The 922,746-nt window shown below is 47.9% G+C and carries 813 protein-coding genes, 19 tRNA genes, 1 other RNA gene, 2 pseudogenes and 1 riboswitch (2 of these 836 cut by a window edge); of the genes and pseudogenes, 490 read left to right on the forward strand and 345 right to left on the reverse strand.

The window, feature by feature from the left end; genetic code table 11:
• Positions 1 to 577, forward strand: partial view of a PP2C family protein-serine/threonine phosphatase gene (locus tag ACJJI1_RS11835; RefSeq protein WP_444956748.1) — the 3' portion only. It extends 602 nt beyond the left edge of the window; the window shows 577 of its 1,179 coding nt (coding positions 603-1,179); its start codon lies beyond the left edge, outside the window; it ends in the stop codon at positions 575 to 577.
• A gap of 220 nt (positions 578 to 797) precedes the next feature.
• A complete protein-coding gene (locus ACJJI1_RS11840) occupies positions 798 to 1,316 on the forward strand; it encodes an STAS domain-containing protein (protein ID WP_444926747.1) in 519 nt (172 codons plus the stop codon).
• Between the two features lie 43 nt (positions 1,317 to 1,359).
• On the opposite strand, the gene ACJJI1_RS11845 is transcribed toward ACJJI1_RS11840, so the two are convergent.
• The 3 genes from ACJJI1_RS11845 to dusA are packed head-to-tail and all read right to left on the reverse strand — an operon-like array spanning position 1,360 to position 3,816.
• On the reverse strand, positions 1,360 to 1,818 hold the full coding sequence (locus ACJJI1_RS11845; protein WP_444956749.1) for a tellurite resistance TerB family protein: 459 nt from the start codon (positions 1,816 to 1,818) through the stop codon (positions 1,360 to 1,362).
• A complete protein-coding gene (gene tal, locus ACJJI1_RS11850; protein ID WP_444956750.1) occupies positions 1,799 to 2,794 on the reverse strand; it encodes a transaldolase in 996 nt (331 codons plus the stop codon). The genes ACJJI1_RS11845 and tal overlap by 20 nt, the downstream gene beginning before the upstream one ends.
• A gap of 44 nt (positions 2,795 to 2,838) precedes the next feature.
• Positions 2,839 to 3,816: a tRNA dihydrouridine(20/20a) synthase DusA gene (gene dusA / locus ACJJI1_RS11855; protein ID WP_444956751.1), complete on the reverse strand. Its 978-nt coding sequence runs from the start codon at positions 3,814 to 3,816 to the stop codon at positions 2,839 to 2,841.
• A gap of 528 nt (positions 3,817 to 4,344) precedes the next feature.
• On the opposite strand from dusA, the gene ACJJI1_RS11860 reads away from it, so the two are divergent.
• The gene (locus ACJJI1_RS11860; RefSeq protein WP_282934157.1) at positions 4,345 to 4,605 is read left to right on the forward strand and encodes a hypothetical protein; all 261 of its coding nucleotides are present in this window, start codon (positions 4,345 to 4,347) and stop codon (positions 4,603 to 4,605) included.
• Positions 4,606 to 4,690: 85 nt separating this feature from the next.
• Here the strand turns inward: ACJJI1_RS11860 and ACJJI1_RS11865 are convergent, their stop codons facing one another.
• On the reverse strand, positions 4,691 to 5,899 hold the full coding sequence (locus ACJJI1_RS11865) for a glycerol-3-phosphate dehydrogenase/oxidase (protein WP_444956752.1): 1,209 nt from the start codon (positions 5,897 to 5,899) through the stop codon (positions 4,691 to 4,693).
• Positions 5,883 to 6,575, reverse strand: coding sequence for a glycerophosphodiester phosphodiesterase family protein (locus ACJJI1_RS11870; RefSeq protein ID WP_282934155.1), 693 nt, complete (start codon positions 6,573 to 6,575; stop codon positions 5,883 to 5,885). Before ACJJI1_RS11870 ends, ACJJI1_RS11865 begins: the two co-directional genes overlap by 17 nt.
• Positions 6,576 to 7,035: 460 nt before the next feature.
• On the opposite strand from ACJJI1_RS11870, the gene ACJJI1_RS11875 reads away from it, so the two are divergent.
• On the forward strand, positions 7,036 to 7,719 hold the full coding sequence (locus ACJJI1_RS11875) for a fimbrial biogenesis chaperone (RefSeq protein ID WP_444956753.1): 684 nt from the start codon (positions 7,036 to 7,038) through the stop codon (positions 7,717 to 7,719).
• A gap of 61 nt (positions 7,720 to 7,780) precedes the next feature.
• Here ACJJI1_RS11875 and ACJJI1_RS11880 read toward each other — a convergent pair whose 3' ends face one another.
• The 3 genes from ACJJI1_RS11880 to ACJJI1_RS11890 are packed head-to-tail and all read right to left on the reverse strand — an operon-like array spanning position 7,781 to position 11,794.
• On the reverse strand, positions 7,781 to 8,728 hold the full coding sequence (locus ACJJI1_RS11880) for a hypothetical protein (protein ID WP_444956754.1): 948 nt from the start codon (positions 8,726 to 8,728) through the stop codon (positions 7,781 to 7,783).
• A complete protein-coding gene (locus ACJJI1_RS11885; protein WP_444956755.1) occupies positions 8,715 to 11,228 on the reverse strand; it encodes a TcfC E-set like domain-containing protein in 2,514 nt (837 codons plus the stop codon). The genes ACJJI1_RS11880 and ACJJI1_RS11885 overlap by 14 nt, the downstream gene beginning before the upstream one ends.
• Before the next feature lie 38 nt (positions 11,229 to 11,266).
• On the reverse strand, positions 11,267 to 11,794 hold the full coding sequence (locus ACJJI1_RS11890) for a hypothetical protein (RefSeq protein ID WP_413664496.1): 528 nt from the start codon (positions 11,792 to 11,794) through the stop codon (positions 11,267 to 11,269).
• Positions 11,795 to 12,070: 276 nt separating this feature from the next.
• Between ACJJI1_RS11890 and gltX the strand changes: the two genes are divergently transcribed.
• From gltX to ACJJI1_RS11910, 4 genes are all read left to right on the forward strand, one after another.
• Complete coding sequence (gltX, locus tag ACJJI1_RS11895) at positions 12,071 to 13,546, forward strand: glutamate--tRNA ligase (protein ID WP_444956756.1); 1,476 nt, start codon at positions 12,071 to 12,073, stop codon at positions 13,544 to 13,546.
• Between the two features lie 161 nt (positions 13,547 to 13,707).
• A tRNA-Ala gene (locus tag ACJJI1_RS11900) sits at positions 13,708 to 13,783 on the forward strand.
• 375 nt (positions 13,784 to 14,158) lie between these two features.
• Positions 14,159 to 14,602: a hypothetical protein gene (locus tag ACJJI1_RS11905; protein ID WP_444956757.1), complete on the forward strand. Its 444-nt coding sequence runs from the start codon at positions 14,159 to 14,161 to the stop codon at positions 14,600 to 14,602.
• A 63-nt stretch (positions 14,603 to 14,665) separates the two neighbouring features.
• Positions 14,666 to 15,244 carry a hypothetical protein gene (locus tag ACJJI1_RS11910; RefSeq protein WP_444956758.1) on the forward strand — a complete coding sequence of 193 codons (579 nt, stop codon included), beginning with the start codon at positions 14,666 to 14,668 and terminating at the stop codon, positions 15,242 to 15,244.
• 136 nt (positions 15,245 to 15,380) lie between these two features.
• Here ACJJI1_RS11910 and ACJJI1_RS11915 read toward each other — a convergent pair whose 3' ends face one another.
• From ACJJI1_RS11915 to ACJJI1_RS11975, 13 genes are all read right to left on the reverse strand, one after another.
• Positions 15,381 to 16,583 carry a tyrosine-type recombinase/integrase gene (locus ACJJI1_RS11915; protein WP_444956759.1) on the reverse strand — a complete coding sequence of 401 codons (1,203 nt, stop codon included), beginning with the start codon at positions 16,581 to 16,583 and terminating at the stop codon, positions 15,381 to 15,383.
• A 30-nt stretch (positions 16,584 to 16,613) separates the two neighbouring features.
• On the reverse strand, positions 16,614 to 16,859 hold the full coding sequence (locus ACJJI1_RS11920) for a hypothetical protein (RefSeq protein WP_413664500.1): 246 nt from the start codon (positions 16,857 to 16,859) through the stop codon (positions 16,614 to 16,616).
• Positions 16,852 to 17,784, reverse strand: a complete 933-nt coding sequence (locus ACJJI1_RS11925) for a hypothetical protein (protein WP_444956760.1) — start codon at positions 17,782 to 17,784, stop codon at positions 16,852 to 16,854. The genes ACJJI1_RS11920 and ACJJI1_RS11925 overlap by 8 nt, the downstream gene beginning before the upstream one ends.
• Positions 17,785 to 17,892: 108 nt before the next feature.
• Positions 17,893 to 18,165: a hypothetical protein gene (locus ACJJI1_RS11930; RefSeq protein ID WP_444956761.1), complete on the reverse strand. Its 273-nt coding sequence runs from the start codon at positions 18,163 to 18,165 to the stop codon at positions 17,893 to 17,895.
• A 67-nt stretch (positions 18,166 to 18,232) separates the two neighbouring features.
• Positions 18,233 to 19,060 (reverse strand): DUF2303 family protein, encoded by an 828-nt coding sequence (locus tag ACJJI1_RS11935; RefSeq protein ID WP_444956762.1) that lies wholly within the window; start codon positions 19,058 to 19,060, stop codon positions 18,233 to 18,235.
• A 54-nt stretch (positions 19,061 to 19,114) separates the two neighbouring features.
• The gene (locus ACJJI1_RS11940) at positions 19,115 to 19,468 is read right to left on the reverse strand and encodes a YfdP family phage-associated protein (protein ID WP_444956763.1); all 354 of its coding nucleotides are present in this window, start codon (positions 19,466 to 19,468) and stop codon (positions 19,115 to 19,117) included.
• 90 nt (positions 19,469 to 19,558) lie between these two features.
• Positions 19,559 to 19,846, reverse strand: coding sequence for a phage antirepressor KilAC domain-containing protein (locus ACJJI1_RS11945; RefSeq protein ID WP_444956764.1), 288 nt, complete (start codon positions 19,844 to 19,846; stop codon positions 19,559 to 19,561).
• The gene (locus ACJJI1_RS11950) at positions 19,843 to 20,082 is read right to left on the reverse strand and encodes a hypothetical protein (protein ID WP_444956765.1); all 240 of its coding nucleotides are present in this window, start codon (positions 20,080 to 20,082) and stop codon (positions 19,843 to 19,845) included. The genes ACJJI1_RS11945 and ACJJI1_RS11950 overlap by 4 nt, the downstream gene beginning before the upstream one ends.
• Positions 20,082 to 20,240 (reverse strand): hypothetical protein, encoded by a 159-nt coding sequence (locus ACJJI1_RS11955; RefSeq protein WP_444956766.1) that lies wholly within the window; start codon positions 20,238 to 20,240, stop codon positions 20,082 to 20,084. Before ACJJI1_RS11955 ends, ACJJI1_RS11950 begins: the two co-directional genes overlap by 1 nt.
• The gene (locus tag ACJJI1_RS11960) at positions 20,240 to 20,548 is read right to left on the reverse strand and encodes a DUF6378 domain-containing protein (protein ID WP_444956767.1); all 309 of its coding nucleotides are present in this window, start codon (positions 20,546 to 20,548) and stop codon (positions 20,240 to 20,242) included. Before ACJJI1_RS11960 ends, ACJJI1_RS11955 begins: the two co-directional genes overlap by 1 nt.
• A complete protein-coding gene (locus tag ACJJI1_RS11965; RefSeq protein WP_444956768.1) occupies positions 20,545 to 20,847 on the reverse strand; it encodes a DUF7673 family protein in 303 nt (100 codons plus the stop codon). The genes ACJJI1_RS11960 and ACJJI1_RS11965 overlap by 4 nt, the downstream gene beginning before the upstream one ends.
• Positions 20,844 to 21,026, reverse strand: a complete 183-nt coding sequence (locus ACJJI1_RS11970; RefSeq protein ID WP_444914662.1) for a hypothetical protein — start codon at positions 21,024 to 21,026, stop codon at positions 20,844 to 20,846. Before ACJJI1_RS11970 ends, ACJJI1_RS11965 begins: the two co-directional genes overlap by 4 nt.
• Positions 21,023 to 21,358, reverse strand: coding sequence for a response regulator transcription factor (locus tag ACJJI1_RS11975; protein ID WP_444956769.1), 336 nt, complete (start codon positions 21,356 to 21,358; stop codon positions 21,023 to 21,025). The genes ACJJI1_RS11970 and ACJJI1_RS11975 overlap by 4 nt, the downstream gene beginning before the upstream one ends.
• Positions 21,359 to 21,505: 147 nt before the next feature.
• Here ACJJI1_RS11975 and ACJJI1_RS11980 point away from each other — a divergent pair, with 147 nt between their 5' ends.
• A complete protein-coding gene (locus tag ACJJI1_RS11980; RefSeq protein WP_444914660.1) occupies positions 21,506 to 21,967 on the forward strand; it encodes a hypothetical protein in 462 nt (153 codons plus the stop codon).
• 123 nt (positions 21,968 to 22,090) lie between these two features.
• Here ACJJI1_RS11980 and ACJJI1_RS11985 read toward each other — a convergent pair whose 3' ends face one another.
• Positions 22,091 to 23,092: a hypothetical protein gene (locus ACJJI1_RS11985; RefSeq protein ID WP_444914659.1), complete on the reverse strand. Its 1,002-nt coding sequence runs from the start codon at positions 23,090 to 23,092 to the stop codon at positions 22,091 to 22,093.
• Positions 23,093 to 23,192: 100 nt separating this feature from the next.
• Positions 23,193 to 24,050, reverse strand: a complete 858-nt coding sequence (locus tag ACJJI1_RS11990; RefSeq protein WP_444956770.1) for a type II toxin-antitoxin system RelB family anti-toxin — start codon at positions 24,048 to 24,050, stop codon at positions 23,193 to 23,195.
• A gap of 112 nt (positions 24,051 to 24,162) precedes the next feature.
• Here ACJJI1_RS11990 and ACJJI1_RS11995 point away from each other — a divergent pair, with 112 nt between their 5' ends.
• The 44 genes from ACJJI1_RS11995 to ACJJI1_RS12210 all read left to right on the forward strand — a co-directional run bounded on the left by ACJJI1_RS11995 (position 24,163) and on the right by ACJJI1_RS12210 (position 54,447).
• The gene (locus ACJJI1_RS11995) at positions 24,163 to 24,432 is read left to right on the forward strand and encodes a helix-turn-helix transcriptional regulator (protein WP_444914657.1); all 270 of its coding nucleotides are present in this window, start codon (positions 24,163 to 24,165) and stop codon (positions 24,430 to 24,432) included.
• A 138-nt stretch (positions 24,433 to 24,570) separates the two neighbouring features.
• The gene (locus tag ACJJI1_RS12000; RefSeq protein WP_444914656.1) at positions 24,571 to 24,861 is read left to right on the forward strand and encodes a hypothetical protein; all 291 of its coding nucleotides are present in this window, start codon (positions 24,571 to 24,573) and stop codon (positions 24,859 to 24,861) included.
• 164 nt (positions 24,862 to 25,025) lie between these two features.
• Positions 25,026 to 25,874: a hypothetical protein gene (locus ACJJI1_RS12005; protein WP_444956771.1), complete on the forward strand. Its 849-nt coding sequence runs from the start codon at positions 25,026 to 25,028 to the stop codon at positions 25,872 to 25,874.
• 25 nt (positions 25,875 to 25,899) lie between these two features.
• Positions 25,900 to 26,145 carry a hypothetical protein gene (locus ACJJI1_RS12010; RefSeq protein WP_444956772.1) on the forward strand — a complete coding sequence of 82 codons (246 nt, stop codon included), beginning with the start codon at positions 25,900 to 25,902 and terminating at the stop codon, positions 26,143 to 26,145.
• A 46-nt stretch (positions 26,146 to 26,191) separates the two neighbouring features.
• On the forward strand, positions 26,192 to 26,578 hold the full coding sequence (locus ACJJI1_RS12015; RefSeq protein WP_444956773.1) for a hypothetical protein: 387 nt from the start codon (positions 26,192 to 26,194) through the stop codon (positions 26,576 to 26,578).
• A gap of 158 nt (positions 26,579 to 26,736) precedes the next feature.
• The gene (locus ACJJI1_RS12020; protein WP_444956774.1) at positions 26,737 to 27,129 is read left to right on the forward strand and encodes a DUF5675 family protein; all 393 of its coding nucleotides are present in this window, start codon (positions 26,737 to 26,739) and stop codon (positions 27,127 to 27,129) included.
• Positions 27,129 to 27,485, forward strand: coding sequence for a hypothetical protein (locus tag ACJJI1_RS12025; RefSeq protein ID WP_444956775.1), 357 nt, complete (start codon positions 27,129 to 27,131; stop codon positions 27,483 to 27,485). The genes ACJJI1_RS12020 and ACJJI1_RS12025 overlap by 1 nt, the downstream gene beginning before the upstream one ends.
• The gene (locus ACJJI1_RS12030) at positions 27,482 to 27,709 is read left to right on the forward strand and encodes a holin (protein ID WP_444956776.1); all 228 of its coding nucleotides are present in this window, start codon (positions 27,482 to 27,484) and stop codon (positions 27,707 to 27,709) included. The genes ACJJI1_RS12025 and ACJJI1_RS12030 overlap by 4 nt, the downstream gene beginning before the upstream one ends.
• Positions 27,699 to 28,457: a hypothetical protein gene (locus ACJJI1_RS12035; protein ID WP_444956777.1), complete on the forward strand. Its 759-nt coding sequence runs from the start codon at positions 27,699 to 27,701 to the stop codon at positions 28,455 to 28,457. The genes ACJJI1_RS12030 and ACJJI1_RS12035 overlap by 11 nt, the downstream gene beginning before the upstream one ends.
• Before the next feature lie 71 nt (positions 28,458 to 28,528).
• Positions 28,529 to 29,050: a hypothetical protein gene (locus tag ACJJI1_RS12040; RefSeq protein WP_444927169.1), complete on the forward strand. Its 522-nt coding sequence runs from the start codon at positions 28,529 to 28,531 to the stop codon at positions 29,048 to 29,050.
• Positions 29,013 to 31,013 carry a terminase gpA endonuclease subunit gene (locus ACJJI1_RS12045; protein WP_444956778.1) on the forward strand — a complete coding sequence of 667 codons (2,001 nt, stop codon included), beginning with the start codon at positions 29,013 to 29,015 and terminating at the stop codon, positions 31,011 to 31,013. Before ACJJI1_RS12040 ends, ACJJI1_RS12045 begins: the two co-directional genes overlap by 38 nt.
• Positions 31,014 to 31,229, forward strand: a complete 216-nt coding sequence (locus ACJJI1_RS12050; protein ID WP_444900499.1) for a DUF6148 family protein — start codon at positions 31,014 to 31,016, stop codon at positions 31,227 to 31,229.
• Positions 31,229 to 32,713, forward strand: a complete 1,485-nt coding sequence (locus tag ACJJI1_RS12055; protein WP_444956779.1) for a phage portal protein — start codon at positions 31,229 to 31,231, stop codon at positions 32,711 to 32,713. Before ACJJI1_RS12050 ends, ACJJI1_RS12055 begins: the two co-directional genes overlap by 1 nt.
• Before the next feature lie 9 nt (positions 32,714 to 32,722).
• Positions 32,723 to 34,771, forward strand: coding sequence for a ClpP-like prohead protease/major capsid protein fusion protein (locus ACJJI1_RS12060; RefSeq protein WP_444956780.1), 2,049 nt, complete (start codon positions 32,723 to 32,725; stop codon positions 34,769 to 34,771).
• Between the two features lie 53 nt (positions 34,772 to 34,824).
• Positions 34,825 to 35,157, forward strand: a complete 333-nt coding sequence (locus tag ACJJI1_RS12065; RefSeq protein ID WP_444956781.1) for a hypothetical protein — start codon at positions 34,825 to 34,827, stop codon at positions 35,155 to 35,157.
• A gap of 81 nt (positions 35,158 to 35,238) precedes the next feature.
• The gene (locus ACJJI1_RS12070) at positions 35,239 to 35,610 is read left to right on the forward strand and encodes a capsid cement protein (protein ID WP_444956782.1); all 372 of its coding nucleotides are present in this window, start codon (positions 35,239 to 35,241) and stop codon (positions 35,608 to 35,610) included.
• 7 nt (positions 35,611 to 35,617) lie between these two features.
• Positions 35,618 to 35,914: a head-tail joining protein gene (locus ACJJI1_RS12075; protein ID WP_444956783.1), complete on the forward strand. Its 297-nt coding sequence runs from the start codon at positions 35,618 to 35,620 to the stop codon at positions 35,912 to 35,914.
• Positions 35,915 to 36,216: 302 nt separating this feature from the next.
• Positions 36,217 to 36,588: a hypothetical protein gene (locus ACJJI1_RS12080; RefSeq protein WP_444956784.1), complete on the forward strand. Its 372-nt coding sequence runs from the start codon at positions 36,217 to 36,219 to the stop codon at positions 36,586 to 36,588.
• Positions 36,589 to 36,688: 100 nt separating this feature from the next.
• Entirely contained in the window at positions 36,689 to 36,991 is a 303-nt protein-coding gene (locus tag ACJJI1_RS12085; RefSeq protein WP_444917902.1) for a hypothetical protein, read from the forward strand.
• A 109-nt stretch (positions 36,992 to 37,100) separates the two neighbouring features.
• A complete protein-coding gene (locus ACJJI1_RS12090; protein ID WP_444956785.1) occupies positions 37,101 to 37,484 on the forward strand; it encodes a hypothetical protein in 384 nt (127 codons plus the stop codon).
• A gap of 151 nt (positions 37,485 to 37,635) precedes the next feature.
• On the forward strand, positions 37,636 to 38,214 hold the full coding sequence (locus tag ACJJI1_RS12095; protein ID WP_444956786.1) for a hypothetical protein: 579 nt from the start codon (positions 37,636 to 37,638) through the stop codon (positions 38,212 to 38,214).
• Between the two features lie 203 nt (positions 38,215 to 38,417).
• Positions 38,418 to 38,810 (forward strand): phage tail terminator protein, encoded by a 393-nt coding sequence (gene gpU, locus ACJJI1_RS12100; RefSeq protein WP_444956787.1) that lies wholly within the window; start codon positions 38,418 to 38,420, stop codon positions 38,808 to 38,810.
• A gap of 51 nt (positions 38,811 to 38,861) precedes the next feature.
• Entirely contained in the window at positions 38,862 to 39,341 is a 480-nt protein-coding gene (locus ACJJI1_RS12105; protein WP_444956788.1) for a phage tail tube protein, read from the forward strand.
• Positions 39,342 to 39,351: 10 nt separating this feature from the next.
• Positions 39,352 to 39,711, forward strand: coding sequence for a phage tail assembly chaperone family protein, TAC (locus tag ACJJI1_RS12110; protein WP_444956789.1), 360 nt, complete (start codon positions 39,352 to 39,354; stop codon positions 39,709 to 39,711).
• Positions 39,712 to 39,731: 20 nt separating this feature from the next.
• A complete protein-coding gene (locus tag ACJJI1_RS12115; protein WP_444956790.1) occupies positions 39,732 to 39,995 on the forward strand; it encodes a phage tail assembly protein T in 264 nt (87 codons plus the stop codon).
• Between the two features lie 16 nt (positions 39,996 to 40,011).
• The gene (locus ACJJI1_RS12120) at positions 40,012 to 42,255 is read left to right on the forward strand and encodes a hypothetical protein (protein ID WP_444956791.1); all 2,244 of its coding nucleotides are present in this window, start codon (positions 40,012 to 40,014) and stop codon (positions 42,253 to 42,255) included.
• On the forward strand, positions 42,255 to 42,845 hold the full coding sequence (locus ACJJI1_RS12125; RefSeq protein WP_444893448.1) for a DUF2460 domain-containing protein: 591 nt from the start codon (positions 42,255 to 42,257) through the stop codon (positions 42,843 to 42,845). Before ACJJI1_RS12120 ends, ACJJI1_RS12125 begins: the two co-directional genes overlap by 1 nt.
• On the forward strand, positions 42,842 to 43,777 hold the full coding sequence (locus ACJJI1_RS12130) for a phage/gene transfer agent baseplate hub protein (protein WP_444956792.1): 936 nt from the start codon (positions 42,842 to 42,844) through the stop codon (positions 43,775 to 43,777). The genes ACJJI1_RS12125 and ACJJI1_RS12130 overlap by 4 nt, the downstream gene beginning before the upstream one ends.
• A gap of 1 nt (position 43,778) precedes the next feature.
• Positions 43,779 to 44,213, forward strand: coding sequence for an NlpC/P60 family protein (locus tag ACJJI1_RS12135; RefSeq protein WP_444956793.1), 435 nt, complete (start codon positions 43,779 to 43,781; stop codon positions 44,211 to 44,213).
• The gene (locus ACJJI1_RS12140) at positions 44,201 to 45,127 is read left to right on the forward strand and encodes a hypothetical protein (protein ID WP_444956794.1); all 927 of its coding nucleotides are present in this window, start codon (positions 44,201 to 44,203) and stop codon (positions 45,125 to 45,127) included. The genes ACJJI1_RS12135 and ACJJI1_RS12140 overlap by 13 nt, the downstream gene beginning before the upstream one ends.
• Positions 45,124 to 46,083, forward strand: coding sequence for a hypothetical protein (locus ACJJI1_RS12145; RefSeq protein ID WP_444956795.1), 960 nt, complete (start codon positions 45,124 to 45,126; stop codon positions 46,081 to 46,083). The genes ACJJI1_RS12140 and ACJJI1_RS12145 overlap by 4 nt, the downstream gene beginning before the upstream one ends.
• Entirely contained in the window at positions 46,080 to 46,658 is a 579-nt protein-coding gene (locus ACJJI1_RS12150) for a hypothetical protein (RefSeq protein WP_444956796.1), read from the forward strand. The genes ACJJI1_RS12145 and ACJJI1_RS12150 overlap by 4 nt, the downstream gene beginning before the upstream one ends.
• A gap of 7 nt (positions 46,659 to 46,665) precedes the next feature.
• A complete protein-coding gene (locus tag ACJJI1_RS12155) occupies positions 46,666 to 48,225 on the forward strand; it encodes a phage tail protein (RefSeq protein WP_444956797.1) in 1,560 nt (519 codons plus the stop codon).
• Between the two features lie 16 nt (positions 48,226 to 48,241).
• Entirely contained in the window at positions 48,242 to 48,682 is a 441-nt protein-coding gene (locus ACJJI1_RS12160) for a DUF2793 domain-containing protein (protein WP_444956798.1), read from the forward strand.
• A 336-nt stretch (positions 48,683 to 49,018) separates the two neighbouring features.
• Positions 49,019 to 49,378, forward strand: coding sequence for a hypothetical protein (locus tag ACJJI1_RS12165; protein WP_444956799.1), 360 nt, complete (start codon positions 49,019 to 49,021; stop codon positions 49,376 to 49,378).
• Between the two features lie 170 nt (positions 49,379 to 49,548).
• On the forward strand, positions 49,549 to 49,827 hold the full coding sequence (locus tag ACJJI1_RS12170; protein ID WP_444956800.1) for a hypothetical protein: 279 nt from the start codon (positions 49,549 to 49,551) through the stop codon (positions 49,825 to 49,827).
• Between the two features lie 133 nt (positions 49,828 to 49,960).
• Positions 49,961 to 50,470, forward strand: a complete 510-nt coding sequence (locus ACJJI1_RS12175; protein ID WP_444956801.1) for a YcxB family protein — start codon at positions 49,961 to 49,963, stop codon at positions 50,468 to 50,470.
• Positions 50,471 to 50,540: 70 nt separating this feature from the next.
• On the forward strand, positions 50,541 to 50,909 hold the full coding sequence (locus ACJJI1_RS12180) for a hypothetical protein (protein WP_444956802.1): 369 nt from the start codon (positions 50,541 to 50,543) through the stop codon (positions 50,907 to 50,909).
• A 122-nt stretch (positions 50,910 to 51,031) separates the two neighbouring features.
• Positions 51,032 to 51,361, forward strand: coding sequence for a hypothetical protein (locus tag ACJJI1_RS12185; protein ID WP_444956803.1), 330 nt, complete (start codon positions 51,032 to 51,034; stop codon positions 51,359 to 51,361).
• A gap of 71 nt (positions 51,362 to 51,432) precedes the next feature.
• Positions 51,433 to 51,714: a hypothetical protein gene (locus ACJJI1_RS12190; RefSeq protein WP_444956804.1), complete on the forward strand. Its 282-nt coding sequence runs from the start codon at positions 51,433 to 51,435 to the stop codon at positions 51,712 to 51,714.
• A 148-nt stretch (positions 51,715 to 51,862) separates the two neighbouring features.
• The gene (locus ACJJI1_RS12195; protein ID WP_444956805.1) at positions 51,863 to 52,186 is read left to right on the forward strand and encodes a hypothetical protein; all 324 of its coding nucleotides are present in this window, start codon (positions 51,863 to 51,865) and stop codon (positions 52,184 to 52,186) included.
• A 265-nt stretch (positions 52,187 to 52,451) separates the two neighbouring features.
• Positions 52,452 to 52,604, forward strand: coding sequence for a DUF4113 domain-containing protein (locus ACJJI1_RS12200; protein ID WP_444956806.1), 153 nt, complete (start codon positions 52,452 to 52,454; stop codon positions 52,602 to 52,604).
• A gap of 456 nt (positions 52,605 to 53,060) precedes the next feature.
• Positions 53,061 to 53,294 (forward strand): hypothetical protein, encoded by a 234-nt coding sequence (locus tag ACJJI1_RS12205; RefSeq protein WP_444906333.1) that lies wholly within the window; start codon positions 53,061 to 53,063, stop codon positions 53,292 to 53,294.
• Between the two features lie 532 nt (positions 53,295 to 53,826).
• Positions 53,827 to 54,447: a Type 1 glutamine amidotransferase-like domain-containing protein gene (locus ACJJI1_RS12210; RefSeq protein ID WP_444956807.1), complete on the forward strand. Its 621-nt coding sequence runs from the start codon at positions 53,827 to 53,829 to the stop codon at positions 54,445 to 54,447.
• A 239-nt stretch (positions 54,448 to 54,686) separates the two neighbouring features.
• Here the strand turns inward: ACJJI1_RS12210 and ACJJI1_RS12215 are convergent, their stop codons facing one another.
• Positions 54,687 to 55,055 carry a hypothetical protein gene (locus ACJJI1_RS12215; RefSeq protein WP_444956808.1) on the reverse strand — a complete coding sequence of 123 codons (369 nt, stop codon included), beginning with the start codon at positions 55,053 to 55,055 and terminating at the stop codon, positions 54,687 to 54,689.
• A gap of 660 nt (positions 55,056 to 55,715) precedes the next feature.
• On the opposite strand from ACJJI1_RS12215, the gene ACJJI1_RS12220 reads away from it, so the two are divergent.
• The 23 genes from ACJJI1_RS12220 to ACJJI1_RS12335 all read left to right on the forward strand — a co-directional run bounded on the left by ACJJI1_RS12220 (position 55,716) and on the right by ACJJI1_RS12335 (position 87,252).
• A complete protein-coding gene (locus ACJJI1_RS12220) occupies positions 55,716 to 55,994 on the forward strand; it encodes a hypothetical protein (protein ID WP_444956809.1) in 279 nt (92 codons plus the stop codon).
• 183 nt (positions 55,995 to 56,177) lie between these two features.
• Positions 56,178 to 56,555, forward strand: coding sequence for a hypothetical protein (locus tag ACJJI1_RS12225; protein WP_444956810.1), 378 nt, complete (start codon positions 56,178 to 56,180; stop codon positions 56,553 to 56,555).
• A 262-nt stretch (positions 56,556 to 56,817) separates the two neighbouring features.
• A complete protein-coding gene (locus tag ACJJI1_RS12230; protein WP_444956811.1) occupies positions 56,818 to 57,108 on the forward strand; it encodes a YciI family protein in 291 nt (96 codons plus the stop codon).
• A gap of 314 nt (positions 57,109 to 57,422) precedes the next feature.
• Positions 57,423 to 58,561 (forward strand): IS3 family transposase gene (locus ACJJI1_RS12235; RefSeq protein WP_444956812.1). Its coding sequence is split into 2 segments (ribosomal slippage): positions 57,423 to 57,672 and positions 57,672 to 58,561, totalling 1,140 coding nucleotides; the frame shifts between segments, so codons are not numbered across the junction.
• An 826-nt stretch (positions 58,562 to 59,387) separates the two neighbouring features.
• A complete protein-coding gene (locus ACJJI1_RS12240; RefSeq protein WP_444956813.1) occupies positions 59,388 to 60,179 on the forward strand; it encodes an ABC transporter permease in 792 nt (263 codons plus the stop codon).
• Complete coding sequence (locus tag ACJJI1_RS12245; protein WP_444956814.1) at positions 60,176 to 60,889, forward strand: ABC transporter ATP-binding protein; 714 nt, start codon at positions 60,176 to 60,178, stop codon at positions 60,887 to 60,889. Before ACJJI1_RS12240 ends, ACJJI1_RS12245 begins: the two co-directional genes overlap by 4 nt.
• A gap of 9 nt (positions 60,890 to 60,898) precedes the next feature.
• On the forward strand, positions 60,899 to 62,143 hold the full coding sequence (locus tag ACJJI1_RS12250; protein ID WP_444956815.1) for a KpsE/RkpR family capsule polysaccharide export protein: 1,245 nt from the start codon (positions 60,899 to 60,901) through the stop codon (positions 62,141 to 62,143).
• A gap of 89 nt (positions 62,144 to 62,232) precedes the next feature.
• Entirely contained in the window at positions 62,233 to 63,867 is a 1,635-nt protein-coding gene (locus ACJJI1_RS12255) for a polysaccharide biosynthesis/export family protein (protein WP_444914614.1), read from the forward strand.
• A gap of 276 nt (positions 63,868 to 64,143) precedes the next feature.
• Positions 64,144 to 65,076 (forward strand): glucose-1-phosphate thymidylyltransferase RfbA, encoded by a 933-nt coding sequence (rfbA, locus tag ACJJI1_RS12265; protein WP_444956816.1) that lies wholly within the window; start codon positions 64,144 to 64,146, stop codon positions 65,074 to 65,076.
• A gap of 142 nt (positions 65,077 to 65,218) precedes the next feature.
• Complete coding sequence (rfbC, locus tag ACJJI1_RS12270) at positions 65,219 to 65,767, forward strand: dTDP-4-dehydrorhamnose 3,5-epimerase (protein ID WP_444959384.1); 549 nt, start codon at positions 65,219 to 65,221, stop codon at positions 65,765 to 65,767.
• A gap of 89 nt (positions 65,768 to 65,856) precedes the next feature.
• On the forward strand, positions 65,857 to 66,774 hold the full coding sequence (rfbD, locus tag ACJJI1_RS12275; protein WP_444956817.1) for a dTDP-4-dehydrorhamnose reductase: 918 nt from the start codon (positions 65,857 to 65,859) through the stop codon (positions 66,772 to 66,774).
• A gap of 65 nt (positions 66,775 to 66,839) precedes the next feature.
• Positions 66,840 to 67,910, forward strand: coding sequence for a dTDP-glucose 4,6-dehydratase (rfbB, locus tag ACJJI1_RS12280; protein ID WP_444956818.1), 1,071 nt, complete (start codon positions 66,840 to 66,842; stop codon positions 67,908 to 67,910).
• Positions 67,911 to 67,915: 5 nt separating this feature from the next.
• Complete coding sequence (locus ACJJI1_RS12285; RefSeq protein ID WP_444956819.1) at positions 67,916 to 71,674, forward strand: glycoside hydrolase family 99-like domain-containing protein; 3,759 nt, start codon at positions 67,916 to 67,918, stop codon at positions 71,672 to 71,674.
• A gap of 222 nt (positions 71,675 to 71,896) precedes the next feature.
• A complete protein-coding gene (locus tag ACJJI1_RS12290) occupies positions 71,897 to 72,754 on the forward strand; it encodes a sulfotransferase (protein WP_444956820.1) in 858 nt (285 codons plus the stop codon).
• 150 nt (positions 72,755 to 72,904) lie between these two features.
• On the forward strand, positions 72,905 to 73,741 hold the full coding sequence (locus ACJJI1_RS12295) for a glycosyltransferase family 92 protein (protein ID WP_444956821.1): 837 nt from the start codon (positions 72,905 to 72,907) through the stop codon (positions 73,739 to 73,741).
• Positions 73,742 to 73,803: 62 nt separating this feature from the next.
• A complete protein-coding gene (locus tag ACJJI1_RS12300) occupies positions 73,804 to 75,003 on the forward strand; it encodes a nucleotide sugar dehydrogenase (protein ID WP_444956822.1) in 1,200 nt (399 codons plus the stop codon).
• A 76-nt stretch (positions 75,004 to 75,079) separates the two neighbouring features.
• A complete protein-coding gene (locus ACJJI1_RS12305) occupies positions 75,080 to 76,039 on the forward strand; it encodes a sulfotransferase family 2 domain-containing protein (RefSeq protein ID WP_444956823.1) in 960 nt (319 codons plus the stop codon).
• A gap of 35 nt (positions 76,040 to 76,074) precedes the next feature.
• The gene (locus ACJJI1_RS12310) at positions 76,075 to 78,345 is read left to right on the forward strand and encodes a glycosyltransferase family 2 protein (protein WP_444956824.1); all 2,271 of its coding nucleotides are present in this window, start codon (positions 76,075 to 76,077) and stop codon (positions 78,343 to 78,345) included.
• A gap of 307 nt (positions 78,346 to 78,652) precedes the next feature.
• Positions 78,653 to 80,386, forward strand: a complete 1,734-nt coding sequence (locus ACJJI1_RS12315; RefSeq protein WP_444956825.1) for an SLC13 family permease — start codon at positions 78,653 to 78,655, stop codon at positions 80,384 to 80,386.
• A gap of 4 nt (positions 80,387 to 80,390) precedes the next feature.
• Positions 80,391 to 81,323 (forward strand): glycosyltransferase family protein, encoded by a 933-nt coding sequence (locus ACJJI1_RS12320; protein ID WP_444956826.1) that lies wholly within the window; start codon positions 80,391 to 80,393, stop codon positions 81,321 to 81,323.
• A complete protein-coding gene (locus ACJJI1_RS12325; RefSeq protein ID WP_444956827.1) occupies positions 81,314 to 83,359 on the forward strand; it encodes a capsule polysaccharide biogenesis protein in 2,046 nt (681 codons plus the stop codon). The genes ACJJI1_RS12320 and ACJJI1_RS12325 overlap by 10 nt, the downstream gene beginning before the upstream one ends.
• A 681-nt stretch (positions 83,360 to 84,040) precedes the next feature.
• Positions 84,041 to 85,276, forward strand: a complete 1,236-nt coding sequence (locus ACJJI1_RS12330; RefSeq protein WP_444956828.1) for a capsule polysaccharide biogenesis protein — start codon at positions 84,041 to 84,043, stop codon at positions 85,274 to 85,276.
• Between the two features lie 209 nt (positions 85,277 to 85,485).
• The gene (locus ACJJI1_RS12335) at positions 85,486 to 87,252 is read left to right on the forward strand and encodes a DEAD/DEAH box helicase (protein ID WP_444956829.1); all 1,767 of its coding nucleotides are present in this window, start codon (positions 85,486 to 85,488) and stop codon (positions 87,250 to 87,252) included.
• 92 nt (positions 87,253 to 87,344) lie between these two features.
• Here ACJJI1_RS12335 and ACJJI1_RS12340 read toward each other — a convergent pair whose 3' ends face one another.
• A complete protein-coding gene (locus ACJJI1_RS12340) occupies positions 87,345 to 87,884 on the reverse strand; it encodes a cytochrome b (protein ID WP_444956830.1) in 540 nt (179 codons plus the stop codon).
• 477 nt (positions 87,885 to 88,361) lie between these two features.
• Positions 88,362 to 89,321 (reverse strand): LysR family transcriptional regulator, encoded by a 960-nt coding sequence (locus tag ACJJI1_RS12345; protein ID WP_444956831.1) that lies wholly within the window; start codon positions 89,319 to 89,321, stop codon positions 88,362 to 88,364.
• A 172-nt stretch (positions 89,322 to 89,493) separates the two neighbouring features.
• Between ACJJI1_RS12345 and metE the strand changes: the two genes are divergently transcribed.
• On the forward strand, positions 89,494 to 91,728 hold the full coding sequence (gene metE, locus ACJJI1_RS12350; RefSeq protein WP_444959385.1) for a 5-methyltetrahydropteroyltriglutamate--homocysteine S-methyltransferase: 2,235 nt from the start codon (positions 89,494 to 89,496) through the stop codon (positions 91,726 to 91,728).
• 82 nt (positions 91,729 to 91,810) lie between these two features.
• Here metE and ACJJI1_RS12355 read toward each other — a convergent pair whose 3' ends face one another.
• Together ACJJI1_RS12355 and pepQ are read right to left on the reverse strand one after the other, a co-directional pair.
• A complete protein-coding gene (locus tag ACJJI1_RS12355; protein ID WP_444956832.1) occupies positions 91,811 to 93,862 on the reverse strand; it encodes an amidohydrolase family protein in 2,052 nt (683 codons plus the stop codon).
• Positions 93,863 to 94,067: 205 nt separating this feature from the next.
• A complete protein-coding gene (gene pepQ, locus ACJJI1_RS12360) occupies positions 94,068 to 95,369 on the reverse strand; it encodes a Xaa-Pro dipeptidase (RefSeq protein ID WP_444956833.1) in 1,302 nt (433 codons plus the stop codon).
• 83 nt (positions 95,370 to 95,452) lie between these two features.
• Between pepQ and purU the strand changes: the two genes are divergently transcribed.
• From purU to ACJJI1_RS12385, 5 genes are all read left to right on the forward strand, one after another.
• Complete coding sequence (gene purU, locus ACJJI1_RS12365; protein ID WP_282934112.1) at positions 95,453 to 96,292, forward strand: formyltetrahydrofolate deformylase; 840 nt, start codon at positions 95,453 to 95,455, stop codon at positions 96,290 to 96,292.
• 70 nt (positions 96,293 to 96,362) lie between these two features.
• Positions 96,363 to 96,779, forward strand: a complete 417-nt coding sequence (locus tag ACJJI1_RS12370; RefSeq protein WP_444956834.1) for a hypothetical protein — start codon at positions 96,363 to 96,365, stop codon at positions 96,777 to 96,779.
• Between the two features lie 87 nt (positions 96,780 to 96,866).
• Positions 96,867 to 97,598, forward strand: a complete 732-nt coding sequence (locus tag ACJJI1_RS12375) for an AraC family transcriptional regulator (RefSeq protein ID WP_413664535.1) — start codon at positions 96,867 to 96,869, stop codon at positions 97,596 to 97,598.
• Between the two features lie 380 nt (positions 97,599 to 97,978).
• Positions 97,979 to 100,786 carry a TonB-dependent receptor gene (locus ACJJI1_RS12380; RefSeq protein WP_444956835.1) on the forward strand — a complete coding sequence of 936 codons (2,808 nt, stop codon included), beginning with the start codon at positions 97,979 to 97,981 and terminating at the stop codon, positions 100,784 to 100,786.
• 114 nt (positions 100,787 to 100,900) lie between these two features.
• The gene (locus tag ACJJI1_RS12385) at positions 100,901 to 102,220 is read left to right on the forward strand and encodes a glycosyl hydrolase family 18 protein (protein ID WP_444956836.1); all 1,320 of its coding nucleotides are present in this window, start codon (positions 100,901 to 100,903) and stop codon (positions 102,218 to 102,220) included.
• 145 nt (positions 102,221 to 102,365) lie between these two features.
• On the opposite strand, the gene ACJJI1_RS12390 is transcribed toward ACJJI1_RS12385, so the two are convergent.
• From ACJJI1_RS12390 to argS, 5 genes are all read right to left on the reverse strand, one after another.
• Positions 102,366 to 102,779, reverse strand: coding sequence for a zinc-ribbon domain-containing protein (locus ACJJI1_RS12390; protein WP_444956837.1), 414 nt, complete (start codon positions 102,777 to 102,779; stop codon positions 102,366 to 102,368).
• A 132-nt stretch (positions 102,780 to 102,911) separates the two neighbouring features.
• Complete coding sequence (gcvP, locus tag ACJJI1_RS12395; protein ID WP_444956838.1) at positions 102,912 to 105,803, reverse strand: aminomethyl-transferring glycine dehydrogenase; 2,892 nt, start codon at positions 105,801 to 105,803, stop codon at positions 102,912 to 102,914.
• A 495-nt stretch (positions 105,804 to 106,298) separates the two neighbouring features.
• A complete protein-coding gene (locus ACJJI1_RS12400) occupies positions 106,299 to 107,777 on the reverse strand; it encodes a nucleoside hydrolase (RefSeq protein ID WP_444956839.1) in 1,479 nt (492 codons plus the stop codon).
• Between the two features lie 181 nt (positions 107,778 to 107,958).
• Positions 107,959 to 108,846, reverse strand: a complete 888-nt coding sequence (locus ACJJI1_RS12405; protein ID WP_444956840.1) for a dTDP-4-dehydrorhamnose reductase family protein — start codon at positions 108,844 to 108,846, stop codon at positions 107,959 to 107,961.
• Positions 108,847 to 109,008: 162 nt separating this feature from the next.
• Positions 109,009 to 110,745, reverse strand: a complete 1,737-nt coding sequence (gene argS / locus ACJJI1_RS12410) for an arginine--tRNA ligase (protein WP_444914585.1) — start codon at positions 110,743 to 110,745, stop codon at positions 109,009 to 109,011.
• Between the two features lie 142 nt (positions 110,746 to 110,887).
• On the opposite strand from argS, the gene sbcB reads away from it, so the two are divergent.
• The 4 genes from sbcB to ACJJI1_RS12430 all read left to right on the forward strand — a co-directional run bounded on the left by sbcB (position 110,888) and on the right by ACJJI1_RS12430 (position 115,900).
• Positions 110,888 to 112,342 carry an exodeoxyribonuclease I gene (sbcB, locus tag ACJJI1_RS12415; protein WP_444956841.1) on the forward strand — a complete coding sequence of 485 codons (1,455 nt, stop codon included), beginning with the start codon at positions 110,888 to 110,890 and terminating at the stop codon, positions 112,340 to 112,342.
• Between the two features lie 111 nt (positions 112,343 to 112,453).
• Positions 112,454 to 113,470 (forward strand): aspartate carbamoyltransferase, encoded by a 1,017-nt coding sequence (locus tag ACJJI1_RS12420; protein ID WP_413664546.1) that lies wholly within the window; start codon positions 112,454 to 112,456, stop codon positions 113,468 to 113,470.
• A gap of 195 nt (positions 113,471 to 113,665) precedes the next feature.
• Positions 113,666 to 115,072 (forward strand): NfeD family protein, encoded by a 1,407-nt coding sequence (locus ACJJI1_RS12425; RefSeq protein WP_444906262.1) that lies wholly within the window; start codon positions 113,666 to 113,668, stop codon positions 115,070 to 115,072.
• A gap of 63 nt (positions 115,073 to 115,135) precedes the next feature.
• Positions 115,136 to 115,900: a slipin family protein gene (locus tag ACJJI1_RS12430; RefSeq protein ID WP_413664548.1), complete on the forward strand. Its 765-nt coding sequence runs from the start codon at positions 115,136 to 115,138 to the stop codon at positions 115,898 to 115,900.
• Positions 115,901 to 115,961: 61 nt separating this feature from the next.
• On the opposite strand, the gene pgi is transcribed toward ACJJI1_RS12430, so the two are convergent.
• The 4 genes from pgi to nhaC all read right to left on the reverse strand — a co-directional run bounded on the left by pgi (position 115,962) and on the right by nhaC (position 121,099).
• Complete coding sequence (pgi, locus tag ACJJI1_RS12435) at positions 115,962 to 117,587, reverse strand: glucose-6-phosphate isomerase (protein ID WP_444956842.1); 1,626 nt, start codon at positions 117,585 to 117,587, stop codon at positions 115,962 to 115,964.
• 320 nt (positions 117,588 to 117,907) lie between these two features.
• Positions 117,908 to 118,102 carry a hypothetical protein gene (locus tag ACJJI1_RS12440; RefSeq protein WP_157533369.1) on the reverse strand — a complete coding sequence of 65 codons (195 nt, stop codon included), beginning with the start codon at positions 118,100 to 118,102 and terminating at the stop codon, positions 117,908 to 117,910.
• Positions 118,103 to 118,566: 464 nt separating this feature from the next.
• Entirely contained in the window at positions 118,567 to 119,613 is a 1,047-nt protein-coding gene (locus ACJJI1_RS12445) for a DUF3549 family protein (protein ID WP_444956843.1), read from the reverse strand.
• A gap of 19 nt (positions 119,614 to 119,632) precedes the next feature.
• Positions 119,633 to 121,099, reverse strand: a complete 1,467-nt coding sequence (gene nhaC, locus ACJJI1_RS12450) for a Na+/H+ antiporter NhaC (RefSeq protein ID WP_413665846.1) — start codon at positions 121,097 to 121,099, stop codon at positions 119,633 to 119,635.
• A gap of 313 nt (positions 121,100 to 121,412) precedes the next feature.
• Here nhaC and ACJJI1_RS12455 point away from each other — a divergent pair, with 313 nt between their 5' ends.
• The 6 genes and pseudogenes from ACJJI1_RS12455 (at position 121,413) to ACJJI1_RS12480 (ending at position 128,734) form a co-directional block, all read left to right on the forward strand.
• Positions 121,413 to 122,582, forward strand: coding sequence for a 1-acyl-sn-glycerol-3-phosphate acyltransferase (locus ACJJI1_RS12455; protein WP_444956844.1), 1,170 nt, complete (start codon positions 121,413 to 121,415; stop codon positions 122,580 to 122,582).
• A 92-nt stretch (positions 122,583 to 122,674) separates the two neighbouring features.
• A pseudogene (gene dinG / locus ACJJI1_RS12460) lies at positions 122,675 to 124,811 on the forward strand (ATP-dependent DNA helicase DinG).
• A gap of 91 nt (positions 124,812 to 124,902) precedes the next feature.
• Complete coding sequence (locus tag ACJJI1_RS12465) at positions 124,903 to 125,226, forward strand: YqcC family protein (protein WP_282934088.1); 324 nt, start codon at positions 124,903 to 124,905, stop codon at positions 125,224 to 125,226.
• 232 nt (positions 125,227 to 125,458) lie between these two features.
• The gene (locus ACJJI1_RS12470) at positions 125,459 to 126,142 is read left to right on the forward strand and encodes an ATP-dependent zinc protease family protein (RefSeq protein WP_413664553.1); all 684 of its coding nucleotides are present in this window, start codon (positions 125,459 to 125,461) and stop codon (positions 126,140 to 126,142) included.
• Between the two features lie 55 nt (positions 126,143 to 126,197).
• Positions 126,198 to 127,730, forward strand: a complete 1,533-nt coding sequence (locus ACJJI1_RS12475; protein ID WP_444956845.1) for an inactive transglutaminase family protein — start codon at positions 126,198 to 126,200, stop codon at positions 127,728 to 127,730.
• Between the two features lie 8 nt (positions 127,731 to 127,738).
• The gene (locus ACJJI1_RS12480; protein WP_444956846.1) at positions 127,739 to 128,734 is read left to right on the forward strand and encodes an alpha-L-glutamate ligase-like protein; all 996 of its coding nucleotides are present in this window, start codon (positions 127,739 to 127,741) and stop codon (positions 128,732 to 128,734) included.
• A gap of 59 nt (positions 128,735 to 128,793) precedes the next feature.
• Here the strand turns inward: ACJJI1_RS12480 and ACJJI1_RS12485 are convergent, their stop codons facing one another.
• Positions 128,794 to 129,957: an acyl-CoA desaturase gene (locus ACJJI1_RS12485; protein WP_444956847.1), complete on the reverse strand. Its 1,164-nt coding sequence runs from the start codon at positions 129,955 to 129,957 to the stop codon at positions 128,794 to 128,796.
• A gap of 470 nt (positions 129,958 to 130,427) precedes the next feature.
• Between ACJJI1_RS12485 and ACJJI1_RS12490 the strand changes: the two genes are divergently transcribed.
• On the forward strand, positions 130,428 to 132,467 hold the full coding sequence (locus tag ACJJI1_RS12490; protein ID WP_444956848.1) for an ATP-binding protein: 2,040 nt from the start codon (positions 130,428 to 130,430) through the stop codon (positions 132,465 to 132,467).
• 58 nt (positions 132,468 to 132,525) lie between these two features.
• Here ACJJI1_RS12490 and ACJJI1_RS12495 read toward each other — a convergent pair whose 3' ends face one another.
• Complete coding sequence (locus ACJJI1_RS12495; RefSeq protein ID WP_282934081.1) at positions 132,526 to 133,329, reverse strand: inositol monophosphatase family protein; 804 nt, start codon at positions 133,327 to 133,329, stop codon at positions 132,526 to 132,528.
• Between the two features lie 135 nt (positions 133,330 to 133,464).
• Here ACJJI1_RS12495 and trmJ point away from each other — a divergent pair, with 135 nt between their 5' ends.
• From trmJ to ACJJI1_RS12660, 33 genes are all read left to right on the forward strand, one after another.
• Positions 133,465 to 134,256 (forward strand): tRNA (cytosine(32)/uridine(32)-2'-O)-methyltransferase TrmJ, encoded by a 792-nt coding sequence (gene trmJ, locus ACJJI1_RS12500; protein WP_444956849.1) that lies wholly within the window; start codon positions 133,465 to 133,467, stop codon positions 134,254 to 134,256.
• Positions 134,257 to 134,362: 106 nt separating this feature from the next.
• Positions 134,363 to 134,839 (forward strand): Fe-S cluster assembly transcriptional regulator IscR, encoded by a 477-nt coding sequence (gene iscR / locus ACJJI1_RS12505; protein ID WP_282934079.1) that lies wholly within the window; start codon positions 134,363 to 134,365, stop codon positions 134,837 to 134,839.
• Between the two features lie 62 nt (positions 134,840 to 134,901).
• Positions 134,902 to 136,116, forward strand: coding sequence for an IscS subfamily cysteine desulfurase (locus tag ACJJI1_RS12510; RefSeq protein ID WP_444908430.1), 1,215 nt, complete (start codon positions 134,902 to 134,904; stop codon positions 136,114 to 136,116).
• Positions 136,117 to 136,143: 27 nt separating this feature from the next.
• Complete coding sequence (iscU, locus tag ACJJI1_RS12515) at positions 136,144 to 136,566, forward strand: Fe-S cluster assembly scaffold IscU (RefSeq protein WP_444956850.1); 423 nt, start codon at positions 136,144 to 136,146, stop codon at positions 136,564 to 136,566.
• Positions 136,567 to 136,622: 56 nt separating this feature from the next.
• Positions 136,623 to 136,934, forward strand: a complete 312-nt coding sequence (gene iscA, locus ACJJI1_RS12520; RefSeq protein ID WP_444895049.1) for an iron-sulfur cluster assembly protein IscA — start codon at positions 136,623 to 136,625, stop codon at positions 136,932 to 136,934.
• Between the two features lie 136 nt (positions 136,935 to 137,070).
• Positions 137,071 to 137,598, forward strand: a complete 528-nt coding sequence (hscB, locus tag ACJJI1_RS12525; RefSeq protein ID WP_444956851.1) for a co-chaperone HscB — start codon at positions 137,071 to 137,073, stop codon at positions 137,596 to 137,598.
• Between the two features lie 63 nt (positions 137,599 to 137,661).
• The gene (hscA, locus tag ACJJI1_RS12530; protein ID WP_444956852.1) at positions 137,662 to 139,533 is read left to right on the forward strand and encodes a Fe-S protein assembly chaperone HscA; all 1,872 of its coding nucleotides are present in this window, start codon (positions 137,662 to 137,664) and stop codon (positions 139,531 to 139,533) included.
• Between the two features lie 90 nt (positions 139,534 to 139,623).
• Positions 139,624 to 139,962 carry an ISC system 2Fe-2S type ferredoxin gene (gene fdx / locus ACJJI1_RS12535; protein WP_108731989.1) on the forward strand — a complete coding sequence of 113 codons (339 nt, stop codon included), beginning with the start codon at positions 139,624 to 139,626 and terminating at the stop codon, positions 139,960 to 139,962.
• A 24-nt stretch (positions 139,963 to 139,986) separates the two neighbouring features.
• Positions 139,987 to 140,181, forward strand: coding sequence for a Fe-S cluster assembly protein IscX (iscX, locus tag ACJJI1_RS12540; RefSeq protein ID WP_282934076.1), 195 nt, complete (start codon positions 139,987 to 139,989; stop codon positions 140,179 to 140,181).
• Positions 140,182 to 140,473: 292 nt separating this feature from the next.
• Positions 140,474 to 140,902: a nucleoside-diphosphate kinase gene (gene ndk, locus ACJJI1_RS12545; RefSeq protein WP_108731991.1), complete on the forward strand. Its 429-nt coding sequence runs from the start codon at positions 140,474 to 140,476 to the stop codon at positions 140,900 to 140,902.
• Positions 140,903 to 140,965: 63 nt separating this feature from the next.
• A complete protein-coding gene (gene rlmN, locus ACJJI1_RS12550) occupies positions 140,966 to 142,084 on the forward strand; it encodes a dual-specificity RNA methyltransferase RlmN (protein ID WP_444956853.1) in 1,119 nt (372 codons plus the stop codon).
• A gap of 540 nt (positions 142,085 to 142,624) precedes the next feature.
• On the forward strand, positions 142,625 to 144,562 hold the full coding sequence (locus ACJJI1_RS12555) for a cytochrome-c peroxidase (RefSeq protein WP_444956854.1): 1,938 nt from the start codon (positions 142,625 to 142,627) through the stop codon (positions 144,560 to 144,562).
• A gap of 413 nt (positions 144,563 to 144,975) precedes the next feature.
• Positions 144,976 to 146,940, forward strand: coding sequence for a cytochrome-c peroxidase (locus ACJJI1_RS12560; RefSeq protein ID WP_444956855.1), 1,965 nt, complete (start codon positions 144,976 to 144,978; stop codon positions 146,938 to 146,940).
• Between the two features lie 482 nt (positions 146,941 to 147,422).
• Positions 147,423 to 149,393 (forward strand): cytochrome-c peroxidase, encoded by a 1,971-nt coding sequence (locus ACJJI1_RS12565; protein ID WP_444956856.1) that lies wholly within the window; start codon positions 147,423 to 147,425, stop codon positions 149,391 to 149,393.
• A gap of 355 nt (positions 149,394 to 149,748) precedes the next feature.
• A complete protein-coding gene (gene pilW, locus ACJJI1_RS12570) occupies positions 149,749 to 150,525 on the forward strand; it encodes a type IV pilus biogenesis/stability protein PilW (RefSeq protein WP_444956857.1) in 777 nt (258 codons plus the stop codon).
• Entirely contained in the window at positions 150,515 to 151,471 is a 957-nt protein-coding gene (locus ACJJI1_RS12575) for a RodZ domain-containing protein (protein ID WP_444956858.1), read from the forward strand. Before pilW ends, ACJJI1_RS12575 begins: the two co-directional genes overlap by 11 nt.
• 98 nt (positions 151,472 to 151,569) lie before the next feature.
• Positions 151,570 to 152,682 carry a flavodoxin-dependent (E)-4-hydroxy-3-methylbut-2-enyl-diphosphate synthase gene (gene ispG / locus ACJJI1_RS12580; RefSeq protein ID WP_444956859.1) on the forward strand — a complete coding sequence of 371 codons (1,113 nt, stop codon included), beginning with the start codon at positions 151,570 to 151,572 and terminating at the stop codon, positions 152,680 to 152,682.
• 58 nt (positions 152,683 to 152,740) lie between these two features.
• On the forward strand, positions 152,741 to 154,003 hold the full coding sequence (gene hisS / locus ACJJI1_RS12585; RefSeq protein WP_444956860.1) for a histidine--tRNA ligase: 1,263 nt from the start codon (positions 152,741 to 152,743) through the stop codon (positions 154,001 to 154,003).
• Positions 154,004 to 154,073: 70 nt separating this feature from the next.
• Positions 154,074 to 154,781, forward strand: coding sequence for a YfgM family protein (locus tag ACJJI1_RS12590; protein ID WP_444956861.1), 708 nt, complete (start codon positions 154,074 to 154,076; stop codon positions 154,779 to 154,781).
• A complete protein-coding gene (bamB, locus tag ACJJI1_RS12595) occupies positions 154,781 to 155,944 on the forward strand; it encodes an outer membrane protein assembly factor BamB (RefSeq protein WP_282934067.1) in 1,164 nt (387 codons plus the stop codon). Before ACJJI1_RS12590 ends, bamB begins: the two co-directional genes overlap by 1 nt.
• A 146-nt stretch (positions 155,945 to 156,090) precedes the next feature.
• The gene (gene der / locus ACJJI1_RS12600) at positions 156,091 to 157,488 is read left to right on the forward strand and encodes a ribosome biogenesis GTPase Der (protein ID WP_413664566.1); all 1,398 of its coding nucleotides are present in this window, start codon (positions 156,091 to 156,093) and stop codon (positions 157,486 to 157,488) included.
• 167 nt (positions 157,489 to 157,655) lie between these two features.
• Positions 157,656 to 159,119 carry an NAD-dependent succinate-semialdehyde dehydrogenase gene (locus ACJJI1_RS12605; RefSeq protein ID WP_413664567.1) on the forward strand — a complete coding sequence of 488 codons (1,464 nt, stop codon included), beginning with the start codon at positions 157,656 to 157,658 and terminating at the stop codon, positions 159,117 to 159,119.
• A gap of 24 nt (positions 159,120 to 159,143) precedes the next feature.
• Positions 159,144 to 159,827, forward strand: a complete 684-nt coding sequence (gene tsaA, locus ACJJI1_RS12610) for a tRNA (N6-threonylcarbamoyladenosine(37)-N6)-methyltransferase TrmO (protein ID WP_444936577.1) — start codon at positions 159,144 to 159,146, stop codon at positions 159,825 to 159,827.
• Positions 159,828 to 159,991: 164 nt separating this feature from the next.
• Positions 159,992 to 160,813 (forward strand): MBL fold metallo-hydrolase, encoded by an 822-nt coding sequence (locus ACJJI1_RS12615; RefSeq protein WP_444956862.1) that lies wholly within the window; start codon positions 159,992 to 159,994, stop codon positions 160,811 to 160,813.
• 314 nt (positions 160,814 to 161,127) lie between these two features.
• Entirely contained in the window at positions 161,128 to 161,880 is a 753-nt protein-coding gene (locus tag ACJJI1_RS12620) for a hypothetical protein (protein WP_444956863.1), read from the forward strand.
• Positions 161,870 to 162,742 (forward strand): transglutaminase-like domain-containing protein, encoded by an 873-nt coding sequence (locus ACJJI1_RS12625; RefSeq protein WP_444956864.1) that lies wholly within the window; start codon positions 161,870 to 161,872, stop codon positions 162,740 to 162,742. The genes ACJJI1_RS12620 and ACJJI1_RS12625 overlap by 11 nt, the downstream gene beginning before the upstream one ends.
• A 101-nt stretch (positions 162,743 to 162,843) precedes the next feature.
• On the forward strand, positions 162,844 to 177,786 hold the full coding sequence (locus ACJJI1_RS12630) for a fibronectin type III domain-containing protein (protein ID WP_444956865.1): 14,943 nt from the start codon (positions 162,844 to 162,846) through the stop codon (positions 177,784 to 177,786).
• 111 nt (positions 177,787 to 177,897) lie between these two features.
• Positions 177,898 to 182,502, forward strand: coding sequence for an RHS repeat-associated core domain-containing protein (locus ACJJI1_RS12635; RefSeq protein WP_444956866.1), 4,605 nt, complete (start codon positions 177,898 to 177,900; stop codon positions 182,500 to 182,502).
• Between the two features lie 72 nt (positions 182,503 to 182,574).
• On the forward strand, positions 182,575 to 183,093 hold the full coding sequence (locus ACJJI1_RS12640) for a hypothetical protein (protein WP_444956867.1): 519 nt from the start codon (positions 182,575 to 182,577) through the stop codon (positions 183,091 to 183,093).
• 315 nt (positions 183,094 to 183,408) lie between these two features.
• On the forward strand, positions 183,409 to 183,969 hold the full coding sequence (locus ACJJI1_RS12645) for a hypothetical protein (protein ID WP_444956868.1): 561 nt from the start codon (positions 183,409 to 183,411) through the stop codon (positions 183,967 to 183,969).
• A gap of 397 nt (positions 183,970 to 184,366) precedes the next feature.
• Complete coding sequence (locus tag ACJJI1_RS12650) at positions 184,367 to 184,822, forward strand: DUF3592 domain-containing protein (protein WP_444956869.1); 456 nt, start codon at positions 184,367 to 184,369, stop codon at positions 184,820 to 184,822.
• 182 nt (positions 184,823 to 185,004) lie between these two features.
• Positions 185,005 to 185,607 carry a hypothetical protein gene (locus tag ACJJI1_RS12655; protein WP_444956870.1) on the forward strand — a complete coding sequence of 201 codons (603 nt, stop codon included), beginning with the start codon at positions 185,005 to 185,007 and terminating at the stop codon, positions 185,605 to 185,607.
• Positions 185,608 to 185,655: 48 nt separating this feature from the next.
• On the forward strand, positions 185,656 to 193,293 hold the full coding sequence (locus tag ACJJI1_RS12660) for a hypothetical protein (protein ID WP_444956871.1): 7,638 nt from the start codon (positions 185,656 to 185,658) through the stop codon (positions 193,291 to 193,293).
• 242 nt (positions 193,294 to 193,535) lie between these two features.
• Here ACJJI1_RS12660 and ACJJI1_RS12665 read toward each other — a convergent pair whose 3' ends face one another.
• The gene (locus tag ACJJI1_RS12665) at positions 193,536 to 194,324 is read right to left on the reverse strand and encodes a class I SAM-dependent methyltransferase (RefSeq protein ID WP_444956872.1); all 789 of its coding nucleotides are present in this window, start codon (positions 194,322 to 194,324) and stop codon (positions 193,536 to 193,538) included.
• Between the two features lie 173 nt (positions 194,325 to 194,497).
• Between ACJJI1_RS12665 and ACJJI1_RS12670 the strand changes: the two genes are divergently transcribed.
• Positions 194,498 to 194,983 carry a GFA family protein gene (locus tag ACJJI1_RS12670; RefSeq protein WP_444956873.1) on the forward strand — a complete coding sequence of 162 codons (486 nt, stop codon included), beginning with the start codon at positions 194,498 to 194,500 and terminating at the stop codon, positions 194,981 to 194,983.
• Positions 194,984 to 195,053: 70 nt separating this feature from the next.
• On the opposite strand, the gene ACJJI1_RS12675 is transcribed toward ACJJI1_RS12670, so the two are convergent.
• Positions 195,054 to 196,682, reverse strand: a complete 1,629-nt coding sequence (locus tag ACJJI1_RS12675) for a di-heme oxidoredictase family protein (protein ID WP_444956874.1) — start codon at positions 196,680 to 196,682, stop codon at positions 195,054 to 195,056.
• A gap of 1,373 nt (positions 196,683 to 198,055) precedes the next feature.
• On the opposite strand from ACJJI1_RS12675, the gene ACJJI1_RS12680 reads away from it, so the two are divergent.
• On the forward strand, positions 198,056 to 199,213 hold the full coding sequence (locus ACJJI1_RS12680) for an NAD-dependent epimerase/dehydratase family protein (RefSeq protein WP_444956875.1): 1,158 nt from the start codon (positions 198,056 to 198,058) through the stop codon (positions 199,211 to 199,213).
• Between the two features lie 92 nt (positions 199,214 to 199,305).
• The gene (locus ACJJI1_RS12685) at positions 199,306 to 200,334 is read left to right on the forward strand and encodes a glycosyltransferase family 4 protein (RefSeq protein WP_444956876.1); all 1,029 of its coding nucleotides are present in this window, start codon (positions 199,306 to 199,308) and stop codon (positions 200,332 to 200,334) included.
• Between the two features lie 31 nt (positions 200,335 to 200,365).
• Here the strand turns inward: ACJJI1_RS12685 and ACJJI1_RS12690 are convergent, their stop codons facing one another.
• Positions 200,366 to 201,223 carry an alpha/beta hydrolase gene (locus tag ACJJI1_RS12690; RefSeq protein ID WP_444956877.1) on the reverse strand — a complete coding sequence of 286 codons (858 nt, stop codon included), beginning with the start codon at positions 201,221 to 201,223 and terminating at the stop codon, positions 200,366 to 200,368.
• A gap of 134 nt (positions 201,224 to 201,357) precedes the next feature.
• On the opposite strand from ACJJI1_RS12690, the gene ACJJI1_RS12695 reads away from it, so the two are divergent.
• The 6 genes from ACJJI1_RS12695 (at position 201,358) to ACJJI1_RS12720 (ending at position 209,708) form a co-directional block, all read left to right on the forward strand.
• Entirely contained in the window at positions 201,358 to 203,388 is a 2,031-nt protein-coding gene (locus ACJJI1_RS12695; protein WP_444956878.1) for a protein-disulfide reductase DsbD family protein, read from the forward strand.
• Positions 203,389 to 203,390: 2 nt separating this feature from the next.
• The gene (locus ACJJI1_RS12700) at positions 203,391 to 204,017 is read left to right on the forward strand and encodes a thioredoxin family protein (RefSeq protein WP_444956879.1); all 627 of its coding nucleotides are present in this window, start codon (positions 203,391 to 203,393) and stop codon (positions 204,015 to 204,017) included.
• 15 nt (positions 204,018 to 204,032) lie between these two features.
• Positions 204,033 to 204,536 (forward strand): protein disulfide oxidoreductase, encoded by a 504-nt coding sequence (locus ACJJI1_RS12705; protein WP_444892922.1) that lies wholly within the window; start codon positions 204,033 to 204,035, stop codon positions 204,534 to 204,536.
• 166 nt (positions 204,537 to 204,702) lie between these two features.
• The gene (locus ACJJI1_RS12710) at positions 204,703 to 205,524 is read left to right on the forward strand and encodes an MBL fold metallo-hydrolase (protein ID WP_282934039.1); all 822 of its coding nucleotides are present in this window, start codon (positions 204,703 to 204,705) and stop codon (positions 205,522 to 205,524) included.
• 181 nt (positions 205,525 to 205,705) lie between these two features.
• Positions 205,706 to 206,413, forward strand: coding sequence for an aspartate/glutamate racemase family protein (locus ACJJI1_RS12715; protein ID WP_444939852.1), 708 nt, complete (start codon positions 205,706 to 205,708; stop codon positions 206,411 to 206,413).
• A gap of 766 nt (positions 206,414 to 207,179) precedes the next feature.
• A complete protein-coding gene (locus ACJJI1_RS12720) occupies positions 207,180 to 209,708 on the forward strand; it encodes a TonB-dependent receptor plug domain-containing protein (protein ID WP_444956880.1) in 2,529 nt (842 codons plus the stop codon).
• Between the two features lie 115 nt (positions 209,709 to 209,823).
• On the opposite strand, the gene ACJJI1_RS12725 is transcribed toward ACJJI1_RS12720, so the two are convergent.
• From ACJJI1_RS12725 to ACJJI1_RS12810, 18 genes are all read right to left on the reverse strand, one after another.
• Positions 209,824 to 210,282: a hypothetical protein gene (locus ACJJI1_RS12725; RefSeq protein ID WP_444956881.1), complete on the reverse strand. Its 459-nt coding sequence runs from the start codon at positions 210,280 to 210,282 to the stop codon at positions 209,824 to 209,826.
• Between the two features lie 73 nt (positions 210,283 to 210,355).
• Entirely contained in the window at positions 210,356 to 211,900 is a 1,545-nt protein-coding gene (locus ACJJI1_RS12730; RefSeq protein WP_444956882.1) for an NADH-quinone oxidoreductase subunit N, read from the reverse strand.
• Positions 211,897 to 213,495, reverse strand: a complete 1,599-nt coding sequence (gene nuoM, locus ACJJI1_RS12735; protein WP_444956883.1) for an NADH-quinone oxidoreductase subunit M — start codon at positions 213,493 to 213,495, stop codon at positions 211,897 to 211,899. Before nuoM ends, ACJJI1_RS12730 begins: the two co-directional genes overlap by 4 nt.
• Entirely contained in the window at positions 213,492 to 215,330 is a 1,839-nt protein-coding gene (gene nuoL, locus ACJJI1_RS12740) for an NADH-quinone oxidoreductase subunit L (protein ID WP_444956884.1), read from the reverse strand. The genes nuoM and nuoL overlap by 4 nt, the downstream gene beginning before the upstream one ends.
• A gap of 1 nt (position 215,331) precedes the next feature.
• A complete protein-coding gene (gene nuoK, locus ACJJI1_RS12745; protein ID WP_444892930.1) occupies positions 215,332 to 215,649 on the reverse strand; it encodes an NADH-quinone oxidoreductase subunit NuoK in 318 nt (105 codons plus the stop codon).
• A gap of 4 nt (positions 215,650 to 215,653) precedes the next feature.
• Complete coding sequence (gene nuoJ / locus ACJJI1_RS12750) at positions 215,654 to 216,163, reverse strand: NADH-quinone oxidoreductase subunit J (RefSeq protein WP_413664586.1); 510 nt, start codon at positions 216,161 to 216,163, stop codon at positions 215,654 to 215,656.
• Between the two features lie 37 nt (positions 216,164 to 216,200).
• A complete protein-coding gene (gene nuoI, locus ACJJI1_RS12755; RefSeq protein ID WP_444956885.1) occupies positions 216,201 to 216,719 on the reverse strand; it encodes an NADH-quinone oxidoreductase subunit NuoI in 519 nt (172 codons plus the stop codon).
• Between the two features lie 31 nt (positions 216,720 to 216,750).
• Entirely contained in the window at positions 216,751 to 217,707 is a 957-nt protein-coding gene (gene nuoH, locus ACJJI1_RS12760; protein WP_282934030.1) for an NADH-quinone oxidoreductase subunit NuoH, read from the reverse strand.
• Positions 217,708 to 217,709: 2 nt separating this feature from the next.
• Positions 217,710 to 220,553: an NADH-quinone oxidoreductase subunit NuoG gene (gene nuoG / locus ACJJI1_RS12765; protein ID WP_444956886.1), complete on the reverse strand. Its 2,844-nt coding sequence runs from the start codon at positions 220,551 to 220,553 to the stop codon at positions 217,710 to 217,712.
• A gap of 69 nt (positions 220,554 to 220,622) precedes the next feature.
• Entirely contained in the window at positions 220,623 to 221,897 is a 1,275-nt protein-coding gene (gene nuoF / locus ACJJI1_RS12770; RefSeq protein ID WP_444956887.1) for an NADH-quinone oxidoreductase subunit NuoF, read from the reverse strand.
• Positions 221,875 to 222,441, reverse strand: a complete 567-nt coding sequence (gene nuoE, locus ACJJI1_RS12775; protein WP_444956888.1) for an NADH-quinone oxidoreductase subunit NuoE — start codon at positions 222,439 to 222,441, stop codon at positions 221,875 to 221,877. Before nuoE ends, nuoF begins: the two co-directional genes overlap by 23 nt.
• 145 nt (positions 222,442 to 222,586) lie before the next feature.
• Positions 222,587 to 224,392 (reverse strand): NADH-quinone oxidoreductase subunit C/D, encoded by a 1,806-nt coding sequence (gene nuoC, locus ACJJI1_RS12780; RefSeq protein ID WP_444956889.1) that lies wholly within the window; start codon positions 224,390 to 224,392, stop codon positions 222,587 to 222,589.
• Between the two features lie 36 nt (positions 224,393 to 224,428).
• Positions 224,429 to 225,076 carry an NADH-quinone oxidoreductase subunit B gene (locus ACJJI1_RS12785; protein WP_444956890.1) on the reverse strand — a complete coding sequence of 216 codons (648 nt, stop codon included), beginning with the start codon at positions 225,074 to 225,076 and terminating at the stop codon, positions 224,429 to 224,431.
• Positions 225,077 to 225,094: 18 nt separating this feature from the next.
• Positions 225,095 to 225,508 carry an NADH-quinone oxidoreductase subunit A gene (ndhC, locus tag ACJJI1_RS12790; RefSeq protein ID WP_444956891.1) on the reverse strand — a complete coding sequence of 138 codons (414 nt, stop codon included), beginning with the start codon at positions 225,506 to 225,508 and terminating at the stop codon, positions 225,095 to 225,097.
• A gap of 901 nt (positions 225,509 to 226,409) precedes the next feature.
• Complete coding sequence (locus ACJJI1_RS12795; protein WP_444956892.1) at positions 226,410 to 226,730, reverse strand: hypothetical protein; 321 nt, start codon at positions 226,728 to 226,730, stop codon at positions 226,410 to 226,412.
• Positions 226,731 to 226,827: 97 nt separating this feature from the next.
• Positions 226,828 to 227,301 carry a CYTH domain-containing protein gene (locus tag ACJJI1_RS12800; protein WP_444956893.1) on the reverse strand — a complete coding sequence of 158 codons (474 nt, stop codon included), beginning with the start codon at positions 227,299 to 227,301 and terminating at the stop codon, positions 226,828 to 226,830.
• Positions 227,302 to 227,408: 107 nt separating this feature from the next.
• Positions 227,409 to 227,813, reverse strand: coding sequence for an ACT domain-containing protein (locus ACJJI1_RS12805; RefSeq protein WP_444956894.1), 405 nt, complete (start codon positions 227,811 to 227,813; stop codon positions 227,409 to 227,411).
• A gap of 426 nt (positions 227,814 to 228,239) precedes the next feature.
• Positions 228,240 to 229,109 carry a LysR family transcriptional regulator gene (locus ACJJI1_RS12810; RefSeq protein ID WP_444956895.1) on the reverse strand — a complete coding sequence of 290 codons (870 nt, stop codon included), beginning with the start codon at positions 229,107 to 229,109 and terminating at the stop codon, positions 228,240 to 228,242.
• Positions 229,110 to 229,222: 113 nt separating this feature from the next.
• On the opposite strand from ACJJI1_RS12810, the gene ACJJI1_RS12815 reads away from it, so the two are divergent.
• On the forward strand, positions 229,223 to 229,660 hold the full coding sequence (locus ACJJI1_RS12815; protein ID WP_444956896.1) for a DoxX family protein: 438 nt from the start codon (positions 229,223 to 229,225) through the stop codon (positions 229,658 to 229,660).
• A 300-nt stretch (positions 229,661 to 229,960) separates the two neighbouring features.
• Here ACJJI1_RS12815 and ACJJI1_RS12820 read toward each other — a convergent pair whose 3' ends face one another.
• The 3 genes from ACJJI1_RS12820 to ACJJI1_RS12830 form a co-directional block, all read right to left on the reverse strand.
• On the reverse strand, positions 229,961 to 230,332 hold the full coding sequence (locus ACJJI1_RS12820) for a hypothetical protein (protein WP_444956897.1): 372 nt from the start codon (positions 230,330 to 230,332) through the stop codon (positions 229,961 to 229,963).
• A gap of 151 nt (positions 230,333 to 230,483) precedes the next feature.
• Positions 230,484 to 230,834 carry a hypothetical protein gene (locus ACJJI1_RS12825; protein WP_444956898.1) on the reverse strand — a complete coding sequence of 117 codons (351 nt, stop codon included), beginning with the start codon at positions 230,832 to 230,834 and terminating at the stop codon, positions 230,484 to 230,486.
• A 59-nt stretch (positions 230,835 to 230,893) separates the two neighbouring features.
• Entirely contained in the window at positions 230,894 to 231,370 is a 477-nt protein-coding gene (locus ACJJI1_RS12830) for a hypothetical protein (RefSeq protein WP_444914544.1), read from the reverse strand.
• 1,163 nt (positions 231,371 to 232,533) lie between these two features.
• Between ACJJI1_RS12830 and ACJJI1_RS12835 the strand changes: the two genes are divergently transcribed.
• Positions 232,534 to 233,943 carry a YdgA family protein gene (locus tag ACJJI1_RS12835; protein ID WP_444956899.1) on the forward strand — a complete coding sequence of 470 codons (1,410 nt, stop codon included), beginning with the start codon at positions 232,534 to 232,536 and terminating at the stop codon, positions 233,941 to 233,943.
• A gap of 785 nt (positions 233,944 to 234,728) precedes the next feature.
• On the opposite strand, the gene ACJJI1_RS12840 is transcribed toward ACJJI1_RS12835, so the two are convergent.
• Positions 234,729 to 235,580 carry a LysR substrate-binding domain-containing protein gene (locus ACJJI1_RS12840; protein WP_444956900.1) on the reverse strand — a complete coding sequence of 284 codons (852 nt, stop codon included), beginning with the start codon at positions 235,578 to 235,580 and terminating at the stop codon, positions 234,729 to 234,731.
• Positions 235,581 to 235,748: 168 nt separating this feature from the next.
• On the opposite strand from ACJJI1_RS12840, the gene ACJJI1_RS12845 reads away from it, so the two are divergent.
• A complete protein-coding gene (locus ACJJI1_RS12845; protein WP_444956901.1) occupies positions 235,749 to 236,498 on the forward strand; it encodes an SDR family oxidoreductase in 750 nt (249 codons plus the stop codon).
• 44 nt (positions 236,499 to 236,542) lie between these two features.
• Here the strand turns inward: ACJJI1_RS12845 and ACJJI1_RS12850 are convergent, their stop codons facing one another.
• The 16 genes from ACJJI1_RS12850 to ACJJI1_RS12930 form a co-directional block, all read right to left on the reverse strand.
• A complete protein-coding gene (locus ACJJI1_RS12850; protein ID WP_444939834.1) occupies positions 236,543 to 236,776 on the reverse strand; it encodes a DUF5062 family protein in 234 nt (77 codons plus the stop codon).
• Between the two features lie 1,002 nt (positions 236,777 to 237,778).
• Positions 237,779 to 238,399, reverse strand: coding sequence for a class I SAM-dependent methyltransferase (locus ACJJI1_RS12860; RefSeq protein ID WP_444956902.1), 621 nt, complete (start codon positions 238,397 to 238,399; stop codon positions 237,779 to 237,781).
• A 465-nt stretch (positions 238,400 to 238,864) separates the two neighbouring features.
• Positions 238,865 to 240,130 carry an amidohydrolase family protein gene (locus tag ACJJI1_RS12865; RefSeq protein WP_444914540.1) on the reverse strand — a complete coding sequence of 422 codons (1,266 nt, stop codon included), beginning with the start codon at positions 240,128 to 240,130 and terminating at the stop codon, positions 238,865 to 238,867.
• Positions 240,131 to 240,919: 789 nt separating this feature from the next.
• On the reverse strand, positions 240,920 to 241,270 hold the full coding sequence (locus tag ACJJI1_RS12870) for a hypothetical protein (RefSeq protein WP_444914539.1): 351 nt from the start codon (positions 241,268 to 241,270) through the stop codon (positions 240,920 to 240,922).
• A gap of 60 nt (positions 241,271 to 241,330) precedes the next feature.
• Positions 241,331 to 241,741: a hypothetical protein gene (locus ACJJI1_RS12875; RefSeq protein ID WP_444914538.1), complete on the reverse strand. Its 411-nt coding sequence runs from the start codon at positions 241,739 to 241,741 to the stop codon at positions 241,331 to 241,333.
• A gap of 810 nt (positions 241,742 to 242,551) precedes the next feature.
• Positions 242,552 to 242,947, reverse strand: a complete 396-nt coding sequence (locus tag ACJJI1_RS12880; protein WP_444914537.1) for a hypothetical protein — start codon at positions 242,945 to 242,947, stop codon at positions 242,552 to 242,554.
• 108 nt (positions 242,948 to 243,055) lie between these two features.
• Positions 243,056 to 243,391, reverse strand: a complete 336-nt coding sequence (locus ACJJI1_RS12885) for an Imm8 family immunity protein (RefSeq protein WP_444914536.1) — start codon at positions 243,389 to 243,391, stop codon at positions 243,056 to 243,058.
• 629 nt (positions 243,392 to 244,020) lie between these two features.
• On the reverse strand, positions 244,021 to 244,617 hold the full coding sequence (locus ACJJI1_RS12890) for a hypothetical protein (protein ID WP_444914535.1): 597 nt from the start codon (positions 244,615 to 244,617) through the stop codon (positions 244,021 to 244,023).
• A gap of 789 nt (positions 244,618 to 245,406) precedes the next feature.
• A complete protein-coding gene (locus ACJJI1_RS12895) occupies positions 245,407 to 245,649 on the reverse strand; it encodes a DUF6559 family protein (protein ID WP_444959386.1) in 243 nt (80 codons plus the stop codon).
• Between the two features lie 249 nt (positions 245,650 to 245,898).
• Positions 245,899 to 246,381: a YcxB family protein gene (locus tag ACJJI1_RS12900; RefSeq protein ID WP_444956903.1), complete on the reverse strand. Its 483-nt coding sequence runs from the start codon at positions 246,379 to 246,381 to the stop codon at positions 245,899 to 245,901.
• Positions 246,382 to 247,273: 892 nt separating this feature from the next.
• Entirely contained in the window at positions 247,274 to 247,792 is a 519-nt protein-coding gene (locus ACJJI1_RS12905) for a hypothetical protein (RefSeq protein WP_444914533.1), read from the reverse strand.
• A 24-nt stretch (positions 247,793 to 247,816) separates the two neighbouring features.
• A complete protein-coding gene (locus ACJJI1_RS12910) occupies positions 247,817 to 248,293 on the reverse strand; it encodes a hypothetical protein (protein WP_444914532.1) in 477 nt (158 codons plus the stop codon).
• Positions 248,294 to 249,096: 803 nt separating this feature from the next.
• Positions 249,097 to 249,543, reverse strand: coding sequence for a GIY-YIG nuclease family protein (locus ACJJI1_RS12915; protein WP_444914531.1), 447 nt, complete (start codon positions 249,541 to 249,543; stop codon positions 249,097 to 249,099).
• Between the two features lie 564 nt (positions 249,544 to 250,107).
• The gene (locus tag ACJJI1_RS12920) at positions 250,108 to 250,530 is read right to left on the reverse strand and encodes a GNAT family N-acetyltransferase (protein ID WP_444914530.1); all 423 of its coding nucleotides are present in this window, start codon (positions 250,528 to 250,530) and stop codon (positions 250,108 to 250,110) included.
• 18 nt (positions 250,531 to 250,548) lie between these two features.
• Positions 250,549 to 251,037, reverse strand: a complete 489-nt coding sequence (locus ACJJI1_RS12925; RefSeq protein ID WP_444956904.1) for a hypothetical protein — start codon at positions 251,035 to 251,037, stop codon at positions 250,549 to 250,551.
• 737 nt (positions 251,038 to 251,774) lie between these two features.
• Positions 251,775 to 252,557, reverse strand: coding sequence for a YwqG family protein (locus ACJJI1_RS12930; RefSeq protein ID WP_444894994.1), 783 nt, complete (start codon positions 252,555 to 252,557; stop codon positions 251,775 to 251,777).
• Positions 252,558 to 253,070: 513 nt separating this feature from the next.
• On the opposite strand from ACJJI1_RS12930, the gene ACJJI1_RS12935 reads away from it, so the two are divergent.
• A complete protein-coding gene (locus ACJJI1_RS12935; RefSeq protein WP_444956905.1) occupies positions 253,071 to 254,057 on the forward strand; it encodes a transposase in 987 nt (328 codons plus the stop codon).
• Positions 254,058 to 254,668: 611 nt separating this feature from the next.
• Here the strand turns inward: ACJJI1_RS12935 and ACJJI1_RS12940 are convergent.
• Together ACJJI1_RS12940 and ACJJI1_RS12945 are read right to left on the reverse strand one after the other, a co-directional pair.
• A complete protein-coding gene (locus ACJJI1_RS12940) occupies positions 254,669 to 255,397 on the reverse strand; it encodes an SMI1/KNR4 family protein (RefSeq protein ID WP_444926894.1) in 729 nt (242 codons plus the stop codon).
• A gap of 795 nt (positions 255,398 to 256,192) precedes the next feature.
• Entirely contained in the window at positions 256,193 to 257,548 is a 1,356-nt protein-coding gene (locus ACJJI1_RS12945; RefSeq protein WP_444926895.1) for an ankyrin repeat domain-containing protein, read from the reverse strand.
• A 1,291-nt stretch (positions 257,549 to 258,839) separates the two neighbouring features.
• Here ACJJI1_RS12945 and csrA (ACJJI1_RS12950) point away from each other — a divergent pair.
• Positions 258,840 to 259,028 (forward strand): carbon storage regulator CsrA, encoded by a 189-nt coding sequence (gene csrA, locus ACJJI1_RS12950; protein ID WP_444956906.1) that lies wholly within the window; start codon positions 258,840 to 258,842, stop codon positions 259,026 to 259,028.
• A gap of 70 nt (positions 259,029 to 259,098) precedes the next feature.
• Here csrA (ACJJI1_RS12950) and ACJJI1_RS12955 read toward each other — a convergent pair whose 3' ends face one another.
• From ACJJI1_RS12955 to ACJJI1_RS12980, 6 genes are all read right to left on the reverse strand, one after another.
• Positions 259,099 to 259,530 (reverse strand): hypothetical protein, encoded by a 432-nt coding sequence (locus ACJJI1_RS12955; protein ID WP_444956907.1) that lies wholly within the window; start codon positions 259,528 to 259,530, stop codon positions 259,099 to 259,101.
• 95 nt (positions 259,531 to 259,625) lie between these two features.
• Positions 259,626 to 259,952, reverse strand: coding sequence for a hypothetical protein (locus ACJJI1_RS12960; protein ID WP_444894987.1), 327 nt, complete (start codon positions 259,950 to 259,952; stop codon positions 259,626 to 259,628).
• Between the two features lie 515 nt (positions 259,953 to 260,467).
• Entirely contained in the window at positions 260,468 to 263,242 is a 2,775-nt protein-coding gene (locus tag ACJJI1_RS12965; protein WP_444956908.1) for a valine--tRNA ligase, read from the reverse strand.
• Between the two features lie 173 nt (positions 263,243 to 263,415).
• Complete coding sequence (locus tag ACJJI1_RS12970; protein WP_444956909.1) at positions 263,416 to 264,306, reverse strand: hypothetical protein; 891 nt, start codon at positions 264,304 to 264,306, stop codon at positions 263,416 to 263,418.
• A gap of 24 nt (positions 264,307 to 264,330) precedes the next feature.
• Positions 264,331 to 264,753, reverse strand: coding sequence for a DNA polymerase III subunit chi (locus ACJJI1_RS12975; RefSeq protein ID WP_108732077.1), 423 nt, complete (start codon positions 264,751 to 264,753; stop codon positions 264,331 to 264,333).
• 129 nt (positions 264,754 to 264,882) lie between these two features.
• Entirely contained in the window at positions 264,883 to 266,349 is a 1,467-nt protein-coding gene (locus ACJJI1_RS12980; RefSeq protein ID WP_444894984.1) for a leucyl aminopeptidase, read from the reverse strand.
• Positions 266,350 to 266,538: 189 nt separating this feature from the next.
• Here ACJJI1_RS12980 and lptF point away from each other — a divergent pair, with 189 nt between their 5' ends.
• Positions 266,539 to 267,672 carry an LPS export ABC transporter permease LptF gene (gene lptF, locus ACJJI1_RS12985; RefSeq protein ID WP_444956910.1) on the forward strand — a complete coding sequence of 378 codons (1,134 nt, stop codon included), beginning with the start codon at positions 266,539 to 266,541 and terminating at the stop codon, positions 267,670 to 267,672.
• Positions 267,665 to 268,726, forward strand: coding sequence for an LPS export ABC transporter permease LptG (gene lptG / locus ACJJI1_RS12990; protein WP_444939819.1), 1,062 nt, complete (start codon positions 267,665 to 267,667; stop codon positions 268,724 to 268,726). The genes lptF and lptG overlap by 8 nt, the downstream gene beginning before the upstream one ends.
• Before the next feature lie 13 nt (positions 268,727 to 268,739).
• Here lptG and ACJJI1_RS12995 read toward each other — a convergent pair whose 3' ends face one another.
• Both ACJJI1_RS12995 and ACJJI1_RS13000 read right to left on the reverse strand, forming a co-directional pair.
• A complete protein-coding gene (locus ACJJI1_RS12995; RefSeq protein ID WP_444906181.1) occupies positions 268,740 to 269,234 on the reverse strand; it encodes an RDD family protein in 495 nt (164 codons plus the stop codon).
• Positions 269,235 to 269,322: 88 nt separating this feature from the next.
• A complete protein-coding gene (locus ACJJI1_RS13000) occupies positions 269,323 to 269,811 on the reverse strand; it encodes a hypothetical protein (RefSeq protein WP_413664649.1) in 489 nt (162 codons plus the stop codon).
• Between the two features lie 165 nt (positions 269,812 to 269,976).
• Here ACJJI1_RS13000 and ACJJI1_RS13005 point away from each other — a divergent pair, with 165 nt between their 5' ends.
• On the forward strand, positions 269,977 to 270,129 hold the full coding sequence (locus ACJJI1_RS13005; protein WP_413664650.1) for a hypothetical protein: 153 nt from the start codon (positions 269,977 to 269,979) through the stop codon (positions 270,127 to 270,129).
• A 26-nt stretch (positions 270,130 to 270,155) separates the two neighbouring features.
• On the opposite strand, the gene ACJJI1_RS13010 is transcribed toward ACJJI1_RS13005, so the two are convergent.
• Positions 270,156 to 270,845 (reverse strand): class I SAM-dependent methyltransferase, encoded by a 690-nt coding sequence (locus ACJJI1_RS13010; RefSeq protein ID WP_444906180.1) that lies wholly within the window; start codon positions 270,843 to 270,845, stop codon positions 270,156 to 270,158.
• A gap of 84 nt (positions 270,846 to 270,929) precedes the next feature.
• On the opposite strand from ACJJI1_RS13010, the gene ACJJI1_RS13015 reads away from it, so the two are divergent.
• Genes ACJJI1_RS13015 through ACJJI1_RS13030 form a run of 4 tightly spaced genes read left to right on the forward strand, consistent with a single transcriptional unit; the run spans position 270,930 to position 274,286 of the window.
• A complete protein-coding gene (locus tag ACJJI1_RS13015; protein ID WP_282933980.1) occupies positions 270,930 to 272,567 on the forward strand; it encodes a GMC family oxidoreductase in 1,638 nt (545 codons plus the stop codon).
• Positions 272,564 to 273,367, forward strand: a complete 804-nt coding sequence (locus tag ACJJI1_RS13020) for a putative RNA methyltransferase (protein ID WP_444906179.1) — start codon at positions 272,564 to 272,566, stop codon at positions 273,365 to 273,367. The genes ACJJI1_RS13015 and ACJJI1_RS13020 overlap by 4 nt, the downstream gene beginning before the upstream one ends.
• A gap of 39 nt (positions 273,368 to 273,406) precedes the next feature.
• Entirely contained in the window at positions 273,407 to 273,862 is a 456-nt protein-coding gene (gene tadA / locus ACJJI1_RS13025) for a tRNA adenosine(34) deaminase TadA (RefSeq protein ID WP_413664653.1), read from the forward strand.
• Positions 273,849 to 274,286, forward strand: a complete 438-nt coding sequence (locus ACJJI1_RS13030) for an ion channel (protein WP_192879377.1) — start codon at positions 273,849 to 273,851, stop codon at positions 274,284 to 274,286. Before tadA ends, ACJJI1_RS13030 begins: the two co-directional genes overlap by 14 nt.
• A gap of 11 nt (positions 274,287 to 274,297) precedes the next feature.
• On the opposite strand, the gene ACJJI1_RS13035 is transcribed toward ACJJI1_RS13030, so the two are convergent.
• Complete coding sequence (locus ACJJI1_RS13035) at positions 274,298 to 275,401, reverse strand: glycosyltransferase family 25 protein (protein ID WP_444956911.1); 1,104 nt, start codon at positions 275,399 to 275,401, stop codon at positions 274,298 to 274,300.
• Between the two features lie 280 nt (positions 275,402 to 275,681).
• On the opposite strand from ACJJI1_RS13035, the gene ACJJI1_RS13040 reads away from it, so the two are divergent.
• Positions 275,682 to 276,887 (forward strand): multidrug effflux MFS transporter, encoded by a 1,206-nt coding sequence (locus ACJJI1_RS13040; RefSeq protein WP_444956912.1) that lies wholly within the window; start codon positions 275,682 to 275,684, stop codon positions 276,885 to 276,887.
• Between the two features lie 100 nt (positions 276,888 to 276,987).
• Here the strand turns inward: ACJJI1_RS13040 and ACJJI1_RS13045 are convergent, their stop codons facing one another.
• On the reverse strand, positions 276,988 to 277,488 hold the full coding sequence (locus ACJJI1_RS13045) for a lactoylglutathione lyase family protein (RefSeq protein WP_282933974.1): 501 nt from the start codon (positions 277,486 to 277,488) through the stop codon (positions 276,988 to 276,990).
• A gap of 90 nt (positions 277,489 to 277,578) precedes the next feature.
• On the opposite strand from ACJJI1_RS13045, the gene ACJJI1_RS13050 reads away from it, so the two are divergent.
• Together ACJJI1_RS13050 and ACJJI1_RS13055 are read left to right on the forward strand one after the other, a co-directional pair.
• The gene (locus ACJJI1_RS13050; RefSeq protein ID WP_444926907.1) at positions 277,579 to 278,448 is read left to right on the forward strand and encodes a LysR family transcriptional regulator; all 870 of its coding nucleotides are present in this window, start codon (positions 277,579 to 277,581) and stop codon (positions 278,446 to 278,448) included.
• Positions 278,439 to 279,314: a deaminase gene (locus ACJJI1_RS13055; protein ID WP_444956913.1), complete on the forward strand. Its 876-nt coding sequence runs from the start codon at positions 278,439 to 278,441 to the stop codon at positions 279,312 to 279,314. The genes ACJJI1_RS13050 and ACJJI1_RS13055 overlap by 10 nt, the downstream gene beginning before the upstream one ends.
• Positions 279,315 to 279,325: 11 nt before the next feature.
• Here the strand turns inward: ACJJI1_RS13055 and ACJJI1_RS13060 are convergent, their stop codons facing one another.
• A complete protein-coding gene (locus ACJJI1_RS13060; protein WP_444956914.1) occupies positions 279,326 to 280,228 on the reverse strand; it encodes a LysR family transcriptional regulator ArgP in 903 nt (300 codons plus the stop codon).
• Between the two features lie 130 nt (positions 280,229 to 280,358).
• Here ACJJI1_RS13060 and ACJJI1_RS13065 point away from each other — a divergent pair, with 130 nt between their 5' ends.
• Positions 280,359 to 280,979: a LysE/ArgO family amino acid transporter gene (locus ACJJI1_RS13065; RefSeq protein ID WP_444894975.1), complete on the forward strand. Its 621-nt coding sequence runs from the start codon at positions 280,359 to 280,361 to the stop codon at positions 280,977 to 280,979.
• A 97-nt stretch (positions 280,980 to 281,076) separates the two neighbouring features.
• Here the strand turns inward: ACJJI1_RS13065 and ACJJI1_RS13070 are convergent, their stop codons facing one another.
• From ACJJI1_RS13070 to ACJJI1_RS13095, 6 genes are all read right to left on the reverse strand, one after another.
• Positions 281,077 to 282,183 carry an acyltransferase family protein gene (locus tag ACJJI1_RS13070; RefSeq protein ID WP_444956915.1) on the reverse strand — a complete coding sequence of 369 codons (1,107 nt, stop codon included), beginning with the start codon at positions 282,181 to 282,183 and terminating at the stop codon, positions 281,077 to 281,079.
• A gap of 205 nt (positions 282,184 to 282,388) precedes the next feature.
• Positions 282,389 to 283,555 carry a patatin-like phospholipase family protein gene (locus ACJJI1_RS13075; protein ID WP_444956916.1) on the reverse strand — a complete coding sequence of 389 codons (1,167 nt, stop codon included), beginning with the start codon at positions 283,553 to 283,555 and terminating at the stop codon, positions 282,389 to 282,391.
• 548 nt (positions 283,556 to 284,103) lie between these two features.
• Positions 284,104 to 285,123 (reverse strand): cytochrome-c peroxidase, encoded by a 1,020-nt coding sequence (locus ACJJI1_RS13080; RefSeq protein WP_413664662.1) that lies wholly within the window; start codon positions 285,121 to 285,123, stop codon positions 284,104 to 284,106.
• Between the two features lie 464 nt (positions 285,124 to 285,587).
• Positions 285,588 to 285,965, reverse strand: coding sequence for a hypothetical protein (locus ACJJI1_RS13085; protein ID WP_444956917.1), 378 nt, complete (start codon positions 285,963 to 285,965; stop codon positions 285,588 to 285,590).
• Between the two features lie 238 nt (positions 285,966 to 286,203).
• On the reverse strand, positions 286,204 to 286,515 hold the full coding sequence (locus ACJJI1_RS13090; RefSeq protein ID WP_444956918.1) for a cupin domain-containing protein: 312 nt from the start codon (positions 286,513 to 286,515) through the stop codon (positions 286,204 to 286,206).
• 1,225 nt (positions 286,516 to 287,740) lie between these two features.
• Positions 287,741 to 288,508, reverse strand: coding sequence for a helix-turn-helix transcriptional regulator (locus ACJJI1_RS13095; protein WP_444956919.1), 768 nt, complete (start codon positions 288,506 to 288,508; stop codon positions 287,741 to 287,743).
• Positions 288,509 to 288,567: 59 nt separating this feature from the next.
• Here ACJJI1_RS13095 and ACJJI1_RS13100 point away from each other — a divergent pair, with 59 nt between their 5' ends.
• The 3 genes from ACJJI1_RS13100 to ACJJI1_RS13110 all read left to right on the forward strand — a co-directional run bounded on the left by ACJJI1_RS13100 (position 288,568) and on the right by ACJJI1_RS13110 (position 292,262).
• Complete coding sequence (locus ACJJI1_RS13100) at positions 288,568 to 288,963, forward strand: DUF4345 family protein (RefSeq protein ID WP_444956920.1); 396 nt, start codon at positions 288,568 to 288,570, stop codon at positions 288,961 to 288,963.
• Between the two features lie 341 nt (positions 288,964 to 289,304).
• On the forward strand, positions 289,305 to 289,961 hold the full coding sequence (locus tag ACJJI1_RS13105) for a class I SAM-dependent methyltransferase (protein WP_444956921.1): 657 nt from the start codon (positions 289,305 to 289,307) through the stop codon (positions 289,959 to 289,961).
• 354 nt (positions 289,962 to 290,315) lie between these two features.
• Positions 290,316 to 292,262, forward strand: coding sequence for an aconitate hydratase (locus ACJJI1_RS13110; RefSeq protein WP_413664673.1), 1,947 nt, complete (start codon positions 290,316 to 290,318; stop codon positions 292,260 to 292,262).
• A 56-nt stretch (positions 292,263 to 292,318) separates the two neighbouring features.
• Here the strand turns inward: ACJJI1_RS13110 and ACJJI1_RS13115 are convergent, their stop codons facing one another.
• The 6 genes from ACJJI1_RS13115 to ACJJI1_RS13140 all read right to left on the reverse strand — a co-directional run bounded on the left by ACJJI1_RS13115 (position 292,319) and on the right by ACJJI1_RS13140 (position 296,939).
• Positions 292,319 to 293,269 carry a patatin-like phospholipase family protein gene (locus tag ACJJI1_RS13115; RefSeq protein WP_444956922.1) on the reverse strand — a complete coding sequence of 317 codons (951 nt, stop codon included), beginning with the start codon at positions 293,267 to 293,269 and terminating at the stop codon, positions 292,319 to 292,321.
• Positions 293,270 to 293,625: 356 nt separating this feature from the next.
• Entirely contained in the window at positions 293,626 to 293,985 is a 360-nt protein-coding gene (locus tag ACJJI1_RS13120; protein ID WP_444956923.1) for a hypothetical protein, read from the reverse strand.
• A gap of 20 nt (positions 293,986 to 294,005) precedes the next feature.
• A complete protein-coding gene (locus tag ACJJI1_RS13125) occupies positions 294,006 to 294,578 on the reverse strand; it encodes a hypothetical protein (protein ID WP_444894961.1) in 573 nt (190 codons plus the stop codon).
• Between the two features lie 41 nt (positions 294,579 to 294,619).
• The gene (locus tag ACJJI1_RS13130; RefSeq protein WP_444894960.1) at positions 294,620 to 295,000 is read right to left on the reverse strand and encodes a hypothetical protein; all 381 of its coding nucleotides are present in this window, start codon (positions 294,998 to 295,000) and stop codon (positions 294,620 to 294,622) included.
• A gap of 177 nt (positions 295,001 to 295,177) precedes the next feature.
• The gene (locus ACJJI1_RS13135) at positions 295,178 to 295,651 is read right to left on the reverse strand and encodes a LabA-like NYN domain-containing protein (protein WP_444894959.1); all 474 of its coding nucleotides are present in this window, start codon (positions 295,649 to 295,651) and stop codon (positions 295,178 to 295,180) included.
• Positions 295,652 to 295,994: 343 nt separating this feature from the next.
• Positions 295,995 to 296,939 carry an alpha/beta fold hydrolase gene (locus ACJJI1_RS13140; protein WP_444956924.1) on the reverse strand — a complete coding sequence of 315 codons (945 nt, stop codon included), beginning with the start codon at positions 296,937 to 296,939 and terminating at the stop codon, positions 295,995 to 295,997.
• A gap of 200 nt (positions 296,940 to 297,139) precedes the next feature.
• Between ACJJI1_RS13140 and ACJJI1_RS13145 the strand changes: the two genes are divergently transcribed.
• Positions 297,140 to 297,838, forward strand: coding sequence for a helix-turn-helix transcriptional regulator (locus tag ACJJI1_RS13145; RefSeq protein WP_444956925.1), 699 nt, complete (start codon positions 297,140 to 297,142; stop codon positions 297,836 to 297,838).
• A 121-nt stretch (positions 297,839 to 297,959) separates the two neighbouring features.
• On the opposite strand, the gene csrA (ACJJI1_RS13150) is transcribed toward ACJJI1_RS13145, so the two are convergent.
• Complete coding sequence (csrA, locus tag ACJJI1_RS13150) at positions 297,960 to 298,139, reverse strand: carbon storage regulator CsrA (RefSeq protein ID WP_299588813.1); 180 nt, start codon at positions 298,137 to 298,139, stop codon at positions 297,960 to 297,962.
• 874 nt (positions 298,140 to 299,013) lie between these two features.
• Between csrA (ACJJI1_RS13150) and ACJJI1_RS13155 the strand changes: the two genes are divergently transcribed.
• The 4 genes from ACJJI1_RS13155 to ACJJI1_RS13170 all read left to right on the forward strand — a co-directional run bounded on the left by ACJJI1_RS13155 (position 299,014) and on the right by ACJJI1_RS13170 (position 301,655).
• Positions 299,014 to 299,511 (forward strand): SMI1/KNR4 family protein, encoded by a 498-nt coding sequence (locus tag ACJJI1_RS13155; RefSeq protein ID WP_444956926.1) that lies wholly within the window; start codon positions 299,014 to 299,016, stop codon positions 299,509 to 299,511.
• Between the two features lie 432 nt (positions 299,512 to 299,943).
• Positions 299,944 to 300,171, forward strand: a complete 228-nt coding sequence (locus ACJJI1_RS13160) for a hypothetical protein (protein WP_413664682.1) — start codon at positions 299,944 to 299,946, stop codon at positions 300,169 to 300,171.
• A gap of 25 nt (positions 300,172 to 300,196) precedes the next feature.
• Positions 300,197 to 300,463 carry a hypothetical protein gene (locus ACJJI1_RS13165; protein ID WP_444956927.1) on the forward strand — a complete coding sequence of 89 codons (267 nt, stop codon included), beginning with the start codon at positions 300,197 to 300,199 and terminating at the stop codon, positions 300,461 to 300,463.
• A gap of 514 nt (positions 300,464 to 300,977) precedes the next feature.
• A complete protein-coding gene (locus ACJJI1_RS13170; RefSeq protein WP_444956928.1) occupies positions 300,978 to 301,655 on the forward strand; it encodes a DUF7822 domain-containing protein in 678 nt (225 codons plus the stop codon).
• Positions 301,656 to 302,112: 457 nt separating this feature from the next.
• On the opposite strand, the gene ACJJI1_RS13175 is transcribed toward ACJJI1_RS13170, so the two are convergent.
• Together ACJJI1_RS13175 and ACJJI1_RS13180 are read right to left on the reverse strand one after the other, a co-directional pair.
• The gene (locus tag ACJJI1_RS13175; protein ID WP_444956929.1) at positions 302,113 to 303,141 is read right to left on the reverse strand and encodes a hypothetical protein; all 1,029 of its coding nucleotides are present in this window, start codon (positions 303,139 to 303,141) and stop codon (positions 302,113 to 302,115) included.
• Positions 303,142 to 303,156: 15 nt separating this feature from the next.
• Positions 303,157 to 304,425, reverse strand: a complete 1,269-nt coding sequence (locus ACJJI1_RS13180; RefSeq protein WP_444956930.1) for a hypothetical protein — start codon at positions 304,423 to 304,425, stop codon at positions 303,157 to 303,159.
• A gap of 1,464 nt (positions 304,426 to 305,889) precedes the next feature.
• Here ACJJI1_RS13180 and ACJJI1_RS13185 point away from each other — a divergent pair.
• Positions 305,890 to 306,819, forward strand: a complete 930-nt coding sequence (locus tag ACJJI1_RS13185; protein ID WP_444956931.1) for a hypothetical protein — start codon at positions 305,890 to 305,892, stop codon at positions 306,817 to 306,819.
• Between the two features lie 109 nt (positions 306,820 to 306,928).
• On the opposite strand, the gene ACJJI1_RS13190 is transcribed toward ACJJI1_RS13185, so the two are convergent.
• Positions 306,929 to 307,360 (reverse strand): GFA family protein, encoded by a 432-nt coding sequence (locus ACJJI1_RS13190; RefSeq protein ID WP_444956932.1) that lies wholly within the window; start codon positions 307,358 to 307,360, stop codon positions 306,929 to 306,931.
• Between the two features lie 485 nt (positions 307,361 to 307,845).
• On the opposite strand from ACJJI1_RS13190, the gene ACJJI1_RS13195 reads away from it, so the two are divergent.
• Positions 307,846 to 308,280 (forward strand): hypothetical protein, encoded by a 435-nt coding sequence (locus tag ACJJI1_RS13195; RefSeq protein ID WP_444956933.1) that lies wholly within the window; start codon positions 307,846 to 307,848, stop codon positions 308,278 to 308,280.
• On the opposite strand, the gene ACJJI1_RS13200 is transcribed toward ACJJI1_RS13195, so the two are convergent.
• From ACJJI1_RS13200 to ACJJI1_RS13220, 5 genes are all read right to left on the reverse strand, one after another.
• A complete protein-coding gene (locus ACJJI1_RS13200; RefSeq protein WP_444956934.1) occupies positions 308,270 to 308,944 on the reverse strand; it encodes a hypothetical protein in 675 nt (224 codons plus the stop codon). The two genes, ACJJI1_RS13195 and ACJJI1_RS13200, sit on opposite strands and share 11 nt — an antisense overlap.
• A gap of 80 nt (positions 308,945 to 309,024) precedes the next feature.
• Entirely contained in the window at positions 309,025 to 309,465 is a 441-nt protein-coding gene (locus tag ACJJI1_RS13205) for a hypothetical protein (protein ID WP_444956935.1), read from the reverse strand.
• Positions 309,466 to 309,526: 61 nt separating this feature from the next.
• Positions 309,527 to 310,054 carry a hypothetical protein gene (locus ACJJI1_RS13210; protein WP_444956936.1) on the reverse strand — a complete coding sequence of 176 codons (528 nt, stop codon included), beginning with the start codon at positions 310,052 to 310,054 and terminating at the stop codon, positions 309,527 to 309,529.
• A gap of 190 nt (positions 310,055 to 310,244) precedes the next feature.
• Positions 310,245 to 310,577: a hypothetical protein gene (locus tag ACJJI1_RS13215; RefSeq protein ID WP_444956937.1), complete on the reverse strand. Its 333-nt coding sequence runs from the start codon at positions 310,575 to 310,577 to the stop codon at positions 310,245 to 310,247.
• 608 nt (positions 310,578 to 311,185) lie between these two features.
• Positions 311,186 to 311,272 (reverse strand) — tRNA-Leu (locus ACJJI1_RS13220).
• Positions 311,273 to 311,716: 444 nt separating this feature from the next.
• Here ACJJI1_RS13220 and queA point away from each other — a divergent pair.
• From queA to secF, 4 genes are all read left to right on the forward strand, one after another.
• Complete coding sequence (gene queA / locus ACJJI1_RS13225; RefSeq protein WP_444956938.1) at positions 311,717 to 312,790, forward strand: tRNA preQ1(34) S-adenosylmethionine ribosyltransferase-isomerase QueA; 1,074 nt, start codon at positions 311,717 to 311,719, stop codon at positions 312,788 to 312,790.
• Positions 312,791 to 312,804: 14 nt separating this feature from the next.
• Entirely contained in the window at positions 312,805 to 313,923 is a 1,119-nt protein-coding gene (gene tgt / locus ACJJI1_RS13230; RefSeq protein WP_444894765.1) for a tRNA guanosine(34) transglycosylase Tgt, read from the forward strand.
• 219 nt (positions 313,924 to 314,142) lie between these two features.
• The gene (gene secD / locus ACJJI1_RS13235) at positions 314,143 to 316,011 is read left to right on the forward strand and encodes a protein translocase subunit SecD (protein ID WP_444956939.1); all 1,869 of its coding nucleotides are present in this window, start codon (positions 314,143 to 314,145) and stop codon (positions 316,009 to 316,011) included.
• Between the two features lie 11 nt (positions 316,012 to 316,022).
• The gene (gene secF / locus ACJJI1_RS13240; protein ID WP_444956940.1) at positions 316,023 to 317,024 is read left to right on the forward strand and encodes a protein translocase subunit SecF; all 1,002 of its coding nucleotides are present in this window, start codon (positions 316,023 to 316,025) and stop codon (positions 317,022 to 317,024) included.
• Between the two features lie 105 nt (positions 317,025 to 317,129).
• Here secF and ACJJI1_RS13245 read toward each other — a convergent pair whose 3' ends face one another.
• From ACJJI1_RS13245 to pyrC, 3 genes are all read right to left on the reverse strand, one after another.
• Positions 317,130 to 317,324 carry a PFL_1563 family small protein gene (locus ACJJI1_RS13245; RefSeq protein ID WP_413664697.1) on the reverse strand — a complete coding sequence of 65 codons (195 nt, stop codon included), beginning with the start codon at positions 317,322 to 317,324 and terminating at the stop codon, positions 317,130 to 317,132.
• A gap of 170 nt (positions 317,325 to 317,494) precedes the next feature.
• Positions 317,495 to 318,166, reverse strand: coding sequence for a ribonuclease T (rnt, locus tag ACJJI1_RS13250; protein ID WP_282931564.1), 672 nt, complete (start codon positions 318,164 to 318,166; stop codon positions 317,495 to 317,497).
• Between the two features lie 130 nt (positions 318,167 to 318,296).
• Positions 318,297 to 319,328: a dihydroorotase gene (gene pyrC, locus ACJJI1_RS13255; protein ID WP_413664698.1), complete on the reverse strand. Its 1,032-nt coding sequence runs from the start codon at positions 319,326 to 319,328 to the stop codon at positions 318,297 to 318,299.
• 319 nt (positions 319,329 to 319,647) lie between these two features.
• Here pyrC and ACJJI1_RS13260 point away from each other — a divergent pair, with 319 nt between their 5' ends.
• The 10 genes from ACJJI1_RS13260 to ACJJI1_RS13305 all read left to right on the forward strand — a co-directional run bounded on the left by ACJJI1_RS13260 (position 319,648) and on the right by ACJJI1_RS13305 (position 329,834).
• A complete protein-coding gene (locus ACJJI1_RS13260) occupies positions 319,648 to 320,868 on the forward strand; it encodes an argininosuccinate synthase (RefSeq protein ID WP_413664699.1) in 1,221 nt (406 codons plus the stop codon).
• A gap of 155 nt (positions 320,869 to 321,023) precedes the next feature.
• Positions 321,024 to 322,478: a cytochrome-c oxidase, cbb3-type subunit I gene (ccoN, locus tag ACJJI1_RS13265; protein WP_413664700.1), complete on the forward strand. Its 1,455-nt coding sequence runs from the start codon at positions 321,024 to 321,026 to the stop codon at positions 322,476 to 322,478.
• A gap of 11 nt (positions 322,479 to 322,489) precedes the next feature.
• Positions 322,490 to 323,107 (forward strand): cytochrome-c oxidase, cbb3-type subunit II, encoded by a 618-nt coding sequence (gene ccoO, locus ACJJI1_RS13270; RefSeq protein ID WP_413664701.1) that lies wholly within the window; start codon positions 322,490 to 322,492, stop codon positions 323,105 to 323,107.
• Positions 323,108 to 323,125: 18 nt separating this feature from the next.
• The gene (locus tag ACJJI1_RS13275) at positions 323,126 to 323,359 is read left to right on the forward strand and encodes a cbb3-type cytochrome oxidase subunit 3 (RefSeq protein ID WP_413664702.1); all 234 of its coding nucleotides are present in this window, start codon (positions 323,126 to 323,128) and stop codon (positions 323,357 to 323,359) included.
• Positions 323,359 to 324,267: a cytochrome-c oxidase, cbb3-type subunit III gene (gene ccoP / locus ACJJI1_RS13280; protein ID WP_444912289.1), complete on the forward strand. Its 909-nt coding sequence runs from the start codon at positions 323,359 to 323,361 to the stop codon at positions 324,265 to 324,267. Before ACJJI1_RS13275 ends, ccoP begins: the two co-directional genes overlap by 1 nt.
• A gap of 139 nt (positions 324,268 to 324,406) precedes the next feature.
• Positions 324,407 to 325,825, forward strand: a complete 1,419-nt coding sequence (gene ccoG / locus ACJJI1_RS13285; protein ID WP_444956941.1) for a cytochrome c oxidase accessory protein CcoG — start codon at positions 324,407 to 324,409, stop codon at positions 325,823 to 325,825.
• A gap of 85 nt (positions 325,826 to 325,910) precedes the next feature.
• Positions 325,911 to 326,435 (forward strand): FixH family protein, encoded by a 525-nt coding sequence (locus ACJJI1_RS13290; protein WP_444956942.1) that lies wholly within the window; start codon positions 325,911 to 325,913, stop codon positions 326,433 to 326,435.
• Entirely contained in the window at positions 326,432 to 328,864 is a 2,433-nt protein-coding gene (locus ACJJI1_RS13295; RefSeq protein WP_444956943.1) for a heavy metal translocating P-type ATPase, read from the forward strand. The genes ACJJI1_RS13290 and ACJJI1_RS13295 overlap by 4 nt, the downstream gene beginning before the upstream one ends.
• A gap of 34 nt (positions 328,865 to 328,898) precedes the next feature.
• Positions 328,899 to 329,084 (forward strand): cbb3-type cytochrome oxidase assembly protein CcoS, encoded by a 186-nt coding sequence (ccoS, locus tag ACJJI1_RS13300; RefSeq protein ID WP_108732140.1) that lies wholly within the window; start codon positions 328,899 to 328,901, stop codon positions 329,082 to 329,084.
• Positions 329,085 to 329,834: a sulfite exporter TauE/SafE family protein gene (locus ACJJI1_RS13305; protein WP_444956944.1), complete on the forward strand. Its 750-nt coding sequence runs from the start codon at positions 329,085 to 329,087 to the stop codon at positions 329,832 to 329,834. It abuts the gene before it with no gap.
• A 27-nt stretch (positions 329,835 to 329,861) separates the two neighbouring features.
• Here the strand turns inward: ACJJI1_RS13305 and nadC are convergent, their stop codons facing one another.
• Positions 329,862 to 330,716, reverse strand: a complete 855-nt coding sequence (gene nadC, locus ACJJI1_RS13310; protein ID WP_282931576.1) for a carboxylating nicotinate-nucleotide diphosphorylase — start codon at positions 330,714 to 330,716, stop codon at positions 329,862 to 329,864.
• 433 nt (positions 330,717 to 331,149) lie between these two features.
• Here nadC and ACJJI1_RS13315 point away from each other — a divergent pair, with 433 nt between their 5' ends.
• From ACJJI1_RS13315 to ACJJI1_RS13350, 8 genes are all read left to right on the forward strand, one after another.
• On the forward strand, positions 331,150 to 333,597 hold the full coding sequence (locus ACJJI1_RS13315; RefSeq protein ID WP_444956945.1) for a DUF1631 domain-containing protein: 2,448 nt from the start codon (positions 331,150 to 331,152) through the stop codon (positions 333,595 to 333,597).
• Between the two features lie 190 nt (positions 333,598 to 333,787).
• Positions 333,788 to 334,345 (forward strand): 1,6-anhydro-N-acetylmuramyl-L-alanine amidase AmpD, encoded by a 558-nt coding sequence (gene ampD / locus ACJJI1_RS13320; RefSeq protein WP_413664710.1) that lies wholly within the window; start codon positions 333,788 to 333,790, stop codon positions 334,343 to 334,345.
• Positions 334,346 to 334,434: 89 nt separating this feature from the next.
• Complete coding sequence (gene ampE / locus ACJJI1_RS13325; RefSeq protein ID WP_444956946.1) at positions 334,435 to 335,310, forward strand: regulatory signaling modulator protein AmpE; 876 nt, start codon at positions 334,435 to 334,437, stop codon at positions 335,308 to 335,310.
• A 238-nt stretch (positions 335,311 to 335,548) separates the two neighbouring features.
• Positions 335,549 to 336,976, forward strand: a complete 1,428-nt coding sequence (locus ACJJI1_RS13330; RefSeq protein WP_444956947.1) for an aldehyde dehydrogenase family protein — start codon at positions 335,549 to 335,551, stop codon at positions 336,974 to 336,976.
• 113 nt (positions 336,977 to 337,089) lie between these two features.
• On the forward strand, positions 337,090 to 338,076 hold the full coding sequence (locus ACJJI1_RS13335; protein ID WP_444956948.1) for a threonine ammonia-lyase: 987 nt from the start codon (positions 337,090 to 337,092) through the stop codon (positions 338,074 to 338,076).
• A 15-nt stretch (positions 338,077 to 338,091) separates the two neighbouring features.
• Positions 338,092 to 338,664 carry a YbhB/YbcL family Raf kinase inhibitor-like protein gene (locus ACJJI1_RS13340; RefSeq protein WP_444956949.1) on the forward strand — a complete coding sequence of 191 codons (573 nt, stop codon included), beginning with the start codon at positions 338,092 to 338,094 and terminating at the stop codon, positions 338,662 to 338,664.
• Positions 338,665 to 338,735: 71 nt separating this feature from the next.
• Complete coding sequence (locus ACJJI1_RS13345; protein ID WP_444956950.1) at positions 338,736 to 340,109, forward strand: AmpG family muropeptide MFS transporter; 1,374 nt, start codon at positions 338,736 to 338,738, stop codon at positions 340,107 to 340,109.
• Between the two features lie 236 nt (positions 340,110 to 340,345).
• Positions 340,346 to 341,617 (forward strand): AmpG family muropeptide MFS transporter, encoded by a 1,272-nt coding sequence (locus tag ACJJI1_RS13350; RefSeq protein ID WP_444956951.1) that lies wholly within the window; start codon positions 340,346 to 340,348, stop codon positions 341,615 to 341,617.
• 20 nt (positions 341,618 to 341,637) lie between these two features.
• Here the strand turns inward: ACJJI1_RS13350 and ACJJI1_RS13355 are convergent, their stop codons facing one another.
• Entirely contained in the window at positions 341,638 to 341,943 is a 306-nt protein-coding gene (locus ACJJI1_RS13355; RefSeq protein ID WP_413664717.1) for an MGMT family protein, read from the reverse strand.
• Positions 341,944 to 342,184: 241 nt separating this feature from the next.
• Here ACJJI1_RS13355 and ACJJI1_RS13360 point away from each other — a divergent pair, with 241 nt between their 5' ends.
• Together ACJJI1_RS13360 and ACJJI1_RS13365 are read left to right on the forward strand one after the other, a co-directional pair.
• A complete protein-coding gene (locus ACJJI1_RS13360) occupies positions 342,185 to 343,216 on the forward strand; it encodes a DUF481 domain-containing protein (protein ID WP_444906128.1) in 1,032 nt (343 codons plus the stop codon).
• 84 nt (positions 343,217 to 343,300) lie between these two features.
• Complete coding sequence (locus ACJJI1_RS13365) at positions 343,301 to 344,062, forward strand: SDR family oxidoreductase (protein ID WP_413664719.1); 762 nt, start codon at positions 343,301 to 343,303, stop codon at positions 344,060 to 344,062.
• 90 nt (positions 344,063 to 344,152) lie between these two features.
• On the opposite strand, the gene cfa is transcribed toward ACJJI1_RS13365, so the two are convergent.
• Entirely contained in the window at positions 344,153 to 345,301 is a 1,149-nt protein-coding gene (gene cfa, locus ACJJI1_RS13370; RefSeq protein WP_444916332.1) for a cyclopropane fatty acyl phospholipid synthase, read from the reverse strand.
• Between the two features lie 144 nt (positions 345,302 to 345,445).
• On the opposite strand from cfa, the gene ACJJI1_RS13375 reads away from it, so the two are divergent.
• The 7 genes from ACJJI1_RS13375 to ACJJI1_RS13405 all read left to right on the forward strand — a co-directional run bounded on the left by ACJJI1_RS13375 (position 345,446) and on the right by ACJJI1_RS13405 (position 350,464).
• Positions 345,446 to 345,931, forward strand: coding sequence for an FxsA family protein (locus tag ACJJI1_RS13375; RefSeq protein WP_444894877.1), 486 nt, complete (start codon positions 345,446 to 345,448; stop codon positions 345,929 to 345,931).
• Positions 345,932 to 346,146: 215 nt separating this feature from the next.
• Positions 346,147 to 346,440 carry a co-chaperone GroES gene (locus ACJJI1_RS13380; protein ID WP_020412315.1) on the forward strand — a complete coding sequence of 98 codons (294 nt, stop codon included), beginning with the start codon at positions 346,147 to 346,149 and terminating at the stop codon, positions 346,438 to 346,440.
• 48 nt (positions 346,441 to 346,488) lie between these two features.
• Entirely contained in the window at positions 346,489 to 348,129 is a 1,641-nt protein-coding gene (gene groL / locus ACJJI1_RS13385; RefSeq protein ID WP_108732154.1) for a chaperonin GroEL, read from the forward strand.
• A 129-nt stretch (positions 348,130 to 348,258) separates the two neighbouring features.
• Positions 348,259 to 348,714 carry a hypothetical protein gene (locus ACJJI1_RS13390; RefSeq protein WP_444956952.1) on the forward strand — a complete coding sequence of 152 codons (456 nt, stop codon included), beginning with the start codon at positions 348,259 to 348,261 and terminating at the stop codon, positions 348,712 to 348,714.
• 63 nt (positions 348,715 to 348,777) lie between these two features.
• Positions 348,778 to 349,269 (forward strand): riboflavin biosynthesis intermediates N-glycosidase, encoded by a 492-nt coding sequence (ybiA, locus tag ACJJI1_RS13395; protein ID WP_444912305.1) that lies wholly within the window; start codon positions 348,778 to 348,780, stop codon positions 349,267 to 349,269.
• 121 nt (positions 349,270 to 349,390) lie between these two features.
• Positions 349,391 to 350,014, forward strand: coding sequence for a hypothetical protein (locus tag ACJJI1_RS13400; protein ID WP_444956953.1), 624 nt, complete (start codon positions 349,391 to 349,393; stop codon positions 350,012 to 350,014).
• 33 nt (positions 350,015 to 350,047) lie between these two features.
• Positions 350,048 to 350,464: a PaaI family thioesterase gene (locus tag ACJJI1_RS13405; protein ID WP_444956954.1), complete on the forward strand. Its 417-nt coding sequence runs from the start codon at positions 350,048 to 350,050 to the stop codon at positions 350,462 to 350,464.
• A 264-nt stretch (positions 350,465 to 350,728) separates the two neighbouring features.
• Here ACJJI1_RS13405 and ACJJI1_RS13410 read toward each other — a convergent pair whose 3' ends face one another.
• From ACJJI1_RS13410 to ACJJI1_RS13420, 3 genes are all read right to left on the reverse strand, one after another.
• Positions 350,729 to 350,980 (reverse strand): replication initiator protein A, encoded by a 252-nt coding sequence (locus ACJJI1_RS13410; protein WP_444956955.1) that lies wholly within the window; start codon positions 350,978 to 350,980, stop codon positions 350,729 to 350,731.
• A 276-nt stretch (positions 350,981 to 351,256) separates the two neighbouring features.
• Positions 351,257 to 351,598 carry a type II toxin-antitoxin system RelB family anti-toxin transcriptional regulator gene (locus ACJJI1_RS13415; RefSeq protein WP_444956956.1) on the reverse strand — a complete coding sequence of 114 codons (342 nt, stop codon included), beginning with the start codon at positions 351,596 to 351,598 and terminating at the stop codon, positions 351,257 to 351,259.
• Between the two features lie 120 nt (positions 351,599 to 351,718).
• The gene (locus ACJJI1_RS13420; protein WP_444956957.1) at positions 351,719 to 352,120 is read right to left on the reverse strand and encodes a type II toxin-antitoxin system RelE/ParE family toxin; all 402 of its coding nucleotides are present in this window, start codon (positions 352,118 to 352,120) and stop codon (positions 351,719 to 351,721) included.
• Positions 352,121 to 352,137: 17 nt separating this feature from the next.
• Between ACJJI1_RS13420 and ACJJI1_RS13425 the strand changes: the two genes are divergently transcribed.
• From ACJJI1_RS13425 to ACJJI1_RS13435, 3 genes are all read left to right on the forward strand, one after another.
• Entirely contained in the window at positions 352,138 to 352,503 is a 366-nt protein-coding gene (locus ACJJI1_RS13425) for a recombinase family protein (protein WP_444956958.1), read from the forward strand.
• A 69-nt stretch (positions 352,504 to 352,572) separates the two neighbouring features.
• Positions 352,573 to 352,767 carry a recombinase family protein gene (locus ACJJI1_RS13430; protein ID WP_444956959.1) on the forward strand — a complete coding sequence of 65 codons (195 nt, stop codon included), beginning with the start codon at positions 352,573 to 352,575 and terminating at the stop codon, positions 352,765 to 352,767.
• A 49-nt stretch (positions 352,768 to 352,816) separates the two neighbouring features.
• Complete coding sequence (locus ACJJI1_RS13435; RefSeq protein ID WP_444956960.1) at positions 352,817 to 352,942, forward strand: hypothetical protein; 126 nt, start codon at positions 352,817 to 352,819, stop codon at positions 352,940 to 352,942.
• 22 nt (positions 352,943 to 352,964) lie between these two features.
• Here ACJJI1_RS13435 and ACJJI1_RS13440 read toward each other — a convergent pair whose 3' ends face one another.
• Positions 352,965 to 353,987 (reverse strand): DUF2806 domain-containing protein, encoded by a 1,023-nt coding sequence (locus ACJJI1_RS13440; protein ID WP_444956961.1) that lies wholly within the window; start codon positions 353,985 to 353,987, stop codon positions 352,965 to 352,967.
• A 177-nt stretch (positions 353,988 to 354,164) separates the two neighbouring features.
• Entirely contained in the window at positions 354,165 to 354,305 is a 141-nt protein-coding gene (locus tag ACJJI1_RS13445) for a hypothetical protein (RefSeq protein ID WP_444956962.1), read from the reverse strand.
• Positions 354,306 to 354,408: 103 nt separating this feature from the next.
• Between ACJJI1_RS13445 and ACJJI1_RS13450 the strand changes: the two genes are divergently transcribed.
• From ACJJI1_RS13450 to ACJJI1_RS13475, 6 genes are all read left to right on the forward strand, one after another.
• Complete coding sequence (locus ACJJI1_RS13450; RefSeq protein WP_444956963.1) at positions 354,409 to 354,870, forward strand: hypothetical protein; 462 nt, start codon at positions 354,409 to 354,411, stop codon at positions 354,868 to 354,870.
• Positions 354,864 to 355,226, forward strand: coding sequence for a hypothetical protein (locus ACJJI1_RS13455; protein ID WP_444956964.1), 363 nt, complete (start codon positions 354,864 to 354,866; stop codon positions 355,224 to 355,226). Before ACJJI1_RS13450 ends, ACJJI1_RS13455 begins: the two co-directional genes overlap by 7 nt.
• Positions 355,227 to 355,246: 20 nt before the next feature.
• On the forward strand, positions 355,247 to 355,525 hold the full coding sequence (locus ACJJI1_RS13460) for a hypothetical protein (RefSeq protein ID WP_444956965.1): 279 nt from the start codon (positions 355,247 to 355,249) through the stop codon (positions 355,523 to 355,525).
• A gap of 162 nt (positions 355,526 to 355,687) precedes the next feature.
• Positions 355,688 to 356,299: a hypothetical protein gene (locus ACJJI1_RS13465; RefSeq protein ID WP_444956966.1), complete on the forward strand. Its 612-nt coding sequence runs from the start codon at positions 355,688 to 355,690 to the stop codon at positions 356,297 to 356,299.
• Positions 356,300 to 356,456: 157 nt separating this feature from the next.
• Positions 356,457 to 357,230, forward strand: coding sequence for an SDR family NAD(P)-dependent oxidoreductase (locus tag ACJJI1_RS13470; protein WP_444956967.1), 774 nt, complete (start codon positions 356,457 to 356,459; stop codon positions 357,228 to 357,230).
• Between the two features lie 18 nt (positions 357,231 to 357,248).
• A complete protein-coding gene (locus ACJJI1_RS13475; protein ID WP_444956968.1) occupies positions 357,249 to 358,247 on the forward strand; it encodes an AraC family transcriptional regulator in 999 nt (332 codons plus the stop codon).
• A 96-nt stretch (positions 358,248 to 358,343) separates the two neighbouring features.
• Here ACJJI1_RS13475 and ACJJI1_RS13480 read toward each other — a convergent pair whose 3' ends face one another.
• From ACJJI1_RS13480 to ACJJI1_RS13495, 4 genes are all read right to left on the reverse strand, one after another.
• The gene (locus ACJJI1_RS13480; protein WP_444956969.1) at positions 358,344 to 358,649 is read right to left on the reverse strand and encodes a hypothetical protein; all 306 of its coding nucleotides are present in this window, start codon (positions 358,647 to 358,649) and stop codon (positions 358,344 to 358,346) included.
• 149 nt (positions 358,650 to 358,798) lie between these two features.
• Positions 358,799 to 360,244 carry a coniferyl aldehyde dehydrogenase gene (locus ACJJI1_RS13485; RefSeq protein WP_444956970.1) on the reverse strand — a complete coding sequence of 482 codons (1,446 nt, stop codon included), beginning with the start codon at positions 360,242 to 360,244 and terminating at the stop codon, positions 358,799 to 358,801.
• 237 nt (positions 360,245 to 360,481) lie between these two features.
• Complete coding sequence (locus tag ACJJI1_RS13490) at positions 360,482 to 360,748, reverse strand: PepSY domain-containing protein (RefSeq protein WP_282931601.1); 267 nt, start codon at positions 360,746 to 360,748, stop codon at positions 360,482 to 360,484.
• Positions 360,749 to 360,878: 130 nt separating this feature from the next.
• A complete protein-coding gene (locus ACJJI1_RS13495) occupies positions 360,879 to 361,286 on the reverse strand; it encodes a hypothetical protein (RefSeq protein ID WP_444926965.1) in 408 nt (135 codons plus the stop codon).
• A 149-nt stretch (positions 361,287 to 361,435) separates the two neighbouring features.
• Between ACJJI1_RS13495 and ACJJI1_RS13500 the strand changes: the two genes are divergently transcribed.
• Together ACJJI1_RS13500 and ACJJI1_RS13505 are read left to right on the forward strand one after the other, a co-directional pair.
• A complete protein-coding gene (locus tag ACJJI1_RS13500; RefSeq protein ID WP_282931603.1) occupies positions 361,436 to 362,467 on the forward strand; it encodes a Fe(3+) ABC transporter substrate-binding protein in 1,032 nt (343 codons plus the stop codon).
• A gap of 122 nt (positions 362,468 to 362,589) precedes the next feature.
• Complete coding sequence (locus ACJJI1_RS13505; protein WP_444956971.1) at positions 362,590 to 364,275, forward strand: ABC transporter permease; 1,686 nt, start codon at positions 362,590 to 362,592, stop codon at positions 364,273 to 364,275.
• Between the two features lie 6 nt (positions 364,276 to 364,281).
• Here the strand turns inward: ACJJI1_RS13505 and ACJJI1_RS13510 are convergent, their stop codons facing one another.
• The 12 genes from ACJJI1_RS13510 to ACJJI1_RS13565 form a co-directional block, all read right to left on the reverse strand.
• Positions 364,282 to 365,346, reverse strand: a complete 1,065-nt coding sequence (locus ACJJI1_RS13510) for an ABC transporter ATP-binding protein (RefSeq protein ID WP_444956972.1) — start codon at positions 365,344 to 365,346, stop codon at positions 364,282 to 364,284.
• Between the two features lie 493 nt (positions 365,347 to 365,839).
• Positions 365,840 to 366,547, reverse strand: coding sequence for a hypothetical protein (locus tag ACJJI1_RS13515; RefSeq protein ID WP_444956973.1), 708 nt, complete (start codon positions 366,545 to 366,547; stop codon positions 365,840 to 365,842).
• A gap of 1,820 nt (positions 366,548 to 368,367) precedes the next feature.
• A complete protein-coding gene (locus tag ACJJI1_RS13520) occupies positions 368,368 to 368,697 on the reverse strand; it encodes a hypothetical protein (RefSeq protein ID WP_444956974.1) in 330 nt (109 codons plus the stop codon).
• A gap of 835 nt (positions 368,698 to 369,532) precedes the next feature.
• Positions 369,533 to 370,213 (reverse strand): DUF6629 family protein, encoded by a 681-nt coding sequence (locus tag ACJJI1_RS13525; RefSeq protein WP_444956975.1) that lies wholly within the window; start codon positions 370,211 to 370,213, stop codon positions 369,533 to 369,535.
• Positions 370,214 to 370,864: 651 nt separating this feature from the next.
• Positions 370,865 to 371,545: a DUF6629 family protein gene (locus ACJJI1_RS13530; protein WP_444956976.1), complete on the reverse strand. Its 681-nt coding sequence runs from the start codon at positions 371,543 to 371,545 to the stop codon at positions 370,865 to 370,867.
• 886 nt (positions 371,546 to 372,431) lie between these two features.
• The gene (locus tag ACJJI1_RS13535; RefSeq protein ID WP_444956977.1) at positions 372,432 to 372,845 is read right to left on the reverse strand and encodes a putative signal transducing protein; all 414 of its coding nucleotides are present in this window, start codon (positions 372,843 to 372,845) and stop codon (positions 372,432 to 372,434) included.
• Between the two features lie 1,399 nt (positions 372,846 to 374,244).
• Complete coding sequence (locus ACJJI1_RS13540; protein ID WP_444956978.1) at positions 374,245 to 375,129, reverse strand: TolB-like translocation protein; 885 nt, start codon at positions 375,127 to 375,129, stop codon at positions 374,245 to 374,247.
• A gap of 635 nt (positions 375,130 to 375,764) precedes the next feature.
• On the reverse strand, positions 375,765 to 376,181 hold the full coding sequence (locus ACJJI1_RS13545) for a DUF2314 domain-containing protein (protein WP_444956979.1): 417 nt from the start codon (positions 376,179 to 376,181) through the stop codon (positions 375,765 to 375,767).
• A 577-nt stretch (positions 376,182 to 376,758) separates the two neighbouring features.
• Positions 376,759 to 377,283: a hypothetical protein gene (locus ACJJI1_RS13550; RefSeq protein WP_444956980.1), complete on the reverse strand. Its 525-nt coding sequence runs from the start codon at positions 377,281 to 377,283 to the stop codon at positions 376,759 to 376,761.
• Positions 377,284 to 378,125: 842 nt separating this feature from the next.
• Entirely contained in the window at positions 378,126 to 378,509 is a 384-nt protein-coding gene (locus ACJJI1_RS13555) for a hypothetical protein (RefSeq protein WP_444956981.1), read from the reverse strand.
• 655 nt (positions 378,510 to 379,164) lie between these two features.
• Positions 379,165 to 379,620: a GNAT family N-acetyltransferase gene (locus tag ACJJI1_RS13560; protein ID WP_444956982.1), complete on the reverse strand. Its 456-nt coding sequence runs from the start codon at positions 379,618 to 379,620 to the stop codon at positions 379,165 to 379,167.
• 555 nt (positions 379,621 to 380,175) lie between these two features.
• Positions 380,176 to 381,069 carry a hypothetical protein gene (locus ACJJI1_RS13565; RefSeq protein WP_444956983.1) on the reverse strand — a complete coding sequence of 298 codons (894 nt, stop codon included), beginning with the start codon at positions 381,067 to 381,069 and terminating at the stop codon, positions 380,176 to 380,178.
• A 171-nt stretch (positions 381,070 to 381,240) separates the two neighbouring features.
• Between ACJJI1_RS13565 and ACJJI1_RS13570 the strand changes: the two genes are divergently transcribed.
• Positions 381,241 to 381,417: a hypothetical protein gene (locus ACJJI1_RS13570; protein WP_444956984.1), complete on the forward strand. Its 177-nt coding sequence runs from the start codon at positions 381,241 to 381,243 to the stop codon at positions 381,415 to 381,417.
• 491 nt (positions 381,418 to 381,908) lie between these two features.
• On the opposite strand, the gene ACJJI1_RS13575 is transcribed toward ACJJI1_RS13570, so the two are convergent.
• From ACJJI1_RS13575 to ACJJI1_RS13585, 3 genes are all read right to left on the reverse strand, one after another.
• A complete protein-coding gene (locus ACJJI1_RS13575; protein ID WP_444956985.1) occupies positions 381,909 to 382,220 on the reverse strand; it encodes a hypothetical protein in 312 nt (103 codons plus the stop codon).
• 1,600 nt (positions 382,221 to 383,820) lie between these two features.
• Positions 383,821 to 384,873 carry a hypothetical protein gene (locus ACJJI1_RS13580; protein WP_444956986.1) on the reverse strand — a complete coding sequence of 351 codons (1,053 nt, stop codon included), beginning with the start codon at positions 384,871 to 384,873 and terminating at the stop codon, positions 383,821 to 383,823.
• A gap of 667 nt (positions 384,874 to 385,540) precedes the next feature.
• Complete coding sequence (locus tag ACJJI1_RS13585) at positions 385,541 to 386,431, reverse strand: LysR family transcriptional regulator (RefSeq protein ID WP_413664753.1); 891 nt, start codon at positions 386,429 to 386,431, stop codon at positions 385,541 to 385,543.
• A gap of 102 nt (positions 386,432 to 386,533) precedes the next feature.
• Between ACJJI1_RS13585 and ACJJI1_RS13590 the strand changes: the two genes are divergently transcribed.
• The 3 genes from ACJJI1_RS13590 to ACJJI1_RS13600 all read left to right on the forward strand — a co-directional run bounded on the left by ACJJI1_RS13590 (position 386,534) and on the right by ACJJI1_RS13600 (position 389,584).
• Entirely contained in the window at positions 386,534 to 386,977 is a 444-nt protein-coding gene (locus ACJJI1_RS13590) for an SRPBCC family protein (RefSeq protein ID WP_444956987.1), read from the forward strand.
• A gap of 1,103 nt (positions 386,978 to 388,080) precedes the next feature.
• Entirely contained in the window at positions 388,081 to 389,019 is a 939-nt protein-coding gene (rho, locus tag ACJJI1_RS13595; protein WP_444956988.1) for a transcription termination factor Rho, read from the forward strand.
• Between the two features lie 178 nt (positions 389,020 to 389,197).
• Positions 389,198 to 389,584, forward strand: a complete 387-nt coding sequence (locus tag ACJJI1_RS13600) for a hypothetical protein (protein ID WP_444956989.1) — start codon at positions 389,198 to 389,200, stop codon at positions 389,582 to 389,584.
• Positions 389,585 to 389,762: 178 nt separating this feature from the next.
• Here ACJJI1_RS13600 and ACJJI1_RS13605 read toward each other — a convergent pair whose 3' ends face one another.
• The 9 genes from ACJJI1_RS13605 to ACJJI1_RS13645 all read right to left on the reverse strand — a co-directional run bounded on the left by ACJJI1_RS13605 (position 389,763) and on the right by ACJJI1_RS13645 (position 397,459).
• Positions 389,763 to 390,620 (reverse strand): PA4780 family RIO1-like protein kinase, encoded by an 858-nt coding sequence (locus ACJJI1_RS13605; RefSeq protein WP_444956990.1) that lies wholly within the window; start codon positions 390,618 to 390,620, stop codon positions 389,763 to 389,765.
• 973 nt (positions 390,621 to 391,593) lie between these two features.
• Positions 391,594 to 391,929, reverse strand: a complete 336-nt coding sequence (locus ACJJI1_RS13610) for a hypothetical protein (protein ID WP_444956991.1) — start codon at positions 391,927 to 391,929, stop codon at positions 391,594 to 391,596.
• A 55-nt stretch (positions 391,930 to 391,984) separates the two neighbouring features.
• Entirely contained in the window at positions 391,985 to 392,500 is a 516-nt protein-coding gene (locus ACJJI1_RS13615; RefSeq protein ID WP_444956992.1) for a hypothetical protein, read from the reverse strand.
• 126 nt (positions 392,501 to 392,626) lie between these two features.
• Complete coding sequence (locus ACJJI1_RS13620) at positions 392,627 to 393,154, reverse strand: hypothetical protein (protein WP_444956993.1); 528 nt, start codon at positions 393,152 to 393,154, stop codon at positions 392,627 to 392,629.
• A gap of 246 nt (positions 393,155 to 393,400) precedes the next feature.
• Positions 393,401 to 393,868, reverse strand: coding sequence for a hypothetical protein (locus tag ACJJI1_RS13625; RefSeq protein ID WP_444956994.1), 468 nt, complete (start codon positions 393,866 to 393,868; stop codon positions 393,401 to 393,403).
• A 93-nt stretch (positions 393,869 to 393,961) separates the two neighbouring features.
• A complete protein-coding gene (locus ACJJI1_RS13630) occupies positions 393,962 to 394,294 on the reverse strand; it encodes a hypothetical protein (RefSeq protein WP_444956995.1) in 333 nt (110 codons plus the stop codon).
• 64 nt (positions 394,295 to 394,358) lie between these two features.
• Entirely contained in the window at positions 394,359 to 394,763 is a 405-nt protein-coding gene (locus ACJJI1_RS13635) for an ester cyclase (protein WP_444956996.1), read from the reverse strand.
• A gap of 1,071 nt (positions 394,764 to 395,834) precedes the next feature.
• On the reverse strand, positions 395,835 to 396,947 hold the full coding sequence (locus ACJJI1_RS13640) for a hypothetical protein (protein WP_444956997.1): 1,113 nt from the start codon (positions 396,945 to 396,947) through the stop codon (positions 395,835 to 395,837).
• The gene (locus ACJJI1_RS13645; protein WP_444956998.1) at positions 396,947 to 397,459 is read right to left on the reverse strand and encodes a DUF4365 domain-containing protein; all 513 of its coding nucleotides are present in this window, start codon (positions 397,457 to 397,459) and stop codon (positions 396,947 to 396,949) included. Before ACJJI1_RS13645 ends, ACJJI1_RS13640 begins: the two co-directional genes overlap by 1 nt.
• 767 nt (positions 397,460 to 398,226) lie before the next feature.
• On the opposite strand from ACJJI1_RS13645, the gene ACJJI1_RS13650 reads away from it, so the two are divergent.
• From ACJJI1_RS13650 to ACJJI1_RS13660, 3 genes are all read left to right on the forward strand, one after another.
• Complete coding sequence (locus tag ACJJI1_RS13650; RefSeq protein WP_444956999.1) at positions 398,227 to 399,108, forward strand: transposase; 882 nt, start codon at positions 398,227 to 398,229, stop codon at positions 399,106 to 399,108.
• 694 nt (positions 399,109 to 399,802) lie between these two features.
• Positions 399,803 to 400,306, forward strand: coding sequence for a hypothetical protein (locus ACJJI1_RS13655; RefSeq protein WP_444957000.1), 504 nt, complete (start codon positions 399,803 to 399,805; stop codon positions 400,304 to 400,306).
• An 807-nt stretch (positions 400,307 to 401,113) separates the two neighbouring features.
• A complete protein-coding gene (locus tag ACJJI1_RS13660) occupies positions 401,114 to 401,995 on the forward strand; it encodes a transposase (protein ID WP_444956999.1) in 882 nt (293 codons plus the stop codon).
• A 212-nt stretch (positions 401,996 to 402,207) separates the two neighbouring features.
• On the opposite strand, the gene ACJJI1_RS13665 is transcribed toward ACJJI1_RS13660, so the two are convergent.
• A complete protein-coding gene (locus ACJJI1_RS13665) occupies positions 402,208 to 403,506 on the reverse strand; it encodes a hypothetical protein (protein WP_444957001.1) in 1,299 nt (432 codons plus the stop codon).
• A gap of 88 nt (positions 403,507 to 403,594) precedes the next feature.
• Entirely contained in the window at positions 403,595 to 404,509 is a 915-nt protein-coding gene (locus tag ACJJI1_RS13670; RefSeq protein ID WP_444957002.1) for an RES family NAD+ phosphorylase, read from the reverse strand.
• Positions 404,510 to 405,751: 1,242 nt separating this feature from the next.
• Between ACJJI1_RS13670 and csrA (ACJJI1_RS13675) the strand changes: the two genes are divergently transcribed.
• The gene (gene csrA / locus ACJJI1_RS13675; RefSeq protein WP_444894824.1) at positions 405,752 to 405,940 is read left to right on the forward strand and encodes a carbon storage regulator CsrA; all 189 of its coding nucleotides are present in this window, start codon (positions 405,752 to 405,754) and stop codon (positions 405,938 to 405,940) included.
• 124 nt (positions 405,941 to 406,064) lie between these two features.
• On the opposite strand, the gene ACJJI1_RS13680 is transcribed toward csrA (ACJJI1_RS13675), so the two are convergent.
• The 4 genes from ACJJI1_RS13680 to ACJJI1_RS13695 form a co-directional block, all read right to left on the reverse strand.
• On the reverse strand, positions 406,065 to 406,481 hold the full coding sequence (locus ACJJI1_RS13680) for a DUF6746 family protein (protein WP_444894823.1): 417 nt from the start codon (positions 406,479 to 406,481) through the stop codon (positions 406,065 to 406,067).
• A 404-nt stretch (positions 406,482 to 406,885) separates the two neighbouring features.
• Entirely contained in the window at positions 406,886 to 408,157 is a 1,272-nt protein-coding gene (gene bioA, locus ACJJI1_RS13685; protein ID WP_444942457.1) for an adenosylmethionine--8-amino-7-oxononanoate transaminase, read from the reverse strand.
• A 40-nt stretch (positions 408,158 to 408,197) separates the two neighbouring features.
• The gene (locus ACJJI1_RS13690; RefSeq protein WP_444957003.1) at positions 408,198 to 410,648 is read right to left on the reverse strand and encodes an ABC transporter permease; all 2,451 of its coding nucleotides are present in this window, start codon (positions 410,646 to 410,648) and stop codon (positions 408,198 to 408,200) included.
• The gene (locus ACJJI1_RS13695; RefSeq protein ID WP_413664779.1) at positions 410,648 to 411,370 is read right to left on the reverse strand and encodes an ABC transporter ATP-binding protein; all 723 of its coding nucleotides are present in this window, start codon (positions 411,368 to 411,370) and stop codon (positions 410,648 to 410,650) included. The genes ACJJI1_RS13690 and ACJJI1_RS13695 overlap by 1 nt, the downstream gene beginning before the upstream one ends.
• A 45-nt stretch (positions 411,371 to 411,415) precedes the next feature.
• Here ACJJI1_RS13695 and ACJJI1_RS13700 point away from each other — a divergent pair, with 45 nt between their 5' ends.
• Together ACJJI1_RS13700 and ttcA are read left to right on the forward strand one after the other, a co-directional pair.
• Positions 411,416 to 412,084, forward strand: a complete 669-nt coding sequence (locus tag ACJJI1_RS13700; RefSeq protein ID WP_282931664.1) for an arylesterase — start codon at positions 411,416 to 411,418, stop codon at positions 412,082 to 412,084.
• A 120-nt stretch (positions 412,085 to 412,204) separates the two neighbouring features.
• Positions 412,205 to 413,122 (forward strand): tRNA 2-thiocytidine(32) synthetase TtcA, encoded by a 918-nt coding sequence (ttcA, locus tag ACJJI1_RS13705; RefSeq protein ID WP_444912358.1) that lies wholly within the window; start codon positions 412,205 to 412,207, stop codon positions 413,120 to 413,122.
• On the opposite strand, the gene ACJJI1_RS13710 is transcribed toward ttcA, so the two are convergent.
• On the reverse strand, positions 413,007 to 413,708 hold the full coding sequence (locus tag ACJJI1_RS13710; protein ID WP_444935259.1) for a hypothetical protein: 702 nt from the start codon (positions 413,706 to 413,708) through the stop codon (positions 413,007 to 413,009). The two genes, ttcA and ACJJI1_RS13710, sit on opposite strands and share 116 nt — an antisense overlap.
• A gap of 114 nt (positions 413,709 to 413,822) precedes the next feature.
• On the opposite strand from ACJJI1_RS13710, the gene putP reads away from it, so the two are divergent.
• The 3 genes from putP (at position 413,823) to ACJJI1_RS13725 (ending at position 416,526) form a co-directional block, all read left to right on the forward strand.
• On the forward strand, positions 413,823 to 415,289 hold the full coding sequence (gene putP / locus ACJJI1_RS13715) for a sodium/proline symporter PutP (protein ID WP_444957004.1): 1,467 nt from the start codon (positions 413,823 to 413,825) through the stop codon (positions 415,287 to 415,289).
• 152 nt (positions 415,290 to 415,441) lie between these two features.
• A complete protein-coding gene (locus ACJJI1_RS13720; RefSeq protein ID WP_413664781.1) occupies positions 415,442 to 415,954 on the forward strand; it encodes an O-acetyl-ADP-ribose deacetylase in 513 nt (170 codons plus the stop codon).
• Positions 415,955 to 416,061: 107 nt separating this feature from the next.
• Positions 416,062 to 416,526, forward strand: coding sequence for an Mpo1 family 2-hydroxy fatty acid dioxygenase (locus ACJJI1_RS13725; RefSeq protein ID WP_108732210.1), 465 nt, complete (start codon positions 416,062 to 416,064; stop codon positions 416,524 to 416,526).
• Between the two features lie 50 nt (positions 416,527 to 416,576).
• Here the strand turns inward: ACJJI1_RS13725 and ACJJI1_RS13730 are convergent, their stop codons facing one another.
• Positions 416,577 to 417,062 (reverse strand): Lrp/AsnC ligand binding domain-containing protein, encoded by a 486-nt coding sequence (locus ACJJI1_RS13730; RefSeq protein WP_108732211.1) that lies wholly within the window; start codon positions 417,060 to 417,062, stop codon positions 416,577 to 416,579.
• Positions 417,063 to 417,257: 195 nt separating this feature from the next.
• Here ACJJI1_RS13730 and ald point away from each other — a divergent pair, with 195 nt between their 5' ends.
• Positions 417,258 to 418,403, forward strand: coding sequence for an alanine dehydrogenase (ald, locus tag ACJJI1_RS13735; protein WP_413664782.1), 1,146 nt, complete (start codon positions 417,258 to 417,260; stop codon positions 418,401 to 418,403).
• Between the two features lie 292 nt (positions 418,404 to 418,695).
• On the opposite strand, the gene ACJJI1_RS13740 is transcribed toward ald, so the two are convergent.
• The 3 genes from ACJJI1_RS13740 to ACJJI1_RS13750 all read right to left on the reverse strand — a co-directional run bounded on the left by ACJJI1_RS13740 (position 418,696) and on the right by ACJJI1_RS13750 (position 421,940).
• Positions 418,696 to 420,051, reverse strand: coding sequence for a substrate-binding domain-containing protein (locus tag ACJJI1_RS13740; protein ID WP_444957005.1), 1,356 nt, complete (start codon positions 420,049 to 420,051; stop codon positions 418,696 to 418,698).
• A 258-nt stretch (positions 420,052 to 420,309) separates the two neighbouring features.
• Complete coding sequence (locus tag ACJJI1_RS13745) at positions 420,310 to 421,026, reverse strand: 16S rRNA (uracil(1498)-N(3))-methyltransferase (protein WP_413664784.1); 717 nt, start codon at positions 421,024 to 421,026, stop codon at positions 420,310 to 420,312.
• Between the two features lie 53 nt (positions 421,027 to 421,079).
• Positions 421,080 to 421,940 (reverse strand): 6-carboxytetrahydropterin synthase, encoded by an 861-nt coding sequence (locus tag ACJJI1_RS13750; RefSeq protein WP_444957006.1) that lies wholly within the window; start codon positions 421,938 to 421,940, stop codon positions 421,080 to 421,082.
• A 134-nt stretch (positions 421,941 to 422,074) separates the two neighbouring features.
• On the opposite strand from ACJJI1_RS13750, the gene ffs reads away from it, so the two are divergent.
• Together ffs and ACJJI1_RS13760 are read left to right on the forward strand one after the other, a co-directional pair.
• Positions 422,075 to 422,172: signal recognition particle sRNA small type (ffs, locus tag ACJJI1_RS13755), an RNA gene on the forward strand.
• A gap of 251 nt (positions 422,173 to 422,423) precedes the next feature.
• Positions 422,424 to 424,283 carry a M2 family metallopeptidase gene (locus tag ACJJI1_RS13760; protein ID WP_444894814.1) on the forward strand — a complete coding sequence of 620 codons (1,860 nt, stop codon included), beginning with the start codon at positions 422,424 to 422,426 and terminating at the stop codon, positions 424,281 to 424,283.
• A 107-nt stretch (positions 424,284 to 424,390) separates the two neighbouring features.
• On the opposite strand, the gene ACJJI1_RS13765 is transcribed toward ACJJI1_RS13760, so the two are convergent.
• The 6 genes from ACJJI1_RS13765 to purM form a co-directional block, all read right to left on the reverse strand.
• The gene (locus ACJJI1_RS13765; protein WP_444894813.1) at positions 424,391 to 425,707 is read right to left on the reverse strand and encodes a YlbE family protein; all 1,317 of its coding nucleotides are present in this window, start codon (positions 425,705 to 425,707) and stop codon (positions 424,391 to 424,393) included.
• Between the two features lie 2 nt (positions 425,708 to 425,709).
• Positions 425,710 to 426,483, reverse strand: a complete 774-nt coding sequence (locus tag ACJJI1_RS13770) for a type IV pili methyl-accepting chemotaxis transducer N-terminal domain-containing protein (protein WP_444942451.1) — start codon at positions 426,481 to 426,483, stop codon at positions 425,710 to 425,712.
• 506 nt (positions 426,484 to 426,989) lie between these two features.
• Entirely contained in the window at positions 426,990 to 428,393 is a 1,404-nt protein-coding gene (locus tag ACJJI1_RS13775) for an OmpP1/FadL family transporter (protein ID WP_444942450.1), read from the reverse strand.
• Positions 428,394 to 428,637: 244 nt separating this feature from the next.
• Complete coding sequence (locus ACJJI1_RS13780; RefSeq protein WP_282931679.1) at positions 428,638 to 429,342, reverse strand: DUF3108 domain-containing protein; 705 nt, start codon at positions 429,340 to 429,342, stop codon at positions 428,638 to 428,640.
• 101 nt (positions 429,343 to 429,443) lie between these two features.
• The gene (purN, locus tag ACJJI1_RS13785) at positions 429,444 to 430,088 is read right to left on the reverse strand and encodes a phosphoribosylglycinamide formyltransferase (protein WP_444927017.1); all 645 of its coding nucleotides are present in this window, start codon (positions 430,086 to 430,088) and stop codon (positions 429,444 to 429,446) included.
• Positions 430,088 to 431,149, reverse strand: coding sequence for a phosphoribosylformylglycinamidine cyclo-ligase (gene purM, locus ACJJI1_RS13790; RefSeq protein ID WP_444957007.1), 1,062 nt, complete (start codon positions 431,147 to 431,149; stop codon positions 430,088 to 430,090). Before purM ends, purN begins: the two co-directional genes overlap by 1 nt.
• Positions 431,150 to 431,426: 277 nt before the next feature.
• Between purM and ACJJI1_RS13795 the strand changes: the two genes are divergently transcribed.
• The 5 genes from ACJJI1_RS13795 (at position 431,427) to ACJJI1_RS13815 (ending at position 437,060) form a co-directional block, all read left to right on the forward strand.
• On the forward strand, positions 431,427 to 432,524 hold the full coding sequence (locus ACJJI1_RS13795; RefSeq protein ID WP_282931682.1) for a DUF2066 domain-containing protein: 1,098 nt from the start codon (positions 431,427 to 431,429) through the stop codon (positions 432,522 to 432,524).
• Between the two features lies 1 nt (position 432,525).
• Positions 432,526 to 433,239 (forward strand): DnaA regulatory inactivator Hda, encoded by a 714-nt coding sequence (hda, locus tag ACJJI1_RS13800; RefSeq protein ID WP_282931683.1) that lies wholly within the window; start codon positions 432,526 to 432,528, stop codon positions 433,237 to 433,239.
• Between the two features lie 275 nt (positions 433,240 to 433,514).
• Positions 433,515 to 434,447 carry a universal stress protein gene (locus ACJJI1_RS13805; RefSeq protein WP_413664792.1) on the forward strand — a complete coding sequence of 311 codons (933 nt, stop codon included), beginning with the start codon at positions 433,515 to 433,517 and terminating at the stop codon, positions 434,445 to 434,447.
• Positions 434,448 to 434,574: 127 nt separating this feature from the next.
• Positions 434,575 to 436,392: a DUF885 domain-containing protein gene (locus ACJJI1_RS13810; RefSeq protein WP_444957008.1), complete on the forward strand. Its 1,818-nt coding sequence runs from the start codon at positions 434,575 to 434,577 to the stop codon at positions 436,390 to 436,392.
• A gap of 272 nt (positions 436,393 to 436,664) precedes the next feature.
• Positions 436,665 to 437,060 (forward strand): cupin domain-containing protein, encoded by a 396-nt coding sequence (locus ACJJI1_RS13815; RefSeq protein ID WP_444957009.1) that lies wholly within the window; start codon positions 436,665 to 436,667, stop codon positions 437,058 to 437,060.
• Between the two features lie 105 nt (positions 437,061 to 437,165).
• Here the strand turns inward: ACJJI1_RS13815 and ACJJI1_RS13820 are convergent, their stop codons facing one another.
• From ACJJI1_RS13820 to sodB, 3 genes are all read right to left on the reverse strand, one after another.
• Positions 437,166 to 439,064: a DUF885 domain-containing protein gene (locus tag ACJJI1_RS13820; protein ID WP_444957010.1), complete on the reverse strand. Its 1,899-nt coding sequence runs from the start codon at positions 439,062 to 439,064 to the stop codon at positions 437,166 to 437,168.
• Positions 439,065 to 439,493: 429 nt separating this feature from the next.
• On the reverse strand, positions 439,494 to 441,368 hold the full coding sequence (locus ACJJI1_RS13825; RefSeq protein WP_444957011.1) for a DUF885 domain-containing protein: 1,875 nt from the start codon (positions 441,366 to 441,368) through the stop codon (positions 439,494 to 439,496).
• A 234-nt stretch (positions 441,369 to 441,602) separates the two neighbouring features.
• On the reverse strand, positions 441,603 to 442,184 hold the full coding sequence (gene sodB, locus ACJJI1_RS13830) for a superoxide dismutase [Fe] (RefSeq protein WP_108732228.1): 582 nt from the start codon (positions 442,182 to 442,184) through the stop codon (positions 441,603 to 441,605).
• Between the two features lie 332 nt (positions 442,185 to 442,516).
• Here sodB and ACJJI1_RS13835 point away from each other — a divergent pair, with 332 nt between their 5' ends.
• Positions 442,517 to 443,275 (forward strand): hypothetical protein, encoded by a 759-nt coding sequence (locus tag ACJJI1_RS13835; protein WP_444912368.1) that lies wholly within the window; start codon positions 442,517 to 442,519, stop codon positions 443,273 to 443,275.
• Positions 443,276 to 443,427: 152 nt separating this feature from the next.
• The gene (locus tag ACJJI1_RS13840) at positions 443,428 to 444,936 is read left to right on the forward strand and encodes a fumarate hydratase (RefSeq protein WP_413664798.1); all 1,509 of its coding nucleotides are present in this window, start codon (positions 443,428 to 443,430) and stop codon (positions 444,934 to 444,936) included.
• Between the two features lie 41 nt (positions 444,937 to 444,977).
• Here the strand turns inward: ACJJI1_RS13840 and ACJJI1_RS13845 are convergent, their stop codons facing one another.
• A complete protein-coding gene (locus ACJJI1_RS13845; protein ID WP_444957012.1) occupies positions 444,978 to 446,801 on the reverse strand; it encodes a DUF885 domain-containing protein in 1,824 nt (607 codons plus the stop codon).
• A 208-nt stretch (positions 446,802 to 447,009) separates the two neighbouring features.
• On the opposite strand from ACJJI1_RS13845, the gene ACJJI1_RS13850 reads away from it, so the two are divergent.
• The 6 genes from ACJJI1_RS13850 to ACJJI1_RS13875 all read left to right on the forward strand — a co-directional run bounded on the left by ACJJI1_RS13850 (position 447,010) and on the right by ACJJI1_RS13875 (position 452,172).
• Positions 447,010 to 447,354, forward strand: a complete 345-nt coding sequence (locus ACJJI1_RS13850; RefSeq protein WP_108732232.1) for a 4a-hydroxytetrahydrobiopterin dehydratase — start codon at positions 447,010 to 447,012, stop codon at positions 447,352 to 447,354.
• A 155-nt stretch (positions 447,355 to 447,509) separates the two neighbouring features.
• Positions 447,510 to 447,983 carry an OsmC family protein gene (locus ACJJI1_RS13855; RefSeq protein ID WP_413664800.1) on the forward strand — a complete coding sequence of 158 codons (474 nt, stop codon included), beginning with the start codon at positions 447,510 to 447,512 and terminating at the stop codon, positions 447,981 to 447,983.
• 238 nt (positions 447,984 to 448,221) lie between these two features.
• Positions 448,222 to 448,461, forward strand: coding sequence for a GNAT family N-acetyltransferase (locus ACJJI1_RS13860; RefSeq protein ID WP_444957013.1), 240 nt, complete (start codon positions 448,222 to 448,224; stop codon positions 448,459 to 448,461).
• A gap of 120 nt (positions 448,462 to 448,581) precedes the next feature.
• The gene (locus ACJJI1_RS13865; RefSeq protein WP_444957014.1) at positions 448,582 to 449,322 is read left to right on the forward strand and encodes an NUDIX domain-containing protein; all 741 of its coding nucleotides are present in this window, start codon (positions 448,582 to 448,584) and stop codon (positions 449,320 to 449,322) included.
• A gap of 203 nt (positions 449,323 to 449,525) precedes the next feature.
• A complete protein-coding gene (locus ACJJI1_RS13870) occupies positions 449,526 to 450,713 on the forward strand; it encodes an alpha/beta hydrolase-fold protein (RefSeq protein ID WP_444957015.1) in 1,188 nt (395 codons plus the stop codon).
• Positions 450,714 to 451,134: 421 nt separating this feature from the next.
• Positions 451,135 to 452,172 (forward strand): energy transducer TonB, encoded by a 1,038-nt coding sequence (locus tag ACJJI1_RS13875; RefSeq protein ID WP_444957016.1) that lies wholly within the window; start codon positions 451,135 to 451,137, stop codon positions 452,170 to 452,172.
• A 375-nt stretch (positions 452,173 to 452,547) separates the two neighbouring features.
• Here the strand turns inward: ACJJI1_RS13875 and ACJJI1_RS13880 are convergent, their stop codons facing one another.
• On the reverse strand, positions 452,548 to 453,051 hold the full coding sequence (locus ACJJI1_RS13880; protein WP_444912374.1) for a thermonuclease family protein: 504 nt from the start codon (positions 453,049 to 453,051) through the stop codon (positions 452,548 to 452,550).
• Positions 453,052 to 453,349: 298 nt separating this feature from the next.
• A complete protein-coding gene (locus tag ACJJI1_RS13885) occupies positions 453,350 to 454,111 on the reverse strand; it encodes a TlyA family RNA methyltransferase (protein WP_444957017.1) in 762 nt (253 codons plus the stop codon).
• A gap of 126 nt (positions 454,112 to 454,237) precedes the next feature.
• On the opposite strand from ACJJI1_RS13885, the gene nhaA reads away from it, so the two are divergent.
• The 5 genes from nhaA to ACJJI1_RS13910 all read left to right on the forward strand — a co-directional run bounded on the left by nhaA (position 454,238) and on the right by ACJJI1_RS13910 (position 458,896).
• Positions 454,238 to 455,713, forward strand: coding sequence for a Na+/H+ antiporter NhaA (nhaA, locus tag ACJJI1_RS13890; RefSeq protein WP_282931697.1), 1,476 nt, complete (start codon positions 454,238 to 454,240; stop codon positions 455,711 to 455,713).
• A gap of 103 nt (positions 455,714 to 455,816) precedes the next feature.
• Positions 455,817 to 457,193 (forward strand): hypothetical protein, encoded by a 1,377-nt coding sequence (locus ACJJI1_RS13895; RefSeq protein WP_444957018.1) that lies wholly within the window; start codon positions 455,817 to 455,819, stop codon positions 457,191 to 457,193.
• Positions 457,194 to 457,195: 2 nt separating this feature from the next.
• Positions 457,196 to 457,576 carry an MmcQ/YjbR family DNA-binding protein gene (locus ACJJI1_RS13900; RefSeq protein WP_413664809.1) on the forward strand — a complete coding sequence of 127 codons (381 nt, stop codon included), beginning with the start codon at positions 457,196 to 457,198 and terminating at the stop codon, positions 457,574 to 457,576.
• Between the two features lie 45 nt (positions 457,577 to 457,621).
• Positions 457,622 to 458,476: a thioredoxin gene (gene trxA / locus ACJJI1_RS13905; RefSeq protein ID WP_444957019.1), complete on the forward strand. Its 855-nt coding sequence runs from the start codon at positions 457,622 to 457,624 to the stop codon at positions 458,474 to 458,476.
• A gap of 72 nt (positions 458,477 to 458,548) precedes the next feature.
• A complete protein-coding gene (locus tag ACJJI1_RS13910) occupies positions 458,549 to 458,896 on the forward strand; it encodes a YqfO family protein (protein WP_444957020.1) in 348 nt (115 codons plus the stop codon).
• Here ACJJI1_RS13910 and ACJJI1_RS13915 read toward each other — a convergent pair.
• Together ACJJI1_RS13915 and ACJJI1_RS13920 are read right to left on the reverse strand one after the other, a co-directional pair.
• Positions 458,893 to 459,432: a DUF4124 domain-containing protein gene (locus tag ACJJI1_RS13915; protein WP_444957021.1), complete on the reverse strand. Its 540-nt coding sequence runs from the start codon at positions 459,430 to 459,432 to the stop codon at positions 458,893 to 458,895. The genes ACJJI1_RS13910 and ACJJI1_RS13915 overlap by 4 nt on opposite strands.
• 48 nt (positions 459,433 to 459,480) lie before the next feature.
• Positions 459,481 to 460,020, reverse strand: a complete 540-nt coding sequence (locus ACJJI1_RS13920; protein ID WP_413664813.1) for an NUDIX hydrolase — start codon at positions 460,018 to 460,020, stop codon at positions 459,481 to 459,483.
• 69 nt (positions 460,021 to 460,089) lie between these two features.
• Between ACJJI1_RS13920 and ACJJI1_RS13925 the strand changes: the two genes are divergently transcribed.
• The 3 genes from ACJJI1_RS13925 (at position 460,090) to ACJJI1_RS13935 (ending at position 465,344) form a co-directional block, all read left to right on the forward strand.
• Complete coding sequence (locus tag ACJJI1_RS13925; RefSeq protein WP_444957022.1) at positions 460,090 to 461,412, forward strand: efflux RND transporter periplasmic adaptor subunit; 1,323 nt, start codon at positions 460,090 to 460,092, stop codon at positions 461,410 to 461,412.
• Positions 461,413 to 461,424: 12 nt separating this feature from the next.
• Complete coding sequence (locus ACJJI1_RS13930) at positions 461,425 to 464,598, forward strand: efflux RND transporter permease subunit (RefSeq protein ID WP_444957023.1); 3,174 nt, start codon at positions 461,425 to 461,427, stop codon at positions 464,596 to 464,598.
• Between the two features lie 134 nt (positions 464,599 to 464,732).
• Entirely contained in the window at positions 464,733 to 465,344 is a 612-nt protein-coding gene (locus ACJJI1_RS13935; RefSeq protein WP_444915835.1) for an NUDIX hydrolase, read from the forward strand.
• 26 nt (positions 465,345 to 465,370) lie between these two features.
• On the opposite strand, the gene ACJJI1_RS13940 is transcribed toward ACJJI1_RS13935, so the two are convergent.
• Positions 465,371 to 465,886 carry a nuclear transport factor 2 family protein gene (locus tag ACJJI1_RS13940; RefSeq protein ID WP_444957024.1) on the reverse strand — a complete coding sequence of 172 codons (516 nt, stop codon included), beginning with the start codon at positions 465,884 to 465,886 and terminating at the stop codon, positions 465,371 to 465,373.
• A gap of 396 nt (positions 465,887 to 466,282) precedes the next feature.
• Between ACJJI1_RS13940 and ACJJI1_RS13945 the strand changes: the two genes are divergently transcribed.
• A complete protein-coding gene (locus ACJJI1_RS13945; RefSeq protein ID WP_413664818.1) occupies positions 466,283 to 466,576 on the forward strand; it encodes a hypothetical protein in 294 nt (97 codons plus the stop codon).
• Between the two features lie 402 nt (positions 466,577 to 466,978).
• On the opposite strand, the gene ACJJI1_RS13950 is transcribed toward ACJJI1_RS13945, so the two are convergent.
• Positions 466,979 to 467,863 (reverse strand): LysR family transcriptional regulator, encoded by an 885-nt coding sequence (locus tag ACJJI1_RS13950; RefSeq protein WP_444912386.1) that lies wholly within the window; start codon positions 467,861 to 467,863, stop codon positions 466,979 to 466,981.
• Between the two features lie 111 nt (positions 467,864 to 467,974).
• Between ACJJI1_RS13950 and ACJJI1_RS13955 the strand changes: the two genes are divergently transcribed.
• Positions 467,975 to 468,352 (forward strand): Cif family virulence factor, encoded by a 378-nt coding sequence (locus ACJJI1_RS13955; protein ID WP_444927046.1) that lies wholly within the window; start codon positions 467,975 to 467,977, stop codon positions 468,350 to 468,352.
• Between the two features lie 11 nt (positions 468,353 to 468,363).
• A complete protein-coding gene (locus tag ACJJI1_RS13960) occupies positions 468,364 to 469,275 on the forward strand; it encodes an alpha/beta hydrolase (protein WP_444957025.1) in 912 nt (303 codons plus the stop codon).
• Positions 469,276 to 469,669: 394 nt separating this feature from the next.
• On the opposite strand, the gene ACJJI1_RS13965 is transcribed toward ACJJI1_RS13960, so the two are convergent.
• Complete coding sequence (locus ACJJI1_RS13965) at positions 469,670 to 470,275, reverse strand: response regulator (protein ID WP_444957026.1); 606 nt, start codon at positions 470,273 to 470,275, stop codon at positions 469,670 to 469,672.
• A gap of 1,070 nt (positions 470,276 to 471,345) precedes the next feature.
• Between ACJJI1_RS13965 and ACJJI1_RS13970 the strand changes: the two genes are divergently transcribed.
• Positions 471,346 to 473,667 (forward strand): sensor histidine kinase, encoded by a 2,322-nt coding sequence (locus ACJJI1_RS13970; RefSeq protein ID WP_444957027.1) that lies wholly within the window; start codon positions 471,346 to 471,348, stop codon positions 473,665 to 473,667.
• A 163-nt stretch (positions 473,668 to 473,830) separates the two neighbouring features.
• Here the strand turns inward: ACJJI1_RS13970 and ACJJI1_RS13975 are convergent, their stop codons facing one another.
• Positions 473,831 to 475,477 carry a bifunctional AfsR/SARP family transcriptional regulator/alpha/beta hydrolase gene (locus ACJJI1_RS13975; RefSeq protein WP_444957028.1) on the reverse strand — a complete coding sequence of 549 codons (1,647 nt, stop codon included), beginning with the start codon at positions 475,475 to 475,477 and terminating at the stop codon, positions 473,831 to 473,833.
• Between the two features lie 1,484 nt (positions 475,478 to 476,961).
• On the opposite strand from ACJJI1_RS13975, the gene ACJJI1_RS13980 reads away from it, so the two are divergent.
• Positions 476,962 to 481,998, forward strand: a complete 5,037-nt coding sequence (locus ACJJI1_RS13980; protein ID WP_444957029.1) for a DUF6923 family protein — start codon at positions 476,962 to 476,964, stop codon at positions 481,996 to 481,998.
• A gap of 10 nt (positions 481,999 to 482,008) precedes the next feature.
• Entirely contained in the window at positions 482,009 to 486,214 is a 4,206-nt protein-coding gene (locus ACJJI1_RS13985; protein ID WP_444957030.1) for a LysM peptidoglycan-binding domain-containing protein, read from the forward strand.
• Positions 486,215 to 486,577: 363 nt separating this feature from the next.
• On the opposite strand, the gene ACJJI1_RS13990 is transcribed toward ACJJI1_RS13985, so the two are convergent.
• Positions 486,578 to 487,141: a hypothetical protein gene (locus tag ACJJI1_RS13990; RefSeq protein WP_444957031.1), complete on the reverse strand. Its 564-nt coding sequence runs from the start codon at positions 487,139 to 487,141 to the stop codon at positions 486,578 to 486,580.
• 598 nt (positions 487,142 to 487,739) lie between these two features.
• Here ACJJI1_RS13990 and ACJJI1_RS13995 point away from each other — a divergent pair.
• The 10 genes from ACJJI1_RS13995 (at position 487,740) to ACJJI1_RS14040 (ending at position 500,163) form a co-directional block, all read left to right on the forward strand.
• A complete protein-coding gene (locus ACJJI1_RS13995; protein ID WP_444942427.1) occupies positions 487,740 to 488,060 on the forward strand; it encodes a hypothetical protein in 321 nt (106 codons plus the stop codon).
• Between the two features lie 591 nt (positions 488,061 to 488,651).
• Positions 488,652 to 489,722: an FG-GAP repeat protein gene (locus ACJJI1_RS14000; RefSeq protein ID WP_444942426.1), complete on the forward strand. Its 1,071-nt coding sequence runs from the start codon at positions 488,652 to 488,654 to the stop codon at positions 489,720 to 489,722.
• 1,171 nt (positions 489,723 to 490,893) lie between these two features.
• A complete protein-coding gene (locus tag ACJJI1_RS14005) occupies positions 490,894 to 491,925 on the forward strand; it encodes a glutamine synthetase (RefSeq protein WP_444957032.1) in 1,032 nt (343 codons plus the stop codon).
• Positions 491,926 to 492,148: 223 nt separating this feature from the next.
• A complete protein-coding gene (locus ACJJI1_RS14010) occupies positions 492,149 to 493,060 on the forward strand; it encodes an alpha/beta hydrolase (protein ID WP_444957033.1) in 912 nt (303 codons plus the stop codon).
• A 211-nt stretch (positions 493,061 to 493,271) separates the two neighbouring features.
• Positions 493,272 to 495,089 (forward strand): ABCB family ABC transporter ATP-binding protein/permease, encoded by a 1,818-nt coding sequence (locus ACJJI1_RS14015; protein ID WP_444957034.1) that lies wholly within the window; start codon positions 493,272 to 493,274, stop codon positions 495,087 to 495,089.
• Between the two features lie 66 nt (positions 495,090 to 495,155).
• Positions 495,156 to 496,877 (forward strand): DUF8614 domain-containing protein, encoded by a 1,722-nt coding sequence (locus ACJJI1_RS14020; protein ID WP_444942422.1) that lies wholly within the window; start codon positions 495,156 to 495,158, stop codon positions 496,875 to 496,877.
• A gap of 219 nt (positions 496,878 to 497,096) precedes the next feature.
• Positions 497,097 to 497,921, forward strand: coding sequence for a right-handed parallel beta-helix repeat-containing protein (locus ACJJI1_RS14025; protein WP_444912391.1), 825 nt, complete (start codon positions 497,097 to 497,099; stop codon positions 497,919 to 497,921).
• Between the two features lie 406 nt (positions 497,922 to 498,327).
• Positions 498,328 to 498,984: a glutathione S-transferase family protein gene (locus ACJJI1_RS14030; protein WP_444957035.1), complete on the forward strand. Its 657-nt coding sequence runs from the start codon at positions 498,328 to 498,330 to the stop codon at positions 498,982 to 498,984.
• A gap of 265 nt (positions 498,985 to 499,249) precedes the next feature.
• Positions 499,250 to 499,804: a hypothetical protein gene (locus ACJJI1_RS14035; RefSeq protein WP_444916413.1), complete on the forward strand. Its 555-nt coding sequence runs from the start codon at positions 499,250 to 499,252 to the stop codon at positions 499,802 to 499,804.
• A 14-nt stretch (positions 499,805 to 499,818) separates the two neighbouring features.
• Positions 499,819 to 500,163 (forward strand): YnfA family protein, encoded by a 345-nt coding sequence (locus ACJJI1_RS14040; protein ID WP_444957036.1) that lies wholly within the window; start codon positions 499,819 to 499,821, stop codon positions 500,161 to 500,163.
• A 104-nt stretch (positions 500,164 to 500,267) separates the two neighbouring features.
• Here ACJJI1_RS14040 and ACJJI1_RS14045 read toward each other — a convergent pair whose 3' ends face one another.
• Entirely contained in the window at positions 500,268 to 501,284 is a 1,017-nt protein-coding gene (locus ACJJI1_RS14045) for an alpha/beta hydrolase (protein ID WP_444957037.1), read from the reverse strand.
• 440 nt (positions 501,285 to 501,724) lie between these two features.
• On the opposite strand from ACJJI1_RS14045, the gene ACJJI1_RS14050 reads away from it, so the two are divergent.
• The 8 genes from ACJJI1_RS14050 (at position 501,725) to ACJJI1_RS14085 (ending at position 512,559) form a co-directional block, all read left to right on the forward strand.
• Positions 501,725 to 503,113, forward strand: a complete 1,389-nt coding sequence (locus ACJJI1_RS14050) for an SWIM zinc finger family protein (RefSeq protein ID WP_444957038.1) — start codon at positions 501,725 to 501,727, stop codon at positions 503,111 to 503,113.
• Positions 503,107 to 504,606, forward strand: a complete 1,500-nt coding sequence (locus tag ACJJI1_RS14055) for a DUF5691 domain-containing protein (protein ID WP_444942415.1) — start codon at positions 503,107 to 503,109, stop codon at positions 504,604 to 504,606. The genes ACJJI1_RS14050 and ACJJI1_RS14055 overlap by 7 nt, the downstream gene beginning before the upstream one ends.
• 105 nt (positions 504,607 to 504,711) lie before the next feature.
• Positions 504,712 to 505,791 carry an ATP-binding protein gene (locus ACJJI1_RS14060; protein WP_444957039.1) on the forward strand — a complete coding sequence of 360 codons (1,080 nt, stop codon included), beginning with the start codon at positions 504,712 to 504,714 and terminating at the stop codon, positions 505,789 to 505,791.
• Between the two features lie 10 nt (positions 505,792 to 505,801).
• Positions 505,802 to 508,105, forward strand: coding sequence for a DUF5682 family protein (locus ACJJI1_RS14065; RefSeq protein ID WP_444957040.1), 2,304 nt, complete (start codon positions 505,802 to 505,804; stop codon positions 508,103 to 508,105).
• The gene (locus tag ACJJI1_RS14070; RefSeq protein ID WP_444912397.1) at positions 508,093 to 509,316 is read left to right on the forward strand and encodes a VWA domain-containing protein; all 1,224 of its coding nucleotides are present in this window, start codon (positions 508,093 to 508,095) and stop codon (positions 509,314 to 509,316) included. Before ACJJI1_RS14065 ends, ACJJI1_RS14070 begins: the two co-directional genes overlap by 13 nt.
• Before the next feature lie 249 nt (positions 509,317 to 509,565).
• Complete coding sequence (locus ACJJI1_RS14075; protein ID WP_444957041.1) at positions 509,566 to 510,387, forward strand: right-handed parallel beta-helix repeat-containing protein; 822 nt, start codon at positions 509,566 to 509,568, stop codon at positions 510,385 to 510,387.
• Between the two features lie 223 nt (positions 510,388 to 510,610).
• Positions 510,611 to 511,453: a right-handed parallel beta-helix repeat-containing protein gene (locus ACJJI1_RS14080; RefSeq protein ID WP_444957042.1), complete on the forward strand. Its 843-nt coding sequence runs from the start codon at positions 510,611 to 510,613 to the stop codon at positions 511,451 to 511,453.
• 482 nt (positions 511,454 to 511,935) lie between these two features.
• Positions 511,936 to 512,559, forward strand: coding sequence for a NosD domain-containing protein (locus ACJJI1_RS14085; RefSeq protein WP_444957043.1), 624 nt, complete (start codon positions 511,936 to 511,938; stop codon positions 512,557 to 512,559).
• A 309-nt stretch (positions 512,560 to 512,868) separates the two neighbouring features.
• Here the strand turns inward: ACJJI1_RS14085 and ACJJI1_RS14090 are convergent, their stop codons facing one another.
• On the reverse strand, positions 512,869 to 513,681 hold the full coding sequence (locus tag ACJJI1_RS14090) for a NosD domain-containing protein (RefSeq protein WP_444912401.1): 813 nt from the start codon (positions 513,679 to 513,681) through the stop codon (positions 512,869 to 512,871).
• A 732-nt stretch (positions 513,682 to 514,413) separates the two neighbouring features.
• Here ACJJI1_RS14090 and ACJJI1_RS14095 point away from each other — a divergent pair.
• A complete protein-coding gene (locus tag ACJJI1_RS14095) occupies positions 514,414 to 515,280 on the forward strand; it encodes a hypothetical protein (RefSeq protein WP_444912402.1) in 867 nt (288 codons plus the stop codon).
• A 90-nt stretch (positions 515,281 to 515,370) separates the two neighbouring features.
• Here the strand turns inward: ACJJI1_RS14095 and ACJJI1_RS14100 are convergent, their stop codons facing one another.
• The gene (locus tag ACJJI1_RS14100) at positions 515,371 to 517,431 is read right to left on the reverse strand and encodes a TonB-dependent receptor (RefSeq protein ID WP_444957044.1); all 2,061 of its coding nucleotides are present in this window, start codon (positions 517,429 to 517,431) and stop codon (positions 515,371 to 515,373) included.
• 437 nt (positions 517,432 to 517,868) lie between these two features.
• Here ACJJI1_RS14100 and ACJJI1_RS14105 point away from each other — a divergent pair, with 437 nt between their 5' ends.
• The 10 genes from ACJJI1_RS14105 to ACJJI1_RS14150 all read left to right on the forward strand — a co-directional run bounded on the left by ACJJI1_RS14105 (position 517,869) and on the right by ACJJI1_RS14150 (position 530,526).
• Positions 517,869 to 518,240, forward strand: a complete 372-nt coding sequence (locus ACJJI1_RS14105; protein ID WP_444957045.1) for a hypothetical protein — start codon at positions 517,869 to 517,871, stop codon at positions 518,238 to 518,240.
• Positions 518,241 to 518,244: 4 nt separating this feature from the next.
• Positions 518,245 to 519,879: a PepSY-associated TM helix domain-containing protein gene (locus tag ACJJI1_RS14110; RefSeq protein ID WP_444957046.1), complete on the forward strand. Its 1,635-nt coding sequence runs from the start codon at positions 518,245 to 518,247 to the stop codon at positions 519,877 to 519,879.
• Between the two features lie 489 nt (positions 519,880 to 520,368).
• Positions 520,369 to 521,166 carry a right-handed parallel beta-helix repeat-containing protein gene (locus ACJJI1_RS14115; RefSeq protein WP_444957047.1) on the forward strand — a complete coding sequence of 266 codons (798 nt, stop codon included), beginning with the start codon at positions 520,369 to 520,371 and terminating at the stop codon, positions 521,164 to 521,166.
• Positions 521,167 to 521,554: 388 nt separating this feature from the next.
• Positions 521,555 to 522,643 (forward strand): hypothetical protein, encoded by a 1,089-nt coding sequence (locus ACJJI1_RS14120; protein ID WP_444957048.1) that lies wholly within the window; start codon positions 521,555 to 521,557, stop codon positions 522,641 to 522,643.
• A gap of 110 nt (positions 522,644 to 522,753) precedes the next feature.
• Positions 522,754 to 523,779 carry a hypothetical protein gene (locus ACJJI1_RS14125; RefSeq protein WP_444957049.1) on the forward strand — a complete coding sequence of 342 codons (1,026 nt, stop codon included), beginning with the start codon at positions 522,754 to 522,756 and terminating at the stop codon, positions 523,777 to 523,779.
• A 105-nt stretch (positions 523,780 to 523,884) separates the two neighbouring features.
• Complete coding sequence (locus tag ACJJI1_RS14130; RefSeq protein WP_444957050.1) at positions 523,885 to 524,976, forward strand: hypothetical protein; 1,092 nt, start codon at positions 523,885 to 523,887, stop codon at positions 524,974 to 524,976.
• A 106-nt stretch (positions 524,977 to 525,082) separates the two neighbouring features.
• The gene (locus tag ACJJI1_RS14135) at positions 525,083 to 526,177 is read left to right on the forward strand and encodes a hypothetical protein (RefSeq protein WP_444957051.1); all 1,095 of its coding nucleotides are present in this window, start codon (positions 525,083 to 525,085) and stop codon (positions 526,175 to 526,177) included.
• A 23-nt stretch (positions 526,178 to 526,200) separates the two neighbouring features.
• The gene (locus ACJJI1_RS14140) at positions 526,201 to 527,232 is read left to right on the forward strand and encodes a hypothetical protein (RefSeq protein ID WP_444957052.1); all 1,032 of its coding nucleotides are present in this window, start codon (positions 526,201 to 526,203) and stop codon (positions 527,230 to 527,232) included.
• Positions 527,233 to 527,573: 341 nt separating this feature from the next.
• The gene (locus ACJJI1_RS14145) at positions 527,574 to 528,386 is read left to right on the forward strand and encodes a right-handed parallel beta-helix repeat-containing protein (protein WP_444957053.1); all 813 of its coding nucleotides are present in this window, start codon (positions 527,574 to 527,576) and stop codon (positions 528,384 to 528,386) included.
• Positions 528,387 to 529,008: 622 nt separating this feature from the next.
• A complete protein-coding gene (locus ACJJI1_RS14150) occupies positions 529,009 to 530,526 on the forward strand; it encodes an MFS transporter (protein ID WP_444957054.1) in 1,518 nt (505 codons plus the stop codon).
• A gap of 463 nt (positions 530,527 to 530,989) precedes the next feature.
• Here ACJJI1_RS14150 and ACJJI1_RS14155 read toward each other — a convergent pair whose 3' ends face one another.
• The 5 genes from ACJJI1_RS14155 to ACJJI1_RS14175 form a co-directional block, all read right to left on the reverse strand.
• Positions 530,990 to 534,034 carry a thrombospondin type 3 repeat-containing protein gene (locus tag ACJJI1_RS14155; protein ID WP_444957055.1) on the reverse strand — a complete coding sequence of 1,015 codons (3,045 nt, stop codon included), beginning with the start codon at positions 534,032 to 534,034 and terminating at the stop codon, positions 530,990 to 530,992.
• A gap of 536 nt (positions 534,035 to 534,570) precedes the next feature.
• Positions 534,571 to 535,074: a GNAT family N-acetyltransferase gene (locus ACJJI1_RS14160; protein ID WP_444957056.1), complete on the reverse strand. Its 504-nt coding sequence runs from the start codon at positions 535,072 to 535,074 to the stop codon at positions 534,571 to 534,573.
• A 179-nt stretch (positions 535,075 to 535,253) separates the two neighbouring features.
• Complete coding sequence (locus tag ACJJI1_RS14165) at positions 535,254 to 536,315, reverse strand: HupE/UreJ family protein (RefSeq protein WP_444957057.1); 1,062 nt, start codon at positions 536,313 to 536,315, stop codon at positions 535,254 to 535,256.
• Positions 536,305 to 537,219 carry a peptidylprolyl isomerase gene (locus ACJJI1_RS14170; protein ID WP_444957058.1) on the reverse strand — a complete coding sequence of 305 codons (915 nt, stop codon included), beginning with the start codon at positions 537,217 to 537,219 and terminating at the stop codon, positions 536,305 to 536,307. Before ACJJI1_RS14170 ends, ACJJI1_RS14165 begins: the two co-directional genes overlap by 11 nt.
• A gap of 105 nt (positions 537,220 to 537,324) precedes the next feature.
• The gene (locus tag ACJJI1_RS14175; RefSeq protein WP_444957059.1) at positions 537,325 to 539,241 is read right to left on the reverse strand and encodes a DUF3604 domain-containing protein; all 1,917 of its coding nucleotides are present in this window, start codon (positions 539,239 to 539,241) and stop codon (positions 537,325 to 537,327) included.
• A 178-nt stretch (positions 539,242 to 539,419) separates the two neighbouring features.
• On the opposite strand from ACJJI1_RS14175, the gene ACJJI1_RS14180 reads away from it, so the two are divergent.
• A complete protein-coding gene (locus tag ACJJI1_RS14180) occupies positions 539,420 to 540,463 on the forward strand; it encodes an AraC family transcriptional regulator (protein WP_444957060.1) in 1,044 nt (347 codons plus the stop codon).
• 169 nt (positions 540,464 to 540,632) lie between these two features.
• Here the strand turns inward: ACJJI1_RS14180 and ACJJI1_RS14185 are convergent, their stop codons facing one another.
• From ACJJI1_RS14185 to ltrA (ACJJI1_RS14205), 5 genes are all read right to left on the reverse strand, one after another.
• Positions 540,633 to 541,043: a DUF4288 domain-containing protein gene (locus ACJJI1_RS14185; protein ID WP_444957061.1), complete on the reverse strand. Its 411-nt coding sequence runs from the start codon at positions 541,041 to 541,043 to the stop codon at positions 540,633 to 540,635.
• Positions 541,044 to 541,525: 482 nt separating this feature from the next.
• Positions 541,526 to 542,134, reverse strand: a complete 609-nt coding sequence (locus ACJJI1_RS14190) for a hypothetical protein (RefSeq protein WP_444957062.1) — start codon at positions 542,132 to 542,134, stop codon at positions 541,526 to 541,528.
• A 1,014-nt stretch (positions 542,135 to 543,148) separates the two neighbouring features.
• Positions 543,149 to 543,532, reverse strand: coding sequence for a hypothetical protein (locus ACJJI1_RS14195; RefSeq protein ID WP_444957063.1), 384 nt, complete (start codon positions 543,530 to 543,532; stop codon positions 543,149 to 543,151).
• Between the two features lie 140 nt (positions 543,533 to 543,672).
• Positions 543,673 to 544,092 carry a GNAT family N-acetyltransferase gene (locus ACJJI1_RS14200; RefSeq protein ID WP_444957064.1) on the reverse strand — a complete coding sequence of 140 codons (420 nt, stop codon included), beginning with the start codon at positions 544,090 to 544,092 and terminating at the stop codon, positions 543,673 to 543,675.
• Positions 544,093 to 545,297: 1,205 nt separating this feature from the next.
• Positions 545,298 to 546,596 carry a group II intron reverse transcriptase/maturase gene (gene ltrA, locus ACJJI1_RS14205; protein ID WP_282931929.1) on the reverse strand — a complete coding sequence of 433 codons (1,299 nt, stop codon included), beginning with the start codon at positions 546,594 to 546,596 and terminating at the stop codon, positions 545,298 to 545,300.
• A gap of 727 nt (positions 546,597 to 547,323) precedes the next feature.
• On the opposite strand from ltrA (ACJJI1_RS14205), the gene csrA (ACJJI1_RS14210) reads away from it, so the two are divergent.
• Positions 547,324 to 547,512: a carbon storage regulator CsrA gene (gene csrA, locus ACJJI1_RS14210; RefSeq protein WP_444894599.1), complete on the forward strand. Its 189-nt coding sequence runs from the start codon at positions 547,324 to 547,326 to the stop codon at positions 547,510 to 547,512.
• Between the two features lie 665 nt (positions 547,513 to 548,177).
• Here the strand turns inward: csrA (ACJJI1_RS14210) and ACJJI1_RS14215 are convergent.
• From ACJJI1_RS14215 to ACJJI1_RS14320, 22 genes are all read right to left on the reverse strand, one after another.
• A complete protein-coding gene (locus tag ACJJI1_RS14215) occupies positions 548,178 to 548,651 on the reverse strand; it encodes a hypothetical protein (RefSeq protein ID WP_444957065.1) in 474 nt (157 codons plus the stop codon).
• 77 nt (positions 548,652 to 548,728) lie between these two features.
• Complete coding sequence (locus tag ACJJI1_RS14220; RefSeq protein ID WP_444957066.1) at positions 548,729 to 549,079, reverse strand: hypothetical protein; 351 nt, start codon at positions 549,077 to 549,079, stop codon at positions 548,729 to 548,731.
• A gap of 28 nt (positions 549,080 to 549,107) precedes the next feature.
• Positions 549,108 to 549,866, reverse strand: coding sequence for a hypothetical protein (locus ACJJI1_RS14225; RefSeq protein ID WP_444942389.1), 759 nt, complete (start codon positions 549,864 to 549,866; stop codon positions 549,108 to 549,110).
• Positions 549,867 to 549,956: 90 nt separating this feature from the next.
• Positions 549,957 to 550,427: a hypothetical protein gene (locus tag ACJJI1_RS14230; RefSeq protein ID WP_444957067.1), complete on the reverse strand. Its 471-nt coding sequence runs from the start codon at positions 550,425 to 550,427 to the stop codon at positions 549,957 to 549,959.
• A gap of 230 nt (positions 550,428 to 550,657) precedes the next feature.
• Positions 550,658 to 551,017, reverse strand: coding sequence for a nuclear transport factor 2 family protein (locus tag ACJJI1_RS14235; RefSeq protein WP_444916449.1), 360 nt, complete (start codon positions 551,015 to 551,017; stop codon positions 550,658 to 550,660).
• A gap of 1,166 nt (positions 551,018 to 552,183) precedes the next feature.
• Entirely contained in the window at positions 552,184 to 552,954 is a 771-nt protein-coding gene (locus ACJJI1_RS14240; RefSeq protein ID WP_444957068.1) for an alpha/beta hydrolase, read from the reverse strand.
• Between the two features lie 795 nt (positions 552,955 to 553,749).
• Positions 553,750 to 554,268 carry a hypothetical protein gene (locus ACJJI1_RS14245; RefSeq protein WP_444957069.1) on the reverse strand — a complete coding sequence of 173 codons (519 nt, stop codon included), beginning with the start codon at positions 554,266 to 554,268 and terminating at the stop codon, positions 553,750 to 553,752.
• 108 nt (positions 554,269 to 554,376) lie between these two features.
• On the reverse strand, positions 554,377 to 554,844 hold the full coding sequence (locus tag ACJJI1_RS14250; protein ID WP_444957070.1) for a hypothetical protein: 468 nt from the start codon (positions 554,842 to 554,844) through the stop codon (positions 554,377 to 554,379).
• 62 nt (positions 554,845 to 554,906) lie between these two features.
• Positions 554,907 to 555,260, reverse strand: coding sequence for a hypothetical protein (locus tag ACJJI1_RS14255; RefSeq protein WP_444957071.1), 354 nt, complete (start codon positions 555,258 to 555,260; stop codon positions 554,907 to 554,909).
• Positions 555,261 to 556,059: 799 nt separating this feature from the next.
• On the reverse strand, positions 556,060 to 556,305 hold the full coding sequence (locus tag ACJJI1_RS14260) for a VF530 family protein (protein WP_444957072.1): 246 nt from the start codon (positions 556,303 to 556,305) through the stop codon (positions 556,060 to 556,062).
• A gap of 127 nt (positions 556,306 to 556,432) precedes the next feature.
• Entirely contained in the window at positions 556,433 to 556,759 is a 327-nt protein-coding gene (locus ACJJI1_RS14265; protein WP_444957073.1) for a hypothetical protein, read from the reverse strand.
• Between the two features lie 553 nt (positions 556,760 to 557,312).
• Positions 557,313 to 557,693: a hypothetical protein gene (locus tag ACJJI1_RS14270; RefSeq protein ID WP_444957074.1), complete on the reverse strand. Its 381-nt coding sequence runs from the start codon at positions 557,691 to 557,693 to the stop codon at positions 557,313 to 557,315.
• 75 nt (positions 557,694 to 557,768) lie between these two features.
• Positions 557,769 to 558,656 (reverse strand): IS3 family transposase, encoded by an 888-nt coding sequence (locus tag ACJJI1_RS14275; RefSeq protein ID WP_444957075.1) that lies wholly within the window; start codon positions 558,654 to 558,656, stop codon positions 557,769 to 557,771.
• Entirely contained in the window at positions 558,608 to 558,961 is a 354-nt protein-coding gene (locus ACJJI1_RS14280) for a transposase (RefSeq protein WP_444957076.1), read from the reverse strand. The genes ACJJI1_RS14275 and ACJJI1_RS14280 overlap by 49 nt, the downstream gene beginning before the upstream one ends.
• Positions 558,962 to 559,070: 109 nt before the next feature.
• On the reverse strand, positions 559,071 to 559,502 hold the full coding sequence (locus tag ACJJI1_RS14285) for an MAPEG family protein (protein WP_444935316.1): 432 nt from the start codon (positions 559,500 to 559,502) through the stop codon (positions 559,071 to 559,073).
• Between the two features lie 117 nt (positions 559,503 to 559,619).
• Entirely contained in the window at positions 559,620 to 560,033 is a 414-nt protein-coding gene (locus ACJJI1_RS14290) for a hypothetical protein (protein WP_444957077.1), read from the reverse strand.
• A 99-nt stretch (positions 560,034 to 560,132) separates the two neighbouring features.
• On the reverse strand, positions 560,133 to 560,504 hold the full coding sequence (locus ACJJI1_RS14295) for a VOC family protein (protein ID WP_444957078.1): 372 nt from the start codon (positions 560,502 to 560,504) through the stop codon (positions 560,133 to 560,135).
• 64 nt (positions 560,505 to 560,568) lie between these two features.
• Positions 560,569 to 560,868 (reverse strand): hypothetical protein, encoded by a 300-nt coding sequence (locus tag ACJJI1_RS14300; protein ID WP_444957079.1) that lies wholly within the window; start codon positions 560,866 to 560,868, stop codon positions 560,569 to 560,571.
• 103 nt (positions 560,869 to 560,971) lie between these two features.
• Positions 560,972 to 561,250: a hypothetical protein gene (locus ACJJI1_RS14305; protein WP_444957080.1), complete on the reverse strand. Its 279-nt coding sequence runs from the start codon at positions 561,248 to 561,250 to the stop codon at positions 560,972 to 560,974.
• 209 nt (positions 561,251 to 561,459) lie between these two features.
• Positions 561,460 to 561,825, reverse strand: a complete 366-nt coding sequence (locus ACJJI1_RS14310) for a hypothetical protein (protein WP_444957081.1) — start codon at positions 561,823 to 561,825, stop codon at positions 561,460 to 561,462.
• Between the two features lie 66 nt (positions 561,826 to 561,891).
• Positions 561,892 to 562,401 (reverse strand): hypothetical protein, encoded by a 510-nt coding sequence (locus tag ACJJI1_RS14315; protein WP_444957082.1) that lies wholly within the window; start codon positions 562,399 to 562,401, stop codon positions 561,892 to 561,894.
• 828 nt (positions 562,402 to 563,229) lie between these two features.
• Complete coding sequence (locus tag ACJJI1_RS14320; RefSeq protein ID WP_444957083.1) at positions 563,230 to 563,862, reverse strand: hypothetical protein; 633 nt, start codon at positions 563,860 to 563,862, stop codon at positions 563,230 to 563,232.
• A gap of 762 nt (positions 563,863 to 564,624) precedes the next feature.
• Here ACJJI1_RS14320 and ACJJI1_RS14325 point away from each other — a divergent pair.
• Entirely contained in the window at positions 564,625 to 565,620 is a 996-nt protein-coding gene (locus tag ACJJI1_RS14325) for a transposase (RefSeq protein WP_444957084.1), read from the forward strand.
• Positions 565,621 to 565,798: 178 nt separating this feature from the next.
• Here the strand turns inward: ACJJI1_RS14325 and ACJJI1_RS14330 are convergent, their stop codons facing one another.
• From ACJJI1_RS14330 to ACJJI1_RS14350, 5 genes are all read right to left on the reverse strand, one after another.
• The gene (locus ACJJI1_RS14330) at positions 565,799 to 566,263 is read right to left on the reverse strand and encodes an ion channel (RefSeq protein ID WP_444957085.1); all 465 of its coding nucleotides are present in this window, start codon (positions 566,261 to 566,263) and stop codon (positions 565,799 to 565,801) included.
• 422 nt (positions 566,264 to 566,685) lie between these two features.
• Positions 566,686 to 567,303 carry a DUF6037 family protein gene (locus tag ACJJI1_RS14335; RefSeq protein WP_444957086.1) on the reverse strand — a complete coding sequence of 206 codons (618 nt, stop codon included), beginning with the start codon at positions 567,301 to 567,303 and terminating at the stop codon, positions 566,686 to 566,688.
• Between the two features lie 467 nt (positions 567,304 to 567,770).
• Positions 567,771 to 569,015 carry an SIR2 family protein gene (locus ACJJI1_RS14340; RefSeq protein WP_444957087.1) on the reverse strand — a complete coding sequence of 415 codons (1,245 nt, stop codon included), beginning with the start codon at positions 569,013 to 569,015 and terminating at the stop codon, positions 567,771 to 567,773.
• Positions 569,016 to 569,151: 136 nt separating this feature from the next.
• The gene (locus ACJJI1_RS14345; RefSeq protein ID WP_444957088.1) at positions 569,152 to 570,078 is read right to left on the reverse strand and encodes a hypothetical protein; all 927 of its coding nucleotides are present in this window, start codon (positions 570,076 to 570,078) and stop codon (positions 569,152 to 569,154) included.
• 80 nt (positions 570,079 to 570,158) lie between these two features.
• The gene (locus ACJJI1_RS14350) at positions 570,159 to 570,944 is read right to left on the reverse strand and encodes a hypothetical protein (RefSeq protein WP_444957089.1); all 786 of its coding nucleotides are present in this window, start codon (positions 570,942 to 570,944) and stop codon (positions 570,159 to 570,161) included.
• A 739-nt stretch (positions 570,945 to 571,683) separates the two neighbouring features.
• Between ACJJI1_RS14350 and ACJJI1_RS14355 the strand changes: the two genes are divergently transcribed.
• The 7 genes from ACJJI1_RS14355 (at position 571,684) to ACJJI1_RS14385 (ending at position 580,919) form a co-directional block, all read left to right on the forward strand.
• The gene (locus ACJJI1_RS14355) at positions 571,684 to 573,150 is read left to right on the forward strand and encodes an AlkA N-terminal domain-containing protein (RefSeq protein WP_444957090.1); all 1,467 of its coding nucleotides are present in this window, start codon (positions 571,684 to 571,686) and stop codon (positions 573,148 to 573,150) included.
• Positions 573,147 to 573,668, forward strand: a complete 522-nt coding sequence (locus ACJJI1_RS14360) for a methylated-DNA--[protein]-cysteine S-methyltransferase (protein WP_282931789.1) — start codon at positions 573,147 to 573,149, stop codon at positions 573,666 to 573,668. The genes ACJJI1_RS14355 and ACJJI1_RS14360 overlap by 4 nt, the downstream gene beginning before the upstream one ends.
• A 98-nt stretch (positions 573,669 to 573,766) precedes the next feature.
• Positions 573,767 to 574,303 carry a gamma carbonic anhydrase family protein gene (locus tag ACJJI1_RS14365; RefSeq protein ID WP_252085074.1) on the forward strand — a complete coding sequence of 179 codons (537 nt, stop codon included), beginning with the start codon at positions 573,767 to 573,769 and terminating at the stop codon, positions 574,301 to 574,303.
• Positions 574,296 to 574,511 carry a DUF1289 domain-containing protein gene (locus ACJJI1_RS14370; RefSeq protein WP_282931790.1) on the forward strand — a complete coding sequence of 72 codons (216 nt, stop codon included), beginning with the start codon at positions 574,296 to 574,298 and terminating at the stop codon, positions 574,509 to 574,511. The genes ACJJI1_RS14365 and ACJJI1_RS14370 overlap by 8 nt, the downstream gene beginning before the upstream one ends.
• A 58-nt stretch (positions 574,512 to 574,569) precedes the next feature.
• Positions 574,570 to 578,088: a DNA polymerase III subunit alpha gene (gene dnaE / locus ACJJI1_RS14375; protein ID WP_444927113.1), complete on the forward strand. Its 3,519-nt coding sequence runs from the start codon at positions 574,570 to 574,572 to the stop codon at positions 578,086 to 578,088.
• A gap of 93 nt (positions 578,089 to 578,181) precedes the next feature.
• A complete protein-coding gene (locus ACJJI1_RS14380; RefSeq protein WP_282931792.1) occupies positions 578,182 to 579,138 on the forward strand; it encodes an acetyl-CoA carboxylase carboxyltransferase subunit alpha in 957 nt (318 codons plus the stop codon).
• Positions 579,139 to 579,656: 518 nt separating this feature from the next.
• Positions 579,657 to 580,919, forward strand: coding sequence for a sugar MFS transporter (locus ACJJI1_RS14385; RefSeq protein ID WP_413664876.1), 1,263 nt, complete (start codon positions 579,657 to 579,659; stop codon positions 580,917 to 580,919).
• Between the two features lie 146 nt (positions 580,920 to 581,065).
• Here the strand turns inward: ACJJI1_RS14385 and ACJJI1_RS14390 are convergent, their stop codons facing one another.
• On the reverse strand, positions 581,066 to 581,905 hold the full coding sequence (locus ACJJI1_RS14390) for a LytR/AlgR family response regulator transcription factor (protein WP_413664877.1): 840 nt from the start codon (positions 581,903 to 581,905) through the stop codon (positions 581,066 to 581,068).
• Positions 581,902 to 583,074: a sensor histidine kinase gene (locus ACJJI1_RS14395; RefSeq protein ID WP_444957091.1), complete on the reverse strand. Its 1,173-nt coding sequence runs from the start codon at positions 583,072 to 583,074 to the stop codon at positions 581,902 to 581,904. Before ACJJI1_RS14395 ends, ACJJI1_RS14390 begins: the two co-directional genes overlap by 4 nt.
• 524 nt (positions 583,075 to 583,598) lie before the next feature.
• Between ACJJI1_RS14395 and ACJJI1_RS14400 the strand changes: the two genes are divergently transcribed.
• From ACJJI1_RS14400 to rpoS, 15 genes are all read left to right on the forward strand, one after another.
• Positions 583,599 to 584,930, forward strand: coding sequence for a sugar MFS transporter (locus ACJJI1_RS14400; RefSeq protein WP_413664879.1), 1,332 nt, complete (start codon positions 583,599 to 583,601; stop codon positions 584,928 to 584,930).
• Positions 584,931 to 585,315: 385 nt separating this feature from the next.
• On the forward strand, positions 585,316 to 587,907 hold the full coding sequence (locus ACJJI1_RS14405; protein WP_444957092.1) for a glycoside hydrolase family 3 protein: 2,592 nt from the start codon (positions 585,316 to 585,318) through the stop codon (positions 587,905 to 587,907).
• A 662-nt stretch (positions 587,908 to 588,569) separates the two neighbouring features.
• Positions 588,570 to 589,337, forward strand: a complete 768-nt coding sequence (locus ACJJI1_RS14410) for an alpha/beta fold hydrolase (RefSeq protein WP_444957093.1) — start codon at positions 588,570 to 588,572, stop codon at positions 589,335 to 589,337.
• Between the two features lie 679 nt (positions 589,338 to 590,016).
• Positions 590,017 to 591,327, forward strand: a complete 1,311-nt coding sequence (gene tilS, locus ACJJI1_RS14415) for a tRNA lysidine(34) synthetase TilS (protein ID WP_444957094.1) — start codon at positions 590,017 to 590,019, stop codon at positions 591,325 to 591,327.
• Positions 591,328 to 591,452: 125 nt separating this feature from the next.
• Complete coding sequence (gene pyrG / locus ACJJI1_RS14420; protein WP_252085084.1) at positions 591,453 to 593,087, forward strand: CTP synthase; 1,635 nt, start codon at positions 591,453 to 591,455, stop codon at positions 593,085 to 593,087.
• Positions 593,088 to 593,142: 55 nt separating this feature from the next.
• Positions 593,143 to 593,988 carry a 3-deoxy-8-phosphooctulonate synthase gene (gene kdsA / locus ACJJI1_RS14425; RefSeq protein ID WP_413664888.1) on the forward strand — a complete coding sequence of 282 codons (846 nt, stop codon included), beginning with the start codon at positions 593,143 to 593,145 and terminating at the stop codon, positions 593,986 to 593,988.
• Positions 593,989 to 594,131: 143 nt separating this feature from the next.
• On the forward strand, positions 594,132 to 595,418 hold the full coding sequence (gene eno / locus ACJJI1_RS14430) for a phosphopyruvate hydratase (protein WP_444898143.1): 1,287 nt from the start codon (positions 594,132 to 594,134) through the stop codon (positions 595,416 to 595,418).
• A gap of 95 nt (positions 595,419 to 595,513) precedes the next feature.
• Positions 595,514 to 595,801: a septum formation initiator family protein gene (locus tag ACJJI1_RS14435; RefSeq protein ID WP_282931806.1), complete on the forward strand. Its 288-nt coding sequence runs from the start codon at positions 595,514 to 595,516 to the stop codon at positions 595,799 to 595,801.
• Positions 595,798 to 596,517, forward strand: coding sequence for a 2-C-methyl-D-erythritol 4-phosphate cytidylyltransferase (gene ispD, locus ACJJI1_RS14440; protein WP_444957095.1), 720 nt, complete (start codon positions 595,798 to 595,800; stop codon positions 596,515 to 596,517). Before ACJJI1_RS14435 ends, ispD begins: the two co-directional genes overlap by 4 nt.
• The gene (gene ispF, locus ACJJI1_RS14445) at positions 596,517 to 597,002 is read left to right on the forward strand and encodes a 2-C-methyl-D-erythritol 2,4-cyclodiphosphate synthase (RefSeq protein ID WP_444957096.1); all 486 of its coding nucleotides are present in this window, start codon (positions 596,517 to 596,519) and stop codon (positions 597,000 to 597,002) included. The genes ispD and ispF overlap by 1 nt, the downstream gene beginning before the upstream one ends.
• Positions 596,995 to 597,957 (forward strand): tRNA pseudouridine(13) synthase TruD, encoded by a 963-nt coding sequence (gene truD / locus ACJJI1_RS14450; protein WP_444957097.1) that lies wholly within the window; start codon positions 596,995 to 596,997, stop codon positions 597,955 to 597,957. The genes ispF and truD overlap by 8 nt, the downstream gene beginning before the upstream one ends.
• Before the next feature lie 54 nt (positions 597,958 to 598,011).
• Positions 598,012 to 598,683 carry a protein-L-isoaspartate(D-aspartate) O-methyltransferase gene (locus ACJJI1_RS14455; RefSeq protein ID WP_192879383.1) on the forward strand — a complete coding sequence of 224 codons (672 nt, stop codon included), beginning with the start codon at positions 598,012 to 598,014 and terminating at the stop codon, positions 598,681 to 598,683.
• Positions 598,680 to 599,642, forward strand: a complete 963-nt coding sequence (locus ACJJI1_RS14460) for a DUF368 domain-containing protein (protein WP_444957098.1) — start codon at positions 598,680 to 598,682, stop codon at positions 599,640 to 599,642. The genes ACJJI1_RS14455 and ACJJI1_RS14460 overlap by 4 nt, the downstream gene beginning before the upstream one ends.
• Before the next feature lie 194 nt (positions 599,643 to 599,836).
• Positions 599,837 to 600,598, forward strand: coding sequence for a peptidoglycan DD-metalloendopeptidase family protein (locus ACJJI1_RS14465; protein WP_444957099.1), 762 nt, complete (start codon positions 599,837 to 599,839; stop codon positions 600,596 to 600,598).
• 199 nt (positions 600,599 to 600,797) lie between these two features.
• Positions 600,798 to 601,844, forward strand: a complete 1,047-nt coding sequence (gene rpoS / locus ACJJI1_RS14470) for an RNA polymerase sigma factor RpoS (RefSeq protein WP_413664895.1) — start codon at positions 600,798 to 600,800, stop codon at positions 601,842 to 601,844.
• 93 nt (positions 601,845 to 601,937) lie between these two features.
• Here the strand turns inward: rpoS and ACJJI1_RS14475 are convergent, their stop codons facing one another.
• The 3 genes from ACJJI1_RS14475 to ACJJI1_RS14485 form a co-directional block, all read right to left on the reverse strand.
• Entirely contained in the window at positions 601,938 to 602,264 is a 327-nt protein-coding gene (locus tag ACJJI1_RS14475) for a YdbL family probable chaperone protein (protein WP_282931814.1), read from the reverse strand.
• A 10-nt stretch (positions 602,265 to 602,274) separates the two neighbouring features.
• Positions 602,275 to 602,469: a YnbE family lipoprotein gene (locus ACJJI1_RS14480; RefSeq protein WP_282931815.1), complete on the reverse strand. Its 195-nt coding sequence runs from the start codon at positions 602,467 to 602,469 to the stop codon at positions 602,275 to 602,277.
• 181 nt (positions 602,470 to 602,650) lie between these two features.
• Positions 602,651 to 605,641, reverse strand: a complete 2,991-nt coding sequence (locus tag ACJJI1_RS14485) for an intermembrane phospholipid transport protein YdbH family protein (RefSeq protein ID WP_444957100.1) — start codon at positions 605,639 to 605,641, stop codon at positions 602,651 to 602,653.
• A gap of 517 nt (positions 605,642 to 606,158) precedes the next feature.
• Between ACJJI1_RS14485 and pepN the strand changes: the two genes are divergently transcribed.
• Positions 606,159 to 608,789, forward strand: coding sequence for an aminopeptidase N (gene pepN, locus ACJJI1_RS14490; protein WP_444959387.1), 2,631 nt, complete (start codon positions 606,159 to 606,161; stop codon positions 608,787 to 608,789).
• Between the two features lie 42 nt (positions 608,790 to 608,831).
• On the opposite strand, the gene ACJJI1_RS14495 is transcribed toward pepN, so the two are convergent.
• Together ACJJI1_RS14495 and ACJJI1_RS14500 are read right to left on the reverse strand one after the other, a co-directional pair.
• Entirely contained in the window at positions 608,832 to 609,380 is a 549-nt protein-coding gene (locus tag ACJJI1_RS14495) for a histidine phosphatase family protein (RefSeq protein ID WP_444912451.1), read from the reverse strand.
• A 10-nt stretch (positions 609,381 to 609,390) separates the two neighbouring features.
• Entirely contained in the window at positions 609,391 to 611,049 is a 1,659-nt protein-coding gene (locus ACJJI1_RS14500; RefSeq protein ID WP_444957101.1) for a carboxylesterase/lipase family protein, read from the reverse strand.
• 176 nt (positions 611,050 to 611,225) lie between these two features.
• Between ACJJI1_RS14500 and ACJJI1_RS14505 the strand changes: the two genes are divergently transcribed.
• From ACJJI1_RS14505 to ACJJI1_RS14525, 5 genes are all read left to right on the forward strand, one after another.
• Positions 611,226 to 614,765, forward strand: a complete 3,540-nt coding sequence (locus ACJJI1_RS14505; protein WP_444957102.1) for a BapA/Bap/LapF family prefix-like domain-containing protein — start codon at positions 611,226 to 611,228, stop codon at positions 614,763 to 614,765.
• 146 nt (positions 614,766 to 614,911) lie between these two features.
• Positions 614,912 to 616,342, forward strand: coding sequence for a TolC family outer membrane protein (locus tag ACJJI1_RS14510; RefSeq protein WP_444915912.1), 1,431 nt, complete (start codon positions 614,912 to 614,914; stop codon positions 616,340 to 616,342).
• Positions 616,339 to 618,543 carry a type I secretion system permease/ATPase gene (locus tag ACJJI1_RS14515; RefSeq protein ID WP_444912454.1) on the forward strand — a complete coding sequence of 735 codons (2,205 nt, stop codon included), beginning with the start codon at positions 616,339 to 616,341 and terminating at the stop codon, positions 618,541 to 618,543. The genes ACJJI1_RS14510 and ACJJI1_RS14515 overlap by 4 nt, the downstream gene beginning before the upstream one ends.
• Before the next feature lie 21 nt (positions 618,544 to 618,564).
• On the forward strand, positions 618,565 to 619,821 hold the full coding sequence (locus ACJJI1_RS14520) for an HlyD family type I secretion periplasmic adaptor subunit (RefSeq protein ID WP_444957103.1): 1,257 nt from the start codon (positions 618,565 to 618,567) through the stop codon (positions 619,819 to 619,821).
• Between the two features lie 12 nt (positions 619,822 to 619,833).
• On the forward strand, positions 619,834 to 620,745 hold the full coding sequence (locus ACJJI1_RS14525; protein WP_444957104.1) for a transglutaminase-like domain-containing protein: 912 nt from the start codon (positions 619,834 to 619,836) through the stop codon (positions 620,743 to 620,745).
• 36 nt (positions 620,746 to 620,781) lie between these two features.
• On the opposite strand, the gene ACJJI1_RS14530 is transcribed toward ACJJI1_RS14525, so the two are convergent.
• Entirely contained in the window at positions 620,782 to 625,551 is a 4,770-nt protein-coding gene (locus ACJJI1_RS14530) for a CapA family protein (protein ID WP_444957105.1), read from the reverse strand.
• 732 nt (positions 625,552 to 626,283) lie between these two features.
• Between ACJJI1_RS14530 and ACJJI1_RS14535 the strand changes: the two genes are divergently transcribed.
• Positions 626,284 to 627,456, forward strand: a complete 1,173-nt coding sequence (locus ACJJI1_RS14535; RefSeq protein WP_444957106.1) for an MFS transporter — start codon at positions 626,284 to 626,286, stop codon at positions 627,454 to 627,456.
• An 84-nt stretch (positions 627,457 to 627,540) separates the two neighbouring features.
• Here ACJJI1_RS14535 and ACJJI1_RS14540 read toward each other — a convergent pair whose 3' ends face one another.
• Positions 627,541 to 629,577 (reverse strand): oxidoreductase, encoded by a 2,037-nt coding sequence (locus tag ACJJI1_RS14540; protein WP_413664906.1) that lies wholly within the window; start codon positions 629,575 to 629,577, stop codon positions 627,541 to 627,543.
• A gap of 225 nt (positions 629,578 to 629,802) precedes the next feature.
• Positions 629,803 to 630,696, reverse strand: a complete 894-nt coding sequence (locus ACJJI1_RS14545; protein WP_444915918.1) for a LysR family transcriptional regulator — start codon at positions 630,694 to 630,696, stop codon at positions 629,803 to 629,805.
• A 108-nt stretch (positions 630,697 to 630,804) separates the two neighbouring features.
• On the opposite strand from ACJJI1_RS14545, the gene ACJJI1_RS14550 reads away from it, so the two are divergent.
• The 6 genes from ACJJI1_RS14550 to ACJJI1_RS14575 are packed head-to-tail and all read left to right on the forward strand — an operon-like array spanning position 630,805 to position 635,859.
• Positions 630,805 to 631,479 (forward strand): histidine phosphatase family protein, encoded by a 675-nt coding sequence (locus ACJJI1_RS14550; RefSeq protein WP_444957107.1) that lies wholly within the window; start codon positions 630,805 to 630,807, stop codon positions 631,477 to 631,479.
• A gap of 14 nt (positions 631,480 to 631,493) precedes the next feature.
• Positions 631,494 to 632,726, forward strand: a complete 1,233-nt coding sequence (locus tag ACJJI1_RS14555; RefSeq protein ID WP_444957108.1) for an acyl-CoA dehydrogenase family protein — start codon at positions 631,494 to 631,496, stop codon at positions 632,724 to 632,726.
• Positions 632,719 to 633,771 (forward strand): phosphotransferase, encoded by a 1,053-nt coding sequence (locus tag ACJJI1_RS14560; protein WP_444957109.1) that lies wholly within the window; start codon positions 632,719 to 632,721, stop codon positions 633,769 to 633,771. The genes ACJJI1_RS14555 and ACJJI1_RS14560 overlap by 8 nt, the downstream gene beginning before the upstream one ends.
• Before the next feature lie 24 nt (positions 633,772 to 633,795).
• Positions 633,796 to 634,572, forward strand: coding sequence for an SDR family oxidoreductase (locus ACJJI1_RS14565; protein WP_282931833.1), 777 nt, complete (start codon positions 633,796 to 633,798; stop codon positions 634,570 to 634,572).
• Positions 634,573 to 634,574: 2 nt separating this feature from the next.
• Positions 634,575 to 635,351: an SDR family NAD(P)-dependent oxidoreductase gene (locus tag ACJJI1_RS14570; RefSeq protein WP_413664910.1), complete on the forward strand. Its 777-nt coding sequence runs from the start codon at positions 634,575 to 634,577 to the stop codon at positions 635,349 to 635,351.
• 49 nt (positions 635,352 to 635,400) lie between these two features.
• Positions 635,401 to 635,859: a MaoC family dehydratase gene (locus ACJJI1_RS14575; RefSeq protein WP_444905971.1), complete on the forward strand. Its 459-nt coding sequence runs from the start codon at positions 635,401 to 635,403 to the stop codon at positions 635,857 to 635,859.
• Between the two features lie 89 nt (positions 635,860 to 635,948).
• Here the strand turns inward: ACJJI1_RS14575 and ACJJI1_RS14580 are convergent, their stop codons facing one another.
• The 4 genes from ACJJI1_RS14580 to dinB form a co-directional block, all read right to left on the reverse strand.
• Positions 635,949 to 636,476 carry a hypothetical protein gene (locus ACJJI1_RS14580; protein ID WP_444905970.1) on the reverse strand — a complete coding sequence of 176 codons (528 nt, stop codon included), beginning with the start codon at positions 636,474 to 636,476 and terminating at the stop codon, positions 635,949 to 635,951.
• A gap of 75 nt (positions 636,477 to 636,551) precedes the next feature.
• Entirely contained in the window at positions 636,552 to 637,016 is a 465-nt protein-coding gene (locus ACJJI1_RS14585) for a hypothetical protein (protein ID WP_444905969.1), read from the reverse strand.
• A gap of 13 nt (positions 637,017 to 637,029) precedes the next feature.
• A complete protein-coding gene (locus ACJJI1_RS14590; RefSeq protein ID WP_282931838.1) occupies positions 637,030 to 637,557 on the reverse strand; it encodes an RNA polymerase sigma factor in 528 nt (175 codons plus the stop codon).
• 273 nt (positions 637,558 to 637,830) lie between these two features.
• Positions 637,831 to 638,907: a DNA polymerase IV gene (dinB, locus tag ACJJI1_RS14595; protein WP_444905968.1), complete on the reverse strand. Its 1,077-nt coding sequence runs from the start codon at positions 638,905 to 638,907 to the stop codon at positions 637,831 to 637,833.
• A gap of 82 nt (positions 638,908 to 638,989) precedes the next feature.
• Here dinB and ACJJI1_RS14600 point away from each other — a divergent pair, with 82 nt between their 5' ends.
• A complete protein-coding gene (locus tag ACJJI1_RS14600) occupies positions 638,990 to 639,532 on the forward strand; it encodes a carboxymuconolactone decarboxylase family protein (protein WP_413664916.1) in 543 nt (180 codons plus the stop codon).
• A 25-nt stretch (positions 639,533 to 639,557) separates the two neighbouring features.
• Here ACJJI1_RS14600 and ACJJI1_RS14605 read toward each other — a convergent pair whose 3' ends face one another.
• The 4 genes from ACJJI1_RS14605 to mutS all read right to left on the reverse strand — a co-directional run bounded on the left by ACJJI1_RS14605 (position 639,558) and on the right by mutS (position 643,635).
• A complete protein-coding gene (locus ACJJI1_RS14605) occupies positions 639,558 to 639,716 on the reverse strand; it encodes a DUF1328 domain-containing protein (protein ID WP_282931841.1) in 159 nt (52 codons plus the stop codon).
• Between the two features lie 45 nt (positions 639,717 to 639,761).
• Entirely contained in the window at positions 639,762 to 640,457 is a 696-nt protein-coding gene (locus tag ACJJI1_RS14610; RefSeq protein ID WP_444905967.1) for a polysaccharide deacetylase family protein, read from the reverse strand.
• 63 nt (positions 640,458 to 640,520) lie between these two features.
• Complete coding sequence (fdxA, locus tag ACJJI1_RS14615) at positions 640,521 to 640,844, reverse strand: ferredoxin FdxA (protein WP_108732342.1); 324 nt, start codon at positions 640,842 to 640,844, stop codon at positions 640,521 to 640,523.
• A 139-nt stretch (positions 640,845 to 640,983) separates the two neighbouring features.
• Positions 640,984 to 643,635, reverse strand: a complete 2,652-nt coding sequence (gene mutS, locus ACJJI1_RS14620) for a DNA mismatch repair protein MutS (RefSeq protein ID WP_444957110.1) — start codon at positions 643,633 to 643,635, stop codon at positions 640,984 to 640,986.
• An 841-nt stretch (positions 643,636 to 644,476) separates the two neighbouring features.
• On the opposite strand from mutS, the gene ACJJI1_RS14625 reads away from it, so the two are divergent.
• The 20 genes from ACJJI1_RS14625 to ACJJI1_RS14720 all read left to right on the forward strand — a co-directional run bounded on the left by ACJJI1_RS14625 (position 644,477) and on the right by ACJJI1_RS14720 (position 656,085).
• Positions 644,477 to 645,526: an ankyrin repeat domain-containing protein gene (locus ACJJI1_RS14625; RefSeq protein WP_444957111.1), complete on the forward strand. Its 1,050-nt coding sequence runs from the start codon at positions 644,477 to 644,479 to the stop codon at positions 645,524 to 645,526.
• Between the two features lie 472 nt (positions 645,527 to 645,998).
• Positions 645,999 to 646,424, forward strand: a complete 426-nt coding sequence (locus tag ACJJI1_RS14630) for a hypothetical protein (protein WP_444957112.1) — start codon at positions 645,999 to 646,001, stop codon at positions 646,422 to 646,424.
• 541 nt (positions 646,425 to 646,965) lie between these two features.
• A complete protein-coding gene (locus ACJJI1_RS14635) occupies positions 646,966 to 647,400 on the forward strand; it encodes a hypothetical protein (protein WP_444905962.1) in 435 nt (144 codons plus the stop codon).
• Between the two features lie 92 nt (positions 647,401 to 647,492).
• Positions 647,493 to 647,897, forward strand: coding sequence for a hypothetical protein (locus ACJJI1_RS14640; RefSeq protein ID WP_444957113.1), 405 nt, complete (start codon positions 647,493 to 647,495; stop codon positions 647,895 to 647,897).
• 16 nt (positions 647,898 to 647,913) lie between these two features.
• On the forward strand, positions 647,914 to 648,204 hold the full coding sequence (locus ACJJI1_RS14645) for a hypothetical protein (protein ID WP_444957114.1): 291 nt from the start codon (positions 647,914 to 647,916) through the stop codon (positions 648,202 to 648,204).
• An 83-nt stretch (positions 648,205 to 648,287) separates the two neighbouring features.
• Positions 648,288 to 648,662: a hypothetical protein gene (locus tag ACJJI1_RS14650; RefSeq protein ID WP_444957115.1), complete on the forward strand. Its 375-nt coding sequence runs from the start codon at positions 648,288 to 648,290 to the stop codon at positions 648,660 to 648,662.
• 81 nt (positions 648,663 to 648,743) lie between these two features.
• Positions 648,744 to 649,052, forward strand: coding sequence for a hypothetical protein (locus ACJJI1_RS14655; RefSeq protein WP_444957116.1), 309 nt, complete (start codon positions 648,744 to 648,746; stop codon positions 649,050 to 649,052).
• 94 nt (positions 649,053 to 649,146) lie between these two features.
• Positions 649,147 to 649,359, forward strand: a complete 213-nt coding sequence (locus ACJJI1_RS14660) for a hypothetical protein (protein ID WP_444957117.1) — start codon at positions 649,147 to 649,149, stop codon at positions 649,357 to 649,359.
• Positions 649,360 to 649,637: 278 nt separating this feature from the next.
• Positions 649,638 to 649,946 (forward strand): transposase, encoded by a 309-nt coding sequence (locus ACJJI1_RS14665; protein ID WP_444957118.1) that lies wholly within the window; start codon positions 649,638 to 649,640, stop codon positions 649,944 to 649,946.
• A 47-nt stretch (positions 649,947 to 649,993) separates the two neighbouring features.
• Complete coding sequence (locus ACJJI1_RS14670) at positions 649,994 to 650,371, forward strand: IS3 family transposase (protein WP_444957119.1); 378 nt, start codon at positions 649,994 to 649,996, stop codon at positions 650,369 to 650,371.
• A gap of 18 nt (positions 650,372 to 650,389) precedes the next feature.
• Entirely contained in the window at positions 650,390 to 650,800 is a 411-nt protein-coding gene (locus ACJJI1_RS14675; RefSeq protein ID WP_444957120.1) for an IS3 family transposase, read from the forward strand.
• 48 nt (positions 650,801 to 650,848) lie between these two features.
• Positions 650,849 to 651,331, forward strand: coding sequence for a lysozyme inhibitor LprI family protein (locus ACJJI1_RS14680; protein ID WP_444957121.1), 483 nt, complete (start codon positions 650,849 to 650,851; stop codon positions 651,329 to 651,331).
• Between the two features lie 131 nt (positions 651,332 to 651,462).
• Entirely contained in the window at positions 651,463 to 651,801 is a 339-nt protein-coding gene (locus tag ACJJI1_RS14685; protein ID WP_444957122.1) for a TonB family protein, read from the forward strand.
• 252 nt (positions 651,802 to 652,053) lie between these two features.
• Positions 652,054 to 652,218 (forward strand): hypothetical protein, encoded by a 165-nt coding sequence (locus ACJJI1_RS14690; RefSeq protein ID WP_444957123.1) that lies wholly within the window; start codon positions 652,054 to 652,056, stop codon positions 652,216 to 652,218.
• A 20-nt stretch (positions 652,219 to 652,238) separates the two neighbouring features.
• A complete protein-coding gene (locus ACJJI1_RS14695; RefSeq protein ID WP_444959388.1) occupies positions 652,239 to 652,754 on the forward strand; it encodes a ClbS/DfsB family four-helix bundle protein in 516 nt (171 codons plus the stop codon).
• Positions 652,755 to 653,306: 552 nt separating this feature from the next.
• Positions 653,307 to 653,672 (forward strand): hypothetical protein, encoded by a 366-nt coding sequence (locus ACJJI1_RS14700; protein WP_444957124.1) that lies wholly within the window; start codon positions 653,307 to 653,309, stop codon positions 653,670 to 653,672.
• A gap of 596 nt (positions 653,673 to 654,268) precedes the next feature.
• Entirely contained in the window at positions 654,269 to 654,763 is a 495-nt protein-coding gene (locus ACJJI1_RS14705; RefSeq protein WP_444957125.1) for a DoxX family protein, read from the forward strand.
• 231 nt (positions 654,764 to 654,994) lie between these two features.
• Positions 654,995 to 655,201 carry a hypothetical protein gene (locus ACJJI1_RS14710; RefSeq protein WP_444957126.1) on the forward strand — a complete coding sequence of 69 codons (207 nt, stop codon included), beginning with the start codon at positions 654,995 to 654,997 and terminating at the stop codon, positions 655,199 to 655,201.
• A gap of 80 nt (positions 655,202 to 655,281) precedes the next feature.
• Positions 655,282 to 655,596 (forward strand): hypothetical protein, encoded by a 315-nt coding sequence (locus tag ACJJI1_RS14715; RefSeq protein ID WP_444957127.1) that lies wholly within the window; start codon positions 655,282 to 655,284, stop codon positions 655,594 to 655,596.
• A gap of 141 nt (positions 655,597 to 655,737) precedes the next feature.
• Positions 655,738 to 656,085 carry a hypothetical protein gene (locus ACJJI1_RS14720; protein WP_444957128.1) on the forward strand — a complete coding sequence of 116 codons (348 nt, stop codon included), beginning with the start codon at positions 655,738 to 655,740 and terminating at the stop codon, positions 656,083 to 656,085.
• 388 nt (positions 656,086 to 656,473) lie between these two features.
• Here ACJJI1_RS14720 and ACJJI1_RS14725 read toward each other — a convergent pair whose 3' ends face one another.
• Together ACJJI1_RS14725 and ACJJI1_RS14730 are read right to left on the reverse strand one after the other, a co-directional pair.
• Positions 656,474 to 657,409, reverse strand: coding sequence for a TauD/TfdA family dioxygenase (locus tag ACJJI1_RS14725; protein ID WP_444898082.1), 936 nt, complete (start codon positions 657,407 to 657,409; stop codon positions 656,474 to 656,476).
• Entirely contained in the window at positions 657,402 to 658,172 is a 771-nt protein-coding gene (locus ACJJI1_RS14730) for a class I SAM-dependent methyltransferase (RefSeq protein ID WP_444957129.1), read from the reverse strand. The genes ACJJI1_RS14725 and ACJJI1_RS14730 overlap by 8 nt, the downstream gene beginning before the upstream one ends.
• 713 nt (positions 658,173 to 658,885) lie before the next feature.
• Between ACJJI1_RS14730 and ACJJI1_RS14735 the strand changes: the two genes are divergently transcribed.
• On the forward strand, positions 658,886 to 660,178 hold the full coding sequence (locus ACJJI1_RS14735; protein ID WP_444957130.1) for a class-II fumarase/aspartase family protein: 1,293 nt from the start codon (positions 658,886 to 658,888) through the stop codon (positions 660,176 to 660,178).
• A gap of 319 nt (positions 660,179 to 660,497) precedes the next feature.
• Positions 660,498 to 661,238 (forward strand): carbon-nitrogen hydrolase family protein, encoded by a 741-nt coding sequence (locus ACJJI1_RS14740; RefSeq protein WP_444957131.1) that lies wholly within the window; start codon positions 660,498 to 660,500, stop codon positions 661,236 to 661,238.
• Positions 661,239 to 661,277: 39 nt separating this feature from the next.
• Here ACJJI1_RS14740 and ACJJI1_RS14745 read toward each other — a convergent pair whose 3' ends face one another.
• From ACJJI1_RS14745 to ACJJI1_RS14755, 3 genes are all read right to left on the reverse strand, one after another.
• Positions 661,278 to 662,330 (reverse strand): NAD(P)H-dependent flavin oxidoreductase, encoded by a 1,053-nt coding sequence (locus tag ACJJI1_RS14745; RefSeq protein ID WP_444957132.1) that lies wholly within the window; start codon positions 662,328 to 662,330, stop codon positions 661,278 to 661,280.
• A 130-nt stretch (positions 662,331 to 662,460) separates the two neighbouring features.
• Positions 662,461 to 663,198 (reverse strand): TIGR04219 family outer membrane beta-barrel protein, encoded by a 738-nt coding sequence (locus ACJJI1_RS14750; protein ID WP_282931864.1) that lies wholly within the window; start codon positions 663,196 to 663,198, stop codon positions 662,461 to 662,463.
• Positions 663,199 to 663,361: 163 nt separating this feature from the next.
• The gene (locus ACJJI1_RS14755; protein WP_444957133.1) at positions 663,362 to 664,234 is read right to left on the reverse strand and encodes a LysR family transcriptional regulator; all 873 of its coding nucleotides are present in this window, start codon (positions 664,232 to 664,234) and stop codon (positions 663,362 to 663,364) included.
• Positions 664,235 to 664,431: 197 nt separating this feature from the next.
• On the opposite strand from ACJJI1_RS14755, the gene leuC reads away from it, so the two are divergent.
• From leuC to ACJJI1_RS14870, 23 genes are all read left to right on the forward strand, one after another.
• Complete coding sequence (gene leuC / locus ACJJI1_RS14760; protein WP_444916529.1) at positions 664,432 to 665,880, forward strand: 3-isopropylmalate dehydratase large subunit; 1,449 nt, start codon at positions 664,432 to 664,434, stop codon at positions 665,878 to 665,880.
• Positions 665,880 to 666,527: a 3-isopropylmalate dehydratase small subunit gene (gene leuD, locus ACJJI1_RS14765; protein WP_444957134.1), complete on the forward strand. Its 648-nt coding sequence runs from the start codon at positions 665,880 to 665,882 to the stop codon at positions 666,525 to 666,527. The genes leuC and leuD overlap by 1 nt, the downstream gene beginning before the upstream one ends.
• A gap of 30 nt (positions 666,528 to 666,557) precedes the next feature.
• Entirely contained in the window at positions 666,558 to 667,616 is a 1,059-nt protein-coding gene (gene leuB, locus ACJJI1_RS14770) for a 3-isopropylmalate dehydrogenase (RefSeq protein WP_444959389.1), read from the forward strand.
• A gap of 99 nt (positions 667,617 to 667,715) precedes the next feature.
• Positions 667,716 to 668,831, forward strand: a complete 1,116-nt coding sequence (gene asd, locus ACJJI1_RS14775; protein ID WP_444957135.1) for an aspartate-semialdehyde dehydrogenase — start codon at positions 667,716 to 667,718, stop codon at positions 668,829 to 668,831.
• A gap of 190 nt (positions 668,832 to 669,021) precedes the next feature.
• Positions 669,022 to 670,017, forward strand: a complete 996-nt coding sequence (locus ACJJI1_RS14780; protein ID WP_444927231.1) for an Asd/ArgC dimerization domain-containing protein — start codon at positions 669,022 to 669,024, stop codon at positions 670,015 to 670,017.
• 197 nt (positions 670,018 to 670,214) lie between these two features.
• A complete protein-coding gene (locus ACJJI1_RS14785; protein ID WP_444957136.1) occupies positions 670,215 to 673,598 on the forward strand; it encodes a motility hub landmark protein FimV in 3,384 nt (1,127 codons plus the stop codon).
• Between the two features lie 132 nt (positions 673,599 to 673,730).
• Positions 673,731 to 674,624 (forward strand): tRNA pseudouridine(38-40) synthase TruA, encoded by an 894-nt coding sequence (truA, locus tag ACJJI1_RS14790; RefSeq protein ID WP_444957137.1) that lies wholly within the window; start codon positions 673,731 to 673,733, stop codon positions 674,622 to 674,624.
• 125 nt (positions 674,625 to 674,749) lie between these two features.
• Positions 674,750 to 675,358, forward strand: a complete 609-nt coding sequence (locus ACJJI1_RS14795; protein WP_444957138.1) for a phosphoribosylanthranilate isomerase — start codon at positions 674,750 to 674,752, stop codon at positions 675,356 to 675,358.
• Between the two features lie 177 nt (positions 675,359 to 675,535).
• On the forward strand, positions 675,536 to 676,759 hold the full coding sequence (trpB, locus tag ACJJI1_RS14800) for a tryptophan synthase subunit beta (RefSeq protein WP_108732438.1): 1,224 nt from the start codon (positions 675,536 to 675,538) through the stop codon (positions 676,757 to 676,759).
• A 92-nt stretch (positions 676,760 to 676,851) separates the two neighbouring features.
• Positions 676,852 to 677,661, forward strand: a complete 810-nt coding sequence (trpA, locus tag ACJJI1_RS14805) for a tryptophan synthase subunit alpha (RefSeq protein WP_413664953.1) — start codon at positions 676,852 to 676,854, stop codon at positions 677,659 to 677,661.
• Between the two features lie 160 nt (positions 677,662 to 677,821).
• Complete coding sequence (gene accD, locus ACJJI1_RS14810; RefSeq protein ID WP_282931874.1) at positions 677,822 to 678,676, forward strand: acetyl-CoA carboxylase, carboxyltransferase subunit beta; 855 nt, start codon at positions 677,822 to 677,824, stop codon at positions 678,674 to 678,676.
• Between the two features lie 77 nt (positions 678,677 to 678,753).
• Positions 678,754 to 680,028, forward strand: coding sequence for a bifunctional tetrahydrofolate synthase/dihydrofolate synthase (folC, locus tag ACJJI1_RS14815; protein WP_444957139.1), 1,275 nt, complete (start codon positions 678,754 to 678,756; stop codon positions 680,026 to 680,028).
• The gene (locus ACJJI1_RS14820; RefSeq protein ID WP_444957140.1) at positions 680,009 to 680,653 is read left to right on the forward strand and encodes an SPOR domain-containing protein; all 645 of its coding nucleotides are present in this window, start codon (positions 680,009 to 680,011) and stop codon (positions 680,651 to 680,653) included. The genes folC and ACJJI1_RS14820 overlap by 20 nt, the downstream gene beginning before the upstream one ends.
• A 241-nt stretch (positions 680,654 to 680,894) precedes the next feature.
• Positions 680,895 to 681,389 carry a CvpA family protein gene (locus ACJJI1_RS14825; protein WP_444957141.1) on the forward strand — a complete coding sequence of 165 codons (495 nt, stop codon included), beginning with the start codon at positions 680,895 to 680,897 and terminating at the stop codon, positions 681,387 to 681,389.
• A 45-nt stretch (positions 681,390 to 681,434) separates the two neighbouring features.
• A complete protein-coding gene (gene purF / locus ACJJI1_RS14830) occupies positions 681,435 to 682,922 on the forward strand; it encodes an amidophosphoribosyltransferase (protein ID WP_282931878.1) in 1,488 nt (495 codons plus the stop codon).
• A 184-nt stretch (positions 682,923 to 683,106) separates the two neighbouring features.
• Complete coding sequence (locus ACJJI1_RS14835) at positions 683,107 to 684,288, forward strand: O-succinylhomoserine sulfhydrylase (RefSeq protein WP_444957142.1); 1,182 nt, start codon at positions 683,107 to 683,109, stop codon at positions 684,286 to 684,288.
• Positions 684,289 to 684,703: 415 nt separating this feature from the next.
• Complete coding sequence (locus ACJJI1_RS14840) at positions 684,704 to 685,615, forward strand: AAA family ATPase (RefSeq protein ID WP_444898069.1); 912 nt, start codon at positions 684,704 to 684,706, stop codon at positions 685,613 to 685,615.
• A gap of 4 nt (positions 685,616 to 685,619) precedes the next feature.
• Complete coding sequence (locus ACJJI1_RS14845; RefSeq protein WP_444957143.1) at positions 685,620 to 686,630, forward strand: DUF58 domain-containing protein; 1,011 nt, start codon at positions 685,620 to 685,622, stop codon at positions 686,628 to 686,630.
• Positions 686,630 to 688,660, forward strand: coding sequence for a transglutaminase TgpA family protein (locus ACJJI1_RS14850; protein WP_444959390.1), 2,031 nt, complete (start codon positions 686,630 to 686,632; stop codon positions 688,658 to 688,660). The genes ACJJI1_RS14845 and ACJJI1_RS14850 overlap by 1 nt, the downstream gene beginning before the upstream one ends.
• Before the next feature lie 24 nt (positions 688,661 to 688,684).
• On the forward strand, positions 688,685 to 689,905 hold the full coding sequence (locus ACJJI1_RS14855; protein ID WP_444912512.1) for an MFS transporter: 1,221 nt from the start codon (positions 688,685 to 688,687) through the stop codon (positions 689,903 to 689,905).
• Between the two features lie 674 nt (positions 689,906 to 690,579).
• Entirely contained in the window at positions 690,580 to 696,915 is a 6,336-nt protein-coding gene (locus ACJJI1_RS14860; protein ID WP_444957144.1) for an RHS repeat-associated core domain-containing protein, read from the forward strand.
• Positions 696,916 to 696,917: 2 nt separating this feature from the next.
• Positions 696,918 to 697,265, forward strand: a complete 348-nt coding sequence (locus ACJJI1_RS14865; RefSeq protein ID WP_444957145.1) for a DUF6984 family protein — start codon at positions 696,918 to 696,920, stop codon at positions 697,263 to 697,265.
• Positions 697,266 to 698,372: 1,107 nt separating this feature from the next.
• Positions 698,373 to 698,666: a DUF3175 domain-containing protein gene (locus ACJJI1_RS14870; RefSeq protein ID WP_413664960.1), complete on the forward strand. Its 294-nt coding sequence runs from the start codon at positions 698,373 to 698,375 to the stop codon at positions 698,664 to 698,666.
• A 30-nt stretch (positions 698,667 to 698,696) separates the two neighbouring features.
• On the opposite strand, the gene sppA is transcribed toward ACJJI1_RS14870, so the two are convergent.
• The 4 genes from sppA to arsC all read right to left on the reverse strand — a co-directional run bounded on the left by sppA (position 698,697) and on the right by arsC (position 701,971).
• A complete protein-coding gene (gene sppA / locus ACJJI1_RS14875; protein WP_413664961.1) occupies positions 698,697 to 700,562 on the reverse strand; it encodes a signal peptide peptidase SppA in 1,866 nt (621 codons plus the stop codon).
• Positions 700,563 to 700,648: 86 nt separating this feature from the next.
• Complete coding sequence (locus tag ACJJI1_RS14880) at positions 700,649 to 700,996, reverse strand: DUF2069 domain-containing protein (RefSeq protein ID WP_413664962.1); 348 nt, start codon at positions 700,994 to 700,996, stop codon at positions 700,649 to 700,651.
• Between the two features lie 10 nt (positions 700,997 to 701,006).
• Complete coding sequence (gene wrbA / locus ACJJI1_RS14885; protein ID WP_413664963.1) at positions 701,007 to 701,627, reverse strand: NAD(P)H:quinone oxidoreductase; 621 nt, start codon at positions 701,625 to 701,627, stop codon at positions 701,007 to 701,009.
• Positions 701,627 to 701,971, reverse strand: coding sequence for an arsenate reductase (glutaredoxin) (gene arsC / locus ACJJI1_RS14890; protein ID WP_282931887.1), 345 nt, complete (start codon positions 701,969 to 701,971; stop codon positions 701,627 to 701,629). Before arsC ends, wrbA begins: the two co-directional genes overlap by 1 nt.
• Positions 701,972 to 702,143: 172 nt before the next feature.
• On the opposite strand from arsC, the gene ACJJI1_RS14895 reads away from it, so the two are divergent.
• The 12 genes from ACJJI1_RS14895 (at position 702,144) to ACJJI1_RS14950 (ending at position 711,364) form a co-directional block, all read left to right on the forward strand.
• Positions 702,144 to 703,547 (forward strand): YihY family inner membrane protein, encoded by a 1,404-nt coding sequence (locus ACJJI1_RS14895; RefSeq protein ID WP_444957146.1) that lies wholly within the window; start codon positions 702,144 to 702,146, stop codon positions 703,545 to 703,547.
• Positions 703,486 to 703,926 carry a TlpA family protein disulfide reductase gene (locus tag ACJJI1_RS14900; protein ID WP_444957147.1) on the forward strand — a complete coding sequence of 147 codons (441 nt, stop codon included), beginning with the start codon at positions 703,486 to 703,488 and terminating at the stop codon, positions 703,924 to 703,926. Before ACJJI1_RS14895 ends, ACJJI1_RS14900 begins: the two co-directional genes overlap by 62 nt.
• Positions 703,927 to 704,088: 162 nt before the next feature.
• Entirely contained in the window at positions 704,089 to 705,453 is a 1,365-nt protein-coding gene (locus tag ACJJI1_RS14905) for an L-cystine transporter (RefSeq protein ID WP_444957148.1), read from the forward strand.
• A 149-nt stretch (positions 705,454 to 705,602) separates the two neighbouring features.
• A complete protein-coding gene (locus tag ACJJI1_RS14910) occupies positions 705,603 to 706,016 on the forward strand; it encodes a hypothetical protein (RefSeq protein ID WP_444957149.1) in 414 nt (137 codons plus the stop codon).
• 361 nt (positions 706,017 to 706,377) lie between these two features.
• Positions 706,378 to 706,902, forward strand: coding sequence for an RNA polymerase sigma factor (locus ACJJI1_RS14915; RefSeq protein WP_444898061.1), 525 nt, complete (start codon positions 706,378 to 706,380; stop codon positions 706,900 to 706,902).
• The gene (locus tag ACJJI1_RS14920) at positions 706,899 to 707,285 is read left to right on the forward strand and encodes a hypothetical protein (RefSeq protein ID WP_444957150.1); all 387 of its coding nucleotides are present in this window, start codon (positions 706,899 to 706,901) and stop codon (positions 707,283 to 707,285) included. Before ACJJI1_RS14915 ends, ACJJI1_RS14920 begins: the two co-directional genes overlap by 4 nt.
• A complete protein-coding gene (locus ACJJI1_RS14925) occupies positions 707,269 to 707,508 on the forward strand; it encodes a hypothetical protein (RefSeq protein ID WP_444957151.1) in 240 nt (79 codons plus the stop codon). Before ACJJI1_RS14920 ends, ACJJI1_RS14925 begins: the two co-directional genes overlap by 17 nt.
• Positions 707,501 to 708,202: a DUF3106 domain-containing protein gene (locus ACJJI1_RS14930; RefSeq protein WP_444957152.1), complete on the forward strand. Its 702-nt coding sequence runs from the start codon at positions 707,501 to 707,503 to the stop codon at positions 708,200 to 708,202. The genes ACJJI1_RS14925 and ACJJI1_RS14930 overlap by 8 nt, the downstream gene beginning before the upstream one ends.
• A gap of 142 nt (positions 708,203 to 708,344) precedes the next feature.
• Positions 708,345 to 708,908 carry a glycine zipper 2TM domain-containing protein gene (locus tag ACJJI1_RS14935; protein ID WP_444894508.1) on the forward strand — a complete coding sequence of 188 codons (564 nt, stop codon included), beginning with the start codon at positions 708,345 to 708,347 and terminating at the stop codon, positions 708,906 to 708,908.
• A gap of 65 nt (positions 708,909 to 708,973) precedes the next feature.
• The gene (locus ACJJI1_RS14940) at positions 708,974 to 709,291 is read left to right on the forward strand and encodes a PepSY domain-containing protein (protein WP_282931896.1); all 318 of its coding nucleotides are present in this window, start codon (positions 708,974 to 708,976) and stop codon (positions 709,289 to 709,291) included.
• A 34-nt stretch (positions 709,292 to 709,325) separates the two neighbouring features.
• Positions 709,326 to 710,000, forward strand: coding sequence for a response regulator transcription factor (locus ACJJI1_RS14945; protein WP_282931897.1), 675 nt, complete (start codon positions 709,326 to 709,328; stop codon positions 709,998 to 710,000).
• Complete coding sequence (locus ACJJI1_RS14950) at positions 709,997 to 711,364, forward strand: ATP-binding protein (protein WP_444915974.1); 1,368 nt, start codon at positions 709,997 to 709,999, stop codon at positions 711,362 to 711,364. The genes ACJJI1_RS14945 and ACJJI1_RS14950 overlap by 4 nt, the downstream gene beginning before the upstream one ends.
• Before the next feature lie 28 nt (positions 711,365 to 711,392).
• On the opposite strand, the gene ACJJI1_RS14955 is transcribed toward ACJJI1_RS14950, so the two are convergent.
• The 5 genes from ACJJI1_RS14955 to ACJJI1_RS14975 all read right to left on the reverse strand — a co-directional run bounded on the left by ACJJI1_RS14955 (position 711,393) and on the right by ACJJI1_RS14975 (position 715,920).
• Positions 711,393 to 713,195 carry an acyl-CoA dehydrogenase gene (locus ACJJI1_RS14955; protein WP_444957153.1) on the reverse strand — a complete coding sequence of 601 codons (1,803 nt, stop codon included), beginning with the start codon at positions 713,193 to 713,195 and terminating at the stop codon, positions 711,393 to 711,395.
• A gap of 170 nt (positions 713,196 to 713,365) precedes the next feature.
• The gene (locus tag ACJJI1_RS14960) at positions 713,366 to 714,439 is read right to left on the reverse strand and encodes an MJ1255/VC2487 family glycosyltransferase (protein ID WP_413664976.1); all 1,074 of its coding nucleotides are present in this window, start codon (positions 714,437 to 714,439) and stop codon (positions 713,366 to 713,368) included.
• The gene (locus tag ACJJI1_RS14965) at positions 714,436 to 714,942 is read right to left on the reverse strand and encodes a phosphatase PAP2 family protein (RefSeq protein ID WP_413664977.1); all 507 of its coding nucleotides are present in this window, start codon (positions 714,940 to 714,942) and stop codon (positions 714,436 to 714,438) included. Before ACJJI1_RS14965 ends, ACJJI1_RS14960 begins: the two co-directional genes overlap by 4 nt.
• Before the next feature lie 385 nt (positions 714,943 to 715,327).
• The gene (locus tag ACJJI1_RS14970) at positions 715,328 to 715,549 is read right to left on the reverse strand and encodes a DUF1653 domain-containing protein (RefSeq protein ID WP_413664978.1); all 222 of its coding nucleotides are present in this window, start codon (positions 715,547 to 715,549) and stop codon (positions 715,328 to 715,330) included.
• 8 nt (positions 715,550 to 715,557) lie between these two features.
• A complete protein-coding gene (locus ACJJI1_RS14975; protein ID WP_413664979.1) occupies positions 715,558 to 715,920 on the reverse strand; it encodes a DUF3301 domain-containing protein in 363 nt (120 codons plus the stop codon).
• 13 nt (positions 715,921 to 715,933) lie between these two features.
• Between ACJJI1_RS14975 and ACJJI1_RS14980 the strand changes: the two genes are divergently transcribed.
• The 3 genes from ACJJI1_RS14980 (at position 715,934) to tmpT (ending at position 718,377) form a co-directional block, all read left to right on the forward strand.
• Positions 715,934 to 716,629 carry an SDR family oxidoreductase gene (locus ACJJI1_RS14980; protein WP_444912524.1) on the forward strand — a complete coding sequence of 232 codons (696 nt, stop codon included), beginning with the start codon at positions 715,934 to 715,936 and terminating at the stop codon, positions 716,627 to 716,629.
• Positions 716,630 to 716,989: 360 nt separating this feature from the next.
• Positions 716,990 to 717,499, forward strand: a complete 510-nt coding sequence (locus ACJJI1_RS14985; protein ID WP_444957154.1) for a DUF1097 family protein — start codon at positions 716,990 to 716,992, stop codon at positions 717,497 to 717,499.
• A gap of 239 nt (positions 717,500 to 717,738) precedes the next feature.
• On the forward strand, positions 717,739 to 718,377 hold the full coding sequence (gene tmpT, locus ACJJI1_RS14990; protein WP_444957155.1) for a thiopurine S-methyltransferase: 639 nt from the start codon (positions 717,739 to 717,741) through the stop codon (positions 718,375 to 718,377).
• A 19-nt stretch (positions 718,378 to 718,396) separates the two neighbouring features.
• Here tmpT and ACJJI1_RS14995 read toward each other — a convergent pair whose 3' ends face one another.
• From ACJJI1_RS14995 to ACJJI1_RS15005, 3 genes are all read right to left on the reverse strand, one after another.
• On the reverse strand, positions 718,397 to 718,729 hold the full coding sequence (locus ACJJI1_RS14995) for a GIY-YIG nuclease family protein (RefSeq protein ID WP_444957156.1): 333 nt from the start codon (positions 718,727 to 718,729) through the stop codon (positions 718,397 to 718,399).
• Positions 718,704 to 719,795 (reverse strand): PA0069 family radical SAM protein, encoded by a 1,092-nt coding sequence (locus ACJJI1_RS15000; protein ID WP_444957157.1) that lies wholly within the window; start codon positions 719,793 to 719,795, stop codon positions 718,704 to 718,706. Before ACJJI1_RS15000 ends, ACJJI1_RS14995 begins: the two co-directional genes overlap by 26 nt.
• A 154-nt stretch (positions 719,796 to 719,949) precedes the next feature.
• Complete coding sequence (locus ACJJI1_RS15005) at positions 719,950 to 720,405, reverse strand: Cif family virulence factor (protein ID WP_444957158.1); 456 nt, start codon at positions 720,403 to 720,405, stop codon at positions 719,950 to 719,952.
• A gap of 318 nt (positions 720,406 to 720,723) precedes the next feature.
• Here ACJJI1_RS15005 and ACJJI1_RS15010 point away from each other — a divergent pair, with 318 nt between their 5' ends.
• The 3 genes from ACJJI1_RS15010 to ACJJI1_RS15020 all read left to right on the forward strand — a co-directional run bounded on the left by ACJJI1_RS15010 (position 720,724) and on the right by ACJJI1_RS15020 (position 724,752).
• Positions 720,724 to 722,007 carry a condensation domain-containing protein gene (locus ACJJI1_RS15010; RefSeq protein WP_444957159.1) on the forward strand — a complete coding sequence of 428 codons (1,284 nt, stop codon included), beginning with the start codon at positions 720,724 to 720,726 and terminating at the stop codon, positions 722,005 to 722,007.
• Between the two features lie 475 nt (positions 722,008 to 722,482).
• Entirely contained in the window at positions 722,483 to 723,457 is a 975-nt protein-coding gene (locus tag ACJJI1_RS15015) for a hypothetical protein (protein ID WP_444957160.1), read from the forward strand.
• Between the two features lie 50 nt (positions 723,458 to 723,507).
• The gene (locus ACJJI1_RS15020) at positions 723,508 to 724,752 is read left to right on the forward strand and encodes a cation:proton antiporter (RefSeq protein WP_444957161.1); all 1,245 of its coding nucleotides are present in this window, start codon (positions 723,508 to 723,510) and stop codon (positions 724,750 to 724,752) included.
• Positions 724,753 to 724,766: 14 nt separating this feature from the next.
• Here the strand turns inward: ACJJI1_RS15020 and ACJJI1_RS15025 are convergent, their stop codons facing one another.
• From ACJJI1_RS15025 to ACJJI1_RS15075, 11 genes and pseudogenes are all read right to left on the reverse strand, one after another.
• Positions 724,767 to 725,396, reverse strand: a complete 630-nt coding sequence (locus ACJJI1_RS15025; protein WP_444957162.1) for a LysE family translocator — start codon at positions 725,394 to 725,396, stop codon at positions 724,767 to 724,769.
• Between the two features lie 91 nt (positions 725,397 to 725,487).
• Positions 725,488 to 726,345 (reverse strand): AraC family ligand binding domain-containing protein, encoded by an 858-nt coding sequence (locus ACJJI1_RS15030; protein ID WP_444957163.1) that lies wholly within the window; start codon positions 726,343 to 726,345, stop codon positions 725,488 to 725,490.
• Positions 726,346 to 726,735: 390 nt separating this feature from the next.
• A protein-coding gene (locus ACJJI1_RS15035; protein ID WP_444957164.1) for an IS3 family transposase occupies positions 726,736 to 727,874 on the reverse strand; the annotation gives its coding sequence in 2 pieces (ribosomal slippage) (positions 726,736 to 727,622 and positions 727,622 to 727,874; 1,140 coding nt in all).
• Positions 727,875 to 728,521: 647 nt separating this feature from the next.
• Positions 728,522 to 728,833 (reverse strand): hypothetical protein, encoded by a 312-nt coding sequence (locus ACJJI1_RS15040; protein WP_444957165.1) that lies wholly within the window; start codon positions 728,831 to 728,833, stop codon positions 728,522 to 728,524.
• Between the two features lie 94 nt (positions 728,834 to 728,927).
• Positions 728,928 to 729,527, reverse strand: a complete 600-nt coding sequence (locus ACJJI1_RS15045) for a thiamine biosynthesis protein ThiC (protein WP_444957166.1) — start codon at positions 729,525 to 729,527, stop codon at positions 728,928 to 728,930.
• A 528-nt stretch (positions 729,528 to 730,055) separates the two neighbouring features.
• On the reverse strand, positions 730,056 to 730,367 hold the full coding sequence (locus ACJJI1_RS15050; protein WP_444957167.1) for a hypothetical protein: 312 nt from the start codon (positions 730,365 to 730,367) through the stop codon (positions 730,056 to 730,058).
• A gap of 106 nt (positions 730,368 to 730,473) precedes the next feature.
• Positions 730,474 to 732,010, reverse strand: a pseudogene (locus tag ACJJI1_RS15055) (transposase).
• A 691-nt stretch (positions 732,011 to 732,701) separates the two neighbouring features.
• Entirely contained in the window at positions 732,702 to 732,986 is a 285-nt protein-coding gene (locus ACJJI1_RS15060; RefSeq protein WP_444957168.1) for a hypothetical protein, read from the reverse strand.
• Positions 732,987 to 733,190: 204 nt separating this feature from the next.
• Complete coding sequence (locus tag ACJJI1_RS15065; RefSeq protein ID WP_444957169.1) at positions 733,191 to 734,021, reverse strand: hypothetical protein; 831 nt, start codon at positions 734,019 to 734,021, stop codon at positions 733,191 to 733,193.
• Between the two features lie 686 nt (positions 734,022 to 734,707).
• Complete coding sequence (locus tag ACJJI1_RS15070; RefSeq protein ID WP_444957170.1) at positions 734,708 to 735,367, reverse strand: LytR/AlgR family response regulator transcription factor; 660 nt, start codon at positions 735,365 to 735,367, stop codon at positions 734,708 to 734,710.
• A 17-nt stretch (positions 735,368 to 735,384) separates the two neighbouring features.
• Positions 735,385 to 736,908, reverse strand: a complete 1,524-nt coding sequence (locus ACJJI1_RS15075) for a sensor histidine kinase (protein WP_444957171.1) — start codon at positions 736,906 to 736,908, stop codon at positions 735,385 to 735,387.
• A gap of 217 nt (positions 736,909 to 737,125) precedes the next feature.
• On the opposite strand from ACJJI1_RS15075, the gene ACJJI1_RS15080 reads away from it, so the two are divergent.
• Together ACJJI1_RS15080 and ACJJI1_RS15085 are read left to right on the forward strand one after the other, a co-directional pair.
• The gene (locus ACJJI1_RS15080; protein ID WP_444957172.1) at positions 737,126 to 737,995 is read left to right on the forward strand and encodes an ATP-binding cassette domain-containing protein; all 870 of its coding nucleotides are present in this window, start codon (positions 737,126 to 737,128) and stop codon (positions 737,993 to 737,995) included.
• Positions 737,996 to 738,066: 71 nt separating this feature from the next.
• Positions 738,067 to 741,207, forward strand: coding sequence for a gluzincin family metallopeptidase (locus ACJJI1_RS15085; RefSeq protein WP_444957173.1), 3,141 nt, complete (start codon positions 738,067 to 738,069; stop codon positions 741,205 to 741,207).
• Positions 741,208 to 741,648: 441 nt separating this feature from the next.
• Here ACJJI1_RS15085 and ACJJI1_RS15090 read toward each other — a convergent pair whose 3' ends face one another.
• The 8 genes from ACJJI1_RS15090 to ACJJI1_RS15125 all read right to left on the reverse strand — a co-directional run bounded on the left by ACJJI1_RS15090 (position 741,649) and on the right by ACJJI1_RS15125 (position 751,462).
• Complete coding sequence (locus ACJJI1_RS15090; protein ID WP_444957174.1) at positions 741,649 to 743,298, reverse strand: S8 family peptidase; 1,650 nt, start codon at positions 743,296 to 743,298, stop codon at positions 741,649 to 741,651.
• An 836-nt stretch (positions 743,299 to 744,134) separates the two neighbouring features.
• Positions 744,135 to 744,473: a hypothetical protein gene (locus ACJJI1_RS15095; protein WP_282933635.1), complete on the reverse strand. Its 339-nt coding sequence runs from the start codon at positions 744,471 to 744,473 to the stop codon at positions 744,135 to 744,137.
• 92 nt (positions 744,474 to 744,565) lie between these two features.
• Entirely contained in the window at positions 744,566 to 744,922 is a 357-nt protein-coding gene (locus tag ACJJI1_RS15100; protein WP_444957175.1) for a hypothetical protein, read from the reverse strand.
• Between the two features lie 618 nt (positions 744,923 to 745,540).
• Positions 745,541 to 746,566: an L-threonine 3-dehydrogenase, zinc-binding type gene (tdh, locus tag ACJJI1_RS15105; protein WP_282933633.1), complete on the reverse strand. Its 1,026-nt coding sequence runs from the start codon at positions 746,564 to 746,566 to the stop codon at positions 745,541 to 745,543.
• 85 nt (positions 746,567 to 746,651) lie between these two features.
• Positions 746,652 to 747,851, reverse strand: a complete 1,200-nt coding sequence (locus ACJJI1_RS15110; RefSeq protein ID WP_108732492.1) for a glycine C-acetyltransferase — start codon at positions 747,849 to 747,851, stop codon at positions 746,652 to 746,654.
• Between the two features lie 78 nt (positions 747,852 to 747,929).
• The gene (locus ACJJI1_RS15115; RefSeq protein WP_108732493.1) at positions 747,930 to 748,145 is read right to left on the reverse strand and encodes a hypothetical protein; all 216 of its coding nucleotides are present in this window, start codon (positions 748,143 to 748,145) and stop codon (positions 747,930 to 747,932) included.
• Between the two features lie 58 nt (positions 748,146 to 748,203).
• Positions 748,204 to 748,330: riboswitch (SAM-I-IV-variant riboswitch) on the reverse strand.
• Positions 748,331 to 748,395: 65 nt separating this feature from the next.
• The gene (locus tag ACJJI1_RS15120; RefSeq protein ID WP_444957176.1) at positions 748,396 to 749,829 is read right to left on the reverse strand and encodes an aldehyde dehydrogenase family protein; all 1,434 of its coding nucleotides are present in this window, start codon (positions 749,827 to 749,829) and stop codon (positions 748,396 to 748,398) included.
• 28 nt (positions 749,830 to 749,857) lie between these two features.
• Entirely contained in the window at positions 749,858 to 751,462 is a 1,605-nt protein-coding gene (locus ACJJI1_RS15125) for a 5-guanidino-2-oxopentanoate decarboxylase (protein WP_444957177.1), read from the reverse strand.
• A 267-nt stretch (positions 751,463 to 751,729) separates the two neighbouring features.
• On the opposite strand from ACJJI1_RS15125, the gene pdxH reads away from it, so the two are divergent.
• The 3 genes from pdxH (at position 751,730) to ACJJI1_RS15140 (ending at position 755,627) form a co-directional block, all read left to right on the forward strand.
• Complete coding sequence (gene pdxH, locus ACJJI1_RS15130; protein ID WP_444916579.1) at positions 751,730 to 752,368, forward strand: pyridoxamine 5'-phosphate oxidase; 639 nt, start codon at positions 751,730 to 751,732, stop codon at positions 752,366 to 752,368.
• 236 nt (positions 752,369 to 752,604) lie between these two features.
• Positions 752,605 to 754,296 carry an Hsp70 family protein gene (locus ACJJI1_RS15135; RefSeq protein ID WP_444957178.1) on the forward strand — a complete coding sequence of 564 codons (1,692 nt, stop codon included), beginning with the start codon at positions 752,605 to 752,607 and terminating at the stop codon, positions 754,294 to 754,296.
• The gene (locus ACJJI1_RS15140) at positions 754,296 to 755,627 is read left to right on the forward strand and encodes an RDD family protein (protein ID WP_444957179.1); all 1,332 of its coding nucleotides are present in this window, start codon (positions 754,296 to 754,298) and stop codon (positions 755,625 to 755,627) included. The genes ACJJI1_RS15135 and ACJJI1_RS15140 overlap by 1 nt, the downstream gene beginning before the upstream one ends.
• A 687-nt stretch (positions 755,628 to 756,314) precedes the next feature.
• Here ACJJI1_RS15140 and ACJJI1_RS15145 read toward each other — a convergent pair.
• The gene (locus ACJJI1_RS15145) at positions 756,315 to 756,647 is read right to left on the reverse strand and encodes a hypothetical protein (protein ID WP_444957180.1); all 333 of its coding nucleotides are present in this window, start codon (positions 756,645 to 756,647) and stop codon (positions 756,315 to 756,317) included.
• A 698-nt stretch (positions 756,648 to 757,345) separates the two neighbouring features.
• On the opposite strand from ACJJI1_RS15145, the gene ACJJI1_RS15150 reads away from it, so the two are divergent.
• Positions 757,346 to 758,401, forward strand: coding sequence for a hypothetical protein (locus tag ACJJI1_RS15150; protein ID WP_444957181.1), 1,056 nt, complete (start codon positions 757,346 to 757,348; stop codon positions 758,399 to 758,401).
• A gap of 199 nt (positions 758,402 to 758,600) precedes the next feature.
• Here the strand turns inward: ACJJI1_RS15150 and ACJJI1_RS15155 are convergent, their stop codons facing one another.
• The 7 genes from ACJJI1_RS15155 to ACJJI1_RS15185 form a co-directional block, all read right to left on the reverse strand.
• On the reverse strand, positions 758,601 to 758,948 hold the full coding sequence (locus ACJJI1_RS15155) for a hypothetical protein (RefSeq protein WP_444957182.1): 348 nt from the start codon (positions 758,946 to 758,948) through the stop codon (positions 758,601 to 758,603).
• Positions 758,949 to 759,028: 80 nt separating this feature from the next.
• Positions 759,029 to 759,379, reverse strand: coding sequence for a hypothetical protein (locus ACJJI1_RS15160; RefSeq protein WP_444957183.1), 351 nt, complete (start codon positions 759,377 to 759,379; stop codon positions 759,029 to 759,031).
• Positions 759,380 to 759,479: 100 nt separating this feature from the next.
• Positions 759,480 to 760,379 carry an alpha/beta hydrolase gene (locus ACJJI1_RS15165; RefSeq protein ID WP_444957184.1) on the reverse strand — a complete coding sequence of 300 codons (900 nt, stop codon included), beginning with the start codon at positions 760,377 to 760,379 and terminating at the stop codon, positions 759,480 to 759,482.
• A gap of 245 nt (positions 760,380 to 760,624) precedes the next feature.
• A complete protein-coding gene (locus tag ACJJI1_RS15170) occupies positions 760,625 to 761,557 on the reverse strand; it encodes an ROK family protein (RefSeq protein ID WP_444957185.1) in 933 nt (310 codons plus the stop codon).
• Between the two features lie 198 nt (positions 761,558 to 761,755).
• Positions 761,756 to 764,260, reverse strand: coding sequence for a TonB-dependent receptor (locus tag ACJJI1_RS15175; protein ID WP_444957186.1), 2,505 nt, complete (start codon positions 764,258 to 764,260; stop codon positions 761,756 to 761,758).
• Positions 764,261 to 764,613: 353 nt separating this feature from the next.
• A complete protein-coding gene (locus tag ACJJI1_RS15180) occupies positions 764,614 to 765,600 on the reverse strand; it encodes a glycoside hydrolase family protein (RefSeq protein WP_444957187.1) in 987 nt (328 codons plus the stop codon).
• Between the two features lie 114 nt (positions 765,601 to 765,714).
• Positions 765,715 to 766,935: an ROK family transcriptional regulator gene (locus ACJJI1_RS15185; protein WP_444912554.1), complete on the reverse strand. Its 1,221-nt coding sequence runs from the start codon at positions 766,933 to 766,935 to the stop codon at positions 765,715 to 765,717.
• A gap of 246 nt (positions 766,936 to 767,181) precedes the next feature.
• Here ACJJI1_RS15185 and ACJJI1_RS15190 point away from each other — a divergent pair, with 246 nt between their 5' ends.
• Together ACJJI1_RS15190 and ACJJI1_RS15195 are read left to right on the forward strand one after the other, a co-directional pair.
• Positions 767,182 to 768,783 carry a sodium:solute symporter gene (locus tag ACJJI1_RS15190; RefSeq protein ID WP_444957188.1) on the forward strand — a complete coding sequence of 534 codons (1,602 nt, stop codon included), beginning with the start codon at positions 767,182 to 767,184 and terminating at the stop codon, positions 768,781 to 768,783.
• Between the two features lie 158 nt (positions 768,784 to 768,941).
• Positions 768,942 to 770,156 (forward strand): hypothetical protein, encoded by a 1,215-nt coding sequence (locus ACJJI1_RS15195; RefSeq protein WP_444957189.1) that lies wholly within the window; start codon positions 768,942 to 768,944, stop codon positions 770,154 to 770,156.
• A 64-nt stretch (positions 770,157 to 770,220) separates the two neighbouring features.
• Here ACJJI1_RS15195 and ACJJI1_RS15200 read toward each other — a convergent pair whose 3' ends face one another.
• From ACJJI1_RS15200 to ACJJI1_RS15220, 5 genes are all read right to left on the reverse strand, one after another.
• Positions 770,221 to 770,553: a hypothetical protein gene (locus tag ACJJI1_RS15200; RefSeq protein WP_444905878.1), complete on the reverse strand. Its 333-nt coding sequence runs from the start codon at positions 770,551 to 770,553 to the stop codon at positions 770,221 to 770,223.
• A 212-nt stretch (positions 770,554 to 770,765) separates the two neighbouring features.
• Positions 770,766 to 773,867 (reverse strand): efflux RND transporter permease subunit, encoded by a 3,102-nt coding sequence (locus ACJJI1_RS15205; RefSeq protein WP_444957190.1) that lies wholly within the window; start codon positions 773,865 to 773,867, stop codon positions 770,766 to 770,768.
• A 336-nt stretch (positions 773,868 to 774,203) separates the two neighbouring features.
• The gene (locus tag ACJJI1_RS15210; protein WP_444957191.1) at positions 774,204 to 774,962 is read right to left on the reverse strand and encodes an efflux RND transporter periplasmic adaptor subunit; all 759 of its coding nucleotides are present in this window, start codon (positions 774,960 to 774,962) and stop codon (positions 774,204 to 774,206) included.
• A 576-nt stretch (positions 774,963 to 775,538) separates the two neighbouring features.
• Entirely contained in the window at positions 775,539 to 775,835 is a 297-nt protein-coding gene (locus ACJJI1_RS15215) for a hypothetical protein (RefSeq protein WP_444957192.1), read from the reverse strand.
• Positions 775,836 to 775,857: 22 nt separating this feature from the next.
• Complete coding sequence (locus ACJJI1_RS15220) at positions 775,858 to 777,447, reverse strand: VCBS domain-containing protein (protein ID WP_444957193.1); 1,590 nt, start codon at positions 777,445 to 777,447, stop codon at positions 775,858 to 775,860.
• Positions 777,448 to 777,827: 380 nt separating this feature from the next.
• Between ACJJI1_RS15220 and ACJJI1_RS15225 the strand changes: the two genes are divergently transcribed.
• The 9 genes from ACJJI1_RS15225 (at position 777,828) to ACJJI1_RS15265 (ending at position 786,859) form a co-directional block, all read left to right on the forward strand.
• The gene (locus tag ACJJI1_RS15225; protein WP_444957194.1) at positions 777,828 to 778,463 is read left to right on the forward strand and encodes a CHAP domain-containing protein; all 636 of its coding nucleotides are present in this window, start codon (positions 777,828 to 777,830) and stop codon (positions 778,461 to 778,463) included.
• A gap of 145 nt (positions 778,464 to 778,608) precedes the next feature.
• A complete protein-coding gene (locus ACJJI1_RS15230) occupies positions 778,609 to 779,778 on the forward strand; it encodes a hypothetical protein (RefSeq protein ID WP_444957195.1) in 1,170 nt (389 codons plus the stop codon).
• 207 nt (positions 779,779 to 779,985) lie between these two features.
• The gene (locus ACJJI1_RS15235; protein ID WP_444912563.1) at positions 779,986 to 780,798 is read left to right on the forward strand and encodes a sensor histidine kinase; all 813 of its coding nucleotides are present in this window, start codon (positions 779,986 to 779,988) and stop codon (positions 780,796 to 780,798) included.
• Positions 780,786 to 781,547 carry a LytR/AlgR family response regulator transcription factor gene (locus ACJJI1_RS15240; protein WP_444896587.1) on the forward strand — a complete coding sequence of 254 codons (762 nt, stop codon included), beginning with the start codon at positions 780,786 to 780,788 and terminating at the stop codon, positions 781,545 to 781,547. The genes ACJJI1_RS15235 and ACJJI1_RS15240 overlap by 13 nt, the downstream gene beginning before the upstream one ends.
• Positions 781,548 to 782,323: 776 nt before the next feature.
• Complete coding sequence (locus tag ACJJI1_RS15245) at positions 782,324 to 783,211, forward strand: hypothetical protein (protein WP_444957196.1); 888 nt, start codon at positions 782,324 to 782,326, stop codon at positions 783,209 to 783,211.
• A 346-nt stretch (positions 783,212 to 783,557) separates the two neighbouring features.
• Entirely contained in the window at positions 783,558 to 784,172 is a 615-nt protein-coding gene (locus ACJJI1_RS15250) for a hypothetical protein (RefSeq protein ID WP_444957197.1), read from the forward strand.
• A 23-nt stretch (positions 784,173 to 784,195) separates the two neighbouring features.
• Complete coding sequence (locus ACJJI1_RS15255) at positions 784,196 to 784,879, forward strand: ABC transporter ATP-binding protein (protein ID WP_444896590.1); 684 nt, start codon at positions 784,196 to 784,198, stop codon at positions 784,877 to 784,879.
• Positions 784,867 to 786,081, forward strand: a complete 1,215-nt coding sequence (locus ACJJI1_RS15260; RefSeq protein WP_444957198.1) for an ABC transporter permease — start codon at positions 784,867 to 784,869, stop codon at positions 786,079 to 786,081. Before ACJJI1_RS15255 ends, ACJJI1_RS15260 begins: the two co-directional genes overlap by 13 nt.
• Positions 786,074 to 786,859: an outer membrane lipoprotein-sorting protein gene (locus ACJJI1_RS15265; protein WP_444957199.1), complete on the forward strand. Its 786-nt coding sequence runs from the start codon at positions 786,074 to 786,076 to the stop codon at positions 786,857 to 786,859. Before ACJJI1_RS15260 ends, ACJJI1_RS15265 begins: the two co-directional genes overlap by 8 nt.
• A gap of 66 nt (positions 786,860 to 786,925) precedes the next feature.
• Here the strand turns inward: ACJJI1_RS15265 and ACJJI1_RS15270 are convergent, their stop codons facing one another.
• On the reverse strand, positions 786,926 to 787,930 hold the full coding sequence (locus tag ACJJI1_RS15270) for a tRNA dihydrouridine synthase (protein ID WP_444957200.1): 1,005 nt from the start codon (positions 787,928 to 787,930) through the stop codon (positions 786,926 to 786,928).
• 565 nt (positions 787,931 to 788,495) lie between these two features.
• On the opposite strand from ACJJI1_RS15270, the gene ACJJI1_RS15275 reads away from it, so the two are divergent.
• The 4 genes from ACJJI1_RS15275 to ACJJI1_RS15290 all read left to right on the forward strand — a co-directional run bounded on the left by ACJJI1_RS15275 (position 788,496) and on the right by ACJJI1_RS15290 (position 792,628).
• Positions 788,496 to 788,732: an OadG family protein gene (locus ACJJI1_RS15275; RefSeq protein WP_444935452.1), complete on the forward strand. Its 237-nt coding sequence runs from the start codon at positions 788,496 to 788,498 to the stop codon at positions 788,730 to 788,732.
• Positions 788,733 to 788,785: 53 nt separating this feature from the next.
• Complete coding sequence (gene oadA, locus ACJJI1_RS15280) at positions 788,786 to 790,576, forward strand: sodium-extruding oxaloacetate decarboxylase subunit alpha (RefSeq protein ID WP_444957201.1); 1,791 nt, start codon at positions 788,786 to 788,788, stop codon at positions 790,574 to 790,576.
• Positions 790,577 to 790,595: 19 nt separating this feature from the next.
• Positions 790,596 to 791,912, forward strand: a complete 1,317-nt coding sequence (locus ACJJI1_RS15285) for a sodium ion-translocating decarboxylase subunit beta (protein WP_282933579.1) — start codon at positions 790,596 to 790,598, stop codon at positions 791,910 to 791,912.
• A 266-nt stretch (positions 791,913 to 792,178) separates the two neighbouring features.
• Positions 792,179 to 792,628 carry a hypothetical protein gene (locus ACJJI1_RS15290; protein ID WP_444912572.1) on the forward strand — a complete coding sequence of 150 codons (450 nt, stop codon included), beginning with the start codon at positions 792,179 to 792,181 and terminating at the stop codon, positions 792,626 to 792,628.
• A 133-nt stretch (positions 792,629 to 792,761) separates the two neighbouring features.
• On the opposite strand, the gene ACJJI1_RS15295 is transcribed toward ACJJI1_RS15290, so the two are convergent.
• Together ACJJI1_RS15295 and ACJJI1_RS15300 are read right to left on the reverse strand one after the other, a co-directional pair.
• On the reverse strand, positions 792,762 to 793,409 hold the full coding sequence (locus ACJJI1_RS15295) for a type 1 glutamine amidotransferase (protein WP_444957202.1): 648 nt from the start codon (positions 793,407 to 793,409) through the stop codon (positions 792,762 to 792,764).
• A complete protein-coding gene (locus ACJJI1_RS15300; RefSeq protein WP_444957203.1) occupies positions 793,410 to 794,060 on the reverse strand; it encodes a hypothetical protein in 651 nt (216 codons plus the stop codon).
• A 91-nt stretch (positions 794,061 to 794,151) separates the two neighbouring features.
• Here ACJJI1_RS15300 and ACJJI1_RS15305 point away from each other — a divergent pair, with 91 nt between their 5' ends.
• A complete protein-coding gene (locus ACJJI1_RS15305; protein WP_444957204.1) occupies positions 794,152 to 795,033 on the forward strand; it encodes a LysR family transcriptional regulator in 882 nt (293 codons plus the stop codon).
• Here ACJJI1_RS15305 and ACJJI1_RS15310 read toward each other — a convergent pair.
• The 3 genes from ACJJI1_RS15310 to ACJJI1_RS15320 form a co-directional block, all read right to left on the reverse strand.
• A complete protein-coding gene (locus ACJJI1_RS15310; RefSeq protein ID WP_444959391.1) occupies positions 794,960 to 795,313 on the reverse strand; it encodes an allophanate hydrolase-related protein in 354 nt (117 codons plus the stop codon). The two genes, ACJJI1_RS15305 and ACJJI1_RS15310, sit on opposite strands and share 74 nt — an antisense overlap.
• Positions 795,314 to 795,327: 14 nt before the next feature.
• Positions 795,328 to 796,746: an allophanate hydrolase gene (gene atzF / locus ACJJI1_RS15315; protein ID WP_444957205.1), complete on the reverse strand. Its 1,419-nt coding sequence runs from the start codon at positions 796,744 to 796,746 to the stop codon at positions 795,328 to 795,330.
• 135 nt (positions 796,747 to 796,881) lie between these two features.
• On the reverse strand, positions 796,882 to 797,487 hold the full coding sequence (locus ACJJI1_RS15320) for a hypothetical protein (protein WP_444957206.1): 606 nt from the start codon (positions 797,485 to 797,487) through the stop codon (positions 796,882 to 796,884).
• Between the two features lie 236 nt (positions 797,488 to 797,723).
• Here ACJJI1_RS15320 and djlA point away from each other — a divergent pair, with 236 nt between their 5' ends.
• From djlA to ACJJI1_RS15335, 3 genes are all read left to right on the forward strand, one after another.
• Positions 797,724 to 798,521 carry a co-chaperone DjlA gene (gene djlA, locus ACJJI1_RS15325; protein ID WP_444957207.1) on the forward strand — a complete coding sequence of 266 codons (798 nt, stop codon included), beginning with the start codon at positions 797,724 to 797,726 and terminating at the stop codon, positions 798,519 to 798,521.
• 46 nt (positions 798,522 to 798,567) lie between these two features.
• Positions 798,568 to 798,876 (forward strand): BolA family protein, encoded by a 309-nt coding sequence (locus ACJJI1_RS15330; protein WP_282933570.1) that lies wholly within the window; start codon positions 798,568 to 798,570, stop codon positions 798,874 to 798,876.
• Positions 798,877 to 799,305: 429 nt separating this feature from the next.
• Positions 799,306 to 800,151 (forward strand): OmpW/AlkL family protein, encoded by an 846-nt coding sequence (locus ACJJI1_RS15335; protein ID WP_413665047.1) that lies wholly within the window; start codon positions 799,306 to 799,308, stop codon positions 800,149 to 800,151.
• Between the two features lie 113 nt (positions 800,152 to 800,264).
• Here the strand turns inward: ACJJI1_RS15335 and ACJJI1_RS15340 are convergent, their stop codons facing one another.
• Positions 800,265 to 800,507, reverse strand: coding sequence for a hypothetical protein (locus tag ACJJI1_RS15340; RefSeq protein WP_444957208.1), 243 nt, complete (start codon positions 800,505 to 800,507; stop codon positions 800,265 to 800,267).
• 285 nt (positions 800,508 to 800,792) lie between these two features.
• Between ACJJI1_RS15340 and ACJJI1_RS15345 the strand changes: the two genes are divergently transcribed.
• Positions 800,793 to 802,718, forward strand: coding sequence for a cytochrome-c peroxidase (locus ACJJI1_RS15345; protein WP_444957209.1), 1,926 nt, complete (start codon positions 800,793 to 800,795; stop codon positions 802,716 to 802,718).
• A gap of 72 nt (positions 802,719 to 802,790) precedes the next feature.
• Here ACJJI1_RS15345 and ACJJI1_RS15350 read toward each other — a convergent pair whose 3' ends face one another.
• Positions 802,791 to 804,302: a CoA-acylating methylmalonate-semialdehyde dehydrogenase gene (locus ACJJI1_RS15350; protein ID WP_444957210.1), complete on the reverse strand. Its 1,512-nt coding sequence runs from the start codon at positions 804,300 to 804,302 to the stop codon at positions 802,791 to 802,793.
• A 98-nt stretch (positions 804,303 to 804,400) separates the two neighbouring features.
• The gene (gene recQ, locus ACJJI1_RS15355; RefSeq protein WP_444957211.1) at positions 804,401 to 806,206 is read right to left on the reverse strand and encodes a DNA helicase RecQ; all 1,806 of its coding nucleotides are present in this window, start codon (positions 806,204 to 806,206) and stop codon (positions 804,401 to 804,403) included.
• 153 nt (positions 806,207 to 806,359) lie between these two features.
• Here recQ and ACJJI1_RS15360 point away from each other — a divergent pair, with 153 nt between their 5' ends.
• Positions 806,360 to 806,788, forward strand: coding sequence for a hypothetical protein (locus ACJJI1_RS15360; RefSeq protein ID WP_444957212.1), 429 nt, complete (start codon positions 806,360 to 806,362; stop codon positions 806,786 to 806,788).
• Here ACJJI1_RS15360 and ACJJI1_RS15365 read toward each other — a convergent pair.
• Positions 806,772 to 807,584, reverse strand: coding sequence for a glutaminyl-peptide cyclotransferase (locus tag ACJJI1_RS15365; protein WP_444957213.1), 813 nt, complete (start codon positions 807,582 to 807,584; stop codon positions 806,772 to 806,774). The genes ACJJI1_RS15360 and ACJJI1_RS15365 overlap by 17 nt on opposite strands.
• 9 nt (positions 807,585 to 807,593) lie before the next feature.
• Between ACJJI1_RS15365 and ACJJI1_RS15370 the strand changes: the two genes are divergently transcribed.
• Positions 807,594 to 808,229: a DUF502 domain-containing protein gene (locus ACJJI1_RS15370; RefSeq protein ID WP_108732551.1), complete on the forward strand. Its 636-nt coding sequence runs from the start codon at positions 807,594 to 807,596 to the stop codon at positions 808,227 to 808,229.
• Here the strand turns inward: ACJJI1_RS15370 and mnmC are convergent.
• The 4 genes from mnmC to ACJJI1_RS15390 form a co-directional block, all read right to left on the reverse strand.
• Complete coding sequence (gene mnmC / locus ACJJI1_RS15375) at positions 808,222 to 810,210, reverse strand: bifunctional tRNA (5-methylaminomethyl-2-thiouridine)(34)-methyltransferase MnmC2/FAD-dependent 5-carboxymethylaminomethyl-2-thiouridine(34) oxidoreductase MnmC1 (RefSeq protein WP_444957214.1); 1,989 nt, start codon at positions 810,208 to 810,210, stop codon at positions 808,222 to 808,224. The two genes, ACJJI1_RS15370 and mnmC, sit on opposite strands and share 8 nt — an antisense overlap.
• Before the next feature lie 13 nt (positions 810,211 to 810,223).
• Entirely contained in the window at positions 810,224 to 810,763 is a 540-nt protein-coding gene (gene fldB, locus ACJJI1_RS15380) for a flavodoxin FldB (RefSeq protein ID WP_444916615.1), read from the reverse strand.
• 14 nt (positions 810,764 to 810,777) lie between these two features.
• Positions 810,778 to 811,251, reverse strand: coding sequence for a tRNA (uridine(34)/cytosine(34)/5-carboxymethylaminomethyluridine(34)-2'-O)-methyltransferase TrmL (gene trmL / locus ACJJI1_RS15385; RefSeq protein ID WP_108732553.1), 474 nt, complete (start codon positions 811,249 to 811,251; stop codon positions 810,778 to 810,780).
• 82 nt (positions 811,252 to 811,333) lie between these two features.
• Complete coding sequence (locus tag ACJJI1_RS15390) at positions 811,334 to 811,864, reverse strand: glycine cleavage system transcriptional repressor (protein WP_282933559.1); 531 nt, start codon at positions 811,862 to 811,864, stop codon at positions 811,334 to 811,336.
• A 92-nt stretch (positions 811,865 to 811,956) separates the two neighbouring features.
• Here ACJJI1_RS15390 and ACJJI1_RS15395 point away from each other — a divergent pair, with 92 nt between their 5' ends.
• The 4 genes from ACJJI1_RS15395 to ACJJI1_RS15410 all read left to right on the forward strand — a co-directional run bounded on the left by ACJJI1_RS15395 (position 811,957) and on the right by ACJJI1_RS15410 (position 814,048).
• Entirely contained in the window at positions 811,957 to 812,301 is a 345-nt protein-coding gene (locus ACJJI1_RS15395; RefSeq protein ID WP_444942219.1) for an MTH1187 family thiamine-binding protein, read from the forward strand.
• A 16-nt stretch (positions 812,302 to 812,317) separates the two neighbouring features.
• Complete coding sequence (locus ACJJI1_RS15400) at positions 812,318 to 813,130, forward strand: class I SAM-dependent methyltransferase (RefSeq protein WP_444935462.1); 813 nt, start codon at positions 812,318 to 812,320, stop codon at positions 813,128 to 813,130.
• Between the two features lie 62 nt (positions 813,131 to 813,192).
• A complete protein-coding gene (locus ACJJI1_RS15405) occupies positions 813,193 to 813,417 on the forward strand; it encodes a YheU family protein (RefSeq protein ID WP_444916617.1) in 225 nt (74 codons plus the stop codon).
• Positions 813,410 to 814,048 (forward strand): alpha/beta family hydrolase, encoded by a 639-nt coding sequence (locus ACJJI1_RS15410; protein ID WP_444942217.1) that lies wholly within the window; start codon positions 813,410 to 813,412, stop codon positions 814,046 to 814,048. The genes ACJJI1_RS15405 and ACJJI1_RS15410 overlap by 8 nt, the downstream gene beginning before the upstream one ends.
• Here ACJJI1_RS15410 and ACJJI1_RS15415 read toward each other — a convergent pair.
• Positions 814,023 to 814,310 carry an antibiotic biosynthesis monooxygenase family protein gene (locus tag ACJJI1_RS15415; protein ID WP_413665059.1) on the reverse strand — a complete coding sequence of 96 codons (288 nt, stop codon included), beginning with the start codon at positions 814,308 to 814,310 and terminating at the stop codon, positions 814,023 to 814,025. The two genes, ACJJI1_RS15410 and ACJJI1_RS15415, sit on opposite strands and share 26 nt — an antisense overlap.
• 70 nt (positions 814,311 to 814,380) lie before the next feature.
• Here ACJJI1_RS15415 and tusA point away from each other — a divergent pair, with 70 nt between their 5' ends.
• The gene (tusA, locus tag ACJJI1_RS15420) at positions 814,381 to 814,659 is read left to right on the forward strand and encodes a sulfurtransferase TusA (protein ID WP_444942551.1); all 279 of its coding nucleotides are present in this window, start codon (positions 814,381 to 814,383) and stop codon (positions 814,657 to 814,659) included.
• A gap of 75 nt (positions 814,660 to 814,734) precedes the next feature.
• Here tusA and ACJJI1_RS15425 read toward each other — a convergent pair whose 3' ends face one another.
• Positions 814,735 to 815,421: a hypothetical protein gene (locus ACJJI1_RS15425; protein WP_108732560.1), complete on the reverse strand. Its 687-nt coding sequence runs from the start codon at positions 815,419 to 815,421 to the stop codon at positions 814,735 to 814,737.
• 293 nt (positions 815,422 to 815,714) lie between these two features.
• Here ACJJI1_RS15425 and ACJJI1_RS15430 point away from each other — a divergent pair, with 293 nt between their 5' ends.
• The 5 genes from ACJJI1_RS15430 to ACJJI1_RS15450 are packed head-to-tail and all read left to right on the forward strand — an operon-like array spanning position 815,715 to position 820,394.
• Positions 815,715 to 816,299: an elongation factor P hydroxylase gene (locus ACJJI1_RS15430; protein ID WP_413665060.1), complete on the forward strand. Its 585-nt coding sequence runs from the start codon at positions 815,715 to 815,717 to the stop codon at positions 816,297 to 816,299.
• Positions 816,296 to 817,189 (forward strand): 5'-3' exonuclease, encoded by an 894-nt coding sequence (locus tag ACJJI1_RS15435; protein ID WP_444957215.1) that lies wholly within the window; start codon positions 816,296 to 816,298, stop codon positions 817,187 to 817,189. The genes ACJJI1_RS15430 and ACJJI1_RS15435 overlap by 4 nt, the downstream gene beginning before the upstream one ends.
• On the forward strand, positions 817,186 to 818,307 hold the full coding sequence (locus ACJJI1_RS15440) for a 4-phosphoerythronate dehydrogenase (RefSeq protein ID WP_413665062.1): 1,122 nt from the start codon (positions 817,186 to 817,188) through the stop codon (positions 818,305 to 818,307). The genes ACJJI1_RS15435 and ACJJI1_RS15440 overlap by 4 nt, the downstream gene beginning before the upstream one ends.
• Positions 818,298 to 819,449, forward strand: a complete 1,152-nt coding sequence (locus tag ACJJI1_RS15445) for an ATP-NAD kinase family protein (RefSeq protein ID WP_444894415.1) — start codon at positions 818,298 to 818,300, stop codon at positions 819,447 to 819,449. Before ACJJI1_RS15440 ends, ACJJI1_RS15445 begins: the two co-directional genes overlap by 10 nt.
• Before the next feature lie 3 nt (positions 819,450 to 819,452).
• The gene (locus ACJJI1_RS15450) at positions 819,453 to 820,394 is read left to right on the forward strand and encodes a class I SAM-dependent methyltransferase (RefSeq protein WP_444957216.1); all 942 of its coding nucleotides are present in this window, start codon (positions 819,453 to 819,455) and stop codon (positions 820,392 to 820,394) included.
• Between the two features lie 34 nt (positions 820,395 to 820,428).
• Here the strand turns inward: ACJJI1_RS15450 and ACJJI1_RS15455 are convergent, their stop codons facing one another.
• Both ACJJI1_RS15455 and ACJJI1_RS15460 read right to left on the reverse strand, forming a co-directional pair.
• On the reverse strand, positions 820,429 to 820,830 hold the full coding sequence (locus ACJJI1_RS15455) for a hypothetical protein (RefSeq protein WP_444957217.1): 402 nt from the start codon (positions 820,828 to 820,830) through the stop codon (positions 820,429 to 820,431).
• Positions 820,830 to 822,044, reverse strand: a complete 1,215-nt coding sequence (locus tag ACJJI1_RS15460; protein ID WP_108732567.1) for a pyridoxal phosphate-dependent aminotransferase — start codon at positions 822,042 to 822,044, stop codon at positions 820,830 to 820,832. The genes ACJJI1_RS15455 and ACJJI1_RS15460 overlap by 1 nt, the downstream gene beginning before the upstream one ends.
• Positions 822,045 to 822,230: 186 nt before the next feature.
• Between ACJJI1_RS15460 and msrB the strand changes: the two genes are divergently transcribed.
• The 19 genes from msrB (at position 822,231) to cyoD (ending at position 833,949) form a co-directional block, all read left to right on the forward strand.
• Positions 822,231 to 822,647: a peptide-methionine (R)-S-oxide reductase MsrB gene (msrB, locus tag ACJJI1_RS15465; RefSeq protein ID WP_413665066.1), complete on the forward strand. Its 417-nt coding sequence runs from the start codon at positions 822,231 to 822,233 to the stop codon at positions 822,645 to 822,647.
• Positions 822,644 to 823,420, forward strand: a complete 777-nt coding sequence (locus ACJJI1_RS15470; protein ID WP_282933544.1) for a DUF1499 domain-containing protein — start codon at positions 822,644 to 822,646, stop codon at positions 823,418 to 823,420. The genes msrB and ACJJI1_RS15470 overlap by 4 nt, the downstream gene beginning before the upstream one ends.
• Before the next feature lie 159 nt (positions 823,421 to 823,579).
• Positions 823,580 to 823,655: transfer RNA gene (locus ACJJI1_RS15475), tRNA-Glu, on the forward strand.
• Between the two features lies 1 nt (position 823,656).
• Positions 823,657 to 823,732 (forward strand) — tRNA-Gly (locus tag ACJJI1_RS15480).
• 118 nt (positions 823,733 to 823,850) lie between these two features.
• Positions 823,851 to 823,926 (forward strand) — tRNA-Glu (locus ACJJI1_RS15485).
• Positions 823,927 to 823,959: 33 nt separating this feature from the next.
• A tRNA-Gly gene (locus ACJJI1_RS15490) sits at positions 823,960 to 824,035 on the forward strand.
• A gap of 118 nt (positions 824,036 to 824,153) precedes the next feature.
• Positions 824,154 to 824,229: transfer RNA gene (locus ACJJI1_RS15495), tRNA-Glu, on the forward strand.
• Positions 824,230 to 824,262: 33 nt separating this feature from the next.
• A tRNA-Gly gene (locus ACJJI1_RS15500) sits at positions 824,263 to 824,338 on the forward strand.
• 118 nt (positions 824,339 to 824,456) lie between these two features.
• Positions 824,457 to 824,532 (forward strand) — tRNA-Glu (locus tag ACJJI1_RS15505).
• A 33-nt stretch (positions 824,533 to 824,565) separates the two neighbouring features.
• A tRNA-Gly gene (locus ACJJI1_RS15510) sits at positions 824,566 to 824,641 on the forward strand.
• A gap of 203 nt (positions 824,642 to 824,844) precedes the next feature.
• The gene (locus ACJJI1_RS15515; protein ID WP_444932706.1) at positions 824,845 to 825,780 is read left to right on the forward strand and encodes an ABC transporter ATP-binding protein; all 936 of its coding nucleotides are present in this window, start codon (positions 824,845 to 824,847) and stop codon (positions 825,778 to 825,780) included.
• Positions 825,777 to 826,550, forward strand: a complete 774-nt coding sequence (locus ACJJI1_RS15520) for an ABC transporter permease (RefSeq protein WP_413665084.1) — start codon at positions 825,777 to 825,779, stop codon at positions 826,548 to 826,550. Before ACJJI1_RS15515 ends, ACJJI1_RS15520 begins: the two co-directional genes overlap by 4 nt.
• Before the next feature lie 7 nt (positions 826,551 to 826,557).
• Positions 826,558 to 827,388, forward strand: coding sequence for an NADPH-dependent 7-cyano-7-deazaguanine reductase QueF (gene queF, locus ACJJI1_RS15525; protein WP_282933541.1), 831 nt, complete (start codon positions 826,558 to 826,560; stop codon positions 827,386 to 827,388).
• Positions 827,389 to 827,567: 179 nt separating this feature from the next.
• The gene (locus tag ACJJI1_RS15530) at positions 827,568 to 829,100 is read left to right on the forward strand and encodes a DcaP family trimeric outer membrane transporter (protein WP_444957218.1); all 1,533 of its coding nucleotides are present in this window, start codon (positions 827,568 to 827,570) and stop codon (positions 829,098 to 829,100) included.
• Positions 829,101 to 829,134: 34 nt separating this feature from the next.
• Entirely contained in the window at positions 829,135 to 829,716 is a 582-nt protein-coding gene (locus ACJJI1_RS15535; RefSeq protein ID WP_282933540.1) for a hypothetical protein, read from the forward strand.
• Positions 829,717 to 829,971: 255 nt separating this feature from the next.
• Positions 829,972 to 830,937 carry a cytochrome c oxidase subunit II gene (locus ACJJI1_RS15540; protein WP_444957219.1) on the forward strand — a complete coding sequence of 322 codons (966 nt, stop codon included), beginning with the start codon at positions 829,972 to 829,974 and terminating at the stop codon, positions 830,935 to 830,937.
• On the forward strand, positions 830,934 to 833,009 hold the full coding sequence (locus tag ACJJI1_RS15545) for a cbb3-type cytochrome c oxidase subunit I (RefSeq protein WP_444957220.1): 2,076 nt from the start codon (positions 830,934 to 830,936) through the stop codon (positions 833,007 to 833,009). The genes ACJJI1_RS15540 and ACJJI1_RS15545 overlap by 4 nt, the downstream gene beginning before the upstream one ends.
• A complete protein-coding gene (locus tag ACJJI1_RS15550; protein ID WP_444957221.1) occupies positions 833,010 to 833,636 on the forward strand; it encodes a cytochrome c oxidase subunit 3 in 627 nt (208 codons plus the stop codon).
• Positions 833,629 to 833,949 carry a cytochrome o ubiquinol oxidase subunit IV gene (cyoD, locus tag ACJJI1_RS15555; protein ID WP_444912603.1) on the forward strand — a complete coding sequence of 107 codons (321 nt, stop codon included), beginning with the start codon at positions 833,629 to 833,631 and terminating at the stop codon, positions 833,947 to 833,949. Before ACJJI1_RS15550 ends, cyoD begins: the two co-directional genes overlap by 8 nt.
• A gap of 29 nt (positions 833,950 to 833,978) precedes the next feature.
• Here the strand turns inward: cyoD and ACJJI1_RS15560 are convergent, their stop codons facing one another.
• Positions 833,979 to 835,376, reverse strand: coding sequence for an adenylate/guanylate cyclase domain-containing protein (locus ACJJI1_RS15560; protein WP_444957222.1), 1,398 nt, complete (start codon positions 835,374 to 835,376; stop codon positions 833,979 to 833,981).
• A 907-nt stretch (positions 835,377 to 836,283) separates the two neighbouring features.
• On the opposite strand from ACJJI1_RS15560, the gene ACJJI1_RS15565 reads away from it, so the two are divergent.
• Positions 836,284 to 836,371 (forward strand) — tRNA-Ser (locus ACJJI1_RS15565).
• Between the two features lie 946 nt (positions 836,372 to 837,317).
• A tRNA-Ser gene (locus ACJJI1_RS15570) sits at positions 837,318 to 837,405 on the forward strand.
• 128 nt (positions 837,406 to 837,533) lie between these two features.
• Here the strand turns inward: ACJJI1_RS15570 and ACJJI1_RS15575 are convergent.
• From ACJJI1_RS15575 to ACJJI1_RS15610, 8 genes are all read right to left on the reverse strand, one after another.
• On the reverse strand, positions 837,534 to 837,785 hold the full coding sequence (locus ACJJI1_RS15575; protein ID WP_444896630.1) for a hypothetical protein: 252 nt from the start codon (positions 837,783 to 837,785) through the stop codon (positions 837,534 to 837,536).
• A gap of 312 nt (positions 837,786 to 838,097) precedes the next feature.
• Positions 838,098 to 838,613 (reverse strand): hypothetical protein, encoded by a 516-nt coding sequence (locus tag ACJJI1_RS15580; RefSeq protein WP_444916046.1) that lies wholly within the window; start codon positions 838,611 to 838,613, stop codon positions 838,098 to 838,100.
• 277 nt (positions 838,614 to 838,890) lie between these two features.
• The gene (locus ACJJI1_RS15585; protein WP_444957223.1) at positions 838,891 to 839,520 is read right to left on the reverse strand and encodes an HAD-IA family hydrolase; all 630 of its coding nucleotides are present in this window, start codon (positions 839,518 to 839,520) and stop codon (positions 838,891 to 838,893) included.
• 23 nt (positions 839,521 to 839,543) lie between these two features.
• Complete coding sequence (locus ACJJI1_RS15590) at positions 839,544 to 839,852, reverse strand: hypothetical protein (RefSeq protein ID WP_444957224.1); 309 nt, start codon at positions 839,850 to 839,852, stop codon at positions 839,544 to 839,546.
• Position 839,853: 1 nt separating this feature from the next.
• The gene (locus tag ACJJI1_RS15595) at positions 839,854 to 840,471 is read right to left on the reverse strand and encodes a LysE family translocator (RefSeq protein WP_444957225.1); all 618 of its coding nucleotides are present in this window, start codon (positions 840,469 to 840,471) and stop codon (positions 839,854 to 839,856) included.
• Between the two features lie 140 nt (positions 840,472 to 840,611).
• Positions 840,612 to 840,848: a hypothetical protein gene (locus tag ACJJI1_RS23025; protein ID WP_507019906.1), complete on the reverse strand. Its 237-nt coding sequence runs from the start codon at positions 840,846 to 840,848 to the stop codon at positions 840,612 to 840,614.
• A 283-nt stretch (positions 840,849 to 841,131) separates the two neighbouring features.
• A complete protein-coding gene (locus ACJJI1_RS15605) occupies positions 841,132 to 842,010 on the reverse strand; it encodes a CPBP family intramembrane glutamic endopeptidase (RefSeq protein WP_444957227.1) in 879 nt (292 codons plus the stop codon).
• A gap of 580 nt (positions 842,011 to 842,590) precedes the next feature.
• Positions 842,591 to 843,163 carry an HD domain-containing protein gene (locus ACJJI1_RS15610; RefSeq protein ID WP_444959392.1) on the reverse strand — a complete coding sequence of 191 codons (573 nt, stop codon included), beginning with the start codon at positions 843,161 to 843,163 and terminating at the stop codon, positions 842,591 to 842,593.
• Positions 843,164 to 843,875: 712 nt separating this feature from the next.
• Here ACJJI1_RS15610 and ACJJI1_RS15615 point away from each other — a divergent pair.
• From ACJJI1_RS15615 to hdeA, 4 genes are all read left to right on the forward strand, one after another.
• Positions 843,876 to 844,376 (forward strand): HNH endonuclease family protein, encoded by a 501-nt coding sequence (locus ACJJI1_RS15615; RefSeq protein WP_444957228.1) that lies wholly within the window; start codon positions 843,876 to 843,878, stop codon positions 844,374 to 844,376.
• Between the two features lie 379 nt (positions 844,377 to 844,755).
• Positions 844,756 to 845,436: a hypothetical protein gene (locus tag ACJJI1_RS15620; RefSeq protein ID WP_413665101.1), complete on the forward strand. Its 681-nt coding sequence runs from the start codon at positions 844,756 to 844,758 to the stop codon at positions 845,434 to 845,436.
• Positions 845,437 to 845,544: 108 nt separating this feature from the next.
• The gene (locus ACJJI1_RS15625) at positions 845,545 to 845,772 is read left to right on the forward strand and encodes a hypothetical protein (RefSeq protein WP_413665102.1); all 228 of its coding nucleotides are present in this window, start codon (positions 845,545 to 845,547) and stop codon (positions 845,770 to 845,772) included.
• 2 nt (positions 845,773 to 845,774) lie between these two features.
• Entirely contained in the window at positions 845,775 to 846,203 is a 429-nt protein-coding gene (gene hdeA / locus ACJJI1_RS15630) for an acid-activated periplasmic chaperone HdeA (protein ID WP_282933522.1), read from the forward strand.
• Between the two features lie 301 nt (positions 846,204 to 846,504).
• Here hdeA and ACJJI1_RS15635 read toward each other — a convergent pair.
• A tRNA-Arg gene (locus tag ACJJI1_RS15635) sits at positions 846,505 to 846,580 on the reverse strand.
• A 410-nt stretch (positions 846,581 to 846,990) separates the two neighbouring features.
• On the opposite strand from ACJJI1_RS15635, the gene ACJJI1_RS15640 reads away from it, so the two are divergent.
• Entirely contained in the window at positions 846,991 to 847,170 is a 180-nt protein-coding gene (locus ACJJI1_RS15640; protein WP_108735213.1) for a PA3496 family putative envelope integrity protein, read from the forward strand.
• A gap of 338 nt (positions 847,171 to 847,508) precedes the next feature.
• Here the strand turns inward: ACJJI1_RS15640 and ACJJI1_RS15645 are convergent, their stop codons facing one another.
• Positions 847,509 to 848,201 (reverse strand): 2OG-Fe(II) oxygenase, encoded by a 693-nt coding sequence (locus ACJJI1_RS15645; RefSeq protein WP_413665103.1) that lies wholly within the window; start codon positions 848,199 to 848,201, stop codon positions 847,509 to 847,511.
• Positions 848,202 to 848,499: 298 nt separating this feature from the next.
• Between ACJJI1_RS15645 and ccmA the strand changes: the two genes are divergently transcribed.
• From ccmA to ACJJI1_RS15685, 8 genes are all read left to right on the forward strand, one after another.
• The gene (gene ccmA, locus ACJJI1_RS15650) at positions 848,500 to 849,174 is read left to right on the forward strand and encodes a cytochrome c biogenesis heme-transporting ATPase CcmA (protein ID WP_413665104.1); all 675 of its coding nucleotides are present in this window, start codon (positions 848,500 to 848,502) and stop codon (positions 849,172 to 849,174) included.
• Complete coding sequence (gene ccmB / locus ACJJI1_RS15655; RefSeq protein WP_282933519.1) at positions 849,161 to 849,874, forward strand: heme exporter protein CcmB; 714 nt, start codon at positions 849,161 to 849,163, stop codon at positions 849,872 to 849,874. The genes ccmA and ccmB overlap by 14 nt, the downstream gene beginning before the upstream one ends.
• A gap of 14 nt (positions 849,875 to 849,888) precedes the next feature.
• Positions 849,889 to 850,632 carry a heme ABC transporter permease gene (locus ACJJI1_RS15660; RefSeq protein WP_282933518.1) on the forward strand — a complete coding sequence of 248 codons (744 nt, stop codon included), beginning with the start codon at positions 849,889 to 849,891 and terminating at the stop codon, positions 850,630 to 850,632.
• A gap of 1 nt (position 850,633) precedes the next feature.
• On the forward strand, positions 850,634 to 850,876 hold the full coding sequence (ccmD, locus tag ACJJI1_RS15665) for a heme exporter protein CcmD (RefSeq protein WP_444912610.1): 243 nt from the start codon (positions 850,634 to 850,636) through the stop codon (positions 850,874 to 850,876).
• An 87-nt stretch (positions 850,877 to 850,963) separates the two neighbouring features.
• Entirely contained in the window at positions 850,964 to 851,413 is a 450-nt protein-coding gene (locus tag ACJJI1_RS15670; RefSeq protein ID WP_413665106.1) for a cytochrome c maturation protein CcmE, read from the forward strand.
• Positions 851,410 to 853,401, forward strand: a complete 1,992-nt coding sequence (locus tag ACJJI1_RS15675; RefSeq protein ID WP_444957229.1) for a heme lyase CcmF/NrfE family subunit — start codon at positions 851,410 to 851,412, stop codon at positions 853,399 to 853,401. Before ACJJI1_RS15670 ends, ACJJI1_RS15675 begins: the two co-directional genes overlap by 4 nt.
• Before the next feature lie 15 nt (positions 853,402 to 853,416).
• Positions 853,417 to 854,001: a DsbE family thiol:disulfide interchange protein gene (locus ACJJI1_RS15680; protein ID WP_444896644.1), complete on the forward strand. Its 585-nt coding sequence runs from the start codon at positions 853,417 to 853,419 to the stop codon at positions 853,999 to 854,001.
• Positions 853,964 to 854,563, forward strand: a complete 600-nt coding sequence (locus tag ACJJI1_RS15685) for an IMPACT family protein (RefSeq protein WP_444957230.1) — start codon at positions 853,964 to 853,966, stop codon at positions 854,561 to 854,563. The genes ACJJI1_RS15680 and ACJJI1_RS15685 overlap by 38 nt, the downstream gene beginning before the upstream one ends.
• Before the next feature lie 5 nt (positions 854,564 to 854,568).
• Here the strand turns inward: ACJJI1_RS15685 and ACJJI1_RS15690 are convergent, their stop codons facing one another.
• Positions 854,569 to 855,768 carry a CaiB/BaiF CoA transferase family protein gene (locus ACJJI1_RS15690; RefSeq protein ID WP_444957231.1) on the reverse strand — a complete coding sequence of 400 codons (1,200 nt, stop codon included), beginning with the start codon at positions 855,766 to 855,768 and terminating at the stop codon, positions 854,569 to 854,571.
• A gap of 280 nt (positions 855,769 to 856,048) precedes the next feature.
• Here ACJJI1_RS15690 and ACJJI1_RS15695 point away from each other — a divergent pair, with 280 nt between their 5' ends.
• From ACJJI1_RS15695 to ACJJI1_RS15730, 8 genes are all read left to right on the forward strand, one after another.
• Positions 856,049 to 856,900, forward strand: a complete 852-nt coding sequence (locus ACJJI1_RS15695; protein ID WP_444927336.1) for an HpcH/HpaI aldolase/citrate lyase family protein — start codon at positions 856,049 to 856,051, stop codon at positions 856,898 to 856,900.
• Positions 856,901 to 856,956: 56 nt separating this feature from the next.
• Positions 856,957 to 857,484, forward strand: a complete 528-nt coding sequence (locus ACJJI1_RS15700; protein ID WP_444957232.1) for a MaoC family dehydratase — start codon at positions 856,957 to 856,959, stop codon at positions 857,482 to 857,484.
• A gap of 30 nt (positions 857,485 to 857,514) precedes the next feature.
• Positions 857,515 to 858,033: a MaoC family dehydratase gene (locus tag ACJJI1_RS15705; RefSeq protein ID WP_413665113.1), complete on the forward strand. Its 519-nt coding sequence runs from the start codon at positions 857,515 to 857,517 to the stop codon at positions 858,031 to 858,033.
• Positions 858,034 to 859,147: 1,114 nt separating this feature from the next.
• Positions 859,148 to 859,759 (forward strand): DUF998 domain-containing protein, encoded by a 612-nt coding sequence (locus ACJJI1_RS15710; RefSeq protein WP_444957233.1) that lies wholly within the window; start codon positions 859,148 to 859,150, stop codon positions 859,757 to 859,759.
• Positions 859,760 to 859,914: 155 nt separating this feature from the next.
• Positions 859,915 to 860,421, forward strand: coding sequence for a GNAT family N-acetyltransferase (locus ACJJI1_RS15715; RefSeq protein ID WP_444957234.1), 507 nt, complete (start codon positions 859,915 to 859,917; stop codon positions 860,419 to 860,421).
• A gap of 262 nt (positions 860,422 to 860,683) precedes the next feature.
• A complete protein-coding gene (locus tag ACJJI1_RS15720) occupies positions 860,684 to 861,682 on the forward strand; it encodes a hypothetical protein (protein ID WP_444957235.1) in 999 nt (332 codons plus the stop codon).
• 55 nt (positions 861,683 to 861,737) lie between these two features.
• Positions 861,738 to 862,226, forward strand: a complete 489-nt coding sequence (locus ACJJI1_RS15725) for a GNAT family N-acetyltransferase (RefSeq protein ID WP_413665117.1) — start codon at positions 861,738 to 861,740, stop codon at positions 862,224 to 862,226.
• A 139-nt stretch (positions 862,227 to 862,365) separates the two neighbouring features.
• The gene (locus tag ACJJI1_RS15730) at positions 862,366 to 862,857 is read left to right on the forward strand and encodes a GNAT family N-acetyltransferase (RefSeq protein ID WP_444957236.1); all 492 of its coding nucleotides are present in this window, start codon (positions 862,366 to 862,368) and stop codon (positions 862,855 to 862,857) included.
• Between the two features lie 188 nt (positions 862,858 to 863,045).
• Here ACJJI1_RS15730 and ACJJI1_RS15735 read toward each other — a convergent pair whose 3' ends face one another.
• Genes ACJJI1_RS15735 through ACJJI1_RS15745 form a run of 3 tightly spaced genes read right to left on the reverse strand, consistent with a single transcriptional unit; the run spans position 863,046 to position 865,291 of the window.
• Positions 863,046 to 864,149, reverse strand: coding sequence for a 3-deoxy-7-phosphoheptulonate synthase (locus tag ACJJI1_RS15735; RefSeq protein WP_444957237.1), 1,104 nt, complete (start codon positions 864,147 to 864,149; stop codon positions 863,046 to 863,048).
• A gap of 52 nt (positions 864,150 to 864,201) precedes the next feature.
• Positions 864,202 to 864,924, reverse strand: a complete 723-nt coding sequence (locus tag ACJJI1_RS15740) for a 4'-phosphopantetheinyl transferase family protein (RefSeq protein WP_444957238.1) — start codon at positions 864,922 to 864,924, stop codon at positions 864,202 to 864,204.
• Between the two features lie 22 nt (positions 864,925 to 864,946).
• Positions 864,947 to 865,291 carry a hypothetical protein gene (locus ACJJI1_RS15745; RefSeq protein WP_444957239.1) on the reverse strand — a complete coding sequence of 115 codons (345 nt, stop codon included), beginning with the start codon at positions 865,289 to 865,291 and terminating at the stop codon, positions 864,947 to 864,949.
• A gap of 666 nt (positions 865,292 to 865,957) precedes the next feature.
• Between ACJJI1_RS15745 and ACJJI1_RS15750 the strand changes: the two genes are divergently transcribed.
• Both ACJJI1_RS15750 and ACJJI1_RS15755 read left to right on the forward strand, forming a co-directional pair.
• A complete protein-coding gene (locus ACJJI1_RS15750; protein ID WP_444957240.1) occupies positions 865,958 to 866,158 on the forward strand; it encodes a hypothetical protein in 201 nt (66 codons plus the stop codon).
• 289 nt (positions 866,159 to 866,447) lie between these two features.
• The gene (locus ACJJI1_RS15755) at positions 866,448 to 868,157 is read left to right on the forward strand and encodes a histidine kinase (protein WP_444957241.1); all 1,710 of its coding nucleotides are present in this window, start codon (positions 866,448 to 866,450) and stop codon (positions 868,155 to 868,157) included.
• Positions 868,158 to 869,429: 1,272 nt separating this feature from the next.
• Here ACJJI1_RS15755 and ltrA (ACJJI1_RS15760) read toward each other — a convergent pair.
• The gene (gene ltrA / locus ACJJI1_RS15760) at positions 869,430 to 870,728 is read right to left on the reverse strand and encodes a group II intron reverse transcriptase/maturase (RefSeq protein WP_282931929.1); all 1,299 of its coding nucleotides are present in this window, start codon (positions 870,726 to 870,728) and stop codon (positions 869,430 to 869,432) included.
• A gap of 726 nt (positions 870,729 to 871,454) precedes the next feature.
• Here ltrA (ACJJI1_RS15760) and csrA (ACJJI1_RS15765) point away from each other — a divergent pair.
• On the forward strand, positions 871,455 to 871,634 hold the full coding sequence (gene csrA / locus ACJJI1_RS15765; RefSeq protein WP_413665123.1) for a carbon storage regulator CsrA: 180 nt from the start codon (positions 871,455 to 871,457) through the stop codon (positions 871,632 to 871,634).
• Positions 871,635 to 871,888: 254 nt separating this feature from the next.
• Here the strand turns inward: csrA (ACJJI1_RS15765) and ACJJI1_RS15770 are convergent, their stop codons facing one another.
• Together ACJJI1_RS15770 and ACJJI1_RS15775 are read right to left on the reverse strand one after the other, a co-directional pair.
• Positions 871,889 to 872,269, reverse strand: coding sequence for a hypothetical protein (locus ACJJI1_RS15770; protein WP_444957242.1), 381 nt, complete (start codon positions 872,267 to 872,269; stop codon positions 871,889 to 871,891).
• 100 nt (positions 872,270 to 872,369) lie between these two features.
• On the reverse strand, positions 872,370 to 872,780 hold the full coding sequence (locus ACJJI1_RS15775; protein ID WP_444957243.1) for a rhodanese-like domain-containing protein: 411 nt from the start codon (positions 872,778 to 872,780) through the stop codon (positions 872,370 to 872,372).
• 324 nt (positions 872,781 to 873,104) lie between these two features.
• Between ACJJI1_RS15775 and ACJJI1_RS15780 the strand changes: the two genes are divergently transcribed.
• The 6 genes from ACJJI1_RS15780 to ACJJI1_RS15805 all read left to right on the forward strand — a co-directional run bounded on the left by ACJJI1_RS15780 (position 873,105) and on the right by ACJJI1_RS15805 (position 881,589).
• Complete coding sequence (locus ACJJI1_RS15780) at positions 873,105 to 874,103, forward strand: helix-turn-helix domain-containing protein (RefSeq protein ID WP_444957244.1); 999 nt, start codon at positions 873,105 to 873,107, stop codon at positions 874,101 to 874,103.
• Positions 874,104 to 874,224: 121 nt separating this feature from the next.
• Positions 874,225 to 875,232 (forward strand): tryptophan--tRNA ligase, encoded by a 1,008-nt coding sequence (locus tag ACJJI1_RS15785; protein ID WP_444957245.1) that lies wholly within the window; start codon positions 874,225 to 874,227, stop codon positions 875,230 to 875,232.
• A gap of 80 nt (positions 875,233 to 875,312) precedes the next feature.
• Entirely contained in the window at positions 875,313 to 876,881 is a 1,569-nt protein-coding gene (locus ACJJI1_RS15790) for an AbgT family transporter (protein ID WP_444896666.1), read from the forward strand.
• Positions 876,882 to 877,228: 347 nt separating this feature from the next.
• Positions 877,229 to 879,364, forward strand: coding sequence for a TonB-dependent siderophore receptor (locus ACJJI1_RS15795; RefSeq protein ID WP_444957246.1), 2,136 nt, complete (start codon positions 877,229 to 877,231; stop codon positions 879,362 to 879,364).
• A gap of 110 nt (positions 879,365 to 879,474) precedes the next feature.
• Positions 879,475 to 880,053 carry a hypothetical protein gene (locus ACJJI1_RS15800; RefSeq protein ID WP_444957247.1) on the forward strand — a complete coding sequence of 193 codons (579 nt, stop codon included), beginning with the start codon at positions 879,475 to 879,477 and terminating at the stop codon, positions 880,051 to 880,053.
• Positions 880,054 to 880,080: 27 nt separating this feature from the next.
• Positions 880,081 to 881,589: a PepSY-associated TM helix domain-containing protein gene (locus ACJJI1_RS15805; RefSeq protein ID WP_444957248.1), complete on the forward strand. Its 1,509-nt coding sequence runs from the start codon at positions 880,081 to 880,083 to the stop codon at positions 881,587 to 881,589.
• Positions 881,590 to 881,659: 70 nt separating this feature from the next.
• Here the strand turns inward: ACJJI1_RS15805 and ACJJI1_RS15810 are convergent, their stop codons facing one another.
• The 3 genes from ACJJI1_RS15810 to ACJJI1_RS15820 all read right to left on the reverse strand — a co-directional run bounded on the left by ACJJI1_RS15810 (position 881,660) and on the right by ACJJI1_RS15820 (position 883,494).
• Positions 881,660 to 882,118, reverse strand: a complete 459-nt coding sequence (locus ACJJI1_RS15810; RefSeq protein ID WP_413665131.1) for a GNAT family N-acetyltransferase — start codon at positions 882,116 to 882,118, stop codon at positions 881,660 to 881,662.
• 84 nt (positions 882,119 to 882,202) lie between these two features.
• Positions 882,203 to 882,919, reverse strand: a complete 717-nt coding sequence (locus tag ACJJI1_RS15815) for an esterase/lipase family protein (protein WP_444896671.1) — start codon at positions 882,917 to 882,919, stop codon at positions 882,203 to 882,205.
• 59 nt (positions 882,920 to 882,978) lie between these two features.
• Entirely contained in the window at positions 882,979 to 883,494 is a 516-nt protein-coding gene (locus tag ACJJI1_RS15820) for a PH domain-containing protein (RefSeq protein ID WP_282933480.1), read from the reverse strand.
• 101 nt (positions 883,495 to 883,595) lie between these two features.
• Here ACJJI1_RS15820 and ACJJI1_RS15825 point away from each other — a divergent pair, with 101 nt between their 5' ends.
• From ACJJI1_RS15825 to ACJJI1_RS15835, 3 genes are all read left to right on the forward strand, one after another.
• Positions 883,596 to 884,486, forward strand: a complete 891-nt coding sequence (locus tag ACJJI1_RS15825) for a patatin-like phospholipase family protein (protein ID WP_413665134.1) — start codon at positions 883,596 to 883,598, stop codon at positions 884,484 to 884,486.
• 63 nt (positions 884,487 to 884,549) lie between these two features.
• Positions 884,550 to 885,059, forward strand: a complete 510-nt coding sequence (locus ACJJI1_RS15830) for a GNAT family N-acetyltransferase (protein ID WP_444894356.1) — start codon at positions 884,550 to 884,552, stop codon at positions 885,057 to 885,059.
• A gap of 142 nt (positions 885,060 to 885,201) precedes the next feature.
• Positions 885,202 to 885,681 (forward strand): GFA family protein, encoded by a 480-nt coding sequence (locus ACJJI1_RS15835; protein ID WP_444896673.1) that lies wholly within the window; start codon positions 885,202 to 885,204, stop codon positions 885,679 to 885,681.
• A gap of 70 nt (positions 885,682 to 885,751) precedes the next feature.
• On the opposite strand, the gene ACJJI1_RS15840 is transcribed toward ACJJI1_RS15835, so the two are convergent.
• From ACJJI1_RS15840 to ACJJI1_RS15865, 6 genes are all read right to left on the reverse strand, one after another.
• A tRNA-Asp gene (locus ACJJI1_RS15840) sits at positions 885,752 to 885,828 on the reverse strand.
• Positions 885,829 to 885,877: 49 nt separating this feature from the next.
• A tRNA-Val gene (locus ACJJI1_RS15845) sits at positions 885,878 to 885,953 on the reverse strand.
• A gap of 321 nt (positions 885,954 to 886,274) precedes the next feature.
• A tRNA-Asp gene (locus ACJJI1_RS15850) sits at positions 886,275 to 886,351 on the reverse strand.
• 48 nt (positions 886,352 to 886,399) lie between these two features.
• Positions 886,400 to 886,475 (reverse strand) — tRNA-Val (locus ACJJI1_RS15855).
• Between the two features lie 396 nt (positions 886,476 to 886,871).
• A tRNA-Asp gene (locus ACJJI1_RS15860) sits at positions 886,872 to 886,948 on the reverse strand.
• 48 nt (positions 886,949 to 886,996) lie between these two features.
• Positions 886,997 to 887,072: transfer RNA gene (locus tag ACJJI1_RS15865), tRNA-Val, on the reverse strand.
• A 176-nt stretch (positions 887,073 to 887,248) separates the two neighbouring features.
• Here ACJJI1_RS15865 and ACJJI1_RS15870 point away from each other — a divergent pair.
• From ACJJI1_RS15870 to ACJJI1_RS15930, 13 genes are all read left to right on the forward strand, one after another.
• The gene (locus ACJJI1_RS15870; protein ID WP_413665137.1) at positions 887,249 to 887,776 is read left to right on the forward strand and encodes a cytochrome c-type biogenesis protein; all 528 of its coding nucleotides are present in this window, start codon (positions 887,249 to 887,251) and stop codon (positions 887,774 to 887,776) included.
• On the forward strand, positions 887,773 to 889,002 hold the full coding sequence (gene ccmI, locus ACJJI1_RS15875; RefSeq protein WP_444957249.1) for a c-type cytochrome biogenesis protein CcmI: 1,230 nt from the start codon (positions 887,773 to 887,775) through the stop codon (positions 889,000 to 889,002). The genes ACJJI1_RS15870 and ccmI overlap by 4 nt, the downstream gene beginning before the upstream one ends.
• A gap of 304 nt (positions 889,003 to 889,306) precedes the next feature.
• Positions 889,307 to 892,810, forward strand: coding sequence for a chromosome segregation protein SMC (gene smc, locus ACJJI1_RS15880; protein ID WP_444957250.1), 3,504 nt, complete (start codon positions 889,307 to 889,309; stop codon positions 892,808 to 892,810).
• Positions 892,811 to 892,836: 26 nt separating this feature from the next.
• The gene (gene zipA, locus ACJJI1_RS15885) at positions 892,837 to 893,853 is read left to right on the forward strand and encodes a cell division protein ZipA (protein WP_444957251.1); all 1,017 of its coding nucleotides are present in this window, start codon (positions 892,837 to 892,839) and stop codon (positions 893,851 to 893,853) included.
• A 151-nt stretch (positions 893,854 to 894,004) separates the two neighbouring features.
• Positions 894,005 to 896,056, forward strand: a complete 2,052-nt coding sequence (gene ligA / locus ACJJI1_RS15890) for an NAD-dependent DNA ligase LigA (protein ID WP_444957252.1) — start codon at positions 894,005 to 894,007, stop codon at positions 896,054 to 896,056.
• A 177-nt stretch (positions 896,057 to 896,233) separates the two neighbouring features.
• The gene (locus ACJJI1_RS15895; protein ID WP_282933471.1) at positions 896,234 to 896,668 is read left to right on the forward strand and encodes a hypothetical protein; all 435 of its coding nucleotides are present in this window, start codon (positions 896,234 to 896,236) and stop codon (positions 896,666 to 896,668) included.
• Between the two features lie 252 nt (positions 896,669 to 896,920).
• Positions 896,921 to 897,367: a DUF4399 domain-containing protein gene (locus ACJJI1_RS15900; RefSeq protein ID WP_282933470.1), complete on the forward strand. Its 447-nt coding sequence runs from the start codon at positions 896,921 to 896,923 to the stop codon at positions 897,365 to 897,367.
• A 58-nt stretch (positions 897,368 to 897,425) separates the two neighbouring features.
• A complete protein-coding gene (locus tag ACJJI1_RS15905) occupies positions 897,426 to 898,811 on the forward strand; it encodes a class II fumarate hydratase (protein WP_444957253.1) in 1,386 nt (461 codons plus the stop codon).
• Positions 898,812 to 899,072: 261 nt separating this feature from the next.
• A complete protein-coding gene (locus tag ACJJI1_RS15910; protein WP_282933468.1) occupies positions 899,073 to 899,273 on the forward strand; it encodes a hypothetical protein in 201 nt (66 codons plus the stop codon).
• Positions 899,274 to 899,276: 3 nt separating this feature from the next.
• Positions 899,277 to 900,347, forward strand: coding sequence for an AraC family transcriptional regulator (locus ACJJI1_RS15915; RefSeq protein ID WP_444896680.1), 1,071 nt, complete (start codon positions 899,277 to 899,279; stop codon positions 900,345 to 900,347).
• 178 nt (positions 900,348 to 900,525) lie between these two features.
• Positions 900,526 to 902,319, forward strand: coding sequence for an acyl-CoA dehydrogenase C-terminal domain-containing protein (locus ACJJI1_RS15920; protein ID WP_282933466.1), 1,794 nt, complete (start codon positions 900,526 to 900,528; stop codon positions 902,317 to 902,319).
• An 81-nt stretch (positions 902,320 to 902,400) separates the two neighbouring features.
• Complete coding sequence (locus ACJJI1_RS15925) at positions 902,401 to 902,736, forward strand: SCP2 sterol-binding domain-containing protein (protein WP_444932742.1); 336 nt, start codon at positions 902,401 to 902,403, stop codon at positions 902,734 to 902,736.
• A gap of 150 nt (positions 902,737 to 902,886) precedes the next feature.
• On the forward strand, positions 902,887 to 904,524 hold the full coding sequence (locus ACJJI1_RS15930; protein WP_444957254.1) for an AMP-binding protein: 1,638 nt from the start codon (positions 902,887 to 902,889) through the stop codon (positions 904,522 to 904,524).
• A 175-nt stretch (positions 904,525 to 904,699) separates the two neighbouring features.
• Here ACJJI1_RS15930 and ACJJI1_RS15935 read toward each other — a convergent pair whose 3' ends face one another.
• Both ACJJI1_RS15935 and ACJJI1_RS15940 read right to left on the reverse strand, forming a co-directional pair.
• Positions 904,700 to 906,451, reverse strand: a complete 1,752-nt coding sequence (locus tag ACJJI1_RS15935; RefSeq protein ID WP_444957255.1) for a M28 family metallopeptidase — start codon at positions 906,449 to 906,451, stop codon at positions 904,700 to 904,702.
• Between the two features lie 244 nt (positions 906,452 to 906,695).
• Positions 906,696 to 907,895 carry a phosphatidylinositol-specific phospholipase C domain-containing protein gene (locus tag ACJJI1_RS15940; protein WP_444957256.1) on the reverse strand — a complete coding sequence of 400 codons (1,200 nt, stop codon included), beginning with the start codon at positions 907,893 to 907,895 and terminating at the stop codon, positions 906,696 to 906,698.
• 352 nt (positions 907,896 to 908,247) lie between these two features.
• Between ACJJI1_RS15940 and ACJJI1_RS15945 the strand changes: the two genes are divergently transcribed.
• Positions 908,248 to 909,714 carry an MFS transporter gene (locus tag ACJJI1_RS15945; protein WP_444957257.1) on the forward strand — a complete coding sequence of 489 codons (1,467 nt, stop codon included), beginning with the start codon at positions 908,248 to 908,250 and terminating at the stop codon, positions 909,712 to 909,714.
• Positions 909,715 to 909,919: 205 nt separating this feature from the next.
• Here the strand turns inward: ACJJI1_RS15945 and ACJJI1_RS15950 are convergent, their stop codons facing one another.
• On the reverse strand, positions 909,920 to 911,044 hold the full coding sequence (locus ACJJI1_RS15950) for a M14 family metallopeptidase (RefSeq protein ID WP_444957258.1): 1,125 nt from the start codon (positions 911,042 to 911,044) through the stop codon (positions 909,920 to 909,922).
• A 507-nt stretch (positions 911,045 to 911,551) separates the two neighbouring features.
• On the opposite strand from ACJJI1_RS15950, the gene ACJJI1_RS15955 reads away from it, so the two are divergent.
• On the forward strand, positions 911,552 to 912,031 hold the full coding sequence (locus ACJJI1_RS15955; RefSeq protein WP_444957259.1) for a hypothetical protein: 480 nt from the start codon (positions 911,552 to 911,554) through the stop codon (positions 912,029 to 912,031).
• Between the two features lie 65 nt (positions 912,032 to 912,096).
• Here ACJJI1_RS15955 and ACJJI1_RS15960 read toward each other — a convergent pair whose 3' ends face one another.
• Entirely contained in the window at positions 912,097 to 912,717 is a 621-nt protein-coding gene (locus ACJJI1_RS15960) for a LysE family translocator (protein ID WP_444957260.1), read from the reverse strand.
• Between the two features lie 61 nt (positions 912,718 to 912,778).
• On the opposite strand from ACJJI1_RS15960, the gene ACJJI1_RS15965 reads away from it, so the two are divergent.
• Together ACJJI1_RS15965 and ACJJI1_RS15970 are read left to right on the forward strand one after the other, a co-directional pair.
• Positions 912,779 to 913,567: a TatD family hydrolase gene (locus tag ACJJI1_RS15965; protein ID WP_444916085.1), complete on the forward strand. Its 789-nt coding sequence runs from the start codon at positions 912,779 to 912,781 to the stop codon at positions 913,565 to 913,567.
• Positions 913,564 to 915,222, forward strand: a complete 1,659-nt coding sequence (locus ACJJI1_RS15970; RefSeq protein WP_444916086.1) for an aminotransferase class V-fold PLP-dependent enzyme — start codon at positions 913,564 to 913,566, stop codon at positions 915,220 to 915,222. The genes ACJJI1_RS15965 and ACJJI1_RS15970 overlap by 4 nt, the downstream gene beginning before the upstream one ends.
• A 1-nt stretch (position 915,223) precedes the next feature.
• Here the strand turns inward: ACJJI1_RS15970 and ACJJI1_RS15975 are convergent, their stop codons facing one another.
• Complete coding sequence (locus tag ACJJI1_RS15975) at positions 915,224 to 916,420, reverse strand: acyltransferase family protein (protein WP_444905782.1); 1,197 nt, start codon at positions 916,418 to 916,420, stop codon at positions 915,224 to 915,226.
• Positions 916,421 to 916,558: 138 nt separating this feature from the next.
• Between ACJJI1_RS15975 and ACJJI1_RS15980 the strand changes: the two genes are divergently transcribed.
• Entirely contained in the window at positions 916,559 to 917,443 is an 885-nt protein-coding gene (locus ACJJI1_RS15980) for a LytR/AlgR family response regulator transcription factor (protein ID WP_444957261.1), read from the forward strand.
• On the opposite strand, the gene tcdA is transcribed toward ACJJI1_RS15980, so the two are convergent.
• The 4 genes from tcdA to ACJJI1_RS16000 all read right to left on the reverse strand — a co-directional run bounded on the left by tcdA (position 917,440) and on the right by ACJJI1_RS16000 (position 919,688).
• On the reverse strand, positions 917,440 to 918,240 hold the full coding sequence (tcdA, locus tag ACJJI1_RS15985; protein ID WP_282933452.1) for a tRNA cyclic N6-threonylcarbamoyladenosine(37) synthase TcdA: 801 nt from the start codon (positions 918,238 to 918,240) through the stop codon (positions 917,440 to 917,442). The two genes, ACJJI1_RS15980 and tcdA, sit on opposite strands and share 4 nt — an antisense overlap.
• Positions 918,227 to 918,676 carry a thiol-disulfide oxidoreductase DCC family protein gene (locus ACJJI1_RS15990; RefSeq protein ID WP_444894339.1) on the reverse strand — a complete coding sequence of 150 codons (450 nt, stop codon included), beginning with the start codon at positions 918,674 to 918,676 and terminating at the stop codon, positions 918,227 to 918,229. Before ACJJI1_RS15990 ends, tcdA begins: the two co-directional genes overlap by 14 nt.
• 49 nt (positions 918,677 to 918,725) lie before the next feature.
• The gene (locus tag ACJJI1_RS15995; protein WP_444957262.1) at positions 918,726 to 919,190 is read right to left on the reverse strand and encodes an FKBP-type peptidyl-prolyl cis-trans isomerase; all 465 of its coding nucleotides are present in this window, start codon (positions 919,188 to 919,190) and stop codon (positions 918,726 to 918,728) included.
• 138 nt (positions 919,191 to 919,328) lie between these two features.
• Positions 919,329 to 919,688 carry a hypothetical protein gene (locus tag ACJJI1_RS16000; RefSeq protein WP_444957263.1) on the reverse strand — a complete coding sequence of 120 codons (360 nt, stop codon included), beginning with the start codon at positions 919,686 to 919,688 and terminating at the stop codon, positions 919,329 to 919,331.
• A 336-nt stretch (positions 919,689 to 920,024) separates the two neighbouring features.
• Between ACJJI1_RS16000 and ACJJI1_RS16005 the strand changes: the two genes are divergently transcribed.
• The 3 genes from ACJJI1_RS16005 to ACJJI1_RS16015 all read left to right on the forward strand — a co-directional run.
• Positions 920,025 to 920,447 carry an HIT family protein gene (locus ACJJI1_RS16005; RefSeq protein ID WP_444957264.1) on the forward strand — a complete coding sequence of 141 codons (423 nt, stop codon included), beginning with the start codon at positions 920,025 to 920,027 and terminating at the stop codon, positions 920,445 to 920,447.
• A 131-nt stretch (positions 920,448 to 920,578) separates the two neighbouring features.
• Entirely contained in the window at positions 920,579 to 921,388 is an 810-nt protein-coding gene (locus ACJJI1_RS16010) for a GIN domain-containing protein (RefSeq protein WP_444957265.1), read from the forward strand.
• A gap of 140 nt (positions 921,389 to 921,528) precedes the next feature.
• Positions 921,529 to 922,746: the 5' portion of a YcjX family protein gene (locus ACJJI1_RS16015; RefSeq protein WP_444957266.1), read on the forward strand. The gene runs 240 nt beyond the window's last position; only the first 1,218 of its 1,458 coding nucleotides appear in the window; its start codon is at positions 921,529 to 921,531; the stop codon falls past the right edge of the window.

Consider the following 922,746-nt stretch of genomic DNA (forward strand, 5'->3'; position numbering starts at 1 on the left):
CTTTGTAGCCTTTTACCTGGTCGATGTGTCAGGCCATGGTGTCTCTTCTGCGCTGGTTACTGCCCTGATTAAGCACAGCATTATGCATCGCTTGCGGGAGCGCCCCTTATTTGCCCAGCTGGACTCCCTCAGTGATGACTTGTTGGATGTCCTTAATTTGGTCAATGGCGAGTTGTTATCCACAAAATTGGGCAAGCACGCCAGTATGTTTGTCGGGGTTGTGGATAGTAGTGCTCAGCAATTGCACTATGCCGTCGCCGGGCAAATACCTATGCCGGCTCTGGTTAGTGAGGCGGGTGCAGACTGGTTGCCGGGAAAAGGGCGTCCCCTGGGTATTTTTGAACGGGGTGATTGGCAAGTGATGCGTGCTGAGCTGCCGCCCGCTTGGCGCCTGGTCGCTTGTTCAGACGGTGTACTTGAATTATTACAGGGTGATCTGCTCGATAAAGAGGCCCAGCTTTTGCAGGCTATTTCAGAGAGTGGGGGAGAACTCGACAGACTCTGTCAGTCTCTAAAAATGGATACTTTTGGTGCCCTTCCGGACGATATTACGATTCTTACTTTAGGCCGCCAGTAATGCCTAAAACTTCTATCGATAGTCTTCGACTATGAAGTCGAATTTTGTGCTTTATCGCACTTGTCAGTCTGCATAGTCAGGAGTAAGCTCCGCCCACTTTATGCACAAAATTGCACTAGGCGCCAAAAACGTCAAATGCTATTGTGTTCTCTACCAGTGAACTTTTGCCATCCGCCTGCACTTCTATCAAAAGGTGTATTCGGGTGAGCCAGGGGTTGTTATGCAGTCCGGGCAAATTATGGTTGGGGCCCACCAGGGCATCTACGTCATCAAGTTAGTAGGTGATGTTCGTCTCAACCTTTGTACCTCATTTGATAGCTTTATCGACAACATGTTTGCACGGGGTGACTTTGCCGGAGTGGCATTTGATCTCGGTGGTGCAGAAGGTGTCGATAGTACGACTCTCGGCCTGATGGCGAAGATTGCTATTCGCGCTCTGGAGCGGGGCTGTGAAAAGCCGCTGGTATTCTCTGCGGGTAAAGGTATCCGCCATCTATTGGACGCTATGGGCTTTGATTCGTTGGTTGAAATCAGCGACACGGTCCACGATATGAGCGTACCCACCACGCCGTTGGTATGTAATAGCCCCGACGAATGTGCTGCGCGGGAAAAGGTGCTGGAAGCTCACCGGGTATTGATGAGCATGAACGAGCAAAACGCCGAGACTTTTCGCGACTTGGTACATACCCTCGAGCGAGAATGCTCCCCGGTTGCCAAATCTTCGGCGCATTATCACTAGCGCTTATTCTCTCCTAATCCCCAGTTCTGGAAATCTCCCTTTCTTAGCAACGCTTCATATCCCTCGCTTCGGCGCGAGCCTTGGTGAAGAGTCCGTGTGGCAGATAAATTAGCTCTGCCACCCTGCGAATCAGGTGCTCCTCGAAAGCCTCGATAACATCATCTGAAAAAGCTACCTGCCACATCTGCAAAATCAGCAGGTATTTATCTCTCTCGCTGAACTGTTCATTCACCGCCTGGGTAAACTCGAACAGGGATGTAGCTCTGTCCCGTTGGGCAATAGCTTCACTGACTATTTCTGTGGCACTAGTCTGATCGAGAGAGTAGTGCTGGCATAAGAGCTGTGTGAGCGTTTCACGCTCACACTCATCGAGCTTTTGATCGACAGTGGCGACCTCGACTAACAGCGCAGCGCTGATCATCCGCACGTCTTTTTCATCACGTGCTTCAACATCAACGCTATTTCCTATCTGCTCAAACAGTTTACGGATTTGTTGCAGCATGAATTTCCTGCTGTCCCTTTACTCGGTTCTGTAACAATAGCTCTAAACGTTCCTGATCCTTCACAAAGTTCCGGATGCCATCGGCAAGCTTTTCAGTGGCCATGGCATCGCTATTCAATTGAAAGCGGAATTCGGCTTCAGCCAGATCCTGTGTCGGCCGGGACTTGGTTGCGGATACCGGTGGCAGGCCAGCAGCGAGAGGTGCCTCACTGTCCTCCAGGGCCTGTAACAGCTGAGGGCTGATTGTCAGTCGATCGCATCCAGCCAGAGCCTCAATCTCCCCGGTATTGCGGAAGCTGGCGCCCATCACAATGGTTTTGTAGTCTCGGGACTTGTAGTACTCATAGATATTGCGCACCGAGATTACGCCCGGGTCCTCTTCCGCAGGGAATGACTCGCGGCCGCTGTTGGCGATATGCCAATCGAGGATTCGACCGACGAAGGGGGAGATCAGGGTCACCCCGGCTTCGGCACAGGCAATCGCCTGGGATTGACTGAACAACAAGGTCAGGTTGCAGTGGATTCCCTCGCGCTCCAGTACTGATGCGGCAGCAATGCCTTCCCAGGTCGACGCTATCTTGATCAATACCCGATCTTTGGCAATACCTGCGCGTTCGTAGAGGGCGATCAGGTGGCGTGCGTAATCAATAGTAGCGCGGGTATCAAAGGAGAGGCGAGCATCGACCTCGGTGGACACCACTCCGGGCACCAACTGCAAGATTTCCGTGCCGATGCTGACAGCCAGTTTGATGGCGGCCAGGCGCGCAATATTTTCCGCGTTCGAGCCACCCTGGTGGCTTTCGGCCCACTGAAGTGCCTCGGCGATATGGTTGTCGTACTGAGGGAGCTGGGCGGCCTTAAACAGTAGGGAGGGGTTGGTTGTGGCATCTTGAGGACAATATCGGCGAATTGCTTCAATATCTCCTGTATCTGCTACAACCTGGCTGCGCTGTTTGAGTTGCTCCAACTTGTTCATGGTTCCTCCCTTAATTATTCACTGGTCTACATATTGAAAGCGGTCTAAGCGGCTTGGGTGACCTGGGCCAATGCCTGTTCAAGCACCTCGGGACCCGCCCCCGGCTTGTGGGCATTTTCGCTCAAATGGCGGCGGAAGCGTCGAGCACCAGGAAGCCCCTGGAATAACCCGAGCATATGCCGGGTGATATGATTCAAGCGCTGTCCGCGCTGCATTTCCTGCTCGATATAGGGCAGCATCTGCTCTACCACCTGGATGGCATCCGGGCCGGTCTCACCGCCAAATAATTGGCTGTCCACCTGGGCCAGGATTGTCGGGGTTTGGTAAGCCGCGCGCCCCAGCATAACACCATCCACGTGGCTTAAATGTTGCTGGCATTCCTCAATTGAATTGATCCCCCCATTAATAACAATTTGCAGCTGGGGGTAATCCTTCTTCAACTGGTAAACCATGTCGTAATTGAGCGGAGGAATTTCACGGTTTTCCTTGGGGCTTAGCCCCTTTAGCCACGCTTTGCGCGCATGGACGATAAAGGTATCCACACCGGCATTGGCCTGGGCCTCCACGAAGCGGGTCAGGCCTGGGTAGTCTTCCATATCGTCGATGCCGATACGGTGCTTGACGGTAACCGGAATAGATACCGCTTCCCGCATGGCAGTGAGTCCTGCGGCTACCACATCCGGTTCCGCCATAAGGCAGGCGCCAAAACGCCCGGACTGAACTCGGTCACTGGGGCAACCACAGTTAAGGTTGATTTCGCTATAGCCCCATTCCTCGGCGATACGGGCGCATTCAGCCAGTTCTTGAGGGTCACTGCCCCCCAACTGCAGGGCGACAGGTTGTTCAGCTGCATCAAATTGCAAATGTCGCTGTTGGTCACCATGTAGTATTGCCCCGGTGGTCACCATTTCCGAATACAGGCGTGCATGCTTGCTCAATAGGCGCCACATATAGCGGCAATGGCGGTCGCTCCAATCGAGAAGTGGTGCAGTGCAGAAACGGTGGGTATTAAATTCGGACATAAACTGCGGAGTAAAACACTAATAAAAACAGAGTAGCCGCCATTATATGGGATGCCTATGGTGATGTGCGGCTTTATTGTGAAACTTCGGGCACCTTTCCTGGAGTGAGTGCTTGCGGAACAGCAAGGTGGAACTCGAATAATGGTTGGCGGGCTTTATAAGGGGTGCTCTTATCCTATCGGTTGCTTGTGTAACTAATAGTGTGAGAGATCTGCGGTGGATGTCAAAGCTGGAACGGGTTCATATACCAGGAGCTTCTTACTCGATCCTTGATGGCTGATATATGCAAGGTAAAGAGAGATCAGGTTTTATTCAGTTTGTACTTGCTGGTAATTTGAATTATCTACATCAGCAAAATAAATAGTGAGTGAACACAATGTTCTTCTGCTGACAGATTTCTGTGATGAAAGATAGAATTGCTCCGTCCTTAATACTGAGCCGATTATTTTGAGTGCAGTCTTTTCTTTGATGGCAGTGCACTTCTGACTTTTTGGCCAAGCTCAACAAAATTTATAAAAGGAGTTTAGTATGAAGTTTAAATTAATCAGTGTGGGAGCTGTGGTACTGGTTTTGGGTGGATGCGCTTCATTAATGAAAGAAACTGTATCTAAAAGGGCGCCTTTTGATCTGAACTGTGATGCGGGCTCAATAACGATCCAGCAACTGGGATACAGAACTTATGGGGTTTCAGGATGTGATAAGCGTGCCACTTATGTATTGCAGGGACCTTGTTCAGGTCCGGGAAGTCAGTGTTTAGCAGTAATGAATTCCAATGTGGATGAAGGTTAATAGCAAAATTCGGGGGTAGGAGGTTTTTCTTTCTCCCCATTTTCTGGCTCCCAAAGTAAATGGGGGCTATTGCGAGGAAGAAATTTTAGATATTTCTCTCGCGTTCAGAAGAGTTTTTTGCGGTTTCGGAATGTTGGGTATTGGGTGGGGTGGGTGGTTCCACACATAAAGTGGGTTCAAGTTTATTTAGTAATTTACGTGCAGTGGCACGATAGCTGGTTAGCTTACCGCCTGCCACCGCTAGAATTCTAGGCTTCTTGTTATCATCACAGCAAATAATGGTTTCCCGGGAGCGCGCAAAAGGACTCTTTTCCATTTCCGGAAGTACCCGTAGTCCGGAATAACTCTCGCAAATATCTTCTCCATTGAGCTCCCGGGCTTGAGAGAAATATTTCTGTACGGTCTGCAGAAGGTAACTCTCTTCTCCTAGTGTGGGGGTGACATCCCGAGGATCGCCAAAATAGGGGCGTTCTGTAGTTCCAACCAGTGTTTTATCCTGCCAGGGCATCACGAAAATCGCACGGCCATCATCGGCCTCCACATAGTAGATTTTATCGCCAAGAGAGAGGGGCAATAAAATATGGGTACCTGCGACCAGGTCGATAGGGGGCAGGTCCACTGGCGGTGAACAGCGCGCATTCGTGTTGGCTACCCAGGGGCCACTGCAATTTATGAGCGCCCGGGTGCGCAACGTGCTGAGCTTGCCATTAGCAACATAGTCAACGCGGACCCCATCCCCAGTGACTTCTGCACCTACTAGGCTACCGGGACAGATAATCTGCGCCCCATGGGCAACCGCTGAGGCAACTACGTCCCGGGTAAGGGCTGCGTCATCGGTCTGCGCATCGTTATAGCGGAAGACCTCTTTTAGGCCCTCCCTATTCAGGCCTGGAAGGCTGTCCCACTGGGATTTGGGTATTCTGCGAAAGTATGAATCGGTGTTACTCAGTCCAGACAGAAGGCTATATAGGCTCAACCCCAAGCGTACCAGCCAGGCCGGTCTCCTGCTGTGCTGGTAGATAGGGATATAAAAAGGGACCATTCTCACGAGTTCGGGCTTGTTGTCCAGTAGCCACTTTCTCTCCCGCAGGCACTCGTAGACCAAACGGAACTGGCCGCTCTCCAGATAACGCAAGCCGCCGTGAATAAGCTTGGAAGAACGAGAGGAGGTGGCGGCGGCGATTCCCAGCTGTTCGAGTATCACCACGGAATAGTGATTGGTGGCCAGGGCCTCGGCGGCTCCCGCCCCCTGTATACCTGCACCGACTACCAGGACATCAAAATCCGTAGACATCACTCGCTTCCCGGGAGCGCATCAGCAGCGGCAAGTTGCCGGTGAGAATATGGTGAGCACCGCGCTTGCGCCAGAGTACTGCCTCTTCTGTCGAATTGATTTCATAGACAACCCATTGCCAGGGGCCTGGGGGCAACTCGTCACATTCAACCTGGCTGTCGCGAATTAGTAGATATTCTGGCGCCAAAGTAACAATGTCGGCAGATAGGCACCGGGAGACACTATTGATCTCAAGGGCAACCCGATGCCAGCCCATATTGCGGGCGGCTCTGAGGCTGCGGCAGTCTGCGGTGAGTAGAGCGAATGACTCATTCTCGGTGCGCATCAGCTCCATTAACTTTTTAACGGCGGTGACAAATCCAGTGGCGGCGATATTGGCAGGTGAGATACCGATAAACCAATCCAGGTGGCGATGGCAGCTGGCCCAGTCCACCAGCTCGATAAAGCGATTGATCGACTGGTGGTGTAACTGTGAGTCCCTAAGGGAGTGGAAGACCTGGGACTGGTCATTGCCGGGGATGTGCAGGCTATCCTCGTGGAAGCACCAGGGGGTGCCGTCGGCGCTGAAGCGGATATCGCACTGAATAGCGCAGGCCCCCAGATTATGGGCCGCCTCGAAAGCGGCAATCGTATTCTCTGGTTGGCGGGTCTTGTCGCCGCGATGAGCAATTAACATGTGAATCTGGTCCGAAAAGCGGGTGTTATTGTCGTCTGGAATTGGGCGTAATTTGGCCTTTGCCCAGAGATGAACCGGACCCTGGCTGGAGCCGGGTCATACAGGAAAAATAGACGGTGCCACCGCTGTTGCAAGGTTCACGGGGAGGAAATATGGGACCAGAGGGCTATCAATGGAGGGCTGGGGTTTTTACATAGTGATGATGCTGAATCGATTGCACACTGCCCATATGGATAGCGCGCCACTGAGTTAGCTAGCGGTATGTCCCGTCAGGATGATCTATTACGTTGGCAGTGTTTTACTTTTCAGGCGGTGTAGGGCAAATCAGTATTGCCTCTTATTTACTAGCGGGGCTGGTGATGTTGATTTAAGGGAGGCTCATTAGGTTCCGATTTGACTTGTGGATAAAACAGCCCGATATTGCGCTTACTATAAGAAGTTCTAAAACTACCCGCTCTTTATGAAAAAAGTACTGCTTTCACTGCTACTCTTTGTCGTCCAGCCAGTAATGGCAGCTATGTCTGTGGATAAAATTGTCCTTTACCTGGAAGATACTCCCAGCGCCCGGGATGATGTTCTCGTCAGCAACCCAGATAATGAGACGCTATATATCCAAACTGAAATATTCCGTGTGGATAACCCCGGCCATGATAATGAGAGTCGAGTCAGGGTGATAAATCCCGATGAATTTAAACTCCTTATCAGCCCCGCAAGAGCTGTCCTGGCCCCCGGAGAGAGAAAGCGCTTTCGCTTAATGGCCTTAGATAGAGATCTTGAAGAGGAAAAAGTCTACCGGGTGACTTTTAAACCCGTTGTAGGTGATATCAAGAGTGACAGAACGGCACTAAAAATCCTTGTGGCTTATCAAGCGTTGGTATTTGTGCAGCCAAAAGGTGGAGCTTATAAAATTGATCTAGTGGCTGAAGGGGATAATTACCGACTCACGAATAGTGGCAATATTAATGTAGAAGTCGTGGAAGTACGTCATTGTGTGACTGAAGAGGAGTGTGAAAAACTTGAGGCCACCGGTCGGTTATACGCTGGCACCAGTATCGAAGTAACGGGTAAACCCGTTGGCGGCGAGCTGGAAGTTTTACTGCGAGGGCAGCAGAGTGAGCGGGTTCGTTTTCCTCTTAGTGGCTAATTAGAATTGGTTGCTTGTCTATAGCAAGCAGGGCGGATTAAAGGATTATTTTGTATTTAGCTCACTGGCTGCTCACCGTTACTGTGAGTACATCGGTGTAGAGAGGTTCGCCCGCGTTTTCCCAGTCTGAGGGCGCAATAGAAATATAAATTCGCGCATTATCAGAAAGGCAGTTTTCATCCGAAGTTCGGCTAAAGCTGCCGGAGATATCGCCCAGGCTATCCGGGGAAATGCCTGAAGTTGCAGCCAGATTGTCTGAGAAGGCTACGCTGTAGGGGATTTGTTCACTGTTTCCCCCCAATTCATAGGCACTGCTGCCTGATCCCCCGGTGCTGCCATTGGCGCTGGACAGGTTTACTGTGTAACCGCTAAATCCTATACCGCCAACACAAAAGTCCTCACTGCCCTCAATGGCCTGTCCAAACAGGGTACCACTGTTGCTGAGGTCAATATCACCCAGATTGCGAATGGCGATGTTTGGCTCTACGTCCAGCACAATGTCAAACTGAACTGTTTCGGTGCCGGCAGTCCAAATAATAAAATAATTATTCAGTGTCATTTCAAAGCTGGCGGAGTAGCGGCTGGAAGAGGGTATTTGGCTGCTGTCCAGCTCGATCACTAAATAAGTATCTGCATCGTCGCTGGTGCCGGCAAAAGTAGCGGACTGAGTTCCTGGACTGAGTGTTTCCGTGGTGCCGTTATTGGCTCGAAATGAAATATCAATATCCAGCTGTTCACCACTGTCCGCAAATAGTGCGAAAGTAGATCCACTGAGCGGACTCACTTCTACATCGTAGCGCAGGGTCCAGCTTCCCAGCAGGCTTCGGGTAGTAAACTGAATTTCTTTAGGTTCTGATTCGTAATCAATAGTGTGTGAATCTTCCAAGCCACAAACTCGCAAATCGTTATTGCTGGAGCAATTTACCTGGGCTTGTACTGGTATATTAAATAGCGGAATCAACAGCGCAGAGGCCAGGCCAAGTTTGTGTAGCTTCTTAGTTATGGACACGGCTTACCTCTGCTATTTGCCCAGTCTGGCAGTTGGCCTCTGACTCTTCTATGGTTCCCAGGTTGAGCCAGCTATCACCTGATGAAGTGGCCTCGATTGAGGCTTTACAATTTCCCCAGCGAACTTCTGTATTTAGGATGGTGTTATGTTCACCGTGGAATTCCATTTGGAAAACGCCGTATTGGTCAGTTTGCGCTGAGTGTTCGCCAATGATTATTTCTGTATTTGCCAGCCCCTGGCCAAGGCTGGTTAATCGGCCCAGTATCAGGATTTGTGGCAGTATCTGGTAACTGCTGGCGCCTACATTGCCCGGATACAGGGTAATGGTTTCGGAGGTTTCCCGGTAATCGAAAAAGCCCTCTTCCAGGGGCCGGAGGGAAAGGTCGTAACTGCGATAAGCCGGTAAATTAATCACTGACGTTGTGCCGCCTTTGGCGTATCCACGGCGGCTGCCATTAACCAAAACTTCAAAATCTTTATCTTCACTGCCTTCGATATTTACGATAACCGCGCTCTGGAGATTTTGCTCACCGCCCCAATTGAGGGAATTTTTTGTGGCAATCAGGTTGGTGCTGAATCCTCCGAGGTAGTTGATCGCACGGCCTTTATCATCATCGTAAAGCCCAACTGCAGTATTCAAATATCCGTGATGTCCCGCTAAATGCGTACGGGCCTCCAGGTAATTGGCTTCAGGGGATGCTTCCACAGAAAGCTGCTGTTCAAATTCAGCTGCCCATAAATCCCGGTCATACCAGCGGCTTTGTAGTGCAAATCGCTCGCTGCTAGTGCTTTGTTCGCTGTTGTCGCTATAGAGATTAGCGGTGTGTTGCCAGTGTTTGGAGCGCATTCGGAACTGGAATTCCAGACTGGTGTATTGATCGCCGTCTGCATCACTGTGGGACAGAGTGGCGTTGCCGAGCCAGCGGGTGCTCTTAAAAATGGGGTGGCGGAACTCCAGGGTTTTTAACTTCTGGGCACTGCTCAGTGAATCGCCGTTGTCGATACTGCCGGGGAGTTGGTTTTGGTCCCGCTCGCTGAATCTTAGGGATAGCTGTCCGCCCAATATTGCTGTGCGCAAACTCAGACTTGTTTGGGAATAGCTGCCCGGCAGCAATGTATATTTATCGTTATTGAACGGCGTTTTATTGGCATCCAGCTCGGTTTTTACTGCACTAAAAGTCCCGTAGGGCATTTTAAGTAATGCCTGCAATCGGTATCCACTGCGTCCATCACCGGATGTCACCAAGCTTGGGGAGACTTCAACGCCTTCGCCAATCCAGCGACCGCCGACTTCCAACAATTGCTGCTCCTCGGTTGCGGCACCAGAAACAAAAAGACCCAATCCGGTCGTTAAACGGCGTGCGATAGAGGCCGTAATAATTCCATCGTCGTAGTGGTCCGGCAGAGTGTCGCCCCAAAAACTGCGGGTGGGCAAGCCTGCCTGCAAGCTCCAAAACCACTCACCGGGGGCCGGCAGTAGCGAATCCTTGGCAAAGAATTCGAGATGCCGGCTCAATACCCGCCCCGCTTCATCGTAGGTGCGCACCTCAATATCGTAGGCGCCGTGGGGTAGGGTAGAGGTGTTTAACAGGCGGTTGCCGGCCTCCAGTAGTTCGGTGTGGATAAGTCGTTCATCCCGATATACCTCGACTCTACCGCGCACCGGCATATTAATTTCAACCGGCGCTCCCTGTTGATAACTGATATCGGTTCGGGTGCGCTGGGAAGTGCGTAGCTCTACGCCATAGATCGCTTCCTGGGGCCGGAAATAGCCAAAGCCCCCTTGGGGTTGTAAAAGGCCGGCCGAATAGGCTTGCCCCCGAAAATCCCGACTCCAATACAGGCTATGGATCCGGCTGTCCTGCTCTGAGGCCGCAGACCATTGTGAATGCAGAGCGCTCTCACCAAAGCTCACTATGGTGTTGCCATTTAATGCAGCGCTATAGCTGTCCGGGCCCCAATCACTTTCAACCCCACTCCAGGAACCGCTCAGGTTTTGTACGATAGAGAAGTCAGAACTCGCTTCCGGCAAATAAGGATCATTGATTGCCGCTTGTTGCGGCAACAGCTCTTGTGAGAAAAAAAGATCCAGCCGGTAGAGCTGCTCATCGTAAATAACGGCAAACTCCGATGGCATTAAGTAGCCACAGCCAATCTGCCGGTTTGAGCGGCATACATGGTGACTGTTTCTTATTTGCGGTCGTTCGAGGATGGAGAGAATCCGCTCGGTATCGCGAACCTCGGGCAACAGTTCGAGTACCTCAGACGGGGAGTCAAATCGAACAAAGCGCGGATCTATTGTGACTTGCGCAGCACCAATTTCCCGGCCGCCGTAGTAGAGATCCACCACGAGTTGCTGGGGTTCGGTGAGATCATCAAACCCTTCAGGAGCAGAGGTTTCCAGAAGGAAAGTCGCTGCGGTCGCTGCAAGGATATCGGGGCAGGAGGCTTGCACCAGACACAAAGCCAGTGTAAGGCGCCCCAGATGACGTCCTGCCATATTGAGCTATGGCTGGCAGGGCCAGCCACTCTTTACTGTTACTCGGAGGCGACAGTGATCAGCAGGGTATCGGTATAGGTGGTGCCATTTAGCACAGTTGCAGTTTCCCAAGCGCTGTTGGCCACAGTGATTTGGAAGCGCGCGTTATCGCTGGAGCCGCAGGAAGCGATATTCCGGGTTTGGCCTGTCAGCGCATCGCCCTCGATAACAGTAGTAAAAGTACCGGAGGTGCTGTTATCAAAACCAACACTGTAGGGCACGTTGTTGGTGCCGTCGGTCAGGGTAAATTCCGTGTCATTCTCACCGTCATTACTGTCGAAAGTAATGCTGTAGGTGGAGAACCCGAGGCCGCCCACACAGAAATCTTCGGTGCCTACGGCATCGGTACCCAAAGTGGGATCGGTAATCGTGAGGTTGTCTACACGAGTGATCTCAATGGTGGGTGTGAAAGAGAGGGTGATATCACTGCTTGCACTATCAGTAGCGGCCATTGAAGCGGCAGAAATGCTGAAAAGAGTACCTGCTGCAATAGCAGAAAACAGTGTGCGAACTACATTTTTTTGCATGGTATGCCATCCTGAGCGATTAATTTATCGTTCTTAGGGAGAAGCTGCTCGCGGAAACCCCTGCAAAATTTGGGGTAATACGTTAGTCAAGCCATTCCTTCTTTATGGCGGCAATAATACTTTTTTCGTGATGTATGTCACGTCATTAGCTCACAATAATGAAGTTATGGCGCGTAAATATTCTTATTGAGGAGAAAACCCCGCCTGTGCCAAGAGGCTGGCCAGCGCTATAATCCTGCGGTTTAACGAGTCCTCCATTTATCAATCAGGTTTATCATGACCGTAAGAACCCGAATCGCACCGTCTCCAACCGGTGATCCCCACGTTGGTACAGCCTATATTGCCCTCTTCAACCAGTGTTTTGCCCGCGCTCAAGGCGGCCAGTTTGTATTGCGCATTGAAGACACCGACCAGCAGCGCAGTACCCCGGAATCGGAGAAAGCCATTCTCGACAGCCTGCGCTGGCTCGGGCTGGATTGGCAGGAAGGACCGGATGTCGGCGGCCCTCACGGCCCCTATCGCCAGAGTGAGCGCGGTGATATCTACAAAACTTACTGCGATGAGCTGGTACAAAAAGGGCACGCCTTCCACTGCTACCGTACGGCGGAAGAACTGGAGCAACTCCGTGAAGGATTGCGCGAAGCGGGGCGTACTTCACTGAAGCCCAGTGACCTGGCTCTGCCGGAAGAGGAAGTTGAAAGGCGTCGCGCTGCCGGAGCACCTTATGTAGTGCGTATGAATGTGCCTGAGAGCGGTACTTGTGTGGTGGAAGATCTGCTGCGCGGTACTATTGAAATTGATTGGGCCCAGGTAGACGCACAAATTCTGCTCAAGTCCGATGGTATGCCCACTTACCACTTGGCGAACGTGGTGGATGATCACCTGATGGAGATCACCCATGTTCTTCGCGGTGAGGAGTGGATCAACTCCGCACCTAAGCACAAACTGTTGTACGAATACTTCGGTTGGGAAATGCCGGTGCTCTGCCACCTGCCGCTGTTGCGCAACCCGGACAAGACCAAGTTGTCCAAGCGCAAGAACCCCACCTCTATCCTGTATTACCAGCGCGCCGGCTTTATGCCCGAAGCACTGCTTAACTACCTCGGCCGTATGGGTTGGTCCATGCCGGATGAGCGCGAGAAGTTCTCCCTTGAAGAGATGCTGGAGCACTTCGATATTAAGCGTGTTTCCCTGGGTGGCCCGGTATTTGATGTAGAGAAACTGTCCTGGTTGAACGGCCTGTGGATTCGTGAACTGGAAAACGAGCAACTCGCCGATCGCCTCACCGAGTGGATGTTTAACCGCGACAACCTGCTCAAGGTTCTGCCCCAGGCGAAAGAGCGCATGGAAACCTTCGGTGACTTTGCCCCGCTAGTTAGCTTCCTCGCCTCTGGCAAATTGCCCCTGACCGAAGACAGCTTCAGCGGTAACAAGCTGCCTCTGGATGACCAGAAGAAGCTGCTTCAATTTGCCCTGTGGCGCTTGGAAGCCCTGCGCGCTTGGGACAAGGACAGTATCTTCCAGGCAGTGAAAGCCCTGTCCACGGCCATGGAAATCAAGCTGAAAGACTTTAACGCCCCACTGTTTGTCGCCATCAGCGGCACCACTGCGTCCTTCTCCGTGATGGAAGCCATGGTGCTCCTGGGCCCCGACCTCAGCCGCGCCCGCCTGCGCCAGGCGATCGACGTATTGGGCGGTGCCGGGAAGAAGGTGCTGAAGCGCTGGGAAAAAGAGTACGCTGGACTCAAGTAAGGCTGATTCGCGTTGGTGAGCCCCTGGAAGCGGCAGCCTCCGGGGGCCTATGGTGTCAGCAGCTAACTAATTGATTAAAAAGTTATTTTTTCTGTTGACAGGCGCCTAAACCTTGCTAAAATGCGCCCCGCTTTCGACGGAAACGTCAAGCAACAAAATTTGGGGCTATAGCTCAGCTGGGAGAGCGCAACACTGGCAGTGTTGAGGTCAGCGGTTCGATCCCGCTTAGCTCCACCAAATTTCCCTTGTCTTTCAAGGGGTTGCGAGAAGAGGTTCACGGCCTCTTATCCAGTGAACAAAAACTGGACAAAAACGTGAACAAAAACTCGCAATAAAGAAAAAAGGGCCTTCAGGCCCTTTTTTTTGTCTCAGTTTTCTCGATTCAATTGTCCCCTTTCAATAGTTTGTTTTCCTGCATGAGTTAAGTTCTCTATATGTATGGAATTGAAGCTGTGTCACTACTAAGGAGCAAGGTGATTCCTTCTGTCTTGCATTTTAGGGTTATCTCTTTGACTTGTAGGGGATTCTTAAGGTTATATAAAAGCCAGAATAGTTCTCGTAGCTGAGTTGCTCGTGAATTGATTGTTTGATTGATTATTCAAGGATGATTAGGTGGGCAGTAAAAAATCCGATTATTTGAAGGATGCTCGACTGGGTGAGGTTTTATCTTTAATACAAGTCCTTGCATATCATAAATATACGAGTAGAAGCGAGGAAGGTTTGGGAGAGGACCTTCAAAGAAAGCCTGAGTCAGCGAAATCGTGGGTGGTCTTGGCAACCTCTCATCCCGAGCTATTTCGTGTTCGCCAAAAGGTCGATAAAAAAATGCTTGTGGCTCTCGTTTCAAGATATGCTCTTCCGCCTAAAACGTTAGCTAGTGGGGAAGAAAGTCGCCCCGTACTTGAGCCTGGAATTGTTAATAAGCTTATGGATATGGCAATCGAATTGCACGACAGGCAAGTCAATCAAAAGTATCGATGGCAAGTGGTCGGACCTGCAATAATTACAGCGAGTGCAGCGATTACGGCAGCCGTAATTAGATGGATTTTAGCATGACTAGTGGTATAGCTAACTATAAAGATAATAGCATTAAGATGTTTATGGTGTAGGAGCTTAGAAGTGGAAATGGAAGAATTACTTGGTTCAAGGCTGTTGCCCGCTATTATAGCTGCACTTGTAGCTATACTTGTTTTTTTCTTATCACAGTATTTTCTAGCTAGAAGAAATTCTGTTGAGTTAAAAACTACGAAATTGGAAGAGCTTTATCTCGTTTTGAATGAGCTTGCTAATGAGCATACGACTAGAATAGGGAGAATTACAACTATTGTGAATGGAGATCGTACGTATTTAGATGATCCTGAGCATGTAGTTAAATTGTATCTTCACGATCATAATAAAAAAATCTTGATGTATGTAAGGCTTTTCTTTCCTGCTCTAATTAGTGCGTACAGAGAAATGTATCAAGTTAATAAGGAGGTAACTAAAAATATCAAGGAGTTGATTTATGAAGGAAAGGGTGATCAACAAAAAACTCTTGATATTTTTAAGAGGTTCAGCGCTACAATAAAGCGGCTTGAAGCTGAGATTGTATATAATAAAAAGACGTTAGTCGGTGAAAATATTCGGCCGGTGAGACATTTTAAAATGAGTGGTTTTGAATTGCCCGAGCAAGAGCAGAAATATTTCAATCTTTTTTGAGTTGGTGTAGGTTAATTTGTGGAGTCAAAATTAACGCTTTCTTATTGGGCTTTTCATTATTCTTCGTTTTGAGGGGGGCGCTATTTAAATTGTTGAGGGCTTGTTGGTTCTTTTTTATTTGAAAGTTATCATTTTTCTAAAATTCTCGACCTATAGCCTGCTCATCCAAATAGATACTAATCTCCTCATAATCAATACCATGCCCAGCTTGATAAGACTGAGTAACCCGCTCATCAGTATGAGCCATTAGTAGCTGCACTGACTTCACGTCATATCCCATACGCTTAAACCGATCTGAGGCCAGACTGCGTACTTCGTGGAAGCTGGGTGGGGTTTGATCTTTTGGTAATCCGATATAGAGCCCGGTAGCGTTGCGAACCTCTGTAAACATATCACTCAATCGGTCTGGTATTACCTGGCAAACATGCTCTTTAATTTTTCCCGTTCGCCGTTGCTTAGGTGTGTGGCTCAGTATATTCGGGCAGCGGTAATTTCTTAGGCTGATTTCTCTTGCGCGGTTTAAAAGTTTGCCAAGTTGTTGGTGGGTTTTTAAATTAAAACTTAAGTGGCTGGCGGCGAGGCTATCTCGTTGCGCTTCAGATTTATTAATCGTTTTTCGTAGGTGGTCGCCTTGCAGGTGTTTATCAAAGTTCAGCTCACAGATATCGGCGCGACGCATGGTAGTTAGCATACTGATACCCATAGCGATCTGAAGAGCTTCATAGCCTAATTCCCCGGCCTTTTCATAGATGGTCCAGTAAGCTTCCAGGGTTAAGCGTTGGCGCTTTTTAATGGGCTTTCCCTTTTCCAGCAGGCGCGGGCGATCGTCGGCTGTGGTGAAGGGGTTGCTTTCCAATTTGCACAAGCCTTCAGCCATCAGGTAATTAAAGAATTTATTAAACTCCGCGCGGCGTGCGTGCTGCTGATGATAGGTGAGGGATTCCCACCATTTGCGCAGGTCAGCCAATTTGGCTTTATGTATGGAGATTGCTTCGAAGTCTTCGCCAAAGCGTTTCAGAGCGTTACACCGATTTCGCCAGCTGGCCTTGCTGGGTAATTGTGAGTCATTCTCAACCCGCCATTCGATATAGCGTATAGCATGGAAAGCGAAGCTTGCTCTATCAGGAGCTTTTGTCGGTTTGCGCTGGACCTTCTCACCGCGCATGGCATTGGCTTCTTCTGCCATCCGTAGCGCATCATCTAATGATGCAGAGAAAACCCGATAGCGCCCGTCAGGTAAGCAATATCGCCAGTAGTTTTCACGTTTGCGCGCGTCTGGATAAAGGTTGTCCGGTAGCGGTGTATCACCCCACATACGGATCTTCTTAGGTCTGGCCATTTCCTTGCTCGCCTACTGCTTAATCTGTTCTCAGCCTGCTAACAGGTCCATCCCGCTTCTGGGCTGGCCATCGTTGGCGGAGGTGTTTTGTGCTGGGGTTTTGCCGGTGTGGTCGCGTATGGCGAACCTGTCGGCATCCACATAAGGCTCCCCGGCGATGATCTGGCCGGGGATATGCTCGGCCTCTATCCACTCCAAGATTTTCTCTTTTCCAGGGCGGGAGCCTTTTTCGAATTGCTCTTTGGCCCATGTGACCCCTTTAACCAGCTTACCCATTGGGCAGCCCTCCCTGACTCGCGAGGAAGTATCCCCGGCCATTTTTATTCAGTGCGCCCGCCTGTTGCAGGGCGTCGAAAACGGGTTTAACGGTTCCGTGTCGAAGGCGCATATCGTTGATGATGTTGCGCATGACGGGCTTGTGGCCGAACTCTCCGGCGCGGATTCGCTGGGCGAGTTGCAGTTGTTCTTCATTCAAGTGGGCGGTGTGTAACGGTTGTGTTTCCACCGTTTCAGGCTGTTGCAACGGTGCAGTGGCGCGTTTCGCAACTGTTACGGCGGCGTTAAACGCTAGCAACGCAACCAATCCCACTATGTCTGTGATGATCGCTAGGGCGAGGAAGCCGATATGCTGAACCTTTGCCGGGTCTGTGTTCAGAGTGCCCGCCAAGCTATTGAAAGCGCTATGCGTGCTGGGTGTTTGTTCGATTGTGGATAGCTTTTCTATGAGCTGCGTGCGCTCAGCCTCCATTGTGGATAACTGTGCGGCGGTATTAATGGCGCGTTGGCGGTAGCCGTTGTTGGCATCGGTGTTGATCAGGCCGTTTAGGGTGTTGATCTGCTGTTGCAAACTGTTTAGCTGCTGTTGCAACGCTTGGTATTCCTGGCTGTTACGGGTGCTGCGCTGTTGCTGTTCGTCGCTGTGGGTGGCGAGAAATCCGACCGTTGCAACAATGCTGATTACTACCAGCAGGGGCCAGAGGCAGAGTAGGGCATAGCCACTGGCCTGGCCCTGGCTGCGCAACCAAAGGCCGAGAGGGGCGAAGCTGAACTTGCACAGCTCCAGCGCCACCGCAGTAGCACCGGCCACCACCTGCCCACCGAGACCTGCGGGCATGGATATCCACAGCTGCACAGTAAACGCTAGGCTGGTGCCGCAGAAGATTAGGGCGGCGATACCGGTGAGGGGTTGCCAGAGCTTCACGCGGCTCTCCCTTTTTTCTGTTTACGATTAGCCATTGGGTTTTATTCGTTGCTATTTTCTACCCACTTAGCCCGCACTGGGCGGGCTTAGAAAGTTATTGGCTGTGGGTCAGGCGGCGTTCGGTTCTGGGTGAGGGCAATCTGAGGATTTGTCCTCGGTGATTTTTTTAGCGTCGATACGATAAATTTTTGCGGTGTCGGTTTTCTTGTCGAAGATCTGAGCCCAGTGTGTGAATGGGTCGGTTTGGGCAATGCGCTCTACCTCTTGGTAGGCTTCTTCTTCGGTAGCATAAGAGCGCTTAAAATCTTTGATGCCACCCATCATTAAGTCGTAGGTGCCGGTAAATAGTGCGAATCTTTTTATGGGGATATATTTTTTCACGGGAATGTTGGTCCTGTATTTGGGCCCAGTACCTGCGGCCCGGTTATGGCTGTGTGTCAGCTCGTAATTACGCGGCGAATCCGCCTATGTAAGTTTCCATTTGGGACTGAACTAGCACTGAGCTGAGGTGCATCTGTAGTTCTCGTCCCATGGCTTCCTGTATTGCTTCTAGGCGCTTAATACGGGCGGTAAGGCATGGGGCCTCTCCGCCAGTAAGGATGGATAAGCGCAGGTCAAAGCTGCGGGATTCCAGGCCGTTGTAGGGGGTACATTCAAATTTAAAGCCTGCCGGTAGAACCTCTTCGCTACGGGCTTCGATATTTTCCAAGGCGCTGCGGCTAGATTTAAAGTCATCAACGGCGTGGTCCTCTTTGCGGGAGGATTCGATAGTGAGTCGGCGTACGGCGGCAATGGCTTTGCTGGTTGGGATCGCTTCACCATCGGCGGAATAGCAGATTATATTTTCTGCGTAATCCTCCATGAATTCCGCCATGCTTTTTTGCGTACACCGATCACCATTAAGCTGTAGTAGGGCTTTAAATTCAGCGGTTTTAATTAAGCGCAATTTTGCTGTGAAGTCGGCGTGGCCGGGTTCTTGGGTGGTTCCCAAGTTGAAAATGGTTTTTGCGGTCATGCTCTCCGGGTCGACAAAGCACTTGGCACTCTTATTGCCGAAATCCATACAGTATTTTTCAAAGTCTTCGAGGGAGGCAGTTTCCATCTCTCCGCGATAGCGCGTGCGGCCCTGCAGATATTTTTCCAGGTTGATCATCTGGAAATCCACCGGAGCGGCTATTGCTGGAGTGGAAAGCTCGGCCCGGTCAATCACTGCAGCCAGTTCGGCAGTGGTTTGTGACTCCTTGATTTCCTTTACTGCACTTTGGTCCATGGTCATAGATAAATCCTTATTTTCTTTTTGGGTTGCTGGGTTAGGTTGTTATGGCTTTTGTTAGCCGTTGGTTTGAAGCTTGGCCACGTTGCCGTTGCTGTCTTTATCGAACAGCGGTGGCTGTTTTTCGGGGTAGAAGCTGAGGGCGCCTTTGGTGCCGACGTACATCGGAGTGGATGTGGCGTCGTCTTGGATAATGGAGCCGCGCATGGTCGGCTTTTTGAATTTCAAGGTGTGCTCGATCTGAACCTGATCACTGTTTTGGATTTTGGATAATTTCAGATTGATACTGACCTCACCCTTTTTCTCGTGATCGGTAACTGCGCCGGCAACATCGCTGAGGATGTGGGCTAGTTTTTCTATAAATACTCCGCCGTCCAAATCGGCAAATACCTGGGTTACGTTTGTGCTCATGGGATGCTCCAAGTTTTTTAAAATTGGGCTCCGTACCGGCAGCCCTAACGGTTACAGCTGACTGATGCGCCTGAGGCGCGGGTAAATTTTTTAACTGGCTTTAGGTGTAGTCTGTGTTTCGACGATATCGCGAATCCAGGCCATACCTTTCGGTGTAACTAGTGCGGTGATGTGTTGGACTTTTACCGGCCCTTTGAAAAACTCACCTGTTTTTTGATGAAGCAATTTCTGCTCTAGGGCCCACTTTGTGGGGGAGTTGCGCATAGGTTCGTGGCTGTATAAAAAGCCGTTTTTACGCAGCAGCTTTAGTAGGTTGTTTCTACCCATTCCCAGCATTCGGGCGGCCTGGGTGATGGTGTACAGTTTTTCTTTGTTCACGCTGCCTCCTGATTAATTACATCTCTGTATTTATCGATATGGCCACAAGGGTTGTCCCACTTGCTTACTGAGTAAGTTTCACCATCTTCATAAAAGTTATGTCTATACGGGATTCCTCGCGGGCCACCACACTTCGGGCAGTTGTCACTTATCTCCATAGTTTTCAATGGAATTTGGCTTGCTGTAGTTCCCCAATTTTTTTCTTGTGCTTTTCTATCTGGGATCGTGACTTGCATTACGCTGCCTCCTGATCTTCTTGTTGTGGGGCTTGGCCTTGGATGGCTTCGGAAAGTGTGGCGACTTGTTCGCGCATGCTTTTTATTTCAAATTCTTGCAGCTTCACCTTGGCCGCCAGCTCTTCGTACAGCTCTAAGATTCGGCCGAACTCGTTCATCAGGCTGCTCTGACCTTTGCGGCGGCTTCGCCGGCTAGGCCGAAATAGGCGGCGCCGTCTTCGTAATCGTCCGCTACAAATACACCACTGCTTGCGCGGGACTGTTTGAGCAGGACCATAAACATCCAGCCTTGCTCTTCGGTGAGGGCGGTTCCGTATAGGGCATTAAATGCTGATACGGTTTTGGTCATTGAGCGCTCGCCGCCTTCGCTATCGCGCTGCTCTGCACGGTCGCGCATATGCTGGGCGCCTTTTTCAAGAAAGGCGGGGGCGCTGTAGTCCGGTGGGGAAAATTCTTTGGTGTTCACGCGGCTTCCTTCCTCTGGGTTTCCAGGTGGTTCCAGTCGCGGTAGAGGGTGTGGAATTTTTTCTCACCATCCGCAATGACGTTTTCAGGTGATCTGCCGTGGTAGCGCAGATTCATCACGTTGATTGCGTGTTGGAAGTTGTCGCCATCCAGTAACGCAAGGTCTGCTACGGGGACTGAAAAGTCGTAGCTATTCCAGGCGGAAAGCAAAACCAGTGCGGCAACTTTGCTGGCTCCAGAATTTCCATTGGCGACGGTGAGCAGGGTTTCCACGCTGTGGGCTGGGTTGTTCTGGTTCATGCGGCATCACCTCCAAACGGTGGCCAGTTGTTATTTACTGGCTTTGCGGTGGTGGGTTTTGGCTGCACTAGGCGGGTGCCAATTTTGTGGACGGCGTTGGCAATATCGATGCGGCGTTTGAGGCGGTCGATATTGTTTTTACTCATCGCCGTGGGGTGTACAAACACGGTGGCGGTCATGCGATTCCCTCCCGGTTGTTTCGGATGGTTTGTGAGGTGAGGCGGCGTTGGAATCGGGTGCGTAGCTGTTCTTGCTCTGCGCCAATTCCGCTGACAATCGTGGCGATCAGGACGAACTGGATTAATCCGTGTTTTATCGCCTTGGCCACGGCGTCGGTGCTGTTGCGGGCGTGCAGTTTGTAGAAGCACTCCGCGAGCAGGTTGCTGACGTTGGTGACGGAGCACTGCATAGCTTGGGCGGTTTCCCGGTTTGAGAGCCCTCGGGCGCGATGTGCTAGCGCTTCCGCTTGGCGTGGTGCCAGGGGTATTAGGTGGCTTGTGGCGGTGTCCATGTTGGGTGCCCTATCCGTGGTGTTGATGATAAATATAGATAAACCGGTTCTCTAAAACAATAGGTATTCCTATATTTTTGTATGAGGTTGAATTCAGGTTGGCGGTTGATATGCTCGGAGTGCGTTTATCCATGGAGGAAAACAACAATGAAAACGCTAGGTTATGGAGTGGCAGCGGCTTTGGTGGTGGGTCTCGGGGGATGTGCGATGACCTATGAGGCGCCAGAGGTTAAGAATGAGCCGTTCGCTACGGAACACTTATCGAGCAAATCTGAGATTCTGAAGCAGGCTGAGCGGGCTTTGCTTTTGGAAGGGTTTCAGATCCAGTCCTCTGACCCAGAGTCTGGTTATATCTCTACTTCACTGAAGAACTGGAAGCTCACACCGGAACAGGCCAGCTGTGGTACTACTATGGGCATCGATTATCTGAAAGATAATCGGACCAAAACAGAAGTGGCCTTTAATGTTGTTGTAAATGATCGGGAAGTGATTATTCGCTCAAATATCCAGGGTGAGTACAAGCCAGGAGCGGCTACGCAGGATATTACGTTGACTTGTGTGTCCCTTGGTGTGATTGAGGCTGATATGGCGGAGAAGATACTTTTCTAGATGCTGTATCGGATAAGAAGAAGCCCGCTTTTGCGGGCTTTTTTGTGTGGCTACTCTGCGCGTGTTGGCTTACGTGGGGTGTTGAGCGCTTTTATTTGCTCTTCGAATATTTTTGATTGATCCTTACGTATCTGCTCCCTCAGTAAGTTTACTGGCTTCATTTGATTCAGGATCTCCTGAAGCTGGTTTTGCAGCGGATTCATCATTTGGTCCCTCATTTTCATCCTCATAGCCCTCGTCTTTAACCTCTTGGGCGTTCATATGTCTTAATATTTCTTCAAGCTTAAAGACCCTAACCTTTGGGTCGTAACTTTCAGGGGAGGTGCCGCTTGAAAGCATTGCTCTTCTGGCTACTTCGCCTATGAGAGCTTCTTCTTTTGATGGCTCTCTTACCCTTGAAAATAGCTCAGCGGCCTCTTTCCTGTCAATTACAAAGCCGTGCGTTGGGTAGGCGCTCAAAAGTTGGCGTATTTGTTCGTCGGTAGTATTGGAAAATTTTCTATTTAGGCGTTGCCCATATGCGTCTGCAATATTCATTGCGCGCTGATGTTCGCCTAGTCTAATGGGGTCTATTTGTGCTGCGATTGGTGCAAATAATCCAGATGTTAAGTTAGATGCCAGTTCAGCTGCTAATTTTGTACCAAGTCCTCCTTCAAGTTTTAGCTCGAAAAGAAGGTGTCTGAATGTCACCATGGAGGCGCTTTGGATGGCCGCGATAGCTTGGCTGATGTCTAATCCTGAGGCAAGCTCAAAAATCTCATCTTTCTTTGATAGTTGAATATCAAGCGGGCCAAGTTCTCCCTTATCGCAGATGACTAGCTCGTTGGCGCCAATACACATTAATGTGCCGGCGCTTTTGCATACGTCGGGTATCAGGGCTCTAACGTCATCTGGGTAGAGGTGGCCAATTGCTCTTGCTATTCGATAGCCTGCGTCAGGGTCTCCACCTACAGTGAGAGGGATAAGATAAGCTTTAGTTGCCGTTGAAGATTTATAATCTCTAAGATGGTCGCACAGCTGATCGTAGCCGCTTCGGCTTACCATCCCTGAGTAAGCAATTACATCGAACTCCTTATCTTCATGCTTGCTCGTATCTACCGTATTTGCTTCCGGCGATTCACTCATAAAGTCTTCCTTTTCTTAAATGTGCAGTTGTGTGTTTAGGTTTTTTGTTTTGACGAATGTGCTTGTTTAACCCTCCGAAAATCCTGCTCTTAGATCAGAGCTATTCGGGGCTGTAAGAGCCAATGATTACACCGCAAAAGGATACGTTCTTGCCGGTGATATCCATCGGTGCGTAGGTTGGGTTGATTGGGCGTAAATAGATATGCCCCATATCTTCGGCGTAGGTTTTAAAAGTGGCTTCACCGTTTAATTTTGCAATGACCCTGCAACCATTGATCAACGGTTTATCGGGGTCCACAAAAACAATAGTTCCCTCTGGGTAGCTCTTTTGACCTGGGTAGGGGCTGGTCATACTGTCGCCTTGAACACGTAAAGCGAAAGTGCGATCAGAGTGGTTAGAGGGACACGGTATCCAGTCTTCAGCATCGCCCGGTTCAAACAGGTCAATCGACTCGCAAAAAGCCCCGGCTTGAACCCAGCTGATCAAGGGTACGCGCCCTTGTATACGTGGGCCTGGTATTACATTGCTGCCCGTTTCTTCTGTTGTCTTGTCGTAATCCAGGACCCCAATAGGCAGCCCTAAGCCGCTCTCTATCGCTCTGGCCACCCTGCTATTGATGGCTCGGTTTTCAGTAATGGCGAAGTGAATGTGGCTCTCAACGTCAGGAAGCTTTTGCTTTAGTTCTTCCAGCCCGTGCTCTCCTACAAGTGATTCCAGATTTTTGTGCCGAACCTCATTGATGAGAGGTTTTCGCATGGGGCCTTTACCCGTAGCGAGCCACAAAGCGTTAACGCCAAGGTATTCGGCTATTTGGGTGGTATAGCGCGTACCGTAGGACTTTCCGCGCTCAAGATCGGAGTACGAAGGTTGAGAGATGCCTACGGCTTCAACAACTTGCTTTTGTGTCTTACCTGCGTGTTTGCGGGCCTCTTTGAGCCTGTCCTTTAGGTCGGTCACTGATGAGTTCCGTAAGGTTTTTTAGTTGATTTGTATGTTATAGGGCGGCCTATATCACTCAAAATCGGATTACCGGTTGACGCCAGTATAGGCAGACCGATATTCTGCGGGCATGAATAGAAAAGATCCGGTTGAAGAAGCTGTCAGAAAACTGATTAAGCACTTTGGAAGCCAGAAAGCGGCAGCCAAGGCCCTGCGTATCAGTCAGCCCACCATAAGTAACCTACTAAATGGAAATCATGGTGCGTCGGCAGAATTGGCTCTGCGCGCGGAGCTGGTGGCAGGAGGGGTGGTTCGGGCTGTGGATCTTTGCCCGAAACTGGCTCGGTTGTTTGAAGCTGCTGATCAGCAAGCCATGCCAGAAGTTCGGCAGGCAAGTTGAGGCCTTGCGAATTAGTTTCTGAAACCAGAATAACAATCATTTTTCGATTCCCCATTTTATTGTCCTGCCATTTTGCGATGAATAATGGGCGGGATTAATTCACTGCGGTATATGGGAATTTGTACAGGAGAGGGAAGGATGGTGAGGAGCCAAGTTATAACCTTGCAGGTAGACCCAAGTCCTGCTCTGGATTGCCTGCAAGATATTAAGGAAGCTTTTCTAGAATTTGAAAGTTTTATTGAAACTCCGCTGAAGATCCTTCACTGCCTTATCAACTCCGGCGATCTCCTTTTTGAAGTTCGAAGCATCCACTTTGATGCTCGCCCCACAAGTACATCTAATCTTTGTCTGGTTGTTGAGCCGGGAGATACGCTGCGAGTGTTTGCGGCCGCACTCCGGGCAAGGGATTTGGATCGATTGATTACTTAGTGAAGACATAACTACTCCTTGTATGACTGTTTGTTGGCGCTTACAGCATACCGCGAGTGCCCGTCACCTGGGTAGTGGTGAGGCGGCCGGGGCTGTCCGGTGTTTTTTTCAAGGATAGGTAAAAACAATATGACCCATTCATTTGTTTATAGGGGGGCTGCTGCATGATTCGTCGAAGCGCTCGACCGTCTTCAAATTACTTGGTGGTTTCAAATTCCGTTGTATGTGATCGCCGTATTTCATTCGCTGCTGGCGGCTTGTTGCTGCATTTGTTGTCGAAGCCGGATCATTGGGAAGTCTCCCCCTCGGCACTGGCCAAAGAGGCTCAGGAGGGCAGGGATAAGATCTACAAGCTGCTGGGTGAGTTAATCGATGCTGGTTATTGCAAGAGAATTACTCGGCGTGGTGAGCGGGGAAAAATAGTCGGTACGGACTATGAAATCTCGGATATGCCGCGAAATGCTGATCCACTTCCTGAAAACCCGGATACGGATTTACCGGATACGGATTTACCGGATACGGATTTACCGGATACGGATTTACCGGATACGGATTTACCGGATACGGATTTACCGGATACGGATTTACCAGATACGGGTTTACCGTATCCGGATTTGCCGACACAAGAAAGTAAAGATACTAAGAAAGTAACCACTCTAGAAAATAACCAGAGAGAGAGCGGTCAGGGTGGTGCCCTTGCTGTCCGTCAGGAACCCGCCCCGCCATCGAAGCGTGGTACCCGCCTTCCCGATGATTGGCAGTTAACCCAAGAATTTTACGATGAGGCGGCCAAGACGCGGCCAGAGGTGATGCACCAGATCTACGACATTGCGGCCAGCTTTGGTGATTACTGGAAATCTCAGTCGGGCAAGCAGGGAGTACGGCGTGATTGGTTGGCGGTGTGGCGCAACTGGGTGAGGCGCGAAAAGTTTATTCCACCGCAGCGAATAGCGCCCCAGCAGCGAACACGGGACCGGCCAATCGGTGAAATGCTGACAGACACTGGCTGGTAAATACGGATTTTCAAGGAGCGATGCTATGACCGTTGTGACTCTGACAGAAGCCAAAGAGCGAATTATGACTACCGTTGCGAGTAGACCCTTAGCGGTATTTCGTACGGATAACCCTCGCCAAGTGGATTTGGTGTTTGCCCATACGGTGGTGACTCAAAATAAAATTCAGCAGGTGCATGAGGATTATTTGGGGACTTTCCATCGGGATAATCTGCATGTGGCGAGAAAGGTTTTTCAGGAGCATTTCGATAGTTTTCAGCAGGCTGCGTGATAGGGCGCGGTTGGTAAGTTAGTTGGTCGGGGAGAGGGTATTCGTAATGTCAGAACTAGGTATTCGTGAGCTATTGTGGGAATGGGCTAGGGCATATCCTGAGAGGGCAGGGGATTCTGTGTCCTGGCCTCGTATGGCGGCATTTCACAAGGGGATGGTTTGTGAGGGGCAGGTGATACCCGCATTAATCAATTGGGATAGGGCAGACAGGATGGATGCGGTGGTGCTGGCCTATCTGAATACAATTACTCGACGCCGGGACAAGGAGAAAGCGGAGTTGGAGGGGTTGGTTTTTTGGTTGAGATATTATTACCGGTGGGAAATGCCTGATGTGTGTAAAAAGCTAGGGCAAAGCAAAAGCTGGGTAATAAACATGTGCCGAGTGATTGAGGGAACTGTTGAGGCATTTTATTTGGCGCGAGATGCTGCATAACTGGTTTTTAATTCAGTGGAAGGCTGTTGACAGTGTACACGTGTACACCCTAATATCTGCAACGCTGCCGAGTTTTGTGATTCGGCGAACAGAACACCCCCCATAAACCGGCCCTTGAGCCGGTTTTTTTGTGCCCGAACTCCGGGAGCTAAAACCTCATGTTTGAATTAACGCGATTCGCCTATGGGCCAGATGCCACATTGGGGCGACTGAGAGTGCGCGACTGTGTGTTTTATACGGTTGAGCGTCCTTGGTTGGGTAACCGCCCGTTTGAGAGTTGTATCCCCGAGGGTATTTATTCTTGTGAGGCGTATAGCTCACAGCGATACCCCAATGTGTGGGAACTGCGGGAGGTTCCTGGGCGTTCAAAAATATTAATCCACACGGCTAATTATTCCTCTGATGTTCAAGGCTGCATTGGTGTTGGTTCTGGTGTGGCTCCGGGTGGCTGGTGGGTGATGCAGTCACGCAAGGCAATGGGACAATTGCGAGATATGTTGCCACCTAACTTTAATCTGACAATTACGCACTATGTGCCGGAGTATCCGTGATGGGTATTTTGTCTGGAGTTAAGAGTTTATTTGCTGGCCCCGAGTCGGCAGGCAAAGTGCTGGATGCCACTGTAAATACTGTGGATGCGGTGTGGTTTACCAATGAGGAAAAATCCCGTTGGTATCTCAAATACCTGGAAGCCACGCAGCCGCAAAACCGGGCGCGAAGATTAATAGCCTTTCTGGTGACATTGGTTTGGGCGTTGTTGGTTTTATTTATTGCGGCGGCCATGGCTTTCAAGGCGCCTTTTGTGGCGGACCTAAAGGGCCTGCTGGTTGATGTGGTTGTGCAGCCTTACAGCATCATCATCGGCTTCTATTTCGTGAAGTCGTGGGTGAGTGAAGTTAAGCGGTGAACACTGTAGCTCAAGAGGCAGCGAGGGAAGCCATGGTTCAAAAGGTCGCCAGTGCAACTACAACGGTTGCTGCGGGTACAGCGGTAGTCGGTGGATATGCAGCGCAGGAGTTATTGGCGGTAGGTGGTTTCTTGATTGCTTTGGGTGGGTTCATTGTGAATTGGTATTACAACCATAAACGTTTGAAGCTGCAGGAGCAGCAGGGCGGGGACGATGGACGTTAGTGTAAAGCTGGATACTTCAAAGTTTGAACGGGCGACTGCTGAAATTAAAAAGCAGCTGCCCTATGCCAGTTCGGTTGCGCTGAACAATGTGGCGTTTCGTATTCGGGGGGAGGAGCGCGCAGCCATTGGACGCATCTTTGCCAATCCGGCGAACCTAACCCTGAACTCTGTACTGGTGAAGAAAGCCACTAAGCGCTCAGGTGTGGCGAAAGTCTTTATTCGTGATCAGGCTCCCAATGGCACAGCGCCTAGTGAGTATCTAGAGCCCTCGGTGATTGATGAGAACCGGGCTGACAAACGCTTTGAGCGAGCGCTACGCCATGCGGGCCTCTTACCTAGGGGGATGTATGTAGTGCATGGGAAGGAAGCCAAGTTAAATAAGCATGGCAACATTTCGGTTGGGATTTACAAAAGGATTTTGGCAGAGCTGCGTGCTAACTCCGGCGCTAAAAAGAGTGGAGCTGATGGTGTGCAGAGCACCAAGTCTAAATATTTTGTCGGAAAAGTTAACGGGAAGCGGAATAAGCAGTGGTATGGGGTGTGGAAGAGGGCTGGTGGTAAGCGTAACCCAACCGCTAAACCCATTCTTATTTTCCTTAAAGGCAGGCCGAACTACCGCCAGCGCTTTCCTTTTGCTGGTATTGCAGAGGGTATTGCCCGTAGGCATCTGCCATTAGAACTTGATAAGGCAATGGATCGTGCAATTGCGACAGCTAAGCCATGGACTGGCATTGGTGGGTCCTCCTGAGCGACCCAGCCCACGAGCAATTCGGGCCCGTGTTTTTAACAGCTATCTGAAATTTCCTAGGGGGTTATACCTTGGCTGACAACCTATCACTGGATGATCAGGCCACTCAGTCTGGTTTGGCTCGCTTGGTTGGCGCTTCGCAGCCGGCGATTGCAAAGCACTTTAAAGCAGGGGTCTTCACTGAAGGTGCCAGTTATCGGGTTTGGCTTCAGGAATATTGCGAGCGTCTAAGAACAGAAGCCGCTGGCCGCCAGGTTAGCGATGCTCGCAGCCGCCGCGATATGGCCCAGGCGATTGAGTCTGAGGTGAATGCGCAGATGAAAATGCGCGAGCTGTATAAGGACGATCAGCTAATCCTCGATATTGAGTCTGTACGCAAGGCGATGGTGGAGTGGTCCACCATTGGCAAGAATGAATTTTTAGGAGCGGTAGAAAGCATCTTTATTGCTATCGAAAGTCAGCATGCCATTACCGTCGATCGAGAACCCCTACAGCCAAACATTGACGCTGCCCTCAAAGCTATTGGCAGTTACGAGATTAAATCTGAAGAGGCTGGTGAAGGAGGTGCGGGAGACCTGGATACCGCAGCCTAAAGTCCCGCTGATTGAGTGGTTGCCGGAAAATATCAAACTGCCGTCGGAGGATAGTGATAACGCGGGCTATTACCGCAACGATTATGTGCCTTATTTCTGGGGTGTGATGCACGCGCTGGATAATCCTGTGTCGTGGATGGTGGTGATGCAAAAGGCCGCGCAGATCGGCTGGACGGTTCTGCTGGCTACCGATATCTGCAAAGTCGCCGCTACTGAGCCCGCCCGCATCCTGATGCTGTTCCCCAAGGATGAAAAAGGCCGGCTGTTTATGGATGAAAAGCTGGTGCCGATTATCGAAGGCTCACCAGCAGTGAACCGGGTGATCGATGTCACCACTAGCCGCAAAGGCGGCAGCCGTTCAACGCGAAAGAAATTTCCCGGTGGTGAAGTACGCACCATTGGCTCCAACTCTATTTCCAATGTGAAATCCACATCAGCTCGCCGGGGCTATGTAGAGGAGCCTGACGATACCAACAAAGACGTCGGTGATCAGGGCGACTCCATTCGCCACTTGCGCGAACGCCTCAAGCGGATGCGCAATAAGAAATTAATTATTGGCGGTACACCTGCGGTTGCGGATCTCTCCCAGGTGGAGCACTACACCAAGCTTGGCACCATGCGGGTGCTGCCGGTGACCTGTCACGACTGTGGCGAGTCGCATGTACTGGATTGGGAAAACGTCAGCTGGTTAGAGAAAGAGGGCGGCACACCGCACCCGGTATTCGGCTTGTACCAGCCAGAAAGCGCAGTGTATGGCTGCCCGCACTGTGGCAGCGAATGGGATGACTACCGCCGTCAGGCCAATATTTTGCAGAGCTGTAAAACCGCTCTGGAAAATGGCGATGACTTTGCCGGCTGGGTAAAAACTCAATGCGGCGAGGATTATTCTGAGGACGAAATCGAACCGATAGAAACCTTTATGGAGCTATCGGAGCTTTATGTGTGTATCCCCGGCACCGGCCTTGCCGATGTAGTGCGGGATTTTCTCGAAGCGGAACACGAGGCGAAAAGCGGAGATGAATCCGCCCGCATTGTTTTTCAGAACAACAAACTGGGCCGGCCCTACCAGTACGCCGCCAGCCGCTTGCTGGACCATGAAAAGCTGCAAGAGGCTGCCGAGGATTACCCGGAATTAGTGTGCCCTGCCGGTGGTCTGCTGGTAACGGTGGGCATAGACGTACAGCACGACCGACTCGCAATCACCATTCGCGCCTTTGGCCGCAATGAAGAATCCTGGCAGATGTACTGGGGCGAGATCGATGGCGATACCGCCGATAAAAAAGATGATTGCTGGTCAGCTCTGGATAAGCTGGTGTTCCAAAGTTTTGAGCACGAGCGCTTCGGCGAAATTCGCGCAGCGGCAGTGAGTATCGATTCCGGCGATGGTGGCACCAGCAATGCGGTTTATCACTGGGTGCGAACTCGCGATAAAAAATATCGCGGTGTGCTGGTGATGGCCATCAAGGGCGACAGTAAAGACTTCGGCACCAAGGAAATCTTTAACCAGCCCCGGCAGGTGGATTTTAACAACCCCAAGCGCCGCACCAAGGCAGACCGCTTTGGGGTAAAGGTATATATGGTTGGCACCCATAAAGCCAAAGACCTGATGGCCAAGCGGCTTCTCGGCACCAGTGCCTATATGCACAGCTGCAAGCATGTGCGGCAGGATTACTGGGAGCAGGTGACTGCTGAAGTCAAAGCCCCCAGCAAGAAAAATAAAGGCCGGGAAACCTGGCAGCCACGCCCAGGCCGGCCCAATGAAGGCACCGATACCGAGGTCTACGCCCTGCACGCCGCCCACGCCATGGGCATGCACAAATACAACGAGAAAAAATGGTCCACCATCGAATCGCGCCTGGGCCAGCGCACGCTATTTAGCGAACCTCAACAAACTACCGAACAGCCCATCGTTAAAAAACCAAGGCAGCCCGCGCAGCCAGCCGGCTCTCTACTGGATAGTTAAATGTCGAAAACTGCACAAGAGATGGTCGACCTCTATATCGAGGCCGAGATAGACGTGCTCGCCGGAAAAACCACGGTCATTAACGGCCGCCAATTTACCGCCGAGAACCTGCAGGAAATCCGCGCGGGTCGTCAGGAGTGGGAGCGCCGCGCAACTGCTGAAACCTTAAAGGCCGCCGGCAAACGCCCTGGGCCCGCCTACGCGAATTTTTGCTAATGAATAAATTAGATTCTGTCATCGGGTTTTTTGCACCCGAGGCTGCCTTGCGCCGTGTACAAGCTCGGCGTGCCCTGGAGATCGCCGCCGCCTATGAAGCCGCGCGCCCCAGTCGCCTGCGCAAAAACCCCGGTGATAACCGCAGCGGTGATCTGGTGCTGGAAGGCAGTGTGGAAACCCTGCGCGGCCAAGCCCGGCACCTGGAGCAAAACCACGATTTTGCCTTTGGCATTCTCACCACCCTGGTCAACAACATCGTCGGCCCACGCGGCATCGATGTGGAATTCCAGCCCAAAACCTGGGATGGCGATATCCATGACGGTCTCGCCAGCCAAATGAATGATGCCCACAAGGAATGGGCGCGGCGCCCGGAATGCACCCGGCAATTTAGCTGGGGCAAAGCCCAGCGGCTTTTGTGCAATACCTGGCTGCGCGACGGTGAAACTTTAATGCGGCACTTGCAGGGCACAGTGCCAGGGTTAAAACACCGCACCCCCGTGCCTTACACCATCGAATGCCTGGAGCCGGATTTCCTGCCGGTGGATTACAACGACCCCAGCAAGCGCATTGTGCAAGGTATTCAAAAATCCGCCTGGGGTGAGCCGTCAGGGTTTTGGTTGTACGACGAACACCCCGGAGCCTCATTTAACTGGCGTATGAAGCGCAGGCTTCACAGTGCGGAAAATATCGAGCACCTGAAATTTGTGCGCAGGCTGCACCAAACCCGTGGGGCTTCCATTTTTGCAGCGGTAATGAATCGCCTTACTGATATTAAAGACTATGAAGAAAACGAACGCGTTGCCGCCAAGATTGCCTCAGCCATGGTGGGCTTTATCCAAAAGGGCAGCCCTGATACTTATGAGCATGATTCTTCTTGGGATGATGAAGGAAACCGCACTCTCAATATCCGCGCCGGTGCCATCTATGACGATCTCCGCCCAGGGGAATCAGTCGGCACCATTCAAAGCAATCGCCCCAGTGGTCTGCTAACGCCATTTTTAGAAACCATGCACCGGATGACTGCTGCCGGCACCATGGCCAGTTTTAGCAGTATCAGCAAAAACTACAACGGTACTTATAGCGCGCAACGCCAGGAACTGGTGGAGCAGTGGGCCAATTACGAAACTCTCAGCTTGGAATTCTGTGAGGAAATTGTAGAGCCGGCCACCCGCCGTTGGGTGCAAATGGGTTTACTGGCGGATGCCTTCAAAGTGCCGAGTGATGTTGATCCATCCACATTAATGCACGTCGATTTTATTACCCCGGTGATGCCCTGGATTAACCCGGTCCATGAAGCCAGCGCGGATGAAACCCTGCTGGAAAATGTACTGGCCAGCCCACAGCAGACCATCCGCCGCCGTGGCAAAAAGCCGGACGATGTAATTAAGCAAACTGCTGCCTGGCAGCGGAAGCTCAAACAAAACGACATTACTACCCCAACCAAACGCGAAGCCGTACCCGCGCAAGAAACTGAATCTGAATAGGAGGCAGCCATGCCGAATAAATCCTGGTACAGCATGACCGCTGCCGCCAATACCAGTGAAGCCGATATTTATTTGTATGACTACATCGGCTACTGGGATATGACGGCAAAAGACTTTGCTCGAGACCTGAAAGCGCTCGGCGATATCAGCAAGATCAATCTACACATCAATTGCCCCGGCGGTGATGTGTTCGACGGTACCGCCATCTACAACCTGCTCAAAGATCACAAAGCCGAAGTGGAAACCTGGATTGAAGGCATCGCAGCCAGTATGGGCAGTGTGATCGCCCTGGCCGGGGACACGGTCCATATTGCCGAGAACGCCTATTACATGGTGCACAACCCCAGTGCCGGTGTTCGCGGTGACGAGCGCGCCCTGGAAAAAACCAAGAGCCTGCTGGCCAAAGTCAAAGCCACCATGAAAAGCCTGTATTCCTCCCGCACCGGAATGTCGGATGAGGACATCAGCCAAGTGATGGATGACGAGACTTGGTATACCGGCACAGAAGCGGTAGAGGCCGGCTTCGCTACCGATACCACCGCAGCCATCGAGATGGCTGCCAGCTTCAGTGCTGATCACTTAAATCAATTTAAAAACACCCCTCAAGCCATTAACGCATTGGTCATGCAGGGGCCCACAGAATTTAGATTCCCGTCTGCGGTTGCAGGCAATCCAACCCAAACCCAAACCAAGGAAGCGCAAGCCATGCCTAAAACTACCTCCACCACGCCAGCTGCAACCGCTGCGCCCGAGGTTACCCCAGAAATGAAAGCGCAAATTGCCGCCGATGCCAGAGCACAATTTGCCGCTGATGAGAAAAAGCGCAAAGACGCTATCACGGCCGTATTTAAAGGCTTCGAAGCGCACAGTGTTGTGATGCAGGAATGTCTCAATGATATGGACTGCACCGCCGATAAAGCCAAAGACAAACTGCTCACAGCCCTCGGCAGTCAAACCCCAACCCCCGTGCAAAGCTACAGCCTGGTGGTGCAGGAAGGTGAGGGCATTAAGCGCTTAAAAGCCGATGCCGAAAATGCCATTGCTGTACGTGCCCTCGGTGAAAAACGCACTGAGGGTAATGAGCTCAGCGGCTACACCATGATGGAGATTGCCCGCATCCTCATGCAGGCCCACGGCCAAAGTTTGTCCGGACTGGATAGAATGGGTGTGGTTGCCGCAGCCTTTACCCATAGCTCCGGTGACTTCGCAACGGTACTCGGCAATATCGCCAATAAATCCATGCTGAAGGGCTATGAAGAAGCACAAGAGATCTTCCCGCGCTTTACCAGTGTCGGCAACCTCAGTGACTTTAAACTCACCACCCGCACAGACCTGGGCAGCTTCCCCTCACTGCGCCAAGTGGCACCGGGGGCAGAATTTAAATATGTGAGTATCGGCGAACGCGCCGAAACCGCCGCACTGGCCACTTACGGGGAACTCTTCTCCATTAACCGCCAGGCCATTATCAATGACGACCTGGGCGCATTCACCCGAATCCCGCAAAAGATGGGCCTCGCCGCCGTGCGCACCGTGGGGGATCTGGTGTTCAGCATCCTGCTCAATAATCCCGAAATGGCAGATGGCAAAACGCTATTCCATGCGGATCATGGCAACTTGGCCAGCACCGCCGGTATCAACACCGCCAGCATCGATGCCGCACGGGTATTGATGGGTAATCAAAAGGATGGCAGCGCAGTGCTCAATATCCGGCCCAAGTTCCTGCTCTGTGATATTGCCGATGAGGGCAGTGCAAGAGTGGCCCTGGAATCCGAATTCGAAGTGGGCGCCTCCACCAAAAACAACACCACACCGAACAGCGTACGCAATATTGCCGAAGTGCTCTCTGATGCGCGCCTCAGTGGCCATAACGGCTGGTACCTCAATGCCGACCCGGTAGTGCACGACACCATCGAAGTGCTCTATCTGGATGGTCAGCAGGCCCCGGTGTTAGAGGAGCAAAATGGTTGGAGTGTTGATGGGGTCGAACTCAAAGTCCGCCTGGATGCCGCAGCCAAAGCCTGGGATACTAAGGGAATGGTTAAGACACCAAAAGCCTAACAAATTGGTGCCCTAGTTCTAGTTATTAAAGTTAATATTGGTCTGAGGAGACTATGAAGAAATTACCAATCTTTCTTTTATTATTCCTATTTTCAAATTTTGCGCTCGCTGGATCTTGTGGTGCTAACACTTGTTCAGGAAATATCACGGTTCTTTATCCACAAGGTGATTCGAGTGATATTTATATTGAGCTTGACGCTGATATGTCATCGTTGAATTGCACCCTAGTAGGGGGTAGATATATTACTTTGACAAAAGGTAACGGGCTACACTCTGAGATTTATTCAATGCTTTTGTCAGCTTCTATTGCTCAAAAGTCCTTGAAGTTCAGAGTTGAAGAGAATACCTCTAACTGTGAGTTAATTTATACGCAGCTTATTAACTAAATTTATAATCGATTTTTTTGAATAAGGCCGCATCGCGCGGCCTTTTTTATTTCTACCGCTTTACCCACTGAGAGAAAGATTATGGCTACGAATTTTGTACAAGATGGGCGCATGCTCGATTTCACCAACAACACCAGCGCAGTGATTACTTCCGGCCAGGTGGTAATCGCAGGTGCCGTCCTGGGTGTGGCGATGGATGATATCGCCGTGGGCGCCTCCGGCGTGATCGCCATTGATGGCGTATTCACCGTGCCCAAGGTATCCGCCGCAGAGATCAATCAGGGCGAAACCCTCACCTGGGTGGTTGCCTCCAGCTCATTCGATAGTAACGCAGCCACTGCAGCCACTGGCGATATCACCGGCTCCACCGCCTTCGCCGCAGAGGCCGCCGGGAATGGCGTTACCAGTTTTGCCGTCAAGTTTACCGGCGTACCGGGCACCGTTAAGGCCTAGGTGATTCATGGACCTGGACCAGAGAGCCGCAGAGCGCGCGTTCCGCAAATGGGGCAAAGCCGCTACCTATACCGATGGTAGCGGTGCTGAGCCTATTGATTGCCGGGTGATAAAGGATCAGGAGATTGACGAGTTTGAGGAGGATGATCGTTTGCGGGTAGCGCGTATTGAGCTGAGCCTTCTGGTGAGTGAGGTGGGGGCTTATAACCCTGATGCGGTGATTACGCTAGGTGGTGTGGAGTACACGGTGCGCAAGCGGCTGGCGGATGATGGGGTGGTTTGGCGGGGGTTGGTGGATGGGTAGCCCCAGCGGGTAGTTCAGCACAGGATTTATGATCGTTGTGACTGCTATTTTTTTGAGTTGCTCAAAATCACGAATAAATGCTTTAAAATCAGTGGGTTAAAGGGACGGTTAAAAATGGGGATAGTGGTCAAGTTGATCATTTTTCTAGATGGGCCGGTAGTGCCAAATGATCGTAATCTATTGATTTAGTGGAAGAAGATGGCGTGTTGGCGTAAATTTGTATCAGAAATAGTAGTCAAAATAATAGTGGTCATGATGAGCACTATATAAATGTTAGGTAACAACTGGAACATCTACATTTCATGGAAAGAATTTGCATCGCAATCATTTCACTATGCCTTATTATCGGTGGTGTCACTCATATTTTTGATAATTTACACTTTGGTTTTCTACCATATAAGTTTGCACCTACTTGGGTAAACTTGTATTGGTCATCGCTTGGTATCATTGATTTTTTAGCCGTTTATTTATTGTTAAAACGTAGAAAACACGGCATTACTCTAACCTTGCTAATAATGATAAGCGACGTTGTTATTAATTCAGCAGCCTATTATTCAATGCAAATTATCAATGACCCTGTTGCACTTCAGCTGCAAACACTCTTTTTAGGCTTTTGTCTTGGTGCCTGTATGTGGTTGTGGAAAAATAATTGCTCGAATTCGCCCATTACCTAACAAGCCGTTCAAGCAGACAAATACTGGTTGGCTTTTGTCGCTTCGCTCTAAATTTTAGCCAACCACTATTTGCTCCTTAACGGGGGCGTTAGGTGTACGGATGGAGTATCGTGACAATCAAGATGTTCGGCTCGGGGATATCGTAGAATTAGATATGCCAGATGGCCGAGAAAAAGCGAGAGTAGTTATGCTAGGTGATACCTATAAGCATCTTGAACTTGAGGCCTCTTTTAAGTCGTGGGTAAAAAAAGATAAAATTTTAAAATCTGATTCAATTGTAATTGAATGGCTTGGGAAAAACCCTTTAGCTCATAGTGACCCAAACTATGCTCCGGTTGGTAATTATATGTTTACCGGCATTAGTGAAGATTTAAAACTCATTGGTAGGGCTAGGCATGAGTAAAACACCTAACAAACAGCAGCACGCAAGCCCGGTAAAAGACGCCGGGCAGGACGGCCTACATTGCGCTTCGCTTCATTTCGGCCGCCCGTGTGCTGGGCGTTAACTGAATATGTGGAAAGAAAGTATTCCTAAAAGCCTGTTTCAAGCGCTCAATGATCCAAAAATGGTTGGAGATTACAAACTCTCACCACAAGAAGAGTGGTTTCAGCCATACGAGATTGAAGAAGTTGATACAGCTGAAGTCTTAGGCGCATTCGATGGGCGCTCTACTACAAGTGAAGGAATCTTGAGCGGCGCTATTCGCATCTGTAATACAGGCTGCGAGGGGTATCATGTTTACGTATTTAGCGGACCTGAAGCTGGAAGTATATGGTCAGATCAGCGCTATCCATTTGGCCGTCTCTCAAAAATTTGCTCGTCCTTAGATGTTTACTTGGCCAATTTGAGCGAGTTTGGAGCAGGGCACATTGCGCAATACGAGGACCTCAGTTAACAAGGCCGGGCAATTTGCTCCGGGCCTTCGGCCCTCCGCGGGACAGCTTACCTTGTGCACCTTTTGCGCGGGTCGCTACGCTCCCATTTTCGCGCAAAACGCGCACAAGTTAAGCTGCCCCTGCCGGCGGCGTTAGGTGCAAGGAGAAGTAATGGAGTTATCTGAAGTTTTAGGAATATCAGCAGCCATTTTAGGCACTTTAGGAGGTGGTGCTGCCATTATATTTGGAATGTCGAACTGGTTAGGAAAAGTCTGGGCAAATCGACTTATGGAGAAAGAGAAAGCTCAGTATTCTAAAGAGCTCGAGTCAATCAAGTCTTCATTACTAAAAGATTCAGAGAGTTACAAAATAAAACTCAAAAAGTCTGAGTTTATATTCGAGAAACAATACGAAGCAGCATCAGAATTAGTCGCTTTAGTCAGGCAGTTTTTACCGCCTCTTTCACACCCAGATATGGACTGGTATGAGGCATGTGATGAGATAGCACACAATTTCAAGTCTATTATCGATTCACTCGAAAGATTCTTATCAAAACATGGTGCGATATTGGATGAGACTCCAAAGGACTTATTAAGTAATGCTATTGCATTAGCCAGTCAACACCAATTTGATATTACTGGGCCTGAAGTCCCAGGAACAGCAAATAGCGCAGTAGATAAAATTTATAATAATCTACTTAGTGCAGAAAAATACTTAACAAAACAGGTTCTTAATCAAACAAGCACCTAACAAGTACATACAATCTGACCTCCGGCCACTGTCACATTTTGTGCAAAAATCTGCACAAGAGGAGCCTGTAGCCTCCGGCAGTTGATGTGGGTGTTAGATTTTAAAATTGTACATTGATTTGTAGCGTTCTTTGCGCCGCAAATAGACACCGAAACCCGCACCAGCGGGTTTTTTTATGCCCGAAATTCCTGGAGCAATCCCCAATGACCCAACGCATCACCATCCGCGATGCCGTTTTAAGCAAGCTGCAAACCCTATCCAGCTATAACTTCCCCTCAGTCGGAACCACCGAAGGCATCGAGCGAGAAAAGCTGCCGGCAATCCTCGTCGGCTTTGCCACGGAACAAACACAGCAAGAGTTCTCTGGCACCACTCGCCAGCTGGATCTTGTGGTAGCGGTGGTGGTGCATAGCCGAGGGGATATCTATGAGCTGCTGGATCAGGCCACTGAGGATGTTGAGAGTGTCCTGCAGGATCGAACCCTGGGCGGTGCCTGTGAAATCTTCTCCCTATCACAAACCGATTTCGCCCTGGATCAAGACCACCCTCTGGGCGAAGTGCGCCTGACTTACAGCGCTCAATATTCCACTGAATGACGCACTCCCGCGTCGGACTTTAATTTTTACTAAAGCGACTGGAGATTCCCTATGTCCCAATTAGCTCAGGGCACGAATATCTATTTTATCGACCCGGCAGGTTCTGGTGATACCGTGAAGGTGATCACCGGGGTAACCTCATTTAATCCCGGCGGCAGTCCCGCCGACCAGCTGGATGACACTTCCCTGGAGGACGTGAATAAAAAGTTCAAGCGCGGCCTGCGTACACCGGGGCAGGCGTCGGTAGGGCTCAAAATAAACCCGCAGAACGCGGTGCATAAGCGCCTGCATGAACTGTCCCAGGATGACACGGTGGATAGCATCAAGTGGGCGGTGGGCTGGAGTGATGGCACTGAAGCACCCACCGTAACCACCGGCGAGTGGACACTGCCCACCACGCGCACTTGGTTCACCTTTGAAGGCTATGTTGCTGACTTCCCCTTTGATTTCCAGCTGAACACTTTGGTCAGCGGTGAAATGTCGATCCAGCGCAGCGGCGGTTCTGCCTGGACGCCCAAAAATATAACCTAAGGGGTAACCCATGGAATTATCGATTGAAGCCCTGCAGCAGCAGGGCAGCTTTTCCGGTGCGCCAGTAAAGCGTTCCATTACCTGGAAGCAGGGTGATGAGGAGATCAAGGCAACGGTTTATATCCGCCGTCTCTCCTATTACAGCGCGGTCAATGATGTGGCGGCAATGCGCGGTGAGGGCGATGTGATTGCCGGGCGTATTGCCGCCTGTGTTGTCGATGCCGAGGGCAAGCCGGTATTTACGGCGAAGGATATTACCGGCGAGGCAGATCCAGATCGCGGCCCGCTCAATGCGGATTTAACGCAGGCGTTGCTGATGGAAATCGGTGCGGTCAATAATCTGGGAAAGGCGAAAAGCTCAGCGAGCTAGAGGAACTCTGGCACGAGCTGGTGCTAAACGGCATCGGCGGTTGCACCATCGAAGAGGCCCAGCGGCGGCTGAGCTATCAAGAAGTACAAAGCTGGGCGAAATATCGTGAGCTGCGCGGCTCCCTGCACCCGGGAATGCGTATTGAGCGATCCACGGCATTACTTGCCACCCTCTACGCCAATGCCCATCGCGGCAAAGGCGCCCCCGCAAAAATCACAGACTTTATGCCCCATGAGAAGGAGCCGGAAATCTCGCTGGAACAAGCGATGAAGACCTGGCACTAAGGGGCGGTGGATCGCTATGTCTAATAAAAACCTGGGCACATTAACGCTGGACCTGATCGCCAAAGTAGGAGGATTTCAGAAGGGGCTGGATAAAGCTGAGCGCGGCACTGAAAAGTGGAAACAGCAGGTTAAGAAAAATGTCGCTGCCGTTGGCAAGTCGTTTGCTGCGGTTACTGCCGCCTCGGCTGGCGCACTAGCGGTAATGACCTCGCGGGTGATTGAGCAATCTGCTGAGATTGAAAACCTATCTGCGGTGGCCAACACCAGCACCTTGGAATTCCAGCGTATGTCCTACGCTGCGCAGCGCTACGGCGTTGAGCAGGATAAGGTTGCGGATATTCTCAAAGATACCTCGGATAAGGTCGGTGATTTTTTGCAGACCGGCGCCGGGCCGATGGCGGACTTCTTTGAAAATATCGCCCCGCAAGTGGGAGTCACTGCCGAAGAGTTTCGCAATTTGTCGGGCCGTGATGCGCTGGGGCTTTATGTTAGCAGCCTGGAAAAAGCCAATTTATCCCAGAGCGAAATGACCTTCTATATGGAGGCCATTGCCAGTGATGCCACCTTGTTGCTGCCGCTGCTGCGCAACAACGGCAAGGAGCTTGGCCGGCTGGGGGATGAGGCCGAGGACGTGGGTGCGGTGCTGTCGGATCTGGATCTGCAGCAGCTGGGAGAAGTTCGCAAGAATCTGGATAAACTCAAAGGCGCGTTCGACGGGTTTGAAAAAGAAGTCGTTACCGGTTCGCTGCCGGCGATTAAAGATCTGACCGAACTGCTGCAAGATCCAGCCACCATACAAGCGGCAACTGCCCTCACTAGCGGATTAATCCAAGGGTTTACTGTGGTGGCCAAGGTGGTCACCGATGCGGTGCACACCGTCCAAGATCTGGCCGAGGAATTTGCGGCTATTACCGTGGGTATTCATGCCGACGATATTGTGCGATTGGAGCGGGATGCGCAGCGCATTCGCGATGTACTCGACAGCGCTGACCTCGGCCAGCGCTTGCGCTTTTTTGGTCCTAAAGGCGTGGTGGAATATTGGAACGATGAGGAATTAAAAGCGGAATTAGCACGCCTGGAATCCGCGATTGATGCCTATTCGAAAACTAATGCTAAAACTCAATCAGAGATCGTCATTGAGGGGCCGCTGCTCGGTGATGACTTTCAGCAAGCGATTGCCGAGGTGGAAGCTGACTTAAAGGAACTGGCAGCCATCGGCGACCCCTGGGAAACCTTCTCGGGTGTGCTGGGGGATATCGAAGGCGAACTAGAAAAAGAGGCGGAGCAGCGCGAGCGAATGCTGCGCGCGCAGCAGGCTTTTAATTCACTGGTTTCAGACCTGCAAACTGATGAAGAGCGCAATCTGGATTTACTGCGCGAGCGCCTGGATATTCTCGAAGCAGTAAAAGATATCACCGACGAACAGCGCCAGCAGACCCTAGGCCGTATCACCGACGCCGCCACAGAAGACTCCCCCGCACTCGGTGGCCTCGATAATGGCTCCGATATCGAATCCGCGCGCACCGAGTTGGAAGACTGGTATTCCACTCAGCTCGATATGCTGGAGCAATTCCGCAGCGAGCGCGCCGACCTCAATGCCACCTGGGATGAGGAGGAGCTGGCCATTCGCCAGCAGTATGAAGAAAAGCTCACCGAAATTACCCAAGCCAATGAAGACCTGCGCCGACAGCAGCAGCTGGAAGGCTACAACCTGTTGATGTCGGTGGCCTCGGAATATTACTCCGGTATGGAGGGCGAAGAGGCGGCCTATATGCGCGCGGCGCTGGCCATCGGCAGTACCCTGCTGGATGAGAAAAAACGCAACGCACTAACCAGCATTATTGCCAATACCAATGATGCGGCCATGGGTGCATACAACGCGATGGCCTCTATTCCCTATGTGGGCCCGGTACTGGGTGCAGCAGCGGCCGGTGCCGTGTATGTCACCGGTGGCCTGGCTGCGGCAAAGCTTACCGGCATGGCTCATGACGGCCTTGATGCGGTACCTGAAACCGGCACCTGGCTGCTGGAAAAAGGCGAGCGGGTCACCACCTCAGAAACCAGTGCAAAACTGGATCGCACCCTGGCCATGATTCAAGCGGATATGCACGGCGGTGGTCGTGGTGGAAGCTCTGGTGGAGCTGCACCCTTCACCCAGAATATTAGCGTTTCCGGCAAGTTGGATAATCGCACTACAAAACAATTAGCTCGCGAGAGTACCCGCCAGCAACGTATTAACCGCAGGAGGCTCGGCTCTTAATGTTTAATGAAAGTCGATTGCTGGAGCGTGTGGCCTATGGCTCCGAATATGGCCACCGCTACAAAACGGATATTCGTGAATTGCGCAACGGGGTAGAGCGCCGCAATGCGGAGTGGGAGCGCCCGCTGGGCCAGTACTCGGTGATCTTCAAAAACCTGGATTATGAAGATCACCAAATTGTCGTTGCCGCGCACCACGCCTGTGCCGGTGCCCTGGTGGGATTTCGCTTTAAGGACGCCAGTGATTTTTTTGCAGACGGTGAGGTGATCGGTTACGGCAGCGGCAGTACCGAAACTTACCAGCTGATAAAAAGCTATGTGTTTGGCTCGTTGTCTTATCAGCGCGAAATTTATAAACCCGTGAGTGGCACGGTAAAAATTTTTGTCGATGGCCAAGAGGTGGCCGCTGCGATTGATTACACCACGGGCCAAGTGGAGCTCAATGCGGCCAATGGTGCAGAGATTACCTGGCAAGGTGAGTTCGATGTACCGGTGCGCTTTGAGGATGATGTTAGCTTCGGCATTGAAAACCGCCATAGGGGCCAACCGGTGTGTAGTGGGAGTGTCGAGCTGCTGGAGATTCGCTTGTGAGATACATCCCCGGCGCACTGCAAGCCCACTACGACAGCGGCGTCACCACCACTTGCCGCCTATTAAAAATCACCCTCACCGATGGCCGCGTATTTGGTGCAACCACGCTGGACCGTAATGTCGAATACAACGGGATTACCTACTACGCCCAGAACGGCTTTGACCCTAGTGTGATTGCCAGTGACACGTCGTTTGATGTGGACAATGCCGAGGGCTATTCCCTGTACTCCACCGACGTGCCCGGCATCACTGTTGATATGGCCGAGCGCGGTGAGCTGGATAATGCAGAGTGGGTGATGTACGAAGTTAATTACCGCGATTTATCCATGGGCGCTATCGAGCTGGACGGCGGTGATATTGGCGAAGTAAAGACGGTTCGCAATACGGTATTTATCCCTGAACTGCTGAGCTACATGATGCGGCTGCGCCAGTCTGTCGGCCATGTGGATTCCATCACCTGCCGGGCCATATTCGGCACGGATGCCAATTCGCAAACCGGGTGCGGTGTGAATGCGGAGGCCCTGTGGCAATCGGCTACGGTCACCGCCGTTAATAGTGACGAACCCAAAGTCACCTATCTGGTGGATGATATTGCCACGCTTTCCACGGCTGCCAATCGCTGGCGGGTGCGCTGGAAATCCGGTGATAACGTCTCCGCGCGCCTGTATCAGATCGAGGCAGTGGACACTGCCAGCGGCCAGATAACCCAGATCGAACCCCTGCCGTTTGCCGTGCAACCCGGTGATGAGTTGGAAATTCGCGAAGACTGCGACAAGCAGTTTTCCACCTGTAAATACCACGGCAATGAGCTGGATTTTAAAGGCGAGAATCTAATCCCTATCGGCCAAGCCTCAGACACGCCCGGTGCCGGTGTATCCGGTAGTGCCGGCGGCGGCAGCGACTGGCCTGGCGTGAGCAGCCATCAGGAATAATATGAACCCACAAAGACAAGCGACACTGGCCCACGCGCGGGGCCTGGTGGCTAAGGGCGTGCGCTGGCGCCATCGAGGCCGCACAGACTGGGCGGTAGATTGTGTGGGCATGATCGTGCTCAGTCTGCGCGCCGCCGGTGTCGATATCGAAGATGAAAAGCACTACGGCCGCGAGCCCTGGAAAGATGGCCTGCGGCAAAAAATGCAGCGGCGTTTCGGCAACCCGGTCGCGGAACCTTTGTGGCAACCGGGGGATATTGCAGTATTTAAATCGCCGCAAAAAACCGACCCCAGCCATGTAGGTTTTTTAGGGGATTACCCGCATGGTGGATTCTCTCTAATCCATGCCCACGCCGATCAGGACTGCCGCGAACATATTTTAGATAAGCGCTGGCGCCGCCTATTAGTGGAGGTGTATTCCCCATGGGTAACTTAATTTACGGCACCACAACGATTAAGGGGCGCACCTTTGACGATATCAAAGTGCAGACCTCCAAGGCCGGCGTACCGCGCCCGATTATATTCGGCAAGGTGCTGCCGGTTGTCGGCAATATTATCGCCACCACCGCGCCCAAGATTGTTAAGAAAAAAGAAAAACAAAAATCCGGCAAGGGCGGCGGCTCGACGGAAGTCGAAAATGAAGAGGTCTACCGCACCTACGCCATAAGAATTTGCGAGGGGCCTATCACCGGTATCTCTCGAGTCTGGCGCAACAACGAATTGGTGTACGACCGCGATAGCACCGACACCACCCAAATAGTGAATAACTACGCGTTTTTGCAAATTGCCGAATTCTTCCTCGGCGACTGGGACCAGATGCCCAGCGCAGTAATGCAAGCGGCGTTTGGGATCAGTGAGGTACATGCCTATCGAGGCACCTGTTACATGGTGATCGATAACGAAAACCTCACCAGCACCGGCGGTGCCATTCCGCAGTATGCGTTTGAGGTGGAGCGGGCTGAGGGAACCGTAGTCACCAGCCGGCCCTACGCCGTGGAAATTACGGAAACCCTGGCCAGCAGCTGCCACACCAAGCACCTCGACTTTATTAACTATTTCGAGCACACCACCGAAGACGCCATGACCAGTGGCTGCACCATTGAGGGTGGTGAGTTGCGCAACCTGTTGAACACTCACAGCAGCGCCCCTGAGGGGCTTGCGGCCAGCTGTTCATTAAATGCTGGCGAGATGCGCACCCTGCTGAAGACCAGCAGTACAGATCCCGAGGGGCTTACGAGCGAGTGCATGCTGGGCGGTGGCACTATGAGCGAAGTGTTAATTGAATATGACCGCGCAGAAGTGGAAGGACTTACCGCAACTTGCGCCCCAATTTCAGGAGAGATGCAATGAAAACAACTGGACAAATGGCGGGCCGCTTTCGTCTTGTCGCGTTTAAGAAAGATGCCAAGGGCGCGATCGTGCCGGGCTCTCACCGAGTCGCAGCGGACTGGTTTAATAATCTGATTTTAGATCAGGGGCTGGAATTTTTAGGCCACAATACTTCGCACGCTCTGCGCCATATGATGGGGTACTGCCATATTGGTAGCGGCAATTCGACCCCTAACAGCGGGCAGTCGAATCTAGATAGCCGGCTGGCTGTCAGCGATGACGATGTGGACACTGACACCGGCGCCGTGAATGGGGATACGCCCTACGTGTGGCGCCGGGTGGTGATTGAGTTTGCACCGGGTACGGGCACCGGCAATATTTCTGAGGTGGGCATGGGGTGGGGTAGTGATACCTCGGATTTATTTTCCCGTGCACTGATTCTCGATACCGATGGCAATCCCACCTCCATCACCAAACTCAGCGACGAGTATTTACAGGTCACTTATGAGTTGCGCCTTTATCCCCCCACAACCGATGCAGCTGACACCATCACACTGGATGGCATTACCTACGATGTCACTATGCGCGCGGCCGATGTGGGCAGTTACGGTGGCAGTTATAGCGGCTGGAGTTTAGATCTAACCTCAGCCTCAAGTGGCACTAATAGCAATAGCTATCGGGGCTATGATGGCAATATTGGCGATTACACCGGCGTGCCCAGTGGCAGCTATGACGGTACCTCCGCGCCGACCATAGAAGACTATGTAGACAATAGCTACACCCAATACAAAACCATTAAATTTGGTTTGGATGAGGGTAACTTTTCGAACGGTATACGCAGTGTTTTGTTGCAGCAGGGCTGGGGCCGTTGGCAGCTCGAATTCTCTGCTCAGGGTAGCGGCGATGCCATCAATAAAACCTCCACCAAAACCCTCTCTCTGACTATCGGCCACACCTGGGGTAGGGCCTCGATATGATCCCGGATCGGCAGCTGTCCTCTGCGGTGGTTGGTGCTCCCTTTATCGGTGGTGCTGCACTGCCCGCGCGAGATATTACCGATTACGAGATGGGTGGTATTGCCATTCAAGATCCCTCAGAGGGGCTGGATTATCAAATCTGGCGGGCGCGCATTTTAAATGACGGTACGGAAATTGTGCTGGATGCGCGAGAGGTTGACGCGTACACAATTATTACCGGCACCGATATTACCGAAGTAAGCCTGGCCTTTGACCAGAACATGTACCCGGTGATCGCCTATGTGGAAAGCGGTACGGCCAAGCTCTACTGGTTTGATTCCAGTATTGGCTCCCTCACCACTACCACCTGGCCCGGCATAGTGACCCCGCGTCTGACTCTGGATGATACAAGGCCGCTGCAGTCCTCAGTCAGCGATGTAATTTTTGCTTATCTCAGCGGTGGCGACCTCTGTTACCGCCAGCAGCGCGACCGCTACCAAACCGAATATTTACTGCAGGAAAACGTTAACAGTGACGGCTTAATTAAAGTCGGCATGAATCGAAAATTCCGCCTGCAATTTTTATTAAAACCCTAGGCTTTCTATGTCTTCTGCTTATCCCCTCTACGCCGTCGTGGCCGAGATCTGCGAGCGCGCCGGTGTGCCCTTCGATAAATTCGACACCACTCTGTTGGAGGGTTATGTGCAGGGGATGCAGATCACCAACGAATCTCCGGCATTTGAGCATATCCAAGAGCTGGCCCAGGTGTATTTTTTTGATCCGGTCAATCGCAGCAGCACGGTCACTTTTGTCCCGCGCGGCGGTGAACCGGTAATGGAAATCGATGAGAACGATTTAATCGGCGATAGCGACGACGAAAAAACTCGTCGCTCCCCCGAGGAAATCGTTCAGGTATTAAACCTGAATTATTACGATTCTGTCGGCGGTATCGATACCTGTAAACAAACCTCAGACCGCAGTATCGACACTCGCGGTGAAGGGGAAAAAAGTATTGAAACCCCCGTGGTGCTGGAAACCGATCAGGCCGCGCAGATCGCGGTGATTATGCATAAGGTGATGATCGAGGAGCAGCGCGGTGATGGTGAAATTACTTTGCCGCGCAGTTACCTGGGGCTCACCGCTGGCGACGTGGTGCTCTATCTTGGCGACCGCCTTCGCATCGATGAGGTGAATATTGATAGAGGCGAGCAAAAATACAAACTGATCCACGACCGCAAAAGCGCCTACCAAAGTCAGGCCCTAGGCGTGGCCCCCATGGCCACACCGGACCCAGTGCCGCTAGTGGCCGGCGCCACCTACATCGAATTTATCGACGCGCCAATACTGTCCAGCGGCGACGATACCCAGCTGGGCTATTACATCGCTATCGCCGGCAGCAACAGCGCCTGGAGCGGTGCCACTGTCGCGCTCTCTTTAGATGGTGGAGAAAACTATAGCGAGTCCGATACCACCGACGTTGAGGCGGTAATGGGTGAGCTGGTCACTGCACTTGGCACCCACAAGCGCGAGATCCCCGACAGCCACAACCGAGTGCAAATCCAACTCTACGACGACGGCGACGCGCTCGAATATCGCACCCTGGCACAGCTACTTAACCGGCAGAACCGAGCGCTGATCGGTAATGAAATAGTGAGCTTTGGCGAGGCCGACGAGATCAGCCCCGGCGTCTGGGAAATTGGCTACCTGCTGCGCGGGCGCCTGGGAACCGAAATAACTCAGCACTCAGCGGGGACGCGCTTTGTCCTGCTGGATCGCAACACGCTGAACTATATCCCCTCCGAGCGCTACAACCTGGACCAGACACTCACCTTCCGCGCCACCAGTAGCGGCAGCGGCGAAGAGACCACCACCGACGGCACCTACACTGGCGCCTCCCATAGTGAGTCAGCCCCCACCAGCCTGCGCGCCTACCGCAGCGGCGGCCAGCTCACCATTGAATGGGTTGGGGTGGGGCGCTTAGGCGGCCGCGCCGCCTACGATCAAAGCCAGTTCTTTACCGGCTACCGGGTAACGGTGAACGGCGATAGCACTGACACCAACGCCACTAGCCTGACTATCCCCGACCCGGGAACCGCCACCATCCAAGTGGCCCAAATAAACAGCATTACCGGCACCGGCCCGGCTGCGGAAATCACGGTATAAACAGGATTAAAGGACCATGAGCAACACACCCAACAACGCCATACCCTACGCCGCAGAGGGCACCCTGGACCCAGCCGCTAGCCTCAACCAAGCCCTGGACACCATCGACGCGCTGTTACAGATTGAAGTGCTGGGGATCCAAAACGATCCCCCCGGCTCCCCCAGTGATGGCGACCGCTACCTAGTTGCCACCGGTAGCAATGAGTGGGCAAACCAAAACGGCCAGCTGGCCCGCTATGTGGCCGCCCCCGGCTACTGGCAATTCTTCCCGGCCAAGGTCGCGCTGAATCAGGCGGACGGCTTGTTATATATCAACGGCAGTAGCGGCTGGCAGATAGCCAACCGCCCGGCGACATTGCCGCAGATTACTGGAGATACCGGCACGGATTTAGCAGGGGTGGTGGGGCAGATGCTGGCAGTTTTAAATAATATTTACTGGGATAACCAAGCCACCTAGCCTGCTTTGTATATCTGGGATCAAGAGCATCTTCATCTATGAACAGGAAAAAAAGTCTTAACTTCCTGACTTTTAAGGGGTTTCCAAAAAGATATATAGCGCCCAAAATGTCTAGATATAGTGCAGCTGCAATATATCCACTTGTGTACATTTGTACCAACTGTCGATAAGTTAATGTTACTCAAAGACTTTTCATATCGTGGTAGAAGGAAGTTTGTGGATATAGTGGTGGGTGATATATTGCAGCTGCTTTTGAATACGCTGTTATGTCATTGTATCCAATGATTTATTTACCCCATGTTATACAGATAGTCACAAAAACATTTAGGAGATTTTATGAGAAGATCAAGTTGTTTCGTATCCGCAGTAATGTCAGCAATAGTGTCCATGAATGCAGTTGCTGCTTGGGATAATGGCGGTGTAGAAACGTCTATCACCGATATTACAGTTCTGCAAGATGGATCATTCTATATATCTACTGCTGATGACCTGTGTGATGATGGAGAAGTGAATAAGACAGGTAATGTTTATTTAGGGAAGTCCGCTGGAGGCCTGACTCAATCCCCGGAAGGAGTTTCAATGTTATTGTCGACAGCGCTATCTGCGCAAATGGCAGGAAAAAGAGTAAAAATTTATGCAGACGATTCTGGTAGTAATTGGGGTTGTTTAATGGGCGCCATAAAAGTTATAAATTAAATATCATGATCTGTTTTCTGTATGTAGCCTTAAAAATACTATGTAAGCATTGGTGTGCATTTCACATAACAAAGCAATGAACATGGATTTGGGTAAGGCGTCATCTTTTTCGCTGTCGCAAAAAAGCCGCCCCTTTACCCAAACCAGTTATTGCGGCGTTAAGGGTGAAAATGAAATTAGAGGTAGGTGCAACATATTATCGAATTATGTATGCGGACCCAATTTTGACAATGCCAGCATTAAGACCACTGGTATTTGTTGGCAAACAAATATTCGATGATTCTGATCTAGAAACATACTATTTTCAGGGAACGGTTTCATATGTTAGGTTCGGAGAGTTAGGAAAGGGTGAGATTGCGGCTGAGGATATTCAAGTATTTGAGTCAAGGAAGGCAGAAATTAGAATTTCAATTGTAACCCTTGAAATGGCCGTTAAAGAAGTTACATAAGCGCTGGATCGTTTTAATAAAAATGGGCAACCGAAATTAAAAAAGGTTAAAGGTAAGTGGTTTACCATCAATCCTTAATAAGCAAATTAAGGTGATCACTGGCGCGCTCCTTATTTGATCGTTAGGCATAGGTATGAATCGAGATTACGTTCTAAAATATTCTCCGGATTTACTGCAGTCAGCTGCTATTTGCTATATAAAACAACTAATTGGGCCAGCATTCCCAATCGTTTTTGTTGGCTTATCGATATATTCTGGTATTCAAGTATATAATGAGAATTACTCTTGGAGATTAGGCTTGGCGGGCGGCGGTGTATTTATTGTTGGCGCAATAATGATTTCATTATTTATTGGCCACTTAAAGCATGCTAAAAAAACGGCCAACGAGCTGAGAAACGGAGAAACTATATTTGGTTTATCTGAATCCGGTATTAGCTTTAGTTCACCACTAGGTTTCGCAAAAATACCATGGGGTCAGATTTCTTCACTTCACCAGCATAAAGATTTTATCATCCTTTTAATTAACCGGGGTAATTATACATCAGTACCTCTTGCTTCCATTGATGATGAGGCTATGGAATTTATAAGGAAATCTGTTCTCAAGCATGGTGGAAAAGTTGCCTGGCAAAAACCAGCACGATGACCTCCGTGAACTTTGCTTGAAAAGCAGCAAAGTTCACTTCGGCACGTGTGGTTGGCATTAGGTGTTGAATATGCGACTGAAGGTTAGTGTATTTTTAAGCTGGCTATTTGTGACGGTTGTTTATATTACTGTGCTTCATTTAGATGGTATACAGTTGTCAATGAGTTACATAAAAGGGATCTTGATATTTTGGTTACTGGTTGGGCTTTTTTCGGGTATATATTTTTCAGTAGTTGGGTTTCCGGTTTTGTATTTCTTATTTAAGCTTAAGAAAATTAATAGAGTATGGTTTGTTGGTGCAGGGATTATGGCGAGTATACCAATGTTGGCCCTGTGCATAGTTACTAGAGAAACTGAGTGGATTGTAGCTACTGTTATTGCAGGTATTGGCGGAGGTGCCGTATTCGCACTGATTTTACCTAACCAGCCAAGAACCTAATAAATTGTTGCATCCGACCATCTACACGCCGCCCGCTTTGTGCTGTACGCTACGCTAGCACAAAGCGACTCCATTCCGGTGGAGGTTGAGCAAGGTGTTATGATATTGAAAATGGATACAGAATGAAAAAGTTTGCAATAATTTTAGGTTTGGTGCCATTAAACCTTTACGCGTCAGGCTGGTCGGGTGTAGGAGAAATTACGATGCTTCAGCAGCGGGAGTGTAGTGGTGATAAAGGCTTCGAGATTACATTTAAAGATCCACACAAAAACCCTGATAACTGCTCCAATACTCAAGTCGTCGATCTTGCGTGCTCAGATACACCACAATTTAAGTCTATGGTGTCAATGGCTTTGACCGGTTTTACTGCGGGTAAATCAGTAGACGTATGGTTAAATGGCTGTGATAGTGAAGGTAATGCAAAAGTTATGTCACTAGTTCTAAAACCTTAATCATGAAAAGTAAAGGCAGCGGGCGGCCTATGGCCGCGCGCTGCTTAAGGCGTTATAAATAGGGTCAAGTAATGAATAGTGAATCAAAAGAAAAATCGAAACCGGTGAGGATTGTTCAATCTATTTGCTCACTATCGATAGTTGCTGTTATTTGCTACAGCATAGTCTATGGAGTTGAATTGGTTTCTTCAGCTATTGCTATATCCGCAATAGCTGGCCTTGTATTACCGACCATCATTTCCGAGTCTACCGTGGGTATCGTTGAGGTTTTAACTGGTGTTTTGGAAGCCTTCGTAGAAGGTTTGGTTGGTGCCGTTAAGAGCGTGCTTGAGGCTATTGGTTCAATTTTTTAATTATCATCATTGGAATTTATAATAAGTTGCTGGATCCAAAATATTGCACTTCGCGCGCTTTATGCTATACGCTACGTTAGCACAAAGCAGCTTCATTTCGGCAGCGGCAAAGTAAGGTTTTATACGAAGTTAGGTAATAAGATAGATTATGAAGAAAGTATTGTTTTGTACGATGATGATGGCTTCTACAATTTCACTTGCAGATGTTGCTGGAGAGATAGTTAAGATTTCTGTTGATGATGGAATGGTGTATCTGGCAACAGATCCCAGACCTACAACAAAGCCTAGTTGTGCCACAAATAGCTGGTGGGATTATGCATTTGCTTTGACTGATGATACCTCAAAAGCAACTTTATCAATGGCTTTGAGTGCTTATGCTGCAAGTTTAAATGTGACAGTTAAATCCATATCAGAATGCACCGTCGTCGATGATATGGAAAATCTAGATCGGCTTGTACTAAGTAAAACATAACAAGACCATACAGCCGTCACCGCTAACTGAACGGCTGATTTTAATGTTATGCAAGCCCTTCCAGAGTTTATAGCTACTCTCGATTACCCGATGAATATGCTTGCGAAAACTCTCTGGTAGTTGCGAATTGAGCCGCGCAATAAAAGGGGAAAAGGAATCTGTGCAAAGCGGTGCAGGTTCTTTACCCTGTACAGCTCCGCTAAAGTAATACACACTGCCTCACATCATACCCGCAGGAAGTCAGCCAATACGATCAGGCGAGACCATGCAGGCCATCGATCAGATCAATCAGCGGTTTGGCCGGGGTACCTTGTTTCTGGGGGCTGAAGGTATCAACAAGAAGTGGAAGATGCGGCAAGAGCATCGGTCTCCAGCTTATACAACGCAGTGGGAGGACCTGCCAAGAATAGCTACCTGAGACTACTTCAGAAGACCTTGCTTGGCATCTAAGACTTCATAGGTGTATCATGGCTGAAAGCTTGAGCTAAAAAGTGTAACTTATCCTTATAAATCAATAAGTTACATTTTTGTGTGCGGAAGACTGGCAGTGTTGAGGTCAGCGGTTCGATCCCGCTTAGCTCCACCAAATTTCCCTTATCTATCAAGGGGTGCGAGAAGAGATGGAAAATCTCTTATCCAGAACTCGCAAAAATAAAAAGGGTCTTTTAGGCCCTTTTTTTTTGCCTAAAATTCCTATCACGCCTTGCCTTCCAGTCAATCGATTTTAATCATCGGTGCAATACATGTATCAGCCAACAAAACCGGAGAAAATTGCTCGAGGGATAATGCTAGGCTGTATCCCGGTAACTCTTCTGCTTTTTCTAATGTGATTTTAATTATGGGGTTCGCCCGGGGGGTAAACCCCAAAGAGGGTATGGAAGAGCTGTTTTTTCCTGACCGTGAAGCCATATTCTTTTGTACTTTGTTTGTGGTTTATATCGTGGCTGCGATTTTCGGCTACTTTAAAGGCTGGGAAGGCTATACCAAAATATATTCGTTTTTTGCTAAATGGTTAGATATCACTGGTGGGATTCAGGTAGATTCGGGAGCAAGAGTGCTCACTCCGAAAGATCGTGTACGAAAAATGCATCATAAACAAGGGCAGTAAAAGCCGCAGCCTCTGGAGCGACTTATCTCCCCCTCCATTTTGCGTATGCTAATTGGCTCCTACTATTAGGTAAGTGGTACAAAAGTTAAGCTGCCGAATCTTTATGTAATATGGTTCTTACAGATTTTGCTTGCTTATGCTTCTGGTTCTATGAGAGATGCCAAGATAGTGAATGATAAAGAAGTGATTTTGGTTACCTGTTAGTTCCACTTAGATCATACTTTAAACTTGGCTTTAGCTGCTTATAAATATTGTTGAAATTCATAGTCAAACCAGCCTGATATAAACATTCCTGTAAAAATCAGGGGGGAGAAGCTTCGCCATTTATTATTGGATTTAGTGACAAAGTTGGCCACTTTCAAGGTGGAATCGGTAATTGATGATTTTGTTGCGAGATAATAAAAAAATAATATTGGGCCCTCCATACATAATCGGATAATGTGATACATCTTTATTGACCTGTTCACATCTCGAGTAAACTATATCGATATCAAGTAATTGATTAATTAAGTACTTTAAAGGATTAAAATATATGGCCAAGCTATTCTTGACTTCGTATTTTGCTGAGGTCGCGAGCGCGATCGCGAGTTTTGATAAGCGGCTTGAAGGTAAGAGGGTTACATTCATCCCTACTGCAAGCATTCCCGAAGAGATCACTTTTTATGTGGAAGATGCCAAGAAGGAGCTGGAGCAGTTAGGTCTTATTGTAGATGAATTGGAAGTGTCTAAGGCTTCAGTGGATGAGATTAAAGATAAACTGCAAAACAATGAGTATATCTATGTAACTGGTGGTAACACCTATTTCCTACTTCAAGAGCTTAGGCGAAGTGGGGCAGACAAAATCTTGTTGGAGCAGATTAGGCTGGGTAAGCCCTATATAGGTGAGTCGGCAGGTACTGTAATCCTCTCGCCGAATATCGCGTATATTCGGGAGATGGATAACCCCGATGCAGCGAAGAATCTAGAGTCTTATGAAGGGTTAAATCTTGTGCACTTCTATCCCTTACCTCACTATGGAAACCAACCGTTTAAGGATGCTGCTGAACTTGTTATTTCTAAATATTCAGATGAGCTGGAATTAGCTCCATTCAGTAACAATCAGTTGATCGCTGTAATCGATGGGGAAGCAGAGACCTGGATCGCGGTGTCTTAGTGAGTCGATAACCGTTGTATGATAAGTCATACAATCTATATTTCATTAAGATTGCTGCAATTATCTAGTGGCGAAGAAAAAGACAAATTCTAGAAGTTTTCTCTTCTTTAGGGCTTTTTTTCAAGGAGTAGCTTAAAATTGGGGTAAGCAAGAAGTTATAGCTTGAGTTGAGCGGAATATTAAAGAATACTGCCGGGGAGCAAGTGATAATGTGGCTTGCTCCCTGGGGATGTTAGCGCTTATTCGCTAGCAGCACTACAGTTATAGATTTTCGCTGGGATATGCGTGCCTGTTACAGCCTTACCTGCCGATACTCCGTTAGGCATATAGATATCGCCAAATTGCGCCATTGAAGAAGCCTTAACCACATGGGTTCCGCCTCTTCGCACAGCCCTTTTTTGTAACCAAGGAGTACAAACATCTCCCTGGTTAACCCTGATCGTTTTGCATGTTACTTCTTCTACTAGTACGCATCCTTCTATAGCCTCAGCGTTAGAAAATACTATATTCTGCATCGCTTCTTTTTCCTGGGCACTTGTACATCCCATCAAAGTAATTGCGGACGCTAGGATGGTAAGGCCAGTTTTAATGGATAACTTTTTACACATTACATCGTCTCCATAGGCTGAAAATTAATTTACGTTGTTGAATATGATGCCACAACCAGATTTTGCTTACTGCATGAAAAATGCTCAAATGCTTTATAGGACTGTATTTTTTACTAATGAAGGTGGGAAACTTACAAGAAGTTCTTTAAGCGAACCTCTTATTTAGCGTATCGCGACATCTATGATTCGCGAACTCAAAAAAAGCTAAATATGACAGTCCTCTAATACCAACTAAATTATACGGTTTTCAGATCGCCTAGATTTTTTGATGTTGGGGTGAATACTTATTAGGGTATGCTTACTTGTGATTTGAGGGTGCCTACAAGAGATATTATGCACTTTTATCTATTAGACCAAATTCCTGATATTACGCTTCGGGTATTATGAAACGGTACTTTACGTGTAGCCTTTGCTACGTATGAGCTACTTGGAAACTTTCTTCGGTCACTATTTCGATGGTTATTTGTAGAATCATTAGAAAGATAAAAATTAGTTCTCAATATCTATTCTCCACTTTAGAAATCTTTCGACTGGTCAGATAGAGAAAAGTGGCTCAATCTAAAATAAAAGAAGGTGTATTTATTGACTTCTTAGTCGGCCATATGTTCCTATCGTAAAGGATAAATAAGAAGTTTAAGAGCTAGTTCTAAAAGGAAGTCAATGAAAAAGCATAGTATCTTATTCTCTGGACTACTTGGATTAGTAGTTTCTCTTGGGGCTTTAAACGCTTTTGCTGAAGCTGATCCTGAGGAGAGCAAAGAGCAATCAGATGAGCAGCTAAGTGAATGCTTTGCTGCTACTTTGTGGCAAGTATCTGGAAGGTCATTAAACAAAGGGGAAGTTCCAGAGAAAACTGTAAAAGTACCCAAGGGGTGGAAAGTTGTAGGGGGAGGTATTGGTGGAGCAAGAGGTGAAGCTGTTATGATTCTTTGTCGATAATACTCATTCGTATAATCCTGAGTTTATTAATCGCTGAATGCTCCGGCTGATTTGTGCCAGCATGCACAACGTATGCTGACGATTCACTGACTCATAGAGTAGCTAAAATAAAGTCCATATTTGCACCATAAAATTACAATCAAGCTGATTTATACGACTAATTTAACTGTTAAGGATCACCAGATGTCAGATGGATATCAGCGAATAAAGTTATCTATCAAAAAGTACATAGTAATTTTGTGTGCATTTGTGCTTGGTTTTGTTATTTCCAGTTTTTTGGATGCTAGGGCACAATTAGTGGAACATATGAATAAATATAATAGAGAAGCTATATTTATTGATAGGTTACTAAAGATTCACAGCGATACCTGCAATAAGTTTGAGTATGGTCAGTATTATTCTTTTCAAGAACATGCCTTAGCAAGATATGACTTTATTATATTCAGCAATAGTGGTTTTCCCTATTATTTGGATCCGAAGACTTTAATGTTCCACTATGATGCAAGTATTTACTATCGTGAAAACTGGCTTTTAACCAAAAAGCAAATAGACAACTGTTAATCTATTCTTCATTAATTTGGGGCCTTATTGAATCCTTATTTGGATTTTGCACTTGAGGTAATGCTATCTGGAAAGGTCCTTACTTATTAGGCATCAATACCGAGCTCTTTGTCCTTATTTGCAGATTGCCTGTAGGTATAATGCTCCTCTAATGAAGTCGAGAGTTGTAGATTGGCAATCTACGTTAATAAGAGATTGGATGGAAGATAAATCTACGATCTCTACTTTTGATATTTTGAATTGCAAGTAGAGGTTGATCAACATGTTCATAGTATCCCTTACCTATATAAAACCCCTTGAGGAGGTGGAAAAGTTTATTTCAGAGCACATTGATTTTTTGAATAAGTACTACGAGCTAGGATATTTCCAGCTTTCCGGCCGTAAGGAGCCTCGCACAGGTGGGGTAATCCTGGTGACCATAGATAGTCGGTCTGCGTTAGATCAGGTACTAAAACAAGATCCATTCTATCGTGAGGAATTGGCTGCTTATGAAGTGACGCAAGTTGTACCGACAAAATCCTCACCAGAGTTAGAGTTTCTGATTGATACTTAAACAAAAAATTAAGAAGGATGATAGTTTTTCGATTGCACAACTCTTTGGAGCATATTGGCCTAGATTGAGCATAATTGAACAAATAGACAAAATGAGGCAGCAGAAAATATGTAATTGAGGAGAGAACTATAAATCACCTGAAAGTAAAACTACTATGGGCAGTCTTAGGTACGCTGTTATTTTTGGGGGTTATATTCTACAGTATGCCCTTGTTCTTTTGCTTTGGTATTTACGATAAAGCTGAAAATGATTGTAGTGGTCTAATCCTTCCGGACACTTCGCTAAGATGGTAAAACTACCAAGCGAGGTGAAGTATGACAACAAAAGGTACACGTCGGCATTTCAAGCCGGAATTTAAGAAAGACGCCGTAGCGCTAGTCTCTGAGCAAGGGTATTCAAATTCTAAAGCAGCAGAGGCTGTAGGAACAACAGCCAATAACCTGCGACGCTGGATAAAGGAACTGAAGCAGGAAGAAGACGGTGTGAGGTTGGATGTAGGTGAGCGTGCAGAATTAGAGCGATTACGATGTGAAAATAAGCAGTTGCGGATGGAGAAAGAAATCCTAAAAAAGGCCAGCGCCTTCTTTGCGAAAGAAATGAAATAAAGTACAGCTTTATTGAAAAACAGCAAGGCAGCTTTCCTGTTAGGGTGCTCTGCCGGGTAATGCAGGTAAGTAAGTCTGGTTATTACGATTGGTGTTGCCGTGGTAATAGCTCAATAGATGCTCAAACATGGCAACTATGCCATCGTTTGAAGGCCCTATTTGCAGAATCTAGACAGAGCCTGGGAAGTCGTCGGTTAATGAAGCTGTTACGTAAAGAAGGCTTTGAAGTTGGGCGCTATCGAGTCCGCAAGCTCATGAAAAAGCTAGGCTTGGCAGTAAAGCGCAAGAAGCGATTTACACTGACGACAGACAGTAAACATCACCTGCCGGTCGCAGAGAACCTTCTGAATAGGGAGTTCTCACCGAGTGCTAAAAATCAAGTTTGGACGACTGATATTACATATATTTGGACTTCGCAGGGCTGGTTGTACTTGGCGGTAGTGATTGATCTCTATTCGCGCCGGATTATTGGTTGGCATCTAGATCGGAAGATGGAAACGGCCCTGGTAACTCGTGCGTTGATAATGGCTGTCAATTTGCGTTCGCCCCCAAAAGGTCTCCTGCATCACTCTGATCGTGGCAGTCAGTATGCCAGCCATACCTACCAAACGTTATTGAGTCAGCATGGGATGGTGTGTTCAATGAGCCGTAAGGGAAATTGTTGGGACAACGCACCGACTGAACGTTTCTTCAGCAGCCTGAAGCGGGAGTGGGTAACGGGAAACCTTTATCCGACAAGGGAGGATGCGGTAGCAGATGTAAGAGCCTATATTGCTTATTACAACTCACGAAGAATACATACAACACTGGGAGACCTAGCCCCTATCGAATTTGAGAAATGTGCTTAAAGAAGTGTCCGCTTGGAGTTGACCACAACAATACTGGGCGGTTAAACTTTCTGGCCACTCCCAATTACTTCTTCTCATTAACCTACAGCGAGTTAGATGGAGAGCAGTAAGATCATGTTGTACAGATGTGCCAAATTTGACTATTAAATCTGGGGCAAAGTGTTGGGAGTTTCTACTTAGATAGAATAGCCTCTTCCTTAACACCTTAAGTTCCCTTTTAAAAGTTATCTTGGCGTGGATTTTGCTCAGAAATATTGGGTAAATCTTGAAAGGGTTATGTATCAGAGACTCGGAGCTGGTTATATCTTAATCAGTACAGGATCTCAGCAATTAGGCCGGATATGGCATTAAGTGCTCTATTGATGTCTGTTTGCGTCTGTTTCTCCCAGTTAATGATTGTGTATTCACATTCGCAAAATGCGTGAGTGATAGCATTGTTGTCCGCGACTAATATGTATTCTGGAAATGTCGCCTGCTTATTCATAGAGAAATTGATAATCATCATTGGCGATCATCTAGTAGGGCGTATCATCCACTATAGATAGCTTTGAGCTAGACTGTTGGGACGAACGTAATGGCACGTAATTAATTAAAAAATGACGAAGAAGAGACACTGCGATAGGATTCCGCGTCCATTTTGCGGTGCCTTGAGCTCGAACTAAGCTTGGCGACCCAGAGTGGTGGAGTCGTATCTCGATAGAGCCGACCCAACAAGCGAAGGCATTTTGGCTTCAAGAATGCCCCGATATTATTTGAATTAATTGTCTCAGTTCTACCCCAAGATTGGGTAACGACTGGTTCACAGATTGCCAAGAAAGTAATCGCTATGCATCCATCAGTTCAACGCTCCTTCTGGCAAATTCAGCGTGATGTAATTTACGCATTGCTAGTGCGCGAGATGAAAACTCGCTTTGGCAAGTGGCGACTGGGATATGCCTGGATGCTTCTCGAACCAGTAATACATATTATGGTCTTGGTTGCAGTCTTTAGTTTTCTGAAGGATGCATTCTATCCAGGTGTTCCAACTCCGTTATTTATGCTAGGAGGAATTGCCCCATTCCTATTTTTTACGCACTGTTTTCAAAAGGGGCTGGCAGCAGTGGAATCGAATCGAGGGCTCTTCAATTACCGCCAGTTAAGGCCTTTTGATGCTGTACTTACACGAGTTCTCTTAGAATTTTCTATCTATCTAGCAACAATTATTACCTTAATGATTGTGTTTGCCTGGTTTGGCGTCACAAGCCCATTCAATAATTTTTTACTCCTAGTGGTAGTAAATATATTTTTTTTCTGCTTTTGCTTGGGATTGAGCCTGGCCCTCTGTGTTGTTGGGGTAAAGCTCCCTGAACTTGCAAAGCTATCACCAATGCTAATACGACCTTTGTATTTTATGTCTGGGGTATTCTTTTCATTGGAGCAAGTTCCTCAAGAGTACCATGTTTACCTCGCGTGGAATCCAATACTGCATGTGATTGAGTTGACTCGTGAGGGGCTATTCAAAAACTACCATGGAATGTTTGGCAGCCTGCAGTACTTAATGGGCGCCTCAATTTCGATGTTGGCTTTTGGTCTGTTGTGTTACCGGGCGAATTGGCGGGATTTGGTAAGAAGCCAATGATTAGACTAGAAAAACTAACCAAATCTTTTCGGACTCCTCATGGAAGAAAGGTTCTGTTTAAGGATGTAAGTGCAAGTTTTCCTGAGGGGAAAAATATTGGCATCCTGGGGCGTAATGGCGCAGGGAAAACAACTCTACTACGAATCATGGGTGGTATTGATTATCCAGATTATGGGCGGGTAGTCACGGATCAGAGAATTTCCTGGCCCATGGGATTGTCTGGAGGATTCCAAGGCAGTATGACTGGCCGTGAAAATGTTGCTTTTATTTGCGGTATCCACGGTATCTGGGGAGCGACACAGCGAAAGCTGATGGATAGGGTTCAGGATTTTGCCGAGATTGGCAATTACTTTGACGCACCCGTAAAGAGTTATTCGTCAGGTATGCGCTCGCGTTTGGCCTTTGGTTTAAGTATCGGCGTAGATTTTGATATCTATTTAGTCGATGAAGTGATGTCTGTTGGTGATGCTCACTTTAAAAAGAAATGTGAAGAAGTTATTGCCGAAAAACGTAAGAACTCTTCTTTTATTATCGTTGCCCATGCAATGGGGATGCTTAAGAAAAACTGTGATGTAGGAATTTACCTTGATTCAAATGGCCTCAGGATTTTTGATACCGTAGATGAGGCTATTGATTTATACAAGGGCGAAAAACAAGTGAAAAAACCGCAATCCGAAAGTGGTGCAGCCAAGCCGGCAGTGAGTGCATAAGAGTCGATTATGGAAGCCAAAAAACCAGTCGTTGAAGAGCAAAAAAAAGATCTTGAACTAGTAGGAGGGAGGGCGAGTAGTTTTCTGTATAAAACGAGAAAACTATTTACCAAATTGACCGGCAATAATGGGAATGAAGGGCAAGGAAAGCTATTCAAAAAACTCTATCACTCTAGAGGTGTCGGCCTGTTAGTCATACTCCCTCTTATCCTAATGTCCGGATATTACCTATTTTGGGTTTCTGAGCGTTATGTAAGCAATACCCAGTTGATCGTAAAAGATAGCGTTTCCTCACAAGCTGCGTCACCCGCATTAGGTTTTTTGATTCCAGGGATGTCAGCAGATAACCAGGATGCGTTTTTAGTAGTAAACTATATCCAGTCATTAGATATGGCCCTGTATTTGGATGACACGTTACAGTTGGCTGATTATTACAGAAGTACTAGCCATGATATCTTTTCGCGCTTGGCTTTAGATGCTACCCAAGAGGACTACCTGCAATACTATCGTGATCACATCGGTGTTACCCATAATGAGGCCACCGGTATTATTACGATAGAAGTGCAAGCATTTGATCCGACTTTTGCTAAAAGATTGATTGAGACAGTTATCCAAAAGTCAGAAGATTTTGTTAACGAGATCAGCAATCAGCTCGCAGATAAGCAAGTGGCTTTTGTGAAGAATGAAGTTGATTTAGCACAAGCTAAGTTGCGCAGTACTAAGCAAGAAATTCTTGACTTCCAGAATAGTCATAAAGTTGTAAGTCCAGAAGAACTTACAAAAGGTATCAGTACCATTATTCAAGGGTTAGAGGCGCGATTGGCTGAGCAACGAGCTAACCTGACTGCGGCAAAATCTTATCTGAATGCTGATTCATCACAAGTAATCTCCATGCAGGCCGACATCGATGCGTTAGAGAACCAAATTGAGATAGAAAAGGTGCGCCTAGTGGGCATAGGGGAAGAGGAAGGAGAGCAGCGGCTTAATTTTCTTGGTGCTCATTTCCAGAATCTTGAACTAGATTTGCAATTTGCAACCGATGCCTATGCAGCTTCTTTAAAAGCATTGGAAACTGCTCGTATGGAAGCGTCAGGTAAACTTAAGCACTTGATGGTGGTAACCCAGCCATCGTTAGCAGAAGAAGCAGAGTATCCACACAAGCTTTATAACCTGGTCAGCTTGGGAATTATTCTGCTAATGCTTTATGGAATAGGAAAGATGCTAGTTGTGACTATTCGGGATCATAGGATGTAGCGCCAGACAAAAGGCTTCAAGACAGAATAGTGTCGGTGAATTTTTGATATGGCTGACAGAGTAAATATCAATTTACAAAGAACAAGCAAATGATTACTGAAAAAATAAAGCGCTTTAGTTTTGGTGTAGGGTTGTTGGTATCACTATCCAGTATTCAGGCTGGAGCATTGGAAACTCAATTAATTGATGAGGTTTCCTCAACAGAGATCCCTAAGACAGGTATACCCGTTTTTGGGGAGTCACTGTTTCAGGGCGCGTTTAAAGATCAACCATTTAGTGGATTTAATCCCGACTATAGAATATCGATTGGTGACCAGGTTAATCTACAGCTCTGGGGTGCCTATAGTTTCAGTGCGACATTACCGGTAGATCCGAAAGGTAATATTTTTGTCCCCGAGGTTGGCCCAGTCCATGTTGCTGGAGTAAAGAATGGCGCATTGAATGACTTTGTACTGCGTCATGTAAAGCGAGTATTCAAGAATAATGTGCAAGCTTATGCGAACTTGGAGGCGAGCCAGCCAGTTAAAGTCTTTGTAACGGGTTTTGTGAAGAACCCTGGTCTGTATAACGGTTTTAGCTCAGACTCGATCCTTTACTATTTAGATAGTGCTGGAGGTATCGATGAGCAAAGTGGCAGCTTTGTTGATATCAGAGTAATGCGTCAGGGAGAGGAAATACAAAAGGTAAACCTGTATAGCTTCCTGGTAGATGGAATTATGCCTGCTTTACAACTTCGCAATGGCGATGTTGTAGTCGTTGCTGCCCGCAATGGTTCGGTGACAGTTGAAGGAGCGGTGCAGCAAGCCGCACAGATGGAATTTACTGGGCCCTACACCCAGCTGGGCGAGATGCTCCTCGTAACAAAACCTGACCCTCAGGCGAATTTTGCACGAATTACTCAGGTAATTGACGGTCTTCAACAAGCTGACTATATGCCCCTTGCAAATGCCATGACCACACGCCTCTATCCGGGAGCGCATATAGAGTTGGTACGGGATAACGATATTGAGTCTATCTCAATCAGGGTATCGGGTGAGTTGGATGGGCCTGCAACTTATGTACTGCCCTATGGCGCTACTCTTGATGAGTTACTGAGTCAATTGAGTTTTCGCGATAATGCAGATAGAAACTCTATACAGCTGTACAGGAAGAGTGTCGCTGATCGGCAGCGGGCCGCTCTTGATCGTTCTTTAGATGCGCTTCAGATGGAAGTTCTAACTCGCCAGCCCAATACTGACCTGGAAAAATCTGCGCAAAAAGATAACGCCATGATGATTCAGAACTTTATCGAACAAGCGCGGAAGGCTGAACCCAGAGGCCAGGTTGTTATTGCGAATAATCCAAACGCTGCAGAAATGCTGCTTGAAGATGGTGATGAGCTTATTGTGCCTTTGAAATCATCAACTGTGTCGATCGTGGGAGAAGTAATTTTCCCAACTTCTCTAGTCTTTAGTAAGAAGCGCACTCTGGAAGACTATATAGAGTTAGCCGGCGGATTTGCCAATAATGCAAACCGCAAAGAATTGGTGATTCTACATCTCGATGGGACGATTAATCGTATAGAAGATGGTGATTTTGATAATCGTCTGGGGGATAGATTACGCCCCGGAGATGAAATTATGATTATGCCAAAAATCCATTCCAGTGAATTACAAGTAACCAAAGATGTAACAGAAATACTCTACCGTATAGCTGTTGGAACTGCTGCAGTTCTATCTTTCTAACTTGGTACTAAAAGGTTGTAAACTTTTTTAAGATTGGCTCCCATATTGCACGATATAAATCGGTATGGTTGGTTTCCTTACAGGCTGTTATAAGCTGTAAGTCTTATACCATACCGATTTTATGTGTTGTATGTAATTATTCACTCCGAATTTGTCATCCTAAAGTTTGATAACTTTCCTGGATTGTAAAGTCTGTAAGTCCTGTATTTTTACATCAGCTCTTATTGTTTGATGTGATTAATAAATGAATATTAATTCAATGTTGGGGGAAAAACTGTGAAGGGGTCTTCTGATCGGAAGGGAATTATCTTGGCTGGAGGTTCTGGTACACGCTTATATCCCTTAACAAAGGGTGTCGGGAAGCAGTTGATGGCTGTTTATGATAAGCCAATGATATATTATCCGTTGACGACTTTAATGTTGGCGGGTATTAGAGATATCCTTATTATTACGACACCAGAAGAGCAATCTTTATATCAGCGTTTGCTCGAAGATGGTGCACAATGGGGGGTTAATATTTCCTATGCAGTGCAACCATCTCCTGATGGCTTAGCTCAAGCATTTTTAATTGGGCGCGAGCATGTAGGTAATCACAATAGCGCGCTTGTGTTAGGTGATAATATTTTTTATGCGCACAACTTCAGTCAAATTTTGCATCAAGCTGATGCGAGAGAGGCAGGAGCTACCGTATTTGGCTATCGCGTCGCAGACCCACGAGCATATGGAGTTGTTGAGTTCGATACCTGTGGCCGAGCTGTAAGTTTAGAGGAAAAACCTGAAAACCCTAAATCTAATCACGCCGTCACTGGCCTTTATTTTTATGATAAGCAAGTGTGCGACATTGCCCGAGAAGTACAGCCGAGTGCACGCGGTGAGCTGGAAATCACAGATATCAATAAGGTATATCTTGCCCAGAATAAGTTAGATGTAGAGCGCCTTGGACGTGGTAGCGCCTGGTTGGATACTGGTACGCATGATAATTTGCTAGATGCCGCTCACTTTGTTCAAACAATCGAGCGTCGACAAGGCCAAAAAATAGCCTGCCCCGAAGAAGTTGCATATCGTAAAGGGTTTATCAGTGCAGAAGAGCTAGAAGCGCAAGTTCAACCCTTAATGAAAAGTGGTTATGGGAAATATTTGATGCAAATTTTAGTTGAGAATGGTGAAACCTCATCTCTCAACACACGTCGCTATGCCTCTGGGTTATAAAAGCCTATAGGGAAAAATTGACCTTTTTCTAAAGCCTTTAATTAGAAGTCGTTCAGGGATGAGCGGCTCAGCCTCTATCCTCTTCTTTAGAGCTGCAGTAGCTAGATTGCTTGCCTGCGCCACGGTTAAATTCTTAATTAGTATGAATATTATTGAAACAAAAATTCCTGACGTAAAAATTGTAGAACCAAAAGTGTTTGGTGATGAACGTGGCTTCTTCTATGAGTCATTTCGTGATGACATTTTTAATGGTAAGTGTGCACATCGTGCGTTTGTCCAAGACAATCACAGTAAGTCTTCTCGAGGAATTTTACGAGGATTGCATTATCAGACTGAGCGGACCCAAGGTAAGTTAGTCAGGGTAGTACGTGGCGAAGTTTATGATGTTGCAGTAGATTTACGAAGAAGTTCGCCAACTTTTGGACAATGGGTTGGTGTGTATCTGTCAGCTGAGAACAATCGCCAGTTATGGGTTCCTGAAGGATTTGCACATGGCTTCTATGTAACAAGTGAAAGTGCTGAATTTGTATACAAATGTACAGACTACTATGCTCCGGAATATGAGAAGTCGCTACTGTGGAATGATCCAGATCTGAATATTGACTGGCCCATTGTTGAAGGTATACAGCCTCAACTTTCGGAAAAAGATCGCAACGGTAGTTCTTTTAAGGATACGGTATATTTCGCATAGAGAGTATACGCTGGTTTCACTGACTCCGAGATTAGCTCCTCTTTAAAGATCAATCTTCCTATTTTGTTAAAAACCTGGCGGCACGTTAGATGCACCGTCAAACTATTCTTGGTCTGTATAAAATGGCAACTTTTAAAATCTTAATAACGGGTAAAAACGGTCAACTTGGACGTGAGCTTCAAAAGCTATGTCCTGTCGATATTGAGATGGTGGCGATGGGGCGCGAAGAGCTGGATATCTCCAACAAACAAGTTGTCCAGGCTGTGATTGGAGAAGTTAAGCCAGACGTTGTCATAAATGCTGCTGCCTATACCGCTGTTGATAAAGCTGAGCAGGAAGGAGATGTTGCTTTTGCAATTAATAAGCAAGGTACCGAAAATCTTGCAGAAGTATGTAAAAGCTTAAATATTCGCCTTGTTCAGATTTCAACAGACTTCGTGTTTGATGGTGAAAAATCAACTCCATACCTAACATCAGATAAAGTTAATCCTGTCGGTGTATATGGCGCTAGTAAAGCTGAAGCAGAAACTGCCATTTTTAAAATTCTTCCACAAGCGATAATTGTACGTACCGCGTGGGTTTACGCATCCCACGGGAATAATTTTATGAATACTATGCTTCGGTTAATGGCAGATAGAGATCAACTAAGTGTCGTTGCAGATCAGGTTGGCACACCAACCTGGACAGGAACCTTGGCGGAGATCTTAATCATACTTGCCCAAAAGCCTAGCGTGAGTGGTATATACCATTGTACCGACCTCGGGGTAGCTAGTTGGTATGATTTTGCCGTAGCTATTTATGAAGATGGTAAGGCTTTAGGTGTACTTCCGCAGGATAAACAATTAGAACTTAAAGCAATAGCTACACATGAATATCCCACTCCCGCGAAGAGACCATCTTATAGTGTCTTAGATAAAACCCGATTGATTACTGAATTAGATATTGAACCTCGGCATTGGCGTGAGTCACTTAGATTGGCTCTTTCTGAAAAGAAACAACAACATTAATTGTCCAATTTGCCTATTAGGTATTAGGGCTTTATTTGAAAATTGTGACTGATAGCGATCTTGATATGAAAAAATTACTGGTTACCGGTGGTGCTGGATTTATTGGTGCTAATTTTGTCCATTACTGGATAAAAAATTACCCACAGGATACAGTGATAGTCTTAGATGCACTCACATACGCAGGAAATCTTGCCAATCTGGATCTAGTTAAGGATCACCCGAATTATAAGTTTTACCAAGGCGATATATGCGATACAGCGTTGGTAGAAACTCTACTCCGTGAACACCGAATTGATACCTTAGTGCACTTTGCGGCTGAAAGTCATGTGGATCGATCAATTAGTGGGCCAGATGCATTTATTCAGACAAATATTATCGGCACCTATAGTTTGTTAAAAGCAGTTAAAAGAGTGTGGCTAGATGAAGGCTTAAATAGAGATACTCATCGCTTCCATCATGTTTCTACTGATGAAGTGTATGGTACGTTAGAAGCAGATGATCCGGCATTTAGTGAATCCACGCCGTATGCCCCAAATAGCCCTTACTCCGCAAGTAAAGCTGCTTCTGATCACTTAGTGAGAGCCTACCACCATACCTATGGCCTTGAGGTCACCACTAGTAATTGTTCAAATAATTACGGGCCTTTCCACTTTCCTGAGAAATTAATACCACTGGTAATTACCAATATACTTCGCGATCTTCCACTTCCTATTTATGGTGATGGCCAGCAAATACGTGACTGGTTATATGTCGAAGATCATGCAAGCGGTATCGATAAAGTAATCCGCCAAGGAAATATAGGCGAATGTTACAACATCGGTGGCATTAATGAATGGGCAAACATTGATATCGTAAAACTAGTTTGTAAGTTGATGAATGAGCAGTTTGCGAAGCAGTCGAGTCTAGCAGCACAATACCCGCAAGCTAAAAGCGCAATTGCTGGCAATTCTGAGAAATTAATTTCGTTTGTAGAAGACCGTGCAGGGCATGATCGCCGTTACGCTATTGACCCTACCAAATCAAATAAAGAGTTAGGTTATCAGCCACATGAGAGCTTTGAAACAGGCATACAAAAAACAATTGAATGGTATTTGAACAATCCGGTTTGGTGGCAAGAACTGCTAAAAAGGAACTAATAGTAATGAAATCAGTAGTAAAGAAGTTGTTTGGAAAGGATTCTAATTCATTGAATAAGAGCGGTATCGAAGTAATTTATTTTTCAGGCTTATTTGATCACGATTGGTACCTAGAGACGAATCCAGATGTTGCTGAATCAGGGATGAATCCCTTGGAGCACTATTACTTCAATGGATACAAAGAAGGGCGCACACCCAATTATTTGTTTGACCCGGCTTGGTATTTATCAGCATATCCTGATGTATTGGATGCAGGGATTGAACCCTTAGAGCACTATATTAAAAGTGGAGAGGCAGAGGGGCGTCAACCATCGCTGGCATTTGATCCAGAGTTTTATAGAAGTGCAAGTTCATTATCTAAAGAGGAGTCTGCGTTAAAGCACTATTTAGAGAATGCAAAACAGCCGACTTGTGCCCCTACACCATTCTTTGATCCAGCCTATTATTTACAGCAATATCAGGATATCGAAGAGGCAGGACTAGACCCCTATAAACACTTTCTTTTACAAGGTTGTGCGGAGCGCCGTAATCCAAGTGCCAGCTTCGATACTGGATTCTATATAGATAATCATTTAGGTGGTAATGTTTCTGAGCATGCTTATTATCATTACCTTTCTGTTGGAAAGCACAGCGAGCTGAAAACCTTAGCGCCCGCTCCTGGAGCGACAACTTCAGATTCCGGTCAAGCTTTAATTAATAGTGCTGATGAGGAGTTCTTAAAAGCGGGTCCTGGTTTTGAAGTTTTCAAGTATGGCACAAGACAAGTAGATCCAGAGGTAAAAGCGTTAGCCTACTATTTGCCGCAATTCCATCCGTTTGAGGAAAACAATGAATGGTGGGGGCAGGGGTTTACTGAATGGACTAATGTGACTCGTGCGCGGAGTAGATTTAATGGGCATTATCAGCCACACCTACCGCGCGACTTGGGTTTCTATGACCTGCGAGTGAAAGACACCTTGGTGGCACAGGCTAAAATGGCCCGAGATGCGGGACTTGAGGGATTTTGTTTTTATCATTACTGGTTTAATGGTCGCCGCTTGATGGATGGCCCTGTCAATCTTTTATTAGAAAATACGGATATTGAGCTGCCATTTTGCTTAATGTGGGCAAATGAGAACTGGACAAGAACTTGGGATGGTTTTGACAATGATGTTCTAATCGCGCAAGACTATAGAGATGAAGATGATGTTGCGTTCGTTGCGGATATAGCACGCCACTTTACAGACTCTCGATATATTTCCATTGACGGACGTCCATTATTCTTTATTTACCGTCCCGGTATTATTCCCAAAGCGTCAGAGAAGATTGCTTTGTGGAGACGGCTATTTAGGGATAACCACAATATTGAGCCTCTTATTTACATGGCTCAGGCATTTGGTGATCTAGATCCCAGAGAATACGGATTGGATGGTGCAATTGAATTTCCCCCACATAAAGTGGCGGAGGGACTTCCATCTGTTGCGCAAAGTTTAGGGCTAAAAGATCCTGAGTTTGTTGGACATTATCCGAGCTATGAGGAAATGTCTACAAAGTCTCTGAATGACTATTCTTTTGATTACGATGTAATCAAAGCTGTTACCCCTATGTGGGATAATGAAGCTCGAAAACCTAAAAAGGGAATGGGGTTCGTAGGTGCAACACCAGAAAAGTATGAGAGATGGTTAAAAGGCGTCGTAAAGTTTGCTAAAGAAAACCCTATTCAAGGTAAACATAAATTTGTAGCTATTAACGCCTGGAATGAGTGGGCGGAAGGGGCGCACCTTGAGCCGGATCAGTATTGGGGAAGCGCCTATTTAAATTCTACTTATCGTGCCTTGCACGAGCAAACCGTTATTCAGGGAAAGTACTCTTTAATACTGGTTGGGCATGATGCTTATAAACACGGTGCCCAGCTGCTGACTTTGAATATATTCAAGACGCTAAAACAGCAATTTGGAATTGATGTTCGGCTGGTGTTGTTAGACGGCGGTCCACTAGTCGCTGAGTATGAGAAAGTCGGTGAGACTTATGTATGCCATGGCAGCCTTGAAGTTTTTGACAGTGTCGTTAGAAAGCTAAAGGAAGAATCTGGGCTTAACAAAGCAATTTGTAATACTACTGTATCTGGCAAAGTTGCTCCAATCTTGGCAGGTCATGATATTAATTTTATTTCATTGATCCATGAACTCAAGAACCTTGTTCAAGAGTATAAGTTAGAGAAAGCTGCACAAGATATCGCGAATCACGCACAAAGGGTGGTTTTCGCAGCCGAAGCAGTGAAAGATTCTTTTGTTTCTTGTGTTGACTCAGTAAAAGAAAATAAGTTAGTAATTCACCCTCAAGGTATATATCAGGATCTAGTTAACGACTCAAGCGCTTACAGAAAGATTAGAAAAGAGTTGGGTATATCTAAAAATGCTAAATTGATAGTTAATGTTGGGTATGCTGACTTGAGAAAGGGGTTTGATATCTTTGTGAATGTAGCGAAACTTGTAGTGGAGCAGCATTCCAATTACCACTTTATTTGGATTGGTGATATCGAGCCCTCTCTTAAGCACTGGCTTTCTGAGGATTTGGGAAGCGAATTGCTCAAGAGTAATTTCCACAATATTCCTTTCACTAATGAGATTTCCAGTTATCTATTGGCTGCCGATGCATTTGCTATGACATCGCGAGAAGACCCCTTCCCCTCTGTGGTTATGGAGTCTCTTGCTTTAGGCACGCCCGTAATTGGTTTTGAGGGTGGCGGCGGTTTTACAGAGCTACTTGAAGACAAGGCCAATGGAGAAGTCGTGCCTATGGCAAATATTGGTGCCATGGCAGAATCGATAATCCGCCAAATAGCAACGGATAGTGATGAGAAAGCTAAGCTAAGAGGTGCGGCTGCTACCAGTCGGTTTAAATGGGATGAGTACGTTTATTCTTTAGTCGAGTACTTAGATCCAGCTATCAAGCGTGTCAGTGTAGCTGTTCCTAATTACAACTATGAAGATCATATAGAAGAACGCCTGAGATCAATCTTTGATCAGTCTTATCCTGTATTTGAAATTAATGTTTTAGATGATAAGTCTCCAGATAATAGTGTGTCTGTTATCGAGGCGTATGCAAAACGTAGAAATCGTAAAATTAATCTTGTAGTTAATAAGAAAAACTCAGGATCGGTATTCAAGCAGTGGAAAAAAGGCGCTGACTTAGCGAGAGCGAAGTATTTGTGGGTTGCTGAAGCCGATGATTCTGCGGATAACTTGTTTTTGCAAAAAATCCTTGAAGGACCGACCAATTTCACGCTTGCTTATACGGATTCGAAGCAAATTGATGAAAAGGATAAACATTTAGCGGATGATTATCGCTATTACTATGATCAAGAGTTTATTGACATATTAGATAGGCCTGGAATATACGATGGCACAACAGTAATTGATCAAGTGTTGTCCATTAAAAACCAATTTATGAATGTAAGCTCCATGTTGTTTGATACCACTAGCTTTGTAAATTGTCTTGAAAGTAACCTCGAGAATATCCTTGATTTCAAGGTTGCCGGCGACTGGTATATATACGTAAACTTATTGTCTGAGGCTGACTCTAAAGCCAAGGTGGTTTCTGAAGCGCTAAATACACATCGTAGGCACTCGGGGAGTGTGACTCGAAAAAATTACGATGTTCAATTAAAGGAAATACATAGTATTCAGGTTGAGTCTTTAAATTATTGTTTTGATAGAAATGCTAAATCTAAGCTGCAGGGCGAGTATCTTGAAGAAGTTGCAAAAGTGCTAGAGAATGGCTGACTCAAAGTGCCTACTTTTGCATAATAAGATGAAGGAATAGGGATAAAAGACGCAAGAAATTTTTAATGGAAAAATTTTTTAGTTTAAAGAATCAGTCTACTTAGCGGGTGAAAAATTTCCTGGCTATCAGTAGCCAATCGAGCCTTTAGTAGGGTTAAGAGTATTAAGTAAACAGGCCATTGTTTTCAGAAAAATTAGTGGCTTTTTAGTTGAGGAATTTTTATGTTATCTCCAATACTAGTTCGTGCTTTTGGGCGTACGGGAACAACTCTTCTTATGCAGCTATTGAAAAGCTCAGAAGATATTTTCGTTCCTAATGATTATCCTTTTGAATCAAGATTTTTGACGTATTTTTCAAGGTTATCTAGACTTCCTTTAAAAGATTGCGGAGGGGAAAGGGAATTTTCATATAAAGATGGTGATGTTTTGGATTCTGCTCAGAATTTAATGGGGCCTATGCCTTATGGATTTGACGGTATCCTGGACAGGGAAAGACACCAAAAAAGAATGCTATATGCCTTGTGGAACCAATTCACACAAGAAATTCATGAAACGCAGAAGAGTAAATATAAGTTTTATGCTGAAAAAGTTGCTCTTGATTTAGCACCCTATATCAATAATAGTTTACCAGCGGTTAATAATATTTTTGTAACTCGTGACCCAAGAGGTGAACTTGCATCAATAGTTTCTTTTAATAAGAAGCGAGGCTTTAATGGGTTTGGCTGGAGAGAGGACGATACGCTGGAAACTTTTGCTCGTCGAATGATTGACAGCCGGAGGAGTTACCTGAAATCTGTCAATAAATTCCGAGCAGGTCATAATAATATAATTGTAATTAGATTTGAAGATCTTGTGGCTAATTTGCAGGAAGTTGCTGATCAATTAAGCCAATTTTTGAATGTGAAATTAGATAGTATGAAAGTTATTGCCGATACTGATAAGTATAGTTTCCATATGACGAGTGGCAGTATTCAGGAGTCTCAGGATAAGTGGAAGCGTGAACTACCGAATAAAGTAATACAGATTTTCGAAGAAGAAATGGCAGATGCTCTCGAGTTGTTTGACTACGGGGTTAATTAAACTTATAGCGTTGTGCAATATCGGTTTGCCTAGGGCGTTATGAGTATTTTCAATTTCATATTAAAAGCTAGCAATTGAGGTGGCAAATGGCAGTTTGCTACCTGATTGATTTGGCCCTGAGTTAGTAGTTTCAGTATAGAGGGGGTTGTAATGAAAGTAGCTTTATGTGCTATTGCTAAAGATGAAAAGCAATATTTAAAGGAGTGGGTTGCTTACCATCAACTAATTGGCTTTGATACGATAATCGTATACGACAATGAAAGTACCGATGGTACGACAGAGATGCTGCAAAGGCTTCAGGTAGGTGGGCATGTTGATCACATCTTATGGAAAACAAAAGACGGTGTTTCTCCTCAACTTAGCGCCTATAAAGATTGCTTAGAACGCTATAAAGATTCATTTGATTTTATCGCTTTCTTTGATATTGATGAGTTTCTTTTTATAACTCAGGGGCTAGTAAGAGAATTTTTAAGCAATGTCCCGAGAGATATTTCAGCGTTAGCTATTAATCAGCTAGTTTTTGGTTCAGCTGGTATTAAAGACAACTCATTTGAGCCTGTTTTGGAGAGATTTACTAAATGCTGCCTCCCGAATTACGATGGAAGAAAGTGGTATAAGAGTATTGTCAGGGTTGGTACGGTTAATGAATTTGTCTCTCCGCATATGGCCAAAATTTTTTCAGGAAATTATGTTTATTCTGACTTTTCTTTGATGGAGCCTGATGAGACTTACTCTGGAAAATCGAAACGAATTGTGGCTGATAATGTTTTTTTAAATCATTATATATTGAAGTCAAAGCAAGAGTTTTTTGAGAAAAAGCAGAAGCGTGGAGGAGCTGCCGCTACTACTGAAGCATTGCGAGGGTCCAGGCATAGTGATGACTATTTTTATAATCGAGATAAGTTTATGAATAAAGATGATTTTTCTTTTTCGGATGAGTTTTTAGCTTTGCTTAAGAATCGCATAAATGATTTGATTGAAATATAGATTGCTGTCTAGGTTAGTGAATTATATGGTTTGCCTTCAGGGGAGGCATCAGGTTCCAAAAAATGAAGAATTCGTATAAAAAAAAGATAGGTCCGACAAAAATTGCCGTGGCTGGTACAGGTTATGTTGGGTTGTCAAATGCAATCCTGCTCGCTCAACATAATGAAGTAGTTGCCGTAGATATAGACGCTAGAAAAATTGATTTGATTAATGATAAGTTGTCGCCTGTCCACGATAAGGAAATAGAGGAGTTTCTACAGGGGAGAAGCTTGAATCTCACCGCTACACTTGACAAAGAGTATGCATATAGTAGTGCAGAGTTTGTGATAATCGCTACACCCACCGACTACGACCCTCAGAGTAATTATTTCAATACAAGCTCTGTGGATTCGGTTATTCGAGAAGTGATATCAATGAATCCGTCTGCAATAATAGTAATTAAGTCAACCGTACCTGTGGGTTTTACTAAACGAATAAGAAAGCAGCTGGAGTGCGAAAATATTATTTTTTCTCCAGAGTTTTTACGTGAAGGTAGAGCGCTGTACGACAATCTATATCCCTCGCGTGTTGTTGTGGGAGAGAGGTCTGAAAGAGCTAAAAGATTTGCCCAGTTGCTTGTGCAAGGTGCAGAAAGCGAAGAGATTCCAGTTCTTTTTACCGATTCGACTGAAGCTGAAGCAATAAAGTTATTTGCTAATACCTATTTGGCTATGCGAGTTGCTTATTTTAATGAACTTGATACTTACGCTCATACTCATGACTTAGAGGTACGTCAAATTATTGAAGGTGTAGGCCTTGATCCACGTATAGGGATGCACTATAACAATCCTTCTTTTGGATATGGTGGATATTGCTTACCCAAAGACACTAAGCAACTGTTGGCTAATTATAAGGATGTTCCAAATAATTTAATTTCAGCTATCGTAGATGCGAATACCACTCGTAAAGATTTTGTGGCAGATTCGATTTTACAGAAAGAACCTAAGGTAGTTGGAATCTATAGACTTATCATGAAGTCTGGTTCGGATAACTTTCGGTCCTCATCAGTTCAGGGTGTCATGAAACGAATTAAGGCGAAGGGCGTAGAGGTGGTTGTATACGAGCCAGAGTTTAATGAACGACAGTTCTTTAATTCTCGAGTTGTCAGTGATATTGAGGAGTTTATGCGGATTTCCGATGTAATCGTGGCCAATCGTATGGTTTCGGAGCTGTCTGATGTTGCCAGTAAAGTTTATACTCGAGATATTTTTGGATGTGACTGAATTTTACGTTTAGTGGGATTATTTTTAGTTTTTTATCTGCCAAAAGTTATAGTTATTGAAATTAAGGGTGGCTGTTGTGGATCCTATTGTTTTTGTTCATATCCCTAAAACTGCAGGCACTAGCTTTCGAGTTGGAGCTGATAGCTTTTTCGGGCGGGAGAGAGTGTGCAGAGATTATGGCCCAAAGTCCACTGAAACTAGCGCAATCGTAAAGCGTTGGGTGATGGAAGAGCAAGATAAGTGGAAGTTTAAAAAAGCTTTTGAAAAACAAGGTTATCGGTTTTTTTCTGGACATTTCCACGCGGCATCTTATGCGCCTCTCTTTGGAACTTTTCGAATGGTCTCTTTCGTAAGAGAGCCGTTGCAGAGATTGATTTCTGAGTATAATCATATGGTAAGAAATTACCAATATGAGAAAACCTTTGAGGAGTTTTACCAAACGCCTCACAATGTTAATCGTCAGTATCGAATACTGGGGCAACTTCCTTGGGCGGCTATAGGGTTTATCGGTTTAACTGAAGAGTATGATCTTTCTATATCGTTATTAAATGAAAAATATAATATTGAGATACCTAGGAGGGTGGATAATACTGCCCGAAGAAGTCTAAAGGAGCTATACGAGATACCTGCTGGTCAAAAAGAAGATTTATACCGCTTGAACGCCAAGGATATCTCTCTTTATGACGAAATCTGCGATCAGTTTGATTGGCGGTTGAAATTATTTGAATGTAAAAAGAAATTTGTTTCCGGTGCATTGATGCACGAGGAGAATGGGCGCTTATTTGGGTGGGCGATCAGTGAGAATGAAGAAGAATCTGCTGTTCTGCAAGCCATAGCAGGTGGTGAAGTTATAGGTGAGACTACTGCTAACCAAGATCGCCCGTGGCTGCGAGCTCTAGGTGTTGGGCGAGCGGGATTTGTAGGTTTTTCGTTCGACATCTCAAAGCTAAAAGCAGGTGATAAGGTCGATTGCGTGGTCGCAAATACAGGGCAGCCACTGGTACACTCTCCATGGACGGTTCAGGGGCAGGTATAGCTCCATTATTACAACAATCCTATATGAAGTGTGCTGTGCTTAATCTTATCAAGTCCATATTCCGGGTGGACCTTGTTTCTTACTTAAGGGTTAAAGCTGCTATTGAGCCAGCTAGCCCTAAAGATGAGGGCTATCAGTGGCTGTCGCTCACCGAGAGTCCTCAATTTCAAGTTTCAGAACGTAGCTTCCTGCCCGGTTGGTACATGCTAGAGCTTCAGGTAGCCTATGATGGAGGCGGGGTGGATGCGTCGCTTTTAGCCTATATGGGCAGCAGCCTGGAGGGCAGTTGGGAGAGAATTTCCCTGCCTCTACGCACTGGACGGGTTGTTAAGCGAATAGTTTATTTTCCGCAAAAAGTGACCCAGCTGGAGCTGTTTCCCATAGATGATCGTGGTTGTTTTTCCGTGGATCACTTTCGTATCGTTCGTCTCGCGTCTTGGTTTGCACGTGATCGTCTTGCACGACGCTTATCGACTATGCACCCCGAATTTAGGGGGTTGGGGAAATTGGGGGTACTTGCAAACCTCAAATGTAAAGCCAAAACACAAGGGGTTAGTAGATATCAATATGCTTTGGATCGTTATGGAGAAACATTTGTCCGTAGGAGGCATGACAGGGACTATCGGCGGTGGATTGATAAGGTAGAGAGGAGTAGGAAGTTTCCCTCACTTAAAGCGACAGATAGTTCCACGAAGGAAGCGGTACTAATATCAGTGCTGCTACCGACTTATAACTCTAATATTTCCCAACTAAAAGCCTGTATTGAGTCAGTGTTAGCCCAGACATATCAGCACTGGCAACTCTGTATTGCAGATGATGCATCATCTGACCACAAAGTCAAAGAATGCCTTCTAAGCTACCAGGCGTTGGACTCCCGAGTTCAAGTGAAGCTCAGAGAGAAAAATGGACATATAGCAGCGGCTAGTAATAGTGCTCTGGAGCTGGTAGAGGGAGAGTTTGTAACCTTTCTTGACCACGATGATACCTTGGCCCCAAATGCTTTGCAGCGGATTTCGGACTTTCTTCTAGAGAACCCGAAGGCGCTTTTAGTTTATAGCGATGAGGATAAGATTGACGAGGTGGGAGAGCGCTTTGCTCCTCATTTCAAACCCAGCTGGAATCCAGACTTACTGCTGTCGCAAAACTATGTTTGCCACATGACGGTCTTAAAGACGGAATTAGTTAGGGATGTTGGTGGTTTTAGGGTGGGGACTGAGGGCAGCCAAGATCACGACCTTTTACTTCGTTGCTTGCCAACACTCGATAGTGAGAATGTAGTTCATATCCCGGAGATTCTGTACCACTGGCGTGCGGTCACGGGTTCTACTGCACAGGATGGAGCTAATAAGGCGTATGCTACTGAGGCAGGATTGCGTGCACTTGGTGGTTATTTGCAGCGCACTGGGCAAGATGCAAAAACCGAGCTGGGAATTGTTCCAAACTCTTATCGAGTTCGCTGGGCCCTGCCGGCGTCCGAGCCATTGGTCAGTCTATTAGTGCCTACTCGTGACGGCTACGATATCCTCAAACCTTGTGTTGATGCGATTCTATCAAAGACCGAATACTCTAATTTCGAGCTTCTCATTCTGGATAACCAGAGTCGCTGTAAAAAGACATTACAGTATTTTCGCGAAATCAGTCGTAATTCGAGAGTCAGTGTGCATCATTGGAATCATTCATTTAACTACTCCTCAATCAATAATTTTGGGGCGAAATTAGCAAAAGGGGATATTCTCGGACTTATTAATAATGACATCGAACCTATTAATGGGGATTGGTTAAGGGAAATGGTTAGCCAAGCTTGTAGGCCCGAGATTGGTTGTGTAGGTGCAAAACTGTACTACCCGAACGATACGATCCAGCACGGTGGGGTAATTTTGGGTATTGGCGGTGTAGCGGGGCATGCTCACAAATATTTCCACCGCAGCGAGTATGGTTATTTTTCACGCCTACAACTGGTTCAAAACTTATCTGCCGTTACTGGGGCTTGCTTATTAGTAAGAAAATCCATCTTTGAACAGGTCGGAGGCTTGGATGAAAAGCACCTCGCAGTAGCGTTCAATGATGTAGATCTATGTCTGAAGGTACGTGAGGCAGGTTACAGGAACCTTTGGACACCCTTTGCAGAGCTCTACCATCATGAATCCGCATCCCGTGGTGCGGACGATACATTAGCGAAGCGACGACGGGCGAAAAGGGAGGCCGACTATTTACGCAGTCGTTGGGGGCGCTTATTAGACACCGATCCCGCCTATAATCCGAACTTGACACTGGTTCATGAGGATTTTTCTCTGATGTCAGTTTGAGCAAACTCAAAACCGTGGATGAAGTTGTCCAGAATTAGTTCGAAGCGTTGACTGCTTCCCCCTATTAGGATATGGGGGTATTTTCTTAATGTTATCGCTAGACAGCCTCTGAATCACTCCGCAAGATACCTTCGGCCCTTGAAGACCTAGGATATCATGGATTTATTCAGGGGTTACTTGAGTCAGCGTTCATAGGGAATGACTGCGGGAAGCATAGTTTCGGTGGATTTGGCATGATCGGCATTCACCATTGGTGCATAAGTAATACTAATTTTAGCTACCGATAATTAAAGTGGCTTATCATTTTATGACTCTTTCTCAATTTTTTGTCGCTGGAATCTTTGTTCTTGTTATTGTGTCATTGATTCTTACCCGCTATCGCCCCTCATTGATCTTTGCTTCAGCTGCTGGTGCTTGCTTTTTGACTGGACTAGTACCGGCAGAAATCGTGCTGCAGAAAGCGGTTAACCCTGGATTGGTGACATTAGTTGCATTGATTTTAGTCTCACTAGGGCTTGAAAAAGCCCGGTGGTTGAGAGCTATTTCGGAAGGATTGATGCAGGGATCTTTAAAAGTTAGCTTATTGCGTCTCTCTGCTGCTACTGCCTTGAGTTCTGCCTTCCTAAACAATACTGCGGTAGTAGCAGCTCTCGCTTCTAGTGTTAAAGGGCAGCGACGCTTACCTGCGGCAAAGTTGTTATTACCACTTTCCTATGCAGCGATTCTTGGGGGTACTCTTACTCTAATTGGTACTTCCACGAATCTAATTGTCAATAGTTTTGTTCTAGACCGGGGGGCACCTAGCCTTGAATTTTTTGCCTTTATGCCAATAGGGTTGGCTGCAACCTTAGTCGGACTCATAGTTCTATTGCTGTGTAACCGATTACTCCCTGAGGGCCGTATTGCTGAGGAGCCTGTAGATGAATATCTGTTGGAAGCAGAGGTTGTAAGGAACTCTCCTCTAGGTGGGAAAAGTGTTGAGCAGAACAATTTGCGACGATTGGAAACCTTTTATCTAATTGAGATAGTGCGAGGTAATCAGGTAATTAGCCCGGTTGGGCCTTCGGAAGTGATTCGCTGTGGGGATAAACTGATTTTTACTGGTGACGTTCGTGATCTTGGCCGCTTGCAAGATATAGAAGGTTTGCGGTTGTTTGCTCTCGCAGATGAGAAGTTAGATTTAAATCTAACCGAGGTGGTAGTTACTCCTAGCTCCAGTATTCTAGGACAGTCCTTAAAAAGCTGTAACTTTCGCACTCGTTTTGATGCGGCAGTGGTTGCTATGCGCAGAGGCGGTGACCGGCTATCAGGTAAGCTCGGTGAAATTGAGTTGCGTGCAGGAGATGCCCTTTTATTGGCTGTAGGCCCAGACTTCCGCCACCACTTAAATATTGACAAGAACTTTTATGTGATTAGTGGGACGGAGGTGCGACGTGACTTATCAAAAAGAGATAACTGGATATTAGGCTTAGGTTTTGCAACAGTTGTAGTGGGAGCGGCTCTCGGTTACTTTTCCCTACTAAAAGGCCTTGTCGTGTTGCTTGGCGGTATGATTGCTCTTGGTATTGTATCTACTACAGAATTACAGCGGCGTTTTCCTTTTCAAATTTGGTTAATTATTGCTAGCGCTTTAGTACTTGCGGAGGCCTTCGCGGGAAGTGGATTGGCGGATGCGCTGGCAGAGGGGTTGAGAAGTCTTATCAATGGCTGGGGGCCTATAACGGGATTGGTCGGTATCTTTTTACTCGCATTACTTTTAACAGAACTCATGACCAATAATGCTGCCGCGGCCTTGACATTTCCTCTTGCATGGAGCTTGGCTGAGAGCTTTGGGGTTAGCTGGATGCCCTTTGTAATGGCGGTAGCTTATGGAGCTAGTGCCAGCTTTCTTACCCCATTTGGCTACCAGACCAACCTGATTGTGCAAAACTTGGGAGGATATCATTTACGCGACTTCCTCAGAGCTGGACTGCCCCTGACTATTGCTTATTCGATAACAGTTTTGATTTTGATTCCAATCGTGTTTCCGCTAGAGGGGTAGTAGTTTGGCACTTGACTTGATTCCCACAGAAAGCTGTTTAGTCATTGAAGAGGGTGCAAATCCATCAACGGACTATTTTATTCGGCCATATTTGTATGAGAGGGGAATCAACTTCCGGTGTATAACTTGGTCCAGCTCCCCAATTGAACAGGATATTAATGGAAAATCCTTAATCTTTGTTCGCTACATCCCTCGGAGTTGGAAGTCATTTATTGATAAAAACAGAGGTCAGTTTCAGAGAATCTACCTCTTTATCGACGATGATTTATTTGATTGGTATGCCTTTTCCAGCATGCCACTTCGATATCAAGCAAAAATATTACGGCTTAGTTGGTCTAAGCAGAGGTGGCTGAGATCTATCGGCGCACAACTATTGGTATCGGCCCCCTACCTTGCGGAAAAGTATCAAAGTTGGTCTCCAGAGTTACTGCAGCCTGCTCCCTTGAGTTGTGAGCAGGAGCAGCCTTTGACCGTGTTTTACCACGGATCTGCGTCTCACCTTGAGGATGTTCAGTGGCTGCGGCCGGTGATAGGGGAAGTCCTCAGCCGCAGTCCAATTCTCAATTTTGAGATAATTGGAGATCAGTGTGTCAATCGGCTCTTTCGAGGAATGCCACGGGTGCAGATACTGCACCCGATGAAGTGGCCTACCTACGTGTCGATGCTTCGAGGGCGAGGGCGATCAATTGGTTTGGCACCTTTGCTCGATTTGCCGTTTAATCGCGCCAGGTCGCATACAAAATTTTTTGATATTACCCAGGCTGGTGCCGCAGGTATCTTTGCTCAAGGGGACATATATGGTTCCGTAGTGCGGCATGGGGAAAATGGTCTGTTGCTGCCAATGGAACCCTCAGCTTGGGTTGAGGGAATATTGGATCTTGCCAACGATCATAGCCTTCGGGATGCACTTTCTCTCGAGGCAAGGAAATGCCTGTAATTGGACACTGCTCACTCGGGCTTCGGCGTTTATCTAACCTTGATAACTTCCTGGAAGCTGAGTGTCACTATGTAGCTCTCAAGCCGGGTAGATCAATTTCCATGATGGCGGGCTGGGGGTTAAAAAAAAGCGCCCTTAAAGCACAGCGCCTTGCCACTCATTTGAGTTTGCCTTATATCGCTATAGAAGATGGGTTTTTACGTTCACTCGGCCTTGGCGTAAATGGCGCTGAACCGCATAGTTTGGTTGTTGACTCGACAGGTATTTATTACGACGCCTCCCGGCCAAGTGACCTGGAAATATTAATCAGTGAGGCTAATTTCTCGCCGGATGAACTTGTTCGTGCAGAAAAAGGCTTAAAGCTTATACGAGAGAGCCGACTGTCGAAATATAACCAATCGACTGATATATCACTGGAAATTTTGCCTGGGCAAAAGACCATTTTAGTGGTCGATCAAACATTTGGGGATATCTCCGTTAAAGGTGGGTTGGCTTCTGAGCAGCATTTCTCTCAAATGCTTGAGTCCGCAATTAATGAAAATCCTGATGCTGAAATTCTTGTAAAGATACATCCTGATGTTATCGCAGGGAAAAAGCGTGGCTATCTAAAGGAACTGGCTGAACTGAGGGGTTGTAGGATTATCTCGGAGGATATTTCTCCCTGGTCAATCCTGGATCGAGTCGAAAAGGTTTATGTGGTCAGCAGCCAGCTGGGTTTTGAGGCGCTGGTTGCAGGTAAGGAGGTCCATTGCTTTGGAATGCCTTTTTATGCGGGGTGGGGTTTAACTCGAGATAGGCAAAACTGTGGTCGCCGCAGTGTGAAGCGAACGTTGCTTCAGGTTTTTTGTGCTGCGTACCTAAAATACTCCCGGTATATTAATCCGTATACTGGCAATCGCTGTAACTTTGAAGACACTGTAGCATTAATTGCTGAACAACGCAGGCAATGGAGCCGCTTCGATGGCGACTGGATCGGAGTAGGATTTTCTCACTGGAAAAGGAGTTTTATTCCAGGTTTTGTCGGTGGAAAGGGAAGGATTAAATTTTCTTCTGCAAAGATAGCAGATGCAAGGGCAGGAACCAATATTCTGGTATGGGCAAGTCGGATTACAGATGATTTGCTTGATGAGGCTAAGAAATCTGACTTAAATGTCTGGAGGGTTGAAGACGGTTTTTTGCGTTCCGTTGGTTTGGGTGCCGATCTGGTCGTTCCGAATTCACTGGTTCTAGATAGTCGTGGTATTTACTTTGACGCCAGGCAGCCCAGCGATTTGGAGACTCTGTTAAATACCTGTAGTTTTCCTGATCCTCTTCTAGATAGAGCTAGAAAGTTACGAGACAAATTGATCGATAGAGGGATTAGCAAATACAATGTTGTAGAAGATAAACCTACAGTTAATTTTGATTTTTCCTATGGTAAAAAAATTATTTTAGTTCCCGGGCAGGTAGAAAGCGATGCCTCGATAGCTAATGGCTCCCCAGTAATAAAAAGTAACTTGGCTCTTCTTGAACGCGTCAGGCTGAATAACCCCGATGCTCATATTATTTATAAACCACACCCTGACGTAGTTTGTGGTGCTCGCCTAGGTACTTTGCAAGAGAGTTCTGATTCCCTTTATGACACTTTGCTTGAACAGGGTGATATAGTTTCTGCTATTAAAGTCGCTGATGAAATCCACACCATGAGCTCCCTGAGTGGTTTTGAGGCTCTACTAAGAGGCAAGCAGGTGGTTACTTATGGGTTACCCTTTTATGCTGGCTGGGGGCTCACAAGGGATACGCTTATTGAAAATAGAGAAATCCCCACGGGTGAGTTAAGAGATTTTTTATCGAGAAGGCAGCGCAATTTAACTTTAAATCAGATGATTGCGGCTACTTTGCTGTTATACCCTGTCTATGTAGATCCCAAAACGGCTGAATTTGTCAACGCAGAAACTACCGTTGAGCTACTTGGGAAGGCACGCTCTTTGGGAAATAAAAAAGGAGTAGTTTTTAAACTCTTCTCCTTGTACCGAAGAATATTTATGAGATATTGAAATATTGTATCCGTAATTCAGTATAAGGCTGTCTATTCAATTTCTTTTAATGCGTTGGTTTAAATTTTTAGACCTCGGGGAATATAGTTTCAAACTTCTACTTTGCTAACTTTTATGTTTCCCCCTTCTGCGTTAAGTATTCAGGAACTGGTTTCAAGGTTTTCTGGCTGAAAGCCATTCTTACTCTATTACGCTCGATTACACTTCGGTGATTATAGTACCAATTGTACTGACACCTATTTTTTCCTGGTATAAGATGTGGGATTAAATGGAGCTGGAATTTATTCGGGTTGCTACAGGGCTAACTTCCTCTCATGTGTCGCCAGATGTTAATTTCTTGGTGGGCTGAGTGGTTGTACTTTTAGATAAATTGACTTTATGGTTTGTACCAAATACAAATTGTGTGTCGGCATTTTTAGACTATACAGTTTGATTGATGGGAAGATCCTTGAAGTAAGAAACCATAGTAGGGCAGTTTTTGCTGCCAAATTTACAGAAGTTTCTGCCCTGATAGTAGCGACTCTAATATCCAAGTTCTATGTTGTTAGATGGTTCGCATAGATGTAAAAAGCAGTTCAATATAATAACTGTGAAGTTAGCCTAATTTCATAGTCATTTCTTTTTTATTCATCGCCTCGTATCAACGTATCCAGTGACCTTAGCTCAAGGAAAAGCCAATACATGTCTGTGGCAGTATTTTTACAAGGACCTCATGGCCCATTCTTTGCCCAATTGGCAAGGCGCTTGTCACAGAGCGGAGTCATTACTCATAAGATCAACTTTAATGGCGGGGATCGCTACTTTGCTTGGGCTGATTTTCAGGTGGATTTCACCGGGGGAGAAAGTGATTGGAGTGCCTTCTTCTCAGATTATCTATCTAAAAATAATGTAGATACTGTTATTTGCTATGGGGACTGCCGCCGCCTGCATACCATTGCAAAATCCATCTGCGAGTCCAAGGGGATCGCTTTTGGTGTATTTGAAGAGGGGTATTTGCGCCCGGATTTTATCACTCTTGAATTTGGCGGGGTTAACGCTCATTCGCGTACGGACTGGTCTCGAGAAGCAATTAATAGTTATCTAGCCAGAGAGCGAAAGCCGGTTAAATCTGTTGGGCAAACTTTTTTTAGGCGAGCGCGTTTTGCAATGGCCTATTATCTTGCGATGCGGGTTTCCCAATCGGACTTTCCCCACTATCGGCACCACCGAAGTCTCAGCTGGCTAGGTGAAGGTGTTTGCTGGATCAGGAGTTTCTATCGAAAAGGCCTGTATAAACTGATGGAGCGGGGACTTACGGCCCGTTTGACGGGTGAGCTCAGCGGCCGGTACTTTCTTTTTCCACTTCAAACCCGCGATGATTTTCAACTGCGAAAGCACTCTGATTTGGTTTCTATCGAAAATGCGATAGAGGTAGTGTTGCAGTCGTTTGCACAAAATGCTCCAAAGGGTTCGATGATGGTAATAAAGCACCACCCGATGGATCGTGGGTTTTGTCACTATCAAAAGCTGATACGAGAGCTGGAAACTCGTTACCAGATTACCGGCAGGGTTATCTACTGTCATGACCTGCACCTGCCAACTTTGCTCGATCACACCCTAGGGGTTGTAACAATCAACAGTACAGTGGGCATATCTGCACTCTTCCACGAGGTGCCAACTCAAGTACTTGGAAGATCACTGTATGACTTACCGGGGCTGACTCATCAAGGGGGGCTCTCCAGCTTTTGGAGTCAACCCGACCCGGTAGACCCGGAGTTCTTCCAGCAATTTCGGGCTTATCTCTATGACAAGACTCAAGTGGATGGCAGCTTCTCCCGCCATATTGCCGCTACAATCGATGGAGTTTGCAGGCGCTTGACGGAGGCCCGTGCAACGGAGCGAAGGCGGCAGCCTGAAACTGAGGTGGATCTGGTCTAAGGAGCGCTGTACTCTTTTTACTTCTAGATCAATGACGCTTTTCTTTTTATCTACCCAATATTGATATCCTATCTGTCGGCGGAGATACATGCTAATCAACTTGCCTAAAAAACAGGCTGATCTGGATCGTCTAACCTGTTAGACTGCGCGGCCTTTTACCCACCGCTCCGGTCCCGCGATAGGGACTTTGGCTTCAAGTGAATTCCGAAATGACCGATACCCCTAAAGCGGCCGGCTTCGACCAGTTGGGTCTGCCGTCTGAAATTCTCAGCGCCATCGAAAAGCTCGGCTATGAGACTCCCTCCCCGATCCAGGCACAAACTATTCCGTCCCTGCTGGACGGGCGGGATGTGCTAGGCCAGGCCCAGACCGGCACTGGCAAGACCGCAGCCTTTGCGCTGCCGCTACTCTCCCAGCTGGACCTGAAAGACCGCCGCCCCCAGGCATTGGTGCTGGCACCGACCCGCGAACTGGCTATTCAGGTGGCTGAAGCCTGCCAGTCTTATGCGGCCAAGTTGAAAGGTTTCCACGTTGCGCCTATCTACGGTGGCGCTGACTACCGCGGCCAGATACAGCAGTTGAAGCGTGGTGTCCAGCTGGTGGTAGGTACCCCCGGGCGGGTGATGGACCATATGCGTCGCGGCTCTTTAGATCTGTCCAATCTGCGCACCCTGGTGCTGGATGAGGCGGATGAAATGCTGCGCATGGGTTTTATCGATGATGTGCAGTGGGTACTGGAGCAGATTCCTGAAGAGCGCCAGATTGCGTTGTTTTCCGCCACGATGCCGAAAGAGATCGCCCGGATTGCGCGGGAGCACCTGAATGAGCCGGTCGAAGTAAAGATCCGGGTCAAAACAGAGACTGCGGAAACTATTCGCCAGCGCTATTGGCCGGTTGGCGGCCTGCACAAGATGGATGCTCTGACCCGTATCCTGGAAGCGGAGCCGGTGGATGCCACGATTATCTTCGTGCGTACTAAAAATAGTACTGTAGAGCTGGCTGATAAGCTGGCTGCTCGGGGCTTTGCCAGCTCTGCCCTGAATGGCGATATGGCACAGAATCTGCGTGAAGCGGTTATCGATAAGCTGAAGAAAGGAAAGCTGGATATTGTTGTGGCCACCGATGTGGCAGCTCGCGGACTGGATGTAAAACGTATCAGTCACGTGATTAACTACGATATCCCCTACGATACCGAAGCTTATATCCACCGTATTGGCCGTACCGGCCGCGCCGGTCGCGAAGGCGATGCGATTTTGTTTGTGGCGCCCCGCGAGCGCCGCATGCTGCGGGTCATCGAAAAAGCGACCAAGAAACCGATCGAGAAGCTGGAATTGCCCAGTGCTGATGCGGTCAATAGTGCCCGTATGCAGCGTTTCCGCGAGCGCATCACTGCAACGCTGGAAGGCCAAACTGACCTGGCGCCCTATCGCCAGCTGGTTGAGGAATTCCTGGCGCAGAATGAGGTTGATCCACTGGATGTTGCCGCCGCACTGGCTGCAATGGCCCAGGGTGACCAGCCTCTGTTGATTCAAGAGAAAGAGCAGAAGCCACGTAAAGAGCGTCGTGAGCGTGACGATGACTTTGATGGTGGTCGCCGTCGCAAAAAGGAAAGCTTCGAGAAAGATCGCAAGCTGCCGCCGCCCGATGAGGGTCTGGATCGTTTCCGTATCGAGGTTGGCCGCGAGCAGGGCGTGCGCCCTGGCAGCATTGTTGGCGCTATTGCCAATGAAGTGGATCTGGACAGCTCCTACATCGGCCGTATCGAAATCTACAATGATTTCACCACAGTAGATCTGCCCCAGGGAATGCCGAAAGAAGTGTTCCAACACCTGAAGAAGGTGCGTGTTGCCGGTAAGCCGATGAAGATCACTCGCTTCGATGAAGCGGCGGTCAAGTCGAAAGGGAAACCCAGGGGTAAGCCTAAGTTCAAGCCGAAAGGTAAGCCCAAAGCCAAACGCAGCAATAACGACGATTAAGTCGTACTTGTTTTAGCAGGTTTATTCCGGGAGAGCGCAGGTCTGCGCTCTCCCATTCAGTTTCCCTTCTTCTATTTCTTCCCTGTTTTGAATTAGCGCTGCGGCAGCATACGGGTGAGTGTGTTATCGCGGGCGATAAAGTGGTGCCACAAGGCGGCGGCGATATGCAGTCCAACCAGTATGAGCAGGGCGGGCCACATTACATCTTTGTGCAGGAAAGCGATTTGCTTGCCCAGATCCGGGTTTTTGGCGAACAGGTTGGGAATGGCAAACAGCCCAAAAAATTCGGTATCGCGCCCAAACAGCTGGCGCATCACAATGCCGGATACCGGCATAGCCAGAATCAACAGGTAGAGTCCACCATGGGTCAGGCTGGACAGTGCCTTCTGCCACTTCTTGCCTTCAATCTGTGGGCGTTTGTGACGTGCACGCCAGTAGAGGCGAAGGGCCAGAAGCATCAGGACACCGACTCCCAGGGAGAAGTGCAGCTGCATAAACCAGCCGCGCATGGGGTCGCCGCGTTCGTAAAACTCATGCAGTTCAACCGCTCCCCACACAGAGAGCAGTAGGATTACAAAAAGCCAGTGCAGTCCTTTACTCACTGAGTTCCAACGTTCAACCGGGTTTGACATAGAGGGTCTCCTACAAAGTCCAGGCATTTGGCCGGGTACAGGCCACTGCCGTATATAAGGAGCCTCTGAATAACTCCGTGATGCCTCTGCGGGTCTTGAAGGCCGCAGGTGTTAGACGCAGCTCAGTGCGAATGGTCACAGTCCTTTGCAGACGCTGCTATGCGGCAGATGCGGCTTTCAAGGCCCGCCCTTCGGGGCTTGCAGAGCGATTCACACTCTGCGTTGCGACTTCTTGCAAGGTCTGGACATTCCTGCGAAGCCGCGTCTTGATTGTGAACCGCTCTGTAAGCCAGAGGTATCACGGAGTTGTTCAGAGGCTCCATCGTTATTTGTGTGATTTTACCGGCCTCTCCGGCCAGGCCAAACCATTGATTTGTTTGATCTGAAAATATTCAGTTTGTTTGATAATTGTGCTGAGGTTGAGTGAGTCATTATTTCCGCAAAGGCTTAAGCCGCCCAGTTAACTTTTGTAAGTGGTTAGGCAGGTTCTGCCACACTGGGGCTGGTTTTGGCCGCTCTCACACCCTGCAGATTGGCAAAGCTGGTATCCCGTGCGGTTTTGAGAAAGTCTGTGAGATAAGGTTGCTCGAGCATATCTTCCCGCACTGCCGCGTAGAGGGTGCTCCAAAGGCCCTCTTTACCCAGCTGGAGTTGGGAAACAAATCCCTTTTGCAGGTACTCGTGCAGCGCCCAATTGGGGAGGGCGCAAACCCCTCGGCCGCTGGCTACTAACTGAACCATCATCACGGTGAGTTCTGCGGTTCGAACACCCGCTGGCTCTATTCCGGCTGGATCGAGAAAGTGCTGGAATATATCCAGCCGCTCGCGCTCAACCGGATAGGTAATCTGGACTTCACCAGCCAATTCCTGCGGTTCTACCCAGCGCCGCTTGCTCTCCTGCGCCAGTGGGTGTTTGCGGCTTATGGCAAGGCACATTTCAAAGCTGAACAGCGGCTCGTAGTGTAAGCCTTTGAGGTCCGGGTCTGGATTAGAAGTGACAACCAGGTCCAGATCGCCGCGCACCAGTGCGGGCAGGGGAGCGAAGTGGAAGCCGCTGCACAGGTCCAGTTCCACTTCTGGCCAGCTGTCCCGGAAGGTATTCAGTGCGGGCATCAGCCACTGGTAGCAGCTGTGGCACTCGATAGCGATATTGAGCCTGCCCGCTTGCCCAGATGCCAGCCGGGACAGGTCCCGCTGTGCTATAGCTACCTGGGGCAGTATGTCGTCCGCCAATTGCAGCAGTCTCAGACCGGCACTGGTAAATCGCAGAGGCCTGGATTTGCGTATAAACAGTTCTTGGCCGAGCCGGTCCTCCATTTCGCGAAATAAGTGCGAAAGAGCCGACTGGGTCAGGTGAAGGAGCTCCGCTGCGCGTACCAGGCTGCCTGTCTCACGCAAAACACTCAGCGCACGCAAATGGCGCAATTCAATCATCATTAAAATTATTCATGTTATTTGCAAAAAATATGAAATTGATTGAACAGTACTGTGCGCACACAATCAAGTCAGGACTCTCGCTAATGCGACCGTTACCGAGATCGCAGCTGCGGGGTATTTTTCAATGGGGCAACTTTGTTCCCCTCACAGGAAAGAGCTTGGGAAGGCGGCCATGGTGCAAACACATATCCTCGGCTATCCGCGTATCGGAGCCAATCGCGAATTAAAGAAAGCGCAAGAAGCCTATTGGCGCGGTGATATACCCCAGCAGCAGTTGCTGCAAGTGGGCACAGAGATACGCCGTGGTAACTGGCAGGCCGAAAGTGAGGCCGGTTTGAGCCGTGTGGCTGTGGGAGATTTCGCCTGGTACGACCAGGTTCTGAATCACTCCCTGATGTTTGGTGTGGTCGGTCAGCGATTTAAAGAAGGAGCAGCAGACAACAAGCTGGACCAGTATTTCCGCTTGGCCCGTGGTCGCGCTCCATCGGGACAGCCGGTAGCGGCCAGTGCCATGACCAAGTGGTTTGATACCAACTATCACTACTTGGTCCCTGAACTCTCCAATGATCAGGCCTTCTCCCTGGATAGTGAGTGGTTACTTGACGAGGTGCGGGAAGCCCAATCCCTGGGCTACAAAGCCAAGCCGGTGGTTATCGGACCACTCACTTACCTGTGGCTGGGGCGAGGTGTGGATAGCCCTCTGGATTTAGTGCCAAAACTCCTGCCTTGCTATGCCGAGTTGCTGTCTCAGCTCGCTGACCTCGGAGTTGAATGGGTGCAGTTGGATGAACCCATACTAGGCCTGGATCTGCCGGATGAATGGCGTGGGGCTTTTGATAGCACCTACCAGCAGATTGCGGCAGTAGCCCCGGGGGTGAATACACTGCTGGCTACCTATTTCTCACCTTTGCGCGAGAATTTGGAGCTGGTATTTTCCCTCCCGGTGTCCGGGGTACATATTGACTGTGTACGCGCACCTGAAGAACTTGAAGCTGCGGCCCAGCTGGCAGGTAAGAACAAGGTTCTGTCTGCGGGTGTGATTAATGGGCGAAATGTGTGGCGAGCAGACCTCAACCGCTGGCAGGGCACTTTGCAGCCTTTGGCGAAACAGTTGGGAGATCGCCTGTGGCTATCAGCCAGTTGCTCCCTACTTCATAGCCCTGTGGATCTGGAAACGGAGATCAAGCTGCCCAGTGAGCAAAAACAGAAGCTTGCTTACAGCCGCCAGAAACTTCAGGAATTGGCTCAATTACAGCAGCTGCTCAATGAGGACACAGAGATCTCTGTCTCAGGTGGAGAGAGTGGTGTAGCCGAGGGCTCCATTGCTGATCAATTACTGGATACCTGGCGTCAACAGTGCTTTCAGGATCGCTCTTTAGTACAGGCCAAGCGTTGGAAATTACCACTGCTGCCCACCACCACAATAGGCTCATTCCCACAGACGGATCTTTTGCGCGGTGTGCGCCGCAAGTACCGCAATAGCGAAATTTCTGAAGCGGATTATTTAGAACATCTACGCGCTGAAATTGCCGAAGCTATCCGTCGTCAGGAAATACTCGGTCTGGATGTACTGGTGCATGGTGAGGCTGAGCGCAACGATATGGTGGAATATTTCGGGGAGCAACTGGATGGTTTTGTACACACCGGTAATGGCTGGGTGCAAAGTTATGGCTCTCGCTGTGTGAAACCCCCGATTATTTTTGGTGATATCTCCCGACCTAACGCTATGACAGTAGAGTGGAGCAGCTATGCCCAGAGCCTTACTAATAAGCCGGTAAAAGGTATGCTCACCGGCCCGGTCACAATTCTCAACTGGTCCTTCCCGAGGGAGGACATCCACCGCAGTGAGAGCTGTCTGCAAATTGCCAAGGCATTGCGGGAGGAGGTGCTGGATCTTGAGGCGGCCGGTATCGGGATTATCCAGATTGATGAACCGGCTTTGCGTGAGGGAGTTCCCCTTCGAGAGTCTGAGCACCAGGATTATTTTGCCTGGGCGGTAGGGTGTTTCCGCTACACCTGTAGCGAAGTAAAAGCGGAAACCCAGATCCACACTCATATGTGTTATAGCAATTTCAATGCAATTATGGATGCCATTGTTTCCCTTGATGCGGATGTAATTACTATTGAATCAGCTCGCTCCGATTTGCGCCTACTCAGCGCGTTTGCCGACAAGGCCGGTGGTTACCCCAATGAAATTGGACCTGGCATTTACGATATTCACTCACCCAATGTGCCGGAAAGGGGGGAGTTGGTAGAGCGACTTAAGAAAATTGCACAGGTGGTGCCGGTTGAGAGACTTTGGGTAAATCCAGACTGTGGCCTTAAAACCCGTAACTGGGCCGAAGTGGGTTCATCCTTGCTGAATATGGTAGAAGCGGCGCGCACTGTGCGCACAGAACTGGCCTAGTTAATTTATAAATGAAAAAACCGGCAATCATTTGGATCGCCGGTTTTTTCTTTTCTGTTTTTTCCGCTTCTGTTTTTTTCGCTTAGTCGGACTTGGTGGCTACTGTAGTAGTGTTATTTAATTCAAATGGCACTGAAGGGTGGAAAGGTTTAATACCCAAGGCTGTGTAAAGCTCATCCGGGCGATACATATTCTGCCCCTCGAGTACCAGTGCAGTGCGACGCAGCGCGGTAATATCCTCAAGGGGATTTCCCTCCAGTAAAACCAGGTCTGCATTTTTTCCCACTGCAATACTGCCAGTGTACTCGTCGGCCCCCATAACCTGCGCCGGTACCAGTGTAGCCGTGCGCAGTACATCAATATTGGGAATACCTGCTTTGGCATAGAGTTCGAGTTCGCGTAACAGGGTAAATCCGGGGATGCCATCGGAGCCCGCGACCATAGTGACCTTGTGCTCGTGTAGCTTGAGCATCATGGCCAGTAGGGCTTCCGCTGAAAGGTCGTAGTCATCCCGGTGTTCCGGCTTCACATTCAGTTCGGCCCCAACAAAAGCGCGCTGGATATTCACTGGAAGGTGGTCGGTAATATCGGCAAATTCAGGATCTACTTTGCCCGGCTGGCGCAGTAACATCGAGCTGAATACGGTGGTGGTTGCGTCTACGACAGTGCCTTTCTTGGCTAGCTTATCCAGGAAAGCAGCCACTTCTTTGCTATCCAGATCCAGCTCGTGAGCGTGTTCCCCGATTTCTGTAAAGCGAAGTCTTTTACGGGTATCTATCTTGCCCATAAAATTCAGGAACAGCATATTGATATGCTGAATTTCATCAAAGCCCGCGTCCACTGCTTCTTCAGCGGTCATAAATGCAGGAATATGACCGGACAAACGCATACCATTTTCGTGGATATGCTTGGCTAAGGGAGCGATCCACTCTGGCTCCATCGAGCTGTAAGTTTTAATTTGCTGATAGCCGCGATCGGCATACCACTCGACAATATCCTTGGCTTCTTCCAGGCTGTCCGCAGTCTTGCCCATTCGCATGGCATTTTCGCTTTCCCGGTCCATAAAGCCCGCACGGAAAAGGTCGCCGCCAATGATTTGCTCTGACTCAAACATCCCTTCAATACGCATGATACTTTCATGGGTATTACCGATGTCGCGAACATTGACAATGCCAGCGGCCATATTCAGAACACCATCGGTAGGGGATAAGTGGGCGTGCATATCCCAGAGGCCGGGGATCAGCGTATGGTTACGGGCATCAATGGTGGTTGCCCCGTTGGCTTTGATCGGTTTTTTACTGATTTTTGCGATCTTTCCATCTTTGATCAGCACATGGTGCTTTCTCTGCAGTTTGCCAGATTCAACATCAACCAGGTTGACGTTGCTGATCAGGATGGGTTGGGTTGATGTGTGGGTATGTTTCTTGGCAATACTTTGCAGGTACTGGTCTGCGGCTGCGACTTGCCGAGTTTTCAGTTCTTCGAGGTGAGATTTATCCCAGCCTTTGCGCAGGATGGCGAACCATCCCCCTTCGTCGGAGGCAAATAAATCCCCATTGTCATCATACCAGGCGAGATCTGGGGTAAAGCCCAGGCCGCTTACGCCGTAAAGGTGGACCGTTTTCTTTTTCTCGCCTTGTTGCAGGGTCACTTTATCAAGCTTATGGAGGCGTGCTTTTCCTTGCGGCAGTAAATCAATATTTTGATCTGCATCGGCAATCAGTGCTTTCACCAATTGCGCCTGTACGGCAAGGGTGCTGTTCTTGGGAATATAAAATTGGGCTTCGGAAGTTTTTGCGCTGCCATGTTCATCGGAACCTTTCCAGCGAGCGACACCATTTTCCAGGGAAAATTCTTCGCTGACTGGAGCACCAAATGGGCTGATCCCTTCAATGGATAATTGCTCGGGCATTGCCGCCTCACCGATAGTGAAGCTCTCCTTGAGGTTTAGGCGGCGGTTATTCCAGCCGAGCTTTAATTCACCAGATACCTTTGTTCCATCCTGGTGAATAACTTCAGAGCCAGCAATGCCCTCTTTATCGTAAAAAATATACTCGATTGATTTTGCATAAGCGCTATTGGCTGCGGCTAGAACTGTGGCTGCGATAAGCGTTGCCAGTGTTTTTTTTCTCATGAACCGTCCCTTTTCTTGTTGTAATACCGGTGATGGACTTTGGCTTTTTTTCGGTGAGGGGGCAAGCAGCTTAGGGGCGCAAGCGGCGAGAGGAAAAGCGGGAGCGGTAGGGCGTTCTTTAATGTTTTAACTTTCGGAGTAAGGTAAAGGTATTGCGAGAGCGCTTACTTGTAAGCACTCTCACAATATTGCTTTAGTCTATGAACTAAGGGGTGCGAGAAAGGTTTTCGTTGCCGGTTGCGTGTACGACAATATTGTCTTCAATACGCACGCCGCCGTAGGGGCGGAAGCTGTCGACCTTATCCCAGTTAACCTCGGCAGCGAGGTCTGAGTCTTTTAGCTCTCCCAATAGGCTATCGATAAAGTAGAGTCCAGGTTCGATGGTAAATACCTGGTTTTCCTCGATTGTTCGGCTGGTACGCAGGAACGGGTACTCGGCTGGTGGGGGTGTCGTGCCTCCATCGGGGCCGGCCTGGTGACCGCCGACATCGTGTACCTGGAGGCCGAGGAAGTGACCCAGGCCGTGTGGCAGGAAGGGGCGAGTTAAGCCGGATTCCACGGCATTCTCGGCAGAGGTTTTGATTATGCCAAATTGGGCCAGCAGCTCTCCCACGTTTAAGTGGCACTGGCGATGTAGTTCCGGGTAAGGCAGGCCAGGTTTGAGGCCGTCTACCAGCTGCAACTGCTTTTCATCCATAGCCGCTACCAGCTCTGCGAACTCATTATCGGCATAGGCGTAGGTGCGAGTGATATCAGAGCAGTAGCCATTGCAGTCAGCACCCGCATCGATCAGGAAGCTTTTCAGCTGCGGCTCAGGCAGGCGCTCAGTAGACAGGTGGGTGTAGTGCAGGATTGCGGCGTGTTCATTCAAGGCAACAATGTTGCCGTAAGGCATACGGTTCTCGCCCTGGCCAGCAGCGCCCAGGTAGGCCTGATTGATTTCAAATTCACTGGCGCCACTGCGGAAAGCCTGTTCGGCGGCGCGGTGCCCATTGACCGCAATACGGTTCGCTTCACGCAGGCAGGCGACCTCATAAGGCGTTTTATAAGCGCGGGCCCAGTGCAAGCGGTTGATCAGAAGCTCCGGATTTTCCTCCCCCAGTGACCAGCCTTGCAGCTTGTCGCTCTCACCGATAAAAGCGGCATTCTCTGGGCTCAGGAACGCCTGGGCATCGGCCGGCTTGCTCAGTAGCTCGATATCGTAGAAATCGCTCCAGAAGGTCTGGGGTGCCGGCGGTACATAGTGCCAAAAGTCTACTGGGCGGTAGAACAAAAGCTTTGGCTTTTGTCCGCGCTGATAGATAACCCAGCTGTGGGGGTTGTCGGTAATGGGAACCAGTGCCTTAAAGTGGGGATTCACCTTAAACGGGTAATAGTTATCGTCCAGGAACTGCACCCTGGGAGCGCCACTGAATACGTTGAGGGTATCAAACCCGCTCTGCTCGAGGATTTCGTCGTAGCGGCGGCACAGGGTGGCCATATGATCGGCGTAAAGGTTTTTATCCATGTTCTCCCCGGAATGGATCGCTGAATCGTAAAGTCGGCATAGTGTATAGTCTGGACTCTGGATATTTGGCCTGAAATTTGACCATGGAAAAGAAGATACTGCTGACCGACTGCCCCGATGATAAGGGGCTGATCGCAAAGATTACCAATATTTGCTACAAGCACCAGCTGAACATCATCAAGAATGATGAGTTCGTGGATCGGGTTGAGGGGCGCTTCTTTATGCGCACTGCCCTGGAGGGTATCTTTAACGATGCCACCTTCCTGGAAGATCTGGATATGACACTGCCCCAGGGCGCAGAGCGTCGCTTGGTATCCATAGAGCGGAAGAAACGCCTGGTGCTGATGGTTACCCGCGAGCCCCACTGCCTGGGGGATATCCTGATGAAGTGCTATTCCGGCGCTATGGATGTGGAGATCGCGGCTGTTATCGGCAATCACCCGGATCTGGAGGGGCTGGTACAGAAGTTTGATATTCCTTTCCACTGTATTTCTGCAGAGGGGATGGAGCGCGGAGCTCACGAGCAGCAAGTGGCCACCTTAGTGGATGAGTACAACCCGGATTATCTGGTGCTGGCCAAGTATATGCGCGTGCTGACCCCTGATTTTGTTGCTCGCTATAGTGGACGCATTATCAACATCCACCATTCTTTCCTGCCCGCATTTATCGGAGCCAAGCCCTATCAGCAGGCCTACGAGCGTGGAGTAAAAATTATTGGAGCCACAGCGCACTTTGTTACCGATGATCTGGATGAAGGGCCGATCATTGAACAGGATGTAATACATGTGGATCATGCCTATTCTGCAGAAACCATGGCGGATGCAGGTAGGGATGTTGAAAAATTGGTTTTGACTCGAGCTCTGCAACTAGTTTTGCAGGAGCGAGTGTTTATACACGGAAATAAAACAGTGGTATTTAAATAGAAACGCAGTAAACAATACTAACTTTGCGCTCGATGTAGTAAAGCAGGTTAGTGTTTAGAGAGGATTTTGAGTGAATAATAAAAATATTAGCAGTCTTCAGGCCCGCTTATTTATTGCCGCTGGCCTAGCGTTACCTATTTTTCTCAGTGCCTGTTCCAGTAACAAGCCGATTCCCGGAATGAAAGAGTTGTTTGTAACTAAGATTGCTCAAAACGGAGCTAAGCGTTTTACATTTACTCTTGAGAAGGATCGGCAGGATCTTCCTCCCCCAGTTTCAAACCAGCCTAGTTCTCAACGTCGAATGCAGCGGGATACTATCGGTTTGGGAGGCCGTTCAAGTGACCGAGTAGAGCGTTATTTAGATTGGGCTCTCGAGCAAAAGATGTTGGAAACCGGTTTCTGTGAGCGTGGCTATTTTGAAATTGAACGGGTTATTTCTGCAGATGGGGGTGAGGTGCGGGGAGAGTGCCGAGAAGGCGCTTTTTAGTGTCTTTTCTGCTTGCTAGACCTGTGCAGTAATTCAAGCCGATGTAAAAAGACAGGGGCTCTTTACCAGCTATTGCAGATAATAATAATGAAGTCTGAATCAATATTGGAAATGGTGTCTACCCAGCAGATTATTGCGGTTTTTGATTTAATATCAGATATTATTTTTTGGGTGAAAGATGATTCTGGTTACGTAGTACATTGTAACCGAGAGTTTATTGAGCATGTGGGATGCAGGTCCCTTAATCAGGTTGTGGGCCGCTCTGATATGGATTTTTCCCCCTCTTATCTCGCAAAAAACTATATGCGTGATGACCAAAGAGTGATGGAGGGTGAAACGATTACAGATCGACTGGAGTTAAATATAGGGAAAAGTGGGGAGTTGGTTTGGTTTACGACATCCAAGCGCCCACTAAAGAATTCCACTGGAAAAATTATTGGTACCTATGGCGTAGCTCGCGATCTTAATGAGACGGTCAAAACGCTCTCCAGAATGGATAAGCTGAAAAAGCCTGTTGAATATATTAAAAATAATTACAGTCAGCCGATTACTGTCGAACAGCTAGCAGAGGTAGCCAGTTTGTCTGTTAGCGCCCTTGAGAGGCGATTTAAAAAGTATTTGGAGAAAACTCCAATGCAGTTTGTCAGGGAGGTTAGGTTAGAGAACTCCCGTCGTATGCTGGTGGACACTCAGCGGCCAATTTCTGAAATCGCATACCGTGTCGGGTTTCCATCTCACAGTTACTTCAGTAGGCATTTCAAGACCATGTTTGGGCAGCTTCCCGCTATTTATAGAGAAGAAGTTCAGTCTCAACTTTGAATGCGATAGGCCATTCCTGAACTACTTAGAGATGGATAATCAATAGAATTTTTTTGTTGAAATGGTTTGGTGCTGGCTTTCTTCTCTTTAAAAATAGTTTATCTATTTGTTGAGTATCCTGTAAATCCATAATCGAATTTTGGCCTTTCATACCTTCTATTACCTTTCCCTTAGTGTCCTCCAAAATTCCAAACGCCGATTTTGTTCTATTCCTGTCTCAGTTTCTATTACCCCCCTATCCCGTTTTTTTCTTAGGGTTTTAGTGCTCAACAAGTGGACTGTCATTACGGGGTTTAGGGTCCCCTGACGGTTTCTCGCCCCTCTCCAATTTGGAGAGGGGCTCTTTTAAAAAACTTATAAGAAAAGAAAGTTGGGATACTATGAAAACAGTCAAGAATAATAGACAAACCACTCTCAAAATCTGGAGTCGGGAGATTAAGCAGAAATCGCTAGTCTCAGCTATTTCATTAGCCATTAGTAGCGTGGCGATTGCTGATGATATTTCTGAGAAAGACAAACCGATGGATCATATTGAGGTAATCGGAATTCTTGAGAGTAATACCAGAAACCTGGAAATTAAGCGGGATTCTAATGCTATTGTAGACGCGATAACCGCCGAGGATGTGGGCAAGTTCCCGGATAAGAATGTTGCAGACTCTCTTCAGCGCGTGCCAGGGATTACAATTACACGCAGTGGTGGAGAGGGTAGTCGAGTCAGTATTCGTGGCACCAGTGCCGAGTGGACTTTGACTCAATTAAATGGAAACTACATTGCAACCTCTGATGGAGAAGCGCCATCTCGAAGCTTTAATTACACTTTGCTGCCATCCAACATGATTAGCAAAGTAGAAGTTTACAAAAGCCCGGAAGCTAGAATTGATGAAGGAGGAATTGGCGGAACGGTTATTCTACACAGTCGTAAGCCTCTGGAAATGGATTCTGGTGAGGGTGTTATAACTACTGAAACTACTTACTCAGATACTAATGAGCAGTGGGAACCTCAATATAGTGCTTTTTACTCCTGGAAAAATGAGAGTGAAACCTTTGGTATCCTGGCTGGCTATACCAAGCAGGACAGAACCGTAACCTCAATTGAAAACTACGCGAGCCATTGGCGATTCCATTCAGATACAGTTGAAGGTGCTGAGCGTCCGGCGATTGTTGACCAGGAAACTGGTGAAGTTTACAACAATGTTTGGGCGCCCAGAGCTATGGGTATTGGCAATCATGAGCAGGATAGGGCCAGGGATGGTTATCAAATTACCACTCAATGGCGGCCAACTGAGCGCTTGGAATTTTCTCTGAACTATTTCGGTTCCCAGTTAGGGTACGATACCCGTAGTCAGAATCTCACCTTAGCTGAATGGAATGATAACCATAACCCCTACTTTGGCGTTGAGCTGGAAGGGGATACCGTAGTTACCTATGGCAACGGTGATAACGGCTTGCTAAATGCTGATAACTGGGGCGATGCTGATGTCAATGGTGGTGTTGAGGTAGAGCGAGGTTTAATGTCTCCGCAATTGACCGGGCAGGATAGCTACGGTGAATCAGAATCTCATACATTCGACCTCGAAATTCTGTATGAAGGTGACTCTTACACAGCAGCAGTGAATATTGGGCGCAGCTCTGCAAAAGGAGGTGTCTCCGAAAGAATCATGGCAAATATGGATGCACGTTATGGTTCCGTAAATAGTTGGCTGTGGTCTATTGCCGACGGGGAACCTAGCTACGAAATCTCTACAGATCTCACCTCGGATCAGGAGGCCTATCCATACTATGACTGGTTTAGTTCTGACGCTACCCAAAATCGGGATAGGGAAGATTATTATCAGCTTGATCTGGGATTTGATACCAATTGGGGAATAGTTAACAAAATCTATGTTGGTACTAAATATCGGGATCATGAAGCTAAGTCCCTAAGAGATACTTTCCTGTGGGATGACGGTATTTCGGATAACGGTGGTTATCGTGGGTGGTTGTCGGGTACCGAATGGTTCCACAACCCGGATTTTCATCCAGACACTTCAATCTTACTTGGCGGCAGCGTAATCGATAATAGCGCAGGCGATACCGGGGCTATTAACTATCTGCCTTTTAATATAGATGCGCTTAAAGCCTACGTTAGTGATAATTTCACCCGGACTGTAGTTCCTGTCTTATCCGGTACCTATACCATCGAGGAGAAAATATTTTCACTTTACGCACAGGCCGATTTTGAATGGGAAGCCTTCCGGGGTAACTTTGGTGTCCGCTATGTTAATACCGACTTAACTACCTCGACGTACGATGACATCATTGGTCAAGAGACAGATATCACCAATGCAAATAACCGAAGTGCTGATAGTGAAAACTTCCTGCCAAGTTTGAATATTGCCTGGGATCTAACTGATGACCTTGTAATACGATTTGCTGCAGCAAAAACCATGTCTCGAGTTAGTTATGCTGATTTGGGGCAGGCTGAGTCTTATGGCCCCCCTGTAAATATTAACTCGCCGGATTCTTGGACCGGCCGTGGGACTGGCACTTCAGCAAATACTGGGCTAGAAGCGATGCTCTCCAATCAATTCGACCTGGGAATTGAATGGTATTACTTTGATGCTTCCGCACTTGGGGCAACATTATTTAGTAAGGATATCAGCAACCTTCCTATAACCACAACTGAAGTTGTATTACGTGAGCACAGTTGCTGCAATGGTCTCATCGAAGTGGATATGACCACAAAAACGGGTGGTGCTGAGGCAACTTCAAGAGGCGTTGAGCTGTTTGCACAACACGCGTTCGAAAGTGGTTTTGGTGTAATGGCAAATTATACCTACACCGACACCAGTACTTCAGGGGTGTTTGTTAATGGTGAAGAAACGGAGGCAGAAATTCCTGGAACGGCTAAGCACCAGTACAACCTTTCCGGTTATTATGAAAATGATTTGTACAGTGTGCGAGCATCTTATAACTGGAAAGATGATCGAGCTGGGGGACTTCACCAAGGGTATAATTTATACGATAAAGCTTATGGGCAGCTTGATCTTAATGCCAGCTTTACCTTCAATGAAAACCTAAATTTCACGGCATCTATCATTAATTTAACGGAGGAAAAGGCAGAGGGGTTCTGGAAGCAGGAAAACAGAATGACTTATTATAATTACTCTGGGCGCCGACTATATATTGGTGCAAACTATAAATTCTAATACCTCGTTGATCGTAGTATTGGGTGTAGAGTGTAAGCTCTACACCATTTTTTTTGACTATCGATATTAGATTATAGAATTCACATAACTACATAATAAAAAATGAGTATAAACATGAAACAATCGACACGTAGAGCAATGCAGGCTGCTTGTGCCACCATTCTATTTCAGACTGGTGCATACGCAGATATTGAAGTGGTCAATTCGGATGACTGTCCCTCGGATACTACAACAGTAAGCTATTCTGAAGCGCTTAATTATCCTAATGAATTTTGTGATCTTCTCAATGATGGTGATTTGGTTGGTTTATCAGAAGGGTCTTCAATAGAACATCTGGGAAATAATTGCCAATTGACGAGTAATGAAAGTCGCCAATTATCCATGACATTATGTAAATCCGAACCTTCAGCGCCTCATGTTGTTAGTGGAAGCAGCTGTGCATCTGATGCAAGCCCGGTCACCTATCTTGAGGCTCAAATCTATAAGGATGAGCTGTGTTCCGTCCTGGGGAACTGGGAAATTGCAAATCTTGCCGATAATGCCTCCATGGATGGCAGCGGGTATGGGTGTGGTTCACGTAAGAATGAAATCCGTGAGCTGGGCTCAACTCTGTGTAAATCTGATACTCCTCAGGAAAGTGTGTCAGCGCCTAAAGTTGCTTACGTAGAAGTTAATAGTAATAACCTGGGCAATGCAGGCTGCTTTACAGAGAGCGATGGCAGCCAGTTGTTTGATATAGCTGTGATCTTCGCGGCAAATATTAATTACGATGGTCAGAAAGCTGTACTGCATTTTAATGACCAAGTGTCAGACTTGCTCAATAACAATTTGAGTACAGTACAAGACTTGCAAGACAGGGGTACGAAAGTGGTGCTCAGTGTTCTCGGAAATCACCAAAATGCAGGTTGGTCTTGTTTTGCCGATGAGCAATCTGCTGATGACTTTGCTCAGCAGTTGAAAGATGCAGTGGATCATTATGGTCTGGATGGTATTGATATTGATGATGAGTACTCACAGTGCAGCCAAACCTATTCTGATTCCCTGGTAAAAGTGACTAGTGCATTGCGAGAGAAAATGCCGAATAAAATCATTTCCAAAGCACTCTGGAGTGATACCGATGCTTTTCAGGCTGAATGGAATGGCAAGAAACTGGGCGATCAACTAACTTATGGCTGGGAGATGAGCTATTGGTTGGGCTCAAGCTGCACTTCACGAGTTCAGAAGTACTTAAACTTGGGGGTCGATAGATCCAAATTGGGTGTTGGCGCTTCTACTGTGTTGAATGGCGCTTCCGCTGCAAGTGCATTAGCTTCCTGTAATGAAAATAATAACCTGGGTGGCGGCACTATGATATTTAATGTAACTAAAGATTCTAGCAGTTACCTTTCTACAATATGGCCAGGTACTTCAGCGCTTCCTAATTGCCTTAAGTAGTTCAAAAATATTGATAGTTATGATTTAGTTAATTTTCTTTAGTAAATCTATTTCGGAGTGGGTAGTAAACACTCCGAAATACAATCCTTATACTCGGTTCCTAAGGAGTGATTTCTGGTTCTTACCGGATGCACCTATACTATTCCTAAATAAAGCCCTTTTTAAAGAAGGCCTCATTGGGGTGTGGCTTTTTCTTTGCCATTGCTTCCATATGACCTTTCTGTTCTGCTTTCGCTTGGTTTTTCTTTTTCCTACAGGGACGACAACGAATCGTAGAGGTCTCAAAGTCTCCCTTGGCGATTTCATACCACCATTTTTGTTGCTTTGCCGTCCATACTTCATCTGAGCCACAATCTTTACATTGAAATTCTCGATCCAAGTAGTAGAGAAGAGTGTCAATGTAGTAAGAGTGGTGCACAATTGCTGCCCTATCTACCGCAATGGCCCAGTCGGGAATGGGGCCACTGAACTGATCAAGGATCTTGCCTCTATTTAACTTCTCTATTCTTTTTCTTCGAGCTTGCTTAATTTCGGTTCTTCTTTGTTTGCCGCTTTTCATTGGGTGTTCCTTACCATTGATTGAGATGAAAAGGGGAAAGCTTTGCGGGTGGTGCGAAGGTTAAATAGGCCTAATAAAAACGAAAAAGCGGGCATAAAGCCCGCTTTTAATCCTTCCTGAGAGTGTCTGATTTTACTCTGCGTAGCTCTCAATCGGAGGGCAGGAGCAGATCAGGTTGCGGTCGCCGTATACGTTGTCGATACGGTTAGCAGCGGGCCACACCTTGTGCTCTTTTAACCACGCCGCTGGGCGCGCAGCGATATCGCGGGAGTAGCTGTGGGTCCACCCTTCGCTCATCACGTCTTCGAGAGTGTGAGGGGCGTTGTGCAGCGGATTGTCCTCTGGGGTGTATTTTCCGCTGGTGACATCTTCCACTTCCTGGCGAATTGTTGCCATTGCTTCGATAAAGCGATCCAGTTCACCCTTGGATTCGCTTTCGGTAGGCTCGATCATCAGGGTGCCGGCTACCGGGAAGGACATAGTGGGGGAGTGGAAGCCAAAGTCCATCAGACGCTTGGCGATATCCTCTTCAGTGATGCCGCTGGCTTCCTTGAGTGGGCGCAGGTCAACCAAGCACTCGTGGGCAACAAAGCCATTGGTGCCGGTGTAGAGCAGGGAGTAGTATTCACCCAGTTTCTTGGCTACGTAATTGGCGTTCAGGATCGCCATCTCGGTAGCCTGCTTCATACCCTGCTTACCCATCATACGGATATACATCCAACTGATCGGCAGGATGCTGGCGGAGCCCCAGGGAGCAGCGGAGATGGTGCCGTTATCCAGATTGGTTTCCGGTACTTCAGTCACCGGGTGGGCCGCCAGGTAGGGCTTCAGGTGTTCGCCAACAGCGATCGGGCCCATGCCGGGGCCGCCGCCACCGTGAGGAATACAGAAAGTTTTGTGCAGGTTCAGGTGGGATACGTCACCACCGAACTGGCCCGGAGCTGCGACGCCAATCAGGGCGTTCATGTTGGCACCATCGATATAAACCTGGCCGCCAGCCTGGTGAACCAGATCGCAAACTTCGCGGATACCCTCCTCGAACACCCCGTGGGTGGACGGGTAGGTGACCATCAGTGCGGCAACGCGGTCGCCGTGCTCTTCGATTTTGGCTTTCAGGTCTTCGATATCCACATTGCCTTTATCATCACAGGCAACCACTACCACTTTCATGCTCACCATCATGGCGGAAGCCGGGTTGGTGCCGTGGGCAGAGGCGGGAATCAGGCAGATGTCGCGTTGGGTTTCGCCCTTCGCTTCGAAGTACTTCTTGATAGCAACCAGGCCTGCGTATTCACCCTGGGAACCGGCGTTGGGCTGCAGGCTCACCGCATCGTAACCGGTGCAGGCGGACAGCATTTGCTGTAGCTGGCGGAACATTTCCGCGTAGCCTTCCGCTTGATCTACTGGTGCGAAGGGGTGCAGCTTGCCGAACTCGGGCCAAGTGACCGGGATCATCTCCGCAGTGGCGTTCAGCTTCATGGTGCAGGAGCCCAGGGGAATCATAGAGTGATTCAGGGCGATATCCTTGGCTTCCAGAGACTTGAGATAGCGCAGCATCTCGGTCTCGGAGTGGTAAGTGTTGAACACCGGGTGAGTTAGGAATTCAGTATCGCGCACCAGGGAGGCGGGTACACCCAGAGAGCCCTTGCTGGCAATTTCGCTGTCCAGAGTATGCAGATCGATGCTGTGTTCGGTGCCGATAAAGGCATTGATCAGGTCGGACACATCTTGCAGGGTGGCGGTCTCACTCAGGCTCACACCCAGGGCGTCCTCACCAATTTTACGCAGGTTGATCTCAGCGGCCAGGGCGCGCTGGTAAATCTCTTCCTGCTTGGCGCCAACGGTGACATTCAGGGTATCGAACCAGCTATCGTGGGCCAGATTGAAGCCTTCCTGCTGCAGGGCGGAAGCGAGAATATCTGCCAGGCGCTGGATGCGGGCAGCGATGGTTTTCAGGCCTTCAGGGCCGTGGTAAATCGCATAGAAAGCGCTCATTACCGCCAACAGCACCTGGGAAGTACAGATGTTGGAGTTGGCTTTCTCGCGGCGAATATGTTGTTCGCGGGTCTGCATAGCCATGCGCAGGGCACGCTTGCCTTTGCTGTCGACGGAAACACCGATAATACGACCCGGTGCGGAGCGTTTGTAAGCTTCGCGGAAGGCGAAGAAACCGGCGTGGGGACCACCGTAGCCCATGGGGATGCCGAAGCGTTGGTTACAGCCAACAACCACGTCTGCGCCCATATCACCCGGTGCTCGGAGGGCTACCAGGCTCATCAGATCAGCGGCCACGGTTACCAGGGCGTTGGCTTCGTGTACTTTGGCAATAATGTCAGTTAGGTCACGTACGCGGCCGGTGCTGCCGGGGTATTGCAGCAGGGCACCGAACAGCTCGGCGGGGATATCTTTTTCCACATCGCCTACAACTACTTCGAAGCCGAAGTGCTCGGCGCGGGTCTTAACTACGGCGATGGTTTGCGGGTGGCAGTCCTGGTCTACAAAGTAGGCGTTGGATTTGTTGCGTTTGACCTGGCGCTTACACATGGCCATGGCTTCAGCTGCTGCGGTACCTTCATCCAGCATGGAGGCGTTGGCCAATTCCATACCGGTGAGGTCCATAATCATCTGCTGGAAGTTCAGCAGGCCTTCCAGGCGGCCCTGGGCAATTTCCGGTTGGTAAGGGGTATAGGCGGTGTACCAACCCGGATTCTCCAGCACGTTGCGCAGGATCACATTGGGGGTCATGGTGTCGTGGTAACCCATACCAATAAAGGTACGGTAGATCTTGTTGCGCGCCGCGATATCTTTCAGCTCTGCGAGGGCCTCAACTTCATTGATCGCGTCGGCCAGATCCAGCTCATCGGTCTTGCGAATGGCTTCGGGCACGGTTTTCTCGATCAGCTCTTCGAGGCTGGCAACTCCGAGGGTTTCCAGCATGGCCTCTACCTGTTTGGCATCGGGGCCGATATGGCGATGGATAAAGGCGTCGTGTTGTTCCAACTGCTGCAGCGATGGTTGGGTCATAAACTTCGTTCCTGTAGTCGCAGGGAGTCGTCGCGGTGCGCTCGCGGTTAAAAATAGCACCTGGCCTCAGTACCGCTTTTCCTGTGGAAAGCCTCGGGCCTCCGCGTTGCGGATAGGCGAGGGTAACGCTTGGGAAAATCGGTTTGCAGGCAGCCCCAGTGTCGCAATACGAAACCAAAGGGGAAGCCGGGCCATAGCGGCAGGCGCGCATCTTAGCAACCGGGGCGAGTAGGGGCAATCTGCGGGATTTGAGCGAGGAAACTGCTAAATTTGGGCTCAAAAAGTGGGTTAAATCCTGTGATATTTTGGCTGGGACGATTTTGTTCTACACAGGATGGAGTGGATTTGACGAAAGGTGTCATCTGAGAGTTTAGATGGCCTCGAAAGTGGAACAGGTTGGCTATAGACGCTTTGATAGGTTTAGGAACCCTCTGAAAAGTCCACAAGAGCAATACAGAGTAGTCAAAAGGTTCCTATGCACTAACAATCTCTTTGTTAACGCTGTTTAGCTCGACACTTAGCTCCCTTCCGCGCCGCATTAAAACGATCACGCAGGCGCTCAATCATCGCAGTACGGGCGGCATCGTGGTTGATACCCATAACCACATATACTGGCAAGCCCTCGCCATTTTCAGCAAGGGTGGTTTTCCCCACAGTTGGGTCGAAGGTGATGGGATCATAAGGAGTCATACTGTCAGCCAGTCCGGCATTTAACTGGTCTACTTCGATAAATCCGGGTACCAAATCCATATCTAAAGTTTCAGGCTCCAACAGTACCAAGGCAGCAACAATGTCCCACAGGCGAATAACGGCATCCATGGCGAAGTCACCATTACCTTGGAAATCCCCACCCTCAAATTCACGAATGGAACTGAGGAGTTGGGAGGTGTAGCAGGCTTCCGGAGTTGCGCGGCGCTCTGCGAGGGCTTCGATGGTGCTGCCTTGTACTTTGGCCATATCGGTTGAGTTGGTCGGAACCAGATAGGTTTCAATATTATTTTCACTCAGGGCGTCGAAGGCCCATTGTGCGCTCAGTGGATCGAGCAGAATATTGAATTCCTGATGGGTACTGAAGTCGCTGTCACAGCCGAAGCTGGGGTGGGAGAAAATATTGCCGCCCAGATTTCTAGATTTATCGCCAAAGCAGGCTGCTTCGTGATTCTGGGTAAACGGCTCATAATTCTCAAAGCCACCACCCATCATAATAACGCGGTCAATTTTAGCCAGCTGCTCTTCGTTGGCTTTGCCAAGTACCCGGGCCAGGGTGGTGAGTTTGCCGGTATTGAAAACTACTGGGCGTTGCTCCAGGTTATCCATCGTTTCCAGGATAATGTCTTCGGCCAGCTCAAAATTGAAGGAGACACCATTGTTACCTTGGTAGCGGTAGTGCTCCTGTTTTGCGCGCGGGATTAGGTGGTCAGTTCCATACAAGGTGGAGCCGTTGTCACGCCAGGGGCCGGGTACATACTGGCCGTAGAGGTTGATACCCATGGCGTTGCGGCGCTCCAGGTTCCAGGTACCGGTGGAGAAATCGGAGGAGTTGGGTAGTTGATAGTCTTCTCTGCCGAGAACGGCCTTATCGTCATTTACCGGAGATACTGAAGCTTTGCCGTTTGCGCCGTAGGCGACTTCTTCTGTGGCAAAATAGGCTCCGCGAATAACCTGGGTATCGTTATTTCCCAGCCATTCGAGGATGTTGTAAACAGTGTTGGCCCCGTGCGCTACGGTATTGAAAGAGTCCTCAACGACAGCCAGCTCCAGGGTATAGCGTGGGTCTTTGGCGATTAGCATCAGTGCTACGGCATCATCAAAGTTATTGAAGTCGCCAATCCAGATAATGGGTTGGGCGTTTTCAGTCTTGATGGCCTGGTGTGGTTTCTTGCTGTGAGGTCCGCTATCCGCGTTGCAAGAAGCCAATGTAGTTAGGCTGCCCAGTACCAGAGCTCCTGCAGAGAACCAGTGTTTTAATTTCATTTATCCTTCCCTAAATATTCGAGTGGTTTTACTCGGCAATCCAATAGCTCTTCCCTGATCTACTCGATTGCCACCTTGTAGCACCATTTGTTGTATGAGTTAACGGTATTACACAGGTGTGAGCCGGAACATGGCCGGCAGCGATACTTCCCTGTAGCGCTTTGTCTGAAAGCTATTTAAATCAGCCTTCAATAAATGGCTTTAAATTTCGTAATAGCTGTTGCTCCAGGGGTTCGCTACTGTTAATCCCCATATCTGTCAGTTTTGATTTATCCAACTGGCAATTGTAAGGGCGTGTCACTGTGAAATTGGGTTCACTATCAGCGCTCAGGTGTGCAGTATTCAGGTTACAAGCCTTGGCGATAATGTGTGCGAGCTCGTAGCGTGTGCAGGCCGTATCGCCACTCCACTGGTAAATGCCTTCAAAATTGATGCCACTACGGATTTTTAGCAGGCATTGCTCCAATACTTCAGCCACTTCCTCAACACTGGTGGGAAAACGAATAGCCCAGTGATCCAACGTGACTGGCTTTTGCTCGCGCAAAGTATCCAGTAGGGCGGTGATACCGGATTCCTCCAGATAGGCAACGGGCCCGAATAACCAGGGCAACCTCAATACCCAGTGGTTTCCGTTATTCAGTACGGCCTCTTCCCCTGCCAATTTACTGCGGCCATAGAAGTTAACCGGGTTGGGATTGTCATCAGCTTTGTAGGGCGGAGTGCTGCCATCAAAAACATAGTCGGTGCTGATATACACTAATTGTGTATCATTTTCGTTACAGTATTTCGCCAGGAATTCCGTGCTGCTGACATTGAGCTGCCAGGCGGTGTCGGGGCTGTCGGCGCAGCGATCAGGCCAGCGCTCGGCGGCGCAGTGAATGACAATATCGGGATTAACCTGTTGCAGGCAGGTCTTCACCGCTTCGCTATCGGACAAGTCCAGGCGAATTAAATTTTCTCCCGCGCGGGAAAAGGCGGTTCCGGTAACAGAAAAAATCGGATTGCTGGAAAGCTGTTTAAATACACTGCGCCCCAATAGGCCGGAGGCGCCGGTAATCAGTATTTTCACGGGTGATTTCCTTTTGTCAGGCTGGCGGGAAACGTGTGGCCTGAGTGGGATAAAAGATGGCGCAGGATGGTTGGGTAGGCCACAACTGAAGGCGGCCTACCCGGATGCTGCCCGGTTTGCCTATCTGAAAAGTTACAGAAGGTGATACCGGGCTGAAGCAATTTACATCTGCTCCATCACTTCAATGCCAAGCAGATCGAGGCCAGTAGCGATAGTGCTGGCCACTAGATTACATAATTGCAGGCGGCTGTGCTTCTGCTGTTCACTTACGCCTTCTTTCAATACTGGGCAGGCTTCGTAGAAGCTCATATAGGCGCTGGCCAGTTCGTACAAGTAGGTGCAGAGTACGTGCGGGAAGGTATCTTTGGCTACCTGGTCCAGTACTTCGCCAAATTGGCTTAGTTTAATTGCCAGGGCGCGTTCCTGTGGGCTTTCCAGTTGGATATCGCCCTTGAGCTCGCTCGGCTCAATACCGGCTTTACGGAAAATACTGCGTACGCGGGTGTAAGCATACTGTAGGTAGGGGGCGGTATTGCCCTCAAAGCTCAGCATGGATTCCCAGCTGAAGATATAATCGTTAGTGCGGGTCTTGCTTAGGTCCGCATATTTCACCGCACCGATGCCCACCTTGCGCGCAATTTCTGCACAGGTTTTTGCATCCAGCTCCGGGTTTTTCTCAGCCACCAGTTTCTCTGCACGCTCTACTGCTTCATCCAGGAGGGCTGCCAGTTTTACGGTGCCGCCGGTGCGGGTCTTAAATGGTTTACCGTCGTCGCCCATCATGGTGCCAAAAGCGCAATGCTCAAGAGAAACCGACTCCGGCAGGAAGCTCGCTTTGCGTGAGGCGACAAAGGCCTGCTGTAGGTGCAGGGACTGGCGAGCATCAACAACATATAGGATACGGTCGGCACTGAGTTGGTTGGCACGGTAGCGGATAGCGGCAAGGTCGGTGGTGGCATACAGGTAGCCGCCGCCTTTCTTCTGGATAATCATCGGGCTGGGGTTGCCTTCCTTATCGGCCATCTCTTCCAGGAAAACAACGATCGCGCCCTGGTCTTCAACAGCGATTCCATTATCCAAGAGCTCTTTTACCAGCACCGGCAGATCATCGTTGTACTGGCTTTCAGCGTAAACGTCTTCCTGTTTGAGGGTGACATTCAGCTTGGAGTAGATTTCTTCGCAGTGGCTGATAGAGATATCAATAAACTGCTTCCACAGTTTCAGGCACTGCTCATCTCCGCCTTGCAGTTTTACAACGTATTCACGGGCGCGATCGGCAAAGCCTTCTTCGTCATCAAAGCGAACCTTGGCTTCGCGGTAGAAGACTTCCAGATCGGCCAGTGCCACTTCTGCATCACTGTCTGCCAGCTTGTCGGAAAGGTGTGCCAGCAACATGCCGAATTGGGTGCCCCAGTCGCCCATATGATTTTGGCGAACTACTTTGTGACCTTGGAACTCCAACAGTCGTGCCAGGGCATCACCGATAATGGTGGTGCGCAGGTGGCCTACGTGCATTTCCTTGGCCAGGTTGGGATGGGAATAGTCGATGACTACGGTCTTGGGCTCTTCAACCGAGGCGATATTCAGGCGCTTGTCGCCTTGGGCGGCCAATAGCTGCTGGCTCAGCCACTGTTCGCTCAAGTGAATATTCAAGAAACCGGGGCCTGCGATCTCGACCTTTTCGATCATATCGCCCTTATCCAGCTGCTCAAGGATCTTGCCAGCCAGCTCGCGCGGGTTGGTGCCCATACGCTTGGCAGCGCCCATAGCGCCATTGGCCTGGTAGTCGCCAAATCCGGCTTTCTTCGCAGGTGCCACAATCGGGCCGCATTCTTCGGGGATACCGGCGGCGAGCATGGCGGCCTGGAATTTGTCGGTGAGGAGCTGGCGAATATTCATAGAGTGAAGTGCTGTTTTAAATTCGTGGAAACGCCGAATTTTAATGGGCGGTGGCGGCTTTGCAACCAGCGTTGGCAAAGGAGTTGGTCCGGAGTGCTCGAAATCTCGACTTGGGTGTCCAGACGAGGAGGTTCTCGGTGGTATGATGCCGCCAAATTATGGAGGTACCGTGAGTTCTACCACACTTTATTGGCACGATTATGAAACCTGGGGTACAGACCCGGGTGCCGACAAGCCGGCGCAGTTTGCCGGTATCAGGACCGACGAAGAACTGAATATCGTCGGCGAGCCATTGATGATTTACTGTCGCCCTTCAGTGGATTGCCTGCCACAGCCGATGGCGAGCCTGGTGACTGGCATTAGCCCGCAGAAAGCCCTGGCCAATGGAGTGCCGGAAATAGAGTTTATCCAGCGCATCCTCGCCGAACTGGGTGCGCCGGGCACCTGTGGGGTGGGCTACAACAGTTTGCGTTTTGATGACGAGGTAACTCGCTACACCCTTTATCGCAATCTGCTCGATCCCTATGAACGGGAATGGCGCTCCGGCAACAGCCGTTGGGACATTATTGACATGGTGCGCCTCACCTACGCCCTGCGCCCAGAGGGAATCCAGTGGCCCACCCGTGAGGACGGTGCGCCGTCCTTCCGCCTGGAAGAATTGACCGCTGCCAATGGGATCTCCCATGAGGGCGCCCACGATGCGCTGTCAGATGTGCACGCCACCATTGATATGGCGAGGCTGATCCGCAAACAGCAACCAAAGCTGTACGACTATGTGTTCCGCCTGCGCCGCAAGCAAGAGGCCGCCAAGATGATCGATATGCGCGAGCGTCGTCCGCTATTGCATATTTCCGGCAAGGTCTCTGCTAATCATGGTCACTTGACCTATGTGATGCCCTTGGCCAGTCACCCGGTTAATCGCAATGCGGTTATTGTTGCCAACCTGGCGATGGACCCCGAGCCGTTACTCAGCCTGGATGCAGACACTCTGCGAGAGCGCCTATACACCTCTCGCGACAAGCTGGGTGAGGGCGAGTTGCCGGTAGGGCTGAAACTGGTGCATTTGAACAAGTGCCCGGTATTGGCGCCCGCAAATATGCTGGATGACAAGCGCGCCGCAGAGCTGGGTATCGATCGCACAACCTGTGAGGCGAACTGGCAGAAGCTCAAAGATATCGATTTGACAGAAAAGCTGCACAACGTATTCCTGGATCGGGAATTCCCTGAGAGAGATGTGGAAGCGGACCTTTATGGTGGATTCCTCAGCGACTCTGACCGCGATATCTGCCGTGAACTGCACCGTGGACTGGCGGCCCGAGGTCCGGAAGCTTTGGCGGGTGAAGTGCCTTTCACCGATAAGCGCCTACCCGAGCTGCTATTCCGTATGCGGGCGCGCAATTTCCCCGAGACCCTGTCTGAGGAAGAGCACCAGCGCTGGCAGATCTGGTGTTTCCAGCGCTTAACTGACGCTACTGCCGGGGCCTCAATCACCCTGGAAGATTACTTCCGCCAGCTGTCTGAGCTGCGGGTTCAGCACCCGGAGCGCATCTCCCTGATTACAGAGCTGGAGAACTGGGGCGATAGCTTACTCGCCTAATGTGTCGAATCACGTCAGCGGCCGTTCTTCCTCTGGGCTCTTTCCTGGTGCCCGAGTAGAATGCCGCTCGCGAATACCCGGCGCCCACAAGGCGCAACCACTGGAGTAACCATGGACTTTATCGGAGCCAATATTCTGTCGGTCAGCCAATTTGAGCGCGCCGACATAGAGCGTGTATTTGATGTAGCTGACGCCATGACCCCCTATGCGCAGCGTGAAAAGGTAACGCGAGTATTGGAAGGGGCGATTCTCGGCAATATGTTTATGGAGCCGAGCACCCGTACTCGCCTGAGTTTTGGAGCCGCCTTTAATCTGTTGGGCGGTACTGTACGTGAAACGGTAGGAATTACTGCCAGCGCTATGGCAAAGGGCGAATCCCTTTACGACACCGCCCGAGTGCTATCGGGCTATAGCGACGTGATTTGTATGCGCCACCCAAAAGAAGGGTCGGTGGCTGAGTTTGCTGAAGCGAGTCGTGTGCCGGTGGTCAATGGCGGCGACGGCGCCAATGAACACCCCACCCAGGCACTGTTGGACCTCTACACCATTCGCAAGGAACTGGCTGCGCACGGTCGCACCCTGGATGATTTTCGTATCGCCATGATCGGCGACCTCAAGCACGGCCGCACGGTGCACTCCCTGTGCAAACTGCTGTGTTTGTTTGGCAAGGTGCAGATTACCCTGGTTTCTCCACCGGAACTGGCGATGCCGGAAATGATTGTGGAGATGCTGCGCGGGGCGGGGCACGAGGTGACGGTTACCGATCAGCTTGAATCCTCTATCTCCCATGTGGATATTGTTTACTCCACCCGTATCCAGGAAGAGCGTTTCGCCTCTCAGGAAGAGGCCAACCGCTACCGTGGGCGCTTCCGCCTGAATAAGGCTATTTTTACCCGCCACGCAGAGCCTAACACGGTAATTATGCACCCCCTGCCACGGGATTCACGGGCAGAGGCGAACGAACTGGATACCGACCTGAATGAACATCCGAGCTTGGCGATTTTCCGCCAGACCGACAATGGCTTGCTGGTGCGTATGGCTCTGTTTGCCATGTTGCTGGGTGTTGAGAATCAGGTAGATAAATATTCCCGCGATGTGAACTGGTATAGCCGACGCAATCGGGTATAAAACTACTCAACTGGGCGTAAATCCCGGTGGAAATAAACAAGGCCCCGGCTAATTCTGTTAATCTGATGGAATTAGCCGGGGTTTTTTGTTTCCGGTTTAGGGTGTCGTGAATGCTAAAGTGATTTTGCTTTTTCGCTGTGGCACTCAATATCCAAATATTGGCGTTGAGCCAGATGTCGCATCAGGGATGGATGCATGTCGAAGCAGATTTCGCCCATTTTGTTCTTTCGCAGCCTGGTTTTCCTGGCGCTGCTGCTCAGCCTTTTTGTGTACAAAAGTGCCGCCCAGGAAGAGCCCTTTCCCCATGTAGCCATACTCAAAATTGATGGGGCCATAGGTCCCGCGACGACTGATTATTTCAAGCGGGCTACGCAGGAGGCTGTGGACCAGGGCGCAGAGTTGGTGATTCTGCATCTGGATACCCCTGGGGGGTTGGATGCGGCTTCGCGGGATATCATCCAACATATCCTTGCGTCTCCTATCCCTATTGCCACCTACGTTTACCCCTCCGGCGCGCGCGCTGCCAGTGCGGGAACTTATATTCTCTATGCCAGCCAGATCGCCGCTATGGCTCCTGCTACCACCTTGGGAGCGGCTACGCCAGTGCAGATTGGCGGACCTCAGGGCACACCTATGCCGGGAGGAAAGCAGGAGGAAGAGAAAAAAGAAAAGGCGGAAGACGGAGAGGATGAAGAAAAAGAAAAACCGCTTGCGGGAACGGCCATGGAGCGCAAAGTCGTTAATGACTCTGTCGCGTTTATCCGAGGGTTGGCACAGCGCCATGGGCGCAATGCAGACTGGGCGGAAAAAGCTGTACGCGAAGCAGCGACCCTGACAGCTCCGGAAGCGTTAAAAATGAATGTTATCGATATTGTTGCGGATAATGATGACGATTTATTGCGCCAGGTTGCCGGTCGAAAAGTATTACTCGATACCGGTGATTATACGATTCCGGAAAATATTGCCGAGTTGCAAAGTGAAAGTTACGAGCCGGATTGGCGCAATGAATTACTGGCCCTGATTACCAATCCTCAAGTGGCCTATATTTTGTTATTGGTGGGTATTTATGGGCTTATTTTTGAGGGTTATAGCCCCGGTGCTTTTGTTCCCGGGATTGTTGGTGTTATCTGCCTGCTTCTGGCATTTTATGCCTTGCAAGTTTTACCGATTAATTACGCTGGTCTTGCATTAATTATTGTTGGCGCATTGCTGATTGTGGCAGAGGTTTTCATGCCGAGTTTTGGTGCCCTGGGGATCGGCGGAATTGTTGCATTGGTGATTGGCTCTGTAATGCTTATTGATAGTGATGTGCCGGGAATGCAGGTTTCCAAACAGCTGATTGGGGCTATTGCCGGTGTAAGTGGTGTTTTTTTATTGATGTTGTTGACCGCTGTTGGACGCAGTTTACGCCAGCCGAAAGTCCCGGCAGACCAGGCTTTTGTGGGTCGCTCTGCGGTGGTAAGCGAAGTTAAGGACGCAGAGATCTTGGTGCATCTCGATGGAGAGATTTGGCAGGCGACCTGTAACCAGCCTCTGAAGGTGGGTCAGAAAGTTAGAGTAGTGGCCCAACACGGCATGGTTTTACGGGTAGAGGTGGAATAGGTAGGGCAATCAATTGAGCTAATGACAGCGCTCAACAGTTAAGGTGGGATTAAGGAGAGTCCAATGATGCTCAGTTATTTTTTTGGGATACTGGTAGTCGCACTCATACTGCTACTGATGTATGCCATTCGTATTTTGCGGGAGTATGAGCGCGCAGTGGTATTTTTCCTGGGGCGTTTCCAAACAGTGAAAGGGCCAGGACTGATTATAATCATTCCCATTGTTCAAACTATGGAGCGCGTGGATCTGCGCACTGTGGTGATGGACGTACCCACCCAGGATGTTATCAGCAGGGATAATGTCTCAGTAAAAGTCAACGCAGTGGTTTATTACCGGGTAATTAATCCACAGTCTGCAATTATTAATGTGGAATTTTATCACGAGGCTGTAAGCCAGTTAGCGCAAACTACATTGCGTTCGGTACTGGGTAAGCACGAGCTGGATGAGATGTTATGTGAGCGAGACAAGCTAAATGTAGATATCCAAAAAATACTCGATGAGCAAACAGATGCCTGGGGTGTAAAAGTTACTAATGTAGAGATTAAGCATATCGATCTTGATGAAAGTATGGTGCGGGCTATCGCACAGCAGGCAGAGGCGGAGCGCGCGCGGCGGGCTAAAGTTATACACGCAGAGGGGGAGGCGCAGGCGGCTTTAAAGCTGACTGAGGCAGCGAATCAATTATCGAAAAATGCCAACGCGATTACTTTGCGCTATATGCAAACCATGATTGATATTGCCGGCGCAAATAACAGCTCTACAATTGTATTTCCGTTGCCACTGGATCTAATTGAGCCAATGCTGAAGCGGGGCTCTGCATCCAGTTAACGATGTCCTTAACAAAGATCAAAAAAGGCCGCACTAATTAGTGCGGCCTTTTTTGTAGAGTTTAGAGCAGCTTTTTCATCAGGCTGCGGGTTGAACTATCCCAGTCATCCTGAGGAATTTCACCCTTGGCAGCCTTATGGATTTTTGAACTCAACTGCTTACCAAGTTCGACGCCCCACTGATCAAAGGGGTTGATCCCCAGCAGGCAGCCGCCAACGTAGACCTTGTGCTCGTACAGTGCCAGGAGCGAGCCCAGGTGGAAAGGATCTAACTTTTCCAGGATCAGGGTGTTGCTGGAGCGATTACCAGGGATTACTTTATGTGGGGCTAGGGCGTGGGCCTCACGATGAGTGTGACCAGCTTCTTCCAGTTCCTGGCGGGCCTCATGCAGGCTTTTGCCTCGCAGTAGCGCCTGGCTCTGGCTAATACAACAGGCCTGCAGCCAGCGGTGCTGTTCGAGGAGTTTAGACGTCGGTTCCTTGACTGCGATAAAGTCTGCTGGAATAAGGTCGGTTCCCTGGTGCAATAATTGGTGGAAAGAGTGTTGGCCATTCGTACCCTCACTGCCCCAGATAACGCTGCCACTGGGGTAGCCCAGCGCCTGCCCGTCCTTGTCGACACTTTTACCCAGGCTCTCCATATCCAGCTGCTGTAACCAGGCGGGGAATCGGGCCAGGCGCTGCGCGTAGGGCAGTACGACGTGGCTGGTCGTATGCCAGCACTGGCGGTACCAGAAGTGGGTCAACGCCATCAGTACGGGTAGATTGGATTCCAATGGAGTAGTGGCGAAGTGCTGGTCCATTGCATTGGCGCCTTGCAGAAGCTGTTCAAAAACTTCATAGCCACAAGCGAGAACAATAGGCAGGCCGATAGCAGACCAGAGTGAGTAGCGACCACCCACCCAATCCCACATTGGGAAAATGTTTTCAGGAGCAATTCCGAAATCCTGAGCAGCAGTAATATTACTGCTCACTGCAACAAAGTGTTTGGCCAACTGCGACTCATCGCAACCGGCAGATAACATCCAACGGCGTGCGGACAGCGCATTTTCACGGGTTTCCAAGGTGGAAAAGGACTTGGAAGCAATTACAAAAAGGGTTTCTTCCGCATCGATACCAGCCAAGGTGTCGCTAAGGTCTGCGCCATCGATATTTGCTACAAAGTGCACATCGATAGAGTCCTTGTGCCAAGGACTGAGGGCCTCTACCGCCACGCGTGGACCCAGGTCGGAACCACCGATACCGATATTCACGATATGGCGGATCGGCTTATCTGAGAAGCTGCGCCAGCTATGGTTGTGCACCGATTCGGCAAACTGTTTCATTTGCTCGCGGCAATCTTTTACCGCCCGCTCTTGTTCAGTTTTCGGTTGCCCCTGAAATCGCAGTGCGGTGTGCAGGGCAGGGCGGTGTTCGGTATTGTTGACAATGGCCCCGTTCACTAGCGCAGTAATTTGGTTGTTCAGACCCTGCTCTTCTGCATATTCCAACAGCAACTTAAGGGTGTCTTCACGCAAGTGGTTCTTACTGTAATCCAGATAGATTCCGGCTGCGTCTGAGCTGAACTTATCTGTCCTTTGGGGATCCGTTGCAAACAGCTCTCTCAAGGACCACTTATGTTGGTCAAAATGGGACTTCAACCGTGAGATTGCCGCTACACGGCTTAAAGCCAGGGTTTCACTAGTCATGGTATTCGGTTTGTTCTCTTCTGAGCCTTTTTATTGCCACTTGGCTAAAACGTACACAAATCAAATTTTATTTATTATTTCTGGGCGGCAATGCTAACGGCATTTTCTTTGCCGGGCCAGCGCCGCGGGCATCACAGTCTATTACAGGGAATGTTTCGAGATAAGGAACTGTGTGGGGAAAGACAAATGCCGCTCGTTAGAGCGGCATTTTGTGGTGATCCATACTAAATAAGGCTTTGTAAATCGGGTGTCTGTCAGCGGTGATTTGGTCAAAACTTCATTTAGTATGAATCACCACGCTGTCGGGCAAGAAAAAGATTTTACTTGACCACCTTCATGCAGCGCACTCTGTCGGAAGCCATCCAGCAGTCGGCATCTGCAGGACAAGCCATGGATAGAGGAATTTGTTCAGCGCCGGGTGGGCAGTAAGCTGGAGGTGCCGGAGGGCTACAGCAACCTGCAAGAACCAGTGCACTGATAATTCCAATTAAGTACTTGGCTGGAGTGAAATTCATCCCCTAACTCCTTTCCGTTGATGTTAGCCATTAGCATAGCCAATAAAACGTCACCTGTTGGTCAGCTTTGTAAAATCTGTTCTACAAAGGTACCGCCTATTTGAGTGTAATAGGCGTTGGGTTTAAATGTCTGTCAATGATCAAGTTATGAAAAGAGGTGCGCCAATTTATTTTAAAAAACTACTTAAATAAGGGGTTTTTTAAAAAATGTGATTTGTGCTGACCGTTTTTTATGGTGAATTTCGGTTGTTTAATCTACGCGCTGAAACTGATCGCGCCAGTTTTGAGGCAGACTCTAAGAATTATTATTGTGGCTGACAATGCCGCTTGATGGATTGGGGAGTTTTTTTGCGATGCAAAGAAAATGGTTTCACGAGTAAGAGTTTTTTCTGTTAAAAATTCTTACTCGTGAAAGTAGCTTTAATGGGTGAGGGAGCACCAGCTGAGGCGTTATCTTTAGGCCTTCAGTGTGTCGGTTTGGGTCCGTGCAAAAAATTGCCAAAGGCTACTGCGAGACTTTCTTTTCTTGCCGGGTCACGGAGAGCACTCAATAGGGCGATTCGCACTTTCGGAATGAACATTAAATCGGAAAGCAGTAAGTTAAAAGTCTGCTGGTCAGCGGCATCGGCCAGCTTGCCAACCCACTGTGCGGCCAATTCTTGTCCTTCCAAATCTTGGACGCAGCGACTGCCTATTGCGGCCAGGACTTCTTTATTCCGGTTGCTGGCATCTTCAGCCAAAAGTGACTGTATAAATGCCTGTCGCAATCCTGTGGCTGGTGAGTGAGAGATACCCCTGATAGCAGCAGCGGCCACCGAGATATCCGGCGTGTTTGCGGTCAGTTCTTGCTCTGCTTGCTCAATAATGGCTGCTGCAAGACGGTGGTCGACCGGCTGGTTTTCCAGGCAATGGCAAATGTTAATAAAAACCGGAGCCGCGACTTTTCCAATCTGGCGCATTAGCAAAGTGCTTTCTTTTTCCCAGCGCACGGCCAAGTCGGCAATCCCTTGCAGCGCAAGGTTGTCCCAGCGGTGATTTTCCGGGTCGCCAAAATAGCGCAGGACAGGCTCGTAATGTTCGCTGGGCTGGCGGCCCAGCAGAAGCGCTGTTTGGGAGTGAAATGCTGCCTGCCGCTCAGTTGATGGGGTAAACAGCAAGCCACTTTGCTGCAGCAGCTGGTCCAGCTGCGCAGCAGATTCAGAAGCGGGTCCCTGCTTGAGTTCCTGTGCCAGAGCGCGAAGTAATCCATCTCGGGCTTGAAGTTGCAGCTTGCCCTGCTCGTCCAGCGGAAAGCGCAGGAACCAGACGATGGGTTCACCGCCTTCGGCTGGTTGCAGCAGCAGGCCCGTCCAGGCCTGGCGCAAGTATGGGTGTGGCCAGGGAGCCAGACCTGCTTCGAAGGATGCCGCAGTGGATTTCGAAACCGACTGCAAGCGCCGGCCCAGATCGAACCAGCGCAATTTGAAGTCAGCCTGCTCGATCAGGGCGCTTAGGGTACCGCTTTCACTCATAGGGGTTTTGTCTATTTCCTTAAGATGCCGTAGCCGCTACAGAAATGGGCTTCTGTTTAAAGTGCAGCCAGCCATAGGCGATCGCCAACAGAGGGCAGATAATATTGAATAGGGCAAAAGGTAAATACTCCCAGGTAGCAATACCCAGCGTTGCCGCCATAAAGGCACCACAAGTATTCCAGGGAATCAGCACAGAGGTGATGGTGCCGGAATCCTCGAGGGTACGAGACAAGTTAAGCCCGTGTAGGCCCTTTTCCTTGAAGGCTTCGCGGAACATACGGCCCGGAATAATAATCGCCATGTACTGATCGCCTGCGGCCAGATTCATTCCAAAGCAGGTGAAGACGGTGGCAGTTACCAGGCCGCCCACTGTTTTAACCAGTGACAAAACTCCCTGGACGATGACCTGTAGGAATCCGGCCCGCTCCATAGCGCCGCCGAAGGCCATGGCGGAGGTGATCAGCCATACGGTGTTGAGCATGCTGCTCATACCACCTTTGGACAGCAATGCAGCCACGTTCTCGTTGGTGGAAGTGGACTTATAGCCGTCGAACAGACTGTACCAAGCGCCCTTCAGGGGAGCTAAAGCACCTTCACCACCACCGAGTCGACGGGCGGCTTCCGGTTCGAAAATCAGTGCGATGGCACAGCCAACCAGGGAGCCGATGATCAATGTTGGGAAAGCGGGGACTTTGCGCCAAGCCATTGCTAGCAACAAGATCAAAGGCAGCAGGCTAACCAGGGAAATTTTGAACTCACTGCTAAGCGCGGTGAGCAATGATTCGATATCAGTTGCGGAGGCAGAACTGGCTTCAGAGGTAAAACCCAGGAAAGCGAAAACCGCCAGGGCGATCGCGAAGGCCGGGATCGCTGTGGACATCATATGGCGAATATGCTGGAACAGATCATTGGATGTTACCGCTGCGGCCACGTTGGTAGTGTCAGATAGCGGAGACATCTTATCGCCGAAGTAGGCGCCAGAGATTACGGCTCCGGCAGTGACCTCAAGGGATAGGCCCAGAGCGCCGGCAATTCCCATCAGTGCCACACCTAAGGTGCCCGCTGTGGTCCAGCTGGAGCCAATACTCAGTCCTACTACGGCACAAATAATACAGCTGGCGGCGTAGAACCACTGTGGCGATAGAATCTGCACGCCGTAATAGATCATTGAAGGCACTGTGCCGGCCAGGATCCAGCTACCGATAAGTGCACCTACAGACAGCAGGATCAGAATAGCGCCAAATACCAGGCCAATGCCATGGAGCATCCCACCTTCCATGTCGTTCCAGCTGTGTCCGTTCTTCATCCCCATTAGGGCCACAACGCAGGCACAGAGCAGTAGCGCTATTTGATTGGGACCGTAGGAGGAGTCTGCACCGTAGAAATATACGGATAGTGACAACAGGGCGACGAGAATCCCGAGAGGGATCAGGGCGTCCGTTAAGCTGGGAGCGCGCGGCTCTGAGCTGGGGTTGGATTGAGACAAGGTGAACTCCTGCTTGACTGCGTGGCTAGCGCCGTATTCGTTATCGTTGTTTTGCCGTCGGCGGCGGTTAATAGCCTTATTCTCATAGCTTGGGGCGGTGAAGTCCACTTTGTATCATCGCAGCATCGCTGTATTTTGGCGTTGACTTGGTCGTCGAAACCGGATTTATCACTGGGGTCAACTATCTGGTCGGGTCCAGTGCTGGCAGTTCGTCGACGCTTCCGGTATGTTCTGCGCCCAGTAGTCCCGGCTGATCCAGCCGCAAAATAAATAAGTGCGGGCCGTCTGAGGCAGGCCCGACAGGTAGTATTTCATGAGAGCAAGTGAGTTAGACCCCTCTCAATTCGAGGATATGCGCCCCTATCGCGATGATGAAGTGCGCGAGGTTATCAAAAGGCTAATTGCCGACCCGGAAATGTCCCACGCAGCGGCGCATTTCCTTGTCCCCAAACTGGCTCAGCTGGAGGGCGCCGTCGCCTGGTTGGTACGTCAGTTTCTGCGCTTTGAACTCCGCAATGTTCGCAATGTGCGGGATCTTCAAGAGATTGTCGGCAAATATATGGAGAAGGTGATCAAGCGCACCACCTCCGGCCTGAGCATTTCTGGTCTGGACACCCTGCCCAGGGATCGCGCCTGCCTGTTTGTCAGCAATCACCGCGACATCGCTATGGACCCGGCGTTGATGATTCAGGCGATGTTCCGCGAAGGGCATGAGACCTCCCGCATTGCGATTGGAGACAACCTGCTCAGCAAGCAGTTTGCCAGCGACCTGATGAAGTTGAACAAGTGCTTCACCGTGGTGCGCAGCTCGGGCAGTCGTCGGGAAAAGCTGCAGGCAGCAACCCAGTTGTCCAATTACATCTATCACTCCATCGTCAACGATAACGAGCATGTGTGGATCGCACAGCGTTCCGGGCGCGCCAAAGATGGCCTGGATCGCACCAATCCAGCACTCTGCGCCATGTTCGCCATGACTAAGGACCGGGAAACGCCCTTTGCCGATTTTTGGCGCAAGTTGCATATTGTTCCGGTGTCTATTTCCTACGAATGGGACCCCTGTGATGCACAGAAGGCCAAGGAAATTTACGTTACCGAGCACAAGGAAGAATACAAGAAGGGTAAAAACGAGGACTTGGCCTCGATTGGTAAGGGCATTGTCGGTCACAAAGGCCGTGTACATGCCGCCTTCGGCACGCCGATTGAAGGTGATTTTAACGATGTAAACAGCCTCGCTGAAGAAATAGATCGCCAAGTTATCGGCAACTACACATTGCATCCATCCAATATGATTGCCTACGAGATGGTTTACGGTGAGGTTCCGCAATTACCGGTGGGATATCCGGCTAAAGCCTGGGACCCCGCTGCACATAAAGAAGAGCGGGAGAAGTTTGAAGCGCGCATGGCTCGGGTCGATGAGCGCTGGCGCGACAAGGCTATTCAGGCCTACGCCAATCCCGTGGTATCTCGCCTCGCCTATGAGTAAGGCCCGCTGAGTTCAGAAGCTGGTGGGGAGAGGGCGCTTAGTGGATAATAGCGCCCCCTGCGCCAGCCACTTAGCGAATAGACCTCACCCCCGTGCTCAACGAAAAACACAAAAGCGCCATTCAGGGCGCCTATAGCCAATTCCTGTCCGGTCGAGGGCTGAAAGCCCGCTATGGGCAGAAGCTGATGGTAGCCGCCATTGCCCGCTCACTGGGTTCCATCACCCAGAATGCCAGTGGTGAGCGCGATAGCGACAAGACTGATGGCGAGCATATCTGTGTAGTTGAAGCGGGTACGGGTACCGGTAAAACCGTTGCTTACCTTCTCGCCTCTATTCCCCTGGCCCAGGCCCAGGACAAGACCCTGGTGATATCCACCGCCACTGTGGCCCTGCAGGAACAGATTATCCACAAAGACCTGCCAGAAGTTGCTCGTCACAGTGGGCTCAAATTTGAGTTTGCCCTGGCGAAGGGCCGTGGCCGCTATCTCTGCCTATCCAAGTTGGATCAACTCTTGTCCAGCTTTTCTGCCTCCGGCACCGGCCTTTCCCTTGGTCTCTATGAAGATGAACTCCCGCAGGTGGAAGCGGAGAGTGTCGCTCTCTACCAGAAGATGACGGATAGCCTGACATCGGGTACCTGGGATGGCGATCGGGATAACTGGTCGGATACGATCGAGACGGATGATTGGAGTCGGGTTACCACTGACCACCGCCAGTGCAGTGGCCGCCGCTGCCCTCATGTCACCAATTGCAGCTTCTTCCGAGCGCGAGAGAGCCTGGGCAAGACACAGGTGATCGTTGCCAACCACGACCTGTTGCTGGCGGACCTGGCCCTGGGTGGTGGCGCAATTCTTCCGCCTCCGGAAGAGACTATCTATGTACTTGATGAAGCCCACCATCTACCGGAAAAGGCTCTCAATCATTTCTCTCACCACAGTCGCGTCGGGGCTTCCACCGGTTGGTTGGATCAAACCAATAAGGCCCTGGGGCAGATGCTGGGTGAGATTGGTGACGGCGCCCAGATCGACCGCTGCGGCGAGCAGCTGCCGGCGGTTCTCACCTCTGCCAAGCAGGGGTTGGAGCAGATGTGGCCGCTGATTGAAGAGCTGTGTGAATTTGAAGATGAGCGGGGCAATACCATCCGCCATCGCTTTGAAGGTGGGGTAATCCCCGATTCCATGTCGCAGCTGGCGGAAAAGCTGCGGGAAGACTTTGATGAGTTGGAAAGCCTGCTCAGCAAGATGTTGCAGGCCGCCCAACGCATGATGGAGGACGGCCACTCGCCGGTACCCCTGGCAGATCTGGAGCGCTGGTACCCCCAGTTGGGCAGTTGGCATGGGCGCGCTGAGGCCAATCTTCTGTTGTGGGCGAATTACGCCCGTGCCGATGCTGATGGCGCATTGCCCCAGGCGCGCTGGGTCACCCTGGTGGACTGGGGCGGCTCCACAGATTTTGAGGTTTGCAGCTCACCGATACTCGCAGGCAAAACCCTGGAGTACAGCTTGTGGCGCCGCTGTTACGGCGCGGTACTGACTTCGGCCACACTCACAGCTTTGGGGAAATTTGATCGTTTGCAAATGCGTGCCGGTACTCCAGACAATGCCAGCTATCAGGTGGTGCCGAGTCCTTTTCGATTTTTCCCGTGCAACACTGCAAGTGCCCCCGGAAGCTGTAGATGCGGGCAATGCAGAGCAACACACAGACGCCATTATCGATGCGTTGCCAGACCTGTTGAAAGGGGAGGGTGGCGCTCTGGTGCTGTTTTCCTCCCGGCGCCAGATGGAGACGGTTTACGAGGCGCTCCCTGGTACCTGGCGCAACCGAATTCTGATGCAGGGGCAGCAATCCCGCCAGCAGTTGCTGGATAGCCACCGTGAGATTATCGATGGCGGTGGCAGCAGTATCCTGTTCGGGCTTGCAAGTTTTGCCGAGGGATTGGACTTGCCTGGTGACTACTGCCGCCACGTGGTTATTGCGAAACTGCCTTTCGCGGTGCCCGATGATCCGATTGAGGCGGCGCTGGCGGAGTGGATTGAAGCTAAGGGCGGCAATCCGTTTATGCAAATCACAGTGCCGGATGCAGCCCTAAAATTGGTGCAGGCCTGCGGGCGCTTACTGCGGGCAGAAGGGGACAGCGGCACAGTCACTTTGCTGGATCGCCGGGTGGTTACCCGTCGCTATGGTCAGGCAATACTCAATTCACTGCCGCCCTTTAATCGAAAAATTTAGAAAATCTTTAGTCGTATTTGCGCTGTTACTCAGATTGGGCAGGTGGCTATTGCGTATTATCACGGCTGTAAATGTGAAGGTTCTATGAGTTATGCAACCTATTTATTCTGAAATCGCTGATCAGCTCCTGTTCCTTGAATCTGAACTGCGCAGCCTGCAGGTTTGGCAGGATAATGCGCCACCCGCAGAAGCCCTGGCCAGCACCGAGCCATTTTGTGTGGATACTTTGACCTTGCCCCAGTGGCTTCAATTTATTTTTTTGCCGCGTATGCAGGTCCTGATTGAAGGGGAGATGCCCCTACCGGGCCAGTGTGGTATTGCTCCGGTTGCCGAAGAGTTCTTCAAGGGGCGGGATGATGCTGCGGCACTGCTGGCTATTTTGGAGACTATCGATCAGCGCCTGCAGCAGGGCTAACCGGCTTCTGACTCCCTGAGCCCGGTGCTCCCAATCACTCTGGGCGGCATGTCACATTGTTAGTGTTGAGTCCCGCGACTCGGCGGACATCGCTGTGCAGTGGCCGCGCTCATGAGCTAATATCGACCTTTTGCCTGAGGCGGGGAGCAATTTCTCCGTCAGATAAGCGAACACCGCGCGTTTGTAGCGGTCCGAATGGCATTGCTAATGGGGCTTGAGGTAATTGGTCGGTATGCAGAGATTTTCCCTTCTGTGGTTAATGTTGACGCTTTCGGTGCTCGCCGGTTGTGAGTCACTGATGTATCCGGGGCGGGACAGGGCCGCTCAACCAGCGGAAGTTGCACCACCGGTAGAATCACCAGATTCTGCGATGCAGTGCCCAGAGCCTGCGGAAGTGATTTGTGCGGAACCGGAAGTGAAGGTTGTTGAGCGGGTAATCGAACGAACTGTAGAAAAAGTAGTCGAAGTGCCCGTTGCCAAAGACAAGTTGGTTTTGGGATCGGTAGAAGAAGTGGCCATAGAGCCTCCCGGCCTGATTCTGGAATCCGTTGTCGATACAGGTTCACCCACTTCCACACTGCGGGTCAGGAAGCTGACTCCGTTCGAGCGGGATGGCAGGGACTGGATTAGGTTCCAGATTGTTCAGTCGAGCAAAATGGACCCGGTCTCGGTAGAGCTGCCGATAAAACGCCATGTTCGAGTGGAGCGCCTGGGCTTTGATAATCAGCGCAGGCCGGTAGTGGAGCTTAACCTGACTGTTGGGCGTATAACCCACCAGGTCGAAGTTAACCTGACCGATGAGGGCGGCTCTGATTTATTGATGCTGCTGGGACGCAACTTCCTCAAAGATGCCGCTGTTGTCGATGTGAGCCGGCGCAATGTCCAGGGCCAACCCCAAATAGACGGGGTTAAATAGGCCAGTTATCCAATTGGGTTCCTAATTGGGACCTCAGAGTTACGGGGAATGGCGAATGTCGCCGCGTGTCCAAGTTTATGTAATTGCGGCGTTACTCGCATTGGTAGGAGCAGGCCTGACCGCCTATAAAAACCTTGAGTTGGGTTTTCCGCTGTTGCCGGGTGAGTACCGCACCGTGTGGACTATCGAAGCAAAAGTGGGTTTCGATGCCGATGGCGGTCCGGTAAAGGCCGCACTGACCCTCCCGCGCGAACAGCGCAATATGGAAATACTGGGGGAGACCTTCAGTTCCTCCGGTTTTGGTTTCTATATCGCGAGAGAAGATGATGCCTATCGGGCCATTTGGTCTCGCCGGGCCGCAAGAGGCCCCCAATCTCTCTTCTATCAGCTGGATGTCTACCAGCGTCCCGGTGCTGCGCTGGCGCAGCCTCTGGATCTGAGCACTGAGATACAAAAACCCTTCCTGGGGGCCCGTGAGCAAGAAGCGGTACGCTTGGCGATTTACTCCCTGGTTGAGCAGGCCCGTGAGCGCTCTTCCGATGTGGAATCTCTAACTACCCAGTTACTATTCGAACTGAATGACGATGAAAATCAGGATCGCAACCTGATCTTCCGCCATTACGCCGACCGCTCTTTTGTAGATGTCGCTTTGCTTGTACTGGCGACAGCCGATATCCCCGCCCACCGTATTCGCGGCCTCTACCTGGAGGATGATCGACGTCGACTATCTCCAGAAGATCTGCTTGAGGTCTATGATGGCAAGCGTTGGATCGTGTTTGAACCCAGCAGTGGCGAGCCTGGTGTGCCGGAAAATTTCTTTATTTGGCAGCGCGGTGGCAAGAGTCTTTTGGATCTTGAGGGCGGTCGTAACTCCCAAGTGACCTTCTCTGTGATTGCCAATGATGTCCCCGCTCGCGATGTCTCTATGCGCAGCACCAAGGATGAGAAAGATGCGCTGGTGGATTTCTCGATCTACAGTTTGCCCATTGAGCAGCAGAGTATTTTCAAGCTGATCCTGCTGGTCCCTGTAGGGGCCCTGGTGGTGGTGCTGCTGCGTGTATTTGTGGGCCTGCGCACCTCCGGTACCTTTATGCCGGTACTGCTGGCAATTGCCTTTATCGAAACGCAGTTGATTACCGGTTTAGCCATTTTTACTTTGATCCTGATCCTCGGCCTTTGGGTGAGGTTCTATCTCAGTAGGCTCAATTTGCTATTGGTGTCGAGGATCGCCGCCGTCGTGGTGACGGTGGTGATAATAATGGGGGCAATCAGTGTGGTCAGCTATAAGCTGGGCATTGAGCAGGCTCTTACAGTGACATTCTTCCCGATGATTATCCTTGCCTGGACTATCGAGCGTATGTCGATTGTGTGGGAGGAGGATGGCCCCTACGAGGTGGTGGTGCAGTCCGGGGGTAGTTTGTTAGTGGCGATACTGGCTTGGTGGGTAATGACCAACCGCTATATTGAGCATTGGACGTTCAACTTCCCCGAGTTACTGTTGGTATTGCTGGCCTTTATTCTGGTGGTGGGCAACTACACCGGATATCGACTCAGTGAGTTGATGCGTTTCCGTCCGCTGGTTCGCTAGGGGGCGTTATGCTGCAGTTTTCAGTTAAGCATATCTTCAATAAAGTTCGCGGCGGAGTGGTATCTCCGCTGACCCTGCGCCGCATGGGGGTGTTAGGGATGAACGCGCGTAATATTGACTATATTGCGCGCTATAACGACCGCAAAAAATATCCCATCGTCGACGACAAGCTAAACACTAAGCGCGCGGCTAAAAAAGCGGGAATTCCTGTGCCCGAGTTGATCGAGGCATTTGAAAGCCCTGCCAGCCGCAAGCGAGTTATGGAGGTGATTGACCCTCTGTGGCAGTTTGTTATCAAGCCGGCACGGGGCTCGGGTGGTAAAGGTATTCTCGTTATTGCCGGTCGCAATGGTGACAAATATAAAAAGATATCCGGTGCTGAAATTGATGCACTGGATATCTTGCGGCACGTGAGCAATATTCACAGTGGCCTCTACAGTCTCGGTGGCAAACCCGACAGGGTGATGGTGGAGGCCCTGGTGGACTTCGACCCGGTCTTCGATCGCTACTCTGTTGAGGGTGTGCCTGATGTGCGGGTTATTGTTTTTCGCGGTTATCCGGTGATGGCCATGCTGCGCTGCTCAACCCACGCTTCAGATGGTAAAGCTAATTTGCACCAGGGCGCTGTAGGTGTTGGTATCGACCTGGCCACGGGCAAAAGTTGCCATGCGGTAATGCGCGGGTTGCGAATTGACCAGCACCCGGATACTGAAGTGCCTTTCGATGCATTGCAGGTACCAGGTTGGTACGAGTTGGTCCGCTTGGCGGCAAGCTGTTACGAAATGACTGGGCTGGGTTATTTAGGCTGTGACATTGTCCTGGATCGTGAACGTGGCCCCCTCTTATTGGAGGCTAATGCGCGCCCGGGATTGGCAATCCAGATTGCCAACGGTGTTGGCTTGCGTGAGCGTTTGAGCTTTATCGAAAAATTTGATGAAGAAATGTTCAGGAAAAATGTGGATGAACGGGTGGCATTTTCTATGCGCAAATTTGCCAGCGACTAGGAAAGTCCGCTAATAGTTTATCGATTTTATTATCTTGCAAAGCAATACTTATTGCCTGGTTAGGGGGTGGTCGCCCCTTCGGTTGGTCGAATTTTTTCAATTAGAGTTTTTAGCCGCTTTCCTTGCATTTTGAGTCCATATTCAAGTTCTTGGATTTTCGTTTGGATCGAAGTGAGTTCCCACTCACTGGGTGGCTGACCATGTTTTTCTCCATGGCGTAAAAATTGAAGGGATTTCCAGTTCTTCAATAACTTGGCGAATCCACGAGCCTCACTTTCCAGAATCTCTTGCCAGCTCTCTTTATCTTTAATCTTTTCAATTTTCTCCCTGGCTTGTTTGAAAAGCTGCTCTACCTTTACTTTTTGGATCTGAATAGGTGGAGCAACCCTTAAATTATAGGTGAGTCCAACAAGGCTCAATGATTTGATCAACCATTTGGTAGGGTCATACTGGAACCAGCGAATACCACTTCGATAATCTATCTGAAAGGTGTGGTGATAATTGTGATAACCCTCGCCAAATACAAATAGGTTGAGGAAAGCGTTATCTCTTGCGCTGATTGATCCCTTATAGGGGCGCCGGCCCCATAAATGCCCAAATGAGTTAATCATAAAAGTCGTGTGATGATTAACCACAAGGCGCAATACTCCGGCCAGCAAAACCATACCGAGAACGTCTCCAGTAATGATCCCCAAGATTATGGGTAGGCCAAGGTTCATGGCGATAATGATGGGGACATAGTTATCGTGTTGCCACATTACCAACTTGTCCCTTTGAAGATCCTTAACATTTTTGTAATCGAGATAACTGCTGGGATATTCGTGCATCATCCAGTCGATATGGGAGAACCAGAAGCCGCGCCCTGCTGAATAGGGGTCTCGATTGTTATCATCGATAAATTGGTGATGGTATCTATGGCTTGCACACCAATTTAAAGTGGTGTTTTGCATTGCTGCTGCACTGAATAAAATAAATAAAAGTCGAATTGACCAGTGGGCTTCGTAGCTTTTGTGCGACCACAATCTGTGATTTCCTGCTGCTACAGAAAAGCTGCAAAGTGCACCAAAAATGGCAAATGCAAGCCATTGATACCAGTGGTACCCGTAGACAAATCCATAAATCGGTACTGCGGTAAGTGCTAACAAACCTGTGCTGGCAAATAAAATTGTGGGAATCCAAAAACGTTTTCGCTGGTTGCTGGAACTTAGAGGAGTTGCGTTCATAGCAGGCCCCCTTTATTGAAGATTGCCCATGGGTATTTTGAGGGAGGGGTGGAAGTATTTCCTTTGGCCAGATTTTAATTTTTCTTCGTAGCTTTTCACTTGAATGCATTGTTTTGGTGCATTTTGGCTACCTGAAGGATCGCATTGGTTCGCTATTCCACAGAAGCGCTGGGGTATGAGAGCTAAGGCCTTAAAAAACACAGTTTTGAAAGTTGGCATAAGGGTTGCATTGGTAAACGTGCGGGGCAAAGGACCCGCATTTCGGGAGAGTTTCTTAGGGTTATGGCAAACCATTAACACTGGGTGACTTCCCGTTTTCTCTCATCATCGCTGATTACGGCCCCGCATTGCGGGGCCTTTTTTTTGCCCGCACTTTGCGCAAAGCTCATAATGCTTTAGTTTAGGGTCTCCCCAGGCGTTCCCAAATTTGACGGCCCCGGGAGAGAGGCTCTCTTTTATGGCAAGGATGCATGAGCCAGGTAATTAATGAGCTAATTTCGATAGTCGAGCCCTGTGTGTCAGAGTCACTAACCCCAAATCCGTCCAGCGCAGTGTTCCAGTTGGCAACCAGCGATGAGCTCTCTTCTTTGGATGCATCGCGCCTGCCTCGCCATACCGCTTGTTTGCAAGATTTGTTTTTGGATTCAGATTGCGGGTTGTGGGAGTGGCATCCGGATTCCGGTGCCCAGCGTGCTCAAGGTGAAATTTGGCTCCTGTTTGCAGAAACTGCAGAACTCTCTTTGACTTCCCTGTGGACGGGTGATGAATTGCGTTCGGTTCACTCTGATGAGCGGGATCGAATTATCACTGTGCGGCGTCGTCTTACTAACAAAGGTGGACACTTCGATACTACTTTTCGGGCCTACGACAGTCTCGGTCAGTTGCGCTGGTTACGATTGCGGGGACGCGCAATAAACCTCGAGGATGACAGTGGATTTGTTGTGATTGGAAGTTGCGCTGACTTCACTGAAACTTTGGCCCAGCGCTACCTATCCAACCTGCCTGGCGAGCGCCCCTTACAAACACTGTCTGGAGTTGGCGATGGTTTATGGGAGTGGGATCTACGCGCAGATGAAATGGTGCTTGATGATGCCTGCTGGGGGATTCTGGGTTATGAAGTGAGCCCGATACGCAGTATCGGTATTTCAGCCGCGGAGCAGTGGAAGGCTCGAATTTTAGCGGAGGACTTCCCTCGGGTTGAGCAGTCAATGCGGGATCATGTACGCGAGGGGTTACCGCTCGATGTGGAATTTCGTATCTGGCGTTCGGATAGCAGTGTGGTTTGGGTTCGCTGCCGCGGCAAGGCCCAATTAAATAGTCGCGGTCAGCCCGTGCGGGTGTTGGGAGTTTTACAAGACGTCAGCCGCAGCCGGGAAAGACTTTCGCAAATGGAGCGGGAGCTGGAGTTGCAGCGGGAGGAAAATGCGCATCGGGCAGATTTATTATTTAGTCTGAGCCATGAATTACGCACGCCACTTAATGCCATTTTAGGTTACAGTCAAATTGTTGAATTAGATCAGAGTCTCAACGCAGACCAGCGTCAGCGCTTATCAGAAATTCGTCGCGCGGGGCAGCATTTATTGCATTTGGTCGGCGATGTATTGGAGCTGGCCAGAATCGACAGTAGGCGTTTGGGCCCCTCGATGGAATTAATTCGTCCGGCCGATTTGGTTGCAGAATGTAAACGTTTACTTGAGCCCCTGGCTGAAACCCGTCGTGTCAGTTTGATGTTTGAGCCTCTCGGCTGGGAGTCCGCTTATATTTGTGCGGACCCGGTGCGCTATAAGCAAGTTGTATTGAACCTGGCGGGCAACGCGGTGAAATACAATCGTGAAAATGGCCGTGTCATTATTAATTTTACGCCGCAGGCCGATGGCTGGTTGAGACTGAATATTTTGGATACCGGCAAGGGGATTGCAGTAGAGAAGCGCAAAGAAGTTTTTGAGCCCTTTAACCGTCTGGGGGAGGAAAAAGGGCATATCGAGGGTACCGGTGTCGGTCTTGCAATTGCCAAGCGTCTGGCGGAGGCGATGGGGGGGCGGATCGATTTTGACAGTCAGGAAGGGCAGGGGTCAGTATTTTGGGTTGAATTCCCAATGGTCGATGCAGCGGAGTCTTTCCTGTCATTTGCAAATTCTGTTGATGCCCCGTCAACATTACCCGACTGTAGATTGCTGCTAGTGGATAACCGCCCTGAAAGTGTGGCTCGGGTGGAAAAACTTTTGCAGGGGGCGCCGCAAGTACAGCTTTCTGTGGCCGCAGATGTTGTTGAGGCCATATTTATGGCGCGTACCCAAGCACCGGATGTGGTGTTGTCTCACAATACCTTACCGGGAATGCCGGTTGGGGATTTGGTAAGTATCCTCAAGCAGGATCAAGTCACTCAAAAAGCCTGTTTGGTGGTTATGGGAGGAGAGTGTTCCTCGGGGGTGACAACCGCTTTGCCGGATAACTTTGATCGACCGCAGCTTGCGCGAGTTTTGATGGAGTGTTTGACGGGGAAGAGGTGAGTTGCACTTTTGGAATCAGCACCCCGGCATCTTATTTGCCGGAGTGCCGTTCAGGATTTTAGCGTATGTGCCCCATATGTTTGCCCACGATTTTCACCAGGGGCTTAAATACTTTCGGAGTTGCACAGACCAGGTGCCCGGAATCCAGGTAGTCTTCACCGCCGCGGAAATCGCTGATCAGGCCGCCGGCTTCTTTGACCAGCAGGGAGCCCGCTGCGATATCCCAGGTGTTCAGGTACATCTCCCAGAAGCCATCGAATCGCCCGGCAGCAACATAGGCAAGATCCAGCGCTGCGGCGCCAGGGCGGCGGATTCCCGCAGTTTGCCCAGCGATATCTTTTAGGGCGGCTAGGTAGGCGTCGATGTTATCCAACGGCAGGCCGTTGAAGGGAATGCCGGTGCCAATCAGAGAGCCGCGCATGCCCTGGCGTGAAGAGACGCGGATACGGCGACCATTCAGGGCCGCGCCGCGACCGCGACTTGCGGTAAATTCTTCGCGTTTGATGGGGTCCAGTACGACTGCGTGCTCAATGCGGCCACGATAGCGACAGGCGATAGAAACAGCGAACTGTGGGACGCCGTGGATAAAATTGGTGGTGCCATCGAGGGGATCGATAATCCACTCGTAATCGGGCTCTGCGCCCTCTTGCAGGCCGCTTTCTTCAGCGCGGATGCTGTGCTTGGGGTAGGCCTTGCGCAGGTGATAGATAATCTCCTGTTCGCTGGCCTTATCCACTTCAGTAACGAAATCGTTGCGCGTCTTTTCTTCGAATTTCATCAGGTCGCCGCGCTCCCAGGCCCGTTCGATCAGTTCTCCTGCCTTACGCGCCGCGCGCAGGGCAATATTTAGCATGGGTTCCATAACTATTCCGCACAAAGTGGTTAAAGGGGTTAAAAAGCAGGCCGCAGGTTAACTGCGACGGACGCGATTGTAGGGATTCCGATTGGTTTTTGCTACACTCGCGCGCCCCCATGACACCGATTTATTACTTTCAGTATGGCCAAGTCACCTTTAGACACGACTCCACTTGCCGCGCTCGACAATGTGCGCGTGGTTTTGGTTAACAGCGCACACCCCGGAAATATTGGTGGTGCGGCGCGCGCGCTCAAGAATATGGGCCTGAGTCAGCTGTACCTGGTAGCGCCTCGGGAATTTCCTGCAGCCAATGCTGTTTGGCGTGCAGCCGGGGCAGCGGAGCTGCTCGATAGCGCCGTTGTGGTGGATACCCTGGAAGAAGCAGTGGCTGATTGTGGTCTTGTTGTGGCCACCAGCGCTCGCGAGCGCCGAATCCCTTGGCCCCTGCTGACCCCGCGCCAGTGTGGAGAGCGCACAGTCGCGGAGGCCGCGTCTCATCCGGTTGCTTTGGTGTTTGGCCGCGAGGATCGAGGGCTTACCAACGAAGAGTTACAGGCCTGTAACTACCATGTGCATATTCCTGCCAACCCGGAATACAGCTCCCTGAACCTGGCGACTGCAGTTCAGGTACTTGCCTACGAAGTGCGTATGGCGGCCTTGGAAGCAGAAAAAGGTGAGCCTGTGAATTACACCGATTGGGACCGCCCACCGGCCAAGGCTAGCGATATGGAGCTGTACTTCGATCACCTGCAGCAGGCGCTGGGTGAACTGGGTTTTATTGACCCGGATAACCCCCGTCAAACAATGACCCGCCTGCGCCGACTGTATAGTCGGGTGCGCCCCGATGATATGGAGCTGGGTATCCTGCGCGGTATGTTGACCTCAATCCAGAATCACATTCATCGCTCTGGTGGTAAAGGACGACCCGACTAGTTGAGTACCCGAGTGTCCCGCTGGGTTATATACTTGACTACAGTAGTGGGTTATTCCATACTCGCGCCCCGATCGGAAAAGGGCTGTACATCAGTTGGGAGCTGATATGCGTTTGACAACCAAAGGCCGCTACGCGGTGACTGCCATGCTGGACCTGGCGTTGCACGCTGATCGCGGACCGATCAGTCTGGCAGACATATCCAAGCGCCAGGGTATATCACTGTCCTACCTGGAGCAGTTGTTCTCCCGGTTGCGGCATTCTGGGCTGGTGTCCAGTGTGCGCGGGCCCGGCGGTGGCTATCGCCTGGCGCGGGATGGTGAAGAGATTTTTGTGGCGCAGATCATTGATGCGGTCAATGAATCTGTAGACGCCACTAGCTGCGGCGGCAATGCGGATTGCGCCAACGGCGAACAGTGCCTGACCCACTACCTCTGGTCAGACTTGAGCGATCAGATTCATAGCTTCCTCAGCAGTATCAGCTTGGCCAACCTGGTTTCCCGAGCTGAGGTGCAGGAAGTTGCGCGTCGGCAAGATATGCGCGAGGCGCCGGAAGAGAGGGTCGCTGTACTCGGCGGCCTGTGATTGAGGCCCAAACGGGCCAGCAGACAGATATTAGAGATTTACTAAGCGGAAACGGTATGACTATGAAGCTTCCCATCTATCTGGACTATTCGGCTACCTGTCCGGTTGACCCACGCGTCGCCAAGAAAATGGCAGAGCAGCTGACGATGGAAGGCAATTTCGGCAATCCGGCCTCCCGCTCCCACCTATTTGGTTGGAAAGCGGAAGAAGCAGTGGAGAATGCCCGACGCCAAGTGGCGGAGCTGATCAACGCCGATCCGCGCGAAATTGTCTGGACCAGCGGTGCCACCGAGTCCGACAACCTGGGTATCAAGGGTGCGGCCCACTTTTACCAGAGTCGCGGCAAGCACATCATTACCTCCAAAATTGAGCACAAAGCTGTTTTGGATACCTGCCGCCAGCTGGAGCGGGAAGGTTTTGAAGTGACCTACCTGAATCCCCGCGAAGACGGCATCGTCTATCCGGAGCAGGTTGAGGAAGCCATGCGCGAGGACACCACTGTGGTGAGCCTGATGCACGTTAACAACGAGATCGGGGTGATCAACGATATCGCTGCAATCGGCGAACTGTGTCGTTCGCGCAAAGTTATTTTCCATGTGGACGCGGCCCAGAGCGCCGGCAAGTTGCCGATCGACCTTCAGGAAATGAAGGTTGACCTGATGTCCTTCTCCGGCCACAAAATTTACGGCCCCAAAGGTATCGGTGCCCTTTACGTACGCCGCAAGCCCCGCGTCCGTCTGGAAGCCCAGATGCACGGTGGCGGCCACGAGCGCGGTATGCGCTCCGGTACCCTGCCGACTCACCAGATTGTCGGTATGGGCGAAGCCTTTGGTATTGCTAAAGAAGAAATGGCTCAGGAAGCCGAGCGTCTGCGCTCTCTGCGCGACCGTTTCTGGGATCAGATCAAGGATATGGAAGAGGTCCATATCAACGGTTCCGCCGAGCAGCGAATTCCGGGCAACCTGAACGTGAGCTTTGCGTTTGTAGAAGGTGAGAGCCTGATCATGTCGCTGCGCGACCTGGCGATCTCCTCCGGTTCCGCCTGTACCTCTGCGAGCCTGGAGCCCAGCTACGTACTGCGAGCCCTGGGTGTTAACGACGAATTGGCGCACAGCTCACTGCGCTTCAGCTTCGGTCGTTTTACCAGCGAGAGTGATGTCGACACCGCTGCCGCAGAAGTGCGCAAGGCAGTGGAGAAACTACGTGAATTGTCACCGCTTTGGGATATGTACAAAGACGGCGTAGACCTGAACAAGATTGAATGGGCCGCTCACTAAGCGCGCGCAAGAGTTAGGAGAAAAGTCATGGCCTATAGCGATAAAGTAATTGACCACTACGAGCACCCCCGCAATGTTGGACGTATGGACGACAAGGCGGACAATGTAGGTACCGGTATGGTGGGCGCGCCCGCCTGTGGTGACGTGATGCGCCTACAGATTCAGGTAAGCGACGAGGGCGTTATCGAAGACGCCAAGTTCAAGACCTACGGCTGTGGTTCCGCCATTGCCTCCAGCTCCCTCCTGACCGAGTGGGTGAAAGGCAAGACGATCGATGAAGCGGAGCAGATCAAGAACACTGCCATTGCAGAGGAGCTGGCGCTGCCGCCGGTAAAAATCCACTGCTCGGTTCTCGCTGAAGATGCGATCAAGGCTGCGGTTCGCGATATCCGTGAAAAGCGCGGTGAGTCCGAAGACGCTGTAGAAGCCAAGGAATCTGCGGCGGGTTAACTTTTCGTCCAAATGTAGCGTCTAAACATAGCGAAGGTGTTGTTTTGGCTATTAGTATGACCGAGGCCGCTGAGGCCCACATTCAAAGTCAATTGGCCAAGCGAGGCAAGGGAATCGGCATTCGTGTCGGTGTCAAAACGGCCGGCTGTTCCGGTCTCGCCTATGTGCTGGAATTTGTCGATTCGTTCGAAGCCGAAGATACGGTATTTGAGCAAAACGGCGTTAAGTTGGTGGTGGACCCCAAGAGTCTGGTTTACCTCGACGGCACCCAGCTGGATTTCGTCAAGGAAGGCCTGAACGAAGGCTTCACCTTCTCGAATCCCAATGTAAAAAATGAGTGTGGCTGCGGCGAGAGTTTCCACGTCTGATTCGCTCTCGCCCCACAAGGCCGGGTGCGTTGCGCATACCGGCCTTTTTATTGGCTCCTCGGACAGTTGGGGGCCGTGCAGCAGTAAGCGGCAACTTCAGCCGCGTTCCAGGCTGTGCCCCAGTAGGTATATTCAGATGGCAACCAACCTGAACCATTTCGAAGTTTTTGGTCTGCAACCCGCGTTCGCGGTCGATCGCAGTGCCCTGGCGACCCGCTACCGGGAATTACAGCGGGAATTCCACCCGGACAAATACGCTTCCCATTCCGAGGGCGAACAATTGTTGGCCATCAAAATGGCGGCTCAGATCAATGAGGCGCACACCGTTTTGCGCGACCCGGTACAGCGCGCCGCCTACCTACTCAAGTTGGCCGGGGTAGATGTGCCACCTGAGCAGACCACCAAAGATACTGAATTTCTGATGCAGCAGATGATGTTGCGCGAGCGCCTGGAAGAAGTGCGCGAGCAGCCAGATCCGGCAGCTGCGCTGGATGAGCTCAGTGCAGAGGCGCGGGAGCTGATCTCCAGTGAGGAGCAGCGCTTTGCCGAAACTTATGACGGGGGCGATCTGGGCGCGGCAGAGGACTCTCTGCGCAAGCTTCAGTTCCTGGCCAAGCTTGAGAAACAAATTGACGAGCTGGAAGAAGACCTTTTCAACGACTAGTTGCGAGAGCACTGACTGAGAGGGCCTGACGGTATCGCGCCCCGCTTAAAGAAGAGATAACTAATGGCATTACTGCAGATTTCTGAACCGGGCCAGAGCCCGGCTCCCCACCAGCGCAAGCATGCAGTGGGTATCGATTTGGGGACCACTAACTCACTGGTAGCGACCGTGCGCAGTGGATCGGCAGAGGCCATTGCCGATGAACTGGGGGAAGTGATCCTGCCATCAGCGGTGCACTACGGTGCCGAGGCGATTACCGTGGGTACCGAGGCCCGAGCCCGCGCTGCAGAAGATCCCTACAACACCATGATTTCTATCAAGCGCCTGATGGGGCGGGGTGTTGCGGATATCAAAAGTTTTGGTGAGCAGTTGCCCTATCGCCTGGCTGAAAGCAGTGGTGGTATGCCGTCGATTGAAACCGCAGCCGGACCGGTAAACCCGGTGCAGGTATCGGCAGAAATCCTGAAGAAACTGGCCGCGCGCGGCCGCGAAGCGCTCTATGGTAAAGCGGGCGGTGAGCTGGATGGTGCGGTAATTACCGTGCCGGCCTACTTCGATGATGCCCAGCGCCAGGCGACCAAAGACGCTGCCCAACTGGCTGGCCTGAAAGTCCTGCGCCTGCTCAACGAGCCCACAGCAGCGGCTGTTGCCTACGGCCTGGATAAAGGCGAGGAGGGTGTGATCGCGGTCTATGACCTCGGTGGTGGCACCTTCGATATCTCTATTCTGCGCCTGTCCCGGGGTGTATTTGAAGTTATGTCTACCGGCGGTGATACCGCCCTCGGTGGTGACGATTTCGATCGTACCATTGCCGCTTGGATCGCCGAGCAGGTGGGATTGGGTACCGATCTCGACGCCGCGACCCAGCGAGTCCTGTTAGACAGCGCCTGTGCGGCGAAAGAATCCCTGTCCAGTGTCGAGCAGGTGGAAGTGCAATACGGCGACTGGTCCGGTGTACTCGATCGCGACACCATGGCTTCACTGCTGGACCCCCTGATCGACAAAACCCTACGCGCCTGCAAGCGCGCCCTGCGCGATGCCGGTATCAGTGCCGATGAGGTGCAGGAAGTGGTTTTGGTGGGTGGCTCCACTCGTACTTTGCGCGTGCGGGAGCGGGTTGAGGGTTATTTTGGTCGTCCCCCTCATGCGGAAATTGACCCCGACCAAGTGGTAGCAATCGGCGCCGCGATTCAGGCTGATGTATTGGTGGGCAATAAGTCCAGCGAAGAATTGCTGCTGTTAGATGTTATTCCCCTTTCCCTCGGGATTGAAACCATGGGTGGCCTCGCGGAAAAACTGATTGATCGCAACACGACCATCCCCGTCTCCAAAGCCCAGGAGTTCACCACTTTTAAAGATGGCCAGACTGCCATGGCGATCCATGTCGTGCAGGGCGAGCGGGAGCTGGTGAGTGACTGTCGCTCACTGGCGCGCTTTGAATTGCGTGGTATACCGCCGATGGTGGCCGGTGCTGCCCATATCCGTGTGACTTTCCAGGTGGATGCTGACGGTCTTTTGTCGGTGACAGCCATGGAAAAAAGCAGTGGCGTCAGTGCCGATATTACGGTTAAACCTTCCTACGGCCTGGAAGACAAGGATATTGCGCGCATGTTGCAGGAGTCCTACACCCACGCCGCTGAGGATATCGCCCTGCGCGCCCTGCGCGAAGCTCAGGTGGAAGCGGAGAGAACCCTGGAAAGCATGTTGGTGGCCCTGCGTGAGAACGGTGCCCAGCTGCTGGATGAAGGTGAGTTAAATGAGCTTGAGCACGCGATGGAAGCTTTGCGCCTGGCCCATAACGGCGGCGACGCAGAGGAAATTCGTCGACGTATCGAAGCCTTGAATAAGCTGTCTGAGCCTTTTGCTGCAAAGCGTATGGATGCCTCCATTAAGCGCGCTATGCAGGGCCACAGCTTGGATGAATTTGATAAATAACCATGATCAGGCGCAGACTCTGCGCTGCCGGCGGCCGGGGAGTCGTTACTTTCTCCCCGTCGGATTGAGACCACAGAGGTTCAGTACCCCATGCCGAAGATAGTATTTTTACCCCATCCGGAAATGTGCCCCGAGGGCAAAGTGGTGGAAGCGGAGAGCGGTGTCAGCGTGATCGACGCGGCCCTGGCCAACGATATTGAAATTGAGCACGCTTGTGAAAAAGCCTGTGCTTGTACCACTTGCCACGTCATTGTGCGCGAGGGCTTCGATTCCCTGGAAGAGCCGGACGAGCTTGAAGAGGACCTGCTGGATAAAGCCTGGGGCTTGGAACCGGAGTCTCGCCTGTCCTGTCAGGCGATTGTGGAGGATGAAGACCTGGTGGTCGAGATTCCCAAGTACACCATCAACCAGGTGTCGGAAAAGCACTGACCTGCACGCTGAGGAAGCCGAACCATGAAGTGGACTGATATTCACGATATTGCCATAGAGTTGAGCGAAGCTCACGAGGATGTGGACCCTCTGACGGTCAACTTTGTCGACCTGCGCAACTGGGTGATGGCGCTGCCCGGATTTGATGACGATCCTGATCGCTGCGGAGAGAAAATCCTCGAGGCGATCCAGGCTGCCTGGATCGAAGAGCAGGAGTGACCGGCCTTCGGGGACAGTATTGGCAAGAGAGTACAAAAGTCGATCAATACCCCGTATAATCCGCCGGCCGCGAAATGCGGTGATCAAAAATTGAGTACCCCCGGTGGGTATGAAAGGAATATCAGGGAAGAGCAACTGGGTAGGTTGCTCTTTCTTTATGTAGGGAGCCTCTGAACAACTCCGCAACAATCCCGCAACACCTCTGCGAGCCTTGAAGGCCCGCCCTGCGGGGCTTACAGAGTTGTTTAGAGGTTCCTAAGTTAAGTTACAAAAAATCAATTTGGAGATAACCATGGCCCTGGAGCGTACCCTTTCTATCATCAAGCCGGACGCAGTAGCCAAGAATGTAATCGGTGAAATCGAGAGCCGTTTTGAGAAAGCTGGCCTGAGCATTGTTGCCATGAAGATGGTTCAACTGTCCCGCGAAAAAGCTGAAGGTTTCTACGCTGAGCACAAAGAGCGTCCTTTCTTCAAAGACCTGGTTGACTTCATGACTTCCGGTCCAGTTGTTGTACAGGTTCTGGAAGGCGAGAACGCTATCCTGGCAAACCGCGACCTGATGGGTGCTACCAACCCTAAAGAAGCTGCTGCTGGCACCATCCGCGCTGACTTCGCTGACAGCATTGACGCCAACGCTGTACACGGTTCCGACTCCGCAGAGTCCGCTGCTCGCGAAGTAAGCTACTTCTTCGCCGACGACGAAATCTGCGCGCGCGCTTAATCCGCGCCACAAATCGCACCGGTCTGTCCGGACCGGTGCAATTCTTCCCCCGAGGTGAAATGAATGACCACAGAGAAAACCAACCTGCTCGGCCTTTCGGTAGAAAAGCTGGCCGCCTTTTTTGAATCATTGGGCGAGAAGCGCTTCCGCGCTGTTCAGGTTTTAAAGTGGATTCACCAGAACGGGGTAGATGACTTTGCTGAGATGACCAATGTCAGCAAGGCCCTGCGTCAAAAGCTGGCGGAAGTGGCCGAAGTCCGTGCCCCGGAAGTATTGAATCAGTGGGATTCCGCCGATGGCACACGGAAATGGTTAATTAAAGTCTCCGGTGGCAATGCTATCGAGACTGTCTATATCCCCGATGGCGATCGCGGCACCCTGTGTGTCTCCTCCCAGGTGGGCTGTTCCCTGGATTGCAGTTTTTGTGCAACTGGCAAACAGGGCTTTAACCGGGATTTAACGGCGGCAGAAATTATCGGGCAGGTCTGGATTGCCTGTAAATCTTTCGGTCAATTGGATCCGAAAGGACCGCGTAAGGTCACCAATGTGGTGATGATGGGCATGGGGGAGCCACTGCTCAATTTCGACAATGTGGTTGATTCCATGAACCTGATGATGGAAGACAACGCCTATGGCATTTCCAAGCGCCGCGTCACCCTGTCGACCTCCGGTGTAGTGCCCGCACTGGACCGCCTCGCCGATGTGACCGATGTGAGCCTGGCGATTTCCCTGCATGCGCCCAACGATGAATTGCGCAACGAGTTGGTGCCGATCAATAAAAAATACCCTATTGCGGTGCTACTGGATTCCGCCAAGCGCTATATTGAGCAAATGCCGGATACGCACCGTAAAATGACCATTGAATACACGCTGATGCGTGAGGTTAACGACCGTCCGGAGCACGCTGAGCAATTGGCAGAGCTGCTTAAAGAGATTCCGGTGAAAATTAACCTGATTCCCTTTAACCCGTTTGAGCTGTCCGATTACCAGCGAGTGAGCAATAACGCACTGCGTCGTTTCCAGCAGATTTTGCTCGACAAGGGTTATACCGTAACTGTGCGCACCACGCGCGGCGATGATATTGATGCGGCCTGTGGCCAGTTGGCAGGCAGTGTTAATGACCGTACCCGCCGCTCCGAGCGCTACCGCAATGCAGAGCGCCCCGTTCGTATTGTTAACTAGTCGCTGGTAATTTTTTGTATAGGTTGCCAAATTGTTGGCAGCCTATTGGCTTCGATTTTCCCCTTCTCAAAAAAAACTCTGTTCAGCCTAAAAGTTCCTTTCTATTCTATTTTTCGTGTCAACGAAATTGCTTTATCTAACGTTTAACGCTCGAGGAAAATTTACCCGGGAAGGGAGCGCTGGATATATGTATGGGATTAGGTCAAAACGGTCATATTTTTTTAATTTGCATTTTGCCTGCAACATTTTGACTTTGAATATAGCAGTTGGCCATTGGGAGAGTGTCTTCACTAGACCGTCTGGCACTGGATCTTTGCAGTAGCTACACCTGTATCTCCACTATCCATCAAAACATTATGACGCTATAGCGTGCTATCCAGTCATTTTCATTTGGCCTGGAGCTGTTGCAGCGTGCTTAGGTTCAGGAAAAACAATGTATAGAACTGCTTGCACAGCTGTGTTGAGAGTTGAAGTGCATGGAGTTCTCTGAGTTGCCTGGCTTAGGAAAAGAAAAGTTATCGACGGGACTGTTCGAACATTATGAACGCGGAAAAAAACCAATTAACCCAATTGCTTGTAGCGCTGAATAAGCTGCTGTTCATTTCTTTATTTCTATTTATGGTGGGCTGTGGGGGCGGTGGTTCCTCTAGCGGTGAGGATGATTCATCGACAGAAACTACTGAAAATGATAGCCGCTCTGGGGATAGCTCTGGCTCAGACGATGGTGACGATTCGGATGGTGATTCAGATGGTGATACTGGGTCAGATGATAATTCCGATTCAGAGCAGGGGATCTTGGTTGCTGAACTGATTGCAAATCCCTTCTCCGGCACCAGCATAGGGCTCTCCTGGGAGGATTCTGAAGATACCTACAGCATCTATCGCGATGGCGAATTGATCGCAGAAACTACAGATAACCATTACGTGGATGAAGTCCTCTCAGTTAATACTGAATATAGTTATTGGGTCGGTGTGGGGAGTATTGATAGTGATACTAATAGTGTTACTGCAAAAACACTGGTTAATAACACAAATGATGGCCTGAGCAATGGTACTGAAGCAGAGGCCATTGAAAAGCGCATTGTTGATTTTGATGAATGTCAAAATGAGCGCTCAGCCGTAGATGTTGACGATAGTAGTCTCGACAGTTGCTTGCAGGCTGTGCTGGATGAAGTGGGAATGGCAGAGCAATTGGAGGATATGCGCGCTTTCGCTGCTCGAGTTAGAAGTGAGCAAGACCCGGAGATGGTTGAGTTGGGTATGCGGTTATTCCACAGTAAAAGTCTTAGTGCTAACGGTGATACAGCCTGCTCTTCTTGCCACCACCCGACAATAGGCTGTGCTGGTGATGACCTCTCCATGTCTATTGGGGTTAATGCAATTGACCCCGATCTGCTCGGCCCAGGGCGCTCCGATGGTGAAAATGAAGTGCCGTTGGTTGCACGCAATGCCCAGCCTATTTGTAATGTGGCACTCTGGGATAACGGATTATTCTGGGACAATCGCGTTCTTTTCACCAGCGACGGTGGCCTTAGAACGGATTCCAGGGATGTAACCAATAATACTGAAGCGGCGGTAGGTACCGGTACTTTGGCACTTATGATGGCCCAAGCCCATTTTCCGGTGACTGATGCTGCCGAGATGGGGGATATTTCTGAATTTGGCTACGACGAAAGTAGCGACGATGACCTTACTGATTACCGTGAGGAATATCTTATACCAAAGCTCAATGAGGAGTCCTGGGGCCCCTTATTTGCTGCCGCTTATGGGGACAACAGTATTGACTACAGTAGGGTCGCACAGGCGATTGCCGCCTATGAAGCGGTATATATTTTTATTGATAATCCCTTCTTTGACTATATCGACGGTGACCTGACAGCGCTGGATGACGATGCGAAGCGGGGAGCAATTACTTATTTTACGCCAGGCTCTGGTTGTACTGCTTGCCATACGGGCGCCTTCTTTACTAACCAGGGTTTGAGGGTCGTTAACTATCCTCAAATTGGTGTCGGAAAAGAGGATGATGGCGCTGATTGGGGAGGGGCAGTACTCGGTGGCTTTCGTGTTCCAACACTGCTCAATGCAGGCATTACTGGTCCCTGGGGGCACGCCGGGCAGTTTGGCTCCTTAGAAAGAAATATTGAGCACTATGCCGGGCAAGCGGATTCGGTATCCCGGTATTTCGCAGATAGTGAAATGTGCGACCTGGATCAGTTTGCCGAGCTAGAAGACTGCGCAGCGAAAGTTGCGCCCAATGGTCTGGAGTTGACCGAGGCAATTCTGGAGATAGATGGTGATGCAGCACTTCCGATAGACGGCGATGAAGTGAAGCTGTTAGCGGCATTTCTTGAGGCGCTCACTGACCCGGATGCAGAGAATGTAAATTCAAATGCAACCCAATCCCTGATTCCTCCCCGTGACGGTGGACCCGATGGAATGCAGCTGGATGCCTGGGATCAGGACGGCAACGAACTTTAATATTCCTGCATTTTATTATTTGAGCATCTCACTAATATTGACTTACTGGTGAGATGCCAACTCTTCATTAGCGACCTTTATTCGCATTCATCATTCAGGCAACCACCTTCTGCCTTAAAATTCACCACAGTTTCATTCTTACTTTGCTTCCAGAGCCAGGCCGAAGTTGATCCGAGAGTGAATTCCTGCGATCAGGGCTAGGTATAAGTCATCGTCTGGATTGCGAAGTTTTTAGTCAGCTGTTGCTGGAAAAAACTCTCTACCCTGAAATTCTGGTGAGCTGGTAGCTCCCTCCGGGGTTAACTCCGTACTTCTGTTCACATTTCTTCCTTATTTTGTCAACCAAATCTATTGGTGTCTCGTTGTCACCCCTGAACTATTAAAAATATATGGTAGGGGCCACTAGGATTCTTATGAGTGCTCAGAAGTTTGATCAAAAAATCTATCCCAAAATTTTACTTAGACTCTTTTTCCTTGCGCTATTTTCGTTGTTGGTTGGTTGTGGCTCCGGGTCATCTGGTAGTGAGGATAATTCGCCTGCAGATACCGTTCAGGGTGATGATGGCTCTGGCTCTGGCTCTGGCTCTGGCTCTGGCTCTGGCTCTGGCTCTGGCTCTGGCTCTGGCTCAGGGACGGACACCGATCCTGATCCTGAGCCTGAAGAAGCCGGTGAACCCGCTGAGCTAATTGGCTATGCCCACTCGGGAACCAGTATCGGTCTTAACTGGGAAAGAGATGGTGAGACTTACTTTATCTATCGAAACGGTGAAAAGGTTGCGGAAACCAGCAATAACTATTATATCGAACAGGGCCTCTCAGTTAACACCGAATATGTTTACTCTGTCAGTACGGTTGATGCTGCAAACGAATCAGAAACTTCGCAGGTTACAGTCAAGACACTAGTTGATGACACAAATGCTGGCCTGAATAACGGTACAGAAGACGATGTTCTGAATGAACAAATATCTAGTTTTGCAGAGTGTAGAAATGTTTCTAGTGCATTGGACCTGCTTGAGGAGGATCTGGACACCTGCCTAGGGGCAATGCTTGAGCTTAACCGGATGGTGACCCTTGTTGAAGATATACGTGCTTTTGGAGCGCGGGTTCGCAGCGAACAGGATCCGGCCATGGTAGAACTGGGCATGCGCCTGTTCCACAGCAAGTCTTTAAGTGCTAACCAAGATACCTCCTGCTCTTCCTGTCATCATCCTGCGATTGGTTGCGGTGGAGATGATCTATCGATGCCTGTTGGGGTAAATGCTGTGAATACTGCTTTGTTAGGACCAGGCAGGTCGGATGGTATTAACGAAGTACCACTAGTGCCTAGAAACTCGCAGGCAATTTGCAATACCTCGCTTTGGAGTCGCGGCCTGTTCTGGGATAACCGTGTTTCTATGGGGACTAATGGGACCCTGCGGACAGAATCAACGGACGTCACCCGAAATACTAGAGCAGCGGTGGACTCTGGTTCCCTGGCACTGTTAATGGCTCAAGCCCACTTCCCTGTTACAGCACCTCCCGAGATGGGTGACATCACCGATTTTGGATACGATGATTCTGTTGATGAGAATTTTACTTCCTATCGTGAGGATATTTTAGCCGCAAACCTGGATGTTGAAGCCTGGGCGCCGTTATTCACTTCAGCATTTGGTGATTCTGAGATTAATTTCAGTCGGATCGCTCAAGCAATAGCTGCATATGAGGCAGTGCAAATATTTATCGATAATCCGTTTTTTGAATATACCGGGGGCAACCTGGAGGCGCTCAGCGCTGAGGAAAAACGTGGTGCCATTACATTTATGTCTAAGGAGGCGGGGTGCACTTTTTGCCACAAGGGGGCCTTTTTCACATCTGAGGCATTGATGGCTGCGAACTATCCGCAAATAGGGGTAGGCACCGATGAGAGTGGGAATGGGGCTGATTGGGGCGGCGAGGGATCACTTGGGTTTGGTGCCTTTCGTGCACCGACGTTGCTCAACGTGGCACTTACCGGGCCTTGGGGGCACAATGGGCAATTCGGTACGCTGAAGAGGAATGTTGAGCACTACAGTGACCAGGGAGCCTCAATTACCCGGTATTTTGAAAATAGTGAAATGTGTGATCTTGTGCAATTTCAGGATGTTGAGGGTTGTGCCAATAAAGTGGCTCCAAATGGTTTAACCCATTCCCTGAACATTATTGATGGAAATGAAGGAGGAGGAGTTAACCGCCTTTCTGCCGATGAAATTGATCTTGTAGTGACATTTCTCGGGACGCTCACAGACCCCAATGCTGCCGATACCAGTTCGAATGCGATTCAATTCTTAATTCCTCCCAGAGATGGTGGGCCTGATGGGAAGCAGTTGGATGCAATCGACAAGGATGGCAGAAGCCTGTAACTGTTTTTCTCCAGCATCGCCGATTGGGTAGTTTAAACTGAAATACTCCTTCTCTGCAGTTGCCAGCAAATGCCGGCAACTGCTGTTCTAATAAGTACAAGAGTATTGCCCGGGTTAAAAGCTTAAAACCCGTTCTTGCCTATAGCGTTCCAAGTGTGATTAATCTGTCATTCAATTTATCATTTTGAGTACATTGGCAATGTACTGTTGCGACGTCCTTAGCAGAGTTTCTTACTCTGAATCGTTACAGTAGTTCAAAATGAAAACATCCAATTTGTAATTACAGTGAGATTTTTCGCTGCTGGACACAGTGGGCCGAAATTATTCCTGATTCCATCTGGTAAATACTAATTTAAAGGTTTTCCCTGTAATTTAATGGCAAGCATTCAATTACCCTTTGGTGTCAGCATTGGCACTTCGCCCTGTATTTAGTGTCCAGAACTCGGAATAAGAAAAGGTCATTGACGGGCAGGTCAAGAACTATGAATGTTGATAAAAATCAAATCACACTATCGCTAACGGCTCAGGTAAAGCTGTTGGTCCTACTTCTATTTCTTGTGATGGTGGGCTGCGGAGGAGGTGGTTCCTCAAGTAGTGACAATGACACGCCTACTGAAACTTCTGATACCGGCAGTGATGGTGATTCTGGTTCAGGTGATGATAATGGCGATGGCGATGGCGATGGCGATGGCGATGGCGATGGCGATGGCGATGGCGATGGCGATGGCGATGGCGATACAGGCTCAGGTCAGGGAATTATTCCTGCAGAACTGATCGGCAACGCATTTTCCGGTACCAGCATCGGTCTTTCCTGGGAAAGCACCGGTGCGACCTATGTTATCTATCGTGGCAGCGAACGAATTGCTGAGACGACTAGCGGATACTATGTCGATGAAGGTCTCTCATCAGACACTGAATATACCTACTCAGTAACCACCGGCGATGTCGACAGCGAAGATGAGATCGCCAGCGTCACTGCCAGAACATTGGTAAATAATACTAATGACGGCCTCAGTAACGGTTCTGATGCAGACGGTTCTGATAGCCGAATTTCCGATTTTGATGAATGTCAAAATGCGCGTTCAGCGGTCAATATTGCTGATGGTAGTCTCGATAGCTGCCTACAGGCAGTGCTGGATGACGTTGGCATGGCCGAGCAGTTGGAAGATATGCGCGCCTTTGCTGCCCGGGTCAGAAGTGAACAGGACCCTGCCATGGTAGAGCTGGGTATGCGCTTGTTTCACAATAAAAACCTGAGCGCTGATGGCGATGCATCTTGCTCTTCCTGCCACCACCCGGCAATAGGTTGTGGTGGTGATGATCTGTCTATGCCAGTTGGTGTTGATCCCGTTGATGCTGAATTAGTCGGTCCCGGTCGCTCCGACGGCCAGAATGAAGTTCCGCTGGTACCGCGAAATGCCCAGCCTATCTGCAATGTAGCCCTTTGGGATAATGGCTTGTTCTGGGATAACCGAGTGGCGATCAATGGTAATGGAGGGCTCAGGACAGACTCCCGGGATGTTACTCGCAACACAGAGGCGGCCGTGGGTACTGGTACCCTCGCACTGATGATGGCCCAAGCCCACTTCCCGGTCACTGAAGCTGCAGAGATGGGGGATATCACCCAGTTCGGTTACGACGATACCAGCGATGATGGTTTTACTGATTATCGTGAGGATATTCTCGCTGAAAAATTAACCCAGGACTCGTGGGGTGCAATGTTTACCGCAGCATTTGGCGATTCGGCAATTAACTTCAGCAGAATTGCAGAGGCAATTGCCTCTTACGAAGCGGTGCAAATTTTTATCGATAACCCCTTCTTTGATTATGTTGATGGAGACCTTGCGGCCCTCAATAACGATGAAAAGCGAGGGGCAATTACCTTTATGACACGAAATTCAGGGTGTACAAATTGCCACTCAGGAGCCTTTTTCTCTAATCAAGGGTTGAGAGCTGTCAGTTATCCACAGATTGGTGTTGGTAAAGATGAGAGTGGTAGTGGTGCTGACTTGGGTGGTAATGGAAGCGGTAGCTTCCGCACGCCAACGTTGCTTAACGTGGCGCTCACTGGCCCCTGGGGGCACGCAGGTCAGTTCGGTACATTGAAAAGAAATGTCGAGCACTACACTGGTCGAGCCGACTCTGTTTCCCAGTATTTCACCAACAGTGAGATGTGCGATTTGGATCAGTTTGCAGAGGTGGATGAGTGTGCCGCGAAAGTTGCCCCCAATGGCCAGGCACTGACTGAAGCACTGTTGGCTGAAAATGGCGACGGCGCTGTGAATTTGGACGACGAGGAAGTTGACTTACTGGTAGCGTTCCTCGAAACCCTAACTGATCCAGATGCGGCAAATACTGACTCCAATGCAGTCCAGTCATTGATTCCGCCGCGGGACACTGGTCCAGATGGCATGCAGCTGGATGCGGTTGACCAGGAAGGTAATCAACTCTAACTCTTCTAAGCCCTTTTTACTTATTCCGCCGGTACACCGGTACTGGCGGATTGACAATACTCGACAAAGTCATCACTAAATGGAATTGATTGGGTTTTAGGGCTGCAACTGGCAAGGCTTTCCGGCAGTATAGGGATTTGGAAAGTGCCAGCTGAGGCGGAATCAGATTTCTCACACAAAATACCGATATGTACTTTTACCACTGCCAGTGGATGCCGGTGGTCGATGTTGGGTTTTGCTGTGTTTTGCGGGCTTGCTTTGTCCAGGGATTGGCGTTAGCACTCATTGGTGTATTGGTGACACCCGCGCAATCTCGCTGGGCCGATAAGTGAAAAATAAAGATACAGGTGATGTAGTGTCCGCGAAATTTAAGAGCCTGTCGCTCCTGGTGCTGCTCGGTACTCTGCTGGGGGGGTGTGTAACCTCTGGGGGACCCGAGCGCAAGGAAGTTGACCTGGATAAGGCATTGGAGACCCATGTTCAGTTGGGGCTTCGCTATTTGCGGGACCCCAACAGCAGGGAGCAGTCCCGCCGTCATTTTAATCGTGCTTTGGAATTGGGCAAAAAGAACCCACTGGCACATCACGGTCTGGCACTGCTTTATCAAGCGGATGGTGAGCTGAATATTGCGGAATCTCACTTCAAGAAAGCCTTGCGCTATAGCGACGGGTTTTCCATGGCTCACACTAATTACGGCGTTTTTCTCTATAAACAAGAGCGCTATAAAGAGGCCCTCAAGCAGTTCGAACTCGCCTCTACAGACCTCACCTATAATCGTCGATCTTTTGCCTTGGTTAACTACGGTCGTACGGCCGCGCGTCTGGGCTTCACTGACAAGGCGGAAGGGGCCTATGCCAGGGCGTTAGCGCTGAACTCCGATTTGCCGCTGGCGTTGATCGAAATGGCTGAGCTGAAATTTAACGCCGGTGATTATGCAAAATCCAAGGCGTACCTGGATCAATTTAGTGAAAAGAATCGCCAGACACCCCAATCACTGTGGCTTGGGATTCGTATCGAGAAGGTGTTTGGCAATCGTGACAAGGAGCGGAGTTACGCCCTTGCTTTGAAGAATTTGTACCCGTACTCTGCGGAGACACTGAAATATCAGGAGTTGAGTGGTAATGACGGATAGTAGTCCCGAACACTGCGAAGGTGGTGAGGTCGTATCCAATACGCAAACTTCTAAGGGTTCCGCTGGCAATCTTTTGCTGGCGGCTCGGGAAGCGGCCGGGCTGTCCCGAGAGGAGTTATCGCAGCGCCTGTGTATTATTGATAACACAGTTGAGTGGATTGAAAGCGATAATTACGAAAAGCAGCCAGAAGCTGTCTACACGCGAGGCTATATCCGCAATATTTGTCGCGAGTTGAATATTCCTGCTGAGCCGGCTTTGGAAGCCTATGATAGGGATCGGCCGCAGCCAGCACAGCGCAGTGAATCCCGGCGAACCACTAAAGCCGAGGCATTTCGCCCTGAGCGCAAGCGCGGACATGGTGCCCTGGCCCTGATTCCCCTGTTGCTCGCGGGTGGTGTCTTCTGGTGGAAATACGGTACTCCAGTCAATATTCCCGGTATGCCCATGGGTGAGGATACTGCGGACCTGGTTGCCGAAGCCCCCGTTGCCAGTGAAGTTGTAACTGATCCGGTTACTGAAGTAGAGGGGCAGGAAGTCACAGTTGAAGAGTTGAGCTCAGAGCCATTTGCACCAGCATCAAATGGAGTTGCTGATGTTCAGCTTGAGGTTGGTAGTGCTGAAACGGTGGAGAATAAACCCGCTGCTTCTGTGGAAAAAGTGGTTGAGCCTGTTCCCGCCCAAGTAGCCCAATTGGACCAGGCCCTGAAAGGCGCTTTGCGGCTTCGCTTTGATGAAGATGCCTGGGTTGAGGTGAAAGACGCACAAGGTGTGATTTTACTGGCCGGGGTCCAAGCTGCTGGCAGTGCCAAATCTTTAGATGGAGATGCTCCATTTGAGCTGATGTTGGGAAATGCCCGTGCAACCCATGTGGTTTACCGCGATGAAACTATCGACAGCCAGCCTATTGGCGACCGCCGCACTCGTCGTCTGATTGTCGGCGATTAAGATGATCTTCCCCGTTTGGGCGCGAACCCTGTAGGTTTGCGCCCAATCTCTCTATAATCTCCCCTCGATTTTTATCAGTAATACCACCAGGTCAGCCTATGCAATTTGAATCTCCCATTGTCCGCCGCAAGTCGCGCCAGATCATGGTGGGTGATGTACCGGTCGGAGGGGATGCCCCGATCTCGGTGCAAAGTATGACCAACACCGAAACCTGCGATGTAGCAGCTACTGTTGGCCAGATCCAGCGCCTGGAACAGGCTGGAGCCGATATAGTGCGGGTTTCTGTGCCCAGCATGGATGCCGCAGAGGCGTTTGGAGAAATTAAAAAACAGGTGAATGTCCCGTTGGTCGCAGACATTCACTTCGATTACCGTATCGCCCTGCGGGTCGCAGACCTGGGGGTGGATTGCCTGCGTATTAACCCCGGCAATATTGGCCGAGAGAAGCGTATTCGGGCCGTAGTGGATAAAGCTCGCGATCTGAATATCCCGATTCGTATTGGTGTCAATGCGGGCTCCCTGGAAAAAGACCTGCAGAAAAAGTATGGCGAGCCCACGCCGGATGCTCTGGTAGAGTCGGCGCTGCGCCATGTATCGATCCTCGACAGCCTGGACTTCCAGGACTTCAAAGTCAGTGTAAAAGCATCCGATATCTTTATGGCCACGGCTGCCTATCGCAAGCTGGCCCAGCAGATTGAGCAACCGCTGCACTTGGGTATTACCGAAGCTGGCGGCTTGCGTGCCGGCACAGTGAAGTCGGCGATTGGTCTCGGTGCCCTCCTGCTCGACGGTATCGGGGACACCCTGCGGGTTTCCCTGGCTGCAGACCCGGTGGAAGAGGTCAAAGTGGGCTGGGATCTGCTCAAAAGCCTGCGTCTGCGCAGTAAAGGTATTAACTTTATTGCCTGCCCCAGCTGCTCGCGCCAGAACTTCGATGTGGTGAAAACCATGAATGAGCTGGAGACGCGCCTGGAAGATGTGACCACACCGCTGGATGTGGCAGTAATTGGCTGTATCGTCAACGGCCCCGGCGAAGCGAAAGAGGCCGATGTAGGCCTGACTGGTGGTACCCCGACCCATGCCATCTATGTGGATGGGCAGCCAGACCGCAAGTTTAAGAATGAAAATCTGGTGGATGATTTAGAGCGTTTGATTCGCGAGAAGGCGGCCGCCAAGGCCGAGCGCGAAGCGGATATCATCGCCAAGGCGTAGAGGGCAACAGCTCCCTGCGCAAGCCCCAATTAATTGAGTGAAAAATTAAGGAACAGCGTTGAAACAGCTTCGCGCAATTCGCGGCATGAACGATCTGCTACCGGAACAGTCCCCGGTATGGCAGTACGTGGAAGCCACACTGAGTGAACTTACTAGTCGCTACGGCTACACCGAAATTCGCACTCCCTACCTGGAGTCGACCCAGTTATTTTGCCGTGCGGTGGGCGAGGCTACCGATATTGTCGAGAAGGAAATGTACACCTTTGATGACAAGAGCGGTGACAGCGTTACCCTGCGCCCTGAGGGCACAGCGGGCACTGTGCGTGCAGCAATCCAGAGCAACTTGCTGAACCAGCCACAGCGCCTGTGGTATTTCGGCCCTATGTTCCGCTATGAGCGCCCACAGAAGGGGCGCCTGCGTCAGTTCCACCAGTTTGGTGTCGAGGTGTTTGGCATTGAAGGGCCGGATATCGATGCAGAAACCCTGATCATGACTGCGCGACTGTGGCGTCAGCTGGGTATCAGCGAACATGTGACCCTGCAGCTTAATTCCCTGGGTAACGCCGAGAGCCGCGCTGCTTATCGGGATGCGCTGGTCACTTATTTAAGTGAGCGTCGTGACCAGCTGGATGAGGACAGCCAGCGCCGCCTGGAGCGCAATCCGCTGCGAATTCTCGACAGTAAAAATGCGCAAACTCAGGAACTGCTGGCGGATGCGCCCTGTCTACTGGACTTCCTCGATGAGGAATCCGCTGCCCACTTTAGTCAGTTAAAGGCACTTTTGGACGGGGCTGGCGTTAAGTATGAGATCAATCCCAAGTTGGTGCGCGGTCTCGACTACTACGGAAAAACCGTATTTGAGTGGGTGACCGACAGCCTCGGTGCCCAGGGCACTGTGTGTGCCGGTGGCCGCTATGACGGCCTGGTAGAACAGATGGGTGGCAAAGCCACTCCGGGAGTGGGTTTTGGCCTGGGTGTTGAGCGTCTTGTATTGATGCTGGAAACCCTAGAAGTGTTGCCTGAGTCCCTTTCGCAACAGGTAGATGCCTACCTAGTTGCCGTTGGTGATGTACAATCAGCTGCCATGACAGCCGCCGAGCAATTGCGCGACGAGCTGCCCTGGTTGCGACTGCAGTTGCACTGTGGTGGAGGAAGTTTTAAAAGCCAGATGAAGAAAGCTGATAAGAGCGGCGCCGATTATGCGCTGATTATCGGCGAAGATGAGGCTGCAAGTGGTCAGATAACAGTGAAGTTCCTTCGCGCTGACCAACCACAGCAAACGCTGGCACCGAAAGAGCTGGCAGCACTGCTGCAAGGCTGAAAGAAACACTGAGGGAGGCGGAGGCCCCCGCCGGGAAAGTTAGTAATCTACAGGAAAGGCAAATTACCCAATGGCTGAGCATCTTACCGAACAAGAACAAATAGAAACGCTGAAACGCTGGTGGGCGGAAAATGGCAAGGGAATTGTGACTGGCGTCGTGCTGGCCCTGGCCGGTTACTTCGGTTATCAGTGGTGGCAGGGAGATCAGCGCACCAAGGCTGAAGCGGCCTCTGACCTGTACCAGACTTTCGTTGAAGCGGTCTCCGCCAACAACAATCAACCGGACAACAAGCAGCTTACCACTGCCAAGAATGTGGCCGAGCAGCTGAAAGGTGATTTTGCCAAGCGTATCTACGCCAGCCAGGCTGCACTGCGTCTCGCAGCTATTTCAGCGGAGAGCAATGACCTGGAAGCTGCGGAGCAGCAGCTGCAGTGGGTACTCGATAACACCAGTGAAGCAAGCCTGGAGCTGCTCGCTAAACGCCGCCTGGCTGCTGTTTTGGCGGCCCGCGGTGAGTCCGATGAAGGCCTGAAATTGCTCGAGGGCACTATACCCCCGGCATTCGCGGCCCTTTATTCTGAGACTCGTGGTGATATCCTGAAGCAAAAGGGTGACATCGCCGGCGCTCGTGCCGCGTACGAGCAAGCACTGACAGAGCTTCTGCCAGAGCAAGCGGGCAACACCCAACTTCTGCGCCTGAAGGCTGAAAGCCTGGCGGTAACCGAGAGCAGTGACGCTCAGAACCAAACCGAGCCTGTATCTGAGGGAGACGAGTAATGGGATTTCTGAATCGCGCTGCGGGTCGCACTGCAGCGGTGGCGCTAGCGGTGGCCCTGGCCGCCTGTGCCTCTAATGACGAGAAGGAAGATGTCGACCCCGTCGAACTGGTGGATATTAACTCCACTGTTGCCCTGCAAGAGGTCTGGTCTGCCGATATTGGCGGTATCGACCAAAAGCGTTACGCGATGTTGCAGCCGAGCCTTATCGATGGTCGCCTGATAGCTGCCAGCAGCGATGGTGAAATCAGTGCTTTTGATCGCAGCTCCGGACGCAAGCTCTGGGAGACAGATCTGGATGTAGATCTGAGCGGTGGCGTGGGTACTGGCCTGGGCATGGCGGTAGTCTCCGACTACCGCGGCCGCGCCGTGGCTCTGGATCTCGAAAACGGCGCTGAACTATGGAATTACCAAGTCTCCGGCGAAGTAGTTGCCGCTCCAGCGATCGGTGCTGGCGTGGTTGTCCTGCAGACCGTAGATGGCAAGCTGGTTGGCCTCGACGCTACCAGCGGTGAAGAGTTGTGGAGCCACAATACCAATTTGCCAGTACTGACCCTGCGCGGTACTGCAGCACCTGTTATCAGCGGTGGTATGGTGATTGCCGGTCTGGATAACGGCAAGCTGCTGGCCCTGGACGCCCGCGATGGCATTCAGCGCTGGGAGCAGCGAGTCGCTATTCCCCAGGGCTCTGCGGAGCTGGAACGGGTAGTTGATATCGACGGTGCTCCAGTAGTGCGCGGTGATTTGGTGTTTGCCGCCAGCTACCAGGGCCGTGTTGTCGCCCTGTCCAAAGATAATGGCCGCGGCCTCTGGGCTCGCGATGCCTCTACCCACCACGAAGTGGCAGTAGGTGGTGGCCATGTCTACCTCAGTGATGCCTCCGGTAGCGTCTATGCCTACAATGTGGGCAGCGGCCAGATCGAGTGGAGTAATAACGAACTATTGCGCCGCGAATTGAGCGGACCGGCTTTCTTCCAGGACGTGGTCGTTGTGGGAGATCTGGAAGGCTACCTGCATGTGCTGGACCCCAATTCCGGACAATTTATTGGCCGCGAGCAGGTGGACGGTGATGCGATTCGCATCCCCATTCTTGTTGATGGCGACCTGATATTTGTGCTGTCGGATGACGGCAAGTTATCAGCTCTGCGCCTCGCTGATTCCTGATAATCGCAGCCAACTGACGAGAGGCGGACAGGCTGTCCGCCTTAGGGCTTAGAGCCCGCAAATGGAGCCTGCTGCGCAGGCAAGTTGAAATCGCCCGCCTCGCGCGGGCTTTTGTATTTTTTTATACGGCTAAAACCAGAATTTGTATGCTGCCAGTAATTGCCCTGGTCGGGCGCCCCAATGTGGGCAAATCCACACTTTTTAACCGGTTGACCAAGTCTCGCGACGCTTTGGTGGCCAACTACGCCGGGCTTACCCGCGATCGCAAGTACGGTGAGGCGGAGATCGACGGGCGCAAGCTGTTACTGGTCGATACCGGTGGTATTTCCGGTGGCGAAGAAGGCATCGATGCGGCTATGGCCGAACAATCTATGCAGGCCATCGAAGAAGCAGACTTCGTACTCTTTTTGGTGGACAGCCGCGCCGGCCTGACCCCAGCCGACGAGATGATTGCCGAGCGCTTGCGCACCCGCTCCAAGCCCACTTTCCTGGTGGCCAACAAAGTTGATGGGGTAAACCCGGATATTGCCCTGGCACCTTTCTATGAATTGGGTATTGGTGAGCTTTTCCCGACGACTGCTACCCACGGACGCGGTGTTCGCTCCCTGATGCAGCGGGTAATCGAGGACCTGCCCGAGCAGGAGATTGAAGAGGAAGCCGAGGAAGCGACCGGAATCAAGATTGCCATTGTGGGCCGCCCCAATGTGGGTAAATCCACCCTGGTTAACCGCCTCTTGGGTGAGGACCGGGTTGTTGTCTACGATCAGCCCGGCACAACCCGCGATAGCGTCTATATCAATTATGAACGCGACGAAAAGCCTTACACCCTGATCGATACTGCGGGCATTCGCCGCCGGAAAAATATCAAGGAATCGGTGGAGAAGTTCTCTATCGTCAAAACCTTGCAGGCGGTGGAAGATGCCAACGTGGTGGTGCTGGTGATCGATGCCCGCGAAGGCCTGGTGGACCAGGATATGCACCTGATGGGCAGCGTAGTACAGGCGGGACGCGCGCTGGTAGTTGCCCTGAACAAATGGGATGGGCTGGAAGCGGATCATCGCGACTATGTGAAAGCCGAGTTGGAGCGCCGCCTGCGCTTTGTGGACTTTGCTGATGTGCACTTTATTTCTGCACTGCATGGCACCGGTGTTGGGCATCTGTACGAGTCCATTGAGGGTGCTTACCAGAGCGCTACAGACAAACTGTCCACTAATCACCTCACTCGTATTCTGGAGTGGGCGGTAAGTGAGCACCAACCACCTTTGGTGCACGGACATCGTATCAAATTGCGCTACGCTCACGCCGGTGGACAAAATCCGCCGGTTATTGTGATCCACGGTAACCAGACTGAGCAGGTACCGGCACATTATGTGCGCTACCTGGAGAAGACTTTCCGCAAGGCTCTGGATTTGCACGGTACTCCGGTAAAAATTGAGTTCCGCACCAGCGCTAACCCCTACGCGGACAAAAAGAACAAGCTGAGTGACCGCCAGAAGGCCAAGAAACGCCGCCTGATGAAGTTTGTTAAAAAGAAGAAAAAATAAGAGGCGGTAACTTAGGTTACCTGTAAGCCGGCAAGGGATACTGCCGGTTTGCGCACCACTCCAGCTTCTACAGCCTTAACCCACAGTGGAATGGCATTGTGGGATTTCTATCGTACCAGTGATCCCGTTTTTGACGGGGCCAGGGAAGAAACCACAAGGAGAATACGATGTTGAAGCTGAAGAATCCTGCATTGCTGCGCAACCAGTCCTATATCAATGGCCAGTGGATTGACGCTGATTCTGGCGATACCTTCGATGTGTTGGACCCGGCAACTGGCAAGGCGGTTGCCAGTATCGCCAACTTGGGGGCAGATGAGACTCGCCGTGCTATAGAAGCTGCTGATAAAGCCTGGCCTGCCTGGCGCGATACTCCGGTAAAAGAAAGAGCGAAAATACTCAGGCGCTGGTATGAGCTGATAATTGCTAACGCCGATGATCTAGCCATTATTTTGACCGCAGAGCAAGGCAAGCCGCTGACGGAGGCCCGTACTGAAATTGTGTATGGTGCTAATTATGTCGAATGGTTTGCGGAAGAAGCCAAGCGCGTCTACGGGGATGTTATTAGCCCGCCTTCCAGTGATAAACGGCTCTTGGTTATCAAGCAGTCGATTGGTGTGACCTGTTCTGTAACGCCATGGAATTTCCCCAGCGCTATGATCGCACGCAAAATGGCTCCCGCTATTGCCGCAGGCTGTCCATTTATTGCCAAGCCCGCTTCCGAAACACCTCTATCCGCACTGGCACTCGCAGTTCTCGCTGAGGAAGCGGGAATCCCCCCAGGTGTTTTTAATATTGTCGCTGGGGATAAGGCACCGGAGATTGGCGCAGAAATGACGGCCAATCCCTTAGTGCGGAAATTTACTTTTACCGGTTCTACCGCTGTCGGAAAATTGCTGCAAGCCCAGTGTGCAGCAACCATGAAAAAAACCTCTATGGAATTGGGCGGTAATGCCCCATTTATTGTTTTTGATGATGCTGACATTGGCGAAGCCGTTAAGGGCGCAATTGTTTGTAAATATCGCAATGCCGGTCAAACCTGTGTATGCGCCAATCGCATTTTCGTGCAAGAAGGTGTTTACGATGAATTTGCACAGAAATTTTCCGCCGCGGTAAACCAGCTTTCCATGGGCAGTGGTTTTGATAGCGGTGTCGACATGGGTCCTATGATAACCACCAAAGCAGTGAAGAAAACGGAATCTCTGGTGGAAGATGCGCTGCAAAAAGGCGCGCAAACTCTAGTTGCTGGTGGTCCCAGTACTATGGGGGAATGCTTTTATTCTCCCGTAGTATTGGGTGGGGCCACCGATCAAATGCACTTGTTCAAAGAAGAGATCTTCGGTCCGGTAGCTCCGCTATATAAGTTCTCCTCTGAAGAGGAAGTCATTAAAATGGCCAACGATACGGAATTTGGTCTGGCTTCTTATTTTTACTCCAGGGATATCGGTCGTATTTGGCGTGTTGCAGAGGGGCTTGAATACGGTATGGTCGGTATCAATGAGGGTATTATTTCCAACGAAATGGCACCCTTTGGCGGTGTAAAAGAATCCGGGCAGGGGCGCGAGGGCTCAAAGTACGGTATTGAGGATTACCTGGAAATAAAATATCTGTGTGTCGGCGGTATTGATAAGTAGTTTGTTAAAGTGTTTGGATTTTAAATGGTTGTAGAGCCTATTGCGCGGGTGTATTCCTGCTTTGGTGAAAAGTTTGGAGTGCCCCGCCAGCCACTATTGGCGGATGCCAGTCGCGCCAGTATTGCGTTGTTACCTCCCCTGGATACGCCAGATGCAGTTGCTGGTCTGGAGCAAAATAGCCATATCTGGGTAGTGTTCCAATTTCACCAAGCCGCTGGGCAGTGGTCAGCTAAAGTGCGCCCGCCCCGTTTGGGCGGCAATAAGAAACTGGGTGTCCTCGCCACTCGCTCGCCTTTTCGTCCCAATAATATCGGGCTGTCAGTAGTTCGTCTTTTGGAGGTGCGCACCTCTCCTAAAGTAGAGTTGATAGTTGCTGGGGCAGATTTAGTCGATGGTACGCCAGTATTGGATATTAAACCCTATGTTCCCTATGCGGATGCATTAACGCATGCGCAAAGTGAATTTGCCGACGCAGCTCCAGTGCAAATTCCCGTTGCTATCCCCGAGCCAGTTCTGAATAAAGCCAAAGCCTACCGCGATGACTGGGGTACAGATCTCCCCCGTTTAATTGAACAGGTGTTATCCCAGGATCCAAGACCGGCATACCAAAAGATCGATCCACAGCGCATTTATGGCATGCAATTGTGTGAATTCAATTTGCGTTGGCGTTATACCGATGCCGGAATAGAAGTGGTGGCACTGGAATAACCCTCGATCAGCTAATTTCGGTATTCTGCAGTAAGTCAGGATGTGTCTCCTCCGTAACTGTCTAGGGTTCGGAAAGGATATGTCATTCATTTTCATGGGAAATACAATTCCCCAAGATACGGCATTCGCCTAAAAATAACGCCTAGCTATCCAAGGGCACAGCTATGCCAGTACGTGAAACCTTTAATTATCAAGGCTTAGATGCTATTCGCGTCGGCCGAGTTAACATGAGTGTTAACACCACTTTTGTTGTTTATCGACTCAATGGCACCGTAATTGACACTGGCCCCAGCAATCAATGGAAGTATGTCAAGCCGTTTATTCAAAGTGCACCCCTGAAGCAGTTATTGCTGACTCATCATCATGAAGACCACAGCGGCAATGCTGGCGCCATTCAAAAACTCACCGGTGTGCAGCCAGTAGCTCCCGATCTGACCATTGGTATACTAAAAAAAGGCTTCCGAATTCCCCCAATGCAAAAATTTTTCTGGGGAACTGCGGGAAGGGCAGAGGTGGCACCTCTTCCAGAGGAGGTCCACATTGGTGAAGAAAAAGTGGTGCCAGTATTTAGTCCCGGGCATGCAAAGGATATGACCTGCTATTTACTGCCTGAGCGTGGCTGGCTGTTTAGCGCTGATTTATTTATTGCCAACTACTTAAAGTTCCTGCGTATTGATGAAGATGTCCCTACATTAATGAAAAGTATAAAAGGGGTCCTGGATCATTCATTTGACGTTATCCTCTGTCCTCATAGAGGTGTGGTGGAGGATGGTTGGCAGCAGTTGAATAAAAAATATGAGTACCTGCTTAATCTGTCTGGAGAGGCGCAGGAGTTGACACAGCAGGGACTTCCCCTTGAAGAGGTTACACAGCGCTTACTTGGAAAAGAGGGGTTGTTCAGTGCTTTGACTGGCTATAACTTTTGCAAGAGGAATTTGATTGCTTCGTGTTTGACGGTTAACTTGTTAGAGATGTCCCGCCTCTAAATTCAGTTCTGGTTTCAGGGTAGCTTAAGCTGCCTGTCATGCCTGTTTGACTTTTAGCACAAAAAATGTTCGTGACATTCTTGTGTTTAGTAAATTTTGTGCCAAAAAGCTATCTACACATAAAAAACTAAAAAATTTTATTAAGGTTGACGACTGTTTTAGATAGTTATTATCATGCGTGCCAATTTGAGTAGTCAGTCTCATTATGGCTTTATGGGGCTGGATAGTACGGGCGATTAACCTTGACAGGATGTTATAGATTAGGAATCCAGCTGATTGGATTACTGATATTTTTCTTCGGTAGTCAACTAGCAGTGGCTGCAGATGATCATCATCGTTGCATATCCCTACCCGACCGTCAGTCGTTTACCGGAATTTATGGGGTTGTTAAAAACACATCTGAATTGTGTTTTGCTCGCAGTGAAGAGTTAACTGGTACGCTTGATCAGTTTATATTGATTGATGTATCTGAAAAGTTACCTGACCAAAATGTACCCCAAGATATCCTTTCAATTACCACTTCTAGAGTTAAGACTAAGAAATTCCTTAAATCCAAGGCCATTCTAGTTTTTTCTGAACCCCACAAGAGGCACTCCTTGGCAAAGCTATGTCAAGAGCTTGTGAGTTCAGGTTTTGAAAAGCCAAAAGTACTGATTGGCAAGAGACCCGAAGAGTTGTCTCAAGTGAAGACCACCATAGTGTCTGCGAATGATTATTTGGTTGAGTTCAGTCATTTTGGCGCAGTTACTCTTGCAGCTACTCACGGTATTGGTGAAGAGCTAGTAAATATGGGAATCTCAGTTGTACCTCACCAGGTAGATGAAGACCTGAATACCAGAATACGCAGTGCATTTATTAGTTATTCACTAAATGGCTACTTGCCAATATTTGTTGTTGCGGAAGATGGGCAAGAACAACGTATAGCAAAAAAGTTAAAACTAGGCTTTAAAGGTGAGGCTTTCGTTATTGCCGGTGGATTAAGTGCTTTAAAGAATGCCGTAAGGAATAGTGCATTAGGTGCAGCTAAACGAGCGGGAGTGGATGGGATGCCGGGCTGTGCAAGATAAGAAGTACCAAGTTAAGTTTAGTCTGCTCGCCTGTTTACTGGGAGCGATAGTATTTGCTTGCTTTTGGGTATATAAGCAAGTTGAACCAAATGATGCAATATATAAAACTACCCAAACCATACGTTATAGTTTTGAAGTTGGTAATCGGTCGAATCGATATATAGCGAACCCCGTTTTCAGTGCGTTTGCACCGGTAGAGCAAAATTCCTATCAAAAAACGGAATCTATTAACGCTAACTTTCCATTTGAGTTAAAAACAGACCAGTCAGGTAACCAGGCGTTGTTATTTGATTTGCCTGGTCTAGCTCCCTTTTCCAGCCAGGTTGTCAATATAACCGCTGTAGTAAAGCTGGCCGATAAACCTCAACCATCTACTTTGGAAGACCCACGTTACCTTGGAAGTGAGCCGGGGATTGAAACAAAAGCACCAGAAATAGTCTCTCTAGCCTCTAAGCTCAATGGTAATCCAGAAAAGATTAGTAGTTGGCTTTATCGCAATATTAGAGATATCGGCTATGTTGCCGAAGACAGAGGAGCGAGCTACGCAATAACAGCTCGGCAAGGAGACTGTACCGAATTCGCGTCGGCCTTTGTCGCGTTAACTCGATCTTCAAATATTCCGGCCCGTATGGTTGGGGGATTCACTATTGATAGTTCAGGCCGCCTATTTGCTGAAAATTATCACAACTGGGCTGAATACAAGGCTAATGATCAGTGGGAAATTGCTGATCCACAGAACAATATTCTGGATGCCGGCTACGGCTCTTATGTTGCATTTTATAACTTCGATAAGTACTCACGTTTGAAAAATAGTCATAGGTTCTTGACTTATGACAAACGATTAACAGTGCAGATGAAGTAAAAATGGATTTATATGGGAGGCGGATGGAGCTTCTCATATTTTGTTATTTTAAAAACAAAATGATGTTTAATTCAATGCGTTGCTGAATACCTGGGGGAACTGTGAAGAGCTATTTATCTGCGGTATGTATTTTAGCTACTATTTTTTGGGGAGAGTTGGCATATACAGCTGATACAAGTACTTTACAGAGTAGTGGAAATGTCAGTAGCACTGAAATTGAAACCATTACAATTAGTAGCGATACCCAGATAACGCCTGAAGATAAATCGTTGGATGGCAAGCATCTACGAATTGATGGAGCAATTTTAACCATAGATGGAGCGCATACATTTTCGAGTTTGATTTTGGAGAATAATGCAACTCTAACTCATTCGATATCACCTGTAGAGTTATTATCGCTAACAATAAATGGCGATATTGAGATCCAAAGCGGATCAAAAATTGATGTGAGTGCCCTGGGTACTTTGTCGACACAGCTAAATTGTTCTGGCTGTGGTGGAGCCCACGCCAGTTATGGTGGTGGACGGGGTCAAGAGCCTTATGGTGACTATGTAAATCCTAAGAGCCTGGGCAGTGGAGGTAGTTATACGGCGGATGAGGCAGAAGGAACTCGTGGTGGTGGTGCAGTACAGATTCAAGCTCAAAGTCTGCTACTTGATGGAAGTATAGATGCTAATGGCCAGTCATTGGGAGGTTATTATGGAGGGGCCTCTGGTGGATCTATATTACTTGAAGTACAAGATATTGATGGATCTGGGAGTATAAGTGCCAATGGAGGTACCGCTCATCCTAGCTACTCTTATGGAGGTAGTGGAGGACGAATTGCGATTTATCATTCGCCTGGAGTCAATTTTGATTTTATTAATCAAGTATCTGCTATAGGCGGTAGTGGAAAATCTGGAGGTGGGCCGGGCAGCCTTTACCTTCATGATGGCGCAGTTTATCGTTTGCGCATTAAAAATAGTGGTGGGGAGTATGGAGGAATAGATCACTGGACAGCCGAGCAGGGAACTCCGGGTGTAAGAGTAGCTAGTCAACAGCCTGCACCAGGCTATTCAGATGGTTCCTACTATCTCTACGGGGGGAATGATAATGAAGAATCAAAATTTTACCAGAATATCTCGTTTCCTGTAGATCAGACACTTATTGACTCGATTGGTAGAGGCGAAGTTAAGTTGGGCCTTGATTGGATACAATCCTCATGGAGCTCCGATGATAAAGGTGAGGTCGTTTTTCGTTTCTTAAATAGTAATGGGCAAGTAGTTTCTGAACAGGCCAGTGGTTTAGTTACAACGGCTGCAAAGATTTGGGAAAAAAAGCATTTTTCTGCTCAAGTACCTAGTGGCGCTGTCTCAGTTGACCTTATACTCCATTCCCAGCGTTATTCTGGAAGTAATAATGATGCCTACTTTGATCGACTTAATCTGAAATTATATAGAACCACTCAAGTAGAGGTTACTCCGAACTACTCCGCAGGTTTGCTAGTTTTAGATAACTACTCTTCAGGCAGCAATGTAGAAAAATATATTTTAGCTAAATCAATTGAATCTGATGTTCTACTAAAGAAATCTCATTTAGAAGTTATTGGTGATTTCAAGGCAGATGACAACCTAATAAGAGGTGATGGTAGCTCCTATGTTACCGTAACAGATAACATTTCAGGAACTGCTGATAACTTCATTGTTGATGGATATTCATTATCGCTCACTGGGGGATATTCTTTCAAAGAAAGGTTTGACATTTTAGGTGGTTGGATTGTAACTAGTGAATATGCTAATAATGCAAGCCTGCCTCTATCAATTAGTGCAAGTGATATTTTTATTGGTGCTTTAGCAAAAATCAATTTGAGTGGACGAGGGCTTGAACCTCTTGAGGGAAGTTATTGGAAATCAGGTGGTAGCTATGGCGGCTTGGGAGGAAAAGATCCTTCATCTGGTATTACAAATTCTCAATTTGGTAATCTAAAAAAACCGGCTGATTTTGGTGTTGGAGGCTATGGTGCAGACAGTTCCATAGCTACCCGTGGAGGTGGAGCAATTAAGCTTATTGCCTCAAATAAGTTCGAAGTTTATGGCGATATTTATGCTAAAGGTGAAACAGTCTACAAAATTGGTAGTGGTAGTGGTGGATCTATTTGGATTGAAGCTGGTGATCTGATTGGCGGAAGTGGCACCGAAATTAATGCATCTGGCGGTAATGGATATTATGCAGCCTCTGGAGGCGGTGGTCGTATTGCTGTCTACTACGATACGTTAACGGGGTTTGATCCCAAAACAAAAATTAAAGCATTTACAGGTAATAATTCGGGAAGTACGACAGCTTATGGCGGAGCTGGGACGGTGTATTTGTATGATAAATCGCTGTCCAGTGATAATGAATTGTTACAAATTGTTAATATTTCAAATTCTACTTCGTATGCCCCGTATAGCATAGGTGGTGTACTAGATATCCCGCTCTATCTTGATGATGTACGGGTGATCGTTGAAGAGGGGGCACATTTAGCCTCATCTATTTATGGAAGCAGTTTTAACAACGCTTATGTAACAGCAGAAGGTGATTTTACTGTTGCCAATAATGATTTGATTGTCGATGGTTTTACTTTTGAGCTTCCACAGGATTATAGTTTCGGGAGTATTACAGTCCAAAATAGTGGAAAAATTACCACTCCGGTAGCCTCAGATACCTTTACATCAGGTATTACCCTAAGTGCAACTGATTTTTACATTAGTTCTAATTCTTATATTGATGTCAGTTCAAAAGGGCTTGGTGCACTTGATGGTGAACATTGGAAATCAGGAGGGAGCTATGGAGGTTTGGGAGGAAAAGATCCTTTATCTGGTACCACTAACGCTCAATTTGGTAACTTAAAAGCACCAACCGATTTCGGGGTGGGAGGCTATGGTGCGGATAGCTCGGTCACGAGTACGCGTGGGGGCGGAGCAATTAAGCTTATTGCCTCAAATAAATTTGAGGTTTATGGCGATATTTATGCTAAAGGTGAAAAAATCCACAATATTGGTAGTGGTAGTGGTGGATCTATTTGGATTGAAGCTGGTGATCTGATTGGCGGAAGTGGTACCGAAATTAGTGCGGCCGGTGGTAATGGATATTATGCAGCCTCTGGAGGCGGTGGTCGTATTGCTATCTACTACGATACGTTAACGGGGTTTGATCCCAAAACAAAAATTAAAGCATTTACAGGCAATAATTCGGGAAGTACGACAGCTTATGGCGGAGCTGGGACGGTGTATTTGTATGATAAATCGCTGTCCAGTGATAATGAATTGTTACAAATTGTTAATATTTCAAATTCTACTTCGTATGCCCCGTATAGCATAGGTGGTGTACTAGATATCCCGCTCTATCTTGATGATGTACGGGTGATCGTTGAAGAGGGGGCACATTTAGCCTCATCTATTTATGGAAGCAGTTTTAACAACGCTTATGTAACAGCAGAAGGTGATTTTACTGTTGCCAATAATGATTTGATTGTCGATGGTTTTACTTTTGAGCTTCCACAGGATTATAGTTTCGGGAGTATTACAGTCCAAAATAGTGGAAAAATTACCACTCCGGTAGCCTCAGATACCTTTACATCAGGTATTACCCTAAGTGCAACTGATTTTTACATTAGTTCTAATTCTTATATTGATGTCAGTTCAAAAGGGCTTGGTGCACTTGATGGTGAACATTGGAAATCAGGAGGGAGCTATGGAGGTTTGGGAGGAAAAGATCCTTTATCTGGTACCACTAACGCTCAATTTGGTAACTTAAAAGCACCAACCGATTTCGGGGTGGGAGGCTATGGTGCGGATAGCTCGGTCACGAGTACGCGTGGGGGCGGAGCAATTAAGCTTATTGCCTCAAATAAATTTGAGGTTTATGGCGATATTTATGCTAAAGGTGAAAAAATCCACAATATTGGTAGTGGTAGTGGTGGATCTATTTGGATTGAAGCTGGTGATCTGATTGGCGGAAGTGGTACCGAAATTAGTGCGGCCGGTGGTAATGGATATTATGCAGCCTCTGGAGGCGGTGGTCGTATTGCTATCTACTACGATACGTTAACGGGGTTTGATCCCAAAACAAAAATTAAAGCATTTACAGGCAATAATTCGGGAAGTACGACAGCTTATGGCGGAGCTGGGACGGTGTATTTGTATGATAAATCGCTGTCCAGTGATAATGAATTGTTACAAATTGTTAATATTTCAAATTCTACTTCGTATGCCCCGTATAGCATAGGTGGTGTACTAGATATCCCGCTCTATCTTGATGATGTACGGGTGATCGTTGAAGAGGGGGCACATTTAGCCTCATCTATTTATGGAAGCAGTTTTAACAACGCTTATGTAACAGCAGAAGGTGATTTTACTGTTGCCAATAATGATTTGATTGTCGATGGTTTTACTTTTGAGCTTCCACAGGATTATAGTTTCGGGAGTATTACAGTCCAAAATAGTGGAAAAATTACCACTCCGGTAGCCTCAGATACCTTTACATCAGGTATTACCCTAAGTGCAACTGATTTTTACATTAGTTCTAATTCTTATATTGATGTCAGTTCAAAAGGGCTTGGTGCACTTGATGGTGAACATTGGAAATCAGGAGGGAGCTATGGAGGTTTGGGAGGAAAAGATCCTTTATCTGGTACCACTAACGCTCAATTTGGTAACTTAAAAGCACCAACCGATTTCGGGGTGGGAGGCTATGGTGCGGATAGCTCGGTCACGAGTACGCGTGGGGGCGGAGCAATTAAGCTTATTGCCTCAAATAAATTTGAGGTTTATGGCGATATTTATGCCAAAGGTGAGAAAAATGGATATGTTGGCAGTGGTAGTGGTGGATCTATCTGGATTGAAGCCGGTGAGCTGATTGGTGGAAGTGGCACAGAAATTAATGCGTCTGGTGGTGATGGATATTTTGCAGCCTCTGGAGGTGGTGGTCGTATTGCTGTCTATTACGACACATTAACGGGGCTTGACCCCAAAACAAAGATTAAAGCATTTACTGGTAGTAGCTATGCAGGTGCGATAGCTTATGGCGGAGCTGGGACGGTGTATTTGTATGATAAATCGCTGTCCAGTGATAATGAATTGTTACAAATTGTTAATATTTCAAATTCTACTTCGTATGCCCCGTATAGCATAGGTGGTGTACTAGATATCCCGCTCTATCTTGATGATGTACGGGTGATCGTTGAAGAGGGGGCACATTTAGCCTCATCTATTTATGGAAGCAGTTTTAACAACGCTTATGTAACAGCAGAAGGTGATTTTACTGTTGCCAATAATGATTTGATTGTCGATGGTTTTACCCTTGAGCTTCCACAGGGTTATAGTTTCGGGAGTATTACAGTCCAAAATAGTGGAAAAATTACCACTCCGGTAGCCTCAGATACCTTTACGTCAGGTATTACCCTAAGTGCAACTGACTTCTATATCAGTTCTAATTCTTATATTGATGTCAGTTCAAAAGGGCTTCTGCCATTTGATGGGGATCATTGGAAGTCCGGTGGTAGTTATGGTGGATTGGGAGGAACTGATCCTTCGTCAGGCACTGTTGCGCCAATCTTTGGATCGATTGAGGCACCAGTTGATTTTGGTGTGGGGGGGTATGGAGTTGATGCAACGATTGAAGGAAGCCGTGGTGGCGGTGCGATTAAACTAGTGGCATCAAATAGGTTTGAAGTATATGGGGATATTTTAGCTTATGGCCAATATAACCCAAACCTAATTGGTGCTGGAAGTGGTGGATCAATTTGGATCGAAGCCAAAGAGATTATTGGTGGTAGTGGTACATTGATCGAGGCGTCGGGAGGCAGAGGGTATAATGCAGCCACCGGGGGTGGTGGACGTATTGCTATTTATTATGACTCCCTTAGTGGATTTGCTCCTCGTGATAGAGTTCTAGCCATGGCGGGATCCAACTATTCAGGGGCAACAGCCTATGGTGGGGCAGGAACGGTATATTTATTCGATCGTTCTTTGTCCTCTAATAATGGTGAGCTGCTAATAACTAATAGGGGAGTCACTGGTTATTACGAGCCCTATCGAGTTTCAGGTCAATTGAATATCCCTCTGAGTTTGTATAATACCAATGTGATTATTGAAGATGACGCACATTTAAATAATTTAATTTCTGGTTCGGGTTATAACAGCTCATATGTAAAGGCGGAAGGTGATTTTACTGTTGCCAATAATAGTTTAATTGTCGATGGTTTTACCTTAGAGCTTTCTCAAGACTATAGTTTCGAGAATATTACGCTCCAAAATAGCGCAAAAATTACTACTACGGTAGCCTCAGATACCTTTACGTCAGGTATTACTCTAAGTGCAACTGATTTCTATATCAGTTCTAATTCTTATATTGATGTCAGTTCAAAAGGACTTCTGCCATTTGATGGGGATCATTGGAAGTCCGGTGGTAGTTATGGTGGATTGGGAGGAACTGATCCTTCGTCAGGCACTGTTGCGCCAATCTTTGGATCGATTGAGGCACCAGTTGATTTTGGTGTGGGGGGGTATGGAGTTGATGCAACGATTGAAGGAAGCCGTGGTGGCGGTGCGATTAAACTAGTGGCATCAAATAGGTTTGAAGTATATGGGGATATTTTAGCTTATGGCCAATATAACCCAAACCTAATTGGTGCTGGAAGTGGTGGATCAATTTGGATCGAAGCCAAAGAGATTATTGGTGGTAGTGGTACATTGATCGAGGCGTCGGGAGGCAGAGGGTATAATGCAGCCACCGGGGGTGGTGGACGTATTGCTATTTATTATGACTCCCTTAGTGGATTTGCTCCTCGTGATAGAGTTCTAGCCATGGCGGGATCCAACTATTCAGGGGCAACAGCCTATGGTGGGGCAGGAACGGTATATTTATTCGATCGTTCTTTGTCCTCTAATAATGGTGAGCTGCTAATAACTAATAGGGGGGTCACTGATTATTACGAGCCCTATCGAGTTTCAGGTCAATTGAATATCCCACTGAGTTTGTATAATACCAATGTGATTATTGAAGATGACGCACATTTAAATAATTTAATTTCTGGTTCGGGTTATAACAGCTCATATGTAAAGGCGGAAGGTGATTTTACTGTTGCTAATAATAGTTTAATTGTCGATGGTTTTACCTTAGAGCTTTCTCAAGACTATAGTTTCGAGAATATTACGCTCCAAAACAGCGCAAAAATTACTACTCCGGTAGCCTCAGATACCTTTACGTCAGGTATTACCCTAAGTGCAACTGATTTCTATATCAGTTCTAATTCTTATATCGATGTCACTGGGAAAGGATTTTTGCCTAATGATAGCGTTGGATATCAGTCTGGCGGTAGCTATGGAGGTCTTGGTGGTGTGTATACTAACAGTGAAACTAATCCAGTTTACGGTAGCGCTATATCGCCAATTGAATTTGGAATGGGAGGGCGTTATCAAGATGATAGTGGAACAGATTCTCGTGGTGGCGGCGCAATTAAAATAATTGCGGATACGTTGCAACATTATGGCTATATCTATGCGTCTGGGACCGGCAATTATGGCCGTCGTGGCGGAGGTAGTGGAGGTTCTGTATGGCTGGATATTGGTGAACTGATAGTTGGTGGGCAGGGATATATTTATGCAAATGGTGGTTATGGGAGTGTAGCTGGTGCTGGCGGAGGAGGTCGCGTAGCAACTTACTATGAGTCTTTAGAGGGCGATCTTTCATCAAGAATGAAAGCTGATAGTGGCGGCAGAAGTAGTTCAGGGATTGCCGGCGAAGATGGCACTGTCCATATCGCACAAAAAACAGTAGCTCCTCGAGTTCGCTCAATAACCCCAAGTGGCTATTACGGTGAGCTTATTTCAAGTGCCATTGTCCAGTTTAGTATTGGAATTGATACTGATACGCTTGATCTCAACGATATTCAGCTTCTGGATAGTGATAACAATTCTATAGCTGCAACAGCTATTACATCTATTGACGATATTCGCTATCAAGTTGATTTTGAAAAGACCCTGGTTGAAGGAGCTTATATCCTTTCTGTTGGTCCCGATATCTTCGGTTCTAACGGTTTAGGCATGGACCAGGATCAGGATGGTGTTGAGCAAGAAGCAGAGGATGACCGTTTTACTGCTACGATTACCCTTGATGTAACCTCTCCTCGGGCCATCGTTCTTGACCAACCTATTTCACCAATAGTGATCAATTCGAATAGTCGCTGGGTAACTTTATCAGGTAACAGAGAAGATAATACTGCAATCACTATTGGTGAGACTGAGATTGCTGCTAACGGGACTGGTTCTTGGAGTGGCAAATATTATGCACCTGAGGGTCAATCCACTGTTGAAGTTAGAGCTAAAGACCTGAGCGGTAATCTATCCGATCCAGTGTCACTGATTTTTAATGTAGATAGTAAGGCTCCGAATATTACCGGGGTCAATCCTACAGGCAGTAATAATATAGCTCCTCCATATATAACTCTTGTTGTAACAGAGGAAGGTAGCGGAATAGACGTGGAAAGTAGCCGGTTAGAGGTAAAGCGCAATGGCGTATCCCTATCCGGTTCCATCGATCTCTTTGAAGGTCAGATTCAATTTATTCCCCAAGCACCATTTCTTGATGGTGATTATGAGATCACCGCTCAAGTAGCTGATAAGTTAGGTAATACTTCTTCACAGAGTACTTATACTTTTACCCTGGACTACACGCCGCCAGTGGCACCAGTATTGGATGCATATCCGCAGGTTACTACCGTTAATGCTCAAGTATTTTCCGGTACTAAAGAAGCGGATAGTGCGATATTGGTGAATGGCAACCTGACCGTTGTTAACTCATCTAGCACCAGCTGGAGTACCCAAGTTGCTCTTTTGCAAGGGGATAATGAAATTTCATTTACGGTACGCGACGCTGCAGGAAATGTTAGTGATCCATCAGTTGCACAGATTCGTTATGATAATACTCCTCCCGGGGTAGTAAGCCCGGTAATTGACCCCAATGGTAGTGGTACTGAGGTGACCCTGGATTGGAGCAACTATAACGAGTTCGATAATGGCAATGACATAGCTGAGTATCGAATCTATCAGAGTGCGGCAAATTTTACTGATATCGCCGGTAAAACTCCGGTAGCGACAGTAGTACAGGGATCTAAACAGTATCGGGTGGAGGGATTACCGCGCGGAATGGCAATGCATTTTGCTGTTGTGGCTTATGATTCCCAGGGATTATTTAACCCATCGGTAAGTTCTATCGCAGTGACACCGGTAGATACCGTTGCACCAGATGAAATTACTAATTTAGTTGTGACACCAGGTGCAGATAACTTGATACTGAGCTGGAATCCTTCGGCTGATTCTGCCGAAGATTTGGCGGGCTACCGTGTGGTATTTACTGAGAGTGACCGGGTAGATGATATTCCTCTGTCGTCTTTGGCTGATCCCCAGGTGCTGGTTCAATATCAAGTTACTGGTTTAAGTGCGGCTACTTCATATCCGTTACGTGTTTACGTTTACGATAATGATGGTAACACCTCCAGCGGTATTACCGATTCCGGTACTACCCTATTACCTAATCCTGCGTCGGTTACTGTTGAGGCGAAGAGCAGCCGAATTGACCTTCAGTGGTCCAGTGTTTCCCCATATTCGCTTTTAAAAAATTATGCAGTATATGTAGAAGAAAATGCTTTCAGTAGTATTTCGGGGCTGCATTATCAATCACTGCGCAATAAAGGGAGTGAATCTGATACTGAACACAGCTGGTCTATGGCTGGTTTGGAAAACGACAAGACCTATTATGTGGCAGTGGTGTCGGTGAATAATTCCAATGGCTCTGAACAACTGGTGACACCGGTTGCGGTAACCCCTGTAGCAGATACCGACGGACCAGTAATTAGTGTTGCGGAGTACCAGCAGGGTGGTCAGGTTTTGGATCTAAACGCTGCACCGGAATTATCGAAGGATGGTAATTTTAAAATCACGGCAACTGACGATTCTGGAGTTGCTCGTGTTGAGTTCTATTTGGATGGCAAGTTGGAAGGGGCAGAGTACACAGCCATAACCAATGTCTTCACTCATGATATTGCACTGCTCAATTTAGCTGATGGTGATCATGGGTTAACCGTAAAAATTTATGATATTTGGGAAAATGTAATAATTGAGCAGTATCAATTTAGTGTGGCCCTGGCTGCACCTACTGCCCCGCAAATTACTAGTCCATCCGAAGGCTGGTTAACTAACAGCGAGCAGGTAACAATTTATGGTACTGCTGAAAAACAAACCCAAGTTCAGGTTTATCTTGAGGGTGTGCCTACCGATAATTTTGATACTGTCGATAATTACGGCAACTTCCAGATAGATGTTTCTCTGCAAGAGGGTGAAAACTCAATTACGGTAGCGGCTGAATACCCAGGTCGTGGAGGGTATGGTGCCCAAAGTGATGTGCGTAAAGTTAACCTGGATACCGATATCCCCGACGCGCCAAGTAACGTGACGGTGATAGAGCGAGAGCTGGGCCAGATCTCCCTTTCCTGGGACGCAGTAAGCAGTTATGACAGCAATAATCAAATAGCGGGCTATAACGTTTATCGTTCCAATGCTGAATTTACCTCGGTACTTGAAGCAGAACGGATTAATACACAGCTATTAGCCGAATTGAAATACAGTGACTTACCGACAGAGGATGGCGAATACTTTTATGCTATCACTGCGGTTAATGAAGCGGCTACTGAGGGCAGTCTATCCAGTTTGGTAGAAGCAAAGGCTGATAGTGAAGGCCCCCATGCATTGCAAGTGAGCTACCAGACAAACGGCTTGGTGGATAGCGCTAGTGGTCGCCATGGGCCCGGTACGGTAGAAGTAACCGTGCAATTTGATGAGCCATTACGCAATCAACCCTATTTTGCTATGGCGCCAGATGGTGGTGTGCCTGTCGCAGTAGAACTCAGCAAAGACTACAGCGATGACACTCTATATACCGGTAGCTTTATTATCGAGCCAGGCATGATGTCAGGTACTGCTTATGCAGTAATGTCTGCCCACGATAATGTGGGTAATCGCGGCACCGTTATTGAACAGGGTACCAGCCTGTTGATTGATGCCGAGGGCCCTGAAGTTATTGCTCTTACACTAAATCCCGGAGAGCCCTTAAAAGTCCACGAGCAGGATGGCTTGCAAGTGGAAGTGATATTGCAGCTGAGTGATGAAGTTAAAGCTGGGGCAATGCCTGAGTTACTACCACTGGTGGGCAATACCGTGCTGCCTGGGTTGGAATCTGGAATTATCCTTAATCGCGACGCCCAGTCTACTCAAGGACAGCCACTGTGGGTGGGCAGCTTTACCCTGCCAGCCTCTGCCGGCCAGGACGAGGAGGGCAATCCCACTGTAGATACGCTGCGCTTTAGTTTCCTGGCAGAGGATGATCTGGAGAACCAGAGCGATAAAATACGAGTGGCAAACTACTTCCAGGTTTATCAGGGTGACTTGCCACCTCTTGAAATTCCGCAGAGTTTGCAAGCTACTGCATTACCTGGTGGTGAGGTAGCGCTACAGTGGGATTCTGTTGAAGGTGCTCGTTATGTTTTGTACCGCAAGGCAGAAGGAGATGCAGACTTTACGGAAGTTTTGCGTCTTTCTGAAACGAGTATTCAGGATACCCTGCCCACTGACGGTAACTACTATTACGGTATTGCCAGTGAACGCCGTAGTAACGACCAGATCGCAGTGAGTTCAATGAGCGTACCTGTCAAAGTCGGTGCCGATAGCATTCCACCAGCAGCGCCAACGGAGCTGGCACTGGAGTTAAATGGGGCAGGTATCGTTGCTACTTGGCAGGCCCCCAGTGTCGACATTGAGGGTGGCTCCGAAAATGGAGAAACACTGACTTATAACCTCTATCGATTGGCGTTGGCTGAAGGGGAAAATGCTACTCAGGAAACTTTGCAATCGGTAGGTCCCCTGCAAACGGGTATCCCCGATACCATTGCCTTGGATAATACACCCAGTGAAAGTGAGCATGCCTATGTGATTACCGCCTTGGATGAGGCGGGTAATGAATCTGCTCCCAGTGTGACGGCTTATCTCAATTTTGGTCTTTTACCGGTCTCCGACTTGAGTATTCAGGTAGATGCCAATGGCAATCCTCAATTGCAGTGGAATCACACTGGTAGCGCGATTTCTGGCTATCGAGTTTATGTTGGAGAAGAGGGAAGTCTGCAGGAAATCACCAGTGGATTAATTTCCCATAGTGGCAATCCTACGATTTTTGTAGATAGTGACTTCAGTGCGGCGGAGCAGGGTGTAAATGCTGAGCGACGCTACACCGTAGTGGCTGAAGATAGTCTGGGAGCTACAAGTATTGGCCACAGCTTGTTATTGCCGGCACTCTCAGTGGAAGTGGTGGAATCGCAGGAAGGTGAGTCAGCCATTAAGCGCGGTGTGATGAATGAGGTGCGTTTCCGCGTACAAAATCGCGGTAGTAGCGATATTAGCGGTGTCAAACTCTTTGCGACTGTTAATGATAATGGAGCGGTCCGCGAGCACCAGTCTGTAGCCTTTAGTGTGGCAGCAGGTGGGCTGGTAGAAATTCCTATAATTGTCGGTGGTTACGACAAGTTGGATACTCTCAGTGATATTCAATTGCGTCTGGAACAATCCCCGCTTCCAGGAGAGACGATATTTATTAATACTGCCGATCAGGTTCTCGTTGGGGATGCGGCGTTGCGCTTGGATCTGGAAACCGACACTCTCTATCGCGGTGGTGTTGGGAAAGTCCGCTTTACTCTGGAAAACACATCGGCAGTAGAAACTGAGGTGCTGGTGGCACGCAGCAACGGCAGTGTAACTTCTGATGAAGTACGTGTACGAATTGAAGACACGGATAGCAACCTGCTTGCACTTCAATCGGTACAGCAATTCACCGGTGATGTGATTACGGTAGCCACTGGTGAAACCGTGGCACGTGTCCAACCAGGTAAGACTTTTGTTTCTGACTGGATTGAGGTGGCTATCCCAGCAGCTGCGCCAGATAATGTCACAATCGCTTTAGAAATTGATCAGTTCCGTTACCACACTGGAAAAGATACCCAGGTGGCAATTCAAGGTAATGGCACTCGCATCCAGGCTTCACTTCAGGAAACTGCTTACTATGGTGAGTTGGATACTGTAGCTCCGCAGCAAGTTTATGGGACCGAGGAAGTTATCACTATTACCGGGCGAGCCCTCGACCGCGATAGTGACGCTGCTCTGAGTAATGTGCCTTTGTCTTTGGTTATGGAATTGCGTGGCTTTGAGCGCAGCGCTTCAGTCATTACCGATGCCACTGGTAATTTCTCTTACCAGTTTGATCCGCAGGGACAAAGCGGTAATTGGCAGGTCTCCGTTATCCATCCGGACAGCCTCTCTCGTCCTGTTCAAGGTGAGTTTGCGGTACTAACTTCTTCAGTAACGCCTGGGCAACTGAGCGTAAATATTCCACGTAACTACACCCAGGAAATGCCGATTACAGTGACGGCTGGCCACAGTACAGCGCTGAGTGATGTGCGTCTGATATCGGTGGCTGCACCGGGTGAAGAGCAAATACAAATTCCCAGTGGCTTACACCTGGACTTGGGGGCTGTTATTGAGCTGGCGGAGCAGGAGAAAGGAGTTATAAATCTTTCGCTCTCTGGCGATAACCTGGCTCCGGACCAAGGCTACCTATATTTTCAGGTGTTGGCATCAGTAAATGGTATTGAGCAGTCCCTGGAAAATGTGTCCCTGGAGTACAACTTGGCGGAGAGCCGCCCGGCTATAAATTTCACTCCCTCTTATGTGGATAGCGGTGTTGCCTTGGGTGGAACAACGACAGAAACCATCGAGTTGAAAAACACAGGGTTCGATATGCTGCGCAATACCACCCTGAGTTTAGTAGATGGCGAAGGTAATCCGGCACCTACATGGGTAAGAGTTGAGGGTACGGCCGCACTGGGGGATTTGGAAATTGGTGAAGGCCGCGATATCAATATCGCATTCAGCCCAGATAATACTGTGCCTCAGGGAAATTATGAATATCGCCTGGTAGCTGAAGGGGATGGTGGTTATAGCTTCACCTTGCAGTTGTTTGTGGCTGTAGTGACCTCGGAAATCGGCAATGCGTTCTTCCATATCAGTGATATCTACACGGCAACCCTGGATGAAAATAATACGCTAATCCCAGGTTTGACTGGTGCCAGGATCGAGCTGCAAAACGAGCAGGTACTATCTGAAACCCGCACTATCAATAGTGATGCCAACGGTGAAGCATTCTTGCAAGATCTGCCTGCAGGTCGTTATGCCTATCGTGTCACTGCCTTTGATCATGAAAGTGTATCCGGTCGACTCTGGGTTAAACCCGGGGCCACAGTTGCGGAAGATGTTTTCCTGATGAATCAAATCGTTAGCGTGGAATGGCAGGTGAATGAAATTAACCTGGAGGACCGCTACGAGATTACCTTGGAAGCTACCTTTGAAACCCAGGTCCCCGTAGCCGTAGTTATGCTTGATCCCATCAGTGTGACTCTGCCGGATATGCAAAAAGGCGATGTATTTAGCGGGGAGTTGAGTCTCACTAACTACGGCCTGATTAAAGCGGAATCGATGAGTAGCAACCTACCCAGTGGTAATGATGTGGTTTCCTTCGAATTCCTCGCCGATGTACCGGAAATTCTCGAAGCAGGAGAAGTAGTTTATATCCCTTACCGGATCACCGCGCTGCGTGACTTCAATCCTTCAGAAGAGGGGGATGCCAGTGGCGCCGGTTGTGGTACTTACAGCTACCAGTATCAGGTGAGCTATGCGAGCGAGTGTGCCAATGGGCAGGTTGTGCCCGGTGGCACTTCCACCCATTGGGGAAGCGCCTCTTCCGGCTCTTGTGGTAGTGGAGGTAGCAGCGGTGGTGGTGGTGGCAAATACTACTACGGCGGCGGCAGTGGCAGCGGTGGTGGCTACGGCGGTAGCTACTCATCAATCAGTAGTGATGAGACCTTACGCTGCGCCCCCGATCCAGCTTGTGATGGCCCATGTAATAAGGACAACACAAGTCCTCAATAATTATGTACTGGCTCCTCTAAATATTAGGTAGGGGAGTCTCTCTAAAAAAACAAAGAATTGAACTTGTAGTGAATGCTCTGCATTTGCCGCTTTTAAGACCAGGAAATTATCATGCAGTTCTTTACCGGGAAATCCACTCAAGGATTAGCGGAAAATTTGTGGAAAAAGAATAGAGCGTTTATTAGTACAGTCTGTTTAGGGCTATCACTATGCACTTTATTTGCTGTACCTGGGGTTTGGGCTAAACCGGGAATTAGCAGTGATAGTGCAGCACCTAGAGCCGTGAGTTCCGGCAATCGCGAAGACTTTGAGGATATGCGGGTAAAGGTCTTGGGGGGGGATATCCGTATGACCCGCCGCTGGACCCGTAATGGCTGGGAGTGGAACAGCAGATGGAATTCAATTCTTACCTATGATGAATATAAAGCTCAGCTTGAAGGTGAGGAGCAGGAAGAGCTAGAGGAAGTAGAAAACGAAATTCGTGTAGGCGCCTTGCGCACCCTGGGAAAAGGTCGTTTTAGAGCGGGAAGTGGTGGCGGTGGCGGGCGCTTCGGACTGGCGGGGCGCACTGGTATCATCCCGGGGCAGAGTTGTAAGTTGCCCTATGAATATTTTTTATTCCGAAATGGTCAATCATACCGACCTAACGATTTCTTCTATGGCTCTGGTTGCCCTGTACCTGAGGGTGATGAATACCATGCACAACTCCGTTTAACACTAACTAAAGATGGCAAGAATTACACCTGGAAAGATAGAAAGGGAAACCTGACATATTATGAAGCAGGCAAACTGAAGTATTACCAAGATAGAAATAGTGTACGTGTTACCCTGGAGTATACAGAGGATCGAGTCAAATACGTAAAAGACCACCTTGGTAATACTGTTATTACCTATCATTGGAAGGAGATTATTGACGACGTAGATGGGGAAAGAATCTCCACTTACCTACTTGAAAAGTTAGAAGATTATTCGGGTCGAGTAGTAACTTACCACTACGGTGAAGACAGCAGCGATAACCTTAACTATCGACAGTTAATTGCTGTTACAGATATGCGAGGTTATGACTGGACAATACAATATAAAACCCTAGCTAATGATGAGCTTACTTTAGACAGCATCACCGATCCTAATGGACGTGTCACTAGATACTCCACCAATTCTGATGGTGATATTAATGGCTATGTAAATGCCGATGGCGTTGGTACTAGTTATACCCATAGTTACGATAGCGGAAATAAGACCTACAAACTAACTCAACGGGAAACCTCCGGTGTCATAACTGAAACTTGGCATGATGCTTCCGGGATGCCGATTAAGAAAACAATAGGTGGGGAGCTGCAGCATGAAATCACCTACCAATATTCTGGAGATAACACAGCATCTGATTACGCCGATCAATTCAAAGTCTCCTCTAAGGGGGCGAGCAGAGGTGGTTCTGGTAGGTTTTCTATTGCTGATATGGAGCCAGTTAGGCTAATCAGTAGTATCACTACAGATGCCCGTGGTCTGGAAACCAAATACTATTACGATACCTTTCGTAATATCACCCGTACCGAATTTGCCGATGGCAGTTATACCACTACCGATTGGAATACCGAATTAACCTTACCACTCCGAGAGCGGGATGAGCGCGGTGTTATTACCGAGTATGGATATGATAGTAATGGTAATTTAATAACGTTTACTGAAGCCTTGGGCACCCCTGAACAGCGTACTACCCGCTATACCTATGATGCGTATGGCCAGATGATTACCGAGACTACAGGGGAAGCCGTAGCAGGTAATACTGCCTTGGCTACTACTACTTGGGACTATGATGGGTACGGTAATGTTATTAAGATTACTGACCCAGAAGAACACAGCACTGAGTATCGAGATTACGATAGTAATGGCAATGCTACAACTATTGTGGATGGCCGACAGAATGTTTGGACGCGCAATTACGATACAGTAGGCAACCTGTTGGCAGACCTCAATCCCTATGGCCAGGGCTATGTGTACGAGTACGATGCTACTGGACACCTAACGAAGTTAACTGATGCTAGTGGAAGTCAAAGAAGTATAGTTAACAATACCTCAGGGTTGCCGCTTACGGCTACTGATGATGCAGGTAATCAGTTTAGACTGGATTATGATAAGGGCAACCGTCTTACCGCCATTGCTGACCCCGAGGGGATATCCATCAGTTTGGAATACAATAGCCAGAATCAATTAGATGCAATCATCGACGGAGAGAAGAATAGAACTAAATATATTTACCAAGATAATTTACTGTCGTTAATAGATTATCCCACCTATAAGGAAGAGTTGGTATATGGTAAGCGTAATCGGATTGAACAGAGAAAGAGGAGTGCTAATAATCTAGAACAATTACGGACTTTTGGATACGATCTAGATAATAATCTCAGTAGTGGGACGGATGCCCTAAAAAATACAGAGAAGTATGAATATGACAGCTTAAATCGGATAGTGGCCATTGTAGATCCAATCAATCATGAAGCAAAGAAAACCGAATTTTTTTATGATGCACGTGATAATCTATTGCAAGTTAAAGATTCGGAAAGTCGCCAGACGCTTTATAGCTACGATAAAAATAATCGTATTATATCCGAGACCAAGCATGACTTTGTGGGTATAGATAAAGATAGGGTCTATATCTATGATAATAATGGAAACTTAGCTGAACTTTTAAGCCCCCAGAAAGAAAAGCGCACATTTATTTATGATAATGCCAATAGGGTTATCAGATTGAAGGTCTTTGCTGGCAAGATCAATGTAGAGCCGGTAAAAATTGTAGATTATTACTATAATGAGAAGGCTCAGTACATTGGCTATCTTCAATATCCGGGTACTGATATTGCCAATGCTACCGCGGATATCGTTCGCCATGGTGAAACTTATACCTATGACAGTTTGAATCGCCTAATGTCAGTCAAGGTAGATTATTATGGTAAGGGGAATCAGGCTGAGTCAGTTGTTTTCTCCAAATCTTATAGTTATAGCTATTATAGTAACGGTCAAAAGAAGACCTATACTAACCCGGAAGGTCTTACCTATACTTACTACTATAATAGTAATAATCAGCTTGCTGCTGTACATATTCCAGGTGAGGGTCAGCTTGTCTGGACTGACTTTTATTGGCTAGCTCCACAGACTTTACTATTGCCGGGCGGTAATAAAATTACACTAAATTATGATGATTTTTTGAGAGTTAAGGAGCGAGTGCTGTTAGATAGCGCAGGTAATGATAAGGCTAAAGCAATCTACCAATATGATCTTGAAAGCAATATTCGTAAGATTATTTCAGAGCATGGTGAATACAATTTTAATTATGACGGTTTATATCGTTTAACAGAAGCGGATTATCCAATTGAAAATTATGCGAGTGATGAAAAATTTTCATATGATGGAGTAGGTAATCGTATAATACATGAGAGCTTGAAAGATATTGATGACGAAGAAAGTTATAGTGCTACTCAATCTCAAAGCAGTTACAATAATCATAATCAGTTAACTTCTGTTGCGGGCGATAATAGTGCCAGCCTGAAATATAATGATAATGGGCATACCATTCAGAAGTTTCAGGGAGGGATCACCTGGAATTACTCTTATAATTTTGAAGAGCGCCTAATTAGTGTTCAAAAGAATGGGCAGACTGTTGGTGAGTATCAGTATAATCCATATGGAAGACGAATATATAAACAAGCTGAGAGTTCTACGTACTTTCTTTATAACGAAGAGGGTATGGCTGCTGAATATGATTCCATGGGTAATTTAATTAAGGAATATCATTTTAGGCCGGGTATGCCATGGATGACCGAGCCATTGTTTCATCGTGTGAGTTCTGGTGAGGTTTATTATTATCAGAATGACCATCTAGGTACCCCTCAGCGGATTATTGATAATTCCGGTGCCACGGTTTGGGAGGCTAGATATGAAGCTTTTGGTTCGGCCGAAATTTCTGTTGAAGTAGTAGATAACAACTTACGATTTCCCGGGCAGTACTTTGATAAGGAATCATATTTGATTCAGAATTTATTTAGATATTTTGATCCTCAGGCCGGAAGATACATATCCAAAGATCCCGTTGGGTTAATTGGAGGGTTGAATAACTATATTTATGTTTATGCAAATCCTATTAATTCATTTGATCCGTATGGTTTATGGGCTTGGGGTGATCCTTTGCCTCAGTCGTGGGTAGATGGTGCTGCAGGGTTTGGAGATACACTTTCTTTTGGAATAACAGATAATATACGAGATTTAATGGGAACAAATGGAGCAGTAAACAAATGCTCGGGCGCATATGCTGGAGGCCAGTTAGCTGGAGTGGGCTTTAGCTTAGCTTTTGGAGGGGCTCACTTTGGAAGACATGCAATGAATGTTGGAGCAAAGAAATTTGTTAGTGATCCGAGAAAATATCCTACCGTACAAAAACAATGGTCAAAATCTGTTGGTGGTTATAAAGGTAAATATGAATTACATCATTGGTTTACTCCTCAATCCAAAAATGGTACTAGTGCGGGGTGGAATTTAGTTCCTGTAACTCCATCATTTAATAGGAGAATGAGTAATGGTGGGATTCTTTTTAATACCTTCAAAGGGTCATTGATCGGTACTTATTTAGGGGCCTTGGGAGCTGTACCAACAGCGTTATCTGAACAGATGACAAATCAAGATGAATGCAGCCCAGAAGAAAGAGAGGATCAAGCGTGCTAGTTTTTGGGAATAGGGTTTATGAAAGTTCTTGGTTTATATTGTTTATAGATACTGGGTTGGAGTAATTTTCATATGATAAAAAATTATTTACGTAAGATGTTAAGGTCAGTAGTTTGTTTTTTACTGTCACTTTATTTCTTTTTAGAAATTGATGGATTGTTTTGGGTGGCTTTGCTTATTTTAGGGGTATTTTTTGTTGGGGTAGATATTTTTCATATGGATAAAAGCTTACACAAAGATGAGGTGAGGTCAGCTTCAATGCCTAGTTTTGAGTACGGTGTCCTTGGTCAATATATTATTGACTCTACATATTCCTATGGGATGTTCATTGAGCTTTTAGGACGTCCTGTTTTTATAGATGTTAAAAAGGATGGATGTCTTTCCCGTCGGGAAGAGTATGCTAAATTTTTGTACGAGCATATAGGCGAGTTAGAAGCTAACTTAAGGAAGTTCTGTAGGGGGGGGGTAGGGTTTGATTCTAAATTTATTGACTATATAGGTCTTCATTCTCCACAGATGGAAGAAGGTGAGGTATTTTGGAGTCCAGAAGGTTACACGAAACTCTATGGATTAGATTTTAAAAATAGTTAGATGTGGTGTTCGCCGGAAGGTTGTGAAGTGAGCTACTGGTGATTAGGTATGCTTTGGGCGGAATAGTCCTAATAAAGAATTTAACACATTAAGTGAGATTCGATTATAGCTGGTGATTTCTCGATCTTTAAGACAGTATCCATTAAATACAATGTATAATTATGTGTTCTTATTGGATGGTAGTATGTTAATGGATGGATCGCTTTGGCTTCCCTTTGGGCATTTCTTTTATACTCCGATAAATGAGTCTGTTTTAAGTGACCTAAATCTTAGGTTGGAGTTGATTTTCTAAAGTTTATATAGCGGAAATAAAATATGTTTCGAAGTTGGGGGGAGTGGGCAATATTTTGGTGTTGCATTTTTGTTACACCACTGGTTGCAGTAGCCCAAGAAGAGTCGCTCTGTGCAGAAGTGCGTATTGAAATATTGCAGGAGCTGACACTTGAGCGTCAGGGCTTTGAAGCGATTATGCGTATTACCAATAGCCTGGATACCTTTGCGATTGAGGATATCGCAATCACGGTGGATTTTGCCGATGATGAGGGTAATCAGGTCACTGCAACCTCCGACAGTTCTGCCAGTGATGCAGAGTTTTTTATTCGTATTGACGATACCCAGAATATTGGTTCTTTGGTTGTGGCAGAGGATGGCATAGTTACCGATGGAGAGATCAACGCGGGCAGTGTAGGGGAGTTTTGTTGGTTGATTGTTCCCACTGCCAATGCTGCCGAGCAAACCGATAACGGCGAACTATTTTTTGTCGGTGCTACCTTGTCATATTCCTACGGGGGCAAGGATGAAGTGGTGCAGGTCGCACATGATTCTATTGTGGTAAAGCCCCAATCTTTATTGGCCCTGGATTACTTCATTACTTAGCAGGTTGTTGATAGAGGTGGTCGCTAGTTAAATCAAAATATTACTGGTTGTCTAAAAACGTACGGCTAATAAAGGATGGATTGCTAATTGAGCTGATACTTTAGCTGGTCTGGGGAAAAGAATATGGCAGATAGGTATGGCAAAGCCTCTGAGAGAGCTTCAAAAAAATATGAATAGAGGTCCATTGACGAGAGAGAAAAATAGACAATATTGCAAGAATAAAGCGTCATCCCTACGTCTTAATGGAATTTCTATGGGGGATTACGGGATATTTGATTGGTGTAGTGAGTGAATGAATAGGCGGATGGTGTAAGAGATAAAGTGCGAAGTAATAAAAACATAGGACTAGGCCGATAGTTGTCTGATTTAAGTTTCTGGAAATGTGGACGAGTAATATATGCTTCCTGGGTTACCTGTAAAAAAAAGATTTAATTGGTTCGGTTGTGTCCTGGCGTTAACCCTTATGGTAGCTTTTGCTGAATTTGCTTGGGGTATTGTTTCACCTTTGGTAAAGACTGTATTCTGTGATTTAGATAGTTCTGTCCCAGGAGTAATCACATCTTCTAAAGGTTACCATCGTCGTGGTGAAACTCATTATTCTTTTGGGTATGGGTATTTTGTTGGTGGGCTGTATTATACCTCAGAGGCAAGGGCCCACTCTGCTTGGCGGGAGGATGTTGATACAATCATGTCAAGCTATCCAGTTGATGGTGAGGTGTTGGTTTATTACGATAAAGAGCGACCATCTTGCTCCTCTATAGAGGTTGAGGAGCCAGGGTTCTTATCATTTTTTTATCTTTTTATATGCATTGGTCTTCCACTTTTTATTTTTTATGGTTTTTATATTGTTTGATTATTTTGGGTGGTTTTTAAGTTGGAGATGTAGTGAGTCTTGAGGTGTAAAGGTAGTTGTAAGGTTCTTGCATTTTTTTGATCTTTATGCTGGTTGATTTTTAAGGTTGGGGTATGAGTTGACTATTAGGGATCTATATCTAGTTGAGGATGCAAAGATTCCGATGGGTGGAAATTATATAGTTGTTGGTGCTCGATTTTTATGGGGTTGTACTCGGTGTTGGATTGAGGTTTTATTCGTTAAAAATGGAAATAAGTTACAAAATCCCAATGGGTTACATAAAGCTTATCTTACTTGGTTCTTTTGTAATGGTGCTCGGAAGTTTTGGGTACCTTGGTGACTCTTTTAATCAAACAAGAAGCATTAACGTACTGTCACTCTGGTGCTTCTTCGGTTCTGTTGCCTATTTTTTGATGGTAAGTCCACGTAACCGTAAAGTCATCGCAAATGATGCTGGTGTTTATGTACCTAGTATTTTCCTACCTTTTACTTCGGATGCCAGCTGTAAATGGGATGATATTCTGGATTACAGTTTTAACTATAAAGCTCATTATCCCGCTCTAGTGCTTCACACTTCTCATGGTGATATAAAAATATATAGTTTTCTCTGCTTTAGGGATGGTGAGTTAGATATACTTGCTTCAGATTTTTTGGAGTTAAAGGAATATATAGTAAATAAGTTGTCTGATGCTAATGATAGTATGGATGCTAATGATGTGCCTATTAAAATAAATAAAGATGCTCGCTCTTATAGTAAGGCTGATAAAAACGACTTGGGTTTTTGATTTTATAAAAATACCTTAAATTTAAGGTGATACCTGGAAATATTGAGTATGTTACAAGGTTGGGGGAAATGGGCTGCAGTTTGGTGTTGTACTCTTACTACACCCTTGGTTGCAGTAGCCCAAGAAGAGTCGCTCTGTGCAGAAGTGCGTATTGAAATACTGCAGGAGCTGACACTTGAGCGTCAGGGCTTTGAAGCCATTATGCGGATTACCAATAGCCTGGATACCTTTGCGATTGAGGATATCGCAATCACGGTGGATTTTGCCGATGATGAGGGGAATCAGGTCACTGCAACCTCCGATAGTTCTGCCAGCGATGCCGAGTTCTTTATTCGTGTTGACGATACCCAGAATATTGGTTCTTTGGTTACGGCAGAGGATGGCACAGTTACCGATGGAGAGATCAGCGCGGGCAATGTCGGGGAATTTCGTTGGTTGATTGTTCCCACCGCCAATGCTGCTGGGCAAACTGATAACGGCGAACTATTTTTTGTCGGCGCTACTTTGTCATATTCTTACGGGGGTAAGGATGAAGTGGTGCAGGTTGCACCAGATTCTATTGTGGTAAAACCCCAACCTCTATTGACCTTGGATTACTTCCTCACTGAGCAGGTTGTAGGTGATGATGCCTTTACCACAGAAATCGAGCCCCCTGAGCCTTATACCCTTGGCGTGCGTGTCGATAATAACGGTTATGGCACTGCACGTTCAGTCAATATCGAATCTGCCCAGCCCCAAATTGTGGATAACGAACAAGGCTTGGCGATCGATTTTGCGATTACTAATAGCTTTGTGGAAAACGAGCCACAAAGCCCCAGCCTGTTGATTAATTTTGGTGATATCACTCCTCAGGGAATGAAGGCTGGGCGCTGGGTGATGGAGTCCTCTCTGTCCGGTCAGTTCACTAGCTTTGAGGCCAGCTTTACCCACGCTGATGAGTTGGGCGGAGAGTTGACCTCGCTGATCGATGCTACCAATGCACACTTGTTACTTAAAGATGTACAGGTGGACTTACCGGGGCGTGATAACGTTCTAGACTATCTGGCCTATACCGCTGATAGCAGTCTTGCGGTGTATGAGAGTGAAAATACCGGTGTTGATCTGGCCCTGTGTCGTAGTTGTGCGGAGGTGGATACGCTTTCCTACACTTTGGGTTCTGAAAATGATGGAACCCGTAGTTTAACTGGTGCTGCCGGCGAGGGCTTTGGTTATATCCAGGTCAGTGACCCCTATGCTGGAGAGAAAGTATTACAGCGTGTTGTGGGCGAGGATGGCCGCGAGTTAAATAAAAATAATTACTGGTTATCCAAAAAGCGTGCGGCTAATAAAGTGGACTTTGATTACTTTATCAATGTCTTTGACTATGAGGGTGCAGATAGTTATACCCTACACTTTACCGACTCTGCTGCGCTGCCCCAGGCGCCGGTGATTCAAGCAATTTTAGACCGAACCGGTCATGAAGGAGGGCAGGTCGGGTTCCTGGTGCAATCCTCCGATCCCAATGGCACAGTGCCACAACTCTCTAGCAGCAGCTTGCCCTCTGGGGCTATTTTCACCGATGGCGGCGATGGTACGGGTATATTTCGTTGGGAACCGGCAGTTGGTCAGGCTGGCAATTATGTTGTTTCCTTTGCAGCTAGTGATGGTGCTCTCTCTAGTTCTCGTGCGGTTAACCTGAAAATAAACCCCTCTTCTGATACGGATGGCGATGGCCTAGATGATGCCTGGGAGATGGAGCACTTCGGTAACCTGGATCGGGATGGTAGTGGCGATTACGATGAAGACGGCCGCAGCGATGCGGAAGAGGAGGACGTGGGCAGTGACCCCACTGTGCCAGAGGTAGCCCCTGGCGCGCCCCAGTTGGTTAGCCCGGTATTTGATGCTGAAGTACTTGCTGGTGCTGCGGAATTGTTACCGGTACTTACCCTCAGCAATGGTGAGCATGCGGCGGATTTAAGTGTTGCTTATGAGTTTGAAGTCTATGCTGATGAGGCGATGTTAATTAAAGTAGCCAGTGCTACTTTGGAAGAGAGCGTCGATACTACGGCATGGGCGGTGGGTGCTGATGACTTGGTTTCCGGCCAGGTATTTCTCGATAACAGCCTTTATTATTGGCGTGCCCGTGCAATTACCCTTGTGGATGCCGAAAGCGGAGATGTCTCGGTCGCATCCAATTGGGAGGCGAGCCGCTTTTTTATCAATACAGTTAACGATGCTCCCACTATACCGGCAATCAATGCACCCCAGTTGGATGGAATTGTTGCTGAAATCCTTCCTGAGTTGATTGTGGCTCACGCTTTCGATGTGGACCGGGATACTTTGACTTATGGTTTTGATCTTTTCCATGAGTCCGATCTGGATAATCCCAGTGCCCAGGTTTCCGGTCTGCTGCCCGGTGGTAATTTCCAGACTAGCTGGCAGGTACCCAATCCCTTAATTGAAGACAATGCTTATGTTTGGCGGGCTTGGGTAGAAGATGAGCATGGTTTGCGCACTGAAAGTGATTTGGGTTCCTTCCTTGTTAGTACATTAAACGATGCGCCTATAGCGCCCGCTGTAGTGTCTCCCAATGGTGCCTTATCGAGCTGGCTTGATAATAATGGTGTAGAGCTACGTTTAACTAACGGGAGCGATCCAGAGGGGCAGTCGCTTACTTACTACTTTGAGTTGGACACTCTGGCGAGCTTTGACAGTGATAGCAAAGTGGTTTCAGGCACAATTGCAGAAGGGCAGCTGGAGACATCCTGGATAGCTGAAGGTCTGCAAGAGGATATTACTTATTACTGGCGCGCTAAAGCCAGCGATGGCGAGGTAGAGACTAGTTGGGTAACTGCCAGCTTTAGTGTAGATACCGATAACACGGCACCGCCAACTCCGAGCTTGCAAAATCCTGGTTCTGCTGCGGTAGTAGAGAGCCTGCGTCCTCTGTTTGAAGTTAACCCAGTCACTGATGCCGATGGCGATAGCGTACAGTATCGCTTTGAAGTCTACTCCGATGCGGATTTGACTCTGTTAGTGGCAAGCCAGGTTCAGGCGTCTACCCAGTGGACCCCCGTGTTTGATTTCAATGACAACAGCCACTATTACTGGCGTGCTCAGGCTGAGGACAGCAAGGGGGAGGCTAGTGACTGGAGTGCGGCCAATACTTTCTTTATTAATGAGAACGGGGTTAACGATGCTCCGCAAATATCCCTGGTATTGCCGGCGAGTGATATAACCGTCAGCGAAGCTGAATTACTTATTCAGTGGCAGGACAGTGATCCCGACAGCGATGCAGATATTGCCCTTTATTACTTGTATGAAGGTGGCGGTAGAACCCTGATCGCTGATGGTTTCGGTGAGGATGAGGATGGCGACTCCGATCAGTACCGTTGGGATGTTTCTAATTTATTAGCTGGTAGTTATAGCCTGGAGCTGGAAATTACCGATGGAGAAAATACGGTAACAACCAGTGGTTGCTGCACCATTCAAGTTCCTGAGCGGGAAAGTCACATTACGGTGCAGGCACTTACAGACCTTGAAACCGATGAAGCGGGTACTAGTATCGCTGTGCTTGAGGTTAGCCTGGATCAGGCCCTGGCGGCAGATACCAGTTTGACTTTGAATCTTGGGGTCTCTGATGATTCTGAGGCGGCAATTCTTGGTAATAACTATCTCCAGTTTACCGCAGATAATTGGCAGACTCCGCAGCTGATCCAACTGGTGGGATTGGATGACTGCTCTGTGGATGGGGATATGGCTTACAGCTTGGTATTCCAACCAGTACAGAGTAATGATAATGCCTACAGCGGCCAGTTATTGGACAGTGTGAGCCTGCTCAACCTGGATAATGAAACAACTGGGCAGGTTCTGTTTATTTGTGATTATTCCCTGGAAAGCCAGGTACCGGTTAATGATGGGGCAGAACTGGAATCCAGCTATCGGGCACGTTTGGATAATCTGGGTGGAGGCTTGGAGGACGCCAGTGCAAGTCTAAGTTTGCTCGATTCTCCCGATTTAAATTACAGCGCGTCGATTGTCAGTGGTGCAACTCTAACTTTTGCCGATATCGGATCTGATGGTAGCGCATTCAGTAATGAGCTGTTAGTTATTCGCCATACCGCAGGGCAACCCTTGGATTTTTCCAAGTTTGTCTGGGATATTGTTGCCGGTGAGTCGCAAACTACCTTGGAAGGTACCGATAGTAATAACACATTACAGGGTACCGATACCGCCGATCGAATCGATGGTAAGGGGGGTAACGACACAATTCATGGTGGTGACGGTGATGATGTCATTATCGGTGGTAGTGGTGCCGATACGCTTTATGGTGAGGGTGGTAACGATATCTTCCTGGTAGAGGGTAATGATGGCAGTGCAGATCGCTTTAATGGTGGTGAAGGCTTTGACCAGGTATTAGGGGGCACTGGGGATGACAGCATCCGGATTAGTGTCTTCAGTGGTGAAAATACGGTTGAGCGAATTGATGGTGCCGCTGGCTATAACGTAATTTATGGCACCACCTCGAATAACACCTTGGATTTTTCCAATACCGAGTTGCTGAATATCGACTTTATTGATGGTCTCGGCGGTAACGATACTATTTATGGTAGTTCCGCCAGCGATAAGATAATCGGTAACAGTGGTAGCGATAGCCTGTACGGTAATGCTGGCGATGATATTTTTTATATCAGCGGCTTGGATTCCGGTTCTGATCGTGTGAATGGTGGTACTGGCTTTGATCAGGTTATCGGTAGCGATAGCGATGACTGGTTCCGCTTTAGTGTGTTCAGTGGTGATGCGCGAGTAGAGGCGATTGATGGTGCTGAAGGTAATAACTGGATTTTAGGCACTTCATCTAACAATACTTTAGATTTCCGCGATGTGAGCTTAATCAATATTGCACGTCTGGATGCGGAGGCCGGGAACGATACGCTTTACGGTTCTAATGTAGCCGATGAAATTGTCGGTGGTCTTGGTAGTGACCGTCTTTATGGTGAAGGCGGTGACGATCGCTTTTTACTAACCAGTGGAGATACCGGTTTCGATGTTTATACCGGCGGTAATGGCGATGACTGGCTGCTGGGGACTTCCGGTGATGATGAATTCCGCTTTAGTGTATTTTCTGGTACTGCGACGGTAGAGGTGATTGATGGAGATGGTGGCAATAACCAGATTATAGGTAGTTCCTCCAACAATACTCTGAACTTTACCGATACCCAGCTGCTTTCCATCAATCTAATTAATGCTGCTGAAGGTAACGATGTCGTCTATGGTTCGGCAGCTGCGGATGTGATTGAAGGGGGAATTGGTTCTGATGTGCTTTATGGCAATAGTGGAGCCGATATCTTTGTGCTGACCGCCGGTGATACTGGCTTTGATCAATATCGAGGTGGTGAAGGAAGTGACCAGGTACTAGGGACCGATGGCGATGATGAAGTTCGCTTAAGTGTCTTTAGTGGTGATGCCAGGGTAGAAATTATTGATGGTGCAGGGGGCAACAACCGAATTGTCGGTTCAACTTCCAACAACACCTTGGATTTTTCTGAAGCAGAACTCAATAATATTTCTGAAATTGATGCAGGTGCTGGTAACGATACGGTTTACGGTAGCTCCGAGGCGGATCGAATTGTCGTATCGGCTGGCTCCGATAATCTATACGGTAATGCCGGTGATGATATTTTTGTCCTCAGTGGCGAAGATACCGGTTCCAACCGTATTGATGGTGGAGATGACTTTGACACTCTGCTGGCAACTTCTTCTGACGATACCATCACTTTCTCTGTATTTAGTGGGACCGCTACGGTAGAGCGGATAAATGGTGGAGCAGGCTCTAATACCATTCAGGGCACCAGCTCTAACAACACCCTGGATTTCCGCGAAACAGAGTTGATCGATATAAGTTTGATTGATGGGGCTGCAGGGAATGATGTGATTTATGGTTCCAGTGAAGTGGATATTATTGAGGGGGGTATCGGTAGCGATACACTTTATGGTGAAGCTGGAGATGATATCTTCCTGGTGACTGAAGGTGATACTGGCTCAGATTCTTATCGAGGTGGCGAAGGCCGAGATACATTAAAAGGTTCTGCATCCGACGATACATTTATTTTCAGTGTTTTCGCCGGTGATGCTTCTGTAGAAGTTATTGATGGGCAGGGCGGTATCGACACAATTGTGGGAACCAGCTCCAATAATACTTTGGATTTCTCTGAGGCGGAACTAATCGGTATTGCACAGATTGATGGCGCTGCGGGTAACGACTCCATCTATGGTACTGTTGCTGCGGATACTATTGTTGGTGGTCTGGGCAGTGATTATCTGTTTGGTGGCGATGGTGACGATACCTTTGTATTTACCAATGGGGATACAGGGTCGGATACCTATAACGGCGGTGAAGGACAAGACCGATTGCTGGGCACTGACCAGGATGATAATTTCATTTTCAATAGCTTTACTGGAACTAATGTCCTAGAGGAAATTGATGGTGATGAAGGTGAAAACCGCGTTTTAGGTACCAGTGCCAATAATATCCTGGACTTCACTGTGACCCAGTTAAAAGGTATCACTTTGATTGATGGAGCTGCGGGGAATGACACCATAAAGGGCTCTGAAGAGTCAGACCTTATTGTTGGTGGTATTGGCAGTGACTCTCTTTATGGTAATGGTGGCGATGATATTTTCCAGGTAACCTCCGGTGATACTGGCTATGACCGTTATGAAGGGGGAGAGGGTAGTGATACTTTACAAGGGACTGATGAAGATGATGAATTTCGCTTTAGCGTCTTCTCTGGTACTGCAACTGTCGAGGTAATTGATGGAAAAGAGGGGATGAATCGTATTGTGGGTAGCACTGCCAACAATACCCTGGATTTCCGCAATACCTCTTTGATTGGTATTGCTTATATCGAGGCGGGCAATGGCAATGACACCATCTATGGTTCAGTAGCTGCAGACACGATAGAAGGTGGTTACGGCAGTGATAACCTCTATGGTGAAGCGGGAAATGACCTCTTCTTATTAACTGCGGGTGACACGGGATATGACCGTTACTCCGGTGGTGAAGGCACCGATGAGATCCGAGGCTCCACTGGCGATGACTTAATTCGTTTATCAGCATACTCCGGTACGGCTACTGTGGAACTTATTGATGGGCTTGAGGGGGTCGATAAAATTCAGGGGACTACAGGTAACAACACTCTGGATTTCTCCTCCACAACACTGGACTCCATCGAAGAAATCAGTGCTGAGAAAGGCAACGATACCGTTATAGGTTCCAACGCTGCAGATACTATTCGTGGCGGTGAAGGTAATGACTCCCTGGAGGGAGGCCCAGGAGACGATAGCTATCTATTTGCCCGAGGTGACGGTACAGATGTAATTATTGATAACGGCAGCAGTAGCTCAGATGTAGTACTTTTTGAGGGGGCAATTGCTCCAGAGGATCTCTGGTTGGTAATTAATGATGAGCACTTGGATATCTATCTGCTCGCTGGGACTGAAAAGATACAGGTACGTAATTGGCAGTCGAGCGAAAGTGCGATAGAAGTATTTGCTGTGGAAACTGGTGCTCAGCTGCCATTTCAAAATGTTACCGGGCTTGCAGAGTTCATGACTGGTGTTGGTACGCCTGTAAATGGTGTTATTAATCTCAATACGGATCAGCAGGCTGAATGGAGTTCAGCGTTAGCTGATGCTTGGGAGTAATTTGTAGAAGTTGATTGGCTGTGCCTTCGGGTGCAGCCAGCTTAAAAGCTGAAGATATGGAAGAAAAGTGTATGCGGTATCCCCAGAAGAATCTGTTGCGTACTTAGCTTTAAGAGGCGCTCACTACTTAATTGAGCTGATTAGGTTAATAGTTGGTGCCAGTATTATTTATAGAAATATATACAAATTCTCTACGGCAGCAGGTGAGAGTGTTGGTGCTGTGAGGAAAGCCTGAATAGAGGCTATTTCTCTGCTTCAATAATAAATCGTTTGATTCTTACCCCAGCATCCTTTCGCATTTCCGGGTGGATTTTCTTATAGTATTTGTTCATTACCTGGTCGGCAAACTGCTCTCTTTCTGGGTGGCCTAGATGACGGAACTGGGGAGCCCATGATAGAAAGAAGGTAGTGAGCTTTTCCCAGGTTTGAAAATTTTCCACATGATAGATTTCATCGAATCTTGGTAAGTAGAAGCCTGCTTCTTCGGCATAGTTCCGCATTTCCTCTAGCGTATAGTGATTATAAGGATCGTAAAAACTTTCAAAATAGGGTTTCCATGTAGCTGTTTCCTGTTCCTCGTATACGGTCTCCCAGAAATTTTCATGATCAACCTGAAAACCACAAACTACTTTACCGTTAACTTTTAAATATTTATAAAAACTATTCCAGACTTGAGCTTGGTCCGCTACCCAGTGTAAACAACTAAAAGAAAAAATAATGTCGAATTTGCAGTCGAACTGGATTTCGTCTGCGCTCATTTGCTCGAAGGATAGGTTGGGTATATTGGCGTAATTTTTATTAGCATAACAAATCATATCCTCGGTTAGATCAATACCGATAATCCTGCCATTTGTCATACGCTCAGCTAAATAGCGGGTTACCTTGCCATCGCCACAACCCACATCAAGAATAGTGGCAGCTTGGCGATAATCGCAGCGATGTATGGCTTCCATAGCGTGGCGCCACTGCATGTCAGAGGCGTTTACGTACTCTTGAGCCTGCCACTTATCATGTCTGATAGGTTCATTCATTGGTGTGACGCCCTGAGTCTCATCGTGGATGGTGAATCAGTTTAGCCCGGATACACTTATGATCTGTGTAGCAATTTCAGTCATCGATAAATATGGCACAAGAAACTGTGCAGTTCGTAAAACCGTCATTCTGACCACCTGCCGACCGAAAGGTAAAAGTCTGGAAAAGTACTGTGAAACTCAAAGGATCTTGCCACTGCCAATCGGTTAAGTTCAGTCTGAACTCCCGGCAACCTTATCCCTTCAACCGTTGTTACTGCTCAATATGCAGAAAAACAGCTGGAGGAGGGGGCTTCGCTATTAATCTGGGGGCAGACTTCCAAACCCTGAAAGTGGAGGGCGAGGAGTTTTTGAGTGTCTATCAGGCTGAAACTGGGATTCGAAGTCGGGAAAGTAGCGGGAAGAGTCCGGCACAGCGACATTTTTGTTCAAAGTGTGGCAGTGCGTTATGGATTTGGGACCCGCGCTGGCCAGAACTGGTACACCCCTTCGCTTCTGCGATTGATTCTGAGTTGCCAGTACCGCCAGTGCGTAGCCACATGATGCTGGATTATGCTCCGAGTTGGGTGCAGCCAGATATACGGGAGGGGGACGAAATGTTTGGAAGCTACCCTGAAGAGTCCCTGGCTGAATGGCACCAGCGAAATATTCCCGATTAGGGAGGGGATAAAGAGAGGCGGGGCGAGCCTGTGGCCGCCCCGCTTCAGGTTTATGGAGTTAACCTTGCGTTTATTCTTCCGCGAGATAGAGCACCAGGTTATCCAGGAAGTTGACCAGGTCTGCCTTTTCAGTGTCACTCAGCCCAACAAACTGTTCCTTGCTGGATTCAGCTTCACCACCGTGATAGACAATCGCCTCAGTCATAGTGGTAGCGCGGCCATCGTGTAAGTAAGGTGGTGTTGAGCCAACGCCCCAGAGGTTTTCTGTAAGGAATACTGAGGCTCCCACATTGCCTTCATCAATTTCCTCGGCCATGGCTGTTCCCATATCGTGACGCTTAAGGTCACCATATAGGCGGACTATAGCCCCGCCATTTTCCGATTCCTCAAATTGCCCCAGCGTTTGTCCAGAAGGAAGCTCCTGAGGGTTATCCATGATCTCTGTGAGCAAGTTAAATTGCAGGGATTGGCTGGGTAGGCCGGCTATATCGCCTGCGGGATAAGTTTCATCGCGGTAGCTAGCGTGCTGAGAGGGCTCATAGAATACCGGCGATGCAACTTCCATCTCGGGGGAGTGGCAAGAGGCACAGCCAATGGAGCTAAATAGCTCTTCGCCATTTTCGATACTGGTAATTTCCTCATTGCTTAAGGGTAGGCCGTATGTCTCCTGCTCCTCTTCCGTTAGGGAGTCGATTACGCTGTTAAGCTCGATTTTTGTTACCGGACGGGGTTGCGCTGCGTTGTAGATAGTTAACGCGGTGATGTCACCAACACTGAGTTCGTTAGTGATCGAATCAAAGTCACTGTCCGCATCACCGACCAGTTCAGTGGCCTGCATGCCCAATTCCTGGTGTGCCGCGCCACGAACGAATGCGCGTACAAATCCGGTTAGGCCTTTCCACTCAAAGGGTCTGACTACCAGGTCAGTATCTAGGCCTTCAACGCTATCGTAGTTGACCTCATCACAGGAGACGGAGATCTCACCAAAGCTAACGCCTTTTGCGGTTAGTGCGACAGTCGTATCGGTGCCGGATGAGCAGCTCTCACTGATAGCCTCATCCCGCAGAGTGTGCAGTTGGGTAGTCATTTCTTCTGCTACCAACTGTACAGCCCCCATTCCGAACAGGTGGGGCGACTGGCGTTCGATAAATCCTCTTTGCTTGCGCTCAGGGTCCATGCGAATCACATTATCGTTAACGCCACCACCGCCATCGGCCACGGGTACGTTGTGACAACTGATACAGGAGTCACCGTTGGGGCCCGTCGTGCGGTGGGGCAAGACATTTGCCCATGCATTTGGCCCTTTCAGGTCGGGCCTTGGGAAGCTGGTAAATCTTTTGCCGTTGCCTACATTTACGCCGACCCCGTCGAGAGCGTTGTAATTCATCTCGAATAATTCATCGCCCTCCTCAAAAGCGTGAACATAGGCTTCCAAGGTATCCATGGATTCGAGATCAGATTGCTCTAAATGTCCACCCAGGTGAATTTCAATTGCCCCAGCATGCAATATCTGTACGGTATCGAAGACTTCACTAAAATCGAAAGGAGTGGTCCTTTGCTGTCTTTGGTTTTTTCTTGCGTGCTTGGGAACTCGGTTTTTATCGTGCTTGGAACCAAAGTCGGCAAGCGCTGGAGTGGCATTAAATGTTAAAGCCGATATTGCCATAGCGACAGGCAACAGGTGTTTTTTAAGTATCATCAGCTATATCTCCGGGTACTGATATTGAGCAGACGTAAGGTGAGTTCTTCTACGAAAATGCACTTGATGCGGAGACACTCGACCACTTTTCTTTTAAGCACGATTCCCCAAAAAACTGATTATCAGTTGTGCTACAAGGAAAAATTGATAGAGATCTTGGTAATAACATTTTTATCTCGCAAAGTGCATCCAGTGAAGGTTTAACAGCATCCTTGCAAGCTTCTTATAGGTAGAACTGTGCCTGTTCTGCCACTTATGGCAGGCGTCAAGACCACGGGAGATACAGTATTGCGATAGCAGATTTTAAAGCTCAGATTAACTGACCTAAAGATCTAAAATGCGATCCCGATTGTGTCGATTTTGCCCATAACCTACCGCGCTAGTACGCGGCTATGTTTTTGTTTTTCGGATTTTTTAGTTGCCGTTTCTGATAAATAAGTTCCTTTGAAAGGGTAGGTATTTGCATATTTACCTTTCGGTGACATACTTTCCTGCTTCACGGAAAGTCCCTATTCCTGGTGGTTGTGACATTAGATTTAGGAAAAAGTGCTGGTTATTAACGTTACTGAAGACAATGGATATTTTGAAAAACTTATAATTATTTTCGATTGAGAGTGAATTCCCCAATTGTGAATTCGTATTGTCTTTAGGTGACACATGGCTTGGAGGCTAATAACTTATCTGTTTGTGGAAATTTAATGTCACCTTTGTAGATAGGGTTTATGGAAACACTTCTTATCTTCGGTGCGTGCCAGTTCGTTATACCAGATCAAATTTCAGCATGCGCTTGTGAGCGTAGATACAGAGATGAAGGGTATTTGATCGCTGTCTTACTTACAGAAAGGTGCTTTGGGGGGGCGACCAATGTGAACCGTATAATTGTCAAAAAAGTTTAGCTTTATTGAAAACATGTTTGGCGTATTTTCCTTTCTAATAGAGGGATAGAGTGATCGGTCTAAAACAATGGTGTTTCCGTTCGAGTGCTCCATGTGTTTAGGCTTAAAGTAAAATTGGCGTGCTATTCATTTGAATGGCGCGATAAAGATCTTTGTCGCCATATATTTCAATATAGAAACAATGAGATAGTTCTATCATTGCGCCTGTAGGCGAGGAAGCCCCCAACTTACTATCAACTACAAAGCTGCTGAGAGATATTTTTAACGAGTGGTTCGTTTTTTCTCATTGTGGCGTACAAGGAACATGGATAGTGATATGGATTGTCACGACAATGTCACAAAAAATCGAATAAATTTGCCCGTATGGCTTCGTTTAACTGTGGCTGCTACTTTTGAATGAGGTAGGTTAATTCGAAGCTGATAAAAATATTAGTGTATTCGAATTGTATAAATTCCTAAGAGTTTTTAGGGGGTAGGGTGAGGAAAGTATTGATTTTGGGAGGTGATGGATTTTGTGGTTGGCCTACATCACTCCACCTTTCAGAGGTGGGTTATGAAGTTATTATTGTTGATAACTTATCACGGCGAAAAATTGATATTGAGCTTGAAGTTGATTCATTGACACCAATCAGGCACCTGTCTGAGCGGCTTCGTGTATGGCGTGAAGTTTCCGGTATGTCCATCAGGCATATTTATATTAACCTCGGACAGGATTTTGAGCGATTGGTCACTCTCTTAAAAGAGGAAAAACCAGACGCGATTGTACATTTTGCTGAACAGCGTGCCGCACCCTATTCGATGAAATCTGTCCGGCATAGACGTTATACACTTGATAATAACTTGAATGCTACCAATGATGTCCTGGCGGCTATAGTAGAAAGCGGATTGGATATACATTTGATTCACTTGGGTACTATGGGTGTATACGGGTATGGAACAGCTGGTCTCACTATTCCCGAAGGATATTTAAAAATCCAGGTAGAGACTGAAGGGTATTTGAGTGAACAGGAGATTCTTTACCCTAGCAATCCAGGTTCTATCTATCATATGACAAAGGCTCAGGATCAATTGTTATTTGCCTTCTATAACAAGAACGATCAGGTACGTGTCACTGATTTACACCAAGGGATCGTTTGGGGTACCCAGACCCGACAAACACAAAGGGATGAATCTCTGATTAATCGATTTGATTATGATGGTGATTATGGAACAGTCCTCAATCGATTCCTGATGCAAGCGGCGATTAATTACCCACTTACCGTTCATGGCACTGGCGGCCAGAAGCGGGCATTTATTCATATTCAGGATACCTGTCAATGTATTCAGTTAGCTATTGAAAATCCTCCAGAGATAGGCGATAGAGTCAAAATTCTGAATCAAATGACAGAGACGCATCGTATCAGGGATCTAGCAAATTTAATCTCCAACAAGACAGGGGTGGGAATTGCCTACTTGGACAACCCCAGAAAAGAGTCAGCAGAAAATGATTTGTTGGTAAATAATGACCAGCTTATCGAGATGGGGCTCAAGCCTATAACTCTGAATGATAATCTTCTCACTGAAGTTGAGGGTATTGCCAAAAAATATTCACATCGATGTGACCAAGCTAAAATCCCTTGTGTGTCGAAGTGGTGATTTTTTTATACTTCAATGGTCCTGGTTTTATATGAAATCAAGGCTGCCTGTGGAAGGTGAGGTTTAATGTCTATAGCTGAAGAGTGCAAAATATGAAGATTTTGATTGCTACGGATACTTATCCGGAGCAACTAAATGGTGTTTCCAGAGTACTGGAAAAAACTGAGAAAGAACTCATAGCAAGGGGGCACCAAGTAAAAATTGTTTCTGCTACTGATTTTACTAATTTCCCCTGGCCGGGCTATAAAGAAGTGAAAATTGCAGTATTTCCTGGTGGGAAAGCTGCCCGAATTATTGAGGATTTTTCACCGGACGCTATTCACATTATGAGTGAAGGTCCTGTGGGGTGGGCTGTTCGTGGCTACTGCAAGCGGAATAATTTGCGTTTTACGACATCTTGGCTGTCCCGTCTCTCTGAATATGTATCGATTCGCTATAAAGTTCCACTGAAGTGGTTACACGGTCTCCTTCGTCGCTTTCATAATTCCGCAGCACAAACAATGGTGACTACAGATGGTATGGCAGCGGAAGCTCGAACCTTGGGGATTGCCCGTGTCACCCGCTGGCGAAGAGGCGTAGAGTTAGAAAAATTCCACCCGGTTGAGACAAAACTTTTTGAGGGCCTAACTCGACCTATCATGCTCAATGTAGGGCGTGTTGCAGTGGAAAAATCACTGGATAAGTTTTTATCTCTTGAGTTACCGGGAACAAAAGTTATCGTGGGGGATGGTCCTCAACTCAATGAATTAAAGAGGAAGTTTCCACAGGCGGTATATCTGGGAATTAAAGAGGGTAAGGACTTAACTGAATGCTACAGCGCTGCAGATGTTTTTGTATTTCCTTCGGTAACTGACACTTTTGGTCTGGTTAATCTTGAGTCTTTAGCCTGTGGTTTGCCCGTTGCCGCCTACCCTGTGACAGGTCCGAAAGATATCATTGGTGATGCCCCCGTTGGAGCGTTGGATAGCAATCTGCAAGTGGCCATAGAAAAGGCACTATTATTGGACCGATCGGACTGTGTTACTCATGCCAGGACCTATTCCTGGGATGTGGCCACTGAGGATTTTATTTCAAGCCTGGTTCCGGTAAGTGCAGTAGAGGCTTTGCCTGTTGATGGCTAGATAAAAGCGTTGCTCGTAAAGTTCGCAAGGCTTACTTGCGAGCTGACTTGAGCAACTCAACCCAGCAGTATTTGTTAACAAATGCATAGTGTCCCAGCTGGTGCCAGCTTTGAGTTGAGCTATTTGGCATTATACTTGAGAGATATTTTGGCATTTTAATATCAATTATATCGTCGGCATCACCATAAAATATTTTGGTGGAAGTGGTGATTTCACGAGGATCAAACCCCCAATCCCAAAGCGCCATTATCATTTCAAAAAAACCCTCCCCATGCTGCGTTGCTCCGGCAGAAAATGATTCTTCAAACATTTTCTTAAGTGCCGGGTCTCGAATAAACAGTGCGGCATCAGAGGCATCTTTCTTTGCAAAGAGCTGAATATAATCTTGTATATTACTATTGGCTTGGTATGCACTTAATCGGCACAGACAACGAGTAAGAAATTGCCAACGATGGATCTTTGCGATAAGTCTGATATCCGGGTTTTTTAGCAGGTCAGTCATTCCTGGGTAGTCCAGTGGCGCAACTGGGGCTGCAAGGGCAATTTTAGAGACTCTGTGGGGAAGTTTGTTAGCGATAGAAAGTGCATGAGGGGCACCACCTGAATGGCCGACTACCGAAAATGTCTCGATATTTAGACGATTAACCAGTTCTTCGATATCCGACCCCCAATCAACCATTCGCCGGCCTCTATGGGGAGATGATCCCCCCACACCAGGTTGATCTACAGAGATGATTCTTACGCCAAGAGATATGGTAAGGTCCTTATCAGGATTACGAATTAGTCGCGAATCTGAGAAGCCATGATTGAAAAGCACAGGCCAGCCATTAGGATCACCATAGTCATCATAAGTAAGGATACGGCCGTCACTTATCTGCAAGGCAGGCATTCTGGGCGCTTCTTTAGGTTAGGTATGATCGGAGTATAGTGAGACTTCGTTTTGTGATGGGGGAGGCCAATGTTGTAACTTGTATCTGACCCAAAGGGGAAGTACCAGTTGATTAGGCGAGAAGGAGAATCACATTGAAAATAAAGACCACGCTGATCAACATCTGCTGTTTGACGTTACTGTTGGTTGCGGGTCTCCCTGTAGCACAGGAGACGGCATCTGGTGATCATGTCAAGGTGCGTTGGCTGGCACCTGATACATTTCGCCAAGGAATGCGAGAGACGGTTGGATTCTACTTTGAGGTAGATCTTGGATGGCATGTGTATTGGCGTAATGCTGGAGATTCAGGGGCGGCTCCACGGTTTGATATGGAGGCTCAGGGTGCTTTATTAGGGCCGATCGAATGGCCATTCCCAACGCGCCTCCGGGTAGAGCATCTTACTAACCTGGGGTACTCCGGGAATGTTGCCTACCTGTTCCAGCTCCTCCCAGATAAGCGCACGCAAGAGGTTACCCTGCATGCGGACCTGGAGTGGTTGGTTTGTAAAGTGGATTGCATACCGGGCTTTGCCACTATGAGCCTTGTACGGCCGGTTGCAGAGCAGGCGGCTTGGCCAGCTACAGATCTGGCGTTAAGGAATTACTTTGCCAACAGGCTTCCAGGGGGAGAAAGTGAGAGCCCGTGGCAACCAGTATCCATTTCAGCGCGAGGTAGTGAGCATATTACTTTGCAGCTCAGTGGGAATCGTAGCGATGAAATACCTAGTATTTTCCCCGTAAATGGTGACTTGTACTCTGCGTCTGAGCCAGAAGTTCAGCGCAAAGATGAAACTCTCCTCTATAAGTTCAAGCGTCTGCCAGGCTCTGAGATTATTGAAAGCAGCGATTTTGTGATTACAGACTCGGACCGGGCCTGGAAAGTCTCTGCCCCCCTCTTATCCCAAGTGGAAATTGAGAAGAGCGCGACCTCTATATGGCTTTTACTTCTGTTAGCATTTATTGCCGGTCTCCTATTGAATCTGATGCCCTGTGTTTTCCCGGTGCTGTCCATCAAGCTATTTGGACTGATTAACGGTGGTAATCGCCCAACCGAACGTTTGCGTGAATCTTTCCTATATAGCGCCGGTATTATGGTGACTTTTCTTGCCCTGGGGCTTGCTTTATTGGCGCTACGCTGGGGAGGGTTGGCCGTTGGCTGGGGTTTTCAACTTCAGTCACCGGTTGTGGTAATTGGGTTAATTATGCTCTTCTGGCTGATGGCCTTATCCTTTAGCGGCTTTTTTGAGTTTGGGCACCGATTAATGGGGCTTGCTAGCTCCAGTAGCCGTGGCTCCTTTACCACCGGTGTTTTAGCTGTCTTTGTTGCGGCCCCCTGTACCGGTCCATTTATGGGAGCAGCTCTGGGAGCAGCGGTGGTGATTCCTCCACTTCAGGCTCTACTCATCTTCTTATGCCTCGGTTTAGGGCTCGCTGTGCCATTTATTTTGATGTGTGCAAGTCCTGTAATACTGAGGCATCTGCCAGCTCCAGGTCCATGGATGGAGAAGTTGCGTCAGTTTCTGGCATTTCCGCTTTACGCAACGGTGATATGGCTACTATGGGTTTTAGGGCGCCTAGCTGGGGACTCTGGTTGGTTGGCCGGTTTAAGCCTGTTGCTCGTTGTTACTCTTGCAATCTGGCTAGTAAAAAATTTTTCCAAAAAGGGGGGAGCAGCGGGCCTGATTTGTGTCGCTGCTATTTTGCTAATATCTCTACCGGCAATCCGTATGGAGGGTGGTGAGCAACCTGCAGAAATGGCGGATGACTGGCATCGTTATGACAAGGCACTGTTGACGGAAGCCTTGGATAATGGGCGCCCTGTATTTATTGACTATACCGCAGCCTGGTGTATTACCTGCCAGGTAAATAAAAAGCTGGTGCTTGATACCCCAAGTGTACAAGCATTATTTAAAAAGAATAACGTGCTTCTAATTCGGGCCGACTGGACGCGTTATAACCCTGAAATTACCCAAGCTTTACAGGATTTAGGGAGGAACTCTGTACCTGTATATGCATGGTATCCTGCAGGAGAGAAAAAACCAGAGTTACTTCCACCACTGCTACAAGAGTCTTTAATTGCAGCACTGTTTAGTAAGCACTTAACTGTTAATAGTGAGGATGGTTAATTATGAAATTATTTTTCAACGTGAGTAATTCGATACTTAAAGGAATTTTGCTTTTATTCCTGATGTTGTCGAGTGTTGTGTTGGCAGCAGCCGTTCCTGGACAAAAAGCGCCAGAATTCTCAGTAGTGGATGCTGCTGGAAAACCTCACAATCTCTCCGATTACACAGGCCAATGGTTGGTTATTGAATGGTTCAATAAAGATTGCCCCTATGTCCGGAAACATTATGGCAGTGGTAATATGCAGTCCCTTCAAAAAAGGTATACAGCACAGAAAGTAAATTGGCTCACGGTAATTTCTTCCGCTAAAGGAAAGCAGGGCTATTTGGAGCCTGAGCAGGCTATGACAGTTGCACAGAGTCACAACCTCAGCACAAGCGTACCCTTCTTACTGGATACCTCTGGAGTTATGGGGCGTGCTTATGGAGCTAAAACTACCCCGCATATGTTTATCATTAATCCTCAGGGGGAAGTCGTATATGCTGGAGCCATTGATGATAATGACTCCGCCAATCCTGCGGTTATAGGCAGTTCACACAATTATGTTTCTGCTGCACTGGATGCTTCACTGAAGGGACTGGCTGTGCCCAAGTCCTCGTCGCGGGCTTATGGGTGTAGTGTGAAGTACTAAAGGAGTTTATTTGGGGTGGAAAAAGCTCGTTATAGCTACCTGATTCAGGCGTTGATATTTATCACCTTGGTGGTACTAATGGTTACTGCCGTGGGTTATTTCCACCAAAGAGATATCCCTGAGAACCAGGCCCCTCAGTTAGAGGGGCAATCGCTGCAGGGAAATCTTATTGATCTAAAGCAAATGTACCCTAAAGGTCCAGTATTAATTTATTTTTGGGCAACCTGGTGCCCCTATTGCCGGATAGTTTCCCCCGCTGTGACTGACCTGTCTCGGGATTACCAGGTTGTTGGTGTTGCGATGCAGTCTGGAACAGAAGAGGTGGTTACCGAATATATGCGGAATCACGAACTTGCTTTTCCTTCTCTAAATGATCCATATGGTGTTTTAAGTGCCCAATGGGGCGTTAAAGTGACGCCAACCTTGCTGATTGTCGACACTGACGGGCGCGTTGCCTGGGTCACTACTGGAGCCACATCCAAATTGGGTTTGCAGTTGCGTTTAAAAATGACAAAGTAGCTCGTCACCATTAATGTCACTTTGTCGTATTTAAGCTTATATCAAACTCTCTTTCCCCGAGCCTGCGATGGTTGGCGTAAAAATTGCTCAATTGCCGGGGAGGACAGCCCTTATAGATATACTTCTATAATTCCTTAAAGGTCTGTCTCTTGCGCTGGAGAGTGGCGTGTCGGTTATTGATTCTTTTGACTATCAAGATCTGGATGCGCAAAGGGTCGGCCGTTTCGACTTTGGTATCAATACAACGTTTATTGTATATCGGTTGGGTGACACTATTATCGATGCCGGCCCCAGTAACCAGTGGAAATACGTCAAGTGGTTTGTAAAAAATAAACCTTTTCGGCAATTAGTCCTCACCCATCACCACGAAGATCATAGTGGTAACGCCGGCGCAATTTATAAGCTTACTGGTATACAGCCAAGAGCCCCTAAGGCGACAGTAGAGATATTAAAGAGAGGTTTTCGGATACCGCCAATACAGATGCTGATTTGGGGGAGGGCCGGGCGTGCGGAAGCTGCGCCACTACCGGAAGATTTAAGGTTCTCCGGCGAAAAGGTAGTTGTTATCCCCGCACCAGGGCATGCCAAAGACATGACCTGTTATCTGGTTCAGGATCGAGGGTGGATATTCACTGCTGATCTGTATGTAGCTAGTAAGTTAAAGCTATTGCGTAAAGATGAAAGTATTCCAACTTTAATGCACAGTATCAAAAAAGTGCTCACCTATGATTTTGATATTATATTTTGTCCTCATAGAGGGATTGTAGAAAAAGGAAAAATCCGCTTACAAGCCAAGTATGATTATTTGTTAAATCTTGCAACTGAAGCACGGGAATTGGACCGGCAAGGATTGCCTCTTGGTGAGATTACCCACCGGCTATTGGGAAGGGAAAACTTGATGAGTGTCGTGTCCGGTTACAACTTCAGTAAGAGAAACTTAATAGCTTCTTGTATGCGGGTTGATCCTACAGAAGTGTCTGATTATTGATCTTTCACTAAGAATAAGAAAAGTATTAAATCTCGTCCGTATGTAATTTATAAGTGAGTACCGATTTTATATAAATTGGTACTTTTAATTAAGTTGTCGCTATTCCTGAATGCCCTCAATTTACAATCAGTCTTTCGACTCTCTCATGTTAGTATTTGCAACATGTATTAAGGGATATTAGATGAGCTCAAAGATGAAGAAGATTGGCCTTTTGGGTGGAATGAGTTGGGAGAGTACAGCAATTTATTATCGCCTGATTAATGAAGGAATTGCTCAAAGGTTAGGAGGGCTGCACTCGGCTGAAATTCTACTTTATAGCGTCGATTTTGAAAAAATTGCACGGTTACAAATGGAGGGTGATTGGGCTCAGGCAAGTAATCTATTGGTTGAGGCGGCAATATGCCTGGAAAAAGCTGGTGCTGAGGGCATTTTATTGTGCACTAATACTATGCATAAAGTAGCTGGAGATATTATCGAGACTATTGATGTACCTTTTTTACATATTGGTGATGCTACAGCTGAAGCACTTAAGAACAGAGGGATAAAGACCGTCGGCTTGTTGGCGACAGCTTTTACTATGGAGCAAGATTTCTATCGTGGCTATATGCAGGAAAAGTATGGGATTGAGGTTTTGATTCCGGAGCCCAGCGATAGAGAGATAGTCCACAGGGTTATTTACGAAGAGCTCTGTAAGGGGAGAGTCCTTAACAGTTCAAAAATGGAATTTATTCGTGTTGTGGATTTGCTATCCAATCGAGGTGCCGAAGGTGTGATCCTAGGGTGTACAGAGATTTGCATGTTGCTTTCGCAAGAGGATACCTCTACTCACCTGATGAACTCCACAGAGATTCACGCTCAAGCCGCAATAAAGTTCGCACTTGATTGTTGAATAGTGTTGCTAGGTTTACTTAGAGATATCTTTGTCAACCAAAAGTTAGACTGATGCTCCACTGTGACATCCATTAAAGCCACTCTACTAGCTTCGAAGTGTATCAGTGGGTGGTTTTTTTATAACACAAATCTACTCTTGTTAGGTTTGCTTGTCCCATATTCGTTAGTTTTTTAGTATTAACCTCTTTTGTTAAGTGGGTTTTCTGTGGATGTTTGTCTGTGAGTTAGAGCTGACAAGATAAAATATCTTCACAGTATTTGTTTGTGGAAATGATATTTATCATGTTTATTACGGTAGGCTAAGGTTGTTTTTTTACCTCAAGTCATCAAATAAGTTTCATTTGTCCTCTGTAGAAGTTATTATTTGGGATATACCCTTCTTGTGTATGTGCGCTCTATTTTGCTTCCTCTTGTAATAGAATTTAATTTAATTATTTAATTAGATTTATTTTATTTTTGGCAGTTTTGTCAGTATCTACATTTTTAGTCGTTCTTAATTTTTAAATTGCCTTTTTTGCTCTTGCAAATTGTAGTTTTTCTGGCATTTTCTCTGGTTGTCACACTTCTTGCAGTGAATGTATTGGTGGTAACCTCCCTCTGCATAAGCGAGCTTTCAAGTGCGTAAAAAATTTTTATTGATCTCCTGGAGCACTACCTTAATTAGCCAATTTATTTTTGCTGTAACGCACAAATTGGTTTAAGTGAAAGCTGGTTGATTTGGCTCGGAAGAAAATAAGAGATAACTAAAACAGGGTATTTCTCCTATGAATGAAAAAAAGAAGCGCTGGCTTACGGCCTGTGGCGCTCCCTCTCTGCTGGCAGCTTCGATTGCTGCATTAAGCAGTCCCACTTTTGCTGAAGATGCACTCCTTGAGGAAGTGATAACAATCGGTACCCGTGTTGAAGGGCGTTCCGCTACAGATTCCTCCGCTCCCATCGATATCGTGACCGGAGAAGAATTTGTAAACCAGGGTGATGGAGATCTCAGTAACCTGCTTAGAAACGTTGTTCCATCCTACAACGTTAATGCAAAGCCAATTTCTGATGCTGCCTCAATCGTTCGCCCTGCAAACCTGCGTGGACTGCCACCCGATAGCACACTGGTTCTGGTAAATGGCAAGCGTCGCCATCGCGCTGCCGTCATTTCCTTCCTCGGAAGTGGTGTTTCAGATGGTGCCCAGGGGCCAGATATCTCTGCAATTCCGGCGATTGCTCTGAAACAGGTTGAGGTCCTGCGTGACGGTGCCGCAGCCCAATATGGCTCCGATGCGATTGCCGGCGTTATCAACTTTCAGTTAAAGGATGCAGCTGAGGGCGGCACGGTTGAAGCCAAGTATGCAACTACCGCTGAAGGTGATGGTGATCAGAGTACGATAGCGGCGAATTTTGGCCTGCCTCTGACAGACTCTGGTTTTGTGAATGTCAGCCTTGAGTATCGTGAGCAGGATTCTACCAGCCGCAGTGTGCAGCGGGATGATGCAGCCCAGTTGATCGCCGATGGCAATACCTATGTTGCCAATCCTGCGCAGATCTGGGGCCAGCCAGAAGTTAATGACGACACCAAGTTCTTTGTTAACAGTGCCATAGAGCTAAATGATACTGCTGAGCTGTATGCCTTTGGTAACTATGCGAGTCGTTCTACTGAAGGAGGGTTCTATTTCCGAAATCCCGAGAACCGATCTGGGGTTTTTACATATGAGGAAAAGATAGACGTAAACGGGAATGGCGTTATAGATGACGATGAAGTATTCATCCGTCCTCTAATTGGTGACTTAGATCCTAGTAACGGTATTAATGATTGCCAGAACGTGAGTGTGTCGGAAGCTCATGATCTCGATGAGTGTTTTTCTTATACAGAAATGTTCCCTGGAGGGTTTACGCCAAGATTCGGTGGAGATCTTGAGGATTACTCTATGGTCTTCGGCATACGGGGAGAATTTGCCGATGGGATTGGCTACGACGTAAGTGCCAGTAGAGGCCATAACGAAGTAGATTTCAATATTTATAATACGATAAACGCTACTTTGGGCCCAGATACACCGACTGAGTTTAGCCCTGGTGGTTATGCTCAAACTGAAACCAATTTCAATATTGATTTGACAAAGAGCACAGAACTTGCCGGAATGCCTCTGTTCATGGCCACGGGCTTTGAATGGCGTGAAGAAGAGTTTGAAGTCAAACAGGGTGATACTGCCTCCTGGCAAGTTGGTGATCTGGCGGAGCAGGGTTTCCTGATTGGTTCGAATGGATTCTCTGGTTTTGGTCCTGAGGTTGTAGGCACATTTGACCGGGATAATATTGCACTTTACACCGACTTCGAACTCGAAGTCGTCGAAGCTCTTCGATTAGGTGCGGCACTGCGTTGGGAAGATTTCTCTGACTTCGGAGATACTTCCAATTTCAAATTGTCAGCCCACTATACAATCAACGATGTGATTGCCTTGCGCTCTACGCTGAGCACCGGTTTCCGTGCTCCGACTCCGGGTCAGTCCAACATTACCAATGTCACTACGGCTTACACCAATGGCGCATTGGCTAACCGGGGAACTATTCCGGCAACCAACCCCATTGCAGTATTGAAAGGCGGTAAGCAGCTGCAGCCAGAGGAGTCTCAGAGTTTCACTTTCGGTACAATTATTGCCGCAGGTGATTGGGATATTACCCTGGATTACTTCCTCATCGATGTAACAGATCGAATCACTCAATCTGCTAACCAGGAACTGACTGATGAAGAGCGGGATCAGTTGGTTCAGGATGGCATCAGTGGTGCTGATTCCCTTGAATATTTCCGTTTCTACACCAATGACTTCGATACCCAAACCCAGGGTATCGACTTGGTGGCGACTTACCCACTCGGTGATGCGACAGATTTCAACCTGGCTTTCAACTGGACGGAAACAGAAGTTACCGATTTCAGTACGGATACCATGGATGAAATGCGTATCAGGCAGCTGGAGGATGGCTTACCAGAAGTGCGTGGTAATGCATCTGTCACCCATAGTGGTGACAGCTGGCGGGGCCTAGTGCGACTTAACTACTACGGTAGCTACTGGGAAGCACATTTGGACGATTACAGCTTGCCCATTGATGCCGGTGATGAGTGGACTGTGGATATTGAGGCTGCTTATGACTTCAATGATTCCATGACCTTGATCGCAGGTGCGGAAAACGTATTCAACAACTATCCAGATAAAAACCCCTGGTCCGGTGTTGCTGGAGCGGAATATCCGGAAACGGCACCTATGGGATTCAATGGAGCTCTGTACTACGTAAGAGCGCAGTATGAGTTCTAAGTAATCCCAGCTGTAGCTGGAATTTTGTAGCTGGCTAACCTGGTGTTTCTTGATACCGGGTTAGCCGACTGCAGAATTATGTGACGATTAGATCCCGCTGTAAGTAGCGGGGTTTTTACATATCCCACAGTGAATTTGTGGCCATAGATAAGGTAATTCTTTCCTTATCTTGTATTTGTTTCAGGTCTTCAAACACCTCTTTCACCTCCATCGACTCAATTGCCCCATACACCGCCTGATAGAGTTCTGAGAAATAGCGATCTACCTCTCGTCCCATAATATTAATTTCACGAATTGTCGGTGGATCACTCAGATTGAGGCGGCGAATAAAGTCATTGGCACTTTCTTCATGGGTGTATTGCAGCCATGTCTTCATCACCTTATTTTGCGCTACATCATTGTAGTTCTGCAGGTTTTTCGCCATTCTCTGCTCATGCTCAAGCATGTGTTTTAATAGCAATTGGGTTCGGTAGTCCTCTGATTTATCCAGTAAGGTCTCGTAAACAGCTGCCATTTCCAGGTGAAATCTTTCAGCATCCTTGATGACTTCAAATGCTTGTTTGAAAGTCTTCATAGTAAGTACCCTCTGATGACCAGGCTATTGCCTGGGCTTTAAAATATTTTTACATCAGCACTCGCTCTCTACTTTATATAGCATTTATCCAGTTAATAAGGACCTGTGGAAATATTCCGAAAAAAACCAGTACGGCAGCGAGAGTTGCGATTAAAAATTGCCCTGAAGTGGTAATTTGTAACGTTTCGCTGTTACTGCTAGTGTCAATGGCATCTCTTTGTACCATCGTAAGTAGAAGACGAAGGTAATAGAAGAGGCCCAATGCACTACCAATAACCACACCAGCGAGAAGAGCCCACATTTTTCCTTCAACACCTGCGGTAAAGACGTAAAATTTCCCAATAAACCCAATAGTTAAGGGAATTCCAGCCAGAGATAACAGCATTAGAGCAAGACAGCTCGCCAGCCATGGACTACGCCAGAGTAATCCCCGGTAAAAGTCCCTGTGATAAGGATCGTCTGCACTGTTGGTCACGTCACTGACATTTGTTCCATGGGTTAGTTGGGCGGCCTCCACTGAATCGGCTATTAGGCCAATGATTGCAAAGGCTCCGAGTGTAGTAATGACATAGGCGACCATGTAATAAATAACCGCCTCTGTACCAAACGCGCTATTGCCGATGATAAACGCCACAATTAAGTAGCCGATATGGCCGATTGAGGAGTAGGCCAGCAGCCTTTTGATATTGTTTTGCATCAGGGCCAATAAATTTCCTATCAGCATGCTAGCTATGGCGGCGATTGTCAGTAAGTCAATAAGAATAGGGCTCTGGTAGAGATTTAAGGTATTAAAGAATCGCAACAGAAAGGCAATTACGGCTGTTTTTCCCACCGTGGCGATCAACGCCGTCGTAGGCGTAGGTGCGCCCTGGAATACATCGGGTGTCCAGATATGAAATGGAACCAGTGATAACTTGAAAGCAACAGAAATGACCAGCAGAGTGGCGCCGGTTGCAAAAAGAGCAGAAGTCTGTGAAAGATCCTGTATCCGTGTAGCGATACTGCCAAAGTCCAGTGCCCCAGACGCCGCATAAATTAATGCGATACCGAATAGCCCGAGAGCGGTAGAAAGTGCTGAAAGGATTAAGTATTTAAAGGCAGATTCCAGGGAATTTACTTGATCTTTGCTTGAGGACAAATTGCCAGTAACCGCAAATCCCAACAGTGGATAAAGTGCGAGGCTAATTAATTCTATACCGAGGAAAAAGGTGGCAAAGTGGCTGGCAAATACCAGGGTGCTTGCTCCCAAAATGGCGAGCAAAAGTAGTATATAAAACTCTTCTGGATAGCTATCCGGATTTCTATTCAGGTCACACCGAAGCTTTAAGTAGTTGTATCCCATAACGCTGACGGCTATGGCGGTAACTAATATCAGCAGACAGAAGAACAATGAGTTGTAGTCAATCGAGAGTAGGGCAGTCACTTGAATGGACCCGTTATTGCCCGATAGGGTGGCTCCAACCCAGAAACAGGCAATGATAGCGGCTACCAAAGTGATAAGAGTTGTAACCAGAGCGCCCGCATGATTTCTCCAGAAGGATACTTGGAGCAGCAAAATTACAATACCGGCACTAATCAGTAAAAGCGGTAGGATAGAAAATAGTTCTTGGGCACTCATAGAGATGTACCTGTATTAGCGCTTTTAGCAGTAGGAGAGGCTAAGCTTGCTGAAGTTTCCGGCCCTGTCTTTTCTATGACGACTTCTTCATTTTCGGGGGGCTGAAATTTTTGCATTGATTTGGCAATCGTAGGCTCGGCGATATCAAAGATAGGCTGGGGGCGGAGCCCGAAGATCACGAGAAGCACCGCCAGTGAAAGAAGCGCAGAGATCTCCCTGAGGCTTAGATCACTGACAGTTTTCCCCTCTGTAGCGGGTTTCAATTTGTCATTAAACTTGCCAAAGAAGACACGCTGCATCATCAATAGTGCATAGAGTGCTGCTCCAATAAGCCCAATTGCTGCAATAACCGTTAACCAGTGATTAGCTTTAAAGCTACCAACAAGCACCAGGAATTCGGCAACAAAATTACCGAGCCCAGGCAGTCCCAGCGAGGCAATGGCAAAGAAGAGTGCAACGGCGGATAGCTTTGGCAGAAGAGGCCAGACACCGCCGAGCTGGCTCATATCCCGAGTATGGAGACGATGCTGTAGTGCGCCTACTAATGCGAAGAGAGCAGCGGTACTCAAACCGTGGGCGATCATTTGCATCACTGCGCCCTGCAGGGCGATAGTATTCAGCGCGTAGAGCCCCAATAGAACAAATCCCATATGGCTCACACTGGAATAGGCCACAAGTCTTTTCATATCCTTCTGAGCGAATGCTAGCGATGCGCCGTAGACCACACTGATGGCTCCAATGGTCATTGCAACCGGTGCAAAAGCTTGTGAACTCTCCGGGAATAAGGGCAGTGTAAAACGTAATAAACCATAGGCTCCTGTTTTCAATAGAATCGCTGCCAGCAGAATACTGCCGGCAGTAGGGGCCTGGGTATGGGCGTCAGGTAACCAGGTATGGAAGGGCAGCGCTGGCAACTTGACGATAAAGGCAATAAAAAATCCGAGCATTAACCAATAAGCTGCTGTTGCAGGCAGTTGAGCACCCAACAAATCCATATAGTTAAAGGTCAGTTGTCCGCTATTCCGATAGTGGATAAATGCCAAGGCAACGATGGCAATCAGCATTAACAAGCTGCTTGCCTGGGTGAAAATAAAGAACTTTATCGCAGCGTAGACTCTGCCCTCATAGCCCCAAACTGCAATCAACAGCAGCATGGGAATCAGCATGACTTCCCAGAAGAAAAAGAATAAAAACAGGTCGATAGCGGTAAACACACCGACAATACCGGCCAGTGTCCACAGGTAGTTAAAATAAAAGAAGCCGCGCCGGAAGGTGACATCATTCCAGGTCATTACTAACCCAAAGATTCCCATCCCCATTGTCAGTAGCAGCATAAGAAAGCTGAGTCCATCAATCGCCAGATGGAAGCTGATCCCAAACCTGGGTATCCACGATATCAAAAGGCTATCCCACCACTGACTGTCACCTGTAACAGCTGTGGACTCTGCCTGGGGAAAATAGCTGATCAAGAGCAGGGATGCGATTATCAGGGAAACCAGGCTGATTAAGCGTCCACCCTCATAGAGATGTCTCTCTGCCAGCCAGGCTAATATTCCCCCAACAAATAAAATTATAATTATTGCCAGTAATGTCATAGAGCCACCAACAGGGCTAGGAATAAAATTGATCCGGCTACAAAGGTGGCCAGGTACCAACGTATTTGGCCATTTTGTGAAGAGCTGAGGGCGTTATTTAGATGTGCACTCAGCGAAGCGGTACCCTTGTAGATGCTGTCGATAATATCTTTGTGGTTAAGGGCGGTGATAAATTTAAAAGGTCTTACAAAGACCCGGTCATAGACCCAGTCAAAACCCCATCCCTTAAACCAAAACTGCATTAGTGGAGAGCGCTGCTCCCCAACTTTCTTCTCGAACAGGAACATTTTCCAAGCGATAAACAGGCCGATCAGCGGCATAGCAATGGCAATGGCTTCAATGACCCAGGAGTGGTGTTCATCGGTTGGGGTGCCAAAGACTCCCTGGAGAGGTGGAGCGAGAATTCCACCAAATAGGGCAAGTACGGCGAGGAGGCCCAAGGGAAGGATCATCACCGTGTTATTGGCGTCTTTACAGTGTGAGGAAGCGCTGCCCTCACTGCCCAGAAATGCAAGAAACAGAACCCGGAAGCTATAAATCCCTGTGACCAGCGCACCTAATAGACCGGCAAGCCAAAGCAGGTTTACTCCTTGATGATATTCATAAGCACTGAGCAAAATATGATCTTTGCTGTAGAAACCGGATGTAAATGGGAGTGCTGCCAGGCAGGCGCAACCGATGGTAAAGCAGATAAAGGTAAAGGGGATTTTGCGATAGAGGCCGCCCATGGCGAAGATATTCTGCTCGTGATGTACGCTGAGGATTACTGACCCCGCGGAGAGGAAGAGCAGAGCCTTGAAGAAGGCGTGGGTCATCAAATGGAAGATGGCTCCTGACCAGGCACCCACACCCAGGGCCAGGAACATATATCCAATCTGGGAGATGGTTGAATAGGCCAGGACCCGTTTGATATCACTTTGTGCGATAGCACTGAATCCGGAGATTAATAGAGTCAGAGCGCCGACAATGGCTACAGCTGTCATGGCGGTTCCAGACAGCTGATAAAGCGGGTGCATGCGGGCGATCAAGTAGACCCCGGCCGTCACCATGGTGGCAGCGTGGATAAGGGCGCTGACGGGAGTGGGGCCTGCCATCGCATCGGGAAGCCAGGTCTGGAGTGGAATCTGAGCTGACTTACCCACAGCGCCACCCAGTAACAGCAGCATAGCGATAGTGACAATTTGAGTATTGACCCCGGGATTCCCTGCTGCTGTGATGAGCTCCGGTATATTTAGTGTTGAGAACTCAAAGAACAACAGGAACAAGCCGATCGCCATGGCAGTATCGCCGACGCGGGTGACGATAAATGCCTTCTGCGCGGCCGCGCCGTTTGCGGGGTCCTTATACCAAAAGCCGATGAGCAAGTAGGAACAAAGACCAACGCCTTCCCATCCCAGATAGAGAAGTACCAGGTTGTCCGCCATTACAAGAATTAACATGGCAGAGACAAATAGATTCAGGTAGGAAAAGTAGCGGCGGAAATCCGGATCTTCACGCATATATCCGGCTGAGTATAAGTGAATAAGGAAGCCCACTCCGGTAATGATCATCAGCATTACCAGGGTTAGCCAGTCCACATGAAAGGTGAAGCCGAGTTGGAGGTCAGATACTCGCATCCACTGCCAAACTGACAGCGTGACGACCGATTCCGGGTTGCCCAGAAAGGTGGAGAGTGCGAGGTTAAAAACCAGAATCGCTGCGATTCCCACACTGCCCACCCCAATCAGGCTCACTAACTTTTGTGAGGGCTCCTTTTGTGTAAAGAGTGGAATGCTGATGAGGGTCAGGAAACCAAGAAAGGGAAGCAATGGTATCCAGGCTAGTGATCCGTTCATATTAACCCCTCAATCCATTGAGCTGGTCAATATCGACCGTGTGTTTGCGATAATAGAATTGCAAGACCAGCGCCAGTGCAATGGCTACTTCGGCAGCGGCCAGGGTGACAACAAAAACAAACATCACCTGTCCATCAGCATTGCCCCAGTGTGCACCGGCGACAACAAACATTAATGCTGCGGCATTGGTGCAGATTTCAATACACATCAGCATGAAAATAATATTTCTTCGGATGAGTAATCCGGCTAATCCCAAGCAAAACAGAATGGAGGCCAACAGCACGCCAGCCTCCAAACCAGGTGCAGATTCGATAGGCATAGCTTCACTCCGGTTTGACTGTTCTTCTGTGTCGGGCGAGGTGAAAAGCTCCAACAAGCCCTGCTAAAAGCAGCATTGAAGCGAGTTCGACAGCGAGAACGTAATGGCTAAAAAGTGCGATACCGACCTGTTTGGGCCCGATATAGTGATAGGTTTGCTCTGAAGGAATTTGCCCACTACTAACCAGCAGAAGTAACTGGATTAACAAAATGGCTGATAGAAGGGCTGGGCCAATCCAGGTGTGGGGTTGTAACCAGGCTTGCTCCTGTGCAACTGAAGCGTCTCCCTGATTGAGCATCATGATGACAAAAATAATCAATACCATGATGGCGCCGGCATAAATAATAACTTCCAAAGCTGCTGCCAGGGGAGCGCCAAACTGGTAGAAAATAACGGCAACCGATAAAAGTGAAGTGACAAGATATAGTAGCGCGTGGACCGCGTTCTTGTGAAAGATAACCATGGCGGTTGAGACAATGGCAACCGCAGCGGTTAAGTAGAAAATGTAATTCACTGGGAAAACCTCTTTTTAGTTATTAGCCTTATTGAAATCAGAGATTTAGGCTTTTTACATTAATGGGCTCGGCCTCATTTTGAGCTTCGCCCTTGTCCTTTCCTGAGATGGCCTTTCCTGCAATTTGATAAAAGCTGTAGTCGTGATACTTACCGGGGCCACTGATTAGAAGATCTTCCTTTTCGTACACCATGTTTTGCCGATCGTACTCGCACATCTCAAAGTCAGGTGTTAGCTGGATGGCATAGGTTGGGCAGGCATCTTCACAAAGCCCACACATAATGCAGCGGGAAAAATTGATACGAAAATATTTGGGGCGCCAGCGGCCGTCTGGATCTTCTGTTTTTTGCAGTGAAATACAATCAGGAGGGCAGGCAACGGCGCAGAGATTACAGGCAACGCAGCGCTCGTCACCGTTGGGATCTCGGGTGAGCACTATCCTGCCGCGATATCTGGGAGCCAGGTAGGGCTTTTGGTCGGGGTATTGTACGGTAACGTTCTTCCGGAACAGGTGTTTAAATACCAACCACATGCTGCGAATCTGGCTTGAAATCATTTCTTTGGCCTCGCACGCTTATTTTAATTTTCTAGGCAGTCCACAAAAGTACCGCTGCGGTAGCCAGTAGATTGATAAGGGCCAGAGGTAGCATGACCTTCCAGCCGAATTTCATTAATTGGTCGTAGCGGGGGCGTGGAATCGCCGCCCTTAAAAGAATAAACACACCAACCAGAATGGCAGTCTTCAGGCAAAACCAGATAAATGGGGGCAGTAGGGGGCCGTGCCATCCACCGAGAAACAGTGTGGTGATTAGCGCTGAAATTAGGATAACTGCCAGATATTCACCCACAAAGAACATGCCGAACTTCATACCGGAGTATTCGGTATGGAATCCCGCTGTCAGCTCATGTTCAGCTTCCGGAAGATCAAATGGAGTTCTGCGGCTCTCGGCAATACCGGCAATAAAGAAAACAATAAAACCCAGGAATTGAGGGATGATAAACCAACCATCTGCCTGGGCATTAACAATCTCGCGCAGATTGAAACTGCCTGAGAGCATAACAACGCCCATCAGGCTCAAACCCATAAATACTTCATAGGACACGGTTTGAGCGGCAGCCCTTAGCCCACCGAGCAGAGCATATTTATTATTTGATGCATATCCCCCAAGAATTACGCTATAGACTGCAATAGAACTCATAGCCAGCACAAACAGTAAACCGATATTCAGGTCGGTGACCCCAATATTGGGCGATATGGGCACTACAGCAAAGGCAATCAACATGGTTGCCATAACTACAGTGGGTGCCAGTACAAATACGGGAATATCTGCAAATTTCGGAGTGAAGTCTTCCTTAAAGAACAGCTTGATCATATCTGCAATAACTTGCAGGGTGCCAAATTTCCCTACCCGGTTAGGGCCCGGGCGATCTTGCCAAAAGCCCAATAGGCGGCGTTCGCCCCAAGTTAAAATGGCTGCTAGCAGCACAGTAACTATCAATACGCCGAAAATATTGAGCAATATGATCCAGATATTTGTGCTCATAATTAGTCCTCTTGCCCGATTGCGGAGCTTTCTTCCACTGGCAACAGATTGGCGCCACCCGGTAATACGGGGGCAAGAGTTTCAAGCCCTGGAAGACCATAGGGCACACCCAGGCTGCCCGAAGGTTGGCTATCGGAGATAACCACACTGCCCCGGAAAACACCGCTATTGGTGTCTAACGCCACTGTGTCTCCCTGGTTGAGGTTGGCACTTTCGGCATCACCGCGATTTAAAGTAAAGAATGGCTTATCGATCACTGTAGCGATGGCCATTGCGCGGTTGCTGAGCTCTTCCGAACCAAACATTCGGTAAATCGGCAGTGTCGCCAGACTGTGGTTATCGCTATCTGTATCGCCATCGGAGGCTGTGGGCAAGGACCACTCCGATAGAGCTTGCTCTCGCCGCTGGATATATTTACCCGAGGCACCACCACGGCGTTCGCCACCTACTTCCTGCTGAAACTTGAAAATCGATTGGTTGGAGTTCCATCCGGGAGACCAGATATTGGCTTGCAGCGGTGATCGGTTCGGATTGTGCACACCTTCCATGCTAAAGCTCATAGGAGCATCGGGGTCTTGGTGTGGGGGCTCCTCTGAGACATGTTCCTCTGCGTGAATAGCCGTGCGCCCACTGTAGCGAGCGGTCTGTCGAGCAACCTTCAGCCCTTCAATCCGGAAGTTTTCATCCGGCCCTAAATCTTTGATGACCTTGAGTGAAGCAACACTTTCTGCCAGGGAATCGGTGATATCCGGGCAATGATTCCAATTGATAATAGTGTCGATACTCTCGGAGTGTTCTGTGCAAAAACCAGCGGCATCTACCAGCCAGCGCCAGCTCTCCTGGATATATCCAGTGCCTTCATAGACCGCATAAAATCGCTGAGCCAAACCGGTATTGTTAACAAATGTCCCTTGGGATTCGGCCGTTGCGGATACAGGAAAGATTAAGTCGGCATGTTTGGCGGTTTCATTGAGCAGGGTGTCCAGCAGAATAATATGGTCGACGCTGGCAAACAGACTGTTTAACTCTTCACTCGCGATTCTTAGGGAGAGGTCATTCTCCAGAATCACTAGGGTTTTATCGATATTGGTTTTGTCATTCTTGAGTTCAGTGATCAGATGCTCAAGGGAACCGGTTTCGGGCTCAAACAGCTGAATAACTCCCAAGCTATTAGCCTCTTCACAACACAAGTATAGAGAAGTAGGTTTGCCATTTTTTTCTGCCAGTGCACTGGCGATTTTGGCTGCGCTGTGGGTAAGGTGGATATTTTTGCTGCTGGTTCCAGAGATGATCACTGGGTTCTTGGCCGCAGTTAATATTGCAGAGATTCTTTCAGCTTCCTCCAGATTCTCTGCACTCAGTGAAGTTTTGTTGCTTTTAACCTCCAGAATATTATTGGCAATTGCCTGGCTGATTTGGGCAGCCTGTTCCGGCAGGGTATAGATCGCTTTACAGGTAATATCTGAGATCTGATTGAGTTCAGTGCCGATAAAAATAATCGGGCTGGGTTCACCCTCTAATTGTCGAACAGAAGCATCCTGCCACAAGGGTATTCTTAATGATTCAGCTTGTTCTTTTTGGCGGCTCCGTGCTGCTTGGCGAACTGCGAGGGCAACCCTGGGGGCTGTGTTGTAGATATCTTCCCCGAGTATCAATACAACATCTGAATTTTCTATCTCAGGGATGGTCGGGCTGTGGATATTGGCATCGCTCTGAATTCTATCGACAAGGTGTAGTAGCTGCATATCCCGCTGGTTGAGGCCAGAGAAGAAGTTATCCCATCCTACAAACTTTAATAGGGCGAAGTTATTTTCCAGCGATGCCCTGGGTGAGCCAATGCCGATTAAGCGGTGCTCACCTCTCTGAGCTGATGCGAGTTTTTCTGAAAGTGAGAACACTGCGTCCTTGGGGGAAACCTCTTTGTGCAGACGTTCATCAGTTTCTGCTGTAGAGCTGATCACGGCATCTTTGCGCGCAGAAAGTACCTGGGTTATCCGGCTCTTACTGTTGACATATTCGTATCCAAAGCGCCCCCGATCACAGAGAAAATAGCCGTTGATATCGTGGTGATATAAGTTGACCACACGGCGCAACATCGGGTCTTGGTTGTTGCCGGATTCCCTCGCTCCAGGCGCGGTGTTGCAACCCACGGCACAGTGTTCACAGACTGAGGCAGCTGTCTGTAAATCCCATTTTCGGACAAAGTGCTGGCTGAAAGTCTTATCGGTAAATACTCCGGTGGGGCACACTTCGACAAGGTTCCCACTAAAACCATTTTCCAGCATGCCCTCGGTATTGCGGCCAAAAAAGACCTGGTGATTGCGACCCAGTGCTTGTAAATCCTCGCCGCCGGCATAGTCATGATAGAACCTGACACACCGGTAGCAGGTAATACAGCGATTCATTTCGTGATTGATAAAGGGGCCGAGATACTGGTTTCGATGGGTGCGCTTGGTACCCTGATAGCGGCGCATGGTATGACCGGACATTTCAGTCATATCCTGTAAGTGGCACTCGCCGCCCTCCTCACAAACCGGGCAATCGTGAGGGTGGTTGGTCATCAGGTCTTCTATCACAGAACCGCGAAAATCTTTCGCAGCTTCCGAACTGACACTGTAAATACCGCCGTCTTTTATCGGCGTCATACAGCTCATAATCAAACGGCCCCGTTGATCTTCGCTGTCCTTATGCTCGATAACTGCACACTGGCGGCAGGCGCCAACAGAACCCATGGCGGGGTGCCAGCAAAAATAGGGGACATTCAAACCCAGAGACAGGCAGGCAGTGAGCAGGTTTTGATCTCCATCAACCTGGTATTTATTACCGTCTATTGTGATGGTTGGCATTTGAAATCCATTTTCTTTTTATTAATGCTTTCAGGGGCAGGGTTGTTGTACTAAGTTAGTCGCGCTAATTTATTGGTAGGGGCAACAACCGCCTTCAATATGGTCGATAAAATCCTGTTCAAAAAGTTTTAACGCGCTTTGTATCGGCTCGGCGGCACCGGGAGCCAGGGCGCAAAAAGTATTGCCGGGGCCAATACGCTCGCACTGTTCCCTGAGGAGTTCCAAGTCTTCTTTAGTCCCCTGGCCAGACTCTATTCTCTCCAGAATTTTGACGGCCCAGGGCAAGCCATCCCTGCAGGGGGTACACCAGCCACAGGATTCCCGCGCGAAGAACTGGGTCAAGTTCAGTACCAAGCCTACGGGGCAGGTTTTATCGTCGAGTACGGTGATCGTGCCGGTCCCCATACGGCTGCCGGCCTTGCCGATAACGTCGTAATCCATGGGAAGATCGAGGTGGTCCGGGCCGAGGAAGTCGGTCGATCCTCCACCGGGAAGAATGCCCTTCAGTTGTAGGCCATCTTTCATGCCACCGGCATGTTGTTCAATAATTTCGCGAATGGGCGTCCCCATTGGGAGTTCCCAAGCCCCTGGATTATTAACCTTGCCGCTAACACCAAATATTTTGCTTCCCGCATCGTCACCCCGGCTAAGGTTTTTGTACCACTCCACGCCGTGGCTAATTAAATGGGGGAGGTTGCACAAGGTCTCTACATTGTTAACGACAGTGGGTTTGCCCCAAAGCCCGCTGACCTGTGGAAAGGGGGGCTTGGCGCGGGGAATGGCCCGCTTGCCTTCAAGGGCGTTTAGCAGTGCGGTTTCTTCACCACAGATATAGTTACCGGCGCTGCGGTGCAGGCAGATCTCCAGATTAAAGCCACTGTCGAAAATATTTTCGCCAATCATGCCCTGCTGCTTGGCTTCATCGATTGCCTGTTCGAGCCGGTTTGCAGCCAGGTGGTATTCACCACGAATAAAAATATAGGCGTGAGAGGCGCGAATGGCATAGGCGGCTATAGCCATTCCCTCAAGAAGGAGGTGAGGGTCTCGCTCCATTAGCAATCGGTCTTTGAAGGCGCCGGGTTCCATTTCATCGGCGTTACAGACAACGTACTTCTGCTTGGGCGAATCTTCACCCCTAGGTACAAAACTCCACTTCAGCCCAGTATTAAACCCCGCTCCACCGCGTCCGCGCAGGCCTGCATCTTTTACTTCGTTAATAATGTCGTCCGGTACCATGGTGATGGCTTTGCGCCAGCCCTGGTAGCCGTCGTTTTCCACATATTGCTCAATAGTGGCGGCAATATTTTCACTGGAAATATTTTTAGTCAGTGGATTTGTCAGCATGGTATTTTTTCTTCTTATCGATTAATTCATCAATACCTTTCTCATCCAAATGGCGATGCATATCCTCGCCGAGCATAAGGACTGGGGCTTTGTCACAATCTCCCAGGCAAGGCGTTTCCAGCAGGGTGAAAATCCCATCTTCGGAGGTCTCTCCAGGCTGGATATTTAAGCGCTCAGATATTTTTTTCTGCAAATTATCGCAACCCATAATCCAGCAGCTGGAGCTTTTGCACAGGTAGATCACTTCCTTGCCTACGGGTTGGCGGAAAATCAACTGAAAGTAAGTGGCGACGCTCTCAAGTTCTGCAACGGGAATATCCAGATAATTGGAAATTGCCTGGAGGCTCTCATCGGAAACCCAGCCGCGATGTTTCTGTACAATCCGCAACGCCTCGAGCCCCACTGAAGTTTTCTCGTGGTAGTGGGTGGCTTCCTGATCAATTTCCTCTTTTTCTTGTACTGTTAAGGTCGCCTGGTTGTCTGCTGAGTTGCTATTGCCTTGCTCCATTACTTCAATCAATTCCGGTTCTAATAAGCTGGACATAGTCGCCCCCGAGATAGAACTTGCGGAGGTGTCGTTGAGGCGCTGCTGCCATCTGTGTGTGCGATGGCTGAAACGCTGGGTGTATTTCCGTGCACTTTTCTACTCCGCTGCTATACGGCTCTGTGCGTGCCGTAGTTTTTTATTGTTATCTGTCCACATCCGCCATGACGAAGTCGATGCTGGCAATAATGGCAATAAGGTCAGCAATCAACAGTCCGTTGGACATCAACGGAATCATTTGCAGGTGTGGGAATGAAGGGGTGCGAATTCGGGTCCTGTATGAGGTGGTCCCCCCATCACTAACGATCTGGTAGCTGTTGATACCTTTGGTGGCCTCAATGGGATAACACACTTCGCCAGCTGGCATTACCGGTCCCCAGCTGTTATTCACAAAGTGCTGAATTAAAGTCTCGATATCCTCCATGGTGCGCCCCTTTCGCGGAGGGGTAGTCAAAGGGTGGTCCGACTTATAAGGGCCTGCCGGCATATTTTCCAGGCACTGGCGGATAATCCGCAGGCTCTGCCATATCTCATCCACCCTGACCCGGCAGCGGTCGAAACAGTCCCCACCATCGTAGCTGGGAATCTCGAACTCGAACTGATCATAGCCGCTGTAAGGGCGCTTTTTACGCAGATCCCAATCCAGGCCCGTGGCGCGAAGCCCTGGCCCGGTAACCCCCCACTCAAACGCCTCCGCCGTATCGTAGACACCAATGCCACGGGTGCGGCGTTGCAGGAGTTTGTTTTTAATTACCATGCCGTCGTAATCGGCTAAGCGTGCGGGCATATAGTCGAGAAAGTCCCGCACCATCTTGTCCCAACCTTGGGGTAAGTCCTGCGCTACACCGCCGATACGGAACCATGCCGGGTGCATTCTGCCGCCGGTAATGGCCTCAACTATTCCAAACAGTTTTTCCCTATCGATAAACATATAGAACACGGGAGACATCTGCCCCACGTCCTGGGCAAAGGTGCCAAAAAATACCAGGTGGCTGGATATGCGGAAGAACTCGCACATCATCACCCGTATCATCTGTGCGCGTTCAGGGACCTTAATGCCGGCGAGTTGTTCCAGTGCCATCACATAGGGCAGGTTGTTCATGACACCGCCGAGGTAATCGATACGGTCGGTGTAGGGCACATAGGTATGCCAGGCCTGGCGCTCGGCCATCTTCTCCGCACCGCGATGGTGGTAACCGATATCTGGCACTGCATCGATAATCTGTTCACCATCCAGCTGAAGGGCTACACGGAATACCCCGTGCACACTGGGGTGATTCGGGCCCAGGTTGAGGAACATAAACTCTGAGTCTTCATTACTCCTGGCCATGCCCCAGTCTTCCGGCCGGAACAGCAGGGCGTCTTGTTCTTTGCGCTCCTTCTCTTCTGACAGACTAAATGGGTCGACTTCGGTAGCTCGGGCATGGTGATCCTTGCGCAGTGGATGCCCCTTCCAGGTCAGCGGCATCATGATTCTCTGTAAATGGGGATGACCGGGAAAGTCGATACCGAATAGATCCCACACTTCCCGTTCATACCAGTTGGCATTCTCCCAAACGGCAGTAATAGTCGGTGCGCTCAGATCACTCTCGGGAAGAGCCACCTTGATACGGATAAATAAATTGCGGGTAAATGAAAGTAGTTGATATACCAGGGTGAAATCGCTGGAAGGCTGTTTTTCGGTTCCCTCCCCACGGTTGACCCGCAGCCGTTCGTCGATAGCACTCAGGTCATACAGCATTTCAAATGGCTGGGCGATATCCCGCTTGAGAAAGAGCAAAAGAGGGATCAAGGCATGTTTCTCGATCCACAGTGTGGGCATATCATCACAGTGTGGCTGCCACCAGAACGAGTGAAGCTTATATCCGGTGTCGAGGTCCCGAATAAATGCCTCTGCTGCTTTCCTGTAGGGAGTTGCTGTGTGGACAGTTTTCGCAATTACGCCAGTCATTGGCTATTCCGTTGTTTTTTTCTTATTCCATGAAGCCTAAACACTGTCGGGCGCACGTAGCATGGCAGCTTTCATACGTTCCTCCCTATGGAGATCACGCTGACTGGGCTTTGGAACCTTGTGAGTTCCTTGATCATCCACAACCCAGCTGAAGGTTCGTCTCTCCGCAGCCACCGACTTTTGCAGCAAGGTTAAGCCCTGTAGTAGGGCCTCTGGGCGTGGTGGACAGCCGGGCACATAAACATCGACCGGGAGAAACTTATCGACCCCCTGAACCACACTGTAGATATCGTACATACCGCCGGAATTTGCGCAGGAACCCATGGAGATGACCCAACGGGGCTCGATCATTTGCTCGTAGAGTCGCTGTACCACTGGTGCCATTTTCAGGAAAACCGTACCTGAAATTACAATCAAATCCGCTTGTCGCGGGGTTGCACGGATGACCTCAGCGCCAAAGCGGGAGATGTCGTGGCGGCTGGTGAAGGCGGTGGCCATTTCTACATAGCAGCAGGACAACCCGAAGTTAAATGGCCATAGGGAATTTGAACGGCCCCAGGAAACCAGCTCTTCGAGTTTGGTAAGGAGAATATTTTTTTCTAAATCTTGAGTGCTTATTTCTTCAGAAGGATTGCCGCGTTCAGTGGCAATCAGGTCGTCGGCTTTGCTCAGCTTCCAGCGCATTATGAATTCTCATTGTTGTTATCGGGGTTTTTGGCGTTTCTCCAAACTCTTCTGGTATCCGCCCCAGTCAAGTGCACCCAGGCGCCACAGATAGATAAGCCCCACCAGCAGTATCACGATAAATACGGTGGCCTCGATAAACCCGAGCAGGCCAGTTTCATAAAATGCGATGGACCAGCTAAACAGGTAAATCGCCTCAAGGTCGAAGACGATAAACAGGATGGCAACAAGGTAATAGGCGACAGATAGGCGCAGGCGCGCATTGCCCTGGGAAACAATACCCGACTCATAGGGCTCATCGGTAGCTGGATCTCTGCGTTTTTGACCGAGAAAATAGGAAAGGCTGAGCATTAAGATAATTAGGGCAAATACGGCCAGGCAATAAACAATCAATGGCCAAATCTGAGGGGTGAACTGATCCGGGTAATTCAACTTCGCTCTCCCATGTTTCTGCGGGCGAAGCCCGTATCAATCACTGGTCTTGCAGTAAAAGGGCAAATCAAGAATTCTGATTTTGAGGGTGCTCTCACGCAAGAAGAGATAATTTGAAAAACGATTATTGCTTTTCTGAGAAATTTTTTAGTTGTCGGTAATCCTATTCGCTTGTCTGATTTATAAATCGTTGCGGGAGATAGCGCCAGTGGTGCGAAGGAACGTTTAATTCTTATGTGTATACTTTTTATTCGGTAGGGTTATGTAATGTCTTGCGACAGCTGAATAAATGAAAATGTGCGCCAGTTTTCAGAAGATGAAGGAGGGTCCTATTGCTATTAAACTATTCCTCTGATTAAAAGCAGATCGGAATTTTAGGGTTACGCTGTACTGGAATTAGAATGTGATGTTATTGATTTGTTTGGCACCTAATAATTCCATCATAGTGCATTCCACTTGCGGCTCTGTATGGGAGCTTCCACTTGTTATGAGTGAGGTAGTTTGGCCAAGCAAGTACATTTATCCAATTCTTCTCGGTATTTCTAACAAGGTACACATCGCTTGCGTTACATTGAAGCTTGTACCTACGGAACCCTTCTTCTATCACGGAATAATCTCGCCCCTTAAACTGAACTTCAGAGTCACCCCAATGGCCATCTGAGCTTTCAAAGCTTACATCGGGATTGTGGATTTTTATAATGCCAAAGAGGAATGTGATTCCTAAAGCCAAAATTAATAAGCAAATTGCTCTTATTGTGGTGGTAGTCATCGCTTGCTTCTGAGTAACTTTTAGTCTCTTTTTAGGCATGCTTTCGGCGTAGGTATATAGAGCTTAACTTCTATAAGAATTGTAATATACAAGCAGTTTGTTGATTAGCGACAATGATTTGCTGTGTGTTGATTACTTGCGAATTACAAGGTCACCACCACTAAACTGAATTTTCTGTCCTTCGAAGATAACTTCCTCCCAGCTATCAGGGTTCGACGATTCGTTTTCATGTACCACTAAATAGCAAAAATTTGGATTTTCAGTTTTGGGTAAACTACTTACTAGTGAAGCTGCACTGATACCATACTTTTTGCATAGTTCAAGCTGTCCTATCGCCGACTTTACCTGAATTAAAATACCAATATGCTCAGCTTTAAGTTCTATCGTCTCAAAGTCATTCACCGATTCTAGCTCGGTTAAATATCTTTTTAATTCTTCTATGGCTGGGTTCATAGTGATTTACTCATGATGCCTCGCTGAGCCGAGGATATGCAGAATTTATTTTGTGATTAGCTCAGCGAAGTATGTGTCAATGTTGTGTACGTTCTAATTATGATTTGTCCCAATCTTTAAATGGAAAATCTAATAAATTGGAGTTGTAATATCTTGGATCTCCAGTGACCTCTTTATCAATCCACTCCGGCAACTCTACACTTTCAGATTCACTTTGCATCTCGACTTCAGCAACAATCAAGCCGTCATTGTCTCCATGAAAGATATCTATTTCCCAGGTGTGTTTTTCGTGCTCTACTATGAATCTCGTTTTATCTATGATGGGACCATCACATAGCTCCGCAATCATTTCATTTGCGTCTTCAAAGGGTATTGGATACTCAAACTCAGTCCGTGTAATTCCTTTACTTTCACCTTTCAATGTTAGATATGCATGCTCTCCGATTACGCGAACTCTGACTACAGCTTTGGACTCCGTACTTACATAGGCTTGTTTGATTCTCTTTCCACCTGTAAAAGAAGCAATAGCCTTTTTATCTACTAAGAACTTCCGCTCAATTTCCTTTGCCATACTTTCTCAACCCTAAATCTTAACACTTGCTTAATAGGCATATACGAGGTAGTCAAAATCTGACACGCAGCGTAGTAGTCAGCCAGTATATGCCCTTGTTGGAGCATTTATAAGCCGTTTTTGCCGACTCCTTTCAATGCAATTAACGCTTCCCTTGCTTTTTCAGATTGTACAAAAATATGGTCATGGAAGTATGCTGCAATTACATTTGCACTAATACCCTTCGAAGCTAGTTTGTTAGAAACAGAGGCTGTTAATCCAACAGCCTCTAAACTAGAATGTACGGTTAAAGTTATTTGCTTGTAAGTATTTTTAAACTGCAAGCCCTCACGGCTTGCGATATCCTTTGTTAAGACAAGTGTTAATCCTTCTTTTTCGTTGAAGCTTGCAAGTGGGTTCCATTCAATATATTGAGCTAATGAGCCTGAAACAGTGCAAAATACAAATTCACCTTCAATAAGTTCGGGATTCATTTCGCTCAAAAGACGCTCTAGTTCTAGTATTCCTGACATTGCTTGATGATTCCAAATTCTTGCTTGTACAGCAAGCGCCAATCAATATGGAGCATGGCTGCAAAATGGTGGTGGTCCAACAAATACTTGTTCTTGCGATCTTGCTTGGCTTTGTATGGTTGTTCTTGCCTGATTCTTATACTGAATTCCTTTTTGTTAGCGGGAAATTGAAGCCCATATTCAATGGTAAGCGAAGCCCTTGATTTGTAACATATTGTTTGATAGCCAGTCTATCAAAGCCCGCATAAACAGGGAATTATCAGAAACCTATTAAGCGTAAATTGCATAGTCAGGTTTGGACTTGAGGCGGAAAAATAAGATGACAAGAGAATGAAGAAGAGATAGAGGAACCTTTGGTGTTGTAATATATCGTCATACATAGGATTTTATCTCCCCCTGATAGTTCCATGCATAGGAATATGCAAGTCATTGAACTTTATAACTTTCCATTTTAGTAATTAAGAAGTCCCAAAAAGCCTTGATACGTGCTGTGTTTCTCAGATCCTTATTAGCCAGAATCCACAAGGATGAGTTGTACTTAGCATCCAATCGATAGAGTTCGACAAGATCATACGAATCATCAGTTGGTAGCAAAGCTATTCCTTGATCATTAAGCGCAGCGTTCAATGCTGTAGTGATAGAATTGCAATATATGGATTTAGCGTTGTGTTTAATTCGTTTCTGATACCAGAGCACTGCTGGGTTATCTAAGTGCACGTAGTCAATAGCTGTTAGGTGTTCAATTTCGGACAACTTGAAAGGAGCGTTATACCCTCTAGCCTTCAAAAAGTCTTCAGAGGCATAGATGCTTAAGTTTACATCTCTCATTTTACGTGCAATAAGGTTTTCCGGTGCTGTATGACTTGCCCTAATGGCAATGTCCGCATCGCGATGCTCGATATCCAGAGCCTGCTCACTTTCAAGGATCTCAAACTCAACGTCGGGGAATGGCCTCCGGAATTCACTAACCCACTCGGGCAAAGTGGTCGTTGCCATTGTTGAGGGTGCGGTAACACGAATTAAACCTTGAACTTTTTCATGTTGCAGAGAACTTTGAATGAGGATGCCGTCGGCCAATGACTCCATTCGCTTGGCACTATCCAAAACAGTTCGCCCCGCCTCAGTCAGTTGGTAGCCGCGACGACTAACAATAAATAGCTGCGTTGAAAGCTCGCTTTCAAGCTGCTGGATCCGCCTCCACACAGTGGTTGAATTAACATTCAACTGCCTAGAAGCCGCCTTTAAGGTTCCTTTCTCTGCAAGCGCGATAACGACCTTCAAATCGTTCCAATCCATGACATTACCCTGACTTTGCATTCATGCAATAGAAGTTTGCCTTTTTGTCTATATAACTGCAATAAGAGAACACCTAGTCTGTGCTCGTCATTTAACGAAATAGGGTTTCCTTCATGAGAAAACAGGTAGTCATCTTTTACGTGGCCTCATCTATGTTCGCGGTGCTGATGATGATATCAGGCATGGCCAAACTAACAGGACAGGAAGCCATTGTTCAGGCAACGGTTGATTTAGGCTACCCGCTTTATTTGTTGAAAATTTTAGGAACCGCCTATTTGATTGGCGCGATTGCAATTCTTCAACCAAAGTTCAAAACACTTAAACAGTGGGGATATGCTGGCTTCTCGATAGCTCTGATCGGGGCTTCGGGATCGCACCTACTGGCCGGGCAAGCGCTCAGCACCGCTTTACCAGCTACTGTCCTATTAGCCGTTTTAGCGGTTGTTGTAACCTTGAATGCGAGACTGACTCGCCTTAATTTTTCTGATGAGGAAGTCAGAAATAATATCTCCTCACCGCAAAGAGCAATGTCAGAGGCCAATAAGATATGACCAGTTACGGTGTATTGGATAGAAATATGTCGGCTTACTCCGTTAACTGATCTGACAAGAGGAGTAATCAACAGGAATATAGTTTTATGGAGGTTGCTAATGTCGGATCCCTGGGTAAATAGCCTTACCTGACACTCTTCAGGATACCTTGGAAGATGAGGTAACCGGTTCAGGCCGTATTAGCTGTCGCTCGAGTGAGTGTCCTGAAGAATTTAAACATTGCATTTACAGTCAGGCGTCTCTATTCGTTAGCCTCGACTTGCCTCCAATAAAATTTTCAGGGTCTGCTGGCAATTTTTTTTAAAAATTGTATACAGTGAGGACAATCTTACGCCCTCCGTGTAAAGGCTCAAGGACCATGCGTGCTTGTTGTAGCTCAAGGATATTGTACGTATATTCTTTTTGTTCTTTCTCATAATATTGATCGTATTCTACATACAGCACAGAGTCTTCTATAGACCAAATAAAATCATAAGTGAGCGGAAAGTGTGGGTGGCCAATATATGTATTGAACTCGCCTTTCCCTCCCTCTTGATAGGTCCAATTTTCTCCGGGCCTACTCCAAGTTTGAATTAACAGGCTTCTGGTAAGGTTGTCGTCACCTTTGTAAGGTACCTGAACTGCGCAACTGACAGCAGTAGCTATTGCTAAAATAATTAGAACGATACGCATAGTATTTTTAGTATTCTGGAGAGAGCGCTATTTTGTAAGACTTTAGCAAACTTTCTACTTGTTAAAATTTTACTAAGTAGTAGTTTCCGCCGCTTTTAAATCTAGTTTATCTGGTTTACCCTTATGCCGCTTACATGGTCAGTTAGGAATATTACCCTCGAATTTTGTAGCTATAGACAGATTCATGGATTTTTTTATAGCTGGGGTCAGAGCCATCAGATTCTACAACAGTGACTCCCTTTGCAGGCATATACAAACCGTACTCAGAAACGAATACATTACCATATCTGATATAAGCACCACTTTGGTCGCAATAGGAATGTCTTTTTCCGATTGGCTCAATATGTTCTACTTCACTAGAAAAATACTCTCCTTTCTCTGCACATTTTAATAATAGCCGTTCCAAAGACTCAGTCGCTGCTTCTATATTTATACTGTCTTCATCTATACCTGAAGAGCAGGAGCATAGAATTAGAACCATAGGTAAAAATATATTTTTCATTATGGCTATTTTTTACTTCCTAACACTTTAATCGATCGGCTGTATTGACTTGTTGGTAATTAGTTGTACTCTGGACTCAGTACTAGATACTTTCCCTGAATCCTAAAGTTTAGCTTTTGTAGATCGGGCATCCATGTACCTTTATTGCTCCCCTGTGAATCCCATTGAGCTTGTTCATGCCAACCTTCATGGAGGCTGGGATCTTTGCAATAAAAGCCATCTTTTCGAATGAGAAATTTGTTACATGGCAGAAAAGGGCGCTCCCAGGTGGGGTCTGGTAACCAATAGGTCCCATCGGAGTAGGGCACTACGAAAACTGTCATTTCAGGATTTTTGACCACAAGAGCTTTATACCATTGATAATCGACTTCTAGTGCTCCAGCCTCTGGGATCTCGGACAAATCTATTCTGATTTTTGAGCTGCTCTTAGCAGCTTTATTTGGGTTCATAGAGGCAAAAAATGGTGTTGCGACAAAGACTAAGCCAATTAAGATGCTCAAAGTGGTAACTAGTGATAATAGCTTGCGTCGATTCATAGGATTACTTACGCCTTTTGCACGTCCTGTTACATAAAGCCTCCACCGGTAAAGTAGACGCTAGCTTATATTCATCTTATGCGGTCATTTTTTCATATTGATCTTAAGGAAGGACACATCACTTTTCCATTAGGAGTCTAGCTCAGTCGGTATACTTGATTCTCTTTACTGGGATCTCTTATATTAGGGTTGAAAGTTTATAAAGAGATCCCAGTAAAGAGAGTTAACGAAAGATACTTACTGCTTTACACAAGGTTTCAGTCTCACTCTTATGGAACTCAACGCATTTGTTGTTTATTAGTGCATCATTAACTTTCGGCTCTAACCAAATTTTGGGTTTCATAACTACCATTACACTGGGGTTAGGTACCCTGTAATTCGACGGTTTTCTCTGTCTCGCATGCTCTCCTCACGGCTAAGCTGTTTGTAAAAGACGTGAGAGGGTGTAATTGAATATCTATACATATATATGGCACCAAAGTTCCATTATTTGTGGGCAATGAATGTAAATCTTTCAGCTTTTAGAAACGCGTCGCACTTTTTTGGAGAATCAACTTCCTTATGCAGTTTCTAACTTGTTTTGCTAGATATTCGTCTTCTGTCCGAGGTTGAGGTTTCATCCCTTTGCATACTCATACTACCGCTGGTCTTCTCGACCAACTGTTCCTCTCTTCTTTCCTGTTGTCATCTATACACAATTTTTGGATGCAGGCTGATGATGTCGGCGGTGGTATCGTATCTACCATTAGTTGATTAATGATAGCTATCACTCTAGCTGTGAACACTGTTGAGAATGCAACAAGGTTGCGCATGTATTTTCAGTACCTTCTCCCGATATATCCAAAGAGGAGGCGACTACTCAACGGAGCAAAATTTCATCCAAGATTTTATTCACGATCTTCCAAGTACTGCTTAGTAAATTTCTTCCACCATTACCGCGCACCGGTCAAGATAACGCACGCAATAGAATTCATAGAGCTTGCATTACTTATTGCCATTATAGGTACGCTTGTTTTGTAATTGATATCTATTACGCCTGAAGTCTTTACTAGAAAAGTATATATTTTGACTTACAGTCGTCTGTAAATATGAGATAATGCTGGAAATAACTCTGTCGATAATAGACCTGTCTTCCATCCCATTTGTAAATTGGATTTATCTCAATGAAAAAAGTATTAACAGTATTGCTTCCGGCAGCAGTGCTTACAGGTGTTGTTGCGCCGAAAATTGTTGGCATTCAACTAGAGTCATCCATTGATGAAATAGTCACTGCCGCGAATGAAAATTCGGCATACACGGTTGAAGTAAAAAGCATGGATTCATCCTGGTTTTCAACCCAGACCACCTTTTTGGTGAGCATGGATGTCAGTGCTTTCTCGGATGTATCAGGTGCCCCTGAAATTGATCCTTTTTCTGTAGAAGTAGACTTTAGTGCTTCCCATGGCCCCTTCCGTTTCGGTGAGCATGCTGGTTTTGGTTGGCTCGGCTGGTCGCTAGAAGTTGCCGGCGATCAATTGCGTGAACATTTGGTTTGGGCTGAGGAAGCTCCTTTTTACCAGGTTCATGGTAATATGAATGCCTTAGGTGGTTATTACTATAACGATAGCATTGCGCCATTTACTACTGATGTTGAGAATCAAAAAGCTCAGTTAACTTTTAGCGGTTTTCAAGGAAAAGGGCAATATCAGGATGAGCAACTAGCTTACCAGGGGAGTGCCGATAGCCTTACTGTTACTTCCGAGCTAAGGGATTTTAAGGTTGAAAGGTTGACTATGGATATGACCATGCCTTCCTCCCTTGAAGCAATGTTTGAAAGTGTTTTTTATGATTCTGATACAACAATTAACTTTGGTGCCGTAAAGTTTAATGATAGAGAGCAAAACGAAAATATTGACATTGCTGATTTATATATAAAGGCCAGTACTGAACTCAACCCAGAAAATCAGCTGGGGAATATGCAAGTTGCCTATGGAACTAAAAAGGTTGATATAGCTGAATTCCATGGTGAAGACCTGGCCCTTGAGCTTGAGGTCACCAATATAAGCCAGGAATTTTTGAAGTCTTATCAGGACTTTGCCGTCTCACTCAATAAACTACCTACGGAAGAAGCAACCCCTAAGACAATGGAGTTTATGAGCGAAAACTTGCTATCTTTAGTGGCTGGCGAGCCTCAACTGAACATTACCAGCTTACGCGGTACTTTCCCACAAGGCAGCTTTAATAGTAACCTTCATACTAGCTTAGTTGGCATCAGTGCGTTACCGGAGCAACCGCTAGATCCGGCTTTTTGGCTGTCACATACCTTAGTTGACGGAGAGCTAAGTGGCGATAAAGCTGTGATTGAATTTATTGCCGTACAAGTGATGAAAGCTCAATTGAAAAATAACCCTCAAACTCAAGGTATGAGTGAAGAGCAACTGGAGCAAATCGCTGCTCAACAAGTGCCGACCATATTAGCGTCTCTTGAACAGCAAGGTTTGTTAGTGTCTACCAATGACGGCTACATCTCAAATGTCAGCCTGAAAGACAGCGAGCTTAAGGTGAATGAAAAACCTATGCCGCTACCGCTTTAGTAGATATTAGCCTTTTGTAATAGAAGTGGCTTATCTTAAGCCACTTCATACTTCCCCTTCTCTTGTTACCCTTCCAAGGCTGATGATTTATTTGTTTTCCTATTTTAACGATGTTGTCCTGGGTTGCCAATAAAGTTGGACATAGATTAGTGTTGTAGACGGTATAATCGCAGTAATATCTCATCTAAGCATTGCTGCTCCGTGGTTATCATGAGCCAATATGTGACTCTCTAAATACTGATGATGTAGTTATTAAATCAAAGCTAAGTAATAATAAGTGTTAAAGCTTGTGGTGCTCTATTTTTAATTTTAGTATTTTTTTTGGTAAGTAATTATCAATATATTTAGATTGCGAAAGATCGCTTTGTGGATATCTTTAGGGTGGGGTATTGTTAGAACTCTATTTTCAGTATTTTGATTTCTGATTTGCTAAATTTTTTATCTTCAATATCACATGTATCCCTTACTTTATTCATGTGTTCTCCGTTCGGCATTTTACACTTGTGTATATAATGTGTGTATTTAGCATTGCTAGCACCTAGCAAAACATGTAGTGCTGAGTCTGGTGCCTAATCAAGTTACGTGACTATGACTTTTTGCTTTTGCGGATTTTAAACATTATTATTTTCAGAACTCCTTGCATCAATTAGCTACGAGACCGCTGGATCAATATTTCCTGAAAATATTTTACTTGTAGATGGATTATTTCCATAAGACTATTAACGCTTGGGGTTATCGGTAAAGCTTTGCCGTGTCCAGCTAATTGATTGTTGTTAGGCGATACCTTATCTCTCTCCTGACTTGCGTTGACCAGATTGATTTACCTCGCTGAGTATAAAATTACGAAAAGCCTGTACTCCAGGACTATCAAGTTTTTCGTATGGGCAGACAAGATAATAAGAAAAGTTGGAATCAATACTCACGTCGAATGGTTTTACGATTCTTCCAGATTTTAAGTCATCCTCGATTAGAGATATTCGACCCAGTGCAACGCCCTGGCAGTTTTCGACGGCAATTGCGAGAGAGTTACCATCATTCATGACGCTACCTGATCGCGGATCGACATCGTCGACCCCGGCTGCTTTGAGCCACGATGCCCAATCGTCAAAATTATCTTCATGCAGTAAGGTTTGATGCTTGAGGTCGGAAGGCTCTTTCAAAGGATTTTTGCCGTTAAGCAGCGAAGGGTGGCAAATCGGGCTTAAATCGAGCGGCAACGAAAGCCTGGTCACTGAGCCTTGCCAGTTTCCATCACCAGCTCGAATGGAAATATCGACGCCATCGTTAGTGAAATTGGCGAGAGCCAGGGTATGGTGAACATTCAACTGTATATCAGGGTAGGCTCTCCAGAAGTTACCTAACCGCCGTATTAACCATTTGCTGGCAAAACTGGGGGTTACGCTCACGGTTACCACCGGAGATTGACTCTCGGCTTTGATGAGGTGGAGCGTATTTTCGAGTCGATCAAAACATGCACTGGCTTCGGATAACAGCTTTTTCCCAGCATCGGTCAATGAAATCGACTTTCCCGCACGATGGAACAATTTTACACCCAGTCTCGACTCCAGATTTCTCACTTGGTGACTGATCGCCGTTTGCGTAACGCTCAACTCCTTCGCAGCATCGGTAAAACTCATATGCCTTGCCGCAGCCTCAAACCCACGCAAGCCGGCCAAAGATGGTAAAGATCGTGTTTTGGTATGAATTAAACTCATAAGTACATGTAATTATATCCTTTTGCTGCCACTTTTAAAGATCGTATATTGATCTCCACCCATGAATTATTTGCACTAGAGGATAGCGTAATGTCCGAAACAAGAGTTGCTATTATGACTGGAACTGGTCAGGGAATTGGTGCCGGCTGCGCCCGCGAAATGGCTAAGGCGGGTTACAAAGTCTCGTTGATGTCCCCTTCCAACCGCAGTGTTGAACTGGCCAAGGAATTAGGTGGTATAGGGCGGCAGGGTTCGGTTCTCGAAACCGCAGATCTGCAAGCAATGGTCGACGACACGATGCAAACCTATGGCCGTATCGACGCCGTCGTTAGCAATATGGGCCATGGTGGCGGGGTACCGGAAGAAATTAAAACAGTAGGGTTCGATCCTGATTTCAACGGCCCCCTACTCGAGCTAAGTGATGATCTCTGGCATGAGAGCCTCGATATGTACGTGCTCAATGTCGTCAAGCTTGCCCGTATCGTCACGCCGATTTATATCGAGCAGGGAGGAGGGGCATTCGTCAATATTTCTTCAATGAACACGGTTGAGCCGAGAGCGCCTTATCCGATGAGCATGCTGCGTGGCGCTTTACACAGTTTTGCCAAGCTCTATGGTGATCGTTATGCAAGATACAATATTCGCATGAATAATTTAATGCCGGGCTTCTGTGAAAACGTAAACCTGTCGGAGTTTGCCCGCAGATCCATACCCGCACAGCGCACTGCCACGTTCGAAGAAATCGGGCAGACCTGTGTCTTCCTTGCCTCTCATGGAGCCCGATACATCAATGGGCAAAGTATCTTGTCTGATGGCGGCATGAATCGGGCGGTTCGCTAGAAACTAGCGGCCACCTGATTTAGCTGAGAACCCTATTAGAGCGCTCAGTGCTTTGAAGCCCAAATTGCCAACCTATGCATGATTGCCTTCTGTGATATCTTGTCTTCTGGAAGCGGTTGAATTACTTTATCGTGAACTAAAAGACGGTAAATATATTCGAGTTTCTCGTGAGCTGAATCGGTAGCTTCGAACTCGACAACTCCTCGCTTGGTGCCATATGCAGTACCGAGTGCTATAGCCTTTTTCACTAACTCTTTTTCGTTTTTGAGTTTCTTCATTATTATGTCTCAACGAGGTTGTCGATATTGCGGACCTACCGTTTTTAGCAGAGGGAAACTGCGGAACCGCAGGTGTAGTAATTTTTCAGCTTACCTAAACTTGTTAAGGACTGAACCTCGGCACTAACTCTCCAAGTATGCCCCAACAACCGATTCTAATTCCTGAACTAACTCTGAGTCCATGTACTTGTATTCATCTGGGATATCTAAGACATGAACTGGCTTATGATCCAGGATTCTAGAGAATTCTGCTATTAGCCTATTTTTATGCTTTTGTTCCATGACGAATATCACGTCAGCCCAGCGAACATCCGCTGAGCTGACTGTTTTTTTAGCTCGCGGGCTGGTACCCGCAGATTTAGCGTTGAAATCAGGGTGTTTTCTCCAAATGGCTTCAGCTGTAGGACTACGCCACTGATTCCGGCTACATATGAATAAGAGATTTCGCATATCTTAATCTTTCTCAGGAAGCTCAGTATTTAGGATTTGAAGCATAGTTCGCTTGGGGTACTCGATCCTTAATTGCTTAGCTCTACGAAGCTTTTCAGAGCGTGTATACATCAACTTCCAGTTTTTCTCAGAAATCCTCGGCTTTTCAATTCTAGCACTATTCTTATGGGGCTTAGCTTTGGTCTTGGATCTTCTCGCAGCCCTGCTTCTTAAATCATCCATTATTCTTTCCTCTATCAATTATCGGGTTCAGCAGCCGCGATAAAACGGAGAGGACTCCTAATCTTGCGTGTGTTTAACACTTGGCGCGACGAGGAAGCACACAATGCTGAGTCCAGCAACACCTAGCATGGGCATGGACTAATGGAGTTATAGCCCACTGTAGGAAGATTACCGTTCAATGGATTCCATTAAATGCTAACTACTAGCGAATGGCAACTGCAGCACTGTGAGATCTTATGGAGAGGAAGCCGCTAGTAAAACGGAGATTCATTACGGATAGGGAACCGCCAATTGCGGAGCCGCACGATGGGTGGCATGGGGGGCTAGAAACTACCGGCTACCCGATTTAGGTTTTTTTTTCGCTACGATGGAGAATATATGCCAATGATGCGGTGTACCATCTGTAGTTTCTCCTGAAAGGTCATGTTCAGTCCACTTTAATAGCTCAAAGTTACTGAGGTATTTTCTTATCTTCGATTCATTCATAACTAGAGTATCACTCCAAAATGCTTCCTTATCATACTCAGGCCCAGCCATTGTGTCTTTCGGCCCTAGGAATGAACCACAAAAGATTCCACCCTCTGTCAAACAGTCAGTTATTTTCAACCAAACTGACTCAAAATCTTTTTCAGGACAAAAGAAAAGACTGGCATCAGCAACTACCAGCGAGGACTCAGGATAGTTAAAAGTATTAAAACTATCCTTTGATAGAATAACTTGCTCATCATCTTTGAATCGTTTACGACATCTAGATATAGACTCATTTTCGATATCAAAGGCATGAACTGTGAAATCTTTACCGCGCAAATAAGCGATATCTGATCCTGCTCCACAGCCACAATCAATAGCAACCTTTCTTCCTTTTACTTCGCTAAGAGCAAAAATTAAATCTTCTCGAGTATCACTGTGTTCTGTTGAGTCATAATATTTGGAGATTTCTCTCGTTGACATTCCCTATCTCCGATGAGCAGAAAATCTAACGCCGCCAACAGCGGCCGAGCGTAGCGAGGTCCAGCTCCCGAAGGGGGGTGCTACTTGGCCTTGGTATTCCCAGTATGGGCGTGGACCAATCCCCTGTAGGAATATCACTGCTGAATGGGATCCATTAAATGCTAACTACTAGCGAATGGCAACTGCAATACCGTAAGGTATCGTGGGGAAGAACCGCTGGTAAGACTACGAGCTGACGGACCGAAATATCCTAGAAGGCTTAGCTTGGAGGCGAGGTGGACAGGGATACCGAAGCCATATGATCTAACGGGTAGAGTAAATGATATCGTTGCGTGATCGCTGGGTAGATACTCATTACCGATAGCGAGCCGCCCGTTGGGGCCCGCACGATGGGTGGTGTGGAGACCGGTAGATAAAAACTACCGGTTACCCGATTTATAAATCGTTAACGGGGGATCAGGGTATTTAAATCGATGTCAGTTCACGTTTATCCGACGCAATTCGTCCTGATAGAACGACCATCTTGATATTTTTAAGGTCACGAATATCACTCCAAGGCTGACCATCGACAAGTAGTAGATCAGCAGATTTACCAACTTCAATAGTCCCCAGTTGATCAATTAACCCTAAAGCTTCCGCACCATTTCTAGTGGCGGCTATAAGCGCTTTCGCATCAGGTAGTCCAGCATCAACCATGCGTGACAATTCATTGTGGTAGCTGTCACCAGCAATCATTTTGCCTTGTGTATCAGTGCCAACACCAAATTGAACTCCAGCCTCGTGTAGGGCCGGTATATTCAGGTGTCCTTTGGGTTCTCGACCTAAAGTTGGCACATAAACTATATTGTGCTTGACAATTAATTGCATTGTTTCTGGGCTAATGAGATTGCCATGTCGCACACCATGCTCAATGGTAGTTATTCCAGCTTTAATAGCTTCATTAGTTTCTTGTGGAGAGCCTGTGTGTACTGCAACCCAAAGACCATGCTTGCGAGCTTCCGTTGTAATAGCCTGCAAGGTTTCCTTTGAGATGCGTGGTAACGTGATTTCGCCTTGTTCATTTGTATGGCCCTGATAGACGGCTTTAATACCGTCAATGCCTTGCTCAACCAGAGCAGCGATTTTCTCCTTTACATATTTTGGATCATCGGATTGCACGACCATTTGCTCGATCATCCGATTTGGTATTCTTTGAACCGGATGTCCACCAGGAGCAGTAAATATAGGCCCTGCAATAAACATATGTGGTCCAGCGACCTCCTGGTCGTCAAGTGATTTTTTTAGCTTATAAATTCCCGAGCTGGGATCGCCGACGGAACGATAACTTGTAATACCTGATTCGATCAGCTTCCGCCTAACATCTGGTTGCAATCGGATCGAATTCCAAATCATTACAGGTAAGCTGCTCTCACTAGAATCAGCTTTACCACTGAAAAAATGACCGTGAAGCTCTATGAGGCCAGGTACAATTGATTTACCTGCTGCATCAACTTGAATAGCATCTATTGGTACTTCACAAGTATCTCCCAGACAAGAAATTTTACCATCCTCTACAAGGATTCCAGGGTTCTCAATGGGCAACGTACCAGTACCATCAAATAAGCTACCATTGCTAATCCACATGCTTCTACTTGGTTGCTCCCAAACATATAGATTATGGTTGTAGGCGACTATAAATGCGATCCCACCAAGGACAACAAAGCTGGCAAAATATTTTAGAAATTTTATCAATGAGAATCTCCCTTATAATTATAACGCCCGATCACCGAGCAAATTTTGATAGCGATTTGTGTGTAATTTCGCTTAAAAAGTGACAGCTAAAATTTATCCAGTGCAGCCACCTGGTACGCCCAGCATGAGCGTGGACTAAGTGGGGTGAAAGTCCCATGTAGGAGGATCACCATTTAGTGGATTCCATTAAATGCTAACTACTAGCGAATGGCAACTGCAACACCGCGAGGTCTTATGGGGAAGAGGTCACTAGCAAAACTACCAGCTGACAAATAGAAACATCCTAAAAGGCTTAGCTTGGAGGCGAGGTGGCCAAGGATACCGAAGCCAGGTGATCTAACAGGTAGAATTAATGATGCAGTTGTGGAGTGAAAGATCACGCTCCTATCTGGGGGGATCTGTTTCACTTGCTGCTGCGAAGCTGTCAGCCCAACCCGTTAGTTGACATCGCGGGGAGAGAAAATAAGTGGCGGAACACAGCTGCGCCTCGGTCAGTAATGATCAAGGTAATTAAACAGAAATCAACCGACGGCATAGTAGCTAAGTGCCAAGATTAATACCTTGGATATGGTGCAAGCCTAGACCCTAAATCCACGCGCTAAAAGGCAGGGCTAGCGTACCGATATGTTTCCAGTTGGATAAAGTTGAGGTATCGCACTGCCATGATACTCAACTCAATTGAAGAGCTGTTTGAGACTATCGTTCGCCCGTACAGATAGGGAGCCGCCCATTGCGGACCCGAACGATGGGTGGTGTGGGGGCCGGTAACTAGAAGCTACCGGATTTAGATCAATTAACCTTGATGAGCCCACCAAAACACCCCTTTGGCCCACCAACACCATAGGTATACTCGTATATTTCACCTGCTTTGACGGTTAGCTCAAACTCATTTTCATTGCCAGCGCACGACATAGTAATTGTATGTTTGCCTGGGCTGACTGCTACAGGGCCATTTTTTGTATTTGCAGGTAGGCCATCAATGGCAGTCAAAGAAACCGTTGAGCCGCCGCTTGTTATTGACCAAATATTGGTTGAGCCTCCCCTAATAAATGCTGATTTCTCTAGATCTTCCTTTGGGATAGAAGCTGCGCAACCAGCTAGAAAAAATACCAGTGACAATGCTATTAAAATACATCTCATTTTTTTCTCCTTAGATTTTGCGCCCTGTTCCACTTTCGGGGGTTAGATTGCAGCTGCATGTTATGGTTGGAGCTTACCCTGTCGTTGAAGCCAAAGTGCCCGCTCCTGATCTTTTGATAATCTTGGCCTTGTAATTGTTATAACTATAAACATGTTCATTAGACCGATGAAAAAAGTAAATGGATTTCCTGTTACCAGTAGCAACAACGGTCCAAGTAGAAATATTAATCCAGCAGGAATAAGCCTAAGCTTAATACTATGGGCGCTAATTGCCAGCTTAACAAAACCTCCGAGGACTACTCCTGGAATAACCCACCCTAAAACAGAAACAAATAACTCCGGCGCAGCATAAAAGACTGCTAATGTTGGAAAAATTCCAATCAGTGTGGCTATCAACATGCCCCACAGGCTTTCTCGTTTATTCAAGTTTCGTAATATCTCTTTTTCTTCTTGATATTTTTCTATTGTCATCTCTTACTCGATTACCAACTTATCCATAGTACGTCAATAACCCGCAGCTGAAACGTAGCGAAGCGGATTGTAAGCATTTGGCCGCTTAGAGTGCGAAGTTAACTGACTTAGTGCACCCAGCATAGGCGTGAACTAATGGGGTGAAAGTCCTCTGTGGAAAGGTCACCGTTTAATGGGCTCTATTAAATGCTAACTACTAACGAATGGCAACTGCAATACAGCGAGGCCTTGTGGAGACGAAGCAGCTTGTAAAGCTATGAACTGACCTACAGAATCATCATACAAAGCTTAGCTTGGAGGTGAGATAGTAAAGGACACCGAAACAGGTTGATCTAACGGGTAGACTAAATGATGCAGTTGTGTAGTGAAATTATCTGGGGAGATCTGTTTAGCTCACTGCTGTGAAGCTGTCAGCGTGGCCGCTGACTCACAAGTAGGCCCTCTTCTAAGGCGGGGCCAGGACAAATTGGTGGGGCATAGTAGCGCCTCGGCCAGTAATGGCTAAGGTGATTAAACAGAAGTCAGCTAATGGAATAGTAGCCAAATGTGCAGATTAATACCTTGGACACGATGAAGGCCTGAACCTAAATCTATGAGTTAAAAGACAGAGCTAGTCTACCGATATGTTTCCAGTCGGTTAAAGTTGAGGTGGCGCGCTGCCATGACACTCAGCTCAAATGAAAATCTGCTAGACGTTGATTACGTTACGTGATCGCTAGGTAGAAATTCATTACAGATAGGGAGCCGCCCGTTGCGGGCGCACATGATAGATGGTGTGGGGCCGGTATCTAGAAACACCGATTCCCCGATTTAAGCAAACTCGAGGCGAGAATTTCCAGCTTCAAACTTGCATATTAGTTTAAAACTACCCTTATCAAACTTCATTCTGAGGGTAATTTCACTATTAGTTCTTCCATCGAAGCTTACAGTTGCGGATAAAAGGGGCTTGCCTCTAAACCAACCGGAATGATCTGCCCAAGAGATATCGTCATCCTCATCATTACAAGATTGATCTTTAGGATATTTATCAATTCCGCAATAGAGTCCATCAATAAATATTCGATACCACGAACCGGATAACTCATCATAAAGCCAAAGAAGGTAAATATCCTTGTCAACATCGTCAATTAACGACTTCACGATAGTAAATTTGGAGCCTTCCAGCTCGGGTACATCGCCTTCGTAGTCTTGAAATATTCTATCCATCAGTATGTGTACTTAACGCTAAGTTAACCGGTGCACAATGCGATATACATCAGGTAGATGCCGTTTGTAGCTGGAGTGTTGTTATGCGCTGCACCAAAAAGCCTATTTTCAACGTTTGTAATTGTCATACTCCCATTGAAAATACTGAGATAACTGCGCGCTAATACCAGTCCAACTGATGCCTTGGCAGTGCTCAAGTATGGCGTCAACTTCAGCTAATACAATTGCCCAAGTGTATTCGTTGAGAACAATTGCATGTTTTGCTGAGTTCTTTCCATGAAGATTGTTTGGGGTAACGACTCGAACCAGGAAGTTGTCGCCCCCCTTGATGTCTAGGCCAATTGTGAAGTTCATCCAGAAATCCACATTGTAAGCATCCTCTGGTACCCACTCATCTATTGGGTCATGATCAGTACAATCGTAACTAATGATGACTGGCTTCATCAGAACTCTCTGGATGCATAACGCTTAAGGCGCTCGATATCAAAACCAAAGCGGCGGTTTTGATGTCGAGTGTCTTTATTTATTACGCCCAGCATGGGCGTGAACTAATGGGGTGAAAGTCCCCTGTAGGAAGATCACCGTATAATGGGTTCTATTAAATGCTAACTACTTGCGGATAGCAAATGAAGTAGGTGTATAGCGAAAGTTCACGCTCCTATCTGGGGAGATCTGTTTAGCTTGCTGCTGTGAAGTCGTCAGCGTGGCCGCTGACTCACTACCATCGCGGGGTAGACTAAAGTAGTGAGGCATAGCAGCGCCTCGGTCAGTAATGACGAAGGTGGTTAAAGAGAAGTCAGCCGACGGCATAGTAGCCTTATGCCAAGGTGAATGCCTGAACCTAAATCTTGAGTTGAAAGATAGGGCTAGCCTACCGGTATGTTTTCAGTTGGATATAAAGTTGAGAAGGCGTACTGCCATGACACTCAGCTCAAATGATGCGCTGCTCGGCACTATCATTGGATAGAGATTACAGTTAGAGAATCGCTTATTGCGGACCCGCATGATGGGTGTTGTGGGGCCGATAGCTAGAAACTGACGGCTACCTGATTTAAGTGATGAAACATGCAAAACTAAATAGTATTTATATTAATCTTCTTAACATAAATTAATTCACAAGCTCCTTTTCCAGTATCTTCACGAGTTTGTGAACTTTCCCAATACCAATTATCGGTGGTAGATTTTACGTTTACCAAACTCCCTGATATTTCTATAATATCTCCCTTACGAATTTCATCAATGAGGCCTTCTATAGCATCGTCACCAGGAATGAGGTGCATATTAGCACTATAGGTTTCAATTTCTCTTCTAGGTATTGGAAATGAGTCTACCCGCCACCAATAAAATCGACGTGATTGTGATATCCTAATTTTTTCTAGGATACTCTCATCAGACATATTTCCCCAACCTAATACTAAATCAGTAGGTGAAAGCTCTGCTTCTCGACCAGTACGATAATTTTTCTTTGAAAGTACTTTTGCTTTAATTCTAAATTCTGCAATTTCTGTAATGTTGTATTTTCCAAAACTGAAACCAAAAATAGAGTCAATTTTCTCCTGCTGCGGTAGCTCAGGTGCCATTACACCAGGCCCAAACGATACCTCAGGTGAGTGGTTGTAAAATTTCCAAATTCCACCAACTATCAAAACTAAAAAAAATGCTTTTTTCATATTTATCTAAGATTCACATAACGCTTAAAGCAAGCGCGAATTTATGCGTCGTCTTGCTTTTTTTTGATGCGCCCAGCATGGGCGTGGAACAATGGGGTGAAAGTTCACAGTAGGAAGATCACCGTTTAATGGGCGCCATTAAATGCTAACTACTAGCAAATGGCAACTGTAGCACCGCGAGGTCTTGTGGGGAGGAAGTCGTTAGCAAAACTATGAGTTGAGGAACAGAAACATCATACAAGGTTTAGCCTGGATGCGAGGTGGCCAAGGACACCGAAGTCGGGTGATCTAACGGGTGGAGTAAATGATGCAGTTGTGTAGTCGAAGTTCACGCTTTTCTTAGGTAAGATCTGTTTAGCTTGCTGCTGTGAAGATGTCAGCGTGGCCGTTGACTCATAAATAGGCCCAGCCCACTAGCGACCATCGAGGGGATAGATGAAAGTGATGAGATCCAGCAGCAGCTCGGTCAGTAATGACCGAGGTGATTAAACAGAAGTCAGCCGACGGTCGGTATAGTAGCCAAATGCCAAGATTAATACTTTGGACATGGTAAAGACCTGAACCTAAATCCACGAGTTAAAAGATCGGGCTAGCCTAACGATATGATACCAGTCGGATATAAAATTAAAGTAGTGCGCAGCCATGGCGCTTAGATCAAATGAAGAGCTACTTGGTACTGCCGTTGGGCAGAGATTCATTTCGGATAGGGAGCCGCCTATTGCGGACCCACATGATGGATGGTCGTGGGGGCTGGTAGCTAGAAACTATCGGCTACCCGATTTAAATGCCTCAATCTGTGCCGCCGCCATCCATACCATGTGAACCGCCACCAAAGTCAGAGCCAACAGATGCAACATCGTTACTACTAAAGTTTGCATTTCCGTAAAAATGAAGATTTCCTATTTCTCCATGCATTGCTCCGTAATTCCAAACCTTACCAATTTCATGATGATATGCATCAAATTCCTTCTTTGAGCAAAAAATTGAAATAGCGTAACAAGTATAAATAATTGAGAGCCCTGACCTCTCAATCGTAGCCCTTACTTGTTTTGACGATACCTTTTAGATTTTCCATAATCTTTCGCTTGCAACCTAGGCAATTTCCGCAAGTATGATTTTATCGCTCTATTTCGTTGTATTCTTCGAATGAACTGCATTACGTGTTCCTTGTGCGTATTTAACGCCTTGCGAAGAGGAAGCCTCGTAGAGGCGTCGCGCTTGGGAAACATGTTATGTATTGTATTATCTGCATTGTAGGCACAATTTTTATTTTTATTGAAATCAATATTTACCCTTAATCTTGGTAACTATCTTATTAATTAATTCAGCAGGTAATAAGGATTTGGACAAGTACTGCTGCCCCCCAGATTTAGCCACCAAAATAAGCCCTAAATCGGTTTCAATAATACGCTCGATATCTGCCCACGACAGAGCTGTTATCGTATAAGGATTCTGTGTCTGGATTCCGTCATTATCTATGGTTAATTTCACTTCACTACCGGCACTTTTCCCAAGCATCTGCCGTGCTAGCCACCAAGCTCGTCGATATCGAATGTGAATCAGTTCCAGCACGCCTAATGCAATTAACGTGCAACTTGCGATCTTAGGTTGCTCAGTAAATAACAGTAATCCCGCACCAGAAGATAATAATAATGTAGGAAGAAGGTAATTGGGCTTGACATTTTTCCCATGGGGTAGAGACTGATCAAAGCATTCGGCTAGATAATCTCTAGATAAGGTAAATTGAGTATTAAAAGGCTGCATAAAAAAATTATTGTGTCTGCTAAATTTGTCGTAGCACTACAGTGAGTGTCAGGGTGATTCTTTAAGCTAATGTCAATTACGCTACATCTCTCAATAAGACCTCGATTTAGCCCCTTATAACGCCTTTAGCAATGGCAAATTACGGAATCCAAGGCGTTGTAATTTGTCCGCTTGCCTAAATTTGGCACGCCCAGCATGGACGTGGACTGATGGGGTGAAAGTCCCCTGCAGGAGGGTCACCATTTAATGGGTTCCATTAAATGCTAACTACTAGCGAATGGCAACTGCAATACCGTGCGGTCTTGTGGGGGAGAAGGTCGCTAGCAAGAGGCGAACAGAAACATCCTATGAGGCTTAGCCTGGAGACGAGGTGGCCAGGGGCATCGAAGCCGGGTGATCTAACGGGTAGAGTCAATGATGCAGTTGTGTAGTGAAAGTTCACATTCTTATCTGGGGAGATCTGTTTAGCTTGCTGCTTTGAAGCTGTCAGCGTGGCCGCTGATTCATAAGTAGGCCCAACTCGCTAGCCACCGTCGCGAGGATAGACAAAGGTGGTGGGATGCAGCAGCGCCTCGGTCAGTAGTGACCAAGGTGATTAAGCAGAAGTCAGCCGACGGCATAGTAGCTTAATGCGAAGATTAAGACCTTTGACATGGTGAAGGCCTGAACCCAAAATCCACGCATTAAAAGACAAGGCTAGCCTGCCGATAGGTTTCCAGTCGGACAAAGTTGAGGTTGCGCGCTGCCATGACACTCAACTCAAATGAAGAACTGCTCGGCTCTATCGTTGGGTGGAGATTCATTGCGGATAGGGAGCCGCCCATTGCGCACTCGCACGATGGGTTGTGTGGGGGTCGGTAGCTAGAAACTACCGGTTACCCGATTTATATGATTACTCGCAGTAACTTAAGAACTCATCAAGTTGTACTTCATCAAACTCTGGAGCCCCTTGCTTGACTTGCTCTGGAATCATGGAGCTCCACTGTTTCGCTTTTTGTGATACTCGCTCAATGAAGTCTTCATCTTCTTGTACAATCTCGTCTGCATTCTCTAAGGGTAAAGAAAATGCCACTTTTGTACCTTTTTCATCTAATGCGTAGTATTCGTAGCTACACTCATCGTAGCAATTACAACTAGCGTAGACTTCGATACCTTTACCTTGTTTTAGAAGAGCATTAGCAATGTAACTCCATTCACAGCAGGCCTGTCCATATGTTGCGATTAGATAGTCGCCTATTAACTCCGACTTATCGAATCTATAGCTCTCGCGCTTGTATGTTTTTGACTCTACACCAGAGTACGAAAAAAGCTCTTTTAGGACCTCTGTTAAGTCCTCCCCATTTAGCTCTACAAGCTTTACCAAAAGCTCCTTAGGTGCTTTTAATACAAACTTTCCGGCTTCTTCAGACAAAACAATTCCTATTATTAAAATTGATTAATTATAAACCTCAGCAAACATTTCGATACCTTTAAGCAAGCTACTAAACTCTGAATTTAGGTCATCTTCTGTTTGGCTATCCATTTCTGCTTTCACATTATTAAGAGCCCCGGCTAAGCTTTCATTATTAAGCCTTTCTGAGCTCATTTCGATGGTCTCACCATCAATTTTATAATGAAATCCATTTCTCATAAAAATGGAGCCTAGTTCTATTTGTTTCTTTAGAGTATTTTTTGCCTCTGCTAGCTTCTCTTTTAACTCCTCGTAGTTGCCATGAGAGCGATAATACTCAGCTCTTTCTTCAAAAGTCTTAACTGTTATGAATATTCTTAAGGTCGGGGTTGCAACCCTTAACTCCTGCTTTAGTACATCGCGTACTGAAATATCTTTTCCAACCTCTAAGAGTGCTTCACCCCAATCAGCAAGAATCTCCCTTACAAGTTGATCCTTTCTATCAATATCTTTCTTATCCATGATGATTCCTCGTATTCATATAACGCCCGCCAGCACAGGCCGGAGCTTTGAAGCAGCGGCGGTCCAGCCCAGAAGGGGCGATTGTGCCTGGCCTTGGTACGCCCAGCATGGGCGTGAACTAATGGGGTGAAAGTCCTCTGTAGGAAGATCACCATTTAATGGATTCTATTAAATGCTAACTACTGGCGAATGGCAACTTCAACACTGGGAGGTCTTGTGGGGAGGGGGCCGCTAGCAAAATACGAGCTGATGAACAGAAACACCCTAGAAGGCTTAGCTTGGAGGCGAGGTGGCCAAGGTCACCGAGGCTGGGTGATCTAACGGGTAGAGTCAATGATGCAGTTGTGTAGTGATAGTTCACGTTCTTATCTGGGGAGACCTATTTAGCTTGCTGCTGTGAGGCTGCCAGCATGGCCGTTGACTCATAAGTAGGCCCAGCCCGCTAGTCACCGTCGCGGGGATAGATAAAAAAGTGGTGGGACATAGCAGTGCCTCGGTCAGTAATGACGAGGGTGGTTAAACAGAAGTCAGCCGGTGGTGTAGAAGCCTAATACCAAGATTAATACCTTGGACATGGTGAAGGCCTGAAGCCAAAATCCACAAGTGAAACGACAGGGCTAGCTTACCGATATGTTTCCAATCGGATATAAAGTTGAGGTAGAGCACTGCTATGACATTAAACTCAAATGAAGAGCTGCTCGACACTATCGTTGGGTAGAAACTCATTACGGATAGGGAGCCGCCCATTTCGGACTTATACGATGGGTGATGTGGGGGGCGGTAGCTACTACCGGCTACGTGATTTACCGCTGGACAACTTTCCCAACATAACGATACTTTCCGCTAGCTCCTAATCTTTTCTCATTTATTTTAGCTTCCTCTCGGCTTTCAGTAACTGTAAATTTCAAACGGCAACATTCATTAAGGAATGAACACCTACCGACTTCTGTTTTTAAATTATAGCCCCTGTCTGCATAATCATTTGTTATTTTCGAATCGAAGAATAGATGCTTTGCCAATATTGATTGTTTTGATTCTATATCTTTGGAAAGAAAGATTTTTGGACATGATTCATCTGCCCGATGTACAGTTTTTAGTGCGCTCTGTTTTGAGCGAGCATGCTGCATCAGTCTTTTCTTAAGGTTTTTAGCGATCCCCACCTTTAACAGAGTGCCTTTAGTTGTGTATATTTCATAATACCCCGGATCAGTTGGCACCTCTTCGTTAATTTGATCAAAGCGGATTTCCATTAATTCTCCGTTTAAGCTGGATAAATGTTCGCAACACACGCGGGTATAGCGCGAGGCGGAGGTTTTGACGTCGGGTGCCTTTACTTGCTACGCCCAGCATTGGCGTGGACTAATGGGATGAAAGCCCTCTGTAGGAAGATCACCATTTAATGGATTCCATTAAATGCTAACTACTGGCGAATGGCAACTGCAATACTGAGAGGTCTTGTGGGGGGGAGCGGCTAGCAAAACTACGCGCTGGAAAATAGAAACATCCTATAAGGCTTAGCCTGGAGGCGAGGTGGCCAGGGACAGCGAAGCCGGGTGGTCTAGCGGCTAGAGTCAATGATTCAGTTGTGTATTGAGAGTTCACGTTCTTATCTGGGGAGATCTGTTTAGCTTGCTGCTGTGAAGCTGTCAGCGTGGTCGCTGATTCAGAAGTAGCGCACTGCCATGACACTCAACTCAAGTGAAGCGCTGCTCGACACTATCGTTGGGCAGAGATTACGGATAGGAACCGCCCATTGCAGATCTGCACAATGGCGGGTGTGGGGGCCGGTGGCTAGAAACCACCGGCTACCCGATTTATATGACTGTAAGCGTCATTTGGTAAAATCTATCATCTTCGTTTTCTATGACAAACCCTAGGCGACCATAAAGTCTATATGCTGGACTACGTTTAAATACTCGTAGATCAATGAACCCTAGATTTTTTTGCCTTGCAAGCTCGGTTACTTTAGAGATAACTAAAGCGCCTAACCCTTTGTTTTGTTGATTAGATACAACTTGAATATCTCGTAGTTGACAGCGATTGTTTTCAAATGAGAGTCTAACAATCCCAAAAACTCCATCATCATTCACTACATCATAATTCTCAAGATTTTCAATTGCACTGCGTACATCTGATAAAGTCCAGTCTACGCCATACATGTCATAGTACTCCTGCATGTTGGCAAGAGTAAGTTTTGCAGATTTATCCAAGTCTTTGGTTTTAATAAATTGTATCATTGGTCAAGTCATAACGTCTCAAACACCGGGCGTCGCGACAGTGGCGTCCGAATGATTTGACTTGTTGGAAGTGAAGTGGTCAGCAATTTGAGCTTCCACTTCTTTTCTACAAATCTCAATTACTTTATCGCCCACCTCGTCATTGAATGAAGATTTAAATATGCATTGAATAAAAACGCCTTTTTCACCAGAACTAAAAGACACATTTTTGGAACGAAGACCTAAAAGATTACTTAAATCTTGATCTTGGAGCTCTACAACTTCTTTTTGAATTTGATGATGTAAATTGCCATTCCAGACAAGGTTTGCTATGACAGGGGCGGCCTTGAGGTTCTCCTCATGATTCTGGCCTCCCTCAACTTGAATAGTATAATTCTTTGAAGTGGATACTTCGCAAGCACCAAGAAAAAGAATGGTTATTAATAAAATGGCCCTCATTTGAAACTCCTTACCTCTAACGCCTAAAGCACCTGTGGCAAAACCAGAGCGAAGCAGCGGTTTTGACATCGGGTGCCTTTACTTGATGAGCCCAACATGGGCGTGAACTAATGGGGTGAAAGTTTCCTGTAGGAAGATCACCATTTAATGGGCTTCATTAAATGCTAACTATTAGCGAATAGCAACTGCAATACCACGAGGCTTTTTGGGGAGAAAGCAGCTAGTAAAGCTATGAGCTGACGGACAGAAACATAATATAAGGCTTAGACTGGAAGCGAGATGTCTAAGGACATCGAAGCCGGGTGGTCTAACGGGTAGAGTCAATGATGCAGTTGTGTAGTGAAAGTTCATGTTCTTATCTGGGGAGATCTGTTTAGCTTGCTGCTGTGAAGCTGTCAGCGTGGCCGCTGACTCATAAGTAGGCCCAGACCACTAGCCACCATCGCAGGGATAGAAAAAAGTGGTGGGGCACGGCAGCGCCCCGGCCAGTAATGACCAAGGTGATTAAACAGAAGTCAGCCGGCGGCATAGTAGCAAAATGCCAAGATTAATTTCTTGGACAGGGTGAAGGCCTGAACCAAAAATTCACGAGTTAAAAGACAGGGCTAACCTACCGGAATGTTTCCAGTGGGATAAAGATGAGGTGGCGCACAGTCATGGCGCTCAGCCCAAGTGAACAGCTGTTCGATACAATCGTTGAGTAGAGATTTACTACGAATAGGGAAGCACCTATTGCGGACCCGCACTATGGGTGGTGTGGTAGCCGGTAGCTAAAAGCTACCGGCTACCCGATTTAGCTTCTAAAATTAGCCACATTGTAAAACTAGCCATGCATTGGAAAAGTTAGCATTTCTAGCTTCACTTTCCTTGACCCAAAAATACAGCATACCTAAATCACCCCACATGATTTCAATATCATCATCCGAATCAAACTGAAATAGGAGCCGCCAATCATTCTCTTGCTCTCTTAATAGTTTTGCTTCTTTGGAGTTGTAGCCTTCGGGGCCGCCGCAGTTTACTCCTCCACTTACAAGCTGACATTCTTCTTCCATGCTGTCATTTTGAATTGGGGACGGAAAGCCGCTAACTTGATGCCTAGGCTCATCACCATAAAGCTCATTAAGAAATTCATAGTACTCTTCATCTTCAGACAAACCCAATTTCTCAAAGCTAATTCTTTGAGAATCAGGAAAGCTAGTGAATCTCTCAGAAATAACATATTTTATTTCTGGCGCCACATGATCTTCATTCAAGTCATCAGGTAGTTCTGTTGATTGAAAATCACCGTCACCACTTTCATATATAACAGCCCAGCCACCTCTATCTTTTGGATCAAAACCCCAAGGCCATTCTTCTAAATCATAAAAAAATAAAAGTCGTCCATGACTTGGTAGCCAATCTATGACCTTTTCAGGGTTTATTTCTTCTAAGTCAAATTGAGCAATGAAACCTAGGGGCTTATCATTTTTTCTGGGCCAATCAATAGATGTTCGAGTTAATGGTAGACCACCTAGAAAGCTTGCTGTTTCTTTGTCTGAAGACAAAATTCTTAAGCAATCTATTCCAAGCTTTTGTATTTTTTCATTCATTTAACTCTAACCCTAAGAAGAAGCTAACGCCCGTATTTGCGGCTGAATTGGAGCGCAGCGGAAAACCAGTCCGACAACATGCGTTTGGTACGCCCAGCGTGGGCGTGAACTAATGGGGTGAAATTCCCCTGTAGGAAGATCACCGTTTAATGGGTCCCATTAAATGCTAACTACTAGCGGATGGCAACTGTAACGCCGGGTGATCTAACGGGTAGAGTCAATGATGCAGTTGTGTAGTGAAAGTTCACGGTCTTATCTGGGGAGGTCTGTTTAGCTTGCTGCTGTGAAGTTGTCAGCGTGGCTGCTGACTCATAAGTAGGCCCAACTCGCTAGCCCCCAAGATGGGGGTAGGAAAAAGTGGTGGGACATAGTAGCGCCTCGGTCAGTAATGGCTAAGGTGTTAATCCTGGGCACCAACGAAATAGAAAGTATAAACCGCCATCCCTATTGACAAAAGATTGAAACTCCACAAAATACTGTATGTTTATACATGCATAAGCATGCGTGCAGCCGATGACTATACCGCGAAGCACCCAGATATCTCTTGATGCAACACCGTACTATCACTGTGTCTCCCGCTGTGTACGGCGTGCATTTCTCTGTGGCAGAGATACTGAACCCGGAAAAGATTACGAGCATCGGCGCGAATGGATTGAAAGCCGTATGCATAAGTTAGCCGAGGTGTTTGCGCTAGATATTGCCGCCTATGCAGTAATGAGTAATCACTACCATATAGTGCTCTATATCGACACAAAATCGGCTAACAAGTGGTCTCTTACAGAGGTAATTACTCGCTGGCAACAGCTCTTCAAAGCCTCTAGCTTGGCCCAGCGCTATCTTCAGGGCGACACTCTCGATCACGCTGAGGAAGACAGGCTAAAAGAGGTCGTTTCCCTATGGCGGGAGCGTCTAATGGATATCAGCTGGTTTATGCGCTGTTTAAATGAATCCATCGCCCGCCAGGCCAATGCTGAAGACAGCTGTACCGGCCGTTTTTGGGAAGGCAGGTTTAAGTCTCAGGCTTTACTGGATGAAAGAGCACTCGCCGCCTGTATGGCCTATGTAGACCTTAACCCCATCCGTGCCAATATTGCCCAGACACCTGAAGAGTCTGATTACACTTCGATTCAACAGCGTATTCGTGCGGCAGTCTCAGGTAAGCAGCCCAAAAATCTACTTCCGTTTGTCGGCGGTGAGCGTTTGAATATGCCGAAAGGGCTTCCTTTCCAGCTGGATCACTATTTGGAGTTAGTGGACTGGAGCGGCCGGCATTTAGACCCAAGGAAACGGGGTTGTATTGCCGAAAACATACCTCCTATTTTGGAGCGACTCGGCATTTCACCCAAGCACTGGCTCTATCTAAGCCGGAACTTTGAAAGTCGCTTTAAAGGCTTGGTGGGATCGGTAGAGGTTGTACAAAAGGTTTGTGCTCAACTCGATAAACGCTGGGTACACGGTATAAGCGACTGTCGGCGCCTCCTCTCAGCTGCGCCCTGCTAATCTACCCCGGCCTCAAGTACTCAACAGTACGATTACCGCCCTTTTATCGAAAAACAGCGATCCCAATAGCCTGAAGGCCAATTCCAAGTATTTATTCTCCTTTACCTGTAAACCAAAGAGAAAGAGCCGCCAGAGAGGGAGCTAGCTCTATTGCCGGTACCACCCTCCAGTCTTTGGCTGTCCTAGATTATTTTGCTTTGAAGCTGTCAGCGTGGCCGCTGATTCATAAGTAGGCCCAACTCGCTAGCCACCGTCGCGGAGATAGAAAAAAGTGGTGGAACACGGCGGCGCCTCGGTCAGTAATGATCAAGGTGATTAAACAGAAGTCAGCCGGCGGCATAGTAGCCTAATGCCAAGATTAATACCTTGGACATGGTGAAGCCCTGAATTCAAATTCCACGAGTTAGAAGGCAGGGCTAGCCTGCCGATATGTTTCCAGTTGGATAAAGTTGAGGTAGCGCACTGCCATGACACTCAGTTCAAATGAAGATCTGCTCGATACGATCGTTGGATAGAGATTCATTTTGGATAGGGAACCACCCATTGCGGACCTGCACGATGGGTGGTGTGGGGGCCGATAGCTAGACAATACCTGCTACCCGATTTATGTATTAGCGCTTGCCAAGAATATCTTTCCACCGTTTTGAATTGTGCCAATTAATAATATCTAGCTCTGCATCTGCGTCTAACCAGTGTTCACCATCAACTAGAGCGTCTTCCAATAATTTGTACCTACCAGCTTCTAAGTGATTTGCAAAATCAGAATACATTTCTTCTATTGATGAAGCTGGGTTTAGCGCTATATTATAATCTTGATCATACAAAACTATTTGACCAATCTTACCTTCTGAATTTGGATCTAAGTCTATAAACAGCCCACACCCACTAGAGTCATCTCCTATTGGAATACGCATCATACTTGATACGGAAGTTACCTTTACCCCTGGATCAGCATAATTTAATGCTGGAAGATCTTTCATATCTTTAATATTTTTTAGTCTGGAGTACTCTAGTAGGACTTCTTCAATTGAATAGAACTGTAAACCATAAACAAGATTTGCAACAGCATTCCTATTTAAGCCATTGTGGATTCGATAAAGCTCTTTTAAGTCCTCAGGCAATTTTTCACCGATAGTTTCTTCCAGTTCAGTTATAGCTTCTTCACTAGCAGGAGGGTTTAGCGCATCCCGTATTTTAGGAGCATTTTCAGATAGCCAGCCATCTATTCGCTTCCACGAATTACGTAACGTTAAATCTGTCTTTTCTTTTTGCATATCTATATTATTTGTAGCGCAACCCAGCAAAACAAATACAACTGCCATTAAAAGTAATTTTTTCATTTCAAAGGCTCTACCCAAAAAACACATAACATCCGTAGCAGGCGTGCGTATTTTGTGTCGCCCGACTGCGTTTGGTACGCCCGGCATGGGTGTGGACTAATGGGGTGAAAGTCCGGCGTAGGAAGATCACCGTTTAATGGGCGCCATTAAACGCTAACTACCAGCGAATGGCAACTGCAACGCCGTGAGATCTTGTTATGAGCAAGCCGCTGGCAAAACTACGAGCTGACGCACAGAAACATCATATAAGGCTTAGCCTGGAGGCGAGATGGTCAAGGGCACAGAGGCTGATTGATCTAACGTGTAGAGTCAATGATGTAGTTGTGTAGTGAGAGTTCACGTTCTTACCCTTGGATATCTGTTTAGCTTGCTGCTGTGAAGCTGTCAGCGTGGCTGGTGACTCATAAGTAGGCCCAACCTGCTAGTCACCATTGTGGGGATAGACAAAAGTGGTTGAACACAGCAGCACCTCGGTCAGTGGTGACTAAGGTGATTAAGCAGAAGCCAGCCGACGGCATAGTAGCTTAATGCGAAGATTAAGACCTTTGACATGGTGAAGGCCTGAACCCAAAATCCACGCATTAAAAGACAAGGCTAACCTACCGATATGTTTCCAGTCGGATAAAGTTGAGGTAGCGCACTGCCATGACACTCAACTCAAATGAATAGCTACTCGAAACTATAGTGGGTTAGAGATTCATTACGAATAGGGAACCGTCCATTGCGGACCCGCACGATGAGTGTGTGGGGGCCGATAGCTAGAAACTACCGGCTACCCGATTTAGGCATTGATACTTATAAAAGCCTAAGTCGCGCTTGACCTTCCGTTGAAGAAAAACTGTATACACCTTCTGAGGAGCAATGCAATTCAACATTCGATCTGGCACAGCTACAAACGAATCTAGTTAACCAATGATTAATGGAAGCTAGGTCAATTTTTCTAGTGCCATCTAAATTTACCCCGTGGTAACTAGGGTTTAAATAATGAAAGATGTCCTCATCTGTAAATCTACTAATTTTATGCGCTTTCAGTATTTCAAAGAATGTTTCAAGAAGAACATTCCATGGGTGTAACAGAAACTCTCCCTGCATATTTATTTTCTTTATAAGATCTGGAGATATTTCATCGTCAGAAAGAACACGTTTATTCTTAGTTGCACCTTTCTTCTTATAAGTTTTCCACATCTCTCGGAAGTGCTTTTTATCTGCAGGCTTGAGCGCTTTCGTATCTCTAATTAAAACTCCAAAGTCCTGACCTGTGTACGCACACATTGAAATATCAGCACCTTGACTTATTAGAAGGTCGATCGTTTCTCGAAGTCTTTTTCTTGTATTATTATCACTGACTCCAAAGTATCGATTAAGCGCATGCATTAAAGGTGTAGCTCCACTTCGTATATCACGCTTATTAATATCTGCGCCGCGTTCCAGGAGCCAGTTAATTTGTTCTATCGCAGTATACGCCGAAGCCTGCATCAACGCAGAACGACCAGAATGACTGCCCAACCTATCTACCTCTTCGTCAAGCTCGTATAGTTTATCCATTAATTTCAAAAGCATATCCACACGTTTCGGTTGCTTAGAAGAATTAATCACAAATTGCCAGATTGGTTCGGGGGAAGAGCTTGCATATTTATCATTAGCTATAAGCAAGGATGCAAAACCATAGCGCCCAGCCTTTAACGCCAAGCCAGTATATGACGACTGATTTCTAGGGTTGAAATCAATTTCTGATGACATAAATGCACTATAGACTTCCGTTATATATTTTTGACGTTCATCTAAATTATTTGAAGCATTAAATTCATCTTCAATCAGTGAAATTGCTGCAAACCAAATTGGCCTGCCTCCAAAACCAGCAAACCCCGAAGCGTCACATATTGATGATGCACCGCTATTTGCGAATTCAATAGCAGCTTGTGAATAATCGCTCAAGACAGATATTTTTTCTTTCTTACTTTTCAATTCCGCGAGATGATTTCGTGTTACATTAAATATAGATTGGAAAGCGATTATTTCTTCTCGTTTTTCTAGGCCTGCAAAGTGCTGAACTTCATCTTCTTCCCACCATCGGCCATCCGGATCTAACCCGGCGGAAAGTAGCAAATCTCGATAAATTGATCTAAGGATTTGTTTTCTTTTTTCATTCATCCAAATAGTCTCTACATATTTTGCTTAGCAGCTATATAGTAATAATAATTCTGACCACTATTGTCATGATTATTATCTCAGAATCAATTTCTACTCCACAGCCTAAATTTCTATTTAATACTGTAGACTTAAAGTAATCTGACACGTGTGTACAAACTGGAAAAGCGATCACTTTGACTACTATCTCAATTTTAACATTAGTCCTTAACCCATTGATTTAACGACTTTTGTTAGATCTATCTTCTTGCTCCCCAATATAACGGTCAATATGATCGTAAACCCCTAAGCTAGCACTCACGAACTTTATCAGGTTGGGTCTAATTGGGGGTAAGGTATCAAGTGTACCTCTGAATAACTCCGTAATATCTCTGCGGATCTTGAAGGCTACAGATATTAGGTGCAGTTCACCGCGAATGGCCGTAGTCCTTTGCAAGTGTTGCAACGCAGCAGCTGTGGTCCGCCTTCGGGGCTTCCATAACGATTCATGCCCCGTGTTGCGACTGCTTGTACGGTCTAGCTAGACATTCCTGCGAAGCTGCGTTCTGATTGTGACCGCTCTGTAAGTAGAAGCATCACTGGGTTGTTCAAAGGCTCCTAAACCCCGCAGTAATATCCTAAAAGTCTGCAAACTACTTTGGTTTATCGATAGATCTTTTCTGTAGATATGTGGAAGACATTTCAGCGGTATTGATGATCTATTGTTTTCTGAATTCCAGTGTGGGAGCCGTTGGGGGGATTAATTTTCACAGCCAATTTTATGCACAGCCGAAATTTCCAAAGCGTGAGCAATAAAAAATATAGGCACAGAAATAATCTTATTGGATTTTATTCAGTTTGTTTTAGTGTCAAAGCTGCGTAAAATCGGTGGATATTTATCGGTATTTGGGTCGTCATTGAGCAGCCTTCTAAAGGCCGATGACCAAAGAGATTCGAGAGAATCAAGAGTTTTCTAAAAACCATTCCCTCAAAGGAGAACGGTAGCGTGACGTAAAAGTAAGTAAAAGGCGCTGACCCAAGGTGCGCTAACACCTGGGGCCAGCTAACCAAGTTGATACTCTAACTATCAAAATGGCTATATGGATCATACGCTAGAAACCCGCTCGTCTTCAATAAAGTGGAGTCCATTCAGCAGTTTGGGGCATGTCCCCTGGCTCTGGGAGCGTTGCGTCTGCCTTTTCTACCTCTATGCCTACCGTTCTCGCGCTCCACCTAATACTTCCTTAAAAGTTACTTTCAAATCCTTCCATTAAGGGAGGTCTACGCATGGTTTGAGTATTCATAGGAAGCAATTATGTTGATCTTAAAGCGCCGGACGGGTGAAAATTTACGGATTGGAGCGAGCGTCTCAATTACGGTATTGGAAGTTAAGGGTAATCAGGTAAAGATAGGCATACGTGCCCCCAAATCTCTACCTGTTCACCGTGAGGAAATCTATAGACGTGTCCAAAAGGAGAGGGTGTTGGAGGGGGGCGTTGGTTGAGATTATGGAGCGCCGCGAAGCAGCGGCGCGCGTAGTGCGCGATTGTGCCAGAGCTTGTTATGGCTCCTCACTACTTTAAACCTTGCCAGTCCATATTCTCCGTTTCAAACACCTCGCCTGTGAGTACCTCGTTAAAGTTTTCTTTTAGCTCTTTTGCTATTGCGCTTAAAGTAATGCTGACTCTGCCATTAGTATCTTCATCTAACTCGGAGATTTTTTGTGATGGCACTGACATTTGATTAGTGGATGTATAGTCGAAATCATTCTGGCTGAAATTTAGATCTGATATATGACATTTTAATACTTCTCTTGCGCCTACTCCTTTAGGGATATATCCAATTTCAACTGATCTAGCAACGGAGGTGTTTTTAAATGTTCCTTTTAACCATTTTGGTATTGCCTGGGTTGAAATGTCTTCTACTCCAAAATATTCGTAACCAAGATCCTTCAATAACGGACAAAGGATCTCTTCTATCTTCTTAGAAAGCTCAATCTGATCCATAACTTCACTTACCATAGCGTAAAAGTTTGCAGAAGCCAGCGGCGAAGCCACGCTTTTGGCTTTTCGGCCCCGAAGGGCTGAACAACACTGTATTGTTATGTTGTGGATTCACTGCGAAACCTACGGATGATTTCAACGCCCGCCCTATATCTATTTTTCCGCTCAATTTCTTCCATTGATCCAGAGCTAATTCCACCACCGATTACAGTGTAATTATTCCATTCATCATTAGTGACCGGGCTAGTTGTAATGAATGAATGGAACTCATCGATATATTTCGATGGTATAGCGTTGAGCACAGTTTGCAAGTTGCTTTCGTCTATTTCCCTGCATATGGCACTAAAGGAAATCCAGTCCGGGATATTATAGTCATCTATTCCTTCTGCTAGCTTTTTGATAATTGTTTCTAGACTTTTTTCCATTCAGGGCCTCATTGCTGGGAAAACATAACATTTATAAAGTAATCATTCTGACCACTATTATCATGATTACCACCCTGGAATCAATCTAACGAAGAAGTGCGTAAGAACCTTGAGGGATCAATAAATCACATACAAGCCGGAACTCTTGTCCCAAGCTCAAAAATAATTACTTTGGCCACTACCCCCAATGAATAGACTTTCTGTAACTCACTGTTATTTTTTATAAATATCCTGATTTCTTATCAGGTACTTAGGAGGATAGAAAAATGGAGCGGTGCTTAAACTATTTTAGCGCGCTTTAGGTCGAATACCACTTCGGTAAAGCTGATTTTGGAGCTGACAAACCCATAAGCGATACAGGTACATTGCGCATATACTCGGGTTCTGTAGTTGTTGGAAAATCGAAAGGCAAGGGCAAGAGGGGGTAGTTTGATTTATATCAAAAAAAGAAAAGGGGGCAGAGCCCCCTTTTTTAAATCAGATCCGCTCTTTAATGGAGCAGATTATCAGAACCGTTAGAGATTGCTGATTTCCTCAAGCTGCTGCTGCAGACGCTCGTGAGCACCTTTCATTTCCGCGAGCTTGTCCTTTTCCTTGGCGACAACGGCTTCGGGGGCTTTGTCTACAAACTTAGGATTGTTGAGTTTGCCTTCAACTCGTGCGAGTTCTTTGGAAAGTTTATCAATCTCTTTTTGTAGACGGGCGCTTTCGGCTTTAACGTCGATCAGGCCGGCCATGGGTACCAGCAATTCCATATCGCCTACCAGGGCAGTGGCGGAGGCGGGGGCCGCTTCTCCACTTTCCAGCCAGGTGATTTCTTCGAGGCTCGCCAGTTTGATCAGCAGGCTGCGGGCTTGCTCCAGAAGTTCTTTGTCTCGGTTGGAACCGCCGCGCAGGATCAGTGGGATTTTCTTCGCTGGGGAAATATTCATTTCACCGCGAATATTACGCACGCCTTCAATAACCTGCTTCAACCAGGCAACGGCCGCTTCCGCTTCCTCGTTGATCTTGCTGTTATCGGCTTCCGGGTACTGCTGCAGCATAATGGTGTCACCGTTGGAACCGGCGAGGGTTTTTACACGCTGCCAGATTTCTTCGGTGATAAACGGCATCAGCGGGTGGGCCAGACGCAAAATGGTTTCCAGTACGCGGATCAGGGTGCGGCGGGTGCCTTTCTTCACTGCGTCGGAGGCGTTGTCATCCCACAGTACCGGCTTGGACAGCTCTAGGTACCAGCTGCAGTACTCGCTCCAGATAAAGTCGTATAGGGCCTGGGAGGCGAGGTCGAAGCGGTAGGTATCCATCGCTTCGCGTACGGTAATCTCGGTGCGCTGCAGTTGGGAAATAATCCAGCGGTCGGCGATGGTCAGTTCAAAATCCGTGCTGCCGTCCTGTCCACAATCGTGCTCTTCGCAGTTTTGCAGTACGTAGCGGGAGGCATTCCAGATCTTGTTACAGAAATTGCGGAAGCCTTCGATACGGCCCACATCAAACTTGATGTCGCGGCCGGTGGATGCCAGTGAGTAGTAGGTGTAGCGCAGGGCATCGGTACCAAAAGCAGAGAAACCTTCGGGGAAGTCTTTGCGAGTTTGCTTTTCGATCTTTTCGCGCAGGTGCGGTTGCATCAGACCAGAGGTGCGCTTCTCTACCAGGGTCTCCAGGTCGATACCGTCGATCAAGTCGATAGGATCGATCACGTTGCCCTTGGATTTGGACATCTTCTGGCCGTGGTTGTCGCGCACCAGGCCGTGTACGTACACGGTGTTAAACGGTACTTCTTTCTTGAAGTAGAGGGTCAGCATCATCATGCGCGCGACCCAGAAGAAAATAATATCAAAGCCGGTGACCAGTACGGAGCTGGGGTGGAAGGCTTTCAGTTCTTCGGTATCTTCTGGCCAGCCCAGGGTGCCGAAGGTCCACAGGCCGGAGGAGAACCAGGTGTCGAGTACGTCGTCGTCCTGGCGCAGGCTGATGTCGGCGCCCAGGTTGTGCTTCTCGCGCACTTCTTCTTCGCTGCGGCCAACGTAGACTTTGCCGTCGTTGTCGTACCAGGCGGGGATGCGGTGGCCCCACCACAGCTGGCGGGAGATACACCAGTCCTGGATATCGCGCATCCAGGAGAAATACATGTTTTCGTAGTTTTTCGGTACGAACTCAACGCGGCCATCTTCAACAGCGGCGATGGCTTCATCGGCCAGGGGCTGGGTTTTTACGTACCACTGATCGGTGAGCCAGGGTTCGATTACGGCACCGGAGCGGTCTCCGTGAGGGACCTTGAGGGTGTGGGGCTCTACTTTTTCCAGCAGGCCGAGGGCGTCCAGGTCATCGACAATCTGGGTGCGCGCGGCAAAGCGCTCCATGCCGCGGTATTTTTCCGGCACTGCGTCGTTCAGGTGGGCGTCGGCATCGAGGATGTTGATCATCTCGAGGTTGTGACGCTGGCCCATCTCGTAGTCGTTGAAGTCGTGGGCCGGGGTGATTTTTACACAGCCGGTGCCGAATTCACGATCGACGTATTCGTCGGCAATAATCGGAATTTCGCGATCCGCCAGGGGCAACTTTATGGTCTTGCCAATCAGGTGCTGGTAGCGCTCGTCTTCCGGGTGTACGGCTACGGCGGTATCGCCGAGCATGGTTTCCGGGCGGGTAGTGGCGACCACCAAGTGGCCAGAGCCGTCGGAGAGCGGGTAGCGGAAGTGCCACAGGTGGCCCTGCTTCTCTTCGTTTAAAACTTCGAGGTCTGAGATTGCAGTGTGGAATTTCGGGTCCCAGTTCACCAGGCGCTTGCCGCGATAAATCAGGCCGTCTTCATACAGTTTGATAAAAACTTCCTGCACCGCTTTGTAGAAGCCGTCGTCCATGGTGAAGCGTTCGCGGGACCAGTCGGGGCTGGCACCCAGGCGGCGCAGCTGGCGGGTAATGGTGCCGCCGGACTCTTCCTTCCACTCCCAGACTTTCTCAATAAACTTGTCGCGGCCCAGGTCGTGGCGGGATACGCCTTCGGCGCCCAGCAGGCGCTCTACCACCATCTGGGTGGCGATACCGGCATGGTCGGTGCCCACTTGCCACAGGGTGTTGTCTCCCTGCATGCGGTGGTAGCGAATCAGGGCGTCCATAATGGACTCCTGGAAACCGTGGCCCATATGCAGGCTGCCGGTGACGTTCGGCGGCGGGATCATAATGCTGTAGGGCTTGGCCTCAGTATCCCCGGAAGGCTTGAAGTAGCCGTTCTCCTCCCAGGTTTTGTACCACTGCTGTTCGATGGCGTTGGGCTGGTATGTTTTGTCCATGCGGGCGGGAAACCTTGTGTTTAACTGACTGCGTGCACAGCGTTTTGGCTCAGGATAGTCTGGTGCTTGCTCGGGCTGCGCGGAAAAGGCGGCAATTATACCGCCGGGGTCTGGTGGGAAAAAGGCGGTATTTGAGCTTAGGGAGTTATTCAGAGGCTCCCTTAGGCCGTCTCTTAATCCCAAACGCCGAGCTCGTCGACCACGTGTTCTATTTGGGCGCGCAGGCGGCGCTCCAGTTTGGGCAGCTGCTGGGCGACGAGTTGCTCGATCAATTCCTGGCGCTGGCGCTCTTTGGCGGAGGGCTCAGGGTCTGCGGCCGGATCTTCTTCGGCGGCTTGGGCCTCAGTGCTTGGAAGTTCAACTTCTTTTTTGGCTTCAGGGGCTGGGGCCACTGTTGTTGAAGCTTCTGTTTCCGGGGGCACTGGGGCTTCGGTTACTTGGGTATTTTCTTCAACTGGCAGGGGCCGTCCACCGGTGAGGCGGGAGCGAATGTGATTTGGCAGGAACGGGTTTTCCGCTCGGGGCTCCGGCTGCGGTTCGGGCTGTCTCTCCGGTTGGGCTTCTGGGAAATCTTCAGCTTTGGTTTCCCGGGAATTCTGCTCTAACGGTGTTTCAACCGGTTTATCTTCAACGGGCTCTTCTTCGATTTGCCCGGTTTCTGCGGAAGCCTGTGGTTCCTCATCCTCTACAGCCAGCTCTTGAAGCGGGCGCAAAAGAGCCAGGTCAGACTCTGCCAGCGACAGGGATTGCTGGGCCAGCATCTCTTCTTCAACCGGTGAAAATAAAATCGGCAAGTCGATATCTTCCAGTGAGGTGTCGATATCTTCGAACTCACTGGTAGCCGGTGTTCCACTGGGTTTCGGTATGTCGGCAATAGTGGGAAGTGTGGGGGGCTCAGGGGTTACAGGATTACCCTGCTTGGCCACCTGGCTGAGCACAGGGATTTCTTCATTGTTCTCGTCGGTGACAAGCAAGTTGTGCAGTGAATTAAGTTCATCCAGAAATTCACTGGGCTGCTTGCGCTGCTGTCCGCGGTGCTTGTGTTTGTTTTTTTTGCCGGACATGACTCTCGGACGTAGTTAGAGGCTCTAATTGATCTTATGGGATTGTAACGGATATCCGCGATCGCGGAAGTGACCAAATCGCAATCGGGACCGTTTTAATGGTTCCGGTTGTTGGATAACAACTTCTGCCAAGCGTTCAAAGCGGCTAAACCACTTGGGTACTTTGGAGCAGAGGTTGATCAGTAAGCCGTGGTGATCTGCGGGGTCTTCGCCACTGTTAATTTCTATTTGCGCCTGTTGGTTTTCAGTTTGCGGGGCGTGGGGCAGAAAACTGTCCTCGCGAAATGTCCACAGCAGTTGATCCATCTGCTCCGCCCGTTGCGAGTCGTCCACCGCGATTAATACCCGCATACCCGCGCGGAAGGCTTTCTCAGCCAGGCGGCAGGCAAAAACATCGGCGTGTTCCGGTTGGTCGGAAGAGAGAATATAGAAATCAATGCGAGTCATTACAGATACTGGTCAAATAATCCCGGCCATATTGATACGCTGCCAAAAACAAAAGCGGCCCATTAATCAATGGACCGCCCGGCGCGCCGGGCACCGATGGTGCCGGCGGCTATTGTGCGCTTTGGCTACTTATTTGCCCAGTAGATATTCAACCAGTAGGGGAACCGGACGGCCGGTTGCACCTTTCTGTGCGCCGGACTTCCAAGCACTACCGGCAATATCCATATGTGCCCACTTGTAGTCTTTGGCAAAACGCGCCAGGAAGCAGGCAGCGGTTACTGAACCGGCTTCGCGCCCACCGATATTTTGGATATCGGCAAAATTGGAATCCAGGGAGGACTGGTACTCGTCCCACAGCGGCATTTGCCATGCGCGGTCGCCAGTAGTTTCGCCGGCCTGGAGAAGGCTCTTGGCCAGTTCTTCGTTATTGGCGTAGAGACCGGTGGCGTGATGGCCCAGGGCGATAACACAGGCACCGGTGAGGGTGGCGATATCAATCACTGCGCTGGGCTTGAACTTGGCTGCGTAGGTGATCGTATCGCAAAGAACCAGGCGGCCTTCGGCATCGGTGTTGAGGATTTCGATGGTTTTGCCGGACATGGAAGTCACAACATCACCGGGCTTGCTGGCGCGGCCGCTGGGCATATTTTCAGCAGCGGCAACTAGGCCTACTACGTTGATAGAAGGCTGCAGTTCAACCAGGGCGTTCATCACGCCGAAGACACTGGCAGCACCGCCCATGTCGTATTTCATTTCGTCCATAGCCTGGCCCGGCTTGATGCTGATGCCGCCGCTATCGAAGGTGATGCCTTTACCGACCAATACCACAGGTTTTTCGCTGGCCTTGCCACCTTTGTAGTTCATGGCAATCAGCGCGGGGGGCTCGTCGCTGCCTTTGGAGACGCTGAGGAAAGCACCCATGCCCAGGGCTTTCATTTTCTTTTCGTCCAGCACGCTGGTGGTGAGCTTTGCATGTTTTTTGGCCAGCGCCTTCGCCTGGGCAACCAGGTAGTTGGGGGTACAGATATTGCCTGGAAGGTCCCCCAAATCACGGGCGACATTGCTGCCCAGTGCTTGAGCGGCACCCACTTCCATGCCGCCTTGAATAGCTTTCAGCTGCTTTTTCTCCGGGGCGTGGATGGTGAATTTCGCCAGGGGCAGGGGCTTTGCATCGGTGCGGGACAGGGTGTAGCGATAGCTTGCCAGACCGGCGGCCATGGCGATTTGCTGTGCTTTCCAGCGGTTATCCGCACCTTCAACCTCTACTTCGCAGAGGTAGCTCGCGGCTTCTTTAAAGTTCTTTACTCCATTGGCACTGCTGGCTGCCAGCTTGCGGAATTCCGCCTGGCTGATGGTGCCTTTACCGGTGCGTACGACCAGAACGCGCTCGCTGGGAACGTCGATAAGATTGATCAGCTGGGTGCTGCCGGATTTGGCCCCCAAGTCCCCGCGCTTGAGGATTTTTGCAATCATTCCCCCGGTCAGTTTATCCAGGCTTTTTCCACTTTCGCTGAGGTTATTTTTGGCATCTGCTGAAATAATAGAGCAGGCGCTGCGTTGTTTACTGATATCTGCAACCTTGGCGGAGAACTGCATTTTTCGCTTTCCTTAAAATCTGACAATAGATTGCATGTCTCTAGGCCGAGACATAGCAAGAATTTTTAGTGATAATGCGTCGCACAAGTTTAACCCGCCTGCCTGTGGATTGCTGTACCTAGAGGGAAACTTGCTCGTTTTTGATTCAGACACCATCACACCGCTGTCACCAAGGAATTTGTTCGCCCTGTGATTATTTTTCGCTATCTCTGCCGCGAGCTGCTGTTTGCCACGCTAGCGGTTAGCGCAATTTTGCTGTTAATTGTGATGAGCGGCCGATTCGTGAAATACCTGGCGGAAGCTGCCGCCGGTGATATTTCGGCGAATATCCTGTTCTCCCTGATGGGGTTCCGTTTACCGGGATTCCTGGAACTGGTATTACCGCTGGGCCTGTTTGTGGGGATTCTCCTCTCCTATGGCCGCCTCTATATAGAAAGTGAAATGACGGTTCTGCACGCCTGTGGCTTTAGCGATTGGCGTTTGCTGGGCTATACCATGATTCCAGCACTGATGCTGGCGCTGGTGGTGGCGTCCATGAGCCTGTATTTCTCTCCGGCAGGTATGGAGCGTTCCACCAGCCTGTTAAATGCAGAAAAGGCGCGCAACGAATTTGATCACCTGGTACCAAAAAGATTTGTGTCCTCCCAGGGCGGCCGCGCGGTTTATTACGCCGATGCGCTGAGTGAAGACAAGTCCACCATGTTGGGGGTGTTCCTGGCTGAGTTGGGTGGTGCGGAAGAGGAAACTGAGGCAGACCAGCAGATTGTCATCCGCGCTCGTGAAGGTGTACAGGAGATAGATCCTGAGACAGGCCTGCGCTATTTGGTACTGCGCGACGGTTTTCGCTATGAGGGTGTTCCCGGTGAGCGGGAATATCGCCAGATGAAATTTGACAGTTACTCGGTGATTCTAGAGGTGCCTCGCGAGCGCAGCCGCTTGCAGGACCAGATGGAATCGGCTTCAACCCTGGATCTCCTTAAAGGCGATGATCCACAACAGAGGGCCTACCTCTACTGGCGCTTCAGCCTTCCGATATTGGTATTGGTGGTTGCAGTACTCGCAGTGCCATTATCCCGTACCAACCCTCGCCAGGGGCGTTTTGCGAGGATGATCCCGGCCATTCTGCTGTATATCACCTACCTGGTAATCCTGCAGGGTGTCAGGGGGGCGATTGAGGACGGCAAGATTTCCAATCCGGCAATGATCTGGCTGGTTCACCCGCCATTCTTACTGCTCGGCTTGCTGTTGTTAGCGGGAAGAAATTGGCGCAAGGCGCCGCCCAAGCGTTTGCCCGAGGGTGTGAAGGAGTCGCCAGGTGAGTAAGCTCGATTTATATATCGCCCGCACCGTTATTGTTGCTGTGGGTGGCGCGCTGATGATTATTCTTGGCCTCACTGTGGTCTTTGCATTAGTGGACCAGTTGGGGGAGCTGAAGAAGGATTACGGCTTTATCGATGCCCTGAAGTATGTGGGTTGGACATTGCCAGCGCGTATTTATGAACAGCTGGGCTTTTCCGCCCTGGTTGGATGTCTGGTGGGATTGGGTTCATTGGCAGGTACCAGTGAGCTGACCGTTATGCGGTCTGCCGGCGTCTCAATCGGCCGGATTACCTGGGCAGTGATGAAGCCCATTATGCTGCTGATTTTACTGGGCTTGGGCCTGGCGGAATTTGTTATTCCCAAGACCAATGTGATTGCCGAGAGTGACAAAGCCCGGGCATTGGGTGAGCTGGAGGCGAGCGGTCTGGAAAGTGGCCTGTGGCTGAAAGACAGCGGCGAGTTTGTTCATTTCAATGCGGCGCTGCCGGATGGCGAATTGTACGGTGTTACCCGCTATCACTTCGGTGCCGATCGAGAACTGGAGCAGGTGGAGTTTGCTGAGCGCGGCCATTTTGACGGCAAGCGCTGGGAACTGGAGAATAGCCGCACGACTATCTTCACCGGTGAGCATACCGAGAGTGAGGCGTTACCTACGACCGAATGGAAGGCGGAGATTTCGCCAGAGTTATTCGCCCTGGTGGTGCCTTTACCAGCGGATTTGTCACCCCGCAGCTTGTGGGCTTACGGCAAATTCCTCGATCGCAAGGGTGAGGATTCCAGTCGCTACTGGTTGCAGTTCTGGAAAAAGGTATTGCAGCCTCTCACTATCGCCAGTCTGGTGATGGTGGCGATTTCCTTTATTTTTGGCCCTCTGCGGGAAGTAACCACCGGGTTGCGTGTGTTTACCGGATTGGTGGTTGGCCTGGTGTTCCAATTTGTCCAGGATATGCTGGGGCCATCTTCCCTGGTATTTGGTTTCCCGCCTTTCCTCGCGGTGCTGCTACCGATATTGCTGTGCTTTGGCGCGGGATGGTATCTACTGCAGCGGGCCCGTTAGGGCCCCTGGCCTTCTACTTTTTAGACTTCTTGGGAAGTACGCGCACCTCGGATTCGGAGATAAGGTCATGCCACGTGGCCTTGTCGGATCTGGCCCAGGCAGAGAAGTAACCGAGTCCCAAACAAGCAATAGATAACGGCGCTACGATGGCGCGAAGGATGCACTGGCGCCAAGTGAGCTGGGCTCCGTTTGGGCTCGCCAGCAACAGACGCCAGGCGCGCATCCCCACAGTTTGACCCGCAGCCCTCCAGGACCAGAAGTAATACCCTACGATAACCGCTAGAGCGCCCAGCTGAAAGAATGGCCCGCTGACACAGGGGTTGTAGTCATTTGCCTCGGGCTGGCAGTTGAGGCCCACCACGGTAGAGGCAACCATCAGCGCGATAAAGCCGTAAACCACCAGTAGGCCCATCAGTATCAGCAGGTCGTAGAGCAGTGCGGCCAGGCGTGGACCCACCCCGGCAACAGGGAGTTCAGGAAAGGATTTGGGGGTGTTCGAGCTACTCACGGTTATCTCCGCCGGTTTTAAGTGGCGGAGATTCTAACAAACCTGTAAACGGGGAAGGAGAGGTAGCGCGCCTGAGTTCAGGGGCTCCCTAAAACTCCAGCTCAAAAGAGAACTTGAATTTGTCGTCGGACAGAGAGATGCCGTAGTCCACCGAGCTGCCAATCTTGCCCTCGTTGTTGGTGTACCTGAGCAACCCTGTACGTGCGGCGCGGGAGTTCTGTGTCTTGTACGTTTCTAGACCCATTCGCAGGATTTTGGATAATGCCTTGCCACCTTTCAGGGGCTTAAACTTATCTGGATTGGTGTGCATCTGCAGCCACTGGTAATTCAGGCGTCGCTGTACGTTGCTCATACTATTGGTGCGCAAGTACTCGGCGGCCTGGACCAGTGCTTCGTTATCCATAGCAAATGCACTGTCGGAGAAAAACAGACTGCCGGATTCCATATTCAGGGTTTCATGGGAATCCGGGATAAATAACTCATCGGCAGAACAGACGCAGCACGCGGGCAGAAGAAATAGGCCAACGGTTTTTGGCACTAGTTGATTGGCGCTGAATCGGAAACTGCAGAGTAGCATTCTGTTTACCCCTGGGTGTCAACTTCTCATTTCGATGGCCGCAAGCGGTCGTTGAATTTATTATGGGTCACCCTTAACAAAGCATTTTTTCGAATTAATTAGGCGGCTGATGCAACTCCACTTACTGGACAGTCCGAAAAAGTCATCTCTTTCCTTGGAGGCCGCATGAAATGGATACTTTTTCATTTTTGTCTAAGTGGTCGCGAGCGTGAGCAGGAGCCCGCCAATGTTTTTTTATTATTGTTTTGGTATTTCTGTGCCAATGCTGATGAAAAAATTGTCTTGAATAGCTCCTCTTTCCACCGGATCGGGGCTTAGGTGCCAGGAAAGAGTTCCAAAATGCGCTACCGCAAAATTCTCCCACAAATAATCAGTGAGGATGGGGTTGGTTGGCTATCGGCTCTGGGTTCGTGAATCGCTTCTATGGCAAAGCTGTTGTCACGAAATAGCTGGACCCAACTTTCCAGGGTGCGGAAATACCAGGGAGCGGCCTCTTCAAAATCTCCCTCAATACCTTCCCAAGATCCCGGGCGCCATCCATCTCGATAGGGCTCATTACCGCAGGCTTGATGGGGGTGAAGAGTTTGGATGACAAAATACCCACCGGGCAGTATTAACTCGCGTGCATGGCTGAATAGTTGCTCGACAGATTCCTTTCCGATGAGGGAGAAGTTGCACACGATAAGTTCAAACTGCTGTTCCAGTTTTTCGGCGCAAATTTCTTCGTACTGCAATCGCCGGTAGGATTCATTGGCGCCTGCTCGAGCGCTGGCAATATCCACTAAATCTTTAACGCCATCGACACCACAGACTCGAATACCTTGCTCCGCCAGTTTTCTACTGAGCCAGCCTTCACCGCAACCGATATCTAAAATGCTCGCAGGTTGGTACGCCATGATTGTGCTGACAATGGCAGCATCAGTAACTAGTCGGCGGCTGGGAATGGCGGCATTGTCTACTACTTTAGTCCACTCATGAGCATTCTTATGCCAGCAGGTGAGTACCTGATCATCACTGAATTCGGAATTGGGCATGCTTGGGTGACCTCCAGCCTGTCATTATTCACAGCTTGAGTGTACCGTCAGTGGACCATCCAGCTACAAAGGTGCTGAGGTCCCATGTCCACTCAAATGATTTTTGATTATGTGATCGTAGGTGCCGGCTCCGCCGGTTGTGTTTTAGCAAATCGGCTCAGTGCCGAAGAGCAGAATCGAGTTTGTCTTCTGGAGGCGGGTCCTAAAGACCGGAGCCCCTTGATCTCCATTCCTGTGGGTATTGGCGAGTTGCTACCGGGAACTCGCTATAACCTACACCACCATACCACGCCACAAAAGCACCTGAATGACAGGAAACTGTTTTGGCCGAGGGGCAGGACCCTCGGGGGTAGTAGCTCTATAAATGCCATGGTTTATATCCGTGGCAATAGCGATGACTACGATGCCTGGGAAGCAGAGGGTAATCCCGGTTGGGGTTGGAAGGGCCTGTTGCCTTACTTCTTAATGTCGGAAGGCAATGAACGGGGTACTGATGCGCACCACAGTGGCTACGGCCCTCTGTCGGTCTCGGATTTAAAGTGGAAAACCCGATCGGGGCATGCTTTTTTACGCGCAGCTGAGTCCCTGGGACACCGGCCGAATAATGATTTTAATGGCAGCCAGCAAAATGGCGTGGGTTTTTACCAAGTAACCCAACGGCGCGGACGCCGCTGCTCTGCGGCTACAGCTTATCTGCACCCAGTTTCCAGCCGCTCTAACCTACATGTTCGTACCAACAGCCAGGTGGCGAGGATTATTCTCAGGGGAGAGAAAGCGACCGGCGTCGAATTGCTTGATGGCACTAAAATCCTGGCGAACAAGGAAGTGATTTTAAGTGCCGGTGCTATCCAGTCGCCACAGCTATTAATGCTGTCTGGTATTGGGGATCAGGACCAACTCCGTAAATCTGGAGTGACTTCGCAAGCGCACCTTCCCGGTGTTGGAAAAAACCTACAGGACCACCTGGATATCATACAAGTAGTGGAAGCCTCTGAAGCGGTTAGCTTTTCCGAGGCACTGTGGCCGAAGCTTCTCACCGCAATGCGCCTGCCAGAACTGATCTTTTTAAATAAAGGGCCCCTAACCAGCAATGTGGCCGAGGCGGGGGGCTTTGCCAGTTCCAGCTTGGCGGGGGGTAACCCGGATATCCAGTTCCACATGACGGCAGTTCCGACTTTCCAACATGGGTTTAATAAGCGCACCTGCTACGGTTACTCCCTTCACGCCTGTGCCCTGAGGCCTAAGAGTCGCGGTGAGATCACTCTGGACTCAACCGATCCACGCAAACTGCCCAGAATTGAACCCAATTACCTGAGTGAGCCCGAGGATCTGCAGGTAATGGTGGAAGCATTTGAAATGGCACAGGATATCCTCGCCCAGGAGGAACTGAGTCGCTACAAGAAAAAGTCTTTGCGTCCAGAGCAGAAGTTGAGTGATAGAGAGTCAATCATCCACTATATTCGCCAGCATGCAGAATCCATCTACCATCCGATAGGTACCTGTCGCATGGGGAGTGATGAATTGGCTGTAGTGGACAGCGAGCTAAAAGTACACGGTGTGGATGGACTGAGGGTTGTGGACGCCTCCATAATGCCCACCCTGATCAGTGGCAATACCAATGCGCCTGTGATCGCTATTGCGGAGAAGGCGGCAGATTTGATTATGCAGCGGTCTTCGCGCTCGTTTGTAAAAGAGAATAGACACACTCAGGAAGTTGAATGATTTGGCAATGCCCGCTTTGTGCTGCCCCCTTAACTTTAGGAAAAGATACTTGGCACTGTACCAATCGACATAGTTTTGATCGCGCGCGTGAGGGCTACGTCAATTTGTTGCCCGTTTATCGCAAGCGCCGCAAAGATCCCGGTGACTCTTCGGAGATGCTTCACGCGCGGCGGCGCTTTCTTCACGCCGGTTACTATCGGCCTCTGGTTGATAGTATCTCGGCACTCTTGCCTTACAAGCCCGGCCGCCGTTTACTGGATATCGGTTGTGGTGAGGGGTATTACCTGCGGGAGCTTGAGTCCGCTGGCTGGCATGGCCACGGCCTTTCCGGTATCGACATTTCAAAATCCGGCGTGCGTATGGCGGCCAAGCGCGACAGTGGCGCTCAGTTTGTGGTTGCCAGCAATGTGAATTTGCCGGTGGTCTCGGAGTCGGTGGATAATCTGCTGAAGATCTTTGCTCCAGCCCCCGATCATGAAATGGAGCGGGTAATCAAAACCGGTGGCCATTTGGTAGATGTATCCCCTGGCCCCGATCACTTGTGGTCACTAAAGAAGTACCTCTATAAAGAGCCGCGTAAACATCCCGCACCAAAAGTGATAGAGAAGTTGACCCCGGAAGTCGATATGCGCTGCTGTTTTCCTTTTGTATTGAAGGGCAAGCAGGCCATTTCCGATTTTCTCGCTATGACGCCTTTTGCCTGGAAGGGCAACCGTGAAGAACGGCAGAAACTCGAAGAGCGCGACAGCCTGGAGCTGGAGGCGGACTTTGTTATTCGTCGTTTTATTAAACATAAATAACAGGCACTTGATAGAAGGTAGAGGTAATAGAGCAGCTTTATGGCGACTCCCAGAGACTTTGGATTTATGCGGCGAGCCCTGGAGCTTGCACAACTCGCTGCTGAGCGTGGTGAAGTACCGGTGGGTGCAGTTTTGGTCCAGGATGGAAAAATTATAGGGGAGGGCAGTAATCGCCCGATTGGGAATTGTGACCCCAGTGCCCATGCGGAAATCGTAGCCCTGCGGCAAGCGGCAGATAAACAACAAAACTACCGCCTGCCAAACACCACTTTATATGTGACGATTGAGCCCTGTACTATGTGCTTTGGCGCAATGGTACATGCGCGGGTAGGGCGGTTGGTATACGGCGCTACCGAACCCCGGGCCGGTGTTGTTGAGAGCCAGCTGGAATTGGCACAGGCCAACTTTTTCAATCACAAGATTACGGTGGAGTCGGGAGTCATGGCGGAAGAGGCAAGCAATTTAGTGCGCGAGTTCTTTCATGATCGACGCTGATCTGGCATTTGCTTTCGTGGTGAATTCAATAGTTGTCGCCACCGTCGTCCTGATTCACCACGAAGTATTGAGTGCCCTTGCCAGGATTGGCCGCTGGATTCCGATCAAGCATAACCTGGCGATTGTCCTGGGGGTGTTTGGCGCTTTGATCGCCCACGTGGCTGAAATATGGCTGTTTGCTTACTGCTACTACTTTATGGTGAATTCGCCTTATTTTGGTACTTTGGTGGGCAACTTTAATGGCAGCCTGTTGGACTGCGCCTATTTCTCATTCACCACTTATACCTCACTGGGTTTCGGTGATATCGAGCCCCTGGGGCATCTGCGTTTTACTGCTGGCCTTGAAGCCCTTACGGGACTGGTGATGATTACCTGGACCGCTTCTTTTATGTTTTTAAAAATGCAGCGTTATTGGGAGAATTGATCATAGGGTTCTTAAGATTTAATTCGCGCCGTACGCCCTGTGCGCTGTGTGGGTTTTTCTGCTGGATAGAACTCTTTTGAGTGGAGCCTTAAATAAAAGTGCCTGCCCACACTGCGCCAAAGTTTTCCGAAAGGGTGCAGCCAATAGAGCCACCGGGCGACTTTCGTGCGGTGGATATTGGATTTAACAATATTGGAGATGTGTTCGTTTTCCCACAGAAGGTGGGGCTCAACGCCATACAGTTTTAGGTCAAATTGCCAGAAGTGATCGAATACCTTGTCGATGGGTTCGAAAATACGGCTGGCATATTTTAAGACTTTCTCCATACCGCGCCGGTTAATCAGATATCCCTGTGCCCCACACCACCCCCGCTCTGGCCGCACTAACTGATGAACACCGTCATTCAAGGTTTGCGCGACTTTTCGCTTGCGGACTTTAAGTCCCATCAGTCGAACCATCTCGATATTTTCAGGGAGTTGCTCTAACTCCGCTAAGACACGGCCAAATGAGGGTTCTAGCTGTACATCATCTTCCAGAATACAGACCCGGTCCAAGCCGGAGCGGTATGCCCGGCGAATTGCTCTCAAGTGGGCGAGATAGCATCCAATTTCGGAGCTTTTGAGTTCGCACAAGTGGCGCCACCGGGTGACGTTACTCGCGATATGCTCATTGTCTTCCAGTTCCGGAATGCCTGAGCGCCCATCAATCCCCCCAATCGTGTTGATATGCAGTCGCTGCATTTTCCCGGCGCTGAGTAATAGATCAACGTCATGACTGTTTGGTTGCAGAGTGATAATCCAACAGGGAGTATTGGCGATATAGGGTCGCTGACGGCGGCCGCGCGGGGTAATTGGGCGTCTGGAGCTTAAAGGGAGGCGGCGACGTTGTCTTGTTGGTGGGGAAAGCGGGTTCCGCTTGGGCTTGTGGCTGGTCGCAGCCAGCAGGCCAGGTAAGAATTCCTGAGCTACCACAGTTGCTAGAATGACAGGGCTTTTCCACCAAGAAGCGCTGAAGAAGAGCCGGGCATCACAGGAGCCTCCTGGACGCTTGGAGGTCAGGACTGAAACACCTTTAGTTATACCGTCTGCAGACGGTATAGAAGCGTCATGGGCCATTAACTCCCCTGATCTTATGGTCCTAAATTAAGTTGCTACGATTGAAGGTTAAGGTTTGACCTGCCAGTCCGAAAAGGATGAGGGAACTTACTACTGTTGTGGAAGGAAAGAATACACCGCACTCGAGACACGCTGTGAATACATCCCTGTAAGCTCCTAATCGGCATCCATGCCTCATAAGGTCCCAAGTGCGGTGTATTCTTTCCTTCTCCCTTTTTAGCAATTGTGAGAGGTGTCTTGTAGAGGTGCCAAGGTGGAGTTGGCTCAATAGGGACTGTGGATGAACTCAGGCTTTATAAAAATGGCGTTGATCCTGGGGCTTTTGAGCTCTGTTGGTCCTATGGCCATTGATATGTATCTGCCTGCATTACCTGCGATGACAAAGGCTCTCGACACCTCAACCCAGGTCGCGTCCTATACGCTGATGGCTTATTTTATTGCGTTCGGGGTGTGTCAGATTTTTTATGGCCCCGCTTCCGATATGTTTGGCCGCAAACCGCCGCTCTATTTTGGTTTGCTGGTTTTTACTTTCGCATCTATTTGTTGTGCCCTGGCAACCACTATCGAGTGGTTGATTGCCTTCCGTTTCCTACAAGGGGTGGGTGCCGCCTCGGTAATGTCGATTCCCCGAGCAATAATTCGAGATTCTTATACGGGTACTCAAGCAACTCGCCTTCTTACGACAGCAATTCTAGTCCTTTCAATTTCTCCTATGTTGGCGCCATTAGCTGGTAGTCTGCTATTAATTTCGTTTGGTTGGCGCAGCATATTTTGGGGGATATCCATTGCTACTTTTTTAAGTCTGATACTTGCTATTACAAGCCTTCACGAAACCTTACCAGTGAATAAGCGCATACCATTTAAAATAGGTGCGCTGCTTGAGTCTTATTCGATATTACTACGTGACCCGATCTATATAGGGCTTACTTGTATAGGAGGGTTTGGCTTCGCTAGTGTACTTGCTTTTTTTGCGGCAGCTTCATTCTTATATACGAATTACTACGGATTGACTCCAACCGAATTTAGTCTCGCCTTTGCTCTAAATGCGCTTAGTTTCTTCTTGTCGAGTCAATTTTCGGCAAATTTCGGTGCCCGTTTAGGGATGGTGAAGCTGGTGAAGTGGGGTGTGACTGGATTTGTAATAAGCTCGGTGACCATGTATTTAGTGATAGAGGCCGGTTTTGATCATCTCGTACTACTGATATGCATGCTTATCGTATGTAATATGTTTCTTGGTTTGGTTCTTCCGACGGCATTTATTCTTTCCATGGAAAGACATGGCCCTATAGCGGGAACGGCTTCTGCCCTGGCTGGTACTATGCAGTTGTCAATCGGGGCTGTAGCTATCCTGATAACCAGTTTGGTTTTTAATGGAACACCAGGGTCGCTTGCTGGGGTAATTGCGGTGTGTGGAATTTTGGCCTTTGTGGTTTCCTGGTTGGTTTTGCGTAATGTAGTCAGCATCACAGCAGACCAGAGTGATTGAGTAATACCAAAATAAATTAGGGAGCCTCTGAATAACTCTGTGCCGGCATTTCACTCAGCATCGTTAGAGTGATGCTGAGTGAATTCTTGAGTGCTTAAGATTAGTAGGCACCAGCACTGTAGATCAGCTCATAGCTGTGGCTGTAAATTTCCAGAATGTTGCCAAACGGATCTTCCATATAAATCATGCGATAAGGCTTTTCACCGGGGTAGTAATAACGGGGCTCCGGCATACGTTTTTTACCACCGGCCGCTACAATCTTATCCGCCAGTTCTTCCAGGTTGGGGTCTTGCACGCAGAAGTGAAAGATACCGGTTTTCCAGTATTCAAAGTTATCTTCTGGGTTTTCCTGATTGCTAAACTGGAATAGTTCTACGCCAATCCGGTCCCCTGTCGATAAGTGAGCAATGCGGAAACTACCCCAGTTTGGGCCAAATACGTCGGTGCACATTTCACCGATAGCACTTTTGTCCTCGGTGATATCTGTGGGCTTCATAATCAGGTACCAACCGAGTACCTCGGTGTAAAACTTCACAGCTTCTTCAAGGTTTGGCACTGAAATACCGATATGAGAAAAGGTTCTCGGGTATGCGTTACTCATAGCTGTCTCCTTTGTTGAATGCGGTTAAGTTACAGCTTCTGATTCATTACGTATAATTATCATTCGTAATATTTTTAAGTAGCATTCGTAATGATAAATCCAGTGTGGTTAAGAAGCTTCTGTACTTTAGCTGAAGAGGGGCACTTCACTCGTACGGCGGATCGCTTGCATATGACTCAGTCTGGGGTCAGTCAGCATATACGCAAGTTAGAGGAGCACTTAGGTGTCGCTCTGTTAGTCAGGCAGGGTAAACACTTCACTCTCACGGATGCTGGTGATCGGCTCTACCGGGAAGGGCAGGGGATTATTCAGAAGCTTTCCAGCCTGGGGCAAATTGTTGGTGAAGACCCTCCCCACCATGGGGATGTGCGAGTGATGTGCCCCGGGAGTGTGGGGCTGAAGCTCTACCCCAAGTTGTTGTCCCTGCAGAAAATCCACCAGGGTTTATCGATTAGCTGCCGTTTCGCACCCAACCTGGATGTAGAGAAGGCCATTGCGGAAAACGGTGCTGATATTGGATTAATGACCAGCCCGCCACAAGCAGAGGAGATTGACAGTCGGCCGATCGCCAGTGAAAGGTTATTGCTAGTGACGCCGGCTGAAGTGAAAACCCCTGATTGGGAGTCGCTTTTAGCGCTGGGGTACATAGGCCATCCAGACGGTATACACCATGCGAGTCTATTATTGGGAGCGAACTTCCCACAATTTAGAAGTCTTGAAGATTTTCAACAAAAAGGGTTTTCCAATCAGATCAGCTTAATCCTGGAGCCCGTTAGTATGGGATTGGGTTTCACAGTTTTACCCGCCTATGCGGTAAGTGCATTTCGAAAGCCGAAATTGATTAAGGCACATAGCCTTGAAAATCCCGTTAGTGAGACACTGTATTTGGCGCTTAGGCGCACTCAACTTGTACCCGCCAGAGTCAGGTTTATTATTGGTGAAATGGAGAAATGGCTGTAATCGGGCTCCTAAGTATCAAAAAGCTGAACATTTTTGGTAAAAATACCGGGTTGTTTCGCTCCCTGTTATTTTTGGCTCTAACACAACTTTCTCTTGTGGAAATAGCTAAAGCTGAGAGTGTTAAGGGTGAGCAGGATAAGATACTGATGTTGTTGGCTTATTCTATAGTATTCCAGGACTGGGTCAGACCTACTGATAAAAATAAAAGAGGTCATAATATTGGTGCGGTTTTATTTGATGATATTTCCAAGCACATTGGGGGGGTTCAGCTTAATTCGGTTTCAGTCTGTGAGGATAAGACCCAGCACGCTGAAGTGCGTGTAATGCAAAGATGTCTTGAGACAAAATGCTTAGGGCCTCAGACCAAATACTTAACTAATTCCAATGTCAGTATTTATACAACTCTTGAACCCTGCATGATGTGTAGTGGAATGATGATTTTCTTAGGAGTTTCACGCGTTGTATATGGGCAGACCGATCCCGACTACGGTAAAAGTATAGAGCGATTAAAGCAAAGTTATAATGGAAACTGTGGCAAGGAAAATTCCCAGTGTATCGTGGATAAGCCTGGAAATTATTACACTCGCCGTATAATTTCTGAACCGTCGAAATTAGTACAGAAAGAAAAGCTAGACGGAGCTTACTTCGCTTATGAGTTAAAGCATGGAGACCAAATAGTTAGCTTTTTATTGGGAGGCGATGCGAAAGAAATTTATCAGGAATCCTATCGGGACTTCAAAAATCTAAATGTTCGACATAAGGAAAATCAACCAATATATCATCAAGCACTCTCAATCCTAGAACAGCTGGAAAATGGCGAACTGCAGCTGGACTACTGTCCATACTGGCAGTTGCACCATCACTGAGTATTTGAGCACTACTGACTTAGAGCTTTTCGAGCATGCTCTGTGAGGTTGATAGTGATCTCTTTAATCAATTTCGATTTTAAGTTCCAAACATGCCAGTAAAGAGGAATCTTCAAATACTGGTCTTCAGCGAGTTTCACCAACTTTCCACTTTTTAACAGGCTGGCGATCTGAATATCTGGCGCCATTCCCCAACCCAGCCCCAGAGTTAAGAAACTGAGGAAGCTCTTTGAAGAGGGGATTTCATGAGATGGGTACTGACCAGTCTCCACTCCCCAAAACTGTTTAAGGTAACGACTCTGCAATTGATCCTTATAGTTGAACTCCACTGTGGGAGCGTAGTGGAGCTCTTCAACCTTAATCGGGTCTGAAAAAAACCTCTTCTTAAAGGCCTTGGTGCATACCGGGTAATAGGCCATATGACCGAGCAGTACCGATTGGCAGCCTTGGAGGTTACTGGTCGTTGAACTGATACAGCCAATGACTTCACCATTCTTCAGCAGTTCATGGGTAGCGTCCTGATCGTCGACCTTTAGATCCACGAGCAACTGCTGGGATCGAATCAATGGTGTGATGGCAGCCAGGAACCAGGTATCCAAGCTATCTGCATTCAGTGCGATCCGAACCTTATTCTGGTTGCTATAGCGAGTCTTGCCCCCCTCTGGATCGATATCAGTGAGAAGCTCTTGCTGTAACAAGTGCATTTGCTGGTAGTACCCCAACACTTTGAGGCCGGCTTCAGTGGGTCGCAAAGGGTTGGAGCGTATCAATAGGGCTTGGCCAACCTGGCTTTCTAAGGCTTTGATTCGTTGGGAAATCGCAGACTGGCTGACATGGAGTAGGGCGGCAGCCTTGTCAAAGCTGCGCTCCTCTACGACAAAGGCAAAGGCTTGGAGTTGCTTTAGGTCTAGCATAAGAATTTCTTATGATGGATCAGTATAATTAAGTTTACTTATTCTAGTTTGACTCTTAATCTCGCGCCACTATTCAGGCCCGCAGCCCTGCGGGCACTTCCAAATTAGAGAATGAAACACAGGAGGCATCGTGTTTTCAGGGTTGTTGCTGGCGCCGCTCGCAAAAGGTTTTTTGACTACCATCAGTTTGATTATGGCGATCGGAGCGCAGAATGCGTTTCTGCTGACACAGAGTATCCGTCGACAATATCACTTTAGTATCGCGGCTTTATGCGTACTGATGGATATTGCCTTGATTACAGCTGGTGTGTTCCTGGTTGCAAATCTCGCACAAGCGGGTGGCGACTGGATGATCTGGCTGACCTGGCTCGGTGCTGCTTTCCTGTTCTCCTACGGTGCTATGGCTTTCCGTTCGGCCTTCACTAACAAAGGTCTTGGAGAGCAAAAAGAGTGGATGAAATCCCGCCGCTCTGCCTTGATTACCGCGGTAGCCTTAACCCTGCTTAATCCACACGCGTATGTGGACACGGTTGTACTGATTGGCTCTGTAGGGGCGCAGTATGCTGGCAATGGAACCTGGTTTTTTGTGCTGGGGGCATGTAGTGCATCCCTGCTGTGGTTCACCCTTCTTTCAGTGGGTGGCAGCATGATGCAGCCGCTATTTAAGAACCCCAGAACCTGGCAGGTACTCGATGTACTGGTGGGCATTATGATGTGGACTATTGCTATCAGCTTGTTGTGGGCGCAGTAGACACTCAATAATGGCTGCTAAAAATAGCCGTAGACTAATAAGTCTACGGCTATTTTTTTGCTTCCAGGCCCTTAACTTATTCCTATAGTTTTCCACACTAACCCCCCCTTAACATTTCCCCTGACCTGTTTAACCCGCCATTTCGATCGCTCAAAAAGCGCCCAAATTGCATGCAGGGCCTCTCCACCAGCCAATAAATGGCTGCCGCCAAAGCGAAGCTAAGTAGTGTAACTGCCACAAGCAACGTGGATAGAGAAATACTTGTAAGCTCTTGTCCCCAAGGTTGGCTTATGGCCCAGCTGACGAGAAAGACCACGATTAAATGAAACAGGTAAATGGAATAACTGATAGTCCCCAGAGCGGCTAAATGTCGTATTGGCTTTGGTGGAAGTAATACAAAAACGAGAAAGATAGCTAAAGCGATGAAATGAGATGATACAAAGCGGAGGGGAGTTTCGCTGATCGACTTACCTAGTAGGTGCATGGCCATAACGAGTAGTGGTATCGAGAAAGTCGAAACCAGGCCCCAAAGCATATAACGATAACCGCGCCTTGTTTCGTAGCAATACCTGAGTAGGGTTCCGCAGAACATAACTGCGATAGCAAAGGGGAGGTAAGTAGTGGTGGCGGGAAGCTGGGAAATTGGAGTGGATGATTGCCCTAAAAGTTGCATGCTGACAAATACCGATAGTGCCCCCCAGCACACTAAGAGTAGATATCTGGGATTCCCTAGTAGTCGAAGGGTGAACATCAGTGCGCAGAGACAGTAAAAAAGCAGCTCTACAGTGAGAGTCCAATATAGAATCTGAACACTTTCAAACCCCATTAGGCCTTGCAGCATTGTGGTATTGGCAAGAATAGTAGATGCAGAGAATGTTCGGTCAGCGAGCAACCATGTAAGTCCGATAATTGCAGTCAGAGATAACCAGTAAGCGGGATACAAGCGGAAGAAGCGGCGGATAGCAAAGCTCTTGAGAGTACGGTTAGATGCAAGAAGACTGTGGGGAATGACAAAGCCGGATATTAGGAAAAAGCAAAGTACACCTATCCTGCCAAAATCCAGTTGACTGATAAATTCAGCCAGTGCCGAGCCGTGCTGGGCGATGGATGGGGTGCGGATAAATACTTCACTACTGTGTTGCCAGACAACCAAAGTTGCAGCCAGCCCCCGTAGTACATCGAGATTAAGAAGGCGTGTGTTCATTGCTAACGACCTATATCCATGGTCAATCCAAGAAGGTATGGGCATGATCTTACCTTGCCTAAGTTGAACACACTATCTGTATTCTGTGTGATTCAACTCAAATCTTCGGGCTTTCATGCATGCAAATCCATTAATGGCTTTTCATCCAAGGCAACGCTGAATGGCAACCTCAACTGAATAGGTGAAGTATTCTCCAGCGTTATAGTTAGCCTTTGTCCTTGAGGGTGTTTACTACCTGATCAACCTCCGTTTTATTTTCCTCAAGAAGCCTATCTGCTAGAACTTTCAGCTTCTTACTTGCTTTATAGTCAAATGGGTCAACATATGGATTAACAAGCTCTACATTTAAGTAGTTATATTTTATTCGCCCTTTAGGGCTAAGGGATTGTGCGATTTCCAAAGTGTATACTTGTTGGTCATCCATGGACCTCTGTACATTAGATATAAGGTCTTTCACCCAATTAATTCTTCCCCAGTTTTTTAAGTTTCTGTAGTTAGCTTCCATTGTACTCAGTGGAGACGTTCCGGCCCCGAGAATTAGCACATAGTAGTTTTTTTCAGGAAACTCTCTAATAATTTCGCGTAAAATAATACTGGCTGGATTATTTGCATATATACCAGCGTCGGCATAATAGCGCTGATGAATGTCCCGTCCAGTAGTTACGAACTCGACAGGTGGGTATAGAGTCTCCGCACTAGCTGCCGCTGTTACAAGTTGATACAGTGTGTCTGTGGGTAGTTTACTGACTGCTTCACCACGGTTTTTGAATAGTTGAAGCTGGCCCATATGAATATTGAGAGAGGGGATGATGACGTAGTTCTTCAAACTCGTAAACTTCAATTTTTCAGTGTAATGCTTTTCCATGGTTTCGCTTAAACGCTCACCGCTAAAGCGAGGAGAGATAAAACCATTAAAGGTTAGTAATTTGTGATACCAGGGTACGGAGAATACGTATCTACTATTTTGTTTATAAATATCAATAATTTTATCACTTTGGGATTTAAGGTTTTCAATCCCTGGATGATCATCGTCAAATGATTCTTGAGTCACATTGAGGCCAGTAGCGATAATGGCACCAGTGGATACTCCACTAAAAACATCAAACAATTCATCAATAGGTTTGCCGGTCTGCTCTTCAATATGTTGAATAACATAGAGCGGTATCAAACCACGTATTCCACCGCCATCTATGATAAGGATGTTGATAGTATCTTTGTCTTTAAGGGGAGCATTACTCTTAATAAACTCTTTAGTAACAGGGTGGGCGTCATACTGAATACTTTGGGTCAGTCGATAATTGTAGACGTACACCAAGCCTAAAAACGCTATGATAACTAGTATGGTGAGGGCTGACGCTAGCCGAAGTTTCATTGATCTTCCTGAACGCTAAACTCTTAATACAGTGAGTGTGGCAAATCAGATTAGTTTTATTTCTTTGGGTTATTTAAAAGTTACTTAAGGCTGTTTTCTTATCTTGCTTTGGGACTGTGATAGGAAATTAAGCACTATTGGGGGTTCTTATTCGAATGAGAAAAAATTCGTAATTTCTATTCTCTTAGTTCCTTATGGAAAATTTCACTATCTATAAAGCGAAAAGCACATAAAGTAATCTGATGACTGAATGCCCAGGTATTGAACAGTAATTTAATGGAACTCTCTCAAGTCGGCGGCTGAAGACTGCACATTTCCCTTCGGACTTTATTTTACGGGCTTGATATAAGTATTGATGGAGCGCTAGAAATTATAAGTTGGTCGGTAATCAGGAAACCGTTTAGTCTACTGACTGTTGTGTCTTATACACAAAGTAACCGCAGGGTTGAATGGTTACAAGTTATCAATGAGCTAGTGACTGGAAACCCGTGAGCTCAGCCAAAATTGATTAGAGCGAAAGATGCCCACCCCGAAGGGTGGGAAATAGTTTAATGAGCTTGATGTTCTAAAGCGTTTAGGAAAGTTGCAATATCATTTACCTGTTGTGTGCTCAATTTCTGTCCCAATTGGTACCAAGCCATATCGTAAATTGCCTGCTCAATGGTTTCTACACGCCCGTCGTGGAAGTAAGGAGCACTTCTACTTACGTCGCGTAACATTGGAACTTTAAACATCATTTTATCGTTTTCAAGGCCTGTAACTTTATAACGACCTAAATCTTCTTGGTGTGGATATTGGTTGACCAGCCCCATCTTCTGGTACATGTTTCCACCCAAGGTTGCACCATTGTGGCATGCTGAACAACCAGTGTTGATAAAGGTTTGCAGGCCCTTTAACTCGCTTTTTGTCATAGCCTGATCATCACCATTTATAAAATCATCAAAACGATCATTTGTAATCAGTGTGCGCTCAAACGCAGCTATGGCCCCAGCAATATTGTCGTAAGAGATAGCATTCTCTTTACCAAAGGCGTGTTTGAAACTTTCTTGATATTCGGCAATTTTTGAAATCTTTGCCACAACAGCCTCTTCTGAAGGCATTCCCATTTCTACAGGGTTTAGAATTGGACCTTTGGCCTGTTCCTTCAGGTCCTCTGCGCGACCATCCCAAAATTGAGCCACCTGGAACCCGGAATTCCAGACCGTTGGAGAGTTTCGGTCACCCTTGGTGCCAGGTAAGGCTCCCGGTGATGTCGCTTCATTGTCAACGCCCGAGCCGTTGTAGTTCCCTACTTGATGGCAGCTGTTACAGGACTGGCTATCATTGACTGAAAGCCGTTCGTCCATGAACAGTGTTCTTCCAAGCTCAACCATCGCTGGAGTGTCATTCTCACTGCCTGGCATAGTTTCTGAGAGAGTGCCGAACATAATTTTGGATTGCTGACGTAATTGATTTATATCAACTTCGGCCGCTGCCGATACAGTTGTTGATAGTAAGCTTGCTGCCGCTATCAAGCCGCCAATGATTGGAAGCTTGAGATCTCTTTTCGAAAAAATTTTCTTAATCACTTTGGTATCTCTCCCACATCTCAAAAAACAATGACAACTAACCTATTTTTAATCAAAGTTAGGCGGCGCCACTATATAGGGAAGCTCGTTCGGCTGATACCATGATTTAACAAAAAAAGCCGTGTATTTTTAGAATATCCAGAATCGTTCACAAAATACTTTTTCAGATATTATTCAGAACTCGGACTATACATTGAGTGCACTGGATTTGGAGAGATTGAAGTCTTGCTATTTGCCTTTGAAAATTGCAGGGCAATTTCTGAGATGCGAGGAGGTGTAGGAGTTAGGGGATGCTTATCGGTATCTCCAAAGGTAAATGATTCGTATTTCTGCTAGTCGGTTGGTGGAGTAATATTTACTCGAACGATAAATGACTCCATAACTATCTGAATGTGGTTAAATTTTTAGGTAGGACCTTTAGGTTTTAGGAAGCTTTTAATCTTATTGTTATATCTGGTTAACTTTTATATTAGTCTACGTATTCTAAATAGAGGCGTTTCGCTACCTATCAAGCTACCGGGCTTAATAAGAGTCTCCTCGATTATTCCACTGCAAGGGCTGGGCAGCTCAATTGTGTAAGTTCCAAAATCGGCAACGAGTATCGTTTGTCCACCGTAAATTGGATAATCAACACCAACCATGACTTCTACTACCTCACCAAGTTCTTTTGGGCGGACTGAGCCGGACAAAGGTTCTTGTTTGTGCGGAATCGAATCAAAAGAGGGTGCGCGTACGATTCCATCGGATGGAAAGCGTTCTTCCTCTAGGGGTATTCTCTCACCACTTTCAATGGAACTTATACCAAGAGCACCATTTATAAAATCAAGTATGAATTTCCACATATATTTCTAGGCTGTTTAGTGTAATTGCCTATAAATTAACCGGTTATTTTAAATTATTCCCTTATCCAATGATTCAGGGCTGTTTACGGGATAAAGATCCCCGGTGGCTATAGTATTAGGATCATCATCGCGTCTCCAAGTAACATCTTTATCCAAAACGATATCTACCGTTTAATAGCTTAATTTTCAAGATTTATAGTTTTATACATGTAAATTGATCTGTAGTAGAAATTTAATCCTATTTATCTTTAAACCAAAATTCGATCTCATCGGTTTCGACATCAAATGTCGCAGAGTGTTCTACATGTGCTGGTACATGGTACCACTGTCCAATACCAATCCGTTGGGTGGCACCATTCATGGTGAGTATTAGTTCCCCCTTTGTGATAACGCCATGATTATCTGTGTCATGAGTATGGGGTGGAATGAACGTTCCAGCTGGATATGATGCGAAAAGAACATCACTGTTTTCTGCCTTAAGCTTGTAAGCATCAAAGCGACCATTATAGAGAGGTAATTCCTTAATTTTACTTGGATAACTGCCTGGCATCTCTGCTTCCTTTTTGAGTGCGCATAAATAGCTTTGGGCTAAAGTTCCTGTAGGTAGAGTAAATCACCATCCTAATAGTTCCAAGACTATTCTTACTAACTTTGTAATTGCTCTTTTGGTTTGTTCTTTTCTATTGCTATGCGAAAGGATGGAGTTTTGGAAATAGCGTGCTAATTATCCGTCTAATTAAGAAGTAGCATGTCGCCATTAATAACCCAATATTTAATGAGATAAATAATTAGTGGAACAAAATGGAGTCAGCATTAAGTGCTCAAAATCCACCTTACGCCACTCTCAAAAAATCCCATATTGACTACCCAATAGGAAGTGATAAATGAGCATGTCGTTACCCCAAGAGCCACCTTTATTTGACCAAATCTCCATTGCTCACGAATTCCTAAGTATATTAGTATTCCTATGGTGGTTAGCATCATAGGCTCGTAAAAATACCTAATAGGAGCATTGAAGGGAAATAGAAATAAACCGTAGATAAGCCTTCCTAGTCCCGGCGGTAGTATAGCTACCAAGCTCAGCATCATGCAGAGCATATGCTTTTGGGGAGACTTTCGGTACTGGAACCCAGATAGCAGAGAGAATACAAAAAGTGGTAATAAGAATAAGTCTACCCAATATACAAGTTTAAATATTTCACTCTTCTCTAAGGTTGATTCAATAGTGCTGAAAAATGCCCAGTATGAAGTGCCTATAAATAATGTGGCAACGACAACTGACAGCCAACCTAAATATTTATGAAGGGATGTGCTCCCTTTGAGCATTAAATAAGACTGTAAGCACATGATTCCAATCCATAGAAGGGAAACTATTCCATGGATATGATGCATTGTGGATAGGTTTCGATAAGCCATAACATAACTTGGTGTGAATCCAAGAATAATGATTGCCGATAAGCCGCAGAACCAAAAGAAAAGTGACCTAGGATTCAAATGGCTATCCTCATGTACCTATACCTAAATTAAGAGGCTTCTTTGTTTTAGGCGATGGAGTTAATGGTTGGCAGCCATCCTAGCCATACTTATAGAGCTATGCAAATATGTACCTCGCCACAGATCAAATTAATAGGTCAACTCTGTGGGTTTCTTGGGCTTGTACCGTCTGTACATATAGTAATGTATACAATTTAATTGTTATCGCCCTTGGCTAAATATAAGCCTTATTACTTATACTGCTCTAAGGTAGTTTTCGATGAAGTTTAAACAAAATGACCTCAAGATGGAGGTATTTTATCTCTCTTATTTTTAAATTCAATAAGTGGAATTAGCTTGAAGTCTTCATTCAGAGCCTGAATTTTCCTAATCCTGTCACAACGAAATACCCGCATATCCTCACGGAACTTATCCCAGGCAAGGATGTACCATACGGGATAACTAAGAAAGAGGTAGTGGGGTTCAATAGTACGTAGCGTTTCTTTTCCGCTTTCGTCACAATAGGTGATCTTTATGCGTTGAAGCATTAAGAAAGCCTGGTGGAGTTTCTCGACAGTTTTACGCTTTGGAGTTAAGAAATTTGAGAGTACAACCTCGGAAGCCGATTTTCCGATGATGATACGTGTCTTTATACCATTCACTTTACTTTTCATGGACGGTGAAAAGGAAGCCATTACTTTGTGGCGGATGCTACTTAGGTGTGCCATAAAGAGGGGGGACTTCATCTGTTCAGCAATAGCCAAACTGATCATCAGGTCAACAGCCTCTGTATAGTTTAAGTTGACACGACCAACGCCCCAGCGCTGGTCCAAACGGATTCCACCACCGCGCCCCACGTCCGTTTCAATCGGCAAGCCTCGGCTTCTCAACACCTCTATATCTCGATTCAGCGTCCGAATGCTAACGCCCACTTCCTTGGCAATTTCACCAATCGTGATGGGCTCGTCCGACTTTAATCGGGCGGTGATAACTTCAAGTCTATCTATTCGTGAGAGGGTAGATGTGCGCATAGTTATCAAAATATGCCATATAGTGTCATATTTATCCATATCCTATACCTCGTTCGATGATATTGAATGATTACAAATTGATTGGAGGTTTTGCGTATATGGCGAAGGCAACTATTGGACGGTGTATTTTAGGTATCTTAGCGCTATTTTTTATGGGGACTGGATTGGTTCTTATGATCAGTCCATCTGTCATGCTGACCCACACATTTATCGAACCTATTGATTCTGTGAGTGGGCTATCGAGTATTCGCTCTCTTTGGGGTGGGACAACAATCGCAATTTGGGCAATGGTTCTTCTTGGAGCGATAAGATCTAACGTGGACTATATTATGGTTGGATTTATTGCATTGATGTTGGTTCTATTTGGCCGATTAGTAGGCTATTTTATTGATGGATCTTATCCAGAACTTATCCCTACAGTGGCCCCAACAATTGTGGCTACTGTCATTATGATAATTGCTTGCAAGCTCATGGCACATACTAAGGATGCTTAAATGTCGTTATAAGTGCAATCTAACCAAATTAAAGATAGCAAGTTCTAGTTTGCTTAATTTGCAATCTATTTTGGATAGGGGTACTTAAAAAACAAATTTTCATATTGAAGTAATTTGTATTACAGGAAATGCTAAGATGCTCAGGCAGAACATCTTAATAGGTATTCTGCCTGAGCCTATTTTTTACCTAACATAATCGATATTGAGGAATAGGATAGTGTAGAATAAGTTGTATTTTATATCTATGTTCAAAACAAAACGGCTACCCAGGTAGTGATTGGTTAATTTAAGGAATAAATTATCTGGTTAGTACTCTATTTTTTGACGCTGAAGGAATAGTAATGTCAAAAGATCCAAAGCTCGTTGCTGAGCAGCTTAGAAAACCATCTGGTACATTGGCTTCAGAAACCGCGCAGCAAATGAACAAAGCGAATGAAGCAACGAATCTTGCCGCTTTAACAGCTCTCAATGTGGTAGATGGTGATTCTGTTCTAGAAATTGGTCCGGGCAATGGCAAATTTGCAGTCGACGTAATTCGTAAGGGATCTTGTGTCCGCTATACCGGCATTGATTGGTCGAGCGATATGGTTGCAACCGCAAAGGGTCTAAATTTTGAATATATAGAGTCGGGGCAAATGGATTTTTTAGTTGGTAGCTCAGAAAGCCTGCCGTTTGCCGATAAACAGTTCGATAAGGTTCTAGCCGTACACACAATATATTTTTGGGACACCCTAAAAACTCATCTTGCAGAGATCTCCAGAGTACTAGCACCTAAAGGAAAGTTATGCCTGGCTTTTGGCGATAAATCTTTTATGCAAAATCTACCGTTCACTCAATATGGATTCAGGCTGTTTGATGAAAGTGATATTTGTGCCCAATTATCTGACGCTGGATTTAAAGTTGTATCCCGCGGGAAGCATAGTGAGTATGGAGAAAGTAATATAGGGCAGCTTGTGGAGAAGAAAATTAATATAATTGTGTGTGAGCTGAATCCATAAGCAATAGCCAATCTTTGAAAATTGTGTCTTTCCAAAGAACACTTTTTATTTTGACTGATTAAATAGAAGTTCTGGATTGAATTAACTCCCTATATTCTAGTGATGACTCTCCTATCGATCGTATGTAGCTGCATATACTCAGTCATTTGTCAGAGATTACAAAACTGCGGAAGTAAACGGTTCAGGTAGCTCTAGCGTATGTTAGAGCTACTAAGAGTCCGGGGGTATAGCCTTGGCGCTTACATAGTCCTGCAGCTATAACGGTGCTTCAGCCGAGGAAGCTAGAGCTACAATGATCAAGATCTAGTTACATCAATACTAGAAAGCTCCAGCTCACTCACCGGGTATCCCTTTATGCCTATGAATCTTGCGCAGAAACTTATCCAAAGCCACCTCGTGAGTGGATCAATGGAGCCTGGCAGCCCAATAGAGATAAAGATCGATCAGACGCTAGCTCAGGATGGGACGGGAACACTTATTATGTTGGAGCTTGAGGCACTTGGTTTGTCTCAAATCAAGACTGAGCTTTCAGCACAATATGTAGACCATAACCTGTTACAGACGGATTTTAAAAACGCCGACGATCATATATTCCTGCAAAGTGCCTGTCGTAAATTTGGAATTTGGTTTTCGCGGCCCGGTAATGGTGTCAGCCATCCAGTACAGATGGCTTGTTTCGATGTTCCTGGTAAGACATTACTTGGCGCCGATAGCCATACTTGTGCAGCGGGTTCTATGGGGATGCTGGCGATTGGAGCCGGTGGCCTACAGGTAGCAATGGCCATCGCAGGCGTCCCTTTTGCACTGAAAATGCCCAAAATACTCGGTGTGAAGCTCGAAGGTGAGCTGCCGCCATGGATTAGCGCTAAGAATATCATTCTGGAAATGTTACGTCGGCAGTCTGTTAAGGGCTGTGTTAACAAGATTGTTGAATATTACGGCCCCGGCCTGGATAAATTGACAGCGATGGATCGTCATGTGATTGCCAATATGGGGCAGGAAATGGGCGCTACCACCAGCGTCTTTCCTGCCGATGAAGCAGTAAGGGCTTTCCTAAAGCAGCAGCATCGTGAAAACGACTTTGTCGAAATGAAGGCCGATGAAGGTGCTGGTTATGACGAAGAAGATACTATCGATTTATCAAATCTCGAGCCGCTAATTGCTTGTCCATCAAGCCCAGACAAAGTTGTGACGGTCCGTGAAGTGGAGGGCCGTCCTATCTATCAGAGCTATATTGGCTCTTCTGCCAACCCAGGGTTGAGAGACTTTGCGATACCTGCGCGCATGGTTTCAGGTCGCCGAATAGCCGATGACGTTTCCTTTGACATCAATCCAACCTCACGTCAGTTACTCGAAGAGCTCAGTCGGAGTGGAGATCTGACAAAATTGCTACAAGCGGGAGCTCGCTTGCATCAAACTGGGTGCGGTGGCTGTATCGGCATGGGGCAGGCTCCCGCCAGTGGCGGTATCAGCTTGCGCACGGTCCCACGTAACTTCCGTGGCCGCTCAGGCACCGCAGACGACCAAGTCTATTTATGCAGCCCCGAAGTGGCCACTGCCAGTGCGTTAAGAGGGGTGATCACTGACCCTCGTGACCTGGATATGGATTACCCCAGCTTCCATGAGCCGGAATATCTACCTGATATACGTCCGTTATTGCAGCCACCTCAAGAAATCCCAGTAGCAGTTGAGTTGATCAAAGGGCCAAATATCAAGCCCCTTCCTGATTTCGAAAAGCTACCGGAAGTTTTAACTGGCCCATTATTGCTGAAAGCAGGGGATAATGTTTCCACTGATGAAATATTACCTGCTGGAGCAGAAATCTTACCGCTGCGCTCAAATATCCCCGCCATCAGCCGCTATACATTCTCACGAATCGATGAATCATTCTATGATCGGGCAGTGAAGCTCAATGGAGACTGTTTTGTTGTCGGTGGTGAAAATTATGGACAAGGCTCCAGCCGTGAGCATGCGGCGGTATCTTCACGTTTTCTTGGGGTGAGGTGCATAATTGCAAAAAGTATGGCCCGTATACACCGGCGTAATCTTATTAACTTCGGTGTGCTGCCATTGCTATTTGAGAATTTTGATGATTACAATCTTCTTCAACAGGGGGTAGCTCTTGAAATTGACAATCCAATTGCACAGATAAAGTCAAGCAGTTCAATTAAGTTAATAATTAAATCATCAGGAGAATGTATTAACTTGCGGAGTGATTTGGCTAAGGACGAAATTGAAGTGTTGGAAGCAGGAGGTATGATTAATCAGGTAAGAGAAAAATACCTAAGCTCTAATAAGTAGTATGAATTTCTATAGCTGTAATTTGATAAAGTCAACGCTGGTCCCGATCGGTAGCATTACTGATACCTATGGCTTCCTTGGTTGTTGACTAATATAGTAGCTATTTCTTCCAGCTCTTTATCAAAATACTCTGCATTCCTTTCTCCCGCTTTTTTTAACTTCTTCAGGTTTTCTGGTGTCGCATTGTCCATAGATGAGTCAGCAGCGTAAAGCTTTGGTTGTATCCGGTAGTAATTTGAATTCTCTACGGTAGAAGAAATTTGCTTCATATAGTAATGAACCATTTGCGCGCTTCCATTTACGGCGATATCAATGGCGGGCCTTGCCCAATTGAGTATCCCCCAATCTTTAACCTCCTTGTATTTGTATCCTGAAAGTTGCCTGCCAGTACCCAGAGATACAATAACCATATCCTTCATCCCAGAGACCCCGCTGAATTTGATGGCTTCGGAGTAGGCGCATAAAGCAGGATCACTGGCTACCATGCCGCCATCAATTAAGACATATTTATTGTTGGATGGAGGTAGTGAAAAGATGCGTGCTGGCTCAAAATAGGTTGGTACCGCGGTGCTTCCCAGTAGAAGGTCTTTAACCAGAAAGTCTTCATTCTTTACTATGGCACAATGTTGCCTAAAAATGACTTGTTCCCGCTTTTTGATATCATAGGAAACAAAGCAGCAGGGCTTTAATAGATTACTAAGTTTCATTTTCCCAAAGAATTGCGATAAAACCCTGTCCAACTCCATGGAACAGTACTTTTCCTCCTTCAATAACTTTAACTTTTCTAGAAAAGGCCATGAGCCTGAGCCAAATACCTTCTCGCCTTCCTTAAGGTAGAGGCTGACAGCATCCTGGGCAGAAAATTTTGGTTTTCCTTGCTTGTTAGGGCAGATGTAGGCGGCACCTAATATTGCACCGGTACTTGTTCCGGCCACCAGGTCGAAGTACTCGCCTATCCTGGCGTCAGGATTGCCTGATTTCACCTTTAGCTTGTGCTCAAGGGACACCAGTATCTGGCCAGGCAAGATTCCCCGGATTCCTCCACCATCGATAGAAAGGATTCTGATAGCCATTGCCGATGCCCTCTGGCTCCGTAGATTGTACGCGACCCTAGAAACATAGCATTTGGTAACAGGGGTAATACTTCATATACCCTGAATACCAATAAAAAAGCATATAATATCAATAAGTTAGGCGCACCTATCACCATGCTGAGTTTATTAATACGGTTAAGGTAAAGAAACTAATATAAGGATTGATAGGCATGGGAATTAGCGGGTCTCTGAGCTGACGCCTAAAGCTCAACGGCTAGAGTCTCGTGGAGTTAGTCGGAACATAAAAGTAGATTCTTACGCAACGCCGATTACTGTGCACCGGTGCAGCCGTTTGAAGTCTCTATGGTATATTTGGCGACTCTTACGCTATTTTTATAAGTGATGCTTGCAATACAAACCGTATCACCTGGGTGTAGGTTCATATCGCTGCCCACATCAATCACCTTGCGATTCTTCAGCTCTACTTGATATTGGTATTTTGGTATGTGAGCGGCATTGGAGCGACCAATATAAAATTTTGATTTGATTGTACCATTTTGCTTTACAACCTTCTCGGTGTTACTGGCCAGGTTAATAACATGAAGTAACACCAGTAATAGAAGGAGAATTATTAGGCTAAATCCTTTCCACTCCCTAAAGTAAAATAATAGAATCTTGAGTGTTCTCATTGAGTATATATAAAAATAAATTATTCCTTAATTTCAGAGTCAAGTATATTTAGGAGAAAATTTGCAGTTTTACTAAAGTCCCTTTCCACATCGGGAGCAACACTTAGTCCATTCCAGCGCTGAACGGTCCTTTTTTGGCCTCCATAGGCAGCCTCAATATAAACGGTCTCCCCATCGAACCCCAAAGGGCATTTATTAGGTTCGGAGGAATCTATTTTCGTTGATAATTTTGGAGGCTTGGCACAGTACAAATCAATTAATCTATCATAACTTTCTAATTCAAAGAGGTTGAGATCCTTAAATTGGGAAACCATGTCCATGTACTGAGATAACGATAGAGGATATTTACCATTTACATCTAGTGTCCCGTCATGGCGTTGGTAAACCGTTGTTATCTTGGCTTGTCCGAATGATGGAGCAAAAACAATACGAAATCCTGCAACATACTCAGGACTTAGGCCGCATAGTAGCTGAGCATTGAATTTTTTGAGCTGATTTTTATAGCGATCTGAGTCTCCGTCGCTAGTACAATTTATACCTCCTGCAAAAACTGCTGCGGGGATAAATGTAATCAAGAGTACCAATATACGCATAAAATCTCTAAACGGTACCATTTAGCTTTTCTAGTTTTTGACTATGGGGATTGTGAGGGAATCTTATAGATCACATACTGACGCCCACGATAGTCGATACCTTCTGAAAGGTAAAGCCATCTTGATACGGCGACTTTAACGGGGGTATCCCATGCTTTATCAGATGAACCTTCGATCTTTATTTCCCCAGGAACAAGACCTCCACCTTCAGACGTCGGTTTCTCTACCAGTCTAAAGGACACGACTACGCATACGGGTAAGTTCCTGTTAGTGCCTATCGGACGCAGTGGTGCGACCTTTATTACTGGGTTGGCTTTAGATTCAGGAATGTTGAGATTTAATTTAGGGCAATTATTTACATCCCCTCTTGCTATAGAAGCCATAGAGAATAGGGTCAAAATTATAACTAATGAGTTCTTCATTTGTTGACGCCTTGAGCCTTACTAAGGTGTTATTAGATAGTATAAAAGCCAATAATAGACTTGTCTGTTGACTAATAGCATAGGTATTTGTTCTAAAATCACATAAGTGACTAGATGGTTATTTTGAGCGAAATTTCTTTAAGGCCACTGAACACCAGTTAGTAGCCTTGGCTGTTATTACAGCAATAACCTATCTTCAATTGGAGTGAATTTGCTCGCCGCATTAATTAATGCTCCAGCCGTCAATTCCGGAACACCATATACTTCAACTTTCTTGCCTCTATCTAACCTGAGCTTGTGGGCAAGAATGTCAAAGTCGCCATCTCCTGACACTAAAATCACTGTATCTACCGAGCTTGAATATTCCATAGCATCAATAGTTATGCCCACATCCCAGTCGCCCTTGGCTGAGCCGTCGGATCTTTGGGTGAAGGGCTTTAATTTCACTTCGAAACCAATCGACCTTAAGATGTTTTGAAATTCATACTGTTTTCTATCACCACGGTCGATGGCGTAAGCTATGGCTTTAACAACTTTTTTACCCCCTGTCACCTCCCGCCAAAACTTGTTGTAATCAAAGTTTCGTTTATAGATTTGTCGACATGTGTAATAAACATTTTGCACATCAACAAATATGGCAACCTTTTCCATTTGGGAATCCAGTTATTATAAAATTCTGAAATTGACAGTGAAGTTATGATCTGCCTGCACCAGGGTGGATGCATTAAGCCACTAGTTTTACATACTTAAGCGATGATTGTCAGCCAAATTTAGCGGTGAGGAACATCTCGGCAGCAAAGCCAATTTATCAGTATCTGATGAGTTGTATCGAGATATATAGTGTTGAGCAGTGGCCTTATGAAGTAGCATGTCTCGCTTATATGCACATGCTATCCCCAGATGGCCACTTTACAGTGGGTATCCTACCGTGAACGCCTTCTTTGCGGGATTCTGTGTGGATAATCAGAAAGGGAATTTTCTAGAGAAATGGATACTAAGTAGCGGATTGTTGTTCCAGCCAGTTTAAAATCACTTGATTGGTTTCTTCCGGTCTTTCCTGTTGAATCCAATGGCCGCAATTAAGGTTCACCTCATCTACATTGGGAACGAAATCTTTGATATCTGGAGACCTAGGTATCAAATCATGATCGCCGTAAATCATGAGGGTCGGCTTTTGGATAACTGGGTCTACATCTGCCAAGATATGCCAATTGCGATCCAGGTTTCTATACCAATTTATGCTACTTGTAAAACCCGTTTTTTCAAATGCGGAAAAGAATACAGCCAGTTCACTATCATTCAGCAAGGGGGCACCAAGCGGTGATACTGCTCTCGCGAGATTGATCATTACCATACCAGGCTCCGGCGGGGTAGGAGGTACGTCTTTGCGGAGCAAATTACGAAGGAACTGGGAAGCGTTCTTGTCCAACACTGCGTCCGCAACACCTGGCTGCCTGTTGAAGTGCACAAAATAATAATCGCTCCCAAGGAATTCCTCCATAAACTCGATCCAAGGTTTTTCTGTTCGGGCTTGATAGGGCAGTGCGAGGTTTATAATTTTATTTACGCGGTTTGGGTGTAATAGCGCTATTCCCCAAACGACCATTGCACCCCAATCATGACCGATGAAGGTGGCATCTTGGTATCCGTAGTGATCCAGAAGTGCAGCTAGATCGTCGGTTAATTGTTCGATGTCATAGCTGGTTACTTCCGTTGGGCAGGATGAGTTGCCATAGCCTCGCTGATTGGGAACGATAACGTGGTAGCCCGCTGCGGCGAGAGCGGGTATTTGGTGGCGCCAGGAAAAGGCATGTTCCGGCCATCCGTGACAAAGCACAACGGGGTTTCCTGTGTTCTGTTGGCCCGCTTCAAAGACCTCCAGCTCTATGCCATTCACTGAGATAAGAGTAGGTGTGGGGAAATCGGGTATTCTAGACAATTTACTTCCTCTTTTTTGGGGAGGCCTTGAGAGCTGCTGTTTACCAGCAGGCTCCGCTTTCTATCCTTAAGGGTTGTTCCAACTTCAACATCCCTTTGCTGGATCGTGAGTGCATAGGCTAGAATCTAATGGTGCCAAAAACTGTCACCATTTATTAATATCTGTGTAAAATGAATGTACGTCTCCGACAAGACGCCATAGTGCGAAGCCTTCGCCGAAAGGGCAATTTGACGATTGCCGATTTAGCCGCTGAAGTTGGCGCATCCAGGCGCACAGTGCTGCGTGATATCTGCTCGTTGCGGGATGAGGGCTTTGTTATCCGTTCTGAACCTGGCCCTGGGGGCGGCCTGCAACTTGATCCGCAATCGGTTCAAACGACAGCTCGGCTCTCGGTCGCTGAGATTTTTGCGCTGCTTATTAGCGTTGCATCCGTGCGTGCAGCAGGGAGTTTGCCCTTTTCGGATCTTGCGGATGCCGGGCTGGCAAAAATAGAGAAGGCTTTACCCGTTGATAAGGTGCGTGACTTACGCAGGTTTATGGATTGCCTGTACATCGGTAAGCTTTCACCGGAGGTAGACGTATCTAATGTGGGAGAGATGTCGCCCTTACTACTGCCTACATTTGAAACGGCTTTCCTTCAGCGACTATACCTGAGCTTCCAATATCGTGATGCGAAAGGAGCAGTAACTAGCCGGGTTGTTGAACCGCAAGCTATGTTGATCTTACCACCCTTATGGTATCTGGTAGCTTGGGACCCTGCTCGCAATGATTTTCGTCATTTTCGAATGGATCGGATTAGTCAACCGGAATACCTTCAGGACAAGAAATTTCGAAGACGACATATAGTCTTCGAAGATGGCGTATCTCCAATTCGTGATAGTCCCAAAGTTTCAAGATGATTGGGTTCTTGACGGCAAGTATGATCGCTCTAGCGAAAGGCCAATAATTGGTGGCAGTGTAACCCCTTAGCTTACTCGACTCTGCCCCCAATAATTGGTCCAGGTTTTCCGCTCACAGATTTTACTTGCCTATCTTCTGTTCCCTCTGGATACGGTTATAAATTTCTTCGCGGTGAACTGCTAAAGATTTGGGGGCTTTTATTCCTACTTGTACTTGATTGCCTTTAACGTTCAATACAGTGATTGAGACATTAGCCCCAATTCTGAGGTTTTGGCCAATTCGGCGAGTCAAAATCAACATATGTTATTCCCTAATGATACTCAAACCATGGATAGCCTTTCCGCAATGGGAAAGCTTAGAAAGAAAGTTGAAGAGTGAATGCGGGGTGGGGCACGGGAACGGTAGGCATAAAAGTAGAAAAGACGGACACAACGCTGCCAGAACCTGAGTAATTGCCTCAAGTTACTGAATGTGCTCCACTTTATTGAAGACGAGCGGGTTTCTAGCGTATCATCCATACAGCCATCTTGATAGTGAGTGTATCAATTTGGTTAGCTGGCCCCTGGTGTTGGTAGCACCTTGGGTCAGCGACTTTTACTTACTTTTATGTCACGCTACCGTTCTCCTTTGAGGGAATAGGCAATTTATAAAGTTCTTCAGTATTTTGAATTCGACTTTTTCACAAATAACACTGCTTAGCAGCGAACAAAATATCGAGAAATATTCACTTACCTTACGCAGTTTTGTTACTGAAAACAATCTGAATAAATTCCAATAAGATCATTTCGGCGCCTATATTTTCGGCTGTATTTGCGGTTTTAAAATATGTTAACTGCTATTAGAGTTTAATATTGTTGGGCCATAGTTGGTCGAGATTGAATTAATCAAAATACCTTGAATCACTGGTATAAATCGTAAACTTCTATTTTAATTTCTGTAAACAAGTAGGTGCTTTATTTCAAGAGTGGTTTTTAATTTTCTGTTTTATTTGTGGGGCTCTAATCGCAGTAATTATGATCGCGAATTAAGATTTAAGAAATGGCATAAATTGAAGTAATCTCACTCTTCGTTAGGTTACAGTGCGGCAGGGTGTGGAGTAGGTGCTTCAGCTGTTGAGTTAAAAGTTGTAATCTAGACAGTATTGAAACTTATCAATATTTAAAATATAGACGGTATGAGTACACAAGATATAGAAAGCCGGCTTCTGGGCATCAAACAACAACTTAAACGGCTGAGTGGTTTGGATAAGGATTGTTCTCTCTTTGGTGCAGAGCGCTGGAACTATAACTTCCGTCGGTTTTCGGAGGAAGAAGTTAACGGTATCGAGAAGAAATACAACATTTCTTTACCGCAGGAGTTTCGGGCCTTTCTTCTTGAGATTGGTTTTGGGGCTGGGCATTCTTATGGTGCTAACGTAGAAGGTCTTCCGCACTACTACCAGGATGACGAAGATGAATATCCGATGTCAGAAGGCACCATTGATATTGCAGAAATAGGCTGTGGTATTGAATTTATGTTAGTTATTAACGGTGCTCATAGGGGAGAAGTATGGGTTACTCAGAGTTACCGTGAGCCACAGCCTTGGTCTAGTAGCTATCTTAACTGGTATGAAGACTGGCTGGCTAAAAGCCTAGAGAGCTTAGAGGTACCGCAAAACCCTCCTAAAGGCTGACTACCCAAGTATTCCCCAAATACTCCTGGTAGCTAGCAGGATACACATTGTTCTACGACAACCCCTCTGCTTCTCCCTTGCATTGAGTTGAGCGGTGTAGCCTATGTACTACTCACCGGTGTTCCCTCACCTTAAGCCTTGTTAATCATTTTTTAATCAAAAAATAGATCACTGATCATTTCTTATACAGTCTATGGCTTGTCCCAGCACTTATACGACTGGGTTGCCAATACACAGGAAGTGTATATCTGCGGCTATGGCGTAAACGGTGATTACCCTCGTACCAAACTCCTTGATAACACTGGTAATTTCGCGTGCAGAAGGGCGATATGGGCGGAGTGGGCTCTGGACTGGCGGCAATAGTGACTTGACAGTTCCTGAACCTCTTACCGTATACTGTATGCATGTACAGTATATTGAGTGGAGGTAGCAATGGGAGCCAGAAGTATCACTATTGACGGGGAGCCGATCCGGATCTGCCGTTACCGATCGGGTTATAACAACCGGCCAATGTACGCTATCTGTATCCTTAACTATACAAAATACGTACGCAGCTTTTCGGTATCAGTAGAGATGAATCTACGCGAGGAGTTAGAGCTGACCCTGGCGCAAATGCGAGGAGTTGAGCGAAGTATAAATTGGATGGAAGTATCAGCTTAGGAGTGTAAGGGCTTAAGCTGTTTTTATGGATAAGGAGAAAATTATGGGAAGAAAAATCAATCGGTTCGCAATTTTTGCAGAGCGGGTTCATTTAATGAATGGTGGTGCAAAAAGCTTTAGGGATTCTGCACCCACAGAGGAATCCGCAAAGGAACTGGCAGAAGAAATTGCTAAATCTGAAAAAGCGCTGTTTTATTCCTGGTTACAAATTCTCGATATAATGACCGGAAGTTATACAGAATACTCAATCAAGAGGGGTGGGGTATTGGAAGAAAGGGAGTGTCCCGAGTAATAGGAGCCTGGTAACTAAGGTAGACTTAATGAAGGAAGACAGAGGGTAGAAAAAGTAAGTAATAGTTACATGTATAGCGTGAGTAATTTAAAGTTCATGTTAAGGCAGGTTGTGGTTTGATAATCTACCGAGTGACCAGAGCTATTTACAGGGGTAAAGTTGAATGGCTCTGGCTACGGCACAGTTAGAAAAACTCCAATCTGAAATTGATTAAAATCAATTTCTGAAAAATATCATTAAAATAAAGCCCCTTTGTACATAATCAGGCTCAGTAGTGGTAGAGTCTAGTTCTAACAGAAATAGAACGCTGGCGGTCAGTACCTAACTTATCCATCTACTCAATTTACGAATGAACCGATGGTTATTAGCAACTAACTGGATGGTAAGCACACATAGTTAACTTCACTCTCGACTTTCTTAGCCCAGGAAGTTTCAATCCATTAGTTTTCTTAAGCAGAAAAGGCATGACAGCGATAAAGTTGTGCCGTTGGCAGTATTTATAGGGAGCCTCAAAATGGCAAATCGTTCTTATCTTTATAGCCTTAGTAATCAACCTAAATCCTATTCAGACCGCCCCGAGACTATCTCAGGCTTATCTGAATGGCCATATAGTATTCCCTTCACCTACCGTGTACTAATGTCCGGGAATCCCAATCTGTGCGCGTCATTGGTCTCGGATGGCTTTGAGGACGATTCACCTGATGATAAAACTCAACTTTATGCTATTAGTAGTGACTTTGAGGCAGGATTTGAGCGGTTAAAGAAATTTGTTGAAGTTCTGCGAGTTATTAGCAAAGAAATTACGGATCTGCCGGATTCAATGCTAAATGAAACGTTAGAATTCCTTCAAGAGCATAAGGATAGGCATCTACTGCTTGAGACTATCGAGCTCGACTGTATGGATGACTCTGAAGAGTCAGTCCTGCGTGGCTACGTTGAATCTGAAATTATCGCTTGCCGTGAAGCTGGAGCAGCTATTGATGCACTTCCTGAAGACCCAAAGGTATCGGCTGATATTGTAAAGAGAGCAGCAGAAAACAATTCAGAATCTGCTTTAAGTCCATTTTATGGGCTCCAGTTCAATGATAAATTTGACAACGTTGAGAGTGAGCCTCCGGTGGGTTTGTATTGGAGTGATATCCTTTATTACGATTTAGAGAGCAAAAAGGAATTTGAAGAGTCTCTTGAATAATTGAATTAAAGTTTTTTAGTTTTTAAGTTGGTATTGAGCTAACCTGAAAGGTCATTGCATGTGTATTTATGTGTCTTATCAGCTTGGTATAGCATTACTATCGATAGTGAATGGGAGCATGCAGCCTGGGTTATATGTGTAATGTTGCAAGGCCGTAATTTTAGTGGTGTTTCGGGAAGTTAATATGACTAATAAAATATATTTATATTTTTGATTTAACTCACTGGTGGTAACACTCATATTTTTTGGGGGTCTGTACTCCTACTGTAGAGTTAATGGAAAATGTAATGGCTATATAAAATAGCCTTCTAGGAAGACTTGAGGGCTATACATAATAGTTGTTAGCCCTCAAATTAATTAACTTTTTATGTGTGCAGTATTTGGGATCAAATTTTATCAGCTTTCAAGATGAGTATTGCTTGAAGTTGCCAGTTTTTCGTGATACCAAAACAGTCCATTATCCAGATGATTTAGAGTGAATATATAGGGGGGCACCAATTGGATAACTATTAGATAGGGGTCTGGGTTTTATACGATTTTCAATAAAATCATCAATTTCTCGTAAATTTTCTTTTTTAATGACTGTGTCTTTATTCCCCACCTTACTCCATTCATACATTACGTGTTTTGCATGTTCAACCTCTTGATTTGTAATAGATAGTATTGGCCTGTCGCAAATGATTGAATCTTTGTTGAGATTTGTTTCAACTTTTTTCTTGTTTGCTGCGTCCTTTTCGGATAGATTTAAATTAAGTGTATTGATAATGTTAGTTGAAAACTTTAAAAAAGATGTTATCGGTATTCGTTTTTCGAGCTCATAAGAACAGTTGACTTCACTGGCTGAGCGTGTAACTACAAATCGAAAGCTAATAAAAAATTTATGGCCAATTGGGGTAAAGAGATTTATTGTCAAGGGAGTATTGATTAGTGGTTGGCTTTCAAAATAAAGCCAATCATTATTCCCTTGTTTAACCCATTGGCAATTTAGTGGGCCTAAATGGCTAGACCATTTTTCCTGTGTCAGATCAAAAAGGTCGTCTTTTTTTGCGCTATGAAGATCTTGTAAAGTAGAAAAATTAAATCTTCGGTAAGCTGATTGGGCCAAAATTGTTTTATTAAACAAGCTCTCATTGATTGGAAGATCTTCAATATAGTTTATATCTATTAAACAATTAATATGGCCGCAATACCCCTGAATAATCGGTAAACCCCTAAAGGCCCAGCGATTGGAGTAAATTCTTTTAGTACGTATATCCTGGCACTCTTGAGTCTCACCAGATAATCTGCTTGATGAAAGAACTTTAAATTCTTCTAAATCTTCAAGCTTTAACTCATCTGGCTCTGCTTCCCATTTGTCATTGGAGGAAAATGGATCATCAGGGGGTGGAGCAAAAAAGGAAAGTTCGCTTCCAGAGATATTCTTTATTACCTTCCTGAATTTATTTAGATTTGGTCCCTTAGGATTTTTTTCAGTGCCAAGCATCATATTGATATCTATATTCTATTTTGAGAAGGTTTTGTTAGCCAAGTTTTTTACAGGGTCGAGAGGACCTGAATGATAGCCTTCATTAAGGCTTGGCACACTAGAAATAGCTACTCCTGCAACAGCTGACATGAGTGCTTTTGCAAAAGGCACAGTAAGGCCAAATTCTGCAGCGAGTTTAACTGCCCCGCCAACAGCCCCGTAAAACTTTGAACCCTCATATATTGTAGAGATAACTTTTCCCGGCCTTTGTTCACGTGGTGTATGCTTGAATAACTCATTAATGGAGATGGCAAGATTTGCTGCACCTAAACTCTTGCCCCCAACTAGCTGACCAATTCCTAATGTAGAATTATACCACTTACTTTCTTTGGTGTTCATACCTATTTTCCGACGAGCCACATCGGCCGCATATTGGCTAGAAGTATGATCACTTAGGAATATTTTCTGTTTTCCTGCCAGATCTACCTGGCTTTGGGCTAGTAGTTTCATGGCTTGAGTAAGAATTTTTGAACCGCCACGATGACTAGTTAATTCAACTTCATAATCTCTGTCGTGTGCTTCTTTCATATGTTTGGCTAAAATTCTTGCAGCTTTCATATCTTCTTTCGTAATCGTATTGCTGCCTAGATTTTTGACACAGTTCCATCCACTTTTGATTGCACCTCCTTGAGGTGTATAAAATAAAAAGTATCCAGTTTCTTGAAGCTTTTCTTCTTGTAGTTTATTTCCTCGTGTTATATGTGAGGGGAGCATTTTTGCTGCATGATTTATGTCTTTACAATATCCATTAATTCCAATTTTAATCGGTGATGATGAGGTGCCAGACATCTTTGTATTCCCTTTCAAAGAAAAAGTCGGGTTTTCTGAAGTTCCCCACTCATTATTCTCTGAATTAAAACTTGCTTCCCAGAGTGCCGGTTTTGTAACATTTTGAGAGGTCTGTTGTGATATTTTTATATCAACAATTACTACATCTGTCTGAGGCCCTCCATAGTAGTTGATTAATTCATATTCAATTTCAAACCCTGAGGCTACGATGCATCTACGTGTGGAGCTGCCATTTTTTAGGAAAGAATTAACAGGCACGGCACCGGAGCGTAAACTGTTTACAGTATTGGTAATTGCTAATGCATGATAACCTTCGTTGCTAGGTACCGTGCTAAGTTGTTTATATCCTTCCAATAAACTATGTAGTTGATTGTTGGCCATTATTGAGCGGCCACTATTTGCCTGCCCGAATGGTTTTAGCCCCATATTTTTTGCGGACTCGATAACGTTGTTCATTGGCTAATCCTTGTCAAGGTAATAACGAATTGTATTAAGTGGCACTCTAATGTGTGTCTAATTTACCTAAAAGATACAGTAAATGTAATCTTGACGAAATTTTCATTAGTAGAATATTTTCCAATATGTGTTTCTTTTTCTAAGAAATGAAAAAATGATCTCGAATCTCGGTGCGAGTAAAAATCGTGCCAGAGTGGAATTTCAATTATTCGTATTTGTTGATTAATTTGTACCAACTAATCAGCTACCAGTTGTAATTGTCTGTAATTTGCGTGTTTGTGATTTGTGATGGTGGTCACATCCCCTTACATTCTATTCGCTATCTAGAAGGAGATGGATGTAGCGAGCTACTGCATGTAAAACTATCATTTGTTAAAGAAATTGCTTTATATCGGCTAAATAGATCTTAATAGCTAATGGAATGAATAAGTCATTGAGCTTACTTTGACAGCTAGCTTTTCTATCTAAGATGACTTTGAGGATGGAATGAGTAGGTTTCCATTACATTAGGGGGGATGAAATTAAAAGCGGTGAATTATATAGGGGCTCAGCTAAGCTGCGTGAAAAACAGAGGAGTCTTCTTGAAGATATTGTAGACCAAACCGTAGGCTTTGAAATTATTTCACCTGCAGAGGTGGACTTGCTAATAGGTTAATATAGCTCTTTTTCTATATAAAACACAATAAGGCGATGGTTTCCTATTGCAGTATATGTAACAATCTCAACTAAGAAAGTTGACATCAGATTGAAAATCTAGGTTTGATTATGTTTGCATTTTTTCTGGGCTTTATATTTATAGCGCATAAGGATGCTTTTTAGAAATGCTGGAGAAGTAATGGCAATAGTGGTCGATATTTAGATTTTCTTTCTAAGAAAGGTCTGTGACTTACTCTTGCTGATCATCATTAATTGAGTCAATAATTCGCCAGTTAAATAGAGAAAAGCATCTCTTTCTCTCAAGTATTACTCAACTCTAGTGACTATAGAGCTATCCTAGTATGATTTCGCATAGTTAAAATTATCATGTATTTTAAGCTTTATTTTAAATAGACTGCATCTTATTTGTATCTAGTACAGCTTTGGAGGAAAACTCTTTATATAAAGGGGCTATCCAGTTGTCTACGGTATTGGTGTGATGGGTAATAAACCCATGATAAAGCCACTCAACTCAATTAAGAACTTTCAGGCGACTTTAGCAAAGATCGACAATTTCCTTTTTTTGTGAATTTGCTCCAAGATTTTTTTTGGTTGACAAAGAATTCCCTCAGAATGCTATTTTTTTCACATTTGTTAAGTACCTAGCAACGTGAACGCTACCTTATTTACTCTAAATACGTGAACTATATATGATCAGGTGCAAGATCTGCCTGCATGGGTTTTTGTAGGCTAAAAGCAGTATTCATTGAGGTAATAATTATGTTTACACGGAGGAAGTCTTACAGCTTTCTACTGGTTATAGCTTTTATGGGCTACTTTGTTTCTCCTCCTGCGTGGTCTCATGTACGCTGGTTTGTACAAAACGATGGTAATACAGTTGAGTTTGAGTGGAATTGGATATATGCGTTAGTTCTTTTGGGGGGCTTTTTATACTGTATGGTGAATAGATCCTTACAGTCGCTTGAAGCAGTAGCTGTTTACAGAGTATCTAATAAATTTCCCAACCTCTGGTCCGACATTGGCCGCCAAAAAATTTGGCATATCACGCCTGCCTTGATTGGGTTGACCTTTGTTTTTAATTATTTTTCGGGTGTATTACTGGCCCCAAACCTGGAATTCTCTGCCACGCAAAGTCTTGTTAATGAGTTTCAGCTGGTAATTGGTATTGTGTTAATTTTAGATGTCAGCCTAAGAAGCTCCGGGTATCTAATCTTCGCGCTTTTGCTCTCAATAATGGCTACTTACCCATTCTCAATCTGGATTGATTACGGCTTTGAATTTTTAGGGCTTTCACTAGCATTTATATTGTATCAAAAGCCAGATCTTGGATTGCTTGCTTTACGTTGTGGGCTAGGCCTTCAGCTAATGACTCTGGCAGTTCACAATAAGTGGCTCAATCCTCACTTGGGTCTTGAATTTCTGCAGCATTATCATTGGAACTTCATGTCTAACCTGGGGTGGCACTCCTTCTCCGATTTGACCTTCGTTTTTTCTGCTGGAATGGCTGAGTTTTGCTTTGGTTTGGTTATCTTGCTGGGGTGGTCAACACGGTTGGCAACTCTTACGGTATTAAGTTTTTTCATTTTGACCGCATCTATTCTCGGTATCCATGAGTTGATAGGGCATTTGCCAATACTTGGGGCTGGAATTCTACTGGTTGTATTTGGTGGAGGTTCTAGATTAAAAGATCTTAGAAGGGATGGGTTTATCTCAATTAGATCCCTAAGTGCCCACTAGGGATACGAATTAAATAACATATGGGCCTGAAAAGTTGGGTGTCCGTAGATTTGATAGGGAGCTTTAGTGTGATTTGAGCACTAGCGCCCCCCAAATCTCTGGTAGCTACCTATTTGTAGTCATTGACTAGCTGCCCATCAGATGATTCCTTGAATTGAGGGTGATCGTCATCGATTTCGTAAAAATCACACTTTTCGCCGGTGAAAATATGCCCCATAGTTTTCAACCCGGTTGGGCCATCCAGTGATCCTGCAATAATTCCAGTTGCATCGAGATTAAATGGTTCCCAGAATAGGCTTGAACCACATTGCTGGCAGAAGCCTCTGCGGGCTACTTCTGATGTTTTATACCACGCCAGCCCGTCATCTTTTGTTATTTTAATGTTGACCTTGCGAGCTTTGGTATGCGGGCCGAAACTTCCATGTAGTTTTTGACACATACTACAATGACAGTTAACTACGTTGCGTAGTGGCCCTTTAACTTCGTACCGCACAGCTCCACACAAGCAGCCACCGGAAGTGATTTTATTCTTGCTATTCATATATTGAGTCTGTAGATGCAAATCTTTATTTAAAATAAGGATCTAAATTAAGTATGCCTTTTACCATCTATAAGATTATTTGTTTAAGTTGTAAATGCTAGTCTAATTAAGTGATGTAAACATAAATATCGATAGCTTGGCTAGTTATTTATCCGCTCTTTGTCGATATAAATTATGAGGCGGTAGTGGCTTCTCACTTTATCGCCTGCCATTTTTCATACTGTTACCGTTGTACTATGCAGGCAATGGCGGATAAATCATTTATTTGCACGGTGCTGTCACACAGGGTAGTAATCCCAGCGCTCGACCGTGAAAATTTAATTTGGCAGCAATGCGACTCTGTGCGGAAAAAGGTGGACGCCAGTGCAGAATGGAGCCGGGAAACTCACGGTGATATACGGGAGAACTAATTACGCAGAATTACAAAGGCTACAGAAGTCAAAGCGAGCTGCGATAGAGAATACCGACAAGTGCGGGAACATTCCGTGGAAGAGGTGGCCGGCGTAAAAATAATTGAAGCCCTTGGAGCTTTACGTTTCTTATCTGCTGGTGGCCTGAACTTATCCGCGCTTGATAATCTAAATATTACAACAGCCAGTGATATTAATATTTCAGCGGGCCGAGATTTAAAAGAACAGATCGGAAATATTCGCGAATCAGTGGCCAAGGTTCGCCAAACCATCAAGGTGAAAGACGGCGGCAAGGTTTGGTTGGGAAATGATACAGATAATGTGCTTGGGCTTCTAAGTGATTTGATGGGAATCGTTATTGCTATGGCTGATGACCTAGCAAACCATAAGCACGAAGGTGTTTCTACAGGGGCTGGCAAAAGTGGAAAGCCCGAGAGTGCAGATACTTATTCATCTGCCAGCACAGAGACCAGTGAAATAAAAGGTAAACTAGAAAGTATCAAGCAATAGCAGGGTTAAATCCATGCTTGATAATCTTTTTATCTATTTCTATTTCATCCTCAATGAAGTTTAAAGCGTTTTTGGATTTTAGGATTATATGGTCTTTTGAATCCACCCTAAGACCTGTAGTTGCTAACACCAATCTATATTCACCTTCCCATTCTAGGTGCTTACTCTTTTGTAGGTAAGGGTCGGTGCTTCTAATTTCTGAATGAGAAAACCCATTATTATAAAATGGTTTTGCGAGTAAGTATTCTTGCTTATCGGGAATTTTTAGCCTTGCCGCATCAGCAAGTTCTATGAAAAAATCTTTAGCGCGTATTTTTAGGCAGAGGTCATAATTACAACCATTTCTGTGGTACCACTTTTCGTGGTCCTTTATTGAATAATTGAGCGCAGTACTAAAAACGTAAGCATTGACAGTTCTGTCAACTATTAAAGCACCCTTATTCGATATTAGCTGACTATCAATGTCTCTTCCTCCAATGATTGTTGTGCAATTTCCTTCGTTATAATCTCCATATTCTGCCCCTTTTTCTTCGTAAGCTTGTTTATATTCAGCTAGGGTTCCCAGCCTGAATGAGCCATTTTTTATATGTTCTCTATATGTAGTGGTAGTGCAGTATTTGTAGACATACTCAGGGCATTCATCCTTTTGTAATAACATAACCATTCTGATTTTACTCTTGTTCTATAGCTGGAGGCTACCTTGACTTAGATGTCAAATAACTCTTTTTACTTAAGGGGGTGAGGCTAGATCCAGTCAAGTTCATCTATCCCTACTTCTTTTTGCCCTGTAGCAAACCTTACAAACAAGGTGTGTCGATATCCCAATTGGTCACGGAAAGCTTCTAGTTTTGATTTGTCTTTGAAGCTTGTTTCTTTGTTTGTGGATTTTTTAACTTCTATTGCTAAAAGATTATCGGTTGTCATTCGCCTGTGAATAATAATGTCAGGTACAACCTTGTATGGCTTTACCGGCTTCCCTGGAGATATTGCGTACATCAATTTTTTAATTTTATCTCCCTCCCGATCATATTCGCAATCTACATCCCAGCCTGGGAAATGTGGGCCTAATTTTACTGCTAGTTGGTGGGATAAGGATTGTTCACTGATGTTATTCTGAAGAGCATCATGCTGTTCCTGTATGAATTGGTCTATCAGATCTTTAATATTTATATTTTCTATTTTCATAAGGTTGCAATGGTTAGTGTTTTTCTATGGGAGATAGAGAGTTTTGCCTGAAAGTGGTAGGTTACTCCCAGTTAGAACTTGTTACCTGGATATTGGAGCCGGTCATGCTTAAATAATCTCCCTTTGGTGGCGTCTTCGGAGTGACCAGATGTACATCCAGTGCCACAACTCCCTGGCGTGTTTCACTGTTCCATTCGGTGATCGAGAACTTTGCCCAAGTATTGTGATTGATTGACCGCACAAAGTGCTTACCAGTCCAATGGCACGAAACATCAAAATATTCTACAGGGGGCGATGATCGTTTTTTGGATTCCACAGTGAGTCCAGACTGAATCTCGGAGGTGGGCAATGTAATATCGCAAACGTTATTGTCATCTTTTCCTATGTAAAAGCTTACCAGTTTCCCGTGGTTTACATCATCGAACTCTGATATATGCGCCACTCTCAAATTATTTGGGTCGGCCTTTAGCGTACTAAAATCATTATTCTTTGCCTCTATTCGTGCTTTACTTTGCTTCACATCCTCCGCACATCCAACAAGTGTTACAGTACACAGCCCAACCACGGCAAACCCTCTAAAAATCCGCATAACTTAACTTCCTTTTTACTGGTCCGGTTATTTTTTTGCACATGCAAGATTAGCGCAACTCATTCCTCCCTCGCTATTTTAACCACTTAAGCTTCTAGTATTGAATAGAGGTCAAGCTTAATTGGTGCAAGGGTGTTTTGGGTAGCTTGAGAGTTAACCTTTCATATGTGGTCATTTTTTATGAAGGGTTCTACGTTGGGAATAAATAGGATCTTTCTTCTTTTAACTTTTTTTCCTGTTTTCTCGCGGTTTCAATGTCGTCACAAGCTAAGACCTTGTACTCAATATTCAATAGTTGCTCCAGTACATATTCACGTTTTTTAGCGTTTTTCCTGGTGCCGCAGCCAAAGGGTTTGGGGAGAAGGCTGGACATTCGGAAAGCGCAGTTTTTACCCGAGCCGAACAGGATAAGCTCATCTGTTTTTTTATTTCGCAATTCATAAACACCTGGCCCGAAAGGAGCGATGAGAAGGTCATTCTTACGTGGGTCAGGAAAAGGTTTCCAGCCTGTCCATTCGTTCATTGTGGCCACCTCTGTTGCTAGTGCCAAGTAGCACTTCTTTGATGATGGGGGTTGTTACAGAATTAAATCCATTTAATTTCAGCCACTCCTATTTTTTTTGCCGGATAAGTATCGACCAAATCCTATCATCTCAAAAAGAAGCTTTAAAATCTGTAACACATTGAAATCACAAGCCTGCCACATTTCAAAATTCTTCAAACTTTCCAGGGGCGACCTAAGCCAACAATTTCCCGCCAAACACCGTGATCTGTAAGGCCCCCAGGCTACCATGATCAAAAAACATACCAATAAAATGGCCGGCGATCACTCCTCCCCACGCCTGCCGATTTTTGGCGTTCTTTTAGTTGATGAAATGAGATTGGCGGCCAGGGCCTGAACTGGTGCGGGGATTGGGTGAGAACTTGATTTCACACTTTGAAGAGTTGCGAAGAGAGGTGAAAGGATATTGCGCAGCCGGAAGGTTTGCGGGGTAGCAAAGTGTCAACGTGATTTTGCGTTGACTCTTTGTTGGCGCCTTAGCGCTCAAACCAACAAACGAGACTTTGACAAAGTTGTCTGTGCAGAAATAAAAAACCCGCGAAAGCCTACGCTATCGCGGGTTTGAGAGATGGTACCAGAGGCCGGACTCGAACCGGCACGCTTTTAAGGGCGGGGGATTTTGAATCCCCTGTGTCTACCAATTTCACCACTCTGGCACTTTCGCTGCTCGACCTTGGGGTCGGTGCGAAGAGGGCGTGATTATAGCAATGCTTTCGCTTGGGTCAACCAGTGATTTCAATAACTTAGCGCATTTTCTGTCGTCCTAGTTGAGGAGCCTCTGAGAAACTCCGTAATGCCTCTGTGGGTCTTGAGGGCTGCAGATGTTAGGCGCAGCTCGCCGCGAATGGCACAGTCCTTTGCAAGAGCTGCAACGTGGCAGCTGTAGCCCTCAAGGCCCACCCTTTGGGGCTTGCAGAGCAATTCACACTCGGCGTTGCGGCTTCTTGCAAGGTCTAGACATTCCTGCAAAGCCGCGCCTTGATTGTGAACTGCTCTGCATGCCAGAGGTATCACGGAGTTTTTCAGAGGCTCCTTAACAGCTCCTAAAATTTCCTATAACCTTCGCGACCTCTCCATAGTTTCTAGATTTCCAGGATTCCATGCAGCGTCAGGACTTTGACTTTCATCTGCCCGATGAGCTGATCGCCCGCGCGCCCACCGAGGAGCGCCGTGGCAGCCGTCTTTTGTGTCTGGATGGGCCTAGCGGGGCCATTGCACATCGGCAGTTCCCAGATATTCTCGATCAGGTCCAAGCTGGTGACCTGATAGTCTTTAACGATACCCGGGTGATTCCGGCGCGTTTGTTCGCGCAGAAGGAGACCGGCGGTAAGTTGGAAATCCTGGTGGAGCGGGTGCTCAACGAGACGGATATCTGGGCCCATGTGCGCTCCAGTAAGTCGCCTAAGCCCGGTTCCACCATCGTCCTCGAGGACGGCACCCGTATAGAGGTGACAGGCCGCAAGGATGCACTGTTTGAATTGTCCTTCCCTAAAGAAGAAGGTGTGCTGGCGATTCTGGACCGCCTCGGCCATATGCCGCTGCCTCCTTATATTGATCGTGAAGACGATGCCAGCGATCGCGAGCGCTACCAAACCGTATACGGCCGCAACGCCGGTGCTGTGGCCGCGCCGACGGCGGGGCTGCACTTTGATGATGAGATGATCGGCGCATTGCGGGATAAAGGTGCCGAGGTTGTCTTCGTTACCCTGCATGTGGGCGCTGGTACTTTCCAGCCGGTGCGGGTGGACAATATTTATGAGCACCAGATGCACAGCGAAGTGCTGGATGTCTCCCAGGATGTGGTGGATGCGGTAACTGCTTGCCGCGCTCGCAATGGCAGCGTGATTGCGGTGGGTACCACCAGCGTACGCGCGCTGGAAAGTGCGGCGCGCAGTGGCCAGTTACAGGCCACGGTGGGGGAGACAGATATCTTTATTTATCCCGGTTATGAATTCCTGGTTGTGGATAAGTTGATCACCAACTTCCATCTGCCGGAATCCACCTTATTGATGCTGGTGAGTGCCTTCGCGGGGTACCAGCACACGATGGCCGCTTATAAGGCCGCAGTTGAGGAGCGCTATCGCTTCTTTAGTTACGGCGATGCCATGTTTATTACCCGCGATCCCAATGCCAAAAAAGAAGAAGTAGCACCAGCGAAAGGAGATACCCAGTGAGCCGCGAATGTTTTATGCAGTTTGAAGTGGATACCACTGATGGCAAGGCCCGTCGTGGCCGCTTGCGTTTCCCTCGCGGTGTGGTGGAAACCCCGGCGTTTATGCCAGTGGGCACTTACGGCACCGTGAAAGGCATGTTGCCGAGGGATATCGAAGGGATCGGTGCACAGATTATTCTGGGTAACACCTTCCACCTGATGCTGCGTCCGGGTACCGAAGTGGTTAAAGCCCACGGCGACCTGCACGACTTTACTCAATGGTCCGGTCCGATCCTTACCGACTCCGGCGGTTTCCAGGTGTTTAGCCTGGGTGAGCTGCGCAAGATTACGGAAGAGGGGGTTTCCTTCCGCTCGCCTATTGATGGCAGTCCGGTATTTCTGGACCCGGAAGAGTCCATGCGCGTTCAGCGGGACCTGGGTTCCGATATCGTTATGATCTTCGATGAGTGCACCCCTTATCCGGCCACCACTGACGAAGCTCGCAAATCTATGGAGTTGTCCCTGCGTTGGGCGGAGCGCTCCAAGAAGGCTCACGGCGATAGCCCGTCGGCGCTGTTCGGTATTGTGCAGGGCGGTATGTACCCGGAGTTGCGCGATGTGTCCTTGCGCGGCCTGACCGAGATTGGTTTCGATGGCTATGCCATTGGCGGCCTGTCTGTGGGTGAGCCTAAAGATGAGATGATCAAGGTCTTGGATCACCTGGCTCACAAGATGCCGGAAGATAAGCCGCGCTACCTGATGGGCGTGGGCAAGCCGGAGGATATTGTCGAGGCGGTGCGTCGCGGTGTGGATATGTTCGACTGCGTCATGCCCACTCGCAATGCGCGCAACGGCCACCTGTTTACCTTCGAAGGCGTGGTGAAAATCCGCAACGCCAGGCACCGTCACGATACGGGTCCCTTGGAGGAAGAGTGCGATTGCTATACCTGTGAGAATTTCTCCCGCGCTTACCTGCATCACCTGGATCGCTGCGGTGAAATTCTCGGTGCGCAGCTGAATACGATTCACAATTTGCGCCACTACCAGCGCTTGATGCAAAAGCTGCGCGATGCCATTGCCGCCAATGAATTGGAGGCTTATGTCGCCGAGTTCTACCGAGGTCTGGGCCGCGAGGTTCCAGCGCTAGAGGCCTGATCAGGCGTCGCTTTTACCCTGCCTGGGGTGCTGCCCGTCTCATTGCGGCACCCCTGTAATTTGTCCGTTCCCACGATCCCCGTATAATCAGCCCCCACTTTTATTGGGGGCGGTGTACCTTGCATTCTGCGTATACTGCCCGCATATCCAGGCAAATTGCTTAGGCAGATTGCCAAGATTTACCGGCCCTCGGGGTCACACTAGAACAATGAGAACAGCATGAATCGCTACCCGATCTGGAAGTACTTTCTGATTCTCGCGGTTGTGGCCTTTGGCCTGATGTACGCCGCGCCCAATCTCTATAAGCCGGACCCTGCCGTGCAGATTTCCGGGCAATCCAGTGCACTCACCATCGGCCCCGATGTCCTGGAGAATGCACAAAAAGCCCTGGATGAAGCGGGCATTGCTCACTTCGGCGGCGAAGTTGGGGACAAGTCAGTACTGATCCGCTTGAACTCCATGGAGGAGCAGTTGCCGGCTAAAGAGGCGATTCAAAAAGCGCTTGGTACCACCAACTATGTTGTCGCCCTGAACCTGGCTTCCACCACACCCCAGTGGATGAAAGATATCGGCGCTAGCCCGATGAAGCTCGGTTTGGATCTGGCGGGTGGTGTGCACTTCCTGATGGAAGTCGACACCAACACCATCGTCAAGAACAACATGGAAAGCTACGAGCAGGAAGTGAAGAGCAAACTGCGCGAAGCCAAGGCCCGTTACCGCAATGTGGAGCTGGTGGATGATCGTGAGATTATTGCCCGCTTCCGCAACGATGAGCTGCGCAGCCGGGCGATGTCCACTCTGCGGAAGGAATTCCCGCAGCTTCAGCTGCGCGAGTCCGGCAGTGGTGAAAACCTGGAGATCCGCGCAACCCTGACCGATCAGGAAATCAAGCAGCTGGAAGATTACGCAGTAACCCAGAACCTCACCACCCTGCGCAATCGGGTGAACGAGCTGGGTGTTGCTGAGCCGATCGTACAGCGCCAGGGCCGCAACCGTATCGTTGTGGAGCTGCCCGGTGTACAGGACACCGCAGAGGCCAAGCGTATTATCGGTAAGACTGCCAACCTCGAATACCGTATGGAAGCTCGCCCGGATGAGCTGGTTTCCAACAAGGAATACTTCGAGTACCGCGATGAGCGTCAGGCGCAGATGTACGGTGGTGCCTGGTTGGAGCGCCAGATTATTATCAAGGGTGACAGCGTTACTAATGCCCGCGTCGGTTACGACGAGAGCGGTTTCCCGCAGGTAAATATCACCCTTGACGCCCGTGGCGGCGAGATGATGCACCGGGCTACCTGGAAGAATGTCGGTCGCCGTATGGGCACCCTGTTTATCGAGACTCGCTTTGAGCCGGTAACTGAGATCGACGAAAACGGTAACGAAGTTACCGTGCAGAAGCGCACTGAAGAGAAGAAGATTATTAATCTGGCCACGGTACAGAGTGCCCTTGGCAAGCAGTTCCGCACCACCGGCCTGGACAGCCCGGCTGAAGCCCAGGAACTGGCCCTGCTGCTGCGTGCCGGTGCCCTGGCAGCGCCCATGTACTTTGTGGAAGAGCGTGTGATCGGCCCATCTTTGGGTGCGGATAACATCAAGGTGGGTATTCAGTCGGTGGAGTACGGCTTGTTCGCGGTACTTATCTGTATGCTGATTTCCTATCGCGTATTTGGTTTGGCTGCGAACATTGCCCTGGCAGTAAACCTGATCCTGCTGGTGGCGGTCATGTCGCTGCTGGGCGCAACCCTCACGCTGCCCGGTATCGCCGGTATCGTATTGACCGTGGGTATGGCGGTGGATGCCAACGTGCTTATCTTCTCGCGAATACGGGAGGAGCTCAGGAATGGGATGCCTCCCCAGACAGCGATCAGCGCCGGTTTTGACAATGCTTACAGCACCATTGTGGATGCGAACATCACCACCCTGATTGTGGCGGTGATTCTGTATGCCATCGGTTCCGGCCCGGTACAGGGCTTCGCGGTAACCCTGTCTATCGGTATTCTCACCTCCATGTTCAGTGCCATCATGGGTACGCGAGCAATTGTTAACTTGTTCTACGGCGGTCGCCGTGTGCAGAAGCTCAGGATTTAAGGGAGACGGTCATGAGTGAGACCAAAGTGGATAACGGCAAAATTACCGAGTACATGGGCAAGCGCGTCTACGACTTTATGCGCTGGCGCAAGATCGCCGGGATTGTCTCGGTGGTGCTGGTACTTTCCTCCATCGCCGCACTGGCAATGAACGGCCTGAAGTTTGGCCTGGACTTTACCGGTGGTACCCAGGTTGAGGTGGGCTACGAGGTAACGCCTTTTATTAGCGACGTGCGCGATCAGTTGGATGCTGCTGGCTACGATGGCGCTACAGTAGTGAATTTTGGTTCTGAAAAGGATCTGCTGATCAAGTTGCCCCCTGAGGTGACCGAGGAGGAAACCCAGATCAGCGCTACCGACCAGGAAACAACGACACCGATCGGTGACAAGGTTGTCGCTCTCCTGAGAGAGGGCAGTGAGGGCGATGTTGAACTGCGCCGTGTTGAGATGGTGGGACCGCAGGTAGGTGCTGAGCTGCGCGACGACGGCGGCCTGGGCATGATGCTGGCCCTGTTTATGGTGATGATCTACGTTGCCCTGCGCTTCCAGTACAAGTTCTCTTTCGGCGCGGTAGCGGCTCTGGGCCACGATGTGATTATTGTGCTGGGCTTCTTTGCGGTGATGGGATTGGACTTCGATTTAACCGTACTGGCGGCAGTATTGGCGGTGATCGGTTACTCCCTGAACGATACCATTGTGGTATCGGATCGTATCCGCGAGAACTTCCGCAAGGTGCGCAAGGCTGAGTCTGAGGAAATTATCAATATCTCAATCAGCCAGACCTTGGGCCGTACCTTTATGACGTCCTTCACCACCTTGCTGGTGCTGTGGGCGTTGCAGTTCTTCGGTGGCGAATTGATCCACAACTTCTCCCTGGCCTTGATCGTGGGTGTGGTTGTGGGTACTTACTCCTCTGTTTACGTAGCTGCCAACGTGCTGATGGCTTTGAATATCAACAAAGAAGACCTGATGCCGCCGGTGAAAGAGGGTGCGGAACTGGAAGAAATGCCCTGATGTGAATGAGAAGTGGCTGCGTTGACGCGGCCATATTCGAGCGGCCCCGGCCGCGCTTTGCTGCTGGTCAGCGGAGCGCCGTCGGGGTTTTTTATTGCGCGGAGGTTAGGCTCTGGGCTTTTTGCCGAGGGTGATGTGCTTGGGGCCGGAAGTGTTGGTCTGGCCGCTTACCCCTTTGGGCACCTGCTCGATCTCACCGCCACCGGCGAGGAACGCCTTTACCTGCTCCTCGATGCTTTCGCTGGTCTCGAGGGGAGCGGCTTGTTTGCGATTGGAGGAAGAGGAAGGTTTCTTGGCCACGGCGCTATCCGGTTTTTATGTGTAAGCGGGCCATATTAGCACGGCTTGCACAAAAAATCACCCAAGTGGCCAGACTCTGCACATAGCGGGTGTTTTGTCGACAGCTTTCGAATAATTTTGTCGTTTTTGGATAAATCGGGCCGCTTTGAGGCAGCCCGGAAGATAGTGCGTTATTCGGCTTCTTCTGTGGTCTCTTCGGTTTCCAGCGGCCAACCGCCCATCTCTTTCCACTTGTTCACGATGCCGCAAAACAGGGTTGCGGTTTTTTCTGCGTCGTACTCGGCGGAGTGGGCGCAGTTGTTATCAAACTCGATTCCAGCAACCTGGCAAGCTTTGGCTAATACGGTCTGGCCGTAGGCGAGGCCGGCGAGGCTAGCGGTGTCGAAGCAGGAGAACGGGTGGAATGGGTTGCGCTTGATGCCGGTGCGCTCGACGGCTGCATTGACGAAGCCCAGGTCGAAGTGGGCATTGTGGGCAACCACGATGGCGCGGGTGCAGCTGTGCTTTTTCACGGCGCTGCGAATCTTGCGGAACAGCTCGGGGATGGCGATTTCTTCCGGCCAGGCGTCGCGGTCCGGGGATTCCAGGTCGATGCCAATAAAGTCGAGAGCGGATTGCTCAACGTTGGCGCCCTCAAAAGGCTCCAGGTGGAAACTGTGGGTCTCCAGCGGGAAGAGGTTGCCGGAGTCATCCATGTCGAGGATAACCGCAGAAATTTCCAGCAGTGCATCGGTGCGGGCGTTAAAGCCGCCGGTTTCAAGGTCGATGACCACGGGCAGAAAGCCTCGGAATCGCTGGGCGAGAGAGCTTTTTGGTCCTGTGGGTTCTTCGGCGGGTGTCACGGTGGTTCCTTGTAAATCTTGTCTTCAGGCCAGCAGCATTTGGCGCTGGTGGGGCAGGGTATTGTATTCGAATTGCGGCGCCTGCTGGGAGTGCTCTTCCCGCAGGCGCTGTAATCGGGGCATTCGCCGATTACGCAAGTTGCCAGTTTAAGGTTTCACCGGCTGCGAGAGGAATCAGATTTTCACCGCCCATATCCAGTTTTTCCGGCAGGGTCCAGGGGCTCTTGACCAGGGTGATGGTGCCCTCGTTGCGCGGCAGCTCGTAGAAGTCGGGACCGAACTCACTGGCAAAGCCTTCCAGCTTGTCCAGTTTGCCCGCGCGCTCGAATACTTCGGCGTAGAGCTCAATCGCGGAGTAGGCGGTATAGCAACCGGCGCAACCACAGGAGTGTTCTTTTTTGTGGTGGGCGTGGGGGGCTGAGTCGGTGCCGAGGAAAAACTTCGGGTTACCGCTGGTGGCCGCTTCGATCAGTGCATTTTGATGGTAGCCGCGCTTGAGGATTGGCAGGCAGTAAAAATGCGGCTGGATACCACCAACCAGCATATGGTTGCGGTTGTACAGCAGGTGGTGTGCGGTAATGGTTGCGGCAACGCCTTCGCGGGCGCCTTGTACAAACTCTACTGCTTGGGCGGTGGTGATATGTTCAAACACCACTTTCAGCGTGGGGAAATCATCTACCAAGCGGGACAGGGTTTTCTCGATGAAAGCCTGCTCGCGGTCGAAGATATCGATATCGCTGGTGGTCACTTCACCGTGTACCAACAGCTTCATACCGCAGGCCTGCATCTCTTCCAGGGCTGGGTAGATGTTGGCGATATCGGTAACGCCGGAATCGGAGTTGGTGGTTGCGCCCGCTGGGTACAGTTTGGCGGCGATAACACCCGCTTCATGAGCCTTGCGAATAACGGCAGCATCGGTCTTGTCGGTGAGGTAGATCACCATCAAGGGTTCGAAGTTGGTGTCGGCGGGAACATTGGCGTTGATACGTTCCTTATAAGCCACTGCACTTTCGGCATCGGTCACAGGGGGTACCAGGTTGGGCATTACAATCACGCGGCGGAATTGTTTTGCGGCATCGGGCACGGTGCGCCCGAGAGCGGCGCCGTCGCGCAGGTGAATGTGCCAGTCGTCGGGGGCGCGAAGGGTAATTTGCTCCGTCATGGTACTCCGTAAAGCTTCTTAGCGTAGTGAGTCGTTGTGCGGCGCGAATGCTACCCGAAGCTGTACAAAATTGCGATGCACGAAAAGGTTAAAAATCAATCAATTGTGCTTACTCGCGCCTTGGCGCTAGTCGATCGCGAGCTTAGGCGCTACAATCGCGCCCCGACAAAGAGTGTGGGTATTGTTGTGCCCGCAATTTACCGATCCTGGGCATATCTCCAAGAATAACTCCCCCAGACCGACACTAGTTTCGCGTAGTGGCATTCCCCGTCTCCGCGTTTTTGTCGCGGCGGCGTATTTCCGGCAGCAGAGGACAGCAATGAGCAAAATCGAAAAGGTGGTACTGGCATACTCCGGTGGATTGGATACGTCAGTAATCGTGCGATGGTTGCAGGAGACTTACGGTTGTGAAGTGGTGACTTTCACCGCTGATATCGGCCAGGGTGAAGAGGTGGAACCGGCCCGTGCCAAGGCCGAGGCCCTCGGGGTTAAAGAGATTTATATCGACGATCTGCGCGAAGAGTATGTGCGCGATTTCGTTTTCCCGATGTTCCGCGCCAATGCGATTTATGAAGGGGAGTACCTGCTGGGTACCTCTATTGCACGCCCGCTGATCGCCAAGCGCCTGATTGAGATTGCCAACGAGACTGGCGCCGATGCCATTTCCCACGGTGCTACCGGTAAAGGTAATGACCAGGTGCGCTTCGAACTGGGCGCTTACGCGCTGAAGCCGGGCATCCAGGTAATCGCCCCCTGGCGCGAGTGGGACCTGAACTCCCGCGAAAAGCTGATGCAGTACTGCGAGCAGCACAATATTCCGGTGGACTTCTCTTCCAGCAAGAAGAAATCCCCTTACTCCATGGATGCCAACCTGCTGCACATCTCTTACGAGGGCGGCAACCTCGAAGATCCCTGGGCGGAAGCCGAAGAGGATATGTGGCGCTGGAGTGTGAGCCCCGAGGCGGCTCCGGAAGAACCCACCTACATTACTTTGGGTTTTGAGAAGGGCGATCCCGTTTCTATCGACGGTGAGCGCTTAAGCCCTGCTACTTTGCTTGAGAAGCTGAATAAGTTGGGCGGAGCCAACGGTATCGGTCGTCTGGATATCGTGGAAAACCGCTACGTGGGAATGAAGTCCCGCGGCTGCTACGAAACACCGGGCGGCACCATTTTGATGAAGGCGCACCGCGCCATTGAGTCCATTACCCTGGATCGCGAAGTTGCGCACATGAAGGATTCCCTGATGCCGCGCTACGCCGAGCTGGTTTACAACGGTTACTGGTGGTCCCCGGAGCGCAGCATGCTGCAGGCTGCGATCGATGAGTCCCAGGATGTGGTTAACGGCGAAGTTCGCCTGAAACTGTACAAAGGCAGCGTGAGTGCTGTGGGCCGTCGCTCTGCGGACAGCCTCTTCGATGAGCGTATCGCTACTTTCGAAGACGATGCTGGCGCTTACGACCAGAAGGACGCGGAGGGCTTTATCAAGCTCAACGCCCTGCGTCTGCGCATTGCCGCAGGTAAAGGAAGAAAATTGATTTAGTTGATTTAGATCAGCAATCACCGGGCAAGGATGCGCTTAAATCCTTATCCGGCCAATAGTAACCACAGTGCCTCACACATTGTGGTTACACACCTTCTGTGGTGGGCCAGTCCCGCACAGTGGAACCGAATCTTAAAAGCAACGGAAGTAAAAACATGACGACAACGGTGGCAAAGACCGGCCCTGTGCCGGACTATGACTACAATATCGTGCGCCAGTTCACCATCATGTCCGTGGTCTGGGGCATTTTTGGTATGGGCATGGGCGTATTGATCGCAGCCCAGCTAGCCTGGCCTGAACTCAACGACTTTTGGCAGCCCTTCTCGCACTTTGGGCGCTTGAGGCCCCTGCACACCAATGCGGTAATTTTCGCCTTTGGTGGTAGTGTTCTCTTTGCCACTTCTTACTATGTGGTACAGCGTACCTGTCAGGTCCGCCTTTGGGGTGGCTGGCTGATCCCCTTCACCTTCTGGGGATGGCAGGCCGTTATCGTCGCCGCGGCAATTACTCTGCCGATGGGCTTCACTTCCACCAAGGAATACGCTGAGCTCGAGTGGCCTATCGATATCCTGATTGCCCTGGTTTGGGTTGCTTACGCGCTGGTGTTCTTCGGCACCATCATGAAGCGTAAGACTTCTCACATCTACGTGGCGAACTGGTTCTTCGGTGCTTACATCGTAACTATTGCTGTTCTCCATATCGTTAATAACCTGGAGATTCCTGTTGGCCCGTTCAAGTCCTACTCTATCTATTCGGGCACTAAGGACGCAATGATCCAGTGGTGGTATGGCCACAACGCAGTAGGGTTCTTCCTGACTGCTGCCTTCCTCGGCATCATGTACTACTTCGTACCTAAGCAAGCTGGTCGTCCGGTTTATTCTTACCAGCTGTCTATCGTTCACTTCTGGGCACTGATCTCCCTGTACGTATGGGCTGGTGGTCACCACTTGCACTACTCAGCGCTGCCCGACTGGGCTCAGAGCCTGGCGATGGTTATGTCCCTGATTCTGCTGGCACCTTCCTGGGGCGGTATGATCAACGGCATCATGACCCTGTCCGGCGCATGGCATAAGCTGCGCACCGACCCGACCCTGCGCTTCCTGGTGGTATCCCTGTCCTTCTACGGTATGTCTACCTTCGAAGGTCCGATGATGTCCATCAAGACTGTAAACGCTCTGTCTCACAACACTGACTGGACCGTTGGACACGTACACTCCGGCGCTTTGGGCTGGGTTGCCATGATCTCTATCGGTGCTCTGTATCACCTGGTTCCGGTTCTGTGGAAACGCCGCGAAATGTACAGCTCCAAGCTGATCAACGCGCACTTCTGGCTGGCCACTGTAGGTACTGTTCTGTATATCGCCGCTATGTGGGTTAACGGTATTACCCAGGGTTTGATGTGGCGTGCATTTAACGCCGACGGCACCCTGACTTACAGCTTCGTAGAGAGTGTTGTAGCCAGCCATCCGGGCTATGTAGTTCGCTGGTTGGGCGGCGCCATGTTCCTGGTGGGTATGCTGCTGATGGCTTACAACGTTTACCGCACGATTACCGAGAAGGTAAACGATGCCGAAGCCGATAACACCGTTCGAGCAGTGCCTGCGGCATAGGAGTTTAGATCGTGAAGAATCATGACCTCGTAGAAAAAAACATCGGCTGGATGATCTTTTTCACCATTATCGCCATCAGTTTCGGCGCCCTGGTTGAGATCGTTCCGCAGTTCTTTACCAAGGATAACTACACGCCGCTGCCGGGGCAGAAGCCGCTGACAGCAATGGAGCTGGAAGGTCGCGATATCTACATTCGCGAAGGCTGCCACGTTTGCCACACTCAGATGATTCGTCCTCTGCGTGCGGAAGTTGAGCGTTACGGCCACTACTCCATGGCTCAGGAATCCATTTACGAGCACCCCTTCCTGTGGGGCTCCAAGCGTACCGGTCCAGACCTGGCGCGCGTAGGTGGACGCTACTCTGATGAATGGCAGCGCGCGCACTTGTACAACCCGCGTAGCGTTGTGCCTGAGTCAATCATGCCTGCTTACCCCTGGTTGTTCGACAATGTGGTAACTGGCGAATACACCGCACGTAAGATGGAAGCGCTGCGCTTCGTCGGTGTGCCCTACACCGATGACGACATCGCCAACGCCGCTGAGCCTTTCAAAGGTGGCAAGGTCAAGGAAATTGACGCGCTGGTCGCTTACTTGCAACAGCTGGGTACCCTGGTTACCCAAAAACGCTAATAGCGAGGAAGGAAACTCGTGACTATTGAAACTTTGCGGGAAATCGGTCTGGTTCTGGGCTCTGTGGCTTTTCTGGCTATCTGCTGGTGGGCCTTCTCTCCGAAGCGCAAGAAGCGCTTCGAAGAAGATGCCAATTTGCCATTTGCCGATGAAGAGCGACAAGCCGACAAGGACAAGTCGGCCGCTCAGCAGGACGAATCCAATTCCGGGGATAAACCCGGAGCCAATCGAAAACAGGGGCAGGATAAGTAATGAGTACATTCTGGAGTGTGTGGGTAATTGTGCTCACCCTCGCCAATCTGGCGTTGATTACCTGGGTGCTGTTCGCCAACCGAAAGGTGGCAGTGGATGACCAGGCTGAACCGGAAAACAAAACCACGGGCCACGTTTACGATGGCATCGAGGAATACGACAACCCGCTGCCCAAGTGGTGGTTCATGTTGTTCGTCGCCACCCTGGTGTTCTCTGCGGGATATCTGGTGGTTTACCCGGGTCTGGGTAACTTCAAAGGTGTCGGCAACTGGACTTCTGTCGGTGCATTGGAAGCTTCCCAGGCTAAGGCTCAGGAGAGATTCCACGAGACCTTCGGTAAGTACGAAAATATGCCGATCGAGCAGATTGCTCAGAGCCCTGAAGCTCTCAAGATGGGTTCCCGGATCTTCGCTAACAACTGTGCGGTATGTCACGGTGCAGATGCCGGCGGTAACTTCGGCTTCCCGAACCTGACTGATAACGCCTGGCTGTACGGCGGCACTCCGGAAAAAATCCTGGAAACCCTGTACAACGGTCGTCAGGGCATGATGCCTCCTCAGGGTCCGGTGATCGGTGAAGAAGGTGTTAGAAATGCGACAGAGTATGTTCTCTCCCTGAACGGCCTGGAGCATGACACCGCCATGGCCGCCGAAGGTCAGAAGGTATTCAACACCGTGTGTATGGCTTGTCACGGTATGGATGCCAAAGGCAACCAAATGCTGGGTGCGCCGAACCTGACCGACGACATCTGGCTGTACGGTAGCAATCGCGAACAGATCCAACACACTATTCGCGGTGGTCGTACAAATATGATGCCCGCGCAAAAAGATAAACTGCGTGAAGACAAAATCCGCCTCGTAGCGGCCTATGTCTACAGCCTGTCGCAGCAGGAAGAAGAAAAGCAGTAATTAACTATTGAGGCCCGGCATTTGCTGGGCCTTGTTTTATCAAGGGACTCCGGGCGCTGCAGGGACGGAGAAAAAAGCCTCAACATAAGGGGCTACCTGGCCCACGTACAAGATGTGCCCGTGCGAGAGTGAGGTTTGTGTGAGTGATTTAATTCCAACCCGTGAGGAACAGGAAGGTGATGGCGAAGTTCGCTATCGCATGCTGTATGAGTCGGAAGACAAAGTCTACATCCGACATATCAAGGGTGTTTTCACCCGTGTTCGCAAATATACCGGCCTGCCTTTGCTGCTGGCTTTCTTCTTCCTACCCTGGATCAATATCGACGGGCGCCAGTCGGTCTTCTTTGATCTCCCCACCCGCCAATTCCATATTTTCTGGACTACTTTCGGCCCCCAGGACGGCTTCCTTCTAGGTTGGCTGCTGATCATTGCCGCCTTCGCGCTGTTTGCGGTCACCACTTTACTGGGCAGGGTGTGGTGTGGCTTCACCTGTCCGCAGACCGTCTGGACCATGATGTTTATCTGGGCAGAAAGGGTTTGTGAAGGCGATCGCAACAAGCGAATGAAGCTCGACAAGGCCCCCTGGAACCTGGAAAAGGTTCTGCGCAAGGGTGGCACACATACCATCTGGCTGTTGATCTCGCTGGCAACTGCACTGGCCTTTGTGGGTTATTTCTACGGTGTGCGCGAGCTGGTCGTGGATCTGGCGACGTTTAACGCGCACCCGCAGGGTGTTTTCTGGGTCGCTTTCTTCACTTTTGCCACCTATATGAACGCCGGCTTCCTGCGTGAGCAGGTGTGTAAATACATGTGCCCCTATGCCCGTTTCCAGTCGGTGATGTACGACGAGGATACGCTGGCGGTTTACTACGATGCCAAGCGGGGTGAGACCCGTGGTCCGCGCAAGAAGAGCGTGGATTACAAGGCGGAAGGTATGGGCGACTGTATCGACTGCTACTGGTGTGTTCAGGTGTGTCCGGTGGATATTGATATCCGCGACGGCATGCAGTACGAATGTATCAACTGTGGCCTCTGTGTCGATGCGTGTAACAGCGTGATGGACAAGATGGGCTATGAGCAGGGCTTGATTCGCTTCACCTCTGAGGACGAATTGCAGGGTGGAAAGACCCGCTTCCTGCGCCCGCGCCTATTTGGCTACGCGTTGATATTGGTTGCGATGACCGGCCTGTTTGCACAGCAAGTGATGACTCGAAGCCCAATCGAGGCAGAAATCACTCGCGACCGCGGTGCTCGTATGTTCCGTGAGTCCCAGGGGCAGGTGCAAAACGTCTACACGGTAAAAATCAACAATATGGACCAGGCTCCCCACGAATTCACCATCAAGGTGGAAGGTAAGCCTGAATACGATTACTCCATTCGCAAGCCGAAGACGATTTACCTGGTGCCTGGAGAGATGTTCTCCGTCCCCATTCGGGTAAGCGTTCCCAGAGACCAGCTGAAGGATACCAAGCACGATATCGAGATTGTTGTCCAGGCAGTCGACAATCCTGAGCTGGTTGATAAGCACCGAACGGTGTTTATTGGTCCAAAGCAGTAGACGGGACGCCAATCCCGTTGCAAAGTACGGGCCCGCCCAGGCGGGCTCGACTTTTGTGCACAAACGGTAACTTTTTGGTAACGCGATGAATGAATCAACCCCAAAACCCTGGTACCGGGAACCTTGGGCGTGGATGGTACTGGCCCCACTGATTACAGTGGTGGTTGTCTCCACAATTACAGTCTCGATAGCGGTGCGCTTTGCTGACGATAAAGTCAGTGATACTTACTACAAAGACAGCCGCATGTATCACTTCAGCGCCGAGCAGGACTTGCGCGCGAAAGAGCTGGGTCTGGCCGCTTTGGTCCAGTTTCAGCCGTCTGAAAAATCGGTTTTCGTGGAGCTGAATGGCGACCTCGACTACCCCAAAGCCCTACTGCTCACATTGAGCCACCCGGTGGAGTCTGACCTCGACAAGCATATCGAGCTCTCCCAGCTCTCCGTGGGCCGCTACCAGGGCACCTTGCCTGAAGGCGTTGGGAATCGTTGGTATCTGCGCTTGATGCCGGAACTCGATCCCGATGCGCATCAGGACGCCAACTGGCGCCTGAAAGGTGAAATCAACTTCGATCTCGGCAATGCCGCGCCACTGAACGCAGTAACTCAATGACTTCGTCTTCCTCCTCCTGTTATCACTGCGGACTCCCAGTCCCTCCCGGCAGCAACCACTCGGTGGTTATCGACGGGGCCGCCCGGGATATGTGTTGTCCAGGCTGTGAGGCGGTAGCCAGCGCTATCGTTTCCGGTGGTCTGGATGGCTTTTATCGCTTCCGGGAGAAGGAGAGCGACAGGCCGGAGGAAGCTCAACCCCAGGACCGCTGGGCGGCATACGATTTGCCGGAAGTGCAGCAGCAGTTCGTCCACGATTGGGATAACGGCAACAAGATTGCCTCGTTGTTGATTAGCGGTATTACCTGTGCAGCCTGTGTGTGGCTGATAGAAAAGCACCTGGGGCAGTTGGACGGGATTGAGAAGGTCTCTGTCAACGCCAGTACCCAGCGTGCCCAGATCGGTTTTAATCCCGACAAGATCAAACCCAGTGAGCTGTTTGGCGAACTGGAACGGATTGGCTACCGGCCGGCCCCGGCCACTGCGGCCAACCAGGAAAGTGTGATCCAGAGCGAACACCGCGCCGCCCTGCGCCGCCTGGGTGTCGCCGGACTCGGCACCATGCAGGTGATGATGTTTGCCATCGCTCTGTATTTTGGTGCTGCAGCGGAAGAGGGCGTCGGCGAGTTTGAGCGCTACTTCCGCTGGGTTTCCCTGCTGGTAGCAACGCCAGTGGTTTTCTACGCCGCGCGCCCATTTTTCAGTGCCGCTTTGCGCAGTCTGCGCGCCCGACACCTGAGTATGGATGTGCCGGTATCCCTGGCGATTGGTATGGCCTATGTCGCCAGCTTTTACGCCACGGTATTCGGCACCGGTGAGGTGTACTTCGAATCTATCTCCATGTTTACCTTCTTCCTGTTGTTGGGACGAACGGTGGAGATGCGCGCCCGCCATCGGGCGGGCTTAGCCAGCGGTGGTTTGGCCCAGTTGCTGCCGATGACGGCGGCCAAATACCAAGGGGACGATATTGTCCATGTACCCGTGGCCGCATTGGTCGCTGGGGATAAAGTTTTGTTGCGCCCGGGAGACACTATCCCCGCCGATGGGGAGGTGCTGGAGGGCGTTAGTGGTGTGGATGAATCCCTGCTCAGCGGTGAATCGGCACTGCAACAGAAGTCTGCAGGCAGCCCGGTTTATGCCGGTAGTGTCAACGGCGATTCCACCCTGACTATTCGAATTACGGCAGCGGGGCAGTCGACTCGCCTGTCCGCTATTGAGCGCCTGGTAGAGCGGGCGCAGTTAGATAAACCCAACCAAGTGGCCCTGGCAGACCGGGTTGCGGGTATTTTTGTCGGTGTCGTTTTATTCGCGGCACTGGCGGCGTTTGTTGTCTGGTGGCAAATCGATCCCAGTCGCGCTTTTTGGGTGTCCCTGTCTGTTTTGGTGGTGACTTGCCCCTGCGCACTGTCGCTGGCAACCCCTGCTGCCCTGGCTTCCGCCACCTTGCGTTTACAGCAGTTGGGACTTCTTGTGGCTGGAGGCAGCCTACTGGAAACGCTGCCGCGTATCGGCCGGGTGCTATTCGACAAGACCGGTACCCTGACACGCGGTGAACCGAGAATCCTGCATATTGATTTGCTGCGGGCCAACTGGACGGAGCAGCGGGTTAAGGACGTTGCCGCTGCCCTGGAATCCCAGACCAATCACCCCCTGGCCAGAGCCTTCCGCGCCTGGCGTGGCAATCTCATCGCCAGTGATCTGAAAGTCCATACCGGAGCCGGCCTGGAAGGGCAGATCGAGGGGGACAGTTACCGGCTGGGAAAGGCGAGCTTTGTCTCCAGTGAGGATGTTTCCACGCCCGAAGGGGAGGGGCAGTGGTTGCTGCTCGGCGACTCCCTGGGCCCTATTGCCTGGATCGCGTTGGGGGATAAGTTACGGGACTCGGCAACCACCGCTGTTGAGGGTTTGACTGAGCAAGGTCTTTCAGTGGAACTGCTCAGTGGTGACCAGTCTGCGGAAGTTGAGCGGCTGGCAGGGCGAGCGGGTATCAGCAACTACTGCGCCGGAGCCTCGCCAGAGGACAAGCTCAGCCATATGAAGCAGCTGCAAAGCGATGGTGAGAAGGTGTTAATGGTGGGGGATGGCATCAATGATGTGCCAGTGCTCTCCGGTGCAGATGCCTCTGTGGCGATGATGTCTGCGGCGGATCTGGCCCAATCCCGCGCCGATGCCATTTTGCTGAACGGAGATCTGGAAGTGCTGCCCAAAGCTATAGAGCTGGCGCACAAATGCCGCCGAATTGTGCGGCAAAACCTGGCATGGGCTCTGGGTTACAACGTGATTGCCCTGCCGCTGGCATTTTGCGGTCTGGTGCCGCCCTGGGCTGCGGCAATCGGTATGTCCCTGAGTTCTCTGATCGTAGTGCTAAATGCGTTGCGTCTGTCCCGTGGACAGGAAGTCGACGAAAACCCTGTGAGCGCCGCAGCTTAATCCCGTGCTCACAGAAAGAGAGGAGGTGTAACTGATGGAAAGTCTGTATTTCCTGATTCCCATTGCGGTGATTTTGGTTGGCTTTGCGGTGAAGCTCTTTTTCTGGGCCGTGAATAACGGACAGTACGATGATCTGGAAACGGAAGGTCGTCGCATTTTGTTTGATGACGATGATGTTCAGCAGGATAAATCTGACGCGGAAAGGAAGCAGGAGAAGTAAGTGGGGGACTGGGGTTTTTTAGCGGCGGCTCTGGCTATCGGTTTTTTGGGTAGCAGTCACTGCATCGGTATGTGTGGGGGAATCTCCGGAGCGCTGGGTATGGCGACACCGGGGAAAAAGACTGCTTGGGTGCAGCTGGGCTCTTACCAATTGGGTCGCCTGGGTAGCTATGCGCTGATGGGAGCGCTCGCCGGAGCCCTCGGTGCGGCGATACTGCCGGCACTAACTCCGCTGCGATTTGCTGCCGGGATCATGTTGATCCTGATGGCGCTGTACATCGGCGGTATCTGGCAGGGATTGGCTTGGATTGAAAAAGGGGGCCGCTACCTTTGGCGCTATGTGCAGCCACTATCGGCCAAATTATTACCGGTTCGCTCTGCGGGGCAGGCATTGGCACTGGGCTCCCTGTGGGGCTGGTTGCCTTGTGGTTTGGTTTATAGCGCGCTGACGTTCGCCCTGGCCCAGGGCAGTGCCGAGAGGTCTGCCCTGGCGATGTTTGCTTTTGGTTTGGGCACCGTGCCCGCCATGCTGGCTACTGGTGCTGCGGCGGCACAGGTGCGTGGCATAGTGCGAAAGCCGGGGGTTCGCTATGGTTTCGCCGCAGCAATTTTGCTGTTTGGTATCTGGACCATTTGGGGGGCTATGGGCCACGGTGGGCATGGAGACCACGCCAACCACGGGCAGATGAGCGGGATGGAAGCTCCCGCAGAAGATACGGAAGAGCAGGGACACCATCATCACCATCACTAAGCGCAGTGATGATGGGTCCTGTGGGCGCTAGAGATCGATCCGCAGGGATAGGTCGATAGCGCGCAGGTGCTTGGTCAGGCTACCAGAAGAGATATAGTCCACTTCCAGTTCAGCTAACTGAGCGATGCGATCCCGGTCGACACTGCCGGAAAGCTCAATTTTGGCTTTGCCTTTGGCCAGTTTCAGGGCCGTTCTAGTGTCTTCATCATTGAATTCGTCGAGCATAATCACGTCCACACCTACGGCGAGCGCCTGCTCCAGCTCTTCAATATTTTCCACTTCGACTTCAATCAGGGCTTCCGGCTTGATCACTCGCGCTTGGGCGACGGCGTGTTCAATGCCTCCGGCGGCGAAGATATGGTTCTCTTTGATCAGGAAGGCGTCGTAAAGACCGATGCGGTGATTGTGGCAGCCACCGCAAAGTACGGCGTACTTCTGTGCGCTGCGCAGACCGGGAATGGTCTTGCGGGTGTCGAGAATCTTCACCTCAGTGCCTTCAGCTCGCGCGGCGAACTCCGCAGCGGTTGTGGCAGTACCGGACAAGGTTTGCAGGAAATTCAGTGCGGCCCGCTCGCCGGTGAGGATGGCGCGGGCATTGCCTTCCAGCTCAAAAATAACGGCATTGGCGCTGATACGGTCGCCGTCCTCGAAGTGCCAGGTGAGGACGAGCTCCGGGTCCAGGGCGTGGAATACAGCCTCTACCCAGGCGCGACCACTCAGAGTGCAATCTTCGCGGGTGATTACCCGGGCCCGCGCATTGCGGTCCTCTGGGATCAGCTGGGCGGTGATATCGCCACTACCAATATCTTCTTCCAGGGCCACCTGAACTGAGCGTTGCAGGTCGGCAGTGATATTGGGAATAGCCGTGTCTTGTGGTCGCATTGGGAAACCTCGAAATTAACGCCGGCGCAGTTTACCAAAACACTTGGGGTTTTGACTGCTGAACTCCGTCATTGGCAAGTAGCAGTTGGCTCTACGAATAGCTGTGACAAGTGTCTCAAATATGTCGCAGAACTGTGTAAAACAGTCCTACAACGCGAGTAGAATGACCGAAGAGTTAGGCTTGATCGCAGCCTGAATTGTTTCAGAGCAGGGCCGGTAAACGCTGTTCTCTCGCGGTCAAAACTTGAGTGAAATCAAGAACTTCGGCAGATTTTTCGCGCATGATCGCGGCGGGATTTCAACAGTTTGGGAATGTGGTTAACGGGGAACAGAGAACCCCCATTTCCGCTTGGGAGACCACTTTTCCATTCACTAATTTTTGCTTTTGGCCTCAGCGCTACAAGTCGGACGGCATTCGAAGGACCTCTTGGAAATGAGTGAATCCAGAAAGGTAGTTTCCCTCTCAGAGAAAAGTGGAGCGCGAAATATTTCTGCATCAGGTAAGCCCCCTGTTCTGCCCGCCGCAGTAACAATGCTGAAGGACAAAGCGACGGCACAGCTGCTGGAGCGGATTAAAGCGCTGTTTGGCAAGGTGGATGATTCCCTGTTTGCAATGGCCGAGCGAGCTCATGGCCAGGAGGAGCAGGATGGGCTTTTCCAGGCACTGCGCCTGCTGCGCGTTGAGCGCCGCAATATTGCCGAGCACTTTATCCAAAACGTCTCCCGCGCTTTTCAGGTCCGCCAGGAAGAAAAGACGGAAAGCAGTTTCGCCTCAGATAACCTGTCGCTGGTTCACAATGATGACCTAGAGCAGTTGGTCGCTGCCGATACCATGGTGGCCAATGCCAAGCGCGATTTCGCTGAGCCCCTTACCGAGCTGTGCATGAGGCTCGATACGCTCTACTCCGTCAAGGTGTACGACAAGAACAACCCTCTGGGGCCAGACGTAATCTGTGACGCTTTTGTAGAGGCGATTCAGGATCTGGACCTCTTTATCCGCGCTCGCCTCACGCTGCTGAAAAAGTTCGAGCAGGTGGTCATGCTGCAGCTGCGGGACTTCTATGAATTTTGTAACCAATTACTTGTAGAGCAGGGCGTACTGCCATCTCTGCGTGAGCAGCAGCGAGTAGCCAGGCAGCGCTCGGCCTACAACGGTGCTCCCCACGCCGCCAGTGCCCCCACTGGTAGTGCCGGCGGTGTAGAAGCTGGCAGCCAGCCAGTACAAGGTGGAGTCGCAGCTACGGGGCACTTCCCCCCAGGATTGGTGCCCGCAGCCGCAGGTGTTACTCCAATGCCTGCAGGGGATCTGCTTTCCCACTTGGGCGCGCTGCAAAGTGGCAGCCACTATCAAGGTGGAAGTGCGGTACAGCTTTTGAATGTGGGCGAATTGCTACAGCAGCGCTTGGTGGATTCCAACCAGGCCGCTTCGCTGGCAAAAGTCGATAGCGATGTGATCAAGCTGGTAGAGATGTTGTTTTCCTTTATCCTGGAGGACCGCAGCCTTGCCACCCAAATCAAATCACTTCTGGGCCGCCTGCAACTGCCGCTGTTGAAAGTAGCCATTGCAGACAAGTCATTTTTCAGTAAAGGCGGCCATCCTGCGCGCAAATTGCTGAACGAGTTGGCCGATGCCGCTACCGGATGGCAGGCAGGGGATAACTACGAATCCGATCCCCTGTACAAAGAGATATCCGAAATTGTTGAGCGCGTGCTTAATGAGTTTGATCGGGATATCAATATCTTTGCCGTATTACTGGAATCCCTGCGCGAATTTATCGTCCGCGAGCGCAAGCGTGCCGAGATGTTGGAGCGCCGCGTTGTCGATGAGGCGGATGGTCGGGCTAAAACCCAAGCTGCCCGCGCACGGGTTGCCGCAGTCATGGATGCCTTGGTTGCAGAGCGGGATCTGCCACAGGTGGTGCAGGATTGGTTGAACAAAGTTTGGAACAACGTGCTGTTCCTGACTTGCGTCAAAGAGGGTACAGAGAGCGACGCCTGGAACCGCGACGTGCGCACAGCGAGAGATCTCGTGTGGAGTGTGCAGGCCCCAATGCCGGATTCCCGCAAACAGTTATTGAGCTTACTGCCTGTTTTGCAGGAGAGATTGCGCGAGGGAATTGAGGCGCTTTCCTATAACGCTTTCGAAGCGCGTACCCTTTTCACCGGCCTCAAAGAAGTTTATCGCGAGCGCTTTGCCCTGGCCCAGCAATTGGCTGAGCAGCGTGAACGTGAAGTGGCAGAGCAGGTTGCCCGCGAAGTGCGCGCAGCGAAATCTGCTGAGCCTGCGCCTGTTGTCCCTGTTGTGGAGCAGGAAACTGCGGCTGATGCCGGACCCGCTGATGTTACTGAAGCTACGGTTGATGAAGCTGCAGTGACTGAAGCGGTTATTGCAGAAGCCGCGGTTAGCCAGGAAGTGATTTCAGACACTGCCGAAGATCAACTTCCAGATGAGCCAGCTGAAGTTACTGTTGAAGCTGTCCAAGCCGAACCCCAGGAAGTGGCCGTGCCGCAGATGGAAGAGCTTGAGCAGGCAGTTGCTGAAGCAGAGGTGGCTGCACCGGAGCAGGATGGACTGGCCCCCCTTGACGAAGATGATCCCCACTGGCAGATGACCTTCCGCTTGGCACAGGGCAGTTGGTTCGAGTTGAAGCGCTCTGAGGACGAGCAGTTCCGTTGTCGTCTGGCGGCGGTAATTCGCGATATCGACCAGTTTATCTTCGTTAATCGCAATGGCGCCAAAGTCGCTGAATTCGCCCGACTAGAATTGGCCCATGCGCTGCGTTCGGCACAACTGTTGCCGCTGGATGACGGCATGTTGTTTGAGCGGGCGCTGCAGTCCGTAATTGGCAATGTGCGCAAGAAGCGCAGTGAGCAGCGCTAATTTTCAGGAATTTAACGAGCGGACGTTGAGTATTTAGCAGGGATACTCAGTGGCCAGTGGTTTTCCGCAAGTTATGTCGCGATACTGCTCCGATCAGATTGGCATATCGATCAACGCTTCCATAGAATGGTAACTGCTGAAGCCCCGGGCGATACCGGGGCTATCAATAGGTTGCAGCGGAGATCGCAGATTGAAATATCAAGTGGAGTCTGGCTGGTTGGCGGGCGCGCGCCGGGTTCCGAGTCCTCATTGCAATAGCCGCCCGGAAGACTGTGCGGTGGATCTATTGGTGATTCACAGCATCAGCTTGCCGCCCGGACAGTATGGCGGTCCCTACATTGATGCCTTTTTTCTGGGGCAGTTGGATATCGATGCGCACCCCTATTTTGCCGATATTGCTGCGTTACAGGTGTCTGCGCATATTTTGATCGACCGCGATGGCCTGGTAACCCAATACGTGCCCCTTGATCGGCGTGCCTGGCACGCGGGCAAGTCCGAGTTTAAAGGTCGCACTAACTGCAATGATTTTTCCATTGGTATTGAGCTGGAAGGTTTGGATACCGATATTTACACAGACTCCCAATATCACGCACTTGCCGAGGTGAGTGCTGCGATTATGCAAGCTTATCCCGCTATTGATATCGATAGAATTGCCAGTCATTCGGATATTGCTCCCGGAAGGAAATTGGACCCGGGTCCGGGGTTTGACTGGGAGCGCTACCTCAACAAGCTGAAAGAAATCGTCTGATACCCAGTAGCGGACCATAAAAGTGGGAAGGGTTTCTGTAACAGGAGCCGCAGCACGATTTTGATAACTGAAACAGTCTCGGATTATTTATGACTCTGTTAATTGTTCTGATCACCGTTGCCCTGGTGCAAATCTGGGGCTCAGGGGCTCCGTTACATCGCGATGGTTGGTTCAGTCGCTGGGGTCAGTATTTACAGGCATTGCCCAGCATTAATGGCAATAGTGGTCTGTTGCTTGGTGTTACTATCCTGGTTCCAGTATTGATCTCTGCAATTGTGATGACGCTAGCAGAGGGCGCTGCGGGTGGTCTGGGCTACCTGCTGTTGGGGGTGCCACTGCTGCTCTATTGTCTCGGTCGCGGCAACTTCAACGATATCGTCGCAAACTACCTGCGCCACTGGTATAGCGGAGACCTGGAAGGTGCCACCAAAGCGGCAGCGCCCATTTTACGCGAGTTACACGAAGCGCCCTCCGATGACACTTGTCTGCATGAGCAGGTATTTCGCGGCGCTGCCTACTGCGCCTTTGAGAGACTCTTCGCCGTGCTGTTCTGGTTTATTTTGCTGGGTATTCCCGGGGCTGTACTCTTCCGCTTGAGTGCTTTGTACGCAGAAAATACCCGGGGCTCCTCCGAAGAGGCGACGGCGGCGCGTTGGTTGTGGTTGTTGGAATGGCTGCCGGTCCGTGTGATGGGGCTGAGCTTTGCCATTGTGGGTAACTTTGCCGGCTGTTACCGCGCCTGGCGCCGGGTGTTGATGTGTCGTGAGAGCCATACCGATCAGGTTCTCGAGGCTTACCTGGAAGGAGCTCTCGGCGGTATTGACGCCAGTGAGTGCAGTGGTGGTTCCGATCTGTCTCAGATGCAGCGCCAGAGTGGTGCGGAGATTGAAGGGCTGCAAGCGCTGCTATCCAGAACCTTGCTACTGTGGATCACTGGTTTGGCCCTTCTGGTTCTGTTTATCTAAGGAGCCTCTGAATAATCCCACAATGCCTGTACCATCGCCCCAGAGCTACTTTTGTCTGCTGGGGCGATTGTTGAATTTGTCGCCATTTTCAAAATTTTCTCTCCTTCCTATCTTGACTTATCCCCCCCTTCCTACGAAATTGCGCGCCCCAGCGGCCGGACTTCGGTGCTTTGCCATATCAATAAAGCGAAGCTAGTCATTGCCTGCGACGGCTTATACTCATTGGAGGAAGTAGGGTTTGGAAGTTTCGGTATTGGAACCGCAAATGTTGTCAGATCTGGCTAGGGCAAACGATTGGAACGCAGCCACATTAGTGGCGGGCTTGCGAACCTATTTTCGCAGCGGCAGCACCACTGAATTGAGTTGGCGGCGCAAGCAATTGTCTCAGCTGCGCAAGATGATCTCCGAGAACGAGGCACATTTTGCCCAAGCCCTTCACGATGATTTGCGCAAAGCTCCCCAGGAAAGCTACCTCACTGAAGTTTCATTTCTCTACAACGATATCGATCACACCCTGAAGTCCCTGAAGAAATGGGTGCGCCCGCGCAAGGTCCAATCGCCGATGATGACCCAGCCGGCCAAGAGCTATGTGCAACCGGAGCCGCTGGGTGTAGTGCTGATTATCGGTGCCTGGAATTATCCGCTGCAATTATTGTTATCGCCGCTGGTACCGGCGATTGCCGCCGGCAATTGTGCGGTGGTAAAGCCCTCTGAGTTATCGCCAGCAACCTCCCGGTTAATCGCAGAATTATTACCGCGTTATCTCGACAACGATGCCTTTGCGTGTGTCGAAGGTGGTGTGGCAGAAACCACGGCGCTGCTGGAGCAGCGCTGGGACCATATTATGTACACCGGCGGTGGCCGGGTCGGCAAAATCATAATGAGTGCGGCGGCTAAATACCTGACTCCGGTAACCCTGGAACTCGGCGGAAAGAGCCCTTGTATTGTTGCCGACGATGCCAACCTGGAAGTGGCTGCACGGCGAATTGCCTGGGGTAAATTTACCAACGCGGGGCAGACTTGTATCGCCCCGGATTATGTTCTCTGTAGTCGGCAGACAGCCGATCGGTTCACCCCCATGTTGCAGCGGGTGCTCTGGGAAATGTATGGGGAGCATCCGCGAGAATCTGCCGACTATGGGCGGATTATTAACAGCCAGCACACCCTTCGCCTGTCGGATTACCTGGGGGATGGAGAGGTGGTATTTGGCGGTGAAGTCGATGTGGATGACTGCTATATGGCGCCCACCATAATGCGCAACGTCAATCTCTCTGCGGGAGTTATGCAGGAGGAGATCTTTGGCCCGATACTCCCCATTATTGAACTGGATGATTTCTCCAAAGCGGAGGAGTTTGTCAATGAGCGAGAGAAGCCCCTGGCCCTGTATGTATTTACCCAGGATGAAGCATTGGCGGATCGAATTCTATCCCGTTGCAGCTCCGGCAACGCCTGTGTGAATGACTGTATGATGTTTATGCTGGCCCAGGACCTGCCTTTTGGAGGCGTCGGTGCCAGCGGTATGGGGTCCTACCATGGAGAGCATGGCTTCCGCACTTTCAGTCATTACAAGGCCGTAATGCGGCGCAGAAATATCCTCGATATCGATATACGATATGCACCCTTCAACGACAGGAAAATGAAATTCCTGCGTATGCTCAGCAAATAATTCCTTATCGACAGGCACGGTTTTTCCCTGTGCCTGCTCCGTAGAACACTGGATGTTATCGGCGGTGGATAAGCTGGATTATTCCTATGTAGTCGAAAAGGATACACAGTGTTATGCCCCTGAATCGCAACGAGATACCTGCCAGTGAGGATGTATTTAGTGCCGCACAAAATATTGCAGGTATGGTGCACGAGACCCCTCTGCTCAGCTCTCGACAACTGAACGAGCTGACGGGCGCCAATTTGTGGTTTAAGTGTGAGCACTTGCAGAAAGTGGGCGCCTTTAAAGCGCGGGGCGCGGCTAATGCGCTTTCGCTGCTCCCGGACGGGGTCGAGGAAGTTGCCACCCATTCGTCCGGTAATCACGGTGCGGCGCTCGCCTGGGCAGCAGCCCAGCGGGGATTGGCCTGCACGGTGGTGATGCCCGAAACGGCTCCCAAGACAAAACGCATGGCGGTTGAGGGGTATGGTGCCAAAGTGGTGACTTCGGGCCCCAGCCTGGCTGATCGCGAATCCACTTTGGCAAAGGTACTTGAGGAAACCGGTGCGCACGAAGTCCCGCCCTATGACGATAAGCGCATTATTGCAGGGCAGGGCACTGTAGCCATGGAAGTGCTCAAGCAGAGTCGCGAACACGGCTTTGCTCCAGACGTTATTGTGGCGCCAGTGGGAGGCGGTGGGCTTTTGTCCGGCGTGGGATTGGCTATGGCTGCGCTTGCCCCCGATATCCTGGTAATTGGTGCGGAACCCGCCGGAGCGGATGATGCCCAGCGTTCACTGCGCGGTGGCGTTCATATCACCACACAACAGCCCGATACGATCGCCGATGGTCTGCGCACAACATTGGGCGGCAAAAATTACGCCGTTATTGAGCGCACGGTGCGGGATATTGTGACAGTCAGCGAAGCTGGTATCGTCAATGCGATGCGGCTATTGTGGACGCGAACCAAACAGCTGGTAGAACCGTCGGCTGCGGTGGGTCTCGCTGCGATCATTGAGCACAGCGCGCGCTTTCGCAATAAGAATGTCGTGGTTGTTCTGACCGGCGGAAATATGGATCTGGACAAAGTGGGCCCACTGCTGTCCAGTGAAGAAAACTAAAAGGGGAACTGGGATATGAGCCATTTATTGAAAAAGGGCGGCCGGGGTTTGGCCGGGCTGCTTTGTGCTGCTGCGCTGTCACTGACTGGAACCAACGCGATTGCTGAGAAGCTGACACTGTCATCCAGCTCCTTACAAGCTGGAAAGAAAATGCCCATGACTCATGTTTATGGCAGCTGCGGCGGTGAAAACCTGTCTCCCCAATTGAGCTGGAGTGGGGCACCGGAGGGCACAAAGAGTTTTGCTATTACCGCTTACGATCCCGACGCGCCCACCGGCAGCGGTTGGTGGCACTGGGTGGTATTTAATATCCCAGTGGATACGACCAATCTGCCGGAAGGGGCCGGTGACCTGAAAAACGGCCTGATTCCAGAAGCAGTGCAGGGGCGCAATGATTATGGTAATTCCGGTTACGGTGGTGCCTGCCCGCCCAAGGGGCACGGGGATCATCGCTATCGTTTTCGTGTCTATGCCTTGAAAGTGGAATCCCTGCCGCTGGATGAAAACACTTCTCCTGCTAAAGTTGGCTTCAATATCAATGCCAATAAGTTGGCCGAAGCGGAGCTGGAAGTTTTGTGGGGCCACTGAGTAAATAAATTAATCTAATCCCGCTGCACGGTGATCGCTGTTGCGGCGGCTCAGGCTCTGGAGGCCCGCGCTTGACCAACTTACAAAAACAAATGACATGGGGGCAAGCGCTGGCCGCTTATTTGAAGCCCCGTGTACTCACCATGTTTTTCCTCGGCTTTTCCGCCGGCCTCCCATTACTGCTGGTTTTCTCTACTTTGACTGCCTGGCTGCGGGACTACGGTGTCAGCCGTACCGCCATCGGGTTTTTTGCCTGGGTGGGGATTACCTTTTCGATCAAGGTTCTTTGGGCCCCTATTGTCGATCAGCTGCGTCTGCCTTTTTTCACGGACAAATTGGGCAAACGTCGGGGCTGGATGCTGGTATCCCAAATCGGGATAGCGATTGGCCTGATAGGTATGGCCAGTGTAAATCCCCAGCTCTCCCTGATGCACGTGGCCCTGCTGGCCTTGTGGGTCGCTTTCTGTTCGGCCTCTCAAGATGTGGCGATTGATGCCTATCGAATTGAGGCCATGGATGACGACTATCAGGGCGCTATGGCTGCCAATTATGTATTTGGCTATCGGGTGGCAATGCTGATAGCCGGAGCGGGTGCCCTGTTTATTGCGGATATCTTTAGCTGGTCCGGTGCTTATCTTGCGATGGCTGGATTGATGGGCGTGGGCCTGATTACCACTCTGATTATTGCCGAGCCCGATCACAGCAAGGTAAACAAAGAAGCCGATGAGCTGCAAAGCGAGTGGGCCCAGCGGTTGTTGGGCAAGGGGGAGCATGGTCGTCTGAAGCAGTGGTTTATTCGCGCCGTGGCCTGCCCCTTTATCGAGTTTTTTCAGCGCAATGGCCGCTTTGCAATCATTCTGTTGCTATTTATCGGCATCTTCCGTTTAAGTGATATTGCGATGGGGGTGATGGCCAATCCCTTCTATTTGGATCTGGGCTTTACCAAAATGGAAATCGCTGAAATCAGCAAGCTGTTTGGCTTCTTCTGTACCATTATCGGTTCCTTTCTAGGTGGGCTGTTAGTGGTGCGATACGGTGTTGTGCGTCCGCTGATACTGGGTTCGGTTATGGTCGCCTGTACCAACCTGTTATTTGCCCAGCTCGCTGTGATCGGTCCCGATAAAGCCTGGTTGGCGCTGGTAATTAGTGCGGACAACATCAGTGGAGGAATTGCCAATGCGATACTGATCGCGTTTCTCTCCAGTCTTGCCAATAAAGCTTATACCGCCACTCAATATGCTTTGTTCAGCTCCCTGATGACCTTGCCGGGGAAATTTATCAGTGGTTTTTCCGGCATAGTGGTGGATGCTCAGGGTTATGCCTACTTCTTTATTTATGCGGCGCTTATGGGAATTCCAGCCATTGCGCTGTCCATTTATTTTTGGCGCCGCGAGCAGCGCGACTGGCCGGGAGAAGAAGTTCAGCCGGGAGCGGGCACTACCTAAGGTTTACAGGGATGCTATTTCCTCTCTAAGAGTACATCCTGAATTCAGCTCTTTTCTAAATCCCTATGTCATATCAAAACTCTTCGCCGGGCATTCTGCCCGGCTTGTGTCTATGGTGGTTGTAAAGGTGAAACCCACCCCTCCATAGACTCGCCCTTATGTTTGATTGTGTGTCTGTTGCCTGTCGGGTCGGGTATCACTGGTAGACGATGCTCAGCGAATAAAAGCGACAAACTATGGCCCACGAAACCATCCGGGAGGCGGTGTTTAATCGGCGTATGCTGATTTGTATTGGCACCGGGTTCTCTTCGGGGATGCCTCTTTTTGTATTGATACAGTTGGTGCCCGCTTGGCTGCGTACTGAAGGCGTGGATCTGGCCACTATCGGTATTTTTGCATTGCTCGGATTACCCTATACGTGGAAATTTATCTGGTCTCCATTGATGGAGCGCTACGCATTCCCGATGCTCGGCCGCCGGCGGGGCTGGATGCTGGTAATGCAGCTGTTACTGATTATTTCCATTGGCGTCCTGGGGATGTTCAGTCCCCAGTTTGATATCTGGTCAATTGCTGCAATTTGCTTTGCCGTGGCTTTTTTTAGCGCCAGCCAGGATATAGTCCTGGATGCTTTTCGACGAGAGATTCTGCCGGACCAGGAGTTGGGCCTGGGCAATTCCTTCCATGCCAACGCCTATCGTATTTCCGGCTTGATTCCGGGATCCCTCAGCTTGATCCTGTCGGATCACCTGGCCTGGGACCAGGTGTTTATGATTACTGCGGCCTTTATGTTGATTGCCGTCTTTATGACCTTGATGGTGGCTGAGCCAGACCATCCAGCAGGTCGCCCGAAATCTTTGCGCGAGGCCATAGTTTTACCCTTCGTCGAATTCTTTAATCGCAATGGCGTAAAACAGGCGGTGCTTGTACTGGCCTTTATGTTTTTGTACAAGCTTGGCGATAGCATGGCTACGGCACTGGCGACGCCCTATTACCTGGATATGGGATATTCCAATACGGATATCGGCATAGTGGCAAAGAATGCCGGTCTGTGGCCTGCGGTAATTGGCGGTTTCTTTGGCGGCTTGTTAATTGTGAAGATCGGGATTAATAAGTGCCTATGGATTTTCGGGGTAGTACAGCTGGTTTCAATTTTCGGGTTTATGATTTTGTCTGAAGTGAATGGTGAGCTGGTGGGCACACCAGATTTCAATCCTAGCCTCTGGCTATTGGCGATAGTAATTGCCTTTGAGTATCTCGGGGTGGGGTTGGGGACAGCGGTGTTTATTGCATTTATCGCCCGAACTACCAGCAAGTTGCACACCGCCACTCAATTTGCCTTGTTTACAGCATTGACCTCGCTCCCGCGCACCTTCGCCAATGCCTCCACCGGTTATTTGGTGGAGGGAATGGGGTGGACACATTTCTTTCTCCTGTGTGCCGTTCTGGCGGTGCCTGGAATGATCCTGTTATTTTGGGTCGCGCCCTGGGGGGCTGATGAGGTAGCGTAGTTTTCTGTATGCGATTGGGGCTAAGGTTTCCAGCGGTATTTGCCCATATCCACTCGCCCTTTCAGCAGTATGACCCCCTCTCTTTCCAGTCTTTCACGCTGGCGGCTGGCGCCGGGTTCCGGCAGGGAAATGCGCCCCTGGGCGTTGATCACCCGGTGCCAGGGTAGCTTGGTACCCCGGGGTAATTTACGCAGGGTCTGACCTGCAAGTCTCGCAGCGCGTGGGTAGCCGGCCATCTCAGCCAAGTCCCCGTAGGTGACAACCCGCCCTTTGGGGATCGCCGCCAAGGCTTGGCATATTCTTTCCAGGGAGTTCTGTTTTTCCATAAAAAGCTCTAAATATCGGCGAATTACGCCAACTGGGCGCAATTTTTTACTTTGTAATCTCCTGAAAATGAGATTTTTATTCGCCATTTATGGATACTTTACCAGCTCGCAAGGTCACAGTCCCCAGGGCGCGAAAGCCTCCGCTGTGACGGCGTGCCACATGATTCTAGTTATGGCATCATGGTGCGATTGTTGAGGCTGTTTGCACCGTTCATACACCTAAAAAGTCCAAGGTTTCTTAGTGGTTTTATCGACACGACTTCCCAAGCTCTTTGCTCGAACTCTCTTGTTTCTTGTGCCATTCCAGGCCCATGCCGGTGTGCTGACCCTGGAAAATGGCGATCGTATTCAGGGCGAGTTGGTGCTGGTAGAGAAGGATCAGGTCACTTGGAAGTCAGAGACTTTTGGTGAAGTTAAAGTCGACAAATCCAAAGTTGTGTCGATGGATGTCGATACCGATATCAAAATTGCCGGCAGGGATGAACCCTGTACCTTGGCTGGCCACCGCCAGGAGCGCTGGGAAGTGTACTGCGCTGAAGGGCGCGGTTGGCTGATCGACTTCCCCGGTATTGAGCGGGCAGAACCCTACAGCACATTTACCACCAGTCCGGTGTTATTCAGCGGTAATGTTACCGCCGGAGGCGTATTCGAGAGCGGAAACCGTGAGCGTGAAGACCTCGATGCCAATATTAACTTGGATATCCGCCATGGAGATTTTAACCACCTGATGGGGGCGGTTTACCAGAATCAGGAGAGTGAAGAAGACGGTGACCTGGAAAAATACCAGCTCAATTATGATCTCCGCTGGATCTTTGCTGAGAAGTGGTTTGCCGCGGCTAACAGTGAGTTGGAAAGGGAAGAGGCTCAGAACTTAGACCTGGGAACTACGCTCGGTCTCGGTATGGGTTATCTGTTTTACGATACCAGTAAAACCACTTTTTCCCTCGAAGGTGGTGTGAGTAGCCTGCACGAGAGTTTTATCGACGAAGAGTTGAGTGAAGACCAGGATGAGCGCTATGTCGCCGGTCGAATTGCACTTAACTACCGCTACAAGTTTTCCCTTGGGCCGGAAATTTATTTCGACCAGGAGACCTTACAATCCTTTGATCACAGTAACGACTACGAAGCTAACGCCAAGCTGGGTGTGCGCACACCGCTGGTTGAAGGCGTGCTGATGGAGATCGGTTACGAGTGGCAGTACGACAATACGCCCTCCCTGGAAAGTGAAAAAGAAGATACCAAAGTGACCGTTGGTGTCGGTTACGAATGGTAATTCCCCCTCGAGCCTGCATAGGGCAGGTTCGAAGGCAGTCATAAACGATAAATCTAAAAAACGAGCGACGACGAGGAGTTCAATATGCAAATCGCTGACAGTATTGTTGCGATTACCGGTGCGGGCCAGGGGTTGGGCCGAGCCATGGCCGAGTATCTGGCTGCGCGAGGCGCCCGCCTGGCCCTGATCGATGTTAATGAGGAAGGCCTGAAAGACAGCGTTGCAGCTTGTGAAAAGCTTGGTGCAGAGGCTCGCAGCTACTTGATCAATGTTGCCGATGAGGAAGCGGTGGACTCCGGCTTTGCGAAAATCGCAGCAGACTTTGGCGGACTCCAGGTTCTGGTTAATAACGCCGGCATTATGCGCGATGGCATGTTGCTCAAGTGTAAAGACGGCAAAGTGACAGATCGCATGTCCCTGGCACAGTGGCAGTCTGTGATCGATGTGAACCTTACCGGTGTATTCCTTTGTGGCCGTGCTGCAGCGGGCATTATGGCGGAAAGCGGCAAGGGTGGGGTGATGGTCAATATCTCCAGTTTGTCCCGTGCGGGCAATATGGGGCAGACCAACTACTCCGCCAGTAAAGCGGGTGTTGCAGCGATGACGGTATCCTGGGCACGCGAACTGGCGCGCTACGGCGTGCGTGTTGCCGGGATTGCCCCGGGCTTTATCGGCACCGATATGGTTGCGCAAATGCGCCCTGAGATTCTTGAGAGTCTGGTAAAACAAGTGCCCCTGCGCAGGTTGGGTGAGCAGGATGAGATCGCCTCGACAGTAGCGTTTATTCTGGAGAACGACTACGTCACCGGTCGAGTGATAGATATTGATGGCGGAGCGCGCTTGTAAGCTTCCCTCTTTCCCAGCATAAAAAGGGTGAACTGAGTTCACCCTTTTTTGATTCTGTAATTAGTTTCTGGATCTACAGCAAATAGTACTTTAACTCAAACGCGTAACACCATCGGCGCGGAACTTCGAATACATTAGCTGCCATAGCTGAAGTGTGCGCCCCCGGAATGCACCGGCGTAAGATAGTAGATAGTAGCGCCACATCCTGTAGAAGCGCTGGCCGTAGCGATCGGCAAAGCGCGGCCAGTTTTTCTCAAAGTTTTCATGCCAGGCCATCAGGGTTTTATCGTAGTAGTATCCAAAGTTGTGCAGGTCTTCGCACACTAGCAAGCGATCGGTCGCGTCGCCCAGCTGTCCTACGGAAGGTAGCTCACCACCTGGGAATATATATTTTTCTGTCCACAAGTCCGTAGATGCGGTGCGCTGGTTGTTGCCGATCGTATGTAACATCATCAACCCATCTTTGTTCAGACAGCGCGCTGCTGTTTCCATAAATGTTCGGTAGTTCTTGCGGCCGACATGCTCAAACATCCCTACGCTGGCAATGCGGTCGAAGGGTTCTTTGAGTTCTCGATAGTCCTGAAGGCGGACAGTAATTGGCAGTTCACCATAGCGCTCTGTCACATAGGCTTTTTGCTCTCGGGAAATCGTAATTCCAACACACTCCACTTGATACTTTTGCGCGGCATAGCTAACCAGACTGCCCCAGCCACAGCCAATATCCAGCAAGCGCATCCCGGGTTTCAATTCCAGCTTGCGGCAAATCAGGTCCAGCTTGGCTTCCTGGGCTTGGTCGAGGGTTTCAGCCTCTTTCCAATAGCCGCAGCTGTACGTAAGCCGATTGTCGAGCATGGCACTATAGAATTCGTTGCCCAGGTCGTAGTGTTGCTCTCCCACATTAAACGAGCGGTTCTTGCTTTGTAGATTCACCAGATAGCTGCGTGTGGCGCGCCAAAAGTAGCGCCAGTTCTTGATGCTGTGATGAATTTCAGCACTGAGTAGCCGGTGGAAGAATTGATCCAGGTCTTGGACATCCCAATCGCCGCGCATATAGGACTCACCCAGGCCCAAGCTGTGCCGGGCGATGACCTCATCAAGGGCTGCTTCCCGATGGAGTTGCAGGTCCCAGGGCCTTTCCCCGTTAATTTGAATGTCCGCTTTCGCCAATATATCGTCCACTAAGTGGCGACTGCGTCCGATGGCTGGCACTTCTATAGCATCCTGTTGCTCGCTTGCCATTCAATCCTTCCTCTCTCCAGTTACTGTGGGGTGGAATAAGGCGCCCTTGAATAATTTGCCTCCCCACTCCATTTACTACAGCATATTGAAAAAACCATGATCGTCCCGGCTCTCAGCGAAGCTGGTTAACTAGGAATTTCCGCAATGCGCCCATTATTACTTCTATTTATAGCCCTACCTGTACTCGAAATGTGGGTGTTGATTGCCGTAGGGAGTGAAATTGGCGCCCTGCCAACGATCGGCCTGGTCATTTTGACCGCAGTAGTAGGAGTGACACTGCTTCGCCGCCAGGGAATCTCTACCCTGATGCGGGCCCAGGAGAAGATGCAGGCTGGAAATATTCCCGCCAAAGAGATGGTTGAGGGGATATTCCTCGCGGTGGGTGGTGTGCTGTTGCTCACCCCGGGCTTTATCACTGATTTCTTCGGTTTTATTTGCCTGATTCCCGGGCTCAGAAACCTGTTGCTCGGTTTTATCCTTCGCCACGTCAAAGTGGTTCCCCCGCAGAATTTTAACCAGTCGCCAAATCACAAGCGTGGCGATGACATTATCGAGGGGGAGTATTCGAAAGATGAGAAGCGCCCCGGAGAGAATCAACACTCCGTTGAAGATAAGCGTCCCAAGCCTTAATTAGATCAAAAAGTGGACAAAATGCCCATCGTGAGAATTTGCTTTGCAGTTTTTTCACCTGATGGTGTTGAAATCCTTATTCCCGCCCATAGATAGGGTTCAACTGAGAATTAAGCCCCGCCTCTGAGGATCAGAGAGGGGTGAGGTTACCGGCCCAAAGGGCCAGTGCCGCCCATGTTGGAAACCATTAAAACGACTCAATGGAGAACTTATCCATGAAAATTCGTCCTTTACACGACCGCGTCGTAGTACGCCGTAAGGAAGAAGAAGCGATGTCAGCTGGCGGTATCGTGCTGCCAGGCGCTGCCAAAGAAAAGCCGAACCAAGGTGAAGTGGTAGCCGTGGGTGAGGGCAAGCAGCTGGACAATGGCGACGTTCGCGCACTGTCTGTGAAGGTAGGTGACACTGTTGTTTTCGGTCGCTATGCCGACAGCAATACCCTCAAGGTGGAAGGCGAAGAGCTGATCATCATGAGCGAAGGTGACATCTACGGCGTGTTGGAAGGCTAAGGCCAGCCTTTAACTTTACTCGCAAAAAGAATTTGAGGAATAAGAATCATGGCAGCTAAAGACGTAATTTTTGGTGACGACGCTCGTCAGAAAATGCTGAAAGGCGTAAACATCCTGGCAGACGCTGTAAAAACTACCCTGGGTCCTAAAGGCCGCAACGTAGTTCTGGACAAGTCCTTCGGCGCTCCTACCGTAACCAAAGACGGTGTTTCCGTAGCGAAAGAAATCGAGCTGAGCGACAAGTTCGAAAACATGGGCGCACAGATGGTTAAAGAAGTTGCTTCCAAAGCTTCTGACACCGCTGGTGACGGCACCACCACCGCTACCGTTCTGGCCCAGGCTATCGTAACCGAAGGTCTGAAATCCGTAGCCGCTGGCTTCAACCCAATGGACCTGAAGCGCGGTATCGACAAAGCGGTAACCGCAGCTGTTGACCACATTGCTGGCCTGTCCACTCCTTGTGCTGACACCAAGTCTATTGCTCAGGTAGGTACTATCTCCGCTAACAGCGACGAGAGCGTTGGTACCATCATTGCTGAAGCCATGGAAAAAGTTGGCAAAGAAGGCGTTATTACTGTTGAAGAAGGTTCCGGCCTGGAAAACGAGCTGGACGTAGTAGAAGGCATGCAGTTCGACCGCGGCTACCTGTCTCCTTACTTCATCACCAACCAAGAGAACATGACTGCCGAGCTGGACAATCCGTTCATCCTGCTGGTAGACAAGAAAATCTCCAACATCCGCGACCTGCTGCCCCTGCTGGAGCAAGTAGCTAAAGCTTCCAAGCCGCTGCTGATCATCGCTGAAGACGTAGAAGGCGAAGCACTGGCAACTCTGGTTGTTAACAGCATGCGCGGCATCGTTAAAGTTGCTGCTGTTAAAGCACCTGGTTTCGGCGACCGTCGTAAAGCCATGCTGCAGGACATCGCTATCCTGACTGGTGGCACCGTGATTTCTGAAGAAGTTGGCCTGGAGCTGGAAGGTACCACTCTGGAGCACCTGGGTACTGCTAAGCGCGTAACCCTGTCCAAAGAAAACACTGTAATCGTTGACGGCGCTGGCAATGTTAAAGACATCGAAGCTCGCGTTAGCCAGATCCGTGCACAGATCGAAGAGTCCTCTTCCGACTACGACAAAGAGAAGCTGCAAGAGCGCGTAGCCAAGCTGGCTGGCGGTGTTGCGGTAATCAAAGTAGGCGCCGCTACTGAAGTGGAAATGAAAGAGAAGAAAGCCCGCGTTGAAGACGCGCTGCACGCTACCCGCGCCGCAGTAGAGGAAGGCGTAGTACCTGGCGGTGGTACCGCTCTGGTTCGCGCTACCCAGGTTATCTCTGTAACTGGCGACAACGAAGACCAGAACCACGGCATCGCAGCAGCCCTGCGCGCTATGGAAATGCCTCTGCGTCAAATCGTTTCCAACGCTGGTGACGAAGCTTCCGTAGTTGTTGACAAGATCAAGCAAGGCGAAGGCAACTTCGGTTACAACGCTGCTACTGGTGAGTACGGCGATATGCTGGAAATGGGTATCCTGGACCCAGCTAAAGTAACCCGCTCTGCTCTGCAAGCGGCAGCTTCTATCGCTGGCCTGATGATCACCACCGAAGCCATGGTTGCAGAAATTCCGGAAGACAAGCCGGCTGCTCCTGACATGAGCGGTATGGGTGGCATGGGCGGTATGGGCGGCATGATGTAAGCCGGCCTTAAGTCTACCTAAAAGCCCCGCAGTTGCGGGGCTTTTTTTTGCCTTGTGGAAAGTGGTTTACTAGGATCTGCTTTTAGTTATCAATATAGTTTTCAATTTTATCTTTCGGGGTGTAGGCGAGTGACTGGTAGCGATAGGTTCTCTAGTATCAAGACGCTCTCTGGGATAAGTGAGTTGATTGAATACCACCGCCAATTTTCTCATGGTGAATATAAGCAATTACAGCAGGGGTTGACTGCGAGAAGCATGGATGAGAAATGGAACGGCTATTTTCATGATGGGCGTTTTTATCTTTGTCGAAGTTGGACGGGTGTTTGTATTTATGAACTTGACTTGGTGGAGACTGAAAGTGGTTGCTCTGCAGAAAATACGCGGGTTAACAGGGATCCGAGTCAATATCGAGAGACTGATAATCGCTATGATGTATTGTTGTTGGATTTCTTGATTTCAAATCTGATTCTGGGAGAGCCAAAGCCCTTCCCTAGGCGCTCAACCGATGATGTTCCTGGTGAAGTTGAGCAATACTCGGTTGCTGGAGTTAGGGTTACAGGGGGAGATATAGGGAAGAAACTTTAGTGCGATGGTAGATCGATTTACTTTCAGCTGATTAATTATGACTTACAGATGGTAAGAAATAGCATGAGAGAAACAGAGAAATACTATTTCTTCTGGAAGCACCAATTTGGACAGTGGACTAAGCGAGATATTACTGATCCAGATGGCGTTAAGTTTAATTGCTGTGAACAATATATGATGTATAAGAAAGCGATATTGTTCGGTGATTTAAAGACTTCAGAGAGAATTCTTGTAGAAACTGACCCAGAGGTTCAGCAGCGATTAGGGCGAAATGTTGTCGGGTATAACTCTAGTGTTTGGAACCTTCATAAGATTGGTATTGTTTGGTACGGTAATTACTTAAAATTTACTCAGCATATTGATTTGGCAGAGCGATTAATAGATACCGGTGATAAGACGTTGGTGGAAGCATCTCCTTATGATCTTGTGTGGGGCGTTGGTTGGAGTTCTGATTCTGTTGAAATTCTAGATGAGGCGAATTGGCGAGGGCAGAATTTGTTGGGTAAAGTCCTTATGTCCGTACGTTCTTCAATCCGCTTGGTGTTAGAATTCTGAGATGGTTTTTTCAGGTTGAAATTCTTCAATTTTTGTTAAGTTAGTGGTTTTAAATATATTAAGCATTTTTTATTGCTTTGTGGTGTAGGCTTTATATGAAAAATCGTTAAGGTTGGCCGCATTGGCAAAGGAAAGGCAGCAAGTAAAGAAAGAGGGGTATAAGAATATCGGTGATTTCCATAATGGAATTTATGATTGTGATTATGTCTCTCCTTATACGAAATCCGCTAATAATATCGACGCTTCTGTTATGGTTCTTTTACAGGATTGGCTGGGGGTAGATAAGTTATCCGGGCCTATTATCCAGGATGCTGTAGATCTCGGGCATATTCCCTCGTTGCCCACGAATAAAAGACTTAAGGATCTGCTGCAGCGGCATTTTGGCTTATCCCTTAGCGATATTTACGCAACTAATGTTTTTCCACTAATTAAGTATGGGAATTTAAGTGCAGATGTCCCAGCGAAAGATATGGTCTGGGTTGCTCAGAAATTTGCAGTTCCTCAGATTGAAGTGGTGGCACCAACAATTGTTATATGCTTGGGGTTGAAAACCTTTAATGCCATACGAAAAGCAGTTGGTCTAAAATCTTGTAAAAATTTAGCGGAAGCGCTGCAATCTTCATTCGATATTGCCGGTATCAGGGTTTGCTGTCAGGCCCATACCGGAGCCTTAGGCCAAAATAGTCGAGGGCGGGATCGAGTAGAGAAGGACTGGCAGGCGATGGTGAACTCGATTGAAGTTTAAGTAGCAAACATGGAATAGGCTTAGTGAGGAAATATGGACATCTACGAAATGGTAGAGTCAGGAGATCTGCCAGTACCTGAGTGTGCGAAAACTCTGGGATTTGAGTTAATAAGCTATTCACGTGAAAAAATGGAGATCAAAGCCCGATTTTTTGCCAGTGAGTCATTCTTAAACCCTGCGGGAACAATACAGGGTGGGTTTCTATGTGCAATGCTCGACGACGTAATGGGTCCTGCACTTGTATTTTTACTGAATATTGGTCAGTTTGCTCCGACACTAGAGCTAAAGACTCAATTTGTTCGCCCAGCTAAAGTGGGGCCAGTTGAGGGTGTTGGCAGAGTTGTATCTCGAGGTGGAACTGTCTGCTTTCTGGAAGGAGAGCTTCTTCAAGAGGGGAAACTTATTGCTAGGGCGACCGCTACGGCATTAATAAAGGGACAAAATTTATAAATCCTTGATGAAGGATGTGATGTTTTCTGAGGTAAAAATGTGCTTTGAGTAATTATATTGACCATACGCTCGCAAATGTTGCTCTCTATGATCTCGGCGTCATCCATTAGACCAAATACATCACAACGGCCAGTGATGTTGGTTTTAAAGGTGGTGCCGCGAAGGCGTGCCAAGGCATCATGTAAGTTTGCGTAGGATTTGCCCCCGTGTTGCCCGGAAAAAGTCATAGGCCGCAGTCTGCACACGGCGCGAAACTTCGCGGCCTCAGTTCATCCCCTCCACCACTTGGCCAATGCAATACATAAGAACGTCTTTGTCGTGCATGGTAGCGCGGCTGTCAGCGCTCGGCGTTACCTCTATCCAGTTATCGCCATTTTTATATACCCACTTGCGTGTGTCCCGGCGCTTGGATAGAGAGGATATAGGGTGCTCCATTGTCAGCATGTCACCCTTGGGCGCCACGTCGAGAATGCCGGCGATAAATAGCTCTAGCTGGTTCTTGTCATTGTTGGCCATGTTTAGGCTTCCGTGCTTCAAGTTCTAGAGCCTCAATACTTAGGCCCAATGCTGTCGCAACTTTCTGTTTAGGTTCGGGCCCCAAAGGACCGTTTTCCAACGCTGCTGCCACCTCACGCGGTACTTTCAGCTTGTTAGCGAATTCGGGTAACGTTATTCCCTTGTACCTCCTCCAGGCAGCTATCAGGGGTAGCCCGTTGTCGTAGTGCTCCGCTACCTCGCGTGGGTATCTGAGAAGCCAGTCTAAATCGTTCATCTTTGCTCGCTTCATTCGCTCTACGCTGTTTTATCTAGCAAGCAGGATATTCCTTTCTGTTTCACAAGGTGAAGCAGCATCGCGGCAGCCCCTTTTGGGGTTCTAGCACCACGCTCCCACTGTTGCACCAATGAAAGGCTAGTATTCAATACACGTGCGAATACAGGTTGACTAACGCCGTTATGTTCGCGAATAGCCTTTACATCCTGGGCCGAAAACTTTTCGATTTTTGGTATTGGTAGTTTGTCCATATCGGGGCGGCAGAGTTTCGTTATTTCCTCAAACTCCGCCTTATCCAACATATCGTCTTCGTGCATCCACTCTGCTGTGTTCTGCATTACTTCTAATAGTGACTTGGACATATTGTTTCTCGCTTTCTTTCGAGCGCGCCTTTGCGGTGCGCCACTCCTAGTTACATTTATCCGTATATAACGGCGCACCGTTGCAGTGCACCACGGTAGTTAAAAAATTTCGTTAATCCGTTAATCTTTCGCGGTTTCTTCCGCAGGAACCTTAATCTCAATCAAGTTCCCCTTTCTCGCTTGCTCCTCAATCACTTCGTCTGGCGCACGAATAAGACCGGCAGCCATTATTTCTAGCCCCCTTACTGCATCCTTGCTGATATTGTCATACTTCTTTTTAGAGTAGCCATAGAGGAAAAACACCCTGTCTCCCTCTTGGGATCTGAAAGCAACAACAGCCCTCGCTCCACCCCTCTTGCCTCGGCCATTCGCCTGAACTCTCTGTTTGTATATATTTTTGCCTATGTGACCGTCATGGGAGCCTTGTGCAAGTCGTGCTGCTGCTTCTCTGAGGGAATCTACGCTCATTCCCTCATCAACTGCAATTTGTGCAAAGTCCCCGGTCAAAAAAATGCGTGCCATAACCGCTAAATATCCTTATGTGTCCATTATTGTTCTTATTATGCCTTAAGTATAGCTCACTGAGTCACACCAAGGCAAAAAATATTGATTCTTTTAAGTACACCCAAACCCAAACCCAAACCCAAACTATAAAAACAGCTTGCGACCACTCAAAAGAGACAGCGTATAATGGGGCAACCCAAACGGGACTATTAGGGATAATTATATTTATTCGCGCCTACCTGCGAGCCTCGACCGAAGAGCAAAGCGCCAACCGCGCCCGCGATAGCCTAGACGCCTTTGTCGAACCTTACGGACAGCGCGTAGCCTCTTATTATGTCGAGAATCAAAGTGGCGCTATTCTGCAAAGGCCTGAACTAAACCGCCTGTTTTCCGATAGCTAACCCACTGACGCGCTGCTGGTGGAGCAAATCGACCGCCTAACCCGTTTAAGCAATAATGACTGGACTTAATTGAAAAGCCAGATACAAGCAAAAAAGTTGCGAATAGTCAGTCTTGATGTGCCCACCTCCTACCTGGCGCTGGATAGCGGGCGGGCCTCTAATTGTGACCAGTCAGTCGAGGGCGTATTGGAAGCTATAAACAATATGCTGATTGATTTAAAGGCCGCCATGGCGCGCAAGGATTATGAATCGAGACAGCACTGACAGCGGCAGGGTATGAGGCAGGCTAGCAGATAGAGAGCGACACGAACTGGTGCGCTATTTCCGTGAGGAGAAAGGGCTTAGTGTTGCGGAGACGGTCAGGGCCACCGGTTACAGTAAATCGCAAGTGTGCCGAATACAGGCCGAATATAGGAAGGAGCAAGCCGCCGAGAGCTAGGCGGCACTCTTACTCCGGGGATTTACGCGTGTGAGTGAGAGTTGGTCGTGATCTCTTGATTACTGATAGGTCTACCTTCTTGATTAAACCTTGTAAAGGTTACGCGATAACCCAGGTTGGTAATATTAGAACCAATAGCCAAAATGTAGTCCTCATCTACATCAACCGCACAAAGCTGAAGTATTTCCTGGCCAAGTTGAGTAATAAGATAAGCGTTAACCCGCAAGAGCTTATTTGCATCTCTATGTGTAATTAGTAAGCCCGTTTTGCTTGTCCTGATTCCCGTAGTGTAACTATTCGGGGTTGATGAAGGATAGCGTCTGTTAAGGTTTAAGGAGTCTACGCCACTTAGAATGCCAATCTCTTGGAGGAGGATTAATTGATCGAATTTTAGCCCTCCTTTCTCCAGGTGCTCCTTCATATCTCTGTGGATTACCCCTCCGAAAACAAATTTTGCGACGCTCTCAATAAGCTCAGCTTCTTTTTTAGACAACCCTTTTAGAAACTCTAAGGCCCTAATTGAGAAAGAGCCAGGCTGCTTAACCTCACCAGCCAATACTCGGCCCCATAGCTCTTGCAGCTGCTCAGCAGAAACCCTGCCGGCATAATCCCTCCAGCGGTGTAACCAATCCGAATCAATATCTTTATCGGAAGGCTCCTGGGTATCCCGGCTTAAAATACTCTCAGCCACCATAATGGCTTTAGTGGCATTAACTTCTTTGCGAAAGGAATCTGCAAGCTCAGCCGAGGCAACTGAGGCGGTCATTTCTTGGAGGTCTAGCGGCGGCTCTATCCGAGCAAGTGGGCCTTTTTCTTCTTTGGTGTGCTCTAGGAGTGCGGTGCTAGAGGGAAGTTGGACAGTAATATCCCCTGCCTTTATGTCTGCTACTTCTTTTTCTGCTTGAGCGAGAATCCGCATTTCGTCTGCTGTAGCTTTAGCCATGCGCCTTTTCTGCCAAGGCCCCAGTAATGCGGGAAACCCTTTATCAGCAAAGGAGTCCCACATTTTTATAAGCAGCTTTTCTCCAGGAATAATCGCATCCATATTAGTCCCTTATCACATTTCCTAATTCAATTGGCGCATGATTTCTTTGTAGATTCGGCAGTAATAGGAAAATTGTACCTGCTTGTGAGATGTCTTGGCTATACCTAAAAGCCACTTTTGTGGTCAATATGCAACTCTTGAGGTTGTAGAGGCAGGCAGTCGAGGAAAAGGTGTGTATTAATCCGCCAGTCCAGAGAAAGGCGTGTGATAAGGGAGCTTGGCGGAATCGCCCACAGCTTTGTCCCCAACTTCTGTGGATAACAGCAAGGCAGACAGAGAGGCTACAGGTGCTCCGCTGGAATTGATAATCCATGACACCCAATATATTCTTCGCCCCAATCGATAAGGATTTTCGATAGCATTTCAAGGAAGAAGGCTATGACCGGGCACCCGCAGCTTAATCAAATCAAAAACCGACGTAGTGAGCTATAGTGGTACCTTCTTTAACGTCGAAGTGAGCTACCACATTGTCTTTGGCGTGGATGGATATGTTGCCGGTCTCAAATTCTCTGATAGAAACAACAGCACCGACGCAGCCAAAGCGGTAAAAGTGAACCCGTTCGGCCTGGGGCGGCTTGTAGCCCAGTCGGCCATCAAAATGATCCTGCCCGATCTCGACAAGATATCTATCTTTGGATTCTATTTGCTAACGGATGACCTAGACACAAGACGGCGGCGCGGCTCAGAGTTTAAAAAGCGTGTATACACTGCTAAGGCCATTGATATACACAAGCACGTGAAGCACCGCCTCAAACATATATCGCGAATCGAAGTGGAAGGCGGCATGGGGTGGGCAATGAGTACAAAAGATTTTCCCAGCTACTCACAGTTTAAAGTCTTTGAAAGAGAGCTAGCCAAACAGCTGGAGGTAATACCATGCTGATTCGAATTGAAACCGGGGAGCTTATAGAAATTCCCGAAGAGCTGGGCGCACTGGTGCTTATTGATCCATTTTCTAGCAGCAGCGGCCAACCGGAATTCAGCGCAGAAGAAGTAAATGCCCTGGTTCACTCCATACTCGGCACCTACTTTGACTCCGAATTAAGCCGCGAGGAGAATATTAACAAGGTAAAAGAAATCTATGCTCAGTTTGAACCACCCAGCGCCGAGGCTTTAAGCATCGCCCGAAAATCTATTGAGGCTTACGTTAAGGAAATCGAATCGGCACAGGTAGGAATGATTGATGGCGAGCTGGTCGACCTTATGTTCATAGATAACACCAAGCAGCGCCTGGGATAAGCCAGCAAAGAGGAAGCACCGTGTCAGTTCTGGAAACTAGTTTGATAGCAGAAGCCCGGCGAGGGCTTAAATATATTCAAGAAGTCCTGGCCGGTGAATATGATGAGCTTGCGGAAAGGTACGCCGAGGCTGAGCAAGTACCCCTCCAGCAGGCGCGCCGCTTTTTAATGACCGCCCGCCTGAATGCCTTTTTACCTCTCGACAACCTAGCGGGGGACCCCGATTCTGGGTTGAGTGTCAACGCTCGCAAGCAAATGCAAGAGTATTCGCGCAAGGCTTATGCTTTAGCAGCGCTCTAAGGCCAATCCTTTTCAGGCGGTTGTGCCGCACCCCCTAGATTTCTTATATCTACACGCGTTGGTGGCTGCTAATGGGGGGAGGTCTTTAGCTTGCAATTTTTTTGGGTTCTTTACTGAACGACAAACCTAGCTTTCTAGTTTTTTGCAAAGCAGGACTTACGGATGTTGGCTATGGATGGGCTTCGAAAAAATATTTTGTGGGGCTGCATGGGTTTTTTTGTGATTACAGGTGTTGCTCTTGGTGGTTCTCCATTTTTCTTATCCTTGTTTCCAAACTCAGTAACAGATAGGGAATATTTTTTATATATAGATCTTGATGATATTAGAGAAGATACCATGATCTCCCTAGATTGGTCGTGGTATCGTTTAATTATTGTTAAGCCAAGAGATGAAGTTCTACAGCAACTTGATATTTTAGTTGAACCTGAAAAATATGGAAAGCAGCCACCTAAAGCTCAGGACCGACTAGATCATGAAATAAAAGTGTTTATGCTTCAAGTGAACTCTGAGGATGGTGTACCTAGGCTAGCCGAGCGTGATTACTATCGCTCGATAATCCCATGTTCTGAATTTACGTATTTGTCAGAGGGTGTTTCTATTGAGGGGCAGGACTTGGCTGGGGCGCTACAGTGTGTTGAGAGTGAGTGGGAGAGTTGGGAGGAGTATATGATCTTTGACCTCAATGGTAGGAGTCAATCCTGGTACATTGCTGACCTAGATGTTCCCAGCTACTCCGTCGAGGACAATACCTTAATTATTGGTAAGAGGAAGTAGGGGTAAAACCTTTTTCTTTTAAATAATTTGACTCTAAGACCGACACTCTACTAATCAATGATGTCACGATTGGATAGTCACTTGGCATCATCGGATTCTTAGTTGGCGCCTTCTGATCATATACTGATTTCAAGATTAACGCTTGGGAGACAGATAGATGGAAACGGCACTTATTACTGGGGCCTCTGGTGGCATCGGCCTTGAGCTGGCCAGGATACATGCATCTAAGGGTGGCAACTTGGTTCTGATTGCCCGGTCTGAAGGGAAGCTTTCAGCACTCAAACAGCAGCTGGAGAAGGAGTTTGGTATCCAGGCAATGGTTATTGCCGAAGACCTTTCTGACCCCATGTCCGCGCAGAGAATTTTTGAGCGAACCCAAAGTGAAGGTGTGGAGATTGGCACCCTAATCAACAATGCGGGTTTTGGTGGTCATGGTCTTTTCCATCAAAGGGATTTGGAAGCTGAGCAGGGTATGATGCAGGTGAATATGGTTTCCCTTACCAATCTCACCCACCTGTATTTAAAGGGGATGGTTGGCCGCAATAGTGGGCATATTCTTAATGTTTCATCTACAGCCTCTTTTATTCCCGGCCCTTTACAGGCGGTTTACTACGCAACTAAAGCCTATGTAACTTCATTTAGCCAGGCACTGGCGGAAGAGTTGAAAGGCACAGGTGTAACAGTAACGGCTTTGTGCCCCGGTGCTGTTGCAACAGGGTTTGTGGCCGCTGGTGATCTTCAGGGTGTCGATATTTGGAAAAATGCCCGTTCGGCTGAGTCTGTTGCCAGATGTGGCTATCAGGCAATGGAGCGGGGAGATCTGGTTGCTTTTAATGAGACACGGCTCAAGTTGTTTCTGAATTGGATAATGCCTTTACTGCCCCGTAAAATGGTACTGAAGTTTTCCCGTCAGACGATGGAAAAGTCTTAATTGCAGGCAGGTCCGGTAATGATCAAACGTGCAGCGAAATTCCTGGTACCTCCCAGCTGGAAGTTGATATTACACGATATGAATATCGATACAGCGCTGGCTCTTGCCTATGCCGGGTTACCTGCGGATCTGTTACAGCGGGAGGCTGTGACACTCACTCCGGTGGAATACTTCCGTTTTTGGTGTGGTATTGATCGGGCCTCTAAAGATCGGCCACTACCACTTTTACTGGCGGAGCACCTTTCGGCTGAGTCATTTGACCCTCCCATATTTGCGAGCTTGTGCAGTGCAAATCTGAATCAAGCTCTACTGCGGATACAGCAATACAAACCATTGATCGGCCCCATGGAATTGCACTTGGATATTACTGATGAGTACACCAAGCTCAATTTAGAGTGCTATGGAAGTGATGGGAATATCCCTGAAGCTTTGGGCCTGAGCGAATTAATTTTCTATATCCGCCTGGCTCGGTTGGGAAGCCGGGAGGAAATTCAACCATTGGAATTGGCACTACCGCAGCTGCCTGAAGATCAAACGCCTTATCGGGAGTTTTTTGGTTGTTCAATTAAGCAGTCAGACCGGGTGAGAATTTGTTTCTCAGCGCAAGAGGCACAAAAGCCATTTCTGACTGCCAATGCCCCTATGTGGGATTTCTTTGAAGGTAAATTGAGCCAACAGCTCAAGGATCTGGATAGCGAAGCCACAATGGGAGAGCGGGTAGGTTCAGTATTGATGGAGTTACTACCGGCCGGTGAGAGTTCTGTCGAAGCGGTGTCTGAACGCTTGGCTATCAGTAAAAGGACTTTGCAGCGGAAACTGGGGGAGGAAAATCAATCCTTCCAGACAGTATTGCAGGGAGTTAGATCAAGTTTGGCTGATCACTACCTCGCCAAATCCAGCCTTCATCTGGGGGAGATTTCTTTTATGCTGGGATTTAAAGAGCCCAATTCATTTATTCGGGCCTACCGGGGCTGGAAAGGAATGACACCATTGCAATACCGGGACTCTATTCACTGAATCGATCCCTTAGTTAAAAACCAATGTTTGCATATCACTGTAAATTTTTGTGACCAGTTTGGACTTAGAGGTTTAGTTTTAACATTTAAACAGCGATTAATTGGCTGGTCGGTCAGCAATAATTATTCCGTTGTCCGGATTCACTTCCAGAGCCCTCAATTCTTCTCCGTAGACCGCCTGGATTTTCCATCTTCCGCCCACAAATTCGATATGCGTGATGGGGTTGAACCCTAGACCATGCAGTTTCGCTTTAATAGTGGATAAGTCCAAGGCAATGACCGAAGGTTCTGCTCCGTAAAGGTCGGGGCTGTCGTAGATGGGGGCGGGTTTATTGGGGTCGAGGCCGGGGGGGATTGGGTTAGTGAGATTGCCAACCAAAGCTATGGCGGTAAGAAAAATCATCTACGGCTCCATACTGCAAACAAGCCATAGTATTAGTTTGGACTAGGGATTATCGCAGTGCCAGCGGGCTGTAGTGATTTCGATCTGACCTGAGCGCGATTATAGCAGTGGATGGCCCGGCTACAGGATGTAGCCGGGCCATAAAAATACTAGCGGGTAAGTTTTAGCATAAAGTCGATAACACGAGTTGAGAGTTTGCCATAGGGAGGCCGCAGTAATTTTAATAGATCGATTGGGCCCTGATAGAAGATGGGGCGAAGTTTAGAGAAGGTCAGAAATCCCTCGTAGCCATGGTAGTGACCCATACCGCTTTCACCAACGCCGCCAAATGGAATATCGTGCTGGCCAACGTGCAGTACACAATTGTTTACCGACACGCCCCCAGACATTACTTTGTTGATATATAAATCTTGTAAGGTTTTGTCGTGAGTGTAAGGGTAAATCGCCAGGGGTCTGGGGCGAGCATTAATATAATCAATAACTTCCTCTGGCTTGGAGTAAGTGATAATCGGCAATAGAGGGCCAAAAATCTCACGCTGCATTGCCAGCATCTCGCCGTTTACGTTGGTCAGGATATGTGGAGGGAATTTTCGCAGTTTATTGTCCCTATCCAATTTGCCAGCACTTAAATCTATGGTATTAGCACCCTTAGCCTTGGCGTCATCCAGGGTTGCCCAGATTCTCTGGTAAGATGTGTCGTCGATAATAGAAGTGTAATCCTGGCCATCTAAGTTGGGGTAGCGCTTCTGAACATAATGTTTTGCGTGCTCGATAAACTCTTCGAGATGCTCCTCCGGCAAGAAAAGATAATCCACGTTGACACAGATCTGCCCGGCGTTTACCAGCTTCCAGTAAATTAGTTGCTCGGCGGCTTTCTTAACCGGGTAATCGGGGCCAACAATTGCCGGTGATTTACCTCCAAGCTCCAATGTGACTGGAGTCAGGTTTTCTGCGGCGGAGCGCATTACTGCACGACCGGTATTACTGGAGCCAGTAAAGATTAAGTGATCGAATTTAAGGCTGGAAAATACTGGGCCTATTTCATCGGCATCAGGAATAAAAACCAGCTTTTCTTCCGGGAAGTATTGTTCACAGACTTTACTGAGTAATTCTGCAAGGTGCTTGGAATTGGTGGACATCTTGACCATCGCCTGATTGCCTGCGGCGAAAATATTGGTCAGTGGTGAAAAGCTTAAGTTTATTGGGAAGTTCCACGGCACTATGACGCCAATTACCCCCAGAGGTTGTGGGACCACACGATTTTTAGAGAGAGGATAGGATTTAAAATCCGTATGGCGCCCTCTGGGTTTCATCCACCTCTTTAAACGCTTGATAGTCTCTTTAATGCCGGAGAGCGCTGGGTAGATATCGTAGAGCAGTATCTCTTCCCGGGCTCGATTGCCGTAGTCGTTACTGATCGCCTGGATAATGGGTTCCTGCTGTTCACGCAGGAGTTGGGCAAGGGTTTTAAGATCCTGCACACGTTGCTGATAGCTGGGAGCCGGGTCGGCCAGGTAGGCGCTGCGCTGTTTGTCCAGATAGTTTTGCAGTACCGCTTTGTCTGCATCCTGCCGGGTCAGGGTTTGTGTTGTCATTTTATTATCCTGTGGCGTTGATCTCAGAAAGACTAAACGAAATTGAATCGGAGTGATTGACCAATCCGGTAAATTCCTTTGATGATCGGATAACAAATTTTATCTGGGGTATGGCCAAGTTTGTTTTGCCATCGCAATTTATGGCGCGGATTACATCGCAATGTTCAAGCAGAATAGGTTAGGGCCGGCTTTGGCAGCCGGCCCTGGCAGGATAGCTCGGAATGAGGACGCTAATCCTTAATCGTTGTCCGGTTTTTCCGACAAAACTTCCGCAGAGTTGGGGTCTACGTGCAAGTCGTACTTCTGGTCACCCTTATAGGCTTCAATCTTCCACTTACCCTTGTCCAGATCGACCTCAACAATTGGGGTGTAGCCCTGCTGTTCCAATTTGGTCAATACGGTGGAAAGGGCCATAGCTCCGGGTGGGGGCTTTTCTTTGGCGAGTGCATAGGGTAGTGCTGTTGCGGCGATAAAGGCCAGCAACAACTTGCTGATAGGCTGCATGGTGCTATTACCTCGCTGTCTATTTGCTAAATCGCAGTATCCTATGAATCAAATCTTCCCTTAACCGAGCGATCGGTATTTCCAAACTGTAAAATAAAAACTGATGCGTCTGCGTTTGGTCTCCAGACACTTATAACGGGTTTTGTGGACTGCCCTCGGCAAGATGCTTCTGGATAGCCTCGCACCACTCCATTCCTCCGGGTTTGAGACCGTTGGTATTGGCTCCGCTGAGCCGGGTGATGGCTGTGAACCACTCCTCACTACCGGTAGTTGGCATGCCGGATGGGTATAGTTTCGCCATATCGCCATTTTGCTGGGCAAGCACTTGCTGTTGAACCCAGGCAAACCATTCCGGGGTGCATATAGCTGCAGCTTTCTTTTCCGCTTCCGCTCCATTGCCCGGTGGGGCAATGGGCTCCTTCATGGCGCTGGTAGCCGACTCATCTGCAGGAGGGGTTGCAGGTGACTTGGAGTCCTTCGGGCCCCCACAGCTGCAGAGGACAAAGATCAGTGCTATTAAAGGGCCAAAGCGGTACATAGGACCTCTATGGGTGGCGGTATCAAGCCTAAGCATAGGAGGAAATTGACGACTTTGCCTTATCGCCTTAGGTCATATGTATTTTTATTGACATTGCCATTAAATCAAATGAGAATGTTTCTCGTTTAATCCAAGGGTGATCTACGATAATGTCTACCAGAGCTCTATTTCAAAAAGTGCTGGCTGTAGCCGGCTTGTTGGGTGCTGTGGGTGCCAGTGCGGCCGAGCAGGTAAATATCTACTCCTACCGACAGCCTTTCCTTATAGAGCCGATCTTAAAGGAGTTCACCGAAAAAACCGGTATTGAGGCCAAAGTGGTCTACGCCAGCAAAGGCTTGAACGAGCGTTTGCAAAGGGAAGGGCGCAATAGCCCCGCTGACCTGGTCCTGACTTCCAATACCAGCAGCCTGATGGATCTGCTTAATAAGCAGCTGACCCAACCGGTAAGCAGTGAAATTCTGGAAGACAATATCCCATCACAATTTCGTGATAAGGCCGGCAACTGGTTCGGCCTGACCACCCGGGCGCGTTTGATCTACGCCTCCAAAGACCGCGTTAAGCCCGGTGAAATTACTCGCTACGAAGAGTTGGTAGACCCTAAGTGGAAGGGCCGAATCTGTACTCGTAGCGGCAAGCATCCCTACACCCTGTCCCTGATCGCCTCCATGATCGCCCATCACGGTGAAGCAGAAACCAAAGAGTGGCTGCAAGGTGTGAAAGCGAATCTGGCGCGTAAGCCCCAGGGTAATGACCGCGCTCAGGTTAAAGCGATTAGCGAAGGTGTCTGCGACCTTTCCCTGGGTAACAGCTACTACTTCGGTAAAATGATTACCAATAAGGAGCAGCCGGAGCAGGTGGATTGGGCCAAGTCTGTAAATCTGGTCTTCCCTAACCAGAAAGATCGCGGTACCCATATGTTTATTTCCGGTGCGGCGCTGACCAAGCATGCCCCCAACCGTGAAAATGCCGTTAAGCTGCTGGAATTCCTCAGCGGCGCCGATGCTCAATACTCTTACGCTGAGAAAAACTTTGAGTTCCCGGTACGCCCTGGCACTGCCCGCTCTGAGTTGATTAAGGAGTATATGGGTGAGTTTAAAGAAGACGATCTGAGTCTCACGGAGATCGGTTCCTACGTTCCAGCGGCTTCCCGTATGGTTGATGAAGTACGCTTTGACTTTTAGAATGGTTAACTGAATGGGAATTGCTGCCGAGTAAATTGACAGCACTATCTCAGCCTTATTCGAACGGCCCTGTCGAGAGACCAGGGCCGTTCTTTTATAATGAGCTTTTGATTCCTTAATCCATGCTAAACCGAGCAAACTTATCAGCTTCCCGCTGGCTGCTATTGGTAGCTACTATCTCCCTACTGGTAGCTCTGCCAGTGCTATCCATTTTTTGGTTGGCATTTTTCCCTGAAGAAAATATCTGGCCGCACCTGGTGGACACGGTGTTGTTTCACTATGTGTCCTCCACATTGATTCTGGCTGGCGGTGTCGGTTTGGTAACACTGATAACAGGCGTGGGCAGTGCCTGGCTGGTGAGCATGTGCCAGTTCCCCGGGCGTCGTTTGTTTGAGTGGGGGCTGTTATTGCCGTTTGCTGTTCCCGCCTATGTGATTGCCTACGTTTACACGGACTTGCTGGAATATGCGGGCCCTGTGCAAAAGTCCCTGCGCGCCTGGTTTGGCTGGCAGACAGCCAGGGATTACTGGTTCCCGGAGATCCGTAGCATGGGTGGGGCGATTGCCATGCTGTCACTGGTGCTCTTCCCTTATGTCTATATGCTCGCGCGAGCAGCCTTTATCGAGCAGTGCGGCAGTATACGTGCCGCGAGCCGGTCATTGGGCTGTACGCCTTGGCAGAGCTTCTTGCGCGTATCCCTGCCAATGGCACGCCCGGCAATTGCGGTGGGTTTATCACTGGTGTTGATGGAAACCCTGAATGATTTCGGCACCGTGGACTTCTTTGCCGTACGCACCTTGAGTGTCGGGATTTACGATACCTGGTTGAGCCACGGTAATTTAGGAGGCGCGGCACAAATTGCCTGTAGTACCCTGATTTTTGTTGTTCTGTTAATTACGCTGGAGCGAATGGGGCGGGCGAGACAAAAGCATTTTGTACAATCGCCAAATTCCCAGCGTGAACGCTATGTATTGCGCGGCTGGCGATCCGGTGTGGCCCTGTTGTTCTGCGGGTTACTGTTGGTGGCCGGTTTTATTATTCCCCTGCTGGTTCTGGGAAGTTACGCACTCAGCAACTTCTCCAGTTATTGGAGCGAAGATTTTATACAGATCGCCAGCAATAGCTTGTTACTGTCAATCGCAGCGGCACTGGTCTCTGTACTGCTGGGCCTGCTGTTGGCTTACGGTAAGCGACTGCAACCCAAAAGATCCGTACGGGTCTTGGTCGGCTTTTCCAAGCTGGGTTATGCAATGCCCGGGGCAGTACTGGCGATTGGTGTCCTGATTCCCCTGGCCGCTTTTGATAATGCGGTGGATGGTTTTTTACGTGAACACTTTGATATCTCCATAGGGCTGCTGTTAAGCGGCAGTATTTTCGCCATTATTTTTGCCTACACAGTGCGCTTCCTGGCAGTGTCCACAGGGGCCATAGAATCCAGCCTGGAGAAAGTAACCCCTTCAATGGATCGCGCTGCCCGCTCCCTGGGGCGCAATAGCTGGCAAACCCTGTGGGCTGTACATCTACCTTTGGTGCGTACAGGCCTACTAACGGGGGGCTTGGTGGTCTTTGTGGATTGTATGAAAGAACTGCCGGCGACTTTGCTACTGCGCCCCTTCGGCTTTGACACCCTGGCGACTTATGTTTACCAGTTCGCTTCCGATGAGATGCTGGAACGCTCGGCCCTGGGGGCTTTATTGATTGTCCTGGTGGGGTTGATACCGGTGATTTTACTAAGCCGTTCCATTGGTTGGCGCAGAGGTGAGGAGCGCACAGCCGTGGCGGACTCAGAAGCGCCCGCCCTGTCCTGATAGCTTTTATCGGGCCTGGTCAAACACCAGAGCAGAGGAAAGGTGCAGGGGAAGTTTATCACCGGGAGCCGCTTGAACATCTGCATTCAAAGCGGCCTCGACAGTTTCCCCTGCGGCTAGCTGAAAGCGATAGCTCACCTGGTTGCCGAGAAAATTCTTTTCCACAACCTGAGCCATCACAGCACCGGGATGTTCGCCTGCGGCAATATCCTCACTGCGCACAAACAGTTCGAGCTGATCTCCACTTTCGTATGCGGCTGTCGGCACCTTCACTTCCCCTAGAGGGGTACTGATCAGGCCATTGCCCACAACAGTACCGGAAATGATATTCCCTTCACTAACAATCCTTGCAACTGCCAAGTTTCTAGGTGTTTGATAAGTGTCTTGAGGGCTGTCCCACTGCTGTAATTGGCCTTGGCTGAGTACTCCCAGCTTATCTCCGGCAATAAAAGCCTCATGGCGGTCGTGGGTAACAATAATTGCAGGGATCTTCTCTTCGCGCAGTATATGGCGGACTTCGGCGGCGAGACTGCGGCGCAACTCGGTATCCAGGTTGGAGAAGGGTTCATCCAGGAGTAACAGCTTGGGGCGCGGTGCCAGTGCCCGAGCCAGAGCGACACGCTGCTGCTGACCCCCAGAGAGCTGGTGTGGGTACTGTTGCCCGAAACCTTCCAAGCGCACTAACTTTAGCAAAGACTGGGTGCGGGATTGCCGCTTGCTTTTCGGCATTGACTGGATACCGAAGGCAATATTCTGTTCAACGGTAAGGTGTGGGAAGAGGGCGTAGTCCTGAAATACCACCCCAATATTCCGTTGTTCTGCGGGAATCTGTAATTCAGGAGAAGAGATTACTTCTCCAGATAGCTGAATATTCCCCTCAGCGATTGGCTGGAAGCCGGCAATGGCATGTAGCAGAGTTGTCTTACCGCAGCCGCTAGGGCCCAACAAACAGGCAATTTCTCCCGCTTGTAAAGCAAAGGAAACCGATTCGATAACTACCTGCTCACCGTAGCGGCACTGCAAGTCTTCAATAGTGAGTATGGGATGCACGAGTTTTCCAATAGTTTGCATTCTCGACACTTCAAGCAATTTTTAGAGGCAAAGCTGAAGATGGGATCCATAAACAGGTAACACAAAGCGTAGAGTCGCCAGAAACAAAATTTAATAGTGTGGTGAAGCAAGATATAATCAAAAAAATTTTTCGTAAATATATCTAGGGTTAACCAGAACTAACAGCCATTATACATATATTGAATATAACTTTGATAGCTCTTTATCTAGGGCAATGCTCATAAATGTGGCCTGATTTACCGAAGCTATTACAGGCGGAAATCGAGTAATCTGATAAGCTGTTAGCGCCTGCCATTTGAGCAGTTAGGAAATAAATGTTTGTACCCGCACTTATTTTGATAGGTGATTACCTTGGCTTAAGATGAGGGGGAAGTTTTGAACACACTGATTTTTACATTGTTTTCTTATCGATTTCAGCGAGGATAAAGAAAGACAGTTCCAATTAATAATACCCTAAGTGCCGACCATTCGGCACTTAGGGATTTGAATGACCCTATTGACTTAGGTTTATTCCGGCATAGTACATAGAGTCTAAAAATGGGGTTATATCTACGTCATTAAGACTGACACTCATAGCTTCCAGTCCGACGTGAGCCAATTCAGTATTTGTACGATTGATCACACTAACTACTACTTCTTTAAGAGCTTCTTTCATTAGTTTATCGACATTCGTAGAGTGCAAAACACCCATTCCTTCATTTTCTCTGCTGACTTCATTGAATAACTCATTTGCCAATATAACTCGGCCTTCTTTGTCAGACAGAGTCAAAACTAGTGAAACATGTCTTCTGCTTGTTACTGTCACTAGTCCAGTTTCATTTTCAAACTCAAAATTTAATATTTTACCTTTTAAAGAATAAGAAGGAGAGGTTGATCCCTCACCTTTAAAGGCGTCAACCCCCACCATCTTAAAATCTTTAATAAAAACATCTTGCAGTATTTGGGCAACTGGCTGGTACTCAATGCCTTCATACTTTAGGCCAAACTTCCAAGCACCTTGCTTGCCTATAAAGCTCTTTGATTTTTCATCATTTTTATCAATCCAAGAGCGTGAATCCTCAAATTGATAAACAGCTAACTTTGTGCCAGAGATACCGTTGTGTTCTAGGTTAACACCTGGCTCGTATGTGGCTACCAGAGTTCTAGTACATCCGCCCAGCATAATAATTGCTAAAAAAATCGATGTGATTTTTAGTTTCACTTTAAACTCTCATAGTATATTTTGATTAATGTTATAACATTTATCTAGTGACTAACTTGACCCGCTTTAGCCTCCGTCATTGTTTTGTTGTACTTTTAAACTCTCCGTGTTGGGGGAGGGTAAAATATACAAAATTTGTACGTTAGTGATAAATTTTAAAATGGCCATAGCATTGCGGCAATTAAGTTACAAATGGCGCGGGCTCGCGGATTCTAAAGACTTTCCCCTCAAACTTCCATATTTTCACGTATTAAGAGTGAATAATTCATGCCCCATAAGTCAAATAACAAATTCCCCAGAGATTTTCTCTGTTGCTAAATATGATAGGCGTCCAGAAAGCTGGTTTGTGGTCTTGCGCAAGCGTCCAACCTCCCCGCAGGTGTGATCAGCACCGTGTTAGTTCAAAATGAGAGGGGTAGTTGAGTGCTGGAATTTGATGTGGCTTTACAGTCTCCCTAAGGCTTTACTGTGCTATTAACGATTTACATTAGAATGATTGGAAAAAATTTCTAATAAAACATTATTTTTGTGGGTGAATATTGCCGAAAGGAAAGGTGTATATTTGGTGCAGAGAAGGCCGTCGCATAAGATGGTCTTGCCCACAAAAAGTGGAAACTTTGACTATGCGCCTTTGCGTTCATATCCTACTGGACTTTCATAGCTTAATATAGAACACCTACGAACCCTAAGATAGAAAATCTCATTGTATTCAAACATCTCGGATTTTGCTTGCTTTTGGCAGTGACTGGATACCGAAGGCAATATTCTGTTCAACGGTGAGGTGTGAGAAGAGGGCGTAGTCCTGAAATACCATCCCAATTTTCCAATTCTCTGTGGGAATCTGTTTTCCACGAGAGGAAATCACTTCCCCGGATAGCTGGATATTCCCCGCTGCGACTGGTTGAAATCCAGCGATGCGTGTAGCAGCGTTGTCTTGCCACAACCGCTGGGGCCCACAAAAAGGCAATTTCCCCGCCTGTAAAGCAAAGAAGACTGATTCGATAACTACCTGCTCACCTTAGCGGCACGGCAGGTCTTCAATAGTGAGTATGGGATGCACGGGTTTTCCAGTAGTTTGGCCTGTAAACAATTTGGGCAGCTACTGGGTCTAGTTCCTGATCATAGCTATCACCAAACTGACCGATAGCCAGTCCAGAGTGATGCATACTTTTAGTTGTGCAGCAGTGTTTAAGCGAGCCTAATCCCGATTATACCATTAGCCTCAGTATTTGGTGCGTGTACTGGACTGTGATAGATTTCGAGTGAAGATAACAGTACATCACATACATTGAATGCTTCAGGGAGGGATATCTTCGCTGGTCGTTCATCAATACTGAGGTCGATATGAAGAGCGCAATCTTCTTTTTATATGAGGAAAATTTGAAGCGAAAATTATTTGAAGGGGCTAACCGAACTTCCGCTAACGTTTGTTGACCAATTATGGTCTAGTATATTGCTTTACCGCCAGGAATTTTTGTCACTAATTCTTGGAATTATTCATGGTGTTTAGGATGGTTGAGCTTATTTGTTCTAATTTCTTTCCATTATTGAAGCTCAATCGATAACAAGGTAAAGTGTAATTTACTCGAACCTAAGCACCAATGTATTGGCCAGCATTAAAAGTTATTTACATTAGACAAATAAAAGGGATAGGTATTTCACGCTTGGAGATGATTTTATTGAAAAATAGAATTGAGTTTGTTATATGGTTATTGGGTAAAACTCCTTACAGGTAGGAGATTGCCTATTGTAGATTTTCATGATGGGTGGCGCGAGGCCAGTAGCCACAAGCTACCGGCATACCCGCTACATGATGTGAGTTATTTAAAAATCACAGAGCTCAAATTTAAGTATGATCCTTGGCAATCGTAGTAACTTATTTGTATTGATTTATCTGCCATGTATGCAGAAAGTAGGAATGACAACCTCCCTTCATAGTTCTCAGAAGTTTCTAACATTACAAATGTCTTGTTATTGGTGCAATCCAAATTACTAATACTGGGATCATTTTCAAATCCGCTTAATTTTACATATACACCATTGGTTTGAGCTTTCAGATCTTCTATCTTATGAGCTTCAGTAAATGCAGCATTGCCCAAAAGTGGAAGTAAAAGGGCTGCTGTTGCCAAGAGGCTTCTAAGGATGGACATGTTTTTCCTATACTATTTCAATGGTTGCGTAGCGAAATTATAAAAATCAGGCCTTGAAAAATCTTTTATTCCCGGGGCTTCACTAGATAATAATTTCAGGTGAGGCTAGATGATATCATCTAGCTATACTTGTTGGAATATTTTGAAGTGTTTTAACTCGCAATATTCCATTAATGATACAGCACAATGGACTAAGCTGAATAACTATTCTTAGTCTCAAATCTTATTTTCCATGTAACTAGCAATAAATCAATTATCATTGGTAATAATGCTCCATAGGGGGTGCTCAATAGCAGCCCCTTAACACATAAAAATGATAGGATCCTCAATGCTATCTGCCCGTTTTTTAGTCCTATCGGTATCTGAGCACCAATTTGTACAAGTAAGGTGTGTCGGTATTCTTTGTCCATCTCCGGGTGACGGTAGTTTTTGAGATCATCATCCGGTGACACCTAAGGGTGCATTATCTGCAACGCGCTAAGAGTTCTTTAAGAAACGGTTTCTTTTTTTGATAAGAGTATGCTTTTTCAGTCGAATAAATAAAGGTAGAATTTCGCTTGTTTAGTTTTTCCTAGGTTTAAATATTTAAGGCGCTCTTCGTGGGCGAGTAAATTGATTCTCGCCTTCGGTAACTGGTAAAGGAAATATTTGTTATGGTTTTCTACTGGGTCGACTTATTAAAAAAACAACAGGTATAAAAGTAATAAAAAGCCTAAAAGACATAAATCGAATATTCATTTTAGATGAAGGCCTGAATGGCAACAGTCTCAATCTGTGGGAATCCACAATTAATGTGCTTAGTACTGCCTGTTAACGCCTAACTTCGTTGCCCCAATTATGAGGGTTGTTTTTCTATTTTTGCTTTATAATAATTTATTAATAGAAAGTAAATCCATAAGGTCGATATCGCAGCAAAGAAGCACCAGGTTGATACCCATGTTTCGCGTTGAGTGAAATAGACGATAACACCTAGTGTCATGACAAGCGCCCAAAACTTCCTGAAAATTCTATTGCTCGATAATAAAAACAAAAGGCCAAGCATGGAATAAATAATATGTCCGGCTGTAATGGCGAACAAGCTGTAATCGGATGTGATATAGCATAAACTATGTCCGCATACACTCGTTTTTATCAAGTGTCTTGGCCCTGTTTCTAATAGGATCGGTACCCAAAGATATAAGCCAAAAATAAAACCTATGATTATTAATGTAATAAAGAAAATTCTTTTCCATTTTTTTGTCTCAAGACTAAAGGCAACGATTGGTATCCAGACAAGCCAAAAAAATAGAGCAAAAAATAAGTAAAAAATAGAAGACGCTGCCGTCAGTGACACTAAATTTTCATTGTATCCAATCCATACTAGCCCTTCACTTGCTTGCTGTAACGCAAAAAGGAGGGGGGTAACTGCGAGTAATAAATAGGTTTTATCATTTTTCATAGCATGTGTTGTACACAAGGCACCACCGACAATAAGCAGAGCCGCTGATCCGAACGATGCCGTGGCTGAAAAACACATAATGATTTTCTCTATATGTAAGATATTCTAACTTAAGCCAAAGCCATATAATTTGATATGCAACATAACAATATCCTTAGCGTAGAAAATCAGTTGATTTTGCTATTTTGTACTAAGCTTATGAATTAGTCTGTGATGACTAGGTCTACTTTAACGTTTTCAATTCACCTTATGAGTTAAGTCTATAAAATTCGCAAAGATACATTTAGTTTGCCTTTGGATATTGATGCTTACAGACGTAAAGCCTATTTCGATAGGGCCAAGCCCAGTGTAATACTAATTGGATAGTTGCTGTTCTTTATTCCACTTATCAAAATTGGTCACCTATATAAGCCTTGGGTTAAGGGTTACTGGTTGAATGCTAGAGTGATGATGCTTCCACTAAATTGGGGGATTTATTCTAGTCGGTACTCTCCGGTCATTCATGTTGAACTAACTAAACGGGGATCTCCAATGACTAGGACGTAACAGAATTTCTGGACGTGTCACGACTAAAATCCGATTTTTGCATGTTTATTTGAGTATTAAATACCCCCAATTCTATTAGTAGCGCTAATGCTTCTTCGACCGGAAATTATTTGTTGTCTGTTTTTACGAATTTTCTATTGCTCATCTTTAGAGTGCCAATCTATACATACTAATATACTGCGATCATGAAGCTTGTTTTTTCATCTTTGCTTTAAAATCATTTATTAATAGGAAATAAATCCATAACGTTGATATCGCAGCAAAGAAACACCAGGTTGATACCCATGTTTCACTCTGAGTAAAGTAAGTGATAACACCGAGTAGCATGACAAGTGCCCAAAATTTTCTAAATAGATGATTGCTCGATAACAAGAATAAAACACCTAGTAAAGCATAAATGCTTTCTCGAACTGTGACGGGTAGTAAACCATCTTCGGATAACTCATAACATAAACTATGTCCACATACACTTGTTTTTATTATGTGTCTTGGTCCTGTTTCCAATAGAATAGGCACCCAGAGATATAAGCCAAAAATAAATCCTATAATAATTAATATGATATAAAAATTTCTTTTCCATTTTTTTGTTTCAAGCATATAGGCTACAAGAGGTATCCAAGTAAGCCAGAAAAAGAAAGCAAAAAACAGATACAAAATAGAAGCTTTTGTCGTTAGTGAAATAAAATTTTCGTTGTACCCAATCCAAACCATCCCTTCACTCGCTTGCTGTAACGCAAACAAGAGAGGGGTAACTGCGAGTAATAAATAGGTTTTATCATTTTTTATAGCATGTGTTGTACACAAAGCACCACCGACAATAAGCAGAGCTGCTGATCCGAACGATGCCGTGGCTGAAAAACACATAATGATTTTCTCTATATGTTAGATATTCTAACTTAAGCCAAAGCCATATAATTTGATATGCAACATAACAATATCTATAACCTAGAAAACAAGTTGACTTTGCTAATTTGTACTAAGCTTATGAATTAGTCTGTGATGACTAAGTCTACTTCAACGTTTTCAATTCATATAATGAGTTAAGCTGAAAAGCCTAATAAGGCTATATTGAGTTTACTTATGTAGGCTGATACCTACATAAGTGAAATCTATGCCGAGAGGGTTAAACAAGTCAGTGTAATGTTGCTGTGGTGGTTGCATTATCTATCCAGCTAATCAAAGTGGGTCTCACTTTTGCTTCTTGGGATTGGCATTTACGCTTAACAGTCTTAATACGTCCTTTAAATTAAATACATTGGGGGTATTAATCCTAGCGATACTCACCGGTCATTTACGATGAGCACATTTATCAGAGATCGCTATTAAATCGTTGATACCAGAGTAATTGCCTTTTACTCAAGACATCTTAGATTTCAGATGTGTGCCCCGAATAAGCCTATCTACCGTAAACTAGAACTGACAGTCATAGGTTTTCAATTCCATAGCCCTCGGTATCCTTGCCATACTTTACGACTCACTTTGGATATTGCGGATAGGGCTGGCAATCACGTCCATTTAATTCCTTATTTTTTCAGATGATCGGCCATATAAGAACGATCAGGGTGTTTAAAATGATGTTGTCTTGTTCGCGGTGATTGTAAATGAGGCAGCCAATGTCTAAATCAGCGGCTTGGCCGAATGGATATACCTTATTTGTTTAGTCTAAAACACATATTCAAATCAATAGGCTTTTAACAAAGAGTATGGGGCGGGGCATTGACGTCGTGTTCAACATTAATGGGTCATTATTTTATGATCGCTGATTATCAAGCTTTTGGAAGTGGCCGCAGTCCTTGCACTTAACTCCATGTTGATAGAAAAATAAAGGCATCCCCAAAAGTAGGAAAACCAAAAATGCGGGCTTTTTCCCCTTGGTAAACGGCTCGACATTTCGTGATGAGCAGGACTCGCATACTCTTTCTTCATCATGCCCTAATTCTTGGTCTACAAGAATGGAACGGTCTTGATTTAGTATTTTATTGGCTTCATCAAGGTCTCTTTCCGACACTTGAAGCCTGACTCCACCCATAGCATTAGAATATAGCCACTGCATATTGACTGTGTGCTCATCTGCAATGAAAGCGTGTATTCCTTCAGACTCAAGTCGTGCTTTTGCAATCTGCGCTTCATATGGAAATGAGAATCTAGCAACGGTTACTAGCAAGTGATCACCTTAGCGCTTAACGTCTTGAGCTGCGGGACGAAGTGTCTGAAAACTTAGACGTGTTATGTTTTTATAGCCCACTAAGGAAACCCCACAACTTACCCCAGCGTTCTAGCTTTTGATCAGCGCTCAATAGCCTCGGCTGAACTTGAATAGGGTCGCCAAGTTGATCTACACCTTTCAATAAGTTGAGATTTACTGCTCCACGAAGCTGGTTATTTATATTGCAGCCTACGGCTAGCAGTTGATTACAACCTTTGCAATGGTAGAAAACTGCTAGCTGATCTCCATTTTGATTAGTTGAAATTCCATCGCCAATGAAAACCGTAGACATAGTTGGGTCACTTATAATTGGGTAAGGATTGGCTTGGCAATAACTGCAATCGCAAATGCGCGGATTCAAAGCTTCGAGCGGCTTTGCTAACTGAACTTCAATATGCCAACGGTGACATTTACACGATCCCTTAAAGAGCATAAAAATTAGTTCCAATTATGATGAAGCATAATGTCTATATAATGGGCAAGTGCAGCGGCTCCAGAGCTTTATCGCACCTGCCACCGTAAGGACCGTAGCAACGAATGCCTGGTTCATTTGATTGTAATGCCGCTCAGCTTGAACAGGACACATCGTTTGCCCCCCCAACAACAATTACGAAGTTGGTGAAAAACTCACTCGCAGTGAAGTAACCATATTCCCCAGACAAATCCACACCAGAGTTCAAAGCAATTGTGTATTTGTAGCTTCCATTATTTTGCTCAATGACCGGTAAATTGTCCGGGACTCATCTGGTGCTACAGCACCAAACCTAAGTCTATTGCTTGGAAGCTGAACAACTGCCGAGTCTACCTATATTCCACTTTGGTTCTTGATCATCACATTCGGCATCACCCCAAAGAAGCCTATCTAACACCAATAATCAGCAATACAGCGGTAACTAGTAAGCAATATCTTCTCTTCAAAATCGGATACTCCACAGAACGGAATAATACCCGCCAGCAGTGGCCGCAGAGAAGTGGAATTTCCTCTGGCTGAGCTTGGATTACTGGAATGAAAGCCCCTATAGCAAGATCGCCGTTTATGGCTTCCATTAAATGCCAACTACTAACGAATGGCAACTACAAGACAGCGAGATTCTGAGGGAAATACACCCTGGAAAAGTTACGAGCTGACGAACAGAAAACGATATAAGGCTTGACCTGTAGGTGAGGTCGTCAGGGACACCAAAACTACATGATCGTGAATGCGGAGGTTGTATTATGAAATTTCATATTCTTATATAGCGAGCTACTATAAAGCTATCAGTGTGGCCGCTGACTCATAAGAGAGTAGTGTTGGAGCCGGTAGTTTGAAACTATCGGCTACCCGATTTAGGCTGGCTGTATCTTTGTATTGCGCGGATTAGAATTTGGGTCTGTGTTTTTCGATGATTTGCGCATCTACCCAATAGATATCGCCCTCAGGATCGACACCGTCTTCTCTCTTAATGGGGTTGTGATTGAAGAACAGATACTTACCGTCTGGTGACACATACGCGCTGGCCTCATTACCGGCGGTGTTTATGGTATCTCCTAGGTTTATTGCCTTACCCCAGGAACCATCTTGTTGGCGGAAACTGATGTAGAGATCTTTGTCACCGTAACCGTCGTCTTTTTCGCTGTCCCAGATGAGGTAAGAGCCATCGGCGGCAATGAAGGGGTGGGCTGTCCACTTACCAGAGTTGATATGCGGCCCCAATAATACAGGTGGTTGTCGCTTGCCGTTGCTAACGGTTGATATACGTAGCACGTCATTGCTCTTATAGTCGTCAAACACTATGGTGCCATCAGCTGATGATGTCAGACGCATGATGCCCCAATCTTTGCGGTCGAACATCGTCCCCATACTTTTAATATCTGACCAGCCTGATTCGGTACGCACCATGTACTTGTTCCCCAAGTGCATGGTTTTGCCATCTGGGGCAAGTAGAGGGCGGCCGACCCTTGGGCCAACAACGGATTCGTGCCACTGGTTACCTATCTGCTTGAAACGAATGAGCAACCACTTTTCAGTGTCGACATCCATTCGGCTAAAGTAAAACTCGGTCATATCTGGTGTGAAAGAGCCGCTATAGTCACGATGCCGGGTTGCGACATAGCCCGGCGCGAATATTTTGGGTGTTAGTCCCGGTGGTGTTTGCCCAAGGTAGGGGCCTTCCAGCAGGGGAAGTGCTTCTTGGCTACAACCGTGGCTACTCACCTCAAGAAGAGAGATCAGGAGTGTGATAGAACTACAAAAATGCTTCACAGCTTGTCCTTGTTTTTACATCAACGAATAAATGAACTGCGGGCAATTTAATCAGTTCGACATGAAAACACCTGAAGTACTTATGATTTTTAAATGATTTTGAGCTGACGGCACCAAACTTTTAAACCTAAAGAGCACAAAAACCGACACACTTGGCAAAAGTAAAGACCGGCAGCTGGGTACTGTAGACTGGACAGCTTTCAAATATCTAGGGCAGGAAGGTCATGGGAATCCGTATCAATCAGCTGTCCTTGAAAGAAGGATACTAGATGGAAGCGCTTACTGGACAGAAGTCTTCAGTCTAGGCCATCACATAGTGCTTCTACCGAGGCAATAAAGTCGCCTCTCGCTGCTGTGCCGAGAGTACCCACTCAGGATGTTCCAGCGCCAGCACGAAGCTTTAAGCACACCAAACTCAACTCCGCCATATCAATGTAAATCGACCACCAGCTAAAAAATTTAAGTCCTGAGAAATCGTTGGGCGAATATGGCTTGGAGGTGTGCGAAAATGGTTAGTTGTTTAACGATTCATTACTGGGTGGCCGATATGAAGTTAGAATTTGCTGCGGCTGGAGTGTGACGTAAGCTGTCTGGTCGCGATAGCAACAAATAAAATTCGCTAATAAGACACTTGCCTATTCAATTGGCTCATATGATGAAATTCCAATATATGAGTCATATTCCTGTTTTTCTTTTTCCGAACCAAGCTGTTCTCTTGTTACCCGCAAGGTGTAAGCGCCTATTGTATGCCCGTTTTCAATCACCATCCAATCAAATACATCTTCTGGATCGAAACCAAGTCGCTCACCTACTTGATGCCACTTTGTAAGCTCTTCTGGGACTTCGAAGAATACTCCTGAAAGGAAGTTTTCTTCGGCATGGAAATATACATTTGACAGCCAGAGGTATAAAAACTGGTCTTCTCCAAGCTTTTCAGATAAATCCGGATATCTAAACCTTAGCTTTGCTGCGTAAATGGCTTTAGGACCGGATTTCACAAGATCAATGAAATCAGTAATAGTGTTCGATGCTTGAGCGAATGCCTTAAGCATTTCTTGATCTTAATTATGCGTGTTTCTGAATAACGGTTCGATCATTATCGATTTTTCCTTGTCTGCTAGCGCCCAGTATATCAGCGACCAAAACAGGGCGAAGTAGTACGTAGGCAGTCCGACTCAGTGTTTTTTTAAGAGTGTACGAGCTATTGTTTGTTATATATTTTGTACATATTAAAACTGTCTGGCAGCAAATAAGCCCGCTATAACTATTGCAACAAGGCCGGTGGCACTACACCAAAAACCATGACTATTGCCGTTATAACTATCTAGATAGAAAGTTTGTTTTGGTGAAGGTTAGCGGCCGAGAGTGATTAGTTTACAGATGGGCCAGCCAATCCAGTAGCAGATGGTGCCGAAGAATATTTCTGCTAAGATATAACCTATACCTCGGAGAAATCCCCTACCTATCTCTCCAATTAACTCATCCATAATTACCTTCCTTGTTGATACGTAAAATGCATTGCTTAGCGGCTCATTGGACGGTAGCGTAGTTTTGGCTACGCTAGAAATTCCCGCCCAAAATAAAGCGGACCTCAAAGCACCCACTGGATTAATTAACTATAATTTCTTACTAGTATTCTCTGTATTTAACATTTGCTTTAAATGCTTCGGCTTCAATAGGGGAATCCTCATACCCATGCTCTAACACACCTAACAAATGGCCAGAAAGGACGTCCTTAAAGCTAGCTCGCTCTACTTGCAAAACATGAACAAGCTCATGTGCCAACTTCGGAGTATCCATCTGGAATCCCTTTCTTATGTATATAGAATAACCAAATACTTGTGCATTATTCACAACTCCGTCGCCTATAAGTCCGGCTGTCTCGCCAATAAACTTTAGAAGTGAATTCTCACGTGGAAATGGCACCTCATCCACATAAACCAGTCTTATTTTTTCAGGGTTCTTAATGCCTATCTCTTTCGCAATATCAAGGTGCTTCTGATCTAGAGGGTGACCAACCTGGAGGCCTTCAGCATCAATTTTTTCAGCCCACTCTGCATATGGATTTACAAAGGTAAATTCAATTATTTTCTGATGAAAAACAAAAGGCAAAGCTAAAACAGCTAAACCACAAAGCAAAAATTTACTTTTCATATTTTACTACCGCTTTATACTATTCAGGGATCAATCTACCATAAAAGCACTCAAAAACCATTAAGAATCAGTGGGTTATATCTAAATTGTAGCGATGGTGTTAAGTGCGATCACAGCGATTTGGTTACTATTCCTTGTGCATGAGCGGCCCCTAAACACTCAGTGATATAAAAGCTTTTCAGGCCTTTTAGTCTTTTATCAAAAAAACGTTCAAGCAGATTAGGTATATATTCTCTAGATCTACCTAAATCATAAATTCTGAAAGCCATTTCAAACTTTTAGTCTGTTCTGAGTTGGACAAACGCATCGATGTATGGTTTTCTCGGGGGGGATGCCTATTTGCCTCAAAACAGATAATTGTCTGCGAGTCGGAATTCATTATGGATAGAGAATCGCACATTACAGACCCGAACGATGGATAGTGGGGCAGCCGGCAGCTAGAAACTGCCGGCTGCCCGATTTCAATACATTTTTAGCACGGAAGTACCGAAAGTGCCGAGCCCAAGGCATTTGCTATACCATTTATTAGCTCAGTTGTGACTCGTGCCTTATTAAGTGCGATGTCAATCAGCAAGCCAAAAATGACAGAGATATAGGCCAGATATCCAAAACCCATATAGTCATTGTATAAGATGGTATAAAACCAATCTTGACCATATGTGTATATGGCGGAAGATATGATGGTAGCAACAAACAAAAGCACTGCAGGTAAGAACAAGTGAGCTATTGCTTTTGGTTTGACGAAAGATACGGCCAAGAGAATAAGAAACATTAGAAAATTTGATCCAAGGAATATACGAAGGTCAAGTTTTAAACTTCCCACTATCTCAAGGTACTTTCCCTTAATAAGATCGCCGAGTGCATGTTGCGCAAACTTTAATGCTCTTAAGGCGATCGAGGTAGCCTGCTGTGATAGACTGAGCCAAAGCCTTTTGTCTTTCACAGTCATAACCACACATAGAGGCAATTACACTTGCTATTTTTTGCGGTAGATTGTTATCTAAGTCTTCTTTAATTTTTTCCGATTCCAGTCCAAGTCTATTAGCAATGCTCAGCGCTTGATTTGCAACTGTAGATTCGCTTACAAGATGCTGTTTTTCTCGAACCTCCTTCTCTATTTGGTATTTTACAAATCCTTTTGCTGACTCTTCTATGCTCTCAGGCGACAAGAATGTAATAGAGAATAGAATTCCAAATAACCCGGTTGAGCGTAATGTAATATTCATAGTTTCCTTAGCATTTAACGCCTTAGTAACCCGTAGCAAAGCGTAAGCTGTCCGGGGCCGAGGGCACACAGTATGCTGTCTTGGTACTGCCGTATGGGTACGAACTAATGAGGTGAAAGCCCGTTGTAAAAAGATCACCGTTTAAGGGGGGTATTAAATGCCAACTACCAGCGAATGGCAACTGAAACACCGTGAGGTCTTATGGGGTGGAAGCCTCTAGAAAAGTTATGAAATGACGAAAGACAATATCATACAGAGCTTAGCTGCGAGGCGAGGCAACCAACGGCAGCGAAACTAAGTGATAAAATGGGTAGAGTAAATGAAGTAGTTGTGTAGTGAAAGTTCACGCTCTTATCTGGGGAGTTAAGGCTAGCTTGTTGCTATTAAGCTGTCACTGCTGATTACATAAATAGGCCCAACCCACTAGACACCATCGCAGGGATAGAAAAAAGTGGTGGAACATAACTGCACCTAGCTCAGTAATGATCAAGGTGATTAATCAGAAGTTAGCTGATGGCCTAATAACCTAATGCCGAGACTATTACCCTGGAGTTGATTAAGGCATGCTTGAGGCTGTTTCCGGATAGAAATTTATTGTGAACCCTATGAAGGATGGTGTGGGTAGCCGGTAGCTAGCAACTACCGGCCAGTCGTTTTAGAGCGCATTTTTTAATGATAATGCCACCTTTTTAATACCATGAGACGGAATCCATCGTTTAAACTCAACAAAACCATACTTTTTATATAAATTAATTGCGGGCTCATTTACAGCAGCTGTTTCTACAATTGCATCTATAAATTCAAATTCATCTAGAATGTAGCTTAGCAATTTACCTGCTATTCCTTTCCTAAAATAATCTGGGTCAACAGTTAAACTATTAATTTCTAATCGCCTATCTTCTATAGCAATCTCGATAGTTGCGGCTAGATATTCATTGTCAATAAATCCATAAAATTGGGATTTAGAATTCTTTATATCTTGCGCACTTCGTGATAGTGGAGGAAAGTCAGCGACACCTATCAATTGAGCTTCAACCTTATAGGAGCGTTGAAATATTGTGAAAATCTGATTTGCTATTTTTTCGTTTAAATTGTCAAGTTTTATTATCATGCTAAGTCTACTAATTCCTACCGCAACAGCATCTAGGGAGAAGGATGTTTTGCATTATAAGTACAGCGAATACAAAACAAGCGTTGGGAAAAATATCGGATTTCCAGTGCATGGCACATCCTGCATGAGTATACTCTATATGAAGTGAAAGCCCTCTGTGGGAAGGTCACCGTTCAATGGGCTCCATTAAATGCTAACTGCTAGTGAATGACAACTTTATTTTCGTGAGGTTTTGCAGTGAGGATATCAAGGGTACTGAAGCCATGTAATCTAATTGGTAGAGTAAGCGATTCAGTTGAGTGGTGAAAATTCATGTTCTTAACTGGGAAAATCTGCTTAACTTGCGGATGGAAATCCGTCAGCATGGAGCTGACTCATAACTAGGCCTTATCCATTAGCCATCACCGTGGGAATAGAAAAATCGATGGAACATAGTAGTGATCTTTGGGTAGGAATTTATTAGGGTAGAGGCTTGCCGGCTAGAGGTCGCATGATGACTTGTGTGAAGTCCGGCAGCTAGAAGCTACCGGTTACCCGATTTATTCTTATATTGTATCAAAAAAGTTCGCAGTCTATTTCTACATCCGAATACTTTTCAGAAACTTCCTTGCCGAACGCAATGGCCTTATCAAACCCGTTGACTGCAGAACTTTTTATCCAGCATGCCCCTAACTTTTTGTCCGCCTCATTATTTGCTGTGTTATAGACTAAAGCACCGTAGTAGAAAGCTGATTCAGAATCATAGCGCTTAAGAAGTATTTCCTTGTATATTGAAATCGACTTTTCAATATCTTGCGACACAAAGCTACCGGTCCAGTAATGTTTAGCAAATATCCTTGATGCTTTTGCAGACCCAGTCTTATAGCCTACGCCACACACAAAAAAGCTAGAGTTATAAATCTCTCTTTCAAACGCACCCTCACAAACCTGTGCTATTTCTTCTTTTGTACCTATTAGATCTTTTTTCTCTACGAGCTGAGAAATTATTATGCTTGCGAGAGTGTCTTTCATTTCAGAGGCAATGTTATTAAGTCCCTGAGCCATTCCTCTTTCGATATCCCAATTTCTATTATCAATTACTGATAATTCTTCCTTAGATAACTTATCTCTAGCCTCTATGTGGCTCCTTAACTCCGAAGCTAATCTATTGTATTTTTTGAATACAGGATGTGAAACCTGGCTTGATAAATAATCAATTTCTTCTTTTGAAAGATGCTTTTTTATTGATGCAGTACCATAAACTTTAAGCCTGCCAAAGCTTTCATCAAAATTTATAACTTCTAAAAATTCTACAGCCTCTTCAATATTCTCATCGGTGTTTGAGTGAATTGCGTCAATAGCAGACCGCATAGTCTTCTCAATCAGCTGTTCATAAATTATCTCTTCTTTTTTTTCTGCTGACGCGCTACACGCAATAAGCATCAAAAATACAACAAATATTGACTTCATATAATCTCCTTATTCGGATGTATAACGTCTAGCGCAATGGCGAAGTACGCAGTGCTGAGCCCGGCCGTCAAATGCTGCATATGGTCATCACTTAGTATACCTAGCATGGGCGTAAACTATTTTTAATGGTAATCTCCTGTAGGAATATCACCGATTAATGGAGGCCATTAAATGCTAACTACTAGTAAATGGCAACTGCCACAGTCTGAGGTCTTGAGGGGAGAAAGCCGCTTTAAAAGCCTGATGGGATCAGCAGAGGCTGTGCGACAAGCCTGTATTCAACTCAATAAACGCTGGGTGCATGGCATAGGTAATTGCAAAGGCTTCCATTCGGCAACACCCTACTAATTCTCTCCCAGCCTTCGATGCTATTCCTTCTGATTTAGCTAAAGTTATGCACTTAAACCTAAAGCATAATTTTCAGCATTTCACCTCGTTCGAACTAGACCAGGAGAAATGGCCGTTAAAGTAGAAGGCCTGTACTATTTCCGACGTCATCTTTTTATCTGTGGGTGTCCTAGTTTTGCTTCATCAGGGCTCACAATACTGAAGCTGTAAAGCAATTTAAATAGACAAAGCCCGCCAATGTTCCGTAGAGCGTGCAAAACAATCGCTACAGAATTAACCAGATGGACCACCAGTGTTGCCTAACCCTCCACCACAGACCCACCAGACGAATGACGTGAGCAGGTGTCTGCTGGTGGTCCATGTAACTTAAATGGGGATAATTTATTTTTTATACGTTTTTTTGCAGATTAAATTTTCAGCTAGTAAACTATTAGTTAAATAATTAACCGCATGGACCACTAGAAAGTACCAGCTACTCAAATTCGAATACTCTACTTCAAATATACACCAATTATTTTCCCAAAATCTCCATCATTAACACAACCATCAAATCGAATCATAACTTCTTTCTCAGCCATTTGAGCCGAGAGTAACATAGAAAAAACGGCATCATATTTTTCATGGGTTGTATACAAGACAAATCTATCTGTATTACAGTAACCCGACTGGTGATCTACGTAAGCATTACCGGTTTCACTAAAAATATGAAGGAATGATGGGACGGCATCACCTGTGTAAGCTGGTTCCGCTACTGCTGAGACAGCCAAAAAACAGGAAAAAATTATTGATATTACATATTTCATTATTACTTCTCCAAGTAGTATTTAGTTTGCTGGGGTGGTAGAGAACTCGCTCACCTTTCCACATTATAATTTTACACTAAAATAGCACATATTAAGTAGTAAAAACTAACTTAGGTTCATGCAAAATACTCATTTGTGCCTAATGTTCAACCAACCATCTGGGGGGGAGGGTGAACTTCAACTTTCTACAGCTAGAAGACCCGCTAAGCTGTTCACATCTTGTGCAAAATGGGAGCATTGCGGCAGCCCCCCGTTTTTCAAGTAGACACCATCTTATATTCATCTTATGCGGTCATTCTTTCATATTCGCCTGGGCTTTTGAATCTAAGTGAAATATGTCTTCTTTTAATGATCCTATATACACATTGTTATTCATAAATACTGGTCGGTTCATACTCGGCTCAAAACCCAGCTCTTTGAGTCAGTTTTGGTATGTGTAAGTACCGTATCTAGTGCCATAGTGGCTGTGAAGTATTAAATCTGATTCTATCTTTTTGGGACAGACTCTATATTTAGCGTTGACAACGATAATTCTAAAGTTCGAGTATCTGACAACTCCCAACCCAGAACTTTTTGGGAGCAAATATCAATAGTCACAGCTAAATATTGCTACTGCCAGTTAATTTTCAGACAGGTTATATCAACTGCCCATTGAGAGTCTGGTTTAGTCTATATATCATATTTTCTTTGTAAATATTCAACTTTAATACACGGGGTTCCGGGCAAAGAGCGTCAACGATAAGTCTAATCCTACCTGCTAAAGATGGACACCCTCTTAAGCGATAAACTACGTAATAGAGGTGCTCCACGACAGAAGTAAAGACAATAACCAAAACTGATTGCAACCAATACACTGAAGAATACCGAAAACGCGTCCTAGTACTTACAGCAAAGGTTGGTGTAAGCGACGCAGCCAAACAGCTCGATCTAAATGCATTTCAAATTTACGGCTGGCTTAGTAAAGCCAAGTTACACCAGCATCGAAGAAGTGCCGAGAAAGAGCTGGCCACAGGATATGCCTGATTGAAATGCCAACTGGCGGAATGGGCAGAGGAATTGTCCAGCTTCCAGTCTGTGGGTACCTTAGTGTTGTAACGTCATTTAGACCCCAAAAAGTGCGGTGTCATTTATCAAAAGACGACCCCCATCCTTGAACGGCTGGGTATCTCAGCCAAACACTGGCTCTATCTTAAGCGGATCTTTGAAAGCCTGGAGGCTTCAGCAGAGGCTGTACGACAAACCTGTATTCAGCTCAATAAACGCTGGGTACATGACATAGGAGAGTGCCAGCGTTTCCTTTAGGCATCCCAGCCTTTCGATGCTACTGCTTTCGACTTGGCCAAAGTTACGTAATTTTCAAACCTAAAGTACAATTTTTCAGCGCTCCACGTTGTCGTACACCAGGCTAGGAGAAATAGTCGTTAAGACAGAAGCGCTGTACTATTTCCGGTGTCACCTTTCAATCTATGGGGGTTCTAGTGTGTAGCCTGCTCAAATGGTAGGCGTCTACTCTATGGAGAGAGGTTTCCCACCGGAAGTATTGTTACGAAGTATCCAGTAGCTTGTCCTGTTATGGTTTTAACTGCCTTGAAAAGGATAGCTAATTTTCCGTGCCGGTTTCAGCTAGCTCTGTTACGTAAACAAAAGTATTCTCTAATCCAGCTTCTTTATGTTCTAAAGCCTCCCGTGCGGCAGGGTTTAAGAAAGCATTTAAAAAGGCATCACGACTGGCGTAGCGCACAATCATAATCTTTTCCCAGTCGATAGTATCTTCAGTCAAAACAATATCAACATCCATTGAATAGGTAGGGCCACTGTTGTAAGAAAAGAGTATTAGCCCAATGGTTTCACCATAGATGCTATTAGCTTCTTCGCCGGTTAATTCGGTTTCTCGCCCGTCAGAATATTGTGCTGTTTCATAAAAGTCGATGAGGTTCATCATAAAAAATGGGGAGGGTGAGTCGCTGACAATCATATCGATCATGACATCGATATTTGTGTAAAGCGATACCGCTTCGCCGCTATCATCCAATACGCCTGTATTGAGAAGTAGTTCAATGGCTTCGTCTTCATCAAGATTATCCAGGCTTGGGTCAGAGAAGGAACCGGAAGGTTCAAACGGAAGATTCCCAGGTATTCCTAATATCCAAGTTTGATCAGTTGAAGCTCCATACAGCGTATTTATAGCGGTTGTAAAATCTTCTGAATTAATAGCTTCTAGTAGTGCATCAATGTTTGGAAATTCGGCGATACGAATCGCACTAAATTCCCGTTCAGCGAACATAGTTGCCGCTACTGTACTCGCAAAAACAGTGCCTCCACCTACGCTAGACCATACTGATTCAATCGAGCTCTCATAGTTGCTAAATCCATAGGTATCACTCACGGCGATAAGCTGCACAAGAGCCAATGTGTTCGACGTATCCTCATATTCTAATAGCGCCTGCATTGTTCCTTTGCTAAAGCGGCCCTGAGCATCGCCAAATTGTGCCAGCAACGATTCACTTGCTGTTGTGGTATCCTTGGGTGTGTCATTGCTGTCAGAACCACTATTATCGCAGCCTAGAGCCAAACACATACACGTGAGAATGAAGCACTTTATAAGTGCCTTATTAGCTGTGTTTAAAAAACTATTTTTATAGCCCCTTTCCATAAATTAACCACCCCATGAAGTATATTCTGTAGTTTTACTTAATCAAGCAATTAAGATCCTTACTAAGCTGCTAATGAAAATAGCAAGGGCTCATAACCTAAGGCATACTAAAGGGTATCAATGGTGTTTTTTTGCGTATGGAAGGTGATGAAGAACGTTATGCGATATCGAATAATAATTGCTTTAAGGTAATAGTGGGTAGATTCCCATTTAAATCAATCAAGCTTGCACTTAATAATTTAAGATTTATTAAAATACTTAAATTTAAAAAATTTTTTATTAATAACTAGAATAGAGATTTTTTGCGTTTTGATTGATGGCCACTGAGGCAGAGCAACCAAATATTACCTGTCCCTTTTTTTACGAAACTGAGACCACAGGGAGCCACATAAACATGCATAATATTGGGTATCCTTCGGAGACCTGTATTTGTTATACATCTAAAGTTGATCGAACCCAGAAAAAATTGCACAACGCCTCCCTCTAGGATAAAGCCATCCATGAGGGGAAGGGCCGCTAGCAAAGCTACAATCTGACGAACAGAAGCATAATATAAGACACTGTTGGCAACATCCCCCAGTCTTTGGTTGCCCCATTGTGGGCTGGTATATGTCGATTATCGTGTGAATTTAGAGCAGAGGAAATATCATTTCGCCCCTCCGCCATCTTATTCTTTATTGTATTTCTCGAAAATAAATCGTTTAAAAACTTCGATCTGCTTAGCTTTGTATTGAGATTGACGATATACAAGGCTGAGTTTCTTAGGTGGTAACTTGTTGTTTTGGAAAAGAGGTATTACCAGTCCCGATTCAATTAGCTTAATAATACTCTGATGCAACTGGAACCCAATACAGATATTCTTTAGTGCCATGGTTTGAATGGCGTGAACATCATTTATTCTATGGTGAGCATACGTCTGATTATTAAACTTGTTGTTCTTTAACCACTTTCTTACTTCTGGTGAAAGGTCCTCGAGAGGTGGCATGGCAACGCGATGGGAAGTAAGTTCAGAGATTTGAGTAGGTGTACCATGGGTCGCGAGATATTCTGTCGTTGCAAAAAATGTGGGTCGAACCTCACATAGCTCGCGGGAGATTAAACGTGTACTGTCCGCAATCTCACCAATTCTAAAAGCAAAATCAAGATCAGAATCACTAAAGTTAATAATGGATTCGGAATACTCCAGCCGATATCTAACATTTGGATAACGCTCAGAAAACTCACTTAACCAAGAAGACAAGCTTGAGTCAACTAAAGACCGGGATAACGTTATTTTGAGGTCCCCTTCGACGCGCTCGTTATCATACTGAATGCGCCTTTCTGATTCGCTGATTTGCCTTAGTATTGCAGCACTGCTTTTGTAAAAGCTTGCGCCATGCTCTGTAAGTACCATTTGCTTATTGGAGCGATCAAATAGCTGCACGCCAAGATCATACTCCAGGTTTGTAATCTGCTTACTAAGCGCTGATGGCGTCTTGTTTAGACTGTCAGCGGCAAGCCGAATACTGCCAGAATCAACAACAGCCACGAAAGACTCATACTGGGTAAACTTCGACATATCACTTTCCAAAATGGAAACTCCGATCGCATTATAGGTCACTTTTTGTCATTCAAAAAGAACAATATAGTGGGCTCGTAAATAACGAACCCGGAGTAAATAATGATTTTATTAGCGGAAGTCGCGATCACGGTTAAACGTCCGATTAACACGTTCTTTGAGTACGTCACCAACATGGAAAATTACGGAGAATGGTTCCCAGGGGTAACCTCTATTGCCTCTCACAACGAACTTCCCCATGGCATGACCGGAAAAATATATCAAGAAGTGATCGTCATGCCTGAAGGAGAAGCAACCCTTGTTATAGAAGTTAAGAAAAGCCGATTGAATCAAGATTTCTACACTGAGGGTGATCTTCTCCCTCTATTACCCGCCATGCTAATGGAGTTTAATGCTGAAACGCCGAAGTCAACCAGGTTCAACCTGAAGTACTTTTCTCGAAGTGACATTCTCGATTCTAACTCTGATGTAATAAAAGAGATGAAATTAAATTTGGGTGGGCGAATTTCAATTGCAGTCGATAATTTACAGCGGAGCTTTAGTTAGTCTGACTTGATCCAATAATTGTTCCTTAACTAAGTGGCGCCGATGCGAAGTGATGAAATAAAGAAATCCTCTCTCTATGGCGGGAGCGCCTAACGGATATCAGCTGGTTTATGCGATATTTAAATGAATCTGTCGCTCGCCAAGCTAATGCTGAAGACACTTGTACAGGTTGATTTCGGGAAGGCCGTTTCAGTCCCAAGCCTTACTGGATGAAAGAGCCCAGGCTGCTTCTATGGCTTATGTAGACCTCCTCGATCCGTGCCAATATCGCCAAGACACCTGAGAGTCTGATTACACATCAATTCAACAGCGTATCCGTGCGGCAGCCTCAAATGAGCGGCCCCAAAATCTACTCCCGGTTGTCGGCACTGAACATTTGAATATGCCGAAAGGGCTACCTTTTCAGCTGGATCACTACTTGGAGCTAGTGGACTGGAGTAGCCGACATTTAGACATCGGAAAACGAGGTTATATTGCACAAAAACGCCCCCTGTCCTAGATCGGCTTGGCATTTCGCCCAGGCATTGACTCTATCTCAATCTGAACTTTGAAAGCCGCTTTTAAAGCCTGCTGTGATCAGAAGAGGCTGTACGGCAAGCCTGTATTCAGTTCAATAAACGCTGGGTGCATGGCATAGGCGACTGCCAATGCTTCCTTTTGGTGACACGCCACTTTTTCCTCCCGGCTTTTCGATGCTATTCCTTTAGGTTGGCTAATTCACGCAATTTTCCAACCTAAAGTATATTTTTTCAGCATTTCACTTCGTCCGAGCCAGACCAGGAGAAATGGCCGTTAACGTGGAAAGCCTGTATCATTTCCCGTGTCATCTTTCAATCTGTGGGTGTCCTAGTGTGCACCTTCAATCAGTAGCGGTTCTTCGTTTTTTTCAACCTTCTGGTTGGTGTTTTGATGGTTACGGCTGACGTTAATTGGTGTTCTCGGGTTTTAATAGGATTATTTGGCTGCCTCGGGTTCGGAAAGGTAATCGTATAGCCGTAAATTCTGGCTATAGTATCCAGTTTTGGGGAGTACTAATCTTTTGTCCAGCCATCAACAATCATTAATAATCTCCCCGGTCTCGAGTGGTTTGTAAAGAGCATATTATGTCCAGAAAAATATTATCCTTAAAGGTAAAGAGAAATACGGAGCCTAAGAAGGCTGATAAAAAGCAAGAGGATACTTCTGATCCAAAGAAACGCTTCTTAAATGGAGTAGCTATTAATCCATCTGAGCCTATTCGCCTTGAGTCTGGTTCTCAGCAACTTACGGTAAGGGCGATGGATTTGATTACGCCAATTGGTAAGGGGCAGCGTGGCTTGATTGTGGCTCCACCGGGCTGTGGCAAAACCACTATCCTGAAACATATCTGCCAAGCAGTGGGGGAGGCTTACCCTGAAATAAAGCTGTACGCTTTACTTATTGATGAAAGGCCAGAGGAGGTTACTGACTTTAAGCGAAGTGTACCGGCCGAAGTTTATGCGTCTTCTTCTGATCATAGCTATGAAGAGCATGTGAGAGTAGCTAATGAACTCCATGATAGGGCCTGTAAGGATGCCGGTGAAGGTCAGGATGTAATGATCGTGGTTGACTCGTTGACAAGGCTTTCACGGGTACACAATGCGCAGCAGAGTGGCAGGGGACGTACAATGTCTGGTGGGATAGATGCCAGGGCTATGGAGATACCCAGAAAACTGTTTGGTGCTGCGAGGAAGATTGAAGGTGGTGGCTCACTTACGATTCTGGCAACGATACTCGTGGATACCGGAAGCCGAATGGACCAGGTGATATTTGAGGAGTTTAAGGGCACGGGAAATATGGAGGTAGTATTGTCAAAGGAAGTTGCGAGACAGCGAATTTTCCCTGCCTTGGATATTGCTAAAAGCAGTACTCGCCGAGAGGAAATCCTGTTCAACTCGAAAGATATTGCAACGATAAGAGCTTTACGAAGAACGCTTGCCAGCCTAAAGCCTGTAGATGGCACTAAAAAACTTATTGAACTCCTTGAAAAGTACCCGACAAATGCGGAGTTACTTGACCATTAACTTTTAGTTAAGTTTATGGGTAGTATTTAGCCGCTTAGCATTTTTGGAGTTAGTTGCTTAGTGACCGAGTCCTTATTAGGACAGCTGTTATTCAGTTGAGGGCTTTACACCTCAATCCTCTGGTGTGTTTTTACAAGATACCGCTCAATGAGGAGCTTAGTGGAAAAGTGGCCTTAATATGCCGAAAGGGTTGCCCTTTCAGCTGGATCACTATTTGGCGTTATTAGAATGGAGTAGCCGGCATTTAGCCCCAAAAAAATGCGGTGCCATTTCTCAAAAGGCGCCCCTTATCCTTGAGCGGCTGGGCATCTCAGTAAAATACTGGCTCTTTTTCAACCGGAACTTTGAAAGCCGCTTTAAAGGTTTGGTGGGATCAGTTGAGAGGGTAAAGCAAGCTTGTATCCAACTCGATAAACGCTGGGTACAAGGAATAGGGATTGCCGGCGTTTCCTCTCAGCCACACCCTGCTAATCTACTCCCACCCCAAATACTCTATAACACGATTACCATTCTTTTATCCAAAATAGCATTTCCAAAAATCTGCATATCAATTCTCAGAACTTAATCTATCTTACCTATAAATCAAAGGGTAAGAGCCCCCAGAAAGAGAGCTTGCTCTACAGTTCACAACATCCTCCAGCCTTTGGGTGTCCTAATGTGTGTGCACTAATTTGCGTAATAGGGCAATAAACAATACCCGTAGCAACCAATAAGGTTACTATACCGGGTGCTTTCATCTAAATTTATGTATCTTCTGAAGATTCACGTATGCGCTCTTTCCGTTCCAGTTCCTCTTGCATCACCGCTTTGATTTCTTCTAGCACGGCGTCGACATCGGCGCTGTCATCGTCATCATCAAACTTGCCGCTGAGCGTTGAGCTAGTCGTTAAGTTACCCTCTTCAAACAGTGCCCACATTTCCTTGGCGTATTGAGTCTGTAATAAAGAGGGAGCAAATCTGCCATAATAACGACGCATATTGTCGACGTCGCGAGTGAACATTTCTTGTGCACTGTTATTGGCAGCGGCATTAACAGCTTGGGGTAAATCGATAATCACAGGTCCGGAGTCATCCACTAGGACGTTAAATTCGGATAAATCACCATGTACAATTCCCTCGTAAAGCATCAGCATGATGTAATGAATCATTACGGCATGATCTTGAATTGCTTGCTCTTCTGACATTGTCACATCGCCAAGCCGTGGTGCGACATTGCCTGCTTCGTCAGTGATTAACTCCATCAATAATACACCGTCAACACAACCAAAAGTCTTGGGAACTCGTACATGAGCGCGTGCTAAACGGGATAAAGCATCAACTTCGGCATTTTGCCAAATTTCTTCCTGCTGTTGGCGGCCATAATTTGACCGTTTTTGCATGGCACGTGCTTGACGACCACTGCGAACTTTACGCCCTTCTTGGTACTGTGCGGCCTTTTTAAAACTACGCTTAGTTGCGTCTTTATAGACTTTGGCGCAACGAATTTCGTCACGACAACGGACAATAAATATATCGGCTTCTTTGCCGCTCATTAGGCGGCTGATAACTTCATCGATTAAGCCATCATCGATGAGAGGCTGTAGACGTTTGGGAGTTTTCACTAGATACCAGCTTCGAGTGTTCGGCAATTAATCATATATGCTATTGACATATTTCCATGTGTATTTGAGGCAAGAAATCTAATCCTGCTTATGGATAAAGAGCGATTATGGGGCCCTATAATGCCCGCGTAAAGGATGGGGCAATAAGAATCGCACTTGACATGTGGAAACCCCTAGTAGGAAGATCACCGTTTAATGACCTCTAACTACCAGCGAATAGCAACACCATAAGGTTTTGTGGGGAGGAAGCCGCGAGCAAAACTATGAGTTAGCGAACAGAAACATCCTATATAGCTTAGTCTGGAGGCCAAGGGTGCCGAAGCCACGTGATCTAGTGGATAGGGTTAATGATGCAGCTGATTTGTGAAATTTTATACTCTTATCTTGGGAAATCTGTGTAATTTTTTTCAGTGATTCTGCCAGCGTGGCTATTGAGTGGTAAGTAGGTCCAACCGGTTAGTATTCATGACCCGCATGATGGGTGGTGTGGGGGCCGGTAGCTAAAAACTACCGGCTACCCGATTTAGCTATTTACTTCGTGTCCACCCTTTGTTTTTAAAGCACTCAATCGACTCTTTTTCTAGTGCTTGATATTCACTCCAATACTCTGGCTCTGCTTGACTTCCGCTTCTTATTCGCGCTAATGAATCTTCTACCACCTTGGAAATAACTTTACTTCGATCAGTATATAAGGTCCCATCCATTGTAATTCCTTTACTATATGCCTTAACTCCACAGGAATCTCTATCCGACGAGACAATCGGACTGTTCCCATCAAGCTTTCCGTATTCAGGATGTTCCCAATATGTTTTTTGGGTCGCGCATGAGATTAAAGTTAAGCTAGATATTATTGCAAAGAAATATTTCATCTCGTTGATTTCTTGTCCTTGTTGATAACTAATGCAAAGCTTTACGGACGCCGAAGCAACCCGTAGGTTTTCCGTAAGAACTTTTTGTTATTATTCTACTTTGATTAATTAACATACTCCAACCATTCATTACAAAATATACTTTCAACGGCCATTTCTAACTGAAATATCTGAGGGTCAATCAGGTCGCCTCTAAATGTTGCACCTTTATCAATCCACGCTGAGTACTCAATATATGGATAGTGGCCTATACAGTACAAGGCGTACGACAACTCTTTGCTCAAACTGCTTGAACTTTTTAGGTTTTGAAATAGTGAATGCAAGTCAGACAGCAGTTGTTCTATATATTCCTTTCCTGGATCTTCACCCATTCTGGCCAATGCCGGCAACCCTTTTTCACCTAATCCCGCGTTTATAATTCTTTCTTTAATCTCTTTCATATTTGGAAGTCATAACGCCCTAAGCAATACACAGGAGGTCCAGTGCATTGCATTGTCAGTTTTTTGAATCGCAGAATGATAGCTTGTTGCGTAAAACCAAATCAATAATCCCATTAGGATCTGAAGAAAGCTCGACGACTGATTGTTTGTTATCGCCGATTGGCATTCGATGACACGGATTAGACTGGATTTGATCGTTTTTCCGATAAAGAAAATACAGTTGAACTGAACCCAACTCAACAGGTATCCATGAGTCATTAAATGTAAATCGATCCCCTATTTCAAAAGAACCCTTGATTGAATTCAATACCAAAAAAGTTGAGTCGATACCTCGATTCAGATCTTGTAATCTCTCCCAGGCTTGAGAGTCACGCCACTCAATGGGCTTTGAGTTATATGAGCTAATTTCATATGTCAGATCTGCGTACGGAATTCGGCCTGAGATTTTCTTGGCAATAACAATGTCAGAGGCATTATTCAAATCAAAGCTTAAATTCTTATGATCATATTCAAACGAAATGGCTCGCTGAGAATAAAGGATGACTAATAAGGTTAGAGATATAACTTTCATTAATCGAAGCCTGATGGAAACTAACGTCTTTGGAACGGGCCGGAGTAAGATGGCTCTGTTTTTTTGCGACAGCTTACGGAGGTCCAGCCCAACAGCCCTACCGTTGAGTGGTCGTTGGTAAACTTGTTAACTGACATTGCATTGAGCTTCAAATTTATCTTTGTTACTACAAACAAGATTTAAGCTTGAAAGAGTATTGAATACCATAATACCCGCTCCACCCAAGAACCAAGGAGTTAATGCAGGGTGATTGAATGCTTGCAATATTACACCCCATGATTCTTGAATAAGAAGTAATATATCAGTATTTTTAATATCTGGCATATTCCCATTTGAGACTATTGTGTATGCTGAAAAAGCGAAAAAAGCATACAGAAAAATAATATTGAATATTACAATAGGAATACTAGTTACTGAAAGTCCAGGCCACGACCAATTGTATTTAGCTTTATATATGATTGATGCCACAATTAAGCCTATGCCTAATGCCATTGCAAACATAGCTTGATTTAACGGGCTTTCTATAGGTCTCGCACCAAATAAAATCATCATAGCTATGTGATAAACAAAGAACAACTTAAAATCGAATGACATATTTCCAGGAGAATGTTTCTCATTCTTTGCTTTAAATTTATTTAGTAATGATTCTAACATACATCAATCTCTTGAGGGTGTTAACGAGGGTGTAGAAAAACTCACCCCTCTTTTCGTATTGTGCTTCTACGTGAAAAATAGCCTACTTATCTGTGAAAGTTAGATCAGAATTCACTTAGAATTACCATTTATGGTTAATGTTCAATCACACCCAAGAAAGCAAAGACATAAATTAGTTTTTCTACAGCCTGAACGCCAAGCTCAACCGGCGCGTTAGCGATCAGTTGTAGTGCCTTGTTAACTGTTTCATTCTAAATTCGTCTGCATCCAGGCTAAAAGCTCTTCGGCTCGCCCAATTTTTTCCAGCTTTAACCAACGCGATTGCAGCGAAGGATTAGCGAGTTCTGCTACTACAGCCACAGGCTCTTCATCAGTACCGGACCGAATAACCAACTCACCAGCTCTGCAAATTTGAAACAAGGCCTTAGCAAGCGATATATCTAAATCATCGTACTCGAATGCAATACCCACCAGAGATTCATTTTCTAGAAAGTTGAGTATCCCTAATCTTAGCGTCGCGTTACTTTCTAGTGGTACATAAACATAAGTATCTTCTTCTTCAGAAGTTGCACCTAATTCTAACAAGAGCTGCTTTAGGTTACTTTTTGCCGAAGCGCTAATAGGATCATCTACAGACGCATAGGAAACCTCTTCAGTAAAGGGATTTACCATCTTACGTGTGTTGGTTGTCAAATTGATCGTATATAGGTCCATAGAAAATTCATTTAACGCCAAGCGAATGGGCTGGCGTTATGAAGCAGTGACAGTCCAAGCCAAGGTTTCCTTGGCCGAGCATTGCGTGCTTGGTTATGTGTTGAGTTTAGCCAGTGCTGTTTGAAAAGCTTGAATACTAGCTGTACGTATTGTTTCATTTCTTTCTTCGGCTGATATCCAGCCGCCAACGTTATTGAGACAAAATTGATTGTCTGAATCTCGAGCCACTTCGCGAACTGCTTGAAAAACGCGGTGTTGGATTTCGTTGCAGTCTCTCAGTAGTCTCGGATCGGTAACACCCGACCCTTGAAATTCATAGCCACCACGGGCATGAATTGTTAATTGATGGCCGTAATTACACAACAGCTGAATCTTCTTATCATCAGGAAGCTCGTCTATTACTTTTTGTATTTGGTGTTCTTTCATTTTTTACACATAAGGCCTTGCAGTAGAAGTCGGCACGTAGCGACGGTCCTGCTGACTGAGATTGTTATGTCTCGTTTTTCTTGAGCTGATTTTCAAGGCTCTTTAAATCACCGAGCACCCATACATCAGAGATTCGATCAACTTCAAAGGTAAATAAGGTGCACCCATTCCAAGTTACGCGTTTATGTGATGGTAAAAAGCCCATAAACTCATCTCTATGAAATCCGGTAAAGGACATCTTTGCAAAAACCTTGTCTCCCTCCTCTACGAGATCTTCAATAATACATTTGTAATCACCCAGTGCTTTGTGAACCATATCGACATATTCAGCGAAACCTTTGTGACCTCGCTTTTCTTGCCCCAATGATCCTCTAAAGGAGAAGCTCTCATGCAGGATCGATGGCATTGCTTTCTTATCGTGGGCATCCCAAAGAACCTCATAAAATCTTCGAACTTGATCTTTATGCACTAGTCATCCCCAGAAACATTACGAAGCGGCGTTTAAGCTGTCGGGCGCCAAAGGCGCGTAGTTAATTGACTTGGTACGCCCAGCATGAGCGTGAACTAATGGGGTGAAAGTCCTCTGTAGGAAGATCACCATTTAATGGGTTCCATTAAATGCTAACTACTAGTGAATGGCAACTACAACACCACGAGGTCTTGCGGAGAGAAGCCGCTAGTAAAACTGCGAGCTGACGAACAGAAACATCCTATAAGGCTCAGCCTGGAGGCGGGGTGGCCAAAGATACCGCAGCTATGTGGCTAATGGGCCGGGCTAATGATGTAGTCGTGTATTGCAAGATCACGTTCTTATCTGGAGAGATCTGCTTAGCTTGCTGCCGTCTGCGTGGCCGCTAAGTCATAATTAGGCACAACCCGCTAGCCCCAATTCAGGAAGCCCACTTTATAGCCTATGTAGATCTCAAGCCGATTGGTGCCATTTCTCAAAAGACGCCCCCTATCTTTGAGCGGCTGGGGATCGCAGCAAAACACTGGCTCTATCTTAATCGAAACTTTGAAAGCCGCTTTAAAGGCCTGGTGGGAACGGCAGGGGCTATACGGCAAGCCTGTATTCAGCTCAATAAACGTTGGGTACATGGCATAGGCGATTGCCAACGTTTCCTATCTGCAATGTCCCACTAATTCCCTCCCAGCCTTTCGATACTATTCTTTTCGGTTTGGCCAAAATCACGCAATTTCAAAGCTCAAGCATAATTTCTAGAATTTCATCTTGCCCTACACCAGACCAGGAGAAATGGCCGTCAAGGTGGAAGGCCTGTACTTTTTCCAGTGTCATATTTCAATCTATGGGTGTCCTAGTGTTGTTTCTTCTAACCTAAATGCTCTATATCACCATTACTGCTCTTTTATCCAAAAGCAGCGTTTCCTAGAACTTCAACTTACCTATAAATCTAAGGGTAGATAGGAGTCGCCAGAAAGAGATCTTACGCTACTGTTGACACCATCCCCCAATGTTTACTTGTTCTAGTGTGTGGTTGTAGCCGGTAGCAATAAACTATCGGCTACACGGCTTAGAGTGTCAATTAATTTCAAATTTTGTAATGTTTAATACTTCCCACTGGGCACCTTTTCTTTCTAGATCTCCAGTGATGGATACAACTTGTCCTGAGGAGTGGGCTCTGCAAGCATTGACATAATTCGTCCTATTTAGCACTGCCTTGACTTCGATAAGTCTATCTTCGTGATTATGCTTAATAATTATTGACCGATTGTTTTTTTCTTCTTCTGGGCTGGTTGTACAATGAAGATTGATTATCTTTCCCATTACAATTGTTTCGACTGGATCAACTTCTTTCAGCTTAGATGCAGCATAATTCAGTACCTTGAAGTCTTCTTCATTGAGAAGGTATTTTTTGCCACGAGTTATATCGTTAGATAGCGAAACCTCTTTAGACCACCCAAATGAAAATTCTACTTCACTTTTTGAAAACTGCAATAAAGCCTCACACATCTTTGAATTAAATGCCTTTTCATATGACTCGACAAGAATATCAGGGTTTCCTTTATTTGATGCAGTTTTCGTTATTGATAGCCCTCTTGCAATCCTCTCAATTACTCTTCTTTCAAAAGGGGGTTCAATTAATTGATGGTTAGTAGGTTGTTCGGACATTAAGGGCGATTCAATAGTGAAACCGAAACTACCCCTGAAAGTGTGGCCAAAACGGCAGCTATTGGAATGCTTGTGTCCTATTGCGGTAGGAGTATCGAAATGCTTCGAAGGCTGTTTTTCAGAGCATGCTGAATAAATTATTAAATTACGTAAACCGATCACATCTTTGTACGCATCTTCAATCGATAGACTATCTTCATAATTTCCTGTATTGAGAACTCTTAAACCTAGGGTGTCAAGAAAGCATGATTTTATGTCTGCGATTACTTGTTTGGCAGGAATGCCTGCTACGAGAGATATTAGATTTACTGCATCCGCAATTCGGTCATAAAAATCTATGAAGTTCGATCTTTTTGGTATTCTGAGTTCTAAAGGTTTACCGGAATCAGATATTGGACCTTTAAATAAATATAATTTTTCAAGCGCCAGGTCGGGATCTCGAACCCAGCCATTCTGATTGAGGTACGAAAGTATGTTTTGAACTTTAACCGCTCTTAAAAGGCTATCTTTTGAATCAATCATTACTGAAGCTCCCCATTTTTAGAGCTTTCTATGAGATTGGAAATCTCTGTAGGGGTAAGCCGCTGCCTTGTGGGAATTTTGATTCGGATGCTGCGCTTATTTTCAGTTAATGCACCTTTCAAGCGAATATAGTAACAACATTCTCTAAGAGTCATCGAGTCGGTAGCCAGCTCTAACCAGCGCTCTTGATTCCGTGGTAAACACAAAACAACCAATATACATGGGCTGGAAGAGTTTTCATGACGGTAAACTATTTTGTTGTACGCATCAGCCTCTAAGTCATAGATTATTTCATTGTTACTCTTTTTCCAGTTAATCGAGGCTTTGAGCTGACAGTCGAAAGCGACCCCCATATCCATCCTCTTTCCTTGGAATGAATCAATTCTCCGAACACTTAAATCTACACCATAGTCTTGCTTTACTAGATCCATAGTGGCCCCTGCTTTGGCAACTAAGGCACTAACATGAGCAATGCTCAAAGATTCTTCGATTGATTGAATTGGTACACTCAAGCTAAACTCCGTTTCCTGCTGTCTTACAATTCAACAAATTGCCTAATTTTTTTGGGTAATATATGGTTGACTTTTTGATGATATCAAACTCTAAGTCACCGGTAACCCCCTACACTTTTTCGCTTTTTGCATTAAAGTCAGGACTTATCGTATTTATATATGGAACCAAAAGTTTAGGTATATGATACTTCACATTCTTTCAAGATCCATCAACAAAAGGACTTGACTCTTAATCTAATAAATTTGACCCGATATTAATAAAAGGACTTGTATCTTTGATGGATAATTTTTTTCTTGTAGCTTAGATCCTACTTTTATTGGTATGCGGAGTTATGGGCTCCTAATCTTTGTAAGGTGTTTTCGGTAAAATAAATGGCTCCAGTATTTTGTGGTTTTTGGCTATCCTGAAAATTGGTCTGATTTATTTTGGTGTTTCGATTTTTGAAGCAACCAGTATTGTTGGCTAATAGCTTAGTTGCAGCATAATTTCTAATTTCAGGTATATCGAGTAGGGGATACGAGTATCTTTATTAGTAATGCCAATATTAGAAGGCCGTTTCTGGACACCCATCAAAGGTAGAGCTTGAGGCGTCACAGCCATTGACACAATACGGAAATCACAATAAAAGCACTGGATATTAAAACAGTTAAATCCATACCCTATGACCCAGCCTCGCCGCTCACAGATCTCACTTGATGCGACTCCGTACTATCACTGCGTCTCCCGCTGTGTACGCAGGGCATTCCTTTGTGGAAGAGATGATCAATTGGGGAAGGATTATGAGCACCGGCGCCAGTGGATTGAGACTGGGGTGCAAAAGCTAGCTGCTATCTTTGCGCTGGATATCGCTGCTTATGCGATAATGAGTAATCACTACCATGTGGTGCTCTATATCGATGCTAAAACGGCCAAAACTTGGTCTGATACTGAGGTCATTCTCCGCTGGCAGGAGCTATTTAAAGCTTCTAATTTGGCTCAGCGCTTTATTCAGGGTGCCTTTCTGGATTGCAGTGAAAAGAACAAGCTTAAAGAGCTGATTGAGCTGTGGCGAGAGCGATTAATGGATATCAGTTGGTTTATGCGCTGCCTAAACGAATCTATTGCTCGCCAAGCCAATGCAGAAGACCGCTGTACTGGCCGCTTCTGGGAGGGGCGTTTCAAGTCTCAGGCGCTATTGGATGAAAGAGCCTTGGCTGCCTGCATGGCCTATGTCGATCTCAATCCTGTCCGTGCCGATATTGCAAAAACCCCGGAGGACTCCGATCACACGTCCATTCAGCAGCGTGTTCGCGCTGCGATCTCAGGTGAGCAGCCCAAAGAGCTGCTACCTTTTGTGGGCGACGAGCGCCTTAATATGCCGAAAGGGTTGCCCTTTCAATTGGATCACTATTTGGCGTTAGTAGACTGGAGTGGCCGGCATTTAGACCCCAAAAAGCGCGGTGCCATTTCTCAAAACGCGCCCCCTATCCTTGAGCGGCTGGGAATCTCAGCAAAACACTGGCTCTATCTTAATCGGAACTTTGAAAGCCGCTTTAAAGGCCTGGTGGGAACGGCAGAGGCTGTACGGCAAGCCTGTATTCAGCTCAATAAACGTTGGGTACATGGTATAGGCGACTGCCAACGTTTCCTATCTGCAACGCCCCACTAATTTCCTCCTAACCTTTCGATACTATTCCTTCTGGTTTGGCCAAAATCACGCAATTTTCAAACCTAAGGCATAATTTTTCAGTATTTCACCTTGCCGTACACCTGATCAGGAGAAATGGCTGTCAAGGTGGAAGGCCTGCACTATTTCCAGATCCATCTTTCAATCTGTGGGTGTCCTAGTGTTGTTGAACTTTGAAAGCCGCTTTAAAGGACTGGTGGGATCAGCAGAGGCCGTACGGTAAGCCTGTATTCAGCTCAATAAACGTTGGGTACATGGAATAGGCAATTGCCAATGTTTCCTTTCTGCAACGTCCCACTAATTCCCTCCCAACATTTCGATGCTATTCCTTCTGGTTTTTGGCCAAAATCACTAAATATTAAAGCTCAAACATAATTTTCCTGTATTAACCTCTTCCAGTTCCAGGTAGGAGAAATGGCCGTTAAAGTGAAAGGCCCGTACTACTTCCGGTGTCATCTTTCAATCTGTGGATGTCCTGATATTGTGATAAATCACAGGGTTAAATTTTTTGACCACAGATTTCTTAGCTGTATTCATCACCACCTATTGTAGCCCCGATCCAATCATCTGTAATATACTCACTTTCTCAGGTATATAAAACCCGTTAATTTTGATGCTTGACAGATCATTTCATTATGCGCTGATCAACTTTTGTTATGGAATATGGGGATAATTTGTGTCTACAAACGACGATGTCTACGATAAAATTACCGACGCAGTATTAAATGCTGCTGAGAAAAAAAAAGAAGCGGAAGCTAAAAAGGCGAAATTTGAAACCCAGATTGAAACACTTCAGGAGGTTACTGGCCTCTCTCGAGGAGAAGTTCAAAAAATTGCAAGAGAAGTACTGGCAAAGCAAGAAGCTACATCAACTCAAACCACCGAAGAGAGCGAGCCTGAGAATATCAATCTAAAAAAGATTTTTTTGATCTTGGGAATGCTCTTTCTTCCAGCATATTTTTCATGGTTTTTAATGCAGAAAAAATATAAAGGAATGGTCAGAAAGCTTGCTGTTTTATATTTGCTCTTGTCAATTGCAAGCCCTTTTATTGTCAACGATTCAGATCCATTTTTGACAGATGCGGAATATTTTACTTTTTTGATGATGCAAGCCATAGCAGCTTTAATCTACTTCGCAGCTCATAGATTATTAAGTCGGTTGCTAAATTCTGAGGTATAGCGCCTCGGTTATGGGCAGGCCCACACAGAGGGACTGCCTCAAATACTTTGTTATGTATTTTAACCGATGTTAAGCTTTACCCTTCTGGGAACTCATGATACTCAATTACATACTCAATAAATTTGTCGATATATCTAGCTTGCGTTACATCCATAGGCTCTAATTCTGAACCAGAGTTTAAAGAGTCTACATAGTTCAACACCTCTTCAGACAGGCCATATCATAAGCTATTCCTGTGAAATTGGAGTAACTTACTGAGAATACTTTGTATCAGGCATTTCAAACCATCTGGAGAGCCAAGGTATATTTCAAGATATCTATTGACGATTCACTACCCAAGAAACATAACGCCGTTAGCTGCAGCACCTTGTATGGTTGTTCTTGCCCGATTCTGGTGTTGAAAATCCTTTTCGCTAACGGGTAAATTGAGACCCACCTTCGGCGGCCAGCGAAGGCCTTGTTTGTCACAGTTCGTTGCTGCGCCGGTTTATAAAGACCGTTAACAAGTAGGAACGTGACAGACACTCACTAGGCATAACTCGGATAGTCATGTGGGCCTCGAGCCCGAATAGCAAGGCTGAGATAGCTGGAGGCCGTTTCTGGACACCCATCAAAGGTAGAGCTTGAGGCGTCACAGCCATTGACACAATACGGAAATCACAATAAAAGTACTGGATATTAAAACAGTTAAATCCATACCCTATGACCCAGCCTCGCCGCTCACAGATCTCACTTGATGCGACTCCGTACTATCACTGCGTCTCCCGCTGTGTACGCAGGGCATTCCTTTGTGGAAGAGATGATCAATTGGGGAAGGATTATGAGCACCGGCGCCAGTGGATTGAGACTGGGGTGCAAAAGCTAGCTGCTATCTTTGCGCTGGATATCGCTGCTTATGCGATAATGAGTAATCACTACCATGTGGTGCTCTATATCGATGCTAAAACGGCCAAAACTTGGTCTGATACTGAGGTCATTCTCCGCTGGCAGGAGCTATTTAAAGCTTCTAATTTGGCTCAGCGCTTTATTCAGGGTGCCTTTCTGGATTGCAGTGAAAAGAACAAGCTTAAAGAGCTGATTGAGCTGTGGCGAGAGCGATTAATGGATATCAGTTGGTTTATGCGCTGCCTAAACGAATCTATTGCTCGCCAAGCCAATGCAGAAGACCGCTGTACTGGCCGCTTCTGGGAGGGGCGTTTCAAGTCTCAGGCGCTATTGGATGAAAGAGCCTTGGCTGCCTGCATGGCCTATGTCGATCTCAATCCTGTCCGTGCCGATATTGCAAAAACCCCGGAGGACTCCGATCACACGTCCATTCAGCAGCGTGTTCGCGCTGCGATCTCAGGTGAGCAGCCCAAAGAGCTGCTACCTTTTGTGGGCGACGAGCGCCTTAATATGCCGAAAGGGTTGCCCTTTCAATTGGATCACTATTTGGCGTTAGTAGACTGGAGTGGCCGGCATTTAGACCCCAAAAAGCGCGGTGCCATTTCTCAAAACGCGCCCCCTATCCTTGAGCGGCTGGGAATCTCAGCAAAACACTGGCTCTATCTTAATCGGAACTTTGAAAGCCGCTTTAAAGGCCTGGTGGGAACGGCAGAGGCTGTACGGCAAGCCTGTATTCAGCTCAATAAACGTTGGGTACATGGTATAGGCGACTGCCAACGTTTCCTATCTGCAACGCCCCACTAATTTCCTCCTAACCTTTCGATACTATTCCTTCTGGTTTGGCCAAAATCACGCAATTTTCAAACCTAAAGCATAATTTTTTAGCATTTCACCTTGTCCTACACCAGACCAAGAGAAATGGCCCACAAGGTGGAAGGCCCGTACTACTTCCGGTGTCATCTTTCAATCTGTGGGTGTCCTAGTGTTGTTAGCCGGCTACCCGATTTACATGCTCCTCAGTGAATAACTTCCTCTTCATCCATAAGTGGTGTTGGTTTTGATTCGGGATCAAATTCACTCTTAATATCTATATAAGCTTCTTCCTCACGAAGTATTTTAAAAAGAGGCCACGTTGATAAATCAGTAAAACATAGCTTGCCTGATCTTAGAATATCTGGAAGCATATCAAAAGCTTCTTTCATTTGATCTAGCAATACATATCTAGCCAATAAAAAAATGGGATCTTTTGCCGAAAAGTCAGAGTCCTTTATTTCTTTTTCTACTGTTGAGAATGCTCCCTGCCACTTTTTCGCCTGCCAATAGTTTATCTGAGCAGTCATCCTCGACGACTCCTTTTGACGTTTATCACCGCATAAAAAATATGCAATTGAAGCACCTATATCATACCTTTCATTACATATGTGATCGAAGCTCATATTTACCAAGATCTTATATCTTTCCTTATTTTCTGGTTCATTCTTTTTCCAAAGTTCGGATGCGATTAATAAGAATGACTTTTCAAATATTGTAAGAATATTTTCTATATATGTGCCGTCGCATGTCAAATGATCACCAAGCTTAGGTGGCTCCTCACTATCTGCGAAACTGCAGTTTTTTAGATATATTGAATTTACAACGCCACCGTTGTGAACGTACAGGTTGCGTCTCTGACAAGCCTCTATCATGGCCTCTTGATAGTCTTTTAAATAGCTCATTGACAATTTCATCTGTTCTCTTAAGAACTTAATCCAGTCGCTAATGCTTCCCCTAAGTACCGATTCAACTTTGGTGTCGATTAAGTACTTTTTTGCATCTTCTATAGAGCCTATTTCATATAGATCATTCAAACTCAACTGTTTGTCTCTTAACCCAATTGAGTCGGGGTTCTTATCGTAGTATTTATGTATAAGTTGAGCTAAAAACCATTCGACATAACTAATTATCGTAACTAAAGAGCTTTGATACAGGCTTGCTTTTCTTTTTCTATTTTTTGATATCTTATCCAACGCAGAAGTAAATCTTTTCTGACCATTCTCATCCATTCCTATCAGATATCTCGTTCCAGTTTTGCTTTCTTCTTTCACTAGCTCGATTTTAGATCCGAATCTCTCTTTCATTTTTTCTAACATGGATTCATCAAAGCTAAACTCCTCTGGATTTTGCTTGTTTACCGCTAACATTAATGGTGCAAAACCAATTGGATCTTCCTTTATTTCATCGTTATTTTTCTCATCAAGATGTTCATCCACAAGCTCTACAAATTCACGTAAGCTTTCTAAATTTCTAGAGAATTCTACAATTTCTTTACCGAACATTGTTCCCTCTTTATACACTCATAGATTCATCATGTGGCGGGTAAATCAGGTGTGCTGTAGGTGTCACCTGGATTTGCTTGTTAGGTGCTCATTTTTTCAGGTTAATTGTATTTAAAAGTGCATTCGGATCGTTGTCTTGCCTGGTTGCCTCTTCATATTCTTCTTTATTCATACCATAGAAGCCAACAACCTGGTTGTGCGCATTTTCTAACCAAATGAAATTGCCATTGTCATCTATGCGCTTTGCTGATTTTTCAATCGTAAACTCCATTAGTCCGTATTCTCTACTTTTCCCCATTTTAATGATGAGGCAGCTTACATTATGAAAACTATCATCTGAGGGGGTGGGTTTGACAGCAATATTAAAACCACCTTTATCTCTAACGCTGGGATATACAATGCCGTGAGCCTTATTTCTTGCATGAATTGCTTTACCTAAAGCACGACTAAAAATGTATCCGTTCTCTCTAGCATTTGGATTAGCTAAGATATTGGCAAAGAATTTATCGATGTAAATATATATGAGAGCTTTCTCATATCCTATTGAGTTCAGCAACTTGGAAATTGTTCGATCAGGATCAACCCCAGCGAAGTGCATATAACCACACTTTTGTACATTTGATAGCTCGCCAATCACAACTAGTCTCACAGGGTTTTCATCGAGAACTCTAAATCCTGCTAGTTGAACACGTTGTCCCGGTTTTGCTTCAATTTCAGCTAACGCTGTTTCCTGCCGTGCTGAAATATAAAAGCAAGGTTCACCAAGATCATTTAGTCTTCCATGTTTTTTAACATGCTTGGGGTTCGGATAATCTATTTCCTCAATGTTTTTATAATCTTCATCAACAATTTTTCTTCCTCGCCAGAAAATGCTGCCGCGCCCAAAGTCTAGTGAAAGTATTTTGTATTCTGTAAATAGTGGTTCGATTGAATAGTAGAACTCAGCTTCACTTTTTGAACAAAGAGCAGATTTAAAGATCCTTTCACATTCATCTAATGTCATTTTTAATTTCGATGTTGAAGTAGGTTGCGCTTAATATTTATATAGTATCAGTCGAGTCATTATTATCATAATTGTTGTTTCAGAATCAATTTATTCGCAACAGTAAAAATTTTCATTTCAAATTAGATGCTTAAAGTATTCTTATACGCTCGTGCAAAATGTAAAAATGATCGCTTTGACAACTATCCCAATTTTGGTATTCGTCTGTAACCCATTGATTTTAGGTTGTTTTTTTGGGGGGGGTATATTCTGGTTCTACAATGTAACAGGCAATAAGATCGCAAACCCATAAGCGAGTGCTTACCAATGTTTTTGGGCTGGTAATGGTTTTTTTGGGGCGGAAGGTGGTTAAGATATCGGGTAGGGTGGGGTACAGGCCCAGAGAGTTGCTTTGTGTAGGCCGCTGAAGAGGGTATTTCGCATACTGAATATTCTGGGTAGTCTATTTGCAAATAAGGGGTATTGCATCAGATGGCTTTGATCTTCAATGATTGAAAAAAATAATACTAAAAGTAGATAGGAAATCGACCGAAGCCTCATAGCATGTGCTAAAAGCTTGTATAAGATTTAGTCTGCTGATAGGTTTTCTTATTGAATATGGAGGATAATTGAAGTGGCAGTATTGATGATATTTTCTTTTGAGTGCTAGGGCGAAAGGGGGGGGAGGTAGTAATTTAAGTGGCAGTTCTTATGTGAAACTGAAGTTTTTTCAAAAAGACTAAAAAATATAGGCACAAAAATAATCTTATTAGATTTTATTAGGATTGTTTTAGTGTCAAAGCCACGTAAAATCGATAGATATTTATTGGTAGTTTGGCCGCGATTAAGAAGCTATCTAAAGGCAATAATCAAAGCAGCTCGGTTCAAGAGTATCGAGAGTATCAAGAATCCAAGAATTTTCTTAAGACCACCCCTCAAAGGAGAACGGTAGCGTGAAGTAAGAATAAGTAAAAGGCGCTGACCCAAGGTGCTGGAACACCTGGGGCCAGCTAACCAAGTTGATAATCACAGTATCAAAGTGGCTATATGCATAGTACGCTAGAAACCCGCTCGTCTTCAATAAAGTGGAGCACAATCAGCGGCTTGGAGAGATTCTTCAAGCCCTGGGGGCGTTGCGTCTGCCTTTTCTTTTTCTATGCCTACCGTTCTCGCGCACCACCTCGCAGTTACTCAAAACATTTCTATTCAAGCTTTCCCTTTGTGGAAGGTCTATCCATGGTTTGAGTATCAGTAGGAAAAAATATGTTGATCTTAAAGCGCCGTACAGGCGAAAACTTATGGATTGGAGCGAATGTCTCAATCACTGTATTAGAAGTTAAGGGCAATCAGGTAAAGATAGGAATAATTGCTCCAAAATCCCTGCCAGTACACCGCGAGGAGATTTATGTGCGGATCAGACAGGAAGGAAATCTGGTCAGTGGGAATCGTTGAGAAGTTGATCGAGATTGTGGCGGGGTGGTGTTGCTATGAAAGCGCTAACTACTGTTAGTTAGCGCTTTCAGTCGAGCCAATCGCTGCGATTAAGGCCGCTGGTTAAGCTCGGGAATGCTCTGTATTAGTGATGTTTATGCTTGAATCCAGCTTCAAACTTTTCTGCTAATTTAAAGTAGTGATTCAGATCCTTGCGGGTTTTTTCTGGGCGGTTGTTTTCGGAGTTAATGTGGATGTTCTCTACAACAACGGCGATGTCTTTTGCAAGCTTCTGTCTTTCACCTTTCAGGTTCTCAGCGAAATACTCAACACTTTTTTCGAGGGTGTAGGTGATGACATGAATCTGGTGAAGTTCAGCAGGATTCAGCTTTTGCTTGCTTTTAATTTCTGCTGTTTTCTCAATGAAAATCTTCTTGGCATCCTTCATAGAAGTAACGTCCGCTACTTTGAGATGCTGGATGGGCTTTTCGTCTGATGCGGGGCTAGCTTGAGCAGTGGTAGCAAAAGTAACAGCAAAAAGTAACGCAATTAAAGTTTTCATTTTTCCTCTCTAACGCCCAAACGCTAAGGGTTGATAAGGCATTGATCGGGCGAGGTGAATGCCTAACATTTTTCAGTGATCATTTTGGCCACTTTGATCGCTATCGTAAATGAGGATAACTATCATTAACATTCATGATACAGGAATTTTTAGGTGCTCAAAACACTTCGCGTAAAAATTGCGATCAAGCTGATCGAAATTTGTAAGGAATAAGAAAATTGAATCTGGAAAGGATGCGCAGGGGAGGGGCAACGGAGGTTTTTAGCCCGGAAGTGGCGCCTCCGTGTTATGGAATTTGATCTGTTAACCCTCTCTTCGCGGTAGCAAAGAGAGGGTTATTTATAGGATGAGTCGGTTAGTTCGGGATTATTGAGACCGGCTTCACAAATTAACTGGTACGGAGGCTAGGAAATCTCTCCCAGTACATCAACCATTGCCGAAGTTAATTGGCTAAGGTCTTCTTCCGAAATCACATAGGGCGGCATGGCGTAGACCAGTTTGCCGAAGGGACGCAGCCAAACTCCGCGTTCGATTAGGGCTTCCTGCACTTTGGCCGTATTTACCGGCTCGCGCATTTCCACCACGCCAATTGCTCCTAGGGCTCGAACATCGGTGACACCCGGTGCGGATTTTAATGGGGCTAGCTGTTCGGTCAGCTGTTGCTCGATTGCGGTTACTCGCTCCTGCCAAGGGCTGTTGAGTAACAATTGGATGCTGGCGTTAGCGACGGAACAAGCCAGGGGGTTGCCCATAAAAGTGGGGCCGTGCATAAACACACCGGCTTCCCCGCTGCAAATACCTTCGGCTACTTTATCGGTACAGAGGGCGGCGGCGAGGGTCATGGTGCCGCCGGTGAGGGCTTTGCCCAGTGTGAGGATATCGGGGGTGATATCGGCGTGCTCACAGGCAAACATTTTACCGCTGCGGCCAAAGCCGGTGGCGATTTCATCGGCGATAAGCAGTACGTTGTGCTCGTCGCAGAGTTCGCGCACCCGGCGCAAATAATCGGCAGAATAAAAACGCATGCCGCCGGCGCCCTGGACAATGGGCTCTAAAATAATCGCAGCGAGTTGATCGCGGTTCTCTTCTACTTGCTGGCGCAGTTCGGCGATATCACTGTCACTACAGGTACTACCAAATGGTGTTTGCGGAGCGGGTGCAAACTGGTGCTGGTTCAGATGCTCAGCAAACAAATGATGCATTCCGGTGACTGGATCACAGGTGGCCATGGCCCCGAAAGTATCACCGTGGTAACCGTTGCGCAGGGCCAGCAGGCGGTTCTTTTCGGGCTTGCCATGGGAGTGCCAGTATTGCACGGCCATCTTGATAGCCACTTCCACAGACACTGAACCGGAGTCAGCAAGAAATACCCGGTTGAGGCCGGCTGGAGTGATTTCCACTAATTTCTTGCACAGCTCGATTGCGGGCTCGTGAGTTAAACCGCCGAACATGACATGGGACATTTTGTCCATCTGATCGCGCATGGCCTGGTTTAGCTCGGGCACATTGTAGCCGTGCAGGGCGCTCCACCAGGAGGACATACCGTCGATCAGGCCGCGCCCGTCTTCCAGGTAAATACGTACCCCTTCGGCCCGCGTCACCGGGTATACCGGAGGCGGGTCGATCAGGGAGGAGTAGGGGTGCCAAATATGTTTGCGATCGAAATCCAGGTCCATAAAAACTAAATCTTTATTCTCAAGAGCCGATAATCATCAGTTAGGCCAGTTCGCGCAGTACTCTGAGCGGGGGCTGGCTGATCGAGCTGTAACAGGCCAGGGTACCGGCGGTGCCCACCAGTACTGCACCGGTGAGTGGTCCGGTTAGCCAAAGGACTGGGTGCAATATCACCGGCAGTTCAAAGACCCAATAAGACAGCACGGCCAAGGTGGCTTCCGCACCGATAGCCGCGAGCAAACCGGCGGCAAAACCCAGTAGGCCAAATTCCAGTATCAGGCTTCTCAGCAACAAGCGCCTGCGGCCTCCCAGTGTGCGGATAATTGCCGCTTCCTGCAATCGCTCGGCGATACTGGCGCGGACACCGGCGATTAAAACCAGGACCCCGGCAACCAGCATCAGGGCCATTACCGATTCGATGGCAAAGGACACCTGGTTAATGGTGTCGCGGATACGCTGGATGATCTTATCCAGCTCTATCACGCTGACGCTGGGGAAGGCGCGAACCAGGTCGTTGACCAGTAGCTTGTCCTCCGGTGGGAGGTAAAAACTGGTGATATAGGTAGCCGGGAAATCATCGATAGTGCCCGGTGCAAATATCATATAGAAGTTGGGGCGCATGCTGTTCCAGTCCAGCGAGCGGAAGCTGGCTACCGGGGCTTCTACTTCGAGGCCGCCGATAGAGAAACGCAATTGATCTCCCAGTGACAGTTCCAGCTGGGCTGCCAGCTCCACTTCGACTGAAACCCCTTCGCTGGCCTTGTCCCACCACTCGCCTTCCAAAATACGGTTGTCCGGCGCCAGGGTATCGGTGTAGCTCAGGTTTAACTCCCGGCGAACACCACCGGGACGATCTTTTTTCTCTTTAATCGAGACGCCGTTAATCGCCACCAAACGGCCGCGTACCATGGGGTAAAACTCGGTGCTGCTCACCTCGCCCTCTGCCAGCATGTTTTCCATGGTTGGAACATCGTGGGGGGCGATATTCAGGAGAAAGTGGTTGGGGGCTTTTTCCGGTAATTGCATTCGCCATTCGTCCACCAGGGCGGTGCGGGCAAAGACCATGGCCAGCATGGCCAATAATCCGGTGCCAAAAGCGGCAATCAATAGGGTGTTAAACGCGGCGCGGCGTTGCAGGCTGCCCAGGGCAATACGCCAGGCGCCGCCCAGGGAAGCCAGCTTGCCGCGCACCAGGAGTCGGTTAACCAGGGCGCTGCCTGCTACCAATAGGAGCATGCCGACAAACAAGGCGAGCGTCATAAGCAGACTGCCGGACAGCCACCAGATCAGAAGCAACATGGCGCTGGGGCCGAGAATCAACCCGAGCCATTCGCGTCTGTCAGGATTGCTCCAGTCGTGCCGCAGGGTTTGCATCGGATCTGTGCGCGCCAGGCGGAAAAGCGGCGGCAAGGCAAATCCCAGGGCGCAGGCGAGGCCGGTGGCGAGTCCAATCAGCAGTGGGCTCCAGCTGGTGGCCGGGGGTTGAACCGGGAAGAACCCTTCCATCAGGTTGACCGCCTGGCTCTGGATAAAGGTGCCCAGTGCCAGCCCGATAGCGGTGGCAATCAGGGTGAGGGCGGCCAACTGTCCCAGGTAGATACCGAGAATTTTGTTGCGCCCGGCGCCGAGGCTTTTCATTACGGCTACGTAGGCGCCGTGGCGGAGTCCGTAGCGTCTGGCTGCCAGGCCAACGGCGACACTGGCGAGCAGTACAGCCAGGCTGGCGGCGAGAAACAGGAAGGACTCGGCTCTGTCCAGGGCAGAGGCAACCCGGGGCTGGCCTTCGCGCAGGTCCAAAATCCGCTGGTGTTCAGTCAGCTGAGGTTTGAGCCAGTCAAAGTAATCCTTCAGGACTTGGTCATCACCGGCAAACAGATAGCGGTAGCGCACACGGCTGCCGGGTTGGATCACCCCTGCGGCGGGCAGGTCGGCGGTATTGGCTAGCAGTCGCGCACCCATATCAAACAGGCTGGTGCCCCGGTCGGGTTCCCGCTCCAGTATGGCTGTCACTTTCAGTTGGGTGTCGCCGAGGGCGATAGGATCGCCGAGCCGGATTCCCATCAAAGGTAGAAGGCGGGATTCCACCCAGGCTTCTCCCGGGGGAGGACCTTGTGGTGCCACTTCACTAGGGCCGCCCTGGGCCTTGCTGATTTCCAGTTGCCCCACCAATGGATAGCCTTTGTCGACGGCTTTGACCGAGACAAACTGGAACTGGTCGTTGGCGGAGATCATGGATGAAAACTGGACTATCTGGGCCTGTTCCAATCCCTTTTTGTCGGCTTCCTCCAGCCATGCGCTATCCACGGGTTTGCTGCTGCGCAGCACCCGCTCTGCGGCCAGGAAGGTGAGGGATTGCTGCTCCATGGCGCGGGTAAGGCGGTCGGTGAAATGGGCGATCGCAGTGACACAGGTAACAGCCAAAACCAGGGCCGAGGCAATCAGCGCCAACTCGCCACCGCGCCAGTCCCTGAACAGCAGTCTGAGTGGCAGCATCAGGCGGATACCTCCGACAGGTTGTCCCCGTCGATAAGCGGAGCGTAAGAATCTACAGCGCCTGCCGACATATGCAGGTGGGAGGCACAGCGCTCTGCCAGTCGCTGTTCGTGAGTCACCAGCACCAGGGTGGTGTCAGACTCTTCGTTGAGTTTAAACAGCAGGTCGATAATTTTGGCCCCGTTGCCGGCGTCGAGGCTGCCGGTGGGTTCGTCGGCAAAGAGGATGGCATCTTTGCTGCTAAAGCTGGCAAAGGCCCGGGCAATGGCCACCCGCTGTTGTTCACCGCCGGATAACTGGCGCGGGTAGTGGCGTAGTCGCTGTTCCAGGCCCACCCGGGCGAGAAACTCTTCCGCCCGCTTGGCGGCGCCCCGCTCACCGCGCAATTCGCTCGGTAGCATCACATTTTCCAGGGCGGTAAGGCCGGGCAGCAGCTGGAAAGTCTGGAATACAAAGCCCACGCAGCGGGCGCGCACCGCGGCGCGCTGCTCTTCGTCCATGGCGGTGATCTCGTCACCCGCCAGCCAGATCTTGCCCTCGGTAGGTTTGTCCAATCCCGCCAGCAGGCCGAGCAGGGTGGACTTGCCGGAACCTGAGGCCCCGGTCACAGCGAGGCTCTCGCCACGGGCGACTTTCAGGGAGATATTGTTTAATAGGGTCAGTGGCCCTTCGCTGGTGGAGACCCTGTGATAGAGGTTTTCTGCCGTGAGAATGGCGGACATACTGTATTCCCTTTGCGGATACGCGAGATTTTTGGAGAGTATGACATGACAACAGCCTTTTTTCGGCAGTTACTGACTCGGTTCGGCTTGGTGCTGATGCTGTCGGTCCCCAATCTGGCACTGAGTGCCAACAAGCCCGGCACTCTGCTCGTATTAGGGGATAGCATAAGTGCGGCCTACGGTATCGATGAGGAGCTGGGCTGGGTCAACCTGTTGCAAGAGCGCTTGCAGGAGAAGGGGCGCCCGGTGAAGGTGGTCAATGCCAGCATCAGTGGGGAGACCTCTGCAGGTGGGCTGACGCGGCTGCCGCGCCTGATGGAAGAGCACAATCCCCAGTGGCTGATTGTCGAGTTGGGCGGTAACGACGGTCTGCGCGGCTACCCACCCCAGAGTTTGCAGCGCAATTTGCAGCAGATGGTCAAGCTGGCTAAAGATTCCGGGGCCGAAGTCCTGCTGTTGGGGATGCGTATCCCACCGAACTACGGCCGCGCTTATACCGAGGCTTTTGCCGCTGTATTCCCCAAAGTAGCCAAGGCCGAAGAGGTCGCCCTGGTGCCCTTCCTGTTGGAAACCGTGGCCCTGGAGCAGGGCGCTATGCAATCCGACGGTATCCACCCCACCGCTAAGGCGCAGCCGGCCCTGCTGGATCATGTCTGGCCCTGCGTGAAGTCCCTGTTGGGTGAGAAGGCGGCTGGTGAGTCGTGTACTCCGTGATCGAAATGCGTACAATCGCGCCCCCAGGAACAGGAAAGCCTGGATCTGGTCCCAAAGTTTAAGGTTTTGTGCCGGTACTCTGGGCCCGGTCACTGGTCGCGAATGAGTTAGAGAGACACCATGCCCGAATTGGAAAACCGCCGCGAGCGGCTCGAGTTTAATAAGCTGCAAAAGCGCCTGCGCCGCCATGTGGGCCGCGCCATCGCCGACTTCAACATGATTGAAGAGGGCGACAAGATTATGGTCTGTTTGTCCGGCGGTAAGGATTCCTACGCCATGCTGGATGTGCTGCTGAATTTGCAGAGGACAGCGCCGGTTAACTTTGAACTGGTGGCGGTCAATATGGATCAGAAACAGCCGGGCTTCCCCGAGCATATCCTGCCGGAATACCTGCAGTCTCTGGGTGTTCCCCACCATATTGTCGAGAAGGATACCTACTCGGTCGTGAAGGAAGTGGTGCCTGAGGGCAAGACCACTTGCGGGCTCTGCTCCCGTCTGCGCCGTGGCACCCTGTATGGCTTTGCTGAAGAAATTGGCGCCACCAAGGTGGCACTGGGCCATCACAAAGACGATATCGTCGAGACCCTGTTCCTGAATATGTTTTACGGTGGTCGCCTCAAGGCGATGCCGCCCAAACTGCGCGCCGACGATGGCCGCAATATCGTGATCCGTCCGCTCGCCTATTGCCGCGAAGAGGACATCGCCCAGTACGCCGAGTACAAGCAGTTCCCGATTATTCCCTGCAACCTGTGCGGCAGCCAGGAGAACCTTCAGCGCCAGGCGATCAAGCAGATGGTGCGGGAGTGGGATAAGAAATTCCCAGGCCGCAGCGAGAATATTTTCGCCGCGATTACCCGGGTGTCCCCGTCACAATTGGCGGACAGGGACCTCTACGATTTTGAGAGTCTGGAACTGGATCGCTCTACGCCGTCGGCTGTCGAGCGTCCTGACCATTCAATCCAGCGCCAGGTGAATTCTTGGGAGCCTGAGGATGCTCAGGAAGTGGAGCCCCAGTATATCGAGGCGCTGAATCTGTAGGATCTGCACCGCTGACCAGTTGCGCGTAACTGCATTCAAAGTCCCGGGGACTGGCACTGGGCCCGTGGTGAAAGTGCTGATGCCAGAGGCGCGCCATATTGGCCACGTCTGAGGTTTCCTCCTCCTGGATCTTGTGCACCTCGGCCGACCTGTAAATCAGCCAGGCGATGGCTGTGGCATAGCGCAGGTTGGTGGTCAGTTCGCTGTGGGGGTGATCGAGAAAATCCCGCTGGCTCGCCAGCCCCCGCACTTTTGAGGCGAGGCTTGGGTGATCGATCAGGTATTGATCCCAGATTTCCCGGTGGGTGTGGGGCTGGATTTGGTAAATACCCAGCCCGTGGCGCCGTCCCTGTTTGAGGTGGAAGCCCAATTGTGACTCCTGGGCGGCGGTTCCCAGAAGGAGATTCTCCATGCCCTGGCTCCAGGCTCTCAAGTGCTTGAGGGTTGGACGGATAACCTGGAGTCGGAGCTCGTCCAGACAAATGCCCATAGTGTTGTCTTTTTTTCTGTAGTTGTATCCAACATATATGTAGTTTGCTGATTGAGTCGGCGCCACCTTATGGGTAGATTTACGCGCAATAAACATAACAATTTTTAGGTGGTGCTCTTTCCATAGCTCAATGCGCTGAAAAATTGAGCAGGAAAACGCAGACTATTCCCGCGCCAAGTACCACCCCAGTTTGATCAGAAGGAATCCCTTATGGCCGCCGAGTGGCTGATCGCCCTTACTTTTGTCGCCTATTTGGCGTTGATTGTTGTTATCGGTATTTACGCCTATATGCGTACAAAAAATGCCAGCGACTATTTCCTCGGTGGCCGTTCCCTGCCGCCGGCTGTGGCGGCCCTGTCTGCCGGGGCCTCGGATATGAGTGGCTGGCTGCTCCTGGGGTTGCCAGGCGCGGCCTATGCGGCGGGGCTCTCTGCCGGTTGGATCGCAATTGGCCTTTTCTCCGGCATCGTTCTGAGCTGGGTGACAATGGGCCGGCGCCTGCGCATCTACACCTATGAGCTGGACGACTCCCTAACGGTGCCAGCTTATCTGGATCGTCGGTTTAAGATGGGGCACCCCTATCTGCGCACCGTCTGCGCGATATTCATCCTTCTATTTTTCCTTTTCTATGTGGCTTCGGGCCTGATTGCCGGCGGCAAATTGTTTGAAACGGTGTTTGGCTGGGATTATCGCTGGGCGGTGATTATCGGTGCGGTTGCCGTTATTTCTTACACCCTGTTTGGCGGGTTTTTGGCGGTGTCCTGGACCGATGTGTTCCAGGGACTGCTGATGAGTGCGGCGCTGATTGCGGTGCCTCTCGTTGTTATTTCTGACCAGGGTGGTTTTTCTGCCAGCTGGACTCGCCTGCAAACGGAGATGCCACAGCTGACCCATTGGATGACCGATAACACCGGGCAAACCTTAAGCCTGGTGGCGATACTCAGTTCCCTTGCGTGGGGACTGGGCTACTTCGGCCAGCCGCATATCTTGGCGCGATTTATGGCGGTGCGCAGCCCTAACGATATTCCGGTTGCGGCGACAGTGGCGGCGGTTTGGTCCCTGGCCGGTTTCTTGGGTGCAATGGCGGTAGGCCTGTTTGCCCACCTGGAAATCCAGCAGAGCCTGCCAGATGGCGAAACTGTGTTTATGGAAATGGTGCAGGTGCTGTTCCATCCGCTAGTTGCCGGTGTTCTTTTGGCGGCGATTCTATCTGCCATTATGAGTACGGCAGACTCCCAGCTGTTGGTGTCCTCGGCTGCGCTGGCGGAGGATATTTACCACGTTTGGTTTGGTCGTGAGACCACTCCGGAAGCCATGGTGAAAGTGGGGCGCTGGGCGGTGGTTGCTCTATCGCTGATCGCTGTGTGGATTGCGATGGACCCGGATTCCAAGGTTCTGGATGTGGTGAGTTACGCCTGGGCTGGTCTGGGCGCTGCCTTTGGCCCGGCGTTGTTGATCAGTCTCTACTGGTCCCGTATGACCGGTAGTGGCGCTATTGCCGGTGTTATCGTTGGCGGCCTCACCGTTGTGGTGTGGGAGCAACTCTCCGGTGGCATTTTTGATGTTTATGAGCTGTTGCCGGGTTTTGTTTTCTCTTCAGCTGCTATCGTGTTAGTGAGCGCGCTGACGAAGTGCCCGGAAGCCGTTGCCTCACAGCACCGCAAGTTGCTTGGTTGAGGGGGCAGGGCAGGACTTGAGCCCGAGCGACTCGCTCGGGCCGAGACAGACCAGCCGCGCTAGGGACGCATCTCTGGCAAAGGTGCGACTGTTGTGAAGTGAAATGGATTTCCATCCGCAGCAATTATTCAAATAGCGGTTGGAGATGCTGAGTGATCAAAGTTCATCTCGGTGATATCACTCGATTGCACGTCGATGTAATCGTCAATGCTGCCAACAGCCGTCTCTTGGGAGGCGGTGGTGTCGATGGGGCCATACACCGCGCAGCGGGGCCCAATCTACTGGAGGCCTGCCGCAGTTTGGGCGGTTGTCCTGTTGGTGAAGTGCGCGCCACTGGCGCTTATTCCATTCCCGTAAAACGTATCTACCACACGGTTGGGCCTGTTTGGCGCGGCGGCAGTTTGGGTGAGCCCGAGCTGCTCTCCAGCTGTTATCGGCACTGCCTGGCATTGGCTCGGCGCGAAAATATGCGCTCGATTGCTTTTCCGGCGATCAGTTGTGGCGTTTACGACTACCCCCCGGAGCTGGCCGTAGAGGTGGCTGTAGAGCAGGTGCAGCAATTTCAGGAGAAGGAGGGGGCGCCGCAGCAGGTTGTATTCTGTTGTTTCGATAAATCGATGGCGGATCTCTATCTATCCCAGTTGGATGCCTACGTTAGGCGCTAAAAGCCACGTTTTGTAGGCCTCGTGGTATTTTCGGCCATTGATTGATATCCATGGGTTGGGGATTATTATTGCTCTGACAATAACAATATAAGAATGAGGAGATTGTCATGCGCAGTGCCCAGCAGTGGTTTTCCGAGTATGGTGAGAGTCATCAGAATCCGATCAACAAATCCATTCATTGGATTGCTGTTCCCGTAATTTATGCAACTGTGGCCGGACTTTTGTGGGCAGTTCCGCAGCCGGAATTTATGGCGACAATTCCCTGGCTGAACTGGGCTGTCGTGGTGACAATCCCGATTCTTCTGTTTTATTTCGCGATGTCGTTTCCTATTGCCCTGGGAATGACGGGGTTAACGGTTCTGTGTTTGTGGGCTTGGTCGGTATTGGAGCGCCTGGGGGTGCCCATCTGGCAGACGGCACTGGCCCTTTTCGTGATCATGTGGGTATTCCAATTTATTGGTCACCATATCGAAGGCAAGAAACCCTCTTTCTTTAAGGACTTACAATTCCTGTTGATCGGCCCCGCCTGGGTGATTGGTTTTATTTACCGGAAACTGGGCATTCAATACTGATTGTCGGTTTATGCAGATGAGTGGCTGCGGCCACTCATCGATCTATCCCGCTATCGGTTGTAGTGAACCGGTACTTCTAATGTCTCTTTGACTTCTTCCATCACCACATAGCTGGTGCACTCCTGCACCTCCGGCAGTGTCAAAAGCGTTTCGCCATAGAACTTGCGGTAGGCACTCATATCCGCCACCCGGGCTTTGATCAGGTAATCGAAATTCCCGGATACCAGATAACACTCCTGCACTTCCGGCAGGGCGGCCACGGCGTTGCGAAATTCCTCAAAGGCGTCCTGTGCGGATCGATTCAATCTGATCTGTACAAAAACCACCAGGGCAGCATCGAGGTACTCCGGGTTGATCAAGGCGGTGTAGCCCTGAATAACATTGTCATTTTCCAGGCGCTTGACCCGTTCGACGCAGGGGGTCGCGGTCAATCCCACCTGTCGGGCCAGCTCGGCATAGCTGGTTCTCCCATTCTTTTGTAGAACACGCAATATGTTCCGGTCGATGGTACTTAGCTCTCCCGCACGTTTGCGCATAACTGCTGACTCCGAATTGGTCGACATGGTCAAAAAATAGACTTGGCGACAGGGTTATTAGTGGATTCCACTAGTTTTATCAAAAATCTACTAAATATCCACTTCTTATCTGTTCTTATACTGGGGAAAACATAGAAATTAGGTACTCCTATTTGATTAAGGCAGTACCGAGCGCACAGAGCGAGGAGAAGGAAAATGTTGATTGGCGTCCCTAAAGAGATTAAGAACCACGAGTATCGTATTGGCCTGACGCCGTCGAGTGTTCGCGAACTGGTTGGCCACGGCCACCAAGTGATCGTACAGAAGGATGGTGGTGCCGCTATTGGTTTCCCCGATGAGATGTACGTTCAAGCCGGCGCCAAGATTATCGATACTCCGGAAGAGATTTTTGCCACTGCCGATATGATCGTCAAGGTAAAAGAGCCCCAGCCCCACGAGTGCGAAATGCTGCGCCCTGGGCAGGTTCTGTACACCTATCTGCACCTGGCTCCAGACCCCAAACAAACTGAGCTGCTGGTGAAATCCGGCGCTACCTGCATCGCTTATGAAACTGTAACCGACCGCTTCGGTGGCCTGCCTCTGCTGGCGCCTATGTCTGAAGTTGCCGGTCGTATGTCTGTACAGTGCGGTGCCCACCACCTGGAAAAAGCCCAGGGTGGTCTCGGCGTACTGCTCGGCGGTGTTCCCGGTGTAGCTCCCGCTAAAGTCCTGATTATCGGTGGCGGTGTTGTTGGTACTAACGCAGCGAAGATGGCCCTGGGTATGGGTGCTGACGTTACTATCCTCGACCGTTCCCTACCGCGTCTGCGTCAGCTGGACGATATTTTCGGTGGCGCGGTTCGCACTGAGTACTCCACTAACGATGCTATTGAAAAGCACGCATTGGAAGCTGACCTGGTTGTTGGTGCGGTTCTGATTCCTGGCGCGGCAGCCCCCAAACTGCTGACCCGCGACATTATCAGCCGCATGAAGAAAGGCGCAGTTGTAGCTGACGTTGCTATTGACCAGGGCGGTTGTTTCGAGACTTCCAAGGCGACTACTCACCAAGAGCCTACTTACGTAGTTGATGGTGTCGTTCACTACTGTGTTGCCAACATGCCCGGCGGTGTAGCTCGCACCTCCACTATGGCCCTGAACAATGCCACCCTGCCTTTCGCGGTAGCCCTGGCAAACAAAGGTGCCAAGCAGGCACTGTTGGACGACTCCAACCTGCTGGAAGGCCTGAATGTTCACGCTGGCATGGTGACCTACCAAGCCGTAGCCGACGTATTGGGTTACGAGTTTGTAGATCCCAAACTGGCTCTGCAAAAACAAGCAGTAGCGGAAGACGCTGTAGCTTAATTACCCCCGGTGGCCGCCTGTGGGCGGCCACATTGTAAATAAGCGGTAACGCGCTTGTTGTTGGGAAGTTTCCCCCGGAGCGCTCTTTGCGTTCCTCTCTGTGAGACCTGGTGGCATAGCCACTAATTGATAGCCGCGTGTTTACGCGGCTTTTTTATGCGCGTTATTTATGCTTTAGAAAAAGCTGGATGTGTTGTTTAGGGAAAAACTGGGGAAGAGGAGAAGGAAAAACAGAAAGGGTGCTGAGGGACTTCCTTGTCGCCTCAAGAGGGAGAGGGGTTTAGGGCTAGGGTTAAATAACCCAGATTTCTACCCGGCGATTTTTTATCTTTGAGCTGGAGTTGTTGGAGGCTACCGGCAGATAGGCACCAAAGCCCTGAACCGGTGCTGTATTAATCTGGTGATCCCTTAGAGCGGAGCGAACGGTAACTGCGCGTAGTTTTGATAAAACGATTGAGCGCCCCTCACTGACTTTTTCATCGCCAAACCCGATCAATAGTAGTCGCTTGTGGCTGTTCTCAGGCTTTTGCATAAAGCGGACAAGTCGCTGTATATCCTGTTTTGCCTTGTTATCTAAAGAGGCGCTGCCTTCAGAGAAACGGAAGTTAATGCTCAGGCGCTCTGCATTTTCCGTTAATTTCAGGTATTCGCTGGGCCCATCTCGGTTGGCTTCGGGTTTTACACCGATTGGCGTCTGCGCGACAAATCCAGTGGCCTTTACCAGCTCCTGCCCCTGCTCGCTCTGCACAAAGTGCAGGAACTCTTCGGCGACGGGTTTTAAACCGTAAGCAGCGGTATAGAGAAATAGACGGCGGGAGAGGGGGTAATCCTCGGTTGCGATTGTCAGATGCTCTGGAGCTTGCGGTTGGGTGTTCTGATCGGATACTGACACTGCCTTGGCCCGTCGAATAGACGCCAAGCCGACAAACCCAATACTGTTGGGATTCGCCGAAACACGGTCTGACAATTGATCATTCGATTCGAAGCGTTTTGCATTAGTAATAAGGGAGTGCTTTTTCCCGAGCACTAAGCTTTTAAACGTATCCCAGGTACCGGACTGATTATCTCTCGCCAGAACTTTGATACGACCTTTCCGCCCGCCCACTTCAGACCAGTCGGTAATTTTCCCGGAAAATATTGCTGCTATTTGTTGCAGGGTTAATTGAGTAATGGGGTTTTGAGGGTGAACAATAATGGCGAGTCCATCGATGGCAATAACATGTTCTGCACCTTGACCGCGCATATCTCCAAAGCGACTCAGCGCTGCGTGCTCAGCATCTTTTATTGGTCGCGAAGCCATGGCGATATTGGCCTGGGACCGTTCAAGGCCTTTAAATCCAGTGCTTGAACCGTGTGCCGCAATATCGACATAAATTTTATTGCCACCGAGATCCCCTTGCACTCGAACCTCATTTTCTGTCCCTAAAGGGATAATCTCCAGATTACTGCCACCACGGGCTTCGAGGTAATCGCTCACCAGGTTGGGCGCCAGCTTTGCGCCGACAGTATTAGAGCCGTGTAATGTAAAAAGCAGGCCCGATGTATCGGGAGGGAAGCGGGTTTGGGCTGTGGAAGTTGCAGCAGCCAAGGCCACCCCAAGAAGAAGGAGGGAAAGGGTTTGCTTTAGCCGGCTTAAGAATACGCTCATAGTAATTCGACCGTAAGGTGGTAAAACGAGGGCGCAAAATATGACTTAATTGTGACAAATTGATGAAATATTGATTGCTAAATTACGCAATTGTCTCATCGTGAGAGGTAGGTAACTTTAGCGGGGTTTATTTGAACAATTGAAGTATGGGTGGTTAAGCTTTCGTAAAAGCTTGCTCTATGTTTTAAAACACAATAGATCAAACAGGTGTTTAGAGACCCCGTGAAAGTGAGTTAGAGCCTCAAAAATTTGAGTAATTTAAAAAGCGGGAAATAACCGGCTAATTAGTACTGGTAGTGCAGTTTCTACCCGCAAAATACGTGGACCCAGGTGAACGGATTGAAAGCCTGCTTCCTGGAGCTTCTCGACTTCATAACTGATAAAGCCGCCTTCAGGGCCAATGGCTAAAGTGGTCGGTTGCTTTATGTCCACAGGGCAAGCCGTTCCCCCTACTGGATGGGCCACCAGTTTACGAGAGTCACTGGAAAGGGAAGGGAGCTCGTCTTCGACAAACGGTTTAAAGCGTTTACGCAACAGAATTTCCGGCATTTGCGTATCGACAGCCTGCTCGAGTCCGAGCAGGCATTGCTCAAAGAGTTTGTCTTCCTGCAACCAAGGGGTTTGCCAGTAAGACTTTTCGACCCGGTAACTATTGATCAGAACCAGTTTTTTGACCCCGAGAGCAGTCAGGTGCTGGATAACCCGCTTGAGCATTTTGGGGCGAGGCAGGGCCAAAATAAGTGTGAGAGGTAATGGCTGGGGCGGATCGATTGCGAATGCCACTTCAAGCTCAACGCACTTCTCGTCGAGCGTAACAATCTCGCCACTACCTATTTGCCCGTCGAGCAGTCCGACACGAAGTTGTTGTCCCGGTGCTGCTCTGTGAACCTTGGTGATATGCTCCAGCTGGCGTCCACTCAGGCGGACGCGATTGGGACTAATAAAGTCGTGCTTTTGTAAAACAATCAGGTTCAAAGTCGGGCGCCTTGGTACTTCAATTTATAACGGTGTCGGTGCTATGGGCTGGATTAGCTGATTTGAGCTGAAGCAATCGCGCCTTTGCCAATACCTTCGTAGGCTCTTACGGTAATCGCTTTCCCCGGTTCTTTTGCCGCCAGGGTGTTGGCGATATATTGGGCCAACTGCTCCACCGTGGTATCACAGTCAAGAATTTCACAAACCTTGGCAGGAATGGAAAGGGTGAAGTTTCCCTGTTGTGCGCTGTAAGCAAAGTTATGGATTTCCTCACCGCGATCATCGACAGTGGTTGAAACCAGATCCTCGCGAGTGCCGAGGTAGATATCTTCCCAGCGCTCAGCCCAGTACTTTTCCAGCTCTGCATTGCGTTGGCCACCCGTCATGACCTGAATTCGTGAACGGTGTCCATGGGCGATACGCTGGCAGTTGCCAAGGTGTTTCTTCAGGCCATGGCTGTAGTGGTAGAAAGCATCTTCAATCACTTCACAGTGGAAGCTGAGTTTGAGCTTCTCCACGCTATCGGGGAAGTGGCTGGCCAGTTGCTGGACACACCAGACGGCGACGCTCTCAGGAGTAATTACCTCGGCGTCCACTAAGGCGAAAGCTTGTTCTGGACCTGACACTTTAATAGAGGCCCCGCTTTCCAGTAGCCAGGTCAGGTTAACCTGGTCTCCATTGTGCTCCAGGGTCAGTTGGGGTGAGCGGGTAGGTACCAGGAGGCGGTGGTCGACTTGATCATCCAGCCAATGCCTCAGGGTCTTTTTCACTATGCCAAAGTCGCAAACCATCCCCTGTTCATCCAAGGCGCCATCAAGGGCTGCGTTTGCCAGCCAGGTCTCGCCTACGATGCCTCGTTTTGAGTCGAGGTAGCTGAAGTCAACGTTGGTTAAATTATCGACAAACAAGTGCATGAGTAACTCTTTGCAGGGGGTGAGATAGTAGTCGTTTATTATAACCTGTTAATAGGGCTGGATCTTATTCGTTTATGCCTCTATAATCGCGCCCTCTTCGGATGCACTGGCACCGAAGATCGTTGTGGCGGCCCTCCCGGTCCCCTCGCAATGAGCAGCTGTGAACTCCGCCAGGCCCGGAAGGGAGCAACGGTAGCAGTGGTATCATGTGCCGAGGGTGTTGCTGGTTGGGCTGCCTCCAATCTCTCCCTTCTTTGTTTCAAAAATCATCCCCTGAAAAATCCCCGTTGAGAGTGTTTTGCTCGACCGTGTCCTGGGTTTTTACTCTTTTCCTTACCAAATTTTTTCCCGCAAAGACGATATAAAAGGGGATTTTGTGTCGATCTGGCTCGATCTTCGGCCTTGCCGTCGCTGATTGTGTGGGGCTTATGCTATAAACGGCGTCAACTATAAGCAGATCTAAAAATGATTCTTGAGGAGAAAATGAAAAAAGTTGCTCTCTCGATAGCGGTTGCCGTTGCACTGTCTGCCTGTGACAGTGGGCAGCAAGCGGTAAAACCGGTTGGTGTGGCTCAGGCGACTGCGGAAAGTCCAGCTGAGAATTCCCAGCTGACAGCCAAAGATGCGCAAGCTTTCCTAAATGATGCCCAGGCTCGCTTGGAAAAAATGGGGCAAGAGGCAAGTCATGCGGCTTGGCTTGCTTCTACCTATATCAATATTGATTCCCAATATGTAGAGGCTTTGGCTTCAGAGCGATACACCACCCTGGCAGTGGAGCTGGCTTCAGAGGCCGCCAAATTTAACGACCTGGACCTGGACCCGGATACCCGTCGTCAGTTGACCATGTTGAAGCAGGGTTTGGTTTTCCCCGCGCCGAAAGATCCGGCATTAACTTCTGAGCTGGCGCAAATTGGCTCAAAAATGCAGGGCATGTACGGTGCCGGTAAATACTGCCGCGAAGATGCCGGTGAAGAAAAGTGCTATACCCTGACCGAGATGGGGCAGGTGATGGCGACTAATCGCGATCCTGAGTTGCTCAAGGATCTGTGGGTTGGTTGGCGTAAAGTTTCTCCTCCCATGAAGCCTCTGTATGAGCGCCAGGTGGAGATTGGTAATGCCGGTACCAAAGAATTGGGTTATGACAACCTAAGTGTTTTTTGGCGCTCCAAATACGATATGGCTCCGGATGCCTTTGCTGCGGATATGGATACCCAGTGGGGTAAAGTGAAGCCGTTGTACGAAGCTTTGCACTGCCATGTTCGCGCCAAGTTGAATGAGCATTACGGCGATGACGTAGTGCCGGCTCAGGGTAAAATCCCTGCGCACTTGCTGGGTAATATGTGGGCCCAGGAGTGGGGTAACGTCTATGACATAGTCAAAGACGATGACATGCAGGCGCCCTATGATCTGACTCAGCTGGTGGTTGATTCCGGCATGAGTGAAAAAGACATGGTTAAAGTGGGGGAGAAGTTCTTCACCTCCCTGGGCTTTAAGCCTCTACCGGAAACTTTCTGGGAGCGCTCTCAGTTCACCCAGCCACGCGATCGCGATGTAGTTTGTCATGCCAGTGCCTGGAATATGGATGGGCAGGACGATCTCCGCATCAAGATGTGTATCAATAAAACGGGTGAAGACCTGGTTACCATCCACCACGAATTGGGCCACAACTTCTACCAGCGCATCTATAAAGATCAGCCTTTCCTCTATAAAAATGGCGCTAACGACGGTTTCCACGAAGCTGTTGGCGACACTATCGCGCTTTCCATCACGCCGAAGTACCTGAAGGAAATCGGTCTGATGAATGAGGTGCCGGATGAGAGTAAAGATATCGGTTACCTGATGCAGCAGGCGCTGGATAAGATCGCCTTCCTGCCATTTGGTCTGCTCGTTGATAAGTGGCGCTGGCAGGTATTCAACGGTGAGGTGAAGCCGGAAGATTACAACAAAGCCTGGTGGAAACTGCGTGAAGATTACCAGGGCATTGCCGCTCCGGTAGAGCGCTCCGAAGAGAACTTCGATCCGGGTGCCAAGTACCATATCCCCGGTAATACACCTTACGCTCGCTACTTCCTGGCGCGTATCCAGCAGTTTCAATTCCACCGTGCGCTGTGTGAAGCCGCTGGTGAAACCGGACCGCTGCACCGCTGCTCGATCTACCAGAATGATGAGGCTGGTAAGAAGCTGCGCGCTATGTTGGCAATGGGTGCAAGCAAGCCCTGGCCGGATGCTATGGAAGCGCTCACCGGTCAGCGCGACCTGGATGCTTCCGCCATTATCGATTACTTCCAGCCGCTGATGGCATACCTGGAAGAGCAGAACCAAGGGCGTCAGTGCGGTTGGTAATCTGAGCTTTCAATTTTGTCGGTATTAGAAAAAGGGGCTTTGCCCCTTTTTCTGTTTTATGCGCACGTGAAATATGAATCTTAGGAATTAGTTGTGAGACTCAGTTATTAGTGGACAGGGGGTTGCTCTTCCTCAGAATTTAGAAAGCTGGCAGCAGCATTTAAAAATGCTTCCAGCGGGGGGTGGAGAGACCCAGTACCGACTTGATAACGGTTCATGCTTTTGTGGGCCAAGCCAGAATTAATTGTTGGTGTTGTACCGGTCCTGATAATTTTAAGTAGGTCGAATCCAAGAGGGGCGCCTCTCCCCTCGATGCCCGGAGTAACGACAAAGTCACTTTCCGAGTGACAGATATCGTACATTTTCAGTATGTTGTCGATGTTATCTTGGTATGTTCCTGAGAATATTTTGTGGGTGCCGCCAAAACCCATAGTCTCTGTGATGGCGCTGTCTCCCATATCTCGATTGACATCTGCAGGAGTGATGCCCGGCATTAATAATCCATGGCCAACCCCAGCCAAACCGGTAAACCAGGCCTTGTCCAACCCTGAAACTTGAATACCAAATTCCGTCCCATTACGAGCCATGGTTGTGATAATACTGCTGTGAGGAATACCGCTGCCTGCATCGGAAACAAGTTTGCAGGTGGCCATGATTGGGTTCAACGGGAATGTCTCATCCTTGTAAATTTGGTTCGCAATCTTTTCAATATCTTTTCGCTTTTTACTGGCCCGAATAACTCCCGGCATTAAAATTCTGGAGAAAATCAGTGTTGCGGCATTAGTCATGACATGGCAGTCGTCCCCCATAAGGAGGCTGCGGCCAATGATCGGTATAAAATCAATCCCGCCTTCATCTAGAATTGCTTGATTTAATACGGGAGCAATTTCGTCCTCTATCCAGCGAAGGTAATTGATTGCTGATTTATCGTAGACACCAAAGCGGATAGAGCTGCCGCGGTAATCGGCACGATCATCACTGAGATTGGAGTAAGCGCGATTACCAGATAGCTTATCTTCGACAATATACACAGACATTGAATAGGTAATAATACCTGCCATTGGCCCGACGGCATTGTGGTTGTGGCAGGGCTCAAGATCAACTTGGCCTTCCTCCATAACCTGTTCGGCTTCGGCTTTATCTTTAGCGAACCCCTCATAAATTAGACCGGCAATTATTGCGCCCTTTAACGGACCTGATGCCCGCTGCCAGGTTATTGGGGGGCCGGCATGCAAAATTAAATTCTTCCGCATTCCGGGAATGTTGTCGCTAGCTTTACCTATTCCGATCAAAATCGGCACAGCTTGCTTCATACGTTTAATGGATTCGTCATTAGCTTGCTGATTAAGTGCTTGGAATTCAGGGGTTGCCAGTTTATGGAGGATTTCCTCGGTGCTGGGCCTGAATTCAATATCCGTTCTCATCCCTACTCCCCTGAATTTAGCAATTCAGCATATTGTTCAGTAATGATGTTCATATTGCGTAGCATTAGATCCGTGGTGCCGGTAATTACCTGAATTTGGCGCTTTTCAGATATTTTCATATTTCCCTCAAACCCCCGGCTGGCGTAACTCAGATGGTCTTTTGCCTTTCGTAGGTTGTCATTGATCTCTGGCGTATTGAGGGGGCTCTCCAATAGCTGATTCAGTCGGTTGGAGTATTCGGAGAGATCTTCTTGCAATCCGGTTTCGGCATCATCCAAGGATACTTCCCAAAGTTTAGCAGCGTAGTTCTTGGCGATTCTCTGGGAGAGCATACGCTGGCGGCCGGCGATATTAATGAGTTCGGCGCTGTTGTGATTGGCGACTTGTTGGAGTTGGACCACATAGGTGTGAGCAGCAGAAAGAAGGGAGTTGCTGCGCTGAAATAATTCGCTGGCGCTTTGTTTATTGACGGGTTGTAAGGCGACAGACTCAAACGCTTTCCATTCTCTTTCAACTTTAACAAGTTGATCCCTGATCTTTTCTGCGCCATGAAAATTATTTAGTTTCTCGTGATTCTTTTTAAATTCGTGAATTGATCGGGCAAATACCTTTTCGTGGCGCTCTGCATCCGGTTGAATCCCGCGCAAGATGTAAGTCTGGGTGATGCGTTGGGATAGCATTCTTTGTCGACCAGCCGTATTGATGGCGTCTCCCATAGAGAAGGCTGCGACATCCAGGCTTAAAATTAACAAGATAAATACTGCTGACAACTTCATGATTTTACTCTTGTAGTTTGACTTACTTCACAATTTAAGTGGGTTTTATGTTTGCAATGCATGCGTGAGCCCTCTCGGTTAATGAGAGGTTGCAGGGGTATTACGGAGTTATTCAGAGATCCTTGAGTAACAGTGATGTGAGCTTATAGGGGCTGCTTTCTGAATAAGGCGATTTTGAACAATATTGATAAGTTAAACAAATAAGCTCCAAATTCCATTGATTGAGCAAAAATAAATAATTTAAATACGTTGTTAGGAAATATGATTTTGCAAACTCATCTGGTTTTAGGATTTGACGTTCCTTATATCAAATTTAAGGATGGAGATATCTAACCCTTTTTTTCGGTGTTAACGCTTTGGTGGTATTTGGATTGGGGGTGAGGGGGAGTTTTCTGGTGAGTGGATTGTTGTGGGGTTAATGGAGGCTTAGGTGAGGAGGATAATAGCTGGAAATAAAAAAGGCCCTACCAGGGGTAGAGCCTTCTTCTCATCAGATCTAAGGTGACTTAGAACTGGTAATTCAGAGCCAAGCTGAACAGGTAAGCTTCGGTCTTGGTGGTGCCACCATCGAAGTAGGTAATCAGGGTGTCGCTGATGTTGTTAGCTTCCTGGATAACTTCGTCATCACCCCAGATGTAGGCGAAAGCACCATCAACGGTAAGTTTGTCAGTCAGTGAGTAGGTGCCGCCAACAGTCAGCCACTGGCGATCAGTGTCAGGAATAGACAGGGTACGCCAGGTAATCGGGAGATCTTCATCTACCAGCTCTGAGAGCTCTTCAGTTTCTTCGCGGTTTAAGCCGTCGCGGGCTGCGCCTTGGTCGTAAGCGTAACCAAAGCGGAAGGTCCACTCGTCATTGCGGTAGTATTCACCACCGATGCTGAAGCGAGAACCGCTCTGGAAGTTTTCTTCTTTCAGCAGAAGCGGGTTGTACTCTTCACCAGCGGAGGGGATAAAGGCTTCGAGGCGCTCGAAACGGTCCCAGTTGGTCCACATGTAGCCTACCGCCACACCCCAGTTATTGTTGAAGCGGTGGTAGAAGCCCAGCTCCAGGGTGTCAGGCAGGTTCAGGGTCAGGTTGCCGGAAGTATCGTCAAATGAATCCAGCGGGCTCGGAGCGATGTCGGAGCTTACTTCACCCTTAATTTTGGGGTCGTACTTAGCGTGGTAAGAAATACCTGCGCGAGTGTTGTCGCTGATGCGCCACAGGCCGCCGATGGTCCAGCTCAGGTCCCAGGCATCCCCTTTTACGTCCAACACGGTGGCGCCGGCGGGGTTAAATCCTAAGACGGGTTCTACAACGTCACCGATCAGGAAGTCATCGGGGAAGGTGGTGTTCAGTTCTGCATCAACGTAGAAAATATTCGCTGCCAGGCCAATGCTGAATTGATCGTTAAAATCGTAAGCAACAGATGGCTGGATGTTTACGGTCAGCAGAGAGGTTTTGTTGGCGATTGTAGTTGCAGGGAAGTTATCCGGGAAATCAGTTTCCAGGCCAAAGTCGGTGTACATGGCAAGGCCCCAGGACCACTCATCATTGATGGGGGCGGCCAGGTAGCCGTTGGGGATTACCGCGCTGGTGGCGTAGTCTTTGGCGCTCGCGGGAGTTTCGAATCCCAGGTAGCCAGTTTCCTCACTGCCGACATAGTAGGTGACATCACCATCAACATCGATTTCGGGGTCAACGTAAGTCGCACCAAGAGAAATGGTGTAAGTATTGAATAGAGCTGAACCGGCTGGGTTGCGCGCCAGAATTGCAGCGTTGTCGCCGATAGTGTTTTCGGCAGCAAATGCGCGGCCAAGGCCTGTTGCACTGGTTTCCTGCAAGTAGAAACCTGCAGCCATAGCGCCTTGGGAAACGGAGCTGATAGCTGCGGCCAGAACTGCGTGTCGCAGGTATTTTTTATTCATGAGAACCCATCTCTAAGTCTGCTGATTACTGAAAGCCATAAACAGGTTGGAAAAAACTCTGCCATGGCAGGAAGGCCTTTAGACTTATATAAGTACCTTCCACTTCCGTAGCAAATCCCTTACTAAAAAGTCTAGCAATACGTCATTGCCCTAGTGAGGGAGAGGAGTGACTTTATAAAGACAATGGGGACAAAAATCTATCCAAGTCGACGGATTTTTTTTCATCAGTCGAAAATGTGGCCATTTATTGGCTGGCAGCGACTTTTTCGCCGTTGATGGATAAATTTGTCAGGTTGATTTGATACCTTTTGCCATTTTCTTCTCTTTGGATAAGTTTCACCAAAGCGTAGTTCCATTGCGGTGCGATCCAGACAGTTGTCTCTCTTCCTGAGTCTTTATCTCTCACTCGAGCGACTTTAATTGTCTCCACCGGGCCCAGAGGTGTTTTTAGGGTTTCAGTGCCAACTTGACTGAATTTGTAATCGCGAATTTTTTTGCCGTCGGCAACTTTGTATTGAAGGTCTGTTTTTCCAGCGGCGACATCGAGTGCCAGTTGGATTTGATAGCTCACCTTGTCAAGAATATTGGGTGGGGCGTCTTTGAGATCCCGCTCCGGATTATGGACGTTAAAGATCATACCTTTTGATGGTTCGAAATTAAGCACCGTGGCGCGATTTCGACCAAGGCCTTTGCGGCGATATTCGTAATGTTGGGGGGTGATATGGCCATCCTGGCTGGTAAAGCGAGAGTACTCTTTAATGCTGGCAAAAAGGGCGCTGCTATCGAAGTCCAGGCGCCAGTTGCCGTCCTGTCCGGACAATTCCCGAGTGGCGGTAATGCTGATCCCATTAAATCGGGCGGCGTAGGTGGCTTTGAAAGGTTCCAGCTCAGCAGCAATTGCCTGGCCGGTAATTAAAAAAAGAAACAGAGAGGTAGCAAAAAGGCGCACTGTGATATCCCACAAAAAACTGAACCCTTTTGAATACTAGCTGGCGAGGCGCGCAAAGTACATTGAAGGACTTTTACCCCGCCAGCTATCAAGGTCTGGTTTTATGCGGAAACCTGAACCCCGTGGTGAGGTAGTAATTCACCATCCAGCTGAACTCGATCATCTGCCATTTGCAGGCGCTGTTGAGCAAACCAGGTAACTGCCATGGGGTAAATGATGTGTTCTTGAACCTGCACTCGCTTTGCCAGTAGCTCTGGAGTGTCTCCCTCCTTTACAGGAACAATGGCTTGGACGATAGGTGGCCCGCCATCGAGTTCCTCGGTGACAAAATGCACGGTTACTCCGTGTTCTTTGTCCCCGGCTTCCAGTGCCCGCTTATGGGTATGCAGGCCCTGGTATTTCGGCAGTAAGGAGGGGTGAATGTTGATCAGGCGGCCGTTGTAGTGGCGCACAAAGTCGGGTGTCAAAATACGCATAAACCCAGCCAGTACAACCAAATCTGGTTTGCACTTGTCGATCTCTTCGATCAAGGCGTGATCGAAGGTTTCTCTGCTGGAGAAATCCCGGTGATCCACCACAGAGGTGGGAACGCCTGCCTGTTCTGCGCGAGTCAGACCATAGGCATCTGCCTTATTGCTGACAACTGCAGTCACGGAAAAAGGCGCGTCCTCTTGTGCGGCGGCATCCAGCAGAGCCTGCAGGTTGCTGCCACTACCGGAGATTAATACGGCAACTCTACAAGACATTACAGCCCCGCCAGCTCTACTGCTTCCGCCCCTTCTTTGGCATCTTCGATAGTGCCAACGACAAAGGCGTCTTCGCCCATTTGCTTGAGAGCGGATAGTGCCGACTCGGATTGCTCTGCAGGCACGCAAATAACCATGCCAACACCGCAGTTAAACGTGCGGTACATTTCGCGGCTATCGATATTGCCTGCATCACGCAGCCAATTAAATACAGGAGGCATTTCCCAGCTGGTGACATCAATACGCGCGCTGCAGCCTTCGGGCAGTACGCGGGGCAGGTTTTCCAGTAAGCCGCCGCCAGTGATATGGCTTAGCGCATTCACCTGGAAGGTCTTCATTAATTGCAGCAGGTTTTTAACGTAAATACGGGTTGGGGCCATCAGCGCTTTGGCCAGGGTTTCACCGCCGATATCCTGCTGGAGATCGGCACCGCTGACTTCGAGAACCTTGCGGATCAGGGAGTAGCCATTGGAGTGGGGCCCACTGGAGGCCAAGCCGATCAATACGTCGCCAGCTTTAACTTTGCTGCCGTCGATGATTTCAGATTTTTCTACGACACCGGTGCAGAAGCCTGCCAGGTCATAATCGTCGCCTTCGTACATGCCGGGCATTTCGGCAGTCTCGCCGCCGACCAGTGCGCAGCCTGACAGCTCACAGCCTTTACCAATGCCGGTTACCACTTCTGCAGCAATATCGACATTGAGTTTGCCGGTTGCGTAATAGTCGAGGAAGAAGAGGGGTTCAGCCCCGGCTACGATCAGGTCATTCACACACATGGCGACAAGATCGATCCCAATGCTGTCGTGAATGCCCAACTCCATTGCCAGGCGTAACTTGGTACCCACACCGTCGGTGCCGGAAACCAAAACCGGCTCTTTATAGCCGCTTGGTAGTTCACACAGGGCGCCGAATCCGCCCAGTCCGCCCATTACCTCGGGGCGGGATGTGCGTTTGGCGACATTTTTGATACGCTCTACCAGTGCATTACCTGCGTCGATATCGACACCGGCATCTTTATAAGAGAGGGATGTTTGCGTAGATTGCGGCTTGGAATCGCTCATGATTCTTCCTGCGGTGGGTATTCGAAGGGCGCGTATTCTATCTGGGTCTTGCCTCGGGAGCCACGCCCAGACGGCATTTCGAAGGGGGATTTCGGCATTTTCTCACCATTTGAACTGTGAAATCACTCCGATAGTGAGAACTCGGGGCTGAGAGAAACGTCTGACGCTGATACAATAGCCGCAATTTTTAGTCCGCCCTAAAATCTGGCGTCTTGCACATCGATAATAATTTCTGCAAGCTCAGGGGCGGAAAATAAGAGGTTTGGAGAGAAGTCCTATGCACAAGCTGCTCCGGCAGGGATTGGTGTTGCAGTTGCTGGCTCTGATCATCAGTGTTCTAGCCCTACCGGTCCAAGCTCGAGTCATCTCGGATTTGTACGAAGTTGTCGAGGCTGTGTCGAGTCGCGGAGCCACGGATCGTGCAGCAGCCGGAAGTCGCGGCCTGGAACGGGTGTTCGTACGTGTTACGGGAGATGCCGCTGTCGGTAGTAACCCAAATGTGCAGCCGATATTAAAAAATGCCCAGCAGTTTGTTCAGGGGTATCGCTATACCCGTGAGGACAATCAGCTCTACTTGCACCTTTCCTTTGATCCCCAAGCGATCTCCCGGCAAGTTAATCAAATGAACTTGCCCATGTGGCCTAACAATCGCCCCGGCACTTTGGTGTGGCTTGCAGTAGATACCCTGCAAGAGGGCCGCAGTGCTTTGAGTGAAGAGGCGACCCCGGAGCTCTTCTCTGTACTCGAGGCAATGGCTATCGAGCGCGGTGTCCCCCTGGATTTCCCTGTAATGGATCTCAATGACCAGCGCAATATGCCCCTGGGAGCTCTCTGGGCCCAGGATGAGCAAGCAGCTGAGAAGGCGGGTTTTCGCTATAGCCCCGATGCCACTTTGATGGGCCGGGTGCTTCAAGCTTCAGGCCATCGCTGGCAGGCAGATTGGTTGCTAATCCACGGTGGTCGCAGCTATGCCTTCGATACTGCCGGAGGTTCGCTGGAAGAGGTCGCTCTGCGCGGCGTTAACCAACTGGCCAATATTCTTGCACAGCGCTATGCGGTGTCCCCGAATGGCCAGGACAATCAGTTGGGTGCGGTGATTGTTGAGTTGTCTGGTATCGACAGTTTTGCTGATTATGCCAAGGCATCTGGTTATCTACAGGGGTTGGCACAGGTCAGCAGTGCTAACCTGCTCTCTGTTGAAGGGGATCGAATGCGCCTGGCACTGGTCACTTCGGCAGGGTTGAGCAATTTGCGTGATACCCTGGCTCTAAACCATAAATTGCGAGCACAAGCGGACGGAGACGCCATTAACCTGAATGGATACCGTTCACCCTTGGGCAGCGCTGAGAACCCGTTGCGCTATCACTGGGATTGAGATGAGTATTCCGCAACAATTGCCGCTGGGGGTATCCCTGCGGGATGACGCCACTTTTGATAACTTCTACCTGTCGGATTCAGATCCAAATCGACAGGTAGTTGCCCTGCTGCAGTCTTTTGCCAGTGGCGAGAATCCCGAGTCTGTAATTTACATTTGGGGTGAGGCGGGTAGTGGTATTAGCCACTTGCTTCAGTCTGCTTGTCAGTGCGCAGAGGCCAATGGTCGCTCTTTCCATTATCTCCCTCTTGCAGACCTAATGAACATGGACCCGGCTGTTATTCTCGACGGACTCGAACGCCTGGACCTTGTCTGTATAGATGACGTTCATTTGTTGGAGGGGCAGCCCGAGTGGCAGACCGCTATTTTCCACCTCTATAACCGAGTTAAGGATGGCGGCAGGCAGTTATTAATGGGGGCTCGCAAGTCACCCCGAGGTATGGATATTGCCCTGGCTGATCTGCAGTCACGCCTGCACTGGTCCCTGGTGTTCCAGCTCAAAACCCTGAATGACAGCGATAAAGTTGCCGCCCTGCGCCGTCGCAGCCGTCTGCGCGGTTTTGACCTGCCGGAAGATGTGGCCCAGTACATATTGCACCGCGCCCCGAGGGATACTCGAGCACTCTTTCTGTGTCTGGAGGAGCTGGACCGGGCTTCACTTATGGCTAAGCGTAAAATTACCATTCCTTTTGTTAAGCAGGTTTTGGATATCTGACCCCAGAATTGGGTCCTGGCCGACCTGCTTTAGCTCCCTGAGCTCATTTGGGCTCCTCTGTCTTGTGTTTTAGCGGCACTAGACGCTTTTTCCGCCTACTATGGTTGGTGTTTACTCACTTCACCTCCCCCTATCTACTCCTGCTCCATCTCCTTCACCTGTGTATTTCCGTGTGAAATCTGCTCTGCTCACGATACCAATTTGAGGCAGCGAGTGGGTTTATGGTGAGTCTTGCCCCTGTTTGCTCCCAAATGTCTCTGGTTGAGGGCAGCGTTATGCCAAACATTCATAAAATCCTGTATGTCAGCCATGCTGCTGAGGATGAAAGCAGTGGGCTCATGCAGGCTTTTGCAGTGGCGCGCAATCATCAGGCGGAGATAAAGGTTTTACTGGTCTGTCCGAAGGTGCCGGAAGGGTTTGAGGAGTTTAGTCGGCTCTGTGTGAGGACAATGCTTGATAGGGTCAGGAGTGAAATTGAGTCGGCCCGCGTACATATGGAGTTATCGGCGGAAAGGACCAATTTGGAGATTGAGTCAGATTGTGGTGCCCGACCTGCCGAGCGGGTGATCCGCCGGGTATTGGCTGAGGGCTATGACCTGGTGATCAAGAATGTTGAGGGTCGCAGCCAGCTTAAGGGCTTCAAGGCAATGGATATGGATCTGCTGCGAAAGTGTCCCTGCCCGGTATGGCTGTGCCGCCCAATCAAGGAACATCGCAACAAGATACAGGTGGCTGTTGCTCTCGACCCTGAATGCGAGGATGGCAGCACTTATGACTTGGCGATCCGGTTGCTGCGCTGGTCGCGAGTACTCGCTGATAGCTGCAGTGGCGTGCTGAATGTTATTTCCTGTTGGGACTTCGATATCGATGAATACTTGCGGCGTCATTTTCCCTTGAGCGCTTCTGAGGAAGAGTTGGATGAGGCCACTGAATCGGCGCGGGCCCAGCACCGATCAAAGCTCGATGTATTGATACGTGCATCCGGAATTGAGGGGGAAATACGTATTCACCATGTGGTTGCCCATCCAGATAACTTTATTCCATTGCTGATTGATGAAGAAGGTCTCGACTTGCTGGTTATGGGCACTGTTGGACGGGCGGGTATTCCCGGTTTCATTATGGGGAATACTGCAGAGAATATATTGCAGAAGGTCAGTTGCTCCCTGCTGGCTCTGAAGCCCAGTGACTTTGTATCGCCGATAAAATAGTTGTGAATTATGGGTCTAATTCAGCTTGGCCCCTGCGCTGATCGCTCTATCGGAATTCTCTGCTGCGGGAGTTGAGGTGATCCTGATACCGGGACAAAATTACAGCTAAGAATTCGGGAGAAATATAATGATTAAGACTATTGCCAAATGGTTTGGCGGCTTATTTTTTGTGGGGGTTTTGGCAGTTTCTGCTTTTGCTATTAATGTAGTTTATTTCAAGCCTTGGTCTATAGATGTATTTTTTGAACGTGTATTTATAAAAATCGGCAGTAGCAGTCCGGAAATCCTTTCACAAATTAGAGTTTTGGAACAATTTGGAATTGATGGACACAATGCGCATCTCGATGATTTGTCTGAAGAAGAGCAGTTGCGTGTTATTGAAATGATGAAGAGCGAGCTGGCGGTATTGCGCAGCTATGATCGCGAAAGTTTGGAAGGGCAACAGGCCATTTCCTATGATGTGTTAGAGCATCTTCTCAGTATAAAGGCAGAAGTTGAACGCTGGAGGCACCATGATTACCCGCTTAACCAAATGTCGGGTGAGCAGAATAGGTTGCCGGAGTTTCTCGCTGAAGTACATCAGATCAACAATGTAAAAGAAGCTGATTATTACTTGTCTCGTCTGGGAGAGGTCGGGCGTAAGTTTGATCAATTGCTGGATGGTCTGAAGATAAGGGAAGAGAAAGATATCTTGCCTCCGCGCTTTGTTGTCGATAGTGTTTTAGAGGAAATGCAGGGTTTTATCGCCGCGCCGGTAAAAGAAAATATACTTTATACCTCATTACTGGAGCGACTTAACAAAATTGAAAAGCTGGATAAACAGGAGCGGGAACGTATTCTCAGCCAAGCTGAGTTGCTGATTGGTACAGAAGTTTACGCCGCGTATCAAGGGCTAATCGATTATTTCAGTACTCTCCGGTTAAAAGTTGGAGAGAACAATGGTGTTTGGGCATTGCCGGATGGGGATGCCTACTATGCCTATCAGGTACGCAACTTTACCAGTACAGATATTGCACCGGAGGAACTCCATCGTATTGGATTGGAAGAGGTTGCAAGAATTGAAACGGAAATGAATGAAATTTTTTCATCCGTTGGTAGAACCAGTGGCACTATTAGCGAACGTTTCTCTGCACTGAATAATGATCCCCAGTTTCTTTATGAGGATTCAGATTTAGGGCGGGAGAAAATTATTGCCGATTACCAGGTAATGATTGATGAAATTGATGCAGGCCTGGGTGACTATTTTGATTTAAAACCCAAAATGGGTGTTGAGGTGCGCCGAGTCCCAGAGTTTAAAGAGCAAGGTTCGGCGGGAGCCTACTACAACCCTCCAGCAATGGACGGGTCTCGCCCCGGGGTATTTTATGCAAACTTGCGGGATGTTCATGAAACCAAAAAGTTTGGAATGCGTACCTTGGCTTACCATGAAGCGGTACCTGGGCATCACTTCCAGTTGGCAATTGCACAAGAGCTAAAAGGTGTGCCGACTTTCCGTAAAATGGGGTTGTTTAATGCTTACTCGGAAGGGTGGGCACTGTACTCTGAGAAGCTTGCTAAAGAAGCCGGTTTCCAGGAAAACCCCTACGATGATTTGGGTCGGTTGCAGGCGGAAATGTTCCGGGCTGTGCGGTTGGTCGTGGATACTGGAATACACTATAAGCGCTGGAGTCGCGAGCAAGCGATTGAGTATATGCTGGAAAAGACCGGTATGACTGAGTCTGAAGTCACCACCGAGATCGAGCGATATATGGTTTGGCCCGGCCAGGCACTGGCCTACAAAACCGGTATGCTAAAGATTCTTGAGTTGCGTGAACGGGCTAAAGAAGCGCTTGGTAGCCAGTTTGATATCCGCCAGTTCCACAATGTAGTTCTCACCAATGGCGCTTTGCCATTGGCAGTGTTGGAGCAGCAGGTAGATCAGTGGATAGCAACCAACAAGATTTAGGATTCACTTTTGCAGAGTATTCGGCTATAGGATCGTCAAAAGAGTAACTTAAAAGTTTGAGCATCTTTACCGCTAGAAAGGGTGAAGGTGCTCGGATTATGTGGTTTTAGTTACTAAAAAGGGAGAAGGGAAGAATACACCGCGCTTGGGACCCTATGAGGCATGGATGCCGATTAAGAGCTTACAGGGATGTATTCACAGCGTGTCTCGAGTGCGGTGTATTCTTCCCTTCCACCCCAGTAGTAAGAATAGTACTTGTAAGGAGTTGGTAAGTGCCGAAGTCAAAAGCTATTACGGTAGATGATGGGTTTTCTAGAGTTAAATTTCTAAAAGAAAGAACTCCCGAAACAACGGATGAGGAAGCTAAAGATGCATTTGCCTTATTGTCCGAGTATAGGGATGGTGGAATATACGTAGCCCACTATTCAGGGAATAGCGAGTGGGAAAGGCACACCAATGGAGATGAGTTTGTTCAAGTTGTAGATGGAGAAACAACTCTAATTCTTCTCGTAAACGGTGAAGAGAAGCGGAACGAATTATCAGCCGGGCAAATATTGGTTATACCAAAAGGTGTCTGGCACCGATTTGAAACGCCTGGCGAAGTAAAAGTTATGACTATTACCCCTCAGCCAACTGAGCACAGTATTGCTAAGCCATGCGATACTTAAGAAATAAGATCATTCTACATGCTGGTAACGGTTTGCAGTATAAGAGTGAGCGCTATTAGCTTAAATTAAAAAAGGCCACAGGTAGTGGCCTTTTTTAATTCTGTTTTAACCTTTTAGTTTTACTTTTGGAGTTCTGGTGTTTGCTATCCACTCGTCAATAATTTCCTCCAGGGCATCCAGTGGTACTGGACCGTTGGCCAGAACTGCATTGTGGAATTGACGAATATCAAACTTCTCTCCCAGTTCTTTTTTGGCTTTCTCACGAAGCTGTAAAATTTTGAGCATGCCAATTTTGTAGGCTGTTGCCTGGCCGGGTAATACGATATAGCGCTCGACTGCTTTAATAACATCCCCCTCAGGATTAGGGGTGTTTTCCATCAGGTATTGTATGGCTTGTTCTCGGGTCCACTTCTTGGTGTGAATTCCGGTATCGACTACAAGGCGTCCTGCTCGCCACAACTCCATGGCGAGGCGCCCAAAATCTGAGTAGGGGTCTTGGTAGAGTCCCATCTCTTTTGGCACCATTTCAGAGTAAAGGCCCCAACCCTCGGTATAGGCGGTATAGTGACCATATTTGCGGAATTTAGGGATATCCTGTAATTCCTGGGTGATAGAGAGCTGCATATGGTGGCCGGGGATACCCTCGTGGTATGCCAGTGCTTCCATCTGGTAACTGGGCATATCGTCCATATTGTAGAGGTTGGCATAGTAGATGCCTGGGCGTGATCCGTCGGCAGCAGGTTGCAGGTAAAAAGCTTTACCGGCAGATTTCTCCCGGAAAGGTTCAACCGCTCTCACATCGAGATCCGCTCTAGGTTTGGTGATAAATAGCTCGTCCAGCCTACCCTTCATGGTATTGATAATGGTGGTGGCCTTCTCCAGGTATGCAGTTTTTCCCTGTTCAGTGGTCGGGTAATAAAATTGCTGGTCGGTGCGCATAAATTCGAAGAAATTTTTCAATTTACCTTCGAATTTTACTTTACGCATAATTTCACGCATCTCATCATGGATGCGAGTCACTTCTTCAAGGCCAATCCTATGAATTTCTTCGGCTGTCATATCGGTAGATGTGTAAAAGCCGAGACGAAAATTATAGAAGTCACTGCCATCTGCCAGTTTCCAGGCGCCATCATCAGTAGTTGCGCGTATCTCAAGCTCTTGCAGGTAGTCGATTAGGGTTTTATAGGCGGGGCCAGTGTTGTCTTTTAGTGCTGTTTTAGCTTTATCTATTAAGGACTTTTTCTGCTCTTTACTAATATCGAGATTTTCTACTTTTCCCTTAAAGTCAGCAAATAGAGGGCTGTCCTTTTTTCTGTCAAAAGGAGCACCGGTAATTAGGTTTTGTGCATCTTCAATAACATAGGGGAAAACGAATTTTGGAATAGTGGTGCCAGCTTTGGCGTTTTCCTCCAGTTGGTCTTGCAGCTGTGCGAAATACTGGGGAATTCTATTTAAGCGGGAAATATAAGCTTCGGCATCCCTGATGTTATCGATACGGTGCTGGCTGATAAGTATTGAAGCTGCGCCGGTATGAGTGGCGAACATTTGGTTGACTGGGTAATTATGATTTCGCCACTTATAGGCTTCGATCTCTTGTTGCAAAGTGCGTTTTGCCAGTCGAAGATTAAGTTGGGTAGGTCGATCCAGTATAGCGGGATCAATTTTATTCAGCTCGGATAATTGACGCTTATTAATTTCATGGGTTTCTTGCGCAAACTCAGGAGTTAGATCATTCCATTTGCCGTACTCCTCTTTCAGACCCAAGAATGTTTTGAATTCAGGGCTGCGGTCTAGATGCTCCTGGAAGAACTTATCGAATAGCAAATTGACCTTCTTGCTGGCCTCACTCATTTCTTTGCTGACTTTCGGGGGAGGTGACTGATTAAGTGCACTTTCCTCTAAGGGGGCAATCTTATGTGTATCCGCATTGTTGGTACTATCGTTACAGCCCGTGAGAATGAGTGAGCTTACTGCCGCTGCAATCAGAGTTACTTTTAACTTCATGAGTACAATCCTTGCGTTCAAAGAGTAGCTCTTACTTTTTTATCATTATTTTTGCAGTTAATGGACTTTTTTATGTAAAAGTATCCCATTATTTGGTTTTGTGGATATAAATTCAGCAGAAACTAAGAGCGGTGCACTTTTTTGGTATGGGGAATACTGGGTATGTTTTATTTTAGTGCTTTTATACGACAGTGGCGGCTAAGGTGAGCTGAAAATAGGGGGGAGTTGAAATAAGACCACAGTGCCAATCATGCTGGGAGCTGGTGATTGCTTAATAAGAAGTCCGGAGTGTCATTCCGGACTTCCCTGTAAAACAATAAATACCGTATTGTAAAAACTATACAGAATTTTTACTTCTGCAATGCTCTACTGACGATAAGAAAAAGACAGACAAGTAGTTATCAGGTACTTATCTGTCGCTTCTATTATTTATTGTTGGGTTTTTACTTTTGCAACCCACTCATTAACCAGTTCTTCCAGTACATCCAAGGGGACTGGGCCACTGGCCAGGATAGTGTCGTGGAAGCCGCGAACATCAAACTGATCACCCAGTTCTGTTTTGGCTTTTTCACGCAGCTCGACAATTTTCAGCATACCGATTTTGTATGCGGTTGCTTGGCCAGGCATCACGATATAGCGCTCGATCGCTTTAACCACGTCGCCTTTCGGGTTCGGGGTGTTCTCTACGAGGTAGTCGATCGCTTGCTCGCGGGTCCATTTCTTGGCGTGAAGGCCGGTGTCTACCACCAATCGGCCAGCGCGCCACAGTTCCATAGCCAGGCGTCCAAAGTCAGAGTAGGGGTCTTCATAGAAGCCCAATTCCTTGGGTACCAGCTCGGAGTAGAGACCCCAGCCTTCGGTATAAGCAGTGTAACCACCGTATTTACGGAACTTGGGAATATCCTGTAATTCCTGAGCGATAGAAAGCTGCATATGGTGGCCGGGGATACCCTCGTGGTAGGCCAATGCTTCCATCTGGTAAGACGGCATATCGTTCATATTGTACAGGTTGGCGTAGTAGATACCTGGGCGCGAACCATCGGGAGCCGGGCGCTGGTAGAAGGCCTTACCCGCAGATTTTTCGCGGAAGGCCTCTACGGCTCTTACATCGAGATCGGCTTTGGGCTTGGTGATAAACAGTTCATCCAGGCGGCCCTTCATGGTGTCGATAATTGCGGTGGCCTTTTCCAGGTACTCCGCTTTACCTTCCTCAGTGGTGGGGTAATAGAACTGCTTGTCGGTACGCATGAATTCGAAGAATTCCTGCAAGTTACCTTCGAACTTCACCTTGCGCATAATCTCGCGCATTTCGTCGTGAATACGGGCAACTTCCTTAAGACCGGTTTGGTGGATCTCATCGGCAGTCATATCCGTAGTGGTGTAAACACCGAGGCGGAATTTATAGAAGTCTTCACCGTCTGCCAGTTTCCAGGCACCGTCGTCAGTGTTGGCTTTTTTCTCAAGTTCTTGCAGGTAGCTGATCAACTTTTCGTAAGCGGGGCCGGCGCTTTCAGTCAGGGCCTGGCTGGCTTTATCGATCAGAGATTTCTTTTGATCTTCACTGATTTCCAGCTTTTCTACTTTTTCCTTAAAGTCTGCAAACAGCGGGCTGTCTTTCTCACCGTTAAAAGGTGCACCGGTGATCAGGTTGCGGGAATCGCTAATAACGTAAGGGAATACAAATTTGGGTACGATGGTGCCGGCTGCAGCATTGGCTTTCAGTTGTTCTTCCAGCTGGGAGAAATACTTGGGCATGCCATTCAAGCGGGCGATATAGGCCTCTGCATCGCTGACATCATCAATACGGTGCTGGCTGATCAACAGTGTGGCGGCGCTGGTATGGGTGGCATACATCTGGTTAACAGGGTAGCCGTGGTTACGCCACTTGTAGCCATCAATATCCTGTTGCCAGTTGCGTTTTGCCAGGCGCAGGCTCAGGCGGGTAGCGTCATCCAAGGTGGAAGGATCAATTTTATTCAGTTCCGCCAGCTGACGCTTGTCGAGCTCCAGGGTTTCCTTGGCAAATTCTGGGGAGAGGTTATCCCACTTATCGTAGTCTTCTTTTTTACCCAGGAAAGTTTTGGTCTCAGGACTGCGGGCGAGGTGCTCCTGGAAGAAGTCCTCGAACATCTGGTTTACGCGTTTGACTGCGGCTGGGTCCACTTTTCCTGCGACTTCTTGAGTCGCTGTGCTTTCCGTGGCTGTGGCGGTTGCACTCTGCTCGGCTGTGTTCGGGGCGCGGTCACAGCCGCTGATTACCAGCGCGCTTATGGCGGCTGCGATCAGGGTTGGTTTCAACTTCATGAGCATATTCCCAGTGTTCGGTTCTTCGTTGCTAATTTGTGCCACTCCAGTGGCATTCTTTAGGTTGCCTGCCTAAATCCCCCACACTTTATGCGGGATGTGTAGTGCAGATCAGCAGGTATTGTGCTGACTGGAGCAGCATTTGGCCAGTAGTGGGGAGAATTTGATTGAGGGGAGGGTATTCAGGAAATAAAAAAGCGGGCACATGGCCCGCTTTTTCTGGTGACTTCGGGATTAAGCGAAGTTCTGGTTTACAAACTCCCAGTTCACCAGGGCCCAGAAAGCTTCCATGTACTTCGGGCGCAGGTTGCGGTAGTCGATGTAGTAAGCGTGCTCCCAAACATCGCAGGTCAGCAGGGGAGTAACGCCTTCTTCAGTCAGCGGGGTTGCTGCGTTGGAAGTATTTACAATAGCGACTGAGCCGTCAGCATTTTTTACCAGCCAAGTCCAGCCGGAGCCGAAATTGTTTACAGCACTGGTGGTAAATGCTTCTTTGAACTGGTCGAAGCTACCGAAGGCTGCGTTGATAGCCTCGGCAATCGCGCCAGTGGCTTCGCCGCCACCGTTAGGGCTCAGGCAGTTCCAGTAGAAAGTGTGGTTCCAAACCTGGGCTGCGTTGTTGAACACACCACCGGAAGAGGACTTGATCACGTCTTCCAGGGACTTGTCAGCGTCAGCAGTGCCTTCCAGCAGGCCGTTCAGCTTGTCTACGTAAGTTTTATGATGTTTGCCGTAGTGGTACTCCAAAGTCTCTTCGGAGATATGCGGTGCCAGGGCGTTCTTAGCGTAGGGGAGTTCAGGCAATTCGAAAGCCATGGTGTTTTCCTTCCTTTGTCTGAGGGTTATTGGTGAGGGCATTCTACACGTGCCGCATCTCAGAATTAAGCCGGCGCGGTGGATTAGGGAAGTTTGGGACGATTTCCTCAAACACAAGGGGGGAAGCTTTTGCTGTCAGCTCTATTCGACTGTCGTCTATTATTACTGACGACCGCTTACTTTTTCGTCAATTTTTGGTATAACTGCCGCAGAATTCGACGAATCTGAATGGATTCTATTGTCATATATTTCTGAAAATACGGTACCGGAAAGACCAGCATAGAACTGGCGGGTACCGGACTCATCAGCACAGTTATCGGGTGTATCGAACCATGCAACGCAAAGAGCCCACACTGGGCGGCAGCGCCGCTCTTGAACCATCACTGGACCTCACTACCAGCGAAGAAAGGAGTGATTCACCAGAGCCCCAGGTGATCGTGGAGGAGCGCCGAGGTGGTTTCTCTTTCTTGGGGCTATGTGCCCTGATTATGGCGATGGGTGGCCTGGGTGCCTCGGGTTTCCTGTACCAGCAGTGGCAGGACAGCCGGACCCTGTTGAGTGATGCAGAGACTCGTATTGCCGATGCGGAAAACCGTATTGCTGAACTGGAGAAGCGCTTTAGCCTCTCCGATGAGGAATCTACGGCATCGGTCGAAGTGCTGAATGCAAAAGCCAAGGAAAACTCCTCGGAGATCCGCAAACTGTGGGGTGTTGCTTATGACACCAACCGCAAGAGTATCTCCGCCAATAAAACAGCAGTCGCGGCTAACAAAAAGCGAGTCGCCGCTCTTAGCACAAAGCTCAGCGGCCTCGAGTCCAGCGTGAAGAAAATCGCCGCTGTAGAGGCTTCGCTGGCAGAGTTGCGCAAGGGCAATACAGATTCCCAGCGTGAGATGACCGACAAGCTTGCACGTCTGGAGCGCCAGCTGGCTTCAGTGCGCAGTGACCTGACTATGCGTGTCGGTGCGAATGAAGAGGCTGTAGAGTCTATCGATGCTTACCGCCGTTCGGTGAATAAGGATTTGGTGCAGCTTCGCGATGCGATTCGCTCCCTGCAGTCCAGCGGTGATTCCACAGCTTCATCCATGTAGTTTTCCGGTTGAGTTAAAAAAGGCGGACCTGGTGTCCGCCTTTTTTTATTCCGTTTTCCCTTTAGGTGAATGGGATTTCTGGGAATATCTGGGTCAATAACCCTACATTTCGTGTAGAATCGCCGGCCTCGAGACGTTAATCGGAGTTGGCAATGACCACTATCCGCCAGGATGATCTGATCGGCAGCGTGGCCGATGCGCTGCAATTTATTTCTTACTACCACCCACAGGACTTCATTCAGGCCCTGAACAAGGCTTATGAGAAAGAGGTCAACCCGGCGGCCAAGGACGCCATGGCCCAGATCCTGATCAACTCACGCATGTGTGCCGAGGGCCACCGCCCAATCTGTCAGGATACCGGCATTGTCACCGTGAAGTTGAAAGTGGGCATGAATGTGCGTTGGGAAGCGGACATGAGCGTTACCGATATGGTTAACGAAGGTGTGCGCCGGGCCTATCAAAATGCCAGCAACGTGCTGCGTGCCTCTATTCTGGAAGATCCAGATGGTGCTCGTAAGAATACCGGAGACAATACTCCGGCGGTGATTCACTATGAAATCGTTCCCGGTGATACCGTAGAAGTTTATGTGGCAGCTAAGGGCGGCGGCAGTGAAGCCAAAACCAAGTTTGCCATGCTGAATCCATCAGACTCGGTGGTTGACTGGGTGCTGAAGATGGTTCCACAGATGGGTGCCGGCTGGTGTCCGCCCGGCATGCTGGGTATTGGTATTGGCGGTACCGCTGAGAAAGCGATGCTGTTGGCCAAAGAATCCCTGCTAGACCCCATCGACATTCAGGAACTGCAAGAGCGCGGAGCCTCTAACCGTGCTGAAGAGCTGCGTCTGGAACTCTATGATTCCGTCAACAAACTGGGCATCGGCGCCCAGGGCCTGGGCGGACTGACCACTGTGTTGGATGTGAAGATCAAGGATTATCCTACCCACGCTGCCAACAAGGCTGTGGCGATCATCCCCAACTGCGCGGCTACCCGTCACACCCACTTTACCCTGGATGGCTCCGGGCCCGCTCGCCAGACTCCGCCTAAGTTGGAAGACTGGCCGGAAATTACCCGCGAAGCGGGCAGCAATACCCGTCGGGTAAACCTGAATACCATTACTGCAGAAGATATCCAAAGCTGGCAGCCGGGTGAGACCCTGCTGCTGAACGGCAAGATGCTGACTGGTCGCGATGCGGCGCACAAGAAAATGGTAGATATCCTCGCCAAAGGCGAGAAGTTGCCTGTGGATCTCACCGGCCGCTTTATCTACTACGTAGGCCCGGTAGATCCGGTGCGCGATGAGGTTGTTGGTCCCGCTGGCCCAACCACTGCTACCCGTATGGATAAATTCACTCGCACTATGCTGGAAGAAACCGGCTTGGCGGGGATGATCGGTAAGGCGGAGCGCGGCCCCATGGCAATTGAGGCGATCCGCGATAATAAAGCGGTATACCTGATGGCTGTCGGTGGCGCTGCTTATCTGGTTGCCCAGGCGATTAAAGGCTCCGAAGTAATCGCCTTCCCCGAGCTGGGAATGGAAGCGATTTACGAGTTCGAAGTAGAAGATATGCCGGTAACTGTGGCTGTCGACAGTCAGGGTGAGTCAGTACACACTACTGGCCCGCTGATCTGGAAAGCCAAGATTGCCGAAGGTGAGGTGTAACGCTTCCGCCATTTAAAGAAAGGCCCCAACAGGGGCCTTTTTTATTGGAATTTATTGCCTTGCTCAGCTAAGTCCGCCAGCATCAGTTCGCGAATAATTGGTATAGGTGCACTGCCATAGCTCAGGAACATCTCATGGAATCCCTTGAGGCTAAAGTTGTTGCCCATTTTCTTTTTGATTTCCTCGCGCAGGGCCAAAATATCTGTAAAACCAGCAAAATAGCTGGTGAGCTGCACTTGGCTTAAGGTCGCCCTGCGCCATTTACCCTCTGCTTCAGCCTGTTGTTGAAAGGCATCCCTGACCATTAACTTCATCGCCTCTGCTTGGCTGATACCCTTTACCTGTACCTCATAATCCAAAATGGTATTAGTGATAGTGCGCAAGTTCCACTTGTAGTACATCAGCCACAGCTCGGGGGAAAAATTACCGTAACCCGCATCCAGCATCATGCGTTCCGCATAGACGGCCCAGCCTTCGATCATGGCAGTATTGCCGAGAATAGTTTTCAGGATACTGGGGGACTGGTTGGCGTAAACCAGTTGAGTGTAGTGCCCGGGAATCGCTTCATGGATATTGAGTATCTGCAGGATATAGTCGTTGTATTCTCGCAGTAAGCTCTCCGCCCGTTGATCGGAGTAGGTCTCTATGGGCATCACGTTGTAATAGGTATTTGCATTTTTATGGTAGGGGCCAGGCGCATTAATGGAAGCTACAGCAAAGCCTTGCATATAGGCTGGAGTTGTTCGAACTACCAGTGGCTTTTCCTTGTCCAGGCTTAACAGGTTTTTTTCGGTCACAAACTCTGCCAGCTCCGGGATCTGTTGCTCTACTTTTTTCTTGAAAGTGTCTTTGGTGGCATGATATTGGGAAAGCTTGTTCAGCAGCTTTTCAATTTTTACCAGTGGCTCGTTGGGTGGGGAATCAGAAGGAAAGTATTTTGGCCAGAGTTGATCGGCAAGCTTGGTCATTTTATCGTGGGTTACCTGCTTCTCTATGATGGCGCGCTGGTATAGTTCAGCAGCGCTCATTCCAATATTGATATCAAACTGGAATTTTTCTTCGTAGAGTTTTTCACCGATACGAAAATCACGGAATTTTCCGGATTTAGTCAATTTCTTTTGTAGGTTTTGTAGGAAGTGGATATAGCTTTGTATCGCTAAGCGAGAATCGTGCATTCGCCGTAGGAAAATCTCCTTTGCGTCCGCAGGCATCTGACTTTCTTTAACCGTTTTTTCCAGCTCTTCACCAAAGACTTCCAGTGAGCCTGTACTCTGTTGAATTGCTAATTCAAGCTGTGGCGCTGCCGGACGATAGATAGCTGCCTTAGCGGCCTGATAGTACTCAGGCACTTGCAGCATACGAGTGCTAACGGTATGTAGGCGCTTTAGAAGTGGCGCATAGTCGGTGTTTAGGATCAGGGCAAAAGAATGGGAAACATTATAGATGGATGGGTCCCATTGGTATGACTTAAAACGGGTATATTGCCATTGCAGTCGCTGCAGAAAATTTTCTATAAGAGCGAGATTACTGCGTGAATTGATATTGAGCTGGCTTTTATCCAAGGCTGCAAATTTGCGCTCATAGATTTGAGCAAAATCCAATACAAATTCACGATAACTCTTATCGGGCACCTGAAGCTCTTTGGCTACTTCATAGTAGCCTTCACTGAGCGCCCAGGATGGGAATAAATTCCATAGGCCGTGTATAAATTGCTGACAGAGCTGCTCGAATGCCAGGTTTGTCTCGGAGCGCATTTCCTCCAGGATAACCTTCTCAGGTGGAGGAAGGCGCTCTCTATCCACTTGCTGGCGCTCACAGGCTCCTAGAGATACTAGAAGTAGTAATAGGCTGAGGTGTGCTTTCATGACAATCCTCACGTTAATCTGCCGATGTCGACCCAAGGCTGCGGTGGCCATAGATCGTCCAATATTTTTAGCATGCGGTTCCATTTTGTGATGGTAAAACCGGATAAAATGCGTTTTTGAGCCCTGTACTTGTTTCGTTAAGGGGGGGCGGGTAGAGTGAGGCCGGCCCAATTGAGCCGATAATAAACAAGGTTTTGAGGACCGATTCATGACCGAACTAGCTCAACAACAATGTGAAGCCTGTCGTGCCGATGCGCCGCTGGTGAGTGATGACGAACTGCCAGGACTGCTACGGCAGATTCCCGACTGGACGCCGATGACCCGTGACGGAATTATGCAGCTGGAACGCGTGTTTAAGTTTCGTAACTTCAAGCAGGCTCTGGCGTTTACCAACCGTGTCGGCGCGATTGCTGAAGAGGTGGGGCATCACCCCGCACTGCTGACTGAATGGGGTAAGGTTACGGTTACCTGGTGGAGTCACGAGGCTAAGGGCCTGCACAAAAATGACTTTATCATGGCTGCTCGCACCGATGAGCAGGTGGATGCCGCTTAACTAGTATTTCTTGTGGCGCCTATATCCGGCTTTGGGAGGCGATGGACCATTTGAAATAGCACTCACCGGTTCTTGGTAATCTTAGGGCTGGTGAGCATCCCAATTTAGCCCCTTTTCCCCCAAGGCTAGGGGTGTCGTCTAAAGGGAGATAAGTCTTGTCAGAGTATACTTCAACGGTGACCTGGAAACGCGACGAGCAGATTTTCACCGATAATCAATACAGTCGCGCCCACACCTGGCAATTTGATGGTGGGGCATCTATCCCAGCCTCCTCTTCCCCCCATGTTGTACCCATTCCCTATTCAGTAGTTGAAAACGTTGATCCAGAAGAAGCTTTTGTAGCGGCTCTTTCCAGCTGCCATATGTTGTTTTTTCTATCGATTGCAGCCAAGCGAGGGTTTGTGGTTGATGAATATTGCGATGAAGCTATAGGAATTATGGGGGCTGATAAGGATGGTCGAATTGCTATGACTAAAGTTACCCTGCGTCCTTCAGTGCGCTTCTCCGGTGAAAAACAACCCAGTCGCGAGCAGTTAGAAAAAATACATCATCTTTCCCACAAACAGTGTTTTATTGCGAACTCCGTGAAAGCTGAAGTGGTGACAGAGATCCAGGAAGTTCCAATTTAAGGAGCCTATAGCGGTTTGGTTGTCGCTGGGTACTAGGTAGGCTTAGCGGCACTATTAATTTGTTTATTTTTTTCGGCGATGTACGTACACAATTATTGAGAAAGTAGCTTCTACCGAGGATTTCCTCAAACTGCGAGAGATAACAGGCTTAACCCCCAGAAGCCGTGAAGCAGCGGAAAAAGGCCTTCCAAATAGTTTGTATGGTATCCATATAAAAAGACAATCTGAAACTGTCGCTATGGGGCGGGTAGTGGGGGATGGCGCACTTAATTTTGAGATAGTGGATGTTGCTGTCGATCCCAAATTCCAAGGTGTTGGCCTGGGGCGTCAGATCATGGAGCACATTATGGCTTACCTGGATCGAGAAGCCCTTCCTTCAGCATATATTACGTTGATGGCAGATGTTCCCGAGCTTTATAGAAAATTTGGATTTGAATTGAGCCGTCCAGATACTGAAGGGATGTATCTTATCAAATAATGGCACAGAGCTATTATTTTGGATTCGAAGTTGGCTTTACATCAATGAACGAATGATTGATTCAGTGTTGGCTATATCGTTTATGGTATTGAAATCATTTAGGTGTTGAATAGGTTGCTTGTGTTTCATCATACAGTTGATTCCTTTAATTGCGTTACTTTGGATCTCGAGAATTTTTCTGGTACGGAAAATCAGTTCTTGGTTGAACTGGCAGCCATTATAGAAGTATCCAGAGTTAACAGACGAAAGTTGATATGGATAGATCTCCGAGATGCACTTACCCGGTTTATCCCGATATGCCTAAAGCATGGTTTTACATTTCATAGCTGTCGGGATTCTGCTACAAGGCTGGTTCTTAAGCTTCAGGAAGATGCATATGTTCCCTTCTACCCAACCCATACGGTGGGAGTTGGGGGATTCGTACTTCTTGATGGGCAACTGCTCTGTGTCCAGGGCCACAGTGCAGCATCGAGCCCGAAGCTGCCTGGAGGAACCGTTGACCTGGGTGAAAAGATAGCCGATGCGGTGATTCGTGAGGTTTATGAGGAGACCGGTGTGTCCTGCGAGTTTTCCTCAGTACTCGGATTTGCCACCCGATTTCCTACAAATTTAGGCTACACGGATATCTACTTCGTATGTGAATTGAGTGCCTTAAATCGGGATATTTCAATAACAGATACGGAAGAAATTAAGCATGCTTCCTGGGTGGATATTGACCACTACTTAAATGGAGGGCATATCTCAGCATTTAATAGACATGTTGCTGAAATGTCCTTGCAGAGGCTTGGTTTAACTCCTGTCAGCCAGGACTCTTACAAGGATCCTTTCGCAAAGCAGGAAATATTTTGGACTAATGCCTGAAGGGGCCAAATGATTAGTTGAGTATATATTGCTGTTTAACCACTTACTTTGGGGGCAGAGGGAAAGACTAGACTGCATTCTAAACACATTGTGAATTCTTCATTCTCATTGAGTCCAGAACGCGGCGTATGATTTCTTCCTCTTCTGATTATTAAATTATTAGTGGGTTAAATGGTTAGCTGGTGGAAAGATGGAGTGTTCCTATGAAAAGCAAACTTATAGCTATTTTAATTACTGCAGTTTGGAGTTTAACTGCTCAATCCAAAGAGTTAACTATTGGTGAGCGCAAGGTTATTGCCTCGCAAACTCTTGAAGAGAAAAGGGAGTACTGGATTTCTCTTCCCACATCCTTTAAAGAAGGTGGATATAAAGATTACCCGGTTCTCTATTTACTTGATGCAGATTTTAATAGCTTCTTTCATGTCTTCACAGGTATGGTTCGGCAGCTGAGCTCTGATGCCACCCCAGTAATTCCTGAAATGATTGTCGTAGGTATCGTAAGCCAAGAACGTGTTAGAGATAGCTCACCTACTAGATCGCTAATTGAATATGGCGGGCGTAAAAATCAGGCGCTTTCCAATACAGGGGGCGCTGATCAATTCCTTGAGTTCTTAAGAGAGGAGCTTATCCCAGAGATAAACGCAGAATATCCGACATCCGGGTATCAAATTCTTGCAGGTTACTCATTTACAGGTCTACCTGTTATCCATAGCTTATATTCGGCGCCTGAAGACTTTAATGCGTATATCGCTATTGATCCAAGTATGTGGTGGGATGAGCAGGTTATGTTAAAGCGGTATTCTGAATTCCTACAAGGTAAATCAACTGAAAAGCGCAGGCTGTTTATCGCTACTTCAGAGAGAATAGAAGGTGTATATCCTGATGAAAACTATGTTGCAGAATTTATTAGGCTGCTAAATGAGAAGCCCAAGAAAGGGCTGTACGTAGATTCAGTAACATATGGGACAGAAGAAAATCATCATACAATGCCCGTTATTAGCTTTTATAGAGGGCTTCGATCAATTTTTGATGGTTATATGATCGATGATCAAGCTAGATTTCGCACCGCAGTGAATGTTAAAAATCACTTCGAACAGTTCTCAAGAAAGCTCGGAGGGACGTTTATGTTGAGGGAAGATGTTATTAGTTTCTTTGGCTATGATCGTCTCTATAATGATCAGTTTGGCATAGATGTTGATAAGGCAATAGAATTTTTCGAATTGAATACACAGTTTTATCCAGGTTCATATAAAACCTGGGATAGTTTGGCTGAAGCTTATATGGTAAAGGGGGAGAAAGAGCTTGCTATAGATTGTTATAGAAAATCATTGTTAATAAATCCTGATAATGAAAATGCTAAAAGTAGAATGTCTGATTTATTGATATATTAGTTTTTTTAAGTCTAGCTCCTTATAGTCGTGTGCTGCCCTTGGGTAGGTGGTGAAAAAGACTCGCTGATAGTGGCTCGATTGATTGCTGCACAAGCAGGCTGGAAACTCTTTTGAGAGTGAGGGTTAGACAGTTGACGCTCAAAGAGAAATGTTTTAGCTGAGTCCTCATAAAGTCGTGCACTGATCTGTAATTTGAGCTTTCAATATGAGCTCTGTGTTAGCTGGAAGTAGTCTTATCTATTTGATATTATTTCAGTATAACCTGTGAGTGTACTTGTGATAATCAGGTTTGATTATATCGGCAAAATAATATTTTCTATTTGTGCCCATAAGGAAGTTATAGTCGATTGTGGCTAGGTACCCCTAAAGCTTGAGCTGACTATTTAAGTTTTAGGGCAATTTATTATGGTAAGGTTGTTTAATGAGAAGGATAGTTCTCCCGTTTTTTTTACTTTTTTCTGGTTGGGTATTTTCTGGAGAAAGTAAAGATGAGGCGGTTGGAGATATTTTTACTAGCGCAAAATTAATTGAGCGTTCCCCGCTTAAGTATCCGCCCTCAGAAGCTCGCTCCCAAAGAGAGGGGTGGGTTGTTTTGAGTTATGTTGTTTCGGTTGAGGGTGTTGCAGTTGATGCGATAGTTGTCGATTCTAGCGGCAATAAACAATTTGAGAGGAGTGCGTTAAGTAATATTAAAACATGGACTTGGGAGCCGGCGACATTAAATGGGAATCCGGTAGAGCAAATTTATACTCGGAGCAAGTTTAGTTTTAATATGAAAAGGACACCCTCTGGGGCAAGGCGTTCTTTTGTTTTAAGGTATAAGGAAGCGGCCTCTCTCATTAAGAATGGTAGTCTCGATGAGGCCGAAGTTAAAATTGAAAAGCTGGGAAAACGTGAGAAATGGAATCACTATGAGGATTCCTGGTTTTGGTGGTTAAAGGCACAATACAATTTGGCACAGGGGAACAAAGAGGCAGCTTATGGGAACCTGTTAAAGTCGATAGCTTATGAAGGTGTTTATCTTCCTGATGCGTTTTACATGACTGCACTGGAGATTTTATTTCTATCGCAAGTTGAGCGTGCTTACTATGCAGATGCCTTGGATACCTTTTCCAAGATGAAAGAATTTTCGGATGGAAAATATGAAGATAAAATCTCAGAGTTAAGCAGCATTGAAGAAAAAGTCAAGGTTTTTCTTGCTGGCGATAGCCCTATTGCTGTTAGTGGTGCCATTGGCGAGCATGAAAACTGGCCGTATAAGCTCAATAGAAGAAAGTTCTATTATCAAAATATAGTTGGTAGTGTTGATAAGTTTGAATTAAGGTGCGATAGAAATAGGCAGGTCTTTGAGTTTTTGCTGGATAATACTTGGGAGGTGCCGGAAAGTTGGGGGGCATGTACCGTGTATGTTTATGGTGAGGAAGGCACTAAAGTTGAAATTGTTGAGCTTAGAGGTTAATTGGGTGGGGCAATTTGATTGCTTTGGGTATCTATTTTTGTTGGCTGCATATCGCTGTAAAATAGAGGCTTAATTCAAGAGGGTCCCTGCTTTGTCGGGGGCCCAGATAGTAATAGTTTGTAAAATGATTACTCTAATAAATTTCTGATAAATTGTAGTAATTCAGACTTGACCTGACAGAGTACCTCCAGAAAAACCAGTAACTGTCAGATCAAATATGAACTAATCCAAATTAGAATCGCTACTTTAGAAGTTAAGTAGCTATTGTTTTCAATGGTTATACTCAACTTGGTGATCTGAAGTTCTACTGTTTTCCTAAAGTCAGATTGCCAAGTTATTTGATGCAGTATTTTTCTGATTTTTATTGCGTTTGAGCTAGTTATCTAAAGTTAAGTTGTGCTCTGGGTTGTAGTAACAGTAATCATAGTCCAAGTTCTTGCGAAAACAGTAGGGGTCTATAGCGTCAGCATCCGACCATAACCCAAGGCCGTAGTAGTAGGCGAATTCCTGCTCTAGTTCAAATTCGCTGCCGCAGTAGTATTCATAATTCCAGGCAGCTCCTCGTATCACCATTTCTTGATTGATATTGTACCCATTCACATACAGGTACCCCGTTTCCCGCCCATAGACATCTTTTCCGGTAGATTCGAAATCAACTGAACCAAATGACAATAAGTAGCTGAGAGTTTGAGTGGCTTCGGATCCGTAAGATTGGGTGTTGGGATTGGTTTCAGGGGCATCAATGCAGTTTAAACGGATTTTTATGTACTCACTGTCGACGTAACCGTGAACTGTATCGCCATCAATAACTTGATAGTTTATTAGCGGAGCCGCCTGTATAGAAGTGGATAGGGCCGCCATGATAAGTAGTTTTTTCATTATGATTATCCTGGATAGAGTTGCATGGCGGAGAATAGGTAGGAGTTGTTACGACCCTATGTATAAATAGTGATATAAAAAATGGATTTTTATTAAATGGATAGTGAAGTCACATTTTTAATAGGGAGGGTTGCTTTTAACGATTTGGTAAAACATCTGCTGGGCACTATGCAAAAAGTATATGAAGCGATAGTAAGCGTTAAGATAGTAGCGTTATTTTTTATTTTGACGGGTCCGATAGCTCTTATTTTCTAGAACTATCGGGGTTGGAAATAGGGTTGATATATTCAAAGGTACTTTAGGTTTGGCGTGGACTTGCCCAAAGTAAAAACTCCCGATTGCCATCGCCGCCCTTTATTGGGCTATCAATATACTCTTTCACCTCAAGTCCCAAGTCTTCACATAAGGCAGTAATGCGCTCGCGCACCTCCGGGTAGTATTTGGCATCACGCACCAAACCACCCTTGCCGATCCCCTCCGGGCCCACTTCAAATTGCGGTTTAACCAGGCTTAAGAGTTGCCCCGAAGGTTTAAGCAAGGCGGGTAACTGCGGCAGAATGAGCGCTTGGGAAATAAAAGAGACATCCATAACGATGGCATCAAAACCTGCGTCTCCGTGGGGGGTGATTTGGGAGGCTTCCAGGTGGCGTGCATTTACCCCTTCAAATAGGTGCATACGGGGGTCGTCCAGTAACTTCTGCGCCAACTGATCTCGCCCAACATCAACACCGACGACTGATGCTGCTCCCCGTTGAAGTAGGCAGTCGCTAAAACCGCCAGTAGAGCAGCCAACATCCAGTGCGTGCCACCCAGAGGGGTTTAGTCCTGTCTGGTCGAGGATGGCGGCCAATTTCAGGCCCGCTCGGGAAACATACTGGTCTTCCGGTAGGGGGGTGACTTCAAGGGCGCAATCTTCTGGAATGCTCTGCCCGGCCTTGCGCGCGGGCTGGAGGGTACCGCCATCGGATACCATGACCCTTCCGGCATCAATCAGTTTCTTTGCATGGGTGCGGGAGTTTGCCAGCTCTCTCTGTACAAGCAGTTGATCCAATCGGGTCATGTTTCGCGGTGCAATCCTGTTTACATAATTGAGAATACAGGGCCCATGCTAACCTCTGGCTCCAGCAGGTAGAAGTGCGGCTCCGCAAATTGTGGGACTAATCTTTAGTAAGGAGGATGTTAGCTGATGGCAAAAAGCGTTCTGGATAAGTTCAAAATTCGCAAGGGAAAGGTCTTTGAGGCGCCACTTGAGGGTGCCTTTGGGCGCTTGGTTACTCCCTTTGAAGAATTTATCCATCGCCAAAGTAGCAGTGGTATTTTGTTGATGCTATCTGCTCTGGCGGCGTTGGTTATTGCCAACTCTCCTTTGCAGGAGGCTTACAAACACCTGTTGCACATGCCCATCAGCCTCAGCGCGGGAAACTGGGAATTCTCTCTCTCCTTACATCACTGGATCAACGATGGCTTGATGGCGATCTTTTTCTTTCTGGTGGGATTGGAATTAAAGCGCGAATTTATGGTGGGAGAGCTGTCCGACCTTCGCCAGGCTGTACTTCCGGTGATGGCGGCAATTGGCGGAATGGTGGTGCCGGCACTTATTTACGCTTCTTTTAATGCGGATAGTGGTGCAGAACGCGGCTGGGGCATTCCCATGGCCACGGATATAGCATTTGCTGTCGGCTGTATTGCCCTTTTGGGGAATCGGGTGCCTCGTGCGGTAGTTACTTTCCTGGTTGCGCTAGCCATTGTGGATGATTTGGGCGCAATTTTAGTGATTGCAATCTGGTATACCGAACAGGTGAATATCACTGCGCTGATTGCGGCGGGTTGCCTGGTAGTGATTATGTGGCTGCTAAAAGCGGCGGGAGTTCGCAGTTCTCCGGCCTATGTATTTGTCGGTGTGCTGCTCTGGTATGAGTTCTACCTGGCGGGGGTACATGCGACTATTGCGGGGGTGATTACGGCAATGGCACTGCCGGCCAAACCCAAATATGACCCGGTGGCCTTTAGTACCTTTGTAAAGGATATTATTCGCAGCTTTGACCGCTGTTTCCGTCCAGGCGATAAGATTATTGCTAACGATGCGTTGCGCGCCCGAGTGATGGCGCTGGGAAATGGCGTCAACCTGGCGCAATCGCCGCTACAGCGCATGGAAACCCGCCTGCACACACCGGTGGGTTTCGTAATAATCCCTATTTTTGCATTGGCTAACGCCGGTATTCCCTTTAGTAGTTTTACCAGTTCTTCGGCAGTGATAAATCCTGTCACCCTAGGGGTCATTTCCGGCTTGGTTGTGGGCAAGCTGGTGGGTATCGTTGGCGCCACCTGGATTGGCTGGAAGCTTGGCTGGGGCAAGTTGCCTAAGTCCGCCAATTTCCAACATATTGTCGGTGTTGCACTCCTTGGCGGGATTGGCTTCACTATGTCGATCTTCATTGCCGAGCTGGCCTTTAGCTCTGAATATGAGCTGTTGATCCAAGCTAAAGCGGGTATCCTACTGGCATCAGTAATTGCTGGAGTGGCGGGGTTCCTGGTATTGCGCAAAGCTCCGGTGGCCGATGAGTTTGAAGTTCATGGGGAGGGGGAGCCCCTGGATGAAGGTGGCAGCGATAGCCTTGGGGAAGGGAAAGACGTAGAACAGCAGCCCAGCCGCCAGGGTTAAGTTGTTTTAGCGTTCCTGATGTCACTGCGTCTCGGTCCTGGAGGGGCCTGATTCCATTAGTTTCCAGTTCCCATTGTTAATGTACGTGAGAGAAATAAGAATTATGTATTTGAGAACACTGGCACAGGCGCTATCAGTGCTGGCTATTTCCCTTCTGCTCGGGGCTTGTGATGGCCAAACTACAGCTAATAAAAAAGCCGATTCTGAAGTCGGGGTTGATAATCAATCGACTACAACCAATCCCAAATCCGATAATGGAGTTAGTGCGATGGATAGTCTGGCCCAGGCTTATGTCCTTCTAGTACTTGAACTGGGAAATCATGACGACAGCTATGTCGATGCCTATTACGGTCCGGCTGAATTGCGTGAAACTGCCACCAAGAGTAAGGCGAGCGCTGCAGATATTGCCCGGCGCGGTGAATCTTTACTGGCAGAGCTGCCAGCGGTAATCGACGGCGATGGGTCTATCGAAAACCTGCGTATGCATTACCTGAAGACACAGTTGCGGGCCCTGGTGTTCCATGCTCGTAGTCTGGCAGGAGAGAGCCCGAGAAGCTTCGCCAATGAAGCTCGAACCCTCTACGACACCGAGCCCCCGCAGCAGGATTTGGAAAGTTTTGAACCCATGCTGGAGGAGTTGGAAGCATTACTCCCAGGTGAGCAGCCCTTAAGTGAGAGGGTAGCCAGCTTCCGCAAAGCTTATGAAGTTCCTGCCGATCGCCTTCAGGCCGTATTTGATGCCGCCATTAAAGAATGCCGCGCGCGCACCAAGCAGTATGTTTCGCTCCCAGCGGATGAGAGTTTTGTACTGGAGTATGTCAGCGACAAACCCTGGAGTGGCTACAACTGGTATAAGGGGCGTTCGCACAGTCTTATACAGGTGAACAATGGCCTGCCTATTACGATAGATAGGGCTATTGATCTGGGCTGTCACGAAGGGTATCCGGGGCATCACACTTATAACGCGCTGTTGGAGCAAACTCTGGTCAAGGAACGGGGTTGGGCAGAGTACAGCGTTTACCCGCTTTTCAGTCCACAGTCACTGATTGCCGAAGGAAGTGCAAACTACGGGATTGAGCTGACTTTCCCCGGTGAAGAGAAAACCCGTTTTGAAATGGAAGTTCTCTACCCCCTAGCTGGCCTGGATCCGAAAACGGCGGAAAAGTATGAGCAGGTAATGGCCCTGGTAGATAAGCTGGGTTTTGCCGGCAATGAGATTGCCCGCCAGTATATCGACGGGGAAATTGAGGGCGCGCAGGTACCTGCGTTGTTTGAGAAATATACCTTGATGAGCCCCGCCAAGGCAGCACAGCGGAAGGATTTTGTAGATGCCTACGGCGCCTACGTAATTAATTACAATTGGGGTAAGACACTGGTTGCTGATTATGTAGAGCAGGGCAGTCAAAATAGTGAAGAGCGCTGGCAGCGCTTTACCCGCTTATTGTCCTCGCCGCGCCTGCCGTCATCCCTGGATTGGTAATCATGCAAAAAGGCACTTTGAGAGAGTATTTACTATCGCGCCCGGAAGCTATCGAGGATTTTCCTTTTGGCCCGGATGTAGCGGTATTTAAGATTAAGGGGCGTATGTTTGCTACCTTAAGCTGTTACCGCGGGGTGAACGCCAGTAATCTCAAGTGCGATCCCGATGAAGCCCAGGCCTTAAGGGACATCTTTTCCGGTGTTATCCCGGGTTACCATATGAACAAGAAACACTGGAATACGGTGTTGTTGGATGGCACAGTGCCCGATTATGAGATTGAGCGAATGGTGGATCGCTCATATGGCCTGGTGGTTAAGGGGCTTCGCAAGCTTGAGCGGGAGTCCCTGGAACTGGCCTATGGAGCGGAGCTGCTCTACCGCTAGAGGCCCCTGAGAATAGAAATACCCAGATTTAGTCTAGGAGAGGATGTGAACGAATTTATTGTCGATGTAACGGCAGAGAACGCCCAGCAAATTCTGATTGAAGAGTCCATGAAGCGCCCGGTAGTGGTGGACTTTTGGGCCGATTGGTGTGAGCCGTGCAAGCAGTTGATGCCGGTGTTGGAAAAACTGGCCAATGAGTATAGCGGTCAGTTTTTATTGGCGAAGGTCAATGCAGATACCGAGCAAATGCTGGCGGGTCAGCTGGGTGTACGCAGCTTGCCCACGGTAATGGTTTTAAAAGATGGCCAGCCGGTAGATGGCTTTGCCGGTGTGCAGCCAGAGACACAGATTCGTGAGATGCTGGATAAGTATCTGCCAAAACCCTGGGACATAAAGTTGCAGCAGGCACAGGCGTTAATCGGTGAAGATAAAGTGGCGGAAGCCCTGCCTCTGTTGCGTCAGGCTTATACGGAATCGTCTGAACGCACTGATATCGCCAAACAACTGGCTGCTATCTTGCTCGACCAAAACCGTGCCCAGGAAGCGGAGACTGTGCTCAGTAAAATTCTGCTGGCAGATCAGGACGCGGAATACCAGCAGCTGATGGCTCAATTGGAGCTGAAGCAACAGGCAGCGGAAACTCCAGAAATTCAGGCTCTGCAAAAGGCGCTGGAAGAAAACCCTGCGGATAGTGATTCTGCTTATCAATTGGCCGTGCAGTACAGCCAAGCCAACCGCCATGAAGAAGCACTGCAATTATTGCTGGATATTTTGCGTAAAGACATGGGCTTTGCCGATGGTGCTGCAAAGCAGACGTTTCTGGATATTGTAAAAAGTTTGGGTGCTGGCGACCCTGTTGCCACTCAGTTCCAGCGCAAGTTAATGACTATGATGTTTTAAAAATACTCTGCCGGTAAACAAAGGGGCCCAAGAGGCCTCTTTGTTTTTTGGGGAAGAGAAGGACGATTATTTATGTATAAACTTTGTGTTTATATTCCCGAGTCTCACTTGGAAGCGGTAAAGCAAGCGCTATTTTCCGTGGGTGCAGGACGTATTGGCGACTACGATAGTTGTTGTTGGCAAGTTCTGGGAGAGGGGCAGTTCAGGCCGCTGGATGGGAGTCAGCCATTTATTGGTCAGTCGGGCCAGGTCGAGACTGTGATGGAATACCGCGTGGAGATGGTCTGTGCCGATGAGCTGGTGGATGCTGCTCTCGATGCAATGCGAGCAGCCCACCCCTATGAAGAACCGGCGTTTGACCTCTGGCGATTGGATGATCGCTGCAGTAGTGCCGGCTTAAATAAAGCAGGGGTCTCTTAAAGGCTATCGAGTACCTTTTGTCGTTCGTGGCTTTTTTGCTCGATCGCTTTCGCATCTTCCAGTAATTTTGAAACGCTGGTGTGATGGGTCGGCAGTTTATTTTCAGCGGGGCTACTGTCTTCAACGGTCGAGTCGGATCTCAAGTCAATTGGGTCATTGGCAGTGACTGTATTTAGAGGCTTGACGCGGTGAATACGCACGTGTGAATCCAACCCCTCCGGCACGGTGTCTGAGAAGTGCCAGTTCCCATCTTTATCTTTCCAGGTAAAAACCTCAGATGTTTGCTTGTCAGAATCCCCTTGAGATACAAGCCCGCTGGAAGTTGCCAGCTCTTCAATTTTTGATACTGATTCCTGGGTGGTTTCGCGCACACTTTGCATAGCTCGCTCACCGGTTTCGCGAATCGCTGAAATATCCGGTTTTTGCGGCAGCCAGTCGGAGGGTGACATGATGGGTTTGCCATCTGGGCCCGGTAAAATCATAGGCAGGACAATGCCTACCAGTAACAAGGCACCGAGCATTGGAAAGTATTTCATGCAAACATCCTTTTAATGCAGGGTCATTAACAAACTAAGTAAAGTGGTTTACAGCTTTCGATTGATGACACCGCGGTGTAACTGGTATTGCCCGATACGGGTATCTTCGAAATAGTGCTCCAAAGTGCGGTGCATAATGGGAAATGCAATCTCCCTCCAGGGAATTTCATCTTCGCGAAATAGCTCAACTTCGAGCGATTCAGGCCCGGGTCCGAAATTCATATCGGTCAATTCACCCCGGTACATCATGTAGACCTGATTGATATGGGGAATATCGTAGACGGAGTAGAGCTCGTCCACGCGGATACTGGCCCGGGCTTCCTCCCAGGACTCCCGCAAGGCGCCCTCTTCGCTAGTTTCGCCACTCTCCATAAACCCGGCAGGCAGAGTCCAGAGCCCCAGGCGTGGCTGTATAGCGCGCTTGCACAGCATCACCTTGTCGCCAACGTAAGGGACAACTCCGACAATAACACGGGGGTTGATGTAGTAAATGGCGCCGCAACTGCCACAGATGTGGCGGGGGCGGTCATCGCCCTTGGGAATGGAAAGTGTTACGGCGTTACTGCCGCATTGGCTGCAAAATTTCATGGCGTCAGTATACCCATGCGAGATTTGAGCGCCAGCTTCCGGACCGGTTGACGCCTATAGTTGTTAGTGATGTTGAAGTATAAAGGCGGTATCTACCCTGCGATGGCGCGTTTTTTTCTGCTCGGACTAGCGCTCCTTGCCCTTTGCGCCTGTGGTGGTAAAGGCGAAGAGGAAAAGGCGCCACCTCCCCCGCCAGTAGAAGTACTGGTTGTTAGGGAGGAGCCTGTTATCCCCCGCTTTGAATTCGTCGGACGGGTAGAGGCAACTGATGAATATCAAGTCCGCCCACGAGTACAAGGGTATATCCAGAGCCGCAATTTTACCGAGGGGGAAACCGTCCAGAAAGGGCAGTTACTGTTTGAAATTGACCCGCGCCCTTTTATTGCTGAACTGGCGAATCAGCGCGCCACTCTGGAACAATCCCAAGCCTCCCTGAGAGTTGCTGAACGGAACTTCCAGCGTGGCCGACGCTTGGTGGCCACTGGGGCTATCAGCCAGGTACAGATGGATGAGCTTGAAGGTAATTTTGAGGAAGCGGAATCCCAAGTCGATGCCAATCGCGCCAAAGTTCAAAGCGCTGAACTGGATCTTTCTTATACCAAAGTTTACGCGCCACTCACTGGAAGAATCGGGCGTACAGAATTTCCAGTGGGTTCCCTGGTGGGGCCAAGCACCGATCCCCTGGCCACCATAGTAAAAATGGATCCTATTTATGTGCTCTTTGAAGTGCCAGAAGAGCAACTTTATGCGGTGCAGGTGGATTCCCAGCGGCGGCAGCGAGAGGGTTTAAGTCCCACTCGCCTGGATGTCCGCATTGAGTTACCCGACGGTAATTACTACCCCCATAAGGGCAAAATCGTATTTATCGATAATCAGATCGACCCCAATACCGGATCGGTAGCGGTGCGCTCCCTGTTTCCCAATCCAGGCCAACTATTAGTACAGGGCCAGTTTGCCCGAGTTTCCATAAGCGTCTACACCGGCAATGACGCCCTGAGGCCGCTGGTACCCCAGTCAGCGGTCATGGAGGATATGCAGGGGCGTTATGTCTTTGTTTTGGGCAAAGATAATATTGCGGAGAAGCGCTACCTGACCTTGGGGCAGAGGGAAGGGGAGTTGTGGGCTGTAGATCGCGGGCTTGTCGCCGGTGAATCTGTAATCGTTAATGGTTTGCAGAGGGTTGTCGCAGGAAAGCCGGTGACGCCGCAAAACACCCCTAGAAACCCCTACGATGTTGAAGCGCCACCAGCCCCTCCCGCCGAGCAAAGTAGTAGTTCTGCGGCGAAATCTGGCTCTACAGACAGTCAAGGGGAGAGAGAGCTACGGGTAATTGATGGGGAAGCGGCACCAGCAAGCCCTGAATCTGAGGGGCATGACGATGACTACAAATAGCTGTCGCTGCCCATGATTAGTGCCTTTTGTATCCGGCGGCCACGATTCGCCTTTGTTATTTCCATATTGATCACCCTCGCTGGGATACTCTCCTTGCCACAATTACCGGTGTCGCAATTCCCTGAAATAACGCCACCGACCATCAATGTCGCCGCCACGTTTGCCGGTGCCAGCGCCGAAGTAGTGCGCGATAGTGTGGCTGTGCCGATTGAGTCGCAAGTTAATGGTGTGGAGGGCATGGATTATATGTCTTCCACCAGTGGCAATGATGGCTCCTACAGTCTCACAGTGACATTCAAGCCTGGCTACGACGATGACATCGCCCAGGTTAATGTTCAGAACCGGGTGGAGCAGGCCACTCCCCAGCTACCTGAGGATGTGAAAAGAGATGGGGTGGTAGTTTCCAAGCAGAGCACCACGCTGTTACTAGTAGTCAATTTGTTTTCCCCTGATGAAAAGTTTGATGAATTATTTCTGGCAAATTACGCCGAGATTTATTTAAAAGATGAATTGGCGCGGGTGCTGGGGGTGAGCAGTGTTGTTATTTTTGGCTCGCGCAATTACGCCATGCGCCTTTGGCTCGACCCCAACCGAATGGCCTCGTTAGATGTCACCGCCCAGGATGTTATCTCTGCTGTGCAGGCACAGAACGTAGAGGTAGCTGCCGGTCAGATCGGGGCGCCACCGATCCGCCAAGATCAGCAGTTCCAATACAATATTTTGGTGCAGGGGCGCTTGGTCTCTCCCAGCGAGTTTGAGGACATCACCATCCGCGCCAAGCCCGATGGTGCCATGGTAAAAGTCAAGGATGTGGCGAGGGTGGAGCTGGGAAGTGAATCTTACTCTTCCTATGGGCAATTGGATAACCAGGCTTCAGCAGTGATAGGGGTGTACCAGCTGCCCGAGGCAAATGCGATCGAAGTGGCCGATGGCATTAAGGCCAAGGTTGCTGAGTTGTCGAAGCGCTTCCCGGATGGGCTGGAAGCGGAGATTCTCTACGACACCACCTTGTTTGTAGAAGCGTCAATTAAAGAAGTCGTGGAAACCCTGATTATTGCCCTGATACTGGTAATCCTGGTGGTTTTTTTGTTTCTGCAGGATTGGCGCTCTACGCTGGTACCAGCCATTGCTATTCCCGTATCCCTGATAGGCACCTTTGCCTTGATGCTGGCATTTGGGATGACGATTAACACCATCACATTGTTTGCCTTAATCCTGGCGATAGGCATAGTGGTAGATGATGCGATTATCGTGGTGGAAAACACCCAGCGGTTAATGGCTGATGGCCTCCCGCCAAAGGAAGCCGCGCTGGAATCCATGCGGGAAGTTACCGGCCCCGTTATTGCTACTACCCTTGTTTTGTTTGCAGTTTTTGTCCCGGTAATGTTGATGCCGGGAATTACGGGGAAAATGTATCAGCAGTTTGCTGTCACCATTTCAATGGCGGTGGCCATTTCCTCCCTGAATGCACTTACATTAAGTCCGGCCCTCTGTGCCAGTTTGTTAAAACCGAGCAAAGACGGGGAAGTAGCCGGTATTAAAGAGACCGGTATTTTTGGTTTCTTTAATAAAGCTCTGCATATTTCTACAGGTTTTTATGTGGGAATGGTGAGGGCTTGTATCAAAATACCGCTTATCGGTATTGCCTCAATTATTCTGATTTTATTATTCTGTTATTTGCTCTTTACCCGAATCCCCACCGGTTTTATTCCCGATGAAGATCAGGGCACGTTTATGTTACACGTGCAGTTGCCAGATGGATCTTCCCTGGAGCGAACCGGACCCATTGTCAATCAAGTGACCGATGTTCTAATGGAAGAGCCTGGTATGGCTCATGTGGTTGGTGTGCCCGGTTACAACCTGCTTACCAGCAGTGTTTCTTCCAACACGGCAATGATGTTTGCTGTGCTAAAACCCTGGGATGACCGCACGAATAGGGAAGATAGCCAGTTTGCCATTATGGATCGGGTACAGAAAAAATTATCTGCAATTCCCGATGCGCAAGTGCTGCCGTTTGTCATTCCACCACTTCCGGGTATTGGCACTGTTGGTGGATTTGAATTTGTACTCGAAGATCTACAGGGGCGCAGTATTACTGAATTGTCACAGGTCTTGTTTGACCTGCTGGGCAATGCCAATCAGCGCAGTGAAATCTCCCAGGCCTTTACCAGTTTTCAGGCCGCTACACCGCAGCTTGAATTAAAAGTAGATAAAGAAAAATCGCATGTGCTTGGGGTCCCCCTGCCGGATGTGTATTTAACGTTGCAAACCTTTTTGGGTGGCTATTACATCAATGACTTTAACCTATATGGAAAGGTCTTTCGTGTAATCGCTCAGGCCGATGCTCAATTTCGCGATAAAGAGGAAAATCTGGCTGGCTTTTATGTTCGTGCCAATAGTGGCGGTTTGGTACCGCTGACTTCTATCTCAACTATTACCCCGGTGGTCGCGCCACAAACAATAACCCGTTACAACTTATATAACAGCGTCACTATCAATGGATCACCGGCACCGGGGTATTCCAGTGGCCAGGCGATGGATGCTATGGAAGACTTGGCATCAAAGTTGCCAGAAGGTTATGGATACGAATGGACGGGCATCAGCTTACAGGAGGTGACCGCGGGTAATCTGGCCCCAATCCTGTTCTCTTTGGCCGTTATATTTGTCTACTTGTTTTTGGTCGCCCAATATGAGAGCTGGACTATCCCCTTTGCAGTGATGTTGTGCGTCCCCATTGCGATTGGTGGCGCTATGTTTACGGTATTTATCGCGGGGTCCATCAACAATCTCTATACGCAGATCGGCTTGGTATTACTGATTGGGATGGCAGCAAAGAGTGCGATTCTGATAGTAGAGTTTGCCTGCGTGGAACGCGATAAGGGGCGGTCTATTGCGGATGCGGCTCTATCGGCTACGCGCCTGCGATTCCGCGCGGTATTAATGACGGCCATGTCCTTTATTTTAGGGGTAATTCCACTACTGGTCGCCACCGGTGCTGGCGCAGTGAGCCGGGTTTCCCTGGGGCTGGTGGTCTTTGGCGGTATGTTGGCTGCGAGTCTCTTCGCCACTTTGCTAGTGCCTGTGTATTACGCCTTGGTGCAAACGGTGCGGGAAAAGCTGAAAGGGGGCTATACCCCCAAAATTAATGAGGATAAGACCGCGAATGGTGGGTCTGAATCCACCTGAGCCAATCTGTTGATTGTGTGGTAGGGTGGTAAGTCACAAATGGATATTGTGGCATATCGCTCAGTGTTACCGCTGAAAAACGGTATGATGAATGTTATGGAGCCCCCGCAGCGATCGGGGCAGGGCACAGATTTATGCTAGAGATTATTGAACAGAAAATCGTAGGGCAAATTGAGGACTTGGAAGCAAGGGTTCCGGCAGGACCTGACCTGCAAGGCCATGCCGCAGTACTGATTGCCCTGACAGAAGAGCCGGACCCACAAGTAATTCTAACTAAGCGCTCTGCAAATCTCTCTACACATTCCGGTGAAGTTTCTCTCCCTGGGGGGCGCTGGGATGCCACGGACCCATCGCTTCAATTTACCGCCTTGCGTGAGGCGGAAGAAGAAGTCAGCCTACCTATGGATGACGTACGCGTACTCGGCCCCCTTTGGCCGCGGACTACCCGCTGGCAGGTACATGTGACCCCTTGGGTAGGGATAATTTCACCGGATATCCAATTATTCCCAAACCCAGGAGAATTGGATGCAGTATTTCGAGTCCCCCTGTCTTTCTTTCTTGCAGACCCGCGTATTCGCACTGATCGTATTATTATTGATAACCAGGAAATATACCTTCCGGCGTATATGTATGAAGACTTCGAAATTTGGGGCTTTACTGCAGGGGTATTAACCGAATTTTTAGTAAAAATATTAGGGGCATCAATAGGGCGCCGCGATGATGTGCCGCTGCGTGCACTTAATTAGCTCGGCTTACTAATTAGGATTTGTTTTTATCTTTGGGGAGACTCAGGTATTGGCTCACCTAAGTCATCCCAAGCATCGATTAGTATTTTCATTATTTTTCCGGCATCGGGATCGGCGCTGAGGATTGGGAAATCAGGGGCTTCAGGAAGTTTAACTTCTTCTCCTCGTCGACATTCGATTAACCAGTTGTCATCGACTTTAACGAGTTTGTCCCGGTACTCTCCAACAGCAGAAATGCGATAGCCGGATCGTGTTGCTATGATTTCTACGGTCGTTGCTTTCCCTGAGGCGGATTGCCCATCTTCAGAAATAAAATGTAGGGGGGAGCTTGTAATATGCCGGCTTCCCAACTTGCTGTGAACCGCTGCGTAGCGCTCCAGTTTTTCTCTTCCCCGAATCATAATATTGCCATGCTCAAATCGGCCATTGGGTGTAAATAATGAGGCCCAGCCTCGGGCATCATTGCTGTCGATAGTTAATGTATAACGGGCGAGTAGATCACTAATCGCCAGTCGATCTTTTAGCTGTTGAATCTCATCCATTTCTTCACCTTGACCTTTATCGCCAGTAGCTATTGAAGAGGATAGTTTCTAGTGATGGTTTTTGGGGGCGCACCTAGGATATTAATTGAGTATTAATCAAAACCTGTTATCTAACCCGGAATCCTGTAAGTAACCTTGAGAGAATTATTAATAAAATTGGGAAGTGTTTGTTTGTGTAAAGTGAAGCAATACCAAGCCCTAAAATCCTTTGTCGTTTGGTGACTATTTCACGGTTTTAGCTAATGGTGGGATTTATTTGAGACGTAAGTACTAGATATACTGTAAGGTTCTTATATCCTTAATTTTTCTTATTATATACGTTATTGGATTGCTTGAATGAGATCTCTCTCTTTTTTCTGTGTGTTGCTGGGAATCGGATTAATCCAGGCTTGTGCAATGTCCACTGTACCTCCTAAGTATCAGGGACAATGGGCTGGAACCGAGGAATCCTGTAACGCTTCTTCATCGGCCGACTCGATGACTCTGGCAGGTAGTCGTATTCAATTTACGGAGTCTTCAGGCCAGTTGATGTCTGCTAGCCAAAGTGATGGCAATCTTCATCTGGTTTTCAATATGCAGGGTGAAGGAGAAGCTTGGAAGTCAGAGGAGGTGTACTCTCTGACATCTGGCGGAAAGGTACTGGTGCGTTATACTCAGGATTCTACGTTTAAGTACTTTCGCTGCAATTGATTGGAATTGAAGCCTGCTGAAAATAGTTGAAAAATAATAAGATAAAAATCATAGAGCCCTCCACTCCTCAAGCTTACAGTTCAGAATATGGAATCTGAGGGCGTGGAGGCTGGGCTAGCACTGAGAATAGAACTCAGTCGTTTAAATGACTGGAGCTTGCAGCTCTGGTCATTTAAATGTGGATTTGCTTGGTAAAATATCTACTCGGTCCAAACGTCAATTTTGCCTTGCATTTCTTTGTGAAATGGATAAGCCCCTCCTTGTACCTATTGAATTAGTAGGCTATCTGTAGCTCCTTGTAAAATGACAAGTTCGTCATTGCTAAAGTTTGAGATGGAAGTCTATTCGGATGGCTATAAGGTTAACTTGATGGTTTTAAATAGACTAAGCCGGCTTCTACCATTAATTTTTACTACAGGTTTGTAATTCGGATTTAATAGCCTTAATAAAAGTCTGTACTTTTGTTGGCGGCCTTTTGGAAAACAGATGCATATAATGAATGGGTGCAGCGGCAACAGATGTTATTGGACAAAGTGTGCCGGTATCCACTTTTTTTCGTGCGATAATATCGGGCAACCTGGCAATCCCAATTCCGGCTTCGGTTAACTGTACTATATCGTGTAGGGAGTTACAGCGAACCTTAGGCGTGGCTTTTACCTGAATCCCACTATTCAATTCATACTTTAATGGCATGCCCTGCCAATCATTAGCGATATGCGGCCAATTTTGTAGTTCAGTAAGGTCTGAGGGAATGCCGCATAGCTTTTCAATAAGCTGCGGGCTGGCGTAGAGACTTTCTCCTAACAATCCCAACTTTGAAACTTTTGCCGATTGAAGTGCAAGATTGCCTACGCGAATGGCCAGGTCTACCTGCGATTCAATCAAATCCATGGGTGAGTCATTGGCTAACAGCCTGATTCTCAGTTGCGGGTGCTGCTCGGCCAGCTTAATGATTGCAGGAATAATTACTGGCTCACACAGTGCGTGAGGCGCGGTTACAGATAGGGAGCCCGCCAATTTGTCACCGCTATTCCTAAGGCCCGCTATTGCTGAGTTATAAATATCTTTGATCTCCCGGCAATGGGCGTAAAACTCTGAGCCGGCCTCGGTGAGAGATAGGGAGCGGGTACTGCGGTAAAGCAAGCGGGTGCCGATATCAGACTCCAGTCGGGTAACTGCTTGGCTTACTGCCGATTTGGTGCGCTCCAGGCGGTCGGCTGCCAGTGTGAAGCTGCGCGCCTCTACAACGGCTAGGAATACCTGCATATCCTCCAGGCTTGGCTTCATTGTTTAATTTCCCTAAACACTAATATCAATTAATGGATGTTTATCACAACCATGGCCATGGGGCAATCTATAGGCACAAGGTCGTTACCTATTACAGAAGAGGATTTTGATATGAGCGACATTCTGATTGAGAAAACAAAAGCTGCCAGTGAACAGTGGAAGTCTTACTTCAATAGTGGCAATGCAGCTGGGTGTGCATCCATGTATGAAGAGCTGGCTCAGATGACTGCCAAACCCTTTGGCCTGTTCGAAGGTCGAAAGAATATACAAGCTTTCTGGCAAAATCTGGTAGATCAAGGTTTTGCAGATGTGACCTATATTGGCGCAAAAATTGAAGTAGTGGATGAAGTCTCAACCGTACTCTCAAGTAATTGGAAAATGAACAACGCAGAAGGTGTCATCACTCGTGAGCTCTGGGTCCTACAGGAGGACGGTACTATGCTACTGCGTGATGACCAGTTCGAAGCTATAAATCCTAGCGAAAAGTAAGGGTGCTAGCCGTGAGTGAATTTTGGAATAGCTTTACCCGTGAGAAAACTGACGAGCAATATAACCCTACGTTGTGGACCCGCCGCCTTCCAACCGATCTGCTGCTGCCTTCTCATGCAGAGTTTACTGGCAGTCGTAGCTCGGCATATCGCAACGCGATTAAGAGCGGTTTGCAAACTGTCAATTTTGGGGAAGGTGATTTAGCTGGCTCGATGGATGTTTTCAGGTCAGACGAAGTTGCTGAGGATGCACCGGTCGTAATTTATATTCACGGTGGCTGGTGGCAGTGGTTTTCAAAAGAGCAGTTTTCTTTTCTGGCCGAGCCTTTTAATAAAGAGGGATTTGCGGTCTATATGCCGGGTTACCGTATGGCCCCGGATTGGGAAAATGATACTCCAATGGAGTCTATTGTCTCGCAGGTACAGTGGGCAGTGGCGAGCGTGCTGAATGATGCCGAGGAAAATGGGGCTCCATCTGTGCATTTAGTGGGGCATTCTGCAGGGGGGCAGCTGGTAGCTTTGTTGCACCAAACGGACTGGAACCAATTTGGTGTGTCAGCATCAGCCCAAAGTAAATTTAAGGGCGCGTTTTCTCTTGCAGGGCTTTTTGATATCCGGCCACTGGTAGACAGCTTTGTGAATGACGCCATCCATATGTCGATGGAATCTGCTGAAAAAGTTAGCCCCCAATTGTTAGAGTCTAGTGTCGACGCAACAGCATGTCCTTTACACTTAATAGTGCCTGAATTTGACACTCCAGAATTCTTCCGTCAGACCAAGGAATATCAAGAGAAGATGCTAAAAATGGGTAACCCCTGTTATTTCAAATTAGCGAATAACCGGGATCATCTTGATCTGATTGAAAAGTTGGTCGATGACCGAGATGAAGTTCTAACTTATTTACTGGAGCATATGAAAGGTTAGCGACGATTTGCTATCTTTTGTTCCCGGTAGGGTTTCACTGATGTTTTTCTGTTTTATGACTGTCATAGTCGTATTGCTGAAAGCACTGGTGTGATGCCCTACTGGAGCCTAATTGGATGAGGTCTCTCCCCCTACTTGCTCGAGTATCACCGTGCGCCTGTCTTGGTAGATCCCTACAGGATTGGTACCAAGATTGATGGTTTTCCCTCCAGATTCCCCTAACGAGTATTGTCGAAAATCCGGATAGTGCAGGGGGGCTCGGCCCAGATGGTGGCACTACCTTTGGGCTTGCATTAGGTCTTTACATTTTTCCAGAACTCTGCTTCACGACACAGAACGACCCCGTGCAGAATCCTTTAGTGAAGAAGGAATATTCTCTTCATTTAGAGTTAGATCAATCTAGAATAAAGCCTAATTGGCGAGCTTTCAGGACTGTCTGTGTTCGATTGTTACAGCTAAACAGTGTTAGTAAATCTGAAACATATTCTCTGACGGTGGAGGGGGAGATGTTGAGCTGAGTCGCTATTTCTTTGTTTGACAGGCCGAGAGAAAGAAGCTCTAGCGTGGTAATCTGTCGAGGAGAAAGTGTTGGAGAGCTGGAATTACTTGGTCCCTCTATAATGACTACTTCACCTTCCATAAAACTATTCAACGCCTTAATTATTGTAGTTTTAGAGCTTGCTTTTGAAATAAAACCATCGGCACCCATTAGTAGCATCTGTTGAATACTAGCTTGTTGATCAATAGTGGAAATGACAACCAGAGGCAGAGCCGGGTATCGGTTTTTTATTTCTTTAAGGCCTTTGAGCCCACTGGTTCCAGGAATATGAATGTCCAACAGGATCAGGCTGATATCGTTGTGACTTGCTAAGGCGGTTATGGCCGTAGGGAAGTCATCCACCTTGATAACCTGGATATTGGGAAAGGCCTCGTGCAATATAAAGCACAATGCATCTCGGTAGAGTTCGTGATCTTCGACTATAAGTACTTTAAAAGTCATTTACTTAGCTCTTTCTACTTTTGCCTGCCTACTGTTTTCATAGGATAGAATGATTTTTAGTTATAGAATAAACTCTTGGGGCATCTCGAGGATACTAGAATTTCCAGATGTTCTGTTTTGGGGGTATAGAGCAGTCAGTATTTTTGGCTTGGAGTAGGTTTTCGTGATTAAAAACACTCTTGGTTTAGTTAATAAGTGCGAATGGTTCTTATGAGCTACTACCCACTGAGTGAGAGTGAACGATATCAAGTTTACAGCTTAAGAAAAGTCGGACAACTTTAGAGAGTAATAGTAGAACTGCTAGAAAAGTAACATTCGATGATTGGGTTAGATTTACAAAGCAATGCTGAATTGGGCGGAATCGTCTAGAAAAAGTACACTGGCTTACGCTTTTTAGACACCAGTAAGTGTATAAGATACGGAAAGTAACAGAAGGTATGCCGCAACGAATAGATACACTAACTTGAAGGAGTTAAGTCCCTAACAGGTAGCAAGCTATTTAAAGAGATATAAAAACTGCGATATGGCCTACTTGCTAATTTACTCAGATTAGGCAAGCAGTGATGACTTATGTGCTAATTTGAGAATTGCATCAAGATCCTATTGCAGAGTCTATGGTAAGTGCAATAGGGAAGATGCTACTGTAACAGGTTCGGGATGTATAAGGGCGTTGCTGACCATGGTTGAGGGCAAGTTGTTATTTGCTGTTTTTGTTAGATTAAAAAGTAAATGTTCAGAATTGTTGGTTAAAGTACCGATTAGCCACATGGTACATTTTAAATTCAGAGTTTATCAAACGATTGCAAAAGGCTTAGAAGCTAATGACTTTCTCCTCCATGTATATTCATCTTGGAGGAGAGGAGCTAATAAAAATACCAATCATCTCATTCGACTGCATTCGTCGGAGAATACGGACTTTATAAGCGTGGAACACGGACAGTTCCGATTAGTCAAGTGGTCCCAAATATTCTACATATCTACTTTTCCATCCTCTTCTCTTAGGATGGTAGCCCACCTCTTGTCAACTTAGTTTCGCATCGAATTATTTAGCAGTTACTTTCGGAGGTAGCGTGACTCGCAAGGTAATGTGTCCACCTACAAATAAACTTAATTTATTCCTGACCATATTCTTGGTAGTATTGGTGATGGGGCTTAGCTCTTCCCAAGTAAAGAGGCAATATTCCGCAGAATACTCAGCTAAATTCTTCTCACCTATCAAGTTAACTAAACCTGATAATCGCTACAGATTGGGTTCCCTCAATCATTCCTCTGATTTCATCGTCGCTTCAGAAGGTCTGTTATTGGAAAATGCTCCGGATCTTGCTCCCCTGGGGCAAGCACTTGGTCAGACCCCCGACTTTGAGCAACACGACCGATTCTGGCTGTACGCTAACATTGTCAATTATTCAGAAAATAGTGACTGGGTATTACACATCAGAAATTTCGATTTCCAGCAATTTAGGGTATTGATCAGGGGAAGAGATGGCCAGGTTGTTCATACTCTAAGAGACACTGACTTTCTTGACTCTACTGACATTAGCACTGTCGGTCGGGCAGTAAATATCGAACTACAAAAGGGTGAATCCTATTTATTGGTTATTGAGTTGAACGCTAAATTTACTGCTGGCTATCCATACTTGGCGTTGATGGGGGAGCATCAATACAAGCTCTGGAACCTGCAGATGGATTATGTATTTAAAATAATGATCGGCATTATTCTTGGATTCATCCTGCTTGGCTTTCTTTGCTGGCTACTAATGGCAGAAATGACCTTCTTTTGGGGGGCTCTCTCTTCTCTCTTGATGCTGATCTATTACATTGAATTTAGCTGTATGCCCGCTATTTTGTGGCAATCAACTTATGAAAAAGCAACACTATTTTGGTTGTTGGTTTCTTTGTCACTGTTATCTCTATTGGCATTTTCTGCAAGCTTCTTGCAAATCAAGCGTAGCTCTGGAATATGGAATTGTGCGTTTGTGGTGGCGGTCCTGACAACAGTGTCTGTTGCAGTAGCTAGTACCATGATTTCATTTAAAGAAAGTACAGTTCTATATATCTTCAATTCAATATTTGTTTGGCTGCTTATTCTAAGCTCTGGTATTTCCAAGGTTCGCAATGATGGTCATTATTACACGATTTATATTTGTGGATGGCCTTTGCTGATAATGTTTATTTTGGAAATAACATTAGTCGTTGATCGGCCTTCCAATTCTATCGAGGAAATCAATGATCATTATGAAATGATTCAAGTTCTCTATGTTCAGATTTTTCATATGCTTATACAGGCGATTGCACTAATACTGCGTATAAAAGCTCTATATATGGAAAAGCTGAAAATGGAAAAGCTCAATCATGAAAAGTCTCGTTTCATTGCGCAGAGCAGTCACGACTTGAGCCAGCCACTCTATTCAATGGGTATTTTTCTGGAGCACCTGAACCCACATGTTCATGGTGTGGATGGAAAAATGATGTTTGAACAGCTGAAAAATACACACCACCAGTTGAGTGAATCTTTTCATTCCATCATTGATTTATGCAAACTAGAATACGGGGGTATAATACCTGAACTTAAGTCAATACAACTGACAAATCTGTTCTCCCAACTTCAGGATGAGATGCGGATTTTAGCGGAAGAGAAATCCATTCGATTGAAGTTTCAGCCATGCTCCCTGCAGGTCCTAAGCGATCCAATACTGCTAGAAAGGATGCTGCGTAATTTGATTACCAATGCGATCAAATATACGGATGAAGGTAAGGTGGTTATTGGCTGCCGGCGGCAAGGCAAAAATGTTGTTATTCATGTTACGGATACCGGATGTGGCATTGACAATGAAGATCTGAAGCGAATTTTTGAGATTTATCAACGGTCAGGAAGAAACTCATCGGATTCTAGTGGTTCTGGTATCGGCCTATCCATTGTCAAACTTATTTCTGAATTGTTGAATCACCCTGTGGAAATTAAATCCATCCCTGGAAGTGGGAGTAATTTTACGATTTGCGTACCTAGACTTGAACATGTTTCGCTGAAGGATGAAAAGGAAACTGAGCCAAAAGAGGACCTACCTGTAGTTGCGTTGGTTTTTCAAGATGATGACCTTAAGGATATGCTTTCTCATTGTTTTCAAAAGTGGCGTTGTCCAGTATTGACATTTACTTCGGTAGAGGATGTTTGTCAATCCAACGCCCCCCTCTCCATATTGCTGTGTGAATATGCCATTCTCAAAAATTCGTCTCTATCTTCAGATGAGGTAAGTGCGCTGGCTCAGGAAATCTTGGCAGCCTGCACCTGTGACTCTGATACTGATTTGCCGGACAATTGGATTACCCTGTCTCCGACTGCCCCACCAGCTCAGTTACGTGCTTTATTGAATGCGGCAATAAGATGTCGTTAAGGATAACTTTTAATTTGTAATGGATTGATAGGCTAAAGGTAATCCGGGGGAGGATGTTATCAAACGAACTGTATATCATGCTGCAAGATGATTTACTTGCAGCATGATAGGGTAGGAATTATTACTTGATGCTAGGTAGTATTATACAACCTCTTTAGGGGGTTTATATCTCTTCTTTTTCTGAGGGTTGTTGTGGGTTGCGAGCAATAAAATTTCGTACACTCTCTACAAAAACCTTTGATGCATCCTCCCGCCCCAGCAGCAGATGTCCGCTGCTATCAAGCCCTATGAATTCGGCATTGGGAATTGTAGCCGCAATATCGCGAGCGGTTTCGACTGGAATGCGCTGGTCTCCCAGTGAGTGAATTACTAAGGTTGGTACTTTCACTTGCTTGAGTCGCTCACGCACGTCAATATTAGCGGATATAGATAAAAACCGAACTGCGTTTTCTGCGGATGTCGTTAAACGCTGGAATTCATTGAACCAAGAAAGTTCTTCAGGCGTGGCGCTAGGCATGAAGATAGATGAAAATATCTGTCGACATGCAGGGTTTTCTTTTCCCCAGCCTACCTCGGTCAAAGTCATCAATGCCTCGTGCTCTCTGCGAATATCGTCTGTCGAATCTATTCGCCAGCCTGCGGCATAGCCTCCAAACAGGATCAAATGTGATACTCGTTCCGGGTGTCTGACAGCGTACTCTATGGAAGCAGCTGCACCTTGAGATATTCCGAGTAGGGCAAATTTGTCGATTTTGACAGCCGATACAACAGTCTCAAGATCACTCACAAATTTTTCAAAGGACATATTGTCCACATTCCAGTCGGAAAGACCATTTCCACGTTTGTCATAGCGGACAAAATGATGGTCAGAAGCAAGATCGCGAAATAGGGGACTCCAAATTGGGGCATCCCAGTCATGTTCAAGATGGCTGAGCCAATTAGCAGCCTTGATAATGGGTGGCCCTTCCCCCACTGAAGAATAAGCGATGCGTACACCATCATCTGAAGTGCAAAAATGGATCTTTTGCCGAGCAATAAGGTCACTTGCTTTAGAATCTTTGTCGACATCGGCGGTAGTTGGATTGTTTTCTTCGACCACTTTTCTTGTAAGTTCGATCTCGGACCGTGTATTTGGGGACCAGGTAATTCCCGCATTGTGAAACCGTCTTGCCAAATCATGAGTTAAAGCTGAGACTTCAAAAGTGTGTCCAAGGCGATCCAGTAGAGTTAGAAGTTGAGTCGCAGCATTAGGGTTGAGTGGTTCCAAGGCTTCCCATTCACGGGCCTTATTGAGTCGTTCATGGAGGTTAATATCTGGATGTGATGACAGACGGGCTAGCACTTTGCCTTGCAAACGAATTATTTCTTGTCTTTCTGCTGTTAACCACTGTTGGAATAACTCCTGGTCTGGCAAGTCGATACCATCCAGAAAGGGTTGCTGTAAGCTGTCTGTAAGCGAGGCCAACTCCACAGGTGTTAAATTCTTGGCTACGATCTTTTCTTTCAGGATGTTGATATCGATTTCGATATCAGGAGCCGCAATGCCGGCGCGTTCCCGATCTGCTACTAGTCGTTCAAAGGATGTATCATTCACCAAGGGGCGGAGCTTACTCAATGACCAGCGCAACGCCCCGCGTGGATCATCTGGGGATTCCCAGAATACTTCACATAAGCGTTCGCGACGATGTGGTTTAGCGGTCTTCGCAAGATAGGCAAGAAGAGCGCGTGTCCTTTTTGAGGCTGGTAAATCCACAGCTACGCCATCGCGAAAAACACTTAATTCCCCAAGCATCTTCAGAAAAATTTTCATTTTAATAGTAACCCCGGTGTTGGGTTGCCTGTTATAGGTAAGCTGCCATTCGTAATCCCGTTATTGGCGCTTGCAAAAGTCTTGACTGGATTTCTATCTGCCCCCCCCACTATTTACAGTGGAATCCGTGACTTTTGTTGCTAAGCTGACTCCGTTAGTGTTTCGGGAAACTCTCCATGTACAATCTTTGACCCAGTATCAGACTTAGAAATAGTTATTTACCTGGGGTTGATGTCGTAGTTAGTTAAAATAGCGGTACGGGTTTCTGGTATGAAAGTTCCGACCTCGACATATTTCCCACAGATTGTTTTTTCTTTTGGTGACTGGGCGGATATTAATTCTGGAGGGCGGGGCGGACAACCCGACAAATGTAGGGTAACGCTGGCAGGAAGGATATAGCATGCTTTGTATGTTTTGACCTGCCCAGACTGCTTTTTCGTTATCCGCATACTGGATGTTGTTATGTGGCTTAGTTATTTTAGCGGGAGGAATTCTTTCTGTAGACTCTTGCTTTTAGGTCACAATTTAGGTATTCATCTGAGTTCAACTTCGGAGATAAATCTAATAAATAAATTGGTTCGATTTCTCTTTTATGTCACGCCACAAAGCTTTGAAAACTTTGGCCTATGTAATCAGGTATTTAGTACCAAAGTCATATAACGTTTTGCAGAATTAATAGGCCGCTGACTGAATCCAATCAAAATATCTATTTTCCAACTCTATTTGTTGGCAGGTTTTGCTGGTATTTGATGAGTTTTTGCAGGTATTCACGAGTTGTATGAATTAGCATTTTTAAGCCTGTCTTGTTTAACCAGTTCAATTGCTACTTTGCGGATCAAGGGGTTTTCAGCTGATCCAGTACCTTATTTTCCAACAGGTCTTGTATTAAGTTATGCACTCATCGCTGAATAGATGATTACTGCCATCCGGCATTCCAGATTGTCATTATTCAAACGATAGAGTACGGCCTTTTCAGCATCGTTCGACTTGCTTATTGATTGATAGCTTAAGCGCACCAACGGGTATCTGCGATCTTTTAAGATAGAACTCTCTTCTTACACAGCCGAAATGGAAATTTCCACCTTTATTTATGTAGGTATTAGCGCAATATCCAGTTGCCGGGGTAATAACAATCTCTTTTGTTTAAGTCATTTTTTGATCATTTCGGTACTGCAGTTCATATCAAATTAGACCGTCAATCCGTCCGCCTAAAACAGATGGTTATTTGCGGTATTAATTTGTGTGTGAATAGCAAGAATTCCTATACCCATGTTTTTTCCACGGAGAGTACCTCGCTCAATCACATGATTGCTCAGCATAAAAATGTGCTACGGCACCGCTATTTAATGCAAAAGCACTGAATACGCGGTTTGAACAGCAAACGATTGGGGAGACGTTTGATGAGTGTGTATAGCGGGCAGTTGGCTTTTCTGTGGGGGGGAGGATGCGTGGTTAGGTCTTGCTGCGGCAAGGCGGTGGCATCTTTGGATAAAGGGGTTTTGCAGGTGCTCCGTGTTGTCTTGGCCATTGCCTATGGCTTGATGGGTTGGTCGGCGGGCACGCAGGCACAAGTGCAGCCATTTCCTGGGTGTGATTCGAGCCTTTACCATGCACAAGCTGAGCAGCAGGACATTCCCCCAATGGAGTTAATAAGTTTCGATACGAGTTCGAAACCGATCGATGATGTATCGTTGGGAAGAGCTGACAATGTGGTCTATAACGGCCTCGCATTTAATCCTTCGGACAATTATCTGTATGCCATTAGGAGCAGGACTAATGTCCTGTTAAGAATTGGTCGGGATGGCAGTGTCCAGGGGCTAGCACCCATTCAGGGGCTTCCAATCCCTAATACTAATACAGTGGGCTACGTCTCAGGTGTAATCGATCCAGATGGTCGCTACTACGTCAGGGCTGATGGCGTGAATAATAGTCTCTATCGAATAGATATATCTGATCGCACTGCACGTGAGGTTAAAATGACTTTCGCGTTTTTGGCGGCGGATCTGGCATGGCACCAAGGCTCTTTGTACGCTGTCGGCAATCGAAGTTTATTTGGTGATAGGGATCGGTTGTTCAAAATCAATCCTGGAACAGGGGCGACGAATCAGGTTGGAAACGGGACATTCGGGGCGAACCTTACGGATGGGTTTGGTGCCCTGATTGGCGCAACAAACGGCGTGTTTGGTGTCTACAATGGCGGAGGTTTCTATCGGTTTAATACGCAAACTGGGGTAAGTACGCTGATCTCCGATATCAGAGGCACTGAATATGTCGGGGGTGCTGATACCAATGACGGCGCCAATTGTGTTAACGCAAGCGTAGTTTTCCCGGTCTCCCCGACGATCTCAGTCAACAAGAGTGCGAGCCCTGCCAGCGGCACGGGGGTTTCGGTGGGCGACACTCTGGCCTATACCCTGACGGTAGATGTCGCTAATGCTGTCACCGACGGCGATGTGGTGCTGACCGACACCCTGGACCAGGGCCTTGACCTTGGCCCTTTACCAACTGGTTGTTCGGCATCGGGCCAGGAAATCACCTGTACCCTGACTGCAGGCTCGGCCATTGGCTCGCATACTTTCGCTTACTCCGCCACCGTAAACGAGGATGCGACCACCGAAGTAGATAACAGTGTCGTCACAGACACTGGAGACTGTGGGACCTGCAGCACCAATCACCCGGTCGATCCGACGATCTCAGTCAACAAAAGCGCGAGTCCTGCCAGCGGCACAGGGGTGTCGGTGGGTGACACTGTGTCCTATACCCTGATGGTGGATGTCGCCAATGCTGTCACCGGCGGGGATGTGGTGCTGACCGACACCCTGGACGAGGGCCTTGACCTTGGCCCTTTACCAACTGGTTGTTCGGCATCGGGGCAGGAAATCACCTGTACCCTGACTGCAGGCTCGGCTATTGGCTCGCATACCTTCGCTTACTCCGCCACAGTAAACGAGGATGCGACCACCGAAGTAGATAACAGTGTCGTTACTGACACTGGAGACTGTGGGACCTGCAGCACCAATCACCCGGTCGACCCGACGATCTCAGTTAGCAAGAGCGCGATTCCTGTCAGTGGTACGGCGGTCTCGGTGGGTGACACTGTGTCCTATACCCTGACGGTGGATGTCGCCAATGCTGCCACCGACGGCGATGTGGTGCTGACCGACACTCTGGATGACGGCCTTGACCCAGGTCCTTTGCCAAATGGCTGTTCGGCCTCAGGGCAGCAAATCACTTGCACCCTGGTTGCGGGTGCGGCCATTGGCTCATACACCTTCGCTTACTCCGCTACCGTGAACGAGGAGGCGACCACCGAAGTAGATAACAGTGTCATCACTGACACTGGAGACTGCGGGACTTGTATCACTAACCACCCGGTCGACCCGACGATCTCAGTCAACAAAAGTGCGAGCCCTGCCAGCGGCACGGCGGTCTCGGTGGGTGACATTGTGTCCTATACCCTGACAGTGGATGTCGGCAATGCTGTCACCGACGGAGATGTGGTGCTGACCGACACCCTGGGCGAAGGCCTTGATGTTGATATTACCAGCCTGCCAAGTGACTGTTCGGCGTCGGGGCAGGAGATTACCTGCACGCTGGCTGCGGGCGCGGGCATCGGCTCGCACACTTTCGATTACTCCACCACCGTGAGCGAGGATGCGACCACCGAAGTAGATAACAGTGTCGTCACAGACACTGGAGACTGTGGGACTTGCATCACTAACCACCCGGTTGATCCCACGATCCGGGTCAGTAAGAGTTCGAGCCCTGCCAGCGGCATGGTGGTCTCGGTGGGTGACACTCTGGCCTATTCCCTGGCGGTGGATGTCGCCAATGCTGTCACCGACGGGGATGTGGTGCTGACCGACACCCTGGGTGAAGGCCTTGACGTTGATATTACCAGTCTGCCAAGTGACTGTTCGGCGTCGGGGCAGGAGATCACCTGCACCCTGACTGCAGGCGCGGCCATTGGCTCATACACCTTCGCTTACTCCGCTACCGTGAACGAGGATGCGACCACCGAAGTTGACAATAGCGTCGTCACTGACAATGGAGACTGCGGGACCTGCATCACCAACCACCCGGTCGATCCGACGATCTCAGTCAGCAAAAGCGCGAGCCCTGCCAGTGGCACGGCGGTGCTGGTGGGTGACACTGTGTCCTATACCCTGACGGTAGATGTTGCCAATGCTGTCACCGATGGGGATGTGGTGCTGACCGACACCCTGGACGAGGGCCTTGACCTCGGCCCTCTACCAAGTGGCTGTTCAGCATCGGAGCAGGAAATCACCTGCACCCTGGCTGCGGGTGCGGCCATCGGCTCGCACACTTTCGATTACACCGCCACATTAAACGACAACGCAACCACTGAAGTTGATAACAGTGTTGTCCCCAACACCGGAGTTTGCGAGACCTGTAGCACATCGCACCCGGTACTTCCGAGAGTGCAAATAAGCAAAACCTCAGATCCGGAAGATGGTATTGAAGTCACGGTAGGTGACACAGTCACCTATACGCTTAACGTGACGGTGAGCAATGGTCCGACCACCGAAGTGCTGACCCTGTCCGATACCCTGAGCGATGGCCAGAGTTTATTGACGGACTCCATCATCTCCCCCCAAGGCGGAAACTGTCTTGTCGCGTCTGGTGGTCTCGAGTGCACCTTGGCAGTGGGCACTGCGCCAGGTGTCTACCTCTTTAGCTACCAGACTCTCGTGGACCCCGATGCAGGCGATACGATCAGCAACAACGTGGTCGCGTCGGGCGGGGGCGGAGATGATCCCGGTTGCACCGTTTGTAACACCGGCCACCCGGTGGACAACCACTTGGAATTGCGGTTGGTCAAGACTGCGGGCGTGGGATCTGCGCGGATCGGCGACCTGGTGCGTTACGTGCTGACCGTCGAGAACGTCGGCGTGGTGCCCGTGACGGATGCAGCTCTGGTCGATACGCCGCCGCCGGGATTCAACTATGTCGAAGGCTCGATCACCGTGGATGACGGTGATGATGCCTTCGAGCTGTCGCCCGGTCGCTACCCGCTCAGGATAGGTGGCCTCGACATCGATGTGGGTGAGCAGGCCACCATTGCCTATGTGCTGCGCGTCGGCGCTGGTGCTCGGCTCGGTACACAAATTAACTCGGCGGTGGTGCAAAGCGACACCGGTGATTCAATCTCGAATGTGGCCACCGCGCAGGTGACGGTCGAAACGGGCCCACTGCTCGATGACAGTTTGATTTTCGGCTCGGTGTTTGACGACCGCGACGCCGATGGCTGGATGGACAGTGCTGCGCTGACGGGAGTGCGTGTGCAGGGTGGATTCGCATCCAGTGCCTATGCCCCCCCGGTGGCGGGTGCTACTGCGCCTTTGCTGCAGGGCATCAATCTGGGCCGTATCACTGCCCGCCAGTCCGAGGGTGATCCTGTTGAGCGGCACCAGATAGTAATTCGAAATAGTCTGGTCGAGCCCGCATTTACCGATGACTTCGTGCTTACCAGCGACCAGGGCGTGACCGTTCGAATGGACGCTGCCGGCAACACTTGGGTTGAGAAATCCGGTGAGGCAGCCCAGGGGCTTAACGCCGCCGAACCGACAGTGGAGCGTCGCCTATTCCAGAGTGAGGAGGGGCTGGTCGTTGACTATGTGATCAGTAACGCCGGCATAGACGAGCGTGGCCTGCCGGGTGTCCGCCTCGCATCCGTGGAGGGTGTGCTGATTGAAACGGATCAGTACGGCCGTTACCACTTGGTTGATGTGCAAGGCGGCGAACGCGGCTATCGCAATTTTATCCTCAAGGTCGATCCATCCACGCTGCCTCCAGACACAGTTTTCACCACCGAAAATCCACTGGTACGGAAGATTACTCCGGGCGTGCCAGTGCGCTTCGACTTCGGTGTTCATTTGCCGGTAACCCTGTTACCCGGCCGTACCGAGGAGGTTGAGCTGGCGCTGGGGGAAGTCATCTTTGCGCCGGGCAGTGCGGAGGTGCGCGCCGAGTACCGGCCGGCGATTGCCCGCATGGCTGAGGAGGTGGATGCCTACGGTGGCGGCGAGGTTGTCATCACTGCCGATGGACGAAGTCAGGCACTTGCTTTTCAACGTGCGATCGCAGTGCGCGACCTGCTGCTCAAGCAGGTTGAAGTAGAGCACGCACAGATGTTGAGGGTCACCGTGCGCACCGAGGTTCATGAGTTGGTCGGTGGTATCAGCGCGGGTGAGCTACTGCTGGGCACGGTGCTGTTCGACACCGACCGCTCCGAGATCCGACCGGAGTTTGAGGCGCTGTTGGATAACGTGGCTGCCCACCTGGAGGAAATGGGTAGTGGCGTTGTGGCAGTGGTGGGCCATACCGATGTGCGCGCCAGTTACCAATACAACATTGCCCTGGGTTTGCGAAGGGCCAGGTCTGTGTACAACGCCCTGGCTATGAGGTTGAGCCCGGAAGTGCGTTCCCGGATACGGGTCGAGTCCAGTGATGACCCGACAGCGTCTGTCACTTTGCCTGTCACTTCTGAAGATAAATAAGGGGCCGATCATGCAGATGAAATTACTCTATGCCGTCGTGATCAGTAATCTGGCCAGTTGTACAGCACAGGTACTTGCACAGCAAACACCAGTAACCATGACGGGAAACTCCGAGCCATTGCATACGGGCGCTACTATGGTGCCTATCTCTACAGTGCCCCATGCCAGCGGTTTGATGAATGGCGAATCCTATACCGTCGCCAGTGGCGACTATTTATCTAGTATTGCTGCCCGGGCCGGTGTGGGCTTAATTGAACTCGCTAGCTGGAATCTCATTGATTCCCCTTACACAATCTATCCCGGACAACAGTTGCGTTTGTCGCCGCCGCCGAGTGCATCGGTGTCACCTCAGAAGAGGCTGGCGAAGCAAGCGACAGCCTTGAAGGATGTCACTCCAAAAGGCGCCACCATCGAACATGCCCCTGCAGCGCCGCATGCCAAGGGTTTTATGAACGATGACTTTTATACCGTTGCGAGCGGCGACTATTTATATGCTATCGCTGCCCGTGCTGGTGTGAGTTTAAAGGAACTCGCTCGCTGGAATAGCATCGATCCCCCCTACAAAATCTACTCCGGTCAGCGCCTGCGTTTGTCTCCGTCACCGGCTGATGGATCGTCTATTACCGCTGTTAGTAGTGGTGTGTCGCCGGAACTGGTGTGCGCTGCCGACGGTTGTCGTACCGGTGATGGATTGCTATTCCAGCTGCGTACTCGCAGTTACGATGAGCCTCTTACGGTAGGCACAAGCAAGCAGTCCTCATCCGAGGAGCTGCAACCTGATCGCAGGGTCGCAATCGGATTGGAAAAGCCGGGACGAGCTGTAGCGCAGGGGCGGTTCTCTGTGTCATTGCCTGATAACGGCGTAATCTGGGCTACCGAAGATCCCACACTGGGCCGGCGCGACTTGTCGGTGTCGGCCCCCACCATGGTGCCATTCGAAAATGGCGCCATCACCCGGCCGGTGCGTTTTTTCGTGCGCAGTAATTACAGCAGCTTTGTCTCACGTATGGAGTTGGCAGTGTTCCGCAGCACCGACGTCGACTTGATCAGCCCGCTGGCAAAAGTTGCGGTTGATGTAGCTCCAGTGGTGGAGGCTCAGTGGGATAGCGCGTTGCCCCGGGAAATTCCGTTTCGAGTCGGTGATGAATTGGTCTATGTACTGCGTGCGTTTGATGTCGAGGGGCATGTTGACGAGACCTATCCCCAGCGCTTGCAACTGGTACGCCCCGACGAAGCTGAGCGCAGCCAACAACTCCTGCGAAGTTCGACTGAACGCTCCTTCGGCAGTGCGCTGAGCGAGGAGGAAGCTGAGACCCAGCGCCTGATCGACGATGTGTTCGACGAGAGTAACCTGCGCTACCAGAATATCCCGATTTACGGATCGCGAGTGCGCATACAGGGCCGCAATATTCCGGCTGCTCACACCCTGTGGATCAACGGCGACAGCTACCCGGTCGACCTGGAGCGGAAGTTCGTTGCCGAGTACCTGATGCCGGTGGGCCAGTACCGCTTTGATGTCAGGCTTGAAGGTCCTGGGGGCTCCGTTGTCGAACGCGAGCTGCCGATAGAAGTGAGCGGGCGCTACTTCTTCGGTGTGGGCATCGCCGATGTAACTGTGCGAGAGAACAGGGCCAGTGGCCCCGGCCGCGACTTGGTGCTGGATGGCCGCGATGATGACCTTCTCAGTGATGGCCGGTTGGCGTTCTACCTAAAAGCCAAAACGAAGGGTAAATACCTGATCACCGCCCAGGCAGACACCCAGGATCGGCCCCTGGAAGATCTATTCGACGGATTTACCCAGGCCGACCCACAGGATGTCTTCCGGCGCCTGGACCCGGACCTTTACTACCCGACCTACGGAGACGACTCGACCACTTCCCGGGACATCGACACCATGGGGCGGTTTTACCTGCGCGCCGAATGGGACAAGAACGAAGCGCTGTGGGGCAATTACTACACCGGAATCACTGGCACTGAATATGCGCAATACGGGCGCTCGCTGTATGGCGCAGGGCTGAACTGGCGCTCAAGTTCGGCCAACCCTTGGGGGGATGCGGATACCGAGTTGCGAGTATTCGGCTCCGAGGCGCAGACCGCGCCCGGCCACAGCGAATTCATCGGTACCGGCGGCAGCTTGTATTACCTGCGCCATACCGACGTGCTGCCCGGTTCTGATCATGTGGTATTGGAGGTACGCGACCCGGGAACCGGGCTGGTGGAGCGGCGCATCGAGCTGCAGCGCGGTGCTGACTACGAGATTGATGAACTGCAAGGCCGTATCCTGCTGACTCGGGCACTGTCGCAGATTACCCGCGAGAACATTCCCTTCATTACCCGCGACACGCCACTGGATGGATTCGAGCAGAGGCTATTGGTGGACTACGAGTGGGTGCCATCGGGCTTCGATGCCGATGAGGTCACTGGGGGTGTGCGTGCCAAGCACTGGTTTGGTGACCATGTGGGAATAGGGCTTACCTATATCGACGAGAACCGCGCCGGTGAGGATTACACGCTGATGGGGGCCGACCTTACCCAGCAGTTTGGCAAAGGCACTTATCTGAAATTCGAACACAGTTGGACCGAGTCCACTATTGCGCCAGTGTTCTTCTCCGACAACGGCGGCTTGAGTTTCTCTCGACTTAACCCGGACGGCTTGCGCGAGGGCGAGGCCAGTTCTGTCGAATCACGGGTGAATTTCCGCGAGCTGGGTTGGACCGAGCAGGAGTGGAGCGCCGCCACTTGGTGGCGGCAGGTCGACGGTGGCTACTCGATCTCGAGGCATGATACTGGTCTCGATATCGAGGAGCAGGGCGCGGAGCTGTTGGGCCATTTCAACCCGGGTCTCGGTATCAACGCCCGTTATAGCGAGGCTGAGCGCGATGGTGAAACACTGGCTCAAGCGCACCTCAATACCGAGTTGCGTATTGGTGATAACAGTGCCCTGAGCGCTGAAGTGCGCGGTATTGAGGAGCAGCGAAGAGAAGGCGATGCCACCGGCCTCTTGGGTGCGCTGCGTTATTCTCATCGATTCGGTACATCGCTGGACGTGTCCGGCACTACCCAGATGACCCTGGGTAACGATGGTGGTGACTATGCCGACAACGATGCTTATTCGCTGGCGGCGCGCTACAACTTCGCTAACCTGTCGACCCTGGGAACTGAGATAACCACTGGCGATCGCGGTGACGCGGCGACGCTCAACGGCGAATACCGGCTTACTTCACAGCACAGCTTCTACGGCGGCTACACCTACTCGACCGACAGTACCGAATACGACTCGCTCTTCAACCCTAATCGCCAGAACGGCTGGACCTTCGGCCAGCGCTGGAGATTGTCGAACCAAGTAAATTTGTTCAACGAAAGTCAGCACATCAGAAGTCGTGATGAGTCAGGGCTGGCGCATACCTTCGGTATGGACTTTTACCCAGCAATTGGTTGGAACCTGGGTTTAATCCTGAGTGATGGCGAGCTGACCAACAGCATCGGCGAGGAGGTATCCCGGAATGCGGTTAGCCTGACCGGCGGGCGTACTTCGCCCGAAACTGACTGGCAGAGCAAGTTGGAATGGCGGCGCGATAGTGGGGCTGAGCGGCGCACACAATGGGTCAGTACCCATCGCCTATCCCATAAACTCAATGAGAGTTGGAGGATTGCTGCGCGCTTTAACTACGCTGACACCGAAGACGAGCTGAACTCGTCTGAGGGAGCAAAGTTCATTGAGGGTAATGCTGGTTTTGCCTACCGGCCTTGGAGCAACAGTCGTTGGGGGTTGTTCGGGCGTTACACCTATCTTTATGACTTGGCCTCGCCGGGGCAGTTGGGTGAGGTGGACTACGACCAAAAGACTCAAGTGCTGGCATTTGAAGGTGTATACCGCTTAGACCACCATTGGGAGCTGGCTGCCAAACTGGCGCGGCGCGAGGGCGAAGTTCGCTTTGGGCGTAATACCGGTGACTGGCTCGATTCGTCCACCACTTTTGCTGCAGGACAGGTCCGTTTTGAGTTTTACCAGAATTGGCACGCGCTGGCTGAGTATCGTTGGCTCAATGTAGATAATGGTGGCACTCGGCAGGGATTCCTGGTCGGTGTCGATCGAGATATTGGAAAAAACATTCGTATCGGTGCAGGTTACAACTTCACAGAGTTTAGTGATGACCTGACGAACTTTGATTACGACTATAAGGGTTGGTTCGTCAACTTTACTGCACGTTATTGATGGACGCATGTGCCCGTTCTGCTTAGGTCGGGCATATATACAGGTGCAGAGTGGTACAGCGATAAAGCAGGAAGCGTTGGTAATTAGGGAGTTATTCAGAGGCTCCTTAGAGAATGCTTTGTAATCCAGGCGGTATCTGAACCGCCGATAGAAAAATCGGGCGACCTTATTTGGGGGGAGCAATAAGCTTAATAAGATCTTTCCCCCCCTATATTGGATGCATATCGCGAGCGGGCATTTAATGCCTGCTCTCAACAGTTACATTACGCCTGGTCAACCAGCGAGAATTCTCCGAAGATTTTCGACAGAATACGGGGTGGGTATGTGAAGATTTTATCCCAGAGGGGTACTTCTACATTCACCTTAACAACCAATGCTTTTTAGGCGTGTATATTTTTCCTCAAACATCAATTTAAGGGTTTTTCGTTCTGGGTTAGACAAGTCTATTTTTCTTAGGTCAATAAGGTGAATGTGTAGGCAGGGCGTCATAGAGCTAAATTCGTGGAGGTCATTTTTGGTGAATACAGGGAATAATTCGTTGTTATTGCTGAATTTCCTAAATAGATCGAAGCCTGCGCTGGGAGGTCCGATCATGGGGTTTTTCGGGAATGTTAAATCTTTAGCTAAAAAAGCAGCCTTAAATTGATATTGGTGGAGGTCGAAAAAATCTCCTGTAAAAATATAAAGTCCTGAGGGGCGCAGAGTGTTTTCGGGAATATTGATATAGCGGTCAAGGCCATATATCGAGGGTGTTGCCACCAAACGTGATTTCTGGCCATGCAGTAGCTCTATTGTGAAATCCCCATAGATATGTTTTAAGGCTGGGGAGTAGATGGAGAAAAATCCTTCAATGCTACGGGCAAAGTTATAGGTTAGTTGTTTGTTGTTGAAGGTATCTAAATTCCAGGTTGTTGTATCTTGCTGCATGGAAAACCTATTTTCTGGATTGCACAAGATAACTGCTAGCTCCTTGCATTTTGTATTAAATTTCAAGGATGTATCTAAGTGCTGGGTTGACTGGATGAGCGGTTTGAGCAAGATGTTAAATTTCAATAATGTGAGTGATCGTTTAAATGATCGTGATATTTACTGCTGGATTATGCAGACAGATTCTTTCTGAATTCAGCTGGCTAGACTGTCACAATTCTAGTATGGATAGCTGTGTGCTTGAGGGTTCATCTTTCTGTGATGTGCGTGGGTGTTTTGTAGGTCGCTAATACTTCCAGGTGCTACATTGAGACTGTAAGTTCCGGTATTTTTATCTGGCAATTTGACTCTATTATTTTTTTTGATTCAAACGTAATTCAAACACGATTAGAGTTTTTTTGCCGTGGTATACATGTTTAGTGCCACGTTTTATTGGTTCACTGGTAGTGAGTCTGGTTATGTATTGTGGGTAAAAGGTACATTAAAGCGGTAGATTTTCCAGGGCGAGGGGAAAACTTCTTGCCTGATCTTAATTGGTGATGAGCCCAATAGGGTAATGTTTCTTGATAAAGGATAAGATTTCAATGAGGAAATAGGAATGAATTTGAGAGAGCTAAACGTAAAATCGGACCTTACTCTTCTTTATATAGATTTGGAGGGCGTCCGTTTTGTAACGTCTCCAATCACCCTGCCGGGACATGCAGAAAGTTGGCTGCGCGTTGGTTTAACCAAAGATTGTGTTCTGGTTGTTCAGACCCCAAAGCGAGCGAGGTCGATCTATGGAGACCGACATGTTTTGTTGGTCGCCATCGTTACAGCCAAGCATAGATTTAGTGTTGAGTTAAACAAATTGGCTGGTGTTGTTTTCATGGGGGAGGAATTTAAGGTGGAGAATGAACCTAAAGGTAATAAAGGTTAAGTCAATGTTTGATGTTTTGAGGGCGCGGTCAATGCGGTAAAAGGCCTTGAAGGCTACCTACGCCTGCTGTGTTGCAGCTTTTGCAAAGGGCTACAGCTATTTGAGGTGAGCTGCGCCTAATATCTGTAACCTTTAAAGTCTGCAGTGATATTAGAGAGCTGTTCAGAAGCTCCTTCCAGTTAAATCAATTTGACTGCCGAATAGTAATCCAAACGATACTCAAACAAAAATATAACTTATTTACTTAGTCGGTTACACGATGAGTACCATGTTTGACTGTTTTACTGGTTGAAATTCAATAGTGTATCGGGTGTTAATGTTTTAGCACTTTTACGCAACCTCCCCTGCTTGTGCTGGCCCCGCACAAGCCCCTTTGCCCGGTAGCTTGCCGGGCTTTTTTTACTCCAGTGCTGGCTCCTCATTTCCGAAACTCCAATTTTTTTCAACGCTGAATCCCACGGTCGGTTGTTTCACTGCTGATGAATCCAGTTATCTGCTAGAAGGTGGTGTCTTTGGGGCTTTGTTATCTCCCTTTTCAACCGGGGAATCCCTCTTGCCATGCCTAAGGGAAAAAGAAAAGGAAATATGGCTATGTATTACGTAGTGTCAAAACTTGAGCCTGCTGCGATGATATTAATACGCCTGTTGTTGGGGCTTGCACTGTCGGTTGCTTTTATTCTGTCCACAGTCTTTGGCGGTGACGGTCAGGGTCATGCCACGACCAGTATGGTCGATAAGGTGGCCAGCCCAGCCGCAGGACCAGCCATCGGAACTCACACCCTAAAATATGCAGTTGAGACGAAAAGGAGGGCGGCCACGCGGGTGGGAAACAGCGTCGATACCAGTATCGATGGCGGCCAGGCGAGAAATGATATATTTAATGTCGGGGTTGGTGATTTTTTCGGCAGGTTTGTAGCTTTAAGTGCGAATGGATATACCCTCGCTGTAGCGGCCCCCGATGAGGCTAGCTCTGCTGTCGGTATCAATGATGACCATGAAAATAATGATGCAGTTGGTTCCGGGGCAGTTTATGTATTTGCCCGAAAGGATGGCTCCTGGCATCAGCAGGCGTATATTAAGGCGAGTAATTCTGATGTATTTGACCGTTTCGGTATCTCCGTAGCCCTGAGTGCGGATAGTCATACACTGGCGGTAGGTGCTTTCGGAGAGTCTAGTGCTGCTACCGGTATTGATGGCGACCAGACTAATAATGATGCTCGGAATTCCGGTGCGGTCTATGTGTTTACTCGTGTGGATAATGTCTGGCATCAGCAGGCGTATATCAAGGCAAGTAATACCGGGGCAGGTGATAGTTTCGGTGGGTCTGTAGCTCTGAGTGCGGATGGTCATACCCTGGTCATAGGCGCTTTTGGAGAGGCTAGCGCTACAACCGAAATCGATGGCGATCAGGTGAACAATGATTCTGTTGGTTCTGGAGCGGTTTATATGTTTGCCCGTGCGGACGGCGTTTGGCATCAGCAGGCATACATCAAGACAAGTAATACCGAAATAGGTGATAGTTTCGGTGGGTCGATAGCCTTGAGTGCGGATGGTCATATTTTAGTCGCAGGAGCTCCCAATGAAGATAGCTCGGCCGTTGGTATTATTGGCGTTCAGGCAAATGACTCAGTGGAAGATTCGGGTGTTGTGTATTTGTACTGAGCAGTTTACCCCTCCATCAATAGGCCTCGCTTCTTGCCGCTGTAGTTCATACAATGGAAAAAGAACCTCCCACAAATTACATCAAAATCGTAAATTATAATTACTAGCTGGGGGGGATACCGTAGGTTCCTCTGATAGAGATTTTAGAGTCTAGGAATTACTGCTGAAACGTTTGTAAGTGTTGAGGGAAAGGGGGCTTTACACAAAAAATGATTCCATTGATGTGCAGGGCCTATTCACAAAATATTCTACTTGTGACCTGTACTTTACTATAGAAAATTTGGCCGCCCAAACTGGCGCGGCCCCACCCTGTGAGGAGTGTTTGTTATAAAACCTATTGTTAGTTGCTAGGTTATCTAGTGGCCGACTCAGAGTGCGCCCTTTTTATGGGAAGAGCGCGGGCTACTATTTTCGTCACCATAATTTTGTAATTGAAAAAATACAATAGCGAACAGGTGCCCTAACTTGTATCTACTGCTCACCAATAAGTTTCGCAGGAATAGGCTTTTCCTATCAGATTTTATGCTCTGTATAGATGTTTCACATAGCGTATATGGCTCCGAATCTAGCTAGGACCTTAAAGTCAAGTTGTTGCTTAGAGGTTTGTCGTATTTATAGAGTAATTCGGGATCGTTTGAATCAGAGTGGTATTTGAACGCGTTTGTGTCTCAAATTATAGATATCGAAACTGGCCATGTTGACATGGTCTATTTCGGGGGATGTCCGATAGGAAGCTAGTAGCGTTTGATCGAATTCATTATAGGGTTGGTGCCCGCTTTGATTGGAATGTTCTAAGTTAGGGCATAGATAGTTACTACTAGCAGAAATCAAGCCGGATCAAAATTCTCAGTGTTTTTAGTTTAGTCATTACGAAAAATACCTCGATAGTTTAAACGGTAGATAACACGATTCAGGTTTACTCTTTAATAAATTTCTATATGAAGGATGCTATAAAGATTTAAGTATTTTTCGGTCTGGAAGTGAGTAGATAATGTTTGCAGTCCTGTTATGTGTAGGGTCTAAAGCTAATCGATAATTTATCTATGTAAGTACATTTTCCAGATACTAGAGTAGGCAGGGCATATTCTGCTGACGTAGAAACTCAAAAAGGTTCATCAGTATGAGTAAACTCAGTTTCGTAGAATACCTTTGGATTGATGGAGCGAGTCCGATGCAGCAGATTCGTTCGAAGGCTAGAGCTCTTAGTTTGCCAGATTGTCCGGTAGTGACGGATTTCCCGTTGTGGACTTTTGACCGGTCCAAGACAGAGCAGTTGGATGACAGTGATTCTGGTTGTATCCTGAATCCAATACGAATCTATCGGGACCCACTACGTGGGCTAAATGACTATATCGTACTTTGTGAGGTGCTTGAGGAAGGTAAAAAAATTCACCTGTCAAATATACGTGCCCGAATGAGAAAAACGCTAGACTGTTTGGGAGCGATTATTGAACCACAGCTGGGTTTTGAGCAGGAATATAAACTTATTTCTGATTGCTATCCGTTTCGTTTTTCAGGGGTTGAGGCCTTTTTATTACAAAGAGTTTATTATTGTGGTGTAGGCAGTGAATCGGTTTATGGGCGAAAAGTTGCTGAGGCTCATGCGAGAGCCTGTATCGATGCTGGAATTCTTATCAGTGAGATCAAGACTATAACGCTCGGGCAGTGGGTATTCCGAATCGGTTATCGTGGCATTGATGGTGAATGTTGCGATGCTCTAACGATAGCAGACGATGTTTGGGTTGCCCGATACCTTTTAAATCGTGTTTGCGAGAGATTTATGGTGCGCGTATTTTTTAACAGTAAATATCTTGATGACAGCTGGAAAGGCCCTTGCATACGCACTAAGTTTTCGACCGCCATTACTCGAGATCCAGATAAGAGACAAAAGGCCCTGATGAATATTGTTAATGCGCTAAATGGGAAATTCAATGTCGAACATGATGGTGAACTTATTCGAGCAGCCCGGCCTGTTGCGAGGAAAGGTTGTGTCTATTTGGAAGGCTTGCATGCTGGGGTCGATACGGACCCCTATCATATAGGGTACAACCTTATTGCTTCTACCGTAGATGATATTAATGATGCTGATGCGCTACGGCTACTACGGGAGGCTGGCCTACTTTTGACGAAAAGCCATCATGATACGGAAGGCAGTACCAACAAATTAAAACACCGAAGTGATCACTCAAAATCGAGTGTTTGATGAAACGGTGGTTATCACGATAGAGGATACCCATAATTTGGAACGGCAATGCCACTGGATATGCATCTATGTATGTAGAGTAGGCATAAATACTTTGGCCTACCCAAAGATCGGGAAAACAAATAAAACCTTTTTTGGCAAAGCCCAATCGGTCAAGAGTTAGCGGATGTAACCTATATAGACGCAAAGCTATCAATCTTAGCGAAAAGTGAGGGTGTTACCCGTGAGTGAATTTTGGAATTGCTTTACTCGTGAGAAAACGGACGAACAATATAATCCCGTTTTGTGGACACGTCGCCTCCCTGCAGATCTTCTTTTGCCATCTCATGCAGAGTTTACAGGAAGTCGCAGTTTAACGTATCGCAAAGCGATTAAGGACGGTTTACAAACTGTTAGTTTTGGAGAGGGGGACTACTCTGGCTCGATGGATGTATTCAGGTCGGATAAAGTCCCTGAAAATGCTCCGATTGTAATTTATATTCACGGTGGTTGGTGGCAGTGGTTTTCAAAAGAGCAATTTTCTTTTCTGGCCAAGCCTTTTAATAAAGAAGGACTTGCAGTGTATATGCCAGGTTACCGTATGGCCACGGACTGGAAAAATGATACTCCAATGGAGTCTATTGTCGCGCAGATGCAGTGGGCAATGGCGAGCGTACTAAAAGAGGCCGAGGAAAAAGGATCTCCATCTGTATATTTAGTGGGCCACTCGGTAGGGGGGCAGCTGGTGGCATTATTACATCAGACAGATTGGAATCAATTTGGCGTTCCGGCAACTGCTCAATGTAAATTTAAAGGTGCGTTCTCCCTCGCTGGCATATTTGATATCCGCCCATTGGTCAATAGTTTTTTTAATGATCTCATTAATATGTCGATGGAATCTGCTGAAAAGGTAAGTCCCCAGATGCTAGTGTCTGGTATTGATGCAACAAGATGCCCGCTACACTTAATAGTGCCTGAATTTGATACTCTGGAATTTTTTTGGCAGGCCAAAGAGTATCAAGAGAAAATGCTAAAAATGAATAATCCCTGTTATTTCAAATTAGCGAATAATCGGGACCATCTTGATCTGATAGAAAAATTAGTCGATGACCGAGATGAAGTGCTGACCTATATGCTTGAGCATATGAAAGCCTAGCGACGATTTAGTCTTTTGCGGTCCTCTTAAACGGCACAGACGTTTTGCTGTTTGATGACTGCTGCTGTATCGGCGACAGTGTCAATGTAGTGTGAGAGTGAGAATATGCGCTTTAAAGAGCAGCTTCGGGGCGGCGTTTTAGAGGCAAGCGTCTATATAAGTTCTATTGACGAATTATAATGGGCGCCTGTTTTCTCCTCCTGGATAGATTATGCCGAGACCCAAATCCACTGTCTCTTTGGATGAGGTGCACTGGGGTGCACTCAAAACCCTCTTCCCCTACTTATTGGAGTTCCGTCGCGCCGTCGTCTTGGCGATCCTCTGCTTGATTGGCGCCAAGGTTGCGGGTGTTACCCTGCCATTTTTGCTCAAACATATTGTCGATGACCTGGATAGTGCTGGGGGTATGGCCCAGGCAGTGGCATTACCTTTGGGGCTGCTGTTGGCCTATGGGGCTGTACGCCTTTCCAGCACTCTGTTTGGCGAATTGCGAGACACGATTTTTGGCCGTGTCACTGAGCGGGCCCAGCGCCGGATCGGGCTTGAAGTGTTCCAGCATTTGCACAAGCTGGACCTGGATTTTCACCTGAACCGCCGTACCGGTGGGCTCTCGCGAGATATTGAGCGGGGCAATAGCGGCATCGGGTTCTTGATGCGGTTTATGGTCTTCAATATCGTACCCACGCTGGTAGAGATAGCTATGGTGGCGGGGTTGCTCTGGTGGAATTACAGCGGGTTCTTTGCGCTATTAGTGCTGGCCGCAGTGATTATTTATATCGGCTTTTCTGTGGTGGCCACTGAATGGCGTACGCGCTTTGTCAGGGAGTTGAATGAGGCGGAGTCACAGGCCAGCAGTCGTGCAGTTGATAGTCTGCTCAACTATGAGACGGTTAAGTACTTTGCCAATGAGCGACATGAATCCGGTCACTATGACCGGGAGCTGGCCAGTTGGGAGAAGGCCCGGCGTAAGAACAGGCTATCCCTGTTTGGCCTAAATAGTGGCCAGGCGCTGATTATTGCCAGCGCAATGTGTGCAGCAATGGTTCTTGCCGCGGTAGGAGTCACCAAAGGCACTATGACCATCGGTGACTTCGTATTGGTGAATGCCTTTATGATGCAGATCTTTATACCGCTAAATTTTCTCGGCTTTGTGTACCGGGAGATGAAAGGGGCACTGGCAAATATTGAGAAGATGTTCTCTTTACTTGCGGTAAAACCTGCTGTGGAAGATCTTCCCGAGGCGGCCCCCCTCACTGTGGTGGAGGGCCGAATTGAGTTTGATAACGTCCAGTTTGGCTACAAAGATAATCGCCAGATCCTCAAAGGTATCAGCTTTGCTGTGGAGCCACGGCAAAAAGTGGCAATTGTTGGCGCTAGCGGTGCAGGTAAATCCACCCTCTTTAAGCTCCTGTTTCGTTTTTATGACGCTAACAGCGGTTCAATTTCCATTGATGGCCAGGATATTCGCAGTGTTTCCCAGGAGTCGCTGCGCAGGGCTATTGGTGTTGTGCCTCAGGATGCAGTGTTGTTCAACCAGTCGATCCGGGACAACGTGCGTTACGGGCGTGTAGATGCCTCAGATACTGAGGTGGATGAGGCGATCCGCCACGCCCAGCTGGAAGGCTTTGTTCAGCAACTGCCAGAGGGGGCCGATACCCTGGTGGGGGAGCGGGGTCTCAAATTGTCCGGAGGGGAAAAGCAGCGGGTTGCTATCGCTCGGGCCCTGCTGAAAAAGCCTCCGATTATGATCTTTGACGAAGCGACCTCATCTCTCGACAGCCACTCAGAGCAGGGCATAGTGGCATCCCTGCAGGAGATCGCCCGCGAGCAGACATCGTTAGTGATCGCTCACCGCCTCTCCACAATTGTGGATGCAGACTGCATTCTGGTAATGGATCAGGGCGGAATAGTCGAGCAGGGAGCCCACCGGGAATTGATGCAGGCTGACGGACACTACGCGGCCCTCTGGCGTATGCAGCAACAGGAGCGTGGAACTGAGACCCAGGCGGCCGAGGTGCCTACGCCATGACGGTTGATAAATCCCTACAGCCAGACTAATGTGGCGCCGATACAAAAAAATGATAGGCAGAGCGATATGACCATTCCTTTTCAGGCTACCAAGATAGCGGCAGCAGTGTTGGCACTGGCCCTTGTTGGCGCTTGTTCCAAAAAAGAGCAGCAGCCCGAAGAAGTTGCCAAAGCGGAAGCTGAGGCTCAGATTGTAGAGTCCAAGACGGTACCTGTGCCCTCAGGCCAAAAGGTAGAAGATGCGGATAAGCGTTTTGATATCTATGTACCGGTTGAGCTCACTGCAAATCTAAGCGGTCTCTCCGACAACCAGCGCAAAATGATTGGCCTGTTGATTGATGCCAGCCAGATTATGGATCGCCTGTTTTGGTTGCAATCCTACGGCCCAGCTGAGGAATTGCTCCCAGATATTGAAGACAACCGCGCTCGTAAGTTTGCCGATATCAACTATGGCCCCTGGGATCGCCTTAACGACAACAAGCCGTTTATTGTTGGTTATGGAGATAAGCCCCTGGGTGCTAACTTCTACCCAGCGGATATGACCCGCGAAGAGTTCGAGAAATGGGACCAGGCAGGAAAAGACGGCTTGTACTCCTTGGTACGCCGCAATGAGTCTGGCAGTCTCGAACTGGTGCCTTACAACGAAGCCTACAATGCGGACCTGAATAAGGCGGCCAGCATTCTGCGCCAGGCAGCTGAATTGGCCGAGAGCAAAGAATTTGCTAACTACCTCACTATGCGTGCCGATGCACTTCTCTCCGATAATTTCCGTCCCAGTGATATGGCCTGGATGGATATGAAGGAGAATGATATCGATGTGGTTATTGGCCCTATTGAAAACTATGAAGACCAGCTGTTTGCCTATCGTACCGCTTATGAGTCCTATGTCCTGCTGAAAGACAAAGAGTGGAGTAAGAAACTGGCCAAGTTTGCCGCTCTACTGCCCGAATTGCAGAAGGGTTTGCCGGTTGAGGAAAAGTACAAATCTGAAGAGCCCGGTACTGATTCAGACTTGAATGCCTACGATGTACTCTTCTATGCGGGCCACAGCAATGCCGGCTCCAAGACCATTGCCATTAACCTTCCCAATGATGAAGAAGTTCAGCTGGCCAAAGGCACTCGCCGTTTGCAGCTGAAGAATGCAATGCAGGCCAAGTTTGACAAGATCCTGGTGCCGATTAGCGATGTTTTGATCGCAGAAGATCAGCGCAAGAATATTACCTTCCCGGCATTCTTTGCCAACACCATGTTCCACGAAGTGGCCCACGGTTTGGGAATTAAAAAGACCGTAGAAGGCGGAAATAATGTTCGCCAGGCTTTGAAGGAAACCTCTTCCGCCCTGGAAGAAGGTAAGGCTGATATCCTCGGTCTGTACATGGTTACCCGCTTGCATGAAAAAGGTGAGCTGGAAGAAGGCCAGTTGATGGATAACTATGTTACCTTCCTGGCGGGTATTTTCCGCAGCGTACGTTTTGGTGCAGCCAGTGCCCATGGTAAAGCCAATATGATGCGCTTTAACTACTTTAAGGAGCAGGGTGCCTTCACTCGCGATCCCAAGACTGGTCAATACAGTGTTGATTTTGAAAAGATGCAACAGGCGATGACCAACTTGTCTCGTTTAATCATTACTATCCAGGGTGATGGTGACTACGAGGAAGCCAAATCACTGCTGGAGACTAAAGGCGTAATTGGCCCTGAACTGCAGGCTGATTTGGATCGCTTGGCTGAGGCCAATATTCCGGTTGACGTTACCTTTATTCAGGGTAAAGAAGTACTTGGTTTGAAGTAATTTCCTTACCTTTTGTTTAAAAAACCCGGCGCCTGCCGGGTTTTTTTGTGCCCCGAAACTTTACCCCCCTTCGATTTGTAATTTTCCCCGCCGATTGCAGCTTAGCGCTTTAGGTACTTTTTCTTATGGCGGAATTAATAGTCACGTCCAAACTAAGGAGGCAGTCTGTATCCCAGGCTAGGAAATCCAACTCTTATACAATATTGACAGAGGTTTTACATGGATATTAAGCAGTCAGTTATTAAGTTATTAATATTAGGCGTAATGGGGCTATTTACAGCGTCATACTCTTTTGTAGTATCCGCTCAGGTATCCTGTGGTGATGTTATTACAACCGCCGAAGTGCTTACACAGGATTTACTCTGTGACCTTACTGCCGCTGAGCCTGATGCCCTTACGATAGTTGGTCCTGAAGGCAGTTTGAGTATGGGAGATTTTTCTGTGACCTGTGCTACAGGTGCGGGATTTGGCGGTGCTGGAATACGTATCCTGGGCCAAGGTGCGGTGTTGACTGGCGGTGCCATTAATGATTGTTTTGACAATATTTTTATAGGCGGTGAGGGTTATCACACGGTCGTCGGAACTGAGCTAGTTGGTAGTGTTGACGATGGTATTGATATTGACAGTATCTTTAACAATATTAGTGGATGCATAATCACTGATAGTGGTCGGGTAGGTGTTGATATGGATGATGATTTTAATACTCTCTCTTCTTGTGTTGTATCGCTCAGTGTCTCTGATGGAATTCAGGTAGATGATAGCTTTTCAAATGTGTTCAATAATATATCTACATCCAATGGTGGAGCAGGAATTCTAATCGAGGGCTCATCCAGTAATATAATCTCCCAAAATTTAATAGCAAGTAATGATGGTGGAGGTATCGTTTTGGAATTCACGAGTTCGACTAATAATGTCATAACTGGAAATTTCTCTGAACTTAATCTTTCCTTTGATTTATATGATACGGTTGACCCCGATTGTAGTGGCACCAACACTTGGTACGCTAATGTTGCCATTACTAAAAGTCCAAGCTGCCTGGATTGAATTTTTTGGCGATTTTCGAAACTTACTAAAAAGGGAGAAGGAAAGACTACACCGCGCTCGGGACCCTATGAGGCATGGATGCCGATTAGAAGCTTACAGGGATGTATTCACTGCGTGTCTCGAGTGCGGTGTAGTCTTTCCTTCCACCCCAGTAGTAAGTTGTGTCTCTTAGGCGATTCAATTGAATAGTGAGAGTTAGCCTAAACTTGAGTCGCCTTTTGGTTTTCTTTAAGTTTGTGAGGCGATTCAAAAAATAGCTGTTTGTGATGAGGCATTGATGGCTATGAACCGTAGTGTTGTTAATGCACAATAAATTTGATGCTATATTCTAATTGTTTGGCGGTTAAGCGGTATAATTGAAGCTCCCAATTGATCAATATAATTCAACTATAACAATGGATTAATTATGTCTCGTGTTCTGTACTCGGGTACTAAAAATGCATCCACTTGGGCCTTTAGGGCTTGGTTGGCATTGCGTGAACAGGAAGTTCAATTTGAGGAAGTGGTTGTAGATATTCGCCGGCCACAGCGATTCCAGAACTTACAGCGTATCGGTGAGCTATCCCCTGCGAGATCAGTACCCGTACTGGAAGAGGGGGATATGATTATTTTTGATTCCTTGGCCATTATGGAATATGCCAATGATATTGGTTCTGGTGAACTGTTACCTCAAGATCCATTGATGCGGGCCCGAGCCCGGGCCATGCTTAGCTGGCAACATTCTGGGTTGTCCGGGTTGTGTCCACTCCTATCCTTTGAAAGTGCATTTTACCCCGACAAACGCCCAATGACCCCCGAAGAAGAGATGGATGCGGAGCGCCTATTTGCCGCCTGGGAAGGAGAGCTTGAGCAAAATGGTGGCCCTTACTTGATGGGTGCTTTGTCCCTGGTAGATTTAGCCTTTGTGCCAACAGTGATAAGAATTTTCTCCCACGCCCCAAATTTGCAGCCCTGGCCGCTTACTAAACAGTGGATAGACCGGTTGCTGGGGCGTGACAGCGTAAAAGAGTGGATGTCAGAGGCTGCTGAACTGCCGCCGGTAGTGCTGTCGGATTATCGGTAGGGACTAACTTCCGCAGAGATCAGGATTTTTTTAGTGACTAAACCCGTTAGGTGAAGCTGTACCAGCTTCACCTTTTTTACTATTAGTGGCGTAAATTAATCGGAAAAAGAAGCAGGGTACGTATTTTTTATCGTGAGAAAGTTTCAAGCGCAATCACTGGCTAATAGTGATGCCAATGAGGTCTAAACTGTGCTGGGTTAACCAGTGCGCCAGTTGATGTTTGAGGCGATCAATTTATCAAATATTAAGGATAATATTTAGATCAATGAAAAGATTAGCCTTTAGTCTATGTTTCTTGTTGAGTAGTGGGGTGCAGGCATCGTGCCACTTAGAAGAATATGAACGCTTTATCAATACTCAAAGCTTGGTAATGCTTGAAGCATCCGTGAAACTATTTGAGGAGGATAAGGAGAAGTTTAAAATAATTAAACCATTTGTAAAATTGGAAGTGCGCAATAACAAGCTTAAGGTTTATGTGGCGAAGAAATTGAGTGAGAAGGAATCCACCGTTCTTAACTTTGAAGGCCCTATTGCGAATTACGTTCCCAGCGTATCGGTGCAAATTATGCCGGATGGCTCCATACGGGATAAGGTTGATTTGGCGATGTCTGATGATGTTTTTTATCGCACAGAGAAAACTGCCATGGCGCCACTGCAAAGTTTATATATGTTTAACGAGGGAATGAATGCGGCGGAAAAGAGAAAATTCACACGTGCAAGAAACTCCCTGAGTAAGCATATGGAGACCATCGAACAATTTTCATATATGAAAAGAGCCTTCACAATGCGTCTTGAAAATGTTTGTCCGGTAAATAGCTAAATATCTAGACGTTCATGCTGCTGTTTGAAATAAAAACTATAGCTTTGTTCCTGGCTACGGCGCTTGCAGAGATAATAGGCTGCTACACGGCTTACTTGTGGTTAAAGCAGGACAAAAGTATTTGGCTTCTAGTTCCTGGCGGTATAAGTTTGGCGATATTTGCCTGGTTATTGACATTGCATCCGGCTCCAGCGGGCCGGGTGTATGCCGCCTATGGAGGAATTTATATTTTTTCCTCAATAATGTGGTTATGGCTGGTTAACGGTGTTAAACCCACGGTTTGGGATGTGAGTGGTGCCGCTGTAGCAATGCTGGGTATGGCTATTATCATGTTTTCACCGAGGCAGATGGTTAGTTAGTTCTGCTTAATTTCATAACCCTTACTGTTGTCTGGTATAAATAACGATGGATGACTACATTTCCCATATGCACATAACCTAACAAATGTAGATCTCCCTTAAGCTCAAAGATTTTGTGGTGTTGTACAAATATCCCATTTTTTATTGAGCCAATTGATAATTACTTTGTGCTCTATATTTCCTATAGTAGTCATGCTTGGGTGGTTTCTATTGGAGGCTTCAGCCAGCTCGATATTTGACTGATCTAGAGTCATATAGCTGCTGTAGGGTGCTATTCGATCTGTAGGTGAGGAAATTAATAATATCGGAATCCCGGAGGCCCTGAGCAGGGGGAATATATTGGTATCATTAGGGACTACACCAGCTCTCTCTAGAGCTGTGTTTGCTCCCTGGCGAATATCTTTGTCAGGAATTATCCAACTAAGTATAGGGTGATTGAGTTTTGCATAATTATGAAAAGCTTGTTCAAAAGATAACATGGGAGCTAATAATATTATGCCAGTTATGTCTGATCTTAAGGTGGAAGTATAAAGTGCGGTTAGCGCCCCCATTGAACTTCCCAGTAGATATAAGTTTTTATCTTCGATATCCCCTTTTTCGATTAACTTGCTGATAAGTTGGCTGATAACTTTACTATCGCCTACACCATACTTTTTGGTGTTATTTGATTCGCCGTGACCGAGAAGATCTGGAACTATGACTTTGAATCCCAGAAAGCGAAAATATAATGCTGAGTGAAGCATATACTCTTTAGATCCACGGAATCCATGAAACAAAATTACGGTGCCTTTACATTTATTTTTAAGCTGCTCTCTACTGATATGAAGGTTAACAGTGGTTTCCTTATCTTGCGCATAAAATTTAACCGAGTAGTTAAGTTTACTTTCAGTTATTGGTGAGCCGTAGTAATAACTGACGCAGTTTTCTTTGTTTTTTGTGCAGTACTGATCCTTTTTAAATCCTAAATCTTTTATCTCTTCTGGAGTTATTGTTTCTGTATAGGGAAGGCTTTTGGACCTTTCTATGAGTGTGGCGATTCTCTTAGAGCAAGCTGACATGGTTAAGCAGGTGGCAATAATGATAATTACTGTATTTAACTTAGTTGTACTTTTTGCTTGCAAATTACGTCCCGTGGGCTATCTCATTTTGGGGTATATTGCCTCTGCAAGACTAGATTTTATGAGAATTGGTGTCAATATTGTCCGCTGATAAATATTTTACAGTAGAGTGGCCTGGCGGGGTTTGAGTTAAATCTACCGAAAAATGTAGATGGTTTTAGTAAAATACATGACTTCTGTTGACGTTTTATGAATCAATATAAAAATTAGCCCTTTCGATGTCGCTGCTCCTGTCGTTCTATGCTCTCTGGTAATTTGCTCCATGGTGCCAAATCGTTGGAATATGCACTTACTGTTTTAAATCAATAAAGTAGCGATAAACTTAATATTTTGTGAATTTAGATTTTATTCTATCTTAGCTGCGTGGTACTTTATGCGCCGCTATAGCTACATAGATACGATTGCTGTATTTATGTACAGTATTGAGCTGTATAAGGCAAGAGATGAATATTTCCCTAGAGGTTGTACAAGAACTGGCCCCAGACCAGGCTTCTTTAAACGCAGCCAAAAAACTGTTGAAGCCGGCTAAATGGCCTTTGCGCGGTAAAGCGGCTTCTGTAAATTGTATATGGGGGCAATGCCAAGGGTCGGGGGCCAACCCCTATTACACTATGGCAGATACAGTAGATCACGGTTACAAGTGTACCTGCCCCTCCCGTAAGTTTCCCTGCAAGCATGTTCTAGCCCTTTTGTGGCAATTCGCCGACGGCCCGGATGACTTTATTGAGGCTGAAACACCGGAGTGGGTAGTAGAGTGGTTGGGGCGGCGGCGTAAGAGTAAGCCTGAAGCCCAAGCTGAGACAAAAGTTTCTACCAATAAAAACATTCACGGTATTTCTGAGGAAACCTCGGAAAGTAAAGAGGAGCAAGAAAAAAAGGAAGCGGCCAGGGCTAAGCGGGCAGCGCAGACACGCGCTAAAACCAACAAGAGTATCGCCACTGGGCTAGGTGAATTCCAGCAGTGGGTTGAGGATCAATTGCGCACTGGCATGGTGGGATTTCTCAAGGAACTTCGCCAGCGCTGCCGCTATATCTCTGCGCGCTTGGTAGACGCCAAAGCTGCCGGCTTGGCATCCAGGGTTGATGAGCTTCCAGCCAAGGCCCTGGGGCTTGCACCACAGAAACAGGCGGAAGTGGTATTCAAGGAGCTGGGGCAATTAATGTTACTCAGCAGTGCTTGGCTCACTGATGAGGAAGATGTGGATGCTCGCAGAGCTATTGCCGTTGCCGAGAACCGTGACCAAGTCTTGGAAAACCCAGCCAGCCCCCGACAAAGGGGTATTTGGCAGAATGTAGGAGAGAAAGTGAGCACTCGCCGCGATGGTTTGGTGAGCCACGCTTCCTGGTTGCTCAAGCTTGATAGTGATACCCCAGTATTTGCCCTGTTGTTGGATCACTATCCGGCTTCTGCGGGGCGCCGGGAGGTGGGCATTGGTATCGGCGCCAGCGTAGAAGGGGAGTTGGTTTTTTATCCCGGTCGCATGCCTCTGAGAGCTTTCCCTGTGGAGTTTAAAGTGGTGCAGGATGGTGTGAATCAGAGATGGCCAGCCCAGCAAGAGAGCGTGTTCTCCCACTACCAAAAGCAGTTGTCTCAGCAACCCTGGATAGAGCAGGTACCGCACCTTCTTGAAGGGGGGCGTCTACTGCGCTGTGCCAACGGCAATTATTGGTGGCGCTGCTCGACTGGGCAGCAAACGCTACCGCTCAACAATGAACAGATTCCCTCTCTATTACTGGGTTCAAAATTACAGGCGGCGTTTATTTTGTGGGATGGAAGCAGCGCTGAACTGCACAGCGCGCGGACAGATGAGTGGGGGACAATCGCATGCTAACGCCTGAGAAAATCCAGGAAGAGCAGTTGTTGGTAGAGCGCCTACAGCAGCGTTGGATGGTGGGCAGTGATTTGCCCTTAGAGCTCGACGCCCTACCTGAGTCCTGGCGTCCATTGTTTGAAGGCCTGGAAGAGGAGCGCTTGGCATCAGCGGCGGTAGCGCTTCTCAGCCAGCACCAAAGCGCACTCTATCAGCCCCAGGCTCCGGGGGAGTTACGCGAATTCCCCTTGTTGCCCGAGTTGAATAAGCTCGTGCTTCCCTACCCAATGCGGGCCCATTTTCGTCGTGTCACTGAAAGCGTTCAGTCCCGCTCTATGGAGCAAACCGGATTGCTCCTGAAGTTGCTGTTACAGCGGGGATATATTGCCCATCCTGCGGACTGGCTTCCCTCAAGTAATGATGAAGGCTTGCCGGAAGTCTATTTACCCTGGTCACAATGGGCCGCGAATGAGCGGGGTAGTATTGATGATTCTGAAGCGTTAACTGAGGAAAACTGGGATGATTGGTATCCCGCCAGTCGCCTGGCAAAGCTCAGGGAGTTGCGCTTCAGTAAACCCGCCGCCGCTTTAAATTTGATCCAGACCTGCGCCGGGCGTGAACCCGCTGATAAACGTTTAAGGATCGTGCGAGTTCTTGCTATCCGGCTGAGTGAGTCCGATGGGGAATATTTACAGTCCCTGCTTAAAGATCGTTCACAAAAGGTGGCGCGTCTTGCCAATCAGTATTTATCCCGATTGGGATTGTCATCGGAACTTGAATCCAATACTCAGGAAGAGTCTTCTGCGCAGGAATTGGCTGAGTTTTACGAATTAAAAAAAGTGGGCTTGGTAAAGAAGCAGTTGCAACTATTGCCCCGCAAGCTCAAGAGCAAAAAACAGCAAGCCATTCGCTCGGAATTTTTGCAGAAGGTATCTCTACAAAGCCTTGCGGAAGCACTGGATATCACCGTGACTGACTTAGCTGGGGCTTGGCAGCTCGATAAAAATCGCGATTATGATAACCACAGTTTTGTTACCAATGCGGTAGATACTTTGCCAGATAAGGCTATTGCCCTGTTGGTCACAAATATTGAGAGCTACCTGGATACCGGTGAGGCCGGTATGTCTCTCCTGCACAGTTTATTGCCGCGCCTGGAACAGTCCCGCCGTGCCGAATTGATGTTTGGACTTTTGCGTAATAAAAAGGCCAAGGTTGATTTTCAGGATCTACTCAAGTTTTTGCCCGAACCGTTAACGGAGCTTTCCTGGGATGATTTGAAAAAAACGTCACCCTGGAAGGCGCTGTTAAAGCTCGTTGTCGAGGAATTAAGTGAGAGTGGTTATTTGCAGTCTATTTATCTACAGAGGGAGTTGACTGCGTTGGGCTTGATGTTACCCAGAGAGACCGCTCGACAGTTACTGGAAGCGCTTTTTGAGCAGGGCGTGCTACGGGCAGACCCCGCAACTGACTGTCTTCGATTTAATAGCGAGCTTGCCGGCGTGGATGGCCTTTAGTCCATACACACCCAACACAGATTTAATTTTAAGACCGATCGTTGCCCGGCAAAATTCATAAAATAAGCAGTGAATTTCCGGGCAGGTAAAACAAAAGGATTCCCCATGAGTGACGTACTTCGTCAACCCGCTGAAATTACCTACCAATCAGAACTGGATGCCTTAAAAGCAGAAGACACCGGAAAAAAACCAGAGAATTGGAGTCTGTCTCCGCAGGCAGTCGTGAAATACTTGATGGGCGGCACAACGGCTGAAGGTGTTGAGATAAGTGCAAAATATATCGGCAACCGCCGCCTGATTGAAACTGCTGTTGCCACCCTCGCCACCGATCGAGCACTGCTGTTACTCGGTGTGCCGGGCACGGCAAAGTCCTGGGTATCTGAACACTTGTCTGCGGCGATCTGTGGCAACAGTACCCGTGTGATCCAGTGTACGGCGGGCACCGACGAAAACCAGATTCGCTATGGCTGGAACTACGCTCAGCTACTGGCAAAGGGCCCCAGCAAAGAAGCCCTGGTGCCAACGCCTTTATATCGCGCTATGGAGCAGGGTACCTTGTGTCGCTTGGAAGAGCTGACTCGTATGGGTTCTGATGTTCAGGATACATTGATTACCGTGCTGTCAGAGAAAATGCTGCCGATCCCCGAGTTGAATGATGCAGTTTATGCGCAGCGCGGTTTTAATGTAATCGCAACAGCCAATAACCGCGATAAGGGCGTTAATGAATTATCCTCCGCACTAAAACGACGTTTCAATGTTGTGGTATTGCCGTTGCCCGATGATATGAATGAAGAGGTCAGCATTATTTCTCGCCGCGTGGCAGAGATGGGTGAGAGCCTGGAGTTGCCAGTGCCGGCAAATGCCGGCGAAGAGATCGAGAAAATAGTGACCATTTTCCGCGAGCTGCGCGGTGGTGAAACACTGGATGGAAAAATAACCCTGAAAACACCGTCCGGTAACTTGTCTACGGCTGAGGCAATTGCGGTAATGGTGGGTGGATTGAGTCAGGCGAACTGGTTTGGCGATGGTAAATTCAGTGCAGAAGAGCTTTCCAGTAATTTGGTGGGCGCCATTGTCAAAGATCCAGTGCAGGATAAAGCTGTATTGGAGGAGTATTTGGAAACGGTCCTGAAAAAGCGCCGAGACTTTGCCGGTTATTACCACACCATGAACGAAGTACTGTAAGGGATATCCCGTGTCCAAGGTGGATTGTCATTATTTTGGTATTCGGCACCACGGGCCCGGTTCTGCGCGGCGCCTTGTCGCCGCGTTGGATCAGCTGAAGCCAAAAAAAGTATTGATAGAGGGCCCCGCTGATTGCAGTGAATTACTGCCTCTGCTGGCTAGCGCACAGATGCAGCCGCCGGTAGCGCTACTCGGCTATGCTGCAGAGTCGCCCGGCTCCAGCCTTTACTACCCGTTTGTGGAATACTCCCCTGAGTACCAGGCCTGCCTATGGGCTGTACAACAGGGGGTAGAAGTTAAATTCATTGATCTGCCCATTAATATCCAGCTGGCGCAGTTACTCCAATCTGAAGCCCAGGACCCTGAAGCGGAGCAAAACGGCGGAGAGTCTGATTCCCCTGCGGTGGCAGGCGAGCCAGAGCCACCATCTGATACCTCTGATCCTATCGGCCTTTTGGCGAAGCTGGCGGGTTATGAAGATGGTGAGGCCTGGTGGAATGATCTGATCGAGCAGAATAACGATGACAGTGCGGAGATATTTTCCCGGGTAGAGTCGGCGATGACCGCGCTGCGCGGAGAAATAACTGAAACCGCGCCGTTGTCGCAAAGGGATTTACTGCGCGAAGCCTATATGCGCCTGGAAATTGCCAAAGAAAAGAAAGGGGTGGAAGGTGAGGTCGCTGTAGTCTGCGGGGCCTGGCACTTACCGGCATTTCGTGAAAAGCACACAGCAAAAGATGACCGCGCACTGATTAAACAGCTGCCGGCGAAATTGCCCAAGAGCAAAGTGAAAACCACCTGGATACCCTGGACATCGCCGCGATTGGCGATGGCTTCCGGTTACGGGGCCGGGGTTGCTGCACCTATGTGGTACCAGCATATTTGGCGCGAGGGCACCGGCGAGCAGTGGCTGGAGCTTTGGTTTGGGCGGCTGGTGCGCGCATTGCGCGAAAGTGGACAAGTGGTCTCTACGGCTTCGGTTATTGAAGCCGTGCGCCTGAGCCGCAGTTTGGCAGCCGTTAGAAATCGTCCAGCTCCGGGGTTTGAAGAAATTATTGAAGCCGCTGTGGCCTGCCTCTGTTTTGGCGAGCGCCTTATTTGGCAGCAGGTAGAAAGAGAGTTGCTTCTGGGTGAGCAAGTTGGGGCTATCCCCGAGGATGCCCCACTGGTGCCCCTGCTGGAGGATCTACAGCGCTGGCAGAAAAAGACCAAGCTAAAGCCCGCCGCTCTGGATAAAGAAGTTTCCCTGGATTTACGCAGTGATATCGGCCTGAATAAATCTACGTTACTGCACCGTCTTACTGTGCTGGAAGTACCTTGGGGTAAACCCTCCCATACCGGAAAAAGTCGCGGTACTTTCCGGGAAAACTGGGTGCTCAGCTGGCAGCCGGAGTATGCGGTAAAATTGGTGGAAAACTTAGTTTACGGTTCCACCATTGAGCAAGCGGCTAACAATAAACTTGTCGAGGCGATCACCGCTGAGAGTCATTTGGGCAAGTTAGCAGAAGTGGTTTTGCTGTCCCTCGAATCTCAGTTGCACCGGGCTTCTGAAGCGGGCCTGAAACGATTGGCCGAGAGAGCGGCTCTGGCCAGTGACGGTATCGAGCTTCTCGACAGCCTGCCGGCGTTAATCCAGGTTCAACGCTATGGTACCGCGCGAGAATTAGCGTTGGAGCAAGTTGCCGGCCTGGTAGAACGCTTAGCCATGCAATCTGCCCTGGCCCTGCCGTACGCCTGTCGCAATCTTAACGATGAAGAGTCACTACGGCTGCGAAACAGTATTCACAGCGCTCACCAGGCACTGCAATTGGCAGAGTTGGGTGATGAAATTATGGAGGACTGGTGGCAAGCCTTCGAGCAACTAGTAGACAGCTCTCTTTCCAGTTTACAGGTCAGCGGCCTTTGTGCGCGTCTTTTGTATCAGGCTGAAAGATTTGATGGACATCGCTTACAGCAATTGCTGGAAAAATCCCTGTCTCCAGCGGTAGCTGCCGCCGATGCAGCACGATTTTTCGAGGGCTTTTTTGCCGAAGCGGTTGAGCGCCTGCTGTACGACCCGGTACTGATGGGAGCGGTACAGCGCTGGTTGCTACATCTGGACGAAGAAATATTTATCGAGTATTTGCCTTTTTTCCGACGCGTATTTTCCAGTCTCGATGCGATGGAGCGTCGGCGCATGATGGAGCTGGTACTCGGTGCCCGATCTAACCACTCGGTATCCAAAGCCATTAATCCCGAAGTTTTGCCGTTGTGGTCAGAGCATCTATTGCGTATCGGCAAATTAATCCAGAAGGACAAGACATGGGCGCAGTAAACGAAGTGTCTGAAGAGCAACAACCCGATGAGATAACGGTCGATAAAGACCAGCAAAAGGAACGCCGTTGGCGCTTGGTGCTAGGGGCTGATGAAGGTGAGTCCGGCCTTTCTGAGCGGGATATGCGTTTGTCACAAGCGTTAAGTGCGCTTTATGGCAGCGGAGACTCGGAGTCTGGTAAAAAAGGTCGAGGTGGGTTGTCCCGCTCGTCTCCGCAAGTATCCCGTTGGCTGGGCGATATCCGTGAGTTCTTTCCGACTTCTGTAGTACAAGTTGTCCAGCGCGATGCGTTTGAACGCCTTGGCCTCAAGCAGATGCTCATGGAGCCCGAGTTTTTGTCAGCGATTGAAGCGGATGTTCACCTGGTCGCAGACTTGGTTAGTCTTCGTTCTGTGATGCCTGAAAAGACTATTGAGACTGCTCGCCAGGTCATCAAGAAAGTGGTTGATGAGCTGATGGAGCGCTTGGAGCGAAAGACCACAGAAGCGGTTAGGGGAGCTGTCAATAAATCAAAACGCAGCTTTAGGCCGCGTTTTGCCGATATCGACTGGCATAGAACCATCCAGCAAAATCTCAGGCACTACCAACATGACTACCACACAGTGGTGCCTGAGAAGTTGATTGGATTTATGCGACAAAGTCGCCGGCTTGCGGATCTGGATGAAGTCATTCTATGTGTCGATCAGTCCGGTTCCATGGCGACATCGGTGGTATACAGCTCAATCTTTGCAGCGGTAATGGCTTCAATACCGGCAGTGAAAACCAAACTGGTCTGCTTTGATACCGCAATTGTCGATCTTACTGAGGACCTGGAAGACCCAGTCAGCGTTTTGTTTGGCGTGCAACTGGGCGGTGGCACAGACATTAACCAGGCGGTGGCTTATTGCGAGGATAAAATTGAACGGCCTGGCAAGACACATTTAATCCTGATTACCGACCTGTATGAAGGGGGGAATGAAGAGGAGTTAAAAGCACGGGTTGCTAACCTTGTTCGCCAGGATGTAAATGTGATTACCTTACTGGCACTCAGTGATGATGGGCGTCCATCTTATGACCAGTCGCTGGCGGAAGAGTTTGCTGCGATAGGCTCTCCGGTTTTTGCCTGTACACCGGATCAATTCCCGGACCTGATGGCAACGGCGCTGCGTCGGGAAGACGTTCTTAACTGGGCTGCAGATCAGGATATCAAAGCCGTTCGGCCAAAAGCCTAAATTCTTATCCACTAAATGATGGAGCAGGGGCGACGCCCACTCCATCATTTGGCCATCTCCCTAACTCTCGTTTCTTTAATAAAATCCATAAAATCGTAGCCGTATTGGCGCATATTAAACATAAAACCCAAACTAAATTCCCATTTTATTAGGAATAATTTCTCATGGTTCTTTCTTAATGCTGGATCAAAATCACCTAGGCATGACCCTGGACTATGAATAACGAACACAGCGCTAAGGAAAAATTTGATGAAACTCCCTCGTTCAAGTCTCTATAAAATCGCCATTGTCTCAATGATCGGGATATCCAACATTTCCATTTCCAAGCCAGTGATTGCGGATGATGTTGAATGTGGGGATACGATTACCACATCTGTTACTTTGGATGAGGATCTCACTTGTGATGTCAGCCCTGCTTTAACTGTGATAGGCCCAGATGGACGCTTGAATATGACCGGGTACGAGGTTCAATGTGATGGTAGTGAAGTTGGAGTGCTGTTAGAGGGGCGTGCAGCGCTACTTCGAGGAGGGCAGGTTGCAGATTGTGAGGTGGGTGTTTTAGCGAATGGAGATGGATTCCATAATATTCAAGCGGTATCGACCACTGCAAATGCCAGTGCCGGATTTGAATTAGTGAGCAATAGCAACTATATGACAGCCTGTACCGCTCAAGCAAATACGGGGGTTGGACTAATTGTTAGTGGGGAGAGAAATAATGTCTTCCAGAATACTTTTGAGGAAAATACCCTGAGTGGTATCCAGATAGATGGTGATCGGTCATATATAACAGAGAATTTCTGTTTTGAGAATATGGGCTCAGGAATAGAGATTAATGATTCCAGTAATAGCTGGATCGTTGAAAATGCATCGGAAAATAATGGCACTTCAGGTGCGGGAACGGCAGGAATCTTAATGAATGATTTTGATCAGCAATATAATTTGATCATTTTAAATGTGGGGATTCTCAATGAAGATTTCGATGCGCAAGATTTAAACAGTGATCCCTGCAATGGTACCAATTTATGGCGAAATAATACTTTTGATACTGTAGATCCTAGCTGCCTGGATTGAAATATACGGATATAAAAAGATAGTGCCACTATGGTGGCTTCGGTAGTGGTGTTATCTTTTACAATTTATATTCCTGTAGCTTGTATATAAATATGCTCCATTCCCCGCTTAAACTATTTTACTAAATTTTGCGGACAAATTTCCCATGGCTGTTACCAGTTTTTGACTCAAAATCAGCATGACATATCTTTTCTGTATTTGAGCTTTATTTGGGAGGACTCTCGTGAGCTTTATATCTCGATCTGTGATAAGCAAGGCATTGATAACTTCTTTGGCGGCTTCTTTATTGTCTGCATCTTTGTGTTCACTAGCAAATGGTGCTGTTGAGTGCGGAGACACCATAACCAGTCCGGTAATACTGGATCAAGATTTGCTCTGCAATGTTACCCCGGCTTTGACTGTAACTGGGCCGACCGGATATCTGGATTTGAATGGTTATACGCTGAGTTGTGATGGAACTACAGTGGGAATTTTGGTCGATGGTTTTGCGGCCATAATATCGGGCGGGGTGTTACAGGATGGGTTTGTATCTAATTGCAATACAGGTATTTCTGTGGAAGGTTCCGGTATTCATAATTTGTTCGGCCTGAACACCTCTGGTAATACTTCTTCTGGTATTGAGTTTGTTAGTAGTAATAATACGCTAACCATATCAAATATATCGGATAATGCAGGTACAGGTATTATAATCGCGGGGGGAACAAATAATCTGTTTTCTAATGACATAAGTCGAAATGAAATAACGGGTATACAGGTAGATGGTAGCAGTTCAATAATATCGTCAAATACAGTATCGGATAATACTTTAACTGGAATACAAATTAATAGCGCCAGTAGCTGTCTTATCAGCCAGAATACGGTGGAGAATAATGGCACTCAAGGGTCAAATACTGCAGGAATCTTAATGGAGCTATTTGGCCAGACTGGAAACAATATCGTAGGCAATACTGTCTCTGGCAATGTGGATTTTGACTTGCAAGATGATAATTCTGCCCCCTGTGAGAATAACTGGGTAGGAAATTCTCCTGATGCTACTACCTCTGGTGAATGTGTGACATCACAGTAACATTAATTTAGTTGCAAATTTGGATCTGAAGGCAGTTCATTATTTGCCTTCAGATCTCTAGAGTTAATGTCTTTACTCTACAAAAATTTCATGAGACGTGCCGCAAGTCTTTTTAAGGTGTCTTACGTCTAGCTCTATTTCCCATAGATTTTATTATTGTGTGTGATTTTTTGCTGGTGAGGTTACCTAAGACTATAAGGGATATATTCTATAGTTATTTTGTCTGCGTGAGATAGCCCAGCCTTTTGGTTGGCTGAGGGATATGATTGTTAAGTTGATTCAAGGAGGATTGTATGGTATATGAATTTAGGGGATCCGCTAGGCACTTTGTGGTACCTGGTATTTTATACTTTGCTTTAGGTAGTTCCGCCTTTGCAGTAGACTGCGGTGACACAATTACTACCCCTGAAGTACTTGATCAGGACCTTGTGTGCTCAACAGAACCCGCACTAACGATAATGGGGCCTACGGGTAGCCTAGATATGGCAGAGTACACCCTTAGGTGCGATGGCTCTGCTGTTGGTATCCAGATTGACGGTGTTGCGGCTTTCCTATCAAATGGTGTGGTAACACTATGTGACATCGGAATATCGTTGGATGGAACTGGAGCCCACCATATACAGGCAATCAGAGTAGATGGAACAGATATATCAGGGATCGCTGTTAATAGTAGTTTTAACTCTGTTATTCAGTCAGGAATATTTAAAAACAGTGGCACTGGCATATTTATAGCTGGTGATAATAATAATGTGTCTTCTAGCTCGATCCTAGATAATTTAGAAAATGGTATTCAGTTAGAGGGTAATAACAATCTTATTGTAAGCAATGAGATCAGTCGAAGCACATTAAATGGTATCTTAATTGGTAAAGCAGATGGTAATACGGTTGCCCAAAATACTGTCTCAATGAGTGGGATTGGAGGGGCGAATACCGCTGGAATCTTACTGGAACTTTTGGGGCAGTCTGGCAATGTGATTGTTGGGAATACTGTTTTCAGCAATATAGATTTTGATCTGCAAGATAATAATAGTTCACCCTGTTTAAATAGCTGGGTTGGGAATTCACCTGACGCTACTACCTCCGGAGATTGTGTAACGTCAAATTAATAGCGTTTTACGATAAGTTGATAGGCTTGCAGGCAGTTTAATGGTGTCGCCACAGTATTACGGATACTGCAGCTAGTGTAATTGCTGAAAGCCTGATCTCCCTTTAGATTTTCGTTTTCATATTTATTCCTGAGGGATATCCAGTTGGCCAGTGTGGATTGATGTAGTGAGAGGAGAGTTTGGTTTGCTAGGCTGGTTCAGTTATAGAGGGATATTCTCAGAAGTAAGGCATAGATAAGCGTTAATTGTTTTTATGCGGGATTCAAAAGCTAGAAGTTTAATGCCTTGAATCCCGCAATTATTTTTAAGCTAGTTAATGCAGGCGTCATTTGATGAGCTGAAAATATTACCGTACCATGTGGTTCCTACACAGGCAGGAGTATTATCATCAAACAGGTCATCTATATCATTAGATTCAGCAGTATTTCCTGTTACGAAATTCCCTACTTGCCCAAAATTACTTACTGAAATACCGTATTCATTATTACTTGATGTAGTGTTTAGTATAATGTTGGTGTAGTTTGCATCTTGGATTGCTATTCCAGAAAAAGTATTATTTCTGGCGGTGCTTTGGAAAACTTGATTGTTATCTCCTGAGATAATAATGCCACCTTCCCCATTGCTGGTGGCGCTTACTTCAAAAAAACTATTCCAGTCGCCGAGAACGATAATGCCATTACCAAAATTAAAGTCATTGATTGAGCCGCTGACAATATTGCGACTGCTACTGACTGACATTCCCAAAGATCCATTTTCTTGCGTTGTAACGCCGATGACATTGTGAAGGCCGCTGCCTTCTACAGATACGCCTATATCACATGATGTAATGATGCCACTGGATGCTTGGCTATTAATAAGTACAGCTGTAGTTCCTTCCAGTAGAATTCCTGTGCCAGCCAGGCCATCACAGGATAATGAAAATCCATTGAGATCGAGACTACCGGTAGGGCCCATTATTGTGATGGCTGGTGAGGCTGCGCAGTTAGATATATCTGTATCTAATACTTCGGGAGTAGAGATCGTGTCTCCACAACTTACGGATAAGGCTATACCCGATGCGCTCATTAAACAACAACCTGCTGCTGCGATTATTGATGTTTTAATATTTAAAATCGCCTTCATTGATATATTCCTATTGTGATTGTCTGATATTTGAAGTGGTTGATAGGGTGTAAATATCTCGAATTTTGGTCTTTGTTTGGTTGATGACAATAGGAAGTTGTTCTCATATTTATGGAGAATAATTCCTATTGATTAACTATGTTGATGGGATATGTGCTGGAGGAGTTGGATTTTTATTATTTGGTGTTTTATAGATGAGTTTAAAGGTTGGCTTTTCGGTTCAAATATGCGTAGTGTTTCCATAATTGTTCTTTGGTGGCGTGTCAATTAGTGAGGGCGTGATTTTCTAGAGTGGTTTGTGGCCTGGTTGATATTAAGAGAGGGTGTGTTTGAGAGGTTTCGTTGTATGTGTGTAGTGATGGCGTTAAAAATAATGGATTCGCCTACAGTATGGCTGTTTTCCTAAATAGGGGGGGGAACTTTCTTCCTATATTTTCCGCACTATTCTCCTATTGCTGAAAGTGCCATCGGAGATAAGACTCAACACAGCATCAAGCATAGATTCCTGAAGGAAGCTGGGGATTGAGTCCTTGAGAAGCAAGAGTTTATAAGCATAAATGCTGAAGTTCCGGTATTTGTTTTAGCAAAATTAAGCGCAGCTGATCGTAAATTGCTTTCTCTTAATGTTGTTGCATATGGTGCTAATTAATTTTGTGTGTTGATGCAGTATAAGAATCTTAATTTAGCGACATTTCATATTCTAAGGAGATAAATATGAAAAGGTGTGCCCCGTTGGCGGCTGCGGTCCTGCTTGCTGTTGCAAGTCAGGGTGTTTTTGCTTCCAACAATGTTGCGGTTCAGAACCAAAATGGAGTAGGTAATAACGCGACAGCAGATCAAAGTGATCCAACCGTTACATTTAACTTTATCAGCCAAACCCAGACTGGAGACACTAATACAGCCACTGCCACTCAGGTAAACGGAAATACCGGAAGCACAGTTAATCAGATACAAACAGGGAATTTAAATACTTCCACTGTTGCTCAAAATTCATCTGATACTGTGGCTGCCGTTATTACTCAAAATGGGAATACTAATATTGGCGTAATTAATCAGGTGGCATCTACAACCAGTGTTGCAACTATAAATCAGTTCAATCTGGTTAACTTTGCCACTGTTACACAGTCGAGTAGTACTACTGATACAGCAGTTATTAATCAAGTGGGTGACAACAACACCGGTACGGTTGTTCAAACCAACAGCACGACAAACTCGGCGGTAACTGCCCAGCAAGGGAATTTGAATGTGGCTACCGTGTCGCAATTTGTATCCGACACTAACACTTCCACATTAAGTCAGTTGGGAAATAGTAATAATGCTACTGTGAATCAAACAGATAATAATAATACCAGTGCTATTAGTCAGCAAAATGAATTTAACACTATTATCCACGCTCAATCTGGCAGCTTTAATTTGGCAAGTACCACTCAGATCGGTTTGACTAATATGGGTTCGACTATCCAAAGCGGAGCGAATGGTGTTGCCACGGCATTACAGCAGGGTAACTTAAATATGTTTACCGTTAGCCAGGTTAACGATTTTCAAAATGCTAATGTTTCCCAGATTGGAAACAGCAATATGGTAATAATTGTGCAGTAGGGCGAGGCTTAGGACGATATCGTAATTCCGGTCCCTGTGTGAGATAAACTCATTCAGGGCCGGATTTTTAGCGGGTAATAACGTCGCTATTTAGAATCGGTAGGTAGCAGATAAACCAACATTGCGTGGCTCAACAATGGCTGCGTAGCCATCTGGGTAGTGGCCACCTTCTACTGCCGGTTCAATAGTGAGGAATCCTTCTTCATTAAAGGCATTGTTAACATAGGCTGCGATGCTCCAATCTTCTCCTTCATAATTAACATTCAGGCGGGCGAGAGTGTAATCGCCGGCAACCCGCTCTTCAGTATTGGTGAAATCACCGTAGTACTCGTCTACATAGTTGGCGGAGAGACCTACGCTAAGCGCATCACTAATCCAGTATTTTGTGCCTAGATTAGCGGTGACATTTGGCGCGGAATTGAGTTCGTTGCCGTCAGCATCTGCATAATCAGCACCGGCATCGGTGATTTCAGTCTCCAGTAGTCCGAGTCCGGCACGTAATTCCCATTGCGGAGTCAGCATTGCGATAGCTTCGAGTTCAACGCCATAGGTCTCTACTGTATCCATATTAACAATTTTGCGAGTAGAGCTGAGTGCCTGATAGCCGGAGTATTCATTGAAAAACAGGTTACCGTTTAGGCTGACGGTGCCATTTGCCAAAGAGCTACGTACTGCTAACTCATAAGTGTTAACGGTTTCTTCGTCGTAGTTGTAATAGTCACTTGCGCTAAAATCTAGGGCACCACCTGCTGCGTTGTAGCCTTTACGAGCACTGGCAGAAACAATAGTGTCCTCAGTCAAGTCGTATTGCAGGGCGAGTTTAGGAAGGGTGATGGTTTTATCAGTATCCAAACCTGCAATTAAGAAGCCATTATTGAAGTTAAAATTACGATTTTGCTCCTCATTTTCAACACGCAATCCACTGATTAGATTTAATTTATCAGTTAAAGCATAGGTAACTTCACCATAAATAGCGGTGGAGGTACTTTCGTCGTCACCAAAATAAGTAACACTGTTGGAGCTGTTAAAGTCTTGCTCTCTTTCGAAGTGAGCAAAGCCAATAAACCCGTGCAGGGTGTCACTGGTGAGACCAAAGTTTAACTTTGCATCGATGGTGGTGTTCTGTTCGTCCATACGAACATACTGTTGGCTGCTGGAATCTTCTTCATAGGAATCAAAGCCCCACTGGTAATCCATATAGGCGGCCAGGACTTCAATAGAAATATCCTCGCTGATTTGGTAATCCACTTTGGCGCTGGTGGTTGTGGATTCGGTATCCATATCGCGATAGAAATAAGTTTCGTAGTCATCAACACCGGTTAGGGTGTAGTACATACGCCCGGTATTTCCCTCTTCACTGTTAGTGGACACAGTAAATAATGCCTCTAACTTTTCAGTGGGTGTCCACAGAAGCTTGCCTTTCAGTCGCTGGGTTTCCAGAGTGTTCAGGTCGAAGTCAGCGGGGTTGTCCTCATACTCTTGGGCATTGCTGATAGTGTCGCCGGTGAGTTGCTGGGCCGTCAGGCGGAAGGCGAGGGTATCATCAACAATTGGGCCGGAAATCATGCCAGAAGTATCGATATAGCCGTCCTGGTCGCGGTAACCTACGCGAGCTGCACCTTCCCAGTCGAAGCTGGGATCTTTGGTTTTGATAAATACAGAGCCGGCAATGCTGTTACGGCCATTGCTGGTGGACTGGGGTCCACGAAATACTTCAATTTGTTCTACATCCCAAATACCGGAATCACCCGTGAGGTCTGCGACAAATGGCTCGGCGACACCATCAATTAACGTGGAGACACGGGCTTTGGCACCACCGGTAAAGGAGTTAAAGCCGGTGGCTGAACCGTTACCGGACACACCGCGAATATCCGGAGTAGCGCCGGAAAGTACTACCACGTTAGAGATATTAGACACCGCATCGGTAATGCTCAGGTGTTGCATGCTATTTAAGGTTTCTTCGGTAATTACGGATACCGAAGAAGTGGTTTCCTTGAGGGAGCGCTCTGTTTTCTCACCAATAACAATGACATTTTCCATTGCCTGCGGCGCATACTCTTCTTTCTTCTCATCTGCGGCGATCGCTGTCGCTCCAATCGAAGTAAGAATAGTGAGTGAAACGGCTTTGCTGAGCAGGTGGCGTTTGTACATAGCGTAATCCCTAGCAAGGTAAAGAAGTCAGGACGACAAGGAAGATCGGCGGTGAATATAATGCTAATCATTCTTATTTGCAAATAGGGGATTGCCGCAATAAACTCTCACTATTATTTCGTCTGGGAACGGCTTAGCTGCACCGATTGATCAGTGCCTGGCAAACAATTTTCTACCTCTTTAGTGGTAGTGCTTCTAACTCTTAAGTGAAACTAGAAATGTATTCCTCAGTTTTAACGGGACTCGGCCTATTGAGTTGTGTCCTTGCGTCTTCTGTCCTTTATTTAGGGTGTCCCAATCAGCAGTGGCGTGAGCAGAGACCAATCGAGTTTTATCCCGCTCTTCTCATCAGCTTCGCGCTCCTTGTCATTTCCTGGGCGCTTTTCCACCAAAATTTTTCAGCGATGTCTGCTTCCTTTACGCTTCTTAGCACTTTTATGTTAGCGCTGGGACTGCTGCCTTTTAGCGGCGTATTGGACAAGCCGGGCAAAGTCTTGGCAAAGAAAAAGAAGCGAATTGAAAAAGGGTTAGAAGGCTACAAGCCCCACTGGTGGGTAAAAAGCCTGTGTGCAGTTTTCTTCGGATTGCCCATCGCAATTGCCATTGCTGGATTGATTGCTCTGTGGGGCCCCGGTGATGTAGTGGTTGATGATAAAAGTCAATTCGTGATGTGGTTGATCACTCCTGTCTGGCTCACTTTGGTAAGTCTGGTTTACCTGTTTATTAGTGTCAGGCGTATGTTGTCTCTTTACCTGGGGCTAAATTTGGTGCTGTTTACCCTGTTGTGGGTAGCGAAATTCGGAGGCTAAAAATATGCGCGTTGAATTGATTAAAACTTATAAAAGCGTGCATACCTGGACCGGTATTCTTGCGGGCTTGTTTCTGTATATCGCTTTTGTCGCTGGCGCTCTGACCATGTTTAAAGGGCCCCTCAATCAATGGGCTCTGCAGCCAGAGACCACCCTGCCAAGTATTTCTGTCGATCAGTATGACAGCCTTATTTCCGAGGTTCTGCAGGCGCATCCGGAAGCAGCAAAACAGATGACTGTCCAATTGCCACTGGCGGGTCTACAGGCGGCACCGGTGAGTTGGGAAATAGAGGATGAAGAAACCCATGACCATACTCTCTGGTATGCCAGCTTCGATGAAAAAGGGCAGCTGATCACTCAAAGTTTTACGGTTTCCGCCATTGGCGAATTTGTCGATCATTTACATCGCACTGCCGGTATTCCCGGTGGTGAGGGCCACGATGCTTTTGGTACTTATGTATTGGGTGTTGTGGCGGCGTTGTATTTTGTTGCATTGATTTCAGGGCTGATTGTTTTCCTGCCCACTTGGTTCAAGGACTTATTGGTACTCAGAAAGGGTAAGAACCGCAAGCGCTACTGGCTGGATTTTCACAATGTACTGGGTATCACCTCTCTGCCGTTTCACCTGATTATCGCTTTTACCGCCTTCGTGTTTGCCTTTCATGATCCACTTTATGGTGCTCTGCGCGTGGCGGTATACGGAGATTCCCCCATGTTCACTCGCCCGGCGCCAGCAGAGGTGAAGAGCTTCTCTGAGTTGGTGCCTGTCACAGAGTTGGGAGCTGCGATTCAGGAGCGGGAGCCCAAATTCCAAATGGCGGAAATCCTCTATTTCAATCTGGATACTCGCGGTCCACGCATGCGTGTAGGTGGAATCATGCATGGTGAGGTGGTGCGAGGTGCTGAGTATGCTTACGTGCTAGGCAACCCTTACTTGAGCGAAGTTCCCTACAGCAGCATTCTGCCCAGTAATTTCAATGGTTATAGTGGCACGGTATTGAGCATTTTTTCCCTGCATTTTGGCAGTTTTGGTGGAAGTGCCGTGCGCTGGGTGTACTTTATTCTCGGCATTATGGGAGCACTGATCTTCTTCACCGGCAATCTGCTGTGGATTGAAAGCCGCCGCAAAAAACGCAGAGGGCAGGGGAAACTACCGGTACAAACAACCTCATCAATGGTAATGGCAAGACTGACAGTGGGGGTTGGGCTGGGCACTATTTTGGGTATCGCCGCGAGTATGCTGGCAGTAAAGTGGATGCCTCATGCTCAAGTAGATATTGAGTTTTGGCAGAAAGCCGCTTATTACACAGGCTTTTTATTTGCGCTGGCATGGGTATTTGTTCGTCGTCCCATGGCAGCTGCTCGGCAGCTTCTTGCCTTCTGTGCCGCCACTATCTTCCTGATACCAATTAGCTCACTTATCAAAGGCGAGTTGCTGGGAGCTGCCACCCAGGTATGGGCGGTTGACGTTGTTGCGCTACTGATAGGAGCATCATTTGTTTTACTCTTGATTCATCTTCGCAAGCGGCAGGCAAAAATCGAAGCGGACAGTGTATGGTCTGAACTTGTGGAGAAACCCGCAGTAGAGAGCAGTATTCAAAATCCTTTACCTGATACCCATCCACAGGCATCAGGATAATTAAAAGGGGCTCTATTCAGAGCCCCTTTTTTGATGATATATGGGCATCATTGGAATGATTGTTTTACCTTTAGTTCGTGCCTGATGTCTCTATAGGTATTGCTAGACAGGCTGACTCCAATTCTTGTACTTATGCGCTTATAAATAAGTTGAATTGCCCATTCCTTTTTCATTAGACTTTGATCCTGAGTAGACAGAAAGCGTTTAAAAGCTAGTAGGCTTTGTATCGCTACTTGCTAAATAAAAGGCGCTAATTTAAATATAGGCGTTACGTCGTTTGATGTGCTTGGGTTTTATTAGGTCCTAGGCCGAAAGTATTGTTCAGTATCAATTTGTTTAAATTTAAACCTTTAAGGTATGAGAAAATATTCTTATCGTTAAGTTAATAACCGTAGCTAGACTAAAAAATGCTTCGCCTCCGTTAAAAGTAAAATCCTCGGATGCGAACTTTTTTTAATTGTTGTTTTTATAGACTTAAAGGTTTAGCTCATGAAACTAATGGATGTGAAGCTTCTGGTGTCAGCAATATTGGCTCTTCCTTTTGTGTCAGTGGCTGCGGTGGAGTGTGGAGATACTATTACAAGTGCAGAGATTCTCACTGAAGATCTATTAAATTGTAGTGGTACGCCGGCGCTAACGATTGAGGGTCCAACTGGAAGTTTAGATATGAATGGATTCACCTTGGAGTGTGGAGGTGGATCCACAAGAGGTATTGACGTCCAGGGTAACGCCGCTGTGCTTTCAAATGGAGTGGTGGATGGATGTGCAGTAGGTATTTTTGTAATTGGAGATGGCTTCCACAGCGTGCAGTCGATGACGGTTCAAGATGGTATTAATACCGGTATTTGGTTAGTAAGTGAATATAATATTGTGAGCGGATCTACTGTTACTGATGGTTATACTATAGGTATAGAGGTTTCGGGTGAGAGTAATAGTGCGATTGGAAACTTCCTTGTAGAAGGTAACCAGGCAGCGCCATTTAGAGGTATAGCTATTAATGGTAATAACGCGTTTGTCGCTCAAAATTTTTGTGACAATAACAGTCAAGGTGGGATCGTAATTCAGCCCTCTTCAGGTGGGCAAGTGATACAAAATTCAGTAACAAATGGTGGCCAGACAGGTATATCAATGGAGGGTGGCGGACAAAGCGACTATTTGGTTACTGGAAACATAGCAACGGGTAACCCTGATGGTGATTTGGTTGATTCAAATCCGGATGCCTGTATGTCTACAAATTTATGGTATGGAAATATCTTTGATACGGCTGATCCGAGTTGTTTAGATTAAATAATAATCTATGGAGTAGTCGAATTGTATGGCTGCTCCTTCATTTATTAGTAAGAAATACTCACTCTCTGATTGCTCGCCTGTGTAAACAGGATACTTTCTTCCCACTAGCATACAACTAATCTCTCATAGAAAAACCTTTGTTTCTTATCAATACTGAATTCAGCATCGTTTTATCACTCAAGAAGTATCGCAATATTGTTGTTTGTATGCGAAGTAGTATGAGTTTGACTTATGAAACTAGTCATTCAACTGTCACCGCCCGCCCCTAAGTGGCCCATGCTATGCGCCACGACCTCAATATTTGTTCTACTCAATGATGCTGCGCTCTTGAAAAAATCGTCGTAAAAGCTTTCGAGCTGGACCTGTCATCTTTAAGGAGTATTAGATGAGCATGTACAGACCTGTTGCAGCAACTGTTTTATTTTCAATGATTGGAACTGCCGCTCTTGCCGCAGACCACACCTATGATGTTCTTCAGGTAGGATCGGGTAATACCGCTAACTCAGATCAAAGTGACAATTCTGCTGTTGGTGATACGGTTATCCAAGTTCAGGTGGGTGATGATAATGAGGTGAATGCAACCCAGAACCTATTTACTTCCTTCAGTTTGATTCAGCAATCACAGGTGGGTGATAGTAATTATATTGAGGCAACCCAAGCCGGCTCAGTTTTTTCAAGCATTCTAGTAGAGCAAATTGGTGATAATAACTCAGCGACACCTGCGCAGGAGTTTGCCGAGTTAAGTACTATTTTGATAGTGCAGATTGGGAATAATCATGAAGCCTCATTTACTCAAACAAATACACTGAATGAGTTTATTGGTATTGTTCAGGTGGGAGATACTAACGTTCTGAATGTATCGCAGACTGGCTCAGCAGCAAACTCTATCTCTATGCATCAAGAAGGTAGTGCACAGAGTGCGGCAGTGACACAAACTGCAAGTGTAGGGAATAGTATTACCACTGAGCAATATGGAAGTTCCAATACGTTAAATATAAGTCATACTCTTGCCTTTGACTCTACTGCAATTGTTGCTCAGGATGGTACAGGTAATAGCGTAAATACTCTGCAGCAATCCATCGGGCACTACAGTGAAATTCGCCAGGAAGGCGAAGGCCTGGATGCCTGGCACTCTCAGACTGGCGTCTACAACGAGGCATACTCTCAGCAATTTGGCGAATCAAACAGTGTAGATATTACTCAAAGCGGAGAGTTTGGTGTTGTTTATACGGAGCAGCATGGCAGCACCAATAGTGCTGAAATCGATCAAGCAGGTACCTTTAATAGTGTAGATATTATGCAATTAGGGGGGTCAGGAAACTCTGTTATGGTCACTCAGCTGGCTAGCTTTAATGCCAGCTCCACTTCCCAGCTAGGAAACTCAAATCAGATCACTCTTACACAAGCCAACGCTAATAATAGTGTGTCTACTACTCAAGTAGGAGACGGCAATGTGGGTATGTTAACTCAGTAAATTATAGGTTCTAGTGCTGAAGTGATAAGGGGCATATCTGTCACATTCTTTGGCTCTGTAAAAAAATAGCGGCGGCAAGCCTAATTGCCTGCTGCTTTAAGGAGTTAGTGATGAATTCGTTCAAGCCTATTTCGGTGGGTATTTTAGCTGCGATGGTTAGCGCTTTTTCAGTGGCTGCTGATAACACTTATGAGCTTATCCAAATTGGTAATGGTAATACCGCGTCGGCGGATCAGAGTGAGATAACGGTAGTTGGCAGTACCGTCATTCAGGTACAAATTGGCAATTCTAATGATGCTCAGGTAACACAGGAAGGCTTGACTATATCTAGTACAGTTATCCAACGACAAGTTGGTATCGCCAACATGTCAAATGTACTGCAGGAAGGTGCGATATCTACGACCTCTACAGTTGCTCAATATGGAGAAAGTAATACTGGTAATTCCCAGCAGTTTGATACGGAGGGAGATATAAGTGATATTTTCCAGGTGGGTTCCAGTAATACCATGCTCGTTGAGCAAGACAGTAGTCTTAATAATTCCATAAGTATTGGCCAGTTAGGGGTAAATAACATGGGGTTTGGCTCTCAGAAGAATGCATCTGGTAATGTGGGAGTGATGGTTCAGGTGGGTGAGAATCTCAACTTTATTCTGAGTCAGAATGCTGGTGAGATGAATACTGCAATAGGCTTTCAGGCCGGTAACTTACACGGAATGTCTATTAACCAGAATTTGGCCTCGGCATCTAACTCTGTAGGGATTCAAGCAGGTGGGAATAATAATAGTGCGGAGTCGCGACAGGTAGGTTTAGGACATGATAGTTTTATCTTCCAAAATGGTACCAATCTTGGAGCCCTAACTGAACAAGAGGGGTTATTAAGTACCGCGTATACGGAACAGTTTGGTGGAATAAACACGGCCATAACGCTACAGACTGTTGGGTTTAACACTGCAGAAACACTCCAGTTTAGTGGTTTACTCAATGAATCTTTAATATTGCAATTTAGCGGATTTAATACAGCGGCTGCTGTCCAAACTGGAGCCAGCAATTCTACAAGACTTAGCCAAACAACAGGCGGAAATCTTGCAGGTTCTGCCCAGTATGGTGATAACAATACGGTATTGGGTCTTCAGTAGCGTATTGATTTTAAATTCATTAGGAGATCCAGCCTCCCTCATTATATGGGGAGGCTGTCTAAAACTCACAATATGAGACAATTTTTTCTCCCAAAGGGTTTAGTGATGACTAAATTTGAGCCTCTCTCGGTAGGTGTGTTGCTTGTGATAGTCAGTATATCCTCTGTAGCTGCCGATAACACCTATAACCTCATTCAAGTGGGGTCAGGAAATACAGCAATGGGTGATCAAAGCGATCCCAGTGTTACCAATAGTCTAATTAGCCAAACGCAAATAGGGAATAACAATGATACTACTGGAGAGCAGCAATCATTTACCGAATCTAGCGAAATAGTTGTAGTTCAGTTGGGTCAAGGTAATACTGCAGAAGTTGAGCAAAGCGCTTCTGTTTTAACCAGTATCACAGTTACACAGATTGGTTCGAATAATATTTCATTTATTTCACAAGATGGGGTCTTACTATCTACCATTGATTCCGTACAGCTAGGAGACGGTAATGTCAACGGTCTTGTTCAAGATAGCACTTTAGGAAGTATTATAAATATCGTGAGCATTGGTGATGGTAATAATGCTAATGTGCAACAAAATTCCAGTGTAGATATTTCTGCCAGCGGAATAACTTTAGGTGATTCAAGTAGTATAACAATTACCCAGAGGTCTGGTCAGGTGAGTTCGGCAAGTGGATTTCAGTTTGGGTCAATGAATACTCTATCACTTACTCAGAACGGTGGGGCTGGTAATGCTGAGGTTACAGTGCAAACGGGAAATGCACTAAATGCTCAGACATTTCAGATTTCTGCTAATGGTTCTCGTTCATTTATCTATCAAAATAATAATAATAATTCTTTTGAAAGTCGTCAGGAAAATGTGGGTAACGTTAGTATTGGATTCCAAAATGGAACCAGCTTAGAAGGAATTCAGAATCAGATTGGTAACTTTAGTAGGGGGTTTATCCAGCAATTTGGTGGGCTGAATTTTGCTGAGCTTGCTCAGGGTGGTGATTTTAGCACTTCAGAGATCTTGCAGTTTAGTGGGCTTCTCAATAATGCAGTTGTTGTGCAGCTGGATGCATTTAATACTGTCGGTGTGACACAGACCGGTGATACAAACTCTACCCGTCTCAGTCAGGCTACAGTGGGAAATTTTGCTACCTCTGCACAGTTTGGTGATAGTAATACTATTTTGGGACTTCAATAACTTTATTGATTTCAAGCAACTTAAGTAAATCTATCTCTTCCATTTCTTGCGGAAGTTGTCTGGATTCAGGGTTTTAAGCTGAGTTTGATCTTTTAAGGGAATTATGATGACTGTATTGAAACCTGTTTTAGTAGGAATTCTGGCTGTTGTGGCCAATACGGTTTCAGTGGCTGCTGAAAACACCTATAACCTGATACAGGTCGGATCGGGAAATATGGCAACGGGTGAGCAAGGTGATTTAACGGTTAGTAATAGCCAGATTAGCCAGATACAGATTGGTAATGACAATGAGGTGACAGGTGAGCAGCAGTTGTTTACCGAGTCTAGTGAGATTTATCAGTTACAGCTGGGTGCCAGTAACTCTACCGAATCTAACCAGAGCGCAGCTATATCGTCCACCATTACCATTATACAGATTGGGAACAACAATAGTGCCGAAAATATCGGTCAAACGGGTACTGCACAATCGAGTATTGCTATTACACAAGTTGGTACCAATAACGATGTTGGCTCGTCTCAAGCCGGCGTGGTAGCTGGAGATATTAGCGCAATTTTAATTGGTGACGGCAATAACTCAAGTTTAACACAGGATAGCAGTGTCAGTGACTCTATAAGAGTAACGATAATTGGCGATTCCAATAGAAGTGGAGTATCACAAAATATTGGTTTTGAGAATTCTGTAGTTAATTTTCAGTTTGGGTCTAGAAATGATTCGAATGTTGATCAAAATTTAGGGGTGGCCAATAGTGTTCTTGTTGTGCAGTCGGGTAATGAATTACGTTCTTTTGTAGCTCAGAGTGCAGCTGCGAGTTCGTCCTCACTTGTGAGTCAAAAAAATACCGCAAACTCTTATGCAGTTAGGCAAGAGAATATAGGTAATTTAAGTGTTGGAGTTCAGGACGGTATTGGTCTGGACGCCATGCAGGATCAAATAGGTAATTTTAGTGCTGGGTTAGTCCAGCAGTTTGGTGCTTTAAATTTTGCTGAGTTGGCTCAAAGTGGAGATTTTAGTACATCAGAGATGCTGCAATTGAGTGGATTTCGTAACAATGCTTTTGTTTTGCAGCTGGAGGCATTCAATACAGCTATTACAACACAGGCTGGGGATACGAACTCTACCCGTTTGAGTCAGGCTACAGTGGGGAATTTGGCTAATTCCTCCCAGTTTGGTGACAACAACACAGTTTTAGGACTTCAGTAATCAATATTGTCAGATGAAAGGGAGTGAAGTACAGTTCTCTAATGGCCTGCGTTCTGTTTTCGATTTCCAGTGCAGCAGGGATAGCTGCTGATAATACCTACCAGCTCATTCAAATCGGGCAAGGTAATACGGCACAGGGTGATCAGAGTGGTCCTGGTGTAAATGGAAGTACCATTATTCAACTACAAATTGGTGTTAATAATGGGGCTTCTGCAACTCAAGGTCCTTTTGCTGAAAACAGTACTATTATCCAGCGACAGGTGGGCAGTAATCAATCCGCTAGTGCGGAACAGCTGGAGGCAGCAATTGACTCAATAGCTGTACAGTATCAGTTTGGAGAGGGGAATACGGTAATTTCAGTTCAGGGTGATGTCGACGATAGCTCTACTTTTGTTTTCCAGGGTGGGATAAGTAACGATATTACTATAGGGCAGAATAATGGAGTTGGGAATTCAGCGACGGTTACTCAGCTAGGTGTTGCTAACCAAGGCGCCGTCAATCAGGGCGGTGTTCAAAATAGTTCCGAGAATGAGGTGTTCGTGCTTCAAGTTGGAGAAAGCTTAACTTTCCAGATGAATCAAAGATCGGCAATAGATAATTCTGCTGTAGGGATTCAGTTAGGTGACTCTATGAGTTTGGAGATTACACAAGACTCTGCTTCGGGATCTAGTTCGTTTGCCCTTCAAAGTGGGAATACTAATTCTATTGATTCTACTCAGGAGAATCTTGGTCATGACAGCTATATCCTGCAAAGGGGTACCAGCCTTGAGGTGATACATGAGCAGATTGGTGCTTTTAATACTGCGCTAACTGAACAGCGCGGTGGGATTAATACTGCGGAAACTGTGCAAAGCAATGAGTTTAATTTTGGAGAAACGTTACAGTTAAGTGGTTTGCTTAATAATTCCTTGATAGTACAGCTACAGAGTTTTAATACCGCAGTGGCTATACAGGATGGTGATACCAATCAGTTGAGATTAAGTCAGGCAACGGTTAGTAATCTGGCCACCGCCGTCCAGTTTGGGGACAATAATACCGTGCTCGGCTTGCAATGAGTTTTACTCTCAATGTGTAGAGGTGGGTAGGTTTCTGCTTGTGAAGAACTATTGTTTAATAGCGTGCTCTATATCAAACTAGTCAGCTGATGCGCCTTTTTTCTTCCAGGGGATTCTCAGTGGCGCATCACCTGGCTTAATTTTTCGGAGAACTCTTTTGGCTAGGAATTTTTAGCGTACACATTGGCAGTTTAAGGAGTCTGCTAGGGAGTGAAGGCCTTTAACACTTCACTAAAATCCTCCTCTGTTGGTCTTCGGAGCCATTTAAAGTATTTCTTATAGGCTGCTATTCTTGTTCGTATATCAAAGCTCTTTGACAAATATTTATTCTAGAGGAAAAGATGAACCTGAAGGTATGTGCATCATTGGCATTATTAACAATCTTTATTTCAAAGCCAATTTTCTCTCTGGCAGATGTTCAGTGTGGAGATACGATAACGACAGCAGAAGTTCTCAGTCAGGATATTTCCTGTGATCTTGAAACACAGGTCACAATAGAAGGGCCTTCCGGAAGCCTGGACATGAACGGTTATGTACTTACTTGTGAAGATAGTGATAGCGCAGGGATCTCTCTTGAAGGTTTAGGAGCTGTATTAGTAGGAGGTACCATAGACACTTGTGGAATTTCTGTCTTTTTAGAAGGCGATGGATTTCATTCAGTTCAAGGTTTGATTTCTGATAGTCCAGGGGTGGGTTTTATAGTGGAGAGTGACAACAATTCTATTAATGGCTCAATGTTTCTTTCAGGTGGCCCTGGCAGCATTGGTTTTCAACTCAATGGGGACTTCAGTCGTATTTCAGGGAACTCTCTAAGTGGTAATAGTGATGCTATAGCAGGGATTGTCATTGCGGGTAGTTTCAGTCAGGTTATTCAGAATACCATTGATGAATCTATTTTTGGAATTATTATAGAGCCTCCAACTGTTAATGGATTGGTGGTACAGAATGTGATATCGAATTCTTCAGATATTGGCATCGTGATGGATTTTGATATAGTGGACCCACCTTCAATGAACTACATTATTTCTGGAAATCAGGTGACTGGTAGTAATGGTGAAGGTGATTTGGTAGATGAGACTCCTGATGCTTGCCTCTCCAGTAATACTTGGTTTGGTAACATATTCGATACAGCTAGCCCAAGTTGCTTGGAATAATTGAATTCTTGTTATTGGTGGGAGAATAGCGTGCTGCTTGCTCAATAAGTATGCCATCCAAAGCTATATATATAGCTCTGATTAGAACCTCTTTTGTCTTAGCGCCATGGCTAATATCAGGAGAAGACAAAATGAGACTGTCATTGATATGGGAACGAATTTCACTGATGGTATTTCCGTGTATGCTTGTGAAACTGTAAATTGCGGAAGTGAAGGCAAAAGAAAAGTTGAACAGTCTGGATGCCATACCGTGCCGACCTTTAATTTTAGTAAAGTTTCAAAACCCTTAATGTTGGTAGTTTGTCGTAGTTAACTAATTACCTGAATAATAGTATGCCCACTATATGATTAGTTGTAGTAGTTCAGACTTGACCTGGCAGAACACCTTCTGAAAAATCGGTAACTGTCAGGTCAAGTCTGAACTACTACACTTCAAGGGCTGATATAAATAGCTGCCTTATGGTATGTCTTTACCTACAAAAGCATCACTGACCGCCTTAGTCTAATGTAGTAACAGACCATGGTTTCGAATCTTTCTTAATGCTGATATTTCGATCACTTAGTTGTCATCACTTTATGCTAGTGTTCGCCATAATTCACTGGGGTATTTAAAGAAGTAGTTATGGAGAAAAATGAGCCCGATGGCACTCCAAATCCGCCATTGACTGAAAATGCCCGGTTCAGCGAACACCATTCGGCTGACTATTACATTGACGAAACTCCCGTTTGGTGTGATGGAACCTCGATTCCGCAGAATATTTTTACGCCAATGCAGTGGCGAATTTGGTGGCTTGCGACAGCTGGTAAATTTTTCGAGGGAATGATCGTCTTCATGACTGGGGTATCCCACATTTTAATTGCTAAAGAATTTGGTTTGACCGCCTTTAGTATGGGCTTTGTGACATCGGCGACATTGTTTGGAATTCTGGTTGGAGCGATAACCCTAGGAGGGCTCAGCGATCATTATGGCCGGCGGAAAATGTTCATCGCTGAGATGATCATGTTTATCTTTTTCCTGGTGATATTGACTTTCGCAGACTCTTTTCTCGTGATTGTTATTTCATTATTTGGCCTGGGATTGGCGCTTGGATGTGATTATCCCACTGCTCACATGATGATCTCTGAAAGTATGGCATCACAGATGCGGGGCAGGCTAGTTCTCGGAGCCTTTAGTTTTCAGGCTGTTGGAATTTTGGTGGGTACAGGTCTCGCATTTTTGATCCTCTCTTGGTATCCCTCCCTGGAAGCTTGGCGGTATATGTATGCTGCGGCGATTGTTCCAGCGATTTTGATCACGGTTGGACGTTTCTATATTCCAGAGAGTGCGATGTGGCTTCTGGCTAAAGGTCGCATGCCTGAGGCGGAGAAATCTATCAGCCAACTGTTGAAAAGAGATCCGCCATACCCGTCCAGATTCTTATTGAAGAATGTTGCCACAGCGGAGACGAATGAGAAAAAGATAGGTGAACTATCGAGTATTAAGCATTTACTTCAGGATAAGAATTCTCGAAAAGCAATCAAACTCTCTTCTATTCCCTGGTTTTTGCAGGATTTGGGAACCTATGGCGTTGGTATCTTCACGCCAGTAATTTTAGCGAATGTGTTGGGATATGCGTTACCCCATGCACGCTCCATTTCGGAACTAATCCATAACAAAGTCGAGGCGGCGAAAGGGGCAGCATTAATCGATGTAATGCTGGTAGTTGGCGTTATTCTAGCAATTATATTTGTGGATAGGGTGGGGCGTATCCGATTGCAAGTTCTTGGCTTCCTTGGTTGTGCACTCGGCCTTCTTATTGCCGCCTATGGAGAATCTTTAAATACTAGCCAGCAGTTACCATTCATTTTTGGGGGAATTATGTTGTTCAACTTGATGAATAATTTGGGGCCAAATTCTCAGACTTATCTAATCGCTGGGGAGGTATTCCCGACCCGCTATCGTGGTGCTGGTGCGGGATTAGCCGCATCCATCTCAAAGTTCGGGGGTGTCGCAATCGCATTTTTTTTTCCAATTTTACTTAGCGACATTGGCGCAAGTATGTTGCTTAGTGCGCTAGCCGTGACTTCCTTGATTGGCGCAATGATAACCTGGAAGTACCGGATAGAAATGACGGGGAAGTCACTTGATGACGTTGGCTAATCATTAAAAAAACCATGGGGTTCCTCGTCAAGTACTTCACCTCCGAATGTACAGATACATCTGCATGTTATTGATAATGGCAAGCCCATATTTTTTCTAAAGTCTAATTGCAACTGGAATGGTTTCTGAGAGGCGTTCGAGTGACTATAAGTTTAATTGTCAACTATGGCTAAAAAATAAGCCGGCCAATATATAGTTAACTTACTGGTCAGTAACTATAAGGCGCTCCGCTGTCAATTTGATCAGACCTATCTTGAATGTTTAAAAAAGTTTTATTTTTTAGGGTTTTTGATTTTGTAATTTTTGGTGTATGGGGAATAGGTGGGGGGTAAATAAGTTCTTTAGCTTGCGTTCTTTATTGTTTTAAAGGTTGGAATTGGTTTTCTTTATGTGCTTTATTCCTTTCAATTTAATTGTAAATAAAAAGCCCCGGCGTACCGGGGCTTTTTATTTCTTCTTTTAGTTATGGCTGGCTCACAGGTTTTGAGCAGGCCAGGTAAACATCCAGTTGGTTGTTTATAAAGCTCAAGCCGCTCAAAGATAGCCTGACCTGATCAAAATCACTATTGGTGGTGACTAATAGCAGGCGGTGATTACGTGCACCGTTGACTTTGAATGGGGCCAGACGATATCCGCTGGTGGACTCCCCTGTAGCTACTCCATCCAGGTAAGTGCTGATTGTGATGGTGTTCAGGTAGATGATATCCAGCAGTGGTGTGGTGTGCTCTACCAGGAAACCGACCACATGGCGTCCCTCTTTAACCGAGTGGTGGTTGATTTGAATATGGGCAGAGCCGCCCGCACCGCTGACAACTTCCATTCTGGCTGCATCAGATAGGACACCGTTAAATACCCTTTCTACTGCAGTAATAGAGCACCCATCACAGGGCTGTTCGATACCGTAGGTCAGGTCTGCATCTACACCGTTAACGATCTCCAAGTCTTCAAACGCTGCACAGGACAGGCCTGATTCGAGGTCGCAGGCGTCGCCGATACCATCGTTATCGGAGTCCTCCTGCTCGGGATTGTGAGTCTGGGGACAGTTATCGAGATCGTTTTCTACCTCGTCCCCATCCAGGTCTGCATCGCAAACATCTCCCACTCCATCACCATCAGTATCGGTTTGGTTTGGATTTGGAATCGCGGGGCAGTTGTCGACGGTATCATCAAGACCGTCATCGTCGCGGTCGTTATCGCAGAGATCTCCGGCACCGTCGTTATCGCCGTCTTCTTGCCCTGGATTCGGAATCATTGGGCAGTTGTCGACGTCATCATTAACGCCGTCACCATCCAGGTCTTCGTCACAGGCATCCCCAAGACCGTCACCGTCAGTATCAGTTTGGTCGTTTGGCGTTAGTGGACAGTTGTCATCGGTGTTGTCTGTGCCATCGCCATCGGCATCGCTATCACACTCATCGCCGACACCGTCGCCATCTGTGTCCGTTTGATTCGGGTTGGGAATGGCTGGGCAATTGTCTTCACCGTCGTCGTGGCCATCATTGTCGGTGTCACTGTCATCATCACAAGCGTCGCCGATGCCGTCACCGTCCTGATCGGCTTGATCATCATTTGGAATAGCCGGGCAGTTGTCGGAAGTGTCCGGGACTGTGTCACCATCTCGGTCGCTGTCACAGACATCACCAACGCCATCCTGATCGATATCCGACTGATCGCTGTTGGCAGTATCCGGGCAATTATCGTTAGCGTTATCTACGCCGTCGTTATCGTTGTCGCCGTCGCAGGCATCGCCGATTCCGTCGTTATCACTGTCTTCCTGTAGTGTATTGCTGACGTAGGGGCAGTTATCGTCGTCATTGAAGATACCATCGCCATCAAGGTCTGGATCACAGGCATCACCGACTGAATCCCCGTCAGTATCTGCTTGATTACTATTGGATTCAGTAGGGCAGTTGTCGGCTACGTCATCGACGCCGTCGTTGTCGTCGTCGCTATCACAGATATCGCCACTGCCATCCCCGTCAGTATCGAGTTGGTCTGAGTTGGGTATCGATGGGCAATTGTCGGTATCGTTATCGGTGCCGTCTCCATCCAGGTCGCTATCGCAGGCATCCCCGACACCATCTCCATCCTGATCAGTTTGATCGGTGTTGGGGATGAGTACACAGTTGTCGACGCTGTCAGGTACCTGATCGCCGTCGACATCGGTGTTGTCATCGCAGGCATCTCCGTAACCATCACCATCTGTATCTGTTTGATCTGCGTTGGGTACCAGCGGGCAGTTGTCATTTTCATTTTCAACGCCGTCATCATCGCGATCGCTGTCGCAGGCATCGCCAGTGCCGTCGCCGTCGGTATCGGTTTGATCATCGTTAGCAACGGCCGGACAGTTGTCATTACTATCATCTATACCGTCGCCGTCATCGTCACTGTCACAGCTATCGCCTTGCCCGTCACTATCGATATCGCTTTGGTCTGAATTGGCGGTAGCAGGGCAGTTGTCATCGTCGTTATCAATACCATCACCATCCTGGTCGCTATCACAGGCATCGCCGATACCGTCTTCGTCGATATCACTTTGGTCGGTATTGCTATGGCTGGGGCAGTTGTCGGCCTCATCATCGACAGAGTCATTGTCGTCGTCGCTGTCACAGGCGTCGCCAATGCCATCTCCGTCGTTATCGTCTTGGCTTGGGTTGTGGATGGATGGGCAGTTGTCATCTTCGTTATCGATGCCGTCACTGTCCGCATCGTCATCACAGGCATCACCTATACCATCGCCATCCTGGTCGGTTTGTGAGGAGTTGGCTGCGGTTGGGCAGTTGTCGTCTTGATCGTCTACGCCATCACCGTCGTCATCGCTGTCGCAGGCATCGCCAATGCCGTCTCCGTCAAGGTCGGCTTGGTCTGGGTTGGATACGGCTGGGCAGTTATCCTGGCCATCGTCGTGGCCGTCATTGTCAGTATCGCTATCTTCGTCACAGGCGTCGCCGATACCGTCATTGTCCTGATCTGATTGGTCTGGGTTGGCTACGTCCGGACAGTTATCCAAGCTGTCGGTGTAATTGTCCCCGTCGCGGTCGTTGTCGCACACATCCCCGACGCCGTCGCCATCGATATCACCCTGCTCACTATTTGAATCAGCAGGGCAGTTGTCAGACTCGTTGGGGACGTTGTCGCCATCCAGGTCGCTGTCACAGGCATTGCCTATGCCGTCGCTATCACTGTCGGCTTGGTCCGAATTCGGGGTTTGTGGGCAGTTGTCTGAAGTGTCTGGGTGGGAGTCGCCATCGTCATCAGTATCACAGGCATCACCGCTGCCGTCGCTATCTAAATCATCCTGGTCTGAATTACTAACACTCGGACAATTGTCATTATCATCATCGATACCGTCACCATCTGAGTCTGTGACGCCAGGGGGCGGGAGCAAGTCATCGGCGGCATCGCCCCGGCCTCCATCAGAACCGCAGGCACTTAAAAGCACCAATGAAAATAGTATCGCAATAAGCGAAGGTAGACGCATGGTCATAATCTCCCGAACAAAATCCATTTTTGTTATCTGTCGGACAAGCGCAGTAGACCTATAAAAAATACGCCTGCAATAAATCATTTATGCTGGCGCACTTGGACTCCGGCTTATTTTTAGATAGATGTCATTATTTTGGTTGTGCGTATTTCTAATACTAAAGTTATGGCGCACAACCGTTTATGAGTGTGGTAACTATGCGTTCTTTCTCACTAAAAGTGTGATGAATGGCGAAATTTTGGCGGGATAATTTATGGGTGATAAAGCGTGTAATTAGTGAAGACAAATTTACGCCATAAAATATAATGGAATAGATAATTTGACAGCTTGATTTGCTCTTGACTCTTTCTAAAGTGGAATCTGATTCTGAGCCTGATTAAGCCGCTACTAAGATGGGGAATTACCCCGCCATATCAAGTTGATTATAAATCTTGCAGGCAGGTATTTAGATCGAAGTATATTGGCTAAGGCTTTTTTAATAACACTCTTTGAAATCGCCTGGTGTAAATCAGGTGAGCCAAGGGCATCGGCATCACCTGGGTTTATAAGCTGTGAACTTTCTATTTAAGATTTAACTTCATTTCCATAAGTGATGGTTGGAAGCCAACTTTTTCATAGGCTTTTATCGCTGAGCTATTTTGAGAGTAAACATCAAGGTAGAAATCTTGAACTCCATTCTGTTTACCCCATGCAATTAATTTTTCTATTAGCTTTGAGTTAATGCCCTTTCCTCGGTGCGCTGGTGATACATACATAAATCCCAGATAAGCATGCCGCTCATGATCAAGAGATATTTTTGAGCTTCGAATCTGGGCATATCCCGTTCCAATAACCTCACCTTCGATTTCAACTACCAGAAGATATGAGTCATCAGATAGTATCAACTTTTCTATATCATAATAGAATGCTGATTCAGCTTTAATGGATGAATTGTATGGCCTTTCGGCTTCGATAAGACACTGTTCCAACTTAAGTAAATCAGGAAGGTCTTCTATAAGTGCTGTCCTAAAATTTAACATCTTTATTTTCAGTGGTGATAGATTTGGTAATGAAAACTGCTCCAACTCTACAAAGGCCTGTATCTGACTTTGGTGTGGGCTAACAAAGCTAGACAAATTTCTATTGAGTGGAGGTCAATTCATACTTGTATCTGGCCTCTACTGCAGGCCGTGATCTGTGTGATTGCGTGAGGATAGCAGATTGTAAGTCTTGAAGCAGCTTTTGTGATTCAAGCTTTGTTTGTTTAGGAAATTAGCCCAACGGTCCTTTCAATTACCCAATACCCGCTGACTACTCCAACTGGATAAATAGCGTATTTTGATTGTGTTAGAAAGTGTTGATACAAAATTGAGATCTTCCACTTCGAGAATATCCGCTGAACTATAGATGTTACGAAGATCAAAACCAAGACAAATAATATCTGCCCCAGTTCTACACCTATATTAAAGCTAAATAATGCGGTGATTTTATTGCTGTGAGGAAGGCCTAATTCCGCTAGCGCACTGGCAAAACCAAATCCATGAAGTAATCCAAAGCCACTGGCAACAATCGCAGGATAGCGTCGGGTTAAACTCGTTTTACTCTGTCCATTATGCGCGTATACAATTTCTGCGGCTAACAGCATAATACTCAATGGGATCAACACTTCAACAACATCTACTCTTATGGTGAATAAATCTAAACTTGCGAGTCCCAGGGTGAGGGAGTGGCCTAACGTAAATCCGCTAATCGCTATTAAAGTGCTTCTAAAATTTCTGGCGATAAAGACTAAACATAACACGAATAGTAAGTGATCATAGCCCTCCAATATATGTAAGAAACCTGCTTCAATATATTGTTTGACAAAATCCCAAATAGTTAGGCGGGAAGGTAAATTTATCTCTAAGACCTTGGGGCCATTAAAGAGATTAATAGTGTCACCGTCTGATTTTTCAAAGTGAATTAAGCTCGATAAGGCTGGATTGGCAATGGGGTATGTGATTTTTATTGTTAGGGGATTATATAGCCTTGTAAAATTGTTTGGGTGGGGGTTCCTGCATAGGTAACTCTTCACGTTGGGTCCGGCAGGCCCTGTTATCTCTGGTTGTATTTGGCAGAATTCGCCCTTTAAGTGTATCTCAGGTTCAGTGCCTGGCTGCATGATAGGCGGGACTTTCCATCGAAGGATATATCTACTTTCTGCGACCTCTTTTAACTCAATGTATATCGGTCTTCCATCATGAGCGAAACTAAAATTACTAATTGTTGTAAGTAACAATAAGAATAGAAGGGCTTTGATGATCTTGTAGGAATTTTTAGTTGGCATAGGTGATATCTACAGGTACATATGGTATTGAGGCATCCCTCTCTATTCTGTATCCTGCCAACAGCTCTTGTATCCTAAGTTGTCTGTTTTCCTCCATTTTTTCCCGTCGATAATCCTCAAGCACTAAAGGGGAGGCTTCTCTAAAGTTAGGTAGGCGGCTTGTCTTGTTTTCACTAACCAAAATCAGATGTAGACCATACGAAGATTCAAACGGACCGGACCAGGTGTTCAAGGGTAGCTGAAAGATGCTTTCTGCCAAGTTATCTCCAAAATGGCTGGCTACTAGACGGGGAGTGCGATCTACATAATTCCGGTGAAAGATGAATCTGTCTCCGTAGAAGGCGGATTCCTCGAATGGAACTGACTGCTTTATTAAGTGGTTCAAGCTCTGTTTAACAGTCTTCTCTAACTTGTCCTTAGGATGACGTCTAAAATCAAAGAAAACATGAGTGAAGGTAATAGATGCTTCAATTCGATATTTTTCGTGATGAAGCTGGAAGTAGTTTTCCAAGTCTTCTTCACTAATGTCAGTGTTACTGGAAAAGCCACCATTTACATAGTCCAGCTTTTGAATAAGGCGCCGTCGTATAATCTGATCATGCTTCTGTAGGCCTAGATTAAGGGCTTCTCGGTAAAGTACTTCTTCTTTAATGTAATCATTAATCAGGTTGGACTTTTCTGGCTGAGTCAAGCCCTCCCAATAACGTCGTGCAAAATTTTGATCAAATGTTTTTTTCTGGAATTGAAGGTGCTCAATTAGTATGTCCTCGCTGATAAGCAAGGTATCTTCATAGTTGGTTCCATTTTCCTCTATTAACAACTCTGCGACAATGAATAGTACTAAAGCGACAATAGAAAAGTGTACCAGAGGCTCCCTTTTCAGAATCTCTAATTTCCGCTGCATGAAGCTTCCTCCATTGAAACCTGCAGAGAGTATTGATATCAGTATGCAAGCTACTTTTTTAGATATGCTATTTGCTTGCTGTAGCGTCGAGGTATCCTATCGGTATCAGGGGGTATACCAAATTGGGGATGTATAAGCGCGCTCCTGGATAACAGCAGGTCCTTCAGAGGGTATCTGAATATTTCCGTTGTTAATTTCTTTTACGGCCACTGCATCGTAAAGTGAATGGCGAGGAGTAGGGATTTGTAATACCCGAACATAGTAAAATGCTCTTTCGTTTACATTAAAGCTTGGATCCTGCCACAAGGTCGATAACTCAATAGAACCAATATTGTTAGTGTATTGCCCCGTTTCTCGACTCACGGTATCACCCACTGGCTTTAACTGGCCTTGGTTATTAAGAGTGCGCTCCCCAGACCAAGCAACATTAATTACTTTCTCATGACTTTTTCCCGCTGCGTCCAACCAAGATTTTACCACCTGGATTCGATCCAGATTTGCTCCTTTGGGATCTTTTGTCGCGCGTATAAGTAGCTGAATTGGCTGGTCAGTTCCTTGTGGTTTGACTAAATCACCCCCCATAGGTACTCCATGAGAATAACCTAGTTCAGCAATATTTTCAGCATCGATAGCGTGTTTCGGAAAATTCCAGCCTGCAAAGACGCGCACCTGAATTCGAGGGCCTGTAGTGGCGTATACCTCACGACGTTTAAATGCAGCGAAAAGGCTTTCTCTGGTATTTTCTTCTGCCCAAGCGGCGGCGAGTCCAGAAGCGGACATGTTCCAACCTGTAGCCTTGGTTCCGCCAATGACAGTGTTAGTTCGCTTGCTGCTTGGTACTGAGTCGTGGGCAAACTTGCCCCAAAAGTTGTTCTCCTCCGCAGTTGACATACCAGTGTGTGAATCTGTGGACCCTATGAACCCCAGCTTATAAGGGTTTACACCAATTTTTTTCTGTATTTCCAGCCCAGAGCGCAAGGCCGATCGGACGAAGTCACCTTTGGCAACACGGTACGACTCTGGGTCAGCTTGTAGGTAAAATGGATAATTCTCAAAGTCGGCAAAAGGATCGTCCGGGGAAAGCGTTGAATGGGTTTCTGAGTCCCCCTTAATTTGCGTTATTTCAACCAGGGGCTCCCAGCGCATGCGTGTACGTGCATACTGGATATCAATTGGCTCACCACGCAGAGTGGTTTCTGCAAACATATAGCCTTTGGATACATTGGAGTTGTGGGGAATCGCAATGAATTCACTGCCAGTTCGTTTAGATGTCTCATCTAACCAGTACCACAAATCTTCTGGGTACTGGCTCTGATCAGCCCCAAAAGGAAGATACTGCTTAGCTTTATCCGCCCCATCAGGGGAGACCACAACCCGGTGTAAGTTGGCCCCTGTTGGGGTTGAGCTCCATTCCCAGCCAATAAAACTGGTAAAGGTGCCTGGGTTGTTATGGCGCTCTGCAGCATCGACTATTGCGCTCCATGCACTTGTCCGGGTTTTATCCAAATCACCAAGAACCGGCTCTGGGAACTTGTTAGCCGGGTCCTGGACAGGGTCGGTGGGAGCTACTGTGCCGAGAGCCTTAGCGGGCAGTAACTCATTGAAAATATCCATACCTTCATTCATAGATACTTTATATCGGATATGCTGCTTGGCAAACCAGCGCATCATCGACTGGTATAAGGACATATCGCTGTCTAGCTCATCTGTCTTATTCACCACTGCCCTCATAACACCCAGCCCTTCAGCGTGATCTGAAACCACGAGAAAATCCAGGGGGGTGTCTATACGTACTTTCGCATGAGTGTAGGGGTGAATAACCGGCTGTCCCTTGGCCCAGCGATAAGCAGTGTCTGGAGTTGCCGAATAATTTTGGCTTAAGAAGGCATCGAATGAGTAGGAGGTATGAAGGTGCATATCTCCCCAGAAAACCTGAGTGGGCTCACTAGCAGTAACACTTAGGTGAGTGATGGATAATGTAACCCCTACCAGACGTGCTATTCTTTTTATGGGATTTTTCATATTTCCAATTACCAGCGTCGGCTGGCTATCTTTTAGGCGACTAGATCCTCTTAACATGTCAGGATCGTTAGGATAATCTTGGTAAATAAGGAAGTGATTGATTAGATGCTAATCATTTGGCTTTTAGGTTTCTTTGCAAATAAAGCCAATCTCTTGACCAATTAGGACACACTTGTAGATGGCTGAGTATGGACACACGACCATTGCAACTTGGGTATTACCTATTATTGAGGCCCTAAAACCATTCTGTTCTACCCAAGAAATTTTGCAGCGTGCAGAAATTGACCCTAAATGCATAGTAGATGCGAACCAGAGAATTCCTTTGGAGAATATGAAAAAACTATGGGGACTCGCTGAATCTATATCAGGTGATGATTGTATCGGCCTGCAAGTCACTAAGTATGTCAATCATACAAACCTTCACGCTCTAAGCTATGCCCACTTGGCCAGTAGCTCCATCAGGGAAAGTTTACTAAGATCTGCTCGATTCTCAGAGGTGGTTACCACCGCTATGCGAATCAATGTTCATGATGAGCGGCAACAAGTAGTAGTATCCTGGGAAAAAGTTGACAATTTTCCATATGATCCAAGTATTCACGCTATAGATGCCTTTATGGCTTTGCTAATAAAGTCCATCAGAAAGATATGCCCTGATGTGCATCGTCATTTGATTTCTATTAATCTGGAGAGGCCCAGACCTATCACTCTTGAGCGGCATCAATTGATGTATAAGTGCCCAATTAACTTTTCGGCGGACACTTGTGAGATTAGATTTAAACAAGAGTTTGTTGATCGAAAGCTCTCTTCGGGAAACGATGAGCTGGTCAGGGTCAACGAGCAAGCCCTAATTGGTTACTTGGAGCGTTTGCAGAAGAATGACATAGTTAGCATGACCAGTAGAGTGCTTGTTGATCTGATGGTTACAGGTAATTTTTCACAAGAGGTCGTGGCCAAGGAGCTTGGTATTAGTAGCCGTGGTTTGCATAGAAAGCTAAAAGAAAGAGGTTCCAGTTATCAGGCTGTGCTAGATGAAATACGCCAGTATCAGGCTGTGCAGTACCTTAAGCAAAACGATACCCCGATCACGTCAATTGCCTACAAACTAGGATTCGGTGATACCAGTAGTTTTTCCAGAAGCTTTAAAAAATGGACTGGACAATCTCCACGAGAATTTCGGACTAAGCATAGTAGAGATACCTCAACAGAAATCTGTATAGATTAAGAGCGACTTTATTTATCAATAGAGGAGTCGATTTGTTTGCATTAATTACTCCTAGGGCTATTGGATATTACATATCACCCAGCTAAATTTGGTTGGACTATTCTATAGTTATCGAGAGAAAAGAGGGGAAGTCTAGTCTTTAAAGGGGCTGATAAAGTACTTGAATTTCTCATTCGGCATCATCAAATGCCTCAAGCTCTTCCTTGCTTCGAACCCAAGATTTAACTCTGCCAACTGTAATCCCATTATCATCGTCAAACAGGATTTCAGTGCCTTCAGGATCAAGTTCATCATAGATGGGAATAAGACTGCTTAACCCCTCAAAAATCCATCGACCTCTACGCCCTTTATCATTTGTCCAGTCGCTTTTGTCCTCGATGCCGGACTTCCCGTACTGAATGGCTTTCTGGTAAGCTTGCTCTCTATCATCAGCCTTTAGTATCACAACATTTGAGAATGTCCGACAGCGCCGACGCATATTGTCGATCTCCTCATCGTCAAATTGAAACCTCTCTATAATTGTTGCGACCCACCAGCCGTAGGGGCTCTTATTTCTGTCAGGAATTCTCTGGTTGCTCATTTTAACTGCCTTGTACTCACCTGTGATGGGGAAACTAATAATCTTTTCTTATGCATTAATTCCCCCGCTTGCGGTCATGTAAAATAGAAATAAAGCTGCAGCGAAATATAGGGAGCACGAAAAATACCTGCAACTCTGTTTGGGCCCAGCTCATCTTTATCTATGGCTGTCTTGAACCCATTTAGAGTGAAATAACAAAATGCGCAGCCAAGTAAAAAGGTACCTACCCGAGTATTAAAATAGGCAGATTTAGCATCTCTGGGTTAACAAACCGGATAGCCAACAAACCAAGCATTGCCAGCAGGGTGGTGAGGATAATAAATTCATTACTGGTTTATTTGAATGCTGCGACATCTTTTTTGGGTTGTTGTGTTTTGTTATAGGACACCTCGTCAGTTTGACTTTGGTGTCCCTTGCAATGGGAGAGGTTTATATAAAAGATTCAGCCCCGAAGATTCCTTGCTTGTTTTATTGGTAAGCAATCACTTCATTGTGATTTTAAGGGAGTCAATTATGTTTGTGATAAAAATGTCTGCATTTGGCTCAGACTCATAATCAACTTGAGTTAAAATAAGCAGCCCGGAATCTTTGGTGCTATATGTATAAATGAACCTTTTGATATCTGAGCCTTTGTACTTAGATGTCACGGCTTGTCCATTTAATATCTTGCCATCAGATAGTGTTACAGATGTTTCAGTAGATTCTATTTTGTAGCCGTACTCTCGTTCTTCCTTGGTTATTTCATTAACCATTAAATCGATAATACCGGTAGGGTCTAAGTTTAAATATTCTTGCACCATGACAGCGCTACCAAGTGGAGTAATCATGGCTGTTTGGAAAATGCCGCTTCCTAAGTCAGTCTTTGAAGGTAAATACTGTCTTGGGTGTTCAAATGAGAAATTATCGGTTGTATATGTAAGTATTTCCTTTTGAGTCAGCTTTATTGGTATGTGCTTTTCTCCAACACTAATCTCTATTTCTTCATTCAAAGATATTTCATATGAGCTATCTCCAATTTTTAGCTCATAATTCGCCGCAACAGATATCTGTGACATGGAGATAAGCAGGACTAGCGATAATATTTTATACACAACATATTCCTTTTTAATTAAGTCTGTCTCAAATGGAAGACTTAAAATTTATTTGGTGCTTGCTCAGGCTGCCATTATCCGGATTACTATTCCAAAATCAATGTAAAGCTATGACACAATAGCTCAGAGGGGGCGGCAAGGTGTTTTCTTAAGGTTATCGTGCCAATTGTAAAGCTCGTATTTGTTTTACTTTAGCTGAATGAAATCCCTGTATTTTATGCTATCACAACCGTTTATTGGTTGTTAGATGTCTGCGTGAAAAACAATCAAGCTGACCAAAAAACATGCTTTATGTTCATTCATATGAACATTATCCGCACCAATTAACGGTTTAGCTTGTCTGGGGTGATAGTAAGGTGATCAAAATACAAGCAACTGAGAGTTGTTGGAAATGAGCCTCAAGAAATAAAATTCGAATTTACAAAGAGAGACTGCGTAGTTAACCGGTGATTTTATTTCTGATAAACAAGAGTATTCAGTGATGTTTATTATGAGCCTAGGGAGCCCCTAGAATCTATATAGAGCTTAGAATTTCATAGGACAACTTTAAAAGCAGTCGCTAACCTAAGTTACTCATATTCTAATTTATAAGTCTATAGAGCAAAATGGTCAGTTCCGCTATTACTAGTTCCGCATGTCTCCCATCAATATATCGGTAGCCAAAAGCGAGGTAGATTTATGAGATTGATGGAGTAGGTTGCCCAGTCGCGATTGGTCAGAGGCCGGCGATCTGACTGAATATTCCATACCGCATTGAAGGCAACCGGCATTCGTTTAATCGGACTAATGGCTGCATTATCGGCTACGCAGGTGGTATGCCTGTGTGCCATTTATATAGGTAATCTAGAGAGCAGCTTATATGGTTGTGCTCATCTGAGTTTGATGTTGAAAAATTCTACTACAAACGGGTAGGTTGGCCCCCATCATTAGTACCCGGCGAAGGTCTTGGTTGCAGAAATTCTTTTATTTTGGCCGATAGAAGCCGCTAATGCCGACTAACCTATTTATATGTTGCTACCCGACTGTAAGCTCAAATTTCATATAATACTTAAATTCAAGTGTATTGCCACTGGCATCTTTTATAAGAAACTTGCCTGACTCATCTTCAGTGCCTTCGTTTTTTATAAGGCTATTTGCCACAAACTCTATGTCATTTGATTTACAAACTTCTAATACGGACAGCCATTCCTTTTTACTTAAAATTGGCCCAAAATGGTCAATTTGGTAAGCCTGCATTTTATCGGAAGCTTGATGAATAGTAATTTGATGACCGTAAAATAAAATGTCGAACCAGGTGGGGTTGTCGCGGCCTATAGAGCAACCCAAAATGTCCAAATAAAAGCGCTTCGCTTCCTCTTTGTCGGGAACCACGAAAGAGAGATGAAATGGATTCAACATAAGTTTCACCTTGTTGTTCGTAAGCGTGGGTAAGTCTTAGGTATAACGTCTCTATAACCACCCCTAATTGGGATGGTTTTTTGTTATCTACGTAAAATTGATAGTACGTAGAGATTAGGTTATTGGCTTGGCAATGGAATTTAAACATTAATGGAAAAGTACTTTGCTTCCCATACCATGCCTTTTTCTATATAGAATTTGTGAGCTTGCTCGCGTCGAACACCAGAAACAAGGCGAACCTGGTTGCAGTTCTCAATTTTTGCTTGCTCCAAAATCCAGTCAAAAAGCTTTCCGCCATAATCACTCGATCTTTTCTCTGCTGAGGTTATAAGGTCTTCAATTTCGAGATACTTTCCTGTATGTAGCCAGTCAGATATACGGTAACCTGCTACAGCTTTTATGCCGTTATCGTCTAGCCGGGCCAGTTTATACCCGCAGTTGTGAGTTAAAGATAAGATCCTTTTCAAGAAATCATCTTTAGATATATGTGGCCTGAGCTCAGATAAAACCTCATAACAACCCAGTATATCTTGATCTGTCTCGGCTATAGATATATTCACTTGAACCTCGTCTGTGTAACGCTACTACAACGTGTCGCTTTGAGCGCAGCGTAAGATAGCCTGGTGGCTTTATTGTAAACCACTCCTCTTAACTATTTGGCCTGTCTCGAAAAATAAGACCAATTTCTATTGTCACCCACGGTTAGTTGATTGATAGATTAGCACTTTGATTCTTCCATATGAGCTGATTCACAAGCTCAAACAGTTCAAAGGTATGCACTTTCCTTAGGAGCCAATTCTAGACCAAATAGAGGGTCAATTGCAGCCTAGGTTCCCACAATGACCGACACACTTGGCGGTAATGAAGAAGCTAGCAGTAGTCAGGCGTGCTCCGACACAAACAAGCCAGGGATTCCATAGGAACTTATATCAGCTCGCTGTATCTGATTGAGCGGTACCAGATTGGCGTCATCAATTGATAAGAGTGCTAGCCGTAAATCGTTGCATTATATCTCAATTGCTCTGCAACCCCATCCCTAGCGATTTCAATCGTTGCGCGTATATCTCGCTTGGACTTCACTATTTGAGATGCACTGCGAATATTTAGAATTTATAGTTCCACCCTTTGAATGAAGTGAATTTATAGGGGTTGTCGTATCAAAAAGTCCAAACTCTAAAGGGTTATAAAAATAACACCATTGCTATTCCTAATAGACTGATTACCTAAAATCCTCACAGTATATTAAAAATACCTAAGCAATTTTGACTGCCGGCAGAAGGGGGCTTGCGGTAAGTAGCAGTATTGAAGATCTATTCTTCTGAGTTCTTTCGAGTGAGCTTAATGGAGGCACCAGCATAAGTGGTTAATTTTATGCGTAACTTAGATTAATTAATGCGCTAAATTAAAAAATATAGGCATAAAAATAATCTTATTGGATTTTATTAAGTTTGTTTTAGTGTCAAAGCTGCGTAAAATCAATGGATATCTATTGGTGTTTTGGTTGGCGTAGGTCCGCCTTTTAAAACGCCAGTTAACAAAGAAGTTTGCCCGAGTCAATGATTTTCTAAAAATCAGCCTGTCAAAGGAGTGCGGTATTGTGACGTAAAAGCAAGTAAAAGGCGCTGACCCGAGGTGCTCGAACACCAGGGGCCAGCTAACCAAATTGATAACGCAACTATCAAAAGTCGAGTAGACCAAAGGAACTTCCCCTTCGACCTCTCACAGAACCGTACGTGAACCTCTCAATTCATACGGCTCTTCGTATTCAGCACATTTTCAATCTTCCCATTCTCCAGTGTGCAAACAAGCCGCGCATTTGTTGACGAACTTTTCCAATAAAGGCCCAACTCTTGAAACAGCTTCGCTTCAGATGCTTAAACTTCTTCCTGGCCCAACGCATCAGTGTTTGGTCAAGATACTTCTGAAGTCGATAAACACCATATCTCCGCCCAAAGTGACCATAGTAGTTCAGCCAACCCTGTATTGCGGGATTAAGTACTTTTGCCATTTCAGATAGTGATCGATCCACCCAGTTTATTACTCGCCATTGCCTGACCTTATCCTTAATCCTCTTGAAGGCCTTAGGGCTCATTGAAGGACTAAATGCGGTGAAGATCTGTCCTTGGCGATTCCTTGCTTTTCTGGGACCAAATCGAAAGCCCAGAAAGTCAAAGTGGATCACTGGGTGGGAGTCTTTACGATTACTGTTCTTGCAATAGACCTTGCGCGTTTTCTCTGGATGAGCCTCAAGCCCGCAGGTAGTCAAGCGTGCTTTTAGAGCCGCCAGTAAGCGATCCGCCTCTCGAGGATTACGACAATGGTAAACAGCATCATCCGCGTAACGCTCAAAAGGAATATCTCTGTGCGTTCTCACCATCCAGGCGTCCAGCGCGTAGTGCAAAAACAAGTTTGCCAGTAGAGGGCTGATTACACCCCCTTGTGGAGTACCTTGTGTTCGCTCTTCAAGCTGTCCGTCCCGATGTTGTACTGGAGCCGTTAACCAGCGCTGTACATAGAGTCTGACCCACTGATGATTATTATGTTTATCTAATGCCTTCAGCAGGAGTTCGTGATTAATATTGTCAAAGAAACCCTTGATATCTAAATCAACTACCCAGATTCTATCCCAGCATCGTTGTCGAGCTCGGCGCACTGCGTCTATAGCAGATTTGCCTGGCCGATAGCCGTAGGAGTCAGGGTGAAATACCTTCTCCAATTCTGGCTCCAGCAGTTGCTTAGCCACCATTTGCGCAATGCGATCTTCGATTGTGGGGATACCCAGTGGTCGCAGGCTGCCATCGAGTTTCGGAATATCCACTCGTTTGACGGCTGATGGAAAATAGCTGCCAGATGACATCCGATTCCATAGCTTGTACAGGTTTTTGGCGAGATTCGATTCATATTGCTCTATCGTTATCTCATCAATCCCCGCTCCGCCGCCATTGGCCTTGATCTGCTTCCACGCTTCCCAAACCGCTCGCTTGGGAATATTGAATGGCTTTGCGCTAATCGTTAATTCCTCCCCATCTGGGTTGATTACACGGTTAGTCGCCGAATACGACAACCCCTTCGCTCCACGTCCATTACAGCCGCTTCTCCACTACTACGGGTTGTTCCGCCCCTGTGACCAGTCTTGGTACTCAACGTCTTGCAGGGCCTCTACTTGACGCTCTTCCTTAACACCTGGACGACAGGTTCTCCTGTTCCACCCAAAAGCCTGTTGTGTGTTCACGCCACCTCTATGCCGGATGCCACTCGGTCGGTAAACAGGTAACCTCCAAGCTTATCCCCGCACTTAGCCAGTGCACGGGTTTTGACATCATCTTGGTAATACGCTTTCGACACCTCATCAGTGGTTCATTTGCATTCGTCTCTACACAACATACCTGACGTATCTCGTACGCCTTTTCCTCAAGCGCTTCTAACCAAAGCTCTTTACTCCGATCACCTTGAGGGGGTTTGTTATCACTTCCTGCAAAGCGATAACGGAGGGCCGACCTCCATCTCCTGGATAGCACGTATTTTTTTTATTTATAAAAATAAAAAATAAAAAAATACTCAGGACGCACTGGCTATATGCATCATACGCTAGATACCCGCTCGTCTTCAATAAACTGGAGTATATTGAGCAGCTTGGAGAGGTTCTCCAAACTCTGGGAGCGTAGTGTCCGCCTTTTCTTCTTCTATGCCTACCGTTCTCGTGCACCCCCTCATATTTCCTCAAAAAGTTACTTACAAAGCCTTCTATTAAGGGTGGCCTACAAATGGTTTGAGTCTTAGAGGAAACAAAAATGTTGATCTTAAAGCGCCGGACGGGTCAAAACTTAAGGATTGGAGCAAATGTCTCAATTACTGTACTGGAAGTTAAAGGTAATCAAGTGAAGATAGGCATACTTGCTCCCAAATCCCTACCTATTCACCGTGAAGAAATATTTATACGTGTACAGAAGGAGCGGGCACTCGGAAGAGGAGATCGTTGATAGCCCCGCTGTGGTTAAGGATTTTCCAAAGCATCCATGTCAAAACCATGGCGAGGTAGTGGTTTTGATATAGGGTGCCTTTGCTAGTTACCCCTGCTTGCTGGATGCCATCATTGGGTTAGTGTTGAACTCACCTACCAATATGCCATAGGTGCCCAATTTATGGGCCCCCAGGATTGTTCCAACTCAAATGAAGAGCTGCTCGACAGTAATGTTGAGTAGAGATTTATTGCTGATTGGGAGCTGCCCATCTCTAACCCGCACGATGGGTGGTGTGGGGGCCGGTAGCTAAAAACTACCGGCTATGTGATCTAGATTCTGGGCCCATTGTATCTTGACTCATTAATAGACCAGATTACACCTGCCAAGAGAAACCCAACAGCCAAACACCCTATTAATGACCAAAATGCATCCATAGTGAGAATGGGTTGGTTATGGATCATCTGCCTTGATAGAAACCCATTAACAAATAGTAAACAACCGCCTCCAAATAAACCTCTAGTTAAAGTAAAATGAAACGACCCTTTAGAGCGAATCTTTTTCCATCTTTCATCAGGCTTCATTATTGATCCGTATATTGTCGGTGCTCAACGCCTTTAGCATAGGCCGAACGAAGTAAGGTCCAGCCCAGTTACTTTTTGGCTTGGCGATGCTGGCTAAACTTGTTATGACTTTACGGGCCATATAACAGTCTCGTTGTCTGGCTCAAATAGATAACTACACTGCATTTCTGCAAGGTAAGTGTAATCAAACCAAAACATTATACCTAAACCATCATGAATTAAGCATTTATGATCTGGAAGCTCTTCGGAAGACCAGTCTTCTAGTTTTGCTATCTCTCCAGTATGTTTAGCTATTAACCTTGAAATTTCTTTGATTCCTAAACCGAATAGTTGCTGTTCAAATAATGAATATCCGGCTCCCATAACTGTTATTGTTCCTAAGCGAAATTTATCATTATCATTGAAAGTAAATGTTAAATTTCTATGCGAATACCATAATTCTCTATGCCAATCACTTTTGCCTTCAACATACTCGGATTCCTCGACTCGATCTGGCTTGCCCAAGAAAGAAATGACTTCTTTCTCTATCATGCCGTACCTAATTTCACCTATTCCAATACCCGGTAATATATTCATTTTCTATGGGTCATAACGCCTTTTTATGAGAACCTATGCAGTAGGCTGTTCAAGTCGGAGACGACAACACAAGCTTGTTAAACATTGTGTAGGCCGAAAAACAAAGTATATGGAATTTCGATAGCCAACACTGTAACTGGAGCCCATACTGAATACTTTAGTGATTTTTTTGCTGAATAGCCTAGAATCTTCTTTAAATAGATAAACGGAATAATAAAATATAAGGAATAGGCCGATAAAATAATGATCTCCGAAAAAGCATTTCCTATGACAACTAAGCTGATTATGAATATAAGAATCATAGGTACAAAAACGAAGGTAAAGGCAACCCACCAGTCAATATCTGGATCACTACTTTGTGCCTTGTTTCTGTCAATTAGCTTGTAGATGCCTATCAATATCAAAGCAATTATTGCAGCCTGTAACATCTTCCCACCTATTTATACTTAAAACACTTCAATCAACTGATGCGTTAGCGGACGGTTGGATTGATTTGTTAATGTTTTCTAATTCTACTTTAAAAGTGCTTACTTTTTTCTCTAGCTCTTTCCTAATTCTCCTCTTGCCTTCAAGACAGTAGTCCACCATTAAATCAGATATTCTAACGAGTTTACCTGTTTTGCTCTCTGGCGAAGGTGACCATACCTTGCCAGCGTAATTCAAGTTTCCAAACATTTTTGCTGAGAAGTGGTAAGTTTGACCGTCTGCTCCCATAGAAAAATCTCGTGGATACCTTGTTTCATACAGCATTTCTTGCCAAACATACTGAATTTTATCTGCTAACTCTTGACGAATTTCTTTTTTACACCTTATTCGTGGAATTTCTTGGGGAGATTTAGGGTATTGGGACTCTAGTTCTTTAAGCCCTGCTTCATCTTTAACGAATTCACCCTCATCATTCATAACCTTCACAGAACCTTCTTCCATCAAAGGCATCATTTGGTATCCCCATAATTGCATTTTGGGGGACTCAAAAAATATATAATTTTCTTTATCATTTTGCTTTATACCCAAGACGTATTCAGGAGAAAAGGAAGGGAATCCAATAAGCCTTACTATTACATCTTCTTCATATGCTGAACCAAGATAACTTAAGACAAGATGCGTATATCCGCCAAAGAGCTCTCTCGAAAACTGAGAGTCCTCAGGTTCAAGGTGTTCACTTGCGAAAGCAGTACTACTTATGAACCATATAATAAAAATTCTTAATTTCACTCTATGCTCCTATTGTCTGTGGTCTTGCCCACATAAAGAAAATTGTCCTTCTGTTGTGCATTGTTAGCACTGTTACCTACAGATTCTAATTTAATAGAATACTGGAATAATTGTTACTTTTTTCACTGGGCCAGTTTTAATCTCTGACTCGATATCCCCCGATTCTGACTCGATCCAGAAAGTAGCTAAACTCCCACTCCTTTTAGCTTTCAACATGTACGATTTTCCTGCCTCTGCCAATAGCTCAGTATTTGACTCAAGAACATAGTGAAAAGGGGGTTGAAAACCTATTTTTTGCGCTGTGGTTTTTTCTGGTGTAAATACAGCTCTTACACCAATATCTCTCCGTCCTGGCGGAACTGGAAAGGTTGCCTCAATTGGCGCCGTCCATGGTCCGGGATGAAGTTTTTTTCCATCGATTGAAGCAAAAATGAGCGAAACACCGCCATCTGTTTTTTCTCGGCTATTTATGAGTACACCGTTTTCGGTTCTATCAGTTACCTTGTTACTAGAGCATCCACAAAGAACAAGTAACACCAGTAAAAGTAATGTCGTTTTCATTGGTTGTACCAAATTAGTGCTAACGAAGGTGCAGGAAAACTCAGCCCGCTTTTCGTGTTTTGTTTTTATGTGAAAAATAGCCTACTTATCAGTGAAAGGCTAAATCAGAATTCACGTAGGATCACCATTTGTGGTTATTATTTGGCCACTCCTAAGGGAGCAAAGATATACATTAGTTTTTCTACAACTTCAATGTTCAGCACAGCGGCTTGCTAGGGCAACCATGCTAATTACTCTTGCGGGATTGGCAATCCATGTTGTTTTAGAAAAGAAAGCTTATCCCAATATCCTCTTTGAAATACGATCTTTCCATCTTTGACTTGAAAGAAACCGCAGCCACGCAAACCTAGAGGATCTTTCCACTCTAAAATTACCCAATCTCCATCTTGGAAGATATGCTCTACTATGCATACCATATCCGCTGCAATGAACTCTTCTTCAAATCTGGCTCGAATAGCATCTTTGCCAACCACCTTATCATTAGCAACTTGATGGTTAACTGCATCATCAGAATAGAAGCTGACCACTTTCTCTACATCCGCTTTGTTAAAGGCCTCAACCCAAGCCTGAATTACTTCTTTTGGTTCCATAACTCGAATCCTTTTAGATCCTAACGCCTCAATAATGGGGCGACTGGAGTAAAGCGTAAGGAAGTCCAGCCGAAGGCACCATTGATTGATTTTTTATGTGTTGTCACTATTTTGTCTAAATTTATGATTGCAAGACCAGCATGACTCACTTGGCCAATGCCATTGTTTGATACTACTGCCCTGATTATCTGTGGTTTCTTACATTTAGAGCAATTAAAGTGCAAAACACATGTAACGATGAACAACCAGTATCCCATTGCTACCCACCAATGCCAGCCGAATGGGGTGAAGCTTGTTGGCTCATTGGAGATGGCGCCAGAGGAATCGACCACTCGATATAGCAGGATTAATATGGCGCCAGTCGCTAAAAGCTGTATTAATCTCTTCTTATGGTGGCTCATGGATCGATTAGCACATAACGCCTAGCTTCCTGTGAGGCGAGTTGGTACGCCCAGAACGGGTGTGGACTAATGGGGTGAAAGTCCCCTGTAGGAGGATCACCATTTAATGGATTCCATTAAATGATAACTACTAGTGAATGGCAACTTTATCACCGCGAGGTCTTGTAGGAAGGTAGCCGCTAGCAAGGCTATGAGCTGACGAACGGAAACATCCTAAAAGGCTGAGCCTGGAGGTGGGGGGATAAAAGACACCGAAGCCGGATGATCTAGCGGGCAAAGTCAATGATACAGTTGAGTATATAAAGTTTACGTTCTTATCTGGGGAAATCTGTTTAGCTTGCTGCTGTGAACCTGTCAGTGTGGCCGCTGACTAATATGTAGGCCCAGCTCGCTAGCCGCCATCGCGGGGATAGAAAAAAGTGGTGGAACACGGCAGTGTCTCGGTCAGAAATGAACAGCGTGATTAAATAGAAGTCAGCTGACGGCATAGTAGCCAAGTGCCAAGATTAATACCTTGAACAGAGTGAAGGCCTGAACCCAAACTCCACGAATTAAAAGACCGGATTTGCCTACCGATATGTTTCCAGTCAGATAAAGTTGAGCACTGTCATGGTACTCAACTTAGATGAGTATCTACTCGACGCGATCATTGGGTAGAGATTCAGCGGATAGGGAACCGCCCACTGCGGACCTATACGATGGGTGGCGTGGGGCAGGTAGCTAGAAACTACCGGCTACCCGATTTAACTGCATGCCACAAAATATTTAAATATTATTTGTATCGTTTACGGTTTCTTCAAGCATCTCTGAAAATTCTTTGGGCTTGGCCCGATAAATCACATGATCACCATTAAATGTACGAATTGTCCATTTCCGCTCTACTGCTCGATGCCAAGAAGGATCTTTAGCTCTATCGGCTTTCGACACCCCCTCAGGAATAAAAGCTACATAAGTGACATTGAGTTTTTTTGCCAGAGGATTCTTATACGATACAGGTTCCGTAAGTGTTTTTAATGGCTGCGTAACATCTCGTGGAAATTCGGAATTAACATCAATCCATGAGAAGTGAACTTGACCATTTACCACTTTATGTTCCGCAGGTATTGGCTGCCCCTCCATCATTGACATGCCATCCTCAGGTACTTTCGCGTCTAAAAATGTAACATGATGAATTCGCTCTGGAATACGATCGATAACTCCGGTGATTACCATTCCACCATAACTATGACCTACAAGTACCACATTTTTCAATTTTTCAAAAACAATCAGGTTAACGATATCGTTGATATGTGTGGTTAAGTTAATATCAGGAGAGGAAAGATGATGCCTCTCACCTAACCCCGTCAGTGTTGGCCTGTAGACGGTATGACCTTTAGCGCTAAGGTGTTTACCAACCTCTTTCCAGTCCCATCCACCGCCTGTAGCACCATGTACCAAAACAAAGGTGTGATAATCTTTTTTTGTATCAACTTCTTCAGCAACAGTTTCAAATGTCGTAAATATTAAGAATATTACTAATGAGAATATAGTTTTCAATGAAATTCCTCTTTTTGTATTCTTGACTTTCCACTTGCAAGTAAAATTGCTAATAAAGCAGTTAATGCCTCAAGCTGCGGAGCGTCCGATAGCCTTGACTTGGTACGCCCGCCCAGCATGGGCGTGAACTAATGGGGTGAAAGCCTCATATATGAAGATCACCACTTAATGGACTTCATTAAATGCTAACTACTAGCGAATGGCAACTGCAACACCGTGAGGTTTTGTGGGGAGGAGGCTGCCAGCAAAACTACGAGCTGACGTACGTCAACATCATATAAGGCTAAGCTTGATGGCGAGGTGGCCAAGGACACCGAAGCCATGTGATCTAACGTGTAGAGTAAATGATGCAGTTATATAGTGGAATTTCCCGTTCTTATCTGGGGAGATCTGTTTAGCTTGCTGCTATGAAGTTGTTAGTGTGGTCGCTGACTGATAAATAGGTCCAACCCGCTAGCCACCATCGAGGGTATAGACAAAAAGCAGTGAAACACAGCAGCTCCTCAATCAGCATTGACCACGATGATTAAATAGAAGTTAGTTGACGGCATAGTAGCTAAGTGCCAAGATTAATACCTTGGACAGAGTTAAGGCCTGAACCCAAACTCTACGAGTTGAAAGAGTGGGCTAGACTTTCCAGTCGGATAAAGTTGAGGTAGGGAGCTGCCATTATACTTAGCTCAAATGAAGAGCTGCTCGACACTATCGTTGGGTATGCGGATAGGGGCCGCCCATTGCAGGCCACACACGATGGGTGGTGTGGGGCCGGTAGCTGGAAACTACCGGCTACCAGATTTAAGTATTTTCATAACCGGCTAAAAAAACTGAAATAATTTTTTTGTTTTTAATGCATATAGATTTTAATTCATCTTCTGAATAAGAAGAGTATTTATTCTCTAATTCTTCAATTTTGTCGATAGTACCTTTGTCCATCTCTTCATATGACATTCCCTGAAAGCCATCTTTGATCACTTCGTAGCCATTTCGGATATCATCCTTTGCGGCATCTATCCACTGATCATAAAGCTTCTTCAAGTCTTCACCGCCTTCAATATTCATGCAATGAGCAACAGGAACAGTCATCGTGCGACTAACTAGAAACTGTTTGATTAAAGCCATCTGGTTTATCAAGCCTAGAGTTTCGATTTTTTCAGGATCTCCAGAGTTTTGCAATTTATTTGCTAACTCTTTAGCGACGCTTCTTCCAACCTTAAGAGCGGCTAACTCCTTTTCCGATAACACATACTCCCCTTTTTCTGATGCAACTGAAACGCTCGAAATGATCAGTAACAATAAGACTTTTATAACTTTCATAGTTTCTCCTAGTGAACTTAACGCTGAGCTAACCGGCAGCCAGTGCGGAGAACGCTTTTGGATGTCTGGCGGAGGCCACTTGCGGCCGGATTGTAATTGATCGTTTTGTTATATGCTTTCATAGCGCTTTAGAGCCTTACACTCACTGGAGGCAGAAGGCCACAGAATGACTTTATATAAATCATCTGCATCTTCCCACTCCTCGGTTATTGAATTGAGGCCCTTCGCGAGTGAAATGGCTGAATACTTACCAGGGGCCACATCGATTTTGGCTGCATCAGGTAGGTAGTCGGTGCAGCCAAAAACAGCGCACTGACCCGATGTTACCGTGAAATAACCTATAGAAGCATGATCCCATTCTCCAAGGCTAATTTCATGCACGCTATCGTGAATCTCAATCTCTAAAGGAACATCAATGTTTCTGAATGTGCCGATAGCAAGAGTGTTTGGCAAGATGCCAAGCTTTATATTTAAAGCTTCGTCTGTCCAGATATCTGAAGTGTTGTTATCGGCTTCAACATCCATTAAATATATCTGAAAGTAGTCAGCGAAAATTTCAAATTTATATTTCTTCATCGGTGCTTAAGGTAAGACGCCCCGTGGAGGCTGAAGGGCCGGAGTCTAACTGTCTGTGATTGTTATATTTCGGTGCTACTTTCAAGGTACTTAGCCATAGTAATTACGATATTTTCAGCACGCTTATTCTTCGCAACAATAGTGAACCCAGACCATACATCCCACTCAATACCTATCCGTTTCAACCCTCGTATATAGCTTTGAAAGGCTTCATCCAGTCCGTAGGTTGTAACTCCGAACGGATATAACCCAAACTCCTTAACCAGTGCTCTTTTGGTCTCTTTGTATTTTTCGAGAGGAAAATTATTTATCTCGTAGCAAAGACGTCCAGAAAAGTCTCTACATAAGACCCCAACTTTCATCCTCTCTTCAATCTCTGTCTGATCGACTTTAATCATGTTAAAGAAGTATAACACTTTTAGCACCTGTGCCGTAGGCGTCGGGTGCCTAAATATGGTACGCCCAGCATGGGTGTGAACTAATGGGGTGGAAGTCTCCTGTAGGAGGATCACCGTTTAATGGGGTCCATTAAATGCTAACTACTAACGAAGGGCAACTGCAACACCTTGAGGTCTTGTGGGAAGGAAGCCACTCGCAAAACTACAAGCTGACGAACAGAAATATCCTATAAGGCTTTGCCTGGAGGCAAGATGGCCAAGGAATCCAAGCCATGTGATCTAGCGGGTAGATCAATGATGCAGTTGAGTAGTGAAAGTTTACGTTCTTATCTGGAGAGATCTGTTTAGCCTGCTGTTGTGAAGCTGTCAGCGTGGCCGCCGATTCATAAATAGGCCTAACCCGCTAGCCACCATCGTGGGGACAGACAAAAGCAGTAGAACACAGCAGCTTCTCGATCAGCAATGACCACGGTGATTAAATAGAACTCAGCTGGTGGCATAGTAGCCAAGTGCCAAGATTAATACCTTGGACAGAGTGAAGGCCTGAACCTAAACTCCACGAGTTAAAAGATAGAGCTAGCCTATCGATATGTTTCCTGTCGAATAAATTTGAGGTTGCGCACTGTTATGGCGCTCAACTTAGATGAGCAGCTGCTTACCCAATCGTTGGGTAGGGATTCAGCAGATAGGAAACCGGCCATTGCGGACCGGCACGATGGGTAGCGTGGGGGCTGGTAGCTAGAAACTACCGGCTACCCGATTTATGCGCCTGTCCCTGCCTTGTCACAGCGACGTCTATGTGGTTGCCAAATAGTGCTTATTTACGATTAGCCCACGGAGAGTTATTTTCAAAAGTTGAGATATACAGATCTTCGACTTCATCGCGCGCCCACTGGGTTTTGCGTAAAAACTTGAGCGAAGACTTAATTGATGGGTCGCTCTTAAAGCAATTGATATTGATCCTATCTGCCAAACCATCCCAGCCATAATGTTCCTGCAAACGTGTAACAACTTTCTCAAGAGTAATACCGTGTAGCGGATTATTTGGTTGATCTTTACTCATTTTTCAATTAATACTCTATATTTAATGACGCATAATGTCGTGAACATGGGCTGATGAAGTTGGCACGTAATCGCAAATAAAATTAGGTGACAGGCTTGCCAGTCCTTTCTCTAAATTTTTTGTGTGTTTAAAGCCCTTTGATGATTATAATTGATATACCAATAAACATGGCTATAAGTAATATAGAGATACATTGTTTGAATCTTTGATTACTTCGTTTTGTTAACCTTTGAGTAAAGGTGGTATCTGTTTCGATAGCATCTTTTAATAGAATATTTGAGCTAGATTGCAATAGTTCACCTATCTTTTCAGCTTCCTCTGGGTTCATTTCAGCCTTCGATGATATTTCAGATATCCTCTGGTGAATCGATGACAGCTCATTGTATTCAGCCTTGTTGATTTTACCTGACTGAAAAAACTCTTCCTGCTTTTCTCTCAGTGTAGTTACATCCACGATTCTTCCTTACGTATAACACCTTGCACAGGCGCCGCTGGAATGGAGCCGCTTTATGCTAGCGTAGCGTACAGCACAAAGCGAACGGAGTATAGGTGGTGGGATTCAGCAACTTGTTAGGAGCTTACTGGGACCAGTAACCCAATATATGGTATTTGCCAGATTCTTCAGGTTTTACACGAATGCCGAGAGCTCTAAAGCCAGGGTAGGTAATGAGAGCATGATTGCTAGCGCTACCATCACCTATTGGTTGTTTGGCATCACCTTCGAGAATGTTGAGGGTGCATAACGAGCTAATGCTTCGCGGTTTGTTGAATTCTGACTGTGTGCTGTTTCCTACGTGAACAAAGCTATCTGTACCCCCTGACTCTAATAGAGATCTGACGGCCGTTGAAAGTGCCTGATATGATAAGGCGCTAGAAGATCGAGCAGTCAAAATTAATGCTGCAATTATTTTCATAACTTTTAATGCCTTATACACAGGCGAGTGAAACGACGTGTAGCGAGTCCAGTCTGTATCCTTTATGGGCGATTGTGCCACACTTTGTAAGTGCTATTTAACAGCATTGATCTGAACTACCGTGACATTTGCAATGCGACCACCACGCCACCAAGTCCCTTTTGTGCCAATCTTAAGCCTCTTATGGTGATACTCACGGCGCTCTTCACTTAATATCCACATATTGGCAAAGCCTTCATTAGGAATATTACCTGGAGTAGTATCTCTTATGACTCTGCCATCTTCATCAAGAATCTCTGGCCAGATCATGTGTATACCTTCAACTTGCGGATCATCCCCGTCATAAAGAAAATCCACTCTCATTCCTTGTCCCGGCTTGGCATTTTTATTCTCTTCAGATAAGTCTATCTTGTACTTGACTACAAAATCCGGATTTCTTCCAGATCTTTCTTCATAAGGTATATGTACTTTCATATACGGTGCTAACACGAAGTTGTGGGGCGCCGTAGAAGCCTCCCCCCTTAAAGTAGACGCCACCTTATATTCATCTTATGCGGCCATTCTTTCATATTCATCTGGGCTTTTGAACCCAAGTGAACCATGTCTTCTTTTAAAGTTATAGTACCTATCAAGATACCAAGCTAAGTTAGCTCTTAGTTCCTCAACGGATTCAAAATTAAATCCTTTGAAACTCTCAGTTTTCAGTGTTTGAAAAAATGATTCTACATACACATTATCATTCATAAATCCTGGACGGTTCATGCTCGGCTCAATACCCAGTTCTTTGAGTCGACTTTGGTATGCATAAGCACCGTACTCAGAACCTCGGTCACTGTGAAATATTAGATCTGATTCTATATTTCTGCGACGAACAGCTTTATTTAGCGCTGACAGTGTTAGCTCAACAGTTCGAGTATCCGACAACTCCCAACCCAACACTTTCCGGGAGTAAAGATCAATAATCACAGCTAAATATTGCCATTGTCCATTGATCTTCAGATAGGTTACATCACCAGCCCATTGAGAGTCTGGTTTACTCGGCATACCATGCTCTCTTTGTAGGTTTTCAACCTTAATATAAGGATTTCCAGGCAAAGGGCGTCGACGATAGATCCTTCCAGCTTTCCCCACGATTCCAGCCTCTCTCATAAGGCGTTCAACGCGTTTGTGATTTATTCGTTCACCATTAGCTTTCAGCTCTGCGCTAATTCTTGGACTTCCATAATTACCATCATGCTGTGTATAGATAGCTTCGATACACCCTAGAATTCGCCTATTCTCTATGTCACGAGTGCTCTCATCTCGATTGAGCCACTTATAAAACCCTTGGGGTGAAACATTCAAGTATCTACATAAGTACCTGACACCAAAGTCTGATCGATTAAGAGCTATGAACGAGAATCTTTCAGTTTTGGATCTTTCAGGTACATTTCCCACTTTTTTAGGAAATCATTCTCCTTTTGCAATTTCTCGATCTGCTTTTTTAGACGTCTTATCTCTTTATCATCGGTTTGAGACCGATTTTTCGTTGTTTTTGTCATACTTATTCTACGACTGGGCTTCTCGACCAGCTTGCCTTCTCTACTTTCCTGTCGCCATCTATACACCATTACTGGATGCAAACCAATAATGTTGGCGATAGTAGTCGTATCTACTTTCAGTTGATTAGTGAGAGCTACCACTCTAACTTTGAATTCTGTTGAATATTCAACAACTCGCTCTTCACTCAGTACTTTCGGCATTTTTTCCTACCCTATTCAAAAGGTAGGCGTCTACTCAATGGGGGAAGGTTTCGTAGGCGTCCCTGGCAGTTTGCTGCCGAACGCCGACGTCTTGTTATGCCCACTGGTTTTATTGCATGAATGTGATTCGCACAGCGTTCACTGTTAAGGCTAATAATGGAATGTTTGATAGAGCAAATATTAAAAACCTGATTTCAATTTTGTTAAAAGTTACTTGCACAATACTATGAATTACTCGAATACCGACATATGTCCATGCCAGAATAAAATTTATGCCATCTCCTGCGCCAAGGACTGCAAGTGATATTGCCAAAGCATAGAAAATAGTTGGTTGCTCCATGAGATGATTATAATTATCAGCTTTCCAACGAACATGGGGAGGTAGGGTTGACATTTGCTCTCCGCGAGGAGCATTCGGATCAAGCTTTAATTTAGCTTTCTTCACGGCAGGCAATCGTGTTGCGTACATCCACAGCCACATAACCATAGACCAAGCTATCAAGGCAATTACAGGCTGAATTATTTGGGCACTTTCAATCATTCGTTGATTCCTTTTTATTATTTACTGATGTTAGAGAGCTGAACAGAGCATAATGACCACAACAGGAGCAGCTGGAGCGTTGGTCGTCCCGTGTAAGGCTGCAGGCCCAACGCCAAGCTAAGCAGCGCCTTTTACGACCTCTTTGCTTGAGCACCTGGCTAGCCTTCTAAGATGGAAATTAGCACCATAGTAGAAAAGAGGTGGCGCTAGCAAACCAGATAGTAAAATATACCAAAACGGTACTTCACGAGCAGGAAAGAGAGCTAATACTAATATTATTAAAGAGACGATAATCGGATTAAGCAATTTGCCTTTTCGGGATATTTTGGAAATTATAAAGCCTGACCAGAGATAGCTAAAGGCACATGTCAAAACCAAAATAACAAGCTCTTCGGTAGTGTATGGAGTATTGTACGGTTGAGAGCCAAACAGCATAATTTTAATAAATGTTGAGATTACGGCGATAACGAAAACACCGAGTAGCCCAAGAAATCCACCGACGAAAATTCCTTTTAAATCTATATTTTTCATAAAACTCCTATAGGAGGCTAGCAACCATATAAAAGGCAGAGCGTCAACGACATCAGGCGCAACGTGGTGAAGCGACTTTTAATGTGCTTTGTATGTGTTTTACTCATTAATTACACAAAACCCATTACCAAAAGGGTCTGAGCAATATGCAATAGTACCCCAGTCACCTCTTTCTCCGCCCTCATGCTTTCCGCCTAGTTTAACAATTCGCTTAACTATTTCGTCTACGTTTTCAGTTAGAAAGTCAATATGAACGGGGGTCCAGTGACGAGAATAATTTCGCTCAACTGTCTCGGTGGGGGCTGCTGCTGATCCAGCCTCTTTCTCTTGTAGATAAATATCACAGTTCTCTACTGAAATTACTGACATTCCACCTTGATCCCTTAGTTTTTTGCAGCCAAGAGCTTTAATATAAAAATCCTCAGCTTGTTTAATATTAGAAACATCAATGCTTACAGAGAGCTTTATCAAAATATATCCTCTTTTCTTAATTTATGATACAAAACTGCCGCAATGGGGTAACAACATCGAGCTGTTATGATTTTTCAATCCGAAGGTACTCACCAAAAAATGGTCCACTTCTACTTATTTGTCTGAAAATATCGTTTTCCACCACACCCGACAAAGAATTAAGTAATTCTTCTATTGGGCCACCTGTATTATAGGGAGGTAACTCTCTTTCTTTTGCGCAAGATATAGCCAAGTAACATGTTTTTTCACTTATCGATTTTATATCTGTTGGATCAATTTTTTCATATACTCTTCTTTCATTTACCTTCCAGAGAGTAAAGCCTTTAAGGTAAGGTAAGATCTTTACAACAATTTCATCCCACATATTTCAACTTCCTTGGTCATGACCCCGCGATAACGGGCTGGCCCAAGTGCAGTTTGCGGAGGTCTGGCCGCTTGCGCAGCAAGTGGCATAGTTAATTGCCTTGTTATGAACTTTGAAGACTCCCCAACTTTTGATTAACCAGCCAGCCACAAATGCATGATGGAATAATTAACATAAACAACAAAAACAAACCAGCTTTAGGATCAGATGGAAAACCCTTTATAACCAATGCAACTAGCAGCAAAGCAACACCGCTTAGCATACCAGATGTGTAACCCGGTAGGTTACGACGCTTGATTAATAGCGTAAACGCCAAATTAAATGCCCAAGCGACTAAAGCGGGCAACAAGCCCATGACATAACCAAGCCCTAATATTTTCAATGGAGAGGCTCCACCTTGGATGGAAAATAGTATAGTGCCGATAAACGGCCCCACAACTACAAACACTAAGAGTGAATATAAGATAGATCCTATAATCGTAATTTCCTCAGAGCTAGCTCATAACGACCCACACAGGGACAGGCAAAATAAGCGTAGCGTTTTGACTGTCCCAGCGACCAACGGGAGCGATTGTTGCGGGTTTTTAGATATCACTGCTTTAAAGGATTTGGTCCTGCTGCCATGCACTGCCTTGATCCTTTTATTGTGTATTGCTGATTCAAAAAGATACAGTGCTCGCCATCCATCGCCACGCTATACTTGCCATCTTTCTCACGATAAAGCACCATAATTGAAACGATGTAGCCACCATCTGTTGCATAAGCATGAAACTCATAATCAATGAGTTGGTTTGTGCTGGCTACATTCTTTACATAATATTCCTGAGCGATATCGAAGGCCAGGATTACTTTATCTGACGGTGTATAGTCTTTATGTGGATACCATTTAGAGGGCGCAAATTCCGTGGCCATTGCTAGTGATGAAAATAAAACTATATAAAGTGCGATTACTCTCATTAGATGCCTAACGACCGTATTAGGGGCGGACAAACCAGCGGTTTGTCCACCCCTTGCCTATGTTTGTTAAACGATTTCTTCATACTCAATCACCGGTCCCTTTCCTTTGTAGTTCTTGGAGTGATAGGCGAATACAACTACAAATATTAGAGCGATAAACACGCAAATAGACTCTTTGGAAAGCTGCCAATAAGAACTGGCAGCGCCAAAGCATGTACCTAAAAGAATGAAGAACGAAAGCCTAACAATAAAAGGCAGGCCTTTCCTCGATGGTTCAGCCTTGGGAAAAACTAGCTTTTGCCTCTTATACTCCTTGCCGTTTTTACTTAGTGTGCATACAAACGGACCTTTCAATAAGCTTACTACGTTGAGATTTGTCGAATATTCATTTTCCCCAATAGAAAAGTTATTGGTTGAATCAGTTGATAGGTTTCTTTGAGAAGATACTAACTCGCCATTTACAAATACTTTCTCAAGTCCAGAAAGAGCACTGAACCAAGCCTCAACTACGGCTCCGTCTTCTTCGAAGGTAAACGTATAACCCTTCGTGAAGCTAAATGCCTTTTTCTTACTCATATCTACAATTACCGTTTAACGCCTGGCGCAACGGCGAAGCACGAAGTGCTGAGTCCGGCACGCAAAGCGTGCGTATTGCCGCCACTTGGTACGCCCAGCATGGGCGTGAACTAATGGGGTGAAAGTCCCCTGTAGGAAGATCACCGTTTAATGGACTTCATTAAATGCTAACTACTAGCGAATGGCAACTGCAATACCGCGAGGTCTTGTGGGGAGGAAGCCGTTAGCAAAGCTACGAGCTGACGGACAGAAACATCATATAAGGCTTAGCCTGGAGGCGAGGTGGCCAAGGACACCGAAGCCATGTGATCTAACGGGTAGAGTAAATGATGCAGTTGTGTAGTGAAAGTTCACGTTCTTATCTGGGGAGATCTGTTTAACCTGCTACTGTGAAGCTGTCAGCGTGGCCGCTGACTCATAAATAGGCCCAGCCCGCTAGCCACCATCGCGGGGATAGAAAAATGGTGGAACACAGAGCGCTCCGCTCAGTAATGAGTAGGGTGATTAAACAGAAGTCAGCAGACGGCATAGTAGCCAAATGCCAAGATTAATACCTTGGACAGGGTGAAGGCCTGAACCTAAATCCACGAGTTGAAAGACAGGGCTAGCCTACAGATATGTTTCCAGTCGGTTAAAGTTGATGTAGCGCACTGCCATGACACTCAACTCAAATGAAGATCTGCTCGACACTATCGTTGGTTAGAGATTCATTACGGATAGGAACCGCCCATTGCGGACCCGCATGATGGGTGGTGTAGGGGCCGGTAGCTAAAAAATACCGGCTACCCGATTTATAACAGTATATATCGCTAACTCCATAATATTTTTCTATATTTTATACTTATCAACTGTTATCTCTATATAACCATAAGTTGTTTTGTAGTGGGGCTTTATAGCAGGATCGTTAAAGTAATCACGCATACAGTTTGCAAGACTTTTGCAACAACGAGAACTTACTACGCCACCGTTTGGGTCGAAAAATCGGAGAGAGCCACATTTTGAGCCTATTGCGGCCATGGTATGGTGGGGAGTATGAAGTAAAAAGTAACGAGTACCTATTGCAGCACTAAACCAACTTGTTAATGCTTCCATATCTTTCCCTTTCCAATCATCGCCTTCTTTCGGGGCTCTGAATGTATTGTTAACTACTTTATCTGTTGACTGATGTAGACCAGTGGGTTCCTGCCAAAAACGGAGGTTTTTTTGATTTTGCCAATAGGAATGAGACTCCTCATAGATGTCGGTCTGTTGACTAGTTATACCCTCAAAAAAAGTGTCTCGTGTGCCATCCTTTGCAGCCTTAAGCCAACACACAGCTAAACCAAAGCAAATTCCACGATCCAGACGCTCCAGACCTAAGGCTGTCCTTTGATTGTAAGGTCTATGATCACAATTATTTTCTATTGCGTGGTCAGCCATTATTTCGGGTGTAGTTCGTATTATTTCGGGTGTAGTTGGCATTGACTCTTCCTTAATTTGATTGATTTACAATCATATTGTAAAAATTATATAGCAAACATACTTTGTAGAAATAAAGGAATTTAGCCTCCTTGGGTTTATAACGTAGAAAAATCGTGGACACCCACTAAATTAAATGTATAAGCCGCCAAACCCGCCGATGCTTTCCTCTTGGATCACTGTAAAGGGCCAACTCACCCTTTTAGGTTTGCCGCCCCTCCGGCGCAGATCCATCCATGCACTGCTAACGCATACGACCCCTACGATAGGTCAACGCTGGCTGGGTTACGGTTGTGTAATATTCGTACACCCAGGATAAGACGCACTAGCAGGTGCTATAAGCGCCCCCATGCAACTGGGCTTTTTAGCCCTCAGCGGCGTAAAGTACGGAGAATTATGGACACCTTTTGCATTATCGAGGAGATCGTGAAACTTCATCGTGAGTCTGTTTTGCAGACATTCGGTTACTGATTCCATTGATGATGTCTCAAACCTAGGACTCCTCGGAATCCATAAAGAGCCATTAAGTTTACGTAAAAAAATCTCACATCAAGCTTTAAGCTAAAAAAATAGCCTTAAAAAATATGTTGTTCAATTCAAAATTTTATAACTACAATTTCATGAAAACATTAATTACCAATTGCTGACCATTGCTGATTGCAGGACACCCATCAAACAAAAAGAATATACCGCCAATCCTATTGACAAAATATCGAAACACCACAAAATACTGGATATTCATCCAGGCAAATTCGTGTCCAGCTGATGACTCTACCTCGAAGCTGCCAGATATCTCTCGATGCAACCCCTTACTATCACTGCGTATCCCGTTGTGTGCGGCGGGCATTCCTCTGTGGACGGGATACTGACTCCGGGATAGATTACGAACATCGCCGTGAATGGATTGAAGATCGTATGCGGCAATTAGCCGAGGTCTTTGCACTGGATATTGCCGCCTATGCAGTCATGAGTAATCACTATCATGTAGTGCTCTACATCGACAAAACATCTGCTAATCACTGGTCCCTTACAGAGATAATTACCCGCTGGGAGAAGCTGTTCCGGGTTCCCTGCCTGGCTCTGCGCTATCTCAAAGGCGATAGCCTCGATCGCTGTGAGCTGGAAAAACTAACAGAAGTCACTGCTGTATGGCGGGAACGCTTAACAGATATCAGTTGGTTTATGCGCTGTTTGAACGAGTCTATCGCCCGGCAGGCCAATGCTGAGGACGGGTGTACTGGCCGTTTTTGGGAGGGGCGATTTAAGTCCCAGGCCTTGCTGGATGAAAAAGCTCTCGCCGCTTGCATGGCCTACGTAGACCTAAACCCGATCCGCGCCAATATCACCAAGACGCCAGAGACCTCTGATTACACCTCTATTAAACTGCGTATTCGCGCTGCAATCTCCGGCGAGCAACCTCAAGATTTACTGCCGTTTGTGGGAGATGAGCGCTTAAATATGCCAAAAGGTTTGCCCTTTCAGCTAAGCCACTATTTGGAGTTGGTGGATTGGAGTGGTCGGCATCTAGATCCCAAAAAGCGCGGCACTATCGCTGAGAATACCCCTCCTATACTTGAACATCTGGGTATTTCGCCTGAGCACTGGCTTTACCTCAACCGAAATTTTGGAAGCCGATTTAAAGGTTTGGTAGGGTCGGTTGAAGCAGTACGGAAAGCGTGTGACTTATTGAATAAACGCTGGGCCCATGGTGTGCATGATTGCCAAAATTTTCTCTCTTACCCTTCATCTCAACTCAATTGAATCATTTTTAATCCCACCGATTGATACCCGTTCGCTCTGTGTACTGAAAGGCCTGCACGCCCAAAATAGAAAAAATACTCCGCACATTTGTGCCTCGATGCTCCTCTGGTGAGCATGGCTTTTTATTTTGCCGATTTCTTCCTCTCCCATATGATTCATGGATATCTTATTTTTGCTTTTAAGCATTTGGTGGCTTTTGGGATATGAAAAGTAGTTTTGACACCAGCAACCCCATGAACATATAACCCAACATAGCCTCTACCATAACCCATAATTTTAACTCGGATATAGGCTTGAAGTCACCATAGCCGAGAGTAGTCCAGGTGACGACACTAAAATAGTATGCGTCAAGCCATTCTGGATTGATGGTTTCACCTGTTGAGCTATCAATGATTCCAAACGCCTTATAGATCAGCGCAAAATACGAAATGATCACCGGAATGAGCAGTAGAAAATATCCAAATTTCGTACGACTCCCCAAAGAGCGAAAAAATGTGAAACTGTAATAAAATGCTACGCTTACTAAAATGAGCAATGAAACCCAGAGGGAAATAAATTGCAGTTGTTTTGCCAGAAGTAGAAGTACGTATGTAAAAGCCAGTCCCAATATCAATATTATTTCATCCTTAGCACTGCTGTTCATTTTTCATCCTTGCTTAACATTTATACCGTGATCATTCTGACTACTATTATCCTGATTGCTACCCAGGAATCAATCTTAGGTCTTGCCTAAAAAATGTTATTCAAATCAAAAACTTTCTTGCTTTTATGTCAATCGTACCAAATATAAAAATGATCACATTAATTAACATCCCAAATATAGACTTACTTTGTGATCAATTATATTTCAATAAATTTTTGCCCAATAAAGCCATTCTGAAAAAATAACAGCCAAACTGATCAAAAATATTTCTGTACACCTTTTTATTGTTCGCTGAGACAAGAACAGATCTAGACACCCGCCAGACAAAAAGCATAAGCTGCCAACCCTATTGGTTATGATTTATGGGGGTATTATTCATGGGTTTCCTATTTTTTTGTTTTATATTTTTTGTAGGTGGTAATTTACCGGCATGAACTAAAGTTACTTATTATTTCCAAGTCAGATTTTTCCTTACTTCTTTCTAATGAATAGTTAAAGCTTACTTTAGGATCGCCGGATAATTTCGAATATAAAACTGGTCTCAATATCCTGGTCTTGTTATCATTATATTGAGATCTATGACCCTCATTCGGGTTTCTCTTTGCTGAAAAGCAATATATTTTTCTCGGGTCTTGACTGTCACTCTTTGATAAAGAGTCGACCATGACAACATCTGTTTCTTGAGTTCTATGCAAGCCAGCGGACAACGGGATAAATTTAGAGAAATACTCATAAAATTGACTAAAAATATCGCCTAGGTTTTCTGACCATTCTATACCAAAATATGCTCTAAGTTCTTGAGGAGTTATCAAAAGCTTAGTTGTGTTAGCTGGCGCAACCAAGTTGTCTGAAATATTGCTCTTTTTTAGGAACTCAAGCTCTAAAAGTGCATACTTGGGTCTTTTGGAATCATTAGCGTCGTACAGTTTTATCAAGACGATATAGTCTATCGATTTAAATGTGAATGGAAACGCATCGATCACCCAGCCATTGTTTTCCATGTCATCTTTAAGTGCTCTAAGATTTTCTAATACGTTCATATCGTTATCACTTAATATCCATAATAGTGTAGGTATTACAATTTAAATCCCCTTAATTGTATAGCGTTCAAGTTGAGAAGGCACTCACATTTCCAGAATCAGAAAAGTCTTTATTTGTTCAAGTGTGATTTCAGCCGAAAATATAACGCTCCCAGAAAGGACAGCTGAAGCGGAGCGTAGGTTGTCCAGCCCAGCCACCGGCTGGGCGATCTTGCCTGGCCTGGTTATATATAGCTGGCGCGCACTGAATAACCTACTTGCTCTTTGCCAGCTGCCTTCGGCTGGCCGCTGCCCGATAAAATTACAGGGAAAAATACCAGACTTTACCCACTAATTAATTATCTGATAGGTACTCCACAATGGGACCGCGGGCATTCAGAGCTTATGGGCTTAAAACGAAGGCACTTGAGAGTATGATTCGTGGGTATCCTTTTTGTGTTTTTATCCTAATTAACGAATTTGTTATGTTACTTTGATATTTCATTTACGACGTCAGCAATATCAGAAAATTCGTCAACCCAGATAATATCTACGCCAAATGATTTTGCGTCATTGTTTTCGAATGTATGCACAGTTCTAACAAGACCTTTAGCTATCGTCTCAAGTTTTTCATTCGCACCTTCTTTATCAAAGAATCCATCTTTTGCGAGAAGCTCCGTCAGAATTTCAATCACCTTCTCTACTTTGTATTTTCGTTTAATTATATAATGCTGGGTCTTGTCGTGACCTCTTTGAGATTTAGCAATATCTAGCAGTCTTCTTAAATTTGGGTCAGAAAAGGAGTGGCCAATGAATAAGCAGTTTGAATCTTTAAATTTGTTAATTTGAACTAGATTGCTCCAGTGGTATAAATCTACATATTGCTTATGGTAGCTATCATCTGACAATATGACCGCATGTTTGTCTGTTACATTACCAGTTCTCGGAAGATACCCGTGTACATGATAAATAGGTAGTTCATCCTTTCTTGGATTCATGCCAAGAGTATAGATACTTTTGAACTTGATACCTAAGTCAAGCTCCTTTAGTTTTTGCTCTAGGATATCATCGTAATTGTAGGTTATTACTGATTCTAGACTTGGGTTCTTTCCTGGGGATACGCAAAGTTGGACAACAGCTTTATATATAGGGCTGTCAACATCGGTAATATTTTCATAAAGTGCTTTTCTTACTTCAGTTTCAAAGGGGTACTTTCTGGTGCCTTTTTGCTTTTCTTGTTCAAAATGTAGTTTTAGGTACCTGGCTGCAATAAGGCTGCTTGGGCCAAAAACAGAATTAAACATTCCAGCCATTAATTGGCTTTCTAAGTCATCCTCTTCGAGAGTTTTGGCTAAGAGCCTTTTTAATAGCTCATCCCATGAAGGCAAACCAAAATCCATTGATATGCCAGCACCTAATATCAATGTTAGAGTCTCATTTTCATAATGCCCTTTTAACTCTCGAATACTTTTACGTCTTTCTGCATCCCGGTCCGTGAGAATTTTTTCAACAAAATCAGTAGTTTTGTCCTCTTTGCCTATGAATACATCTTCAAAGACAGATGCAAAAATATCGCTAAAATCATCTGCAGATTTATCCTCGCTAAGGTTCTTCCATATTCTTTTCGTATACTCGGATTGAGGGTGCTTATCAGATTCGGTAAAGAGGGTTTTGCCGACCTTTGTCTTGATATGATAATCAACATCTTTATTAATTTTATCTTTATCGCCCATGCTTTAAATATATTCTTTTAGTTTTGGTAGGTATGACGCATCAATAGCCGGCAGCAGCTCTGCTGCGATCGGCGCCGAAGGCGCGAAGTTGATTGGCTTGTGAAGCTTATTCCAGCCCATAATTCTCGGATTCTTTCTATAAAGATTGAATTGCTGGCTCCAAGAGATGATCTGGAATTTTTGGATTTAGCCCTAATTGCTGCCATTTTATAAAAGTGGCTATGACAAATTTTTGTAGCCACGCTGTTGATTCCAGATCAAAGACCTTACCGGAATATGTATCATAATGCTGGTTGCCGTCAGCCAATATATGAACGAACGGAGATGAATCTTTGTATTTTTTGTAATCACTCAAATTGACGCCTGATGCTAATAAAGCAGAGAAGTGTTCAGACTCATCCACTCTCTTTAGTGTCTTTTGGAAAGCATCTTGAAGATCGCGACTAACACCTGAATGCCCTAAGCTAGATGTAATAAAAAACTCCGAGCTGGAATCTGGAATGAAACTAGAAACAGATAAAGAGGCATACTCAAAGGCGCCTGCCGCAAGGCAGGAAGCTGAATCGTAGTGTCCTTCTTCCAAATCTTTCTGTGCCTTTTCAAGGTACTTCCTTAAGCCGTCGTCATCAATAAACGATATACGGCTCACTTGGTCAAAGTCTATTTCGAAATAGCTATTAAATACTCGCTTTAAAAAACGGTAAGAAAATAGACGCCAATCAACCATGCTACTCTCATCTGGCTCAATAACGTGATGCTGAACCATATTCCTCATTAGGTTGAGGTTCCGTATTTCTTGTCGGTAAGGAAGCTTTAATCCTCTGTCTTTAAACTTTTGAAATTGATCTACTTCATTGAGCATTGATTCAAAATCGATATTTAGTGTTTTTTCATTTCGAATTTCATATTTTAGTAATATTGATTTGACCGCTATTTCGATTGAGATGTGAAAGTTGTGAACCGCCATCATCTTATTTGGTGGATCATTTTTTCTAGAGCTTTCGATTCCATTTAGATGGAATTCTTTGGCTAAAAGAACTCTTTTTTGTATTACATCTTCCATTAAGGTATTTCTCGAATTAGTAGCTTAAAGCCCCAACCATTGGCAAGCCCGCGTAGCGGGGTTGCCAATGCATTGACTTGTTAAGTGCTTACCACTTTCCTTAGCTTAGATAAACAATAATCGCTATTTTCGCGCTGAAGACTATCATGGGAGTACTTCGCGATGTTAGCAGCAAATAAAGTAGCTTCTTCCTCAATAAATGAAATGAGAGATTTAACTGACTCGTTAATTTTGGGGTATTTTGCGCAAGCATTTTTCAATTTGCTTACAGTTGAATCGACATTTGGTTGCTTTAAGGCGAGGAATATATCATAGGAGTCTCGTGGTCTTTTAGGGACTTGTGCGCTCTTACATTTAGAGAAAATTAGTCCCGCCTCATCAATCAGAGGCACATCAACCCTTTTTATCTGACCATTGCTGGCTGGATGCTCAATGCTAAGTGAGTTGTAGAAACCATCAAATAGAAATTTTGAGGAGGGTAATGCAATAGATCTCTGAATCTTTGGCGTTTCTGAAATGTCATCCTCGTTAAGGCCTAAATCAAAATGGTCCACCATCAATTCGGGATGATCTCTTGTTTCTTGTGGGTGCAATAGGTCAATGTGGTAAACCACACTTCCCCCGTTAACATTTAGTATTTTAAACATTTGAAAATCATGCTTGGCTGATATAATAAAGCCATGATTTAACAGTGCTTGAATCGCGCTGCCAATTTTACCTTTGATATCACCATCACTAAAAAGAATATCAACATCTTTTGTGCCTGGGTGTTGATAGTCAGTTTTATTCAGCAAATAGGATGACCAACCTCCTACAATCAAATATTCTAGATCGGTGGTTTCTATCGCACTAATTGTCTCAACCAATAAGCCTCTAGATCCATCAATTATATCTTAATAAGTTTTCATACTCTCGATTTTTCTTAATATTTATATGGTGAGCATTCGGGCCACTATTATCCTGATTGCTATCCTGGAATCAATCTTATGCTTTTGTTAAAAAAATGTTGTTTAAATCAAAAAGGTGCCTGCTTTTATATCAATCGTACCAAGTGTAAAAGCGATCACTTTGACTACTATTCCAAATACGGATTCGCTTTGTAACTTATTGTATTTCAACAAATTTTTTCCAGCCAAAGCCGTTCTGAAAAAATAACAATCAAGCTAATCAAAAATATCTCTGTACACCTTTTTATTACTCGCTGGGGCTAACACATATAGAGCTGCTGTTGAGCAAAGCAACGGCCTGGCTGTTTGCAAAGCTAAAGAATCGCTGGATGTTTTCGTAGTGCCTCTGGCTTACAGAGCGATTCATCCCCGCGTTACGACTTCCTTATAGGCCTAGACATTTCTGCGTAGCTGCGCCTTGACTGTGAACTGTTTTGTAAGCCAGAGGCATCAAGGAGTTGTTCAGAGATTCCTCAGGTGCGACTTCTCAACCGAGGCATTCTTAGAGAGATATTTGAAGAGGGCCCAATTGGCCTCATCCCCTTTGAGTCTCACCTTCCTGACTTGCAAGTCTACAGCCCAAAATGGTCAGTTCCGTTTATGACTAGTTCCGATACCGTCCAATCCATACACTGGTAGTCAGAAACGAGAGAGACTTATGAAGATTGATGCAGCAGTTTGCTCCAGTGCGCGATTGGCCCGAGACCGTCGCTTTGATGGGCGCTTCTATACCGCAGTGAAAACAACCGGCATTTTCTGCCGCCCGATCTGTCCCGCTCGGCCACCGCTGGAGCGCAATGTCACTTATTTTGAGACTGCGGCGGAGGCGGCCAATGCGGGCTTTAGGCCCTGTCTGCGCTGTCGACCCGATTCTGCGCCGGGCAGTCCAGCTTGGGGATTGGTTTCGACTACCGTACAGCGCGCTTTAAAACTGATGCGCAGTGAGCGCGAGCCTCAATCTGTGGAGAGACTGGCAGAGCGTCTCGGAGTCAGCAGCCGCTATTTGCGCCGCCTGTTCTCTGAGCACCTGGGGGTAAGTCCCTTAGCGGTTTGGCAAACCGAGCGGGCACTGTTTGCTTTTCGTTTACTGCGAGATACGGACCTGCCTATTGCTGAAATTGCCTACGAGTCCGGTTTTAACAGCCTGAGACGCTTTAACGGCGTATTCAAACAGATCTACAAACGCACCCCATCCGAGGTGCGCAGGGAGGGACACGCAGCGCGCGCTGAGAAGGCGAGTGCCACACGGGTGCGGTTGTACCTGGATTACCGCCCGCCATTAGATTGGCAGCAACTCCTGGCTTTTTTGGGAGCCCGCGCTTTGGCCGGGGTAGAGCAGGTGGAGGGGGAGGTCTATTCACGCAGTTTCGAGCTAGATGCCTGTCGCGGCGTGATGGAGGTTTCTCATGATCCGGAACGCAATCGCCTGGTAGTGGAGATATTTGGCCAGGAAGGTGGGGCAGGGTTATATCTACTGAACCAGCGCCTGCGCCGGTTGTTTGATCTGGATGCGGATATTGAAGAGATCCAGACGGTATTAAATGAAGATCCACTGCTGGCGGATCAGTTGGCGAAGAATCCGGGCCTGCGCTTGCCCGGTGCCTGGGACCCATTCGAATATGCACTGCGGGCGATTCTCGGTCAGCAGATCAGTGTCGCGGCGGCGACCACTATTGCCGGACGTATCGTGGCCCGCTACGGGGAGTCTTTTGTGGATGATGCTGGCACAGAGCGGTTTTTATTCCCAACGGCGGAACGTCTCGCTGAGGCAGACTTTGCCGATCTGGGCTTAACCCGCGCTCGAATGAAAACCCTACAGGAGTTTGTCGCCGCAACTTTGGATGGCCGTGTGAGTTTTGCCGATCAGTCCCTGGAGGATTGGTGCAGCCAGGCCACGGCACTGCCGGGTATTGGCGACTGGACGGCGCATTATATTGCTATGCGTGGCCTGTCGATGCCGGATGCTTTCCCCGCGTCGGATTTGGGTATTCTGCAAGCCCTGGGCAGTGATGGCGAAAAGGCAAAACCCAAGCAGGCCCTGGAGCGGGCAGAGCAGTGGCGGCCCTGGCGGGCATATGGAGCCATTTTGTTGTGGCAGTCCCTGAAATCTGGAGAGAAAAAATGATTGTCTATGAGAGTTACACCACGGAATTGGGGGATGTTGCCATCGCGGCCTGCGAGCAAGAGGGAGAGGGTCTTTCCCGAGGTATAGTTGCACTCCAGTTTTATGACGATGAACGACCATTGCGTTTGGGGGCCGGTTGGCAGCGGGGCGCCTCGGAGCTGACAGATTTGGCCGCTCAGCAGTTGCGGGAATATATCGCCGGCCAGCGCAAAAGTTTTGATTTGCCTCTGGCGCCAAAGGGTACTGAATTTCAGTGCCGAGTTTGGGATGCGCTGTTGCAAATTCCCTTTGGCGAAACCCGCAGTTACAGCCAGCAAGCCCAGTGGCTGGGCCAGCCCCGCGCTATCCGTGCAGTGGCGCGGGCCAATGGTGCGAACCCGATTGCCATCGTTATTCCCTGCCACCGTGTAATCGGAGCTAATGGCAGCCTTACCGGCTACGCCGGCGGCCTGTCTTTGAAAGCGCGCTTGCTCACTCTTGAGGGTGCCAACTTTGTTCAGCAGGGCGAGCTGCTCTAGCGGGTAATATTGGGAAAAGCGCAATCATCTCTCCCTAGCCACGGCCTCTTTGGCGCGAGATAATAAGCGGTTCATAATCATATCGAGCCGGAGGCCAAATGCTGTACAGATTGGGGGATAAACAGCCACAACTGGAAGGTGAGGGCCACTATATTGCGCCCGGTGCCCATGTGATTGGAGATGTGCGTATGCTTGCGCACAGCTCCGTATGGTTTAACGCGGTGGTGCGCGGCGACTGTGCGCCGATCACTATCGGTGAATACAGCAACGTACAGGATGGCTCGGTTCTGCATGCCGATGTGGGTGTGCCATTAACCATCGGTACCGGTGTCACCGTAGGCCATAAAGTGATGCTGCACGGCTGTGACATTGGTGATTACAGCCTGATTGGTATCAATGCCGTGATCTTAAACCGGGCCAAAATCGGCAAGTGCTGTATCATTGGCGCCAATGCGTTGGTGACCGAGGGCACAGAAATTCCCGATTACTCTATGGTGCTGGGCTCTCCCGGCAAGGTAGTAAAATCTCTCGATCCCGCCACCTACGAGCTGCTCAAAGCCAGCAGCGATCACTATGCGGCCAACGGCAAACATTTCGCCAGTGAACTGGTCCCGCTTGAGGCTAAAGATGTCTGAACAACCGGTAAAAACCGTGCAGCCGAAAGAGCGCCCGGTTAAATCCCCCTGTATCTCCGTATGTGCCCTGAATGAGCAGGACCTGTGCGAGGGCTGTTTTCGCAGTGGAAACGAAATCAGCCGCTGGGGCTCCATGGATAACGATGAGCGCCGTGCAGTGTTAAAGCTCTGCACCGAGCGCGCGCGGCAAATGGGCCGAATCTGGTAAACAATCGATAGCGCTTTGTCGGGGCCGGGCCTCGCAGGGCCCGGAACTAAATGCGACTATGACCCAACCCTTTGTCCACCTAAGAATTCACTCAGAATTTTCCCTGATCGATGGCCTGGTAAGAATCAAGCCGGCCATCGCCCGCGCCCAGGAGCTGGAAATGCCGGCCCTGGCGATTACCGACCAGTGCAACCTCTACGGGCAGATTAAATTCTACCGGGCCTGTTTGGGTTCCGGTATCAAGCCGATTACCGCTGCGGATTTTTGGCTCAGCGAAGGCGGCGAGGGCAAGCCTACGCTGATCACGCTCTATGCGATGAACGCCGACGGCTACCGCAATATTACCGAGCTGATTTCCCGCGCGTGGATGGAGGGCCAGTACCACGGTAACGCCTATATCAAACGCGAATGGGTTAAGGAGTACAGCGAAGGGGTGCTGATGCTGTCCGGTGCCAAGTACGGCGATGTGGGCCGTGCCCTGGTAGCGGGGCGCCGCGCCCAGGCGGAGGAGCTGGCACGGGAGTGGGCGGAGTTATTTCCCGGCCGCTACTACCTGGAGTTGCAGCGCACCGGGCGCGCCGGCGATGAGGACTACCTGCACTCGGCGGTGAAGTTGGCCCAGAACCTGAACTTGCCAGTGGTAGCCACTAACGACGTGCGCTTTATGGACGAGAGCGAGTTCGAGGCCCACGAGGTGCGTGTCTGTATCCATGAAGGCCGCGCTCTCGATGATCCCCGCCGCGAACGCCGCTATTCCGCGCAGCAGTATTTCCGCACACCGGAAGAAATGTGGGAGCTGTTTGGCGATATTCCCGAAGCCCTGGAAAACACTGTGGAGATCGCCAAGCGCTGCTCCGCACCGATCCAGCTGGGTAAGTACTTCCTGCCGGAATACCCGATTCCCGAGGGTATGACCGAAGACCAGTTCTTCGAAAAGGTCTCCTATGAAGGTATGGAGCGGCGCCTCGCCACCATCCTCGACAAGTCCGCTGCGGACTATGCCGAGCGCCGCCAGATCTACGAAGACCGCCTGCGCTTTGAGCTGGATATCATTATCCAGATGGGATTCCCCGGTTACTTCCTGATCGTAATGGACTTTATCCAGTGGGCCAAAGACCACGATATCCCGGTGGGCCCGGGGCGGGGTTCCGGTGCCGGTTCCCTGGTGGCCTACTCGCTGGACATTACCGATCTGGACCCACTGCAATACGATCTGCTGTTCGAACGATTCCTGAACCCGGAGCGGGTGTCGATGCCCGACTTCGATATCGACTTCTGTATGGAGAAGCGCGACCGGGTAATTGGCTACGTTGCGGATAACTATGGCCGCCAAGCGGTGAGTCAGATTATTACCTTCGGAACCATGGCCGCGAAGGCGGTGGTGCGGGACGTGGCGCGGGTACAGGGCAAGTCCTACGGCCTCGCCGACAAGCTGTCCAAAATGATTCCCCCCGATGTGGGCATGACCCTGCAAAAGGCCTTCGACCAGGAAGAGATCCTGCGGGAATTTCTCGACCACGACGATGAGGGCCAGGAAATCTGGGAGATGGCCCTGCAACTAGAAGGTGTGTCCCGTAACGTGGGTAAGCACGCCGGTGGTGTGGTTATTGCCCCCACCAAGCTCACCGATTTTGCGCCGCTCTACTGTGACGAGACTGGCGCGGGTCTGGTAACCCAGTTTGATAAAAACGATGTGGAAGATGCGGGTCTGGTGAAGTTCGACTTCCTCGGCCTGCGGACGCTGACCATCATCGACTGGGCCAAGCGCATGGTGGATGAGACCCGTGCGCGCGTGGGGGAGGAGCCCCTGGATATTGCCGCGCTGCCGCTGGACGATGAAGAAACCTTCAAAATGCTCAAAAGGGCAGAGACCACGGCGGTATTCCAGCTGGAATCCCGGGGTATGAAGGACCTGATCAAGCGCCTACAGCCGGACAACCTGGAAGATATGATCGCCCTGGTGGCCCTGTTCCGTCCGGGTCCGCTGCAATCGGGCATGGTTGATGACTTTATTAACCGTAAGCACGGTCGCGCCCAGGTGGCCTATCCGGATGCCAAATACCAGCACGAGAAACTGCAACCGATCCTGGAGCCCACTTACGGGGTTATTGTTTACCAGGAACAGGTGATGCAGATCGCCCAGGAGTTGGCGGGCTATACCCTCGGTGGCGCCGACCTGTTGCGCCGGGCGATGGGTAAAAAGAAACCGGAGGAAATGGCCAAACAGAGGGCCACTTTTGAAAATGGGGCAAAAGAGCAAGGAATTGACCCCGAACTTGCGATTAAGATCTTCGACCTGGTAGAGAAGTTCGCAGGCTATGGTTTTAACAAATCGCACTCTGCGGCTTACGCACTGGTGTCATACCAGACCGCTTGGCTGAAAGCGCACTATCCCGCCCAGTTTATGGCGGCGACCATGTCTTCGGATATGGATAAGACCGATAAGGTGGTGACCTTTATCGAAGAGTGTCGAGCCATGGAGCTGGTGCTGGTGCCGCCGGATGTAAATCTGGGCAGCTTCCAGTTCTCGGTGGATATCGACAATCGCATTATCTACGGTCTCGGTGCGATTAAGGGCCTGGGTGAAGGTCCGATTGAAAATATTATTGCGGCGCGGGAAGAGGGCGGTCCCTTTACCGACTTGTTCGACTTCTGTTCGCGGGTTGACCCACGCAAGGTGAACAAGCGCGCGCTGGAGGCACTGGTGCGCTCCGGAGCACTGGACAGCATAGGACCGGATACCAATGGTGCCGACGGTTTGGATTATTCCCGTGCAGTGCTGTTTAACGCGCTGGATGAAGCGGTAAAAGCGGCGGAACAGCAAAAGGCCAATGCCAATGCGGGCATGATGGACCTGTTTGGCGAAGTGGTGCCCCAGGCATCGGAAGGCGATGTGTACGAGGATTTCCGTCGCACACGCTGCTGGAGTATCCGCGAGCGCCTGGAAGGCGAAAAGAATACCCTGGGTCTGTATCTCACTGGGCACCCGATTGACGAGTATGCCGGTGAGTTACAACACCTGGTGAAGGCGCGAATCGCCGATTTGAAACCCGGCCGGGAATCGCAAAAAGTTGCGGGTCTGGTTGTGGCGATGCGGGTAATGAAAACAAAACGCGGTGATTCCATGGCTATTGTTACCCTGGATGACCGCAGTGGCCGTATTGAAGCGGCCATGTTCAGCGAGGCCTTTGGCGAACATAGAGACAAGTTGGCCAAAGATGCTCTGCTGGTATTGGATGGACCGGTTGCCACTGACGATTACAGCGGCGGCCTGAAGATGACAGTAAACAGCGTTTCCACGCTCGATGAGTTGCGCCAGAGCCGGGTGACCGGGGTGCGCTTGCGAGTGGATAGCGGCAGTGTGGCACCGGGGCTGGCCAAGCGGCTGGCCGCTTGCCTGCAACCCTATACCGGTGGTCAGTGCGGGGTGAGCCTTGAGGTTTCCCGCCATGATGCCCGGGGCTTGTACCGACTGCCGCCGCAGTGGAACGTAGAACCAAACGACCAGATGGTCCAGTCCCTCAGGGAACTGTTGGGACGTGAGCAGGTGGCGCTTCAATACGCACAACGGCGTTAAAATCTACCGGGCTCGACTGGCTGGTTCTGTACAGTTAAGCTATGCCGCTGTGATAGCCCGGTGGTAACAAAAAGAGTTAAAGGCGCAGATTTCATGAATTTTAATTTTCTCGAGTTTGAGCAGCCAATTGCAGAGCTGGAAGGCAAGATAAAAGAGCTGCAGCTTGTGGGTGATGACAACGAGCTGAATATCGCCGATGAAGTTACCCGGTTGCGGGAGAAGAGTAGAACTTTGACCGAGTCCATCTACTCCGACCTGAGCCCATGGCAGGTCGTACAAGTAGCCCGCCATCCGCAACGTCCCTATTCAAAGGACTATATCGAGCGCTTGTTTACCGATTGGGATGAGCTGCACGGCGACCGTCACTTTGGTGATGACAAGGCGATTATCGCCGGTATCGCGCGCTTAAATGGCAAGCCGGTAGCGGTGATTGGTGAAGAGAAAGGCCGCTCTGTAAACGAGAAGGTTGCACGCAACTTTGGTATGCCGAAGCCGGAGGGTTACCGCAAAGCCCTGCGTGTTATGGAAATGGCCGAGCGCTTTAAAATGCCGGTGCTGACCCTGATCGACACCCCGGGAGCCTATCCGGGTATCGACAGTGAAGAGCGCGGTATCAGTGAAGCCATCGCCCAGAATCTGGCAGTGATGTCCCGCCTGCGCACGCCGATTATTTGTACCGTGATTGGTGAAGGTTCCTCCGGTGGTGCACTGGCGATCGGTGTGGGTGACCAGCTGAACATGCTGCAGTACTCCACCTACTTTGTGATTTCTCCTGAGGGTTGCGCCAACATTATCTGGAAAACTGTTGAGAAAGCGCCTTTGGCCGCTGAGGCGATGGGGGTGACCTCCAGCGTGTTGGAAGAGTTGGGTATTGTGGATGAAACCATCCCCGAACCTCTCGGTGGCGCTCACCGCGACCCGGATGCAATGGCCAATAATCTCAAAGACCGTCTCAGCGAGCAGCTGGACCAGCTGAGCAGCATCCCCATTGATGAGCTGCTGGAGAAGCGCTATCAGCGCCTGATGAGCTACGGCAATATTGTTTCCTAAGCTTGATTCCTTTCCCGCCGCGCCAAGGGTATAAATTTATTACCCTTGTGCGCGGTTGGTGTTTCCCTCCTAGCCCCTTCTTTCCCTACTCATAGACACTTGCGGTTACGTGTCATTTTCCACGCGATTGAGTTTTCCCCTTCGCTGTCCCTTTGCCTGAAAAGTGCACTATTTACAGGGCCGCCTTGTGGTCAGGCTTGTCAATGCAGCTAGGTTATTGGACTCCCGGGAAGTCTTAGAGGGGAATAAAGTACTCAAACAGGTTGATCTACTCTTTCGGGGGAAGCCGTTGAGAAAGCGCTTCAGCTGGCCCGATAGCAGACAGTCTGGAGCCTGGCGGCCGCTGAATGTCCACGCTGCCCCCATTTTGAACCCCCTTATCGAAAAGCCCTCTGAGGCGGCGCTACCTCCATGATAGAAAGTACCAACAATAAAGATTGGTGCAACAGGCACAGGTTTGCCCGGATAAAAATATCGACCGGAGAGGCCTGTGAGCTGAAGTCTCAGGATTAATAATTATGGCAATAATGCAGAGTAATACAGCAACGGATGCTGCGCAGATACCGACGGGTGACCAGTCGGGGCACAGGTTTGCCCTGGTGGCGCTGACCTCACTATTTTTTATGTGGGGCTTTATCACCTGCCTGAATGATATTTTGATTCCCTACTTGAAAGGAATTTTCGAGCTGAACTATGCCCAGGCAATGCTGGTGCAGTTCTGCTTTTTTGGTGCTTATTTCCTCGTTTCCCTGCCTGCCGGTGCTCTGGTCAGTAAAATTGGTTATCAGAAAGGGATTGTGACCGGCTTAAGTATTTCGGTGGTTGGCTGTTTGCTGTTTATTCCCGCTGAAAGAATGGAAGTCTATGCACTGTTCCTCGGTGCACTGTTTATTCTGGCTTCCGGTATTACTATTTTACAGGTTTCCGCCAACCCTTATGTGACAGCACTGGGCGATGAGCGCACGGCGCCCAGCCGCCTGACGCTGACCCAAGGCTTTAACTCCCTGGGCACCACTATCGCCCCTCAATTTGGTGCATTGCTGATTTTACCCGCTGCCGGTGTTGCAGCGGGTGCTGCCAGCGCTGCTGTTATTGAAGTTCCCTACCTGATCCTGGCCTCCGCGCTGGCGATCCTGGCTATCGTCTTCGCATTTTTGAATTTGCCGGCGATTGTCAGTAGTGCAACTTCTGAGTCTGTTTCCAATACTGAAGCCGCTTCCGCCTGGAGCTACCGTCACTTGGTGTTGGGCGCGATCGCTATTTTTGTCTACGTGGGTGCCGAAGTCTCTATCGGCAGCTTCCTGGTGAACTTTATCGCTGAGGATTCCATCGCCGGTTTGGAAGAGTCTGAAGCCGCCTTCTATATCTCCCTGTATTGGGGTGGCGCTATGGTTGGTCGCTTTGCCGGCGCTTTAATTATGCGCTTTATCTCTGCTGGCAAAGTGCTCGCAATATGCTCTATCGGCTCCTGTGTACTGCTGTTGATTACTGTTACGGGTAGCGGCTATCTGGCGATGTGGGCGGTACTGGCTGTGGGTCTGTGCAACTCTATTATGTTCCCGACTATCTTTAGTTTGGCGCTGGCCAAGCTGGGCCCATCGACCAGTCAGGGCTCCGGAATCTTATGCCTGGCCATTGTAGGCGGTGCTATTGTGCCGTTGTTACAGGGGCTTCTGGCTGACCAAATTGGTATCCAATTGGCGTTCGTTCTGCCGATCTTCTGTTACCTCTATATTCTCTACTACGGTCTCTCAGGACACCGTACAGATAAACGCGCTTAAGTTTTCTTTTCTTCTCTTCTGAGCTCGTTTGCCGGCATTTTTATGCCGGCTTTTTTGTGTCCGGAATAAATGGCCAATTTGAAATGTATTTGATTGTGGGGGGAGGGGGTACCGGCGATCCCTGCCAGTTTTAGAGAGGTTGGGGGTTAGGAAGCTTGGGGGGCAGTTAGATCAGACTGTTTGTTGGAGTCGAGAAACTCTTTGATCGGTAAGCGATAGTTGCGACTTACTTTCAGTTTTGCACCGCTGCTCAGGGTGAGAAAGTACTCGCCTTTGGTTAAAACCTTGATATGCACAATAAAGTTCAGGTTAACCAGTGTGGACCTGTGAATGCGTTTAAAAGTGTCTGGGCAGAGTTGTTTTTGCAGGTCTTTAATAGTGCTGCGCATTACATGGGTTTCCCCTTTGGCATGCACACACATATAGTCACCCGCCGCATCGATCCACTCGATATCCGGTTGGCTAACCATGGTGATACTGCCCCGGTCTTTAATGGCGAGACGCTGGGTTGAAGTAGCGGCGTTCTCTCCGCTTGATGCTTTGCCGGCACTGCTTTCGAAAGATCGCATCAGGCGATTTTTCTCTTCCTGATGGCCATCCTCTCCTTTGGATATCATCTGTGCCTGGCGCTGGCGGGCTCGGTCGAGGGCGGTTTCCAGTCGGCGCGGGTCCAGTGGTTTGAGTACATAGTCAACTGCATGGACTTCAAAAGCCTTAAGGGCGTATTGGTCGTAGGCTGTGGCAAAGATTACCAGGGGCATGGTGTCAGCCTGCAAGTTGCGCACCACATCAAAACCGTTCATTCCCGGCATCTGCACATCGAGAATGAGTAGGTCCGGGTTGTGCTCTGAAACTGCTTGGACAGCTTCCCGGCCATTGCGACAACAGGCGAGAATATCCAGGTCCTTGCGTTCTTCGAGCATACTTTTCAGTAGTCGTAAAGCCAGGGGCTCGTCGTCCACCAGTACGACGCTGAGTTTGCTCATTGAACTTCTCCCTGTGTCAGGTGGGTTGATTGGTTGGAAATTTCCAGTGGAATATTGATGAGTACTTGCATACCGCCATCAGAGTTTTTGTTTTGTTCTATTTTGAAATCTTGCGGGTAGAGCGTCGATAGCCGCTCGCGTACGTTTTTGAGGCCCACTCCTGTTGAGGAGGATTCCGGGTCACATTCGCTGGCAAAGTGATCTGGGCAACCGGTGTCGTAGACTTCCAGCACCAGGCGATCATCGGTGTTGTGTGCGTGGATACCGATAGTGCCCCCCATTTCGTTGGGGGCTATGGCATATTTTACCGAGTTTTCCACCAGTGGTTGCAGCAACATGCTGGGCACTTGTGCGCGGCGTACGGTTTCATCGATCGACAGGTCTACGGACAACCTGTCGGCAAAGCGGGTTTTTTCAATCTCCAAGTAGAGCAATACCGCCTCGATCTCTCGTTCAAGCTCAACTTTCTGCATCGGGTCTTCTTTTAGGGAGAGCCTTAAAAAATCACTGAGACGCACAACCATTTCCCGCGCTTCATCAGCTTGCTGGAATCGAATTAGGGCGTTAATGGAGTTGAGCGTATTGAAGAGAAAGTGGGGGTTGAGCTGGTAGCGCAACATTTTTAGTTGCGCTTCATTGGCAATGGCCTCTGCTTGAAGTCTGCGGAGCTGCTCCCGTTCATGTACTGCTGCAACCTCCAGCATTTTCTTGTGCTCTTCATTGAGTAGGAAGTGATATTTTACCCCGCAGTACAGGGCGCTCCAGAATAAAAATACAAATAAAGAAGCGTAATACCAGCCGCCGAACTCAGACCAGATCGAGTGTTCACCACTGAGGCGTATATAGGCCTCCATTCGAACCAGAGTCCATATTCCCGAAATAACAGCGACAGCCAGAAGGTAGATCACGGTGCGGAAAGCGAGCTCTGACTCCCAGGCGACATCAAAAATCGGTTTTAGAAACAGGGATAATAAAAATGCAATAGCACACTGGAATACTGTATTGACCGGCTCGAAGTGTGGCCACTCTGTAGGGGAGTGCCACAGGGTCAGTGAAAGAAAAGTGACCAGCAGTATGCCAACCCAGCTGACCAGCTGCAGTTTCCAAAACCAGCGGGTCGACTGAATTTCAGTGTTCGGTCTCGTTTCCAGACGGGTCGAGTACTGCATGATTTCCCGCATATTTAGTATTGTGAAAAGGACGGGATAGACGCTCATCGTCGCGTTCATTATTATCCGCAGAATATTACCTTGCAGAAACGTGACCCGCCAGAGGGGATAGCGCCACGCTTCCGGCTTATCCCCGAGAAAGTCCTTTTTATCTGATTTCGGGGTGAATAGTCGAGTAATTTTCGGCAATCTCGATTCAGAAGACAACTCCTCTCTATTTTTAAATACGAGTTAATCAGCCCGGACTTCTTTGAGGCTAAAGTTCAGTGGTACTTCTGTTTATCCAGCTCGACACTTTTAGATTGTCTATCTGGTCAAAAACAGTAATTTGAAATTTGGTTGAGTAGATAGGTAGTTGCCAATAATTGTGGTAAAAATGTGCAGGGCCTTTAACGGCTTGAATGAATCCACAGTCGCAAAGGTGATACTAACTTTTGCGCAAAATCATGTGGTGGCGGAAAAAATTCCGGGTGAATGGACCAACCGCTAGAAAGAAATAGTTTAGATTTGGGGATCGGTTTCCGATGAGCCAGATGTTGCCCGAATCGGGGTTCTCCTCGAGCGAGATGGCTAAATATGACACTGATGCCCGTGCCGGAGTAGCGGCCGGCGTTGCCCCGCGTTATATCAATTTAATTGCACTTACGTCCCTATTTCTGATTTGGGGATTTATTACCGGCCTGAACGATGTGCTGGTGCCGCACTTAAAAAATGTTTTTGAGTTGAGTTACACCAAAGCTGTCTTGGTGCAGTTTTACTTTTTTGCTGCCTATTTCCTGGTATCCGTGCCGGCAGGCATGTTGTTGAGGCGGGTTGGTTATCAGCTTGGGCTGGTGCTCGGGCTTTTGGTGGCTTGTGCGGGCTGCCTGGTCTTTATTCCCGCTGCCCGCTTACAAATCTACGAAGTGTTTTTGCTGGGGCTGTTTGTTCTGGCCTCCGGGATTACCCTGCTGCAGGTTTCCGCAAACCCCTATGTTATCGCGCTGGGCAGTGCTCGCACGGCGCCCAGTCGACTGAATCTTACCCAGGCTTTTAACTCCCTGGGAACTACCTTGGCACCGGTGATTGGCGGCGCAGTTTTCTTTGCGGGACTTACTATTACCGCTGACCCGGATACAGCGGCGAGTATTATTGAGTTCAGGGCCCGCGAAGCGGCTTTGGTGGAGACCCCTTATTTCTGGTTGGCAGTGCTTCTACTGGTGATGGTCGCTTTCTTTTCCTGGATCAGGTTGCCGGCTATTCCCGAGCACCAACAGGGTGGAGGAGCGGATGGTCACGATGTGTTTTCTCTGTGGCGTTTCCCCCGCTTGACCCTGGGGGCTGTAGGTATTTTTGCCTATGTGGGTGCGGAGGTGGCTATTGGCAGCTTTCTGGTGAGTTTCTTTGGTGAACCATCAGTGGCAAAGATGGCTCCTTTTGAAGCGTCAAAGTATGTCTCTTATTACTGGGGCGGAGCGATGATTGGGCGCTTTGCCGGGGCCTTTTTGCTGCGCTTTGTCTCTGCTGGAAAAACCCTGGCGGTTTGTGGCCTGGGTTCGGTGGTACTTATAGCAATCGCGATGATGACGTCTGGCCCGATCGCGGTCTGGTCCATAGTTGCGGTGGGTCTGTGTAACTCGATTATGTTCCCGACTATATTCAGCCTGGCCTTGCGCGGGCTGGGTAAACATACCAGCCAGGGTAGCGGTATCTTATGCATGGCAATTGTAGGTGGTGCAATTATTCCTCTTTTCCAGGGGATGTTGGCTGATAGCGCCGGTATTCAGTATTCATTTTTGGTGCCGCTGGTGTGTTACTGCTACATCGTTTATTACGGCGCTTTTTCACGAACCCTGCGCGGTAGCGCAGTGGAGTAGAACCTTCATTTATCCTTTCCGCCTTGTCTGCAATTTGGACCAGCCCATCGGATTTCTATTGGCCTGTAGAGACAAGTACTGCAATTTGTTGTCATTGCGAACTGTGCCCACTGGGTAGCCATGACTCAGTTTTATGGCCGATCGGTGAATACGGCATTAGCAGAACTTGATTCCGACGAGAGCTGGATCTGGAGTTATCTCTAATATTTCAGCTCGGTGGAGGCAGACCGTGCACAACTGCCGGGGCAGGTGATGTGCGGCATAATAAATATGGCGATAGTAGGTCGCGCTGGGTGTAGGGCTTTGGAGATATTTCCTCTGAAGTTTGTCTGAGCGCAACTCGTAGAGCCAGTTAACAAGCGTGGAATAATTTTGGGAGTTATTCGTGAATTTTAGTAAGCGATTTTCGCTGGGCTTTGTGCTCTGTGCTTCTGTGCTCGCCGGGTGTCATTCCGAGAGCCAACAAACTGAGCCAAAAGCCGATAAAGCGCAGGCCGATACTGGCACCAGTGCCGCCGAGGGCATCGACAACTGGCCTGAACTCAAGCCAGCCTTACCGCGCGATGAAAAGCTGGAAGCCCAAATCACTGAAATCATGTCCCGCATGTCTCTGGAAGAGAAAGTGGGTCAGATGATCCAGGCGGAAATCCGCAGCGTTACTCCTGAAGATGTGAAGACCTATCACCTGGGTTCCGTATTAAATGGTGGTGGCGCCTTCCCGAACAACGATAAGTTTGCCTCGCCGCAAGACTGGTTGGCCCTTTCTGACGCCTTCTTTAAGGCTTCTATGGACACTTCCGATGGCGGTGTTGCGATTCCCCTGATCTGGGGTTCCGATGCGGTTCACGGCCACAACAATGTGATCGGTGCGACCCTGTTCCCGCATAATATTGGTCTGGGAGCCGCCCAGGACCCGGAGCTGATTGAGCGTATTGGCAGCGCCACCGCCCGCGAAGTGGCAGTGACCGGTATCGATTGGACTTTCGCTCCTACCGTCGCGGTAGTCCGCGATGACCGCTGGGGCAGAACTTACGAGAGCTATTCCGAAGATCCCAAGATTGTTGCGGATTATGCCGAGGCAATGGTGAAGGGGCTCCAGGGCGAAAAATCCAGCGCTGAATTCCTGCGCGGCGAAAACCTGGTTGCCACTGCCAAGCACTTTGTCGGTGACGGTGGTACGAATCGAGGAATTGACCGAGGTGATAACGCGGTTCCGGAAAAAGAACTGGCAGAGGTCCATGCGGCGGGTTACCTGACGTCTCTGCCGGCTGGCGTACAGACCGTGATGGCTTCATTCAATAGCTGGAACGGTGAAAAACTCCACGGCCACAAATACCTTCTGACCACCGTTCTGAAAGAGCGCCTCGGTTTTGATGGCTTTGTTGTGGGCGACTGGAATGGCCACGGTTTCGTGCCCGGTTGCACTGTAGAGAGCTGTGCAGCGGCGATTAATGCCGGCCTCGATATGTTTATGGTACCGGCGGACTGGAAAGCCCTGTACAACAACACCCTGGCCCAGGCCAAGGGCGGTGAAATCGGTGCAGAGCGCATCGATGATGCTGTTCGCCGTATCCTGCGAGTGAAGATCCGCGCAGGCCTGTTTGACCGCAATATGCCGCTGGCAGGCAAAGACGGCATCCTGGGCAACTCGGAGCACCGCGCAATCGCTCGTGAAGCGGTACGCAAATCCCTGGTATTGCTGAAAAACAACGACAAGCTGCTGCCATTGGCTGCGGACCAGAATATTCTGGTTGCCGGCGATGGTGCGGATAACCTGTCCAAACAGAGTGGTGGTTGGACGATTTCCTGGCAGGGTACCGGCAATACGCGCGCAGACTTCCCTGGTGCGACTTCAATCTTTGAAGGTATTTCATCGGCGGTTAAAGCCGCTGGCGGTGAAGCGGTATTGAGTGCGGATGGCAGCTTCTCAGATGCTACTTTTGCCAATGGTAAGGCACCCAAGGTTGCTGTTGTTGTATTTGGCGAAGAGCCCTATGCAGAGTGGCACGGCGATATTACCAACTTGGAGTATCAACGCGGTAATAAGAAGGACTTGGCACTGCTGAAAAAACTGCGTGAGCAGGGTGTTCAGGTAGTCAGTGTGTTCCTGTCCGGTCGTCCGCTTTGGATTAACAGTGAATTGAATGCATCCGATGCCTTTGTTGCCGCCTGGCTGCCTGGCTCTGAAGGTGCTGGTGTTGCGGATGTCCTGATTAAAGGTGCCGATGGGGAAGCCCGTTACGACTTTACTGGCAAGCTGCCATTTAGCTGGCCAATGCACAGCTATCAGAATGTCCTGAATCCATACCACGACAATTACGAACCACTGTTTGAGTTGGGCTATGGCCTGGCTGCAGAGCAGGAATCCATGGTGAGTAACGAGTTGCCGGAAACCAGTGAATCCGTTGCCGGTGGCGGTTTGGAAGAAGCCTGGCTGTTGGTGTCCCGCCCGCAGGCTCCCTGGGTGTTGAATATTGCTGAAGCTGGGGCAGAGGTTGTACCTGTACACGGTAACTTCGCGGTTAGCGGAGACGATAAAAACATCACTGTCAGCTCCATCGATATGTCTTCCCAGGAAGATGCTCGACTGATTACCTGGAAAGGCCTGCGTCCTGGCGCGGTTCAGTTGTCTGCTGAATATATGCAGGACCTGAATGTCTACCTGGAAGAGAAATCTGCGCTGACACTGAATATCCGTGTCGATCAGCCAATTGAGAAGCCGGTGGTGGCTACCATGAACTGTGGTGATGGCTGTTCTGCGAAGGTACCGCTGGAGTCTGCGCTGAAATCCATGGAACAGAAAAGCTGGACTCGGGTTTCTGTAGATCTGCAGTGCTTTGTAAAAGCCGGTGCGGACTTCGGCAAGGTGTTTAGTGCCTTTGGTTTGGAGAGTGAAGCTCCGATGGCTATTGCGGTTGCCAACGTTAAGTTGACCCCGGAAGCTGGAGTATCTGCTGATATTCGTTGTGACGGTTAAGTTACAACACACTTAAAGGGCTAATTACCCTCAGTTCTAACCGGAGCCTGTTTTTTGGTTCCGGTTAGCGGCTGAAACAATTTGTTCTCACAGGAACGGTGCCAGTGTGATGTTCTATCCTCTTGGCACTTTTTTACCCGCCAATCTCTTCTTTCCAGATATTACTATTTCTTTCATCTCATAGATTTTCAATGGGCGGCGTTATCCCACAATAAATCTGCCTCTTTTGATTTTTGTTATTTCACGCCTTCATAGTATTACTTGTCACAAAATTATTGCCGCTATTGGTGCTGTGTTGAGTTGTCAAGCACTGCAAGCGTGCAGGCAAATAGATAATTCAATAAATTTTATTTTCTAATCTTATTTAAATTTCAGGGTGAACTAGGTTTTGCGCAGGTTCCATTTTCTCAGGAACAGAAAGGTAATTAATTTGAAATGAAGCTGCCATTCCTCACTGGTTAGTATGGCTTCGCACGCAAAATTAGGGCTGGTGGATAGTTGGCATTCTTATTGCTGGTTATTTTTCGAGTGTTTATTTTTCAGGCCTGGCCTTCCATTGAATTATGGCGGTTATGGTGGGTTGGTTCCCTATTTGATTTTTGTGCATTTTGAGGTCCTCGGTCATGGTGGTGCCGGGGGTGGTGCGGATAAATTAACTTGAAATGGAATTGGAGGAACTAATGGCACCTTGTCATATCGTTTTTTTACCAGGACTTTTCGCGCGTGGATGGATCTGGAACCAAGTTGCAGACGCTTGCCGGCAGCAGGGGCATAAAATAACTGTTATCGAGCCATCTATCCCCGAGATTTTTATGGGTAAGTTGGATTCGGCCCACGAAATGATTCGAGAGTGTCTCCAGTTAAATGGAGATATGGATAATAATATTCTGGTCGGTAACTCGATGAGTGGGCTTATTACGTTGGATTTTGCCGCAAAGCATCCTGAGCTGGTAGCTGGGTTGGTAATCAGTGGAGCCCCGGGGCTTGAAGAATTGGAGGCAGGAGTTTCCCTTTCTGATTTACGCGGATCGGTACCTGGAGCAGCAAATATACTTTGTGAGCGGGTCTTCCGAGATATTAACCGCCTGCCGAAACCGGATTACGAAAAGGGCGTGGCCGATATCGATACCATATTCTCCACTAATGAGACCTTTAAATCTGTGATCAAATGGCTGAATATCAGCAGGAAATATGATGTTCATGAAAGCCTGGAAAAAGTGAGATGCTCGATCAAGTTAATATGGGGAGACTTCGATCAAATAACACCGGCTGAATCCTGGCGGTCGCTTGCCTCGGAGAAGGATAATTTGGATTATTGTGAGGTGTATGATTGCGGACACAGCCCTATGCTGGAAAAGCCCGAGGCATTTTATCAGCTTCTCTCTGGATACATCTCAAGTCTAACAAATCCTCTAGCTAAAACTGCTTGACTGTGTTTTTTGCATAGCTATAGCGGTAAAAGTATCTGCTATAGCTATGTGGCTGTAGCGTTTTATTGGGTGTTTGGTTGTCGATTGCTGAATTTCTTATGTTGGACTTTAAGTTAGTAGCCGAATGAAAAATTTAATTCATATGCCCGCATATTTATTTTTGTTAAAGGCGAACGCGGAAGAGTGATGATATTCATTGGTTGCTCGGAAGTTAGGGTGAATGGTTAAATTTTATGGGCTTAAATGTTAGTGGGGTGGGGTCGTGAGTGTTAGCTTTAAGTCGACTGGTAAAAAATAACCTTCTCCTTTTGTCACAGTTTTTAGACATGTTTTATGGGGATTGGCATTGGCGGTAGTTCGGTTAGTATCACTTTTATTGCAAGGGTATAATTTACGGTTAGTGCCCCAAATCCTGAAGTGAACTACTCCAAGATTAATTTCATCTAATTTTCGAGGTTTATATATGCGACTAGCTAATCGTCTTAGCAGGGACAATTGAGGAGTTAGATAATTTGCTCCTAAAGTGTAAGGTAAAGCCTTTGTGTGAAATTTAACCTTTAGTGACCCTCTATTTAATATTGCGGTCTTGGCGTGTCTGAAGTTGTGGGGGCTTTCTTCTATCTGCATTCTGGTCTATTGGCGGTATACTGATTGGAGCTTAGACTTTGTTTAACTCCCCGTGAAAAATGTAAATCCCAGCGAAAAACTCCCATCTCTGATAAAGAATATACTGCAGTCCCACCCTGCCAGCGGCCAGTTGTGGGTGGGGTTTTCTGGTGGTCTGGATTCCACTGTTCTCCTGCACCTTCTGGTAACTTGCCAGATTCCCGTGCGTGCGCTTCATATTCACCATGGCCTAAATACAAATGCGGACATTTGGCTGGCTCACTGTAAAGAGTTTGCTGAAAATCTGGCGGTACCCTTTACAGCCATCCAGGTTACTGTTGATTACAAAGATGGCGGATTGGAGCAGGGGGCTCGCCGGGCGAGATATGCGGCCTTCAATCAGGTGATGTCCGAAGGTGATCAAATTCTGCTCGGTCACCACGCGGATGACCAAGCTGAGACTTTCCTGCTGCGCTTAATGCGGGGCGCGGGCGTGTTGGGATTGGCCAGCATGTCCGAGAGTCGAACGATCGGGGATAATAAGTACTTACTGCGCCCTCTACTCGGAGCGGGGCGAAAAGAGCTAGAGCAGTGGGCTGAGGCTCATGGATTGAGCTGGATTGAAGATGACAGCAATGCGGATGAGGCCCTAGAGCGGAATTTTTTGCGGCATCGAGTTGTGCCACTGCTCAACCAGCGTTGGGGAGTGAGTCGCCAGATCGCTCGGGCAGCGGAGAACCTGAGGGAGTCTGCGGACTTGCTGTCTGAGTTGGCACTTGCTGACCTGGAGGGGGTTGATTTAAAGGTGGAGCGATTTGGCGAAAGCCTGGCCCTGCCTCGCTTCTTCAGCCTTAGCGAGGGGCGCCGTAAAAACCTTATGCGGCATTGGGTGTTGCGCCAAGGGGGGCAGCCGCCAGAGTCAGCCCTATTAAATCAGGCGCTTTTCCAGGTGACTCATGCGGCAGAGGACGCACAGCTTGAAGTTAATATGGGCGGTTGTGTGGTGCGACGTTTTCGGAATCGCCTTTACCTGACCCCTGAGCTGGCGCCAATTGCCAATAACTCCGATAAAAGTTGGCACTGGGATGGCCGCTCTAATCTGACTCTGCCAGCGGGTGGCATTCTTCGGCCCTTGTCGGATTGGCCAGAGGACGATTATCGAGTGTGTTATCGCAGAGGAGGGGAGCGTGCGCACCCGGTAAATCGCTCCAGGTCACAAACGCTTAAGAAGCTCTTGCAGGAGTGGGCTCTAGAGCCCTGGCTCAGGGATCGTGTCCCATTGGTATTTTTGGGGGATGATCTGGTGGCTGTCGCGGGGCTCTTTTCATGCAAAGCAGGCTGCGCCATCCCGGATGAACCACCCGGCTGGCGGTTTTTCGATTGAGTGTTAAGGGGGTTTCTGCTACCCTGGCGCCCCGTCTAAAAGGCACCGGGAGAAGCTGGATTATCCGCCCGGGCCAGCCCTGTAAGCTCGACATTCATCGAGCGCTCAACTGACCAAGGTTTTGCATGACGCGCTATATTTTTGTAACTGGTGGCGTGGTTTCCTCGTTGGGGAAAGGTATCGCCTCCGCCTCTTTGGCCGCCATTCTCGAGGCCCGCGGCCTCAAGGTTACCATCCTCAAACTGGACCCCTACATCAACGTAGACCCGGGTACCATGAGTCCCTTCCAGCACGGCGAGGTGTATGTCACCGAGGATGGTGCCGAGACTGACCTGGACCTGGGTCACTACGAACGCTTTATCCGTACCCGGATGTCCAAGCGTAACAACTTCACTACCGGCCGCGTGTATGAGACCGTACTGCGCAAAGAGCGCCGTGGTGACTACTTGGGTGGCACCGTACAGGTGATCCCCCATATTACCGACGAGATCAAGCGCCGCGTTGTAGAAGGTGGCCGCGATGTCGATGTCGCTATTGTTGAAATCGGTGGCACCGTAGGTGATATCGAATCCCAACCGTTCCTGGAATCTGTGCGTCAGCTGCGTGTGGAAATGGGCACCAATCGCGCCCTGTTGATCCACCTGAGCTATGTGCCTTTCCTTGCCACTGCTGGTGAAACCAAGACCAAGCCGACTCAGCACTCTGTTAAAGAGTTGCGCTCTATCGGCTTGCAGCCGGATATTCTGCTGTGCCGTTCCGAGCGCGAGATCGATGAGGACTCCCGCCGCAAGATCGCACTGTTCACCAATGTTGAAGAGCGCGCTGTTGTACCTCTGCCCGATGCCAAGACCATCTACGGCGTACCGCGTCTTCTGCACAGTTACGGCCTCGACGATATCGTTGTGGAAAAACTGCAGCTGGAATGCCAGGCACCAGACCTTTCCGAGTGGGACGAAGTGGTCGATGGCAAGCTGAACCCGCAGCACGAAGTGAAAATTGCCATGGTTGGCAAATACATGGAGTTGCTGGATGCCTATAAGTCCCTGATCGAGTCCCTGACCCACGCGGGTATCAAGCATCGCTGCAAAGTGGATATCGACTTTATCAACGCTGAAGACGTTGAGGGTGAGAACGGCATTGACCTGATCAAGGATGCCGATGCAATCCTGGTTCCCGGTGGATTTGGTGAGCGCGGTTTAGAGGGCAAGCTTGAATCTGTTCGCTACGCTCGTGAAAACAATATTCCTTACCTGGGCATCTGCCTCGGTTTACAGTCTGTGGTTATCGAGTTCGCGCGCAATGTGCTCGGCCTCGAGGGTGCCAACAGTACTGAATTCAATACTAAAACCCCGCACCCGGTTATCGGCCTGATCACAGAGTGGATCGATAGCGAAGGCAATATCGAGAAGCGCGACGAGCAGTCCGACCTGGGTGGCACCATGCGCTTGGGCGGTCAGGAGTGTCGCTTGGCTAAAGACACCAAGGCTCGCGATATCTACGGCGCTGACGTTATTGTAGAGCGCCACCGCCACCGCTACGAAGTGAATAACAACTACGTTGATCGCCTGCAGCAAGCCGGTTTGAAAATTGGCGGCTGGTCTGCAGACGATACCCTGGTAGAAATGGTTGAATTGCCAAACCATCCCTGGTTCGTTGCTTGCCAGTTCCACCCGGAATTTACTTCAACCCCGCGCGACGGCCATCCGCTGTTCGAAAGCTTTGTTGCCGCCGCAATGAAGCAGCGTGAAAACCAGGGTTAATCAGTAATCCGCCCCCGGTCTCTGTGACTGGGGGTGAGATGACAGGGAGCTGACAGTGAAAACAATTGAAGTCGGAAATATTCAGGTCGCCAACGATAAGCCCTTTGCGCTGTTTGGCGGTATGAATGTACTGGAATCCCGCGACCTGGCGATGCAGGTGGCTGAGCACTATGTAAAAGTCACTGAAAAACTGGGTATTCCCTATGTTTTTAAAGCGTCTTTTGACAAGGCCAATCGCTCTTCCATCAATTCCTATCGCGGACCGGGAATGGAAGAAGGCCTGAAGATTTTTCAGGAAATCAAAGACACCTTTAAGGTTCCCTTGATTACCGATGTCCACGAAGTACACCAGGCTGCTCCGGTTGCCGAAGTCGTGGATATTATCCAGCTGCCGGCCTTCCTGGCTCGCCAGACTGATCTGGTCGCCGCTATGGCAGCGACTGGTGCAGTGATCAACGTCAAAAAGCCCCAGTTTATGAGCCCGCCGCAAGTTAAAAATGTGGTGGAGAAATTTGCTGAGTGCGGCAACGAAAATATTCTTTTGTGTGAGCGCGGTGCCTGCTTTGGCTACGACAACCTGGTTGTCGATATGCTCGGCTTCAGCACCATGATCAATGCCTCCGGCGGTGCGCCGCTGATTTTTGACGTCACCCACTCACTGCAAATGCGCGATCCTTCCGGTGCTGCCTCTGGTGGTCGCCGTGCGCAGGTGACTGAGCTGGGCCGCGCAGGTTTGGCTATCGGTATTGCAGGCCTGTTCCTGGAAGCACACCCGAATCCAGACAAAGCATTGTGTGATGGCCCCAGTGCATTGCCACTGGAAAAGCTGGAGCCATTCCTGGCGCAGATGAAAGCGGTAGATGACCTGATCAAGGGTTTCGAGCCGCTGGATACGAAATAAAAAAGAAATATTTTTGCGCGCCCTGATTGGGCGCGCGGCACTTTCCTCTCTGCTATTTGGCCTGAGCGCTGTAGCAAAAAGTGCGTAAAGTCTGATTTACGAAAACCTATTTTCAGTAAGTACCAATACGGAGCCCATTGTAAATGAGCAAGATTGTCGCTGTTAAAGCCTTTGAAGTAATGGATTCTCGCGGTAACCCTACCGTAGAAGCCGATGTAATTCTTGAGGATGGTTCTATTGGCTCCGCCTGCGCCCCCTCCGGTGCCTCCACTGGCTCCCGTGAAGCGCTGGAACTTCGCGATGGCGATAAAAGCCGTTACTTGGGTAAGGGTGTCCTGAAAGCGGTTGAAAATATCAACACTACTATCGCCGACCTGCTCAAGGGTATGGATGCTACAGATCAGCGCGCCCTGGACAAGGCGATGATCGATGCCGACGGCACTGAAAATAAGGCGAACTTCGGCGCCAACGCTATTTTGGCGGTTTCCCTGGCTGCCGCTAAAGCAGCTGCCGCTTCCAAAAAAATCCCCTTGTACCAGCACATTGCTGAGGTAAACGGCACCCCGGGCGAGTACTCCATGCCGGTACCGATGATGAATATCCTCAATGGCGGCGAACACGCTGACAACAATGTGGATATCCAGGAATTTATGGTTCAGCCCGTTAAGGCTGAATCTTTTGCCGAAGCTCTGCGCCAAGGTGCTGAGATCTTCCACTCCCTGAAGAAAGTACTGTCCAGCAACAGCCTGAACACTGCAGTTGGCGATGAAGGAGGCTTTGCTCCGAACCTGCCTTCCAACGAAGCGGCCCTGAAAGTGATTGCTGAAGCGGTAGAAAAGGCCGGTTACACCCTGGGCGATGATATTACCCTGGCTCTGGACTGCGCTTCTTCCGAGTTCTACAAAGATGGCAAGTACGATCTGGCTGGTGAAGGCAAGCAGTTCGATAGCGAAGGTTTTGCCAGCTACCTGGCCGATCTGTCCGCCAACTATCCGATCCTGTCTATCGAAGACGGTATGGACGAGAGTGATTGGGACGGTTGGAAAGTACTTACCGATAAAATTGGTGAAAAAGTACAGCTGGTAGGCGACGACCTGTTCGTAACCAACACCAAGATCCTGAAGGAAGGTATCGAGAAAGGTGTCGGTAACTCTATCTTGATCAAGTTCAATCAGATCGGCTCCCTGTCCGAGACTCTGGATGCGATCAAAATGGCTAAAGATGCGGGCTACACCGCTGTGATCTCCCACCGCTCCGGTGAGACCGAAGATACTACTATTGCGGATCTGGCGGTTGCGACTGCTGCTGGTCAAATCAAGACCGGTTCCCTTTGCCGCTCAGACCGCGTAGCCAAGTACAACCGTCTGCTGCGCATCGAAGCTGAGCTGAATGGCTCCGCTCCTTATCGCGGCCGCGCTGAATTCAAGTAATCCATTATTTGAATTAGCGTGCAAGTACTACAAAGAGGGGCCAGCCCCTCTTTGTAGTACTATAAATACGAACAAGCGAAATATCGTAATCTCGTATGAAATGGCTGCTGGCAATACTCACCATTATGCTCCTCGCCACCCAGTACCGACTTTGGGTTGGTGAAGGTAGTCTCGCCGAAGTTACCCGTCTCAAGCGTCAATTAGCCCAACAGCAAGAAAAAAATATCGCGCTGGTGCGGGAAAACCGTCAACTGTTCAGGGAAGTCCGCAGTTTGAAAGTTGGCACTGATGGTGTGGAAGCGAAAGCCCGTTATGACCTGGGACTGATCAAGGAAGGGGAAACACTGTTTATCTTCCTCGATAAGGAAGAGGCTGAAAATTGATTAAGGATTATTGGGTCATTGTACCCGCTGCCGGCGTTGGCAAACGTATGGGGGCTGATCGCCCGAAACAGTACCTGCCATTGCTCGGGCGACCACTGCTATCCCTGACTTTAAAAAATATTCTTGGGTGGCCAGGTTTGGCTGGCGTTGTAGTATCGCTGTCGGAACAGGATACCTACTTCCCTCACCTGAAAGAAGCAAACCATCCCTTGGTACACACCGTCATTGGTGGAGCTGAGAGAGCAGACTCTGTTCAGTCCGCCCTGGATTTCCTAGCGGTGCGAGAAAGCGGTGATACTCCGGTTTTAGTCCACGATGCTGCACGACCCTGTGTGTCTGAGCGCGATATTTGCGCTTTACTCAGTGACGAAGTCTCGCCGATGGCACTTTTGGCGCGCCCCGCGAGCGACACATTAAAGCGCAGTCATGTGACTGGCGGTGTAGCCTGTGTAAAAGAAACGGTTGACCGCGAAAGTATTTGGCTGGCGCAAACCCCGCAACGGGCCCCTCTCAGTACTCTGCACTCATGCCTTGGTAAAGCCCTGGAGCAAGGGGTTGCTGTAACCGATGAAGCCAGTGCATTGGAGTTTTTTGGCCATTCACCGCAATTGGTTACGGGTGATAGTGACAATATTAAAGTGACGCACCCCGCCGATATCATAATTGCAGAAACTATTTTACGTCTGCGCTACTCCCCGACTGAGGATAAGCGATAGTGAGTTTTCGAATAGGCCAGGGCTTTGATGTGCACGCATTTGGCCCCGGTGATCATGTAGTGCTTGGAGGAGTACAAATCCCCTATGGGTATGGTTTGGTAGCTCATTCTGATGGGGATGTTTTACTGCACGCCCTATCGGATGCCTTACTGGGTGCTCTGGCCCTGGGAGATATCGGTAAACACTTTCCCGATAACGATGAACAATTTGCCGGAGCGGATAGCAGAAACCTGCTTCGACATGTTGTTGGATTAATCGATAGTAAAGGGTATCGCCTGGTTAATGCGGATATGACGTTGATTGCCCAGGCCCCCAAAATGGCTCCGCATATCGATGGAATGCGAGTCAATATTGCCGCTGACTGTAGTGTTGATTGCGATGCGATCAGTGTCAAAGCAACCACTACAGAAAAGCTTGGATTTACTGGTCGCGGTGAGGGTATCGCCGCGCAAGCTACTGTTTTATTAGAGCGCAAAGATGTCTGAAGTTTGGAATCTGGATTGGCCCCGAGCGCTTGGGGGTGCGGTAATTTCTGGTGATTTTCGTACAGAACCAGAAGATTTTATTGTCGATGAACTGGCTATGCCGCCGGCTGATAAAGATGGCGAGCATGTTTACTTGCAGGTTAAAAAGCGCGGGGCAAATACCGCCTGGGTTGCCAAGGAATTGGCGAAGTTAGCCGGGGTGCAAAGCCGGGATGTCAGCTTTTATGGCTTGAAAGACCGACATGCTGTTTCCACTCAATGGTTCAGTGTATGGCTCGGACAAAAGCCAGAAGCAGACTGGTCGCAAATTAACAGCGATGAGATTTCATTGCTCCAGGCCTTCCGGGGGCCACGCAAGTTGCGTCGCGGCGAGCATATGGGGAATCGCTTCAAGATTCGGCTGCGCAATGTAGAAGGTGATCGGGACAAAGCAGAAGAAGTACTTCAGCTGATTCCCAAAGGGGTGCCCAATTACTTCGGTGAACAGCGCTTTGGGATTGATGGCAATAACCTTAGCTTGGCAAAAAACTTAGCTGAAGAGGACGGTCGCTGCCGCAAAAGCGAAAAGGCCTTCGCCATGTCTGCTGCCCGTAGCTGGCTGTTCAATCAGGTTTTGGCTGAACGAGTCAACACCGGAACCTGGCAGAGCCCTCTCGTTGGAGAGCCTGAAGATTACCCAACCGGGCCTCTTTGGGGGCGTGGCAGAAACCTGTCAACGGATGCCCTGGGGCAGTTGGAAGAGCAAGTGTTGTCTCCGTGGCAGCCTTGGTGCAACTGGCTGGAGCACTGCGGTCTTAGCCAGGAACGCCGGGCCATGATTTTATCCCCGGAGGCGTTTCGCTATGAGTGGGAAGGTGATCATTTAATCGTCGAATTTGCCTTGCCACCGGGTACTTTTGCTACGGCTTTGCTACGGGAGATAGCTCAGCTGGTCAATGTTAAACAGTGCACATAAAATTTGTATTTAGGTGACTGGCGCTGTTGCACAAATCATGGACAAGAAAAGAATATGGATCGCTTGAGACAAGAAGGTCTGGGGATGACTTCCCAGCGAACCCGTAATCGCTTGATCCAGCGATTGCGGGAAGAGGGGATATCCAACGAGGAGGTACTGGATGTAATGGCATCTACACCTCGACATCTCTTTTTGGATGAGGCCCTGGCTATTCGGGCTTATGAAGATACTGCTTTGCCCATAGGGTATGGCCAAACCATTTCCCAGCCATACATTGTCGCCCGTATGACTGAACTCCTGCTGAGTCGAGCAAAGTCTCTACACCGGGTGCTGGAAGTGGGCACTGGCTCTGGCTACCAAACGGCCATTCTTGCCCGTTTGGTGGAACAACTTTATTCCGTTGAGCGTGTCGAACCTCTATTGGAAACTGCTCGCCATAGGTTGGGAGAGCTGGGTTACAACAATGTAGAGTACAAGCTCAGTAGTGGGGGCTTCGGTTGGAAGGAAGAGGGGCCCTATGATGCAATCCTGGCCGCAGCGGCACCTGCAATAATTCCCGATGAGCTGCGAGAGCAGTTGGCGCCCAACGGGGTCTTGGTAATTCCGGTGGGTGCTGAACAGCAATACCTGACGATGGTGACTCGTCGTGAGGATAGTAATAAGTTTGATGTGGAAAAGTTGGAAGCGGTACGTTTCGTGCCTTTACTCGGTGGCGTGGTTCGATGAGATTTACTGAGGTTCTAAAAAGTCGCTACCCCGGAGTGCTTTTGCGGGGAATGGCAATGGGGGCTGCCGATGTGGTGCCCGGTGTTTCCGGGGGAACTATTGCCTTTATTACCGGCATCTACCAGGAGCTTTTGGACTCCCTCAGTCGAATAGGCCCGCATTGTATTACAGTGTGGCGGAAGGAGGGGGTTCTATCTACTTGGCGCTATATTAATGGGAGCTTTCTGCTCTCTCTTTTCCTTGGGGTATTGTTGAGCGTTTTTAGCTTGGCCCATCTGATTAGTGGCTTACTGCAAAATTATCCAATTGTTGTGTGGTCATTCTTTTTCGGTTTGGTTCTCGCCTCAATTGTTCCCATTGTGAGAAATATCCCCCGGTGGTCGCCATCTGTTTTGGTTTTTCTTGCACTGGGTATTGCGCTTGCAGTAACAGTGAGCGAGATGCGGCCTTCGGAGATACCGGCAACTCCACTTACGCTGTTTTTATCAGGTGCTTTGGCAATATGTGCGATGGCACTGCCGGGAATTTCCGGCGCTTTCCTGCTGTTATTAATCGGGATATACCCCAAGGTTTTAGCTGCAGTTCATGAACTCCAAATTTCAAACCTATTGTGCTTTGCGGCAGGGGCGGCAATAGGGCTGATGCTCTTCAGTCGCTTGTTGTCTTGGCTGATGCACAAATATGTAGCCAGGACACTGGCATTTCTTGCCGGGGTTTTGTTGGGTAGTTTGAAGATTATTTGGCCCTGGAAACTGCCAATGTCTGGGGAAATCGAAGCATCAAGCAAATTGGCCCCTTTGCTATCCAACACTTCTCCGCTAACTTATGTCGAGCAAACCGGCGACAGTGCTCATTTGGGGGGCGCAATTGTTGCGGCTCTAGTGGCAGCGCTCTTAGTTCTCGCTGTAGACTTCTTTGGCAAGGTGCACAGAGAGAAGTCTTGCGCCACTCCGCAATAAGATCTGGAAAATCTCGGTATGGCAGCGTTTTATCAAACTTTTCCAGAGATTTTTGGAGCTTTTCTTTAGACACTTTTTCCATAAATGCCGTGGTCTGATGTAAAAAGAGAATAATGGAATGTCATCTTTTGCAACCTCTTGAGCGCCGATGTTGGCGGAACAAACTCCCTAAAATCGGTCATTGTTTGTGGGGGGTGTTTAAAATATTAGGCTTGCTGGTTCTGCTGCAGGCCGTTTCCTCCTGTTCCAGCCATAAGGCTCCCTCAAGCTCCCTACGCCAGCCTCCGAGTATCAAAATTACCCACCACACGGTTGGTAAAGGGGATACCCTTTATTCGATAGCCTGGCGTTACGGCAAGGATTTTCGCCAATTGGCGGCGATAAATGGTATCCGCTCCCCTTATCAAATATATCCTGGGCAGAGAATCAGGCTGACGGGTTCAGTGCCAACCAAGAGCTCTGCCAGCACGCAAAAGAAGCAAAAAGTGCCAGTCGCAAAAGCTAAACCGAAAACAACTCAAACGACCACTGCTAAAAAATCTTTAACACCAAGCCCAAAGCGCCAATCAACAGCATCTCGCCGGAGCGGATCGGTCAACTGGCGCTGGCCCGCCAAGGGGAAAGTGATTAGTCACTTCCGCTCTGGGGACCCATTGCGTAAGGGAGTTGATATCGCGGGTGAAAAGGGTGAGTCTGTACTGGCAGCGGCTGATGGCACCGTGATCTACGCAGGAAGCGCCTTGAGAGGTTATGGAAAGCTGCTGATCGTCAAGCACAACGAGGTTTACCTCAGTGCCTATGCACACAATCACCGGTTGCTCGTAAAGGAGGGCAGCAGGGTAAAGGCGGGGCAAAGGATAGCGGAACTGGGTTCGAGTGGTACCGACCGCAACAAGCTCCACTTTGAGATTCGCAAAAACGGTCAGCCAGTAGACCCTCTTGCCTACTTACCGTAAGTTCACGGCCGCAGTAAAGCTCTGCAAATAAAAATGGACTTTTAACTAGTACCACTTGAGGTAGTCACTGTAATCGTGGCCATCCCAGGGTCAGCCGATTCAGTGGCTGTCGCCACATACCTGCGGCATTGATAGTTGTGTTATCAATGTCCGAGTGTGTTGTGCGGCTGAAATTGGCAAAGTACAAGGAGCAGGGGAAATGGAAGCACAACGGCAAGACCAGTCTATGGCTGGCCAGGCAGAAGACTTTCCTCCTGAGTTAGACGTTGAAAATGATGAGCAGAAATTAGGTTCAACTGAAGCAGGTGTTAGTCGCACGCGGAAATCTGCGGCTAAAAAGAGTTCCGCACCCTCCCAGGCAGAGAAAAGTAGAGTTTGTAGATTGGATGGCGATGGCCATTTGCAGAAAAATCTCGACGCTACTCAACTCTATCTCAATGAAATTGGATTCTCCCCCCTATTGACCGCAGAAGAAGAGGTGTATTACGCGCGCAAGGCTTTGCGTGGAGATGCTGCGGCAAGAAAACGAATGATCGAGAGCAATCTTCGCCTTGTTGTAAAGATTGCTCGCCGCTACGTTAGCCGAGGTTTGGCACTGCTGGACCTTATTGAGGAAGGTAATCTGGGCCTGATTCGAGCAGTTGAGAAGTTTGATCCAGAGAGAGGCTTTCGCTTTTCCACTTACGCCACCTGGTGGATACGTCAGACGATAGAACGGGCCATAATGAATCAGACCCGGACCATACGCCTGCCCATCCATGTCGTGAAAGAGTTAAACGTGTACTTGCGCGCATCTCGAGAGTTGGCGCAAAAGCTGGATCACGAGCCATCTGCAGAAGAAATTGCCACCCTCCTTGAGAAGCCAGTCGAAGATGTCGAGCGTATGCTGGGGCTCAATGAGCGGGTTACTTCTGTAGATACTCCCATTGGGCCCTCTTCTGAGAAGACCTTGGTAGATACCATCCCCGATCAGCAGGAATCTGACCCAGCAGAGCTTTTACAGGACAGGGACCTTTTTGACAGCATCAACCGCTGGTTGGGAGAGTTACCTGACAAACAGTGTGAAGTGGTCTCTAGGCGGTTTGGTTTGCGCGGTTTTGAAGCGAGCACCCTGGAAGAAGTAGGGCGTGAAATTGGTCTCACCAGGGAGCGGGTCAGGCAGATACAGGTGGATGCACTGAAACGTTTAAGAGAGGTTATGGAGAAGCAGGGGCTCGACGGGCATTCACTATTTGGCAATTTGTAGCCTCTACTCCTTGATAATACCCCACTGCCAGTTTCTGGCTGTGGGGTTTTTTTATCACTCAGCCTTGCTGAGCGGAGGTCTTCGGGCTACGAATTACTTCCTTACCCAGCGTCCCAGATTGTCCTGGTAGTATTCTCCGGGTGATAAGCGGGCTTCCAACTTTTCAGCGGCGCGTGTTGCCACTTGGGCTATATCGATTTTATTGCGTTCAGCGATTCGAGCGTAAGCAGCTTTTCGCTTGGCATTCACTTCTTTGACCAGTTTTTCCAATTCTGGTGAGCTGGCATCTACGATAGCGATGTATCCGCTATTGGCTTCACCAACCAGGCCCTTACTTTTGGCTTCATTTAGGGAAATTGCCATTGCAGGCAGGGCGATTAATAAGCTCAGTGCCAAAAAGGCTTTCATTAATGTCTTCATATTTGCCTCTTTAGAAAATCCCTTCCTTGTCTTCAAACAGGTTGTCCAGGTCCTTGTCGACCTTGACCCGAATTTCATGCTCAATTTTCACATTCAGGTTTACTGTAATTGGCTCACTGGGAGCCTTTACCGCTACAGTGGGTGTACACCCTGTAGCAACCATAGCGTATAGCAGCCCCATAGGAATCAGTCGGCTGGCTTTCATCTGACACTCCTCACAGTACCTCTTTGGTACCCTTTTACTTTTTGTACCTAGCCCGTGTTACCTGCCTGGTTCAGCAGGTGAGTTGGATGCCGGCAGACCCAAGTATTTTATTGAGTCAACCTTAACCGGTAATGAACCAAGCAGGCTTGTACATACCAATAAAGGCTACTTCACTCCTGACCTATTGGTCCAGCTGCTTTTCCAGGGTTTCAGTCAAATCACGACTGGCTTGCAATGAGCGCAACATGTCTGGGATATTGTTTTCAAGGTTCAGGTTGATCACCAGGTCTCGATCAGAATCGATAGCCTCACTTCGACCAACCAGCTTTAGCTGTAGTTGGAGATCTCCGCTGGCTGGATAGTCTATGCTGCCTTCCAGTGTTTGAAACTCATAATCTTCCAGTGCATTGGCTATCAACTTAAGTTGTGGGTTGCTTGCCAGCATCTGCGGAGAAAAGGCTCCGTAGTAGCGCAAGCGTCCGCCTGGAGCTTCACCCTGAAGGTGACCGGCTTCCACAGTGATACCCTCAGGCCCCGTTACAATGGGGATTTCCAAGTTAATTAGCCCGCTGGCCTCAAAGTTCTCTGAGTCCGTCTCCTCTGCTAAAGCCTCTAGAGAAATACATTGTGCATGTACAATGCTTTTTCGAGTCTCTTCAGCGAGATTCCAAATAAGGGCTGATGAAGTAACCCTGCCTTGCAAAAAGTCAGCAGAAAAATTATGCAATGTAATATCTTTCTGTTTATCCAGTTGCAGTGATAACTGGACATTTTTCACTGGTAAGCCCGCGTTAATAGATTCTATCGATAGTGGGTATGGTGTAGGTGTGATCCAGTGCCCATCTTCGTTTTCTACTTTTAGATCTCCACTGATTCCGGTGGCAAAACTATCTTTATAGGTTGCTGCAATATCGTCCAATGAAACATGGATACTGTCTTTGGACTGGGAGGGCAAAGACACAGAACCACCGGCAGAAAGTCTGCCCGAGACGATATTGAGGGGAAGCCCCTGGATCGTATCGTTTAGAGAGCGATCCGTACTAAAGGTAACTTCAGGAACGGAAAATTCAACTCCACCTGAGGATTTTGATAAGTCGTAAGAGCCGCTTAAATCAATTTTAATTGCACCTGCTTTAATTTGACTATGACTTGTTAGCTTATTGTGTTGCAGGGATAGCTTGCCTTTGGCTGAAGAGTTAACCTTGTACTTTTCCGATGTCTCAATCTCTAAATTGTTACTATTAAATTCACTGTCCAGCGCTGCAGCACCATTTTTGATGGTAACAATACTATCAAGAAAATTGAGGTCTCCAGAAAGGGAAAATTGCTCGGTGTTGATAATTCCAAACTGACTGCTTATTTCTGGGAGAGTACAGATTGTAGGTTCTGTTACTTCGCAGTGTACTGTTGGTATATCTAAGTTTACTCTGTCAACCGCCAATGTTTTGGTTGCTATTTTTTCTCCAGATACTTTAATGCTCTCTAGCGTGAATTTTTGACCTTTAAGATTGCTTTCAATCTTTGCCTTGGCAGTTGAACTCAAATTAGTAACTGCTAATTCTCTGGCCCGCTCATGAAGTTGGGGTACTTTTGTCTTTAGGTCAAAGTTACAGGCACTGATGTCAGAGAAGTGACATTGTATGTCGCTAGCGGTTAACTGTACTGTCGAGTCCCCATTGGAGCCTTGGATTGTTGCAGTTAGAGATCCTTGTTCGACTTTAATATCTCTTTGGTTGGGATTGGTCAGGTCACCTGTAATGGAGATAAGATCTTTAATGCTTGCCTGAATCTTGCTCTGATGTAATCCGGTAGTAATTAAAGGCGAGTTTTTTCCTGATGTGGGAGCTGAAATATCCAATTGAATAGTTTGGTTTGGTATCAATTCTAATTGAAAGCTATTTACTTCTGGAGAGTTAATATTGTTAAGCGAACTTAGTTGAAATTTACCCTTAAATACCACATCTCCATTAACACTATCTATAGGTAGTGCTGGCAAGTGTCTGAGATATAGGGGGGAATTAACTATAGTATTTGCACTTGTTAGATGAAAAGTACCTTCGATATCTAATTCGGGAGATGTCGCCGATGTGCTCGAGCTAAAGTCCGCACTTAATAGCGGGGTATTGGTGTTTTTATCAGTACCTAAAGCTATATCAAGCTCGCCACTCCCCTTGATATGTCGAGGTTTAAATGGAAATAGTGATTCAAGTGTTATTTTTATTGGATTGCTTATAGATAATTGGGCTTCTATATTGGAGTTTAGTTGAGCGTATGGGATTGTGGCCTTTAGATCATTGCCATTAAGTTGAATGTCAATTTCTCGGTAGCTTGAAATGGATAGCAGATTGTCTGGCAAGCTAATTGCGGTGGTAGCTATAATTTTGCCTGATACTGTCGGCTTAGTTGTGGAGCTAGCTTTAGGTTCAAATATCTCTATCAGTGGGGCTATAGATTCCAGCTCTGATACAAGTTCACTGTTTAAAATCCATGTGTCAGTTTCTAGTTTAGCAATAGTTATATCAGCTTCAGACAGAATCTTTGAGTTGTTAGTTAGTATTCTGGGTTTTAGTTTGATTTCTGACAAACCTAAAAAAGCCTCAAAATATAAATTAAGCTCGCCAAGCTGGGGGTGTTTAAGGGGAGTTTCGGCATGAATTTTTGTGCTGTCGCGAGCTATATTTAGTGGGCCGCCAATCAATTGGCCATCGAGTACTATTTGTTTAACGGATATCTTGCCTGGCAAAAAGCGGGTTAGACTTTGGCTTAGGGCACTTAACGATAATGTATTACTTGTCTTGACATTATTTTCCGGGAGCTGCTCGTTGATATGGGCTTTGGTAACGATATCTTCAGCTTCCATGCTCCTGGTTAGCTTTTCTATTGATAGTTCAATTTTTTGGGTGTTATCTCGGTCATAAATAATATGGAAAGGATAGACAATTTTTACTCCCTCGAGGAGGATAATACTATTTACGCTGGACTTTAGGCGAACTTCCTGGATGGAAACTTCTTTAAAACCCAGTCGTAGTCCTGTCAGCTCCTGAATAACTACCTCTCCTGAGAAAATATTGATTAGCTGAGAGGCAACGATATCCTTTTTCCACCAGCTAGCTGCTATGAGGGCAGCTAAAAAACAAGATAGAGTTATGATGGAGATACGGAGTTTACGCACACTGAACCTCGGAATTCCCGCAAGAGATTAGCTCAAACTTAAATCTATTATTCGTTACGAAAGGGCGAAGTAGGAATACTTTAATCCCTTACTGCTACCTTATGACGAGTTTACCAGATTGGATAATTATACTGGCTGCAATTTCTCACCATGTTGGTCAGTATCTACTGTGCTGTGGGGTAGGGCAGACAGTAAGTGCTCTATATGGGTATATAATCGACCACTATTATATAGTTTTCACCTATTTAATGTCGCGCACTGATAGTTTTTACCTTCTCCGTCGCTGTTACCTCTGTGCTTGTGGAGGCAGATGTGCCAAGAGTGGCTGTGGGCAAGGCTGCAAGGGCAAGTATTAATCAAACTTATCTATGCGTGGCACCAATCGCGCTGGGAAGCTATAGTCCGGTTTTTAACTTGGCTGATAAATAGTATTGGCCCGGGTAACGATATTGTTGGTCCAATTAATCGAATTCATACTGCCCCGGAAGGGCATAGAATGACTGAAGGTGTTTCAATAATGAAAGATAGCCAGCCAAAGACCATTTACCTGAAAGACTATCAAGTACCAGATTACCTGGTGGATGCTACTGATTTACATTTTGAGCTGGAACCCAAGGCAACTTTGGTCAAATCTCGTTTGAATATTCGCAGAAATCCGCAAGCGGGTGCAGGGCTGCCGCCTTTAGTGCTGGATGGTGTCGAGCTGGAATTACTTTCGGTTTCTTTGGATGGAGTTTTGTTGTCTACATCTGATTATCAGGTTCTACCTGAGGGCCTGTCTATCCCTGTAGAGAAACCAGAATTTCTGCTGGAAATCCGCAATCGGATAAATCCGGAGGAAAACACATCTCTAGAGGGATTATATCTCTCTAATGGTATGTATTGCACTCAATGTGAAGCTGAAGGATTTAGAAAAATTACTTTCTATCCTGACCGGCCGGATGTTATGTCCAAATTTACCACCACCATCGTCGCGCCGATGGACCACCCAGTACTACTTTCAAATGGCAATGAAGTTGAAAGGGGTAGATATGAAGATGGTCGTCAGTTTGTAACTTGGGAAGATCCATTCGCCAAGCCGGCTTACTTATTTGCGTTGGTAGGCGGGGACTTGGAGCATGTGGAAGATAGCTTCACAACAGCCTCTGGTAGAAAGGTTAAGTTACAGATCTTTACGGAAGCGAAAAATATTGGGAAGTGTGATCATGCTATGCGCTCACTTAAAAATGCGATGCGTTGGGATGAGGAAACTTACGGAAAGGAATATGACCTAGACATCTTTATGATTGTTGCTGTTGATCATTTCAATATGGGGGCTATGGAAAACAAAGGATTGAATATTTTCAATTCGGCCTGTGTGCTCGCTAGCCCAGAAACAGCAACGGATTCAGCTTTTCAGCGGATTGAGTCTATTGTAGGACATGAGTATTTTCACAACTGGTCCGGCAATCGGGTTACTTGCCGGGATTGGTTTCAGTTGAGTCTGAAGGAAGGTTTTACCGTATTTCGTGATGCGGAGTTCTCCGCTGATCTTAATTCCCGAGCGGTTAAGCGTATTGAAGATGTATCCCTTTTGCGTACTACCCAGTTTGCTGAAGATGCCGGCCCTATGGCCCATCCTATCAGGCCAGATTCTTATATAGAAATTTCAAACTTTTACACTCTGACAATTTATGAAAAGGGTGCGGAAGTTGTACGGATGATTCATACACTCTTAGGTGCAGAAGGGTTCCGCAAAGGAAGTGACTTGTACTTTCAGCAGCACGATGGTTGCGCGGTAACCTGTGAAGATTTCGTCAAGGCGATGGAAGATGCTAACAAGGTTGAACTGAAGCAATTCCGCAACTGGTACAGCCAAGCAGGCACGCCGATACTTGATGTGACAGATAGCTTTAATGAAACTGATGGCACTTATAGTCTAACTATTCGCCAGTCTTGCCCTTCATCGCCAGGTCAGGAAGAGAAGTTACCTTTCCACTTACCAATAAGAATTGGATTGCTGGGGGCTGATGGCGCAGAGCTTGTACTCAATGAGCAGGGTGATACTGAAACTGTTTTACAGTTAACAGAAGATGAGCAATCTTTTGAGTTTTCCGGACTTGCGGAGAAGCCTTTACCCTCATTGCTGCGAGGCTTCTCCGCTCCAGTAAAAATAAGGTACAACTATAGCAATGAGCAGCTTCAATTTTTAATGAGCAAGGATAAGGACACGTTTAACCGCTGGGATGCAAGTCAGCGCCTAGCATTAAATGCTTTGTGTGAGCTTCAGGTGGCTTTTCGTAAAGGTGAGGAACTACAGGTACAACCAAGTTTAATCAGTGCTTATAAAGAGGTTTTACAGGATGTTGATCTCGATCTAGCGCTGGTCGCAGAGATCTTGCAATTGCCCAGTGAGCAGTTTATCGCTGAAGAGTCATCATCTATTGATGCGGAAGCAATAATTGTTGCGAGGGAATTTGTAAAGAAGGTAATTGCAGGTGAATTATTTGATGAATTTCGCAAGCGCTATCTAGAATTGAATACCACAAAGCCCTATAGCCCGAATGCGTTAGATATTGCGCAAAGACGACTTAAAAATACCTGTTTATCCTATATCTGCATAACAGAAACTGAGGAGGCGTTAGATATAGCCCAGGTTCAGTTTGAGAGCGCTAGTAATATGACAGATAGTGCGGCGGCTCTCGCTGTTATTATTAATCATGCACCGGAAGACCGAGCCAGGGGGTTGATTGAACAATTTTATGAGCGCTGGAAAACCGATACTCAAGTAGTAGAACTATGGCTGGGTCAGCAGAGTTGTAGTCCCAAGCGCGGTACATTGGAAAATATTCGTGCACTTATGAATCACCCTGCTTTTGAAATGAAAAACCCCAATAAAGTAAGGTCTGTAATAGGTGGTTTTGCTAATCGTAATTTTAAGCAATTCCATAAGAGCGATGGTAGCGGGTTTGAGTTTGTTGCCGATCAGGTTCTGGCCTTGGACAAGCTAAATCCACAAATTTCAGCAAGGCTGGTTATACCGATCACACGTTGGAAAAAATACTCTGGTAGCCTGGGTGAGAAGATGAAAGTTGCCCTGCAAAGGGTTGCTGATTCGGGAGACCTATCTAAGGATTTGTTTGAGGTAGTCAGCAAAAGCTTGATTTAAAATAAATGCCCGCTTGGGGTATGCTGCACATACCCCATTTTCTTATAGAATTTTGTTTTCTTTTTCTTCGCCTAGCTGGACTAAATGTAGCTTGTTTCCATCATTTTTTAGCTCAGTGATTGAAGTGTAATCGGGCCTAAACTGTTGTACTTTTTGGTGGTTCCGGATATGTGCAACAACTGAATTGATGACCATAAAATGGCAGAAGATAAAGGTGTCCTCTGAAAGATTTTCCAAATACCTGATTATTCCATCACGCCAATCTTTTTGTTCTCTGTCGCAGGGGTCCCACTCTCCAGTAAGTAATGTTCGTAACCAGGTTAGGCGTTGAGCTTTGGGTATTTCCTCTGGTGTAGGTATTTCCGTCACTGCATTTTCAATTACAACCTCTATATCCCAAGCTTCGGCCAAGGGCTTTGCTGTTTGCTGTGCACGGAGTTTGGGGCTGCTTATTAATTGAACTTTCTCGAGAGAGGAAAGTTTTAGGGCTAGCTCTTCTGCCTGCTTGTAACCTTCGTTTGTGAGTATTGGATCGGGGATGTGCTCCCCTTTCGCTGCTTCTCCATGCCTGATTAAAAAAATTCTTGCCATCTATGCCAACCTAAAGATAACCATTCAACCTATCGTCGGGTATATGTTGCCATAAACTGAGAAGCTCTGGTGAGTTAAACGCCCTGGCTGAGGGATGATTGCCAAATCGCTTACTGTGTTTTCCTGAAAACTCTGGCCAATCATTGCCGGGTTTCCCTGTTTCAGCAAAATTCAGCCAAGCTTGTTGCATTGAGGCACTTAATAAATGGGGGTTTTCTTCAGCACCATATAGTGTTTTCAAGGACTGATCGCTATGGGTTCCAAATACATAGCCAAGCTCAACGGCGTGACAGGCCCCTAGTAAAGGCTGTGCAGCGAGAGGTTGTGCAAAGTGATAGTGATAGTTTTCCCCCTGATGACTTTGTAGGTGTCTCAGCCCAGGCAAGGTGAATACCATATCAGTGAGCAAAAGGTTCCAGGCTCGACTCCACTCTGGCCAGGGATTGTCTGTCATTTTTTTTGCTAGTTGATAGTAATGTCTGAGTAGGGGCTTTAACTCGGACTCTGGGATAAGCCATTCGAGATGAGTGCATATTTGCCGGTAGTCCATGTTAAAGCTTTCAGGGTTTATCGCGCTGAAGAGATTCCATTCCTCCAAATTGTTCCCTAACAAAAGGGATGTTTGGTGTGTCGGGGAGAGCTTTTTTTTAGGGGAAAAAAGTTCCCTGTCTGCGACAGGTTTAAATGGCAGTTGCCCCCATTTTGCTGTCATAGACGTGTCAGAGAGTATTGCTTTTTGGGTTTTCAGAAGAAGTTTGGTCGGACAATTTTTTAGTGAGATGCCACCAGAGATTTTCTCAAATTGTTGAATGAAAGTCTTACCAACATGGTTAGCGCTTTGCTGGGAGTGAGAGGCTCTTGGGTGCCCACTTTGAACAATTGCACGCCGTATAAGGCCTTTACATTGTGGAGTTTCAAGTAAGGAGGCAATACTCATTGCCCCGGCTGATTCGCCAAAAAGAGTGATATTGTTTGGATCTCCGCCAAATGCTGAGATATTTTTCCGAACCCATTGTAGGGCGGCTATTTGATCTAAAAGCCCTTCATTGCCGGTTGATGGTATATCACTAATATCCTTTAGGCGCAGAAATCCCAGGGCGCCTAAACGGTAGTTTATAGTGACAACAATTGTCCGACCGCTAGCTGCCAAGTATTTACCATTGTAAATTTCTTGGCATCCTGATCCCATGTAAAAAGAGCCGCCATGAACCCAAAACATTACTGGCAGCTTTTTTCCTTGCGACATTGCGGGAGAGAATACATTCAAATAGAGGCATTCCTCCCTTTCAGGAAGATTCCCGTTTTGATCTCGAACTTCCATTAGGGCGGATGAGTTTTGCGCTGCTGGTGAACCAAAGCTATGCGCTTGGAAAGGATTTTTCCAGCGGTCTAACTCTTGCGGTGGTAGCCAACGTAAATTCCCTACAGGAGGGAGAGCGTAGGGAATACCCAAGAATTTATATACGCCAGTTTCCTCATCTGTGGTTCCGATGATTGGCCCGGCAGGCGTATCAACAACGGGGGTAGGTTTTTTGTTTAAGTGCCTGCCAATTTCCGGGTCTGTAGTCATTTGTAACTTCCTAATCTTGCTGAAGTTAGCACGAAAACTGTTTTTCTCCTGCCGCTGCCTAACTCCTCCTTGAAAACGTTTTGAATTACGTCCATACAAAAGTAGTGCGCGTAAAAACGTACTGGCGTAATTGTTTTTTTATGGAGGGAAATTAGTAAGGCTATGTATTAGTGAATCTAGTCACGGATGGGCTCAAAGTGGGGTATTTTCCGTCTTTAAGCTCAGGCCATGAACTGTGTATTTAGGAAGTTGCACCGTTTGAAGTTGGTGAGAGCATGATTGCGAAAATCTTTGACAAATCCACGGGCTCAATCGACGAGCGATCACTGGAGGGGCTATCTTTGACCTCTCCTGGTCTTGTCGAAATGCCCGCAGATCCTGAGGATATTGCGTCTTTTTCCAAGGACGGAGTAGACCTTGTTATTGTTTTAAAGTCCGGTCAAATCATCATTATTTCAGGGTTTTACCTGTTAGATGAAGAAGGTGACCATAGTGAGCTAGTGCTAACAGGGGCTGAAGAGCCTCTTATGTTAGCTTCTAATGGAGACTTAATCTCCGCCTTTGCTGCGGCTGGTGGTGCATCTTATCCCGCACCAGCGCCGGCCAATCCCGGTTTTTCTTGGTGGATTCCAGCATTAATTGCCCTTGGAGTTGTTGTTATAGCTGTCGCGGCTAGTGATGACGATGACAATAACGGCGATCGTTTTTTTATTCCTGATTCTGATGCCGACGCTGACTCAGATGCGGATGCGGATGCGGATGCGGATGCGGATGCGGATGCCGATGCCGACGCGGATGCTGACGCCGATGCCGATGCCGATGCGGATGCGGATGCCGATGCGGATGCCGATGCCGACGCTGATGCGGATGCGGATGCGGATGCTGACGCCGATGCCGATGCCGATGCCGATGCCGACGCTGATGCCGATGCCGATGCAGATGCTGACGCTGATGCGGATGCTGACGCCGATGCCGACGCAGATGCCGATGCCGACGCAGATGCCGATGCTGATGCGGATGCCGACGCTGATGCTGATGCTGATGCTGATGCTGATGCTGATGCTGATGCGGATGCGGATGCGGATGCGGATGCGGATGCCGATGCCGATGCCGACGCGGATGCCGATGCCGATGCCGACGCAGATGCTGATGCCGATGCCGATGCCGATGCCGATGCGGATGCTGACGCCGACGCCGACGCCGACGCCGACGCCGACGCCGACGCTGACGCGGATGCCGACGCGGATGCCGATGCGGATGCCGACGCAGATGCGGATGCCGACGCGGATGCCGACGCGGATGCCGACGCAGATGCGGATGCCGATGCGGATGCCGACGCAGATGCGGATGCGGATGCCGATGCGGATGCCGATGCCGACGCTGATGCTGATGCTGATGCCGATGCGGATGCGGATGCCGACGCGGATGCTGACGCTGATGCCGACGCTGATGCTGATGCTGATGCGGATGCCGATGCCGATGCCGATGCCGATGCCGATGCCGATGCCGATGCCGATGCGGATGCGGATGCCGACGCTGACGCAGATGCTGATGCCGACGCGGATGCCGATGCTGATGCCGACGCGGATGCCGACGCCGATGCTGATGCGGATGCCGACGCGGATGCCGATGCCGACGCTGATGCTGATGCTGATGCGGATGCCGACGCTGATGCGGATGCCGACGCTGATGCGGATGCCGACGCTGATGCTGATGCCGATGCCGATGCCGATGCCGATGCGGATGCGGATGCGGATGCCGACGCTGACGCAGATGCGGATGCTGATGCCGACGCCGATGCCGATGCCGATGCCGATGCCGATGCCGATGCGGATGCCGATGCGGATGCCGACGCGGATGCTGACGCTGACGCAGATGCGGATGCTGATGCCGACGCGGATGCCGACGCTGATGCCGATGCCGATGCCGATGCCGATGCTGATGCCGATGCCGATGCCGATGCTGATGCCGACGCGGATGCCGACGCAGATGCTGATGCGGATGCCGACGCGGATGCCGACGCGGATGCCGATGCCGACGCGGATGCTGACGCGGATGCCGACGCGGATGCTGACGCAGATGCGGATGCCGACGCGGATGCCGACGCAGATGCCGATGCGGATGCCGACGCAGATGCCGATGCCGATGCCGATGCTGACGCGGATGCGGATGCGGATGCCGACGCCGACGCGGATGCCGACGCGGATGCCGATGCGGATGCCGATGCTGACGCGGATGCCGATGCGGATGCCGATGCTGACGCGGATGCTGATGCTGATGCCGATGCCGATGCGGATGCGGATGCCGATGCTGACGCGGATGCCGATGCCGATGCCGATGCGGATGCCGATGCTGACGCGGATGCTGATGCCGATGCGGATGCTGACGCAGATGCCGACGCTGATGCCGATGCGGATGCTGACGCAGATGCCGACGCTGATGCCGACGCTGATGCCGACGCTGATGCGGATGCCGATGCAGACGCTGATGCAGATGTCGATATCGACATAAATATTGATATTGATGTTGACATCAATATTGATATTGACGTTGACATTATCATCATCAATATCGGATCAAATTCTCAAGAGCCTGGTGAGCTTCAAGACAGCGATGTAGAAGCTCTCGATAGCGGTGCCGGAACGCCGTCTGATGCGTTGTTCGCTTGGGTGCCCGATGGGGATGCCGACGCGGATGCCGACGCGGATGCCGACGCGGATGCCGATGCTGACGCGGATGCGGATGCCGATGCTGACGCCGATGCCGATGCCGATGCTGATGCCGATGCCGATGCCGATGCCGATGCCGATGCCGATGCGGATGCTGACGCAGATGCAGATGCAGATGCAGATGCAGATGCTGATGCTGACGCGGATGCTGATGCTGATGCTGACGCGGATGCCGATGCCGATGCTGATGCTGACGCGGATGCTGATGCTGATGCTGATGCTGATGCTGATGCTGACGCGGATGCTGATGCTGATGCTGATGCTGATGCTGATGCTGATGCTGATGCTGATGCTGACGCGGATGCAGATGCAGATGCTGATGCTGACGCGGATGCAGATGCAGATGCAGATGCAGATGCTGACGCGGATGCGGATGCTGATGCTGACGCGGATGCAGATGCAGATGCAGATGTCGATATCGACATAAATATTGATATTGATATCGACATCAATATTGATATTGACGTTGATATTATCATCATCAATATCGGATCGGATTCGCAAGAGCCTGGTGAACTTCAAGACAGCGATGTAGAAGCTCTCGATAGCGAAGCTGGAACGTCGTCCGATGCGTTGTTCGCTTGGGTGCCCGATGGAGATGCAGACGCTGACACTGATGCAGACGCTGATGCAGACGCTGATGCAGACGCTGATGCAGACGCGGATGCAGATGCAGATGCTGATGCAGACGCTGATGCAGACGCTGATGCCGATGTAGACATCGATATAAATATCGACATAGATATCAACCTTGATATCGACATTGATATTGATATCACCATCATCAATATCGGTTCTGATTCAACCGTTGGATCTGATGGGTTCCTCGATATCGACGTTACTGCAGATGCGGGCGAAGGTATGCTGGGTGCCGGTTCTAACCTGTCAATCGATGAGCTACTTGAGTCAACGAGTGAAGATGCTCAGGTATTTGAGTCGGGTGAAAATGAGGAGGGTGTGAGCCCGACCTTAGATTCCAGTGGCATGGTTGGTGGCACTGATGCCCTGACAGCGACAGATAATGCAGCGGCGTTTGAAGATCCTGTTGGAGATATGTGGCAACAAAATGGCTTGAGTGACACCTAGATCAGATAGCCTTTCATTAACTTATTTACCGGGCCGCAAGGCCCGGTTTTTTTTGGCTAGACTTTCGTAGCCACTCTTCGAAACCGTTGATGTCTAGCGGTGAGTGCGTGTTTTATCTCTCCAATAATCAGTGAAAAGTGAACATAGTGGAAGTGTTTAAACGACTATGGAAAATGTCAATGCTATTTGCTCTGGCATTTTGGGCTCTCCTTGCTGAAGCTGACCTCTTTGGTTCGTCTCCCACAGCTGAAGTAATTAGTCCAAGTAAAATGGATGTCGAAGTGAATGATTCACTTAGGCAGTTATCGTTTAGTGAGTATGAAAGGGGAATTAAACGAAATGAACTTAATATCCTTGAAGTCGTGCATCAAGCGGTGGGTTGGCACCCCCTAATTGCAGAAGCAATAGGTAGTCTTTACCAGCAGAGGCAGGGCGTCCGTTCCGCAAGGTCAGGATATTTCCCGCAGTTGAGTGCTGGTGTTGTGGCTGGACATGATTCTGAATATAAGCGTGAAGGTGATGGTCACGCATTTCAGATGAATGTTTCACAGATGGTTTACGACTTTGGCAAAGTATCCAGTAGCGTTTCTGTTGCCCAAGCAGGGGTGCAAAGATCGCAAGCTGAAGTTCTCCAATCTATTGATGAAGTTGCAAGGAGAACTGCAAAAGCTGCAATTGAAGTTCAACGTTACCAGTCACTTCTAATTACTTCTGATGCACAAGTTCAAGGTGTATCTGCTATTGCCAGACTTGTGCAAATTCGAAAAGAACGAGGGGTGAGTTCTCGCTCAGATGTTTTACAAGCTCAGTCTAGAGTAGATGCTGCGCAGGCCTCCAAGCAACAGGTTGAAGCCCTGTTGCGTCGATGGCGTAGCACACTACAAAAATTAACAGGTTTTCAGTCCCCTTTTCGGGTTGCTATGTATGTTCCGGAAGATGTCGCCCAAGCTTGTGACGTTGAATCGTTTAATCTGTCCTCTGTTCCAGAGGTTCTGGTTGCCGAAGCAGATAGAGCTGAGGCAGAAGCGAAACTAAAGTTGGCAAAAGCAAACACTTGGCCGACATTCACTTTGGACGGTAATGTAAATCAATATTTGGATCAAAACTATGTAGATGCCAACGCCCTCAATGAAAATGAAAAAGCCATCTTCCTAAATGTTTCCATGCCTATATACCAAGGCGGAAAAATAGCTGCTGGTCGAGAAGGCGCTAATTATGCTTTACAGTCAGCGGATGCTGCTCGGGATTCAGCTCAGCTGTCAGCAACCCAAAAGTATCGGGAGGCACAAGAGGAGGCAGAAGGGTTAATGCGAAGTTTGGGGGCGCTTAGTGCCAGGGAAAGTGCAATTGCAGAAACAAGGGATCTCTATAAGCAGCAATACTCCACCTTGGGAACAAGAACTTTAATTGATTTGCTCAATTCAGAGCAGGAATTACACCTTGCCCGCCTGGAAAAAAATAATACGATTTTTGATTTGCATTTATTAAAAATTGACTGCTTACATAGTCGTGGCGGTATGCGTGAAGCCTTCAAGCTAGAAGGTATTCAAATTCAGGGCGTGGAGGTGTTGCCTTGAATAATAACCAAATTGAAAGTACTAATGATGGTGAGGGTTCATCTTTAGATACCTCCAATATGGTATCTGACTTTGATCCATGGTGTGAGGCAATTATTGCCATTGCACGATATTATCGTATCGACTGTTCGGCCGAGAGAGTGCGAATAGCGGGAAATTGGGGGGGCTGTGATTCGGTAGAAGGTGTTATTCGTCAGATGTCGCGGCAAGCAGGCTTAACGGTTAAATTTTGCCCATTCACAGAGTCTGCGATTAATTCTTGGAGATTGCCTGTTGTAGCACAAACGATAGATGGACAGTTGATTGTCATCGATTCTGTATCCAAGCAAGAGCAACTGAGTGTTACCTACTGTGGCGATAAAGGCCTAAAAACGAGTGTGCCTCTGTGTGAGTTGAAGAGTCAAATTTTAAGTTTGGCAATATTCCGGCCTAGACGTACAGCGACTGATTCTAGAATTGATGAGTATATTAAGCCCCACGATAAACATTGGTTTCGACGTATTATATTGCGGGACTTAAAACCCTACTTTCATGTGATGATTGCTACTACAATCGCTAATTCATTGGCATTAGCAGGCATCATTTTTTCCAAGCAAGTCTATGATCGAGTGATTCCCGCCGAATCATTGCCAACACTTTATGTCCTTTTTAGTGGTGTTGTAGTTGCCATTGTTTTTGATTTCATTATGAGAACCATGCGGGTCAGAGTAACGGATCTGTTGGGAAAACGTGCGGATATTCGTATGTCAGATTTAGTCTTTGGCCATGCCATACGGGTCAAAGATCAGGCAAGGCCAAAGTCTACAGGGACCTTTATTTCACAAATTAGAGATCTTGAAAGAATAAGAGAGTTGTTTACGTCCTCGACAATACTGGCACTTGCAGACCTTCCATTTTTTATACTTTTTCTGTTTGTTATGTGGTGGATTGCAGGAAGCCTGGCATTAATTCCTTTGGTAGCAGTCTTCCTACTGATAATTCCTGGTTTGCTACTTCAGCCAAAATTGGCGACTCTCTCCAAAGAATCAATCAGAGAGGGGGCTCTGCGCAATGCCATGCTAATTGAGACAGTGCAGGGACTTGAAGATATAAAAGCAATGCAGGCAGAGCAGAGATTTCAAGGGCAGTGGAATCACTTCAATGCAATTACCGCCGAATCCAGTCTTAAATTGCGGTATTTGGTAGGGCTGTTACTGAGTTGGACACACAATGTTCAATCATCGGTTTTTGCTGTTGTTGTTCTTTTTGGGGCGCCGATGGTAATGGAAGGGGGTATGACGACCGGTGCCTTGGTAGCAGCCTCGATTCTGGGCTCCAGAATGATGGCGCCAATGGCAAATATAACCCAAGTTCTTAGTCGGTGGCAGCAGGCTAGGATTGCGATGCAGGGTATTGATCAAATTATGCAGCTGCCAGTTGACAATCCTGAGAATGAAAAAAAAGTACAAAAATCAGTTATCCAGGGCAATTATCACTTTCAGCAAACGGTATATAACTACGGAGATAGTGCTGCTGAACCGGCACTGGTTATTTCCGACTTAAAAATACATCAAGGTGAGCGAATTGCGATCCTGGGCAGAAATGGGTCAGGGAAGTCAACCTTTTTACATGCTTTATCGGGATACATCGAGCCTGCCAGGGGGCAGTTGCGGCTTGATGATGTGAGCCTTGCCCATATAGATCCTGCTGATGTCAGACGTGATGTTTCCCTGCTTAGTCAGAAAACTGGCCTTTTCCATGGCACTATTTATGAAAACTTGGTGCTCGGCGCCCCATATGCCAGTGATGAGGAAATTATGTGGGCGCTTGATATGACTGGTGCCAAGGCTTTTGTTAACAAGCTTCCAAAAGGGTTGGGATGCTTGATCCAGGAAGGAGGTTTTGGACTTTCTGGAGGACAAAAGCAATCTCTGCTTTTAGCCCGCCTGCTTCTACGCCAACCAAATGTTCTTTTGTTAGATGAACCTACGTCAGCCCTGGATGAAGCTACTGAGAAGCGGTTTATTCATGCTCTTTCACAGTGGAGTGCTGAGCGCACAGTTGTAGTCGCCACTCATAGAACAAGTATTCTACATTTTGTGGATCGAGTAATAGTTTTAGATAGCGGCAGAGTTGCTTTAGATGAGCCCAAAGACAAGGCGATTTCCATATTGTCACGACAAAAAGGCAAAGATACCCAGCAGGGTGAGAAGGTTTCATAGACAAATTTTGGCGAGGTAGCCATGTCAAACGCAGATGGTCACGATTTGCTATTACACCCTCGGCGAGAACCAAAACGCGTTGCCTTACTAGATATAGACTCACAAAATGACGAAAAGCAGTATGGCGATGATGTTGATGATGCATCTCTGGTTCGTTCTGGAAGAATTGTTTGGGTGTTTTTCCTACTTCTCGCAGCGTCAGTGACTTGGTCATATCTCGCTAAAGTGGATGAAGTGTCATCGGGTAGTGGAAAAGTAGTGCCAACTTCACGTTCACAAATTATTCAGTCTTTGGAGGGGGGCATACTTGCTGATTTAAAAGTAACTGAGGGAGATATTGTCGAGAAAGGAGAGGTGTTAGCACAACTGGATCCGACAAAGCTTCGCTCAAATGTAGATGAAATTTCAGCAAGATATAGAGCTGCTCTTGCAAGCGTTTCCCGCCTAAATGCCGAAGTAAATGGAATACCAATAAAATTCCCGGAAGAACTTTCAGAGTTCACCGAACTTATTGCTACAGAAAAGAAGTTATTTGATATAAGACAGCGAGGTCTGGCGGAATCCCTTCGTGGTTCAAAAGAAACATTAGAGTTGGTTAACAAGGAGCTAACTATCACAACTTCTTTACTTGATTCCGGGGCGGCTAGTAGTGTCGATGTGTTGCGTCTGCAACGGCAGAAGTCAGAACTGGAAACCAAAATTCTGGAAATCAAGTCCGATTATATGGTCAAGGCTCGAGAAGAGCTTGCCAATGTTAGAGCAGAAGTTGAGTCACTTTCTTCCGTAAAAGAGGGGCGGTCTGACTCCTTGACTCGGTTGACTCATCGATCTCCTGTGAGGGGTATCGTTAAGGCTATTGAAGTTACGACAATAGGCGGAGTTGTGCCACCCAATGGAAAATTAATGGAGATAGTTCCTCTGGACGATCAGCTCTTAATTGAGGCAAAAATATCACCTAGAGATGTGGCATTTATCCGTCCTGGGCAGGCTGCCAAGGTAAAAATAACAGCTTATGAGTATGCAGTATATGGAGGCTTAGATGGTGAGGTTACGACTATATCTCCAGATACAATACAAGATGAATTTACACCAGGGGAGTATTATTATCGGGTTTTTATCCTAACTGAAAAAGATTCCTTGATAAATAAAGTTGGAAAGAAATTCCCAATTGTGCCAGGGATGATTGCTACGGTGGATATCAAAACAGGATCAAAAACCATCTTTGATTATCTGTTAAAGCCGATTAACAGAGCAAGTGAAGCTTTACGAGAGAGATAGCGGTGGGAATTGATGCTTGGTAGCAAAATCGCGTTTTCGGTGTTTTGTATTTTTCTCGGCCTTTTTGGTTTTTGGTGCGGTGCAGCAGCTGATAGCAAGAAGGTTACCTTGTCCGCAGAAGTTACTATTGAAAATCACTCTGAGCGTGATGTCATAGGGTATATTCACAGATTGTCGATGCCAGTTGAAACTGGATTGCAGCAGTCATTAAAAGAGATAAGATACGATTACCCTGAAAATTTTGTTATCAAGGATCATAAGAAGGGAGATTCCAAGTATTTAGAGGTAAGACTAGACATACCTGCAGGAAAGGTCGTCAAGCGAAAATTTCATTTTGACCTTTTGTTGAGTTCTTATGATTATGCCAAAATTTCTCGAGGTCGTGAGCCTTATCCGGCTAAACAATATCTTCAGCCAGCAAAATATATTGAATCAGATGCTTTGGCAATAAAAAAATTGTCCTTGGAAATTCAGAATACGTTTTCTGATGAAGAGGGGCGATTGCGAGCTGCATTTCTCTTACCTCAAGCTGTTATCGAATATAAAATCCAACCGACAAAAGGCGCACTTGCGGCACTCGAGTCAAGAAAGGGCGATTGTACAGAGTATGCAGCTCTCTTTGTTGCTTTGGCCCGTTCAATGGGCTATCCAGCAAGGGTCACGTCTGAGTTTCTTTTTACCAAAAGAAAGCAATTTAAACAACCCAATCATCATGCTGCTGAAGTCTACATGAATGGACGCTGGATGCCGGTAGACCCTAATTTGGCTCAAGAGTCTCGATTTGGATATGGATTTGGTAGAGGACAGCTCAGTAAAATTACCCTTACCCGCGATTTTACTTGGGTGTGGTCCAATTTGTGGCCTAAAGAATTCAGGGGGAATGTAGATCAAACAAAGGTCGCTATTGAGTGGAGCTTACAATAGCGACTGCTTGTTCTGATATATTTTGTAGACTGAATTTTATTCGGTTTCCAAAGTCTGCCCTGTTTTTTGGAGTTTATCTAGCAGTGCAGGAATAGAGCCAAAATCTGAATCCCGCCTTGAGCCTTTTAAAAGGATAAGGTCTGAATCCTGACAAAAGTCTGTTAGATAACTTACCAAGGCGGGAGCTTCGGAAAAGTGAGGGCCCAATAATTCATCAGGTAGCACCTTGCGAAGATACTCCATCTCCTCGCCATGGGTTATTACCCAATTTACCTGGCTTTGAATAAGAGGTCCGGCAAGGCTCTCATGAAGTTCCTTGGCTTTTTCGCCTAGATGCACGATTCGGCCTAGAACGGCAATCTTTCTTCCTTTATCTTGAGTTTCAGTTTGTGCAAATACGGAAAAAGCATTAAGCATTGAGCTAACAGTAGCATTCCAACTATCATCGATCAGACTAATGGATTTCCCATGTACTTTTATGCGGGTGCGCTGTAGGTGGCTGTCATCTAACTGTAGTTCTTGTAGTTTTAATGCCGCTGCATCGATATCTCTGCCCAAGGCATAGACTGCGCAAATGGAGGCTACAGCATTGTGTAGCATACCGATACTTGGAGCAGGAACGCGAAGTTCCAATTCCCGCTTAGGAAATTTCAGTTGGACCCAGCTACCAGATTCATCGGTACGTACTCCCAGAATACGAACTTCAGCATTAGGACTTTCCCCAAAGATGATGATTCGCTTTGCATGTTTCTTGGCTTTCTTCAATACATAGTCAAAGCACTTTAGATGCTCTCCAGCAATAGCGATAGCGGAGCCAGTAAGACCATCATAAATTCGTGACTTCCAACGAGCAGTATCTTCGACACATTTTACGTGGTGACTAGTTTGAGACATTCCAATTTCAGTTATTAAGGCAATAGTGGGTTTTACTTGATGTGTAATAGGGCCACGTTTCATCCATAGGGCACTTTGAGCAACTTCTATAACTGCGACTTCATGATCTTGATTCAGGCTAGCCATCATTGATGGCGCACCTACGCGAGAGTTATAGTTCCCCATACTGGAAAGTATTTTTTCTCTTGTTCCCAGCATTTGGGTAATCATCTTGAGTGTTGTTGACTTTCCCGCAGTGCCAGTAATCGCTATTACATCACCAGTAAATCGTTCCCTTGCCGCTAAACCTAACTCGACAATAACTTTGATTGGGTCTTTTACCTGGAGTACAGGGAGATCTTTTGGAAGTCCAGCAACGGGTTTGGATACAATTACTCCGGCAATTTGATCGGCAAAAGAAGGGAGCTTCTGGTGGAAATCCCAAAATTTAGTTGGCTTCTTTGAGCTTTGTTCATGGTAAGCTCGATCAAGGTTAGTGTGTGCAACGAATAGAATAGGGTCAAGAGACTCCTCTATAAAGCTACTCCCTGAGATTACGCTTCGGACAAACCATCCCTTTGGGGGAGGGACCAACCATCTGCCACCTGCAATTGCATTAATTTGTTCTTCGTTCCAAGTTTGACCTGGATGATGTTGATAAACAACCGGTGGGAACTCGGTCATATAACTTGGGACTCTGGGACGAGTGGAGGGCTTCTTCCCCAGTAGATTCAGTTGAGTAATCATTCCCCCCACGAGTATGGGTTTAATTTGGGTGGTGTTTGAAATTAGGCCTACGGCTAAATGTAAATGTACAGGTTGAAGTTCATTCTTGGCTGGTGCTCTTATTCCATACAGGTCTCGGTAGATTACCCCTGGCTGCCATTTTGTGGTGGGTACCTGCCAATCACAGGGATCATGGTCCATCGATTTTCCCCAATAAGGCATAGATGTTTCCTTAATGGGGATAGCTCGAAAGTCCAGGCGAAAATCTTCCTGTACTTTCTCGTCGGTAGTCCAGAAGGATTCTACCCACAGCATCTGGCGAGTTTTTATTTCACGGGGATAAAATCTGACACCTAATAATTTAAGCGGTCCGCATTCAAGCGGAGGGATCTGTGCATCCAGGGGTACTTGATCTACTGTCCAGTTTGGACTCAATGGACGCTGCTGCTTAATCGGGTCCCGTTTGTAATGGGTTTTTAAGAGATGTGATAATTTACGGTATTGTCTATCCGGAGGCGAAAGCAAAATGGTTCCGCTACCATCTGAATTCGGTACTAGGTTTGTTCCCAGAGCTGAACAGGATTTGGAAAATCGTTGGGTAAGCTCTTTTGCGCTATCTCCACTCAACTGCTTGCTAAAGCCAAATCCGACACCTACAGGTACAAAGACAACCTTTTCTACTCCTTTTTCACTTAAGTAAAGCCGAAAGACTCCACTATCTGCCAAGCTTCGCCGAACTGCATCAAATAATAGATCCCCGGCGTCATGGATGATTGGCCGATTCTTATAGACTTCAATACCTTGTAGGTTATGCGCACTGGTACCCAGAATACCATCTGCCCCTGCATCGATAATGGCATGACCAATAGCGATTTCGTCTTCGCTGGGTTCGGGTTCTCTGTTGCCTCCCCAGTGAACAGCGACAAGTACTATATGAGCTTTCTCTCGCGCGGCCTCAATTCGAGGCTTCAAATTGTCGAACCAGAGACTGGGCATGGTTAGTGGCAAGTGTGCACATCCGGGAGTATTTGGACCTGCTGCAAATCGGGGTTGTGTAGCATCAAGAGAAAAAATGGCTATATTAAGTCGGCCTGCCGGGCGATATACCGGGGCCAGAGCTTCTTCGATATTGATGCCTGAGCCTGTGTGCCCGATACCGGTTTCGTTGAGCCAATACTGCTGTTCCATTAACGCAGCAGTGCCATAGTCTCCACTGTGATTATTTGCAGTGACAACAACATCAATACCGGCTTCCATTAATACCGAAAGCATTTCGGGCCGGGCTCGGTAATAGTATGGGGACGATTCGCCTTTACTGATCCCTTGCTCACCCTCAGTTCCGACTACACACTCTAAGTTAACGACGCTTATATCTGCGTTTTTTAAGGCAATGACTGTGCCGAGTACTTTTTCGGTGCCAAATTGGGCCGTACGGTAATGCTGCCTCCGGGCTAAGTTAACATCTCCTCCCCAAGCGAGCACTGGTAGTGACTTGTGGGCGCCGGCAGTTGGCTCGACGGTCATCTCTTGGTATGCCTCCTCAATATCCTCGGGTGCATTTTGGGGCGTAAGCAGGTACTTTCGATAGGCGACAAAACCAGAAAGGTAGTGCTCGACATCATCGATACGGATTCTGAAGGCATGGTGCCGGATAAAGAAGCTTCCCAATATACGTTTGGGATTCTTGAAATACATAGCGAATTCAGGCCAGAAGTACCCATTTAGAAGGTACATCGCACGCTTATGTAGTGCCCTGTAAAAGTGTTTTAGGTCTACCTGGTCAAGTAAATATTGGAATTCGGGCTCTTTGCCCAAGCGAGTTACCATCTTTTCAGCTGCCATCATCAATTCAAGCAGAGTAGGGAATGTGGTTATCCTATTCTCCACAAAATCCAAATAGCTGGCGAAGTTTCGAATACCGAACTGGTAGTACTTCTCTTCGGGGCGATAAAGGGTTAGTTCATTAACGCAGTAGCTTAACCAATGATCGTGAGCGCGCCAGTGATTGGCTTGAATGAAATAATCAAATGCCTTTTCAACCAAATTTAGCCAGCGTGAATCTTTAGTAAAGCCATAAAGCCGCATCAAACCAAAGGCAGCTTCACCGTCGTAATAGATGACCCTATGTTTATCTTTAACTTGAAGATCTGGATATTCAAGAACATGGGAGAACTGCCCGGTGATTGAGTCTTGCATATACTCTATCCCAAGTGCTAATTGCTCCATCAGTTTGGAATACTTGTCGGTTTTCGTTGCCTCAGAGTACTTTACCAGGGCTAACAGTGATACTGCGTTGCCCCCTAGTTTTATTTCATTATTTGCCTCTACCAAAAAAGCTCCCTCCGCGCCTGAGGGGAGGATGGCGGTCTGAATTAGCTCTGTTGTAAGGTGTTCCAGTGATCGATGTATGGAGCTCATTAGAGCTTTGTCGCCAGTAACCTCCCAGGCTTCAATCATCGAATAAGTACTACTGGCATGTCGTAAGTTGTTATAGGTGTCGATCTTCCGGTCGAAACAGGCGTGCCAACCATAGTGGAAGGAGCCATTCTTTTTGACTTGAGAGCTTAAGTAGTTACTGCTGTTTCTAATCAATTCAGAGACAGTATTAGTATCTAATTTTTCTATGACACGTCGGCCGGCATCTAAACCGGGTCCGTAGAGGCAAACGGGCTGACGCTTGGATTCACAGAAAACTCCCTGAGTTGAAAGCAGAAGCACAGTCTTTTCTTCTGAAAAATCCAGCTCGGTATTTATACCGAATCTTTGCTTAGCGTAGGCAAGAAAATTGTTCTCATTAATAATGACATGATCAATCTGATTTCCGCCATAGAGCATGGCATTAGCATTTAGCTCTTGCTCCAGGAATGCTATTTCGCAGTCCATATCAAGTGCGAGGCCATAGCGGAAATACGACCTCTTGGTGTCTTTAAGGATTTCTTCCAAGCCTGCAAATGTCATTGTGCTTTTTTGGGTGACCCAATCGACACGTAACCAACAGGGTTCCATCTTGTGCGACTTTGCTGCCCTTTGGATTGTCTTTGCTAAGGCTTGCCAGGCTTCCGAAATATCCGCCGCCGTTTTATGCTTCACGATGGCGCGATGCTTGGCATCACTAATTGAAAAAAACAAGGTATAGGGGGGGCGTTGCTTACCCAGTGCCTGCTCAACCTGAGCACGCACTTGAACGAGCATGTTGGATAGGGACATGTCGCGACTTATCTCTCTATTAAAAAAGCTTGGCAGTATTTTTTCTGCTGGTCGGCTCGGGTGCTTTTCCTGAACGAGTATAGACGGGGGGGAAGATTCTGCTTTTAGTGGTTTGTACTAGGGTGGTGGTGTGGCAAATATTTTTTTTGTTTTATCTGTCAATTTGGGTTTTCAAAACAAATCTTGTCGGATAGTATTGGGTAACCGTATTCAGAATGATTGTTGTGCAACTCGCTCAGATTATTCTCTATTAACCTGTAATTAACAGTGTGGGTTAATACCAAGGTTTAGCCGTAGGGCAGGAGCATTTTCTGCCAAGAAGGAAACCCGGGATCTTATCATCTCGGGTTTTTTTGTCGGTAAATATAGGTTGTTTGTCTCAGATTCATCTTGCTTACTGAAACTCTTCTTTGTCTGCCTCTTAATTTTCTGAGGTAGGCTGCTTGCCCTCCCCCGAAAGATGGGCACCTTGGCCGAATAGTGAGAGAACCTTCCGGGTTTGTATTTGTACCAATGTCTTGCGGGCACTCGCCGAGTGGCCTTAGCGCCATTCTTTTATCTGGAACCAGTCAACTTAAACCATACAGGACAGGTGCCTCTATCGAATTGTTGGCAGTGAATCTATTGGAGTAGTAACCATGAATGGGAAGTGGTGGAGAAGCTTGAGGAGCTTCCCTCCGTTAGTTTGGATTATTTTAATTGGCAGTTTTTTTTAGCCGTGGAACTTATTTTATGGTCTGGCCTTTCCTGGCCATCCTTCTATTTGAAAAGTTTCACCTCGGCGCGGCTGAAATTGGTTTGATCCTGAGTGCATCTGCCGTTGGTGCTGCTGTGTTGGGCTTCTTTACCGGTGCGCTATCGGATCGCTATGGGCGTCGCAATATGCTATTGCTTGGCTGTATTGTGAGTATTTTTTCCTTTGCCTTGTTGGCTGTGACGCAAACCTTGGTAGGATTTATCTGTGCGATGACCCTGTGTGCTATTGGTCGCGCGGTGTGGGAACCGCCGGCGAGTGCGCTGATAGGCGATTTAATTGACGATCAAGCCAGCCGTGAATTGGCGCTGCAATTCCGTTACTTCCTGATTAATGTGGGGGCCGCGCTGGGGCCCATTGTGGGTGTCTGGGCCGGTTTGAGTGCGCAGCAATCCACTTTTGGACTCACTTCTCTCAGCTACCTACTCTTAGCCCTGGCCTTTGTTTGGGGTTTTGCCAGAACCGAGAGCGGACGTTTAGCGAGTAAGCAAAGGGATGCGGGCGTATCTCTGGGAAATACGCTCTCGGTATTGCGCCGTGATCAGGTATTTATGGTGGTGATTATTGCGAATATTTTAACGCTGTTTATCTACGCGCATATGGATTCAAGCTTGGTGCAATACCTCACCCGCGCTGAAGCGCCGGGATTGGTAGAGCTGATATCCAGCATGATCTTTGTTAATGCGTCGACGATAGTATTACTGCAGTTTCCCATTATGAAGTTAATGGGGCCGCTGGCCATTAACACCCGTATTGTGATTGGGTTGGGTATTTTGTCGATCTCCCAGCTTTGGTATGCCCTAAATCCGGTAGATTGGTTTTGGGGTTGGCTCGGAGCGACTTTTATTTTGAGTCTGGCTGAGGCAATTTTGTTTCCAACCATGAGCATTCAAATTGACCGGCTGGCACCATCCCATTTACGCGGTACCTATTTTGGGGCCTCTTCCTTTTATGCCATTGGCTGGTCGATGGCGCCATTAATTGGTGGAGTGATTATTCAATGGTGGAGTGGCCCGGCCTTATACGGCTTGTTAGTGGCGTTATGTGGAGTTGTGTTCGTGCTCTATCGCCTTACCGAGTATCTGTCTCGCCCTGAGTGGCCTGAGCCTGAGGGAACGGTAGTCGCGGATCGAGTCGCCAATGTGTCCTAGCACCGGATACAGAATTTAAGGGCAAAAAAATACCCCCGCCAACTCTGGTCGACGGGGGTATTTTATTTTGTGATCGCCGGGAAATTAGATCTCGGCAGCGAGACGTGAGCCTTGGTCGATAGCGCGCTTGGCATCGAGTTCTGCGGCTTCATCAGCGCCACCAATCAGATGGGTGGTTACGCCGCGCTCTTGCAGAGCTTCGTATAGCTTGCGTGCGGGCTCCTGACCGGCGCAGACAATAATATTGTCGACTTCCAGTACCTTTTCCTCTTCACCAACGCGGATATGCAGGCCTTTATCGTCAATTTTGTCGTAAAGGGCACCGGCAATCATCTCTACCTTGCGATGCTGCAAGCTTCCGCGATGAATCCAGCCGGTGGTTTTACCCAGGCCTGCACCCACTTTGGTGGTTTTGCGTTGCAATAGGTATACCTGGCGTGGAGAGCTCACTGCTTCGCGAGGCTTCAGGCCAGAGCGATTCTCCAGGGCAATATCGACACCCCATTCGTTGAAGAATTCTTCCTTATCGCTGGCGACCACTTCATCTTCAGTGGAGTGGGGGCCATCGTGGGTCAGGTACTCCGCTACATCAAAGCCGATACCGCCGGCACCGATAATGGCAACCTTCTCGCCAACCGGCTTCTTGTGCTTCAGTACATCCAGGTAACCCAGGACTTTATCGCTCTCAATGCCGGGGATTGGTGGAGTGCGCGGCTCGATACCGGTAGCAATAATCACTTCATCAAAAGATTGCAGGTCTTCTGCTGTGGCAATGGTATTAAGTTTTACTTCAACACCGGTGACTTCCAGGCGGCGCTTAAAGTAGCGCAGGGTTTCCTGGAATTCTGCCTTGCCGGGGATCTGCTTGGCGATATTGAACTGGCCACCAATCTTATCGCTGCCTTCGAACAGGGTTACTTCGTGTCCACGCTCTGCGGCAACGGTAGATGCGGCCATGCCCGCAGGGCCGGCGCCGATTACAGCTACCTTTTTCACGTTGTCGGTAGGCAGGTAGTTTAATTCGGTTTCGTGACAAGCGCGGGGGTTTACCAGGCAGGAAGTCAGTTTCAGCTGGAAAGTGTGGTCCAGACACGCTTGGTTACAGCCAATGCAAGTGTTGATCTCGTCGGCGCGGCCTTCGGCGGCTTTGTTGACGAACTCAGAGTCTGCCAGGAAGGGGCGTGCCATGGAAATCATGTCAGCCTGGCCGGAGGACAGAACTTCTTCGGCGACTTCCGGCACATTGATACGGTTGCTGGCAACTACCGGGATAGACAGGTGCTTTTTCACCTTGGCAGTAATGTCGGTAAATGCCGCGCGGGGAACACTGGTGGCAATAGTGGGAACGCGCGCTTCGTGCCAGCCGATACCGGTATTAATAATTGTGGCGCCGGCTTTTTCGATAGCCTGGCCCAGGGCCACTACTTCATCGAAGTCACTGCCATCTTCTACCAGGTCCAACATGGACAGGCGGTAAATAATAATAAAGTTCTCGCCGACGGCTTCCCGTACACGGCGCACAACTTCGATCGGCAGGCGGATACGGTTTTCGAAGGAGCCGCCCCATTCATCGGTACGTTTGTTGGTGCGTTTCACGATGAACTGGTTAATAAAGTAACCCTCGGAGCCCATGATCTCCACACCGTCATAGCCGGCTTCGCGAGCCAGGGTGGCGCAGCGTACATAGTCATCGATCTGGCCTTCGATTTCCTCGCTGGTCAATTCGCGCGGGGTGAAGGGGTTGATCGGCGCCTGGATGGGAGAGGGTGCGATCAGGTTTTCGTTGTAGGCGTAGCGGCCGGTGTGCAGGATCTGCATACAGATCTTGCCGCCCTCAGCGTGAACAGCATCGGTGACTTCGCGGTGCTGCTGGGCTTCTTCCGAAGTGGTCATCTTCGAAGCGCCCTGGAATACGCCACTCTCTTCGTTCGGGGCAATACCACCGGTTACAATCAGGCCAACGCCACCGCGGGCACGTTCGGCAAAAAAGGCCGCCAAACGGGTGAAGCCATTGGGGTGTTCTTCCAGGTTGGTGTGCATGGAGCCCATCAGCACCCGGTTTTTCAGGGTGGTGAAGCCCAGGTCCAGGGGGGCAAGCATATTAGGGTAGGCTTGGGACATGGCAAATTTCTCTTCTTGTAACCTTTAGGGTTCATTTATGTATATGCAAAAAAGTGCATATCGTTGCCCAGCAGGATAACAAGACGGCCCACTGTGAAACAGTGACTTAACCGGTCGAATTCAGTGATCAATTACGGGCCTTATCTAACCTTGATGCGTCCCATTCTCATCTATAAATAAAGTGTTTTTTAAGGGTTCCCTGTCTCGACGTATACAGAGGCTCGTTTACTCCTCTACCAAGCTTACCAACTTGTTTCGCAGCCATTGATTGGCTGGGTCGTCGTGTTGATTTTTATGCCACAGCAGGTGCCAGTCCATTTGCGGTATTTGAAACGGAAGCTCAAACAATCGGGCTGAGTACTGTCGCGCCAGGCTGGCGGGGACTGTCAGTGCCAGGTCGGTTCTCAATACCACTAACGGTGCGACCCGGTAGTGCTGGACCCTCAATTTCACATTGCGACGGCGCCCTAACTTGTTCAGGGCAATATCTTCCAGGCCAGGACCACTGCGACGGCTGGAGACATGGATATGTTCCAGCTTGAGGTACTGTTCCAGGGTAAGGCTGGCGGAATCCGCCAAGGGGTGATCCTGGCGCAACATACACAGGTAGCGATCGTTCATCAGTCGCTGTTGTTTTATGTGTGGGGAAGTGGGTACGGGAACATCTAGGGCAAAGTCCAGGGTGTTGGCGGCCAGTTCCTTGACCAGCTGCTCCCTTGGGACCTGGAAAGATTCGACAGTAATACCTGGGGCCTCTTGCTCCAGCACTTCCAGCAGCCTGGGTAAAAGGAAAGTCTCCGCCATATCGTTCATGGAGAGGCGCAAGGTTTTTCTGGCTTCCTGTGGCACAAAGTGACGCTGCTCGCTAAGGCTTGCCCCCAGTAGAGAAAGAGCTTCCTGGACCTTCGGCATAATACTTTCAGTCAATGGCGTCGGTGCCATACCGGTGGGGCTGCGAGTGAATAGTGGGTCGTCTAATGTACGGCGAAGTCGCGCCAGGGCATTACTGACAGCCGGCTGGGTGATATGCAGTTGCTCAGCGGCACGAGTCAGGTTTCGGGTTGTGTATATCGCCTCCAGCACGGGAAAGAGGTTCATGTCGATTCGCTGTAATTGCATTGCTGCCACCATCATCACTCTCATGAATGATTCAATATTCGCATAATAAACTTTGATGATTCAAATGCTGGAGATAGGGTTGAGGAGATCAAAAGGGGAGGGAAATAGGTGGCTGAATTTATTCTGGTACGTCACGGACAGGCTTCATTTGGGGCTGATGACTATGACAATCTCTCCGATACCGGCTGGCAACAGTCGCGCTGGTTGGGTGAATACTGGCGGGATAAGGGTATTCGTTTCGACCGGCTGCTGTGCGGCAACCTAACCCGGCACCGGCAAACTTTGGACGGTATTTGCGAGGGGTTGGAACTCCCCAGTGAAAATACTCGCAGTGTACTCCCCCAGCTTAATGAATTTGATTTTCTAGCAGTTGCCAAGCATTACAGCGAGCTATACCCGGATCGGGCACCGGGAGCAGGTGCCAGTCGCGCCGATTTTTATCGATTCCTGAAGCAGGGGATGCTGGCTTGGGCCGCCGGTGAGATCAGTCCACCGGAAACCTGGTCGCATTTTGAAGCCAGAATCGCAGATGCGCTTAAAAACATTTGTGATAGCCCCAAAGGCAGCCGAACCCTGGTTGTTAGTTCGGGCGGTGCCATTGCCATGATGTTGACGCAAATATTGGGAGGCTCAATTTCCACCGTCGCCAATCTCAATATGCAAATCCAAAACACAGCCGTTAGCCGTTTATTTTTCAGTGCAGAAAATATCAGTCTGCACAGTTTCAATCATGTGCCGCACCTGGATCGGGATGGGCGTCACGAACATATCACTTACAGTTGATTGGGCAGGTAGCGATGGAATTTGAATACTCAGACAAGGTAAAGGGACTGCTGGAACGCCTGCAAAATTTCATGCAGCAATATATTTATCCCGCCGAAGCGATATTTATGCAGCAGTTGCAGGAGGATCGCTGGGGAGAGCCGGCGATTTTGGCAGAATTAAAGATTAAAGCCCAGGAAGCGGAACTCTGGAATCTGTTCTTGCCGGATTCCCGTTACGGTGCCGGTCTCAATAACCTGGAGTATGCGCCCCTGGCTGAGGAAATGGGGAAAGTGCTTTTTGCATCGGAGGTATTTAACTGTAATGCCCCGGATACCGGCAATATGGAAGTTTTGGCTCAATACGGTTCTGAGGCCCAGCGGGAACAATGGTTAACCCCGCTTTTGGATGGAAAAATTCGCTCTGCCTTTGCTATGACCGAACCCCGGGTTGCCTCCTCCGATGCCACTAATATTGAAACGTCGATTACCCGCGATGGCGATAGCTACGTTATTAACGGCCACAAGTTTTATATCAGTGGCCTGATGAATAAACGCTGTAAAGTGATGATCGTGATGGGTAAGACCGACCCGGAAAATCCCAATCGTCACCAGCAGCAATCGCAAATCCTGGTACCCACCGATACGCCTGGAGTCAAAATAGTTCGCCCAATGACGGTATTCGGTTATGACGATGCACCGGAAGGGCATGCAGAGGTGATTTTTGAAAATGTCCGGGTGCCCGCAAGCCATTTAATTCTTGGAGAGGGGCGCGGTTTTGAAATTGCGCAGGGACGCTTGGGGCCGGGCAGGATACACCACTGTATGCGCTTAATTGGCCAGGCTCAAAGAGCGCTGGAGATGATGTCGGCACGTGCGGAGCAGCGCATTGTTTTTGGTCGCCCGATGAGCAAGCAGGGATCGGTGCGGGAAGATATTGCCAAATCCGCCTGCGAAATCGAGCAGGCACGCCTGCTGACTCTGAAGGCCGCTGCGCAAATGGATCGGTTGGGTAATAAGGCGGCCAAAGATTTAATCGCAATGATAAAAATTGTCGCGCCACAGATGGCTTGTAAGGTGATAGATCGCGCCATACAGATTCACGGCGCCGCAGGATTGGGGCAGGATTACAGCCTCGCCCATCACTATGCCTATGCTCGGACCATCCGTCTGGCGGATGGTCCCGATCAAGTCCATATGATGCAGTTGGGCAGAAACCTGGCTGCTCACTATGCCGCCGCGGAAAATCATGGAGGACTCAGTGACTGAGACGGTAAACAATTTGCGCAGCTCTGTGGAAGAGCTGCCTGTTGAGCGACTGCAAGAATATTTGTCCGGCAAAGTCGACGGTTTCAATGGGCCTGTAACGGTCACCAAATTTCCCGGTGGTCAGTCTAACCCAACGTTCAAGTTGCAGACCCCGGCGCGATCTTATGTTTTGCGGCGCCAACCTCCGGGCAAGTTATTGAAATCTGCCCATGCCGTAGATCGGGAGTACCGGGTAATGTCGGCACTCGCCGATACTAATGTGCCGGTGCCCAGGGTATTGCACCTCTGTGAGGACCGGGACCTGATCGGTTCTATGTTTTATTTAATGGAATATTGTGAGGGTCGGATATTCTGGAATGCGGCACTGCCGGAAGTTGACGCCGAGCAGCGTAGCGCTATGTACGATGAAATGAATCGTGTACTGGCGGCCATGCACAGTTTGGATATTAATGCCGTAGGCCTTTCGGATTACGGCCGACCAGGTAATTACTTCCAGCGGCAGCTGGACCGCTGGAGCACTCAATATCGAGCCTCTGAGCTGGAGCCCATTGCGGCAATGGGTGAGTTGATGGCCTGGTTGGGTGACGTTTTACCGGATGATGATGGGCGTATCGCGTTGGTGCACGGTGATTACCGGCTCGATAATATGATTTTCCATTCTCAGGAGCCCAAGGTCATAGCGCTTTTGGATTGGGAACTTTCCACACTGGGACATCCCTATGCCGACCTCGCTTACCAGTGTATGCAAATGCGAATGCCCGCTGGCAAAGACAAAATGTCCGGCCTATTAGGCTTGGATATAAAGGCCTTGGGCATCCCCTCCGAAAAAGAGTATGTGGCCAAATACTGCCAGCGAATGGGTATTGATGGGATTGATAATTGGCCGTTTTATTTGGCATTTAGCTTCTTCCGCCTGGCAGCGATTGTTCAGGGGGTGGTAAAGCGTGCAAAAGACGGCAATGCCTCCAATAAAAATGCGGCGAAACTGGGAGCTCTGGTAGAACCCCTCGCACAAGCTGCATTGGATATCGCTGCTAACGGTTAACTTGTGAAATTATAAGGATAAGAAATGGCAAAGAATATTTTTGATCTCTCGGGAAAAATTGCCCTGGTGACGGGTGCCAGTCGAGGTATTGGTGAGGCCATCGCAAAACTTTTGGCTGAGCAGGGTGCCCATGTTTTGGTTTCCAGCAGAAAAATTGAGGGGTGTCAGGCCGTAGCCGATGCAATTGTGGATGCCGGTGGCTGTGCCGATGCGATCCCCTGTCATATCGGCAATATGGATAATATCCAGCAGGTTATTGGCGATATTCGCGAGCGATTTGGTCGCTTGGATATTTTGGTCAACAATGCGGCGACTAATCCCTATTTTGGCCATATTCTTGATACTGATCTAGCGGCCTTCGAAAAGACGGTAGAGGTCAATATACGCGGTTATTTCTTTATGTCGGTAGAAGCCGGCAAGTTGATGCGAGAGCAGGGTGGTGGCGTTATTGTAAATACCGCCTCAGTGAATGCCTTGCAGCCGGGTGTTGGGCAGGGTATTTACTCAATTACCAAGGCGGCGGTGGTCAATATGACCAAAGCGTTTGCCAAGGAGTGTGCGCAATTTAATATCCGGGTGAATGCTCTACTACCAGGGCTTACAAAAACCAAATTCGCCGGGGCATTGTTTTCCCACGAGGATATTTATAAAACTGCGGTTGGCCATATTCCCATGCACCGTCATGCGGAGCCGGAAGAGATGGCGGGCACCGTTTTGTATTTGGTCTCCGATGCTTCCAGTTACACGACTGGAGAGTGTGTCGTTGTAGATGGTGGTTTGACTTCGTGTGGGGGGATTTAACCATGCATGATCCAATTCTCGATTTTAGCGATAAAGTCGCATTGATTACCGGCGCTGCCAGTGGATTTGGAAAATTACTAGCAGAGGAACTTGGTTCTCGGGGTGCTCGTTTGGTATTGGGAGATATCAATGAAGAGGCCTTGATGCAGTTGGCGGACAAGCTGGGAAGCCAAAATATCGCTGTGCGCGCCCAGCGCTGTGATGTTTCCCAAGAGTCTGATTGCGCTGCTCTGGCGCAACTGGCCCAATCAGAATTTGGACAGCTGGATATCGCTGTTAACAATGCCGGAATCGCGCCTCCGATGATGTCTCTCAAGCAGACAGATGAGGCCATGATGGACCTTCAGTACAACGTTAACCTTAAGGGGGTTTTCCTGGGGCTTAAACACCAGTTGCCCCTATTGAAGATGACCAGTGGAGCTGTACTGAATGTTTCCTCTATGGCGGGGCTGGGAGGTGCTCCCAAGATAGCCTCTTACGCAGCGGCAAAACATGGTGTGATCGGCCTGACCAAAACGGCAGCGATGGAAAACGCCAAGTACGGTATCCGTGTAAACGCGATTTGCCCCTTCTATTGTCTGACCCCGATGGTTACCGATATTGCAACTGAAGATGCCAGCCCTGAACAAGTTCAAGCGTTTCTCGCTGAGGGATGCCCGATGAAACGCCTGGGCAAGCCGGAAGAAGTCGTAGCGGCCATGTTGATGCTGGTTTCCCCAAAAATGACTTACATTACCGGGCAGGCACTGGCAGTAGATGGCGGCCTCTCGGCCTATTGAGGTTGGGAGTCGCTGAGAAAGCGAATAGAGAATCGAAAAGGAGCCTTCGATGCCTGTAGAAATTTCACCTGATAGCCTCGGCTATTACATTGGCTTTGAAACAGAGCCCACAGACTGGTTTGAAATTGACCAGCAGAGAGTTGATAGCTTTGCAGAGTGCACCTTGGATCGACAGTTTATTCATGTAGACCCAGAGGCCGCCGCCAAAACGCCTTTTGGGGGAACGGTTGCCCATGGTTTTCTCTCATTGTCACTGCTGCCTTATTTTGTAGGGGCTCTACAGATAACGGTTGCAGGTGCTTATATGGGGGTGAATTATGGTTTGGATAAAGTCCGTTTTATCAACCCGGTAAAGACCGGTAGCCGGGTGCGCGTCTCCGGGAAAATACTGGATATTACGGAGAAAAAAGAGTCCCAGTATCAAATTAAGCTGATGGTAACAATGGAAATAGAGGGTGAGGCGAAGCCAGCTTTAGTTGCAGAGTGGATTTTTCTACAGATTACCTAGTGGGGTCAGTATAAGGCCGGACCACCATTTTTTTAAGTCGTGGTGGAAAGTGGTGGTTTCGATCTGTTTGAGAGTTATATAAGGCGAGTTTACATAAATGCTTCTTCTTGTTTAAGGGTGTTGAGACCCATGCGAACAATATTCAAGTGAGAAGCGGGAATACCTTTTTTGTAGTACTCGCCAGTAAAGTCAAATTGTTGGACTTCGATAAATGGTGAGAATAGGGTGCATCCCCAGTAGGGGTTTATACCCCACCAGCCATATTTTCCGGCGGTTCTGGGGTTTCTTTGATAGAAGTTGTAAGCCCTTTTGATATTGTCATATTTGAGTTTGAATTTTCTTTTGTCATTGATGCTGTGGGCATCAAATATCACCAGGCATTGTATAGAGATGCCTTGCCGGCCAAGTGCATTGGCGATTTTTATTGCAGCATTTCCCCCTCTGCTGTAGCCAAACAATATCGCTGCTTTTTTGCGCGAAATCCCATTTTTAAGGTGACGGTAAATAGTTAGCTTTCGTGTGTGGGAAAATATCCGCCCTTGAAGTTGGTTGATTACCGACTTTAGTACCGGATTTTCTCCGGCAGAAGGACCACCGGCACCGTAGATGCCCACCACAGTGTAGTGGCTAAGTTGAGACTGTATAGGGAGTGAGAATTCGAATTGGCCGCTTGAACTTGATATCAGTTGTTTCTAGCTCCTTGAAGCCGTGCTCGATAAAATCCGGCAGTGACGCTTAGCACTTTTACGTAATTCATCGGGTAGGGATTCTTCACTTCCATCCTGCTGTTCTGCCCGCCAATAGTGGCACAAGGCAACATACTCGCCACTATTTACCTGATTGCGTAGTGCGAGCCAGGGATCTGGCGCTGGGGTAACTGCCATCACAGTTTCTTTCCAATCCCTTAACGCCGGCTCGTACAAATGCTGCTCGGTGGAATTTGCCTTGTGAGTGAAGGCACCCAGGTGTTGGGCTGGATGAAGAAGCAATAGCAAGGCGGTTACCAAGCTACAACTTACTGTTGCACGAGAGAGTAGATGATTGACGTTTACTTTCGGCTTATAGGTTTGGGCTGTTTTATATAGATCGTCATCCAGCTGCTGCGGGGAAGTCAACGTCTCGGCTTCTTTAAAGTATTGATTTTCCCAATTGCTCATAGCATTAACTCGATTACTCTTCGATAACTTCTACTTGCCAAGGTCTTCTCTCCGAACCATATATCGCTTCGTCCAGTGCGGTGCGGGCGCGATGATATAGGGTGCGGCATTTATTGAGAGAGAGCTGCTCGATATCGGCCACGGTTGCCAGTGGCAGCTTGCATTCCATATGCAGTAATAAAACATTGCGCAATTGAGAAGGTAAATTTTGAATCGCTGCGAGAATTCTATTCTGCTGGGGAGATTCATGCGCGGATTTCTTCGAGCTGGAAAATTCCTCAAGCTTGAGCAATTTATTGACTTGGATGTAAAGCCAACTTTTAAGCAGGCGCCCGTGCAGTTCTGGCGGATTTTCCAAAAGACCACGCCAGAGTTTTTGCAAGAGTAAAGTGGTTGAAGATGGCGCCATTTGCATACAGTAGCGATACAGGGAATCTTTATGGCGGCCGTAGAGTTGACGGAACACAGCAGGTTTGCGCGACTCCTTGTAGTATTGGAATAGCGCCTCGTCAGATAGCTGGCGTAACTCTTTGAGAGACAATGTCTTGAGCCTCCGTACGCAAATTATCCCGCCTCGAACCACTGGCCGAGTATTGGTTTATGCGGCGTCAATAAAGAAGATTGTAGTATGGTTCTGCGTCGCAATTATTCTCTGGCCAGTACTTATAATTTCAGCCGATGTCACGGTACGACAGATACGAATCTTCGGGCTTGCGAAGTATAGTTGCCTCTGGTTTGAGAGGTGGTTGCTCGGGTAAGGGCCAACGCCAGATTTATCAATAAGTGATGATGCGCCTAATTAAGCAATCAAACGTCAAAAAGAGGCTTGCTCCGGCAAGGGTAGTGGCAATTGAACAGGGCCTTGACCCGCCCGGAGGTCTGTGAGTCGCAAGCCTACCCCAAGAAGGCGGATGGGAGCAGGGCGTTTTTCTCGACACTCCTTCAGTAGCTGGCGGAATTCAGAAATACGCCCGGCACGGCTGCTGCGCTCGTGGGTGCTGGTAGTAAAATCTGCGTACTTTACTTTAACGGTGGCGCCATTTACTTCGTAACGATCGCCGAGTTTTTCCAGGCGCTCCAGCAGACGCATATACAGCTCTGTCAGCTGTTCCAGCCATTCGTCAAAACTGGATAAGTCTTCGCGAAAGGTGCGCTCGACACTAACACTCTTGCGGGAGCCATCGCCGCTTACCGGGCGATCGTCAACACCACGGCAAAGGTCGTAAAGGCGGCGGCCAAATTTGCCAAACTTCTTACTCAGTTCAACTTGTGAAAAATTGCGTAAATCCGCGCAAGTGCGAATGCCTTGTCGATGCATTTTCTCTGCGGTTACCCGTCCCACGCCGTGTATTTTGTTGATAGGCAGGCGCAAAACAAATTGATCGACCTCGCTCGGCGTAATGACTGTCAATCCGTCAGGCTTCTGCCAATCACTGGCAATTTTGGCCAGGAATTTATTCGGGGCCACCCCGGCAGAAATTGTGATACCCAGTGTGCCGCGCACCCGTTGCCGGATCTCCTCAGCGATTAGGGTAGCGCTGCCGTGGCAGCGGCCACTGTCGGTGACATCCAGGAAGGCTTCGTCCAGGGATAGGGGCTCAATATCATCGCAGTAGTCGAGAAATATCTCCCGTATCTGCCCGCTGACCTCCCGGTACTTAGCCATGTTGCCGGGTACTACAATCAAATCAGGGCACAGTTTCTTGGCCTGGGCGGTAGGCATCGCGGAGCGAACCCCATAGCTGCGGGCTTCATAGTTGCAGGTAGAGATCACTCCGCGCCGGTCGCTACTGCCTCCAACGGCCAAAGGGCGTCCACGGAGATTGGGATCGTCACGCATTTCGACCGAAGCGTAGAAGCAGTCACAATCACAGTGGATAATCTTTCTCATGCTGTGATTATATACAGTGTTATGTCGTGCCAGAAAGTAATTTATGCCACTCGGACACCCGGCGATGACAGGTAGGTGAATAATGAGCAGTATTCCGTTGGTCGAGCACCCAGCTTCCGATGATGTAGCCCGGGTTTTTGCTGAGATTGATGACGAGCTGGGGGGAATCCCCAGTCTGTTCCGTGTCTACGCCCAACACCCCGGATTGCTTGAGGCAAACTGGTACAAGTTTAAGACGGTGATGATTCACGGCTGTTTGTCGGCGCAGCTGAAAGAAGCCATTGGCCTGGCAGTCTCAGCCGATAACCACTGTGACTATGGCATTTACCATCACAGTATGTCTCTGCAAATGCTTGGGGTGGAAACCGATGAAGTGATGCGGATTCGCACTGACCCCAAGCATGTGCACTTTTCTGAAAAAGAGCACGCCCTGTTTGACTTGGCGCGCAATGCCAACAGCGCCCCTGATGACCATCGCGAGCACCTGATCGCCGCTGCGCGAAAGCTCGGTGCCGGTGATGATGAGATTCTTGAGGCGTTGGGGGTAATGGAGATGGTACTGGGGGCCAATCACATTGCTGAAGTGCTCAGCCTGGCGCCGACCCGAGTGCCTCACAAGAAGTAATAACAGGCGCCCTTGGGCGGCTGTTCTACTTGGGTCTGCCGAAAATTAGTGCCAGCACAAACATCACAAGGAAAATAAAGAAAAGAATCTTGGCTATTTCAGTTGCGGTCGAAGCGATGCCACTAAAGCCAAAGAAGGCGGCGATCAGCGCAATAACCAGGAAGGTGACAGCCCAGCGCAACATAAGAGGCTCCCAATAGAGTGGAGGGAGCCTTGGGCTCCCGTTCCGCTAATTGATAGAGTCCCGCTCCACAGGTTCCAAATGGTCGCCTGCTTTCATCAGGGTTAGTTGCTCCAGTGTGGCAAACTGGAAGCCCTTTTGCCTGAGTTGCGCAGTAATGAGGGGCAGGGCCTCCATTACCTGATGGTGCTGACCATACATGGGATGCAGCAGAACTACACTTCCGTCTTTTGCCCTCTGGGATATATAGTCAGCTGCGACTTGAGCGCCGCCTGCTTCCAGTTGCTCAGTAGGATCGATATCCCAGTGAGCAATCTTGAACTGGTGATCGCTTAAAAGCGTGCCCAGCTCGTCAGACATCTTTCCGTGAGGAGGGAGAAACATGGGCTTGCTGGTATAGCCATTACTTTGTAGTAGCCGACAGGTTTTTTTAATCTCTTCCTTGGCACTGCTCAAAGGCATCTGGGAAAGGTTTGTGTGTGAGTAACCATGGTTGCCTAACTGATGGCCAGCCTGAATGATTGCCTGGGTCTGCTCCGGGTACCTTTCCATTTCCTGCCCTGTAGGGAAAAAAGTGGCGGTCACTTCCAAAGATTCGAGCCGCTTTAACAGTGGCTCGGTTTTGTCGGGGGAGGGTCCCTCATCAAAAATAAGCGCTACCCATTTATCCTTGCCGGTAATTGCCTGGGCACAGGTTGAAAATACAAAAAGCCAAATGCAAATAGCATTAATTATTATTTTCATTTTTTGGGGTTTCCACAGATAGAAAAAAAGCCGTCAATGACGGCTTTTTTTCTTTGAACTTGTTTAGCGCTCCAGCTGGTCCAGCTTGCCCTTCTTGCCGTCCCACTCCTCGGCATCCGGTAATGGGTCTTTCTTCTCAGTAATATTGGGCCATACCTCGGCGAGTTCTGCGTTCAACTCGATAAATTCCTGCTGATCGTCCGGAACCTCATCCTCAGAGAAAATCGCGTTGGCGGGGCACTCCGGCTCACACAGGGCGCAGTCGATACACTCGTCTGGGTGAATTACCAGGAAGTTGGGGCCTTCGTAAAAACAGTCTACCGGGCAAACCTCTACACAGTCGGTGTATTTACACTTAATGCAGTTTTCCCCAATTACGAATGTCATGTTTGTCCCTCGATAGTGCCACTGAATTCTTCGTGCAGCGGATTTTATCAATTACTGGCGCGAATTGTAGTGGCTTTTCAGTCGATTTAGTTCACTGTTTATAACAGGATGAATTGGGCGACCAGGGTCGCCCGGTCTTTTACTTCAGTAACTTGCGTAAAGAATAGAGCGCTTCCAGTGCCTGGCGTGGCGTCAAATCGTCTGGATCAAGCTCCTCAAGGGCATCCACGGCCGGGTGGCTCGGGCTGCCAAACAGATCTACCTGCTGGGGGGAACCAGGGCCCGCAGCCATTGGCACAGCGGCTTCTTCCGGCTCCTGTTTGGGGGCCGATGCAGGCGTAGCAATAGGAGCTGGCACATCTACCGACTGGGCGCCGGCTTCCAATGCTGCCAAGCGCGCGCGGGCCTCGGTCAATACATCACTGGGGATGCCGGCCAGTTTAGCCACCTGCAACCCGTAACTTTTAGAGGCGGGCCCTTCCTGGATGCGGTGCAGGAAGACAATTCCCTCGCCGTGCTCGGTGGCATCCAAGTGGATGTTGGCGGCCTCAGAGCATTGGCTGGGCAGATCAGTCAGTTCAAAGTAATGGGTGGCGAACAGTGTAAAGGCGCGCACTTCCCCCGCCAGATAGTGGGCACAGGCCCAGGCCAGGGACAGACCGTCGTAAGTGCTGGTACCGCGGCCAATCTCATCCATCAGTACCAAACTGTGCTCGGTGGCATTGCGCAGGATATTGGCGGTCTCGGTCATTTCCACCATAAAGGTGGAGCGGCCACCGGCCAGGTCATCGGCACTGCCGATGCGAGTGAAGATACGATCGAGCAAGCCGATCTGGGCACTGTCGGCGGGTACGTAACTGCCACAGTGGGCCAACAGGGCAATCAATGCTGTCTGGCGCATATAGGTAGATTTACCGCCCATGTTTGGACCGGTAATCACCAACATGCGGCGGTCGTCGTGCAACTCAATATCGTTGGCCACAAAGGGCTCGTCCAATACCTGCTCCACCACCGGGTGGCGCCCGCCGGTAATATGCAGACCAGGCTCAGTGCCCAGTTCGGGACGGCACAGGCGCAAATCGTCAGCGCGCTCGGCCAAGCATGCCAGCACGTCTAATTCGGAGATACCCGCAGCAGCGGCTTGGAGCTCTGCCAGGGACTCATTCAGCTGATTGATCAGCTCTTCGTACAATGCCTTTTCACGAGCTAGCGCGCGGCTCTTGGCGGAGAGCGCCTTGTCTTCAAACTCCTTTAGCTCGGGAGTAATGAAGCGCTCTGCATTTTTCAGGGTCTGGCGGCGAATATATTCAGCTGGCGCCTTATCGCTTTGCCCGCGACTGATTTCAATAAAGTAGCCGTGCACCCGGTTGTAACCCACCTTAAGGGTGGGGATACCGGTGCGCTCTTTTTCCCGCTGCTCTAGTTGCACCAGGTAATCGCCGGCGTTTTCACTGATAGCGCGCAGCTCGTCCAGTTCTTCGTCGTAGCCGGTAGCAATAACGCCACCGTCGCGAATTACTACCGGAGGGTTTTCAATAATGGCATCTTGCAGAAGCTCTACTGTTTCAGGCCACTCGCCGATCTGGCTGCACAACTCACTCAATAAAGTTGCGTCAGATTCTGCCAACTGTTGCTGGATTTCCGGGAATTGAGCTAGGGACTGGCCCAGGCGAGCCAAATCCCGAGGGCGTGCAGAGCGCAGTGCCAAACGGCCCAGGATTCGCTCCATATCGCCTACAGGTTTGAGGGCATCACGCAGAGGCTCAAAGCCATAATCGGCAATTAACGCTGCGATGGCGTCCTGGCGGTTGCGCAAGGTGGTCAGCTGGCGCAAGGGGTTGTTAAACCAGCGGCGCAGCAAGCGGCTACCCATAGCGGTTTTACAGCTATCGAAGACCGACAATAGGGTATTGTCATCGCCACCGTTCAGGTTCAGATCAATCTCCAGATTGCGGCGACTGGCACCATCCAAGGCGACTGTCTCATTACCACTTTCCGTCAGCAGGCCGCGAATATGGGGCAGCTCGGTACGCTGGGTGTCCCGTGCGTATTGCAGCAAACAGCCGGCAGCGATAACAGCACCGTGCATATGGCTACAACCAAAGGCCTCCAGGTTCATGGTGCCGAATTGCTGGTTGAGCAGACGCAAAGCGCTCTCAAGCTCGAACTCCCAAGGTGCGCGGCGGCGCACGCCCGCGCGACGCTCGATCTCAGTCGGTAGGCAAAGGTCTTCCGGCGCAAGCAGTTCAGCGGGATTGTGGCGCTGCACCTGCTCGGCCAGGGCTTCCAGAGTATCTGTTTCCTGAACCACAAAACGACCGGTTGCCAGGTCCAGCAGTGCCAGGCCAAATACATCGCCCAAGTGTGAAATAGCAGCCAGGAGGTTATCGCGGCGATCGTTGAGAAGTGCCTCGTCGGTGACCGTGCCCGGAGTAACAATACGTACTACCTGGCGCTCAACCGGCCCTTTGCTAGTGGCGGGATCACCGATTTGTTCACAGATGGCAACGGAAACACCAGCTTTAATTAGCCGCGCCAAGTAGCCCTCAGCTGCATGGTAGGGAATACCGGCCATGGGGATAGGTTCCCCCCCGGACTTACCACGGGCAGTAAGGGTGACATCCAACAGCTCAGCCGCCTTCTTGGCATCATCAAAGAACAGCTCGTAAAAGTCCCCCATGCGGTAGAACACCAGCTCTTGGGGATGCTGGGCCTTGATGCGCATGTATTGCTGCATCATGGGGGTGTGTTCGGGTTTCGCGGCCTTGGTCTTGTTTGCGGTTTTTGGCATTTTTTCTAAGAAAATCAGTAAGTTACAAAAGTGTTTGCAAACCCCAAGAGCCCCGCAGGAGTGGCGGCCGGCTCAGATTGGGGTAGGGGGCAGGTTTCCTCGGGGGCTTAATAAGCAGAAGCGTTCGATCAAATAATGAACGGCAAGCCCAAACCTGATGTTCCTGAAGCATGCAATCGGGAAAGATCTGAACAGAAAGGTCCAGGCCAAAGTTCGAAGGGCTTCTTTATAGGGGGCGCAGAATAGCAGAGTGGGGGGCAAACCACTATGGATGGCTTATCAACTGCAAGTGAAATGGCCAGCAGCGACCCTGTGATTTTATGAGAGCCTTGTAGGGAAGCGGGACGTTTTCGTCTTTGGGGTAAGGACCGTCACTTTTCTTTGCTCTAATGAGTCTGCTGCTGATCTCAATAAAAAAGATTCCTGACTCAGTAAGGTCGAGTACTAAGCAAGCCAATTCTTTACGCGGTAGCGCATCCCTCCAGCTGGGACATATGTACATAGTAGGCTGATGAAATACAGTACTGATAACTAAGTCCTGCTTCGTATATCAGAATTCAAAAGACGCTGCTCCTATTTCTGGGGAAAATTCTATAACTTGTTGATTTTTAAAGGATGTGAAAAATGATATAAAGCAGGGAGAGCGCGGAATTATAAAGACGCTGCTTTATATCTACTTGTTTCGTTTCGTGCCACTCAATGTATTTTTTTGATTTTATTGGGTTTTTAAGCGGGCTTTGATTGAGGGCGGTAGAATTATATAGAAGGGTGATATATAGACGCTGCTTTTGAATTAACTGTTAAGTAAAAAAATATCCACCGGGGAGTAGAGAGATCAAGGATGCCAAAGAAAAGAAAAACACTACCTAAGGATTTCGATGAACTTATCAAATCAAATGATATTGCTACGCTAAAAGCCATCTTCGATAAATGCGAAATTGATGCCTATGGTGGGTATGGGAAACAATCAGCTCTTGGCTTTAATGACTGCCCCGATGAGCTATCGGAGTGGCTTGTAGGTAATGGTGCTGACATACACTTCTTAAATACTTATGGCGATACCCCGCTTCACCTAAGAGCTAGTTCTAGATATCCAAATCTGGATATGCTGATAAAGCTTGGTGCAGATGTAAATTATAGAAATAAAAGTGGGAATACTCCGCTACATAGCGCTACAGCTTATCAAAAACCGGAAAATGCAGAAATCCTCCTTGCAGCGGGCTCTGATATTAATGCGGTTAACTCATCTGGGTTGAATCCGCTGGAATATGGTTTACAGCGTTGCAACAATATCGATATTCCTCGCATGTGTGAATTGATAGAGGTATTCCTTAAACGTGGCGCGGAAATAACGCCTAGAATGCTAGAGTTTGTTAAAGCCATTGGAGAGAGATTCGAGTTCCATAGGGATAGCTTCAACAAAGATCGCGTAGATGAATATAGTAATGCCTTAACGAAGTTATACTCCTTATTCCACGTTACTCCGGTACAAGCCCGCATAGTTCATGATGGAAAATCTACTATTGAACTTACAGGAAACACTTGGGAACAGAATTACGATAACTTGTGGGACTATCTAATCCCGTCCAAAGGGCCAGCATTGACCGTACAGGGTGAAGTTATCCGTATTGCAGGCAGGGTAGCAGATGAACTGTTAAGAAACGGCGGTGGAAATTGGGATGGAGCTTATCGTCAGATGTGCAATGCCTACATTAAGCATATTTCATCACATAACTCACTAGAAGAAGACGAGATATCTATTCTAAAAGAGTTGATATCTGACATTGATATATTAATAGATGAAACGAGTCAGCTTCAAAAATATGCTGTTAAATGGGTTTCAAAAAACATAAATCCAATTAAGCTGGGGAAACCTAGTTATGATCGTTGAGTCACTTAACAAGGCCAAGCAGCATCGCCAGCCAAGCTGGCTGGACCTTCCTACGGTCGGCCGCTGTTGGCGGCGTTATAAGGCACACAAGATTCAACCATGGTATTAATAGAAGCAATACTGTTAGGAATACAGTTTAAGAGGTTACAAAAGCCTCTAGTGTTCTTTTCTATTCTCATCAGTCTCGTTGCATTCAGTATTTTCGGTGTTGGTATAATCGGAGCACTAATTGCCGAGCTTGCATCTACTGACAAAGAGTTCACTCTTCAGCTAGTTGGTGCAAGCTTTGGTCTGCTTGCCATATCAGGTATCTTTTTTGGTCTGGCGTGGGTATGTGGTTACCTGATAAAAAGGTGCTTCGAATAATGCGATATAACAAGTTGCTCAAGTGCACTCCGGCCGCAAAAAGCGCGGCCTCCGCGGGACAGCCTACACTGCGTTTCGGCTGCCCCTTAGCAAGGCGTTAACTGTCATGGAAAGTTCAGACTTCTTAAAAATGATCGAGGAAATAGACTGGCTTGTTGAAGCTCAGCCTGTCAGCTCTGTATTGGATACAGACTACCGCTGGGATTGGCTGCCAACTAGTCGAGATGATACAAATCCTTTTCCAGTTACTGTCACTGATATAGACAAAGACAGTGCCAAAGAACTAGCTTCGAAATCATACAAAGTCGCGCTCACCTCACTTCGAAAAGTGAAGGAAAAACGCCACCTTTTGATAGATGGCCCGCATGATTATACTGAGAGTCTTAAAGGTGCAGCTCTGTTCTGCGTAAGGCAGGCTGCACACGAGAATGCTTCCAACCAGATTGGGAAGTGGACGGAGATACTTCACCTCTTTAAACGAGGAATGTGGCCATGTGGTATCAAAGAAAATGGCGAAATAGTAATCCTGTGAGCACAGTTAACAAGGCAAAGCAGCGGACGCCGCAAAGCGTCACACCTTTTGCTTGCGCAAAAGCTGCGCCACTTTACTTCGACCGCTGTTTGCGGCGTTATGTGTCCTCGGGTTATCGGAGTATCTATGTGGATTAGAGAACTGAGAAGGGCTTTATCTGAGGCTTTCGGTACTAAATGTATCTGTTGTTTTTGCGGTAAATTGATAGAAGATGAACCTGCTGTGACTATCAATTTAGGCCTCGGTGATGAGGAAACACAGCTTATGTATTCTCATGGTGGGTGTATACAGAATAGGCTTCATTCTTCAATTCCGTTTATACCACCATCGGAACAAGAGGGCTGCTAAGACGCTCCCTTGGGGCCACATAACAAAGCCGGGCAATTTGCTCCGGGCCTGCGGCCCTCCGCGGGACAGCTTACCTTGTGCACCTTTTGCGCAGGTCGCTTTGCTCCCATTTTTGCGCAAAACGCGCACAAGGTAAGCTGCCCCTGCCGGCGGCGTTACGTGTCTTAAGTCGTGAGCACTAAAGAAGAAAGTCATGCAATTTGAAGTGAAACCAAAAATAGGAATTGGTCCTGTAAAATTGGGAATGAACCGTTCCGAAGCCATTAAATTCATGGGTGTAGAACCAGAGAGCTTCATAAAAACTCCTACTTCTGTGCATGCCACAGATGCATTCTATTCTTCAGGCTTTCAAATATTCTATGAGGGTTCATCTCCAAAAGTAGAAAGCATAGAGTTGTCACGGGATAGTGGTTTTGAAATATTAATGTCGGGTATTAAGGTACTTAACTTGCCGGTACCTCAGTCCCTAGAAAAAATACAAGAAATAACAGGTTTGGTGCCACATTCCGAAGATGATGGGTATACTTTTGAAATACCGGATTTAGGCTTATGGCTGTGGCGCCCTGTAACAGAATCACCGGAAGGTAAGTACTTTGAAACAATTGGTATTGGTAAGCCCAACACGTAACAAGTTGCTGTTGTCGCCACTACGTGGCTGGGACAGCCTACTCGCCGCTTCGCTTTGTTCCGGCTGCCCCAAAGCAAGGCGTTAAATGTCATATGAATAAGATCGGGAAATACGCAGTACTTGTTGTAGCTATGGTGAGTGTAATGTTCTGCTCCTCACTTTACTTTCGCCCTCCAAGTCTGTTCGATTTGCCTCTCTATTTGGATGTATTTCTAAATATTAAGAGCTATTTTGTTCAAGGACTACTTTCAGGAATGGTGGGCTTGGTTCTCGCAAAGAATTTGGGAGTTTCTAAGTACGTTGTTTTTAATGTAGGTCTCGCTATTTCTGTTGTGCTTTTGGCTTTGTATAGCCTAAGAGTTCAAGCAGTGGATTTTTATCATGCACAATTTTTAGCGTTTCCACTAATTGGTGGTGTTGCAGGCGGAATCACAATAGCCGAATATGTGCAACATTTAACAAGTTTAGGCACCCGACGCCTGCGGCGCAGGTGCTAAAAGCGTTAAACATCTAATGGATATTATCGAGTTGCATGATTTGATCTCTGAGGTTATTGAAAGTCTCCCCGAACAAGAATCTAGAGAGCTGATTGCCCTTTGTGACTCTTTAGAAGAGCTTGGCCCTAATGAATGGAGTATTAGGATTGCGAAATTCTCAAATAAAATGCTCCTAAACAATATTGGCGATACCGAAAAACTACTGAAGCTAGAGGCTGAGGCAGAGAATGCCGGCTCCATCGAGATCAAACCAATCTACCTGTTGTTACTTTTAGTTCTAGTGGCAATGGTGGTGTATTATGTTTAACAAATCAATGAACTACGCGCCTTCGGCGCCGGACAGCTTACACTGCGCTTCGCTACGTTCCTGCTGCCGGTTATTGAGGCGTTATGCCTCCTAGTATCATGAGCAATACAATTATTAGCAACTACAGAAACAGGGCTGCTTTAAAGCCACTATTCACTTTAGTAGGATTTTGCTCAATTCTTATGGGCATATTGCTTTTTGCATTTTCTGAATATGCAAACGATCTGAGCAGCAAGAGTGTCATCGTAATTTTGGCTTGGTCTATCTTGTCGGCTTACCCAATAGCAAATTTGGCTAATGCGTTCAAAACAGGTGTAATTGTGAGTAAGTTTTCTATTGTCAGTAAAGAAACTGCGCCATTTGAGTTTTGGTTGTGGGTAGGTATATTCATAGCTGTAGGCTTATGTCTAAGTTTAATTAACCTAATTTTAATATTTGGCTGGGGCACCCAAGCATAACAAGGGTAGGCAACATCGGCAGCGCAAAATACGCGCTGCCTGGACGGCCTACCCTACCGGTGTTAAGTGCTAAGGATAGGCATGGAAGAATTCGACTCGATACCTGAGATCATTTTTTGGACTACAAATGTAGGAGTAATAGCCTTAGGCATTCTTTTTTTCTTCATAATTAGAAATAGAGTAGCCAAATTGAGCTTGGTCATTTTAATGCTGGGCTTTCATTTCATTGTTGTTCCATCGGCTTTATTGGGCTGCGAGATAGCTGTATTTGATGAGGTGTTTTGTAGAGAAAGTTGGTGGTTATTAGTGTTTATACCTCCAGCACAGTTTTTAGTTGGTGTTGTAGCCCTTGTAGCTGTCAAAATTGTTTGCCGTGATGCGGGCACTTAACAATAAAATTATGTTCGCGGCTACGCCGCAGGACGCATTAACAGCGCTTCGCGCATTAAAACAATGCGCCTCATATTTAGGCGTTAAATGCAAGATGAATAATTACAAACTACCTGATGGGTGGGAACCAGAAATAATAAAAGAAGAAATTGTTGCTTCTGGCGATTGGTTTTATCAAGATGAAGTTAAATACCTTGCCAAACTAATCAAACAAACGTGGAATTATACTTCCTTCGAATTAGATGAAATGTATGATAAAGCAATTGCTTATGTCAGTTTTGAAGTAAGTGACGAAGGTGTAGTCTAATTTTGGCAATTCGAAAACAGAAATAGCATAAACTACAGTGATCATTTTAGTACCTACTTTTTGGCTAAAGACCACATAAATACATATGGATACAAATACGATATAATATGGTCATGAAGCTAGCATTTAACCAGGTGCCTAAGTTTACTCCGCCAGCAGGCTGGCTCCGCGGAACGCCCGCAAGCGGTCGCCCCTTGGCACGGCGTTATGCATAAGACTTACCCACGTTTAGTAGACACCCTGTATAGTTAGGTTTAGGCCTAACACGGAGGTGTATCATGGGTAAGAAAAGAACTCAGGCGTATACGGAGGAGTTCCGCAGAGAAGCAGTTAAGAGAGCGGAAAAGCCTGGAGCAACAACGGCTTCTGTGGCGCGAGAGCTAGGCGTCAGCGCACAGCAGATCTACAACTGGCGTCGTCAATTTAATCGACTGTCTGATAAGCGGTTCAATAGTTTAGACGGTGTCGACTATTCCAAACAGGAAAGCGCTGAAGTTCGCAAACTCAAGAAGGAGCTGCATGAAGCTCGTCAGGAGGTTGAGTTTCTAAAAAAGGCAGCTGCGTACTTTGCGAACCACCAAGAGTAAAGTACGCATTGATACAAGAGCATGTAGGGTCATTCCCGGTTAGCTTGATGTGTCGGTGTTTAGAAGTCTCAAGATCGGGTTATTATCGATGGCGGGGGCGATTGCCATCTGCTCGCACGATTAGAGAGATACGAACAATCGAGAAAATCCGAGAGACGTTTGCTGAGTTTAAAGGTCGTTATGGCGCGCCTAGAATTGCTTGCGAGCTTCAAGGGTTAGGTGAGCCATGCTCGCGGAACTACGTCGCTAAGCTTATGCAACAGGAACATATTAAAGCGAGAAACGGCAAAGGCTTTCGATATAGTCAGCCCGTGGAGGGGAGCATTAACGTCTCCGCCAACTTACTTAAGCGTTGCTTTGATGTGGATCGACCAAATTGCCGCTGGACCAGTGACATTACGTATATCTGGGTTCTGGATAGGTAGCTATACCTCGCGGTAGTTATGGATCTGTACTCTCGACGTATTGTAGGTTGGGCATTCGACTCGCAGATGACCGATGAATTGACACGTCGAGCATTGAAAATGGCCCTAGAGCGACGACCAATAAAGCCTGGACTGCTAGTTCACTCTGACAGGGGTGTGCAATATCGATCGCAGAAATACCAGGATCTCTTGTCCGAAAGCAAGTGCAAGCCGAGTATGAGTCGCCAGGCTAACTGTTGGGATAATGCGGCAATGGAATCATTCTTTAGCAGGCTAAAAGTCGAGCTGGTCTATGCCGGAACATTCGAAAGCGAAGAGCAAGCAAAATCTGAGGTGTTTGAATACATTGAGATTTTCTACAATAGGGTTCGTAGGCACTCTGCATTGGGCTATGTAAGTCCAGCAGAGTATGAGCGAAAATACGCATAGTTAGAGTGTCTACTTTTTGTGGGCAAGACCAGGCATAGGGAGAGAGAATTGAGATTTATAATAGCCATACTACTATCTTTACCAACAATTGCGTATTGCCAACAAATAGGTGATGAATGTGAGCGGCACCAGATTGAAGGAAATTTAGTATGTATCGATGGTGTTCTTAAAAATCCGTGTGACTATGCAACAAGACATGAAACTTCGATGTGTCTGAAGATAAAAAGAGATGAAGCTGAGAAACAGCTTCAAGAAGCATATGAAGCGGCCTTGTCTTTGATTGAAGATGATAATGGAAAACATAAGCCAAAGAGCAGCTTTGTCGAAGCCCAAATAAAGTGGGAAGAGTTTAGAGAAGCCATGTGTAACTATGAAGGTAATTCACAGCATCTAAGGTTTGGTCAGGGTATAGGGATGAACTGCATCATATCAATGGCTAATTTTCGTACTGATGCGCTTAAAAAACATGCAATATATCTAAAATCATTACAGTGTGGCTCACCAGAATGTCACAAATTTCATAATTGGTAAGTAGCCTTAACAAGGCAATGTAGCTGACCTTTTACTTTGTGCGCTTTTTATACCGTTGCTGCGCTCCAATATGCATGTTAAATGTTCACGAAGTAAGCCGCCGCTGATCTTAGTGCTATGAGAATAAGAACATGAAGAGCATTCCAATAACTTTCATTCTCACTATTTCTCTAGTGTCCGGATTTGCGTCGGCAACAATAATTTATGTAAGGCCAAATTATCCTTTAGAGGCACTTAAAAATTGCATAGAGGGTTGGGTAGAGTTCGAAGTGACGGTAATGCCTGGTAGTTTTTTTGAAAATGTTAAAATCATAGATTCTTATCCTGAAGGTGTATTTGATGAGGCAGCTAGAAAAGCTCTTATGAAATACAAGTTAGTGCCTAAGGAATTAATAGGCGTAACTGCCCCGGTTCATGGCGTGAAGCGCAAAATAAGCTACAATCTGGACGGCGAGTGTATACAGAAATAACAATCACAGGCAGCCGTGTCTACGGCCCTATGGGTCTCCGTAGGTGTTAAGTGGTACAAGGGGAGCAAATGAAATCATTCATAATTAATTTTTTCGGCCTAGTCGGATCTTGGTATATGATCGATCTTACTTCCGAAAATTTGCTTAACTCAGTTTTTGCCCCGTTAGTATTCACTGGCTTCCTAATTTCCAGTGTGCTGTGGTTTATTGTAAAGTTTGGAACAACTCAGGGCTCTAGCTCTGGCGCTTACCTTGGCAGTGGATATTCAGGAAATTTTGGTGGTGGAGATGGAGGCGATGGTGATGGTGGGTGTTAAATCACTGAACAAGCACATATTATTTGCCGCTATCGCGGTCGAATGGCTTACGCCACGCTTCGCCCGCTGCAAGTCCGAATGTTATGTAAATACTCTGTAATCGAGTAACCATTGATAGCTATGTCTTCAATTTCGAAAAATAAAGAAGAATTAATCTCCTCGATTGAAAATTCTTATGAAAATTTATTTGCTGATTATATGGGGATTCCCAAGGAGCTTTCGAGGGAGATTGGTGTTGAAGGTAATATAAAAAACACAGAAATAAGCGTTTCTGATACTATTTCATATCTGATCGGCTGGGGAGGTCTTGTCCTAAAATGGCATGAGCTTAGGGCAAATAATCTCGAAGTAGATTTTCCAGAAAAAGGTTACAGCTGGAATGAGCTTGGGAAGCTAGCGCAGCACTTTCATGCATCCTATAAGGATTGGTCTTATAAACAGTTGCTGACAGAATTCCAGTTTACAATACAAAAAATACTGAAGCTTGTAGACTCATTGAGCAATGATGAACTTTATGGACACAGTTGGTATAAAAGTTACACCCTTGGGAGGATGATCCAGTTTAATACCTCATCTCCAATGAAAAATATCCGCACAAAGGTGCGCAGGTTTAAGAGGCAGAATAATATCAAGTAAATTCATACAACCTGTAAACCCAGATGACGCCTAAGAAGTACCTAATTTAAGCGTTTTGTTCGAGGTGAAGAATGAACAGGAAACAAAAAACGTACTGCTAAGTGCATATACAGCTATAGGGCTTCCTATATCAGGTATTTTGCTTTTTTTTGCATATATTCTTACAGACAAGGCAGTGCCTAGCGTTCAAGATTATGTAATTGCTACGATATGTGTATTTGTTAGCTTAAGTAGTATTTATCTATATAAGAAATTGAGCGCTAGAGAATCTGACCCACCGTTAACTATTCGTACTGCGATTAATGGTGTTTTGTATATTGTAGCAGTAATAGTAATTGCAAGTATCATATGGTAATCCTCCTACACAACAAGAGGTTCCAGTCGACACCCAAAGCTACGTACTTTTGAGTGTAAGGTTGCTGCGCTCCCCTTAATACACAAGTGGAGCTTCGCTCCTGGCGAGCCTGAATCCGCCATTATGAGCTAAACCAGCTATGTTAAAGCATGTTCTAAAATTTTTATTTTTAGCGCTTTGTGGCGAAGCTATGGCCTATGGCCTATGGCCTACCTAAAAATACTGAAGTAACACGAGCAAATGCTGACTTGCTGTCTATTAAGTTGGAAAAAATAGATTCTGGAAGTGTTGATACTTTTCTATATCAGCTTGAGTTTGCTAACAAACTCGAAAGTTGCTTAGCGGGACGGGTTCAAACCTTTCTATTGCTTGATAAAAAGAAAATTTCAAGCTCTTCTATGGATTATAAAGTCGGCAGTGAGCAACCCAGTGTTTTACTTCATATGCCCGCATCGGGTTATGATACGGCGATAACTATCCAGTATTGCTGCTCAGAGGGAGTATCCCCCAGCTGTAAACAATCACTCTCAATCAGTTCGGTCATTGGGATTACGTCGCAGTGAGAGGCCCTCATAGCAAATGACTATGGTTGCTCGTAAATTTTTTAAGCCATACTTTTATCTCGGTAGGTGTTATTTTTCACGATCATATTTAGGGGGGGAGTCTGCTTTCTCCGTGCACAAACAAACTCTAATTCGAGTCTTTATGTAGACTCTGCTAATATTCTTTGAAGTTGAGTGGCATCCTTAATGGCTTAATGAAATTTTTATTGGTGACACTAAAGAATTGGCCTGTAGATCTCACATGAATATCGAGTTATTTATTGCCGGTATCAATTCTGACATTGATCTATTGAGGTTTCATACGATAAGCTATCTCCACCTTGCTATTCGGGTTTTAGGTCCACATAACTATCTGAGTTGTGCCTTGGGGATATCTGTCACGTTCGTACTCTTTAATGGTCTATATAAACTAATCGGTTCAGCAATGAACTGTAACTAACAGGGTCTTCGGTGGCCACCGAAGATGGCTCCCAATTTACCCGTTAGCGAAAAGTACTTTCAATATCAGAATCGGGCAAGAACAACCACACAAGGCGCTGTCACCGGCTCCAGCGCGAATGCGTCTCTGTGGGTGAGCTTAGCGTTATGAGGAAACTATGGTAACTCCAATAATTATTCTTTTACTGTTGTCTAGTCCCTTAGGTATCTCTTTTATTTATTCAAAGTTTAGCGGCAAGCCTCTGAATGTTAAAAAGTACGCCTATTGGGGATTGGGAATAACCTTCATATTCTTCTGCGTTGGGCACTTTGTTAAAACGGAGGGCATGGTGGAAATGTTACCGTCTGGGGTTCCTTTCCGCCTAGCAATAATCTATCTCACTGGATTGATTGAGCTATTGATAGGCATTGCTCTTTTTGTGCCAAGATATCAGCTCCATGCTGCATGGCTTGCTATTGTAGTTTTCGTTATTTTCTTTCCTGCAAATATTTATGCGGCATTAAACGGTATTGGTCTTGGCGGGCATCAATGGGGGCCTGTTTATTTGTTATTACGTGCGCCACTGCAAATTATACTAATTGCATGGGCATATTTTCTGTGTGTGAAAGGTCATAACAATTTAAAGCTGTCGACCACTAATTCAGTCGGCTGATTGAGGTGTTGTGTGTAAGGCCTGCCCATGCTTAATAAGTGTCCCGTATCGTTCGGTTTTTGAGCTGGCTTTGACTGGAGGTGGTAGAATAGTATAGGGAGGAGGTATATAGGCACTTCTTTTGAGCTGAGTGTTAAATCACTTTGAGGGGCAGAATCGTGAATTATAGAAAAATACTTAGAGAAAAAGGGTATGGCTTTCATTAGCAATTTATAGCTACTGGAGGTTAGTATGAGCTATTCCGACTACTTTCGTTATCCTCATGCAAAAAATGAAATGAAGAAATTTTATGCTTCTAGTATAAGTGAAGTTGGTGTTTTTATTAAAATTAGAGGGCGTCGAAATCCTAAGTGTTTACCCAATTCTTGGGATGATTATTATCGCAGTAATATGCGTCTCAGGAATTGGAAGACTTATCGAAAGCAGCAATGGAAGTAGATGGTGCCAAGCTTTAATAAATCAAATGGACGCGCTAAAGCATACATGTGTTTGAATTGTTATATTTTTAAAAAGGTCGGATGAAATATAGAGCATTATTTGCGGTAGGTTTTTTTGTTGGGTGTGTAGTTCCGATTTCTTGGTGGGTTGTGATTTTTACTCAACTGAGTGGTTTGATAAAATCAATCATATTGGTTGTCGCTGCTTTGATCATGATAACTTCGATGTTTATTTCAAGTAAGGAAATAGGCGAACCGTTTCGGTTTAGTAAAATTTACAAAAGCAGATGGAAGCCCAAGCTTAAACGTTTTCAAAATTTTGGTGTTTTATCACTAGGAATCAATACTCCTATATTTATGTGGGTTGTTTTTTCAATTATTTGGAGTAAAGCATAACAAATTGCTGAATCCTATGTTCTGTTCGCTTTGTGCTGTAGACCAAAGCAGCTTTATCCCGGTGATGGCCTGAGTAAAGCGTTGCGCTTATGAGTAGGTCTATGCTACAACTCAGGTATGTGTAATCGGGAGGAATAAAAGATGATGAGTTCTTTGGAGATAGCAGAGTATTATTTCAAACTCTCAAACGAAAGTAACTTTGATGAAATCACAAAACTATTTTGTGAAAGCTCCACATTCAGGTCAGGAAAAGGAGATCTATTCTTAGGTGTGAATGACATCATGTCTATGCAGAGACTTCATCATGGTATGTTTTCAAAGCTTGAGTGGGAAGTATGCAGTGTTACAGAAACCAAACCCGGGATAGTTCATTTCAACTTTAACTTTACAGGTGAAACACATGCTGGAGAGAAAGTAGAGTATTCCGGTTTGGAAGATGTGGTTGTATATGGTGGTAAAATTCAGCACGTTCAAATACAGCGTCTGTGATGCCTTATAATCCCATGTCATGCAACCTATCTTTTGCTGCATGCATGGGTCAAAATCAGGCAAGTGAAACCATGTAAGTTAAAGCATGAAGCTTTGAGAAGCTGGCCTCGTTTTGCCCACCAAAAGCCTCCAGCTTCATAAGTCCGGTGTTTGAGGTGTTAATAAAAAGACTAGCCTGCCTTTAGTAGGTATTCGGTATCGTTAGGTTTAATTGGAAGTTAATAGAAATTTTTGCGGGGAGATCTTTCACCCGTTAAAGCTGGAGAAGTGTTTAAAGTACTTCTCCAGTTTTTCTTAGGCTGCCAATCAGCATTTCGTAAATTATTAGCTCACAAAGTGATGGTGTTCTGCTAAAGAGTATATGGTTTATGGGTTGATTAGATGGAGCCTAATCAATCCATACCCTGGTATAAACCCGCTTCTGATCCGGAGTATCAATAAATCCATCCCGATCATGTAGGACTTTGGTGTTGTCAACGAAGACCATATCTCCAGAGTTCATGTAGAAGCTTAATGTATTCTCCGCACTGTTTAATTCCTTATCTAGTATATCCAGAGCCTTAAGTACTTCTTTTGATAAAGGCTGGTTCACGCGCTGATGCCCTTTCTCAATCCAGTACCGCATATAACGAATGCTGAGCTTTTCGTTTGAATATTCGAAAATAGGAAAACAGTTCTCAAGTATGCTTTTTATGTTTTTGTCACTGCCTGGAGTAACTAAATCTCTAATATAGTTGTTGTACAGGATCTCTAGTTTTTGTGGAGCAGTTTTTCGCAAGTTTTCATGAACTTGAGCCGCAGAAACGATTTTCGATTTTCCACCTTCAACTGCCGGAGTAAGGCAGCATAATCCAAGTATCTTTGGTTGTACGGTACGTTGTGAGCTATCAGTATGGACGCCAGTGGGTGCATTTGTCTGAGACACAGGAATAGCTTCGCTAGTGTAGTCTTTTCCTGTGTCGAGAATCCCATAAAGCCGGCCATAAGTATCTATAGTATTGCCCATTGCCAGGCTAAGCTTTAGAAATAGTAGGTTAAGCGTTGGCTTGCTTAATGATTCCTCGCCTTGTATCCATGCCACACCACTACCATGCTCTATTTCATTTTTTATCTGGTTGGCAAGTTGGTCGAACTCAGGTGTGGCAACTGATTCTTGGGTCAGATTTTCAATCGGGTTGTTTTGTTGTTTGGCCCAGCTCTCCAAAGCCTCGACCTCAGATTTCCAGTTTGAAGGCCACAGAAACTTCCAGTTGGAAGTTGCGGTCATATCATTAGCAGTCCAGGCTTGAGCTTGAACTACTTCACATGGGGCTAAGTTAGTCATTTACTTGCACCTTAAATAATACGTGTAGTGGATAGCCGGCTAGTGGTGAGAAAAAATCTGGATCTAGGTCGAGGTGCTCTTGAGTCACTGAGAGTTCTTGAACAGTTGGTAGGGATTTAAAACCAGCTTGTGCCAGAGCTTCAAAATAGTGTGAAAAATTTTTATGCACGCATCGCACTGAAACTGGTTTTCCATCTCTGCGCCATATTTTTCCTTCAAATGTTTGATCTATACCATCTAAATAAGTCATGTTGCCGTGTTGAAAGTAAAATGGAGGAACTTCTTCCCTCATGAACGGAAGGCAAGGGTGAGGCACTGTAAAAATAAAGGTGCTCCCTTTATTTAATAGACTCTTGACCTTACTTATGACTTTTGTCATTTCTTCTATGGTCAGATAGTTGAAAAGAAATACAGCAATAGCATGGTCAAACTTATCTCTAGGAAATTCTGTAAATGTAACGGCATTTCCAACTGCATATTCTGCTTTCGTCAAATTTCCAGCAGAAGCTGTTTCCTTTGCCTGGGAAATCATCTCTGAGGAAGAGTCAACACCAAAGATTGAACCTGCTCCCTTATCAAGTAGCATCCTGGATACATAGCCTTCACCGCAGCCCATATCCAATATGTTTTTCCCGGAGATATCTCCGATTGCTTCCAAAACTTTGGGGCGAGCGGTGAAATCACTGAGTAGGATTTTCTCAGAGCGGTTCCAGCTGTGAGCTTGTTTGTTATAGATGGTTTCAGTTGATAGTGGTAAGTTCATCCCGAACTGCTCCTTCAATTTTAGGGATAAAGTATGCTATGCAGTGGTGTGTGTATTGGTGTTTACTACATGGCTGGTGAAATTTTAGGTATTTGCGGCTTTAATTATTTAAGTTTAATTGCTGTTTTGATAAGGCTGATGTTTTAAGTATTTAAAGTTAGTCGCTACCAGGAAATTCATTTGGTAGTTTTCTTGTGTGCTGCAGCTTATTTTGGTGGGCGTGCTAGCAGTTTTTCTGCTTGGATGAGTGTGCAAAGCTAGATGAAGAGCGTCAAGATCTTTTGGTTGAAATGAAATGCTCATAATCCACATTTTATTTATATTTTTTACGTCGGCATAGGTTAGCAATACTTTTGTTTTTTAAATTGATATATATCAAATAGAGTTTGTTTTTTGGGGTTGAATTTAATGGATTAAATTCGCTTTAGGATGCTGTTTAGATAGGGGGTAATGTAATCAGGAGTATGTTTTAGCTTGTTGTATTCAATTCTCTTAGGTTGGATTAATGTGCTTGATTAGCGGCGCCTCTAGTTCCCCATATTCTTGGCGCCTCGATTCTTAGGTTAATTTTTTAGGATATCTTTTCCTTGGCTAGTCTGATGTTATTGTGCTTTTGATTTTCTGGCGTCTAGGCATCTCGTTAAGCGTGATTTGATATGAGAGCAACCGCGATTGATTCGGTCGTTTTTTGCGATATTTTTAGTACTTCAGCAATGCGGAAGATTTTCTCGGATGAACAGCGTGTTCAGCGCTATCTCGATGTTGAAGCGGCGCTGGCTAAAGTACAGGCCCGGTTAAAAATAATCCCTGCAGAGGCTGCAGAGGACATTACTCAACACTGTGACGCCAAGCAGATAGATTTTGTAAAGCTCAAGGAGCAAACGGAGCTGATTGGTTACCCGGTGCTGGGTGTTGTAGAGCAGCTAGTGTCACTGTGTAGTAGAGATTTAGGTCAGTGGTGTCATTGGGGGGCTACTACTCAAGATATTACGGATACGGCAACCGTCTTACAGATTAGGGCGGCGCTTGAAATTGTTGAGACGGAGGTCAATGGGATAGCAGATGCTTTAGCGAGCCTGGCCAAGCGTTTCAGGGATACGCCTATGGTTGGGCGTAGCAATCTTCAACAAGCGGTACCTATAACGTTCGGCTACAAGGCGGCTGTTTGGTTGGCTGGTATTCATCGCCATCAATCGCGCTTAAAAGAGATAAAGTCTCGGGCGTTTGTAGGGGAATTTGGTGGTGCGGCGGGTAATCTTTCTTCCCTGGGGCATCAGGGACTAGAAGTTCAAAGAGGAATTATGCAGGAACTCGATCTCGGAGTCCCTTGTATCGCCTGGCATACGATGAGAGATCGCGTTACCGAAGTGGCTTGTCTATTGGGGCTGATTACTGGCACCTTGGGAAAAATAGCCCTCGATATAAAACTAATGGCACAGACAGAAGTCGGGGAGGTGGCGGAGCCTCTTATATCTGGCCGGGGAGCGTCTAGTACAATGCCCCAAAAGCACAACCCTCTATCAGCAGTTCTTATCAGCGGTACTGTCCCAGTGGTTAGACAGCAGGTTGCCTCTTTGCTGGAAGCGATGGTTGAAGACCATGAGCGGGCTACGGGCCCGTGGGAGATAGAGTGGATTGTTCTGCCGGAAATATTCTGCCTTACCGCATCGATATTATCCCAGGCACGTTTTGCGCTAGAAGGACTTCAGGTATTTCCAGAAAAAATGATGCGAAACTTGGAAATGACAGGAGGTTTAGTGCTCTCTGAGGCTGTAATGATGGGACTGGGACCGAAACTGGGGCGTGAGAATGCCCACGATTTGGTTTACCAGATTTGCTGCCAGGCAATGGAGACGGGTCGTCCTTTTTCTGACTTGTTAAAGGAAGATAAACAGGTGTCGGGGGCTCTCTCTGATGCGGAGTTAGATCAACTTCTTGACCCTCATAACTATCTTGGATCATGCGGGGAGATGGTTGATGCAACGCTTGCTGGAAAAGAGCGCTGACTCAGTAACCTGCCGTTTCCCAATTGTCACTGCTAGCTGCTGTGGATTGATTCTTGTCTCCGCTGCTCTTAATGCAAACTCTCTAAGATTAGAGTCTAAATCTTTATCTTGGCTGGTTTTTATTTTTTCAGTCAACTATTTTTTTTAAATAGATACCTGAAGAAAATTTAGGTTGTTTATTTAAGGATAGGGATTCTATAGCTGGAAGAAACTTAAAAATTAACACAATCAAGAATCGATGCTTATTACTTGTGGTGTAACATATACAGTAATTTATTCGGTTCATGTTGTATTTAAGTGGTGATCTGAAGGGGGGGTGATGGGCAGGTTTAAACTGGCATTGGCACAGTTGCCGTCAGTGAAAGGAAATATAGAACGCAATATTGAGTCACATATCCATGCTGTAAAAGTCGCAGTAAGGAGAAAGGCCTCTATTGTGGTATTTCCTGAGCTTTCTTTAACTGGTTATGAGCCGGATCTGGCTGAACAATTAGCGCTTAAGATCGACGATCCACAGTTAAGCCCTCTAGCGGAGGTGGCAGCTGACAGTGGTGTTTGGCTAGTTGTGGGTGCGCCTATTCGTCAGAAGAATGGTATTGCGATCGGTTCGCTCGTATTTTCTCCTCAGGGTGAGATTTCTGTTTATTTGAAAATACATTTGCACCCTGGAGAAGAAAAGTGGTTTGTTCCCGGAGTTGAATATCTATCACTGAACATCGAAGGTGAGACCGTAGCTCTGGCTATTTGTGCAGATGTGTGTAACCCAGGTCATGTTGCCGCCTATGAAAAGCAGGGGGCTTCAGTTTATGTGGCGGGGGTATTGATTACTCCGACGGGATACCCGGAGGATAGTCAACAGTTGGCAAATTATGCTTTGGAGCACAATTTATTGGTGGCTATTGCGAACTTTAATCAGCCGACAGGTGGTTATTCCACAGCCGGCTGTAGTGCAGCTTGGGGTCCCGAAGGTGAGATTGTCAGCGCGAGTGATACAGCCAGCCAACTAGTTTGCGTTGAGCGTGACGATGAAGGGTGGTGTTCGGAGATTGTATCTCTTTAATTGTGCAGCTCTATAAATGGTAGTGGCCAATAGCTCCCTTCATTTACTCGCTTCCAGCTCTGCTACTAAAGCTGTCACCAATCCGGCTGCGGGCAGGGCTCGTGCGAGAGGGGCTCCTTGTCCGGCCCATTGAACGGCATATTCGTCATTGCCCGCTTTTGCAGCTGCTTGAGCCAGGGCTTTGCCCGCGGAGTAAGCGATCGGGTAATCCGGCAGAGGGGGAGCGCCCTTATCTAGTGCTTTATAGAATTGGTTACTGATACCGCGAGCGGGGCGCCCGGAAATATTGGCGGTGATCTCTGTGTGCTGTGCGCGCTCACTTTGCAAGGCGCTGCGGTAGCTGTCGGAGGCCGCAGATTCCGGACAGAGGACAAATGCGGTTCCCATTTGCACGGCACTAGCCCCGAGAGATAGTGCAGCGCGAATGCCAGCGCCATCCATAATGCCACCCGCAGCAACGATTGGTAGGCTGCTGTGGCAACACAGCAATCGCACCAAGGCCAGGGTTCCAATTTCCTGGTCGCCCTCTGGGTGGAAGACCCCCCTATGCCCACCAGCTTCAATACCTTGGGCAATTAAAACGTCGATACCAGCATCCTCAGCCAGTTTGGCTTCTTGAGGAGAAGTTGCCGTGGCCATCAAGATTATCCCTGCACCTTTTAGTGCGGCGACAAACTCTTCTGACGGTAGGCCAAAGTGGAAGCTGACAACCGGTGGCTTTTGCTCGAGCAAAACTTCCAGCAAGGCCTTATTGCCGATAAATGTTGAGTAGGGTTCATTGATCAGCTTGGGAACCGGTGCATCAAAGGCGGCAAAATGTGGGGCGAGATGGGAAAGCCAGGCTTGCTCCCGTTGGGGATCTTTTGTCGGGGGCTGGTGGCAAAAGAGGTTTACATTAAAGGGGTGCTCGGTCTGGTCGTGAGTACAACGAATTTCATCTACGGCTTTTTCCACTGAGCAGGCGCCGAGTCCAAGTGAGCCGAGTCCTCCTGCATTGGATACAGCGGCGGCGAGAGCGGGTGTGGATACCCCGGCCATGGGTGCTGCAAAGATGGGATGGGAAATTCCGAGTTTTTCGAGTAATGGATTCATGGCCCTGCCTGTGAGTTGCGCTCCCCTTCTGGGCCACCTTAGTGCAGATTGTGCGAGGTAGCTATACCTCGCAGGCGTTACTGCTGCAAAAGTTTTTGGGGAGCGCGAACAGCAATCCTAGGTGGATTGCTTACAGGTGCAGGTTGAAACCGATGTATGGTCCTTTGATTTCAATATCGCTCTGCAAGTCGTCGAGCTCTTCCAGGTCGAGAGTCATTACGCGGTAACCAGCTTCGATAGCAAAGTCGACAGCCGGTACAAAATCCCAGCGCACTTTAGCCGTCAGGTCGGTATGGGTATCGCCACGGTAGGCCGTTGCATTGCCTTGGGCAATTACAGACCAGCCGGTAAATGGAAGATCAAAGCGCGCCATGCCGTAGGCCATTGGCAGGTAGCCCGTGAGGTCGACAGTCTCTGCCTGGGTATCGCTCACTGCAGTAAATTCACCGTCATACATACGCGCAGTCAAACCGACATCCAGGTTTACCCAGTTGTCCAAAATTTCGTAGTAAAGGGTAGCGTCGGTATGGGTGAGGTTCAGATCTGTGCGGATTTCTGAATTGGCAGTGAAGGTTTCATCATCAAAAGTAACGGAGGTGGCCAGGGTATCGTCACCGTCGGTATCGATATTGCTGTGGGCCAGAAGCACATTGGGCACCAGGGGAATGGGGTGTTCCAGGGCAACCTGCAGGAAGGTAATGTTATCTTCCGAGAGGGACAGGTTATCCAGCTTGTATTCGTCGGTACCGATATTACCGCTGTAGCCTGGCAGCCATGCGCCGGCAGTAGCATCAAGGCCGAGGATAGTATCTGCGCTTGCGGTGCCGCAGGCGAGGAGGGTACTCAAGGCAAGTGCGGATTTCTTCATTGACTTCACTCCGTGATGAATTTGTCGCGGAGTTTACAGATAAATTTTTCCCGTGCCGTGGCTAAGTTGCACATTTTTACAAATCTTTAACGTTTTGCACTGGTAAAAATGGTGCGTTTGGGTATTGCCTGTTAGTAAATTGGTCGCTTTTTTCCTGCCTCTCTTAAATAGCTGCTTCGAACAACATCTGTTGTAGCGCGCTGGCGGGATTGCTCAGTGTTCGGCCCCGGTGACTGATCACGCCAAGGTTTCGCAGTACTTGCAGCTTTTTGACTGGCAGCACTGCCAGGCTGCTGTCCACCAATGTGTGGGGCAGAACACTCCAGCCGAGACCGACACAGGCCATCATCTTAATGGTTTCCAGATAGTTGGTTGCCAGCTTCGCGGTGAGTTTTAACCCCTGGGTGTCAAACTCTCTTTTGATCAGGCGCCCGGTATAGGTATTCATATCCGGCAGTATGGCGGGATAGTTGGCGAGGTCGGTGAGTTCCAGTTCCGGCAGCTTTGCCAGGGGGTGATCTGGGGCCGCCACCACAACACAGGGGTCGGGCCAAATCACTTCGGCATTCAGGTGCGGATACTCCTTAAGTGCCAGGGTGACCACGGCCAATTCATATTTGGCGGCCATCAGGGCTTCGTAAGCTTGTTCCGAGTCGACAAAATCGATGTCCAAGGCAACTTGTGGATAGCGAAAGCTGAACTCTTTTAGCACCGGGGGTAGATGATGTAGACCCACGTGGTGGCTGGTGGCGATACGCAAGCTGCCGCTGACCGAGTTGCTCAAAGCGCGCAATTCCCGCTCGGTGTCGCTGATTTCATTAAGTATATGGCGGGCACGGGGCAGTAGGGCGCGACCGGCATCGGTGAGCTGCAATCGCCGTCCAATACGATCGAACAGCGGGGAGCCCAGTTGCTGTTCCAGGGCAGCCAGGCGCTTACTCATGGCGGGCTGGGTCAGGTGCAGCAGCTCGGCGCCTTCAGATACCGAACCCTGTTCGGCGATTGCCAGAAATGCCCGCAGCCACTGTAGTTCCAAGCTGTTTCCCCTGAAGCGGTTTGTCGATAAAGGCTCCGGTTGAGCCCCTGTATAAATGGCAGAGACGCCAGAAGATGGATATTACCCCAGTTTGGCTTTCGAATTCCATTTAGGAATACTTTAGATAATAAATATAAATTGGTGTTATTTGGTGGGTCTGGGTAGACTCAGGTTCTTAACTACTGAGAGGAATGGCTGTGGCAGGGCAAACACTCTACGACAAACTCTGGCAGGACCACCTGATCAAGAACTGTGATGATGGCTCCTCACTTATCTATATCGACCGCCACCTGATTCACGAGGTGACCTCCCCCCAGGCGTTTGAAGGCCTGCGTCTGGCCGGTCGCAAACCTTGGCGCAAGGATTCGCTAGTCGCCACGCCCGACCACAATGTGCCTTCCGAGGCGGCCGAGCGCGCCGCTGGCGTCAGTGGTATTCGCGATGATATCTCCCGAATCCAGGTGCAGACCCTGGATGAGAACTGCCGTGACTTTGATGTAGTCCAGTTCGGCATCAATGAGCCGGGGCAGGGTATTGTGCATGTGATCGGGCCTGAGACAGGTGCGACACTGCCGGGTATGACGGTGGTTTGTGGCGACTCACATACCTCCACCCACGGGGCGCTCGGCGCCTTGGCCCACGGTATTGGCACTTCTGAGGTTGAGCATGTGATGGCTACCCAGTGCCTTACCCAGAAGAAAATGAAGAATATGCTGGTTCGCGTCGACGGCCAGCTGCGCCCAGGTGTCACGGCTAAAGATGTGGTGCTGGCGATCATTGGCAAAATTGGCACTGCTGGCGGTACCGGTTACGCGATCGAGTTTGGCGGCGAAGTGATGCGCAACATGTCCATGGAAGGCCGTATGACCGTGTGCAATATGGCCATTGAAGGCGGTGCTCGCGCGGGGATGGTGGCGGTAGACCAGATCACTCTCGATTACGTGAAAGGCAAGCCCTACGCACCGAAAGACGAAATGTGGGATCGGGCAGTTGAGGCCTGGAGCCACTTGCACTCCGATGACGATGCGGTATTCGACGAAGTCGTGGTATTGGTCGGTGAGGATATTGAGCCGCAGGTCAGCTGGGGCACTTCCCCTGAGATGGTGGCGCCGATCAGCGCCCAGGTACCTACCCCCAGTGACGAGAGCGATGCCACCAAGCGTACGGGCATGGAGCGAGCGCTGGAATATATGGGGTTGAACGCCGGGCAGAATATCAGCGATATCAAACTGGATCGCGTATTTATCGGCTCATGCACCAACTCCCGGATTGAAGATCTTCGCGCAGCAGCAGAAGTTGCCAAGGGTCGTTACAAGGCGGATAGCGTCAAGCAGGTGCTGATTGTTCCGGGCTCCCAGGCTGTAAAAGCCCAGGCTGAGCGCGAGGGGTTGCACGAGATTTTTGTTGAAGCCGGTTTTGAGTGGCGCGAACCGTCCTGTTCCATGTGTCTGGCGATGAATGCGGATAAGCTGGGGGCGGGAGAGCACTGTGCTTCCACCTCCAACCGCAACTTTGAAGGGCGCCAGGGTTACGGTGGCCGCACGCATCTGGTGAGTCCCAGTATGGCGGCAGCAGCTGCAATTGCCGGCCACTTTGTCGATGTGCGAGAGATGGCACCGGTACAGCTGGAAGAGGAGATGGTCTGATGAAAGCGTTTACCCAGCACGAAGGTCTCGTGGTACCGATGGATCGGGCCAATGTGGATACCGACCTGATCATCCCCAAGCAGTTTTTGAAATCCATTAAGCGCTCTGGCTTTGGCCCGAACCTTTTTGATGAGTTGCGCTATCTGGATGAGGGGGTTCCCGGGCAGGACTGTTCTGGCCGTCCGCTCAATCCGGACTTTCCCCTTAATTTCCCCCGCTACCAGGGTGGTTCAGTGCTGATTGCACGGGAGAATTTTGGCTGCGGTTCCAGCCGAGAGCACGCGCCCTGGGCATTGGAAGATCACGGCTTCCGCGCAATTATCGCGCCCAGCTTTGCCGATATCTTTTTCAATAACTGTTTTAAAAATGGTCTTTTGCCAATTGTCCTGGCGGAAGATGTCGTGCACCAGTTGTTTGAGGAAACACACGGGCAGGAGGGCTATGCGCTCACCATCGACCTGGAACAGCAGCATGTGCGCAAGCCCTGTGGCGAGCTGATTCCATTTGAAGTGGATGCCTTCTACAAGCACTGTTTGCTAAATGGTCTCGATCATATCGGTCTGACCCTGGAGCACGCCGAAGATATTCGCGCTTATGAGCAGGCGCGCCGAGAGAAAGCCCCCTGGCTTTTTGATGCGGTTCAGTAATTAAAGGAAATTCCTGTGACGAAAAAAGTAATGATTCTGCCCGGTGACGGCATTGGTCCGGAAATTGTTGAACAGGCCATGGCGGTGCTGGAAGTTGCATCGGGAAAATTCAATCTGGGGCTCAGTTTTGAGCAGGGGCTGATTGGTGGCTCGTCTATCGATGCCCACGGTGAGCCTCTGACTGACGAAACTCTGAAGGCGGCGGGTGACTGCGATGCGGTGCTGCTTGGTGCGGTAGGCGGCCCCCAGTGGGATACCCTGGAGCGGGAAATTCGCCCGGAAAAAGGCCTGTTAAAAATTCGCAGCGGCCTGGGCCTCTACGCGAATCTGCGCCCGGCGATTCTCTACCCACAACTGGCCGATGCCTCTTCGCTAAAGCCTGAAGTGGTTGCCGGCTTGGATATTCTGATTGTGCGCGAATTGACCGGCGGCATTTACTTTGGTGAGCCGCGCGGTATCAAGACCCTGGAAAATGGTGAGCGCCAGGGCTTTAACACCTACGTGTACAGCGAATCAGAAATTGAACGCATTGCCCGCTCTGCCTTTGAGGCGGCACAAAAGCGCAATGGCAAACTCTGTTCTGTAGACAAAGCCAATGTACTGGAAGTGACAGTGCTCTGGCGCGAGGTGTTGGATCGTCTGGCTCCGGAATACCCTGATGTAGAGCTGTCCCATATGTACGTGGACAACGCGGCGATGCAATTGGTGCGGGCGCCCAAGCAGTTTGATGTGATGGTAACCGGTAATATGTTCGGCGATATCCTTTCCGATGCTGCCGCCATGCTTACCGGTTCCATTGGTATGTTGCCCTCCGCCTCCTTGAACGAAAGCGGTTTTGGTCTTTACGAGCCGTGCCATGGCTCCGCTCCGGATATTGCTGGCCAGGGTATCGCCAACCCGCTGGCGACTATTTTGTCTGCTGCCATGATGTTGCGCTATTCCCTCGATATGAATGAGGCCGCAGATGCGATTGAAGCAGCAGTGAGCAAGGTGTTGGAGCAGGGTTTGCGCACTGCCGATATTTATACCGACGGCTGCCAGAAAGTCTCTACCGCAGAGATGGGCGCTGCCGTTGTAGCCGTACTTTAAGTTTCGATTCTACAAGTTTCGAAACCGCAATTTTCGATTCCACTATCGCGCCGCTTTCCCGGCGGCGCACTTTGACCACCTCACATACAGGACACCGCAATGCAAAAAATAGGTTTTATCGGCTGGCGCGGCATGGTCGGCTCGGTATTACTGGAGCGCATGCGAGCAGAGGACGACTTTGCCCATATCGCCGAACCGGTTTTTTTCTCAACTTCCAACGCCGGAGGCACGGCGCCGGATATCGGCAGGCCCCTGCCGCCACTGGGCGATGCTTACGATATTGATGCACTGATCCAGCTGGATGCGATTGTCAGTTGTCAGGGTGGCGATTACACCAAGGAAGTTTTTACCCGCTTGCGCGAGGCCGGTTGGCAGGGTTACTGGATTGATGCGGCTTCCAGCCTGCGAATGCAGGACGATGCTGTGATCGTGCTGGACCCGGTTAATCGCGATGTGATTGATCGCGCAATTGATGCCGGACAGAAAAACTTTATCGGTGGCAACTGCACAGTGAGCCTGATGTTGATGGCTCTGGGTGGACTGTTTAAGGCGGGTATGGTCGAGTGGGTTACCGCCATGACTTACCAGGCGGCCAGTGGTGCCGGTGCGCGCAATATGCGCGAGTTGATTGCGCAGATGGGTGCGCTGCGCGATGGTGTGGCAACAGAGCTGGCCGACCCCGCCAGCGCCATTCTGGAGATTGATCGCAAAGTAGCAGCAGATATGCGCTCAGCAGAATTCCCCACGGCAGAATTTGGCGCGCCACTGGCAGGCAGTTTGTTGCCCTGGATCGATACCCAGTTGGAGAATGGCCAGAGCCGCGAAGAGTGGAAGGCGCAAGTTGAAGCAAACAAGATTTTACAGACCGAAAACCCGATTCCTGTGGACGGCACTTGTGTACGTATCGGTGCCATGCGCTGTCACAGCCAGGCTTTCACCATAAAACTGAAAAAAGATTTGCCACTTGCCGACATTGAACAATTGTTAAATGGTGCCAACGACTGGGTAAATGTAGTGCCCAATGAGCGTGAGGCTACGGTGCAGAACCTGACGCCAACAGCAGTTACCGGAAAGTTGGATATTCCTGTTGGTCGACTGCGTAAATTGAGTGTTGGTCCAGAGTACTTAAACGCCTTTACTGTAGGGGATCAGCTGCTTTGGGGCGCCGCAGAACCCCTGCGCAGAATCCTGCTGATTTTACTCGGTAAACTGTAACTGGTACGAACCTGAGTAAGTCCTCTACTAAGAGTGGAAATAGGCCACTTTAGTGGAGGACTTTTTGCCAAGCTGTGAACTTCTTCGCGTAAAAAACGGCTACTGTTTGTCATAGCGCCTTTTTCGAATTTTCCCCACGGGTATAATCGCCCCTCATTTTTCCCTTTCCAATTCAATGAAGTGATTTGCCATGTCCGAAGCCACCCGCGAACTGGTCATTGTCGGTGTTGATAACGCCGCCTTTGGCCCCCTGCTGGAAGTACTCGAAGAGCGTGAAGTAATTTCCGCCGAGCAGCTGAGTTTGCTGGAGACTGACGAACGGGAAGTAGACCCCCAGGTATTTGCCAATCGCAATATTCCGGTGGAGTCCCTGGAGAAATTTACATTTAACGATAAGCAGGTCGTGATTCTGCTGAGCGCCGGCGATGCCGTTGAAGCTGCTATGGCTGCCGCAGAACAAAATGGCGCCTGGATTGTAGACGTGGCCAACAACACCCGTGGCGATGAAAGTGTTGCCCTAGTACACCCAATGTTTAACAGCGGTGAACTCGCTTCTGCCGAGCGCCGCGTTGTTGCCCTGCCAAGTGCCGGCGCCTCCATGGTGGCGGAAGCCCTGGCGCCCCTGAAAGATAAACTGCAAGCGGTAGAGGTACAGCTCAATCAGCCGGTGTCTGCTCTGGGCAAGGCCGCAATTGATGCTATGGCGGCACAAACCGCGCGGATGTTTAGTGGTCAGGATGCGGAAATTGATCCTGAGATTGGCCACCGATTGGCGTTTAACCAGCTCAGTGCCTGCGAGGCTCTGCTCGCCAGTGGCCACACCCTCAGTGAGCTGACTTTGGTTCACGACCTGCGCCGCTTATTTGGAGACGCGGTAGCAGTCGATGCCAGCATCAATACGGTCTCTGTTTTCCACGGTCAGCTAGCTAATTTGGGCGTCGCTTTAACTGAAGATGTCGATCTGGAAAAAGTGCGTGCGCTGCTGGCAAATGGCGCTGGCCTCAAAATGGCGGAGCAGCCCTCGGCAGAAAGTGCGGTGGGCAGTGACGTGACAATCATCGGCCGCTTGCGCCAAAGTCTACTCAACAAGCGACAGTTAAATCTTTGTGCGGTGTCTGACAACCTGCGTAAAGATGTAGCAATAAACTGTGCACAAATTGCCCACTTGTTGCTAAAAAACTACTGATATTTAATACTTAGCGGCCATAGTGAAGGTGTAATCTTAACTTTGGCCTGGCTGAGACTGGCGAAAAATTCGCCATAGTTGGCGGCTGCCTAAACGGCGGCTAATTAGTTGAACGATTACCGTTCAGTAATGGGGATATTCTGAAGGCGCGCTTTTCGGAAACCCTGGGAAGGTTCTAACAATAAAGGGAATCGGATATGCGTGTGCGTAAGTTGGCACTTGCAGTTGGTCTAGTCGGTGCACTGGGAAGCAACGCGGCTCTGGCGCTTGGACTAGGTGAGATCAAGCTCAACTCGACCCTTAACCAGCCTCTCGATGCGGAAATCGGACTGCTGCAGACTCGCGGTTTGGAAGATACCGAAATTAGGGTTCGCCTCGCAGGTCCTGAAGAATTCGAACGCGCTGGTGTCGAGCGCTCTTACCTCCTTACTTCTTTAAGTTTTGAAGTGGACTACTCCGGTGGCAAGCCGGTTATCCGCATTTCCAGTCGCGACGCCATTCGCGAACCTTTTTTGAATTTCCTGGTTGAGACTCGCTGGCCCAGTGGCCGTCTACTGCGCGAATATACGCTGCTAATGGACCTGCCGGCGTTTTCCCCAACGGCTGCGCAGCAACCCGTGCGCGCAGCTGAGCGCGAGCGGCAGCAAGTGCGTCGCACAGCCCCAGTTCAGCAGCCCCAGCCTCGCACAACACCGGCCCCGGCTGCTCGCCAGGCACCGGCCGAACCAGCCCCAACTGAAAGGACTGCCCCAGAAACTCGCGAGCCCGCTCGTCCGCAGCCACGCTATACGACTACAGACACCAGTGAGAGCAACAGCCAGGTATATGGCCCGGTAAGTTCCTCCGATACGTTGTGGGAAATCGCGCTGCAAAATCGCGCCAGTCGCGAGTTCTCTGTTCAGCAGACCATGCTGGCGATTCAAAGGCTGAACCCAGAAGCCTTTATTAATGACAATATCAACCTGTTGAAGAAAGGTGCCGTACTGCGCCTGCCCAACAGCGAGGATTTGCGCACCCTGACTATGACGGAGGCGATTTCTGAGGTGGCTCAACAGAATGACTCCTGGCGCCAGCGCTCCGAAGTGGAAGTGGCTACCGGCGCACCGCTGGATGCCCGTGCGGTTGAGGAGGAGTCCTATGTCAGCGAAACGGTTGAAGGGCGCGTTAGCCTGGCTGCACCGGGGGACAATGAGTCCGTTACCTCCGGTTCTGGAGTCGGCACTGATGACAGTGAGGCGCTGGAAGGCGATCTCACAGTAGCTGAGGAAGAGCTGGATAAGTCCAAGCTCGAAAACACGGAATTGCGTGAACGTATCGCCGAGCTCGACGAGCAGATCGATACCATGGATACGCTGATTGATGTTTCCAATGAGGAACTGGCTGCGGTGCAGGCCGCTGCGGAGCAGTCAGACGTGTTGCTCGACCCCACTGAGGCGGATGACGTTGAAGTAGAGTCTTTAGATGACAGCCTGACTGTTGAAGACAGCGAAGAGTTTGATGTTGCTGCTGATACGGAAGGAGAAACTGTTGAAGCCGAACCGGCTCCAGCAGAGACGCGTAACCGTGTAGTTGAAGTTCAAACCAAGCCCAAGCCAACCTTTATGGAGCAGCTGGCCGATAACGGAATGCTGATTGGCTTGGGTGGTGCGGGTCTGCTGGCCGCTATATTTGGCCTGTTCACCTGGCGTCGCCGCAAGGCTGAACAAGAGGCGCAGCAGGAACTTGAACAGCAGATGGCTATGGAACAAGAGCCGCTGGATATTCCTGAGGATATTGCCGAACCCGATGAAACTCTCGCTGCAGTTGAGAGCATGGAGGCAGACGATACCTTCGATCTGGGCGATCTCGGCGATGTAGGCACTGATGACCCAATTTCTGAAGCGGAGATTCACCTGTCCCTGGGGCAGTATGAGGAAGCGGAAAGCAAGCTGCTGCTGGGCCTGGAAAAGGACCCGCAGGTAGTCGATGCGCGTCTGATGTTGATGGAGGTTTACGCCCACAACCAGGACGTTGAAAAGTTTGACGATCACTACCGCCAGCTGCTTAGTATCAGCGACGGTCCTGCTGCCGATCGCGCCGCCCGCCTGCGTGAATCCATTGCTGGTGCGCCGGATTTTGAAGCTCCAGCTATGGGTCTTTCCAATGAGTCCTTCGAAGCGGCGCAGCTCGACGATATCGGCGCGGCCCTGGACGATGACTTCACCAGCGCCGAGCCGGGACTGGTTGGTAGCGGTGACGCGCTGGAGCCCGATACCTCTCTCCTCGATGACCTGACTATGGATCTGTCATTGGATCAGGAAAGCTCTGATTCTGAGCAAGAGCTGTCCCTGGACCTGGAGTTGGATAGCAGCTTTGAAGAGCCGTTGCAGGCGAGCGCAGATCAAAGCGAGTCGCTGGATACCGAGTTCAATCTGGATGATTTGGACCTGGACAGTGCTCTCGACGGAGACAGCCAGGAAGTTACTGCTGAGGTATCGGAACCAGAAGTTGAAAACGACTTAAATCTTGATGAACTTGATTTGGGTGAGTTGGACCTGGGTGATCTGGGCTCCAGTAATCAAGAGCCCGCTTTGATTGAAGACGATTTGGGGCTTGAGCTTTCTGATAACACAGAAGAGAGTGTCGATGCTCCAATAGAATTCGATACCTCTGAGTTGGATCTGGATTCCCTCGACCTGGAGCCGGCGGCAGAAGAAAACTCTGAGGCCTTAGTTGAGGCCCAGCTGGAAGAAAAGGCAACTACCAGCGGTGGTTCCGTTCCGGGTTTGGATTTTGAGCTGGATCTTTCCATGATGGAGGAAGAGATTCAGCCGCAGAAAGAAGAAGAGATTTCGGTTGAGCTGGATACGGCCTTTGAATTGGATGATGCTCTGGAACTGGATTCCGTTGACAGCGGTTTGAGCGAGGAGATCTCCCTGGCAGAAGGAGTCTCCTCTGCCCAGGAGCCTGCAGAAGAGTTATCTATGGATGACTTCTCTGATGGCGATCTGGAGATGATCGGCGGCGACTTGGATTCCGACCTGGATCTCGACGGTATCGACCTGGATGATATTGCTGCGGATCTCAACGCAACTGAGCAGTCCTCGGCAGAGGTAGCCGCGGCCAGCAGTGAGCCGGCAGCAGATTTATCACTCGATGCTGACCTGGATACTCTCGATGCGGCAGGTATGGAGCTGGCCGGGGCTAGCGATTTGGACTTCAATGCGGATGCAATCGAAGAGGAGTTCTCCCTGGAGGATGAGCTGGCTCTCATCGATGAATCCACTGAGGGTGATTTGACTCTTGAGCCAGAACCCCTGGTTGAAGCTAAGCCTGAAGCGACAGAGCAGGTTGAGGCGATTGTCGAGAAGCCGTCAGATTCTGACTTTGGTGACCTCGACTTCAACCTGGAAAGCGACCTCAATTCAGAGTTGAGTTTGCTGGAAGGCGGCGATGAGATGGCGACCAAGTTGGAGCTGGCTCAAGCTTATATGGATATGGGTGACGAAGAGGGTGCCAAGGATATCCTCAAAGAGGTCGCCCAGGATGGTGGCGGTGAACACAAAGACCGCGCCGAGGAAATGCTGGAGCGGATGGTGTAAGCTAGCAGCATATTCCGTTTTTGAAAAAAACCTCGCACTGGTTGCGAGGTTTTTTTATTTTTACCGGGAAGTTCCCGGCAGTGATTTTTACCCGGCGCAGTCGCAGCGGGGAGAGCAAGTGGTTTTGGTGATATGAGTCAGGTGACGCAGAGGGAATATATTTACAAGCCAAATGGGGAGGTCCCTGAAGGTGAGGGGCTGCCTGAAGGGCTGCGCCGTATAGCCCTGGGCGTTGAATACTGCGGAGCCAAACTGCACGGTTTCCAGAAGCAGAAGTCTGCATCGGAGACTGTCCAGGCTCATCTGGAGCGGGCTTTATCCACTATTGCAGCGGAGGATGTGACCCTGGTTTGTGCCGGGCGTACCGATGCGGGCGTTCATGCTACCAATCAGGTCATTCACTTTGATACCCGAGCGCAGCGCCCGGACCGCGCCTGGGTGCAGGGAGTTAATACCAAGTTGCCGGATTCAGTGCGGGTGCGCTGGGCTCGGGAAATGCCGGCGCAGTTCCATGCACGTTTTTCCGCTCACGCACGCAGTTATCGCTACCTGATCCACAGCGCATCGACCCGCTCGGCCCACAGCGCCGCTGAGGTAACCTGGACCCAGCACTCACTGGACTTGGAGGCGATGCGTGAGGGAGCCAGCTACTTGATCGGCCGCCACGACTTCACTAGCTACCGCGCCTCTCAGTGCCAGGCCAAGAGCCCGGTGCGCGAAATTACCCGCCTGGATATTGCCCCAGTGGGTCAGCTGATTGCCTTGGAGATTAGTGCTAACGCATTCCTTCACCATATGGTGCGCAATATCACCGGGGTTTTGATGGCTGTGGGGCGAGGGGAGCGTCCATCAGTTTGGGTAAAAGAGGTGCTGGATCAGCGGGACCGCTCCGCCGGCGGCGTTACTGCGCCGCCGTTTGGCCTGTATCTCGTTGATGTGCGCTACCCTGATCATTTCCAGCTTCCCCAATGTGAGCCTGGGCCACTGCTGGTGCCACAGCCTTTGGGTGCTTTGCTATCCAGTTAAAGTGCTGAATTTTTCGAGGCTAAAGCAAATCTGGGAGAGGGCGTGCATTTCGCGCCTTCTGACTATCTGCTAGTATCCGTCGTTCCCTCTTTTGATCGGCCAGCCGGCTGAGTCCAGGTTACACGATGCAAGTAAAAATATGCGGCATCACTTGTATAGAAGATGCCCTGATGGCTGTAGATGCAGGTGCCGATGCGTTGGGCCTGGTATTTTATAAGCCGAGCCCGCGCTATATCGATCTCGATATGGCAGCTAAAGTTGCAGCGGCAGTTCCCCCATTTGTCACCCTGACGGGGTTATTTGTCGATGCGGCACAGAGTGAGGTGGACGCTGTACTGGAATCGGTGCCGCTTAACCTGTTGCAATTCCACGGCGATGAAAGTGCCCGTTTCTGCGAACAATTCCGGCGCCCCTATATCAAAGCGTTGCGGATGAAAGATGACCTCGATGTCAAAGCCGCAATGACTAAGCACCCCAAAGCCCGGGGGTTTCTATTGGATGCCTACAGGCCTGGTGTCCCCGGTGGTACCGGAGAGACCTTTGATTGGGACAGGGTTCCCCAAGATAGCAGTCGCCCGATCGTTCTTGCCGGTGGCTTGAATCCCGCGAATGTAACTGCAGCAGTAGAAGCTGCGCGCCCACAGGGGGTGGATGTGAGTGGAGGTGTAGAGCGTCAGCCGGGACGCAAGAATCGAGAAAAAGTTTTTGCGTTTGTCAGCGCGGCGAAGAGATAGATTTAGAGGCGGTACCGGAAGTGCCGCCCGCCGGCTTGGCCGGCGCGAGCCAGCAAATTCCAGCAGATCGACGCATCTGCGCCAGTATTTTCTGGCGACGTTTGAATAGTTCAGGAAGAACTATTCAAACAGTAGGTAAACAGAAAGAAAGTTTTAACCCCACGTGACCCACGGAGTATGAGTGTGAGTAAGCCAGGTGCTATCGATTTTTCCACCTTCCCGGATGCGAGCGGACATTTTGGTCCCTACGGCGGTCGCTTTGTATCGGAGACGCTGATCAGCGCATTGGATGAGCTTCAGGCAATGTACAGCCGCCTGAAAGATGATCCGGATTTTGTCGCTGCCTTTGATCACGATCTGGCGCACTACGTAGGCCGGCCATCGCCGCTGTATCTTGCTGAGCGACTGACTGAGCAGGCGGGCGGTGCGCGGATCTGGCTTAAGAGGGAAGACCTGAACCATACCGGTGCGCACAAGGTAAATAACACGGTGGGCCAGGCACTGCTGGCCAAACACAGCGGTAAGACCCGTGTTATTGCCGAAACCGGCGCTGGTCAACACGGTGTGGCTACGGCAACCGTGGCGGCGCGTCTCGGTTTGCAGTGTACGGTTTATATGGGTGCGGAAGACGTTAAGCGCCAGTCCCCCAACGTATACCGTATGAAGCTGCTGGGGGCAGAAGTGGTGCCGGTGGAATCCGGTTCCAAGACCCTAAAGGACGCCATGAATGAAGCCATGCGCGATTGGGTAACCAATGTCGATAATACTTTCTACATTATCGGCACTGTGGCTGGTCCCCACCCTTATCCGCAATTGGTGCGCGACTTCAACTCTATTATCGGCCGTGAAGCCCGTCGCCAGAGTTTGGAGCGATTTGGCCAGTTGCCCGATGCGCTGGTGGCCTGCGTCGGTGGTGGTTCCAATGCGATCGGCCTGTTCCACCCGTTCCTGAATGACGCTGAAGTGAAAATGTTTGGTGTCGAAGCCGGCGGTGAAGGTCTGGCTTCCGGTAAGCATGCTGCACCACTGAATGATGGTATTCCCGGTGTTCTGCACGGTAACCGCACCTACCTGATGGAGGATGATGACGGCCAGATTATCGAGACTCACTCGGTTTCTGCGGGGCTCGACTACCCGGGTGTTGGCCCTGAGCACTCTTGGCTGAAAGATATCGGCCGGGTGGAATATGTCACGGCCGATGATGATGAAGCCCTGGATGCCTTCCGTCGACTCACTCGCACTGAGGGCATTTTGCCGGCATTGGAATCCAGCCATGCAGTGGCGTACGCGCTCAAGTTGGCGGCTTCCATGAGCCCGGAGCAGAATGTCCTGGTAAATCTCTCCGGCCGAGGCGATAAGGATATTTTCACCGTTGCCGCAATCGACGGTATCGAGGTGTAGCAATATCACCGCCCACCTCTCAGGCGGGCAAAATGGGTGAAGATTAAATAATTGAGCTGGCTTTCTGCCAGGAGTAGCTCAGGGAATAAACTGTGACAGAACAAAATAGAATTGATCGCCGCTTTGCCAAGTTGCGCGATGAGGGCCGCAAGGCACTGGTAACTTATATTGTCGCTGGCGATGGCGGCTTGGAAAATACTGTGCCGCTGATGCATCAGTTGGTGGCCAGCGGGGCCGATGTTATTGAACTGGGGGTGCCATTTTCCGACCCCATGGCAGAGGGCCCGGTAATTCAGAAAGGGCATGAGCGAGCACTGGCCAATGGGGCTTCGCTGCGCAAATGTTTGGCATTGGTGAAAGAATTTCGTCAGTCGGATAGTGACACCCCGGTAATCCTGATGGGCTATGCCAATCCGATTCAGCGTATGGGTGAACTGGAGTTTGCTGAAGCGGCGTCCACTGCGGGTGTCGATGGTGCCCTGACCGTAGATCTGCCGGCTGAAGAGTCCGGTTCCCTGAATGCCTTTTTGGCGGAGCGCAACCTGCGCAATATCTTCCTGTTGACGCCTACCACCACTGAAGAGCGAATTCGTGAAATTACCGATGTTGCCAGTGGCTTTGTTTACTATGTATCCCTGAAAGGGGTTACCGGAGCAGGCCACCTGGATTTGGATTCAGTGCGTGACAATCTGGACCATATTCGCCAGTTTACCGATCTGCCCCTGTGTGTTGGCTTCGGTATCAAAGATGGTACCTCGGCGCGCCAGGTCAGTGCTCATGGTGACGGCGCTGTAGTCGGTAGTGTGCTGGTGTCGGCGGTAGATGCGGCGGCAGACCTGGAAGCCGCTAAAACTGCGGTTGGCGCTATTGTCAGCGAGATGCGCGAAGCCCTGGATCGCTAAAAGCAGCTATAGGTCTAAGCACAAAGCTGGCCAGAAAGCCAAAAATAGCGGCTGATCTGGCCGGGTTTGTTGTTCAGCTTAGTGTTTTAATTCCTAGCCTGAAACCCACTGGTCGGTAAAATGTGCCGGCCCAAAGAAAGCCTCCGGATTTGGAAACGAGATGAGCTGGTTAGAAAAAATTGTCCCTGCGGTAATTCGCACAGAGCGTCGCACCGGCAGCAGCAAGGTCCCCGAGGGGGTTTGGAAGAAGTGCGTCAAATGCGATGCGATGCTTTATCGCCCGGAGCTGGAACGCAATCTGGATGTGTGCCCCAAGTGCGATCATCACTTTAGAATCGGCGCCCGTCGCCGCCTGGATATCTTCCTCGACGAGGAAGGTCGTGAAGAGCTGGCCACCGATGTGCAGCCGGTTGATCGCCTGAAGTTTAAAGACGTCAAAAAATATAAAGACCGCTTGGTACAGGCACAAAAGTCCACTGGTGAGAAGGATGCCCTGATCGCCATGCAGGGCAGCCTGAATGGTGCCCCTCTGGTAGCGGTAGCATTTGAGTTTGCTTTCCACGGTGGCTCCATGGGCTATGTGGTCGGTGAGCGCTTTACCCGTGCCGCTCAGCGTGCCTTGGAGCAGCGTATCCCGCTAGTTTGTTTCTCTGCTACTGGTGGTGCCCGGATGCAGGAGGCCCTGATCTCCCTGATGCAGATGGCCAAAACCTCGGCGGTGCTGGAAAAAATGAAGATGGCCGGTGTGCCTTATATCTCCATTATGACCGATCCGGTTTACGGTGGTGTTTCCGCATCCCTGGCCCTGCTGGGTGATATCAATGCAGCGGAGCCCGGAGCGCGCGCTGGTTTTGCCGGCCCGAATATTATCGAGCAGACCATTCGCCAGAAATTGCCGAAAGGTTTCCAGCGCAGTGAGTTCCTGCTGGAGCACGGCGCAATTGATATGATTATTCCTCGCAAGGAAATGCGCTCTACAGTGTCCCGCATATTGGGTAAACTGACCGGCAACTGATTTCCATTCCCTTGGGGTAATGCTGTGATCAGCTTAATTTCCGCTGATTGCAGCCCCCATCATCGATGTTTTCAATTATGCCTTCACTGCAAGATTGGCTCTCCCGTCTGGAGCAGCTGCACCCTTCCGAAATTGAATTAGGCCTTGAGCGCGTCGCATCTGTGGCCGATGCACTGGGTATCCAGAAACCGGCACCGACAGTGATTACTGTGGCGGGCACCAATGGTAAGGGTTCCTGCGTGGCCACTATGGAGGCGCTGCTGTGTAAGGGAGGGCGCTCCGTAGGCGCTTACAGTTCCCCACACCTTCTGCGCTTTAACGAGAGGGTGCGTATCGGGGGTGAAGAGGTTGCCGATAAAGATCTCGTGCTGGCGTTTGAGGCTATCGAGGTTGCTCGCGGTGAGACCAGCCTGACCTATTTTGAATACACCACCCTGGCGGCGCTCTGGTTATTTCAAAGGGCAGGCGTCGAGTTTGCACTTCTGGAAGTTGGCCTGGGTGGGCGCCTGGATGCAGTCAACCTGGTGGATGCGGATCTCGCTATTATCACCAGTGTTGCCATTGATCACGAGGACTGGCTTGGCAGTGACCGGGAAATAATCGGCCGTGAAAAAGCTGGTATCCTGCGTGCTGGGGCGCCTTTTGTCTGTGCTGATAGCAATCCCACCCAATCTGTGCTGTCTGCGGCAGAAAAATTGTCCAGTTCCAGTTACTTTATAGGTCAGGATTTCTCTCTCAATTTGGGAGAGGGTAAAAAAGAACTTTACCGTTTTGGTGAGTTGGAACTTGCGATCCCCCCGATCAGCTTGCCGCGCCCAAGTATCGCTGCTGGGATTACCGCGCTGGCTCTGCTCAATGTATTGCCCCAGAGTGGGATCGAATCTGCACTGGCTGAAATTGCCCTGCCCGGGCGCTGTCAGCAGGTTCAATGGCAGGGGCGCAACTTGCTGTTGGATGTGGGGCACAATCCAGCAGCGGCCGAACACTTGGCTAAATGGCTTGCAGATCACCCTGTAGATGGTGAGACCCATGCGCTAGTAGCGGCTATGGCCGATAAGGATTTGGTGGGGCTCTTCGCGCCTTTGCGGGGTGTGGTGGATGCCTGGCACCCCGCAGAGTTACCGGGCAATAGCCGCGCTGCGAGCGGAGAGACTTTGCGGGAAGGTCTGGCCGCAGCAGGTGTTGAGGCAACGAACGCCAATAGTCGCTGTCCAAACGTCGCCGATGGTTTACAACAGCTGCTGCCGACCATTGGTCCACAAGACAGGTTGCTTGTATTTGGTTCCTTCTTTACTGTGGCTGAGGTTCTGCAGCAGATGCGAGACGAAGGTAATGGAGAATTGCGAGGGTAAACCCTCCCGCCGAGGGCGATTGAACGACGGATTTAAGCAGCGCATTGTCGGTGCGCTGGTTTTGGCTGCGCTTGCCGTTATTTTCTTGCCCAGCCTGTTGGACCGGGAGGCCGCAGGCAATATCAGTGAAACCAGCCAGATTCCGGCGGAGCCGGATATACGCCCTATTGAAATTGCCGAGCCGCAACCGGTAGCGGATGCTATGCCTGCACCGGCGCCGGGTGAGGCTTTCCAGCCGGACCTGCCAGAGAACTTCTCCAACCCGAAGGCTCCAGTAGCTGATGAGGGGGAGGGGCGGTCAGAGATCGCCAAGAGTGATGAGCCGGAGGAAAAACTGGCCGCGCCGAAGAAGGGAGCCTCGCCCCTTGTGGATGCCTATGGCCTGCCTGTGGCCTGGGTGGTTCAAGTGGCTTCCTACCGGGATGAGTCTAATGCGGACAAGCTGCGTTTGCGCCTGATGAACGAGGGCTACAGTGCCTATACTCGGGCAGTGGATACAGACAAGGGTCGCCTGGTGAGGGTCTTTGTTGGGCCAAAGGTCAACAAGGCCGATGCCCATCAGCTGAAAAAAGAACTGGATACCCTTCTGAAAGCCCAGACCCTCGTGCTTCAGTTCAAGGCCTGATCTGGCCTTTGACTTCAGGTTGCCACCATTTCAGCCCGAGGCGGATGGTGGCAACTCGCTGGCAGACTTCCACTTTGCACTTTTATTCGCAATTAACCGATTGCCACTGCGCCAAACGTCCAGGGAAAGCGGTACTACAAGTAATAAATTCCAATCGGTTGGCCTACGGCTTCACGCGCTTAGTCCCTTCAGTTAGAATGCGCGCTCTTCGCGGCAGCAGCCGCCACGCAGGTAGGATTGAATGAATTGGGCTGACTGGATCATTCTGGCTATTGTGGGTATCTCCACGCTTATCGGCCTTAGTCGAGGTTTCATCAAGGAAACCTTGTCTCTGCTTACCTGGATTGCCGCCTTTATCGTCGCCATGATGTTTCGCGACCAGCTGGCGCCAATGCTATCCAACCTCGTCGACACCCCCTCTCTCCAAATGATTGCAGCTTTTGGCATCCTGTTTATCGGCACCTTACTCGCTGGCGCCGGTCTCAACATGGTGCTTTCTGCCTTTGTTGAGGCAACTGGGCTATCCGGTACAGATAGAGTGCTGGGAATGGCGTTTGGCTTGTTGCGGGGAGCCATTGTCGTGATGGCGCTGTTGATCCTGGCTCCGGCATTGGTGCCGGTGGAGCAGGACAGCTGGTGGAGTCAGTCTGTTCTGATTCCCCATTTCCTCGAATTTGAGGATAGTGCGCGGGAGTTGGCGGGCTCCGTTAAGGAATTCTTCGTAAAGTTGTTTTAAATAGAGTGCCAAAAGCGCTCTTCTCGAGTCAATAGGGTCAAATATATGTGTGGTATCGTCGGTATCGTCGGTAAGAGTGACGTCAATCTGCAGCTCTATGATGGGCTCACTCTGCTACAGCACAGGGGACAGGATGCCGCCGGTATCGTTACCTGTGACGATGATCGCCTGAACCAGCAGAAAGCCAATGGTCTGGTTCGCGACGTATTCCGCGCGCGCCACATGGAGCGTCTGAAAGGCAATTTTGGTATTGGTCACGTCCGCTACCCCACTGCCGGCAGCTCCGGCCCGGCGCTGGCTCAGCCGTTCTACGTGAACTCTCCCTACGGCATCGCCATGGCTCACAACGGCAACCTCACCAATGTGCACGAGGTGGTCGATGAGATCTTCCAGCAGGATCTGCGCCATATCAATACAGATTCTGACTCGGAAGTGTTGCTAAATGTGTTCGCTCACGAGCTGCACAAGTTGCACAAGCTGCAGCCGAAAGCCGAAGATATCTTCAGTGCGATGCGCTCTGTACACAAGCGCGTGCGCGGCGCCTACGCTTGCGTTGCCCTGATTGTCGGTTACGGTATTGTTGCTTTCCGCGATCCCAACGGAATTCGCCCACTGGTTTACGGCAAGCGTGAAACCGAGAAGGGCACCGAATATATGGTGGCTTCCGAGTCCGTGGCTCTGGACGTACTGGGTTACACCCTGGTGCGCGATGTCGCTCCTGGCGAAGCGCTCTATATCGAGCTGGATGGCACTGTGCACTCCGAGCAGTGTTCAGATAACCCGTCTTTGACTCCCTGTATTTTTGAGCATGTGTACTTTGCCCGTCCTGACTCCATTATGGATGGCGTATCGGTACACAAGGCGCGTTTGCGTCAGGGGGAGCATCTGGCGGACAAAATTCTCAGCATGCGCCCGGATCACGATATCGACGTGGTTATCCCGATCCCGGATTCTGCCCGCACGGCAGGTCAGACGGTAGCCCACCGCTTGGGGGTGAAATTCCGTGAAGGTATGGTGAAGAACCGCTATATCGGCCGGACCTTCATCATGCCCGGTCAAAAGCAGCGCAAGAAGTCGGTTCGCCAGAAGCTCAATGCCATCGAGCTGGAATTCCGTGGCAAAAATGTGTTGCTGGTAGATGACTCCATTGTGCGCGGTACTACCTGTAAGCAGATTATCCAGATGGCCCGCGATGCCGGTGCTGCCAAAGTGTACTTCGCCAGTGCTGCCCCTGCGGTAAAATACCCGAATGTCTACGGTATCGATATGCCCTCCGCCACTGAGCTTGTGGCTCACGGTCGCACCACCGAGGAAATCTGTGAGGAGATTGGCGCAGACTGGTTGATCTACCAAGAGTTGGAAGATCTGGTAGTTAGCTCCAGCGGCGGCAAGCAAAAAATTGATCGATTTGATTGCTCTGTATTCGACGGCAATTACATCACCGGTGATGTGGACGAGGAATACCTGAACGACCTGCACGCTCAGCGCAATGATACGGCCAAGCGTAAAAAGGCCGACGCCAACGCTTTGTAATTCGCCCTTTGGGGGAATATCTAAATATCCCTCTCTTGATTGGCGGGCGGCAAAAGAACCGTTTTTGTAGCCTGCCAATAGTAAAAAAGCGTAAGCGTCCTTTTCTCGCGGCAGAAGAGGGCGCCAGTTAAGATCGTTTCGGTTAAGATGACTGCTTCCAAAAATACTGACCAGGAAGCGGTATATGTTTGAAGACGACGGTTACGCTCTGGAAACCCTGGCGGTGCGCGCCGGCCAGGTTCGCTCACCGGAAGGAGAGCACTCCGAGGCACTTTACCTCACCTCCAGTTATGTTTTCCCCTCCGCTGCAGAGGCTGCTGCGCGCTTCTCTGGCGAAAGCTCCGGCAACGTCTACTCCCGCTATACCAACCCCACAGTGCGCACTTTTGAAGAGCGCATCGCTGCTCTAGAAGGCGGTGAAGCTGCAGTAGCCACTGCTAGCGGCATGGCTGCCATTCTCAGTATTTGTATGGCGTTACTGAAAAGTGGCGACCACGTTATCTGTTCCCGCAGTGTTTTCGGCACAACTACGGCTTTATTTGGCCGCTATATGGAAAAGTTTGGCGTGCGGGTGAGCTATGTCGATTTGACCGATATGGACGCCTGGAAGCAGGCCGTAGATGGGTCTACCAAACTGCTGTTTATGGAGACGCCTTCCAACCCTCTGTGTGAAGTAGCCGATATCCGCGCGTTGGCACAGGTCGCCCACAGCGCTGGTGCCATGCTGGTTGTCGACAACTGTTTTTGTACCCCGGCACTGCAGCGACCTCTTTCCATGGGCGCTGATATTGTGGTGCACTCCGCAACCAAATTCCTCGACGGCCAGGGCCGGGCCCTGGGCGGTGTTGCTGTTGGCCGCAAGGAAGTAATGGATGAGTTGGTGGTTTTCCTGCGCACTGCCGGGCCGAGCATGAGCCCCTTTAATGCCTGGGTATTCCTCAAAGGCCTGGAAACTTTAAAGCTGCGTATGCAGGCGCACTGTGCCAATGCACTCGACTTGGCTTGGTGGCTCGATGAGCAGGAGATGGTGGAGAAGGTAAATTACACCGGCTTGCCTAAACACCCCCAACACCGCCTAGCGCGGGAACAGCAAGACGCTTTTGGCGCAGTGCTGAGTTTTACTGTGCGCGGTGGTCGCGAAGCTGCCTGGAAAGTGATCGACAATTGTAAAATCCTCTCCTGCACCGCCAACTTGGGGGATGCAAAAACCACTATTGTGCACCCTGCCACGACAACCCATGGCCGCCTTAGTGATGAAGATAAGGCTCGCGCCGGAATTACTGAAAATTTGATTCGAGTTTCGGTAGGGCTGGAAAATGTTGAGGACCTCAAGCGCGACCTGATGCGTGGATTATCCCAGTTATAAGCGCTGGCGTAAGCGCCTAGCTACCTATGATTATTAGGGAGCCTCTGAATAATTCCGCAATACCTCTGCGGGCCTTGAAGGCTACAGATGTTAGGCGTAGTGTGCCGCGAATGGCCACAGCCCTTTGCAAGAACTGCAACACAGCAGATGCGGCCTTCAAGACCCGCCCTTCGGGGCTTGCAGAGCGATTCACACTCTGCGTTGCAGCTTCTTGAAAGGTCTAGACATTCCTGCGAAGCCGCGCCTTGATTGTGAACCGCGCTGCAGGCCAGCGGTATCACGGAGTTATCCAGAGGCTCCCTAGCGGACAGTGAAATACTGTTCGCCGTTTCCGGTAGTGTTTGCATTTTGTTGCGCCCCTGCCGGTGTGCAGAAATAGCCCCCTTGAGAAAAATTGAGCAGTAATGGATTTGCCGTGCAAAAAATAGTTTCCGCCATAGTGTCTGATATCGGCAGTGTTTTATTGGGTAAAGAACGCCAGGTGAAGTTGGCGCTGGCCTGTTTGTTATCAAAAGGCCACTTGTTAATCGAAGATCTACCGGGCATGGGTAAGACCACCTTGGCCCATGCACTCGCACAGGTGCTGGGGCTAACGTATAAGCGGGTGCAGTTCACCAGTGATATGTTACCGGCGGATATTCTCGGTGTTTCGATATTTGATCGGGAGTCCAGCCAATTTCACTTTCACGAGGGACCTGTGTTTAGCCAGGTGTTATTGGCGGATGAGATTAATCGCTCATCGCCAAAAACCCAAAGTGCGCTGTTAGAGGCCATGGAAGAGCGCCAGGTGAGTGTCGATGGCGAGACCCGCACACTGCCCCAGCCATTTTTTGTGATTGCCACGCAAAACCCGATGCAACAATCGGGCACCTTTGCATTGCCGGAATCTCAACTGGATCGCTTCCTGATGCGTATCAGCCTCGGCTATCCCACCCGGGAGGCGGAACGAGCTTTGTATTTGGGGGCCGATCCGAGGCAGCAGCTGGCGAAGTTAAAGCCGAGAATCGATACCGCCACACTCGGAAAAATGCAAAACCTGGTTACGCAGGTGAAAACTTCTGACAGTCTGTTGGATTACCTTGAGCGACTGGTTTTGCAAACCCGCCAGAGCCCGGATTGCGCAGTGGGTTTATCACCCCGAGGCGCCTTGGCCCTTTTGCGCGCAGCCAAAGCCTGGGCGTTGATTCACAATCGTGGCCATGTTTTGCCTGAGGATATCCAGGCTGTGTTGCCGGCGGTGGCAGGACATCGATTACAGAGCGATGGCAGCAACGGCGAGCAGTTGGTTGAGCGTCTGATGCGCCAAGTGGATGTGATTGCGGCCTGAGTCGATGAGTGTAAGTCACCCCCAACGTCGGAACCCTTCCCGCAATCCGATACACCTGCTGGTGGAATATTGGCGCAACCTTATGCAGCGCTGGCTTAGTCGCCGGGCACCGCGGGCCCGAGCGATTACCTTGAACCACAGCCGGTTATTTATCCTGCCCACGCGCGCAGGCTTAGGTTTCCTAATAGTGGTGGCATTGTTGTGGTTGCTGGGCACCAATTATGAAAACAATCTGGTTTTCGCTCTGACGTTTTTGTTAGTCAGCATTTTGGCGGTGCTACCACTACACACCTTTGCCAACTTAAGTGGCGTGCACTTGCGCCTTGTGGATACCCGGGCAGCTTTTGCTGGTGATTTTGCAGAGGCGGAAATTAATGTCAGTTGTGAGGGCAAGCGGGAGCGGGAGTGGCTCGAGCTGAGTTGGCCACCGGAGCAGGGCAGTCGCGTGGATTTGTGCGAGCAGAAAAGTGCGGATATTTGTATCTCTATGCCGGTAGTAAAACGTGGGCGAGTGCAGGCACCTCGGTTGAGGGTTGAAAGTCGTTTCCCTCTCGGGTTATTTCGCTGCTGGAGCCGCATTGACCTGGATGTTGAATTTTTGGTTTACCCCCGTCCAATTTCTGCGGGCCCTTTACCGCTAGGAGAGACTGTTGCCGAGGGGGAGTTTGGTGAGGTGAAGCGGGGGGGGGATGATTTTGCCGCGCTAAAACCCTATCAAGCGGGTGACTCGTTACGCCATGTAGCCTGGAAGCAATATGCGGCCGGACGCGATCTTTACAGCAAGGACTATGAGCGCAAAACTGACACGCGCTTGTGGCTCGACTGGGGTTTACTCGATGGCAGGGATATAGAGATGCGCCTGAGTAATCTCTGTGACTGGACCCTACAAGCGGAAAAGCAAGGCATTGCATACGGTTTGTGCCTGCCTGGCATTTTAATAGAGCCTTCGCTCGGTCCCGAGCATCAGCAGCAGGTCTTGCAGGCATTGGCCCTGTACCCAGGGCGAGGCCAGTGATGATTGCGAATAAGGATTTATTGCCCAGGGAAAGTTTGCTGTGGATTTTTGCTGCCCAGTTTGTCGCCCTTTTGCCGCAATTCACAATGCTGCCACTGTGGGTGGCTTTTGCCTGGGCCTTTGCAGTTTATTGGCGCCTGGAAGTTTTTCGCGGGCGCAGGGATTTACCCGGTCGGGCTCTTAAACTGACGGTGATCCTGTTGACAGTGGCGGGACTGGCTCTGTCCTATCGGCGCTTGTTTGCTTTGGAGCCGATGATTGCACTCTTGGCGCTGTCATTCACCCTGAAAAATCTTGAACTGGTCAGCCGCAGGGATGCTTTTGTCAGTCTGCTGCTGGCCTACTTCGTAGCCGCCACTCTGTTTGTGCAAGAGCAGACCATTCCCTATGCACTTTACGGTTTACTGAGTGTGTTGGTAATTACTGCAGCCCTGGCGGCGCAGCTGGGACACTATAGTGCGCGCCCGCGCCGGGCTCTGGGATTATCCCTGCGGTTGGTGGCACAGGCCACGCCGTTGATGGTGTTGTTGTTTTTGGTGATGCCGCGGCTGGGGCCCCTTTGGTCTGTGCCGCAGAATACCTCCGCTGGGCGCACCGGTGTCAGTGATTCGATGGCCCCGGGAGACTTTACTGAGCTTTCCAAATCCAGCAAGCCGACCTTGCGTATCTCATTTGATGGACCAGTGCCCCCGCCAGAGCAGCGCTACTGGAGGGGCTTGGTGTACTCGGAATTTGATGGGCGTACCTGGCGCCAGGGCTATGGTGTTGACCCTCGAAATGGCGGGCGAGTGTATTGGAGAAGTGGTGAGCAGGTGCTTCCGCAAGTGGGTCCCCGTTATCGCTACCAGGTTATCCAGGAAGCGAGCCGCAGCCCTTGGCTATTCGCTATGGCAAAACCGGCTTCAGAGAGCGCGGGTGTGGGAGAGACAACGGATGATCGCCTGGTAAAACGGACCCCGGTTTTCAACCGCTTTTCTTACCAGGTAAGTTCCTGGCCGAGAGAAACCCTGTCACTCAGTGCTACTCTCAGCAATGCGGAGCGGCGCAGGAATTTGCAACTTCCCAGTTACGGCAATAGCCGTACTCGTCAGTGGATGGCTTCCCTACGAGATCAGGGGCTCAGTGCTGAGGCGGTTTCCTCCCAGCTGCTGTCGCACTTCCACAGTGCTTTCACTTATACCCTGAAGCCTCCGGCACTGGGCGGCGATACTATTGATGAGTTTCTTTTCGATAGCCAGCAGGGCTTCTGCGAGCACTTTGCCGGTAGTTATGTGTTTGCCATGCGCGCAGCGGGGATACCGGCGCGAGTAGTGGCTGGTTACCAGGGCGGAGAGTGGGTCAGTGGAGAAGAGTACTTATTGGTGCGAGAGTACGACGCCCATGCCTGGGCTGAAATTTGGCTCGACGGCCAAGGCTGGCAACGTGTTGACCCCACTGCAGCAGTGGCTCCGGAGCGGGTGCGCGACGGTCTGGAGAGTGCGGCGGGTGAGGAGTTTATGCAGGACTCCCTATTTCCTTTACACCGTATCGGCATTCTCAGCCAGTTGCGCTTACAGTGGGATATGATCAACTACCGTTGGTATCAAACCGTAGTGAGCTTTGATGCCGATCGGCAGCAGAATTTGTTACAGCGGCTATTTGGTGATCTGTCTCCAATGCGTATCGCCCTATTACTGGGGGCGCCGATTCTTGTGCTTTTGTTGGGTATCAGTTTATGGGCGGCCCGCTCCGCAGGAGGATCCAAGTTGGCGCCTGCAGAGAAGCTCTACCAGCGCTTTTGCCGGCGCATGGCCCGCAATGGGGTCCAGCGGCATTCCGGTGAGACTGCAGGATCCTATGCCCGCCGGATTGCCGAGGAAAAACCGGAGATGTCTGGTTATGCCGCAGCAGTGACAGAGGCTTTTGAATCTGCCGCCTATGGTGGTGATGGCTCTGGGCTGAGAACACTTCGGAAGCTATCAAGCTGGTATTTCTGGTTGCGGCACTCGGCAAATATGACGCCGCACAAGCGTGAGTTGGCAGGTTATTAATCATTGAGTTATTTCGTATCTAGAATGCCAACCCAATTGCAAAGGTTTCTGTTGGGCTATAGCGGCACCTCCCTGGCAACCGGGTTGCAGGTGATATTGCTGCCCTGGATTGCGCTGACGATCGTGGATCTTCCGGCCCTGCAATTGGGGTGGATTCAGGCATCAGTATTGCTGCCAAACCTGGTATTCCTGCTGTTTGGCGGCGCTTTGGCGGATAGGCGAGACCCGGCTCTGGTGTCAGCTCTGGCCTGTTTGGGCCTGGCGCTTTGCCATACCGCATTGTTGTTGTATTTCACCTTCCATGTCCTGAATTTATCCACCTTGATGGTTTACGGAATTTGCCTGGGGGTGTGCAGCGCTTTTTTACAGCCGGCACGGGACAACCTGGTGCAGCGCAGTGCCCGCAACCGCAAGGGGCAGGCCACTGAGCGAGGCGTGCAAAAAACCGTAACCTGGATGATGTTGGCGCAGTACGGCGGCCAGGCGGTGGGTATGCTGTTAGCGAGTCGATTTGACCAGTGGGGCTTGCAGCACTTGCTGGGTGTACAGATTGCCGTTGTGCTAGTGGCTTCATTATTACTTTTCTCCTTGCGTCAGCCTCAAGAGCGTCAAAAGGCACCAGAGAAGCGACCCCATACCCTGATTCTGGATGGTCTCAGTCAGGCATGGAAACACCCGGTTTTGCGGGAGCTGACCGCATTGATGGCATTCAATGGCTTTGTGCATATCGGGGTTTTCCTGGTGGTCTTACCGCTGCTGGCCGAGGACTACGGTCGCGGTGCCGGTTATTACGCGACCCTGCAGCTGGCATTTATAGCGGGCACGGTGATCGCGACGGTGACTATGTTGAGACGGGGGCAGGGACAGGAGCCTGGGCGGGGAATTTTGATGTGCTTGCTTTACAGCGCAGCACTCTTGATTGCTATCAGCCTGGGGCCAACAAAGTTTGGCTTGATCCTGTTGTGTCTGTGTTGGGGGGCGGTTGCGGCAGCCTCCGCAGGGCTGGGGCGAGGCATTGTGCAATTGATGGCGCCGGCGGATTATCGCAGTCGCATTATCTCCATTTATCAATTTGCCCTATTTGGCTCTGCGGCGCTGGGAGCCCTGGCAGCGGGTGTTTTGAGCGAGGTCGCAGCGCCTCTGACGACACTATTGTGGGCGGGAATCCTGAGTTTATTGGCATTCGCACTAGTTGCCCTGAGTGGGGCTCTACGGCAGGTTAAAATTTCCGATAGCGAGGTTTAGGCTGGATAGTCCACTATTAGTTTATCGATCTTTTATTTGTGGGCACAAGAGAGGGTTGGTTAACGGCATTACAGTTTAATGAAAGGCTCAGATAATTGTACAAAGCTACGTTATTTATTTGTGAGCCCTTTTGAAAGTTAAAAATTATTACAGGGTTATTTATTCGTTACTGCATCCGATCGGAATTTATATAACTGTATAACCTGAGTGAGTAAAAGTTATTCGGTGGGTTTGTTCCAATCTAATTTCATGTGGGAGCGATCTCTACGAAATTGACAAGTTATGTAAAGGCAGGATAATGCCCGCTGCTGTTACTAACATAAAAATCTCCGGTGGTAGTTGTGTCTCTAGGCCCGCGTATAGTAGCCCTTCTCTTTTTTCTGCTTTGCTCCTCCCTGAGCTTTGCTAACAATTTTGGTGGTACACCTTCCTCTGCATCAGGTCCATTTACCGTAAAATGGACTGCTAGTGAGACAGGATTAAATGGTTGGCGTGTCAATAAAATTAGTGGCCCAAGCGGAAGCTTTAGCCGAAATGGCACAAGCACTGGTAGCTATTCAAAAACGTTCTATCCTACAGAAGATGGTGTCTATACATTCGAGCTCTCTATAGATCGGACTTGCTGTGGAGGACAAGATTTTGCTCATGTTAGTCTTGCTACCAAGTCAGTGTCAGTGAGACTTGCGAAACCAGGGAAGCCCGCCGCTCCTACTGCCGATGCTAATAGCAATACTGGGTCATTTACTGTCTCTTGGTCCTCCCCTTCTGGTGTCGTTAGTGAATATTATGAGTTGCAGTATCAGTCAAATGATGGCAGCTGGTCATCTCCGGTAAGTGTTTCGGAGTCCTCTTATGATATGAGTGGGCTATCTACAGGTGCATGGGACTTTAAGGTGCGTGCCTGTAATAGTGCAGGATGTGGAAGTTACTCCAATGAAGCGCGAGTAAATGTAGCCATCCCACCTTCAGAGCCCAGTGCAATTTCTGTATATGGTGGAGAAGAAGAGCGGGAACAGCTTGTATTGCCCCTTTTACAACCTATCCCCATGGTTTTGATTATTCCACCGGATAACTCAAAATCAGACGGAACTATTGGGGTGAAATGGAGTGAGCCAACTTCTGGTTCAGAAGTTACAGGTTACGAAATTCAGCAATGTAAAGATAATTGCTCAACTTGGACTCCTGTGTATTCAGATATAGGTGATGGCCCAGTTAGTTTGCCTCTCGACGGAGGTACACCATTAGCAAGTGGTACCTATCAGTATCGTATTCGAGCCTACGTTACAGTTGGTAATTACACTACCTATAGTGATTGGATTATGTCTTCGAGTGTTTCTGTAACTCGGAGGCCGGATTCTGTGCTCAACTTTACCCAGCCAAATCACGGCACGCAGAGTGAGAGCTTTGTAGTGGCATGGTCTCCGGTTTCTGGTTCATTTAATCCAGTCACCCGTTATGAGCTGAAATGTAGCGTCAATAATGGTGGGTATACATACCTGAATTGCGGTAGTTCAGATTTGGGCACCAGCACTTCTATGCAGGTCGCTTTGAATCCCGGAGACTCTGGAGTATATCGATTTATCGCCAGGGCTTGTAACAGTGATGGTTGCAGCGACTGGACGCCGTCGGCGGATAGCAAGGTCGTCATGGTGAATGTTCCCCTAGTGGCACCGACTACGCCTGAGTTTATATCCGTTCCGGAAGATAGTGAGTTTGGTGATTATGAAATAAGCTGGAGTGAGCCAAACCTAACTTGGACCTCATTTGAACTGCAACGCGAGCGCCGAAATGACCCTGATCCAAGTTGCGGTGATAGTTGTTGGAACGTTGTTTCAGGAAATTTGGCAGGGACAACCTACGAGGCTCGTGGCGATCTGGAAGATAAGTATCGTTACAGAGTTCGTGCCTGTAATGGCCCTGAATGCTCCGATTGGGCCATCAGTGACTGGATTGATGTTCACAATTTGGAAGGTATTGAGCCGGCGGTAAGCCTAGCCGTATCTGATACGCCGGGGACCATGCACTATAGTGCTGAGGTCAACTCCCTGGGCGATGCAGTTATTTCAATACCTGTTGACGTTGCTCCTGGAGTGAACGGTCTCGCCCCCAACCTGACTGTTCGTTATTCCGGTGAACGTTATCGCGAAAGAAATAATGAGATGCTGCCTGAGGATATTCTGGGTTATGGCTGGAGGTTGAGTGGTCTTCAAGAGATTCGGCGTTGTGTGAAAAATCGCCCTAATACCGACCGTATTTTGCTGGATGATACAGATTCGCTGTGTTTAAACGGCCAACCTTTAGTTCTTGTGTCTGGCAGCTATTGGGAGCCAGGCTCGAAGTATCGCAAGTTGAAAGACGACTTTAGCCTTGTTGAGCTTAAGGAGACTGATGACCAGCCTTGGTTCCTTGTGTACAAGCCTAGTGGTGAAATTCTTGAATTTGGTAATTCAGATGATAGCCAAGTTCGTGCAGGGGAGAATCCAAGTTTTGCCTGGAGCATCAATAAGATTACCGATGCTTTTGGAAACAGTATGGCCTACCGCTACCACCTGGATACTGTAGAAGGCATTAATTACCCACTTGAAATTACCTACGGTAATGAAGGTGATGCGCGCATTGAGTTTGCCTATGGCACTCGCAGCGATGCACCACCTCAGCCATTATCTCCCGGTGAAATTGAGCAAGAGCAGTTGGTGTTGCTCCACCATATTAATGTCTATCTCGACAACCAGTTGCTGCGCGAGTATCGCCTGATTACTGAGCCAGAGCCGGAATCTGCCAGCGAAGACTCTGAGCATTATCGTCGTCTACAGCAGGTTCAGCAGTGTGGCTACGATGAGTATGGTGCTACTTACCAGTGTCTCAATCCTCTTGTATTCGGCTGGGACGAAGTCGACAGCAATAGTGTGATGGATCTTGATACCGGAGTCTCTGAAATCATTGATGGCTTAGGAAAAACTACAAGGTTCTACCACACCACTGTTCGCGATGTTGCAGTGCAGTCTTCAGTGGCTGGCGACGGTATATTTCTGGAAAGGCCTTTTGGTGAGGGGATATTGCCTGCAAATGCAGAAACCCTTGAAGCAGATAATGGCGACTACCGAACGGTAGTTGGTGAGGTACATCGCTCCAATGGTACGGCAGATGGCTGGCATATCACCAAGCATTATTACCAAGGGGTGGGCCTTGTAAGTACACAGAACTGGGGATTCCTGGGTTTTTACGCGAAAAAAATTCACGATTTGGAATCGGATATAGTTACATATTTACAGTTCCGTCAGGACTTCCCTCATTTTGGTGAAGTGGCAAGAAAGCTCCAATTCCAGGGCGCCTATGGTTCTCACACTCAGCAATTGGCAGATCAGCGCTACCGTTATCAGGCTTTGGAGTTGTCTACGGGATTAGGTAAGAGCTATTACCCTGTACTGGAGAAGTCGGCTGAAGCACTTTTTGAAAGAGATCAAATTGTTGGTTATCGCTCAGTTGAAAACAGTGTTGGAAAAAATACCTTTGGGGATTTCGGGGAGCTTCTGGAAAACCAAGTAACCCTGGAAATAACTGCAAGCTCACTTGTTGAATCTACAGCTGAAGCTGGTTGGGGAGAGACCGCAGACTTTTCTCTGAATGGTATCGATAGAAGTCGAGAGTTTTTTACTAGCTTTGAAAACCGAGTTGATAGTGATAAATGGTTGGTCGGGTTTGCATTCGCTCAGGAATTGAGAGAGTACGATGGGGATGCCACAGGCACGCCTGATCTTGTACAGACTGTTATCTCCTTGCCCTATCAGTCTACAAACAAGGTCTTAACTCGAGTGCGCTTCCCTGATGATGCCGATCTGAGGCTAAGCATAGATTATGACTATGATGAATTTGGCAACTTGATTAGTGAGACCACCAGCGGAGCAAATATTGAAACAAGTACGACCTCTGCCACAGGATTTATTGATCGGCGTTACCCGGAAATATTGACTAATGCGCTAAGTCAGCAATTGAGGTTAAATTATGACCATCGTTTTGGCACTGTCTCTAGAATAGTAGATAGCAATGACCGGGCTAGTACTACTCAATATGATTCATTTGGGCGTGAGCTTCGGACAACCAATACTGACGATATTACGTTAACAACGACATACTCTGAGTGTTTCGCGGGCACTTGTCCTGTTTCAGGCGGATTGCTTGCCGCTTATAAAGTAACTAAAGATTCCCCGATTACACCGCAAGTCGACCTTTACTATGATTTGTTGGGACGCTTAGTTCAGCAGGACCAGGTAGCCTTTGATGGTCAGCGCACAGCTCGCCGTGAATTTAACTACGATCTGCGAGGGCGCTTGTATCTGGAAACTGAGCCTTACTACCCAGGGGAGAGTAAGCCGTTAACTTTTTACGACTACGATATCAAAAACCGAATTAGTAAGGTTACTCGCCCTGATGGCAGTGAAATTCGCACTAATTATTATCCCGATGTAGTTCAAGGTTACATTCGCCTTGAGGCGGAAGAAGATATTATGGGTAGTAATGGCAGCCTGCTTGAAACACAGGTTAAGCATCACTTTTATAATATTTCCGGAAGTCAGACCAAAATCGTAGAAGCGGTAGGGACCAGCGACGAGATTGCCACTGAATATGATTACTATGGCAGTGGTTTGCTGAAATCTGTACAGGTCAATAGTGACTCCGCCACACGCTCATCGTTTGATTACGATAATGCAGGTAATAATGTAGAAACTATTGACCCGGCTTTTGGTACGGTATCCTCACATTACAATGCACTGGGTCAAGTCAGAGAGCAAACTAATAATAAGGGGAGCACCTTAAGCTACCGGTACGATAAGCTTGGCCGCATGGTTGAGCAGACTGATGAGGATGGTGTATCTAGTTGGACCTTTGATGGCCTAAATGCTATTGGCAGTATCGCTAACCGAAAATATAGTCAAAATGGCTTAACCCTATTCTCTGAGGACTATATCTATAATGCAGCGGGTAAATTGCAGATATTGAATACCACTCTGCAGGCTGATGGGTTGCAGCGTAGTTATCAACATGAATATACCTATGATAGCTCTGGACGCTCGGAGACGGTTATCTACCCTTCTGGTGCAGAAGCACATCACGTTTATACCATCGAGGGCTTTCTATCAAAAATCACCGATGGGCAAAGCTCGTTAAAAACTTTCAAGGATCGAGATGCATCGGGCAGGCTGCTTGAGTTTGCTTTTGCGAACGACCTAACGACTTCCAGAAGTTACGACTCTAACAATGGCCTTATCACCGCTATTAATACTGGTGGTGGTTCTATTCAGAGCAATACCTACCAGTGGCGTTCTAACGGCACATTGGAAAGTCGCACTTCCTTGAGTGGGGGCAACACTAGGGTAGAGCTCTTCTCTTATGATGCACTTAATCGACTGGAAAATGCCGAAACGCTAATTGATGGTAGTTCCCAGCGAACACTCAGCACATTATTTGACTCCCTCGGCAATATTGTTAGTAAGTCAGCAACCTCTGGCGATCAAGTTACAGGCTACCAGTATGGGCAAACTAACAATGCCGGTCCAAATGCGGTAAGCCAGGCCACAATAAATGGCGTCGTTAATTACTTGAATTACGATGAGAATGGCTCGCTGACTCACTACGATGCAGCTGTGGGCGATGATAAGTGGATTACTTGGAGTGCTCGCCAACAGGCGGAAGAGATAACCGTAGGTAGCGCCAAAGATACCGCAAGTCCCATTGCGAGAGACCGTTTCCAATATGGTCCCAATGGGCAGCGATACTATCGTGAGTCTAGCTGGTGGGATGAGTCGCAGCAAAAGTTAATGACTGAAAGAGCCTTTATTGTCGGTGACTATGAGGATCTATTGCCGGCCAATGATCCCGATTATCAGCGGATTGAAAAGGTACGCATTAGCGGGGACGTTCTGCAGGTAGCGGCTACGGATCATCTTGGCCTCAAAGTCGAGGTCTACGAATTCTTACATCGGGATCACCTGGGTTCTATTGAGAAAGTCACCGACGAATCTGGTGCGGTTATCCTGGATATGGCGTTTGACCCCTATGGTAGCCGTAAGAAAAGTGACTGGGCTGGAGCTTTAAGTAAGGCAGAAATTGAGACACTGCTGGCTTCTCAAGGTCTTACGACCAGAAGAGGCTTTACCGGGCATGAGCATCTGGATAGAACCGGCTTAATCCATATGAATGGCCGGGTTTACGACCCCACTCTGGGAAGGTTCTTAAGCCCCGACCCCTTTGTGCAGTTCCCATCCAGCTCGCAGAGTTGGAATAGATATTCCTATGTTAGGAATAATGCGGTGAGTATTGCTGACCCTTCCGGCTTTATGGAGGAAGTGACTGTAACAGCAACTCCGGGTGGTGGTAGAACCCCGTTTCTGATATATGAAGTAGGTGGTGAAAGAGGAGAATTTGGTGGAGGAGATTTTGGTGGAGGAGGCTCTGTTTACTACCAAAATCAAGACTCGGAGGAAGAGGAAGAGGAAGAGGAAGATGACTCCCAGGATACCTGTGATTCGAGAGAGGTTTGTAAGACTAAAACAGGGCAAACTTATAATGATGGTGAAGTAGCGGTTACGGGGAAAAAGCCAGGAAGTAAAAGCAAAAAGCTTGGATACCTTGATAAATCATGGACAATGATTAAATCCTCTCTCAGTTTGAAGGAGATACAACGACAGCTTTGGAGAAGTCTAGAGGCGTTTCCCGGGGGGGCTACTGCTTCGGGTTTTGCAAAGGCAACGGCCTTAGCTATTGCCCGAGCTGCTCCAAAGATAACTTTCAAAACCAGTCACTACGCTCCTCGCTTGATAGACAGTGGCTTAGATGTTACGAGAGTTGAGTCGATAGTTGGGAAAGTAGTTGCTTCGATACCAGCATCACATTTAACTCCTAAAGTAGGGATTCAGGGTAGGATGACTATAGATGGTGTATTGGTGGAATTTCGAGCCATGCCCCTCCCAAATGGCTCAGTAAACGTGGGCACAATTTTTCCTGTGAAGTAGCTATGAATCCTTTACTTACTAACAACGAACAAAACTTAATATTTAAGGTTTCTTGTCAACTGAACCAAAAAGAGGGGGAGCAGTTGCGTGCTGACCTGGAAAATGCCTATGTGGAATACCGAGCTCCTGATGGGGCAATTGTAAAATTCGGGATAGCTGGGTATGAGAGGCCACGATACCGTGGCCAACATTTATATGGCGTTGAAGGTAAGATGGCTGACAAGGATGGAGAGGAGCTCTGCGTGCTACTATATGCTGACGAGAATAATCGCCTATTGGAGTTGGAAATTATACGTTGGGATGAATCCGATTTAATTGACCCTAAATGGGAGTCGCTGAGCCTCTATTAATTAATTGGGTTAATGGTTAGTTGCTGTTTCAGCGTTGAAATAATTAGGGGGAGAGTATGAAAATAGTGTCAAAACCCAATTTCATTGTTTTATGGCGGAGCAGAAATACAAAATGGTGCTTGTAAGGTGATAGGGTTGCTCTCTTAGTAGTTGAAGTGAGTGTTTTATTAAGTTTTGTAAGTGCCAAACTAATTCAGAGTACCCTTAGGTTTGGATGGGATGCTGGTATCTGCATAGGTAGATATTTTTTGCCAATTTGGGCAGTCAAACGCGAACAAGATTGTATGGAAGGTCGAAACGCATGATGTTGAACTCCTGCCTGGGTAAGAAGTAACAAGGAATTAGTTGGGAATTACCAGAGTGAGGCAGAAGATAAGCGTTGACAATCGCCTATACCGTGACCAGCGTTTATAGAGCAGGGTGCAGGCTTGTTGTACTGCTTCCAGCGACTTTTAAAATTCCAGGTGAGATAGAGCCAGTGTTTAGATGATATATCTCGCCACTCGAGGATGGGGGGTGTGTTCTCGGTAATATAGCCTCTTCTCTGGTATCTAAATGTCAATCTCTCCAATCGACCCATTCCAGATAGTCATTTATCTAAAGGGGTGGTCCCTTTGTCAAATTCAGACGTTCAACACTCACAAACGGCAGTAAGCTTTTGGGCTGTCCACCTGAGATGTCTGCCTGAAAGACCCTTCGCGTTGATGTGTGATTCGACGCTTCTGGCACTTTTTCCATGCCCGTAAGGCTGTACAGGCAGTAAGGGATTTGTCATCGAATAAAGCCTGGGGCTTAAAACGACCTTCCCAAAATTGACCGGCACAACCATTTTTCGCTTTCCCTGCGAGTTATTGCAAACGGACCTGAGCCTAATTACCGAAACGGACTGTGAAGAGCGCCGCTACCATCAAATGGCGATGCTGTTGGCTATGAATTATTATCTTGTAACACTGAAACAAGACCCGGAAGTCCTGGTTTAATTGAAATCTTCGGGGAGCGGTAGATAGGTGAGAATTTTCCTAAGCGAGGTTTAAGGAATCCCGTGACGACCAAATCCGGTTGAGCCACCATATATTTAACAGGGAACTGCGGTTATGGAGGTGGGGTTTGGTATCAGTAAAAAGTGCCAAATGGTCACAGAGAGTCACGACAAACAGCCATGCGCTGGACCTTGAAGCCGGTGTATTTAGCCTGGATGATCCAAAAGCGATAGCGAAATCCCTGAAGAGTGCAGCTGAGGCCAGTCAGCAGCGCAAATCAGAGCCTTTCCGTTCAGCCATGTCTATGCTCACTTTTTATATCAATCGTGCGGGCCACCATTTACCTGCGCGCAGGCGCAGAATCCTGGAGGCCGCGAAAAATGAATTGCGTGAGCTTTATGGGCGTCCGCGCCGGCATTGAGCCGGCGCAGGGTAGAGGCGATGAAGTCTTTTAGGGGGCTAGGCAGGGCAGGCAGCGCACGTAGAGTCCGCGCGGGTCGCGGAAGCTCTGCAGTTCGCCGATTGGTGCCAAAACCGGTTGTAAGCTGTTTAACCAGGCGCCGAGTGGTAGGTTTGCCTCAAGGCTGGCGGCGATACGTGCATCCACATTATCGCTCAGGGCGCGCAGGAATCTTTCGCCGGGAGTCAGCTCGCGCTGGATCTCTATTACATCGTATTCTTCGATCTCAGCAAGCTGTGCGGCGTCGGCAATGGCGTCGTTGAGATTGCCCAGATCGTCTACCAGCCCCAGGTTTTTAGCCGCTCGCCCGGTCCAGACCTGGCCCTGGGCAATTTTGTGCACTTCCTTGGGAGTGCTGCCACGGGACTCGGCCACAATTCTCAGGAACCTGGCGTAGGTATTATCCACTCCCTGTTGCAGGATACTGGCGGCTGCCTCGGGTAGGGCTCGATCCAACCGCATGCTGCCGGCCAGGTCTGAAGTGCCCACACCATCGGTATAAATACCCAGTGCCTCAAGGGAATCCTCAAAGGTCGGGAAGGCACCAAATACGCCAATGGAGCCTGTCAGGGTTGCGGGAGAGGCCCAGATTCGATCGCCGCCGGTAGCAATCCAGTAGCCACCAGATGCGGCCAGACTGCCCATGGAGATAACGACAGGGATATCGGCTTCGCGGGTGGCGAGTAACTCCTGTCGAATTGCTTCTGACGCGAAGGCGGAGCCGCCACCACTGTCAATGCGCAGAACCAGTGCATCAACTTCTTTTTTGCGCGCCTGTGCGATTAGTTCTCCCAGGCTTTCGCTGCCGATCCTGCCGGCGGGAGCGCGGCCATCGACAATAGAACCGCTTGCCGTGATTAAGGCAATCTTATTGGGTTCTTTCTTGGCGGCGACTTCGCTGAGCTTTTGGCTGCGTAAATAGGTGAGGGCATCGATGGCCTTATAACTGCGTTCATCGTTCTCATCTTCACCAATGGTTTTGCGCAGCTCTTGAACTGCCAGGTTGCGGTTGGCGAGTTGGTCGACCAGTTTATTGGCCAGAGCAGTACGTGCCCAGTCGCCCTCATGCTGCTGCAGTTTCTGGGGTAGCTCATCGATAAATAGATCGATGCTTTCAGTTGGCAGGTTGCGAAGGCCGGTTACCTGTTCGGTGTACTCACTCCAGAGTTCATGCAGCCAGCGCTGGTTATTCTCACGGGAAGCCGGAGACATGTCGTCGCGAGTATAGGGTTCGATAAAATCCTTGTAGTCGCCAACGCGGAACACATGGAAATTAACTTTGAGCTTTTCAAGGGCGCTTTTATAGTAATTTCGATAGACGCCAAAGCCGGTGAGCATCACGGAACCCATTGGATTCAGGTACACCTTGTCGGCGTGGCTGGCGAGGAAATACTGTGCCTGGGTGTAGTTATCACCCACCGCATAAATGGGCTTGTCGGCAGCCTTGAAGCGCTGCAGGGCTGCGCCAATTTCGTCGAGCTTGCTGAGACTGCCGCCGACCATATTGTCGAGCTCCAGCACCAGTGCGGAAATGCGTTTGTCCTGTGCGGCTTTGTCGATAGAGTCGACAAGATCCTTAACCCTGATTTCCGCTGGCCCCTGGGAGCCACCGAAGAAAATCGGTAATCCGCTGGGCTGGCTGAGCTCATCTACCAGAAATCCACTCGGAGCCACGCGCAGGGCTGCACCTTGTGGGACTACCAGCTGTTCGTCTTTGCCAAAAATTGCGATACCCAGGAATACCAGTATTAACAGGAACACCAGGTTGGTAAACACTCGCCTCAGCCAGGTAATTGAGCCGCCAATGGCACCAAAAAAGCTGCGGAACAGTCCTTTCTCATTGGATGAATCAGTCAAACCTCAAAACTCCTTAGTGCGCTGAGGGGCAAGCGTTGTCTATTTATCAGTTACAAAATCATTAGCAATGTGAGTAGTGCCGGTGGCTATTGCATGCGATGCCAGCGGCTGCTCATCATTGATGAAAAGAATAGGATAAGGCTAAGGACTACCAGTACGCCATCCTGCCAGCCGCGTGTAGGCATCATTACGTCGACAATACTGGCAGTGATATACAGCAAAAGAATAAAACAGAGCCACAGATAGCTACGATAGTGCTGCTTTAGTAACCCAGGTAGTACCAACAGCAGTGGTATGGTCTGCAAGCACCACAGGAACAATGAGCCGCCTTCGAGGAATAGATTCCAGACGACAAACAGCACTAGCATGCCGATATAACAAATCCAGTTAATTCGCAGCGCTATCTTGAGCTTGCGCTGTACAGAATCGTTCACACTTTATCCTCTAGTTGTCGCCGTTATGTGCATTATCCAGCGTCTGTGCCAGGCTGCCGACTCGCTTGCCCAGTGCCCGGCACAGGGTTACTTCGTCATCGGAAAGCGATGTGGCGTGTTCACCGGACCAGTGTGAGGCACCATAGGGTGTGCCGCCAGTGCGGGTGCGCATTAACGCGGCTTCGGAGTATGGGATGCCGGCGATTAACATGCCGTGGTGCAGCAGGGGCAGCATCATGGATACCAGCGTAGTTTCCTGACCACCGTGAAGACTGCCAGTGGCGGTAAATACCGCAGCCGGCTTACCGGTAAGGCTGCCATCGAGCCAAATATCACTGGTTTGGTCAAGGAAATAGCGCAGCGGAGAGGCCATGTTGCCAAAGCGGGTGGGGCTGCCCATCAGTAAACCGGAGCAATTGCGCAGGTCCTCGATTGTACAGTAGGGGGCACCTTCGGTGGGTACCGGCGGCTCGCTGGCTTCAGTGTCTGGGGATACGCCGGGCACGGTGCGCAGGCGAGCGGTGATCCCGCTGGCCTCTACGCCGCGAGCTAGTTCGGTGGCCATGCGCGCCGTAGCACCGGTGCGGCTGTAGTAGAGGATGAGGACATAGCCTTCGTTGTCCCGATCCATCAGATCAGCCCCAGTACATTTTCAGGGGGCCGTCCTATCACTGCTTTGTCGCCTTTTATAACGATTGGGCGTTGGATCAAAATAGGGTTTTGAGCCATTGCGTCAATTAACTGGGATTCGGCCAGATCTTTGTCTTTCAGATTTAACTGCTTGTAGGGCTCTTCACCAGTGCGCAACAACTGTCGTGCATCAATATCCAGTTTGTGCAGCAACTGCTGAATATCCTCGGCAGAAGGTGGAGTTTGTAGATAGAGAACCACCTCCGGTTCAATACCGTTATCCTGCAATAGCTGTAGGGTTTGGCGGGATTTTGAGCAGCGGGGGTTGTGGTAAATCGTCCACATTGTGGCGGCATCCTGTTACTGTTTGGCGTATTCTAACCGAAGAATGTTGCGGAGTTCTAAGGCGCTTCTGAATAATTCCCCCAACGTCCTGCGGGGTTTTCGGGAGCTCCTTGGCTATTTGGGGCAGTAATACTGCGGCCTGGGCGAGATGTCCAGGCATAGAGAGATCACAATGAGAAGCACCGTAAAGGATTGGGGAAACCACTGGCTGCGCTTTGCGACGTCACTGTGGAAACTGTTTGATGAAAAGGATTGTCGGCAACGCGCGGCTGCTCTCACTTACCTGACACTGTTTGGCATAGTTCCCCTGGTGACGGTGAGCTACGCCATGTTGTCACTGTTTCCCGACTTTGCCGGCTTGCAGAGTAGGTTACAGGATCAACTGTTCACCCACTTTTTGCCTCAGAGTGGGCGCGAGATCCAAAAATATATCAGCAGTTTTTCCGAACAGGCACAGCGTTTGACTGGCGTTGGTATCGCGATGCTGATCATTACTGCGGGCTTGACCCTTCGCGGTATCGAGGGGACCTTTAACTCTATCTGGGACGTCCAAAAAGGCCGCAGCGGCGTTTCGAGTTTTCTTTTGTACTGGGCGATATTGAGTCTCGGTCCAATCCTATTAGGGGCGGGACTGGCGACAAGTACTTTTGTCTTTTCTCAAAAATTTTTCTTGGGTGGGGCTGATTCCTTTGAAGTAACTTCGTTGTTATTCAGGATTCTGCCGTTTGTTTTCAGCTCCATAGTTTTTACCCTACTGTTCATCGCTGTGCCCAATTGCTATGTCCCGTTGCGCCACGGAATAGAGGGGGGGATCATAATCTCGATTGTTTTCGAGGTTATGAAGTACTTATTCGGCTTGTTGGTAGCGCGGAGTTCGGTCCAGGCAATCTACGGGGCATTCGCTGTTGTTCCCCTGTTCCTGCTTTGGATTTATCTGATGTGGATACTGGTATTGGCCGGCTGTGTGTTGGTGCGCACACTATCGGTTTATCAAGCTGCGACCCAAGAGCGGGAGCATTCTGACCTGGTTGCCCTCCTTATTGTTCTCTGGCAGATGTATAAGAAATGCGCGAAGGGGAGGCCTCTGAAGGAGCGAGATATTTCCCGTATGGGAATCAAGTTTGTTCAGTGGCGAAGGTTGCGGAATATCCTTCAGGCTAATCGTATGGTGACCCAGACTGATCGCAATGATTATGTTTTGCTGAGGGACCTGAATACGGTGTCCCTGGTTGAATTGGCAGGTTGGCTGAGTTCGGATTGGATGCCCAGTGGAATTCCTGCGAGTCTGGATGGATTGCCCTGGTATGGAGAGGTGGAGCAACGCTTTGCCAATGCCAGAGAGTCAACCCGAGAGCAATTAGGTATCACTGTTGGAGAGTTGTTCTTGGACGCCGAGCAAAAGGAAGCTGAAGATAAGCCCCTTGAGCTGGGCCACGACGGCGGGAGTGATGATAAGCAAACAAACTCTGAAAGCGGGGGAGAAAGTGGGCCTGATGAAAATAGTCAAAGTGAAGATGACAAGAGCAGCAGCGGTCACCTTTCTTTTGTTGGTATGCGGAATAAGCGCCTGCGCTAAAGACGATAAATCGCTTCTAGCCATTGATGGGGAAGAGTTGGATGTATCGGGTAAGGTTTTGCTGGTTAACTATTGGGCAGAGTGGTGTAAGCCCTGTCGAGAGGAGATCCCGGTCCTTAACAAACTGGCCGACGGTAACAACAATATCGTTGTTGTTGGGGTGAACTTCGACAATTTACCGATTGCGGAAATACAAAAACAGGCGGATAAGTTGGGTATTACTTTTCCCGTTCTAGTGGCCGAACCGCAAGGGCGCTGGGGGCAGGAGAAGCCGGAGGTGCTGCCTTCTACGTTCATTATTGGTACCGATGGTCGCTGGGATAAAACATTGGTTGGGCCGCAGGATAGAGACGACTTTATTTCGGCTCTCAATTTATAGCGAGTACTAATGGAGTGCTGGTAAAAGCCGGCGGAGTAACAGTGGATTATTAGAAGCTCCCAAACTTTATAAAACTATAACTAACACATCTATAGGCTTGTGGCGGATCGCTGATAGCATGCCGCCACTTTCCCCTTTCGTTCCGGGTGGGACCCAGACCTTATGCATATCAGTTCATTTGCTTTCCTGCTTCTATTTATTGTTTTTATATACGGACTTTTTCGCTGGCAGCGAGGCCGTGACTCCCTCGCTCCAGCAGTGCTGGCTGGCCTGATTCTTGGGGTTATCTTTGGAGGCACCCTGCAACTGTCTCGCGGATGGGGGGCTGCACCCGCAGAGGTGATACCTTGGGTAGAGATGATAGGGGACAGCTACGTAAATCTATTGTATTTACTCGTGATGCCCCTGGTGCTGACTTCCATATTAGTGGCGGTAGTTAAAGTCAGCCATACCCAGGCGCTGGGCAAAATCAGTATTTCAGTCCTGGGGGTGCTATTGGGAACAACGGCGGTGGCCGCTCTAATTGGCGTGGCTATGGCCGAGCTATTTGGTTTGTCGGCTGCGGGATTGGTTGAGGGTTCCAGGGAAGCTGCGCGAGTGGAAGTGCTGAATGAGCGCATTGGCAAGGTCACAGACCTTTCCATTCCTGAGATTATTACCTCTTTTGTGCCGCGCAATATTTTTCTGGACCTGACCGGGGCTCGCTCTACTTCTGTTATAGCGGTGGTTATATTCGCGGTGCTTTTAGGGTTGGCAGCCTTGGCGGTTCGCCGTGAATTTCCCGAAGAGGGCGCAGCGATTGAGCGCTTCGTTCATGTGGCTCAAGTCTGGGTTATGAAGCTGGTGCGACTAGTGATGGCTTTTACCCCTTACGGCGTGATGGCTTTGGTTACCGGCCTGATCGCTAAATCCAGTATGGGGGATATTTTTAACTTATTGAGTTTTGTGCTGGCCTCCTTTACGGCTATTGGTTTGATGTTCCTGGTGCACGGTCTGCTGCTACTGATTAATGGTATCAATCCGCTGCACTATTTCACCAAGGTATGGCCGGTGCTGGTTTTTGCCTTTAGCTCCCGCTCCAGTGCTGCAACTATTCCCCTAAATGTCGAGACTCAGGTGGACCAGCTGCGTACGTCTCCAGCAATTGCCAATTTCTCTGCATCTTTCGGTGCGACTATTGGGCAAAACGGCTGCGCCGGCATTTATCCGGCCATGTTGGCAGTGATGGTGGCAGTCCCCATGGGGATCAATGTATGGGACCCGGTATGGATTGCTACTTTAGTGGCGGTTGTAATGATCAGTTCTTTCGGTATAGCGGGCGTTGGTGGCGGGGCGACCTTTGCAGCCTTGGTGGTATTGCCGGCGATGGGGTTGCCAGTCACTATCGCGGCTCTGCTGATTTCTGTTGAACCTCTGATTGATATGGCGCGAACCGCGCTGAATGTTAACGGCGCTATGACTGCTGGCACCCTGACACAACGCTGGCTCGGTGATGAAGTGCCCGGCCCGGAAGTTGTAGAGGGTTGAGCAGAGAACGGTACTTTGCGCACCGATTATTTTTGTCTTCTGATTTCGCCGATTTTTCATAGGAGTCCTGTCAACCAGCTCTAGTGCCTGACGTTATAGTCAGTGCTGTTAACGCATTGAGTTTTTTGTTCACGGAACTGGAGCAACTTATGAATAAACTGATAGGACTGTCAGTGCTGGCGCTTAGCCTTGGTTTTCCCCTCTCGCTGCAAGCTGAAAGCAGTGAGGATAATGGACATGATCGCGGAGACCGTATTGAAAATCGTCTCGATCGAAAGGGGGATCGCATTGAAGAGCGCCTCGACGAGAAAGGTGATCGTATTAATGAGCGCCTGGACCAACGATCTGAGCAGGCTGCCGCTAATGGGAGAGACAAATTAGCTGCACATTTAGATAAAAAAGGTGATCGTATCGATAGGCGCCTGGATAACAAAGGTGAGAAAATAAACGAGCGCCTCGATAAAAAAGGCGAGCGAATAGATAATAGATACGATCGGAAGAACGAACGCGGCGAGCGGACAAAAAAGCACCATCGTAGATCCCGTGACAACAATAACGATTAATGATTGTTGGTTGTAGCAGGCATTATCTAGTGGGTTGCGGCAAACTAAGGAGCCTCTGAATAATTCCGTGATATTTCTGTAGGCTAGGAAGACTGCAGTCGCTAGGTGCGGCTTACTGAGAAAGGCCCTAGTCCTTTGCACGAGCAGTGCAGTAGCTGGGGCCTTCTAAGCCTGTCCTACGGGGATTCAGAGTGGTTCATACTCTGTGCTGCGACTTCTTGAAAGGTTTAAATACTCCTGTGAAGCCGCGCCTAGACTGTGAGCTGCCCTGACAGTCAGAGAATTATCACTGAATTATTTAGAGGCTCCGCAATAGCCGTAGAAGGATTGCATCCTCGTCAAGGGACCTCAATCGGCTTTTATGGATCAGTTTCTCGCTTCAGTAGAAAAGCGGGCATTCACTATGGCGAAATATGCTGTAGGGGACCGTGATGATGCGCTGGATATCGTTCAGGACTCTATGCTTGCACTCGTCAAAAGCTATAGCTGCCGAGACAGTGCGGAGTGGCGCCCATTATTTTTTACCATTCTTAATAACCGCATAACCGATTGGCATCGTCGCAAGAAAAACCTGTCCCGTTGGCAGCTGTTGAAAGATAAACTTCCTATTAATAGCGAAGGCGATGAATGGGATCTGAGTGAATTTCCCGACCCCAACGGCCGCAGCCCGGATAGTGTCCTAATCGGTGAACGTACGATTGATGCCATTGACCGCGCCATTGAAAAGTTACCTCTGCGTCAACAGCAGGCTTTTTTGTTGCGCTGCGTTGAAGGCTTTAATGTCAGTGAGACAGCAGGGGCTATGGCTTGTAGCGAGGGAAGTGTGAAGACTCACCTCTCTCGAGCATTGCGCAGCCTGCGGGTTCATTTGGAGGCGATGGAATGAGTAATTTAGAAAACAATTCATCGACTAACGAGAAGCGTATACTCGGAGCGGCTAGTGCTGCGGTTATACGTAGAGAGAGATCGCTCGATACGGAAACCCTGGCTGAGTTGCGGCGAATCCGCTCCGCAGCGCAAGAGCAAAATAATAAAAAACGGTACTTTTCACTCAACACCTTGTATCCCTACCTTCCAGTTACAGCGGCTTCTGCTGCAGTGCTATTTCTTGCTCTATGGTGGCCCAGTTCTGTTATCAATAATGAAAGTCGTACAGAGCTGCTAGTGAGTGGTGATTGGCTGCTGGATGAAGATATGGATATCGAGATGATTGAGGATATGGAGTTTTATCAGTGGTTGGCGGAGGAGCTGGATGGGCACTCTTCGTAGTGTTTTATTCATCATATCTATGTGTGCGCTCGTATTTCCAGGTACTACCGAGGCGGAGGAAGCAGAGCCTCTGCCGGAGGAATTCCTGTTATTCCTGGAAGAGTGGGTCGATGAACAAGGTGATGTCGTTATCCCTGAAGATCCCGAGTTGGTTCAAGGTTCCGGGCAAACCCAAGAAGGCACCAAAAGCAAAGATATATGGCTGGGGGACAGTCATGATTAAAACCCTGGTCGCAACTTGTTTGATGGCAGCCTCACTGCTTTGGGCTGGTATGGCGTGGTCGGTGGAGTGGAAAAGCCTAAGTGATAGTGATCGCAAGCTGTTACAGGGCATGGAAGAGCGCTGGCCCAACATGTCTGATAGCCAGCAGGAGAGGTTGTTGCGGGGTGCGCGTCGATGGAACTCAATGAGCCTTGAGCAGCGTGACAATGCTCGGCAGCGCTATGAAAAATGGCAGTCTCTGCCCCAGGAACGCCGTAATCAGCTGCGGGAATCTTATCGACAGTACCGTGCCCTGCCGGAAGGCAGGCGTGAGAGTATCCGTGAGGCTCGTGAGAGATATCGGCAGATGTCCCCCGAACAGAGAGAGCAAGTGCGCGAGCGCTGGCGGGAAGCTAGGGGCGATAGGAGTGAACCGCAAAGGCCCAGAGGTGATAGGGCTCGGGGGGAGCGAGCGCAAGGGGATAGACTCAGGGAAGATGGGCCTAGGAGGGATAGGTCCGATGAGAATAGACCTAGGGGAAACCGGCACAGAGAAGACCGACCAAGGGGCGACCGGGCGAGAGGAGATAGGCCCAGAAGGGAGCACGAAAGGGGGAGAAGGCACCAGGATTCTCGGCCTAGGCGTGATCGAGAGGCCAGTGACCGACGAGAGGGTGATGAGGAGACTGATAGTTCATCTGGGGCTCCTGAATAGTGCCTGCCATTCAAATTCCAATCCTGAGAGGCTGGCTTATCGTTTTACCTCGCTGCTACGCTGGTACGACAGTGTAATTCAGCGTCTATTCAGATCATCTTAAGTAATCTGGCTCCCGTTGATGACTAGCGGGAGATATATCGTGCAACTATACAAACAGCTAATCGCGGGTGCGGCAGTTGCGGCACTGGTGGGTCTAAGTTCTACTGCCAGCGCGGGCCCCCGAGGCTATGCTGCGGGTGGCTATGATTATGCGCGAGTTACCGAGGTTACTCCCGTCTACACCGATGTTCAGGTTGTTACACCGACGACTCAGTGTCGCGATGAACAGGTTGCCTATCGAGAGCCGACTTCCCCGGCAGGTACTGTAGTGGGGGGACTTATAGGTGCTGCAATCGGTAATAACTTAGGCGATCACGGCCACCGTGGACGCTACGGTTATCATCGCAGTCACAATCGTGGCGGCGCCACAATCGCAGGGGCTTTGGTGGGCGCCCTGGTAGGTAACCAGATCAGCCGTGCCAATGCTCCAATCCACTATGCAACAGAGTCCCGTTGCCATGTTGTAGATGAATACTCTACAAGAAGGGAATTAGTCGGATACGATGTCCGCTATCGGTATAATGGGCAAGTTTACTTGACTCGCACTGACCATCATCCGGGCGATAGAATCCGGGTCCATGTCGATGTCTCACCGGCTCTTTGAGCCCGGTTGAGGGCGGCAGGGAGTTTATAAAGGGTGGAAAATTGGATATCCACAGGAGCCGCACCGTGAAACTGAATCGTACCTTACTTGGCTTTATTGCTTTTACCGCTGTGTTTTTGCCGGCGCTCTGCAGTGCCACGGTACACAGCTACCCCGCTTATGAGCGGGAGAGTTTCCAGCCCCACTTTCTTCGTGTTCAAGGGGGAGAAATCTCAAGGGATCGGGCTGCTTCAATCGTAAAACAACGCTTTGGTGGAAAAATTCTCGCCATTTCTGAGACCAAGAAACAGGGGCGAGCCGTGTATCGGGTGAAAGGACTGTCGGCCAAAAGTCAGGTTTATGTGGTGTTTGTCGATAAACAGAGCGGCCGTATATCCCGATAGCAGAATAATTGCGAGCTGCAATAAGGTAATTACTATGCGCGCACTATTAGTTGAAGATGAAGCATTACTGCGGCAGCAGCTGGCAGAGTCCCTGCGTACGGCCGGGTACACTGTTGACGAAGCCCCCGATGGAGAAGAGGCACTTTATCTGGGGAGGGAATATCCCTACGACGTTGCAGTAATGGACCTGGGTTTACCCAAAATTGATGGTATTCAGGTTATTGAAACACTGCGCCGTGAAGAGAAGCATTTTCCTATCCTGATTTTAACGGCTCGGGGACACTGGCAGGAAAGGGTCTCCGGCCTGGAAGCTGGCGGGGACGATTACCTGGTAAAACCCTTCCATACTGAAGAACTGCTCGCACGGTTGAACGCCCTGGTGCGCCGTTCCGCAGGTTTCTCATCGCCGACGATTAAAGCCGGACCTATCGTTCTGGATACCAGTGCGCAACGGGTTAGTGTGGATGAAGTTGAATTGGACCTGACTTCGTTTGAGTACAAAGTACTTGAATACCTGATGCTACATCCGGATGAGGTAGTGTCAAAAACCACCCTGACAGAACATATCTATGAACAGGACTGTGACCGGGACAGTAATGTGATAGAGGTGTTTATTGGACGCCTGCGGAAAAAAATTGATGCGGCAGCCAAGCTTAAGCCTATCGAGACTTTGCGCGGGCGCGGCTATCGCTTTGTGATTCCGCAGTGAGATCCATCAATTTCCCCCTGCTTTCCTATATTCTGGGTTCCTTAAAGGGGCGTCTGGCCCTGGTTACCAGTCTTGTGCTGGTCGGCTTTATTCTTCTTATCTCTGGAGTCCTCGAGCACGCCTATCGCACCTCCCTGAATGAAGCCAAGCAGCGGGAGCTGCAGGTCTACATTTACACCCTGCTGGCGGTTGCTGAGCCGGAAGGTAAAACCCTGATTCTGCCCCCGAGTTTGCCCGAGCAACGCTTCAACCAGCCTGATTCCGGCTTGGTGGGAGCTGTTATTGACCGGGAGGGTGAGATTATCTGGCGTTCGGAGTCAGCCCTGGCAATGCCGCAGCTGGAGTTCTATCCGCTTTCCCAGGGGCAGGAGTCCTATTCGCAGGTATCGGTTCCGGGAGAAGAGGGAAGTTATAGCAGTTTCCGCCAAGGGGTTGCCTGGGGGCTGGAAGATGAAAATTTGTTTACCTTTGCAGTGCTCGAGGATGCGGCCCCGCTACAGGCTCAAGTGGGGCAGTTTCGCTCAACCATGTGGCACTGGTTGGGGTTGGGAGCATTGTTATTAATCCTTGCACAGTGGTTGGTTCTGCGCTGGGGGTTTGCCCCGCTGACAGCCCTGGCTAATGCGCTTCAGGAAATGCAGCGTGGGGGTGCTGATCGATTGGAGGGTAATTTTCCGCGGGAGCTGCGCCCACTGACAGATAACTTAAATCTGTTGATTGAAAATGAGCGCCGCCAGAGAGAAAAAACCCGGCACACATTAGCTGACCTGGCCCACAGCCTGAAGACGCCATTAGCGGTATTGAAAGGTCTCAAATTTTCTGGAGATTCAACAACCGCCGGCAAGACGCTAACGGATCAGGTGCAGCGGATGGACAGTATTATCAGTTATCAACTGCAGCGGGCAGTAACCAGTTCGCCGAAATCCATTATACGGGGGACACCGGTCGCGCCACTGCTCCATAAAATACTGGATGCGCTTGAAAAGGTGTATCGCAGTAAGCCGTGTGATGTCGAAAGTTCCTGTGCTGAAAACACCCTGTTTTATGGTGACGAAGGTGACCTGATGGAAGTCCTGGGTAACTTGCTGGATAACGCTTATAAATATGGTGACGGGAAATTATCGGTTGCCGTTGAGAATATGGAAGATACTCGCAAACTGTCTATTCGGGTTAAAGACAATGGCCCAGGGCTGGACAGTGAGAAATGGCAAGCGGTTACCCAGCGGGGCGTTCGTGCCGATGAACAGCAACCTGGGCAGGGTATTGGACTTGCCGTGGTAGTGGATATTGTTGAGAGCTATGAAGGGCAAATAAATGCAGTCCCTCTTCCTCAGGGAGGTACGGAAATTACGGTGCAGCTGTAATTTCCGTTTTGCTCGACAAGTCGTTTAACTAGAACCAATTTTCCTGCATGTCGAAAGGAACGCTATTGCCTGATTTCAGCAGTGCGATAGCTGTCTCTGTTTTTGGTAGCTCCCATTCAAAATAGTATTTCGCAGTGTGTAATTTACCCTGGTAAAAATCCTGAGCTTCACTGTTAGGATTCTTTTCCAGTGCTTTTTCTGCGATAACTGCCTGCTGTAGCCACAACCAGGCGACTACGGTACAGCCAAATAAATCCAGGTATAGGGTGGCATTACCCAGGCCGCGATCCACATCTTCCTGAAGCTGGGAGAATAATGCAAAACTTGTCTCATCCAACTTTTCCAGGGCTTCTTCCAGCATTTTGGCCATAGATTCGAGCTTAGGTTTATCCCTGGCCTGCATAATCGTATTGCGGATCTCTGCCTGTAACAGTTGGTAGCCAGCAAGATTTTTTGACGGTACTTTCCGGGCCAGTAAATCCAGGGCATGGATGCCTTCTGTACCTTCGTGAATTGCGTTAAGGCGATTGTCTCGATACAACTGCTCTACCGGGTATTCACGAATATAACCCGCTCCCCCCAAAACCTGAATCGCCAACTCATTAGCTTTTAGGCAGTACTTGGAAGGCCAGGATTTTACTACGGGAGTTAGCAGATCGAGCAGTGTTGCAGCATTGTTGCGCTGTTCTTCTGTAGGGGCTGTATGCTCATCCTCGTAAAGTGAGGTGGCATAAACACTCAAGCTTAAGCCACCTTCAGCATAGGCTTTTTGCATCAGTAGCATACGGCGAACATCGGCATGCTGGACGATAGGGACCTGTTTGGATTCAGGATCTCGGTTAGAGGGCATACGCCCCTGCGGGCGGCCCTTGGCGTACTCAAGAGAGTAAGTGTACCCCTGGTATCCAAGTACAGAAGCGCCAGCTCCCACACTGATACGGGCTTCATTCATCATTTGGAACATATACTTCAGGCCCTGGTGGGGCTCACCGATCAGGTAGCCTATAGCGCCACCGTCTTCACCAAAACTCAATACCGTTGATGTGGTATTGCGGTAGCCCATTTTATGTAGCAGGCCTGCGAGTTTTACATCATTGCGTTTTGCCAGTTTCCCTTGCTCGTCCAGAAGGAATTTGGGAACCAGAAAAAGTGATATTCCCTTCACGCCTGCGGGTGCGCCTTTAATTTTTGCCAGAACCAGGTGAACGATATTCTCAGTGAGGTTTTGATCGCCACCAGAAATATACATTTTCTGCCCATGAATGCGGTAGCTGCCGTCTTCTTCTGGTACGGCGCTAGTGCGAATGTCTGACAGCGCGGAGCCCTGATCCGGTTCAGTTAGTGCCATAGTCCCGGCAAAACGCCCGTCCAACATTTGTGGAAGGAATTTCTTTTTAAGCGACTCACTGGCGAAAGTGCGCACCAGATTGGCCGCGCCAATGGTCAAGAACGGGTAGCTAGCACTGGCAACGTTTGCTGCAGCCATATAAGCGAGAGCTGTGCGCAGAATAACTTCTGGCAATTGCAGCCCACCTTCCTCAGCATCACAGTGAGCGGCAAGAAATCCTGCAGAGGCAAAAGCATCCCAGGACTGTTTGGTTTCTTCGATAACGCTGACGTTTTCACCATCAAAGCTCGGTTCAATCGCATCGCCTTTGGCGTTGTGATTAGCGAAAAATTTTTCTGCAATGGTGTGTGCAGTATTCAGTGTTGCATCAAAAATTTCACGGGAATGATCACTGTACCGAGGGCGATTGATTAGGGCCTCGGTATCTAAAAATTCATAAAGCAAAAAATCGATTTCACGCTCGTTGAGCAGCTGATGGGCCATGTTTACCTCTTACATTATTCTTTTTGGGTAATCCGTTTAATTTCCAGATAGTTTTCCATTGAATATTTTTATGCTGGAACACTACGATTCAAGTGTATATGTAAACGTGGAGAGGGTGCACTGGGCAATGACTGATTCTATGAATAGACTTGGCGATTATTAGAGTGCTTTTACTCGGATATTCTTTGAAATACTGGTGCTGCGTCTGCAACGGGCTTTGGTACCACCTTGCGCCACAGTTGGGAGGATAGTTCAGCTGGGCTTTGTCGGCACCCGGAAGCAATCCAGTTGCCCAGTGATTGAGCCACATCAGGCCAAACTATCCGAAGTGGAGGGGGGCAGTTGGTTAGCCACTTGTCGATCGTACAGGCATTTATCTGTTTTACGATTGTGGCCAGTTTGAGCTGATCGAGTGCTTTGGCATTGGCTTCCTGCTCAAATTGATTGGCGAGAGGCCTACTGAGAATGGGTTTTCCCAGAGCCAGGGTTTCAGCCAATAATTCAAATCCGCTATTACAGATTACTGCTTTAGAGGTTGCCAGATCCTTCTGAAAGCCATTAATTGAGGGGGCCTTAACCTGAATATTACTAGAAGTAGGTAAATTGTGGGGTATACCGTAGACGATAAACCGATAGGGCAGCCTGGAAAGTTCGTCCAGCATCGGAATAGGCTGTTCGAAAGGCAAGTAAACTAGAATATGTTCACCCAATTCTTGGGAGAGTCCAGGTTTCTGAGGGACGATTGGTGGTAGTATTGGGTTGCCGAAGTGGTGCCAATGCAAACCGATACTCTCTTGTGTTGGGGCAAATGATCTTAGTACTGTGCGGGATGCCCACTTATTGCGAGGTGCAGGGATCGGGAATTCAAAGGCGTATTGATGGCCGATACCGATGCTGCGTTTTTTCTTAAATTTCGCTGCCCAGGCCGTAACAGGTTCATAGTCACTGATAATTAAATCAAAATTATTAACCGGCAGTGTTCTTATATCCTTGATGAATCTTACTGCATTGATGTTTCGTAGTGTTGCGAAACTATTCAAGCGGCCGTGACTGTGGATAAAAGTCATTCCCTCCCGCCACCAATAGTCTCCAAAAGAAGACATCTCAAATAAGCTTTCTCTTGGACGGCCTGAAAATAACCACTGGACCTCGAGATTTGGATACTTTTCGAATTGCTTAGCCAGCGCACGGGAGCGACTGATGTGCCCATTACCCGTGGATTGAACGCCGTAAAGTATCTTCATAAAAAGGCAGCACTCACAATTAAACTGACACTGGTCCCCAAAATAGCGCCGGCACAAATATCAGACGGGAAATGAACTCCCAGGCCAACCCTGGCGGCTCCGACACCGGTGGCCCAGATATAACCGAAGCTCCACATAGGGCTCACCTGTATAGACATCGCGGTTATAAATAGGAAGGCGCATGAGGTGTGGCCCGACGGTAAGCTGAAACGATCGTGCGCCACAATTACGGGACGCATGCCCGGGATTGCTTGGGGCGGGCGAAGTCGTCGTGTCGTGTTTTTTATCCCCCAGTACAATCCGCGCTCCAAGGCAACTGCGGTACATGCCAAGTACAGCAGTTGAATGGCTGAATTGAGCCATACATAGGTGAATAAAAGTGCCCCGGCTGCCCACCCATCCCCAGATTTAGATAGCCACAGATAGCGCCGGCGAGAGCTGGGGCGTGATGCCCGCTCAACCATATACAGCACTATGGACACATCAAAACTCTTTAGATTCATCGGTAAGCCTCGCATGCCGACAAGTTACAAATCGATTATTGCACGGACTTGACCGATTTATGTCGCAATAATGAAATCTTGACCAGGCGGGAAGAATAGAATGAAAGAGCTTATTTCAAAGGCTGAAAGATCCAACGAATAGTTGGCGCAAAATTATTCCAAATCAAAATTATAAGTAATTCGATTAATAAACGCTGGGGGTTTTCGGGGTCAGTTGTAAGCTGATAGTACACCTGAGTACCAGCAAGTTAGACAAAAGATTGAGTTGGATTGGGTGCAGATATAACTGAAGAAAGTTGCTTATCTTATTGGAAAAAATAATAGGCAGATAAAGTGACTTTGGAGGAAGCATGGCCCCTCCAAAATTAATTATATTTCAGTCAGGTCAGGCAGCTATGTCAAATGCCTGGACTAATTCAAAGCGTGGAGATTTAACGCCGTTTTTAGAAACTGTTTCATTAAATGTTCTTTGGGGTCTCACCCAGACGCCATAGCTTCCATAAAGGGCTCGGTACACAACCATAACCTCTTCGGATTCGCTATGTTTTGCGGTATGTAAAACCTCGTACAGATTTCCTTTGTAGTGACGATATAGGCCGCGTTGCATGGGTACCTCTAACTTACGTGGTGGGGGGCAAGCTGTAACTGTTGGATGCGATTCCCGTGAAGTACAGCGGTGCCTGAATAGCGATGTTCGCCTGTAGAAGTAAACTCAAACTTGTAACTGCGGTGAAGGCTGAAAAACCCCCTCTTATCCTTTTTAATTCGAGTACGAACCAAAAGCACGGTGTCGTCTAACAGTTGGACACCGAGCTGTCGGCAGTGATCAGAAGCGGCTCGCCGGACGTGCTCTTTAGCGGCCATACTGGCCCAGATATACCAAAGAACCACAAAGAACAGGGAAAGCCACAGTATGTCGCTGAGAGTGTAATACATTGCTATACAGTTGCTATGATCGCTTTCCCGCAAGAATACCATTTAAGGAGCACCAATGTCCGGCACGATTTTAATTACTGGCTGCAATCGGGGAATTGGGCTTGAGTTGTGTTCCCAGTTTGCCGAAATTGGCTGGAAGGTCCTGGCTTGTTGCCGGGAACCGAAGAAAGCCGCTGAGCTCGCGGTGTTGCAAGAACGCTACCCCTCGATACAGTTGATTCGCCTAGATGTGACCGACTACGAACAGATGATCTCTCTAGGTAAGGCCTTTCAAGGAGAGCCGATAGACATATTGCTCAACAATGCAGGTTACTACGGGCCGAAGGGCGTGGGATTTGGCGCTGTTGACCGCGCAGAGTGGCGTCGAGTTTTAGAGTCCAACACTATCGCCCCCTATATGATGGCAGAAACTTTTTGTGACAATGTTGCGGCCAGCGAGCACAAGCTAATCGCGGTGATGAGCAGCAAGGTTGGGAGTATCGCTGATAATCGCTCTGGCGGGGGATATATCTACCGAACTTCAAAGACAGCCGTAAACCAAGTCGTCAAAAGCTTATCTATCGATTTAGAGCCGAGAGGAATCACGGTTCTCGCTTTGCATCCGGGGTGGGTAAAAACGGCTATGGGCGGCCCCGGAGCACTGATTTCTGCTGAGGAAAGTGTCGGCGGACTAAAAAAGCTGCTTTTATCAGTAACGCCAGCAAAAACGGGTCGATTTTATAACTATGACGGGACAGAAATTCCCTGGTAACGCTTGTAATGGGCTGTGACAAAACTCCTCTGAGAATCTAATAGAATGCAGCTCCCACACTCTGCCGGCCTGAATACGAGGTCGCTTGAGTAGCCTTGATCAGTCGAATTTATGCATTTCAACTTTTTTGCATTTGGCCGGCGGGTGAGTCTGTTTTGTCTGCTTCGTGCTACTGCCTGCTGATTGCAAGATTGGGCAAGAATACGGAAGAAGTTTTCTATCCCCCAGAGTGGGAACTACCTGAAAATAGCTTCATATCAAGGAATGGTTCTGATAGATCCTTTCAGAGTGTTGGCGGGTTTTACGTTTTAGGCAAGGAATCTTACCTCTTATCAGGGTGTCCTCGAAGGAGTGGAAATCATGAAGTGGCCCAGTGTTTTAACCAAGCGTAAAAGCTTGTCCCCCCAGTTACTGAAGTCACCAATCCTTGCAATTCTCATTGTTGCGGCACTCGTCGGTTATCTGGGCGGAATGCCAATATGGGTAGCGGTGTTGGGTGTTATTGCCTATTACTCCAGGGGGCGTGATTGGCGGGCAGGTGCCTACAATCTCGCATGTGTGGTGACCGGGCTGGGGTTGGGGTTGGGCGCTCAAACAGCGGCACATAAATGGCAAATTGACCCAAGTATCCTGGTTAGGCCGATTGCACTTCTCTTCTCGATTATCAGTGTATGGGCAATGGGAATGGTGACCGGTATTAGGAATGTCACCAGCTATGCCATTGGTATCATTATTGCGTTTCTTGCGCAGTTGGACATTACCCTGGATGCCTATTTTCAACTGATTGCAACTGTATCCATCGGTGCAGCATTTGCCGGCCTAATTGATATTTTATGGCCGCGTCAGCAACGAGCAGTAAGGACTTGTTGAAAGATTAATCTGAGTGCTTGAGGGAAAGGGTTGTAAGGGGTTCAGTAAGATTGAGTAGAGGTGTAGTTCAATGTTAAAACGTATATTGCTATCTACAGCAATGGTATTTGTTACGGCTTTGGCGTTTACTGAACCCTATGAGTCTGAAAGTAGTATCGAAATGGAATACTACAGAACACTTCTTCATTGATGTAATTCGTTTCTTATCTATTTTTTACCTTGGATTGTAGGAGCCAGTTGTGAAGGAAGAATTTTGGCACGATAAGTGGAAAAGAAATGATATTGGCTTTCACGAGGCGGCCGGCAATTCGTTGTTGACAGAATTCTTTTCCAGTCTCTCTCTGTCTTCGGGTGATCGGATTTTCTTGCCGCTATGTGGCAAAACGAAAGATATTGCTTGGTTATTAGAACAGAATATCTCAGTCGTTGGCTGTGAACTCAATGAGGAGGCCGTGAAGCAGCTCTTCAGTGAAATGGCAGTAATTCCACAGGTAAACCAGGTTGGTAATCTAAAGTGCTACTCTGGTGCCAACATCGATATTTTTGTTGGCAATATATTCGATTTGGGTAGAGAGGAGTTGGGGCCGGTTGTAGCGATTTATGATCGGGCTGCACTGGTAGCCCTCCCCACAGATATTCGTGAGCAATATGTCAGACACTTAATGGCTATTACCCAAGCCGCACCTCAACTTCTCGTATCCTTCGAGTATGAACAAACTCAGATGCCTGGCCCACCTTTTTCTGTTGGAAGCCGTTTGATTTATGAATATTACGATGCCGATTATAGCCTACAAGTATTAGCGACAAGAGACGTTGTTGGTGGGCTTAAAGGCAAGGTTCCCGCAAGAGAAGAGGCATGGTTGTTAACACCAAAGTGATAATGGCTTTCTCAACAAGTTAAATTTCTGGCAGGGAATGAGAGCCAAGTATTAGTTTTTCCTTTTTTGATTTTGGCCACTTCTTAATGGCTATTTCCATTTTCAAGGCGGTTGATTTATCGGGTAGCCCCACAGAGAACACGAGCGTAAGGGGCCCCTTACCTCGTAGTGCTTTTGCCGCCTTTGGGCCATCACTACAGTGCTCAGCAAAACGCCTCTCCAAATCATTGGTTATACCGGTATAGAGTGTTCCTCTGGCCGTTCGAACAAGATAGAGAAACCAATTCACGCCCAGCTCTTCCTTCTTTTTTATATGGCCCATAGATTCAAGAAAATAAATCCTGCTGCTCATTAGTGCGAGGCGGCGGCTTGAACTGGGAGCAATCCAAGGTAAGGCGCCGATGATCCAAGCCCAGCTTTTTTATTGCCACTTGAAAGCGTCTTTGGAGTAGTTGAGCAAATATGCCTGTGCCAGTTCGCCTTTGGGAAAATTCACTTTGATAGTCCTTACCTGCACGGCTTTGCTGCACCAGGCTCATGACATGCTTTGCTCTTTCTGGGTAGTGTACCTCTAACCATTCCCGAAATAGAGGGGCAACTTCATAGGGGAGGCGCAATAGGATATATGCGGCTCTTACAGCCCCTGATTCCCGTGCAGCCGAAAGAATCGATTCCAGTTCACAGTCATTGAGAGCGGGGATCATAGGCGCGGCGAGTACTGCGGTAGGAATACCCGCTGTACTAAGCTGTTCAATTGTTCGCAGACGAGCAGCAGGGCCAGCAGTCCTTGGCTCAAGCTTGCGCTTAAGGGCATTATCTAGTGTGGTCACACTAATGGCGACTTGGGCCAAGTTATCTTGTGCCATTTCTGCTAGCAGTGGGAGGTCTCGCAAGATTAGCTGGCTTTTGGTGACAATGGTTACCGGCTGGCGAAACTCCTGCATAAGCTCCAACAAACTACGGGTTATCTCTTTCTCTCGTTCCAGAGGTTGATAGGGATCGGTATTGGCTCCCAGAGCGATGGGACTGCACTGGTAGCTCTTCTTTCGTAGCGCTTTCTCTAAAAGCTCAGCAGCATTTGGCTTGTAGAAAATCTTGGTCTCGAAATCGAGCCCTGGTGATAAATCCATATAGGCATGGGCTGGGCGGGCATAACAATAGATGCAACCATGCTCACACCCCCTGTAGGGGTTTATCGATTGGGAGAAAGGAATATCTGGTGATTGATTGGTTGAGATAATAGTTTTCGCCTTTTCCTCAATCGATGAGGTTATTAGTCTCACCGGCTGATCAGGCTCCATTTGCCAGCCATCAGTTTCACGGGAGCTGGATAGTTCAGCAAAGCGCCCAGGGAGGTTAGAGGCGGTTCCTCGGCCCTTGCATGGGGATGGCGCTTTAGTGGAAGGATGATCTGACATTTTTTTAGCGGAAACTGTATTAATGTACAGTTTACGCTTTAATTTTGAAGAATTGCAAGCCTTTGCGGATTCACTTGGAGAGGATAATAAGACTGGATTTGGTTTCCCTAAGAGGCAATGCCTCTTAGGGTCTAATTGTGCTCGTAAATACTGCTTAGGCAGTGACTGCGGGGTTATATTTCGATTCCATTGTCAGTCCGGATCTTTCGTCATCCCAAATCATATGCACTACCTTCCAGGATTCGCCATCGTTCAAAAGTTGGATACTATTTATCCCTCTTTTTAGGAATTGGGTTTTCTCCTTATCGCTCCAGGCTTCATAAACACTGAAGACGTGAGCAATATTTCCAAATTGCTCGATAATGTTGTGTATTTCAGCTTCATAGAAAGGGCGATCTGCAATTAGATTTTCAAAATTTTCTGGATATTCTTGGACGCTGAGGATCGTAGACTGGGGCTTGCCATTGCTATCCACAAATGTGCGTATCATTTTTGCATCAGGGGAAAATAATGATGCCTGTCTTTCCCAGTCGCGTTGAAAACCTGAAGGGCCAGAGATTCCACTATATAATTCATCGATAACTTGTTGTATTTCCATATTATTTGTCATATTTCTATCCTTGTCTAATTTCAATTGAGAGCTTTGATTATCTAGCTGGCGACTCTGAGTTAATATTTAATTATATTTTGTATATTGAAAATACCAATGGCGACTTGTTTGAATACTTAGCGCTGTCATTAGTGAGTAGATTCAAAGCTGTCATTATGATATCAACTGAAAGTAAGCTTATCTACAAAGCCGCTAGGTGTGCATAGCTACGAGATCGTGTGTCACTTCACTTTTTATGTCGTAATTGTTTGATTTATATGTAGTTTTATTATTTTCTATAATTGGTATGAATGCCTATTAGGTACGGTAGTTTCAACCATGAAATCGGAGATGCCCTCTCGGGAGATGGGACGCCAAGAAGCTCTTTTTGTAGAGCTGTCTAGGCAGTCAAAAGGGGGCTTGCAACTTATTTCTTTTATTCGAGTTTGTGAGCCTCTAGCAATTGATACGCTACGTTCTGGCCTTAAAATACTACACCAGTATCATCCCCTCTTGCGAGCCCGCGTCGAGAAAGATAATAAATATCGGTGGGTTTGTGATGTGGATTTTTCCGAAATCCCTATAGATGTGTACCGGCTAGATGAGGAGATGGATTTTGAGAGAGAATACTCAAACCAAGCCAAAAAATATATAGATAGTGATAGATATGCATATTGTCTAAGTATATTTTGCAATCATGAAGGTTTAGTGCAGTGGGTTATTGTCAATAATATTCATGCGATTATGGATGGTCGTTCTATTATGACTCTGTTTTTGCAGTTGGATCAGTTAGTACAAAAAAATAAACTCTTTAGAGACAATGAAACGCTACCTCTTGGGGAAAGCATCGCTAAAAATTTAGAAGTCGCTGGATATGTAGGTGAAAAGCATATATTTCATGATGCGGATGATCAAAAATTAAACTGGCCTGTTGAGAAGGTTGCACCGGCAAGTAAACGGCAGGCTGGTGCAATAGCGAGACTATTGTGTCCTGAAGATCTCCATCAGCTAGCAAAAATAGGCAAAGACCGAGGAGTAAAGTTAACTGCAATTCTTTGTGCAATTGCTTCAATTGCTTCAGTGGTCCTACCAACCTATAAAAAGGGAGAGGAGATTATTTTAGCTTTAGATGGAAGAGGCTTATGTACTCCCCCGATCCCATTAGAGCATATTGGTTCGTTTTCGCAAACTACTCAGTTGTCTATTCCTGAAGATCCTACATCGGTTGATATCATAGATTTTGCTGAAAATTTACAGTCCCAAATATATACGGTACTAACTAAGCAACGTCCGATGGCAAAAAAAATAGTGTCTGAATACACTATTACTGAAGTGGAGAATATGGCGAGAGAGACAATCTTAGGCTCTGAATCCTTCTTTGCTGGTGTTTGCGTATCTAATGTAGGAAGTTTAAGTAAACTAGGTGGAAGGATGAAATTTTTTGATATTGAAAAAGGAATGGTGACCCAAACTAATGGGCTAAACCCATTGACGGTCATTTCGTATACAACCAATAAGAATTCGGTTTTTGTGTTTGGTTACTGCGAACCACTTATGAGTCGAAACAGTGTTCTTCTGTATATAAAGCAGTATATGGATATTATTGGTGGTCTAATTCATTAATTTTTATACAGAGTTTCTAGAATGCTTTCTTATTTTTATGTGAGGGTTTCAAAAGAAGATTGAATTATTCTTGTGTTGTTTAAGCTATCAATTTAAATACATAGATTGCTAGTCGCATTTGCTATTCCTTACCCGGTTGCGGTGAGTTTCTCCATAGTGGTGATGACGGTTTGGTGTAAAGGAATTCTTGTAGAGGTTATTTAAAATTGCTTTTCATACGAAGGTTAGTTGAATTCTATTTAAGTGAGGGATAATAAGATATCTATCCATTAGCAATGTATTTTTAATCTTTTATCTGTATAGACGAAGGAATCAATCGATTGTTAACTACATTGTGATTGTGCTGGCTGTCTTAGTGATACGCTCTCTGTATCAATAGCCAATATCAACAAACAGTTTTTAACTATTTTCCTATACTGAGGAGAGTGCTTCTTGTATCACAGGTGATCTACCCATTAGCAAATGTGAGGCCTGCATGGAAAATGAGCCACTCTCACGTGAGTTGGGGCCCCAAGAAGCTCTATTTATTGAATTGACTAATAAGTCTCGCGGTAGAACTCAGCTAATATCGTTTGTTCGTCTCCGCGATTCTGTTACTTTCGAGCAATTTTGCAGAGGTTTTACCTTTATCCATAGAAGACACCCAATGCTTCGGGCGAGGGCCAAGAAGGGCACCAAGCCTTCTTGCATTTGTGATGTTGAATTTGAAAAAGCACCTCTAATCAAAAAGCATTTAAATAAACCATTAGAATATGAGATTGAATACCTTTGGCAGCAAAATCGATTTGTTGACAAAGAAAATTGCGCCTATGAGATTACCTTGCATGTTAACGTGAATGATGAAGTTGAGTGGGTCATCATTGTTAGTAATCATGCTGTATTGAATGGCCAGTCAAAATTGGTACTTTTTTTCGATTTAGACAGGTTCCAGGAGAGGGAGGGGGGCTATATTGGCCAAGAACCTAAACTACTAAGAAAAAGTACGGGTGAGTATTTTCATTTGTCTGGATTCAAGGATGTCGATTTACTTAATGTGCGGAAATCCAATAGCTGTAGTAAATGGAAAGTAGAGCAAGCGGTACCCATTATAGGAAGAAAAGGATACTCAACACTTAAATTGATTTCCCCTGAAGCTGTTGCCGTTTTTGCTGCGCAATGTATACCTACATTCCCTGAAATCACTGTATTTCCTGTTGGTATTTGTGTTTCTAATACCTGTAATATGCAGCGGCTAGCCGGAGAGTTTCGATACTTCGAAATTGAATCAGGCATTGTCGTACAAGTCCACGTTGCCCACCCGCTGATAGTTATTACGTATACCACCTGCAGAAATACGATTTTTGTATTTGGATTCTGTGAGCCCCTAACTAGCCATGAGAGTGCACATTTGTATGTGGAGTCATACTTAAAACTTGTAAAGTCTTTACTTGTAGATGAGCGTGTTCAGTGAGAGTGTGTCTGTATTTGAAGTGCGAATGCACTGGCAATGGGAGTGGATAGGTGAATGATATAGTCACTGTTGTAGGGCAGGGGTTATATCTCGCTGCCGCTGCAGTTATTGGACTGGGCATTGCAAGGATCTTACGTATAGATAATACACTTGGCTGCCTTGTCGCAGGAGTGCTGGCGGCTTTGTTACTTCCCATAATTGACTATGATACAGGTTTGCGTGCAACCAGTATCAGAGAGCTGGTATTCTTTGTTATTTTACCGGTATTAATTTTTGAGTCCGCCTGGCAGTTGGAGCCCAAAGTCTTAAAGCGCTGGATTGGCCCCGTATTGTTATTCTCTACACTCGGTTTGGTTATTTGTGCAGTTCTTATTGCAGCAATTACTTATTACGGCATTGGTCATCCGGAGGGTTTTCCTTGGGTGGCGGCCATGTTGACCGGGGCTATTTTAGCGGCTACAGACCCGGTTTCTGTAGTTAATAAGTTGCGTCAGGAAAAAACAGGAGAAGATCTCTTAACCTTGGTGGATGGAGAGAGCCTCTTCAATGATGCTGCAGCTGTAGTGCTCTATTCGTTAGTATTAGGGCTAGCTACCTATGGTATTGTGGAAAGCTCGTCGATGGGGGTTGCAGCCCCTTCGTTGGACGCCACTTCAGTGACACTATATTTTTGCATGGTATTTTTTGGTGGCGTTGCAATTGGGCTTGTTTTTGGCTTGATAACCACTCTTGTCATATTGTTTTTGCGATCTCCCAGTGCGGCTTTAATGACTTTAGTGATCGCTGCATTTGGTAGTTTCTATTTGGCGGAAAGTATCTTTCATGTATCAGGTATCATTTCGGTAATGATATGTGCAATTGTTGCTCGAGCGTGCTTAAGCAAGCAAAATAACACCTATTTGATTAATGCGGGTCCAACCTGGGAGTGGATGGGGTTGTTTTTTACCGGCATTATTTTTGTGATTATGGGATTGGTGATAACTTTTGAGATGTTTACCCACCAATGGCTGGCAATGCTTATTGCTACAGCGGCTGCTTTAGGAGCTAGAGCATTATCAGTATTCTTAGTGGCACCTCTGACACGCTTTGTCGGCCCCCCTATACCGAAATCCTGGCGACTGTTAATGAGCTGGGGCGGGCTGCGAGGGGTTATTGCGGTCGCTCTCGTGCTTTCTCTTCCAGTTGAATTGCCCTATTGGTGGACAATTCAATCTATGGTATTTGGCGTGGTCCTTTTCTCCTTGTTGGTGCAGGGGACTACCAGTGGCCGCTTGATTCATAAATTAAACCTTTGAACTAAGGTTCCAAGTCATACAGCATTTAGGCTAATAGCAGTGGGGTTATCAGCAATTAACCACACAGCGACAAGAAGCAGACTGAGTGCAAAAAGCTTGTTTTGCAGATTTCTATTTTTATCGCTGATAAGTGCTTTCGATAAGGTCCGACCAAAAGCGATCCATGAGAAATGTGTCACAAAGTTGAGTATGGTGATCATAATAATCAAGGTGATAACACTGCTTTCATTGCTCTCCTCTTGCTTTGGTGCGAACACAGAGAACATAGTAATTACTATCATCCAAGCTTTAATATTCATACTTTGAAGCAGCATTCCCTGCCAAATGCTTACCGATTTGGTAGCAGTTTTTCCAGGCTCTTTATTAGGCTTTATAAAAACGTAAGCAAGGTAAATTAAGTAGATGGCACCAGTCCACTGTAAGATGGTCATTACCATAGGGTAGTGAATTAGCCAGCTCATAAATCCGAAGCCAACTAATAAAGCCTTCATTAGAAATACAATGTCTATGCCCGCCAGTAAAGGTAAGGAACGACGAATACCCAAGCTGGCTCCGGCTGCAGCAAAGGTGATATTGGCAGGTCCTGGGCTATAAATTAGTGGGAACATTACTGCCAACCAGGCTAATAGAAACTCTAAGCTCATATATATTACTCATGTCATAGAAGAGATATCGCTATGAGAAGTAGTTCACACTGTTTAACGGTACGCTTTGTTTTCCCAGAGATAGGTGAGCTTAAAGGGAGTAGAAGGAAGGTTCTTGTACGAAATTGCGCTGTGCAGACTTTAAGTAGCGAGCAGGTGTGATACCGAAAGCACGCTTGAAGTTTCGACTCAAATGGCTCTGATCAAAAAAACCGCAGTCGATAGCCACCTCAGCCACCTGGGCTCCGGTACGAAATAATGCTCGGGCCCTTTGGGTTTTTAGGAGGATTAGGAATTGATGTGGAGGAACGCCAAACTGCGCATTAAAACTACGAATTAGCTGATATCGACTCATGCCAGTTAATTGGCACAATTCATCCAGTGTCACATTTCTTTGCCAGTTTTCCTGTAAATAAGCACGGGCCTTCAAGACTCCCTGTTTGTTAGATGATGACTTCGGGTAGATCTTTTGGTCGCCGTGACGGGCAAAGAGCTGGCTAATTGCCAGGGTGAGTAGAGAGTCCGTTGAAAGGGATAAAGCGTTCATTTCAAGACTGCTATGTAGCTTGTAGAGAAGCTGAAAAAGCTCTGGATCATCCAATAGTGGTCCCTTCAAAAATGGCACGGGTGTTTGATTCAGCAGAGTGTGTTCCCTGAGGGTTTCCTCAATGAGCGCCGTGTCAAAGTAAAACATACGATAGTACCAACCGGAGTCACTCCCGGAAAAACCGGTATGAATCTCCCCTGGATTAAGCGCAGCAAGGGTTCCCTGAGGAATAGTTACTGTTTCACCGCGATAATCGAGCTTTTCTACGCCAGAAAGGAAGATTCCAATAGCGAGTTCATCATGCCAATGCTTGGCAAAGGAAAACTTATGGAAGTAGGCGTGAAAAAGCTCTATGCCGCAATGACTCGGACTTCGCCAAGCCTTAGAAAATTCGTTTCGCACTGATAACCCTCGTATGATAAATAACCATTACTTTACAGAAAGAAAGGGTGGTAAGGCAAAGTTACAGGTGGGTGTTTAACAATTGAATAGTGGAGAGGTTTGAAGTGGTACTTTTGATATCGAGTGCCTTTGATTGGTAAGCATCTACCTTACGAAATATAAATTGCCCATTCTTATTTCATAGCTCACTGGTTTTATCCTACCCGTGTACCAACCAGGATTTGAAACCATTGTTCCGTCCAAAGAAAACCAACCACCTTTACCCTCCTCAACGAAGGCATATTTCTTCCCATTTGAATAAACTCCTGATCTATATCTGATCAATCTATAGTACTCGGAGTCATCATATTTAACAGAAGCTGTTGTGGTCAACTCCAGCCGGACACTTCTTTAAGCACATTCCTCAAATTCGATAGGGGCTAGATCTCCCAGTGTTGTATGTATTCTGCGTGAGTTGTAATAAGCAATATAGGCTCTTACATCTGCTACCGCATCCTCCCTTGTCGGATAAAGGTTTCCCGTTACCCACTCCCGCTTCAGGCTGCTGAAGAAACGTTCAGTCGGTGCGTTGTCCCAACAATTTCCCTTACGGCTCATTGAACACACCATCCCATGCTGACTCAATAACGTTTGGTAGGTATGGCTGGCATACTGACTGCCACGATCAGAGTGATGCAGGAGACCTTTTGGGGGCGAACGCAAATTGACAGCCATTATCAACGCACGAGTTACCAGGGCCGTTTCCATCTTCCGATCTAGATGCCAACCAATAATCCGGCGCGAATAGAGATCAATCACTACCGCCAAGTACAACCAGCCCTGCGAAGTCCAAATATATGTAATATCAGTCGTCCAAACTTGATTTTTAGCACTCGGTGAGAACTCCCTATTCAGAAGGTTCTCTGCGACCGGCAGGTGATGTTTACTGTCTGTCGTCAGTGTAAATCGCTTCTTGCGCTTTACTGCCAAGCCTAGCTTTTTCATGAGCTTGCGGACTCGATAGCGCCCAACTTCAAAGCCTTCTTTACGTAACAGCTTCATTAACCGACGACTTCCCAGGCTCTGTCTAGATTCTGCAAATAGGGCCTTCAAACGATGGCATAGTTGCCATGTTTGAGCATCTATTGAGCTATTACCACGGCAACACCAATCGTAATAACCAGACTTACTTACCTGCATTACCCGGCAGAGCACCCTAACAGGAAAGCTGCCTTGCTGTTTTTCAATAAAGCTGTACTTTATTTCATTTCTTTCGCAAAGAAGGCGCTGGCCTTTATTAGGATTTCTTTCTCCATCCGCAACTGCTTATTTTCACGTCGTAATCGCTCTAATTCTGCGCGCTCGCCTACATCCAACCTCACACCGTCTTCTTCCTGCTTCAGTTCCTTTATCCAGCGTCGCAGGTTATTGGCTGTTGTTCCTACAGCCTCTGCTGCTTTAGAAATTGAATACCCTTGCTCAGAGACTAGCGCTACGGCGTCTTTCTTAAATTCCGGCTTGAAATGCCGACGTGTACCTTTTGTTGTCATACTTCACCTCGCTTGGTAGTTTTACCATCTTAGCGAAGTGTCCGGAAGGATTAGACCACTACAAGCTTCCAATACCACAGGATCACCAGTAGCAGAGGAAATATAAATAAAGACTGGCAATTCATCTCGCCCAAATAACTTTGGCTTATCTACCAATAAGTTATCTATTGGCACAACTCTAAATTGATTTTTCCTTGCGTAATCTATAGGTTTATTTGACCTGAATACAATTGACATATAGAAAACTATACCTGTTAGGAAAATAATTAAAGTGATTTTGGTTAGGATTTTTCTTCGAATTATATTCATATTGCTTAACGCCATGACTTTGGGTCCCGTGAAGAGGCAAGTTTTTAATTTAAGCCTTCGAAGCCCAAGAATGGAGATCCAACCCTCACAGTAGGTGGCGTTGACTAGTCTTGTAAAGTGCAACGATACTACTTAAGAATTTTCATTAGTAGCATGTCCCTCTTTTTTGTAGATGGGTCCTTAAGAAAACCTATGATGGGCTGGGAACGACTTTCTTATTTATTAACAACCGATCACTTTACCGAAATTTAACACTTTCGATAAGCGGTTTCTGGAAAGTAGGGTGAGTTGTTCTTTACCGGGGGAGCGTAGTCGAATGTATTGCTAAACGCCCTACGCTACCCCTTGCCATTTTTCTTTGCTAGGTACTCCTTAAAAGTCCAATACTGTACCCCCTGCATTTCTCTCTCCAGATCATCCATGTCATCGGGTCCAATCTCACTCGGAAATGGTTTTGAAAGCATCGAGCGTACTTGCGCTAGCCTATCACTTACCCTTGCACTCTGAAAATAATCAATAATTTCATCCTTCCACGCCTCTTCACCAAACTCGTGGTGTACTTTATTCATTTGATCCAGTGAGACCACGAATTCATTGATATCTCTAAGAACCGACAGGATCTCTTCTTTACTATATATTAGTTCATCCACTATGAAGGTCTCTTTCTATAACGTCTTAAATGGGCGGCCGAGTAATCTGTTGTGAAGTCAGGCCTGACTTAATTGTTAGATTGAATTTCGCATATTAGTCCTCTCGGGCAATAGTCAAAAGACAAATCGCCAAGAGTAAGGTTGCAAGAACACCCGATGCTCCAGCAACGGATGAGGGTAAATACGAATCACGTCCAAACGTAATCGAAATAGCATTAGCAAACATTGCAATAACGCCAACTGAGGCAGTCAAACCTCCCAGCACTTTGGAGCTCCCATTCATTTTGGTAACTCCAAAAATAAGAGCAGCAAAGCCCAGCAAAAATTTCGCCGCGTAATAGATCATAAATGAAAAAGCCACAACGGCCCCCGCTGCAGCTCCAAGCGCCTCTAATTGGCTAGCGACCTCCCGAAATGGCATAAACATAGTGGCGCCAATGCTAACTTGCACCACATTGAATACAGAGCTGAATGCAATAGCGGACCACCCTATATGGTGGTTTTTAGTCTGCACCATGGCCGCTCCAGCAAAAGCTGAAAGAATGGTAAATAGCAAGCCCTCCAACCCCCAGAAAAGTTGCCGTGAGGGGTTAATCTCTGCAACATACAGTATGGTAAAGAGTGCCTGTGTAAATACTAGCGCCAACAGCAGAAAAGCTATGATTTGGATATTTCGCGCACTGGTGAACTTCATAGTTAGATGCCTCGTATTTTCTATATATGGATCTTGCTTCTAAAGATAGGGGTTGGCCTTATTTATTTTATATCGAAATATTGGGATATGCGGATTGCTCGAACCTAACTATATATTATATCGGGTTATAGGAAAGCAAGCGTCCCCAACGAAAATTTTTAGATTATATGTGTCAAAGTCTACTTTTTAGGATCGGACCTCGCGATTGAGGTCGCATCATAGCTTAGCAAAATAGTTGTGAAAAAGAAGCGATTGTAAAAAAGAGCAATTTCTTCATTTTATTATCATATTGTTAAATGGGTATGTGAATGGTGTTAGCGTAACCATCTACGCCTAAAGATCTGCAAAAGAGAGCTCGAAGTGAAGCATGGCTCGTCGAGCCCGTATGTTTTTTGAGCGGTTATTCTGTTCCGGTTGCTGCCTGTTATATGTTTAGCCTTTCTGTCAGACTTTGATAATTGAAGCAACTAAAGCTATGAAAATAACAAGTAAGAAATAGGTGGTTGCACTCGCCTCATAAATTAATGTTTAATCTGGTATGGTTGGCTCATCATCCCAAGCAGCTGGGCCATCACGATTTACTGATACGAAAGGGCTGTATATAGATGCACTATGAGTCGGACGAAAAATGAGAAGGTCATTTACAATAGTTTCGACATAACGTCCATCAGGGGCAAACACCTTTTCCCCTTTAATTCTTTCGACAGCAGTACCTGATCGACCATAAATTTTGTCGCCGTATACTTGAAGCGGTTTTCCATTTCTGGGTATAGCTTCATTCTTCCCTCGTGTATTCACCCAACGAGGCTGTAGAAAAACAGTTTTAGAAAAAGCTGTCACTCCTCAGGCTCCTCTAATTAAAATTTCGGCCTAAATTTAGCTATACCGCCAAATTTCTTTCATTGTATTAAATTTAGGCGTCTTGACGCCCTTAATTCAGCCTCAATTAGTGAATACTGCCATATCTCATCAACTTTTCAATGTTATGTACCAAGCAAAACATCTGCCATTGTCCCTGAACCTTACTTTTTCCTCGTAGCGAGAAGCGATTTAATCGCTTGTTGGTACCAATGTTTCCAAACACAGGCTCGACAACAGACATTCGATGCCCATAAATGGTCTTGCCTTCGATACTATCAACCCGCTTTTTCATCCAGTCAGTGGCTGTTCGTCCGTTTGTCCAAGTTAGGGATACTTGCCTTCCATGTCCTTTTCGAGAGTCGGCAGAATCTGGGTTTCGCATGCACTGATTTTTAAGGCTGCATTTCCTGCAGTCAGTGAGGCGCCCTTCGAACAATAGTTTTTTCTTACCTTCACTGACATGCTCTTCTTTTAACAAGAGCATGAATTTTCCTGCTGGACAGATGCAGGTTTTCTTTTTCTTATTGAATGTAAATTCACTAGCAGGGATAGTCTGCTGGACATTAGCCCCACCTTTTTGTTTGCGCTTGCCATACTTGGCTTTTTGCTTAGCAAAGCTTTATCACGCGAACGGAATTTATTGTCAGGTATATAGGCATTGATGCCGTTCTCTCGCAGGTATCCGTAGTTAGCATCGTTGGAGAACCCAGTATCAGCAGTAATGATGACCTGTTTGGCCAAGATGTCTTCATCTATTCCTATATGCTGATAATGGCAACTAATGCCATCGAGAATAGGTTTAGTGTATGATGTTCCTGGCCCTCAACAACTATCTGATGCTTCCTATCAACTGCGGCAACACCGTTATAGCCCTGGATGGTTCCCTTGCTGGTAGTCATCTTAGCTGATTCATTGTCCGTGATATTACTTTTTACTTCTTTAGGATTTTTACCTTGCCCCATCCTGGGGGAGTGATTTTTTAAGAACTGATCAATTTTATCAAAGTGTTTCTGCAGCGTATTCGCCGCTTTAGCTACCGCTTGCTTTCGCTCTTTTTCTTTAGGTTTCCTGCCATCCAGCCTCTTGTGCTCTTTGAGACAATGTTTAATCTTCTTGCGGATTTTTTCCAGCTTCTGTTCTAGCTCTTTAAAAGTCCCCGAATGTTCTTTGCTGGCATTGGATGGCATCTTGCATCCATCTATTGCGAAAAGTTCGTTACCAAGCAGCCCCTGCTGATCGCAGACCAGTAACACCTGCTCAAACACCGACTCAATCGCATCAGGATAACTGCTTACGAAACTTGCAATACTAGTAAAATGCGGAACGGTATCGCATGACAGTGCTTTGAAGAGGATATTGTTCTCACATTGCCATTGAATTTCACGGCTTGAGGTAATGCCTTTTGAGTAAGCAAACAATATGATTTTCAGTAGGATAGCCGGATCATAAGCGGTTCGCCCGCCGCAATCATTTTGATATTTTTTATGGAAGACAGAGAGGTCGATATAGTCATCAATCAGATGATGAAGTGTAAACTCAAAGGTTTCAGGTTGTAGTTGTTCTTCAAAATTGATGACGACCATTGCATCTTGGTTGTAATCGTAACGTTTGAAGTTGGGCATATGGATAATCTCGACATCAAGACCTCCATTTTAACAAAAAAGCTACCTTTTAAGAGTTTTTCTACAGCCTGAACGCCTTGCGAAGGGGTGAGGTGCGCATCACTTTGTCCCGATTGCGTAGTTATTTAGGTTCTTACTCCGTAATTTTACTGACAAGAAAATTGGCCCGAATAGTTCTGCTTTTAGTACTGATCTCCCCTTTTCTAGAAACCCACATGTGGCCAGTAGTGGAAACCTGAGGGATCATGAATCTCTGCATGCAATCTGGCATGTATTCTCGCCAGTGGGGCATGAATTTAACACTTGTTGATCCACTAAGTGGGAACTTTTCATACCAAGGGGCGCGACAACCTTCTATAGCTTCGAACTCTCCAAATATGGCAAAGCTATGAGCCATACCGATATTGTCGCCCTGGGCTGTTTCATAAAAGTAACCTTTTACCCGGAAACTCGTCTCACCTTCAATGGGCTCACAAGAAAACATAACCTTAGTGTCTGCGATACATATTGCAGGTAAGGATAGTAACAAGATGATGAGTAGCCTCATGAGAACCTATAACCGTCGGGAACAGAGTTAGTTTAGTTCTGCTAGCGTAGCGATAAAGCACAGCTAAAGCAATGCAGTGACCGTCCTGCTCACATGCGAACGGTGGTTGATGGCTTTATTCTGAAGCTAAAACTTGGGTTTAAATTAGATACCTAAGCCGAGTGCAGCCACAGCCAAAATAATGAAAACCTGAACAAAAAGACTAAAATATAATGGGCCCATCAATAATGAGAACGAAGGCGTGATTAAATAGCCAAGATTAACTACTTTCGTTTCTTCTACAAAATTAAATGTCATCAATAATGCAGTGGCGCCTAACAAGTATCGCATTGCTGTAAAACGATTTTGCGCCCAAAGTAATGCAATACCTAGAATCGATAGGGTGATAAAGGCTATCTGTAAAAAATTAGATGCGGAGTAATTTACCATATTCAAAAATCTATAACAAAGTAATCATTATTGGCCTGCAAGTTGAGTGGGCTTATAAATTTGACATTGATATATCTAGTGATATGGATCAAGAGGAAAGTTGGCGTTAATTTCAGTGATGGTATAATAGTACCGATTATAGTGATTATAAGAGTAATTCATTTATGGTGCTCACTATATTCGTTGTCCGGTAAAGAATACGCTTTAACTAGAAACGCCGGTCGGGGTGTCTTGTTGAGTTAAATTGTTCTGGGATGGCGGTACATATTCTACAGTCAAAAGTTCCTCGATGCACTGCAACTTTGATATCTCATTTATACTTTTCTTGAGCACTTTTCGCAGGTTTGGCTTTAGGTGACTTGCCGCCTTTTCAACAGGTATCTTCTTCAACTTGAGGAAGATAGCCAAAGAATATATGTATTCTGACTCTGAAAGATAGCCGCTACGGTTATACCTCCAGCCTTGGGAATCAACGCTGGTAAATTGTTGGAAAGTGAAAGCAGCATTCGCCATAAATATACCAAATCCAAGAAATGTAGCTGCAATATCTGTAACAAACTCCCAATTGTCCCACCCTCCTGGTGGTTCTTCGGGGGAAGTAGCCGTTAAGTAATGAGCGAGTTCATGAGCAAGAGTAGCTACGAGCTGCATAGGGTTATGTGCGACGGTCGGGTTATAGGTAATTATGACTTCATCGTCCTCTTTGATCTCGAAAGTTCCTAGGGGATCTTGCGGAGTATTCTGAATGGTGAGAGTAGGGGCCACTTTTATATCGACATCTTTTTCCTGTGCCTTCAACCTACAAGGCCAGTTTTCCATGCCAGCATACTTTTTTACAGCCAAGAACGTTTCTGTAGCTGCTTGTTCTGGAGTCTCTACTTTTGACGGGAAATATTCTTTTGTGGGTAAGACAAGTGTTGCGTGTTGGTAAAAGTCATCTCCACCAAAATTTCTGAGTAACCATTTAAAAGTAGCAATCTGGAACTCTGTGTCTTGCTTGGATAGAACGGACTTACTTTTGAAAATTCCAAACATATTTAGTCCTTTTTAGGTTCGTATCAATAGCCATACAGATTATCTACGGCGTTTTAAATCCAGTTGTTAGGTTCGCTCTGGGTAAATACTTTTTAGAGTATGCATCAATTACCCTCATAATTTAAATCGAAATATTATATCCAGATGGCTGATGGTGGGCAGCGGCCCTAGCTTCCTTTTCCTGTGCAATCGTTCGAGTTGGTTAATAAATCATATTGGGTCCAGGTACGATGCAAAGAATGATATTGGCTCCGACAAGTAGAAGGTAGTTTTGAAGATCCACTTACCACTCAAAATGAAATCTAGCGATTTAATATAGTAATAGCTCTGGCAGCTATCAGCTTGCTATTTTGGAATCAAACTGGAAATAATGCAATGATCCTGTATATCTTGTGGTCAAAGACGTATGATTAAAGTGATGATTCTTATACTGCTAACAGTTAAAAAGTTCCGTTTGCTGAGTGTCTGCCTATTGTGTGCTATTTAGGCCTTTCTTACCAATCATGCCGAGCCTACTAGCTGTATAAGGTCGTGTTTGGCCGGGGTGCCTAGTGGCTCGAAGACCGTGGATATATTTTCTTCAATCATCACTTATTCTTGGTGCTGGCCTGGAAAGCAATCGACTGACTCAAGCAGCACATAAACTAGCCAACACTTATTAGTTGTGGTTAGGTAGCTGTCGTATTTTACTGCCATAATTCCATAAGATTATGACGGAATGATTTTCCAATCTTCACTGTACTATTGTTGTTTAGTTTAATACTGTTACTATTTTGTGCGGTTATCTTTTTCTTGTTGACCAAAAAGGATTTGTGAACCTGAATAAATTGGTTTTCTGGAAGGGTTTTAGAGAAATGTTTGAGAGTGGCGGCAGTAAGTAGACAGTCCTCATCCATCCAGACCTTTACATAATTACCATAGGCTTGGAAGTATTGTATATTGTCGAGTGCGATTTTTCGGTCCTCCCTATCTACTCGAATTATAATATAGTTGGGTGCTGTGGCAGTTTGTGATAGAGGGATTTCATTAATGCGACGCCGGACCTTATCCATGGCTTCGGCAAAGCGCTGGATACTGAAGGGCTTGAGAAGGTAATCGGTTACATCCAGTTCAAAGCCATTTAATGCATACTCCTGATAGGCGGTGCAGAGAACCACCTGCGGGCGGTTAGCTATCGTTTCCAGCATTTTCAAGCCTGTGAGAGCTGGCATTTGGATATCCAGAAAAATCAAATCGACCTGCTGTTCTGTTAGAAAATCGAGTGCTTCAGTAGCGCTATAACATTGCTTGACGATCTTAATATCATTATGAATATGGCTGTAATGTAGCAATATTTGATGAGCCAAGGGCTCATCATCAACAATTAAAGTTCTGATAGTCGTATCCTAAGTTTTGCATGCCAGTGCTGCTCTTGAGCTTCAGTAAGTAAAGAAAAACGCTGGGGATAAGTTAATTGTAAACGGCGCTTGAGGTTTTCCAAGCCAATACCGCTTGATGTTTCTGTGACTATTTTTTCGGGAAAGCTATTAACACAATAAAGTTGTAACTCGGAATCATTGATTGTTAAGGAAATTTTGATGATGGATTTGGTTTGGCTGGATTCAACACCATGTTTGAAAGAATTTTCAATCAGCATAATTAATAATAGAGGAGCAATTTTCCACTTTCCCCTTGCCACTTGAAAGTCTGTTTCTATCTGACATCGATGCCCGACTCTCATCTTCTGTAAATCCAGATAGTTTTTCAGGTAAGCCAGATCTTCTATTAGTGGTACTGTGGATCTTTGTCCCTGATAAACCACATAGCGCAGTAACTCAGATAGTTTTAGTACCATGGGTGCAGCTTGCTCTGGTTGTGTTAAGCATAGAGCATAGAGATTGTTAAGTGTATTGAATAAAAAGTGCGGGTTAACCTGCTGCTGTAGCATTTTAAGTTCTGCCTGGGCCTGCTCATTCATTAACTCCGAGATTTTACGATCACTTTGAAGGCGCTCGAAAGCTAGAATAATTGGAGTGCTGACACCCCAGAAAATAGTTGCAATAAATAAGTTCAGTATATCGAAGGGGTTGTGGTTTTCTGAAGGTAGTAGGGTTAGTTCTGTGATATTTAATGGGAGCTGTAAGACTAGGGTGCCAAATATGGGATATGATAGTAGAAGCCAAACTGTACTATATAGAAGAAATGGATATACCCCCTTCGTTGTTAACACTCTTCGTATCAATAAATAACGATTAACCCAATAGGAAGAAAATAATATCAGTGCGAGTAGAGAAAACTGCCAAATGTAATACAGACTCTGCGGCCAATGCTTAAGCATTAGGCCAAAATCAAATTTAACTTCTAGTGGTTGGTTGTGCATAGGGTCGGGGTTATATACAAAAATACAGCTTATTAAAATAACCCAAGATCCTAGGCTGACAATCAGAGCGCCATCCAGTGATAGCAAATAGCGCCACCAGAATGGTCGCTCTCGTGGATTTAGTGCTCGATAATAGTTTAGATGTAACCAGTAAAGAAGAGATAAACCAGTTGCCATTAGCCAAAGGTGTAAACTAAATACTAAATTGATATTTTCTGGCAGGAAATTCTGTATCGTGATATTAAAAACGGGATAGGCAATAAACCCAAAAGACCAGGTTAAATAGCGTCGCCAGCTAATAAATGACGGTAGGATAAACTGAGCCACAATCAGCGGTAGACACTCTAGAAATAAGCAAAGCACCGTAGACCAATGTTCTTCCCAACGATTCTGAATAGCTGTGTAATGGCTGATATTTTGTGTTGTTTCACCCTGTAATGAAATTAAGGCTTCCGCGAATATCGCCACCAAAATCGGTAATAACGCCGAGAAATTCCCCCGATGGAGTGAGGGGTTTATAGGTCTCACTATACTTATAAAGCCTGTTGACAAAAGATAAACACTAATACTGGGCCATCTGCCAAGGTCTGTCAGCTAAAATATGATAAACCTTACAGTTTTACTGATAAACAGACATTTACCTTGTTCGGATGAGAATATCATAAAAAATGTAGTTTTCATCATAAAATTCTTTGTGTTGTGTACAGTTTTATTTAACTTTACGGGAAAGTTTTGGAGTAAGTGTATGCTGCAACTTATTAATATTAATAAAACCTTTCCGGATGGTACACAGGCACTAAGGGATATTTCGCTCCGACTAGACACTGGTATGTTAGGGCTTCTCGGACCTAATGGTGCAGGTAAGTCCACCTTGATGCGTACTATTGCTACCTTGCAAGCGCCGGATAGTGGTGAGATTTTGTTTGATGGGAGGAGTGCCGTTCGTGATCCACGAGTGTTGCGCAGTAGATTGGGTTACTTGCCTCAAAGTTTTGGTGTTTACCCATATATTTCCTGTTATGCGCTGCTTGAGCATTTGGCTATTTTGAAAGGCTTGAATGATAAGTCAAATCGCCGACGGCAGATAGAAAAGGTGTTAAGCCTAACTGGTCTAGGGGATCATGCTGCCCGCCATCCCTCGAATTTCTCCGGGGGTATGTTACAGCGTTTCGGAATCGCTCAGGCTCTATTGGGGAACCCGCAAGTTTTGATTTTTGATGAGCCTACTTCAGGTTTAGATCCGGCTGAACGACTGCGCCTACACCAGCTGTTATATGAGATTGCAAAAACCTGCCTTGTGTTACTCTCTACCCATATAGTTGATGATATTGAACACCTGAGTAGGCATACCGCCATAATGCTGGGGGGGCAGATTATCGTCAGTGGTACTACCCGTAGCTTATTCAGTGATTTAAAGGGCGGGGTGTGGCAGGGCTCTTTTGAGGGATCACTGCCATATGGTGCAATACTACTTGGCCAGTGTTTGCAATATGGGAAGCCGGTAGTGCGCGTTTTTAGTGAGTTCCGTCCGGGAGCTAATTTTGAGTCCGTTTCTCCGAGTCTGCAGGATCGTTACTTTTTGTGCCTACGGAAGTACACTGAGGAAGTTGTTTGATGCTTACTTCACGAATAAGTAATGAGGTGGAACTTTGTCTTCGCCAACCACTATGCTGGATATTAATATCTTTGTCCGCGCTATATGGTTTTTTTGTTGGGAAAGGTATTCACGTCGACAAGGCGCAGCTGCTCAGTGATCCGCATTTAGTGCATTTAGTTGGTACCCTGTGCATGATGGCGCAGCCTTGGGCTGCTTGTCTGTTGTCTGGATATATTCTGTATCGTTCCGATAGCTATAACATGTATGAGCTAACTGCCGCCGTTGAAGTTTCGCAGGCTAGGCAGCAGGTTGTTAAACTCGCTGCTCTTTGTCTAATACTCGTCTTGCTTGGAATGGTTGGAGCGTTTGGTTTGCTAGCCGGCCTGGCTAGTCGCTTGAGTAGCTTACCAGATACATTTGACCTACTGTCTGCAGCTTTGAAATTACAGGGATTACAGTTGCTGGTAGGTCTGCCGGCTGCTCTATTGTTTGTGTCAGTTTTTTGGTTGCAGCGAAATTTAAGTCGGTCGCCAATACTAATTTATCTAGGTGGTTTTTTGTGGTTTATCGGCTATATTTTTCTGGCTAGTGCCAGTGGGTCTCCACTCATGACTGGATCAATGGTACCTGCTTCTTGGTTTATAAAAGTTATGGAGTATCTGGATTGGTTTGGTCTTACAGTGTTAATGGGAAGCAAACCCAGCTTTATTTTGCTTGGTGTAAATAGAATACTGGTGATAGTTGTTGCTATTGCGGTAGCTTTGATCGCTTTTCGTTTAGAGGGGATTGGTTACCCCCACTATACAAGATCAATATTAAAGTTTCCGAAACAAAATAATGAGGTCGGATTAGGTTTTATTTTCACTGAAGCTCGACCGCAGGCGCTTTTCCAGTTTTTCACCTTGGTGCGATTACAGTGCATTCAGATTTTTATGCATCCGGTGATGTGGTTGGTCGGAATTATTTGGTGCTTTGTGATTATTGGTGAAACTTATCCATCTCTTCATTACGTTGAGCCGGGGGCTGAACTCCTTGGGCTTAGTCCAGACGCAATAAATCGTTTCATGTGGAGCTTAATACCACTATTTGGATCAATAATGTTACTGTATATGAGTGATTCACTCGTTAGGCAGGATCAAAGACAAGGTATTGAGGTAATTACAAATACTTTGCCCGTCTTTCCATCAGCCGTGATGTTGGCATGGGTAGTCAGCTTGCTAGTTGTACTGATAATGTTTTTATTGTTGTCTGCTTTTGCATCGGTACTCAGCCAATGGTTAAAGGTGAGCCCAATAGATTTTATTGAATATGGGCGTTTTATATTTTATTCATTCATGCCACTGGCGGCTTTAGGGTGCGTCTTTTTGGCTATTCAGTTCAGTGTCAATAGCCGGCCTTTGGCATTACTACTTTGTTCGTTGCTGTTGATCCTACGTTTTTCTCCTCTAGCGGAATTACTGGGATTACACCATCCTTTATTTCTTCCATTTAACACACCACTGACACCGACAAATGAATATTGGGGATACCAAACTAGCCTGGATGGTTTTTGGGCATTTATGACATTTTGGTGCCTGCTAACAATATCTTTATTGCTCGGCGCCATTTTTCTAGCTAAGTATCGGTGTATACCTTTTCTGACATTAAGCAGTGCGTTGATTTTAGTCGGTTTTACAATATCGACATTTTTGTTGGTATATCAGGGGGTGAGAATTCAGACGGGGATCGATGTTAATGGCCGTTTACTTGACCCGGACACACAAGTGGCTTTGTTAGCTGAGTATGAACGAGGGTATAGTTTCTTTGCTGAACTACCCATGCCCAAGGTTACTAATGTTAATACTCAAGTGGATTTCTTTCCCAAGCAGCGTCGAATGAAGATAAGTGGCGAGTATCAGCTCGTAAATCCCCACTCTCAGCCTATCCAGACTCTACTTATTGGTGAATATTGGAATGCACCTGTGAGTTATATAGGCCTAAGTAAAAAAGCAGCGTTAGAATATAATAGACAATTAGGGCAGAGAGTTTATCTGTTGGAAACACCGTTGCTACCAGGTGGCGTTCTAACTCTGGATTTCGAATTGGAGTTGGCACAAAATGGATATACATCTTTGTCCACACATAAGATTCTGACGGAGAATTTTAGTTATCTGCGATCGGTGCCTTTCTTTCCCGTGATTGGTTACCAATCTATTCGCGAGCTTAAAAGTGAGGACTTGCGCTATAAATTTGGCCTACCTATGAAACCATCATTGTCTGTGGAGGAAGCTCTGGCAGCTAGGGATAGAAATAAGGATGGATATAGTTGGGCGCTAATGGAAACACTAATATCTACACCGCTTGGCTATCAAAGTTTTACTCAAGGCGAGTTGGTCGAACGCTGGCAGCAGGATAACCGCCACTTTCGCAGGTTTGTTACTCAACAACCGGTACGAAATCTACAGGGCTTTATTGCCGCGCCTCTGAAATTAAGCAACCGTTATGCAGGTGATGTAAAGCTACAGGTAGCCTACAGGCCCTTACACGAGGCAAATGTAGAGATGACACTGGAGGCAATGGTACAAACGGTTGATTTTCTTTCCACACATATAAGCCCCTATAACGGCCACACCTTGACCTTGGTAGAAAAGCCAAATATTGGTTCCACTGGGTATGCTCTTCCGCAGATGATGCTCATTGGTAGTCGGGTAGGTTTTCGTGCTTTACAGAATAAAAATATGCCCTTCAGTCAGGCTTTTCGACGTACAGTCCATGAAACTGCGCATCAATGGTTCGGTCATTGGCTCGGCAATGGTGTTGAGCAGGATAGTGCTTTTTTAGTGGAATCTCTGGCTAAATACGTAGAGCTACTGATTTTGGAGCGTTGTTACGGTGAGGCTGTTATGCAACGGCTTATCGATTTTGAGCGTGAGCGATATCTAGCGGTTGAAAATTATAATCACCAAGAGGTGGTCAGTTTGGTCAGTGCCCAATCTCCTCATGACCGATACTCCCGCGCTACCCTGGCTTTTGCACGATTACGCCAGGATATAGGTGATGCTCCAATTCTTGCTGCTCTTAGGGAGTTGGGCGAGATGCACGGATATCCATCTTCTCCTGCCACCTCCTTAGATTTTGTGAATGCCCTTGTACGCCAAGCCCCTACCAAGCAAGTATTGATAGAAACGTTGTTTACTCGACCTGTACCTGCTACCGAATGGTTGAATGAGTTGGCGATAGAAAAAAGTTAGAAGCGTTTAGTAAAATCAGAGACTGAGCGATGCGTGTGAATATACTTAACTCTGTAGGGTTTATTTTCCGAAGGTAGCTGTTTTGATAGAGGTTATAAGGGGCATGCAACAACCGATAGTTAACGCAAAGCCTTCGCGCATTCCCAGCTCGTTCATCACATCACTGAAGTTTTCCTTGGCAACGTTTACGGCGCGGGTAGCGCCCATCTTTCGTGAATGATTGGGTGAGTGTCAACTTTAAATTTAAGTGCTTCTACAAGAGTTGTGGATAAAGATGTAGAAGCCATTACCTTAAGGTACTTGTAATACAGGGTATCTACTAAATTTGAATTGGTTCTATGTCTAAAGCCAAAAAAATTATGGAAAAATTTCCACAATTCTAATTGCGAAAATTTTTCCATATAAAATTACGTTTTTATTTGTGGGTGCACATGAAAAGCTTTAAAAAAGCACACTATTAATAATAATTGATACGATGGCCGGATCATAAACAGTTACAGATGCTGTATCATCTGGATCTGAATATTTATTGCCGTTTGTGACGGACAAGCTTAGGCTGTAAGTTCCGATGCTAGTATAAGAATGTTGGACGCTTGCTGTGCTTGTTTGGTAACCATTAATACCATCACCGAAGTCCCATGTATATATCAGACTATTGTTGTTCGGGTCTGAGGAAGAGTATGCTGTAAATTCTGTCTCTTTATTTAAGATTACGGAATAAGAGTTCTTATCCAAGGATGCAATAGGTTTTCCTTCAAAAGACATTACAGATGTGTATAAATCCAATCTAGGAAAAGTCAAATTGTTCCTTGTATCTAATACTGGCACGCCATTAGCTTTTAGTGAAGTCTCGATATCCCCAACAGTTGCATTAGGATTTGCCGCCCTCATAACTGCGAATGCGCCAGTTACATGCGGTGCAGCCATAGAGGTTCCACTTTTAGTGTCATATCCACCGCCAACAACTGATGATGTAATCCAGCTACCCGGAGCTAAGATATCGACCAATGATGAACTATTAGAAAAAGAGCTTATATTGTCATTTGAATCAAATGTACTGCCTGTTGTGATTGCTGATGAAATACACCCAGGGGCACCGACGAAACTGGATCCAGAATTATTTCCAGAACTTATGACCGTAGCAATACCGGCACTTCTTAATTCAGTAATAACTTCAGCTCTGGAGTCATTGTCGCACGCGGAACTATAGGCTCCCCCCCCTAAGCTCATGTTAATTGCAGCAATATTGTTGGTGGTTGATTCGTTTAGTACCCATTCTAATGCCGCGAGTTGATCAGAAGTGTAAGACAATACACACCTTGCTCCATTACAGCCTGAATAGCTTGCTGGAAATTCAGAAAATACCTGTACAGCTACAATGTTAGCGCCAGGTGCGACTCCATTCATTGTTCCGTTGGTTCCCGCTGCTATACCGGCCACATGTGTACCATGATCACAGCTACTTATACCTGTGTTTGAGCAGTCACTACCAGCATTACTCCCAATTTGTACTTCTTGACCATTAGGACATAAGCTTGTTGCGTCTGAAGTGTTAGATGAAAAGCAAGCCTCTTCAACAACTCTATTGGAGTAAAAAGGATGGGAGAGATCAACACCCGTATCAAGAATTACTACAGCCTGATTGTTACCCGTAAACCCTTCATTATGTGTCAAATCAGCATCAATGTGAGCGATAGACTGCAATAGAGTTGGAGGTTCAGGGATGTCCTCTTCAATTCTTTCGAATACATCACTTTTAATAAGGTCATTAAAGTTATTGTTGTCAACTTCAAAAACCATCACTCCGAGTCGAGGAAGCTCCTTTTGCGCCTTAATACCATAACTCTCAAATTGATTTCGTGCTTGAGCGAAATCATTTAGTAAGGTATTAGAGTTAGGATTGCTTTTTTCTACATTTTTAATTTTAGCAATTACTCTGATTCTTTCCCCTCTCGTAGTCTTCGCTTTTAATGCATCATAATTCTTTACTATATTGGTTTTTAGGGCGATTTCTGAGCTTGGTTCATTCGCGATAACACCTGATGAAAACAGTAAAGAAAAAGCAACAAAATAACAAATCTTAGTGTTCATGTAGTCTCCCTTCAAATTTACTACTTATTTTATACTGCAAAATATGCACCCTAAAGATCTTCTATTGGGGTGTGCTGGTTTGTATGGTAGTTTTTTTAATGCTGATTTTTAAATTCCCTTTTAGCTATGATTAATTTAAAGTTGACTTTGGTCAGGAGCTGGAAGTCTTATTTGTCATTGTCTGTTACCTTATTAAAGGTTGTAGAAAGCAATAGTGAGGTGAGCGCTTACTGTGTGTGGCTCGAATAGTCGCGTAGATCTTAAGTGTTAAGGATAGTTTAACTTATGAGAGTTCAATAGATCAACGTTGGTATCGACATCATCAGTAAATAGCATGATGTTTCGAGGAGTCTACCAGCTTGATCTTTGGTAACATAATAATTTGTGAGGGATTGAGTATCGATTGGCTAGAAAAACTTAAACCGTAAAGTACTCTTTGTTGAAATTATAGTGGTGTTTGAGTTTTAGGTGATTCTGTAGAGTGTATTAATTGGGGTTGATATTTTCATGAGGCGATGGAGCCATTTCTAGTTTGTAGCCAGACAAGCTTCATTGGGTCCAGTTAAATGTAGATGTATCACGAATTGATTTTGAAACTTAATCAAAATTTGGAGGTAAAAATTTCATTATTTTTAGGATTGGTTGATATGACAATGGTGGGTCATAAAAGGTTGGATTCCATTTTTTGAAATGTCAAATAAGTTCCATTAACTTTTGTTTGATGGGAGGTTTCTTATATCTTTGCTCAAGAGGTGATACCAAAGGCACCTGCAGTAAATCTAAGATGAAGATTTTGCTGGAAGTGCCTTTGTTTCGCTAAAAAGATATCAAATATTTTAATCCATCATCCTGAACCTAGAAGCGTTACCAAACACATCATTGCATGAATTATCAAATGCAAATTCAACCTGCTTATTCATAGCCTTGGCAGATAGGGCCACACTGGTCATGAGACTACAGAATTCCTCACCAATATTACAGGATACAGCTTTGTACTCTGCGCATGAAGATGGTGGCGGGCTTGATAGATCTGTAGATAGCCAAATAATTGCATAATCGCTATGGATATCAATCATGGTGATTGTCTGCTCGGTATTTGGTAGTGCGGCTTGAGCTGCATTGGATGCTACTAGTGCACTAATGGCTAGAATTTTTTTGTTGAATATTTTTTTCATTGTTACTTTTATTCCCTTTGATGTTAGTTGGTGTAAGGTTGTGCTTAGAAGCTCAGCTTTAGTGGTTGGCTGTAATATTTTGTACGGTTGCTTTAGTCGTGAAACAGCTTAACAAAACCCGCTGATTGCCCCTTTGATAGGCAGTTTGATTCCCCAACATCATACTGAAATTGTACTGGTTTATTGGCGATGAATGCACTAGTAGCCAGTGTTACTACAATGTCTGTGGCATCTTCATCATCAAGGGAAAACTTGAATCTCTTTGTCTCAGAACAAACAGAACCCGGAACTTCTTGGTCAACATACACGACAAATGTATTTGAAGTATTGCTGACCCCCACATTTGTTATATTCATTTTCTCAACATATTCATATGCTTGTAGAGGCATAGAAAATACTGACAGTACTGCCGCTAAGCTTATCAGTTTAAAAGCTTCAATTCTTAACATACTTAATATTTACCTGGTTAGTATTATGGTTGCTGCCCGAAATCAACACAATTAGAAAGCTATAACATTCTAATATCTTGGAACGATTGTGCAAATATCACGGCGAGCACTGTGGCTACTATCTCATGCTTTTCAGGAGTTGGTAAATACATTTTCCGTATACTAATTTAGAGAGAATTGTTGAGGTGGGGGGGTAACGGTTGCTGTGGCTATGATTTAGCCTCAGGCTGTTCGGGGCAGTGCTTATGGTTTGGTAGAAAAGAGCTGAAATATTGAGTGGTTCGATTACCTTAAATAAGGGTAGGGATTCTTAGGGTGATTATTCCAGATGCTGATTGAATGAGATCTATATGTAAATTTTTTCTATCTTATTGGGAAGATAATATAACTTATTTTTGAAAATTTCATAATGGAAAAAATTAGCTTAAGGTGGTTTTACGAATCTCTACTTTAAATCAAAAGATATAATTTCCTGAGATAATTGCAGTTTTTGAAGTCTTTTATTACCTGCCTCGCTTGAAGTGTATGCGGATACTGGGTGCTAGAAATGGGAGGGGTACGAAGTTATTGCTGAAAAGTAGGTAGGAATGGCTGCAGGAATCCCGCAGCCATCGGGACTTATTTCCAGTTCAGGATAACCTTACCGGATTCACCAGATCCCATGGTATCGAAGCCTTGTTGGAAGTCATCGATCGAAAACTGGTGAGTAATAATTGGGGTTAAATCCAGTCCGGATTGAATCAGGCTGGCCATTTTGTACCAGGTCTCGAACATCTCACGGCCGTAAATGCCTTTGATCATCAGGCCTTTAAAAATAACCTGCCCCCAGTCGATCGCCATTTCACCTGCGGGGATACCGAGCATGGCAATTTTGCCCCCGTGATTCATCGCGGCAATCATATCGCGGAAGGCGACGGGTACGCCGGACATCTCCAGGCCAACATCAAAGCCTTCGCTCATTCCCAGCTCGTTCATCACATCGCTGAGGTTTTCCTTGGCAACGTTTACGGCACGGGTAGCGCCCATCTTGCGTGCCAGGTCCAGGCGGTATTCATTGATATCGGTGATAACTACATGGCGTGCGCCAACATGTTTGGCGACTGCTGCAGCCATAATACCGATAGGGCCGGCGCCGGTAATCAGTACATCTTCGCCTACCAGGTCGAAAGACAGGGCCGTGTGTACCGCATTACCGAGGGGATCGAAAATAGAGGCGAGATCGTCAGAAATGTTATCCGGGATCTTGAAGGCATTGAGCGCGGGGATTACCAGATACTCGGCAAAAGCTCCGGGGCGGTCTACACCGACACCGTAAGTGTTGCGGCACAAGTGGCGACGGCCGGCGCGACAGTTGCGGCAGTGGCCGCAGGTAATATGGCCTTCACCGGAAACACGGTCGCCCACCTGGAAACCTGCAACTTCCTGCCCCATACCGACAACTTCACCCACATATTCGTGGCCAACCACCATAGGGACAGGAATAGTCTTTTGAGACCATTCATCCCAGTTGTAGATATGCATGTCGGTACCGCAAATCGCGGTTTTGTGAATCTTGATCAGCAGGTCGTTGTGGCCTGGTGTGGGGGTTTCCACATCGGTGAGCCAGATTCCCACTTCAGATTTCAGCTTGGATAGTGCTTTCATTGTTTTTAAAACTACAAATGGCAGGGCGCGGTGCCGCTCCGGTGAATTCCTTGTGAGAATTACCGTATCAGCACCGCTGTTTGGTTTAGATAATATTCAGTTCGCGGCCAACTTCAATGAAGGCATCGATACACTGGTCGAGCTGCTCGCGGGTGTGGGCGGCGGACATCTGGGTGCGGATGCGGGCCTGGCCCTTGGGCACTACCGGATAGAAGAAGCCCACTACGTAGATGCCGCGCTCCAGCATTTTGTCAGCCATTTTCTGCGCCAGGGCAGCATCGCCAATCATCACCGGGATGATCGGGTGGTCGGCACCAGCCAGGGTAAAGCCGGCTTCAGACATGCGCTTGCGGAAGTAAGCCGAGTTGTCGCGCAGCTGTTCACGCAGCTCGCCACCTTCAGTCAGCATATCCAACACTTTCAGGGAGGCGGTGACGATCGCCGGGGCTACAGAGTTGGAGAACAGATAGGGGCGCGAACGCTGGCGCAGCATGTCGATAATTTCCTTGCGGCCAGAAGTAAAGCCGCCGGAAGCGCCGCCCAGGGCCTTGCCCAGGGTGCCGGTAATAATATCGACGCGGTCAATCACATCGCAGTATTCATGGGTGCCGCGGCCGTGGTCTCCGAGGAAGCCCACTGCGTGGGAGTCGTCCACCATTACCAGGGCATTGTACTGGTCGGCCAAGTCGCAAACGGCTTTGAGGTTGGCGATAACTCCGTCCATAGAGAAAACGCCATCGGTGGCGATCAGTTTGGTCTTGGCGCCAGCGGCGTCTGCGGCCTGTAGCTGCTTCTCCAGTTCCGCCATATCGTTGTTGGCGTAGCGGTAGCGCTTGGCTTTACACAGGCGCACGCCGTCGATGATAGAGGCGTGGTTGAGGGAGTCGGAGATGATGGCATCTTCCGGGCCCAGCAGCGTTTCAAACAGGCCGCCATTGGCGTCGAAGCAGGAGGTGTAAAGAATGGTGTCTTCGGTTTGCAGGAACTCAGACAGGCGCGATTCCAGCGCTTTGTGAATGTCCTGGGTGCCGCAGATAAAGCGCACCGATGCCATGCCGAAGCCGTACTGTTCGAGCCCCTCTTTGGCCGCTTCAATCAGGTCCGGGTGGTTAGCCAGGCCCAGGTAGTTGTTCGCACAAAAATTCAGTACCTGGGTGTCGTTGTTCACCTGGATCTCAGCGGCCTGCTGGGAGGTAATAATCCGCTCGCGTTTGTACAGGCCGTCTGCATCGATCTGTTTGAGTTCGCTGCGCAGGTGCTCAAAGAATTGTTCTGGCTTTGACATGGTATTGTTTTTAGCTCCTGTCGGGTGCTCTTGGCACAGGGTAACGGGCGCGAGCTCGCGGCGCCTGTTGGTTCTACTTTATCCCGCCAGTTCGCAGGCCTCATGGGCCGAAATAGGGTGCTCACTGGCGCGGCAACTGGTGGCAAATTTTAATGCCTCTTCGGCAGTGTCGAACAGTAGTTGCCACAACAACTGACGATCACCTCTTCTCACCGCGCGTACTGCCGTGTGGCTTCTTTGGCTGGCGATTTGAATTTCGATAATGTCTTTACTGGAAAACGGTGATTCGGACATGGTCCCTCCAATGGTAAAACTATGGAGGACTGACGTGGAAGCGGCGAAGTGATGTTCGCTAATCCGGTTGGTTTGCTCTGGTAGAGCCCCATCCTCCCCGCAGGCCTTGTGTGCCGCAGAGAGAGAACCACCTTGCCCCGGTCGGCAGGTTGGCGTTGGCGTCAGCCACTCTCGTGATGTGCGAGCAAAGATAACGGGGAGGGGATTAGCAGTCAACAGTACCGCCCCCATTAGAGGGCGGTGCAGAAGTTTATGCGGGAAGCTGCACGGATTTCAGTTCGATAAACTCACCGAGACCGGCCTCACCAAACTCGCGTCCGTTGCCGGACCGCTTGTAACCGCCGAAGGGGGCGTCGTAGTTAAACTCACCGCCGTTGACAAAGCACAGGCCCGCTTCGATGCGGCGAACGATAGGCATGGCGCTTTCGGCATCTTTAGCCCATACGCCACTGGACAGACCGTATTCGGTGTCATTGGCAATGGCGACAGCTTCATCCATATCCTTATAGGGGATCAGGCAGGTCACCGGGCCAAAGATTTCTTCCCGGGCAATGGCCATGTCGTTGTGAACGTCGGCAAATACCGTGGGTTTCACATAGAAGCCTTTATCCAGCTCGGTGGGAAGATCGAGGCCGCCAGTCACAAGGCGGGCACCTTCTTCGATCCCTTTCTTGATGTAGCCGCGCACGATTTCCAGCTGGCGAGCGGAGGATAGGGGACCCATAAAGGCATTGGCATCAGTGCCCATGGCCACTTCTTCAGCCACCTGCTTGGCAACTTCCACCGCCTCTTCATAGTGCTCAGCGGGAACCAGCATACGGGTGAGTGCGGTGCAGGTTTGGCCACTGTTGATGAATACATCTTCGCAGCCCCAGCGAACCGCTGCTTTAAGATCCGCGTCCGGGGTGATAATCAGAGGCGATTTACCACCCAGCTCCTGTGTAACCCTTTTAACTGTGGGCGCCGCAGCCTTGGCAACTTCAACACCTGCACGGGTGGAGCCGGTAAAGGACACCATATCGATTCCCGGGTGCGATGACAGCTCTGCACCGACGACCGAGCCTGCACCGGGGATCAGGTTAAATGCGCCCGCAGGAACACCGGCTGCTTCGATAATCTCCGCCATGACGAAATCCTGTAGCGGAGTGGTTTCCGAAGGCTTGGTAATCATGGTGCAGCCCGCTGCGAGAGCCGGTGCCACTTTGCCGACAAATTGGTGCAGAGGATAGTTCCAGGGGGTGATAAAGCCACACACGCCAATCGGCTCCCGGATTAATACCGAGTGGGCCGCCTTTTCGGTCTCTTCCATTATGGAGGTGCGACCGGCGTAGTAACGCATGGCGTAGATAGGGCCATCCACATGCAACCAGCGGGTGATATGGGCGGGGCAGCCCAGGGTTTGTGAGATCGCCTGGATCAAGTCTTCCTTGCGCTCTTCCATACCGTCAGCAATGGCATTTAGCAGGGCTGAGCGCTGATCTGCGCTGGTATGGCGCCACTTGCGAAAGGCGCTGCGGGCAGCGGCAACGGCAATATCCACATCCTCAGCAGAGCCTTCTACCACCTGGCAAATCATTTCCTCAGTGGCGGGGTTGATCACAGGATGGGAACTGGTGCCGAGGGGCTCGCGCCACTCACCATTGATAAACAGTTTGTCGGTATGCAGCTTGCTGAAATCTGTCATGTCACGCTTCCGTTTGCTTCGCGCCAGTTCAAGGGGCGGTGATTTCGATAATTGTTGGTGTTTTGCGTTGCAGGGCTTCTGCGACTGCCGTAGCTAATTGCTGTGGTTTGTCGATGCGGCAACCTTCAGCGCCAAAAGATTTTGCCAGTGCGACAAAATCCGGAGTGCGAAGATTAACACCTTCTTGAGGTACTTCTGCGGCATCCATAAAGTCGCGAATCTCTCCATACCCGCTATTATTCCAAACCAGTATTGGCAGGGGCAGTTGCTGTTCTACTGCAACGGCCAGTTCACCGAGAGTAAACATCAGGCCGCCATCGCCGATCAAGGCAACTACATCCCGCTCGCTGGATAACTTGGCCCCGATCGAGGCGGGCAGGGCAAAGCCCAGCGTGCCGTAACCAGTGGTGCAGGTAATATGGCTGCGAGGGTGGTACAGCGGCAAGGCGTGGTTAGTGTTATAGGCCAGTTGTGTAGAGTCGGTAACCAGAATTCCCTCATCGGGCAGGGCTTCGCGCAGAGCTTCAACCCAAGGGAAGCGCTCCTCAGAACCTTCCCACCACTCTTTGCGGCAGTTACCGATTAATTGTGAAACTTCCTTTTCTGCGCGCAGTTTTGAACTCTCTTCGCACTGAACCAGGACTCCGCTTAATTGCTGAAGGCTTTCTGCTGCATCCGCGCAAATGGCCAGGTCCGGCTGGGCATTGCATACCAGTTGAGCCGGATCAATGTCGATGCGGATCAGTTTGCCGGAGAAAGCGTAATCCTCTTTCACCAGATTGCGATCGGTTTCCGAAAGCTCTGTGCCAACGGCCAAGACTACATCGGCAGCTTCCACTCGCTCACGCACGCAATCGAAACTGAGATTGGCTCCGCCACACAGAGGATGTCTTTCATCGACAACGCCTTTGGCCGCCAGAGACAGGAAGACTGGAGCTGCAATTTTTTCTGATACCTGAGTTGCCGCTTCTCCAGCAGATTGCGCGCCACCGCCCAGGAGAATCACCGGGCGTTCGGCAGCTTGCAGCCACTGGGAAGCAGTCGCGATAGCTGTCGCGTTGGCTGCCGGTACCATGGCATTGGGTGCCGCGCGGTAATCGTCCAGATTGCCGGACATAGGCGCCGGGAATAAATCGATAGGGATTTCGATATGGACAGGGCCGGGGCGGCTGGACTGCAACAGCTGGAATGCCCGTGCCATCACTTCCGGTAATTGTTCTGCCTGGGTCAGGGTGTGCTGCCAGATACAGAAGCCTCGACTGGCATCGCTTTGGCGGGGTAGCTCATGCAGGCGCCCACGGCCCATGCCAAGGTCTTCCCGGCGATTGACGGCGGAAATAACCAGCATGGGAATTGAGTCTGAGTAAGCTTGCGCCATCGCAGTGGCTGCGTTGGTCAGCCCCGGCCCAGTGATCAGGAAACAGACACCGGGCTTGCCGCTGGCGCGGGCATAACCGTCTGCCATAAAGGCGGCGCCCTGCTCATGCCTTGGCGTGATATGCATCAAGTCGCTACCGGGCAGGCCGCGATACAGTTCAATGGTATGTACGCCGGGAATCCCGAAAACTTTTTCTACCTGGTATTCGCGCAGCAGGCGCATCAGCACCTGGGCGCATGTGGGCGCAGAGGACATAAGCACCATTTTCCTTATTCGTGTAAAAATGCAGTGAGCCTAGCGGCCCACCAAAAGCCGTGCAAGCACCCGCAGAGTCTGCACCTTCACAGGCAATATCGCAGGAAAATTGAGATTCACCCGGCACTGCGGCAGGAAACTTTGTACGCTTGGGTTACTTTACCTGTCAGTAGATTTTGAGGAATTTGACGAGGTGGCTGCCGCACAATAGCCTTCCGGCACTTCGCTGAATAAACTTTGAGCTAGAACAACCGAGGAAGTATCACCATGGAAATCGATCAATGGCGTCGGGAATACCAAATGGGTGGTTTAAGGCGCTCTGAATTGAAGCCGACCCCCGTGGAGCAGTTTCGCAAGTGGCTTGCAGAAGCTGTTGAAGCAGAATTAGTTGATGCCAGCGCCATGTGTCTTGCCACCACTAACGCGGACGGGCACCCCTCGCAGCGGATTGTTTTGCTGAAAGGCTTCGATGAGAAGGGTTTCGTTTTCTATACCAATTTACAGAGTGATAAGGCCCGAGATATGGCCGTTAACCCTCAGGTGTCGCTGTTGTTTCCCTGGTGCCGTCTCGAGCGGCAGGTGATTGTTTATGGGAAGGTGGAACCTGTTTCCCGCGAGCAGGCAGAGGCCTATTTCCAGTCGCGCCCCCTGGACAGCCAATTGGCCGCGTGGGCTTCGCATCAGAGCCGGCCGCTCTCGTCCAGGGAGGAACTGGAGCAGCAGTTTGATAAAGAGAAGGCTCGCTTTGCCGGTAAAACAATTCCATTGCCAGAATTTTGGGGCGGCTACTGTGTGGTACCCAATGCTGTTGAGTTTTGGCAGGGGGGTGAAAATAGATTGCACGATCGTTTTATTTATCGCCGTGAAGAAAATGAAAGCTGGAATATAGAACGTCGCGCCCCCTAATTTTCATATTTATCTTTTCGTGGCCCAGCCCTTTGGGCCACAACTAATCGCTTGATCACGCCTCACTTTGTGAGTACCTATCTCCTGATATTGTTTTATAGCGGTGTCTTATCTGGCTATTTATAGTCAAGGCCGCTTAGAATAATGCGCCATAAATATAGCTAAATCTATTGTCTTAAAAATTATGTAGATTCGATCGTTTTTGCAACTCGAATCCAAGGGTAGGTAAGGGAAATATGGCCATTATTGGTATCGACTTGGGAACCACTAATAGTGCTTGCGGGGTACTGACCGATGAAGGGGTAAAACTAATCCCCAACCGTTTGGGGGAAACTTTGACTCCGTCAGTTGTGGGGCTCGATGACTCTGGCACACTGCTAGTCGGCAAAACGGCTAAAGAACGTATTATTAACCACAGTAGTACCACTGTGGCTGCGTTCAAGCGCTTGATGGGTACTGACCACAAAGTTTCCCTGAGGAAGCAAAAATTTAGCGCAACTGAACTCTCTTCGATAATTTTACGGGCACTCAAAGAAGACGCTGAAACTTTTCTTGGCGAAGAGGTAACCGAAGCGGTAATCAGTGTCCCAGCTTATTTTAATGATAATCAGCGCCATGCTACCAAGTTGGCAGGGGAGCTTGCGGGATTAAAAGTAGAGCGGCTAATTAACGAGCCAACTTCGGCTGCCATTGCTTACGGTTTACACGATAAGCGCGAAGGAAACTTTCTTATTTTAGATCTTGGGGGTGGCACCTTCGATGTTTCCATCCTGGAATTTTTTGATGGCATTATGGAAGTTCATGCTAGTGCCGGAGACAACTTCCTCGGTGGAGAGGATTTCGTTGAGGCAATGATCGATGATGTTCTGGCCGAGTTTGATATTAAGAAAGAAGCCTTAAGCCCTCGCGATTTGCAAAACTTATATATGCAAATGGAAAGCGCCAAACGTCGAGTTAGCCAGCAGCCTGAGCAAAAACTTGAATTACAACTTGATGGGCGCTCCCTGCAATTCCAGGTGACTCCAGAGTGGTTTGAGAAACTCAGCACACCCCTGTTGTTAAGAGCGAAACGGCCAATTGAGCGGGCAATGCGCGATGCAGATTTGCCCCCACAGAAAATTGATGAAGTGGTATTGGTTGGCGGTTCGACGCGCATGGCCCAGTTTCGTTCAATGGTTGGTCGAATGTTTGGCCGTCTGCCAGCCTGTCATTTGGACCCGGACACTGTCGTTGCGATGGGAGCAGCTATTCAGGCTGGCTTAAAAGAAAAGAACTCAGCACTGGATGATATTGTCCTGACTGATGTATGCCCTTACACCTTGGGAACGGGTGTTATCAATGAAGATAATCCGCAGCTCGGTGCCTACTTTATGCCTATTATCGAGCGCAACACGGTTGTACCAGTCAGTGTTGTAAGACGGGTTTGGACTGCTCGGGATGATCAAACCCAACTTTGTGTAGACGTATACCAAGGAGAGAATCGCCTGGTATCTAAAAATGTGTACCTGGGTGAGATGACGGTTCCTGTGCCGAAAAAGCCTAAAGGGGAAGAAGCGGCAGATATTCGCTACACCTACGATATGAATGGGCTTTTGGAAGTGGATGTGACCGTGGTCTCCACGGGTAAAACCTTCAACAAGTTAATCGAGTTTACGCCGGGAGCTCTCTCTGATGTACAAAAGGCTGAAGCCCTGCAAAAATTGACAAAACTGAAATTCCACCCCCGTGAAGATGAAAAAAACCAAGCAATTATTGCTCGTGGTGAGCGCTTGTATGAATCCAGTCTGGGCGAGCAGCGTGAGTATATAGCTCAGTTACTGTCATCGTTTGATAGCGTCCTAGAAAGGCAAAACCCTACAGAAATTATTAAGGCTCGAACTGAGGTTAGTGAAATTCTGGATCGCTTGGATGGCGAGGACTGGATTTGATGAATCCCTGGGCCATTCTTGAAATTAACCCCATCACTGATGCTCGCGCGATTAAGCGTGCTTATGCAAAAAAACTAAAGCAAACCCGCCCGGATGAAAAACCGGAAGAATTCCAGGCACTTCATGCGGCTTATAAGCAAGCACTGAAACTGGCTGAGCAATTGCAAGAGGAAGTGGCTGGGCAGACGGAAGCCTCCCTGGAAACTCCTTCACTAGGGCAGGCAGAAAATACAAACCATGAGAAGGTTAATAGTGAAAGGGTAGCTGTATTAGAAGGGGCGCAAGAGGCAGAAGTGCGGGCTCCCACTGATGAAGTCTCAACTCCTCTTGCAGCTGAAGAACACCCAGCGAAGCAAGAGGGTGTTTCTGATCCCTTGGAACAGAGCGAAGGTGTATCCCCTGATACGCAGCCAAGTGAATCTCGGGAAGCGCAAGACCTGGATAGAGATTTGCGTATCGAAGAGTTTCGGCGGGTGCTTAAGCAAGTGGATGAAATGCTCAATAATCACTTGGAAATGAGCCTGGAGAGGAGTTGGGACTTTCTCACCAAGAGTCCCTATATGCTGGATGAGGAGTATAATTGGAACTTAGGTCTTTCTGTATTTGAACGCTTTGCCCAATTTAATCAAAATGCTGTAGAGGGGGGGAAATCCGCAAGGTTTCGCCCACAAGTAACGCCGAACATCCTGCAATACTGTGATCAATTGTTCGATTGGCGAGGGAATGCGTCTTACCTCTACCAAGCGCTTGACGAGAAGTTGTGCAATAGCATATTTAATAGCTTGGAAGTCCATGAGTCCCGTATTGATCCTTTGCAAGGGCTTCGTGGCGGGGGCAAGGTAGAGGCACAAAGTGAGGCTGAATTTGAAGGGCACTATGAAAAGTACTTTTTTGGTGATGTTGTAGCTAGAGGCGTTGCATTCTTTTTAGACTTGGTTATGACTTATATGGCCGTAGGCTCCCTTGCAACTGCGGCGATGATGAAAATCTTTGGATTGCCGGAAGCTGTAGCAGCCGCAAAAGTCATACCTTTTTGTTTTGGAGCCTACCTGTTATTTGCTTGGTTGTTTGAGTGTTCCAAACTTCAGGCAACACCTGGCAAGTATATAATGGGCTATCGAGTAACCAGTCAAAAATTTGGGCGGATTGGATACTTGCGAGGGCTTTGGAGAACTGTGAGCTTTGCTTTCACTAGTGCATTTGGGCTTTTTGCATGGATTATCAACTTCTTCCTGGTTAACAAATTATTGCATGATCGGTTAAGTCGCACTTATGTTATTAATATGCGTAAGACTCATGAAGAGCATTTACGCCGTTTGAGAAAAGCTTAGCTTTAGAGCGGGGATACGTTCCCGCTCATCCCTTATCTATCTTTATTAACTAGGCATACAGATGAAATTGTAGGTTGACGCAGCCCCCTTGCAGTAGCTTCGTGATGGGAGTGAAGTAACAACGGTTAATAAAGAAAATATGAATGATAACTACGAACAGTACTATTTCGGCTATTTATTAGCTATGGCAATAGCTGTTTTATTGGGTTTGTTCCTATTTTATGTGATTATTGACATTTCTACGTCTATTGTTCTAATGAAGACCTTTGAGAAGCCAGAGGATATTGCACCCTTATAAGCTGCAGGAATTTTCGTTTTGGAATATTTATTCTTTTCCTGGAAGCTGGAAAGCTCTCAATTTCAGGTTGCTCTGGCGAAATGCCTGATGGGCTGTCGTGTGACCAATTGTCAATTTGAGCGGTATTAGATATGGCCTTATCCTCTGGCGAGTAGTTGGTTTTGTCTTGAGTTTAGCGCTTGGAAAAATCGGTTGGTTTAGAGGCTGTTTTCTTAGTGGAGGTTTGATATATGACCGGTTTAGCAGAAATTATGTAATTAGCATACGCATAATTCATGAAGAGCATTTAAGGTGGCGTTATAGTTATTTTGGCTAGCCATTCAGCTGAAAAATATCGAATAGTTGGCTAGCCAAGAAGAGTTGGAGCCTGAAGAATTTTTAGGGGGTATTTAATTGTTGTTCACATTGAAATACCCAAATGTGGGGTAGGTTCCACCTTCAAAACAGGTGTCCAGAACATAAAAATTAGCTTTTTTCTCGGCAAAAAAAGCTGCGGTTAATAAGGTTAAAGTTTCTTGTCCGTTTTTGGCATCTTTGCTCCAGCGTATTGAATTGCTACTACAGCTATCTGGGCCTACTGTTTGGTCCAGCCAGACGTAACAAGTTGCGCTGTCCATGTGGCAGCCCACCTTGTTAATAGTGACATCGCCAGATGAGCCTGCGGCGAAAGTGACTTTTGATAAGGCTGCCACAATTAATGCAATCAGAAATTTGAGTTTCATTGGAGTCTCCAGTTCGAAGTGTTGTTGCCACAGGTTCTGAAGAATATAGAAGCTTTTGTAAATAGCAAATTTTAAATCTGAATATTTTTGTATATTACGAAGTTGCGATTTGAGTCATATATTTTTGATCGGAACACCAAGCCGTATTTGGTATGTAGGTGCCAGGTTGTGGTGTTGTGAGATGCATGTCTTAGTAATGCGCTGAAGTGAAGGTGGTCTTGGTTGTCTGATTTTAGATCTGTAGAATAAATATATGCAGCTAATATAAGTGGAATGCTTAAGTTAGAGTGCGCTAATCCTGAGTAAAATTCTAGTGGGTTTATTTTGAAAAAAACATGATGCTAAAATTAGAGCTTTATGTCGTGTGATATTTTTTTCGTTTAGAGCTTCTTATAATGGATGGAACGTTTGTTTCATATTTTGCCTACTGAAAGGGTGTGGCTATAAATTTCCAAGTCAATACGGCTTTTAACGTCTACCAAATAGAGGTGTAGGTGGTGTTATTAATAGTGTGTCGACAGATTTACTTTGAAATGATTTGCAGTAGCTTTTTGTTTTGTCGTACTATTTTGGGGTGATGCTCTTTCAGAGTGGCATTGACTTATTAGGGTTAACTAAATGTTAGTATCTTTCTCATTGGTAAGCGTCACTTTGTCGATGTGAGAATAAATTTTGTACGGTTTGGGATTGGGAAGTTTATGTTGAAGAGTATTAAGAAACTGCCTTTTGTTGGGAGCCTGCTGCTTGCTTTGATAGGTGGTGCTGTGTCGGCTCAAGAAGAGATGACGGCCGCGGCTGACTTGAAAGAGCCTGAATTGCTTATATTGCATGGAGAAATTGCTACTCCAATAATTATTCCGCCCGGAAATGTTGTGCCTGATCATATAGAGGCATTTGGTTTTTATCACTCAGGTAAGTACGTCGATTATATTTCTGAGGTTGCTCCTTTTTCTACGTTCATTAACCTCCATTGGAGTAATGTGGATGAGAAGTTGGCCGAGGCCAAAAGACATGGGGTTAAAGTGTGGGTGGAGTTAGGGCCTATCTTTTTTAATACGAGTTCAGGTCATACTAGGCAGGAAGATTACCTTGAGCTGTGGGAGAGTGCCAAAGAAAAATTAAAGCCATACGAAGATATTATCTATGCACTAGATCCTCTGGATGAACCCTTCAATCGGTCAAGTATGAGCTATGGAGAGGTTAAAGAATATTTGGATGAAATTGGTCTTATTTTGATGCGGGACTTTCCCGATGCATATAGAGCTTTAACTTTTACAGAGAAAAGTGTTGAAGAGATATTGTTTTGGCAGCGTATTGTAGGTTGGGATCCTATCAATCAGGTTTGGGAGTTTAGTGAGTATAGTGAATATATGCCTATTAATTACAATTTGTTTGGGGTGGATAAGTATAAAGGCGTCAACTTTCAGGGCGGAATGACTGACCTTTTGAGAGAAAATGTAGAGAAAGTAAGGGAGCATACGGGCGCTTTGCAAGATGCTAAATTTTACATAATCCCTCGTGCATTTATGACTGACAACACAACTTATGGCTATCTTACGGAAGAGCAATTGATAACACGGGCTCAGCAAGCTTATGATCATGCTGTAAGGAATGAAGATGTGATCGCCATTTATCCTTTTGCTTGGCCTGAAGTGTATGCAAGTAAAGGGACTCTTTATGGGCCGCGCTATGTCCCTGAAGTAGAAGAACAGTACCGAAAAATTGGTAAAGCGATTAAATTATTTCGAGATTAACTGGTAATAATTTTGAGCTAAATCTTATTTTATCTGATATGGGTATTTTTTTGCATCGGAGGGTTATTGATATGGCAATAACCTTGGGCTAGCCTACAGTTAGAATATTTTTAACCAGCCTTCTTTGAAGGCTGGTGTTATCAGCCTCAATTAAAGGAAGATATCGTTATTGATAAAGAGATAGGGGATTTTTAGCTTATTATTCTTCGCTGTAAACCCTAATAGATATTAGCTCAGCCCGACTACCAAAGCATTGATCTTTGACGTAGATAGTTATTGGTTTGTTTGCCATTTGTGCAGATAAAGCAATTGACAACATACCTGACATCATGTGATTTTCTTCACTGAGGACAACGCTGGCACCCCATTCGCAACCTGGATCACTTGCTTTATAAGTGATATTTTTGTCAAATGCTATAACGTAGCCATCTTCATTCCATCGAGATTCAATCCATTTGATATATAGCTTGTTGTCATATTCTGATTCTACCCCTGCATATGAAGAGGTAGATATTAGGAGGATTAATACTACAAGAAAAAATTTCATTTTAAAATTCTGATAACAATCTGTAAGATGACATTTGGCGAGGGTTCTCTCGCAAAGTTTAATAAATTAATTTAAGTAGATTACTCTTCATTCCATACGCGTATGGAAATTAGTTCAGGTCTTGAGTTGAAGCATTCATCCTCGACGTACAGAGTGACGGGCTTGTTAGCCATTTGGGCGCCCATGGCTAATGATAATGTTTCACTGTGTAAACTATCCTCATTAACTTGAATAACTACACTGTTTTTCCATTGGCAATTGGGGTCTGTGCCGCTATATGTAATAGCCCTGTCAAATTCAATTGCCAGTGTGTTTTTACTCCAGCCGGTTTCTATCCATTTGATGTAAAGCTTATTGCTGCTATCGGATGAGACTCCTGCGTATGTTAATGTGGGCAATAGGCAGACGAATATTGTTAAAAGTCTTTTCATCTTTAATCCTTAGGATGAGGGGGAATCATGAAGGGGGGGAATATACTTAAACAAAATTATTTTTCAAGCTATTACTTATCCTGAATCAAATAGGCAGCTCTTAGAAGGAATATTTCCTAGGTAATACACTGGTCTTAAATACCTTTTCTATCCCTCGATCATAGCCTGGATTAACAACACTACCGTGATTCTCGTTATCAAATACACGTTTTCTTAAGGTAAGGCTATTGTAGTTACGGGACTTCAGTCTTTTTACTAGTTGAGAGAAGTCTTTTACTGCGCAAACTGCGTCGATTTCACTGCAAGTCTCCTCACCACCAATAAATAAATACACACTTTTTCCCAAATCGGCATTGCGTTCTGCATAGGCCAATTCACTATCTAAAATTTGCTTATCAGCCCACCAAATACTGGGGCTTCCAATAACATATCGGTCAAAGCTGTTGGTGTGGTTAAAAAGTGCATGAAGAGCCAGAAGCCCACCCAGGGAATGGCCCACTAGGGTTTCGTCTTCTTCGTTACCTTTAAAATTATTATTGATAAAGGGCTTGAGCTCCTCTTCGATAAACTCAAGAAATTGATCGGCGCCTCCACCCAGTTCGGCGCCTTTGATCACACCAGGCACGGGGGTGAAATCCATTACTCGCTGGGCGAAATTCGGACTATCAAAAGCGTGGGAGATACCTACCAGAATTACAGGGGGCATTTTGACATTGCCAAACTCATCGGGAACCTGTTCCTGAAGGAGGTTAGGGGCTGTCATAGGGAAATGCAGAAAGCCATCGGTCATATAAATGACTGGATAGCGATCGGTATTTTCCGGGATGTACGAGAGAGGCAGCATTATATCGATAACGTACTCACGCTCTAGTAAATCAGAGTAAAAGTTGTATGACAGTATCCCTGGGCGGGTGAAAGTTGTGGGTTCGGCACTGCCGGCTGCTGCCAGCTGGCAACAGGCACTAAGAATACCTATCACTAATAATCTAATTATTTTCATTGCTATCCCTGAGGGGCGCTGAAACTTACCTGTTATCGCCCTGCTTACTAGAGGTATCTATATGGAAGCCTAACAGATAGATAAAGGGAATCGCTAGCTGGGGAGGGGGTTACTGCCGCAGGAATCACTCTGCATCGCAAGTTTTTGCCCAAGAAGTGGTCGTGATCACAGAAATTTGGATATTGCGCGTGGGAACCACGTCCACTTAAAAGAGGATGGCAGGAAGGGGATGTCCCCTCCCTGGTTCAGGCAATGACGTTTTTAGTGTTGTATAGGTGCTGGGCCATCCGTAGGGAGCCGACCTCACCGGATCTTCCCACTAGTTTTGGTGCAACGATATACCGTTCAATATTACTTTCTGAGACTTGGGGAAAGTAACCACCGGCTAAGGCTAGGAATTTTTGTCTTATGCGATTGAATAGGTGCGCCTGTATCATCACTCCACCCCCCAGTATGATCCGCTGTGGTGAATAGCAGCTGGTAAGGTTGACACACATAGTGGCCAGATACTCCGCCTCCAGGTCCCAGGCCGGGTGGTGTTGTTCCAGGTGTTGGCCACGCAGTCCCCAACGCTCCTCTATCGCAGGACCTGAGGCCAGTCCTTCAAGGCAGTTGTTATGAAATGGGCAGTTGCCTTTAAAAGAATCCTTTTGGTTGTCTCTAGGCATCAACATATGCCCAATTTCCGGGTGCATAGATCCATTGATCAGCTGCCCGTCGATCATAATACCGGCGCCGATACCGGTACCGATGGTGACGTAGACAAAGTTCTTAACATCTGTAGCGGCGCCGCAGAGGTGCTCTCCAAGGGCGGCGCCATTAACATCTGTATCGAAAGCAACTGGTACCGACAGGGCTTGGCTGAAGTAGCCAGCCATATTGGTATTGGACCAGCCAGCTTTAGGTGTTTGGGTGATATAGCCATAGTAGGCGGATTCTGGGTCCAGGTTTACCGGACCAAAGCTGGCTATGCCCAGCGCAGAAACAGTGCCGTGGCGCTGACTGCTTTCGTGAAAAAACTGAGCGACCTTGGATAGCGTATGTTCTGGATCGGTGGTTGGGAAGCTGGCTCGCTCACGGATGTCATTAATCCCAGCGGCTACCACACAGTTAAATTTGGTACCACCGGCTTCAATTCCGCCGAGCAAGGTATCTACCGCATTGCCTTGCATTTCCATCCTAATCCGCTCCCCGGGTTACATAAGTTATTCGTATTATCAGTTGATGGTTTCCGAAATTACACTACTGATAGTTTATAGCTGGTTATATTGTTTCTTAAAGAAAAAAACCGAGCGCCGGTGGGGGCCAGACGCTCGGGGTTTGCAAAGCTATGGGCAGAACTGCAAACCACTTACTAGAGTAGGGAAGAACAACGATCAAAAAGCGTAATTGAAACTGACGCTGGTGGAGCGGCCACTGATAGCCCGTCCGCGTACTATGTCTCCAACTTCTGCGTAAGACTCTTCAACTTCGGTAACAACAAATTCATCGGTTAGGTTGTTTACATTAAAGGAAACGGTAAGGTCTTCTGTCAGGTAATAAGAACCAAACAGATTGACCAGGACATAACCTTCCTGTTTCAACTGGTTGGAGTCAGAAACAAAATATTCTGTAGACCCTTGGAGGCTTGCACCAAATGTAAAGTCATCGCCAAAGTTATATTGCGGTGTAATCGTGTAAATGAAATCTGCTTGGCGGCGCGGCGTATTACCTACGACAGAACTGTCGTTGGCATCTTTTGAAATTTCGGCGTCGGTCCAGGTGAGGTTTCCATTTACGGAAAAGTCTCCATAACTGTAGGCTGCTTCCAGCTCGATTCCTTGGGCTTCATACTCGCGTACAAACGTTAAGCCGCTAGTGATTTCTGCATTGGTCTCTTCAGTGACCGTATTGAAGTAAGTTGCAAAGAAATCCAGATCGCCGGTTGAGAGTTTGTATCCAATTTCCAGCTGGTCCACAGAGTCGAAGCCATCGGTGGTGTCGGTTAGGCTTCCGTCACTGTTGAGGGCGCCGCTAATTTGTAGAAGCCGATCGGCAATTGCTCGACCACCCTCGCTGTAGCGGGCAAAAATAGCCATGCTGTCGTTGAGAATATAATTTCCACCGAGAGAGAAAGAGGTGTTGTCTGCATCGTAGTCAACGAGCTGGGTGGATCCATTGGCCATTGTGATGACGCCGCCGGTGAATCCAAAGGCATCGGAAGCGCTAGCACTTTCCACATCGCTGATAATACCATCGCCATTCAGATCGTAGTCTGTATCACCACCGCAGCAGCTGGAAACCAGGGAGCCTTTGGCATTGACCATATCGTGGCGGGCACTGACATCGAAGGTAAAGTCGCCGATGTCGATCGCCACATTCATATAGGGTGCATAAGTTTCATATTCCAGGTCCCAGGCCCAGGAAAGAAAGCTTGCAGACCAGACCCCATCATCTACCAGTACATCTCCGTTGGCATTGGCAGTTATGGTGAGGTTTTCAGAATTGCTGCCGTCAACAGTTTGAACTAGGGCATTCCAACTATTCCAGCTGGTTTTGATATTTTGGTTGGAGTAATAGAACCCACCGGAAACAACAATATTATCGCCAATTAATTTGTCGACTTTAAAGTCGTTAACTATCAGACCCAAATCGTGTATTTCTGTATCAAAGAGCAGGTCGACATAGGCGAGGCCTTCGGCCTCTTCACCATTGGCATAAGTCACCGTTGTGCCGGCGCTACAGTCTATGGCCTCTCCGCTACTGCCTACGGCATTTGCACAAATGGTATCAGCCATATCCTGTGTGGATTGTGGTCCGTAATCGCCGAAAGTATCGGTAAAGGGGGAAATAAAGCTGCCGCTAACATCAGAAATTCTGAATTTGTCGGTAACAGTCCAGCCATCATTAAATTCGAATTTGGTTTCAAAGCCATAGGCTTCCACCAGAGATTCGATACCGTCGGATAAGTCGCGGGTTACCGGATTGCCGTAGGCATCAAAAGTGGAAATGTATCGATAATTATCGGAATGCAGGGTTTGGCTGCTGGCATCGAAGTTGGCAACCGTGCCGAATTCACCATCGCCCTTATAGGTTACAGGGCCAGGAAGATAAGTTGTTACCCGGTCATCGAGATGTTTGTAATAGAGGCGGACATAACCGTTATCAAACTCTTTGGTGAGGTTGGCCTTGAGTTGGCCGCCGGAATCCCCATCAAAGCCGGTCTCGCGGATGCCTTCTCCCTCTCTTAAAAATCCGCCGACATAGAATCGCAAAGTGTCATTCAAGTGGTGGCCATAGCCAAAGTCCAGGCGGGATTCATCGTAGTCCGCACCAAACGAAAGTCCTACATTACCACCTTCTTCTTCGCCGGTATTGCTGATCATATTGATCACACCGCCAGGTGAATTACTGGCAAAGGTGGAGGCAGAGCCGCCGCGTACGCTTTCTATACGTGCGAGAGAGGAGTCGGTGCGAACAAAGTTGTCAGTGTTACCGAAATTAATATCGCCGTATTCTAATACAGGCAATCCGTCTTCCTGGATTTGCATATATTTGGAGCCGCCAGTTGCCAGGGGAATACCTCTAACGGTGATATTTGCATTGCCGCCCCCACCGGAGGATTCCGCCCGAATACCGGGTAAGCTGCGGAACAGCTCTGCGGTAGAGCGCGGGGCGTACTTCGCCATTTCCTCAGTGTCCAGTGCACTAACGGATACGCTGGATTCCATCTTGGTAACCGGTCGGGCGGTTGCGGTAACCATCACCTCTTCAATTTCCGGCATTTCCTCAGCTGTTGCCGGTACCGCTACGCTGGAGGCCATGGCAACTGCCAGGGCTATGGAGTGTGGTTTAAAGTGTTTCTGTGTCTCTGAACCTGCTTGGAAGCCCTCTGCAATCACGGTGCTCTCCTCAATCATCTCTTATGGTTATTAGATTTTTCACGGCCCGTTCTCTGCGGACTCGAGACTCTCTTCCTGTTACCGCATGGGTGGGACCTCTCCCCGCGAACACATTTATTAAATCACTGTGATTTAATAAAGGCAATACGAAAATTTGCGGAATTTACGCATTGGAATTAGCAAATAAATAAGTAGACCAAAGAGAAGTAGTGATTTTTGCGGTATCTATCTTTGCTTTTGGTGACAGCGCTGCTTGTCTTTCTAAGTAACACTGGTTGCGAGAGAAGGGGATACGGGGCAGTAGATGCTTCCGGTGAGCATCTACCTAAGGATTTTTTTGCGATTCCTGCCTACTAGTCTTTGGCCAATTCCAGTTGTCCATCGTCCATAAACTCGATGCGCTTGGGGTCGCAGATACCGCCGATAAAGTTGCCCTCGGCATCGTCCCGATTAAAAGCCAGCAGATACCAATGTTGGTCCGGCCCCTGAATGACCCGGCCAGAATAGAGTGATCCCTGCTGGTCTGCGCCGATAAAGCCATCTCCAAGTACTTCGTATGGGCCATTCAAATCATCGGCGACAAAATATTTTGTGCCAGTCAGTGGTGTACCCTGCATGGATTGTCGATGGGCAGCGCTGTGGAACTTTGTCGATACTGAGCAGAATAAGTAGTAGCGGCCATGGATATATTCAATTTGCGGTACTTCCATTTCACCATACCAGCCGGGAGCCAGTACCGGTTGTCCTACTTTCCAGTGAATTAAGTCTGTTGAACTGGCATAGCCAACTGCGCCACGCCCATCAGGGCTGCCCTGGTTACAGCGCGCAGTGAGATACATATGGTAGAGATTCTGCGAGGGGTCCTTAACGATCCATGGGTCACGCCAGGATGCATCGTGCCAATATTCAAGGTTCAGGCCATCGTAGAAATTGGGATCTAATTCCACCAGGGGGTTGTTGGGGTGTTTTTCCCAGTGTAATAAGTCCTTGGAAGTTGCCAGGCAGACCCGCTGAATCAGGCCTTTCTCCGAATATTTAGTACCGGTATAAAACATATACCAGGTATCGCCTTCTCTGTGTACACAGCCGGTCCAGGTAGTGTAAGAGTCTGCCGCTTCCTCGTTGGCGGTTGCAGTTCGAGGTGAGGGTTTCAGTGCATCCTGGAGCGTAGTCCAATGAATAAGGTCCGTAGAAACGGCATGACCGACAGATACATTCCAATGGCGCAGCTCAGGATCGCCCAGTGATTTATCGGCTTGAAGGTAAAATACATGGTACTGGTCGCCGTCCTGCGCGAACCAAAAATCCCATACCCATTTATTATCGAGATTAAATGCCATGATATTTACCTCATTAGTGCTGATTGGAAATTTGCCGGTGAGTTATTGCTTTGATTATTCTTAAGGAGCCCAGAGTTATTTTTATGCTTTTCTGGGGTTCCAATTAAGGCGCAATCAGGTGGATATTCTTCCAGGTATGCCGCCCTTTAATAGAACTGTTTTATCCGGTGCAAAAATTGAGTAAAAAGGCAAAATCGCACCGCCTGTGGCGATGGCATCGACTCCAATTTTTCCACTGACAATTTTGGGCGCAAATACGCCTGAAGGCGCCACCTGCTTTATCCTGCGAGAAATCATTTCGACCAGTTCGTCTAATAAAAAGCGGGGTAAATGCGCATCGACAATAATAGCCTCCAGGTCCAGTACGCTGTTTGCCGATAGAAATGCATAAACCAGCGCATCTGCACAGTCGTCCAGCCACTCCTGGATCTGAGGGCGGGCCTGGTCCATTACCGTTTCAAGTTCGGAAGTGCTGGTAATTTCGATGCCGCACTCTCGTAAATGTCTGCGCAGCCCAAATAGTGAAGCGCGATTGAGGAGTAGCTCAAATGCCCCTTGATTTTCAGGGGTACTGCTAAGTTTTGAGGGGGGCACTGGCAGGGAAACCAGATTGCCCGCATTGCCATGGACGCCGGTTTCCAGGCTGCCATTTAATACCAGGCCTCCACCGATAAAGGTCCCGATATAAACGTAGAGAAAATTGGATATGTCCTGGCCATTGCCAAACTGCAATTCGGCAACAGCAGCAGCTGAACAGTCGTTCTCGAAGAAGACTGGCAGATGTGTGCGCTGAGCAACTTCTTCAGCAAAATTAATTTCTTTCCACTGGGCCGCTAGTTCCTCGCTCATATTGAGTTCTTCAGTCCAGGCGCCGATAAACCAGGGCATAGCGATACCAACGCCCACTAGTTTCCCTCTGTCTTTAGCGGGTAGGGTATCAGTAAGTGCCTGGAGGCCCGATTCAATTTTTGCCAATAAAAATTCGGGCTCCGGGAATTCAAACTCGTGGCAAATCTTCTTTAGTACTGTGCCACCAAAATCCATTAGTAGCAGCTCGATATTGCGCCGTCCCACCTTGATACCGACAGAGTAAGCACCAGTAGGGTTAATAACGTACATAATCGAGGGTTGGCCTTTGCCGCCCAGTCGCCGCCCCTCTCGCATTACCAGCCCTGCGCTTTCCAAATCATCGACAATCCGGGTAACCGCCTGAGCGGTGAGGTCAGTTTGGCGCGCTAGGTCGGACTTGGAGGCTGCGCCAGTCTTCCGCAGGGTCGTAAGCACCACTCGCTCGTTATAACGGCGTAAACCACTGGAATTGCTACCTTTACCCATCCGTGCCCCCTGAGATGAAACGTGATCTGATCCGGCCACTGATTGTCCGGTTCTATTGTTAAAAGTGTAACTTTAAAGCCTTTGCTTAGTCTATTGACTTCGTTGGTACTAAGATCGGAGTTTATATAAACTATTGATTAATATAGCTTTTTTTGTTTATTGAAGCTTGGCTTTACTTAATTAAACCACTGTGATTTAATTTTTGGCCAAGTTCAAGCAAATCATTCTAAAAATACGCTGCTAGCAGTGAACGAGGAAGTTATGCCGGTCGATTTTGGTCTTCACCCAGTCGATGCGACCATTTTGGTCGTCTATTTTGTTTTCACCATCGGCCTTGGGCTCTTCCTAAGTCGCCGCCACGATACTGCAGAAGACTACTTCCTGGCTGGGAGAAAAATGGTATGGCCCTTGATTGGCTTATCCCTGTTCGCTTCCAATATATCGAGTACCTCTTTGATTGGCTTGGCCGGAGATGCTTACAGCACTGGCATAGCGGTCTTCAACTATGAGTGGATGGCGGCGGTTATCCTGGTTTTCTTTGCCGTTTTCTATCTGCCCACAATTCTTCGCTCGCGCATTTACACAATGCCGGAAATGCTTGAGCGTCGCTTTAACAGCACCGCGCGCACTTATTTTTCGGGATTGACTATTTTCCTGAATATTGTGGTTGATACTGCAGGTAGCCTCTATGCAGGGGCCCTGGTAATGAAATTGATATTTCCTGAATTACCAATTTGGACCACGATTTCAATTTTGGCGGTGATCGCGGGTATCTACACCATCTGTGGAGGTCTGGCGGCCGTTATTTATACCGACACCATTCAGGCGCTACTGCTGATATTTGGTTCAATCCTGATCAGTATTTTTGCCCTGGATCGCGCAGGAGGTTGGGAAAATGTTGTATCCCAGGTCTCGGCGGAACAATTGAGTCTGATACGGCCCATAGGTGATTCGAGTGTGCCCTGGTTGGGGCTAATTACGGGAGTCACCCTGCTGGGATTTTATTTCTGGTGTACTAACCAATTTATGGTGCAAAGGGTACTCAGTGCGAAAGATGTCAATCACGGCCGCTGGGGAGCCTTATTTGCCGGTCTGCTCAAACTTCCCGTGCTGTTTATCATGGTTCTGCCTGGCACTATGGCGATTGTTATTTTCCCGGAACTAGAGCGCGCAGATATGGTTTATCCCACTCTGCTATTTGAGCTGTTGCCTGTCGGTATCCTGGGGCTAGTGTTGGCCGGTTTTGTTGCTGCACTAATGTCGCAAATTGATTCCACGCTTAATTCAGCTTCCACGCTGGTGACCATGGACTTTGTGCGGAAGTTTTTTCCAGGCCTAAACCAGCACCAGTTAATGCGTGTAGGTCAGCTGGTCACCTTTATCTTTATGATACTTGCCGTACTTTGGGCACCACAAATTGAGAGTTTTGGTTCCTTATTCCAGTATCTGCAGAAGGTGCTTTCCTATGCAGTTCCCCCTGTACTGGCACTTTTCCTGATCGGATTCTTTTGGCGTGGTGCTAACTCCAGGGGAGCTATGGCTACTTTGCTGTTAGGTACCTTGGGCGGTGCTGGCCTCTTTTTTGTCAATGAAGTCTTCGACTGGACAAGCTTACATTTCCTCTATATTGCTCCAATTTTATTTGTCTTCTGTTCACTGGTATTGGTGATTGCCAGCCTACTTTATCCTACTGAGATTAGCGAAGAAGCCAAATCTTTCACTTGGTCTAAAAGTGATTTTGACACTGAGACCGTATCCCTGAAAGCACAGCCACTATGGAAAAACTATCGAGTTCAGTCTGTGCTACTGCTTGTGGTTACTGCGTTGGTGGTTGGTTCGTTCTGGTAGCGCGAAGTCAGATTACTTCTATTTTTCACCCCACAGGATGGAAAACTTAAACAATAAAGGCAATACAGGAGGGTTGGACACGGACGAAGTTGACAAAAGGTTGTACTCAGATAGTTGTATCCGTTTAAAAGAATAATCTTATAAAGAAGGTGTTGACTATGAAGTATTTCGTCACAGCGATGTTAGGTTTATTGGCTTCTGTGCAGATTAGTGCAACAGAAAATATTTTGGATCAGTACTTTAATACATCAGATAATGGTGGGACCCTAAGGTACGATACAATATTTCAGTATGGTAAGAGTGGGAATGGTAGCGATTTCGATATGTGCGATAGCTATGTTACCGCCCGAATCCCTGGAGATAAGATCACCGCTATAACCAGTTTTAGCGGTGATGAGAGAATCAAAGGGTTAAAACTCGAATACTTACATGCAGGAGATGAGGAGGTTGGTAAAACCACTATCTCCGGGTATCGAAAGTTGCTTGGTGCTACCGAATATATTCAGGGTTGGCGCTTCTATAAAAAGCGCGATGGCAATATTTCCAGGATTCGAGTCTACTTGAAAGACATGGCTGATAACTCAACCCGTGATATTACCTTTGGAGGTAATAATGGCTGGTATAAGTGGGAGGAATACCATCTAAGTATTGGAACCCGGTCAGTAGTTGGATTTGCTGGTACTGCGAGTGATAGTAAAGTTTGGAGTATTTACCCTTGCGTTGCGGATCGTTTGGAATTGGTGGAATCTGGCGTAGAGATTCACTGGGATCAGATTGTGGAAACCCCCAACAATACCAGGACATTCTTTGGTGAGAGATTACTTGAGAACTCTGGCAGTATTGCCCAAAACGACAGCACAGAAGTCTGGTATACCGACGGGAAGAGTGAAACAGATACCTGGACTAATACTATGGGGATTTCGGTTACTGCTGGAGTTAGCTTGACCGAGGGTTACAAAGTCGGTGTTCCCGGTACTGTTGAAAATAGTGGCTCCATTACATTCAGTTTTTCTGAGACTTTTAGTGTTTCAACGACCGTTGGGGAAACATCGACCAAAAGCAACCAGGAAACTGTTAAAGATGCCATGCCATCTAATGTACCCGCTTATGGACTAATGATGGCGCGGATGATGGTGGAAAATAGCGAGGTTGAAGTTCCCTATACCACAACGGTCATGAATCCCCATAATGGTGATGAGTTCGAGTTCTCAGGAGTTATCAAAGGTTCCAGCTATTCCAATGCGCGGAAACGCTGGGATGAAGTGGGGCGGGCCTTTCCGACTCGTTATGAGATATACCAGAGTTATGCTTGGGTGATCGAGTACTATGGGTTGGAAAATGCAAGTTTGATAGATGATCCGGATATTTTTTAGATTGATATTGATAAGAATTGACTGGCCCAAATTATAAAGGGCCAGTTAATCATATGAGATTTGGCTACTCATCATGAAAACGGATTGAGCCTAAGCGAATCCTGTCATCTTCACATCCGTAGTAACTAAACTTTACAGTTTTCTGGGACATATAAGCGGAAAGCAGAAAAGATACTTTGGTGTTGTATATGGCAGAGTCGTCATTGATAAGAAAAAAGGTGTTTTTGCTCACGCAGCTCACCTCTGTCTCTGGATTGACAAATCCTCTAAGTCTGACATCTACACCATTCGAGTGTACTTTTAAGTAGTAAATTTGCGCCTTCTCTGTCCAAGCGGCATCGCTGATAAGTGGCAGTGTAAATGGGATACTCAAAAGTAAATATATTAGAGACTTCATCCTTGATTCCTTACCCATTCATAAATGGTAATTAAACCCTTGCTCTCCGTGTTGGTTAACTACATCTTGTAAAACTATAGCAAATAAAGTTGCTTGAATAGGTGGCGCTCTGCGTCGTAAAGTACTTTTCGAATTAAGTATTAACGCCCATTCTGGCACAAAAAATATGTTTCCAGTTTGGGCGTGAATAAATTGATGTCAAATGAGGGATATCACGCAGTAGAGGCTTCTGTTAGCTTTAGATCACTCTTTTGAGTAGTGTCAGGTAAGTGAGCGCTAAACAGCTTCTGTGATAGCAAGGCAGACATAAAAGCCAAGACAAATAAGGCGCTAAACACCATTCCACCGGTAATAACCGTCGCTAGACCGCGATAAATAGCTGCGCTACTTCCAGGGTTAAGCACTAAAGGAATATTGCCAAAGATACAGGTAATTGTTGTAAGCATAATGGGGCGGACACGCAAGCTGGCAGCCATATATATCGCCTCCAATTGATTGGCTCCGTTTTGCAATGACTTATTAAATTGGTTGACTAGTAGTATCGCATTATTAACTACCAGTCCCATTAAGATTACAAAGCCGATCATGGTTATTACATCCAGGCTTTGGGGAGTAAATAGATTTAAAACTTGTAAGCTTATCATTCCGCCAGCGAATGATAGGGGTACAGCACAGAGTACTGCTGCTGCTAACTTTGCGGACCTTTGGGCGAAATACAATAATAAGGCCAATACTGCAATAGCGGCTGCAAAAATCTTTAGAAACTCACTGAGGAACAGGTTGAGTTCATTGGCGCTACCTCTAAACTGTGTATGAAGATCATTGTAGGAACTTGCTGATAAAAACTCTTTCACAGATTGATCAACATCCTCGACAAAAGACTTCATAGCAACGCCTTCGGGAGGAGTTAAGCTTATTGATGCACTCACTTCCTGGTCGACACGAAGTATACTAGCTGGCGCTTGAGTGATTTTGGCATCGGTCAATTCACGTAGAGGTATAAAGCCGTGACTGTCAATCAGTATCTCTGTATTTAGGAGCGTCTCAAGATTTTGTGGTTCTCTTGCTTTAAGGTAAAAAGGAAGAGTGTTGGTTCCCGTATAGAAGTGCCCAATATATATTCCATCGGTTAAAGCCATCAGATGATGATTTAATTCCGATATCGTAATACCTAAACGAGCTAATTGTACTAGCTTGGGTTGAAATTCAATACGAATCGCTCTATTTTGAAGTGCGCTACCCTCTTGAATTTGCGCTTCTGGAAACTTTAAGCGTAAATGGCTCATCAGCTCACTCCCGGCCATCTGTAGTCGAGATAGCTCTGCCCCTTTGATATCTAACTGGCTAATACGGTTGTTGGGTAGGGCAAACCTTAGTAAACCACCTTGTCTGAAATGTATTCGAGTCCCGATTAGTCCAAAGAGAGCTTTTTCATTTAGCCAACTCTTTAGTTCTTCAAATCCCCAGTCCCCTTTTGTGTATAGATAGAGATTGCAATTATTTGGGTTGCAAATTATTCCATAAGTTGAAACTTGGTTCTCTATTTCTTCTCTATTGGCTGTGATTCTATTTACGACCCGTTCCCCAATTTCATTTCTTATGGTCTCTGTGGATAAAGGACTTTCAAAGTTGATATAAACAGAGACCATATTTTGTTTGGGGTCTGGGAGGACATCAATGTCAGGGCTAGAAAAGGAAGTGGCAATGAGTGCGACAGGTAATCCTAACAAAATCACAGTGGAAGCTAGCTTAGGGTTGCTTGCAGAACGGATAGAAAGCTTCACCCACCATTCAAGCACTTTATTAATTTTTATACTGCTGGATCCCTCCTCAGCAATTGCTGCTTTTCCAAGTAAGTGTCTGGCCAATGAGGGTAGTATTAGTAGAGCAAACAATAGTGATGCTAATAATGCGCTTGAAATTGTGAATGCCAGGTCTTGAAAAAGCTGCCCTGTTGCTGACTGCATGGCAATAATGGGCAGGAATACGATAACACTGGATGTTGTAGATGAAACTAATGGGCCCGAAACTTCTTTGGTTCCCCGCGTGATACTTTCCTGAATATTTATACCCTGCTTGCGCAGTCTTTGAATATTTTCTACGACAATAATTGCTGCATCGACCATTAACCCGATAGAAAGTGCAATCCCTGCAAGTGAAACTACGTTCATACTTCTATTTCCAAGATACATTCCCAGAACTACCAGAGAGATACAAATGGGGATACTTAGAAATATTAGGGTTAGAGTTCTAGGGTTACGTAAAAACCAATAAATAACCAGGCAGGCGAGTAGTGATCCCAGCAGGAGGCTTCCGTATACCAGGCTGAGGGAATTCCGAATACCCGTGGAGTCATCCCGGCTTATGGCGAGCTTCATCCCCAGTCGATTTAACTCTCCGTCATTTAGTTCTTCTATTGTTGATTTGAGCTGGGTGATGGTTTCTAGAACATTGACATTTTCGGTAGGGCGTAGGTAGAAGTATAGAGATCTATTGCCTTCAAGGGCAAAATATAACCAATCTGAAGCTACACGCTCTTTTACCGAAGCAATATCCGAGAGTTGAATGATTTGGCTTTCTCGTGTTGCGATAGGTAGCGTTGAAAGTTCCTCTAGTGGGATCTGCCCTTTAAAATGAAGGGCATAATCTTTTGATCCAATTTTTAGATTTCCTCCCGAACGATCCGTTAAATTGTTTAGATTTTCGGTTATCTCACTAATGGTTAAAGAGTACCGAGTCATCTTTTCCGGATCGAACTCAATATCGACCCTTTGGGCAGTGGGTGTGCCGGCCTCTTCAATAGACTGTACACCAGGAACTTTGCTAAAGGCTGGCTTTACATGATTTATAAACGCGTCGATTAATTCAAGTTCGCTAGCTGGCTTCTCAGAATATAGGAAAAAGGATCCAAGCGTAGCCCCTGCACCATTTGCAAAATTGAATACATCCGGTGTGCGAACTTGTGTTGGCCAATTGGGTACTTGGTTGATTTTGGAGAGGACCTCAATATACATTTTCTCCATATTTGCCTCCGAATGGAAGTCAATTACGGTCCAAGCCCAGCTACTATTAACATTGGTTTGCAATTCTTTTAGGTGGCTTAGGCTGGAGAGTTCTTGTTCTAGCGGAGCAATTAGTATTTGTTCTATTTCTTCTGCGGTCTTTCCTGGCCAGGAGGTTGCGAGTGCAATTTGTGGACGATTAATGGATGGGAGTAGGGCGTTTGGTAAATTTATCCCGGCTATAACCCCGGCTATTATTAGGGTAAAGGTACAACAGATGATAATTGAGCTGTATTTCTCCAGGGACTTCATGTGTTTTCCCTCTTTGTTGGAGTAACGGCTTCATTGAGTTGTAACCCTTCGTGACCTAGTACAATCAAAAGATCGCCAGGAGCAATGCTTGAACGTACGACAAAGTAATTATCGAGAGTATCTATTATTTGCACCCTGGTATTAACTGCTCTTTGGTCGTTGTCTAGAGTCCAAACCTTATATTGTCGCCCATTCTCAAGAATTACGGCGTCACTAGGAATTCTAGTAATGTATTCTTGCTCGCTATGACCCGCGAAAGGGGTAAACATAGTTATTTCAAATCGCTGCCCAACCAGTAAGGATTTGAATTTTTGTCTGTTTACTTTAAAGTAGAGATTAAAGTTCTGTGTTTCTGTGTTTCTGTGTTTCTGGGTTTACTATATGGCTGATATTTCTGAGTTCAATATCTTGCTCCTTAATTTTGAAGGTGCTATTGCTTAGCAGGCTTTCTTTATTTATGTGTTCTTCAGGGAGACTACATTCAATTTGGTTTTCAGTTAGTGGGAGTAACTGCATAATTCTTTGTCCTGGATTGAGGTTTTCTCCAGGATTAGCTTCTATGCTTAAAACTTGACTATCGGTTTTTGCGTAGTGCAGTAGTCGTTTAGAACGATATTCAGCTGTATTTAGTTGTTGTTCGAGTCTTTGCTTGGTTAATTGATAGGTGTCCACATTGAGCTTAAGGTTATTTAAATGAGACTGAGAAACCATGTCGGCTGAGCGAAGTTTCTCCAGTCTACCTAGTTCTTCTTCTGCATAGTTAAGCTGGATTTGTGTTAATTCAATATCGGTGCGAATGATCTTCATTTGCTGGGAGAGATAAAAGTCATCCTGGGCTGCTACTAGTTCACCAGCTTTGATAATGGAGCCAACAGGCTTTATTTCTATAAGTTCAGCATCTGAGTGACTAGATATTTGATGTAAGGCAGGGGATGATACAGAGCAAAATAACTTTGTTCTAATAGCTTGCTCCCAGGGTTGTGCTGCTTCTACCAGTACTGTGCGGCTATCGTTGGCAAGGCTATTGGAGCCAATAATTAACAGAATAGGTGGGATGCTGCCCATAAAGAGCTTTTTAATTTTACTGTTTCTCATCCTGAGGCTCTGGTCGGTTTTGTTTCTGAATTAATTGTTTAAGAGCGGTAATTGGTATTAAAAATTAAAGAGACTGTAGTGCCTTTAGTATTATATTTGACTAAAAGGTATTTGGATGAGCTATCTGCTGCAATCTCGGTGCGGTAAGATGAAATCTACAAGGGGTGAGTTGTTCATGTTTAGAATTTTGTAAAATGTTAACTTTTACAATGAATGCTTTTGGCGCCAGAGGCTATTTTCTACTACATATATTGCAGCGCTTATATGCCCAGCTGGAAATGACGGGGGGAGTGGTGTTGTGAATATCAGAGTGGCTTGCCTACTCGGGTTTTCTATCGGCGTAAGTTGAATAGGTCTGTTTGTAACTTACCTAAATGGTAAAGATGTGCCGATATTATAAGACTTAAATAATTAACTTTAATAATGTGGCCAGTAAAATGTATCTAGGTCTGAGGTGGCCGAGTGTTAGGCTAATTGGTGTTGTGTTAATCGGGTGCACTGATAATGTTCTGTACACCCGAATTGATCTATGCGGAATTTGTGTGGTAGGAGTTAAAATTATAGTTAGAAAGGGCGTTACTCCTCTCGTCTTAACTCCAGACGTTGAGATTCACGTATACGAAAACGCCGTTTGTTTTCTCGCTCTCCATGAATACGTACTCGCTCACCAGATTGCATACCTTTCTGCTTTGCCTCTTTGGCGTCGATAAAGTAGTACTCACCGGTTGTTTCGTCTTTTACGGAGAAGCGATGATCCACTTCTCCTGTTTGAAAGTTCTCGGAGATCTCTTCCTCTAACACGCCAGTTACGGTCTCTTCGGCAATCGCTGAAGAGGAAAGGGCGAGAAGTAGGGCTAAGGGTAGATTTTTCATTGCGGTCTTACTCCCCATTAAATTATTCATCGTAAGTTACAGAAACAGTTGCAGAGTTGGTGCTGTTGTCAGTGGATAGAAATTCAATAGTGATTCCAGCAGATGAGTCAGTAAAGCTGTCCCCGGTAGTTGACAGTGTGGCTACCTGGTTGGCGGTAACATTGTTATTACTGGTGCCGCTAAGATAGTGAACCGTTACCGCATTTTCGTGGTGTGGACGGGGATTGAGGGTGTCGTGCTCGACGTGGTATTCGATGTAATAGTAGTTTTCTCCATTCCTGCTACCAATACTTTCGGCCTTTAAGAGTTGAGGTAGATCGCTACTAAGCTCACCAGCAGTAAGTTCTATGGCTTGAAACTCAATACTAGTGGTGCTGCCTGCGACTGCCTCAATAGTTTCAGTGTATCCGGGGAATGAGTCATACCAGCCCATATAGTCACGATGACCGCTTCCAAAGAGTCGTGATTGCCAAGCATTGCCCATTAGGGAGCCGTCACTACCATATTCACTCTCACCGCTATCGTTGGTATCCCCATCATTATTATCGTCATTGCCGGCGTGGCTCAGGCCAATATTGTGCCCAATTTCATGGCCCATAATCAGTTGATCACTATCTGCAATTATCATGCTCCAGCGGCCTCCGACAGAGGCGACTCCCGTGCCAACCAGTCCTGCACTGGCCGCAGCTTCCGGGAAAATGTAGACCCGATGACGCCAATCGTTGAGCTCTACGGGCTGGTTGTTGGAGTCTACGTAATTGCTTTCGATCCAACTGGTTGCCCTATCTCTCCATGTATAGCCGCTATCGTTATATTCACTGCCCGAGCGAGATTCCGCATCTTCGATGCTCAATACACCGCCATTCTGGCTGTCGGCAATGCTGTAGGTAAAGCAGTCTATAGAAGTGCTCTCATCATTGTCTTCACCGTAGCAGTATTGATCTAGTGAGGTGTCATTGCTTAGATGGCGGCTGAACTTTAGTTGTCCCAGGGAGTTTTCATGGTAGGCATTATCAAGAGAATCTGTGTCATTGAAAGCCATATTTGCAATTTGGGTAATGCTGAGATCATCTCCTACGGCGGCATCTGAGAAGTTCATAAAGATAAAGACAATGCTGCTTTCAGTGGCTTCGATGGTTTGAATAGAGAACACTACAGAGAGGGCACTACCATCGGTGAGCTGAAAAGAGATTGTGTCCTCTACGGAGTCACCATCATTCAGATTCTGGGAATTAGTGTTTAATTGATATTCCCAGTTTCCACTTTCATAGAGAGTGAAATCTCCATAGCTTCCAGCCACACTACTGGCTTGAAAGGTGGGGCTATTGCTATCGGTATCCTCAAGGGTGAGAGTGCCACTGGCATACTCTTGTGTCCCTACGATAAGTGATGCCAGGGGATTACTGGGGTTAAAAGTGTAGCCCCCCGTTTCTTCATCACTGTCGTCGTCCCCGTTATCGGAATCATCAGAACCACTGTTGTCTCCGCTGTCGGTACTTGTTTCGGTTTCAGTAGTCTCATCGTTGGAATTACTACTGCTGGACCCTCCTCCACAAGCTGTAAGGAGAACCGATAAGCTGAATGCTGTAAGGAATTTTAGGGTATCAGGCATGACAAACTCGACGTATTTCTTAATCTAATTGAGCAAGGCGATTTGTAATTGATGGACAGCTGCTCAGTGGCCCGGTTCCTGCTGATTATTAGTTAAATGTCTATATTTGGATTCTGGGTCACCTAAGGCAAAATAGCTATCGCTTTTTTGGCAGGTTGTGACGGTGTTGGATCAATTGCTATTAGCGTCTGTAAGTAGTGTGAACCCCGTTTGAGCAATTGATGACAGGGTTCAAAAAGTTAACTAGGTGTAATGAGTAGGATAAAGGAATGAGACCTATATTTGAACGTAGAGTGCACTTAACCCCATTAGCTTTTTTGCACAGGTGGGAGTCTGAAATTGAGGTGTTTATAGTTGGGGTTGATTAGAGGGAAATATGGATGTTGTCTTTCGTTGAAACAATCAAAGAAGGTGGAAGGAAGGGTAGGTTAATTGTTGTTGTGGCCGGTATAGGACTTTTGATCGCCGTGATATATCAACTGGCTACTCGCCTAAACCTTAAAACAGCTTATTCTGTCGGAGAGATTATAGACTCACTTCATGGGGTAGAAGTTTATTACAATGGAGGAGTTAATAATGTTGAAGAGCGCAACACCTCGGAAGACGGTTATAATCTTGGCCTAAGGTACCAGTGTGTTGAGTTTGTTAAGCGCTATTATTACGAGCGATTTGGGCATCGAATGCCGGATACATTTGGACATGCTAGAGATTTTTTTGACCTGACAGTCCAGCACGGGAGTGTGAATACCAAAAGAGGATTACGGCAGTTTCACAACCAAGGTAATACCCCTCCGAATATTGGCGATATCGTTGTTTATAGCCCCTCCCTTTTTAACCCTTATGGCCATGTAGCTATCGTTTCTATGGTAGATATAGAGAATGCTACCCTGGAGATTATTCAGCAGAACGCGGGTCCATTTTCTCCCTCCCGAGAGCGTTACCCACTTATTTTCATGCCCCCAGGGCAATGGTATGTAGAGAATAACCGTATTCTCGGATGGTTGCGCAAAGAGTGATCAGCTTTTCAGAGGGTTATTTAATGGATAACCCCCTCCATTAATCTCGGTCAAAAGCCATTTATCTGATTCCAGTACCGTTGGTCTTATCCGATGGTATGGGCCTGGAAGGTTGGTAGTGTGCTTCCCACGAATGGAGGCAACTATGAAACTATATTCTCTTTGGGCGCTACCTCTACTGATTGGTAGTGCTACTAGCCAGGCGGATGCCCTTGAATCACAGTGGGAGCTGGCGATGACAGCCGCTTATGATCGCGCTTCTGATAGCTCACTTTTTGAGGCGCAATCAAGTGTGTCTCGGCAAGCTTTACTACAGGGGGCACTACAGTATGAAGCTTGGGAAGGGCAGATCTCTGCATTCCACCAGGCAGAGCGCGGTGGCAGTGAAGACTTAGAGTTGGTAGTTGAGGAGCTTTTCTGGCAGGGGAGCTGGCAGGACTGGGATTGGTTGCTGGGCAAACGCCGCCTGGACTTTGGTGTTGGTTATGGTCATCGTCCGCTGGATTGGTTTCTACCCATAGAGCGGAATCCGGTATCACTTCAAGTGAGCGAAGGAGTTGGGGTGGTGTCTGCCAGTCGTTTCACTGAGAATGGAGAGCTAAGTGTAATGCTGGTGGATGCCGGTATCAGCCAGGCCTCTGGGGGTGACCACCCAAAGGGATTTGCCATGCGCTGGTATCAGCTTGGAACTAGTGCAGAGTGGCAGTTACTGGGTTACATGGATGATCAGCGAGGTATGAACTTAGGGGGAAGCTGGGTTAATACTTATGGAGAGCAATGGGAGATCCATACAGAATGGCGCTACCAGCAAGAATACTGGCGCTGGCGAGCCCAAGCTTTGATGGCTATGCCAAAACAGGAGCAGATGGATGATGGCTGGCAAGCTCTTATAGGGATGACATGGGCAAACAGCATTGGGCATTCGGTTATTTTAGAGTATTGGTTTGATAGTCGGGCCTGGGGGAAAAGCGAATGGGAGCAGGTGTTTGATAACAGCCTGTGGTACCAAAATCAGGGAGTGCAGTGGGATGGCCTTCGCCAATCCTCAGCGATGGCCTTTTTAAGTGATAATACCCTGAGGCACAATTTACTTTTACATTGGACGCTTACCAATAATGAGTACCATCCAAAAGTAGATTTAATATACACGCCTGAAGATGGTGGCCTTATTTTAACTATCGGGGGTGAGAGGGAGATTGCGAACGATTGGGTACTTGGAACATCCGTAAGATATTTTGCTGGTCCTGATGAGTCTGCTTTTGCGCAGCTTCAAAACCAGGCTGTATTTACCTTGAGTACGACTATTGTTTTTTGAGTGGAGTTAAGGGTGAATCTGTTAAGAGAGTGCTTACGTACATTGATAATTTGTGTGGTGGTGGCGGTAATTACCCAGGCTATCTGGGGGGGGAGCTATGCAGTTCACGGCGTAATTTCTCTGGCGTACGGATTTATAGCGACATCCACGAGGCAGGTAGTCGAGTTTTTCAAGCCCACCTGGCCCTCAAAAGTAAAGTATGCGGTAGTGAGTTTAGCGGCAATTGTACTGGGAACTCTACATGCTTGGTGGTGGATATCGGGTTTTGGGGAATTTCGGGTACTTGATTTTTTAATTATTGCCATTCTTCTTTCCATTTTTCTCTATCAAGTCCATCTTAACCGGGAGCAATCTCACCAGCTTGAGAGGGAACGTCAGGAAGCTGAATTGTTAAAGCTTGAACAACAAAAGACTCTTGCTCAAAGCCAGCTAAAAGTGCTGCAAAGCCAGATAGAGCCTCATTTTCTATTCAATACTCTGGCCAATCTAAAAATGCTAATTCGTCACGACCCTCAAAAGGCAGAAGACCTACTGGATAACTTTAGTGATCTCTTGCGAATTAGCTTGAAAAAATCCCGTTCCGACCAGGTATCTTTAAAGGTTGAGCTTAGCAGTTTGAAATGCTATTTAGAGATTCAAAAGATACGCCTGGGGGAAAGGTTAGAGTATGAAGTTGATTTATCAGAGGATGTGAGTTTAGAGACATTTGTTCCCCCGTTACTTGTGCAACCCTTAGTCGAAAATGCAATTTTTCATGGCATTGAGCCTGCAGCCAAAGGTGGACTGGTCCGGTTGCGGGTGAAACAGAAGGAAGGCCAATGGGTTATTGAGGTGGAAGATAATGGTGTGGGACTCACTGCTGGAGCTAATAAACTTAGCTCCAGCAAACACAATGGGATTGCGCTAAGCAATATTAGGGAGCGACTTTCTACCCTTTACCAAGAGCGTGGTAAGCTACTGATTCAAAGTAATAATCAGGGCGGAGTAACCGCCCGTTTGGAGTTTCCATGCGTGCCATAATTGCAGATGATGAGCCTTTATTGCGTCACCATCTCGACCAAATGCTTGCCGATATTTTTCCTGAGCTTGAGGTTATTGGTAAAGCCTGTGATGGTAACGAAGCGTTAGCTCTGTGCCAGCGAGAGGAGCCTGATGTGGTTTTTCTCGATATTCGTATGCCTGGAATGGATGGTTTGGCTGTTGCTGAGGCTCTTGGCAAATTACAAACAAATCCTATTGTTGTTTTTATCACGGCCTATGATGAGTATGCTGTAAGTGCTTTTGAGCATGAGGCAGCCGACTATCTGCTAAAACCTATTGATGACAAGCGATTGGAAAAAGCTTGTGATCGTATTCGGCAGCGCCTGAGAGACCGGGAAGAGGGTAACCTTAAGTCAGGACCTGATATTGAGGCGTTACTGAGGCAGCTTTCCTTAAGTAGACCTGAGTACCTTCGTTGGATTAAGGCAAGCAAGGGAGAAGATATTCATCTGATTGCCTGCGATGAGGTTTCGGCATTTGTGGCAGAGGACAAATATACGACGGTTTACTCCGGTCAGGGTGAGCATATTATCAGAACCCCACTAAAGGAGCTGTTAGCCCAGTTGGAACCAGATTTATTTTGGCAGATCCACCGTTCTACAATTGTCTGTGTGAAGCGCATTCAAAAAGTATGCCGTGGAATAACTGGCGGTGTATCTGTGGTGATGGATGACGGGCGTCAATATACAGTGAGTCGCAGGGCTGCTTCGTTGTTTAAAACAATGTAGCGATCAACAATTTATAATTATCTTAACTTAGGGGGGTGGTCCCTCTAATTAAATTGATATGTATGACAGAGATTCATATCTGCTACCTAAGATTTAGTAACTTTACCCCCCCCCCCCCCTTATTTTTGAAGGCCGGACACTCAGGTTGGTTTGGTATCAATAGATCTTTAATCTAAATGCACAAACTGCCGCTGATCAAAGGAAGGGTGATAAGGCGGGGTTACGATAAGAGAGTATAGCGTTAAAGATAATGTTGGCTTTATTGAATTACCATTAAAGCCTTGCTTCAAGCTTAGTGGGGTTTTAATTACTAAGACTTTAGGATGGTTGCTGTTTGGATTTGAATTTGGACGCTTGTTTATATATTTATATGCTATTGCTATATGGTTTGACTAGTAATCTTGTGCGAACTGAGGGGGTTGTTTTTTGTAATTGTCGGTAATTTACTTTAGGGATTTGATGGGCATAATTGCCCGCGACTTGAGGGGTGGAGTGTTTTTTTAATTGTAGATTAACTATTTTGGTGGATTTGAATTTTTTCATTCCTGGTGCTTGAAATTCTATCTGGAGGTCTATTTTCTGCTCTTTTGGCTTGTTAAATAGGCTCAGATTTTTCTTTATGGTTTTTCTATTTTAGGCCATTTTCTTAAATGGCTGGGAAGGTATATGTGCTGCCTTCTTCCTGAAAGTGCGTAATCTATTTTCCTCTTGTAATGGCAGGTATTCTGCTGTGAGTGCCTGTGTGTAAATTTTCTCCGATAATTAATGGAATAATTATGCTGGATAGTTTTAAGTTGGATTCTTCTTCTGTAGAAGGAGTTGAGGATCTAATTGAGGTGAAATTTCCCTACTTTGCACTAGAGGCTTTACATTTTGATGTTGACGGCTGGCTTGTTGCTAAAGTGCCTGTGCAATGTCAGAGTACATATGAAAGTAGTTTAATGGATGTCGCGGAAATTGGTCGACACTTGGCAATTTTGGGCTCTTGTTTTGGTGCTTTGGCCAATCCAGTAAGATCCAAGCATTACTACCTGGCGCGCAAAGCTGATTTGAAAACTTATGATAGCTTTGTTTCTGATATGCGCCCTGATTACCTTCTGGCTCGAACCAAAGCCGTATTTGCCAGTAAGAGAGAGTTAGTTGCTGAGGCAGAATTGTTAGACCCTGCTGGTGAAGTGGCGGCACGACTTAACGTGAAATATCATGTAATGCGGGAGCGATCTTTCCATAAGATATATAGTGATAGTATCCATGATATCACTCCTGTTATTAGCGATATTAACCCTTACTCCAAAAGTATTGATATTAATGTACATAATATTGATCTAATGTCTCTGACGGCAAGTATCGGTAGAGTTACTCCAGAAATGTGCATGGGGCATTTTGATAAGGTGAAAGCGTTGCCCGTTGCTATTGCCTCGCAGAGCCTTATTAAGTCATGTTGTATATTTTTGATGCGGTTGACAGGTGAAGATAGTGCTCGTTTTATAGTTACCTCTGCGGATTTGTGTGCGGATAATTTAGCGTTGGCAGGGCAAGATGTAGATATAAAAGTAGAACTCTTAGATGTTGAAAACGATGTTTTTATTGTTCGTACTATAGCTACAAATAATTTGGGGCAGTCTGTCGGTGAAATGATCACCCATATTGCAATGGTGGATTAGTCTTTGTAAATTTCATTTGATATTTTATACAGATCAAGGGAACTGCTCTTTTGATCTGTATCCACTCTATTTGCATCGCACAATCTTATTAGTATCAATTTAGTTACCAAGTCTTCAATATTTTGGCGATTCCGCAGTCTTTACTAACTAGTACACTTTCCTAAATTTAGACGCCTTAACGATAGTATCTCTTCGCGTGCAGTAATTTTCCACCTATCCACCCTCTAGAGCCATTCAGCATAAGTTTATGCCTCTTATCCTCTCCAGAGACAGTTCATCGCACTGTCCTGAATGATACTTGGATGCTAGGTAATCTATTAAAAATTCAGAAGCAAGGAGAAGTGTAATGAAAAGGTTACTTGTAATAATGGCTTTAAATCTTGGGGTGAACGTTTCGTCCCTTGCTGCCCAGGATGCACAAATGGAAGATTTGTACCAAAAAGCGGCAGCACAGGGTGGGGCGGCGATAGAGGAGTCCTATGAGGCTTTTAAGACATTACTGAAAGATAACCCTTCTGATCCTATTGTACTTTTTTACCTGGGGGCTAGTGAGACTCTAATGGCAAAAGAAAGCTGGCTGCCCTGGAGAAAGGTCAGTTATGCAGAGAATGGAATTGCCCGTATGGATAAGGCGCTCACCATAATTGAAGACATGGATAACCCTGGCCGTTCCTCTCAGGGGATGCCTCAAGACTTGCTGCTTAAAGGCATTGCCGCAACAACTTTTACTAAAGTGCCAAAGTTCTTTAATTCTTTTGACCGTGGGTTTGAACTTTATCATGAGTTGATGGGCGATCCACGCATGGGGTATATGCCGCCAGGCGCTACTCGCTGGATTTACTGTGGCGCTCTGCAGGCTGCAGAGCTTGAGGGTAACAAGGAGTTAGTGAATTTATGGGGAGCAAAGGCTGAGAGTCATCGCATATCAAATCCATGTGGCGATGTTAAAAACTCTGACTAATAGTGCGAACAGGTAGTGAATCCATGTTACAGCTCACTCATATTGAAAAGACTTACACTTCCGGTGAGGTTCAACTTAGGGCCCTAAAAGATGTGAATCTGGATATTCGGGCAGGCACTATGGTAGCTCTGTGTGGACCATCAGGGTCTGGTAAAAGTACCTTGTTAAATATTTGCGGACTACTGGATCATGATTACAGCGGAGAAGTCTGCTTTGCCGGCGAGGTGCTGAGAAAAAGCCACCGGCAGTCAATGAAGATCCGTCGTACCCAGTTGGGTTTTGTATTCCAAAAGTTTAATTTGGTTCCGGTAATGACAGCCTTTGAGAATGTAGCCTTTCCACTTCTTTTGAATGGAATGAAAGAAGGTGAAGTAAGGCGGCGTGTAATGGGCATGTTGGATCATGTCGGGCTGTCCCAGTTTTCCAACTACAGGCCAGATCGACTTTCAGGTGGACAACAGCAGAGAGTAGCAATCGCTCGAGCACTGGTGCATCAGCCCAAACTGGTAATTGCTGATGAACCTACGGCCAGCTTGGATAGTGTTACCGCACAACAAATTATTGAGTTAATGAAAAATTTGGGAGTGGAGCAAAAAACAGCTTTTATTGTTGCCAGTCATGATGATCGAATGACTCGTCATTGCGATAGAGTTGTTGAGTTGAAAGATGGTGTAATTCTGCAGGAGAGTGCTTTATGCGTCGCTTAAAAGTCGCGGTTTTAAATTTATTGCGCAATCGTCGCAGAAGCTTTCTTGCAGTTGCCATTATCTCCATTGTGGTAACGGCCTTGATGACCTCCGGAGGTTTTGGCCTATTTACATATCAATCCCTTAAAGAGAGCGCGGCGCGCAGTGAGGGGCATTTGGTGCTAACACAGCCGGGATATTTCTCTTCTGATGAGGACTTTCCTCTTCAGCTTGGTTTAGATAATGCCAATAAATTACGTAGGGACTTGTTGGTTGAGGAAAATGTGAAGGCCGTGCAGCCTAGAGTTTATCTGCAAGGGTTAATTTCCAATGGTGATAAGTCTTCTATTTTTTTAGGTCAGGGGATATTGCCAAGTGAATTTCGGGTGAAGGGGCCTTTTCTAAATGTCACTGAGGGCAGTATTTTATCAAACCGTGAAGATATCAGTGATCCTGAGATTATGCTGGGTAAAGATCTCGCAAGAAATCTTAATGTAAGGCCTGGGGATTATATTACTTTAATGTCCTCTACAGTTCATGGGGCTCTCAATGCAATGGATTTTAAGGTTAGGGGAGTTTTCGGGACTGGTGTTCCAGATATGGATAAGCGTCAAGTATATATTTCTGTTCAGGCTGCGCAGTTCCTTTTAGATAGTGACAGGGTCTCAACCATGGCAATTTATGGCTACAGCCTTGATAGGACATCGAGCTTGCAGGAAAGGCTGCGCGAGTTAGTTCCAGAGCTGGAAATTACAACTTGGGAGGATCGTGCCTTTTTCTATCAGGGAGTGAAGAGTCTTTATGATCGAATTTTTGGGTTGATGGGAATCATTATGGCACTGGTTATCTTTGTCTCGCTTTTCAATACGCTGGCAATGTCGGTAACAGAGAGAACACGGGAAATAGGTACCTTGTCCGCATTGGGTGCATCCAAAGTGGAATTGATAACAGGGTTTATATTGGAGGCTTTAGTACTTGCTGTAGTGGGTTCTTTAGCCGGTGTTATTTTGGCTGGTCTGATAAGCGCTGGATTGATGATGTTTGACATTACTATGCCGCCACCTCCGGGAAAAACAACGGGGTATCCTTTGACTGTTTATTTCTCTATTAACTTGGCTTGGATGATTTCGGTTGCAATAGCTGCGATATGTGTTTTTTCATCCTTCCTTCCGGCGCGGAAAGGTGTCAATAAACCGATTACTGAGGCATTGGTCCATGTATAAATTAAGATTAGGCAGAGTTAGCTTGGCGATTGGTTTGTTGCTGATGTTCTCTCCCTTTGTTTCAGCTGGGACTGAGGAGAAGGAAAGTCATTTTTCCGCTGTACAGGTAGAAAGCATGTTGGCCAAAGCCGATTCCTATCGTCTTGGAGAGTCATCTTCAAAAGTTGTCACCAACATCCAGGTTTTTAAACAGGGAGAGTTAGAAAGCGAAGATCGCTACCATGTTTATACTCGCCCTGAGAGAAAATCATTGGTGATATTTAAAGGAGTTGGTGAAGAGGGACAAAAAATGCTGATGCTGCAGGATAACTACTGGCTATTGATGCCCCGCAGCCGCCGCCCTATCCGCATTACACCGATGCAAAGATTGCTGGGGGAGGCTTCAATTGGTGATATCGCCACTTTGACTTGGAGCCAGGACTATCGGGGGCAGTTCGAGGCAAGTGAAATTCTAAAGGGTAAATTGACCCACAAACTTCAGCTGGAGGCAAAAACCAAAGGAGCCAGCTATCAAAAGATAACATTGTGGCTTGATAGTGAGAGTCTCTTCCCTATCCAAGCGGAGCTTTACTTGAAATCTGGAAAGTTGGCTAAGGTTGCGCATTTTGTATCGGGGATAAAGGATGAAGAGCTATTTGTGGAGGAGATGGTTTTAGTTGATAGCATCAAGGCTACCACTGAAACCAGAGTTCACTACGAAAGTAGCACTGCGCATCAGTTAGCGGAAAAATTCTTCAATCCGGCATACTTGAGTCGACAGTCAAAAATGGATCTGTGAGAGTGGATCTGAGCGGGTAACTTCCTCTGCCAGTATCAATTCCGATACTGGCAGAGGTGCGGAAAATTAGGCTGCCTCAATTGATGCTATTTGAATTTTCCGCTCTTCGGAAAAAGCTCTATCAAGCTCTTCTGCCTCCCTGAGACGTTTTATTTTATCAAAGAACAATTGGGCTTCAGGAAAAGCCAATTTCAAGTAAGCGAGCCATTGCTTAATACGATTGCCCAGATACTTGGAAGGGTAAACTTCTCGGGTGGTTTGATAGTAACCCCAAAGAGTTTCAATAATCTCTTGCCAGCCCATTGCTGTATAGCTCTCACCTGAGCAGTAGGCTTTTATCTGCTTGCCCAAATCTGGCCTGGCTAGCAGGCTGCGACCAAACATAAATGCTTCGCATCCGGTTACTTCACGGCAGCGTTGAAATTCCTCAAGTGTCCAGATATCCCCGTTGGCAATGACTGGGATTTCGAGTTTTTGGCGAATTTCACCGATGTATTCCCAGTAGGCTGGGGGTTTATAGCCATCGACTTTGGAGCGAGCGTGTACTGCCAGTTCATTTGCGCCGCCAGCTGCTGCAGCCTGGGCGTTATCCATATAGCTAGAGCGATCATTAAAGCCCAGTCGGATTTTTGCGGTGACAGGGATGTTTTCCGGGACAGCGCGGCGAACCGCTCCTACAATAGCTTCCACTCTGTGAGGGCTTTGCAATAGGCAGGCGCCACCGTCGCTGTTATTCACTGATTTTGCAGGGCAGCCGAAATTGAGATCAATTGCTGTAGCACCGAACTCAACTGCTTTTACTGCATTAATTGCCATTGCATTGGGGTTGCCGCCTAACAGCTGTAACCGTACTGGAATCCCGCTTGGGGTCTTTGCACCTTTGTCGACCTCTGGGCACAAGCGGGTGAATACTCTGCGAGGCAAGCGAGTATTAGTGACACGAACAAACTCTGTAACACAGATATCGACCCCTCCAATGGTGGAGAGCAGGGCACGTACGTGATGGTCGATTACCCCCTCCATTGGTGCCTGGTAAATCGTAGGTTCTGGGGTAGGTGTCTTGTCGGTCATAAGTCAGTTGAGAGGTAAATCATAAATCTAAAGGCGCATATTCTATCAGCAAGTTATTGTAATGGCGCAAAAACGATCATTCTTCAGTATATAAAAGTAGGAGAAATAAACTCAGCCTATTGATGTTTCGCACCAAAATTGGGCGTGGTAATTTAGACCCCTCCGTTGCCCCTGAAACCAATAAGTGTTTGATTTTAAAAGCAACTTGTATTGATAATAGAAAAATATCAGCATTTTGGAACTAACGAAATTTTTCCTGTGTGCCCGCTCTTTTTGGGGGAGGATCAGGTGCAGCGGCGGTTGAAATTACCGGTCTAGGGAATAAGATTCCGATGTGCAGAAATTTGGGACGGCTGGGCTAAGTGAGATTTTCCCGGGCAAGTTTATTGGTTGTACGACATAAATTTGTTTAATTGTGAGCGAAGATTTTACATATGCACAAAATATCAATTGGGGTGTTTCAGCCGTCCTGAATAAATAGGTACGTAAATTCATAGTGTTACGGGGACAGATGAAACCGTCCGGAATGGCTGGTTTTATTGCCTGGTGCCAGGGGGAATAAACAGTGCAAGAAACACTTTTGCAACAGGGGCTAGATATCACCCTGTTTGGTATGGGAATTGTTTTTACTTTTCTGCTATTGCTGGTGATCGGTACCGGTATTATGTCGAGAATCATCTCCCGCTATTTTCCCGAAGCGGAGCCCGTATCCCACACGCCTTCCCCAACCGCAGGGAATGATAAGGCCCATTTACATGCGGTGATTAAAGCGGCGATCGAACAGCATCGCAAAAGACGCTAACCACCAATCGCTTCCAAACAATTTCCAATAATTTCTGCCGAGAGAGATAACCCATGACTGAGGTTAAAAAGCCATTGGGGATTACCGATGTAGTCCTGCGCGATGCCCACCAGTCACTGTTCGCTACCCGACTGCGACTGGACGATATGCTGCCGATTGCTGAGAAGCTCGATAAAGTTGGCTTCTGGTCTCTGGAGTCCTGGGGGGGGGCCACTTTCGACTCCTGCATTCGCTATCTCGGCGAAGATCCCTGGGAGCGTATTCGTGAATTGAAGAAAGCTATGCCGAATACGCCTCAACAGATGCTGTTCAGGGGACAGAATATTCTCGGCTACCGCCACTATGCGGATGACGTGGTTGAGAAGTTTGTAGAGCGCGCTGCAGTCAATGGGGTAGACGTGTTCCGCGTGTTCGACGCGATGAACGATATGCGCAACCTGAAAACCGCACTGGCTGCGGTGAAGAAACAAGAGAAGCACGCTCAGGGCACCATCTCCTATACCGTGAGCCCAGTACACACCATGGACTTATGGGTGGATCTGGGGCGCCAGATCGAGGATATGGGAGCGGATTCCATCGCGATCAAGGACATGGCCGGTCTGCTGCGCCCCTATGAGGGCTACGAGCTGGTGAAACGTTTGAAGGCCGCCGTGGACATCCCCATCCATATGCAGTGCCACGCTACTACCGGCTTATCTACGGCTACCGCTCTCAAGTGTATCGAGGCGGGTATCGACAACGTGGACACCGCGATCAGCTCTATGTCCATGACCTATGGTCACAGCCCAACCGAAGCGTTGGTGGCCATTTTGGAAGGCACTGAGCGGGACACCGGGCTGGATATTAACCTGCTTGAAGAAATTGCGGCTTACTTCCGTAACGTTCGCAAGAAGTACGCGAAGTTTGAGGGTTCCTTGAAAGGCGTGGATTCTCGCATCCTGGTGGCTCAGGTACCCGGTGGCATGCTCACCAATATGGAAAACCAGCTGCGCGAACAGGGCGCTGGGGATCGCCTGGATGATGTACTCGAGGAAATCCCCCGGGTGCGTGAAGACCTGGGCTGTATCCCGCTGGTTACTCCCACGTCCCAGATTGTGGGTACCCAGGCGGTGCTCAATGTCCTGACTGGAGAGCGTTACAAATCGATCTCCAAAGAGACTGCCGCCGTCTTGAAAGGCGAATACGGTGCGACACCTGCTGAAGTTAACCAGGAGCTGCAGGTCCGGGTACTGGATGGAGCGAATCCGGTTACCTGCCGCCCGGCAGACCTGTTGGCACCAGAGTTGGACAAGTTAACCCTAGAGCTTCAAGAGAAAGCGGGTGAACAAGATGTGGCCCTGACCGATGGTGAGGGGGAGATCGACGATGTGCTTACCTATGCACTCTTCCCGCAGATTGGCCTGAAGTTCCTGAAGAACCGTGGCAATCCAGAAGCTTTCGAGCCAGTACCTACCGGTAATGAAGGTGCTGCAGTCAAGAACGACAAAGGTGAAGAAGTTTATACGGTGACTGTGGAGGGGCAGAGCTACACCGTCACTGTGGCCGATGGTGGCGACTTAACCAATGTTGCCCCAGTGTCTGGCGCTGCTTCAGCACCTGTAGCTAGTGCACCTTCGGTGCCTGCTACCGGAGGTGAGCCGGTTAATGCGCCTCTCGCTGGAAATATCTTCAAAGTAATGGTGAAACCTGGGGATCAGGTGAGCGAAGGCCAGGCGGTGTTAGTACTGGAAGCGATGAAGATGGAAACTGTGGTGAGTGCCCCTCGTGCCGGTAACGTCGCCAGTGTGGCAGTAAAAGAAGGCGATTCAGTGGCGGTGGGTGATGCCCTGCTGTCTATTGCATAGCCAAAGGTAGGAGTCACACGTGGATAATCTGATTACTCTTTGGCATTCCTCCGGTGTCGCGCAGATGGCATCGGGCCAGTTCATTATGATTTTGGTGGGCCTGGGCCTGCTGTTTTTGGCCATTCGCAAAAACTTTGAGCCCCTGCTTTTGGTGCCTATCGGTTTCGGCGGAATCCTGGCCAATATTCCCGGTGCCGATTTGGCACTCTCAGCCGCAGAGACAGCCCTTACCCAGGGAGATGGGGCTGTTTTGGCGCAAATGGCCCAGATCCTGGGCCTCGATAGTACTTCAGCTTTACCCGCGCTAAAGGAAGCTCTGGCCAGTGCGCCGGCAGCCGTGCAGGTACAAGCAGCTGAGTTTGCCCGGGATGCCGGTTTCAACAACGGTATGCTGTATAACTTCTATTCCGTAGCTATTGCTTCCGGCATTGCGCCGTTGGTAATTTTTATGGGTGTAGGGGCTATGACCGACTTTGGTCCGCTACTAGCCAATCCGCGCACCTTGTTCCTCGGTGCAGCGGCCCAGTTTGGGATCTTTGCCACGGTGCTCGGTGCTGTGGGTCTCTCGGTAGCGGGAATCATGGACTTCTCAATCGCCGATGCCGCTGCGATCGGTATTATCGGTGGAGCAGATGGTCCCACAGCTATCTATGTTTCCAGCCTATTGGCCCCGGACCTGTTGGGGGCTATTGCTGTAGCAGCTTATTCGTATATGGCGCTAGTGCCTATGATTCAGCCGCCGATTATGCGAGCCCTGACCACTGAGCAGGAACGCAAAATTGAAATGGTGCAATTGCGCCATGTGAGCAAGCGGGAAAAAATTGCCTTCCCGATGTTGCTGCTGATTTTGGTGGCCCTGTTCCTGCCAGCTGCTGCACCGCTGTTGGGTATGTTCTGCTTTGGTAACTTGATGCGTGAGTGCGGAGTCGTTTCCCGATTGTCGGACACCGCTCAGAACGCGCTGATCAATATCACCACTATTTTCCTGGGACTTTCCGTTGGTTCGAAATTGGCGGCAGACAAATTCCTCGATCCTAAAACCCTGGGTATTTTGGCTTTGGGTATTGTGGCGTTTGCGATCGGCACTGCGGCTGGCGTGTTGATGGCTAAGTTGATCAATGTATTCAGCAAGCACAAGATTAACCCATTGATTGGTTCTGCTGGTGTTTCTGCCGTACCTATGGCCGCGCGGGTGTCCAACAAAGTAGGACTCGAATCCAATCCTCACAACTTCCTGTTGATGCACGCAATGGGCCCCAACGTAGCCGGTGTTATCGGTTCTGCGGTGGCTGCGGGTGTGATGATCAGTATGGTGCGGAGCCTTACTGGCGGGTAACCAAAATCCATGGCTTTGGAAGAGAGGGCGAACGGTGTTCGCCCTTTTTTGTTGACCTAAAACAAATGCATTTTGTCCGCTTTTGCTGGTTAAAACAGATCCTTCTGATTTAAATAATGTGAAGAGGCAGTCATAGCTGGAGTAGGTATGTTTATCCGGTCAACAGAGTATCTCCATCGATAGAATTCATTTTGAGTTAAGGTTAGTTGCGCTATATTCCTCCCAAAATGTTTACTGGAATAAAAATTCATTAGGAAGTAACCCCAATGCGTAGTTTGCCATTCTTAATTGCCTTTGCTCTTTTCTCCACTAGTGCATTTGCACATGATAATCATCAAACTGCGGAAGAAGTCCGCCAGTTAAAGAAAGAGGTGGTTAAGCTCCGTAAAGAAGTACACTCTGACCACAAACAGGGTGTTGGAGCTGAAAATGTTCGTGACTTAGAAAAAGAAGTGGTTAAGTTACGAAAAAATGTCCATCGGCTTCAGGGCTTGATTTTGGAGTTGCAGGCGAGTATTGAAGCTCAGTCTGAATTGGCACATCCAGTTCCGGTGGAGGAGCGCCCTAAGTGGGCCTGCTATATGTCAGATGTAAAAGCTGGGGGTATTCACTCTAAGGGCTTTAGTCGTATTGAAGCGAAGGGGAGATTACTTGAAATTTGCTCCCAACGTGGTGGCCTTTGCTTTGAGAGTGGAATTGAATGCTCCGATGAGTAGTAACTAATAGCCAGTTTAATATGGGGTGGCTACTCTTGGATGAGTTTGCGCCCCTGGCTACCCCTTAAAAAGTAAGGACGATAACTATTAGGTGAGAGTACAGCATTGCACCACTTGTTCATACTTAAGCTTCTTATCTAAGGTTGTCTAGTTTATAGAAGTGAGTGTCTAGGATCTTATATAAAAAGTAACGCCCTTGCTGATGGAGTTTGTCTGAGGAACCGTAGGTTTTAAAGTATTCAGGAAATAGTTGGGCAATATCTTCACTGGACCACTCTAGGTGAAACTGCAAACCCATTATTCTTTCGCTGAATAAAAAGGCCTGATGAGGGCACAAGTCAGATTCTGCCAAGCAAATTGCCCCCTCCGGAATTTCAAAGAAATAGCTATGTGCCTGGAATACATTCTCTAAATTGAAATTCAGTGCTGTTGTAGACCTTATAGGTAGCCAGCCCATTTCCTCTTGAGGAAGTTGGCGGACCTCTGCTTCCAATGCATGTGCAAGAATCTGTGCCCCAAGGCAGATGCCCAGTATTGGGATCGGAAGTTCAATGCAGTTTTTTACCCATGCAATCTCATTGGCAAGCCAGGGGAGCCTTTTGCGCTCACAAACGTTCATCATCCCACCAAGGATAATAACTCCGCTAAAGCCGCTTTGAGGAAGTGGTGATTTCTGGGGGTTAATGATAGAAAGCGGTATTCGCTTCTCTGTAGCCCAGTCATAAATATACCCCGGGCCCTCAGTCTCCTCATGTTGGATAATCAGTATCGGTTTGGTCATTTACTGGAAATCCTGACTTTCAAAATACAGCTCTTCCTTATAGTGGATGCCGGCTTTAGTTAGGCTTTTTGGCCAGCTATCTTTCGAAAGCGGTTTTAAACTGCTGCTATAAATGTCGCTGGAAAAATTATGGCCGGTGCTGACCAGCAGTATTTGGTCGAAGCTGGGGGTGGATGCAATTTCATGCACAAGCAAAGTGGAATTTTCAAGAAGTATTAATTGGTAGTGCCCATTTTCTGTTCGGGTAAGGGGACTGTCCATTAGTCGAGAGGTTACCCGGAAAGTAACAGCTTGCAGAGCAAGTTTTCCTCCTCGTTCAAAATGCCCTGTAAACAATTCGGCGTTAAAGGCATTAAGTTTTCCCTCGCGTAGTTCGCGCAAAGAAAATTCGTCTGGAAGCAATGTGACTAACTCGTTTCGCTTGAGAAGGTTTTGCACCTCCTCCTGGTCATCAGTCTCCAATTCCAAAATAACTTGATGACTGTGTTTTCCGCCATGTAGTGGCATATGTGCGGCAATAATTTGCCCGCCGACGGTAAACAGGGCCATGCCATGAATTCCGACCGAATTGTCACTTTGTGCTAATGAAGATTGTGTGAAGCATACGCTTGAGCTGATTGTCAGCGCCAAAAATAGAAGAATATTTTTCATCGGTTTTGTGTAGCTATGACCTTGGATGCAGGGGATTCTAAGAGTACTCTAGTGAATAATCGATTCAAAAATAGAGATATTTGATTCCACTATGGAAATAGAAGCACTTGAGAAGTTTCTAGTGATTGCTGCGACGGAGAACCTGCAGCGCTCCGCAGACAGGTTGGATACGAGCCCAGGCGGATTGAGTAAAACATTAAAGCGGCTGGAAGGAGAGCTGGGTACTCGCCTGTTTGATCGAGTTGGCAAGCAACTGAAAATCAATGACGCAGGCCGCAGACTGCAAAGTCGGGCGGTTGAGATGGTGGCGATTGCCAGAAGAATTCGTTCTGAAGTTGGCGAGCTAAAGGTAAATCAGGAGTGTCGAATTGCTGCTCCGACCATGCTGCAACTAGCCTGGGGTACATTTATCCACCGCAAGTTTATTGCTGAGGAAGCAGGGGGGCGGTTGTCATTCACATCGGCCTATGAAGCCTTGGCATTGAAGATGTTATCCAGAGGGGAGGTAGACCTGGCCCTGATAACCGGAGCGGTTTTGGGGCAGTTGTCATCCACAATGGATGCTCGGCCACTTGGCTCAGTATCAATGTGTATTGCTGCAGGGCCTGATCACTCCTTGATAGTGGAGCAGGGGGTTGAGGTGAAGGCTTCAGTGTCAGATATCTTGCAATATCCATTTGCCGCGCCGAGGATATCACCCTTCTGTGGTGAAGAGCGGGGGATAGGTAGCGATGGCTGGCCAGAAATTAATTATCCTCGCAAGGTGCAGGTCGTTGTAAATGATTATGGGGTTCTTTGCCAGCTAGTAAAAAATAATAGGCTGCTCGCTTTTCTGCCAGAGCCTCTGATAACTGAAATGGGTGGGGTAATCGTTAGGGTGGAGGATGGCAATATAAAATCTAGTGAAGAGCTCTTTGTAGTAGGAAGGAAAACGAATGCCTCCTGGCTAAGTAAATTTGCCGAGTGGGCTTAGTGTTTGGATTGGAGCCAGTTAAGCCAGCTTCCGTAGAGGGTATTGCAGCAACTAAATTGCCGAAATATTCGCTTGGTAACTGCCATATTTCCACCTGGATGGCTTGCCCATCTCCTGATTCATCGCGAACCAGAGCGGGGCGCTCCTCCTCGGGGAGAACATAGAGTCGGTATTGGTGACTGGTTGTTGTTTTCTGATGTAACTGTTCTCCCCGCTCAGTGAGTTGCCAGTTGAGAGGTTGCTCTTTGAGATATGCACCACAGACTACAATTTTTGCCAGCTTGTCCGGTGTAGCTAATGGCGAGAGCCGCTGTCTTGGTTAGATGTCTCTCCCGGGCGTTCTCCTGTAGCAGCCAATGGGAGATTACAGGCCTGGTGTAAACTATTAGAAAAACTTAGCAGGGACATATCGCAATGTTTCTGGCTAAACAAAGTGACTCCCCAGCTAATTCCGGAACTGAGAAAGCCAGCGGGCACTGCGGTCGCAGAATAGTCCAATAAATTCATAAAATTTGTGTAGGTTCCGAGAATAGAATTTCTTTGAATGGGTTGCTCGGATATTTGCTGGCGGGTGTAAGCAGTCGGTATAGTGGGAATAATGATAAAATCGACATTCTCCAGTGTTTTATCACAGGTTCTCTTTAGTGCTTGTAAGCGGTATTGTCCCAAGAAAGCATCAGCTGCAGTTTTTGTTTCCGCGGAGTTAATAACCTTCCGGATTACCTCAAGCATGGATTTAGGTTTTACACCTTGAGTTGCAATCCAGCGCTCGGCTACCCAAGGACCTTCGTATAGTAGCTTTGCCGCTTCTATAAAAGGATTAAAGTCTACAGTTACAGCCCGTCCGCCCAGCACTTTTAATTTTTTGATAGATTGATCAAAGAGTGCCTGGGTTTCTTTGTTCCCTTGAAAATCAAGTTGTTCAGGTATACCAAAAGAAAAACTGATCTTATTGTTAGGGAAGCTTTCCTGGAAGTACCGCAGCCTATTTGAAGATGGGGTGGTACGGCTATAGATATCGGCTGAATCAAATTTCGCCGTAATATCAAGTAGCTTGGCGGCGTCTTGACAATTTAGGGCGAATATTGACACGCAGTCGAGACTTTTACAGGCGGGGACAACCCCTGTAGTGCTCAGCAGTCCCCGAGTGGGTTTGTGGCCTATTAAATTATTGAGTGCCGCAGGTACCCGACCAGAGCCAGCAGTATCTGTTCCCAAAGCAAAACTGACTTGCCCAAGTGCTGTGGCAATAGCTGATCCCGCACTGCTCCCGCCAGAAATATACTCCTGGTTAAAAGAGTTTTTACCTTCTCCGTAAGGGGAGCGAACACCTACTAGACCGGTGGCGAATTGATCGAGATTGGTTTTGCCGAGCGGCACGGCTCCTGCTTCAATCAATAGCTTTACAACAAATGCGCTTTCGCGAGGGATATAGCTAAAGTCTGGGCAGGCTGCTGTTGTAGGTACTCCAGCAAGATCAATATTATCCTTGATAGCAAAGGGCACTCCGTATAATGGCAGATCGCTGGGCCTTATTCGGTCCAATGTTTCTAGATAGGGCTCTAGCTCTTCTCGCGTTAATAGGGTTATCCAGGCGTTATAATTGGCTTGCTGCAGTGCTTGCTTTAATAGACTGGCAATGAGTTCACGCGGTGTTGTAATACCTTGGGAGTAGGTGTTTCTTAGATGGTCTAGCGTTAAATCGTGGGCCATAAAAGGGTTCCGAGAATAACTTCAACTAGATACCGGACTGTTATTTATTTCGATGTTTGTACTACTAAGATTATATTTTTTAAAAATTTTTATCTCAATGTAAACCGCATAATTTTAGATTTAGCAAATACATAATTAGTTTGATGTCCTCTCCGGTGGACAGGGTGTCCCTGCTGCAATCCAACCTTTCATTGCTTCAATGAACTTATCGTGGGGGATATTTACCGGTTGGCGGCTGTCACCTGGGTGCCATCCCCACAATACCAGTGGGCTGGTACTGACAAACTCCAGTTGACTGGTTGGTGCTCGCCCGCCGTTGTCTTGGGGAGTAGTTAGCAGCTTGCAGATTTGAGCTGAGGATTTTTGTGACCAGTTCAACTCAATGGGTGCCATAACCCACCCTGGAGCTCCAGGTGCACCGGTAACAGGGTTGTTTTTATTTGAATGGCAGTTATTGCAACGCATGGTACCTGCCCCCATATTATCTGGACCGCGCTCCACTCTAGGAACATGGGGAGACCCTTCATTTATAAGTGGCATCTCCAACTGGTGGCAATTGAGGCAGCGGGGGTGCAGAAGGACCTCTACGATAGTTTCCCAGTCGTGGTGCCCTGGAGTGCTGCTGACCTCCTCTTGCTGGGATGCACCTCGATGTTGATCGCAACCGGTTAACGTGAGGAGTGCTATGGCACACAAAGCCAATAGGGGGCGAAAGAGAGCTGTGTCTGGCCGTATTTTCATTCGGCTTGCCTTTAAGTTCGATTTTCACTCTCAAACATAATTGGGCCTGAGGACTAGTGATAGTTTCGAGATTGATTGCCGCGTCAAAAGATAGACCTGGCGGGTTCAGTTCTATTGGGTTGTGACCAGTTATTCATATTTGGGGATTAAGGCGCCGTAGTACGTGGTATGATAGGCGCGTTTTACATGTTTGATTCTTATATAGCGGGCGCGACTTTTAGCGTCTAGGAGAGCGTATGTCCTGGTTAGGGGCGGGGATAGGTGCAGGCTTTGGTTTTATGTTCGGTGGCCCTTTTGGCGGCCCAATTGGTGCGGCATTGGGAGCCTGGATCGGCAGTTCATTTGGTTCCAGTTTGCAGCAGCGCCTTGGGAAGGCTGCTTCGGCCCTGAGCAGGGATGGAGCCCAGACAATCTTCATCGTGACTCTATTTTCGATGTTGGCAAAAATGGCTAAGGCAGATGGCCTGGTTTCTAAAGCTGAAGTGGAGTTTATAGAGGGCTTTATTAGAAACAACCTCCGTCTAGGCACTGAGGAGCGCAAGCATGCAATCCGTATTTTTGAAAATGCCAAGACTGATAAGTACAGCATTTACGATTACGCAAAACAGTATCGCCAGCTGGTTCGCGATCAAGCAATGCGGGAAATGGTGTATCGCCTATTATTTGCTGTTGCTTATGCCGATGGTGAATTACACAGCGCAGAAGAAGAAATTTTAAAACGCATCACTATTGATCTTGGCTTGCATGAATCTTTATTTGCGGCAATGCAAAATGAGTTTTTGCACGGGGGTAGGAGTACGGCTGCAAATCTGGAGCAGCATTACGCAGTGTTGGGTTGTACCCCGGAGACCAGTGATAAAGAGCTTAAATTAGCTTATCGCCGAAAAGCAGCAGAGTATCATCCAGATAAAATTGCTTCCAAGGGGTTGCCTGAAGAGTTTATGCGTCATGCGGATGATCAGATGAAAAGTATTACTGTTGCCTATGAAGCGATTGTTGAGGCGAGAAAGCAACAGGCTAAGGTTGTCAGCTAGGTTCTGGAAAGTAGCCTTGCTGTATCGCAAATAAAGGAGTTGATAGATGAGTCTTGCTGAGACAATTAAAGATAAACTGACTGCGGAATTTTCGCCTCAGCATATTGAAGTGCAATGCGAAAGTCATATGCACAATGTGCCTGTTGGCTCTGAAATGCACTTTCGGGTCGTCTTGGTGAGTGAGGCGTTCAATTCGGCAAGGAAAGTGCAGCGCCATCAAAAAGTCTATGCGGCATTGTCTGAAGAAATGGCCGGCCCGATACATGCTCTGGCTCTGCACACTTACAGCCCGGAAGAGTGGGAGGGGCAGGCCCCCCAGAGTCCTGAATGCCAGGGTGGTGGAAAAAAGTCGTAATTCAGCGCTTTATTTAAAACAACTCAGACAGGTTCCAGTTCTGGGACCTGTCGCGTTTTTCATGTAAACAGCCATTCAAAAATTTTTAGTTTCTTTTTGCGTCACGAAAGCCCTCATAAGCTTTTGCTGGTTGTAAAAATCAGTGGTGAAATGGCGTCTATTTTTTGTTTATTAATTTCGATCTCTTCATATCTCTCTTGCTCTGGTGGCCGCTAGAATTCCAAGAGGCGCCTATCCATTTTAAAAATCATACTTTGTTCGGGAAAATTAAACGCCAAAAAGCGGTTTAAGTGCCAGAAAACAATAAATACTTTTTTACACGCCAACATTTGTTTGTTTTTTCTACACCTGTTACTTCGTGCGACTAGACTGACCATTGATTGGGCTGATTGCTGTTTGATCTGCTGAATATCAATGGAGTTACCACAAATGAAGATGACGCGTATTCTGATCCCCGTTATGACGCCCCTCGCCTTAGCAATCTCTAGTGTCGCTTCGGCAGGACCGGCTGGCTATGCCCCCCCCCCACCAAAGACCCAGGAGTTTAAGGTTCGAATTGGTGGGGCCTATATCTCGCCTAATTCGGACAATGCCACTTTTGCTGACAGATGGCTCGAAGGGCCAGATGACTTTATTGACGATTGGGGTGCATTCCGCTCTAACATTGATCCCAGTGATGAGTGGGGCTGGTTTATCAATGTAGAGTGGCGGGCTACCGACCATATGAGTGTATCCCTGAGTTACACCGAGGGTGACCGCCACACAGGAGGAGATAACAGACCTTGGTTACGTCGTTTTAACCCGGACTTTGATGAGTTCCACCGCCGTCGCGACTTCGCTAGATGGAAGCCTCAAATCACGGCTGCTTATCTGAATTATTATCCTTTAGATCCCAGCTGCATGGTTCAGCCTTATATGGGAGTAGGTATTAACTATACCGACTTTACCGATGAGCGCCTGAGACATTGGGGTTGGTGGGATTTCGATGATGATGTTGAAGTGTTCCGGCCTTGGGATGGTCGTGTAAACCTGGGTGACAACTGGGGATACACTTGGCAGATTGGTGTCGACTTTAATTTCGGTCATGATAGTAGCTGGCTGATTAATCTTGCCGCTATTTACTATGATGTAGATACCGATATTGAGGTGGATGCCTTCTGGTTCGATACCAATGATGACAATGAGTTCTATCGCCACAGATTTGGTGGTGATTACCTCTTTGACCCCTGGTCATTCAATATTGGTGTAGGCTACAAGTTTGATTTCCACTGGTAATCAGTCATGCAGCCAAAAAAGGGCGCTTCGGCGTCCTTTTTTATTTAACGCACATTTGATATTAAGGGGAAGGCGCTTAACCTTTCTTGGGTGCTGCAGTTATCAATCCTTGATTACAAGTGACGCTTATATTGATCACAGTTATATTCTTTAAATTTCTCTCTCAGTTTTCTTATCTTGTCTTTCCATTTTTCCATCTGCTTTCCTGATCCGCCATCTTTTCTCTCTTCGCGGAAGTGCTCAATTTTTTGTTGCCACTTTTTACATTTCTTAAAGGATGCATCCTCCTGTGCATGTGCTGGGTTGGTGGAGAGAAGTACAGCAATTAGTGCGACAGTTAGGCCTGTTATTTTCATTGTTTTTCTCGTTTGTTGGTACGCAGATGATCCCATCTTCCAAATATAAAGTAAATAACTTGAAGTCTGGAGGTGTTATCTGTGTGGTAAGTGTTCTCTTAATGGTGCTTGATTGTTCTTGGGGGATTTTTTTAAAAAATAATGCTCGATTGGTTCTCATTTTTTTATGGAGGTTTAATGTTGTTGTTGACTCTGTTTTTTGTGAATTGATAATCCCGCGCAAGAGGCTCCTTGATTGTTGAGTAATTTAGAGCTTGTTTATTTAACCAATAAATAAAACTAAAGATGAATTTATTTTTTAATAAGTATTTAAAGTTATTGCTGTCTGTAAATGCACGTATATTGGCTGTTTTTACAGTGCTGCTGCTTTGGGGGTGTGGCGGTGGAGGGAGCAGTGGCAGCTCTGGAGGTGACGATAGCTCGGGTTCCAGTGGGGGGCAGGTCTCTACAGATTTGGAGTCTCCCTCTAACTTAATAGCCGTCACGACTTCGGCTTCCACTATCCGTATCTCCTGGGAGCCAAATGAGAGTGGTGATGTTTCCTATTTAATATATCGCGATGGTGAAGAGATAGCGGAGACGCAGGCTGAGCGGTTCGAAGATAGTGGTTTGTCCAGCGGTACAAAATATAGCTACAGCGCTGCGGTGAAAGTCAGTGACGGTAGCTACAGTGAGCCGTCAAATGAGGATGTTGCAAGGACACTGGATAGCGATCGAGACGATGACTGGTATAACGGCACCTCCGTCGATACAACCTTTGCAGAAGTAAATACAACAATTGCACGTCTCGATGAATGTACGGCGGGTGAGCGAGTTAGCGATGTATGGGATATAGCTACAGAAAACCTTAATGAGTGTCTTAGGGCTGCCGCAGAGGTTATAAGCCTGGGAGATCGAGTAGGCGCATTAAGAGCTTATGTGGCGCGGCTGCGCAGAGAGGAAGATCCCGTACTTATTGAGTTGGGAATGCGCTTATTTCACAGTAAATCCCTGAGTTTAAATAACGATTCTTCGTGCTCATCTTGTCACCACCCCACACTGGGTTGTGGCAGTGATGGTTTGTCGTTACCGATTGGTGTAAATACGGTAAATCCTGACTTATTGGGGCCCGGTAGAAGCGATGGTAATCTGATGCCGCTATTACCGCGTAACTCGCCCCCCACCTGTAATTCTGCTATTTGGTCGGATAGCCTTTTTTGGGATAGGAGAGTCAGTTTCAGAACAGGTATTAACAACATTGAGGATAAAGCTACTTATTTAGCCAATCAGGTCAGAACTGATGATGGAGATGTCTCTGATGACGTAAATAGTTTTTCTGAAGAGATAGCCAGTAATTCCCTGACACTGTTGATGGCCCAGGCCCACTTTCCTGTAGTTACAGCAGAGGAAATGGGTGAGCGGGGAAGCTTTGCCAGTGATAGCGATTATCGCGAGAACATTGCGTCTGGTTTGAGTGATGAGTGGGATTCACTTTTCGAAGACGCTTTTGGGGATAGCGAAAAAACTTTCCTGCGGGTGTCTGAAGCCTTGGCTGCCTACCAGGCTTCCCAGCTATTTATTGATAACCCTTTCTTTGACTTCCTTGATGGCAATGATGATGCCATGACTGAGATGCAGAAACGTGGTGGAATCCTGTTTTACACCAACACTGCTTGTGCACAATGCCATGATGGGCCATTTTTTACTTTGGAAACGTCCAGGGGGTTTCGCTATCCACAAATTGGAGTCGGTACCAATGAAGATGGTAGCGATTTGGAAAGATATAGGGTGCCGTCGCTTCTCAATGTTTCCATTTCCGGTCCATGGGGGCACGCGGGACAGTTTGGCAGCTTAGAGCGAAATATCTCTCATTACTTCAATACTGTGGATTCCATCCAAAGTTATTTTGGTGTTGATGATACTGGCACACCCTTGACCGATACTGTTGCAGATTTGTGTGAGCTGGAGCAATTCGAGTATTTGGGCAGTGGTTGTGTTGATATTGTCGCACCCAATGGTTATCAGCTTACCATGGACTTGGTTGGTGATAGCCCAGCAAATCGTGGCGAGTCCGATGACGAAATCGAAATTTTGGCTGAGTTCCTCCGGGCTTTGACTGATCCCAGTGCGTTACCTGGGACTCCAGAAATCGATGTATTGATTCCGCCGAGAGATGGAGGCCCGGATGGCCGTCAGCTGGATGCGGTAGATCAGGAGGGGAACTCTTTATAGTAAGAAAAAAGTGCCCGACAAAATCGGGCACTTTTTTTGAAGGGGAAACCTGTGGGGCTGCCACCCCAGTGCTTACTGATTTGAGGGGAAACTGAACTGAATACCTTCCCTAACCCCGCTGGCAGGCCAGCGCTGGGTGATGGTTTTGCGTTTGGTGTAGAAACGCACTGAATCGGGTCCATATGCGTGAAGGTCACCAAACAATGAACGCTTCCAACCACCGAAACTGTGGTGTGCTACCGGTACCGGCAGAGGTACGTTGATACCGACCATTCCAACTTTAATATTGTCGCTGAAATAGCGTGCGGCCTCACCGTCGCGAGTAAATAGACAGGTGCCGTTACCGTATTCATGAGCATCGATAATATCCATTGCCTCTTGCATGGACTCGACACGCATCACACAGAGTACCGGGCCAAATATCTCCCCGCTGTGAATCGACATTTCCGGAGTAACTCGATCAAACAGGCAGGCACCTAGATAATTACCATTTTCAAAACCGGAAACGGTTTGGTTGCGCCCATCTACAGCCAACTCGGCACCTTCTTCGATACCAGCGGCAATATAACTCTCCACTTTTTGTAAGTGTTGCCGGGTTACCAGTGGCCCCATATCGCTTTGGCTGTCCATACCATCGCCGATTTTCAGATCAGCAATTTGTACTTTGAGCTTCTCAACAAGGGCATCGGCGGTTTCATTACCTACCGCTACAGCGACAGAGATGGCCATACAGCGTTCACCACAGGAACCATAGGCTGCGCCCATCAGAGCAGCGGCAGCGTTGTCCAGGTCGGCATCGGGCATGATGATCGCATGGTTCTTGGCACCACCAAACGCTTGCACTCTTTTTCCATGGGCGGTGCCTGTGGTGTAGACATACTCTGCGATCGGAGTCGATCCCACAAAGCTCACCGCTTGGACACGTTTATCGGTGAGGAGTGTATCGACGGCCTCTTTACCGCCGTTAACTACATTTAGTACCCCTGTAGGGATGCCGGCTTCTATACCCAGCTCCGCGATAAACAGTGCAGAGGAGGGGGTGCGTTCGGAGGGTTTTAGTACAAAGGTATTGCCGCAGGCAATTGCCATGGGCCACATCCACAGGGGGACCATAGCGGGGAAATTAAAGGGGGTTATGCCGGCACAAACACCCAGCGGTTGGAATTCGCTCCAGGAGTCTATTGCCGGCCCGACATTTTTACTGTGTTCGCCCTTTAGCATTTCCGGAGTAGAGCAAACGTACTCGATATTCTCGATGCCCCGCTGTAATTCCCCCATCGCATCGTCGAGGACTTTGCCGTGTTCCAAGGTAATCAGTTCACAGATCTTTGCGGCGTTCTCCTGCAGCAGGTCTCGCAGGCGGTACATAATTCGTACTCGCTTGGCCGTCGGAAGGTTTCGCCAAGCGGGGAAGGCTGCTTCAGCTGCACTAATGGCCTCTTCAACAGTCGCTTTAGAGGCTAGCGAAACCTGGGCGATCACTTCGTTGGTGGAGGGGTTGGTGACCTCTTGGAGTTCGGAGTTACCTGCGGCACCGGTGTCATTAACCATGTTGCCATTAATCAGGTGGCCGATTACTTTCATAGTTCTCTCTCAGTCGGGTTTATCAATTATTGTTCTACTGCTTTGCCCCTTTGTAACACAGCTCTGTGTTTTGGGGAAAAGCTCCCGACTGTTCGGAGTTATTCGTGTTTGGGAAAATCCCTGAGAACCGCCAAAAATGCATCGCCGAAGCGTTCGAGCTTACTGTCTCCAACGCCGGAGACCGCTAATAGCTCGCTGCGTGTTTGCGGGTGGGCTTGTACCATACCGCGCAGAGTCGCATCGTGGAAGACGACATAAGGCGGCACGCCGCGCTCTTCTGCCAACTGTTTGCGACAGTTGCGCAGGGCTTCCCAAAGCACTTGGTTTTCTGGGCTGAGATCATCCAGGCTGCGATTGTCACGGCTCTGCGAGCGTGCGGCTTTTGGGGGAAGCTTGCGCAGGTTGAGAGTCTCCTCCCGGCGCAGCAGCGGGCGACAAATTTCAGTGAGTCTCAGCCCTTGGAATTCACCTTCTACCTCTAAGTAACCGCGAACAATCAACTGCCGCACCATCGCCCGCCATTCGGCTGCGCTCAGGTCTTTGCCGATGCCATGAGTGGAGAGCTGATCGTGCTCGAATTTGCGGACTTTCTCGTTCTCGGAGCCGCGCAGTACATCGATCACGTGGCTAGCGCCAAAGCGCTGTCCGGTGCGATAGACACAGGAGAGTAGTTTTACCGCTGCCTCACTGGCATCCCAGGTGGCAGGTGGCTCCAGACAGGTGTCACAGTTGCCGCAAGGTTCGTCCAGTGGTTCCGCAAAATAGTCCAGCAGGGCCTGGCGGCGGCAGCTGGTGATTTCACACAGCCCAAGCATGGCATTCAGGCGGCTGCGTTCCTGGCGCTTGTGTTCTTCGCTGCCCTCTGAGGACTCCACCATCTGGCCGATCTTTACCACATCCTCGAGACCGTAGAGGAGTAAAGCAACTGAGGCCCCACCATCGCGGCCGGCACGGCCCGTTTCCTGGTAGTAGGCTTCTATGCTTTTGGGCAGGTCCAGGTGAACAACGAAACGCACATCCGGCTTATCAATCCCCATACCAAATGCAATGGTGGCGACAACAATGACGCCCTCTTCACGCAGGAAGCGGCGCTGGTGCTCGGCGCGGGTCTCGGCGGGTAGCCCGGCGTGATAGGGCAAGGCAGTGAAGCCCTGCTGGCTCAACCACTCCGCAGTGTTCTCCACTTTGGCTCGGGACAGGCAGTAAATAACCCCGGCGTTGCCCTGGTGTCCGTTTTGTAAGAATTGCAGCAGTTGGCGGCGCTGGTTGTCCTTGGGCTCAATGCGGTACTGGATATTGGGGCGGTCGAAGCTGCTGACAAAGTGGCGGGCCTCTTCCAAGTCCAAGCGGCGAGCAATTTCTGCACGGGTGCGCTTGTCTGCTGTCGCTGTCAGGGCAATACGGGGTACCCGGGGGAATTGCTCGTGCAGGCAGTTGAGTTGCAGATAGTCGGCGCGAAAGTCGTGCCCCCATTGGGAAACACAGTGGGCTTCATCAATGGCAAACAGCGACAGTTCCACCCTTTGCAGTAATGACAGGGTTCGAGGCTGTAGCAACCGCTCCGGGGCCAGATAGAGGAGATCCAGCTCACCGTGTAATAGCTGGTTTTCGATTGCCTGGATTTCGTCGTAGGCCACTGATGAATTCAAGTAAGCGGCGCGGATGCCGGCTTCCTGAAGAGCTTCTACCTGGTCCTGCATCAGGGCAATCAGGGGGGAGATTACAACTCCACACCCGGGGCGTGCCAGGGCGGGAATCTGGTAGCACAGGGATTTACCACCGCCGGTGGGCATTAATACCAGGGCATCATTGCCGGCTACCAGTGTGTCGATAACTGCTTTTTGAGGATCGCGGAAATCGGTATAGCCAAAAACGTGTTCGAGAATATGTTGTGGGGAATTCATGGGCGGGGAGTATACCTTGTGGCTCGATCGCGCGTGGTATGTTTATTGATGAGTATGCCGCTGAAATTGAATGAAATTGACGGCTTTACGCCTGTGACATATTTCGCGGGTTATAATCCTACGCCATCACAGCGGCAAGCTAAGGATAGGGCTATGCGCACATTGATTTTGTCAACTGTGTTGTCGTTGACGGTTCCTGCCGGACTTCTGGGGTGCGCCTCCACCTCCCCACATAATCTGGTTCAATCTGTTGTTGCTGACACTCACCTGGGGTGGCAAACAGCACCGGAAAACCAACTGGCATTTTCCCTGGCGACCGCATCGGGTGTTGCCCAGGTTGAGCTACAGCCTTTGCCGGAAGAGTTCACAGTGGTCACTCTCGAGTTACCCGGCATGCAAAAAGTTGAAAATATTCAGTGGGAAAATGAAGAAGGGAAATTCACTACGCTGTATGACGGCGAGGTGAGTTTGGAAGGCGTCAGCATACAGAGCCGGGGGCACGGCTATCGCTTGCAGTTGCAGTTGTCTGCGATGGACTATCTCCGGGATGGGGGGGTGCTGACCGTTACGGATCAGCGTTAGAAACTCTACTGGTACGCTCAAAGCCCAGTCCTGCAGGGCGAATCAAATAGAGCTGTTTCCAGTACTTTCCAGTTACCCAAAGCCCATTTTTGGCTTTGTCCCAGGCGATCCCATTGGCCACGGTGTCAGGATGATTTCTGCCGGCCGGATTGAGAGCGCTGAGATCGATAATGCCGCGCACCTGGCCACTCTCCGGATCGATGGCAATAATCTGTTTTTCTTGCCATATATTTGCCCAAATCAGGCCCTGGGCAAATTCCAATTCATTGAGTCTGGACCAGTTTTTACCTCCGCCTTGAACTTTGAGGTGTCGCACTACCTCAAAAGTATCGGGATCGCGGAAAACCAGTTCGCCACTGCCATTACTCATAATCAGCTGCTGGCCATTACTGGTGAGGCCCCAGCCTTCGCCTCGATAGTGCATGACCTTCAAATGTTGGAGCTTGTCTGCGTGGTAGACATGGACCTCTCCCGCCTTGTAGGTCAGCAGGTAAAGTTTATCGTTGAGAACTGTGAGCCCTTCGGCGAAACGATTCCTAGCCAGCCATTTGCGTCTTACTGGATTGGCCCCAGGGTCGGTATACTCGGCGAGCCAGGAGCGGCGGTAGCGACCACTGCTCTCCCACCAGCGTTGACCATCGTAGAAAAGCCCCTGGGTGAAATGGTCCCCTCCACGCTGGCGCTCTTCCAGGATGGAAAAAGGGATTGTCTGGAGTTGTGTCTCTGCAGCTGCACTTTGCGGCCACAGGGCGTAAAGCAATAACAGTATCCAGCTGTTCACGAGAAGTCGGTTCATCAATAGCCTATGACCAGAATTAAAACTTTTATCACTTTGACGCTGCTGGGTGGACTCGCAGTGGTGCTGCCTATAGCTATCTTTGTCCTGCTGTTTCAGTGGCTGTTCGGTCAAGTTAGTGATCTTGTAGCTCCCGCTGTGGTGTGGCTTGAGGCGCATACAGAATTTAAGAATACCCTTGCCAGGCTCGTGGTGATAGCCCTGATCCTTGGTGGTTGTTTCGCGATTGGTTTGTTGGTGAAAACCAGTGTTGGCAGCTGGTTGCACCGCCATGTGGATCACTGGTTGGGACGCCTGGCGCCGGGTTACAGCACCATCAAAGATGTGGTGATCCAGTTTATTGGTGGCGGTGGTGAAGGTGTGCTGGCGGGGCCGGTAGCCAAGGTCCGCATTCACGGCATTGATAATCCGCTCACTGTCACCGCAATTGTCACTTCTCAACACCCCAATGGAGATATGACTGTCTATGTGCCCACAGCGCCGGTACCCACCTCCGGGTTTGTGTTTCACGTACCGGCAGAGTGCGTAGAAATACTGCCCGGCGTGAGTGTTGAGGCGGCGATGAAGACGATCGTCGCCTGTGGTTCCGGCAGTGCCAACTTGCTGTCTTCAGAGAAGAAGGAGACTGGAGTCCCCTCTACTTGATATCCCGGTTTCTACCCAGATCGCGAATGGCAAAGCGAGCCGGGTGCAGTGCTTTGGCCAGGGTTGCGCTGACCGGAAGGGGCTCGTTGAGCATCCAGGCAGTCAGTACCTCGGCTGTTAGTGGTGCGTAGGTAAAGCCACGGGAACCCAAGCCTCCCATTACATAGAGACCTTGCTGGTAGCCAGCCCGCTCGGGGACGTACTGCTTGCGGTTCTTGCGCAGTGCGACATAGGTATCGCTGATAGAGTCCCAGATAGGTAGGGGGCCGGCTAAGGGTAGGTAGTCGGGTGTCGCTGCGCGCAAAGCCGCTCGGCCAGAGAGAGACTGTTGTGAGAACTCATCTGCTATTTGCGGCAGTAGCTCCGCCAGGGTTTGCAGGTTCTCGCTGTGCTCGCTATCCCGCAGCTCGGTGGCGGTCTCCTTGAGCTTAAAGGTGGCACCAAAGCTCTGGCGGCCCTGATACGCTGGAGTGATATAACCCTCACCGCAAAGAGCCATTTGCAACTGCGAAGAGTTTTCAGTGGCGGCTGCTCTGGATACCTGCCCGCGAATTGGCCTCAAGGGGAGTACCGCCGCAGGGGCAAACTGGCGAATGTCATTGGCACCGCACAGAACTACCGCATCAAATTGAAAATCACTGCGGTCTGTTTTTACTGACCAACCGCTCGATTCTCGCTCTAACTCTTTTACCAAGCTGTTGCTGTGCAGGTTGATATTTGGGTGCTGCAATAAAGTGGCGCAGACTTTGCGCGGTTCAATCCACCCGGCGTGAGGAAAGTGCAGTCCACCCACGGGTAGGTCCACGCCGGCCAGGGAGCTGGCCGCTCGAGCATTGACAGGTTCAGCCAATAGCTGCCCATCGCTCTCCGCCAGTGTGGCGGCAACCTGACTCTGTAATTGCTGTTCCCGCTCAGTTTGCGCCAATTGAAGCAGACCGCTGAAGTGGCTCACTTTAGAGCAGCGGCTGCGATAGTAGCGCTGGGCAAACATCAAAGCGTGGAGATTGAAGTCTCCGTTGGGGCCGGGCTTGGGAGATAACTTGGCGTATAGAATTCCCTGGTCATTCCCAGAACCACCAGAGCCGGGTTCCTCACCCTGCTCAAATACCTGAACATTGATGCCGCGCTCTGCCAGTGCCCGGGCAATAGTGGCACTGGCTATTCCCGCGCCGACAATAGCGACGGTTTTAGGAGGCTTGCTTTCCTGGTGAGGCAGGTGCCACGGAGTTTCTCTGGTTTCGCTTACTTGTGGGCTCTCCAGAGTGCCACACAGCATCTCTCTTTTGCGCCCGAAGCCGGGAACCTTGCGCAGGGAAAAACCAGCATCGCGGAGTCCGCGCTTAACCAGCCCGGCACAGGTAAAGGTGGCGAAAGTGGCGCTGGGACTGCTCAGAGCGGCCATGTTGTTAAACAGCTCTGGTGTCCACATATCCGGGTTCTTGGCTGGGGCAAAACCGTCCAGGAACCAAGCGTCTACCTGGTGATCGCTGTCCCTTTGCAGGCGCAAGCTGTTCAGGGCTTCACTTGCCTCCCCGATAATCAGGGTCAGGCTGATTGGACCAAAGTGCAGTCGGTGAATACCGGCGGCCAGCAGGGGAGGGTAGCTATCAATCAAAGGCTGGGCGAACGGGGCCAGTTGTGGCCAGAGATCCAGTGCCCGGCGCAGGTCGCTGGGACGCAGCGGGAACTTCTCGACCGAAATAAAGTGCAAGCGAGCACTTTCCGGGGCCGTTTTCTGCCAAAGCTCCGCAGCGGCGAGAAAGTTCAGGCCGGTGCCGAAGCCAGTCTCGGCGATGGTAAAGGTGTCGTTCTCCGCGAGCTGTTGCCAGCGTTCAGCCAGGGCATTTTGCTGCAGGAAAACGTAGCGGGTTTCCTCTAGGCCGGAGGCGCTGGAAAAATAGATGTCGTCGTAGGCGCGAGACAGCGGTTGGCCGTCTTCACGCCATTCAATTTCTGCGTACTTCTTGTCCGGTTCGCTCACAATAAGACTTCCGTCAGCCCCCATCCTGCAAGCCAAACTCGCGCATTACCTGGGCGCACCAGCGCTGGATACGCTCCTCGCTCAGATCGAATTCGTTCTCCTCGTCCAGGGCCAGCCCGACAAACTGGCTACCATCGGCGGTTAGCCCCTTGGACTCTTCAAACTCGTAACCTTCTGCGGACCAATAGCCCACTGCACGGGCGCCGCAGGCGAGGAGCTGTGAATGCAAATAGCCCAAGGCGTCCTGGAACCACTGGGGGTAGCCTTCCTGATCACCCAGACCAAACAGCGCGACCTTTTTCTCGTGCAGGTCCAGCGCGGCCAAGTCGTCCCAGATATTTTCCCAGTCCTCTTGCAGTTCGCCGTAGTCCCAGGTGGGAATGCCGAACAAAAGGAAGTCGTAGTCTTCGGCGAGGCCAATATCCGCCTCTGCGATATTGTGGATATCAATCCATTGAGGACCGATACACTGGCGGATCTTCTCCGCAGCCATTTCGGTATAGCAAGTGCTGGAACCGTAAAAGAGTCCGATTGGGGCTTGGGAACTTTGCATAACAGGTGAACTTCTTACTGCTGGGACACGGCGCCACTAAAATCCAATTGTCGCCAAGCCTCGTAGATAACAATGGCGGCGGCATTGGACAGGTTGATACTGCGGCTCTCGGCACGCATGGGGATACGCAAAGTGTTTTCGGCCCCTACTGCTTGCAGGAACTCTGCGGGTAGCCCCCGGGTCTCCGGGCCAAACACAATGGCGTCATCCGCCTGGAATTCGATCGCGGTATGGCTTTTGCTTCCCTTGGTGGAGAGCGCCAGCACCCTGGCGGGTTGTTCGCTATCGATAAAGGTCTGCCAGTCCTTGTGGCGCACCACGCGACTGTACTCGCTGTAGTCGAGGCCGGCGCGACGCAGGCGTTTGTCATCCATATCGAAACCCAAGGGCTCGATAAGGTGCAGCTCTGCCCCGGTATTGGCACAAAGTCGAATAATATTGCCGGTATTTGGCGCTATTTCAGGTTGGTATAGAACAATCTTGAACATGAGGTGGCGTTTGCGCTGGAGAGACTTCTAGCTAGACCGGACAGCAGTGCCCGGCCCTGTACGGCTGCGGATTATTCCACAATTAGATGGGGGTGGCGATCTCCTCGCAATCGATCTCGACCCCAAGTTCATTGGCAATCTGGTCCAGATCGTCACGCAAGCCGTCGAGATCTATGTCTTCGGCCACACTGATGGTGCACTCGGCATTAAACAGGGGCTCACCGCTCCAGGGAGTACTGCCGTAAGTGGTTTCCAGGTGCTCCATATTGATATGGTGGGCGGTAAGGGCGCGCGAGATCTCGCGGACTATGCCGGGACGGTCGTTGCCAACCAGTTTCAGCGTCAGCGTTTGCTGGGGTTTGGCGGATACTGCAATGGCATCTTCAATAACCAGGTTGTAGCCTGCGTTTGCCAGGGCTGACAACGCTTCTTTTAGTGTCTCACTTTTATCTGCGGGCACCGCCACCCGCAGGATTCCGGCAAACTTCCCAGCGAAGTGGGCCATATGGCTGTCTTCCCAGTTGCCGCCGTTATCTGCGATAACTGCTGAAAGCTTTTCCACGACACCGGGCTTGTCATCAGAGATCATGGAGATAACGAGATGCTGTTGCATATAGGGTTCCTTTGCTTCACGAGAGACGTTGAGCTGACATTGTAATAGGATCTCGTCGAATAACTCTATCGGCCAATCTCAAAAGCGTTATTTTGAAACCATTATCCAAGTACTTTAACGAGGGACTGTTGATGAACGTGATTGCGGACTTATGTGTGATCCCTATCGGCGTTGGTGTTTCCGTCAGTAAATACGTTGCTGAGTGTGAGCGGGTGCTGGAAGAGGCGGGGCTTTCCTATCGCCTGCACGCATACGGTACCAATATCGAGGGGGACTGGGATAAGGTGATGGCGGCAGTTAAAGAGTGCCACGAGCGGGTACATCAAATGGGCGCCGACCGAATCAGTTCCAGTCTGAAATTGGGAACTCGTATTGATCGCGAGCAATCTATGCAGGATAAGATCGACAGTGTGCAAACGAAGTTGGACCAACGATAACAACACAGGAAAAACTATGACGAGCAATTTTAAGAAATCCCTGGTGGCCCTGGCCGGTGCCTTGGCTTTGGCGGGCACAGCCCAGGCTGCAGATTTCTCTGCTGCCATTAAGGGGGATCATCGCAACAAGGATTATGTCGCCCGTGATCAGTACCGCAATCCAGCGGAGACCCTGAAGTTTATGGGGATCGAGCCGGATATGACGGTAGTGGAAATTACTCCGGGTGGCGGTTGGTACACCGAAATTCTGGGGCCCTACCTGAGCAAGGAAGGGACCTTATATGCGGCGCACTTCCCCGAGAATAGTGAGTCCGACTACTTCAAGCGCTCCCTGAAGAACTTCAAAGCGAAGCTGGCTGCCAATGATAAGGCCTACAAGAAAGTGATTGTGACTGAGTTTGCCCCGCAAACCGGTCGCGAGATTGCTCCGGCAGGCAGTGCCGATGCCGTAGTAACTTTCCGCAACGTACACAACTGGATGTATCGCGATTATGCCGATGAAGCTTTTGCCAGCTTTTTTGCCGCGCTGAAGCCCGGTGGTGTTCTGGGGATCGTTGAGCACCGTGCCAAGCCAGGTACCAGCCTGGAAGATATGGTGAAAAGTGGTTATGTCACCCAGGAATATGTTATCGACCTGGCTAAAAAAGCGGGCTTTGAGTTCGAAGAGGCCAGCGAGGTAAATGCGAACCCCAAAGACACTGCTGACCACCCTAAAGGCGTATGGACCTTACCACCGGTAATGCGCTTGGGTGAAGAGGACCGTGAAAAGTATCTCGCTATCGGCGAGAGCGATCGTATGACCCTGCGCTTCCGCAAACCCAAGTCCTGATCGTTTTACAATATTCTGGGGGTGGCTATGGCTGCTCCCAGCCTACCTGAATTAGTCGCTGTATGATTATTCCCTTCGAACAACTAGAAGCCGATACCCTGCAAAGTTTGCTGGAAGAGTACGCCACTCGCGAGGGCACCGAATACGGTGAGCGTGAAGTGGAACTGGTGGACAAAGTTGCCAGCCTGCGTCGCCAGCTGCAATCCGGCCAAGTGGTGATCTGGTTTGAGCCCGGTGAAGAAACCGTAAACCTGGTCCTGGCCGAGGACCTGCCCCCCGATGTCTGAATGGTTAATCGATAGCCCGAGTGAGCCCCGTGCGCGCTTTCTGTTTGCTCATGGCGCCGGGGCGCCGATGGATAGTGAGTTTATGCAGTTCCTGGCGCAGGGGCTGTGTGAGCAGGGTGTGGAAGTTGTCCGTTTTGAGTTTCCCTATATGGCGCAGCGGCGCACCGGGGGAAGTAAGCGGCCACCCAATACCATGCCCCAGCTGCAAGAGTCTTTTCGCGAGCAAATCGTCCAGCTAGGCTCCGAATTGCCCCTGTTTATCGGTGGTAAGTCCATGGGCGGGCGCGTGGCGAGTCTATTGGCGGATGAATACTGGGGGCAGAAGACGATTGCCGGTGCCGTATGCCTGGGGTATCCCTTTCACCCCCAGGGCAAGCCGGAAAAGCTGCGTACCGAGCACTTGGTGGATATTCGCTGCCAGACCTTGGTGATACAGGGAGATCGGGACCCATTAGGCAGTCGGGCTGAGGTAGAAGGCTACGGATTGGCGAACACCATTGAGGTCGAGTGGCTGGAAGATGGCGATCACGACTTTAAACCCCGTCGCGCCAGCGGTTTTAACCAACTTCAGCATTGGCAATCCGCAGTAGAATTGGCTGCCCAGTTTATGCTGCGATCTCCAGGACAGTAATGCGCTCTTCCCGCACCATCAGTGGGTTGAGTAGATTCATCTGTGCACGGCGCTCCTGGCTAGTATACCAGTGTTGCCAATGGAGTTCAGATTGCCATTTGGAGAGTGTGAAGCGCCGCAAGGGATTGCCCTTCTCGATATAGGTCTGCCCCTCGATAAAGCCTACGGTGCGGTAGGCGCAAGTGAGGATTTTGCGGGCGGCCTCTTCATAGCTGCCCTGCATTTCTGCCGCAATTTCCCGTTCTATCAACACATAGATCATTGTCAGCCCGAATTGCGTAAGCCCTATGAGGATTTTAGTGCGGGCGCAGGGGAATTACCGCGTGGCCCTCATGCCTCTGGAGATGACGACGGCGGTAAAATTGCGCACAATAATACTTATGAAGTCAGATCACACCTTAGATGCCCGTGGCCTCCTGTGCCCGGAACCCGTCATGATGCTGCATTCAGCGGTGCGCAATGTCGCCGATGGTGAAGTGTTGAAAATGGTTGCTACCGACCCCTCTACTCAGCGGGATGTGCCCAAGTTCTGCCAATTTCTTGGATATGAGCTGGTGCAGCACGCAGAGGAAAATGACGAATTTGTCTACTGGATTAAAAAAGCGGAATAGCGGGTCGCGGTTGCTCCAGCCCCCATGCCATTGGCGGGGGCTGGCACACTCCTGAATATTAAGACCCAACAGTCCCTAGGGAGCTGTCACCAGGGCAGCGATAGCGGCCAGGGCTTCGGGGTCCTCGGATTTAATTTTGTTAGCGATATGGTGTTGGAAAAAGTACCGGAATCCCTCGCTCTCCTGCGCGGGGTACAGGCAGTGATCCCCCGGTAAAACCGGAGTGGTTTCAACGATATCGTGGTCTATTAGCATGCCGTGAATCTCCCCGTCGGCGTGCAACCTCCAGCTGACGACCTCAATCAGTGTCAGGTTCTCGCGCTGTTCATCCATAAACACAGCGTGGGTGCCGATGGTGTCGGGGATCTCCTGGAGTACTTCCTCAGCTTTATTGCTCTCGTATTCAAAGTATTCCGCCGCAGTCTCCAGCTCGACGATCTTGTGAATGGGGGGCTGATGAAAGATTTCCTCAATGCCGGGGTCATAGTAGCCCTCAAAGCGTCCGTCGAGAGGGTCCTTGATGTCGGGACAGGCCACTATGGTGTTTAACCAGGGAACGAGGCCTACGACCTCGCCATTTGCTTTGAGACCCCAGCATAAAACTTTCAGGCTATATAGATCTGTGCCGCTGGAGTTGTTGGAGTAGAGCATTTCCAAGCCGTCTAGCTCCGGCGATAGGCGAATAAAGCGCCTGTCCGCAGAAGTTTCGATGGGCTCGCCGGTGAAGAGGTCAACCACATTGTTGATACTGTGGTCTGTCATGGAACACCTCCTTGCAGGGCCGGTTGTATACCATCTCCACGTCAGATGAAGGTGCGACAGCGAAATGCCCTACCTCTGAAGGAAGACTGGGGCAGGAGGGTGTTTGATTGCTTTAATTCCCTCCTCGGGGAGACGCTAGAAGGACACGCCCTCTGCGGCATCCCTGTTCCTAAAGGTATATGTTGATTTGCCGAAATACAACCAGCGCCTTTTGCGCCCCGCAAGCGCCTGCGCTTTGATCGGGGCGCAGGCGTTGATATAGTCCCCGCCTTTGAGGTATCCCGGAGAACGCCTTGCCTGTTGCAACCGCAGAAATGGCTTCTGTTCCTACGAAACTGCCAATGGCTGATCGTATCGTCAGAGTCTTCGATCACTGTTTTTCAGACCCAAATGGGCTCAATACCCGACTTCGCGGGGGCTTTTGCGAGCCCTATTACCGGCCCAGGGGGGAAGGTCAACCCTACCACCAGGTAGAGTTCACCCTGGACTATGCCGCCAGCGCTTTGCATGAAGTCGCGCACTGGTGTGTCGCCGGAGAGGCCCGGCGGCAGTTGCCAGATTACGGTTACTGGTATGCGCCGGATGGTCGCAGTGCCGACCAGCAGGCTGAGTTCGAGCAGGTAGAGGTCAAGCCACAGGCCCTTGAATGGATCTTTGCACGGGCTTGCGGACTCAAGTTCCGCGTGAGCGCCGACAATCTGGAGAATGGATTGGGCGCCAGCGACCCGTTTAAAAAGGCCATCTGGCAGCAAGTTCTGGACTATTGTGATACCCGGCCCAACCCTCGGGCCTGTGCATTCGCCGAAGCCCTGATGAAGGAATTCGGTTGTCCCAATCCTTTTGACCGGGGCAGCTACCAATTGGCGGATCTCTCTTGAACAGTTATCTCATAGACGCATCGGTATATATTTTTCGCTACTACTTTGCGCTGCCGCCCAACTGGGAAAGTCGCAGTGGCTACTCCACTGAAGCCGTTTACGGCTTTACTAACTTCCTGTTGGATATGTTGGCGCGACAACCGAGCTATATTGCCTGCGCCTTCGACGAATCATTGGGAAGCTGTTTTCGCAATGAGATTTACCCGGACTATAAGTGCAGTCGCGCATTGCCAGATGAAGCCCTGGCTTTCCAGCTCGCAGCGTGCCGAGAAATGGCTGAGGTACTGGGTATTGCCAGCTTTTCCAGTGAGCGCTACGAGGCCGATGACATACTGGCCACGTTAACTCGGAAGCTGCACCGGCATAACCCAGTGGTCGTGAGCCGGGACAAGGATCTGGGGCAGCTGCTGGCTCGGGGCGCTGTATCCCTGTGGGATTTTGCCAACGACCGGCACCTGGATGGCGAGGGCGTGCGGGAAAAGTTCGGTGTGCGCCCGGAACAGATTCCCGACTATCTGGCCCTGGTGGGAGACACCAGCGATGATATTCCCGGGATACCCGGCGTTGGCCCAAAGACAGCGGCACGCCTGTTAGAGACATTCGACACTATAGAAATGTTGCTGGAGCAGCTCGATACCCTTGCCACAATGCCCATTCGCGGAGCCAAGGGATTGGTGGCCCGGATAGAGGAATACGAAGAGCAGCTGCACCTCGCCAAGCGCCTGACCAGTCTTGAGGAGCGGGTTCCCCTGGATATAAAGCTGGCAGATTTGTGCCCACAGCCGGTGGATGTCTATCTGGCCCGAGCCCTGGCGGAGGAATTTGGTATCGGCGGCCTGAGCAAGAAGATTGAACGCACCTTAGCGGGTGTTGATGGAGAACTTACATGACGGATAGCGCTGCACAGAGTGCGGGATTAAAAATTGTCGCCGATGAGAATATTCCTGCGTTGGAGGAGTATTTCGGTGATCTGGGAACGCTGGAGCGCTACCACGGCCGCACCTTGAGCCGAGAACAATTAATTGATGCGGATATTTTGTTGGTGCGCTCGGTCACCCAGGTTGATCAAAGTCTGCTAGAGGGGACTCGGGTGCGCTTTGTTGGCAGCTGCACCATAGGCACTGATCACCTGGATACCCAGTGGTTGGAACGCAATGAGATCTTCTGGAGCGCCGCGCCTGGCTGCAATGCCAACTCCGTGGTGGAGTATGTTTTCTGCACCCTGGCCGCACTGGAAATTGACTGGCATGGGCGCAGCTTCGGCATAGTGGGCTGCGGCAATGTTGGCGGGCTTTTGCAGCAGCGCTTGCATGCCCTCGGGGTTTCCTGCGCAGTTTACGATCCTTGGCTACCGGAAAACCCGGATGCGAGTGAGCTGGCAAAGGTGCTGAGCCAGGATATTGTTTGCCTTCACGCACCGCTGGTTAAGGGCGGCACCTACCCCAGTTTCCATATGATTGGAGCAGAGCAGTTGCGCCAGCTTCGCGATGGCAGCGTCTTGATTAGCGCCGGCCGGGGTGGGGTGGTTGACAACCGGGCACTGCTGGCGGAAATCCAGCGGGGCAAGCGTTTTACTTCCGTATTGGACGTATGGGAGAACGAACCGGATATCGATACTGAATTATTGCAGCATGTTGACCTGGGGACACCGCATATTGCCGGTTACAGCCTGGATGGAAAGCTGGCCGGCACCCGTATGATTCGCGAGGCCTTGTGCCGGGAATTGGGTATTGCACCTCTGTCTGCGGAATGTCAGCCGGCTGTTACATCTAAAGCGATCACGGGAGACTCAGCAGCAGAATTACTGTTGCAGATGTACAACCCCCGCGCGGACGATCGCCGCCTGCGCGCGGCTGCAGCAGGTGATGTGCCGATGGAGAAGGCTTTTGATTTGCTGCGTAAAGAGTACCCCGAGCGCCTGGAGTTCAGTCACTACAAAACTTCAGCCCAGACTTTGGGTGACGAAGAGAAGCGGCAACTGGAAGTGTTGGGGTTGGCGTGCAGTTAAGTAAACAAGTAAAAAAGCTTGGTTTAATCATTAACCCCTGGGCTGGCATTGGCGGCCCGGCAGGTCTCAAGGGGAGCGATGGTGCCGAAACCGTGCAACGCGCGCTGGACGCAGGTATCGAACCCCAGGCAAATCAGCGTGCGGCGCTGGCCCTTGAGGAGTTAAAACCCTATAAGGATGAGCTGGAAATCCTGTGCTTTGCCGGCGATATGGGGGCCAGTACAGCTCGTAAACTCGGTTTTTCTGTCTGTGAAGTGGGCGTGGCTGAGTGCTCGCCATCCTCACCGGAAGATACAGAGCGTGCAGCAGCCACAATCCGCAACAATGGTGCAGACCTCATTGTTTTTATTGGCGGTGACGGCACTGCGAGAAATATCGTCAATGCCCTGGGAGATAATTTCCCGGTACTGGGTATTCCCGCCGGAGTGAAAATGCATTCCGCCTGTTTTGCGATTTCCCCTAAAGCGGGTGGTGAGGTTTTGCGCCGTCTGATGGCGGGGCAGCTGGTGGACCTCGCTGAGCGTGAAGTGCGGGATATTGATGAGCAATCATTCCGCAGTGGGCGGGTAACCACGCGTTACTACGGCGAATTGCTGGTGCCCCAGGAAGGTCAGTTTTTACAGGCGGTAAAAAATGCCGGCCGCGAAGTGGAAGAGCTGGCAGTTGCGGATATCGCCGCAGAGATTACCGAAGACCTGGACCCGCAAACCCTGTATGTCGTTGGCCCAGGCTCTACTACATTGGCAATCCTCAGCGAGTTGGGCTGTGAGGGGACACTGTTGGGGGTGGATTTATTACTGGATGGCCAGTTGTTGCAGTTGGATGTCAGTGCGCCTCAAATTGAACAGGCTATTGCCGATCACAGCGGGCCGGTAAAAATCATTCTCACCGCCATTGGTGGCCAGGGTCATTTAATTGGCCGGGGTAACCAACAATTGTCAGCCAATGTACTGCGGCGCGTTGGGCGCGATAATTTAATCGTGGTTGCAACTAAAACAAAAATTACGGAATTGCATGGGCGCCCGCTATTAATCGATAGCGGTAACCCCAAGCTTGATAAACGGTGGAGTGGTTTTATTCGAGTGGTTACCGGCTACCGGGATGCCATTCTTTATCCACTGAGTAACGGGGATATTCAATAAGCGATGAGTGCAGATTGGCAGTTACTGCTGGAGCAGGTAGAAAATAAACTAGGACAAAATGTTGGCGACAGCCGTCGTTTTTTTCACGGCCGGGGTCGCAGCTATGAGGGTTTGGAGCAGGTTTGCGTCGACAGCTTTTTCCCCGCTTTGCTGGTGACTTTTTTTGAAGAATATGAAGGTGAAGTAAAGCTGTGTGAAAAACTCTGGCAAATGGCCGAGGCGCGAGGTTATCAGGGGGTCGCTGCGCAGCGACGCTATCTCCCTGGGGCACCTTTACAGTGGCACTTTGGTGAGCCGGTAACAGACCCGGTCGCGCAGCGTGGAGACCTTAAATTCCCCCTCACGTTTGATCGACAAAATGTGGGTTTCTTCCTGGATATTGAGCCGGGCAGGGCCTGGCTTGAAGAGCAGGTGCGTGCAAGAGCTGGGCAAACGTCGGCAAAAATGCTCAATCTTTTCGCTTTCACCTGTGCCTTTTCTGCGGTCGCGCGAGCGGCAGGTGATATCGATATTGTCAATGTGGATGTCAATCGCGGTGTTTTAAATCGCGGACGGGAAAATCACGAGGTTAATGGGCTGTCGCTCAAAGGGGTTCAGTTCCTGCAATTCGATGCACTGCGTCAATTCAAGCGCTTCGACCGTCGCGGCCCCTTTGACCTGGGCATTGTCGATCCGCCGACGCGACAAAAAGGTCGCTTCGATGTCAGTCAGAATTATGAAAAGTTGCTGAGGCAGCTGCCCGCTTGTCTCGCCGCTGAGGCGGATCTGCTGATGGTGATCAACTCTCCCCGGCACAGCGAAGCCCAGTTTAGGGAGTTAATCCTCGGATCTGACAGCGGTTATGAAGTTGTAGCGCGCTTGGAGCAGAACCCGGATTTCCCTGATCGGGACCCGGATGCTGCCCTAAAAATGTTGCACGTTAAATATCGTCGCCAATCCCAGTAATGACGATTGCCAATGCCGCGCATTAAGGAGCCTCTTACAGCGCGGCAAACTCCCGCATTAAGCGCTCCATCAGCGCCTGCAACTGGCCTGATGATCCCTCGCGCACAGCGCTGTTGAGCAACTGGGCGTTGCTCTGTCCGGACTCAACTCCGGCATTAATCATTAGCAGGAAACCCTTGTGGGTTAATACCGCATCCTCCATCGCCTCCTGGCGCACCAGCTGGGAAAAGCTGATATAGCCACTCTGCTTAAGCCAGGTCATGGACCCCAGGCAGGCTAAATGGCGGGGGGAGTGCAGCCCGTACTCATCCGGTGAGTCGGGGCCGGAAATATCTTCCACGTAAACGGTTGCCGGTACCGGGAATTGATTAAACATTGCCAGCAGTACCCTGCCGGCATCCCGGTAAAAATCGTGAATATGTAAATCGTCCAGCATCAGCAGGAATATCGCTCTAAAAAGTCGCCCAAGCGTTCCATCGCATGCGATAAGTCGTCGGCACGGGGCAGGAAGACAATGCGCAAGTGGTCCGGTGCATCCCAGTGGAAGGCACTGCCTTGAGCCAGTAGTATTTTTTCCTGGCGCAGGAAATCCAGCACCAGCTGCTCGTCATTTTCGATCTTATGATGATCCAGATGCAGCTTGGGAAACAAGTAGATAGCACCGCTAGGTTTGACACAGCTCACACCGGGAATGTCATTGAGCATGCGGTGGGCCATATCTCGCTGTTGGCGCAGGCGCCCGCCGGGCAGGACCAAATCGTTAATACTCTGGTAGCCACCGAGAGCGGTTTGTACTGCGAACATGGCGGGTACATTGCCGCACAGGCGCATAGAGGCGAGTATTTCCATCCCCTGGATAAAGCCCTTGGCCCTGTGTTTGGTGCCGCTGATAACCATCCAGCCAGAGCGGAAGCCGGCCAGGCGGTAGGACTTGGAAAGGCCATTAAAACTCAGGCAGAGCACGTCCGGGGCCAGTTTGGCCATCGGGGTAAATTCCGCATCGTCGTAGAGAATCTTGCTATAAATCTCATCGGCGAAGATCACCAGGTTGTGACTGCGGGCAACCTCGACAATATCCTCCAGTAGTTCCCGGGGATAAACGGCGCCAGTGGGGTTATTGGGATTGATAACCACTATGCCCCGGGTTTTTGAAGTGATTTTTGCTTTGATATCCTCAATATCAGGCAGCCATCCGGACTCCTCATCGCAGCGATAGAGAACCGGCTTGGCACCGGTGAGGTTGGTGGCGGCCATCCACAGGGGGTAGTTGGGCATTGGCAACAGCATTTCGTCGCCATTATTGAGAAGGGCCTGGGTGCTCATGGAAATCAGTTCGGAGACGCCGTTGCCCAGGTAAATATCGTTAATCTCGACACCCGGGATACCCAGGGTCTGGCACTCTTGCATAATGGCCTTACGCGCAGCGAAGAGCCCTTTGGACTCGACGTAGCCCTGTGCCTCAGAGAGATTGTGAATGACGTCTTGGATAATCTCGTCGGGGGCGTTAAAACCGAAGGGGGCAGGGTTGCCAATATTCAGCTTGAGGATGCGGTGGCCTTCCTCTTCCATGCGCTGGGCCTGCTCCATCACGGGGCCGCGAATTTCGTAGCAGACGCCGTGCAGTTTTTCTGATTTATTGATGTCCTTCATGGTGACCTGGAAGCTCTATTGCAGAGCAGGAGCGGCCCAGGGCCGCGAGTTCAGTGCGCGAAAACCGGGTAATGTCCACCAGCGGTAGGTACCACTCCTGCGGGAAACCGGGAACCGATACATATAGGCATTGCCACAAAGTGACGCCTGACCGGAAACCCCAATTGATTACGGAAACACTAGAGTATGTCAAAACAGATGGATGAGAACTACTGGCGGGATAAGCTTACAGATGAGGAGTTTGAGGTCTGCCGGGAAGGTGGGACAGAGGCGCCGTTTAGCGGCGAATATTGGGATGTTTTTGACGATGGCGTCTATCGTTGTCGTTGCTGTGGCGAGGTTTTATTCGGCTCGCAGTCAAAGTTTGAGAGCGGTTGTGGTTGGCCCAGCTTTGATGCGGAGCATTATGAAGGTGCGGTGAAGGAGCTGCCTGACAGCAGCTACGGTATGCAGCGTGTAGAGATTCGCTGCAGTAAGTGCGATGCCCATCTCGGTCATGTGTTCGACGATGGCCCCACCGATACGGGACTTCGCTACTGTGTGAACTCTCTATCGGTGAAGCTGGACCAGGGCAGTGATGAAACGGAGGATGACACTGAGTGACGGAATCACACTGGAGTAATTGGCTATTGCGGGTGCAGTGGATTCTGTTACTGCTGATCGTCCTTGCGGCTGCCGCTTTGCGTTACGGGTTGCTGCACTTCTCTGTGGTTTTCAAAATATTTGTGTTTTCTGGCGGTGCAGCCTTGGCAATTGCGCTACTGAGCCTGTTTGTTTTTGTCTGGGGAGTGAGCAAGAGCAAGCCGTTGGTGCGCAGCAATGCTCTGTGGGCGGCGTTGCTCGGACTGCTGCCGGTGGCAATACCTCTGGTAACCGTAGGCAAGGGCAACTTCGATGTGCCAAGAATTCACGACATCAGTACCGATACCCGCAATCCCCCCCAGTATCAAGAGGTATTGAAGTTGCGCCAGAAAGGCGACAACAGTGCCGAATACGGTGGAGAGAAGGTGGCCGAATTGCAGCGGGAGGCAGATATATATGCCGATATAATGCCGTTGCACGTGGACTTCCCGATAGCTCGTACCACTGAGATCGCTGCTGAAGTGGCCGAAGACCTGGGCTGGAAAGTGGTTTCCTATGAGCCTCAGCGGGGCCACCTGGAGGCTGTAGCGAAAACACCGATCCTCGGTTTTACGGACGATATCGTTGTACGGGTCAGCGCTGACGTGGGTGGTGGCTCCAAAGTCGATGTGCGTTCCAGCTCCCGAGTCGGGGTCAGTGACTTAGGTACCAATGCGAAGCGTATCCGCCAATTTCTGGAAGAGTTGCACCTGCACGCGCTGGTGCTCGAGGGAACTGGCACAGAGCGGTACTAGAATGCACTCCAGAAATGGCTGGGTTTTGTAAGTGTCTGACAACAAAAGAAAAAAAATCAAAAAGAGTGTTGACAGGTTTAGCGGTGATCCATAGAATGCGCCCCACTTCTGACGCAGGGCTACACTCAAAGGTGGAGCGAAACGACAGAAGGTTTCTGGGTCCCCATCGTCTAGAGGCCTAGGACACCGCCCTTTCACGGCGGTAACAGGGGTTCGACTCCCCTTGGGGATGCCACGCGGGAATAGCTCAGTTGGTAGAGCGCAACCTTGCCAAGGTTGAGGTCGCCGGTTCGAACCCGGTTTCCCGCTCCAAATTTCCGCTTTGCGAGATGATCTCTAGTCAACTCGGAAAGCACGCCACCGAGAAATCAGTGGCATCGCCATGGACAGCATGGCAGCACCGGATCGAAAGGTCGAAGTGCAAGTTTCTGTCCCCATCGTCTAGAGGCCTAGGACACCGCCCTTTCACGGCGGTAACAGGGGTTCGACTCCCCTTGGGGATGCCAATACGACCCGGTAGCAATGCTACCGGGTCAATTGCGGGAATAGCTCAGTTGGTAGAGCGCAACCTTGCCAAGGTTGAGGTCGCCGGTTCGAACCCGGTTTCCCGCTCCAATTTTCTGCTTTGCGAGATGATCTCTAGTCAACTCGGAGAGCACGCCACCGAGAAATCAGTGGCATTGCCATGGACAGCATGGCAGCACCGGATCGAAAGGTCGAAGTGCAAGTTTCTGTCCCCATCGTCTAGAGGCCTAGGACACCGCCCTTTCACGGCGGTAACAGGGGTTCGACTCCCCTTGGGGATGCCAATACGACCCGGTAGCAATGCTACCGGGTCAATTGCGGGAATAGCTCAGTTGGTAGAGCGCAACCTTGCCAAGGTTGAGGTCGCCGGTTCGAACCCGGTTTCCCGCTCCAATTTTCTGCTTTGCGAGGTGATCTCTAGTCAACTCGGAGAGCACGCCACCGAGAAATCAGTGGCATTGCCATGGGCAGCATGGCAGCACCGGATCGCAAGGTCGAAGTGCAAGTTTCTGTCCCCATCGTCTAGAGGCCTAGGACACCGCCCTTTCACGGCGGTAACAGGGGTTCGACTCCCCTTGGGGATGCCAATACGACCCGGTAGCAATGCTACCGGGTCAATTGCGGGAATAGCTCAGTTGGTAGAGCGCAACCTTGCCAAGGTTGAGGTCGCCGGTTCGAACCCGGTTTCCCGCTCCAAAAATAAAAAGCCGCTCAATCGAGCGGCTTTTTGTTTTTCCGATATAGTAATTCTTATCTTCTGCACGGTTACTTTTGCCCGGGACTCCTGCAAGTTCCGGTTCATCCCACCAAGTGACGTGTATGAAAAACCCTAGCTCCCCTCAGGTTGAAATTATTCGGGCAAGCGCGTTGAATAACGCTCCCCACTATAGGAGTGCAAAATGAGCGCTGCGCTATCGATCCATAACTTACAGAAAACCTACGACAATGGTTTCCAGGCCCTGAAAGGCATCAGTTTTGACGTGCAGCCGGGAGACTTCTTTGCGCTGCTGGGTCCCAATGGGGCGGGGAAGTCCACCACAATCGGTATCATCTGTTCCCTTGTGCGCAAAAGCGGTGGCTCAGTGTCGATTTTTGGTGAGGATATCGACGTCGATTTTGCTGCGGCCAAGCGCCTGTTAGGTGTTGTGCCACAAGAATTTAACTTCAGCCAGTTTGAGAAAGTGTTCGACATTGTCGTTACCCAGGGCGGTTTTTACGGTATGCCGCGCAAACTGGCTGAAGAACGCACTGAGAAATACCTAAAACAGTTGGGTCTGTGGGATAAACGCGCTACCCAGGCGCGCATGCTCTCCGGCGGTATGAAGCGCAGATTGATGATTGCCCGCGCGCTGATTCACGAACCGAAGTTGCTGATTCTGGATGAACCCACAGCCGGAGTGGATATAGAGCTGCGGCGTTCCATGTGGAGTTTCCTGGAAAAAATAAACCAGCAGGGCACCACAATTATCCTCACCACCCACTACCTGGAGGAAGCCGAGAGCCTCTGTCGCAATATAGCGATAATCGACAAGGGCGCTATTGTCGAGAACACTTCGATAAAGTCACTGCTGAAAACCCTGAACCGGGAAACCTTTATCCTGGATTGCGCGGAATTTTTCACTGAGTGCCCGGACTTGTCCGGTTATGAAGGGCGTTTGCGGGACAATCACTCACTGGAAGTCACTATTGAAAAGGGGCAATCTCTGACCGAGGTATTTGCGTCATTGCAGCGGCAGGGCATCACAGTTACCAGTATGCGAAATCGCGCTAATCGCTTGGAGGAATTGTTCCTGTCCATGTTGTCGGAAGAAAAAATGTCGGGGCTAGAAGAGTGAAGGGCAGATTAATCTGGATATCATTCAGCACTATTTACCGTCGGGAAGTCCGGCGCTTTATGCGTATATGGCCACAGACCCTGGTACCGCCGGTAATCACTATGTCACTGTACTTTGTGATCTTTGGCTCCCTGATTGGTCGGCGAATTGGTGATATGGGGGGCTATCCGTATATCGAGTTTGTTGTGCCGGGTTTGATCATGATGTCGGTGATTACCAACTCCTACGCCAACGTAGTTTCGTCTTTTTACAGCGCTAAATTTCAGCGCAGTGTGGAGGAGCTTCTGGTTTCGCCAACGCCGAATTGGGTGATTATGGCGGGCTATGTACTCGGTGGCGTGTCACGGGGATTAATGGTGGGGTTGATAGTGACTCTCGTAGCGATGTTTTTTACCTCACTGACGGTAGAGCACATCTTTGTCACGGTAGCGATTGTATTTTTGACGGCGGTGCTGTTTTCCCTGGCTGGGTTTATCAATGCTATTTTTGCCAATAGTTTTGATGCTATCTCTATTATTCCGACCTTTGTATTAACTCCCCTCACATACCTGGGAGGCGTGTTTTACTCTATCGACCTGCTGTCGCCTTTTTGGCAGGGGTTGTCGAAATTGAACCCCATTCTTTATATGGTGAACTCCTTCCGTTACGGCATTTTGGGTGTTTCCGATATTAATGTTGTCGGGGCATTTTTTGGCGTCCTGGTATTTATTGCGCTTTTGGCATCCTGGGCCATTTATCTGATGAGCCACGGTAAGCGACTGAGACATTGAGAAATTTATGACAAGAGAAGACTGGCAAAACCTCCCCCTGGGGCAGGAGACCACCTACGAGTCCACTTACAACCCCGAGTTGCTCCATCCAATTCAGCGCTCAGTATCCCGAGCCCAGTTGGGGCTCTCTGCCGGCGCAATGCCTTTCTTTGGAGAGGACGAATGGTGGGGTTTTGAGCTTTCCTGGTTAAACCCCAGGGGTAAACCACAGGTGGCGGTGGCTCGTTTTAGTTTTCCTGCAGAAAGCCCCTGCATGGTGGAGTCAAAATCCTTCAAGCTGTATTTAAACTCTTTCAACCAGAGCAAGTTTGAATCTTGGAGATTGGTACAGGATGCCCTGGTGCGGGATCTCTCTGCAGCGGCGGGGGCAAATGTCGGCGTTACCCTGATGGATGTGGAAGATGCAGCGCTGGCAGTTGAGAAGCCAGAGGGCTACTGTCTGGATCATCTCGATATAGAAGTGAATAATTACGAACCGGACCCCGCACTCCTCGCCCTCGAAGGCGGTGAGGAAGATGTGAGTGAGGTTCTTTATAGCCACTTGCTGCGCAGTAATTGTCCGGTAACGGGACAACCGGATTGGGCGACAGTAGTTGTGGACTATAAAGGGCCGGCACTAAAGCGAGAGGCACTGTTGGCTTATATTGTTTCCTTCCGCGAACACCAGGATTTTCACGAGCACTGTGTCGAGCGTATCTTTTGCGACTTGCAACAGTTGGCGGAATTTACCGAGTTAACTGTATGTGCCCGCTATACCCGTCGTGGCGGCTTGGATATTAATCCGCTGAGATCGACTCGCATTGAGAAACGTATGCCTCCGCGTTTTGCCCGTCAATAATTTCCTTTCTTAAGTGCCACCGGAGTCCTCGGTGGCATGGCCCTTCAATTCCAATCTTTGCCAGATGCCGACCTGGGTTGGCGCTGCGGTCTCTTAAGCTACGCTTTCCAGATAGGCCGGGGAAACCGACAGTGCAGTTGTGTTGGCCGCCCCACAGGAGGTGGAGTTGAGGCTGACAGATGGAGATTAATACCCAGTCCCCAGTAATTCCTGCCGTAGTAATCGGTTTTGCCCCACTTCTTTTTTCCCAATCCTCCACTGCAGAAGTTTATGTTAAAGCTGATGATCTGATACGGGTGATTGAGGCCCAGCAACAGCAGCTGGAAGAGCAGCAGGCCCAGATTCAGCAACAACAGGCAGACCTCGAAGCCCTGCGTCGGCAAATTGAGCAAATGCAACGGGCACCACCATCCCGACCGTCTCTGGAAGTAACTCCTGTACAGCCCGTTGAAGCACCGGTGAGCAAGGAGGACATGAATGATTTACAGCGACAGATTGAGGAAATACGCCAAGAAGTTCCACCTGGTTCGCTGCCTCCGCCGCGGGCCCAGTCTGATCAGGCGGTACCTGACCCCAGTGACATCGAAGATGTGATTGCCAATGCGACAACGGAGTGGCCTGGCTCCATTCCCTTGTTGGGAAATACCATGAAGGCGAAGATCAGTGGCTTTGCGGACTTGGATGTCAATTATGATACCGACGCGATCATCAGTCCCGCACAATTTGTACCTGCCGATATTGTGACTTTCGACAAAACGGCTGCAGAGGGAGCGGACGGGCAGACAGAATTTACCGTGCAGACCTCCAGGTTGGTATTTGAGACCCTGCAGCACTGGGAGGGACGTGAATTTAAAACCCTGATTTCGATGGACTTCCTGCAGGACTCTAGTGTTACCACTCCCAACCCCCGTATGCGCAAAGCTTATGGAGAAGTGAGTAATGCGCTTTGGGGGGGCAGTATTCTTGTGGGGCAGCAGTGGTCAACATTCGCGAACTTGGAAGCGGTCCCCAATACCCTGGATTTCCAGGGGCCTAATTCGGCATTTGGCTTGCGCCATTCAATGGTCCGATGGATTAAGAGGTACGGGCCACAGTATTACTTTAAGGTGGCTATTGAAGCGCCGGATTCACAAATATTCGAGGATGCAACCGAGGTTGCCCGCTGGCCCGATGCGGTATTTGCGCTGGAGTCGGACTTGCCTAGGTCCCAGGTACAAGCGGGTTTGGTATTAAGGGATTTGCGCGCGAGTGGCGATCCGGATTCAGCCGTATCGACTACCGGCTGGGGATTAAATTTAAGCGGCACTTTCAATATGCCCGGCGTACTTTCCAAGGATGTCCTTTATTACTCTTTGTCCGTCGGTGCGGGATATAGCGGTCTACTTAATGACGCGCCACCAGATGCAGCTTATGATTTTTTTGATAACTCCGTAGAGGCACTAAACACTACAGCCTGGTATCTGGGGTACCAGCACTGGTGGACTCCTTGCCTGTATACCGTAGCGACCTACGGCAGGGTAAGGCAGGATAATCTGGACTTCCAACCCGGTGAGGCCTACAAAGCAACCCAATACCGCAGTATCAATATTGTCTGGTTACCCTTTCCCCGTTGGTTGACTGGAATCGAGGTGCTCTACGGCGCTCGCAAAGACAAAGATGGAGATAGGGGGTCTTTGGTGCGGACACAATTTACGACCCGAATGACGTTTTAAAAAAGTAAAGTGTTTAAACGAGGTGTTCAGGTATATGCGAGTCAAACGAGAGAAGGTATTTCAAGCACGAGTTATTCGGTTGTTATGCAGCCTTTCAGTGATTTCTCTTCTGCTCGGATGGACTTCAGCCAGTACCGTGGTTACGCGGGTATGGCAGTCCCCATATATTGGTATTCAAAGCTTAGGAAAAACTCTGGTACTCGCATATACCCTGGTACCGAGGCCGATAGTCGGTGGGCAGGTAGAAAGGGAGTGGGTCATGCAACTGCAGGATACAGGCATTGATGCGCATTCCTGGAGTGCTCTGGGGGCAATAACTGGTGTTCCCTCAATGGGGGAGATTGCACCCTTACTCCGGGAGAGGGGATTTGACACTTTATTGGTTACCCAATTGTTGGCATTAAAACGGATCAACCCGAATATCCGCAACTCCCAGGTTGCTGTTGTGGAGACACGCCTATATTCGGCGCCTAGTGACGAAGTTTATTGGTCGGTTCAGTCGGATACTTTTTTATACAAGTATTCAGGGGAGGAGCTGCGCCATCCCAATGAGAGAGATTTGCGTGAGTTTGTAGAGGTGATGATTCGCACTATGTCCGGCAATGGCGTTTTATAGCCGCAAATTTTTCGTGATTTTTATCGAACCTTTCTCCAGGGCAATAGAACTGTTGTATTCAGCTATTCTGGTGAGACAAACCGTTGATGGGCCTATCAAAGAGTGCGCGTTCAATGGTTCGAAAGGGAATTCAAAGCGTTAGCTGGAATAGATGCCGGCTAACTACTTTTGGCGGTAGGCTTTACCATGGATTGGAATCTAAAAGCCCCTGTGGTTTTTTGGCGTGCGTATTTAAGGTACTGGAGATGTGTTGATGTGCACGCTCCACGATTATTATTTATTCTGCCAGTATTTCTCTCAATTTTATTAATCCCCCATTCTGCTAGTGCCTCTGAAACCTTTTTGATGCCGTTGGGACCAGTGGCAGAGGAACAGAAAGTACACTTCTTTTGGGCTATGGCACTCACCATGGTCGCTGTTCTCCCGGTATTTATCTTGGTGCCAGTAATCCTCTTTAAATACCGAAGAAAAAAAGGTCACGGATTCTATGCGCCAAAATGGGAAACCTATGGTCCGCTCGAAGTAATTATGTGGGGTGTGCCATTCCTGGTCATAATTGTGCTGTCAGTGATGCTCTGGCGTGCAACGGCGCGGCTCGATCCCTACAAGGAAATACAGGGCGTTGTCCCCCCGGTAAAAGTGCAGGTGGTGGGGCTCGACTGGAAGTGGTTATTTATCTATCCGGAGCTGGATATTGCAACGGTCGGTGAATTGGTTGTACCAGTACACACTCCAGTCTCAATGATATTAACCAGCGACACGGTAATGCAGTCGTTCTTTATTTCTGCACTGGCTGGGCAGATTTATGTGATGCCGGGTATGACGACAAAGCTCAATTTTATCGGTACAAAAACTGGCGACACCAGAGGGGAGAATACCCAATATACCGGCAATGGTTTTGTCGACCAGAATTTTGCAGTCAAGGTTGTGACTGATGAGGACTTTGAAGCCTGGGTAAAGCAAGTACGGACGGGTGGGATTGTCCTGAGTCCAGAAAATTATAACCGCCTGGCACAGCGAAATACCAAAAAACAAGCATACAAAGTCTTGGGGAATAGCAAGATGCCAGAAAATACACTGTATTTTAACTTGCCGGGCACAGACCTTTTTCACGAAATAGTAATGCGTTATCACTCCGGTAAACCGCTGAGCATAGAAGAGCAGCCCGGCACCCGAAAATTCGGCCGGGGCGAGGATGATGCCGAGGGAGTGCAGCCATGAGCAATTTGGATTACGGTTGGCTGGGTAAGCTCAATTGGGATTCTCTGGTATTTAGCGGGTTTCTTGAGCGGCCCTCAGTCAGTGAGGCCGTTGCCAGTGTGGCGGGCTCGATAGTAATACTGGCAACAGTGGGAATCCTGTTTTTATTGACCTGGTTTAAAGTCTGGGGAACACTCTGGCGGGATTGGTTGACCAGCACTGATCACAAAAAAATCGGCATTATGTATATCGCTTTTGCGATCGTGATGTTGGTTCGAGGTTTGCTGGAGGGAATGGTAATGCGTGCCCAGCAAGCCGCCGCACCGGAAGGTTTCCTCTATGCAGATCACTTTGCCCAGTTGTTCAGTACTCATGGCACCATAATGGTGTTTTTTGTGGCAGTTCCGTTTTTGGTGGGCCTTATTAATTTCGCTATGCCGCTGCAAATTGGTGCCCGTGATGTGGCCTTCCCGGTACTTAATCAAATCAGCCTGGCGGTGACAGTTTCCTCCGGTATTTTGTTGATGGTCTCTCTGGTGGTGGGGCAGTTTTCTACAGGGGGTTGGTCGGCTTATCCACCTTATACGGGGGCGGATTTTAGTCCCGGGGTTGGGCCTGACTACTGGATATGGGCGATCGTATTTTCTGGGGCGGGGACCACATTAACGGGAATTAATTTCACCGTCACCGTGTATAAATGCCGTGGTCCAGGAATGCACTTATTCCGTATGCCACTGTTTTGTTGGACCGTACTCTGCGCCTCCATTCTAATGATTTTCGCAATGCCGCCTCTCAGCGTTGCCGCACTGATGTTGGGCTTGGATCGCTACCTGGATTTCCACTTCTTCACCAATGACCTCGGTGGAAATATGATGAACTATGCCAATTTGTTTTGGCTCTTTGGTCACCCTGAGGTCTATCTATTGGTGTTGCCAGCCTATGGGATTTTTTCCGAGGTCTTTTCCACCTATTCGGCCAAAACCCTGTACGGTTATAAATCCCTGGTGATTGCCACCATGTGTATTGCGATCCTGTCCTTTACTGTGTGGTTACATCACTTTTTCACCATGGGGCAGAGTCCGACGATCAATATTGCCTTTGGTATAGCGACTATGCTGATCGCGGTGCCGACCGGGGTGAAAGTATACGACTGGATGGCGACCATGTATCGCGGTCGAATACGTTTTACCACTCCAATGGTTTATGCCATCGGCTTTTTAATTCTGTTCGTGATTGGTGGTCTGTCCGGCGTTATCCTGGCTAACCCCACTGTCGATTTCCAAGTGCACAATACACTGTTCCTGGTGGCGCATTTCCACAATGTTTTGATTCCCGGCGTGCTGTTTGGAATTTTGGCGGGGTACAACTACTGGTTCCCCAAAGCATTTGGTTTCCGCCTTAATGATAAGTGGGGCAAGCGCTCAGCCTATCTCTGGTTTGCAGGATTTATGGTGACATTCTTCCCGCTCTATGGCGCCGGCTTATTGGGGATGCCAAGACGATCATTCAGCTATGCCGATCTCACATTCAAGCCGTACATGATCGTTGCTTTTATCGGCGCAATGATTGTTCTGGCGGCCTTAATTTCGCTGGTTATTCAATTTATCGTAAGTATCAGGGACCGAAAGAAAACCCAGGTTCCTGTGGGTGATCCTTGGGATGGACGGTCCCTGGAGTGGAACTCTCCCGCTCCAGTACCAGCTTATAACTTTGTTGAAATACCCAAGGTTACTGATCGGGATGCATTTACTGAGGCTAAGGAGCACGGTGAAGCCTATAAGCGGCCTAAAGTCTATCGAGACATAGAGCTCCCTAAAAATAATCCTCTCGGATTTATTTTGTGCGTTGTCAGTGGAATTTTGATGTTTGCCCTGGTTTGGTACATCTGGTGGCTTGCACTGATCTCCGCATTAACCATTTTGGTTGCAGTTATCGCGGCCACCTTCCGTAAAGAAACGGAATATATTATTCCTGCCAGTCAGTTAGAGAAGGATACGGAAGCTTGGTTGGCCTTGGTCGAGAAGAGCGAGGCAGTGAGCCGGGACCTGGAAGATTCCCCGCGAAATGTCGGCCTTGCGAAGCTGGAGATCTAAATGAATCCCGTCTCTTCACCGAAAAGCCCAGGCAGCATCAATCCCCACGAAGCCATCCACAGAGATCCCGATATGGTGATCTTTGGCTTCTGGGTCTTCATGATGAGCGACCTGATTTTCTTTGGGGTGGTATTTGCGATTTATATCACCATGGTGGGCGCTACCGCCGGAGGGCCGGGCCCGAAGGAACTTTTTGATTTCGGCAGCTTGTTCGCCCAAACGATGCTTCTGCTAACCAGCAGCCTCACTGCGGGTATTGCGACAGTTATTGTTAAGCATGAACGCAGTCGCGCTGCCTTTCTATTTTGGGTGGTGATAACCCTGTTGCTGGGTCTGGGTTTCCTGGCGTTGGAACTGTATGACTTTGCCGGGATGGCCGAGAAGGGAGGGGTGCCACAGCGCAGTGGTTACCTGTCAGCATTTTTTGGTTTAGTGCCCTTGCACGGTCTCCATGTTACTTTCGGCTGTCTATGGATGATCGTTTTGATCGTTCAGGTTTTCACTATGGGATTGGGGGATGTCGTAAAGCTGCGCTTTCTGCGCCTGGCATTGTTCTGGCATTTCCTCGATTTGATTTGGATCGGAATTTTTTCCGTGGTTTATTTCGGTGGCTGGGTCTATGGCTAAAGAACCGACTTTTGCACAACACCTGCGGCTGTATATCACAGGTTATATCCTGTCTATTGTGCTCACTCTAGCGGCTTTTGCCGCAGTGCTGACGATCGGAAGGGAGAATAAAAGTGTCTTGATTCTCGTTGCGTTACTAGGGGTTGCGCAACTGGTGGTGCAATTAAAATATTTCTTGAACGTAACGACCCAGCGGGACCGGAGGGATAACCTGGCGTTAATCCTTTTCTCTAGCTTAATTCTTTTGATTATTGTGTTGGGTACAGTCTGGATTATGGGGAACCTGGCGGTGCGTATGCATACTACTATGTAGAATTCTACGCTTACACACCTTTTATAAAATTAGATAATGACTTTGCTCTTCAGGTTGGATGCCGCTTTTTGCAGGGACTGTAAGACCTTTTCCTTATCGTAATTTCGGATTTTATCCAAGTCTAAATGCATTGAGAATCCGGGGGCATGCTCCTCCAGGTAACTCTGTTGGCCGCCCAGGTTCTTACGCAGATCAGTAACCTGGTAAACCTTCACCGGAGTACTAATACCTTTTACGGTGATATGCCCTTTGTCCCGGCACATTACCGTGTGTTTGATCATGGCCCAGGTCTCGTGGCTAATCAGGATTTCTCCCGGCTGGGCGGCGCCTTCCAATCGCGAAGCGAGGTTAACGTGGGTACCCATCACCGTGTAAGACTGGTAGTTAGCGGTACCAAAAATGCCGACAGTACAGTAGCCGGTATTAATACCCATACGAACCTGCAAGGGGCGCGAGATACCTTTGTTATACCATTCCTGCTTCATTTCACGTACGCGTTTACGCATCGCCAGGGCCATAGCTACGCAGCGCAGAGCGTCTGACTTTGGTCCTTTACTCTCATCGTCCCCAAAAACAACCATTACCGCATCGCCGATAAACTTATCGATAGTGCCGCCGTATTGCCCAGCGATGCGTGCCATTTCAGAGAGGTAATTATTGAGCAGCTGGGTAAAGGTCTCTGCCTCTAACTCCTCGGTGAGCTGGCTGAAGTCTTTGATGTCAGAAAAGAAAACGGTGAGGAGCTTTCGCTGGGTCACCAGAGCTTCTTCATCCCCTGTAGTGACAGAGCGCCACAGCTTTTGTGGCAGGTACTTGGAAAGCTTGTAGGAGCGAACCTTGCTAACGCGTTGCTCAACCATCAGGGAGTGATTGGCTTCCTTAAGCTGGCCAATCTGGCGGTGGGTAAAGAATGCATAGGCGCATAAATAGGCCAGAATACAGATCAGGCTCACGGTGCTGATAGTGAGGTCAGCGCTCACTAGCAGAGATGGCTCGTGCATCAGGTACCCGATAACGACCCCAACCAGTAAGCCGGTATTGTGCTCAAACCAAGCGCGACCACCGCCGCCCCCAGTGAGGGCATTCAGCTGGGCCATGGTAACCAGCAGCAGCGAGGGCAGCATGCTGAAGTCTGCCAGGGATATGGTGATGCCGATCAGTACTGTATCCAGGAAAGAGAGGCAGCGGCGGGTTTTCAGTGCTTTTTTATCGCCAGTTTTGTAGAGGATAAATTGGGCGAGAGCGGTATAAGCAATGATAAAAAGAGCAGATCCGGTAATAACCAGCTTGTCTGATTGCCATGGCGCATCCCAATTCACCGCGTTTGCCAGGGTACCGGCAGCGGCAAATAAAATCAGGGTGCGAAAATAGGTGGAGTAGCGAGGGTTAACATTCCGCCCCGTGCTCTCCTCAAGCTGGTCCTGCATTTGTGTTGTTCTTTGTCCGTTTGAGCAGAAAGTGAACACCTTGCGCGTTGGCGATAGGGTGGCTCCGATTTCCCCATCCACCGTATAGCCACGCCGTGACTCCAGCAGCGCAGTTTACTCTTCCGAGGAACAGAATGCGAAAAAACTGTGCATGCAAGTGATATTTTTCTCGTTGTTGTTGCCAGTGATATTACCGCACCTCCAGCCTCAGAACCTCCCAATTTTCATGGCAGATTTGCAGTTTAGGCAGGGAGGGTACCTTAGGGCTTTGCGTATCAAGGTTTATATAGATAGCGACCACTGACTCTACAGCAGGCCAAGGATTATGACAGGGTGCTTTTCCGACATTATTAACCTAGATCAATCTGAGCTCAGGAATCCGGGCGACTTGTACCAGGTGAAGGGAAAAGGGGGGTGTCAGCAAAAGGCAAGTTTTCCTATAACTGCTTTAAGGGATTGGGTATCGGCCTCAGATAAAGCCGGGCTTATATTCACCTTTGAGTCAAGGGGTTACATAAGTTGTACAGCCCATATATTGGAGAACTGAAGGGGCAGAGCAGGCCGGAAAACTAATGCAGGCCGGAAAACTAATGCTGGTCGGGCTAATATAGAGCCTGGATCAATCGACTCACAGAGTCTAGCCACCAAACCTGCGATAGCTGAGGGGCTCATTTGAAGGGGCAAATAGCCGTGGTGACTTGTAGCGGATAGTCTGAACTCCCTCATGATGCCCCGTTTTAACAGCCAGAGAGACTTTTTTCGCATTAGTGCTTGCACAACAAGGAACATTTGGGTAAAGTGCGCGCTCTCTCGACGACACAGCAGCTATCTTCCTGATTTCCTTGAAGATTTCGCTGAAGAGAGAGACCGCTACAACGCGGAGAGCCCTCGCGAAGGGTGACGATTTGGTGAGGTGTCCGAGTGGTCGAAGGAGCACGCCTGGAAAGTGTGTATGTCGCAAGGCATCGAGGGTTCGAATCCCTCCCTCACCGCCATCTTCTAAAAGCCCGGCTTATGCCGGGCTTTTTTGTTTCTGCCTTTCGATTGGTTTCTCTATGTCTTTTTTGGCGATTCTACTCGTCAGCCCAGAGATTTTTGGGCTTTGCTAAGGGGGGATCTCATCTTAGAAGGGTTTGCCAAATACTACTGCGTTTATAATTGATGAGCTGTTAGATTTAAGGGGTGCACAAAAGCCTCTTTACTCATTCTGCTGTAGTATTTTATATAGATCCTCATTTTTGTTGCTATTATCCCTGCTGTCTAAATTATGGGCTAAGTTAGTTTTGAGGGAATTTAAACTGCGAGTTAGCTCTTCTCCTTGCTTTTGCCTGCAGCTCCACTGTCTACTTTTTTGGGTTAAAGTCATACATATTTATATTTTGGCTCTTATTGAGGCAAATTATCTAAATAAAATTTGTACCTACTAAGTAAAAACTTCTTATTCAGCAACCTTCTCTACTTCCTATTTTTTCTTTCATTTAGAGTGGCTTGTTGGAAGTTTGCACTATCGGCCATTTAAATAATGGCAATAGTCTCAGAACTGCCTCCAAAGTTTTTGGAGGCAGTGAGAGTTACGCTGCCGGCATCAACTCACTACGCCGAGTTATCAGCTATAACGCAATAAACAACCCCTAACAGGGGCGGGCGCAAAGCTTTTTCCAAGCATAGTTGGCCAGTTTGGCGGCGGTGTAAGAGGAGGCGGTTGGGGAGCCATTCAATGGCTTATGTGGGCTCTCAGGGAAGCCGCTAGTAGCTGAGCATGAGCACCAAGATAAAGGTAAGTACACATTCACCCCAGATTCCACTGGAATTTTCTTCGACATTTGGGTAAAGTGCGCACTCTCTCGACGATATAACAGCTATCCTATTGATTTACTTAAGGGTTTTGCTGGAAAGAGAGGCCGCTTTAAGGCGGAATGCCCTCGCAGAGGGTGACAATTTGGTGAGGTGTCCGAGTGGTCGAAGGAGCACGCCTGGAAAGTGTGTATGTCGCAAGGCATCGAGGGTTCGAATCCCTCCCTCACCGCCATCTTCTAAAAGCCCGGCTTATGCCGGGCTTTTTTATTTCTGAAGCTTTTGTTCTTTAGTCTTGAGTATCAAAGACCTTAGCTGTCACTGCTTTCTCCTATAGACGGAGGAGGCTGCTAGGCAGAGACCCTATTTATTACCGCAATATTCATCAAAATTGCTGGGAGTGTTAGCAAAGCCAGCCTTCTCTGCAAGTTCCCATGGTCGTTCGCATTCTTTAGTTTTACTACACCAAAGGTAGCCGGCTGAGTTTATACATCCGTGGGCATCCTTGTCTGAACCGACCGGTGTGGTGGGCTTGGGATCCTCTGGAGTATCTGAGGAGCACCCCATTAGGGAGGCGACTAGAATAAAAGCGGCGGCTTCTTTGATTTTGAGCATTACAATCACCAGAAAGTTAAGGTTATTGTTAAGTATACGATTTAGAGCAGCACCCATCACAAATCGTGCCTGATTGTTACTTCAAGGCCAAGTGTGTTTTTTATATTATTATCAAATTTGAAAGGGTATGGGTTTGATAAGCCCTTTCAGTCTAGTAGCTTATCTGCAAATCTGGCTATACTTAAAAATCACCCTCTCGATAGCTCTCAAAAGTCCTGGTTACTTTAATATCCTATCTTAGAGCTGTGATATCTCTATCGCAGGAAAAAATAAGTCCGTAAGTAGTAGCGGATTGCCTAAATTTACGGTATTTCATACTGACTTCACCATACTGGCAAGCAGTTTTTCACATGCTCTATAGAGAATAGGTTCTAGCTCTTTTGCTCCAAAAACAGGCCTATATCTGAGCATCCCTCTTAGGCTGAATACTCCTGAAAAATATTCTCTCCATGGCATTTTCTCTCGAGCCCTATAAGAGGAGTGTGTTTTATTGGAGTCGGCGTAATAGAGTCGAGCTGCGACTTCAATCTTTGGCCGCCAGAATACAGGCATTGCACCAAATTCTCCAAAGTATGCGGTGTCAAACTCACCCCCTCTTACTTTTAAGACTACAACCTCTAGTGCTAAATCATTGGATTTAGGTTCTATTCGACTCGATATATGTGGTAAGGAGAAAATTTCTACCAGCCTATGACGAATGCCCGCCTCTAAATCTTCGCCCTTAAAAGCCCCCCAAGCACCAATCTTGCTAAATTCATTCTGTGAGACGACAATCATTTTATCCAGATAGACTCGTGGTTTACTCTTTTTAAATAACTTTGAGAACATTCTTACTGTAGCCAGATATAGGTTTTGTGAGGATGGGTGCAAGGGTTAGTGCTGAAGGTATCGTGTGAAACCGACATCCTATTAGACATGGAATGATAGGTTTTCTGTCTATATTTTGCACTACTGTTAATGGCTAAATTGTATCTCCCATGGGCAAAGAGCCAAATAGATATTGCTTGCCGGGAACCATCTTTTCTCTGCCGCCCATAATGACCGGTTGTAGCATGAGCTTGAATGAATGATGTTAATAAACTAAAGGTATAGTGTTCTTGGGGGATTAGTTACCTATTAGTTTTGGTAACTCTCTCATCGCTTGAAAGGACACTACGCCAACGGTATTAGATTCCTCGTTAAGATGATTAAAAAAGTAAGTTTTCATGCCTGCTTCTATACCAGCCTGAACTCCCACTGGTCCATTATCTATAACGGAGCAGTTCTCAGGATGGTAGCCCATACTTTTTGCGGCATGTAGGTATATGCCTGGATCAGGCTTCCATATGCCTACTTCATATGAACTGAATAAATTATTTCCGAAATACTTAGATTGCCCGCATATATCTAATGAATGCTTGATTTTTTGCAGGGGGCCGCTAGATACTACCGCTTTCTCACCATCAAGTGCCTCAAGAGCGTCTGCTACACCTTCAACAGGTTTTAACTCTCTGATAAAGAGTTTTGTGACTATATCGCGATAAGCTGCAACAAAATTGCTTTTTAGTTTGATGTTATTCTCTTCTTCTAATAGGGATAGAATGCTTGCCAGTTTCCAACCCCGAAATCTTATGACCAGTTCATCAGCATCTAGTTTTATTCTGTAATTTTCGAACATCATAGCTAAGCCAATACTGGAGAGATGTTCGCTATCAACTAAGGTGCCATCGTTATCAAAAAGTAGGCATTTGCTCACGGATGAAGCTCGTATTGATTTTTTTATGTTGCGCTATTTTTCCATAGTGCGTTTATATAAATCATATATAAAGCCGCCGCCGCAACAGGCATGAAGTGCCACCAATAAGAGGAGGCGTCTCCTCCGAGGTTGTATTGGTATATAACAATGCCGGTAGCAAGTACGCTTACTGAGGGTAAGAAATACAGGGAGGCCGCAAGTATGAATGATGAGATCTTTGATAAGTTTCTTCTATTATTAATACCGCCTACAGCAAATACAGCCATCATAAAAAGAAAACTGGAAAATGATAGTTGGAGAAATGAACCAATAACAACCCAAGTTAAAGACATGTTAATCTCTGCTCGTAAAGGCGAGTTTGAGACCTAAAGCTGCGAAGCTACCAGCAAAGGCTCGTTGAATGATAACGCTAATTTTTTCTGAGTGAATAACATAATTTCGAATGACTGTTGCTAGTAAGCCATAAACAATGAAAACCAGAAAGGTCATAGCCATGAAGGCAAGTCCAAGAATCAGCATGCTATCTACGGGGCTCTGTACTTGAGAGGGAATAAACTGGGGTAAGAATGCCAGGAAGAAGACGGTTAGCTTTGGGTTCAAAATGTTAATCATAAATCCCTTGAAAGCAATTGAAGTTAAACTCTGTTTCTTTTGATTTTCTTCTAGAGTCAGGGAGCTGCTAGATTTAAGCATTGACCAAGCTAAGTACAATAAGTATACGGCTCCTGCATATTTTACAAACTGGAATGCTAATGCACTGGTATGAATAATTACGGATAGCCCCATTATACAAGCAAGGATAGAGGGGATGATGCCTAGCGTACAACCTAACGCTGCAGAAATACTTGCTCTTTTACCCTTGAATAGTCCCGCTGCAACTGTATATAGAACTCCCGTTCCTGGTATCAACACAACGATAAAAGAGGTAATCAAAAACTCAATGCTTATCATAAGGACAAGTCCTGACGTGAAATTATAGATTTAAATACTGGATTCAGGGATAACCCTTTTGAATGGTGGCCTCTCAATCGTCTTCAATTTTTAAGCTTACACCAGCTATTGGTGTTCCTGGGGGAAGGCCACTGAGTTGCTCATGTATCTGTCCTAACAGAACTAGATGGACTTCCCAAGATATAGATTGATAATTTTCTGTAATGTACTCCCCGCCCATTATCGGTGGATGGATTGGTGAATAGCAACAACCATTGAGTTAATGGTTGCTCCACTAACTCAAGTAATAATCTGTATTTAAACCAGTTGCCCGGAATATCTTTCATTGCTGCCATCATCTCTCGGAAAGCATTCCAGGATTTTGCGGCAAGTTCCATTTCGCCTGTGCCAGTATCTAGGAAATAGACACGTTCCCTGTTCAGTAGGGCTTCCTTCCTTTTGAAGAATAAATCTCCCTTGGAGGTCAGAAGGCACATGGAGGCCTTTTTGCCAACTAGCCATCTCCAGCATTCAAGGGCATCTCTTTTTCCTGGATCAGTAACTGGAGCAAAAATATCTACTTCATTATCCAGAGTGTATTTCTATATGCCTGCGGTAAAATTGCCCAAAACTCATGATTGATCTTAATCAAAGCCTCTGTCACACATCCATGGCGCTACGTCAAGATTTTTGTGGAGACAGCATTTCGCTTGCAGGTTGAGCGGAGCCGAACTCTTGTTGGCCCTTTCTCCAGAAATAAATGCTGATACAAAAAATAACTACAGGTAAAACCATACCAAATTCATTGAGATACCAACCTGAATCTGTGCTTTGTAGGGTCAAAGGATTAAAGAATTTTTGAATAAATGCATTGTGGCTCATGTGGAAAATAACGGCAGGCCAAACACTGTTAGTCTTTAATCTTACGTAGGTCATGATGAATGACATTGACATTAAGCCTAGCGTAAAGAAAAACAACTGATAGCTGAGAGGGGCTGTTTCATTCCCGTAGACACCTGCTACCATCATGGGCCAATGCCAGGCGGCCCATATAAAGCCAGAGGTTAGTGCGATCCCTGAGAAGGACATAAGCTTTGAGAGCTCAGGTACAAGCAATCCACGCCATCCAATCTCCTCTCCTAAAACTCCAGGCAGTATCAATATAAAGCTGATACTTGCAGTAATTAAGAATCTAAAGAGGATTACACTGGTATCACTCCAGCTATCTACTTTATATCCCTCTCTTAGTGCCGAAACGTATTCTGAGTTATACCACTCCCCGAAACCTAAGATCCACATAATGAGGTAGGCAGCTGCTACATAGCCCAAGGGTACCAAATAGCTCAACCACTGATATTTCCAGCTTCCCCAAGACCATCCTAAGGAGCCCAGGCTCTTCTTGAATATCAAGCATGTTATGACCGTGGCAAGCCCAACAGAAAGCATTAAGGGTACTGCGCTTTCCATGTGAAAAATTAGCCAGTATCCGATAGGGTAGAGGCTCGCTGTGAAAATTAAAAAAACAGCGATAATTTTGAGCGAACTCAGCGATTCTTTCATCTAGATCGTTAACTCCGTGTTATCTTGAAAATGGCTAATCTGTAGTATGTCTATGTGCGAAATAGAATATTTCTTGTACTGTTAATGAGTGGGGATTACAAGAGGCGTAAGGTTTGAAGGTTGCCCTGCAGAGTACTGTTATTGAGGCTAGGTGAATTTCATACTCTCTAAATTATCTATTCTAAATGTAGAAGGAACAGCCTATTAACTGTTTTTCGAACTCATGCCTATTGACCTTTGATTTGGCTTGGCTTCCTTAAGCCTACCATACGACACATTGCGTCTTTTTGTAGATTCGATCAACGGTGTCCTATGTGAGATATCTAGAGATATATCCTACCAGCTATGCTTGATCTGTGTTTAAGGAGCTGATGAAATTGAGGATGTAAGTACAGTAGAAGTAGTAAAAAGTTAAACTCTTCTTAAAGGCGTAATTTAGGGATGATTTCAGGTGCTTGCTATTTTTAATTTAATGTGCACCCCTGTACCAGCTAGATGTGAAATTTTATAATTATCTCACTGTTAGAGTAGTGCATTCTACTCGTAGCATTACTGTATACAAATTTTGGATGTCTTCTGGTCACTTTAAAACTCCACTCTCAACTGCTTCATGGAGCTTTTTCTCTATAGTAGACCACAATTTATGACTGCCACTTGCTATTTTTTCTGAGTTGACAGTGAAAACCTGTTCCTTGGAAATATTGTGTTTCTGCCAGCTATGGCCGTTACCATAAATGTTATGTAGTAGTGGAGGTACTCTATCAATCGCTTTTGCAAACTTAGCATCAGGTGAAATGCCTTCCTCAAATTCCTTCCATAAAGCTATAAATTCAGCTGAGAGCTTGTCCGGTAATATCGATAGTGTTTGCGCTAGACTTTGGGTCTCACTTGATTGCTGCTCGTCGGTGAGTGGTTGGTACACAATTTGATCACCTGCTCCAATTTCACCCAGGTCATGTATCAATAGCATCTTAACAACGCGGCTAATATCAATACGTTCATTGGCGTAGTCTTTGAGCATAAGTGCGATTAAGGAGACATGCCAGCTATGTTCTGCTGAGTTCTCGTAACGATTTATACCGACTGGCTTTATTTGCCTCAGAACAGCCTTAAGCTTCTCAATTTCGATAACAAATTCTATGATTTTTTCAATATCACTCCTTCTACTTCGCTTCTCACGTAGGGTCTTCTATTGAAACTGAATTATATAAGTCTTTGTTGGAGTGTTTTTAGACTTTGATATAAAGATATTATTTGGTACGCCACAGTTTCCCTCTGGCTGATGCTGATTCAATTGTTTACTGCTTCTTCAGCCCACACAGGAGATCTGAAGTGATTTTTATTTATAGTTTTTTTGAGAAAATTTTTTAGAATCACTCCTTCTACATTCACGTTAAGATCTAGGGATACATAGCCTTCAGGTATGTATTTATGTACTATAAGATGTGTACCACTTGGGGTTATCATGCCTTCGTTAGTCTATAGCGATTTTGTTAAAGTCCAGACTTCAGATGTACAGGAATCTCGAAAGCTAAGGAAGGTGGTAGTGGAACCTACCCCAAGGAAAAATCCTGCGATTAAAGTTGTTATTGTTTTCATGCATTTCCCTATTGTTGCTGAGATGTATTGAATTGTTCTGCTAACGAATTTTATTGATTTAAGTATATACAGTATCGATAAATTGTCGCTATTTGTATATTTTTACTACTACAGGTTTGCACATGCTAAATAACCCGTATCTCTGTCAGGTTCGATTATTATTTATATCCTCGAATAAATTTTGTGTTAAGAAAAGTGCTTGTTGACGCGCCCTTAAACTACAATCAAAATGCTCCCCCAGCAGTAATTAGCCGCAGTTTAGCTTTATGCGACTCAAGTCTTTATTAATAGTGTCCATGCTGACCCTCAGCGGGTGTTATGAAGTAACCCCTCAATCTTATGATCGCAGTGAGTGGTTGCCACGGTGGTCTGATATCGATGGTGATTGCCAGAATACTCGCCAGGAGCTATTGATCCGTCTCTCTTTGGCTCCTGTTGCCTTCAGCAATGAGAAGAGCTGTACAGTGGTTACAGGCCTTTGGATGGACCCCTATACGGGACAGTTTTTTGAAAAAGCTTCGGATCTGGATGTGGAGCATATAGTACCGCTATCTTGGGCTCATAAGTACGGTGGTGCTAGCTGGAGCCGGGAGCAGCGCAGAGCTTTTGCAGAAGACCCTGCAAATTTGTGGCTGGTTGATGATGGCCACAATCGCAGTAAGGGAGATAAAGGGCCCGATCAGTGGCTGCCGCCCTATAAGCCAGCCCAAGCCATTTATATTCGTCAGTTTGAGGTTGTGGTCCGTAAGTATCGGCTTGGCGACTGAATACGACACTCTATCGTTAGAGCTGACATTGAGCTGATTTTTAAGTAAATCGGCTCCTGATGGAAATCACTGATCTCCGGATTATTTAGATCCTTCACTCCTTGCTCCCCATCCTATTATCTCCTTCGGGTTAGTTAACAATAGTGATATTTAGCTATCCACCTAACCTACAGGTCCTGGTATGAACGCTAGTCAGAAATGGCATTAATGTACACTTCAGTTAAAGCACTGTGGTTTTCTTCTGTTGCTGAATATTCATTTCTGCGATTACTTGCCGCTTAGATAGGGTGGGGTGTTACGAATTTGGCTTTCTTGGGTTACATAATTGAAGCGATATTTACGGGCATTGAATTGAGTTAAAAGATGATAGGGGAGAGCTATGGATAGAGTTGCTGGTATCTCGGCGTTTGGCATGGGGTTAATTTATATTAGTGCGTTTGTATTCTTTGGTGCTTTTTGGTCTTTTCCATCGGATGGGAGCTCCATAGAAAAAATGACGTTCTTGGCAGAAAATCAACAGATTTTTAATATTGCCTATACCCTAATGTACTTGGTCTTTGCGATCTTGCTGGGCTGTGTGGTAGTTAGCTTATATGAAAAGCTAAAAAGTAAGAGGAGGGAGATTGCTGCATTGGCATCCTTGTTCGGAGCAGTCTGGGTGGGCCTGGTCATAGCGAGTGGTATGATCGCAAATATAGGGCTCGCCTATGCTTTGGGGCATATGGAGGTCAGTGTTCAGAAGGCTTTCGATACCTGGGGAATAATATACTTGATGGTTGAAAGTCTTGGTGGTGGCAATGAGTTGGTGGGTGGACTTTGGGTTCTGTTAATTAGCATTGCTGCATTGCAAGCTGGGCTTTTTTCCCGTCCATTAAATTTTATCGGTGTGCTAGTGGGAGTGGCGGGAATTGCGACTATCTATCCGGACGATATCTTTACAGAAATATTCGGAATTTCCCAAATAGTCTGGTTTATTTGGTTAGGTTTCTCTTTGCTAAGGCTGGGTAGGCACAGTCAAAAATGGGAGGCAGCAAACTCTATTCCGAGCGCTAATAGCTAAAGGTGTATATAGGTAAAGCCTGCTTCTTCACATGGAATGCGTCTGGACAATAAAGCTTGTATGCAAGTGGGTAAGAAAGTGTTTTTGATTTTCCCCAAAAAATGAAAAATGCGTCTATCCTTTCAATGGGCCAAGTATTCGTTGATTCAGTGTCTTGGCTTGCGTTTCCGCTGTCGTAAGGCTGGTGAATCCGGGGCAATTCCTTGCCTCGCTGTTTGTCGCAGTCATTTTAGTGACTTGCTGGCCAGTCCTCCCCGGCCCGTGGGTAGCGAGCGGATTGCACATTACCTGCAATTGATTCACGGGGTGATAACCCTGGATATTTTGGAGATCTAATTGTGAAAAGTAAGCAGTTCATTCTTCCTTTGGTAATTGCCAGTCTTGCTGCTTCTGCTGCCTTCGCGGATAACCATCCCAAGAAGCCGGCGAAAGACTGGACCTGTGCGGATTTCCTGGCTATCGACGACGAGTTTAAGCCTAAAGCAGTTTATTGGGCTGCCGCCTACGCCAAGAAAGGCACGGAAGAGGGGGATATGCTGGATATTGAAGGCACAGAAAAAGTGACGCCGATGGTGATTACCGCCTGCACCAAAGCGCCAAAAGAATCTTTCTGGGCTAAGTTCAAAGATGAGTGGCACAAGGTGGGGATGCACCACAAGAAGGACAAAGCTGAAAAGCAGATGATGAAGATGCAGAAAAAAATGCAGGATGGCACTCAGATGAACAATAGTAATGGTGGCAGTGGCACAAACGGGACTAACCAGTAGGCGCTGTTCGTCAATACTTGCATTGCTATTGTTCTGGGCCCGGCTTGTGCCGGGCTTTGTCTATCCTGAGATGGAGATTCACCAGCGAAATGGTTTCGGTTAGTATTTATGGTGAATGGACGAAAAGTAGGCAAATGGATTTGTGATATGGGAAAGACTGTAAGAAACGAAGCCAGGCGCGGGAGAACAATTAGCCGTTCTACCAGGCTCTTCTGGGGTGGGGTGCTGTTGGCTGGGTTATTCCTGGCGTTGTTTATGCATTCGGCAAAGGCAGTCGTTTGCTAATTTGCCTTGATATGTATGGCGCCCCCGGGTGGACTCGAACCACCAGTCCGGACTTAGGAGGTCCGTGGTTTATCCTGTTAACCGACGGGGGCGGGTGTCAGCACTGTTGAAGAGCGGCGCTATTCTAGCCTGTGGAAAGCCCTGTGTCATGTCATGCTTTTCACCATTAACTCACCTTCCATCCAATCGTACCAAGTTGCTGTGTCACTGAGGGTAACATTGGCGCCACTCGGTTACTGCTATTCCCGTCGTTCCCTTTTCTTAAAATTTTCGAAAAACCTTCATAAATCTGTCTTTTTTCTTCGCTACTTTGACTTCGAAATGGAGGTTTTTGCGGATAGCTTTGTTCGGGGATCAGTTGGAAAGTTTTGACGTAAAAGCCGCATTTCCACTTGATAAATTATTGCTTGACCACGATTGATTGAGCTGGATAACCTGCAATTGCACCCTTGGTGCGATAAGGATATTTCTGCTTTCTCTAATCAAGATTATGGAGTTTCGTATGAGCGGCCACGTTAACGAAAGACGCCTAGATTTTGATAATGTGGGTATTCCACAAATTGCAACTGAAGTGCTGAAGGAAGCTACCTCTCAGCCACCACGCGACGCACGTCGAATGGTAGAAGACAAATTGGAGGAAAAGCGTTTAAGGCGTGAATTAATGGATTATGATTTCGACTAACGAAATATGCTGAAACTTTAACGGCTACGGCCAGCTATGCAGGGTGCAGATAATAAATTAAAGTAATCTAAAAATGGGATTGCTTAAACTGTACTCTGCGTAGTTAATAGATTTTATTGAAAATTTGCCTTTCCTGCCCAAGTCACTTCTATTTTCCCCTGGCTTTTCTCTGTGCTTTTAAACCGTTGGGCTCTGTTTCCCCGTATTGTATTTTCACTAATTAAAGTTGTTAGGTTTATTATTTTTGCAATGGGTGCTATGGAGATAGGGAAGAAGGTGTGTAGGCACAGAGCCCGTAAGGGATGCGGGCTCTATCGTAGGTATTGAGTTGGCTGTAGCTACATATTTTGTGTGGCTGCAGAGTTGCCTCCAAACCAACCCAGCAGACGCTTGAGTTTTGAAGCTAACTTGCCGCGCTTGGCCTTTCTGTTTTTGTCAGCATCGCTGACTAACCAGGCTACCTGGATAACCAATCTTTTACCTTCGAAAGGCAAGTGTCCGTGGAACGAGTTATCGGCTCGCTTAAATGCGGCCAGGGTACCGTAAGAAGGTTTTACCTCTGGGGCTGCGGTATCTTCAAAGTTATCGCCGCTTTTTAAGAAACGCAGGCAGCCTGTGCCGTCCAAGGACCACTCCGGGTTCAAGTAGAGCAGGGCGGTAGCAATTTTTGACTGTCCGTCGGTATGGATGCGGCCGTGGCGTTTCTTGAGTGTACGGCTAATGGAAACATAGGTTGGGTATTGAGAAAGATTCTCAATACCCAGGTTGTTGCCAATGGCATCTGCAAATTCCGGAGCCCTAAACTGTTCAATCAGTTCATTTATTGTGGTGCCACAACTGCTTCTATCGTAGGGAAGGTAACCGGCCCCTTTAAGCTTTGGGAAGTCTTTGATAAAGGATGCCATCAGGTTCTCGGCCAGCAAGTTCTTGGCAACGAAGAAAGGAAATGGCTGTTGGTGAATCTGGCTTTCCTGGCCAATTAAAGTAGTAGCGTCGAGCCAGGGATCGATATGGGTGGCGAGATTGTTCATAGACACGCATCCTTACGAGCAGAAGAATTGGCCCTTTTGGGGGTCCAGCTTTATGTCGACTTCTGAGATTACCCACTTCCTTGAGGGTACAGCGAGAAACAGGTACTGAATCTCACGACGGTGTGAAAATACCAAAACTACAATTCAGTGCCAATTTAAATAGCGCTTTTCAGTGTGAATCAGTGGGCATTCTTGCGAAAGATCAAGGGTTGCTAAAATGTTGCTCGCTGAGACAATGCAATTAGCGCTGGTGCCGGTATAATGCCGTTCAGATTTGTCAGAGCGGTTTTATCCTGGAATGTCTGTGACCCCTAAGTCCCAAGTTGTGCTGCAAGTGAGAGATCTCGCCTGCGAAAGGGATGGTCGGCGCTTGTTTGAGGGCCTTCAGTTTTCTCTTCAAGCCGGCGCTGCAATTCAAATCAAAGGCAGTAATGGCGCGGGTAAAACGACCTTGCTGCGCACTTTGATTGGCAGTAGCAGTGATTTCACTGGAGAGATCCTTTGGTGTGATACCGCCTACCCGCAATCGCTCTCGGCGATGCGTGAGTCCTTACTATATATCGGGCACAGGGGCGGAGTGCGCAGTGGCCTGACTCCGCTGGAAAACCTCACCTGGTATGGTGCTGACCATGAGGACGCGCTTAATGCGCTCGATAAAGTCGACCTGACCGGCTTTGAGGACAGCTTGTGCCACTCCCTTTCCGCCGGCCAAAATCGCCGTGTTGCCCTAGCGCGATTATTTCTACCTGATTCCCCTCGATTGTGGATACTCGATGAGCCACTGACCGCCCTCGACGTTGTGGGTGTTGCTGCATTGGAAGAGCAAATGGCGGTCCATCTTTATAGCGGTGGTTCAATTCTGCTGACCTCGCACCAACCTCTGTCATTAGCCGGACTCAGTGAGGTTAATTTGTCTGACTATTCAGTCTCTGAGCCTTTTGAGGATTTTGGGGGAGAGCATGTCGACAGTTGATGTCCAAACGCCGGTGAGCGAAGTGCGCAGTGGCCCCGGTTTTATGGCGCTGTTCCGGATTGAAATGCTCTTGGCGTTGAGAAAACGAGCAGATATTGCCAACCCCTTATTATTTTTTGTGACGGTTTTAGCACTTTTGCCGTTAGGGGTAGGACCTGAGCCCGAACTTCTGGCAAAGATGGCTCCGGGCATGATCTGGGTAATGGCCCTACTGTCCACAATGCTATCCCAGGAAAGCCTTTTTAAAGGTGATTTCGAAGATGGCACCCTGGAGCAGCTCACCCTGTTACCACAACCGCTTTACTTTGCGGTTCTTGCAAAATCCCTGGTGCACTGGATTGCCACAGGCTTGCCGCTGGCATTGCTGTCGCCGCTGCTCGCCTTAATGCTGAATCTGCCCGTGGATGGTTATGTTTGTTTGCTGGTTTCCCTATTGCTGGGAACTGCGAGTTTGAGTTTGATCGGGGCCATTGGTGCAGCACTCACTGTTGCCTTGCGCCGCCCCGGTTTGCTCTTGGCACTAATTGTTATGCCGCTGTATGTGCCCGTGCTAATCTTCGGCACCGGCGCAGTACAGGCGGCAATTGATGGCTATGCCTACAGCGCCCAACTGGCGATATTGGCAGCACTCCTAGCGGCTGCTGCGGCACTGGCGCCACTCGCTGCTGCGGGTGCAATACGTATTAGCCTGGATAATTGATTTGGAGGTCTTTCTTGGCTTGGCAATGGTTTCACCGCCTGGGTTCGCCCCGCTGGTTCTATCAAAAAACTGAAGCCTGGCTGCCATGGCTGGCGCTGGCTAGTGTTGTATTGCTCGCTGTAGGCAGTGTTTGGGGCCTGGGTTTTGCCCCAGAAGATGCCAAGCAGGGCAATAGTTACCGCATTATCTTTATCCATGTACCCGCCGCCTTCCTGGCTCTGGCCGGTTACTACATTATGGCGATCAGCGGTGCTATCGGCTTGATCTGGAAGATGAAGCTCTCCTTTGCCGTGATGCGCGCTGCCGCGCCGATCGGTGCGGTATTGACCTTTGTCTCGCTATTTACCGGTGCTGTGTGGGGTAAACCTACCTGGGGTGCTTACTGGGTATGGGATGCCCGCATTACTTCAATGCTGATACTCCTGTTTCTCTATGTCGGCGTTATGGCACTTACCCACGCAGTGAACCGGGAGCAAGTCGCCGACAAAGCTTCTGCGCTGCTGGCCCTGGTGGGCACCGTGAATATCCCGATTATTTACAAGTCCGTAGACTGGTGGTTTACCTTGCACCAGCCCGCGACCATTCGCCTGACCGAATCCAGCAGTATTGATCCGAGTATGTTCTACCCGCTGTTGACCATGATTATCGGTTTCTACTGTATGTATGCCTGGACCCTGCTGACTCACACCCGCACTCTGCTGCTCAAGCGCGAGATGCGCACCAAGTGGGTACAGGAAGAACTGGCGGGAGGTCGATAAAGTGGAGTTTCAATTTGCCAACCTGGCTGATTTCCTAACGATGGACGGCCATGGTGTATTTGTGTGGGTGTCCTACGCGGTGACTTTCCTGAGTCTCGCGGGGATGGCTCTCTACCCTTACATTGCCCGCCGTGGCCTGAAGGCAGAGCTGGTGCGACAGCAGAAAATTGCCCAGCGGCGCCGCCAGGCAGTGAGTGAGCGCACAGTAACCACAAAGAAAGAAACAGCAGAGGAACCGGCTTAATTTCAATTTGCCGGGTTCCAGCGGATAGGGCGATGGAGAACCTATCAGCGCAACAGAATTAAATAGTTATGGAGTAGGACTTAGACAATGCACCCTGTACGCAAGCAACGCCTGATACTCGTACTTGTCCTGGTGGTATTGTCCAGTGCAGCAGTAGGTTTTGTAGCCTATGCGATGCGCGGCAATATCGATTATTTCTATGCCCCCAAGGCCTTTGCAGCGGGTGAAGTCCCGATGGAAAAGCGGATTCGCGCGGGAGGCTGTGTTGTCCCGGGCAGTGTGCAGCGAGCTACTGATAGCCTGGAAGTCCAGTTTGTGATTACTGATGGCGAGGCTCAACTCTCCGTAGTCTTCGACAAAATCCTGCCGGACCTATTTGCCGAAGGCGAAGCAGCAGTGATTACCGGCCAGTTGATGCCAAGCGGTGTTCTGCGTGCGGACCAGGTTCTGGCCAAGCACGATGAAACTTATACGCCACCTGAGGTAGCCGACACCATGGTTTCCCATGAAGGTTGTTCCGATGGAGCGAAAATATGATCCCTGAGCTGGGCCATTTTGCGTTAATTGTCGGCTTGCTGCTTTCGGTTGCTCTCGCAACAGTGCCGATGGCCGGTAGCTATTCATCACGCCCTGTGTGGATGGATGCGGGGCGCCCGCTGGCTCTGGGTATTTTTGCGTTCGTTCTGATCGCTTTTGCCTGCCTGACCACTTCTTTTGTGCAAAGTGATTTCACGGTTAATTACGTAGCACAGAACTCCAACAGTATCCTGCCGGTTTATTACAAGGTTACCGCCGTATGGGGTGGGCATGAGGGCTCCATCCTGTTGTGGCTTTTGATTCAGGCTGGTTGGGCTGCGGCAGTAGCGCTGTTTGGTAAGCAGCTGCCCCCGGAGCTTTCCGCGCGGGTTTTATCCGTACTCGGTTTTGTACTGATCGGGTTTTTCCTGTTTATTCTGCTTACCTCCAACCCATTTGATCGCACCCTGCCATTCCCGCCGATGGAAGGTTCTGACCTGAACCCCCTGTTGCAGGACCCGGGTATGATTTTCCATCCGCCCTTGCTTTATATGGGGTATGTGGGTTTCTCGGTAGCCTTTGCTTTTGCCATTGCGGCACTGCTCGGTGGCCAGTTGGACGCGGTGTGGGCCCGTTGGGCAAGACCCTGGACGGCTGTGGCTTGGGGCTTCCTGACTTTGGGTATTGCCCTGGGTAGCTGGTGGGCTTATTACGAGCTGGGCTGGGGTGGCTGGTGGTTCTGGGACCCGGTTGAGAATGCATCCCTGATGCCTTGGTTGGTGGGGACTGCCTTGATGCACTCCTTGGCGGTAACTGAGAAGCGTGGGCTGTTTAAGAGCTGGACTATCCTGCTGGCGATTTTCGCTTTCAGTCTCAGCCTGCTCGGCACCTTCCTGGTGCGCTCAGGGGTGATTACCTCGGTGCATGCATTTGCTACTGACCCACTGCGAGGCAGCTTTATTCTGGGCTTCCTGGCTGTAATTGTCGGCACTTCGCTGCTGTTGTTTGCCCTGCGCGCACCGACAGTCAGCGCTCGCAGTGTTTTCTCTTTCCGCTCTTTGGAAACCTTCCTGCTTGGCAATAACATCCTGTTGATGCTGATTATGGGCATGGTTTTGACCGGTACTCTTTACCCGCTGCTGGCCGACGCCATGAACTGGGGCAAGGTGAGTGTGGGGCCGCCCTTCTTTAATCTTTTCTTCGTGCCACTGATGGTTGTTCTCTGCCTGTTGGTGGGTATGGGCGTGCGCGCTAACTGGAAAGACAGCCGCTGGGACAAACTGCTGAGCGCATGGCGTTTGCCATTTGTCGCTTCGTTGGTAGTTGCGTTGCTGTGGACCCTGGCCCTGGGAGATTTCCACTGGGGAGCGGCACTCGGAATCTTCATTGGTATCTGGGTCTTTGCTTCCAGCCTCGCTGATATCGTGGCTAAAACCCGCAACTCCAGCTCATTCTTTGCCGGCCTTAAGCGTCAGAGAGCCAGTTACTACGGTATGCATATCGCACATATCGGCCTGGCAGTTTCGGTGTTGGGGGTAGTACTAACTACCGTTTACAGCATTGAGGAAGATGTGCGTATGGGGGCTGGGGACAGCTTCCAGGTTTCCGGTTACGACTTCAAATTTGACGGTGTTCGTATGGTTCAGGGGCCTAATTACCGGGCCTTTGAAGGTGTATTGCATGTCAGCAAGGACGGGAAGCCGGTAGCAGAGCTGCATCCCCAGAAGCGCAATTACCTGTCTGGTGGCAACACCATGACAGAGGCGGCGATCGATACCGGACTCTTCCGCGATATTTATGTGGCCCTCGGTGAGCCGATGGACAGGTCTAACCCAAGCGGTGATTGGGCTGTGCGACTTCAGTACAAAGCCTTTGTGGTGTGGATTTGGCTGGGCTCGCTTCTGATGGCGATTGGTGGAGCTATTGCTGTAGCGGATAAGCGCTATCGCAAAGCGAAAGCCGCTAAACCTGTAGATATAGAAGTTACAGGCAATGTTGCTACGGCGTAATAGTTGGAAAGGATAATGTCTAGACTCAAACTCTTTTTGCCCCTGGTAATATTTGTCGTGCTGGCCCTGTTATTTTGGCGGGGCCTCTACCTGAACCCACAGGAAATGCCATCGGCCCTGCTGAATAAACCTGTGCCGGAATTCTCTTTGCAAAAAGTGGCGGATAACAGCCAAATTGTAGAGAAGAAAGATCTTCCCAATGGCCCGCATTTGATGAATGTGTGGGCCACTTGGTGTGTAGCTTGCCGGGTAGAGCACCCCTATTTGAATGCTCTGGCTGAGCAGGGTGTGCCGATCGTTGGCGTTAACCTCAAAGATGAGGATGAGGCAGCAATCAAGTGGTTGGAGAAATTCCACAATCCCTACTTGTATAGCCTCGCCGATAGAGATGGCCGTTTGGCTCTGGATCTGGGTGTTTTCGGTGCGCCGGAAACTTTCCTGGTGGATTCCGAAGGGACTATTCGGTGCAAACACGTTGGCGTTGTCGACAATAAAGTCTGGCAGACCAAGCTCCAGCCTTTGTACGAAAAATTAAAAAACCAGCGCTGGGACGATATTGTCGGTGAGTTATCAGATTCCCTCATCTCCCGTTGTCAGTGAGACAGAAGAAAAGAAGAGCCGTTTTATTTGTTGGCTGGGGCCAGTAGAGAATAAAGCGGCTTTTCAGCAGCAGCTGGAAACTGTCCGCGCTCAATATCCCGATGCAAGCCACCACTGTACCGCGTTGGTGATCGGCAATCCTTCCAACCCGGAAGTAATGCAAGCAGATGACGACGGCGAGCCCGGTGGTAGCGCGGGGCGGCCAATGCTGGAATTGTTGCTGAAGCAGGGCGTCGGCAATGTGGGCGCTATAGTGACCCGCTATTTTGGTGGCACCAAGCTTGGTGTGGGTGGCTTGATGCGTGCCTATCGTGGTGCGGTAGGTGCCGCGCTGCAAGATATTCCATTGCAGCCCTTTGTTCCCCTGATGCATGTTTTGGTTCGCTGTGATTTTGCCCAGGAAGCCCGCCTGCGCTTTTTAGTGGGGCGTCACCTGGGGAATTGTGGGCAGGCGGAATATGTCAGTAACGTCACTGTGCCAGTTTCACTTCCTGAGGATCAGTGGTCACAATTGCAGACACAATTATTGGCAGAGAATTTTCAGGTTCTCGATGATCAATAGTTCTTTCAAATGATGCCGTATTTGGCGAGCTTGGCTATCTCAACCCCGGAATAGCCAAGCTCAGCCAGGATATCCTTGGTGTCTTCTCCCAGGGTAGGTGCCCGCTTGAAATTAACCATCTCTCCATCACAGCGAATTGACGGTGCCAGTATTTTAATATCCTTGCCGTGATCACCGGGTATTGTTTGGATGCGGTCGGTATCGGAAACAAAGGGGTTTGTTAGCGCCTGCTCAACATCATATACCGGGGCTGCCGGCACCTGGCCAGCTAAAATTTTTAGCCACTCTACGGTATCTTTTTTTGACAGTATCTCATCCAGTATTTCGGTTAACTCCGATTGGTTTTTCCTGCGCTCCCTGAAATTTACAAACTTGGGTGCGTCAGCTAATTCCGGATGTTCAATACATTGACACAGGGATTTCCAGAACTTTTCCTTATTGCACATCAGGTAAATCCAGTCGTCCTTTGTCTTATAAAGTTGACAAGGGCTTAGGGAAAAGTGTGCTGATCGCGGCACCCGCTTTTGGTTGTGCCCCGCATTTAACTGCCACATGGCCACATAACTTAAATTGTATAAAGCGTTATCAAAAAGGCTGACATCGATATCTCGTCCCTTGCCAGTTTCCCTGGCATTGAGTACTCCGGAAACAACGGCCAGTGCCAGAGCTACCCCAGTGGATAAATCCACCAAGGACAGGCCGCACCGGGCAGGTGGACTGTCAGGTTCACCAGTTAGCTTGAAATAGCCTGCCTCTGCCTGCACGGGGTAATCATATCCCGGCCACTTGGCTCTATCGCCATCGCGGCCGTAGGCAGTCAAATGGGCGCAAACAATTTTGGGGTTCAAGTTCCCTAGTTGTTCGTAAGTAATCCCCAGCTTGGCCGGCACGTCTCCCCGTAGATTGTCGGTCAGTGCATCTGCACTAAGAATTAATTTGTGCAAGATTTCCTGCCCTTGGGGAGAGGACAGGTTGAGGGATAAACTGCGTTTGTTGTGATTGAAAGCCTGGAAAAAAAGGCTGCTATTATCCCCAGGTTCATTTTCCAAGAAGTAAGGGCCTACGGTACGGCCTACATCCCCCCCGTGGGAGATATCTTCGACTTTAATGATTTCCGCTCCAAGATTTGCCAGGTATAAGGTGCCAAAAGGGCCTGCACCATATTGTTCCACCGCCACAATCCGCAATCCTGAGAGAGGTAACATGTCGGAATAATCCACTAAATATAGATACGCCGTATTCCTCAGCATAGAGCAGGAGTTGTAAATTCGATGGGATTGGCTGGTAGATATTGGGAATATCCGGTCACCCGTATTTTAGTGACCCTCTGACAGGCAGGGCTCACTGAAGGTGAGTGTCGCGATTTAATACAGAGTTGCTAGTCTTTTGGGTGAGCTACAGGATTGGCTTGGAATCTAGTTGTAGAGAAGGGCACCGGGAATGGATATCCGGCTATCTGTCAATTTGTTGAGAGGGCGCCGCTAGATGGGTAGTGTCATTAACAGAAGCAAGTATTTCCGTAGCGTCCTGTTTGTCCCTGCGACCCGGCCGGATCGCTATGAAAAAGCAATGGCCAGCGGAGCCGATATTGCCTGTGTGGACTTGGAAAATGCCGTTTCCCTGGAAGATAAAGATACTGCAAGGGAGCAGGTGGTCAATTTCTTTACAGGAAAGGATATTATTCCCACTCAGCGCGCGTTGAGAATCAACCAGCTCGACAGCGATTGCGGCATCAAGGATATGTTGATGCTGCTAGATCTGCCGCAACTGCCAGATGTTGTGATTCTTCCCAAGGTTCAATCAGCAGAAGAAGTGATTGGTTTTTGCCAGGTTATGGCCCCCTCCCATAAAACGATTCGAATAATAGCCCTGATTGAATCCCCAAAAGGTTTGGAGAATGCGTTGAGTATTGCCCAGGTAGAGGAGGTGGTTTGCCTGGCCTTTGGCGCGGCTGATTACAGTGCAACAGTGGGGTCAGATATGAGCTGGGATGCTCTTTTATATGGCAGGGGGCGGCTGGTTCAGGCTGCCGCATTTGCAGGCATTGATGCTGTAGATGGTCCCTATTTGGAGCTGGATGATGAAAGAAGCCTAATTGAGGAAACACAGAGGGTCTCCGCCCTGGGGTTTTCTGGAAAAATAGCCATTCATCCAAAGCAAATTAAACCGATTCACCAAGGGTTGGCACCCTCTAGTGAGGCGCTTTCTCATGCTCAGCGAGTACTGAAAGCTTATAAAGAAAATCATGGTGGAGTTCTTGTAGTTGATGGACAGATGGTGGATATGCCCGTGGTTGAGCGGGCACTGAAAACTGTGGCGGCCTCGAAGGGATTGTGACCGTACTGTAGCAGAGCCAAACTCACCGGAGCCTTACGGTAAGGCAAGAGGTTTCTATGCCCCGCTATCATTTTCCTGCGTATATAAAGACCGGTAAAAATCGCTATCGAGAGCGTTACGGTCTCGATTTTGAAGACTTTAAGGTAGGGCAGGTTTTTCATCATAGGCCCGGCGTTACCATTAGCCAGCACGATAATAAGGAAGAGTGCATCAAGACCTTAAATCAAGCCATGCTGCATTTTGATGAGTGTTACACCGCCCAAACTGAATTCGGTAAGCCGTTAATTGATACTACTTTAGCGGTTCAACAGCTAATGGGCTTGATCTGGAAGACCTACAATCGACGGAAAAAAATTGTTGGTTGGAGAAAAATTTCCATGGTGGCACCAGCTTATGGCGGTGATACCTTGTATTCTGAGAGTAAGGTTCTCGAAGTCCAGGCAGGTAGTGAGTATGACGACGCGGGACTGGTAGAAATTGTTATATATGGAAAGAATCAAGACAAGAAGACTATTTGCGAAATACAGTGTGACATGTTGATCTTCAAACGCAATCACCTGCCTTTCTCTGCGAACGGCTACTAAATTTCCATTTTCCATATTTAGGTGACCTCAATGAAAGAGTCATTTAATTTTTTGCGGGAAGTAGAAGATAACGTTTATATAGAAACGGTCGGAATAGACTTTGAAGATTTTGAAGTGGGGCAAATATTCGAGCATCGTCCAGGTCGAACCTTCACTGAAGCTAGCTGTGTCGACTATGCACTTCGCTCATTCGATCTCAGCCCGTTTATCACTGATAAGGTATATGCGCGTCGAGTTTATGGTGATAGGCAACGAGTATTGGAGACATTTGTTTTAAGCGCAATGGCGCATACAACTAGGACGTTTGGAAAGGTTGTAGCCAACTTGGAGATGAGTGACTGTGAGTTGCAGCCAGTTTATGTGGGAGATACTTTATACTTCGAATCTGAGATACTTTCCAAAAGGGAGTCAAAATCAAGGCCTGAACAGGGGTTGCTTAGCATATATTCCCGCGCTCAAAATCAACATGGTGAATGGGTTTGCGCCTACAAGCGAACGTTACTTGTTTATCGTAAGAACTTTGGTCCCTATAAGGCTGCTGGATACTGATTTCGCAGCCTAGCCAATGGCTTCTTTTTCCTACTCTGGATTGTTGAGAGTGGTATAGCGCAAGTAGTAAAATTCAAGAGGTCCTCCAGTATAGCGATGGATCGAAAAGAGCATTCTAATATCTCCCTGCTTTAACTATTTTAAATGTAGCCTGTACCGTCTCCGCCTGTTGCTAATACCTCGGGGGGATGGTTACATCCATTGTAAAATGTGTGTAACTGGATTGACTTATACAGATTTGCATATATCGTAAAAACGAGGAGAATGTTGATATATTGTGCGGCTGCAAGGTGTCTTTAGGGGTACCTTTGTACAGTGTGACAAATAGCTTCTTTGTATACCCTTAAAGATAAATATCTTAATTCAGTAGGTAGTAATAGAACGCTGGTAGAAACAGACATAGGGAATTAAGCAGTTACTCAGAGATACTGTGAATGTCAGTTGACACATTTGTCATGACTAGTGATGGGTGCTTACCGTCTGTAGATAGTGAAAGCAAGAAAGCCACGTGTAAGATTTTCAAATTGATAAAAGAGCACAGGGTAGTTTACCCTGATATTTATTCAAATGAAGATGAATTAGATAAATATGCATATGAAGTACTACAGATCAGAAGTTCCTGTTAAGCAGAATGCATCTGGTAAGTACTAACGCTATTATGCTTTCTTGGGGGCAGCGCTTCGAGCCTCCCCATGAGTGATTGGCATTAAGTGACTATGGTAGATAGATCGACATTATTGAAAGAACTTAGAATTTCCTGTGATCCAGATTTTGGCATGTGTTTAGAGCTTTTCAGTTGGGATCATCTCGATTATATCGAGGATATTTTAGCTGAGTACTTCGATATTGAGTACGAGTTCAAAATACAAGATTCGGAGAACTCTAGGTACGCGCTCTTATTTGGCAATAGTGTTGGAGAGAGTATCCTGGAAAATGCCTTATTGGCTATAAATCGCTGTCATGCGTATTCTCGGCAACTTTACGTCACAATGTAGGGTGTTACTTGATAAGCTGATGCCGTGTTTTTCGATCACATGAGCCTGCATTGGGCAGTCAGGTAGCGCTGGCTTGTCTGAGATGTGGATGTTAATTTTTCTACAAGATGGAGTGAGTTTTGGGTAATCGGGATTTGATATTCATTAGGCAGGCAATGCTGATACCTGTGTTTGCACTGTATAATATTTTCTTGGGGTTGTTTTTGCCAGGCTATAGTATTGTGACTCAGCATATTAGTGAGTTAGCATTGGAATCACCTTTCTTTTCATATTCACATAGACTTACAGATATATTGATTGGTCTTTCTATGTGTATATTTTCTCTGCCTTGTTTGTCACTCGCAAAGGCTAAATTTACTTTTTTAACGATGTTTGCATTTGGCGTAACATGGATTTTTGCGGGGCTCTTTATTATGAATAGCCCATTACATGATGTATATGGGCTAACAAGTATCTTAATGGTTGTTCCTGCTATATTTGCTTTAGAGATGCGCAATTATTATATCTCAAAGAAATTCCAGGATTTATGCGTACTTGTAACCTTGATTCACGTTGTTTTCTTTTGGTTCTTTAGTTATGGATATATGCCTGTTGAATACAAAGGAGTGACACAAAGGATTTGGGTGGCAGTTACTTTGATATGGTATGGCCTGGCAGCTTATCAGCTTTCATCGTCGGCCAAAAAGAAGGTGCATGAACAAGTTGCGTCATATTCTATGCCTGTTACGTAATGCGTTAAGGTATCAAATCAGATGAATCAAGAATCGTAGGAATTTACTCAAAAAGTAATCTACTTGTGGGAGACAGAAAGAGTGTCAATTTAAAGAAAAAATTTCAATATAACAAAGCTGGGAAAATAGTTTAAAAAATTTAGAGAGAGCAAAATTTGGATATTCAGATACGCAAAGAGAGTAAAAGAGATATTGAGCCAATCCACAGAGTCACTACCTTGGCTTTTCGGGACGCTCCGTATACTGATCACTCTGAGCAGTTTATCGTGAAGGCCCTTCGCCAAGCTGACGCATTATTTATATCAAAGGTGGCTGAAGTGGATGAAGAAATTATAGGCCACATTGCCATTTCTCCAGTTGTTATTTCTGATGGCTCAGCCAACTGGTTCGGGCTCGGGCCGATTTCAGTACTACCTGAGTATCAGAACAGAGGAGTTGGCTCAATGCTTGTTCGGAGCGCCCTGGTTGACCTCAAAGAACAAGGTGCGGCAGGCTGCGTTGTACTGGGGGAGCCTGCTTATTACGGGCGTTTTGGCTTCAAAGTTGTCGAAGGGCTGATTTTACCCGATGTACCCGTAGAGTACTTCCAGGCACTGTCGTTTGATGACGATTTTCCAAGTGGAGAGGTTGTATATCACAGAGCATTCTCGGCACGAGCTTAACTGTCAGCTGCACTACGATGGACCTTTCACCGTTTTACAGATAGAAAAGGGCGGATGAGTAAAATTCTATTTTTTATAGGCGTGATAATGAAAATATGAAAAGAGTTAGATCTATCATTAAGCACCAGTAAGCATAGCAAAAAGACTATATGGATATAGTGGATAGCTCGCTTCTCCCAAAAGGGGTGCTTGTATGAATTATAGTGCGCATAAATTTCAAGTTTTATTGCAATATCAATTATAAAAATTTTATGGAGAAAAAGTGGCTGAACTTCCCTCTAATATTTATTTGAAACTGCCGAAGTCGATTGAGGTTCAAGATTTCTTGTCATTATTGGATAGTGAGTCTGAATCAGACTTTGTAAACGCTGCCACTATATTAAGCCCGGAACACGGACTCGAACTTGCGAAGAAATTACTAGAGCAGCTTAGTGACTTTTTTGAAGTTCGTCCGGAGAGTTTTAAAAAGTACGGCTCCGTAATCGGTATTCGATACGTTCTAGGTATGCAAGCGGAGCAGATACTTGATGAGCTATTGTTATTTTATGGACAGCTAGTTAACCCCATTGATCTTAGGGCATATATATCGGGTGATGATTCGTGGGAGATTTTTTACAGGGTTGAAGGTGGTAAATTAATAAAAGAGCATTGCCAGGCCGATGAATCTGAAGTTACGGAGTTGATTCAAACTGTGTATGCTTGGTGGCATCAGGGGCTACCCAAGTCAATTTTTGAAGGCCAATTAATTGATTCCCGTACCGAAGTACCAAAACCAATTAAGCCCGTAAAAATCATAACGAAAACAAAAATAAAAGTGCCGGATGACTACTTTTGGGAAATGATATTTTTCAATATGATCCCGAGCAAGAATGAAACACCCCATAATGATGATATTCATTCTTATTGGAGCTATTCCTGGGAGGGAACCGATGATCGGTACCAACAGGTTATGTGTGCATTTAAGCGATTACGGACTGCTTATGTTCGGTGCGGTGTAGATTTTAAGAGGCATGAAGGTTCAGGTTGTGACATAACCTATAATTTTAGTGAAAGTTCAAATAACAGTAGTTATGCACTCACTTATGCTTTGTTTAGTGCGCTTATTGGAGCTGAGGTTAAACAATTTGTTACGATGCATCCAGATTTTGAGAAACATTATATTTGTACAGGTGGGGTCGTGACTTTGGAGGTGCGCCAGAACAAGAAGGTTATCTCTACAGAAATTCATAATGTTAAGAGTATACTCTTGGATGGTGATTAGTTTAAATGATTAATAAATTGGTTAAATTGATATTAAGTGGTGCGAGAATCGGTCCATGAGTATAGAAATTAGACATAGTAGAAAGGAAGATATTCCTGAAATTAAAGATATATATGCTCAGTCTTCCTGCTATGCGGGAACACTTCAAGTCCCATACCCTTCAATAGATAAATGGGAAAAGTTTCTGGGGAATATCCCCGATAACTTTTATAGTATCGTAGCTGTCCTGGATGGGATGATCGTCGGTCAAATTGGAATGGAGGTATTCTCGAATCCAAGGCGAAAGCATGTCTCAAATATAGGTATGGCAGTAAGTGAAGAGCATCAAAAGAGTGGGGTTGGCTCAAAGCTTTTAGAGGCAATGCTCAACTTATCTATTAACTGGCTTGCCGTTCGTCGTATAGAGTTAGAGGTTTATACTGATAATGAACAGGCTATAGGTCTATATAAGAAGTATGGATTTGAGGTCGAAGGCACTGCAAAAAATTATGCATTTCGAAATGGTGAGTATGCTGATGTCTATCTTATGGCTAAGGTAGTTTAGTTCAATATAATTTAGTGGTTGAAGGCTATATACTACGAAAGATAAGGTTGATATAACTGTTGATACGTATGCCCTCTGGTATCAGTGAAAGGGCGGTATCCCTTTATTTTGGTTTATGAACATGGAGTTTTGCTCAAGGATGTCTGAAATTAATATTCGCTCTGCGAATGAGAGGGATCTAGCTAGGTGCTTTGAGATTGAATCTGTATCTTACGCTGGTAACGAGGCAGCAACAAAAGAAAAGATTTTAAAGCGAATTTTGACTTACCCTGAAGGTTTCCTTGTTATAGAGAATAATAAGGAAGTTATAGGTTTTATTAATTCAGGAGCAGCTCATAACGTAGAGTTGTCTAATGAAGAGTTTAAAGAGTTGGTAGGCCATGATTCGAGTGGAGAAAATATTGTTATTATGTCTCTGGTGGTTCACCCCAAATATCAAGGTAAGGGTATGGCAAATAAGCTATTGAACAGCTTTATTAGCTCTATGAGTGAGCTAGGGAAAAAGAGAATTTATCTGATATGTCAGGATGAACTTGTTGGTATGTATTCTAAATATGGATTTATTCATCAAGGTAAATCTGATTCTACTCATGGTGGCTTGAGTTGGCATGAAATGTTTCTTACGCTCTAAAGTAAATAAATTGAACCTTGTTGTGTTTTTCTTAGTTTCTTTCTTGTGTCGTTGAAAATTTAGGTCATACCTATTGGGCTGCATTACTTACAAATAGAATCTGGGCCAGAGGCTAAAAAAGTTGGCACTGGTTGCCAGTGCCGCTATCACCTCGGGGGATTGGCAACTTAAATGTTCCTGTAATACTATTACATAGCACCTTGATTTAATTCTATTTCCATATTGTGATAGGTGGTAAATAGATGGCGGCGTCTGACAACAGCTTCAGAAAGTATCTCTAATGCCTGACAAGTATCCTTCCAGCCGATACAAGCATCAGTAACCGATTGTCCGTAAGTCATTTTGTCCCAGGGACAAATTTTTTGGCTCCCTTCTTCGAGGAAGCTCTCAATCATTACTGCTGAAATATTTCTTTGCCCTGTACTAATTTGATCGCAGAGAGATTCCGCAACACCCATTTGATTGCTGTGTATTTTCTGACTGTTGCCGTGGCTGCAATCCACCATAATGCCGGTGGGGAGCGATGCATAGTCAAGCTGAGATATCGCCTGTTCTATGTCCTCAGTATGGTAATTGGGCCTTCTTCCTCCACGAAGAATTAAGTGGCAATTAGGGTTGCCTGTAGACTGAACAGCTTCAAGCTTTCCATTGTGGATTGTGGTACAGAATATCTGCTGAGATTGAGCTGCCTGAATCGCATCCATTGCAACTTTGACATTTCCATCAGTACTGTTTTTAAATCCGATAGGGCAGGGAAGTGCAGAAGCTAATTCCCGATGTGTTTGTGACTCCGTGGTACGAGCGCCGATAGCTCCCCAGGAAATCAAGTCTGCTATGTAGAGAGCATTCAGAGGGCACAGGAATTCAGTGGCAGTACCTAGTCCCAGTGCATTGATGTTGAGCAATAACTCCCTGGCTTTGGTGAGCCCGGTATGCATATCGGCGCTGCCATCCAAATGAGGATCATAAATAAAACCTTTCCAGCCTACGGTGGTACGCGGTTTCTCAAAATAGGTACGCATGACAAGACAAAGATTGCTTTCAAACTGGTTTTGAATTTCAGACAGTTTTTGCGCATAGTCTAGCGCAGCTTCAGGGTCGTGAATTGAGCACGGACCGACCACAACCAGTAGGCGGTCATCTTCACCGCTTAGTATTCTGGCAACCTGGTGGCGAGTTTGCTCGATCGCTAAAGCTGTATCAGACGGGCAGGGCATTTTTTGGATTAGCTCGTCATTACCCAGGAGTTTCATATGAGTCCGTGCGCTCAGAATAGCTGGAACGTCAGACATAAAATGGTCCTTCTCTTCTTAACGGAAGTGCTGTCGGTATAGTCGGTGGTGATTAATATTCAACGATACTTAATATGCCGTCTTGATGGGGTTGATAGGTGGCTGTATAGGTGCTTCCACTGAGAACTCTGGGGGAGAGGTCCTGCAAAATTCTTAGTTCTAACTTTTGTTGCTGGGGCGATAGTGCAGTAATTTCAGCATCCAGAAAGTCAAAGTACTTTCCGACTTTTGGGTATAGCGCCTTGAAAAAGCTTTCTTTCACTGAGAAAGCTATTGTTAGCCACTCTTCCAGAGGAAAACTGCTCTCTGATAGTAGCCTTACTTCTGAATTACTGACTATATTATGTCTGATTTCTTCGGCAGTTTTATCTGAAATAATTGTTTCATAATCAATTCCAAGCCCTTTAGACGTAGTGCTGGCTGCACAGATTGCTCGGTTGCTAGCATGGGTAATAGAAGCTTGTACACCCTTTGGCCAAACTGGACAGCGGTTCTTCCCTACAGGGATTTCTTTTACCGGCATACCCAGCTTACTGAGGGCAAAGTGAGCACAGGCTCGCCCAGCAAGAAATTCGGCCTGTCGGGACGGGACTGCGTTGTTTAATGCATCTGAAAAAGGAATATTAAGCAGTTCAAAAAACGAGTCACAATAGTTTCTCACGCTAAAAGTGGTTTCTATCAGGCAACCAGAAAAGTGATTGGACTCGATATTTTGAAACCCACCTAAAAACGCAGATATTGAGTTGTAACTATCACTAAAGGGGTCCTGGTTCATGATGTCGTAGCTTCTTCAGTATCTATATTTTTTCGTCTTGAGGGAGGTGCTTGGAGGAGAGGTTCTTCTCTGTGATTTTTTCATATACCGCACTCTTTAAGCCATTTGATCCTAGAGGGTTAGCGATAACAATACCAACTGTTGCAGAGAAAAAATAAAGAGTCCCGGCCATAGAGGCAAGTATTTTATCTAGAATACTAACCTTCAAATTACCAAAGGTATTGCCTGTGAAATATTGGGTATCACATAGGCTGTTTGTTTGACCATGGTGCTGTATTTGGTTCTCATTCTCAATGTGAGTTAGCGTCGCTTCCCAGTTGGAACCGATCCATGTTTTTATGATGGGAATTAAGCGATAGCTGCTCACCCATTGCTTCTTTACCTTCGAACTTTGCGGCTGGCTGTGAAGCCCAAAAAGAATTGGAGCGGTAAGAGAAAATAAATTTGAGTTCATGACAGCAGTAATGACAGTCCCTGTGTTTCTAAACTTAAGCAATATATATAGGGTCTATCCCCGATATTAATTTTTAAGAAGAAGTAATGATGGGGCACTAGGCTACCCCAGTCAGGCACTAAACGCAAATAAAAATTATTATCATTTGGGGTTAGTGATGTGGCGCCACATTTTCTTCCAAGCCCAGGAATTGGTTAATTTCCAGCTTCTCTTGCTGACTATTTTTTATCCACTACCTCCTGTGTGGGGTTGTGAATCAATGAGTTTTCTGCAGAAATTAACTAGCGGGCAGCTCAGGTTGCTACTGATGGCATCAAGTGGCTTTATGAGTAGGTGTTATGGGTTGTTTGCCAAGGCTAAGATGGCAGGAATTCGCAATTCTGTGGGGGCGCTTACCTCTATTCCCCATAGCCGATTTTTTTTGTAAAAATAGAGCTTCAGTATTTGATTTCTATATTAAATTTCCGCGTGCTGAATATGGTTATTAGACCATTTCCATGGATATTATTAACCCTAATGAGGTTGCCTGTATTTGTAAGGGCTTGCTAACTGATGGCTTGGGGTCGGATATTCTGGCCAATGCAGTGGTATTCTTTAGGTTGGGGTATAACCGACCTGATGTTTAATGAGCGGGAGGACCGCTTATTGATAAGTGTCACAGCTACTTTGCTTGATGAAAGAGCTGGTTCACCATTTTATGAGTGTGAAAAAGTGGTCAAAGGCCAAAAATCATATCTCAATCGTTTTACTTTTACGCATTTACATTTCGATTATGAATGAGCTAATTTATTTAGCGTTTCTATTTTAATTTACTCTGTTTTATTGCTCGTTTTCGACAATATGTCCCTTTTTGCTGTGCTTTTGTCTTTATGTGTTTTTTGGGGGAGTGCAGGAAACTATTTTTCTTGAAAGGTAGCCTCCCAAGTTATCACGATATCAACCATTGTAACTATAACTTTACTTTTTAATCTCCTTCGCCTCTCACTTTATCTTATTTCTGGTTTTTCTTTTCACTGAAGCTTGGTAGGGTTGCGCGCGATTCAATCCATATTCCTTGGGGAGGGATGTTGTGAAGTTTAAAAGCAGTTCGGTAGTTATTGCATGTGGTGTGATCTTGAGCGCTTGTGGGGGCGGCTCATCTGGTGGAGGAGATGATAGTGGCGGAGGTTCCTCGATCTCAGAGGCGGCGACTCCTTACCTATATTTCAACTCAGCAAAAGTGTTCACTTTTGAATGGTCGGATGTTGAAGGGGCTACCTATTATCAACTTCTTGAGAACAAAGATGGGCAATCTGGCTATGAAGTAGTTAGCGATAAAATTTCTGCAGGTTCTGAAGTCGTAGAAATTAAGGTGCCTCTATTTGAGCGATTGAATGCTCGCTATATATTGCAAAGCTGTGATGATACAACTTGCCTGGATTCAAATGAAATATCGATTGATGAGGAAGTTGTCGATAGTATTGGTTATTTCAAGGCTGGTAATGCCGAAGCCGGTGACCAGTTTGGTTGGTCCGTTGCGATTAGTGACGACGGCTCTACAATAGCTGTTGGTGCGACTGGCGAAGATAGTAATGAGTTAAATGAATTTAATAATGCAGCTAGCGGGTCGGGGGCTGTATATATTTTTGATTATGGTGAAGATGGTTGGGTTTACCGAGCTGTTTTAAAAGCTTTAGAGGTTGAAAGTGGAGCTGCATTTGGATCTGCAGTGAGTCTCAGTGGCGACGGAAATACGTTGGCTGTTGGTGCCTACAAAGAAAATGGTGAGGATGATAACTTTTCGGCTGGCGCAGTACATATATTCACCCGTGAGGATTTGGAGTGGACTCACAGCGCTAAACTAAGAGCAGATAATCATGGCTACTATGATTTTTTTGGGCGGGCGTTGAGTTTAAGCGGTAATGGAACAACCTTGGCAGTTGCAGCCCCATCTGAAGATAGTAGTGCTACCGGTGTCAATAGTGGCCCTGATAATGACGACGCTTTGGATTCTGGTGCAGTATATATCTTCCAGTATTCTGGGGTTGAGTGGGGCCAAGAAGCTTATTTGAAGGCAAGTGATAGTAATTCAAATATGGACTTTGGTTCATCCGTTAGCTTGAGTGATGATGGTTCCATTCTGGCGGTTGGTGCTATTGGTGGGCATGGTGGCAGGGGAGCAACTTATATCTTCTCCAATAATGGAGGCTGGGCTCAGCAACAGCTACTTACTGCAGATAGTGCAAGAGTGGGCGATCGTTTTGGTTGGGATGTTAGTTTTAGTAGTGACGGCAACATGCTCGCTGTGGGCGCCCCACTTCAGGCCGGTGCTTCAGAGGATCCTGATGATCGCGATGGCTTCAATAATGGTGCTGTCTATCTATTTTCATATAAGGAAGATTTTTGGCACCAAAGTACTTATCTCAAGGCAAGTAATACCGATGAAGATGATGCTTTTGGTACGTCTATTAGTTTGAACAATGATGGCTCATTACTTGCGGTAGGTGCTCAGGAGAGTAGTGCTGGTATAGGTTTCTACGCTGATAGCACTGACAACTCGGCATCTAGGGCGGGCGCGGCCTATATGTATTTGATGGTTGATGGAAAGTGGATTGAGAGTGCCTATTTGAAGGCTAATAATACCGATGAGCGTGACTACTTTGGAACTTCAATCGCTTTAAGTGGCGATGGCGATACCCTGGTAGTGGGCGCTCCAGAAGAGCAGGGCTCGGATACTGGGCTTATGGCTAACCCAGATTTGAATGATGCGGATGCTGCGGGAGCTATTTATGTCTACTAGTTAGACGATACCTTTCTTGATCTCTAGGAATATTCCTATATCAGTTGGACTCATGTTCGTGGGTCCAACCATGCTTTATTTACCCTGCCGTTCAGTAGGGTGAAAACTCAAGTTCTTTCCTTTATTTATCTCTCTGAATTTTACTGTTGGTACGATCTAGAGATTAGGGCTCAATTTTTTAGCTCTATACTTTGAAGCTTCTATTTACTTTACATATCTAGCAAGCAATGGTAGGTGATTGGATTTTCTTTTTGCTGGTTAATGATTAATATCTTTCTTGGTTGTCACAGGTTAGGATTTTTCGTTTTGGTATTGGGTATCTTGATTTCAAGTATTATTAAATTAGGGAGCCTCTGAACAACTCCGTAATGCCTCTGCGGGTCTTGAAGGCTGCAGATGTTAGGCGCAGCTCGCCGCGAATGGCCGTAGCCCTTTGCAAGAGCTGCAACGCAGCAGCTGTAGCCTTCAAGGCCCGCCCTTCGGGGCTCGCAGAGCGATTCACACTCCGCGTTGCGACTTCTTGAAAGGTCTAGACATTCCTGCGAAGCCGCGCCTTGATTGTGAACCGCTTTGCAAGCCAGAGGTATCACGGAGTTATTCAGAGGCTCCTTAGGCTAAATTTGGAAAATATTTTTTTAGCTGCCCCCCACTTGATTGCGAGCATACCCAATCATTATTGCTCACACGGTCATAAATTAGAATGTCTACACTATCACTAGCTCAAAACGCACTATGTGCTGTTTGTGAAACTGATTCACTGGAAGTTTTAACCTGATTCAGAAGGCTCTTCCCTGCTACGGTAATGAGGGTTTAATTCTTCAGGCTTTTCGAAAAAAACACAGGGAGGGTTCCAGTCTAAATAGGAGCTGCTGATTGTTATCTGAAATTTTCCAATTTATAAATATATAAAAATATAGGCACAAAAATGATCTTATTGGAATTTATTAAGTTTGTTTTAATGTCAAAGCTGCGTAGAATCGGTAGATACTTTTAGTGGTTTGATCGTAATTGAGTGAGCCGATTAAAAAGGCTTTACAGGCTTGAAAGCCTGGAGAGAGCTGAGAGTTTTCTAAAAGACCCATCCCCTAAAGGAGAACGGTAGCGTGACATAAGAGTAAGTAAAAGGCGCTGACCCAAGGTGCTACCAACACCCGGGGCCAGCTAACCAAATTGATACACACATTATCAAAAGTCGAGTAGACCAAAGGAACTTCCCCTTCGACCTCTCACAGAACCGTACGTGAACCTCTCAATTCATACGGCTCTTCGTATTCAGCACATTTTCAATCTTCCCATTCTCCAGTGTGCAAACAAGCCGCGCATTTGTTGACGAACTTTTCCAATAAAGGCCCAACTCTTGAAACAGCTTCGCTTCAGATGCTTAAACTTCTTCCTGGCCCAACGCATCAGTGTTTGGTCAAGATACTTCTGAAGTCGATAAACACCATATCTCCGCCCAAAGTGACCATAGTAGTTCAGCCAACCCTGTATTGCGGGATTAAGTACTTTTGCCATTTCAGATAGTGATCGATCCACCCAGTTTATTACTCGCCATTGCCTGACCTTATCCTTAATCCTCTTGAAGGCCTTAGGGCTCATTGAAGGACTAAATGCGGTGAAGATCTGTCCTTGGCGATTCCTTGCTTTTCTGGGACCAAATCGAAAGCCCAGAAAGTCAAAGTGGATCACTGGGTGGGAGTCTTTACGATTACTGTTCTTGCAATAGACCTTGCGCGTTTTCTCTGGATGAGCCTCAAGCCCGCAGGTAGTCAAGCGTGCTTTTAGAGCCGCCAGTAAGCGATCCGCCTCTCGAGGATTACGACAATGGTAAACAGCATCATCCGCGTAACGCTCAAAAGGAATATCTCTGTGCGTTCTCACCATCCAGGCGTCCAGCGCGTAGTGCAAAAACAAGTTTGCCAGTAGAGGGCTGATTACACCCCCTTGTGGAGTACCTTGTGTTCGCTCTTCAAGCTGTCCGTCCCGATGTTGTACTGGAGCCGTTAACCAGCGCTGTACATAGAGTCTGACCCACTGATGATTATTATGTTTATCTAATGCCTTCAGCAGGAGTTCGTGATTAATATTGTCAAAGAAACCCTTGATATCTAAATCAACTACCCAGATTCTATCCCAGCATCGTTGTCGAGCTCGGCGCACTGCGTCTATAGCAGATTTGCCTGGCCGATAGCCGTAGGAGTCAGGGTGAAATACCTTCTCCAATTCTGGCTCCAGCAGTTGCTTAGCCACCATTTGCGCAATGCGATCTTCGATTGTGGGGATACCCAGTGGTCGCAGGCTGCCATCGAGTTTCGGAATATCCACTCGTTTGACGGCTGATGGAAAATAGCTGCCAGATGACATCCGATTCCATAGCTTGTACAGGTTTTTGGCGAGATTCGATTCATATTGCTCTATCGTTATCTCATCAATCCCCGCTCCGCCGCCATTGGCCTTGATCTGCTTCCACGCTTCCCAAACCGCTCGCTTGGGAATATTGAATGGCTTTGCGCTAATCGTTAATTCCTCCCCATCTGGGTTGATTACACGGTTAGTCGCCGAATACGACAACCCCTTCGCTCCACGTCCATTACAGCCGCTTCTCCACTACTACGGGTTGTTCCGCCCCTGTGACCAGTCTTGGTACTCAACGTCTTGCAGGGCCTCTACTTGACGCTCTTCCTTAACACCTGGACGACAGGTTCTCCTGTTCCACCCAAAAGCCTGTTGTGTGTTCACGCCACCTCTATGCCGGATGCCACTCGGTCGGTAAACAGGTAACCTCCAAGCTTATCCCCGCACTTAGCCAGTGCACGGGTTTTGACATCATCTTGGTAATACGCTTTCGACACCTCATCAGTGGTTCATTTGCATTCGTCTCTACACAACATACCTGACGTATCTCGTACGCCTTTTCCTCAAGCGCTTCTAACCAAAGCTCTTTACTCCGATCACCTTGAGGGGGTTTGTTATCACTTCCTGCAAAGCGATAACGGAGGGCCGACCTCCATCTCCTGGATAGCACGTATTTTTTTTATTTATAAAAATAAAAAATAAAAAAATACTCAGGACGCACTGGCTATATGCATAATACGCTAGAAACCCGCTCGTCTTCAATAAAGTGGAGTACATTCAGCAGCTTGGGACCAATTCCCAAGCTCTGGAAGTCTGGCGCCCGCCTTTTCCTCTTCTGTGCCTACCGCCCTCGCGCACCACCCCATATTTCCTTCAAATGTTGAATCACAAGTTCCCCCTTTCCCGGAAGTGCCCAAACTTTGATTATTGAAGGAAATAAGTATGTTGATTTTAAAGCGACGGACAGGTGAGTATCTAAGAATTGGAGCAAATGTCTCAGTCACAGTGCTGGAGGTAAAAGGAAATCAAGTTAAGATAGGCATAAGTGCACCTAAGTCACTGCCTATCCATCGTGAGGAAGTCTATGTGAGGATAAAAAAGAAACAGAAATTGGAGGCTTGAATATGTCGTAAGGGGGATAATTCTGGGGCAAGTGATTAAGATGCTGGACCTCAAGCATAAAGTTTTAGCCTTTGGCTGGCAGGCGATATACGCACTCTGGTTCGAGTGTCTCTTTGCTGCCAAAAGGCTCTTTTGAATGTCAATGCTAGTTAAGTGGCGGAAGGGCTAATTGTTTTCTGTCAGGTGAGTTGTAGAATTCTCCATCTCTTTTGTATTATAAGTTGAACTTGCAATCCTTGCTGAAAAGCCCGTTTTTATTTATGTCCCTTTGAAGATACCTTCAACCTTATATCGATGCAGCGATATTTCCGAGCTTCTTTCGCAATTGCACTCAATAGGGCTTGGGTAATCTCTTCTTTTCGGTTTGTATCACAATCCCCGATATATAGCTCACTGATAATAGCCCTGGCCGCCGAGCTTTCATTTTCTGGAATAATATTAAAGCTGATATACCCCTCAAGGTTGTGGTCTTGTTCCACAACCAGCACTTGATACTCTTTCCTTTGAAACAACCTATTTTGCAATTCAATTTGAGTAATATGGAAAGAGTCAGTTGAATTATTATGCCTGGCTAAGCAGCGCATCATATTGTAGAGATAGAAACAGTCGGTGGGGTGGGCATGGCGAACAAACATATGAGTACCATTCAATCAGTATTTCTTTGAGTCGGCGTTTGATAGCTTGACACATCCTTATGCCAAGCTATGTCATCCTGTAAGAGGTTAACAATAGGAATTAAATTGATTTGGCTGTTTCTTGGATGAGGGTAAACCCTTCATCTAGCCATCCGGTGATGCCGCCGATCATTTTCTTGACCGGCCTGTTAAGTGTGGCCAGCCTGATAGCTGCTTTTTCTGTCGCATTACAGTGTGGGCCTGCACAATAGACGACAAATAAAGTATCTGAAGGGTATTCGCTCAGCCTGTCTTTATTGATACGGCTGTATGGTAAGGATTCGGCTGTTTGTATATGTCCATTTTTATAAGCCTCTTCACCTCGCACATCTAAAAGTACGAAATCCTTGCGATTCTGGCCGACTGCGTGGTGTACATCCCAGCAGTCTGTTTCAAAAGATAGGAGGTTTTGGAAGTGGTTTAGCGCATCTTGGCTGTTGGCAGCGGGCACTCTACTTACGGCTGAACTCATAAATTACTCCCGGTGATTTCTCGGTGGTTCGTCAGGTTTCCAAGTGGCGATAGTGTCCCTTTTTGGTTGCTTCCGGGCGATCTACCTCTGAGCCAGATAGCATTAATTTTGCGCCAATTCTGCGTGCAAACTTGTGGGTCGGCTTTGGCTAGTGGGGTTCGGCTTTACTTATTCGAGGATGATGGTGATTTACCGATTAAATAATGCTTCAAAGGTTGAGGGTTTTATTCCCTGCATTGCTTTCAATAACTGCTCAACTGGGTATGCTGAATTGGATTTATTCGTTAACCTAATTTAATTAACTGCTGAGGGTTAGGGGTACCTATGTCGACGTTGGCACAAAAGCCTAATAAGAGCCAGAAAGTGGCTGTTCTCGCCCACCGGCAGGTCTCACTCTTCGAACTCGGTTGCGCTACCGAACTCTTTTGCCTACCCCGACCTGAACTTAGCGAGTTCTATACCGGTGAAATTGTGACTTTCGCTGAGGAAAACCCTCTTGCAACCGGCGGTCTGGCTCTGGCTTGTCGGCGGGTAGAGAGTTTGATGGATTATGATCTGCTGGTGATTCCCTGTTGGTCGACCAATGCACAACCACAAGATGCTTATTTGGAGCGGGTGCATAGGACGGTGGCTGAGTTTGCCGCTGCCGGCCGCCAGATTCTCACTTTCTGCTCCGGTGCTTTTTTGCCTGCGGAATTGGGGCTGTTTGATGGTCGGCAGGCGACTACCCATTGGTTGTTTGCGGAGCGTTTTCGTGAGCGCTTTCCTGCGGTGGAGTATGTGGGAGACGTTCTCTACGTGTGGGAGGACGCACTGGCGTGTGCTGCGGGTAGTAGTGCGGCCATCGATCTGGGCATTGAGTTTTTGCGGCGCAACCATGGTTATGAATTGGCCAATTCGGTGGCTCGGAGGCTGGTGATGGCTCCTCATAGGCAGGGTGGCCAGGCCCAATATGTGGAGATGCCGGTTGCCAAACGGCCGGATCACTTCTCCGCCGCGCTGGATTGGGCGATAGGCAACTTAGATGGCGCTATTAAAATTGATGATTTGGCGCAGCGTGCCCATTTATCCCGCCGTAGCTTTGACCGAAAGTTTCGCCAGTCGATGGGAATTGCTCCCAAGGAGTGGCTGATCCAGCAGCGCTTGCGGGCGGCGCAGAAGGCACTGGAGTCCGGTAAGGAGTCTGTAGACAGAGCAGCCCAACTGGCTGGCTTTGAGAGTAGTGCGACCTTGCGTCACCATTTCCGTCGGGCGTTTGGGATTTCACCCAGTGAATATCAGCGCCAATTCCAGGTTTCCGCCAAAGTGGCGGTTGAGGCTTAACGTTGGCCGCGTGTTGGTACGGCTATGGGGAGTCGGTACCTTTGGTTGATACACCCCTGGGCACTAAAGGGGTATGATTCGGTTTCTATTGCCTGATGACAGTACAGACTACGAAGGAATTATGACGAAACAGCGCGTATTAACCGGTATTACAACAACCGGTACTCCACACCTGGGGAACTATGTGGGTGCAATCCGCCCGGCGATCGCCGCGAGTCAGGATGAAAACAACCAATCGTTCTACTTTCTGGCCGATTACCACGCACTGATTAAGTGCCAGGACCCGGCACAGGTCCATCAGTCCACCCTGGAGATCGCTGCAACCTGGCTGGCCTTGGGCCTGAATACCGACAATGTGGTGTTCTACCGTCAGTCCGACGTCCATGAGATTCCTGAATTAACCTGGCTGCTCACCTGCATGACAGGCAAGGGCCTGATGAACCGTGCCCACGCTTATAAAGCAGCGGTAGATGCCAACCGCGCCGATGGCGAAGATTCCGATTTTGGCGTCACCATGGGGCTGTATAGCTACCCGATCCTGATGGCCGCGGACATCCTGATGTTCAATGCCAATAAGGTGCCGGTGGGTAAAGACCAGGTACAGCATATCGAAATGGCTCGGGATATTGCCCAGCGCTTCAACCACCACTACGGCGAGCACTTCGCTTTACCAGAAGCGGTAGTTGACGACCACGTAGCTGTGCTGCAGGGCCTGGATGGCCGCAAAATGAGTAAGAGTTACGGCAACACTATTCCGCTGTTCCTTCCTGAGAAGAAGCTGAAAAAGCACATTAATAAAATCAAAACCAACCTGCTGGAGCCGGGTGAGCCAAAAGATTCGGATACTTCCACTGTGTTCCAGGTTTGGCAGGCATTTGCCAGCGAAGAACAGACAGCAGAAATGCACAAAGCTTTTGAAGAGGGCATTGCCTGGGGTGAGGCCAAGAAGCAGTTGTTTGAGCTGGTGAACGGCCAGATCGGTGAAGCTCGCGAGCGCTACAATGAGCTGCTGGCTAACCCGGACCAAATTGAAACGGAGCTGGAGAAGGGGGCTATTAAAGCTCGCGCTTACTCTGCGCCCTTTATCGAGAAGTTGCGTCACGCGGTTGGTATCCGCAAGATAGGTTAGAGCTTTTCCTGAAAAAGCAGGAGGCCATGGAGTATCGGCCTCCTTTTTAATAAAAAATAATAAATGTACAGGGTGCAAACATGGAAAACGTTCAGGCAAATCCTGATGCCGGCAATAGTGCCGATAATAAAAATGGCTGGATTAATCGAGCGCTCAATTTTATTGAGGTTGTCGGTAATAAATTACCCGATCCCGCCGTTCTGTTTTTGATCTTGATGGTGGGAATCTGGGTACTCTCCTGGCTTCTCTCCGGTGTTAACTTCGAGGCCTTACACCCCGCTACCGGCGAGGCGATACAGGTAACCAACCTGCTTTCCAGTAGTGAAATGGCCCGCTTCCTATCTGGTATGGTAACTACCTTTACCAGTTTTGCGCCCCTGGGGGTGGTGTTGGTAGCCATGCTGGGGGTCGGTGTGGCTGAGCAGAGTGGCTTTATCAATGCGGTATTGAAAAAGCTGCTGGCGGTAACGCCGCAGATGCTGCTGACACCTATGTTGATTTTGGTGGCCATCGTCAGCCATACAGCCGTAGATGCGGGTTATGTATTGGTAATTCCTCTCGGAGGGGTGATCTTCTATGCGGCAGGGCGCCACCCTTTAGCGGGTATCGCTGCGGCATTTGCCGGAGTTTCAGGCGGCTTTTCTGCCAATTTTGTTCCCTCAGCGATTGATCCCTTACTGCAAGGCTTTACCCAGACAGCCGCACAGATCGCCAACCCGGAGATGCAGGTAAACCCCCTTAATAACTGGTTCTTCACTTCGGCTTCCTGCCTGCTGGTGACCCTGTTGGGATGGTGGTTGACGGATAAGGTCATCGAGCCCCGCCTCAAGAATGTAGAGGTGGATGGCGATGAAGCGGATATGCCAGTAATGCAGGAGCTGGGCGCCCGCGAGAAAAAAGCCATGTACCTGGCAGTAACTGTGATGGTGGCGGGTATCGTGGGGCTTGTGGCCTGGATGCTGCCAGAGACCTCAGCCTTGCGCGATGCAGAAGGGCAATTAGCCTCCTTCACAGCGCCGATTATGAAGTCGATTGTGCCGCTGATCTTCCTGCTGTTTGTGATTCCCGGTGTGGTATTTGGCTATGCGGCCGGCACCTTCCGCCAGAGTAAGGATGTTATTGATGCGATGTCCAAAACCATGGGCTCCATGGCTTATTACATCGTGATGGCTTTTTTCTGTGCGTTGTTTATCTCTGAGTTTGCCCGCTCCGGCTTGGGCACGCTGCTTTCGGTAGAGGGAGGGAGCTTGCTCGCGGCGATGGAGCTGCCGGGCCCGATTACCCTGATGGGCATTATTGTACTGGTAGCCTTTATCAACTTATTTGTGGGATCTGCCTCTGCCAAGTGGGCGTTGCTGTCCCCCATATTTGTGCCTATGTTGATGCAGATCGGTTTCTCCCCTGATCTCACCCAGGCGGCTTACCGGGTAGGTGATTCCTCCACGAATATTATTACCCCGCTGATGCCTTACTTCCCCTTGGTGGTTGTGTACTGCCAGCGCTATGTGAAGGGAACGGGTATTGGTACACTTGTATCCATCATGTTGCCGTACTCCATTGTGTTCCTGATTTGCTGGTCGCTGTTCCTGGTGGCTTACTGGACACTGGGGATGCCTTTGGGAGTGCAGGCTAGTTATACCTACCCCTAGGAAGTAGGGGATCTTTGTCTGGAACTCCCTAAATCAAATCCCGATATATACAATCCCAATCTGAGTGGTCGCTACTGAGCGGCCACTTAGTATTTTTCCTGCCTTAGAATCTGCTTTTACTCATTCCATCAAGTCATTCTGATGGTACGAAAGTGCAGCTTGAAGGCTGCAATGCTGTCCTTTAATGCCGTATTTCTTGTCCCTAATCATGTCATCGCTCTTTTTAGTAAAAAAATGTTCCAATAATGTTGTAGATGATAACGATTCCTATTAGGATTCGCGCCCAGTTACCTGGGTCACAGTTAGACTGTGATCCATCCAAATTCAGTTGGCGTTGAGGGATCTCCATGAGTACCGCTCGAGTTAAAAGTATGCAAAAAGCTTCTCCTGTAATTTCTGGAATCAGCCGCTCTTTATTGGCGCTGGCTATTGCTACGGGCGGTTCTTCTGTGGCGTTCGCTGCGGATAACACAGATGAGCGTATTGAAGAGGTTAATGTTACGGGACATCTGAACCTTTCCCGTCAGACCTCTGTGGGCAAGCTGGATGTTTCCGTACACGAAACCCCTTTTTCTGTGACTGTACTGGACAATGACTTTTTCAACGATATCGGCTCGAAAACGGTTCAAGATGTTCTGCAATATACGCCAGGGGTGAATGGCGGAACCTACGGCGTTGATGTCCGTGGTGATTGGTCTCTGGTGCGCGGTGTTGATCCTGCGATTTTTATTGATGGCCTTCAGTCTATATTCGGTAGCTACACAAGTGCCCGTGCTAATCTCTACGCCTATGACCGCATAGAAGTTCTCAAAGGTCCTTCCTCTGCACTTTATGGACAGGGTTCTACCGGCGGTATCGTAAACTTAGTATCCAAGCGCCCGCAGAGAGAGTTTGGTGGAGAAGTAGTGGTTCAAGCTGGTAGCTATGACCATCAGGCATTTGCTACGGACGTCACTGGCTCCATGGATAGTGATGGTGAGTGGCTTTACCGAGTTGTAGGTTATAAGCGATCTGCGGATACCCAAGTAGACTATGTCAATAATGACAGCACTTTGCTGATGCCATCTATCTCATGGCGTCCGAGTGAGAACACCGAGATTACTTTCCAGACTACTTACCAAGATGATGAGAGTGGTACCTCTACAGCATTCTTGCCCTGGGGTGGTACCCGTATTGATAACGCCAACGGTGATATCCCAACTGACACTTTCCTCAGTGAGCCAGGTTGGGATAAATATAATACAGAGCAGACCGCTTACAGCATTTGGGCTGATCATCGCTTTAGTGATAACTGGGGTGTAAATGCCAGCATCCGCTATGCCAAAGGTGAAGTAGACTACAACACCATGTATGGCAGCTTCGACTACTCTCGCCTCAACCCTAATATCACTGAGATGCAACGTGTTGCGTTTTCCAGTGAAGCCAGTACAGACATGTTGATTTTTGATTTACGCATGTCTGGTGAGTTAACTACAGGTATTGTCGATCACCAAGTTTCATTCGGCTTGGATAGCCAGGATGCTACTACGGATAATGATTATGGCTACGCTTATGGTGGTGTGATCAATATCTTCGAGCCGGAGTATGGGTATATTCCAGAAGACATAGTGATTGCGAATGGACCGGAGACAGATACCGAGCAGCTGGGTTTTTACTTCCAAGACCATATGACAATTGGAAACCTGATAGTAACTACTGGTGTTCGTAGGGACTCCACCGAGTCGCAAACTGAGGGTTCCCCGGTTACTGTGGATGATGATGCTACCACCATGCGCTTGGGTGTGATGTATGCATTTGATATGGGTATTTCTCCTTACATCAGCTACTCCGAATCCTTTGAGCCTGTAAGCGGTTCAGATCGCCACGGTGACTCCTTCAAGCCAATTGAGGGCGAGCAGGTAGAGGTTGGTGTGAAGTACCAGCCAGAGGGAACCAACTTGCTGGTTACCGCTGCAGCTTACGATATTGTGCAGAAAAACCGCCTTACTACAGACCCGGTTGATATTACTTTTGACACTCAAACCGGTGAAGTTTCAATTGATGGTGTTGAGCTAGAGGTAACTGGTAAATTAGGCAACCTTAGTTTGGTAGCTGGCTACAGCACCACCAACACCGAGATCACCGAGAGTAATGTTGCCGGTGAAGTCGGTATTGCGATTGAGGCCGTTCCAGAGGAGCTAGTGACTATTTGGGGCGACTATGACCTGAGCGCATTGCTTCCGGGGCTGAGTATTGGCATGGGCGCTCGTCATGTTGGCGAGAGCTACACCGGTGTTGAAGATCCCACGGGAACCTTCCCATCGTACAACCCGTCTTACACCTTATACGACGCATCGATCGGGTATACCTTGGATAGCTGGCACTTCCAGCTGACAGGAAAAAATTTGTCTGATGAAGTACATACTACAGCTTGCCTGAGTCGCGGTGACTGCTTCTACGGTGAGCGTCGTTACGTCACTGCAGAAGCACGGTACATTTTTTAAGTTAGTGTAGACTGGGAGCCTGTCCGCAGGGGGAGTCTGTGGGCGGGCTCCCTTTTTTACGTTTAAGCAACCAGACGAGAGGCGAGCCTCTCACTGTTATGGTTATGCCAATGTCTTTTTATATGATTGCAGGAGTCTCCAGTGCCTTTGCTTTGGCCGGGATTCTGCTCCTCTATTCCGCCTGGTCCCGCAGAGGGGCAGAGCCCGTGCGCCGCTGGAGTGGTTGGGGAGCCATGGTGTTGTCGGCTTTTGGGTGGAGCTCAATTGTTGGGGTGGAATATGGAATCAGTATTGCCACTTTAATAGTGATACTCGGAGCCTTTGCTTTATTGGCTCTTAAGGGTGACTGGCCCAGTGGCCCCAGGCCCGTTGAAAAACAGCGCTCGGGAACACCCGAATCTCAAGCCCTGCTTCCATTGTGGTTGCGGGGCTTCTTGCGTTTTATGGCTGCCTTTCTTTTGCCCGCAGCCAGTGGTTTGATCGCCGGTTTGCTTTTCTTTGGTTTTACCGGGTTTTCTGAAACTGTCCGCTTGGTCGGCGGAGCCTTCCTGTCGGTGATAATCTGGACCCTGGCGATGGTTTGGTGCTGTGCCGATAAAAAGCTTCTGCGCCCTTCGGCTGCCATGTTGGCTTTCTCGGTGGTCAGCGGCTTGTTACTGACCTTTGCGCTTCCCGCTTCGGCAGCATAGATCAACGGACTTGAGTAGGAATTTAACGTGAAATTTTCCTTTAAACCGACCCCTGGCTTTGTCCGTGATATGACCGATGGACACTCAGTTCTCGGCCTGGCGGTCTCCACTCTTTTATATATTGTTTGTGTCAGCGGAACACTGGCGGTTTTTTACAATGAGTTCGAACGCTGGGAGCAGGCCTCTGAGTTGGAGAACCTCAATGTTGAAGCCTCTGTGTATCGGACGGCTACAGAAAATGCTATTGCGTTAGCTAAGCAGGAAAAAGAGGATCTTGATTCAATTACCTTCACCATCCCCAATCAGGATAAGCCCAGATTGATGGTTGAAGTCGGCGATATGGAGCGATATGTCGCTGAAGATGGTTCCCTGCTGGGCAAGGTGGAGCATGAGTGGACCCACTTCCTGGCCTACCTGCACTACGCGCTCAACCTTCCTGTTGGTTATGGAGTCATCCTGGTTGGTTTGATCGGGATGGTGATGTCCGCTCTGATCGTCTCCGGTTTGCTGGCCCATCCCAAAATTATTAAAGACGCTTTCTCTTTCCGTCTTTCTGGCTCCAAGCGTCTTCAGCAAGTGGATTTGCACAATCGCCTGGGGGTTTGGGCCTCTCCCTTTCATCTTGCCATAGCCATTACCGGGGCTTTTATCGGGTTGTCCCAGGTAGCCGCTTTTGCAATTGCCGGCGTATTCTTTGAGGGTGATACGGAAAAGGTAGAGCACATGCTTTACGCGGATCATCCGGTGATGGAGGAAAACGCCCCTGAAGTTGATTATCCGGATTATGCTGCAATTCTGGCAACAATGGATCGTATCGCACCGGAAGAAGAGCGCACTCGTTTAGAAGTGGCATTTCCTGGACGTGAAGGCCAGGTTGTTGAGGTGTGGACCCGGGTTCCAGAGCGGTTGGTCTGGGGTGAGCGTTACCACTTTAATCCCGATGGCAGCCTGATTGAAAAAGAGGGTTGGTCTGAGGGAGACGCGGCTAAGCAAGTTTACCTTTCTACGTACCGTTTACACTTTGGCCACTTTTCCGGTTTCCCAGTGAAAGTTGCTTACTTCTTGCTGGGGGTGGGGATGTGTTTGCTGGTGGTATCCGGCATCAATATCTGGTTTGTTCGCAAGCGTCAGCGCGGCAATCCCGCCGTACGTTTGGAGCGAGTCTGGATGGCTCAGGTATGGGGTGTACCATTTGCGATTGCTCTGAGTGCGGTGACTTATCTGGCGTTTAAGCTAAATGCTGCGCAGGTGTTCTGGCTGGTGACCTTGGCGTTAAGCGTTGCGGCTGCCTTCATGGGGACAGTGGCCAAGTGGTCTATGTCTCTGCGTATTGCCACAATTATCGCCTGCGTCGGTGCAGTTGTAGTGCACGTTGCTCAGTTTGGTGAGGATTCCTTTGTGAGAGCATCACTGGTCGTAAATGTTGTGTGGTTGCTAATTGCTGCTGGAATCGCGGCCTCTTGCCTTTATAGCAGGGCGCGTCAGTCGGATAGTGAGCCTGTATCCGCCGGTGCCAATCCACTGGGTAGCAGCTAGATTTTTTGGGGTCCCGCAGTGCCTCTGCAGGGCCCCAAAACTTCCATCGGACCTATAAGATCCCTTTCAATTACTTGGCAGGGCGTAACATCTCGATATGCGGGATGCCGTCTTCCTGGTACGGCTCAGACACCTGCTCAAAACCAAACTCCCCGTAAAATCTATCCAAATGTTGTTGAGCTGAAATGCGAATACCAGTGTTGGGGTATTCTTCGCATGTGTGCATTACGGCTCGGCGAATCAGCTCCTTGCCCAGGCCTGTTCCGCGACTGGCTTCTGCGGTTAACACTCTTCCTATCGAGGGTTCCCGGTATTTAAGGCCTGGGAAAACAACTCTCAGGTAGGCCATAACCTGCGGGTTATTTTCGTCTCCCTCCCAGCAGATCAGGTGCCAGGAGTGTTGGTCTTTGCCATCGGCATCCTGATAGGGGCAGTCTTGTTCTACCGTAAAAACTTCCTGCCTTACTCGCAAAACTTCGTAAAGTTGACTGAGCGTAAGCTCTTTAAAGCTGCACCATTGCCACTGCATAAAGGTGAATTCCAAATTATTGTCACTAATTTTGTATTGTGATTGGAGTTAAAAGGTATAGATTATTTATAAGATCGATTAATTTTAATTGGATGCCTGATTGCCGGCTCTATGAAAGAATCCATGCTTGAGGTAATGGATAACTTGCGAGATAACTTTTTTATCTTTCATCATAAACACATGGGTCACTGGCATTTGCAGATGATCATTCATGCCATCCAGTTTTGTGCTGGATACGGAGACTTTACCATCATCGGTTTCTGGGATAAGGCGGGATAGAATCAGGTTGATGCTGCGAGTACCGGCAATAATACCTACATCAAAATCTGCACTACCGAGCTTGTTGGGGACGCTCATCTCGCCGGTACCCAGCTGTAGCCCAGCATCCCCAAACATAAACTTGAAGCCGGGGAATGTTCCCAGTTTATCAACTACTTCGCTGCCTTTATTGGGTGGGCCCAACATGACAACGCGATTCAGGTTTTTGATTTCAGCTGAATGTAGATATTGCCTTACCAGAATACCGCCCATGGAGTGAGTGACAAAATTGATTTCTTGCGCATTACCGCACTCCTCGACAGCAGGCGCTATGGCCATGCTGGCCAAAGCTTCAATGGAGTGCTTGGTCGAAGGGTAATCAATATTGACCGTTTGGAAACCCTCGGCATCTATGGCCTTTGCCAGTTTCTCCATTGAGCTATCTGATTTGGCTAATCCATGCAATAAAATCACACAAGCGGAGTGAGCACTTGCTGATAGCAGCGTAAATGCGGCGGCAATTATAAAAGCGAACTTTTTCATCGGTTTGAACTTCCTGTCGACTTCTTGTGCCTATTCGTGTGGCGTTGTTGTCGGAGCAATTAATTTGGGTTGGGTTGAAGTTGGCAGTGTTGGCGGAGAATGTCCGCTGCCCGCTCCGGTTTATCGGGAGTGATCACGATAGTTTGTGTAGCCAGACGCAGTACGACAGATTTTTGCTGATCGGTAGCAAATGCACGATAGCGCCCCAATTTTTGGTTTTGAAACAGGCCTATATAGCCAAATAAGCCGGAGTTGCCAAAGATGCGGACTGATCCTTGCATGGCGGTTGAGTCGGGGAATGCTTCAGATAGCCCCTCCAAGGAGATGGTGGTTTTCCAGCCCGGGCGCAATATCAAGAGGTTGCCATTTTTGATGGCGTAACCACGGATGGCAAAGAAGGCGCTGAGAGCCAGTATTGCAGGCGGAAGTGCTATGGCAATGCTATAGAGGGTAGATGGAGCAGCTGGTGCTCTCGATGCCAGAAAGAGCGGCAGTCCCAGTAGGAGTAATGTGCATATGGCACTGATAATTTGGAGCTGGCGGCTCCACGGCGCTTTAAACGCGATTGTTGGCATACTTGGTTTAACTCAACGGATTACCTGAATGCCCCAATCATAGTGCTATTGGAATCTGCTTGGCAAAGGTAGAGATGGTTTGGTTTTAACGGTTGCTCGCTATGGAAGACTGTATTTTGATTAACGAGAATTCCCAGTCAGCCCTTGTGGTTGAAGGGGGTGCTATGCGGGGGATTTTCGCTGCAGGCGTATTGGATGCATTTTTGGAGGCGGGCTATCGGCCATTTGATTTTGCGATCGGTGTATCCGCAGGCTCCACCAACTTGATTGGTTATCTGGCGGGAAATCATGGGCGAAGTCGGCAAATACTAATGGACCATGCCCGGCGGGCAGACTTCATCGACTGGCGCCGCTATCTCCGAGGCGGTCATTTTTGTGATATTGGCTGGTTGTGGCATGCGTCATATCAGGATATTCCGCTCAGTGTTGATAGTTATGTTGAGAATGGAATACCGCTTTATGCCGTGACTACCAGTATCAACACGGGGGAGGCTAGATACCTGAAAGTAACTCCAGAAAATATGCACGAGGTTTTCCCGGCCTCTTGTGCCATTCCGGTTGCTTACCGGGGGTTTCCTGAAGTGGATGGGGAGCCTATGACCGATGGCGGTCTGGCTGATTCGATACCGATTATTCAGGCCTATCAGCAGGGGGCCAGAAATATAACCGTTATTCTTTCGCGCCCTCTGGGGTATCGGAAAATTAAGGGGCCTGCTCCAAAATTTATCAAACAGTTTTTCCGTGATCATGCCCGGCTATTTGAGGCCGTGCTAGAGAGAGGGGAGAAATATAATCGGGCTCTGGAGTTTATCGAGGTGCCTCCAGAGGGGTGCCAGGTTTCGGTTATTGCGCCTCCAGACAATTTCCCGGTTAAGCGTTTTACCCAGGAAGCAGAGTTGCTCGAGGAAGGTTATGAGAGCGGCAGGACCCGGGGTTGGGAATTTCTTCGTGAGCTTCCCGGTCAGCGGGACTCTTTACCGTCAATTGAATAGTGGTGCCGGTATAAATGGGTTGATTGAGCTTAATCAGAATGTGAATGGTGAGGTAATCGGCTGGTGGAAATACGTTTGCTCGGAGTGACAGATGCGCCCGCCATATCTGCATTTTATTTATCTAATGAAGAGCACCTGAAGCGCTGGGAGCCCATTCGCGAGCCCGGTTTTCACAGTTCCGGGTCCTGGATTCGACGCATAAGCTCTGGAGGAATTTTAAAGTTTGCTGCATTAGAGTCCGGGTGTGATCAGTTACTGGGCGTTTGCTCCTTGACGAATATCATCCGAGGCCCATTTCAGGCCTGTAATATGGGATATGCAGTTGACCAGTCCCACGAGGGGCGGGGCTTAATGGGGAGCTTGTGTCGTCATGTCGTTGATTATGCTTTTGACACCTTAAATTTGAATAGGGTGATGGCTAACTACATGCCTGGTAACGATAGGTCGGCTGCTCTACTGGAGGCACTGGGCTTCGTTGTCGAGGGTCGGGCGGCAAAATACCTGAAGATCAATGGATGTTGGGAGGATCATATCCTCACGGCGAAGCTAAACCCCAGATCCTTGGATATTTAATGATGTTCGTTGAATGAGACGCCAAATGGCATTTACTTCACTGTGTGTCTATAGGAGTCTTGGGTAGGACTGAGATATTGTTGCTAACCTATTGCGATTTCATGGACGACTTCGAATAACAGTTTTGCGGAAGGAGAAAGGGATGAATGGGAAGTGCCTATGCGGTGGGGTTGAGTTCCAGCTGGAAGAGCCAATTCCAAACCTTTACCAATGCCATTGCTCGCTCTGCCGCAAATTGAGTGGTTCCGCCTCGGATACGGCCATGTTTATTAGCCGGGATCAGTTTCGCTGGGTGCGGGGCTTAGACAGAATCTCTTCATTCCGGACTCCTACGGGCTATCGATCTGACTTTTGCAGTGGATGCGGAAGTACAGTTCCGCACTTAATGAGTAATACAACGCACTTCTGGGTGCCTGCGGGATTGTTGGAGGGGGATATCGATGGGAAAGTCGTGGCCCATCTTTGCACAGAATCCAAAGCATCCTGGGATGAAATTTCTGGTGAAGCGGAGTGCTTTAACGAGATGCCGGAGCTGGAGCGATTGATGCATCTATTGCATGGCGGCGAAGAAGCAGTGGATGGGGAATGGGAGGAGAGCCAGGCGGCTTCAGCTGAAGTTTAAAAACCCAAACTCTTTTCTAATTGGCGCATACAAAAAAGCCCCGCTCTTGCGAGCAGGGCTTTTTTGTATATGGCGGACCGGACGGGACTCGAACCCGCGACCTCCGGCGTGACAGGCCGGCATTCTAACCAACTGAACTACCGGTCCGCATTCCTGCTTCTCTTTGGTTGCTCTTGCCGGGCAAGAGTAAGAGAAGTGGTGGGTGGTACAGGGGTCGAACCTGTGACCTACGGCTTGTAAGGCCGTCGCTCTCCCAACTGAGCTAACCACCCCGTGTCAGGAGCTGCGTATCATAATGATTTTTTTACTTAGGTCAACAACTTAGGGAAGTTTTTCTAAAAAAGTTTGCGCCTGGCTTTAAGTGTGAGAAGCGGGGGTGTATTTGAAGAAATTGCTGCTCGTCTATTGGCAATATTTGTTAATAAAACAGGGTGCTACTTTCATTACCCCGATTTTCTATTAATTTTGTTAGTCGGTCTGCACAGTTTGTGGTGGGGAGTGGGGAGTGGGGAGGTGGTTATGTGTTGAAAAGTGGTTTTGAATTTTTCATATGCAAAAAAGCCCCGCTCTTGCGAGCAGGGCTTTTTTGTATATGGCGGACCGGACGGGACTCGAACCCGCGACCTCCGGCGTGACAGGCCGGCATTCTAACCAACTGAACTACCGGTCCGCATTCCTGCTTCTCTTGGTTGCTCTTGCCGGGCAAGAGTAAGAGAAGTGGTGGGTGGTACAGGGGTCGAACCTGTGACCTACGGCTTGTAAGGCCGTCGCTCTCCCAACTGAGCTAACCACCCCGTGTCAGGAGCTGCGTATCTTAATGATATTTTTTTTGCGGTCAACAATTTTGTTGGGAGATTTTTAAAAATTTTTTTAAGAATAAAAAACATCCAAAAATTGTTTAAAAATTAATTAATTAGAGAGTTTTTTGAGGATTTTTTAAGCTGTTTTTATCGATCAAAATCAGCTGCGTAGAAATTCAGAAAATAAAAATTCAGGCTAGAGAAAATTGTTGCAGAAAAATTTTGCCGGCACTGGGCTCGCACTATTTTTTTACGCTGAGATTTGGTTATTTTTTTGTGGCTCTTTCAAATTTCCAGCGTAAGCAACTGAAAATAAAATGTGAGAAAAATGAAAAGATATGAGGCACAAACAAAAAAGCCCCGCTCTTGCGAGCGGGGCTTTTTTGTATATGGCGGACCGGACGGGACTCGAACCCGCGACCTCCGGCGTGACAGGCCGGCATTCTAACCAACTGAACTACCGGTCCGCATTCCTGCTTCTCTTGGTTGCTCTTGCCGGGCAAGAGTAAGAGAAGTGGTGGGTGGTACAGGGGTCGAACCTGTGACCTACGGCTTGTAAGGCCGTCGCTCTCCCAACTGAGCTAACCACCCCGTGTCAGGAGCTGCGTATCTTAATGATATTCTTCGTGGCGTCAACGCCTTTTTTGAATTTTTTTTTGTCTTTCAATGAGTTAACGCGCTTTTGTGTGAATTCGTGGGCGTGTCCGCCGGGGGGGGACACTGTTATAATCGCCCCAATTCCCGTTAGTTAGAGCGTGAGAAAAGCTGTGACACAGAAGACCTGGCTGGCCCAACTTGTACTGGCATTCGGTATGTTTTGTCTGTCTATCGCTGCACATGCGGTAGTGGAGACACAAAAATTGTCCTCTCCCGAGCTGGATGCAAGGTATCGCGTGCTTATTGAAGAGATGCGATGCCCCAAGTGTCAAAACCAGAATTTGGCAGACTCCGATGCTTCTATTTCCTCGGACTTGCGCCGTGAAATCCGCCGTTTGCTGGAGGAGGGATTTACGGACCAGGAAATCGTTGACTACATGGTGGCCCGCTATGGGGATTTTGTGCTCTACCGCCCACCTGTTCAGAAAAATACCTTGATCCTGTGGTTGGCTCCTGGAGTCTTTGCCGTTTTCGGGCTTCTGGCCTTGATTGTGATCGTGATGCGCTCAAAAAGTGGTACCGGGGCTCGCCAGGATGACGGCAGTGGGGAACTCACAGATGATGAGCGGCGTCGATTAAAGCAGTTGTTGGGAGAAGGAGCTGTAGATGAAGGTGATAGCGGGAAGGAAGGTAAATGATTGATATCTGGTTTGGTGTAGCCCTACTGCTACTGTTGGTAGCTTTTGTATTTCTGATTCCTGCTTTGAGAGCTGCAGGCAGACGTCGCAGCGGTAGTAGCAAGCGAGAGGCTATGGCAGCGCTCTACCGGGAGCGCAGTAAAGAACTTCGCGCTGCGGTGCAGAGCGGTGCGATGGATGAAAAGCAGTTTGCCCAGCTGGAGGCAGATCTCGCGCGGGAACTGCTGGCGGCTCAGCAGGAGAGTCAATCTGGTGAAGCCAGGCAGGGTGGCGGCCGATTGCTAATCGGGCTGGCGGTTTTGGTGCCTGCAATTGCAGCGGCTGCCTACGGGTTTTCCGACCGACCGTCCGAAGTAGCTTTGTATCGCGATATGGTGGCGAGCCAAGGTGGGCACACCTCTTCGGAAGAAGAGGCAAAAATTACCCGCCAGTTGCAGGAGCGGGCTAAAACTCACCCAGATGATCTTAGCAGTCGCTATATATTGGCGCAGCGGCTACTGGTGAGTGGCGATTTGGCCGGGGCGGTAGATTCCTATCGCTATGTTGTAGCCCGCGAGCCCCAGGCGGCAAATGTTAAAGCTGAGCTGGCACAAGCGCTGTTTTTTGCCGGCGGTTCCAAGATTACCGATGAGATCCGCTCCTTGATTGAGCAGGTGTTACAGGTGCAGCCATCCAATGGCACTGTGCTGGGCCTGGCGGGTATTGCCGCTTTTGAAAATGGAGAATACCGCAAGGCTCGCCAACACTGGCAGCTAGCGCTTAGCCAGCTTCCCCCAGGATCTGCAGCAGCAGAGGCGCTTCAGGCTGGTGTTGCCAGGGCTGAAAGCGCTTTGGCAGACAGCGGTGAAGTTGTAGCGGTGCAGGCTAAGGTAGAAACGAAAGAGAAAGGCCCGCAGATTCGAGTTCAGGTCAGTTTGGGGGAGGGGGTTGAAGCTCCAGAATCTACCCCGGTATTTATCTATGCACGCAGTGCTGCGAGCCCGATGCCTCTGGCTATCGTGCGCCTCACGGCTGGGCAGTTACCGGCAGAGGTTGTGCTGGATGAGTCCCGAGCAATGATGCCTGGAAGCTCCATCGCCACTGTCGACTCTGTGCAGTTGGTGGCGCGACTGGCCATTAAGGGGGATGCGCGTCCGGCTCCAGGGGATTGGCAGGGAATGATTAGTGAATTACCTAAATCCCGCTGGAGTGAAACTCAGTCAATAGTCATCGATAGTCAGCTGTAACTGGCTGTGACTGTCGAAAATGAGGTCACAGTGTAAGCTGTGGCCTCATTTTTATTTGCGGCCGAATGGCATTCTTGCGTCTAATTGGCCTCAAGCTCACATTGCCCCGATATTTATGAGTTCTATTGGGGTAAGTTGGCATTTGGTAGCGATTGTCATGTTTGACTTGACCGCTGCTTGGTCGGATTGATAATCCCGACTGAACATTACTGTGAAGAATAGCGCTGAATGCTCTGGCGACACCAAGTAAGATTGAAGGTTTGGTGTCCCGCCCGGCAGAGAAAAATATCGAGTTTATAAATACATGCGTCTGAAGTGCATCAAGCTAGCGGGCTTCAAGTCTTTTGTTGACCCTACCACTGTCTATTTTCCGACAAACCTCAACTCGGTGGTGGGTCCCAATGGCTGTGGTAAATCCAACACCATCGATGCGGTGCGCTGGGTAATGGGGGAATCCTCCGCAAAGAACCTGCGCGGCGATTCGATGACGGACGTTATCTTCAACGGCTCCAGTGGCCGCAAGCCCGTGGGGCAGGCCTCGATTGAGTTGGTATTTGATAACTCTGAGGGCAAGCTTTCTGGAGCCTATGCCTCTTTCTCGGAGATTTCCGTCAAGCGCAAGGTAACCCGGGAAGCACAGAACACCTATTACCTGAATGGCGAGAAGTGCCGCCGCCGCGATGTAACCGATCTCTTCTTGGGTACCGGCTTGGGCCCGCGCAGCTACGCCATTATTGAGCAGGGCATGATCTCCAAGTTGATCGAAGCCAAGCCCGAAGAGCTGCGCGTCTATATCGAAGAGGCCGCCGGTATCTCCAAATACAAGGAGCGCCGCCGGGACACCGAAAACCGGATGAGGCGGACCTCTGAAAACCTTGAGCGCCTCACGGATATCCGCGATGAGCTGGATCGCCAGTTGTCCCGACTGGAGCGACAGTCCGCAGCAGCGGAAAAATACAGCCGATTTAAAGAGGAAGAGCGCAGCCACAAGGCCAATCTTCAGGCGCTCAAATACCGCGAACTGGATGACCAATCCAAGGCCAAGCAGCAACAAATAGGTGAGCTTGAACTCACCGTTGAAGAGCTGGTTACCCGCCAGGTCACCTGTGACACAGGCATTGAGCAAAAGCGCGTGGGGTACCACGAGCTGTCTGACAGCTTTAACGAAGTCCAGGGGCGCTTCTACGCCGTCGGTGGAGATATCGCCCGCTTGGAGCAGAGCATTGCCCACGCTCGTGAGCGCTCTACTCGCCTGCATTCCGATTTGGCGCAAACCGAACAAGAATATCGCGAGGCGGAGACCAACCTCGAAGTGGATCGCGAAAAAGCGGCCCAGTTTGAGGAGGAGCTTGAGATTATTCTGCCGGACCTGGAGATGGTCTTGGCAGCAGAAGAGGAATCTGCTGCGGCACTGCTCGAATCTGAAGAACAGATGCGCAATTGGCAGAACGAGTGGGACCAGTTTAACCAGGGTGCCTCTGGCTCCCGTCAGAAAGCTGAGGTGCAACAATCCCGCATCCAGCATTTGGAAACTTCTGGTCAGCGGCTGCTGGAGCGGGTCAACAAACTATTGGCGGAGCAGTCTGGCCTCCAGGTCTCCGACGACGATGAAGAGACGCTGCAGCTGAACGAGCAGATGGCCGAGCTGGAAATGCAGGCTGAAGAGCGCCGCGAGGAAGCGGCAGAGCGTCGCGAGTCTCTGGATAGTCTCCGTGTGCAGGAGCGGGAGCTGGCTACCGAACTCGATCAGTTACGCTTGCAGCTGCAAACCGGGCGAGGCCGTCAGGCGTCTCTGGAAGCCTTGCAGCAAGCTGCTTTAGGGCAGGGCAAGGCAGTTGAGAATTGGCTGCAGCAGCAAGCCCTGGCTGACAAGCCCCGGCTCGCCGACCAGATTAAAGCCCAGCCCGGCTGGGAAACCGCAGTTGAAACTATCCTCGGCCCCCAATTGCAGGCGGTATGTGTTGAGCAGCTCGAGTCCGTGGCTGAAGGATTGGCGGCACTGGAAAGCGGTCAAGCGGTTCTGATCGATAACAGTGCTGTAAATAGCAGTGCGAAGGGAGTACTTCCTTCACTGCAGGATATGGTTCAGGGGTCGGCCTCTCTCTCCGGCATCTTGGCGGGAATTTATACCGCAGAGGATTTGACAGAGGCGCTGTCCAGGCGCGCGAGTTTGCAAGCTCATGAGTCTATCGTGACTCGCGATGGGCTCTGGCTCGGCCCCAACTGGTTGCGAGTGAATCGCGCCAGTGATGCAGAGGCCGGGGTCCTGGCGCGCAAGCAGGATCTTGAAACCCTGGGGCAGGAGTTGGCTCTGTGTGAGGAGCAGATAGAGAGTATTGCCGAGCGACGCGAGTCCCTGCGCACGCAAACGGTCGATCTCGAGCGCTCCATCGAACAAGCTCGCAATGAGTCCGACCAGCTCGGGCGTCGCGAGGCAGAGCTGCGCAGCCAGTTGTCCGCCCGACGGGCGCGTGCGGAGCAGATGAATGAGCGCCGTATCCGAATTGAGCAGGAAATCGATGAGGTGCGTGAGCAGCAGGAGCTGGAAGGGGAGTCCCTGTCGGAAGCTCGTCTAATGCTGCAGGAAGCTGTCGAAGCGATGAGCGATGATACCGATCGTCGCGAAACGCTAATGGCACGCCGGGAGGAATTGCGCGAAGCTTTGGATGCCGTGCGCCAGCGCGCGCGGGAGGACAAGGATCGCGCCCATGAACTGGCTATGCGCGAGCAGTCAGTGCGCACCCAGATGGTGTCTCTCGAGCGCACTTTGCAGGTGATGAGCGAGCAGCTGGAAAGGTTGCGCAGTCGTCGTCAGCAATTGCAGGAGCAAATGGAGGAGACCCAGGACCCCTCCCAGGATTTTCAGGCTGAGTTGGAAGAAAAACTCGGCGAGCGCATTGAGGTGGAAACGGAACTCGCCGATGCGCGCAAAAAGCTGGAAGAAGTGGAGACTGGCCTGCGTGAGCAGGAACAGGAGCGCCATAAAGTGGAGGCGGCTCTTCAGGGGGTGCGCGCGCAGCTTGAGCAGGAGCGTCTCGCTGCGCAGACATTGGAAGTGCAACGAAACGGATTGGTAGAGCAGCTGCGCGAGAGCGAGCACGATATCGATCAGCTGCTCGAGCAGTTACCTGGCGATCTTACGATTAAGCAGGTACAGGAAGATTTGGAATTGGTAGCCGCGCGTATCTCGCGTCTCGGGCCGATTAACCTCGCCGCTATCGATGAATACAAGCAGGAGTCTGAGCGCAAGAACTACCTGGATCGCCAGCATGGGGATCTGATGGAAGCGCTGGAGACCCTGGAAAATGCAATTAAGAAAATCGACAAGGAAACGAGAACCCGCTTCAAGGAAACTTTTGATCAGGTAAATGCGGGCCTGCAGGAACTCTTCCCGAAAGTTTTCGGTGGTGGTAATGCCTATCTGGAACTTACCGGTGAAGATCTGCTCGATACTGGTATCGCGATCATGGCCCGCCCGCCGGGCAAGCGCAACAGCACAATCCATCTGCTCTCGGGTGGAGAAAAAGCGCTGACGGCGATCGCTTTGGTATTCTCGATTTTCCGTCTGAATCCAGCACCTTTCTGTATGTTGGATGAGGTGGATGCTCCCCTTGACGATGCTAACGTTGGTCGTTACGCACGAATGGTTAAAGAAATGTCAGAACACGTTCAGTTCATCTATATTACCCACAACAAGATCGCAATGGAGATGGCGGATCAGTTGCTGGGGGTTACCATGCACGAGCCGGGTGTATCCCGACTGGTGTCGGTGAATGTGGAAGAAGCAGCCGAGCTGGCTTCTGCATAAGGGCGTAAAGGGAGAGGCGCTAAAAAATGGATAACTGGCTGGTTACAATCCTGGTTGTCGTTCTGCTGGTCGTTGTGGTCGATGGCATACGCCGGGCGATCTTGCGGCAGCGCGCGGCAGTTAAGGTCTCCCGCAATCTGTCGCGGGCCATGCAATCTGAAGTAAAAAATGAAGCTGACCCGGTCTCAGAGAAGGCTGAAGAAGAGCCCCCGGTCCGCAAACCTCCAGAGACGCGGGAGCCCAAGCCCGCAAACAGCGAATTGCCCGGGCAGGCTCGCGTTGTTCAGCGCCGTCCGCTAGAGGATGCGCTACATGTGAATCGCCAGGTACAGGAGAGCTTTATTTCCTCGCGCAAACCGCTCGCTGGCAGCAATCCCCAGAGGAGTCCGGAAGAGCAGGGTATCCTCGATTTGGAAGAGCAAGTCCCCACCCTGATGGAGTCGGTCGGTGAAGAGCAGCGCTATGAGCCTGCATTAGATGAGGCTGAAAGCCTAACTGCGATGGATAGTGCTCACAGTCCTGAGCATGAAGCGGTGCATGAGGATTCTCAACCCGAGCGATCTTCTCAGTCTCCAAGCTCTGGCAGTGTTGGTGAAGGTGCTCCCACCCGTGAGGTGCTGGTGATTAATGTAATGGCGCCAGAAGGGGATTACTTCGAGGGTAATGATTTACTTCGGGTAATGGTTGCCTGTGGCATGCGCTTTGGTGAAATGAATATTTTTCACTACCATGAGCACGGCGGTGCTGATGGGGCCATTATCTTTAGTCTCGCCAATATTGTTGTGCCCGGCGTTTTCGACCTGGCCCAGATGGAAGAATTTGCCACGCCGGGTGTCAGCTTGTTCCTGACACTACCTGTGGAAGGCGAGGCGATTAAAGCTTTCGATCAACTGCTTTCCACCTCATACAAAATTGCCGAGCTGCTCGGTGGCGAATTGAAGGATGAGAATCGCAGTGTATTTACCGCGCAAACGGCGGAGCATTATCGTCAGCGGGTTGTGGAGTACCAGCGCCGCAGGACTTTAGCGATGGCGCAAAGCTAACTCGCAATCTCTAAATAATTGTTGCCATTTTTAATGCGGCCCGGGATGCCGGCTGATTTTCATTTTGGAAATTAGCCGTAAGCTCGGGCCGTATTTGCATGTAAAATCGAAATAATTTTCTAACTATTATTTTTATTCACTCGAATTGCCGATGACTCATCAAACTATTTCCCCTCAAGTGCGCGAACGTGTCCAGGAATTACACGAAATCCTCCAGCGTGCGAATCACCAATACTATGTGCTTGATGATCCCGAGTTGCCGGATATTGAGTACGACCGGCGCCTGCGCGAGTTGCAGGACCTGGAAAGTGAATTCCCTCAGCTACTGACATCGGATTCTCCCACCCAGCGGGTCGGCGCAGAGCCGCTCTCCTCTTTTCAGGAGGTTCGCCACGAGGTGGCGATGTTGTCTTTGGATAACGCCTTTAATGATGAAGAGTTGCTGGAGTTTGACCGCCGGGTGTGTGAGCGCCTCAACAGTAAAGGGCCGGTGGAATACGCCTGTGAACCCAAGTTAGACGGTATCGCTATCAGCCTTTTGTATCGCGACGGCGTGCTTGAGCGAGCTGCAACGCGCGGCGATGGCACCACCGGTGAAGATATCACCCAGAATGTACGCACTGTGGGATCCGTACCTCTGCGTTTGCTTCAAGCAGATGGTATTGAAAAGTATCCGGGTGTTTTGGAGGTGCGCGGCGAAATCTATATGCCGAAAGCGGGCTTTGCCGAATTGAATCGCAAAGCGGCTGAGGCGGGTGAGAAGCTTTTCGTAAATCCTAGAAATGCCGCTGCCGGTAGTTTGCGTCAATTGGACTCCCGCATAACAGCGCAGAGACCGCTGGAATTGTGTGTGTATGGCACTGGCCTTGTAGAGGGCGGTGAGCTGCCGGAAAAGCACGTTGAGACTTTGCAGCTGCTGGGACATTGGGGCTTCCGTACAAACCGGGAGATGCGCGTCGCTAAAGATATTCAGGGCTGCATCGACTACTACCGGGAAATCGGCGAGAAGCGCGAGGACCTCGCTTACGATATTGACGGTATTGTTTTTAAGGTCAACAGTATTCCCCTGCAGCGCCGCCTCGGCTTCGTGGCTCGCGCACCCCGTTGGGCCATGGCCTATAAGTTTCCCGCTCAGGAGGAAATGACTGAATTATTGGATGTTGAATTCCAGGTGGGGCGCACCGGTGCGGTTACCCCGGTTGCTCGCCTGCAGCCGGTATTTGTCGGCGGCGTTACCGTTTCCAATGCAACTCTGCACAATCGAGATGAGATCGAGCGCCTCGGCGTACAGGTGGGTGATACCGTCATTATTCGCCGTGCCGGAGATGTTATCCCGCAGGTGGTTTCTGTAGTGGAGAGCAAGCGCAAGCCGGGTGGCCACGCTATTGAATTCCCCACGCATTGCCCGGTATGCGGCTCGCCGGTGGAATCCACGCCTGGTGAGGCGGTGGTCCGCTGTAGCGGCGGCCTGATTTGTAGTGCCCAGCGCAAGCAGGCCATCAAGCATTTCGCTTCGCGTAAAGCGATGGACATTGATGGGCTGGGAGACAAGCTGGTAGAGCAGCTGGTAGATGAGGACTTGTTACACTCGGTGTCCGGGCTCTACCACCTCACCTTGGAGCAGGTGGCGGGACTTGAGCGAATGGGGCAAAAGTCTGCCCAGAACCTCCTTGACGCACTGGAGCGCAGTAAAGAGACCACGCTGCCTAAATTCCTCTATGCCCTGGGTATCCGGGAAGTGGGTGAGGCTACAGCGCGTAATTTGGCGCGGCACTTTGGCGAATTGAATCCGCTAATGTCGGCAGATGTCGAGGCTTTGCAGGAAGTTGAAGATGTGGGCCCAGTGGTCGCTCATTTTGTTGCTGAGTTTTTTCAGCAGCCTCATGCCCAAGAAGAGGTGGAGGCACTGCAGCAGGCGGGTGTGCATTGGCAAGCGGAGGAGAGTGACGAGCAGGATCAGCCCCTGGCAGGGGAAACCTGGGTGCTCACCGGCAAACTGGAAACCCTGTCCCGCAGTGAAGCAAAAGACTACTTACAGAGGCTGGGTGCGAAAGTCGCAGGAAGTGTTTCCGCCAAGACCGGCACTCTGGTTGCTGGGCCAGGCGCCGGCTCAAAATTGACCAAAGCACAGGAGCTGGGTATCACAGTTATGGATGAAGAGGCGCTTCTGGATATGCTGCGCGAAAGGGGCTTTGAGATTTAGTCCTGGTATTTTAGGCGGGGCATCATTAGTAACTGAATAGCCGAACTTTTGAGCACTTTGCAGGTTCGTGTTTTGTTTTGTGGCTTTCTGGTCGCTTCGCCGTTAAAGTTGATACCTTAGATCTGTTTTGCCCTGGGTACCTGATGTCCAGTGGCACTGTGGTAAGGAATGGAATTAATGCTTCAGGGCGATCAGGAATCCATCGTTTACGGATGTATCAAAGACAGCAATAGCCTCGCTGGCGGCAGCGATCGGCGCAGGGTGAACCGCAATGCTGTGCTCGCTCTGCCCAGTGCTGACGAATGGCCATTCCTGTGCCGGGATATGTTTGCTATTCCCACCATTAAGGTGAAGCAATCCCAGTACCAAACCGATGTTATCCACTTTGGCGCTTCCTATCGGGCGGTAGAGTACGAGTGGGATTTGTGGATACAGAAGTTTGAAGAGTTGTTGAAGAGTATGTATTGGGTTTCGGCAACTGTGCATTTGGAAACTGAGCTTTCCGGCGTTCACTCTTTCAGCTGGGAATCCGCTGGCCTTTATCACGAGCCGGGCAGCGGCGATATGCAGGTTCGCTGCGAGTGGACCCAAGAGGGGCGGGTGAGTATCTGATTTTTCTGGCCCGGTTGGTCCGGGCCCTCTCTTGCCTAATTGCCGCAAAGCAGATTTAAATAAGCAGCCCTGTCACAAATCCTATCTCTCTTTTTCTTTCCGCAACTATATTCCCTCATAGTCTCTGGAACTGAAACTTTGGTCTGTTAAAGTGTCTTTGCCGAACGGTACCAAGGTGCCGCGGCCGAGAAGCTGTAAAGCCAGATTATAAGAATTGGCGCGATCTGGGCGCCCTATCAGGAAGGAATACACATGATTAAATCCAGTTCTCTGCTGTTTGCCAGCGCACTGATGTTGTCGCCGCTGTTACATGCGTCTGAACACGAAAGCAAAATGGATATGAGCAGTAAGGCCCCAGCAGATGCCAAGGTCTATATTATCTCGCCGAAAGATGGAGAGAAGGTGCCCCAGACATTTACGGTGAAGTTTGGTTTGTCTGGTATGGGTGTGGCACCGGCGGGTACCAATCAAGAGAATACCGGCCACCATCATCTGCTGATTGATGTGGATGATATGCCGGATATGAGCAAGCCTTTGCCGGCGAGTAAGAACATCATTCACTTTGGTGGTGGGCAAACCGAGACTCAAGTTACCTTGCCACCCGGCAAGCATACGCTACAACTGGTTCTGGGCAACTATATGCATGTGCCACATAAAGAGCCTGTGATGTCCAAGAAAATTACCGTCGTGGTCGAGTAGGGCTGCAGCGGCTAAATAACCTTCTGTCGATGCATTAAGCGCATCTGGGGAGAGTGAAATGGGTGGCGAATTCCGCACTGAAAAGGACAGCCTGGGCGAAGTTCAGGTGCCGACTGAGGCGATGTATGGCGCGCAAACCCAGCGCGCCGTGGAGAATTTTCCTGTCAGTGGTCACGGCTTGCCGGCAGAGTTTATCCGCGCCATTGTGCTGATAAAGAAATCTGCCGCGGAGGCCAACCGGGACTTGGGGTTGTTGGATAAAGCGCAGGCTGAGGCCATTATCAATGCTTGCGACAGTCTCGGTGATGAGGAGTATGCCACTCATTTTCCCGTCGATATTTACCAGACAGGTTCTGGTACCAGCTCAAATATGAATGTTAATGAGGTGCTCGCCCACCTCGCAGAAAAGCACAGTGATCAAACCATCAGCCCCAATGATCACGTGAATATGAGTCAGAGCAGTAATGATGTGGTTCCTACCGCAATCCATGTGTCAGCCCTGCTTGCAGTGCGAGACACCCTGCTGCCTGCGTTGCGCCATTTGCACACTGGCTTGTGCGACAAGTCCACGGAACTTGAAAGTATTGTAAAAACCGGCCGCACCCATCTGATGGATGCAGTGCCTATGACAATGGCGCAGGAAGTTGGAGGCTGGGCAGCACAAATAGAAGCGTGCCGGGAGAGAATTCGCGCGGTAATGCCTCGGCTTGCCCAGCTGGCTCAAGGCGGTACGGCGATTGGCACCGGGCTCAATGCTCACCCGGATTTTGCCGAGCTGTTCGCGCAAAAAATCAGTGCCCACACATCCCATCAGTTTCGCCCGGCAGAGAACTTTTTTACCGCAATTTCCAGTCAGGATACGTCGGTGGAGTTGTCCGGGCAGCTCAAGGTGTTGGCAGCTTCCCTGATGAAAATTGCCAACGATTTGCGTTGGATGAACAGCGGTCCCCTTGCTGGCCTCTCCGAAATCGCCCTGGAGGCCTTGCAGCCAGGGAGCAGCATTATGCCGGGCAAAGTGAACCCGGTTATTGCCGAATCAGTTACTATGGTTTGTGCCCGGGTGATGGGTAATGACACCACAGTGACCGTGGCGGGACAGAGCGGCAATTTTCAATTGAATGTTATGTTGCCTTTAGTAGGCAGTACGCTGCTGGAAAGTATTAACCTGCTCGCGAATGCATCGACCCTATTGGCTGATCGAGCCGTTGCCAGTTTCGCGGTGAATCGGGCGCATATTGAGGGAACCCTGGGCCGCAACCCCATTTTAGTGACCTCCCTTAACCCAGTGATTGGCTACCTGAAAGCGGCGGAGATTGCCAAGGCCGCCTATGCCAGCTGTAGGCCAGTGCTGGATGTCGCTGTTGAAATGACGGACCTGGATAGAGAAACGCTTGAGGAATTGTTAGATCCCGCCCATTTGGCCAAGGGTGGGTTGGTTAGCTAGGGGCAAAAAAGGCGATTCCCAGCAGTATTAACGATATAATGGCTGTCAGGCACATAAGCCAGTGCAAAAGCCTTAACAGCGTGGCTCGATCCTCTGGTTCCAGCATTCTTCTGCTCATTGGTGCCTCCTGCGGCGTTGACAGGAACCGGCCAATCCCTCACGATTCGACGCCGCGTCGGTACTGGGTGCCGACAATACAATGGTAGCGCCACAAAATGTGGCAGTCTCACCTGTTTTGAAAATCAATGTATCCAGATCGTCATGGCTAAAAGAAGTCGCCGCTCCTTTATTACCAGTGTCCTCGCCTGTGTCGCCTTTGTAGTGGCGGCAGTCTACAGCTGGGACCTGCCTGTTAAGGATGTTGTCACCTATTTCATTCTTCTATTGGTGATATTGCTTGTCATCATTGCTCTGGCGTTTGGGTGCGGGGCTTTATTGAATTGGTTGCGCAGGCGTAAATAATAGATGGCGTCAACGGAAGAGGATATTCGCATCCCTATCGCCTACCTCGAGCGACTGCTCGAAGAGGCGACCAAACACGGGTGTGATCGCAAGGAGCTTTTAGCTTCTGTCGATATCGATGAGTCTGAATTGCAGGGAGTGTCTGCATTTTCAGCAGTGAAGTACGGCCGCTTGTACCAGCGCGTGATGTGGCTGGCGCAAAATGAGTGGTTTGGCATGCTTAGCGGTGGAAGGGTCCGTTCCGGGTCTTTTCGCTTGTTGTGTCTGGCGGTGGTGAATTGTGCAACCCTCCGCCAGGCGATTACGCTCTGTGCCGAATTTATGGAAATCTGCCGAGGTTTTAAGGTGAAGCCGGTACTCGGAGAAGGTGGCCATGGGCGCGAGCGGGTTGAAATTTGCGGGATCAGTTCGCTGGCCAAAGGCGAGTTTGAGCAGCTGCTGAATAACACGAGCCCCAGTGTGGTGCGTACAACTCTAGCGGTTTGGCACAGGTTTTATTGCTGGCTGGCAGGGCGGGAGATTCCGCTGGCCAGGTTGCACTTCTCATTTGCTTGCCCGGAAGAGTTTCGCAGTCTCGCGCAAAGCGAGGCCAATGAGTTGTTATTTGAGCAACCGTTTAATGCGCTCGAATACGATACCCGCTACCTGGAATACCCTGTGGTGCAAAGCCCGCAGATGGTTGAGGACTTTATTCGCACCGCTCCTTACCACCTGGTGATCAGCGACGGCAGTGCCAACAGTATCAAAACCAAAGTAAAAACCATTTTGAACCGGGATGTGAGCGAGTCCATGCCTGCCGCTGAGGCGGTGGCGGAGAGGCTCAATATGTCGGTCACCACGTTGCGACGTCGTCTTCAGCAGGAGGGTACCTCCTACCAGAAGCTCAAAGACGAATGTCGGATGGAAGCGGCTTTTCACTACCTCAGCTGCCCGGATCTTTCCAATGGGCAGATCGCAGAGATGCTTGGGTTCGATGAATCCAGTGCTTTCTTCCGCGCCTTTAAAAAATGGACGGGAATTACGCCAGGCGAGTATCGCCGAGGTGGTCGCGCTGCAGCTGGCCTGGATATTTGACTGGGCCAGTCACCTTTTTTCATCCTCTCGCCTCGATTTGTCACCGCTTTGGACGGGTTTGGCCATAGAGGGGGCTGCTCGCTTACTACTATGATGAACCAATCTTAGAAATTAGTCATAAATATGACTGGATGGTTTTGCCTCCGGTCCCAAACATAAGCGAATTGAGGTTATCAGGATGACCGATATCAAAATGCCACTGCGTGATTTGCGTTTCGTAATGCGCGAGATGCTGGACTCAGAAAAGCATTATGAGTCACTTGGATATGAGGAGGCTACTCCTGATGTCGTGGATGCCATCCTGGAAGAGGGTGCAAAGTTTTGTGAAAACGTTATTGCACCGCTGAACCAAATTGGCGACCAGCAAGGTTGCACCTGGAAAGATGGTGAAGTTACTACCCCGGAAGGCTTTAAAGAAGCCTACCAGCAGTTTGTAGAGGGTGGCTGGGCTGCGCTGCCTCACGATCCTGAGTACGGTGGCCAGGGCCTGCCGCCCTCGCTCGGTACTATCATGAGCGAGATGGTTGGCACCGCCAACTGGTCCTGGGGCATGTACCCCGGCTTGTCCCACGGTGCCATGAACACCCTGGAAGAGCACGGTACTGAAGAGCAGAAGCAGGTTTACCTGACCAAGCTGGTTGAAGGTAGCTGGACTGGCACTATGTGTCTGACCGAGCCTCACTGCGGTACCGATCTGGGTATTCTGCGCACCAAGGCCGAGCCGAATGAAGATGGCTCCTACGCGATTACCGGCACTAAGATCTTTATCTCCGCCGGTGAGCACGATATGACTGACAACATTGTTCATATCGTACTCGCCCGCCTGCCAGACGCACCTGCTGGCACCAAGGGTATCTCCCTGTTTATCGTACCCAAGTTCCTGCCGAACGCTGATGGCTCTGCCGGTGAGCGCAACGGTGTGGTATGTGGTTCCCTCGAGCACAAAATGGGTATTCACGGCAACGCCACTGCAGTGCTGAACTTTGACGGTGCTAAAGGCTTCCTGATCGGCGAGCAGAATAAAGGCCTGAGCTATATGTTCACCTTTATGAACACTGCGCGCCTGGGTACTGCTCTGCAAGGCCTGGCTCACTCCGAGATCGGTTTCCAGAAGTCCCTGGCTTATGCAAAAGATCGCCTGCAAATGCGTTCTCTGTCCGGCGTGAAAAACCCGGAAGGCCCGGCTGACCCGATTATTGTTCACCCTGACGTGCGCCGCATGCTGATGACCCAGAAAGCCTTCTCTGAAGGTGGTCGTATGCTGGTTGTTAAGTGCGCACAGCTGGTTGATATCACTCACAAAGGCGATGCTGACGCGAAGAAAGCCGCTGACGATATGCTGGCGTTCCTGACGCCGATTGCAAAAGCATTTTTGACAGAAGCTGGTTTCGAATCTGCCAACCTGGGTATGCAGTGTTTCGGTGGCCACGGTTATATTGCCGAGTGGGGCGTCGAGCAGAACGTACGTGATGCGCGTATCTCCACTATCTATGAAGGCACCACTGGTATTCAGGCTCTGGACCTGTTGGGTCGTAAGGTTCTGATGACCCAGGGTGAATTGCTGCGCGGTTTCACCAAGCAGGTTCACAAATTCTGCCAGGCGGAAATTGATAACGAAGCACTGGCGCCTTTCGTTGCTAAGTTGCAAGAGCTGAACAAGCAGTGGGGAGACCTGACCTTGCACGTTGGCGGCAAAGCTATGGAAAACCCAGATGAAGTAGGTGCTGCTTCTGTAGATTACCTGATGTTCTCCGGTTACACCGTGCTGGCCTTCCTGTGGGCGCAGGCGGCTAAAGTTGCCAATGAAAAACTGGCAGCGGGCACTGGAGAAGAAGATTTCTACAAGGCGAAAATTACTACCGCGCGTTTCTTCTTCGAGCGTATCCTTCCTCGCACTTCCAGCCACGCAACGTCCATGTTGAGTGGAGCAGGCAACTTGATGGAATTGGATGCCGAGCATTTTGCATTCTGATCCGGCTCTGAAATTAAAACCGCCGGCAAATGCCGGCGGTTTTTTTGTGAGTAATAAAGCGGCTTAGACGGAGAATTTCCGATGCAATTGCCGGATTCAGTTCAAGAGCGCCTGTATCACTTAGCTTGTTCGTACCCGCTGGCTCGGGTACAGTTCCGGCTGCCAGATGCCTGTGACTTCTATGTTTATGTCACCGAAGTATCTAAAAATTACAAAGTGATTTCCGAATTTGGTCAGACTGATAATCCAGAACTAACATTGGAAATGGAAAACAGCACTCTCAGTGCTATATTGGACGGTCAATTAAGTGGGCGTCACGCCTTCCTTTTGGGGGATGTTCAATATTCTGGAAATCGCGAATTGGCCGCAGCATTGGCAGGTTTATTTCCTGCGAATAGTGAAGAGGGAGACCGGTAAAGAGAGGTTTTAAACCCTTCTTTTTCACCGCCTCAAAGATACTACAAACAATAAATAAATTCTCGCTCGCCAAGAGATATGGCAGCTTTCGCCTATGGAGACGGAAGGTGTGGGCAAGCGACGACAACAATCAGGAATGGGAGAAGAGAGTTGGACATTGATCGCAGCATACTTGATGTCTTTAAAGGCGCTTGCGCCAAATTCGGTGACCGGCCGGCTTTCACATGCCTGGGGCGTACACTTTCTATCAATGATATTGACACGCTAAGTGGAAAATTCGCCTCTTATTTACAAAATCATACTGACTTGAAGCCCGGCGATCGCATCGCTGTCCAGCTGCCCAACGTGTTGCAGTACCCAGTAGTTGTTTTTGGTGCACTGCGCGCAGGTCTGGTTGTAGTAAATACCAATCCGCTGTACACGCAGCGCGAGCTTAAGCACCAGCTGAATGATTCAGGGGCCAAGGCTCTGGTCGTACTGGCGAATATTGCCGATACCGCTGCTGCTGTTGTTGCTGAAACCGATGTAAAACAAGTTATTGTTACTGAGATTGCGGACCTGCACAGTCCGCTGAAGCGTACCTTGATCAACAGTGTGGCGAAGTACGTTAAGAAAATGGTGCCCGAATTTTCGTTTGCCAATGAAGTTAGCTTCCGCGATGCCATGGCAAAAGGCGCTGAGCGTCCTCATAAGGATGTTGAGCGCACCAAAGAAGATATTGCGGTTCTGCAGTACACCGGCGGTACTACCGGGGTTGCCAAAGGGGCAATGCTGACTAATGGCAACCTAGTTGCCAACATGGAGCAGGTGCGTATTGCCTTTGCCAATGGCATGAAAGAGGGCGAGGAGTTCTATATTGCACCTTTGCCGCTTTATCATATCTACGCATTTACCATCCACTGTATGTGCCTTTTCTCCACGGGTAACCATTCGCTATTAGTACCCAACCCGCGCGATATCCCGGGTTTTGTGAAGATGTTGAAAGGCCTGCGTTTCACAGGATTTGTTGGGCTCAACACCCTATTTAATGGGTTGATGCGCAACAAGGATTTTGCTGAGCTGGACTTTAGTAAGTTGCACTCGACAGCTTCTGGTGGTATGGCGTTAACTCGAGATACCGCTAAGCGTTGGGAAGAAATGACCGGCTGCATTGTTATGGAAGGTTACGGTATGACCGAGACTTCCCCGGTTGTTTCATTTAACCCGGCTGATGGTGTGCAACTGGGTACAGTGGGCGTTCCGGTTCCCGGTACCGAGGTTAAGGTTGTCGACGAGAATGGCAATGACCTGCCAAACAACTCTCCTGGCGAGCTGTGCGTGCGCGGACCTCAGGTGATGAAAGGCTACTGGCAGCGTCCGGAAGCGACAGCGGATACCATCGACAGTGAAGGTTGGTTGAATACCGGCGATATGGCCGTTATTCAGGATGATGGTTACATCAAAATTGTGGATCGCAAGAAGGACATGATTATTGTGTCCGGCTTCAATGTATATCCCAATGAAATTGAAGACGTGATCAGCGCGCATCCGAAGGTCACTGAAGCTGCCGCTATCGGTATCCCGGATGAGAAAAGTGGTGAGCAGGTGAAGCTCTTCCTGGTGAAGGCTGATCCATCCTTGACTGACGATGAAGTTGTCGCCTACTGCCGTGAGCATATGACGGCTTATAAAGTGCCGAAGCATGTGGAGTTCCGTGAGGACTTACCCAAAACTAATGTGGGTAAAATCTTACGCCGCGAACTTCGCGATGAAGAGTTGAAAAAGCTTGAGGCTACTAGCGCTGCTTAAGTCGCTATTTAGCTAAAGAGCTCAAAAGGCCCTGCTGGAGACAGTGGGGCTTTTTTATTGGTTTCGATTCAGGGAGAGGCACCTGCAGCGAATGCAGGGTTGATGTTTGGGGTGGGAAGTTTGGTGGCACCAAGGAGGTGCCACCAAGGAAAAGCGGGATGTTTATCCTGCTTGGTTATTTGCGACTTTCGGCACTGGCGTCGCGAATAGCGCGGAACTCATTGCCTTCATACCAGTTGGGCCAGTCGCGGCTGTTTGCCAACTTCAGGCCCAATTGCAGGCCCAGCTGCAAGTTCATAGCGGCGCCTTTCAGGTTCCAGTTGGGGTCGTATTCATCTCCCGGCTTGTGGTAGTGCTGGCTGAGATATTCCTTATCCTTGGATTGTGCCCACTCCCGGCCGTGCTCATGGTTTTCGCTACCGGAATCAAAATACAGCATTGGCACGCCTTCTTTTGCCAGGCTGAAATGATCTGAGCGATAGAAGTAGCCGCGTTCCGGGTGCTCTTCAGCAGCCAGATAGCGGCCCTGCTTTTTGGCGGCTGCTTCTAAGAGATTTTCCAGCTCGCTGCTGCCGAAGCCTACGACGGTGATGTCTTTGGTGGGGCCCAAGACATTCATAGCGTCAAAGTTAAAGCCGGCAACCGTCTTTTCCAGAGGTTCAACTGGGTTGGCGGCATAGTATTTGGAGCCGAGTAAACCGGACTCTTCAGCAGTTACCGCGACGAATACCAGGGAGCGATCAGCTTGATCCTCTTTTACTGCTTGGGCTGCAAGAGCAAGTAGTCCAGCGGTGCCGGTGGCATTGTCCACAGCGCCATTGAAGATATGGTCTTCGCCAGAAGCGTTTCGGTTGACCCCTAAGTGGTCCCAGTGGGCAGTGTAAACAATGGTTTCATCTGCGTACTTTTTGCCGGGTAACTTAGCAATAACATTGCGAGAGTTGGATTTCTCAAGGCTGTTGCTGAGTTCGATGCTGGCTTTGAGTTCCAGTGACTTAGGCTTGAATCCCAATGCTTTTGCCGCTGCCATTTCTTCGGCCAAGTCGAGACCTGCTGCCTGGAACAGATCCTTCGCTGCCTGGTTGGTGATCCAGGCCTCAATCGCCACGCGATCGATATTCTTGTTTTCTGCTTCAAGGCTTACCTGGGCGCCAGACCAGGAGCCGCTCACTACTTCCCAGGGGTAACCGGCAGCGCCATTCTCATGGATAATAATGGCCCCTGCGGCGCCCTGACGGGCAGCTTCTTCAAACTTGTAGCTCCAGCGACCGTAGTAGGTCATGGCATTGCCATTAAATAGAGCCTCATCTTGGGTGGCATAGCCGGGGTCATTCACCAGAATGACTGCGGTTTTGCCTTCCATATCCAGACCTGCGTAGTCATTCCAGTTGTTTTCTGGAGCTACGATGCCGTAACCGACAAAAACTAATTCGCTTTCATTAAGGCTTGATGCGCTGGTTTGGCGCTGGGTAAACGCGACCATGTCGTCAATCGGTTTTAGAACCTGGCCTACACCTTCGCCCTGAATAGTAAGGGGGGTGGATTGAATATCCATCTCTACAATGGGGACTTCCTGGAACCAGCTGGGGTTACCGTCGGAATCTACGGCACCAGGGGTAAGTCCTAGCGCCTTAAATTGCTCGGCCAGATAGTTTACCGTCAGCTCCTCACCTTTACTGGCGGGAGCGCGGCCTTCGAACTCATCAGAAGCCAATACGGCGACATGCTTGTGCAGGTCGGCAGCGACAATATCAATTTGAGCCTTCTCAGCGACTTCTAGATTGAGCTTTTCGGTGCCGTGCTCGGTATGTTCTTTATGGGAGTGCGCTTGTGAGCTGACTTCTTCGTTGCCCTTGCTACAACCGCTGATAACACCGCCGATGGCTATAGCCAAGCCAAGGCGGCGCCAGGTAGTAGGAATTCGCATAATTTTGTCCTGACAGTCTTGTTAGGAGGCAGATTATGCCTGATCTTGTCTTAACTAACGACATATCAGCGATCAGTGGAGAGTAGAGTGTGGCTGGGCCCAGAGCTATATTCCCGTTTTGGTAATTTAGTTGAATATGGTGACAGGGTTTGTGTTTGAGAGGTTTCAATAAAACTCGCCTTGGATAGGAGGCTCGGGCTTAGTCTCCTATCCAGCCTAAATCCTCAAGTCGAGATTTTTGAGGTTAATTGTGCTGCCACTGGCCCTCAGTTATCTGGTCCTGATAGTTAATCCATACCTTGTCATAGCCAGTGGTTTCCTTGGCGCTTTTAAGGGCTTGGTTGTCCTGGCTATTGGTGGGGGCGGAAAACACGTAGTCATTGCCCAGTGCTTGGCACACCCCGGCACCATAAGAGAATGGGCCTGTTGAGGCGCTGACCAGCCAGCTACCGTCAGCCGTGTTCTTACATGCGAAGCTATATTGGTTGCTGCAGTTGGCATCATTCCAGCGCCCGTTGCCCCACTGCATAGCGCAGTCTTCATTGTTCAAGTTATTTGGCTCATTCTGATCCCATGACCAAATAGCTGCAGCGATGCGGCCATCGGTCGTATTCATATTATCGAGGTTGATTATGTTGTGACCTACAGCAAAGCCATTGCGAACATCATCGGCTGTGATTCGTTCAATACCACCGCTAAAAATTTCTCCTATAGTGCCGATAGTGGTGCTGTCTTCCCACACTCGACCGATTTCCCCTAATCCGGTGAAGGCCATGTTCTTCATGTCACCATTTCCAGAGCAGCCGCTATCTTTCCACACGACGACTTGTTTCCCTGCAGCAAGCACATCATTTTTTGTAAGGCTGCTGGGAATACTCTGGCAGCCGCCACTGTAGAAAATCTTATCCCCGAATCGATCGGTTATTTGGTTGTAGAGATCTTGATGGCGCCCATCAGAGTGGTCCTCGATATATAAAATGATGACTTCGTCCTGATTGGCGCTGTCATTTAGCCAGTCCTTTATTTCGTTAAATCCTTCAGTCGCATACTTGTCATTGATACTGCAGAGCCCATGGCACAGAAGTAATCTTTTTGGGTAGGAAAAAAGGCTCTCCATTTTCGTTGTCCAATGGACATCCAGCTCTATAAAGCGAGCTCCCATGCGCAATTGATCTTTTATGGAATGCTCCTGTTGAGGGTCCAGGTAGCGGCATCCCACTGAGAAGTTACAGGCGCGATACACTTTTGAGTTGTAAGAATTGTGTGTCCCCAAAATATTGTTTTCACTCATGGGAGTGTGGTTGTCTATTTGACGCTGTAGATCCAAGGCTGTGCCTGTCCAGCTGTTTTGGAAATCAGAAATGCTATCGGCCCAAAGGGGGGGAGAGGCGAAGGAAAGTACAAATAGAATCGATAGGATCATCTGTCTGATAGTGTGTTTCATTATTTTTCTCCGGACTGAGTAGATACGCTACCTTTGCAGTAGACGCTAGTGAATATTTTTTAATTTTTATTGGTGTGTGGTGCCTTAAGGTACCGTTTTTATTATTTTTGCTTTTTACTACGAATTGGACTTTTTTGTCTATGTGAAGAGGGTTGGTTTCTTGTTGTTTTCTGGCGACATCATAATTCTATTGTTAATGGATGGATTGTGTAGCTCTCTCAGCAATAAATGCCGATAAATTATTCAGGATCTTTCCTTGCTTTAATTAACAAGCTACATAAGGGGAATTATGCGACTAATGAATAAGTGGGTTGTTTTGCTTGGCTCCTTTCCAGCCACCTTTATATTGGGGTTGGACTACACCATTGTCAGTATTGCACTGCCGACAATCCAGCAAAGTTTAGGTGCATCCTTTATTCAAACCCAGTGGGTTATGAATATATTTATGTTGATGCTATGTATCCTGATGGCCAGTATGGGGAGATTGGGGGATATTGTGGGCTCCCTGAAGATGCTCAATATTGGATGGGTATTACTTGCAGTTAGCTCCCTTTTCGCGGGATTGGCTGAGGATCCACTTTGGTTAATTGTCTGGCGGGCCTTTCAAGGTGTCTCCATTGCCATAATCGTGCCGAATAATATTGCTTTGCTGTCCCACACTTTTGTAGAAAAAGAAGCCGGATTTGCAATGGGATGGTGGATGTCGGTATTGGCTGTCGGCTTTGCTCTTGGTCCGGTGTTGGGTGGGGTCCTATGTGAGTATTTGTCTTGGAGGTCGATCTTTTTTATTAATATCCCCTTTGTGCTGGTCAGCATGGTGTTTGGCCTTTTTGTAATGCGGAGCCCGCAAAATTTAGATAAAGAAAAAAGTTATATTGACTGGCGTGGAATGATACTTCTTGCGCTTAGTGTGGGTTCGCTAGTGGTGTTAGTAGTTGAAGGGGCGCAAGTGGGTTGGTTGAGCTGGCCGATACTGTTGTTATTGGTTATTTCTATATTGAGTTTTATTGCCCTTTTTCGTGTTGAGCGAAAACTGGAGCAACCGTTGATCCATTTTGCCTATTTTAAGAATTCGCTATTTTCCGCTTGTGTTTTAACCAATTTTAGTTTGTTGATATTTCTCATTTCTGCTTTCTTTTTATTACCATTTTATTTGCATGTTGTGCGTCAGGATACAACGGTAATGTCCGGCTTGATTTTGCTCCCTATTACCTTGGTGATGGCTTTGGTATCTCCTGTGGCGGGCAGAATGGCAGCTAATTCCGCACCTGCGGCTCCAATCTTAATTGGTGTCATATGTATTTTGATTGCGGCAATCGTAATGACACAATTCTCAGTGGATACCAATTTTTCGACGCTTTTGCTGGCTTTTATACCTTTCGGTGTGGCTTGGGGGTTTGTATTTAGTGCGACAGCCCCAATCGCTATTGGCGCTTTGCCGCCTAATAGTGCAGGTATAGCAACCGGAATGTTGTGGGGCATACAAAACATAGGCGCTGCACTTGGTTTGGCTGTAGTGGGTACTGTATTCCGGATAATGGAAAAACAGAGTTTGCTAAATCAATTGCAGGAAAGTGGGGTGCAGATTACCAGTGCACTGGAAAAATATATCGAAGCATTGCTGATTAACCCTGAAAGGATAGAGCGTGGCGCAATGGGGGTGTCTGCTGCTCTGCACGGTCGCATCGCTAACATGTTTAATGAGGCTTTTGCCCAGGCTTTTCAGTCGGTGATGTGGGGGTTGGTTGTATTTACTTTTCTTTTGTTGGTTACTGTAGCTGTATTATTGAAAAAATCACAGCGTAAGAAGGAAAGTTAGAAATGTTATTTTAATGGTCTCTACAAGCTTTGAAATATAGAGGCTGTTCTGTGATTTTTGGCTCAAAAATATACGCCTACTCGGTTTTTATAAATCAATAATTACAATAAGAAAAGTCTCTCTAAAACTGGGCTGCCGTTTGAAACAGCCCAGCTCAAATTAATTTCTCTTGTTGGTAACGGTAATTTGGTTCACCGTATAGAGATTATTTGAGTGTTTTTAACACTTCGCGAATTGGGAAAAGAATATCGCGAGCGAGTTGCTGGCTTCGCGCCGGGGACCATCCTTCGATCAAGTCGGGCAGGTCATCATTGTCTTTAAACGGCATCTCCAATGTTAGAGCCAGGGTGCGGAATTGATGTCCAGCCCAGGCGGTACCAATTGTCAGATTTGCTTCGCCGGGTTTATCCAGCTCATATCCATGCTCCGTTTGGAAGTCGGGGCTGATGGCCTCATAAGCTTGCTTAAATGTCTCTTCCAGCTTGGCGTGGCGTTCGTCATAGCCGGGAATACCTTCACAAGCCGCAACAAAGTTAAAGGGCAGGGCTTCATCACCATGAATATCCAGGAAGATATCCCCGCCTAGCTCCAGCATCTTCTCCCTGACTAAAAAGACTTCCGGGCTGCGCTCCATTGTGGGGTTGAGCCACTCACGGTTCAGGTTGGCGCCCGCAGCGTTAGTGCGCAGATGCCCGCGAACGCTGCCGTCGGGGTTCATATTGGGTACTACATAAAATACGGTATCTGCCAGCAAGCTTTGCGCAGTAGGATTGGCATGGTCGAGCAAGGTTTCCAGAAAGCCCTCGACAAACCATTCCGCCATGGTCTCTCCTGGGTGTTGGCGGGCAATCATCCAAACACGATGTTTCGCGGTGTCGGCATTGCCAACCGTGAGCATGGTCATATCGCGCTCATCAAGGGTTTTACCCAGAGTTTGCAGTTTGACCAGGTCGTGGCTCTGCGCCCAAGCGAGCAGATCCAGGTGGCGTTCCCAGGAGTAGGGGGCGAAATAGGCGAGATAGATGCTGGGTTCATCCAGGGTTACAGTGAAGTCCAGAGTATTGCCGTCGTAGTTGGCGCCAATTCTGAACCAATTTTGACGATCGTATGAGGCACAGATGCGGTAGTTTTCCCAGCCTTCCGGGTAGGCGGATTTGCCGGCATTAACGATACGCAAGGGATAGCTGGTGCCAATATCGCCTTCCAGACGAAAGTGAAACCATTGGTAGAAGTCAGAATTGTTGTCCTGACGGATTGCTAGCTCAATTGGATTGCTGTCGGTATTGATAACTTCGATATTGCCGCTGTCAAAGGCGCTGCTGATATACATGTAGAGAGCTCCACTCTTGTTCTTGGGCGCAGGATACAGCGGTAGGGGGAATTTTCCAGGAAGAAAGGTAGGGGATCTCGCCAATTTTGGGTGCGATAGGACGAAATCTCCTTTATTTAGTGAAATAGAAAAGCACGGCATCGATAAGGATACCGTGCTTTAGCCAATCCCTGGCGGCACCTGCTACGACTACTGCTCCCTGAAATTTCCGGTGTCGGACCCCAGGCGACTGCTTACTGCCCGGTCAGATCACAAGTGCGTCACTCCACACTGTCAGAAATTAGTAAATCTCCTTAACATCCCGCAGCAAGTGCTGGTTAAAGTTTAGGCAATCGAGCCTGCTTGATGTTGTACGAACGTTTCGATCGGCGTAAATTTGATGATCTTTTTGTCTCAGGGCTATCTGACGTGAATTTGTACAGATAGAGAATAGATCCCATGGCATTAGTGGGAATAGAAAGAACAAGTAATAGCTCCGCATAGGGGGCTTTCGTGAGAGGTGACACCATGAATAGAGTGATTAAACGAAGTATCGTGGCATCCGCTGCGCTTGTAACAGTGATGAATCTGAGCGCCTGTGGCTATTTCCTGTACCCGGAGCGCAAAGGGCAGGCGGGTGGGCGAGTTGATCCTGCGGTCGTAATCTTGGACGGTGCAGGCCTGCTATTTGGCTTGCTGCCGGGCATAGTGGCCTTCGCTGTCGATATTACCAATGGCACTATTTATTTGCCGCCAGGTCACAGCTCGGTGTTTGATCGCCATTTAAGCAGCACTGAACAGGGGGCACCTGCGGAGGTTACAGACGAAGAGGGGCAGGTCTGGATTCGACTTCCAGTGGAAGGCGTCGATGAGAATACCCGACTAGAAGTACTCAGTGATCAGTTATCAGGGATAACAGGGCAGCAAGTAGAGGCTGAAGATATTGTTTGGTTACAGGACTCAGCCGAGCTTCGTGCAGCAAGCCGTTTCCAGGCTGCGTCTCGCTAGTTTTTCCTAGCTTTGAGCGCCTCGGGAGTTGAAGGCTCCCGAGCTTTAGCTGTTGAAGAGGCCTTTCAGGTGGCTGTGCCAAAGGGGGTAAGCCCCTCAAGGGCCAGGGGGATAACGCTTGCAGCAAGCAACAATCCCATAGCAATGTTAAAGCTTCGCAAGTAGCGTGGTTCAGTCAGGAACCGTTTTAGCCCAACGCCAAAGAATAGCCAAATGGCAACACAAGGCCCGCCAATGGTGATAAATGCCAGTGCAACCTTAACAACTCCTGACCATATTTCTGTGCCGGGACTGGTGAAAGCAGCCAGTGCTCCAGTGGCCATAATCCAGCCTTTAGGATTGATCCACTGAAAAGCCATCGCCTGGGTAAAGCTCAGGGGTTGGCTTGAATTTCCAGAACCCATTTCCCGGGTCGAACCAATTATCCATGCCAGGTAGAGTAAATAGGCAATGCCTGCCCAGCGAATAACTTCATGCAGAAAAGGGAAGTGATTGAAGGCGGTTCCCAGTCCCAAGCCAATGGCAACCACCATGGCGGGAAATCCCAGCCAAATTCCCAGTAGGTGAGGTGTTGAACTGTAGATGCCGTGATTGAGTCCTGAGGACATAATCATCAGGTTATTAGGGCCCGGTGTAATACTGGCTGAGAAAGCAAAAAGGGCGATCGGCAAAAGAGATTCAATCACAGGTGTACCAGAGGAAAAGGCGACTTCATGCTAATATGCGCGCGAATAATGGGTATCACAAGTGAAATTTATAGACAGTCATTGCCACTTTGATTTTGAGGTTTTTTCTCTGGACCGGGAGCAGGTGTGGCAAAGATGTCTCAATGCCGGAATAGATAGGGTCATTATCCCCGGCGTTTGCGAGGCTCAGTGGCAGTCGTTGGGCGCTCTGGTATCGGAACAGCCCGGTTGGATGATGGCTGCTGGTGTTCACCCTTGGTGGGTGAAGAAAATCCCGCAAGATTCCCGTTGGCGGGAAAACCTGATGGAGTTGGGAGTACGGCTTAGTGAGAGCCTTGAGAAATACTCATGTGTCGCTGTTGGAGAGTGTGGCTTGGATGCCTCTATCGGCACTGACTTGAATAAGCAGGAAGATATTCTCAAGCTTCATTTGGAGATTGCTAGTAACCATGAACTGCCGATTATTCTGCATGTTCACCGGGCCCACAATGAACTCCTGAGGCTGTTAAAGCAATTCAAGCTCCCGCGGGGAGGTGTGATCCACGCTTTCAGTGGAAGTGAGCAAATGGCGCAAGAGTACTGGAAGCGCGGCTTCTATCTGGGTATCGGTGGAACAATTACTTACCCACGGGCAGCGAAAACCCGACGGGCTGTGTCACGTGCGCCGCTGGAGAGTTTGCTGCTTGAGTCGGACGCCCCGGATATGCCTCTTTCAGGTCAGCAGGGTATGCGTAATAGCCCTGAAAACCTTTCTAAAATTGCACAAGCACTGGCTGATTTACGGGGAGTTTCCGTGCGGGAAATCGCCAATGCTACCTGTCGAAATACTGAGAAGTTATTTTCCCTATGAGTTTTTCCGCTGAATCATTCAGGCAGTCATTTCCCCTCTTTGCTCAAGAGGAGAATAAGGAGTTGGTATACCTGGATAATGCTGCAACGACGCAGAAACCAGAGACAGTGATTAATGCTGTACGCGATTACTATGTGCACAGCAATGCCAATACGCACCGCTCCAGTCACCGTCTAGCCCGTAAGGCTACAGAGATGGTGGAGCGAGTGCGTCGCCAAGCGGCACAATTTGTTAATGCTGCCAGCACAAGGGAAATTGTATTTTGTCGCGGTGCTACTGAGGCACTGAATTTGTTGGCGCACAGCCTGTGCAGTGAGTTGCAGGCTGGGGATGAAATTGTCATCTCAACAGCGGAGCATCATGCAAATATTATCCCTTGGCAGATGGCGGCCAAGCGATTCAATTTGAGTTTACGCTATGTACCCCATGTAGCGGGTGTCCCGGAATTTGATCGCCTGGGAGAAGTGCTGAATGAGCGCACAAGAATTGTATCCCTGACCGGCGGTTCCAACGCACTCGGATTGCGTCCGGACCTGGCTGCAGTGAGGCAATTGCTGCGCAGAAAGCACTTGATGTGGATTGTTGATGGCGCCCAGTTGGCAGCCCATGAAGTGATTGATGTGCAGAAAATTGGCTGTGATTTTTTTGTTTCCTCCGCACATAAGTTTTACGGCCCGTCAGGAATTGGTTTCTTATACGGTAGGGAAACACTTTTGGAATCTATGCCACCATGGCTGGGTGGTGGAGAAATGATCTCCGACGTTGAACTTGAAACGAGTCATTATGCAGGCTTGCCGCACAAATTTGAGGCAGGCACTTCTCCGCTGGCGGCAATAGCGGGTCTTGGAGCGGCACTGGAATTTCTTGAGCAGCAAGATAGGGTCGCTATAGCGGCGCATGAGCAGAAATTGGTGCGATGGATACATCGCGAACTGATAGCGTCCCCCAATTTTAGGGTTATCAGCCAAGTGCGCCACAATCTGGGTATTGTCTCTTTTGTGCCTATTCATGGTAGCGCTGCCGATTTGATGCACTGGCTGGACGAGCGCGATATTGCAGTGAGAGTAGGCCATCACTGTGCACAATTGTTAGGTAAAGAGAGCGGTGATTTGGTGACGGTCCGAGCATCAGTCGCAGCCTACAATACTGATAGTGATATTCAGGCTTTTTTGCAGGCCCTGAAAGAGTACTGTGAGATCCAGAAGTCAATTGAACAGGGGGATAGTATTCAGAGTGATGAATGGGCCAGGGATGATTTTTCCTCGTTATTGCTAGAGAGTTTGGTTTCCCAGCGCAACTGGCAGGGACGTTATAGAGAATTAATGCTGTGGAGTAAAACTATTGCCCGAAAGCCCGAGATACGTACCGAAGAAAACCTGGTGCGGGGTTGTGAGTCTGCAGCTTGGTTAGCGCACCGGACAGAGGGTGGTAGGCACTATTTTGGATTGGAAAGCGACAGCCGGGTTGTAAAAGGCCTGGGTGCGTTATTACTTTCACAAATTGATGGCCGCACGGCTACTGAGATTCGAGAGAGAGATCTTTCTCTGTTATTTGCTGAGCTAGGACTCGGTAAGCACTTAAGTGAATCGCGCAGCAATGGTTTTTACGCATTGCTGCAACGTGCTTTAAATCTGGTGGAGCAGACCTCCCATTAACTTAACTGGAGCGGGGTATGGGGGCCTCCACCGCAATAGGCCTTATATTGGAAATAGGCTTTAAACCAAACAGCGGCCGTAAAACTGGATTTCTTCGGATGATAAATTCATATGAAGCCCAGCAGCCGAAAATAGTGATTAATAATACTAGCAAGGGCTCCAGGATGGGCCCCAGAGCGAGTTGCCCCAATTGATACACAGCGATTACGGTAATGGTTTGATGGAGGATATACCAGGGATAAACCGCTTCAGTGGCATAGGGTAACCAACGGAATTGCTTATTGAGAAATCGATAAGCGCAGGCTAAAACAGCCAGGAGCCATACCCATCGATTTGTATAGATAACAATAAAAAGCAGTATTTTCTGCGCGGGAATACTGTTATCAGGTAGTACTCGATCAAATAATAGATATAGGGCGAAAGTGAGGGGCGCTGCAATAATCAAGCGATTGCGCAGCCTTGCCAGTATTTCCCAGGGAGCGTTACTGCTGACCAGCAAGTAGCCGCAGAAGAAATAAGTAAAAAATCTGGCATGGGTGTACCAGTCGTCGACGACGGCATAGTTTATTCCACCAAAGCGCGGAAATAGGACCAGGCCGTACACCATCATAGGCACAAGCGGTAGAATTAGCAGTTGCCAAGATTTAATATTCTCCATGAATCGGCCCAGCCACCGTTGGTGTTTAAACCACAGGGCTAGAGGAATAAGGGCCAGGGTGTAGCATGCCAGATAGGGTAGATACCACAGGTGGTTCCAGGTCAGGCCAAACTCACTTCCAGCAAAGGCATTTTCTGGCCAGGGGCTGAACGAGAAGTACTTCAGCAGGAAAGATAAGTATCCAGGCTCAATAATGCCGTTGCTTAGCGCTTCATAGTAGGCCTGGGGTGGAACCACCACCAGCATTCCAAATGCCAGCGGAATCAATAGCTGCTTCATTCTTCTCAGTAAGTAACCCCCAGTGCCCAGCTTGTGGAAGAGAAAATAGCTGGCTGCACCTGAAATCAGGAACAACAACGGCATCCGCCACTGGTTAACCGCTAGCATTACCAGTTGTAGTGGCTCGCTTTGGTAGCTGCTTTTTACATGCCACCCCCATTCCGCGACATAGGCCATTCCCAGGTGGTAGAGAATAAGTAGGCCAAAGGCTAGTACACGAAGGGCGTCAATATCGTGGCGTCTCTGTGTTATTGAATGCATAGGTTTCGTCGTTCGAGGCTGTTTTAGTCGCTTGCTATGCTCCCGTTAGTATTTGCCATTAGCTATCCCAAAGTGCCGATTTGTAGGGTATTAGGGGCCAGTGGTGGTTTTTGGGGGTGAATCGGGGGTAGACTGCCGATGAATTTTTATACTGGTTCAGGAGCAATGACGGTTCAGCAGTATTTGACGCACCGGCGACAGTTTGAGGTGGGGTTCTGGGTGTTGTTTTTTGTCGGCCAGTGGCTTGTTCAGTTCGTTTTGGCATACTTTGATCACCGCCGCTGGGGTTCTATTTTTCAGCCATGGGAATTTCTGGTGTGGGAGGGAACCAGTATCCTAATGATCGCAATCTTATTTCCGTTGATATTGCTTCTTGATCATTATTTTCCCCTGCGCAAGGGGATAGTTCGGCAGAACTTGGCCATACATTTATTTTTCACTTTGCCTTGGTCCTTGGTCCACGTTTCCGGCATGGTGTTTATGAGGACGGTCATTTACCACCTTAATGACGGTTCCTATAACTTTGGTAACTGGCCTGTAGAATTTTTCTATGAATATCTCAAAGATATTCAAACCTATGCCGCTCTTTTAAGCTCTGTTTATTTGTACCGCTTCTTATTGGTACGTTTACAGGGTGAGGCGCGCTTACTAGAAGAGCCAGATGAGGGAGATGCTGCTGAGCCAGTAGAAAGGCCGGAGCGTCTTCTGGTGAAAAAGCTGGGAAAAGAATTTCTGGTTAATGTGCAGGATATCGAATGGGTGGAAGCTGCTGGCAACTATGTCAATCTGCACCTGGGCGATAGAATTTACCCCCTGAGAGAGACTATGACCAAGTTACTGGAGCGTTTGGATCCAGGGTCATTCGCTCGCATCCACCGCTCCTATATTGTGCGCTTGGACTCTATTGCGGAGATTGAACCCCTGGAGAGCGGTGATGCGCGTATTCACTTGGTTGGCGGCCAGCTGATCCCGGTGAGCAGGCGCTACCGCGATCAGCTGAGGGCTCAATTAACCCCGGCTTAGTTTTTTGCCTGGAGAAGTCGCTCGATGGCCCGGTTGGCGGCCAAAAACCCAAAGGTGCCGGTAATCATAGTTGCCGCACCAAAGCCGCCACTGCAGTCTAATTTAACACCGTCCTGCATAGCGCTCTTCTGCTGGCATACTTGCCCATCTGGCTGCGGGTATACCATTGCTTCAGTGGAAAAGATCGCATCGATGCCAAACTGGCGCTTGCGACTCTTCTGGAAGTTGTGAAAGCGGTATAGATGTTGGCGGACTTTTGCCAGCATCGGATCATTAATTGTACGGCCGAGATCGGCGCACTCAATGCGATCGGGGGAGCGCTTACCTCCTGCGGAACCAACCGTTATCAAGCGTATTTTTCGGGCTTTACAGTAAGCGATCAAGGCGGCTTTTACCCGTGCAGAATCTATTGCATCAATCACCACATCGATAGGGTGTATATCGGGATTGATCAGCTCTGAGAAATTGTCATTAGCGATAAAGTCCTCTTCCGTATGAACTGTAATCTCCGGGTTAATCTGCCGTAGGCGCTCTGCCATCACCTCGACCTTGATATGGCCTACAGTATCGGCGAGTGCGTGGCTCTGACGATTGGTATTGGTGATGCAGACGTCATCCAAGTCTATTAGCGTCAACTGACCAATGCCGCTTCGCGCCAAGGCCTCTGCAGTCCAGCTCCCTACGCCACCAATACCGATCACCAATATGTGAGCAGAGGATAAAATTTCGAGGGCCTTATCGCCATACAGGCGAGCAATGCCGCCAAATCGCTGTAAATACTGGTCAGACAAGCTCATCTGGGGTCTCTTCAGGTACATCTTCCAAAAACCGCTGTTTGTCAGCGTCACACGGCAATAGGCAACTTTCCCGTTGACCAAACCAGCGATAGCGGTTTCGAGCAACCAAGTCGTAGAGCCAATCCCTTGCCGGGCGGGGAATGTAGCGCAAAATGGCCAATAAACGCCAGGGTTGTGGTAGGCGGCTGGCAATTCTCAGTGCCGCTTCACTTTTGTAAAAGGATTGGTAAGTGCCACCATGTCGTTCCAGCAAAATCATGGTCTGGTAAGTGTCCAGCGGCAGGTTCAGCTGTTTAAGGAAGTGTTGGCCTGCATTGGACTGCACTCGGCACAGGGTAAAGCGCTGCTCTCTGTCGCGCTTGAGTATTAGTTGACTCCAGCTATTGCACAGGTTGCAGATGCTATCAAACAGGATGATGTTGTTTGGCAATGACATTGAGGAAGGGGGAAACGCCGCGCGACTGGCGGCGTTTCATATCATGGGATCAGTGCACGTGACCGTGGTCAACCTCTTCAGCAGTCGCTTCGCGCACAGAAACAACTTCGATTTCGAAGTGCAGCTCAACGCCGGCGAGGGGGTGGTTGCCATTGATAGTGACTTCGTCGCCGTCGATGTCGATAATTTCCACTTCAATCGGATGACCTTCAGTGCTCTCCGCGCGGAATGCCATGCCTACAGATAACTCTTCAACACCACCAAAGGCACTGCGTGGCATGGTCTGGATCAGCTCCGGGTTTTGCTCGCCGTAACCGTCTTCTGGGGCAATCACCGCAGTAAATTTATCGCCAGGTGCCTTTTCCAGCATCTCGCGCTCAAGCCCAGGAATGATGTTGCCAACCCCTTGCAGATATTTGAGTGGCTCTCCATTGGCCGAGGAGTCAATGACTGTTCCGTCAGCATCTTTCAGGGTGTAGTGGATCTCCACAACTGAGTGGTTGGCAATCTTCATGAATAATCTCTGATATAAAAGAGTATGTGAATGAGCGCTTACCGCTGCGCAATAAAACGGGGGGTAAAGGCTGTGAAGCGCAATTGTATTGACAGGGCGGGCGCGCCGCAACTTGTGCGTGCGCGCCGCTGATAAAGATTAGCAAGCGATTGACAGGTCCTGCTCACAACCGCCATAGAGATTGGTTACGATCGCAACCAGTTGTGTGCTGAAGTCAGGGCGATAGCCCAACTCCATTAGGCGACCCTCGAAATACTCCAGCATTGAATCGAATAGCTCTGGGTTTAACCCCCTGGCTAAAAAGCGGGCGCGACTACTCCGGTCTGGTTCCGGTGTAGATGACAACGCATGGCTCAAAAACTGAGCTTGACGACTTAATTGTTTGCGGAAATCACAAGTTTCGTAGGCTGAAAGGTGGTGGCTGAGAGCACCGTAAAATTCACTGACTGTACGGTTGACAAATTTAGCACCACCGACCTGATCCAACAGGCTTTCCATATCTCTCCCCCCGGTGAGCAGTTGGCACTGATTTAAAGTTTATCCGCAGAGCCGAAAAAGTATTTTGTTAACGAGAAGCACAATGTGCATTGGCTCAATGGCGGTACAACATTAATTGGTGACGAGCCTAAGACATATTCTTTCGGTATGCCAACTTGGTTTAAGAAAATTGTCATTCTGTTCGACAGGTTGTCACATATTGGGGGTTTATTTCGCCAAAGAAGAAAATCTATGTTTGCGCAAGTATTTTCTAAGCCTTTACACTTTATTTTTTCTTCTTGGTGTTAGACTGCACGCTTGCACCAAATAATAAATTTCAACCTTTTGAGATAATTTATGGCAAGTATTTTTACTCAGATAATTAATGGCGATTTACCTGGCAATTTTATTTGGAGAGATGAAAAGGTCGTAGCTATTTTGACCATTTCACCCATTAAGGCTGGTCATTGTTTGGTCATTCCTGTTGAGGAAATTAATCATTGGGATGATGTTCCGGAGGAGCTGGCGAGTCATCTAATGCTGGTTGCGCAAAAGGTGGCGAAAGGGCTGAAAGCAACTTACTCACCGAAGCGAGTGGGCGTGATGATCGCTGGGATTGAAGTGCCACATACCCATATCCACCTGATACCCGTAGATAAATTGTCAGACTTTGACTTCTCTAAGCAAAAGCCTGCTTCTTCAGAGCAGTTGGCACATGAGGCGGAAAAGATTCGACAATCCTTAAAGGAGTTGGGCTTTAGCGAGGCGGAGTGCGGCTAGGACGTTAAGATTGATTCTTTAGACTGCTCGGTCATATGGTGTCCCCAAAATATTTGTGGGACACTGCATCCAAGTCCCCCGCTTACTGAGTCACATAGGTATGAACTGGTAATAACGATGAGATTCCTCTAATGATGATTTTGAAGAAGACGCTCTTTGCCCCGCTGGTAGTAGTCCTCGCCACAGTCGCTGCGTTTTGCACTAATGCCCAGGCAGAAGAAATGGAAACTAAGCGTTTCGATATGGAAGGGTTCACTCAGGTGTCTCTCAAGGGAAGTTCTCACTTGAAGTTGATTCAGGGGGACAGTTTTGAAGTTATCGCTGTCGGCCCTGTCAGCACAATGCCCTACGTCAAAGTTGAGGTAAAAGGGGAAAGGTTGGAGTTATCTGTTGAGGAAAACACCCAAAACCTTTTTGGATTTGTCACCATATCCCGAGGGCAAGGAGATGAAGTTAACTTCACCGTGACGATGCCTAAAATTGAGGCGCTTAAGGTGACAGGCTCTGGTGAGGCTAGATCTTCAAGTGTTGAGAGTGAAGGCCTAACTTTGGGGGTGACGGGCTCAGGAATGATCAATATCGACAAGGTCGCCGCAGAATCCTTGAAAGCGTATGTTACTGGTTCCGGTGATTTGTTCCTCAACAAGGCATTGACTGTCAAAGGGGAAGTAGCGGTGACTGGCTCTGGCGACATGAAGATAAGTACTATTACCGGTGAGAGTTTACTTGCGGAGATACAAGGTTCCGGCGATATGTTGGTTGGCGGGCGAGTCGCCGATGTGAATGTTCGCCTCATGGGTTCAGGTGATTTTATTGGCCGCAGTCTGCGCGCCGATAATGCCAGCGGTTCAATAATGGGATCGGGTGATATTGTCTTGAAACGGCCGGGAAGTGACTCCTTCTCAGTGATGGGGTCGGGAGACGTAGCGCTGGTCGACTAAGCGGCGGCTCCTGAGCCCCCTTTGCATCTAAGGCGTTCGGCCAGTAAGGTTGTGCGCCTATTTCTTTTTGGAGGTATTCTTGAGCCTCCATCATCCTCTCTATCCCCATTTCTGGAAGTCAGCTTTATATGGAGCCCAAAGTGACAGAGTGTGTGTCGCTGGACCGCGAAGATTCTATGTCTCGCGAGAGTCAATCTCGCCCACATTTGAAAGAAAAGTTACGCCGCTGGAGCCGAGAGGCCCAGGATAAATCCCACTGGGCTGCCGAACGCTTATTGGACCGACGCATCTGTATCGGTATCACTGGGCTCAGTGGTGCCGGCAAGTCCACGTTTCTCACCAGTCTGATATACCAACTCTGCAATCCGGAGAAGTCCCAATTACCTGGTTTTGCCCCTGCACTCAATGGCGATCTGTTGGGGGCAGAGTTGAAGCCAGCGCTGGACTCTGGTTTGGCGCCGTTTGACTACCAGACCTGCCTGTCGGCACTGATGGCTGAGCCACCTAGTTGGCCACAGAGCACTAGAGATGCTTCGGCTATGGAGTTACACATCCATCTACGCAGCCGGCGCCGTTTTCGGGGTAATGGTAGAAAGACGTTGGTAGTGGAGTTGCGAGACTACCCAGGGGAATGGTTGATGGACTTGCCGCTGTTGCGTATGGACTATGCAGAGTGGTGTCGTCATCAAGCACACCTATTTTCTACAGATGCACGATCAATGCTGGCCCCCCGGTTGATGGCTAAGCTGGCAGCACTGTCCCCCCAGGCGAATGCCAGTGAAGTAAATTTGGACGAATTATGGGGGGAATACCGAGCTTATCTCCTGAGTTGCCGAACCAAGTTGAATCTCAGTTATTTACAGCCTGGCAGAGCGCTGCTAGATGATGAGGCGTACGGGGTAGTACCACTCCTGGATTTGCGCGGTTTAGATGCTAGGCAGTTAGCTGCTTTGCCTGAGAGTAGTGTTTTTAAGGTTTTGCAGGCGCGTTACGAACGCTATGTACAGGCGCAGGTAAAACCCTTTGTCGACAGCCATTTTCGACATATCGATCGACAACTGGTACTGGTAGATATGATTGGTACTCTATTTGCCGGTGAACAGTCCCTGGAAGATATGCGTCTCGCATTTGCCCATATTGCCGATACATTCCGCTATGGCGAATCGGGGTTTTTGAGCAAGCTATGGCGTCCGAAGGTTAATCGGCTCCTTTTTGCTGCGACTAAAGTCGATCAGGTACTTGCTGCCGACCACGATGCTTTGCGGCAGCTTCTGGGCCAGCAGCTGCAGCAGACTTTCTCCGATGCCCGCCACCGGGGCTTGCCGGTATTTAGCGAGGCAATTGCCGCGGTTCGCTGC

The organism is Microbulbifer maximicatervae (SeqCode) (assembly GCF_052467065.1).

Bases quoted from the DNA above. Each gene is read 5' to 3' on its own strand.
- ACJJI1_RS13860 (WP_444957013.1), top strand. From the start codon at position 448,222: ATGGGGCGGGTAGTGGGGGATGGCGCACTTAATTTTGAGATAGTGGAT.
- ACJJI1_RS14030 (WP_444957035.1), top strand. From the start codon at position 498,328: ATGTCTCGTGTTCTGTACTCGGGTACTAAAAATGCATCCACTTGGGCC.
- ACJJI1_RS12055 (WP_444956779.1), top strand. From the start codon at position 31,229: ATGAATAAATTAGATTCTGTCATCGGGTTTTTTGCACCCGAGGCTGCC.
- csrA (WP_444894599.1), top strand. From the start codon at position 547,324: ATGTTGATCTTAAAGCGCCGGACGGGTCAAAACTTAAGGATTGGAGCA.
- ACJJI1_RS13900 (WP_413664809.1), top strand. From the start codon at position 457,196: ATGCAAAAAGGCACTTTGAGAGAGTATTTACTATCGCGCCCGGAAGCT.
- ACJJI1_RS13795 (WP_282931682.1), top strand. From the start codon at position 431,427: ATGCACAAGCTGCTCCGGCAGGGATTGGTGTTGCAGTTGCTGGCTCTG.
- ACJJI1_RS12495 (WP_282934081.1), bottom strand. From the start codon at position 133,329: ATGGAACCCATGCTAAATATTGCCCTGCGCGCGGCGCGTAAGGCAGGA.
- nuoL (WP_444956884.1), bottom strand. From the start codon at position 215,330: ATGAACGGATCACTAGCCTGGATACCATTGCTTCCCTTTCTTGGTTTC.
- ACJJI1_RS14965 (WP_413664977.1), bottom strand. From the start codon at position 714,942: ATGAATCTAAAGAGTTTTGATGTGTCCATAGTGCTGTATATGGTTGAG.
- ACJJI1_RS15080 (WP_444957172.1), top strand. From the start codon at position 737,126: ATGCTGCAACTTATTAATATTAATAAAACCTTTCCGGATGGTACACAG.
- ACJJI1_RS15060 (WP_444957168.1), bottom strand. From the start codon at position 732,986: ATGGTAAATTACTCCGCATCTAATTTTTTACAGATAGCCTTTATCACC.
- hscA (WP_444956852.1), top strand. From the start codon at position 137,662: ATGGCATTACTGCAGATTTCTGAACCGGGCCAGAGCCCGGCTCCCCAC.
- ACJJI1_RS13180 (WP_444956930.1), bottom strand. From the start codon at position 304,425: ATGAACAACGTTATCGAGTCCGCAAAAAATATGGGGCTAAAACCATTC.
- ACJJI1_RS14075 (WP_444957041.1), top strand. From the start codon at position 509,566: ATGAAACTCCCTCGTTCAAGTCTCTATAAAATCGCCATTGTCTCAATG.
- secD (WP_444956939.1), top strand. From the start codon at position 314,143: ATGAATCGCTACCCGATCTGGAAGTACTTTCTGATTCTCGCGGTTGTG.
- ACJJI1_RS15390 (WP_282933559.1), bottom strand. From the start codon at position 811,864: ATGCAACAGCATCTCGTTATCTCCATGATCTCTGATGACAAGCCCGGT.
- tusA (WP_444942551.1), top strand. From the start codon at position 814,381: ATGCCTCTGGAGATGACGACGGCGGTAAAATTGCGCACAATAATACTT.
- ACJJI1_RS15950 (WP_444957258.1), bottom strand. From the start codon at position 911,044: ATGTATATCAGCAGCGCCTTTGACAGCGGCAATATCGAAGTTATCAAT.
- ACJJI1_RS14090 (WP_444912401.1), bottom strand. From the start codon at position 513,681: ATGAAGGCGATTTTAAATATTAAAACATCAATAATCGCAGCAGCAGGT.
- ACJJI1_RS13570 (WP_444956984.1), top strand. From the start codon at position 381,241: ATGCTAACTACTAGTAAATGGCAACTGCCACAGTCTGAGGTCTTGAGG.
- ACJJI1_RS15440 (WP_413665062.1), top strand. From the start codon at position 817,186: ATGACGGATAGCGCTGCACAGAGTGCGGGATTAAAAATTGTCGCCGAT.
- ACJJI1_RS15695 (WP_444927336.1), top strand. From the start codon at position 856,049: ATGGGTAGTGTCATTAACAGAAGCAAGTATTTCCGTAGCGTCCTGTTT.
- ACJJI1_RS12170 (WP_444956800.1), top strand. From the start codon at position 49,549: ATGAAATTAGAGGTAGGTGCAACATATTATCGAATTATGTATGCGGAC.
- ACJJI1_RS15975 (WP_444905782.1), bottom strand. From the start codon at position 916,420: ATGCATTCAATAACACAGAGACGCCACGATATTGACGCCCTTCGTGTA.
- ACJJI1_RS14175 (WP_444957059.1), bottom strand. From the start codon at position 539,241: ATGAAAAATCCCATAAAAAGAATAGCACGTCTGGTAGGGGTTACATTA.
- ccoP (WP_444912289.1), top strand. From the start codon at position 323,359: ATGAGTACATTCTGGAGTGTGTGGGTAATTGTGCTCACCCTCGCCAAT.
- ACJJI1_RS15835 (WP_444896673.1), top strand. From the start codon at position 885,202: ATGAATGGGAAGTGCCTATGCGGTGGGGTTGAGTTCCAGCTGGAAGAG.
- ACJJI1_RS15330 (WP_282933570.1), top strand. From the start codon at position 798,568: ATGAGTCTTGCTGAGACAATTAAAGATAAACTGACTGCGGAATTTTCG.
- ACJJI1_RS14980 (WP_444912524.1), top strand. From the start codon at position 715,934: ATGTCCGGCACGATTTTAATTACTGGCTGCAATCGGGGAATTGGGCTT.
- iscR (WP_282934079.1), top strand. From the start codon at position 134,363: ATGCGTTTGACAACCAAAGGCCGCTACGCGGTGACTGCCATGCTGGAC.
- ACJJI1_RS12330 (WP_444956828.1), top strand. From the start codon at position 84,041: ATGTCTGTGGCAGTATTTTTACAAGGACCTCATGGCCCATTCTTTGCC.
- ACJJI1_RS14145 (WP_444957053.1), top strand. From the start codon at position 527,574: ATGAACCTGAAGGTATGTGCATCATTGGCATTATTAACAATCTTTATT.
- ACJJI1_RS12075 (WP_444956783.1), top strand. From the start codon at position 35,618: ATGGACCTGGACCAGAGAGCCGCAGAGCGCGCGTTCCGCAAATGGGGC.
- ACJJI1_RS15120 (WP_444957176.1), bottom strand. From the start codon at position 749,829: ATGACAGATTTCAGCAAGCTGCATACCGACAAACTGTTTATCAATGGT.
- ACJJI1_RS13640 (WP_444956997.1), bottom strand. From the start codon at position 396,947: ATGATTGATTCAAAAGATAGCCTTTTAAGAGCGGTTAAAGTTCAAAAC.
- gpU (WP_444956787.1), top strand. From the start codon at position 38,418: ATGACCCAACGCATCACCATCCGCGATGCCGTTTTAAGCAAGCTGCAA.
- ACJJI1_RS15345 (WP_444957209.1), top strand. From the start codon at position 800,793: ATGAATTTATTTTTTAATAAGTATTTAAAGTTATTGCTGTCTGTAAAT.
- ACJJI1_RS12165 (WP_444956799.1), top strand. From the start codon at position 49,019: ATGAGAAGATCAAGTTGTTTCGTATCCGCAGTAATGTCAGCAATAGTG.
- ACJJI1_RS12345 (WP_444956831.1), bottom strand. From the start codon at position 89,321: ATGATGATTGAATTGCGCCATTTGCGTGCGCTGAGTGTTTTGCGTGAG.
- ACJJI1_RS14970 (WP_413664978.1), bottom strand. From the start codon at position 715,549: ATGCAACGCGGCCTATATCGTCACTACAAAGGAAATCTGTACGAGGTT.
- ACJJI1_RS13340 (WP_444956949.1), top strand. From the start codon at position 338,092: ATGAGCCATTTATTGAAAAAGGGCGGCCGGGGTTTGGCCGGGCTGCTT.
- ACJJI1_RS12065 (WP_444956781.1), top strand. From the start codon at position 34,825: ATGAAGAAATTACCAATCTTTCTTTTATTATTCCTATTTTCAAATTTT.
- ACJJI1_RS14385 (WP_413664876.1), top strand. From the start codon at position 579,657: ATGGCAATAATGCAGAGTAATACAGCAACGGATGCTGCGCAGATACCG.
- ybiA (WP_444912305.1), top strand. From the start codon at position 348,778: ATGAGAGAAACAGAGAAATACTATTTCTTCTGGAAGCACCAATTTGGA.
- ACJJI1_RS15000 (WP_444957157.1), bottom strand. From the start codon at position 719,795: ATGTCAGATCATCCTTCCACTAAAGCGCCATCCCCATGCAAGGGCCGA.
- ACJJI1_RS13575 (WP_444956985.1), bottom strand. From the start codon at position 382,220: ATGAAATATGTAATATCAATAATTTTTTCCTGTTTTTTGGCTGTCTCA.
- ACJJI1_RS13155 (WP_444956926.1), top strand. From the start codon at position 299,014: ATGAGTACACAAGATATAGAAAGCCGGCTTCTGGGCATCAAACAACAA.
- ACJJI1_RS14150 (WP_444957054.1), top strand. From the start codon at position 529,009: ATGGAGAAAAATGAGCCCGATGGCACTCCAAATCCGCCATTGACTGAA.
- ACJJI1_RS15640 (WP_108735213.1), top strand. From the start codon at position 846,991: ATGAGCGGCCACGTTAACGAAAGACGCCTAGATTTTGATAATGTGGGT.
- ACJJI1_RS14835 (WP_444957142.1), top strand. From the start codon at position 683,107: ATGTTTGAAGACGACGGTTACGCTCTGGAAACCCTGGCGGTGCGCGCC.
- tcdA (WP_282933452.1), bottom strand. From the start codon at position 918,240: ATGAGCTTGTCTGACCAGTATTTACAGCGATTTGGCGGCATTGCTCGC.
- ACJJI1_RS13485 (WP_444956970.1), bottom strand. From the start codon at position 360,244: ATGACAACACAAACCCTGACCCGGCAGGATGCAGACAAAGCGGTACTG.
- ACJJI1_RS13545 (WP_444956979.1), bottom strand. From the start codon at position 376,181: ATGCTTAAGGCATTCGCTCAAGCATCGAACACTATTACTGATTTCATT.
- ACJJI1_RS13580 (WP_444956986.1), bottom strand. From the start codon at position 384,873: ATGGAAAGGGGCTATAAAAATAGTTTTTTAAACACAGCTAATAAGGCA.
- ACJJI1_RS13725 (WP_108732210.1), top strand. From the start codon at position 416,062: ATGCGCAGTGCCCAGCAGTGGTTTTCCGAGTATGGTGAGAGTCATCAG.
- ACJJI1_RS14005 (WP_444957032.1), top strand. From the start codon at position 490,894: ATGCAGCAGATTCGTTCGAAGGCTAGAGCTCTTAGTTTGCCAGATTGT.
- ACJJI1_RS15140 (WP_444957179.1), top strand. From the start codon at position 754,296: ATGAATCCCTGGGCCATTCTTGAAATTAACCCCATCACTGATGCTCGC.
- arsC (WP_282931887.1), bottom strand. From the start codon at position 701,971: ATGTGGACGATTTACCACAACCCCCGCTGCTCAAAATCCCGCCAAACC.
- ACJJI1_RS14930 (WP_444957152.1), top strand. From the start codon at position 707,501: ATGATTAAAACCCTGGTCGCAACTTGTTTGATGGCAGCCTCACTGCTT.
- ACJJI1_RS14710 (WP_444957126.1), top strand. From the start codon at position 654,995: ATGAGCTATTCCGACTACTTTCGTTATCCTCATGCAAAAAATGAAATG.
- ACJJI1_RS12430 (WP_413664548.1), top strand. From the start codon at position 115,136: ATGATGCTCAGTTATTTTTTTGGGATACTGGTAGTCGCACTCATACTG.
- ACJJI1_RS14410 (WP_444957093.1), top strand. From the start codon at position 588,570: ATGGAATTGGAGGAACTAATGGCACCTTGTCATATCGTTTTTTTACCA.
- ACJJI1_RS14915 (WP_444898061.1), top strand. From the start codon at position 706,378: ATGGATCAGTTTCTCGCTTCAGTAGAAAAGCGGGCATTCACTATGGCG.
- ACJJI1_RS12300 (WP_444956822.1), top strand. From the start codon at position 73,804: ATGAAGAATTCGTATAAAAAAAAGATAGGTCCGACAAAAATTGCCGTG.
- ACJJI1_RS12180 (WP_444956802.1), top strand. From the start codon at position 50,541: ATGCGACTGAAGGTTAGTGTATTTTTAAGCTGGCTATTTGTGACGGTT.
- wrbA (WP_413664963.1), bottom strand. From the start codon at position 701,627: ATGGATCGGGACAACGAAGGCTATGTCCTCATCCTCTACTACAGCCGC.
- cyoD (WP_444912603.1), top strand. From the start codon at position 833,629: ATGGCTAAAGAACCGACTTTTGCACAACACCTGCGGCTGTATATCACA.
- ACJJI1_RS12060 (WP_444956780.1), top strand. From the start codon at position 32,723: ATGCCGAATAAATCCTGGTACAGCATGACCGCTGCCGCCAATACCAGT.
- csrA (WP_444956906.1), top strand. From the start codon at position 258,840: ATGTTGATCTTAAAGCGCCGGACGGGTGAAAATTTACGGATTGGAGCG.
- ACJJI1_RS15690 (WP_444957231.1), bottom strand. From the start codon at position 855,768: ATGTTACCTCTCTCAGGATTGCGGATTGTGGCGGTGGAACAATATGGT.
- nuoK (WP_444892930.1), bottom strand. From the start codon at position 215,649: ATGCCTATCGAATCTGCACCTGGTTTGGAGGCTGGCGTGCTGTTGGCC.
- ACJJI1_RS12725 (WP_444956881.1), bottom strand. From the start codon at position 210,282: ATGAAGACTTTCAAACAAGCATTTGAAGTCATCAAGGATGCTGAAAGA.
- ACJJI1_RS12400 (WP_444956839.1), bottom strand. From the start codon at position 107,777: ATGAAATTAAAACACTGGTTCTCTGCAGGAGCTCTGGTACTGGGCAGC.
- ACJJI1_RS14460 (WP_444957098.1), top strand. From the start codon at position 598,680: ATGAGATTTACTGAGGTTCTAAAAAGTCGCTACCCCGGAGTGCTTTTG.
- purU (WP_282934112.1), top strand. From the start codon at position 95,453: ATGGAAAAGAAGATACTGCTGACCGACTGCCCCGATGATAAGGGGCTG.
- ACJJI1_RS15625 (WP_413665102.1), top strand. From the start codon at position 845,545: ATGCGTCTATCCTTTCAATGGGCCAAGTATTCGTTGATTCAGTGTCTT.
- fdx (WP_108731989.1), top strand. From the start codon at position 139,624: ATGCCGAAGATAGTATTTTTACCCCATCCGGAAATGTGCCCCGAGGGC.
- ACJJI1_RS15215 (WP_444957192.1), bottom strand. From the start codon at position 775,835: ATGAAAAATCTACCCTTAGCCCTACTTCTCGCCCTTTCCTCTTCAGCG.
- hda (WP_282931683.1), top strand. From the start codon at position 432,526: ATGAGTATTCCGCAACAATTGCCGCTGGGGGTATCCCTGCGGGATGAC.
- ACJJI1_RS14905 (WP_444957148.1), top strand. From the start codon at position 704,089: ATGCATATCAGTTCATTTGCTTTCCTGCTTCTATTTATTGTTTTTATA.
- ACJJI1_RS12325 (WP_444956827.1), top strand. From the start codon at position 81,314: ATGCCTGTAATTGGACACTGCTCACTCGGGCTTCGGCGTTTATCTAAC.
- djlA (WP_444957207.1), top strand. From the start codon at position 797,724: ATGTCCTGGTTAGGGGCGGGGATAGGTGCAGGCTTTGGTTTTATGTTC.
- ACJJI1_RS14300 (WP_444957079.1), bottom strand. From the start codon at position 560,868: ATGTGGGATGAAATTGTTGTAAAGATCTTACCTTACCTTAAAGGCTTT.
- ACJJI1_RS12070 (WP_444956782.1), top strand. From the start codon at position 35,239: ATGGCTACGAATTTTGTACAAGATGGGCGCATGCTCGATTTCACCAAC.
- ACJJI1_RS14035 (WP_444916413.1), top strand. From the start codon at position 499,250: ATGAAAAGATTAGCCTTTAGTCTATGTTTCTTGTTGAGTAGTGGGGTG.
- ACJJI1_RS13915 (WP_444957021.1), bottom strand. From the start codon at position 459,432: ATGAAATACTTTCCAATGCTCGGTGCCTTGTTACTGGTAGGCATTGTC.
- ACJJI1_RS12185 (WP_444956803.1), top strand. From the start codon at position 51,032: ATGAAAAAGTTTGCAATAATTTTAGGTTTGGTGCCATTAAACCTTTAC.
- ACJJI1_RS14270 (WP_444957074.1), bottom strand. From the start codon at position 557,693: ATGAAAGTACATATACCTTATGAAGAAAGATCTGGAAGAAATCCGGAT.
- ACJJI1_RS13110 (WP_413664673.1), top strand. From the start codon at position 290,316: ATGCCTATGAATCTTGCGCAGAAACTTATCCAAAGCCACCTCGTGAGT.
- ACJJI1_RS13760 (WP_444894814.1), top strand. From the start codon at position 422,424: ATGAAAAAAGTTGCTCTCTCGATAGCGGTTGCCGTTGCACTGTCTGCC.
- ACJJI1_RS15545 (WP_444957220.1), top strand. From the start codon at position 830,934: ATGAGCAATTTGGATTACGGTTGGCTGGGTAAGCTCAATTGGGATTCT.
- ACJJI1_RS15045 (WP_444957166.1), bottom strand. From the start codon at position 729,527: ATGAAGTTCACCAGTGCGCGAAATATCCAAATCATAGCTTTTCTGCTG.
- ACJJI1_RS12875 (WP_444914538.1), bottom strand. From the start codon at position 241,741: ATGACAATAGAAAAATATCAAGAAGAAAAAGAGATATTACGAAACTTG.
- pgi (WP_444956842.1), bottom strand. From the start codon at position 117,587: ATGACTAGTGAAACCCTGGCTTTAAGCCGTGTAGCGGCAATCTCACGG.
- ACJJI1_RS15145 (WP_444957180.1), bottom strand. From the start codon at position 756,647: ATGAAACTCAAATTTCTGATTGCATTAATTGTGGCAGCCTTATCAAAA.
- ACJJI1_RS15245 (WP_444957196.1), top strand. From the start codon at position 782,324: ATGCTGGATAGTTTTAAGTTGGATTCTTCTTCTGTAGAAGGAGTTGAG.
- ACJJI1_RS14705 (WP_444957125.1), top strand. From the start codon at position 654,269: ATGGTAACTCCAATAATTATTCTTTTACTGTTGTCTAGTCCCTTAGGT.
- ACJJI1_RS13205 (WP_444956935.1), bottom strand. From the start codon at position 309,465: ATGAAAATAGAAAATATAAATATTAAAGATCTGATAGACCAATTCATA.
- ACJJI1_RS13630 (WP_444956995.1), bottom strand. From the start codon at position 394,294: ATGAAAGAACACCAAATACAAAAAGTAATAGACGAGCTTCCTGATGAT.
- ACJJI1_RS15595 (WP_444957225.1), bottom strand. From the start codon at position 840,471: ATGATAAGCATTGAGTTTTTGATTACCTCTTTTATCGTTGTGTTGATA.
- ACJJI1_RS13875 (WP_444957016.1), top strand. From the start codon at position 451,135: ATGAGAAGGATAGTTCTCCCGTTTTTTTTACTTTTTTCTGGTTGGGTA.
- ACJJI1_RS15200 (WP_444905878.1), bottom strand. From the start codon at position 770,553: ATGAAGTCTCTAATATATTTACTTTTGAGTATCCCATTTACACTGCCA.
- hscB (WP_444956851.1), top strand. From the start codon at position 137,071: ATGGCAACCAACCTGAACCATTTCGAAGTTTTTGGTCTGCAACCCGCG.
- ACJJI1_RS14900 (WP_444957147.1), top strand. From the start codon at position 703,486: ATGACAAGAGCAGCAGCGGTCACCTTTCTTTTGTTGGTATGCGGAATA.
- ACJJI1_RS14820 (WP_444957140.1), top strand. From the start codon at position 680,009: ATGGAGAATTGCGAGGGTAAACCCTCCCGCCGAGGGCGATTGAACGAC.
- ACJJI1_RS12900 (WP_444956903.1), bottom strand. From the start codon at position 246,381: ATGCAGCCTTTTAATACTCAATTTACCTTATCTAGAGATTATCTAGCC.
- ACJJI1_RS14665 (WP_444957118.1), top strand. From the start codon at position 649,638: ATGGGTAAGAAAAGAACTCAGGCGTATACGGAGGAGTTCCGCAGAGAA.
- ACJJI1_RS14070 (WP_444912397.1), top strand. From the start codon at position 508,093: ATGGGCGCAGTAAACGAAGTGTCTGAAGAGCAACAACCCGATGAGATA.
- ACJJI1_RS15230 (WP_444957195.1), top strand. From the start codon at position 778,609: ATGAAACTATATTCTCTTTGGGCGCTACCTCTACTGATTGGTAGTGCT.
- accD (WP_282931874.1), top strand. From the start codon at position 677,822: ATGAGCTGGTTAGAAAAAATTGTCCCTGCGGTAATTCGCACAGAGCGT.
- ACJJI1_RS12700 (WP_444956879.1), top strand. From the start codon at position 203,391: ATGAAATTATTTTTCAACGTGAGTAATTCGATACTTAAAGGAATTTTG.
- ACJJI1_RS13805 (WP_413664792.1), top strand. From the start codon at position 433,515: ATGCCAAACATTCATAAAATCCTGTATGTCAGCCATGCTGCTGAGGAT.
- bioA (WP_444942457.1), bottom strand. From the start codon at position 408,157: ATGGACCTGGATTTCGATCGCAAACATATTTGGCACCCCTACTCCTCC.
- ACJJI1_RS12050 (WP_444900499.1), top strand. From the start codon at position 31,014: ATGTCGAAAACTGCACAAGAGATGGTCGACCTCTATATCGAGGCCGAG.
- ACJJI1_RS15995 (WP_444957262.1), bottom strand. From the start codon at position 919,190: ATGAAGATTGCCAACCACTCAGTTGTGGAGATCCACTACACCCTGAAA.
- ACJJI1_RS13295 (WP_444956943.1), top strand. From the start codon at position 326,432: ATGACTTCGTCTTCCTCCTCCTGTTATCACTGCGGACTCCCAGTCCCT.
- ACJJI1_RS12920 (WP_444914530.1), bottom strand. From the start codon at position 250,530: ATGATACAATTTATTAAAACCAAAGACTTGGATAAATCTGCAAAACTT.
- ACJJI1_RS13085 (WP_444956917.1), bottom strand. From the start codon at position 285,965: ATGTGGAAATTCATACTTGATTTTATAAATGGTGCTCTTGGTATAAGT.
- ACJJI1_RS12835 (WP_444956899.1), top strand. From the start codon at position 232,534: ATGAAAAAAGTATTAACAGTATTGCTTCCGGCAGCAGTGCTTACAGGT.
- ACJJI1_RS12980 (WP_444894984.1), bottom strand. From the start codon at position 266,349: ATGCAGTTCTCCGCCAAGGTTGCAGATATCAGTAAACAACGCAGCGCC.
- ACJJI1_RS14310 (WP_444957081.1), bottom strand. From the start codon at position 561,825: ATGAGAGTAATCGCACTTTATATAGTTTTATTTTCATCACTAGCAATG.
- ACJJI1_RS13130 (WP_444894960.1), bottom strand. From the start codon at position 295,000: ATGAAGAACTCATTAGTTATAATTTTGACCCTATTCTCTATGGCTTCT.
- ACJJI1_RS12025 (WP_444956775.1), top strand. From the start codon at position 27,129: ATGGGTATTTTGTCTGGAGTTAAGAGTTTATTTGCTGGCCCCGAGTCG.
- ACJJI1_RS15725 (WP_413665117.1), top strand. From the start codon at position 861,738: ATGAGTATAGAAATTAGACATAGTAGAAAGGAAGATATTCCTGAAATT.
- ACJJI1_RS13625 (WP_444956994.1), bottom strand. From the start codon at position 393,868: ATGGACCTATATACGATCAATTTGACAACCAACACACGTAAGATGGTA.
- ACJJI1_RS12915 (WP_444914531.1), bottom strand. From the start codon at position 249,543: ATGGAAATCCGCTTTGATCAAATTAACGAAGAGGTGCCAACTGATCCG.
- ACJJI1_RS14685 (WP_444957122.1), top strand. From the start codon at position 651,463: ATGAAGAGCATTCCAATAACTTTCATTCTCACTATTTCTCTAGTGTCC.
- ACJJI1_RS14015 (WP_444957034.1), top strand. From the start codon at position 493,272: ATGCCGAGACCCAAATCCACTGTCTCTTTGGATGAGGTGCACTGGGGT.
- ACJJI1_RS13880 (WP_444912374.1), bottom strand. From the start codon at position 453,051: ATGAAAAAACTACTTATCATGGCGGCCCTATCCACTTCTATACAGGCG.
- ACJJI1_RS13820 (WP_444957010.1), bottom strand. From the start codon at position 439,064: ATGAAGTTAAAAGTAACTCTGATTGCAGCGGCAGTAAGCTCACTCATT.
- ACJJI1_RS14195 (WP_444957063.1), bottom strand. From the start codon at position 543,532: ATGTTGAATCCATTTCATCTCTCTTTCGTGGTTCCCGACAAAGAGGAA.
- ACJJI1_RS13100 (WP_444956920.1), top strand. From the start codon at position 288,568: ATGGCGAAGGCAACTATTGGACGGTGTATTTTAGGTATCTTAGCGCTA.
- ACJJI1_RS13895 (WP_444957018.1), top strand. From the start codon at position 455,817: ATGTATTTGAGAACACTGGCACAGGCGCTATCAGTGCTGGCTATTTCC.
- ACJJI1_RS14600 (WP_413664916.1), top strand. From the start codon at position 638,990: ATGAGCAGTATTCCGTTGGTCGAGCACCCAGCTTCCGATGATGTAGCC.
- ACJJI1_RS13750 (WP_444957006.1), bottom strand. From the start codon at position 421,940: ATGCACTTGTTTGTCGATAATTTAACCAACGTTGACTTCAGCTACCTC.
- ACJJI1_RS12615 (WP_444956862.1), top strand. From the start codon at position 159,992: ATGCCAGTACGTGAAACCTTTAATTATCAAGGCTTAGATGCTATTCGC.
- ACJJI1_RS11965 (WP_444956768.1), bottom strand. From the start codon at position 20,847: ATGAACCAGAACAACCCAGCCCACAGCGTGGAAACCCTGCTCACCGTC.
- ACJJI1_RS12850 (WP_444939834.1), bottom strand. From the start codon at position 236,776: ATGAAGAAACTCAAAAACGAAAAAGAGTTAGTGAAAAAGGCTATAGCA.
- ACJJI1_RS14340 (WP_444957087.1), bottom strand. From the start codon at position 569,015: ATGGGCGATAAAGATAAAATTAATAAAGATGTTGATTATCATATCAAG.
- ACJJI1_RS15240 (WP_444896587.1), top strand. From the start codon at position 780,786: ATGCGTGCCATAATTGCAGATGATGAGCCTTTATTGCGTCACCATCTC.
- ACJJI1_RS12425 (WP_444906262.1), top strand. From the start codon at position 113,666: ATGTCGAAGCAGATTTCGCCCATTTTGTTCTTTCGCAGCCTGGTTTTC.
- ACJJI1_RS14660 (WP_444957117.1), top strand. From the start codon at position 649,147: ATGAATAATTACAAACTACCTGATGGGTGGGAACCAGAAATAATAAAA.
- ACJJI1_RS14105 (WP_444957045.1), top strand. From the start codon at position 517,869: ATGTTAGCGCTGGGACTGCTGCCTTTTAGCGGCGTATTGGACAAGCCG.
- ACJJI1_RS14330 (WP_444957085.1), bottom strand. From the start codon at position 566,263: ATGAACAGCAGTGCTAAGGATGAAATAATATTGATATTGGGACTGGCT.
- ACJJI1_RS15905 (WP_444957253.1), top strand. From the start codon at position 897,426: ATGGGTGGCGAATTCCGCACTGAAAAGGACAGCCTGGGCGAAGTTCAG.
- ACJJI1_RS15340 (WP_444957208.1), bottom strand. From the start codon at position 800,507: ATGAAAATAACAGGCCTAACTGTCGCACTAATTGCTGTACTTCTCTCC.
- ACJJI1_RS14230 (WP_444957067.1), bottom strand. From the start codon at position 550,427: ATGAAAACGACATTACTTTTACTGGTGTTACTTGTTCTTTGTGGATGC.
- ACJJI1_RS13680 (WP_444894823.1), bottom strand. From the start codon at position 406,481: ATGAAAACTTTAATTGCGTTACTTTTTGCTGTTACTTTTGCTACCACT.
- ACJJI1_RS14040 (WP_444957036.1), top strand. From the start codon at position 499,819: ATGCTGCTGTTTGAAATAAAAACTATAGCTTTGTTCCTGGCTACGGCG.
- mutS (WP_444957110.1), bottom strand. From the start codon at position 643,635: ATGCCAAAAACCGCAAACAAGACCAAGGCCGCGAAACCCGAACACACC.
- ACJJI1_RS13920 (WP_413664813.1), bottom strand. From the start codon at position 460,020: ATGAAATTTTGCAGCCAATGCGGCAGTAACGCCGTAACACTTTCCATT.
- ACJJI1_RS15750 (WP_444957240.1), top strand. From the start codon at position 865,958: ATGCAGTGGTATTCTTTAGGTTGGGGTATAACCGACCTGATGTTTAAT.
- ACJJI1_RS13165 (WP_444956927.1), top strand. From the start codon at position 300,197: ATGGATAAGGAGAAAATTATGGGAAGAAAAATCAATCGGTTCGCAATT.
- ACJJI1_RS14845 (WP_444957143.1), top strand. From the start codon at position 685,620: ATGAGTGTAAGTCACCCCCAACGTCGGAACCCTTCCCGCAATCCGATA.
- ACJJI1_RS14780 (WP_444927231.1), top strand. From the start codon at position 669,022: ATGTCCGAAGCCACCCGCGAACTGGTCATTGTCGGTGTTGATAACGCC.
- ACJJI1_RS12880 (WP_444914537.1), bottom strand. From the start codon at position 242,947: ATGGATAGAATATTTCAAGACTACGAAGGCGATGTACCCGAGCTGGAA.
- ACJJI1_RS13825 (WP_444957011.1), bottom strand. From the start codon at position 441,368: ATGAAGTTGAAACCAACCCTGATCGCAGCCGCCATAAGCGCGCTGGTA.
- ACJJI1_RS13410 (WP_444956955.1), bottom strand. From the start codon at position 350,980: ATGGCCAACAATGACAAGAACCAGCTAGAGCTATTTATCGCCGGCATT.
- ACJJI1_RS13600 (WP_444956989.1), top strand. From the start codon at position 389,198: ATGCCGAAAGGGTTGCCCTTTCAGCTGGATCACTATTTGGCGTTATTA.
- ACJJI1_RS14740 (WP_444957131.1), top strand. From the start codon at position 660,498: ATGGGCAGGTTTAAACTGGCATTGGCACAGTTGCCGTCAGTGAAAGGA.
- ACJJI1_RS12690 (WP_444956877.1), bottom strand. From the start codon at position 201,223: ATGCCTGCCTTGCAGATAAGTGACGGCCGTATCCTTACTTATGATGAC.
- ACJJI1_RS13520 (WP_444956974.1), bottom strand. From the start codon at position 368,697: ATGTCCATCCTTAGAAGCCTCTTGGCAACAGCAGCCCTTTTACTTCCA.
- ACJJI1_RS15335 (WP_413665047.1), top strand. From the start codon at position 799,306: ATGAAGATGACGCGTATTCTGATCCCCGTTATGACGCCCCTCGCCTTA.
- ACJJI1_RS13135 (WP_444894959.1), bottom strand. From the start codon at position 295,651: ATGGAAAAGGTTGCCATATTTGTTGATGTGCAAAATGTTTATTACACA.
- ACJJI1_RS12155 (WP_444956797.1), top strand. From the start codon at position 46,666: ATGTCTTCTGCTTATCCCCTCTACGCCGTCGTGGCCGAGATCTGCGAG.
- ACJJI1_RS12160 (WP_444956798.1), top strand. From the start codon at position 48,242: ATGAGCAACACACCCAACAACGCCATACCCTACGCCGCAGAGGGCACC.
- ccmA (WP_413665104.1), top strand. From the start codon at position 848,500: ATGTCTGTGACCCCTAAGTCCCAAGTTGTGCTGCAAGTGAGAGATCTC.
- ACJJI1_RS13020 (WP_444906179.1), top strand. From the start codon at position 272,564: ATGATTTGGCAATGCCCGCTTTGTGCTGCCCCCTTAACTTTAGGAAAA.
- ACJJI1_RS12890 (WP_444914535.1), bottom strand. From the start codon at position 244,617: ATGAAAAAAGCATTTTTTTTAGTTTTGATAGTTGGTGGAATTTGGAAA.
- ACJJI1_RS13565 (WP_444956983.1), bottom strand. From the start codon at position 381,069: ATGAAGTCAATATTTGTTGTATTTTTGATGCTTATTGCGTGTAGCGCG.
- ACJJI1_RS12225 (WP_444956810.1), top strand. From the start codon at position 56,178: ATGTCAGATGGATATCAGCGAATAAAGTTATCTATCAAAAAGTACATA.
- ACJJI1_RS12315 (WP_444956825.1), top strand. From the start codon at position 78,653: ATGACTCTTTCTCAATTTTTTGTCGCTGGAATCTTTGTTCTTGTTATT.
- ACJJI1_RS15350 (WP_444957210.1), bottom strand. From the start codon at position 804,302: ATGAAAGTAATCGGCCACCTGATTAATGGCAACATGGTTAATGACACC.
- ACJJI1_RS14725 (WP_444898082.1), bottom strand. From the start codon at position 657,409: ATGACTAACTTAGCCCCATGTGAAGTAGTTCAAGCTCAAGCCTGGACT.
- putP (WP_444957004.1), top strand. From the start codon at position 413,823: ATGGCCGCCGAGTGGCTGATCGCCCTTACTTTTGTCGCCTATTTGGCG.
- ACJJI1_RS13375 (WP_444894877.1), top strand. From the start codon at position 345,446: ATGCGCCCATTATTACTTCTATTTATAGCCCTACCTGTACTCGAAATG.
- ACJJI1_RS12215 (WP_444956808.1), bottom strand. From the start codon at position 55,055: ATGTGTAAAAAGTTATCCATTAAAACTGGCCTTACCATCCTAGCGTCC.
- ACJJI1_RS13985 (WP_444957030.1), top strand. From the start codon at position 482,009: ATGCAGATGAAATTACTCTATGCCGTCGTGATCAGTAATCTGGCCAGT.
- ACJJI1_RS15295 (WP_444957202.1), bottom strand. From the start codon at position 793,409: ATGACCAAACCGATACTGATTATCCAACATGAGGAGACTGAGGGCCCG.
- ACJJI1_RS12795 (WP_444956892.1), bottom strand. From the start codon at position 226,730: ATGAACCCAGCCATAGAAGAATTAAAAAGATATTTAACCGAGCTAGAA.
- ACJJI1_RS15915 (WP_444896680.1), top strand. From the start codon at position 899,277: ATGGCGTCAACGGAAGAGGATATTCGCATCCCTATCGCCTACCTCGAG.
- ccmI (WP_444957249.1), top strand. From the start codon at position 887,773: ATGATTGATATCTGGTTTGGTGTAGCCCTACTGCTACTGTTGGTAGCT.
- ACJJI1_RS14530 (WP_444957105.1), bottom strand. From the start codon at position 625,551: ATGTCCCTATCCAACATGCTCGTTCAAGTGCGTGCTCAGGTTGAGCAG.
- ACJJI1_RS13995 (WP_444942427.1), top strand. From the start codon at position 487,740: ATGAATTTGAGAGAGCTAAACGTAAAATCGGACCTTACTCTTCTTTAT.
- ACJJI1_RS13335 (WP_444956948.1), top strand. From the start codon at position 337,090: ATGCCCCTGAATCGCAACGAGATACCTGCCAGTGAGGATGTATTTAGT.
- zipA (WP_444957251.1), top strand. From the start codon at position 892,837: ATGGATAACTGGCTGGTTACAATCCTGGTTGTCGTTCTGCTGGTCGTT.
- ACJJI1_RS14180 (WP_444957060.1), top strand. From the start codon at position 539,420: ATGGCTGAGTATGGACACACGACCATTGCAACTTGGGTATTACCTATT.
- sodB (WP_108732228.1), bottom strand. From the start codon at position 442,184: ATGGCTTTCGAATTGCCTGAACTCCCCTACGCTAAGAACGCCCTGGCA.
- ACJJI1_RS12955 (WP_444956907.1), bottom strand. From the start codon at position 259,530: ATGGATCAGATTGAGCTTTCTAAGAAGATAGAAGAGATCCTTTGTCCG.
- csrA (WP_299588813.1), bottom strand. From the start codon at position 298,139: ATGTTGATTTTGACTCGCCGAATTGGCCAAAACCTCAGAATTGGGGCT.
- ACJJI1_RS14955 (WP_444957153.1), bottom strand. From the start codon at position 713,195: ATGGCCCATCAGCTGCTCAACGAGCGTGAAATCGATTTTTTGCTTTAT.
- ACJJI1_RS12490 (WP_444956848.1), top strand. From the start codon at position 130,428: ATGAGCCAGGTAATTAATGAGCTAATTTCGATAGTCGAGCCCTGTGTG.
- queF (WP_282933541.1), top strand. From the start codon at position 826,558: ATGACAAGAGAAGACTGGCAAAACCTCCCCCTGGGGCAGGAGACCACC.
- ACJJI1_RS12960 (WP_444894987.1), bottom strand. From the start codon at position 259,952: ATGGAAAAAAGTCTAGAAACAATTATCAAAAAGCTAGCAGAAGGAATA.
- ACJJI1_RS13060 (WP_444956914.1), bottom strand. From the start codon at position 280,228: ATGCTAGACCTAAAGCAACTCCAAGCCTTTGCCTTTGTCGTAGAGGAG.
- ACJJI1_RS12015 (WP_444956773.1), top strand. From the start codon at position 26,192: ATGTCAGAACTAGGTATTCGTGAGCTATTGTGGGAATGGGCTAGGGCA.
- ACJJI1_RS13870 (WP_444957015.1), top strand. From the start codon at position 449,526: ATGAAAAGCAAACTTATAGCTATTTTAATTACTGCAGTTTGGAGTTTA.
- ACJJI1_RS12785 (WP_444956890.1), bottom strand. From the start codon at position 225,076: ATGCGCTGGAAGCTGAGCAAAGCCGACGACCTGATTGCCACTGAACGC.
- ACJJI1_RS15250 (WP_444957197.1), top strand. From the start codon at position 783,558: ATGAAAAGGTTACTTGTAATAATGGCTTTAAATCTTGGGGTGAACGTT.
- ACJJI1_RS12675 (WP_444956874.1), bottom strand. From the start codon at position 196,682: ATGATACTTAAAAAACACCTGTTGCCTGTCGCTATGGCAATATCGGCT.
- ACJJI1_RS12640 (WP_444956867.1), top strand. From the start codon at position 182,575: ATGATAAAAAATTATTTACGTAAGATGTTAAGGTCAGTAGTTTGTTTT.
- ACJJI1_RS12510 (WP_444908430.1), top strand. From the start codon at position 134,902: ATGAAGCTTCCCATCTATCTGGACTATTCGGCTACCTGTCCGGTTGAC.
- ACJJI1_RS12390 (WP_444956837.1), bottom strand. From the start codon at position 102,779: ATGAAAAGCGGCAAACAAAGAAGAACCGAAATTAAGCAAGCTCGAAGA.
- ACJJI1_RS15590 (WP_444957224.1), bottom strand. From the start codon at position 839,852: ATGTCTTTAACTTGGGTTGTTATTGGTTCATTTCTCCAACTATCATTT.
- ACJJI1_RS14535 (WP_444957106.1), top strand. From the start codon at position 626,284: ATGGTCTGGCCTTTCCTGGCCATCCTTCTATTTGAAAAGTTTCACCTC.
- ACJJI1_RS13940 (WP_444957024.1), bottom strand. From the start codon at position 465,886: ATGGATGAGATTCAACAGCTAAAAGATCGACTGGCGATTAGTGATCTA.
- ACJJI1_RS14135 (WP_444957051.1), top strand. From the start codon at position 525,083: ATGACTGTATTGAAACCTGTTTTAGTAGGAATTCTGGCTGTTGTGGCC.
- ACJJI1_RS13665 (WP_444957001.1), bottom strand. From the start codon at position 403,506: ATGTTCGGTAAAGAAATTGTAGAATTCTCTAGAAATTTAGAAAGCTTA.
- ACJJI1_RS15735 (WP_444957237.1), bottom strand. From the start codon at position 864,149: ATGTCTGACGTTCCAGCTATTCTGAGCGCACGGACTCATATGAAACTC.
- ACJJI1_RS14025 (WP_444912391.1), top strand. From the start codon at position 497,097: ATGGATATTAAGCAGTCAGTTATTAAGTTATTAATATTAGGCGTAATG.
- ACJJI1_RS15770 (WP_444957242.1), bottom strand. From the start codon at position 872,269: ATGTTTGTTCGCCATGCCCACCCCACCGACTGTTTCTATCTCTACAAT.
- ACJJI1_RS15110 (WP_108732492.1), bottom strand. From the start codon at position 747,851: ATGTCAAAGCCAGAACAATTCTTTGAGCACCTGCGCAGCGAACTCAAA.
- ACJJI1_RS14605 (WP_282931841.1), bottom strand. From the start codon at position 639,716: ATGTTGCGCTGGGCTGTCACCTTCCTGGTTATTGCGCTGATCGCCGCC.
- ACJJI1_RS16000 (WP_444957263.1), bottom strand. From the start codon at position 919,688: ATGGAAAGCCTGTTGGATCAGGTCGGTGGTGCTAAATTTGTCAACCGT.
- ndk (WP_108731991.1), top strand. From the start codon at position 140,474: ATGGCCCTGGAGCGTACCCTTTCTATCATCAAGCCGGACGCAGTAGCC.
- ACJJI1_RS15170 (WP_444957185.1), bottom strand. From the start codon at position 761,557: ATGGAAATGCAAGGCAATGCGGTAGATACCTTGCTCGGCGGAATTGAA.
- ACJJI1_RS14630 (WP_444957112.1), top strand. From the start codon at position 645,999: ATGGAAAGTTCAGACTTCTTAAAAATGATCGAGGAAATAGACTGGCTT.
- ACJJI1_RS15530 (WP_444957218.1), top strand. From the start codon at position 827,568: ATGGAGATTAATACCCAGTCCCCAGTAATTCCTGCCGTAGTAATCGGT.
- ACJJI1_RS11865 (WP_444956752.1), bottom strand. From the start codon at position 5,899: ATGTCTACGGATTTTGATGTCCTGGTAGTCGGTGCAGGTATACAGGGG.
- ACJJI1_RS14855 (WP_444912512.1), top strand. From the start codon at position 688,685: ATGCCAACCCAATTGCAAAGGTTTCTGTTGGGCTATAGCGGCACCTCC.
- ACJJI1_RS14640 (WP_444957113.1), top strand. From the start codon at position 647,493: ATGAATAAGATCGGGAAATACGCAGTACTTGTTGTAGCTATGGTGAGT.
- ACJJI1_RS13670 (WP_444957002.1), bottom strand. From the start codon at position 404,509: ATGACATTAGATGAATGTGAAAGGATCTTTAAATCTGCTCTTTGTTCA.
- ACJJI1_RS14495 (WP_444912451.1), bottom strand. From the start codon at position 609,380: ATGGCAAGAATTTTTTTAATCAGGCATGGAGAAGCAGCGAAAGGGGAG.
- ACJJI1_RS13770 (WP_444942451.1), bottom strand. From the start codon at position 426,483: ATGAAGTTGTCAGCAGTATTTATCTTGTTAATTTTAAGCCTGGATGTC.
- ACJJI1_RS13010 (WP_444906180.1), bottom strand. From the start codon at position 270,845: ATGCCCAATTCCGAATTCAGTGATGATCAGGTACTCACCTGCTGGCAT.
- ACJJI1_RS15405 (WP_444916617.1), top strand. From the start codon at position 813,193: ATGATTATTCCCTTCGAACAACTAGAAGCCGATACCCTGCAAAGTTTG.
- ACJJI1_RS12930 (WP_444894994.1), bottom strand. From the start codon at position 252,557: ATGAATGAAAAAATACAAAAGCTTGGAATAGATTGCTTAAGAATTTTG.
- ACJJI1_RS15125 (WP_444957177.1), bottom strand. From the start codon at position 751,462: ATGTCCTCTGCGCCCACATGCGCCCAGGTGCTGATGCGCCTGCTGCGC.
- ACJJI1_RS12645 (WP_444956868.1), top strand. From the start codon at position 183,409: ATGTTTCGAAGTTGGGGGGAGTGGGCAATATTTTGGTGTTGCATTTTT.
- ACJJI1_RS14155 (WP_444957055.1), bottom strand. From the start codon at position 534,034: ATGGATTTTGTTCGGGAGATTATGACCATGCGTCTACCTTCGCTTATT.
- purN (WP_444927017.1), bottom strand. From the start codon at position 430,088: ATGTCTTGTAGAGTTGCCGTATTAATCTCCGGTAGTGGCAGCAACCTG.
- ACJJI1_RS14215 (WP_444957065.1), bottom strand. From the start codon at position 548,651: ATGAATATATTACCGGGTATTGGAATAGGTGAAATTAGGTACGGCATG.
- ACJJI1_RS15160 (WP_444957183.1), bottom strand. From the start codon at position 759,379: ATGAAAAGACTTTTAACAATATTCGTCTGCCTATTGCCCACATTAACA.
- ACJJI1_RS14170 (WP_444957058.1), bottom strand. From the start codon at position 537,219: ATGCAGCGGAAATTAGAGATTCTGAAAAGGGAGCCTCTGGTACACTTT.
- ACJJI1_RS14220 (WP_444957066.1), bottom strand. From the start codon at position 549,079: ATGTTACAGGCTGCAATAATTGCTTTGATATTGATAGGCATCTACAAG.
- ACJJI1_RS13925 (WP_444957022.1), top strand. From the start codon at position 460,090: ATGTTGAAGTATAAAGGCGGTATCTACCCTGCGATGGCGCGTTTTTTT.
- ACJJI1_RS14245 (WP_444957069.1), bottom strand. From the start codon at position 554,268: ATGAAAGTTATAAAAGTCTTATTGTTACTGATCATTTCGAGCGTTTCA.
- asd (WP_444957135.1), top strand. From the start codon at position 667,716: ATGCAAAAAATAGGTTTTATCGGCTGGCGCGGCATGGTCGGCTCGGTA.
- ACJJI1_RS13440 (WP_444956961.1), bottom strand. From the start codon at position 353,987: ATGGATGCGATTATTCCTGGAGAAAAGCTGCTTATAAAAATGTGGGAC.
- tal (WP_444956750.1), bottom strand. From the start codon at position 2,794: ATGAACAAGTTGGAGCAACTCAAACAGCGCAGCCAGGTTGTAGCAGAT.
- ACJJI1_RS13040 (WP_444956912.1), top strand. From the start codon at position 275,682: ATGAACTCAGGCTTTATAAAAATGGCGTTGATCCTGGGGCTTTTGAGC.
- ACJJI1_RS14745 (WP_444957132.1), bottom strand. From the start codon at position 662,330: ATGAATCCATTACTCGAAAAACTCGGAATTTCCCATCCCATCTTTGCA.
- ACJJI1_RS12720 (WP_444956880.1), top strand. From the start codon at position 207,180: ATGAATGAAAAAAAGAAGCGCTGGCTTACGGCCTGTGGCGCTCCCTCT.
- ACJJI1_RS15365 (WP_444957213.1), bottom strand. From the start codon at position 807,584: ATGAACCGACTTCTCGTGAACAGCTGGATACTGTTATTGCTTTACGCC.
- ACJJI1_RS11970 (WP_444914662.1), bottom strand. From the start codon at position 21,026: ATGACCGCCACCGTGTTTGTACACCCCACGGCGATGAGTAAAAACAAT.
- ACJJI1_RS14695 (WP_444959388.1), top strand. From the start codon at position 652,239: ATGTCTTCAATTTCGAAAAATAAAGAAGAATTAATCTCCTCGATTGAA.
- ACJJI1_RS13525 (WP_444956975.1), bottom strand. From the start codon at position 370,213: ATGTGTTTTTCAGCCACGGCATCGTTCGGATCAGCGGCTCTGCTTATT.
- ACJJI1_RS14085 (WP_444957043.1), top strand. From the start codon at position 511,936: ATGGCAGAGTACACCCTTAGGTGCGATGGCTCTGCTGTTGGTATCCAG.
- ACJJI1_RS14355 (WP_444957090.1), top strand. From the start codon at position 571,684: ATGAAGATTGATGCAGCAGTTTGCTCCAGTGCGCGATTGGCCCGAGAC.
- ACJJI1_RS14565 (WP_282931833.1), top strand. From the start codon at position 633,796: ATGGCAAAGAATATTTTTGATCTCTCGGGAAAAATTGCCCTGGTGACG.
- ACJJI1_RS14185 (WP_444957061.1), bottom strand. From the start codon at position 541,043: ATGAGCAACCAGAGAATTCCTGACAGAAATAAGAGCCCCTACGGCTGG.
- bamB (WP_282934067.1), top strand. From the start codon at position 154,781: ATGGGATTTCTGAATCGCGCTGCGGGTCGCACTGCAGCGGTGGCGCTA.
- ACJJI1_RS15185 (WP_444912554.1), bottom strand. From the start codon at position 766,935: ATGGGTAAAGGTAGCAATTCCAGTGGTTTACGCCGTTATAACGAGCGA.
- ACJJI1_RS15615 (WP_444957228.1), top strand. From the start codon at position 843,876: ATGCGACTCAAGTCTTTATTAATAGTGTCCATGCTGACCCTCAGCGGG.
- secF (WP_444956940.1), top strand. From the start codon at position 316,023: ATGAGTGAGACCAAAGTGGATAACGGCAAAATTACCGAGTACATGGGC.
- ACJJI1_RS13075 (WP_444956916.1), bottom strand. From the start codon at position 283,555: ATGAAACTTCGGCTAGCGTCAGCCCTCACCATACTAGTTATCATAGCG.
- ACJJI1_RS15560 (WP_444957222.1), bottom strand. From the start codon at position 835,376: ATGCAGGACCAGCTTGAGGAGAGCACGGGGCGGAATGTTAACCCTCGC.
- ACJJI1_RS14120 (WP_444957048.1), top strand. From the start codon at position 521,555: ATGAGCATGTACAGACCTGTTGCAGCAACTGTTTTATTTTCAATGATT.
- ACJJI1_RS12195 (WP_444956805.1), top strand. From the start codon at position 51,863: ATGAAGAAAGTATTGTTTTGTACGATGATGATGGCTTCTACAATTTCA.
- ACJJI1_RS14455 (WP_192879383.1), top strand. From the start codon at position 598,012: ATGGATCGCTTGAGACAAGAAGGTCTGGGGATGACTTCCCAGCGAACC.
- ACJJI1_RS11995 (WP_444914657.1), top strand. From the start codon at position 24,163: ATGAATAGAAAAGATCCGGTTGAAGAAGCTGTCAGAAAACTGATTAAG.
- ampE (WP_444956946.1), top strand. From the start codon at position 334,435: ATGACTCTGTTAATTGTTCTGATCACCGTTGCCCTGGTGCAAATCTGG.
- iscX (WP_282934076.1), top strand. From the start codon at position 139,987: ATGAAGTGGACTGATATTCACGATATTGCCATAGAGTTGAGCGAAGCT.
- ACJJI1_RS15095 (WP_282933635.1), bottom strand. From the start codon at position 744,473: ATGAAAAAAATATTCAACAAAAAAATTCTAGCCATTAGTGCACTAGTA.
- ACJJI1_RS13710 (WP_444935259.1), bottom strand. From the start codon at position 413,708: ATGTTTATTGCGCGTAAATCTACCCATAAGGTGGCGCCGACTCAATCA.
- ACJJI1_RS12420 (WP_413664546.1), top strand. From the start codon at position 112,454: ATGGACTTTATCGGAGCCAATATTCTGTCGGTCAGCCAATTTGAGCGC.
- ACJJI1_RS14315 (WP_444957082.1), bottom strand. From the start codon at position 562,401: ATGAGTAAGAAAAAGGCATTTAGCTTCACGAAGGGTTATACGTTTACC.
- ACJJI1_RS15320 (WP_444957206.1), bottom strand. From the start codon at position 797,487: ATGAAAATACGGCCAGACACAGCTCTCTTTCGCCCCCTATTGGCTTTG.
- ACJJI1_RS12245 (WP_444956814.1), top strand. From the start codon at position 60,176: ATGATTAGACTAGAAAAACTAACCAAATCTTTTCGGACTCCTCATGGA.
- ACJJI1_RS14320 (WP_444957083.1), bottom strand. From the start codon at position 563,862: ATGCCAACTACACCCGAAATAATACGAACTACACCCGAAATAATGGCT.
- ACJJI1_RS13990 (WP_444957031.1), bottom strand. From the start codon at position 487,141: ATGCAGCAAGATACAACAACCTGGAATTTAGATACCTTCAACAACAAA.
- ACJJI1_RS13620 (WP_444956993.1), bottom strand. From the start codon at position 393,154: ATGTTAGAATCATTACTAAATAAATTTAAAGCAAAGAATGAGAAACAT.
- ACJJI1_RS15800 (WP_444957247.1), top strand. From the start codon at position 879,475: ATGTCTTTTTATATGATTGCAGGAGTCTCCAGTGCCTTTGCTTTGGCC.
- ACJJI1_RS16005 (WP_444957264.1), top strand. From the start codon at position 920,025: ATGGCAAGTATTTTTACTCAGATAATTAATGGCGATTTACCTGGCAAT.
- ACJJI1_RS12005 (WP_444956771.1), top strand. From the start codon at position 25,026: ATGATTCGTCGAAGCGCTCGACCGTCTTCAAATTACTTGGTGGTTTCA.
- pdxH (WP_444916579.1), top strand. From the start codon at position 751,730: ATGGAAATCGATCAATGGCGTCGGGAATACCAAATGGGTGGTTTAAGG.
- ACJJI1_RS12465 (WP_282934088.1), top strand. From the start codon at position 124,903: ATGCAACCTATTTATTCTGAAATCGCTGATCAGCTCCTGTTCCTTGAA.
- ACJJI1_RS13215 (WP_444956937.1), bottom strand. From the start codon at position 310,577: ATGAACGAATGGACAGGCTGGAAACCTTTTCCTGACCCACGTAAGAAT.
- truA (WP_444957137.1), top strand. From the start codon at position 673,731: ATGAGTCAGGTGACGCAGAGGGAATATATTTACAAGCCAAATGGGGAG.
- ACJJI1_RS12085 (WP_444917902.1), top strand. From the start codon at position 36,689: ATGGAGTATCGTGACAATCAAGATGTTCGGCTCGGGGATATCGTAGAA.
- ACJJI1_RS14555 (WP_444957108.1), top strand. From the start codon at position 631,494: ATGGAATTTGAATACTCAGACAAGGTAAAGGGACTGCTGGAACGCCTG.
- ACJJI1_RS12380 (WP_444956835.1), top strand. From the start codon at position 97,979: ATGAAAACAGTCAAGAATAATAGACAAACCACTCTCAAAATCTGGAGT.
- ACJJI1_RS15410 (WP_444942217.1), top strand. From the start codon at position 813,410: ATGTCTGAATGGTTAATCGATAGCCCGAGTGAGCCCCGTGCGCGCTTT.
- csrA (WP_444894824.1), top strand. From the start codon at position 405,752: ATGTTGATCTTAAAGCGCCGTACAGGCGAAAACTTATGGATTGGAGCG.
- ACJJI1_RS15515 (WP_444932706.1), top strand. From the start codon at position 824,845: ATGAGCGCTGCGCTATCGATCCATAACTTACAGAAAACCTACGACAAT.
- ACJJI1_RS12205 (WP_444906333.1), top strand. From the start codon at position 53,061: ATGGAAGAGCTGTTTTTTCCTGACCGTGAAGCCATATTCTTTTGTACT.
- ACJJI1_RS14985 (WP_444957154.1), top strand. From the start codon at position 716,990: ATGAAGTGGCCCAGTGTTTTAACCAAGCGTAAAAGCTTGTCCCCCCAG.
- ACJJI1_RS14670 (WP_444957119.1), top strand. From the start codon at position 649,994: ATGTGTCGGTGTTTAGAAGTCTCAAGATCGGGTTATTATCGATGGCGG.
- ACJJI1_RS13885 (WP_444957017.1), bottom strand. From the start codon at position 454,111: ATGACCCGATTGGATCAACTGCTTGTACAGAGAGAGCTGGCAAACTCC.
- ACJJI1_RS12940 (WP_444926894.1), bottom strand. From the start codon at position 255,397: ATGAAAAAATTACTTTTAATGGCAGTTGTATTTGTTTTGCTGGGTTGC.
- ACJJI1_RS12635 (WP_444956866.1), top strand. From the start codon at position 177,898: ATGCAGTTCTTTACCGGGAAATCCACTCAAGGATTAGCGGAAAATTTG.
- ACJJI1_RS13950 (WP_444912386.1), bottom strand. From the start codon at position 467,863: ATGAAGCCAAGCCTGGAGGATATGCAGGTATTCCTAGCCGTTGTAGAG.
- dusA (WP_444956751.1), bottom strand. From the start codon at position 3,816: ATGTCCGAATTTAATACCCACCGTTTCTGCACTGCACCACTTCTCGAT.
- rpoS (WP_413664895.1), top strand. From the start codon at position 600,798: ATGGAAGCACAACGGCAAGACCAGTCTATGGCTGGCCAGGCAGAAGAC.
- ACJJI1_RS12815 (WP_444956896.1), top strand. From the start codon at position 229,223: ATGAGAAAACAGGTAGTCATCTTTTACGTGGCCTCATCTATGTTCGCG.
- ACJJI1_RS12175 (WP_444956801.1), top strand. From the start codon at position 49,961: ATGAATCGAGATTACGTTCTAAAATATTCTCCGGATTTACTGCAGTCA.
- ACJJI1_RS12965 (WP_444956908.1), bottom strand. From the start codon at position 263,242: ATGGACAAAACATACCAGCCCAACGCCATCGAACAGCAGTGGTACAAA.
- ACJJI1_RS11985 (WP_444914659.1), bottom strand. From the start codon at position 23,092: ATGAGTGAATCGCCGGAAGCAAATACGGTAGATACGAGCAAGCATGAA.
- ACJJI1_RS13090 (WP_444956918.1), bottom strand. From the start codon at position 286,515: ATGCCAGGCAGTTATCCAAGTAAAATTAAGGAATTACCTCTCTATAAT.
- ACJJI1_RS14730 (WP_444957129.1), bottom strand. From the start codon at position 658,172: ATGAACTTACCACTATCAACTGAAACCATCTATAACAAACAAGCTCAC.
- ACJJI1_RS14525 (WP_444957104.1), top strand. From the start codon at position 619,834: ATGCTTGGTAGCAAAATCGCGTTTTCGGTGTTTTGTATTTTTCTCGGC.
- ACJJI1_RS13775 (WP_444942450.1), bottom strand. From the start codon at position 428,393: ATGAATAAAAAATACCTGCGACACGCAGTTCTGGCCGCAGCTATCAGC.
- ACJJI1_RS12650 (WP_444956869.1), top strand. From the start codon at position 184,367: ATGCTTCCTGGGTTACCTGTAAAAAAAAGATTTAATTGGTTCGGTTGT.
- pyrC (WP_413664698.1), bottom strand. From the start codon at position 319,328: ATGACGGAGCAAATTACCCTTCGCGCCCCCGACGACTGGCACATTCAC.
- ACJJI1_RS15825 (WP_413665134.1), top strand. From the start codon at position 883,596: ATGGAAGACTGTATTTTGATTAACGAGAATTCCCAGTCAGCCCTTGTG.
- ald (WP_413664782.1), top strand. From the start codon at position 417,258: ATGTTGATTGGCGTCCCTAAAGAGATTAAGAACCACGAGTATCGTATT.
- pepN (WP_444959387.1), top strand. From the start codon at position 606,159: ATGAAAGATAGCCAGCCAAAGACCATTTACCTGAAAGACTATCAAGTA.
- ACJJI1_RS13125 (WP_444894961.1), bottom strand. From the start codon at position 294,578: ATGCGTATATTGGTACTCTTGATTACATTTATCCCCGCAGCAGTTTTT.
- ACJJI1_RS13350 (WP_444956951.1), top strand. From the start codon at position 340,346: ATGGCCCACGAAACCATCCGGGAGGCGGTGTTTAATCGGCGTATGCTG.
- ACJJI1_RS15730 (WP_444957236.1), top strand. From the start codon at position 862,366: ATGTCTGAAATTAATATTCGCTCTGCGAATGAGAGGGATCTAGCTAGG.
- ligA (WP_444957252.1), top strand. From the start codon at position 894,005: ATGACTCATCAAACTATTTCCCCTCAAGTGCGCGAACGTGTCCAGGAA.
- ACJJI1_RS13585 (WP_413664753.1), bottom strand. From the start codon at position 386,431: ATGTCGAAGTTTACCCAGTATGAGTCTTTCGTGGCTGTTGTTGATTCT.
- ACJJI1_RS13490 (WP_282931601.1), bottom strand. From the start codon at position 360,748: ATGCAGCCTATCAGCAAGTTGTTGCTGGCCTTTATCGCCGCAACAGCA.
- ACJJI1_RS15815 (WP_444896671.1), bottom strand. From the start codon at position 882,919: ATGAAAAAGTTCGCTTTTATAATTGCCGCCGCATTTACGCTGCTATCA.
- ACJJI1_RS14390 (WP_413664877.1), bottom strand. From the start codon at position 581,905: ATGAGCAAACTCAGCGTCGTACTGGTGGACGACGAGCCCCTGGCTTTA.
- ACJJI1_RS13975 (WP_444957028.1), bottom strand. From the start codon at position 475,477: ATGAAAATTTTTCTGAAGATGCTTGGGGAATTAAGTGTTTTTCGCGAT.
- ACJJI1_RS15790 (WP_444896666.1), top strand. From the start codon at position 875,313: ATGGAAAACGTTCAGGCAAATCCTGATGCCGGCAATAGTGCCGATAAT.
- ACJJI1_RS12805 (WP_444956894.1), bottom strand. From the start codon at position 227,813: ATGTCAGGAATACTAGAACTAGAGCGTCTTTTGAGCGAAATGAATCCC.
- ACJJI1_RS13035 (WP_444956911.1), bottom strand. From the start codon at position 275,401: ATGGCCCATGACGCTTCTATACCGTCTGCAGACGGTATAACTAAAGGT.
- ACJJI1_RS13510 (WP_444956972.1), bottom strand. From the start codon at position 365,346: ATGCAAACTATTGGAAAACTCGTGCATCCCATACTCACTATTGAAGAC.
- ACJJI1_RS12810 (WP_444956895.1), bottom strand. From the start codon at position 229,109: ATGGATTGGAACGATTTGAAGGTCGTTATCGCGCTTGCAGAGAAAGGA.
- ACJJI1_RS15785 (WP_444957245.1), top strand. From the start codon at position 874,225: ATGACGAAACAGCGCGTATTAACCGGTATTACAACAACCGGTACTCCA.
- ACJJI1_RS15100 (WP_444957175.1), bottom strand. From the start codon at position 744,922: ATGTTAAGAATTGAAGCTTTTAAACTGATAAGCTTAGCGGCAGTACTG.
- ACJJI1_RS15225 (WP_444957194.1), top strand. From the start codon at position 777,828: ATGTTGTCTTTCGTTGAAACAATCAAAGAAGGTGGAAGGAAGGGTAGG.
- ACJJI1_RS13200 (WP_444956934.1), bottom strand. From the start codon at position 308,944: ATGGTTATGTTATTACAAAAGGATGAATGCCCTGAGTATGTCTACAAA.
- ACJJI1_RS15675 (WP_444957229.1), top strand. From the start codon at position 851,410: ATGATCCCTGAGCTGGGCCATTTTGCGTTAATTGTCGGCTTGCTGCTT.
- ACJJI1_RS11940 (WP_444956763.1), bottom strand. From the start codon at position 19,468: ATGAGCACAAACGTAACCCAGGTATTTGCCGATTTGGACGGCGGAGTA.
- ACJJI1_RS13465 (WP_444956966.1), top strand. From the start codon at position 355,688: ATGTTGGCTATGGATGGGCTTCGAAAAAATATTTTGTGGGGCTGCATG.
- ACJJI1_RS13425 (WP_444956958.1), top strand. From the start codon at position 352,138: ATGTGTCCATTATTGTTCTTATTATGCCTTAAGTATAGCTCACTGAGT.
- ACJJI1_RS14060 (WP_444957039.1), top strand. From the start codon at position 504,712: ATGAGTGACGTACTTCGTCAACCCGCTGAAATTACCTACCAATCAGAA.
- ACJJI1_RS11890 (WP_413664496.1), bottom strand. From the start codon at position 11,794: ATGCAAAAAAATGTAGTTCGCACACTGTTTTCTGCTATTGCAGCAGGT.
- ACJJI1_RS13105 (WP_444956921.1), top strand. From the start codon at position 289,305: ATGTCAAAAGATCCAAAGCTCGTTGCTGAGCAGCTTAGAAAACCATCT.
- ACJJI1_RS15195 (WP_444957189.1), top strand. From the start codon at position 768,942: ATGAAGTATTTCGTCACAGCGATGTTAGGTTTATTGGCTTCTGTGCAG.
- ACJJI1_RS15970 (WP_444916086.1), top strand. From the start codon at position 913,564: ATGAGTTTTTCCGCTGAATCATTCAGGCAGTCATTTCCCCTCTTTGCT.
- ACJJI1_RS13070 (WP_444956915.1), bottom strand. From the start codon at position 282,183: ATGAACACACGCCTTCTTAATCTCGATGTACTACGGGGGCTGGCTGCA.
- leuD (WP_444957134.1), top strand. From the start codon at position 665,880: ATGAAAGCGTTTACCCAGCACGAAGGTCTCGTGGTACCGATGGATCGG.
- ACJJI1_RS15090 (WP_444957174.1), bottom strand. From the start codon at position 743,298: ATGAACACTAAGATTTGTTATTTTGTTGCTTTTTCTTTACTGTTTTCA.
- ACJJI1_RS13555 (WP_444956981.1), bottom strand. From the start codon at position 378,509: ATGAATATTACATTACGCTCAACCGGGTTATTTGGAATTCTATTCTCT.
- ACJJI1_RS12255 (WP_444914614.1), top strand. From the start codon at position 62,233: ATGATTACTGAAAAAATAAAGCGCTTTAGTTTTGGTGTAGGGTTGTTG.
- ACJJI1_RS11935 (WP_444956762.1), bottom strand. From the start codon at position 19,060: ATGACCATGGACCAAAGTGCAGTAAAGGAAATCAAGGAGTCACAAACC.
- atzF (WP_444957205.1), bottom strand. From the start codon at position 796,746: ATGGCCCACGATTTAACGCTAGACCATCTAAGAAACACCTACTCCCAA.
- ACJJI1_RS12285 (WP_444956819.1), top strand. From the start codon at position 67,916: ATGAAATCAGTAGTAAAGAAGTTGTTTGGAAAGGATTCTAATTCATTG.
- ACJJI1_RS14435 (WP_282931806.1), top strand. From the start codon at position 595,514: ATGAAATGGCTGCTGGCAATACTCACCATTATGCTCCTCGCCACCCAG.
- ACJJI1_RS13955 (WP_444927046.1), top strand. From the start codon at position 467,975: ATGAGCGACATTCTGATTGAGAAAACAAAAGCTGCCAGTGAACAGTGG.
- tdh (WP_282933633.1), bottom strand. From the start codon at position 746,566: ATGAAAGCACTATCCAAGCTGAAATCTGAAGTGGGAATCTGGCTCACC.
- ACJJI1_RS15255 (WP_444896590.1), top strand. From the start codon at position 784,196: ATGTTACAGCTCACTCATATTGAAAAGACTTACACTTCCGGTGAGGTT.
- trpB (WP_108732438.1), top strand. From the start codon at position 675,536: ATGAGTGTGAGTAAGCCAGGTGCTATCGATTTTTCCACCTTCCCGGAT.
- ACJJI1_RS11840 (WP_444926747.1), top strand. From the start codon at position 798: ATGCAGTCCGGGCAAATTATGGTTGGGGCCCACCAGGGCATCTACGTC.
- ACJJI1_RS13000 (WP_413664649.1), bottom strand. From the start codon at position 269,811: ATGCTACTCTGCAGTTTCCGATTCAGCGCCAATCAACTAGTGCCAAAA.
- ACJJI1_RS15015 (WP_444957160.1), top strand. From the start codon at position 722,483: ATGGAAAATGAGCCACTCTCACGTGAGTTGGGGCCCCAAGAAGCTCTA.
- folC (WP_444957139.1), top strand. From the start codon at position 678,754: ATGCCTTCACTGCAAGATTGGCTCTCCCGTCTGGAGCAGCTGCACCCT.
- ACJJI1_RS14715 (WP_444957127.1), top strand. From the start codon at position 655,282: ATGAAATATAGAGCATTATTTGCGGTAGGTTTTTTTGTTGGGTGTGTA.
- ACJJI1_RS14020 (WP_444942422.1), top strand. From the start codon at position 495,156: ATGACCATTCCTTTTCAGGCTACCAAGATAGCGGCAGCAGTGTTGGCA.
- ACJJI1_RS13765 (WP_444894813.1), bottom strand. From the start codon at position 425,707: ATGAGAACGGATATTGAATTCAGGCCCAGCACCGAGGAAATCCTCCAT.
- ACJJI1_RS12095 (WP_444956786.1), top strand. From the start codon at position 37,636: ATGGAGTTATCTGAAGTTTTAGGAATATCAGCAGCCATTTTAGGCACT.
- ttcA (WP_444912358.1), top strand. From the start codon at position 412,205: ATGCCCGAATTGGAAAACCGCCGCGAGCGGCTCGAGTTTAATAAGCTG.
- ACJJI1_RS15550 (WP_444957221.1), top strand. From the start codon at position 833,010: ATGAATCCCGTCTCTTCACCGAAAAGCCCAGGCAGCATCAATCCCCAC.
- ACJJI1_RS12290 (WP_444956820.1), top strand. From the start codon at position 71,897: ATGTTATCTCCAATACTAGTTCGTGCTTTTGGGCGTACGGGAACAACT.
- ACJJI1_RS14610 (WP_444905967.1), bottom strand. From the start codon at position 640,457: ATGAAAATAATAATTAATGCTATTTGCATTTGGCTTTTTGTATTTTCA.
- ACJJI1_RS13190 (WP_444956932.1), bottom strand. From the start codon at position 307,360: ATGAATAGCAAGAATAAAATCACTTCCGGTGGCTGCTTGTGTGGAGCT.
- ACJJI1_RS13475 (WP_444956968.1), top strand. From the start codon at position 357,249: ATGATCAAACGTGCAGCGAAATTCCTGGTACCTCCCAGCTGGAAGTTG.
- ACJJI1_RS14335 (WP_444957086.1), bottom strand. From the start codon at position 567,303: ATGAACGTATTAGAAAATCTTAGAGCACTTAAAGATGACATGGAAAAC.
- sbcB (WP_444956841.1), top strand. From the start codon at position 110,888: ATGATGCCGCCAAATTATGGAGGTACCGTGAGTTCTACCACACTTTAT.
- ACJJI1_RS15980 (WP_444957261.1), top strand. From the start codon at position 916,559: ATGAATTTTTATACTGGTTCAGGAGCAATGACGGTTCAGCAGTATTTG.
- ACJJI1_RS14480 (WP_282931815.1), bottom strand. From the start codon at position 602,469: ATGAAAGCCAGCCGACTGATTCCTATGGGGCTGCTATACGCTATGGTT.
- ACJJI1_RS13160 (WP_413664682.1), top strand. From the start codon at position 299,944: ATGGGAGCCAGAAGTATCACTATTGACGGGGAGCCGATCCGGATCTGC.
- ACJJI1_RS14655 (WP_444957116.1), top strand. From the start codon at position 648,744: ATGGAAGAATTCGACTCGATACCTGAGATCATTTTTTGGACTACAAAT.
- ACJJI1_RS13120 (WP_444956923.1), bottom strand. From the start codon at position 293,985: ATGAGAACACTCAAGATTCTATTATTTTACTTTAGGGAGTGGAAAGGA.
- ACJJI1_RS13850 (WP_108732232.1), top strand. From the start codon at position 447,010: ATGACCGAACTAGCTCAACAACAATGTGAAGCCTGTCGTGCCGATGCG.
- ACJJI1_RS15025 (WP_444957162.1), bottom strand. From the start codon at position 725,396: ATGAGCTTAGAGTTTCTATTAGCCTGGTTGGCAGTAATGTTCCCACTA.
- ACJJI1_RS12665 (WP_444956872.1), bottom strand. From the start codon at position 194,324: ATGAATGAACCTATCAGACATGATAAGTGGCAGGCTCAAGAGTACGTA.
- ACJJI1_RS15180 (WP_444957187.1), bottom strand. From the start codon at position 765,600: ATGGCATTTAATCTCGATAATAAATGGGTATGGGATTTTTGGTTCGCG.
- ACJJI1_RS14675 (WP_444957120.1), top strand. From the start codon at position 650,390: ATGGATCTGTACTCTCGACGTATTGTAGGTTGGGCATTCGACTCGCAG.
- ACJJI1_RS13405 (WP_444956954.1), top strand. From the start codon at position 350,048: ATGGACATCTACGAAATGGTAGAGTCAGGAGATCTGCCAGTACCTGAG.
- groL (WP_108732154.1), top strand. From the start codon at position 346,489: ATGGCAGCTAAAGACGTAATTTTTGGTGACGACGCTCGTCAGAAAATG.
- purM (WP_444957007.1), bottom strand. From the start codon at position 431,149: ATGAGCGATTCCAAGCCGCAATCTACGCAAACATCCCTCTCTTATAAA.
- ACJJI1_RS13740 (WP_444957005.1), bottom strand. From the start codon at position 420,051: ATGAGCGTATTCTTAAGCCGGCTAAAGCAAACCCTTTCCCTCCTTCTT.
- ACJJI1_RS15670 (WP_413665106.1), top strand. From the start codon at position 850,964: ATGCACCCTGTACGCAAGCAACGCCTGATACTCGTACTTGTCCTGGTG.
- ACJJI1_RS13495 (WP_444926965.1), bottom strand. From the start codon at position 361,286: ATGTACCGCTTTGGCCCTTTAATAGCACTGATCTTTGTCCTCTGCAGC.
- ACJJI1_RS15920 (WP_282933466.1), top strand. From the start codon at position 900,526: ATGACCGATATCAAAATGCCACTGCGTGATTTGCGTTTCGTAATGCGC.
- ACJJI1_RS15955 (WP_444957259.1), top strand. From the start codon at position 911,552: ATGAATAGAGTGATTAAACGAAGTATCGTGGCATCCGCTGCGCTTGTA.
- ACJJI1_RS12375 (WP_413664535.1), top strand. From the start codon at position 96,867: ATGAAGTCTGAATCAATATTGGAAATGGTGTCTACCCAGCAGATTATT.
- nuoF (WP_444956887.1), bottom strand. From the start codon at position 221,897: ATGCTGACAAATCCACTGACTAAAAATATTTCCAGTGAAAATATTGCC.
- ACJJI1_RS13610 (WP_444956991.1), bottom strand. From the start codon at position 391,929: ATGAAAGAGATTAAAGAAAGAATTATAAACGCGGGATTAGGTGAAAAA.
- ACJJI1_RS14505 (WP_444957102.1), top strand. From the start codon at position 611,226: ATGATTGCGAAAATCTTTGACAAATCCACGGGCTCAATCGACGAGCGA.
- ACJJI1_RS13845 (WP_444957012.1), bottom strand. From the start codon at position 446,801: ATGAAAGCACACCTCAGCCTATTACTACTTCTAGTATCTCTAGGAGCC.
- rlmN (WP_444956853.1), top strand. From the start codon at position 140,966: ATGACCACAGAGAAAACCAACCTGCTCGGCCTTTCGGTAGAAAAGCTG.
- ACJJI1_RS12200 (WP_444956806.1), top strand. From the start codon at position 52,452: ATGCAGGCCATCGATCAGATCAATCAGCGGTTTGGCCGGGGTACCTTG.
- ACJJI1_RS14250 (WP_444957070.1), bottom strand. From the start codon at position 554,844: ATGAAGAAATATAAATTTGAAATTTTCGCTGACTACTTTCAGATATAT.
- ACJJI1_RS12555 (WP_444956854.1), top strand. From the start codon at position 142,625: ATGAACGCGGAAAAAAACCAATTAACCCAATTGCTTGTAGCGCTGAAT.
- ACJJI1_RS12560 (WP_444956855.1), top strand. From the start codon at position 144,976: ATGAGTGCTCAGAAGTTTGATCAAAAAATCTATCCCAAAATTTTACTT.
- ACJJI1_RS14285 (WP_444935316.1), bottom strand. From the start codon at position 559,502: ATGATTGAAAGTGCCCAAATAATTCAGCCTGTAATTGCCTTGATAGCT.
- ACJJI1_RS14895 (WP_444957146.1), top strand. From the start codon at position 702,144: ATGAGAAGCACCGTAAAGGATTGGGGAAACCACTGGCTGCGCTTTGCG.
- ACJJI1_RS12135 (WP_444956793.1), top strand. From the start codon at position 43,779: ATGAACCCACAAAGACAAGCGACACTGGCCCACGCGCGGGGCCTGGTG.
- ACJJI1_RS11885 (WP_444956755.1), bottom strand. From the start codon at position 11,228: ATGGCAGGACGTCATCTGGGGCGCCTTACACTGGCTTTGTGTCTGGTG.
- ACJJI1_RS15680 (WP_444896644.1), top strand. From the start codon at position 853,417: ATGTCTAGACTCAAACTCTTTTTGCCCCTGGTAATATTTGTCGTGCTG.
- ACJJI1_RS15165 (WP_444957184.1), bottom strand. From the start codon at position 760,379: ATGAAAATAATTAGATTATTAGTGATAGGTATTCTTAGTGCCTGTTGC.
- ACJJI1_RS13415 (WP_444956956.1), bottom strand. From the start codon at position 351,598: ATGTCCAAGTCACTATTAGAAGTAATGCAGAACACAGCAGAGTGGATG.
- ACJJI1_RS12840 (WP_444956900.1), bottom strand. From the start codon at position 235,580: ATGAGTTTTACCGATGCTGCGAAGGAGTTGAGCGTTACGCAAACGGCG.
- ACJJI1_RS14540 (WP_413664906.1), bottom strand. From the start codon at position 629,577: ATGTCCCAAGCCTACCCTAATATGCTTGCCCCCCTGGACCTGGGCTTC.
- ACJJI1_RS12945 (WP_444926895.1), bottom strand. From the start codon at position 257,548: ATGAATGAAAAAAGAAAACAAATCCTTAGATCAATTTATCGAGATTTG.
- ACJJI1_RS15450 (WP_444957216.1), top strand. From the start codon at position 819,453: ATGAGTGCAGATTGGCAGTTACTGCTGGAGCAGGTAGAAAATAAACTA.
- ACJJI1_RS12925 (WP_444956904.1), bottom strand. From the start codon at position 251,037: ATGTCAAAACCGCTGCTTCGCTCTGGTTTTGCCACAGGTGCTTTAGGC.
- ACJJI1_RS13290 (WP_444956942.1), top strand. From the start codon at position 325,911: ATGAATGAATCAACCCCAAAACCCTGGTACCGGGAACCTTGGGCGTGG.
- ACJJI1_RS15820 (WP_282933480.1), bottom strand. From the start codon at position 883,494: ATGCCAACAATCGCGTTTAAAGCGCCGTGGAGCCGCCAGCTCCAAATT.
- ispG (WP_444956859.1), top strand. From the start codon at position 151,570: ATGCAATTTGAATCTCCCATTGTCCGCCGCAAGTCGCGCCAGATCATG.
- ACJJI1_RS14395 (WP_444957091.1), bottom strand. From the start codon at position 583,074: ATGCAGTACTCGACCCGTCTGGAAACGAGACCGAACACTGAAATTCAG.
- ACJJI1_RS12685 (WP_444956876.1), top strand. From the start codon at position 199,306: ATGAAGATTTTGATTGCTACGGATACTTATCCGGAGCAACTAAATGGT.
- ACJJI1_RS15290 (WP_444912572.1), top strand. From the start codon at position 792,179: ATGCGTAGTTTGCCATTCTTAATTGCCTTTGCTCTTTTCTCCACTAGT.
- ACJJI1_RS13840 (WP_413664798.1), top strand. From the start codon at position 443,428: ATGACCACTATCCGCCAGGATGATCTGATCGGCAGCGTGGCCGATGCG.
- recQ (WP_444957211.1), bottom strand. From the start codon at position 806,206: ATGAATTCCCCACAACATATTCTCGAACACGTTTTTGGCTATACCGAT.
- ACJJI1_RS15415 (WP_413665059.1), bottom strand. From the start codon at position 814,310: ATGATCTATGTGTTGATAGAACGGGAAATTGCGGCAGAAATGCAGGGC.
- ACJJI1_RS13700 (WP_282931664.1), top strand. From the start codon at position 411,416: ATGACAACAGCCTTTTTTCGGCAGTTACTGACTCGGTTCGGCTTGGTG.
- ACJJI1_RS14280 (WP_444957076.1), bottom strand. From the start codon at position 558,961: ATGCCGAAAGTACTGAGTGAAGAGCGAGTTGTTGAATATTCAACAGAA.
- ACJJI1_RS14785 (WP_444957136.1), top strand. From the start codon at position 670,215: ATGCGTGTGCGTAAGTTGGCACTTGCAGTTGGTCTAGTCGGTGCACTG.
- ACJJI1_RS13005 (WP_413664650.1), top strand. From the start codon at position 269,977: ATGAAATGGATACTTTTTCATTTTTGTCTAAGTGGTCGCGAGCGTGAG.
- ACJJI1_RS14650 (WP_444957115.1), top strand. From the start codon at position 648,288: ATGCCTCCTAGTATCATGAGCAATACAATTATTAGCAACTACAGAAAC.
- ACJJI1_RS12475 (WP_444956845.1), top strand. From the start codon at position 126,198: ATGTCGCCGCGTGTCCAAGTTTATGTAATTGCGGCGTTACTCGCATTG.
- nuoC (WP_444956889.1), bottom strand. From the start codon at position 224,392: ATGACTGGCGTAATTGCGAAAACTGTCCACACAGCAACTCCCTACAGG.
- ACJJI1_RS12440 (WP_157533369.1), bottom strand. From the start codon at position 118,102: ATGAATTTCACTCCAGCCAAGTACTTAATTGGAATTATCAGTGCACTG.
- ACJJI1_RS12935 (WP_444956905.1), top strand. From the start codon at position 253,071: ATGACTATACCGCGAAGCACCCAGATATCTCTTGATGCAACACCGTAC.
- ACJJI1_RS15910 (WP_282933468.1), top strand. From the start codon at position 899,073: ATGGCTAAAAGAAGTCGCCGCTCCTTTATTACCAGTGTCCTCGCCTGT.
- ACJJI1_RS12250 (WP_444956815.1), top strand. From the start codon at position 60,899: ATGGAAGCCAAAAAACCAGTCGTTGAAGAGCAAAAAAAAGATCTTGAA.
- gcvP (WP_444956838.1), bottom strand. From the start codon at position 105,803: ATGACCCAACCATCGCTGCAGCAGTTGGAACAACACGACGCCTTTATC.
- ACJJI1_RS13260 (WP_413664699.1), top strand. From the start codon at position 319,648: ATGAGCAAAATCGAAAAGGTGGTACTGGCATACTCCGGTGGATTGGAT.
- ACJJI1_RS13590 (WP_444956987.1), top strand. From the start codon at position 386,534: ATGATTTTATTAGCGGAAGTCGCGATCACGGTTAAACGTCCGATTAAC.
- fdxA (WP_108732342.1), bottom strand. From the start codon at position 640,844: ATGACATTCGTAATTGGGGAAAACTGCATTAAGTGTAAATACACCGAC.
- ACJJI1_RS15810 (WP_413665131.1), bottom strand. From the start codon at position 882,118: ATGCAGTGGCAATGGTGCAGCTTTAAAGAGCTTACGCTCAGTCAACTT.
- ACJJI1_RS15155 (WP_444957182.1), bottom strand. From the start codon at position 758,948: ATGAAATTTTTTCTTGTAGTATTAATCCTCCTAATATCTACCTCTTCA.
- ACJJI1_RS14165 (WP_444957057.1), bottom strand. From the start codon at position 536,315: ATGCCAACTAAAAATTCCTACAAGATCATCAAAGCCCTTCTATTCTTA.
- ACJJI1_RS15940 (WP_444957256.1), bottom strand. From the start codon at position 907,895: ATGAAACACACTATCAGACAGATGATCCTATCGATTCTATTTGTACTT.
- ACJJI1_RS14055 (WP_444942415.1), top strand. From the start codon at position 503,107: ATGCTAACGCCTGAGAAAATCCAGGAAGAGCAGTTGTTGGTAGAGCGC.
- ACJJI1_RS12145 (WP_444956795.1), top strand. From the start codon at position 45,124: ATGAAAACAACTGGACAAATGGCGGGCCGCTTTCGTCTTGTCGCGTTT.
- ACJJI1_RS14645 (WP_444957114.1), top strand. From the start codon at position 647,914: ATGGATATTATCGAGTTGCATGATTTGATCTCTGAGGTTATTGAAAGT.
- der (WP_413664566.1), top strand. From the start codon at position 156,091: ATGCTGCCAGTAATTGCCCTGGTCGGGCGCCCCAATGTGGGCAAATCC.
- ACJJI1_RS12870 (WP_444914539.1), bottom strand. From the start codon at position 241,270: ATGAGATGTATTTTAATAGCATTGTCACTGGTATTTTTTCTAGCTGGT.
- ACJJI1_RS15705 (WP_413665113.1), top strand. From the start codon at position 857,515: ATGAAAGAGTCATTTAATTTTTTGCGGGAAGTAGAAGATAACGTTTAT.
- ACJJI1_RS13045 (WP_282933974.1), bottom strand. From the start codon at position 277,488: ATGAGTAACGCATACCCGAGAACCTTTTCTCATATCGGTATTTCAGTG.
- ACJJI1_RS13505 (WP_444956971.1), top strand. From the start codon at position 362,590: ATGCTAAACCGAGCAAACTTATCAGCTTCCCGCTGGCTGCTATTGGTA.
- ACJJI1_RS12715 (WP_444939852.1), top strand. From the start codon at position 205,706: ATGAGCTCAAAGATGAAGAAGATTGGCCTTTTGGGTGGAATGAGTTGG.
- ACJJI1_RS11915 (WP_444956759.1), bottom strand. From the start codon at position 16,583: ATGGCCAGACCTAAGAAGATCCGTATGTGGGGTGATACACCGCTACCG.
- ACJJI1_RS14585 (WP_444905969.1), bottom strand. From the start codon at position 637,016: ATGAGCAATTGGGAAAATCAATACTTTAAAGAAGCCGAGACGTTGACT.
- ACJJI1_RS12820 (WP_444956897.1), bottom strand. From the start codon at position 230,332: ATGCGTATCGTTCTAATTATTTTAGCAATAGCTACTGCTGTCAGTTGC.
- nhaA (WP_282931697.1), top strand. From the start codon at position 454,238: ATGGCAAAAAGCGTTCTGGATAAGTTCAAAATTCGCAAGGGAAAGGTC.
- ACJJI1_RS11975 (WP_444956769.1), bottom strand. From the start codon at position 21,358: ATGGACACCGCCACAAGCCACCTAATACCCCTGGCACCACGCCAAGCG.
- ACJJI1_RS15780 (WP_444957244.1), top strand. From the start codon at position 873,105: ATGTCGACGTTGGCACAAAAGCCTAATAAGAGCCAGAAAGTGGCTGTT.
- ACJJI1_RS12295 (WP_444956821.1), top strand. From the start codon at position 72,905: ATGAAAGTAGCTTTATGTGCTATTGCTAAAGATGAAAAGCAATATTTA.
- ACJJI1_RS14325 (WP_444957084.1), top strand. From the start codon at position 564,625: ATGACTCTACCTCGAAGCTGCCAGATATCTCTCGATGCAACCCCTTAC.
- ACJJI1_RS13470 (WP_444956967.1), top strand. From the start codon at position 356,457: ATGGAAACGGCACTTATTACTGGGGCCTCTGGTGGCATCGGCCTTGAG.
- ACJJI1_RS15005 (WP_444957158.1), bottom strand. From the start codon at position 720,405: ATGACAAATAATATGGAAATACAACAAGTTATCGATGAATTATATAGT.
- ACJJI1_RS12035 (WP_444956777.1), top strand. From the start codon at position 27,699: ATGGACGTTAGTGTAAAGCTGGATACTTCAAAGTTTGAACGGGCGACT.
- nuoI (WP_444956885.1), bottom strand. From the start codon at position 216,719: ATGATTTCAAGCCAGATTCGCAGCATGTGGTTGGTATTTAAACACCTG.
- ACJJI1_RS12660 (WP_444956871.1), top strand. From the start codon at position 185,656: ATGTTACAAGGTTGGGGGAAATGGGCTGCAGTTTGGTGTTGTACTCTT.
- ACJJI1_RS15605 (WP_444957227.1), bottom strand. From the start codon at position 842,010: ATGAAAGAATCGCTGAGTTCGCTCAAAATTATCGCTGTTTTTTTAATT.
- ACJJI1_RS14960 (WP_413664976.1), bottom strand. From the start codon at position 714,439: ATGAAGATACTTTACGGCGTTCAATCCACGGGTAATGGGCACATCAGT.
- ACJJI1_RS13530 (WP_444956976.1), bottom strand. From the start codon at position 371,545: ATGTGTTTTTCAGCCACGGCATCGTTCGGATCAGCAGCTCTGCTTATT.
- ACJJI1_RS14570 (WP_413664910.1), top strand. From the start codon at position 634,575: ATGCATGATCCAATTCTCGATTTTAGCGATAAAGTCGCATTGATTACC.
- ACJJI1_RS13500 (WP_282931603.1), top strand. From the start codon at position 361,436: ATGTCTACCAGAGCTCTATTTCAAAAAGTGCTGGCTGTAGCCGGCTTG.
- ACJJI1_RS15115 (WP_108732493.1), bottom strand. From the start codon at position 748,145: ATGTCCGAATCACCGTTTTCCAGTAAAGACATTATCGAAATTCAAATC.
- ACJJI1_RS12080 (WP_444956784.1), top strand. From the start codon at position 36,217: ATGGAAAGAATTTGCATCGCAATCATTTCACTATGCCTTATTATCGGT.
- ACJJI1_RS13480 (WP_444956969.1), bottom strand. From the start codon at position 358,649: ATGATTTTTCTTACCGCCATAGCTTTGGTTGGCAATCTCACTAACCCA.
- ACJJI1_RS13380 (WP_020412315.1), top strand. From the start codon at position 346,147: ATGAAAATTCGTCCTTTACACGACCGCGTCGTAGTACGCCGTAAGGAA.
- ccmB (WP_282933519.1), top strand. From the start codon at position 849,161: ATGTCGACAGTTGATGTCCAAACGCCGGTGAGCGAAGTGCGCAGTGGC.
- ACJJI1_RS12975 (WP_108732077.1), bottom strand. From the start codon at position 264,753: ATGACTCGCATTGATTTCTATATTCTCTCTTCCGACCAACCGGAACAC.
- trmL (WP_108732553.1), bottom strand. From the start codon at position 811,251: ATGTTCAAGATTGTTCTATACCAACCTGAAATAGCGCCAAATACCGGC.
- ACJJI1_RS15900 (WP_282933470.1), top strand. From the start codon at position 896,921: ATGATTAAATCCAGTTCTCTGCTGTTTGCCAGCGCACTGATGTTGTCG.
- ACJJI1_RS11870 (WP_282934155.1), bottom strand. From the start codon at position 6,575: ATGTTAATTGCTCATCGCGGCGACAAGACCCGCCAACCAGAGAATACG.
- ACJJI1_RS12210 (WP_444956807.1), top strand. From the start codon at position 53,827: ATGGCCAAGCTATTCTTGACTTCGTATTTTGCTGAGGTCGCGAGCGCG.
- ACJJI1_RS15010 (WP_444957159.1), top strand. From the start codon at position 720,724: ATGAAATCGGAGATGCCCTCTCGGGAGATGGGACGCCAAGAAGCTCTT.
- ACJJI1_RS12150 (WP_444956796.1), top strand. From the start codon at position 46,080: ATGATCCCGGATCGGCAGCTGTCCTCTGCGGTGGTTGGTGCTCCCTTT.
- ACJJI1_RS14700 (WP_444957124.1), top strand. From the start codon at position 653,307: ATGGCCTATGGCCTACCTAAAAATACTGAAGTAACACGAGCAAATGCT.
- ACJJI1_RS14235 (WP_444916449.1), bottom strand. From the start codon at position 551,017: ATGGAACCAAAAGAAGTAATTCAGGCTTGGGTTGAGGCCTTTAACAAA.
- ACJJI1_RS15895 (WP_282933471.1), top strand. From the start codon at position 896,234: ATGCTTCAGGGCGATCAGGAATCCATCGTTTACGGATGTATCAAAGAC.
- ACJJI1_RS12590 (WP_444956861.1), top strand. From the start codon at position 154,074: ATGGCTGAGCATCTTACCGAACAAGAACAAATAGAAACGCTGAAACGC.
- ACJJI1_RS13695 (WP_413664779.1), bottom strand. From the start codon at position 411,370: ATGTCCGCCATTCTCACGGCAGAAAACCTCTATCACAGGGTCTCCACC.
- ACJJI1_RS13945 (WP_413664818.1), top strand. From the start codon at position 466,283: ATGTCCACTGTACCTCCTAAGTATCAGGGACAATGGGCTGGAACCGAG.
- ACJJI1_RS12125 (WP_444893448.1), top strand. From the start codon at position 42,255: ATGTTTAATGAAAGTCGATTGCTGGAGCGTGTGGCCTATGGCTCCGAA.
- ACJJI1_RS12105 (WP_444956788.1), top strand. From the start codon at position 38,862: ATGTCCCAATTAGCTCAGGGCACGAATATCTATTTTATCGACCCGGCA.
- rfbB (WP_444956818.1), top strand. From the start codon at position 66,840: ATGAAAAAATTACTGGTTACCGGTGGTGCTGGATTTATTGGTGCTAAT.
- ACJJI1_RS13015 (WP_282933980.1), top strand. From the start codon at position 270,930: ATGTCCACTCAAATGATTTTTGATTATGTGATCGTAGGTGCCGGCTCC.
- ACJJI1_RS15645 (WP_413665103.1), bottom strand. From the start codon at position 848,201: ATGAACAATCTCGCCACCCATATCGATCCCTGGCTCGACGCTACTACT.
- ACJJI1_RS13050 (WP_444926907.1), top strand. From the start codon at position 277,579: ATGATAAATCCAGTGTGGTTAAGAAGCTTCTGTACTTTAGCTGAAGAG.
- queA (WP_444956938.1), top strand. From the start codon at position 311,717: ATGCAGCGTCAGGACTTTGACTTTCATCTGCCCGATGAGCTGATCGCC.
- ACJJI1_RS14380 (WP_282931792.1), top strand. From the start codon at position 578,182: ATGAATTTTAATTTTCTCGAGTTTGAGCAGCCAATTGCAGAGCTGGAA.
- ACJJI1_RS15620 (WP_413665101.1), top strand. From the start codon at position 844,756: ATGGATAGAGTTGCTGGTATCTCGGCGTTTGGCATGGGGTTAATTTAT.
- ACJJI1_RS14130 (WP_444957050.1), top strand. From the start codon at position 523,885: ATGACTAAATTTGAGCCTCTCTCGGTAGGTGTGTTGCTTGTGATAGTC.
- csrA (WP_413665123.1), top strand. From the start codon at position 871,455: ATGTTGATTTTAAAGCGACGGACAGGTGAGTATCTAAGAATTGGAGCA.
- rfbD (WP_444956817.1), top strand. From the start codon at position 65,857: ATGCACCGTCAAACTATTCTTGGTCTGTATAAAATGGCAACTTTTAAA.
- iscA (WP_444895049.1), top strand. From the start codon at position 136,623: ATGACCGAGGCCGCTGAGGCCCACATTCAAAGTCAATTGGCCAAGCGA.
- iscU (WP_444956850.1), top strand. From the start codon at position 136,144: ATGGCCTATAGCGATAAAGTAATTGACCACTACGAGCACCCCCGCAAT.
- ACJJI1_RS15775 (WP_444957243.1), bottom strand. From the start codon at position 872,780: ATGAGTTCAGCCGTAAGTAGAGTGCCCGCTGCCAACAGCCAAGATGCG.
- ACJJI1_RS14345 (WP_444957088.1), bottom strand. From the start codon at position 570,078: ATGGAAGATGTAATACAAAAAAGAGTTCTTTTAGCCAAAGAATTCCAT.
- ACJJI1_RS15270 (WP_444957200.1), bottom strand. From the start codon at position 787,930: ATGACCGACAAGACACCTACCCCAGAACCTACGATTTACCAGGCACCA.
- ACJJI1_RS13185 (WP_444956931.1), top strand. From the start codon at position 305,890: ATGGGCTACTTTGTTTCTCCTCCTGCGTGGTCTCATGTACGCTGGTTT.
- tgt (WP_444894765.1), top strand. From the start codon at position 312,805: ATGCAGTTTGAAGTGGATACCACTGATGGCAAGGCCCGTCGTGGCCGC.
- ACJJI1_RS15300 (WP_444957203.1), bottom strand. From the start codon at position 794,060: ATGAAAAATATTCTTCTATTTTTGGCGCTGACAATCAGCTCAAGCGTA.
- gltX (WP_444956756.1), top strand. From the start codon at position 12,071: ATGACCGTAAGAACCCGAATCGCACCGTCTCCAACCGGTGATCCCCAC.
- ACJJI1_RS15360 (WP_444957212.1), top strand. From the start codon at position 806,360: ATGCGCACATTGATTTTGTCAACTGTGTTGTCGTTGACGGTTCCTGCC.
- ACJJI1_RS13210 (WP_444956936.1), bottom strand. From the start codon at position 310,054: ATGCGGATTTTTAGAGGGTTTGCCGTGGTTGGGCTGTGTACTGTAACA.
- ACJJI1_RS12730 (WP_444956882.1), bottom strand. From the start codon at position 211,900: ATGAGTGCCCAAGAACTATTTTCTATCCTACCGCTTTTACTGATTAGT.
- pyrG (WP_252085084.1), top strand. From the start codon at position 591,453: ATGACGCGCTATATTTTTGTAACTGGTGGCGTGGTTTCCTCGTTGGGG.
- nuoG (WP_444956886.1), bottom strand. From the start codon at position 220,553: ATGCCAACCATCACAATAGACGGTAATAAATACCAGGTTGATGGAGAT.
- ACJJI1_RS14370 (WP_282931790.1), top strand. From the start codon at position 574,296: ATGTCTGAACAACCGGTAAAAACCGTGCAGCCGAAAGAGCGCCCGGTT.
- ACJJI1_RS13930 (WP_444957023.1), top strand. From the start codon at position 461,425: ATGATTAGTGCCTTTTGTATCCGGCGGCCACGATTCGCCTTTGTTATT.
- ACJJI1_RS12970 (WP_444956909.1), bottom strand. From the start codon at position 264,306: ATGTCCGGCAAAAAAAACAAACACAAGCACCGCGGACAGCAGCGCAAG.
- ACJJI1_RS15455 (WP_444957217.1), bottom strand. From the start codon at position 820,830: ATGCTGGACGATTTACATATTCACGATTTTTACCGGGATGCCGGCAGG.
- ACJJI1_RS13690 (WP_444957003.1), bottom strand. From the start codon at position 410,648: ATGCTGCCACTCAGACTGCTGTTCAGGGACTGGCGCGGTGGCGAGTTG.
- msrB (WP_413665066.1), top strand. From the start codon at position 822,231: ATGTCAAAACAGATGGATGAGAACTACTGGCGGGATAAGCTTACAGAT.
- ACJJI1_RS14475 (WP_282931814.1), bottom strand. From the start codon at position 602,264: ATGAAGACATTAATGAAAGCCTTTTTGGCACTGAGCTTATTAATCGCC.
- ACJJI1_RS11980 (WP_444914660.1), top strand. From the start codon at position 21,506: ATGAAAACGCTAGGTTATGGAGTGGCAGCGGCTTTGGTGGTGGGTCTC.
- rfbC (WP_444959384.1), top strand. From the start codon at position 65,219: ATGAATATTATTGAAACAAAAATTCCTGACGTAAAAATTGTAGAACCA.
- ACJJI1_RS12120 (WP_444956791.1), top strand. From the start codon at position 40,012: ATGTCTAATAAAAACCTGGGCACATTAACGCTGGACCTGATCGCCAAA.
- tsaA (WP_444936577.1), top strand. From the start codon at position 159,144: ATGGTTGTAGAGCCTATTGCGCGGGTGTATTCCTGCTTTGGTGAAAAG.
- rho (WP_444956988.1), top strand. From the start codon at position 388,081: ATGTCCAGAAAAATATTATCCTTAAAGGTAAAGAGAAATACGGAGCCT.
- ACJJI1_RS12090 (WP_444956785.1), top strand. From the start codon at position 37,101: ATGTGGAAAGAAAGTATTCCTAAAAGCCTGTTTCAAGCGCTCAATGAT.
- ACJJI1_RS11845 (WP_444956749.1), bottom strand. From the start codon at position 1,818: ATGCTGCAACAAATCCGTAAACTGTTTGAGCAGATAGGAAATAGCGTT.
- ACJJI1_RS15135 (WP_444957178.1), top strand. From the start codon at position 752,605: ATGGCCATTATTGGTATCGACTTGGGAACCACTAATAGTGCTTGCGGG.
- ACJJI1_RS11950 (WP_444956765.1), bottom strand. From the start codon at position 20,082: ATGCAAGTCACGATCCCAGATAGAAAAGCACAAGAAAAAAATTGGGGA.
- purF (WP_282931878.1), top strand. From the start codon at position 681,435: ATGTGTGGTATCGTCGGTATCGTCGGTAAGAGTGACGTCAATCTGCAG.
- ACJJI1_RS14125 (WP_444957049.1), top strand. From the start codon at position 522,754: ATGAATTCGTTCAAGCCTATTTCGGTGGGTATTTTAGCTGCGATGGTT.
- ACJJI1_RS13355 (WP_413664717.1), bottom strand. From the start codon at position 341,943: ATGGAAAAACAGAACTCCCTGGAAAGAATATGCCAAGCCTTGGCGGCG.
- ACJJI1_RS15400 (WP_444935462.1), top strand. From the start codon at position 812,318: ATGACGAGCAATTTTAAGAAATCCCTGGTGGCCCTGGCCGGTGCCTTG.
- ACJJI1_RS14825 (WP_444957141.1), top strand. From the start codon at position 680,895: ATGAATTGGGCTGACTGGATCATTCTGGCTATTGTGGGTATCTCCACG.
- nuoE (WP_444956888.1), bottom strand. From the start codon at position 222,441: ATGTCCAGCTTATTAGAACCGGAATTGATTGAAGTAATGGAGCAAGGC.
- ACJJI1_RS15740 (WP_444957238.1), bottom strand. From the start codon at position 864,924: ATGAACCAGGACCCCTTTAGTGATAGTTACAACTCAATATCTGCGTTT.
- ACJJI1_RS13365 (WP_413664719.1), top strand. From the start codon at position 343,301: ATGCAAATCGCTGACAGTATTGTTGCGATTACCGGTGCGGGCCAGGGG.
- ACJJI1_RS13935 (WP_444915835.1), top strand. From the start codon at position 464,733: ATGCTAGAGATTATTGAACAGAAAATCGTAGGGCAAATTGAGGACTTG.
- ACJJI1_RS14865 (WP_444957145.1), top strand. From the start codon at position 696,918: ATGAATCCTTTACTTACTAACAACGAACAAAACTTAATATTTAAGGTT.
- ACJJI1_RS15795 (WP_444957246.1), top strand. From the start codon at position 877,229: ATGAGTACCGCTCGAGTTAAAAGTATGCAAAAAGCTTCTCCTGTAATT.
- ACJJI1_RS14545 (WP_444915918.1), bottom strand. From the start codon at position 630,696: ATGCAATTACAGCGAATCGACATGAACCTCTTTCCCGTGCTGGAGGCG.
- ACJJI1_RS14720 (WP_444957128.1), top strand. From the start codon at position 655,738: ATGATGAGTTCTTTGGAGATAGCAGAGTATTATTTCAAACTCTCAAAC.
- ACJJI1_RS12830 (WP_444914544.1), bottom strand. From the start codon at position 231,370: ATGAATCGACGCAAGCTATTATCACTAGTTACCACTTTGAGCATCTTA.
- ACJJI1_RS15220 (WP_444957193.1), bottom strand. From the start codon at position 777,447: ATGCCTGATACCCTAAAATTCCTTACAGCATTCAGCTTATCGGTTCTC.
- ACJJI1_RS12565 (WP_444956856.1), top strand. From the start codon at position 147,423: ATGAATGTTGATAAAAATCAAATCACACTATCGCTAACGGCTCAGGTA.
- ACJJI1_RS13315 (WP_444956945.1), top strand. From the start codon at position 331,150: ATGAGTGAATCCAGAAAGGTAGTTTCCCTCTCAGAGAAAAGTGGAGCG.
- ACJJI1_RS14115 (WP_444957047.1), top strand. From the start codon at position 520,369: ATGAAACTAATGGATGTGAAGCTTCTGGTGTCAGCAATATTGGCTCTT.
- ACJJI1_RS11860 (WP_282934157.1), top strand. From the start codon at position 4,345: ATGAAGTTTAAATTAATCAGTGTGGGAGCTGTGGTACTGGTTTTGGGT.
- ACJJI1_RS14520 (WP_444957103.1), top strand. From the start codon at position 618,565: ATGTCAAACGCAGATGGTCACGATTTGCTATTACACCCTCGGCGAGAA.
- ACJJI1_RS14735 (WP_444957130.1), top strand. From the start codon at position 658,886: ATGCGGAAGATTTTCTCGGATGAACAGCGTGTTCAGCGCTATCTCGAT.
- ACJJI1_RS12455 (WP_444956844.1), top strand. From the start codon at position 121,413: ATGAGAGCAAGTGAGTTAGACCCCTCTCAATTCGAGGATATGCGCCCC.
- ACJJI1_RS15460 (WP_108732567.1), bottom strand. From the start codon at position 822,044: ATGAAGGACATCAATAAATCAGAAAAACTGCACGGCGTCTGCTACGAA.
- ACJJI1_RS14360 (WP_282931789.1), top strand. From the start codon at position 573,147: ATGATTGTCTATGAGAGTTACACCACGGAATTGGGGGATGTTGCCATC.
- ACJJI1_RS13455 (WP_444956964.1), top strand. From the start codon at position 354,864: ATGCTGATTCGAATTGAAACCGGGGAGCTTATAGAAATTCCCGAAGAG.
- tadA (WP_413664653.1), top strand. From the start codon at position 273,407: ATGGCGACTCCCAGAGACTTTGGATTTATGCGGCGAGCCCTGGAGCTT.
- ACJJI1_RS15260 (WP_444957198.1), top strand. From the start codon at position 784,867: ATGCGTCGCTTAAAAGTCGCGGTTTTAAATTTATTGCGCAATCGTCGC.
- ACJJI1_RS15210 (WP_444957191.1), bottom strand. From the start codon at position 774,962: ATGAGAAACAGTAAAATTAAAAAGCTCTTTATGGGCAGCATCCCACCT.
- ccoS (WP_108732140.1), top strand. From the start codon at position 328,899: ATGGAAAGTCTGTATTTCCTGATTCCCATTGCGGTGATTTTGGTTGGC.
- ACJJI1_RS14575 (WP_444905971.1), top strand. From the start codon at position 635,401: ATGCCTGTAGAAATTTCACCTGATAGCCTCGGCTATTACATTGGCTTT.
- leuB (WP_444959389.1), top strand. From the start codon at position 666,558: ATGATTCTGCCCGGTGACGGCATTGGTCCGGAAATTGTTGAACAGGCC.
- ACJJI1_RS14000 (WP_444942426.1), top strand. From the start codon at position 488,652: ATGTATTACGTAGTGTCAAAACTTGAGCCTGCTGCGATGATATTAATA.
- ACJJI1_RS14110 (WP_444957046.1), top strand. From the start codon at position 518,245: ATGCGCGTTGAATTGATTAAAACTTATAAAAGCGTGCATACCTGGACC.
- ACJJI1_RS14100 (WP_444957044.1), bottom strand. From the start codon at position 517,431: ATGTACAAACGCCACCTGCTCAGCAAAGCCGTTTCACTCACTATTCTT.
- smc (WP_444957250.1), top strand. From the start codon at position 889,307: ATGCGTCTGAAGTGCATCAAGCTAGCGGGCTTCAAGTCTTTTGTTGAC.
- ACJJI1_RS13835 (WP_444912368.1), top strand. From the start codon at position 442,517: ATGCAACGCAAAGAGCCCACACTGGGCGGCAGCGCCGCTCTTGAACCA.
- ACJJI1_RS13175 (WP_444956929.1), bottom strand. From the start codon at position 303,141: ATGATGCTTGGCACTGAAAAAAATCCTAAGGGACCAAATCTAAATAAA.
- ACJJI1_RS12825 (WP_444956898.1), bottom strand. From the start codon at position 230,834: ATGAAAAATATATTTTTACCTATGGTTCTAATTCTATGCTCCTGCTCT.
- ACJJI1_RS12230 (WP_444956811.1), top strand. From the start codon at position 56,818: ATGTTCATAGTATCCCTTACCTATATAAAACCCCTTGAGGAGGTGGAA.
- ACJJI1_RS14625 (WP_444957111.1), top strand. From the start codon at position 644,477: ATGCCAAAGAAAAGAAAAACACTACCTAAGGATTTCGATGAACTTATC.
- nuoM (WP_444956883.1), bottom strand. From the start codon at position 213,495: ATGACATTACTGGCAATAATTATAATTTTATTTGTTGGGGGAATATTA.
- ACJJI1_RS14750 (WP_282931864.1), bottom strand. From the start codon at position 663,198: ATGAAGAAATCCGCACTTGCCTTGAGTACCCTCCTCGCCTGCGGCACC.
- ACJJI1_RS12355 (WP_444956832.1), bottom strand. From the start codon at position 93,862: ATGAGAAAAAAAACACTGGCAACGCTTATCGCAGCCACAGTTCTAGCC.
- ACJJI1_RS14260 (WP_444957072.1), bottom strand. From the start codon at position 556,305: ATGAGTAAAGATCAACCAAATAATCCGCTACACGGTATTACTCTTGAG.
- ACJJI1_RS15535 (WP_282933540.1), top strand. From the start codon at position 829,135: ATGCGAGTCAAACGAGAGAAGGTATTTCAAGCACGAGTTATTCGGTTG.
- pepQ (WP_444956833.1), bottom strand. From the start codon at position 95,369: ATGGATAAAAACCTTTACGCCGATCATATGGCCACCCTGTGCCGCCGC.
- ACJJI1_RS12140 (WP_444956794.1), top strand. From the start codon at position 44,201: ATGGGTAACTTAATTTACGGCACCACAACGATTAAGGGGCGCACCTTT.
- ACJJI1_RS14635 (WP_444905962.1), top strand. From the start codon at position 646,966: ATGCAATTTGAAGTGAAACCAAAAATAGGAATTGGTCCTGTAAAATTG.
- ACJJI1_RS14920 (WP_444957150.1), top strand. From the start codon at position 706,899: ATGAGTAATTTAGAAAACAATTCATCGACTAACGAGAAGCGTATACTC.
- ACJJI1_RS13965 (WP_444957026.1), bottom strand. From the start codon at position 470,275: ATGACTTTTAAAGTACTTATAGTCGAAGATCACGAACTCTACCGAGAT.
- ACJJI1_RS15425 (WP_108732560.1), bottom strand. From the start codon at position 815,421: ATGACAGACCACAGTATCAACAATGTGGTTGACCTCTTCACCGGCGAG.
- ACJJI1_RS13030 (WP_192879377.1), top strand. From the start codon at position 273,849: ATGATCGACGCTGATCTGGCATTTGCTTTCGTGGTGAATTCAATAGTT.
- ACJJI1_RS15990 (WP_444894339.1), bottom strand. From the start codon at position 918,676: ATGTCATTGCCAAACAACATCATCCTGTTTGATAGCATCTGCAACCTG.
- ACJJI1_RS15580 (WP_444916046.1), bottom strand. From the start codon at position 838,613: ATGTTCTCAAAGTTATTTAAAAAGAGTAAACCACGAGTCTATCTGGAT.
- ACJJI1_RS14850 (WP_444959390.1), top strand. From the start codon at position 686,630: ATGATTGCGAATAAGGATTTATTGCCCAGGGAAAGTTTGCTGTGGATT.
- ACJJI1_RS12885 (WP_444914536.1), bottom strand. From the start codon at position 243,391: ATGAAGCCAGTCATCATTAGTTACGATTGTACTGATCATGACCCAATA.
- ACJJI1_RS12335 (WP_444956829.1), top strand. From the start codon at position 85,486: ATGACCGATACCCCTAAAGCGGCCGGCTTCGACCAGTTGGGTCTGCCG.
- ACJJI1_RS11920 (WP_413664500.1), bottom strand. From the start codon at position 16,859: ATGGGTAAGCTGGTTAAAGGGGTCACATGGGCCAAAGAGCAATTCGAA.
- ACJJI1_RS14795 (WP_444957138.1), top strand. From the start codon at position 674,750: ATGCAAGTAAAAATATGCGGCATCACTTGTATAGAAGATGCCCTGATG.
- ACJJI1_RS13810 (WP_444957008.1), top strand. From the start codon at position 434,575: ATGATTAAGACTATTGCCAAATGGTTTGGCGGCTTATTTTTTGTGGGG.
- dinB (WP_444905968.1), bottom strand. From the start codon at position 638,907: ATGAGAAAGATTATCCACTGTGATTGTGACTGCTTCTACGCTTCGGTC.
- ACJJI1_RS13550 (WP_444956980.1), bottom strand. From the start codon at position 377,283: ATGAAAAGTAAATTTTTGCTTTGTGGTTTAGCTGTTTTAGCTTTGCCT.
- ACJJI1_RS12485 (WP_444956847.1), bottom strand. From the start codon at position 129,957: ATGAACGCAACTCCTCTAAGTTCCAGCAACCAGCGAAAACGTTTTTGG.
- ACJJI1_RS13055 (WP_444956913.1), top strand. From the start codon at position 278,439: ATGGCTGTAATCGGGCTCCTAAGTATCAAAAAGCTGAACATTTTTGGT.
- ACJJI1_RS15925 (WP_444932742.1), top strand. From the start codon at position 902,401: ATGCAATTGCCGGATTCAGTTCAAGAGCGCCTGTATCACTTAGCTTGT.
- ACJJI1_RS12910 (WP_444914532.1), bottom strand. From the start codon at position 248,293: ATGGATAAGAAAGATATTGATAGAAAGGATCAACTTGTAAGGGAGATT.
- ACJJI1_RS15370 (WP_108732551.1), top strand. From the start codon at position 807,594: ATGACCAGAATTAAAACTTTTATCACTTTGACGCTGCTGGGTGGACTC.
- ACJJI1_RS13910 (WP_444957020.1), top strand. From the start codon at position 458,549: ATGTATAAACTTTGTGTTTATATTCCCGAGTCTCACTTGGAAGCGGTA.
- ACJJI1_RS11955 (WP_444956766.1), bottom strand. From the start codon at position 20,240: ATGAACGAGTTCGGCCGAATCTTAGAGCTGTACGAAGAGCTGGCGGCC.
- ACJJI1_RS23025 (WP_507019906.1), bottom strand. From the start codon at position 840,848: ATGGAACTTGCCGCAAAATCCTGGAATGCTTTCCGAGAGATGATGGCA.
- ACJJI1_RS12010 (WP_444956772.1), top strand. From the start codon at position 25,900: ATGACCGTTGTGACTCTGACAGAAGCCAAAGAGCGAATTATGACTACC.
- nadC (WP_282931576.1), bottom strand. From the start codon at position 330,716: ATGCGACCACAAGACACGGCTATTCCCAATATCACTGCCGACCTGCAA.
- ACJJI1_RS13095 (WP_444956919.1), bottom strand. From the start codon at position 288,508: ATGGATAAATATGACACTATATGGCATATTTTGATAACTATGCGCACA.
- ACJJI1_RS15305 (WP_444957204.1), top strand. From the start codon at position 794,152: ATGGAAATAGAAGCACTTGAGAAGTTTCTAGTGATTGCTGCGACGGAG.
- ACJJI1_RS13730 (WP_108732211.1), bottom strand. From the start codon at position 417,062: ATGCGCAAACGTGCGGGAGAGCTAAGTACCATCGACCGGAACATATTG.
- cfa (WP_444916332.1), bottom strand. From the start codon at position 345,301: ATGGCAAGCGAGCAACAGGATGCTATAGAAGTGCCAGCCATCGGACGC.
- ACJJI1_RS12385 (WP_444956836.1), top strand. From the start codon at position 100,901: ATGAAACAATCGACACGTAGAGCAATGCAGGCTGCTTGTGCCACCATT.
- ACJJI1_RS11875 (WP_444956753.1), top strand. From the start codon at position 7,036: ATGAAAAAAGTACTGCTTTCACTGCTACTCTTTGTCGTCCAGCCAGTA.
- ACJJI1_RS14945 (WP_282931897.1), top strand. From the start codon at position 709,326: ATGCGCGCACTATTAGTTGAAGATGAAGCATTACTGCGGCAGCAGCTG.
- ACJJI1_RS15575 (WP_444896630.1), bottom strand. From the start codon at position 837,785: ATGCTCAAAATCAAAGAAGCCGCCGCTTTTATTCTAGTCGCCTCCCTA.
- ACJJI1_RS12480 (WP_444956846.1), top strand. From the start codon at position 127,739: ATGCTGCAGTTTTCAGTTAAGCATATCTTCAATAAAGTTCGCGGCGGA.
- ACJJI1_RS12240 (WP_444956813.1), top strand. From the start codon at position 59,388: ATGCATCCATCAGTTCAACGCTCCTTCTGGCAAATTCAGCGTGATGTA.
- eno (WP_444898143.1), top strand. From the start codon at position 594,132: ATGAGCAAGATTGTCGCTGTTAAAGCCTTTGAAGTAATGGATTCTCGC.
- ACJJI1_RS15700 (WP_444957232.1), top strand. From the start codon at position 856,957: ATGCCCCGCTATCATTTTCCTGCGTATATAAAGACCGGTAAAAATCGC.
- ACJJI1_RS12445 (WP_444956843.1), bottom strand. From the start codon at position 119,613: ATGAGTGAAAGCGGTACCCTAAGCGCCCTGATCGAGCAGGCTGACTTC.
- ACJJI1_RS12000 (WP_444914656.1), top strand. From the start codon at position 24,571: ATGGTGAGGAGCCAAGTTATAACCTTGCAGGTAGACCCAAGTCCTGCT.
- ACJJI1_RS14975 (WP_413664979.1), bottom strand. From the start codon at position 715,920: ATGGTATTCTTGCGGGAAAGCGATCATAGCAACTGTATAGCAATGTAT.
- metE (WP_444959385.1), top strand. From the start codon at position 89,494: ATGGTGCAAACACATATCCTCGGCTATCCGCGTATCGGAGCCAATCGC.
- ACJJI1_RS14290 (WP_444957077.1), bottom strand. From the start codon at position 560,033: ATGAAAAATATAGATTTAAAAGGAATTTTCGTCGGTGGATTTCTTGGG.
- dnaE (WP_444927113.1), top strand. From the start codon at position 574,570: ATGACCCAACCCTTTGTCCACCTAAGAATTCACTCAGAATTTTCCCTG.
- ACJJI1_RS12800 (WP_444956893.1), bottom strand. From the start codon at position 227,301: ATGGCAAAGGAAATTGAGCGGAAGTTCTTAGTAGATAAAAAGGCTATT.
- fldB (WP_444916615.1), bottom strand. From the start codon at position 810,763: ATGCAAAGTTCCCAAGCCCCAATCGGACTCTTTTACGGTTCCAGCACT.
- ACJJI1_RS12020 (WP_444956774.1), top strand. From the start codon at position 26,737: ATGTTTGAATTAACGCGATTCGCCTATGGGCCAGATGCCACATTGGGG.
- ACJJI1_RS13170 (WP_444956928.1), top strand. From the start codon at position 300,978: ATGGCAAATCGTTCTTATCTTTATAGCCTTAGTAATCAACCTAAATCC.
- ACJJI1_RS15065 (WP_444957169.1), bottom strand. From the start codon at position 734,021: ATGTTTGGAATTTTCAAAAGTAAGTCCGTTCTATCCAAGCAAGACACA.
- ACJJI1_RS12470 (WP_413664553.1), top strand. From the start codon at position 125,459: ATGCAGAGATTTTCCCTTCTGTGGTTAATGTTGACGCTTTCGGTGCTC.
- ACJJI1_RS12340 (WP_444956830.1), bottom strand. From the start codon at position 87,884: ATGTCAAACCCGGTTGAACGTTGGAACTCAGTGAGTAAAGGACTGCAC.
- ACJJI1_RS12845 (WP_444956901.1), top strand. From the start codon at position 235,749: ATGTCCGAAACAAGAGTTGCTATTATGACTGGAACTGGTCAGGGAATT.
- ACJJI1_RS13420 (WP_444956957.1), bottom strand. From the start codon at position 352,120: ATGGCACGCATTTTTTTGACCGGGGACTTTGCACAAATTGCAGTTGAT.
- ACJJI1_RS14925 (WP_444957151.1), top strand. From the start codon at position 707,269: ATGGGCACTCTTCGTAGTGTTTTATTCATCATATCTATGTGTGCGCTC.
- ACJJI1_RS14050 (WP_444957038.1), top strand. From the start codon at position 501,725: ATGAATATTTCCCTAGAGGTTGTACAAGAACTGGCCCCAGACCAGGCT.
- ACJJI1_RS15150 (WP_444957181.1), top strand. From the start codon at position 757,346: ATGTTGAAGAGTATTAAGAAACTGCCTTTTGTTGGGAGCCTGCTGCTT.
- ACJJI1_RS13560 (WP_444956982.1), bottom strand. From the start codon at position 379,620: ATGATAATAAAACTTGACAATTTAAACGAAAAAATAGCAAATCAGATT.
- ACJJI1_RS12110 (WP_444956789.1), top strand. From the start codon at position 39,352: ATGGAATTATCGATTGAAGCCCTGCAGCAGCAGGGCAGCTTTTCCGGT.
- oadA (WP_444957201.1), top strand. From the start codon at position 788,786: ATGACTGAGGTTAAAAAGCCATTGGGGATTACCGATGTAGTCCTGCGC.
- ACJJI1_RS15265 (WP_444957199.1), top strand. From the start codon at position 786,074: ATGTATAAATTAAGATTAGGCAGAGTTAGCTTGGCGATTGGTTTGTTG.
- ACJJI1_RS12220 (WP_444956809.1), top strand. From the start codon at position 55,716: ATGAAAAAGCATAGTATCTTATTCTCTGGACTACTTGGATTAGTAGTT.
- ACJJI1_RS12575 (WP_444956858.1), top strand. From the start codon at position 150,515: ATGACGGATAGTAGTCCCGAACACTGCGAAGGTGGTGAGGTCGTATCC.
- ACJJI1_RS14910 (WP_444957149.1), top strand. From the start codon at position 705,603: ATGAATAAACTGATAGGACTGTCAGTGCTGGCGCTTAGCCTTGGTTTT.
- ACJJI1_RS14995 (WP_444957156.1), bottom strand. From the start codon at position 718,729: ATGAGCAGCAGGATTTATTTTCTTGAATCTATGGGCCATATAAAAAAG.
- nuoH (WP_282934030.1), bottom strand. From the start codon at position 217,707: ATGAGCACAAATATCTGGATCATATTGCTCAATATTTTCGGCGTATTG.
- ACJJI1_RS12190 (WP_444956804.1), top strand. From the start codon at position 51,433: ATGAATAGTGAATCAAAAGAAAAATCGAAACCGGTGAGGATTGTTCAA.
- ACJJI1_RS15205 (WP_444957190.1), bottom strand. From the start codon at position 773,867: ATGAAGTCCCTGGAGAAATACAGCTCAATTATCATCTGTTGTACCTTT.
- truD (WP_444957097.1), top strand. From the start codon at position 596,995: ATGTCTGAAGTTTGGAATCTGGATTGGCCCCGAGCGCTTGGGGGTGCG.
- ACJJI1_RS13615 (WP_444956992.1), bottom strand. From the start codon at position 392,500: ATGAAAGTTATATCTCTAACCTTATTAGTCATCCTTTATTCTCAGCGA.
- trmJ (WP_444956849.1), top strand. From the start codon at position 133,465: ATGGCCAAGTCACCTTTAGACACGACTCCACTTGCCGCGCTCGACAAT.
- ACJJI1_RS14365 (WP_252085074.1), top strand. From the start codon at position 573,767: ATGCTGTACAGATTGGGGGATAAACAGCCACAACTGGAAGGTGAGGGC.
- ACJJI1_RS12860 (WP_444956902.1), bottom strand. From the start codon at position 238,399: ATGTCAACGAGAGAAATCTCCAAATATTATGACTCAACAGAACACAGT.
- ccoN (WP_413664700.1), top strand. From the start codon at position 321,024: ATGACGACAACGGTGGCAAAGACCGGCCCTGTGCCGGACTATGACTAC.
- argS (WP_444914585.1), bottom strand. From the start codon at position 110,745: ATGAATATTCGCCAGCTCCTCACCGACAAATTCCAGGCCGCCATGCTC.
- ACJJI1_RS16010 (WP_444957265.1), top strand. From the start codon at position 920,579: ATGATGATTTTGAAGAAGACGCTCTTTGCCCCGCTGGTAGTAGTCCTC.
- ACJJI1_RS15935 (WP_444957255.1), bottom strand. From the start codon at position 906,451: ATGCGAATTCCTACTACCTGGCGCCGCCTTGGCTTGGCTATAGCCATC.
- ACJJI1_RS14400 (WP_413664879.1), top strand. From the start codon at position 583,599: ATGAGCCAGATGTTGCCCGAATCGGGGTTCTCCTCGAGCGAGATGGCT.
- ACJJI1_RS12605 (WP_413664567.1), top strand. From the start codon at position 157,656: ATGTTGAAGCTGAAGAATCCTGCATTGCTGCGCAACCAGTCCTATATC.